This is a genomic window from Methanomassiliicoccaceae archaeon DOK (assembly GCA_009911715.1).
In the GTDB taxonomy this organism is placed as follows: domain Archaea; phylum Thermoplasmatota; class Thermoplasmata; order Methanomassiliicoccales; family Methanomethylophilaceae; genus Methanoprimaticola.
Window position 1 is genome coordinate 284074 of sequence record CP047880.1, and the last position, 922746, is coordinate 1206819.

A 922746-nucleotide genomic window follows, 5' to 3' on the forward strand; every position below is an offset into this window, starting at 1 on the left:
CTCCCGGGACCTGCCTGTGATGGACGGGGACCTCGATGAGCATCAGAGCCCCGAGGATGTCCCTGTCCTCCCGACCGAGGGCGTCGAAGCAGTCGGTGCGGCAGTGGTTGATGTTCCTCGGTAGTATGTCGTCCGGGTCCTTCCCGTCGATCAGGGTCCTGCAGCGCTCTTCGCCCTTCGAGCTCAGGAGGTAAACCTTGCGCGGGTTCCTGCCGGCGTCGTCGGCGATGGCCAGCCGCCCCATGCGTATCAGTCCCTCCTTGCCCATCCTCCCGACTATGAGCGAGGCGTACGACCTGGATATCCCGAGCGCCTCTCCGATGCCGTCCTGTGTAAGCTCGAACGGCGCCACCTTCTCCGCATCCATGTTGAAGAACCTGTACCTGTACAGGTGCATCATGGTCCTCTCCGATTGGGTAAGCTCCTTCATGGATGTTCACACGGGCGGTGTACTTAAGTCACGAGCGGTGGAACATCGCGCGCTAAAACTTAGAGCATGGACCGAAAACGGTTAATCGGAGCCATTCCAATCATCGTCGCATGTCAAGACTCCTGGTGTGCAGCGAACCCGATCTGCCGTCCGTCAACATGAGGGCGGCTCTCATGAAGATGCATCGCTGGGAGGACCTCGGGGAGAAGGACGGCGCCCGTTTCAGCGTATGCGGCGACACCTACATGGTCTCCATCGACGACATGCACATACGCCACGACGACATCGACCGCCAGGCGGAGGATTTCGGGATCAGGGTGGACGATGTGGTCGTGATGTCCAAGCATTCCGCCAAGAGCGGCAAGCCCGCGCTCACGGCCCACCCCATCGGAAACTATCACGGCAACGAGTACGGTGGAAGGGCGGAGACCCTGGTCAGACCCTCGCCGGCGCTGATGTCTGACGCGCTGAGGAGGATCGTCGCATACAACGACGTGCCCGGGATACAGACATGCTTCGAGGTCACCCACCACGGGCCTTGGATGGAGAGGCCGACGTTCTACATCGAGATAGGAAGCGACGAGTCGCATTGGGGCGACATCCATTCCGCGGAGGTCCTCGCGAGGGTCATCACGGATATGGAGCCCCATGATGAGTATCCCACGGTCGTTGGTGTCGGCGGCGGGCACTACGCCCCCAGGTTCACGGATCTGGTACTCTCGCGCAAGGTCAACATGGGCCATATGCTGCCGGTCTACCAGTTCGAGGGAAGGGACGACGAGGACTTCCTGCGCATGCTCGATGACGCATGCAGGGCAACAGGCACAGACCAGGTGTACATCCACAGGAAGTCCATGAAGGGTCCCGAGGAGCACAGGGTGAAGGGGCTGGTGCAGTCCGCGGGTTACGACACGCCCAAGTCGGCGGACTTCGAGCCGCTCAATGGGAATTGACGAACGTTCCGTCGAACCTCTCGCCCAGGATGGCCTTCCTGAGTTCGTCCAGGTTCCTGCCGTCGACGATCATGATGTCGATGCTCTTCTCGGCGGCTATCTTCACGCCCAGGGGGTCGAAGACGCTTGACTTGGACGCTCCGTGCTCCTTATACACGATCTCGCCCAGCCTCTCTATCGTCATCTCGGGGATCCTGACGGCGTCCGGATTGCTGCGGGGGTCGTCGGTGTACACCGCATCCACGGAAGTGGCGTTGACCACCCTGTCGGCGTCCATGCAGGACGCGACCATCATGGCGACGGCGTCCGTAGTGTGTCCGGGCTCGGTCCCGCCCATGACGGCGATCCTTCCAACCTCGGCCCTGGATGCGGTCTCCTCGGCAGTCTCAGGCACCTTGTCGGGCATGTTGCCGAGGGCGAGTGCCAGCAACTGCGCGTTGAGCCTGGTGGCGCCTATGCCGAGGATGTCCAGCTGATAGGTGTCGCCTCCGAGCTCGCGACCGGTCTCGGCGTAGTACCTGGCGGTCTTCCCGCCTCCGCAGACCACTGCGAGTCTGACGCTTCCGGACAGCTCCTTCAGCATCGACGCAAGTCTGGCTATGTATTCGGCATCGTTGTTCCCGGGAACCAGAATGGACCCGCCTATCGAGACGACTACGCTGTCCGTTTGACCACACACCAATATGTTAAATAAGAATGGGACTTGACATAAAAATGTTGGTGAAGTCATGGGAGAAACCAATTCAGAGGACAAAGCCAGATACGACTTCAAGAAGGATATGCAGGAGATCACCAATTACAGGGGCAGGGGAACCGAGCTCATCTCGGTCTACATCCCCGGCAACAAGCAGATCTCCGACGTCATGGCGTATTTGAGGAACGAGCAGTCCCAGGCGTCCAACATCAAGTCCAAGACTACGATGAAGAACGTCACCAGCGCCATCGACTCGATAGCGGCTCGACTCAAAACGTACAAGGCACCGCCAGAGAATGGTGTCGTGATTTTCTGCGGGGAGGTCCCCAGGGCCGGCGACCAGACCAAGATGGTCCAGTACGTCATCAATCCGCCCGAACCCATCACCGCGTTCCTCTACAGATGCGATTCGACGTTCTTCACAGACCCGCTCCAGTCTATGATGCTAGACAAGAAGTGCTACGGGCTCATAACCATCGACAGGTCCGAGGCCACGCTGGGTCTGCTCATGGGAAGCAGGATCCAGGTCCTGAAGCACTTCGATTCGCTCGTCCCCAGCAAGCACCACCAGGGAGGTCAGTCCTCGGTCCGTTTCGAGAGGCTGATCGAGATCGCGGCCCACGAGTTCTTCAAGAAGGTCGCGGACAACGCCACCGAGGTCTTCCTCAACAGGCCCGAGCTCCTGGGCATCCTCGTGGGAGGGCCCGGGGCGACGAAGGACTTCTTCGTCAAGGAGGAGTACCTGCACCATGAGCTCAGGAAGAAAGTCGTCACCCCCCTCGTCGACACGGGGTACACGGACGAGTCCGGTCTCAGGGAGCTGGTGCAGAACGCCCAGAACATCATCACCGACATGCAGCTCACGAAGGAGAAGGAGTACATGCAGCGCCTCTTCACCGAGATCAGGAAGACCGACGGAGGTCTCTCCTGCTACGGGGAGGACGAGGTCCGCAACGCGCTGGACATGGGCGCAGTGGACATGCTCCTGATCTCGGAGTCACTCAGCAAGAGGAGGGTCACTGTCCAGTGCCCCTCCGGACACGAGCACGAGCTCACTGTGAAGGACCCGGACGAGAGGATCGCCTGTCCCGAATGCGGTGCCACGGCGACTGTCGTCAAGGACGAGGACCTCATCGACGACTTCTTCATGAGGGCGGACGCGTTCAACACCCGCGTCCAGATCATCTCCCCCGACTCGGAGGAGGGTGACATGCTCCTGAAGGCCTTCGGAGGTATCGCGGCGATTCTCAGGTACAGGGTGTGAATGAAATGTCCGTAATGAACGAGTTCGAGAACCAGGTCCGCGCGAAGGTCGCGGACGCTCTGGCAGCAATGGGCGCGGACGTGCAGTTCGTGACGGAGCTGCCGTCAGTGGACACAGCCGATCTGGCGGTGCCCTGCTTCACGATGTCCAAGGCCCTGAGGAAGGCCCCTCAGGCGATCGCAGACGAGCTGGCGGCGGCCATCGAGCCTTCCGGGCTCGTGTCCTCCGTCTCGTCGTGCAACGGCTACCTCAACTTCTGCATGGACGGCGCGGCGCTCGTCAAGGGAGTGCTCGACGACATCATCGCGTCCGGCGAATGCTTCAACGCGGAGCCGACCGGGCAGAGGGTCAATGTGGAGCACACATCCACCAACCCCACCGGGCCCATCCACGTGGGCAGGGCCAGGAACCCCATCATCGGGGACACCCTGGCGAGATGCCTGAAGAGATGCGGCCACGAGGTCACCACCGAGTACTACGTGAACGACGTGGGGAAGCAGGTCGTCATCCTGACGTGGGGCGTCAACAACGTCTCCGACGAGGTCGCCGAGGCCGAGGCCGAGGAGCACGCCAAGAACGCCGGCCACGAGAAGGAGAGGGACAAGACAGACCACAGGCTGGTCGCTAAGTACAGGGTCGCCAACAGGATGATGGAGAGCGATCCCGGCGTCCAGGCGCAGATCGCCGACATGCTCAGGAGGTTCGAGGCCGGGGACCGCGAGGTCATCGACACCGTCCGCCACACCGCCGAGATCATGCTCGGAGGCCTGAGGGAGACCCTGGCGAACATCAACGTCACGCTTGACAGGTACACATGGGAGTCCGACTTCATCGCGGACGGCTCCGCAAGGGATGTCGTCGAGAGGCTCAAGGTCTCGGATTATGCCGGACAGACCGACGACGGTGCGTGGTACGTCGATCTGAAGGACTTCGGCATCCAGGGGAAGAACACCAAGTTCACGTTCACGAGGTCCGACGGAACCACGCTGTACACGACCCGTGACATCGCGTACCATCTGGACAAGTTCTCCAGGTCCGACCGCGTCATCGACGTGCTCGGGGAGGACCAGAAGCTGGGTTCCAAGCAGCTCTGCTCCGTTCTGGAGATCCTCGGACACGACAAGATGCCCGAACCCCTGTTCTACTCCTTCGTCTCCCTCCCAGAGGGGAAGATGTCCACCCGCAAGGGTGTGGTCGTCTATCTCGACGACCTCATCGACGAGGCCGTGGCCCATGCCTACGACGAGATCAAGTCGAGGGTGGAGACCAGGAACTCGGACATGACCGAGGAGAGGATGAGGGAGATAGCCCGCATCGTCGGAACCGGCGCGATCAGGTACAACATCGTCCGTGTCCAGCCCGAGAAGCAGCTGGTGTTCAAGTGGAGCGAGGCGCTCAACTTCGACGGCAACTCCGGACCGTACCTCCAGTACGTCCATGCCAGGGCATGCAGCATGCTGAGGAAGGCCGGGGAGTACCAGCGCGACACCGATCCCAGCAAGCTCACCGACCCTATGGAGGTCAACCTCGTCAAGAAGCTCGCACGCTACGGGGAGGTACTCAGGGAGGCCGGTGACGGCAAGAGGGTTCACATGCTCCCTGCATACGGACATGAGCTCGCCGTAGCCTTCAACCAGTTCTACGCTGCCGTGTCCGTTCTCGACGCCGGTCCCCGCAGGGATGCCAGGCTGACCCTGGTGGAGTGCACCAAGACCGTCCTGGCGGATGTCCTCGACTGTCTGGGCATGGGCGCTCCCGAGGAGATGTGAGCATGGATATCCGTCCCGTCAGGATCAGGGACATCGAGAAGGTCCGCGAGCTGGAGCTCTCCTGCATCCGCGAGTACTTCGCCGAGACGCTGGAGAACAAGTGGGAGGACCTCCCGCAGGAGTGGAAGGACAACCTCGGGGCCAGCAGCAGGAACCACTTCAAGGCGTACCTCGACAGCGGCCTCAGTCTCGTTGCCGAGGAGGACGGGGAGATCGTGGGATTCATCTTCGCCCAGATGCTCCACCACATCGCCGACGAGGACAACCTGCTCTGGATCGAGAACATGGGGGTCCATCCGTATTTCCGCAGGAACATGGTCGGATACCAGCTCCTCAGGGAGTGCGTCAGGCTCGGTCGCGAGCAGGGCGCCGGTGTGGCACATGCGATGATCCAGCCAAACAACGCCCCCTCCATCCTCATGTTTAAGAAGCTGGGCTTCTTCATGGACAGGCGCGAGGTCGCGCTGATGGACCTGAACGATCCCAATCTCAAACTCTGAACAAACGCCGTGCCGACGTTCTCGTCGGCGCGGCCATCTTCCTTTTCGATATCTCGGAAGACTGCAGGATTCCGGGAAACTGTGAAACGAAGACAAAAAAGATGGACGGGGCGCACCCCGTCCGGTTTCAAGGGAGGATCACTCCTGCTCCTTCTTCTTCCTCTTCTCCTCGAGGTATCTCTCCCTCTCGGATTTGTCCGAGGACTTCTTCTTCTCCTTGTCGGCGGCCTTCTTGGCCTTCTCAGCCTGCTTCTGGGCCTCGAGCTCCTCGAAGGTCATCTTGGGCGCCTTCTCCTTCCTCTCCAGGAGTCTGGACTCCTTGACCTTCGGCTCCTCCGCGACCTTGGGTTCGGCCGCTTTGGGCTGCTCCTCGGACTTGGCGACGTACCTCTTCCTCTCGGTGGTGGGTGCGGGCGTCTTCTCCTTCTTCTGCTTCTTGTCGGCCTTGGCGGCCATCTCCGCCTTCCTCTGGGCCTCGAGCTCCTCGAAGGTCATCTCGGGCTTCACCTTGGGGGTGTCGCGCATCTTGATGTATGCGAAGATCACGATGATGATGACGACGACGGCGATGGCTCCGTAGACGGCCCAGTTGGACAGGATGTTCTGGGTGACCTCGACGTTCACGTTGAACCCGTGTCCTCCCTCCATCTCGTTCGCAGGTGTGCATTCGACCCTGATGGTGTGGTTGCCGACCGAGGTCATCATGCCGAGGTCGACGTGGATGACGTTCTCTCCGGGGGTGACGTTGAAGGTCTGCACGGAGAGTTCCCTGCCGTTCTCGGTGATGGTCACCGTGAGTTCGAAGCTGTTGTCGCTCTGGAGGGTGAAGTCGAATCCCCCTCCGTTCATGTTGTCGACCTCGACGGTCCCGCTGGGGCTGTTCTCGATGGTCGCGGCATCCGCGACGGGCACCAGCATCAGGGCGAAGAGGACGACCGCCGAGACGGCGATGATCTGTTTGCAGTTCATGTGCTCGCCTCAGGTGATGATCTCCTCGACGCGCTCCTGCTCTATCGCCTTGCGGATCTCCATCGACAGTCTCCTTCCGGAAGACATGTTTGTCCTCCACAGGGTGTTCCCGTAGGGGTGTCCGACGGACATGTGGACGTTGGTTCCGCCTCCGATGCGGGGCGCCACATCGTAGATGTAGAAGTTCAGGTCCTTGTCGACGCAGGTCTGCAGGCAGAACGGGCCGATGATTCCGGGATCGTAGAACTTCTTGGTGGCGGCCACGTACTTCTCAGCGAGTCCGAAGGCCTTGTCCAGGAGGGACTCCCTCAGGGTGGCGGAGTTGTGTCCGCACACGGTGTATTCGGGGATGATCCCGTCCTCCTCCAGCTCCACCTGCTGTTTGCCGGGGAGCCTGCAGTATCCGTCGAGGGAGCTCTCGAACCTCCAGTCGATTCCCAGGAGCTCGATCTTCTCGCCCTTCTCCTCGAGAGGGGAGTAGAAGAAGTCGAGGTTGAACACGGGTCCGATGATGTACTGCTCCATCCTGGCGTGCTCGAGGAAGTTCTCCTCGATGACGCCCTGGGCGATGAGCTCGTTGGACTTCTCCACGAACTGGTCGTAGTCCTTGGCGGTGAAGAATCCCCTCTCGAGCTTCTTCACCTTGTGGTGGACCTTGATGATGGTGAGGCCGTCGATGTCCTCGGGCTTCTCGACCTTCTTGGGGAAGGGCATCCCCGCCTGCTCCAGCAGCCAGTAGTAGTCGCGCTCGTCACCCCTCTCCTCGGACCTCAGGAGGTTCCTGCTTCCGACCATGGGGACGGCGAAGTCGTTCTCGACGGCGTCGATCCCGCAGTAGGAAACGAAGGACCTGTTGGGGACGAAGAGGACGTTGTTGTCCATCAGGCTCCTCTGCACATCGGGTTTGAGGATGCTGTTGAACTTGTCCAGAACCACGGGCTCGTCCACGACGCCCCTGATGAGGTTGCCCTGGGCGTCCCTCTGGGACCTGAAGTACTTGGAGAACGTTGCGTCCCTGCCCTGCTGGCAGACCGCGACGGTCCTGAATCCCTCGGAAACGGCTCCGTCGCAGGTGTCGAGGGCAGAGTGGGAGGCGATTACACCTACTTTGGCCTCCTTGAGGTTGTACTTCTCAAGGTTGCCGAGTACCTCGTCTCTGCTGATCATGTTGAATCACTGGCTAGGCCATCTACTCCGTTGTAATAATAACTTCGCGCGCGCGGGACAGCATGCCTGTCGGTTTTCGGAGGCGTCTGCAAGTACCTACAAATACATCGAGGCACTGGCGACGCCATGGACCAGCCGAGCATGGACGAACTGTCGATGCTGACGAGGGTGAATCTGATCTTCAGGTTCAGTTACACGATCCCGTTCCTCCTGGCATCCGTGTGCGGTGTCGTCTACGCGGTGCCTTACGACGTACCCTGGCACATAATGGTCCTGATACCCGTGGCCGTCCTTCTGCTGGCACTGTTCGTGAACTTCTCCAACGACTATTTCGACCACAAGTCCGGCGTGGACAAGAAGGTCAACGACCGGAAGTCCAGGACAAGGGACAACCTGATGACCTCAGATGCCGTGAAGAGGGTGTACTGGGAGGGCAACCAGTTCGATACCGGTCTGGTGACCGAGAGGCAGGGGAAGGCGATCATGGCCGCCCTTTTGGTCCTGATTGTCATCGTCGCACTGCCGGTGATCGCCTACGGCGGATGGTCCGTCGTGGTCCTGGGGCTCATAGGTGCCGCCCTGGCATTCTTCTACACCGCGCCTCCCGTGAACCTGGGGGCGAGGGGCCTGGGCGAGGTCTCCGTGGCGATATCGTTCTTCATGATGTGCTTCTGCTCGTTCTACGTGGCAACCGGCACGTTAACCGTGGAGATCCTTCTATTCTCGGTCATGATCGGGATCATCGTGGGTCTGATGCGCCTCATCGACTCGATGTCGGCCAACGACGTCCATCTAGAGATGCACGAGGTCAACATGTCCATCAGGCTCGGGACGGAAGGCACCGTGAGGGCGATCAAGGCGGCGGTGGTCATCGCGTACGTGCTGGCGGCGCTGATGTGCTACTACAACCTGCTGAACGTCCTGCTCTTCGCGACCCTTCTGATTACCGTCAAGATGGTCAGGGTGATCGACGCCCGCAGGGAGCACTGGGATGTCGCCATTATCCCGTTCTCGTTCCTGTTCTCGCTGCTGACGGAGGTTCTCTTCCTGGTCGTCACGCTCTGCACGATGGCGGTCGGCCCCGTCGTCTTCTGGTGAGTGTCAGCTCTTGGATTTGGCGAAGACAGGGAACATCTCCAGGATGGTGGCTGGGGAACCACGGTCGATGAGGTAGTACTCGCGGACGGCGTCGTAGCCGCAGTGCCTGCACGATTCGGTTCCCTCCGAGGGGCATCCGTTCTTCCTGGAGCCGTCTGGCATGGTGAACGCTGACAGGTACTTGGGGCATCTGGATCCCCAATCCTCCTCGGCCAGGAGCTTCAGGCCCTTCTTGGAGTTCAGGATCGGGAAGCCCTCCTTCTTGAGCGAGGCTATCTCGTCGATGGCCCTCCTCTTCTCCTCGGGGGTCGGGAGGAGTTCGTACGGCGGCGGGGTGATGAAGTTGAATACGATGCCCGCGAGGCGGGGGTTGGATTTGACGATCTCCACAATCTCGCGAATATGCTCGAGGTTGCCCTTTTGCAGGACCATGTTTGCGTACACCCTGCCGGAGAATTCGAGGCCGGAGAGGGTGTCCATGAGCTTGTCGTATGCTCCATCGCCGCGGACGTAGTCGTGAACGGCCTTCGGACCGTCGAGGCTGACGGAGATGACGTCGGAGTTAGTGAAGATCCTCCCCGTGGTCCCGTTCGTGGTGTATCCCACGTTGTAGTATCCGATGCTCTTGGCAGCGTCTATCAGGTCGCCGAGGTCCTTGTCGCCGTCTCTCCAGATGGTGGTCTCGCCGCCCTCGAAATACGCTATCCTGGCACCGGACTCGTACCTCTCCCTAAGGTCGGTGACGATCTCATCGTACGTCTGTGCGGCCTTGATCCCGGGATTGGCCTTCAGCATGGAGTCTATGTGGCAGTGTCTGCATCTGAGGTTGCAGGCGTAGCCTATGCCCATGGTGATGACAAGCGGGTTCTTCCTCCCGCATTTGGACAGAATCCACCATTTAGCATAGCCCGTGAACTGCTTGACGGCCATGCCGGTGTGATTTTGGGAACCGTATTTAGGGTTTTGCGATGACACGCAGACACTTAGTAGGGAGAAGAAATGGTAGCCTCGCCCAGATTCGAACTGAGGTCGCAGGATCCAGAGTCCCGCATGATTGACCACTACACTACGAGGCTATCGAATCATCCGCATTCTGTTATCGTTCTTAAAATTATCGGCGTTCGACGATGCATGGTTTCATCAATCGGTTTTCGAGTCCATCTCGTCGCAGATCCTCTCGACGATCTCTGCGAATCCGTCCTCTCCGACTTCATATCTGCCTTTCAGGGTCATATCCATTATCAGGAGCAGATTCGACACGAACTTCCCTCTCGGGGACAGCCTGTATTTCATCACCATTCTGCCGTCCCTCACAAGGCGTTCCTCTACGAGACCGCCCTCTCTCAGGAGGTCGACCCGGTCCCTGACCATCTTCCAGTTGGAGATGTACTCGTTGAGTTCACTCTGGGTCATCTCCTCACTCATGCGGAGTTTCAGCAAGGAGGTTATCACATGTTTCCTTCCCAGAATCTCCTCAGCGCCTAGTGCCATATCGGGGGCATCGGGTTATGTCTATGATTTCAGTTTTCTGAACTTAAATTATTTATCTATCAAATCGTTAGGTTTCTCACCATTCGTCTACGAAATGGACGTTTGTAGATACAAATGGATAGGACGATACATCCAACTCAGAAGGCGAAGACGTATGATGTTAGATTCGGGAGCCCCAATCGATGTTCTTGAGGAAAAACATGCCATATCGACCATGATATACCTTCTAGACAACGACGGATGTCGGAAGTCGGACATCTACAGAGATGTATCACGCAACCCCCGGATGCCCGAGAAGCTGGATCTCTTGGAGAATCGCGGTCTCATCGTGCAGAGCCCCATCGATGAGCGCAACTCCGTAAACATCCATCTGACGGACATGGGGAAGGATGTCGCCCTGGCGCTCAGGGACATCGCCGCCAGGATGACCCAGTGAGTCAGTACTCGCATCCGCCGTTGACGATTCCGATTATGTCGTCGACGTATCCGGCCGCTCTGTCCTCCATCCTGAGGTCCAGGTCGGACAGTCCGCGCCTGTACGCGTCCATGACCGCGCGCGGGACGGGTGTGAAGTCCGTGTTCATGGCGGGCCCGATCTCAGCCATCTCGGATTCGAACCTGTCCCTAGGGATCGAGAGGATGTAAGCGACCGTCTCGTAGACGATGCGATCCTCGTCGAGATACTTCAGGAGGGCACCCTGGTTCCTCGTGGGTTCGTCCTCGCCTATGGCAAGTCTCAGCTCGGCGATCTCCACAGCCTTCCTGGCAGCGACCGCCCTTATGACGCCGTCGTCGTACTGTCTGAGGACCTCGTACATGTGTGCGAGTCCGGGGTCGTTCTCCATCTTCATGCGGAGCCGATGGGCATGGACGATTTTAAAAAATGGGATGACAGCGCGTTGCCGTCTATTTCGGTAAGGGTGGCCGGGGCGTCGCCCCGGCTATTTGATCACTGGACTGCCTTCTCGACCTTGGCGAAGATCTCGTCGATGCTTCCGACACCCTCGATGGTGACGAGGGTTCCCTTCTTCGCGTAGTAGTCAATGAGAGGCATGGTGTTCTCGCGGTAGACCTTGAGCCTGTTGAGGACGGTCTCCTCCTTGTCGTCGTCCCTCTGGTAGAGCTTGCCTCCGCACTTGTCGCAGACGCCCTCCTGCTTCGGGGGGTTGTAGATCAGGTGGTAGACGGCGTTGCAGTCGGGGCAGGAGCGCCTCTTGGTGAGCCTGTTGATGAGCTCCTCATCGGCGACGTCGAGGTTGAGGGCGAGGTCCACGTCGAGCTGCTCGGCGAGTGCGTCGGCCTGCTCCACGGTCCTGGGGAACCCGTCGAGGATCACTCCGCCCTTGGCCTGGGCGATCTTCTCCTTCATGAGTCCGATGATGAGGTCGTTGGGCACGAGGGCGCCGGAGTCCATGTACTCCTTGGCCTTCTTCCCGAGGTCGGTTCCGTTCCTGACGGCTTCGCGCAGCATGTCGCCGGTGGAGAGCCTGGTGTACCCGAGCTCGTCGCTGAGTTTCTCGCCCTGGGTTCCTTTTCCGGATCCCGGGGGTCCAAGAAGAACGATCGTGGATTTCATGGAGGCTCGGAGTTCTTCATAATATATCAATACGAGGGAGGGGGACGGAATCCAATTAAATCCAGGAGTGTTCCTCAGAAAGGGGCTTCGGATGAAGATCGGATTGGGAATGGACACGGGTGGCACCTACACCGACGCTGTGATAATGGATCTGGACACGGGGAAGGTCCTGGACAAGGCTAAGTCCATGACGACCCGCGAGGACCTGTGCATAGGAATAAGGGGAGCCATCGAGGGCATAGGCGAGGAGTACCTGAGGGACGTCACCGTCGTCGCGCTGTCCTCCACTCTGGCGACCAACTCGGTCGTGGAGGGGAAGGGGTGCAGGGTCGGTCTGGTCTGCATAGGAGGCGATTACAACAGGGCCGTCAATGCCGACTACTCCGTCAGGGTGGCGGGCGGTCACGACTACCACGGGGACCCGAACGAGCCCCTGGACGTCGACGCGGTAAGGGGCTTTCTGGAGTCCGTCCGCGGGAGGATCGACGGTCTGGCCGTGTCGGGGTACCTTTCGATACGCAATCCGGAGCACGAGGACGCGGTCCGCGAGATGGCCAAGGACATCCTCGGGGTCCCGGTGGTCTGCGGGCACGAGCTGTCATCCAGTCTGGGGTTCAGCGAGCGTACGACCACCTGCATCATGAACAGCAGGCTGATCCCGGTGATGGACGGTCTGATACGCTCGGTCGAGGCGGTCCTCGGGGAGAAGGGCGTCCACGCACCCCTGATGATTTTCCGCGGGGACGGCACTATGATGAGCGGGGCCGTGGCGAGGGAGAGGCCGGTCGAGACGATCCTCTCGGGACCCGCCGCCAGCCTCATGGGCGCCATGCACATGACCGGCATCAGGGACGCGGTCGTCATGGACATGGGCGGGACGACCACCGATATCGGGGTCCTGCGCGACGGAAGGCCCAGCCTGGATCCGGAGGGGGCCATGATCGGGGGCAAGAGGACCAGGGTCATGGCCGCCCAGATCGCCACATCCGGCATCGGAGGGGACAGCCGCATCGTCGTCAACCAGGGACGCATAGTGCTTACATCGCTCCGCGTCATGCCGCTGTGCGTTGCCGCCAGGAGATGGCCACATGTGGCCGAGTCCCTGTCGTCGGTATATGCGAACCTCCCGACGCGCTACATGAGGCCTGTCAACGTGGAGAACAAGGTGTTCAGGACGGAGTTCCTCCGTACGATAGGCCGTCCGAGGGATCCCTCGATGGTCACGGAGGCCGACAACGAGCTTCTCGAACTGGCTTCGTCCAGACCGTACACCGTGAGCGGGGCGGCAATGGAGCTGCGCCGCGACGAGTACGAGTTCAACATCCCCTCCCTCGAGAGCTACGGTTTCATACAGAGGATCGGGTTGACGCCCACGGACATCCTCCACGCTGACGGGACATACACGGAATTCGACGCTGACGCATCCAAAGCGGGTGTGGCGTACATGGCCGCCCTCGCGGGCATGTCGCCCGAGGCGTTCATCGCAAAGGCCCGTGACGCCATCCGCAACAAGCTGGCACTGGAGCTGGCGAAGGTCGTGCTCACCGAGGACTCCGGAGAACTGGACCTCGGGAAGACCGGCATGGACATGGTCATGAAGTCCATCACGGGCACGCCCGGGAAGGACTTCCACTGCACCCTGACCCTGGACAAGCCGATCATCGGGATCGGGGCGCCGTCCGGAGTCTACATAAGGTGGATGGCGGGGGTGTTCGGCACGGATGTGATCATCGACGGGGACTCCGACGTGGGCAACGCCGTAGGGGCGATAACGTCGTCCGTTTCGGAGTCGATAGACATCCTGATCAGGCCCATGCTGATGGTGAAGGCCAAGGGGGAGTACGAGGCGTTCTCCAAGCTGGGCAGGTTCAGGTACGACAGCATCGAGGAGGCGATCTCGGACCAGGAGGCCAGAGCCAGGGAGTACGTGGTCGCGGCAGCTGAGAGGAGCAACGCGGAGAACGTGTGCGTCTCAGTCGACTCCGACCGCCATCTGTACATGACCCTCCCGGGAGGACGCGACCTGGACGAGGTCGAGATGCGCATCACCGCCGCCGGAAAGCCGAAACAGTTCCTCCGATGACATGTGCCAGATGTCTGTCCGGCACCATCATCGGGTCGTCTAAACCTCACTGAAAACAAGACGCGCACGCGCGCAACCTATTAAAGCATGGGTCGTCATCGTCCCCCAGTTCAGAGAGGTGTCCATCTTGGATCAGAGCATCATCGACCAGATCGAGAAAGTCGTCGGAAAGGAGGGCTACTCCGTCGAGCCCGCCGTCCTGTACACGTACGGTTTCGACGCATCCATTTTCCACAACACCCCGGACATCGTCGTCCAGCCCAGGACGACTGAGCAGGTTTCCGAGGTCATGAAGATCGCATACGCCAACAAGATCCCCGTCACCCCGCGCGGAGCGGGCACCGGGCTCTGCGGGTCGGCCGTCCCCATCAAGGGCGGCATAGTAATGGCCATGCAGAGGATGAACAAGGTGAAGAAGGTCAGCGTCGCCGACCTCTGGGTCGATGTCGAGGCTGGGTGCGTCTACAACGACCTCAACGAGGAGCTCGCCAAGTACGGCTTCTTCTTCCCCCCGTCCCCCGGTTCGGCCGAGGCCTGCCAGATCGGAGGCATGGTGGCGAACAACGCATCCGGCATGCGCGCCGTCAAGTACGGGGCGACCAGGGACTTCGTCATGGGACTCACCTTCGTCAAGGCAGACGGGGAGATCGTCCGCTGCGGGACCAGGACCATCAAGGACTCCTCGGGATACCAGCTGGCGCGTCTGATGTGCGGCTCCGAGGGAACGCTCGGTATCATCACCGAGGTCACCCTGAAGCTGACAACCAAGCCCAAGAAGGCGGCGAACTGCCTGTGCTGCTTCAACACGGTCGAGGACGCCGGCAGGTGCATCTCGGCCATCATCGCCAAGCCCCTCATTCCCTCGTCCTGCGAGCTAATGGACAGCGTCAGCATAAGCGCGGTGAACAAGGCACGCGGGAACCCCTCCCGGACTGCGGTGCGCTGTGCATCGTCGAGGTCGACGGAGAGACGGACGAGATCATAGACAGGGACCTCGCGATTGTCGAGGAGATCGCCAAGGAGATCGGAGCGATCGAGGTCATCCCCACAAAGGACAAGAAGCTCATGGCCCAGTGGACCGACGCTAGGAAGTCCGTCATGACATCGCTCTCCGCGCTGAAGCCCGGCTACGCCTGCGTCTCGCTCGCCGACGACATGGGCGTCTCAGTGTCCCAGGTCCCCAAGGCGGTCAAGGCGTTCCAGGAGATAGCAGAGAAGTACGACGTGACCATCGCGACCTACGGCCACGCCTCCGACGGGAACCTCCACACCAAGATGGTCATCGACGTCTACGACAAGGACCAGTGGGAGAGGGGTGTCAAGGCCGTCGACGAGATCTTCGACGCATGCATCGAGCTTGGCGGAACGGTCACCGGGGAGCACGGTGTCGGAATCTCAAAGGCGCCCAACTTCCAGAAGGAGAGGGCATCCGAGATGTCCAGCATCAGGGCCATCAAGAAGGCCATGGACTCGGAGAACATCCTCAACCCCGGCAAGCTGGAGCAGTGGGAGGGAGGCATCCTCAGGAACCTGAGGTACCCCTGCCCAGACTTCATGTGATTCTAAACCCTGGGGGCTATGCCCCCGACCCCCTTCTCAATCGATGCAGGTCTGAGTTCCAGCGTATCAGTCCATCGATGGATCCGCCTGCCCGCTCCGGATTCCCGAGACGAAAGCCAGCTGGATCTCCGCACCACGCATCGGTCTGCCATCAGGCGAACGGGTTGGCGAACGCATAGTAGGAGATGTCGAACGCCATGTAGACGCAGACGACCTCTATGATCGCGATGGCGAACATGGCGATCCAGATGCCCTTGTTCCACATCAGGATCTTGCCGCCGTCGAGGGGGCCGATGGGTATCAGGTTGAACAGCGCCAGGAACGAGTTGAGCGATGCCAGCATCACGAAGACCAGGATGACCAGGAACATCGGGTCGTCCAGGAAGTACGGGCTGTCGTTCATGGTCATGACAGCCGCGATCCCTATGGCCGCCAGGACGATGTTGACGATCGGTCCGGCCATGCTGATCCTGCCGTTCTTCTCGATGTCGGCGTATCCGCGGATGTAGACGGCTCCGGGCGCCGCGAAGAGGAACCCGAGCATCGACGTGATCAGCGTGAGGATGAGTCCCATCGGGTAAAGCCTGAACTCGGACCACATGCCGTATTTCTGAGCCACGAACTTGTGTCCGAACTCGTGCAGGAGGAACGAGAACACCACGAGGACCAGGCATATCGCGAAAAGCCCCGCCCATCTGCCGGTCTCACCCAGGTGGTATTCCAGACATGTCATGATGGTGTTGTTGCGGTACAGGATGAGGAACGCGATCGAGAGGATCACGATGGAGACGAATATGTCTCTGAGCTCCTCGCTGCTGAACCTCTTCTTCCCGTATCCGGGGTTGACATGGATCTCGTAGTCGTACGGGTCCTGCATGATCTGTCGATACAGGCTCACCAATATAAAGATGAAGCAGAATCCTTCGACGATGGCTCAGAACATAGCCCACGGCAAGGAGGTCTACAGATGGTGCGACAGCTGCGGCACCCTCCTCCTGGGGGAGGCCTGCTCCGTCTGCGGTTCCTCAGGGAGGGAGTTCAGGGTCAACAGCCCCGGGGACATCAGGCCGTGCATGGGCGATAGCGTGGACATGATCCTGAGCCTGTTCCGCGAGGCCTTCGGCACCGACGCCCCCCTCAGGGGGAAGTCGATCTGGCTCAACAAGGTTCCCGGAGAGGACCGCACCGACGAGGTCATCGCCGACGGCTCCGTACTGGGCGTCGCGAGGTTCGACATGCGCTTGGACAGAATGGTCCTGGAGATCAGGCAGCCGGGCGCCGAGATGTTCAATCCCGTGGCGACCAAGAACGTGGTCTGGTTCTGGGGCATGTCGGGCCATCTGAAGGGCAAGACGATCCCGGGGGAGAACCTCAACGACGTCGTCGGGGAGTTCTCCAGGGGCGATTCCCTGATCCTCAGAAAGGGCCAGAGAATAGGCGTCGGCATCGCTCTCGAGGACAGTTCCTCACTCAAGTCCGCCGAACGCGCAATAAAGATTCGTGACATAGGCCAGCCGGCCCCCGCCCGCGAGGTGAGGGACGCCGACCTGTCGACGTTCACCGCCTGCAACCGCGACCATCTCAGGCGCATGCAGAGGCGCGCCGTGAAGGAGATCAGGGTGTTCCTCGCCGAGAAGAACCCGAAGGGCCTTCCCGTGACCGTCTCGTTCTCCGGCGGCAAGGACTCGCTGGCGGCCTACGGTCTGGCGTCCCAGGCCGCCGAGGGGGTCGAGCTCATGTACATAGACACCGGTCTGGAGTTCCCCGAGACCGTGGAGTACGTCAGGGGATTCGCCCGGGATCACGGCTGCAGGCTGCACGTCGCCTCCGGAGGGAACGGGTTCTGGGACAACGTGGATGCCTTCGGACCGCCCGCCAAGGACTTCCGCTGGTGCTGCAAGGTCTGCAAGCTCGGACCCATCACCGACATGATCGCCGACGAGTTCCCGGATGGGACGGTGACGGTGGAGGGGAACCGCTGGCTGGAGTCGTACGCCAGGTCGGGCATAGGGTTCGTTACCAGGAACCCCTTCGTTCCGAACCAGGTCAACCTCAATCCCATCCGCTCATGGACGGCCGCCGAGGTCTGGCTGTACATCCTGTCCCACGGGCTCCGCTACAACCCGCTGTACGACCGGGACTTCGAGAGGATCGGGTGCTACCTGTGCCCCTCCTGCCTGTCGAGCGAATGGAGGAACACGGGGAGGATCCATCCGGAGCTCTACTCCCGGTGGGAGGACCATCTGCATAGGTACGCCGAATCCAGGGGTCTCCCGGAGGAGTACGTGGACTCGGGGTTCTGGCGTTGGAAGGTCCTTCCGCCCAAGATGGTCCAGCTGGCGGAGGAGATGCGTCTGGACCTGAGACCGAAGAACGCGTCCGGACCCGCCATGAAGATGCTGAAGGGGGCCTCGTCCTGTGCCGCGGGGGGTTACTCCATGGAGGCCGTGGTCACGATCCCTCGCGCCAGGGACTTCTCGTACGTGGCCGACGCCCTCCGCACGGTGGGGGACGTGAGGTACGACGCCGAGTACGAGATCGCGCTGCTGAGGCTGCCCATCGGCAGGGCGAGGCTGTTCGGCGGCGGCCAGGTGTCCGTGAACGCTCCTGACGAGGGCAACGTCAGGAGGATCTTCGAGAGGTCGGTGAAGGCCCTCATACGCGCCCAGATGTGCACCGAGTGCGGGATCTGCGAGAAGGGCTGCCCGAGGAGAGCCATCCGCATATCCGGCGGCATGAGGGTGGATCCGGAACGCTGCAACTCGTGCGGCAGGTGCGAGAGGTCGTGCATGGTCGTCCATTACTACGACAAGCTGATGGACGGGGTGTCCGATGGGTCCTCCCGCAAGCATTAAAATACCCCCACACATCCCAATCATATGGATTGGATATTCGGCCTCGCGATGCTGCTGGGCATAGGTCCCGCGTTGATCCTCATGTACCTGGGGGTCCGCAACTACACGTATCCGAAGGTCGAGCAGCCGTTCTTCAGCGATCCCACGTTCTTCATATTGCTGGTCGTCGGGATGATCGCCGGATCGATCCTGTTCTTCGCGATGATCGCCATGGGCTTCGCGTCCAACGTGGTGTACATGGTCATCCTCGCCGCGATAGAGGCGATGGTCCTGGTCGTGGTGATGAACCTGAAGCGCTTCAGGGGGAAATCGGACTCCATGTTCTACGGCTACGCCCTGGGCCTCGGCATGTCCTGCGGGCTGTCCACGGGTATCGTGTTCGTCACGGCCAGCACGGTCGAGACGTTCGACGCCTCCGTCATCGTGCTGGTGCTCATCTCCGTGTCCATGTCCCTGATGCTCGGAGCGTGCGGGACGACCGTCGGAGAGGGCATCGCCAGGCACAGGGTGATGGAGTTCGCCCTTCAGGCGATGATCCCGCTGATAATCTACAACATCCTCCTGACCGTCCTCCTCCAGGGAGGGGAGCTGGGGGGAATGGTCGCGTACTACGTCTGCGCCGCCGTGGCGCTGGTGTTCGGCGCGGTGCTGTACTACCGCACGATGCTCATCCGCCTCCCCCAGATCGTCAGGGAGGTCCTCAAGATGGAGGGCAAGAAGCGCGACGACCTTCCGAAGTGATCAGGCCCTGTAGACGCCGACCCTGACCTCGGAGATGATGCAGCGGTCCAGCATGGCCGAGACCATCTTCTCGGCGCGGTCCCCTGCGACCTCCCTAACGTCGTCCAGCGTGAACGTGCCCTTGATCGCCGTAAGGCCCTCGGCGAGGATCGTCATCTTCTCTTCCAGGTCGGAGCAGTGCTCGTACCTGTAGACCATGGTGGAGTAGGGGTCCGCCTCGGCTATCCTCTGCTTCTTCTTGACCATGTCTGGCGGCACGAACCCGGTCGCCTGGGAGAGCGCCTCGCGGACCACGTCCTGGTCGGGGGACTCGAAGTAGAACGACAGGTCCTTGGTCTTCTGGACGCAGTTGCAGTACGGGCAGGTGGATTCCGATTTCGATCTGTCGACGATCCTGGGTCTCCTGCACACCCCGCAGAGCGTGAGCCCGTACATCAGCGGTACTCCGTGAAGACGAGGGCTGCCACGCAGCAACCGTAGTGGTCCAGGGGGATCTCCAGCTCCTCCGTGGCGAACTGGATCTCCTCGAACTCGACGCCGCGGATCTCGGACATCTCGTTCATCTTCCAGGTCAGGATTTCTTTCAGGGAGTCCGCGGAGCCGTGGATGTGCCCCTCGGCGACGTATCCTCCCTTCCCGTCCTTCCTGTAGGCGTAGGCGATCCCGGCGGCGATGGTCTCGCCCTCGGTGCCCCTCATCTGGGCCAGGACGCAGTGGGTGACGGCCCCCATGGGCATCTCGCAGATCTCGACGCGTTCGGCGTTCTTGGGTATGACGGAGGACACGGACACGAGGTTCTGCTCGCCGATCCCGGCGGAGATGAGCGCTCTGTCGAACGCGTTGAGGTCGGATGTCCTGCTCACCGCCGAGCTGTGCGTGATGAAGAATCTGGAGGGTACGAGTTCCATGCCCGTCCCTATCCGGGTTCCCCGATAAATTGATGACGTCGGTCGGAGGCTCACCCGTACAGGTTCCCCGCGACCTCCTCCTCCTGCCTCTCGGCGGCCTCCTGGTCGGACTGTATCTTCTTGCGGATCTCCTCCGCCTCGCCGAGGAGCGGTTTGGTGCTGAGCCTCAGTCCGGGGATCATCGAGGATATTGCGGGTACGAACTGCGCGGCGGAGCCGGGGTCGGGCAGGTTCGGGTTGGCCGGCACCATGATGGATGTGATCCCCATCCCCCATGTGGGCGCCTCGTAGAGCATCACGCCGGTGATGCCCTTGACCATGCCGCCCTCCATCAGGGCGAATTTGGATTTCTTGATCATCTTGTCGCTGCCGGGGCCAACCCCGCAAACGACGGGCACATCGTCCTCCGACATCCTGGCCGTTCCCTCCAGGCATACGATGTCGCGGCAGCCAGCGTAGTTCAGGTACGACAGGATGGCCTGGACTACCTCGTAGCAGTCCTCGGGCTTAGGCGCATACTCCGACAGGCAGACGATCAGATCCCTCCCGGTCTTGGTGGTGTGCTTCCTCCCGTAGAATCTCACGGGCGGATACGCCACCCCGCGGTGGATCAGGCAGTACGGCGGCATGGTGGGCGACGATAGCCCCGCGATGGCCCCCATCTCGAGCTGGCCGACCATGTAGTTGGCCATGATTGAACTGACCAGCCCGACGCTCGGGAACCCTATGATTGCGACCGGGTTCTCCAGGCCCATGTCCGCGTATCTTATGGTCTTGACTGCCATGCCTCCGGGTAAAGGCGTTAACCTTTTTAAGAAGTTCTATTCTATCCGAATCCATGAGCGGTAGCACCATCACCTCGTCCAGCACCTCCGGCGGAGTCCCGGTGGTCGTGGAGAACATCCCCGGAAGCCAGAGCGCTGCATTCATGATCGGCGTCGCCACCGGGTCCAGGGACGAGCATCCGGAGATATTCGGTCTGTCGCACCTCCTGGAGCACACGGTTTTCAGGGAGACCGAGACCAGGGACTCGTACCAGATGGCTAAGGAGATGGAGGGGGCCGGTGGAGAGCTCAACGCGTTCACCGGCAGGGAGATGACCGCGTTCTACGGGATCACGATCAAGGAGACCGCGCCGACTGCCATGGACATGGTCGGGGACATAGTCGCCCATCCCAAGATCAACGAGGAGGACACCGAGCTCGAGAAGAAGATCGTCCTGCAGGAGCTGAGCATGATCCGCAACGAGCCGGACAGCTACATACACGACCTCTTCGAGTCCACGCTCTGGAGGGGCCACGCCCTCTCCCAGGACGAGGGCGGCGACGAGAAGGTCGTCGCGGGGCTGACGTCCGCGGACCTCCGCGCCTACTACGAGGAGAAGTACCTGATCCCCAACCTGGCGGTCTACGCTGCCGGCGCCATAGACGTCGACGAGACGGTCCGCTGGGCCGAGGAGGTGCTGGATCCCATGAAGGGAGGCGCCAGGAACACCCGCAGCGCCCCGCAGACCCCGAACTCGGAGTACCGCTTCGTCAAGGGCGATGCCGAGCACTGCCACGTCGCCATGGGGTTCCCGTCATACGGCGCATCCCATCCGGACAGGATGGCCGCCTCCATGCTGAGCGCGGTCCTCGGATCCGGCACGAGCTCCAGGCTGTTCCAGAACGTCAGGGAGAAGAAGGCCCTGGTGTACTCGATATACACCACGGTGTCTCAGAACAGCGACGCCTCATCGCTTACATCCTACATGTCGTGCACGGACGGCAACGTCATAGAGGCGATGGAGACCGTCGCATCGGTCATTTCCCAGTTCCTGAGGGAGGGGTTGGAGAAGGGCGAGCTGGAGAGGGCGAAGAGGCTCATCAAGGGAGCCAACGTCCGCAGCATGGAGTCCACGGAGCACAGGCTCTACAGGCTCGGGGTCAACCACATGCTCAACGGTGCCACAGAGACCCTGGAGGAGCGTCTGTCGAGGATAGACGCCGTCACGGAGGATGACGTCATGCGCGTAGCCGACGACCTTCTGAGGGCGGACCGCCTGAACACGGTCGTCCTCGGCAAGGGGAACAGGGAGATCAGGAAGTACGACGCCTCGGCGCTGACCCTGTGAGCTCCTCCATTATGTGGAGCACCGCCCTGCCGGCGCTTTCCACGGAGCCCTCCACCTCGGGGGTCATGGTTTCGGTGACCGTCTTGATGTCCTGGACCTCGATGGCGACGAACCTGACCTCCTCAGGCATTATGTCCGGGTCCATCTGACGGCCGATCTTGATCGCCGTGGGTAGGTTGACGTCATGCGACGCCGCATGGGCGATGGCCTCGTCGAAGTCGCGCTCGGAGAACAGCATGACCGTCCCGGGGCCGTAGTTCCCGGTCTGGATGGCGTCGACTATAATGGCGTACCTGTATCCGTGTATTACGGGCAGGATGTCCAGCCCCCCGACCGCCTCCTGGCAGCAGTCCACGTTCTCGAGGCCCATGGCCTCGATCGCCTCCGAAACGCGGAGCCCGACGGCGTCGTCGCACATTATCGGGCTTCCGAGTCCCACGACGACGATCTCTGCATCTCTGTCCACGCCTGTCACCGGGGTACCTCCTTCGCAAATCGCATCGGTGGGCGTGCGGCAGCGCCGTCCCCGCCCATCCGTGGGTCTGCCATCCCCGTTCTGATACTTTTCGGCTTCGTCGGTCAGCGGCCGTCCGCGACGCCCAACACCCCATGCGATACTCCGCAGGTGTTATCTCCGAGGATAACACTGCTATGCGGCATGGACATAACGGTCCGGAACTCGCAGACCATCAACGGTAAGACGATCACCACCCGTCAGCTGGAGGCCCTCCTCGCGGTACAGGACACGGGGAGCCAGACAGCCGCCGCGAGGAGGCTGGGGATATCCGTGCCTGTCCTCCACAAGTACATGCGCGTCATCGAGGAAGCGGTCGGCGAACCGGTCCTCAAGACCACGCCAGGGGGGTCGACCCTGACCGAGCAGGGGGAGAGGATTGCGTCCCTGGCACGGTCCATGGACCATCGCTGCGAGACCGAGAGGGGGTTCACCGTGTGCTGCAGCCCCGTCACCGAGGACCTGACGATGTCCGTGATATCGTCTCTGAAGATCCCGGGGGCGAACATAGTGGTCTCGGACGACCAGTACAACATCCGCATGATGCGCGAGGACCGTGCGGACCTGGCGATCATCGACGATCCGCTGTACCTCTTCGACGCGGAGGAGTTCCAGATGGAGGAGATCGGATACATGGGCATGGTGCTCGTCGATAACGGACCCTCGTTCATCCGTTACAAGTACGGTGCGCAGAGGGTCGCGTTCATGTATCTGGATTCGGAGGACAGGCAGTACACGATCGACTCCGAGACGTTCTCCCTCCCGGAGCTCCTCGGGTCGAACAAGAGCTTCTTCATCGACGAGTTCATGCTGACCAGGAGGAACCTCAGGCTGAAGAGCGCTGTGGATCCTAAGATGCTGCGCCATGCCATAACGGCGATCTACCGCGAGGAGACGAGGACCGTGTCCAGGGTCATAAAGGCGCTGATAGCCAGGAACATCTGATCCTGGTGTTTTATCCAATAGGATAACACCATTGCGGCATTAACTGTCCATATTAAATATCATCAAACAGGTTTCTGCGTCGATAACTATGGTAACGCCCAACCCCGATTTCGCCAAAGAGATCGCCGCAGCCGGCGGCGAGGAAGTCAAGATGTGCTTCCAGTGCGGAACCTGCACCGCCGGATGCCCCTCCGGAAGGAGGACATCCTACAGGGTCAGGAAACTCATGAGGATGGCTCAGCTCGGAATGAAGGAGGAGATCGTCAACAGCGAGGAGCTGTGGGAGTGCAGCACCTGCTACACCTGCGTCGAGAGGTGCCCCAGGCAGGTTCCCATCGTGGACATCATCATCGCCCTCAGGAACATTGCAGTCGCCGAGGGTCACATGTACGAGAACCACAAGAACACTGCCAAGAACCTGGCCAAGTACGGACACACCGTCTCCGTCCAGGACAAGATCACCGCCCTCAGGGAGCAGATCGGACTTCCCGGCATCCCGCCCACCGTTCTCTCCAACGACAAGGCAAAGGCCGACCTCGACAAGATCCTGACTCTCACGGGATTCGACAAGATTACGGAGTGATTCTCATGGCAAAATACGCGTTTTTCCTCGGATGCATCGCACCCCTCAGGTACCCTGGAATCGAGAAGTCCACGAGGGAGGTCTGTGCCGCCCTCGGAGTCGAGCTCGTCGACCTCCAGGATGCTAGCTGCTGCCCCGCCCCCGGAGTCATCAGGGCGTTCAGCAAGAAGACCTGGCTCGCAGCTGCCGCCAGGAACCTGGCCCTCGCCGAGAAGCAGGGTCTCCCGATCCTCACCATCTGCAACGGATGCTACGGATCCCTGTTCGACGCCGCCCACGAGCTCGCTCACGACGAGAAGCTCCTGGCCGAGGTCAACGAGGTCCTGAAGGAGATCGGAATGGAGTACAAGGGAACCACCAAGGTCTACCACTTTGCCGAGGTCCTGTACAGGGAGGTCGGAATCGAGGGAATCAAGGCCAAGATCACCAACCCTCTGTCCTATCAGGTTGCTGCCTTCTACGGATGCCACTTCCTGAAGCCCAGCAACATCAAGGGCGTTGACGACCCCGAGGACCCCAAGATCCTGGACGAGCTGATCGAGGCCACCGGTGCCAAGAGCATGCCCAGGAAGCAGAAGATGCTGTGCTGCGGAGCTGGAGGAGGACTCAAGGCCGCCTTCGGAGACGTCGCCAAGAAGTTCACCGAGACCAACCTCGAGAACATGAAGGAGTCCGGTGCCCAGTACATCATCGACGTCTGTCCGTTCTGCCACCTGCAGTTCGACGGAGTGCAGAAGGAGCTCGGATACAACATCCCCGTCCTGCACCTGTCCCAGCTCTACGGACTGGCCATGGGAATGACCGCAGAGGACCTCGCTCTCTCCGCGCACGTCACCCCCGTGACCCTCTGATAAACCCCAATCAACCCAGGAGGGGCATCCGCCCCTCCACATTTTTCCTCGCTTCTCCGCCTGTTTCCATCCGTCTCCCCGTCATCCCCGGTGCCCTGTCCGTGGCGTTTCAACTCTTAGAAAATTCAGGTTAAATTCAAATATAAGCGGTACTAATCCAATCAGGATAAATAATTCCTTTATATGATAAGTACAGAATGTCTGGCTATGTGTGTTTTTGAGTGCGCTCATTTTTTCACTCTCCAGCATAGCTTTTAATACAATCATCGAATCCCAACGTCCAGTAAAAGGAGTCATAGAAATGGCACCCGCAAAGAAAGTCAAGGCCGCAGCAGGCCGCAAGGTGAAGGACAAGTGGAAGGCGAAAGAGTGGTACAAGATCCACGCTCCCCGCATGTTCAACGAGTCCGAGATCGGAGAGACCCCCTCTGCAGACCCCGAGTTCGTCATCGGACGTACCGTCGAGGTCACCGTGCAGGACCTCACTGGGGACTTCTCCAAGATGCACATCAAGCTGAAGTTCAAGGTCACATCCGTCGACGGACACGACGCCAAGACCGCATTCATCGGCCACGACCTGACCAGCGACTACGTCAGGAGGCTGACCCGCAGGAGAAAGACCAAGACCGACCACGTCGTCGACATCGTCACCAAGGACGGGTTCACCTACAGGATCAAGACCATGTCCATCGCCGACAGGCGCATCCAGTCCTCCCAGGAGGACGCCATGAGGAGGGTCATCGGAGAGACCCTCGTCGCCATCGGACAGGAGAGGACCCTCTCCGAGATCGTCAAGGACATCGTCTCCGGAGACCTCGCCAAGGAGCTGGCCAGGGCCTGCCGCATCATCATCCCCATCAAGAGGATCGAGATCCGCAAGTCCGAGGTCCTCGCCGTCGGAGAGGGAGAGCCCGAGTCCATCATGCCAGCCGCCGATGTGCAGCCCGCTGAGGACGAGGAGTCCGAGGAGGCCTCTACTGAGGAGCCTGCCGAGGAGCCCGCCGCCGAGGCAGAGGAGCCCGAGGCCCCCGCTGAGGAGAAGGCCGAGGAGTGATCCCAGGGGGCCCTTCAGGGCCCTCCTGAAAACATCTTTCCATCATTCTACACATCATCCTGGTCGGACGTTTCTCGCCTGACAGAAACCAATATAAACTACAAGCCAATCCACCCGTCTAAGGCCGGGGTGGCTCAGCCTGGTGGAGCGTCGGACTCATAGGGTTCTGGTCATATAGACCTCTTCCAGGGAAATCCGAAGGTCATGGGTTCGAACCCCATTCCCGGCACCATCTTCCATTTCTTCGCATGTCTGGCTTTCGTTGTAGGGCTGTTCTATACCCTCCGGGTTCGGAACGAGGGCACTGTAATCGAAGGTCTTGCGGGTATTCAAAGAGGAACTGGATGCAGGCGTCAGACAACCTTAAATAAAAAGCAGACAACTGAATTGATGAGGATAACGGCCCCGAGGAATCGGGACCGGACGTCTTAGGGGCATCAATCCATCACAACCCACTTTATGACCAATCGATCACGACGGTCAATCCGCCGATTGTGATCACAAGCCGGAACCCGCCGCACGGGTACCGGAAAAAGGAAAACATACTTTCCCTCCTGCCGGAGCCTCGATGGGCATATTCGGTTCCACGGTTCACCAGGCCTGTCAATCCACGGGAACCCAGGACTGACCTCACCGGCAGGGGGTCAACATGGTTGATATACTTAATTGCGATTGTGCAACGAGCCTGCCACGTCCATCCTGCAGACATGTCCCTTTTCACGACGATTGAATCCAGGCCATGCCCCGACCTCGAGGAGGGCATACATCCGGCACCTGTCCGCACCATCTTCTGATTGATGGTTCAACCCCAGCGTCTGATTCCACTTGGTCTCTGGCGTGGAGCACTGCGGGGCGGACATGGCGAGCACAACTCGGTGTATTCAGAGTTGAGCGCAGAGATGGAGTTTGATGACGAGTACAAGCAAATGGGATTGTTTGGATCTCGGCTCAGTGCATGCTGTGTCGCGATAACTTTTTTCCTTTCTTTGCTCAGAGAATTATGTGCTCCAGGTGAGGATCTCTTGGCCATTTTTCGTGACCTGGCCGTTTAATGATAGTGTTTGTCAGGTTCATTGTTCTTTGATATGATTGAAATTGTCTGGAATCGGCATGTCGGGATGCAGTCCCGGGGACGGCGGACGATTTCCAATCTGATTTTAAATAGGGCTTCGTCAGTCATCGAATCATGAGGCTCATCATCTACACAGGCAAGGGCGGGGTCGGGAAGACCTCCACCTCCGCGGCCACGGCATACAGGCTCTCCGAACTCGGATACAGGACCCTTCTGATGAGCACCGATTCCGCCCACTCCCTGGGGGACTCCCTCGACATGGACCTGGGCACGGACATCAAGAACGTAAGGCCCAACCTGGATGCGCTCGAGATAGACATCATCCACGAGATGAGGACGAAATGGAAGGACATCCAGAACTACGTCGCCGCGTTCATGCTCTCCCAGGGAATGGGCGAGATATCGGCAGAGGAGATGGCCATCATGCCCGGCATGGAGATGATCTCGGCGCTATTCTACGTCAACCAGTTCGAGGACGAGGGCAAGTACGACGTCATCGTCATGGACACCGCGCCGACCGGCGAGACTCTCAGGCTGCTCAGCTTCCCCGACGTGACCAACTGGTACCTGGACAAGGGGTTCGGTATGATCAAGAAGCTGCTCCACATCGCGAGGGCCACCGTCGGGAAGATCATGGACATGCCCCTGCCGTCCGACGAGGTCCTGGAGAGCGTCGGTGACATCAAGGACAACATGGACCGTGTGAAGATCCTGCTCGAGGACCCCAATAGGACGACTGTGAGGCTCGTTCTCAACCCGGAGAAGATGGTCATCAGGGAGACCATGCGCGCGTACACGTACCTGTGCCTCTACAACAAGAACGTCGAGACCCTCATCGTCAACAGGGTCCTGCCCGAGGAGGCCGGAGAGGGCGGGTTCTTCAAGGAGAAGCTCGAGGAGCAGAAGGAGAACATGGAACTCATACACCACGCCTTCGATCCGATGGAGATCAAGTACTGCGAGATGATGAGGACCGAGCTCCGCGGACTCGACAAGCTGAAGCTCATGGCCGACATGATCTACGGCGAGGAGGACCCTTACAAGATCTACTCCGACAGGAGCCCGATGACGTTCGTCACCGAGGGCGGCGTGGACAAGATAGTCATGAAGATGCCCTTCGTGGACAGCAGCAACGTGGAGCTCTTCCGCATCGACCAGAGCACCGTGATGGTGCATGTCGGCAGCCAGAAGCGCAACATCCAGCTGCCGGATGCGATGGTCCACGAACAGGTCGTCGGGGCAGATTTCAAGGATGATGAGCTCGTTATCAAGTTCAAGAGGGACTGACCATGGCAGGCACCGAAGAGGAATTCCAGGATTTCGTCGCTAAGAACAGGGATCTCATAGAGAAGATCATGGTCCTCCAGAAGGAGGGCGTCATAGAGGTGGCATCCGCAGGAAGGGATGCCGCGCACGAGGCCGCGCACGTCGTCGACGATGCCAGGGCGAAGGCGGAGGATTTCGCCAAAGCCACGTACTCCATGTTCATGGACCCCGAGGTCCAGAAGCACTTCATGGCCATGGGGATGGAGCTCTTCATGGGCCTGTCCGCGATGATGCAGAAGGCCCCCGTCCCGGATTTCGTCAGGGAGGCGGCCGGGAGCACCGAGAGGAACTGGAAGGACAGCGCCTGCAAGGCCAACGACCAGTGCGGAAGGTCGAAGGTCCAGAAGGTCGAGATCAACAGGGACGAGCCCTCCGAAGGCCCCTCGGAGATCAAGGTCACGGACTACACGAAGTCGGAGTGATCCGATGTCCTTCGGATCGGAGGCGGTGGGGCTCGCCAGGGCGGCCATAGACTCCGAGGTCCTCGGGACACGGTTCGACAACGTGGCGTCCGATGCCCGTTTCCGGGAGGAGTCCGGCGCGTTCGTCACCCTCAGCACCCATCCTGGCCACGACCTGCGCGGATGCATAGGCTACCCGATGCCTTTCTTCCAGCTCGGGCGGGCAATAGAGGAGGCCGCCAGGGCGGCATGCCACGACCCGCGCTTCCCCGACCTGGGGGAGGACGAGGTCGACCGCGTGACCGTGGAGGTGACAGTGCTGACGGTCCCCGAGAGGATCCGGGCGGGGAGCCCTGCGGAGCTGCTGTCGGAGGTCGTGGTCGGACGCGACGGGCTGATCATAGAATACCGCGGGAACCGGGGACTCCTGCTCCCGCAGGTCCCCGTGGAGTGGGGCTGGGACGCGGAGGAGTACCTGGCGCACCTGTCCATGAAGGCAGGCCTGCCTCCGGACGCATGGACCTACCCCGGTGTCACCATAAGTTCGTTCCGCGGAGAGATATACAAGGAGACATCCCCTCGCGGAGATGTCGTGGAGGGATGACATGGACATAGAGCGCGTCATAGAGGGAAGAGCCTTCATCGACGGTGAGCTGAGATACGCCGAGATCGGGATCTGCGACGGGAAGATCGTGACCGTCGGGAGACTAGTGTCGGGAGGCGACGAGAGGGTGGACGTCGGATCAAGCAGGATAATCCTGCCGGGTTTCATGGATCCGCACGTGCACTTCCGCGACCCCGGTATGACGAACAAGGAGACTTTCGACACGGGGACGATGGCCGCCGTCCACGGCGGAGTGACGTGCGTCCTTGACATGCCCAACACCAAGCCCCCGGTCACCGATGTCCAGACGCTTCTGGACAAGAAGGCGTCCGTCAGGGGCAGGGCGAACGTGGACTACGGTCTGTTCGCGGCAGTCACCGCCAACGTCAACGCCGGCATGATCGCCCCCCTGGTCCCAGCGTTCAAGCTCTTCATGGGATCCACGACCGGGAACATACTGCTGGACGACGACGAGGAGATGATCCCTGCGGTCAGGGACGTCCTCGCAACGGGCAAGAGGATGAGCGTCCACGCGGAGGACGACCATCTCATATCGCGGGAGGCGGAGGGCTGCACCCGGGACCATCTCAGGAACCGTCCTGCCGAGGCCGAGTGGACTGCCATACGCAGGCTGGCCTCCAACTTCGGGGGATCCAGGATCAACATATGCCATCTGACGACGCCGGAAGGTCTCGACATGGCGAAGGCGGCCGGATTCACGACTGAAGTCACAATGCACCACATGATGTTCGAGGTCGACCGCTTCCCGGGCGCCGAATACAAGGTCAACCCTCCGCTGAGGGACATAGACTGCCGCGACAGGTTGTTCAGAAGGTTCCTGTCCGGGGACATAGACATGTTCGGATCGGACCACGCTCCGCACACCGCTGAGGAGAAGGCCCAGGAGTTCGACGCGGCCCCAGGGGGGATTCCCGGGGTGGAGACCACGATGCCGATGGTGATGGACATGGTCCGCAGGGATGTAATCCCCATGGCACAGGCCGTGCGCATGGGCGCGGAGAACCCCGGAAGGCTGTTCTCGGTCCCCAAGGGGAGGATCGCTGTGGGCTACGACGCGGACCTCCTGGTCTTCGACATGAGGAACTCGTCCGTCATCGACGTCAGGAGCCTTCACAGCAGATGCGGGCACTCCCCGTACGGGGGGTTCGGCGCCGTGTTCCCCGAAACGGTTATGGTCAGGGGCGAGGTGCAGGTGGAGGACGGGGAGTTCTGCGGAGAGCCCCTCGGGAGGGATGTCTGTGGCTGATTACGAAGTGGATTACTCCGAGGTTACCGGAAGGAAAGTCGATTGTCCCAGCGAGTGCGGCATGTGCTGCCTGTGCCAGCCGGAGGTGCTCCCCGAGGAGCGTGCGTTCTTCCGCACAAACTACCCGGACGCCCTGGTCAAGGCGAAGGGCCCCGAGCCGTACTTCGCGCTCGCGCTTAAGAAGGGCTGCGGGTCGTGCGTCTTCCTGGACGGGAGGAGGTGCAGAGTATACGACCACAGGACCGCATACTGCAGGCAGTTCCCGTTCCATCTCTACGCCAGCGACCGTATCAAGGTCGAGCTGGACCTGTCGTGCAGGGGCGCTTGGACGGGCACGGGAGTCGACGCCCTGTCGGAGGCGAAGGACCTCGTCGCCAGGGCGGACAGGAGGATCGTGTCCGCGCTGGAGGAGTCGACCGCGGTGTACCGCGAGTTCTACGCCAACTGCAGGGAGGCAGGCGTCATGGCCGTCCCGTCGGGCCTCAGGATGTCCGTATCGGAGAATCTCTCCATGTTCACGGACCTGGCGTACCTGAGCCGTATCATGGACATGGCGCAGATAGAGCCGCTCATGTCCCTCGCCGGGATACAGCCGGAGCGCAACCTGGACATACCGTCCCTCGAGGAGGCGGGGAGGGACTCCGCCCTGGAGTCCATGTCTTCCAGCGATCCCCTGAGTGTCCCGGTTTACTGCGACAGCCAGTGGAACTGGAACATGTTCATGGCATCCGAGGAGAAGGTCGTCTGGAATGTCATGGACGACGAGGGGGACCTCCACATGAAAGGGGAGGCCGACCCGATGGACATCAGGCTGAGGATACCGGATGCGGCCGGAAGGCACGTCCTCTCGGAGTACATCCAGACCCTGAACGGCAGGGACAGTTTCATGGGGAGCGTCTTCGCGCTCATGGACGAGAACGGGTACGAGGACGACATGTCCAATGCGTACTACGGGTGCCTCTCCGTCACGGTGATGGACCTGCTCTGGAGGATGTCCATGCTGGACCACTTCATGGGCATCGGATGCGGTGCGGACGCCGTGAGGGAGGCCATAATATTCTATGACATGGACCGTCTGGACGCACCAACGATTGGGGCCTTCGTGTGATGCACTTCACGCGGGCGAGTATATATCTGAACTCGTAAGCTTCTTATAGTGAATCCCGTATCGTGTCAGAGGTAGCCACAATGATGAAGCCTCTCAGCGTCCTTAACCAGGCGGTCGGCAAGAACGTCATGGTTGAGCTCAAAGGCAGGAAGGAGTACCGCGGGGTCCTCGATGGATACGACCCCCACATGAACGTGGTGCTCAGGAACGCCGAGGAGTACGCCGACGGACAGCTGAGGAGAAGGCTGAACGTTGTGATTGTCCGCGGGGACAATGTAATTTACATTTCACCATAAGAGGAGTGATTGATCATGGGAAAGGGAACACCGGCACAGGGAAGGCACAACAAGTTCAAGACGCACATCCCCTGCCGCAGGTGCGGCAAGCGCTCGTACCACGTCAGGAAAGGCGTATGCGCCTCCTGCGGATACGGCAAGACCGCGACCATCAGGTCCTACAACTGGGCTAAGATCCGCGACTAAGGCGATCATATGACAGGGCCGGAACACAGCTGCGGCGTGGTCGGAATCAGCGCCGATTTCGATGTCGCGTCTGCTCTGCACACTGCCCTTATGATCATCCAGCACCGCGGCCAGGAGAGCGCCGGGATCTCGGTTTTCAACGGCAGCACCATCGAGACAGTCAAAGGCAACGGCCTTGTGACCATCGCACTGCCGAAGGAGGAGATCCAGACCCTCCTGGGCCACGTCGGCGTAGGGCATGTCAGGTACTCGACGACCGGTTCGAAGAGCGTGCAGAATGCACAGCCTCTGACGGTCATGACCAACTTCGGTACCGTCGCGGTTGCCCACAACGGCGACATAACCAATTTCGCCGAGCTCAAGGACAAGTACATGAAGGAGGGCTGGACCTTCCTCACCGACTCGGACAGCGAGCTCGTAACCAAGCTTCTCGGGAAGTACATGACCATGTACAACGACCCCGTCAAGGCCATCAGGGCCGCGATGGGCGAGCTCGACGGAGCCTTCTCACTGACAATCCTCATCAACGACCGTCTCTTCGCCATCCGCGACATGTACGGCTTCAGGCCGCTCTGCCTCGGGAAGATAGACGGCGGATACATAGCGGTCTCCGAGAGCGCTGCCATCGACGCCCTCAGGGGAGAGCTCATCAGGGACATCGAGCCCGGGGAGATCTGCGAGATCACGAAGGACACCTTCAAGATCTACCCCCCGCCGGCCGAGCATCCCAAGGCATACTGCATGTTCGAGTGGGTTTACTTCGCCAGACCCGACTCCATAATAGACGGACAGGAGGTCTACGCCGTCCGCAGGAAGATCGGGGAGATCCTCGCCAGGGAGTGCCCGGCGGACGTCGATCTGGTGATGCCGGTCCCGGACTCCGGACGCGCACACGCCATCGGGTACTCATGCGCCACAGGCATCCCCTACGAGGAAGGGTTCATGAAGAACCGCTTCGCCGACAGGACCTTCATCATGCCTGACCAGAAGCAGAGGGAGTCGGCCGTCTCCATGAAGATGAACCCGATCAAGAGCACCGTTAACGGCAAGCGCATCATGATCGTCGACGACAGCATCGTCAGGGGCACCACCCTGAAGAAGCTCATCGCAATGCTCCGCAAGGCAGGAGCGAAAGAGGTCCATGTGCGTGTGGGCAGCCCGCCCATCATAGCCCCGTGCTACTACGGTGTCGACATGAAGTCCAGGGACCAGTTCATCGCCAACCGCCACAGCGTCGAGGAGATCAGGGAGATCATCGGTGCGGACAGCCTCGGGTACATCAGCATCGAGGGCCTGATCGAGGCGATAGGGTTCAAGGAGAGGGACCTCTGTCTCGCATGCGTCAACGGCAGGTATCCGACCAACATCCCCGGCGAGGTCCACAGGTTCCAGACCAACCTGAAGCAGGACTTCAACTGATCCGTCCACCAGCAGTTCTTCTCGGAAGGGGTTGTCGCGCGTTCTCCGGGTGTTACGAAATCAATTTAAGTATTACCTGCCATCCGCATCCATGGACGCCATCAAGAGGCACTGGGACATCCGCTCCTCCGACTACAACGACTTCGTCGTGAAGGGCTTCTCGATCGACAGGGAGCGCAGGTCCTGGCAGGAGCACTTCACGTCCATACTCGGCACGGAGCCGCTGGACATTCTGGATGTGGGCTGCGGCCCGGGCATAGTGTCCATGCAGCTCGCCGACCTGGGGCACAGGATGACGTCCGTGGATCTGTCGGACAGGATGCTCGATTACGCCAGGGAGAACGCCCGCGCCAACGGCCTCGACATAGACTTCCGTCAGGCGGATGCGATGGCGCTCCCGTTCGGGGACGGATCCTTCGAGGCGGTGGTCAGCGACTACATGCTCTGGACGGTCCCAGACCCCGAGAAGGTCATCTCCGAGTGGTACAGGGTCCTGAAGCCCGGATGCACCCTGGCCTACACCGACGGGGACTGGTTCACCGATCCCAGGATGACGTCCCTGAGATGCAGGATCTCGGACATGTTCGTCAGACTCGAGAAGGGAAGGCCCAAGGACGACGTCGAGCGGGAGGAGTCAGAGCTCGACCTCTGGTCATCCCGTGCTTGCCGTCCCGCGGATGACATCCCCATGCTCGAGGAGGCGGGTTTCACCGACATACGTGTCATAGACAACGTCCAGAGGAAGGTCCTGCACGGTTCCAGGTATCTGGCCCACGGCCTGACGAACAACCATTTCACGGTCACCGCTGTGAAGCCGTGAGCATGTGTCCGCGAAGGGTGACCACCAAGTATTATTTATCTTAGATTCGTGTTACGCAGACCATCATGGAATCGAATCTGGACAAGATAGAGGGCTACTGGACCCTCAGGGCCGACGGCTACTCCGAGACGATACTGGAGCAGATCGAGGACGGTCGCTACAGGCACTGGCTCGGGATCATCGAGAAGCATCTTCCAGAGGGACGGAACCTCAGGATACTGGATGTCGGGTGCGGCCCGGGATTCTTCCCCATCATCCTGGGAAGGGAGGGCCATAGCGTGACCGCCGTCGACTACACGGAGGCGATGCTCGATCAGGCCAGGGAGAACTGCGCCAGGTTCGGTGTGGATGCGGAGTTCAGGCGCATGGACGCGCAGCATCTGGAGTTCGACGACGACACCTTCGACGTCGTGATATCCAGGAACCTCGTCTGGGACCTGGAGTCCCCCAGGGCCGCGTACAAGGAGTGGCTCAGGGTCGTCAGGCCCAGAGGCAAGCTGATGGTCTTCGACGGCAACCACTACCTGTACATCTACGACGAGGAGTACGCCGAGGTCCGCGAGGGCGATACCAAGGTCGCTACGGAGCATGACCACATGAACGGGGTGGACGCATCCATAATGGAGAGGATTGCGGAGAATCTGCCTCTGAGCAGAGAGAGGCGCCCCCAGTGGGATGTCGACAACCTCATAGAGATGGGAGCCAAGAACATCGTCGTCGACACCGACGGCAGGGACTCGTACAGGATCCAGACCGGCGGGGAGACTCTCTATCTTCCGAGCTCATTTTTCATCTGCGTCACAAAGTGAGGGTTCGGATGGACGGAGCAGACAACCCCGACTCCGAGTTCAGGAGGAGTTACCACAGGACGCTTGTTCGCAGGGTGCTCTTCATCACGGGATGCGCCGTCCTCTGTCTCGTCGTCCTCGCATACTCCATCACCCTCGGCACATACCCGATCACGATGTCCGAGGTATACGAGGTCATCTGGAACTTCATCATCAACATGCCCAACGACGTCAACGACCAGTGGGTGGTCATCGACCTCAGGATGCCAAGAATCCTGGGTGCCATCGTGTGCGGATTCGCATTGGCTGTCTGCGGTACTGCGATGCAGAGCATACTGAAGAACCCCCTGGCGGACCCGTACACGATGGGCATCTCCTCCGGAGCCGGATTCGGTGCCGCCATCGCGCTCATCCTGGGCGTCGAGCTGATCGCAGGCGGGGGCGTCGTGGTGAACGCGTTCGTCTTCGCGCTGATCCCGATGGTTGTGATCCTGCTGATGAGCAGGGTGCGGAGGGCCACGCCGACGATGATGATCCTATGCGGAACGTCGCTGATGTACATGTTCAACGCGCTCACCCAGCTCTTCATGATCGTCGCGGACCCTGACGACCTCTCGAACGTGTACAACTGGATGGTCGGTACGCTGGAGGATATCACGTACGAAAACCTGCCGCTGATAATCATCGTGGCGGCGGCGGGATCGATCATCGTCCAGCTCATGGCCAGCAGGCTGAACGTCATGAGCACGGGTGACGAGAGCGCCAGGACACTCGGCGTCGATGTGGACAAGGAGAGGCTCCTGATGCTGATCCTCGTCACCGTGATCGCGGCGACTGTCGTCAGCTTCACCGGGGTGATAGGGTTCGTGGGCCTTGTCGCACCCCATGTGGCCAGGATCATCGTCGGGTCGGACAACAAGTATCTGATCCCGGCGGCGGGCGTCTTCGGCGCTCTCCTCATGCTCCTGGCGGACATGGCGTCCAGGATGCTCACGGATTCCGTCCTGCCCGTCGGTGTGATCACCGCATGCATCGGAGGTCCGGTGTTCATCCTCCTGATCCTCCGCAGCAGCAAGGAGGCCTGGAGATGACGGAGCTCGTCGTCAGCGGGCTGACCTTCGGATATGGGTCCGAGCCGCTCCTCAGGGACGTGTCGTTCACATTGGACCGTCCCGAGCTGGTCTGCGTGATCGGCCCCAACGGTGTCGGCAAGACGACGCTGGTGAAATGCATCAACAAGCTCCTGAGACTGGACTCGGGAAGCGTGACCCTGGACGGGGAGGATGTCCTGGAGATGCGCCTCATGGACCTGGCCAGGAAGATGGCTTTCGTCCCGAACCGCATGGACTCGGTGTTCAGGGTGTCAGTCGCCGAGATGGTCCTGATGGGGAGGTTCCCCTTCGCGCAGTGGGCCAACTCCGACAGGGATCTGCAGGTGGCGGACAGGGCCATGGCCGTCCTCAACCTGCAGTCACTCTCGCACAGGGACGTGTCCGAGCTGAGCTCCGGGCAGCTTCAGAAGGTCCTGATAGCCAGGGGACTTGCACAGGAGCCGCGCGTCCTGATCCTGGACGAGCCCACGTCTAACCTTGATGTGAAGCACCAGATGGAGGTCATGGGCTTCCTCAGGCGCTACGCTGCCGAGAACGGGATCATCGTGCTGATGGTCTGCCACGATCTCAACCTCACCGCCGCCTATGCGGACAGGGTCATCATGGTGGCCGAAGGGGGCGTGTTCGCCGACGGCGCCGCCTGGGACGTCATGACGGAGTCGAACATCCGCGAGGTCTACGGGGTCGACTCGAAGGTCATCGAGGTCGACGGAAGGCCGCACATCATACTGATCACAGGAGATGGCCCATGAACGTCAGACGAGCCGTCATAGTCGCAGTCGCCGTCATAGTGGTCCTCGCGGCCGCCCTGGTGTATGTGAGGGCGGAGAACGAGAAGTACCATGTCGACTCCGAGCCGTCCGAGGTCGGTCTGACCGTGGGCACGCAGCTGTCGGAGGACGGTTTCCCGTCCGAATCGTCCAGGCTGTGGGTTTACGGCAACGCCGACGAGGACGACGACATAGACGAGGACGACATGAGGTACCTGCTGGGCGTCCTGTCGGGGGAGAACCCTGAGACGGTGCTGTCGGACGCGAACTGCGATGGCACGGTGGACGAGGACGACCTGGTCTACATCCAGAGGATAATAGAGTCTGGCCGGATGGAGGTTTTCTACGTGGACAACTACTATCGCGTGGCATCCGTCTCCTGGCCGGTGGAATCGATAGCCATCGGCTACTGCAGCGGCGCCTACGTGGCGGATCTGACCGGACTCATCGACAAGGTGGTCCTCGTCGATGACACGGTAAAGAACTACTGGAACGAGATCAGCCCGAGGTTCTCGCAGGTCGGCTCGTTCGGTGCCACCGAGACCCCGAACTACGAGACCATGGTGGCCGCAGGCGTGGACGTGTACGTGGTGGGGTACTGCGACGCCAACGCCGATGAGATATCCCCGTCACGTCTGAATCCCGTGGGGATAGACGTGATGTTCGTCTCCACCGCGGACAACAGCGGCGTGGACATCCCCAACGAGAACATCGACCGCTCGATCCTGATGTTCGCTTTCCTCCTCCAGGGGGACATGGGGAAGACCCACGAGTACCTGGACTGGCACGACGGTCTGCTGGAGCTCATGGTGGAGGCGACCTCCGCGATACCCGAGGACGAGAGGGAGGCCATGATCATGACCCGCACCTCCGCGCTGTACTCGGAGGGGACGTACAGCATCACGGGCAAGGACAACACCAACAACATACACGCCGAGTGGGTGGGTGTGGACGCGGTGGGGCAGCACAGCGGATGGCTGACCAAGAACTACCAGGACCTGAACCTGGAGACCCTGGCGACGGTTATACTGGAGAGCCAGAACAACGGCAGGATCTTCTTCGTGGACAATGCCCACGACGGCATGAGGCACCAGTACGACCTCGGCGACTGCCTGAAGGCCGATGCGGAGCTGCTGTCCCGCACCGGGGTGGAGATCCACTATCTCGGGATGGCGAGGGAGATGGGCAACAGCCCGCTGTACATAGTGGAGATGGCGTTCTACGTCTGCACGATGTATCCAGATATCGCCGAGTCCATCGGGCTCGACTACACCGGCCTGTTCTACGAGTACTTCGAGAAGTTCGCCAGCTCAGACTACTGGATGAACCTCGAAATCGAGGACTTCTTCCTGGATCACGGCGTGGCCTGAACCATCGTCGCCCTGGCGGAGAACCCGTCTGCGAGTATGTCCACGGCCAGTACGTCGCCGTTCCGATCGATGTGGTACACGTACTCTCCGGTCGAATCCCTCCACAGGGTCACGGGGCTGCCGAGGGTCACGTCGGTGCCGGCGTTCGAGAACAGCCCGTCGACGGGCATCCCGTCGATGTCAAGGAACAGGAACGAGCTGAGATCGAACTCGGTGCCGTCGGAGAGAGTCATGGAGTAGGAGAACTCCAGGACAGGTCTGGACGACGACTCGCCAGTGTCACGGCAGGTGGCGGTGCCCCCGACCTGAGACCCGTCGGAGGCGTTGCCGGAAATATCGTAGTCGGGGTAGGCCTCCCCATCGTCCAGGAGGTTGCCTATACCGAACGTTGTCAACGTGCCGACGGCACAGATGATCACGATGACTGCTGCCAGAGTTACAACGGTCCTGTTCGGTCCCATGTCAAGGTCATCGGCGATGCACGATATAACGAAGATGGGGTGAGATCATGATATGTGACGCAGTCTTGGTTCCAGATGCATCTTCTGAGGCTTCGATGGTATCGGATTCAATAGAAAAGTTTATCTATGAGCAATATATCAGCGATTTTGCTGGGCAGGTAGATCAGTTGGAAGATCGTTACCTTGGCATGGTAGAGGCCGCGAGTTCGAATCTCGCCCTGTCCACCACTTCTTTCATCATCTGACATCGTTGTTATCGTTCGAGTTATGTGTTCTCGATGGAACGCCGAGACGATCACCAAAGGCATTGTATCGTTTCTGACGTTCTTCACGATGTTGTCCGATTCTACTTACTGTACTCGTGGCGAGTCAGTTATCTCGCTATTTCCAAGGTCCGGGAATCAGATATGGTAAAAGGATTTCCAGTCTTCTGTCGAACATCCGCCGGTTCAAAATCGAAGATTGGAAAGGTGTATCATGGGCGAGCTCGAAGTGGGACACTCGTCCATGGGATATGGATCAACGGCGGCCGGGGCCCTTGCGGTTCCCGGATCCGCGCCCGCCCTTGCCGCCGCGTCTGTCCCTGGACTCGTAGCCGTCGTCGATGAAGATGGAGTCGAACGTCTTCAGGTCGCCCATCTCCTCGAACCTCGAACGGACGTACTCCTTCGCCTGCTCGTCGACGCACACCTTGGCCAGCCATTTCACGGCTGGCAGGGATCTGTCTCCGTACATGGAGAAGTACATCCTCGCTGATTCGAGGTCCTCGCCGACGTCGTGCAGCGCGTAGACCATCTGCTTGTTGTTGTGCTCCCCTGACTTCGCCATGGATATGAGCTCGCTCCTGCAACCGTCGATCCCGTCGATGCATCCCCTCTTGATCCACTCGACCTGCCTGGATCCGCCCATCAGCCTTCCGACCTCGATGACCCTGTCAGGATCGCCGGCGCAGTACCTGTCGAGGAACGACGTGTCCTCCCCGTCGTAGCACCTGACAAGTCCGGCGGCGTCGTTGCGTCTGAGGTACGCCGAAGCGAGACCCTTCCTCACGTCCTTCCTGTTCTGGACGGGCATGAGCTCCCCGACGGCATCCTCGGAACCTGCGACGGCGGCGTTGATCATGGACGGGATCCACTCCTCGCCGTCCGCCCTGAGCTTCAGGGCCGTCAGGTACCTGCCGTAGGGGGTTTCGGAGATCCCGAGCTCGTGGATGACGGACATGACGGTCTCCTCGAATCTCGGCATGCCATCCCTGATGTACGACTCCCTGTCCTCTGCGTCCAGGTACCCTCTGAGGAATCCAGCCTCCGGGAACTTGGAGGACAGCTCCTCGAGCCTCCTGATGGATGATCTGTCGTCCTTCATGGCCCTGATGAACTCGACGCGCACGGACTGCCTCTGCCTCCTCCTCTCCTCCATCTCCTTGAGCAGCTTCTCGGCCTTGACCGAGTCCTTCTTCCTGACGAGGAGCTTCAGTCCGTCCTCGACCATCCTCTCGTCGTCCGAGGCGGCGAAGGCATCGATGCAGGGGTCGTCGCCCCCGATCTCCTCGAGCCTGATCCTCTCGTAGATGGCGAGTGGGTTCCCGTTCTCAGCGGCGGAGTCCAGGAGGCTCCTGTCGTATCCCGGGTCGAGGGTGTAGCACATGTAGTCGAACGCGATCATCGCGTTCTCAGGGCAGGCCTTCGCGACCCTGCCCCTGATGGTGCGGAACTGTTCGGGTCCCGCCTCGCGGAGCATGCGGGTCATGTTGTTCTCGCAACCCTTGCTCAGCATGGCGGCACCGTGCAGGTAGAGGATCATGGCAAGGTCGGTCCTGCCGTTAACCTCGCAGTCGACGCCCTTGAAAAGGATCCTCTGGGGGGTCGACGGTATGGTGAGGCTGGGTTCGGGTGCATCCCTCGGCTTGTGCTCGGGGATTCCCTCCGGTTTCCTCCTGTCGTCGCGAGGCCTTCTGTCCGACGGCCTTCCGTCGCGGCCAGTCCTGTTGGAGGGCCTCTGGCCGGGGCGGTTTCCCGCGCCACTCCTGCCGTTTCCGGGACCGCGCCCCTTCCCGTCGCGCGGGCGTCCGCCCCCGCCTCTGCGGTCGTCTCTACGGAAATCCTTCCTGCCGTTGCCGGGTCCGTGACGGTCGCGGTTTTCGCGATAGTCTCTTCTGTCTCCGCTGCGTGGCCTGCGGTCCTTTCCGCCGCTCCTGCCATCGTCCTTTCCGTCAACGTTTTCCGGCACCATAGGAAGTCCGCACTTCGAGAAACGGGACCCCTTATTATGTTATGCGTCCGAGGACGTCCACGGAAGGGTCACAAGGCGGTCAGCATTGCCGTGGAGACGTCGCCCCAGTACATGGCGACCCATTCGTTGGCCCCCTGGAACATGTACTCCACACCGAGGGCCGCCAGGAGGAGTCCGACGATCTTGGATGTGATGTTGAGCGCGTTGACCCCGACGAGCTTGACGATGGACGGGGCTATGCGCAGCAGGGCCCATGTGGCGGCCAGCGCGATCACACCCGCGATGACCACGAGCGGGAATCCGTATTCCTGCGTGAACAGAATCGCGGCAGTTATCACACCGGGTCCCGTCATGATGGGCGTCGCGACGATGATCCAAGGGGCGTCCTTCTCGTTCGAGACCTTGTTGAGCTTGAGTCCGAAGACCAGTTCGGCACCCATCAGGATGAGGATGAGACCTCCCGCCACCCTGAAACTCTCCATCGTCACCCCGAACATGGACATGAGCGGAGACCCTATGAACACGAAGACGAACAACAGGATCCCGGCGACGACGACCGCGCGGTTGGCATACCCTCTCATCGTGTCCTTGTCAACGCCGTTGGTGATCGACAGGAACGTGGGGATGCTCGAAAACGGGTTCATCACCAGGAAAATCGATAACGATACCGAGGCCAGCGCCATTATGTCCATAGAACCACGTCGTGTAATCTCACTGCCTCGAAATAACGTTATCCGATGACGGTCCGTCCGGATCTCAGCCCTTCCGGCGGTCCCTGTGGCAAAGGAAGTACCTGCGCATCCTGCCGCCGTACATGCTGAAGATGATGCCGTCCGCCTCCATGTGGCTTATTATCTTGTAGGAGTACGTTCTGGACACCTTCAGGAGTTCTTCGATCTCCTCCGATGTGACGCCTCCGTGAGCGGACATGTACGCGGTCACCTTGTCGACCTTGGCAGGGTAGTACCCGCGGACCTCTTTGACGGCCGGCAGGACAACCATGAACGAGCTCCGTCCGCTGAGCATCTTCGGTTCGTAGCCTGATCTGGAGTAGCTCTTCCTTATCGACGCCATCCCGTTCCTGCTGTATCCCTTGATCCTGTAGAGCTCGAGGGCGGCCACGAGGAGAGGATTGCGTATGCCGTCCCCTCTCCTGTGGGCGGCGCCGGGGGAGATGACGACCACATCGTTCTCAGTGACTGTGATGGCGATGTCTTCTGGAACGGAGTAGTCGCGATGGACGATCGCGTTCAGGACGGCCTCCCTGATTGCGGGGCGGGGAAACCTGTCCACAGGGCTCTTCGCACCGTCGACGACCGATTTGACGTTGTAGGAGTTCACTATCTCCTTTGCGTCGTTCAGAATCGTCAGGACGGATCCGGAGACCCTCGTCGATGACCCGTCCGGCCCGGTCACGGTGATGCCGTAGGGGCACTGGTCCGAGAGCAGGAGGGCCAGCACCGTGTGGGTGCCGTCGTCCCTGTGGATTCCGGATATCTCATCCAATCTATGGAATGGGATCATGTCGCGGAGTATGTTGAAAGTAAGTCCTCCCATCTCGGCGGAGGACCTTTCGTACTAGTCGCACATGATACTCTATAGGATATCGGATTAAAAGCGGATTGTTTTTCTAAGTGTAGTAATGTGATTTAAAACATAAAATCTATATGTATTTCAGATACGTGATATTTCATAAAACTGTATACAGTATCAGGGCGGATACCGACCGGATAAATATCCGCTCAACGATTTCTTGTTGGGTGCAAAAAAATGGTAGACATACCTGCAGAAGTAATGGACATCATGAACGCCCAGGGCACCGTAAAAGCCCTGGTCACAGCCAACAAGGCCGGACAGCCTCACGCTATCGTCTGCGGCACCATCGCCTGCCCCGCTCCGGGCAAGATGGTCGTCGGAGAGGTCCTCATGAAGAGGTCCGCCGAGTACATGGCCGAGAACGGCAAAGCCGCCTTCATGATTGCGGCCGGACCCAAGGCGTACGAGATCCAGGTTGAGAACCCCGTCCGCTACGACAACGGGGACGCGCTCGCTCAGATGAATGAGATGCTCGCCGGAGTCAACCTCCATGCCAAGGCCCTGTGGATGTTCGATGTCGTCGCCGTCTACGACGAGGGCGCCGGACCCAACGCCGGAAAGAAGATCGCATGATCCTGATGCCCCGCCTTACGGCGGGGCCTAAACCCCTCTTCCAGTCTTTTATAGGTATAACCGCATCCACCGGTCATGGAAACTACGGAGATCGCATCCTGGATCGAGATGCATCTGCCGGAGACCATGCTCTTCGTGGGCGGCATCCTGGCCATCCTCATCGTCATCTGCTACGTCAGGGACAAGGACTCCCTGAAGTACAAGTTCACGATGTTCCTCGGGCTGATCTTCGGCGTCATCATGCTCTACGAGGCCATGACGATGTACGGGGAATGGCGGATGGTGACGTCCGTCATCGTGGCAATAGCCGGTTTCGCTCTGGTGATAAGACCGTTCCGTGAGGTCCACTTCGCGGTGATATTCGCTCTGATGGTGATGGTCCTGGTGTACATAGCCTTCGGAGGATTCGAAGGCTACATGCTGTTCGACTCCATCGATATGACCTTCCTGTCCGACGGGTGGCCCAGGATCATAGCGGCATTCCTGTGCGGCGCCGTGGTTTACATGGTTCTGAACTTCGCCGAGGCCATAGTGAAGCTCTTCGGAAAGGTCCTCAACTGGTGGCCTCTGCTGCTCGTCCTGGGAATAATCTGCGTCGTCGAGGCCGGGTTCATGTACATGGGTTACGGTTCCATCATGGACTACATCGACACCAGTGCCATCACTGCCTGAACGCCTGGATACGAGAAGCTTTAAATGGTATGAGTAAATGAGGGGTGAGAGTGGGCTCGTGGCTTAGCCAGGATATAGCGCTGGCCTTCTAAGCCAGACGCCCCGGGTTCGAATCCCGGCGGGCCCGCCAAGGATGCACGCCTCACGGCGCATTCAAGGAAGGAACCATCATGAAGAGAAGCTCGCGCGCCTGGAAGAAACGCGGCAACCAGCGTTGGAAATGGCGCAAGAAGAAAATGAGAAGAAGAAAGAGAGCAGCAAAGATGCGCAAGAAGTGATCGCTACTCGCTATCACACTCACCGGGGGTATAGGCTAACCTGGCAGACTGGCGGGCTCCAGTTATTGAGAGTGATTGAAAATGGGTTTGCTGACAGTAGTTGATGACTAACTGGAGCGATGACTCATTGATTCCGCGGGGGGTAGCTCCCCCCGTAGTGGAAACCCGCTGACGGGGGTTCAAATCCCTCTGCCCCCACCTTGCGCTTCTTTCTGAGCTCTTGCTCTGGGCACTTCGGTGCCACAATCCCTTTTTCCTGTTATTCTCCACATTCTGATTCCAATCTCGTGATTCGCCTAACTGTTTTAAATGCAGACTTGATTCAACATCGGGGTTCCGACATCGGCTGTCACGGCCTCGGAGTGTGTCAGATGGGCAGTGCAAAGGTCGTCAATCGGTTGGTCTTCATCCTGTCCGTGATCCTCACAGGGGCCATCGCCGGTTTCTTCGTATGGCTCGTGCTCTTCGTCATGGATGTCGGGCTCACCCTTGTCTGGGACGGGCTCTCGTCATGGTTCGGACGTTTCTACCCCGTTCTGATGTGTGTCGTCGGAGGGATCGTCATCGGGCTGTTCGCCAGGCGCTTCGGCAATTATCCCGAGGATCTCAGGACCGTCATGGCCAAGGTCAAGCGTGACGGCGGGTATGACTACGACAAGCTCGGCAGGATGTCCGTGGCCGCGGTCCTTCCTCTCGTGTTCGGAGGGTCGGTAGGTCCGGAGGCCGGTCTCACAGGCGTCATAGCAGGTCTGTGCACATGGGCCGGACAGAGGATGAGGCGCTTCGGCTCGGATTTCAGGGAACTCACCGAGGCGGGGGTCACGGCGACCCTGTCCGCACTTTTCACCGCCCCTCTGTACGGCTTCGCCTCGGGTATGGGCGGTAGAACAGCAGGGGATTCGGGAGAAGGGTCGACACCGAGGTGGGTCAAGGTTGTGGTGTACGCATGCGCGATCGCCGGGGCCCTGGCCGCGATGCTGCTTCTGACACACTATGTTGGCGGAGGTCTGCCGCTCCCCCATTACGAATGGGACGTTGTCGGGACGGACGAACTGGTATGGCTCGTGCCGCTGATCCTGATAGGTGCTCTGGCCGGATGGCTGTTCTGTGTGTCCGACGCACTGCTGTCCCGCGTGTCCGGTAAGTTCAGTGACAGGCCGCTGCTCAAACCAGTCGTCGCAGGGGCGGTTCTCGGGGTCTGCGGCGTCGTCCTCCCCTTCACGATGTTCTCGGGGGAGTCGCAGGCGGTGGAGCTCGATTCGCTCTGGACAGGCATGGGTGCCGCGTTGCTGCTCGTCATGGGATTCGTCAAGATCCTGGTGACTGCGATGTGCGTCAACATGGGGTGGCGCGGAGGACACTTCTTTCCAACGATTTTCGCAGGGATATCCATAGGGTACGGGATGGCGCTTCTGTCGGGGGCTGATCCCGTGTTCTGCCTGTGCACCGTCACGGCAGCACTGGTCGGAGGGGTCATGCGCAAGCCTCTAATGGCCGTGCTCCTGCTCTTCCTGTGCTTCCCCTTGCTGGCGGCGATACCGATGGCTCTGGCGGCGTTCGTCGGTTCACGCATCCCCCTGCCGTCATGGGTGTCGGAGGCTGAGGGGGAGATAGGGAAGCCGGAGTCCGTCGATGCCAGGCGATTGTAAAAGTGGAGGGGGATGCCCGGATGGGCACCGGCCCCGTTTCAGTTCTTGAAGCTGTGTATGGGTGCGGGTATCCTTCCGCCACGGTTGACGAAGTCCGCGCAGCCGTATCTGTTGACGGGCATGATGGCCGCGTCTCCGAGGAGACCGCCGAACTGCGCCCTGTCGCCGACTCCCTTCCCGATGACCGGGATGACCCTGACGGCGGTGGTCTTCTGGTTGACCATGCCGATGGCCATCTCGTCGGCGATGATGCCCGAGATCGATGTGGCAGGCACGTCGCCGGGTATGGCGATCATGTCCAGTCCGACCGAGCAGACGCAGGTCATCGCCTCAAGCTTCTCCAGCGTGAGGGCGCCGATCTCCGCGGCCTCGGCCATCGCGCTGTCCTCGGTGACGGGGATGAACGCGCCGCTGAGTCCTCCGACGTATGAGGACGCCATGACGCCTCCCTTCTTGACCTGGTCGTTAAGGATGGCCAGGGCGGCGGTCGTTCCGGGGGCGCCCGCGTACTCCATTCCCATCTCGTGGATGATGTCCGCGATGCTGTCTCCAACCGCGGGGGTGGGTGCGAGGGACAGGTCGACGATGCCGAACGGGACGCCCAGCCTCCTCGAGGCCTCCTTTGCGAACAGCTGTCCGACCCTGGTGACCTTGAACGCCGTCTTCTTGATAGTCTCGCACAGGACCTCGAAGCTCTCCCCGCGGACCTTGGACAGGGCGGTCTTCACCACGCCGGGTCCGCTGACACCGACGTTGATCACGCAGTCCGCCTCGGTCACGCCGTGGAAGGCGCCTGCCATGAACGGGTTGTCGTCGGGCGGGTTGCAGAAGACCACGAGCTTGGCGCATCCGATGGAGTCCGCGTCCTTGGTGGCCTCGGCGGTCCTGACGACGATGTCGCCCATGAGCCTGACAGCGTCCATGTTAATCCCGGTCCTGGTGGATCCGAGGCTGATGGAGGAGCAGACCCTCTCGGTGCAGGCGAGCGCCTGGGGTATGGACTCGATGAGGTTCCTGTCGGCCGTGGTCATGCCCTTCTGGACCAGGGCGGAGTAGCCTCCGATGAAGTTCACGCCGATCTTCTTGGCAGCCTCGTCCAGGGTCTTCGCGATCTTGACGAAGTCGCCGGGGATCTTGCACGCCGCTCCTCCGACGAGGGCGATCGGAGTCACGGAGACCCTCTTGTTGATGACCGGCACGCCGTACTCGAGACCGATCTCGTCCCCGACGCTGACCAGGTTCTCGGCCAGGGTGGTGATCTTGTCGTAGATCTTCTGGCACAGCCTGTCGAGGTCGGGGTCGATGCAGTCCAGGAGGCTGATGCCCATGGTGATGGTCCTGACGTCAAGGTTCTCGTGGGAGACCATCTCGTAGGTCTCGAACACCTCTTTTAGCTCTACCATGTGGATCAGATCCTGTGCATCATATCGAAGATCTCTTCGTGCTGGGCCTTGATGATGCAGCCCACCTTCTTGCCGACGGCGTCGAGTCCCTCTGCGAGGGAGTCGAAGCTTCCGGAGTAGCCGGTGGTGTCGACCACGAGGATCATGTTGATGTACTCCTGGACTGTGGTCTGCTTGATGTCGAGGATGTTGATGTTGTTGTCCGCGAAGAAGTTGCATACGGCGGCGATGATGCCGACGTGGTCCTTGCCTACGAGTGTGACTACGGTTCTGTTCATTGGTTCACCTTGGTTTTCTGATCCTGTTTCATGAGCGCGTACTCCAGCGAATCTATCAGTGCTATAAGACTTGCCTCTATGACGTTCTCGGAGACGCCGACCGTCGTCCAGCTGGACTCCCCGTCCGTGGTCCTCATAAGGACGCGGACGCTCGCGGCGGTGGCCGATTTCTCGTCCAGTACGCGTACCTTGTAATCCGTCAGACGGACGCCGTTGAGCGACGGGTAGAACCTGGCCAGCGCCTTCCTGAGCGCGTTGTCCAGGGCGTTGACGGGTCCGTTCCCGTCAGCGGCCGTCTGCTCCATGTTGCCGTCGGCGTCCATGACCTTTATGCTGGCCTCGGAGTCCATCTCCAGGCCTTCGCGCTCGTCCATGAATATGCGGAAGCCGTACACCTCGAACCTCTTCTCGAGGTCCCCCCTCAGCCTCTTGACGAGCAGCTCGAAGCTGGCGTCCGCTCCCTCGAACTGGTAGCCTTTGGACTCCATGTCCTTGATCATCTGGGTGATGTGGGAGCTGTCGTCGCTGATCTCCAGGCCCAGCTCCCTCAGCTTCTCGGTTATGCTGGACCTGCCGGCCATGTCGGAGACCAGCACCCTGCGGGAGTTCCCGACCTCCTCCGGCCGGATGTGCTCATAGGTGCGGGGGTCCTTCATGAGTGCGGAGACGTGCATGCCTCCCTTGTGGGCGAACGCCCTGTCGCCGACGAACGGCATCCCCGGTGCCGGCGCCATGTTGGCGATCTCCCCCACGGATTTCGACAGCGGGGTGAGACCGCGCAGGTCCACGGCACCCACGTCCACGCCCTCCTTGAGCGCCAGGTTCGGGATGACTGTGCAGAGGTTCGCATTCCCGCATCTCTCGCCGATGCCGTTGACCGTTCCCTGGACCATGGTGCATCCCGCCTCGACCGCGGCGAGCGTGCATGCAGTGGCAAGGTCCGAATCGTTGTGACAGTGTATGCCCAGAGGCGTGTGGGTGCTCAGGAGGACGTCCTCCACCGCGGCGGCGATGTCCGTCGGCAGCGTCCCCCCGTTGGTGTCGCAGAGCACCAACCATTCCGCTCCCCCGCGTTCGGCCGCCATGAGGGCGGCCAGGGCGTAGTCCCTGTTCGCGAAGTACCCGTCGAAGAAGTGCTCCGCATCGAACATGACCCTCTTCCCGGATTCCCTGAGGAACCTGACGCTGTCCTCTATCATGGCGAGGTTGTCGTCAAGCCCGATCCTGAGGGCGTCTGTGACATGGAAGTCCCATGACTTCCCGAAGATGCAGCACCATCCGGCGGAGCAGGCGGCCAGGGCCCTGAGGTTGGGGTCCTCCTCAGGGGACACACCGTGCCTGCGTGTGCTCCCGAAGGCCGTGAGGGAGGCGTTGGCGAGTTCCATCCGACCCGCCCTCTCGAAGAACTCGTCGTCCCGGGGGTTGGAGCCGGGCCATCCGCCCTCCACGAAGTCGACGCCGAGCTCATCCAGTCTGGAGAGCACGTCCAGCTTGTCCTCGCACGAGAACGATATGCCCTCCGTCTGCGCTCCGTCCCTGAGGGTGGTGTCGTATATCCAGACCCTGGTCATCTCACTCGGACCTCTCGTCCATTATAGAGATGAGGTCGCTGAGGATCGCCGACGCCGTCTCGATCCGTCCGGCTCCGCGGCCGCTGACCGTGATGGGTCCCGCCAGGTCTGATATGATCTGGGCCGTGTTCAGGGTTCCCGATATGCTAAGGGGATGTCCCTTGGGCACCAGCCTCGGGCCGACCTCCAGCTTGTTCTCGGAAACCTCCCCGATGAGTCTGATGACCATGTTGCGCGATGCCGCGAGGGCTATCGCCTCGTCCGTGATCCCCGTGATGCCTGTTATCCTGACGTCGTCGAAGGTCACGTTCCTGCCGAACACGGAGTTGGCAAGGATGACGACCTTGCACGCGCTGTCGTAGCCTTCGATGTCGTTGGTGGGGTCGGTCTCCGCGTAGCCCATCTGCTGGGCCTCCTTGAGGGCCTGGTCGAAGGGCTGCCCCTTGTCCATCTTGCTCAGTATGAAATTGCATGTTCCGTTGAAGATGCCCCTGATCGACTCGATCTTCTCCCCTCTGAGGTTCTCGCGGCAGAGGTTGATGATGGGCATGGCGCCGCCGACCGATCCCTCGAAGCGGAATTTGCACTTGTTCTTCTTGGCGAGGGTTATGAGGTCGTGGAACTTCAGGGCCAGCGGACCCTTGTTGACTGTGATGACGTCCTTGCCGTTCTCGAGGGCGTGGGTTATGTTGCGGAGTCCCGCCCCTCCGGTCTTGACGTCCGTGGGGCTGACCTCCACCAGGATGTCGTAGGCCGCCTGCTCCAGGACGGATATCGGGTCGGAGTACTCGTCCTCTCCAACCCTGCCGGTCACCTTCTTCCTGTCAACCAGGGCGATCGGGTCCAGGCCGTCGCGGTCGAGGACGTAGGTCCTGGAGTCCATGGCGCCGGTGATCAGAACGGGGCAGCCGTACCTCTCCTCGAGGAACTCCCTGCGCTTCGCCACGACCTCGGCGAATCCCTGGCCGACGGTCCCGAAGCCGCATATGAATATCCTCATATCAGACACCCCTCACGTAGATCGTGTTCGTCTTCCTGCACTCGTCGTCCAGGAACCTGTCCAGCTTCTCCAGGTCCTCCTCGCTCCTCGTCTTGACGGAGATGAGTCCCGTGCGCTTGGACGAGCTGTTGGTCTTTGACGAGTATCTCACATCGACGGCGTCCATCGTGACGAGCGAGTTCGCCTTGTTCATGAGCTCCTCGATGTACATGGCGTCGATGTCCCCGATCAGGAGGTAGTCCATGGTGTAGGTCTGGTACACGGAACCGAGTTTGGAGATGATGATGTCCTTGGACTTCCAGATCTTCTTCAGAGCTTCCAGCTGGTTCTGTCCCTCCACCTCGAAGGTGATGTTGACGCAGATCCTGTGGTTGACTATGCGCTCGCGGTCGTGCATGACGCCCATGATGTTCCCGTCGATCAGGGATATGGGCTCGATGGAACCGACGAGCTGGCCCGGCAGGTCCTTGACGAATAACTCAGCGTTCACGATCATAGGGGGCACCTTGATTGGATGTTGGGCTGATGCGATTTTAACTATAATAATAGAATGCGCGCGTGAGACGGAACGCGGAACGACGGGGATGTGCTGAAGACACGATGGAACGAAAAAGTAGAAGTGGCGCCGAGAGGGAGATTTGAACTCCCGAGGGAAAGTTCCCACGAGCTTTCCAGGCTCGCGCCTTACCGGGCTGGGCCATCTCGGCTTGATGGAGTGGGGGATTGGGTCATCTAATTAAAACCTTTGGATGACCTCGCTCGTCATCGTACCCCTGTACGCCCCAGTCTATGTCCGCGCGGTAGTCGGACAGATGGCGCCTGACATTGCGGGCCTCCTCCAGCCTGTCCGTGTCAACCGTGAAGACCGCCGAGCCCTCGACGTCGCCGCACTGTGCCAGCACGTCCCCGAATGGATCCAGTCCCCTGGAGCACCCGTGCATCATGAGGCCGTCCATCGAGCCGACGTTGTTGATGTATGCTAGATAGGTGACGTCCTCCAGCGCCCTCGCCGGGAGCACCCTGTCCAGGAATGGTTTGGACTGCACCGCGGACGCGGCCGAGCAGATGTTCACGGAGGCCCCGTTCAGGGAGCATCCGTGCAGTATCTCCGGGAAGAAGATGTCGTAGCAGATCGACATGCCGAACAGCACGCCGTGATACGAACCCATCGCCGGGGCGTAACCGGGGGCGAACCCCGTCTCGGCGTACACGCCGAAGCTGGCGAGATGGGCCTTGTCGTACCAGGAGTCACCGTCAGGGGACAGGAACGCCATCGAGTTGTATACCAGGTCGGACTCGAACCTCGGCGCTCCGACGACCGCGGCCTTGTCCAGCATCCTGCAAAGGTCCGAGATCTCGCCGATGCACCTTTCCGTGGTCTCCTCCAGGCCGTCGCACGGGAACCCGTACCCGGTCAGGAACATCTCCGGCAGCATCACGACGTCCCCAGGCCCGTCCCTCAGGGCCTTCTCGATCCTTTCCGCGTTGGCCTCCGGGTCGCCCCGGACGGGTGTGTACTGGCACAGTGCGATGTCGATGCGCATGAGGGGATAATCGTCGGCGACCGTGTTAAACCTGATGTCCGTCCTTCTCAATCCTTAAATCCAGACTTTTTGATTACGGTCCGATGACCGGAGTCAAGATTCCAAACATCACGAAGGAGGACGTCGAGGGCCTCGTCGGATTCATCAGGGACACGATAGGGGACATCGGATGCAAAGGCGTCGTCATAGGGATCAGCGGAGGTCTGGACTCGGCGACGGTCACTAAGCTCTGCGTCGACGCCATAGGCGCGGACAAGGTCCTGAACGTCTTCATGCCGTCGAGGGTTACGCCCGCCGAGGACTACAAGACAACGGCCGATCTGTGCTCCATGTGGGGGACCGAGTACAAGGTCGTGGACATACAGCCCGCCGTGGATGCGCTGGCAGCCGTCCTTCTGACGGGGAAGGAGACACCGCTCGAGAGGGGCAACATCTCCGCGAGGTGCAGGATGATCGTACTGTACAACCTCGCCAAGAAGAGGGACGCGATCGTCATGGGGACGTCCAACCAGAGCGAGATCATGATGGGATACTTCACAAAGTTCGGCGACGGCGCGTGCGACGTCACGCCTCTGGCCAACTACTACAAGACGGAGGTCAGGCAGATCGCCGCCATGATAGGGGTCCCCGAGCCGATCATCGCCAAGCCTCCGTCAGCGGGACTCTGGGAGGGGCAGACCGACGAGTCCGAGATGGGCATCACCTACAACGACCTGGACGGAATCCTCTACGAACTGGAGGAGGACAGGTCCGATGCGCAGATTGCGGCGGACACCGGGCTCTCCAGGGAGAAGGTCTCCGAGATAAGGAAACAGGTCGAATCCATGGAGCACAAGAGGCTTCCACCCATCCGTCAGGGTGAATTCTGATCGAAACAGTGCATGGGCAGGTTCCGAGTCACCGAAAGATTTATTAATAACCTGTTCATGCACAGTCTTGTTGCTCCTGTAGTGTAGCGGCCAATCATGAAGCCCTCTCGAGGCTTCGACACGGGTTCAAATCCCGTCGGGAGCACTCATCTCTTTTCTCTACTTTCATCATGTCCGATTCTATCCATTCGTTCGGATTGCCACATGTTGTGGTTCCTTCGTCACGGGTGCCTGTATAGGTCGGAATTTGGCGCCAATCCCTCAATCCTGTCGACTTGTATGGTCCGAGGAGACAGCTGTGCCGCGGTTCTGATCCGTGAGGGCGGCCATGCACGCATGTGTCTTTTTCGGCTGCAGATCGCTGTCTTCGACCCTCGATACGTTCTGAAGCCAAAGCATAAGAAGGGGGGGGGGACAATATTCAGTTCCGAAACCCTTTTTGAGTGTAGAGGAGGGAAATTCGACTTGGATAGCAAGAGACTGGATTGGATTCGTTTCGGGATAGAGGGATTTCTGTTGTCGATCATCGGTTCTGCGGCATGTGCCTGCGCCTACGAGATGTACGCTCCGATGGCGGATGCCTACAACATGCTCTCACCGATCCTCATGGGTATCGGCGTAATCCTGCTCATCGTCGGAATCGTCGGTGCAGCTGTCACAAAGAGCGACAACGGGAGCCAGTAAACACTTTCGTCGGTCCGGGTCGCGGGGATCCAACAGGTCTCTCAAAATGCGGTCCGGACCAGGTTTCATGGATTTTGAAGGGAAGGTGCCCCGAAGGGCGTTTCAGGGGTTTGTTCTCAGAACGGGAGGATCTCCTTCCCGTGCTGCTCCGCCAGCACCTCCGCGAACGCGGTGTACATGGCGGACAGTCCGCAGACCACCCCGACGGCGCCCCCTGCCATGACAAGGGTGTCGATGCCGCCGTAGTTGCCTGCAGACAGCAGGAAGAACGTGATCGTCAGCGTGGCGAACACGAACATCGTGGACTTCCTGCCCTTCAGTGTTCCCACGAACAGGAACAGTGTCAGGATGCCCCACAGGAGGAGCCAGGTCCCGAGGGTGGAGCTCTCGCCCGACATCCCCTCCAGGCCCATGTGCGTCGCGACGAACGTGAGCCAGAACATCCCGTACAGGGTGAACGCCACGGTCCCGAACGTGTTGCCGTTCTTGTACTCCATGATGCCCGCCAGCACCTGTGCCAGGCCTCCCACGAAGACACCCATCGCAAGGGTGACCCCGTCCAGGGGGAGGACGTCGGCGTTGTGCAGTGAGAGCAGCACGGTCGTCATGCCGAACCCGAGCAGCCCCAGGGGCGCCGGGTTTGCCTTCTTGGTCGGCTGTGCTTCGTCGGCCATAGGTCCAGCAACACGGGCATGATATAAAAAAAGTTGTCATTCGACGAATACAATCAACGGCATTCGTCGAATGTTTTGGGGTTTCACGCAGGGGACGCGGGTGCACTGGACGCACCCGTCTTCCCGTCGGCGGGCCTCCAGCAATCGTATCTCAGCAGGAGCGCCGCCATTATGATGACGATGACGGATCCGATGTTGTGCACGAGGGCCCCGGCGATCGGACCCATCAGCCCGAACACGGCCATGACCATGGCGACGGAGTTCAGGACGATGGAGAATGTTATCCCCGCCTTGATGGTCAACAGAGTCCTGCGGCTGAGCCTGACCACTCCGCCGATCTTGGAGATGTCGTCGTCGACGAAAACGATGTCCGCGCTCTCGGTGGCCATCTCGTTCCCGATGCCGCCCATGGCTATGCCGACGTCCGCCCTCTTCAGGGACGGCGCGTCATTGATCCCGTCCCCGACCATGCACGTCCTTCCGGACCCCTCGAGGCTCACGACGGTCCTCAGCTTGTCCTCCGGGAGGCACTCCCAGACGACGTCGTCCATCCCAAGGGTGTCTGCCATCTTCCTGGCTACCTGGTGCGTGTCGCCGGTTAGCATGATGGTCTTCAGGCCCAGCGACCTCATGTCCGCCACGGTCTCGACCGAGTCGTCCTTCAGGGTGTCGGACAGCACGGCGAACCCGACGGTCCTGCCGTCCACACCGGCAAGGACGACGGTGTAGCCGTCCTCTCTGACCTTGGCGGCGGTCGCGATGGTTTCATCCAGGTTGTCGGGACACATCTCCCTCATCAGACCCTCGTTTCCGGCGGTGACAGTCCTGCCGAACGCCACCCCGGACACTCCGCGCCCAGGTATGTACTCGAAGTTGGTGACCTCTCCGGGCTCACCCTGATGGGCGGCGGTTATCGCCCTCCCCAGCGGATGCTCGGAGCGGGACTCCACCGCGGACACGAGGCCCTCGAGGATTTCCGCGTCCGTGTCGGGATCGGTGCTGGTGAACCCGTGGCACACGATGTTGCCCGTGGTCAGCGTGCCGGTCTTGTCCATGAGTAGGGTGTCTACAGACGCCATCCTCTCCACGGCGCCTCCGTCCTTCACCAGTATCCCCCTCTTAGACATGTTGCCTGCGGCGGCCATTATAGCGGTGGGCGTGGCGAGGATGAGGGCGCAGGGGCAGAACACCACCAGGACCGTGACGGACCTGTAAATGTCCTGGAACGCGACGTAGGACAGGATGGCGACAGTGAATGCTATTATGACGATGTACACCGCCCAGCGGTCCGCGGTGCGCACGACCTTCGACTTTCCGGCATCGGCGTTCTCGATTATCCTCGCCATCCTGGCGATGGTCGTGTCATCTCCGACGCGGTCGACCTCGATGTCCACAGATCCGTACATGTTGACGGTCCCGGAAGACACACGGTCCCCGACGCCCACGTCGCGGGGCACCGATTCGCCAGTCAGTATGGAGTTGTTCACCGATGTGGCCCCTGATGTCACGATCCCATCGACGGGGACGACCTCGCCGGGCACGATGCGGACTGTGTCGCCCAGCATGACCTCCTCCACTGGCACGGTCGTCTCGACTCCGTTCCTGACCACTCTTGCCGTGGCGGGCTTCATGCCCACCAGCCTCATTATGCTGGCGTTCGCATGGTTGACGGTGGCCTCCTCCAGGAAGCCGCCGATCTGCATGATTATGGCGATCTCCGCCGCCGCGTCGTACTCCCCTATGATGACGGAGGCAACTATCGCCACGGACACGAGCACGTCGGCGGTTATGTCGTGCTCCTTAACGACCCCGACGATGGCGCCCCAGATTATGGGGATCCCGCAGATCGCGATCGGCACGAAAACGAGCGGCCAGGCCCAATCCGCGGTGAAAGATGCCGCCAGCGCGACGATTCCTATGACTATGCAGGAGAACTCGATCTTCTGATCCATTATCGCGTCCTTGACCAAGGACACTCCAATCACCTTCTAGATACCCCTACAGGGTATCCGTATATATACCCTACGGGGGTATGATTGCAGGTGGATCAGATCTTGGAGAACTGCTCGATTACCTTGGTGAACTCGGCGATGGTCTTCTCCGCGTCGCCATGCTCGATGCCGTCGCGGACGCAGTGCTGGATGTGTCCCTCCATGATGATCTGGCCGACCTTGTGGACGGCGCTCTTGACGGCGTTTATCTGGACTATGATGTCCTCGCAGGGAACGTCCTCGTCGATCATGCGGTCGATGGCGGCGATCTGTCCCGAGATCTTCTTGAGCCTCCTGTGGAGGTTCTCGGAGTCCATGCATTGTCTCATGGGACGTGCGTAGGTCTAACCGAGATTAAAAATGACTGGAAGTTGGAAGGGTCGGAGGGCGGGTGGTGCCCGCCCTCCGGTTGGGTGTCAGGTTACTGGTGGTTGCACCTGGGCCTTCTTCGCATCGGACTTGTTCTTGAGAACGGATGCCGCGATGGTGATGAGGAGCACCAGGACGATTACGACCAGGGACAGCACGACGGGTATCTCGATGAACGAGTGGGCCAGGAGCTTGACCGACACGAACAGCAGGATAACGCCGAGTCCGTACTTCAGGTACCTGATGGACTGCATTCCTCCGTGGATGACGAAGAACAGAGACCTCAGGCCCATCACCGCGAATATGTTCGAGGTGTAGATGACGAGGGTGTCGGTGGAAATCGCGAGGACGGCCGGGATGGAGTCCAGGGCGAACACGATGTCGGTCATCTCTATGACGATGACGCACAGGAGGAGGACGGTGACGACGCGCTTGCCGTTCACCTTGGCGAACAGCTTCCCGCGGGTCTCCTCCGTGTCGACGTAGTCGAAACGGTTCCTCATGAACTTGGCGATCCCGTTCTCCTTGTTGTCGTCGTCCTTCCCGAACGTGGTCTTCAGCGCCACGATCAGCAGGATGACTCCGAACACGTACAGGAGCCAGTCGAACCTCTCGAGAAGCTCGACCCCGACGAAGATGAAGATCGCACGGAACACGATGGCTCCGACGATACCGTAGAACAGCGCATGGTGCTGGTCCTCGTCTTTTATTCCGAAATATGCGAAGATGATGATGAACACGAACAGGTTGTCCATGCTCATCGCCTCCTCGATGGCGTAGGCGGTGTAGTACTCCATCGTCTTGGTCGTGTCACCGGTCACAACGAACAGCAGCACTCCGAACGCCAGCGCCACACCGATCCAGACGGCGGTCTGCAGAAGGGCGCTTTTCATCGGGATGTGGTGCGGCTTGCGGTTGATCCACAGGTCGGCGGCCAGGAGCACTATCACTATGACGGCGAAAACATACCATAGTGACGATTCATCCATGAGTGTCCATAGGGGAAGGAATAAAAAGCTTTGTGTTGGAAATCGCGATTAGATGCTCTATATAGGGTGTTTGGCCCCTATATAGAGCTGAATTAGTTTGTCAGTGGCTGTGGGGGAACAGGATCGTGAACAGCAGGATGAGCACGATTCCCGCGATGACGAGGGTGTACGAGCCCACGTCCTGCTTCTTCCTGTGATAGGCCTCGGGCAGTATGTCGCACATCGCGACGTACATGAACGTACCCGCGGCGAAGGCCAGCGGTATCCCGGTGAGTCCATCGAGGTCCGATATCCCGCTGAGTGCAAGGAAGAACACGATCCCGGCGACGGGCGTTATCAGGGCGAAGCTGAGGAGCCTCACGACGGCCTGCTTCCTGGTGTAGTCCGTGAGGATCATCGTCGTGGACAGGGAGAACAGGACCACGAACTTGTGTATGCACATCCCCACGGTGGCGATCAGCCCGACCTCCTCGCCGGCCAGGAACGTGGCGGCGAGCGCGAGTCCGTCGCAGGCGGCATGGATTGACAGGCCGACGAACGAGGACATCGAGGTGATCCTGTGGCTGTGGTTGTCCTGGCAGCATTCGCATGAGCATCCGCCCATGTGGCGGTGCTTCAGCAGCATCTCCACCGTCATTATGAGGACGAATCCCGCGACGATGGCGTACATGATCTGGTGTATGTCGTATCCGCCGTCCTCGCACTCATGTATCGCCTCCGGGAGAAGGAGGAAGAACAGGAGTCCGAGGAATATCCCGGCGCTCAGCGCCATCAGCAGATGGGCCTGCTTGTCGCTGAGTTTCTTCACTCTCGGCAGCATCGCTCCCGCCATGGATACGACGAGGAGCAGGACCGAGTACAGAGCGAAGGTGGCAACCGCTTCCATGAGCCCCGTCTTCTACGAGATGTTATTAAAACATTGGTGATGGGTTATTAACTTCCACCTCCATGCAGGCGTCGAAGTTAATAAGGTGATCCCATGGGAATAGTCAGCATCTCTCTCAACGAGGACAACCTCGCCGCACTGGACAGGATTCAGAAGACGTACGGGCTGTCCGGGAGGTCGGAGGCCGTCCGCACATCGATAAACGCCGCCCTGGCTGACATCAGGGAACTGGAGGGGATGGACGGGACGGTGGAGGGTGTTCTGATAATCGTCCGCGGCAACCATGCGGACCCATGGATGAGCATGATCCAGGCCAGGTACGAATCCCACATAAAGACGCAGATGCACTCGCACCTTCAGAACCACAAGTGCCTTGAGGTGATGGTCGTCTCATGCGACGCGGACGTGCTGTCCAGCATGATGAAGGAGATCCAGGCGGAGGGTAAGGCGGACTACGTCAAGTTCGTCCGCGGATGACCGGGATTACGTCAATCTGTTATTATAACGCGCGCCCGTGTGCATCCCTTATATAATTAGAACATCTTATCTACACTCGGATGGGATGTGCATGAGTGATAGCTCACGCGATTACGATAGCAACGGCTCTCACAAGAGCTTCAAGGACATCTTGCAGTCGAAGCAGGGTTTCGACGCAGACAGTCTCAAGAGAGGAATTAAGAACACACTTCAGAGCATGTTCTCCCCGAAGTCGGATTCCAGCGTGTACTCCAAGGGGGTCCGCGAGCTGGACAACTACGGGTATGAGAAGTACAACATCGAGGACGACGGGGAGATCTTTATCTCCAAGGTCCCCGAGAAGGCTCTCTTCAACGACGGGGAGCCGATCATGGTGAGGGCGACCGGAGGCAACTTCGTCGGTTCCGCCGACAACACCTCCGCCCGCATCGACGTGGGCGAGGCCCAGGCGAAGGCGGAGGACGTTAGGAGTCTCTTCAGCAACGTCCCCAGGGGGACGACCGTCGAGACCGAGTACCACGCGACCGTGGGCGAGGTCACCGACGAGGGCACCGTCAAGCCCAGGCCCATCGACAGGACCTTCCTCGACAGGATGAGGGCTTCCGCAGTCAACGAGAGGGCGGCACCCCACGTCGAGTTCGAGGCGGAGGACGTACCCGAGGAGGTCGCCGCGGAGTCGCCCAGGTTCCTGCAGATCGACGACGAGGCGGATGCGCCCGCAGTGGAGGTGCCCGACGTCGTCGCTCCCGTCGAAGAGCCCGTCATCGAGGCCACGGAGGAGGAGCCCGAGCTGTTCCAGGCGATGGACGAGGAGACGATCGCCGCACCCGCAGAGGAGCCCGAGGCTCCCGTGCAGCAGTACTCCTTCCTCGACAGGGTGGCGAGCTCCCAGAGGAAGCCTGCCGAGTTCTTCGTCGACGATGTCGATGAGCCCGTGACCGAGGAGGTCCAGGCGGAAGACGAGGACGACGACGAGTACAGCTGGATAAAGTTCGACGACGAGGTCGAGGACGTCCAGATCGACGACGAGGTCGATATCCCCATGATTGCCGCAGATGTCGCCGAGGTCGTCGCAGAGGCCCCCGTCGAGCAGTTCGAGGATGAGGTCCAGGCAGTCGCGGTCGAGGAGACCCCTGCAGAGGAGCCCGTCATCGCGTTCGCCGAGGTCCCCTCCTTCGAGGTCCCCGAGGAGCCCATCGCAGAGGAGACAGTCGCCGAGGCTTCCGTTGAGGAGGCCAAGGCCGAGGAGGAGATCGAGAACCCCATGGTCGCAGCCGACATCTTCGAGGAGACAGTCGCCGAGGCTTCCGTGGAGGAGACTCCCGCAGAGGAGCCCGTCATCGATGCGCCCGTCATCGGCGAGGTGGCCGTGGAGGTCCCCGAGGAGCCCATCGCAGAGGAGGCGCCCATCGAGGCCGTCGCCGAGGCCCCCGTCGAGCCGGTCGCGGTCATGACGCTCCCCGGCATAACAGATGTGGAGCCAATCGTCGGTCTGGAGATGGAGGGTTCCGAGCCCTCCTCCGAGTCCGCGGTCTCGGAAGGCATCACAGCCGTCGCCGAGGTCGAGACGGCTGTCACCGGAGCCGACGTAGAGCCCGCACCCGCCGCCACGCCCAGGTTCAACGGCCTGGAGGAGGACGGCGAGGGACTTCCCAAGCTCAGCGACCCTGTGATCAAGCGTCCGAGGTCCGTCAGATTCCGCTTCAGCAACGGCGTTCTCCAGAACGTCGAGTCCAACGACAAGGTCGAGCCCAAGGAGGAGCTCCGCGGCCCTTTAGCCTGACGGGTCAGCGCACCCTCCCCGACACCGAGCCCATCGCGGTCTCAGACAAGGTCCGCGACGTGATGCTGTTCACGGTACCCGGGCTCAAAGACGAGGAGGACGACCCCATAGTCGCTCCGGACGTCCCCATGAGGGACGACGGAGCCGCGGGGCGCTTCGTGAAAGCGTTCATCCATGACGAGATACCGTGGATGGATGTCAGCAACGAGGTGCGCGACCTGATGTTCCTGGCAGTTCCGAGTATCGATGTCCCGGCAGATGACCTGATCTTCGCCGACGAGGAGGTTCCCGTCGACGACATGGAGGCGTACTGGTTCGTCACTCCAGAGGCTGTCGACGAGACCGTGTCCGTCGAGGAGTCCGAGGTGCCCGTTCCCGAGACGCAGCCCATGGTGGCTGCACCTGCCGAGTCGCCGGCGATGGCGATCTCCGCACCCGCGGCCACGCTGTCGATCCACGCACCCGCAGCGGTCCACATGCTTGCCATGCCCGCGCCCGTGTACGCTCTGGCAGAGGCGCAGGTGGAGGTGCCCGAGGTCCCTGTGGCGGAGGAACCGCTCGCAGAGGAGATCCCCGTCATCGATTCGACCGAGATCGCATGGGACGTTGCGGAGCCCGTCGTCGCCGACGAGACGGCGATCGAGCCCGAGGAAGTCCCGACACCCGCCGTCCAGGCGGAACCGGCGTTCGTGGAGCCCGTGGAGGCCCCGGTCGTCGAAGAGATCACTGTGACTGTGCCGCAGCCTGAGGAGACCGTGACGGTTTCCGAGGCCCCTGCGGTCGAGATCACCGAGAGCACGCCTTCGGTCATGTTCTCCTTCGGAACCCAGGAGTTCCACGGGAGAGGCTGGAAGGTCTGCTTCTCGTTCTAAACAGAAGAAGAAATGCACATCCGAGAAACCGGGTCCTGGCCCATTCCCCCGTTGCACCGCACCGGGGTCATACATCAATTATCAAAAACAATGTTATAAGAGAGTCCCGATTCGCCGTCATGGAACTCCTGCTACAGCTGCTCATCACGCTGGTGGTCCTGTTCGTCCTGGCCCGTCTCGGTTCGGCCATCGTCTCCAGGTTCGGACTGCCGGGTCTCATCGGGGAGATCGTGATGGGTATCGTGATCGCCAACATCGCATTCGGCGATGGATGGTCGCTGATGGAAGATTTGCTGGCCATAAAGATGCCCGATCCGGTGGCTGGAACAGAGGGCAGCACGGTATACCAGGTCGTCTACGCGTTCGCGGAGCTGGGTGTCATATTCCTCCTGTTCACGGTCGGTCTCGAGACCAAGGTCAAGGATCTGATGAACTCCGGAAGGCCTGCGCTCCTGTGCGCAATCCTCGGAGTGATCATCCCGTTCGTCCTGGGATTCGCGCTCATCATGGCGTGGCCCAACACGGCGATCGGAGGCGGGGACATGAACCACGCCCTGTTCCTCGCCGCCGCGATGGTGGCGACGTCCGTGGGTATCACCGCCAGGATCATCAAGGACCTCAAGCTCATGGACACCAAGGAGGCGCGCATCATCATAGCGGCCGCCGTCATCGACGATGTTCTCGGCATGATCGTCCTGGCGATCGTCCAGGGCATGGTGGAGTCCGGGGAGCTCTCCATCATGAACGTCGCATCGATCACGATCCAGGCCGTCGTGTTCGTGCTCGTGGTCATCGCCGCCTGCAAGTGGGTTGTCCCGAGGATCTACGACTACTTCGATGACCGTCGCAGGAAGGCCGAGGCCGCCGGCAGGGTGCCCATGTCCGTCAACAAGCTTGCCCTGGCGATCATAGTCTGTCTCGCCATGGCCGCATTCGCGGAGTACATCGGGCTCGCCGCCATCATAGGGGCGTTCCTCGCCGGAATGCTGTTCGCAGACCATGCCTGGGAGTGGGATCTCGAGCACAAGATCGACTCGATCTCGACGTTCATGCTGTCCTTCTTCTTCCTCAACGTCGGTATGCAGGTCGACATAGCCTCCCTCACCAGCGGAAGCGTGCTCATCCTGGCCTTCGTCACCATAGTGCTGGCTCTCATCGGCAAGTACGTCGGATGCGGGCTCGGTGCCAAGATGGGAGACAGGTCCGTTGACAAGGAGTCCTTCAACATCATCGGTGTCGGAATGATGCCCCGTGGCGAGGTGGGAATAATCATCGCCAGCATAGGTCTGGGCATCGTGGTCGAAGGGGAGCGCGCCATGACATCGGAGCTCTACACCGTCGTCGTCCTGATGTCGGTGATTACGACCATCATCGCGCCGCCGATCCTCGCGAAGCTCTTCAGGAAGAAGTATCCGGAGGAGTACAGGATCCTGCCCGAGGACCAGATCTGATCCCGGGACAAACCTCTCAAATCCCAGCCGGGCTCATGCCCGGCTATTAATTCATCGCATGTTCTGGAAAACGATCATAGGTTTTCCGGTGTTGAAAGTGGAAACAGATCTCTAGCGCTTACGCTGGAGCATGATTCTCAGAAAAATGGTCGCATCTCAGAGAGGTACGAACACCCTGAGGAGCATGACGACGACGATGAGACCGATGGCGATGCCCACGACGGCGCGGGGGCTGATCCTGACTCCCTTCTCGCTCTCCGTGTCGAAGTACCTCATCAGGCCTGCGGAGGACTGGAATCCGGTGTCGTTCTTCTTTGCCATGGGAGTTCGTTATCTTGGACCCGTATAAAAACATTGTTTAGATTCGCCACAGCGCTTCTGTACCTGCGCGCACACGCTAAAAAACGCGCGCGCGACCGAAACGCTCTTTAATATTGTGCCAGTTGGCGCACCGATTGATATGCATTGGGCAGATGTAATCGCCGAGGAGGTCGCCAAGACCAGCGACCATCCTCTGATCGCAACAGGGATTAGCCCGACTGGGATCATCCATGTCGGAAGTCTTAGGGAAGCAATCACCGGGGAGTCGGTCCGCAGCGCCGTCGAGGCCATGGGCAAAGACGTCCGTCTGATCTACCTCATCGATTCCTTCGACCCTCTGCGCAAACGTTACGACTTCCTGCCCGAGGAGTACGAGAAGTACGTGGGGATGCCCATCTCGAGGATCCCCTGTCCGTGCGGCAAGCACAAGAACTACGCCCATCACTTCGTCCAGCCCTTCCTCGACGCCGTCGACTCCCTCGGAGTCAAGTGCGAGATCATCTGGACCCACGAGCTCTACGAGAGCGGGGCGTTCGCACCGTACATCGACATGACGTTCAAGAAGAGGGAGCAGATCATCCAGATCCTCCACGAGGTCACCGGCAAGGAGGCGAACCCCGAGTACGCCCCGTACAACCCCATCTGCGAGAAGTGCGGCCGCTTCACCAAGCCGATCTTCCACAGGTACGAGTACCCCTACATCTGGTACGAGTGCACATGCGGGCACTGCGGCAGGGCCGACATCCGCAAGGCCGAGGGAAAGCTGACCTGGCGTCTCGAGTGGCCCGCCAAGTGGATGATCTTCGGGACATCCGCCGAGCCCTTCGGCAAGGACCACGCGGCCGCAGGGGGATCGTACGACACTGGAAAGAGGATCGTCTCCGAGATCTACGGAGGCAAGGCCCCCTACCCCATACCGTACGAGTTCGTGCAGCTCAAGGGCGTCGGACAGATGCACAAGTCCCTGGGATGCTCCGTCACCGGTCTGGACGCGATCAACATGACCCCTCCGGAGGTACTCAACTACCTGTTCCTCAGGGTCAACCCGTCCAAGGCCATCGACTACGACTCCGGTATGGGCACGCTCGACATGGCCGACGAGTACGACAGGATGGAGCGCCTCTACTTCGGCGGCGAGTGGTCCGAGTCCGAGGACAACTCGGTCAGGGCATACGTCATCGCCCAGCACAACCATGTGCCCAAGGGGCTCCCCCTGCAGATTCCCTACCGCCACCTCGTCAACGTGGCCCAGATGGCCCCCGACTTCGAGGGTGTCATGGAGGTCCTGTCCCGCACTGAGGACATGTCCAAAGCCTCGCCCGAGGACATCGAGAGGCTCAAGCGCAGGGTCTCATGCGTCCGCTACTGGCTGAACGGATTCGCCCCCGACATGGTGAAGTTCTCGATCCTGCCGTCGGTCCCCTCCGACGCAGACCTCTCCATGAACGAGAAGGTCTACTTCCAGGCGCTCGTCAAGAGGATGAACGACTGCGTGTGGAACTCGGAGAACATCACCGAGATCGTGTCCGACATCGCCAAGGCCTCCCCCATCGGGACCAAGGGCGCATACAAGGCACTGTACAAGATCTTCATCGGAAAGACCGCAGGCCCCAGGCTGGGTCCGTTCCTGGCGTCCATGGATCAGAAGTTCGTGGTCAACAGGCTCATCCAGGCCTCGCTTTGAAACGGGCCCCGACAGGGGCCCTTCCCTTATATCATGAACCCGATTCCCAGCCTCATGGATTCGAAGCACCTCGTCATCGCCTCTGCAGCGGGATTCGTCCTGATGCTCATAGGCTTCATAGGGTACGTCGCGGCTCCGAGCATAGCGTTCCAGTCCGTATTCATCGTGGGCGTCGTCATCCTGGCCGCAGGGTACGCCCTGATATACATCCTGGGCAGGAAGGCCGTGATGGAGTACCAGGCCGAGGAGAGCGATGAGGACGAGAACGGGTTCTTCTACATCCTCGACGAGGACTACTCCGCCCCCGTGGGGGATGCGACGATCGAGGATCTCTCCAAGAGGGAGTGATCCCATGCCGGCCCTCAACGCGGACATCCTCTATCTGTTCTTCAATTCGGCAAACATGAACCGCTGGAACGACCACATGCGTCCGGTCGACCTGACGGAACTGGACAAGCAGGCCCACAAGGCCGCCATAGCCTGGGTCCTGGCGAAGTTCGAGGAGTCCTCCGGGAAGACCATCGACTGGAGGAGGATCATCGAGCACACGATGTTCTCGTTCATCCAGAGGGCGGTCCTCACAGACCTGAAGCCCCAGGTCTTCCACAAGATCGCCTCGGAGAGGCGCGGTCCGGTAAACGACTACGTGCTCTCCGAATTCGACCGTCTGGTGCCGGATTCCGATCCCGGGTTCAGAGCACGCTTCGAGGAGTACCTCGGGGACCCGAAGTCCACTCCCGAGGATGCCGTCATACGCGCCGCACACTATCTGGCGACCAGATGGGAATTCAATCTCATCTACGACTCCAACCGTTCCCTCTACGGGATAGAGGGCACGCGCAGGGAGATCAACGAGCAGATCGAGCAGCACACGGACCTCATCGGGGTGAGGGAGATCATGGCGACCGAGGAGACCTTCGACTTCATCGACCTCATAGGGCAGCTCAGGTTCCAGCAGCGCTGGGCGAGGACCCCCCGCATACCCAAGACCACGGTCCTGGGGCACTCGCTCATGGTCGCGGACATGATGTACCTCCACGACCTGGATTCGGGGGCGGCCGACCGCGAGGTCTACAACGACTTCTACAGCGGCCTGTTCCACGACCTCCCAGAGGTCCTTACGAAGGACGTCATCTCGCCCATCAAGGAGAACGTCAGCGGTCTCGCGGCGATACTGGAGGAATACGAGCACGACCTGGTGGAGTCGACAATCATGCCTCTCCTCAAGGAGGAGTGGAGGGACGAGTTCCGCCACATGGTGTACGAGCCGTTCACCGACGTGGACATCCCCGGCTTCGGCAGGAGGAACGGGACGGATCTCAAGGCGTGCGACCTCATGGCGGCGTACATGGAGGCCAACATCTCTCGCCGCTACGGCATATCCTCCAACACGCTCCTAGAGGGCGAGAGGGGCATCCGTGACAAGCTGATCGACAAAGGTCGCGGGATAGGTGCCCAGAGGCTCGTCGAGGACCTCGATCGCATGAGGATCTGAATCGGCGCCTGTACCTCGGATCGCCGGTCGCCCTGATGGTCAGTCTGACCTCGGTGGCATCGGTTCTGAACTGCTCCTCGCCGACTGACACCTTCTTGCTGTCGCAGAACTCCTCTATGGCGACATCGTCTGCTCCGGCCCTACTCGCCATCTCACGGACGTACTCGATACCCTCGCGGCGCGTCTCTTCAAGACCCTCCTCGAAGGAGGTGTAGTACTTCCTCCCCAGTCTGGAGAACACTATGCACGCGTTAGTGGCCAGCTCCTTGCCCAGAACCGATTGTATCAGGATCTGGATGGACTCCACGACCTTCCCGCTGATGGCGCCTACGGCGTTGCCTATGTCGTAGTCCCGTGGAAGGACGAGCTCCGTCCCAAGTGCGGCCGCGACGCGGGGGAGCATGTCGTAGGAGGGTCCTCCAAGACCCACTATCGGCTTGTTCAGTCTGAAGCGCACATCGAAGTCCCTCCCCCGGGCCTCGTTCACTCCGTCCCTAACCAGGTCGTCGCCGTAGCCTTCCAGGGCACGGTCCGATCCTTCCGTCATGAGCTTCCTGATGATGGTGGTCCCGATGCGCTCCTGTATCATCGCGTCGATCCTGTCCACGAACTCGTCCGGGGTTATGCCCATGTTGGCCGCATGGTACATGATCGCCAGCTTCGACGCCTCTGCATCGTACCTGGTGAAGGTTCCGCGGTAATGCATCAGGTCGGTGGGGGTGAGCCCTATCCTCTGGATCATCCTGCGATTCTCCATCGTCTCGATGTGGAACGACACCGCGGGCTCTCCGAACTCCCATCTGGCATCCGCCATGCTGTGAGGCGTGCCGTCCACGAACTCGAGGAACCTGCGGTCGAGGTCGGTCAGATCCCCGTCCTCGCCATCTCCAAGCCTGATGAAGTACTCCGTGTCCATGACGAGATTGCGCTGGTAGTTGGCGTAGTCCACGTCACGGGGGCCTCTGGCCACCAGCAGCCGCAGCCACTCGGTTATCACCGGGTATCTGGCGGCGGCGACGCACAGCGGCGTGACCTTTACAGTCGACAGAGAAGGTATCCTGCCGTTGACGACGATGCGGCTGTCCCCACCCAGTCCGGCGGTGGCTATGTCCGCCGCGGCGACCCTGGTCCGGAAACCGCCGATCAGAGCGCCCTCCTCCTCGAGGTGGACCCTGCCGTCACGGATGACCCCGACGTCCGTGGTGGTGCCGCCGATGTCCACCACGACGGCGTCGTCGAGTCCGGACAGCCTGCGGGCGCCGTTGATGCTCGACGCCGGACCGGAGAGTATCGTCTCCACGGGCCTCTCGCGTGCCATCTCCTCGCTCATTATGGAGCCGTCACCCTTGACGACCAGGAGCGGCGCGTCGATGCCGGACTCCTCCATTACAGCGTCCACCGAGTCGAGCAGCCTTCCAATGATGGGTATGAGCCTCGCGTTCATCACGCAGGTGGTGGTGCGTTCGTTGAATCCAAGGGACGAGGACAGCTCGTGCCCGCACACCGCCGGGACCCCCAGGATGTCGGAGGCCATGGCCTTGACGGCGTTCTCATGGTCGGGGTTCCTGATGCTCATGAATCCTGTGATCGCCACGGAGTCGACCTTTCCTCTGACCGACTCCAGGAACGTTCTGACGGCCTCCAGGTCGAGGGGCTCGTCCTCCCGTCCCGAGGCCCTGTAGCTTCCGGAAACGTATGCGGTGAAATCAGCCTTCACGGGAACCGTGAGTTCGTGCCCCATGACCACCAGTGCGACCCTGCAGCCCCTGCCCTCGACCACGGAGTTCGTCGCCAGGGTGGTGGACAGGCTGACGACGTCTGTCTTTCTGAGGAGGTCACGGTCGAAACCCTCGATCGCGCCCCTGATTCCGCGGGACAGGTCGTCGTGCGTGGTCATCGATTTGGACCTCGCCAGTATCCTGCCGCCGTCTATGTCCAGCAGCACTGCGTCTGTGAACGTTCCCCCTGTGTCCAGTCCCAGCCCGATCCTCGTCATGCGGAATCCTCCTAAGAAGCGATGGAATGAAATCGGGCCATCCGACGATAAACATGCCGAATGGCGGGGTAAGTGGTTGGGAAGAGGTTTCGGACGAAGTCTCAGTTGTGCCTGTCGATGACTTCCTGTCCGCGCATGTAGGGCCTGAGGACCTCGGGGATAGTGACGGTGCCGTCCTTGTTCTGGTAGTTCTCGAGGATGGCAACCATCGTCCTGGGCAGGGCGAGTCCGGAACCGTTGAGGGTGTGGACGAACTCGCTCTTCAGGTGGGGCTCGGGCCTGTACTTGATCCTGGCCCTCCTGGCCTGGAAGTCGGTGAAGTTGCTGCACGAGGATGCCTCGAGCCAGGCGTCCTTTCCGGGGGCGTAGAGCTCCAGGTCATAGCACTTGGAGCAGGAGAAGCTCATGTCTCCCGTGCACAGGAGCAGGACCCTGTAGGGGAGTCCGAGGCCGTTGATGAGGTCCTCGGCGTTCTGCCTCAGCTCCTCCAGCCTGGCGTAGGAGTTCTCGGGGAGGACGAAGTTGACCATCTCGACCTTGTTGAACTCGTGGACCCTGATGATTCCCCTGGTGTCGGCGTGCTTCCCGACCTCCCTCCTGAACGAGGGGAGGTACGCGGTCCAGTAGATCGGGAGCTGGCTCTTGTCCAGGATCTCGTCCTGGAGGAGGTTGGTTACGGGCACCTCGGCAGTGGGGTTGAGGAACATGTCGTCCCTCTCGAGGTAGTACATGTCGTCCTTCAGGTTGGGGTACTGCCCGGTTCCGATGACCGCGGCCTTGTTCACGACCACGGGCGGGAACAGCTCGGTGTAGCCCTGGTCCTGGTGCGTGTCCAGGAAGTAGTTGATGAGGGCCCTCTCGAGCCTGGCCCCGTCGCCCTTCAGGCAGTAGAATCCGCTGCCGGCGACCTTGACGGCCCTGTCGAAGTCGATGATGTCCAGGTCCTCGGCGATCTCCCAGTGCTCCTTGGGCTTGAAGTCGAACTTCCTCTTCTCGCCCTTCTCGTACACCACGACGTTGTCGTGCTCGTCCTTCCCTATGGGGACGGACTCGTGGGGGATGTTCGGGATGTTGAGGACGCAGTCCTGGCGGATGTCCTCGAGCTCGGCCATCCTGTCGTCGTTGGCCTTGATCTTGTCGGAGACCTCCCTCATCTCCTTGATGCGCGCGTCCTTCTCCTCGCCCTTGGGCATCTTGGAGATCTGCAGGGAGACCTCGTTCCTGGTCTGCCTGAGGCGGTTGTTCTCATCGGTGAGCGCCCTCCACTCGGAGTCGGCGTTGAGGAACCTGTCGAGGATCGCGTCGTCCTTGTTCCTGTTCTTAAGCATGGTCCTGATCATGTCAGGGTTTGATCTGATGACGTTGACGTCAAGCATCGGAAACACCTCGGAACTTCTTCTGGCTGAGGGACGTCCACGTGCGTTTGTCCGTGAGGACGATGACGCTCCCGCGCACGTCCACAGCGATCGCTCCGGTGGCCTCCTCGATCGACTCGGCCGCTCCCTTCGCATCGTCGTCCGAGTTGGAGAGCACCTTCACCTTGATCAGGCGGTTCTTCTTCAGCTGGTTGACGATCTCGTCGAAGACGCCCTGGTCGAGGCCGTCCTTGCCGACATGGACCGTGGGGCTGATGTCGTTGGCCCTTCTCATGAGCTCCTTCCTAGCGTCCTTCTCAGTCATGTGATTGCTCCTTCAGGTACGGTCTGCGGCGGATCTCTCCGCACATGCCGCATGTAACGCACACCATGTGGTTGCCCAGGCGGACGGTGCAGTTCCTCCCCGGCATGAGGGGGATCCCGCATCCGTCGCAAATAGGGACGTCCTGGGGCAGGGGGACCTGCGTCTTGGCGCCGATGCGCCTAGCGATCTCCACATACCTCCTGGCACGCTCCGGCCTGTCCTCGCGGACAGCCTCTGCGGCGAGACCGAGTAGCCTGTCCATGCGCTCCCTGCCGATGTCGTTGAGTACCTTCTGCGGGACGCGCCTTCTGCTCATACGGTGTGCTCCGGACGTTCCGATTACAGCGGTCCTATAATAAGGTCACGCACACGCGTTATTACTCGGACGGTGTCGGATCCGGTCCGCCGTCCAGGGGGCACATCCTGTCGAGGAGCCCGCGGACCTTGGGATTGTCCGGCGCCGTCCCGTCGCGGTGCGAGTGCCAGAGGTCCACGAACTTCCTGTGGAATCCGATGACGCATCCGTCCCAGGTATCCGCGGAGGACTCCAGCCCGAGGTCGTCGCACCTCAGGTGCCAGGCGGAAGCGCGTGCGTAGTAGCTCGGCACCCCCTCGAGCGGGTAGACGAGGCCGATGTCCCTCCCGGCGGAAATGCCCCTCAGGAACACCGCCCCCGGGAACGTGTAGCAGTTCTCGACGGCCCTGAGCTCCACGATGCGGTCCATCTCGTCCCTGATCACGGTGCCCATGGCGATGACGGGCCCTGCCGCGGCGAAGTCCTCCTGCTCGTATCTCGAGATTCCGCTGGTGTAGCTTACGGGAACCAGCGAGGCCCCGTTGGAAATCGCCCAGCGTCCCTTCCTCTCCGGGTCCTTGACGATGACGCCCATGAGGCCGCCGCCGTGGGCGCGGGTGACGGCTCCCGCCATGCCTGTGACCCAAACCGTGTCGATGTCCGAGAACGGGTGGAGGTCCTCCCCGTAGCCGTGGAGGAGTGTGCATCCCTCCAGGTCGTGGAAGATGTCGAGGACGATCCCGGCGATCCTCTTCCTGCCGGGGACGTCCGGGTAGCTGTCGTCCATCCAGGTGCCGCGGGTGGTCCCGCCGAGGTAGTCCAGGGTCTCGTCCAGGAACCGCCTGGCATCATGTGCCAGCGCCCCCTGCGATCCGATGCCCAGGTGTGCGTACAGGCTCTCGGGGACGTCGCCCTGCAGCCTGAGCTCAGCCCTCACGATGCCGCGACAGATCTCGGAGAAGAGGCGGTCGATGTCCGACAGGACGGCCTCGGTCACGCGATCGTCGGCGGACACCTCCGGATCAGTCGACGACACGACCCTGACGATGTAGCTCCCCATGCTACGGGAATCGCACCGTGACCTTAAAACGGAACGGGTTCAGACGGTCACGGGCACCATGGACAGGAGCAGGTCGCGTATCTCCTTCTCCTCGCCCTCGAACTCGTCGTCGGTCTCCGCGTAGGTCTCGAAGAGGAACTCGAAGTACTCGTGGAACGCGATGACGCACTCGTCCCAGCTGGGCTTGGCCTCGGATATGCCGAGGGCCTCGCAGTCGAGTGTCCAGAGCCCCTTCTTCGCGTTGTATCCCGGGCTGGCCTCCACGGGGTTGAGAAGCACGATGTCCCTGTCGGCGGTTATTATCCTGTGGAACTTGACGGTCGGGAAGGAGTAGCATCCGACGACGGCCCTCATCTCCTTGACGTCCCCCTCGTCACCGGTGACCACAGTGCCAGACGCTATGAGCGGGCCCGCCTCAGCGAACAGCGGGATGTCAGTGGATGATATGTTGCTCGCGAACGTTATCGGGACGCAGTCCTTCCCGTTCGAGATGAGCCAGCGGTTCTTCCTGACAGGGTCCTGGGAGATGGTCCCGATGACGGCTCCCTGGAACGAGACGGATGTGTCCTCCGCCAGGGCCCTGACCGCGTCCTTGCGGGTGAGTCTGAACTTCTTCAGGTCGTCTCCCCTGCCGTAGCGCATGTCGTAGCCTTCCAGATGGTCGGACAGAGCCATGATGTCCCTCGCGAGTCTCCTGCGTGCCAGCGCCTCGCGGTGGTTCCCGGGCTCCGACCATGTGTCGGGCATGTTGGCTATGTCCAGCTCCCTCATGAGCTGGTTCAGTGCGTCCAGCATGAGCGTGTCCTCCCTCTCGGAGGACGCTCCGACGTCCGTCCCCGACGCTGAGCCCATCGCGAGGTCGAACCTCCTGGTAAGCTCCTCGGGGATGGAGTTCTGCAGTCTCAGCTCCTGCCTGATCATCATCGAGCCGATGTCTGATATCAGGTTCTGCACGTCGACCATGGTCTGTCCCGCCACTGACACGGGCACATGGGCGTTCTCGTCATCTGTCGGGACCACTTTGAAGTTGAAAGGCTGCATCTGGATCTGGACGGTCATGGGCCCGAAGCCTACTTATTCTTTAGGGAGTTGCGGGACGCGTGCGTGCGTACCTAATGCGCCCGAAAACGACGAAACGCTTATATGCGGGACGTATATCGGCAGTCAGTTGACACGGAGCCGTAGCGCTCCGATTGCATTCACAATCCAAGGTGGTTTAAATGGTAAGAAAGCCCGCTTCGATGTACAGGCAGATCAAAGGTCAGGCGTACACACGCCGCGAATACATGGGTGGAGTCCCCGCCAGCAGGGTTTCCCAGTACGAGATGGGAAACCTCCGCGAGGACTTCCCCGTCGTCCTCACCCTCAGGGTGAAGAACCGTGTCCAGATCAGGCACACCTCCATCGAGGCCGGCCGTATCGCCGCCAACAAGGTCCTGAACGGACAGATCGGTGTCGCCAACTACCACATGACCGTGAGGGCCTACCCCCACGTCGTCCTGAGGGAGAACAAGCTGGCCACCGGCGCAGGAGCGGACCGTGTTTCGAGCGGAATGCGCCAGGGATTCGGAAAGACCGTCGGAACCGCTGCCAGGCTCGAGCGCAACCAGGCAATCCTGACAGTCCGCGTCCCCGCCGAGAAGGCGGTCATCGCCAAGGACGCCCTTTGGAGGGCATCCATGAAGTTCCCCTCCCCCTGCTACATCGATGTCGAGAAGGGACAGGAACTCATCCTGTAAATGTTCGATTTCGAACTGGAAACCATATCACGCTGGATTAGCGACGGGGGCTTCGCCTCCGTCGCACTCCAGATGCCTGAGGGCCTGAAGATCCGGGCCCCCGAGATTTCTGAATTCATCGAGAGGGAGACCGGTGCCATCCCGGTCATCGTGGGACGTCCGTGCTACGGCGCCTGCGACCTCTTCGACTACCGCGGCTGGGCGGAGGCTCTCATACACTTCGGTCACTCCCCCATACCGTCCCAGGGCGAGGATCCGAACGTCCTCTACATAGAGTCCCGTTCCGACGCCGATGTCGACGGGTCGGTGCTGGAGTCCCTGGTCGACCTTCCGCAGAGGGTCGGTCTGCTGGCGACCGTGCAGTACCTGGGGCTGATCCCCAAGGTGAAGGGTATCCTGGAGTCATCAGGGAGGGCCGTGTCCGTCGGTGTCGGCGACGGGAGGATATGCCATCCGGGGCAGGTCCTCGGCTGCAACTGCAGCGCCGCCGAGGCGGTGGACGCCGATGTGGACGCGTTCCTGTTCATAGGGGAGGGCGACTTCCACCCGCTGGCCGCCGCGTTCGGGATGGAGAAGCCCGTGCTGGTCCTCAACCCCGTCACAGGGGAGGTCAGGGACATGGCGCCGGTCAGGGACAGGATCCTCCGCAGGCGCTTCGCCGCGATACAGGGTGCGAGGGATGCGCAGAGCTTCCTGGTCATCGTGTGCAGCAAGATAGGTCAGAACCGCTCGGAACTGGCGGACAGGATGGTGGCGATGCTCAGGGATCACGGCAGGACGGCCCACAAGGTCGTTATCGAGGAGATCAACCCCAATGCGCTCATGTCGTACCAGGTGGACGCGTTCGTCAACACGGCATGCCCGCGCATAGCCATGGACGATGCCGCCAGGTACCCGAAGCCGATGCTGACCCCGCCTGAGCTCGAGATCGCCCTGGGCGAGAGGGAGTGGGGACAGTATCTGTTCGACCAGATCCGCCCCTGAATGTTCGGAAACGAATCACGTTGGTTCTCTAACATTTTATATGCGCGCGCGTGTAGGCCGAGGCATGGAGTTCAAAGACGCCGTCTCGGCCAGACGTTCCGAGTACATGCTGGATGCAGCCGACGTGGATGTCGACGCGGTCGTATCCGTCCTCAGATCCATCGCGGGCAAGGTCCCATCCTCCTTCAACGCCCAGTCGGCGAGGATGTTCGTGCTGTCCGGCGAGGACCACGAGAGGTTCTGGGGGATCGTCGAGGACATCCTCGCTGAGAGGTCGAAGGACGCCGAGAGGTTCAAGGCTACGCGTGCGAAGCTGGCGACCTTCCGCGCCGCCGCAGGCACGATACTGTTCTACGAGATCGATGCCAAGACCGAGGCGCTCATGGAGGAGCACCCGAGCTATAGGGACCTCTTCCCCCAGTGGGCGGAGCATGGGAACGCGATGCTGCAGTTCGCCTCATGGGTTGCCATCCGCGACATGGGTCTCGGGGCCAACATACAGCACTACAACCCGATTATCGATTCCAGGGTGGCGGACGAGTTCGGGATCCCATCAGGATACAGGCTGATCGCGCAGATGGTCTTCGGCAGGGTGGTCACCCCGGCGGGACCGAAGGACAAGCTCTCCGGTGACGACATCGTCATTGTAGCCCACGCCAATAATAATAATGAAAAGGATATGTGAGGCCAGATGTTCACTTCCAAAACCCTTCTGAGCGGTGACCTGCCCGACGTCAGGGTGGGCATCGGTCGCGGATCCGATGTGGGGAACGTAGAGAGGAGCGTTCTCGCGATGGAGGGCCGCGACATCCGCATATACGATGACCCCAACGAACTGGTCTCCGACCTGGTGTCGGGGAGGATCGACGCAGCCGTCCGCGGCGACATGTCCTCGTCCATGCTCCTGCCGATTCTGAAGAAAGGACTCGGAGTCAAGGGACTCGAGAGGGTTGCCTTCATGGAGCCCCAGGGAGGGAAGCTCATCATCCTGTCCCCCGTCGGCATAGACGAGGGATGGACCGAGGACCAGAGGTACGACCTCGCCGTGAGGTCCGCCCGGCTCGCCCGCAAGGTCGGCATGGGCGACAGGATCGCCGTGATGTCGGGAGGGAGGTGCGAGGACGTCGGCAGATGCAAGGCGGTCGACAGGTCCATCGAGAGCGCCAGGGCGATCGTCAAGCGCCTGGTCGCTGACGGTTACGACGCATACCACTCGCAGATCCTCATAGAGGATGCGGTCAGGGAGGCGGACATCATAATCGCGCCCGAGGGGATCACGGGCAACATAATATTCAGGACGATGCACCTGGTGGGAGGGGCCAAGGCCCTCGGCGCACCGGTCGTCAACTCGGACAGGGTGTTCATCGACACATCCCGTGCCAAAACGGATTACAGGGACTCGCTCGCCCTGGCAATGAGACTTTCGGAGGAATGAGAATGTTTCTTGAGATAGACGGAGGATATTCCGGCATCAGGTTCTCTGCATGCCATTTCATACCCAGGCACGAGAAGTGCTCCAGGCTCCACGGGCACTCCTACATCGTGAGACTCAGGCTCGAGGGGGACATCGGCGAGGAGGGCATGATCATGGACTTCGTGGTCCTAAAGAAGAAGCTCAAGGAGATCATCGAGGAGCTGGACCACAAGACCCTCCTGCCCACGCTCTCCAAGGATGTGAGGCTCGATGTGACCGAGGAGTCCGTGGAGGCGGTGTCCTGCGGCAAGAGGTACGTCTTCCCCAGGATGGACGTGACGCTCCTGGACGTCCCCAACACCACCGCAGAGGAGATGGCGAAGATGATGACCCTCAGGATGGTCTCCGAGATCGAGTTCCCCGAGAACGTCAGGTCCGTCTCGGTCGGTCTCGACGAGGAGCGCGGTCAGACCGCCTGGTACACGGAGATGCTCTGATGCCGAAGGCGGTCGTTCTTCTCTCCGGTGGACTGGACTCCACCACATGCCTGGCGCAGGCCCTCGCGGACGGATGCGAGGTCACCGCGATAAGCTTCAGGTACGGCCAGAGGCACACCAAGGAGCTGACATCGGCCCAGAACGTCTGCGACCACTACAACGTCGACCATGTCGTCATCGATCTGGACCTCAGCTCGTTCAGGTCCGCGCTCACCAGGAAGGACATCGATGTCCCGATGGACCGCGAGGGCGAGCTGGATGCGAAGATCCCCGTCACATACGTCCCGGCCAGGAACATCGTGTTCCTGAGCATCGCCGCAGGCCTCTGCGAGTCCGTGGATGCGGACAGGATATACATCGGCGCCAACTCCGTGGACTTCTCCGGATACCCCGACTGCACACCCGCGTTCTACGAGGCGTTCCAGGCCATGCTCGCAGTGGGGACCAAGGCCGGGGTGGAGGGGCACCCGATCCAGATCGTCACGCCCATCCTCCACGACTCTAAGGCCGACATCGTCAGACGCGGAAAGAGGCTCGGCGCCCCGCTGCACCTCACATGGTCCTGCTACAACGGCGGCGAGAAGGCCTGCGGGCACTGCGACTCCTGCCGTCTGAGGCTACAGGGCTTCAGGGAGGCAGGGTTCAGGGACGAGATCGAGTACGAGCACGGCGAGAACCTCCTATGAGGATCTGCGAGATATTCAACTCGATCCAGGGGGAGGGCCTGACCATGGGCGCCCCCACCGTCTTCGTCAGGGCGGTCGGATGCAACCTCAGATGCAGCTGGTGCGACACAGGCTACTCCTTCGAGGGCGGCACCGAGATGACGGTCGACGAGATCCTCGACGAGGTGGGCGATGCGTTCCGCGTGTGCTTCACAGGAGGCGAGCCCATGCTCCAGCCCGACGCGGTCGAGCTCATCGGGCGTCTGGCGTCTAGAGGCATCCAGGTCGTGCTGGAGACCAACGGGTCGGTCGACCTGTCCACGGTCCCCGAGGATTCTCTCGTGCAGATAAGCATGGACTGGAAATGCCCATCGTCCGGGATGACCGGCAGGATGCTCGAGACGAACCTGGGCATCCTGTCCGGGAAGGACCAGCTGAAGCTCATCATAAAGGACCAGGGGGACCTGGACTTCGCCGTGGACTTCGTGAGGTCCCATGACATCGCCTGTCCCGTGATCTTCGGGCCCGTGGGTGGCACCGACAGGCTGGAGTGGCTGGTTCAGAGGGTCCTCGACGAGCATCTCGACGTCAGGGTCCTGCCGCAGCTCCACAAGATCATATGGGGTGACAGGAAGGGCGTCTGACCCGGAAGGTCGGATGCCATCTCCCTGTATCGGGATGTTAAAAAAGAGGGTGGCGGGGTTGACCCCGCGTTCACTGTTTGTCGGCCTGGGCCTCGAAGCTCTTCCTTCTCTGCACGCGTCTGACGTAGTCCGTCACGCACTGCTCTATCGTGCCCTCCTCGTCGTAGGACACGTCCACGCCCCCGTCCTGCAGAATCTTGATGCCGTGCATCCCGATCCCGCCAGTTATGACGGCGTCCACGTCGCCGAGTCCGACGATCGCCTTGGCGACGGCGAATCCAGCGCCCTCCGGAGAGTCGGCGTACTCGTTGACGATGACGTGGTAGTCCAACGTGTCGGAGTCCACGAGGAGGAAGTACGGGGCGTGGCCGAAGTCGTCGGCCACATAGGAGTCCAGGGACTCCCCCTCCGAGATGACGATTATCTTCATCTCAGTTCACTGTCTTGACGACCTTGTCCACGATGGACTCGAAGGCCTTCGCGGACGCAGACTCGGGGTATTTCAGGACGACGGGCATGCCGCTGTCTCCAGCGTCCACGACTCCGGGCTCGATCGGGACCTTTCCGAGGAACTGCACGTTGAGCTCCCTGGCGGCGGCCTCTCCCCCTCCGCTCTTGAAGATGTTGGTGATCTCTCCGCAGTGGGGGCAGACGAAGCCGCTCATGTTCTCGATGATTCCGATTATCGGGATGTGGGTCTCGGCGCCGAACCTCAGGGACTTCCTGCTGTCCAGCAGGGCGACGTCCTGGGGGGTGGTGACGATGATCATGCCGTCGGCCTTGGGCATGAGCTGGACGATGGACAGGGCCTCATCCCCGGTTCCGGGAGGCATGTCGACAACGAGGTAGTCGAGATATCCCCAGTTAACATCCTCGATGAACTGCTTGATGGCGCCCATCTTGACGGGTCCGCGCCACATGACAGGCGAGTCCTTGTCGGGGAGCAGGAAAGCCATGGACATGAGCTTCATGGACGGGGGGACCGTGACGGGGATGAGCTTCTCGTCGAGGACGTGCAGCTTCTCGTCCTCAACGCCGAACATCTTGGGGATGTTGGGTCCGGTGATGTCGACATCCATGATTCCCGTCTGGTAGCCCTGCATGGAGAGCATGGCCGCCAGGTTGGAGGACACGGTGCTCTTCCCTACTCCTCCCTTTCCGCTCATCACGATGATGATGTGCTTGATCTGGCTCAGGGTGTCCTGGAGTTTCGTCTCCTCCTGGATTGATTCCTCTGTAAGAAGTGGTCCTGCCATGTTAATCCTTCACGCCGTGTATGCCATGCCGTTCTTAAACTGTTTGCGGGGAACCCCCTGGGGTATCACGACTGATACCGTTCTGGGCGTTCCGGTATATATCGGCGGAACGGCATTCCCATGGCGTATATGGAATTCGAACTGATGCACAGAGACGTCCATGTGGCGGATGTGGACATAAGCGAGGTCGACGGGGACATGTTCAGGCTCAGGGAGGTGCATTCCCTGGACCACATGCCCGTGGGCACGCTCAGGGACGGAAAGGGCGACGTTCTTAACCTCGGGCGCTGGTGGGCGCGCCGCACCATCCCGGAATCCCGTTCCGGACTCAGGAGGCTTTTGGAGAAAGTCGGGCTTCCAGATGCCAGGTCACTGCTTCTCGGATCGCACGGGCTCAGTCTCTCCGACCAGTACTGGGTAAGGCCGTCTGGCTCCGACATTCTGTGGGAAGAGGTCAATTTCTTCGACAACGAGTTCAGCGAGAGTGTCGGGATGACGCTTCTGGGGAAGGAGGCCGCAGAGGGGTTCGTGGATCTGATGTCGCCCGATAACACTTCGGAGGGCAACCTTGTCAAGATGTGGCGCATAGTCGACGGCGTCCGCTGTCTCTTCAAGGGAGGTTCGGTGCCTTTCCGCCAGGAACCGTACAACGAGGTCGTGGCGACCATGATCATGGACAGGCTGGGCATAGACAACGCCGGGTACAGTCTGGGGTGGATCGACGGGGATCCGTACAGCGTCTGTCCGGATTTCGTGGACCGCGATACGGAGCTTGTCACCATGGCGTATGTGATGTATGCTTCGAGGTGGTGCGGTACCGCATACCGTACCTGCGTGAGCGCATGTTCGGAGATGGGCATAGACGTTGTTCCGTTCCTGGACAGGATGATCGTGACAGACTTCCTTCTCGCCAATGAGGACAGGCATCTCTACAATCTCGGGCTTATCCGTGACGCGGGTACCCTTGAATTCATCGGACCCGCACCGATATACGACTGTGGATCCAGTCTTGGTTACAATCAGGACGTTCCTGACATGGTCGGAACGGCTGGAACGGTATGCAAGCCGTTCGTGGAATCGTTCGAGAAGGAGCTGGACCTGGTTACGGATTTCGGGTGGGTGGACGCAGACGGCATGGATGGGGCCCTACAAGACGTCCGTGCGTTCCTGTCGGAATGCAAAGGCATCGATCTGGAACGGGCGGATGCGATGTCAGGCATAATTGAGGCGAGGATCGAGACTCTGAGGCCCAGGCTATGACGGACGTCGTGTTGGGCAGGGGATACTACTCCCGCAGCGCAGTTGATCTGGCGCCGGACATGCTGGGGAAGATTCTGTGCCGCAGGTTCGAAGACGGGACCGTGGGAAGGTTCAGGATAGTCGAGACCGAGGCGTATTTCGGCGAAGAGGACACGGCGTGCCATGCCCACCGCTGCAGCACCGGGAGGGCCAGGGTGATGTACTCGGCAGGAGGCCTGGCCTATGTGCACAGGTGCCACATGTACAATCTCCTCACGATAGTGACGGGCCCGGAGGGACACCCAGAAGGGGTCCTGATCAGGGGCGTGGAGGGGCACGACGGTCCCGGAAGAACCGGCAGGGCACTCGGCCTGGAGCTCCCCATGTACGGGTCCCCGATGTCCCCGGACTCGTTCCTGTGGCTGGAGGACGACGGTTTCCGCACCGGTTTCTCGTCTCATCCCCGCATAGGCATCCCGTACGCCTCGGAGGAGGACCGCGCCCGTCTGTGGCGCTTCAGAGCATCCGAACAATCAGAATAAATCCGATGCCATCGATTCGGGTCTCAGATGCCAGAAGCTACAGTCGGAGAGTACATGGTCCGCAACGTCCACACGGTCAGTCCGGACATGACGGTCGAGCAGGTCAGACAGGAGATAATCAATTCCAACTTCCACGGGTTCCCGATAGTCGAGAAGGGCTATCTGCTGGGCTTCGTCACCGCCAAGGAGCTTCTGCGCCACATCGACAAGCCCGATGCGAAGATCCGCACGGTCATGAAGAGGGGGACGCTCTGTGCGATCCCGTCCATGTCCGTCGACGACGCCACCCGCATCCTTTTCAGATACGGTCTCAGGAACCTGCCGGTGGTGGACGAGGACAAGAAGCTGGTCGGGATCATCTCGAACATCGACATCGTCAGGTCCCAGATCGAGAAGTCCCGTCCCGGCAAGGTCATGTCCGTCAAGAACTTCCTAGAGCAGCAGAACGGCGTGAGGATGAAGGTCGTCAACAAGGACATCCCGATCGACCAGATCATCCCCACCCAGAAGGAGGTCTACATGGACGAGCTCGTCGGACGCCAGTACGAGCTCAAGAGGGGGCTCAACGAGCCCCTCATAGTTGTGGAGAGGAGGAGCGGCTACCTGCTGGTGGACGGTCACCACAGGATCATGGCTGCCAAGAAGCTGGGGCTGAGGGAGTTCAAGGCGATCGTCCTCATCCCCAACGACCTCGACACCAAGTTCGGCCTGGAGAAGACGGCCGAGCGCTGGGGACTCCACACCCTGGACGACGTCGCCATCATAGAGGGCTCCAAGCATCCGTTCATGGAGGCCACCACGATGCTGCTCCCCAGCGAGGAGGCCAACGGCCTCAATCAGAGGCTCATGGACAGTGTGAACGGAGAGGACGTGGGCAACTGATCCTCCTGTGAAGCCGTCCCGCCCACTCTGTCGAGGGCAAGGCACCTGAGTTCAGACGAAGACCATCTGGACCAGGATCATGTAGAGCACGGTCCCCGCACCCACGCTCAGCAGGACGTTCCTCCTCCAGGCGTGAAGCCCGATGACTGCGAGGCACGCTATGAGCTCCGGCAGTCCGTACGGGTAGGCGAACACCTGCGTGCTCCTGAGGCAGTACACCACGAGCATCCCGATGACCGCCGGCGGAAGCACGGCACCTATGTACTTGACGGTGGGCGGTATCTCCCTGTCCTTCGGGAACACGATGAACGATGCCGCGCGTGTGGCGAACGTCGCGATGGCTACCGCGGCGATCATGATCAGCGAGGAGACCATGTCAAGCATCCGCCTCAACCTCCTCCCTGTTCAGCTTCTTCTTTCCCAGGAGTATCACCGCTACCATCAGGACCATGGTGGGCAGGACGAAGTTCTCTGCCCCGAACAGGGCCAGGCAGAGCACCGCGGACACCATCCCTATGAGCTCAGCCGGACGGTTGGTGCGCCTGTACCACAGCTCCATGAACATGACGATGAACAGGGCGGTCATGGCGAACTCTATGCCTGTCGAATCGAACGAGATCACCGTGAACGCGACCGACCCTATGATTGTGCCCAGGATCCAGTAGAGCTGGTTGAGCAGGGTGATCGACAGGAGGAACTTCTCCTCGTCGACATCGTCCGGCACGTCCGTGGTGCATATCAGGGAGTACGTCTCGTCGGTCATCCCGAATATGAGGTACCAGCGCTTCTTCCCGAAGCGGTTGTACCTGTCCACCAGCGAGAGGCCGTAGAAGACGTGTCTGATGTTGACCATCACCGTCAGGAACACGGCCTGGATGATCGAGACCCCGGGGACGAAGAAGTTGGTCGCGAGGTACTGTCCGGAGCCGGCGTAGACCACCACGCTCATGAGGATCGCCCACAGCACGTTGTACCCCTGGTCGGCGAACATCACGCCGAAGGCGGCGCCTATGAACAGATACCCAGCGAACACCGGAATGGTGTAGGGGAACGCCCTGGCGACAGCCTTTCTGTACTCTCCCATCGGACCCCGACCGATGCGGATGCGATGGGCTCCTCATATATTGCTTCGTCGCATTCCATGCAAGGTGCCAGCATCCCAGTGGGCGACGATAGGTAATGTACAGAGACATACATACTTTATATTAATACAAGCCTTGTCGCCGATTACATGAAGCTTAGGGAGCTCTGGGACAAATGGACGTCCATCAATCTCATCATCCGTATCGTAGCGGGGCTTCTGATTGGTATCGTCCTTGCCTTGGTGATTCCCGGTCTTGATGGAATCTCGCTTCTAGGTACGCTCTTCGTGAACGGACTGAAGTGCATCGCACCGTTTCTGGTGTTCTTCCTGATCATCGGATCCATCGCAGGGTCCGGAAGTGGTCTGGGATCCCGTTTCAAGACGGTCTTTATCCTCTACATCGGAAGCACGGTCGTCGCCGCGGTTCTCTCCGTGGTGATGTTCTACGCGTTCCCGGTCGGAGTCACAATGCCCGACGACATCGAGGCCGTCGACTCCAACAGCGACATCGGTGTGTTCTTGGTCAACCTCCTCACGGGGATGATCGGCAACCCGCTGAACGCTCTGATCGAGGGTAACTACCTGTGCATCCTGTTCTGGTCCGCATTCATCGGCGTCGTCCTCAAGGCGACGGACCTGAAGGTCGTCAAAGATGTGGCCCAGGGCATCGCGGATCTCATCACGAAGCTCGTCAGGATCATTATTGAGTTCGCTCCAATCGGAGTGCTCGGAATCGTGTACGGAATTGTGTCCGACTACGGGATGGAGGTGTTCGTCGACTACGGCGCGCTCATCATCCTCCTCGTGGTCTGCATGGCCATCGTGATGTTCATCACGAACCCCGTCATCGGCGGGCTGCTCATGCGCAAGAACCCCTACCCTCTCCTGTACAAGTGTCTCCGTGAGAGCGGAATCATGGCGTTCCTCACCAGGAGCTCCGCGGCGAACATCCCTGTCAACATGAACCTCTGCGAGAAACTGGGTCTGGACAAGGAGTTCTATTCCGTTTCGATCCCGCTCGGTGCCACGATCAACATGAACGGAGCGGCTGTGACCATCACGATCATGTCCCTGTGCGCGGCGTACACGCTGGGCGTGGACATTCCGATTGGAGCGGCCATCCTGCTGTGCATCATCTCCACCGTCGCGGCATGCGGTGCGTCCGGTGTCAGCGGAGGTTCCCTCCTGCTGATCCCCATGGCCTGTTCGCTTCTCGGCCTCCCGGCCGAGGCAGCCGACATGATGATCGGAATCGGATTCGTGATCGGAGTCATCCAGGATTCTGTCGAGACCGCACTCAACTCCTCCGCCGACGTCTTCTACACATCTGTGTCCGAGGTCGTCGAGTGCAGGAGGAAGGGTGAAGTCCCGCATTTCAACTTCTGAAAACAGGTCAGGGCGGTGGAATCCCGTCCGACCTCCTTTTTTCCATATTCGTTGTAATGCACGTAGCGAGTCGCTCGTTTTCGTAAAGGAAAAATTGTAATGCGTTTGTGGGCCCCCGGAGGGGCCCTTGTTGACCGTGACTCACTCGAGGAGCCTCATCCTGAGGTTCCTGAGATCCCTGAGGATGACCCTCTGCTCTGCGGAGGCGATGATCCTCTTGGTCTTGGCGAACGTGTCGGGGTTCAGGGAGATGCAGTCGATTCCCTGCTCCACGAGGAACTCCGTGAACTCGGGATAGACAGAGGGTCCCTGTCCGCAGATGCTCACGTGCTTGCCGTGCTCGTGGGCGACCTTGATGAGCTGCGCGATGGCTCTCTTGACCCCCTCGTTCCTCTCGTCGAAGTATCCCATGTGTCCGAGGATGTCCGAGTCCCTGTCGCTTCCCATGACCAGCTGGGTCAGGTCGTTGGACCCGATGGAGAACCAGTCGCAGTACTCGCAGAACTTGTCGGCCATGAAGATGTTGACCGGGATCTCCGCCATGAAGTAGAGCTTGAAGTCCTTGCCGCGCCTGAGCCCGACGGATTTCATCATCTCCGTGATGTCCTCCACCTCCTCGATGGTCCTGACGAACGGGAGCATCATGTTGAGGTTCTTGAGGCCCATCTCGTCCCTGACCTTCTTGATGGCCTTCAGCTCGCACATGAACGCCTCGCGGTAGCTGTCGGAGACGTATCTGGAGCACCCTCTCCATCCGATCATGGGGTTGTCCTCGTTGGGCTCGTAGTCCGCACCGCCCTTCATGTCGCGGTACTCGTTGGTCTTGAAGTCGGAGGTCCTGAGGGTGATGGGCCTGGGGTAGAACGCCCTGCAGACCTTGGCGATTCCCTCGGCGAGCTTGTCGATGAGCTCCTCGGCCCTGCCCTCCTCGATGACGGCGCAGGGGTGCTCCCCGATGTAGTTGGTGAAGAGGAACTCGCTGCGCATCAGTCCGACGCCGTCGCACTGGAGCTTGGCGATCTCCTCGGCCTTTGCGGGCATGGACATGTTGACCATGACCTTGGTCCCGGTGATGGGGACGTACTCCGCGGCCGCGACGGGTGTCGCCGCCTGGGAGCTGCCGTCGTCGGGGGAGGCCTTCTTCAGGATGCCCTTGTAGACGGTTCCGGTGGTTCCGTCGACTGTGACGTCCATGCCGTCCTTCAGGATCTCGGTGGCGTTGCCGGTACCGACGACGCAGGGGGTGCCGAGCTCCCTGGAGATGATCGCGGCGTGGCAGGTCATCCCTCCCTCGTCCGTGACGATGGCGGCGGCCCTGCTCATGGCGGGGACCATGTCGGGCATGGTCATCTGTGTGACCAGGACGTCCCCCTCCTTGACGGCGTCGAGGCTCATCGACGTGTCGTAGATGACGACCTTTCCGGTGGCGAGTCCGGGGCTGGCTCCGAGTCCGGCGGCGACGATGTCCTCGCTGTTGGCGGCCGTTCCGACGGATTCGTTGGTGGCGGAGTTCCCGGTGGCTGTGATGGGCCTGGCCTGGACGATGTACGCCTTGTCGTTCTCGACGCACCACTCCATGTCCATGGGCTTCTCGTAGTGGATCTCGATCTGCCTTCCGATCTCGGCGATCTCCTGGATGCGGTCATCGGGGATCTTCTGGGATTTCACCCTGTCCTTCGGGATGTCCTCCTTGACGACTCCTCCCTTCTCCCCGCGGACGTACTTCCAGGTCTGTGTGGAGATCCTCCTCTTCAGGATCTCCATCTTCTGCTTGTCGACCACGTACGTGTCGGGTGTGACCTCTCCGCCGACGATGGCCTCTCCGAGTCCGTATCCGGCCTCGATGACGATCTGCTTGGCCCCGCTGTTGGGGTCGACTGTGAACATGATTCCGGAGAACTCGGAGTTGACCATCCTCTGCACGACGACGGCCAGTTTGACGTCCTCGTGGGCGAAGCCCTGCTTCTCGCGGTAGGCGATCGCCCTGGCGGTGAACAGGGAGGACCAGCATTTCCTGATCTTGTCGAACAGGTCCTCCTCGTCGCGGACGTTGAGGTAGGTCTCCTGCTGTCCGGCGAAACTCGCGTCGGGCAGGTCCTCGGCCGTGGCGCTCGACCTGACAGCCACGAATCCGACCTTCCCCTTGGGGATCAGGATCCTGTACTTGGACACGATGTCCTTCTTCAGGTCCTGGGGTATGTCGCACTCCTCGAACAGCGCCCTGATCTTGTCGGATGCGGCTGCGAGGCTGTCGTCGGAGTTCCTGTCGATCCCGGCGAGCTCCTTGGCGACCTTGTCCATCAGGTTGCTGCTCTGGACGAAGTAGTCGTAGGCGGCGGTGGTGAGGACGAATGCCTCGGGGACCGGGAATCCGGCGTTGGTGAGTTCGCCGAGGTTCGCGCCTTTGCCTCCGACGATGGGTATGTCTTCCACGTGCAGTTCGTTAACATCCACGATCTTCTTATCCATGGCAATCCCTGTGAACTTGAATCGGTTTGGATAGGCCGGTAGACCTTGCTGGGCTTCTGTATAATTTCACCCCTTTTATTCTTTGGTTAGAAAAAAGAAGAGGGGAGGCGGCGCAACCGGGAGACATCCCTGCGATTTCCGTCCCCGATTCTACGAAATACGAAATTCTGCTACGAATTCCAGACATAAAAGTATGGAATCCTTTCAAAAAATGGGGATTTGGCTTCGGATGCTACAAAGAGTTTAAATGATTGTCACTATACGGAACCTCAGTGGTACCAATGCACATGGAGATTTGCTGGCATGGTAGGGGCGGACAGGGTGTCGTCACAGCGAACGAGATCCTCGCCGAGACCGCCATCGCCGCGGGAATGTACGTCAAGGCCTTCCCCGAGTTCGGACCCGAGAGGATGGGTGCGCCCATCAGGGGTTTCACCAGGATCGCCGACACACCCATCAGGGTCCACAGCCAGGTCTACGAGCCCGACGTCGTCATCATCATGGACGGCACGCTGGTCGGCAAAGTGGACGTCACCAGGGGCATCAAGAAGGACTCCGTCATCCTCGCCAACTACACGGGGACCCCCAAGGAGCTCCAGGACGCCCTCATGACGGACGTCCAGTGTCACACCCTCGATGCGAACAGGATCGCCATCGACGAGATCGGCAAGCCCATGGTCAACACCGTCATGCTCGGCGCCCTCATCAAGTGCGTCGACATCGTTCCCTACGACCAGCTCGAGGACCAGATCACGAACAAGTTCACCGGAAAGCTTTCCGACAAGGTCATCGTGAAGAACCTCTCCGCTCTCAAGAGGGGTTACAAGGAGGTGCAGTGAAATGGCATTGGCTAACATCAAGGACCTGGTCGTCGGAGGACGCATCGTCAAGGCCGGATCCTCCGAGAACTTCCCCACCGGGGACTGGAGGAGCTACGTCCCGGTCGTCGACCAGGACAAGTGCATCGACTGCTACACATGCTGGATCTACTGTCCCGACAACAGCATCGTCTTCAGGGACGACAAGATGTCCGGCATCAAGATGAGCCACTGCAAGGGCTGCGGGATCTGCGCGAAGGTCTGCCCCAAGAAGGCCATCACAATGAAGGAGGAGTGAGGATGACACACGACATCGCAATCAACGGAGACAACGCCGTCGCACTGGCGTGGAGGCAGATCGACCCCGACGTGTGCGCCGCGTACCCCATCACGCCCCAGACAATCATCGTCGAGAAGTTCGCCGAGTACGTCGCCAACGGGGAGGTCACCACGGAGTTCGTGTGCGTCGAGTCCGAGCACTCCGCACTCACGCTGTGCACCGCGTCCGCATCAGCCGGAGCCAGGACGTTCACCGCGACCGCCTCTCAGGGACTGGCCTACATGTGGGAGATGATGCCCATCACCGCGGCCATGAGGGTCCCGATCATCATGGCTGTCGCCAACAGGGCCGTGTCCGGTCCGATCAACATCAACAACGACCATGGAGACGCCATGTCCGCCCGCGACTGCGGATGGATCCAGCTGTTCTCCGAGAACGTCCAACAGGCCTACGACAACTCGATCATCGCGCCCAGGATCGCCGAGCACCACGATGTGCAGCTCCCCTGCATGGTCAACCTGGACGGATTCATCCTGTCCCACGCCATCGAGAGGATGACCATGGTCGAGACCATGGACGTCAGGGAGTTCGTCGGGGACTACGAGCCCCTGTACCCCCTGCTCGACTACAAGCATCCGGTCTCCCACGGAAACATGGATGGACCCGACTTCTACTACCCCCACAAGTACCAGTCCGTGCTCGCCATGGACAAGGCCCTGGAGGTCGCGGAGGAGGTCTTCAAGGAGTTCGCCGACATGACCGGAAGGGAGTATCACCTGGTGGACGAGTACATGTGCGACGACGCCGAGTTCGTCGCGGTCATCCTCGGATCCTCCTTCGGAACCATGAAGGAGACCGTCGACCAGCTCCGCGCCGAGGGAATCAAGGCCGGATGCGTCATGCCCCACGTGTACAGGCCGTGGCCGGAGGCCGCTCTCGCCAAGGTCCTGAAGGGCAAGAAGGCCGTGGCCGTCTTCGACAAGCACCTGAGCATCGGTGCGTACGGGCCCATGTTCCCCGAGGTGGTCACAGCCGCCGCAGACCTGGACACCATGCCGAAGATGTACAACGTCATCTACGGACTCGGAGGAGCCGACGCCACCGTCGCAGGATTCAAGAAGATGATGGAGGAGATCAACGAGGGCAAGGCCGCAAAGGTCACCTATCTGGGGGTGAAGGCATGACATCACTGTCTCTTAAGGAACTCAACAAGCTGCCCGTCAGGCTCGCCAGCGGGCACAGGCTCTGCGCCGGATGCGGCGAGTCGATCATCGTGAAGCAGATCCTGATGGGAACCGCCGACCCCGTCGCGGTCTCCCTGTCCACGGGATGCCTCGAGGTCTCGACCACCGTGTTCCCGTACACATCCTGGAACACACCCTACATCCACACCGCTTTCGGCAACGGAGCGGCAACATGCGCCGGTCTGGAGACCGCCTACGTCGCCCTGAAGAAGAAGGGCAAGATCAAGGGCGACATGAAGTTCGTGAACTTCGCCGGAGACGGTGCCACCTATGACATCGGACTCCAGGCCCTGTCCGGAGCCATGGAGAGGGGACACAGGATGATGTACGTCTGTCTCAACAACGAGGCGTACATGAACACCGGAATCCAGAGGTCGTCCGCGACCACCCTCGGAGCAAGCACCACCACCTCCTGGGCGGGATCCGTCCAGTCCGGTAAGAAGGAGTTCTCCAAGGACCTGACCGAGATCATGGTCGCCCACAACATCCCCTACGTCGCCCAGGTCTCCCCCCACAACTGGAGGGACACCGTGACCAAGGCCTCCAAGGGATTCGCCGTGGACGGCCCCAGCTTCATCAACTCGATCTCCCCCTGCCCCAGGGGATGGAGGTTCCCGTCCGACGAGACCATCAACATGGCCCGTCTGGCCGTCGAGACCTGCGTCTGGCCTCTGTTCGAGGTCGTGGACGGCAAGTACTCCCTCACAGCCGAGAGCGCCAGGATCGCCGACGGAAAGGTCGAGAAGAAGCCCGTCATGGACTGGCTCACGGCCCAGGGAAGGTTCAAGCACCTTCTCCAGGACAGGTGGGAGCCCATCGCCGAGGCCTACCAGGACGAGGTCGACAGGCGCTGGAGAAAGCTCATCAAGCTGACAGAGCTCGACTACTGACCTGGAAAACACATTTCAGCCCCTTCGGGGGCTTTCTTTTTTCATATTGAACTCGGCGCGATCATCCCGCAAGTCCGACGGAACACCGTTCCATTGGATTCCATGCAGTATCCGACAGCACACGGATCAGGCATGGTAGAATGACGTCTTCGCATCAGCCGAATTATCAGCGTGTGAAAGAACGGCCTCTCGGCCAGTAGATAGTAGAGGAAAAGTGGTTGACAGCGTGTCTGAGTTCCCGTAGGCTTGCGCACTACAGTACAGACAGATACGCGGGCGGACTTTACTGCCGGGTTCGGAATGGGACCGGGTGTGACCCCGCCGCTTTGGCCGTCATACCAAAACATAGGATAACCGAATAGTATATAATACTTTCGATTACCACGATCTCAGATGAGCATGTAGATCGCGACACCGAGGATCGCACCTATCAGCGCGGTCGAGCAGTTGTTGGTGTACTTGGACATGCGTCCCTTGTTCTCGAAGACGGCTCCAAAGACACTGTCGAGGATGTTCCCGAACACGCCCATCACGAACGGAATCAGCAGAAGCCAGTCCACGGACTCGGTGAGGACGAACCATCCCAGAATCGCTATGAGCAGGGCCGCCACGGTCGAAACCGCCGTTCCGGTCTTCGAGACGCCTCCGTTGATCCCGGGCTCCACCTTCTGGAAGTTCGTGATCATGTAGACGTTCTTGTCGCGGACCCCTATCTCGCTGGCGATCGTGTCGGCACCCGCGACCGTTATGGTGGAGACGAACATGACCGCGAACGCCGTCGGATCCAGGACGCCCACGGCATTCAGCGCCACGGCGATGCACGGCGGAAGTCCGACACCCAGGACGTTCTTCCAGGTGCGCTCCCCTTTCTGTCCCTCTTGGAGTCCCGATTCTTCCTTCTTGTTGAAGTCCTTCATCGTGGCGACGAATCCGGCGATGGTGAAGATTGTGAGAAGGAAGAAGGCGTTTATCGACGCGAACACGCCGACGAAGGCTCCGACCGCGAACGATGCCACGGCTCCGCCCTTTGTGAGGCACTGGAGCTTGTACGCCTCCACAGACAGGGCAACGGACAGCACAATCGCTGCCACTGTGAGGTAGGAGAACTCCATGGGCACCGTAATGTGCCAGTAGTAAAAAAAGGTGACACGTCCGGATGCACGGGGTCACAGGGACTCCAGCATCTCGGTCGCGTACTTTATGCAGAGGTGCTTGTCTTCCAGCGGGAAGAACATGACCTTGCCCTGCTTGTACAGGGTGGTCTCCATCCCGTTCCACTGGAACACGATCATCATCTCGTCCTGCTGGGAGATCTCGCATCCCTCGGACCTGAACTTCTCCGCGGCCTTCTCGAGGTCTATGTCCATCTCGTCGGATGACACGGCCATGAGTGCCTTCCCGCCGCAGAGGCGGGCGGTGGTGAACCTCACAGCAACGCCTCCAGCGTTATGGCGGTGCGGACCTTGAACGACTCGAGGTCCGAATCGTTCAGTATCATCACGTCGGCCAATGCGAGGACGTCGGCCAGTCCCCAGCCCATCTCCCTGCGGTCGCGGGCCTCGAACTCCTCCGGGCTGCGCGGGGCGTCGTCGCGTCCCCTCCTGACGAGGCGCTCGTAGCGGGCGGACGGCGGGGCGTATATCCCGACTATGCGGACGTCGTCGCTCAGGCCGCGGTAGGAGCGGACCTCGTCCATGCTCCTGCATCCGTCGACCAGGAAGACCTCCCCGTCCATGCGCTCGAGGGCGCGTTTGGCCCATATATCCTTGCCGAGCTCCTCGCGCTGGGCGCTCGCGAACGCGCCCACCGTCAGGTCCGTCCCGGACGAGGCGTGGTACTCCCTCACGATGTCGCCCATCCTGAGGAAGGGGACGCCCATCGACCGGGCGACCCCAAGGAGCTCCTCCTTCCCGGCGCCGGGCATCCCGGCGATCAACAGGATCCTCATTCAGATCACAGCAGGTTGTCGGAGATGTTCATCAGTATCCTGTCGCAGTAGCAGCACCTCAGCTGCGGGGGGTGCCTGCTGATGACGTTGAACTCGGGGCTGACGGGCTCGCCGCGGTTGGTGATGCAGTTGGGGTTGCTGCACCTCGCGAGGCCCACGACGTGGTCCTCGAGCCTGACGGTGAACTTCTCCGCAACGTAGAAGTCGCGGATGATGGAGATCGTCGCGTCAGGGGCGATGAGGGCGATCTTGTCGACCGTCTTGGAGTCCAGCTCCCTGTCCTCGATCTTGATGATGTCCTTCCACTCGGTGGTCTTCGCCGAGATGACGTGCATCCCGATGCTGATGGACGAGTCTATGTTGCTCTCGTTCACGCCCAGGATCTTCATGACGTTCAGCGCCTGTCCGCATGTGATGTGGTCGATCACTGTCCCGTTCCTGATGGGGGCCAGCTTGACCTCCTTGATAGTTCCCTCAGGCATCGATATCACCTCCGAGGATCTCGCAGAGGAGGGCCATCCTGACCGGCACCCCGTTGAACGCCTGCCTGAAGTACCTGGCGTGCGGCGTCGAGTCGACCTCCTGGGCGATCTCGTCCACCCTCGGCAGGGGATGCATGACGATCAGGTCGCTCTTGGCCTCCCTGAGGATGGCGTTGTCGATCCTGTACGTGCCGGCGACCTTGTTGTACTCGGTCGGGTCCGGGAACCTCTCCCTCTGGATCCTTGTCACGTAGAGGACGTCGGCCTGGTCGATGACGTCGTTCAGGTCCGCCGTCTTGGTGGGGTGGCATCCCTTCTCCTCCAGGTGGGCGATGGTGTCCTCGGGCATCTGGAGGCTCTCGGGGGCCACGAGGGTCAGCTTCGCGCCGAACATCGTGAGCGCGTCGGCCAGGGAGTGGACGGTCCTTCCGTACTTCAGGTCCCCGACCAGCACGATGTTGAGACCCTCGAGGGTGCCCTTGGCCTCCCTCATGGTGAAGAGGTCCAGCAGAGTCTGCGTGGGGTGGGATCCGGCTCCGTCCCCGGCGTTGATGACGGGGTTTATGGAGCAGTTGGCCGCGAGCCTGGCCGCTCCCTCGTAGGGGTGCCTCAGGACGATCAGGTCGCAGTATGCGTCGACCATCCTGATCGTGTCCGCCAGGGTCTCCCCCTTGGAGATGGATGTCATGGACATCTCCGACACGTCGATGACGTCGCATCCGAGCCTGTATGCGGCGCTCTCGAACGAGAGCTTGGTGCGTGTTGAGGGTTCGAAGAAGAGGTTGCCGAGAATCTTCCCGTCCAGGGCGCGTTTGGTCTTCTCGCCCATGGCGTACGGCACCATCTTCTCTGAGAGGTCCAGGATGCTTTCGATCTGGTCCTTCGTGAGGTCTCTGATGGATACAACGTCCTTGTCGTATAGGTCCATGGGGAGGTTATCCATCTCGGCGGTAATAACCGTTTGTCCACGGGGTGTCTGGCGCCGCCCTCGTACCGGGCCGGCCAATCGCAACCCTTATCAGTCGGCGGTAGGTGAGTGGTCTCATGTTGGACATCGTCGCCAGGTCCCAGAGGGGAAGGGTCTGCGAATATTCTAGGGACGGGAACGTCCTCGAGACGCCCGCAATGATCAGGTCGGAGCCGGAGGGCCCCGTGTGCATCGCCGCCGGAGAGGGCGGGAGGGTGCTGAGGCTGTTCGGTGCGGAGGTCCCGCTGGAGAGCGGACTGCTGACGACGGCGTCTTCGGGCATGGGGTCCCCGTCCGTGGTCAAGGACGGGGTCCAGGTCGTGAGGCTGCCCCTGCCGGAGGACCTGGCCATCGACGATTCCGCGGAGGTGGTCGTCGTCCCGAACGCCTACGAGCTCAGGAAGGACCCCCGCCGCATCGTGGACGTCGTGGTCAGGCTCAGGGAGGCCGCCGGGTTCGGCAGGCTGCTCTGCATGCTCGGCATCGGCGAGCCGTCCACAGTGGCGATGCTGTCCTACATGGGGGTGGACCTGTTCGACGACTCGCTCCCCAGGGCGGCAGGGCTGGAGCGCGTGCTGCTGATGCCGGAGGCCGAGGTGGCCATGGGGGACGGGGACGTCGCCGGGGCCAACGTCGACTACATGGAGGCGGAGCTCGCCAAGGTCAGGATGTTCATCAGGGCGGACAGGCTCAGGGAGCTGGCGGACCAGCGCTCGTTCTCGTCGCCTTCCAACGTCGCCCTGCTCAGGCTGTACGACCAGAACGCCTACGGATACGCCGAGGAGACGTGCTCCACCGTGGGATGCAGGTTCAGCTGCAACTCTACCCAGGCGCTCAGGCGCCCGGACCTGAAGAGGTACAGGGACCGCATGAGGGACTACCGCAAGCCGGAGCACAAGAGGATACTGCTGCTGCTCCCGTGCTCGGCCAAGAAGCCGTACCACATCTCCAAGACCCACAGGGCGTTCGCATCGGCGATCCACACCGCCCAGCACGACACCCTGGTCCACGAGGTCATCGTCACCTCCCCGCTGGGCATGGTCCCCAGGGAGCTCGACGCCTGCTACCCCGCCAACTCCTACGACATCCCCGTGACGGGGGAGTGGAAGTGCGAGGAGAGGGCGATGATCCGCGAGATGGTGGGCTCCCTCATCCAGCAGGGGTACGACAAGGTCATATGCCACCTCGGGGACGACTACGAGCTCGTCGAGGGGCTGGCCGAGATGGAATGCACGGTGGTCGGGGACCCGACGTCTCCGAAGTCCCTGGAGAACCTCGACAAGGCCCTGAGGGCCGCCGCAAAGGGGATGGAGCCCGTGGACTACCTCGTGGACAGGAACAACCTGGCCCGCGGGCTGCTGGAGTTCCAGTTCGGCAGGGACATCGCGGACCTCCTCATGGACGAGAACACCTACGCCATCGGCAAGTTCCCCTATTGGAAGTTCATAAGGGAGGACCCCGAGGACAGGAAGAAGAAGACCCAGCTCGGAATGATGACGCCCGAGAGGGGCATGGTCTCACTCACCCTGGAGGGTGCGGAGATCCTCGCAGGGGTCGGATACGCAACCGTAGAGATCATGGACTTCGAGCTGAAGGGCAACCTGTTCGCTGTCGGCGTGATCCGCGCGGATCCTCGCATACGCATCGGTGACGAGGCGATCATCGTCTGCGACGGGCAGGTCCGCGGAGTGGGTGTCGCGATGATGTGCGGACGCGAGATGACCGACCTCAAGAGGGGCATCGCGGTGAAGGTCCGTCACAAGATCAAGTCCTGAGACGTCCGGACTAGCCGGATGTTATTCGGGGGTTTTCGGAGCATAGCCAGACATCCGAATCAGGGGGTACCTTATTCGGTGACCTCCCCTGATTCGATTTAAATACGCTCGGCGAAATAGTAGTATTGCAGGCAAAAAGTGTGCATCACCCGCTGCTCTTGTCTGCGTTGAGGCGGTCGGATGTTTTTTCCACATCCATCCATCCTATCCGCTCCGATCGCCTCGGATTCTTCTCATCGGTTCTCTGCGGATCCAGGCTCAGACGAGATCGTCTCGTCGGCGTACCTTGCGGAGACCTTCCTGAGAACATGGCCGAAGGCCAGGCCGATGACGATGCCGACCAGACTGGCGGCGACCATCGTCGTCCCGTCCAGACCCTGGAGGGCCTGAACCGTGACGGTCACGACGGATCCCGCGGTCATCCCCAGGATGCAGTAGTAGGTGGACCTGCGGTTGTTCCTCATGAAATGGTCCACGACCTTGGCGAGACCTATGGCCCCCACGACGATCCCGAGGCCTATCGGGACGATGGCGACCGCCCTGTCGGCGATGACGGACATGTCCATGCCGCCGACCAGGTCCATCAGGGGCGTGTAGAGTCCTATCGCGAGGAGGATCGCCGCTCCGCTGAGGCCGGGCACGATCTTGGACAGCGCGATGACGACCCCGACCACGAAGAGCAGAGCCATGTCGACCATGTCGAGGTCGATGAGCGACACGTCGGAGTCGGAGGAGCCGACGAACAGGAACGCGATCATCACCAGGAACCCGACGACGCATGCGACGGCGTTCCAGGCCGTGGGCTTCTCATCGCCGTCTCCGTTGGCCAGACCGCGGATGTCGGGGATCTGGTACAGGATCAGGGCCGCGAAGAAGAACATCATGGGGATCTCCCAGTTCTGCAGCAGCGCGTCTATGCCCACCGCGCACACCAGGAGCCCGATGACGACACCGATGCCGAGGGGCACGATGAAGCGGAGGTCCCTGAGGAGCTTCCCCCTTATGTCGGCAATGTCGGCTATGAGCCTCTCGTACACCCCGAAGATGACGGCGATGATCCCGCCGCTCGCCCCCGGCATCATGGACATTATCCCGATCAGGGTCCCGACCAGGAGGTCCTTCAAGCCTCTGCCGACCATGGGATGTCCCATCGGCTACACCTATATAACGAAGATGAACGGACGTCCCGAAAACTCATTATCGGCGTACCGCCATCCACGTCCAGCATGGCAGACATAATGATACGCAAGAGGAAGAGGATGAGGAGCAAGGAGGTCAAGGCCCTCGCCAAGGAGATCGAGGACGTCATGGGCGTCCCGGTTTTCTCCGAGGAGGACGGGGTCGACATGGCCGAGAGCACCGATTACAACCTCATCTTCGTCAAGAGCGACATCCTCGGGCTGGTCTACGAAGGCAAGCCTTTCCTGACCATCAGGGGCATACTGAAGTACAGGCCCGACAGGAGGGCGGTGACGGTCGACATGGGCGCTGTGCCCTACGTCACCAACGGCGCCGACGTCATGGGCCCCGGCATCACCGCCGCCGACCCTGACATCGCGGAGGGCGACATGGTCTGGATCAGGGACGCCAGGAACGGCGCGCCTCTGGCCGTCGGGGTCGCCCTGCGCTCGGGCGAGGCCCTCGCCTCCAAGGAGCCGGGCAAGGCCATCAAGACGATCCACTTCGTGGGCGACAAGCTCTGGAAGACCGGTGAGTGAATGCAGAGGTCCAAGGTCGTCCAGGACCCCGTCCATGGGAGCATCGAGGTGGACGGCGTCTTCCTGGACGTCATGGACCGCCACGAGATGCAGAGGCTCAGGTCTGTCAGGCAGCTGGGCCTCGGCAACCTGGTGTTCCCGGCGGCGAACCACACGAGGTTCGAGCACTGCCTCGGGACATACCACCTCGCGGGCAGGATGGCCGACGCCATAGGCCTCGGCCGCGAGGACTCGGACGCCGTCCGCATGGCGGGCATGCTGCACGACATCTGCCACCCGCCGTTCTCCCACGCCCTAGAGCCCATAATGGAGGAGGCCACGGGTCTGGACCACATGGAGCTCGCCAGGGCTTTGATAATGGGCGACATCCCCGACCACCTCCCCGAGTACGACGACATCCTGGGGGGACGTCCGACCATCGCCGAGACGATCGAGGCCGAGGGGATATCCGCAGAGGCCGTTTGCGGCATCATCGCGTACCCGGAGTCCACCGGCGAGGAGGCCCTGGACCGCTTCTGGAACAAGCACGAGTACTTCCCGTCCAAGGACTACGCCCACCAGATCATACACGGCCCGGTGGACGCCGACCAGATGGACTACCTGATGAGGGACGCCCATCACACGGGGGTCTCCCACGGGAGCATAGACTCCGAGAGGCTTATCAAGACGATGATGGTCCAGAACGACCGCATCGTCCTGCGCAGGGGAGGCATCACCGCCGCGGAGGGGCTGATGGTCTCCCGTTCCCTGATGTACACCACAGTGTACTTCCACGAGACCGTCCGCATAGCCCAGAGGATGCTGACCAAGGCGGTGGAGAACTCCGGTCTGGACCTGTCCGACATGTACCTGAAGGGGGACGCGGACCTGATGGCCATGGTCGAGACGTCGGGAGGGAAGCCGGCCCGCAGCATGCGCAGGATAAAGGCCAGGATGCTGGACAAGAAGGCGTTCGCCGTCTACAGCGACGACATGACCGAGGAGAAGGCAGAGGTCCTGCTAGAGTACACCGGGCGCGAGGGCGCGAGGAGACTGGAGCAGGAGGTGGCGGACACCGCGGGAGTCGACGTGTTCACGGTCGGCGCGGAGGTGACCTCCAGGTCGAACCTCCAGGGCAGGATGAAGATCGGCAAGACCGACGTGGCCATCGCGGACGACGGCGGCAGGATAAAGTCCCTGGCGAAGTTCTCGCCGATAGCCAGGTCCCTCCAGGCTAGGGACCCGTACGGATGGGCGGTGCTGATCTCGGCACCGAAGGAGGACAGGGACGCGGTCCGCAGGGCCGCATCCAAGGTCCTCGGTTTCTGAGTCACCCCTTTATGACGCCGATGGGCGTCAGCTTGGCGACCTTGGCGGTAAGTCCCGCGTCGCAGACGACCTTGATGACCTCGTCGACGTCCTTGTAGGCTTCGGGGGCCTCCTCCAGGACACCCTCGAGGGAGCCGTTCCTCAGGTAGACGCCCTTGTCGGACATCTCCTTCATGACGCCGTCGACGGTCAGGCTGCTGATCGCGGCCTTCCTGGACAGCTTCCTCCCCGCTCCGTGGCAGGAGGAGCCGAACGTCTGCTCCATCGAGCCCCTCCTTCCGGCCAGCACGTAGGTGCCGACGCTCATGTCGCCGGGGATGATGACGGGCTGCCCGACGTCGCGGTACTTCATTGTGATCTCGGACCTGCCTGGGGCGAACGCGCGTGTTGCGCCCTTCCTGTGGACGAGGACGTCCGCGTGGTGGCGGTCGATGTCGTGCCTCTCCTTCTTGGCGATGTTGTGCGCGACGTCGTAGACGACGTCCATGCCCATGCTCTCGGCGGAGTCGCCGAGGATCTTCTCGAAGGACTCCCTCACCCAGTGGGTGATCATCTGCCTGTTGGCCCAGGCGTAGTTCGCGCCGCAGCACATGGCCCTGTAGTAGTCGTCCCCGAGCCTCGAGTCGAGGGGCGCGCAGGCTAGCTGCCTGTCGGGCAGGCTGACCGAGTTCTGCTTGATGTAGCGCTCCATCTCCTGAAGGTAGTCGGTGGCTATCTGGTGGCCGCATCCGCGTGACCCGCAGTGGACGGTCACGGTCAGGGTCCCCTCCTTCAGGCCGTACACCTTGGCGGTCCTCTCGTCGAACACGTTCTCGACCAGGTCGAGCTCCAGGAAGTGGTTGCCGGATCCCAGGGACCCGAGCTGGGGGAGCCCCCTCTTGCGGGCCTTGTCGCTGACCTTGGTGATATCCGCGTCAAGCATGTGCCCGTGCTCCTCGGTGACGTCCAGGTCGCTCTCCCATCCGTAGCCGTTCTCCACGGCCCATTCGGAGCCGTTGGCGAGGATCTCGTCGAGCTCCTTGTACCCGACCTTGGTGAGCCCCTTGGATCCGAGGCCGGACGGGACGTTCCTGTACAGCTCGTCCACGAGCTCGTCCTTCCTCCCGCCGAGGTCCTCCAGTGTGAGGTCGGTCTTGATGAGACGCACCCCGCAGTTGATGTCGAACCCGATCCCTCCGGGGGAGATTGAGCCGGAGAACTCGTCGACGGCGGCGACGCCGCCTATGGGGAAGCCGTATCCCCAGTGGATGTCCGGCATGGCCATGGAGCTCCCGACGATCCCGGGGAGGCACGCGACGTTCGCCGCCTGCTGCGGCGCGTTGTCCGCGCGGATCGAGGAGATCATCTCCTCGCTGGCGTAGATCACAGCGTTGGTCCTCATACCCGCGGACTCGTCCATGGGGATCTCCCATCTGTTGTCGTCGATCCTGTTGAGCTTTCCCTGCCATGTCATCTGTGCGACCTCTTCCCCGTGTGATGACGGTGACTTTTTAATAATATCCTTTCCGCGGGGGAGTTTCCCCGACCCGTCCCGGTCAGATCCCGGGGACGGGGATGGTGTGCCTCCTCAGAGATTCGGAATCGCCGCAGGCCCATGCCACGAGCTCTGCGATGTGCATCGACGGCTTCCCACCAGGAATCGAGTCGTACTGCTTCTGGCACATGGGGCATCCCACAACGATGACGTCTGCGTCCTTCGCGGCCTCCTGCCTCTCCGCCATCAGGGGTGCGCCCACGTTCCTGTTCCCCTTGCCGCAGCATCCCGGTTCGTTCCCCACGGGGATGCATCCCATGGCGCGGACGACGTCCAGCATGTCCTCCGACAGGCCGATCGCGGCGCAGCCGGGCTCCACCGAGACCCTCAGGGGTACGGGCACCTTGGGCAGGGCCGACAGTCTCCGGTGGAGGAACGCGATCAGATGCTCGGATTCGACGCCCACCATCCCGAAGGCCTCGTCGCATCCTCCGCAGAGCGTCACAAGCTCCCTTCCGCCGGCGGTCTCGCCCATCCCTATGAGGTATCCCTTCCTCTCCTCGTCGTCCATGGTCCCGAACTGTATCGGGTACATGCAGCACTTGAAGTCCGGGAGCTCGGAGGCTCTGACCCCCATGCCCTCCATGGCCGCCGATGCGGCGTACTCCACGTAGGGGACCTCGCACTTCGCGACGCATCCGGGCATAACGTAGACGTCGTCACCCGTCCACACGGGCTCCAGATCCGTCCCCGGGGCCCCCTCGGTAACATATCTGGACAGTCCCGTGTCCAGGAACGCCTGGCTGACCGGGACGTTCAGGAGCAGGCTGTAAGCCGCGAGCATCACGAGCTTGGGCTCGCACCCCTGCTCGCAGGCCCTGGAGCAGAAACCGCATCCGACGCAACCGAAGACCTTCTTCAGGTCCCCCTCCATGACGGCCTGCGGGTCGCATCCACCGTGGCGGTGGGACGGGCAGGCTTCGGTGCAGGCGCCGCATCCGACGCAGAGCGAGCGGAAACGGTCCAGGTTGTCGCGGATGAGAGTCATGCGTTCCGTGACGGGGGTCCCGCCGTTTTAATTGTGCGGAAGTCCGAGACGGTCCCCGACATAAGATCCTCGGAAGATCGCATCGTGTACGCCACCGGGCTGCATGCGACCGTGTGTCGATGCAGTCAACAGGGACATCATCAGCAACCGGGGCGAAGGTAACCGAGGGTTCGAAAAGTGAGGGCCGGGACCGAGATTTGAACCCGAGTCAAGGGATCCACAGTCCCCTAGGATAACCAAGCTACCCTATCCCGGCCATGAAGCAGAACCGCTTATCAGCTTCCCTTAGATAAAGGTTCGCTTCGTCCCAGCACTCCCTCCGGCCGCGCACATACGGGCATCGGGTCCCGGGCGCCGTACGGTGCCGTGCATCGGGGTCTGGTTTCCCCAGGCGCACGGGCCGACGGCGGCCCGTCTCCCGGTCCCCGCGCGCGCCAAATATAAGAAGGCGGAGGCATACACGGGAGAACATCAGGCCCGGGACGCATCCGCGACCGCGGGCCGTACACGAGATGATTACAATGAAGGCACTCTATGCTGACGGATCGGTGCGCGAGACGGATGACGAGCTCCCTGTCATCAGGCACACCGCCTCCCACGTTATGGCGCAGGCGGTCCAGAGGCTCTGGCCCGGCACCAAGCTGGCCATCGGCCCCGCCATCGACGACGGCTTCTACTACGACTTCGACAAGGAGGGAGGGTTCACCCCCGAGGACCTCGAGAAGATCGAGGCCGAGATGAAGAAGATCATCAAGGAGAACCTGAAGCTGGAGACCTACACCCTTCCCAGGGCCGATGCCATCGAGTACCTCAGGTCCAAAGGCGAGGACTACAAGGTCCAGCTCGTGGAGGACCTCCCCGAGGACGCTCCTATCAGCTTCTACAAGCAGGGCGAGTTCGTGGACCTCTGCGCGGGACCCCACGCCATGTACACCAAGGCCGTGAAGGCGTTCAAGCTCCTCTCCCTCGCAGGAGCCTACTGGAGGGGGGACGAGCACAACAAGATGCTCTCCAGGATATACGGCACCGCGTTCGAGAGCAAGGAGAAGCTCGAGGCCTATCTCAACATGCTGGAGGAGGCCAAGAAGAGGGACCACCGCAAGCTCGGAAAGGAGCTCGGACTCTTCGCCATCATGGAGGAGGGCCCCGGATTCCCGTTCTTCCTGCCCAAGGGGATGGTCCTGAAGAACACCCTGATCGAATACTGGAGGGAGCTCCACACCAGGGAGAACTACTACGAGATCTCCACCCCCATGATCCTCAACCAGGCCCTCTGGCTCCGTTCCGGGCACTGGGACCACTACAAGGACAACATGTACACCACCACCATCGACGACGAGATCTACTGCGTCAAGCCGATGAACTGCCCCGGAGGCATGCTGGTGTACAAGACCGAGCCCAGGTCGTACAGGGACCTCCCCATCAGGATGGGCGAGCTCGGACTGGTTCACAGGCACGAGAAGTCCGGGACGCTCCACGGGCTGTTCAGGGTCAGGTGCTTCACCCAGGATGATGCGCACATCTTCATGAGGCCAGACCAGGTCGAGCAGGAGATCGAGGGCGTCGTCAGGCTCATCGACGAGGTCTACTCCAAATTCGGCTTCAAGTACCACGTCGAGCTCTCCACCAGGCCGGAGGACAGCATGGGAACCGACGAGGAGTGGGAGATGGCCACCAACGCGCTCATCAACGCTCTGAACACCATGGGTCTCGAGTACGCCGTGAACGAGGGTGACGGGGCCTTCTACGGACCCAAGATCGACTTCCACCTCGAGGACTGCCTCGGCAGGACCTGGCAGTGCGGAACCATCCAGCTGGACTTCCAGATGCCCCAGAGGTTCGAGCTCGAGTACACCGGTTCCGACGGCGACAAGCACAGGCCTATCATGCTGCACAGGGTCATATTCGGGTCCATCGAGAGGTTCATCGGGATCCTGACGGAGCACTACGCGGGAAGGTTCCCCGTCTGGCTTGCGCCCGTGCAGGTGAGGGTCCTGTCCGTTTCCGAGAAGTCCTTCGACTACGCGTCGCAGGTCGCAGCGAAGCTGAAGTCCTCCGGAATCAGGATGGAGCTCGACAACAGCGACAACAAGATCGGGTACAAGATCCGCGAGGCCCAGCTCCAGAAGGTCCCGTACATGCTTGTCCTTGGTGAGAAGGAGAGCGACGACGGAACCATCGTCACCGTCAGGACGAGGGAGGGACAGGACCTCGGTTCCATGCCCCTCGACGACTTCATCGCCAAGGTCCAGAAGGAGACCGCGGAGAGGAGCAGCTGAAAAACATGAATCTCCGGCCCGGACGGGCCGGAGCCTTCCTTTTTATTTTACGATAATCCGAACGTCGGTCCCGGGCAGAGGTTCCGCGGACCATGGACGGGACGTATCCTATCCGTTTGCGCCGCATCAGCACTTGGCGGCACCGGGCCTGACCGCGTTGGCGATGGCGGGGGCGGCCATGGCGCTGAGAGCCTCGATGAGGCTGTCCCAGTCCTCCTCGCAGACGATGACGGCGTTCCCCTTCTCGGTGGAGATGACGATCTTCTCGCCCATGAGTGTTCTGTTGGTGATCTCCTGCAGTTTCATGCGAGCCTCTTCGACTCCGAATTCCGCCATGATGGTAGGGATGCCTATGGAGGATATGAAGCGAACCGATGTACGATATATAGCATTCAGTAGAGGAACGTCTACTATGTACGTCCGGATCGGACGCGACGGGGACCCTGGCAACGGGGTCGTTGGAGAATGGGTCGCCGGCTCCGCTCAGAGCCGGCATTGCGTTCGCGAGGCTGTACTCAGGCGCTCTCTGTGGCGCTCTTGAGGGATGACTTGTAGGACTCGAGGACCGCGGGGACGGTCAGGACGCTGACCGCCTCGACAAGGGAGTCCCAGTCCTCCTCGGAAATCATTACGATGTTTCCAGCGCCGGTGCTGATGGTGATTTTCTCTCCCATCAGGGATCTGTCGACGAGCTCGCGCATCTTTTCCTGCGCTCCGGGAACATCATATGTTGCCATGAGTGATGCGACATTGTACCAGTATATAAAAGAATCTGATGTTTGTTACACATCGTTGGATGGGCTGAATAAATATCATATTCTAAATGCCTACCATAGACATATGTATAGTATATAGAGGGTGGATTCAGACGAATGAACAGAATATCGTTATTATAAAGAGGATAACGCTATCATAATCTTCCAAATCAAATACCGGTCGCATGAAGGTTGGATGGGAAATCCATCATTTGAGCGGGAAACGGTAAGCATTCGGATGCGGATCGGATGCAGAAGTGGTGAAGGGAGGGGCGGACGGGCCGCCCCCGTTGGACAGGTCTCAGTCCTGGATGACCCTGACCTGGATCTTCTTGTTCTTGTACTTGGCCTTGGGCAGGTCCATGGTCATCCTGTTGCCGAAGTCCTTGTGGACCTCCACGACGGACGACTCCGGTCCGACGGTGATCTTGCCAATGGACACGTCCCTGATCCTGGCGTTGCGGATGATGAAGTCCGCCAGGCTGACCTTTCCGAACCCGTCCTTCTTGCCCAGGTTCACCTCGAACCTGCACATGCCGAAGACGTCGGAGATCTGGTCGTAGTCGACGACCCTCTTGATGGTGTCCTTGGTGCCGGGCTCGGCCTCGGGGACGTCCCTCTTCTCGATCTCCATGCCGGTGCGCATCTCGAACTCCCTGACGAGGTGCTCCTCCTCGGAGGTGACGAACGACACCGCCGTGCCCTCCTTCCCGGCCCTGCCGGTCCTTCCGATGCGGTGGATGTAGGTGTCGATGTCGTCGGGCATGTCGTAGTTGATGACGTACGTGATGTCGTCGATGTCCAGTCCCCTGGCGGCGACGTCGGTGGCGATGAGGATGTCGGTCTTGTCCTCTCTGAAGTCGGACATGACCTTCTCCCTCTTGGACTGGGGCATGTCGCCGTGGATGGCCTCCACCTTGTAGTCCAGGTTGGTGAGCCTCTCGTCGAGGACGTCGACCATCTTCTTCGTCTGGCAGAAGATGATGGCCTTGGGCTTGTCGATGTCCAGGATCCTGCACAGGGCCCAGGACTTGTTCCTCCTCCCGACCGAGATGTAGTACTGCTTGGTCAGGTCCAGGACGACCTCGTCCTGGGACACGGAGACCTCCTTGGGGTTGTGCATGTAGTCGAACGCGAGCTGCTTCACGTTCTCCTGCATGGTCGCGGAGAACAGCATCGTGTGCCTCTTCTCGGGCATGGCTTTGAGGATGTACTCGATGTCCTCGATGAATCCCATGTCCAGCATCCTGTCGGCCTCGTCGAGGACCATGGTGGAGACCTCTGTGAGGTTGAGGACTCCTCTGTTGATCATGTCCCTGACGCGCCCGGGGGTGCCGGCGACGATGTCGCAGCCCTGCTGCAGCTTCTTGATCTGTCCCTCGATGCTGGCTCCGCCGTAGATGGGCAGGCACACGTGTCCGGAGTACTTCGAGAGCTTGGAGAGCTCCCCGGAGACCTGGTTGGCCAGCTCCCTCGTGGGGACGAGGACGATTGCGGACGGGACCTTCCTCCCGGCCTCGATGGTTCCGAGGATGATGGATCCGTACGCGCCGGTCTTCCCGGTACCGGTCTGGGCCTGGCCGAACATGTCGACGCCCTTGAGTCCGAGCGGGATGGAGTTGATCTGAATCGGGGTGGGCTCCTCCCATCCCATGTCATCCATGGCCTTTGCGACATCCTCCGGGATGCCGATGTCTGTGAATTTTGAGATCATGCAAACCACTGATCTGAAACTCTGCCTGGGACAGGACCCAGACGACTTTCCTTTTTCAACGATGCGTACTTGGAAATCCTTTATAAATATTATTAAAAGGGCCCGTGGGCGGGACGGGAGGATGCCGCGGGCATCTGAGCGGGTGGTCCGCAAATCGTCCGATATCTTTATATCCAATCAGACAATCCCCAGCTTACCACGTGTGGACGTAGTGTAGCTGGTTATCACTTAACCTTGCCAAGGTTAGAACTCGGGTTCGAATCCCGGCGTCCGCACTCATTCCTTCCTTCTTGCGATTCTTGATTCTTGACATCCAATGTGCGATTCGGATTTTCCGTCACGTGTCGCTTCTCCGATGTTCGCGAGACCCGCATAAGGTTCGAACCGACGGTCCGTCTCAGCGACGGTCTTCTCCCGCCCTGTAGACCGTTTTACCGCGCTTTATCGTCTCGAGCACCCTGACGTCCCTCAGTTCGGAGGGCTCGCACCTCAGCGGGTCGCGGTCCAGGACAATCAGGTCTGCGAAGAAGCTCTCCCTGATCTCCCCGATCCCGGGCTCGCGGTTCTGTCCGGCGGAGTCCACGGTGACCGCCCTCAGCGCGTCCATGACGCCGATCCTCTCCCCCTCGCCGCGGATGTCGCCGTTCTCGGTGACCCTGTTGACGGCGCAGAACATCGAGTCCATCGGCCAGGGCTCCAGAACAGGCTCGTCCTGGTGGATCGTGATCCTCATGCCCTTAGACAGTGCGGTCCCGCACGGGCTCAGGCGGTCTGCCCTGTCACGGCCGAACAGATCCACGTACAGATCGCCCCAGTACCAGGCGTGCGACACGAAGAACGACGGCTCCATGCCGATCGCCTTCATCCGGTCCATCAGGTCCGGGGTGAGGAACTGCGCATGGACCATCACAACGTGCTGGCGGAGGTTGGTCTCCTCCGAGACCTTCTCGGCCTCGTCGACCAGCGCCCTGCAGGCGGCGTCCCCGTTGCAGTGGACAGCAACCTCAAGTCCCAGCTCGGCGGCCTCCCTCAGGTACCTGTGCATATCCCCGATCCCCACGGTGGCGCCGCCGTTGTGGCCGTCAAGGTACGGCTCCTCCATCCACGCGGTGCCTCCCTGCGGAGAGCCGTCCAGGAGGATCTTCACCCCTTTGACCTTCAGATGCCCGTTCCACTCCCCTGCGGGGAACCCGAGCATGTCCATGACCTCCACGCGGTTCGTGGCGTCGACGAACCCCATGACGTCTATCCAGAAGTCGGGGGATTCCACCAGCGGCTTCACCAGCGGCACCATCTCCCTCTTGATCAGCGCCTCCTGGGCGGTGGTTATCCCGTACGAGGCGAAACGCTCCTGCGCCTCCAGCAGCACCCTGTAGACGTCCTCGGGGGACCCGGCGGGGATCCTCTGGATGGCGGAGATGAACGGCCCCTCCTCCAGACGGTAGGAGTCCAGGCCGAGGGCCTCCATCGCGGCGGAGTTGAAGAGCCCCAGGTGTCCGGACACATGGTGAAGGCACAGGGGCTTGTCGGGACATGCGGAGTCGAGCTCCTCCAGCGAGGGGTCCCTGCGCTCGGAGAGCTTCGACGGGTCGTAGTCGCGCGCATCCACCCATCCCATGTCGGCGGTCGAATTCGCCCTGTCCGCCACAAGGCCGAGGAGGGTGTCCATGTCGCGGGCCTCCCTAAGCGACAGCTGCAGGAGTGACATGGCGTAGGCGGCGAAGTGTCCGTGCGCGTCGACGAATCCTGGCATCAGGGTCCTGCCTCCGAGGTCGCGGACCTCGGCGTCCGGATGGAGCGACCTAAGTCTGTCGGAGCTTCCGATCGCGGCTATCCTCCCGTCCTCCACGAGGATGGCCTCCGCCTCCGTCTCGTTCATCGTCAGGATGTGTCCGCCCAGGAAGATCGTGCGCATGAGCCGTCATGGGGTTGTGCGATGTTATAATTGGCGTCCCCTCTTCCCGACCACTCCGAGCAGCGCGGAGTCGCGCAGGTACCCGTTCAGGACGTCGGCGGTCTGGCTGACCAGGTCCGACTCCTTCTGATCCAGTCCGGACGTGTCGGGCACCCGGACGTCCGTGCGTGAACCCGGGTCGAACCCCGAGACCATCCCGCGGACAAGGCTCCTGCATTCGGAGCCGGCCGTGGAAAGGGACCTGGAGACCAGCGCGATGCCCGTCGTCACCCTGTCCTGCCTGGACAGCAGTACGCGGATGGGCAGGTCGGCCCTCTGGGTCAGGTTGGTCCTGATCTTGGACGACACCGTGGCGGCCTTCAGGATCAGGGCGGTCTCCGTCAGCCTGTCCTGGCGTCCGTCAGCGGATTCCCCGAGGCACCGGATCTGTTCCAGGGTGATGCCCAGGTACCTCCTGCAGAGGACGGAGTTCTCGTCGGAGAGGCGGTACGGGAGAATCACCCTGTTGGCGACGCTGGCGATCAGCACGCCGGCGAAGATGAACGCGACCCTCTCCGTCAGGATCGTCTCGGGCGGGTTCGTCATTATCGCCGTCAGCAGGGAGGACAGCGTCACGAAGCCCATCATCACGTCGTACCTCTTGGGCGACACGACAGTGAACACGTAGTTGGAGACGAGCATTATCACGGTCAGAACGGCAAGGTCGCCACCGGCGACGACCAGGGAGGCTATGGCGGCCAGGATGCCCGCGACCGTCCCGACCAGACGGAGGGCCGCGCGCCTGGCCGTGCCTTCGAGGTAGGGCTGGACCATCGCTATGGTTGTGAAGGCGAGGGCCTTGGCGTTGTCGTCGCCGGTGTACTGCCAGACGAACGCGCAGAGCGAGAACATGAGCGCCATGCGGAAGGAGAACGTGAACCTGGCCGAGTCGCGGCGCAGGCTCTCCCTCAGGACCGTCCCGATCCTGAAGGACGCCGGTATGTCCGCCGTGTCGAACCTGTCTGCGGAGGTGCTGAAGGACAGCCTCCACAGCTGGTCCCTAAGCAGCCTCAGCGCCGCGCGGGTCTCAGGGTCGGACTCCGGGCGGTCCCTGAGGAACGAATCGATGGAGTCCAGCAGCGGCTGCATGTCCTCTCCCTTCTGGTACGAGGACATGCGGTTGGCGATGTCCGCGATGCCGTCCAGAACCGCGGGGTCGCGCTCCCTGAGGCTCACCACGGTTCCCACGACCTGCAGCGAGACCACGATGTCCAGCATCCTGCGGTCGCCGGGCCTGGACAGGAACCTGGACTTGAGCCTCTCGTAGAGGTAGCCGTCCATCCTGCCGCAGAGCTCGTCCAGCCTGCCCGTGTCGGTCGCCGCGCCGGCCTTCACCGAGACGCACAGCGACGCCACCTCTTCGCATATGGCGGCCATCCCCTCGCGCTCCCTCCTGCCCTTGGACGCGTAGTGGAACAGGACGTTGAGGCCGACGACGAAGACGGACCCGGCGACGAGTGCCAGCAGCCTCAGGGGGAGGCCCTCCGCCGTCACGGGGACGGACAGCATGAACGCGTATCCGAGGAGGAACGGGAAGTGCATCGGGGAGTTCAGGTCGTGCATGGCGTAGAAGCACGCCCCGAAGACGAACGAGAAGTTCAGGACGGCACCCATGTACGGGTTGCCGGTCCACACGGACAGGAAGGAGAACGCCCCCATGGCGAGGGTGCACGCGGTGACCACGCCGAGGTTCCACACGGGCCTGACGGACAGGTCCCTGGAGAGCATGGTGAGGGCTAGGACGATGATTATGACGCCGACCAGGTTGTTCTCCGGCCCGAAGGCGCGGGAGAACCCCGAGACGAAAACGCAGATGAGCACGAAGAACAGGGACTTCCCTGCCAGCGTCCTGGCGTCCATGACATGTTATCGCGTCCGCGCGTATATGACTGGTCGCATGCGCGCGGACAAGGATTATATGCGTCCTGTCCATCGCAACCTCCATGATTCAGTGTCCGCGCGGTACGAGGGACTTCCTCCCCGATGAGTTGGAGAAACGCAGGTTCTACGAGAACAGGCTCAGGCATACCGCGAGGACGTTCGGCTTCAGGGAGGTGGAGACCCCCATCTTCGAGGACGCGGAGCTCTTCATCCTGAGGTCCGGGCCCAACGTGCTGAAGGAGCTCTACGCCTTCGAGGACAAGGGCGGCAGGCAGATCGCCCTCCGTCCCGAGATGACCGCGCCGGTCGTCAGGATGTTCGTCAACAACATGAGCAACGAGCCCAAGCCCATCAAGGTGTTCTACTTCGGGCAGTGCTTCAGGTACGAGAGGCCCCAGAGCGGGAGGTACAGGGAGTTCTTCCAGTTCGGTGCCGAGATCATCGGCAGCGCCACGCCCGAGACGGACGCCGAGGCGATCGCGCTCGCCTACGCGATGATCGGGCAGATCGGCGTGAAGAACTACCGCATCCGCATCGGCCACATCGGGGTCCTCAGGCAGAGGATCGCCGACGCCGGCGTCCCGGCGGAGAGGACCGCGGAGGTCCTCCAGAAGCTCGACAAGAAGCTCTACGACGAGGCGAGGCCGCTCATGGAGGACATGGGCGTGAAGGCCGAGGACATCGACGACATCTTCTCGCTGACGGAGACCGTCGGCGGCGTGGAGGTCCTGGACAGGGTCCCGGGAGAGGCCGGGGACTGGCTCAGGCAGGTCGTCGCGTACCTGAAGGTCATGGGAGTCGAGGACCTGGAGATCGACCTGGGCGTCGTCAGGGGCTTGGACTACTACACCGGCATGGTCTTCGAGGCAGAGGCACCCGCGCTTGGCGCGGAGAAGCAGATCTGCGGAGGCGGCTCGTACACCCTGTCCGAGCTCTTCGGAGGGGAGAAGGTATTCTCCACCGGATTCGCCATAGGGTTCGACAGGATCCTGCTGGCACTCGAGAAGGAGGGCAGCTCCTACGACCCCGAGGGAATCGACGCCTACGTGGTGCCGGTCACCGAGGGCATGAGGGTCAAGGCCGCCGAGGTCACAGCCATGCTGAGGGCCTCCGGCGTCTCCGCAGACATGGACATCATGGGCAGGAAGATGGCCAAGGCGCTGAAGTTCGCGTCGTCGGCCAAGGCAAGGTACGCCGTCATCGTGGGCGAGAAGGAGATGGAGCAGGACTCCGTCACCCTCAGGGACATGTCCACGGGGGAGCAGACCATTGTGAAGGTGGCGGAGTTCTGCGGGAAGATCAGAGGTTGCTGATCGTTTAACTAGTCGCAGCACTGTATGTCGTACTTCCACAACGTATCTCCGAGATAGTGTTGTTGGCGATAGTCAGTATTGGATCGTTGTACATCTCATCGGATTCGACAGTGAAGCTTGTGCTTCCAGAACTGAGGTTCAGAGGAATCTTGGATTCGTTGCCGATATAGTATGCGTTTCCGCTTGTGGATGGGACAGTCACCTCGTAAAGGTAGTTGCCGTTTGTAGACGAGCTAATACATGAAATCGTGGCATGACTGTTGTTGGCGGATGTGAATGTCGATGATGGGATATCCGGATCGTTATATGTGCCGACTGAGAAATCAGCACTCGTAATACTGATCCTTTCTCCCCCAATGTTGACAGAGTATGCCAGTCCGCCGAGGATTATTGTAACGGAAATGTCGTTGCCATTTTCTGTTGTGCTGTAACGAGTAGCAGACGTGTTTCCTAATCCAGGTACGTTGACTGTAATGGATTCAGTCTTTACGTCATCTGGAACTTCCCCGATACTAAATTCATGAGGAGATATCACGTTGCTACTTCCAGATAGTCCTGCTATTGTTCTTTGATAATATTCTCCATCATAGTAGCCGACAATCTCATAGGATTCACTCAATATGCTTGTACCACTCATTTCTACGGAATATGTGTACGTTGATCCAGGCAGGGCGTACCCGTCCGTCGTCAGTACCGTCCGATCGAGCGCCACATACACCGCAGTTCCGGCAAGTGCGATGACGGCGACCAGCATCACGACGATCAGTGAGGACGCCCCTTTTCTGGAGTTCTCTCCGAATCTCATTCGTTACACCTAATCCCAAGGAACAGAAAGTACGATGATAAGCCTTGCCATCGCGCCGGTGCCTTCCGAACACGTCTCGAAGTGTCACCGATTTCCAGATATCTGGCACAGGCAACTTCCACAGGTGTGTCCAGATACAGACACGGTATGTAGCCATTATCGCCATACTAAGACATTAATAGGTACATGCTCATGCGCGCGCGATTAAAATGTCACTACTGCTAGCCGAGGGGGAGCAGGTGGTCCGCAAGTACAGATGTGCGGTCGTGGACTACAAGTCCTCCGACAACAGCCTTGATGCGACCGGCCTCGTCAAGAAGAGGCCGGACACGGACGGCCTCGTGGTCGTCACGAACAAGAGGGTCCTGTACTACGCGGAGGCCGCGGCGCCCTCCAAAGGGTCCAACACCCCCGCGATGCATCTCCAGGAGGCGTTCATCGACAGGATCACCTCCACGGAGTTCATCCAGGCGGACGCCAAGAAGAGCGTCGTGCTTCCTCTGGCGCTCATGATCATCGGCCTTCTGGTCTCAATTTACGCAATCCTCGACGACATGGAGTACATGTACCTCGTGCCCGGGGTCATCGTCCTGGTCTTCGGCGTTCTGTTCCTGGTCCTCGCTATGAGGGGCGTCGACCAGCTCATGATGATGAAGATCAACACCGTCGCGTCAGAGACCGGCATCCACGTGTCCGGCATGAGCCGCAGGGAGGAGCAGGCGCTGTCCTTCTACATGATGCCCACCCCCGAGTTCAAGGAGATGGCGTCCGAGATCGGAGCGCTCATCATCGACCTCCAGACCAATGGGGACGCCTGCATCGCCAAGTGGACTTCCGAGTGAGGGGGTCGAATGGCTGAGCTAAGACTCGCCGATGGCGAGGAGGTCGTGAGGCAGTACAGCTGCACGGCCGTCGACAACTGCGCCGTGTTCGCCGGGACGGTCATCCCGAAGGGCTCCAGGAAGAAGAGGGAGTCCAGGGGCACCATCACGGTCACGAACAGGCGCGTGATATACGACATGGAGGCCTCCGGGAGGAGGCAGCCCAGCTCTATCCATCAGGAGACCAGCATCGACAGCATTTCGTCCATGTCGTCCATCATGGCGAAGTTCGGCAGGGACGTCAGAGTTCCGGTCCTGATGGTAATCGTCGGGTTCATACTGATCTTCGCACCCTATGTGTGGGCCGTCGAGACAGACGCGCTGGCCACCGACGGGGATTATGAGACTGGATACAATGTCGGAGTGGAGCTCGGATACTACACCGAGTTCATGAGCGCCCTAACAGAAGGCAGGGATGTCACGATTCCCTCGGGATACGTTCCACCGACGATGGACCAGTTCGGTTCCTCCGAGTATCAGAGGGGGTATCTGAGCGGACACATCGCAGGTGTGGCAGAAGCCGTCTCGGACATAGGGCAGGGGGATGAATTTTCCGTGCCTTCCGACCTGATGATACACAACTCCATGTCCGCACTTATTCTGGTCTCGGCTGCTGTCGGGGCGGGGGTCTTCATTCTCGGTTCGGTTCTCTACATGATCTCATGCAGAACCAAGGACTGGGTCCATATCAGGATTGGATCAGGTGGTTCGGCGGGGGTCTTCATCACTTCTCTTTCGAACGGCCCAGACAGGATCGGCATCGGGCCGTCCGTTGCCAACACGGACTACGTCCAGATGATTGAGGAGATCGGTGCTCTGATTACTGATTCCAAGAGAAGTCTTACTAAAGCAACATCAGGAGGTCTGAGATGAATTCGAAAGCAATCCTGTTGACTGTTTTGCTCATGGTTGCTATCGTGGGTGGAGTGTCCGTATTCGAAGATAGCTCTCTCGATGCTACTCAAACAACGGGAGATGGTCCGACAAATGGGTATACATCTGGCGATGATACACCTACCACCGAGCCAACGGTTGTTTCTGCTAAAGGAAAGACTTCAGCCGGATCATCTGCCGCCTCATGGAGCTATAATTGTGAGAGTCATACACTCACGATTACAGTCTCTCAAACAACCAACCAGATATCCGCGCTCGATTCTGATAGCTCTACGTCATGGGGAAGTTGGACACTCGAGTCCGCAACATTATCAAATGATGACAAAAGAACAAGTGGTTATTATCCAGATGACATCTTCGACACAACCGGATTCACCCTGGTTATAACAGGAGGGGATCCAAACATATCCGCTAACGCATTCAAAAACGCAAAGGTTACAACAGTTTCGTTCAATTCTTCTTCGACCAACGTGTCGATAGAGGCGGACTCGTTCAACGGTTGTTCCACCCTAGCTACAGTCGATCTGAAGAACGTCACGTCGGTCGGAGCCAATGCGTTCAAGGACTGTTCCGAATTGAAGACGATATCGAACATTGCATCGCCGACGATAGGTGACTATGCGTTCCAGAACTGCAAGGAGCTGATATCCGTTAATCTCGTCTCGGCTACACTCGGTGACGGGAAGACAGTGTTCGCCGGATGTGAGAAACTCACGAAGTTCGAGGTCTCCAGCACATCCTCATACAAGGTCGACAGCGCGGGACACATCCTGTACGATTCGGGAGAGACAACAGTCGTTGCATACACTCCGGGACACACACCCACAGGCGTCGTGGTGCTGCCGTCTACCGTCAGGACGGTCAACATGGGGACCGAGAACGTCGTCTATGTCATCGATCTGCTGAAGACATCAGGTGACGTGACCTTCAACAAGCTGGATTCTGGAACGAAGGCGACCGCCATCTCGTATTCTTCCCAAGGGATGTCATCGGTCACCCCATCATACGCCAACGGAACGTTCACACTCAGGTACACGCTGTATTCCGGATGGGCGGTCACCGAGAGCTGCATGGATGATGGGGGCGCCGGTGCGACCATCGCAACCGACGGAAAAAGCATCCAGATGAAGGTGACTGCAGGCAGCTCGTACAAGCTGCTTCCCATGGGAGTCGTCAAGGTGACAGCGGACAGCGTGCAGGATCTCAAGGAGATGGACGGATGGCTCGTGGACTGCCAGCTGGACATGTTCAACGAGGAGGACGGCATTCTCACCAACGTCGACCTCAGTGCAAGGATCACGGGATACAGCGATTCCGGTTCCGGAGTCGCCACGGTCGGTGATACGATGTACTTCCACGGAATGGCCTGCGATGTTACCGGATTCAATCCAGGGAAATACACGGCATTGAAGGAACTCACAGTGACGGACGATCTGAGCATACCTTCGGGGATATTCGAGAATTGTTCGAAACTAACGAAGGTGACGATGGACAGTGTCACAGAACTCAACGACAGCGTCTTCAGATACTGCGTCAGTCTCTCGGAGGTCAGCATGGACTCATGCACCTCCATAGGCGACTACGCCTTCGAAGGGTGCAACGCCCTCAGCAAGATAACCCTGGGCGCCAACAAGGTCGATTTCGGAAGAGGGGTGTTCAACAACTGTCCACAACTGGATATGCTCGCGGTCGGCAACGATACGGAGATAACCGGAAACCCCGGTTTGTTCATCGTTCATCTCGATGACAGCATGTCCGTCAGCCTGTACGACGACAATCTGGTCATCACGGGCCTGTCCAACGTTCTGATGTACTCCGACAGCAAGAGCGGGGAGAAGGTCGAGGCGAGGACTTCCGCCGACGGTTGGTCCACAGTCTATGTTGGAGACATGGACGAGATCTATCTCTCCAAAGGAACCGCCAGCAGGTCTGACGGCTACATGATCGTTTTCGACACACAGATCGGTGTGAAGACGGACAGCATATTGGTCACCGGAAGCGGCGGTGTAGACCTTCCAACCCCACACAAGGACGGATACAAGTTCAGGGGTTGGTCGACGGACTCCGAGAACTTCGTCGAATTCGATGACGGTTCAGGTGTGAGGAGCAGCCAGATTCTGTACGGATTCTGGGAGAAGGAAGTCTCGCCAGACAACATCTCCATCTATGTGCTGGCGGCATTCGCAGTGGCTGTAATAGCGACCGTGCTTGTGCTGTTCGTCAACAGTCGCCGTTGAAAACACCTTACGTGCCTTCGGGCACGATTCCTTTTTCCAATGTTCTGTGACATTGGATTCGGTCTTGCTGGTTCAATTGTTCTGAAAGGTAAGGTGAGGGGTCGCCCCCTCGTTTGAATCACTTCGACCACTTGGGCTTGATACTTGCGAGGACAAGTACGGCGAAGACGATTATGGTGATGGCAGCACAGATCGCGATATACACCGTGGCTGAACCGTTGGGAGTGCTGATGCCCTCCACGTCGTAGTTGATGTCAACGTAAACGGCTGAGTAGATGTAATCGAAATCCATGTTGACCTCTGTCGAGGTCGTATAGCGATGCGAGAAGGATGGATTCAGGTATACCTGGTTGTAATCCACAGAGATGTATGCACGGGGCGTGTCGGTTCCATTGCTCAGGGTGAGGCTGTTCACGGTGATCTCGAGGGTGTCGCCAGCTCTCACGAAGAAGCTCACGCCACCATACGGGTCGAGGACTTTCGTTCCATCCTTGTTCTGTTCGTTGTAGGAGATCGTCGGAGGGTAGTCCTCGTCATAGTAGCTCGTACACATGTAAACATTCACCAATGTGCCTGCAGGTGAACTGGTGATCAGTTCACGGTCGTCCGAACTGGATATGCTGTATCTCTGCGGATCGGACCTGTAGAGCTCCATCTGCCTGTCTTTCTCAGAACCATCTATGTAGTAAAGGTAATCGACAAAATACCAATCGTCATAGGGGTTGCTCTGTTTCTCGAACTGGGCATAGAGGAGGTAGTTCTCTGTAAACCTCTCGCTCACTGACGCATCAGACTCATCCATCATCATGGGTGTTGTGCAAAGGAGCAGTCCTATCACGACGAACGAGACTGCAACGCTCTTGTTGAGACTCATCACATCTCCCTCCTGATTGTTTTGAATAGTCCTAGGATAAGGAACAGTATTCCCCAGACGATTCCCACGACCACGTTCGGTGTGATACTCGTCAGATCGAGATACGGCATCACGATCATGCCCACCGACCCGGACATCGGCGCTCCCAGGATTCCCAAAGCTGACTCGCCCAGGAAGCAGGGGAGGACGAACAATCCCGATAGATCGGGGCCGTCTGCTTGGAAGTAGGCGAAGGCCAGTGTACAGACAAGCGGGAGAGCTATAGTCATTAGGATGAATGGGACCATGGATGATCCTCTTCTCATGAAGCTCCCTATGCAGAACGCCGTTGCGGAGTATGCGAACACGCCGACAATGGTCAACGCGAGGGATGACGAAAGCAGGTCAGCGAAGATCGCATCGTATTTGGTCATGGAGGTGGCTATCGCCATTCCGTATGCGAACATGAAGATGGCCAGACTCATCACGAAACCTGCCAGGTACTTTCCGAGATAGAAAGAAGCCCTGCTCATTGGAAGTGAGACGTTCATATACGCCGTTCTCTCCTTGAACTCGTTCGGAAGTTGACTTCCGCACAGAATCGAAGTGAACAATCCGAGCAGAAGGGGCAGAAACGCCAGCAGTCCGGCGATGTATGTGTTCGAGAAATCGGTGACGAAGCCATACATCCTCATCATCGTCATCAGCATGTCTCCTCCCAAGAAGAAGATGATCGGGATCAGGAGAGCGACGAAGAGCATGAAGTAGGTCCACTTCATCTTCGAGAACAGCTTCATCTGCACCATGAACATGACCATGGTCTGCTTCACGAACGACGGGATGTGATAGGTCACGTCCCTGTGGGCCTGCTCGTTGGACGCGCTGTACCCGGTGTTGCCCCAGGTCCCCTTGCGGTCCTCGGTCTCCGTCTTCTTCCCGAGCGGGATGACGCTTCCCAGCCCTCCGAGGGAGGGTCTCTTCTTCTCGGTCTTAGCGGTCGTCTGGTCCTGTGCGGTGGAAGGCCCGATGTCCATCCCGGAGCGCCCCGACTGGGTCTTCGCGGTGCCCAGGTCCAGGGTCCCCACCGTCTGCTTCCTCTCCGTCTTTCCGAGGTCGACGGACGGCTGCTTCGGCTGGCTGCGGGGCTGTCCCGAGCCTAGGTCTATTGACGCCTTGTGCTGTCCGGTGGACGCCTTCGACATGTCGATGCTCGCGGAGTACGTCCTCTCGGTCCTGACGGGCTCCCTCTGTTCCTGCGGCTGGGGCTTCACGGCCTCGAACGGTTCCGGTCTCCGAGGCGGCTCCTCGTCGGCCTTCTTCCTGCCGAACGAGACGATCGGCTTCCTCTGGACCTGCTCCGTCGTCGCGGGTCTGTCCTGTGCGGCGGAGGACGCTTCGCTCTGCTGATCCTCCCTCCTCTTTCCGAACGATATCTGCTTCTTCTCGGTCCTGACGGGCTGCTCCGTGTGGGTGGGGCCCAGGTCGATGGAGTTGTTGCGCCTGCCCTTCGGTCTCTGTATGGTCTCCTCGTCGGTCATTGGATCTCGTCCCCCTTCGTGAGCTCCATGTACAGGTCCTCCAGGTTGGCTCCCTTCTCGTTCAGCGCCAGGATCCCGAGTCCGGACCTGAAGGCGACCTCGTTCACATGGGCCTGGTCCTCCGTGGAGCCGGAGAACTGCAGCTTCAGCGTGTAGTCCCCCATCCTCTCAGAGCCGGTGACGCCCTGGCAGCGGGTGAGGTCGCTGACGATCTGGGGCGTGAACGGTCTGAGCGTGCGTATCTCGAGGGTTATCTCCTTGTCCGCCCCGGTCCCATGGATGAGCTTGGCGACATCCCCGGAGGCGATGACCTTCCCGTCGCGGATCATGGTGACCGATCCGCAGATCTCGGAGACCTCGCTCAGGATGTGCGTGGAAATCAGCAGACTGACGTTCCTGTGCTTCAGCTCCGCCAGGGTCTGTCTGATCTCTATCATCCCTCTGGGATCGAGTCCGGACGTGGGCTCGTCCAGGATGATCGTGTCGGGGTTCGGCAGAAGCGCCTGCGCGAGGACCACCCTCTGCCTCATTCCCTTGGAGAACTCCCCTATCTTCTTGTCGCGCCACTCCCACATCCTCATCGTCTCCAGGACGTCCCTGGCGCGGATCTCGATCTCCCTGGAGTCGAGTCCGTAGAGCCTTCCTACGTACTCCATGATCTCCGCGGGGGTGAATCCGGGGTACGGTTCCGGAGTCTCGATGACGCATCCCACGTGCTCCATAGCACGTCTGTGGTCGTGGATGTCGATCCCGGCGATTCTAACGCTGCCGGATGTCGGCATCAGCAGTCCGGTGATGGCTTTGAGGGTGGTGCTCTTGCCCGCTCCGTTCGGACCCAGAAGGCCCATGAACTCCCCTTTCCGGACCGTGAGGTTGACGTTGGATATGGCGGCGAATCCGCCGTACATCTTCGTCAGGCCGACGGCTTCTATGGCTGGTGTGCCGTCCATACCGGTGGTATGTAGTCATCATAGCTTAAACCATCGCACACGTCCAGACATGGCCATACCGTCATGGGATACGTACCCTACATAGGCCTACTTCGGGTACCTGCAAATATCCTGTAAACCGTTCCACTATGCATGAACTCCAAGATCGCAGTGGGCGCGGTCGTGGTCGCGGTGATCGTGGTCGCCGCGGCGGTTGTCGTGCTCACACAGAACGACGGGGACGACAGCACCGACGCTCCTGAGCTTAGGGACACGCTGTACCCCGGTGACTACATATCGCTGTCCTCCGTGGTGGAGGGGTCCGGGGTCGCGGCGACGTCCACGCTCACGACCATAACCTCGACCGACGGGTACTACATGATGACCGTCACCACCAGCGACGGCGTCGACGGCGGGGAGATGCAGATGAACTACGACTCCTTCATGGACAGCATCAGGTTCAACGATGATGCCAGGGCCGTAGGGACCTCCGAGGGCATCGAGACCCTGGACACGGCCTTCGGGTCGGTCGACTGCGAGATCTTCCACGTCGAGAGCATGGGACAGGAGGCCAGGTTCTGGGTCGGGGACGGGGACGTGATCTACAGGACCGAGATCACCATGAGCCTTCTCGGCATCCAAATGACATCCGTGGTCGACCTCGTGGCCACGAGCCTGTTCGGGGAGGCCCCCGAGCACGGGTCCGATGTGACGCCCTGCGTCCCGGCGGAGCCCGGTGACGTGGTAGACGACATCCGTCCGATCGTCAGGGTCGGGGACACCTTCACGACCGAATACTCCAGAACGGTCGGCGGACAGCAGCAAACCGTGGTGAACGTCTGCGAGGTGGTCTCCGTGGACGGCGACAGCGTGACCTACGTCGAGACGTCCGACGGGGACGTCCTCGGTAGGGCGACGGTCACGACGGACGAGTTCCTGCAGTTGCTGTGCCCCCTCGCCGGTCAGCTGATCGTGCCCGACGACGTGGTGTTCGTACAGACGATCGCGGGCGATGTCCAGTGCGGGGAATATGTAATGACCTTAGAAGACGGCTCCGTGGTCACGATGTGGTGCAGCGCCAACACCGGTGTCCTGTACGGCGCCGAGACGACCCTCGACGGGGTCTCGGTGACGATGGAGCTCACGGACTGCAGTCTCCTTGTCGCCGAGTGATCTCGGGAACAAAACGGCGGGGGTCTCCCGCCTTCCTCTCATTTCTGGTTCCTGTCCATCTCCGCGTTCAGGAGCGCGTCGGCGCGGGGGATGAACTCCTCCGACCTCCTCACGTTCCTGTAGGAGACCTTCGGTATGAGCGACGCCAGCGATTCCGCGTCGGCGTGAAGGACCGCCATGTCTGGGTTCTTCACCCTGTACTCGCCGGTCATCTGCCTGATGACGAGCTGCGAGTCCATGACGAACTCCGCCTCCTCGGCGCCCAGCTCCACGGCCTTGTTTATGGCCGCTATGAGCCCCCTGTACTCGGCGTAGTTGTTCGTGTGGACCCCCAAGAATTCGGAGTGCTCGTGCACGACCCTTCCGGAGGACGTGACGACGATGGCGTAGGCCGATGGTCCGGGGTTCCCTCTGGATCCGCCGTCCGAGTAGACGGTCAGCTTCAATAGACCAGCTCCCTGGCGACCCTGTTGTCGGAGTCCACCAGCAGTACCTTGGCCTTGATGGGCTCGTCGACGAGCTCGTAGGCCATGATGATGACGAGGTCGCCCTCGTTCACAAGGTGCGCGGCGGCCCCGTTGACGGCGATGATGCCGCTGCCCCTCTTGCCGGGCAGGGTGTATGTGTCGAAGCGGCTGCCGTTGTTGACGTCCGCTATGGTGACCTTCTCGCCCACCCAGATCCCGGCCCTGTCAAGCAGGTCCTCGTCGATGGTGATGCTGCCCTCGTAGTCGAGGCGGGTCTCCGTGACGGTCGCCCTGTGGATTTTACCGCGAAGCATCCAGCGCATGTGACCGCCCACTGGTGCGGTTGTTAAAGTACTTTGGGACGAAACGCGTATCAGCGTCCCGTCCCCGCATCGTCGGAACCGTCGTGGCAGGCGCCGAATAGCCTGACCGTGGGGTTCCCGCGCTCGTCCGTCTCGTAGCGGGCGTCGACGCTGAAAACCGTGCGCATGTTCCCGGGCGTCAGGACCTCCTCGGGGGTCCCGACCGCGAACACCCTCCTGTCGTGAAGGAGGATTATCCTGTCGCAGTACCTAGCCACCATCGGCAGGTCGTGGGAGACGAGGACCACCGTGAGTCCGCTTTCGCGGGACAGCCTGCGGACCAGGTCGAGAACGTCGAACTGCATGCTCACGTCGAGGTGGAGGGTCGGCTCGTCCATCAGCAGGACGTCAGGCGTCTGGGCGAGGGCCCTGGCTATGATCGTCCTCTGTCTCTCCCCTCCGCTCATGGTGTTGATGCGGCGGTCGGCCATGTGGGCGACTCCCGCCTGCTCCATCGCCTCGCGGACAATCCTCTCGTCCTCGGAGGTGCTTCCGCGGAAGGCCTCCTGGAACGGCATCCTCCCCATCTCGACTATGTCCCTCACGGTGAACGCGAAGCTGATCTCGTTGGTCTGCGGGACCGCGGCGACCTTCCTGGCGATGTCCCTCTTCTGCATACCCTCCAGGTCGTTCCCGTCGAGGAGGACGCACCCGACCTTCGGCCTCAGGTTCCTGTTGAGGTTCCTCAGCAGCGTGGTCTTGCCGCACCCGTTGGGACCCAGGATGCCGAGGACCTCCCCCGGGCTGAGGGAGAAGGACACGCCGTCGAGGATGGGCCTGCCGTCGTATCCGTATCCGAGGTCGCGGACCTCTAGCGGAGGGATCACCATCCGACCTCCCTCCTCCTGCTAACCAGCAGGTAAACGAAGAACGGCGCCCCCACCAGGGATGTCACCACGCCTATGGGGAGCACGCCGTAGTACGGGGCCACGAAATGGGCGACGTAGTCGCACATTATGATGAACGCCGCCCCTCCCAGGGTGGAGAGCGGCAGGACCAGGCGGTTGTCCGGTCCGAGAATGAGTCTGAAAATATGGGGGATCACGAGGCCGATGAAGCCTATGGTCCCGACGAAGGCAACGCTGACGGCTACGACCAGGGACGACACCACGAGCAACATCAGGCGGACCTTGGCGACATCCACGCCGAGGTCCATGGCATGGGCGTCACCGAGCATCATCGCGTTCAGCTTCCTGCACTGGGTCAGCATCACCGCCGCGCCTGCGACCACCACGGTCGCCACGATCGCTATCTCGGTCCATTCGGGATTGCCGAGGTTACCCATCGACCAGAACACGATGTCCTGCATCTCATCGCTCGGGGCGATGTAGGTTAGGAACGACACGATCGCCGATATGAGTGCGGACACCGCCACTCCGGCGAGGACGAGCGTCTCCGTCCTGACGTTGCCTCCTCCCGCCCTAGATACCGTGTAGACGAGGAACATGGTCAGCAGGCAGAACACGAAGGCCAGTACCGGCTGGGACGCGGAGAGGGGTATGAAGGACACCCCTACCAGGATCGCCAGGGCGGATCCCAGGGAGGCGCCGGAGGACAGTCCGAGTATGTACGGGTCGGCCAACGGGTTCCTGAAGACCGCCTGCATCACCCCGCCGGTGACCGCCAGTCCGGCGCCGACGAAGACGCCGATCGCGATGCGAGGCAGGTTCTGGGAGTTGACGATCTGGTCCGTCCCCCATGTGCCGTTCCCCGTGAGGGCCGCCCAGACCTCGCCGAGCGACAGCGTCCTGTTCCCAGCCCAGGACAGGTCCAGCAGGATGAACAAGAAAAGCAGGACGACGAGCACGAGCACGCACAGCAGCGCTTTGATCCATCTGTCGGTGTTCATGCTCATCGTCCGGTTGATGTCGGGCCCCCAGTTAATGGTTGCCTCTCCTAGCGATCACTATGCCCGCCGCGACGATCGCGACGACCACAACGACGACCAGGGCGATCATCAGTCCGTCGGTGCCGGCGCTGCCACCATTGGAGACTCCGCTCCCGGAACCGGGTCCGTAGTCCTCGATGTATCCATCGTACGGCTCCCCGAGGAGATCCGGGTAGAGGTACTGACCTATGGTCATGAGGCCGTCGGCGGACTCGGGGCACCAGTTGTTCCAGAGGCTGTCCATGATGACGACGGGGTAGTCCGTGTTGCCGCCCAGGACATCCTCTCTGAACGACTCCGCGGTCCCTCCGGCGGTCCCGTAGCTGTAGTTGACGAATATGACCGTGCCGGGGTTCGCCTCCAGCAGGGAGATGACGGTGTTCACGTCCCCGTAGTGGGACGCCGTCGAGTCGCTGTACCCGATGTTGTCCGCGTTGGCCACTTCGAGCATGGAGTTCATGATCGATGAGTTCCCGACGGAGAACTCCCCTCCGGTGTACCATACGAACAGGGCCTTCGCGCGCTCTGTGACTTCCGACACGGCATCCGACACCTGCGCGGTCTTGTCCAGCATGGAGCTCACGGAACCGGGGACCGTGCCCGATGCGATCATCGACACGTCGGAGACCATCTGGACGATCGCGTCGTAGTCGGAGACGGAGTCGGTGGTCCACACCAGGACCTTGGTGAACCCAGTATCGTCAAGTCTTTCGTAAAGCGCCCTGTTGGACGTGTAGCTGGTCAGGATGATCGTGTCGTCGAGCGAGAGCTCTCCGTCGTCGACCATGTTGATCAGGGTCGTGACGATGTAGTCGTGGTTGGTCTTGCCGTAGAAGCTGCCAAGGTCAACAGCGTCCATGGCCTCCAGCTCGTCGTATCCGGTGTAATCGTATGTGGAGTACCTGTCCACTGCGACGATCTTGTTCACGGCACCGGCCTCCGCGATAGTGAGGGTGGTGGCGGCACCTGTGGAGACGATGCGTTCCGCGGGGGAGTCGTAATGGTAAGTCCTGCCCTCGCCGTCCGTTATGTCGAACCCGGTACCATCGGCATCCGCCGGAACCGCGACGAACACGGTGCACAGCATCAGAGCCAGGATCCCTGTTGCGATCAGTTTGCTGTTCATATGATCACCATAATACGAAATCGATTACTAGTAACACCAGAAAGATGAGTGGATGTACTTAACCGTTGACGATGGATGACACAGAATCAAGGGCAATCGAAACGATGTGAACAAGAAAGGGATGAGCGCCCTGGTCGGAATTCGAATCCGAGTCGAAGCCTCGACAGGGCTTCATGATAGGCCGCTACACTACCAGGGCAGTATGCCTTGGTATAGAGGACATCTATATAATGATTTCTATGATTCGGGAAGATGGCCAGACGTCCTCTGCGGTACATCCCCGTCGAAAGTACGATATCGTTCCGTGTGCATCCGGATTCCATGCCTTTGGGAGATCCACAGGGAGGCCTCTTCGAGTACACCGTCGAGGGGATTCCCGAATCGATATTCGCCTGCTCCGTCCCAGTACGCGACCTGGACAGGGCGATCGAGTTCTACACGGGCATCCTATGCCTGGACGTTCTGGGCTGCACCGGCGCGGAGGCGTACCTCAGACGTGGTCAGTGCCGCATAATCCTGAGGGTGTCCGAGGATGCGGGTGTGGACACGGGGGTGTACTTCGGAGTGGACAGTCCCTTCAACACCCGCCGCCGCCTCATCGACGAGGACGTGGAGTTCGTCCGGGAGCCGGTCCACACGCCGTTCGGCACGTGCACGTCTTTCCTCGATCCGGACGGGAACGTGCTCCACGCGATAGACTGCGGCGCCGAGTTCAGAATCTGATTTCGAAGAGGGGAAGGTGGCCCACGCGAGGGGCCGTTTGGCTCAGTCCAGGAAGAACTCCTTGACGTTGTCCCTGAACAGGTACCAGAGGATGATCAGTGCGACTATGACCAGCACGATCCCTCCCGCTCCGGTGACGAACAGGGATGCGATGCCGAAGATCAGGTTCAGTATGGTGAAGATCACTCCGAGGTACCACCAGAGCTTCCAGCCCTTGAGGAACCCGGCCCCGACGACGATCTGTATAATCCCGAGGACAGCGACCGCGCCGCCGGACAATCCGGCGATCTCCTCGATTTCGGGGTCCACAGCCATGCCCGTGGCGGCGAGCATGATCCCGGAGACCAGAAGCAGCAGTCCTAACAGTACGTAGATGACGCCGATGAGCGTCACAAGAAGAGGGCGTTTTGCTCCCATGACGGAAGCATCGCTCTAAGGGTTTAAAAGGTGGAGGGTCCCCGCGGGGCCCTCCGATGATTGGGTTCAGTCTCCGAGGTTCGCCTGCTCGATGGCTGCGTCCAGCTCCTGCTGGAGCGCCGGCGGGAGGCCGTTGATGCTTCCCGACAGGAATCCCCTGACGATCATGCTGACCGCCTCGTCCTCGGTGAGGCCCCTGGACATCAGGTACTCGATCTGGTCCTGGGCGATCTTTCCGACGGCGGCCTCGTGGGTCATCTCGACGTCGGCCACATGCGCCTCGAGCTCGGGGACCGCGTTGGTCGATCCGCCGTCCTTCATGATGATGCTCCTGCACTCCAGGTGGGCCTTCGCTCCGGGGGCGTTCCCCACGAGGCGTCCGCGGGCGCACATGTGTCCGCCCATGGAGATGCTCCTGCTCATGATCTGGGCGCTGCTGTCCCTTCCGTTCAGGTACACCAGTCCTCCGGTGTCGATGTCGGAGCCCTCGTGCGCGATGCACATGGTGTTGTACAGGGCGGTCGCGCCCTCGGCCAGGCTGGCGGAGGGGAAGCTCTGGAGGCTGCCGACGGGGTTCAGGATGACGTAGTTGTTGGTGTAGTTGGAGTTCTTCCCGACCACGGTGGCGGTCCTCGGGCGGACGCCGGTCTGCTTGCCCCAGCTGTGGATCATGGAGAAGGTCAGGTTGCAGTTCTCGCCCAGGTAGATCTCGGACACCCCGATGTGGAGGGCGTCGTTGGCATGGGGGGAGGTCGAGCATCCCGTGATCATCTCGAGGGAGGCGTTGTCCTCCACGATGACGATGTTGTGGACGTTCTGGATGGTCTTGTCCGTGTTGATCATCATGCAGGTCTGGACGGGGTCCTTGACGTGGTACCCGGACTTGACGCGGATGAAGTAGCCGTCGGCCTCCTCGAGGTAGCTCTTGGCGGTGTACTTGTCCTTGGCGGGGTCCATCGCCTTCCACATGTAGTCCTTGACCCAGTCGTACTTCTTCAGGGCGTCCTGGGTGGACATCATCTCCAGTCCCTCCTGCTGGGAGGAGCTGCAGTGGCTCATGCCGTTGTCGATGAACATCAGGGTCCCGGAGCGGTTCATCTCGTCGGCCACGACCCCGACCTTCTCCATGTAGTCCTTGTACTTGGAGCTCTGGAGGTCGTCTATCTGCACGGAGTCCTTCGAACCCTCCTCGTAGTGGTCCAGGTCCAGGTCGGCACCGTACGCGCCCTTCTTGTTCAGGGCTTCCTTCACAGACTGATTATCTGCTGACATCCGTCGCACTCTCCGTATCCGTTCTCTCTGATCTCCTTGAGCAGGTCGCTGGGCCTGCCGGAGCAGAATATCCTGCCGTCCCTCATGACGTATCCGCGGTCTGCGCCGATGTAGTCCATGATCTGGCCGGTGTGGGTGATGACCAGGGACGACACGTGCCTCTGCTTCCCGGGGCAGCTGCCGTCGTACAGCAGGTCGTGGACCTTGTTGCCGATGAGGTCGATGTTCTCCAGGTCCACGCCGGACTCGGGCTCGTCCAGGAGGATGAACTCGGGTTTCTGGGCGGTGAGCTGCAGGAGCTCGGACCTCTTGATCTCCCCTCCGGAGAAGCCCACGTTGACCTCCCTCTCGAGGAAGTTCTGCATCTTGAACTTGGAGGCGTCCTTCAGGATGGCCTCCCCGTTGTCGGGGGACGACGCCTTGATGAGGTCGCCGAGCTTGACCCCGTAGATGTTCGGGGGGCGCTGCATCATCATGCCTATCCCCAGCTTCGCGCGCTGGTCCACCGTCATCTCGGTGATGTCCTGTCCCTTGAACAGGATCTGGCCCTGAGTGACCTTGATCGAGCTGTAGCCCATTATAGTGGACATCAGCGTGGACTTGCCGGACCCGTTGGGTCCGAAAAGAACGCATGTCTCCCCCTCGTTGACGGTGAGGTTGACGCCTTTCAGGATCTCCCTCTCGCCGGCCACGGCGTGCAGGTCGACCACTTTCAGCATTTCAGTCATTTCTTCACCTGTAACGCCGTGAACGCTACACTATAATTTAACTTATCGAGCATCACCGATGATACTGTACCCGGGGATGCGGCTCATAGGCCGCGATATCCGTGCCGCGGTGCGCGGACACCGCCTCCGGACCGATACAGGTTTATCGGGCACGACTCTACGCTCCTGCATGAAGGTACTCGCGCTCAACGGAAGCCCCCGCCCGATCGGGAACACTAGCAACATACTCCACGAGGTCACGGACCTCTTCGAGAGGGAGGGCATAGAGGTGGAGATCGTCTACCTCTACGAGTACCAGTTCGTCAACTGCAACGTCTGCCTGACCTGCGAGATTAGGGGAGACGGCAGATGCATCGACGAGGACGACGGGTTCAACGACCTCCTGGACAGGATGAGGCAGGCGGACGGGATCATCCTCGCCGCGCCGACCTACGCCAACGCCTGCCCGAGCATGATGCAGACGTTCCTGGAGAGGGCCGCTCTCGTCTTCGGGAAGGGCGACCACGGCCTGAAGGGAAAGGTCGGGGGCGCGATCGCCGTGTGCGGACACGACGGCGCGTCCATGGTGTACAACCAGATGGTGGACTGGATGCTGATGAACCAGATGCTGGTGTCCGGGTCCTACCCGATGCCCATCGTGAGGGCGCTGAACTCCCCACAGTACGAGGATGACAAGGAGGGCATGAAGGGGATCCACTCCCTCGTGGAGGGGATGGTCTCCGCAATCATGCGCCTCAACGGCTACGCCTGAGCCGAAGAAGGTCGGTCAGAAGAAGAAGAACCCGCATCCCTCGGACACGGATATCCTGGCCACGGCCTCCATTCTGTCGACCGGGCCGCTGTAACGTCTGACCATCATCTTGCCCTCCTCCGGGAGGGCCTCCCTCAGCACGCCGACCTCCCTCAGGAGCTCCTCGGCGTCCTCGGGTGTGAACCTTTTCCCCTCCTTCACCGCATCCGGCACCGACGCCACGATGGGGCACCCGTGCCTTCCGGCTATCTCGGGGAGCAGGCTGTTGTCCGGACCGAACGCCCCTATGCAGCCCCTGCCCTTGTCCCAGGACAGCGGGCAGTTGGCGCACATGTCGTTCATCTCGTCGAAGCTGAGCATGTCCCATCCCGTGAGCCTGTCGTCGGCGCCCGCCTTCGCCAGCACCTTCTCCCTGACGTCGTCGGGGAGGCCCTCCGTGACGATCCATCCCGTGCACACCCTCTGGGCGAGTGGTTCGAGGGTGGCCCTGTCGTCGTCCTTCTTGACCTTGTCCATGTAGACTGCGTCGGTCTCGGGGTTGATCCTGTTGCGCTTGATGAAGGCGTCCCAGTCGCCCACGGCCTTCTTCGCGGTGTCCAGGTCCACCTTGGTGTCGTACTCCATGTACTCCTCGAAGCCGCTTGGGTCGTCCAGGTGCACCTTGACGATGTTCGCGCGCAGCTCCCTGCAGGGAGCGCTGGGTGCCTCAGTCTCACAGATTCCGATGTTGATTCCCATGCCCTCACCTCCGCCTCGGCGGCGGGATGCGACGCTATTCGCTCACTATGTAGTTAATGACTGCGGATGCGGTTCACAGACGGTTCTCCGATACGACCGATCCGCTGCGGGAGACGACCGTCTCCGTGACCTCGACGGGTCTGCCGGCGGTCTCGGCGGCCGCCGCCACGATGTTGGTGAGCGCCCTGCAGCAGGGGACCTCCATCCTCACGACATGTACCCTGTCGATCGGGTTGCCAGCCAGGATGGATGCGATCTTGTCGAACCTCGTGCGATCGTCCAGCTTGGGGCATCCGATGATCACGGGGTTCCCGGCCACGAACCTCCTCCTGAAGTCGTCGATGGTGAACGCGGTGCAGTCGGCAGCGATGACGAGGGTCCCCCTGAAGAAGTCGGACCTTGGGTGGACGAGTGCGATCTGGATGGGCCACTGGTATCCGGGGTCCGCCATGAGGCAGGACGGCTGCGCGTCGGTCCCGGGCGCGACCGGCACGGTCGACGGGGGTTCCGGGTCCCTGAAGGTGATCGCACCCCTGGGGCAGGCCGGAAGGCAGTCGCCGAGGCCGTCGCAGACGTTCTCGCGGACGAGTTCGGCCTTCCCGTCCACCAGTTCTATGGCACCTTCGTGGCAGGCGGTCACGCACAGTCCGCATCCGTCGCATTTCTCCTTGTCTATGGAGACCTTCCTTCCGAGCATGGGGAGACAAGGCGTCATGGCTGTTTTAAGGCGTCGTTGTTTCGACAACGGAGCTCTCAGTCGTCCGTCACGATCTCGCAGGAGCATTCCATGACCTGGTCCCCGAGGACGATCCTCCCTATGCTCCCTGCGTGGATCCTGCCGGAGCGCGGGTTCTTGACGGACTCCACATGCTCCTTGACCTCTGCATCCACGTCCGAGTACTCGAACGCCAGGTCCGTACCCTTCATGGTGCAGTCTATCAGCTTCAGGTTCCTGCAGTAGCAGAACGGCTGCGTCCCGGATATCCTGCATCCGATTAGCGTCAGGTTTTCCGAGTACCATCCGAGGTACTCGCCTCTCACATCGCAGTCCCTCAGGGTCACGTTCCTGCTGTGCCAGAACGCGTCCTTGGTCTCTAGGCTGGATCTCTCGATGACGACGTCCTCCGTGTACTGGAACGAGTACTTCCCCTTCATGGTCATCCCATCGATCCTCAGGTGGGAGCTGTCGAGGAAGATGTACTCGGATTCGATCTCGCTGTCCCCGATCCTGATCCCGCGGCATTTCCAGCCGAACTCGGGCGAACAGATCCTGCAGCCACGTACGGCGACGTTGTCGCACTCCCTCAGGCACTTGACGCCCGAGACCACGGTGTCCGACAGGATGCCGTCACTGGAGTACCAGAGCGGCGCGCGGCAGTTCTCCGTGAGGCTGCATCCCTCCATGGTGAACCCATGAGTGTGCCAGACCGGATAGCGGAGGTCGAAGGTGCATCCTTTGACGACGATGTCACGGCCCTCCTTCAGCGCCGACTCGCCGTCGTTCGGTCCCGAGAAGGTGCAGTTCTCGACGACAGCGTCGCGGAGGTTGTACAGCGCGCGCTCCTCGTCGAAGGTCATCCCCGACACATGCCTGCGGTCACTGGCGTTTCCGACGACTCCATTCGTGGCGATCATGACCCCACCCATGTGCGGATTATATTTAAGTTAAATCTAACTACAAGTATTGAGTGCCTCGGGATGAAGGTTGAAAGAGTAAATACCTGTAGTTGTATTACAGCGCTCATGGCGTCGCCGATTGTCGAACCCCTCGTGTGCAGAGTTTGCGGCAGGGAGCTTGAGGCGACGGCATCGACAGATGATGAGCCAGACATCGAGATCCGCATGTGCGCGGATTGCGCGGAGGGGAGGTCGAAGGTGCTTGTCCGCATGTACGACGGCACCAGCAGGAGATACCCCCAGAACAAGGTGTTCCGCGGGAACTACCGTCTGATGATGGACGGCGGGAAGAGCTACCACACCCATGTGAACTGCTATCTCAACTGGAACAGGACCACGCTCCTTTGTTTTACAGGCTGGAAGCTGATCCCGAAGAGCGCCATTGTGAACATCAAGAAGTGCCCCTTCTGCATGGCGGCCGACGGACATCAGCCCGGGTTCGTCAACATGCCCCTCTACGGATGGGACATCTACAAGGGACGTGAGCCGATAGGCGTCATGAAGCTGGACTGCAAGGACTCACACCTCTTCATCGGGTGCCTGCTGGTGCCCGGTCAGACAGTCGAGGGGATGCCAGAGTTCTTCACCGGCAGGTCCCATCTCCCCATCCCGGAAGGGGTGGAGCTAATAGGCTTCGACGATCCCTACACGATACACTTCGTCACGGCGATAGACGAGCATCCGGATCGCAGGACCGTGTCCGTAAGCGTGTACCAGGTGCTCTTCGACAGGAACGGCGAATTCGTCGAAAGCGAGCGCTGAACGCCGATTGTGCAGGGGGTCGTTCTCAGTCCGGCCCGATTCTTTTGATAATCATGCCCTCGATGCCTATCGGCTCCCTCTCGAGGGCGACATCGACCGCGTGTCCGAGTTTATCCTCGCGTTCGGCGTAGATCGTCATCAGAACATCCCCCTCGGAGACCTTCATCCCGAGCTTCTTGCCGAGGACGACCCCCGCGCCCTTGTCCGAAGGGGCGCCGGCGGCTTTCGCCACGGCCACAACGGCCTTGTTGGAAAGGCTCCTGACGAATCCGGACCTCTCGGCCCTTATCTCCGCGGAGTGGCTGCCGGGAACCATGTCCTTGGAGGAGATGTCCGGTTTTCCGCCCTGTGCGGCCACTATCTCGAGGAACTTCTCATGAGCCAGTCCGGATTCCAGGATCTCCCTCGCCTTTCCGACCCCGTCACGGACACCGCCCATGCTCAGGATCGTCCCGGCGCATATGCACGCCTTGTCGATCACATCCTCATGTCCCGGGACGCGTTCGAGGACCTCCATGCATTCCCTCGCCTCGAGGATCGGGCCCACGGCCTCGCCCAGGGGCTGTTTGGCGTATGTTATGGCGCATTCGACCCTGATGCCGAGCTTGTCCCCCAGGTCCATGAGATCCCTGGCGTAGCCCTTCGCATCCTCCAGGGTGGGCACCTTCGATTCCGATCCCATGGGTATGTCCATGACCAGGTCGGTGGCCCCCACGGCGACCTTCTTGCTCATGATGGACGCCAGAAGCTGAGGGCGGGGATCGATGCCGAGGGGGCGCTGGACCGTGATGAAGTGGTCTCCGGCGGGACCCAGGTCGGTGGCCCCCGTCCATGAGAACACGCCGCCTGTCTCCTCGGAGATGCGCCGGACCTCGTCCGCGTCCAGATCCACCCTGCAGAACGTCTCGACGAAGTCAGCCGTCCCGCAGGCGCTGCTGATTGCACGGGACGATAGCTTGGGGATGGTCAGTCCGGCGGCCGCGACGATGGATACGACGATCGGAGTGATCTTGTTGCCGGGAAGGCCGCCGAAGCTGTGGAAATCGAAGACCTGCTTGTCATGGAACGTCAGCTCGTCGCCGGTCTCCGCCATCGCCCTGGCGTAGGCGGCGATCTCGTCGGTGTCCATCCCCTTGATGTAGAGTGCTGTGAGCCATGCGGAGATCTCGATCCTGGACAGCCTCCCGGCGACGACGTCGTCCACAACCTGCCTGATGGATTCGGAGGGGAGGTGCATCCCGTCCATCTTCGCACGTATGTGCCTGACGGACTCTGGGGTGTGCGACAGGGTGACCTCAGCGGATCCTCCGACGGCCGTGCCGCTGGCCCTCTGGACCGAGGGCGGTACGAGGATCGTCCCGCAGCGGACCAGTGTGTCGGAGACGGATACTATGGCTATTGCGGCGGAGGTCCCCGCGATCCTGACACGGTCCCCCTCGGAGACGGAGAGTGAACGGCAGTCGTCCTCATGCAGGAGGACGGTGGGTTCGGATGTGTCAAGGTCGTAGTTCCTCACTTCGAGCTTCATCTTGTGGCCTCCGTCCCGTATCCGCGGTCATCGATATTAATGGGCTGTCGTCCGGTCACGAGCCGTGCCTGGAGCAGTGCTCCTTGCCCTCGGCGGTGACCCTCTCGGACCCCCTGTACGGATCGAGGTCCCTGCCCACGGGGCAGACGTCTATGCAGATGCCGCAGGGCCAGTGGTGCTCGTCCTTCAGGACTAGGTGGTGCCGGATGCACCGCTCCATGTCCATGCTATAGAATCCTCCGTCCTCTTCGGAGAACGCCTTCGAGGGGCACCTCCTCATGCACTTCCCGCAGTGGATGCAAAGATCCGCATCTAGCATGGGGTCGGCCTCTATGTCCGCGTCCGTGAGTATGGTGACCATGCGGACCCTCGGTCCGAACTCCTCGGTGAGGAGGTTGTGGCTGGCCCCGATCGTCCCCATGCCCGAGTAATACCCGGCGAGGACGTGGGAGAACGCCGCGGTGGGTTCGTCCAGAAGGACGCCGATGTTGAAGTAGCCGTCCCTGGGGAAGAAAACGGCGCGATGTCCCTGGGAGATCAGCCAGGACGTCATGCGGTACGCCATGTCGTCGAGGATGCGGTTGCTGGTGCGGTAGAGCTCCTGGTAGACCATCGACGGGGTGGTCGACACCATCGCCGGGGGGAGCGGTATCCCGATGACGATGGCGTTCTCCGCCCACGGCCAGATGCTCCTGGGCCAGTAGGCACTGTCCTGGATGGGGTGCTCGGACCAGCGGTCGGTGGGGCACGACTTCACGACTGCGGCGCCCAGTTCCATCGCCTTCTCGACCACGGCCCTCTTGAGCCCTGCGGGATCGGTCTCGGTCATGTCGATGCGAACGGGATACCCGTTATAAATCGGATGCTGGGCTCAGAACCTGAACACACCGGCGATGAACGCCACGAGCGCGACCACCATGGCCAGCTTCGCGAACTTCTGCGCCCTGTGCGGACTGGAGAAAACCACCGTCGCGCAGTAGACGAATATCGCGTCCGCGATCACGACCGAGTAGTAGAGCGGCCCGTACGTGTGCCAGACCATCGGGGCGACGCTGAGGACGGGGCCGGCGACGAAGAACACGCACGCCAGGGCGGCCGCCTTCCCCGGTCCGATCCTCATGGGGAGCGTGAGCCTGTCGCCCTCGTCGGATTCCATGTCCTCTATGTCCTTGGCGATCTCCCTGCCGACCGAGACGAGCAGGGCCATGAGCGCCACGATGACGTTGTCGGCCGCGTCCCCGACGACTGCCCCTCCCAGCAGGAACATCATGCCGGTGAGGACCGCGATGGTCACGTTGCCGACGAATCCCCTCTGCTTCAGGGCAACCTCGTACGAGACCATCAGGACGCATGCGATGACCACGATCAGGATGCATTCGAGGTCGAATGTGAACAGGGAGACGACGACGGATCCACCGAGCATGGCCAGGGCCGCGTGGAGGGCGGCTCTCCTGGTCATCCTCCCGGACGGGATCGGACGCTCGGGATGGGCGGTCTTGTCTATCTCGAAGTCTATGTAGTCGTTCAGGGCGTTCCCGCCGCAGATGAACATGAAGACGACCACCGCCGATATCAGGAGGTTCGCCCACGCGTCTGCGATGTCGGTCCCCGCGGCCATGAATGCGGCCACCGCCACGCCGACGATTCCCATGACGGCGTTCCCTGTCCTGAACAGCTGGAGGTACTTGTTCACGGTCACACCATGCATCAGGGGGTATTAGACCCTTGAGGGCGGGACGGGCATGTCGGCGCCCGCCGGGCCGGGATCCGGACCAACGGTATTATGTCGTCATGGGGTGATGACATGGCGGTCATCGTGAACAGTCAGGATGTCATGGGTCTGGTGCTCGTCTACACAATCATCGCCGTGTCGCTCGCCGTCGCCATGATTCTGGAGAGGAGGGGTGACAGGAACGTGCGCAAGGTCGTGCACATCGGCGTCGGCTTCTTCGTCTTCGTCTGGTGGATGTTCTCCGAGAACTGGATAATGTTCGTATTCTTCGCCCTGCCGTTCGCCCTGGTGCTGCTGGCCGCCATGCTCAAGGACAACGTCGTGTCCGAATCTTCGCTGGGGGACATAGCCAACAACCAGGGTCACAGGACGGGACTGTTCCTCTACGTCGTCAGCATCGGCGTGATGATCGTGTTCTTCTGGGACCACTGGACCGCCGCCACCGTCGGAATCGTGGCGATGACATGGGGCGACGGGTTCGGCAGCGTGGTGGGGAGGAGGTTCGGCAGGCACAGGATCCTCAACGGGAAGTCCGTCGAGGGATCCGTCGCCGTGTTCGCCGCCACCGCGGTCATGGCTGCGGTGATAATCCTCTTCTACGGTTGGCTCACGGCCTCAGGGTTCTATCCGTCCGGGGACAGCATCCCGACGGTCCCGGTATGGGCCGCATCGGTCATCGCCGGGCTCCTGGCGACGGTCCTCGAGGCAGTATGTCCGGGGCAGTACGACAACCTCGTCATCCCCCTGGTGGTCGCGAGCGCCATGGTTCTGCTGGGGCTGTGATGCCATGGTGTGGTACGTCGTCGACGGGATGGACGGATCCGGGAAGACCACCGCCGCGGATATGCTGGCCTCCGAGCTCCGGTCACGGGGGCGCAGGGTGCTCCTGATCTCCCATCCGAACACCGATACGCTGGTGGGCCGTCTGGAGCAGGGGTTCCTGCACGGCGACTCGAAGCTCGACGTCATCCTCTCCACGCTGTTCTACATCGGGGACGTCATGCACTCCCTGGCCGTCATGCGGGGGAGGAGGCGCTACGACTACGACGACGTGGTATTTGTCAGGTACAGCATGGCGGTCGCCTATCTTCCGGACGGCGCGTGCCGGAAGGCCGACCGCGCGGTGAGGCTCCTGCTGCCGACACCCGACGTCGCCGTGCTGGTCGATGTCGAGCCGGAGACCGCCATCGGCCGCATCTTCGACCGCGGGGACGAGCTCGAGATGTTCGAGACCGTCGAGAGGCTCACGGCCATCCGCGGCAGGATGATCGGCATATCGGAGGGCTGGGTGGTGCTCGACAACAACGGCGGCCCGGAGGGGCTCGCGGACGGGATAAGGTCGAAGGTCCTTGGCCGTTCCTGACGGGTCGGCACGTCACCGATCCTCATTCCCGGCGGGGCGGTACGGCTCCAGGGCGGAGCAGTCAGCAGCGACGACCTCCGGAAGGCTCCCGAATATCGCCACCTTGTCCCCGCAGCATGCCAGGCAGCCCGTGACCCCGGCCAGGGAACCGATGGTCCTCACGGCGTCGCCCAGGGTCTGCTCGTCCCTCACCAGGTTGCCCAGCGCGGTGGCGCAGCAGTCCGCCAGGACGACGTCGTCCGCCAGGACCGTGCTGATGCTGCTGGAGCCGAGGGATACCGACGGCCCAACGGTGCGTGAAGATGAGCACATCCCGACTATGCGGTCGGAGGACATGGAGAACGCCAGGTCCCTGAACACCGGGTGGTCGGCGAATATCCCCACGAGCCTCGGCTCCGGGGAGAAGAACGCTATGTCCCCGCCGTTCTCCACGATCGCATGGGACGAGCCCTCTGACAGGAGCCTCTCGGCGACGTGAAGGGCCACCGCCCCCGCCACCCCGGCCATGGGCCCGACGCCGGCCACGCGGGAGGCCTCGCACATCCTCCTGACGATGGGGTCGTCTCCCGGGGATGCCTCGTAGGGGTCGTAGGTTATCCCGAAGAACGGGTCCTCCGAAATCTTCGACTCTATCGAGAACCTGGCCTCCATAAGGGCGTCGAACGCGGCATCGCGGAGGCCGTCGTCGCATACGACGGTCAGGATGCTCTCCCTGTAGGCGAGGGGGAACCTCATAGCTCGAGCTGGATCGCCTTCACGGAGCAGGCGTTGATGCAGGACCCGCAGGCGATGCAGGTGCCGGTGTTCAGCCTGACCTCCACGGTCTCCTTGTCGTAGTAGATGGACCTTGTCGGGCAGAGCGAGACGCAGGCGCCGCAGCTCCAGCACCTCTCGTAGTCATGGAAGATGTGGCCTTTCAGTTCCTTCACCCCGAACCCCTGTTCGCGGATGTGGGTCATCCCGTTGATTATGTCGTCCTTGGATCCCTCGATGCTCAGCAGCATGATCCCGCTGCCGTCACCGTTGATGTCCGCCCTCAGTACGTTGGGCTTGAGGTTGAACTCGGAGACCAGCGTGTACGTGACCGACTCGAGGACGTTGCTCTCGTCGAAGTCTATCCTGAACTTCTTCTCCATCTCACTCACCTCTCTCCAGAAGGGGCTTCACACTACCCGACCCGGGCAGTTTCAGCGCAGGCTCGTTCAGCAGGAACTCGCCGTGCTCTATCCAGTCCTTGAGTTTGCCGGCGACCTTCCTGGCCCCGGCAAGGGAGGACATGGAAGAGGTCCTGATCTTCTTGCCCTGGTACTCGATCATCCCGGAGCGGAGCTCCTCGTAGCTGTACCTCTGCATGCAGGGCCTGCTCGAGGGCAGGCTGTAGTCGACCATCTCCGCGAATATCTGGTCGTTGGATATGGCGCATCTGCGCATCACGTCCTCGTTCAGGACGGGGATGGGGACTCCTATGCCTATGGCAAGCGAGATGCCGTAGCCCGTGATGTCCAGGCCCCTGACGTAGTCCGGGTCCATCTGCTTCATGTCGCCCATGACCGCGAGTGTCCTGGATCCCTTGACGGGGACCCCGTTGACCTCCTCCGCGGTGGTGTTGAACTGCGTCCCCTGCCATGCGACGTACCCCTCGCCTCCGGCTAGGAAAATCCTGGTGCCCATGCCGATCACGTCGAGATGGGGGTCGTTCATGAGCGGAGAGAGCTCACCGGCGGAGCTGTAGGTCGCGTTCTTCATGTGCGGCATGAGCTTTCCCATGTAGGTGTACAGCGTCCTGTTCGAGGTGTTGGTCGCCACGCTGTAGTTCTGGTACATGTTGCGGGGGTTGTACAGGTAGGCCTCGTTGAGGTCGTCCAGGGAGACGTACGTGTCGATGCTCTTCCTGACGTAGCAGTCGGTGCCCGGGCCCCAGGCCTGGAGGTGCACGCTCTTGCCCGCTATGAGGTCCTCGATGACGTGGGCACCTCCGTACCCCTTGCCCGGAGGGTCGATCAGGGACGTAGCGCCGATGTAGGTGTCCACAGCCGCCAGGCCGCCGTAGGCCTCCACGCCGTTCAGCCTGATGTTGGTCATCCTGATCGGCGGGTCGGAGTGGCCGAAGTTGAGGAACGCGCCCGAGGAGCACATGGCGCCGTACGTTCCGGTGGTGACGACGTCGACCTCCTCGGCCGCCTTCTCGACACCCTTCTCCTTCACAAGGTCTATGACCTCCTCCGCGGTGAGGACCACGGCCTCGCCGGAACGGATTTTCTCGTTGATCTCCTCGTAAGTCTTCGTCAATGTAACACCCCGAATGCAGTCGCTGTAAGTCTGAGAGGGAAGCAGTAAATTCCTGATAGATAACTGTTAGTCTATAAAATATTCCTATAGTAATATTTTTACAAGAGGCCATGGCATGTGCCAGAACGGTTTGGGAAAGGTGTAGCCTTCCAAAACATCAATTGGAAACAATCCTTGTGGCAAACGTTGCAGAACCGAGACGGAGGCGATGATGTGAATCAGTCGTCTTCCTGTCTGGACTCGAGTATGCCGATGATCTCGGCGCATCTCGCTCTGAGAGCGGGCACCTCGGAGTTCATGCTCTCCCATAGGAGCTGCTGGATCACATGCTGGTATCTGTGGGCGACGAAGTCGCGCATCTTCGCGATCTCGTGCCAATCCACATCGTCGAACTCCTCGGTGAGGTCAGATGACAGACCTTCGCCAGTTCGCCTATCTGCTCTATTGAGAACGTCGCGGATCTTTGATACGCCTTGTCCTCCAGGAAGTCCTCCACATCTGTTCCTAAGCGTTGGATGTCGTCGGCGATCGCATCACAGAACTCCACGATGAGTCTCAGGGTGTCATGTCACGCCTCATAGAGGAGCCTCATGTCCTTGGAAATGGATCTGCTGAAGTCTTCGCGGAGGGACTCCTCGCACACGATGTCAATCCCTGTCCCAAGGGCCTCCTCCAGCTTGCCGTAGAACCCGCCCATCTTGAACAGGCCCATGCCCTTCGGGGTCTTGACACAGAAATCGTAGTCGCTGTCGGGGCGGTTGTCACCGCGGGCCCTGGAGCCGAAGAGGTACACCCTGAGAATCCCGTACTCGGCGGCGATGGCTCCGACTATCTAACAGAGCTCCTCGAACGTGTACTCCCTCACTTCGTCCATAATAGGGTAATCGTGTCGACGCTATATAAACGAGGGTCGGACGCCAACCACCGGAGTCCGTTGATCACACTCCATCACATCACAGGCCTGAAATCACGTTCTCGGACGGAATCACCTCGACGCAGGAGCATCCGCAAAGGTCCGATTATCGTCATCATCCGCACAAGGAGACCGGAAACATCTGAATCGCGAAACTCACTTTTTGACAGTATATGGGGTCTAGTTTCCGGGTGTTCTACAGAACCTTGGACACAATCGTTCAAGAAGGGTCCGGACAACATAGGGTGTGTACACAGCGAAACTAACGCCATATGAGAGGCGAGGAAGAGGTAGAAAAGCGGGCGGAAGCTGCTGGAAATCAATTCTTCTTGACTTCAGAAATTCAGGCGCAAAATGAAGGCTGTTCCATTCAAGTGTCTGGATAAGAAGAAGATGAGTGCAGCCGCCGGGATTCACAACCCGCTATCCAGCATTCCCAATTTCGTTCAATTTTCTGTGGTCTGAGACCGTTTGAAAACACAGTTGTTCCAACCATCATGGGTTGAATTTCGGTGTTAACCTAAACGGTAAACCAGCCCGATTGCAGCTTTGCATTGCTACTTCTATGAAACCATTTCCAGGGTAAATCCCTGTTAAACCCTTTCTCAAACCCCTTAGAACACCTCGAAAGGAGGAACAAAAACATGGCAGCAGAAAAAGCAGCAAACAACGGACAGAACGGAATGCAGAACGAGATCAGGGCCGCCTTCGGGCAGGTCAACGTCGAGAACGACACGTCCACGCAGAAGACCCCCATCATGAGCTTCAGCAACGGCAACGTCTACATCGGCCTCAAGCTGGTCTCCACCTTCGACCAGAAGAACAACGTCCGCAGGGAGCCGGTCCCCAGGATCACCGCGTCCTTCAACGGCAAGTTCGTCGAGGTACCCCTCAACGGAAAGTGGTGGAGGTCCTTCGCCGACTTCGTGGAGAAGATGGCCGAGGCGATGGAGGGAGTCGACCTTCAGAACTCCACCATCAACGACGACGTGGAGTACGCCAAGGACATGATGGCCAAGTTCAGGGCGAAGGAATGAGCGAAGGCTACCGCGTCGACCACTGGTTCCTCTGGGGCAACGGGGAGCTCAGGTCCAAGACCTACCGCTACCCGACCTACGAGGAGGCTCTGGAGCGCTTCGACAGGTGCTCCGAGGACGAGAGCTCCACCAGGGTCGCGCTGCGCAAGATCGGTCCCAAGAGGTCGTCTTCTGCATTGAAGGTGTGGGAGGCGCCCCTCTGAGGGCCGAGGGGGAGGATGCGGTCCGCATCCTCCCTCCGAACATCCTTACCCGGTAGGACACCAACCGGGAACATGTGTGAAACAAACAGGTGATCGACATGGCTCAGCCCAGGAAGCTGTCGCCCTCGGAGCTCTCGCAGATGATGTCTTCGATGAATCCCCAGAGGGCGACGCGCTTCTACAACAAGTGCATGACCAACCCCGACACTCCCCAGGAGAACATACTCCTCCTGAGGCAGTACAGGGACCAGAACCCCGACAGGTTCCTCTCCGACGACCAGATGAAGGGGAACCGCGGCTTCAAGGGATCCTGGACCTTCGGCAAGGGATTCTCCGGCGGATACCGCGAGAAGTCGTTCAACAGGGTCTACGACTCCGACGGGTTCTCCTACGACCAGTACGGCAACAGATACGACAGCCGCGGGAACAACACCGCCGGCTACCACGACGGCGGCTCCGAGCAGTTCCAGGGGAACTGGAGCCCCAACGGCTTCTCCGAGTACTACGGCGCCCACTCCCAGAGGCCCAGGTTCAGGAAGAGGAAGCCGATAGGCGCTCCGCGCTCCTACGACGAGCTCGGCCAGACCCTCATGTCCTTTGACAGCGATGTAGCGAGAACACGCTACTTTATGAAGGTCGTGAACAACCCCGAGACCAATCCGGATACCCTGAACAATATCGTCAGGTTCAGGAACAACAACCCCCAGATCTTCGCCTCGGACGACGACGCCAGGGCCCACGGCCCCACCATGCAGCCCAGGCAGGGGTTCTGGTCGGCGTTCTGGAAGCCCCAGGAGGAGTTCTCCTCCATGTCCCCGAAGAAGCAGAAGTTCTTCGTCAGGGCCTTCAGGGGAAGGAACCGCGCCCGCAACACGGCGTACGGACTCCGCGTCATGACCAACCCGCAGACCTCGGTCGAGGACAAGCAGGCCATGGCCGAGGTCGTCAACGAGAACCCGGGACTGTTCTTCAAGAACGCCTCCAACAGCGGTGGACAGGGCAGGGACTGATGGAAATGGGCATCGGATTCGTTCTCAAGGCAGCGGCGGCGCTGGCGGTCCTGCTTGCGCTGATCGCTGTCCCCATCTGCTCCGACGGGTCGGATGCCGCGGTTCCGGAGTACTCCGCCGAGATCAGAATCGATCTCGGCGAGCCCGTCACCATCGACCTCCAGGACTACCTGGAGGGCAACAGGTACAACCACTGCACCTATACCAAGTACAGCGGCACCAGCGAGCTGCCTCCCGGGATTACTAAGGACGGCAGCACACTGTCCGGCACACCGACGGAGCTCGGCAGCTACCACCTGCAGTTCAGGTTCAACAACGCCTCCGTCTCTCTTGTTGCGGACGCCATCCTGAACTTCGACATCACCGTCACGGAGATCCCCGAGAGGTTCACCGTCACCTACGACGCCGGCATCGGTACTGTCAACGGCCAGAGGACCTGGACCGAGAGCATCACCGAGGACACCTTCGCCTCCCTGCCGGATGCGAAGTACTCCTCAGGAGCGTACGTCTTCAAGGGATGGTCCACGTCGGAGACATCCAACACAACCGTGGATTCCCTCAAGGTCAACGGGGACATCACCCTGTTCGCCGTGTGGGAGAGGCAGACCGTCAAGGTCGATCCCATCACCGCAACCATCACCAGCGGCCAGTCGTCGACCATGCCGGTCACGACCGATCCGGAGGATGCCAGGCTCTCCATATCCGACCTAGGAGGTCTGTCCTCGTACAACGCCACCGTCTCCGGGAGGTACATCTTCCTGGACATGACGAACGTCGAGCCGGGAACATATTATGTCACCATATCCGCAAGCTCCACCGGCTACTACACCGGTTCGGCGAAGGTCACCATCATGGTGCCCATCACCATCGTGAAGCCGATCGAGTACACCCTCTCGCAGGGCGATGTGTTCTCCTACACACCTGTCACGAATCCGTCCAACGCCTCCATCGAGCTGAAGTCCGTCCTCCTGGACGGCTCTCCCGTCGAGGGCAACGGAGGACTGTCGGTGAGCGGAAGGACCATCACCGGCACCCTGGAGAATCCCGGAACATACGAGATCTCCTATCGCGCCTTCCTGGACGGATACGTGGATGTGGACAACACCGTCTTCGTCTACGTCTCCGACTCCTCGGAGATCCCCGACGTCGGCTCCGTCTCCCTGGCCTCGGTCACCGCTTCTGCAAGGGCATCGGAGCCCAGGGTCTTCGACTTCGTGGCCATCGGCGGTCAGAACGTCTCGAACTACGTGTGGACCGTGGACGGCGAGGTCTTCGCCTCGTCGTCGGAGACCGCGCTGTACGAGTTCCCGTCATCGGGGATCTACACGGTCGCCTGCACCGCCAGGGGTTTCGACGGATCCGAGGTGACGATGGAGATCACCGTCGTCTGCACGGACAACTACCACAGGGAGGCGGCATGGTCCGGTGTGGAGTATGCGTACATCGTGGATGGCGAGCTCACAGCCCAGGTCCCCAATGGATGCTTCCTCTCCAGGACCACGGAGACAATCGACGGCAAGGTGTTCACCGTTCTCTCGGGGACTCCCTCCGAGGGCGACATAGGCAAGTCCTACGACGTGACCGTCGGTGAGGAGTCCTGGACCGTTACCGTGTACAAGGCCGAGGCCTCTGCGCCCACGGCATCCTTCTCGGTGACCGTGGACGGATACACCGCCAAGGCCGTGTTCACAGGGCTCCGCGCCTCTTTCCACATGTTCGACTTCGACGGGGACGGGACGTTCGAAAACGAAGAGGAGTTCAGGTACGACCGTCCCGGAAGGTACACCGTCGTGTGCAAGGCGGTGAACAACGTCTCCGAGGTGACATCCACAGCGTACGTCGAGGTGGACATCGTCCCCCAGGAGGATGCGACAATCGACGAGTTGACTGACTTCCACATCGGCGTGAACGAGAGGATGCACATCTCCATCTCCATGGGATCCACGGACGCTCTGTCCGTTTCTGGATCCGCGTCGTCCTTCGTGACCGTGGACGGGACCACTCTGATAGTCGCACCGACCGAGGCGGGCGTGTACGAGCTCATCGTCACGATAACCCACTCGGACGGCACGACCGATTCCAAGAGCGTGGAGGTCACCGTGAAGCAGGAGGGCCTCGACCCCGTTCCCGAGCCTCACGGCGACTACACCGCAGCGATGATCGCCATCTTCATCGTGTCCATCGGACTCATCGCAGGATTCCTGATCTATGACACCCGCACCGGGAAGGTCTCCGAGAGGTACCGCTCGTTCAAGAGCAAGACCAGAACCAGGGTCCGGAGGAACGGCTCCAGCACCAACCAATACGGCTACCGTAACAACCAGAACAACAGGAACAACGGAGGCCGCTGGAGATGACCGACGTGCAGATCCCCGTGACCACCGTGTGGGATGTTATCGCTGATGCGTTGGACGACCCCTGGTTCTGGGGCGTATCGATCGGAGCGACTATGGCTTTCACCCTGGTGTTCAGGTACCTTCACGAGAGGAGGCACCGCCGATGCCGATACCCGCGATAATCGGAACGATCGCGTCCGTGCTCGGATGGATAGGAATCGACCTGGGCATCTCCTGGCTGACCTCCGACTCCACCAACGTGGAGTACGTCAGAGGTCTGGACTTCCCCTCCTTCATAGAGCTCTACTGGCTGTCGCTGCTGCTCTACGCGGCGGTGATGCTGGCCGGGCTCTGGATAGCACTGCCCAAGAACGCAGGCGGGCGCGGCCCCCGCTATCGAGGCCGCATCAAACAGCTTGATACCATGAGCAAAACGAATTACATCGCGGCCCTCGCCGCAGTCCTGGTGTCCGTAATCGCGGCTGTATCCCTCATCCCCATGAGCGACGCCGCGGGCGAGGACCTCTCCGGGACATACGGCGAGGCCACCGTGATCGAGATAGCCCCGGGGTTCGAGTGGCGCTACACCCCCGAGTTCCCCGAGGATCTTACCGAGTTCGTGACCGTGTCCCTCGAGGTCAACGACGGAAGCGTCGGATACGTCGACGGGAGCATGGTCATAGTGACCATACCCGAGGAGGCCGCCTCCGGCACGACCTACAACGTCGTCATCGAAGCTTCGATGACAGAGCCCGTCGAGCAGACCGCATACCAGTACGTCAAGTTCGTCGTTGTAGATGGACTGAGCGTCAGCGGGACCATCAACGACATCATCGCCGGTACCAGGATAGACTTCTCCCCCATCGGAGAGTCCGACATGTCCGGCGAGATCACCTGGACCGTGAAGGCAGGGACGGAGCTCCCCGCAGGTCTGGAGCTTGCAGACGGAAAGGTGTCCGGAACCCCTACCGGAATCGGACTGCAGACCGTCTCCCTGACGGCCAACTGCAGGGGAGAGACCGCCGATTTGGTGGTGACCTTCACCGTCTACTCTAAGATCGTCGGAGACTCCGAGGAGACCATCGCCTCGTATGGGAACACAGTCTCCTCCAGGACCATCACCAACGCCGAGGACATCGGAGTCACCTGGACAGTATCCGAGGGGACCCTTCCCGAGGGATTCTCCCTCGACCCGTCCACGGGAGTGGTCAGCGGTTCCTCCACCGAAGTCAACGAAACGGTCGTCACCATCACCGGGACCAGCACACACGGTCCCGAGCAGACCGTCACCAAGCAGATCACAATCCGCTCCGAGCCCGACCTCGTCCTCTCCGCAGAGGACGGCATCCTCACCTACCTGAACAACGCGAATGCGGTCACCGCAACAGTCGCAGCCACTCAGACCTCCCAGATTTCATGGCAGGTCTCCGGATACGATGGGGCCACCGTCTCCGACGGGGTCGTCTCCGTCTCCAACCCCGCTACCGCAGGGATGGGACAGGAGCTCACCGTCACCGCGACCACCGCATACGGACAGACCGAGACCGCTCAGGTCAGACTCGACGTTGAGGACACCCTGACGATCTCCGGCGACGACCTCGTCAGTGCCATCGTCGGCACCGCCAAGCAGACCTCTGCCTTCACCGTAAGCGGAGGATCCTCCAACAGCATCTCCGCATCCACCGAGACCGTCGGACTCACGGCCACCATCCAGGACGACTGTCTGAGCGTGCAGAGCGCCAGTCCCATGCAGGACGCCCAGGTCACCGTGACCGTCACGTCCGCCGCGGGACAGACTGCCTCCGCTACCGTGATGGTCGACGTGTACAACGTGCTCGTGTTCAGCTCCCAGCCCACCGGCGGAGCCGTCATCTACCCGATGTGATAGCATGACCGAGAACAGGAGCCTGCTGACCGCGTTCGCCCTCTTCGCCGCTGTGGCGATGCTCATGACCTGCGTCTGCCTCGTCTCCGACGAGTCCGATGCTGCGCTCGGAGCATTCACCGGAGGGGAGAACCGCAGCAGCCCCACGAATCCTTACACGGAGATCGACTGCGACATCTCCGACCTGGAGGATAACTTCGGGTTCGACGTCTACGAGCACATCTACTATGTGGAGCTAGGCTCCAGGTTCGATATCACTGGCAGAGATCCCAACAGCGAGTTCCAGGGCTACGACAGCTCCAGGATGACCCTCGCCGACCCCGATAAGGAGTGGGACGAGAAGAGCTTCTGGGGCTTCTTCACCGACACCGGTCAGGCCAACATGGGCACCACCGAGGACTTCGCCGTGGTGTTCGAGGTCGTGTGTACGAACGACACCAAGGTCGAGGAGATCTCCGTCCAGGGAGCCTCCTCCGGCTCCACCACCATGGGATACCGTCCCAACGGCACCAACGCCGAGAGGGACTTCCTGATCTACACCACTCCGAGGTACAGCGCCAGTCCGGCACCGACAACCACCGTGACCGTCGAGCAGACCTCCGGGCGCGATGTGGCGAGCTTCGACCTGGGGATCTCGGCCTCCGGCCTTGTCCCCCATCTGAAGATCACCCCGAAGGGCATCGGAACGGCCACGTTCCTGATCGAGGCCACCGACGGCGGAGGCGCGTCGACAGTCTTCACGGTCAACGTCTCTGAGTACAAGAACGGGGTCCTGACGTTCAACGCCAACGGCGGTTCGGGAGCTCCGGCATCCATGACGGACGAGTCCTACACGGGCAAGTTCTACTACGAGATCCCGCAGCAGGAGCCGACCCGTTCGGGATACGAGTTCAAGGGCTGGTCCCCTGACAGGTACGCCACCGAGGCGGAGTACTTCTACGACGGCCAGAACGACCTCGACTGGAGATACGACACCTCGCTGGCCTCCGACACCCTCTACGCGGTGTGGGAGCGCACCACCCAGACCTTCACCGCAACTCTCGAGTACAGCGCCAACGGAGGTTCGAACGCTCCGGCCAGTCAGACGGCCTCAATGACCGGAACATCGGCATCCGGGTCTAAGTCGTTCATCGTGACCGATTCCGTTCCCGTGCGCGACGGGTTCGTCTGCGTCGGATGGGCCCTGTCCTCCGGAGCGACCACCGCGCAGTACCACGCCGGGGACTCCGTCTCCGTTGCATACGGATCCAAGATCACGCTGTTCGCGGTCTGGGAGCAGGCCTCGATCACCATGACTGGGTCCCCGCAGGGATTCGGAGTGGTGGGGACGTCGTGGAGCTACACCCCGAACGTCAGCGTCGACGGATGCACGCTCAGCGTGAGCGGTGCATCGTGGCTGGTGGTCTCCGGCGACACCATCGTGGGGACCCCGACCTCGGCCGGGACCTTCGAGATAACCGTAACAGCACAGAAGGCAGGCTACCAGAGCGCGACCCAGACATTCACCGTCCAGGTCCTGTCCAACCTGTCCTTCCAGTCCTCTCCCGAGGGAGGTGCGATCATCTATGCAGTCTAAGAATATCATCATGGCAGCGACGGCCCTGGCCGTCATCTCCCTCGTCCTGTCGGCCATCCCGCTCGATCAGGCATCCGCCGAGGAGCAGGACTACGACGTGGACTATGGGAGCTTCTACAGCTACACGCTGCAGTTCGTGTTCGACGGGAGCAACGCCGAGACCATCGAGTGGGACTTCGGCGACGGCTCCCCGGTGTCGACGGAGTGGAACCCCTCCCACACATACGCCGAGAAGGGAACCTACTACGTGACCCAGACGACGACCAACTCCTACAACGGAGGCTCGACCACCGTGGAGGTCTACAAGGTCAGCGTGATGGGATTCCCCATCATCACCTTCGACTCCCTCGGCGGGCCCCAGGTCCAGGAGATACAGCAGACGGCCTACGGTGTTCCCGCTACAAAGCCGGCCGATCCCGTCAGGTCTGGGTACGAGTTCGGGGGATGGTTCACCTCCTCCGACCTCTCCCAGGAGTACGACTGGTCATCCGATGTGAAGAGGTCCATGACCCTCTACGCCAAGTGGACCCAGGTGAGCGAGGAGGTCCCCGAGACCTTTGAGATAACCTTCGAGGTGGACGGCGGTTCCATCACCGTACCCACAGCGACCGCCGACAGCGGAGCGTCTTTCGTCCTCCCGTCCTACGACGGCGAGAAGGAGGGGTTCGAGTTCGCCGGTTGGAGAATCGGAGACGACATCCTCCAGCCCGGGGACTCCGTCACCGTCACCGGCGATGTGAATGTCACCGCCGTCTGGAAGGAGGCATCCGTCACCCCCGGAGGGGATGACGACGAGCCCGGAGACGACCCCGGAGGCGACGAGCCCTCGGGCGATGATTCCGCCGACAGCGAGGATGACGGTCTCTTCGAGATTCTGATCCTCCTGGGGATCGTCGTCGTGATGATCGTCCTGGCGCTGTACGCGTACCATGTCCGCTCGAACGGGAACGGCGGGAACAGGAGGCGCTGAGATGTCCGCCTGGAGCTCCATCGCGAAGGCCCTCTCGAACTTCTTCAAGGGAGGCGGAGGGAAGGTTGCCGCATCCGGAGCCGCAGAGGCGGCCCAGGCTGGAACCAAGGTGATCCTGACCTGGGGCAACACCGTCAAGGTCGCGGTCGTCGGATGCTTCTCCTACCTCTTCCTCACCGGAGGGCTGTCCAACGTGGTCTCCACCACATTGGGCATCCCCGAGGAGGTGGCGCAGGTGATCATCATCGTGGTGTTCGTCCTGCTCCTCGCCCTGGTCATCCGCTACCTGGTCAACTACGCCAGGGACAAGATGAACCTGAAGCAGGAGTACATCGACACCCCGATCTTCACGAGGCGCTCCGGGCAGGACCACGATGCATACGGGAACCTGAGGTCTGGTCAGCAGTACATCGAGCCCGAGCAGGGATACGACCGCCGCTTCTACGACGGCTCCGACTGGAGGAGATACAGATGATGTGGATTCCTCTGATGTCGGGCATCATCAACGCGGTGTTCATCCTGGACCTGATCGTCACCCTCACAACGGGCGACGACCTGGCCCACCTCCTGCTGGACGCATCGGGGAACACGGTGGCTTCCGCCATCACGGAGAACATCCCCACCGATCCGGCGGTGTTCTGGCTGCTGTCGGGGTTCATCCTGGTGTTCGTCTGCGCCATCGAGTGCCTGCTGATCTACATCGCGTTCTACTCGGATATCAGCCAGTGCAAACAGGGCAAGGTGGTCAGATGATGAACGTCCCGAGGATAATCGTCGGGCTCCTGCTCTTCGTCGGCTCGGCGTGGCTGGTGCCCCTGATATCCGGCATGCTGAACGTCGGGGAGGCACTCGTCTTCTCCACCGTCGGCAGCGTCATGGCGTTCGCCGGAGGGATGATCCTGTACTCAGGGGTGAGGCCGTGTCAGCGCTGGTACTGATCCTCTGCCTGATCGGAGCGTTCCTAGGGTTCAGATGGAACTTCTCCAGGTGCCTCAAGAAGGCCCAGACGCAGGTGAGCGATGTACTCTGACGACCAGTCCGGGGAGTTTGACCCGACGGCGGACACCATGCAGGAGCCCCGGAGGGATGCCGTCCCCGAGCAGGCCTACGCCGAGATGCCGAGGGAGTCCCCGTGGAGGAAGGTGGCGGCCGTCGCCGCCACCGTCTCCGCCGGGTTCTTCGGTGTGTACGTGGTGTGGAGGATGTTCGGCACCGATGTCATCGTCGATGCTCTCGGCGAATACTGGCCCGTTCTCCTGTCCCCGATAGCCGGCGCCCTGCTGGCGAGGTTCGTGGTCAGATCCCTGTACCACCCCTCAGGCAGGGTGCTGGTCCACCTGGATGTGGAGAACCATCTGCTCCGTGCGGTGTTCGTCCCGGACGACATGTTCCGCTACATCCAGCAGACTGGGAACAACGTGGTGTACCACACCGTGTCCGGCATCCCCGTCTACCTGGTGGAGGGCATGGACCTCGAAAGAGGGATGGTGGACTACGGCTGGGTCCACACCGAGAACGCGCTCGTGGTGATGACAAGGGAGGACGCCTACCGCAAGTGGTACTCGGTCCTGAATCAGGTCATGGAGGAGAACCTCGAGCTCATGGTGCATCCGAAGGTCATCGGCCTGGGATATGCCAGGTCCTCCCTGAGGAAGCATCTCGACAGGATCTCCTCGGCTCTAGGGCTGATCGAGGCGGACTACGAATCCCATGATTCGGACGAGTCGGTCCCGGAGGACTACCTGGACTTCACCGTGAACCCCAGGGACCCCAACGGCAACCGTCCCCGTCGGGGAATGAGCCAGCATCGCGGAGGTGAGGGTCGTGACGGCCAGTAAGGCGGTCGACTACATCTCCAGGATGGAGCACGGCGTGATCATCGCCGTCGGCAGCGGGAAGCAGGGGAAGTCCTGCTCCCTGCATTCGCTCATCGACTTGTGCTGGCACACCCGTCCCGTGTACCTCCTGGATCCCATGGAGTACGACGTCTCCATGTTCCCAGGCTACCGCAGGGTCTCCGATCCCAACGACATCCCCGTGGGTTCGGTTGCTGTGATAGAGGATGTGAACAGGGTGTTCCACTCCCGCGGTTCGGGGAAGGATGCGACTCTACAGAGGTGGCTGGGAATCATCTCCCACAAGTCCACAGTGGTCTGCATCACAACCCAGTCCATGGCAGGCACGGACATAGAGTTCGTCAGGTCCCAGGACGCCGTGGTCATGTGCAAGAGGATGCACGACGAGGACCTGGCATTCGAGCGTCCCGAGTTCAGGATGAACCAGGTCCAGGCCAACATCTGGATCGAGGAGGCGGTCAAACAGCATCCGAGTCTGGAACCTAGGAGCTGGTGCTTCTTCCCCCGCTTCAACGAATGCGTCGCCATACCGAAGGTCTGGTGGTGGTCCTACAGGAACAGCCACATGCTCAGGGATGTGAGACTCTGAGCTTCAATGTCTCCACGGATCCGGAGACCGACAGGATGCTCTCCCTGAGGGCGTCCTCGAAGGTCCCCCTCCCCAGGGAGATCGCCCTCTGCGACCCCAGGGACGCGAGGGACTACTTCCAATGGATAGCCGTGTACGAGGCCTTCGGCCTCTCCGACCATCCGCTAGTGCAGCTCCTCGGCAAGAGGAGGCTCGACGCTGCGATGGCTTCCGCTGTGAGCAGGGCCGAGCATCTCGACCGCGTCGCCCACTACGGCGCGTGGCTCGGGAACGAGGGGGTGCGGATAGTCGACCTCGTGTCCCCCACGCAGGACGACCCGGAGTGACGGCGGTGCCGTCCCGGCATCCCCCGGCGCCCTCCGCGGCGCACCCTCCCGTCATCCCGCACCCTCACACAGTCACCCCTGTCCCTCGCGACGCCGAGGGAGCTCCGCGACCGAGGCGGAGCCAAACAGGCCGAGCGGTCGCGCCTGGCGCAGCCCAGCGACCGCCGGCCGCCTTCCCGGGACGGCTCCGCCGTCCCACGATCAGAGATAACATGCAGATCGAAGACTACGACATCAGGCTCGAGGACAGACGCCTCCGCGCATTCCAGCGCGACCTCGAGATGAAGGAGAGGCAGGGCCTCGCCGTCCAGGCAGCTCTGGCGGAGCACTCCGTCACATCCTATGTGAGGAACCTGCCGGTGGAGGACTCCACGTATCCTGCCATAGAGTACCTTAGACTTCATCCGCAGGATGACGTCACCGGGACTCAGGAAGGTGTTCAGGAAGGCCTTTCGGGAATACCCGTGCAGAAAGGACCCGAGCCCTACCGCCAGTACATATCCTGGTGCATGCCCGCCCATGACCTCACGCGTCCCGACAGGAAGGGCTGCGGCTTCATCCGCTCCTCAGCCGGAGGCATCGTGTACTCCGCCTGTCCGGAGGATCCCGAGCATCACTGCAAGGGCAAGCGCAGGCACTGCTGGTCTCTTCGTTGTCCCAAATGCATGAACGACACCGCACTCAAGCGCGGGGTCCAGATCGAGAAGCAGCTCCTCTCCTACAAGGTGCTCAGCGAGAAGAAGGGAATCGGCGTAGGCGATATCGGCCATTGGGTCGTCTCCCCTCCCCAGGACCTCGTCAAGAGGCTCTGTCAGACCAAGCCGGAGTTCGATGACCTCTGCAAGCATATCGATGATTCCATGGTCGCGTTCGGTGCCACAGCAGGGGTCACCATATTCCACCCCTGGCGCCAGAAGGAGTCCGACTGGGAGTTCTCCCCGCACTTCCACATCCTCTGCTACGGACGCATAGACACCACCGAGTTCAGGAGACAGAACCCCGGATGGCTGATCAAGAAGGTCCACTCCAGGGAGAAGATCCGCAGCATCAGGCACACCGCCGCCTATCTCACCACCCATATGGGTCTCGGCATGGCCGAGAAGGACCCCGACGACATCGACTGGGACCTCAAGGTCCTCGACATGCTCGTCCCCGGCCTCCTGTCCCCAGGTGCCGACTACACCGAGAAGGATTACAACGAGAAGGGAGAAGGCAAGGGAAGGATGCTCGGCGACCTGTCGGGAATCGACTGGGAGCAGTGGACAATGAAGTCGCTCTCCGTGGAGTTCAAGATCAGGTACTGGGGCGGTGCTTCCAAACGCAACATCCGCACTCTCGGGGTCTACCGCCAGTACAAGATCCGCGTCTGCAGGCATTGCCACACCATACTCAGGACCTACGACGGCATCCACGACTGCGTCGGAACATACATCAGATACATCAGGGACGACCCCGTGGTCGTCTTCGCGGAGGACTTCGAGCTCGTGAATGCGGTCTTCCAGTCCTTCAAGTCCAGGCTCAGAGAAGAGCACCTGACCATCGTGGACTTCTCCAGGATGTGCCCTCTAGCCCTGTGCACGCTGGACCTCGGCCTCCCCATGGACGAAGACCTGGTAATGACAGGACCTTTCGAGGAGCCCGACGAGTACTTCCTCAGGAGGCAGCGCGAAGCCTTCGGAAGGGAAACGGAGGCGATAGCGTGAATCAGTCGTCTTCCTGTTCGGATTCGAGATCCTGTTTGATCCTCAGGCATCTCTCCCTGAGCGCGGGGATGTCCTTCCGGATGGTGTTCCACTGTTTGACGAGGTCGTTGTTGTGGTACTGGTGTGCAGCACGGTCGCGCATCCCGGTGATCTCGGACCATGGCACATCCTTGTACCTCTCCAGGAATTCAGAGGACAACCTCTTCACAGCCTCGCCGATCTGCAGGATGCCGAACGCTGTGCTCCACTGGTATTGCAGACTCTCCATGAAGTCCTCGATGTCGTCACCGTACAGATCCCTGGTGGCCAGGATCCCATCGCAGTACTCCAGGATGGCATCGATGTTCTCGAGGTCATGCTTCATAGAGCAGCCTCCTGTCCCTGAGGACCTCTCTGCTGAAGTCGTCACGGAGGGACTCCTCGCATACGACGTCGATGTCCGTGCCGAGGGCATCCCTGAGATCTGCATAGAATCCGCCCACCTCGAAGAGGCCGTAGTCGTCCGGTGTCAGGATGCAGAAGTCGTAGTCGCTGCCCTCGGTGTTGTCGCCGCGGGCCCTGGAGCCGAAGAGGTACACGCGGATCATCCCATGGCGGGCCGCTACAGCTCCGACTATCTGACAGAGCTCCTCGAACGTGTACTCCTTCACCTCGTCCATGGTTATGTGATGGCGTTTGCGCTATATAAACAAGGGTCGGGACCGGTTCGGAGTCCCATCTCACCCATCTTCACGCTCAACATCTACACAGGCCTGAAAGCACGGCCTCGGACCGGATCACCTCCGAAGCAGGAGCATCCGCAAAGGTCCGTTCTTCGTCAAAATCGCATTTGAACAGTGAGAATGGTCGGAATCGTGAATTTCGCTCCTTTGAGTATATAAGGAGTTTCGATTCCTTGTGTTACACTAAATCAAGGAATGTCATCGCATAAAGAATAAGCCGTCCAATCTTAGGAACGACCTATGGACGTCTGAATAGACCCCGGACAACAGAGAGCAGTGCATGGCCGGTCCGGAGTCGGGTCATCCCCTCGACAGAGGGCAATTCACAGGAGTGAAAACAAGATGACCAGAAATGGAATGGCGGCATATGCCGCAGGGAACTGCCAGTCGAACGACATCGAGGACACCGACGACATGACCGACTTCCTGTCGGAGAAGGTCGTGAGCATCGTCAGGATCCTCATCCCCGACGAGGGCATCAGGGCAATTGTCCTCGCCGACGCGTTCGCCAAGTGCTACGTGGACGACCTCTACACCGGAGACGTCTTCGAGGACATCGAGGACGCCAAGGACATGATCGGCGAGCTCGTGGCCGGGCACATCATCGACAACGACCCGATGCTCTGCAGCGACTACGGGTCCTGTCTGGACGACGACGGGTCGGACGTCGAAGAGGACTGCCCGGAGGACGTCTGCGACGGGCCCTTCTGCGACGGAGACTGCGGCAGGTGCCCATACAACGACGACATGCCCAGGTTCGTCTTCGACGACGGCATGGTCAGGAGGATCTCCGTCAGGAGGGCTCGCGATGCCTGACCGGTACGAGCTCGTCCCGACCGCCAGGCAGAGGGGTTCCAAGCCGCCGCAGGGCTGGGTGCAGCTCGCACCTGGAATGAACCCCAAGCGCAGGACGATGACCGAGGGGTACCTCAACCAGAGGATGCCTAGGGGCAATACCATTGCCATGAATCAGAACTACGTGATGAAGGTCCTCAGCAATCCGAAGACCCCCAGGGAGAACCGCGAGGTCGTCATCGCCTATGTCCTGAACCATCCGGACAAGTTCACGCCTCTGGCGGATCAGACCGATGACCCCGTCCAGAATGAGTGGGCCAGGAAGAAGAACGGCAATGCTAATCGCGGGTTCATCAAGGAGTTCAGGAACTCTTTCGGGAGGGTCCGCAGATGAAGGAGAAGCTCAACAGTCATGGTTTCCCAAAGGACATCATGATAGACTATGATGTTGACTGTGGGAAGATCTCCTTCGGAGCGACGATGGAGCTTGTGGGCACGTTCGACATGATCGAGGATGACTACGGATTCATCTTCGCGGATGGCGAGCTCTCGGTGACCATCACGAAATCCGCGATGGAATCCATGTTGAAGCTGATTCCCAAGGCTTGAAATCCTATATTCCCAACAAACTTTTTAGGGGTCTTCGGACCCTTATTTTATTTCCCATAATGATATTTTACCAACATAATAGTATAAATAATGAAATTTCGATGTGGTTTCATGCAGGTCAAGAGGGCTGTGAAGACTGTCAGCAAGACGGGTGATTCGCTGACAGTCGCCATCACCAAGGAGGCCAAGGCACTCGGTCTGGACAAGGGTGATTCGGTGACCATCATGGTTGGGGATCTTTCTCCCGAAGAGATTCGTAATTTCGATCTCGCGATGTCGCTTTCCAATCGTAACGCATTCTACACCAATCAGTACTGGCTCAACTCTTCTGACCATTACATAGACGGTTCGAAAATTGAGGACATGAGCGACACACTCGATCCAGATGTCATGCTCGAGACGCAGGAGAGACTGTATGCGTTCAGGTGGTTCAAGGAGAGGGCCGAAAGGTTCATCCGCGAGCGTATCACGGGCCCCCACGCATTCTATTCCGATTCTCAGCGCTCATTCATAACGAAGTTCATGCCTGTGCTGGAGCCGGACGATCGTTCCAACGATTTCACCAAGACCCGTTATTACCTGGAGATCCTGGAGGACGCCCTCAAGGACTCCTACACTCTGGACTGTCCTCTCAATTCAGTCACCAGTATCAGCGCTTCTGTAGCCAGAGCTCTCAAGGACATCAGGGAGGTTGAGGGTTTGGATGACGGTGCCATCGACGAGAAGGTCCGTGAACTGAACAAGAAGTGGGAGGAGGAGAATACCAAGAAGCGGTATCCGGACACATGGTACTTCTCGATTTCAGTCACCTATGAGTTCAATGGAACGGACTACGATCCCACAGGCTATCCCGAGTTCAAGCTCTATGAGGGACCTTATAAGAAGTATGTCGAAGCCATCGTAGATGAGTATGATGCCCATATGGCGGGTGAATATCAGGAGAGGTCGTCTATTGTGATCGGCCCCTTCGGTACGAAGGATGATGCCACCACCATCATGTCCTATCTGAAGATGGATGCCCTTCGCAACAAGACCCTGGGAACCATGGATTATCTGAAGAAGGTCAAACCGCTCGCATACGAGCTGATGGATTCTCTTGACAACAACGGTGATGTCATATGAGCGGCATAAGAAAGCCGGAGATCGGTCAGGTGACCTTCGACGAGAAACTCGAATACGTCCGTGGTACGGTCATGATGCTCGCCGATACAGATGAGGAAGCCAAGAACATCACCCAGACCCTCTCCATACAGATGGGAATCGAGTCCTCGAATCCCGATGACATCGATGCATGGTGTGATGAATACGGTTCTTTATCGAGGGAGATGGCCATCCGCTATCATAAGGATGTGATGCCCGGATATCCAGACGGGAAAGACCGTTGAGTCATCTGCCGAGAGCCCTCATCGTGCTGCATTTGTTCTCGACGAGCTCCTTGTGTGACCTGTAACAATCCAGGCACGCGGGTTTCTCGGCGCTGACCTCACATTCCTTTCCGCATACGTAGCAATGCCCTTTCGGCTCGACATATTTCATGTTGGAGTAGCGCTGCCATGAATCCATGCACCTGCCGCAGTACACGTAGTCGTGCGTCGAGGGGATCACACGCCCGCATCTGATGCAGTGGCATAATGCCGTTGTATCCACCGTTTTATTTTGATGTCTATCTTCTTCTGTCTGGGATTCGCTTTCGTTGATAATGGTGCGTTCCCTCAGGCATCCTTCATCTGTCAAATCTATCAGATATTGTGCGACGGTCATCGAAGAGTTGATTACCAGCATGGCATCGCCTCTCGACAGTTTTACATGGACTTTAGAATGCCAGTGTGCATCTGTGTATTCGTTACGAATATGTGCGATGTTGCTGACGAGTGAAGTTAGTGCTTTGGTAACATTGGTTATGGGTTTGGGGATCTTAATCCGTTCATTAGACAAATATGTCTTGTTCACGTCCTCCATCATTGCCTGTATGTTGCCCTTATAGTCCTTTTCAATTCCATTGATTTTTAGGACATTGAGCAAGAGTCCCTCCAGCATGGTTCTACATTTGATTATTGCATCATCATAACGGCCATTGTCTATATCGTCACGGCATTTCCCGATGGTCTCGTCTATAGTGTCTAGATTGAACCGTTTCTCGATTCCGATAATGCTCGGTTCATCCTCGAATCTTACATGAATGCCCTTCTCATTCACAGAGAATTCAACACCATCGTATTCCAGTATAGTATTAAGTTCCTCGATGATGGCATTGACGACAAACTGTTTGCGCTCCTTTGGGGTTCCTGTGATGCCTATATCGTCGTATGCAGCTTGAGACATCAGGTATTTCATGAGGTCATCTATCCGGCCTAAATCCAAAGCTTCCTTTATTAGGGCCTCCATTATCATCCATCTGCTCGCGCCTTCCTCCACAGTATCTGTGGAACCAATCAGTTTGAACATGTTGCGAATTTCGTAGCCCTTCTGATAATACAATCCGACACGGATTCCGTATGATGATTCAACATCCGCATCACCGATTAGGATATTAATCACATCACGCCGTGTCAAGGATTCCTTTCCCATGTTCTTACCCAACCTATGTCACAGTTCGTAGGGTCTTCACCATTCGATGCATTCGGACTCTTCGTATCCGATGACCTCGGTCTCAATCCTTCTCATCGTTTCTTTCGGGACTTCGGACATATCGAGGGTGTACACTATGTTCAGACGGGGGTTGAAGATGCCGATGTTCCGCACCGTTTCGAAATGACTGTCCGTGCTGTGCTTCCCCATGATGTAGTACATGGCCAGCTGCAGGGTGTGCTCCTTGGTCGGGATGTTCTTCGAGACCTTGAAATCCCAGATTGTCGACTCGGTGAGGTAATCTCCATCGCCCGCTCCGACCACTTCCGTGTATGCTCCGGGGAACTTGGGTCCGGATTCGGTGATCGGTCCGTAGACCTCGAAGAACCTCTTCGACCGTTCGATCATGATGCGGATGTTCTCACAGGTCTGATGGTCCACGAATGTCAGGAACGGGTCCGTCTTCGGTGCGCGTCTGGCCCTGTAGTAGGAATCGTACATGCATGTACGGCAGGCACACTCTATGGATTCGTCATCGAGCCCTCTGATCCCGCACATGTGTTCCGCCACATCCTCGGCCTTTCCGCCTGCGAAACCTCCCATGACGGAGATGATGAATGCTTCGGAAAGGGATGACCCCATCACCCAACGGGTGAGGTAGTCAACTGCTAACCCTGCTATGGCAGGGGGCACGTTCTCCTCGCCCAGTGTTTTCCCATCATCGAATCTCGTCTCGTTCAGCAACCTGGGATTGATGAAACCTCCGGGCGGTTGATCCACTTCACTGATGCGCCTTGTGACACTGACCCCTCTCCTCTTAGTCGGCTTCGATTCGGTATCGACGGGTTGTTGCGGCGTTTCCGTTCTCACCGGTTCGGGCTTCGTGTCACGTTCCTTCTTGAGACGCTGGATCTCCGAATGGATCCTCCGTCTCTCATGGTTCTGCTTCTCCTTCTGGAATTTCTTCTCCAAATCTGCGATTTGCGTATTGTAAGAGCGGGTGCGCTTCTCCCAGGCTATGGCTTCGTGGAGAGGTTCATCACGGGAGAGGTTCCCAAGGCCTCTGACGATGTTCGCCCAGACCGCATCAAGGTCTAGACCTTCCAATTCCAAACTGTGATCGGCATTGGGTTTCCAATCGGTCTGGAACACAATGTCCTCGACCACTGCTATCTTCGAGACATCCCCATACGAGAGCACATAGACGGTCTTGTGTCCCAGTCTGTTCAGGAGCATCAGGTTCCCGTCATCGCAGTCCTGAACGTTCAGCTGCAGTTCCATGACGTAGATCGCGGAGACGTCCTTTCCCTTGTCGATGTTCACCGACTCCGGCGAGATGATCGACCTTATCGTGATGCTGTGGACCTGCTTGTCGAACCTCTCCCTCTCACGCCCTTTGATGTTCTTGCTGCTGAAGAACGCATCCTTTGGGATGGCCTTCCTCACATCCGTGGACGGCGGCAGGCCGAGCATCTCACCTCACCACCAGGAAGCACACGAGTTCGAAATCGTCCATGCCGTTGGATTTCACGGTGGTGAAACTATCCTTGCCGTTCAGGAAGTCGTCCAGTTCCGATTGTTCCTTCTGATCCACGATGGAGTCGATCGATCTCGTCAGAAGCTTCGAGATCTCGGACATGTTGCGTCCGTCATCGGTCTCCTCGTTGAACGATCTGCATAGATCCGCGTATGGCTTGCTTTTCCCCTTGCAGGCATATCTCATGAGGTCGAGGAACCTCTTCGGATCCAGATGGTCGCAGACCACATCGCCTGCATTCGATATGTAGACCATGTAGAACGGATGCAGGCGGTTCTTCTTGTCGCGGTTGATGTTGTCCACGCGGTTCAACAGGACGAACATGACCCCAGGTGGCATTTCCTCGGACGATGGGACGACGGCCTGGAGCCCGTAGGGGGTGCCGTCCAGCAGTCCCGCGGTACGGGTGTAGTCCAGAAGGTCTACTCTGAACTCGTTTAGCCCGAGATCCATTATCGAGACTCCGGATTGCATGTCCTCGATGTCGACGACCTCATCCTTCAGACGCTGGAGCTGGTTCTTCCTGTATTCCAGGTCACCCTTCTCATTGGTGTCCAGGACGTTGTCGTCCCCAGTGGATGTGAGGACGGACGCCTTCATACGGGACTCCACCCTCCCGCGGAGGTCGATGTACGTGTCCAGGTCCACGTCCGGCCAGAAGTTGACCAGCTGTATACGGTCGTTCCTGCTGCCGATACGGTCGATACGCCCGAATCTCTGGATGATACGGACGGGATTCCAGTGGATGTCGTAGTTGATACAGAAGTCGCAGTCCTGGAGGTTCTGACCCTCCGATATGCAGTCCGTTCCGATCAGGATGTCGAGTTCTTCCTTGGCATTCTTGTCCACCAGGTCCCTGCGCTTCGATATCGGGGAGAACCATGTCAGGGTGTCGTTGAAATCCCCCTTGATCTCCTTCAGGGTGTTCCTACCGTCCACCGTTCCCGTGATCTCGGCGGTGTTGAGTCCGTATCTCTCCTTGAACTCCTTGGATATGTTCTCGTAGAGGTAGTCGGCGGTGTCGCTGAAGGTCGTGAAGATCAGGACCTTCCTGTTACCCGGGTTTATGGGGTTGTCGATCTTGTCCAGGATGCATCTCTTGAGCGTGGCGAGCTTCTTGTCGTTCGTCGGTGTGATGCGGGCGACCGATTCCGACAGTTCTCTGAGGACAGCACGGTCGTTCTCCAGATAGTGCTTCCACTGGATGTAGTCCATGTCCTCCAGGCTGATCTTGATGTCGTGCTCGATCGCATAGACCTCATCGTCCTCTTCGAACTCCGACAGGTCCTCGCTCACCTTGACGGTCTTCTCACCGTTCTCGAACTTCTCTATGTTGGACAGTGTCTTCTCGATCCTGGCGAGGACCTTGTCCACGGTCTTCCGGAACGAGTAGATGGAACTCTCCAGACGTTTGAGGAGGTTGATGGCGGTGAGCCTCCTGATCCCCTGCTCGCGTCCGGAACGGTCGATGGTCGACCTGTCGATACCGTACTTGTACTGCTTGCTGGGGAGGATGAAATCCGTCGGGACATACACCTCCAGGTTCAACCTCTGCAAGGAGGCGTTGATGCTCTCGAAGGTCACGCCCAGGTCATCATCCGTGATGCCCGGGTCCAGGTTGATCGGTTTCAGACGCTGCGGGAACTTCCCGACCTCGTCCATGCCGTAGTACTTCTCGATGTGCTTCCTGGAACGTGCGATGGTCACGCTGTCCAGGACCTGGAAGAAGTCGAAGTCGAGACAGTGCAGCAGATTTTCCGTGGTGCGTTCCTCGGGTTCAAGGGAGCTCCACCTGTTGAAGGCCTTCTGGGCATCCCTGAATATCGCATCCAGCGGGCGGCTGACATCGAGGTTGTCCTGCATCAGGCTCGGCTCGCCTTCGTAGGCGATCATCAGCTGGTTGTAGAGGTCGTAGAACCTGTTGTTCACAGGCGTGGCAGACAGCATCAGCACCTTCGTCTGGGTGCCCGGCCTGATGACCTCATTGAGAAGGCGGCTGTAACGGTTGACGCTGGTCTCGTCATCGACATCCGTCCTCCCCCCGTTGCGGAAGTTATGCGACTCATCGATCACGACCAGGTCGAAGTTCTCCCAGTAGAACTGCTTCAGGTTGATGCCGTTGGAGTACCCGCTTCTTCTGGAGAGGTCCGTGTGGTACAGCACCTTGTACTGGAACTTGTCCTTGATCAGGGGGTTGTTCCTGTATTCAGAACGGTAGGTGTTCCAGTTCTCGGACAGCTTCTTTGGACATAGGACGAGGACGTTCTTGTTCCTCGACTCGTAGTACTTGATCACGCCCAGGGCGGTGTAGGTCTTTCCGAGTCCGACGCTGTCGGCCAGGATGCATCCGTTGAATGTCTCCAGTTTGTTGATGATCCCGAGCACCGCATCCTTCTGGAAGGAGTACAGGGAGTTCCAGATCACCGAATCGCGGAACCTGATGCTCTCGTTGGGGAGGTTGTCTCCGGAGATGTCCTCCAGGAACTCCTTGAATATGTTGTACAGGGTGACGAAGTAGATGAACCCCGGAGGATTCTCATCGTACGCTTCGGTGAGCTTGTCCACGATGTCCTCCTTCACATCCCTGAGAAGGTCGGGGTTGTTCCAGATCTGATCGAACAGACGGAACATCGGCAGGGTCTCGTCATCGGCGAGTTTCGTGGTGTACATGCTGATGCTGTCGCCTTTCTCGCTGCCGATCCCGACGGTCGTGAACTCGCTGACCGGACGGTACGACGTCCTGGAATCGCCGGATTCGACGTTCAGCATCGAGTCCATGGGACGGTAGCTGACGTTCGACCTGAACTCGCATTTCCTGCGGATCCAGTCGGCGCATTCCCTGGCCAATGCCTTCTGGGTCAACCCGTTACGGAGCTTCACCTCGAACTCTGTTCCGTAGACGCTGCGCTCTCTGGACAGTCTCGGAATGTAGAACTCCTTCTTCTCACGGGGCGCCTTCTCCTCGAGGAATGTGGGCGAGGTGAAGATGAAGCGAAGCGATTCGACGCCCTTCAGCTCCCTTTTCAGCTCTTCGAAAGCGTAGATGGAGAAACATGCCGACGCGATCGAGACCTTGCTGCCCTTGGTGACCGTCTTCTTCAGGTCCTCGGCCAGCGTGTAGTTGATGTTGTCGATGTTCTCCATCCGATCATTCCCCTCTCACGAGATCCAAGAGGTTGGCGTAGCTGTTCACTGTCCCGAAGTCGACCTTGATGCCTGTTCCCTCGAACAGCTTCTTGGCGCACTTGATCTTGTTCTCCTCGATCTTTGACAGGTCCATGGATGACATGGAGCCCTTGGTCTCGGCCACGAAGAAGATGTGGCGGACTTTGTCCTTGTCGAAGGCGATCGCCCAATCAGGTGTGTACTCCCCCATCGGGGTGGGGATGTAGAACCCGCCCTTCCCGTCAGGCAGCTTGGAGTACACGATGACCTCCTCGGCTCCATCCAGATCCTCGGCGAACCTCCTCTCCACTTGGCTGTCAGTGAATATGTAGTCCTGGATGTTCTTCTTGGTCTCGTACGCCTTGTCGAAATCCCCTTCCGGACGGTTCATCGTGAAGATGCTGTTGTCGAACTTCCCTTCTGTCATATCGTACTCGATGTGATCCACGATGACTGTGGACTTCTCCTCGTTGATTAATCTGGAGACCTTCTCGATGAACTCCTCTGGGTTGACCTTGAACATGTCGAACTTCGAGTTCTCTATCTCCTTGAGGATCGTCGCCACGGTCCTGCGGGTGAGTCCGGTCTTCGACGCCACCTTCCCTACGAGATCGTACTTCACCCCCACATAGGAGGATGCACCCACTTCGCCGCTGGATGTGGTGGCTTTGCTGAAACCATCCTTCTCAACCGCTTCCTCGTAGCTGATCTCGGATTTCTGGGAACCGGTGGTGACCGTGTACGAAATTCCAGACACGTTCAGCTTGGAGTTTATGCTGACGACGGATTTCCGGATCAGCTCCTGGCTGTCGAAGGAAACCTTGTAGTGATACATGTGGTTGATCTCGTTCCACAGCTCGATGAACTCCTTCCTCTGGAAGTTCTTGTTCAGACTGTTGGACTTGATCTTGGGCTTGCGTCCGTCCTCCGTTATGTCGCGCACCGTCTGAGGCTCTGCGACCCTCTTGAGGAACTGCCTGATTCCCGGAGCGAGTTTGGCGATCTCCTGCGGAAGCGGCTGGAGCTTGTTCGCATGGAGATCCTCCTTGAGCTTGTCCGTCGGCATGTCGTCGTAATCGATGTACCAGTTGCCTGAAAGGTACCTGTAGAGCACCTTGGCTTCCATGGTCTCGATGGTGATCTCGCCTTCCTCTGCGAGGATCTTCTTGCCCTTGAGGAACTCGGCGGTTATCGGCACCGCACGGTGACGGATGTCCAGGACGGTCTCCTCCTGCAGCCCCTTGACGAACGTCTCGTATTCCTCATCGGCGACGACAGTCAAGGAGTTCACATCGTGGAACAGTGGACCAAGCGCTTCGGAATCCTGTCTGTCCCCCTTCTGGTTCACGCAGATGCGCATACCGCGGCCGACCTCCTGCCTCCTGCGAGTGGTGCTGTCGGAGTGCTTGAGGGCGCATATCTGGAACACGTTGGGATTGTCCCATCCCTCGGACAGGGCGGAGTGAGAGAAGATGAAGCGGACGGGATTGCTCTGGCTGAGCAACAGCTCCTTGTTCTTCAGGATCAGGTCATAGGCGCTGACGTCCTGGGAACCCTCCTGTCCCCTCTTGACCTCGCTGTCGATGGCACGGCCCTTCTTGTCGATGCTGAAGTAACCTGAGTGGATCCTCGAGACGTCGGTGTTTGTGAGGTACTCGATGTAGTCCGGGTCGTAGAACTTCCCGCGTTCGGCGATGATGGACCTGAACTCCTGTTCGAACATCTCCCCGTATTCGCCCAGCCTCTCGTTTCCGTCGTCATCGTACTGACGGTACTTGGCGACCTCGTCGATGAAGAACAGGGAGAGGACCTTGATACCCTTGGAGAACAGCTTGCTCTCCTGGTCCAAGTGCGATAGGATGGTCTCCCTGATCTGGATGCGACGTTTCCCGGATTCGGTGATGTCGCCGACAGCCTCTCCCGCATAGAGGACAGTGCCATCGCTCAGGGTGACCGTGTTCGCGAGACCATCGATGTCCGTGATGAACAGGCCCTTGTAAGATTCGATGTGATTGGATGTCTCATACAGGTTGTCCTGTTGGCGGAAGACATGGGTCTCGTTGCGGATCCCGGCGGAATGGCTCACGAAGATCTCCATCCTCGCAGTGGGTGCTGTCTTCCCGGCATCGATCCCTTCCAGATAGATGTACCTCTCGGACCCCGACAGGTGGTTGATCCTCACGCCCTTCACGCGTATCTTCTTCACGAGTTTCTGGTTGTACGCATCGAGGGCATCAAGGGAATAGACCTGGTTGTGATGGGTCACATGCGTGGCGGAGAAGTTCATCGAGAACAGGGCGTTGAAGTGCTTGCGAAGAGCCTTCTGCGTCTTGCTGTCGTCCTTTCCGAGCTTCTGGGGCTCATCCAGGATGAGGACCGGCCTGTTGGCGGCGATGATGTCTATGGGACGTCTCGACTGGAACTCGTCCCTCACGGAATAGATGATCCTGCTCTGCTCGTTCTTCCCATCCTCCTTGAACGACGCCGCGAAGGCCTGGGAGTTGATGATCATCACGTTGATTCCGGAGCTCTGGGAAAACTCGTCTATCTTGTAGAGATCGGAAGAGCTGTAGATGAAAGCACGGAGCTTCTTCCCATACTGCTCCATGAAATGGGACTCGGTGGTCTGGATGCTCTTGTAGACCCCCTCGCGGATGGCGATACTGGGGACCACGATGATGAACTTGTTCCATCCGTACCTCTTGTTGAGCTCGAACATCGTCTTGGTGTAGACGTACGTCTTACCTGTACCAGTCTCCATCTCGACGTCGAGTGTCACCGCTCCGAGCGGGTCGACGATCTCTTCCGATATGGGGATGCCGTTGTCCTTCTGGACGGTCTGGATGTTCTTCAGGATCCGTTCCGGTGCGATCGTCAGATCGTTGTTGCGATAGGCGAGTCCGACCTCGGTCAGAGGGACACCAGATTCCTCGTCGAAGGTGGCCTGGGTGTCCTTCCTCGTACCCATGTCGTGTCTGTGCCGGATACCATCGCTGAACTCCTGGCCTTCGAACACACGGACTATGCTCTCGACAGCCTCTGTCTGATACGGGAGTGTCTTGAAGGTGAACTCCATGTTCCCACCTCAGAGCACCTTGGTCTGCGTGTTGGGACTGAACGTCTTGAAGATCTCACCGAAGTTTATCGCGACCGAATCGGACGACATGGAGCTGTCCCTGAACACCGCGTACCTGGGCTGACGTTTGGCAATCTCCGTGACAAGGCCATCATCCACATCCGAGTCGAAGCATGCGATGAGGTAGTCTCCATCGACTGAGAACACCGTCTTGCCCGCAACCTTCTCTTCCTGGATGTCGGCGGACAGTTCGATACCGAGCTCTAGCATAACCTGAACCAGAAGGTCCTGCCCGCTGCGGTCGGATTTGATGTTCTCCGCAGCGTAATCAAGAATCTCCTTCTTGGTGGCCGTCGGATCGTAGAACACATCGTTCATGTTAGACGAGTCGACCTTGAACACGCGGAATCCGACATCCAGTTCATTGTCATCAAGAGTCTGTTGTCCTGTCAGTTGCTTACCCGCACGCCTTATGCGTTCCTTTCCGATCTCGCAAATGTTGTGGGGTCTGTCTCCGAGAAGTTCTATGGCATTGTTGTAGATTGTCTTTGAAGCTTCGGAAGTGCCTTTAACATTCTCCAGGGGCTCGGGAATCTGGACCAATATGAACGTACGGTTTCCTCCATCGGCTTTGTTCTGAAGGAATACCGAATGGGCTGTCGTCGCCGATCCAGAGAAGAAATCCATGATTATGGAATCCTTGTCGGTGCAGAATTGTATCAGGGACTGGATGATCTCCTCGTCCTTCGGATTCTGGAACACGTCCTTCCCCATCAGATCTCTAAGTCTTTTCGTCGCAGCGCGACCATCCTTGTAGAACACACTATAGGGTGCAGACAATTCGTGTTCTTTGAGGTAGCTTTTAACACAGGGGACGGATTTTTCATCATCGCCAAATACAATTCTGTCGTCTGCGATTAATTCTTTAAGGCGTTTTTCTGAATACAACCATCCTCTTGATGGTATTTTGACAGGTTTGCCTGTTATTGGGTGTAAGACTTCGTATTTGGGGCCGCCTCCGCCTGGCCATGAGATATTGTCAGCAAAGTAAATGCCTCTCTTGTCTACGCTGTTGTAATGTTTATGATTCTTTGCAGGATCATTGGCACCTAGCGATTTATACCACCTTTTCAGCTCTTTCTCTACAGCAGCATCATCTGAGCCGTACTTCTTTCTCAGAGCATCATACTCGGCGTAGATGTCGTCTAGACCCTGTTTCCTCTCACGCCATTTGACAGCGTTTTCCTTCAGGTAATCCATGGAACGGACATAACACAGAATGTACTCGTGAGACACCGATACAAGTTTCGAATCGTTCTTACGACCCGCAGCCCATGTGAATGTCGTAACGAAATTGCGCTCTCCGAAGATCTCATCGCATACACGTTTCAGATTGGCCTGCTCATTGTCATCTATGCTGATGAATATCGCACCATCATCTGTCAAGAAATCCTTCGCCAGAATCAGGCGAGGGTAGATCATGTTCAGCCAGTCGGTATGATATTTCCCATTGCTCCCGGAGTTGATGACCATCCGACGTCCGGAATCATCGTAATCCCCGCTGATCTGGCTGTATTCCTCCTCGGTCGATTCGAACTTGTCATCATAGAGGAAATCATTCCCTGTGTTGTAGGGGGGATCGATGTAGATCATTTTCACCTTCCCAAGATACGTTTCCCTTAAGAGTTTGAGAGCATCCAGGTTGTCTCCCTCGATGTAGATGTTTCTGGTGTCGGCAAACTTAGAGTGCTCATCGAGGCAGGGTCTGAGCGTCAGTGTCGTCGGACTGTTAGCTAGACGCTGAGCCTCCGATTTTCCCGGCCACGAGATGATATACCTCTCCTTTCCTTCCGGGATGACAGCATCCGAGAGCTGACGCTTGAGGCTCTCGAAGTCAACAGCCAGTCTGGTCTTCCCACCATCCGTTTTCGTCTCGGTTACGCATGAGGGGAAGATCTCTGCGATTTTCTGGATGTTGATTTCTGTGATGTCCTTTGTCTGCATCTCGAGCCTGTCTGCCATGGGGCCAGTATAACAATGATAGAACAATAATATTGGCGTTTGTTCAGATTATGATTTTGTAAGTCAGGGGGCGTTTGCCCCCTTTTTATCAAAGATTCACGCCCAGTCTCCTGAGCTCCGTCTCCGCCTGCACCCTGCCTGGATACTTGTCGAGCATCTCCTCGTATCTTTCGGCGTCGTCCTCCCTTGTGGGTCCGAATCCCAGGTTCACGTGGCAGATCTGGGAGTACAGGGCGTAGTCCAGAGCCTCTTCCGGAACGTCCTCCGAGTCCAGCGCCGGGTTCATGACGATCGTCCTCATCAGGACGCTGGACCTTCCGAACTTCCGGCTCCTGTCCCCGACGCTGCTCCATCTGATGACGAGGTCTGGGTCGTATTCGACCAGCCCTCTCTCGGCGAGCCTCCTGTAGCAGTCCAGCAGGTCGACACTCTCCCCGCGTGCGGTCTCGCTGATGCCCCTGAACCTCTTCAGGTACATCCCCTGGTTCTCCTCCAGGAACTCCTTCGAGTTGAGGTAGTCGCAGACCTCCTCGGAGTAGGCGGTCCTGTCCTCCCCTCTGATCCTTGCGAAGACGGTCTCCGCCAGGCTCTGGATCACGTTCTCCGGTGCATTTCTGAGGTAGTCGGAGACCTCGAAGCTGATCCACTTGTAGGACCTGGTCCACTTCAGCTTGAAGTCCCTGAAGGCGGAGAACTCCGCCTGTATCTCGTCGAATCCGTTTCTGATGCCAGCGTTGCGCATGGCCCTGTTCAGCATCTCGCTGTCGCAGTTCTCCATTTCTTTTTCTCTCCTGGGCCTTAGTGCCCGGAGAGGGGCTTGGCGGAGACGCGCTTACGTGACCGGCGCGCGCCGAGAGAGTTCAGGAAGAGAAGGCGCCGACGGGCCGATATGCGCGCGAAGCGTACCCCTGAAGGGCACGAGGCACAGGAGAATAGGACTCTTTGTCTTCAGATCCTGAACTGTTTTGTTCGGTCGGAAGTTAGATATGCGCTCCACATCCCTTCAGGTCTCTATATCGAAGGGGTCTGTCAGATGTCGATAATCGATCTGTGCTGTCCACACTGCGGCGGGCAAATTGTGCTTGATGATGCCAACAAATTCGGTTTCTGCATGTATTGTGGCCACAAGATCATGTTATCGGATGTCACCACCCATGTGGTGAAGGTGGACAACTCGGAACGTCTGGCGAGTTTTCTGAAACTCGTGACCCCCACCATCGAGAGCGGCAACGCCTTCGAGATGCGTTCTCTGTCCAACGACATCCTCCAGATGGATCCGGAACAGGGGAGCGCATGGCTTTGCAGAGGGCACGCGGCCGCTCTGGAAGGCAACTTCAAGGAATGCTTTCAGTCATGGGTCAAGGCTGTCCGTCTCGGAGGGATGACCGATTTCGAGCGTGATTTCGATCAGATGGCCGAGTCCGTGAAGGATGGGATCATCATAGCATGCGACGAGGATCTGGCGTTCATCAGGGTCGCCAGGTCGTCCGATGTCGAGACCGCTCTGTATTCCAAGTTCCCCGAGCAGATGGCGGGCACCTCGCTGATAGCCAACGTCACCTCGAGATGCGAGGCCGCATTGTCCACGTACAGGTCATGGGCACAGGAACAGATATCCATGGCCTGCACGAATCTGACATCGTCCTCCCTGGCCGTGATCAAGGATCCCAAGGCCCTCCATGAGCTCGCAGCCAATGCGTTGGGGATCATCAGGTCGTCACAGAGCGGATTCGGTTTCCTGAACCGTCTGTCCGGTTCCAACTTCGAGCTCAATGACCAGCTGCAGGAGGTCATGGACATCACCCGCCGTCCGGATTCCTGTTCGGAGTCCGATATCGAGAAGATCAACAAGAGATGGTCCACGAAGGGCAAATTCTCCTCGGTCTGACCACTTTTGCAAATATGATCGGGCGTCTTGGCATCGCAGAACGCTGTCGTCATCCTCAGAAACATCGCAAACCGATGGATGTCTTCCTTGCCGACCTCGGTTCCGACTTCGACCGCATGTGGATTCCAGGCGACAGACCGAAGGTCTTCGCCTGAATCCCCATCGTCGACAGCATCCTGTCAGCGTGAGCTATCTCCGGAGATGCGATGGTTTAGCGAGAGACACGTTCTCGCAGTGCAAAAGCACTGCTCGATCGTGTCTCTCGCTTGTTATTCTGTTCTTCGGACTATCAGATTTATTCGCTTTGGACTCATCTCGTCCTTTGCGAACACGAACTTCCTGTTCTATACAGCGACCGTTTGTTATTTTCTCAGTTTCCAGTTATGCTTCTTGGGGTTGCGTTTCATTGTATTGACCAACTGACGAAACGAAACCCCGCTTCTACACACTTTCGGTCGATATGGTTCTGCGCTCCCGCCTCACGCGCGCGTGAGGCGGTCGCACGCGAACTGTGTACTCTGCACATCCCAAGGTTGTTTGATGGGTCAGAGGTGCAGTACGACCCTGTACTGCTCTCCGGAATGCAAGGTCAGCGTCTCGCTATCGGTGTAGGTGGTCCCTGTCGACAATCCCACTCCGGTGGCGGTGAAGGTGATGACATCGCTTTCGCCATCGAGCTCTACGATGTAGAAGTTTAGACCGTACTGGAAATTGTCCTCTTTCAGATCCACAGGCTCGAAGTATGTGACGCCCCCGCCCTCCAGGGTGATGTTCAGCGTCTGGTTCTGATCGTTGTAGACCGTGAACGTCACAAGTGCGTAGTCCTTCTCTTCAGCCGGGCTGTCGCCGGGAATTGACACCACGAAAAATCCAACGACAATCAGGACTATCGCGATCACGATGCCGATTGTGTATGGGTTGCGACCCTTCTTGGGCTTGGTAGAGCCTGCGGAATGGCTCTCTGCGGAGGGACTCGGTTCAGGGCTGGCAGGGCTGGCCTCCGGCTCCGTTCTGTGGGCGGTGTCGCCGTGGGCGTTGACGTTCTTGAAATCGTAACCACATGATATGCAGAATCTGGCGCCTTCCTCATTGTTGGTGCCACAGTTCGGACAGTACATTCACAATCCCCTCTTTGAAATTCTGTTATGTCTGATGTACAGCAGGACGAAGACGACCAGCAGCAGGCCTCCGAGCATCCACATCAGCATTCCGATCGTCGTATAGGGGTACTCTGCTCCGCTGCCGGCAGGTTCCACGATGTTATTCGGCTCGAAGATCGCGACGAAGGTGGCATCTCCGGACACGGTTATCGTCCTGTGGCTCGAAGTGACTCTGTCACTCCATCCGACGAAGGAGTATCCGTCGTTCGGGGAGGCGGAGATCGTCACTTTGCTGCCGGACAAATATGTTCCGGCACCATCGATCTCACCCCAACCGGGGGTGTCAGAATAGATTGTAATCGTGTATTTCACAGAGGGGTCGGGATCGGGAGTTGGGTCAATAGTCCCCCCATCCTGCATTACCATCTTGCCATTCACTTTGACGAATGTGTGTCCGCAGAGGTTGGAGGATGTCTGGCTGAGGATCGTCACGCCGTCGCTCGCATAGAACACGAAGCTGGAGAAGGTCTGTGAATCGATCACGGTGCTGGAGGAGCTGATGGTGATGGACGAGATGCTGGAGCTGCAGGTGAATGCCTGGCTGCCGATGGAGGTGACAGATGAGGGGATGTCGATGTTTCCCGTGAAATCGCAGTTCTTGAAGGCTCCTTCGCCGATGGTCTTCACGGAGTCTCCGAGATTGAGGTTACCGGTTAGTTTGGTCTCGGCGAAAGCGTAGTCGCCCACGGACGTCACCCGGTCTCCGAGATTGAGGTTACCGGTGAATTCGGATTTGTAGAAGGCGTAGTTGCCGATGGTGGTCAGCGACGAAGGGAGGCGGAGGTTTCCTGTGAAGTCCGTCTCGGCGAAAGCGTAGTCGCCTATCGATTGGACGGTGGACGGGAGGTTGAGGTTCCCGGTGATCTCCGAGCTTCTGAATGCCGAATTGCCGATGGTTTTCAGACCATTGGATATGTTGAAGTTCCCAGTGATGTCGGCTTTCTCGAATGCGCTGTCGCCTATGGATGTGACAGCTGAGGAGATGTTGAGGTTCCCAGTGATGTCGGCCCCCTGGAAAGCGCCGGCTCCGATGGTGCGGACGCTTCCGGTGTTCATGTTCCCAGTGAGTTTCTCATTCTGGAACGCATTATCTCCGATGGCGACCACGTTGTATGTCTTTGATTCATAGCGGATCGTTGAAGGGATGTTTTTGACCATCGAATCCATGAGGCCGATGACCGTTGCTTGGCTCGACGGTTCGTCCAATTCGTAGATGAACGTGCCATCATTAACAGATATGGCCGCGGAATCATCTGAAACAAAAGGAACGAAGCATATCGCTGAAGCCAAAATTATGGTGGTTATGATAATTTTTGAGTTCATATGCTCGAACTGACTATCATGTCTTAAAATAAAAAAGGGCCTATTGCAAAATGAGTGGAAACGAGGCAATCCGAACAGCGATTCTTTTGAGTCTGATGTCCATTTCGATACGTGGTTTCTAATCTTGAATTGCGCAGTCACGCGCGCGTGCGAAGCTTCAAGCTGATACCTGTACAAATCCAATCCTCAGGGCAGTTCGTCCTCCGAGAAATCATCTGTGCCGGTTCCATCTCTTTCCAGGTCGTTCAAGTCAGAGCGGGATACGAGCCCCATGCCCTCCATGACATTGAGCGCGTATTCCGTCAGATGCGGGTGAGGGGCATGCCTTTTCAGTTCATCCAGCGATGGATTCAAGATGCAGTATATGGCAGCAAGAAGCGCATTGATGTTCTCGCCCACCATCTGCGCCTCTTCCATCAGCAGCCTGTGCTCATCAGCTTCTTCGATGATCCTGTACTCATCGGTCATGAGGTGCTTTTCATACGCATCGGGTATATCAAAGAAGCAGTGTGCGTCCATATTGTAACTGTTGATGTCCGTCAGAAGAATTTCGGTCTGTCGTCGTTGATTGCCATGATAGTCTGTCCGCAGAACGGGCAGAAGTTGAACGGCTGTGTATCCGGGATCTCCGAGTGACAGAAGGCGCACGTCATACCTCGTCGGAACATTTCGTCGGATTTAAGGGGTTCCGACCGACCTGAAAGGGTTGTAGGTCGGAGGTCTTCCTCCGACCTGTGGTCAGTACTCGTCCGGGAACAGGACGGTCGTCACCGATCTGTCGCACTCCGTGATGATGTAGATCTCCCTGTTTCCGATGGTGTAGAGGCTGAACAGGCTGTCGGAGAACTGCCCGTTCCTCCCTGCCTCCAGAGCTTCGTCGTTCATTCTCCGGCTCTCGTCGCCGACGTCTCCCCAGTCGCCCCTGCAGTGCCTGTCCAGACACTCCCTGACGCTCATCAGGAACGAGTAGTCATCCCTCATGGCCTGTGCGATTCCGCATGTCGTGACGACCTGCCCGGTCTGGAACAGCGGCATTCAGGCCACCTCCCTGGACAGGCTGAGGATCGCCATCGACGCGTGCTCAATCGCCGCCCTGGCCTTCGACTGGTCCCCCTCGGCTCCGAGAGCCGCAGTGGCGTTCCTGGCCCTCTCCAGCTCCTCCAGGGCCCTGGCCACGTTCGGGGACATCCCCCTGGAGTTCCCCGGACGCCTGATCACGTCGTCGACCCTGATGCGTTCCTCCCTGAGATGCTCGCTGATCTCCTTCGCCCTCTCTATGCCGGAAGGGAGCAGATAGTACGCCCTCATCCTCGATGTGGTCCCCTTGGGATGGGTGTACACGCTGTCCACCAGCCCCTTCTCCCTCATCTCCGTCATGCAGTTGGAGACGTGCGCCCTGGACATCCCGGCGGCGAGTCCGATGCCCTGCTGCGTCATCGCGTGCGGCATCACGTACCCGCTCACCGGCACGTCGATGTACTGCAGAAGGTGCAGGAGGATCATCTCCTGCCTGGTCAGGATGCGGTCGGCCATTCAGCATCCCTCCCTTGTCGAGTAGATCGTGTCCGAATACCTCGGCTTCCCCGTCTCCGACGGGAGGTCGAAGGAGTCGCACGGACACTCCGAGTACAGGCACGGCCTGACGCTCCTGACGAAGTCGTCCGCCTCGGAGATTGTCATCAGCCTCCCCTCCAGCTGGGGCATCGTGGACCTCCACATCCTGGTCGCCAGGTCGAAGGTCCAGGTCCAGTTGTCCCAGTCGGCCATCCCCTCCGCTTCGCCGGAGTCGTACAGGTAGTACGACGCGTCGCTGCACTCCCCGCACATCACCTTCACGATGACATTGCAGATCAGGTTGTGGACATCCCTGCGGGACTCCGGCAGCGCGTCGTGCACGGCCTTCACCGCCCTCAGTCCCGCCCAATGGCAGTATAGGTCCGGGGACCTCCTGTCCACATCGGTAATCCTGATGACGATCCTGTCGCCCATTCAGAGCACCTCCCAGATGTTTTCCGGGTAGTTCCCGTCGTCGTCCAGGACGTAGCCGATCGGCGGCTTCGAGAAATCGGTGTGAGGTTCGATGGGCGTCATCGCCCTGAGGTCGTCCCATGCGACCCTTCTCGTGTTGGAGTTTCTGTTGTAGTTTCCGTTTCTTCTCTGACTCGTCTTCCTAGTCATCTTCCATTTCCTGGGGAAGAGCCCCGGGACGGCTGTCCGAAGAACGGCGGCACGACGCTTGCGCCGAAGACCAAGAAGAACAGAGAGGCGCAAGCCCGATGCGCCCGTTCGAGTCTTGAGGCACGGGGCGATGACCGGAAATGGAACTTGTCTTCCCTCGTTTCCGTGAATCGACAGCAAGTTCTATATTGGGGTTCCAGATGCCGTTCAGGTCTATTGGATGCATGTTTCGTCCGAATCTTGCCACTATTCTACAGATTCTCAATGATTCTCTGTAATCATCAATAGGCGTTAACATAAGCTATAAAAATCAGAACCAGGCTTTTTCATTTTACCCTGACAAGGTGAAACCATGCGGCACATCAATCTCTGATGAGCGGTCTTCGGATTCTCTGTGAATGTTCGAAGACCTTCTCACGTGAGGTTGAAATAAAAATTGCAATGCGTATTAATCAATGACTAAGGCCTTTGCAGGTCTCTGCATCGGCATGTCGTTGATTAATCGGAGTTGCAATCTATGCATGTCGCATAAACGTTCCAGAACCTGGACGTCCGTCTGCAGCCGTCGGAACCGGGCCGCCGTGAGGCGCGTTGCTCCCGGAGCTCACGATGGCAACTGCTTCGGCAAGTCGGGAACGCCGGGGAAAGGTGCGGGAAAAGGAGGAGTCAAAATGGCAACGACTGATTCAGAAGAAGTGTTCGTATGAGTGGCGAGACTGCTCATGTGAACAAAGGGGGACGTCGTGATCTGAAAGATGAGGACGAGATGCGCGCGATGAGGGAGTACGAGACCGACAGCAATCCCTACTGGCATCCGGAGAGGGTCGATATCTTCGGTGACGGGGATTTCCATGTCGTGCACCGTACCGAGTCGGAGCTCGTGCTCGAGTCCGTCTATCATCCGTACTCCAGACTGGTCCATGATCTCGTCGAAGGGGGATGCATCCTGATTGACGAGATCAGTGGCACGGAGTCCAAGTTCAGGGGTCTGGATGATATGAAGGACGCCTTCATCCGGGGCGAGATCACGCTCGAATGACCCTGGGCGGTATGTCATGATCCGTTCGGAACATGGGCATACCGCTCGTCCAAACTATTTTGAGAAGTTTTGTGGGTTTGATCCGACAGGTTTCAATCCGAGGCTTTGTTGCCATCTTCGGTGCCGACATCCCTGTGTCCGGCGTCGATGGTCTCCAGAACCTTGGAGATCTTGTAGATGCTCTCAGCGATCTCCTGTCCTTGGGGGGTGAGGTACAGCTTGGTGGAGTTCCACTGGCCGTCTCCCTGCTTGGAATCGATGAGTCCGCATTCGATCAATTCGTTGATCCTCACGAACTTGGTCCTCTCGTTCCCCTCTTCGAGACGCATGAGCTGTGTCTTGGTGAGTCCCGGATTGTCACGCACCGTCAGCAGGATGTACAGGGCGGACTTCCTCTCCAGGACCGATAGGTCTACTGCCATCATGCCATTATTGCAATGCATCTTATAAAAAAATCTCCCAGAAATCCACTGCCGGACGGTTCCATTCTAGACGGATTGATTACTTCGCATTGCTACAATATCAATCTTTAAATATTGCATTGCTAATATAGCAATTAGTTTCGGACGCGGCTGCTCCGGAACTTATAGGAAGGGAGGAAAAACGAAGAATGGCAAGGTATCCGTTCAATGAAAAGGCAACCGAGTACATGGACGCAAGGCGCGGTTGCATAGCGGAGTCCTCGTGGAGAGTCCAGGACCGTCGTTACAGGAGGATGGAGCGCGAGCTCATAATGCTCAACAGGGAAGGCAAGGTCTCGACCCTGTCCCCCACGAAGATGACCGTCGCCGACGTCAAGGCTTTCATCCTGTACCGCAAGGGACAGGAGGTCAGCGGTTCCGATCTCAGCCACGACATCTCCGCGCTCGACCAGCTCCTGCAGTTCAGCGGCAACACCGCCGTCCAGAACTGCCTCCAGCTGAACCCGGGGCTCAAGCCTGTGACCAGACAGGGCAGGCTCAAGCCCCTGTCCGAGAAGACCTACCGCCGCATCATGCAGAGGTGGGAGGAGATCGACCAGAGCGACATCTACCAGGTCCGCCCGGTCGCCATGGTCCTGATGTACATCGGGACCGGTGCCAGGAACAAGGAGCTCCGTCTCGCGAAGATGGAGGACCTCGACACTGACCAGTGGATGATCCACTTCGAGCACGTCAAGGGGGAGGACTCCTACGGAGAACCCCGCGACGTCCCGATCCCCACCGAGCTTGTACCAGTCCTCAAGCAGTATCTGATCGTCAGGGATGCTTGGCTGCTCTGCCACAGGGCGAGCAGCGAGTACCTCTTCTTCGCGATGGATGGCGAGTACTCGTTCCTCTCCGGGAACAGCGTCAGGACCATCAAGGCGAAGGTGGAGGTCGCCATCGGCGAGAGGTTCGAGCTCAGAGACTGCAGGCGCGCCTGCGGTCAGTTCTACCTCGACAAGGGACTTACCATAGAAGAAGTAGCAAGGCTGCTCGGCCACTTCACCTCGAAGACAACCGAGACCTACTATTGCAGAAAGAACAATGCAGATGTAGCAAGGAAGGCAAAGGGGGTGTGGTGAAACACAGAGGTTGCAACGAAGTGGGGGTCTGGATAGGAAAAAATGAGTGCAGCCGCCGGGATTCGAACCCGGGCAATGAGCTTGGAAGGCTCAGATCCTAACCAGCTAGATCACAGCTGCACTGAAGACCCCCTAAAACAATGACCTATATAACATTAATGGCCGGTCGATGCATCCAGACCTCAGATATATCTATGCTCTGGACGATACGGTGGCATGACCGGCCGCCCAATCCTTCAGACCCAGTTCGAGAAACGTTTGTGGAGAACACTGAATGGAGGGGGAATACTCGGCCGCTACGCCGCCACGAACGGCGGCTCCCAGACGGCCCTGGAGAGCATCTCCACGTACCAGGGCACGGTCGACCCCGGTCTCCTGGTGTCCCTGATGGACCGTCTGGCGGAGGAGGGCAAGGCGACCGCGGAGGTCCTGAGGGAGCTCGTGTCAAGCAGCCGTGCGGTGGACTGCACCCCGTCCATAAGGGCGTCTGAGATCCTGCTCGAGAAGGGGGAGTTCAGGGCGGCAGAGGAGCTTCTGGCCAGGTCCGACAGGTCGCAGGAGGTCCTCCACCGCTCCATTGCCGAGGCCAGGATAAGGAAGGCGTCCGGGGACATGGAGGGTGCGAAGGCTGCGGCGGTCCGCGCCTACGAGTCCGATCCGTCCTGCGACGAGCCGTATGCCATCCTGGCCGAGCTGGATCCCTACGGGGAGTGGCCGCAGAGGCACAACATCCAGCAGGTGTTCGACGGGAGGTCCCCGTCGGACGCGCCCGGCGAGGGCAGGATGCAGGAGCTCTACAGGATTTACTACGAATGGTTCAGAGGGAGCAGGGAGAGCGCCTCGGAGATGCTCGCCAAGTCCCGGCACTACGCGTCGGGGGACAGGGACTTCATGCTGGCGTCCGCCAGGATGTCCGTGGACGAGGGCGACTGGCACTCCGCGGACATGATGTACGCCAGGCTGCTCCCCGGGGCGCCAGCGTTCCTGAGGCGCGAGATGGCGGAGGCCAGTCTCGACGCAGGGGACTACGGCCGCGCCCTCCAGCTGCTCGCGGAGTCGGACCAGACCTCGCCGAGGACCATGCTCGACACGGTCAGGGCGAGGCACGGCACTGGGGACAGGAGGGAGACGATGGTCGCGCTGCGTGCGTACCTGGACAGCGAGTGGGCCGGCTCGGAGGAGTACCTGGAGGCCGTCAGGATGCTGATAGGATTCGGGATGGACGCCGAGGCCTCCACGGTTCTGGACATGTATGTCGACAGCTGCGGGAACGACGCGGAATCGCTCATCCTGAGGTCCATGCTCTCCGAGAGGGCCGGGGACAGCATGTCCGCGCTCATATTCGCCACCGAGGCAACGATGAGGGAGAAGGGCTCCCGGGGCGCCAGGGCACAGAGGGCAAGGGTGTACCTGTCGATGGACGACCCGGTAAAGGCTGGGAAGGAATGCGCGCGCATCCTCGCCGAGGACCCGAACGACCCGGACGCCCTCCGTCTCATGATGACCATCCAATCCCGTGCGGGCGACCACAAGGGCGCCCTCGAATCCTGCAGGAAGCTGATGGACGTCCAGCCCGCGGATGCAGGCCTCCTCCTCGATATGGCCGACGCGCTGATGCGCACGGGTTCGGCCGAAGATGCCGCGGACGCCGCACACAGGGCCGTCAGGATGGACGGGACCATGGACGTATACACCAGGGCGATCTCCGTCCTCATGTCCTCAGGGCCGAACAGGGACGCCTCGTATCTGTGCAGGGAAGCGGAGACAAGGTTCCCCAGGGAGCCCGTGTTCAAGAGGATCAGAGGGAACATGGAGTACGCCGGGGGAGAGTACGTCAGGGCATCAGCCAGCTACGCGGAGGCGGCCCTGGGGGATCCCGAGAACCCCGGTGTCTGGTATTCGAAAGGGATGTCCGACGAGGCGAGCGGCGACCTGGAATCCGCCGAGGAGGCGTTCGACAGGGCGCTGGCCCTGGATCCGGATGACAGCGGGTGCTGGATCGCCAAGGCATCCGTGAGGGAGGCCAGGGGGGACCTGCGCGGCGCCGTCAGGGCGCTGGACCGTGCGGCGGAGCTAGACCGTGCGGACACCTATCCTATGGTGAGGAAGGCAGTGATGCTGTCCAACCAGGGAAGGCACGCCGAGGCACTCCGCATCCTGGGATACGCCGCGCGCATGGAGCCGGACAACGCCTCGATCAGGGACGAGATGGAGCGGGTGCGCCGTGAGATGGACTCCTATGTTCCGGAAGCGCCGGAGACAGCGGACCGGAACGAACCCGAGCCGGTCCCGGTTGTCCCGGCCGCCGAGCACAGTCACGACAGGGAAGTGCAGGAGGTGACGCTTGAGTCGTTCGTCGAGACAGAGCCGGATGCGCCTGTCCCGGCAGAGGAGGTCGGTAAGCACACGGTGCCGATGTCGGAGGAGGTCGGGTCCGAGCCCATCCCGGAGCCGGAGCCCATCCCGGAGCCCTCCGAGGAGCCTGTCACGGACCAGGAGCCGGAACCAGAGCCGGAATCCGAACCCGAACCGGAACCCGAACCGGAGGTCCAAAGGGCGCCCGCCCTGGATGTGGATGCCCTGTACTCCACGGCATTCTCGTTGGAGGAGGCAGGTGACCACAGAGGCGCGACACGCATCCTGGACAGGATCCTGTCCGCCGATCCGGACAACACAGATGCACTCAAGCTTAGGGCCGAGATAGCCGTCAGAACAGGCGACCTCGATTCCGCGGTCACACTGGCGGGGAAAGCCGCCGGGCTGTCACCGGACGACCCCGACCCGTACAGGATCATGGGCGAGGCGAAGATGGCCAAGGGCGACCTAGGTGGCGCCCTCTCGGATCTGGACACCGCCGTGTCCATGGGGGCCGACGACGCCGATGTGCATGCGGCGAGGGGCGAGGTCCTGGAGAGGATGGGGGTCCTGGACAGGGCGTCCGAGTGCTATTCCGCCGCCGTATCCAGGGATCCGAGCAGGTTGGACCTGGCGGAGCGGCTCGCACGCATGATGTACGCCCGCAAGGAGGCGATCGCCGCGGACGGGATGCTGAACCGCATCCTGAGGAGGGACCCGAGACGCATGTCGGCCATCCTTCTGAAGGCGGAGATCGCCAACGCCAGGAAGGACGACAAGTCGTTGATGGCGGCGTACGACTACTTCGTCAAATGCCCGAACCCCGGACCGGAGAACACGGTCCGCATGGTCAGGATACTGGAGGAGTCCGGGCACCAGGCCGAGGCCAAGGGCCTGGTCGTGGGCAGACCGCAGAAGGATGTCGCCGACAACTCGGTCAAGAGATATGCTGAGAAGGCTCTTCGCCGTGCGTTCTCCATGAAGGTGTCGCCGACGGACCCGGATCTGATAAACGCCCTGGGACTGGACCAGGAGTCCGCCGCGGAGGTCACGGCGTATCTGGCGGAGCAGCCCGACTACGGGTCGATAAATCCAGGGAGCGAATCCTTCGGGAGGATGGAGTCCCTTTCCAGGGACGCGGTGATGAAGCTGGACTGGAGGGATCTGGAGCACAATCCCAGGCTGCCTCTCGAGAGGGTGTTCGTGCAGTGCGGCTGCAAGGACGCCGACTCCGCCAAGGAGATCGTCGCCTACGTCCTGAGGGCGATGCTGGCCGATCCCGGGAGGAACGCGGACCCGAGGCTCTCGGACATGTCGATGCGCCTGCCCAAGGGCATCACCGTCTATGAGATAATGCGCGAGTGCGGGGTCGGGGTGTACGAGGCGAGGGTCGTCCAGAGCCTGATCGTCTGATCAGTAGTCCCTCATCTCGGACTTCATGAACTCCCTCATGAGGCACGTGGCGTAGTTGCCCTTGGGAAGGGAGAACCTCAGCGTGTAGCCGTCGTCGCGGAACTCGCTGGCTATGTCCTTCACAGGGCACATGAGCTCCCTCCTGCCGCCCTTGGAACTGCATTTCGGCAGCCCGGGGATGACGAAGTCCTGGGCCTCGAGGCCGTTGTCCTCGATGACCTTCCTCTCGATCTCCCCCATCTCGCCCTCGGCGAGAACGGTCTCCGATCCGAAGAGGGCCCCGGTCACGAACGCGCGTCCCGCGCGGACCTGCCTGGCGACGAGGTCGACGTTCTTCGAAGTCGTCATGACGGGGTTCTCGTGCTGAGGTGCGCCCTTGGGGTCCAGCGGGATGACCACATCCCCCTCGACGGGCATGTTTATCGGCAGACCCCTCTGGATCCTCAGGCTGAGCATCTCGTTGAAAAGGTATGACTGGTAGGCGTGGACGAACATCATCTGGAGGTTCGTGGGCATCGCGTCGATCGCATCCACCCAGCTGCCGCCCCCGGCGAGCACCTGGGCCATAGTCTTCTCGAACGACATGGGCTCGGGCATGACCCTTGCAGCCGCGGACCAGTCCGTGGTCCCCTCCAGGGATCCGCGGATCTCCTGGAGCCCCTCGTCCTCCTCTGGGGTCGTGAAGCACACGTACGTCCTCACGGCGCCCTCTATGTCGCCCCTGACCAGTCTCTCGCCGACCAGATGTGTGACGGGCCTGACGACTCCGAACCTCTGGACCCCGAAGTAGTTGGGGAATCCGCCTGTCCTCTTTATGACGGATATGTCCTCGGCGACCGTCTCGGGTATGCGGGCGGGATCCATCGTGCAGTCCTTGACGGTGATCTCGAACTCGTTCCCTATGAGGTCCCCGATCTGGATGGCCCTGCTGCCCCTGTACGCGTCCCTTATCTCCACATCCTTGAGGTCCACCTTGGCGAGATCCTCCGGAGGGCACTTGAACGACATGAGCTGTGTCGTGACGGCGCGCTTGTCCTTGGTCCCGGCGAAGCCGATCCTCTCCCTGGACATGCCCATGCTGCGGGCCATGATCCTGACGAGGCGGTTGGTCTCCCAGTTGCGGCTGACGACGGTAGCTATCGTGTAGTCTCCGTTCTCCTTGGCCCTGGGAGGGTCGGAGATCTCGGTGACGACGAAGTCCTCGGGGAGGGTCTTGAGGTGTCCGCCCGTGCCCTCGGCAGGGCACAGGTAGCATCTCATTCCGATGTCCGCTTCCGCGGTCCTGCACTCTCTGAACAAAACGTTCACTCTTTGACGGAGTAGTATTCGGAGACTGCGTCGGATGCCTTCTCGATCGCCTCGATGGGGCTTCCGGATTTCACCTTGACGTAGAGCCTGCGGTCCTCGAGCTCGGGGTGTTTGTCGATGTACCTGACCAGCTCGACGTTATCGTCCTTGTAGAGCGCGTCCATGAGGGGCGTGATGAGTGTCAGGTTCGCGTCCTTGAACGCGATGGTGACGGAGTCGTCGGTCTTCTCGACAATGTAGGGCTGCATGCCCGCGTCTATAACGTACTTATAAAAATGATTTTGGGAGCCCGTGTCGCACGGGTCCTCCCGGAGGTGTCGGCCGGTGCCGGGACTCAGTCCCCGCTGCCGTCCCATACGTTGTGCTCATCCGCTGCGCGTATGTGCTCCTTCTTCTCCTCGTCCATTTTACATCCCATCCAGTCGACAATCCATGCCGACGATATGTGTAGAACCGTTCCGTTTATAAAAGGAACGGGCAGAATGTCGCACTGTGGACAAGCGATGGGCTGATATGTCCGTCATTCCGAAAGTCCGTCGGAGTCGTGCACCTGCATCTCGAACATCTCGATGATCTCGGACACCGAGGTGCACTGCTCGGGCGTCTTGTCATCCCTGACGCGTCCCGTGAACCTGGGGAACCTGATGCCGAGCCCCGCGCCCTCCTTCAGCACATCCTTGGCGGCGGTGTGGATGGGGCTCAGGGTGATCTCGGCCGCCACGACCTCCAGCACGACGTTCGGCTCGAACCACACATCGGGTACCATCTCGGCGTCCACGGACGACGGCTTCGACTCCGAGAGGGAGCCGTCCAGCAGGGCAGGCATGGCGTCCAGGAACGCGTCGTCGAATCCGGTCCCGAGCTTGCATACGGTCTCGAACCTTCCAGTCTCGCCGTCGTACGCCGCCATCAGGAGGGCGCCGTACCTGCCCGCCCTCTTGCCCATGCCGTAGAACGCCCCCACGACGACGAGGTCGAACGAGTCCGTGAGGGCCTGCTGGTAGTCCTTCTTGTACTTGATCCAGAGGAACCCCCTGGAGCCGGCGCGGTAGACGGAGTCGGGGGCCACCGATTTCGCCATTATGCCCTCGCACCTGGCGCCGATGGCGTTGGCGAAGAACTCCTCGCCCTCCTCCGGGCTGCCGACCATCCTCATGGTGGTCATCTGGACGTTGTCCCCGATCTCGAACCCCTCCTCCAGAGCCGCCCTTCTCTCCAGATAGGGCCTGGGGGTCCAGTCCTCGCCGTCGGCGTACAGCATGTCGAACATGAAGATCCTGACCGGGACGTCCCTGACGGCCTCGTCCATCCCGTGCTTCTTCCTGCGGTGTGTGACGTTCTGGAACGGCAGCATGAATCCGGTCTCCGGATCGATCGCGACGCACTCGCCCTCGATGATGGCCTCGTCGTGACCGCATCTGGCCCTCAGGGCCTCGGCGATGTCGGGGAAGTTGGAGGTCAGGTCCTCCAGCCTCCTGGAATACAGTTTGACGGAGTCCCTGCCAATGTGGGCCTGGACCCTGATCCCGTCGTACTTGTACTCCATGGCGCATCTGCCGCCCATCTTCTCGACGACCTCGGATATGGAAGGCAGCCTCTCCGCGAGCATGACCTTCACCGGGCTGCCGACCTTGACGCCGATGGCGCGGACCGCGTCCATGCCGCCGTTGGCGATGGTCTCGGCGACCAGGCCGATGTCGCATGTGACGTTGAACGCCCTCTCGATCGCGGGGCGGTCCTCCTTCGTCGCGAAGGCCTCGGCCAGCGCGTCCAGGATGGTCATGTCCGCGGCACCGACCCTCATCCTGCCCGTGACGGTCCTGCAGAGGTACCTGGCCTCCAGTGGCCCGGAGTCGTGGAGGAGGCCGGCTAGGGTTTTCTGCTTGGTGTCCTGGGAGTCCTTGCCGTCCGCGTTCTCGATCGTGGTCAGCCCCCTGACGACTCTGGCTACTGTCAGCTCCTCGGAGAACAGCGCCATCTGCTTCTTCCTGGAGATCATGGTCTCGGCGACCTGGCCCATGTCTCCCGTCTCGATGGTGAGCTTCTCCACCTTGTCGTCCGGGTTCCCGGAGGCTTTGGCTATGGCCTTCATGACAAGCCTGTCGGCCATGCCGAGCACCCCGGGCACGAAGTCGGGGTGGAGCTTCCCCTGGCTGAGGTAGACGATGGAACGCAGCTCGCCCTTGTCCGCTCTGCGGAAGAACTCCGCGAGTATGGACGTCATCTCGAGGCGGCTGCCCGTGGATTCCAGTCTGTCGAAGGTCTCTGCCAGGTCGGAGTAAAGCATGCCGTCCGCATCGGGGCACAACTAAAAAAGGTTGGTTCAGTAGCCGTCGAGGCGGGTCTGGTTCTTCCTGACCACGGGGGAGCTGCCGCGGCTGAGCTCCTCGCTCAGCCTCTCCAGCCTGTCCCTCATCGCCCGCTCCTTCTCGGCGCTGTTCCTCTCGAGGACCTCGTCCAGCGTGCCCTTGGCGACGAGGACGTAGACCTCCCCGTCGTTCTTCCTGCCCGTCCTCCCGCGGCGCTGGATCGTGCGGATCTCGGAAGAGACAGGCTCGTAGAACACCACAGCGTCGGTGCTGGACACATCCAGTCCCTCCTCACCGACGGATGTGGAGACGATGACGTTGTACTCCCCGCGCCTGAACCCGTCCAGGAGGGCGACCTGGTCCCTCTGCCTCAACCCCCCGTTGGACTGGCCGACGAGCATCCCCACCCTGGCGCCGGGCACCGAGGCGAGCTTCCGGGTCAGCATCTCGCACGTGTCCCTGTACTGGGCGAACACGATGACCTTCGAGCCCGACCCCCCGTCGATGGTGCGGCTGACAAGGGAGAGAACCCTTGACACCTTGGGATGCTCCACGTTGGTCCTGTCGACGATGGTCCTGACGCCGACGTACTCGGGACGTCTGACTATCTCCCTGGAGCTCCTGCCTCCCTCCTTTTGGTCCGCCTCGGCTTCGATCTTCTCCAGGTAGACCCTGAGCGGGGTCATCCCCTGGGTCTCGGCGAGCCCGATGGCGTGGAGGAGCTTGATGCAAATCGAGTGGAGTGCCAGGCCCCTGTAGACGATGGCCGTCTTCTCGCCGCGTGTGAGTCTAGCCTGGAGCCCCTGGCCTACGGTCAGCATGTACGAGGTGGATATCTGCCATCCGGGACGGATGAGGTTGAGGCTCACCATCTCCGAGACGAAGTGGTCCAGCATGGACCTCAGCAGGGCGGTGGTGTCCTGGATGTCCTGGGGGATGTTGACCTCGATCCTGTTCACGTATGTGTAGTGGATGTAGGGGGACACGTCCGGATCCTCGTCGGAGCGGATGTCTATCCTCCTGAGGTGCAGGTTGATGCACACCTCCTCGATCTTCGAGGTGTCGCTGCCCGGCGAGGCGGTCATGCCGATGCATCTGGCACCCTTGGGGCAGAAGCGCGCGACCCTCACGTAGGCGTAGTTCCCGACGCCTCTGTGGGCCTCGTCGTAGATGATGAGGGAGAATCCTTCCAGACCGTACCTTCCGGCCTCCAGGTCGTTGGCCACGGACTGGGGCGTCGACACGACCACGTCGCAGGAATCGACGATCCCGGCGCGGGTCTCCGGCTTCATGTTCCCATTCATCTCGCCGATCTTAGCATCGACCAGTGTCCTGGAGAAGGACCCGCGGTGCTGGTCGACCAGCGGCTTGGTGGGTGCCAGGATGAGGACCTTCCCGGTGGACAGGTACTCCGCGGCGACCCTGACGGCGACCACGGTCTTCCCGAGGCCTGTCGGCAGGATCACGAGGGTGTTGTTCCTCAGGCATCCCTGCACCATGGCGGTCTGGTACCTGCGCTCCTCGACGGAGCCCGGAACTATGCGGGGATGCTCGACGGACGTCATGTGACGCCTGCATTATTGATAGAATAAGATAAAGGGTTGGGAGGTCGGGCCTCCCGGTTCCCGTTTAGTGGCATCCGCCGCCGCAGGAGGCGCAGCCGTTGAAGTTGGGGTTCCTGATGGTCAGGCCGGTCCCGAAGTTGGGGTCGTCGATGAACTCGATGACGCACTCCTCGAGCTCCTTCTTCGTCTCGTCGTCGTAGAACATGTCGAAGCCGTGGGCGGACTTGTCGACGTTCTCCCCCTCGGCGGCCTTCTCCTGGAAGGACATTCCGAACTGGGGGCCGGAGCACGCGAATCCGGACAGGTAGATCTTGATCCCGTAGCCGACCTTCTGGTTCTTCTCCAGCAGGTCGTTGATGAACTTCTCTGCATCGGGTGTAATCTGTACCATTTCTATCGCTCCGTCATTCTCCGCACTGTATTTAACGTTGTTGAATTCCACATCACTGGTCCAGTTCGATGTCGAAAAGCTCGGCATATCTCCTGTAGGCGTAGGACTGGGCACGGGTCATCGCCATGTACGAGCCGATGGTTATCGCCTCCAGGATCTCCCCGCGGGTCGCTCCGGCGTCCAGGGCGTGCCGAGACTGCACCGACACGCAGTATTCCCCTCCGGCAGCGGTCGCGGCGGCGATGGCGCACAGAAGCCTCTGCTTCCTGTCCAGCTCCCCCTCGCCCTCCAGCACCGCGCGGGCAAGGCCGGTCATGGGGAGGAAGAGGTCCGGGCGCTCGCTCAGGACCTGGTTCACCACCGGCACGAACCCGTACCGCCTCCGGGTGGCCTCCAGCACCTTCTCGGTCTCCTCTCTCAGACGCTGATCGTCGTTCATGGATTCGGAACCGTGTCGCTGGCTTAAGTCACTCTCCACCACGTGAACGGCGTCCTGGGTCGGAGCCCACGTGGAAAACACGTGCAACCGGCGTCCGAAGGTCATTTCAAGGCGTGATCCGGGAATCAACGTGACCGCACGGTACCTCCTTTATCTCCAGAACGTCAAGTAGTGCTCTCCGCGGCGCATGCCGCAGGAGAAACAACGATGAACAATCAGACTCTGACGGCCATCTTCACAGTGGTCGGCACAAGGAACGGATACGATCGCGTGCAGGCGGAGTTCTCGCCGTTCCGCGATTTCAAGGTCAAGTGGTCCCGCTCTTACAAGTGGATAGAGTTCGAGGTGAGCGACTACCTCTGCGACGCCCCCGAGGACGTCATCGAGTCCCTGGCGGTCACGATCTTCCACAGGATCAGGGACGATACCCACGACAACCTGATGAGGTACGGCGATGCGGTCTGTGAATGGATAACCTCGGACGATTTCGTAAGGTCGAAGCAGCCCGTGTTCGTCCGCAGGTTCAGGGGGATAAGCCTGAGCACGATGGGCAACCACAGGGACCTCGCCGAGTCCTACCAGAGGCTCGTGGACATGGGGCTCGTGGAGAGGGACCCCGACATCTACCTGGGATGGGCCGCCGGCGGCAGCAGCAGGGCCGTGGGCCGCGCGAGCATACTGATGAAGGTCGTGGCGATGTCGCAGCTGCTCGACTGCGACGATGTCCCGGACGAGGTGATGGATTACTGCCTCTATTCGCAGCTCGCCCATGTCGGCATGGGGTTCAACAGGAACGGGGAGAGCCGCGGGTCCCAGTACGACGCCCTCCTGTCCAGGTTCCCAGACCGTGCGGAGATGGACAGCGCGCTGAGGAGGTTCAACATGCACATATGAAGAGGAAAAGCGGGGTGTCCCCCGTGCGCTAACACACGCCATCATGGTCGGACGGTGACGTCCGTCTCCGGGCACTGACTTACGCAGGGGGTGTGTGTCGGACCCGACGTTGGCCTCCGGTCACGGCTGCGACGACTCGTCGCCAGCTCCCGCAGGAGCCCCAAATGAATGGGAAACGGGCCACTGTGCGCCGTCCCGTGCACATGGCGTTCACGGATCGCGCCCCTCCGCCGGCACGGCGCGTTAACATCCTGCGCCCCTTATTTCAAGATACCTCCGAGGGGAGGGGGCGGACCCCTTCCCCGCCATTCGTCAAACGACGGATTATCAGTCTGTTATGGGGAGATGTACGATGAAAACTAAGACGATTGTCGTAATTTTACTGATTCAGTAGAAATATATGCGGGATTTCTACGATATCCCTAGGCATCACTACGAATTATGAGGACAAATTACGAATTCTGCACAAAGCTTTATCAAAGACTACAAGATACCACGCCTCCATGAAGGAAGTACTCACGCCTAAGTCAGTCGCCATCATCGGTGCATCCAACGATGAGACCAAACTGGGCGGTATGCTTGTCAAGAACATGATAAACGCGGGCTTCAAGGGCAAGCTCTACCCCATCAACCCCAAGGGCGGGGAGATCCAGGGCCTGAAGGCCTACACCTCCGTCGCCGAGGTCGGGGAGCCCATCGACCTCGCGGTCTTCGCCGTCAAGAACACCCTCGTAGCAGAGGAGGTCAAGAAGCTCGGCGAGGCCAAGGTGCCCTACGCCGCCATCCTCACAGCCGGATTCAAGGAGGAGAGCGCAGCCGGAGCGGAGCTCGAGAAGGAGCTCATCAAGGTCGCCAAGGAGGCCGGAGTCAGGTTCCTGGGACCCAACTGCTTCGGAGTCATGAACCCCGGCGCCGGTGTCAACGCCACGTTCGCGCACCTGCTGCCTCCCGTGGGCAACATCTCCATCTTCTCCCAGTCCGGAGCCGTCGGATCGTCCATCATCGACTGGGCCATCTTCAACGGAATGGGAATCGCCAACTTCATCACCTACGGAAACAAGGCCGACCTGGACGAGGCTGACATCATCCACGACATCATGGAGGACCCCCAGACCAAGGTCCTGGGAATGTACTGCGAGGGAATCACCAACGGTGAGAAGTTCGTCACCGAGATCCAGAACACCAAGGTCAAGAAGCCCATCGTCATCTTCAAGAGCGGAAGGACCCAGGCCGGATCCGCGGCGGCGTCCTCCCACACAGGATCCCTCGCCGGATCCGATGCCGTCAACAACGTCATCTTCGACAAGCTCAACATCTACAGGGCCCACGACCTTGACGACATGTTCGACGCGCTCAGCGTGTTCAGCAGCTGCGGTCCGATGAAGAAGGACGGAATCGCCATCATCACCAACGCCGGAGGTCTCGGTGTGATGTCCGCGGACGCCGCCTTCGAGGCCCCCAACGTGTACGCCGTCAAGTTCTCCGACAAGACCATCGAGGAGATCAAGACCAGGGTCCCCACCGTCGCCGGACTCACCAACCCCATCGACGTCCGCGGAGACGCCAAGCCCGAGTACTTCAGGGAGGTCATCGACATCGTGACCAAGGACCCGGAGGTCGGAGGACTGGTCATCATGGGATCCCCGCTGGACACCGCGGACCTCGAGTCCGTCGCCAAGATCATCGTCGAGATGAAGGACGAGATCCCCGTGCCCACCGTCGTGTGCTTCGCCGGAGGTGTGAAGTGCGACAGGGCCAACGCGATCTTCAAGGAGGGCAAGATGCCCACGTACCCCACACCCGACAGGGCCGTCCACGCGCTGTCCGTGCTCAGGGGATACACGAAGAACCTGGACAAGGCCGCGACCCCCATGGAGGTCCCCGACGTCAAGGGATACGAGACCGCCCAGAAGGTCCTCGGCAAGGCCAGGGCCGAGGGAAGGGACTCGCTCACCGAGTCCGAGGGTAAGGAGATCTTCGCCGCCTACGGCGTCCCCACGCCCGGAGAGGCTCTGGTCAACAGTGCCGACGAGGCCGCCGCCGCCTGCGACAAGATCGGCTACCCCGTGGTCATGAAGATCGTCTCCCCCGACATCAAGCACAAGACCGATGTCGGAGGTGTCGTCGTCGGCGTCAAGGACGCCGCGGAGGCCAAGGCCGCATACACCAAGATCATGGACTCCTGCACCAAGAACGTGCCCGGCGCGAACATCGTCGGAGTGTCGATCCAGCAGATGGTCTCCGGACAGGAGGTCATCCTCTCGATGATCCGCGACCCGCAGTTCGGACCCGTCATCTCCTTCGGTCTCGGAGGAATCTACGTCGAGATCCTGGGAGAGATCTCCCAGGCCCACGCTCCCATGACCGAGGAGCAGCTGGACAGGATGATCAAGTCCACCAAGGCCTACAAGCTCATGTCCGGCGCCAGGGGACTCCCCGAGGCCGACGTCGACGCCATGAAGGACTGCATCCGCAGAATCGTCACCATCGCCCTGGAGAACCCCGAGATCCACGAGCTGGAGATCAACCCCGTCATCGTCGGACTCAAGGGCAAGGGCTGCTGGGCGGTCGACGCGCTGGTCACCCTGGTCAAGGAGTGATCCCGAAACCCCGAAGGGAGGGGACACCCCTCCCACCATTCCCTTCTCACCCTCCTCCTTCGCCGAGGATTTAATATCCAACGCTCATTCGGCATCCGATGACTTCCGAACTTATCTTCGTGGGACTCGGCCTCAGCGGCACAGACGGAATGACCGTGAAGGCCTTCAACGCACTGAAGGAATGCGACAAGATCTACGCCGAGTTCTACACCTCGATGCTCATCGGCACCAAGGTCGAGGACCTGGAGGCCGCCCTGGGCAAGAGGGTGCATGTCCTCTACCGCGCACAGGTGGAGGAGTGCGACGACGTCATCAAGGATGCCATGGAGATGAGGGTCGGCTTCATCACCGCCGGGGACACGATGTCCGCAACCACCCATGTGGACCTCAGGATCCAGGCCGCCGAGGCCGGGATACCCGTCAGGGTCTTCCACGGGATCTCCATATTCTCCGCCTGCCCCACATCCCTCGGGCTGCAGCACTACAAGTTCGGCAGGACCGTGACCCTCCCCTTCCTCGAGGAGAACTACCATCCCAAGTCCCCCTATGACCACATCAAGGAGAACAAGGACAGGGGCCTGCACACGATGATCCTCCTGGACATCAGGGCGGATGAGCTCAGGTACATGACCGCCCACCAGGCCATAGAGTGGCTCATCGAGGGGGAGAAGGCCTGGGGAGAGGGTCTCATCGACGACAAGACGCTGCTCTGTGTCGCATCTCAGGTCGGATCGCCCAACGAGAAGGTGTTCGCCGGCTACCCCCAGGACCTCCTCAAGATGGACCTCGGGGAGCCCCTGCACACCCTGGTCCTCCCGGGCAATCTGCACTTCATGGAGGCATTCGCCCTCGTGAGGTTCGCCGGCGCCCCCGAGGAGATCATCGAGGACGAGTGAAGTTCACCCAAACCTCTTCCCTTATCCAGAATCTGTATGATGGATAATCCATCCATCCTTATATAGATAGAACGACATCTCCATCCAATCCAGAATTATGGTGATTGAATGGAAAAGAAACAGATGTACGCCGCGGTTGCCGCCGTGGTTGTCGTGATCATTGTCGTTGCTGCAGGCGTCTGGTACATGACGAGCAACAACGGCGGATCGAACGAATCCTCTGAGACCGGGGATTCCTATTATTTCTACCTCGACGGGATGGGGGACCTGAACGGATGGTACACCGCACAGGGATCCGATGCCGAGGTTGCCCTCAAGGCCGCCCTCGATGAGGCCGGTGTCGAGTACAACATCTCTAACGGATGGATGTCCAGCATCGGCGACTGTGTCGCGGGTGCAAACGGACTTTATCTCGGGACTTATGTCTACACGGCGAACACTATTGAAGATCCCATCGAGGACTATTTCGTCAACGGTTCTGTTCTGAACGAGAGCGCCGGAAACATCATCTATGTCACATACAGCACATACACAATGGACGAGTACGGTGTGATGTTTTACGATGTCAACCCCCATTCCACGACCGATGCCAACCTGATGTCCACAGGCCCCTTCGCTTCTGATTCCTACAGCCCTCTGTCGTATGATGACACATACTGGTTCTATCTCGACGGGATGGGGGACCTGAACGGATGGTACACCGCACAGGGGTCCGATGCAGAGGTTGCCCTCAAGGCCGCCCTCGATGAGGCCGGTATCGAGTACAACATCTCGAACGGATGGGTGTCCAGCATCGGTGAATGCATCCCCGGTGTTGGAGACAAGTACATCGGCTCCTTCGTCTACACCTCGAACACGACAGACAACGCTTACCAGACATACTTCGGGACCGGACCCGCACTGAATCAGGCCATCGGGAACATCGTATACCTCACATATTCGACGTACACCTTCGTCGACTACACCATGAGCTACGATCTCAACCCATACAACACGACCAGTGACCTGATGACCACAGGCCCCTTCGCAACCGCTTAAACTATAAACGGCGGGAGTCAATCCCGCCCACCTTCAGCAAGGTGCGCAAATGGATGACCGCTCCCGCGTGACTCTTTCTATAGCCATCGTCTTGGCAGGCGTTCTACTAGCGGTCGCTGCGGCATCCCTGGTTTCGGAGGCAGAGACCGACCAGGCCAGCGGGACCGTCATCGACTACGGCGACCGCGACACTCTGTGGACGGACGCCGACCTGTCCGGATACGGCACCGCCCTCGATCTCCTGGAGTACGCATGCGAGTTCAACGGGCTCTCCGTCACATTCGACGATGACGGGGCGATCACCGAGATCGGGGGAGTGGCCAACACGGACACGGCCGAATGGGGCCTCTGGGTGGTCTATCCCGGATCGATCGAGTGGGTACATCTGGATGCGCCATACGACTACGACCCGGAGGAGTTCACCATAACGTCCTGGTCCTATGTGGCCGAGGGCGAGGAGCCGACCGTCGCCGTCGACTACTCGGGCAATCCCATATACGGATACCAGCAGAAGTTCAGGGTCGTGTCGCTCTCACCGTCCATCACGGAGATCCTGGCATCGGTCAAGGCGGAGAACGTCGTCGTCGGCGTCGACTCCTACTCCAACTATCCCCAGTCTATAGCAGATGCGGCGGCATCGGGGGACATCGCGGTGGTCGGATCGTACACCAGCCCGAGCTTCGAGCTCATAACGGGGACGAATCCCGACGTGGTCTTCGCCGATTCGTCCCAGAGGTCCCACACCAACATGGTATCGCAGCTGCGCTCGGCATCGGTGGACTCCGTCCTCCTCTATCCGGGGGAGGACCTGGAGAGCATCATGGACAACATCTTCATCGTGGGGACCGTGATCAACTACGGCATGGCCGCGGAGGAGGTCATAGACGACACCTACGAGGTGATCGACCTCCTCGCCGACAAGGTCTTCACGCCCGAGGCCGGGGGGACCGTCGATCTCATGATATCCCTCGATCCCGACATAAGCCCGTGGGTGTCCGGCTCGGACACATACATGAGCAGCATATCTTCACTCTTCAATTCAAACAACGTCTTCTCCGAATGGGGCGGCTGGGTCCATCTGACCTCGGACAGGATCCCGTACGCCAACCCAGAGAAGATAATCATCATCACGACGGAGTACTCCGCTACGCAGGAGGAGTACGATTACCTCTACGAGAACCTGCCCGCCCAGTGGAAGGACACGGACGCCTGGAGGAACGGGGAGGTCTACGTCATCTGCGAGAGCGCCGCCGACCTGGTCCAGCGCTTCGGACCCAGGACGGCGCAGGTGGCCGAGCTGACGGCCATGATCCTGCATCCGGACGCCTTCGACACGGAGGTCCCCAAGATCATCGGGGACGACTACGAGGACTATCTGGAGTTCAGCACCTACATGAGCTACGATTGAGGATTGTCAATGAACGGTAAGGCACTGGCATCGATGGCGGTCGTCGCCATACTTCTCGTCACAGCGGTCTGCATCGTCCCACCGTCGGATGCGACGGGGGACACGGACGTGCTGTTGGACCACGGAAACGGTTCCGTCGAATGGACGCAGTCCTCCGGAGGCACGGTGGAGGACGTGCTCGCCGATGCGATGATCGGGCTCGGGGTCGATTTCGAGATATCATCCGGCACGATCTCCGTGGACGGTGTCTCCTCCAAGACGGTCGGGTCCTCCTCCAACGGAGGGTCTCTCGAGGAGTCCGGAGCGACGGGGGCGACGGTCACCACGGAGTGGCACGTCTTCCTGTGGTACGGCTCCTCATGGGTGGAGACGGACGAGCTGTCCGTTCCGGCCGACGCGTCCGCGGTGGCGCTGGCGTTCTATCCCGACGGGATCGCGCCGGTGGTGACGCCGGACCACCCCTACGCTGTGACGATGTCCAGAGGGGATTCGTCGAACACAGGGAACTTCGATGCCGACTACTCCTCCGGGGAGGAGTACGAGGTGACATGGTCAGAGACCGGGACCGCCCATGCCAACATCCTCTACGCCGGAGGATACGTATTCCAGAAGTACGGCATCGACTCCACAGGCACGGCAAGGGTCGTGTGCATCGACGGGGAGACCGGGGAGCACGTCTGGGAGTTCGAGTTCACCAGCGGCTCCAACTACGAGTCGTCCACCCCGCTCATCGTCGGCGACTGGATATACGTCGCGACCATGACCGGGTACATCTACAGGATTCCGCTCTACGAGGGTCCCGGCGAGAACAACGCCAACGTGACGTCCATAGGCGGCGTCCCGTTCTCGGAGGCGAGCCCCGTGGAGGCCGTGCTGAAGGACTTCGAGGTCGGCAACACCTACGACTCGGGATTCTCGTCCATGGTCTTCGACTCCGGGGTCATCTACGTGACCCATTCCAACGGCATGGTCTACTGCTTCGACACCGACCTGAGCCTCATATGGTCCCAGATGCTGGACGGGAGCACATACCTGGTCGCCCCCACCGTCTACGACGGGTACCTCTTCACCGGCGCGCTCGACGGGCGTCTCTACGTTCTTGACGCGGTCGGGGGAGGGATCGTCGCGGACACCACGGTGGCCCAGTACAGGTACCAGTCCAAGGTCTACGGGGGCGTGGGGCAGGTCGCCGTCCAGCCCACGGGGAACGGGACGTACACGCTGTACATGACGTTCTCCGATGGACTCGGGATGAGCCAGATCAACTGCGGGTTCGCGATATACGAGTTCTCCCCGAGCGGAAACGTGCTCGTGGAGAGGTACAGGAACGAGGACCTCGGCGACATGGGCAGGTACATCCTGCCGGTTGACACCCCCGATTTCAGGGGCGTGTACTTCGTCGCCGCACCCGGCTCGGGAACCAACCTCTACCGCATAGACTCCGCTGGCAACCTTGAGACGATGACGGAGGGACTCGCGGAGATCCACTCCGCACCGGTGCTGGCGGACGACCGCTACATCTACCTGGTCAGCTACTCGTCCTCGGACCCCATCTACCAGATCTCCCTCGACGGGACGATCGTAGGAACCGCCTCCTGTCCGTCCGGCGTGCGCAACTTCAACATGATCCCGCTCGTCGTCCTCGGCGACACGATCTTCGGCGGGACAGACTCCGGTATCTACAGGTTCGACGGCGTGTTCCCTGTCTATGTGGCACCCTCGCTCGAGCAGGGCCAGCCGCTGATCCTCATCATAGCCGAGATCGTCGCGGCGATCCTCGTCGCCCTCGGCCTCGTGTACGCCGTCCTGAGGTTCAAGGGACATGAGAAGCCCTTCAACTACCTCAAGACCTCGTTCCTCCACTACCTCTACGGTGACGACCAGTCCCACAACACGAGGAACAAGCACAGGCTCAAGTTCATCATAGTCATCGGCGCCATCCTGACGTTCGCCGCTTTCACGCTCTGCCTGTGCGTGGGGTCCACCTCGATTGAGAACCCGGTGGAGGCCTACTCCGCGCTGTTCTCGGCGATATCCAAGGGAGGCGTGGGCCTGGACTCTCTGGAGACCACGATATACGTCTCAAGGCTCCCGCGCACGATCGCCGCGCTCGCGGTGGGGATCGGGCTGTCCGTGGCCGGATGCATCTACCAGGCCATCATCAGGAACCCTCTGGTCGACCCGTACATCATGGGCGTGTCCTCGGGTGCCGGGGTGGCGGCCATCGCCGTCATAGCGTTCGATTTCACGTTCTTCGGGATGTTCTCGTCCCATTCGATATTCCTGACAGCCATAACAGCCTGCATCGGAGGCCTCATCGCCTTCGCGTGCACCATGCTCCTGGCGGAGAAGTCGGGAGGCTCGGCGATCAACTACGTCCTGTCCGGAGTGGTCATAGGGCTCGCGTTCTCCGCCGTCCAGACCATCATGCTGACCATGGCCGGCAACAAGCTTAGCAACGCGCTGTCGTGGCTGTACGGCTCGTTCGCGGAGGTCACATGGTCACAGGTCGGAATCATCGTGTTCCTGGCCGTGTTCCTCTCCCTGGTCCCGCTGATATGGGCCAAGGAGCTGAACCTGGTGCTTCTGGGCGAGGACCAGGCCCGCCAGATGGGTCTGAACGTCAGACGTTTCAACAGGTGGATGCTGATCCTCGCCTCGATCCTGACCTCGGTCTGCGTGGCGTTCTGCGGAGTCATCGGCTTCGTGGGACTGGTCATCCCGCACCTGTGCAGGATGCTCCTGGGAAGCGACCACAGGATGGTGCTTCCCGCCTCGATATGCTTCGGAGGCGTGATGCTGATGCTCGCCGACCTTCTGGCGAGGACAGGCTACTACGGCATGGAGCTGCCGGTCGGCGCCATCACCACGGTGATAGGCATACCCGTGTTCGCCTATCTCCTGATCAAGAGGGGGAGGATGTACGATGGATGATGTCCCGCTGCTCGAGCTCCGCGATGTGGAGAAGACCTACGAGGACGGCTACAGGGCCGTCCGCGGGGTGTCCTACAAGCTCGGCCCCGGCCAGCTGGTGGGCCTCATAGGCCCGAACGGATGCGGCAAGACAACGATGATGAAGTGCATCAACAGGATGCACGATCCGACGGCAGGCGACATCCTGATAGACGGGGAGTCGGTCCTCGACAAGACCCCCGGCGAGATCGCCAGGAAGGTGGCCAACGTTCCCGCCGAGCTGAGGGGCAGCTTCGGCCTGACGGTGTTCGAGACCGTCATGCTCGGCAGGTACCCGTATCTCAAGAACGTCTGGTGGGAGCCGAAGGAGGACGAGGACATGGTCCTCGACGCGCTGGAGAAGTTCGGCGTCGCCCATCTGAAGGACCGTGCGGTCGGAGCCCTGTCGTCCGGTGAGAGGCAGAGGGTCCTGATCGCCAAGGCCTACGTGCAGCAGCCGAGGCTCATGCTGGTCGACGAGCCCACGTCCCATCTCGACATGAAGTACAAGCTGGACGTCATGGAGTACCTCAACGCCATGGTGAAGAAGGACATGACCGTGCTCGTGGCCGAACACGACATCTCCCTGATGGCGAGGTACTGCGACACCTGCATCATCATGAGGAAGGGGGAGATTGTAGGCATGGGCGACCCGAAGAAGGTCATAACCCCCGAGCTCATCGAGGACGTCTACGAGGTCAGCGCATCGGTCGGGTTCGACGACGACGGGGAGCTCTTCGTGCTGCCAAAGAGGTACGTCCGCGGCCACGACACACTTTAAGAACGTCAGGCGGATGGGGTCGACATGGTCAGATGCGTGCGCGTGCCGAAGCGCGAAGGGGAGCAAGTGCGCTCAGCGCTGTTCGCGGAGGGTCTGCTGGACCTCGGTGCGAGGATCCGCTCCGAGGGTGACTGCCTGCTGATCCCGGTGCTCTGCGACTCGTACATGGACTACGAGGTCGTGGATGCGGACATGGCTGTGCAGGAGCAGCGCCCCACGGACTACCGCGATGTGGCGGACGTGCCAGAGGATCTGAGGGACCATCTGCCATCGTCGTTCGATGTAGTCGGGGATGTGGCAATGATCAAGCTCCCCGACGAGCTGAGGCCATATGCGTCCCAGATAGGCGAGGCGCTTCTGAAGGTGAACCGCAGCATCCGCATCGTTTTCGAGGACCACGGAGTCAAGGGGGAGTTCAGGATCCGCGACCTGGAGAGGATCGCGGGGGAGGGGACCTCCGAGACCGTCCACAAGGAGTTCGGGGTCAGGCTGTACACGGACCCCGCCAGGGTGTACTTCAATCCACGTCTGAGCAGTGAGAGGGCCCGCATCGCAGGGCTGGTCCGTGACGGGGAGACGGTCATAGACATGTTCGGAGGGGTCGCCCCGTTCGGCACGGTGATGTGCCGTCTGGCGAAACCGGAGGTCGTGTACTCGATCGACCTCAACCCTGATGCGGAGCACTTCGCCAGGATAAACGCGGAAAGGAACCACATCTCCAATCTGCATCCGATGACGGGTGACTCATCGGAGCTCGTCTACGGATTGCCAATGGCCAATCGCATAATCATGAACCTCCCGCAGATCGCGGACAGGTTCCTGCCCATTGCCCTGGACAGGCTGGAGCACGGCGGCGTCATCCACATGTACAAGATCATCGAGAGGGAGGACTTCCCGCCGTTCCTGGAGAGGCTGGTGTCGGATGCCGCGTCGGGAGGGCACTCCATCTCCATAGAGCACTCCGAACTCAAGACTTACTCCCCGACGATGAGCGTCTACTCTCTGGACATCACGAAGGGCTGAAGTTGTTTGTCCGCCGGCCCGTCCAGCCGGCGGAGGCGCTCAGCTGCCTTCCTCCAGAACCTCGAGGCCCCTCAGACCGAAGACCTCCGGACGCATCATCTTGGTCCTCAGCTCGCACTCGCGTCTGAACGTCTTGAAGTTCACAGTGGGCGATCCGTAGCGCTTGACGGCATCCCACATGCACTCCGTCACCACGCAGTGCCAGACCGTCCCGAGGAGTTGTCCGGGGACGGCCTTCCTCGACTCGGATTCGGCGACGATCCTGGAGTACTCCTTGTCTACCAGGTCCTGGGTCACGTACCTGAGCGCCATCTCGTGCTCGGTGCTGGTCCCATCCCTTTTCTCCTCGCGTCTGTTTCCTGTGGATGAGACCTTGAACACGCAGAAGCTCCTGTTTAGGACCTTCGCCCAGTTCGTTCTTCCGAACCGGTTCACGAACCCGTATCTCTTGACAACGATCCCTTCCCCGCATCCGGCTCCTTCCGCCACCATCCAAGTGTTTTCAACATCGGCGAACCGCTCCAGGGTCTTCAGGTCGGGGCGGTCGATGACGGCCAGCGGAGGGATGTACTCGATCCCGTAGGCGTCGAGGATCGGTGCGTACTCCTCGTAGGGGATGTACTGCCTTCCGTCGCATCTGAGCATCTTGCCGTCTCCCCAGGGGTACTCGGCGGACGTGTCCTCGGCGGTCACGTCGAACACGAACCATCTGTTCCAGGTCTCGGGTACGTACGATCTCACCGTATGGGGCACCATCCACTCCCCGTACAGGCGGAGTCCAGGGAAGTCCCTGAGGAACCTCCCGATCCCGGGGTGCCCCTGGACGAATGTCGCGAAGGGCTCGGGAGGTTGGATCTCCTTGTTCCTGCTCATCGTGCGGACCTCTCCGTCCTCGGTGTAGGCGCACATGTTGGAGCCGTCCATCTTGGGGAAGATGTGGCAGACTCCGTCGAGGAGCCCTTCCGTCTCGTCGGCGTCGATGCGTTCAACATGCTGGTATCTGACGAACATTTTCTTTCACTCCTCGGCCTCATCATCGGCCGTGAGGCGTCCTCAGACACATCTCGTATTTGAATGATTATGTTATAACAATCAAACATGATTTGTTAATTGTTGAAAACACATCGACTGGTAACTACAACTTCTCAAAAACAATAAATAGATGGATGCGGAAGTGAACGCATGACCTACATCGTCCGCATAGTGAAGGGCAGGTACGAGTATCTGTACGAGTGCCGCAGCAGAAGGGTTGAGGGGAAGAGGAACCCCGTCTCCGATCGCATATTCATCGGACGTGTGGATCTCGAGACGAGGGAGTTCATCCCCAAGAGCTATGTGGTGAAGGGAATGCTGGATGTGGAGAGGATGGAGGTCACGGGCAGATCGCTGCCGCGTGTGCCCTCCTGTTACCTTCCGATGTCCGGAGAGGTCACTTCTTGAGCGGGTCCAGCGTGATGCCCGTCTGGCCCTGGTAGTTGCCGCTGCGCTGGGCGTAATCCTTGACGGTCTCGGAGTTCAGGGTCTCCATGACCATCTGGCAGAACCTCTCGCCGATCGGAATCTCCACGGGGTCGTCAGTGGCGTTGTACGCTCCGAGCGTGAGGGTCCCTTCGAAGCCGGCGTCAATCTTCCCGAACGCGCCGATGACCCCCTTCCTTATCCAGGTCGTCCTGAGCCACAGCTGGGCGCAGATGTCTCCTGCCATCCTGACCCTCTCGACCGTCGACACGTAGAACATGGTGCGGGGAGGTATGGTCACGACGCCCTCCCTCTTGATCACCGGGTCGCCGCGAACCGATATCTCCGCGATGCGGAGGTCGTAGCCGTTGGGGGTGAGGCCCCTCTCGCTGAAGTCGCTGATGCCGATGTACCCTGTCATCAGGCTCTCCATGATGTCCCTGTCGGATAGGATTCCCATGCGACCCGGAATGGCTACATGATTTATAGAGTATCCTCGAATTCCAGTCTCATGATCGTGCCCCGTTTCATCAGGAAAGGAGACAAGCTCGGAGTCACCGCGCCCTCGTTCGGCGTGAACGACCCTCTGGACGCCAACAGGTTCTCCAGTGCCAAGGAGAAGTTCTCGGCCATGGGGTACGGGATAGTGGAGACCCCCGACGTCTACACCGCAGACGAGGAAGGCAGGTCCGCTCCCGCGAGGCAGAGAGTGGACGAGCTCACGAGCCTTCTGGAGGATCCCGAAGTCTCGTGCATATTCTCGGCCAAGGGCGGGGACTACCAGTTCGAGATGCTGCCCCTGATGGACTGGGACGCTTACGAATCGAACCCCAAGTGGTTCCAGGGCTATTCGGACAACTCCACACTCATGTTCAAGATGACGGCGGAGCACGACGTCGCCACCGTGTACTGCGGCAACTTCGGGGACTTCGGCATGGCGGAGTGGCATCCGAGCCTGACGGAGAACCTGGAGTTCCTGGAGGGCTCCAGAACTTCGCAGGACTCGTTCCCGTTCCACGCGACGGACTTCGTCGACAGGGTCACAGGCCTGGAGTCCTTCCAGGAGGACGAGCCCACCGTCTGGGGCTCGTCCGTGGGCGACTGCCGCTTCTCGGGCAGACTGATCGGAGGGTGCATGGACGTCCTGGCGTGGTTCCATGACAAGCGGACCGCGGACCCGTCCGGATTCGTCGACAGGTACTCGGGGGACGGCATCGTCTGGTACATGGAGACCTTCGATATGACCGAGGACAGGATCCGCTCGATGCTCAGGGGGATGGAGGCGGACGGATGGTTCCGCGGATGCACAGGGTTCGTGTTCGGGAGGCCGCTCTTCTATCACGGCGAGACGACGTACACGGAGCTCGTCAGGGGAGCGCTGGCACATCTGGAGGTTCCGGTCCTGACGGACGCCGATGTCGGCCACAAGGCGCCGAGGATGACCTTCATAAACGGCGCGATGGCGGAGTTCTCGTACTCCGACGGCGGATGCTCGCTCGGGTACGACCTCCGCAGCGATGCCTGACGTCCCAGGCTTTTATCCGGCAAGACGATACTGCTTCATGAACAAGGTTCAGAAGGCGGTCGTCATCGTCATAGCGGTGATACTGTGCGCCGGAGTAACGTACACGGTCTTCGGCAGCGATGACGGCGAGAAGCCCCGCTTCGACGAGATCAACCTTCTCCCGCCGGACGAAGTACAGGAGATGTCCGCTACCGAGGCATGGGACGGGTTGAAGTCCAGGGCGGACACGCTCGTCGGGGAGGCGGCGGACGGAAACCTCTCCGTGAACGCCATGTCGATGTACGTGGAGGACATGAGGCTGTTCCACGAGGATACGCAGACGTCGTACATGCTCTTCTACTGGGAATACAATCGTGACCCGTCCGGCCTCTCCGAGGAGTACAGCATGTGGGAGACCTACTACTCCCAGAGCCTGGAGATCATGAACGATGCGTTCAGGGAGGTCCTCAACGGTCCAGGAGCGGACACTCTGAGGCGTGTCATAGGAGACGGGCTCGCGGACTCGGTGCTCGCGGGAGAGTCCATGACGGACGAGGAGCTGCGGCTCATCGAGGCGGAGGCCGAGGCGCAGGACCGCTACTTCAACGCGGACCCGTCCGATGCGGAGACCATCGCGGGGATCTACGGGGAGCTCATCGACATACGCGGGAGTCTTGCCGACCTCAAGGGCTACGATAGCTATTCGGAGTACGCATACGAGGTGCAGTACGGCCGCGGGTACTCCCCCGAGGACACCGGGGCCTACAAGGAGGTCGTCAAGGAGGCCCTCGTCCCTCTCTTCCAGATCCTGGATGACCGCGTGGGAGTTCCGCTGTACAGCTATTCCGGCGAGGACGAGCTGTTCGCGGATGGAGGGGAGTTCATCAGAGGGGTATGCCCCGAGTTCGCGGAGCTCTACGACACGATGCTCGGGTACGACCTCATCGATTTCGAGGATTTGGACACGAAGATCGACTCGGGGTTCTGCTTCTCCCAGACACTCTCCGACGGGAGGGACTTCGTCTACATATACGACGACCCATACGGCGACTTCTTTGACCTGACCGCTCTGGTGCACGAGTTCGGTCACGCCTCGGCGGCCGCGCTGTCCTGGGAACAGACCAACGACAAAGACGTCGGGGAGGTCCAGTCGACCGGCCTGGAGGCGATCTTCGGAGTGTACTGCGGGATGATGGGAGGTTCGACCGCCATTCCTGAATACATGGCCCTTCAGCTCCTGTACATGGTCATAGAGGGCTGCTTCTGGGACGATTTCCAGCAAATCGCCTACGAGGAAGGTGCCGACACCTCGGAGGAGTTCGATGCCATCGTCGAGCGCCTGAGCCAGGAGTACGGGTACGTACCCGGCAACGGATGGTATGTGATATCGCACAACTTCGACAGTCCGTTCTACTACATCAGCTACAGCGTCTCCGCGTTCATCTCCATGGGGATCTTCGTCGACGCACTGGACGACTACGATGCGGCTGTCGACAAGTACCTGGACGTGGTCGCATCCCCCGATGGGTACCTCGACATGGTCGAGAACCTGGGGATGGCGAGCCCCTTCGACCGCGAAGAGGCCATGACCGTCGCTGAGGATCTCGGAGAGTGGATCGCGATCGCCCTCGCCGCCTGAGAGACCTGATGCCGGTCGCCGACGTGATGACCTCCGCGGCGACCTCCAAACACTTTTCCATCTGGAATCAAAGCGATGCAGCGGACGGTTTTACAAAGAGGACGACGAGTGCGAAACCCAGGAAACGTGTCCCAAGAACTGTATGGAGAAGGATGGTGCAAGGGACGAGATTTGAACTCGCGGACCACTAAGGACTAGCCCCTCAAGCTAGCGTCGTTGGCCAGGCTTGACTACCCTTGCAGTAAAGGAGGGGATGGGAGTCCCCTTAATAAATTTTACGCTTTCCTGGACCAGTAATCCCTGCCCGCACGGCCCATGGCCAGCACGTTCTCGTCGGGACTGCTGATCGGGGTCTCGCATCCGGGGGCGAGGACGAAGCCTCCGTCCTGGCCGGCCGCGTCTATGAGCCTGTAGGACTCCTTCGTGATCTGCTCGGGCGTGCCGCTCATGACCAGCTCCACGGGATCGAGGTTGCCCATGAGGGCGATGTCTCTGCCGGCGAGCTCCTTGGCCCTGTTGATGTCCACGGCATGGTCGAAGCTCAGACAGTCGGCATGCGTCCTTTTCAGGGGTTCGATTATGTTCAGGGTGTTCCCGCAGATGTGGACGAAGGTAGGCACGTCATCGACGGCCTTCACGTCCTCCACGACCTTCCTGATGTGGTCCTCGGAGTACTCGGTGAACATGTCAGGGGAGATGATGTCCGCGGAGGACGTCGGGTCGGCCATCCACATGACGGTGGCTCCGGCGTCGATCATGCGCCTCTGCATCGCGGACACGAGGTCAGTGACCTTCGTGACGAGCTTCTTGACCGTGTCACCCTCGCCGAACATCGTGGCCATGAGCATGTTCTCGACGCCCATGCAGTATCCGGCTGTGGTGATGGGGCCCCATGAGAGGCCGCAGATGTGCAGATCCTCGGGCAGGTTCCTCGACGTCTCCTCGAGGGCCTCCACAAACACCTTGGTGAACCTGGGGCACTCCTCAGCCCTGTAGGGGTCGAAGACCGCGAGTCCGTCTATGTCCTCGGCGTTCTCCACGACATGGCCGGGGACCCTTCCGTAGTCGTCCTCGGGGAACCTCACCTTCATGCCCATGTCCTGGAAAGGGACCTGCGAGTCGAGGATGGGCTTGACGAAATCCGATTCGGTCTTCAGCGCGTAGTCTATGGACACCCTGGCCGAGAGCTGGGGGTTCCATCTGGCCTCGTCGACCTTGTACCCGGCGCTGCGGGCTGCGGTGACGAGCGCGAAGTTGTTGACAGGCGTCCTGTCCGTGGTCTCGAAGTTGAGTGCTGCTTCTACGCAGGATCTGTGACCGGCATCCTTCATTGGAACACTTCCGGGTGGAGGATTGCCGACATCTAATAAAACGTTCAGGGCTCAGATGCGGGAGAGAACGCAGTCGGTGAACTGCTCCGTCGTGAGCGTCCCGCCCACGTCCGGGGTCCTCTCCCCGGCGCCGTATGTGTCGGTCAGGGCGCGGATGATCGACAGCGCCTCGTCCCTGCGCCCCATGTCGAACAGTGCCATGGCGGCCGCTGATATGGCGGAAGTGGGGTTTGCGTAGCCCTTGGGGACGTCCTCGAACGTCTTGTAGAGGCCCGGGACGATGAGGTTGCACCCCTCGCCGACGTAGGCGATGGGGGACAGCCTGTTGCCGCCCGTCATTCCGGCCATTATCCCCGCGGCGACGTTGCTGTACAGGTCCGCGCACACGACGTAGTCGAACTCCTTCGGGTCCCTGACGAACTTGGACGCCCAGTACTGGACGTTCCTGTGGTCCGTGCGGAACGCCGCAGGGTCGAACAGCGAGTCGAACGTCTCGGAGAACATGTTGCTGGAGTCGGGGAAGAGGGTGTCCTGCGTGACGCAGACGACACTCCCCTTCCCGCTGAGCTCCAGGTCGGTCAGTGCGCGGGCCATCATCCTGCTGTAGGACGACGACCTGATGTACTTGCTTATGGTGATCCCGTCTATGTCCCTGCTCTCGACGATGTCGCTGCCGACGGTCATGTTGCTGGCCCACAGCGTGATGTCCAGTCCGGGCACCCCGAGGTCGTCGGAGAGCGTGCGGAAGCATCTGACCACCGCGTAGAGGTCGAGGCCCACCTTGAGGCTCTCGAGGGGGTTGACGGACTTCCCGCCCTCGTCCCTGTAGTCCTTCACGGGTCCGCAGATGACCGTTCCGCACTCCCTGACCAGATCCATCGTGTCGCGCGGCAGGAGCTCCCCGGTGCGCTCGTAGCCAGCGAACCCTATGTCGCCGCGTACGACCTCGACGTCGCTGGTCGCCATCGACAGCGTCCTCTCCGCGGCGTCGATTATCGACGGCCCGTAGCCGTCGCCGGGGATCAGCAGGATCCTGTCCATGTCAGAGCAGCCTCTCGGCGAGTCCGGCGTAGATCAGGGGGAGGCTGATGGTGGCGTCGCCCTCGACGGTCATCTTCTTCGCGTCCTCCTTGACCTTGCCCCAGGAGACGGCCTCTCTGATGCGCGCACCGGAGAGGGATCCGTCGTACTCCTCGGCTGTGGTCAGGTAGATGCAGTAGTCCAGCCCTCCGCGGAACTGGTTCCACCAGATGACGTGGTGCTTGGAGATTCCTCCTCCGATGATGATGGCTCCGGTGAACTCGGCGTCGTTGGTCATCTCGGAGAGCATCTGCTCGTCGCCGAACAGGTCGATCCTGAGCTTCCTGTGCATCTGGTAGTACATCCAGAGCTGGCATCCGAAGGACCCGTCGGTGATTCCGGGGACCACGATGGGGACGTTGTGCTTGTGGCACTGGTACAGGAGGGAGTCCTCGTTGTCGAGCCTGGCGCCGACCTGGTCGATGATCTCGTGGGTGGTCAGGGACTGGGTCTCGGCGAAGATCTCGTCGAACATGGGCAGGAGGTTGTCCTCGAGGACGACCCCGTAGCAGGAGTCGGGGACCAGGACGTTCCCGAGCCTGCTGATCTCGTACTCGTCCCTGAGCATGGCGTCGTCCATCATGAAGTCGCCCTTGTAGTACTGGGCGAAGGTCCTGGACAGGTCGTGGTCGAGGGTTCCGCAGGTCGTGATGATCAGGTCGATCATGTTGTTCTTGACCATGTCGACGATGACTCCGCGGGTTCCCGTGGCCATGATGCAGGCGGGGAAGGAGAGGATCCTGAGGCAGCCCTCCTTCTTGATCATGGCCTCGGCGATGTCGGTGGCGTCGGCCAGCTTCTGGGCGGTGAACCCGCCAGCGCGGCCCATGGCCTTGAGCATCTGGTCAACGGTCATCCCTTTGGTCACTTTGATATCCTCTACGGGAATGAGTTCGAGTTTGTCCGACATTGTTGTCACTGATTCGGGCTAGTGGCCACATATTAAAGTAAGTTTGGGACGGACATATGTACGTTGTGAGAAAAGGGTCCGAAGGCACACGGGTATCACTTCTGAAACCACACCGTATATAAACGAAGCCGACGTTATAGTATCATTGTGATACCATGACTGTCGTGTCCATCGTAGCAAGTCCGAGGAAGAACGGAGCCGGAGACAGGATCGCCGGGCAGATCGAGGCCGGGGCCAGGTCAGCCGGCAGGGACGTCGTGCGCTTCAACCTGAACGACATGAGGTCATACAGGCAGTGCCAGAACTGCGAGGCGTGCAAGAACAACGGCGGCACCTGCGTGATCAAGGACGACATCTCGCCGATCATAGACGCGGTCCGCGACGCGGAGGCCGTCATCCTCTGCACGAACATCAGTTTCAACGAGATGAATGGGCTGTTCAAGCTGTTCCACGACCGCATGTACGTGTTCCTGGACATGAACGCGACGACGATACTCCCCAAGGGGAAGAAGCTGGCCACCGTCGTCACGGCGGGTCTGGACGACATGAGCGCCGATAGGGTGTCCAAGAGCATCGAGAAGGTGATGGCCGAGCATTTCTTCTTCGAACCCGTGGGCAGGATGACGTACCTCACATGGATGATGCCAAGGGAGTCGCCGATGGACGAGGGCGTCCTGAAGGAGGCCTTCGACATCGGGACGAGGCTCTGAGGGTCACAGCCCCAGGGCCTCCCGGGCGCGTCTGTGCACGTCCTCGGGGTCGCCGTTCGCGTCGACGACTGTGAACCTGTCGTCGGACGAGAGCATCCTCGACCTGACCTCTGTCATCGAGTCGATGTTCTCGAACATCTCCTCCTTGTCCCCTCTGTCGCCGACACGGGAGAGCGCACGGGAGGGGTCTATGTCGAGCAGGATCATCAGGTCAGGCTCGGGCAGAAGGGTCTTCAGGCCCCAGTGGACCACCTTCGATACCCGTCCGTCGAGGTAGCAGGACGATAGGGTGTACCTCACGGCGATGACGTCCTCGCCCTTCCGGACCTTCCTGCCCGTCGAGAGCATGTCCAGGAAGAGGAATACCGCCGAGGACGCCTTGGACACGCGGCCGCGGCCCAGGAGGGACATCTTGGCGAGACGGCCCCATCTCCCGTCGCCGGGGTGCTCCCTGACGGTGACGCTCACGCCTCTGGAACTGAGGTCATCAGCGAGGGCCCTGGCTACGGTGCTCTTCCCGCTTCCGTCCAGCCCGTCGATCGCCAGGAACATGGCCTTCCGCGACGTGAATTCATTTTAAAACCATTCTGTCGATTAGAGGTCCATGACCGTCATGGCTAGGGACAGGGATTACGAGACGCTCCTCGAGGACGTCCGGGGCAGGAAGGTCCTGGTCTGGACCTGCAACACATGTGCCAGGCTGTGCAACATCGGCGGCCAGGACGCCGGGCAGAGGCTGGCGGACAGGCTGTCCCGCGACGGGGTGGAGGTCGCCGGATGCGTGTCCAGCTCCGCCCCGTGCTTCATGTCAAAGGCCGACAGGATGGCGGCATCCGTGGAGGGCGACTACGACCTCGTGGTCTCGGTGAACTGCGATATGGGTGCCAGGAACGCCGCGGAGGCCACCGGGAGGGAGGTCCTCAACCCCGTGGTGACATTCGGCACGGGGTACATAGACAGGGACGGCAGGAACCGCCTGGCGACCATCGTCTGCGGCAGGACCGTCTACGACGAGGACGCCGAGGAGGTCGCGAAGCGCAACGGCCTGTGGATGTCCCCCTTCGTCTGAGCGAAACATTATCTCGGCTGTGGTCGGTTCACCGGTCATGGCAATCTGCTTCAAGTACGCCTTCTGCACCGCCAGGGGCGGGATCACGGAGAACGTGTTCGCATCCCCCGGCGACGCGGAGATGTGGGCATCGCGCCTCTCCGAGGACAACCCCGGCACGCTGTACATCTACGACGAGGGCTGCTGGGTACCGGACATGGTGTTCGGGCTTCCCGACGACGACCTCTCTGTAGTTGCACGCGGCATGGCATTCGTGAGCGCCGTCAAGGGCGGGAGCTACGTCGAGGCACTCAGGGACTACATCGGATGCGAGGACCTGCCGGAGTCCGTGAGGGAGACGCTCCTCTCAGAGGTCTCCGACGATTGAAACGATTCAGAACCGAATTCTAAGATGGGATGGGGAGGACCCCATCCCTGTTTTCACATCGCGATCAGGCGATGAAGAGGACGGCGGTCACCAGGCAGATGGTGGACAGCAGCTTGACCAGCACGTGGATCGAAGGTCCGGCGGTGTCCTTGAAGGGGTCTCCGACGGTGTCTCCGACGACGGCAGCGGCGTGAGCGGGGGATCCCTTTCCGCCGTGGTTGCCCTCCTCGATGTACTTCTTGGCGTTGTCCCAGGCTCCTCCTCCGTTGTTGAGGAAGTTGGCCATCAGGATTCCGACGATGGTACCGACCATGATCAGGGCGCCGACGGCCTCGTAGGCCTGGACGTAGTCGGTCAGGCAGTACCTGTAGATCAGTCCGAAGACAATCGGGACGAGGATGGGGAGCAGGGCGGGGACGACCATTGCCTTGAGGGCACCGCGGGTGGCGATGTCGACGCACTTGGCGGTGTCGGGCTTGGAGGTTCCGGCCATGATGCCGGGGTCCTCGCGGAACTGCCTGCGGACCTCCTCGATCATCTCACCAGCAGCCTTGCTGACCGCGCGGATGGCGAGGGAGGCGAAGAAGAACACGAGCACGGCTCCGACGAGTCCGCCGACGAAGATCAGCGGGTCGCCGAGGTCGACGTGCATGACCTCGGTGATGGTCTCTCCCTTGACCTCGGCCACGATCTCGAAGAAGGCGGCGAAGAGCAGGAAGGCTGCCAGGGCGGCGGAGGCCATGGCGTATCCCTTGGTGAGGGCCTTGGTCGTGTTACCGGCGGAGTCCAGCTTGTCGGTCCTGTCGCGGACCTCGGAGGGCTGGTTGCTCATCTCGGCGATTCCGCCTCCGTTGTCGGTGATGGGTCCGAAGGTGTCCATGGCGAGGATGAACGCGGAGGATCCCAGCATGGCGATGGTTCCGATGGCGGTTCCGTAGAGTCCGAAGGTGGCGGCGTCGGCGCCCTCGGGGGCGGCGGCGTAACCGAGCAGGTAGGTGGCGATGATGGCCACTACGATGCAGACGACGGGCAGGACGGTGGACTCCATTCCGATGGAGATTCCCTGGATGACGTTGGTGGCGGGGCCGGTCTCGGAGGACTCGGCGATGGACTTCACGGGCTTGTGGTCGCCGGTGTAGTACTGGGTGATGAACACGATGGCCAGACCGAGGATGATTCCGACGAGTCCGGCTCCGGCGAACATGTACCAGTTGTCGATGCCCTCGGACTGTCCGAGGACCATGTACGTAGCCAAGAACAGGAACACCACGACGAGGACGACCGTCAGGTAGTATCCGACGTTCATGGACTTGATGACATCGGAGTTGTCGTCCTTGAGGCGGACAACGAAGATTCCGATGAGGGAAGCGATGAGCCCGAACGCGATGAGCACGAGGGGCAGGTAGATCCAGTTGTAGGATGCGGCGTCGCCCAGGGCGTGGACGACGGCGAGTCCGATGACCATCGATCCGATGATCTCGGCGGCGGTCGACTCGAAGATGTCTGCACCACGTCCGGCGCAGTCTCCGACGTTGTCACCGACCAGGTCGGCGATGACTGCAGGGTTCCTGGGGTCGTCCTCGGGGATTCCGGCCTCGACCTTTCCGACGAGATCGGCTCCCACATCAGCGGCCTTGGTGTAGATTCCACCGCCGAGCTGGGCGAACAGTGCGGCGAAGGAGGCTCCGAAGGCGTATCCGACGACGGAGTGGAGGGTCATGGTCATGTCCTCTCCGCACCAGTAGTAGTAGGCGAGGAAGACGACGAACAGACCGACCAGGCTGAGGGTGGAGACGACGATACCGGAGATAGCACCGCCGCGGAAGGATACCTTGAAAGCGTCGTTGAGCGACGTGCGGGCCGCGCTGGCGGTCCTGATGTTGGAGTTGACGGACACCTTCATTCCGATGAATCCGGACAGGATCGAGAAGCCCGCTCCGATGAGGAACGCGATGGCGACCCTGTAGTTGAGGTAGTCCTCGAAGCTCTCGGCGGCGAATCCGACGAGTGCTATGACTATCGCGACGATAACGCTGATGATTCCGATCGTCTTGTACTGGCGTTTAAGATACGCCATTGCACCGGTCTCGATCGCATCGGAGATCTCCTGCATCTCAGGGGTCCCTTTGTCTTTCGACCATACGTACTTGAAGAAGTACGCGGCGAAGATCACTGCGATGACCGCGGCGACGGGAATCATGAACAATAGAGTCTCAGTTCCGAAATCTATCATTTTATCGATTCCTTTAGCGTTTAAGCGGGACGTGTATGGGTTCTTCTAAATAAATGCGATTGTCGATGCTCGAAGGATGTGAAAGGTTCGTCCGGGCGGGCCCCAACATGCAGGTCTGGCACTGTCGGAGGGGCCCCGACGGCGCTTCCGGGGAGGCACCTCCCATCTGGTGCCGGGACGTCTTCCTTTATTATTATATAAGAAGAACCCAGCAAGTCACGTTTAAATACGAGATGGCTATAGTCGGGTACATTCGAGAGGACCCACCATGTATATGCTAACCGAGGTCGAGAAGGTCGTGCGCATTCCGCCGAAGGACCTGAAGGATGACATAGACAGCGTCATCGACAGCCTCACCTGGGAGACCTACGAGGGCCGCCTTGGAGAGGACAAGAACTTCACCGTGCTGATCAAGAACGTCAGGACCGTAGGTCCCGGCCGCATCGTCCACGGGGACGGGGCGGTCTACCAGACCGTGAAGTTCGACCAGGTCGTGTTCAAGCCCAGGGACAACGAGATCATCATCGGCAAGGTCGTTGAGATCCTCAAGTTCGGTGCGTTCGTCAGGTTCGGTCCGCTCGACGGCCTCCTGCACATCAGCCAGGTCATGGACGACCGCGTGGACATCGACGAGACCAACCAGAGGCTCGTCGGCAAGGACACCGGAAGGTACCTCGCCGTCGGCGACATCGTCAAGGCCAGGGTCGTGAGCATCGACCTCAACGAGAAGAACCCTCAGGAGAGCAAGATCGGACTCACCATGCGTCAGCCCGGTCTCGGGAAGCTCCAGTGGCTCGAGGAGGACCACAACAAGAAGTCCGAGAAGAACGGAGGCGATGAGTGATGGTCGGACCCGTGCTCAAGGCCTGCAAGCAGTGCAGCTTCATCTCGGAGGACGACACCTGCCCCCGCTGCGGCGGACAGACATCGAAAGAGTGGCAGGGCTACCTCGCGGTCATCGACTTCGAGAAGTCGGAGATCGCCAAGAAGATGGGCATATCCGCCAACGGCAGGTACGCCCTCAAGGTCCGCTGAGTCCCATGTTCGAGAGGGACCTGGTCCTCCCCGAATCCCAGAGGGGAGCGTTCAAGGAGCCCATCGGAAGGGAGATGGACGAAGGCGAACTTGACAACATCAACGCTCAAACATGTTTCATAACGGTCGGGGACGTGGTATCTCTGACCTTCAGAAGGCACGGCGTGAGGCCGCTGCTGTCGGTGTACGACGGCAGCACGGAGCGCAGGGAGATGACCGACTTCGCGAAGCTCGTGGAGGGCGAGGAGAAGGAGGTCGTCTCGAACCCCGCGGGGAGGATCACAGCCGCAATGGCTGATGCGATCCGCAGGGGCATCGGAGGGGAGGTCGGCCTGATACGCGTCGACGGCGAGGAGGACCTGGCACTGCTGCCATGTCTGTTCTACGCCGAGGACGACGCGGTCGTGGTCTACGGCATGCCCGGAAGATGCATGATGGCAGTCACCACGGACGGAGCCATCCGCAAGAGGGTCACGGAACTCGTGGCCAGAATGGAGGAACTGGAATGAAGATGGAAATAACCCAGCAGAAAGACAACCCTCTGCAGAAGAGGGTCGAGGTGTACTTCACCATCGACCACAACGGAGAGTCCACCCCCGGCAGGAACGCCGTCGCCGAGGAGGTCGCGAAACAGACCAAATCCAAGAGGGACTGTGTCGTCGTCGACAACATCGAGTCCGTCTACGGAAGGGGCATGTCCAAGGGATACGCCAAGGTCTACGAGAGCAAGGAGGCCGCCCTCGAGTTCGACAGGGAGTACCTGCTGAAGAGGAACGGAATCGAGGCAACCAAGCCCGAGGCACCCGCCGAAGAGGAAGCACCCCAGGAGTGATTTGAATGGCAAAAGCAGCCGCACCCAAGAAAGTCGTCGCCAAGAAGGACGCATACAAGGTCGAGGGCGACAAGCTCGTCAGGACCAAGCCCGTCTGCCCCAAGTGCGGACCCGGTGTCTTCATGGCAACCCACAAGGACCGTGTCTCCTGCGGAAACTGCGGATACACCGAGTTCAAACAGAACTGAGAAGAGAGATCATCTTCAATCCGCCTCCACCCTCTCAACAGGAGGCTCAGGATCGCCGGGGCGAAACCCGCCCCGGCACAACTATTCTTCTCAAACCCCAAAATTCTCTCTGGGCCCGTAGTATAGCTTGGATAGCATGGGGGCCTCCGGAGCCTCAGACTCGGGTTCGAATCCCGACGGGCCCGCCTGACCGAGAACATCCGCACGGATCCCCGTCCGGGCGTCAATGTAATCTCCCTGATTCCAATCGGCCAATATCTGTGCCTACGACGCCATCGGTTATAAAGAGCCAGACCTGCGGAAAGATGATGGATGGAACCATCAGCCGATAGCATAAATACGGTGATTCCGATGCGTCCGGCAATGACGAAGGGGCGCATATCACCTAGAAGCGAACTGGCTAACCTCCCCCGCACCGTTCACGGCGGGAAGGGATGGATGCTCGACAACGTCGAGGACTACAGCCACAACCTGAATCCCTTCGGACCCCCAGAGGACCTGGCGGAGATTGTCGCCTCGGCCATACCGCAGGTCGGCCACTACCCGGACGACTCCTGCGCGGAGCTCAGGGAGGTCATCGCAAAGACGTTCAACGTCGCAACGGATTGCATCTCCGTCGGCGCCGGATCGTCAGATATAATTAGGAACGTCCCCAACACGTTCTACGAGAGGGGCGACAGGGTCGTCATCCCGAGTCCTTCGTTCGCCGAGTACACCCAGCAGTGCAGGATTGTCGGCGCCGAGGTCCATCCGTTCGAGCTTCAGCCCGAGGAGGACTTCAGGATCGACGCCGACCGTCTGCTGGAGGCCGCCGAGGGCGCCAGGGCGGTGTACATATGCAACCCCAATAACCCCACCGGCAGGGTGGAGCCCCGTGACAAGCTCGTCCGCATCGCCCGCGAGCTCGAGGAGCAGGGCACGCTCCTTTTCCTGGACGAGACGCTCCTGGAGCTGGTCCCCGGCTACACGGACATAACGCTGTCCGGGATGGTGAGCCGCTTCTCCAACCTCATTGTCGCATCCTCACTCACGAAATCGTTCGCGATCCCCGGCATAAGGATAGGGTTCGGGTTCTCCAACCCCGATATCATCGCCGAGATGGACAAGGTCCGCATGACATGGAACGTGGGCGAGATAGAGCAGACCGTGGCGACGGTCCTGCTGAGGGACAAGATGGACTACGTGGATCATGCGGCGGCCGTCATGGCCGAGGAGTCGGAGCTCATGAACTCCTCGCTCGGGGAGATCGGTTTCCCCGTGGGAGCCGTTTCTGACTCGTTCTTCTACTTCAACTCCCTCGAGTCGCTGGGGATGACCGGCGCCGAGTTCAACAAGAGGATGATCACGCACGGGATCTCCGTCCGCGACTGCGCATCCTTCGGCGACCGCTTCACGAATTACATACGCTACAGCGTGAAGGACAGGGAGCGCAACTGCAGGTTCATCGCTGCCGTAGACGCAGTCATCAACGGGTGATGGTCCAATGGTTCCGTGGCTGGACGCGATACTGGTCGTCGTTCTGGCCCTGGCCATAGACAGGTACATCGGGGAGGTCCCGAACTCTGTCCACCCGCTCAGGTGGATGGGCAACATCCTCGCCGCGATCGACAGGCATGTCGGCTGCAGGGGGTCCAGGAAGGCCGTCCTGATTGGGTTCCTTTCCTACCTCCTCGTGTTCATACTGTTCGCCGGCATCGGCCTCCTGTTCACGTCCCTCGTGCGCTACGGGCTGTCCGAGACGGTGTCCCCGCTCGCGGGCGAGATAGCCTGGATCGTCCTGACGGCTGTCCTGTTCAAGGTGTCCTTCGCGATATTCTCGTTCAGGAAGCACTGCGATCCCATCTGCGCAGACTTGGACGCCGGCAGGACCGAGGACGCGGCCGCCAAGGTGCAGATGATCGTCAGCCGCAACACGAAGGGCATGGACGCCGAGCACATCGCGTCGTCATGCTGCGAGACGGTGACCGAGAACCTGGTCGACAGCGTCTATTCGCCCGTCCTGTACTTCGGGATCCTGGGCCTGCCCGGAGCGGTCATGTTCAGGTGCGCCAACCTCATGGATGCCATGTGGGGGTACCTCAACGACAAGTACGCCCTCCTGGGACGCTTCCCAGCGAGGTTCGACGACGTCCTTGGCTTCGTGACGTCGAGGGTGTCGCCCTACTTCATAGCGCTGGCCGGGATGATCCTCGGGATGGACTGGAGGGCCTCGGTGCCCGCCGCCAAGGCCGAGCACACCATGACCCCCAGCCCCAACAGCGGATGGTCGATGACCGCCGCTGCCGCGGTTCTGGGCATAAGCATGGAGAAGCGCGGGGTCTACGTCATGAACGGAGGGCATCCCATGCCGACGACCGACGATGTGAGGAGGTGCTGCCGTCTGATCGAGCTGTCGGCGATGATCTACCTCCTTCTCGTGGGCATCATCCTGTACGGGCTCATCGGCATCCAGGTGCAGCTGTTCGTCGAGGATGCCGTCTTCGGATTCTGGGGGTCGGTGTTCTGAGCGGAATCGCTTCGGTCGAGGTCCGCGAGGTCGACGGAACCGCGGTCGGCTTCGTCCGCTTCTCCGGACCAATGGAGGTCACGAGCAGCGCGGTCCTGAACGGCGGCAGCCGCATGGCCGAGGCGTTCTTCATCATGCAGGTCCCGAAGGACTACGACGGCGACCCGGTGCCCGACGCCGATCGTGTGAGGCGTTCCCTGGGCCTGCCGGAGGACACCGTCGGGATGATGACCGCTGCCGAGGTCCGTCATGTGTTCAACGTCACGGAGGCGGAGTACAACGGCATCCGCGTCTCCGCCGTCGCCACGGCCGGTCTGAGCAACCATGTCGTCGCAGGGGACGTCCTGGACAACTATCCCGAGCGCAGGGTGGTTTCGGACCGCAGGGCGAGCCGCCTGGCCGGCACGATCAACATCGCGATAGTGTCTCCCGTTCCCCTCACCGAGGAGGGGAAGGTCAACATGTTCATCCCTCTGGTCGAGGCGAAATCCGCCGCGATGGCGGACAGGGGGTACAGGGAGACCGGGACGACATCGGACTCGATGGCCGTGTTCTCCCCTGTAGGGGAGGACAGGGTGGCATACACCGGCACCGGGTCGGACATAGGCATCGCGGCTGCCAGGGCAGTCAGGTCCGCTGTGTCCGCCGCCATGGAGGCACGCGACGAGCACCCGGTGATGGAGGAGCCGTTAAGGGTCCTCCGCAACGCAGGATACGACCTGTCCCGCATATCGGGGCTCGTCGGGATCCCGGAGGGTGTCGTGGAGTCCAACCTCCGTGCAAACCTTTCAGTTCCAGAGGTCCGCGCTCTGCTGGACCTCGTCATGTTCGCCGCCGACCGCGCCGACTCGATGGCGGCCGACGGATCCCCATGGGAGAGGGACCTCCTCATGGGACTCATCGAGAGAATCACGGGCTCGAGGCCCGATGGCGCCGGAGGCGCCGTGGAGGCCGTCGTGACGGCCCTTTCGCAACACAGGTGTGAGCGATGGAATCAGAGGAAACGAGCAGGACCGCGGGGAAGGGCAGCGCTCTGAAGGCGCTGGTGTCATTCTTCACCCTGTGGCACATGGACATCGACCAGGACGACATGGACGACATGGAGCGCAAGTTCCATCTCGTCCCCTTCGTCGCCCTGTTCTTCTCCGTGTTCATCATAATAGAGATGGTGGTTATGCAGTGGCTGTCGAAGAACTACGGCTTCGGGTCGGACCTCTTCGCGGCGGTGGTCGTCCTTGCGACCGTCTTCATCGGTAGCAAGTTCATCCACTTTGACGGGCTCACCGACTTCGGCGACGGCATGATCGTGTCGGGCGCCCAGGAGGACCACGTCCGTGCCCTGAAGGACACGCTCGTGGGAGCAGGGGGGATAGGGGTCGCGCTGATCGTCATCCTGTTCTCCGTCTCCACGTACTCCATGGCCGGGATCGCGTTCCTGCTGGTCTTCGCTCCGATATGCGAGGTCATGGTCAAGAACGCCATGGTGTTCGCCGCGGCGTTCGGCACCCCCGGACACGGCATGGCCGGGAGGCAGGTCTCCATGACCACAACCAACTCCGCCGTCTACTCCGCGGTGATCTCCATCATCCTCGGTGCCGTCCTGGCTGTTATCACCTGCGCCATCTTCGACCAGATGTTCCCGACGAGGTCCGGGATCGACGTCGTGGCGGTGCTGTTCGGTGTGGTCATCGCGACCGCGGTCTCCGCCGTGGTGGGCTACCTCATGGCCAGGAACGCCAACAAGGTGTTCGGCATGGTCAACGGGGACATCCTGGGAGCGACGAACGAGGTGTCCAGGCCGGTGGTCATGGTGTCCATGGTCCTGCCCTTCATCTGCTGGTTGTGATCCCATGCAGGCATTGGTCAACGCAGGAGGCAAGGGGTCGCGCATGGGCAAGTGCGGGATAGAGAAGCCGATGCAGATGGTCGGCGACAAGCACACGGTCCAGAGGGTCGTGGAGGCCCTCTCGGCGTCGTCCCACATCGACCGTCTGCTGGTCTCCGTCAGCGACAACACGCCGGAGACGGAGAGGTTCCTTAGCAGCATCGGGGTCGAGACCATCCGCACCTCCGGGGAGAGCTTCATGGACGACCTCCACGACGCGTTCAAGGTCATGGAAGGGGACTACGTCCTGACATGCCCTTCGGACCTCCCCCTGCTGACGACCGAGGTCGTGGATACGTTCCTGGAGTACTTCGTGCCGGGGACGATGGACTCGGCCATCGCGGTCGTGGACGAGGAGACCGTCCTCAGGACGGGGATAACGCCCTCGTACACCAGGGAGGACGGGGGAAGGAACTGGGTCCTGTCGGGGCTGTGCATAATGAACCGCCCGATGACCCTCGCGGGCGAGTACCTGGAGGAGTACCTGTTCCAGACCGACTGGGTCGAGCTGTCCGTCAACGTGAACACGCCTCGGGAGCTGGAGCTTGCCAGGAGCTATTTCCAAGATAGTAGCTCTGTGATCAGTCATGGACTCCGGGACGATGCAGATGGACGGTGTAATTCCATGATTATGAAATAATCTGTCCAATCTCATTACATGTTTGGATCAACATTCTGTTTGTAGGATTATTTCTATATACGATATGAGAATTGTTATTTAACATTCGATAGTTTTCAAAATGAATTTTGGTGAACAAATTATCGAAAATATTTTTCGATATTATCTTTATCAAAAAATTCTGTATCAAATTATTACTACCAGATGCCATCACATCGTCAGATGGGAGAACGGGGAAGGGGCCTCCGCGGTACCGGAGCCGCCCCCGAATGGGTTTCAATCGGTCGTCACGCCTCCGTGGCGGGTTCGGGCTGACCGAGGAATCTTCCCGCCACCAGGACCGCTATGCCGAACAGCAGGACGACGACGGCGGACAGTTGGAACGACGACGTGTACCCGATGGCCACTATCACGGGGCCCATGATGACGGTGGAGAGCGACGTGCCCAGGTTCATCAGGCACGAGTAGATCCCCATGGTCTTCCCCTGGGCGGCGGGAGGCGACATCATGGACAGGTTGTTGGTGATCGTCGGCATCCCGAGTCCCAGGCCCACGCCCATGATCCCGACGCCGACCGTGAGCACGGCGAGGCTGTCGGACGCGAACATGGTTATGGCGACGGCCTGAAGCAGGAAGGCTGCCAGCAGCATGTACTGGTACTTCGGAATGCGGCGGACCCTGGAGTACGCCAGGGATGTGAACACCTGTGTCAGCCCCATCAGAGCCAGGATGAACCCGCACACGGTCATGCTCACATCCATGGATGTCAGGATGTCGGACACGTTGGCCGTGACTATGAACATCAGGAACATGAGCATGAAGATGGAGGCGTAGAGCACCGCCATGTGGGCCTTGGATCCCTCGGCGAACCGCTGTGCTGGCGCTGCGCCGTTGCCGGTGGGCAGGATGACGTCCCTCACCGCGATCAGGCCGGCGACAAGTATGGGCACCGCGATTATGTACACCAGGAACGGGACGTTCCAGGACACGTCGGCCATCAGGCCCCCGATGATCTCCAGAACGACGCCCCCGAACCCCATGAAGGCGGACTGGACGGCCATGACCCTGCGCCTCTCGTCCCCGTCGTAGTAGATCCCCATGAGGCCGGTCGCAGCGGTCGATATCCCGGCTATGCCGACCCCGAGGAACACCCTCGTGGCGAGCAGCGTGTAGATGTCGGAGCAGAAGTACCCGGACACCCCGGCGACGATGAAGAGGACGAGGGAGGCGATGAGGACCTTCGCCAGACCGACCCTGTCAGCCAGGTACCCCATGGGGAACCCGAAGACGGCCACCACCAGGGACGGCAGCGATATGACCATGGACGCCAGGAACTTGCTCGTCCCCAGCTCCACCTCAATCCCGTGCAGGGCCGGGGAAACCGCAGCCGACCCCATGAGCACCATCATCGACGCCATCAGGAGCGCGAGCTTCGTGAGCCCCGATGGTTTGAACTGTTTTCCATCGGCGATTGTGAACTGCATGATGTCATGTGTTCTTGCAGGAGACACCTTAAGCCTTTGTTCCGATTAAATGTCCGTTAACAAGGGGCCGTCCTTGGCCCCCGTCCAGACGGGTGGAGAAGAATGGCCGCCGTCCCGCACCCGATGATCTCGGACGGCGGCCGTAAGGTTTCGTGGATCAGTCGAATCCCATGATCCCCTTGTAGATCTCGTGGACCCTGTCCTCGAGGTCCCTGCAGGTGACCTTTCCGGAGGATTCTATGATGGCGCCGACGGAGGCGCCGCCGCAGCCGACACCCTCCTTGATGAAGCCCCACTCGTAGGCCTGGAGGCCCTCGTAGGGGCTGGAGCTGTAGTCCACGTTGACGTACACGATGGGGATGTCGTCGGAGATCGAGTCCATGATCTTCGTCATGCTGGAGTTGGGGTCGTTCATGAGCCACCTGGTCGTCCCCTGGAAGAAGTTGCCGACCAGCTCCGGGTGGAGCGCCTTGGCGCCTGCCATCACCGCGGCCATCTGGGTCCCGCCGCCCACGATGACGGGGACGGACTTCGCCGCGCCGCAGAGTATCCCGATGTTGGCGGGCATCATGGGGTCCCCGACGCACTCGATGGCCCTCAGCGGGTCGTCGGCCAGGGAGCCGGGCTCGATCCCGGCGGCGGCCAGGGCCTCGTTGACCAGCCTTGTCTTGAGCTCCTTGGGGTTGTTGGGCGAGCTGCTACTCACCAGGTTCTCCTTGAGGACGCCCATGGCCATCATGACGGCCAGCGCCGTGGTGGTTCCTCCGGCGCAGCTCTCGCTGATGATCACGAAGTCGTACGCCCTGGCGAGCATCTCGCCGAGCATGTAGCCCTTCTCGTACTCCTCCTTCACGTTCTTGACGGACTTCCCGGTGGTGATCTTCTCGCCGCACTCGCCGCCCATGTCGAAGTAGGGGACGTAGGGGATCACCTCGCATCCCCCGTTGACGATGTAGTATGGTATGCTGGAGAGGTCCAGGGCGGCCTTTGTGAGCGTGGCCGGGGTGGGGATGCCTCCGGGGTTGATGGGGATGCCCTTCATGCAGGAGACCCTGCCGCTCACGAGGATCTCCGCGTCCGCCGCGGGGGTGAACATCGTGAGCTCGGGGGTGTCGCCAGCGTCGGAGACCCCCGGGATCGTGGATGTGCGGGTGTTTGCCACAGTGCATGTGAACACTCCGCGCTTCCCCCAGATCCTGGAGAGGATGTCCTTCGCGATCTTCTCGTTGCCGTATACGCCCAGAGAGGGCGGGAGTTCGAAATCCATCTGATTCACCGTTTGTTGTGCAAAAGCGTTTGTACCACCGTCGCCAGCTCCATCATGGAGCCGTCGGGCAGGCCTGTGTCGATGCTTGTCCAGAGAGGCACGTCCATGAGGATGTGCTCGCCCGTGACGCATGATGTCCCGTGGTCGACGAAGTAGACTATGTTCTCGACGTCCGGGAAGTACTTCTCCATGAGGCGGTCGGTCTCCTCCAGCACCGCCTTCTTCTTGAACGGGTCCTTCTGGTGGCTGTACTCGTCGACCTCGTCCACGTGCAGGAACACGTTCCCCCTCCCCAGGGCCTCCTGGGCAATCGGGAACCTCTCCTCGAGGTCGTCGATGACGTGCGTCTCCATCCCGAGGGAGGCGCAGATCCCCATCGACGTGGGGCTGTCTGAGACGGCGACCATCGGCGCGAGCTCAGGGAACGCTGGGTACTGCTTCCCGAACTTCCCGCAGCCCCACGGGTAGCCTGTGACGCCGCCCATCTCGGACGCGACGGCCTCGACCAGCTCGCCCAGCCTGCCGGGGACCTCCTTGTACGGGGCGTCTACCGGAGGCGCCGGGAGGTCGGGGACGTCGTCGCTCACCATCGTGAGCACCGCGCGCCCCTCTATGAAGAACTTGATGGCGGGGTCGTACTCGGAGAGCATGTCCATGTGGGACATGATCCTCTCCTCCAGCTCGTCCTTGATCTCGGCGGTGTTGTAGTACCAGTGTACCATGCCGTCCCCGATGGTGGCGGGGCTCAGGCGGTACGCGGTCCTCCCGGGGTCCTGGATGGGGAGCCCCAGGCCCAGCGCCTCCAGCGCCGCGCGGGGTATCTCCGGCGGATGGCCGGTGAAGAACTCGTTCAGGAAGAGCTGCGTGTATCCCCTCCCCGTGGTCTTGAGCCTGTGCGGGGCCATGCTCTCGAGGTACGGCATCTCCGCGACCTCGTATGGTTTCCTCCCGCCCATCTCCGGGTTGGGGTCGTCCTCGGCTCCGTCGAGCAGAACGAAAAGTGTGTTGCTCATTGTATCCTCCTCAGGGCTATCGCGGCCTGTCCGACCGAGATGCCCCCGTCCCCGTTGGGGACGTCTCTATGCATCGCGATAGGATGGAGGGATGATATAACCATATCCTCGAACATTCTTGTGATGACAGAGTTGACGGACACCCCGCCGGTGATGCCTATGTGGTCGAGGCCGGTCCTGTCCGATTCCTGGATGGAAGATTCCACCAGCTCACTCATCACGTTATATACTATGGAGTATGCCGCGTCCTCCCTTTTCACGGACCCGTCGATCCTGTCGAAGAGGTGGGCCGTTCTGACCACGCCGTTCACCGTCTCGGTCTCGAACCCGTCCACCAGCTTCCCCCTGGCCAGCAGCGGCTCCAGCCTCATCGCGGGCTCGCCGTCGTAGGTCCTCTCGCGGCACACGCCGAGGGCGTAGGCCAGCGCATCGAGGAGCCTGCCCATCGAGGAGCTCCTGACACTCCTGTCCATGAGCTTGGAGAGCACGGCGGCGTCCCTGTCCGGGAAGTCGTGGTTCTCGGTTCCGTTCATCGTGTCGATCGCGAACTTCAGTCTGCGGAGGTCGTACAGCGCCCTCTCGGACCCCAGCAGCGGGATGTACTCCAGATGCGCTGCCCTGCTGTAGCCGGAGTAGTCGGCCGACAGCACCTCGCCGCCCCAGGCCATCCCGTCGTCCCCGTGGCCGGTGCCGTCCAGGGTCAGGGCCACGCACCCCTCCAGGCGGTTGTCAGCCATCAGCGACGCCGCGTGGGCCCAGTGGTGCTGGACCTCCACAAGCTCCGCACCGCTCTCCTCCGCCAGTTTCCTGCCGAGCCTCCTGTTGACGTAGCCCGGGTGCAGGTCCACCGCCACCGCGGCGGGCTCGCATCCGACGAACCCCATCTGCGTGCGGACGGCCTCCTCCAGGTACTCGGGGACGCCGACCTTCTCGCCGTTCCCTATGTACTGGGTGGGCCAGATCCTGCCCCGGGATGCGACGGAGCCGGTGAGGTTCTCCTGCGCTCCCAGCGCGACCACGTCCCCCTGCATGTCGGTGTCCAGGCCGAACGGTATGCTCCCCCTGGACCTGCGGAGGTACTGAGTCCTGTCGCCGTACATCCTCAGGACGGTGTCGTCGGCGCGGTTGACAATCGGCTGGTCGTGGAGGAGGTAGGCGTCCGCGTTCAGCTCCTTCGCCTTCGTGTCGTCGGTGACCATGGGCTCGCCCGGCACGTTGGCGGACGTCATGATCAGCGCGTCATGCTCCAGATGCGAGAACAGTATGTGGTGCATGCCGGTGTAGGGGAGGAACATGCCGATGTTGTCGAGTCCGGGGGAGGCGAGCTCCGTCTCCTCCGTGTCCCTCTTCCTCACAAGGACGATCGGGCGTTGCGGTGACAGCAACCTCTCCTCCTCCGCGGGGGTGGGCACGGCGTACCGTTTGAGGGCGTCCATGTCCCTGGCCATGACGGCGAAGGGCTTGTTGCGCCTGCCGTACCATTCCCTCATCTCGCCGATGACGTCCAGGTTGCAGCATATGTGCATCCCTCCCCATCCCTTGACCACCGCCCGCGCGCCCTCGTCCAGCATATGTGCCAGCGTCTCTATCGGGTCGCCGTCGGGGACCGTCCCGTCCCCGAGCTCCAGCCTGTACCTGGGTCCGCAGACGGGGCAGCAGATCGTCTGGTGGTGGAACCTCTTGTCGGACGGGTCCGAGAACTCTGCGCCGCATTCCGGGCAGAGGGGGAACGAGTCCATGGATGTCAGGGGGCGGTCGTAGGGCATGCCCCTCAGAAGGGTGAACCTCGGCCCGCAGTCGGTGCAGGTGGTGAAGGGGTACATGTGCCTCCGTCCCGCGGAGAACATCTCGCGGACGCACCTGTCGCAGACGGCGCTGTCCGCCGGGATCGATGCCCCGGTGCCCTCTCCGGAGGAGCGGACGATTGAGAACCCCTTCCCGCCGGTGTACGGGACGTCGGACCTGGTCACGGACCTTATTGACGCCAGCGGCGGGAGGTCGGACATGAGCGACTCCAAGAGCTCCTCTCCCCTGTCGGTGTCGATGACGACCGAGGACCCGTCGTTCCACACGGCGCCGGACGCCCCCACGCGTTCCGCCGCGCGGTAGACCGCCGGTCTGAACCCGACGCCCTGGACAGTGCCTGTGATCGTCATCCTCATGAGTGGAGGTATGTCGGACCGCCATTATTGAACTTCTCCAGGAAGGGGGTAGGCAGGAGTCGTGGTTGTTGCCCTTGCAATCTCCTCCGCGGTGTCCCGACAACAGGTAATATTCATGTCGCGGATACGGGTGGCATGATCACCGAACTGCCCCCGTGCCCCGTGGAGACCGCGCTTCTGGTCATAGGCGACAAGTGGGTGGTGCTGATCCTCAGGGACCTGAGGACAGGCACGAAGAGATTCGGGGAGCTTCTGAAATCCGTCACCGGAGTGTCCCAGAAGGTCCTGACGGAGAAGCTCCGCTCGATGGAGGAGAGGGGACTCGTCTCGAGGGAGGTGTACCCCGAGGTGCCCCCGAGGGTGGAGTACAGCCTCACCGACCTGGGGAAGAGCCTGTACCCCGTTCTCGACTCACTGGAGGAGTGGGGCTGGGGCTATAAGAGATTGGTAGCGGAGACGTCGGACCGCTCATCCTGACACGGCCTTCAGGACCTCTCCGATGTCCATGTCGATCCCGGCGGAGCGTCTGCTGATGGCATCCGGGACCTGGCAGCTGCCGAGGCTCACGCTGACGTAATGTGAGCGGCGGTTGTCCGCCGACATGCGCCAGAACGGGAACTTGATGATCGAGGGTGTGTTGTAGCCGACGCCAAGCTCCAGGTAGAGGGTCCTGCCGGACATCGCCTCCCTGGCGAAGCGGGTGTACCTCTCGGCCGCCCTGTGCCAGCCCGCATCCTCGACGAATGTCTCGTCGCACCGGAGGTTCATGGTCATGGGCCTTCCGCAGACGGGGCATCTGGGGACGAGCTCCGACGGGACCCTCATGCCCTCCTGCTCCGCGGCCATCCTGCGGACGGCGTCCTCGTTGTCGTAGGTCCACGGGCGGCAGGGGCCGCTGCACTGCCACAGCCCGTAGTCGCCCTGGGTGTAGAACAGCCTCGTCTTGTCGAACCCGAACCTCTGGAAGCAGTGGTCGACGTTGGTCGTGAGGACAAAGTAGTCCCTGTCCTTCAGAAGGTCCCGCAGCGCCGCGTACGTCCCGTTGTCCTCGAACTCGTAGCGGTCCATCATTATGGCCCGGCTCCAGTACGCCCATTTCTCCTCCGGGCAGCTGTACTCCCTGAAGCCCGCGGCGTACATGCTGGGGTCATGGTACTTCGCGATGAAGTCCGGGAACGCCTCCTCGTATCTGGTGCCGGTGCCTATCATTCCGGCAGCGGCGGACAGGCCCGCTCCGGCTCCGACCAGTATCCTGTCGGATCCCTCGATCCATCCCCTGAGCTCCTCAGTCTCTTCCGAGAAGCTCCCTGTATATGTCATGGTCCTCCTCCTTGAACACGTCGAACACCACCCTCATGTCTGGATGCTCCGCCAGGAACCCCCTGACTGTGGACACGGCGATCTCCGCGGCGGGGCGGTTGGGGAAGCGGAACTCCCCCGTGGATATGCAGCAGAACGCCACTGTGCGGAGGCCCTCCGTCTCGGCGGCCTCCAGGCACGAAATGTAGCACGAGCGCAGAGCGGCCTCGTCACCGGGTGTGACGGATCCCTCCACCATCGGCCCCACGGTGTGTATGACCCTTCTGCAGGGCAGGTTGTAGGCGTCGGTCACCAGGGCCCCGCCCACGGGCGCCCTCCTCCCGTCCATCCTGCGCGCGCATTCAAGCCTGAGCTGCATCCCCGCGTACGTGTGTATGGCGTTGTCTATGCACCTGTGACAGGGTACGAAGCATCCCAGCATCCCGCTGTTGGCGGCGTTGACTATCGCATCGCATCTGAGGGTGGTAATGTCGCCCTTCCAGAGCGAGATCCCGTCACGGAACTCCAGGTCATCCGCATCGGTGATGCCGCGCTCCTCGGAGATTCCGGACAGGAGTCCGTCCTGCACCCTGAGGATGTCGTCGGGAACAGGTCCGGGACCTCTCACGTTCATGAGGGCACGGAGGACGTTCCAGCGCTCCCCAGGGTCGTCCGGTGCGTCCGCCCTGACGCCGATGTCCCTGGACAGGGCGTCTATGAGTACGGCCTCGGCCTCCATCGGGGGCATGGTCATGGGAGCCTCCCCGCGGACACCGCGTCCCTCGGACAGGATTCCATGCAGTTCCCGCACCTCAGGCAGTTCCCCTGGACGATCCTGTAGGGGACCGTCGACGTGTCGATGCAGGACTGGGGGCAGGACTCCATACAGGCTCCGCAACCGTCGCAGGCGTCCGTGATGCTGTAGCCCGTCTCTTCGAATCCGAACCCTCCGAACGAGAAACCGTCCCTGACGATCGGCCTTGCGGACAGGTCGAAGAACTCGCCCTCCCCTCTGACGATGCGGAACGCGGTGAGCGCTCTGCGGGATTCCTCCGTTGGGTAGATCCGATACATGTACGGGTTCGCCTCGAGCAGTTCGCCGAGACGTTCCGGGACCTCCTCCACATCACCGATGAGCGTGACGGCAACGGAGGTCATGGTCGTGTCGCCTCTGACCCCGGTGAGGGATACGCGTCCCGTCGCCCTCAGTCTGGAGTACAGGCTCTTGCCGCGGGCGGTCAGGAAGTAGACTCCAAGACGGTCCGCGAGCATCATGTCCACGGCGCACGTGTGCGGGTATCCGTCATCGCCTATCGTCGCCAGTACGACCGTGTGTATCTCGTCGACGAGCCTGCGGAGATACTGACAGGCCATGTCATCCGATTCACCGTCGAATTCTTTGCACATGGTTGAACACAACGACGAGCCTTTCTTAAGGGTCGCAGTTACCGCAGGGTAACGGTCGTTGACGTTTGGATAATATACAACAAAAATGGTAATACATCGAAGCGATTTTCAATCAAGTCCTGTTGATTCATCTCTTTCCAACGAAGAACATGCTTGTTTTCAACGGTCATTTCCGATGGTTACTCCTAGGTGACTATCTTACTACCAGGTTTCTGGTTACTACAAATATCCACCGTGCCATGTAGCTGCTGAGACCGAAACGGTCAAGGAGACATCGGAAATGAACAGCACTACAAAGGATCTGAAGAACGGCGCAGTGACCATTATCGACGGAGGCAAGCTCCGCATCCACGTCTACAACACCAAGGACGCGATCGACGACCAGGTGATCGTGGTCGAGAAACCCCACATAATCAGGAAGGGCGGCAGCGGGGTCGTCATCGAGCTCCCCTGCTTCAAGGACAGCATCGCCGAGATGACCCAGTACCTCAAGGACAACTCCATCGACATAGAGGGCAAGCTCGTGTCCTACCACGCCGCAGGGGACTCATTCCTTCCAGGCGTGAAGGCTTACATGACAGAGAGCGCGCACAAGTACAACACCGTCGGAGGAGGCAAGGGGCTCATCGACAACTTCACCGGGATCTTCGGAGACGCCTTCGACTCCACCGTCACCGGGGACGGCCAGAGGATCGGAGCCGGAAAGCTCGAGATCGCCGGTGTGGACATGGTCATCAACCCCGACAACGATGCGTACGAGGTCGAGATCCCCGAGATGAAGGCCGTGTACATGCACATGCTCGGACACGACTGCCACTCCATCGTGGCCGGTGCGGGGCACGCCGACGCGATCATCGCCAACCTGAAGGGCTATCTCGACAGGGGATTCGAGATCTTCCTCTCCGCCCACTACGGACCCGAGACCAGGCAGGACGTCCAGACGAAGATAGACTACCTCGAGGGTCTGAAGGCCATCGCCGCCGGGTGCACCACCGCCGACGAGTTCAAGCAGAAGGTCAACGAGAAGTATCCCGGCTACTCCGGCGCCAACTACCTCGACATGACCGCCGGGTTCTTCTTCCCCCAGTAAATTCCACGGGGGAACCGCCGGCCCGAGGGCCGGCGGAAACGATTTCATCTTGGTCTGTTGCCGCAGGCGCAGGCGGGCATGATGTCGTTGCCCATCGCCGGGGGCCCCTGCTTGTTGACGCTGAGAGTCCCGTCCGGGGCGTCGAGGAAGTCCGCCAGGTCCTGGTCGGACGGGTACTCTCCGACAGCGATGGAGACATCCTGGTACAGGCAGATGGGGAGGGCGTCCATCCCCTTGGCGGCGACGATCTCCGCCGCCTCCCCCTCGCCGATGTCATCGGGTGACGAGCACATGATCCTCCCGATGCCGATGCCCGCGGACTCGAGGGCGGCGTAGGACTTCTCGAACCTCTCGGTGTCGGCGGGGTTCCTTCTCCTGGAGTCCTCCGACTCGTAGATCACCATGTCGTAGTTCATAACGCCGTTTAACCGATTTCCTTATTTAAAAGGAACCTGGATTGGCAGGGATTTGAAAGTCCGTGAAGACTCCTGCCGCCCGAGAATCGCGCCGGCGGCAGGAAGAAGCCGTTTGTGTCAAGCTCAGCAGAAGCTGTTCTTGTAGTTGTCGATGGCGCCCCTGATGATGTCCTGGACCTTGTCGGATCCGATGATCTCGTCGACGGCGGTGGTCTTGTTCTCCAGCGCCTTGTAGACGGTGAAGAAGTGGGCCATCTCGTCGAACAGGTGCTTGGGCAGCTCGGAGATGTCCTTGTAGCTGTTGTAGGTGGGGTCGTCGAAGGGGATGGCGATGATCTTCTCGTCGTTGGCACCGTTGTCGATCATCTTGATGGCACCGATGGGATAGCACCTGACGAGAGTCATGGGGAGGATGGGCTCGGAGCAGAGGACCAGGGCGTCCAGGGGGTCGCCGTCGTCGGCGTAGGTCCTGGGGATGAATCCGTAGCTGGCGGGGTAGTGGGTGGATGTGTAAAGGATCCTGTCCAGCTTCAGGAGGCCGGTCTCCTTGTCGAGCTCGTACTTGTTCTTGCTCCCCTTGGTGATCTCCACGACCACCATGAAGTCGGAGGGGGAGATCCTCTTGGGGTTCATGTCGTGCCATATGTTGCTCATATGAAGCCTCTGTGAAGACCTTAGTCGCCGTCGTTAATGTACCTTTCTGAGCCACATACGGACTCCGAGAATCACACAATCACGATTATAACGGCATGATGCCCTTCAGGCCCTCATGGAGCAGAAGACCAACCCGATGAGGCACCTGGAGAAGCTCGGCATACCATACACAGCCCATCACTACGAGGGAGGGGCGCTCAGCGGCATGGAGGTCGCCAGGGCGCAGGGGCAGGATCCGGACCTGGTCTTCAAGACGCTCGTCACAGAGGGGAAGGAGAGGAGCTACTACGTGTTTCTCGTGCCCGTCTCAGGCGACCTGGACCTGAAGAAGGCGGCTACCAGCGTCGGTGAGAAGTCCGTCTCCATGATCAAGTCGAAGGACCTCCTGCCGTTGACGGGATACGTGCACGGCGGATGCTCCCCGCTGTGTCTCAAGAGGCCCATGAGGGTCACCATCGACTCTTCCGCGCAGCAGCACGAGAGGATCTACTTCAGCGCGGGGAAGGTCGGATACCAGGTGGAGGTCGCCGTCGCGGACCTGCCCAAGGCGCTGGACTTCCAGTTCGCCGACGTGAGGAAGATCCTGGGCTGAACCCAAGGATGCGGGGAGGGCGGCGGCCCCCCGGTTCCAACGATTCATGTGCGGTAGCAAATGTAATGTCCCTCCGTGTCATTCCAATCATCAGGGCTCAGGAACTCAATCCCAACTGCAACTGTCCCAAGACCGAATGCCCCAGGCACGGGGACTGCATCGCCTGCGTCGAGGCCCACAAGGCCGTCGAGGGAGGCAAGATCCCGTACTGCCTCAGGTTCATGGTCAAGGTGCAGGGCATCTGAGGCCGGAAACATCCGGGAGCGCCAAGTCCCCGGATTCTTACCCCATCTTTTCCTTCGTCCGATTCCTTCCGACGCCGTCTGCGGGCCAGACTTCACCGCCCTCATCCGGTCAGGGGTCCCGTGTCGATCGGATTGTGCATCCTGAATATGCCCTTCCTTGCGCCGACGCACAGTATCGCGGCGGAGAACGCTGCCGAGCCCACCGATGCTGCAACCATCGACCACCAGATGCCGTCCAAACCGAACGCCGACATCGGAACCAGGAATGCCGTCGGCACGATCAGCTGGGACATCACGCCTATGGACAGCGCGTGTGCGGGCAGATCTGCGGCGGCAAGAGTCTGGTTGACGTTCACGGCGACCCATGACAGCAGGTAAGTCAGGGCGAATATCTGGAGTCCCGCGACTGCCATGTCCGCGACCTCTGGGCTGCCGTCGCCCAGGAAGAGTCTCGTGAGTGGTCCGTCTCCCAGGATGCACATCGCCGCCACAGCGATTCCCATGACCGCCGACGCCACCGACATGACCGTGAACAGGGATCTCACCCTGTGCCCGTCCCCGGATCCGTGGTTGTAGCTTATGGCGGGCTGCATTGCCGCGTTCATGCCGGTGAACAGCGAGAAGACCACGGAGTTGACGTACATGATTATCCCGTATGCCGCGACACCGTCGTTCCCTGCCACCGACAGGAGGACGGCGTTGGCAATGATCCCGAACAGGGAGCCGGACACGCTGTTGAAGAACGTGGACGTCCCGTTGTAGAGGACCCTCCTGGTCGTGTCCGCGTCCATCCATCCGCCCACGAACCTGAGGACGAACCTCCTGCGGAGGAAGGGGATCAGGGCCACGATGGAGCCCAGGGCGACGCTGAAGCTGGTGGCGAAGGCGCTGGCCCAGGTCCCGCAGCCGAGCCACCCGATCAGGACGGCCAGCAGCGCGACGTTCAGGACCGCGACCCCGACGTTGATCCACATGCTGAGGTTCACGGCTCCGCAGATCCTCAGGTAGTTGTCCGTGGCGAAGAACAGCAGACCCACCGGTGCGAAGAGGGAGAACACCGCTATGTACTGAGCGGCCATGTCCGCGACCTCGCCCTCGGCACCCATGAAGGTTACGATGGGGCCACCGAGGAAGACGCCTATCAGCAGGAATCCCACCGATATCGCCACGATGAGCTTCACGGATCCGGTGAACACCCTCCTGGCCATGTCAGTGTCCCCGTTGCCCAGGTGCATCGAGATCCTCACGGACGATCCCGCCGCCACCATGTCGGAGACCGCCATGAACACGGTCATGATGGGCCATGCCAGGTTGACGGCGGCGAGGGCGTCGCTCCCGAGGTAGTTCCCGACGAAGATCCCGTCCATGATGGAGCAGAACGCCCACACGAGTCCCGATATCATCCCCGGTATCGAGCACTTCAAGAAGAGGCGCCAGACAGGCATCCGGCCGTACATCTCGTGCTCCGCATCGGATGTCATCTGGAGATCTCCTCCGTCAGGATCCTCAGGGCGCGGCACACGGCGCCAACCCCGTCCGGTCCCAGTTCCTCGCGGATCCTGTCGATTGCGCGGTCGTACGGCTCGTCGTACCTGTTGTAGAGCTCCTCCATGTCGGGGCTGAGTCCCAGCAATGTGACCCTGCCGTCCCCGTCGTCCTTCCGCTTGACGACCAGGCCCTCCCTCACGAGGGACTCCACCTTGCGGGACACGGTGGACTTGTCGAGGTCCAGCATATCGGACAGCTTCCCGACGGTGCAGCGGTCTGTGTATCTAATCAGGTTCAGGTAGATGAGCGACTGGTAGCCTATGTCCTTCGGACTGTCCCTGTAGAAGGAGAGGTCGTCCATCAGCATCGCGGCCAGACAGCGCTCCATCTCGGATTGGAGCTCCATAATTGGTTGAATAAATACAACTATTTCAACCAGACGGGTCGTCCGTCGGCGGTGCCGTAGAAATCGGTTAGTACACCATCGCGATACAGACGGCATGGACATGAGTCCCGTGGTCCCGTTCGTGGCTGTCGCCGTGGGCGGAGCCCTGGGCGCCCTCTCCAGGTTCTGCGTCTACCGCACGGTGGAGACGGCGTTCCCCTGGGCGACGTTCATAGTGAACATCGTCGGGTGCTGCCTGGCGTCGTTCCTGATGTTCAGGTACGGGATATATGCCGACGGGCCGGTCAAGACCATGGTGTTCACCGGGTTCTTCGGAGCGTTCACGACAATGTCCACGTTCTCCATCGACACAGTCAACCTGCTCGAAGGCGGCCAGTACTGGCAGGCGGGCGGGAACATCGTCCTCAACTCCGTCGTGTGCGTCCTCGGCGCGATCGGCGGAAGGTACCTGGCGACGATGTGATCCATGGTGTCCAGAATCAGTACGTATTGTCCTCGAACAGGTGTCTGTGCCTGTATCATGATGGGCGTGAGAATGGTTCGGAACTAGTTCGGAACTAGTTCGGAACCATTTAATACCCATTGGTTGCTGTGATATCAGGTGTGATTCATGAATCTGGGCAGGGAGAGCGAGACGGTAGAGTTCAAGGAGAGTATGTCGCAGCTGGACAAGGCCATTCTCTCCCTCACAGCCATGTTGAACAGACGCAACCAGGGCACCGTCTACATAGGCGTGGACGACGGAGGCGAAGTTGTCGGGATGGACATAGGCCCCAGTACCCTGGAGACCATCAGGAACAGGATCCGCAGTGCAGTGCTTCCGCAGACAGTTCCTGAGATCACAGAGTGTGTGACGGACGACGGTCGCGCGTACGTCCGCATCCATGTCACGGGGTACAGCATCCCATATTCTTATGACGGTAGATACTACATCAGGAACGTATCCTCCAATGAGTCCGCCGGACCGGATGTGGTGGTCCAGATGGTGATGTCCAGAGGGATAGACCCTCTCAGAGGGCAGTTGTCCGATGTCCAGGACCTGTCGTTTTCGATGCTTTTCTCGGTGATGTCGTCCCGTGGCCAGCATCCTCGCAACGATGATGGCTTCTTCAGGAGCCATGGCATGAAGGACGAGCAGGGGCTGTTCAACCTTACAGCATATCTCGTCTCGGATCAGAACACGGTGCCGATGCAAGTCGTCCGTTTCAACGGCACTGACCGTTCGGCCGTATCCTCGAGGACGGATTTCGGTGGACAGAGCCTCATAGCCTCTACGAGGGCCGTGATGGATCACATCTCGACCTACATGGTCACAAGAGTGGACCTTTCAAGGGGTGAGAGGGTCGAGACGGCCCTGTTCGATTTCGAATCGTTCAGAGAGGCATGGGTGAACGCCTGTGTCCATAACGCCTGGAGGGCCATGATACCCCCGTCCGTCATGATGTTCGATGACAGGATAGAGGTCGTCTCATACGGCGGCATACCGTTCCCTGCATCTACCGAGGAGTTCTACAAAGGGGACAGCCGTCCCGTGAACAGGTCTCTGTTCTCCCTGTTCACACTCGCTGGTCTGACGGAGCAGAGCGGTCATGGGGTGCCGGTCATTGTCCGTAGGTACGGGCGCGAAGCCTTCCACCTTTCCGACAACGGTGTGGTGGTGACGATCCCGTTCTCTTTCGAGCCGGACTATGTGTCCGTCAGGCGCGAGACGGAGCGGAGCAGGGCCGGACTGGATCCAGACAGCGCTCGTGTGCTGGCATATCTGGAGGCCAATCCCGAGGCGAAGCTGTCTCAGGCGGCGGACGCGTCGGGGATGTCCCTATCATCTGTGAAGAAGGTGGTGTCTTCCCTCAAGCGCGACGGTGTTCTGAGGAACGACGGAACGAACAGGAACAGCAGATGGGTTGTCCTCCGAGGGTGTTCTGGGGAGTTCGTCCGACTGGGTTCATAACCTTGGAAGGCATCCGGTATCCATGGACCTTACAAGGGAGGAGGAAGACATCCTCAACGGAGAGGAGGGCGAAGGGAAGCAGAAGGCGATGGAGCTCGTCACAGCCCTGGGGAAGATATACGGGGCGGACGACCTCATCGACATCACGTCGGCGCATCTTTCCGGTGCGTCGTACAAGACCATCGGAGACGGGGGTCTGAAGTATCTCGAGGACATGGCGGCCGGAGGCGCCAAGGTCAGCGTCCCGTCGACCCTGAACCCCGTCGGCATGGACCGTGAGCGCTGGGCCGAGATGCACATCTCCAAGGAGTTCGCCGAGAAGCAGCTGAGGATCATCGACCTGTACGGTCAGATGGGCATCAGGACCACCTGCTCGTGCACCCCGTACACTGGGGCGAACGTCCCGTCCTTCGGGGACCATGTGGCATGGGCCGAGTCTTCCGCTTTGTCGTTCGTGAACTCCTACATCGGGGCCAGGACGAACAGGGAGGGCGGACCCGGCGCCCTCGCCGCGGCGATCCTGGGGAAGACCGCCAACTACGGCCTTCATCTGGACGAGAAGAGGAGGCCGACAGTGGTGATCGATGCCGACATAGACGGCTCCGTGTTCTCATACTCCCTACTGGGTCAGGCCGTGGGCATGGCGATCGGCTCGGGCATCCCGTACTTCAGGGGCCTGGGCCCCGAGATGGGCGTGGAGGAGGCGAAGGCGCTGTCATCGGCGATGGCGGCGTCCGGTTCCGTGGCGCTCTGGCACGCAGAGGGCGTCACGCCCGAGGCCGGGGGCCACGACGTCTCCGGTCTGGAGACGATACACATCGGGGAGGCGGAGCTCAAGGCCGCCTACGACAAGCTGAACACCGTCGACGACGTGCAGCTGATCGCGATAGGGTGCCCGCACCTGACCGAGAAGGAGATGCACCAGATCGCAGCGTTCCTGAAAGGCAAGAAGAAGGTCAACAAGGACATCGAGATATGGTTCTGCACCTCGGAGGAGGTCAGGGCCAAATGCCCCGAGGACGTCAGGATAATGGAGGAGTTCGGACCGGTTCTGGCGGACACGTGCATGGTCGTGGCGCCCATCGAGGGATCGTTCCAGCGCACCGGGACCAACTCGGCAAAGGCAGGGAACTACCTGCCCACGCTGTGCTCGCAGAAGGCGATATGCAGGGACATCCCCGCACTCATGGAGCTGGTAATGTGATCGTCGAGGGACGCACGATAATGTCGGGAAAGGCGACCGGCGAGGTTGTCAAGCTGGGGGAGCCCCTGAGCTTCCTCGGAGGGGTCGACGGGTCGACAGGGGACCTCCGCGTCGGTGGCGGAGGGAACGTCGCCGGCAAGGTCCTGGTGTTCCCGAAGGGCAAGGGCAGCACGGTCGGATCCTTCGTGATGTACGACCTCATGGTCCACGGCGTGGCCCCTGCAGCGGTGATCAACGAGACCGCGGAGACCATCGTCGCCACCGGCGCCGTGATATCGTCCATCCCGATGGTGGACTCGGTCCCGTCCATCGACATGTTCGAGGACGGGGACATCGTCACCGTCAATGCGACCGCGGGGACCGTGGAGATCGAGGGCGTGGAGATGAAGGAGAGCGTGTCCTCAGCCGTCGTCATGGACGGCAGGGTCCTGATGCTCAAGCGTCCGGAGTCGTCCCACTCCTTCCCCGGAGTGTGGTCCCTCGTCGCCGGCAGGATCGAGCCCGGGGAGTCGCCCGAGGATGCTGCCAGGCGCGAGATAAGGGAGGAGACGGCCATCGAGGTCGGTTCCCCCGCGGCATCACTGGACCCCGTGTACGTCAGGGAGGGACGCATCCTGTGGAAGGTGCACCCGTTCGCGTTCAGCGTGTCCGGAGTGGAGCCCGTCCTGAACGAGGAGAACGAGGGCTTCCAGTGGGTCCTTCCCGAGGACATCCCCGGAGTCGAGACCGTCAAGGACACGGTGCCCATCGTGGAAGGGCTCCTGAAGCAGTTCTGAAAAACTACAGCGCCGAGGCCCGAAAAGGGTCCCGGCCGATTTCCTTCTCGACGGACCGGGTCAGTTCCCCGACGATGGGGCCTCCGACTCGATGTCCGTCTTCTCCAGTTTGAATATCACGGGCCTGAGGCCGTCGTTGCAGCTGCAGATCGCGATCCCGGGCTTCCTGATCCAGTCCCCGTAGTAGAACAGCTCGTCCCCCTTCATGTGCGATAGGGCGAACACATATTGGTACATGGCCTTCCACGCCTCGTCGCACAGCCCCTCGGGTTTGGCGTAGTCCGCGTAGAACACCTGACCCTCCTTCAGCATGGGGCATCTTCCGAGTCCGTCGATGCCGTACTCCTCCGCCAGCTCCTCGTCCAGTGTGGTCTTCAGGACGGTTATCCTCACCTTGTGCATGGATGCGAATCGCATGGCGAATAGAAGAAACTGAGCCGATGCCGGACGTCGTGGCGTGAAATGGGTTTCAATGCCCGCGCGGCACGGCGGCCGCACGGGCGGTTTGCCATCACTCAGCCGGAGAGATGCCGATGGTGATGTCCTTGCCGGTGACGTCCCAGGTCTTGACCTCGGCGCCCTTGGGCTCGGATGTGAAGGTCAGCGACTTCGCCCTGACCTCGTTGGAGATGTGGTCCTTCCAGGTCTCGAAGAGCCCGATGAGCCTCTCCTCGGCGGACACCTCGCAGGTGATGAACTGCTCCACGTTGAGCTTCATGTCCTTGCGCATCTGCTGGATCCTCCTGATGAGCTCCCTGGCGTAGCCCTCCGCCTCGATCTCGGGGGTGACGCTGAAGTCGATGAACAGCGTGCCCTCCTCGAACTCGACGGGCTCTATGTCGGTCGTGGCCGGGATCTCGTCCTTTCCGAGGTAGACGACCTTCTTCACGTTGGCCTGGTCCTCGAGGACCCCCTCGAACCTCTTGACGGCGGCGTTCACGCCCGCGTCGTTGCCGCGGACGAAGATCTGCAGGAGGGGCCACCTGAGCTTGGAGCCCATCTTCGCCCTCTCGGCGGCGACCAGGTCCACGATGCCGCGGACCAGGGACATGCTGTGCTCCAGCTCGTCGTCGATGAGGCTCTGGTCGCATTTCGGCCAGTCCTCCATGTGCACCGTCAGGAGCTTGCCGCCCATGTGCTGGTAGACCTCCTCCGCGATGTACGGGGCGATGGGGGCCAGGACCAGGGCGGTCTTCATGATGGCGTAATCCAGGGTGAAGTACGAGGCGTTCTTGTCCTTCTCCATGTCGGCGTCCTCGGACCAGGACCTGTCCCTGACAAGGCAGACGTACCACCTGGAGAGGTCCTCCATGATGTAGTCGTCCAGCATCCTGGCGAGCTTGTGCAGCTCCCTGGACTCGAGGAACTCCGTCGCGGACGCGACCATCTTCTCCGTCCTGGAGATCATCCAGCGGTCCTCGTCCCTGAGGTACGGGGACATCTCCTCCATCGTGTGCGCGTCGGGGTCGTAGCCGTCGATGATCATGTAGGTGGACGAGAAGTTCACAACGTTCCAGTACGTGTTCAGGACCTTCCTGGCGTTCTTCGGTCCGTCCTTCTGGAACGCCGTGTCCTCCCATGGGGCGTTGCTCTTGATGAGGTAGTACCTGAGGGAGTCCGCTCCGACCTGGTCGATGAGGTCCAGGGGCTCGATGACGTTGCCAAGGGACTTCGACATCTTCTGGCCCTTGGGGTCCAGCACCCATCCGTGCATCATGACCTCGTCGTAGGGTGCGCGGTCGAAGGAGATCACGCCTGCTCCCAGCTGGGAGTAGAACCATCCGCGGGTCTGGTCGTGGGCCTCCACGATGAACCTCGGGGGCCACCAGAGGTCGAACTCGTCCTTCCTCCTGGGGTATCCGAGGTCGGCCCATGCGGCGACGCCCGAGTCGAACCAGACGTCCAGGACGTCCGGGATCCTGTGCATGGTCTTGCCGCACTTGGGGCACTTGAAGGTGACGCCGTCGATCCAGGGCCTGTGGGTGTCCATGCCCTCCGTGTACCCCTCGCCCTCCTTGAGCTCCTCGTACTGGCCGACGACCTTCCTCTCGCCGCACTCGCACTCCCAGACGGGCATGGGGATCCCCCAGTACCTCTGCCTGGAGATGCACCAGTCCCTGGCGCCCTCGACCCAGTTCCTCTCCCTGGTGGAGCCGGCCCAGTCGGGGACCCATTTGACGCGGTCGATCTCGGACAGCATCTCGTCCTTGATGTCGGGCACGGTGATGAACCACTGCCTGGTGTTCCTGTAGATGATCGGGGACTTGCATCTCCAGCAGTGTCCGTACCTGTGCTTGATCTTGCTCTTGTTGTACATCAGGCCATTCTCGTCGAGGTTCTTGATGACCTCGTCCGCGACGGTCTTGACCTTCTTGCCGGCCATGAGGGGGAACTCGTCAGTGTACCTGCCGTTCTCAGCAACGGGGCAGAACGGGGCGATGCCGTACCTCTTACCGGTCTCGTAGTCGTCTGGTCCGTGCCCGGGGGCTGTGTGGACCAGTCCGGTGTTGTCCTTCTCGACGTAGTCGGCGGTGACGACCCTGAACGTCCACTCGGACTTCGGGACGTTCTCGTTCTCGAAGGGCGGGATGTACTCCATCCCCTCCATGTCCTTGCCTTTCATCCTCTCCAGGACCTCGAAGCTCTCGTAGCCGCCCTTCTGCATGACGTACTCCGCCTGGGACTCGAGGACGTAGACGGTCTCCTCCCCGGAGGCCCCCTTCATCCTGACCTTGGCGTACTCGAAGTCGGGGTGGACCGCGACGGCCATGTTGGCGGCGAGGGTCCAGGGCGTGGTCGTCCAGATGAGGAGGGACCCGTCCCCGTTCCTGAGGGGGAACCTGACCATGATCGACGGGTCGGTCTCGTCCCAGTACTCGATCTCGGCCTCAGCCAGCGCGGTCTCGCATCTGGGGCACCATGTGACGACCCTGCTGGAGGCCTTCAGGAGCTTCTTCTCCTCGGCCTTCTGGATGGTCCACCATGCGGACTCGAGGTAGTCGAGCTTGATCGTCTGATAGGGGTTCTCCCAGTCCATCCAAACTCCGAGCTGCTTGAACTGCTCGGTCATGTCGGCGTGGAGGCCCAGGGCGAACTCCCTGCAGGTGGACACGAACTTGTCGATGCCGAGCTCCTCGATGTCCTTCTTGGAGTGGACGCCGATGTTCTTCTCGACCTTGACCTCGATGGGGAGGCCGTGCATGTCGAACCCGGGCTGGTCGCGGACGTTGTACCCGCACATCCTCCAGTACCTGAGGAGGATGTCCTTGACGGTCTTGTTCATCGCGGTGCCCAGGTGGATCGCCCCCGTGGTGTACGGAGGTCCGTCGACGAAGTAGAACCTCTCGCCCTCGGCGCGGTGCTCCTTCGTCTTGTGGTAGGCGTCGGTCTCATCCCAGTATGCCTGGACATCCCTCTCGATGCCCTTGGCGTCATAATTGGCACGGATCTGCTTTATCATCGCATTCCCTCTTTTCCGGGGGTTCTCTTTCCCCGGTGAGTCAGTCGGCTATCCTGGCATATGTTAAAAAAGTGTCGAGGTGGGGCAGTCGCCGGGGCCGACGTGCATCCATCCATCCGTCAAGCTTATCAAGTCTCCCGACAGGCGGGATGACGATGACCGAGTCCGAGAACAGAACGGGGAACATCCTCGGAGACCCGAGGAAGTCTCTAATCGCGATGGTGGTGCCGATCGCCATCGGCATGATCGTGCAGTCGCTGAACAACTTCGTCGACGCCATCTGGGTCTCGGGGATAGGCACCGCCGCACTGGCCGCGACGGGCGTGGTGTTCCCGTTCTTCTTCATCCTCATCGGCATCGGAAACGGACTCGGGGTGGGGGCCTCGCAGGCCATAGCCAGACGCATCGGTCTGGGGGACCGCGAGGGCGCCAGCAGGGTGGCGGCGCAGGTGCTGGTCATCGGCGTCCTGGTGGGATTCGCCATAACTGCGGTGTTCGCGCTGTTCCCGGAGCCGATATTCCGTGCCGCGGGCGCAGGCGCGTACCTCGAGGAGGTCATGGCATACGGCGTGCCGATCATGGTGTGCGCCCCCATCTACATGCTGAGCTTCATATTCAGCGCGCTTCTGAGGTCCGAGGGCGACGCCAGGAAGTCGATGGTCATCCAGGTCGCAGGGGTCGCGGTGCACATGGTCATGGACCCCATCCTCATCATCGGCCTTGGCCTGGGGGTCGGGGGTGCCGCAATAGCCAGCGCCCTATCCGCGCTCATGGCCGCGGGGATGGCGGTCCGTTACTACAGGCGCGGGGAGATGTACGTCGACCTTAGCTTCAAGGGGTTCAGGTTCGACCGTGCTCTCGACGCCGACATCCTCAGGGTGGGTTTCCCGGCGTCCCTGGAGATGATCCTGCTCTCCATCTCCACGCTGTTCATGAACATCATAATCGAGATGGTAGACCCTGTCAACGGCGTGGCGATATACACCACGGGGTGGAGGATCCTGGACCTGCTGATGGTCCTCGCGGTGTCGTTCGGGTCGGCGCTGGTGCCGATCAGCGCAGCCGCATACGGCCAGAGGAGCTTCGAGCGCATCAAGGCCGTCTACGTCTACGCCCTGAAGTACGGCGTGGCCCTGATGGTCGTCATCGCGGCTGTTGCCATGGTCGCCGCCCCCGTGCTGGTCTACATGTTCACGTACACGGGGTCGACCGCGGAGCTGTCCGAGGAGATGACGAGGTTCGTGAGGATAGGCTGCCTGTTCCTGCCGTTCTCCATGGTGGGGATACTGACATCCAGCGTCTTCCAGTCGGTGGGCAAGGGCCTGTGGTCGATGTGCGCCACCAGTCTCCGCAACTTCCTGCGCGTCCCGCTGTGCTACGCCCTGGCTGCGGCAGGTTCCCTGACCCTTGTCTGGTGGGGCGTGACCCTGGGGGAGGTCATCGGGACGACCGTCGTCGCCGTGGCAGGGGTCATCGCCCTGAGGTTCATCCGCAGGCAGATCGAGTCCATGAACGGGGTCGTGGGTGAACCATGAGACGGGGTCGACCCGCGGCATCGCACGGACAGGACACTCTGGATAAAGGAGCCTGACGGCTCCGATAGAATGAGACATGCCCCAGAAGGCATGGGTTGACGCCCGCGGTTGCGGGCCTCGGTCGCCGGAATCACATGTAGGTCCAGGAGACCAGGAGACAGACGATGATGACGACGGCTGCGACACCCATCATCTTGACGTTGTTCTTTCCCATGGTCGGGAGAATGCCGAGCGACTTAAAGTGGTTTCGTTCCTCCACGGCCAGCATCCACGCCGAGGACGTGCATTATCGTCAGGTTCGCGAGCGTCATGCCGAAGACGGCGGGGACCGTCGGCAGCGATCCCAGGACGCTCTTCCCGTGCTCGTCCCTGTCTGTGGGCACGGATATCGGCGGCTCTTCCGAGTAGACGCACGTGATGCTGGACGTGTCGCAGTCGCGGAGCCCCTTGCGGACGGCGGCCGCCAGGGGGCAAACCGACGTATTCCTGAGGGGTGCCACGCGCACCTTCTGGGTGTCCAGATGGAGGGCCGCCCCCATGGATGAGAACGTCTCGATCCCGGTCTCCGAGGCCCTCCTCAGGAGGGAGATCTTGCATCTGACGGTGTCGATGGCGTCGACCAGCACGTCGAAATCGCCCGAGAGGATCTCCTCGACGGTGGAGTCGTCCACGAGGACGGACATGGGCTCTATGTCGATGCCGGGGTTGATGGACCTGGCCCTCTCGCAGGCGACCTCCGCCTTCGGCCTTCCGACCGTGTCCACAGTGGCGAGGACCTGGCGGTTGAGGTTGCTGGGGCTGAATACGTCCGCGTCCACCACCCTGATCCTTCCGATGCCGGCCCGGACCAGTCCCTCCAGGGCGTACCCGCCCACCGCTCCGGCGCCCGTCAGCACGACGGAGGCCTCCGCGAGCCTCCTGATGCCATCCTCGCCCACAAGCAGCCCGGTCCTCTCGCTCATCTCAGACATCTGCGATCCTCCTCGCGTTATCCAGGGTCAGTCTCATCAACTCTTCGCCGGTGGTCCCCAGGATCCCGGCGAGCCTGTCGGCGAACCCCGTCATCCCGGAGAACTCCCGTGCGAGGTAGGGGGCGTCGGTCTCCAGCAGCAGCCTGTCCTCTGGAACGGAACGGAGCAGCCTGGCGATGCGGGACTCCGACCTTGCAAGGATCCGCGGGTTGACGGAGAACATGCATCCGGCCTCGGCGAAAGGTTTCACGTAGCTCTCCGATGAGAACGAGTGCAGTACGACCGCCCTGCATCCTCCTGCGTGCCTCCTGATGGACTCGAGGACGTCCCGCTCGCATCCGACCATGTGGACGTTGGCAATCCTCCCGAACCCGGAGGCGATGTCCAGCTGGGATTCGAATGCCGGTCTCTGCAGGGACGGGTCCCCACGTTTGCCGTCCAGTCCGATCTCCCCGACGTTCGCGCGAGGGTCCTCCTCCAGGATGGATTCCAGCCTTCCAGCGGAGGCCTCGTCCCACTCGTCCATGTACCAGGGGTGGACGCCGTAGAACCTCACGGTGCCCGGGACGGCACACCCCGCCATCGAATCCCACTCGGACGGTCTGGCGGTGCAGCCGAACACGATCACGGCGCGGTCGAAGTCGGGGTAGCGGTCGCTGAATCCTTTTTCGGACACGTGCGCGTGAGCATCGGCGAACCCGTGTGTTTCCAGGACCATGCTTCCGTGTATCCTTTCTGAACGTTTATCGCTGCCGACTCGCAGGGTTTGAGCATATTGATTTAGGTTGAATTACAATTTTTTAGAAGAACCTAAATCATTATATACTCATTTTAGGATGTCCTAAACACCATGAGGCCGGAGAACCATGAATGCGGGGAGAGGGGACTTTCCGACGACATAGTATTCCATGAGCCAGGTACCCTCGAAAATGAGACATGCCCCGAGGGCGCCCAAACCTCCGTTCCCGACCTGCACGAACGCATCGTTCGGCACTGCGCTCCGACCCTTGCGGGTCTGAAGTGCGGGAGCATGTTCAGGGTCAACTCCGACCCTCATGGTATTCTGTCCCAGGTGTCGGAGCTGGAGTACGAGCTGTCCCACAGGGGGCTCAGGCTCGACGCGCTGGTGGTCGACGAGGAGGGCTGCCTGCTCTACGTCTACCGCCCGAAGCTCCTGGAGGCCCGTCTGGCCGATCCGGAGGTCAGGGACTTCCTTTCGTGCTACGGGTACGCCGCCAGGAGCTGCAGCTCGACGCTCGCCGAGCTGTTCGACAGGTTCGCGCACTGCCCGACCGTCCCTCCCGAGGTCGGGGTCTTCCTCGACTACCCCATGGAGGATGTCAGGGGATACATCGAGAACGAGGGCAGGTGCAGCAGGTGCATCGGATGCTGGAAGGTCTACGGGGACGTGGAGGCCGCCGAGAAGAGGTTCAACTGTTACAAGAGATGCCGTGACGTCTTCTCGAAGAGGCTCGCCGAGGGGTGCAGCCTCGTCAGGCTCACCGTGAAGTGCTGATCCGGTCCGGCTCAGAACCACTGGTCCAGGGATCTCTGCTTCCTTCTGTTGGACTCGGCCTTGCGGGCCGCCTCGATCTTGTTGAGGACCGTGTTGACCCTGTCATAGGAGAACCCGTGGTCGGTCATGAGCTCCAGAACTCCCTCGGGGTCCGCCTTGCCGGGCTTCACCGAGTAGTCGTCGGATCTCGGGCCGTTGAGGAAGATCGCCCTCACGTCCTCGTACTCGGGGATGTCTATGTCCGTCTTGGCCATTACCGTCTCGAGGTCGCCGTGTTTCTGGATGAGCTTCAGCCCCTTCTTCGGTCCGATCCCGGGGACGCCCGCGTTGAAGTCGGTCCCTATCATTATGCAGACGTCCACCAGCTGCTCCCTGGTGATCCCCAGGTCCTCGAGCATGCGCTTGGAGTCCACTATCTCCGTCTTGACGTCCTTGTAGACGCTCTTGCCGGGGACCTTCCTCCTCCCGGAGATGGTGAGGTTCCTGACCAGGAGCGGTGCGCCGAACAGGAGCGAGTCGTAGTCCTGGGACGCGGACGCGTAGACGTCGCCCTTCAGGCACATGTACGCGCCCTGGGCCTCGCCGTCGCTCGGCGCCTGGACCACGGGGATGCCGAGGAGCGTGAGCAGCTCCTTAGAGGTCTCCAGGATGTCCGGGGTCATGCGGGACGTCTGCTGGGCCTTGGAGAACGCCTTCTTGAGGTCCCCTTCCTCCAGCGCCTGCTGGTACTCCACCATGGCCTTCTCCCTGCGGGCTATGCGCTCCTCGATCGTGCCCGCCTTCATCTCGTTGGGCTTCCCGTCGAAGACGAACGACGGCTCGATGCCCGCCTCTATGAGGTTGGCGGTGCGGTACAGTATCCCCGAGAGATGGGACGTGACGCGGCCCTGGGAGTCCTGGAGGGGCTTCCCGTCCGGTTGCCTAATGATTGAAAGGAACTGGAAAATCGTGTTGTACGCGTCAATGGCGACGCTCTTGCCGCGGAGGTACTCCAGGTCGATCTCCGTGGCCTCGGTGATGGGTGAAAGGTTTACTCCCATGGCGCATCACCCGCGGTTGGGCCCGAACCCCTTCCACTCGGTCACGGTGGGCCCCATGTCGTCGAGCCTGAACAGCGACGAACCGGCCACGAGGACGGAAGCGCCGGCTGAAACGCATGTCCTGCCGGTGACCGTGTTTATGCCGCCGTCGACGGAGATCTCGAGGGACGGGTTGTTGCGGTTCGCCCACTCCCTTATCGATGCGATCTTGGGGACACAGTCCTCTATGAAGGACTGCCCTCCGAACCCCGGGTGGACGGTCATGACCAGCGCGATGTCCGCATCCTCCAGGAACGGGAGGACGTCCTCCACAGGCGTCTCCGGGTTGAGCGAGATGCCGACCCTGAGGCCCTTCCTGTCAATCTTCCGCATGGCGGCGTGGACGTCCCCCGTGGCCTCGCAGTGCACGGTGATGCTGTCGCATCCCGCCGCGGCGAAGTCGTCTATGTAGCGGACGGGGTCCTGGATCATGAGGTGGGCGTCGAACGGGATGTCCGAGCATTTCCTGATGGCCTTTATCACAGGTGCGCCGAAGGTTATGTTCGGGACGAACATCCCGTCCATCACGTCGAGGTGGGCCCAGTCGGCCCCGGCTTTCTCAACACGGACGAGCTCCTCCCCGAGCCTGGAGAAGTCTGCGGAGAGCATGGACGGCGATACCTTGGTCATCGGCGCCCGCATTGATGTGCTGGGTAGATAATCATGATGGACGCCAGGGAGCGCGGGGTCCAGGAGCATCCAGTAGCCAGATATATTTACGAGACAACTGGTTATCCCACTCATGGCATTGGCAAAGCACGGTTCTGCCGAGGAGACATGCGACGTCGCGGGCTGCGACAAGCCCGCGGAGAGGTCCTTCAACATCAAACAGGTCGCCAAGACATCCCTGTCCCTGAAGTCCAACGACCTCCGCCAGGTCCACCTGTGCAAGGACCACTACAAGGAGTTCAAGAAGCAGACCAAGACCGACAGGGAGCTCGACTCCTACTACTGATGGAGATCCTGTTTCTGGGGACGAGCGCCGCGGTGCCGTCCAAGGAGCACTCCACCTCATGCATAGCCGTGAGGAGCGGATCTGACATCCTCCTCCTCGACTGCGGGGAGGGATCGCAGCGTCAGCTGATGCTCTCGCCCTTCTCTTTCATGAAGATCAGGGCAGTCCTCATCACACATCTGCACGGCGACCACGTTTTCGGTCTGCCGGGTCTGATCCAGACGATGAGCCTCTCCAACCGCACCGAGCCTCTGCTGGTGTGCGGGCCTCCCGGCACCTCCCATGCGCTCGACGCGATGATGTCGGTGACGGAGGGGGAGGCGACTTACGATGTCGAGGTCGTCGAGGTGTCCGGCGGGGAGGTCCTGGATGTGAAGGGGATGGCCGTGAGGCCGTACGCCACCGACCACGGCATAGCGTCGGTGGGATACGTTGTCCAGGACCGCGAGAGGCCGGGGAAGCTGGATGCCGACAAGGCGCGCTCGATGGGCGTGACCTCGGGGCGCGACATGGCTCGTCTCAAGAACGGCGAGACGGTGAACGGGGTCCGTCCGGAGGACGTCATCGGCCCCGTGATCCCGGGGTACAGGGTCGCGTACAGCGGGGACACCCGTCCCTGCGGGTCCGAATCCGATGCGGTCGCTGGTGCTGACGTCATCGTCCACGAGGCGACCTACATGGACTCGGAGGCGTCGCAGGCCGCGGACCACTTCCACACCACGGCTCTCCAGGCCGGGGAGGTGGCCAGGGACGCCGGCGCCAGATATCTCATACTGACGCACATAAGCAACCGTTACGACGACCGTTCCGCCGTGGAGGCCGAGGCCAGGTCCGTGTTCCCGGAATCATACGTGGCGGAGGACATGGCCATGTACACCCTGTCGTCATCGGGCCTCCGCTTCGACGGGGTCTTCGACAGGAGCGCCTGAGTCCCCCTTCCCTCAGATAAGCTTCAGGATGTCGGCGCTGGTTATCATGCCGACGATCTTCCCCTTCTTCGAGACCAGGACCGCGCCGCTGCTGCTCATGAGCGACGTGACGGAGGACATCGGCGTGCTGTCCGCCACGACTGGGTACGACTCGTCCATGACCTTCGCGATCACCGTCTGTGCGAGCTGATCCATGGTGGACCCCTGCCTCAGGAGCTCGAAGATCCCCCTCTCCGAGATGCTCCCGACCGGGATGTCGCCCTTCAGTACCGGGAGCTGGGAGTACCCGGTTGCCCTCATGAGGTCGGAGGCCTGGTGCACCTTGTCGGTGCTCTGGACGGTGACGACCTTGTCGGATGCCACGTCCGCGGCGGTCAGGTCCCTCTTCTCGCTCTTCCTCATGCCCTCGAGGGTCTCGAAGAGCTTCACGACGGTCTCGTAGCTGGCGGACATCCTCCCGCGCTCTATCTTCGCGATGGTGCTCTGGCTGACACCGGAGGCGGCGGCGAGCTCGGTCTGGGTGACGTCCAGGGACTTGCGTATGCGCTTTATGTCCGACACCGGCGGGAACGATCCGTTCATATCGGAGGATACGGGATATTCGTACATTAATATTCTTTTACGAATAATATCGACAGCGTTGTTTATTAATAACGAAATAATGAGGCCCTAAAGAGGTGTAAGCCAGATGAGTAAGAACATCTACGTAGAGGGTCTCAACGAGATCCCCGTCCCCATGAAAAAGGTAGAGATCGTCGAGAGGAAAGGAATCGGACACCCCGACAGTGTCGCCGATGCCCTCGCGGAGGAGGTCAGCAAGGCCCTCTGCAAGATGTACAAGAAGGAGTTCGGCCACGTCCTCCACCACAACACCGACGAGACGCAGATCGCAGCCGGTCAGGCGGCCCCTGCCTTCGGAGGCGGACACATCATCGACCCCTCCTACATCCTGCTCGTCGGACGCGCCACCACACACGTCGGAGAGGGCAAGGACCTCAAGTCCCTCCCCTGCAAGCCCGTCGCGCTGAAGGCCGCCAGGGAGTACCTGAGGAAGACCTTCCCCAACCTGGACGTCGACTCCGAGATCATCCTCGACGCCAAGCTCGGAATGGGATCCGACGACCTGACCGGTGTCTACAAGGCATCCGGGCACCTCGCCAACGACACTTCCTTCGGAGTCGGATACGCCCCCTTCTCCATCACAGACAGGCTCGTCCTCCAGACCGAGGAGTACATCAACGGCGTCATGAAGAAGGACCTGCCCGAGACCGGACAGGACGTCAAGGTCATGGCCTCCAGGGTCGGAGACGACATCACCATGACCGTCGCCTGCGCCATGATCGACAAGCGCATCGACGACGCAGACCACTACAAGTCCTCCATCGAGCAGCTGTACAACAAGGTCTACGACAACGCCCTCAAGATCATCGGCAGCGAGAAGGTCAACTTCAAGCTCGACATCAACACCGGAGACGACTACGACCGCGGAGTGTACTACCTCACATGCACCGGAATGTCCCAGGAGATGGGAGACGACGGATCCGTCGGAAGGGGCAACAGGTGCAACGGTCTGATTACCCCCTACAGGCCCATGTCCATGGAGGCCACCTCCGGAAAGAACCCCATCACCCACATCGGAAAGATCTACAACGTGATGTCCAAGCTCATCGCCGACGACGTCGCCGCCAAGGTCACCAACGAGGCCGAGATCAGGGTCAGGCTTCTGTCCCAGATCGGAAAGCCCGTCTCCGAGCCCCTCAACGCGTCCGTGCAGATCGTCCTGCCCGACGCCGAGACCAACCCCAACCTGCCCAAGTGGAAGTCCGAGGCCGAGGCCATCGCCGCCGACTGGCTGGACAACGTGGACAAGGTTTCCGACATGATCATCGAGGGCAAGGTCCGCACTTTCTGAAGCTCGTTTAAAAACCATTTACCCCAGCCAGCGTGCTGGGGGAACCACCTTGCTTGTCATTTTCCAAGGTACATCTTTAAGCATGATGAATCGCATTATCATCCAACCGGGTGAAACTATGAAGATTATCGACGAGCCGCAGTTCGGGCCGATGTTCCGCTTCAATGACGCGAACGTCTACTGGTCGCTGTACATCCTGTCCGACGGCAGGCGCATGGGACGCAAGAGGCTGGCCGAGGAGGTCGGCGTCGGAGAGGGGAGCATGCGCAGGATCATAGACACCCTGAAGGAGTGGGACTTCATTCTCATCAAGCAGACCGGCATAACCATCACCAAGGCCGGTCAGGCGTTCCTCTCCCAGCTGCCCATCAGGCCTGTCGACGTCTACATCGAGGGCTCCGTGGTGGGCAAGTACCAGCAGGCCGTCCTCGTGCTCGGCTGCGCCGACAAGGTCGTCAACGGCATGGAGCAGAGGGACATCGGCATAAAGGTAGGCGGCGAGGGATGCACGACGATCGTGATCCGCGACGGCAACCTGCTCATTCCGCCGGACTGGAACCTCGACGAGAAGGATCCGGAGCTGGCGTACAACATCCGCAAGGAGACGGGAATAACCAAGTCCGACGCGCTAATCATCGGCGGGGGCGACACGAAGACGTCCGCGGTGGACGCCGCAGTGTCCGCGGCCCTCAACATGTTCTGAGCCGATGCAGCATCTCCTGAGCTTCACCGTCTACGACGACAGGTCGATGCTGGGCCCCGATCCCGGCGCGACGCTCGGCTCCATCGGGGCAGACGGGGTGGAGCTCCTCACATCATATTCCGTTCCTGACCCGTGGTACAGGGGCATCGCCCGTGCCGTCCACCTCCCGTACGCCACGGACTGGCTCGCCGCGTGGGAGGGCAGGCCGTACGACATGGACGGGGACTCCTCGCGCTTCTACATGTTCGGGAGGGACCGCGACGAGGTCATAGGCTCCGTCTCCGAGGCGATACGCTGCGCTGCCGTCCTGGAGCCGGCGTACGGAGTCTTCCATGCCGGCAACGGGGACATCCGCGAGCTGATCAGCAGGGGGTCGTCGCTGGACGACGGGAGGGTCATCGACGCATACGCCGAGATGGTCAACAGCGTCGTCGCCGGGTTCCCCGGCGGTGAGCCCCCGTTCCGGATCCTGTTCGAGAACCTCTGGTGGCCCGGCCTGAAGCTGACCGACGGACGCGACTTCAGGCGCCTGGAGTCGAGGATCGAGTTCGGGAACTGGGGCATCTGCCTGGACACGGGTCACATGATGAACTGCCTGCCGGGCATCGTCACGGAGCAGGACGGGATCGACGCCCTGGAGGGGATCTTCTCCCGTTACCCGGATGACCTGATCGACAGGGTGGTCACCGTCCATCTCCACTGGAGCGCCTCGTATCCGTACCGCAGCTCCTTCGAGGAGAGGAGGCCGGGTGACGACATCATGGCGTTCATCACGCAGGCGTACGGCCACATCTCCAGCATAGACCAGCACATGCCGTTCGACGATCCCCGCTGTCTGAGGCTCACGGACATCCTGAAGCCGGAGTTCGTGACCCACGAGATGCCCGGGTCGAAGGCAGGCATGCTCGAGGACTTCCGCACCCAGCGCTCGCTCTTCCCGTGACGTTGGATGTCCCGTCCATCTTCATCCGTATATACGAACAGGGCGATTCCGACATCGTGAACCAGTCGGATGAGTTTTTCCAACCCGACGAGGGAACCCAGGCGAAGTACGACGAGGGATACAGGATGCTGCATCTCTGCACGGGCGCGTTGGAGGGTCTCTGCTCAATCACGATACGCGAGGACGTCAGGAATCAGAGCGTGGATGCCACCACGGCGATGGACCCCTTCGACAGGAACCTGGTCAGAGCGGCCTACGCAATGGCGGACGAGGTGGACCTGTGGTCCCCGGAGTCCCTCGAGCAGGTCCACGGCGTCATGTATCCCGAAGGACCCGGGATGCGGGAGGGCGCCGCCGACGAGCTGAAGAGCCTCTTCGACAGATGCTTCATGTCGAACCTCCCGATGTCCATGCTGGCAGCGATCTCCCACAACGGGATTCTGCGCATCCGTCCCTTCGACGAGGGAAACGGGATCCTGGCCAGGATGTGGTACTCGGAGCTCCTGGGCAGGTCGTTCAAGACGTTCCAGTACATCTCCCCGGAGGCGGAGTTCCTCCGCACAAGGGACGAGTACGAGGCACTCATAAGCAATCCGGAAGACCTGAAGGGCTTCGTGGACTACAGCCTCGACTGCGACAGGGAGGCCCTGTCAAGGCTGTTCGGGTCCATGTGGTGACAGGTATCGGACGGACCGTCCTCTTCTTTCTCTATTTAAAATCAGAGGGGATGAATGCTTTTATATTACCTCTTTATTCGCTGTTCCCAGAGGAATAAAAATGGCACGCTTCAAAGAGGCCGAGGCAAGGCTCCTTGACAAGACCGTTTGCATGACCTGCTACGCCACCAACCCCAAGAAGGCTGACAAGTGCAGGAAGTGCGGGTCCCGCGACCTTAGGCCCAAGGCCAAAGAGAGCAGGAAGCAGTGATTCCCACTGCTCCACATTGATTTTTACGGCCGGCCATCGGCCGGTTCTCATTCGGACCAGCTCCGGCTATGGCCGGAGCACCGGTCCATTGTCAGCAATCCCGTGACCGATAGGTTATAACGTTCCAGAATGATGACCCAGCGGAGCTGAGCGGATGAAGATTCTGATCGTCGACGACAACGTGGCAGTCCAGGAGATCATCAGGGACATCCTAGCAGAGAGGAGCCACAACGTGCGTCTGGCGAGCACAGTGGACGAGGCCGTCGAGAAGATAAAGACCTTCGAGCCGGACGTCGTCATGCTCGACTCATGGGTCGGGGACGAGGACGGGATGCACGTCATATCCCGCACGAAGGAGGAGATGCCGAACTTCGACCTGAAGGTCATCCTCATAAAATCGTCCGGAGAGCTCGCTCCCACGGACAACCCGAACATCAAGGGCTGGGTGGACAAGCCGTTCAAGTCCTCCGACATCATCGACGCGATCGAGGACCTGAAGCTCGCCGAGGCCGAGGCCGTGCAGGCCGAGGAGAAGAAGAAGTCCAAGCGCAAGACCAGGCAGAAGGAGTCCGGAGGCTTCTTCTCCAGGAAGAAGAAGGCCGCTCCGGAGCCGGTCCAGGACCTGTCGGAGAGCGGCGTGGTGTTCGGACTCTCCTACGTGATGTTCGAGCCCGAGCCCGAACTGGTGTACGAGTTCGTGTCTCTGTTCGATCCCTCAAAGTACAGCATGATGGTCATCACCTCGGACAGGGCGAAGGCCATCAAGGAGAGGTTCAGCTACGAGGACATGGACGTCCTGCCCCTGACCTCCAGCGGAAGGGCGGGGACCATGGAGATCCAGGCGCTCGGGTCCATGATGGTTCGCATCTCACAGTTCATCGAGGAAAAGGAGAGGCCGGTGGTGGTCTTCGACACGTTCGGGGACATCATAGAGGCCAACGGGATGAACCCGTCCCTGCTCATGCTTCAGCAGCTCATGGCGGGGATGACCAAGACCTGCACGTTCGCGGTCTCGGTCGACGGGACGCCGCTCACCGACAAGGACCGCGGCATTCTGCTGCACAACATGCAAATCTACGACAAGGAGAGTATCTGATGCAGATCGAGAAGGTTTGGGCAAGGGAGGTGCTCGACTCCAGGGGGAACCCCACCGTCGAGGCCGAGATCACGGTCAAAGGTCACAGGATTACGGCCATCGCGCCGTCCGGAGCGTCCACCGGCACATGGGAGGCCCACGAGCTGAGGGACGGCGGGGACAGGTACGGCGGGAAGGGCGTCCTCAAAGCCGTGGAGAACGTCCGCACGGAGATCGCCAAGAAGATCACCGGTATGGACCCCACGGACCAGAAGGGGATCGACTACGCCATGATCGAGCTCGACGGAACCGACAACAAGACCAGGCTCGGCGGTAACGCCACTGTGGCCGTCTCCCTGGCCGTGGCAAGGGCCGGAGCCCTCGCAGAGGGTGTCCCCGTCTACGAGCACATAGGAAACGACCACGTCACGCTGCCCGTGCCCATGCTGAACATCATCAACGGCGGAAAGCACGCGGGAGGGAACCTGAGGATACAGGAGTGCATGATCATCCCCGCCGGAGCCAAGACGTTCTCAGACTGCCTCAGGATGTCCTCCGAGGTCTATATGCACCTCAAGTCCATCCTGAAGTCCAAGTACGGTGTCGGCGCCATCAACATCGGTGACGAGGGCGGATTCGCACCTCCGCTGGACACCGTGGACGAGGCGCTCTCCACCATCGTGTCCGCCATCTCCGATGCCGGGTACGTCCCCGGCAAGGATGTGTACCTCGCGATCGACGCCGCATCGTCCGAGTTCTACAGCGACGGCGTCTACGACGTCGACGACATGAAGCTGACCGCCGGCGAGCTCGCCGACCACTATGTCGAGCTCACGAAGGCGCACCCCCTCATCAGCATCGAGGACCCGTTCTTCGAGGACGACTTCGCGGCAACCGCCGAACTGACCAAGAAGGTCGGCGGTCACGTGCAGATCGTCGGAGACGACCTCTTCGTCACCAACAGCAAGCGTCTCAGGCGCGGAATCGACGAGGGTGCCGCGAACGCCCTGCTCCTGAAGGTCAACCAGATCGGAACCATCACCGAGGCTGGAGAGGCCGCGCAGATGAGCTTCGACAACGGCTACAACGTTGTGGTGTCCCACAGGTCCGGGGAGTCCGAGGACACGACCATCGCAGACCTGTCCGTCGGCTGGGGATCCGGGGAGATCAAGACCGGGGCCCCCGCACGCGGCGAGAGGACGGCCAAGTACAACCGCCTGCTGAGGATCGAAGAGGACCTCGGTTCCAAGGCGAGATTCCCTGGCGTGTCCAAGTTCAGGCTCTGATTCCAATTAACGGGCCTTCGGGCCCATTTCCTTAATTTTCCACGGTTTCGTGCAGAATCTCATGTTTTTCCGACTTTCAATCCCTGTGAACACTCGAAAATAATATTATTTAAAGTTAACGTATCGGAAAATCCTTGGAATCTGGAATTCAACGCTGTTAGGCATGGTTATTTTTTCCCCCTTCCGGACCTCGGTGACAAGGCTTATATTGGGAATGGGGCATAGGGCTTAGTGCACCTCTACGGAGTCTATGGATGGGATTGGAGACTTCGGAAAGACGTGTGATCTCGGGGGAGAGAATTGATCGAGGAATACGATTGCTACAGCGGTAGCTACGCATCAAGCAACAAGAATCTGCGTACGCTGGACAGAATCTGCGGTAACGCGGCCATGAGTGTCTACTGTGAGTGCGGACGCATCGTCATCCTGGACCGTGCCGAGATGAAGCTCAGGCTCAGCCTGGGGAAGGAACTCGAGTGCATGTCTTGCAGAAACGCAAGGATATCGCGCGAGATCGACGCCCTGAACGATCACTTCAACGGAATCGAGGAAGCCGACTGCGAGCTCCTCTGATTCACTCTCTTTTATATCTGTTCTAAGAAAGTTAAAGGGTAACACGAATCAATTTTTCGTGTTACCATAAAAACCAGTTTTAAAGACCGCCGTGTCTGGCTCATTCGGAAGGTGCCGCCGCCTTCTCGGCATCGGTCTTCTCGGTCTTCTTGGATCTCGAGGACTTCTTCCTTCCGGGGCAGTCCGGGTTGATGCACTCCTCGGTGTTCCCGAGGTTGATCATAGGCGCCTTGCAGATGGTGCACTGCCTTCCGGCGTACGATATGCTCCCTCTGGGTCTGAGCGGGTACGTCTGCGTGCATGCGGGCCATTCGGAGCATCCTGCGAACCTCTTCCCGGCCTTGGAGTACATTATCCTGAGCCTGCCCTTCTCGCAGGTGGGGCAGGGGCCGAGGTCGTTCTTCTCGGTGTTGCTGGGACACTTGGGGTCGATGCACTGCAGGGACGGAGGGTTCCCCTTCCTGATGATCCTTAGCTGCGGGAGGCCGCACACGGGGCAAGTGGTCTCCACCGTCTGTATGAGCGCCCCTCTGGGCACTGGGTACGCGCGCTTGCAGTCCGGGTACCCGTCGCATCCGATGAAGTTGCCGTTCTTGGACCTCTTGATGGTCATGTTGTTCCCGCAGGACGGGCATATGCCTATGTGCTGCTGTGAACGGAGGGCGGCCTTGATCTCCGACCCTATCTCCTCGGAATCGTCAGAGATCTTCTGGGCGACGTCGTGGAGCATGTCCTGGGACTCGGTTACGACCGAGTCCAGCGTGCGCTCGCCGTCCATTATCTTCAGCATGTCGGATTCGAGCTTCGCCGTCATGTCGGGCTCGGTGATGCCCCCTCCGTGGTTCTCCAGAGCCTTCGTCAGCGCTATGCCGCTGGGAGTGGGGATCATGTAGTTGCCCTGGACGTAGTTCCTGGAGTACAGCTTGCCGATGATGTCGTGCCTGGTGGACTTGGTCCCCAGCTGCAGCCTGTCCATCTCCTGGATGAGCGAACCCTGGTTATACCTGTAGGGGGGCTTGGTCTCGGACTCGACGATGCCCATGGACCTTATGTCGACGGTGTCGCCGACCTTCAGTGCGGGTAGTTTGCTGTCGTTGGACTTGATGTACTTGCCGTAGTACTTCTTCCAGCCCTTCTTCTTCAGGACGTAGCCCTCGGCGTTGAAGTCCTCCCCTCCGACATCGATGACGCAGTGGGTGACCTCGGATTCGGCGTTGGGGGCGACGGTCGCCAAGAACCTCCTGACTATGAGCTCGTAGAGCTTCCACTTGTCCCCCTTCATCTTGTCCGCCGAGGCGCCGGCAGTGGGGTAGATCGGAGGGTGGTCCGTGGTCCTCCTCTTGCCCTTGGAGGGGATGATCTTCTCCTGTGCCAGGATCTCCTCCGCCTCGGACTTGAATTCTCCGTCCTTGAGCTTCTCGAGCACCGACCTGAGGTTGAGCGTCTTGGGGTACTCGGTGTTCTCGGTACGCGGATATGAGATGTAACCTCCTGTGTACAGGTCCTCCGCCAGCTTCATGGCGGTGGTCGGCGGGATGCCGATCTTGTTGGCCTCCACCTGCATCTGGGTCGTGTCGAAGGGTGCCGGCCTGTACTCCTCCTTGGGAGTGACCTCGAAGGATTTCACGGTGCCCTCCTTGTAATCAGCCACGACCGCCAGTATCGCCTCGGCCTCGTCCTTGTCCCAGAACGGGTTGGAGGCGTGGGACCCTTTGAATGCGAGTATGCCGAACTTCCCCACAAGCTCCCAGTACGGTTTGGGCACGAAGCTCTCGATCTCCTCGTGCCTGTCCACCAGCAGCTTGAGAGTGGGGCTCTGGACCCTCCCCACGGACATGAAGTTCTTCCCGACCTGACCCGAGGAGAGCGAGATCAGCCTCGTGAGGACGGCGCCCCATGCGAGGTCGATGATCTGCCTGGCCTCAGCGGCGTCGGCAAGCTTCTTGTCGGGGTCGGTCAGGTTGCTGAACGCGTTCTCGACCTCGCCCTTGGTCAGGGCGCTGAACTTGGCCCTGCGGACGATGCCCATGTCGGCGCCCGCCTCGCGGACGGTCTCCATTCCGATGAGCTCTCCCTCCCTGTCGTAGTCGGTGGCGATGATGATCTCGTCAGCCTTCGTCGCGAGGTCCTTGATCATGTTGAGGATGGACTTCACCCTCACGGTCTTGACCTGGGGGGCGTACACCAGATCCACGGGGGATGTGCTGCTCCAGTCGTTGTACTCCTTCGGGTAGTCCAGTTCGATGATGTGTCCCCTGAGGCTCACGACGTCGTAGTCGTCACCTCCGGACTCGAATGATATCACCGTCACACCGCCTGATGTGGAGGAATGGGACTTTCCGTCCGACAGAATGGTGGAGATCCTCCTAGCGGCGTTGGCCTTCTCGGTGATAATCAGCTTTCTCATCGAACGTCTGGACGTCCTCGGACTTATTTAATTATAATTGATAGGGGACAGCGGTCCGCCCCTTGTCGTTTTGAGGCGGAGGTCGCCGGTCGGGACCGAGAAACCGACCGGCAGGAGAAGAGTAAATGTCAGTTACTTTCCCAGAGGACGTTTAACGTCCGCATCTCGATTTCGTTCGAAACGGAGAGTCTCGTCCACTTGTGGGTGGGTGTACCCTGGCAACAACGCCCCTGTTCAAGTCTCCCCATGTTCGGTTCGGGTGCGTATATGACATCGACGAGGTTTTATTTATAATATTGTTTTGACAATCAATAGCTATAATACAGATTCAATTTCCGAATGGGAAAGCAGACCTACAATCATCTCGTGTATCGGTACCTTTCATCCACATTTTCGGAGGCAGGATGGTTTATCTTGGGTATTCTGGGAATCAACGTGACCGCACGGTGCCTCCTTTAAGAAGCATAGCGGAGAAGTGGGATGGCCGGCCGGGCAACGAGATCCCGACCGGCAGGAGAAGAGTAAATGAATCTTACTTTCCTCCGGAGGACGTTTAACGTCCGGATCTCGGTCACAATCCTCGGGATTGAGATCGAGATCTCCGTCCAGTGATGGACGGACAAACCCTGGCCGCAAGGCCCCGGGCCTGTATGGAGCAGGCTCGGTTCGGGTATGTATGTTGGAACGTCGAGGAAGTATTTAAAGAATCGTTTCGACATTCGATAGCGTTAGTGCAATCTATATTGCCATATTCAAAGCAGGAACCATCCTTCTCGATTTTAGCAACAGGCATAATCTCGGTGTTATGCGACGCCTAGGGTCTAAGACGATATTGGAATATACATCCAATACATACATGCCCGCATGGAGCTTGCCGCGGAGCGTCATGATGTCGTATGTCCTATGAACGAGTCCGATGTCATGGAGTATATTCTGTAGAAGGAAGGCGTCCTGCGCGTGGAGCCGCTGGATCGGCGGACCGTGGGACGTCTGGTCGAGGCAGAGGAGTCCATCACACGGGTCTCTGGGGGGATGAGGCTGGAGAACAGGGGCATGACGGACTGTGCCGGGATGGAACGGAACTTCGTGATGTTCTGCGACGCATCGTTCCCCAGGCCGGACGAGGTGACGATGGAGATGGTGGACGATAGGGGCGTCGTGATCGGTCATGACGTGCCGCCGTGCATGAGGCAGGATTTCGCCGCTCGCGACGACATCATCTGGATGGCTGACGGGTTCGTGTTGTATCCGAGGCGTGTGGGCGAACACGACGTCCGGATGGTCATGCTCTCCAGCCGCTTCGATGTCCCGGAGCCTCTGGTCTCGAGGATCTTCTATCCGTCGCTGACCACCGCCCGCATGCTGAATGGGATGTTCGGCGTCGAGTGCGAGGGGCTGGCCTCCGTGGTGATCGGTGTGAACGGTCTTGATGCGGTTCAGTTCCTGTGACCGATGTGGTGGAGGTTCCCTGACGAGGGGGCGGCCATAGTCAGCCTTCCCCTGAGGACGCCCTTGACGGACGTGATCTCGTTGGCGAACTTCTTGAGGTCCCCGAGTCTGCCCTCGCAGATCAGGATCTCCATGCATTTGTCGTGGTCCAGATGGATGTGGACGGACGTGTTGACCAGTGACTGGTGGTCGTGCTGCATGTCCGTAAGCTTGTCCCCGACGGAGCTCATGGTGTGGTCGTAGACCATGACCACGGTGCCGACCATCCATTCGTCCTCGTTCTTCCACTCGTTCTCGGCCAGGGAGTCGCGCACGAGGTCGCGTATCGCCTCGGATCTGCTTACATAGCCCTTCTTGGAAATCGATTCGTCGAATGCCTTCAGGAGCTCCGGTTCCAGGGATACTCCTATGCGTGTCACTCCGTCCATGCCGATGTAACCTCCGAGGCGGTATTAACACTTTACACACGCGACGTGCGCGTTGAGCGCGCACGACGGCATCGATGCACGCGTCCGGACCTGAATGGCGACACCGGGATGCGATGTGTTCCATGTCGTCTGCGACGCTCTGTCTGGCCAGATTAACATTTTAAAATCAAGCATCGATACCGGCTCTATGTCGGCCGATATCGAGAATCTCGAGCGCGCAATCGTATCCGCTATCAGGAACGGGGTGGAGGACCAGGACGTCGCCGTGGCGTTCTCCGGCGGTCTCGACTCCGGACTCGTCGCAGCTGTCGCGAAGGACTACGCCAGGTCAGTCACGCTCTACACCTCCGGAAAGGACCAGTCATACGACGTCGTCATGGCACAGGACATGTCCGAGAGGCTCGGACTCCCGTGGCTACACATCCCGATCACAAAGGACAACATCGAGCAGAGGCTCAGGGAGATGATCTCGATCACCAGGACGTCCAGTCCCCTCACGCTCTCGTTCGAGCTCCCGCTGTTCTTCGTCTGCAAGACCGTCCATGAGAAGTACATCCTGGGCGGGCAGGGCTCCGACGAGCTGTTCTACGGCTACAACAAGTACGTGGGCCTGCCCGACGACGAGCTCGTCAGGACGAGGAAGACCGACCTGGGCAAGCTCATATCCCAGACGATCCCCCACGAGACCATCGTCGCCGACCACTTCGGCAAGAAGATCCTGTACCCCTACATGGACCCCATCGTGACCATGCAGGTAAACGCCATGGACCTCAAGGACCTCAAGCCCATGGACGCCGACTCCAGGAAGCTGGTCCTCAGGCAGGTCGCCAGGAACCTCGGGTACCCGTTCATAGCTGAGAAGAGGAAGAAGGCGGCCCAGTACGGGTCCGGGACGATGGACCTTGTCAGGGAGGTCGCCAAGGACAAGGGCATGACCTACCCGGAGCTCGTGGATTCGATTTACAAGGAACTCTTCGAGTGAACGCACTCCATCAGGAGACGGGCGGGGTCCAGGTCCGTAAGCGAGTACAGCATCCTGGTCCCCACCACGTCCTCCACCTCGTTCAGGTAGACGCGACCGTCCCCGAACGTGAAATCCACCCCGACGAACGTCGGGGCGAGCCTTTCCACAACCTCCTCTATGATCCCGACGCATTCCTCCGGGGGATCGCACAGCTCCGCCCGTCCTCCGAGGCTGAAGTTCGCACGGAAGTCCGTGTCCGACGAGCGCATCACGCATGCCAGTATCCTCCCGTCGAGGACGTATGCGCGCATGTCCCTCCCGAGCACTCCGGCGACCTCCTGGACGAGGGCGTCGTCCATCCCTGCGCAGGCCGTCGCGAGCTCCTCCGAATCGTGGGCCATTCTGACCTGTCCCCCTCCGTGTCCCGAGCGGGACTTCACCACCCACGGGGGTCCCGGCGGGAGGCCCTCGCCGGGGAGGGAGCACTCCAGATGGGGTACTCCCAGCGAGTCGGCCATCCTGTAGGTCTCAAGCTTGTCGTTGCAGACCCTGCACACCTCGGAGCCGTTGAAGACGAGGGCCCCCTCCGACTCCAGCGAACGGGAGACTCCCCAGTCCCTCTGGCGGGAGACCACGACGTCGGGCGTCATGTCCGGCATGGCGTCCGTGGTGACAACCGACGTCTCCATCCCGAGGGACTCGCCGCAGGCGCGGAGCCTTCCGGCGAAGAACCCGTTCTTGGACAGGTCGTCCCTCTCGTACAGTATCCAGCACCTCAACGGATCACCAGATCATCTTCTCTATGTGGCCCAGGATGTCGTATGAGACGTCCCTGCCGGTGCACTCGTACAGGTTCCTGATGTGGGCGTTGGAGTTCACCTCGCACACCTTGGGCCCCTCGCCGGTGCGTATGATGTCGACCCCGCAGAAGTCCGCGCCGACGGCGTCCGCGGCGGCCACCGCCAGGTCGCTCTCCTGTCTGGTGGGCCTGTAGGGGATCATCCTCCCGCCGATGCTGCAGTTGGACCTGAAGTCACCCGGAGGTCCGTGTCTGAGGACCGATGCCACGACCTCGCCGCCCACGACCTCCAGGCGGATGTCGGTGGACGAGCATTCGATGTACCTCTGGAGAATCCTCGGGATGTACGGCCCCTTGAAGATGTCCCTGAGGGATTCGACGTCCCTCACCAGGCGGACCTGCATGCCGAGCGAGCCATAGCAGTCCTTCACCACCATCGGGAAACCGAGTCTGTACACAGCCTCGTCGAGGAAGTCCAGGTCGGGGTACTCCCCGAAACACATCGGACAGACCAGGGTCTCGATCGACGGTATCATGTGGTCGGCGAGGACTATGTGCGTCATCGCCTTGTCGTCGCACACCTCGATGCAGCGCGGGGCGTTGAACACCTGGTAGCCGCAGACCTGCAGGTTGCGGGCGAGGCGGACGTCCTTGTCCCAGAAGATCACGAAGTCGCCGTACTCGCCCAGGATGTCCTCGAACTCCGAGGAGGCGCCGATGGCGCACGGGAGGTCCGCGTTGGTGATGCACCTCAGGCCGATCCCCATCTCCTTCGCCGCCGCGCTGAGCATCTGCGCCGGCTCGGCGAACTTTGGGTCGCGGAGGTAGGCGTTGGACACGAAGACGCCGTTCATGCCTGTCCAATCGCCGATACATTTTAAAGAGTGTCGCATATGGGCCCGGACGGAGATCATTTTGGACCCAGACGGGAACATGGAATGGTTCGACGGACTCACCAGAAGGGGGGTCAAGCCGGGCCTGGACAACACTGAGGAGCTTCTGAGACGCATCGGCGATCCCCGCGAGGGCATGAGGTACATCCATGTGGCGGGGACCGACGGCAAGGGGTCCGTCTGCGCGATGGTGGAGTCGGTGCTGAAGGCGTCGGGTTTCCGCGTCGGTGCATTCACGTCCCCCTTCATCATGAGGGTGAACGAGTGCATCCGCATCGACGGGGAGGAGATCCCCGACGCGGACCTGGACCAGCTCATAGGGATGGTCAGGCCCCACGCGGAGGCCATGGCGGCGGAGGGCAGGGAGTGCACCAACTTCGAGGTCCTCACCGTCCTTGCCCTGAAGTACTTCTCTCTGGTGTCCGCGGACATCGTCGTCGTCGAGGTCGGCATGGGCGGCAGGCTAGACAGCACCAACGTCATCGTACCCGAGGTGTCCGTGATCAACAACATAGGCATGGAGCACACCGAGTTCCTGGGCGACAGCATACAGAAGATCGCCCTGGAGAAGGCCGGGATCATGAAGCCCGGAGTGCCCTGCGTCACGATGAACCCCGACGAGGTTTACCGCACGCTGGAGGGTCATGCCGCCGAGGTCGGATGCCCTCTGAGGCGCGTCATGCAGGAGGACGTCGAGGTCATGGCGAGCTGGCCCGACTGCGTGGACATGGTGTACAAGGGCGAGAGCTACACCGTGGCCCTGCCGGGAAGGCACCAGGCGAGGAACGCCTCCCTGGCCATAGAGGCGGTCATGGCCCTGCCGGAGTACGAGGACAGGATATCCGAGCATCTGTCCGAGGGTCTGGAGACGGTGTCGTGGCCGTGCAGGATGCAGAAGCTCCTGGCGGAGCCGATCATACTGGACGTGACCCACACCATGAACGGGGCCAGATGCCTCCATTCGGACGTCTCGGAGATCTACGGCAAGGTGGTCCTGGTCCTGGCCATGCTCAGCGACAAGGACATCGAGGGGGTCTCGATGGAGCTGGCCCCGATCGCCGAGAAGGTCTACGTCGCAGCCCCAAGGTCGCCCAGGGCGGCGTCCCCGGAAAGGGTCGCGGACATAATGTCCGGTTACCACGAGGTCGACGGTGTGTTCCCCACGGTGGACGACGCACTGGATGCGGCGCTCGAGGAGAGGGACGACATGAACGTGCTGGTCACCGGGTCGTTCCGTACAGCGGAGGATGCGTTGAGATGGCTTCAGAGCAGATATGCGAGATCCTGAACATAATGTCGGAGGACTACGACCAGGGCGTGTACCCCGGGAGGAACTCCGAGGGCCTCAACCCGGAATGGCCGTGCGACCCGTTCCACGTGCTCATAGCCACCATCCTGTCGCAGAGGACCAGGGACGACAACACGAGGAAGGCGTCCGATGCGCTGTTCCACAGGTACGACTCCGTCGACGAGATCGCCGACGCAGACCCGGAGGAGATTGCCGAGCTCGTGCGTCCCGCCGGATTCCCGAAGCAGAAGGGCAAGGCGATCGTGGACTGCTGCAGGATGCTCAGGGACGTCTACGGCGGGAAGGTGCCGGAGGAGACGGAGGAGCTTGTCAAGCTGCCGATGGTCGGCAGGAAGACGGCGGCCTGCGTCAGGTCCTACGCCATGTGCATCCCGTCCGTGTGCGTGGACACGCACGTCCACAGGATTTCCAACCTGATGGGTCTCGTCGACACCAGGACCCCCGAGGAGACGGAGTTCGCGCTGATGGAGATCACCCCGCGCGAGAGGTGGTCCGACATCAACAGGTACTTCGTCCGCCACGGACAGGTCACGTGCCTGCCCAACCATCCCCACTGCGAGCGGTGCCGCGTGACACAGTTCTGCAGATTTTATTCGGATAACCGCCGTTAAAGCAATTGGCTTAAACCAATCAGCGGATACGTGCGCGATGCATGAAGTGTCGGTAGTGACGAGCCTCGTGGATGCGGTCATCGCGGAGCTCCAGAAGTACAACGTCATCAAGGTCAACAGCGTGACCGTGGTGATCGGCGACCTCACCAACCTGGGCGAGGAGCAGATGAGTTTCGCGTACGACATCGTCACCCAGGGCACCATCCTGGAGGGCTCCGAGTTCATCGTGGAGCACGAGCCCATAGAGCTCGAATGCTGGGACTGCGGATACAAGGGGCCAGCGAAGGTGCTCTCCGACCCTGATTTCGACACCCATTCCATACCGATCCTCGCGTGCCCCGAGTGCGGCGGCAAGGTCACGGTCACGAGCGGGCAGTCCTGCATGGTGAAATGCATGGATATCGAGGAGGCTGATTGATGTTCAAGTATAGGGACGAGCAGACTGCGAAGAAGATTCTCGAACGCATCGGAGAGATGGACCTGGATGTGAGGTTCATGCACATCTGCGGGACCCACCAGGACACCATCGTGCGCTTCGGACTGGAGGAGATGCTCGAGGACGTGGGCGTGCACATCGCCCAGGGTCCCGGGTGCCCGGTGTGCGTCACCACCAGTAGGGAGGTCGCCGAGGCGATCACCCTCGCCAGGAACGGGGTCACAGTCACCGCTTTCGGGGACATGATGAGGGTCCCGACCACCGCCGGGTCCCTGTTCGACGCCAAGGCCGACGGGGCCGACGTCAGGATCGTCTACTCCATAGACGACGCCGTCCAGATGGCCCGCGAACAGCCGGACAAGCCCCTGGTGTTCGTGGGGGTGGGGTTCGAGACAACCGCCCCGTCCACCGCGGTGCCTCTTCACAAGGACGACTGTCCCGAGAACTTCAGCGTCTACAGCTGCCACAGGATCTGCCCGCCCATCATCCAGACCCTGTTCGACCTGGGCGAGAACAGGATCGACGGGTTCATCATGCCCGGCCATGTGGCCGTGATCACAGGGACCAAGATGTTCGAACCCGTGTCGGAGGTCCACAAGGTCCCGCAGGTCGTCGCCGGCTTCGAGCCCCTGGACGTCCTGATGTCCTGCTACATGCTCTGCAAGCAGATCAAGGAGGGCAGGCACGAGGTGGAGAACGAGTACACAAGGCTGGTCAGGCCGGAGGGCAACCCAACCGCCCTGAAGCTGATGTGGGACACCTTCGAGCCCGTCGACCGCTCCTGGAGGGGCTTCCCCGTCATCCCCAAGAGCGCCCTGGCCCTGAAGCCCGAGTTCCAGGACCACGACGCGACCAAGGTCCACGAGGACATCCTCAGACTGACTCCCGAGGTGGAGGTGGAGGCCAAGGGATGCAAGTGCGGGGACGTCCTGAGGGGACTGATCAAGTCCGAGCAGTGCCCCATGTTCGGCAAGGTGTGCAAGCCGATGAACCCCATGGGCCCGTGCATGGTGTCCGCAGAGGGCAACTGCAGCATCGCCTACAGGCTCGGACCGAAGAGGTACTGACATGACGAAGATCTACGCAGAGACCAAGCTGATGAAGAGGATCCTGATAGTCACCAACGACTCCACCGTGTTCCTCGTGAAGAACCGCATCGCCACGGCCTTCGAGCTGTTCGGCGGGAGGGTCACCGAGGTGAAGAACCTGGTCAAGCGCCTGGACACGGCGGTCGACGACAGGGGTCAGAAGCTCTGCGACGTCTCGTTCGGCGTCATCACCACGAAGTACGGTTTCGTGCCCGGGAACTACCAGATCATGGAGTACCCGAACGTCATGTCCAACAGGGAGGAGTACCTCCAGGCGGACCTGGACAAGAACTTCGTGTCGCAGACCTCGTTCATGACCAGGCCCTTCGACAAGGTCATCATGTGCGTGCCCAAGGACATGTTCTCCATGTTCCTCGACGCCGACGAGATCGAGCACGGGAAGGTCATCGCCGTCACGAGCCCCGAGTTCAGGGAGGAGTGCGAGAAGCGCGGTTGGACCTTCCTGGAGAGGAAGGGCGCCAGGGTCGGGGACGCCAACGCCGACGAGATCGAGAGGCTCGTCAGGGAGCTGTGCGCCTGAGTGCGCCCAGCTCTTCCTTCTTCTCCTTCGGCACACGCCTGGACTCCCTGATCTTCTGGATCGACTTGTTGTGTGTCCAGGCCTCCATCCTCCCGGAGCGGATCAGGTCCTCCGCGATCCCGGGATGGTCGACGTACACCATAGAGACCGCCCATGCGGCCCCCATCCTGTAGTAGTATCCCGGGTTGTCGTGGGTCGCGATGTCCTCCAGCAGGATGCGGCAGTGCTCCTCGTCCTTGAAAAGGGACATCCTGGCTATTATCGAGACCCTCATCCTGTACTCCTGTCCGGAGTCGATCAGCGACGAGAAGTAGTCCCAGACGAGGTCCGACTCGCCCTTCCTGAACTTCCAGGAGTTGCAGAAGATGTCGCACGTGGCCCAGTTGTCCACATACCCAAGGAAGTCCTCCGTGAGGCGGATCCTCTCCTCGGCGGCGACCGGTGCGGTGGCGATGACGACGCCCCTCAGCATCTCCTCCTCGAAGCTCTCGGGCTCCCCGTCCAGGATCTGCTCCCAGCCGTCCTTCACGACCTGTCTGGCTATGTTCCTTATCACGGGGACGCGGACGCCCATTATGCCCTGCTTCCCGGGGGTCAGCTTGGAGCTGAACTCCGCAAGATCCGGTTCCGCAGCTTCGCGGAGCATGCCGCGGAAGTCGACTGTCAAGCGTTCTCCCTCTCGAACTCCAGGAGCCTCCTCTTCATGCTGGAGCCTCCGGCGTAGCTTCCGACCCCGCCTGCGGTCGGGACCACCCTGTGGCAGGGGATGACGATGGGGAGGGGGTTCTCCGCGCATGCGGTGCCCACCGCACGGTACGCCCTCGGGGATCCGACCGCCTCTGCGACCTGGGCGTAGGTGCGGGTCTCACCGTACGGTATGTCCCTCAGGGCGTCCAGGACGGACACCCTGAACTCGGACCCGTCGTAGGACAGGGGGAGGTCGAAATCCCTTCTCTTTCCGGAGAAGTACTGGTTCAGCTGGTCCGCGGCCTCCAGAAGGACGTCTGTCTCTGCCTCGTCCATGCACGGGAGGTTGCTGTTGGGCAGGTACACGCCTGTCACGTTCCCATCGCCGTCCTCCGTGATGCTCACGGTTCCGATGAGGGTTATGCAGGAGAGGATACACGGGCCACGCATGAGAGCGGGAATGGCATTGTCTATGTATTATTTTGGCTGGTAAGATGCATCCATCGGACCCGTCCACCACCAGGTATCTCTACCCGTTCCACGTTGGAGTGCCGATGATCATCTGCGCCAGCCGCCGCACCGACATCCCGGCGTTCCATTCCGGGTGGATGATGAACAGGCTGAGGGCTGGCTATGCGCTGGTGCGCAATCCGGTCTCGCGGACGACCGTGCACCGCGTGGATCTCACCAGGCGCAACGTGGACTGCATAATCTTCATGACCAAGGATCCGAGGCCCATGGTCCCCCACATGAGGGAGGTGTCCTCGATGGGCCACATGACGGTCTTCCAGGTCACCATCACCCCATACGGGAAGGACATCGAGCCGGGTGTGCCGTTCAAGGCGGACATAAGCGACGCCTGCGAGGAGATAGCGGGCAGGATCGGAAGGGACAGGATGGTCTGGAGGTACGACCCGGTGATCCTCAACTCCAGGATCTCGATGGAGTACCACCGCAGGAAGTTCGACATGATGTGCCGCGAGGCCTCCAGATGGACGGACCGCTGCGTGTTCAGCTTCGTCGACATATACGGCAAGCTCCTCAGGCTCGAGGAGGAGGGGGTGCTCCGCAGGGTCTCCGTCGCGGAGATGGACGCCTTCGCCGATATGGCCTCCCGGACGGCGGAGGAGTACGGCATCACGCTGTCCTGCTGCTGCGGTGCCAGGGATTTCACGAGGTTCGGCATTGAGCCCAGGGGGTGCGTGGACAGGGAGATGATGCGCTCGCTCGACATCCCCTACGAGACCCAGTCGGTGCCGGTGCGCGACGGGTGCAGATGCGTGAAGAGCATCGACATCGGGGAGTACGACACATGCGGCCACGGGTGCGTGTACTGCTACGCCGGCCGCGGGGGTTCCGACCCGTCCCGGAGGCGCCTGTACTCGGACGACACCGAGCTGCTGTGGGGTGCCGTGATGCCCAGGGACAGGATAGTGGACCTGAAGGGGCGCGGGACCAGCCGCGTCGATGATTATATAGGATGACCAGGATGCCGAGGCATGGATTTCCTGAGCCTCGTGCTCATAGCGGTCGGACTGGCTATGGACGCCTTCGCGGTGTCCATATGCAAGGGCCTGGCCATGAAGAGGCCCGGCCCCAAGGCGATAATCGTGGTGGGGCTCTGGTTCGGTTTCTTCCAGGCCCTGATGCCGCTGATCGGCTACTATCTGGGGAGTTCGTTCTACGACTACATCTCGGACTATGACCACTGGATCGCTTTCATCCTGCTGGCCGCGATAGGTCTGAACATGATACGCGAGGCCCTGTCCGGAGAGGAGGAGGGGGTCGACGACAGCATCGGATTCAGGACAATGCTGGTCCTCGCCGTGGCCACGAGCATAGACGCCCTCGCAGTGGGGATATCCCTGGCGATGACGGGCGACGACATAGTGTCGTCCGCTCTGCTGATAGGCATCGTCACGTTCCTGATCTCCGCTGTCGGTGTGAAGATCGGAAGCGTGTTCGGTGACAGGTTCGGTCAGAAGGCCGAACTGGTCGGAGGAGTGATCCTCATCATCATCGGCCTGAAGATCTTACTCGAGCACCTGGGGTTCCTCTGAGGCCTCGGCCTCTTCCGGATCGAGCAGAAGGCATCTCCTGACGTACGAGTCTACGGCGATGTCGATGTCCACGGGGGCCTCGTCGGTCTTCCTGGAGAGGAGCTTCCCGAACATCCCCTCGATGCGCGGGAGCATGGCCTCCAGCAGGTACTCGTTCTCCCTCAGCATCTCGTCGTTCCAGTGTGCGTTCGCCCTGCGGACGTCCGCCGGATCCATGCCCTCGGTGTAGAATCTCATCCTCTGGGCGATCAGGTCGTAGACGTGGGCGTCCTCCTGGTCGTCGTCCTCGTAGGTCTCCGGGTCGTATCCGATGGCCGCGAGGTACTCGTTGATGACATGGGGCAGGGACCAGAAGTTGTGTCCGTACTCCACGACCCTGCGGAAGAGCTCCGGGACGATCTCGTTGAATCCCTCGTTCCCGCTCGCCTCGTTCCTGCCGAGGATCTTCCTGTACTCCATGTACACGCTGTAGTACATGAACGCCTTGCAGGACTCGTTCGTGTTGGCGTATATCTCGTCGCACAGCTTGTCGAGGTACTTCACGGGGTGGAACTCGACGAACTCCTCCTCCTTCTTGAAGATCATCTCGGACACGCAGCGCGTCATGAGACAGACGTAGGCGTCGATGTTGGTGTAGACGGACAGGAGCTCCAGGCCCCTCTTCCAGTCGTTGAACGCCTTCCCGTCCTCGCCCTCGTAGGCGTAAATGGCCCCCCTGAGGAAGAACGCGTCGAAGTCGGTCTCCTCCGAGGCCTTGAGAATGTCGTCGGCGAGAGCCAGAGCCTTCTTGGGGTTGTCGTCCTCCAGGGCGTCGAGCGCCTCTCTGAACGTGTCCTCCAGCTCTCCGGGGCGGATGAACTGGCGGATGCTCTCGCGGTCCGTGTAGATGTTCTTGCCGCACTCCTTGCAGAGGTACCTCGATCCGTCGCCGGTCTCGATGTCACCGCCGCAGTACGGGCAGAACATCAGTGCGAAATCCATGAACCGCTATTTGCCCGACGGTATTTTAGGGTTACCAATCGGAATCGGACGTTTTCGAACGGTATCCGTTGCCACAGTGGGGCGAGGACGGGAAATACGTTAGGATCGGTCGTCAGAAGCGGTCTTCCGTTCGGAGGATGTCGCCGAGGGCGGCGTTCAGGAAGCCCAGTGCCTCCTCGTCGATCTCGTAGTCGTACCATCTCCCGGTGGGGATGGTCCTCACGAGACCGGCGTCAAGGAGCACGGACATGTGGTGGGACAGGGTCGGCTGCGATATGTCCATGTCCTTGAGGATCTGGCACGAACACAGCCTCCTCCCCTTGAGTATCCTGAGTATGGTCAGGCGGTTGGGGTCCGACAGGGCGCGCATCATGCACAGGAACTTCTCGTCGTCCATAACGAAGCAGGACTATGTGTCTGTGGTATTTAGCGGATGTTACAGTTATTCCATCCCCCGCTCCGTCCCATCCCGGTACCGCCCTACGTGCATGCTTAAATACCGCATACCTGGATGGATACAGGCGGGTCGCAGGTCATCGGAGATCGTGACCCTTCACGACCTCGTCATGTGTGCGGACAACGGGGTTCGTGTTGAAGCGTCCGATCGCCTTCTCGCACATCTCAGCATCCAGTTCATCATCCATTCGATTGACATCTGCACAGACATCGTGGCGATGCCGGATCGTGCGATCCAGTCTGTCAAAGTATTTATTTAGGAATCCGTTGGGGTTCTCTGTGGGCCCGTGGGGTAGCTTGGTATCCTTGTGGCTTCGGGAGCCATTGACTCCGGTTCAAATCCGGGCGGGCCCACTCATCTTGAAGGATTTTCGACCCCTTTCCGAGAGCCTCGGTTGCATATATGTTGTTTCTGGACGGACATCGCGTCCCGTATGCGACGTTCCACCCCCTATGGATGAAAAATCGACGGTTGCATCCAACAGGATGCCTCCGGGGAGTCACGGGAGTGACATGTGGATTAACCTTATTAACTGGTTTAACCGACGCTCCCGGACGACGGGGCGTCGGATATGTATTGTGATTACGTCTTTGTGATGACTTTCTGGTCGTTCTTCATCTGGAATATCTTGTCCAGAACGTTGCGCTCCGGGTAGTCCGCGTAGAACTTCTGGATGGTCTCGATGGTCGCATGCCCCATGGACTTGGACACGAGCTTGATGGGATGGCCGACGTCGAACATCCTCTGCCCGTTAGCACGGTGCCCGTCCCTGAACTCGAACCTGACGTCCAGCATCTTCTCCTCCCTCTCCTTTAGGCGGCCGAAGGACTGCTGGCGCATGAACTCCCTGCCGCTCCTGAGCGGCGGGAACATTGCTTCCGATTCGATACCGAGGGTCCTGAGCCTCTCCGCCCTGAACGTCAGGTATCTCTCAAGGAAGTCCTTCACGCCGTCCATGACGGGGACGGAGCGCCTGCGGCCCCACGTCCCCTCGCCCATGACGTACTGCACGGATATGGTGGACTTGTCGCCCATCATGTGACGTTGCCGGCGTACAACCTGCTGGAGGTGGAGGAGGGCTACAGAATGGAGACCATCCACTCCCTCTCCGACTCGGGAGGAGGATCGCTGAGCACCTGGACGCGATCTGCGAGATACTGGACGAGATCAGACCCGGCATGAACGACGACGGCACTGTGTATATGGATCCGAATGCGGACGGGTTCATGGATAGATTCAGGAATGATTCCGATACATCCTCGAAGTGATCAGACCTTGAATCAACCTGTCTTAATCCAAATGTCAACGATGGATTCTGAATATCTGGATGATTTAAAGACAAAAAAAAGTAATGTTTTTAATTACGTGAAGCGATTCATCAATCATGTCGAGGAAGGCTTACTCCGAGGAAGAGCGCGATCTCATACGCTCAAGACTCATGGACGTAGCCGCCGCACTCTTCAAGGAGAAGGGAATCCGCGATACGAATATAGACGAGATCTACACGCCTGTGGGGATCTCGAAGACCTTCTTCTACTCGTTCTTCCCGTCCAAGGCGGTTTTGGCCATAGCCATAATGAAGGAAGGCATGGGAGGGATTGGAGACCTGTTCCGCAGGAATGTCTGGGAATACGGGGCTGAGAATGGCATAAGGGAGACATTCTCCGAGGTCATCTCCGGTGGATTCTACATTCCGGGGGAAGACGACCAGGCGTACATAAGGGAACACCTGTCGGAGCAGGAGCTGATCGGATTTCAGAACGACCTTGTTGTGCTGTTCTCCGACATGCTGTACACCGTAGGGGTCCCGGCATCCAAACTGGATCCAAGGGTGGTGTGCAACATGACGATGTCTGTTCTGACGACCAGGATGACAGAAGGGAGGAGGATGTTGCTCACTTTCGCCGAAACTGCCGACAATACCTCGTCCCTGCAGATCAAGTCACTAGTGGCGCTTGTATTGGAGAACAGAGTAATATAAAGACTGAATCATAAAAAAGTAATTAAGTAGAGAAAAGAGAAGGAGTGGGATCTGCATGATGGATGAGAAGGGGTTGCTCGAACAATGCGAGACGTGGCACGAGGCGGGGGAATACTCCAGGATAGTGGAGGCACTGGAGAGAGTGCCCGAGGATGAACGTACGACCGAAATCGACATGGAACTGGCTAGAGCGTACAACAACCTCGGAGAACCCGGCGACATTGAGGGAAGGAGAAAGTACAGGAAGGCCCTGGATCTGCTGAGATCCCATTCGGACGAGATGGCAGACGATTACAGCTGGAACTTCAGGACAGGGTATTCGCTCTTCTACCTGGAGAGGGAGGGGGAGGCGCTCCCCTACTTCGAGAAGGCACTGGAACTCCATCCCGGAGACGATCCGAAGTACAATTCCAAGGAGGACATCCAGGAGTTCATCGACGGATGCAGGGAGATGATGGCCCTGCCCAGATTCAACAAGAGCTTCAGGGACAGGGTCGCCGAGGCCTGGGAGGTGTTTGCGGATGAGGAAGCGGAGATCCGCAGGATGATGGACTCCGATAAGAGGGAGGAATACTCGGAGGAACTCGTGAAGACCGTCCAGGAAATCCTGGAGATCGCCCTGGAGGACCCGACGTTCGAGGTCGGCATCGACGAAGGGATGTACGACCTGGTGCTGTCCACCCAGGGCGACAAGGTCAGGCTGTTCGAGTACGTCTACTTCAGAGACCATGCCCCCGAATCCGTCCGCGAAAGATGGAAGGTTACCATCGGGCGCCATTCCAGTCCGGGATTCCATCTGCGCGCCTTCGACCTGGATGTCTCCGGGGAGGACGTCGACGTCTGGGTGGAGAAGGGGGAGGAGGACCGCATCTCCGTATCTGTTCACTGCGGCAAGGTCCAGGATGCGCTGGAGGACGAGAACAGGGTCTGGTGGATGCTGTTCACGATTCTGGACCACACCATAGGGGAGATTGCTAACATGAGACACATCGACAGCTTCGAGGTTGTGGACCAACCCCTGGAAGGCAGTCCGGTGAAGCTCAGAGACCTGCCGAGAGCCCTGGAGGACATGGGCATCATCCTGACGAACGATGCCGATTCATTTCTGCAGAGATACACCGTCTACAAGTCGGAACCGGACACGGAATCAGACGGTCCGTGGCGCTTCGACATCCTGTCCGGATCGGACTGCTGCCCTCCGATAATCAACGACTACTACTCCGGTGAAAGGGGATGCGTCGACCTGCTGCACGCCGACGGCGCCGTAGCGGGATACCTCGCATATCCACTGGACTCGTTCAACGGCGAGGACAGGAGCGAGAGGATCTTCGACTTCCGCGACAGCCTCCAGGAGGCCATCGAGGACAAGGCGGGAGCGGATGCAGTCTCCTTCATCGGCGGAGCGACAGGTCTCCGCTACGGATACCTGGATCTCATCGCATGGGACCTTCAGTCCGTCGTCGATGCGGCGCAGGAGTTCCTCACAGGATCGGATGTCTCGAAGGCGTACTTCCGCGTGTTCTCGATGGACGTCCCCACCTGCCTGATAGCCAACAATAGGGACGGGGATGTGGACCTCGATCTGGATGGCATCGATTACATCCCCTACGATCCAGAGGACCCAGAGCCGTTCTACGATCAGATCTCGAAGTGGAACGATGAGGACGAGTACTCCCGCTGCATCGCCGTACTGGAGACCATCCCGGAGGAACAGATGGACTACCGCGCCAGCTATGCGCTGGCCCGTGCGTTGCAGAACTACGCCGTCATCGGGGACCACGACGAGGGCACTCCCGGTTACAAGGCGGACAGGGCCCTGGAACACTCCTTGGAGATCCTCGAATCCATCCGTGGCGAGGGCGAGGACAAGGCCGAGTGGAACATGCGCATGGCATACGGTCACCAGTACCTCAGCGGACAGGAGGAGAAGGCCATACCTTATGCTGAGAGGTGGGCGGAGCTGGACCCCGAGGACGAGAACGCGCCGGGGGTGATCAAGGAATGCCTCGAGGCGATAGAGAGACGGTCCGACGGTTCGGAATCCGATGTCGATGATGATGAGGCCGGTGTCTTCGCGGGATTCGTCCTCCTGTCCAGGGTCTCCTGGAGCAAGCGGCAGCTGATACGCGACCTGGATGAGTTGTGGGACATCGTCGCCGAGGAGGATGACGACGACTCCAACGACGACGTGCTTGTCTTCGAGGTCGACGGGAGAGTGGCGGCCATCAGCCTCATGAAGGGACCCATCCCGGACGGCGAGGCTGAAGCCAATGCCGAGAACAACTACATGTGGCCCGAGGCCGTGGATGTCGCCAGAGAGCACAGGGCGCACCTCCTGGTGTTCGTCGGTGAGAGGGATGACGACGATCTAATCGAGAGGGGGAAGCTGTTCGTGAAGCTCCTCGCGGCATGCTGCCGTCAGGAGAACGCCTCTGGCATCTACACCAGCGGAGTGGTGTTCCAGCCGGAGTTCTACGAAGGCATGGCCGGGATGATGAGGGAGGACGAGCTCCCGATCTTCAACTGGATATGGTTCGGACTGTACAGGACGGAGAAGGGCATATCCGGATACACCTACGGGATGAGGACATTCGGAAGGGAGGAGATGGAGGTCCTCGACGCTGATGGGGAACCGAACGACGTCAGGGACTTCCTGGCGAACCTCGTATCATACCAGCTCGAGTGCGACGTCCGTCTGAAGGACGGAGAGACCATAGGGTTCTCCGAGAACGACAGACACACAATCGCTCTCAGCGAGGGCGTGGCCCTCCCGGGGATGACACTCAAGGTATCCTATGAATCCCAGGAGGTATTCATGGACGACGCGTCGTTCCACCTGGAAAGCATCGAGGAGAAGTCCCTGCCCGTGGACCCCATCAACGCCTACAACCATATGGCCATCTATCTGCGCTGGTGCGTCGAACACGACTTGATTAATGAGGACTTCGCTGAGGATCACTGCGACAGCCTCTCGGTAAAGGACCTGCGCCCGTTCATCAGGGACGTCCTCAACGGAAGGCTCGATGCCAGCATCTTCAACGAAGAGGGCTGGCAGTTCGCCCGCTACTACTACAACTACTGCAGTGAGATGGACTCGCCGCACTACCCCTCGGACATAGACGACTACGCGCTGAGATTCTTCGGGCCGGAGCGCTACCATTCGGACGAGTTCCAATCGGAGGCGTACCTTTTCATCCCGTTCGACGACAGGTACTACGAGGACATGTCGGAGGTCATCGGAAAGCGCTTCGGGAACTGGGAGAACCAGGAGATCGACCCGGACACCAGGGAACCCTCCGAACTGGCCAGGGCAATGATGGATTACCTCGGATGCGAATGCGAGTACTTCCCGTCCATGAGGGACGATGACCCGCTCATGTCAGCATACGGCTACGCCAGGCGTCTGGGCGTCAGGGAGGGGTACGTACCGGTTCTCGTGAGCGTCGACGACATCCTTTGGGAGTGCCTGGTTTTGAACTCCGACCCGGACAGCGACGGGGAGGCCGACTACACATTCGACCCAGAGAAGGTGGCGCAGTACCGCCGGAACATCCTTGCCGCCCCTACAACGGACGGCAGATGCGTCCTGGATTCCATGGTCGGACAGCGCAGAGCCGAGGCGGAGGATGACGAGCTCGATTGGGATGATGAAATCGTCGGAAACATGGAGGGAGGTGAGGGACGTGACCGCCTCTCCAGCTACTGGAACTACGAGACGAACATGACTCATCCGACGATACTTGCGAAGATCCCCGTGGACGAGCCTTGGAAGGTGTTCGCCTGGCTGCCCTTCGGAGGCTGGAACGAGTGCCCCGACACCCAGACGCTCATGGCGGTCTCGAAGTACTGGTACGAGCGCTTCGGAGCCGTCCCGGCAGCGATCACGCACGACGAGCTGGAGTACATCCTGCCTGAACCCATCGACGACGGATCCGCGATAGACACCGCCATCGACCAGTACGGCTTCTGCCCGGACAGCGACCAGAACCACGAGACCGTAGGGGAGCTGGCGGACGAGCTCCGCCAATCCACGGTGTGGTACATGTGGTGGGATTGAGATGAAAGGGGTCGGCAACAGCACCAGGGTCCTGGAGAAGGCGGAGTTGCTAAAGAGCCTCGGCGAGTACTCCGGATGCATACGGACGATCGAATCCGTTCCGGAAGAGGAGAGGAGCTATCGCATGACCCTGCTGCTGGGATGGGCGTACAGCGACCTGGCGGTCCTCGGAGACAAGGACTCCGGCCGCGACGAGCCGGATCAGGAGCTCCTCGGGAAGGCCGTGAGCATCCTCGAATCGGTAGGGGACCAGGGAAAAGAGGATCCGACCTGGAACGCGCGCATGTGCTATGCTCTCTGGATGACCGACGGGAGGGAGGCCGATGCACTGGAATACGCAATGATATGGAAGGAGTTGGACCCGAACAGCGAGGATGCCCGCAAGCAGGAGGTCACCATCAGGAGATACATCGACGAGAACGTGGACCAGAACCCTGAGATGTACGACGAGGCGCAGTGGGATGCCGTCGAGGATCACATCGCCGAACATTTCGGGGACTTCCCCAACGTGTTCCACGAGCTCGTGTCCCCGGACATCCACGTCGACATCTGCATCATCCCTCCCAGGAGGGACCACGACTACTACACCCTGGTCACCATGGGCATGGGCGCCCACGAGATGGATGTCCCCGAAGGAATCGAGGATGTCCGCAGAAGGGCGGAGGTGCTGATCAACCTCCCCCGTGACTGGAGGCTGGATGAGGAGTCCCTGCAGGACAACAGGTGGTACTGGCCGATCAGGATGCTCAAGGATGTGGCCAGGCTGCCGGTCAGCACGGGATGCTGGCTCGGATGGGGCCACACCGTGGGGATGGACGAGGGAGAGAGGTACGACGAAAGCACCGAGCTGTGCGGATGCATCCTGCTGAGCCCCGGCGTGTTCGGGGAGGACTCGTACAGATGCGCGCTGCCGGACGGGGACGAAATCGAGTTCTTCCAGGTGATCCCCTTGTACCAGGAGGAGATCCAGCACAAGATCGAGAATGATGCGGAGACCCTCCTGGACGTCATGAACGACGATCTGCTGGAGGTGATAGATCCGCTGAGGCTCAACGCCGTGACGGACTTCGACAGGATCGATCACGATGATGCCGTCATGGACGACGCCCGCAGGCATCAGCGCATCATAGACCGCCTTGGCCTCGACACGGAGAAACTGGCGGCGTACGGCCACATGTCGATCTATCTGGAATGGTGCATCAGGCATGGAATGATGAACGGGTCGTTCGTCTCGAGGCACCGTGAAGTCGTGGAATCAGTGAGGTCAGGGGAGATGACGGACCTCCGCGGGTTCATACAAGACGACCCTGACATGGACGGTAGGCTGACCACGCTGCATCTGAACCGTATCGGCTCGTTCTTCACACAGTGGTACAACTGGGGGGACAAATCCAACCCCTACGAGTTCCTCAGAGACGTCAAGGACTATGTAGACACTGTGTTCGAGGGCAGGGAATGGCGGGACGAGGAGGAGATGTTCAACGCGTACCTCCTGGTCCCGTGGTCCGATGAGTACCGCCTCCGCATGATGGATACCATAGACGAACGGTTCGCCCAGCTCATGGAGTCTTTCCAGGATTCCCCGTGGCTCGTCGAGGACGACGGCTTCCCGGATCCAGACGGGTGGGGCGGCGCCAGGGACTGTGCCGTCAGCGAGAGGATCATCTCCGGGGAGCCGATAGGATACTGCCTGCGCCGCAGACCGGAAAGGGAGGACGAGGGCTGGGAGTCTGGATGGTGCTTCTTCGCAGATGACGATGATGACAGCCGGGAGCGCATGGTGTTCCGCAGCCTGGGATACATCTGCGACCTGTCACCGGACATCAGGAGGATACTTGACCTGCCGTACGGGACGGCGTTCATGCGCGAAGAAGACGGCATGCTCCATCCATATGAGGGGAATGACGAAGAGGATAGATAAGAACTGCCGATACAAAGTTAGAGATGAATCAACACAGACAGGAGTGGGAGTTATGCAGACGGAAGAGTGGAAGAGGCAATACGAGAAGTACAGGGATAAGCTAACATGCTGGACTGACCTGGAGGCATACTTTACAAACGAAGAGGTGGGAAACACAGCCGTGGACACCATGGACATCGGTACAGTCAATTTCCCCACAGGGCAGATACTGGCATGTGACCCGCTGATAGAACTGGAGGACAGGCTGCCATACATCCAGACAGTGCCTCCTGGGACCTATCCGGTGACGATCTGCGTGGTGCCCAGCGAGGAGTACGGCGACCGTTACGCCTGTGTGAAGGTGACGGTTTCGGATTCCAGACCGGTGCGCTACGAACTGGCCATGATCGGCGACGAGAATCTGGACGAGGAGCTCGAAGACGGAGACTACTTCGGATTCATCGTCGACGCCGGCATGGGGTGCATCATTGATGTCGAGTCCCAGAACGCGTTCAAGAAGTATTGGGCGGAGCGTCTGGAAGAGGACGAGGACATAGATCCGTACAACGACCTTTTCTGCGACCTTCTCGAAGAGAGCTACAACGAGAACCCACGCTACCAGAGGGATGGAGGGGACTGGGTGAACTGGACCGTTCCCGGAACCGGTCTTAACATCCCGATATTCGCATCGGGATGGGGCGACGGCGTCTATCCCTGCTACTTCGGTTATGATTCCAACGGGGATGTCTGCGGAGTGTACATCCTGTTCATCGACTTGGAAAATAGATCAGAGGATTGATTCAGAACCCAACAGACGATGTAGTGGAAAAGGACAAGGATTCAAAACAACCAGATTATGCGAGAGTCTGATCCGAAGATGCTCGCCCTACCCACCACAGAGGTCCTGCGGTGCGGAAAGGATGTGCTCCTGTATCTGGAAGTCAATGCTGAAAGCAAGTCATCCTGACTAGGCAGGCGTCAGTCCCCCAGTATGACGCGGAGCTACCACGATCCGGCAGTCTTTGGTTCGTTTGAGATCGAATATCGGGATGTCACCTCGGAACCCACCTTCCCCAGACGGGTTCGGTACTGAACCAATGCCAGGAAAACAGGGCCTCCGTTCCTTCGAAGGAGGTCCTGCTGGCCAGGGTCATAGTGAAGTCAGGCGGGCCCACTCATCGCTTCAGCCAGCTTGTTCTTCTGAGTCCCTTGTTCAGCGTTCGTTCGAGTCATGATTTCCGTCGGACCCACCCGGATTGGTTCCGTTCTCCGACGGAATTGCCATTCTGTCACACACTCGTACCAATCTTCGGGTCATCTCTCATCTGGAAGAACCTGTCCAGGATGTTTCTGTCCCGATAGTCCGTGTAGAACCTTTGGGCGGTCTCTCGCCCGCGGGAGATGTCATATCATCACCTTTTGCCACGATCAACAGAGATAATGGTCTGAAGGGGAAAACTGAATCCCGGAAAGGAAAGAGGTTGATGGGAGGGGCGGAGCCCCTCCCGGAAGCGTTCACTGGGCCATCCTGCGCAGGACGTACTGCAGGATCCCGCCGTTGGCGATGTAGTCGACCTCGGCCGGCACGTCGACCCTGCAGAGGGTGTCGAACTCCAGCTTCTGGCCGTCCCTGTAGGCGGTCACCCTGACGGTGCACTTGGGCTCCAGGTCCTCGAGGTCGATGTCGAAGGTCTCGGTGCCGTTCAGCCCGAGGGTCTCTGCGGTCTGCCCGGGCAGGAACTGCAGCGGGACGATGCCCATGCCCACGAGGTTGGACCTGTGGATCCTCTCGAAGGACTCGGCGATGACCGCCTTCACCCCGAGGAGGAGCGGGCCCTTGGCGGCCCAGTCCCTGCTGGACCCTGTTCCATACTCCTTGCCGGCGAGGACGATCAGGGGGGTCATATCCTCCTCGTACCTCCTGGAGGTCTCGAAGATGGTGTCGACGGTGCCGTCCGGGTGGTAGATGGAGCAGCTGCCCTCGCTGCCGGGGACCAGGAGGTTCCTGAGCCTGACGTTGGCGAACGTCCCCCTGACCATGACCTCGTGGTTGGCCCTGCGGGACCCGTAGGAGTTGAAGTCCTTCGGCTCCACGCCCTTGGACATCAGGTACCTGCCGGCGTCGGTGTCCTTGGAGAACGCCCCGGCGGGGGAGATGTGGTCGGTGGTGATGGAGTCGCCCAGCTTGGCGAGGCACCTGGCGCGGTTGATGCTCCTGATCTCGGGCTCCTCGAAGATGTCGTCGAAGAACGGCGGGTTGCGGATGTAGGTGGAGTCCTCGTCCCAGGCGAACAGCGGGGAGTCCTCGCAGGGGACGGCGTCCCACCTGGCGGATCCCTTGAAGATGTCCCTGTACTTGGACTGGAAGGTGGCGCGGGTGACGTACTCGTCGACGAGCTTGGAGACCTCGGCGTCGGAGGGCCAGATGTCCCTCAGGAACACCTCCCTCCCGTCCTCGGTGACCGCCAGCGGCTCCCTGTCCAGGTCGATGTCCACGCGCCCGGCGATTGCGTACGCGACGACCAGGGGCGGGGAGGCCAGGTAGTTGGCCTTGACGAGCGGGTGGATCCTGCCCTCGAAGTTCCTGTTGGAGGAAGCGATGGCGGCGACCACCAGGTCGTTGGACTTTATGGAGTTGGAGACCTCGTCGGACAGGGGTCCGGAGTTCCCGATGCATGTCATGCAGCCGTATCCGCAGACCTGGAACCCGAGCTTCTCCAGGTACACGAGGAGGCCGGAGTTCTGCAAGTACTGGGTGACGACCCTGGACCCGGGGGCCAGGGAGGTCTTGACGTAGTCCTTCGGCCTCAGGCCGAGGTCGGCGGCCTTCTTGGCAACCAGGCCGGCGGCGATCATGACCGAGGGGTTGGCGGTGTTGGTGCACGAGGTGATGGACGCGATGACCAGGGAGCCGTCCCCGAGCTGCCCGGCGACGGCGGGCCTCTGCTCCTCCACGCCAAGGGCCTTCAGGGTGTCCGCGAAGGACTCCTTCATGGAGGTCATGGGGATGAGGTCCTGCGGCCTCTTGTGCCCGGCGAGGCAGGGGACCACGGTGGACAGGTCGAGCTCCAGGGTGTCGGTGTACTCCGGGTCCTCGGTGTACCAGAGGCCCTGCTCCTTGCAGTACTTCTCCACGGTGTCGATGTGCTCCTCGGACCTGCCGGTCAGGCGGAGGTACTCGATCGTCTTCCCGTCCACGGGGCAGAACCCGGTGGTGGCGCCGTACTCGGGGCCCATGTTGGCCAGCGTGGCGCGGTCGGCCAGGTCCAGGTTCCTGTACCCCTCGCCGTAGTACTCCACGAACTTGCCGACGACGCCCTTCTTCCTGAGCATGTTGACCACGGTCAGCACGAGGTCGGTGGCGTTTACGCCCTCCCTGAGCTTCCCGGTCAGCTTGAACCCGACGACGTCGGGCAGCTTCATGTAGCTGGGCTGGCCGACCATGGCGGCCTCGGCCTCGATACCTCCGACGCCCCATCCGAGGACGCCGAGTCCGTCGATCTGGGTGGTGTGGGAGTCCGTTCCGAAGCAGGAGTCCGGATATGCGATCTTAACGCCGTCCACATCCTTGACGTGCACGAGGGGGGACAGGTACTCCAGGTTGACCTGGTGGCAGATCCCGTTGCCCGGGGGCACGGCGCGGAAGTTCTTCAGGCTCTTCTGGGCCCACTTGAACAGGGCGTAGCGCTCCTTGTTCCTCTGGAAGTCCAGCTCCTCGTTGAGCTCCTGGGCGTCGTCCCTTCCGGCGTAGTCCGTGTTGACGGAGTGGTCGATGACGAGGTCCACGGGCATCAGGGGGTTGATGAGCTCGGGGTCCTTGCCCATGGCGGCCACGGCGGCCCTCATGCTGGCCAGGTCCGTGATGACGGCTCCGCCGGTCAGGTCCTGCAGAAGGACCCTGGCGGGGATCCACGGGATGTCCTGGTCCGTGTTCTCGACGGGGTTCCAGGATGCGGCGGTGACGACGTCGTCGTCGGTGATGGTGGCTCCGTCGCGCTGCCTGAGCATGCCCTCGATGAGGATCTTGACGGAGTAGGGGATCTTGGAGAGGTCCTTGATGATTCCTTTCGCCTCCAGCTCGCGGAGGCTGTATATCGTGATGTCGCCCTCTGCGGTGGAGAGGGTCTTCGTGCACGGTCCGACTTCTGTCATGAGCGTGTTCTCCTGTCCCCTGGTTAGACGCGCATGTTATAAGAAGTGCGCGCGCGGGACGGTCCCGCAGTCGGATGACGGTACCGACACACATTCCGCGGACGAGGCGTCCCGTCGGGACTGAGGATTCGGGTCACTGGCGGGGTTGATGATGATCGGATAACGGTCGGCTATCCTCGGGTTCTCGATGATCGTCGATTTTCCTGATCCATTGGGTCCGACAATGACACAGAAATCAGGCTTCTTTTGCCCTTTCACCCTGCCATTCTCCCCTGTCCCTTCTGCAGAGTGCTCTGTATTCCTCCTCCGTCAGAGGATCGAGTCTCGATCTGTACCAGAATTTCGAATCAGGGCTGATCTTCTTCAAGCTCTCCCTGAACTCTTCGCTTTGAAGGAATGAATCAGTCACATCGAACACCCCACGTCTATCATTGCATTGTTCCGATATATCATGATTGTGAGGTGCAGTTATGTTATGGATAATGTACTCGTCTGCATCTGGTTTCTAACATTCTTCCAAGTCATGCTTGAGCGTAATCCTCATAATCCCGTGTAGGAGAAGTCGTCAAACTCCGCTCTTGGGCCATTCCGGAGTTGGCGGGTTGTCTGTACAGGTTTCACAGGCCATCTGTGGGCGTGTCATTCCAATTCGATTGTTATTTATATAATCGAAGCTGTATACGCAATAGAATCTGTCTGGCTTTCGAGGAGGTCCGAGGGTTTGTTCGTCATCTGCTGTCGCAGGTGACGGCTCAGTGTCTCGACGAACAGTCGAACAATACCTGGGGCCAGGGCGATGGTTGTAACTTAGGCACCCTGATCCCTCTTCTCATCAGGCATTTTTCACCTCCGAGATGTGATTCAGGTTCCTGGTCCAGCACATCAGGGAAGCCCTGCATGTGCTGGACTTCCTGCCTTGGTTGTCAATATACCAATATTTCTCGAGAGTTCGATACGATCGGATCTGTTAGATCGAATCAGTGGATAAGCTGTCTATGCGGTCGGGAACATCGGATACCGACGATGGCCTGACGGTGATGCGGAGCTGTTCGGTCCGGCGGTTCAGGGCTGCATGCACTCGCCCCTGTCCACGAACTCGCACTGCTCCCTGACGAAGGCGACGGCCCATTCCGCCGTCTCACCGCATCTGCGGAGGGCGTCCTGCGGGTCGGTGAAGCGCATGCACGCAGCGGCTGTCCCGACGTTGATGTGGTTCCCGATCCCGGCGACGGCCTCCGTCTCCCTTCCCGGGCCGAAGGACTGGAAGTAGCCGTCGACGAGGCTCTCGAGGTAGTCCTGGGCCTGCATCAGCAGGTGGATCCTCACATCGCTGTCCGTCTGCATGGCGGACGCGTCGTCGGATGCAGGAGAATCGCCCCATCCGGACCTCGTGGGGCCGTAGTGTCTGACGATGAGCCCGACGCGCTCCAGGTTCTCGGAGACCACGGTCTCGGGGTCCTCCGTCTTCAGGGCGTAGAACGCGAGGGCCATGGCGGAGATGTTGGCCCAGTTGCCGGGGCCGACCCTCCTGCCCATCTCCATGGCCTCCTGGTCGGCCATGCGGAGGCGTTCGATGATCTCTGCGTCTGTTGGGGCTTCCATGGGAGACGTCAACGCATCGGCGTTTTTAACCGAGAGGGTCAGACAAGGTCGAGAGTCTGCGCCATGGGGATCAGCCAGTCTGGCGTCTCCGCCGAAAGTTCGAGGACGCCGTCCCTTTTGCTCAGCACCAGGCGCGGTCTGTCGCTGTTGTCGAAGACCGCAGCATCGTCGGCCAATCTGATGTATTCCGGAAGCAGGGCGAGGACGCGCTCGTGTCTGGAGCGTACCTTGTCCTCAGGCACATCGTGCCCTTCGTTCCGAACCCTGTCTTCGATGCCCTCGATGCATGTCTCAGGATTTCCGGCACAGACGAACAATAGGATTGAGAACTCTCGTATCTGACAACACTCTCAAACAGCTCCTCAGAAGACGCGGATACCGGATGTAATCGAGAACTCTCGTATTTGACAACACTCTCAAACTTTCGGCAAATTATTCCCGAAAATGCACAAGATCGAGAACTCTCGTATTTGACAACACTCTCAAACCATCCCATCTCTTGATCGCCTCTTCGCGTGGATCGAGAACTCTCGTATTTGACAACACTCTCAAACGGACTGATGGCTGACGGGCCCGAGGACCTCGATCGAGAACTCTCGTATTTGACAACACTCTCAAACTACCCCATGCGGTTTTACCCGCATTTCCCAGATCGAGAACTCTCGTATTTACAACACTCTCAAACTCGTGCCGGTGTAGGATTTCTCGATAGTGAGATCGAGAACTCTCGTATTTGACAACACTCTCAAACATGACGACATAGCCAAGCCTCTCCAGTCCAGATCGAGAACTCTCGTATTTGACAACACTCTCAAACCACCACGATGAGCAGCGGGATGATGTTGATGATCGAGAACTCTCGTATTTGACAACACTCTCAAACACGCCGAGTAGTCGTTGATCCTGATCGCGTGATCGAGAACTCTCGTATTTGACAACACTCTCAAACAAGGTTCAGTGTGCATGGTGGTTCGACTATGATCGAGAACTCTCGTATTTGACAACACTCTCAAACGCATTAGATTCCAGTGGATTGGGATGTCATGATCGAGAACTCTCGTATTTGACAACACTCTCAAACCTCACCGTTCCACGTAACGCCCTTGTAGGAGATCGAGAACTCTCGTATTTGACAACACTCTCAAACCCGTTCGCCACCGCTGTCTGACAGTCTCCAGATCGAGAACTCTCGTATTTGACAACACTCTCAAACAAATGACGGGCATGTATGAGAGCCTGAATGGATCGAGAACTCTCGTATTTGACAACACTCTCAAACGCGTTCGTCTGGAACCTGAAGCTGAATGAAGATCGAGAACTCTCGTATTTGACAACACTCTCAAACGATGTCCTGCACGTTCCCCCAGTCCTGCGACGATCGAGAACTCTCGTATTTGACAACACTCTCAAACACGATCTCGGCGATCAGTTCGGCGTCACTCGATCGAGAACTCTCGTATTTGACAACACTCTCAAACCGAACCTCTGCCGGTTGTTCTGATCTCCATAGATCGAGAACTCTCGTATTTGACAACACTCTCAAACCTGATGCACACCCCTAACATGCCGTTCTCGGATCGAGAACTCTCGTATTTGACAACACTCTCAAACGGATGATCAATGGGAAGGAGTCCTTTCCCTGATCGAGAACTCTCGTATTTGACAACACTCTCAAACAAGACATGATGGTGAAAGGATGCGTTTCGAGATCGAGAACTCTCGTATTTGACAACACTCTCAAACAAAGAAGCAGAACAAAGACGGCAATCGCCGGATCGAGAACTCTCGTATTTGACAACACTCTCAAACATCATTCTCCGACTCGGACCATCCCAGAAAGATCGAGAACTCTCGTATTTGACAACACTCTCAAACACATACATCTACTTCCACGAGATAAAGAAGGATCGAGAACTCTCGTATTTGACAACACTCTCAAACAAACCAAAGAGGGGATGTTCGTGGCTTCATGATCGAGAACTCTCGTATTTGACAACACTCTCAAACTGAAGACAGCCTTCGACCTGAACGACGGTAGATCGAGAACTCTCGTATTTGACAACACTCTCAAACCAAGCTTGTTCTGCTCTGTGGTCAAGTCATGATCGAGAACTCTCGTATTTGACAACACTCTCAAACGTGACAGGAAGGCATCGGAGTTCATCATCCGATCGAGAACTCTCGTATTTGACAACACTCTCAAACATAGAGAGGGAGATGATTTCACACATCCCCGATCGAGAACTCTCGTATTTGACAACACTCTCAAACCGGCCACCGGTCCTCACGGCCGTCTTCGAAGATCGAGAACTCTCGTATTTGACAACACTCTCAAACCGAAGGCGTTCGGTTTCGTAGAACCTGATCGATCGAGAACTCTCGTATTTGACAACACTCTCAAACCGCGCGCACGCGATTAAAACCAGTTATCGTGATCGAGAACTCTCGTATTTGACAACACTCTCAAACAAAATGGTCGTTTTGAAGCAATGATACAGGGATCGAGAACTCTCGTATTTGACAACACTCTCAAACGTGACCATCTTAACGGCGGTTCCTTCGATGGATCGAGAACTCTCGTATTTGACAACACTCTCAAACAGGTTATCGTAAGGATGCTCTCGAGATCGTGATCGAGAACTCTCGTATTTGACAACACTCTCAAACCCACTTCCAATCTTCACACCACCAAGCGTAGATCGAGAACTCTCGTATTTGACAACACTCTCAAACCAGGCCGTTTTGGATAATCCGGATTTTCTCGATCGAGAACTCTCGTATTTGACAACACTCTCAAACATGGTTCGATGTTTACCACGGTCTACAATGGATCGAGAACTCTCGTATTTGACAACACTCTCAAACGGTCCGGCGTGTACGTCCCCGTCCCCTCTCGATCGAGAACTCTCGTATTTGACAACACTCTCAAACAGGCCGAGAGGCATCGGATCATCTTCACCGGATCGAGAACTCTCGTATTTGACAACACTCTCAAACTCGGAATCGACAGCCAGGACGCATTCCAGAGATCGAGAACTCTCGTATTTGACAACACTCTCAAACAGAACACAAACTGGACAAGATCTAACCGCCGATCGAGAACTCTCGTATTTGACAACACTCTCAAACCTTATGAACGGCTTTTTGGATAACAACCGCGATCGAGAACTCTCGTATTTGACAACACTCTCAAACGCATGTCATCGTATGCCATCTTACCTCATCGATCGAGAACTCTCGTATTTGACAACACTCTCAAACCATGCGCCACGTCTCCCAGATCCGTGGGCAGATCGAGAACTCTCGTATTTGACAACACTCTCAAACAACCTACCTAACCTTGTTCCGATGAAGATTGATCGAGAACTCTCGTATTTGACAACACTCTCAAACCACTATCTCGTCGCCCTCTTCATCCCTCTTGATCGAGAACTCTCGTATTTGACAACACTCTCAAACGGAATTCCTCGGTATCATCAGTCATAAGGAGATCGAGAACTCTCGTATTTGACAACACTCTCAAACACATCTCAGAACCTCCCGACCTTGACGGTCGATCGAGAACTCTCGTATTTGACAACACTCTCAAACCTCAAATATGTTGTCACGTGGAAAAAGCACTATCTCGCATTGATCTGAGTCGATTATTACTGCTGGATGAGTGTGGTCAGTGAATCTGCTGTTCACCATTAATACGGGAGTTTGAAGGTATATGATGTTTCTCAAGAGTTCTCTGTATCTTTCTTCGGACATGTATTCTGAGATATTGACCATTACCACCAGCCTGTATTTTGTGTATTTCCCAACCAAACGTATGAAATCGTAGACCCTTTCATCGAGGTTGTGACTCTCTGAGAACCTGAACTGCAAGGCCTTGACTATCTCGGATGCGGTGGGCTCTGTCAATTCGAATTCCGTTTCAATCTCTGCAGCAATATTGCACATGTGGCTTCTCAGGTCGCCCAGAAGCTCTGAGGTGCGAACATAATAGTTTTCTGAAAGTGCATTGGTAGTCAGTGTCTGTGTGAATCCACTCAGTATCTCCTTTCTATTTGGGTTTGCATCGAAGGGCCCCATGGAAAGCAATACTGATTTGTGAAACTCATGGATCACTCCGTTGGATGACAGTACAAACCGTCCATCGAATCCCCGAATTTGATCAATCATTTCTGACATTAATTTTCCTAGGAAATCAGGGTTTTCGACAATCAGTTGCCAAACAGGCGAGATGTCAAAATCCATGCATTCAGATAGCAAATAATGGCTAAGTTTCAAAGTACCACGAACCGGTCTAAGGTATCTAAGATCTCTTTTTGGGATTCGCCGACCAGGAACTCCATTTCCTGGTATTGTCTTTCAGAAACGGAAAGCAGAATCACGTTGCCTGTTTTCGGACGGTTGTTACGGAGATTCTTCCTGACGGTCTCGGCAGCAGTCGCATTTATGGCTATTTTAGAATACACAGATTCCTGAATCATGATGAATCCCTGCATCTGCAGGTATTTCCGGAAACGTGTATACTGACGTCTGTCTTCAGCTGTTTTCACAGGGAGATCGAAGTACACTATCAATCTCATCGCTCTTACTCTCATAGTGGCAGAACCTAAGCCCGAAAACATCTCTAGAATCCAGGGAATCAACAACACTTTTCACATAAATGCGCAAGGCGTTTCCGAGATACTGCGTTTTTCCATTCATTTCCACGGTGCGATTCAGGATGGATGCGAGCATCCGTTTTGATTCTGGAGACAATCCCTTATCAGACATGTCTAGTACCATTCTGTCCACAAGTGGGCGAAGGGGCTCCATTAAATCACTCCCCAGATTGTAGTGGTTGGAGGCGTTGTCATGGAACACCCCCAACTCTGTTGAATATCCTAGAGACACGATTTCACGGTTGACTGCAGACAGTAGGATTGCATATCCGTAGTTCAGCAGGGAGTTAATCTCGCAACTGTTCCTTCTGGAGAAATCATCACCGAACAACGTGTTGAAATACACCTTGGCTGCATGACCTTCGCGGTTCGTACAATCATTGAACTCCACCGATTCTGCGTATCTGCGAAGAAGTTCAGCCCTGTCATAATCAAATCTCTCCAGAAGGTCGGCCTGGCAGTTGATTTTCTCCGATACAATCTGTGACCAGATTCTTCCCTTGGTTTCATCGTCCCACTAGATCTGTGCTCTCAGTTTCCCCGGAGAGTCATGGCAGCCGTACAACGGCGTCATTTCTGACATGGGATTATGCATCTCATCGCAGAAGATCACCTTGATATTTCTTCTGCACAGTTCACACAGCAACATCGACGTGAGGGAGACTGCAGTGCTTTCGATCATGAGCACCGATATCTCGGACAGATGTATCTTCCGGACATCGGTGCCCCTGATGACCAGATATCCAAGTTTCAGGTCGAGCTTGGAATTACTGGATATGACCACGGTTCTCCAGGTCATGTCAGTTTATTCTCACTTTATTCTCCCAAAGGCCGGAAGGCGACTGGTTGATGATGAACACTTCTGCAGATTTCCTGTCGGGAAGTTTCTTGTTTACCTGAATCCTTCCCGCGACCGTAGATCCTTTGATTGCTTTGAGATTGGCGTTTGAGTTGTTGCAGTGGAAGGCAAGGAGTATCGAGTTCAACAAAGATGCCTGCTCCAAGCAATCGAGCTCTTCGAATTCGATCCTACCAGAATGGAGGTTCTCACAGAATGCGGTCATGAACTGCTCATATGGTTTTGAACTGGCCCTCTGCGCCAGATAATCATAGAGATCCATGTTCATGTCCTGGGTTATTCCGTAGTATTCTGCTGGTCTGATAACCCTGTCCTTACGATCCGAATCGAATTTGAAGAGGATTTTACAATACTTCATTCTTGTATCATCCATCAGGAGGTTGACGGCGTTGTAGAACAGGATGCTGTCGCCAGTTCTTCCACCTATATGCATCCTGAATCCGTTCCATTCGAAGAGGGTGTTTAACCTGATTACGGGAATGATTACTTCTACGTCCTTTCCCATTGTCTCGCTGTGATATCTGCGTATGGAATCCGGTTTGTCGATTGCACCCAGCATGTAAACCGGCACGACTTCTAAGGACCGGATGGTTCTTTTCTTGTCTTTGTATTCCACAAGGGAATAGCAGGCTCCCGTTGGTTTATTGTACCCACCATACTTTTCGGTATCCATCCCTCTCTTCCTTTCGATGGCGTTTCCTTTAGCTCTCACAAGGTTGTCATCGAAAAATGCGCCCTTCTTTACAAACGGTTGTTTGGTGAACAGTATGTTGTTGCGTCTCATATTCTTTAGAACAATCCTCATGCTTCCATTTTCCCCGGGTATCCATGCGGTGTTTCCGCTCCTGGAGACTTCGCTATCGTACATCTTGGAAAGATTGTAATGTTCGCCAGAGTCGATAAAATTCCGATAGTCCTTGGTGAATTTGGTGTCATACACGTTACCAACAACAATATTCAAGTATGCGTCCTTAGCGTGATGATAGTCGTTTATGGATCTGCATTTGATCATGACGTCCGATCCGCTGTTTTGGCGGAATTCTGACACGAGACCTGCTTTGACATACACAATCTCTGTGTCTCCTCCGAAGAGCCTTCCAAGAATCTCTACGGCCCCTTTGACAGATTGGCTAGTCTCCACCAGCTGACGGCTGATGAATCTGCTGAGTTCGTCCTGGCTGAAATCATCTTTTCTGACTAGGCGTGAATATTTCTCCGAAGTGATGTACTTCTTATCACGCAGGATATCCCACATGGGCTTCATGCTCATCTGTACTTCGGGAGCTATGGGGAATCTGTTGCTCTTCTCTGAGTTGCATTTCTTGCATGAAAGGACCAGATTGTTGTGGATGCTGTCATCCTTGATTAGTGACTGAGGGTAGATGTGGTCTCTGTCAACGGAGTCTGTGTTTCCAAGTTCCTCTATGTCGATTTTGCGACCACAATACATGCATCTGCCCAGCTGAGTGTAGTAGAGATACATATTGCGACTTTTGAGGTCTGCATCACTTCTGCTTTCCAGATCTGTTAACCATTGGGAATCCTCCCGACAGGCCTTGTACAACTGGATCAACGTGTTTCTCCTGGATTCGGTGCGTTTCTTCTTGGAAGGGTCTATGTTCTGACGTGTCGTCTCCACGAAAACCTTCTTCGGAGGATGTCCGATGAATTTCATGACATCCTTTGCCACACATACGGTTCTCCATATGCCACGTTTAACAGCAGGAGAGACATACAACCTGTCCACAGATCCGTAATCGATGTCTGCATCTGTCGTCATCTCCTGATTAATTTTCTCAATCTGTTTCTCGAATCCATATCTGGATAGTACTTCCATCAGGTTGTACTGGGTGTTCTCCATGATGTCCAGGATACAGGCATCTCTGCCGAGTTCAGGACTGAATTCATGGAGTCCTGTCAGGAACCTTTTGGACAGCCTCCCCCAGCCTTCGAATCCGAGTTTGGCAAGCCTTCCTATCTCTTCGTCGGTTAGACGATCGCCGAAATCCGTCTTCAGTTTCCTTCTGATATCTTGGGCTTCTTCGAAAACCGTTACGATGCGGATAATCTCCTCGCAAAAGTCTCTATCATTTGCCTTCTGTCCGATTATTTCTTTCATAATCGTCAAAGGTCTGAGGGATGTTTTGATGTCATTATCCATTCCTGTGATCTCTGCATCCTCTCTGCCGTCCAATACTCCGATACTAACAAGATATTTTGATACGGCGTTCTTGGTCACGCGACCTTTTCTATCGGGATTTTCGAACAGGTCAGAGACCATGCGTTTTTTGATGTCGACAGGTACACGGTCACCATTGACACGTATGTTGTTCAGTTCATTGTATAATGTGAAGTACGAATACACGATGGAATTTTTGGGAAGGACCTTCTCTCCAATCATGTATGTGCACATGCTTGTGAGATTCTCCATGAACGCTTCTGCACTTGCTTCTCTGTCTACCACGTCATCGAAGTTCCAGGGTCTCACCGGGGTGTTGGATTTGCGGACAGCCCATGATCTGTTTACAGCACCCATGGGTGCTGATGTATTCAGAGGCCCTACATAATATGGAATTCTGAAGCCCTGAATCATGATTACCTTGTCAGCCGTTGTCAGCCCATCCTCGTTCACAGTTTTTAGGAATGGGTAGAAGCGGGATGCGTTTTCAAGGATCTTGATCATCTCATCTTTATGGATTGTGTACGGGAACACACTGTTAGTCTTTGAGGTCTGTTTAGGCATGAACGTCCCGTCGGAGAGGCGCGTCATCATATCGTTGTATTCTGGATCGTTTTTGGCTTCGGTTTTTGATAAGACGGACAGGCAGAATTTACAGAATTCCTCCTGATTGCAGCTTTTCTCGGGTTTGATCTTTCCACATTTGCCAGAGTAACTGCAGTAGTTACCCATGATAGTGCCACTTTTGAAGACATCCTTGTACATGTCGCTGGCATACTTACGAACCGCCTTTTTCAGCAGAGCCAGATCCGAGCGGTGCTGCTCATACGATGCAATTTTTGCATACGATATGGAGCGATGTCCTTTCAGAAGAGATGATAGTACTGACCAGTTGTACACCTGCTTGACGATTCTCAGAGTGTTCCACTGGTCTTCGTCTAAGATGTCTTCGAGTTCTGCCATCTTGTCTTCGATGGAATTATCGGAGAATGATATGCCGTCAGATTCTATGGAATCGTCCTCAAAGATGTCTGAAGGTTTTACCTTGGCTCCTGCCAGAAGCTCTCCGAGTTTGCTCTCTGGTTTAGTGGAACAGCCAAGAGCCTCCTTCACGAGTCTTTTGCGGTCTGTCACACGTATGTTGCGATCAGTGAGGATTCCATTCAGAATCTCATAATCGGAGACATTCAGATCCATGCCGTACTTCATCACATCCTGAATCAGTAAGTCGATGATTTCCTTGAAGTCAGGAATGCCGTCTGAACTGATGCTACTGAAGATGAAATGGCCCCTGAATTTGATGATGTGATGTAGAGCAAGGTAAACAAGCCTGATGTCTGGCTTCTCATCTGTTTCCATCAGGAATTTGCGAAGATGATAGACGGTTGGGAATTTCGAGTGGAATTCTTTGTCTGTGAAGTTCTTGTCGTTAAACAAGCTGTTGCTTTGTTTGATAGTTTTATCTTCAACATGCAGTCCGCTCTCGTCCAGTCTCTGGAAGAAAGAGGGGTCTATCTTGCAGACCTCTTCATCAAACAGTTCGCGAAGGAGTGCCACTCTTTGTTTGCGACGTTCTAGTCTGCGTCTTGCACATCTGTGCATTCTTCTTTCGGCGGCTGTTTTCCCTTCTTCGAAGAGATGTACACCCCACATCGCTTTTCCTCCGCATTCGAGAATGTTGTACTCCGGGTCTGTGGCTGCCCAACCCAGGGAGCTCGTTCCGATGTCGAGTCCGAGATAGTACTCGTAATCCGCGATATTTAGTCTATTCATAATAGAGTAATTTGCTGACTTATTTATATAGTGAAGTTATAAATAATTAGAATCAAGGACCTAAGTACAAATAATTAATTTTATCTATTATTGCATACAATACAAGTTCGACAACACGAGTTCAAATAAGGCATAACCGGAATCACCCGAAAGGGTCCCGCAATTGGCGGGGATCTCGTTTGTCAATATTTTTTAATTTGAAGCTATTAACATCATAATAGTCGGTATTCCATAATAGGAAATTGTTTGCATTTGAAACACATCCACACTCACAATGATCATCTACAGCGACACCAAATCAGGTTTTATCGATGACATAGTCAACGGAGTCCTGGACGAGAAGCTGGAGTCGCTGATGACGGAGCGTTTCGGCAAGGGCACCTCGGATGGCGAGCTCCGCGCCTGGCGCAATTCCCTGACGTACATGGGCAACATAATCGGGGCCTCATCGATTCCCGCGGATTCGGGCATCGCCATCGAATACGGCATCCCGTACACATCGAAGCGCGTCGACCTCATCGTCACAGGGCTGAACGAGTCGGGAGGGAACTCCGCCGTCATCGTGGAGCTGAAGCAGTGGGCCTCTGCGGAGGCGGTTCCGGGCAAGGACGGGGTGGTCCGCACACTCGTCGGAGGCGGCATCCACGAGGTCGCGCATCCGTCGTACCAGGCATGGTCGTACGCGGAGGCGATCGAGGACTTCAACGCCGATGTCCGCGACAGGGGCGTTGTGCTCGCCCCCTGCGCGTGTCTCCACAACTACAATCCGCCCACGCCCGACCCGCTGGCATCAGACGCATACGCGGAGTACACGTCGAGAGCTCCGATGTTCACAAAGCACCAGGGGTCCGACCTGAAGGGCTTTCTCGAGAGGTTCATCAGGAAGGGGGACGGTGGCGAGACGATATTCATATTGGACCGGGGGAGGCTCAAGCCTTCCAAGTCCCTACAGGATGTTCTCTCATCCATGATGCGCGGCAACAGGGAGTTCACGCTCCTGGACACGCAGAAGGTGGTCTACGAGGAGGTCCTCCACCAGGTCAGGGCTATCGCCCGCGGAGGAGGGAAGAGGACGATCGTCATCCGCGGCGGCCCAGGGACGGGGAAGACCGTTCTCGCCGTCAACCTACTGTCCGACATAACCTCGCTCGGGATGTCCTCCCTGTACGTGTCCAAGAACGCCGCGCCCAGGAACGTCTACAGCGTGCGGCTCAAGGGACAGAAGAGGGGACGCAGCCGTGTCGACAAGCTGTTCGTTGGTTCCGGGAGCTTCGTCAACGCGGAGGCGGATGTGTTCGACGTTCTCCTGGCGGACGAGGCCCACAGGCTCAACGAGAGGAGCGGTCTCTACCAGAACCTCGGTGAGAACCAGGTGATGGAGATCATCCGGGCGTCGAAGCTGTCCGTCTTCTTCATCGACGAGGACCAGAGGGTGACCCTCAGGGACATCGGAACGGTGGACGAGATCAGGAGGTACGCGAGGCTGCTCGGTTCCACGGTGACGGAGATGGAGCTCGACTCCCAGTTCAGATGCTCGGGATCGGACGGATACCTCTCATGGCTCGACAGCGTTCTGCAGATCCGCGAGACCGCCAACCTGGATCTCGAGGATCCCGGGTTCGCGTACGACTTCAGGGTCTACGACGATCCGAACGAGATGAGGGCCGACATAGAGGAGAGGAACGCCGCGAACAACAGGTCCAGGCTGGTCGCCGGATACTGCTGGAACTGGATCTCCAAGGGGAAGGACGATTCGGATGTGCACGACGTGACCATCCCGGAGCACGGGTTTGGCATGAGCTGGAACCTCGGAAGCACCGAGACCTGGGCCATAGACGAGGGGTCGATCAACGAGATCGGCTGCATACATACCTGCCAGGGGCTGGAGTTCGATTATGTCGGGGTGATAATCGGCGACGACCTGAGATACGAGGACGGGAAGGTGGTCACGGACGCATCCAGGAGGGCGAAGACCGACCAGTCGCTGAAGGGCCTGAGGAAGCGGTACCCCGACGAGGACGAGGCTGGCAGGGTGGCGGACAGGATCATCAAGAACACGTACAAGGTGCTGATGTCCAGGGGGATGAAGGGCTGCTACGTCTACTGCACCGATCCCGGCATGAGGGAGCACCTGAGGAAGAGGTCGATGACCGATCGGAACCTGTTTTGAAGGAACCCCACATCCGATGCCTGCCGATTCCATGACGGTGACAGAATCCATTCGGATGCCATGTAGCAGTTGACGTCCGGACTGTGATCGAAGTTTGTCGTGAAGTGAAACACAACGTCTGATCCGGAACCACTGCCCTGTCGCTTGCTCACAATGACCATCCTGAGACGGGTTCTCCGGGATTCAGGCGAGTCCTTCCTTCCTGAGATAGCGGTCGAAGTCCTCGCTCTCCCCAATTTGTCCTATGAACAGCTTGTCGGAACGGTTGATTCTGAACTCCCAGCCTGACCAGTAAAAGTAAATCAGGTCGGGAGTTCAGAGTGATATGTTAGTGTCTGTGTTCCGATTGTTGTTTCCAAGGGCACTATCGGTTTCAACCGATAAACTCGGTCTTTAAGATTTAACACAGTTTCATGTCCACTGTGATTGCAGCGTGGTCGCTCCCGGCCTTCACAGCCCCATCATAGTCGTATCTGCAGCTGTAGTCTATGAACCTGGATCCGTTCAGGTAGACGAAGTCGTACCTTACCTTGTCTTTGCTGCTCCGGATTACATGAGAGCAAGTGATGCATCTGCCCTCGATGGGTCTGCTGGTGTCCACATTTCTTATGAGCGAGTCCCTGAGTCCGCATTCCTCCATCGTTCTGAAGAACGTGGGAGCGCCGTTGTCTCTACTTCTCTGCTTGAAGAATGTCATCTCCTCTGCGGAGTAGCCATCGACTTTGGGCTCGTTCGCATCGATACCTACGATGTCCGGCCTCATTTCATCCACCGCTTCGGCATAAGACAGGAACTGGTAGCTCTTGGCCATCACATGGTCGCAACCCGTGATGGAGTGAAGACCGAACACGCGCATGTCCTGCCCCTCCACATGTAGATCTGCCCAAAGGGTCCTGTCCGGCATCAGGGATCTGGGAAGCACACCTGATCCTCTGACCTCTATGTCATCGCTTGCGATTATGGCCACACCAAGCTCGCGGGCCCCACTGTCGTACTTCCCCGGGGGGCGGAAATCCAGAGAATACAGGAATATTCCTTGTCCGCCGAACTCGTCCCGGAGGAGGGATGCCAGTGTCGGCTTCACCTCCTGCAGGATGGCTATGAAGCTCCCCTCGTCGAGGTTCCCCTTCAGGTAGTCTATCTTGTTTTCCGCTCCATTCATGGAGCACACGTTCCAATCCAATATCCTGACCATTTCATCATTTCCTTTTTTAGGGCCATCAGTTTTTCCTGTTGGAAACGCGCTCCCATCGCCACATGATGGGAGAACAGACAGACATTACAGGCTGTGTATAATTACTTCTGTCTGTTATGTTTGTAATCCTCTGATGTTGTCAGCGGTTCTCATGATATCTGTAATCCGCATCACCATTCGGTGAGGAATCTCCAGGCCGGGGATGTGCCCGGATCGGTGAGGTCCATCTCCAGGTCCCTGAACACGCGGAAGTTCCTGAGACGGACGGTCTTGAACATGATGCTGTGATGGGCCTGGATGTTAAAATTATCTTTTGGATTGATACAAAATTCATCATAATTTGATATTATATTTAAACGGATAATCCTGTTTTCCGTTTCTAGGTCGAAATTGACGGTTCTTCTGCGAAGCCCATGGTGTCCTCCATGACGGCCTCTCATGTGCAGGTATACGAAGGGGGATGCGTGCACGCACACGACGGCGTCGTCGAAGCGGATGAGCCATGATTTCTGAGATAATGCACAACCCCCGAACATCCCTCCGCTCATGTTATAACCGACATGCCCTCTGGGCCCCCTCATGTGGGAGCTCTCGGTCCTGGAGTGGTTCGATTCCCTCCACGGGTCCGTCCTGGACCCCGTCATGGTGGGCATCAGCTACAGCGCCACGTCCGGTCTGATATGGTTCGTTCTGGGCTTCCTCATGACATGCTCCCGCAGGTGGCGCAGGTGCGGGGTGTCGGTCATCGTTGCGGTGGCCCTGGCGTACGTCGTGGTGGACGTGATCCTGAAGCCCCTGGTCTGCAGGGACAGGCCGTTCGACGCGGCGGACTTCGACCTTCTCATAGCCGCACCGGACACATGGTCGTTCCCGTCCGGGCACACGGCGTCCGCCTTCGCTGGTGCCGCGGCCGTCCTCATACACAGCAGGAGGTGGGGCGCGTTGGCGATGATCTATGCCGCCCTCGTGGGGGTCTCCCGCATGTACCTGTGCGTCCACTGGCCCACGGACGTCATCGCCGGCGCCCTGGTCGGGACCGCGCTCGCGTTCCTGGCTGTGTGGTTCATGTCCCGCTGGATACCGTACTTCAGGGACCTGGATCGGGACGGCGCCCTGGTCTGATCGGTGACGTGTCAGTTCCTCAGACAGGACAGGGGGATTACGTGGATCCCGTCCTCCCTGGTGTACGCCGCCCCGTCGGCTGTGACCACGGCCATGAACGCCGGTTCGCCCACCTCGTCGGAATCGACCTTGTCCCTGAGCTTCAGCAGGTTCCTCGCACCTTCGTCCGCCCACTTGTCGCTGAGCTTCACCTCCACAGCACCCCATCTTCCCCGGGGCAGATGGACGATGGCGTCCACCTCCAGTCCGTTCTTGTCGCGGTAGTGGCACACGTGTCCGTCCATCGTCTGCGCGTACACCCTGAGGTCCCTCACGACCATGGATTCGAACAGGAGCCCGAAGGTCTCCGGGTCGTGGACGAGGTCTTCCGGCCCCGCATCGAGGAAGTATGCGGCTATCGCTGGATCCGTGATGTGGCGGGTGTCGGACGTGCGTATGGCGGTCTTGGAGCGCAGTCTGGGGGTCCATGCCGGGAGGTCGTCGGTGAGGCAGATGTTATGGAGCAGCCTGAGATATTTGTGGACCGTGTTCGTGCTGACCTCCATGTTCCCTCCCTTTGCCATGTCCTCGCGGATGCTGTCCGCGGACATAGACGATGCAGATCCCCTCGACAGGGATCTGAGAAGCGTATGGAGGGTCTTACCGCTGCGATCCCTCCTGGCTGTCGATTCCTTCTCGGAGTCGCTGTCAAAGTCATAGTCTTTGATTGCCGTGCAGTAGCCTTCGACTTTCTTGTAGCAATCCGCGTCGTTCAGACCGACGGTGTCCGGCCATCCGCCGCGTACGAGCCTTCTTGCCATCCCATAGTAGTCGTACTCGGGAAGGCTGCAAATCGAATCCTGTCCGTCAAACAGATCTCTCAGACTGACCTCTCCTGTGGATTCTCCCGATTCCCACAGGCTCATGGTGCGCATCTTGAGCCTTTTTATGCGGCCTGCCCCAGAATGTTCCAATTCAGATTCCACGATTATCTTCGATCCAGTGAATATGAACTGTCCCTTCGCCTTGCGTTTGTCGATCTGATATCTGGCAGCTCCCCAGAGCTCTGGAATCTTCTGCCATTCGTCTATCAGAACAGGGGTGTTTCCCTCCAAGACCCTCGATGGGTCCAGCATGGCTATCTTGCTGAACCTGTCAAATTGGACCTTGTCTTGCAGATACACCTTGGTTTCAGCGATTTGCTCTGCAGTCGTGGTTTTTCCACACCATTTCGGGCCGGTAATGACCACTCCGCCGAACAGGCGCATATCGTCTTTGATGACATCATCAATCAGGCGCGGCAGATACTCCGAATCCGGGGGTTGGTCCATGCGTTATGAGATGGTGTAGCTTGTATTTATGACTGGCTATTTTGTAATGGTTAGATTTGGCTGAGAATTTGCTTGTAGATTTGGCTATGAAAAATGTTGTAGATTTGGCTGAGAATTTGCTTGTAGATTTGGCTACAAGTCAACAGCGAGAACCGGTGGTTGCTGTCCGCATCCGAACGTCTGGCACATTTGTGGCTACACTGTTGCCACAATTTCACAGAAGGTGCAGGGGGTACTCGCCCCCTGAAATGATTTGCGGTGCTCACTCCATGACGTCGGCCATGGAGTAGACCTTGCCCTTGGCCTGCTTCACGACCCAGCCGGCCGCCATGACGGCGCCGCCGACGAAGATCTCCCTGGAATGGGCCTGGTGGCGGATCTCGATCCTCTCGGAGTTCCCGATGAACATGACGGTGTGGTCGCCGACGATGTCCCCTCCCCTGATGGCGTGGATGCCGATCTCCTTGCCGCGGGGGCAGACGCCCTGCCTCCCGTAGACGAAGTCCTTGCCGCCCATGGCCTCGCTGATAATCTCGGCGGCGGTCATGGCGGTCCCGCTGGGGGCGTCCTGCTTCTGGTTGTGGTGGGCCTCGACGATCTCCACGTCGTAGTCGTTCCCGAGGAGGAGCGCGGCCTGCCTGATCAGCTTGTTGAACACCGCGACCCCGATGGAGTAGTTGGTGGAGATCACTGCCGCCACGTTGTTCCTGACGACGGCGTCGGTGATGCTCTGCTTGACCTCGTCGCTGAGGCCGGTGGTGCCGATGATGAGGTTGACCCCCGCCTCGGCGGCGATGGGGGCGTTGACCGCGGTGGCCTTGGCGATGGTGAAGTCCAGGAGCACGTCGGTCCTGGAGTCCTTCAGGACCTGTGCCAGGTCCTTGGAGTCGGACACGGGGACGCCGAGGGCGCCGGCGCCGACGACCTCTCCGATGTCCCTGCCGATGTTCACGAGGTCGAAGGCCGCGGACACGGTCATACCCTCGGTGGCGAGGATGCGCTTGACGAGCATCTGCCCCATCCTTCCGCAGGCCCCGACGAGGCCCACCCTGACGGGCTCTGAGCTGCATTCGCTGTTCATGGTTATCGTCAAGGCCAACGACGCGGCCATATAAAGGATGTGTGAGAAGGGTGAAAGGTTTGGGCGGGGCCTCGGCCCCGCGGGTGCTCACTGGGCCCTGATGGTCAGGACCTTGCACTCGGCCATCCTGATGACCTTCTCGGCCACGCTGCCGATGAGGTACTTCTTCACGCCGGTCTTCCCCAGCGTGGACATCACGATGAGGTCGTAGTCCTTGGACATCTCCACGATGGTGTCGGCGGGGCGCCCTCCGACGACCATGGTCTCGCACGGGATCCCCGCGGCATCGCACTGGGCCTTCACCGCGGCGACTGCCTCACGTCCCTCCTCGTTCAGTATCTCGGTCACGGACTCGAACATGTCCCCCCTGGCGGTGGACATGGACGTCGCATCCACCACGTACACCGCGGTGACGCTCGCGCCCGTGAGCTTCGAGACCTCGATCGCGGATTCGACCGCGTTCTTGGTGAACGTGCTTCCGTCTGTGGGGACCAGGATCTTCTTCACTGTCATCTGCTTCACTCTCCTTTGTTTCCTCCCTTCCCCTAAGAGTCGGAGGCTCGGACCATGTCGCGGTGGGTTCTGCCGGGGTCCGGCCGCCCCTCCGTTCCATCAGTCATTTGTTGGATGCTTCTGTAGCATATATTTAAATTGGGTTGGACAGTCCATCCAACCGTGTTTAAATACTGGGCCGTTCAGTTAAAATCTTCCGACAAAAATTCACGATTCGGAAATTTGTGAAACAAAATTTACGATTGCGAAAATTATGAAATGAAATTCACGATTAAGAAAATTGAAATATGAAATTCACGGTTAAGAAAAATCAATGGTCAGACTCATCGGCAGAGACAGGGAGGTCCAGGAGCTAGAGGCGTTCGTCTCGGATCCCACCGTGCGCGGATGTGCCGTGTATGGCGTGCGCCAGGTCGGCAAGACGACCCTCCTCCGTCACGTCGCATCGGGACACCGGTCCGTCTACATACAGGCCGTCAAGGGATCGGAGGAGACGATAGTCGAGCGCGCCATGTCGTATGTGCGCGAGTCCTTCACGGTCCAGGACGGTCCGAAGACGCTGTCCGGACTCCTGGACACGATAGGAGTGATATGCTCGGAGGCCCCCACCCTGGTCATCATAGACGAGTATCCCTACATGTCCAAGTCGCTGAAGCATGCCGACAGCATGCTGCAGGGGTTCATAGACGGTCCCCTGGCGGAGACAGGATCGAAGATAATCCTGTGCGGATCCCAGATGTCGTCCATGCTGGACATCGTGAAGGACGACGCCAATCCCCTCTACAACAGGCTCAGATGGAGCATGGAGGTGAGGGAGATGTCTTTCGTCGACACGTGTCTGTTCCATCCGGAGATGGACGATCTGGACCAGATGAGGATGTACATGGTCTTCGGAGGGATGCCCCTCAACCACATCGATTTCTCCGGTCCGTCCTTCAGGGAGGTCATACAGAGGAGGTTCCTCTCGCCAGGTCTGCCTCTGAGCAACATCGCCCGCGCTCGCATCGGGTCGGAGCTCGCGGACGTGGACGCATGCGAATCCATAATCCGTGCCATCGCAGCGGGCCGCACCAGTCTGAAGGAGATAACGCAGCACACCGGAATCAACACCAGCACATGTTCGAAGCACATCGCGAGGATGGAGGGTGTAGGCATAATCGGAAGGTACCATCCGATGGCGGGAGCCCCCGAGAGGCCGAGGTACAGGATAGAGGACGGTCTGGTGGGGCTGTGGTACACGGTGTTCGACGATCTGGACGAGTTCTCGATGCCCGTGGACGTCGGGAAGAGGTACGAACTGGTGGAGAGCGGGATCAACACGTACCTCGGACATCTGTTCGAAAAGTTCTGCGCGGGGTACATGACCCGCCACTACGCCTGCGATGAGATGGGGTCGTGGTGGGGGGTCGAGGTGGACGAGGACGGTGACAGGGTCGGGGTCGACATAGACATCGTCGCGAAGGTCAGGGAGTCGGGCAGGAGGTTGAGCGTGTATGCGGAATGCAGGTTCCGCAACAGGATGATGAAGAAAACCGACCTCGACAGGCTCGAGCGCCGCGCCACAGCGCTGGACGACAGGGCGAACCTGGTCCTGTTCTCCTCGGGCGGTTTCGAGAGGCAGCTCCTGGCCGTGGCCCCGGCGAGGGGCGTCGTGCTGATAGGCGTCGACGAGCTGATGGAAAGGGTCCCCGCCCCCCGCCTGCTGGGCGGGGGCTAGGGGCCGTGAGGCTCACTCGTCCCACTCGGCGAACAGCTTCGTGATGCCCCTCTTGGCGACGGACCAGCAGGGGACGCCGCCGATGAGCACCGCGACCTTGATGGCCTCGAGGATCTCCTCCTTGGTGGCGCCGTAGTTCTTGGCCACCCTGGCCTGGGCGTAGACGCAGTCCTCGCACATCCTGACCGCGACGCAGGACAGCGCCATGAGCCTCTTGGTCTTCCTGTCGAGGGCGCCGTCCTCGACCATCACCCTGTCCATCGTGTGGAGGGTGTCGATGAACGAGGGGTCGAGCTCGTTGATCGCCTTCAGCGTGTCGGGGGCGTAGCCGCCCATTCCCGAGCACATTTGTCCGAACTTGTTGTTACCGCAAGAGGGTCTTTCCTGAGACATGGATGGTGTATCGCGGAGGTCGGACATAACCGATTCCCCCGGACCTGCCGGATTTCAGTGCCGTGAACCAGCTACGGATTCGTTCGCGGTCGATTACGAACGAAAACGAACGAAAAGACGCTCACGTCTCCGAGCCCGATCGGTACGGTGTCCTTCCGCCGAACACGTCCGAGACCACGTCCAGCAGCTCGTCCAGGTTCCCCTGCGAGTTGGCCGCCAGAACCGGGGACGGACGGTCGAACCACACGTCGTCCTCTATGCCGTGGAAGACCCCGCCGGCCGCCTTCACGCAGGTGAGCGCGGCCGCATGGTCCCACGGGGACAGCCTGATCTCGAAGTACATGTCCACCGCGCCCTCGGCGAGCATGGACAGCTCCACCGCCGCCGTGCCGATCCTCCTCAGGTCGTTGATCCTGGGGTACAGCCTCTCCGTGGCCTCGAAGACCCTCGGCGCCAGCTCCTTGCGGTAGCAGCACCAGGCGGTGCTGAGGATGCAGTCCTCCAGCGGCCTGTCGGAAACGTGCACGGGCACGCCGTCCCTCCATGTGCCCCTGCCGATCTCGGAGGTCCACATCCTGCCGCTGAACGGGTTGCAGACCACCCCTATGTGGGGCGAGCCGTCCTTGAACAGGGCGACGGACACCCCGACCTCGGGGATGCCCCTGGAGAAGTTCATGGTCCCGTCGATGGGGTCAACGATCCAGGTGTAGCCCTCCTCCAGTATCGGGGCCTCGTCCCCCTCCTCGCCGACGAACGACGAACCGGGGATCAGCCCGGTGAGCCTCGACTTGAGGAATCTCTCGTTCTCCAGGTCGGCCGACGTGACGATGTTCTCCCTGCCGCCCTTGTCCTCCACGGAGAACCCGTGGGCGGCGGCCACCCTCCTGCCGGATTCCGCGACTATGTCTGCTATCTTCCCGAGCACGCCTCTGCCAGCGGACGATATTGATTTTACCTTTGCGGTGGTTGCGTATGGCATGGCAGCCACGATTTCAGACGACCTCGCCGCGGAGCTCACCGTCCTCCAGCGGCGCATCGTCAACGAGAACCAGCAGGTGCTCGTGATCTTCGAGGGACGCAGCGGGAGGGTCATGGGCCGTGTGATCAACGAGTTCATGAACCTGCTGGAGCCGCGCGGGATCACATACACCCACTTCGTACCCGAGGAGATGTCGTCCCCCAGGGACATGCTCAGGTACATTACCAGGGAGCCGGCGAAGGGGAAGATTTCCATCTACGACCGTTCATGGTACTCCCGCATCGTCGCCGAGGTCAACGAGGGCAGGGACGCGGACGAGTTGCAGAACCTGGCCATGTCCCTGGAGCGCTACTTCTCCAACAACGGGGTCATCATCGTCAAGATCTTCCTCAACATCTCCGACGAGACCATGGACGAGGTCGCCCAGAGGCTCGGGAAGAAGAGGCTAAAGAGCAGCTCGTTCCTGACCGACGACCACATCGACCCGAAGAAGTGGAGGGACAAGATCGTGATGCCCATGATCGCCTCCACCAACACGCCGTTCGCCCCGTGGGACATCGTCGACGTGCAGGACCTGGACATGTGCATGGCCATGGTGGTCCACACCTTCATGGAGAGGGTCGTCCACCGTCTGGAGCACGAGGTCCATCTCCCGCCGAAGACGGTGGAGTCCAGGTACCCCAACCCCAGGAAGGAGGCCGACCTGACGAAGACGGCCAAGAGCTACAAGTCCGAGCTGGAGGAGCTGTCCGCCGACATCGCCAGGCTCCAGCTCAAGCTGGCGGAGTCGGGCAGGTCCATGGTCCTGGTGTTCGAGGGCTGGGACGCCGCCGGCAAGGGAGGGAGCATCAAGCGCCTGGTCAGGTCTCTGAACCCGAGGGGGTACTACGTGGTGCCCGTCGCGGCGCCGGTGGGTGACGAGAAGGTACACACGTACCTCTGGAGGTTCGCGATCAACATGCCGAAGGCCGGGCACATCACCATCTTCGACCGTTCCTGGTACGGCAGGATGATGGTGGAGCCCATCGAGGGCTTCTGCAACGAGGACGAGTACGGACGCTCGGCCAGCCAGATCCGCGGGTTCGAGAAGATGATCTCGGAGCTCGGCGGGATCATCATCAAGTTCTGGATGGAGATCAGCCCGGAGGAGCAGCTGGCCAGGTTCGAGGCCAGGAGGGCCAACCCCGTGAAGTCCTGGAAGATCACCGACGAGGACTGGCGCAACCGCGAGAAGTGGCCGGTGTACGAGGAGTACGTGGACAGGATGATAGAGTCCACCAACACGTCGTTCGCGCCGTGGGTCGTCGTGGAGTCGGAGGACAAGAAGTACGGCAGGCTCAAGGTGCTCAGGACTGTCAGGGACGCCATGAAGGAGGCCCTGGACGATTGAGACGCGGGGGTCGCTCCCCCGCACATTCCGTCGATTGTCGGTATGGGCATTCGACACTCTTATATAGCCCGGGCAGGTTGTCCCGACCAATGGTTGACGAGTTCAAGCAGAAGATCGCAGGGGAGATCACCATCTCCCCGGATCCCGGCAAGACCATCAGGAAATGGAGGGAGGAGTTCGGGCTCTCCCAGCACCAGCTGGCCGACGCCATGGGCGTCTCCCACTCCGTCGTGAGCGACTACGAGTCCGGCAGGCGCAAGTCGCCCGGGGTCAACGTCATCAAGAAGATGGTCGACGCCTTCATAGAGCTCGACATGCAGAACGGCTCGCCCGTGATATCCAGGTACAATCCTAACTACAAGCTGGATTGCATCATATCAATGGACGAGTTCCCCGGAGGGGTGGACGTCGGTGCCTTCATCAACGCCATCTCCGGGAAGAACCTGAACCCGGACAGGGTGCTCTCCAAGTCCATATTCGGATACACGATCGTGGACTCCCTGAAGGCCATCCTCTCCCTGGGTTCGGACGATTATCTCAAGATCTACGGGTGGAACACCGAGAGGGCGCTCATCTTCACGAACGTCCACTACGGGCGCTCCCCCATGGTAGCCGTCCGCGCGCACCCGCTCACGCCCGGGATGGTGGTGTACGTACAGCCGGAGAAGACCGACCCGCTGGCAGTCAAGCTGGCGAGGCTGGAGGGGATCCCGCTGGTCACCACCGACCTGGACGTGGAGGGCGTCGTCGCAAGGATGCAGACCCTCAAGGAGGGGATTTGATGGATGTAGGAATCGTAAGTTACGGAGGATATGTCCCCAGGTACAGGATCAAACCCGAGGAGATCGGGAGGATCTGGGGAGTGGATGGGAAATCTATGGGCAAGGGGCTGATGATCTATCAGAAGTCCGTGCCCTCACCGGACGAGGACGTCGTCACCATCGCCACTGAGGCGGCGAGGTACATGATGGACAGGGTCCCCGAGGTGGACCCCAAGGACATCGGCGCCATCTACGTCGGATCCGAGTCCCATCCCTACGCAGTCAAACCGACCGCGACCATCGTCGCGGAGGCCATCGAGGCCACCCCGCCATGACCGCGGCCGACATGGAGTTCGCGTGCAAGGCGGGAACCGCCGGCATCCAGGCCTGCATGGGTCTGGTCGGCGCGGGCATGGTGAAGTACGGCGTCGCGATCGGCGCCGACACATCCCAGGGAGCCCCCGGGGACGCCCTGGAGTACTCCGCCTCCGCCGGAGGCGCGGCCTACCTGATCGGAAGCGAGAAGGTCATCGCCAGGATCAACAAGACGCTCAGCTTCACCACCGACACCCCCGACTTCTGGAGGAGGGAGGGCCAGCCCTACCCCAAGCACGGAGGAAGGTTCACAGGCGAGCCCGCCTACTTCAGGCACATCACGTCCGCGGCCAAGATGATGCTCGAGGCCATGGGCACCACCCCCGAGGACTACAAGTACGCGGTGTTCCACCAGCCCAACGGCAAGTTCCCCACCAGGGTCGCCAAGCAGCTCGGGTTCACCGACGAGCAGATCCAGTACGGCCTGCTCACGCCCAACATCGGCAACACGTACAGCGGCGCCGTGCCGCTGGGACTGGCCAACATCCTGGACCACGCCGAGCCCGGCGACAGGATCTTCGTCACGTCCTACGGGTCGGGGGCCGGAAGCGACGCCTTCGACATCACCGTCACGGACGAGATGGCCAACTACAAGAGGGACAACGCACCGACGCTGGAGAAGGTCATGGCCGACCCGATCTACGTCGACTACGGGATCTATGCCAAGTTCAAGGGCAAGATCGTCATGCCGGAGTGATAACATGAGGGACGTAGCAATCATAGGGGCCGGAGTCACCAAGTTCGGCGAGCTCTGGAACAAATCGTTCAGGGCGATCGGCATCGAGGCCGGCGTCAAGGCCATGGGCGACGCCAACCTCTCGGGAAGCGAGATCGACGGCGTGTTCATCGGGAACATGTCCGCAGGGCAGTTCATCAAGCAGAAGCACATCGACGCGCTCATCGCGGACTACTCCGGGATGGCGACCAACCACATCCCCGCAACCAGGGTCGAGGCCGGAGGGGCCTCCGGAGGCGTCGCGTTCAGGCAGGCCGTCATGGCCGTCGCGTCCGGGATGCACGACGTGGTCCTGGTCGGAGGGGCCGAGAAGATGACCGACATGGACGACGTGTCCATCAACAGCGTCCTCGACGCCACGGCAGACGCCGAGTGGGAGGCCGGCATGGGAGTGACCTTCGCGGGTCTCCACGCCATGATCGCCAACCGCATGATCCACGACGGCATCGCCACCAGGGAGGAGATCGCATCCTTCTCCGTCAACAGCCACTTCCACGGCGCGCTGAACCCCAACGCCCAGTTCAGGAAGGCCATCACCCTCGACACCGTCCTGAGGTCCGGGCCGGTCGCATCGCCCCTCGGCATGTTCGACTGCGCGCCCATCTCCGACGGAGCCGCCAGCCTGGTGCTGTGCCCCCTGGAGGACGCCAAGAAGTACACCGACTCCTACGTGAAGGTCTCCGCCGTCACGCAGGCGAGCGACACCCTGGCACTGTTCCAGAGGCCCGACATCACCACCTATCAGGCCACCGTCGAGGCGGCCAAGAGGGCGTACGAGCAGGCCCACATCACCGCCCAGGACATCAGCGTCGCGGAGGTGCACGACACCTACACCGTCACAGGCATCATGGCCCTGCAGGACCTCGGCTTCTACAAGAGGGGCGAGGCGGGCAAGGCCGTCCTCAACGAGGAGTGCCACTTCGACTCCGGCAAGGTCGCGATCAACACCTCCGGAGGACTCAAGGCCCGCGGACACCCGATCGGAGCCACCGGCGTGGCGCAGATCGTGGAGCTCGTGGAGCAGCTCAGGGGATCCGCCGACAAGAGGCAGGTCGAGAACGCCAAGTACGGACTGGCCCAGAACACCGGAGGAACCGGTTCCGCGGTCACCGTCAGCATCCTGGAGGCGATGTGATGTCATCTGTTGCAAGGGAGTGGAGGGAGGTCCCCGGAAGGTACAACCTGAAGGGAACCAAGTGCGCCAACTGCGGGACGATCTACTTCCCCAGGCGCGACTTCTGCCCGAAGTGCCGCCGCGCGGGGATCGGGAAGATCGAGGACTACGACATCAGCAGGACCGGGGAGGTCTACTCCTTCTCCATCGTCTACGACGCGCCTGCTATGTGCGACATGATCAAGCCCTACGCGGTCGTCATGGTGAAGACCGACGACGGCGTCATGATCACCGGCCAGCTGGTCGACGTCGACCTGGAGAAGGTCGCCATCGGCATGAGGGTCAGGGCCGTCATGCGCAAGCTGTCCACCGACGGCGACGCGGGCGTCATCCGCTACGGGTTCAAGTTCGTCCCCGCGGAGTGATCAAACTCAACACCCGGGGGCCGTCCCCCGGGAAACCAATTTCTGTTTTCTTCTTCGGATGTGCCGTGGCGTCGTCGAGCGGATCAAAACGTTGCCGGTGTCCATTTATCTTAGTTCCGCGGATTGAGGGCCAGGTTCCCTCCCGCCACGACATCTGGCATGTATGGTATCCAGATATTTGTTTCAAAAAAATCTAAAAAATAAATTTTTGGAAAATTTTGACAAAAATAAATTTTATTTATGAAAACACAAAATTTAATACAATCAATTGTCATACAGTAATATGAACGGCGGCAGATACGCAGCCATGGAACGTTTCAGAGGTCGGAGTGATGAGCTCGGACTTCTGCAAAGGATTTACGACTCGGAGGGCATGAGAACCTGTGCGGTCCTCGGTCGTCGCAGGATAGGCAAGTCATTCATCCTTGAGAAGTTCTGCTCGCAGAGAAGAAGCGTCTATGTGGAGTTCGTGGACAGTTCCGAATCGACGAACGTCGAGCTCCTCGATGCCGCCATGGCTCCGTTGACCGGCGGCATGTCAGGCGTGAGGAGTTTCAAAGAGGCCCTCAACGTGCTTAGGGACATATGTTTCGCCGAGAAGACCGTGGTGGTGTTCGACGAGTTCCCCTACCTGACCCAGAACTGCAAGTCGGCCTCCTCCCTTCTGCAGAACTTCATCGATACCTGCATCGTCCAAAGCAAATCGATGTTCGTGATATGCGGATCGTCGATAACCGTGATGAGAGACGAGACGTCGAAGAGCACCCGTCCGCTTTACGGCAGGTTCCCGTCCCGTCTCGAGGTTAAGGAGATGTCGTTTGACGAATGCAGGGACTTCAACCCCGGTCTTGCCGATGAAGACGCATTGATGCTCTACATGACCCTGGGCGGAATCCCGATGTATCATGAGATGGCGACCGGTAGCGACTATCCCGAATGCATAAAGTCGCTGTTCTTCGGCCCCCACCCGCTGATCCAGGACGAGGCCTCGGCGATCATAGGCCGTGAGCTGAACCCGGCTGCGAGGTACAATGCGGTCATGGACGCCATCGGAGGAGGAGCGACGATACTGACGGACATAGCCAACAGGTCCGACATCGACCCCTCCTCGTGCCTGAAATGTCTCAGGAAACTGATGGCGATAGGCGTCGTGGGAAAGGTCCATCCGATGCTGGATGCCCCTAAAGGACCGACATACGAGATAACGGACAACATGATTGCGTTCGAGTTCGAGGTCCTCAGGAAGTACGGTACGAGCATCAGAATGGCGGATCCGGACATGGTCTACGAGGAGCTCAGCGACGTCATCAGGTCGTTCTTGGGGAAAAGGTTCGAGGGGATCTGTGCGGATTTCATGCGCAGCCATTATGTCTGCAAGGAGATTGGTAGATGGTGGGGCAAGGCCGGTGTCGGGACTGGTACGGACATAGATTTGGTCGCGGTGGTGAGGTCCAGGAAGATGACCGTCACTGTTCTGGGCGAGTGCAAGTTCAGGGGCGACGCATCCGGTTTCGAGGTCTACAACTCATTAAAATTGAAGGCCGATGCTCTTTCCAGAGACCGTACCGTGCGTCTGATGCTGTTCTCAGCCAGTGGATTCAAGGACAACCTGGTTCTGTTCGCTGAGGAGAACGGTATCATACTCGTCGACTTGGACACACTCATCAGCAGGAAACCCGCTCCGGAGATACTTCCGACATGAGGGGGACAAAAGGTTTCCGACCGTCTGCGCCCCTTCCAGTGTTAGAGACGGGGGCGCGGACGGCCATTTCAAATCGGATAATCAGTCCACCGAGGCCTCAACCCTGCTCCCGCCCTTCTCGCGGGTCACGGTGATCCTCCTGTCGATCCTCTCCCTGAGGAGGTCCACGTGGGATATCACGCCGACCATCACGTCTCCCGCCGTCAGGCTGTCCAGGACGTCCAGCGCCTGCTCCAGCGAGTCCGAGTCCAGGGATCCGAACCCCTCGTCGATGAACAGGGCGTCGACCCTGCTTCCGCCGGCCATCATCTGTATGGAGTCGGACAGTCCCAGGGCCAGGGACAGCGCGGCCTTGAATGACTCCCCGCCCGACAGGGACTTGACCGACCTCACCTTGCCGGTGAAGTTGTCCAGCACGTCGATGTCCAGCGCGGTCTGGGACCTGTTGTTGTCGTCCTCGGCCCTCCTGCGGAGCTCGAACCTGCCTCCAGACATGTCCGAGAGCCTGCGGTTGGCGCACTGGAGCACCCTGTCGAAGTAGACGGCCTGGATGTACTGCTCGAACTGCACCTTCCTGGCGCCGGTGAGTCTCCCGTTGGCGACGTCGGACATGCGCTGGAGGGCGTCCAGCTCCCTGCCCTTGGCGTCGATCTCGTCCCATCTGGTCCTGAGGAACGCCCATGCGTCGGAGTTGCCCTTCAGCACCTCCATCGCATGTGCCAGCTCCTCGGCGACGGCCTCCTTGGCCTCCGTGGCCTCAGCGACGGCGGCCTCCACCGCGCCCATGTCGGGACGCTCCAGCCCCTCCAGCTCTGCGGTCAGCTCCGCGGACCTGCTGCGGCAGTAGGACTCCTCGCTCTCGAACGCGGATATCGATGCGTTGAGCTCGTCGAGGTCCGTGGACATCAGATCGTGGAACCCGTCCAGGTCCATGCCCATGGCGTCCAGCAGCGCAGACAGTCTGGCCCCGGCCTCGTCGACCTTCGGGACGAGTCCCCTGACCTCCTCCTCGGACTTCCTCAGACGGTCGTTCTGAACGGCGAACTGCCCTTCTGACTGCGCCTTGCGGTTCGCGACGATGTTGGAGAGCGCCTCAGCAGACTGGATGTCCACCCTGTTCCTGTGCAGGGTCTCCCTGGCCTCCTCCTCGGAGGAGAGCTCCAGTCCGGCGGCGACCTCCGCCAGCTGGGCCTCGGTCGCGGCGCGGGACCTCTCCAGGGCGCCCCTCCTGGACTCCATCTCGGCCAGCCCCGCCTCGCCGTCCGCGAGGGACTTCTCCAGCATCTCCCTCCTGGACTCCATCTCGGCCATGCTCCTGAGGAGGATCTCCATCTCGTTCAGCCTCCTGCGGCTCTCTGCCAGCCTCGACTCGGAGTCGGATATCATGGCGTCGAGGGCGTCCATGGCCTCCGCCGCGGTCCCGGAGGTGCCGGAGGCCTCCCTGAGCCTCTCCAGCGACGTCTCATACTCGGTGCGGCGCTGGGCCAGGTCGGCGACGACCTTCTCCCTGGCGGAGTACTCCCTGTCCCTCTTCCTCCTGAGCTTCGTGAGCTCCTCCTCGGTCGGCACTCCCTCAGGGACCGTTGCTGGGGAGGGGTGGTGGACGGAGCCGCACACCGGGCACGGCTGCCCTTCGGCCAGAGAGGATGCCAGCATCCCCGCCTGCGACCTGAAGAACAGCGACTCGGCCAGCGACACCTGGTCGGCCGCTGCCTTCGCCTGGTTGTCGTGGACGGTGAACGAGCTCTCGAGGGTCCTGACGGAGTTCTCCGCGTCGATGCAGGCGACGCCGGCGCTCCTGGCGGCCTTCGACCTGTCCAGCGCCTCCGCCAGCCTCTCACTCTCCATCCTCGCGACGGATATCCCCGATCTCGCCTCGGCGGCGCCTGCCAGCCTGTCCGAGATATCCTGCAGCTCGGCCCTGATCCCGTCGGTCTCCACCCTGGATCTGGCTTCTGCCGAGGACACGGTCTCGAGCTCCGCATTCATCTTGGACAATGCTTCCGTCAGCTCCCTGGCCCTGGCGTACCTCGGCAGGGACTCCTCGATGCGGGCGTTCGCCGCCGACAGCAGCGAGGCCCTCGCGGTCATCTCGGCAGCCCTCTCGGTGTCCTTCATGATGTTCTCCCTGACCTTCTCAAGCCTCTCGAGCTCCTTCGAGGCCGCCTCGCCCTCGTCCTCCGCCTTCCTCAGGGCGCTCCTGGCGGCCTTGAGGTCCGCCTCCGCCTCCACGACGGGCTGCGAGCGTCCGATCATGTCCCTTCTGATCCTGAGCGCGGATATCTCGCCCTCGCGCTGCCTGAGGGACACCTTCCTGGCGTTCACCGTGTCCAGTTCGTCGAACTTCGACTTGATCCCGGCGGCCTCGGCCCTGCGCTCCACGGCCGTCCTGTAGCGTCCCTCCGCCTCCTCGCTCCTGGACCTGACGGCGTCGACGGCCGCCCTGTCCGCGGATATGGTGGCCTCGATGACCTTCTCCTGCTCCCCCCTCGGGAGGGATGTCAGGTCGTCGACCAGGTCCGTCACTATCTGGGACAGCCTCTCGTCGGCTTCGGCCTTGCGGTGCCTGTAGGTGTCACCCTTCTCGGAGCACATCCTCGCCAGCGTCTCCTGGAGCCTCCTGAAGTGGTCGGTCCCGAACAGGTTCCTCAGGATCTCCGTCCTGTTCTTGCTGTCCGTGTCCAGCAGCTTCATGAACTCGCCCTGGGCCAGCATGACGATCTGGTTCCACTGCTCGGCGTCCATGCCTAGGATGTCCCCGATCCTGGAGTCGACCTCCCTGACGGATGTGCTGACCATCTTGCCGTCCACGATCAGCTCGGCAGTGGGGGAGACCTTCGTGCGGTTGCCGGTGCGTGTCTCCCTCCAGTAAGGCGGCTCCCTCCTCACGGTGTATCTGGTCCCGAGGTGGTCGAACGTCAGCCTGACCCACGGCTTCGCATCGGTCAGGTCGCTGCGGAGGCTGTCCGGCAGCCTCCTGGAACCGCTGGTCTTTCCGAACAGGGCGTATGTCATGGCGTCGAAGATCATCGTCTTCCCGGACCCGGTGTTCCCGGTGATCAGGAACAGTCCGGAGCCCATCCTCTCGAAGTCGACGGTCGTCGGCTGGGAGTACGGCCCGAAGGCCTCCATCTCGAGAAGGACCGGCCTCATTCCTCGCCACCTCCCACGTAGATGCAGTCCTTGAGTATCTCGCGCTGGTAGTCGTTGAGCTCCTCGCCTGTCATGTCCCTGTAGAACTCCGCGAACAGATCCGCGGGGTGGACGGTGACCGCCCTGTCCATCTCAACGGCCCCGGGGGTCCCCGAGGGGCGATCCCTGGATGCCACAGTCACGTTCATGGTGTGCGGATAGACCTTGTAGAGCTCGGAGACCCCCTGTCCAGGGGCCTCGTTGAGCTCGGCTATGATGTAGTCGTCGCGTCCTGTGACCTCGTCGAGGCCGGCATGGACGATGTCGTTGAGGCTGCCCCTGAGCACCCTGAGGTCCCTCAGCGGGACGAGCGGGACTAGCTCCACCGACACGTCTCCCTTGTCGCGGATGTCTGCCAGGACCACGCTCTTCGGGGTCAGCGCCTCGGACCCGGAGTACTTCAGCGGGGATCCGGAGTACCTGACCGTGTCCCTGCCCACGCGCTGGGGGATGTGGAGGTGGCCCAGCGCCACGTAGTCGAACGCGGCGAGGCTGTCGACGGGGATGCATTCGATGCCCCCGACCTCCGGCCTCTGCTCCTCGGACTCCGACGTCTGCGGGAGTCCGGATCCTGCGAAGAACTGGTGGGCCACTAGGATGTTCCTCCCCGCCGGGTCCACGCCGGACTCCCTCATCACCAGGTCCATGGCCCCGCCGTACCCCTGGACGTCGGCGTCCATCAGCGTGCGGACCTCCGAGACCTTGAAGTAGGGCAGCATGTAGATCGACAGCTTCCCGTACTCGTCCTCGGTGTCGATCCTCTCGGCCCTCCCGGAGAACTCGCCGGCGATGTGCACGCCGCTCCTGCCGAGGATGGGTCCGCAGAACTCCAGCCTGGCGCCGGAGTCGTGGTTTCCGGAGATCACGTAGACCTCGCAGCCCTCGGCGGTGACCTTCTCCAGGAAGTCGCCGAACATCCTCACTGCCTCCTCTGTCGGTACGGCCCTGTCGTAGACGTCTCCTGCTATGAGCATGGCGTCCGGCTTCCTCTCGCGGACGATTCCGACGATGCCGTCGAGGATGTGTCTCTGGTCCTCCGTCATGGAATAGCCATGGACGCGCTTACCAAGGTGCAAATCCGAAGTATGTAAGACCTTCAATCTAATCACCATTTCATTTTTATAGACCATCGTTCGGTCTCTCTGACGACTGATATGAGGCCTGACGTATTTATATCTTTACAAAAAGTGTAAACAAAACAGATTGTGTAAACCTATTTATCAGGCGAAAGGTATCGGCAGAGTATGGATAACCCCGGGAGGACGTCCATACAGGCCACCGTCAAGTCGGTGTGCTCCATTTCCTACGTTTCGGAGAAGCTCCAGGTGTCCCGCCCGACACTTTACAAGTACATGGACCTCTACGACTCCGGGGGAAGGGACAGGGTCCCGACGAAGGTCCTTCGCTTCTTCGACTACCTGACATCCGCCAGGAGGTCCGAGGACGACGCGATACTCTATTTCATAAGGGAGTCTGGCAGGGAGGAGGGGCCCGAGCCTTCCCAGCGCGAGGATCCGGTCCCCGTCACATGCAGGATCGGCGGCGACAGGGCGATGGTGCTCTTCCCGGATGTGGAGGACCCCTCGGACGTCGAGGTGGACGTCTCCATGGAGATCGACGGGATGATGACTGTCATCGGACGCTACCGTCCGCAGCCCGGGAGGAGCTTCGTGACCATCGACGACCTGATCCCGGAGAACACATTCTATTACACAGTGAGGACGGCCTCCGACGGGAGGGTCCTGGCCGGGCCGACGGCGTTCTCCGTCGGCGGCGACAGGGACGGGGTCAGACCTTCTGGAGCTCGACCATCGCGACGTTCTCGACGGCCTGGTCCTCTGGGGACAGGAAGCAGCTCCTGAGTCCCAGCTTCTCCGCCTTCCACGGCGTCGCGTCGACGAGGGAATCGTCCCTGACCATGCCGATGTCCCCGAGGCGGGGGTCGTCCACGTCCATCAGGATCGCCACGTACTCGTCCCTGCCCTCCTTGGGCTTCATCTTCGCCATGGCCTTGCCGATCTGCCTCTCCCAGGCGCAGTATAGGATGATCTCTGTGGGCAGCGTCTTGGACCTGTTCGTCCCCTCGGCGAACGCCCTCTCGGCGTGGTTGGCGGCGGCGAGCGCGTGGGACCTCCCCGCGATCATGTCGGGGTCGAGGAGGACGACGTCCCCTCCGAGCGATGTGAAGTGTGACACGATTGTCTCGAATGTGGCGGGGCCCCTGATCCCGATGACGTCGAAGCGCATGCCCATGTCACGGACGGCGCCGTATAACAACCTTCTCACATCCTTAACGTCCGTCATCAACACCACTAATAATAAATCGACAGTAGGGGTTCCGCCCTGCAAGGAACTAGTGACCACCATGGCCGACGAATGGATTAGGATAGCTGCGCCCGCGACCACATCCAACATCGGCGCCGGATTCGACGTGTTCGGACTGGCGCTTAAGGAGCCCTACGACATCATCGAGGGAAGGAAGATCGAATCCGGGATCGTGATCTCGGAGGTCTCCGGACCCGGGTCCGAGGGGATCCCCACAGACCCCGACCAGAACTCCGTCAGTATCGCCGCGAAGGAGGTCCTCAGGAGATGCGAGGCCGAATTCGGAATCGAGATCAGGATCAAGAAGGGCATCCGTCCGTGCAGCGGCATCGGGTCCTCCGGGGCGTCCGCCGCCGGAGGCGCATTCCTCGCCCACATCCTGTGCGGAGAGAAGCTGAGCCTCACCGAGGTCGTGCTCTGCGCCGCCCACGCCGAGGACGTCACGTCCGGAGGGTTCCACGCGGACAACGTCGCCCCGTGCGTGCTCGGAGGCTTCACCGTCATCCGCTCCTACGAGCCCTTCGAGGTCGTCTCCATCCAGCCACCCGAGGACCTCGGCATCGTCGTGGCAATGCCCGACGTCATGGTCCCCACCAGGGAGTCCAGGATGGTCCTGCCCCACGAGGTCGCCGTCAAGGACATGGTGTTCCACCTCGGAAACGCCGCATGCATGGTGTACGGCATGCAGACCGGGGACCTGGGACTCATCGGCAGGTCCGTCCAGGACGCTGTGTTCGAGCCCGCCAGGACATCGCTGGTGCCCTACCTGAAGAAGGCCGAGTCAGTGGCCAAGTCCCACGGCGCCATCGCGTCCTTCCTGGGCGGTTCCGGCCCCTGCATCATCTCGTTCTACGACAAGAGCTCCCATCAGGGGGAGGCCATAGCCGAGAGCATCAGGGCGCTTTACGCTGAAAACGATATGAAATGCGACACCTGGATCACGGAGCCCGGCTCCGGTTGCAGGAGGATTTGAAATGGCAGCACACAAGGTTGTTTGCTGGGACTGCGGAGCGGAGGTCGACGACCCGTTCGTGAACACATGCCCCAGATGCGGCGGTCTCCTGACCGTCAAGATGGATCTGGAACAGGTCAAGGAGATGAAGCCCGAGGACCTCCACAAGGAGCCCATCGGGGTCTGGAGGTACGCGCCCTTCATGCCCGTGGACCCCGCCCACAAGGTCTCCATCCAGGAGGGAGGCACCCCCCTGTACCCCACGAGGGCGCTGGGAGCCGAGATCGGCGTCGAGAACACATTCGTCAAGTTCGAGGGTCTGAACCCCACCGGGTCCTTCAAGGACAGGGGGATGACCATCGGCGTCTCCCACGCCAAGGAGCTCGGCGCCAAGGTGGTCGGATGCGCGTCCACCGGCAACACGTCCGCCGCCCTCGCCGCCTACGCGGCCAAGGCCGGCATGAAGTGCGCCGTGTTCCTGCCCTCCGGCAAGGTCGCCATGGGCAAGCTCGCGCAGGCGCTGTTCTTCGGTGCCAAGGTCCTGTCCATCGACGGGAACTTCGACGACGCCCTCGCGCTCGCCAGGAAGATGGCTGACGAGAGGAAGCTGTACCTCCTGAACTCCATCAACCCCTACAGACCCGAGGGTCAGAAGTCCGTCCTGTTCGAGATCATGGACCAGCTCAGGTACAACGTTCCCGACAGGATCATCCTGCCCGTCGGAAACGCCGCCAACATCTGGGCCGTGTACAAGGCGGTCACCGAGCTCCAGGAGGTCGGATGGATCGACAAGGTCCCCATGCTCACCGGAATCCAGGCCGAGGGCGCCTCGCCCGTCGCCCGCGCGTTCAGGCAGCACTCCGACGACTTCATCCCCGAGGAGAACCCCGAGACCGTGGCCACAGCCATCAGGATCGGGAACCCCGTCAGCGGCAGGAAGGCCCTGAAGGCCATCTACTCCACCGGAGGATTCTCCACCACCGTCACCGACGAGGAGATCATCAGCGCGCAGCAGCTCCTCGGAAGGAGGGAGGGTGTCTGCGTGGAGCCCGCCTCCGCGGCATCCGTCGCCGGACTCAGGAAGCTCCGCCAGGAGGGCATCGTCGACAGGGACGAGAGGGTCGTGTGCATCTGCACCGGAAACGGCCTGAAGGACCCCGACACCATCATCAACAACTGCGCTCCCCCGATAAAGTGCGGGAACTCGGTCGAGGATGTGGAGAGGATCCTCTCCGAGTGATCGACGAAACTCAGAAATCGAAGAGGCTGGCCTGACGAGGGCCGGTCTCCTCCTTCTTATCGGACCGCCTGCGGGGTTTCGGCTCCGCGGGTTCGGTCCCATCATCCTTCTGTTCTGCAGGACCGTTGTCCGGCACGTACCCGTAGGCCGCGGCCATCTCGTCCATCATCGCGTCCTCCTCCTCGGAGGGCGACATGCCGTACGCGGAGTCGTCCACAGTTGCCGTGGACCCGACCTGGTCCTTCATGCTGCTGGCGAGGGCCGGTCCGATCTTGGGCATCGCGGCGAGCACCGACTCGTCGGTCGCGGCGATGGAGTCCTTCGAGGTGTAGCCCGCGTTGAACAGGACCCTTGCCCTGCTCCTTCCGACGCCCCTCAGGGACACGAGCTCCGACAGCTCCTCCTTCACGCCGTACCTTATCCTGGTGGCCAGCGGTCTGATCTTCCTGATGGCGTCCGGGTTGAATATGTAGGCGATCTCGCCCATGGCGTAGATGATCCAGTCCATCCTGTCGACCTTGGCGCGGATGTCGCCGGGCCCGATGCCCATGCGGTCCGTCATCGCCTCCTCCGGCACCTCGTCCATCCAGTCCGAGATCAGGACGGCGGTCTTCAGGTCGCTCCTGAAGTACTCGTAGTCGTAGTCCTCTATGTCGTCCGGGTCCACGAGGAGCTTGTCCTCCCACATCTCCGCCTCAGCGTCGAGGCGCTGCTCGTCGCACTTCTTCGGATACATCCCGACGACGTCGGGAGTCATGGCCGCGGCGATGAGGATGGGCATCGTCTCGGTGGAGTCGTCTATCTTCAGGACGGCGTCCCTCAGTATCGACGCCGTGACTGGGTCTATGTAGAGGTCGGAGACCCTCTTGCCGAACGGGAGGATTACGACCGAGTCCCCCTGCCTGCGGACCATCTTCTCGCCCGCCAGGAAGTCCACGACGTCGCCGACGATGCTCTCGATGCCGAACAGGCTGGAGGTGGCGCCGAAGAACGTGTCCTTCATGAAGTCGACGATCTCCTCGTCGGACTCGGCGTCACCGGTGGCGATTATCCCCAGGATGTGGCTCCTCAGGACCTTCTCCTGGAACAGCTTCGATGTGAGGCGCTCCGTGTCGTGGTCGACGTAGTCGGTCATGAGGTGCTCGAAGTCGCGGTCGTTCTTCGCCACGAGGACCGCCTCCCCGTAGGGGTCGTACCCGGGCCTGCCTGCGCGGCCGCACATCTGCTTCACCTCCATGACGGAGATGGGCACGTTCGCGCCGTTCTCGTAGCGGTATGTGTCCCTGACGACCACCCTCCTGGCGGGCAGGTTGATCCCGGCGGCCAGCGTGGGCGTCGCCACTATGCACTTGATCGTCCCGGCCCTGAACGAGTCCTCGACGTACTTCCTCTGCCTGTATGTCAGTCCGGCGTTGTGGAACGCGGTGCCGGACCTGACGCAGGATGCGAGCTTGCGGCCCGTGGCCGTGGACTCCGAGTCTCCCTCCAGGAGGGCCTCCTCGGACCTCGGCAGATCCCTGCCGACCTTGGGTCCCAGATGCCCGGCGAGCCTGACCGCCTCGGCCTCCGTGGACCTCCTCGAGTTGACGAACACGAGGCACTGGCCGCCCTCCTCTATCGCCTGGAGGACCAGGGAGGACACGGCGTCCTCCCTCGGGGGGACGGCCTTCTCGGTGCGGTCCCCGAAGACTATCCTGCCGGGCAGGTAGGCGCCCTCCATCAGCGGCACGGGCCTCCAGTCGCTCCTGACCAGGGAGGCGTGGAGCCAGTCCGCCAGGTCGTCCGCGTTCGATATCGTGGCGGACAGGGCGATGACCTGAAGGTCGCTCCTGCGGCGCATCATCTTCGTCAGCGCCACCTCGAGCGTGGGTCCCCTGCCGGGGTCGTGTATCATGTGGATTTCGTCCGCTATGACGAGTTTGACCTCGTCCATCCATCTGCTCCCGTGGCGGATCATGGAGTCCGCCTTCTCGGAGGTGGCGATGATGATGTCTGCCTTGTCGATGCCCCTGTCCTCGGAGTCCAGGTCGCCGGTGCTCATGTGGACGTTGATGCCGAGGTCTGCGAACTGCAGGAAGTCGTCCCTCTTCTCCGAGGCGAGGGCCTTCAGCGGAACGATGTAGAGGACGTGGCCCTGGTGCTCGACGAGCGTCTTCAGGGCGGCGACGTACCCTATCAGGGACTTGCCGCTTGCTGTCGGGATGGCCGCCACGAGGTTCCTCCCCTCGAGCGTTATGGGTATCGCCTCCGCCTGTGGCGGATGGAGCTCCCTGAAGCCTGCCCTCTGGAGGGCGTCCGCGACCCTGTCGGGGACGTCCAGCTCGTCGATCCTCATGAACCACGCCAACAGTGCCAGTGTTGATAAACTGCGTGGTCCCCGGATGACCCTCAGGCATACGCGGTCTTCGTACAATATAGAGTTATCTTTAAAAGAGAGGGCGTGTAATGCCGAACGGATGAACACCAAGCTAGTCGCGGCGTTGGCCGTATTCTGTTTCATTGCCATCATGGTCGTCCCGACCGTCCAGACGGACGCCGTCACGGACACTGGCTACCAGTCCCAGCTGGATGCCAACGGGCAGAAGGTGTACCAGGACGTCAGCGACAGGTTCGACTCGGAGCTCAACGGCACGGCGCCTCAGAACACCCTGCAGATCGCAGTGTCTCTGACGGACCCCGAGCTCTTCTCCACCGAGGAGGAGGCGACGGCGTACGCGACGGACATCGTGAACTCCGCGCTCGCCGCCCTGTACTACACCAAGGCCGAGTCGGTATGGCTCTGGAACCTTCCCATAACCGCCGTCGATGTGACGGTCACATGCAACAGCGTGGAGATGTCCACACCCAACAACGAGTCGGGCTCCTACTTCATGCCCGTCTCCGTGATGTTCTCCCTCTCCGTCCCCGACGACATGGCCGACGACCCCAGCACGGTCGACGCGAACGAGCTCTACAACCGCATCACGGAGCTCAGGGAGGCCAGGATCGAGGTCACGGGCAGCGTCAGCGAGAAGGTGAAGGCCATCGCGGACAGGCTGCACTCCGTGAGCATCGTGGACAACCCCGTCGCCGAGGACGCTCCCGAGGGGGAGGAGCCCGCGGTCACCGATGTCGGCAACGCGTACGACGCCCTCGTGACCGGAAGCTCATCCACAGAGGGTCTCGCCGCCGCGTTCACGTACCTCTGTCAGTACAACGGGGTGGAGGCCTACACCGTGAGGGGCACGATAGTCACCTCCGACAACCCGGAGGACAACTCGACCGAATGCTGGAACGTCGTGAGGAACGACGACGAGGCGGGCACATGGTACGCCGTCGACGTCTCGATGTACGACGGGGACGACAGGTCGCCCCTCATGGCAGGTGCGTCCACCGCGGTGAACCTGTCGGGAAGAGGTTTCTCGGCAATCCACGTCGTCGACCTGGATCTCGTCTCGGAGAACTCCCTGAGCCCGATCCAGATCTCCGCCACCGGCTTCGACTGGCCTGACGACAGGACCTTCATGGAGAAGTACGGAACGCAGGTCTTCGCAGTCATCCTGATCGCGATCATAGTGGCGGTGCTGGTATACGCTCTCAGGACCGGAAATGTGTGAGTACAATCCACGAATCAAAACAATGAACTGTTATATACAAGCACAAACTAGGAATTTCAATCAGGGGGAACAATGACAAAAAGAGCTGATGTGAAGAGATGCGACCTCTCCGTGGAGGAGTGGGCCGACAAGCAGACCTTCACCTCGACGGAGCAGATCCACATTCCGGACCTGATGGCCGACAGGGTCATCGGGCAGGAGGATGCGGTCGAGGTCATGCGCAAGGCCGCCTCACAGAAGAGGCACGTTATGCTCATCGGTGAGCCCGGAACGGGAAAGTCCATGCTCGCCAACTCGATGGTGGAGTACCTTCCCAAGGAGGACCTGCAGGACATCGTCGCCTACCACAACCCGGAGGACTTCAACGAGCCCAGGGTGAGGGTCTTCCCCGCGGGCAAAGGGAAGGCGGTGGTCGCCGAGCAGAAGGCGGTCGCGGCTCAGCAGAAGAACCAGAAGAACACGATGTACATCTACGCCATCATGGCGATCATCGTCATCGGCCTTCTCGCCGCCATCATGCTGAACAACTTCACCATCATCTGGATCGCGCTTCTCGGCGCACTGATCATCTTGATGTTCTTCAGGATGCCTAGTCAGCAGAGGACCGAGACGGCCATAGTGCCAAAGGTCCTGGTGGGCCATGATCCCGGGGACATGCCGCCCTTCGTCGACGCAACAGGAACCCACGCCGGAGCGCTGCTCGGGGACGTCAGGCACGACCCGTTCCAGTCCGGAGGACTCGAGACCCCGTCCCACGACAGGCTCGAGGCCGGGGACATCCACAAGGCCAACAAGGGTGTCCTGTACATCGACGAGATCAACATGCTGAAGATGGAGTCCCAGCAGGCCCTGCTCACCGCGATGCAGGAGAAGAAGAGTGTCCATCACCGGCCAGTCCGAGCGCTCCTCCGGAGCCCTCGTCAAGTCCGAGCCGGTCCCGTGCGACTTCATCCTCGTCTGCGCCGGTAACATGGACGCCATCCAGGGGATGCACCCCGCCCTCAGGTCCAGGATCAGGGGATACGGATACGAGGTGTACATGCGCAGCTCCATGCCCGACACCGAGGAGAACCGCGACAACATCACCAGGTTCGTGGCCCAGGAGGTCAGGAAGGACGGCAAGATCCCCCACTTCGACAAGTACGCCGTCGCCGAGATCCTGCGCGAGGCACAGCGCCGTTCTGGAAGGAAGGGCGAGCTCACCCTCAGGATGAGGGAGCTCGGAGGACTCGTCAGGGTCGCAGGCGACATGGCCGTCCAGAGGGGCGCCAAGCTCGTCACCGCGGACGACGTGTCCATGGCAAGGGGCACCGCGAAGAGCCTGGAGCAGCAGGTCGCCGACAGGTACATCGAGGCCAACGAGGCCTACAAGATGTTCAGGACCTCCGGGGAGGCCGTCGGAATGGTCAACGGACTCGCCGCCCTCAACGCCAGCTCCAACATGGCCGAGTACTCTGGAATCGTGCTCCCGATCGTCGCCGAGGTGTCCCCGTCCCAGGTCAAGAGGGCAGGGCACATCGTCGCCACAGGACAGCTGGGGACCATCGCCAAGGAGGCGGTCGAGAACATCTCCGCCGTCATCAAGAAGTACACGATGACCAACCTGTCCGACAGCGACATCCACCTGCAGTACATCGGCACCTACGACGGTGTGGAGGGAGACTCCGCGTCCATCACCATGGCCACGGTCATCATCTCCGCGCTGGAGAACATCCCGATCCGCCAGGACCTGGCTATGACTGGTTCCCTGAGCGTCAGGGGAAAGGTCCTGCCCGTCGGCGGTGTCACCGCCAAGCTGGAGGCCGCCGCCGCGTCCGGCATAAAGATGGCCCTCATCCCGGCTGACAACGCCAAGGACGTCATGATCGAGAACAGGTACTACAAGACCATGGAGATCTACACCGTGGAGACGCTCCGCGACGTGTTCGAGTACGCCTTCGTGGACTGCCCGATGAAGCAGCAGTACCTGGACAAGCTCCTGCCCCTCAACAAGGACGGCGTGTCCTCCGCGAAGAGGCTGGAGCCCCCGAAGGAGTACCACTACCACATCCAGGAGCAGCCTCCGGAGATGCCCCCGCAGCCCCCTGTCGAGGAGCCCGTCCCCGAGGTAACCGCGGTGGTGGAGCCGGAGCACGTCGAGAACCCCTCGGCGGTTCCCGCGCCTCAGTAAACCTCTCAAGACGGGGCCATCCCCGTCTCTCTTTTTTCATTCCTCTTGATCGTCATTCATTTCCGGGACTGGATCTTGCATCCATGGACTACATCTGCCAGATGTGGCCGCCGGTTATCCCCGTTTATATACTTGGTAAATCATCGGTTCAGACATATGACCCGGAACGACTACTCCGGATACTCCCTCGTCATCGGGAGGTTCCAGCCCCTGCACAACGGACACATGGAGGTCCTCCGTAAATGCGCGGAAGAGTCGGAGCATCTCATCGTGGGCATCGGAAGCGCCCAGAGCTCCCATGATCCGGAGAACCCGTTCACCGCCGGGGAGCGCTACATGATGATCTCGGAGTCGCTGAAGGCTGAGGGCATCACCGAGTTCAGCATCGTTCCTGTGGAGGACCTCAACAGGTACTCCGTGTGGGTCGCCCACGTCGTCTCCATGGTGCCCCCCTTCAAGAGGGTGTACACCAACAACCCCATGACCCGCCGCCTCTTCGAGGAGGCCGGATACGAGGTGAGGAGGTCGCCGATGTACAACAGGGCCGTCTACTCCGGTACGGAGGTCCGCAGGAGGATCGCCGCCGGCGAGGAGTGGAGGCCGCTGGTCCCGGAGGCGGTGGCGGACGTCATAGACGCCATCGACGGTGTAGGGAGGATCAAGGACATCACGGGGGTGTCTGTCGGTGCACCCCTATGACGCTGAGCTGCTGGCCTTCGAGCTCGGTCTGAGGCACAAGACCATGTGCTGCGCCGAGTCCTGCACCGGAGGCCTCATCGGTGCCGCGATGACCGACATGGCAGGCTCCTCGGAGTACTTCCTGGGGAGCGCGGTGACCTACAGCAACGAGGCCAAGATGAAGCTCCTCGGTGTGAGGGAGCAGACGCTCGCAGACCACGGGGCCGTGAGCGAGGAGACCGCGAGTGAGATGGCCCTGGGCGCCGCCGCGCTGTTCGGCGCGGACTACTCCGTCGCCGTCACGGGCATCGCCGGGCCCGGGGGAGAGACCCCCACGAAGCCAGTCGGCCTTGTGTACATCGCCGTGTCGGACGGCTCCCGCGTGGTCGTGACCAAGAACAACTTCGAGGGCGGTCGCCAGCAGGTGCGCGACAGCACGGTCATGGAGGCCTGCGGCCTTCTGAAGGATTTCATCGAGGGGATACTCTGAGCAGGTTCGAGAGGCAGATCCCGATATTCGGGGAGGAGGGACAGCAGAGGATAATGGAGGCCAAGGTCGGCATCGCCGGGTGCGGGGGTCTGGGCGTGAACGTCATCACGGCGCTGGCCGAGGCCGGCGTCTGCAGGTACATCCTCTGCGACCACGACACCCCCGACGTCACCAACCTCAACCGCCAGTTCATCTACACTGCGGGAGACCCCCGTCCGAAATCGGTGATCTCCGCCGAGTGGATCCTCGCACTGAACCCCGCCGCCGACGTGGAGGCGGTCAGCGAGCCCGTGACTCTGGAGAACGGGGACATGTTCGCCGGATGCGACGTCATAGTGGACTGCCTGGACTCGTTCGAGGCCAGGATGGCTCTGGACGACCACTCGCAGAGGATGGGGATCCCCCTCGTCCACGCGGGTGTGTCCGGTCTCCACGGTCAGCTGTACGTCTCTGTGCCGGGGAGGACCCCCGGACTGAGGGACGTCCTCGGAACCGCTAGGGACCCGGAGGGCCCGGTCCCCTCCGTGGGTGCCGCCGTCATGACCGTGGCGGGCATGGAGGCCCTGGAGGCGATCAGGCTCATCTCCGGACAGGCGTCCCCCTGCGAAGGGGTCCTGACGACAATAGATCTGGAGTCCATGCGCATCGACAGGCAGAGGATCTCATCCGAATCCGGCGACATGTGAGACGATTCCGAGGATGAGGTCTGGGTATCATCCCATCCCCGGTGCCAGGGAGAACAGTATATATCCATCAGCGATAACGGTCTGTCATGAAGCACCTGATGACCGGGAAGGTCAAAGAGGTATACGAGGTGGACGACGACACCCTCGAGTTCGCGTACACCGACAACATCTCAGTTTTCGACAAGATCATACCCTCCAAGATCCCCCACAAGGGGGAGACCCTGTGCAGGACGGCCAAGTACTGGTTCGGAAAGCTCAACGAGGCAGGAATCAACAACCACTACATCAGCGAGCCCTCCAAGGACAGGATGAGGGTCAAGAGGGTGCAGGTCATCCGCGACTACAGCAAGATCGACGGCACCACCACCAACTACCTGATCCCCCTGGAGGTCATCTGCAGGTACTACGCCGCCGGATCCCTGCTGGACAGGCTCAAGTCCGGCAAGGTGAAGCCCGAGGACCTGGGATTCCCCGCGGGACACGAGGTCAAGAGAGGGGAGAAGCTCCCCAGACCCTTCGTCGAGTGCACCACCAAGCTGGAGGAGCACGACGAGAACCTGACCGAGGCCGAGGCCAAGGAGATGGCCGGGCTCTCCGACGCCGAGTACCAGGAGATCGTGGACACTGTTCTCAGGATCGACCAGATCATCGCGGAGGAGGCCGGCAAGCGCGGGCTCATCCACTGCGACGGAAAGAAGGAGTTCGGATACGACAAGGAGAGGAAGCTCATGGTCGTCGACACCTTCGGAACTCTGGACGAGGACCGCTGGTGGGACGCCGAGGAGTACGCCAAGGGCAACATCGTCGAGCTCTCCAAGGAGTTCGTCCGCCAGTACTACCGCGAGACCGGATACCACGACGAGCTCTACGCCGCCAGGGACGCCGGCAAGCCCGAGCCCGACATACCCGCTCTCCCCCAGGACATCATCGACCGCGTGAGCAAGCTCTACGTAGACATGTACGAGCGCATCACCGGCGAGAAGTTCTGATCAAACTCCACGGGAGGGGCCTTCCGCCCCTCCCTCCCTTTTCAGTCCATCACCCTTATGTTCTGTGGTGATGGCGTGTGGATTCGGCATCTTCGGCCGGGTGCTGGCTGTCGATGTCCTTTGCTCTCCTGTAAATAGATGAATATCGATATCGGGGTCCGGTATAACCCAGGAGATGTACGAAATGAAGGATCTCGGAGTCAAACCGTGCATGTTCCCGATGCCCGTCGGGATGATTGCGACCTACAACGACGACGGAACCGTCGATGTCATGAACATGGCTTGGGGCGGCGTCTGCGGGGACAACCTCGTAGCCCTCAACCTGGACGAGGGGCACAGGACCTCGGACAACATCAAGAAGCGCATGGCGTTCACGCTCGCCATACCGGACGTGAAGCACGTCAAGGAGGCCGACTACTTCGGCATAGTCTCCGGAAACGACGTCAAGGACAAGTTCGAGCGCACGGGGCTCACCGCCGTGAAGAGCGGGAGGGTCGATGCGCCCATCGTGAAGGAGTTCCCGGTGACCCTGGAGTGCAAGGTCGCAGAGATCCAGCACGGGATCGAAGGGTTCCGTGTGGTAGGGGAGATAGTCAACGTGGTCGCTGACGAAGGCGTCCTGGACGCTGACGGGGAGGTCGACCCTGTGAAGGTCGATCCGATAATGTACGACCCGTTCCAGAGGGGGTACTACGCCCTCGGCAGGAAGGTCGGACAGGCCTGGGACTCGGGCAACGACCTCTGAGCCGTAAACCGCCAGGGCCACCCGGCCCTGCATTATATCCAGAAACCATCTTTATCTGGACTTCGGCACGCCTCGGCATGGATTTCCTGTCTTTCGATGGTTTTATTTAAATTATGTTTGTGCAACTGGAAAGAATTCTTTCCAGTATGTGGAAAGAATTTCCTCCAGTAAGTGGAAAGAATAGTTTCCATTAAGTACAGTCCGATGTATTCACATGTCATGCCACTCACCCCCGATGGTTACAGACCCAGGATTGTCGACGATATGCTGGTGCGGAAGCTTCGCGTGTTCGGAGCCGTGAGCGTGGAGGGTCCGAAGTGGTGCGGGAAGACATGGACCGCGGAGAACCATGCGGAGAGTGAGATCAAAATCGCGGAAAACAGAGGTCCGTTGACGAACCGCGACTATGTGCTCGCGGATGTCCGCAGGGCTCTGACCGGGGATCCTCCTCATCTGATAGATGAGTGGCAGGTAGTCCCACAAATATGGGACTCCGTCCGTTCCAATCTGGATAGTCATCCCGGTCATGGTAGATACATTCTGACGGGTTCGTCAGTTCCTAAGCGTGAGACATACATTCACAGCGGCACTGGGCGCATCGCTAGGCTCAAGATGCGTACCATGACGCTGTTCGAGACCGGCGATTCGGACGGCAGTGTGTCGCTGCGTGAACTCATGCAGGGGAATCTCGTTACGTCCGAGAAGAGGGATGTCGAACTGGAGCAACTGGTGGACCTTGTCGTCCGCGGAGGATGGCCGACTACGTTGACGGTGGATCCCGAGGACTACGGACTCGTTCCGAAAGAGTACATAGAGTCCGCGATCGAGGATGCCTGCAGGCTCGATGGGAGACAGAGGGACAGGGAGAAGATGAGGATGCTGCTCAGATCCCTGTCCAGAAACGAAAGCACTGTCGTCAGCAATGAAACTGTGAAGGACGATATGAAGTCCTATGACGACGAGAAGATCTCCAACGACACATTCTACGATTACTCGGATTGCCTGGACCGCATCCATCTCCTGGAGGACACGCCGAGTTTCAAACCGAACTTCAGGTCAAGCGTTCGTGTAGGCAAGAAGCCCAAGAGGCATCTGACCGATGTGTCTCTCGCCGTTGCCGCACTCGGTCTGAACCGTGAGAAGCTGATGGGGGACCTGAACACGTTCGGATTCATGTTCGAGGCCCTCTGCGAACATGATCTGCAGATATACGCCGAATCCGCAGGCGGGACGCTGTACCACTATCGCGATGACTCGGGAAGAGAGGTCGACGCCGTCGTGGAGGCCGAGGACGGGAGCTGGGGCGCGTTCGAGATTAAGCTCGGCGCGGGTCAGATAGACGGCGCCGCCGAGCATCTCCTGAAGATGAGGGACGTGTTCAAGTCCAGGGGCGGCTCCCCATGCGTGCTATGCGTCATAAGCGGGCTGTCGAACTGGGCGTACCAGCGTCCCGACGGGGTCTTCGTGGTCCCGATAACCTCATTGGGTCCGTGATCAGAGAAGGTCCGCCGCCACCAGCTTCTCTCCGATCGGGCAGTCCAGGTCCTTGCCGAGGCTTGTGACGGTGTACTTCTGCCCCTCCCTCTTGCCGACCGCATGGCATCTGAAGTAGTTGGGACAGGAGACCTCCTGGCACTTGGGCTCGGAGTACGTTATGGTGACACCCTCCATGGCGCCCTTCTTGGGCACGGCCCCGGGCGTGGAGACCTTCTCCACCTCGACGGCGACGACCTCCCCCTCGCACTCCTCGCAGGCATGCCTCTGGTTCCTGACCTCGACGACCCTGTACCTCGCACCGGGCTCGAGGTTGAAGCAAACGCCCTTGAGCCTGCAGTCCTTGCAGTCGGTGAGCGGTCCCATGAAGTAGAATTCGCCGCCGACCTTGGCCTGCGGCTCGCTGAGCAGAGTGATCAATGCCATTCCATCACCTCTAATATGAACTCAAATCACGCCCGTGGCGCGTGCGACCGTCTCGGCGACCTCCTCGCTGATCCCCTTGTCCCCCAGGATCGTGAACCTGTCCGACCTGATCTCGTGGGCGTGGGACATGGCGTGGATGACGTCCTCGGGGCTGATCCCGAGGTCCTTGGCGGTGGTCGGTGCGCCGATGCTCTTCAGCGCGTCCCTGATGCCCTCCCAGTCCCCGCCGTGCAGATACATGGTCATGATGGATCCGACCCCGCACTGCTCCCCATGGAGCGCCTTGCCGGGGCATGTCAGGTCCAGCATGTGGGAGAACATGTGCTCCGCGCCGCTGGTGGGCCTGGAGCTTCCCGCTATGCACATCGAGACCCCGGACATGATGATGGGCTTGATGGCGATCCAGACGCTGTCCTCCAGGTCGGGTCTGATGAGACCGCAGTTGTCGATTATGGACTCCGCCGCGTACCTGGATATCGTGTAGGCGGTCCTGCTGAAGTCCACGTTCTTGAGCCTCCTGGCGAAGTCCCAGTCCTCGAGGGCCGTCAGGTTGGAGATGACGTCTGCGCATCCGGACGCAAGCAGGCGGTAGGGTGCCTTGGCTATGATTCCGGTGTCCGCGATGACCCCGATGGGGGACGCGGAGCCGATGGAGCGGGATCCGGTGGATGACTTGAGGGACGCCCTGTTGGAGGCGATCCCGTCGTGCGCCGCCGACGTGGGTATGCTGATGAACGGGATGTTGAGCTCGTTGGAGGCGATCTTGGCCAGGTCTATCTTGCTCCCGCCGCCCACGGCGAGGATGAATCCCGAGCCGAACTCCCTGATGCGATCTTCGGCGATGCGTGCGTTCTCGATGCTGGCCTCCCCGACCTGGACGACGTCTATGTCGTATCCGTCCATGTAGCTCAGGACGTCCCTGGCTGCGGCGTCCATCGTCTTGGTGCCGGTGATAATCGTGCCGGTCTTGCCGAAGTGGACGTTCTCGCACATCTCCCTGATGCTGCCGAGGGCGTCGTGCCCGGCGACAATGTTCCTGGGCACCTCGATCAGCTTGACCTTCGTGAAGTCCTCCATCTCCCGTTCTCCTTTCGGACGCTATTGTCGGAGGACATTATAAATGGTGGCGCGATTCTTACTTTGTTTCATAACAATTGACGTCAGTTTTAACAAGTTGGCGCTGTATACCCCATTCTTCTGAGTTCTTCCGAACGTGCTCGCATGCAGCAGGGGACTATTCAGGAAGGTTCATTAAGATAATGGAAGGAAGTCGATGTCTGGTAGCGGTATGCGTCTTTTCCGTGGAAGGAATCCGACCGAATCGGAGATCTCATCGAGGGAGTGGATGGGAAGGACAACTATGGAATCATCAGAAAGCGTGTCAGGGAAAGCTGAATGCTGCGACGTGCCCCGTGACATTTATTCGTTCGTTTCCAAGCGGCCGTCTCTACTTCCCGGAACCGGTACTGAGGCAGCTCCCGCGGTTCGCTTCGCAGCACTTCACCATTGATGCTGATTGTTTAAATAACTATGTCAAAACAGTCTAGTTTCAATTCTCCGATATATGCCTCCATCACTGGATTGACAACGAAATGGCGCCTTAATCGAGTTTTTACATGTGGAGAGATCATCATTTCGGACCGTTATGACTTGACTCCGGTCTCACTGTCTATTCAGTTTGGACGACAAGGATCGGAAAGAGTTACAGAATATCGGAATCCTCGGTAACAGAAATGTTGAATAGGGCAGATCTGGGCTGGTTCACAGCCAGGAGTTAATTATTCAACAGAGTACACGATTCCAGAGCCATGAACAGGGTCCTCATAATCTGCGGTAGCGCCGGTCGCGGCGGGGTAACCGAGACCATGTGTCAGGCGGCCGCCGAGGTCTTCAGGGCCAACAACTGCGACGTGTATGTGGCGTACCCGTCGGACATGGACATCCACCACTGCACAGGATGCGACGCGTGCGCTGAGGGCAGGTGCTCGATAGACGACGACATGGGCATCCTCTACAGGCTCTTCGGGGAGTCCGACCTCGTTGTCCTCGCGACACCGCTGCACTTCAGCGGCCCTTCTTCCCTGCTCAAGACGGTCCTCGACCGCTTCCAGGCCTACTGGCATGACAAGGTCCTGCCGCATCCCCTGGCATGCTGTGCGATGCTCTGCGCGGGCAGCCCGGAGCCCAACTTCGCGCCCACGGTGTCGATACTGAGGGCCTTCTCCATAACTACCAAGATGAAGTGGATGGGCCACATGGAGTTCCCGGATACCGATGCGAGGGGTGACGAGGGCGCCGCCGATGCCGTGAGGGGCTTCATCGAGGGGATCTTGGCGTCCAGAGACAGCCTATCCGCGGCCCAGCTATGGCCTCCGTGCTCTCAGGGGAGCGAGTGAACGGGATCGCCGAGGGGAAGTCGTCCCTGAGCGTCTCCCAGGAGCCATTCAGAGAGTCGTCCGTGTCTACGACGCAGGTGCGGTAGAACCCGAGGTCCGCGAGGCGGGACAGGGCACCCGGCACCGAGTCACGTTCCGCCCTTCTCAACACGGCCCTCCCACCCGCGACGAAAACCGCGGGTACGAAGCTGTCCGAGACGGACAGGATGTCCGAGAGGTCCTCGTCAGACCCGGTGGCGTGGTACGGTCCCAGGACAATGTCCGCGTTCGTGTTGAAGGCGTCGAAGAGGTCGTCCGCGTCCTCGATCCAGGTCATCAGCCAGATGTCGCAGCCGCGCACCTTCATCCTCTTGACGACGCCCTCCGTGAACCTGCGGGCCGAGAGGCTGTCCGAGTCCACCACGACCACGGGCGTCCTGTCGTCGTACCTGGGAACCTCGGAGGCCGCCTCATCGAACGGGGCGGTCCTGCCGCAGACGACGGGACGGACGCCGCGGAACCACGATTCGGACGCGGTCATCCCCTGTCCGGGGCAGGAGGCGAAGATTGCGGGTATCTCCATGAATCTGGGATGGGGGAACGTATATAATGCGTTCTCTGGGAAACCTTCGTTAGAGGCACTTAATTTGTAAACGCCGTTAAGAAAATTATTTATGCTGTCAAGACCCAACCCTGCTCAGAGGTTTACTCATGTCACAGAAATACGTCTGCGCCAAATGCGGAACCGCCGTCGAGCTGCTCTACAAGGGAGGATGCATCCCCTCCTGCTGCGGAGAGCCCATGCAGCTGATGGAGGCCAAGACCGAGGACTTCGTGAAGGAGAAGCACGTCCCCTACATCGAGAAGCAGGACGGAGGCTTCCTCGTGAAGGTCGGCAAGGAGACCGCCCACCCCATGGCCGACGACCACTACATCGTGTACATCGAGATCTGCGCCGACGGCGTCCAGATGAGGAAGTACCTCAAGCCCGGAGACGCCCCCGAGGCGTTCTTCAAGACCGACGCCGCTGAGGTCCAGGCCTGGGAGTACTGCAACAAGCACGGACTCTGGAAGTCCAACCAGTGAGGCATCCGCCCACCCCAAACCCCTTAACATCAAACCGTTTCACCGAGCAGTCCCGTCCACAGTATTTATGATAGGAAGGGATAACGACCGTCATTCAGAGGTTCACACCATGGCCAAGATCGTAGAGTCAACTGGCGATGATGCCAAAGCCAAGGCGAGGCACGCCAAGATCGCGAACGAGAAGAAGGAGGCCGAGGAGAGGGCTAGGGCCAAGATCTCCGACGACAAGTGGAAGGCCAGACGCGCGGAGGAGAGGCGCAAGGAGGAGATCAAGAAGCTCCCCCGCGAGGAGCGTTCCGCCGCCAGGAAGGAGCTCAGGGAGCAGATCAGGCACCGCAAGGACGTCGAGAAGGAGCAGAAGAGGCAGCTCAAGGAGGCCGACAGGGCGAAGAAGGAGGCCGCCAGGAAGGAGGCCGAGGCCAAGGCCGCCGGTGCCGTCGCCCATGAGAAGCAGGAGGTCGAGGAGGCCATCCAGCAGTCCGAGAGGTCCGTGACCGCCGAGGCCGTGAGGACAGAAGAGATCGCCGAGCAGGTCCAGGAGACGGTGGCGCCCACGGAGCACGAGGAGGGCGTCCCAGGAGAGATCCCGGCGGAGAATGTCGAGTCCCCCGAGGAGCCCGAGAAGGCACCCGAGAAGAAGGATTGAAGACCTTAGGGCGCTAGAGGCGCCGGAAACGGCTTCCCCCAAACTCCTGCCCCCCAGCCAGCATGGGGGGCTTTTTAAATACCAAAAGTCCGTCCACTCACTGTGGTAAATGGTTCGACGACACCGGAAGAAAGAATGCGTTATGCGGCGTCCTCGGATGTCGATAGCGTCATCAAAGAGTTTAACAGCAGGACTGAGGGACACTACAACGAGGAGGTGACCACGTCCCGTATCCAGTACGGGAAGAACGAGGTCACCAACCACAACAAGTACGTGGTACTCAAGAGGCTCGCAAGGGCATTCGGAAACATATTCATCATAACGCTCGCGATCATCGACATCCTGTGGATGGTCCTCGAGCCGGACATAATCTACTTCGTGATTCTTACGACGCTGATCCTCGTCAGCGGTATCGTCACCTTCATCCAGGAGACCCGCAGCTCGAAAGCTGCTGCGCAATTGGTCAGTATGGTGACGACCATCATCACCGTCCGCCGCGAGGGGGTCGAGATCGAGATCGACTCCAAGGAGCTCGTGGTGGGTGACATCATCATCCTCGACACCGGCGACATGGTCCCGGCTGACGTGAGGATAATCAAGTCCAACCATCTCAAGGTCGACCAGTCCGCCCTGACCGGTGAGTCGGGCGGGGTCACCAAATACGCCGATCCGGTGCACGGCACCGAGATCCTGGGCTGCAACAACATGGCCTTCATGGGAACCAACGTGGTCGGCGGTTCCGCCGAGGCGATCGTTGTCGCCGTCGGCGACGACACGATCTTCGGCTCCATGGCCGAGAAGCTCACCCGCAAGAAGCCCTCCACCACATACGACAAGGGCACCAAGTCCATCGTCAACGTCCTCTTGAGGATCATGTACTGCATGGTCCCGCCAGTGTTCCTGATCATGCTGATCAAGGACTACATGTCCTACGGTGAGTTCACCGTCGACGGTGTTCTCAGCGCGGTCGTCTTCGCACTGACCCTGGCCATCGGCCTGATGCCGGAGATGCTTGCCACCATCGTCTCCGCAAACCTCGCCAAGGGATCCATCGACATGTCGAAGAAGAAGGTCATCGTCAAGGACGTGACCGCCATCCAGAACTTCGGCGCCATGGACGTCCTGTGCTCCGATAAGACCGGGACGCTCACACAGAACCGCATCTCCGTGGAGTCGTGCAACGACATCTACGGGAACCCGAGCCACTCCGTGGAGCTCCTGTCGTGCCTCAACGCCCACAACCTGAAATCCGCCACGAACCAGATCGACTGGGCCCTCGACGAGTACGCCGAGGAGGACGGGCTGCTGGACGAGGTGGAGCAGTACGAGTACGTCGGGGACGTGCCGTTCGACTTCGTCAGGAGGAGGGCCACTGTCGTCGTCAAGCAGGACGAGGACGTCAACATCATGATCTCCAAGGGTGCCATGCCCGAGATCCTCTCCATCTCCACCGGATACCTCGATCAGGACAGGAACATCCAGCCCCTCGACTCGAAGACGGTCAACGACATGATGGGACTCGTCGAGTGGTACAGCACCAAGGGCATGCGCGTCCTGGGAATCACCCACAAGTACCTCCCCTCGGGCAAGACCGAGTTCACCGAGGCGGACGAGTGCGACCTGATCATCGCCGGATTCCTGGTGTTCACGGATCCCGTGAAGCCCACGGCAAAGAAGGCCATCGAGGACATGAGAGAGTACGGCATCACCGTCAAGGTCCTCACCGGGGACAACGAGTACGTGTCCAGGCATGTGTGCGACCAGATCGGGATCCCCACCGAGAACATCCTGGTGGGGCCGCAGATCGACGGCATGTCCGACGACGAGCTCAAGGAGGTCGTCGAGAACACCAGCATATTCGCCCGCCTGAGTCCAGACAACAAGTCCAGGGTCGCACTGGCCCTGAAGGCCAACGGCCATACCGTCGGAGTCATGGGAGACGGAATAAACGACGTCGTCGCCATGAAGAACGCCGATGTGAGCATCTCGGTCGACACCGGAACCGACATCGCCAAGGAGACCGCCAGCATGATCCTCCTGGAGAAGGACCTGGGGGTCCTCAAGACAGGAGCCATCGAGGGGAGGAAGGTCTACGTCAACTCCATCAAGTACGTGAAGATGATCGGGTCGATCAACTTCGGATACATGTTCTCGCTGATCCTCGGATCCCTGTTCTTCAACTTCGAGCCGATGGGCGGAATCATGATCCTGATCTTCAACCTGATCAACGACTTCGCCTGCATCTTCATCATCTGGGACAAGGTCGACGACGAGTTCGTCAAGGAACCACGGAAATGGGACGCCAAGAACCTCACCACCGTCATGTACCGGTACGGACCTATGTGTGTGGTCACTGATCTGATGTCATGGGCGTTCTTCATATTCGCAGTGCTCCCCACGGTCGCCGTCACGGTGTCTCCCGATGTGCTCGCGGAGATGTCCGGTCTCGGATACGACCTGTCCGGCGTCACCAACGCGTCTCAGCTGGTCCTCAGCGGAGCGCCCATCGGAGACTTCGAGGAGCTCCTGCCCTACGTGGTGCTGTTCCAGTCCCTGTGGGTCATCGAGCAGTACTGGATGCAGGTCTGGGCGATACACATCGTCAGGACCAACAAGCTGCCGTTCTTCCAGGCCTGGTCCGCCAAGCCCCTGGTCATCACCACCATCGTGGCGCTGTGCGTCGGAACCCTGCTTCCGTTCAGCGGCCCCCTGTGGGAGGCCATCTCCGGCTGCACGGACCTCATCGGCGTGCCCCTGTGGGCCCTGCTGTGGATGCCGTTCATCGCGTGCGTCTACTTCTTCGGAGCCCACGCCATCAAGAGGCACGTGCTGAAGAAGTACGGGTTCTTCGCCTGTTGAAAATCACTTACCCGGGGGAGACCCCGGGACAAACCATTATCGTCTCTTCTGGAAGAGGGCAATCGACATCAGACGTCTGTCCGTCAACCGTCGACAGATAAATGCTGCCGGAGGCCGCCGTCGCGACGGCGCCTCCGGAGCGGTTCAGAACTTGAGTTTGGCGTTGCAGTTGACGCAGTGCTTGGTCTTCCTGTTGATGTAGCCGCATGTGGGGCAGTGGGGCATGCCGTCGACCTTCACGAGGCCGGTGCCGTCGGCCCAGCCCTCCCTGGCGATGGTGCCGTCGATCTTCGCGGCGTCGGTGGGGACCTCCCCGTTGTTGTCCTCTATCATGTTCCTGTTGAAGTGCAGGATGGCCTGGTCCCTCTCCTCCTCGATCGCCTCCCTGTTCCCGGACAGGGACTCCAGCTTGGCGACCTTCCTCTCGCTCTTGGCCCTGACCATCTCGACGGGCTGAGTCTTGAGCGTCCTGTTGACCTCTCTGATCTTCCTCTCGATGGCCTCCTGGATCTGCTCGTCCGTGTAGTCCGCGAAGGGACTCATGCGGATCATCCAGAAGAGGTTGTACTGCCTCTCGGACTGCTCGGGCATCTTGTTCTCCACGGGCTTCTCCTCTTTCTTACCAAAGAACCATGCCATGGGGCTGTAATCGGCTTGATATTATTAACAGATGTCCGATGTTCAGACGGTTTTCCGACCGTTTTCACGTTTTTCGATAGGATTTTTATACAATCAGCGAATTAAGAGCATCACCGTCAGAGGTCATGAAATGATCTGCAACGCTTTCATCGGACTACTCCTTCTTCTTGAGTAAATCCAGTGAGAGCTAGGACGGTTTGAGGTGTTTATATGGAAGCTACCCAAACCAGTGAGAACGCTAGGCTGAGAGATATGTTGGCAGTGAGCCCCTACAACCAGCTTGCGCTCCAGCCCCTACCCCACAAGGACAGGATCCAGATCTTTGACACCACGCTAAGGGACGGGGAGCAGGCCCCTGGCATCGCCCTGAGCTCTGACGACAAGGTCCGCATCGCGATGGCTCTGGACGACCTCGGGGTGGACATCATGGAGGCGGGATTCGCCGTATCCTCCGAGACCGAGAGGGAGACCCTGAAGAAGATCGTGGACGCCGGCACGAGATGCACGGTGTGCAGCCTCTCCAGGTCCGTCAAGGGCGATGTGGACGCTGTGTTGGAGACTGGTGTCGACTACATCCACACCTTCATCGCGACGAGCGACCTCCACATGAAGTACAAGCTCAAGATGACTCCGGACCAGGTGGTCGAGAAGGCCGTGTCCACCATCGAGTACGCCAGGGACCACGGCCTGAGGGTGATGTTCTCCTGCGAGGACGCCACGAGGACCGACCTGGACTTCATGAAGAGGATATGCGTCGCCGTCCAGGACGCCGGCGCGGAGGCGATCAACCTGCCCGACACCGTCGGGGTCATAATCCCTCAGGGCATGGCGCACATCGTCTCGGAGATGCACAAGGTGCTGAAGGTGCCCATCTCCATGCACTGCCACAACGACATGGGACTGGCCGTGGCCAACACCCTGGCGGGCGTGGAGGCCGGCGCGGAGATATGCCAGGTCACCGTCAACGGCATCGGGGAGAGGACCGGCAACGCCGCGCTCGAGGAGGTGGCGGTCAACCTGTTCGCCAACTACGGAGCGGAGACCGTGGACCTCACCAAGCTCGGGCCCACGTCCAAGATGGTCGAGAGGATCACCGGCTTCCCGATCGCCTACAACAAGGCGGTCGTGGGGAGGAACGCCTTCGCCCACGAGTCCGGCATCCACGTCCACGGGGTCATGGCCAACAGCCTCACCTACGAGCCCTTCAAGCCGGAGATGGTCGGCGTGGAGAGGCACATCGTCATCGGCAAGCACTCCGGCGAGCACTCCGTCCGCGGAAGGCTGGAGGCGCTCAACGTCAGGTTCCCCGAGGAGCACATGCCCGAGCTGATGGCCGCGATCAAGGAGATCGCCGTCGGCGGCAAGGAGATAGACGACGCCGAGCTGGTCGCCATAGCGGACAACGTGCTGTGGAAGAAGGAGACCAAGATCCAGACCGCGGTCCTCGAGGGAATCGCGGTCATCACAGGAAAGAGCGTGACCTCCACAGCCACCGTGACCATACTCATCAACGGGGACAAGAGGGTCAAGTCCGAGATCGGTGTGGGTCCCGTCGACGCCGCGCTCAACGCGATCCGTGAGGCGGTCAACGACAACATCACGCTGGAGGAGTACAAGCTGGCGGCGGTCACCGGCGGCAGCGACTCCATCTGCGAGGCCACGGTGATGGTCAAGAACGTTCAGGACGACGGCAACCTGTCCGTCGGCAAGGCAGTGGGTCTGGATGTCGTGCAGACGTCCGTGGACGCCATGATGGCAGCCATAAACAGGGATTTCGCTAGACAGAGGAGAGAGTGAAATGGGCAAAACGATAGCAGAGAAGATCCTCTCGGAGAAGTCCGGGACCGACGCCCGCGCCGGGCAGATCGTCATGGCCAACGTAGACTACGTCATGGTCAACGACGTCACTGGACCCATCGCCTTCAGGGAGTACGACAAGCTCGGGACCGACAGGATGTACAAGGACCGCATGGTCCTGATCCCGGACCACTACGTCCCGGCCAAGGACGTGGCCTCGGCCGAGCAGGCGAAGGAGATGAGGGAGTTCGCCCAGAAGCACGAGCTGCCCAACTACTTCGAAATCGGGAAGAGCGGGGTCTGCCACCAGCTGATGGTGGAGGAGGGATTCGCGGCGCCCGGGAGGCTCATCGTCGGAGCCGACTCCCACACGTGCACCTACGGCGGCATCAACGCCTTCTCCACGGGCATCGGGTCGACAGAGGCCGCCGCGGCGTTCGCCACCGGCAAGCTGTGGTTCAAGGTGCCCGAGACGATCAAGGTCGTCGTCAGGGGAAAGTTCAGGAAGTACGTCGGCGGGAAGGACCTGATCCTCAGGATCATCACCGACATCGGCGTCGACGGGGCCAACTACAAGGCCTTCGAGTTCCACGGCGACGTCCAGAACATCCCCGTCGCCGACAGGCTCGCCGTCTCCAACATGGCCATCGAGGCCGGCGGCAAGGCGGGGATCTTCCCGTGCGACGACCTCACCCGCGAGTACATCAAGGACACCGTCCGCGGGGAGTACACCCCCGTGGAGGCCGACCCGGACGCGGAGTACTGCCGTGTCCTGGAGTACGACCTGGACGAGCTGGAGCCCTTCGTCTCCTATCCCCATCTCCCCAGCAACGGCCGCCCGGTCAGGGAGGCCGACGTCAGGATCGACCAGGCGTACCTTGGCAGCTGCACGAACGGCAGGATAGAGGACATGAGGATTGGCGCCGAGATAGTCAAGGGAAGGAAGGTCGCACCGGGAGTCAGGTTCCTGGTGGTCCCGGCATCCCAGAAGGTCTACAGGCAGATGGTCGAGGAGGGCCTGATGCAGATATTCCTCGACGCAGGCGCCTTCATCTCCGGACCCACTTGCGGGGCTTGCCTCGGGGGGTACATGGGGATCCTCGCCGCAGGGGAGAGGGCCGTGTCATCCACTAACAGGAACTTCATAGGCAGGATGGGCGACAAGGCCTCGGAGGTCTACCTCGCCGGGCCCGCCGTGGTGGCCGCATCGGCCATCGCGGGCAGGATCGTCACACCCGACCAGCTGGAGGGGAACTGAATGGACAAGTTCAAGGGAAAGGTTTGGGTGTTCGGCGACAACGTCGACACCGACCAGATAATACCGGCGGAGAGGCTGGTGGCAGCCAACCTCGACCACCTCAACGACTACATATTCGAGAAGGTCAGGCCCGGGTTCGCGCAGCAGGTCCAGAAGGGGGACATCCTGGTGGCAGGGAGGAACTTCGGCTGCGGGTCGTCCAGGGAGCACGCGCCCCTGTCCCTGATAGAGGCCGGGTTCTCGTGCATCATCGCGGAGTCGTTCGCACGCATCTTCTACAGGAACTCCATGAACATCGGCCTCCTCCTGGTGGAGTGCAAGGTCGATGCCAGGGAGGGGGAGACCATCGAGGTCGACCCCGACAACGGCAAGGTCATCGCCGAGGGCAAGGAGTACTCCTTCCCGGAGTATCCGCCGTTCATCTCCGAGCTGGTCAAGGCTGGCGGTCTGATGAACCTCATCAGGGAGGGCAGGTTCTGATGAAGCACCTCGCCATAATCCCCGGTGACGGCATCGGCAAGGAGGTCATCGCTGCAGGGATGGAGGTCCTGGACGCGGTGTCCGAGATCTCGTCGTTCCAGTACGACCCGGAGTTCTTCGACATCGGGTCGGACAGGTATCTTGCAACAGGTGAGCTGCTCACAGACGAGGACGTGGCCGCCCTGAAGCGCAAGGACGCCATCTACTTCGGCGCCATCGGCGACCCGAGGGTCAAGCCCGGCGTGCTGGAGCAGGGGATCCTGCTGAAGATGAGGGCGGTTTTCGACCAGTACATCAACCTCCGTCCGGTCACCTCGTGGTTCCCGCTGGTCCCGCTGAAGAGGGAGGTCCCCTTCGACATCCATTTCCTGAGGGAGAACACCGAGGACTTCTACATGGGGGCCAACGGGTTCTTCGGACCCAGCAGCGGCGGCTCCAGCGCCCACGTGCACGTGGACAGGGAACTCTACAGCCTGGACATAGACCTTGATGCGAGATCCACCAACAACGACGACTTCGCCTTCGAGATCGGACTCCTGTCCAGGACGGCGGTCACGAGGTTCGCGGACTACTGCTGCAGGTACGCCCTCAAGAGGGGCGACTCCAAGGTGACCCTCGTCGACAAGGCGAACGTCATCACCAAGAACTACGGCATGCAGAGGCAGATCTTCGAGCAGAAGACGGAGGAGTACGGCCTCGACCTCGATTTCATGTTCGTCGATGCCATGGCCATGGCCATGATCGTCAGGCCGGAGACCTTCGGCACCGTCGCCGTACCGAACCTGTTCGGAGACATCCTGACCGACCTCGGCGCACAGCTCCAGGGCGGTCTGGGGATGGGCGGCAGCGGAAACATCAACCCCGAGGGCGTCAGCATGTTCGAGCCCATCCACGGGTCCGCGCCCGACATCGCCGGGAGGGGGATCGCCAACCCCATCGCCGCGGTCCTCGCCGCCCAGATGCTCCTGGAGGAGCAGGGATTCCCAGATGAGGGCAGGATGATCCACGACGCCGTCAGGACGTGCCTGGACACGGGCGCCACTACGCCCGACCTGGGAGGTAAGATGTCCACGTCCGAGGCGGGCAGGCACATCGCCGACCTGATCAGGAACGGGAGGCGCTGAGCCATGATGTCCCTCGAGCTCGAGGTCACCTATCCGGACGCGGCGTCGGCGCGCGCCGTCATGGACGCGCTGGGGCCCGACAACAAGGGATACGTCGCTTCGGAGCAGCGCGATTCCACCATAGTCTTCAGGATGGAGGCGGAGTCTGCCGGGACAATGAGGAACACCGCCGACGATCTCCTCGCCTGTCTCAAGGTGGCGGAGGAGTCCGTGGGGCTCGCCACTGAGAGGGACTGAACCCGTATCGGTCGAAAAACAAAATGAAATGGGGGTCGGCCGGGTTCGCAGACTCGGCCATCCCCGAAAGTTTTCAGCTCTCGGTTCCGAGGGCGATGGCCTTCCTGTTGCTCTCGAGCAGGTTGGCCTTCCTGGCCGGGATGCTCTTCTGGAGGCCCAGGTCGAGGTTCTCCGCGGAGCAGAAGCCGGTCTCCTTGAACAGCCTTCCGAGCATGACCATGTTGGCCGCTCCCTTGAGCCCGTTCTCCTCGGCGATCCTGGACGCGTCGACGTAGACGACCCTGACGTCGGTCCTGGCGACCTTCTTGTGGACGATGGAGCTGTCGATGAGGATCAGCCCTCCGGGGACCACGTCGTTCTCGAACTTCTCCAGTGAGGGGAGGTTCATCACGACGAGAACGTCGGGGTTGACCACCAGGGGCGACCCGATCGCCTTGTCGGAGATGCAGACGCTGCAGGACGCCGTCCCTCCGCGCATCTCCGGTCCGTAGGACGGGAGCCAGGAGAGCTCCTTGCCCTCCATCAGCGCTGCGTAGGCCATGACCTTGCCGGAGAACAGGATCCCCTGCCCTCCGAATCCGGCGAACAGAACGTTGAGGTCGCTCACTGCTCTCCCTCCCCGACATCCTTGTAGACTCCGAGCGGGTAGTACGGCAGCATGTTGTCCCTCAGCCACTGGATGGCGTCGGCGGGCGACATCCCCCAGTTAGTGGGGCAGGTGGAGACGACCTCCACGATGCAGTATCCCTTGCCGGCCATCTGGTACTCGAACGCCTTCTTGATGGCCTTCTTGGCGGCCCTCACGTTCTTGACGCTGTCCACGGTCACGCGCTCGGCGAGCGCCACGCCGTCCAGTGAGGACAGGAGCTCGCAGACCCTTATGGGGTTCCCGGCGGTCTTGACGTCCCTTCCGTAGGGGGTGGTCTGGGTGACCTGCCCGGGCAGGGTCGTGGGGGCCATCTGGCCTCCGGTCATGCCGTATATGGCGTTGTTGATGAAGATCGCGACGATGTTCTCGCCCCTGGCGGCGGCGTGGACGGTCTCACCCATTCCGATGGCGGCGAGGTCCCCGTCACCCTGGTACGTGAACACCACGTTCTCGGGCCTGGCCCTCTTGACGCCGGTGGCCACGGCGGGTGCGCGGCCGTGGGGCGCCTGGACCATGTCGCAGTTGAAGTAGTTGTACGTGAAGACCGAGCATCCCACGGATGCCACTCCGACGGTCTTCCCCTCGATGCCGAGCTCGTCGATGACCTCGGCCACGAGCCTGTGCACGATTCCGTGCGTGCATCCGGGGCAGTAGTGGAACGGCGCGTTCGTGAGCGCGTGCGGCCTCTCTCCCTTTACTGTCATCACTGAACACCTCCGTTGATCCTGACGATCTGTTCGAGGACCTCGTTGGGGGTCGGGATCATACCTCCGGTACGTCCGAAGAACTCCACGGGGGCCCTTCCGTTGACCACGAGCTTCACGTCGTCGACCATCTGTCCCATGGACATCTCCACGGACAGGAAGGCCTTCGCGTGGCCGACGTGCTTCTCGATGAACTTCTCCGGGAACGGCCAGAGCGTGATCGGCCTGATCATTCCGACCTTGATGCCCTGCGCCCTCGCGGAGTCGATCGCGGACCTGGAGACCCTGGAGGACGATCCGTAGGCGACGATGATGATGTCCGCATCGTCGACGAGGTACTCCTCGGCCATCTGGTGGTTCTCCTTGATCGTCTCGTACCTCTCGAACCTGTCCTTGACGAGGTCCTCGAGCTCCTGGGGGTTGATGTACAGGGAGTTGACGACGTTGTGCTCCCTCTTGCCGCCGTGCCCGCTGACCGCCCATGTCTTGGAGTCCATGTCGGGCTCCTTGGGCTCGGGGAGGACGACGGGCTCCATCATCTGTCCGAGCATTCCGTCGGACAGGACCATGGCAGGCATCCTGTACTTGTCTCCGAGGTCGAATGCGGTGGCGATCATGTCGACGGTCTCCTGGACCGTCGAGGGTGCGAACACGAGGATGTGGAAGTCGCCGTGGGCGGTGGATTTGGTCGCCTGGAAGTAGTCCGCCTGGGAGGGCTGGATTCCTCCGAGTCCGGGCCCTCCGCGCTGGACGTTGACGATCAGGCACGGAACGTCCGATCCCGCCAGATAGGAGATCCCCTCGGCCATCAGGCTGATGCCGGGGGAGGATGTGGACGTCATGACCCTGACGCCGGCGGCTCCGGCACCGAGGACCATGTTGATGGACGCGACTTCGGACTCGGCCTGCAGATAGACACCGCCGATCTTCGGCATCCTCTTGGACATGTATGCCGCCACCTCGGTCTGCGGGGTGATGGGGTATCCGAAGAAGTGCCTGCATCCGGCGGCGATTGCCGCCTCGGCGATGGCCTCGTTTCCCTTCATGAGTACTTTCTCGTTCATGTTCACATCTCGATAATGATTGCCACATCGGGGCACATGGTCGCGCAGGACCCGCAGCCCGTGCACGCGCTCTGGTCGGTGACATGGGCGGGATGGTACCCCTTGTTGTTCGTAATGCTCTTGTCGAGTGCGATGATGTGCTTCGGACATGCGATCACGCACATCTCGCATCCCTTGCAGATGTTGTTGTCAACTGTTACTTTCGGCATTTGTACCACATCACTCCCACGGCGCCCTCACGAGGACGTCGACCGGGTATATGTCAGGGATTTTATTTAGTTGGGTGAAATCCAGGCCGCGGGGGGCGGTCGTGAACCTTAGGGGGAGTCCGGTCTTGACGGAGACCTCCTCTGCGAAGGCCATCGATCCCAGGACGGTGGCCTCCGTGGTGTCCCCTTTCAGATGCGAGTTGTTTGCCACGCAGGTGGCCCTCAGACGGGACGTCGTCTCGATCTCCCTCAGGATCTGGACGGCCTCGTCGGCATGGGTTGTCTGGGACCTATACCTGTTGATGACGTAGATGACGTCCGGCTCCGCCCCGGCCAGTGCCCTGGAGTAGACCCCGAGCGCGGTGGCGCCGGCGTCGTCCCCTCCAACATCCACTATGACCCTGGACCCCTCGGCGATGACGTTGCTGACGGCGGCGGGGAGGGACGGTGTGTCGAGGTTGGTGTTGGCGAAGTTGGGTCCGACGACCCTGACGCCGTTCTCCGTGAGGACGTCGGCGTAGTCCGCCGATCTGAAGTAGGGGTTGACCACGTCGAGGTCGACGAGGGTAACATCCTCCCCGTGCCGGGCGCAGTCGAGTGCCAGGTTGATGGAAAGGTTGGTCTTCCCAGTGCCGTAGTGGCCGCACACGACGGTCACCCTTCTCTCCAGCGGAAACATCGCACCTGCATCGCGGACGCGGTATATAGATTATAGACGGGTGCGTGCGCGTGCTGGGTCCGGCCCGGACATCGCACAGCATCCATCGCCACGGGGCGTCCACTACATCCCATGACGGCACGGGTCCACAGACATTCGTCTAATAAATCCGTCGTTCCGTGTCCATTCTTCGTCCCGATTCAGTGTCCAGGTCCCCACGGAAAGCATTTGTTTTTATTCGATGGCTAACTACCGATTCCACGAGAGTCAATGGAGCCTAACATCGCAGAGGTAGCTGAGCGCATCAAGGCGATGCGCGAAATGTGTGATATTACAGTCGAGGAGATGGCGGACATCGTCGGAAAGACGCCCGAGGAGTACGTCGAGTACGAGAGCGGGAGGCTCGACTTCTCGTTCACCTTCCTTCACAAGTGCGCCGAGAAGTTCGGCATCGACATCGTGGAGCTGCTGACCGGGGAGAACCCCCACCTGTCAGGATGCACCCTGGTCAGGAAGGGCAAGGGGCTCCCGATCAAGAGGCGCATCGGGTTCGAGTACGAGCATCTTGCGTATAACTTCAAGGACAAGCTCGCGGAGACGTTCCTGGTCACAGCGCCCTACATCGAGGAGGATCAGAACGCGCCCATCCGTGTGTCTACGCACGAGGGTCAGGAGTTCGACTACGTCCTCGAGGGCACACTGAGGTTCTCCCACAACGGCCACGTCATGGACCTCGGTCCCGGGGATTCCGTGTACTACGACTCGGGCAAGCCCCACGGCATGTACGCCACCTCCAAAGAGGGGTGCAGGTTCATCGCCGTAGTACTGAAGGGTTGAAGATGAGGAACATCAATCTGAGATACGTCGACGAGACCTACGACGAGAACGGTCTTCTGAAGACGTACAAGCTCAAGTGCCCTGACAACTTCAACTTCGGGTACGACATCGTGGACGACATCGCCGCGGCGGAGCCCGACAGGGTGGCACTGGTCTGGGACAGCCAGTCCGGAGAGCAGCACACGTTCACGTTCTCCGACATCAGCAGGATGAGCAACAAGGTCGCCAACTACCTCCTCTCACAGGGCATCGGCAAGGGCGACGTCGTCATGCTGATCCTGAAGCAGAGGTACCAGTTCTGGTTCTGCATGGTTGCCCTCCACAAGATCGGCGCCATCGCCGCCCCGGCTACCCACATGCTGACCAAGCACGACATAGAGTACAGGATCAACGCCGCCAGTGTCAAGGCCGTCATCTGCACTGATCAGTCCAACATCAGCGGCTCGGTGGAGGCGGCGGATAACATCCCCTCGCTGCAGCTCAGGGCCCTCGTCGGTGAGAAGAGGGAGGGCTGGGTCGACTTCAACGCGGAGGTCGAGAAGGCATCCGACGTGCTCGAGAGGATCGACACCAGGGTCACCGACCCCATGCTCATGTACTTCACATCCGGGACCTCCGACAACCCGAAGATGGTCCTCCACAGCCATCGCTACGCGCTCGGTCACCTGATGACCGCGAAGCACTGGCACCAGGTGGACCCCGAGGGGATCCACTACACCGTCAGCGACACCGGCTGGGGCAAGTCCGTGTGGGGCGCCCTCTACGGCCAGTGGATCATGGAATCCGCGGTGTTCGTATACGAGTACGACAAGTTCGAGCCCCATGAGATCATGGACATGATCGAGAAGCACAGGATCACCACGTTCTGCTGCCCTCCCACCATGTTCAGGCTCTACCTCAACGCGGGTCTCGAGGGTCACGACCTCTCGTCCCTCAAGAACTGCTGCATCGCCGGAGAGGCTCTCAACCCCGACACGTACCAGACCTGGTACGACGCCACCGGCCTCAAGCTGATGGAGGGGTACGGACAGACCGAGACGACCATGGTCGTCGGCACGCTCAGGGGCATGGAGCCCAAGCCCGGCTCCATGGGGAAGCCCTCCCCGCAGTTCGAGGTCGACATCGTCGACGAGGACGGCAATCCCTGTCCTCCCGGAGTCAACGGGGAGATCGTGGTCAAGGCCGACGCCTTCGGCATCATGATCGGCTACTACAGGGACGAGGAGAAGACCGCCGTCACCCTCAGGGGAGGATGGCACCACACCGGCGACGTCGCCTGGAAGGACGAGGACGGATACTACTGGTTCGTCGGCAGGAACGACGACATCATCAAGTCCTCCGGTTACAGGATCAGTCCCTTCGAGATCGAGAGCGCCCTCATGCTGCACCCTGCTGTGCTTGAGTGCGCCGTCACAGGCGTGCCGGACCCGATCAGGGGACAGCTCGTCAAGGCCACCATCATCCTCAGGTCCGGCTTCGAGCCGACCGACGAGCTGAAGAAGGAGATCCAGAACTTCACAAAGAAGGAGACGGCGCCGTACAAGTACCCCCGTGTTGTGGAGTTCGTGGAGACCATGCCGAAGACCATCAGCGGAAAGGTCCGCAGGGTCGAGATCCGCAACAAGGACATCGAGAAGTACAACTCGGCGTGATACGAATCCCATCGATTCCGAAACATGGTATTTAAACCCAAATTCGGATTCCGCAGTCAATATTTATATAAAACTACGGAATCCGAAATCTTCTACGATTACATTAAATAATCGGTTTTTTCTGTTCCTGAGTATACGCGTGAGTGGCCATGAGGAACATCAACCTGAGGTACGTGAAGGAGACCTACGACGAGAACGGTCTCCTCAAGCATCTTGACATCGACTGCCCCGACGACTTCAACTTCGGTTACGACATCGTGGACGACATCGCGGTAAACGACCCCGAGAGGGTCGCGATGGTCTGGGAGCACGAGAACGGCGAGTGCAGGAGGTTCACCTTCGCCGACATCAAGAGGCTCAGCGACAAGACGTGCAACTACCTTGCCTCCAAGGGCATAGGCAAGGGCGACTTCGTCATGCTGGTCCTCAAGCACAGCTACCAGTTCTGGTTCATTTGCGTGGCGCTCCACAAGATGGGCGCCATCGCGGTTCCCGCCACGTTCATGCTCAAGTCCCACGACATCGAGTACAGGATCGACGCCGCCGGCCTGAAGGCCGCCATCGTCACCGACGATGACGACATCATCGAGTCCTTCGAGGGCGCCGGCAACATCGACAAGCTCGCATGCAGGTTCACCGTCAACGGCCACAGGGACGGATGGCTCGACTTCGACAGGGAGATGGAGGAGTGCTCCGAGGCCTGGGGGAGGGTGCCCACTAAGCGCACGGACAGGTTCCTCATGTACTTCACATCCGGGACGTCCGGCAACCCCAAGATGGCCGTCCACGACTACAGCTACCCGCTGGGACACATCCTCCTGGCGAAGCACTGGCAGCAGGTGGAGGCCGACGGGCTCCACTGGACGGTGGCCGACACCGGGTGGGCGAAGAACGCCTGGGGTAAGTTCTACGGACAGTGGATCATGGAATCCGCGGTGTTCGTCTACGAGTACGACAGGTTCGAGCCCCACCACATCATGAACATGATCGAGAAGCACAGGATCACCACGTTCTGCTGCCCTCCCACGATGTTCAGGCTGTACCTGAACGCGGGGATCGAGGGCCACGACCTGTCTTCGCTGAAGAACTGCTGCATCGCCGGCGAGCCCCTCAGCCCCGACACGTTCAACACATGGTACAAGGCGACCGGTCTCAAGCTCATGGAGGCCTTCGGACAGACCGAGTCCTCCGTCATCGTCGGTACCCTCAAGGGGATGACCCCCAAGCCCGGATCCATGGGGAAGCCGTCACCCCAGTTCCGTGTGGAGCTTCTCGACAAGGAGGGGAACCCCGTCCGCCCCGGAGAGGAGGGGGAGATCTGCGTTTCCATATCCCCGAGGGTCCCCGGGATCTTCGTTGAGTACTACAGGGACGAGGTCAAGACCAACGAGACCCTGAGGGACGGATGGCACCACACCGGCGACGTTGCATGGAAGGACGAGGACGGCTACTTCTGGTACCTGGGGAGGAACGACGACATCATCAAGTCCTCCGGATACAGGATCAGCCCCTTCGAGATCGAGAGCGTGCTCGTGGAGCACCCCGCGGTCCTGGAGGTCGCAGTCACCGGAGTGCCGGACCCGATCAGGGGGCAGCTTGTCAAGGCCACGATCATCCTCAGGGAGGCGTACAAGCCCACCGACGAGCTCAAGAAGGAGCTTCAGCAGTTCACCAAGTCCAGGACGGCCCCTTACAAGTACCCCCGTGTGATCGAGTTCGTGGACGCAATACCCAAGTCGATCAGCGGGAAGGTCCGCAGGGTCGTGATCCGCAACAGGGACATCAAGGACCTGATTCCGGAGCCGGAGGACAGGGCCTGAGCCCCTTCCAAAAACAAAAAAAAGAAAGAGGTGCCCGAAAGGGCACCGTTTTCATGCGTCGGGCCAGAGCTGCTCGGCCATCTGCCTGAGTTCGTACTTCAGGATCTTCCCCGCCGCGTTCATCGGGAACTCGTCGATGAAGTGGATGTACTTCGGGGTCTTGTACCAGGCGATGCCCTTCTTGCAGTAGTCGATGATGTCCTGCTCGATGAGGTCGGATCCCGGCTCCTTGATCACGAAGGCGCCCACCTGCTCGCCGTACTTCTTGCTCTTGACCCCAACGACCTGGACGTCCCTGACGCCGGGGCAGTTGTAGATGTAGTCCTCGACCTCCTTGGGGTAGACGTTCTCCCCTCCGCGGATGATCATGTCCTTGATCCTGCCTGTGACGTAGAAGTACCCCTCGGAGTCCCTGTAGCCCAGGTCCCCGGAGTGCAGGTACCCGTTGGAGTCGATGATCTTGGCCGTCTCCTCGGGCATCTTGTAGTAGCCCTTCATGACGTTGTAGCCCTTGCAGCAGAACTCTCCGATGACGCCGTCCGGGCAGGGCTCGTTGGTCTCCGGGTCGAGGATGACCGTGTCCACTCCCTGAAGCCTCTTACCGACGGACGAGCACTTCTTCTCGATGGAGGGCTCGTCGTAGGTGGTCTGGGTCATACCGGGGGATGCCTCCGTGAGGCCGTAGACGATGGTGATCTCCTTCATGTTCATCTTGTCGACGACCTCCTCCATGGTCTTGATCGGGCAGGGCGACCCCGCCATGATGCCGGTCCTCAGGGAGGAGAAGTCGAACTTGTCGAACAGCTTGTTGTTCAGGATGCTGATGAACATCGTGGGGACACCGTAGACGGCCGTGCACCTCTCGGTCTCTATGGTCGTCATGACCTTGATGGGGTCGAACACCTCCACGAAGCACATCGTGACGCCGTGGTTGATGCATGCCATCACACCGAGGACGCATCCGAAGCAGTGGAACAGCGGGACGTTGAGGCAAAGGCGGTCCGTGGGGCCGTAGTTCATGTTGGCTCCCAGCCAGTACCCGTCGTTGGCTATGTTGAAGTGGGTGAGCATGACGCCCTTGGGGAACCCGGTCGTTCCGGAGGTGTACTGCATCATGGTGACGTCGTGTACGTCCACGGAGTCCTTCCTCTCCTGGTACTCCTCGTCGGAGGTCTGGCACGCCAGCGACTTGACCTCGTTCATCGAGTACATCCCGCGGTGCTTCTCGGGACCGAGGTGCACAACCCTCCTGAGGTGGGGGTACTTCTCGCTGTGGAAGCTGTCCCTGGGCTGCGTCTTCAGCTCCGGGACCAGGTCGTACACCGTCTGGACGTAGTCCACGTCCCTGACGCCGTCGATGAGGAACAGGTTCTCCATGTCGGACTGCCTGAGGACGTAGTCGAGCTCGGCGCTCCTGTAGTTGGTGTTGATCGTGAGCATGATCGCGCCGATCTTCGCGGTCGCGAACATGATCGTGATCCAGTCTGGGACGTTGGTGGCCCACACAGCGACCTTCTCGCCCTTCTGGACCCCCATTGCCATCATGCCCTTGGCGACGCGGTCGACCTCGATCCCCCACTCCCTCCAGGACAGGCGGATGTCCCTGTCCACGTAGACGATGGCGTCGTTGTCGGGGTGGTTCCTGATGCATTTGTCCAGCAGGTCGCCGAGCCTCTCGTCGCTGGTGATGTTCTTCCTGGGTATGCACACCATGGGATCGCCTCAGAACGGGGTGTAGAGGACCGCGTAGATCTCGGCGGGCCCGTCGATGGCGCCGATGTAGTGGGGGACGACGGAGTTGTAGTAGACGGTGTCGCCCTCCCCGATGATCGTCTCCTCCTTGCCGTACTTGACCAGGATCTTGCCGGAGACGACGATGATGAACTCCTCTCCCTCGTGGGACGAGGTCTTGTGGACGACGTCGGGCTCGATCCTGATGAACATGGGCTCCATGTGCCTGTCGGTCTTCCCCTTCCCAAGGGGGAAGTAGTGGTACTGGCCGTCGGCGGCCCTGGAGGAGGTCTCCTCGATCCTGTCCTTCCTCTTCACGACTATGGGGTCGGGCTGGAACTGGTCGTCCATGAACGTGCCCACCCTCTGTCCGAGGGCGCGGGACAGTTTGATGATGGTTCCGATAGGGGGGTAGATGCGGCCCTCCTCGACGTCCTTCAGGTATCCGACGTCGAGTCCGGTGTTGGTCGCCAGCTGCTCCTGGGTGAGGCCGAGCCCCTCCCTGTATTTCATGACCCTCTTGCCGAGTTTGTTCATGTCTGTCATTGTCTTTCCTCCTCTCTTTGTCGTGTGAATCCTAAATGTGACGTTCCTCAGCAGTCGTTGGCCCTGATGTGCTCCATGAACTCCCTCGAGTAGAGGTCGGTCCTTATGATGTGGCCGACGTCAGGGATCCTCATGACCTTGCACCCGGGTATCCTGTCCGAGATGTAGTCGCCGAGCTTGGGCTCCACCATGATGTCGCTGAGTCCGTGGATGGACAGCGTGGGGACGCTGATGTTGCACACGGTCTCGCGGGTGTCGAACTCGTCAAGAGCGCCCATCTGGTCCTTCAGGCCGTGGGGGTCCAGGTTCTTCAGGGACCTCACGGGCCTCCCCTTCGCCTCGTGATCAGCGAAGAAGTTCTCCGTGAAGCAGAACGCGTTTGTCATCATGCTTATGTACTCGGGGTCCGCACCCTTCAGGGCGCAGTCCACGATCCCGTTCATGAAGTAGCTGGACCTAGCAGGTCTGTACGGGTAGGCGGACACCAGTGTCAGCGATTTGAGCCTCTCCGGGTGCTGGAGAGCGAACTCCTGCGCGATGTGGGCGCCCATCGACCATCCTAGCATGTGCGCCTTGAACACATGGAGGTGGTCCATCAGCGCCAGGACATCATCCACGAAATCCTGCTTCCTGATCCCGTTCCCGGGGTACCTCGTCAGTCCGGCTCCCCTGTTGTCGAAGGTAATCACCCTGTACTTCGAGGACAGCTCGGGTATCATCTGTTTGAAGAAGGAGGTGTCTCCGGAGAATCCGTTGATGAGTACGACGGGGTTCCCCTCCCCCTCCTCGTGGTAATGCATCTCGATTCCGTTGATGTTTGCGAATGGCATTTGTTTGTCGCTAACCTGCCGGGATAGATAAACGTTGGCTTCGACCGGGATGTGCCAGCCAAAACGACCGCGGGCGGAGCCAGACGTCGAGCATCCGGGCTTATGGGCGCCAAGGCCTGACTGATGTTACCCGATGGGATAACACCAGTGCGGGATCCCGCCCTCCTGCGACGATGCCGTATTCCTTTCGGAATGCTCCTCCATCAAGAATATTCGCGGATTCCGTCCTTCCAGGTGGACCGTCGTTCAGTCCTGGACGACGGGGATAGACGGATGTACGTCCGAGAGGCTCCGGACGGGACCGATGGACATGCATCCTACTCCGACGCAATCAAACCAACATCCTGCGGAATTCGTCCTTAGATGTTGAAATCTTTAAATAGGGTACCTATTTTTCCAGTTTTCATGCCTAAGGTCGTGTACAGAGTCACTATGGACGGCGGCGAACCTGAAGACATCGTGCTTTTTCGCCCCGACCCCCAGAAGGTCATAACGTCGTGGGCGCTGGCCCACGGTTACAAGCCGGGCGACTGCAAGACATCCGCGTTCATCCACCGTTCGGAGTTCGAATGGGACTACGCTCCGCGCAAGGGCGGCTTCTTCTCGGAACGCGAGCATCACATCTGTAAGGCAGTAAGGATAGACGGCGGGACCAACATAAGCGAGTTCAGCGGGAGGAGCTGAGCTCCCCCCTCAATCACTCGTCGTCCGATCCGGACCTGACCTTCACGGCCATACCCTTCCTCATCTGCCTCATCTCGGACTCCACGAGGAAAGCACGGCCGGTCGCGATGGGCTTGTCGTCCTTGTCTGTGACGATGACCTCCTCCATGGGCCTGATCTCCGGATCGCAGGACAGGACGAACTGGCAGAACACGTTCTTCCCCTCGGAGACGAACGGGACCGCGTCGTCCGAGACGGCCACCCTCATGTGGGGAGCGGGGACTGCCGAGACGATCCTCTTGGCGCCCTCCATCCTAAGGGTGTACATCCCGTCGCCTGCGCGCATGGACAGAACGTGCTCCCCGTCCGAGATCACGTTCCTGATCTTCCCGGTCTTCCTGCTGGTGACGAGCTCCACGGGCTCCCTGAACAGGGCGTCCGCGGCCTCGATGCCGAACTGGTACCTGGCGACGGCCTTCGCCCTGATCTTGTCGGCGTCGAACTCCTCCGTGCCGTCTTCCGGGACCTTGTCCCCCTCGACGACGGTCTCGAATCCGACCTTCTGGAGGAACAGGAACGTCAGTCTCTCGGACTCGGTCTCCGTCTCCGCGTCGGGGATCGACGGGAAGAGCGACTGTGCAAGGGGGTACATCTCGTCGAGCTCCGCCGGGACCGGGCCCCAGGGGGAGACCACGATCGGCGTGTAGCCGGCGCATCTGGCCTTGGCGAACTGCTCCGCGTAGGGGCGGCTGTAGGGCTTGCCCTGCGTGTCCTCGAAGAGCGCGGCCCTGCGTGTGGGCGGGACGTACCTGGTGCCGATCCTGTCGAGGTACCTCTTGTAGACAGGCCTGTTCCTGCTCTCGGGGCCCGTGTAGAAGACGGCCCCCTCCCTGCTGATGGGGTCGTAGAGCTCCATCTGGCCCTGGTACTCCCTGAGCCTCCTGAGGCCGTCCAGCAGAGCGGGGTGGGACCTGCACCTGATCTCGGCGAGCTCCCAGAGCCTGCCCTCCCTGAGGTACCTCCTGACCGTCGCCAGCTCCTCCGTTATCTGATAGAGGTTGTGCTCGGCGATGAGCTTGCTGCGCTTGCTCTTGTCCATCCTCCTGAGCTCCTCGATCGTGATCCCGCGGCAAGCGGGGCAGTTGCAGTCGAGGGACTGCATGTCCTGGAGGCGGTGGGTGCCGGTGACGTCCATGAGACGGTCGTCGCGGGCGTAGAGGGCGTAGGATGCCGAGTCGAAGAGGTCGCATCCCATCAGGGTGGCGAGTGCCAGCAGCATCGGGTGCCCGCATCCGAAGAGGTGGACGGGGCGGCTGGGGTTGAGTCCTTTCTTGGACGCCATGACGACGTCCACGAGCTCGGCGTAGCGGTACTGCTCCATGAGGGGGACGACTCCGCCGATGGGGTGGACGTCCACGTCCATGGGGGCCATCGCCGAGGCGCTGTACTCCCTGAGGTCGGTGTAGACGGAGCCCTGCACGACGCCGTTGATCATCATGTCACCCTTCATCCCGCAGGCCTGCTCGGTGCGCTCGAGGGTGGTCTCGAGGGACCTCTTCGTCTTCTCGTGGGACCAGTCGGGCTCGGTGAATATGTCCAGGACGGTCCCGATGTCCGTTCCGATGGACTTCTGGAACTCGACTATCTCCTCGTTGGTGACCTCCACCTCGCCGTACATGTGGCTCTGGAAGGTGCCGGAGTCGGTCATGATGACGCCAGGGAAGTCGAGGAGCTCGTGCAGGCCCTTCTCCTGGGCCTCCTCCTTGAGCTTGGGGGTGTTGCGTATTATGTACGAGTTCGTGATGAGGGCGCGGAACCCGAACCTGTCGTAGAGCTCCCTGGGCTCCACGGTGCGGATCTTGGGGTTGACGACAGGCAGGAGCGCAGGCGTCTCCATGGTCCTGCCGGATTTGGTGGTGAATTTTCCTATCCTCGCGAGTCCGTCCCTTCTGATGATCTCGAACATTGGAGGTGGGATACGTAGGGGTGATATAAAAAGAAGGGATGGGGCCGCCGCCCCGTTTGCATCACTCGATCAGGTCGATCTTGTTCTTGTTGCAGTCGGCGTACACCTTGGCGATGGCGTTCTTCATGATGGTGTCGGGGACGTCCTCGACGTACTCCCTCTTCCAGTCGAGGGTGGGCCTTCCGAACTTGACCATGCCGGGCTTGCCGAGGTCGCAGGACTCCTCTGCATCGAGCATCTTGATCTCGAGTCCCTCGATGATCTCGGGGATGGTCCTGCCGTTGATGTACACCTCGCTCTTCCCCTCATCGACGAGGGTGTCGGTGAACTTGCACGAGATGTCGGCCATCTGCATCTCGAAGATCAGGTCCTTGATGTACGAGGCCATCACGGCGTTGGTCCTCCTGCGGATGGTCGGGTCGTCCGGGTCCTGGGAGGTGTGCCTGTACTCGATGTCGATCATAGCCATGGTAAAGGGGAATGTAACGACGTTAAATATACTTGACGCAAGCATCCGCACATCTTGTTTATCAAACATCATCGGATACGCCGTGCCATGAGGCCCTTCCACGCCGCGATCGTCGTCATAGCAGCGGTACTCCTGGTCGCAGCCGGTGCGACGTATCTTCTCACGCAGGACGACGGGTGGTCCATAACATATGAGACCGACGGCGGGACGTTGCCCGACGGGGCGCCCTTCTCGTATCACGAGGGTGACTCGTTCCCGCTGCCTGTTCCGGAGAGGGACGGGTACGTGTTCATGGGCTGGAGCACCTCTCAGGGCTCTTCGGACACGATGGAGACCGTGGAGGGGCTGTCCGGGGACATCGTCCTGTACGCCTCCTGGATCGAGGCCGTCGAGCACAGCATAGAGTACGTCCTCGACGGGGGGACGCTGCCGGAGGGGAGCGTCCGCACGTTCATAGGCGGGGTCGGGGCGGTGCTTCCAATACCCGAGAGGGATGGCATGGTCTTCGCAGGATGGTTCGAGGATCCGGAGTTCACGACCCCCGTCGTCGTCCTGGGGAGGGATGTCCTGGAGGACGTCACGGTCTACGCCTGCTGGGACGAGGAGGTCCCGACAGGGACGGGATACGTCTGGGATGTCTCCGGCGAGTACTACAATGGGGACATCCGTCACACCGTGGAGGGCACGGTCCGGGAGGAGGTCCTGGCCGAGAGGGACGGGGCATACTACATCCAGACGACGTCCGACCTAACATACACATGGCCGACCGGATCGACTACGGACGACAGCGTCAGGGGACGCTGGAGCGACGGTGCCGGCGAGAACCTGACGTACGTCGGCATCGGGGAGGCCGGAGGATACACCTGCACCGTCTGGGAGTCCGAGGACGGCACCTGCTACTGGCTGTACCACCTCACGCTGCAGGTCCGCGCCGAGGTCGACGACGGCACGACGCACATTGTCCACCAGCTGGCGGAGGTGTACACCTTCGAGCCCGAGACGTCATTCATCCCGGACGTCTCCGCCGAGTATCCGCTGCAGGTCCGCGGCGCCGGGACGGTGTCGATAGGGGACAGGCTGGAGCTGACCGCGGTCGGCGAAGGGTTCACCGGGTGGTACTCCGGCGGCGAACTGGTCACGACCGAGAGGACCCTCGTCGTGGACAGGGTCGATCCCACATGCAGCTACGAGGCCAGGTCCTCCGACGGCTACACCGTCCTGGACCAGGCCGAGGTGGGACTCGGGGACCTGGGATTCGCCGAGGGATCCGTCATCACCGACTGGGATGGGAACGTCGTGACGGGATACGGGTCGCTGGAGCCGGGATACTACGTCGTCACCGACGCCACGGGAGACGTCACCAGGTACCTGGAGTTCTTCATCGAGGATGCCAGGGTGTTCGAGCACACATGGACATTCGGAGGCGTCACGTACACCATACGGCTGGACATTCTGTACAGCGACGTCTTCGGGTACACGTACTCCGACCCCTACGGCAACATCCGCCTGTCGCTGACAGATCCAGCCTACGTGTCGAACTACCACACCGCCGACGACGGGACCCTTCTCGAACTGATGAGGGTGCTCTCCGCCTACGGCTCCGGCATGGACCGCACGGAGTTCGCCAGGTTCGTCCTGTCCTTCGTGCAGACGATACCGTACATGACGGACGAGGACTCCGTCGGGGAGAGGGAGTACTGGAAGTACCCCCTGGAGACGCTCTGGGACGGTGGAGGAGACTGCGAGGACTCGACCATCCTCTACGACACGCTGATGCTCATGGCAGGATACGACGTCGCTTTCGTGCTCTTCCAGGACCATGCGATGTCCGCCGTGTCTGTGGATGTCGACGGCCACTCCCTGACCAGGGACGGGATAGTCTACGTGTTCTGCGAGACGACGACCGTGTCCGAGATCGGGCTGACCTCGAAGGGCCACACGGAGGACGATGTCTACTACTGGTGCCCGGTGGTCGTGGGCTCCGGGACGGACACCGATAAGAATCCGTGATGACTTCACCGGTGCATGGGTATCAGGCCATCGGTTTTCATGGGGCGTGTCCGTGCGGCACGTCCCCTGGTCCATCACATAACCAACTACGTCACGGTGAACGACTGCGCCAACGTCTGCATCTGCGCGGGTGGGTCGCCGGTCATGACAGACGGGGAGGACGTCGCGGACATGGTCACCATCTCCTCTGCCACTGTCGTCAACATAGGGACCCTGAACGCAAGGACGGTCGCGTCCATGGAGGTAGCATTCGGGACCGCATCGGGGAAGGGGATCCCCATGCTCCTCGACCCGGTCGGGGCGGGCGCCACCACGTACCGCACAGAGGTCGCCGAGAGGCTCATGGGCATGCATCCGACGGTCATCAAGGGGAACGCCGGGGAGATCGGGGTGCTTTCCGGGCTCGGGGGCGACGTGAAGGGCGTGGACTCCCACGGCTCCTCGGACGTCGTCTCCGCCGTGGAGACCCTGGCGCGCGACACTGGGTCCATCGTGGTCGCCACCGGCGAGACGGACTACGTCTCCGACGGAAGCGTCACGTACAGGCTGGAGAACGGGACGGACATGCTGGGCAACGTGTCCGGGACCGGGTGCATGGTGTCCTCAGTGGTCGGATGCTACATAGGTGCCTGCGGCAGGAGCATAGACGCGGTGGCGTCGGCCGTCACAGCATTCAACATCGCGGCGGAGGTCGCCGTCACGAGATGCGGGGGACCCGGGACGTTCAGGCCCGCCCTCTTGGACGCGATGTTCAATCTCGACGGGGAGACCCTCGACGACAGGGCGAGGTGCGAGAGGGTATGATCGACGACATCCTGGAGTTCAACAGGCGCTTCGTGGAGGACAGGGGATATGAGCGGTACGTCACCACCAAGTACCCCGACAAGAAGCTCGCCATAGTGACCTGCATGGACACCCGGCTCACCGAGCTGCTCCTGGCCGCCCTGGGGCTCAGGAACGGGGACGCCAAGATCATAAAGAACGCAGGCGGGAAGGTCACTGGGCCGTTCTCAGCGGAGGTCAGGAGTCTGCTGGTCGGGATCTACGAGCTGGGCGTCGAGGACGTCATGGTCGTGGGCCACACGGACTGCGGGGCCCAGCACATCAACGGTCCGGACATGATAGAGGCGATGAGGTCCCGCGGGATTTCCGACAGGGCCATCGAGACGTGCAGGTACTTCGACGTGGACTTCGACGAGTGGCTCTGTGGCTTCGACTCCGTGGAGGAGTCCGTGAGGTCGTCCGTCAGGATCCTGGAGGACCATCCCCTGATACCGGATGACGTCCGCATATGGGGATTCGTGATCGATTCCGTGACTGGCGAGCTGAGAAGGGTCTGCCGATCAGAGCATCTTGAGGCTGCCGGTGACCTGGTCTATGTCGCTGCAGGGGGCCGCCCGATGCCGACGCACGTCTGGCTGCCAGGCTCGACCTGCGTCCTCCCGGCGTCGGTGATGATGCACGTGTAGAGGCCGTTGCTGCGGGCCTCGTTCATGTACCTGATCATCTCGTCCCTGTTGGCGACCTTGAGGACGACCTTCTTCTGCCCTCCGGACATCCATGCGTCGAACGACTTCCTGTCCATCTTCTGCGCCCTGAGCGCGAGCTCGACGGATGCGTGTCCGACCTGGGCGGCCATCTTCCCCTTCCCCATGTCGAGGTCCATCCTGACGAGGACGACGATCTTGTACTCCTCGTCCGCTCTGACGCTCTTGAATCCGAAGCCCATGCCGGCACCAACCTCCAGGTTGTAGTTAACGTTTAGGGGAGTGCGATCCCGCTTCCCTCGCCAGCTGCCTGCCCGTAGTACGTGAAGCGTCCTCCCGAGTACCCGTACGACCCGTCGACGCAGCCGAGGGGGACGTTACCCTCATCCACCTCCGTGATGCAGTAGGATGTCCCGTTCTGGCTTACCCTCAGCTGATGGTAGTCTTCCGGGACGGACGAGGGTCCGGTGTAGCTGTCAAGGGACACTGCGACGAACCCGTGGCCGTTCACAACCGCGATCCCGGCGTCGTATCCGGATGCGATGAGGATCGATGCCGCGAGGACGGCAAGGTCGCCGGAGTCCCCGACCGAGGTGTAGAGGGTCTCGGCGGGGAAGGCCCAGTATGTGGATGTGGAGTGGTAGTACGTGTCGGAGCCGACGGTGAAGCAGCTCTGGACGAAGTCAAGGATGTAGTCCGCGTACTCCTGGCCGGATGTCGATGCGCCGGGGTTGCGGGAGAGGTAGGCGTTCCTGAGCCTCTCGGAGAGGAGCTCCACCGATCCGTCGGTGTTGATGAACGAGGCTCCGCTCTCCGCGGTCGGGCTGTGCCTCCTGTCGTCGGGGACCCCGTCGGCGTTGATGCACCCCAGGAACTCGTCCAGGGAGACGTCGACGTAGACGGAGTACGATTCGCCGTCGTGGACGAAGCTGTACTGTACATGGCTGTTGCCCAGGTAGTCCATCACACCCACGTACACGGCCTCCGAGCCGTCATCCGCGATGCAGTGTACCGTCACGGTGTACCTGCCGAGGTCCGGGCTGACCCAGGTGAGGTCCGCGGTGTCCTTCGTGATCGCCTGCGAGGTGTTGGAGTATTCGTCGCGAAGGATCCATGTGAACGTGGAGAACCCTTCGGAGGCGCCGTCGGAGAGCCATATCGACAGCTGACCCGACGAGTCCAGGCGGGCGGACATGTCGCCGTCATCGAAGGCCCTGCTGAGCTCGATGAACGAGGTGTCCGATACGATTATGGCGCCGTCGGAGGGCTCCCCGTAGCCGGGGGTGTCGACGGAGCCCTGATCGTCCGCGGGGGTGCCGAGGGCCAGGAGGACGGAGATCACAGCCACGATGACGACGGTGATGACCGCCGCCGAGGCGAGGTGCCTGAAGCGCATGTCGTCCTGTACATCCATGAGGATGAACCTGAGCTTGCGCTTGTGCCTCCTGCCCTCCAGGTTGTGTCCGCAGTGTGGGCAGAACGGGACGTCGTCGGTGACGTCCTCGCCGCAGTTCGGACATTTCATGGTATCCGTCAGTAGATCCCGACGTGCCTGTAGCTGATGACCACGTCCTCGTCTCCGATGTCGAACGTGACCGAACGGTCCATGGGCTGGAGCACGAGGCTCGTCTCCTGTCCGCCGAGTGTGACCATGCTGATGCTGACGGGTCCGTTGGTGCTGACGAACCTGAGGGACACGGTGCTGTCCTCCGTGACTCTCAGGACACCTGTGGCGAACCAGCCGTCCGCCTCGAAGCCTCCCTCCAGGTGGACGTTCACGTAGTCGCGCGGCAGGTCCGCGGAGCTGAGGTCGGTGACCTCGTCGACGCCGCAGACGATCCTGTCGAAGAGGAACTCCTGCGATCCCGTGTCGATGTACATGCCGTCGGACGCGGTCACGGACACGACGGTCCCGGCCGTGACCCAGAGCCCGCCGACAACCTCTGCGTACTGGTCCGCGGGGATGTAGCCGTTGAAGGAGTACGCGTAGGAGTCGGAGACGGAGGATCCGAAGGTGTACAGGGAGTAGCTGAGGTTCTCGTCGTCGGGCAGGTCCAGCAGGGTGATCGGCTGGAAGGTGATGTTCTCGTCGATCGTCATGGTGAAGGTGCCGTCCTCCTCGGAGAGGTACATGTCCAGCGGATAGGCCATGCCGTTGTCGACTACGCCTATGTCGAACGGTTCCCCGGTGAACGTCATCGTGAACTCGACGGTCTGCTGACGGTCCACGACCAGAGGCATCTGGATCTCGTCGCCGGTCTCGTCGTAGAAGAGCACGCCGTCGCATCCCTCCGCGAGGTTGACGGTCAGCTGGTCGGCGTAGGTGTCCTGGTTGTCCCCTCCGGAGAATCCGAAGACCAGGATCGCGGCGAAGAATGCGACCATCACGAATCCCGTGATGTATCTGACTGTCCTGGTGGGCCTGTTGCCCTCCTTCACGCTGCGGTTGAGCAGCGCGGTCTTGACGGAGGACGTCCTCTTCTTCTTGGACTTGGATGTCGATGCGTCGGGCAGTCCCTCGACTGCGACCCCTTCCATGGGGGTCATGCTGAGCGCGGGGTAGATCTCCTTGAACGAGACCTTCCTGTCCGCGGGAGTGTCCTCGGACACCCTGACGAAGATTCCGTTGCTGGCCATCTCCAGTCCCTGGTGGGCCATGCCCTTGACGAAGGTCATGGCCGGGGACATCTCCGACTCGGGGTCGTCGCTGGTGATTCCGATGGTCAGCGGGTAGATGGACACGACGTTGAGCGAGAGGCCGATCGCCTTGGCGATGTCGGACATCTTGCCGAAGAACACGTCGAAGTTGCGCGGGCCGTCGTTGCCCGCTACCCTCATGTACTTGGCCCCAAGGACGACCATCATGTAGTCGGTGTCGAAGCCCAGTCCCTTGAGGGACGAGAGCAGGTACAGGAGGTACCCCTCCATGAACGCGTTCTCCTTGGACCTGACCCCGGACATTATGTCGTGGATCTCGGAGGAGTCCCTGTTTATCGGGCGGGACTTCTTCATGAGGATGGAGCACGACATGCCGTAGTAGGCCGTGCCGGACTCGGAGTAGAACACGGTGATGACGCCGTCCTCGACCATCCTCAGGATGTTGGAGGTCACGGTGGACCTGGGCGCCTCCACCTTGTTGACGATGTCCGTGATGCACAGCGGCCTCTCGTAGACCGCATCGACGATGTCGATCTGGACGGGGCTGGTGATGAGTCCCACGGATCCGTCGAGGTCGACCATGAGGAACCTGTCGACCTCCGCCGACTGGTGCAGTGACATGTTGATGTAGGGTTCGGGCCTCTTGTCGACCCTGTCGTACACGACCTTGAACCTGGACGTCTCGCCCGACGAGAACTCCTCGGTGGAGCTGACGGCGTAGGTCTTGCCCGTCGCGTTCTCCACCGCGCGGCAGACGAACTCGGTGAGCATGTCCATCTTGGACGACATCACCCTGTCGCCCTCGAACACGAGGGTGAGGGGGTTCAGCGCGAAGATGCTGAACTTGAACCCGGTGATCCTGGCGAATGACTCCTTGATCTTCAGGATGGAGTCCTCCAGGCTGCCGGCGCCTATGTCGATCTTCAGGGAGTCCGCGAGCTCGCGGGCGTACTTCGCGCGGAGCTGGTCCAGGCTGAGCCCTATCTCGGCGGCGTAGCAGTCCAGCATGTTCGCGACCGACGACATCCCGCTGTAGTAGCGGGACGGGTCCGTGAACGTCTCCCGGCACTGCTCCTCGGCGCCCTCGTCGGGCTGCTTCGAGCCCGCGATCTTCAGCGCGAGGTTGGAGTAATAGACCGATTTCTTGTCGGCGTCCGGCTTGAATCTGATGATGACGCCCGACTCGGTCATCTTGTCGAGAACGAAATGCAGGGAAGACGAGGGTATTCCCAGGGAGGCCGCGATGTCGCTGGGCCTCTTGCTTCCGCTGCAAAGCTCGTTGTAAACGGAGATCTGCAATGGATCAGTGAGGGGGACCACGCCCTTCTCGGTGAGCAGCACCGTGAAGTTGCGCAGATACTCATCTTGATTGCCCATACCGTCCAAATCGGCTTGTCTGATATTATAATTAACGAGGGATGCTCGGAGGATGTGTAACCTCCGGCATCACTCTATCCTGCGGGACAGCCTCTGGACGAGCTCCGACGGTTCCTGCTCGGTCATCGCCGAGGACATCACCGCCGCACCCGCGGCACCGCACCTCATGACCTCCGGGTAGTTGTCCGGGGTGATGCCGCCGACGCCGTAAACCGGGATGTCGACCGCGTCGCAGATGGCCTCCAGGAACGGCACGCCGCGCGGGTCGGAGTCCTTGCAGGCGGTGTGGTAGACGTGCCCCGCGAGCACGTAGTCCGCCCCGAGGTCCTCCGCCTCCTTCGCCTGCTCCACGGAGTGGACCGAGGCGCCGACGAGGGAGAAGTCGCCAAAGTCCTCGGTCTCCTTCATCAGCTGCATGGGAAGGTGGATCCTGCAGATGTTCAGCTCCCTTGCGACCTCCATGTTGGAGTTGATGGCAAGCGGGACGTTGTGCCTCTCGCAGATCTCCAGGCACTGGGCCGCCAGGGAGAGCAGCTCGTCGTCGCTGAGGTCCTTCTCCCTGAGTATTATCATCTCCGGATGGGCCGCCGCGAGCAGTCCTACCTGCTCCAGGAACGGCCTCGCGCAGAGATTCCTAGCTGTTATCACTATCATGTTCTCACGTAGTCCGTCATCACTGGCTGGAGCCCCTTGCGGCGAAGCGCCTCGGTTATCTCGGCCAGGTCCCTCGGGTCCGAGATGACGAACTGGCCGTCTCCGTGAGCCTCTCCGCTGTGCTCGCCGATACCAACACTGACTCCTGCGGATATCTTTGTTGCGCTCAGTCCGACGATCCCGTCGCGGAACACTGGGCGCTCGCGGGTGGATATGGTCTGTCCCGCGAACGGCAGGAAAATGCGGTACGCCAGCGAGACCTGCAGCAGCTGCGCCTCCGTGACGGCCACGTGGTTGTCGACCCCGCCCGCGGGCCTGAGCCTGGGCAGGGACATGGAGGTCTCCGCGTGGGGGTAGTGCCTCTGGATCTCCATCGCGTGCAGTCCGCAGGCGAACGCATCCTTCCTGAAGTCGTCACGGAGCCCCAGGAGGGTGCCGAACGCCACGCCCCTCATCCCGCCCCTGAGCGCCCTCTCCTGGGCGTCGAACCTGTACGAGAAGATCCTCTTGGGTCCGGCGAGGTGGAGCTGCTCGTACCTGATGGGGTCGTAGGTCTCCTGGAAGACGGTCACGTAGTCGGCGCCGCAGTCGTGGATGTGCGCGTACTCGTCGGAGTTCATGGGGTACACCTCGATGCCGACGGTCGAGAACCTCTCGGAGGCGAGTCTCACGCACTCGCCGATGTAGCCCACGTCCGATCTCGCCCTGGATTCGCCGGTCAGGATGAGGACCTCCTTCAGACCGGTGGCTGCGATGGCATCGAGCTCCTTCGCGACACCCTCCAGGTCAAGCGCGGCCCTGTTGATGCGGTTCCTGCAGTTGAACCCGCAGTACACGCACTCGTTCGAGCAGTAGTTGGACACGTAGAGCGGGGTGAATAGGCAAACGGAGTTCCCGAAGTGCCTGCGGGTCTCGTCCCTGGCCCTCTCCGCCATCTCCTCTAGGTGGGGCTCGGCCGCAGGGGACAGGAGCGCGGCGAAGCCGTCGATCCCGCACTCGCCCTCCAGGGCGTCCATGACGTCCCTCTCTGAGAACGACCCCGGGTCGTAGGCGGAGGTCTCCCCGAGCACGGTGTCCATTATCCCCGAGTCGAGCATCTCCATGTTGTCCAAGTAGTCCATGGCGTCCGTGTGCTTCCTCGATGCCACGGGTCTCACTCCCTGAGGAACCCGGTCAACGGGCTGGAGGCCTCGGCCCTGCCCTCCAGGACCCTGCCGGGTCCGGAGAGGTAAGCCAGCCTACCGGCCTCTATCGCCATCCTGAAGGCCCTCGCCATCCCGGGGATGTCCTTGGCTGTGGCGACGGCGGTGTTCGCCATGACCGCTGCGCACCCGATCTCCATGGCCTCGCAGGCCTGGGAGGGCCTCCCGATCCCGGCGTCGACTATCACGGGGAGGTCGACCTCCTCGACGATCATCTTGACGAAGTCCCTGGTGAGGAGGCCCCTGTTGGACCCTATGGGGGCGCCGAGGGGCATGATCGCGGCCGCGCCAGCGTCGGCCATGGCCCTGGCCGCCGTCAGGTCCGGCATCATGTACGGCATGGGGATGAAGCCCTCATCGGCCAGCATCCTCACCGCCCTTATCGTCTCGCAGTTGTCCGGCAGGAGGTACTTGGTGTCGCGGATGATCTCTATCTTCACGAAGTCCCCGCACCCGAGCTCCCTGGCGAGCCTGGCTATGCGGACGGCCTCCTCGGCGTTCCTGGCCCCGGACGTGTTGGGGAGCAGGGTGATGCCATCGGGCATGCTGTCGAGGATGTTCCCCTCGCCGGGTGAGCTGGCCCTGCGGACAGCAAGGGTGGCCATCTCCACCCCTCCGTTCTCGATGACGGCGCGGGTGATGTCCAGCGAGAACTTCCCCGAGCCCAGAATGAACCTTGATTTGAACCTGTGTCCCCCGATGATGAGATCGTCCGACATGTTGATCGGTCGGGGGATGGGCGCTGAAAATTTACGGTTTGTCGTCTCCGAGGACAATGCGGACGGCCATGTTGGCGACGTGGCCCGCGCACACCATGACCCTCGCCGCGGTCAGGCCCGGCCCCTCGTCGGATTCCGAGAACCCGTCCCCGCACACGTACAGGCGCGACATGCGCCTCTCGGTGGCGATCAGGTTGGAGCTACCGAATCCCGCCATCCCGGAGCACGAGACCACGACGGCTCCTGATGTGCCAGACAGGATGGACTCCACGAGCATGGCCTTCATATCCGGGCGGTCGAAGCACTCGCAGACGACATCGCATCCGGAGAAGACGTCGCAGGCGTTCTCTTCCGTGACCTCCCCGTCGAACACCTCCAGGTCGAGGTCCGGTTCGATCCTCAGGAGATTCTCCGACAGCGCCTCGGTCTTCCTCCTCCCGACGTCGGACGGGACGTAGTACTGGCGGAACAGATTGGTAGGGTCCACGGTGTCGAAGTCGGCTATTACCATGCGGCCGACGCCGGTGCGGGCCAGGGCGGTAGCCACGTGGGAGCCCATCCCGCCGCATCCGGCCACCCCGACCTTCGCCTGTGCCAGACGCTCTGATGCTTCCCGCGGGAGCGGTGACTGTCTCATGTCATCCGCCGCCCACGAAGCTGACGATCTCGATGCTCTGTCCGGGTGCGAGCACGGTCGTTCCGCGCTCTCCCCGGGGGCAGATCGTGCCGTCGATCTCCATCGCGACCCTGTCGGTCCTGTGGCCTAACAGGTCCAGGAGGCCCTCGGCGGTGGTGCCCTCGGGGACCTCAGTCCCGATGCCGTTGACTGTGACGATCATGTCAGAGGAACTCCGGTGGTATGTGCGGTCTGACCTTGAGTATCAGGTCCCTGAGCTCATGGGCCGCGGCGGCGACGTCGTTCTGTGCGACGACGGCGGAGACCACGGCGGCGGAGTCCGCCCCCGCCCTGATGACGTCCTGTATGTTCCCGCGGTTGATGCCTCCGATGGCCACCACGGGTATGTCCACCGCCTGCCTGACCTCGAATACGGCTCCGAGGCCGACGCCCTGCATGGCGTCCGGCTTGGTGCTCGTCCGGAACACGGCCCCGACACCGACGTAGTCGGCCCCGCCCTCCTCTGCGGCCACGGCCTGCTCCACGTTGTCGACTGAGATCCCGATGATGGCGTCGTCCCCCATCAGCCTCCTGGCCGTCTCCAGGGGGATGTCAGACTGTCCCAGGTGGACGCCGTCCGCGCCGGATGCCATGGCGATGTCGACCCTGTCATTCACTATGAATAGTCTGCACATCTCGTCGGCGTACTGGCGGATCAGGTTGGCCTGCTCCAGCATAGCCCCTCCATCGGCGTTCTTCATTCTGAGCTGGACCACGTCAGCCCCGCCCTCGTATGCCATCCTGGCAACCTCGGCGTCGCTGCGGCCCCTGGACAGCTGGCTGTCCGTGACGACGTACAGATCGAACATGTGCCGTGCTAGACGGGGATACGATAAAAAAGTAGTTGAGGACGGTTCGGAACGACCGTGCTCATCCCTGTCAAGCTTCCATCATATATCCGGTGGGAGATGGGGTGTCGATCACATGGCAAAGCCGGACCGGAGCATCCCCATAACGGCCAGACCGACCTTCAGGAAGGACCTCGTCGAGATGATAGTTTCAGTCCTGGTGATGTCGTTCGGAGTGGTGCTGACAGTCAAGGCACAGATGGGGGCTTCGCCCATCGTCTCGCTGCCGAACGTCCTCAGCGGCGTGGTCGGGATGTCCCTGGGGACCACCGTGTTCATTGTCTACTTCATCCTGATCCTCATCGAGTGGGCCCTCATCAGGGACCGCAGCAGGATTCTCCTGACCCTGAGCCAGCTCCCGTTCACCATGCTGTTCAGCGTTTTCGTCGACCTGATCGTCTGGATGCTGGGGGGATGGGTGGTCTCCGGTCCGGTGGAGCAGTGGGTCCTGGTAATCGTCGGGACTGCGATCATCGGCTTCGGATGCGTCCTGGAGATCGACGCGAACATCTCGATGCTGGCGGACGACGGGCTGGTGCTGGCGATAAGCCAGGTGACCAAGGTGCGTCTGGACAAGGTGATGATCATCTTCGACATCTGCTTCGTAGCATCTGCATTCATCGTCTCCTACGTGGCGTTCCACGACTTCGTCGGGGTCGGATGGGGGACGATCTTCGCCGGCATAACCCTGGGCCTGTTCGTGAGGCTCTTCACGAAGGTCGTCAAGGGGTACATCCGGAAGGACGGCAGCATCGTGATGTGACCGACGACATCTTTAATGAATGATCGTGCATGCTCGGTGCATGAGCATCCTCTACCGCTACGGGAGCACCTACTACATCAACATGACAAACAGGTGCCCATGCAGATGCGTCTTCTGTGTCAGGGACTCCACGCCCCGGCTGGGCGACGCCGATTCCCTGTGGCTCGACCACGAGCCCACGGTCGACGAGGTAATGGAGGAGCTCAGGAAGGTGGACCTCTCCAAATCCAGGGAGGTCGTCTTCTGCGGATACGGGGAGCCGACGGAGAGGTTCGAGGACGTCCTGGAGTGCGCCAGGAGGATCAAGGCGGAGTTCGGGAAGCCCGTCCGTCTAGACACCAACGGCCTCGGGAGCCTCATCAACGGCAGGGACATCGTTCCGGAGATGGAGGGGGTCATAGACTCGGTGTCCATCAGCCTCAACGCGCCGAACTCAGATGAGTACCAGGAGGTGAGCAGGCCCTCCTTCGGTGAGGCAGCCTATCCCGCTGTGCTGGAGTTCATCAGGGAGTGCAGGGAGCGCATCTCCGGAGTGACGGTATCCGTCGTCGGAGGCTCGATCAGCCAGGAGTCCGAGGACGAGTGCGCCCGCATGGCCCAGGAGATGAACGTCAGGTTCAGGGTCAGGTGACCTCCGATCTGTCTCAGTTTATTGTTTAGCGACCGTTGTTAATTCCGCAACCGTATTATATTATCATTTCACATTAGCGCTATCGATAATTTAATCACATGATAATATCGTAATAAAGATAGAATAAATGATTTAAAAGGTGAAAAAGATGATATAATGACGATTGCATCAATAATCATGGCTATCAACAACTCAAAAAACTCGAACAACGGACCGAATTCTACCATCAATATCGTCCCTAGCTCAGATCTCAGGAACAATTATTCGAGGATTCACGACCTGAGCACCAGTACTGGGGAGCCCGTATACATCACGAAGAATGGCTACGCAGATGGGGTTTTCTTCAGCATGGAGGCCTTCGAATCGTATCAGAATAAGCTCATATTGAGGTTCGAAAGGGAGGTCATGGAGAAGAGATACTACGAAGACATCATCTCAATGTCTAGGGGCGAAGGTTGCACTCCGCAGGAAGCCGCGGACAAGATCAGAGCGGAGCTGGGCGTTTGACCGAATACGATGTCAGACTACATCGTGGAGCCATCGCCGATCTCAGCATGATTGTCAGATACATACGTGATGATCTCGGGAGCCCGATGGCTGCAGACACGTTCCTAAACCAGGCCGTGGAAGCTATGAACTCCTTGGCATCAATGCCTGAGAGGAATCCTGTGGTGCATGATCTCGGCACCGACGAAGTGACCTTCAGATGGATGCCGGTCAAGAACTTCGATCTCATCTACCATGTGGATCAGACCAGGCATAGGGTGTATGTCGTCGGAGTCGTGTACGCGAGGGCGTCTGAGGATACGATCAAACTGAGGATCGCCCGGATTATCGGCACCATGGATGACAGTCAAGGTGTTCGCTGAGGCATTTTTTCAACAATCAGGGCGGAGGTTTTATCGGCTAGGGGTCCGAGGACGAGTGCGCCCGCATGGCCATGGACGTCAGGCTCGGGGCCGGATGATCGTCAGAGATCCGTTCTGGAGAACGAGCGCATCGAGATGACGAGGTTCGCAATCAGGACCAGTATTCCTGTGCCACTCCCAAGGACAGCGGCCGACTCCAATCCCGACCCTGTGGAAGCCATCATCATAATCACGGCGATGATCATGGATGCTGTGCTTACGATAATCCAGGGGACGCTCAGGCCATTCTTTCCTTCGAATTTGCTGGTTACAGATGATGAGGACATCATCAGACAGCATGTAGTCGAGCACACCGATGCGGGAACGGCGGAGTCCGGGTGACCCGCGGCGACAAGCGCAAGGTAGCACAACACTCCGAGTAGGATGGAGGGCAGGACGGAGGTGGTGGCGAAGCGCAGGGTCACAATCCCTGTTCTAGACACACCCGCTGAAACCAGGAACGTCCTCCAACCGCAGATGTCTTCGCTGGCGATAGCCCCCATGGGGAGGAAACTCCCCACAAGGATGGCAAGGACCATGGACAATACAATCGCTGGTGTGGGGTCGTCCAGGACGGACCCCCCACATCAGGCAGAGTATCGCTGTCGGTGCCAGCATCGATACGGAGAACCTCAGCAGGGTTCTCACATCCTGTATCGATGCCGGACCGTACATCACAGATCCCACCTCTGGAACCTTCTGCAGGACACCGTGTACGAGGCGGCAAGGATCACCGCCATCACCAGGACGAGCAGTCCGATGACGGCAGTCATGTCGCCGCCCAGGATCTCAGTGAAGATGTTGGACGCGGCGACCAGGAGGGCCACACTGACGACCAGGATGATGATGGACACGTACTGGGCCTTGGCGCTGTTCCCGGTGATGTAGTTCGTCGCTATGGAGATGCCGCAGACGGTCATGGCGAGGATGAAGCCCAGGACGGAGGTCTGCGCCACCAGGGTGATGTCGGTCTGGCCCGTGGCGATCCAGATTGCTGATGTGACAATGAACCCGATGACCGTTCCAATGAGTACGAAGATCATGCTGCTGATGAACTTGGACGTAACTATCGCCTTCCTGGGGATTCCGGCGGACACTGCGAACACGTTCCACTGGCACTGGTCATCCCATGAGAACGTGCTGGAGATCAGCGAGGCGAAGAGCATCGCGCAGATGACGCACATCGTGGCACCCTCGTTGAACACCGCGCAGAATATGATTCCGAACACGGCGATGTAGAGTATTGCCGACTTCAGCAGGGAGACGTCCTTCAATACGAGGGCGTTCATGAGCTCTCACCTCTGATGACCATGACCATGATGTCGTCTAGGGACGCGGGGTCGACCACAAGTTCCGGATAGGCCTCCTTTATCCCGTTCCTGTCGGAGACCAGGGCGGACATCCCGTAGTCGTCCTTCCTGGTGCTGACGATGTTCTCTTCCCCGATGGAAAGCACCTTGGATGCGCTTCCCCTGACGATGCCGTAGTTCTCGAGGATCGAATCCTTGGAATCATTGAACACGACCCTTCCCTTGTGGATGAACACGATGTAGTCCGCGATCCTCTCAAGGTCGGTGGTGATGTGGGAGGACATCAGTACGGAGTGGGATTCGTCCTGCATATACTCCATCACGATGTCCAGAAACTCGTCTCTCGCCGCTGGATCCATGCCTGCGGTGGCCTCGTCCATCAGCACTATGTCTGGGCTGTGGGAGAGAGCTACGGCGACCTGGACCTTCATCCTCATACCGCGGGAGTAATCCTTGAGCTTCTTGTCCAGGTCTATCCCGAATGAGGACATCATCCTCTCATAGGACTCCTGGTTCCACTTGGGGAACAGTCCCGACATGGTTCTGCCGATCTGTCTGCCGCTCATCTGCTGGAAGAAATGGCACTCGTCGAACACGACCCCTATCTCACCTGGCCTGGCTGCGCGATCCTCTCCGTTGATTCTGATGTTACCGGAATCAGGCAGGTTGGCTCCGGTGAGGCATTTGATCAATGTGGTCTTGCCTGCGCCGTTCTCCCCTATGAGTCCCACCACATACCCTCTGGGTATGTCGAAGCTCACGTCTCTCAGTTCAAATGAACCGAAGGACTTGTTGAGCCCCTTTATCTCGACTGCGTTGTCCAATTCAATCACTCTCGTACAGGATTTGGACCATCTCTGTCAGCTCCTCGCTGGTGATGCCGCCACGCTTGGCGACCTCCACAGCCCTGCGGACGTGCTCCTCGGCCAGCCTCAGGTTGGCCTCGCGGAGGAGACCCGGGTCCTGGGCAGCGACGAAGCTTCCCTTGCCGGCGACCGTCTCGATGAAACCTTCCGCCTCGAGGTCGTTGTAGGCCCTCTTGGTGGTGATGAGGCTGATCCTCAGGCTCTGTGCCAGTGCGCGCATGCTGGGAAGGGGGTCTCCCGCCTTCAGCTGTCCGCTCATTATCTGGCTCTTCACCTGGTCGGTGATCTGCTCGTAGATCGGTTTCCCGCTGGAGTTGCTGATGATGATCTCCATCTTCCTCTGACATCCTGTACGTTGTTGGTGTATATAACTGTATATGTACGATATACACAGTATTCACAGGTATACACAGTCCATGGCCGCTGACCATTTGAAGGTTTGCCCGGACCGGGTCCCCTATTTTATTATTAAGTAAAGCATGAAGTCCTAATGCTTTTATAATACGTCTTTAATCGCTCGGGCGGTAAAATGACTGGCGATGAGAAAAAGAAGAGAGACCCTATTTTCACGGTCTGCTTCGTAGTATTCATCCTGGCCGCCGTATCGGTGGTCGGAGTCTACATCGACGAGCACTACCTGACTGAAGACACAACGAAGGCCGCATACGGTGACCAGGTCACCGTGAACTACACCGGTACATTCTACGCCTACTACGGCGAGGAGAACGCGGTCGTGTTCGACACCAGCTACAGAAGCATCGGCGAGAACGACGCCATCATCAAATCCAACAGCTTCAACAAGTCCAGCTACAGCACCCTGTCCTTCGAGGTCGGAGGAAACAAAGTGCTGACGGAGTTCGGAAACGCCGTCGTTGGCCACAAGGTCGGCGACAAGATCCAGGTCACGATCCAGAACGGATACCCCGCCGGTTCCGACTTCTACACCCAGTCCACCCAGGGACTCACCGTCCCCATCGTTCAGGAGATGACCGTCGCCCAGTTCGAGGACCTGTACGACTACAACCTGACCGACGGAGGAATGACCTACATCGACAGCACAGTCTACGGATGGCCCGCCACAGCGTACTCCGCCGACAACAAGGTCTACATCACCAACATGCCCGAAGCAGGACAGACCTACACCTACACCCCCAACGGGGAGGTTTCCGACGGCGACGAGGAGACAGCGGACGACGGACACAGCTTCGGAACCACCACGTTCACCGTCACGAGCACCGACAACGGAGGCAACATCGTCTTCGACATCGCGTTCAGCGAGACCACCTCCGTGGGCAACAACGGCGACATCCAGATGATCCAGCTCGAGTTCGGAACCGAGACCTGGTACGTCACCAACGTCAGCAACGGTGAGTTCACCTACAAGACCTGCGATGAGGTTAGCAACGCGACTCTCTACTTCGAGATCGAGATTGTCTCCATCGAGTGATAAACCCCACCATTTTACCTCCCCGGGAGAGATCCCGGGGATTCATAATTCTGAACGATCTCCGGCTTACTCGCGAGATCTGTCGCCGAGTGTCCGGGCGGTGTCTCCGATCCACACGGCATATGGGTCGTTCTCCGAGGCCGAGAACATTCCTATCAGTGCCGCGAGCATCTCCATGTCCTTGTCCAGGTCGGTGTTCGTGTACTCGTCCGGGTCGCGGTTGATCGTCACCCTGTGACGTCCGTCCCTGCAGAACTCAATGATGTAGATGCAGAATCCCGTCCAGCTCCTGTGGATGTGGAGACGGCCATCCTCCATGTAGGAGAACCACTTGTCCTCCATCTCCAATGGGACGTGCCCCCAGCTCAGGGTGTCCATCTGTTCCGGTGTGAGGTCCATGAGGAACTCCGTGACGACGTGCATCTCCGGCATGTCGCACGTCTTCCAATCGTCCCTTGTGGCCTTCCTCTCCGGGACCACGACCCTGGACTTTCCTGAGAAGGGGTTGAATGATATCGTGCGCGGTGCGGGCATGTCATTTCCTCGTAAGAACATGCCCGAACGGGTCTTAAACGATTCCAATCCAGGGCGAGGGTTGAAGTCCGTCAGATCAATTCCAGCCTCATGGCATTCGTGCACACCACGATTCACGTGACCGATCTCGACAGGAGCATCGCCTTCTACGGCAGGATCGGGATGGACGTGTCCCGGAGGTTCGGGCCGCCCGGACACGAGATCGCGTTCCTGGGCGACGGCCCTACGAAGCTGGAGCTGGTGGCAGACGGGAAAGGGGGTGTGGACTACCCCGAGATATCAATAGGGTTCACCAGCGGCGACGCTGGGAGGCTCGCCAGGGATGTCGATGAGAATTTCGTGGGGCCTGTGACCCCGGCCCCGGGAGTCGAGTTCTATTTCGTGAAGGACCCGGACGGGTACACCGTCCAGATCCTCCAGGAGTGATCAGAGGATCTCCTCTAGCTTCGCCAGCATGTCCTCGGTGTCCTTGGCCAGGATCCTGATCACCCTGTCCTTCTTGGGACCCTTGTCGACGATGGCGTCGGGGATGCCCTTGCACTTTCTGAGGGCCTTCTCCGTGGCCTCGGAGAACTTGTCCTTGCCCATCTCGGCGGTGACCGAGGTCATCCCGACCTCCTCCATGACGTCCATGATGTCGTCGCCGTAGGCGATGCTCATGATGCAGCGGGTCTCCGGACTGTGCTTCATGACGGTCAGGAGGATGTAGGACAGCCCCTCGGCGGTGCCGAACTTGGCGGGTCCGTTCTTCCTCAGTATCCCGTTGTGGACGACCATCCTCTTGTCTATGGCGGCGATCTCCTCGGGTCCCGCCGCGTCCTTCAGGGCCATGGCGATGTTCATGCCGCCCTTGGGGACCAGTTCGTCAGGCACGGTGTCCACGATCTTAGCGGCCGCCGCGTCCAGGGCGTCGAGGATCTGGAACTTGTCCGTATCGCCCTTGAGCTTGACCATGGTGTTGACCACAACGTCCCCTTTCCCTATGGCGTACTGAGACGATATGGACTCCTGGATGAGTTCCCTGGACTTCAGGACGGCGTTGACGATGTCCAGTCCCTTGGCCATATTCGCTGTGATGAACGAGGACAGGACGCATCCGCTTCCGTGGCCCGCCTTCCTCAGACGGGGGTACTCCATCTTCGTGAACTCGGAGGACAGGTAGAGGTAGTCCACGACGGTGGGCGTGTTGAAGTGTCCGCCCTTCATCAGGACAGACGATCCCTGCTTGCCTATGAGCTCGCAGGCGAGCATAAGGTCGTCCCTCGTCTTGATCTTCATCTTCGCCAGGACCTCGGCCTCGTGTTTGTTCGGTGTGACGAGCTCGCACATCGGCAGGAGCTTCTTCTTCAGCGCCGATGCGTATCCGTCATCCGACAGGGACGATCCCGTGCCGGACACCATGACGGGGTCGACGATGAGCGGCATCTCATGGTCCTCCAGGATGTCCGCCACGGTTCCGACGATCTCCGCGCTGTAGAGCATACCAGTCTTGACTGCCTTGATGTCGCAGTCCTTGAGCACAGCCTCCAGCTGCGCCTTGATGAACTCCTCCGGTATGGGGAGGATGCCGTCTACCCCGCAGGTGTTCTGCGCCGTGACGGCTGTGATTACTGAAGCGGCGTGGACCCCGACGACGGACATGGCCTTGACATCGGCCTGGATGCCCGCGCCTCCGATGGAGTCAGAGCCCGCCACTGTGAGTGCGGTTCTCATGCTGTGGTGCATGCTCTGTAACTATTAAAGGCGTTCAGAGCCCACTAAGGATTAAATAAAGAACCTGCCATCAGCGGAACCGATGAAGGTCTACAGCACTCACTTCATTCTCAAAGGCAAATCCGACTACAAGGACCTGGCTCCGGTGTTCCCGGACATCCTGAAGATGTTCCTCGAGGAGATCGGACAGACGCCTGAAGAGGAGGAGATTCTCCAGATGCTGATAGAGCTCAACATGATGGACCTCGAGCGCAACAGGAAGCCGGAGGGCTACAACCGTAAGGGTAAGGTCCGTCTCGTGTTCCCCATGGACAGGAAGGAGTTCTACATCAAGACCTACACCAAGAGCACCGACCTGTCGCACATCGCCGACAACATCAGCAACATGCTGACCGCCGCCGGCATAAGCTTCACGGTGAAGCAGAACGACAACGTCGAATTCGACTGATCGTCACCTGGAAATCGACGCGAGTCGGGCTCCGTATCAGAATCATCTGTCGGAGCGTCAGCTCTGCATCCGGGCATGATCGGCAGGGCGTCTCAAAAATCTAGATGGAAAAATGGAGGGGGAGTGGATCCCCGCTCCGGTTTATCGTGTCAGTCCAGAAGGGCCTTCCAGCAGTTCTCTATGAGCTGGTTCTCCTGTCTGATGACCTCGTCCCTGAGCATGATCTGCTCTATGGCCTTGGAGATCTGGACGTCGGTGGACTGCGGGGAGGTTCCTCCGTAGGAGTTCCTGCGCTCGACGCACCTGACCACCGGGAGGATGTCATAGACGTCCTGCTCGATCCTGTCGGAGAACTGTCTGAGCTCCTCGAGGGTCATGTCCTCCAGGTTCCTGCCGGTGTCGATGCTGTGCCTGACGGCGGCACCGACGATCCCATGCGCCTCGCGGAACGGGACGCCCTTGGTGACGAGGTAGTCGGCCAGGTCGGTGGCGTTGATCTGCCCCCTGCTGGTGACCTCGAGCATTCTGTCCCTGTGGAACGAGGTGGTGGAGACGACCTTGGACATCATCTGGGCGCTGGCGATGACCGTCGCCATCGAATCCATGACCGGGCGCTTGTCCTCCTGCAGGTCGCGGTTGTACGTCAGGGGGAGACCCTTGGTCATGGTGATCATGGTCATCAGCGCCCCGACGACAGCACCCGTCTTCCCGCGGACGAGCTCCGCGATGTCGGGGTTCTTCTTCTGGGGCATGATGGACGATCCGGTGGTGTACCTGTCGTCCATCTCGATGAAGCCGAACTCCTGGGACGACCAGAGCACCAGCTCCTCGCAGAGGCTGGACAGGTGGACGGCGGTCTGGGCGGCGCAGTACGCCAGCTCTGTGACGAAGTCCCTGTCGCTGACCGAGTCCATGGAGTTCTCCGTGGGCTCCCTGAACGCCAGCGCCTCTGCGGTCATGCGCCTGTCTATGGGATACGTGGTCCCGGCGAGCGCGGCAGCACCCAGGGGGCACTTGTCCATCCTCCTGAACGCGTCGAGGAACCTGTCGGCGTCGCGGGAGAACTTGAAGGCGTGGGCCAGCATGTGCTGGGCCAGGGTCACCGGCTGGGCGTGCTGCATGTGGGTGAATCCGGGCATCACGGCATCGCCGTTGTCCTCGGCCACCTTGACCAGGGCCATCATGAGCCCGTTGACCGCCTCGGCGGCCTTGAGGGCGTCGTCCCTCAGGTACATCCTGAAGTCCGTCGCGACCTGGTCGTTCCTGCTCCTGCCGGTGTGCAGCTTGCCTCCGGCGGGGCCGATCGCCTGGGTGAGGCTGAACTCGATGCAGGTGTGGACGTCCTCCAGGGAGTAGTCGAACTCGAAGATGCCGTCCTTCACTTTGACGAGGATGTCCTTGAGTCCGGATATTATCTTGTCCGCGTCCTCGGCAGGTATGACTCCGCACTTCTTCAGCATCCTCACATGGGCGAGTGACCCCATGACGTCGTAGAACGCCAGGTGGGAGTCCACGTCGAGGGAGGAGGTGAAGGCCAGGGTGGAGTCGTCCATCCCGGCCGAGAACCTTCCGGACCACAGGGCCTGCTGCAAGACGATCACTTCTTCTTGACGGCGTGGCTCTTCGCGGCGGTCCTTCCGGGGAGTCCCCAGACGTAAATGAACCCGGTCGCGGAGTTGTGGTCGAAGACGTCTCCCTCGGCGTAGGTGCTGAGTCCCTCGTCGTACATGGAGTACGGGGACTTCCTGCCGACGACGGTGGCGCTTCCCTTGTAGAGCTTCACGCGGACGGTTCCGGTGACGAACTCCTGTGTCTTGTCGACGAATGCCTGGATGGGCTCCATGAGTCCTCCGAACCAGAGTCCGTCGTAGACCAGCTGGCAGAACTTCTGCTCGATTCCGCGCTTGAACTCGATGGTGTCCCTGGGCAGGGTCATGGCCTCCAGGGCCTGGTGGGCCTTGATCAGGGTGACGGCTGCGGGGCACTCGTAGGTCTCGCGGCTCTTGATTCCCATGAGGCGGTCCTCGACGTGGTCGATCCTTCCGACGCCGTGGGCTCCGGCGATCTTGTCCAGCTTCTCGATGAGCTTGACACCGCCCATCTTCCTTCCGTTGAGGGCGACGGGGATTCCCTGCTCGAACTTGATCTCGATGTACTCGGGCTCGTCGGGTGCCTTCTCGGGGTCCACGGTGTTCTCCCAGACATCTGCCGGGGGCTCGGCCCAGGGGTCCTCGAGGATTCCGCACTCGCAGGAGCTGCCCCAGAGGTTCTCGTCCCTGGAGTAGGGGCTCTCCTTCTTCACGATGATCTCGATGCCGTTCTGCTTGGCGTACTCGATCTCCTCCTCTCTGGTGGTGATCCACTCGCGCATGGGGGCGATGATCTTCATGTTGGGGTCCTGGGAGACGATTCCGACGTCGAACCTGACCTGGTCGTTTCCTTTGGCGGTGCATCCGTGGGCGATGAACTTGGCGCCCTCGGCCTTGGCGACCTCGACCAGCTTCTTGGCGATCAGGGGTCTGGCGATGGCCGTGCTCAGGGGGTAGACGTTCTGGTACAGGGCGTTGGCCTTCAGGGAGGGCCAGACGTAGTCGGTGACGAACTCGTCGGTCACGTCGATGTAGTCCGCCTTGATGGCGCCGTTCCTGAGGGCGCGGGCGACGATGTCGTCCTTGCTGGGGGGCTGTCCGACGTTGATCGCGATTGCGATGACGTCGACGTTGTACTTCTCCTGGAGCCAGTGGATGGCGACGGAGGTGTCCAGTCCGCCGGAATAGGCGAGGACGACCTTGTCTCTCTCGGCTTTCTTCTCTGCACTCTTGGCTTTGGATTTGCAGGCTGCCATTGTGATCGGAGTCTGTGATTGCCTTCTGGGATATATGCTTGGTTGGACGCGCGTGCGTGCGAAAACAAGCCGGATGGTCCTGTGTCTGAAAACAGACATGTTTTCCACCGGTGCAGAATTCCGATTCCGACACCTGTTTCACCGTGAAAACATGCTGTTTCCATGGTCACAGTCGGGTCTGCGGGACGCCAAAACCGTCCGTGCGGAAACTACTGATATTTCATGTGTCTGAAATGGAACAATACCTTTTTGAACACTTCATCAGTGGTGTCCGCACTACACTGTGTGATGGAAATGACCAGAATAGGCATCATAGGGGGCACGGGATACACCGGCAGCGAGCTGGCGCGCATCCTGTGCACGCATCCGGACGTCGAGATCGCAGCCATGACTTCCCGTCAGAACGCCGGTGTCAGGGTGGCGGAGGTCCACCCGTTCCTCAGCGGATACGTCGACATAGACTTCACCGAGAGGATCTCCGACACGAAGGACCTCGACCTCGTCTTCGTCGCGACACCCCATGGTGTGGCCATGAACGAGGTGCCCGCACTCCTCGACCAGGGGATCAAGGCCATCGATCTATCCGGTGACTACAGGATGCACGACGTCGCCGTCTACGAGAAGTGGTACGGACATACCCACACCGATGTCGACAACCTGCAGAGGGCGGTCTACGGCCTGCCCGAGTTCTTCCGCGACGAGATCCGCGGCGCGGACCTGGTCGCCAACCCTGGATGCTACGCCACGTCAATCATCCTCGCCTGCGCCCCCCTGCTGAAATCGGGCTTGGTGGAGGAGGACGTCATCGTGGACGCCAAGTCCGGGACGTCCGGGGCGGGCATGGTCCCGAGTCCGCGCACCCATCACTCGACATGCGGCGAGTCGATAATCCCCTACAGCGTCGGCACGCACCGCCACACTCCGGAGGTGGAGATGGCGGTCGATCGTTTCGCGGGCTCGCACATGAAGGTCACGTTCGTGCCGCAGCTGATCCCGATAGTCCGCGGCATCCTGTCCTCCTGCTACTTCGATTTGAAGAGGGGGGTCACACAGGAGGAGATCGACGGGGTCTACCGCTCCCAGTACAGCGGGGAGCGCTTCGTACATTACGTGAAGGAGCCGTCCATCCGCGCGGTCGTTGGCTCCAACCACGCGCAGGTGTCGTCGCGTCTGATAGGCGACAAGGTCGTCGCGTTCGGCGTCGTGGACAACCTGGTCAAAGGGGCCGCAGGACAGGCGGTCCAGTGTATGAACCTCATGCTCAATCTCAAAGAATCCGCCGGGCTGGACATGCCCGGACTGGGGGTCTGAACATGGTAGAGATAATAGATGGTGGAATCACGACGCCCCAGGGCTTCAAGGCCGCGGGGGTGCACAGCGGAGTCAAGTACCGTTCCCTGGACCTGGGGATGCTGTACTCCGAGGTGCCCGCGAGGGCGTACTGCGCATTCACGAGCAACAACGTCAAGGCCGCCCCCGTGCAGGTGATGATGGAGGAGAACTCCCCGACCCTGTCCGCGGTAGTGGTGAACAGCGGAAACGCCAACGCGCTCACCGGGCGCCGCGGGATTGAGGACGCCTATGCGATGAAGCAGGCGGTCGCCGCGGAGCTGAACCTGGACCCGAAGGAGGTGGGAGTCATGTCCACCGGTCTGATCGGCCGTTTCCTGGACATGCACAAGATCCGCTACGGAATCTCCCGTGCATCCCGCGAGCTCGACGTTGGGCGCGAGGCGGACAAGCTGATTTGCGAGGCGATCATGACCACGGACACGATCAAGAAGGAGTGCGCCGTCCGCACCCGTCTCAGTGACGGGACGCTGGTGTACATAGCAGCCATCTCCAAGGGGAGCGGGATGATCGAGCCCCACGTCAAGGTGCTCCACGGGACCACCCTCACGATGATCACCACAGACGCCACCCTCGGCGACGACTTCGCCGACACCTGGCAGTCCATCCTCGACGACTCCATGAACATGGTGTCGGTCGACGGCGACCAATCCACCAACGACACATGCATCCTCATGGCCAACGGGATGTCCAAATCCAAGCCCGCCGACCACGACCCAGAGTTCGAGGCCGCGCTCCGTCTGGTCATGACGAAGATCGCACGCACGATCGCCATGGACGGCGAGGGCGCCACCAAGCTGATAGAGGTGCAGGTCACCGGCGCCGAGTCCAAGGACGACGCCAGGAAGGTCGTCAAGACGATCATCAACTCCCCGCTGGTCAAGACAGCCATCTTCGGGGCCGACCCCAACTACGGGCGTCTCATGATGGCAGTGGGCAACAGCGGGTGCAAGTTCGACCTCAACGAGGTGCGCCTGACAATCAAGGGCGGGGACATGGAGGTCCCGATCCTCGACTCCGGGGCACCCATCTTCCAGGACGAGCGCGCTGTCGAGGTGGTCCGCATGGCGATGGACAACAAGGAGGTCACAATCATGGTCGACCTCGGCGTCGGGGAGGAGAGCGCCACCGGCTGGGGCTGCGATCTCACATACGACTACGTCCGCATCAACGCGGAGTACGCCACATGAGGCGGTGGACATGGACGATCTATACGTTCTCAAGTTCGGTGGCAACGCGATCCGTGGCAGGGACGACATGATGCGCCTGTCCAGGGAGATCGCGGAGCTCATCCGTGACGGTGACAGGATCATCCTGGTCCACGGCGGGGGCCCAGAGATATCCGAGGAGATGGAGAGGCGCGGCATGACGCCCCGCAAGGTCTGCGGGGTCAGGGTGACCGACGCCGACTCCCTGGATGTGGCGGAGACGGTTCTCAGGAGGCTCAACGCCGAGATAGTCGGATGCCTCCAGGAGTCGGGCGTCCAGGCCCTGGGCATCCCGGGGTACTTCTGCACCGTCTGCACGAGGAAGCCCCCGATGAAGGTCGTCGAGGACGGCAACGAGGTCGAGGTCGACCTCGGTCTTGTGGGCGAGGTGTCAGGCACCGATCCGCAGTGCCTGTTCGACCTGCTTGAGCAGGGGATCACCCCCGTCATCTACCCCATCGGCAAGGATGCCGAGGGCAGGATGCTCAACGTGAACGCCGACACCATGGTCGCCGGCGTAGCGGCCGGTGTGGGATGCAGGGAGATGATCACCATCACTGACGTCCCCGGCATCATGCTGGACATCAACAACTCAGGCTCCAAGGTGGACTCCCTGACCCTGGAGGAGGTCGACCGTCTCATAGCGGACGGCACGATCTCCGGAGGCATGATCCCCAAGGTGGAGGCCTGCAGGAAGGCCCTGCTCGCAGGGGTCTCCACCGTCAGGATGGTCAACGGGAAGGATCCCAGGAGCATAATCACGGACATCAAGAAGGGCGTCCCCCACGGGACGGTCATCACGAGGTGACACAATGGATTTCAACGAAGTCAAGGAGAAGAGCGACCGCTACCTGTTCCAGAACTACGGCCGCATACCGCTCTCGTTCACGCACGGCAGCGGCTGCTACCTCTACGGCAGCGACGGGAGGGAGTACCTGGACCTGGTGGCCGGCATCGCGGTCAACTCCCTCGGCTACGCCCATCCGGACGTGACCAGGGCTATCCAGGAGCAGGCCGCCAGGATGACCCACGTCTCCAACCTGTACTACGTGGAGCAGCAGGCCGAGCTGGCCGAGAGGATCGCGTCCATCACCCCCGGGGAGCTGGACAGGACGCTGTTCTGCAACAGCGGGGCCGAGGCCAACGAGGGCGCGCTGAAGACGGCGGTGCGCTACACGGGGCGCTCCAAGGTGCTCGCGGCGCTGGACGGGTTCCACGGGAGGACGTCGGCGGCGATGGGTGCCACAGGCCAGGAGAGCATACAGAAGTCGTTCGAGCCCCTCATCGCCCACTCCTACGGGTACTTCAGATTCGGGGACCTGGAGAGCGTCAAGGAGATGATGACGAAGGACGTGGCCGCCCTGATAGTCGAGCCCATCCAGGGGGAGAGCGGGGTCCACACGGCCTCCGCAGAGTTCTTCAAGGGGGTCCGCGACCTGTGCGACGACAACGGCACCGTGATGATCGCCGACGAGGTGCAGACCGGGATCGGGCGCACCGGGGAGTGGTACGGCATTCAGAACCACGGCGTCGTGCCGGACATCATCACAATGGCGAAGGCCCTCGGGGGCGGGACGCCCATCGGGGCGGTCACGACAACCGACGGCATCTCCGCCATCATGACCCCGGGGACCCACGGCACGACCTTCGGCGGGAACCCGCTGGTGTGCAGCGCCGGATGCGCGGTCCTGGACGTCATGAAGAGGGACGGCGTCGTCGCCCACGCCAAGGAGATCGGCGCGAGGTGGATGGCCGACCTGAAGGCCATCGACTCCCCGAGGATCAGGGAGGTCCGCGGGTGCGGGCTCATAATCGGCGTCCAGATGGACACGGCCGAGACGGCGTCCATGGTGCAGAGGTACTGCCGCGACAACGGCGTGCTCATCAACGTCGCCCACGGCGGCACGATCCGCCTGATCCCGCCGCTCATCATCGACGATGCCCAGAAGGACGTCTTCACGAAGCTCCTGGCCGAGGCCCTGGCGCAGTGAGGGCTCCTTCTCCAAACGCCCATCAGGGGGAGGCGTCAGCTTCCCCCGCAGATCTTTTTTCGGAATGGCCCTGTATTTCAGAAAATTCGGTCCAGTCGCAATCAGGCCAGTCCGTCTTTTGTTTCCATGAATCGTCGCATCGTGCTGACGGTCATCGAAGATTGTCTATCTGTATGAGAACGAATCCCGAATGGGAATAGGTTCTTAAAGCCTATCAGTCGGATGACAGCACATCCAACGATGGGTTCCGATGGCGCTATATGGATTCTCGCGTATAGATAACGCATCCAGTGAATCGCGATCGCCAATCAGGCCATCTTTAAATAAATACGAACCGTGAAAACCATATCGATTCACCATGCCCGCCCCCTCATCGAAATCAATGCTCGTTCTTGCCGTACTGGCGGTCGTTCTGTCAGCCTCGCTGCTGCTGGTCTCCATGCCGGGGTACGACGGTGAGGACGGCGCCGGAGCCGCCGAGGATCAGACCACGATGGTTTGGTCGGAGGCGCAGGCGGTCGTATTCAATGGTGATGAACCGATCGGCTACAAGACGATCCAGGCAGCCATCGACAGCATCGTGGGCAAAGGCACAGTGTACGTGGCGAAGCATCAGTTGCAGGAAGGCGACGGGGCAATCACGATACAAGACAATCGGGCCATCACACTTCGTCTGATAACCATCGACGGAAATGATCAACCGATCGAACCTAAAGAAGAGACAGGAACAACTGAAAATGATGAGCCAACGATAACAAGAGCGGAAGGCTATCAAGGCCCGTTGTTTCATATCTCATTGAAAGGAGGAACGAGTGGCAGCTCACCTTCGTTGACCATCGAGGGTATGACGATACACGGAGGCAGTAATCAGGGGATTACAGCCACCGACCCACTCATCATAATAGCCGAGGGCAATGTGAAGATCAGCCAGTCGAAACTGTGCTATAACAACAATACCTCCTCGTTAGGAGGGGCCGTGCGCTGTGAGAAAGGCGCAGTGGTTGAACTCATCAGCAGCGAGATCACCGGATGTCATTCGACCAAGGGCGGAGCGGTGTACAGCAGCGGCGGTCTCATTGTCAGTGGTACCAGCATTCACTGTAACACCTCCGCCGGAGATGGTTCTGCCATTTACTCCGATGGTTCAAGTGGGGTATCCATCACATACTCAAGCGATCAAAGTGATGGGAGCATAGTTAAAAATAACAATTCTCAAGACGGCAGCGGTCAGATAACCATAGTTGATTCACATTTGAGTGTATATCGGTCTACAGTAGGGTCCAACAACGACTCGGGTTGTATCATAGAATTTGTGGCATCTGACATGTTATCTCCGATGGTAGATTGTTATTATTCTAAGGTTTACGGATCAATTTCCATGACAGTAGATGGCACTTGCCAGGCTGCTTGGCTCATTGATATGATTTATTCTTGTGGAGCAGTCACTCTGAAGCCTTCTGAGAATTGTCTTGGATTATGTTTACTACGTAACACGGCTCCGGATTATTTGAAAGTAAACTTGACTCCTCCAAACGGTTATGCATCGGGAACACAGACAGAAGAGATAGAAGAAAGTAAAGTTGATTTCTATTATATTTCCAACTCGCCAAAACCAGGCGGGGAAGGCGTCTCTACAATTATATTAACCGATGAAAACGAGGAGCCAAGGGCTGAAACGTATGTGTCTATCTTGAAGGATGGTAAGATACTGTTTGCTGGATTTACTGATAGTGAAGGTCGTCTGGGGTACAGCGGGAACCTCGGATTCTGCATGGTCAGATTTTCCACAGAAGATTCCGAAGGAAATTTCAGAGAGAATATGTTTTCTGTGTCTTTGACCGAAGATCAAGACATAGTAGGTGAAGGTCTAAACGTTACTCTTGACGCTGATTATCCGATATATGTTCGTAATGTAAAACCCCAACCACAAGGTACATTGTCCATCAAAACAACAGACAAGACCTCCTATCAAGAAACCATTGCTGAATTCAGTCCTCACCTGGGGCCCAGGCAGAATCTGGTAAAATATGTGGACGTCGGTTTCGGGGAAGTCGGGGAAGAATCTGGTAATGCACAAATTCACATGGTGTTCAGCCTCGAACTCCCTGACGGCATCGACCCCGACCGCGTCATACTCTTTCGCCAGCATGGCGATTCCGTCACCGAGATGGGCTACGTCCCTTCCTCGTCGTTCTGGAACAGTACTGACGACTGCTTCACGGTCGAGTACATCGGCGGAAGCTATTACGTCACCGTCAGGTCCAGCCAGTTCTCGGTCTTCGCCGTTGGCGAGGAGGAGCCCGCGCCGTCGCCCCCTCCGGAACGCACCGTCGTCACGGCGGTCATCGAGGACAGGCAGGTGCGCATAAGCGTCGGCCCCGAGAGCTACAAGGAGTACAGCGTGCGCGACTCGGAGGGGAACCTCCTCCTCGGATGGCAGTCCGGGGCGTCCGGCCTGACCATAAGGTTCGACCTCCTGCCTCCGGGTGCGGAGTACAAGGTCATGGGACGCTACGCCGGGACGACATCGGAGATCCTGGAGGCAACCATCGTCGCACCGAAGGACCCGGTCATAGAGGTGGTCTCGGTGAGCGTCGACAGCGTCATCCTGTCGTCCGAGGAGATGGTGGAGTACAGGCTTCTGCTGGAGGACGGCACGCCGGTCGGCGGATGGGTCCCGGGAGACGGAGAGGACAAGGGATGGGCCGACCTGGACCCCACCCTGGACTACTACGCCGAAGCCACATCCACCTCGGACGGGATGACCCTCTCCACGGGGCCGGTCCTCGTGAAGGCGGGCGTCAGCGCCGAGGTCACAGGTGTCATGAAGCACGGCGGCGCCTTCCTCGTGGTCACCGGCATCGGACAGGGGTTGTCATGCACCGCGGACGCGGCGGTGTACCACTCGTCCGGCATGTCCGTGACGTTCGGACCGATCCAAACCGGAACCGTCACCCTGACGTTCACAGGGTCCGACGGCGGGGAGGTCCGCACGATGGAGGTTCTGGTGCCCCCGGTCCCGCAGGACTCGGGGGACGACGCCGACGTGATAACGATAGACTCCCTGGAGGGTGTCATGTACAGGCTCCACGACCACACCGGCGCGGTGGTCTCCGACGGATGGGTGCACGGGGGAGGCGAGCTCTCCTGGTCGGTCGACCCGTCCAAGGGCTACTTCGTCACGATGGTCACCGGCAACGAGGACGGCGCGGTGCTGTTCCCCATGACCGAGGTCAAGCGTCCCGCCGAGATGCTGGTGTCGGGGGAGGCGGCATGAGGATCAAGGACGGGATCAACCCCGTCGACCGCGTGAACGCGGTGGCGGCGGAGAGCGAGTCGAGTTCGGAGGAGAACGAGACCGCCGAGGAGATCCAGCAGTCCACCGAGATCCAGAAGTTCGAGGAGTTCGGCAGGGACACCCTGAAGGATTCCGTTTCAAAACGCAAGAAGACATCTTACAAGAGCGCCCAGAAGAGGGTGCTCACGACCATGATGGCCGTGTCGGCCGTCGTGGTGCTCACGGTCTCGCCGATATCGATCTTCGAGCCGATATTCGGTCCCGTCCTGGACCCTGTGTTCGGGCCGGTCCTCGACCCCGACTACGGGGACCAGGAGGACCCGGGCTACGAGGGAGGGGTCACAGGCGGCTTCTCGGAGGTGGTGGCTTCGGAGGACACCATATGGTACACAGTCAGTCTGGAGGGCCTGCAGGGCGACGAGACCATCACGGTGGACCTCACCAACAGGTTCACCGACCGCTCGTCGACGGTGGGCGGCGACGGGGACTCCGGCTCCCAGACGGGGCTCAAACCGGGGATGACCTACACGCTGACCCTGAGGGACGGGTCGCACGTGCTGTCCTCCGTCACAGTCGAGACGCAGCGCGAGGTCGAGACCTTCTTCCACTTCGAGGGCGGGGAGTGCACCTGCCTCATCGACGGGATGTTCCACTTCTCCGCAGAGATCATCGACGGAGGGGTGCAGCACGGATTCACGGCGACGCTCACCGACTGGTACGGTAACGTCTCCACCGCAACGATTGACCCGGAGGCCGGGGAGTACTCCCTGCCGGTCACCGGGGCCGGCCTCCTCGGGGACACCGCGGTCCTCAGGATAACATGCATCCAGGACCTGGAGGACGGAGGGACAGAGCTCGTGGTCCTCCACGAGTCGGAGTACACGATCTGAACAACGCATTACGGAGAGGATAGGAAATGCAGGAGAACGAGTCGAGGGGGTTCCCGGTCGTAAAGGCGGTGGTGCTGGTGCTGATGCTGGTGGTCACCCTTGTGTCCTGGTTCCTCGCGGACAGGATATACGGGGAGGGCTCGGTGTTCAACGCCGCCCCGACCGGCGTGGACAGTATAGACTCGGTCTACCAGGCGATGCCCGACGTCATAGACTGCATCAGGCTGCTGTTCCTGATGTACGTGTTCACCAAGGTGGTGCAGTTCATCGTCACCAAGACCATGAGCGGCAGCAAGAGGAACATGACCGCCGCCAAGATGATCAACAGCTTCATCAAGTACGTCGTGGCGATCCTGGCGGTGCTATCGGTGCTGTCGGTCCTGGGCGTGGACACGGCGACACTCGTGGCCAGCGCGGGCATAGTCACCCTGGTCGTGGGTCTCGGCGCGCAGAGCCTCATCGCGGACGTGGTGGCGGGTCTGTTCACCGTCTTCGAGGGGGAGTACGGCGTGGGGGACATCGTGGTCATCGAGGGCTGGAGAGGGGAGATCGAGGAGATCGGTATCCGCTCCACAAGACTCGTCGATGCCGGCGGGAACGTGAAGATCATCAACAACAGCGAGATCGTCTCCGTGGTGAACCAGACCCAGAACTACTCCGTGGTCACGACCATCATCTCGATCGAGTACAGCGAGTCGCTCACGAGGGTCGAGGGAGTCATCGAGGACAACCTCGAGCGCATCAAGGCCGCGATCCCCGAGATCGTCAACGGTCCGTTCTACAAGGGGGTCACCGCCCTGGGGCCGTCCAGTGTGGACCTGATGTTCATGAGCGACTGCGACGAGAACGACTACTTCGTAGTGCAGAGGGCCATGAACAGGGAGCTCAAGCTGCTGTTCGACGAGAACGGCATCAACATCCCGTACCAGCAGGTGGTCGTCCACCAGGCGGCGGAGCAATCCGGCACCCAGGCCCAGGTGGTCGATCGCTCCTCCGACGGCTTCGTCGCCGAGCAGAGCAGGATCTCCAAGGGGATGGAGGCGAACCAGATCTGAGGCCTGCCGCCCATCCTCTCCGGACCCTTCGGGACGGTTGACACGGCTGTCCCATTTCCAAACCTTTTACACATTTTCTGTCTATTTTAAAACATTATATACCTGTACGGGGATGTCTTCGAACATGTCCAAAAGCGTCATCAAGGAGAGTCTCGCCGAGAAGACCAGGATGTACATAGACGCCACCCCAGCATCAAGGACTGCGTCGCCAAGGGGCTCATCAACTACTCGTCACTCGCCAGGATGATCATGAAGGACATCGGCGTGGACAACGAGGAGGCCGTCATGATCGCCTGCCGCCGCTACGCCTCGAAGCTCTCGGTCACCACCGACCACGAGCTCAGCATCCTAAGGATCCTGAAGGACAGCAGGCTCGAGATGAGAACCAAGACATGCATCGTGACGGCCAAGAACGACTGGTCCGTCCTCCACAAGATGGACAACCTGTTCAAGGACCTCTGGAACGAGAACAGCATCATGCAGTGCGTACAGTCCGCGTCCGCGGTGACCATCATCGCAGACACGCTCCTGAAGGAGAGGATCATCGACACCGTCGGCAGGTTCAACCTCATCAAGGTCAGGGAGAACCTGGTGGAGATCGCCGTCAAGTCCCCGGAGAAGATCGTGGACACGAGCGGAGTCATCGCATACCTGATCACCAACCTGTCCGACGCCGGCATCAACATCGAGGAGACCGTCAGCTGCCACACGGACACCATCTTCATCGTCGGGGAGTCCGACATGATCAACGCGTACTCTGTGCTGACCAAGTGCATCCAGTCGGCCGAGGAGACCATCAGGGGCGAGTGAGTCCCGTCAAACCACATTCACGTGCTCTGCCTCCGGCATTATGCCGGGGGTTGGGCATCATGTAAGAAATAACGTGTGTGCAGAGGAGGATACCTCCCCAGATACACACAACGATTCAATATCATCCTCGAAGTAGTTGTTTTTCCGATGTTTTTCCATCTGGGTTCGGCACATCAGGCGGTTCCAGTTTACGGAGGTAGCCATTTTTACAATCTCTCTGCCGATTCTGGAAGACATCTCAAAACGACGTGTCAATCTCATGAGGAAAGAGGGGTGGTCGCCCACCCCTAAGGAGTTTTCAGAGTATCTTGGACAGGAAGTCCTTGAGGCGCTCGTTCTGCGGGTTGCCGAAGAACTCGTCGGGGGTGTTCTCCTCCGCGATGACCCCTTCGTTGAAGAAGAGGACCCTGTCGGAGATCTCCCTGGCGAATCCCATCTCGTGGGTGACCACGAGCATGGTCATCCCGGAGTCGGCCAGGTCCTTGATGATCTTCAGGACCTCGCCGACCATCTCCGGGTCCAGAGCGGACGTGGGCTCGTCGAAGAGCATCACGTCGGGGTTCATTTCAAGCGCCCTGGCGATCGCCACACGCTGCTGCTGTCCTCCGGAGAGCCTCGACGGGTACTGGTCCGCCTTGTCCTGGAGGCCGATCCTGGCCAGGAGCTCGTCGGCCTTGGCAGAGGCTTCCTCCTCTGTCATGATGCCCAGCTTGACCGGGGCCAGCATGATGTTCTCCTTCACCTTCTTGTTGGGGAAGAGGTTGAAGTTCTGGAACACCATGCCGATCCTGCGGCGGAGCAGGTCTATGTCCGTCTTCGGGTCGAGGATCTCTATTCCCTCGAAGACGATGCTGCCCGCGGTCGGCCTCTCCAGCAGGTTTATGGATCTCAGGAAGGTGGACTTCCCGCATCCGGACGGTCCGATGATGGAGATGACCTCCCCCTTGTGGACGTCCAGGCTAATGTCCTTCAGGACCTCGTGGTCCCCGAAGGACTTCCCGAGGTTCCTGATCTCAATCAGTACTTCGCTGTCAGTAGGCACGGTTTAGCCTCCTCTCTAGTCTTCTGATAAGATACGTCAGCACGAGGACTATCGACAGGTAGATCGCTGCGGCCACTATGATGGGCAGGAGCGCGTCGTACGTCTGTCCCCTGATGATGTCCGCTCCCCTGGTCAGATCCATGATTCCGATGTAACCGGCCACGGAGGTCTCCTTCAGCAGGGAGATTCCCTCGTTACCGATGGCGGGTAGGATGTTCCTGATGGCCTGCGGCAGGATGACGTTGGTCATGGCCATCCTGTTGCTCATACCGAGGCTTCTGCATGCCTCCATCTGTCCCTTCGGGACCGCTGTTATTCCTGAACGGACGACCTCAGCCACATACGCGCCTGAGTTCAGTCCGAACGCCACCGATGCTATCAGCACACCGTTGTCCGACGATGCGAACACCACGTAGTAGATCAGCAGCAGCTGGACCATCACAGGCGTTCCGCGTATCACGGTGATGTACACGTGGCATATCGCGTTCAGTATCCGCAGTTTGCCCGTCATGTCGTGGGTGCTGCGCACCATCGCCACCACGGAACCGAGGATCAGACCGATGATGAGGGCCACGACGGTGATGATGATGGTGTTCTTCAGACCCTCGAAGATATACAGGTAACGGTCGTTCTTCAGGAAGTCCGTGTGGAACCTGTCCTTGAGGTCCGCCCACCAGCCGGTCTCCTCGGACTCATCGTCGTCCTCGGCCTGCTGGTTGCTGTAGTAGGAGGGGACCTCCTTGTACTCGGCGTCGGCGTAGTACTGAAGGATCTTGTCCACGGTGCCGTTTGCGATGAGCTTGTCCAGGGAGTCGTTGACGAGGTTGTAGATCTCCGTGTTGCCCTTCTGGAAGATGAACCCGTAGTACTCGGGTTCCGCATCCAGGATGTCCAGGATCTTCAGGCCGGAGGTCTTGGCGACCTGTGCCTGCGCCACGGTGCTGTCTACGATCTCGCAGTCCGTCTTGCCCTGGATCACATCCAGAAGCGCTATCGTGTAGTCCTTCTGCGTTCTTATGTCGAGGCCCATGCCCCTGTCGTTGAGCTCCTCGGCGTAACCTGCGCCGCTTGTGCCGGTCTGGACAGAGACCTTCGCCCCTTTCAGGTCGTCAAGGCTCTGGATGTTGGAGCCTTCCTTGACGACAAGCACCTGGTGGATCTCGGCGTAGGGGGTCGAGAAGTCGACGCGCTGCTTCCTGTCGTCGTCGATGGTGAATCCCGACGCACCGAGGTCGCACTTGCCCTGCTGGACGGACACGATGATGGAGTCGAAGGTGTTCTGCCTGAAGTCGATCCTGTAGTTGATGTCGTACCCGATGGCCCTCATGATGTCCATGTCGATACCGGTGTACTCGCTGCCGTACAGGTACTCGAACGGCGGGAAGTCGGGGCTGGTCTCGACAATGAGGGTGCCCTTGTAGGAGAAGAAGGAGGGTGTCTCGACGGAGTATCCGTTCTCCTCGTAGTAGTCGAGGATCTGCTGGTGGAGTCCGTTGTCCTTGATGTGCTGCAGGGACTCGTTGAACATGTCGCGGAGTTCCGTGTTGCCCTTCGCGAAGATGAACCCGTACTGTTCGACGGGCGAGTCCGTGAGGATGTCCAGCACCTTCAGTTCGTTCGGGTGGGCGTCCACCTGGGAGAGCGCGACGGTGCTGTCCACGACCTCGCAGTCGGCCTTGCCGAAGAGGAGGTCGTTGACGACATCCGAGTAGGTCTTCTGGAAGATGATGTTGCTCGTCTCGTAGCGCTCGGCGGCGTAGTCGGCGCCGGTGGTGCCGGTCTGGACGGTGATCTTCTTTCCGTCCAGGTCATCGAGAGTCTTGATGTCCGTGTCGATGGGCACGACGAGGACCTGGTGCACCTCGGCGTAGGGGTCCGAGAAGTCCACGGATTCGGCCCTTTCGGGGTTGATCGTGAAACCGGATGCGCCCATGTCGCACTTGCCCTGCGGGACCGAGATCAGGATCGAGTCGAACGTGTTGGTCCTGAACTGAACGTTGTATCCCATGTCGTCGCAGACCGCACGGACTATGTCCATGTCTATGCCCACGTACTCGGAGCCAATCTGGTAGTCGAACGGGGCGAAGTCCGGGCTTGTCTCCACGACGAGCGTCGGTCTCCCGTCGCCATTGTCATCGCCGCCGGACAACACTGCGTAGGAAGCCCCGGCGACGCATAGGATCGCGATGACGGCTATCACCGCGATCATCTGTTTCCTTTCCATTATATCAACCAAATTTTTGGATGTCTGGCTATCTCACCCATCAGAATATAATAAGAATCCGACACAATGTAAAAGGACGACCTGGGCTGTACAATATAGTACATAGTGTATATATTCTATCTATCAGCGACACTTCTCGAGAGTCGGCGGCGACCGTACCGTGGGACGGGCAGTTCTAATCATAGGATGGATCATCGATGGTCGGGTTTGCGCCGGAGTGTCGATTCAATCCGAATCCAGAGCCGTGCGGTGACGGTCTGTGGTCGATTAGAAGACGTGCTCCTCCACGTCGGAGATGGATTGTGGCGAAGCAAAGCCATCATGGAGGAGGTCTCGGGCCCACACTCCGGCCGCCATCGTCTTCAGATACAAAACGTCGCAAGTGGTGGACACATTCGAACGAGTCCGCGAAAGAGAGGGGGATCCGGTGTTGGAGGGACGCCCCAAACATCCTGATTGCATCCCATTCGGGGACGTTCCTTCTATTTTCAAGCACCGCTCCGACGGGAGGGCGGAGACCAAGCTAAGAGGTAGAGCACGTCGAGAGCGTCCCCATGGGTCAGCGACCACCAGCACAACGAGGGGCTACGGCAGGATGAAGCTCGAAAGGGCGCATGCAGAAAAGGCATGGGTAGAAGAAATGGCGAACAGGAGGGGATTCGAACCCCCGGCCTGCAGCTTAGGAGGCTGCTGCCATATCCAGACTAGGCCACCTGTCCGCTGAATCCCCCGACATCAACGTTGGATATAAGCGTTTCTATCATCTCGATCGGAACCAGGAACCCGGAATAACTTCCTGATGTCGAGAAATGCCCGAGGTTGGTCCATGGGTGCATGTCTGGATCGTATTGTGTCTGGTCAAGATGTCTGATACGATTCATGCAAGCTCCTGTTCTCAGACGATGTCGAACGTTATGAATAACAAAAGCAGCCGGGACCCGGATGGGATGGATGTGTTTGGGTCCCGGCCATAAGCAGGTGATGCATGTCCTTGGGGGAGGAAATGCAATACATAGAATTCCATTGATATTAATAAACTAATCGCTGTTATCTTTGTGAGATTTGTTTCATATGTTGATTACGTAGATTGTAAAATAATAGTTATTAAATACGCTGCAATCAATCATCACCTCGGGATGCACTTTGCCGTCTGGCCGCAAGAAGAGGATCATGGTGGCTTGCGTGACCTTCGAGACATCGAAGGTCGTGGAGCCTGCTCTGTACTACGAGATCAACAAGGCCCACATCATTCACTACGTGAAGGACCCGACCTCGGAGAACGGCATGATCTACGACAGCTTCTGCCAGAGGGTCTGCGAGTTGCTCAGGGAGGAATCTCCCCGCGAGGTGGAGGTCGTAATCCACAACGAGCGCGTCAGCGACTTCTCCGTGATGCTGCGCACCGTCCTCTCCATCATACAGTCGGAGAACGACAGCGAGGAAGGCTGCGAGATCTACGTGAACATCTCGGCAGGATCCCCGGAGTACTCATCCGCCGCCACGGTGGCATCCATGATGGTCCCCGGGACGATCCCGTTCTCCGTCGGCACACAGGAGTACACGGTTCCTACCGAGAGGATAAAGGATGTCTACTTCGTGGACGGGATGCCCGTCGGTCTAACGAAGTCCACGTATCCCCCGCGCACCATGCCGATATACACGATCAACATCCCCGAGGAGCATCTCGTGAGGGGCCTGCGCATACTCCACGAGAGGAACCAGGCCAAGATGTCCGTCACCAGCGGAAGGATGGTCCAGGCCCTGAAGGATGCGGGCCTGTGGTACCGTGACACGGAGTCCGACGATCCCGACAGGAAGTCCAACCAGCGTCAGACCGAGGCCGTGTACTACCAGAGGGATTTTATCACCAAGTGGTCCAGGAACGGCTGGATCAGGAAGGACGAGCTCCGCAACAGGTACCTCCTCACAGAAGACGGCGTCAACATAATCAACACATTCTATCTGGAATGATTCGTCTTCTCCGCATGACGTTTCGTCTACGTCTCACGGTTTATGCCGTTCTCAATCCATGTCTTTCAATGCATGCCCGATCCAGACGTTCAAATCATGGACCACATAACAAAAATATCTAACATAACAAAGATAACAACGAGATGTAATTATACAGTCCGATCCATCTCTTATCTGCAGCCGAGGTGGCTGCGGGAGAGAAGAGAGATGACGCACTACCAGCAGACACTGATAATTCCGAGAACCAAGCAGCGTTTCCCGGAATCCCCCAGGTCGAGGCGCCCGGCGTACAGGCCCCAGCCCGCGGGGAACAACGTGAACAGGGAGCTGAACTCGATACTGGCGTTTTTCGATTGACAGCCGGTATGCGGATAGGATGGACGGGAGGGCACGACCCTCCCCTTTCATTGTAAACCAGAACAGAAAAGGGTGTTTTTAGGAAAGGGTTTCAGGATTGCAGGGTTCCGATCACTCGGAGGACTCTGCGGGGGCGTCGGCCTTCTTGGACTCCCAGACCTGGACGAACTCGACACGGTCGACTCCGAAGGTGTTGCGGTAGTCCGAGACGAGCCTGTACTTGGCGACGGCCCAGCCCTCGTGGAACTTGCAGATCTCGGCCTCGGTGATGACGACCTTGTCCTCCATGATGCCGAATCCGAATCCCTCGGAGGTTCCGAAGTCCATCTCCATGATGCACTTGGCCTTCTCGACGGGGTCGGTGACCTCCTCGACGACGGTGACCTCGTATTTCAGGTCGTGTCCGGCCAGGGGGTTGTTGAAGTCGACCTTGACACGGCCGGCTCCGACGGACATGACGACACCGTTGCGGTTGCCGAGGCTGACGGACATGCCGGGGTAGGGGTTGATCTCGTTCTTGTAGAACTCCTTGATGGGGTGGAGCTCGATGAGCCTGGGGTTCCTGGCACCGGCGGCCTTCTCGCAGGGGATGGTGACCTCGGTCTCCTTTCCGATCTCGGCGCCAGCGATGGCGGCGTCCAGGTCGGCGTAGAGGGAACCAGATCCGATGATGTAGGCCATGGGGGCGTAGGTGACCTTCTCGTTGAAGATGCCGGCCTCCTTGGCTGCGTCGGCGTTCGTCGTGTCGTAGAGCCTGTCTGCGTCTGCGAAGTAGGCTTTGTAGTCGATGCGGACAATCCTTTTAGCGTCTGCCATTTGAAATCACCATTTGAATGTCAATGTATGATGGGGCTCGCGATTGCGTTGTATAATATAACAATGTCGGTTAAGGGCCATAACGCCGTCGGTCCGAGGGAAACGGATATAAACGAGTTGCTGATACGACTGCTTGGTGCCGCCTTGGCTTAGGGGTATAGCGGCTGACTTGTAATCAGCAGGCCGGGGGTTCAAATCCCTCAGGCGGCTCCATTATTCTTCAAAATGATTGGCACTCTGATGGAAATACGTGATGCGGGGGGTTCGCATCAAATGTTTCGCATTAAGGCGTTTTGTGAAGGCGAACCAAACGAACGCTGGTAGGATGCAAGATGATGTTGCCGTCGAGTCGGATTCTTATACGGCTCGCAACAGTGATCAAGTGCCAGCTGACTGGTGCCGGAGCCCCCGTCGACGTCTATGATCCCGTTCTTTGGACTTGTGCTCCGATTGACGGGGGACGTCTCAGGGGAAGGCACAACGGTCTCTCCGGTTCATGCCACCAGGTACAGTCCGTCCGAAGGATTCGCGCCTCCGCCCTGGTACAGGAATTCGCCGTCGGAGGTTATGGTGTAGTCGCGGGAGACCATTCCTGCGGGGAACGGGACGTCGACGGTGGTCTCGCATCCGTAGTAGACGGTGCCGTCGAGCTCGTAGCTGTACGTGTGGTAGTGCGTCGCCAGTTCCCACAGGGTGTTCTCCTCGTAGTCGTCCAGAGCGATCGCGGCCAACGCGTGGCCGGGCACCATGAACACCCCCGCGTCGTATCCGGCGGCATCGAAGAGGGCGGCGCACAGGAACGAGGTGTCCTCGCAGTCGCCGCCTCCGTTGTACAGCGTCTCCATCGGGAACGCCCAGTATTCCGCGCGGCCGTAAAGGTCGGAGTCGTTGAGGTACTCGAAGCACACCTGCACGAACCCCAGTATGAAGTCTGCGTACTCCTGACCGTCCACGGGCGCATCCTGGCCGAAGGCTCCGAGGTAGGCGGACCTGAGCTGCTCCTCGAGCGATGCGATGGTCGGGTCGGCCGCCGTGAGGATGGACACTCTCTGCCCGAAGTCCCCGTAGGTCTTCAGGTAGTAGTCGTCGTTCAGTCTGCAGGCCTCGTAGTCGGCGTAGTCGTAGGAGACGGCGACGGAGAGGTCCTGCGCCATGTACGTCCACTCGAACGTGTCCGTCAGGGTGCCGTAGAGAATCAGGCTTCCGCTGCGCGAGCTGTACGGACCGTTCAGGTTGTCCGAGCTCCCCACGGACATCGCGTACATGCCCGGGGTGAGGTCGTCCTTGGGTATCTCAAGATACGGTTCCTGGGTGATCCGGCGGTACTCGTCGCCGTAGCGGTCGGTCAGGGACCACAGGAAGTGGGTCTCCTCGTTGGAGACGTCCACGAGCACGAACTTCACGGAGTCGCCGAGGTCCCCGACAGCGATGAACGAGCCGTCGGCGATGTCGCCCGACACGACCACATCCCCGCTGACAACGACCCTTACCACGCTGTCGTCCTCATCGTCGCCGATGAGGCTTGACGCTGCGAACAGGACCGCCAGTGCCAGCACGGAGAAGACGATCACGGCGGTGACGGTCCTGCGGCTCATGCCTGGGCCGGTGTTGCGGGCTGGCGGCACCGCGGACGGGTCCACCGGGAAGCCGCACGACGGGCAGAACGACTGATGCTCTTCGAGCTCGTGGCCGCAGTTCCTGCAGAACATGGAGGGAAATCACATCCGGCGTATATAACGGGGTCAGGGCGTGGTTCGGATCCGCCGTGCTGTCCGGTCGCTCCTGTGGAACCAAATAAATACATTCCAGAGGTACACCACGGCATGCCCGAGCCCATGTTCCCGCCGGAGGTGGAGCAGGCGCTGTCCTACACCGTGACGCTGTCCGAGATCGTCTCCGTCATCGTCATCTTCGACATAGCCGCGCTCCTCGCCCTCATGTTCCTGGAGAGGTACGACCCCCGGGTCTTCGTGACATGGCTCGTGATGCTCGTACTTGCACCGCCGGTCGGGTTCATACTGTACATGTACCTGGGTGCGACGATCTACAACCGCATGAGGTTCATGCCGAAGAACGTGACGGACACTCAGCTGATGACTGCCGCCGAGTACCAGAGCAACCTGCTGGAGGAGGACCTGGGCGGCGATCCGGAGAAGGCTGAGATGTACCGCATGGCCAAATGCATGGACCGCTCAGGGGCCTGGTCGTACTCGGACGACAACGAAATAACGCTGTTCACGGAGGGGCACGAGAAGCTGTCCAGCCTTCTAAACGACCTCAGGTCCGCGGAGAAGTCGATCCTCATGGAGTACTATATCATCCGCAACGACGAGATCGGCAACGAGCTCATGGACATCCTGATCCAGAAGGTGAGAGAGGGTGTCGAGGTCCGTCTGCTAACCGATGCGTTCGGCATCGGCAAGGGGCCGAAGGAGGGGATATTCAGGTTCAGGAACGCCGGCGGACACTACGCCACCTTCCACTCGTCGCTCAACCTCCTGCTGAGTCCCAAGAAGAACAACAGGAACCACCGCAAGATTGCGATAATCGACGGGAAGATGGCGTACTGCGGCGGGTTCAACATAGGCAACGAGTACCAGGGGGAGGGCCCCCTTGGCCACTGGAGGGACGCGTCCGTGAAGGTCGTCGGATCCGGGATTCTGCCCATGGCCGTGAGGTTCTCCGCGGACTGGCAGTACTGTGCCAAGAGGGATCCCCTGAAGCCTCTGGGCCACTACCTGGGGGAGGTCACCATCCCCCACAAGGGCAACGTGAGGATGCAGCTCGTCTCCGGAGGACCGGACACGATGCCCAACAACCCTGTGCAGATGCAGTACCTGGCGATGATCGCCAACGCGAAGAGGCGCCTGTACATCACCACCCCGTACCTTGCGCCCGACGAGTCCATGATCCTCGCGTTGGCCAACGCAGCCAGGTCCGGCGTGGACGTGAGGATACTGATCCCCGACAAGAAGGACCACATGTTCCTGTTCTGGAACAACATGTCGTACGCCAACGCTCTGATGAAGGCGGGGGTGAGGGTGTGGAGGTACAACGACGGATTTGTCCACGAGAAGCTCATCGCCATGGACGACTGGTGCTGCTCGGTCGGGTCGGCGAACTTCGACATACGCTCGTTCACACTCAATTTCGAGACCAATGTCATGATCTACTCCGAGGAGGTGACCAGGCAGGCCGTGGACCAGTTCCTGGCCGATCTGGACAGGAGCACCGAGTACTCCTGCGAGGAGTACGACCGGAGGACTACGATGATGAAGATCCGCATGGCCATTTCCAGGCACATGATACTGCTGGCGTGATCGCATGGACGTCGATGTTCTCATCATAGGTTCGGGGCCGGCCGGCGCATCCGCTGCGTTCCACCTCAACGGGTATCCCGGCAGAGTGGTGGTCCTGGAGAGGTTCTCCGAATCTATGTTCCCGAAGTACCACTCTGTCTGCGGGGAGGCCGTCAGCGACAGGATGTTCAGGAAGGCAGGCATCGAGCCCGCGGCGGTGGTGACCAGGGTCGACAGGATCGAGATCTCGTTCCCCGGCGGCATCACTGTCAAGGTGCCCGTCGAGGGGGCCGTCGTGGATCGTCCGGAGATGCTCGCGGAGATCCGCGGCAGGTGCCGGGCGGAGTTCCTCCGTGCGACCGCCACCGGAGTGGAGAGGGACGGGGACGGTTTCGTCGTCCGGACGAACGTCGGCGAGTTCCGTTGCAGATATCTCATAGGTGCCGACGGGGCGCACTCCGTGGTCAGGAGGGACCTGTTCGGCACGGTTCCGGAGATGCTTCCCGTTGTGAACAACATCGTGAAGGGCGACGGCGGTACCACCCTGGCGTTCACCGTGGGGCAGGCCCTCAGCGGCTTCTACAGATGGAGGTTCCCATCGAAGCCCGGCACGGTGTCCGTGGGTTCGCCCAAGGGCGAAGCCGAGCCTGAGGGGACGATATCGTCGGGGGCCCGTCACATCCCGTTCGGAGGGGTTCCGGAGGCCGTCAGCGACAACGCGATGATCGTCGGCGATGCATCCGGTCTCGCGAACGCGCTCTGCTACGGAGGGATAGGAGCCGCGATGCTCTCGGGCAGGAAGGCGGCCGAGGCGGTGATGTCGGGAAGGCCGGAAACGTACGGGAGATGGTATTCCAGGTCGATTTACACGAATCCGCATTTCATGAAGGCCCACAGGCAGTTCTCCGACTGGAACGACGAGGACATCTCTACCGCAATGCGTCCTTTCAGGGGAGGATACTCCGTGGGAAGGGGTTTTATGGCTATTCTCAGACATCCGAAGTTCGCAAATGTCTATTTTGCGACTTGGATTGCATTTAAAGTTGGCTGGTGAGTTGGATTATACATCCAACAATATAAATATTACGCATACATTTATATATTTATAACACCAGACACCATTGTATGTCCCCAACATTGCCGATAAGCAGTTTGTTGAGGTGCGCGAGATGCTCGTACGAGTGGATCCCGCGTAAGGACGAACTGCCAAAGCGGTGTCCGAAGTGTCGCTCGATAAAGTGGAATGACTCCCACCTCAGAGTCACATGCCTTCGCTGCGGCCACACGTGGAACTCCCACAACGGGTCACCGAAGAGGTGCCCATCATGCGGGACACACCAGTGGAACACTCCACCGCGCAGTTACACCTGCAAGCGTTGTGGCTACAGCTGGAATGCCAAGGGAACCAAGGTTCCCAGGAAGTGTCCGCTATGCTCGTCAAAGGACTGGGCAAGCGAGAGGGAGGCCGACTTCCAGAGGGCCCCATCCCGCGAGTCGGAGGTAGACGCAGTCCTTGAGGGGCTGATCCTCGGGGAGTACCGCAAGGGGCGCTCCTGCGTGGACATCTCCATATCAGAGGGAATACCGTACAGCCTAGTGTTCGAAACAGTCAAGAGGAATAGCACCACCGCCAACAACATAAAGGTGTGAATTCCTAGGCCGGGGCATGCGCGCCCTGGTCGTCATAGACTACCAATCCGATTTCGTCACCGGCACCCTGGGAAGCCAGGATGCCGTCTTAATCGGGGATGCCATAGGCTCCCTAATCTCTTCTTATCTGGATTCCGGGGACCAGGTGTTCTTCACCAGGGACACGCACGATCCCGATTACCTGGACACCCGCGAGGGGAGGCTGCTCCCGGTCACACACTGCGTCAGGGGAACACCCGGATGGGAGATCTGCGGAAGGCCGGGCGAGCTGTCCCGCGATCCCAGGTGCCGCATCATAGACAAGCCGACGTTCGGATGCGCCGAGCTGATGGACGTCCTGAAGGACTACGACGAGATCGAGCTCTGCGGTGTGGCCACCAACATATGCGTAATCGCCAACGCCGTTCTGGCGAGGACTGCGAATCCGGAGGCCAGGGTGTTCGTCCGCAGGGACTGCGTCGCCAGCTACGACAGGTCGCTGGGGGAGAAGGCCCTGGAGGTAATGGGGTCGCTGCAGGTGGAGATACTGTGACGCTGAGGACCCTGAACATGAGGACGGACCGTCTGGAGCTCAGGAGGTTCGAGGAGTCGGACGCGGAGGCGTGCTTCAGGAACTGGATGTCCGACCCGGAGGTGACCAGGTTCGCCACCTGGGAGCCCCACAGGGACGTGATGCAGACCAGGAGGATCATAGGGTCGTAGGTGCGCCAGTACGAGAGCGGGAGCATGGACTGGTGTATCGTCCTGAGGTCCACAGGGGAGCCGATAGGCAGCATCACGGCCGTGCGCGACCATCCGGATCAGAGGTACTGCGAGCTCGGGTACTGTCTCGCCCAGAGGTACTGGGACAACGGCTACATGACCGAGGCGCTGACCGCCGTTTCCAGATACATCATGGACTTCACGGACTATCTCTTCATCCAGGCCAGGTACGACACGGAGAACGAGGCTTCGGGCAGGGTCATGGAGAAGTGCAACTACAAGCCGGCGTGCGAGCGCGAGATGCCCGATCCGAAGACCGGCAGGATGCGGACATACAGGTTCATGAGGCTGTACCGCAGCGACGTGATGCTCTTCGTGGACTGATGCGCATCTATGGAGAGGTCACTCCGGAAGGTTGTCCCTGACCCTCTCTATCTTCCTTACGGCCGCGATGTACTTCTCGTGTTCCGAGTTGGCAGCCCTTCTGCAGGTCTGGCACTGCTCGTGGCATACCTGGGCCTCCTGCCTCAGCTTCTCGGCCTGGTCCATGAGGGTGTGCATCTTCTCGTGGAGCGCCTGTCCGTCCTGGGAGTACTTGACGACCTTCTGATGGTAGCTCTGGGCCTGGGACTTCGCCTCTCCGATGTCCCCGAGTCCGCCCGCCGCTCTCATCCTGGCCGCGCGGTCATTCCACTCGTCGCGCTTCTGCTTGTTCTCCCTGACGGATATGTTGCACTCGTCCCTCTGCTGCTTGTAGACGGATGCCTGGGAGGAGAGCTTCCTGGCCTGGGCCTGGAGTTTGTCCCTCTTGTCGGCGAGGACCTGCGCCTGCCTGTTGTAGTCGTCGCGGGCGTTCCTGTGCCTGATGGCCTCCTTGTTCAGATCGGCGACGATGTCGTCCAGCCTGCGGGCATCCTCCTCTATCATCTCGGAGATCATGCCGACCCCTTGCGGAGAAGATGGAACTCGGTCATGTTGTCAGACCTGTCCTCGATGTTCTCGTGAATCATGCGGAGATTGAACATCTGGCCGGCGTTGCGTCTGCACACCACCGCCGTGTCCTCGCTCAGCTTGCCCTCTGAAAGGTACTCCGCTGCGACAGCGGTGTCCTCCACCTCGATCCTGTCGGCACCGGGGAATAGCCTCTCGAGGTTGCCCTTGGTCTGTAGGAGTGCCTGGATGTGGGATGCGACGTGCCTGATCGGGCCTTCATATCCTTCTCTGATGAAGACGCAATGATGGATAGGCACCCAGAAGCTGAGAACGAACTCGATGTCATCCCTGCCCTCGAGGGCCTTCCTGGTCTCCTCGACCGGTCCGGCGTTTATGTTGGCCACGGCGACGACACCGTACTCGGCGCCCTCGAGGTCCATCGCGTCCACGACGCCTCTGGAGTCGACCCTGGGGAGGAGCTCGTACTCATCCCAGCCCATCTTGGCGGCGAATTCCGTCGCCGCCTGTTCGGAGTTGGACCCGGGTATGCCCATGTAGGCTATCGTGACCGTCATGATGCGTCCGAATCGGTAATTCATGTAAATAGTTGGCGAAAGACGAGAAACGGAAGGGTTCCGAGAATCAACGTGACCGCACGGTGCCTCCTTTAAGAAGCATCGCGGAGAGGTGGGATGGCCGGCCGGGCGACGAGACCCGACCGGCGGGAGAAGAGTAAATGAGCATTATTCCTCCGGAGGACGTTTAACGTCCGCATCTCGGTCACAATCTTCGGGATTGAGATCGAGATCTCCGTCCAGTGATGGACGGACAAACCCTGGCCGCAAGGCCCCGGGCCTGCTCCCAACAGGCTCGGTTCGGGTATGTATGTTGGAACGATAAGGAAGTATTTAAAGAATCGTTTCGACATTCGATAGCGTTAGTGCAACATATAACCCTATATTATTTCATACATCGAAGCTTTCGGTGCATCATGGATGAGAGTTACCGCAAATGTCGCACATGCAGATTCTGCAGACATTCGGACGGGATGTGGGTGTGTCTGCCCGAGTCCAGGTCGACCACATCTGACGGCACATGCGGCAGATATCGTCCCGGTTGCTGCGAGAACTGTCTCTCCTACAACGGTGGGAGATGCTCCAGGACGGGGGATGAGACGTTCCCACTCGACGTGTGTTCGGATTACGACCCATCCGGCGTGGCCTGACGGTTACAAACAATTCGGGCCTGTTCCCTGGGCCGTTTCCGCATCACTCCGACATCCTGGCGTTCCTGTTGGAGAACATGTTCTTGATGCTGGCCTTGGCCTGCGAGTTTCCAGAGATGACCCTTCTGGCCGATTCCGGTATCCCGAAGTACACGATGTTGTCGCAAAGGGACTCGTTGCCTTTCATGGACGGCCTTATCCTGGAGTAGCTTCCCTGCATCGAGCCGATGGTCTCGTTGACGAGGCCAGTGAATCTGAAGACATCCTTGTCTATGAGGGTCCTGGCGTTGACGTATCCGGACTCGGGCAGGAGGGGGTTGTAAGTGCCCTCCATGTAGTCCTCGTCCAGGTCGTCTATCGCATCCATGATGTAGACCGCGGTGCTCAGTTCGGTGAAGACCTCTCCCAGGTCGCTGGTGTAATGGTCTCCGGCAATGTCCTCGAGGGCGCCTATCAGTCCGCTGCCGAACGTGCGGCCCATGAGGCGGGCATCTCTGCAGCCCCCTAGTTCGAGTTTTCTCAGTTCCTCGAACCCCTTGCCGACCATGTCATCGTAGTCGGGGTGCATCCTCACGGCCTTCTCGATGGCCCGGTTGAGAGTCAGGGATATGAACCTGCTCTTCAGCGAGGGGTCGTCGGTCTCATCGTCCAGCAGCTCCCATTTGGTAAGGATCAGCGTGTATGCGGCCATGTCGCGCATGAGATCGGCGGAGGTCTTGCAGCTGTCCAGGACGCAGATCGTCCGCTCTGTGGGGCCGACGTCGAGGGCCTGGCCTGTGACGCCGCAGAGCAGAATCGTGTTGAACGTCATATCGTAGTTGACAGTCAGCGTGCCGGTGAGTCCGAAGCCATCGTGGAGCTGATGGCAGGTCTCGCAGTAGTATCTGCGATATCTGCTCAGGTCCGCTGGCGACAGTCTCCCGTAGGCCGGCACGGTGTAGCCGAGCATGGAGACGCGGAAAGCGGGTGGGGATTTAAGGCTCTCGTCAGCCGATGCATGTGATATCTCACATCCTATCACCGGAAGACCGACGCGGTCGATCCAAATCTCATTTATTCTCATGGATTCATGTAACATAATCGCCATTGCCGCGGATGATAGCCAGATGATGCTTTTCGATGCCTCTGACAGCATCTTCCAGACGTCTGGCACGGCCCTTCCAGAACCTAATCGTTAAATACGCGCACTAAGTACGCCTTGACTGTACCGAATTCAGCGTCGGTAGGTGAGTATCCCATGTCGTACGAGTCAGAATCCGTAGACAAATTGACCGCACTTTACGAGAGCCAGTCCCCTTCCGCATTTATCGCGTTCGCGATGGAGGGACTCCCTGAGACAACCCACGACGAGCGCGTCGACAAGGGTGACCACGACGGATCCACCAAGTGCGACTACTGCTGCTGCGACGACAAGGGATGCTGCAGCTCCCCCGGATGGTACGGCTGCCTCGTCGGAGGGGTCGTCGTCTGTGTCATCTGCTGCTGCTACGCCACCAACGGCTTCAACGGCGTCTGGACCTACTGGCCCTTCTGATTCCGAAGCAACGGCATGAAACCCTATCTGTCGGTAGTCGTGAAGCCGACGCTGTACTGCAACACGGGATGCAGGCACTGCTACCACACACCAGACGAGAGGGTCAGGGGCGAGATGTCCCTTGACACTCTCGATCGTCTTTTCAGGATGGTCTCGCAGGAGTACGAGGCCGCATGGTTCATCTGGCACGGGGGCGAGCCCCTGACCCTGCCTATGTCGTTCTACAAGGACGCCATCGAGCTCCAGGAGAAGTATTTCGGCAAGAGGAACGGTCGCTGCGGCAACACCGTTCAGACGAACGGGACCCTGGTCAACAGGCGCTTCATGGCCTATTGCAGGGAGAAGCAGATCAACGTCGGCGTATCCTACGAGGGCCCGTACAACCAGGTCCTGAGGGAAGGAGACCCGTCGAAGGCCCTGGACCTGCTTTCCGCGAAGGAGAACAAGTACTCCGTGTCGGCGACCATATCCGCGGAGACGGCGCTGAAGCAGAGGGAGCTCTACGAACACTTCAAGGTCAAGGGCACGAACCTGTCGCTCTCCCCCGTGATACCCGCCGGATGCGCCAGGGACAACGGAACCGTTCCCGATGCGGACGAGTTCATAAGGGGAAGCATCGAGGCCTTCGACGCTTGGTTCCACGATGCCGGATCGAACGTCCCTCTGATTCCCCACTACCTTTACATCCTCAACTATCTCGGGGACCCGACGCCGTCCGACTGCGCGCACACGTCGTGTCTCACGAAGTGGCTCTGCGTCAACCCCGACGGCTCCGTATACCCATGCGCCAAGGCCTGTCCCGAGGAGTTCTGCATGGGCAACATCAACGAGGTCTCCACCATACAGGAGCTGTTCCAGTCGGAGGGGTTCAGGAGGATACTCCTCGGCTCCATTAGGAGGCGCGAGAAATGCGCATCTTGCCCCATATTCAGGTACTGCAACGGAGGGTGCAGCATGGACGCCTACCACGAGGGCTGCCTGGAGGACAACGGCAACGACTCCTGCAGGATATTCAGGGAGGTGTTCACGCACATCTCCCGCGAGGTGCAGGCCGTCCTGGACGGGGGAGGGGACGTGTCCGGACTCAACCCGTTCGTCAGGGACGCCATCGTGGGGAAGCTCGTCAATCCCCGGGTCGTCAGCCAGTGACGGCAGGTCCGGCACATCATCCCCGTATTGTTCTCACGATTCCCTTCCGATCTCGTCGATGTCGAACGGCGTGAGCTGATATACGCAGTAGTTCAGCCAGTTGGTGTAGAACAGGGTCGCGTGGGCCCTCCATCTGACTATCGGGTCCCGTCTCGGGTCGTCGTCCTCGAAGTAATGCTCGGGGACGTGCGGGTCCTTCCCGGCGTTCAGGTCCCTCTCGTACTCGTACGCCAGGGTGGCCGCGTCGTACTCCAGATGACCCGTGATGAACGTCTGGTTCCTCTCCGACTGCACCACCGCGACCCCGGACTCCTCCGATGCGCAGACTATGTGCAGGTGGGGGTTGGCCATGATGTCCTCGGCCCTGACCTCGGTGTGCCTGGACTGTGGCATGAAGAAGCGGTCGTCGAATCCTCTGACTATGGGCTCGTTAGGGATGAGCACGCGGTGCTCGTATATCCCCGAGACCTTGGACGCCATCTGCCTCTTCTGGATGCCGTAGTGGTGATACAGCCCCGCCATGGCGCCCCAGCAGATGTAGAGCGTCGAGCACACGTTGGTGAGCGTCCAGTCCATGATGGAGCAGAGCTCGTCCCAGTAGTCGACGTCCTCGTAATCGATGGTCTCCAGCGGAGCGCCGGTGATGATCATCCCGTCGAACTTGCGGTCGCGGACCTGATCGAACGTCCTGTAGAACCTGGCCAGGTATTCGGCGGAGGTGTTCTTGGACTCGTGGGTCGCCATCTGCAGCAGCGTGATGTTGGTCTGCAGAGGGCTGTTACTGAGGCACCTCAGGATCTGTGTCTCGGTCTCCACCTTCGTGGGCATCAAGTTCAGGATGAGGATCTCCAGCGGACGGATGTCCTGGGTGTTGGCCCTCCCCTCTCTCATGACGAAGACGTTCTCGGACTCCAGGATCGAAGCGGCCGGCAGGTCGTCGGGGATCTTGACAGGCATCGGATCACTCGTAGATGCCGAGGCTCATGTACTTCTCGCCGCCGTCGGGCAGGATGGCCACAATCTTGGCGGAGGGGTCTTCCCTTGCCCTTCTGATGGCGGCGAAAACGTTGGCGCCGGAGGATATCCCTGCGAATATCCCCTCCTTCCTGGCGAGTTCCACGGCGGTTCTTATCGCATCCTCGGTGGCGACGGTCTCGACGGAGTCCACGGCCTCGGGCAGGTAGTTGCCCGGGACGAAGTTCGAGCCGATCCCCTGGATGTTGTGGGGTCCTGCGTGGCCCTCTGTTATGAGCGGGCTCTCGGCAGGCTCGACCCCGACGACCTTCGCCTTGGAGCCGCTGTCCTTGCAGGCGAGGCCGATGCCGGATGCGGTGCCCCCGGTTCCGATGCCAGCGTAGATGAAGTCGACGTCCGGGAGGTCCCTGAGGATCTCCTTCCCGGTCCCGACTCTGTGGGCGGCGACGTTGGCGGGGTTGTCGAACTGTCCTGCGATGAAACCGCCCCTCTCGGACCTGATGCTCTCGGCGAGTTCCACGGCGCCCTGCATGCCCTTGGCGCCTGGCGAGAGGACAACTTCCGCCCCGTACGCCTTCATCAGCGAGATGCGTTCTTTGGACATCGTGTCGGGCATGACTATCACCGCCTTGTATCCCCTGGCGGCCGCAATCATCGCGATGGCGATGCCGGTGTTCCCGGATGTGGGTTCGATGATGGTGCCGCCCTCCTCGAGGACGCCGCGGGCGACAGCGTCGTTGATCATGGACAGGGCTGCGCGGTCCTTGATGGATCCCGCGGGGTTCCCCCTCTCGATCTTCACATAGACGTGGGTGCCCGGAGGGTTGATCCTGTTAAGGCGCACAAGGGGCGTCTCCCCAATCGTCTCAGTGATGCTGTCGTAGATTGTCATGCCACCCTGATTGGATGGACGATGATAAAAAGGTCTTGCGGAGGGGCTCCGTCCCCTCCGCGGCATCAGTACTCTATGCCCTTCCTGGCGCCCACTCCCCTGTCGAACGGGTGCTTGATCAGGGTCATCTCGGTGACCAGGTCGGCATAGTCTATTATCTCCTGGGGCACACCTCTGCCCGTGAGGACGACCTCGGTGTTGGGCGCCCTCCTCTCCAGAAGATCGATGAGGGACTGCGGGGTCATCAGGCCCAGCCTGATGGAGTTGATGGCCTCGTCGAGGATGACCATGTCGTACTCGCCCGATGTCAGCACCTCCTCCGCCCTGGCCAGACCCCTGCGCGTGTCCTCAATGTCCTGCTCCCTGGTGACCTCGCGGCCGCACATGTGGTCCGAGCCCATCGGTTCGATGGTGAATCCGGGGAGCATCTCCGCGGCCATGTGCTCGCCGTATCCCTTCGGGGGCTTGAGGAACTGCAGCATTATCACGTTGAGCCCGCGTCCGACGGCCCTGAACGCCATGCCCATCGCCGCCGTGGTCTTCCCCTTCCCGTTGCCGGTGTACACCTGCACCAGGCCGAGCCTCTTCTTGATCTCATCCGGACAATCGGACATCATTTCCACCTTGTGCATGTATCACCGTCAGACGTAATAATCACTGTGACGCTATCATCAGGTATGAGCAGAGATGTCGATTTCTTCAGGGCCAGGATCCCGGAGTTCAGGGAGGCCGAGGAGAGGTTCTTCGTCAGGAAGGACCTGTCGGCCAAGGAGTACAAGGGGATCTCGGGCAAGTTCGGAAGCTACGCCCAGAAGGGCGGTGAGCTCGGGATGATAAGGCTCCGCATGTGCGGTGGCCACATGTCCAAGGACAAACTCTCGTTCATCATCGACGAGTGCAGGAGGTACGGGATCACGAGGATCCACACCACCACCTGCGAGACGGTCCAGCTCCACAACCTCCGCGGCGACCAGATATGCGAGATAATGGACAGGGCGCTGGACCATGGGATAAACACGCAGGGAGGCGGAGGGGACAATCCGAGGAACGTCTCCGCCACATCACTCTCGGGTGTGGAGCCGGGAGAGAAGTTCGATGTGTATCCGTACGCCAAAGCGACCGAGACGTACCTGCTGGACATCATGACGGACATCAGGATGCCGAGGAAGCTCAAGGTCACGTTCTCCAGCTCGGAGAGGAACGAGACCCATGCCACCTTCAGGGATCTGGGGTTCATCGCAAACGACGACGGTACCTTCGACGTCTGGGCGGCCGGGGGGCTCGGTAACAACCCCAAGCTCGGAATCAGGGTTGCCGAGGGGATAGACCCTTCCAAGACCATCTACTACGTCCGCGCCATGGTTGACACGTTCATGAAGCACGGGAACTACGAGAACCGCTCCCGTGCCCGCACCAGATACATGCGCGACGACCTCGGCGACTCAGGGTTCCTGGAGGCGTACGGCGAGGCTCTTGTCCCGCTGCTGGAGAAAGGAGGGCTCGACATCCATCCGGAACCCGAGACGTTCCCGGAGAAGGAGCCCGTGGAGGTCTCCGGGGACAGGATCTTCAGGCAGAAGCAGCCCGGTCTGTACTATGTGGCGTACCATCCGGTCGGAGGGGATGTGCCACTGGAGGCGCTGGAGAGGATAAGGGACGCCATCGCGGACGTCTGGGACGCGGAGGTTAGGGTCGCCCCCGACAGCACCCTGTACATCATCAACCTAGGCGGTGACGAGGCCCTCAGGGTGAGGGATGCAACGGAGGGTGGCGCAAGGACGCTGTTCGAGACATCCGTTTCATGCATCGGGTCGACAATCTGCCAGCAGGGTCTCAGGGATTCCAACGGCACCCTGTACGCCATGATCGACGCCGTGCGCGCTGCGGGCATACCGGACAACGCCCTGCCAAGGTTCAGGATATCTGGATGCGCGTCGTCCTGCGGGAACCATCAGGTCGGCATGCTCGGGCTGCAGGGCGCGTCCAAGAGCGTGGACGGCAAGCCTGTCCCGGTGTACAATCTCACAGTGAACGGCTGCGGGCTGCAGGGCAGGGAGCGCTTCGGCGATCTCGTAGGCGCGGTCCCGGTCGACAGATGTCCAGAGATGGCGGTCTTCCTCGGCAGGACCGTAGCAGCCAGTGGCAAGGACTTCGACGCCTGGCTGTCCACTGAGGGGAAGGATCTCGCAGAGGTCCTGAAGGACTATCTCGTCTGAAACTTCAACGATCGGACGGGGCCGCTCCCCTCCGATCCAAACCTGTTCCGTTTCTCCGATTCGTAGCTCACATCAGATTCTGCGAAGGGTCGGTTCCGTCCCGTATGACATGATGCATCGGAGGTGATGCAGACGGTCCGATGTTGTCGTACCAACTCATCGAAGCCAAGCGGACATGTCATATCATCGACCGATAGACATTTGTACTGTTGGATGTGAAAATCATAGATATATCGATACATAAAATCTGTATTTAAAGAACCATTGAACGAATGTTAGACTTAAAGGGGGTTGATAGTTGGTCAACCAACTATCAAGATTAAATACGAGACCACGGAGGGGGCTCCCATGCAGAGAGAAAAAGGTGTTTTCAAACCGACCAAGCTGACACTGGTCACCATCCTCCTGAGCTCTATGCTGATCCTCATGGGCGGAGCGGTTGTTGCCCCGGCCCTGAACGATATCAAGCAGGCTTTCCCGGGGGACGACTTCCTAGTATCGCTGATCATCACCCTCCCCTCGCTCGCAGTCGCCATCGTCGGATACGCCGTTGGCCTGGCCGCGGACAGGTTCGGGAAGGTCAAGGTCCTCTTCATCGCACTCGCGGTCTTCGTCATCGCGGGGGTCGTCAGTTACTTCCTGCCCAGTCTCGAGAGCATTCTTGTCGCCAGATTCATACTGGGAATCGGAATCGCCGGAATCACGAGCACCGTCACCGCACTCATCGCAGAGTACTACGGCGGCGTCCAGAGGGTCAAGGTCCTCAGCTACCAGTCCGCAGCCATGGGAATCGGTGTGCTCATCCTCGAGTTCACAGGCGGAACCCTGGCCGAGATATCCTGGAGGACCCCGTTCCTGGTCTACCTGATAGGCATCCCGATCCTCATCATGGCCATCCTGTCCATGAGGGAGCCCAGGATGTCCGACGAGGACAGGGCGGAGATTGCGGAGATAGTGTCCCACGAGAAGTTCAGGAAGGCCAACTACAGGATCGTGGCTCTGTGCTACGTCTCAATCTTCTTCTGCATGAACCTCGTGTTCCTGCTGCCCACAAGCATCCCGATCGTCCTCGCAGACCTCGGGGCGTCATCATCCATCGTCGGTCTGTTCCTCGGGTTCCACGGCGTGGCGAACGCCGTCTTCAGCATCCTGTACAGGAGGATCACGGTCCGTATCCCGCCGTTCAGGATCCTCGGCATGGGGTTCCTCTTCATGGGAATCGGCTTTGCTGTCCTGATCCTGTACCCCAGTGTGCCTCTGGCGATCTTCACGCTGATCATCACAGGCATCGGCGTGGGGATGATCGTTCCGTCGCTGGTCAACACGCTCGCAGGGGAGGTCACAGGTTCCAACTCCGGGTCTATCATGGGAGGCTACGGAACGTGTCTCAACTTCGGGCAGTTCGCGATCTCGCTGCTCAGCGTGCCCCTGCTAGCCATGCTCAGCGACTCGTACTACGAGGTCTACTGCCTGATGGGAGTCATCGCCATACTGTACGGTGTGGTCATCTCTCTGTGGAGCGTGGGACACTACCGCAGGGCTAAGGCTGCTGCCGTCGCAGCGCAGGCCTGAATCCAACAACCGGCCGCATCGGCGGCCGTCTTACCCGGCGTCAGCCGGGTCCCGTATTTTAGTTTGAATGCCAAACTATGTATACAACTCCACTTTGAACTACTCATGCAAGAGGTCAAGCAGTTTACACCGACTAAACTGACACTTCTAACCATATTGCTCTGTTCGATGCTCATGCTGATGGGAGGTGCCGCCGTCGCGCCCGCCCTGCCGCTCATCGAACAGGTGTTTCCCGGACAGGACACCCTGGTGTCCATGATCATCACCATACCCTCTCTGGCCGTGGCCGTAGTTGGCTTCGCCATGGGCGCCCTTGCCGACAGGCTGGGGAAGGTCAGGGTCCTGGCCACGTCGCTCGTGGTGTTCACAGCGGCCGGTGCCGTTGGATACCTCATGGAGGGCGGGAGCGACACCCAGCTGTACATCCTGCTCGCATTCAGGTTCGTCGTGGGAATCGGAATCGCCGGAATCTCCAGTGCCGTAACCGCACTCATCGCGGAGTACTACACGGGGATGGACAGGGTAAGGGCTCTGAGCTACCAGTCTGCCGCGATGGGCGTGGGGGTCCTGATCCTGGAGTACACCGGGGGTGTGCTCGCAGAGTTCTCCTGGAGGGAGCCGTTCCTCGTCTACCTCATCGGCGTCCCGATCCTGCTCATGGTGCTCCTCACGATGAGGGAGCCGCAGAGAGAGGACCACGGGTCCATGGGGAGGATCACCCCGGAGAGGAAGGCCAACAAGAGGCTCCTGACGATCTGCTACATCACCATATTCGTGGCCATGACGATGGCCTTCCTGCTCCCGACGAAGATGCCGACATACCTGCAGACGGAGCTGGCGGTGTCCACATCGGTCACGGGGCTCTTCCTGGGGGTCCATGGCGTCACCAACGCATGCTTCAGCCTGATGTACCGCAGGTTCGTCCAGAGGATCAGCCCGTTCTCCATCATCGCCGTGGGGTTCCTGCTCCTGGCGATCGCCCTGCTGACCCTGGAGGTGTCCGAGTCGGTGGCATCCGCGGTCGTCATGATGATCGTCGCGGGAGCCGGCCTCGGAATGGTGTGTCCCGCCGTGTCCAACACGCTTGCGGGGGAGACCACCGCCTCCACATCGGGTAAGATCATGGGAGGGTACAGCACCTGCCTGAACCTCGGACAGTTCTCCATATCCCTGATCAGCGTACCGCTGTTCGCGGCTGTGGGCAGCTCCTATCCGGACCTGTTCGGTGTAATGGCGGTCGTGGCCGTCGTCGCCTGCATCATGTTCGCCTTCATGTCCAGGAGGTGGCCTGACAAGGCCACGGCATGAGCATGCGGGCCTGAAACAGTTTTATCCAACCTGGTATTCGAAGATGGAAGTCCGAACGGAGGTGAGGGAACGGCGTACACGATAATGGATAGGAAACTGGTCCTGCTGGCGTGCTGTCTGGCGGGGTTCATCACGCCGCTGCTCAGCACCATGATGAACCTCTCTCTGGTGAACATAGGGGAGGAGTTCGGAGCGGGCTCGCACATGCTGGCCTATGTCAACACCGCCTTCCTCCTGTCCTCCGTCGTGTTCATGGTCCCGATGGCCAAGTTCGGGGACATCCATGGGAAGAAGAGGACTTTCATCCTCGGCGTGGTGATAATCGCTGTAGCCTGTCTGATGGCTCCCTTCTCGCCGTCGTTCTGGTTCCTCATCGGCTGCAGGGTCATCATGGGGCTCGGTTCCGCCTGCATCGTGACCACCAGCATATCGATGATAACCGACGTGTACCCGCACGAGCACAGGGGAGGCGCCATAGGGCTCCAGACGATGTGCGTCTACATCGGACTGGCCGCCGGTCCCGCGCTGGGGGGTGTGCTGAACGACCTCCTGGGATGGCACAGCCTGTTCCTGCTTATCGTCCCGATCGCGGTCGCGTCAATCGTCTGCATGACCAGGTTCAAGGCGGAGATCTCGCCCAACAGAGGGGGCAGGTTCGACGGCAAGGGCGCCGTCGTGTACGGCATAGCCATCGTCCTGAGCATGGGCGGAATGATCAACCTGCCCGAGACGTGGGCGTACGTCATGCTGGTCGTCGGCGTCGTCTTCCTGGCGGTGTTCGTCGCGGTGGAGCTGAGGACCCCGTACCATCTGCTGAACGTCAGGCTGTTCAAGGGCAGGGTGTTCACAGGCTCCTGCCTGGCGACGTTCATGAACTACGCCGCGTCCTACTCCATATCGTACTTCCTGGCGCTCTACCTGCAGAGCATCGGCGGCCTCACCGCCACGCAGGCGGGGATGCTCATGCTGATCCAGCCCGCCATCCAGGCGGTGGGGACCCCGTACTTCGGACGCATGTCCGACAGGCTCCGCGACAAGCGCATACTGCCGACGGCGGGGCTGGCAATATCGGCCGTCGGTATTGCCACAATCCTGTTCTACGGCATCGGCACCCCGCTGTGGCTGATAGTCGTCACGCTCGTGGTGGTCGGGTTCGGGTTCTCCCTGTTCTCGGCCCCCAACACGTCCATCATCATGGGCTCTGTGGAGCCCCACGAGACGGGGGAGGCCTCCGCGATGGTGGCCGTGATGAGGCAGACCGGGATGATGGTCAGCATGGGCATAGCGATGCTGTTCATCTCCGTCATAATGGGGTCAGCCGACAACCTGTCGCCGGACACCTACGACAGCTTCATCACCGTCATGAGGTACTCCTTCGGCGTCTGCGTCATGATGTGCGCGGTCGGCGCCGCGGTGTCCATGTTCAGGGGGAAGGGTTCAGTCGCGGCTTAAGATTATTAAGAGTATCTAATTGACAACTGTTTTAAATAAGGAACTTTTCCGGAAGACCATGGCAAGCGCGGCTGACGAGAACTTCGAGTTCCAGAAGATCATCGTTGTCCTAGGGTTCACCCTTCTGATCATCAAGTACATAGCGTACTTCCTGACGGGATCCGTAGCCATCTTCACCGACGCCACGGAGTCCATCGTAAACGTTGTCGCCGCATGCATAGGGATCTACGCCCTGTACCTCTCAGCGCAGCCCGCCGACAGGACACACCCCTTCGGCCACGGCAAGATCGAGATCATCTCCTCGGCGATCGAGGGGACGATGATCATGGTCGCGGGCGGTATCATCATCCTCGAGTCCGTCAACTCGTTCTTCAACCCCGGGGAGATATCCGACCTGGACATCGGTCTCGTGCTGGTGGCGCTGGCCGCAGCAGCAAACTACGCCGTGGGAAGGGTCGCCATCCGCAAGGGTAGGAAGAACCGCTCCCCGGCGCTGGAGGCCAGCGGGAAGCACCTCTGCTCGGACACATACTCCTCGATCGGTATCCTGATCGGTCTGTTCGTCGTGTACATAGCCGAGGGGATGGGATACGACGCACGCTGGCTTGACTCGTCGATCGCCGTGGTCTTCGGTTTCATCATCCTCTACACGGGGTTCGGCGTCATCAAGAGGTCTGCGGATGAGACCATGGACCGCGCCGACGATGATCTCATCGCCGAGGTGTCCTCCATGATCAACGAGTACAGGCACGACGACTGGATCGACGTGTACAACCTCCGTCTGATCAAGTACGGGCCGAAGATCTACGTCGACATGAAGGTCGTCTTCCCCAGGAACATGACAGTCGCACAGGAGTACGTGGAGAAGCAGGAGATCGACGAGGCTGTGATGGCCAAGTACGGGGATTCGGTGGAGACATCCATCAACTGCGTCCCGTGCAGCGAGTTCCACTGCCGTCACTGCGCCAGGAACTGTATCGATAGGGCGGAGCCTTTCGAGACTCCGTTGGAGTGGACGCCCGCGAGGCTGTGCTGCGACAGGCCGCATTCCCCCACCAACAGGGTCATCATCCACGAGGGACGTTAACGGCCATCTCGGCGACCCTCTTCCGGCAGTCGGTTTATGTATCGGTTTCCGGATTTCTAGTCCATGGCACAGGCGGAGATTCCGAAAGAGATTGTTGACGCTGGACTCTCGGACTGGTACGAGACCCTTAACGATCCGAACAAGGTGAGGATGCGCAGGTACATCCAGGGCATAGACACCTCGTCCCCCCAGGCGTTCCTGGTCCAGCTCATGCAGAGGGCGACGGAGGATCACAACTACGGCCTGTCCATAGTCGCTGGCGAGTACGCCGCCAACCACGAGATGGACGACTACAGCAGGTTCATCATCACCGAGGGCTACATCGACGGTCTGTTCGGGGCGGAGAGGTACGACGAGGCCAAGGAGGCCTGCGCCAGGAACCTCGACCTGTTCCCTCTGATAAAGGTTCGCTTCCTCCAGGAGAACGGGGGAGAGCTTCCCAAGCACATCGCCTGCCGCAACAGGCTCATCGACATCGTGGTCGGTGTGGAGTCCGGTTACGACCTGGCGGACGAGATCCTAACCCAGTACGTCAAGATGGGTCTCATCGACGAGGAGGAGAAGGAGTACAGGCTCCAGAGCATCAAGATTCACAGGATGCAGAAGACCTTCGACAACCTCTTCATCTACCGTCCGAAGCAGTGACGGACTTCCACGGGATCAGTGGGATCACGTCGATTGCGGGCTCCTCGTAGGGATGCGCCCTGCGGACAGCCTCGACGGCTCCCGCCAGATCCCTCCCTTTCACGGCGAACTCCAGACGGAACTCCTCGGCCACCGTTATCTTGCCTACTTCTCCGTCGTAGGGGGACGAGCCTTCGAGTGGCCTCCAGCAACCCTTCGCGGGCCACCAGCTGAAGACATGATCGTAACCGGGGTACAGGGGCTCGACGACTCCGTCCAGCGAATCCATGACGGTCTCGAGATGACTCCTGGGGACGGTCACTCCGATTTTATAGGCGTCCCATTCCATGCATCGGTCTCCTGTGGGACTGCAGCGCCTCGAGGGCCTCGGTCATCTCGAGGAGGTCATCATCCCCTGCGCCAGGGCCTCCGCGGCCGTCGACCGCCCTGATGATCATGTCCACCGCGGAGAGGCGGTCGGGAATCCCGGGAGTCATGTCGCTCGCGCTCTTCTTCAGATAGGAAGTGCTCAGAACCGTGGCGATGAACGACATCGGCGGCATGACGTACATGAGGCCAGCCATGATCCCGGTGGCCTTCTTCAGGTCAGTGATGCTGTTGATCTTCTCGATGAGGTGGTCGTGTGGGACATTCTTGAGCTTCCCCAGCAGCGATTTGTACATGAGCTTCTGGGCCCCCAGGACCACGTCCACGCTCCACTGCACCTGTCCGAAGACCGGTGCCGGCTTCCCCACGGCGACGGTGGACTTGTTCAGCACCGCCCTCCTGAAGTCATCGGCGGAGTTGCCGGAGAACTCGGTCCAGTTGTACCCGGATGTGTACACGGAGTGCGCGTCGCTCCCGGACATCTCCGACCATCTGCCGGGATATCTGTCCATGACGAGCCTGGCGAACATGTTCGAGTACGTGTCCGGATGGCCTCCGTTGATGGTCTCGAAGCCGTCTATGTCCAGGTCCAGGATGCGCTCCTGCAGACCCGGGGCGTGCATGCTGAACGGATGCGGGGCGATGGCCAGGCCGCCCTGGGAGCGGATTATGTCGATGGTCTCCTCCACGGGCAGCATGTCCGGAATCTTCTCGGTCAGGAAGAGGCCGATCACCTCGCCGTCGGCGGTGGTGACCTCCTCCCCGACGATCACCTCTATGTCGTTGAAGTTGGCCTTGGCGTACTTCTGGGCGATGAATGCGCCAGCGATCTCGTCATGGTCGGTGATGGCCATGACATCCATGCCGAGCTGCCTCATCCTGTCCACCTGCCTCTCCGGCATCGTCGTGGACTCGGGGAACTTCAGCACCCCTAGTTTGTTGAAGCCGGAGTATTCGGTGTGCAGATGGGTGTCGGCTTTTCCCATGGGACGACTCACCGTGTCAGGCCGTATTTTAGATTATCCTAACAGGCTTCGTCAGGCGTAGTAGTATTCGCCCTTGGACTTCTGCTCGCGGTCGAGCCTGGAGTCAGGCTTGTTGATCCTGGGTCTGTGGGTGTCCGCGTCCCTGCGGAAGGTGATGTCCACGGCGGAGAGGAACTTGTTCATCCCGTCCCTCATGTCGAACGGGCCGTCGCCTATTCCGTGGTGTCCCGGCTCGCCTCCGAACACCATCATGGAGTCGGAGACCATGTCCAGGAAGTAGATGTCGTGGTCGACCACCATCGCGCTGCGTCCGGTCTTCTCCATCATGCGCCTGATCGTCTTGGCAGCGTTCATCCTCTGGTTGGAGTCCAGGTACGCCGACGGCTCGTCGAAGAGGTATATGTCGGCCTCGGCGGCGAGGCACATCGTGATGGCGACCCTCTGCAGCTCTCCGCCGGACAGCTTGGAGACCTGCTTGTCCATGAGGTACTTGATGCCCAGTGGCTCGACGACCTCGCCGTTGAAGAACCCAGAGTTGACGGTGTCGTAGTACTTGGAGTAGAGGAGGTCCTGGACGGTCCCGTCGAAGTCGCCGGTGATGTACTGCGGCTTGTAGGAAACCTTGACCTTGTTGTCCATCTCGCCCGAGTCGGGTTCGATGATCCCGGCGAGGATCTTCACGAAGGTGGTCTTACCGGTGGCGTTGGGTCCGACGATTCCCACGGACTCGCCAATCCTCACGGCACCTCCCGTGATGTCGAGCTTGAACTCGCCGAAGTCCTTGTTGAGCTGCTTGAAGGAGATGAGGTTGGCCGTCTGCCAGTCCCCTCTGGGAGGCGAGGCCTCGAACTCGATGGGCCTGTCCCTGAACCTTATGTTCTCCTCGGGGAGGTATCCGTCGAGGTAGACGTTGATGGCGGTCCTCACCTGCCTGGCAAGGGTGAATACTCCGTACGCGCCCTCGGAACCGTAGACGACGTTGACGTTGTCCGCGAGGAAGTCCAGGATGGCGAGGTCGTGCTCGATGACCATGACCTGCTTGTCGACAGCCAGGTCCTTGATGAGACGGGCCATCTTGACCCTCTGGTAGATGTCCAGATAGGAGGTAGGCTCGTCGAAGAAGTACACGTCGGCCTCCTTCATCATGGTGGATGCCATGGCGACCCTCTGCAGCTCTCCGCCGGACAGCTTGGAGATGTCCCTGTCTATGACCTCCGTGAGGTCGAAAAGCTCAGCGGCCTCGTCCACGGTCATGCGGTCCTGGACCTTGGACAGGAGGTCCCTGACGACGCCCTTGGCGGCCAGGGGGATCTTGTCGACGTACTGCGGCTTGACGGCGACCTTCACCTTTCCGGCGTAGACCCTCTCCAGGTAGTCGTGGAGCTCGGTCCCGGCGAAGTGCTGGAGGACCTCCTCCTTGGTGGGAGGGTTGTCGTAGCGTCCCAGGTTGGGGATCTCGGTTCCGGACAGCATCCTGATGGCGGTCGTCTTTCCGATTCCGTTGGGTCCGAGGATACCTGTGACGAGGCCCTTCTTGGGGACGGGGAGCCTGTAGAGCCTGAACGAGTTCTCGCCGTACTGGTGGATCATGTCCTCCTTCAGCTCGTCGGCCAGGCCGATGATCTTCACGGCCTCGAACTGGCACTTGTTGACGCAGATGCCGCATCCCTGGCAGAGGGTCTCCGAGATGATGGGCTTGCCCCTCTCGCCGAATGTGACGCACTCCACCCCGGTCCTGTTCAGGGGGCAGAACTTGGCGCACTCCTGGTTGCATTTCTTGTTCTGGCATCTGTCTATCAGCACTGCCGCTATCCGCATGGTCGCGTCCATCTTTTTTCATAATAAATATCTGACGACGGGCGCGGTGCTGATTTGTGTGATCAGGGGAGTCCCTCCCAAAGTCCGGGATCGGAGAGGTCCATTCTGGAGTAAAGTACTCTGATCACCTTGACGGAGCTGCCGTCGATGGTGAATGCCAAGAAGTAGTTCATGACAGGTAGGAATCTTATTTCGTTTCCACCGACCCTCAGCGATGGTCTGATACGCTCTGGCATCATGGCCAAACTGGTGGCGGCGTTTTCGAAGGCATCCATGTGTCTGAGTGCGGCATCGGGATTCTTGAGAGTCTTTGAGATGTAAGATGCGATGTTATAGACGTCAGTCTTCGCCTGGAGACCGACATCCACGGTGTATCTCATGAGAACAGCTCTTTTCTGATATCGGCGAATGCTTCTTCTGCACTTTGGTATTCTCCGCGTTCGAACGATCTGAGCCCTTCCTCGATTTTACTGAGGATTAGCTTCCGTTCCATGTCTTCAAATGTGCGGACACTCATGACCACAGTATCATCCCTTCCATTGCGTGTGATGTAGACTGCGTTTCCCGTGGAGTTGCAGTAATCCGAAATCTCAGGGTACTTGTTCCTCAGATCCGAGCTGGGCCTGATGATTGTGTCCATGATAATGCAATACAGTTTATTGATATAATCATATCATATCAGTCGACACGGATTACATGGGGGTCTATGTTCATCCCTTCTGCTAATGGGATTGAAAAAGCTTCTCCATTTCAGCATGACTGGCCGACGCCACCATTTATATCCAGCCAGCCATGACGCCGTGATGGCCGACGAGACCGAGGGGACGAGGACGCTTCTGGGGAACCAGAGGAAGGGTGTGATTGCCCTGGCGATACCGATAGGCGTCGCATTGTTCTTCCAGCAGCTGAACAACATCGTCGACAGCCTGTGGGTCGCTGGTCTCGGCGGCTCCGCCATGGGCGCTCTGGGTATCGTATACCCGATCTACACGATCCTCATCGGAATAGGTAACGGTCTAGGCATAGGTGTCGGTGCCGCAATAGCCAGGAACATCGGCCAGAAGAACCACGCCGATGCCAACCGGTCGGCGGCCCAGGGCGTGGTGATCACAGCCGTCGTCAGCCTTGTGTTGACGCCTGTGCTTCTGCTGACCGCGGAGCAGACGATGGTGCTGATGGGCGCAGGCGACACCCTGGGGGACTGTCTGGAATACGCCTACCCCATCTACCTGTCCTCGTTCTTCGTGATCCTCAGCGGGGTCATGTCCGGGATGCTCCGCGGCGAGGGGGCGGCCAAGCGCTCAATGGCAATCCAGGTTGTGGGCGCCCTGGTGAACATAGTCCTGGACCCTGTCCTGATTTACGGACTGGACATGGGTGTGGCCGGTGCCGCATGGGCCACCGTGATCGCGTTCGTCGTCTCCTGCGCCATGGCGTCGTTCTGGTACCTCCGCAGCAGGGAGATGTACATCACAATCCGCAGGTCGGACTACCGTCCGGACGCCAGGGTATGCAGGGGGATCCTCTCGGTGGGGGGCCCCGAGGCCCTGGAGCTGTCGATCATGTACCTGTTCAACATCTTCCTGAACTACATGGTGATCGAGTGCGGCGGGACCGACATGGTGGGGCTGTACTCCACAGGGTGGAGGGTCGCTAACTTCATCCTCATCATAGCGCAGTCCATGGGAGGGGCGATGGTGGCGGTGTGCGCGGCAGAGTACGGCATGAGGAGGTTCGACATGATCTGGGACGCATTCAGGTTCTCTGTGGGGAGGTCGGTGGTGTGGACCATCGTACTTTCCGTCGTTCTGGCACTCGGATCGGGGCTGCTCGCGTCAGTGTTCACCGTCTCGGATGACCTGGCGTACCTCCACGACGAGACCGCCCGGATGTTCCTGTTCTTCGCCCTGTTCCTGCCTGTGATGTCCCTGGTGTACACCGGGTCATCCCTGATGCAGTCCATCGACAAGGCCTCCGGGGCCATGGTCAACTCCCTGGCGAGGAACGTGATCATGAGTCTTGCGTTCCTCGCGGCGACTGTCACCTTCGGAACGCTCACCTCGCTGTGGTGGGCGATGGCGCTGTCGGAGATACTGGGCGGGGTAATGATGGGCGCCCATGCATGGCTGGTTCTGAGGAGGACGGAGGCCCGCGAGGGCGGTGCCCCATCCCCGTGACCCGTGCATCGTCAGAACGCCATCTATAAATTATGCATGCGCGTACGCGCGCATGGTCACAATGTCGAAAGTCTGCATAAACATCGCCTGGCCGTACTCGAACGGCCCCATCCATCTCGGACATGTGGCGGGTTCACTTCTTCCGCCGGACATATTCAGCAGGTACAACCGCCTAATAGGCAACGAGGTCCTCATGGTCGGAGGCTCCGACCAGCACGGCACGCCCATCACCGTCTCCGCTGAGAAGTGCGGCATGACCCCCGAGGACTACGCCAACAAGTACCACGAGATCAACAAGAAGGCGATAGAGGACCTCGGCATAGAGTACAGTCTGTACAACAAGACCCACTGCCCCACCCACTTCGAGGTCGTGCAGAAGGTGTTCCTGGACCTCCAGAAGAAGGGCTACATCTACACGAAGGAGTCCGACCAGTACTACTGTCCCAAATGCGCCCGCTTCCTCCCGGACAGGTACGTGGAGGGAGTCTGCCCCAAGTGCGGGGCGGAGAAGACTCGCAGCGACCAGTGCGACCAGTGCGGAACCACTTTCGAGCCCGGGGACCTGATCGACCCGTACTGCACCCTCTGCGGCAGCAGGCCGGAGATAAGGCCGACCGAGCACTTCTTCCTGAGGCTCAGCGCATTCAGGGACCAGCTCATCGACTTCGTGTCCTCCAAGGACTACTGGAGGGCGAACGTCAAGGCGTTCACCAAGAACTGGCTCGAGGAGGGCCTGAACGACAGGGCCATCACCAGGGACATGTCCTGGGGCGTGCCCATACCGGTCGACGGGTGGGATGACAAGGTCATCTACGTGTGGTTCGAGGCCGTCATCGGGTACCTCAGCGCGTCCGTGGAGTACTCCAGGATGATCGGGAAGCCGGACTACTGGAAGGAGTTCTGGAAGGACCCCGAGGTCAAGCACTACTACTTCATCGGGAAGGACAACATCCCGTTCCACTCGATCATCTGGCCGGCCATCCTCATGGGCCTGGGCGACATGGACCTGCCCTACGACATACCCGCCAACGAGTACCTCATGATCAGCGGGGGCAAGCTCTCCAAGAGCCGCGGGGGAGCGATCGACGTCCCCACGGTCCTGCAGACCTACGACGCGGACCTGGTCAGGTACTATCTGTCCGTTAACATGCCGGACACCCATGACTCGGAGTTCTCCTGGGAGGACTTCGAGACCAAGGTCAACAACGAGCTGGTGGCGGCTCTGGGCAACTACTACCACAGGTGCCTCAGCTTCACCAGGAAGAACTTCGGAACGGTCCCCGCGGCGAACGACGACGCCGAGGTCACAGTTGAGATCGAGAGGTCCCTGGCCGAGTACAGGGAGTGCCTCTCCCACTGCGACTTCAAGAAGGGGATCAAGGTCGTCATGGACCTGGCCCGCTTCGGGAACAGGTACTTCGACGCCCAGAAGCCGTGGGCCCTCGTCAAGGAGGACAAGGAGGCCTGTGGCGGTGTGATGAACAACACACTCAGGATCGCAAAGGCCCTGGCCGTCATGGCCTGGCCGTTCATGCCCAGGTCCTCCGAGAGAATCTGGGGATTCCTCGGATACGAGGGAAGCCTGGAGAAGGCGGGACTGGACGAGGTCCTCGCGCCCCTCCCGGTCGGACAGGAGCTCAGGGAGCCCGTCCCGGTATACAAGAAGGTCGAGATCAAGATGGAAGAAGAGAAGCAGGAGACAGTTAAGGAGCAGAAGACCGAGAAGAAGCAGGAGAAGAAGCAGGAGCCCGCCGCTCCCGCCGGACCCTTCGCAGCGTTCAGGAAGATGGACATCAGGGTCGGTACCGTCATCTCCGTCGAGGACCACCCCGACGCGGAGAAGCTGTACATCCTGAAGATCGACCTCGGGGAGGAGGAGCCCAGGCAGATCGTCACGAACCTCAAGACGGTCTATTCCAGGGACCAGATGCTGAACAGGAGGCTCCTGGTCATCTCCAACCTCAAGCCGGCCAAGTTCCGCGGCGTCAAGTCCGACGGAATGCTGATGGCGCTCGACGACGAGGATCTCGGGGGAACCGCGATCAAGCTCCTGAAGCCCTCGGCCGATGTGCCCAACGGGACCAGGATCGACTGCGCTCTGGAGTGCTCCTCCTCGAGGATCGAGGTCAAGCACTGCGAGGCCGTGGACATCCGCGTCGGGAAGCTGACCGACGGCCACATCCTCGGAGGGAACGTGCCGGAGGACTGCCCCGACATCTGCGCCCTCGTCTACGACGGCGACCTCAGGGTCCCCATGGGAGACGGAAAGGGCTGCTACATCACCGTCGACGATGACGACTTCATCGACGGTGCGAGGGTCAGATGAAAGCAGACCTGCATGTCCATACGTGCTACTCCAACGACGGCAAGACCACGCTGGAGGAGCTGCTCGATTACGCCGAGCGTCACGGGATAGGGTGCGTGGCCGTCACGGACCACAACGAGTTCGAGGCCTATCCCAGGCTGAAGGACAACGGCAGGATCATAATCATCCCGGCGGAGGAGGTCTCCTCCGCCGAGGGCCACATCGTCGCCCTGGGGATCGACAGGCTGATCCCCAGGGACCTCTCCATCCAGGAGACCATCGACAAGATCCACGAGGCGGGGGGATACGCCTTCGCCGCCCATCCGTACAGATGGTGGTCGGGGCTCGGGGAGAAAAACACCCTGAAGTACCCCTTCGACGGGGTCGAGGCCAGGAACGGACGTTCGACACCCCGCGGTAACAGGAGGTCGGAGAAGCTGGCGAAGCGCATCGGCAAGCCGATGACCGCCGGGAGCGACGCCCACAGTCCCCACCGCATCGGAGAGGGATACCTGGAGCTCCCGGACGATCTGGCCACCTGGCAGGAGGTCCTGGACTACATCATGCACAATCCCGCGCCCATCGTCTGCAGCAACAGCCGTCATCTCCAGGCCACGCTCAGATACGGTATCAAATCCATAGGGGAGTGGCTGCTCCGCGGATGCAAGAGGATGTGACCAATACTCGATCTGGAAACCTTTTACTATAATTTTATTCGAGTGGTCTACATATTTTGTGGAACAATTCTATGTAGATTATGAGAAATAATAAAATATGATGAAATAAAACTATAAGATTGGTTATAATGCACATCTTCGACTATCGGTTCCTCAAGGATTTCACAGTGTCCATGGGGGTTCTCAATCGCGTATCAAAGTTGGAGGGATTCAACCAAAAAAGCAAGGTTCTTGGGATGGAGAGACAGTCAATCCTCGAGAGCATAGAGCGTATCGCGATTGTCCTTTCCACTCGTGACTCCAATGCAATCGAGGGGATAGGTACGACGGCTGAGCGTATGGTGCCCTTGATAGTCGGAGGTACAAAGCCGATAGGGCATTCCGAATCGGAGATTCTCGGTTATGGCGATTGTCTCAGACGCATTCATCATAATCATGCAGACCTCATACTGTCTACAGAAACGATTCTCAAACTATACGGCATATTGATGTCGTACACGGACGTGGATCCAGTCTTCAAGACTAGGGATAACGTCACTATCGACAGATCGCCACAGGGGGAGATTTTGAAAGTTCATAGGGCCGTCCCTTATCAGTATGTGGAGAAGGCCATGGATGACATGATTACATCATACTGGGAAGCCAGGAACGACACAGATATCAACAATCTTCTGTTGATTCCATGTTTCATCGTTGATTTCCTTCGTATTCATCCATTCATCGATGGGAACGGACGTATGTCAAGGCTTCTTACGACTCTGCTTCTCTATCAGGAGGGCTATGACATCTGCAGATATGTGTCATTGGAATCCAAGATCAGGTCCAATCTAAAGGGGTACTATGATGCTCTGGAGAGTTCCGAGGAGGGTTGGTTTGACAATACATCATCCTACGAGCCGTTCATCGATTACTTCCTGGGAGTACTTTTCCTCTCCTATCGCGAGTATGACCGGAGATTGGCTCATGCGTTCCAGAATAAGGGCAAATCCGGTGCCGTGAGAGATCTGGTACTCAATATGAACATGCCTGTATCTAAGAGGGACCTCATTTCCATGCTTCCGGGTATCTCTGAAGCGACGATTTCATCCGAGCTCAAACGTTTGCTCGATGCAGGAGAGATTGTCAAGATAGGTTCCACGCGTTCGGCACGTTATATCTCCGCCGATCGCAGATGATCTGTTTCTGAGAAGGGAATCCAGAGAGCCCGAAGGCGAGCATCCTTTCCATTGACAGGAGATTCCCGATGTCCACGGTGAGATCCCTGGTCTAGTGTCTAACTAAGAGGAGGACTCGGTCGTGATGACCTCCACATGCGATTATCATGCCAGATGTCTATGGTCGAGTAGGGGTCCGGTTCATCCATCCTATAGAATTCGTTGAACCGCAGGACGACCTCGATGTTGTCCTCAGGTCTCCGGACCCGATGTTCTCTGAACGTGGGAATCAAACCCATGGGGGTGACACGATGTCAGTACGCGTCGAAAAGAATCCAGATGCATTAAAGGTGCAAGAACTGTGACGAGGGGAACGGGGAAGTAAAAGGGTTGGATAATGGCGTCCCTTCGAGGGACGCCGTTTTCAGACCATCAGGCTCGCGGACCTGAGCTCGGCGGCGATCTTGTCGACCGCGCGGGTCACATCCTCGGGAACCTTGGCGCCGGTGCAGACCATCTTGCCGGATCCGAACAGGAGGACCACGACCTTGGGGTCGTCCAGTCTGTAGACCAGTCCGGGGAACTGCTCGGGCTCGTACTCAACCTTCTCGAGTCCCAGTGTGATGGCCACTGTGTTGAGGTTGATCTCCTGCTCCAGGTCGGAGGAGGCGACGATGTTCTGAACCTCTATCTTGGGCTCGATCGTGATGTGGACGTCGGCCTTCTCAAGGTCCTTGGCGACCTTGCTGATGGCGACCTTGACGTCCTCGCGGCACTTGGCACCCGTGCAGACGACCTTTCCGCTCCTGAAGATCAGAGTGGCGGTCTTGGGCTCCTTGAGTCTGTAGACGAGACCGGGGAACTGCTGGGGGTTGTATTCGGCACCCTCCAGAGCGTCTTCAATCTTGTTCAGGTCCAGTTCCTGACCAAGGTATGTCGAAGCTACCACGTTCTCAATGTTCATTTTGGCCATCTTTTCACCAATCGGGCCTATTTATAAACCATTTATAAATGTTTCCATAAAGAACAAATCATATGCCGATTTTTTCCGACTAAGGGAATTGGACAATTATACAAAAATCAATCGATAATTTATAAATTTGTACTAAGCAAATTTAGTACCATGGACAGGCGGGAAGTCGAGAGGATCAAGACCGTTCCGACCCCTGTCGACCTCGTCGAGATGACCGCCTCCGTGCTCATCATGGCGTTCGGGGTGATCATCACCGTGCGGTCCCTTCAGGGCGTCTCGCCGGTGTCGTCCCTCATATACGTCATGAGCGAGGCCTCCGGTCTGACCCTTGGAACGATGACGTTCATCGTCTATCTCGTGTTCGTTCTGGTGCAGTGCGCCGTGTACAGGGACAGGGGGATGACGGTCAGGGTCTTCTCGCAGCTTCCGTACACCGTCCTCTACAGCGTGTGCATGGATTTGTTCGATTACGTGCTCGCTTCCCTGGGTGCGGAGACACTGGCCGGGCAGTGGGGACTGGTCCTGGCGGGATGTCTGCTCACCAGCCTCGCCATAGCGATGGAGGCGGATGCCAACGTATCGATGCTCCCCGACGACGGTCTGATGCTGGCCGTTCACAGGGCCACGGGGATCCCCCTGGGAAGGAGTATCATCGTCGTCAATGTGGTCTCCGTTATCCTGGCCTTCGTGCTCTCTCTTGCCCTGCTCCGCGGCCTCCACGGCGTGGGACTCGGGACGGTGTTCTTGATGGTCGCGCAGGGATACGTCGTGAAGGCGCTAACGCCGGTGTTCAAGAAGATACGGCGCAACGGACACTTGGATTGAAAAGGAATGGAGTCGAGGGAGGGGATCGAACCCCCGTCTGCGGATCTGCAGTCCGCCCCATAGCCACTGTGGTACCTCGACGCACGGCTCCCGATTGTTTGAACCTATATATTCTTTATCGTGGTCGGCCCAGGTGCCAGACTTTGAAATATGGCATCCCGATTAGGGTCCATGCACTGCAAGGACGTCTCCATGCGCGATGTCGGCATCCCTCTGGACGAGGACTCCATAGCCTCGCTCATGGAGGACTGGACGGCTTACGTCCGCACGGACGACCTCATCCTCAGGAACGGCGACGGATACGCCGCACTTCATCTGGAGAAGGAGCCGGGAACAGGCCTGTTCAGAAAGGTGACGGGGTACGAGATCCTCTCGCTGCCCGATGAAACCGTCTATGTGGAGGTCCCCGACATGGACGTCCTGAACGTCCCCGCGCTGGCGGAGCTGCAGGCGCGCCATCTGGGCAAGGCGGTGGTGGTGCGCGGGATGTTCTCCCACATCAACTACATCAAGGACATGGAGCCGCTCAGGCTAATGGTCGTTGACAACGTCCCGCCTTCCCCGGCGAAGCTCGGGGTTCTCGTCGAGAGGGCACTGGCGTCGGGATTCGTCGACCTGCCGGTGGTCCCGGAGGTACGCATAATAGACATGGCGGACAAGGTGGCAGACGTGCGCACGGAGGAGGTCATGTTCCCATGCAGGGTGTCTCATCTGGAGGCGCCCATGCCGTACTCGTTCCTGGACGACGCCCCGTCCGAGGTCGGCGACGTCACCCTGATAGGCTGCCATCTGTCCCAGAGGATATTCAGGTCGCTGTACGGTCGTGACGTCCCATTTATAAACGTCTGTCCCGCCGACTACGTGGAGCCGGGGGTGAAGACAATCGTGAAATGCTGCAAGGTGAAGCAGGGTCACGAGCTGGACGGCGACGTGGTCAGGGTCCCGTGGGGCGCCACGGTGCCCGAGGTCGTGGACGCGATCAACGCCCTTTTCTCTGCTGCTGACTGACCGCCAGCTCCCTTCCGTGGTTCAGGGCCCTGTAGCCCTCGTCGGCCCTACCGGCCTTGCAGAGGAGCTCCCCCAGCTTGTACCACGAATCGGCGTCCCGTGGATTGGACTCCAGGTGGAGCTGGAGGTGCGCTATGGCCTCATCCAGCTTCCCCTTGGCGGCCAGGTTCGCGCTGTGGCTGCGGCCGTTCGTCTCCTCGTCCCTGACGCGGATCATCTCCTTGCGGGCCTTGTTGAGCAGGACGTCCATGGAATTGTCCGTTATCCAGGGGTACCTGTCCTGGATCATCCTCCTGAAAGGCTCCGCGCGCTCGGGGTCGATCTCGAGCTCCGCACCTCTGAAGATGCTGCGGGGCACGTCCACCGTGAGGCTCCCGTGGACGACTGTGATGTGGTCGGCCTGGGCCAGGGGGATCACCTGAATTTGACGGTGCGCCCGCAGGCGTCCCTGTTGGACTTGCCGAACTCGGTGAGCTTCGCGAGCTTCTCCATGTCGAAAACAGGTCCGTCCCTGCACACGCGGGAGTCGTCCATCACGCAGCACCCGCAGACGCCGGCGCCGCACTTCATGTACCTCTCAAGGGACAGCTGGCAGTCGATCCCCAGCTCCTTGCAGGCCTGGTACGTGAACCAGAGCATGACCTCGGGGCCGCAGGCGATGACGCAGTCGTAGTGCCTCTCAGCCACCTTCCCCCTCATGAGCTGGACTGCGTTCCCGTGGAACCCGCGGCTGCCGTCGTCGGTGGCGATCCACAGGTTCCTGGCGTGCTCCGCCGCGACGCCGTCGAGGATGACATCGTTGTGGGTCCTGGCGGCGATGATCGTGTCTGCTCCGGATGCGGTGACCGCGGGCATGATCGAAGCGGTCCCCACGCCTCCGCCGATGATCAGGAGCTCGCCCCTAGAGAGGTCGTAGCCGTTCCCGTAGGGTCCTCTGATCCTCAGGCGGTCGCCGGCCTTGAACTCGTGCAGCCTCCTGGTCGCCTCCCCGATCGCCTTGACGGTGATGCTCTTCTCCATCCCGTCGATCCCGGAGATAGACATGGGGATCTCGTCGGTCCCGGGTATCCAGACCATGATGAACTGGCCGGGCCTGGCGTCGGCGTCCCAGTCGAACCTGAACGTCTTGGTGTCGTAGCACTCCTGCACGACCTCTTTTATGGTGACGACGTCAGTCATGTGCCACCCCCGTCATGTCGGCGATGGATGAGTAGCCGTACTCCTCCATGAAGGCGGAGAGCCCCTCGTTGATCCTCGCGAAGACGTCCGTCCCGACGGTGCCGATTGCGCTACCGACCTGGAACGCGCACGCTCCGGCCATGATGTACTCTGCGGCGTCGCGCCAGTTCTCGATGCCCCCGACCCCGATGATGGGGATGTCGAGGACGGTCCTGAGGTCGTAGACGGCCCTGACTCCGACGGGTTTGACGGCGGCTCCGGACAGGCCCCCGAACTTGTTGCTCAGCAGGGGCTTGCCGATCTCAGGGCAGATGACCATGGCCTTGAGCGTGTTGATCGCCACGACCGCGTCGCCTCCCGCGTCCTGCACGGCCATCCCGATGTCGCCGAGGATGTGCGTGTTGGGGGTCAGCTTGGCCCAGACGGGGATGGAGACCGCTGATTTGACGGCCGAGACGATGGCCTTCACCATGGCGGGGTCCGTGCCGACCTCCATACCGTATCCCTTCGCGTGGGGGCACGAGAGGTTGAGCTCCACCGCGCATGCGCCGTAGTCCTCCATCCTCCCGGCGAGCCTGGAGAAGTCGTCGGGTCCTGCGCCGTATATCGATCCCACGATCCTGCCCTTGGGGACGGCGACCTCCATCTCCTCTCTGAAGAGCTCGATACCGGGGTTCGGCAGTCCCATGGCGTTGACGTAGCCGCCCGTGACCTCGGTGAAGCAAGGGTTGGCATGTCCCGCGTTGGGTTCCAGGCCGACGGACTTCGTGACAACGGCGCCCGCGCCGCTCTCAATCATGCGGACCATCGAGGGCCCGGTCTCGTCCATGATCCCGGAGGCCACGATCCCAGGCTTCTCCAGTGAAATGCTGCCAATATCGGTCTTAAGCGACACCATGTGCCTTGGGATGCAGACGCTCTTTAAAATCATGCGCATGGGCGCGCGCATATCATTAATAGGGGAAGCAGATAGACGGGGCATGGACGTAGACGCAATCCGCAAAGACTTCCCCACCATCCGCGCCGGTCAGGGGATATACCTCGACAGCGCATGCCAGTCCCTCAGGCCGGACAGCGTCATACGGGCCATAACGGACTACTACGAGAACTATCCCGCCTGCGGCGGCCGCAGCGTTCACTCCATGGCGACGAAGGTCTCCATGGCGATGGACGAGACCCGCGAGGCCCTGGCCGGGTTCTTCGGCACGGACGACCCTGACTGCTACGTCTTCACCAAGAACTGCACCGAGGGTCTGAACACCGCGGCCTACGGTCTCGGACTGAAGAGGGGGGACGTGGTGGTCACTACCGACTCCGAGCACAACTCCAATCACGTGCCCTGGCTGTACCTCCAGGAGAACATCGGCATAGAGAGGAGGTTCGCCAGGTCCGACAAGGACGGCAGGTTCGACATGGAGTCATTCTACAACTGCATGAGTCACGGCGTGAAGGTCGTCTCCGTGCAGCACGCCAGCAATGTCACAGGGTGCTCCGTCCCTGTAAAGGCCGTCACAGAGATAGCCCACGACTTCGGGGCCAAGGTGATCATCGACGGCGCCCAGGCCGCTCCGCACATGCCGGTGAACCTGAGCGACATCGATGCGGACATCTACTGCATGTCCATCCACAAGATGCTCGGCCCCTCGGGGATGGGGGTCATGTACGGGAAGAGGGAGATCCTGGAGGAGATGAGGCCGCTGTCACTCGGAGGCGGCACCGTCGGTCTCGCGACCTACAATTCGGTCAACCTCGCACCGATCCCGGACAAGTTCGAGGCCGGGCTCCACGACTACGCGGGGATCGTCGGCACGAAGGCCGCGCTGGAGTACCTGTCCGGGGTTGGGATGGAGAACATCCAGCTCTGGGACCTTAAGCTCATGAGGAGGATCCTGTCCAACCTGGAGGAAGTCAGGAACGTCCATCCCGTCGGACCGACCGAGGCCGCGTACAGAGGCGGGGTTTTCTCGTTCAACATCGACGGTCTCGGAGCCCACGACATAGCGATGATGCTGGACAGCATGGCGGGGGTCATGATCCGCTCCGGCATGCACTGCGCCCATCCGTTCTACGTCTCGAGGGGCATCGACGGCAGCGCCCGCGCCTCGACCTACCTGTACAACACCGTAGAGGAGATCGACGTGTTCACCGACACCGTCAGGCACATCGCCGAGACGTTCGGCGACTGATCCCTTCACCAGGACGATCTCCCCTGAACCCCAGCTCAGAGTGAACTCCCCGGGGTACGCGGTGTGGGCGGTGTACACTCTCCCGCCGTGTTCCAGTTTCACCAGGTTGTCCTCCACACACAGCAGGTGGTCACCGGACGGGAGGAGGTCGCGGGGATCCAGCACGCACTCATCCGCGACGGATCCATTGAACCCGTCCAGGGCGGCAGCTATCCTGTCGGCGGTTTCCTGGTCCAGGTCGGAATCGATCCTGTCGCCGGCCCCATCCACGGCGGCCATCGCCACTGCGAGTACCGCGACCCCGCATGCCATCAGGACGACGCGGGATAGCGTGAACTCGATCACGTCACGACCTCCACGCCGTAGTTCCCGTCGGCATCGACCGTCGCGTTGAGCCGGACCGTCGTGTGTCCGGATATGACGATGCCGTCGCCGAGGGTCTGCGCAGCTCCGAGGCTGACGGTTCCGACCTGCTCCCCATCGACTAGCAGCCTCAGCACGTATCCCTTTCCGTCGGATCCTCCGACGGAGATGGACCGCCCCGAAGGCAGGTCAATCTCATGGGTGACGGTGCAGTCCTGGAAGTACGCCCGCTGTATGGCGTCCCTCAGGGATTCGGCCTCCTGCAGGATCCCGTACGAGGACATCTCGTCCTCGGCATCCTCGACAGCATCCAGAACCAAGGGGACCATGAGGCCAAGTACAAGGATGCAGACCGCCAGCTTCACGGGCATGCCGATGATCCCGCGGCGATCGGATATCAACCGAGCACCACCGTTATCTCCAGATCCTTCTCCCCGTAGTCCGTCTTGCTTATGGACAGATGCATGTCGAAGTGGCTGACGTTCCCGGGCGGGTTGACCGTCAGGTTGCCGAACGACGCCGTTCCGTCCGTTCCGGTGACGACCACGGGACTCTTCGTTCCGCCCGCCCCGTCGTCCATGGTTATGTAGCTGTTCTCGATGATGACGACAGCCCCCTCCAGGTAGTTGCCGTCCTGGTCCCTGACCTCCACAGAGAAGCCGGTTATCTGGCCGTTGTTGCAGTACACGATGTCCTCCACGCCGACATCGCCGATCGAATGCGGTGTCTCGATGTTTCCCATCCAGCCCACGATGATGGCCGTTCCCATGGTCGCCACGAGGATCACGATCATCAGCTGCAGGGGGAGGCCCTCTATGCCTCCGGCCCTGTCCGTTCTCAAGTGACGTATGTTCATGTCTCTCGGACGGTTCTCGCGGACTGAGGATAAAAAGGAGGCACCGTGCGGTCACGTTGATTCACGGGACAAGGCCCGTAGGCATCAAGGATGCGGGTTTTGAAGAGAAACCAGCGGATGAGAGTGCCGGAGTAGATTCCCGGACCGGTCACCCCACGTCGATGCCGTCCCCTCAGTTCAGGGGGATCCTTCTCAGGACGGTGTGCTTGGCGCCGCTGGGTCCGAGGACGCTCCTCATGACGAGGATCTCGTCGCATTGGAACTCTGTGAAATCGGATCCGGAGAACCTCTCGAAGAATCCGGACAGGTCCGCTGGCCCCCTGCATCTGCCCACGGTGATGTGCGACTTGAACGGTTTCCCGTCGAAATCGATCCCAGCTCTGCGGAGGTTGTCGCCGATGCGGTCGGCTATGGCGGCCATCTCCTTCTGCGGTGAGGCGCCGATCCATACCACCGACGGTCTCTCGCGCTTCGGGAACGCACCTGCCCCGGACACCCTGATGTTGAAAGGACCGATGCCGCTGACGGCCCTCCTCACGCAGTCCTCCACGGTGTCGACCTTCGATTCATCGATGTCGCCGATGAATCTGAGGGTGATGTGGATCTGCTCGGCCGGGGACGTCCTCACGCCTTTGATTCCCCCGAGGTAGGAGAGCGGGCCGTCCAGGGACGTCTTGTCGGGGATCCCTATCGATATGAAGACCCTGATGTCGGTCATCCCATCAGCTCCGGGTGCTCTTCCCTGATGTGGTCGAGCAGGGCCCTGCAACCCCTGGAGACGTCGCGGTACGTCCTGCCGAAGTCTCCTGTGTAGTAAGGGTCGGCGACCTCGCCGCCGTCCGCATGGTCCATGAGCATCGATATCTCGCATGTCGGTTCCGCGGGCGCGGTCCATCTGATGTACTCCATGTTGCGGTTGTCCATGCCCACTATGTAGTCGTAGTCTGTGAAGTCCGAACGCTTCAGCCTTCTGCCGCGCTTCCCCTCGCACGAGATGCCGTGCATGCGCAGCTCCGCCGCGGCCCTGCTGTCCACAGGGTCGCCTATGTGGTCGCCGCTGGTGGCGGCGGATGCGACGTAGAAGCGGTCCGCCAGACCCTCCTCGTCAAGTAGTTTCCTGAACACGAACTCCGCCATCGGGCTGCGGCATATGTTGCCGTAGCATACGAAGAGAACTCCTATCTTTCCCATCAAGGGGGTGCAGTCCCTCGATGCATAACTACCTTCCCGATGGATTTTCCATAAATATGATGAACTGGATTCGGAACCATGGAAGAGAAGATCTCGACCCAGGACAAGATTGTCAACGCCATGCCCATGATCGCGCTGGCCATCCTGGCTGTCGCCACCATCGTAGCATACTTCGTCATCTGAAGTGCTGAAACGGATTACATTCTCCGATCCGGCCGTCCGGCATTGGTCGGCCGGGTCTCGTCCCATATTGTTCGGAATGCATACGGCCCGCTTCGCGGACCGTTTCAAGAAATGATTCGGGGCCCGGTTGCCCGGACCCCTGTTTGGAGTTTCACTCGGAGGTCTGCTGGTTCCTTCTCTGCTGGGCCAGCATCCTCTTGGCTGCCGCGTTGCCCTTGGAGACGGCCTTGTTGAGCCACATGTGGGCCTTCTCGGCGTCAGCCTCGACTCCCACACCGTCCATGTAGCAGCGTCCGACGATGAACATCGCGTCGTCGTCGCCGTTCTCCGCTGCGCGGAGATAGCTCTCGAACGGGGACTCCTCGGGCTTGAACTGGACCTTCTCGCCGGTGAGCCTCTCCACAATCTGCCTGGAGAGGACGTGTCCGAGCTCGGCGGCGCGCTTGTACCACACGATCGCCTGCTTCTCGTTCTTCTCCACGCCGATGCCGTTCTCGAGGCAGTATCCGGCGTAGTACTGGCAGATCGCGTTGTCGTTCTTCGCTCCCTTGACGAACCACTCGTAGGCCTGCTTCTCGTCCTTGGCGACGCCGTCGCCCTCGAAGTAGGCGTATGCGACGTGGTACTGGGACTTTCCGAAGCCGTTCTCGGCCAGTTTGAGGTGCATGTCGAAGGCCTTCGCGGAGTCCTTCTTTGTGCCCCTTCCCTTGGCGTACGCCTCGGCGACGGAGAACTGGGCCTTCATGTAGTTGTCCTCGGCGGACCTGCTCAGCCAGACGAACGCCTGGGAGTCGCTCTTGGCGACGCCGCGTCCGAGCGCGTAGGCGGTACCGACGTTGAAGCAGGCCACGGAGTTGCCGTTGGCAGCGGACATCAGGTAGTACCTCAGGGCGGTCTTGCCGTCCTTCTTGACGCCGGATCCGTTGGCGTAGTTGTCGCCGGTGACCAGCTGGGCGTATCCGTCGCCCAGGTCCGCCGCCCTCTTGAACCATGCCGCGGAGGCCTTGGTGTTCTTGGGCACCTGCCTTCCCTTGGCGTAGAGCTGGCCGAGCATGATCATGGCGTTGGTCTGGCCCATGTAGGACGCGCTCTCCAGGAGCTTCAGTCCCCTGTCCCTGTTCTTGTCGACGCCAACGCCGCCGAGGTAGCACCTGGCGATGCCGTAGATGCCGTCCCTGCTGGCCCTTCCGACCGCGGCGCAGTACCAGGCGTAGGAGGCGTTGTTGTCCTTCTCCACGCCGATGCCGTCCATGTAGCACCTGCCGAGGTTGTACATCCCCTCGGGGGCTCCCAGGTCGGCGATCTCCTGGTAGATCGAGAACGCCTTGTCGTAGCTCCTCTCCACGCCGATTCCGTACTCGTAGCACTCGGCGAGGCTCACGCAGGCGGGGGAGTAGCCGATGTCGGCCAGGGCCTGGAGCATCTCGACGCCCTTGGGGCGGTCGCGGCCGGTGCCGGTGCCGTTCAGCACGCAGAGGGCCTCGCGGTGCTGGGCCTCGATGTGTCCCGCGGCGGCGGCCTGTTTGTACAGGTCGTAGGCCCCTGCGGGGTTGAAGTCGGTGCCAACGGCGAGCTCTGTCAGCCTGGCGAGAACGTACGTGGCGTCCGGGTCCTCGGGGGAGGACCTCGCCTTGAAATATTCGTATACATCGCCGTCATCCGGCGTATCGTGCGTTTCGTAGTAGTCGGACAGGGCCGCGTATGCGTCGTATCCGCCTTTGATCGCGGAGCGGAAGAGCCACATGTGTGCCTCTGAGGGATCCTCCGCCGCAGCGACTCCGTTGGCGTAGCAGTGGCCCACCACGAACTCCGCCGTGGGGTGACCCATCCTGGCGGCGCGGAGGTACCATTCGAACGCGGCGGATTCGTCCGCATCGGTCCCTTCTCCGATCGCAAACCTCTGCCCAAGCTCGAAGCAGGACTGCACGTCCCCTGCATCGGCCTTGGAAATCAACTGCTCTAAGGTTTCCATTAGCCCTGCCATATCTTCCGAAGATATAATAGGATTGCACGACCGGACAGTCGCTGTAAATGCTGGCACATCAGCTGTCCGATGCCTTCCTCACGAGCTCCACGCCGACCGGCGGGTCCTCGGGGCGCTTCTCGACCGACAGTACCAGCAGGACCACGGCGACCGCGGAGAACAGGAGCATCAGGCCCCAGAGGACCGTGAAGTTGCCCAGGGTGTACGCGGTGCCGATGATGGCTCCCGAGATCGTGGTGCAGACGCTGGCCCCCAGGAACAGGAATATGTTCGTACCAGACACGGCGGTGCCCGAGATGGCTATGGGGTACCATTCCTTCACCTGCGTGAACGACAGGGTCATGAACCCTCCGAAGAAGCCGAAGGCGAAGCTGACCGCGAACCAGAACCAGTAGCTGTCTATGTCCCCGGCGAAGACGAATATGACCGCCCATAGCACGGTGAACACGGATGTCCCGTAGATCATCGCCTTCCTCTTGGAGCGGATGATCCCGCGGCTAGTCATACCGCCGATCGCGAGGGTGCTGAGGATCTTCCCCACTCCCAGGGCCGTCACCATCCAGGATGCGGAGAGAACGAAGTCGTACACGTTGTTGAAGTAGGTCACCGCCCAGGTCCCCTGGAACGTCATGATGGACCCGTAGACCAGGAAGTAGGCCAGGGCGCAGGTCCAGAACTTCCTGCCTCCGGACAGGACGATGCGCAGACCCTTCATGACGGGTATCCTCGCGGCGGAGGACTCCACCACGGCCGTGCCGTGCTCCGACAGCTCGACGGCCTCCACCGATGGGAGCCCCCTGTCCTTGGGGTGGTTGCGTATGACCGTGGCGCAGAGGACGGCGAGAACGAGCGTGATCACGCCCAGCACCAGGAAGACCTCCCTCCAGCCGAGCGCCTGGGCCATCAGCTCCAGGGGGCCTGTGGCGGCTATCGCGCCCACGTTGCCCACCGCGATGACGACCCCGCTGAGGACGGCGAAGTCGGACTTGGGGAACCAGACGGAGACGAGCTTCATCAGCGGGACGTAGACGACCGCCATGCCGGCCGCGATCATGACCTTGCCGAGGACGATCATCCAGAACTCTGTGCCCACGCAGGTCACCAGCGACCCTATCGACGCTATCAGCAGGAAGACGGTGGAAGCGGCTCTCGCCCCGAACCTGTCGGCCATCACGCCGGACGGGATCTGCATGGCGGTGTACGTCCAGTAGTACACGCTGCTGAGGAATCCGATCGATCCCCCGACGTCGGCGACGATGTCCTGGCCGACGACGCTCACGGAGATCCTGTGAAAGTAGACGAAGAAGTACCCGACCGTCAGGACGGCGAATATCGCCCACCTGTAGCGACGGAGGGCTGACAGTGCATCAGAGGCTATCTCGCTCATCTGGAATGCTCCGACATGGTCCTACTATATGAACGGAACCCATGTCGGAGGTAAATTTTATTCTTTTACGAATATCGGATTATTCGGCATCGGCCCTTCCGGCCCTGTCGATGGCCCTGTTCCTGAAGTACAGGATCACACCGATGAGTACCAGGCAGAAGTCGAGGATGTAGAACGCCAGCACGTAGTTGAACACGCCGTCGATGAACACCTCGTCGTTCACCACCTTGTTCAGCATGCCGCATACGTAGCCCACCTCTATGATGAGCATGAACGGGAGGCTGGTCCCCACGGCGGTCCTCGCCCTGTAGGCCTTCAGTATGTTGGCCGGCCACGCTGCGGCGAAGCACAGCAGCATTATGACCTCGAATATCCCGCCGATCATGACGGTCACCCGATCTCCACGAGCTCGTAGTCGGACGTGCCGAAGCCCAAGCGCTCGGCGTGTTCGAAGGTGCTCTGCCAGTGGGTCGACGGCTGAACGCACTTGAATATGTCCGCGGGCTTCCTTCCGTCGCAGTTCCTGTAAAGGAGGGACCCCGGCACCATCGGCTGCCTCTGCACGAGGTCTATGCAGGCCCTGTCCAGGGCGACGGGGTCAAAGGACGCGAGGATGCCGACGTTGGGGACGACGGGCATGTCGTTCTCGCCGTGGCAGTCGCAGAACGGCGACACGTCGCATATGATGCTGATGTGGAAGCTCGGCTTGTCCTTCACCGCGGCCATGGCGTACTCCACGATCTTGCAGTTGAGCACGTCAGGGGCCTCGTCGTAGAGCGGATCGATGGCGTCGAAGGGGCATGTGGCGATGCACCTCCCGCAGCCCACGCATCTTTCCTGGTCGATGACGGCCTTCTTGTCAATTGTTATGGCGGACACCGCGCAGAATCTGACGCACTTCCCGCAGGACCTGCAGACGTCGGGGTCCACGCTCGGCTTCCCTGCCGCGTGCATCTCAAGCTTGCCCCTGCGGGACCCGCAACCCATGGCGAGGTTCTTCAGCGCACCCCCGTAGCCGGTCTGCTCGTGGCACTTGAAGTGGGAGAGCGATATGATGACGTCGGAGTCCACGATGGCTCTGCCGATCTTGGCGTTCCTGACGTACTCGCCGTCGATGGGGACCTCCACGTCGTCGGTACCCTTCAGTCCGTCGGCGATGACGATCTGGCATCCAGTCGTCATGGGTCCGTACCCGTTGAGGTTGGCCGTGTCCATGTGCTCCAGCGCGTGCTTCCTCCTCCCGATGTAGAGGGTGTTGCAGTCGGTGAGGAACGGCATACCCCCGTTCTCCCTCACGATGTCCGCGATTACCTTGGCGTAGTTCGGTCTCAGGAACGAGAGGTTGCCGTACTCGCCGAAGTGCAGCTTGATGGCGACGAACTTCCTCTCCATGTCGATGTCGCAGATCCCTGCGGCGCGGACCACTCTCCCGAGCTTGTCCAGGAGGCTGTCGCCGATGCGGCAGTTCATGTCGGTGAAGTATACCTTGGAGCCCATGCCACGTCAAGATGGTTCTCGGTATAAAGGCCTCGCCGGGACAGTTCCGAAGGCTCCGACGCCGGACGGGCCGTGGGAAGCCACCCCTATGGAGGCCGTGTGATCGCAGGCCGTGACCGTAGACTACATATGATGACGCCTGGGAGACACTGCGGGCCGGAGATTATCTCCCAGGAGACAGGCCGAGGGTCAGTTTCAAATAGGGTACTCCGATGCATGCGTCAGCGGGAAACCGCGGTGATTACGATGTACAGCATGAGCCATTGTTCAGGCCCACTCCTCAGCGACGAGGACTCGATCAAGAAGTACAACGACGAGAGCCAGTGGGGCTTGCATATAGCCATCGACCTCGGAGAGTGCGACCACCAGAAGATCTCCGACGGCGAATACATCAAGCAGTTCGCGATCGACCTCGCGGACCACATACACATGAAGAGGTACGGCGAGCCCATCGCCGTCAGGTTCGGGGCGGAGCCCAAAGTGGAGGGCTACTCCCTGATCCAGCTCATCGAGACATCCTGCATAGCCGGCCATTTCGCCGAGGACACGGACCGCGCCTTCATCGACGTGTTCTCCTGCAGGGAGTTCCCTCCGGAGGCCACCGCCCAGTACTGCAAGGAGTACTTCGGTGCCAAGGCCATGGAGTACGCCACACTTTTCAGGAACATCTGAGAGTCAAACCACGGGGCCTGCTGGCCCCTTCATCGTTTCTTCATCAACTCTTAATAAACCGGAATCCGTCGGGAACCCATGGACCTGTCCGACGCCGTCTCCAGACACGAGAGGGGGAACGCCATCCTGTTCACCAGAGACAGCCCCTGCCTCTCCGCACTGCGCTCGCTTCTAGAATCATCGGACAGGCGCACGGTCGCGCTATGGGGACTGGAGAGGGCGGAACGCACGGCTGAGGAGCTGGCCAGGAGGCATCCCGAGGATCCCAGGCCGTCGGTCGCCGTCGAGACCTGCAGCAGATGGTGCAGGGGAGAGATCAAGATGCCCGAGGCGAAGAGGGCGATACTGGACGTGCACGCCATGGCCCGGGACATGCGGTCCCCCGCGGACGCGGCCTTGTGCCACGCGGTCGGTCAGGGTTGCTCCTGCGTACACACTCCGAAGCACGCCCTGGGTCTCCCCGTGTACGAGCTCACCGCGGTGTTTCTGGAGGGAGGGGAGGGCCGCACAGGGGCGGTCGCATGGAGGGCGACGTCGTATCTGGTCGACCTCAAGCGCATCAGGGATGCGGAGAAGGATGGGATGCAGTGGGCGCCCTTTCTCCAATGATATGGATACGATGGGGGATTTGTTCTCATCGTGTAATTTTTAGACATTTTTATCATTATCTGAATATGACAATATTATCCTTATAGTAATAATATTCTCTAACAATTCTACAATTTAACTTATTTTAACACTGTTGAAGTTGAAAATTTTATTAAAATCCTTATGGATTTGGTACGACGTGATGTCAGGTTCTGTCTGGACAAGCATGTCGCCCAGCCGACCATGACGCGTCTCGAAGCGATATCGGCTCTAGCAGACGCCGTCGGGGAGGAAGACATCCTTGTGTCCAACATAGGCGTCCCATCCAAGGAGCTCTTCGCATCTCTCGACCGTCCTCTGAACTTCTACATGCTGGGCAGCTACACTTAGGCCACGCCGATCGCACTGGGGATGGCTCTTTCCAGTGACAGACGCGTCTTCGTGGTCGACGGCGACGGCAGTCTGCTGGGATCGTCGATTTTCCCAGTCCTGGCTGCTGAAAAGCCGGTCAACCTCACGATCCTGTGTGTGGACAACGGCACATTCGGCTCGACGGGCAACCAGATCAATCAGGCCTACGATACTGTGGACATCGGTGCCGTTGCCATCGCATTCGGACTCGATGTGGAGACTGTCTATGATTCCGAGGGTGTCAGATGTGCTGTATCCGAGCGTCATGGGATGAGGTTCGTCCAGGCGATGATAGTTCCGAAGAACTCGGATTCGAGAAACATCCCGTTCGCTGCGGTGGACATAAAGGAGCGTTTCATGGACGCCTTGTGACGAACGGATGTCGATTCCGTCTCACAGACGGGATGTTCAAATACTCTGCAAACATCTTCTATGCCGTGCCTTCGCACGGTTCTATATTTCTTTCCCGAGGAGGAAAGATGCGATAAAACGCTTATTGAATTAGTACAATTGTATGAAAGGTATCATACTACGGTTAAATAAGGATACTTCGTTAGGTCGCCCCAACGGAAGGTGTCCCTAAATGGACAAGAAAGTAGTGCTAACGGCGGCCATCGTTGTCGCCTTCCTCCTTTCCTCGTCGATTCTGGTCCTGTTCTACAATCAGGACACGGAGGACAAGGAGATCAACCTGATCGCAAGGGTCAATACCGAGGGATCGGGAATTTACATCGACGCCAAATACGAGGCGAGCGACTTCATCGTCGTGGATTCCGAAGGCAATCCTCTTCCGGATGCCGACGGCAACATACAGTACCACAAGGAGTTCTGGGAGGGGAAGATCTTCGGAACCCCCGGATCCACAGCGATCCAGCATGTGCAGTTGCGTCAGATTGTGGAAAGTATGGGGTACACATTCACTGTGTATACCAATGGCGCTAACACATCCCCTGGTTGCAATACAGTCTACTTCAATGACAGTATAACCAATGCGGCAGCTTTCGAGAACTCGCCACAGCTGGACGGAGGAATCATCTGGCAGCCTCAGTACCAGGCTCTTCTGGAGAGCACCGTGCGTCCCTGCAACTCCCTCATGACGACCGCCGATTTCGATCCCGGACACACCTGCTGTGTCATCGGAGCCTCTCACAACTTCATAACCAACAACTCCGATGTCACCGTGAGGTTCCTTGCGGCCTACATAGAGTCAGTCAACTGGGTGAACAACGCCCTTCAGGACAAGAGCTCCGAGGACTACGCCTACCTGGTGGACCTCGCCATCCAGAGGACCGGTATAACCGACCGCACGGTCATCGAAGCCTCGCTTGATTCCGTCATCTACACGTACGGGTACGATGAGAATCTCGGGGACACGCAGGAGCGTCCGCTGGCGAGTCTGGAGAGTTCTATCGCCGATCTCGTCCAGAATCTCAATCTCACCAACAGGCTCAGCAATCAGGGATTCAGCAGCCCCTATGAGTTCGCCCAGAGGTACGTCAACGATGGTTACCTGTCACAGGCACTGTCATACGAGAAGAGCACCTCGGGTTACTCCATGAGGACCGTGACTGTGGCTGTCATCGCAGGTGACATCCATCAGATCGCCGTTCACCTCGGAGACGAACTCGGAATCTTCGAGTCCTATGGAATAAACCTCAACATCAGCAGTGCCTCCAATGGAGCCGGTGTCGCGACATCCCTGCAGAACGGTGAGGCCGATGTGGGATTCGTCGGAGCGCCTCCCATGACGACCACAGTGGTCAACGGCGGACTGATCCCGGCATGAAGGTGTCATCATGACCACTATACTGAACTGGACCTATGATGACAACAACAGGTATCATCGTTGGTTCAGAACCGCCGTCATCACGATTACGTCGTTGGTGTGCTTCGTGTTCGCATGGTGGGATGTATCCATCCTGCTGAACTCGACAGCTATCCCTACACCGCTGGAGACCTGGCATGCCCTGGTGGACCTGGTGGTCAACGGTGATTCCATCACCGGAGGGCGCACCGTATGGGCGTACATAGCATCCAGTCTCAGGACGTTCCTCTTGGGATTCCTGCTGGCTCTGGTAGTGGCAGTACCTCTCGGACTGATCATCGGGTACTCCAAGACAATCAGGGAGTTCGCCAATCCGGTCATCGAGGTCATGAGGCCGATCGCACCAATCGCTTGGGCTCCGATCTTCATCCTGGCCATCGACTACACCATCGGACCAATCCTGGTGGTGTTCATCGGTATATTCTTCCCGGTGCTCACCAACGTCGTGTTCGGAGTGCAGAAGATAGATCCGAATCTCATGGATGCGGCGAGGACGATGGGTGCGTCCTCAACACAGGTGTTCTACAAGGTAATGGTCCCGAGCGCGGTCCCATACCTGATGAACGGTGTCAAGGTCGGTCTGGGAGTCGGATGGATGTGTATCGTCGCTGCTGAGTTGTACGCGCCTCAGCTGGGCGGTATCGGATACTATCTGTCCACTATGGCCACCAACGGTCTGTGGCCCAACGCGTTCGCCGCCATCGTGGTCATTGCGATCCTGGGAATTCTGACGACCGGGCTTGCTGAGTACATACACAAGGTAATCACGAGAAGGATGGGGATGTCGAATGTCTGAACTGATAGAGGAAGGAGTGATATCCGGGGACGCTGTCGAGACGGATACGTTCGTCCCCGAGTCTGATGTCAAAGAGGGCGAGGACCAGATCCACATAAGGAACCTCAGCAAGACCTATGTCACCGATGAGTCGGAGACGGTGGTCCTGGAGGATTTCTCGCTGGACATCCGCAAGGGCGAACTGATCACCATCGTCGGACCGTCTGGATGCGGCAAGACAACAATCCTGAGGATGCTGGCCGGGCTCATCCCGCCAACATCCGGACAGATCCTCATCGGGAACCGTGAGTGCACAGCACCGGGCGCAGACCGCGGAATGGTGTTCCAGGACTTCGCTCTGTTCCCATGGAGGTCGGTCAGGAAGAACGTCGAGTTCGGCCTGGAGATCGCAGGTCTGTCCAAGGAGGAGCGTCGCGAGAGGGCGGACAAGTACCTCAAGATCGTCGGACTGGAGAAGTTTGCGGATCACAGGGTGCACGAGCTCTCCGGTGGGATGAAACAGCGTGTCGCCATCGCAAGGGCGATGGTCACGAATCCCGATGTGATTCTGATGGACGAACCGTTCGGTGCCTTGGATGCTCAGACCCGTAACATCATGCAGGCGGGTCTCCTGAGGATACTGGAGAAGACCGACCAGACGATCATCTTCATCACCCACTCGGTCGATGAGGCAGTCTATCTATCAGACAGGATCGTGGTGCTGACCAAGCGTCCTGCGAAGATCAAGGAGGTCATCCAGATCGACTGGCCGCGTCCCAGGGACCGTGCCTCCGTGGAGTTCACCGCCCTGAGGAAGAGGATCCTGGAAGAACTCGAGAAAGAGAACGTCATGGACTGATTCAAACCGCTTTCCTTTTACAGGCCCGTGGGGATTCACCCCCATGGGCCGCCACATAAACATTGACGAACAGCTCTGCACCGGATGCGGACTCTGTCGTTCCGTGTGCATCAGGGGCGGCATCTCCATCAAAGACGGGAAGGCCCTTGAATCCGACTCGGGTGCGTGCTTCGACTGCGGCCAGTGCTTCGCTGTCTGCCCTTCAGGTGCCATAACCATGTCCAGGTTCCCGGGTTCGGTCCCGGAGAGGATGGCGGTGCATGGAATAGTCGCGGATCCGGACGGGATCATGGGTCTTCTGTCCCGCAGAAGGAGCTGCAGGCTGTTCACGGGAGAGCCTGTGTCCGACGGGGAGCTCGAACTGCTTTTCGAGGCCGCGCGCCTGTCGCCGACGGCTCAGAACGTCATGGATGTCGAGTTCGTGGTCATCGATGAAAGGCTGGACGGATTCCGCAGGATGCTGGCGGACGTACTGGAACCTCTGAGTGGGGAATATCCCCGCATAGCGCAGTATGTGGAGCACGTCAGGACGGGAGAGGGTCCCGACCCCTTCATGTGGGAGGGGAGGCAGGTGATCCTCGCGTTCTCCGGGGATCCGGCCAACGCATGCATCGCCATGTCCAGGGTGGAGATCATGGCACAGGCCATGGGACTCGGAGGGTTCTACTCCATGTGGATACGCATGGCGGACGATGCGGACCATCGGGAGCTGATGTCGTTCATAGGCTGCGTCGATCCCGGGAAGAGGCTCGGATGCGCGTTCGTCATCGGTCATCCGAGGATACGCTACAGGCGCATGGCTCCCAGGCCCGAGCCGACGGTGCACCGTCTCTGAATATTCTATATTATAATAAGGGGAAATGGAAGGTGGGCCCGGAGGCCCCTTGATGGGTTTCAGAAGGTCAGCTTCAGCTGGTCGTACTTGTAGACCTTGCTGGGGCAGCTGAACTGGCACCTGTAGCAGGCGGTTCCGAGGCAGTTCTTGGTCTTGACGACGATCTCCTTGTCGTCTGTGACCGTGAGAGCGTTCTCGGGGCACTCCTTCTCGCACTTCTTGCATCCAGTGCAGCCCTCCATGTATCCGCGGAGCTCGGTTCCGATGTCGTGGAGGATGTACAGTCCCCTCTCTCCGAGGTCGGGGATGTCACGATGGACCATGCGGTGGACGGTGGGGGTTCCCTTGGGCTTGGGCAGCTCCTGGATGCCGACCATGGCGTTGTTCTTGTTGTACATCTCCATGGGCATTCCCTCGTCGCACAGGGCGAGCTCCTGGGTGTAGATCTGCTCGAAGATCTTGTCGCCGGCGAACATGATGTGGTTGGCCCTGATTCCGTTGGCGATGCTCTGCAGCTCGTCGAGGAGCTCGGGGTTCCTCAGGATGTCGGTGGCCATGGCCAGAGAGGTGTTGCCGTACTGGTAGATCGTGTTGCAGCTCGGGGGCAGGAGTCCTACGTCCCTGGCCTTTACGGCGTCGACGTATGTTCCGGAGGCTCCGGCCATGTACATGATGTCGAGCTCGTCGAACTTGATTCCGGCGTGCTCGAGCAGGGTGAAGTGTCCTGCGCGCATCGCACCGATGGCCTTCAGGGCCTCGGAGATGTCGTGGGAGTCGATGTAGACCCCGTCCTGGAAGTGCATCTTCCCGTCGGAGGTGGTCAGCTTCCCCTTCCTCCAGAGGTGCTCGTCGAGGGCGACGGCGACCGCGGCGATGACACCGGTCCCGGTGATTCCCTTGGCCTTCCCGTGCATGGGCCCGTTCTCCTCGATCATCTCGAGTCCGAAGTCGATCTTGTCCCCGTCCTTGGGGAGGATGTCCTCGTCGAGGATCTTGGTGATCCAGCGGAAGTCGTACTCCAGGTCGGAGATGGCTCCGGGTCCCGCGAGCATTCCGCATTTGATCGACTGTCCCTCCATGGCGGGTCCGGCGGCGGCGGATCCGGTGAAGATGTCGTCTCCTACCTTGAGCGCCATCTCGGCATTGGTTCCGTAGTCGGTGACGAGGCAGTTCTCCTTCTGGTCGAGGAACCCGCTCTTGTACATCATGGCAAGAGCATCCGCACCGATCTCGTGCCTGATCGCGGGGGGAACCAGAAGCTCGCATCCGTCCTTGACGTTGAGTCCGACGTCGACGGCGGAGAACGATCCTGCGTCCCTCTTCTGCTCCTTGATCCCGCGTGCCTTGTGCGCGTTCTCTCCTGCGAACGCGAGGTCGTCGACGGGTATGCCCTGGAACAGCGAGAGCTGGATCGGGTTTCCGCAAATGCTCACCCTCTCGACCTGGTTGAGGTCGACGCCGAGGGTGGCGATAAGTTTGTTCACAGTGTCGATCAGAATCTTGTGGGCCATTTCGGTTCCGACATTGATGCAGAACGTCAGATGGTCCATGATGTTGGCACCCGGGAGCGGGTGGCACTCGGTGACGGAAGTCGAGATGATCTTGCCGGTCTCGAGCTCGATCGCATGCCCCCTGGTACCGCTGGTTCCGATGTCCAGAGATATTCCATAGCTCATTCCTTTCTCCTCCTTAGCCTGTCGAGGAAGGATTTCTTCTCCTTCGGCTCGGCGGCTTCCTTTGCCTTTTTGGCTTCGCACTCCGGGCAGTGGCATTCGCCGTGCTCGTGGTGGTGGCCCTCATCGTGATGGTGATCATGGTCATGGTCGTGGCAGTGGCACTCCTCGCCGTCTTGGTGATGGTGGTGCTCATGGTCGTGATCATGGTCATGGTGGTGATCGTGGTCGTGGCAGTGGCACTCGACGTGCTCCTCCAGCTCGTAGTCCAGGCCGGTGTCGTCGATGGCGTGGAACATCTGGTGCCTGAGCTCGTGCTCGTCGACGTCCAGGACCGCGCACATGAATGTGAAGCTGACCTTCTCCTGGGGGTCCAAGGTCCCGTGGTGCTCGACGCCGTTCTCCACGTCGGTGAGGTTCAGGGTGATCCCGCTACCGTCCTCCTTGACGATCGCGGCCTTGATGTGTCCCAGGAGGCAGCCGGATTCGGCTGTGACCCACTGTCCGACCTGCATCAGCGCCTTGGCGAACCTTGCCTCGGCGTCGGCGTTGAAGCCTGTGATGGTTCCGCTAAGTCCGACCGCGCATCCCCCGGCCTGCTCGATGGAGGTCGGCTCATGGTCGTGATCGTGGTCATGGTGGTGTTCGTGCTCTCCGCTCATCTCATCATCTCGTACAGCTTGTCGATGTTCTCATCGGTCTTGGCGGAGATCGCCATGACGGGCTTGTCGGGGTACTGCGACTTCAGCCAGCCGGAGACCTCCTCGATCTGTCCGGGCTTGGCCAGGTCCATCTTGTTGATCAGGATGAAGTCGGCCTTGGACATCTGCATCTTGAAGAACTGCTCCTTCTTCTTGATCAGGTCCTCGAACCTCTGGACGTCGGCGACGCCGATGATGAAGGTTCCGTCGTCGTCGATCATGGAGACGCGGACGAGATCCTTGACCTTGTGGGGGAGGGCGAGTCCGGTGGGCTCGATGATGATTATGTCGGGGTCGATGTCCTTCTTGATGTTCTTGAGAGCGGACTGCAGAGTGCCGGACAGGGAGCAGCAGATGCATCCGTCGGGGAGCTCGACCGCGTCGTAGTCCTCCGCCTTCAGTGTGGCCCCGTCGACTCCGACGGAACCGGATTCGTTTACGACAAGCGCGGTCTTGAGTCCGCGCTTGGTGTACATGGAGGCTAGTTTCATGAGAAGGGTGGTCTTCCCGCTTCCGAGGAATCCTCCCATGATGTAAACATACATGGTTGTGCCTATAATTCCCCCTATTATAATATTGTTCCAACTAACAAGAATGAAGTCGTAGATTGTTAGGATTGACAGTGGAAAAAGATGCTCGGATATTTCATTCCCTCAACTCATAGTATATATAGATTATACATACATGCCTAATAATGTTGAGTGAGCCAGCATTTTGGAGACCTCCATATTCATGGATGTATGATTCATCCAACATATGGATACTCCCGACGATTGGTGCATCCAACTGTGAGCAGGTTCAATTTTAACCTGTTATAGTTAAGAATCAAATGAATTTCCTAATTAGGATAACAATCAATTTCTTTATAAACAAACCCCGGTTATTTATATATCCAGTATTTAAAGCAGATTGTAGAAATGATGAGCTTAACACTATTTGTTGAAACAACATTATTTATAGATTTTTACTTCATTTAAATACTATGGTCAAATCATCCATCCGCAAAATCGGTTAAATAAGGTCCCGTTCCATCTCATCACTACAGGTTTCGGGCAACCGAGGCCTGGAAAAGGAGGAAAATAGATGATAGACTACAAAGGAGTAGACTTCTCCAAGATCCTCAAACGCTACGACGTTGAGGCTCAGAACGAGACAACCCCCGAGGCCGTCGCTAAGAAGATGCTGCCTGCGGACCCCGTCCTGAAGAATGTCGCCGAGTGCGTCCTGTACATGAAGTTCAAGGACGTCGGACCGGCCACCTCCGAGGCTCTGAAGACCCACAAGCCTCTGGACATTATCAACAACGGACTGGTTGTCGGAATGGAGTGCGTTGCTAAGCTGTACGCTGAGCACATCTACTACCTGCCCGAGATCATGATGGCTGCCAAGACCATGGAGATTGGAATCGCCATCGCCGAGAAGCAGATCCCCGGCGGAAGGGAGGCCAAAGCCACCGTCGTCATGCACGCTGCCGAGGGAGACCCCCACGACATCGGAAAGAACATCGCCGCTGTCATGATGAGGTCCGCCGGATACGATGTCATCGACATGGGTAAGGACGTCGCCGTCACCGACGCCGTCGCTAAATGCGTCGAGGTCAAGCCCCTGTTCATCTCCGGTACCGCTCTGATGACCACCACCATGACCGCGTTCCCCAGGGTCGCCCAGGGACTCATCGACGCCGGCCTCAACATCCCCATGATGGGATGCGGTGGAGCCGTCAACAGGGACTACGCCAACTCCTATGACCTCGGAATCTACTCCGAGAAGGCACCCCAGACCCCCCTGATCGCCGACAAGATCCTTGCCGGATACGACTGGAAGAGAGTAAGGGACGAGTGGGACGACATCGTTGGAGCGTGATTACAATGGCAGCAACAAGATACACAAAAATGGCATACAGCAGTGCAGACGAGATGGTCTTCGGAACCGCTAAACAGCCCGTTTCCTACGGATTCGGAATCAAGGTCGGAGCCGGAAGGGTCATCCCTGAGCTGAACTACGGACCCAGGCCCGGAAAAGAGAAGGACCCCGAGACCCTGAGGAAAGAGTACGTCGACTACATCTCCAAGGACGCTTTCAACAGGGCCGTCACCATCGGACTTCCCGACCTCCAGCTCGAGACCGAGTGGGTTTCCCAGATGGGTAACCCCAAGATGGCTACCCCCGTCGTCGAGGGACAGAAGGCCATCTGCGAGAAGTACCACGAGGAGTACGGAATCAACTGCGCCGTGAGGCAGACCATCCCTGACCAGCGTGAGGCTGAGGAGGGATACAGGCCCGGCATGGGTGGCAAACACGCCTACCCCGAGGCACTCTTCCAGTGCGCCGAGATCGCCTGTGAGAACGGAGCCGATGTCCTGTCCTGTGAGACCCTCGGCGGAAAAGAGCTCGCCGACTACGCCGTCACCAACGGAGACATCACCGCCTTCCTGTTCGGAGTCGGATACCTCGGATCCATCGACATGGAGTACGTCTGGTCCCAGTTCGTCGACATCGCCAAGAAGAACAAGGTCGTCGCTGGAGGAGACACGAACTGCTCCGGAGCCAACACCTCTATGTTCATGGCTGGAGGATACCTCGACAACGATGTCCAGAGGACCTTCTCCGCCGTCACCAGGGCTATCTCCGCTGCCAGGACTCTCGTTGCCTGGGAGTGCGGCGCCGCCGGACCCGACAAGGACTGCGGATACGAGGGACCCATCGTGAAGGCCATCGCCGGAAAGCCCACCGCCCAGGAGGGTAAGAACTGCCAGTGCGCCCACTGCGACCTTCAGGGTAACCTGATCGCCCAGTGCTGCGACCTGTGGTCCAACGAGTCCGTCGAGTACCACCCCGAGTTCGGAGGATCCTCCGTCCAGTGCTGGCTCGGATCCCTCGGATACGAGGTTGCTCTGATGAACACCGCCATCCAGACCGGCCAGGAGAAGACCCTCAGGGACCTCTACATGATCACCGACAGGGCCCGTGGACCCGAGGGATACATCCTCGCCTACGACAACGCCTACAAGATCGGACAGGCCATCGCTGAGAACGGTGACAACATCTACCTCAGGGCCAAGGCTGCCGGACTCACCGCTGCCAAGATCATCAAGGGCGGCTACGAGGGCAAGGAGATCCAGCTGACCAACAAGCAGCTGGAGGTTCTCGAGGCCATCATCAAGGACCTCGAGGCTCTCCCCGACAGCGAGGACAAGTTCTTCGAGTACTGCGACAAGAAGTACTCCGAGCTCGTGCCTCTGTACAACAAGAAGAACTACGGCCTCTGAGCTGAGTGAATCTTAACTAAACCCCTTAGGCGGGCTTCCGCCCGCCATCTTATTTTATTCTTTTCCTTTGGATTCGTCTGCAACATCTGTCGAATCAAGGCAGATTTGAGTTGGATTCATTATCCATCATTGTTTTTCCATCAATTCCGGCTCACACTCAAAACCATGCATCTGCGTTTTATAGAATCTCCGAAATCGGCGGCGATCCGCGTTTCAGTATTTGAATCAAGGTTGGATGATATTGGATGAATCTTTAGACCGTTAACAGCAAACTTTAAATAACGATGGTTACGAATATGGAGTTGGATGTATTAATTACAGTTTATTTAAATACAAAATCCTAAAAATGTATGGATGTATGAAACATCCATGAAATGCACTAAATACGACATTAGCTTTTAGTCGAATCGCAAGGGGTCGAAAGGCCCTTTGCAGAGGAGATAGAATGCTTAGTTGCGAAGGTGCAGATTTTAGCAAAGTACTGAAGCGCTACGACATCGACCTTCAGGTCGAGATGACTCCCCAGGAGATGGCTGCAAAGCTGCTCCCCCAGGACCCTGTTTTCCACAAGGTCGCCGAGGAAGTCATGTACATGAGGTTCAAGACCGTTGGACCCGTCGTCGCCGAGGCCATCAAAGAGAGGAGCCCTCTCGATGTGATCAACAACGGACTTGTCGCCGGAATGGAGATCGTGGCCAAACTGTACGCCGAGCACGTTTACTACCTGCCCGAGATCATGATGGCTGCCAAGACCATGGAGATTGGAATCGCCATCGCCGAGAAGCAGATCCCCGGCGGAAGGGAGGCCAAAGCCACCGTCGTCATGCACGCTGCCGAGGGAGACCCCCACGACATCGGAAAGAACATCGCCGCTGTCATGATGAGGTCCGCCGGATACGATGTCATCGACATGGGAAGGGACGTTCCTGTCGTCGACGCCGTCGCTAAATGCGTCGAGGTCAAGCCCCTGTTCATCTCCGGTACCGCTCTGATGACCACCACCATGACCGCGTTCCCCAGGGTCGCCCAGGGACTCATCGACGCCGGCCTCAACATCCCCATGATGGGATGCGGTGGAGCCGTCAACAGGGACTACGCCAACTCCTACGACCTCGGAATCTACTCCGAGAAGGCCCCCCAGACACCTCTGCTCGCCCAGAAGATGCTCGAGGGCTACGACTGGAAGAAGATCAGGGAAGAGTGGGACGACATCGTTGGAGCGTGATTACAATGGCAGTTACAAGATACACAAAGATGGCATACGACTGTGCTGATGACATGGTCTTCGGAAAAGCGAAACAGCCCGTTTCCTACGGATTCGGACTCAAGATCGGAGCCGGAGAGGTCATCCCCGAGGTCAACTACGCTCCCAGGCCCGGAACCGAGAAGGACGCCGACAGGCTCAGAAAGGAGTACGTCGACTACATCTCCAAGGACATCCTCAACAGGGCCGTCACCGCCGGATTCCCCAACGTCCAGCTCGAGACCGAGTGGGTCTCCCAGATGAACCAGGCCAAGCTGTCCGTCCCCGTCGTCGAGGGCCAGAAGGCCATCTGCGAGAAGTACCACGAGGAGTACGGAGTCAACTGCGCCGTGAGGCAGACCATCCCCGACCAGCGTGAGGCCGAGGAGGGACTCAGGCCCGGCATGGGTGGCAAACACGCCTACCCCGAGGCACTCTTCCAGTGCGCCGAGATCGCCTGTGAGAACGGTGCCGACAACCTCTCCTGTGAGTCCGTCGGAGGAAAAGAGTTCGCTGACTACGCCGTCACCAACGGAGACATCGTTGCCTTCCTGTTCGGAGTCGGATACCTCGGATCCATCGACATGACCTACATCTGGAGCGAGTTCTCCGAGATCGCCAAGAAGAACAAGTGCGTCGCTGGAGGAGACACCAACTGCTCCGGAGCCAACGTTTCCATGTTCATGGCCGGAGGATTCCTCGACAACGATGTCCAGAAGACCTTCTCCGCCGTCACCAGGTGCATCTCCGCCGCCAGGACCCTGGCTGCTTGGGAGGCCGGTGCCGTCGGTCCCGACAAGGACTGCGGATACGAGGGAGTCATCTGCAAAGCCATCGCCGGAAAGCCCACCGCCCAGGAGGGTAAGAACTGCCAGTGCGCCCACTGCGACCTTCAGGGTAACCTGATCGCCCAGTGCTGCGACCTGTGGTCCAACGAGTCCGTCGAGTACCACCCCGAGTTCGGAGGATCCTCCGTCCAGTGCTGGTTCGGATCCCTCGGATACGAGTGCGCTCTGATGAACACCGCCACCCAGCTCGGAACCGAGAAGCAGCTCAGGGACATGTACATGTACGCCGACAGGTTCAGAGGACCCGAGGCCTACGTGCTCGCCTACGACCACGCCTACGAGGTCGGAAAGGCCATCGCCGAGAACGGCAACGACCTGTACCTCAGGGCCAAGGCCGCTGGACTGACCGGTGCCAAGATCATCCTCAAGGGATACGAGTCCAAGGAGCTCGGACTGACCAACAAGCAGCTCGACACCCTCCAGGACATCATCAAGAAGCTCGAGGCTCTCCCTGACGACACAGACAAGTTCTACGACTACTGTGTCAAGGAGTTCAAGGACACCGTTCCTCTGTACAACCCCAAGTCCTACGACCTGTGAGTTCGTACACACTCCAAACCGGATGGGTGTCATTTCCCATCCGGCAAACCCCTTCCATTTCTTCGAATCTGGCTCAGTAATGTTTATAGCCAGTCAGCCCCGTCCAGATATGCTATGACAACACTGCTGGCATATGATGGCAGACCCAGCTGCAAACGCGCTCTGGACTATGCCATCAGGTATGCTGTCAACTTCAACGAGCCGCTCTACATCCTGACCGTTGTATCCAAGGACAAGATGGATCCGGAGGATCCGGACCCCACCGTCCGCGAGTACATGGAGGCAGCCCAGAAGAAGGCGTCCGCAGAGGGCGCCATCGTCCATTCGATCATCGAGACCGGCAAAGCGGACGAGATGGTTCTCGACGTCGCCGACCGTTTCAACTGCGAAACCATCGTGGTCGGGAGGTCTGACAGGTCGTCTCTGGACAGGCTGTTCCTGGGCAGCGTGTCGGATTACGTTATCAAGAATGCCGAGTGCACCGTGATCCTGGTCACCGATGGGGACAGGGACTGAGTCGGATCACCTTGACGCGGTGAAGAAGAATCTCTCATACCTCATCAGAATCCTCCCGTCCGATGCGGGCTTGTACGCCGCCTCCAGACGTTGAAGGATCTCGTTCTTGAGCCTGTTCCCTTCGGACTCATCCAGGGCATCCAGGTACGGTCTCAGGTGGGTACCGCTTTTCCATTCCACGAGTTCCACGTGGGACTTCAGGGCATGGTAGTACGTCGTAGTCCACATCTCGAAAGAGTCCGAGCATCCGGCAAGGATCCTGTAGTAGTCATCCGGGGAGAGTGTTCCGTGCCTGCGTGGCTTCCCCTCGGAGTAGTGCCACACCGGCAGAGAGGCCACCTCCTCGCATATGATCGAAACGGGTTCTGTATCGTTCATGGGGATCTGCACCGCCAGCGTCCCGTGTTATTCGAGACGTCCCATCAGCCATGGGATCAGAGTGTCATGGTCGTCGATCCATTGTATGCAGGAGTTAGAGAAGATCAGGTCGTAGCCCCCGGGGATCCCCCGGGCATCCATCACCTCGAACGTGACGTCCGGGAGCCTCTCCCGGGCCTGTGACACCATCTCCGGGGAGCTGTCGATCCCCAGTATCTCCGCATCAGGGAATGCCCTGCGGAGCACCTCCGTACTGTTGCCGGGCCCGCAGCCGATGTCGATGACCGAACGCGGCCTCAGTCCTGATATGCGGGAGACGAGGTCGATGGCGGGCAAAGTGCGCTCACGGTCGAAGCGGGTGTAGTCCGAGGGACTCCAGGAGAACATGAAAGTAAAAGGAAGGGTGGGGCCCGAAGGCCCCTTGTGAAATCAGTTGGCGTTGCTGACCTTCTCCATCAGTCCCTGGGACTTGGCGATGGCGTCGGCGGACATCTTCAGGTCGTTCTCGATCTGGTAGTCCGTGTGCTGGTCCATGCAGTCCACGGAGGCGATCAGGATACCCTCGTCGGTGGCCGTGAACTTCACGGTGATGGGGGTGTTCTTGGTCACATCCATCGGAAGCTCCATCATGAACTCTCCGACGGGGGCTCCGTCGATGACGGCGGTCTTCTTGCCCTCCTCGTCGTTCATGGCAGCATCCTCGTAGATCTCGACCTTGATGGTGGACTGTCCGTCATCGACCGGGTAGTAGGTCTTGATGGACTCGATGGGCAGGACCTCGTTCCTGAAGATGATGTTGGAGATCATCTCGGTTCCGTCCTCGTACATGGCCTTGATTCCGAAGGTCTTGCTCAGGACGTTGTGGACGCTGAGGACTCCCTCGATGGGCTCGGCGGGGGCCCCGGTCTCCGGGTTCACGGGTGTGCCCTCGGGGATCATGGAGTTGGACTTGGCGAACAGGGCCGCTCCCTTGGCGACGGACTGGTCGGGGTCGAACACCTTGATGTCGGCGTCGGGGTATTTCGCGGAGATGGCGTTCTTGACCTGGGGCATCCTGGAGGAACCTCCGACGAGGATGACCTCGTCGATGTCTCCCATGGAGAAGCTCTTGGATGCGAGCACGCGGTCGATGATCTCGATGGTCGTCTGGATCAGACCCGCGGATGCGGCCTCGAACTCGTCCCTGGTGATGGTGAACACGATCTTCTGTCCCTCTACGGTCAGGGTTCCCTTGGTGGACTCGGCTGTGGAGAGCCTCTTCTTGATGGTCTCGGAGTCGTTGACGAGGGTCTGTTTGATGTCCTCGTCCTCGTCGAGGGTCTCGATGTCGATTCCGGACTCCTCGGCGACCTTCTCCTTGATGATCTTCGAGATCACGGCGTCCCAGTCCTTTCCTCCCAGGAGCCTCTCTCCGTCGGTGGCGACGGCGGTGAACGAGGATCCGTCGATCTCGAGGATGGTGACATCGAAGGTTCCTCCTCCGAGGTCGTAGACCAGGACCCTCTTCTTCCCGTCGGCGGCGTTTCCGAATCCGAAGGAGATCGCGGCCGCGGTGGGCTCGTTGATGACGGTGACGTCGTCGAGACCGGCGATGGTTCCGGCGGTCTTGGTGGCATCCCTCTCGTTCTGTCCGAAGTAGGCGGGGCATGTGATGACGGCTTTCTTGACATCGCAGCCGTGGTTCTCGTTGAAGTCGTTGATCATCTTCCTGAGGATGACCGCGGAGAGCATGATGGGGTTGTACTTCTCCCCGTCGATGTCCACCTCGTAGTCGGTTCCCATCTGCCTCTTGATGGAGGTGATGATCCTCTCGGGGGGATACATCATGGCCATGTCCTTCGCCGGGGATCCGACGATGATCTCTCCGTTCTCGTTGAAGAGGATGACGGACGGTGTTGTGTCTTCCTGTTCGAAGTTTTTCTCAACAACCGGGTCCCCATCCTCGTCGATATAGGCAAGGCACGAGTAGGTCGTACCGAGGTCGATACCGATGCAGTAGTCTGTCATTCTTCTTCCTCCTTGCTGTTTTCAGCCTTGTTGTCCGCCTCTTCGTTTCCGGCGGGTTCCGAAACCGTTTCGGAAGGTGTTTCTGAAGACGTTTCCTCGGGCGCAGCCAGCTTGGCGTCGTACTTGAAGACCTTGACCTTCTCCTTGAGGAGGACCTTGTCCCCGATCTTGTACCCGTCCGAGAGCCTCTCGGCGATCATGCCGTCCTTGTCCGCCTCGCCGGTCGGCACGACGCCGACGATGCGATGGTGGAGCGTGTTGAGCCTGTCGTATGGGAAGGCGCCGATGAACACGCCCCCGTCCGTTAGGATGTTCTCCATGTCGACGCTGTAGGCCTCGAAGCTGGAGAGCACCGTCTCGGCACTCATCTCGTCTATGCGCTCCCTCATTCCCTGGCAGAGCTTGAAGAAGTCCTCCCTCATCACTGAGACGGCCTCCATCGCGTTCACCAGGGCCTTGTATCCCGCTTCGGCGTCGCGTTTGGACACGGCCGCCGTCACGGATTTGAACTGTTCCCTTGTGGTCATGTACTGGGACATGTCCGGCATGGCCGGCTCGCTGTCCCTCAGGTCCTCAACGAGGTACCTGATCCTGATCAGCTCGGTCTCCAGGTCCTTCATGGAGGTCCTTATGTCGAAGTCGTCCTCGGGGAGCTCCCTCGGGCTTCTGTCTTCGACCTCGTAGTCCTCCGTGTCGTCGGTGACCTCGTCGATCCTCTCCTCTCCGGACCCCTCGTCGGGGTCCTCGCGCTCCTCCTTGGGCTGGAACCCGTTGATGAGGAAGTTCTTCAGCTTGTTCTCGTCCATCACTGTCCCTCCCTGTTGAGGAGCCAGATGAATGGGTCCTCCACCCTCATCGGTGACACTCCCCTCGGCAGGCTGCTGCCGGTGGGGTTGCACCCGAGGGCGGACACGGCGAAGTAGCAGTGCTCCCTGAACCCGTTCACTATCTGGATGAAGTTGTCCCCGAGGCATCTGCGCAGGTACTCCTCGAGCTCGGCGTCGATCTGGTCGAAGTTCTCCTTGTCGAACTTGCCGTGCTTGCGGGGGATGTGCAGGGCGGAGCTGGGTCCGAAGAGGACCTTGTCCTCCTCCTCGTTCTCGGGCGCCTTGAAGAGCACGTCGCTCTTGGTCAGACACACGGCCAGCGGTATGTCGATCCTCTCCTTCGCCTTCAGCTTCTTGTTGGTGCGGATGATCTGGCATATGTTGTTCAGTATGTCGGATTCGTCCGGGCCGACCGGGGGCTTGTTGTCGACGTGGATCCTCTGGTTGATGTAGCGCACCTGCAGCGGGTCCACGAGGTAGACTATCCCCGCGGCGTTGGAGATGAACGAGTTGAGGCTCAGCGCCATCATCCTGTCGGTGGAGGTGAGGTCCTCCCCGGCGGTGTCGAAGAAGGCGAAGGTGAAGACCTTGGGCTCCTTGGCGTCGAACATCCTCAGATAGTAGATCAACGGCTCCCTCCCCTCGTCCGACACGTCGAAGGACCTGGTCGGTGGGAGCTTGCGCTTCTCCTCGAAGAGCCTGCGGTAGTACATGTCCCTGTACTTCAGGGTCGTGTTGTCGGTGGCGGCGTTCAGGACGCCGTTGAACTCCTTGGACACGAAGTTCTTGAGCTGGTTGATCAGGACCGCGATGTAGTGGCTCTTGCCCACCCCCTTCGGGCCGAGGATGACGAAGATCTTGTTGCCCTCGTCCTCCGCTCCGGGCGGGATCAGGTTGTGGCACACCGGGCAGACCCTGGTGTACACGGGCCTCCTGCAGACGTCGCACAGTCCCGAGGAGTTGCGTATGATGTGCTGCTTCGCGATGACGGCGTTGGGGCTGTTGGGGTCCTTGCCGTAGAACAGGCTCTTCTCCGGGTCGATCTCGTTCTGGCCGTCCCTGGAGACGTACTTCATGAGCTCGGCGTTCCTGGTGCTCGCGACCGTGGACGCGAAGGTCTTCGCGCAGGTCTGACCGGAGCACAGGTAGTGCACGTTGGCCATGTCGATCCTGGCGAAGCAGTACGGGCAGATGTACTCCTTGCCCGACGGCGTCACGGTCTCCTTCTGCTTTCTCATCATGTCAGCTCCTCCCGTAGAGCGGGTGTATGAACCTGAACAGGTTGTAGTCCGCGTCGTTCTCGAAGAACAGCCTCATCCTGGAGACGTCCTCCAGGTTCTTGCACTGGACGGTGAGGCTGCCCTTACCCTGGACGATGGCCACTGGGTTGTGGGACCTCCATATGACCTCCCCGTCGCTCCTCTTGAGCGGGATCCCCACGGCCACCTGCACCGCGATTATGGGCGGTATCTCGGTCACGTCGGGGTCGGTGGAGAACTCCATCCTCATGCCGCCCCTCTCGGCCTTGACGGTGTACCTGACCTTCCTGCATTCGGCGGAGTAGACGTCCACCACTATGCCGCGGGAGGCGATCATCTCGTCGTTGACCTTGTAGAGCGCGAAGATGTTGATGCACTTCTTGGCGGAGTGCCCCATGGGGATACGGATCTGCTTCTCGTCCATGTACTCCTCGCGCCTGACTGTCTTGATCTCTGCGTCGATGTCGTCGAGTCCGCGGGCCTCCCCGTTGGAGATGACCAGCTTCGCCTCCACGGCGTCGTCGGGCCAGGCCATGGTGATTATGCAGTCCTTGTTGCTGATTGTCTTCTCGACATCCCTGAAGGGCTTGAGGTTGGCGACCAGCATCTCCGTCCCCTTGATACCCACCTTGCCGCGGGGGATGATGGGGTAGATGTACTGCACGGAGCCGTCCGGGAGCGAGAAGCGCATACCGTCGGAGTACTCCATGATGGGCTCTATGGGCTTCATCCAGGACACGATGTCGTCCATCTTGACCATGTTGCCCGGGATGGTGATCTTCTTCGGCGTGTAGAACAGCTTGACCGGTTCGGTGGTCCCCCACTTCGCTGTGTAGGTGCCGTCGGCCTTGTTCCACTTGATCTTCATGTCCTTGACGGGCTTTGGCGCGTCTACGGTGGTGCCGCTGAACACGACGCCCTGCGACCTCTCGACCTTGTTCCTGCCCTCGTACTCGGCGACGAACAGGTAGTGGTACTTCCTGCCGCCCACGAGCCCCATGTCGTCGTAGACGGTCTGGCCGTTCAGGGCGATCTCGGTGCCGATGCCGCTCCCGGTGCCGTCGGTCCTCCAGAGGCGGACTCTGGTGGCGCCGCGCGGCTTCTCGTACATAATGCGCAGTCCGCCGTCGATGGGCTCGAGGGTCACGGCGTCGACCTCGGAGATGGTCATTACCGGGCCGATGTGGGCGCCCTCCTTGGAGAGGATGCCCCAGCGCTTGGAGTATATGGAGTAGTAGTACTCCACCCCGGGCTCCAGGGTCTTGTCCACGTACACTGTGCCGGGGATCTCCGCCAGCGGGCGGGTCTCCTCGGTGATCTTCGGCAGGGAGTTCTTCTCCCTGTAGATGCAGTAGGTGATCCCCGACGCGTCCGGCGGGGCCTCGAACTTGATGGTGAACGACCTGTCCCCGAGCTTGCCTATGGCGTCCGCGGGCCCCAGCGGGGGGTCGTCCCTCAGCTTGGCCTTGGCGACGGGGTGGTCGGGGCAGATCTCCACGGCCGCGACGTACAGGGCCATCTTCTGTGATTTGCTGTCCGCGACGGCCGCCTTCTGGCAGTACATCTCCGCAGCCTTGTGGCGCGTGACGCAGTCGCCGTACTTCTGCTTCAGCTCCAGGTCGTCGGCGAGGGCGTCGGGGAACTGGTCCACCATGCTCTCGCAGGCGGCCTTGGCCTCTGCGAACTTGCCCTTGTTGTACGAGTCCAGGATGAGCTTCCTCATCGTGGACAGGTTGGTCTTGGCCTTCTGGAGCTCCAGGTCCATGCCGGCGATGCCGTTGAACCCCGAGTAGACGTCCTTGAGCTGCGTGAGGGACTTCTCGGCCTTGCCGATCTTCCCCTTCTGCATGTTCATGCGGAAGTCCAGGGCGAGCCTGTTGGCCTTCTCCATCCCCTCCTTGAAGTTGAACCCGCACTTTATGCAGATCACGTTCTTGGACTGCTGCGCGGTGCCGCAGGCGGGACAGACGGTCTTGAAGTTCTTGCCGCATGAGGGGCAGAACACGGTGTTCGGACCCGCCTGGACCATGAGGCCGCACTCCGGGCAGCGGATCATGGTCGACTCGGCGTCCGAGAAGTTGGCCGCGATCTTCTTCTTGTGGCAGAAGGACTGCAGGATCTGGATGGCCATCTTGGAGTCGATGTCCTTGGTCAGGTGGGCGTTCATCAGCTCGTCGATGTACTTCCTGGTGAGCTGCGTGGTGTACTCCTGCTCGATGGTCTCCATGACGGGGACCAGGGCGCGGTTGCACTTCCCGTAGGCTATGAGTGTCGCCAGCTCCTTGTCCGGCTCCAGGACGAGCTTCACGCTCCTCATGCTCTGGATGTAGGAGTCCTGCTCGGGCAGAACGTCCGGGCGGACGCTGTTGACCCTCTTGTCGCAGACATCGAACGCGGACCTGATCTGGGAGTACGAGCTGCCCTCGGTGAGAGGGTCGATGTTGATCTCGAGGTTGGGGTGGCCGATGAGCGTGTTGAGCATCTCGATCGGCGTGTAGACGTCGACCGCCCTGAGTCCCTTGTAGGCGTTGAGCACCTTGTCGCTGGCGGGCTTGGGGGGATTTCCCTCCTTGATGCCGGCGAGCTTGAGGACGTCGCTCTTGGTCACGCCCTCCCAGTGGAGCTTCTTGGTGTAGCTGTCCGCCGCGCCGGGGAGGGCTATGTAGGAGCCGTCGCTGAGGATGATGCAGTCCATCCTCAGCTTCTGGACCTTGCCCTTGAGGATGCTCTGGGCGTCGCTGAACTCCTTCCTCTTCAGGACGGGGTCCTTCATGACCCTCTCCATGTCGGAGGTCATCTCGACCAGGCGCTCGGACTTGAAGCGCTGCTCGGTGTCGTTCTGCTTGTTCCTGCTGTCGTTGGCCCATTTGCCCCTCTTGGTGTCGATCTTCTTGAGGATGGCCTCGGTGCTGTAGGTGGACTCCTTCAGAGGGTTGAGTCCCAGCAGCTGACAGTAGTTCTGTCTCTTCTCTGCCATGTGACGTCCTCAATCACTCGTGCTCGGAGAGGTTGGTGCGTCCGGGTCCGCCCTCCCTGACGGAGAGTCCCATGTTGCCGGACGTGATCGCGGTCGCGATGGTTCCGAACGTGTCGCCGAGCCTGTCGATGGTTGTGAACAGGGCGCCGTCGTCGACGGTGGCGATCTGCCTGAGGAACGATGTGTCGGCCTCGCCGAGACCGACCGCGATGATCGTGATGTTGTCGGACCTGCATCCCATGGCCTGCTCGACAGCCTTGTCCCTCTTGCCCCAGATTCCGTCGGTCAGCACGACGATGATGCCGACTCCGGGCCTGGCGAGCATGCTGCGGGCGACGTCGAGCGGGCTGGCGTCCGTTCCCCTTCCGACCATCTTGACCTTGAGGTCGTCGATGGAACCGAGGATCGTGCGCGGGTCGTTGCTGAGCTCCTGGACGACCTTGATCTTGTCGCCGAAACCGATGAGGGCGAAGTAGGTGTCCCTGTCCTGCAGGGTGTTGACGAAGTCGCGGATGGACTGCTTGGCGGCCTCGATGGGCTCGCCGTCCATGCTCCTGGACAGGTCGACGCAGATCGCGATGTTCTTGAGGATGGCCTCGTCGCTGGGTCTGTCCCTCGGGCTTCCGCCCATCCACCTGATGTCCTCGGGCACGGGCTGCGCCTCCACCTGGAGGGGCTCCCCGTCCTGGAAGGCGGTGATGTTGACGACCCCGTTCTCGTCGTAGTTGTACTCGATGTCGACGATGACTCCCTGGCCCCTGTTGTAGAAGCCGGAGATGACGACCTTGGCGAGGACGTTGCAGTCGAGGGGCACCCTGGACTCGCCCTGGAGGGTGAAGACCTCGATCTTGTCCGTGACGTTGCCCTTCTTGATGGTGAACTGCCTGCGGACGGTGCAGGGGACCTTGGAGTTCCTCTTGATCATGATCTCGTTGACGAACTTCTTCCCGTCCTGGCTGACGGAGAGGATCCCGAGGCTGTGGGCGGTGACGTCGGCGATCTGCATGGCCCTGAGGCCGGTGGCGTTGCTGCAGTAGAGCTCCGCCGTGATGGCGGCTCCCTTGGCGACCGCGAGGTCGGTGTCGCTGTGTGCGATGACCTCCCTGCCGGTGAGGTCCTTGAGGAACCTGGCGACGGACGGCATCCTGGTGGATCCGCCCACGAGCAGGATCTCGTCGATGTCGGTCCAGGACATTCCGAGGTCCTGGATCAGGTCGACGCAGACGTCCTTGGTGGCCACGAGGAGATGCTCGGTCATGGACTCGAACTCGTCCCTGGTCAGGGTGTACTTTGCGCTGTAGCCGTCGTAGTTCAGGGGGATCGTGACGCTCTCGGCGATGGACAGCGTCTTCTTGTATCCCTCCGCGGCGACGATGAGCTCGTTCTTTGTGGGGAGGTCGTCCCTGGGGTCCACGTCGAACTCGTCGATGAACTGGTCGCAGACGTATTTGACGATGGCAGCGTCCCAGTCCTTCCCTCCGAGGATGTGGTTCCCCTCGGTTCCGACGACCTCGATGTTCCCCTTGCTGATCCTGACTATGGTGACGTCGAAGGTTCCTCCTCCCAGGTCGTAGACCATGACGGTCTTGTCGGAGGAGTGCTTGTACCCGTACGAGATCGCGGCCGCGGTGGGCTCGTTGATGATCTTCGGGACCTTGACGCCGCAGGACTCGCCGGCGCGGATGGTGGCGGTCCTCTGGAAGTCGTTGAAGTAGGCGGGGACCGTGATGACTGCCTCGTCGATCTTCTCGCCGGTGGCCTTCTCGGCATCGGCGATGAGGTGCTTGAGGAGCATGGCGCTCAGGTCCTCGGAGGTGTAGTCCTTTCCGTTGAAGCTGACCGCGATGGATCCGTCTCCCATGTTCCTCTTGAAAGCCGCGGCATTGACTCCGGTTCCGTTGGACTGCATGTCCTTGGCGTCCTCGCCCACGAGAATGTCGCCGTCGTCGAGGAAGCATATCACAGAGGGGGTGATCTCCTTTCCGAAGGCGTTGGGAATCATAATCGGTTTGTTGGAGTTTCTGTCATATCTTGCAACTGCAGAGTACGTTGTTCCGAGGTCTATTCCAACCTTCATTTCCCATCGAATTTCGTAAACGCATATTAATATAAAAACATCAAGACGCAGTGACACTTTGTCCTACGAAATTCGTAGCAGATATAACACTGGCACCTAAACTAATTTCACGGGTCAGGTCGGATACGAATGTCGTAGGCGCCGGCGTCATCCCTCCTCGCCCACATGTTCCAGGGCCGTCTCGAGGACCGTCTTCACGTGGTCGTCGCAAAGTGAGTAGTAGATGGACCTCCCCTCCCTGCGCGAGGTCACGAGGTGGGCGTCCCTAAGCATCCTGAGCTGATGTGAGACCGCCGACATGGACATACCCAGGGTCTCGCTGATGTCGCACACGCACATCTCCCCGGCGTCTAGTGCCAGCATTATTTTCACCCTGGTGCCGTCCCCGAAGATCTTGAAGAAGTCGGCAAGCTGTTCGACCGTCTCGGGGTCGGGCATGAATCCGCTGGCTCTCTCGACAGCGTCCTTGTGCACCTCATGTGCCTGGCATACGAGTTCCTCGTCCATCTCAGCTCTGCCCCTTCATGCGGAAGAACATGATGACCATCACTATGACGGCGATCAGGGCAACCACGCCGGCGACGGCCCCGATGACCGCGATGTGCTCTGGGACGAGAACCACTGCGAAGGACAGGATGATGAGAATCGTGGCGAGAATCGCCGCGGCTGTGACCAAAGGTCCCTTCGTCATGGAGACGGGATTGTCATTCTCATTGAAAAACTGTCCAGTCCCGGACTACGAAAATCGAAGACGATCCGACGGCAAGGCTCATATCGTCCGCTGGCTCATGCGGGTTGCATGACGGATCCCGCGGAGCTCTGCGACAGGGCTGTTAGATTGTACCCCACCGACCCGGAGGCGGCTTACGACCTCTTCGTCGAGGCCGCCCAGCAGGGCTTCCCCAACGCCTTCTTCGGACTGGCGGAGATGAAGATGTCCGGCGTAGGCACGGAGCGCGACCCCGAAGGGGCACTAGAACTCTACACAGCGGCTGCGGAGGCCGGTCATCCGCCGTCGATGTACCGTCTTGGCGCCTACTACAGCGGAGCCGCCGGGGCGGGGGAGGACCCCGAGAAGTGCAGGTTCTGGTTCGAGAGGGCGGCCAACGCCGGGATGGCGCAGGCCTATCCGGAGATCGCGGGGATATACCTCTACGGCTACGGCACCCCTCAGGACACCGTCAAGGCTTTCCACTGGTACAGCAAGGCGGCCGAGGCGGGAGACCCCCTGTCGATGTTCAAGGTCGGGTACATGCGCTCCGAGGGTGTGGGTGCCGAGAAGGACATGGACGAGGCGGTCAGGATGTTCAGGATGTCGGCGGTCGCCGGGGTCCCTGAGGCGATGTTCAAGATGGCCACCCTGGCGAGGGACGGTGTCGTCCCGGGCGGCGCGAAGGCGGCTCTGTCATGGTACCGTTCCGCGTCAGACGCGGGGTTCATGCCGGCCACGTTCAACATGGCCACGATGTACTACGAGGGCGAGGGGACCGGCAAGGACCTGGAGAAGGCGTTCGAGCTCTACAGCAGGGTCGCCGACACGGGGGACGGCGACGCGCTGTTCATGGTCGGCAGGATGTACTTCGAGGGTCTAGGGGTGGAGAAGGATCAGGTAAGGGGTTTCGAGTTCTTCGGGAGGGCGGCGGCTGCCGGCAACAGGATCGCCCAGGAGTTCGTCGAGGACATCCGTCGCAGGCAGAACACGCAGCTCATCCACATAGACGGGAGCTGAATCACTCCTCGAGGGGCTGGAACTCGGACTTGGGCTCTCCGCAGACGGGGCAGCACCAGTCATCGGGGAGGTCGGCGAACTTGACGCCTTCCGCCTCCTCATCGTAGATGTATCCGCAAAGGGGGCATCTGTATTTCATGTAACGGCGTTATCCCCCATTGCTATAATAAATTTCCTAGAAGCGTATCGTCAGAAACGATCGAGACCGATGTGAAATGCAATGCGGTCGGATGTGCAGTTTCACCGATTCCGGGATGGGGTTTACCGAACGAGGGAAGCAAGGGGCGTCTCATGGATGAGATCATGGATATGGCGGACTTGCATTCAGGGAGGGCGAGGCACTCGCTTCCGCACGGGCACGAGGGACCTCATCCTGATGTGTCTGAGGGGCTGCACCGGCGTTCACTATGATGGAGAAGAACATACGGTGGCATCCAATCCATCACACGAACATCGCCATGTACGCCGGCAGATAGACGATCCCGTTCTCGACGGAGAGGTCCTTCGAGTGAATCACGTATGACTGTCCGATCCTCTTCCCGAATCTTCTGCGGAAGTCGTCCAGGGATTTGTGGTCGCGGCTGCGGTTGGAGGACTTCACCTCGACCGGACAGATCCTTCCGTCTCTTCTGATGAGGAAATCTATCTCCATCTGTCCATCCGGGTCGTTGCGCCCTCTCGAGTAGAAGAACAGTCTGTCGCCGAGCGAGACCAGGGTCTGTGCAACGACGTTCTCCATCACCATTCCCTCGTTGACTCCGATCCCGTTGAGGAGGACGTCCTTGTAGAGTTCGTTCTCTAGGTATCTGCGGTCCGAATAAGAATGGGTCACCAGGAGCCCAGTGTCCGCCATGTAGCATTTCAATGTGGGCCTGTCGCTGTAAACGGAGAGTCCTATCTCTGGATTGTTGGAGTTCAGGCAGAGGTTAACGATGCGGCCGTCCACAAGCCGCATGAACGAATCTTCGTACTCCCTCATCCTCGCGTTCTTGTCGATGGTGGACAGTGTGAACACCTTGTCCTTTCTGTTCAGTTCTTCCGGGATGCGGTCGAATATGTTGCGGACATGGTTGGTGTTCCCGCCGGGCCACTTTCCGATATCCTCCCTGTACAGGCCCAGGATGCGTCTCTTGACGCGATCGACCTGTTCGAAGTCCCTGGACTCCATATATGCTGCTACGGCCTGTGGCATCCCTCCCACGAGCATGTACTGTTTGAACAGTCTCATCATCTTCTTGTGGACCGCCTCTCCGACAGGAGATCTCCTTTCGAAGCATTCTCTTATCATCTCCAGAGCCTGGTCCTCCCCCATGGCCCACAGGAACTCCTCGAAGTCCATGGGACACATCTCCACTCTGTCCTCTTCGGACGGTATGAGGATGGCGGAAGACTTGGTCTTTATCGAGACGAGGGATCCGGTTTCGATGTAATCGTATCTGCGGTCTTTCACCAGATGTTTGATGAGTTGTCTCGCACGGAGGTAGTTCTGGATCTCGTCGAAGATGATCAGGGACTCCCTCTCATACAGTTTTGTGCTGTAGATGGCCGACAGGCTGCTGAACAGAAGGTCGAAGTCGCTGTGGTATTGCTCGAAGGCGTTGATGACATCGTCGTTCGTGAAATCCACTACGATGTAGCTCTTGTATTCGTTCCTGCCGAACTCCTCGGCGATGAAGGTCTTGCCGACACGGCGCGCACCCTCGATCAGGAGCGCGGATTCCCCCTGCCCTTTTTTCCATTGAAGGAGTTCTGCGTAGACCTTCCTCTTCATCGTCATATCTGGATATCATCGGGAATAGATATAATTCTCACGATTTACAGGGTTATGTTTCCTGGATTAATCACGAAAAACATAGTTATGAAACCAGAGATTTTCACGAAAAACAAAGTTACAAACGGATGATTTCTCACGAAAAACAGGGTTATGCAATCCAGCCGTCCGAGGCCAGGCGATATAAGAAGAGGGTTGGAAGACGGGGCCGGAGCCCCTGTTTTGACTAAGGAATCAGTTCTTCTTGCAGCAGTCGCGTCCGTCCTCGTCGATGGTCACGTTGGACTGGCATCCGGACTTGCAGTGGGCGCAGTCCTTGCACCCGCAGCTGCTGATGCCCTTCCTCCTCTGGTAGATCATGTAAGAGACCGATGCGACCACCAACAGGACGATCACTATTCCCACGACGAGGTCGTTGCTCATGCGCTCATCACTCCTCGGCGTCGTACTGGTCCTTGCCGGACAGCTGTCTGAACGGGTCCTTGGCCCACAGCAGGTAGACGATGATGGCGAGCACCACCACCGCCGCGATCGTGCTTCCGATCGGCGCGGCCTGTTCGACCAGGGATCCGTCGATGACCAGGGAGTTCCATCCGCCTATGTAGCTGGTGAAACCGTAGATGATCAGCGCGACGGCGTAGGCCAGCAGGCACTGGTAGAGGACGGCCATTCCGGTGTCCTTCCACTTGCCGAGCTCCCTGTGCATGGCACCGATTGCCGCGAAGCAGGGGGCGCAGATGAGGTTGAACGCCAGGAATCCGAGTCCGGCGGACTTGGTCAGCATGCCGGAGAGGACGACCTCGAGTCCCTCGCCGTTGTCCCCGGCCTCGATGCCGAACAGGGTGCCGAAGGTTCCGACGACGTTCTCCTTGGCGATGAGGCCGGTGATGGTTCCGACGGTGAGCTCCCAGTTGTCTCCCCATCCGAGGGGCGCGAATATGACGCAGACGGCCTCTCCGAACGCGGCGAGGATGGACTGCGCGTCACCGACGTTGTCGCCGATGTACTGCAGGCTGGTGTCGTAGCTTGCGAGGAACCACAGGATGATACAGGAGATCAGGATGATGGTTCCGGCCTTCTTGCAGAACGCCCATCCCCTGTCCAGGGTCCCCTTGACGATGTTGGTCGCGCTGGGGATGTGGTAGGGGGGCAGCTCCATGATGAACGGAGCGGGGGTTCCGGAGAGGCTCTTCAGCTTCTTCAGGATGATTCCGGAGATGAGGACCATGACGATTCCCATGACGTAGCAGAAGACGGCGATGAGTCCGTTTCCGGGGAACACGGCGCTGGTGATCATGGCGATGACCGGCAGCTTGGCGCCGCAGGGTATGAAGGTCGTTGTCATGGCGGTGATGCGCCTGTCCCTCTCGCTCTCGATGGTCCTGGAGGCCATGACTCCGGGCACACCGCAGCCGGTTCCGACGAGCAGGGGGATGAGGGTCTTTCCGGACAGACCGAAGTGCCTGAACACGCGGTCCATCACGAACGCGATCCTCGCCATGTATCCGATGTCCTCGAGGATGCACAGCGCGAGGAACAGCAGCAGCATCTGGGGGAGGAAACCGATGACGGCTCCGACTCCGCCCACGATACCTGAGCAGAGCAGCGCGTCGACGGCGCTGAAGGTTCCGTCGCTCTCGCACCACTCCCTGACGGCGGGGTCGATCCACTCGCCGATGAACACGTCGTTCACCCAGTCGGTGCACCACGTACCGATACCGACGATCTCGAAGTCGCCCCAGGCGAATCCGATGATGCCGAAGAACACGACGGCGATGACGCCTATGAAGATCGGGATTCCCCAGATCCTGTGGGTGACGATCCTGTCGACCCTGTCGGAGAACGTCCCGCGCTCGTCCCTCGGCGCTTTCTTGACTGCAGCTGACGCGATCTCCGTGATCCTGTTGTACCTTCCGTCCGCGACGATGGAGTCCGCGTCGTCGTCCTTCTTCTCCTCGAGCTCCCTGACGACGCCCGAGATCCTGTCCACCGCCTCGGGGAACTCCTCGCAGACGGCCTTGTCGTTCTCGACGAGCTTCACGGCGTAGAACCTGAGCGCCTCGTCGGGCACCTTGCCTTTCAGAGCCTCCCTGGCCTGGGAGACCACCGCCTCGACGTCTCCGTCGAAGTACATGGGTTCGGGGGTCTGCTTGGCCTCTGCGACCTCCCCGACCGCCGCGACCAGCTCCTTTATACCCTCGGCGTTGAGGGCGGAGACCGGGACGACCTTGCATCCCAGATCCTTGGAGAGCTTCTCCACGTCGATCTTGTCACCCAGTTTGCGGACCTGGTCCATCATGTTCAGCGCGACGACGGTGGGTATCCCCGTGTCTATGATCTGGAGGGTGAGGAAGAGGTTCCTCTCCAGGTTCGTCGCGTCCACGATGTTGATGACTGCGTCCGGTCTGTCGTTTATCAGGAAGTTCCTTGATACGATCTCTTCCGGGGAGTACGGCGACAGCGAGTAGATCCCGGGGAGGTCCACGAGCTCGTAGTCCGTCCCGCGGATCTTTCCGACCTTCCTGTCGATGGTGACTCCCGGCCAGTTCCCGACGCGCTGGTTCGCACCAGTCAGCTTGTTGAACATGGTGGTCTTCCCGCTGTTGGGGTTACCGGCCAATGCTATTGTCAAACTCATCATTCTTCTCTCCTTGCATAGCTCACGCTGGTCGAAATGAAAATCGCGCAGCGCGAGTCAGAAAACAGGGCGGTCACTCGACCTCGATGTTCTCCGCATCACCTTTCCTGAGACTGAGCTCGTAGCCCCTGATGGTGATCTCGATGGGGTCGCCCAGGGGCGCCACCTTGCGAACGTAGATCTGGCATCCCTTGGTGATGCCCATGTCCATCAGATGCTTCTTGAGAGCCCCCTCTCCGTGAAGCTTCACGACCTTGACCGTGGAGCCCACTTCGGCATCTTTCAGTGTCTTCATTCTATCAGCTCTCGGGGCAGAACAGGATCTTGGAGGCCATCTTGCGGTCAATGGCGATCTTCGACCCCTTGACGTCGAGGATCACGCTGCCACTGGCCTCGCAGACGGCCTTGACCTCCGTGCCCGGTGTGAATCCGAGTCCCGCCAGGAATCTCTTGGTCTCTTCCCTTCCAGAAATGCTGACGACGGTACCCTTGTCCCCCACTCTGGCCATGGAGATAGGGATACCTGGCGAACTCGCCATGCTGTTGCCGCTGCAGGATGCGCTCTTATCAAACCCCGCACAAGCGTAGGTACCTGGATTCATACTTTGAGGATTTCCTAAATGGTATATAACTTTAGCTAAGCCTAAACATATTTAGATATGCCATCTAATTATTTAGATAATCTTAACATTAAAATAGTGGTGGACGCGGGCCCGGAGGCGCCGATGTCATCGTATTTAATCATGAGTGCGGAATCGCACGGGGGCGGGGGTCGGCATTCATCCAGGCATGTAGTTTAACCCATGTTAACGCCTCCGGGGATTAACGGAGTGAGCAACTTCGTGGTTCCACCGTTCCCTTTTTTATGGAGGTTCTGGTAACATAGGTCATGATGAACGACATCGAGATCGCAGAGTCAGCGAAGGTCAAGGACATCAGGGAGATCGCGGCGAAAGTCGGGCTCTCCGAGGACGAGATCCAGATGTACGGCAGGTACATGGCGAAGGTGCCCCTGGCCAGCCTCGAGAAGCTCAAGGACAAGAAGGACGGGAAGCTCGTGGTCGTGACCGCGATCACCCCCACGCCCGCAGGGGAGGGGAAGACCGTCACCACCATCGGGCTCATCCAGGGACTTGGGAAGCTCGGCAAGAACGTGGTCGGAGCCCTCAGGGAGCCCTCCATCGGACCCACCTTCGGAATCAAGGGCGGGGCCACGGGAGGCGGCTACTCCCAGGTGTACCCCATGTGGGACATCGACCTGCACTTCACCGGCGACATCCACGCCGTCACCGCCGCGCACAACCTGCTGTCGGCTATCATCGACAACGAGCTCGTGAGGGACAACGCCCTCAACATCGACCCCACCAAGGTCGTGTTCAAGAAGGCGATGGACATCAACGCCCGCGAGCTCAGGAACATCGTCACGGGTCTCGGAAGGGACAGGATCCTCGGCGGAGTGCCCCACGAGGCCGGGTTCCTCATCACGTCCGCTTCGGAGATCTCGGCCATCCTCGCCCTCTCGGAGGACAGGGCGGACCTCAGGAGGAGGCTCGAGCGCATGGTGGTCGCGTACACGTACGAGGGAAAGCCCGTCACGGTCGCCGACCTCAAGTGCGTCGGAGCCATGATGGTCCTGCTCAAGGACGCGATCAACCCCAACCTCGTTCAGACGCTGGAGGGTGAGCCCGTGTTCGTCCACGGGTTCCCGTTCGCGAACATCGCCCACGGAACCAACAGCATCATCGCCACGAAGGCCGCCCTCAAGCTCGGGGACTACGTCATCACCGAGGCCGGTTTCGCCTCCGACCTGGGAGGGGAGAAGTTCATGGACATCGTCTGCAGGCAGTCCGGCATGAGGCCCGACTGCGTGGTCGTCGTCGCCTCCATCAGGGCCCTGATGACCCACGGAGGAGGGTTCCTGGACAAGCCCGAGACCCTCACCGTCGAGACCCTCAAGGCCGGACTGTGCAACCTGGACAAGCACATCGAGAACATGTCCTCCTACGGACTGCCTATCGTCGTCTCCATCAACCACTTCGAGCACGACACCCAGGAGGAGATGGACCTGGTCATGCAGCACTGCCGGGAGATCGGCGTCAGGTGCGCGTTCTCGGACGCCTTCATCAAGGGCGGAGAGGGTGCGATCGACCTCGCCAACACGGTCCTCGAGGCCCTGGAGAACGACAAGCCCGACTTCAAGTTCCTGTACCCCGACGAGGCATCCATCAAGGACAAGATCGAGGCGGTTGCCACCAACATCTACGGCGCCGGATCCGTCACCTACACTCCAGCCGCGGAGAAGACCATCGCCCAGATCGAGGCCGACGGATTCGGGAACCTGCCCGTGTGCATCGCGAAGACGCAGGCGTCCCTCACCGACGACTCCAAGCAGAAGGGTGCCCCGAGGGGATGGGTCCTGAACGTCAGGGAGGTCCAGCTGTCCTCGGGAGCGGGATTCGTCGTCCCGGTCTGCGGCACGCTGACCCTGATGCCCGGACTCCCGAAGGTCCCCGCCGCCATGAGGATGGACCTCCTGGACGACGGAAGGATCGTCGGACTCAAGTGAACCGATCAAAACAGGGCCTCAGGGCCCTTCCTTTTCTTTCATCACATCTGGTTTCTTCACAGGTTCTGTTCTTGTGCACATGATTGTGTGTATGAATGTGCATATGCATATGCACATGAATCTGTGAAAGAAAAACCGGGTAGCCGGTACTTCAGGGCTCAACAGATATTGGTGAGGTCTGGATACAAGCACCTTTGGGGACTAATGAAGAACCCACACATGTTTGGAACTGGGAGAGTATGTCTGGCCAGGAGAAGCGTCAGAGTTTCTTGAGGTTGACCTTTCCGTCGGCCATGTCGTACCAGCGGTCGGATTCCTCCCTGTCGGCCTCGACGCCGTCGCCGACCCTGTACATGTTGCCCAGGAGGATCTGGGCGCCCTTGTGCCTGTTGAGGGCTGCGGACGTGAGCCATTCGACGGCCTTCCCCATGTCCTTGGGGACGCCGGCCCCGGCCTTGTAGAACTGTCCGACCATGAACTGCGCCTCGGCGTGGCCGTTGTTGGCCGCCCTGAGCATCCACTTGGCAGACCTCTCGAGGTCGCGGGGGATGTCCTCGTCCCTGAAGTAAAGGAGGCCGATCTCGTACTGGGCGCGGACGTCCTCGTCGGCGCATTTCAGGAACATCCGCTCGGCGGCCCTGGAGTCCTTCTGGACGCCGACCCCGGTCGCGTACATCTTGCCGAGGAAGTAGGTGGCTCCCCTGTTGCCACCGTCATGGGCCTTCTGGAACCAGGAAAGGGCCGCGTCGTAGTCCTTGGGCACGCCCTGTCCCCTGGCGTACATCATGCCGAGGTTGTACTCCGCGTCGGCGTCTCCCTCGCGGGCGCGAGTCACGAAAATGTTGTATGCTCTGGCGTAACCCTTCTCGTTCCGATTGCGGAGGACGAACTTCGCCCATTCCATGGGCTCCATCTTCTCTGAATCGGCGTTCATGATCCACCACTGCACGCCTGGATTGGAGACGACTTTTATAAGGGTTCTCAGAAAACGGTCGTCTGGCCCACTTCATGACAAAATTGTACATTCATTTGGAATCACAATAAAATTGCATACAAATGTACATTATTTCAAGCAAATTCTGAAAATTTTTTTATAATCGCAACCTGTGAGCGGACAATCGGCAGGCATTCCTGCCAAGGATGCATGACTTATGTCGGAAGGATTCGAGGAGAGGTACGGGCTCAACAAGGAGCTGGCACAGATGCTGAAGGGCGGCGTCATCATGGACGTCACCACGCCCGAGCAGGCGAGGATCGCCGAGAAGGCCGGCGCGTGTGCGGTCATGGCCCTTGAGAGGATCCCGGCGGACATCCGCGCCGCCGGAGGGGTGTCCAGGATGTCGGACCCCAAGATGATCAAGGGCATCCAGGCCGCCGTGTCCATCCCCGTCATGGCGAAGTGCAGGATCGGCCACTTCGTCGAGGCCCAGATACTGGAGGCCATAGACATCGACTACATCGACGAGAGCGAGGTCCTCTCCCCTGCCGACGACGTGTACCACATAGACAAGACCCAGTTCAAGGTGCCCTTCGTCTGCGGCGCCAGGGACCTCGGTGAGGCTCTCAGGCGCATCGGCGAGGGCGCGTCCATGATACGCACCAAGGGAGAGCCAGGGACAGGGGACGTCGTCCAGGCCGTGTCCCACATGAGGGCGATGAACAGGCAGATCGCGGAGCTCGCCGCCGTCAGGGACGACGAGGTCTACGAGTACGCCAAATCGCTGCAGGTGCCGCTGGACCTCGCACGCTACGTCCACAAGAACCGCAGGCTGCCCGTCGTGAACTTCGCCGCGGGCGGAGTCGCCACCCCCGCGGACGCGGCGCTCATGATGCAGCTCGGCGCCGACGGGGTCTTCGTCGGATCGGGGATATTCAAGTCCGGCAACCCCGAGAAGAGGGCCGCCGCGATCGTCAGGGCCGTCACCGACTTCAGAGACCCCAAGGTCCTGGCGGAGGTGTCCGAGGACCTGGGCGAGGCCATGGTCGGAATCAACAAGGACGAGATCGAGAAGCTGGAGAACATCAGGATGGCGGAGCGCGGGCAATGAGCCGCATCGGCGTCCTGGCCGTCCAGGGTGCCTTCAGGGAGCACATCGACGTGCTCTCCGGCCTCGGGGCCGAGTGCTTCGAGATCAGGAAGGCGTCGGACCTCGACGGAGGGGCGGACGGCCTGGTCCTCCCAGGAGGTGAGAGCACCGTCATGGGCAAGCTCATCCGCGACCTGGGGATGTTCGGGGCCCTGAGGGACATGGTGTCATCCGGCGTCCCCGTGATGGGCACCTGCGCGGGCCTGATCCTCCTCGCCGAGGAGGTCGAGGGCGGCGAAGCGCATCTCGGCACCCTCCCGGTGACCGTGAGGCGCAACGCCTACGGGAGGCAGCTGGGGAGCTTCTCCGCACACGGAGAGTTCTCCTGTGTCGGCGAGGTCCCGCTGGAGTTCATCCGCGCCCCGATGATAACCCGCGTGGGCGACGGAGTGGAGGTGCTGTGCGAGTGCGGTGGAGTGCCGGTAGCCGTCCGCCGCGGAGGCCAGCTGGCAATGTCGTTCCATCCCGAGCTCACTCCCGACAGGGGGATACACAGCTACTTCCTGGACATGGTGGGGTGAACCCCGCCTGTCCCCCACCCAATCGCGGGGTCCGTCGAATCATATATAAAATAGAGCATTATGGGCGGAACCATGATAGAATCACAGAGCACCGAGGAAGGGTACTACAATCCTTCCCGCAGGTACATGGACTGCGCTTCCCCTGATTACGATCTCCGCGAGGCCGCTGTCCAGGCGGAGAGCGGGGCGGCCGAGGCCGTCCCCGACGCGCAGTACCTGCACGGGCTCTTCCTTTACACCGGCGAGGCCGGGACCCCGAAGGACGAGAAGACCGCAATGGACATGTTCGCCCTCGCCGCGTCCGCGGGGTACCGCCCGGCGGAGATCGTCCGTCAGGAGATCGAGAGGAACGACCGCGACGCCGAGTCCGAGCTTCTGTCGCTCAGGCTGAGGGGCGAGCAGAGGGACACCGACGCCTGCTCCAGGCTTTTCGACATCTACGACAACGGCCTCAAGTCCGCCAAGAAGGACCACGCCGAGGCCATCAGGTGGTACACGGTCTGCGCCGAGAACGACGACGTCGATGCCCAGAACACCGTCGGCTTCATGTACCTCATGGGAAAGGGCATCCGTAAGGACCGCGACAGGGCCGTGAGGTGGCTCAAGGCGGCCGCCGACAACGGATGCGCCCAGGCGATGTACCGCATGGGCAAGATGTACGACGAGGGGCTCTGCGACACGGAGCCCGACCTCAAGAGCGCCATGTCGTGGTACCAGAAGGCGGCGGACGCCGACGACCCCGACGCGGAGTTCGCGCTCGGATGCATATACTCCATGCCGAGGACCAGGTACTCCGACGACAGGGAGGCCGCCAGGATGTTCGGCCGCGCAGCGGAGAACGGGCATGCAGAGGCCCAGTACCAGATCGGGATGATGTACGCCTACGGCCAGGGGGTCCCCCGCGACCCGTCCATGGCGTCCAAGTGGCTCGAGAAGGCCTGCGAGGGCGAGTACCAGCAGGCCATGGTCGACTACGCCAACATGTGCTTCGAGGGACAGGTGCTCCCGAAGGACTTCGAGAAGGCCGCCAAGTGGTTCACCGTGGCGGCGAACAGGTGCAACGGCTACGCCCAGTACGCCCTGGGCTGCATGTACGGCTCCGGCTACTACTTCCCGCAGAACAGCACCGAGGCCGTCAGGTGGTTCACTGAGGCCGCGGAGATGGGCGAGGTCAACTCGCAGTACGCCCTGGCATGCTTCTACTACGAGGGCAGGGGCGTGGAGAAGGACCTCGACCAGGCGGTGATGTGGTTCGACCAGGCCGCCGACCAGGGGCATCCCGCGGCGAAGTCGTTCCTGGGGATGCTTCAGATCACAGGCACCGGGACCACCCAGGACATAGTGGAGGGCCTCAGGAACCTCAACGAGGCCGCCGACCAGGGATACTACGAAGCCGAGTACTACCTGGGCAAGCTCTACTACGAGGGCAAGTACGTGAACAAGAACGTGCCGAGGGCGAAGAAGTTCCTGAACCAGGCCGCCAAGCAGGGGGACAGGGACGCGCTGGCACTTCTGAACAAGATCAAGACGGAGAGATCGCGTTGAGTCCGAACCTGAGACAGGACGCCGCCCATGGCGACCCGTACGCCTGTCTCGCGCTGGCGTACTTCTACCAGACGGGCAAGGAGATGGCCCAGGACATAAACCAGTCCCTGGAGTGGTACGAGAGGGCCGCGAAGCTCGGATGTGCCAGGGCCCACTGGGAGCTGGCGCAGATGTACGGCAGCGGCGAGTGCGTGGAGCAGGACAACGACCACTACATGAGGCACCTGTACGCGGCCGCCGGCCTCGGGAAGCCCGAGGCGCAGCTGGCCCTGGCCCGCGAGTACGCCCTGGGCGAGGTGGTCCCGAGGGACCTCAACGCCGTCTTCGCATGGCTCAGCAAGGCCGCGTCCCAGGGGGACTCCCTGGCGAAGTTCGGGGTCGGCTACATGTACGCCAAGGGCTACGGCGTGGACAGGTCCGTCCCGGACGCGGAGACCTGGTTCGCGTCCGCGGCGATCTCCGGCGACGCGGAGATGTTCCTGCACGTCGGTCTCGGATACGAGTTCGGGATACACATGATACAGAAGGACCTGGTGGAGGCGGCCAGGTGGTACAAGTACGGCGTGGATATGGGCCACGAGAAGTGCCTCATATGCTGGAGGTCCGTCCTGGATACCCTGGATGGCCAGAAGCCCGAGACCCTGGAGGCCCGCACGGCCAGGCTGCTGAGCACAGACTCGCAGTTCGAGATCGACGAGATCGAGAACGCGCTGGCCGCGGCCGACACCCTGTTCGACTCCGGGGACGAGTACGGTGCCCTGGACTACTACCAGCTGGCGGCGGACCTGGGCAGCGCCGAGGCGATGTTCAACATCGCGATGATGTATCACCAGGGGATAGCCGTGAGGAGGGACGACGCGCAGGCGCTCAGGCTGCTGGCCAGGGCTGCCAACGCGGGCTCCGCTGACGCGCAGTTCTACCTGGCGTCGGCTTACGAGACCGGCCTGATCCCCGCGGACGACTCCCAGATCGTCAAGCTCTACTCGGACGCAGCGTTCAACGGGTTCCTGGCGGCCTTCTACTACCTCGGCAAGTACGTGGACCATCCTGAGGTTTATGTCCGCAGGACGCATACGAGGCGCTGACATGTCCTTCGAAACAGTTCTCAAGGCGGCCCAGAACGGGGACGCCGACGCGCAGGTGGCGATGGGATACCTCTTCTTCAAGGGCGAGGGCGTGCTGCAGGACCGCAGGGAGGCCGCCAGATGGTTCGGCCTGGCAGCGGACCAGGGCAACGCCGAGGCCCTGTGCAACCTGGGCTACATCAAGGCCCACGGCACCGGTGTGAGGGCCGACCTGGAGAAGGCCATGGAGCTCTACAGGAAGTCGGCCGAGCTCGGGTACGTTCGCGCCATGTTCAACCTCGGCTTCATGTACACCGACGTCGAGGGCATAGAGCAGGACTGGCAGCAGGGGTTCTACTGGTACTCCAAGGCAGCCGAGGCGGGCAGCGTCATGGGGCTGTACAGGGTAGGCGTCATGCTCCTGGAGGGCAGGGGCGTCGACAGGGACCCCGTCAGGGCCGCCGAGGCCTTCGCCAGGTGCCTGGACAACGGATACGCAAAGGCCGGGTACAGGCTCGGCAGGATGCACATGGAGGGAGACGGCGTCCCGAAGGACGTCTCCAAGGCATCCAAGTTCATGATCAAGGCGGCGGACATGGGCTCCGAGGACGCCATGTGCGAGCTCGGGAAGATGTCCCTCACGGGCGAGGGGATGGTCCGCAGCGAGAACAACGCCCGCAAGTGGCTCACCAAGGCCGCGGCCCGCGGCAGCGAGGAGGCCAAACAGATCCTGGAGGGGATGAAGAGATGAGGATGAACGAGTACCAGAGGGAGGTCGTGTTGGAGCTGCTGTCGGAGATCAAGAGCCGCAGCCCGTTCTACGCCGAGAAGTTCAGGGACATCGACCTCACGGCGATCCGCACGCAGGAGGACTTCGAGACCCTCCCGTTCACCGACAAGGGGGACCTCAGGGAGGCGTACCCCCTGGGTCTGGCGGCCGTTCCGGAGAAGGACATCGTCAGGATCCACTCGTCGTCCGGAACCACCGGGACCCCTGTCGTCATCCCGTACACCAAGAAGGACGTTGAGGACTGGGCGGTCATGTTCGAGAGGTGCTACCGCATGGCGGGCATCACCGAGAAGGACCGCATCCAGATCACTCCCGGCTACGGGCTCTGGACAGCCGGAATCGGGTTCCAGGCGGGCTGCGAGAGGCTGGGGGCGATGGCCGTCCCCATGGGTCCAGGCAACACCGAGAAGCAGCTCCGCATGATGGAGGACATGCAGACCACCGTCCTGTGCGCCACCTCGTCCTACGCCCTCCTGCTGGCGGAGGAGATCAAGAGGCGCGGGATCAAGGACAGGCTGGCGCTCAGGAAGGGCGTCATCGGCTCCGAGCGCTGGGGGGAGAAGATGCGCAACGCCATCGCCTCGGACCTCGGTGTGGAGTTCTACGACATCTACGGTCTGACAGAGATCTACGGTCCCGGCATAGGGATAAGCTGCGACTACCGCAACGGCATCCACATGTGGGACGACTACCTCTACTTCGAGATCATCGACCCCAAGACCGGGAAGACCGTCCCCGACGGCACCGTGGGGGAGCTCGTCATAACCACGCTCAGGAAGGAGGGGGCCCCGCTCATAAGGTACAGGACCCACGACATGACCAGGATCATCCCCGGGGAGTGCCCCTGCGGATCCAGGTTCCCCAGGATCGACATCATCGTCGGGCGCACCGACGACATGATCAAGGTCAAGGGGGTCAACATGTTCCCCGCGCAGTTCGACGAGGTGCTCTCAACCATCGATGGCGCCACCAGCGAGTACCAGGTGATGATAGACCACCTCATGGGGAGGGACGAGGTGACGGTCTACTTCGAGACAGACCGTCCCGAGGACCAGAGACCGGCCATGGAGCAGGAGCTGGTCCAGAAGATCAAGTCCAAGATGAACATCACCGTGAAGCCCATGGCCGTCAACGAGGGGTACCTGCCGAGGAGCGAGAAGAAGACCAACAGGATCTTCGACAACAGGTACTGATACGATGCGCGAGGCCGAGTTCATCCAGAGGGTGTTCAGGGAGGCGGCGCCCATCGTCCTGGGAGGCGACCGTACCGCCGAGAGGAAGGACACGGCTCTGGGCGTGTACGACGTTGTCACCGACTCCGACGTCAGGACCGAGGAGTTCGTCCTGTCCAGGATCGCCGAGGAGTTCCCCGGGGACTCCGTCATCTCCGAGGAGACCCATCCCGACGCCGGGGAGGGCGAGAGATGCTGGGTCCTGGACCCTATAGACGGCACGATGAACTACACCCGCGGGATACCGTTCTTCGGCATGCAGGCAGCCTTTCTGGAGGACGGCGTGCCGACCATGGCCTGCATATACCTACCCGTGTTCGACGAGATGTTCGTCGCCACGGAGGAGGGGGCGTACCTTAACGGGAGGCCGATCCGTCCCGCAGCGCCGAGGCCGCTGAGGGAGTGCATCCTGTCTACTGGGGACTTCAGCAGGAGGTCCGTGGAGTTCAGGGTGGGGCAGGCCAACCTCATGAGTCGGTGCTACGACGACGTCGGGCGTTTCAAGATGTTCGGCGCCTCGTGCGTGGACTACGCCTATCTTGCCTGCGGCCGCACGGACATCCACGTCCGCTTCCTGAACAAGAAGTGGGACTACCTGCCGGGGATGTACCTGGCGGTCAGGGCGGGCGCGGTCTTCGACAGGAGGCTCACGAGAGAGAACCGCCTGCTGATGCTCTGCTCATCGGATCCGGTGCTGGACGAGGCGGTGGAGAAGCTGTCGCCGGCGATCCTGTCCGGTTCCAGGTGACCGTTCGTCATGTACTGGGAGGCATTCTTTCCACAGGAACGTCCTTATCAGGTTCTGAACTGGATATTGGTACCTGGCTTCAGAGGCTCGATATGTAGAACATGTCTATGTTCTTCTCACCAGACACGGACTCAGCGAGAAAAAAATCAAGGCATATTATGCGAAATAATGCACAACTTATGCTCATTTTTTGATAATATGTAAAATTACACGGAATGAGGTCTGAAAACGACTTGAAACATGCCTTCCAGCGATTGGAAAGGATGACGTCGAAGCGTCCGTTGGCGTCACAGATTCATCTGGCGTTGCCGCCGATCATGATGAAGTACGCCAGCAGAGCCTCGAGCTGGATCCTCTCGTTGCTGCCCTCCACGATCCTGAACTCTATCTCCCCGCACTTGTCGATGAGCTTCACCTTGTCGTAGTCGGACACGCCGAGGTCGAAGATCGATGCATGGATCTGCCTGATCACGTCCTGTCCGGAGAGCCCGTATGTGATCATGATCTCGTCCAGCGAGTCGCGGGCCTTGATGAAGTTCCCGGCGAGGGCCGTCTCGAGCATCGACTTCACGGCCTCAGGGTTGGCGAGGCCGGCGGTCTGGTAGATGAGGTCCAGGTCGATGGGCTTCCCGAGGGATGCCGCGACCTGCAGCGAGTTCACTGCGCGCCTCATGTCGCCGCGTGCGATGCGGACGAGGCCGGCCATGGCATCCTCGTCGATCGTGACGTTCTCCTTCTCGACGATCATTCCGAGGAACCCGGCGATGTCCTCGGGGGATATGGGCCTGAACTTGAAGACGGCGCATCTGGACTGGATGGGGTCGATGATCCTGGAGGAGTAGTTGCAGGAGAGGATGAAGCGGCAGATGCCGGAGTACTTCTCCATGGTCCTCCTAAGGGCACCCTGGGCGTCAGACGTGAGGTTGTCCGCCTCGTCCAGGAAGATGATCTTGAACTCCGCGTCGCCGATGGGTGCGGTCCTGGCGAAGTCCTTGATCTTGCCACGGACCACCTCGATCCCCCTCTCGTCGGAGGCGTTGAGCTCGATGAAGTTGCCCCTCCACTCGTCTCCGAAGAGTTCCCTCGCCAGGGCCAGGGAGCATGTGGTCTTGCCGGTGCCGGCGGGACCTGTGAACATGAGATGGGGCATGCTGCGTGAGCGCACGTACGACTCGAGTCTCGATGTGACGTGCCTCTGTCCAACAACCTCCGAAAGCGTCTTAGGCCTGTACTTCTCCGTCCAGATCTCGTTCATGGCGATCGTCCACTCCGATGGCGAGGCACGATAAAGTGTTTGGGGTTATGATTTAGCGCCGTCGACTGAATCGATTAACCTTTTTGCCAGTCTGTCGCATGTTTCCATCATGCCTTTGGAATCGTTAATGCGCAGTGGATCATAATCGCACCGGACACGGCAATCCCTCAGGAACTGGAGGTCTTCGCAAAACGAATCGTATTCGTCATAGCTGTTCATCTTGAAATGCTTGATCAGAGATGCATGGACGTTCGTTTCGCTCCAAAATCCGTATCTTCTGCGAGCATATGCTCTTACGAGGTTGAATACGGAATAGTACATTCTGTTAATGGCGGTTCTGTGTGAGGTCTCATCGTCGTCTTCTTGTTCTCTGATTGTTGTGGAAATTGAGTAAAATCCATGCCAATCATACTCATCAGATTGAGTTGACAACGAGATCACTTCCTCCACACGCCTTTCTGTTGATTTCCACGATCTTCCATATGGCATCGGCATCCATCACAGGTCCGGTGCGAATCGAGTATCTCACGTAACACTCCCCCGAATCTGTGACGAGCACTATCCTCTCCGTGCATCCCGGCAGCTCATCCTGTGCCATCCTGTGGACGTGTCTGAATTCCTGGTCGATGCCCGGATGGGCTTTCAGGAACCTCCACATGGCGGGATCGTCCTGGATCCATACGCCGAGGCTCTCCATCGTGTCCACCACGTACGCGCAGTAACGTGTGCGTCTCTCGTGGTCTATGCGCTTCTCGACGATGGTCCCGTCCTCCGACAGGACGCCGCAGTACAGCGACTCCTTGTGCCTCTTCTTGTTGGCGGAGTCCCACCAGGTGGTGGCCCACCTCACGATGTGGATGCCTCCTCTCCTCTCGACCGTGAGTCCCGTCTTCCCCTGCCTCCTCTGTTCGGCCAGCCAGTCCTTGGCCCACTGTTCCGGTTCCGAGCCCATGTGAAGAGCATCGCATCATGGGGTATATAGTTTTGGGGTATACATTACGACCAGGAATTTACTTAACCCGAATTAATTAATATACGGAAAGTATCGCCCGGCCCATGGCAAAGAGCAACAGCTACGCCAGGGCGCACATACCGCTCCTGGTGACGATCGCGCTGGGCATGTTCCTGGACGGTCTGGACGGGACGATAGTCAACGTCGCCCTGCCCGACATCTCCGAGTCCTTCGGCATGGACTCGAGCCTGTCGTCCTGGATAGTCACGGTGTACTTCCTGGTCCTCGCGGGACTGGTCCTGATATTCGGCAAGCTCTGCGACAGCGGGGCCATCAAGAAGATCATAATCGCCGGTTTCCTGGTGTTCAGCCTCGCGTCGCTGGCGTGCGGGCTGTCGGAGGACATAGTCGTGCTGCTGGCAGCGAGGGCGGTCCAGGGCGTGGGGGCGTCGATGCTCGCGGCGTCCTCCGTGATGCTGAGCGTGAAGTTCCTCCCGTTTCACATGACGAGCTTCGGCCTCGGCGTGGGGCTCCTGGGTTCGTCCATCGGCGCGGCGATAGGCCCCGCGCTCGGGGGCGTGCTGGCCGAGACCCTCTCCTGGCACTGGGTCTTCTTTATCAACGTGCCCGTCGGCATAGTCGCGGCGGTCATAGCCCACAGGGCCATCCCCGCCGACACCGGATTCGACAGGAGCGCCTTCGACTACAAGGGCTCCGTGCTCCTGTTCCTGTCATTGGTCACGGGCCTCTACGCCCTGGAGTCGTTCCCGTCCCACGGCGTCACGACGGCGACGGTGGTTTCGCTGGTCCTGTTCGTGGTCCTGTTCTCGGTGTTCGTGCTGTACGAGCGCAGGATATCCATCCCCGTGCTGAACCTGAAGGTGTTCCGCAGCGGGAGGTTCGTGGCGGTGTCCGTCTCGTTCCTGATAATGAACGCCTGCTACATGGGGTGCCTTTACCTCCTGCCCTACTACATGAGGGTGGAGCTGGGCTTCGACACGATCATGTGCGGGCTGTTCCTGCTCGTTGCCGCCGTGATGACACTGATATTCTGCCTCAAGGTCGGGAAGATGGCCGACATGAGGGGCAACAGGCCCTTCGTCATCGCCGGATGCTTCCTGATGGTCGTGGCGATGGCCCTGTTCTCGCTCATGGACGCGTCCATGCCCACATGGGTGCTCATAGTCGGGCTGGCGCTGCTGGGCACGATGTGGGGCGTCGCCGGCGGTCCGGTGGGCAGCAGACTCATCGACAACGTGCCATCCGACCAGAGGGGCTCCGGGTCCGCGCTGCTCTCGTTCTTTATCTACTTCGGCAGCGCCCTGGGCACCGCGCTGTTCGCGGGGCTGTTCGGGTTCGGTTCCGCGTCCGCCGGGCAGCCCATCGCCGACCTCGACCCCGCGGTGTTCATGGAGGGATTCGGATTCGCCATGGCCTTCGGAGTCGCCATCGCAGCCCTGGCGCTGATCCTGTCCTGGGCGGTCAACGAGAGGAGGTCCGCGGCATGACGATCAGGACGAGCTTCGACAGGATCTACCGCGCCATGACCGTGAGGAGCAGTGCGTGGACAAGAGGCAGGGGACCATGGACCTGACATACAAGGAGATGATGTATCTCTACCTGATCGACCTCACCGAGGACTGCACGGTGTCCAAGCTGGCCGACATGATCAACGTCTCCCTGCCCGCCGTGACGAAGAGGATAAACTCCCTGGAGGAGCGCGGGCTGGTCCAGAGGACCAGGAGCGAGGGGGACGGGAGGGTCAAGACCGTCACGCTCTCGGAGCGCGGTGCCGCGCTGTCCAAGCGCATGGACGACCTCTTCTATCCCATACTCGACCGCTTCGCGGAGAGGTTCCCCCCGGAGGACGTCGCCAGGTTCTGCACGATGCTGGACATGCTCTCGGACGACATCGAGGGTGCCATCAGGGGGAGTGCGCAGTGAGCGGAGCCTCCATCGTCACAATGGACGAGTCCAGGGTGATCACGGACAGGAGGGGCCAGTGGATGATCCTGGCCGTCATGGCCGTGGCAATGTTCCTGGACGGCATGGACGGGACCATCGTCAACGTGGTCCTGCCGGAGATCAGCGGGAGCTTCTCCACCGATACCAGCACCACATCCTGGGTCGTGACGATCTACTTCCTGATGATGGCGGGGCTGATCCTCATCTTCGGCAAGGTCGCCGACGGCGGGGCCATCAAGAGGGTGTTCGTGGGGGGCATGGCGATCTTCACCGTGAGCTCCCTGCTCTGCGGGCTCTCCACGACGCTCCCGCTGCTGCTGGCCTTCAGGGCGGTGCAGGGAGTCGGCGCGGCCATGCTCGCGGTCTCCGCCTTCATGCTCTGCGTCAAGTTCCTGCCCAAGTCCATGGCGGCCTTCGCCATGTCCATGGGCGTGCTCGGGATCGCCGTCGGAGGCGCCATGGGCCCGGCCATAGGCGGGGTGCTGTCGGAGCTGATGTCCTGGCACCTGGTGTTCTTCATCAACGTGCCCATCGGTATCGTGGCGATCGCCCTGGCCCTGAAGGCCGTGCCGAGGGACGGCGAGTTCACCGCCAGGGGGTTCGACCTGAGAGGCGCGGCCCTGCTGTTCGTGTCCATGGTGTGCGGGCTCTACGTGCTGGAGTCCGCCCCCTCCCATGGGTTCGACGGGGTGTCCGCCGCATGCCTGCTGGTGTTCGTCGTCGGCATGGCGCTGTTCGTCATGGTCGAGCGCAGGGCCGCGGACCCGGTGCTGAAGCTCCGCCTGTTCAGGCTCCCCAGGCTGCTGGCGGCAATCGTCACGATGGTGATCATCAACATGTGCTACATGGGATGCATCTACCTGATCCCGTACTACCTCCAGGTGGAGATGGGTCTGGACAGCATCGACAGCGGGTACTACCTGCTCATCCCCGCGGTGGCCACACTGGCGTTCTGCGTGTGGATAGGCAGACTGGCGGACAAGTACGGCAACAGGCCGTTCGACATATTGTCCTGCGTCATCATGCTAGCGTCGATGGTGGTCTTCGCCCTCATCGACCCGGATGCGGTGTGGATGCTGGTGCTCGGACTGATCTGCATGGGTGTGATGTGGGGCATCGGAGGCGGCCCGATCTCCAGCAGGATGCTGGAGAACGTCCCCGACGAGGACCGCCCGTCCAGCTCGTCGCTGAACTCGTTCATCATCTACTTCGGCTGCGCGGCGGGCACCGCGCTGTTCGCGGGCCTGTTCGGCCTGGGCTCGGGCTCCTCCGGGCAGGACCTGGCAGGCCTGAGCGGGGAGGTGTTCCTGGAAGGGTTCCGCTTCGCGATGGTGTTCGGAGTCGTGCTGTCCATCATCGCCCTGGTGCTGTCCTGGGCGGTCAACGAGAGGAAGGCCCCGAGGCGGCGCGCGGAGGATTGACCCCCGCAGCCCGTCGGGGAAGGGAGAGCGGGGCGGGACCGTCGAGGGGACATCCCGCCCCGACCACAGACCGAGCGATCCTCCAACACACCGAACCGCCCCTTCCGGATCCCGACTGAGATGCGGATCCGCCGCATGCGGCAGTCGGAACCATTGTCTACCTATTCGGCATAATCCACAAGCATGAAGATCTACGAGGCCTACGAGCTGGCCATCAGGACCGGCATGGAGATGGACCCCCGCCCGAAGGACGAGGTCCAGAAGGTCCTTGACGACGCCAGGGAGGCGTACGACAAGCTCCCCGAGGACAGGAGGGAGCTCTTCGACCAGGAGAGGCTCTGGAACCCCTACACCGACTCCCGCTTCTCCGTGATGGCCGACGAGGCCCGCGACATGGAGGCCGAGTGCCTCATGTGGGGGATAGACGTCGGACCCGCCGAGGTCCTCCTCGCCGACAGGCTGAGGGAGAAGGGCAGGAACGTCTCCGCACTCGTCGCCCACCATCCCATCGGCATCGCGAGGACCAAGTTCCCGGAGGTCATGTGGATGCAGACCGACATGTACCACGAGATGGGGGTGCCCATCAACGTCACCGAGGGCCTCATGAAGCCCCGCATGGACGACGTCCTGCGCGGGGTCATGGGCTCCAACTACAACCAGGGCGCCGACGCGGCCAGGCTCCTCGGGATCCCGCTCTTCAACGTCCACTCGCCGGCGGACAACATGGTGCAGAGGTACCTGACCGACCTGTTCGAGAGGACCGAGCCGAAGAGGCTGGGGGACCTCATAGACGTCCTGTACACCGAGCCCGAGTTCAGGCAGGCCGCCAGGTGCAACAGCCCGCCGGAGATCATCGTCGGGGGCAAGAGCAACAGGTGCGGGAGGATCGTCTGCAAGATGACCGGCGGCACCTCCGGCCCGAAGGAGATCTACGAGAAGTTCGCTCAGGCCGGCGTGGGCACCGTGGTGGGTATGCACTTCCCCGAGAGCCACATCGAGGAGGCCAGGAAGAACAACGTGAACATCGTCATCTCCGGCCACATGTCCTCGGACTCCCTCGGGGTGAACCTCATCTGCGACGTGTGGGAGAGGCACGGCATAGACGTGCTCCCGTGCTCCGGATTCACCCGTTTCAGCAGGAACTGACATGTTCGAGAGGGCCTCCACCATTATTCGCGACGGGTCCAAGCTGGACTACGCCTACGTCCCCGCTAACCTGGTCCACAGGGAGGAGCAGATGGCGAGGCTGGAGACGCTCTTCAGGCCCCTCGCCGAGTCCGGCCGCCCATGCACCGCGTTCCTGACCGGCAGCGTGGGGACCGGGAAGACCGTGACGGCCACCAGGTTCTCCATGGACCTGGCGGACTACATGGCGAAGGCCGGGAGGCCCATCGACACCGTCTACGTGAACTGCCGCAACACCTCCGAGGCGGGGGCGCTGCTGCAGATCCTCAGGCACTACGACAGGGGGTTCCCGGACAGGGGGTTCTCCGCGGACGAGATGGCGCGCGCAATGGCGTCCCACCTGGCCACCGGGGAGCGCGCGATGCTGGTGATCCTGGACGAGGTGGACGTACTGCTCAAGAAGGGCTCCGTGGACATCGTCTACCAGCTCACCAGGACCGACACCGCCCGCTCCGCGCCGGTGTGCGTGGTCCTGATCTCGCAGGAGCCCATCGACAGCCTCCTGGACGAGGCCTCGATGTCGACGTTCCGCAGGAGCAACACCGTCAGGTTCAACCGCTACTCCCGCGGGGAGCTCAGGGAGATAGTCGGGGCCAGGGCGGAGGAGGCCCTGCATCCCGGCAGGATAACCGAGGACGCGCTGGACCTCATCGCCGAGCACGCTGCGGAGTACGGCGATGCCAGGGTCGCCATAGAGCTGCTCGACAGGGCGGCGAACATCGCCGAGGAGGACTCCGAGGGCGAGGTGACCATCGAGCACGTCAGGGCCGCCAAGGCGATGATATACAGCTCGGTGTCCGAGGGGAGGCTGAGGTCCCTGGACATCAACAGGATGCTGGTGCTCCTCGCGGTTGCCCGCGCCATGAAGCAGAACCCCTCCATACCGTCGTCGTCCGCCGAGAGGACGTACGCCGTGGTCTGCGAGGAGTACGGGGTCCAGGCCAGGAAGCACACCCAGTTCTGGACGTACCTGCAGGACCTGGACAGGATCGGGGTGGTGAAGGTCGGGGTCTCCACGGACAGCAACGGCAGGGTGGCCACCGTGGCGCTGCCAGACATCCCGTCCAAGGTGCTCGCCGAGAAGATGGAGGCGATCGTGGAGGAGAGGCTCAGGGAGGTCGACGATGAGATGCGATCTCTGCGACCGCGAGGCCGTGACGTTCGTCAGGTACAACGGCTCCCACCTGTGCGACAGGCACTTCATGCGCTACGTGGACCGCAGGGTCAAGCGCGAGATCAGGAAGCAGATCGATGTCAAGCACGGCGACAGGATCGCCGTGGCCGTCTCAGGCGGCAAGGACAGCATGGTCGCCCTGAAGATGATATCCTCGGTGTTCGGGCCGAGGAACGGCGTGGAGGTCCACGCCATAACGATAGACGAGGGCATAGAGGGATACCGCCCTCCCAGCGTGGACATCGTCAGGAGGTTCTGCGAGTCCAACGGCGTGGCCTTCCATCTGAGGTCGTTCACCGAGCTGGGGGTCACCATGGACGAGGCCGCCCCCGTCTCCGGGGACGCCAGCCCGTGCACCTACTGCGGCGTGTTCCGCAGGAGGCTCATGAACGACGAGGCCAGGAGGATAGGCGCCGACTGGCTGGCCACCGGCCACAACCTCGACGACATGGCCCAGTCCGTGATGATGAACTTCGTCAGGGGCGACGTGGAGAGGCTGGCCAGGATGGGCCCGCACGAGACCGTGCAGCCCGGGCTGATCCCCAGGTTCATGCCCCTGAGGACGATCCCGGAGAAGGAGACGCTGCTGTACGCCCTGGTGTCCGGGCTGGAGTTCTGGGACGGCGTCTGCCCCTACTGGCAGGAGGCCCTGAGGAACCAGTACCGCGACATGGTCGACGGGCTGGAGGACAGGTCCCCCGGCGCGAAGTTCGGGATCCTGTCGTCGTTCGACACCCTCCGCCCTATGCTGCACAGGGAGTACGCCGGGGCGACGCTCCATCCGTGCCCCAGGTGCGGTGAGCCCACCGTCGGCAGCAGCTGCAAGTCCTGCGAGCTGCTGGACACGCTCAGGGCGAGGATACAGGGCTGACGTTCAGAGGTCCAGGATCTCGGCCCCGACCTTTGACACCACTCCGCAGAAGGCGATGCCGTACAGGACGACCCTCCCCTTCATGCCGTTGTAGTACCTGCGGTCGTGGATCTGGCGGATTGCGTCCTCCACGGCCGTGTCCAGCTTGTCGATGGCGTCAGCAGTCTTCAGCTCGATGATGATGGGTGGGGAGCCGCCCTTCAGTGGTGTCAGGACGATGTCGGTGCGACCGTTGCCTTCCTGCCTCTCGGTCCTGACATCGTGACTTTCCGCGAGGGTCCCCTTCAGGATCGTCATTAGCAGTATCTCGTACGCGTATTCCCTGTTCAGGTTTAGGTAGTTCCCGCTTGTCAGCAGTCTGTTCAGGACGGTCTCCATCGGTTCCGTCCTCATGTCCAAAAGGGAGCTGCAGAACTCTACGAACAACTTGCTGCCCATGACCGGCTTGTTGTTGGTCAGGATCCTCTCGAGGTCCTCCTTGACCTCTCTGTTGGGTATCGAGATGAGGTAGGTCTTAGAATCTGTAGGTTCAGCCTTGAGGTACCCCGTCATCGCCATGAGCGAGTAGAGGTTCGTGTCCCACAGGGACATCATGTCCTCGTATGTGATGTCGTAGCGGAGTTCGGTCTCGATGGAACCTCCGGACAGGATGGTGATAACCTTGTCGATGTTCGATTCATCGGCCCTCTGGATCATCCATCTGAGGGACACGTTCTCGCTTGTTCCCGTCCAGTATCCTTCGGCCCTGAAGCCGTTCTGAACGTACAGCATGACGCTGTACGGGTTGTAAACCTCGGCATCACCGAAACGGTACCCGTCGTACCATGCTCTGACGTCGTCGAAACTGTCCTGATGGCCGTAGTATCCCAGGATGTCCCTGACCTCTGCCTCTGTGAACCCGAACCTCTCGTCGGAGGTGGTCGATGCGATGTTGTTGATACTGATGTTGTTCAATCCCGAGAACATTCCCGCCTTGGCCACCTGCATGACTCCGGTGACATACGCCATCTGGAGGTTCCGGTTGCTCTTGAGGGTGGTGGAGAAGAATCCGCTGAGGAAATCAATGATCATCTTCTGCGTTTCCGTGCCGAAGGAATCTGTTAGAGCACGGTCGTATTCGTCGATGAGCACGATAGATCTTCTGCCGTGGTACCTATGCAGGATCTCGCACAGCGTCAGGATGGATTCACGGAGGTCGTCCTCTGATGCCTTCTTGCTGTATATCCTGTCGAGGAGAAGGGATTCGCTCCTCATGACGACGTCGGAGCTCAGCTCCTTGTCGAACCTTTTGAAGGTCCTGATGATGATCGAGTTCAGGGACTCGATGAAGAGGCCGTAGTCCCTCGGATTTGCATCCTTCAGATCCAGGTAGATCACGGGGAACGCGTTGCGGTAGCGGTCGAACTCTGGGAACTCCGAGATGGCTAGTCCGTCGAACCACGTGTTTCCCTCATACTGCATGTTGAAGTAGGCGTCCAGCATGGTGATGTTGGTGGTCTTCCCGAAACGGCGTGGACGGGTGTACAGGTACACATCACCATCGCCCTTGTCGAGCATGTCCTTTATCAGGAGTGATTTATCGACATAGTATTTGTCGCGATCACGGATGTCCTGGAAGGACATTCCGCCGGTACTCACCTGCTTCATGTCGTCCAGTATGTGTTGGGTCAACATAAACTTACATCTGTCATGGCATGACGGTCTCCGTCCCGACCCGGGCTACCACTCCGCAGAAGGCGATGCCGTACAGGACGACCCTCCCCCTCATGCCGTTGTAGTACCTGTGGTCGTGGATCTGGGAGATCGCCTCGTCGACGGCATGGTCCAGGTCCTCGGGCCTCCCGGCCCTCTTCAGCTCGATCACGATGCCTGGATTGTCGGCATCCCCCGAGAACATGACGATGTCTGTGCGACCGTTGCCGCTCTGGACCTCGGTCCTCACATCGTATCCGTTGATGAGTCTCTTGAGGGTGACGGCGACTATGAGCTCGTAGGACTGCTCCATGTGGAGGTTATGGTAGTTGAACGCCGTCAGGATGCTGGGGTGGAAGCCCACGCGCGAGGACTTCCGGACCTTGCGTGCGGGTTCCGTTACGAGTAGTTTCAAGGAGATGAGAAAACAGGTCCGAGGTGGGAAAGGACCAGAGCCTTAGGTTGCAAGCTGCGGCCCTGGTCCTCGGAATAATCCGTCTGATTCTTGAGATTATTCGGTTATTCTGAGAAACACTTCGGCCCTTCGGGGCCAGGTCCTTCGAACGGGATTGTTGTATCCATATATATAACAGATGCGTTGGCGCAATCGTATGGCCCATCGGTCATCAGAAGTCCCTGAAGGGCACCAGGTCGCAGCATCCGCACTCGAAGCACATCGTCACCGAGGTCTCGGTGGTCAGCCCGTGCCTCCTCATGGCCGCCTTCTGCATCTCGGCCAGCCTAATCGCCCTCTCGGGGGTGATCTGCTCGCACCTGATGCCCGCCTCCATGAGCCTCACGCGGTTGATGTCGTTGACCCTGAGCGCCCTCAGCCCGGGAAGCACGCCCATCCTGCACATCCTCTCCATGGCGACGTCCAGGTCGGCGTCGGTCTCCCCCATCCCGTAGATGATGTTGGACACCACCCTCCCCCTGCCGAAGACGTCGACGGCGTCGGACAGCAGGGACCATATGGAGTCCATGTCCAGGTCCGGGCAGGCCTTCGAGAAGATCTCCCTGCTGGGCGACTCCAGGTTCAGCTTGATCTCGTCGGCGCCCGCCTCCTTTAGCCTCTCGATGTGCTCCCTGGACGAGACGTACGGCTCCACGCCGATTGGCATGTCCGGGCATCTGGAGCGGACGGCGCGGATCACGTCGACGAACCTGTCCACCGTGGATCCCACGTCGCCGACGACGCCGCTGGTGAGCGACACCGCCTTTACCTCGTAGGAGGAGAGCGAATCCTCCAGCATCTCCATGATCCTCTCGGTGGAGAGGTGCTTGTCCTCCGAGGGGTCCAGCAGCGGGGAGTTGCAGAAGGCGCACCTGTACATGCACCTGGGGTCCAGGTTGAAGAACGCCTGCTCCGGGCAGTGCCTAACAACGGGGACGATCTCCACCCTGGGGATGAACTGCCTGCCCCTCCTGGTGAGGGACAGCCTCCCCCTCTTGCCGACGACGAGCTCGAACTCGCCCGAATCGCGGGAGACGGTCTTCTTCACGCGGTACCCGTCGAAGGCGAACACCGCCGATCCGAACCCGGCGCCGGGCCCGGCGGTGGAGTGCGAGATCCTGCAGGGCGGCTCGAAGCCCTCGGGCAGCCTCACGGCCCCGCCCAGGGTCAGGACGGCCTTGCGCCTCAGAGCCTCTTCCATTTGGCGCCCTCCGCCGAATCCTCCAGGGAGAACCCGGCATCCTTGACGCGGTCGCGGATCATGTCGGCGAGGTCGTACATCTTGCGCTTCCTGAGCTCCTGGCGCAGGTCCACCAGGATGGACATGACGGCGTCCAGGTCCTCGCCGGTCTCGCCGTCCCGGGGCATGATGCCCAGCACGGTGTCGAACTCCGCGATGAGGGACATCCACTCCCTGGCGGTGGAGGCCGTCATCGTCCCCTCGGACATGGCCCTGTTGGACTCCGAGGCCATCTCGAACATGACGCCGATTGCCTCGCGGGTGTTGAAGTCGTTGTCCATGGCCTCCCTGAACCTGTTCCTGTACGAGGCGATCGCGTTGCCGTCGGCGGCGCCCTCGGGGGCGTCGCGGACGTAGGCCTGCAGCTCCCTGTAGTTGTTGGTGAGCCTGCCGAGGGCGGCACCGGCCTCGATCAGCATGTCCTCGCCGTAGACCAGGGGGCTCATGTAGTGGGTGTTGAGGAAGTAGAACCTGACGGTGCGGGTGTCGTACTTGGCCAGCACGTCCTTGACGGTGAAGAAGTTGCCCAGGGACTTGGACATCTTCTCCTCCTTGGACATGCCGTGGCCCTTCACCTGCAGCATCCCGTTGTGCATCCAGTAGTTGGCCAGCGGCTTCCCGGTGACCGCCTCGGTCTGGAGGATCTCGTTCTCGTGGTGCGGGAAGATAAGGTCGTTCCCGCCGCCGTGGATGTCGATCTGCTCGCCGAGGTAGCGGTAGATCATGGCCGAGCACTCGATGTGCCATCCCGGCCTGCCCCTGCCCCAGGGCGAGTCCCAGGAGACCTCCCCGGGCTTGGCGGCCTTCCAGACGGCGAAGTCCTGCGGGTTCCTCTTGTAGGGGTCCGCGGCGATCCTGCCGGAGGACTGCATCTGGTCGGCGGTGCGGTTGGTGAGCCTGCCCTCGCCGCCCATCTTAGCGACGTCGAAGTAGACGCTGCCGTCCTCGGCGACGTAGGCGTAGCCGTTGTCGATGATCCTCTGGACCATGGATATGATGTCGCCGATGCACTCGCTCGCCTTGGGGTAGATGTCGGCGCGGTTGATCCCCAGCCTGGCGGAGTCCTCGAAGTACTTCTGGATGTACCTTGCGGAGAGCTCCAGGGGCTCCACGCCCTCCTGCGCGGCGCGGGCGATGATCTTGTCGTCCACGTCGGTGAAGTTGGTGACGTGGGTGACCTCGTAGCCGGAGTACCTCAGGTACCTGGCGACCATGTCGAATACGATCATGCTCCTGGCGTGGCCCATGTGGATGTCGTCGTAGACGGTCACTCCGCAGACGTACATCCTGACCTTTCCGGGCTCGATGGGCTTGAACTCCTCCAGGGAGTTCGTGAGGGTGTTGTGGATCCTGAGTGACATCGGAATCGTCGGTTAATCGCCTGCATTTATTAATATGTGGCTGGACGGGACGTGTGCGATGTGTGAGATTGGATGATGCATCCAATAGATGATGGGCGAGCCATTAAATTGTGCAAGGATGTTGTTCTTATCACCTCAGAATACGACGGATGCACAAACGGGATTCGTGGAATCGACGTATGACGCATTCGGATTCGTCAGGTTCCTGAGGGATCGTAGAGGAGGGGAAATAGGTGGTAGGTTGCGTGTCCGTGCGTTTTGGGTGTGTCCGGACGAGGGCCGCCGTCTGGGTGGCCGGGCGGTGTATACACTTCATGAATCATACTGTATATTCCTTAAAGCGGCTTAACGCTGTGATTACATAGGGTATATCTTTATATATAGGATTCAGGTGAGGTGGATTTCCAAAGGCTCGGAGATTACCTAGCCCTCCCGTATCGGCTGAAAAACGCCATAGGGTTCGAGGGGCAGGGGGCCGGGTTCGGAAGAGGTGAGAGCATAGGCGTCAGGGAGCACGTTTCGGGATGCTGTAACAGGGGGGGGGGGTCTGTGACCTCCAGAAGGTATCCAGCGAAGGCGTTCGCGGTGTTCGCAGTCCTCCTGCTGACGCTCAGCGTGCTTCCCATGATCGGTGTCTTTGCTCCGGAGGCCGAAGGGTATGACGGTGAGTCATACAATGTGGTATATCATCCTGGAAATCCAGGATATATAAACAGCAATTATAACGATACGACCACGCCTGGCAATCTAGAGATAAAGTATTTCGGCACTCCGATATCCGAATACAACCCACAGTTCTGGACGGATGCCAGTGGATACAGGGGCTACATCAACGGCGAGATCCAGAATGGTACGCTCACCAATTGGTATGGGATTAAACAATATCACGAAAACTGGACAGTAGTTTTCTCAGGTTGGTTTGTTTCCGATTCTGCAGGCAATATTACAGGAACCGAAACTGTTGATCCTGGAGAGGATTTATCAGATTTTGTTGTCCAATCGGATGGTAAAATCCATTTGACAGCCCAGTGGTCTTACATTACCAATATTGATTATAATTCGTCCCAGAGTTATACGTCTGGGAATAAGTACACAAATATCATCTTGCTGAGCCAGGATGTTAACCTTGACGACAGATCTTCCAACGTAACTATAAGGTCCGATACCACCAACGGTGGTTCAATTCGCACCATATATCTTGACGGTTCGTTGTATATGGGATCCTCCGTAATCCTCGATAATGCACGGTTATGGGGAAACGGAGGGACAACAACTCAAGACAGCAACGGACTATACGCTAGCCCCAACAGCAAGCTAATCGTTGGAACCAATGTATCCACTACTTATTGGAACGGTTCATATGTGCAGATTGTTGGAGGTCCGTCAAGTGGTTGGTATTGGGATAATTACAGTTACACCGATGTACGTGTGTTCAGTGGGACATACTCCAACATCGTGGGAGGAGGAACTGACGGATATAGTGGAACAATCACTACAACAAGCATCGTGATGGCAGGTACCACATCTGTTTTGGAGGCAGTGTGGGGCGCCAGTATTCGTGGCGAAACAGGCACATCGAATGTATTGATTGTCAACGGTTCTATCAATGCCCTAGGCTATAATGAAAATGGTGAACTAAGACAAGGTTTCAGTACCATTATCGGTGGTTCCAGATACGGCAATGCTGGTAATACCGAGGTGACCATAACAGGTCTTTCTGAGGTATTTGCGGCCCAGGGTGGAGGTAGGGACCCTCAGAGTTATACTACGAACTCACACGTAGTCGTTTCTGGAAAAGCCATAGTAGAGCATATGGTGTGCGGAAGCCTTACGGACGGTAATAGCCGGGATGCTAATCCTCGTGTTGGAGAATCAACTGTTGAGGTGAAGGATTCCGCGCAGGTCAGGGATGTTTATGGCGGAGGATGGGACCTATGGGCAGATCCAATAAATCCCAGTACTGGAAAAACAAATGTGGTGATTTCTGGCGGACACATTATAGGTTCAGTATATGGTGGAGGCTTCAGGGGTTCCATCGGTACGGGAATCCAGTCTGATATTACATCAAGTGTCATTGTTACTGGAGGAACCATAGACGGTTCAGTCTACGGTGGAGGTCAGGGTGGTCCTGACCCCATGAGTAATGGAAACAGCACTAATACCACTGGTAAGGCCTATGTTGACGGAAATGTGAGTGTCCAGGTCCTGGGCGGATTCATCAAAGGCTCAGTCTACGGCGGGGGCTTCGGAGCACAGAAGCTCTGGGGGGACACCAACGGAGTCAACGACACCGCCAAGGTCACAGGGGACGTCAATCTTACCATCGGTGGCACTGCGGTCATAGGAGGCTCTGTCTACGGAGGCGGCAAGGGACTCGGTCGCGGGGAAGCCATCAACAATAACGATGTCCAGAACATCGCCTACGTCCTTGGCTCCGTGACGATGACGATTCAGTCCGGAACCATATCCGGGTCTGTCTTCGGAGGTGGCGAGTACGGTTCTATCGGTACCGAATCCAGTAATCCTTACGGAAATATCACCATGTACATCGGCAGGGCGTCGATTGACGGAGACGTCTTCGCCGGAGGCCTGGGCGAAGACGGGCGCCTATCCGCATACACACTGAATAGGTTCCTGACCATCGATGGAGCCACCATCGACGGATCGGTGTACGGGGGGAGCCGTCTCGGAGACGACAACCGTTCGGGTTCTGGCAATCTCTCCCACAGCTCCCACACCGAGATCCGCATAGTGTCTGTCGACATGTCGGGCTCTGGGAACGTCTACGGCGGAGGGTACATGGGACACTCCTACATGGACACGTACGTTCTCATCGGAATCCCCGCCGCAGAGGCAGCTGGTCTCAGCAACGTCAGCGGATATATCTACCTAGACTCAGTATACGGCGGATCCAGCATCGCGGAGCCCACGGGCAATCAGAGTGGCACAACGTTGCTCGACGGTTCCAGTTACATCCACATAGGCTCTAGGTATCAGGACGGAAATACTCCGTATCAAGGAGTATGGATATCAGGCGACGTATTCGGCGCAGGAGATTACTGTGACATCACGGGTCATTCCGAGATCGTCTTCGAGAGGTTCTCCCAGGACATCAGCATGCTGTCCGTCCAGAAGGCCGATCTCGTGACGCTCATCGGCTCGTCCCTGGAGCTTGATGGAAACGTGGACGGCGCATCGCTTTCGGGTTCCGAGAAGTTCTCGTTCAACAGGGTCGGGGAACTCGTTCTGAGGTATGACGATCAAACCAGCACACCCAGCAGGGTTGTGGCCAATGCCGCCGCATCCATCTCCGGCTACAGCAGCCAGTACGCCGACGGCAGCACAGGCACAGTGCCCAGTAGCTATGATAAATACAACAGCATCCGCATGAACGGCGGTATGATGTTCTCCATCCTCGGACAGGGGGACACTGGCCTGGATGTGTCCATCATCGAGGGGCACACGGTCCTCGAGTCCGACGACAACCCGTACTACGGGGCGTTCGCCATCGGTACGGCCAACAAGGCTGGGGTCCCCGTCGTCGTCGAGGACGACACGGCATTCTACGTCAAAACGGGGGGAGGTTATGTCAGGACGCAGACGGTCGATTACAACTACACTGTCTCTGATTCTAACATGGTCTTCCGCGTATGGTACATCTCTGGATCGTACAAGGTCGAGGACACCGTGACCCTCCAGGACCTGGGCAACGGAAAAACCGTTCCCGGAGCCTCGGACATCAAGATGCCGAAGCTGGTCACAGGCTCTTCAATCGTCTTCGCAGGCTACTACGTGAACTCCGACACGGTCGGATCGCTCAATCTCGTGGATTCCCTTGATAACACCAGTTCGGGGAGGGACTTCCTGGTTAACGTCGGAGTTTCTGGAGATGGGAACTACACCACATTCAATGACGGAAAAGGTTTCAGACTCGGGTCATCAGACCGCACCGAGACCAGCCAGAGCGGTCTGAGGCTCCAGACGACTATCTCCACCAACGGGGGCTTCTCAACGACGGGATATGTCGGCACCATCACCCTCCACTTCGCCGAGTTGAGCGGGGGGATAGCGGTCAACGTCTACGATGTGGAGATCTCGGTCTACCTCAGGGCGCAGGATCTGAAGAATCTGACGATAACCCATGACATCATCATGAGAGGCTCCGGAACCGTGTCGGGTAGCACGGACATCTACCTACCCGCGCTGAGCAACAGCAGGACGGGCGAGTACTACATCAAATCCGTGACAATTGGAGGGGACATCACCATCACTCCCGTGGCAACCAACCTCAACAAGGACGGATGGCTCTACAAGGCTACAAATGGGGAAACCTACTTCGAGACCGATGCGGGTCTGAACGACTACATGGGAATCGGGGGAGTCTACTCACCGGTCCTGAGGATGAACTACACCCTGCAGGAGAACTCCGACGGGTCAATGACGGGTGCGACCATATTCGTCCAGATGAGGGAGGAGGGTACATCCGACTTCACCCACACATACACGATAGTCCTCAATCCAGTCAAGGTCACCCAGGTCACGATCACCTTCCAGGACACCTATCTTCTGGCGGATTCTAACAAGCCCTGGGCGGACTATGAGGCTCTTTTCTCCATAGACATCGACTACGGGCTCACTCTGTCGGAGACCTTCGTTGCCGTGAACACAGGCACATTGGGGGCCCTATCAGGCGATGCAGGATTCATCCAGGGCTTCGACGATACGCTCTTCAAGTCTAACGGGGCCGTGGTGGCCGGAACAGAGAGCTACCTCGACACCATCGTCAACCAGGTGGGGTACACGATAGTACCTATCCCGGATCTTCTGGCGATGGTTGCGAAAAACAAGCCAAGCACAGCCTACGAAAACAGTGATGGAGATAAGCTGAGCTTTGAATACAGCGTTCATCAGCCCCGCTGGTATCAGAACGCGCTGTGCATGGCCGAGATCAACTTCGATTCCAAGTTCACTTCGGACCTCAGCATATTCGCCGGCTACAGCATCGTCGTAACCGTGATGGGAGTCATCGATGGACAGGATCCGTTCGAGCTGGATGTTATATTCCCCGGAGCTCCCGGGGAGGCCGTCGTTCTGTCAGTTGACGTGTTCACGCTCCCCATCGGATACGAGGGCAAAGGATGGTACACGGGATACGATTCATCCACCGGAAATTTCACCGGAAAAGTGGAAGACGGAAAACTGACAACCTTCTCCAACACGACGGTGTATCTCAAACTAGAACTGAAACACTACACTCTTAGTGTGCTGTTCCACAAGGATGGCAATGTTGTGACAATCCACTACGATGCTCCATACACTTTCACCTACAGGCAAACTGTAGCAATCTCTGGCATAGCGGTTCCGGAGAATTACCATATCGCATCCGCCAAAGGGACCGTCCAGGGCGGCGGAAGCTGGACGATCACCATCACTAACCAGAACAGCCTGACGTTCAGCGGTCCTGCGGGAGACCTGACCGTGGATGTGTACCTCAGCAACCAGTACACGATCACAATCACGATGCCGTCAGGGAATTACAGTGACAACTCGCTATATTCCTTTGGTCAACCTCATGAAAATGGAGGTGCCTGGTACATTCCGATAGTGCAGTCATCATCCAATCGTCAATCTTCGATTCAGATTACAGTCAGCTCAGGTATGTATCTGATCGTGAATGATATTGATAATTACAATAACAATGACGTCTTCTTTAGCATTTATTCGTCTGGCGAAGAAATCCGTAAGTACATTGGCGAGACGTACTATCTATACGTCGGAACTATTGATTCAGACAGGGAATATGAGATCTTTGTCTCCGTCCAGTGGAGTGTGAGTCTCGGAGCGAACTACACCGCCCATTATTCAGCCTATAATCCAGACGGTTCTATGTCAAATGATTCCGGGGTACTCATAAACGGCGATAAAGTATTCACAGGATACTCGATCACTCTGAATCCTTCAGAGAACTACATTTTCGGCCCTACGTTCACCACACATGGGGTCGTTCTGACGAACGACGATCCTCGCACTTATAGGGTGATCTCGAACTCGGGAACCGTCGTATTCGGGGATGCGATTCTCCGTCAGTTCACTCTGACAGTCACGGTGTTGTTTTCGGATCCGTATCCGCCCACACCCAATGGAACGTTCACTCTGCAGGATAGCACGACCACATACCCTGGAACGCCCACATACCAGAACGGAATCCTCACTGTGGAATATGTGCTCGCATCAGGCGCATACACCTGGGCTGCGGATTTTGATGGATTCGTCGAGAGCAGAGGAAGCACTTCGGTGAACGGCGACACGTCTATCCAGGTGGTCCTCCAGCCGGTGACGTTTGTGATTGAGTTCTATGATTCTGATGGAGCATCGATCTATACTTTCAGTGAGTACTGGGATGAAATAATCGGGAAGGGGATCAGTTCTATCTACTCTGATTCTTCGGACGCATGGGGTGTCTACAGCAGCATGTGGGACGATGTCGTCAGAGTCATCGAAACACAGGATGCCCTCGGCTACGATGATTTCGGAGGGAACGACTCCGACACCAAGACGCTCTACCTCCGTGAGATACCCGGTCTGAGCGACATAGTCCCTGGCAATCTAGACATCGTCATATTCACACACCAGGGCGGGATCAACGGCGTCCACGAGACCGATGTGAAAACAGGGTTGGAATCAGACATCCAGTACAGGGTCGATGTTGGCGGTTCTACCGTTCTCATCACAGTCTATGCAGACGGGCGCGTGCTGATAGACAACTGTCCCGAAGGGACTGGAACGATAGTCCTGGATCTCGGACGCGGAAGCTCCCTGATGATTGTTTCGCTGCCGAATCTGGATGACGCGGGGGTATCGCAATGACACTCAACAAGCTCGAGAAGCTAAGATCGAAACCTTTTGTGAAACAAACGGAAGTGAGAATTTGAACAGCAAAATCACAGCTATGTTCGCTGTTGCTGTCATGGTCACTGCAGGGTTCGTCCTGGTCGCTGATACGGCGGGGACGGATGCTAAAGTAGTGCCTGATGACAGTTCAATGCAGACCCTATCGATAAAAGAAGGTATATCGCATAATGTCACGCTATATACTGATGAGTATCAGTATAGCATCTATGGGTATAAGCTGACTTGGTATATTGCACAGAACCCGGATGGTTACACTGGTCAGAGCAAACTTGACACAATACCATTCGACAAGTTCAACAAATTGGGTGACCGTAACATCACCTCAACAAATAAATACACATCCACACCGGTGACTATAGGCGAAGTAAAATTCACCCTCAGTGAGAGGAATTACACTAACGGGAGTGATTTCCATAATATCGGTGAATACAACCTCAACATTGTTGCAAACAGCGGAGCCTCTAGTCCTGGGAACATCATCATCAAATGTGTTGTGTCCGTGAATCTCGATGATACACATTCATACGATGTGGATAGCCTTTACTATCTATACACAGTTAATGTTGAAGAAGCTAAAACGTACACTCTCAATAGCATGACATTTATTAAGGGTGTTAACTACTCAGAAAAAATCGTTGTAAAATCAGAAGTTCAGGATAATAACCTGAATGTTGGTGATTACTATTGGTATGCAACTGGTCTCCCCAGCGGTCTCTCTATGAACAGGGATGGGACCATAGCCGGAACACCTCATGAGTCGGCATCTTCCGTATCTTCGGTGAAGGTAGTAGGAACTTTAAAAAATAATTCAAGTGTCGTTGTAAATGCTACATTGAGTGTTACAATCAAAGAGGGTTCAACTGACAGCATTGTTCTCTCCATTTCTGGCAATGGAAGCGATGTTGTGACGATCGATGAGAACGTAAGTTATGTTGTAGAGGCTAATTCCAAAGGAGTTAGGCTCAACGTCGGTCTCACTCCTGGAAAGGATTTGCCCTATGACGTACTCACCGTTAGGATTGTAGGCAATGATGGGAACATAAAAGTGATCGATGACAGTGCTATGTCGACAACATCGTTCGATATTTCAAGCTACCTCAATGGAACAGGGTTCTATCAAATCTACGTTACCTCTGTAGTTGATAGCGAGACGAAGACTAATTCTGTTGGTCTGTACGTTATCGGCAATCTTGACAGTGTTTTCGCTGAGATAATAGTGTCAGGAGCATGAGTAGAAATCAACAGGGCCTTCGGGCCCCCATTAATGGTGATTAAAATGCGCAAAGCAGTCATTCTGTCTCTGATTGTTCTCACGGTTCCCATGCTTTTTGTCATGGTTACCCCATCCGAGTCTGACGCTATTGACGTCGATTATGACCGCGAGGTGTATTGCTATGGGGACAACCCAACGTTTAAACATCCGACTTCTGGCTCGCTAAACATCGATTGGTCCGTATCAGGATACGATGAGAATGGAACCCTGGTAGAGACAAATGGTCATGAGAACGATGACCAGAGTTTCACGGTTTCTCTGGAAGGGCTTTCCTACGCAGTAATCACCCAGAGGGTATCGCATCCCGTGAACACCGATCAGACTGCCCAGCAGACGATGCTCGTCCACGCTATGCATATAGGGGACGAGGTCTACGAGGTGAGGTTCTGGAACGGAAACGATATTGTCGATACTGTCGAAATAGACCATACGACGGTCGTCGAGGTACCGGGGTACTTTGCCATGCCTCCCACAGATCCTATCAGGGACGGGTTCGTCTTCGGCGGATGGTTTACTGACCGTAGCTTCGTGGCCAACAGCGAATTCGATCCGAGGCAGCCTATTACGGGCGACATGGACGTCTATGCGAAATGGACCTCCGTGAGCACCCCTGGCGGCGACTCCGGTCGCGTCGATGTGGAAAACCATGTCGTGACCTTCCAGTGCGACACTGGCCTCACCTACAACCTGCTAAGCAACACTGGCGGGGTCATAACCTTCGAGGTCCTCGAGGAGAGCGGGTACGATGTCGTCTGGTCCACCGTCGAGGTCACCGCGGACTACTGCGACGTGTCGTATATCAACGGCGTCTACACCCTGTCCGGCATCAACAGCGACGTGATCGTCCAGATAACCGGCGAGGTCGTCACATCCGACAACCCCAACGCCCCATCGGACAACGGTGGCACCGACTACACGCTGTACGCCATACTCCTGATCATCCTGGCCGTCATCTGCATCGCGCTGGCCGTCTACATCATGAGGACCCGCGGGAGCAGGGTATGATGACATCCGGAGCAAGGGGCGAAGCCGGCGCGGGCGCCGACGTTCTCGAGTCGACGCGCATGGTCTCCATGCTGCTGTACCTCTACGAGAACGGCGAGTCCCGCAGGATGGAGATCTACAACGCGGTCGGGAGGAACAACCGCCTCCCCGACAAGCTGGACGTCCTGAGGGACATGGGCCTGGTGTACTACGGCGGGGACAACCCCAACCGCTCCATCATCGGGCTCACGGACCTCGGCGTCCACGTGGCCTCCAAGCTCCGCGACATCGACGCCGCCATCAGGACCTCCGAGTTCCCCGGCAGCGGCGTTGCCTGAAACATTTCGGAGGCTCGCCCCGGGTCCGCTCGGGCCGGGCCTCCACAAACACTCTTTCAATCTTTCTCCTGTATTCATGTTCCGGTGGCATAGGCTGGATTGTACATCCAACAGGTCTTACCGATTCAGTCTAATCGGATTACTGTATAAGTCGAAGAGCGGATGCATGTCGAGCATCCGTACAGAGCATCCATGCTGGTGACGCATCTGGAATGCGGATTGTTCCGTATCTTGAAATCCCCGTTTCCGCTTCGAAATTCACGGTTGATGAATTATTATCCAAGTATCTGAGTGAATCCATTCGGAAACGGGCTCAATTCCAGAGGATCATGTGGAAAAAGAAAGGACGACGGTATGATTACCTAATACCTTAGATGCTATGGATTATTTCGGATAATAAATTAAATATAGCATACATGGATATTGATTTTAGAAGGTAAGAATGCGGGTGTTTGTCGGCCTATATCCATCCAATGTTCGGACGGTGCCGCCGTCGCCCCCGTGTCCTGCCCTTGGATGAGAGGAGGTGCCTGCATGGAGGTCTCGAAGCTGGTCGCGTTCGTGTCGATCGTCCTGCTCGTAGCCGCGGTGCCCGTCATCTCAGCATCCTCCGACGCGAAGGTCGAGGACGGCATCGTCCAGGGCGATGCCGACATCCGTGACGCCCCGGTCTCCGCGGGCTCCGTCACCGTCGGGGAATACATGATCACATTCAGCCCGACGATCGGCATTAGCTACGAGATCCTCGACAGGGACGGCGACTCCGTCTCGTTCAAGGTCGTCGGCGAGCAGGGCGTCTCCATCAACCCCTCCACCGTGAAGGTCGCCGTCGGCGACGACATCCTCCAGCCGGAGGGTGGGATCTACACCCTGAACGGGATCACGTCGGACATCATGGTGTCCATCGACGGGGAGCCCTACTACTCCTCGTACCCCGGCGACGCACCCGACGTAAGCCCATTCCCGACGTGGATCGTCTTCATGATTCTGGCGATAGTCTTCGCCGTCGCCGCGGTCCTGGCCTGGATGCGCGGAAGGAACGTGGGCTCCGGGGAGTGACCCCGGAACCGTGAAAAGTCATGAGCGTCCGTCGGGACGCGTTTGTGGGACCGGAGTCAGAACTCGTCCGAGTCCCTGTCCTTTATGAGCTTCTCCAGCGCGGCCACCTGGGCCCTCAGCACGGAGATCTCCGCCTCCATGGAGGCCATCCTGTCCTTTTCGGGGTCGGGCAGCTGGTTGTGCATCAGGTCGCACTCGCTGGTCTTCAGCCCGGCCCTCCTGACGATCCTCCCGGGGACGCCGACCACGGTGCAGTCGTCGGGCACATCCTTCAGGACGACCGATCCCGCACCGATGCGCACGTTGTTCCCGATCGTGATGTCCCCGAGCACGGACGCGTTGCATCCGACGACGACGTGGTTCCCGATCGTGGGGTGCCTCTTGCCCTTGTTGGTAGAGACGCCCCCCAGGGTGACGCCCTGGTACAGGGAGACGTTGTCCCCTATGATGGCGGTCTCGCCGATCACCACTCCCGTGGCGTGGTCTATGAAGAACCTCTTGCCGATGGTCGCGCCGGGGTGGATGTCGCAGCCGGTGAGCTGGTGCGCTTTGAAGTTGATCTCCCTGGCCTCCATCTTCCTCCCCTGGAGCCAGAGCTCGTGGCTCTCCCTGTACATGCTGACCGCCTGCAGTCCCGTGTGGAACCTCCTGGCGTCCTCCTCGTCCACGATGGCCGGGTCCTTCTCCATGACCACCGCGAGGTCGTCCGGGTCTATCCTCATTTTATCGCTGGAGTATCGACGTCTGAGTATAAGTGGGTTCCAAGGGAGGGGTCCGTAGAGATTGGGGTCGGTGATGGGGCCGAGCAACGGCTTCGCATCTGAGATCGTCAGAAGCAGTTCATTTCGATACGGACGCGGATTGCATATCCAGCATCATTGTGGATTAGCAATCCATACACCTATAACGAAATCTTCCACTGGAAAAAATACACCTATAACGAAATCTGTACCGGTCGAAAACAAACATGCGACGTCAGTCGTCGCGGGATTAGGGATAATTGGAGAGGCCCTCCTCGGGCCCCTCCGGTTTCACTGGTCGAACCCGTCGTTGTCCCTTGCGAAGTTGACCGACGGGCAGGGTCCGAAGCAGTCCCTGCAGTAGATGCACTCGTCCTCGTGGATCTTCACGTGGCCGTCCTCCATGTACAGGGCGCCCGGGTCGCACCTCGCAGCGCAGAGCCCGCATCCGACGCACTGCTCCGCCCTGACGACGACTTGGAAGGCGTGGTCCATGTGCTTCCTGGCGTCGTTCTCCACGTTCGCCTTGCATATGATCGCGCCCTCGCGGTAGATCGTGGTGTAGTCCGCGGACACGAACTCCCCCTCGGGGTCCTCGGTCACCACCCAGCCTATGGCGTGGCAGAAGGGCTTCACCTTCGCTATGTCGATGGGCCTGGACAGCGCCGCCTCGATGCTGTACCCTATCGTGCAGGGGGAGTAGCCCTCCTGCACCTTGATAGTCAGAGGTCCCCTCTCCGGGGCCTTCGTCTGTTTGGTCAGTTCCGACACCTCCTTTCCTGATATCCTGTGCACCTCCTCCCTGATGGATTTCGGTGCGTTCTTCCATCTCCAGAGCCCGTATTCCTTCCACTCCTCGGGCAGCCCGCGCTCCTGCATATACTGTGTGAGGTACTCGTCCCACTGGTCCCAGCGGGAGCTCTTGCCCGCGATGGCCTCGAACTCCGCCAGGTCCGACGCGGGGCAGAGGAAGCATCCGATCCTGTCCAGGCCGCGGGTGTACCACACGTTGAAGGGCTCCTTCCTGGAGAAGATGTACAGCCACACGTGCATGGCGCACCAGTTCTGGATGGGGGACGCCCCGATCTGCCCGGGGGTCCAGGGGTTGGTCCAGACCCTGGGCTTGGCGTTCCTGGCCTCGGACTCGTACTTCCTCTGGCCGATGAACGACAGCACCCCGTCGGGGAAGTTCTTCGTGATGGCGCCGACGGTGGGGCCGAGCTTGTTGGTCTTGCAGCACCACCTGTAGTCCTTGGCCGGCGGCCCGAAGTAGACCAGGTTTCCGAAGAAGGCGTCGGTGGGCGCCTTCTCCTCGATCAGCTTGAGGTTGTGCCTCCTGCACACGTCGCGGACGTGCTCCACGGTCTCGTCGAACTCCAGTCCGGTGTCCACGAAGAGGACGGGGAGGCTGAGGCCGGCGTCGATGGTCAGGAGGAGCGAGGCGAGGCTGTCCTTACCGCCGGAGAAGGACACGATGGCGGGCTTCTGGTTCTTCTCGATCGTGTTCCTGATGAACCCGACAGCCTCGGTGACCCTCTTCTCGATCACGTCGTGGTTGGCCTCGACTACGTCGTCCCAGCTGTGGGGGGTCTGCAGGTCCCTGAACTCCTCGGGCTTGTACCACCTGGTCTTCACGGCGACGCCCTTGTCGGCGGCGACCATCTCGGGGCCCGTCATCCTAGCCATCCCGGTGGCGACTACCTCGCGTTCTGCGGTGACGATGAGGATCTCGTCCCCGGGCTTGATGTCGGGGTCGGCGTCGACGACGCCGGGGGCCATCAGGTTCTTGCTCTCCCTGACGAACGGCACCGCTCCGGGGTCGCAGACGACGTACCCCTTGGAGTAGGCCTTGCCTATGCGGTAGGCCCCCTGCATCCTGGACACGAACTTCCATCCGGAGCCCATGTCGTAGCGCAGGGAGGCGACGACGGCGCCGTCGACAATGACCTCGTCCATGCGGTCCAGGGCCGGCGCCTTGCTGAGGATGACGATGTGTCCCTCCGGGAGCACGGCCTGTCCGGTGCCCTCCCCGTAGTCCCTGTCCAGGATGGACCTTATCAGGTCGATGTCGTGCTGGAAGGCCGGACGTGCGTCGCCTGGCGGCGTCAGCTCGATCTCCTCGGTGGGCTCTCCGCACACCGGGCACTCCTTGGACTCGAGTATGGGCAGGTTGCACCCGTAGCACCATCTCAGGTGGTTCTTTCCAAGTCTTATAGCTCCCATGATTTCCTCAGTCAGGTACAGGCCCTGGGCCTATTTAGGATTATCACGACCTCCTCAGCACCATGACGAACACCGCCGCCACGGCGGCGAGCACGCCGGCCACGATGCCCACGGCGGCGAGGCTGACGCCCCTTCCGCCGGAGCCGTCCCCGGTGTCTTCGCCGGAAGTCCCCGGCTCCTCAGGTTGCGTGACGTCGCCGTCGCCGCTTCCGTCGTCCGGGTTCTCCGGATCATCGGTTCCATCGTCTCCGCCAGGCACCCCGGGGCCCTCCGAGCCGCCGTCGCCTCCTGGTGTCGGGTCCACAGGCCTTCCGGGGTTCCAGGTTCCGCCGCCCGGATCGGTTGACGGGCCGCTGGGATCGGAAGGCTCCTGCGAGTCGTCCGGCCCGTCGTCACCGCCGGAGGGCGTGTCGTCGTCCTTGTCCTCGTCATCTGATCCGGCAGGGGTGTCGTCCCCGTCCGAGGGGTCCTCGGTGTCCGGGGGATCGGGCTCCGCGGTGACGGCGGTCCACACGGCGTGGAGCGTCATGTCGCCGGTGGGCGACAGGGCGGATCCAGTGGTGTAGGCGACCTCCCCACCATCGGAGAGGGACCATCCGGAGAACTCGTGGCCCTCCCTTGTGCCGGGGTCGACGTCTATCGTGAGGGTCCCATCCTCCCTCACGGTCTCCGTCGCCACCGTCTTCCCGTCGGAAACGAAGGTCACATCGTGGAACTCGAAGTCCCTCCACTGTGCGGCAAGGGTCACGTCCCCGGTCAGGACGAAGGAGTCCCCGAGTACGTAGGTGCCCTCCCCGTCGGACCAGCCGACGAACTCCCTCGTGTAGGTGTCAGCTGGGTCGGGCTGCGTGATTTCGAACTCGGAGGCCTCCAGCCCCTCGGCCTCGGCAACTACAGTCTCCCCGTTCACGTAGGTGACGGTGAACTCCTCCGCGGCCCTCCACTGGGCGGTCAGGATTGTGTCCGAACGTAGCACGAAGCTGTCCCCGAGTACGTAGGTGTCGCCGGATCCGTCGGCCCATCCCAGGAAGATAATCCCCTCCCTGACGGGGTCCGCGAACCCTATGGTGACCTTGTCGCCCTCGGTGCCCGTGGACTGGTACAGCTGGACGTCGCCGTCCATGTACCTCACCGTGAACTCTCCCGGGGCCCTCCACTGGGCCGTGAGGCTGATGTCCGACGCCGGCGTCAGCTCTTCCCCGCGCTCGTAGTGCCTCCCGTCTGGTCCCATCCACCCGGCGAAGATCTTGCCGTCGCACACGGGGTCGTCGATGTCGATGACGATCGTGCCTCCCTCTCTGCAGTTGACGGTTAAGACGGTCGTTTTGCCGTCGACGAACGTGACGAGGAACTTCATGCGCTCATGGTACGAGGCCGTCAGCATCAGCTTCCCGTCCTCGAGGATGGTGTCGCCGACACGGACCGGGGTCCCGTCCTCCCTCAGCCAGTGGTCGAACACGAGGTTCTCCGTGTCCTCGCACTCCAGGGTCACGGTGTAGGGGATACCCTCGATCTTGTGGTCGGTGACGGTGTCGCCGTTTGGGTCGACGAAGGTTATCTCGTAGGCCGCCCTGTCCCTCCACTGTGCTGTCAGCACGAGGTCGGACGTCACGGTCACCCTCCCGCCGGTGGCCAGTGCCAGCCCTTCCGGCCCCGACCAGTGGTCGAAGATCAGGTCTGACGTTGGCTCGTCCACGTCGATCGTGAGCTCCCTGCCGTCGTAGCAGGTCTCCTCGGCCCACTTTTCCTCCCCAACGAGGAATGTCACGGTGCGGAGCTCCCTCTCCCCGAAGACCGGGGTCAGGGTCCTGTCCCCGTCCATGAGGATGCCGTCGTCGGCACCGAGGACGGTCGCTCCGTCGAGGGACCATCCGAGGAACCTCTGGTGGGCCTCCCCGTCGGTCACGACGGCCGGGTCGACGTGGGCGGTGACGTTGTACGCGTGCTGCGAGGAGGCGACAACCTCCCCGTCCTGCCCGAGGTAGGACAGCGTGCGGAACGCCGTCGGCTCCCAGACGCTGACCGCGGTGTGGGCGGTGAACGTCTCGATCATGTCGCCCGCTTCGTAGCTTTTGTCCCCCACGGACCATCCCGCGAACCCGTACCCGACCAGGTCCGGCAGTTCAGGGTAGGAGCTTCCGAAGGTAAACAGGACCTGCGTCTCCAGCTCCGACGTGTCCGCGTAGGCCGAGATGCCGGAGTGGTCCAGGGTCAGGACTGCGTTTCCGAATACGGGGACGAGAGTCACATCACCGCCGGTCGAGACCAGCGTGTCCCAGTCGATCTGCGTGTACTCCCCCTCGAGGCCCTCGATCTCCCAGTGGTCGAACTCCAGGTCCCCGAGCGTCGGCTCGGTCAGCTCGAAGGAGGTCGTGCCCGGCTCCATCTCCACCACGGTCTCATCCAGCCCCAGTCCGTCGGGGTACCTCACCACGGCTTTGGACTGGTTGAGGTGGTAGTCCGTGCCCTCCACGGGCATGAACGAGAAGTTGCAGTCGTAGGGTTTGTCCGTGACCGTCAGGTTCACGGGGTTCCCGTCCACGTCCGTGACCCTGAGGAACTCCGCGTGGTCCAGGTTGAAGGTCAATGTGCCGTTCAGGCAGTGCGCCGACTCGTAGAGGTCGGCCGCGCCGTCGAAGTAGAGCCTGTCGACGCCGATGACCGTCGCCTCCTGTTCCGTGCCGACAATCTGGATGGTGAGCGCCGAGCCGGTGAAGGCGTCGGGGTGGATGCTCGTGACCTTCCTCAGGTCCAGGCACTCGAGCCCGCTTCCGGCGAACACGCTGCTGCCGATACTGGTCACCGAGGTGTAGTGGAAGCGGAACCTCTCGAAGTCGGCGCAGTCCCTGAAGGCGTCGTCGCCGATGGTTGTCAGCTTCTCCCTGAAGAGGCACGACTCCAGCCCGGAGCCCATGAACGCCTCCTCGCCGATCGACTCGGCGCCGATGGCGTACACGTAGGACAGGTTGGTCGTCCCCTTGAACGCGCGGTCGCCGATGTGCTTCACCGTGTCCGAGAAGTACACGTCCCTGATGGTCGTGCATCCGTTGAATGCGTCGTCCACCAGGGTGTCGCTCCCGTTCCCGATGACGTAGATGTATCTGTGCCCGTCGAGCGTGGCGTCGGTGTACCGCTTCTGCGCCAGCACGACGTGGTAGTCGATGCTGCCGATCCTTACGGTGTCCCCCTCCTTCAGAGGGGTGCCGTCGGCGTCCGTCTCCTGTGGGTCGGAGACCAGCGCCAGCGTCATCGCCAGCATCACCACGGCCAGGGCCGTGGCCATTATCGCTTTGTTCATTTGATCACCCGCTGCGACCGTTCGAACGGTCTGCGGATGGTCATCCCGCGCCTGCCTATTTCACCGAGGTGCTGTTCAATAGCGAGGTTAAATCTAAGGGCGGACGAAGGTATAGCTTCCTCAATAGGGCCGCGGATATCCGTCGATAGTCGAAATTCTACCTATGCCTATGTACGACTCTGCACATCTAATTAAATAGAACCAATACATCTGGCACATAGGGATAGGATGCCTATGAAACTAAGACTCTTCGAGTCCAGACGCGGACGCGACGCTTCCCGTTCGGACCGTCCCAGGTACGTGTCGTCTCTCCAGAGGGACGTGCAGAAGTACACGGGATGGACGGAGGACAACGTCAGGTCCGACTACAGGGCCTCGAAGTCGGTCCACACGATCATGACCCTCGGGTACATGGAGTACTGCGACGGGGTGCTCGTGCTGACCAGCAAGGGGAGGATGCTGATGCAGAACGTGTCGGTTCCGGCCCCGATGGCCACGGATTGAGCCGCGGCAGTGACGGAACACGGTTCTCAGAAGGTGCTCCAGTCGGCACCAGGTCGATTCGGATGACGGCCGGTTCTTCGCATTTAGGCGGGACGTCCGAAGACGTCCAAGAATGTTGTATGGGGTTTAACGGCGGAGACGGAAACGCCGCCCCCGCCGCCGGCCGACGCTCAGTCGAGCGTGGCCTTCTTGTAGAGCGACAGGTCGGCGCCCAGGGGGATGGTGGCGTCGAAGCCGACCTTCCACGTGGTCTTCCCGTGGGAGCTGGGGTCCAGCGACGAGCCGGCGGCGCCGGGGATCTTCAGGATCCTGTCGGCCTGCATCCTGGTGGCGACGGCCCACTCGACCTCCTTGTCGTCGAAGATGTCGATGTCGTCGTCCACGATGATGACCTGCTTCATGGAGGGGTGCCCGGTGAACGCGGCCATGATCGCGTTCACCCCGTCGCCCTCCTTGTTCTTGGCGATGGAGACGACCCCGTTCAGCCAGCAGCATCCTCCCTCTGTGAGCCTCACGTTCTTAACGCGGGGGACGGCCTGCCTCACGGTCTTCAGGATCATGGGCTCCCTGGGGAGTCCCATGAGCATGTAGTGCTCCCAGCCTCCGGGCAGGAGGGCGTGGAAGATCGGGTCCTTCCTGGTCCAGATGCGGTCGATCTCGATGACGGGCTGCTGCCTCTCGAAGTCGTAGGTTCCGGTGATGTCCACGAACGGCCCCTCTTTGGTCTCGTTCAGGGTGATCCTCCCCTCCAGGACGTAGTCGGTGTCCGCGGGGACCAGGAGGCCGTTGTCGGTGCGACCCACCCTCAGGGGGGTGCCGTGGCCCTTCCTGAACATGGAGGACGCGACCTCCAGCTCGTCGGCGCCGAAGTCCATGGATGTGGCGGCGGCGAGCAGGACCTCCGCCCTGGCGCCGACGCAGATGGCGATCCTGAGCTCCTCGCCGTTCTTCTTGGCCATGTTGTAGATCGTGAAGAGGTGCCTGGGGACGAGCCTGACCGCGATGTGGTTGCGGTCCATGATCATCATCCTGTGGAAGGACACGTTCTTGGTGCTGTTGTAGTCGGTCACGATCACGCCGGACGTGATGTAGCGGCCGCCGTCCTCGGGGAAGTACTTCGGGATGGGCAGCTTCATGAGGTCCAGCTCCGCCTGGACCTCCCTGAACTCGGGGGAGTCCACGACCTCGCAGGGCTCGGGGCTGGTGATTGCGTGGAGGAGGTGCTCCACGATGCCGTCCTTCGGGACGTTGAGTGCGGCGGCGATCTTCTCCCTGGTGGAGAACAGGTTGCCGACTGCCCTCCCGCCGTTGAGGTCCTCGAACACGACGGTCTTCGACTGGTCCTCCATGAGCTTCCTCGTGACGTCGCGGGTGTCGGGGTCGGTGGGGCCCTGGACGGTCACGACGTCTCCGGAGATGGATTCCTTGACTGACATGAGCACCCGTATGCAGTGGCCCGTGTTTCTATTTTCTGTCGTCGCAGCCTGCCGCTGACGACCCATCTCCCTCTGGTGCCGTCGACTCTGGTGAGCATCCCGGACGTCTTCAGCCTGTCAACCGCCGTGACCACACGGGACCTGGGTACGTTCAACCGTTCGGCTATGGCCGATATGGAGAGCGTCCCGTCCTCGGAAAGCAGGGAGACGACCTGTCCATCCAGGATGTCCTTGTCCGTGTCGGACGGCACGAGCGACAGGCGGACGGTGACTCTGGCCGGTTCCATCTCCTCGGTGAACGCTGGACTGGGCAGCCCCAGGCTCTTGCAGTAGGACAGTATGCGATGGATGCCGCTCCCGGCATGTTCCACAGCACCTATGAGGGAGAACATGGTCGCCATCGTCTGGTTCCTCGGATCGCTGACCCCTCCGGCCATCGCCGTATCCAGAGGTATGCGGAACGTGCCGCAGTTGCGGACAGAGAACGACCTGGGGCGCCATTCCACGAGGATCCCTCCTCTTCCGCGATAGTCAGCGTTGACAAGTGCGTTTACCAGCATCTCTCTCATGCATTTGTCAAGTTGGGTGTCCTCCACGCGCCTCATGTCGTCGTCTATCGCCATCCTCCTTCCGGTGACGGTCTTCAATGAGTTCATGACCCTGATGTAGAAGTCGTAGACGTTCCCGGACCATTCGCCGTCCCCGCTGGTGATCCTCAGGCTCCATTCGTCATCCGAGACGTATTCGCGGTAGTCGAGATGGTAGTTGTACGACTCGGACATTATGCAGTACGAGCGTCCGAACATAAGGAGTCCGGCGAGCGTCGGTACGAGCGTCCCTTCCGAATCCACCGCTGCACCCACGACTCTCAGGAACTCCCCATCATCCAGGTTGTTCCAGGGGTGCTCTCCTTTCAGGGTGCGCATGCTGTTCCTGAACGCGGAGACTGTTCCGGGGTCGAAATCGCTGATGCCGGATGTGTTGACGGGCACCCTGTCCGTGGGGCCGGACATCGAGTCCGTGATCATCGAGTTGATCTCGTCGGGGGTGCATCTGTAATCCCCTTCCCCATTTCTTCTGAAGGAGTTGCGTGTATTGCCGTTGATGAACAAGGGACGGTCTTTGCGGTCTGCGCGTGGTACCCTGATGACGATGAGTTCCTTCCCATCGACATCGGTGATAACCACGTCCGAATCCGTGAGCAGGTTCGCGCTGACCTTCTCTGTGTTGTTCAGTCCGTTCCAGAGTCCGTTCAATGTGCCCTGTACGTCAGGAACACCTTCGATGACCATCCCCTTCTCGTCATCTTCCACCACCCCGAGAACTATCGTCCCTCCGTTGGTGTTGGCGAATGCGGAATACGTCTCCCAGAAACTTTTAGGGAAGCCCCCCTGTGCGCTCTTTACTTCCAGTTCCACATTTTCTTTTATAATGTGTTTGAAGTCGGTAGATTCAGGGGAGGTCATAACAATAGATTGTTCTGTTATTTTATAATCATTTCTTCATTGTTTCAAGTTGAATGATTGAAAATGAATATTCAGAATAATCATAATCATAATTATTATTCAGATTCTCACTTAATTTTGTAAAAAATGTAGAAATTCACGTCGAATTTGATATAATCATTTTTTGCATATTGATAAAAAATAATAATTGAAATTTCTGAATAATCAAAAATGAATAATCGAATAATTCTTTCAATGTTCGAACCAGGATAGTCCTGTCGATTCCCGGTCCCATCATTATTGCACGCACGCGAATGTGTAAAATACGGGTTCGCGATGAACACTCATGTCCGACCAGATCGAGGATACGATCAGGAAATTCGCTCTTCAGAACGCCGTCTTCTTCAAAGGCAAGGCCAACCCCAAGGCCGTCGTCGGGAAGATCCTCGGGGGATGCCCCGAACTCAGGTCCAAGGCCGCCGAGATCACCCCTCTGATCAACCAGATCGTGGAGGAGGTCAACGCCATGGGGCTGGAGGCGCAGACGAAGGCCCTGAGCGAGATGGACTCCTCCATGCTGGTCAAGGAGAAGAAGGAGCGCCACTACGAGCTCCCGGAGCTCAAGAACGTGGACGGCCGGGTCGTCATGCGCATCGCGCCCGGCCCCTCCGGCCCGCTGCACATCGGCCACACGAGGGTCTCCGTACTCAACGACGAGTACGTCAAGAGGTACGGAGGGGACCTCGTCCTCAGGTTCGAGGACACGAACCCCGAGAAGATCGACCCCGACGCCTACGACATGATCCCCGAGGACCTGGACTGGCTCGGCGTCAAATGCAACAGGACCTACATCCAGTCGGACAGGTTCGAGATGTACTACGACTACACGAGGAAGCTCCTGGAGATGGGCAAGGCCTACGTGTGCACATGCGACGCGGACCACTGGAGGGAGCTCAAGGAGCACAGGCAGGCCTGCCCGTGCCACGACCTCCCGGTCGAGGAGCAGCTGGACAGGTACGACAGGTTCCTGGCCGGGGAGTACGAGGAGGGCAAGGCCGTCGTGGTCGTCAAGACCGACCTCAACCACCCCAACCCCGCCGTGAGGGACTTCGTCGCCCTGAGGCTCGTCTCCCATCCCCACCCCAGGACCGGCGACAGGTACGTCGCGTACCCGATGATGAACCTCTCAGTGGCCATCGACGACCACGAGATGGGCATGACGCACGTCATCCGCGGGAAGGACCACCTCAACAACACCCTCCGCCAGGAGTACATCTTCGACTACTTCGGATGGAAGAAGCCCGAGTACTATCACTACGGGCTCGTCAACATCCCCGACACCGTCCTGAAGACCTCCATCATCAAGGGCGAGATCCAGAACGGGACGTACTCCGGATGGGACGACGTCAGGACCGGGACCGTCCGCGCCATGGAGCGCAGGGGCATCAGGCCCGAGGCGATCCGCAGGTACTGGGTCGAGGCCGGCATGAAGGCCGTGGACATCCAGTTCTCCTGGGACAACCTGTACGGCATGAACAGGGACATCATCGACGCCGAGAGCAACAGGTACTTCTTCGTCCGCGACCCGGTCAGGTACGACATCGACGGCGTCGACGTGATCGAGGGCTCCGCCCCCAAGCATCCCGACCACCCCGAGAGGGGCGACAGGGTCTACAGGCTGGAGGACCCCAGGACCGTGTTCCTCGCAGGCGAGGACTCCAAGCTGTTCCAGGAGGCCGAGAGGATCAGGCTCAAGGACCTGTGCAACCTCGAGTACGGCCTCCCCGCCAGGTACGCTGGGAACGACGTCTCCATACTCAAGCAGGGCGTCCGCGCCGTGCAGTGGGTCGGAAGGGACTCCGAGGAGGCGACCCTGCTGATGCCCGACGGAGAGGTCTGGTCCGGTCTGGCCGAGAGGGCACTCATGGACGAGCCCGGCGAGATGGTCCAGCTGGAGAGGATCGGGTTCGCCAGGATCGAGAAGAGGGAGCCCGGAAAGGTCTCCATGGTGTTCGCGCACCGCTGAAACGCTCAAAGACGGGGGTCCATCCCCCGTCACAGGAAAATCGCCATGTACAACGGCAGGTAGACCGTCCTGCCGTCACTATCGATATTCTTCGGATGGAGCACGTACCCGTCACCGGTCTGGCGGGCGAACTTTCTCATGAACCGGTCAAGAGACACATGCATCCTGCTCCTGGATGATTTGACCTCCACCGGGCAGACCTTTATCCCCCTCCTGATGAGGAAGTCGATCTCCATGTTGTCGTCCGGGTCGTCACCGTATCTGGAGTAGAAGTACAGCCTGTGTCCGCTGGCGACCAGCATCTGCGCGACCAGGTTCTCGGTGATCATGCCCTCGTTGATCCCAAGCTTTCCGGTCAGCACGGCCTTGTACAGCGGATTGTCGGTGTACGGACCGTCACCGAACGCCATCGTTATCAGCAGGCCCGTGTCGGCCATGTAGTACTTGACCTTGCTGTCGTCGAGGCTCAGGGCAAGGCCAACGTTGGGGTCCACGGAGTTGAAGCAGGGGTTGACGATCATTCCGTCGGTCAGCCATAGGAAAGCATCGGAGTACCTCCGTGATTTCGCTTTTTTGTTGATCGATGTGATGTTGAACTTCTTCTCTTTCTTGGACAGCTGCGAAGGTATGGTCTCGAAGACCTCCCGGACCTTCGTCTGGTACTGTTCGGCGAACTTGCCTATGTCGTTCCTATACAGCTGGAGGATGTCCCTCTTCACATCATCGGTCAGGCGGAAGTCCTTGGTGTTCACATAGGTCGAGACTGCCTGGGGCATCCCGCCCACGAGCATGTACTGTCTCAGAAGGTTCATCGTGGATCTGTGGACGGCCTCGCTTACCGTTTTGCGCTCTTCGAAGCATCTCTTGATCAGTGGAACCGTCTCGGTGTTCCCCATCGCCCATAAGAATTCCTCGAAGTCCATGGGATGCATGTAGATGTGCTTCTCCTCCGAAGGGATCAAGATGTTGGAGACATTGGTTTTTATAGAGATGAGGGAACCCGTCTCGATGTAATCGAATCTGCGGTCCTTCACCAGTCTTTTTATCATCTGTCTCGCCTTGGGGTAGAGCTGCACCTCGTCGAAAATGACGAGGGATTCACGTCTGTACAACGTGACTCCGTAGATGGCCGACAGCTCGTTGAAGAAAAGGTCGAGGTCCAGGCTGTCGTTCTCGAACACATCAATGACCGTCGGGGGCGCATCGTTGAAGTCTATCCATAGGAAAGAGCGATATTCATTTCTCGCGAACTCCTCCACGACGAAACTCTTGCCGACACGACGGGCGCCGTCTATAAGCACGGCGGTCCTGCCATCGCTGGCCATCTTCCATTGCACAAGGTCGTCGTAGATCTTCCTCCTCATGTAGGGCGGTCTGTCATCACTATTGGGGGAATTCATGATTCTGTCACCAAATAGGATTTCAGGATATATGGTTTTGTCACCAAATAGAATTTCAGACACATTCGATTTGTCACCAAATAGGATTTCAGAACTGGTCAATCTGTCACCAAATAGGATTTCAGAACTGGTCAATCTGTCACCAAATAGGATTAAGAAGAATCGGAAGTCCGACGTCATGGGCTAGGAGTCCTCCTGCGCATCGGAATCTCCGCCCCTGTCGGCGACAGCTCAGAACGCCTGCAGGAGGAGGTTCGTCGCCGTTCCCAGGAGGATGGCCACGACAATGGACAGGACGCTGACCCCGACGGTCTCCTTCCAGCCGATCTCCCTCCACATGGTGATGAGGGTCGCGACGCACGGCATGTACACGGCCATCACGACACCGAACACGACGAACTGGTCGGGGGTCATGAACGCCTCCAGCGCGACCCCGCCTGCTAGAATCTGCAGCATCCCGAGGGCCATCTCCTTCCTCAGGATGCCCACGATGAACGCTATGGAGCACACGGCGGGCAGCCCGAGCATGCCGACGATCACGGGCGAGAGCGGGTCGACGATCACGTCGAGGAGCTCGTACTGGAGCAGCACCTCCACGACGATGGAACCCACCACCAGCAGAGGGAAGGCGATGTAGAAGAAGTCCTTGATCCTGTACCAGGTCTTGAACAGGACGTTCTTGGCGCTCGGGACCTGGAGGTCGGGGAGCTCCATCGCCAGGTTGCTGGGCTCGTACTTCATGAACCTGTTCATCAGGACCCCCGTGACCACGGCGAGGCACACGAGCATCACCAGGATCCCGAACGCGTAGACGATGCCGGAGTAGCTTCCAGTGGCCCCCATGATGATGGCCATCTGGGCGGAGCAGGGCACGGCCATGACGATCATCGAGGAGAGGATGACCTTCTCCCTGCGGGACTGGACGGTGCGGACCGCCATGATGGCGGGCACGTTGCATCCGAGTCCGACGATGATGGGTATGAACGACCCCCCGTGGAGGCCGAAGTGGTGCATGGTCCTGTCGAGGAGGACGACGGCCCTGGTCAGGTACCCGGAGTCCTCCAGTATCCCCAGTATGATGTAGAACACCATGATGTACGGGATGACCAGGGACATGATCGCCTGGATGCTCCCGTCTATGCCGGTGAGGACGGCGGTCCAGAACTCGCTGTCGCCGCCCAGGTCGATGATGGCGGTGCCGACCACCGCCTCGTAGACGGAGGAGACGACCCCGTCCAGGAACGACCCCACGTAGACGATGGTCGTGAGGATCACCAGGCAGACCGCCAGCAGGATCGGTATGCCGGTGACCGGGGTGATCATCACGTCGGATATCCTGTCGGCCAGTGACGGCTTGGTGTCGCTCTCGGAGACCACGTCGCTAACGATGTTCTCGGCCTCGGCGTACCTGGACGAGGCGATGCCGACCGCCAGGCTCTGGCCGGTTCCGTCCCTGTAGAGCTTCTTCATGACGGCCACGGTGTGCTTCAGGTCCGTGCCGATCATCTCGTCGAAGGGCTCCGACTCCTCCAGGAGCTTGACGGCGACCCCGCGCTTGTTGAACTTGAGGTTGTCGGGGAGGCCGTCCTCCAGTGCGACGATGGCCTTCTCGATGTCGGGCATGTACTCGACCCTGAACCCGGAGGCCCTGGCCTTTCCCTCGCAGACGGCGTCCGCGAGGGCGTCGACCCCTTCCGAGGTCTTGGAGGACACGGGCATCACCGGGACGCCGAGGATTCCGGAGAGGGCGTCGATGTCGATCCTGTTCCTCTTCCTGGCCTCGTCGATCTTGGTGAGCGCGATGATTGTGGGGAGTCCCAGCTCCAGTGCCTCAAAGCAGAGGACGAGGCTGCTGACCAGGTTGGTGGCGTCGGCGACGAGGATGACGGTGTCGTTGCGGCCCTCCCAGAGGTCCCTGAGTACGACCTTCTCGTCGTCGGAGTTCCCGGACATGCTGTAGGTTCCGGGGAGGTCGTGGACGCTGACGGTCTTGCCGTTCCTCGTTACCACTCCCTCGTCGAACTCCACGGTCGTGCCGGGATAGTTGGACGATATGACCCCCACGCCGGTCAGGCGTGTGAAAAGGGATGACTTGCCCACGTTAGGCTGTCCTACCAGGGCTACCTTGAATGTTTTCCCATGAGCCAATGGGCTTCCCCTGCGGTTTCATTCTGACTCTGCGGCGGTGTCTACGAAGATGTGTGATGCCAGATGGTAGTCCAGAGCCATGGTGGCGTTGCCCATCCTAACGATGCGGGGGCCTCCGTCGGACAGGATGGTCTCGATGGAGATCTCGCGACCGGGGACGAAGCCCATGGAGATGAGCCTCTTGACGACCTCCGTGTCATCCGACGTGATGTGGGAGATCCTTCCGGACTCGCTCTGGGCCAGCTTGTTGAGCGGCGTGATCCTCGTTATGCCCTCGGAAACGGCCTTGCAGGGCTTCTTGCAGCTCTGGCAGTCCGAGTCGACGGGGGTGCCCATCATGTGGCACATCTTGATCGCCGACTCGTCGGAGATCGCGTGCTCCATCCTGCAGGCCTCCTCGTGCGCGGTCTTGTGGTCGATGTTGAGATAGTCCGTGAGGAACCTCTCCAGGACGTGGTGCTTCTTGCGCAGCTGCCTGGCGTATGTGAGTCCCTCCTCGGTGAGTGAGACGCCCTTGTACTTCTCGTAGTTCACAAGACCTTCCTTCGCCAGGACCTTGATCATCTCGCTGACGCTCGCAGGGGAGACGTTCATGTAGGTGGCGAGCTCGGTGGTCTTCGCCACGCCCTCCCCCTCTGTCAGCCTGAGGATGTTGATCAGATAGTCCTCGCGATTTCCTGTAGTCATTGCTCCATCATTAAGGCATTCCTATTTATAGTTAAGGTCTACCTAATCTAACCCTTCCGAAGCACCGTCCCGACGGCTGCTGGCTTATGCCTCCGGAGCGCCGATGACGACGTCCCTCCCGATGAGGTATCCGAGCACGACGAGCGATGCGGCGACGCAGATGAGGAATAGTATGCCGGGCCCCCAGTCCGAGGCCACGTCGTGCATAGCCCCGACGGCGACGGGCCCGACGGCCGCCACAAGGTAGCCGACGGACTGGGCTATCCCGGAGACGCTGGACGAGTCCCCGGAGGTTTTCGTCCTGAGCCCGAACAGCATCGAGGGGTAGGTTATGCAGGCCCCTCCGCAGAGGCCGCACAGGAGGACGGGGGCTGCCAGGGACGCAGGGCTCCCGGACGACAGCTGGAGCAGTGCCAGCCCGACTATGTACATCGCACCGAGGGACGCCCCGACGGCGCGCAGGTCCCTGCGGATTTCGGTGATTACAGGCAACAGGATCGAGCCGGCGATGCCCACCACCATATAGACGGAGACGACCACCCCGGCCTCCGACGGGTCGAGCCCTTTCGACTGCAGGATGACGGCCATCCAGGCGACCATGGCATAATATATCAGCGACTGCAGGCCAAGGTACAGGGCAATGAACCAGGTGGTGGGCGAGGAGAGCAGCGACCTCCTGCTCCCGGCCTCCGGCACCCCCTCCTCGATTCCGGCGTCCCTGTGGGGGACCCACATCAGGAGGACCACCGCGACCAGGACGGCCTAGACGAGCAGCGAGCCCCTCCATCCGACCGCGTCGCCGATGGGAACGCTCACGGCCCCGGCCACGGCGGACATGAGGGACATCATCGCGGTATATATCCCGGTCAGCCTCCCGATCCTCTCGGGGTAGTGCGCCTTGATGAAGGCGGGTATGAGCACGTTCCCGGCCGTTATGCCGATGCCGACCACCGCCGTCCCCAGGAACAGCCCGTAGGTCCCCAGGAGGGAGCGGCACAGCACCCCAGAGAGGACCATGGCTAGCCCCAGGACCATCACATGCCCCGCCGGGTGTCTCCTGCCCAGGTCTCCCATCACCACGGAGAACGCCGCGAACATGAGCAGGGGGATGGTGGTGATGGTGCCCATGGCCACGGACGAGATCCCGAGGTCGCTCTGGATGACGTCGGCGAGCGGCCCGACGCAGGTGAAAGGCGCGCGGAGGCAGAACGCCGTGGCGATCAGCGTCACGGCAAGTCCGACTGCGATGTGCGATCTTCTGATAGAACCACCCTCGGGTGTAACCGGTTTGGGACGGGGGATGCCCCCCGTCGAAGGGAAGGGGATCACTCCTCCTTCTTGCCGATGGACTCCTTCTGGGACTTCAGGTCGGCGATCTTCTCCTCGCACTTCTTGATGTCCTCGTAGATTCCGGCCACGTCGGCCTCGGCGGCGGTCTTGCCGGCCCTCAGGGCCTCCAGGACCTTGTCGCCGATCTGCTTGGTGAAGTCCTCGATGGCCTTCTCCTGCTTGCGGATCTCGCTGTCGAGCTTCTCCTTGTCGATGGCGTTCCCGAGCTTCTCGTCAGCGTTCTTGACGGAGTCCTTGACCTTGTCCATGAATCCCATTGTTGTCACCTCTCTTTCACTCGACCAGCTTGTGGTATCCGTAGGCGGGCTCGCCGGCGTTGAAGCAGTACTGGATCGTCGTGAACTGCTTCTTGAATGCCTTCACGTCCTCTTTAACCTTGGCAGGATCCTCCTTCTTGACGACCACTCTGGCTATGAGCTCGGCGACCTCCTTCATGTCGCTCTCCTTCATTCCGATCCTGGTCATCTCCTGAGATCCGAGCCTGAGTCCGGAGGGCCTGACGGAGCTGGTGTCCCTGGGGAGCATGTTCTTGTTGCAGATGATGTTCGCGTCCTCGAGAGCCTGGGCGCAGTCCTTGCCTCCGCCGAACTGGCCGACGTCGACGGCGATTGCGTGGGACCTGGTGAAGCCGAGGTCGGGGCAGAGGACGGGGACGCCCAGCTCGTAGAGGGCCTCTCCGAGGGCCCTGGCGTTCTTGCAGGCCTGGGCGGCGTACTCCTTTCCGAAGACGTCCATCTCGGCCAGGGTGATGCCCAGGGCGGCCATGGCGTGGAGGTGGTGGCTGGAGGTGACTCCGGGGAAGACGGCCTTCTGCAGCTTCTTCTCCTGCTCCTCGGTCAGGTTCTGTCCGAGGAGGAGGCCGTGGTTGGGTCCGGGAAAGGTCTTGTGGGTGGACGAGGACACCACGTTGACCCCCTCCCTGAGGGGGTCGTGGAACTGTCCGCCGGCGATGAGGCCGAGGACGTGGGCGCAGTCCTCCCAGACCAGGCAGCCGATCTCGTTGAAGGTGTCCTGGAGCTCCTTGAGCGGTGGGGGGAACAGGAAGACGGACAGACCGAACTGGGCGACCTTGGGCCTGACCTCCTTCAGCAGCTTGATGGTCCCGTCCACGTCCAGGTTCATGTCGTGCTCGTTGAACGGGTAGTTGACGGAGTTGACGGCCCTCTGTCCGAACGCGCCGAACTCGCAGGTGGAGATGTGGGCGCCCTGGGCGAGCGCGCAGGTGGTGATCGTGTCGCCGGGCTGGGCGAAGGCGAACAGGACGGCCATGTTCGCGACGGTCCCGGAGATGGGTCTGACGTCGGCGAACTGGGCGTCGAAGACCTTCTTGGCGAGTTCGATGGTCTTGAGCTCGACCTCGTCGACGTAGATGTTGCCCTGGTAGTAGCGCTTCTTGGGGAGTCCCTCTGCGTACCTGTCTGCGAAGTCGGAGATGAGCATCTCCTTGGCCAGCGGGCTCATGAGGTTCTCGGAGGCGATCATGGGAATGCACTCCTCGAACCACTTGTTGTGAGCCATGACCTTGTCGCGGATGAATTTGGCGTCTTCCTGTGCCATTGTTATCGCACCTGGATGTTCCGCATCCTATATAGTCACGCTGAGGAGCGGGCCTCCACCATGCGGGCCAGCAGCAGCCTGGAGGACTCCAGTGTCTCCGCCGTGGCGGACAGCACGGAGGCGTACGTCCTGTCCCCGTCGGTCAGCTCCGACGGGTCCGGCGCGTCTCCTTCTCCCAGCATCGACAGGGCGTTCCTGCGGCCGGCGTCCGACAGCCTGCCCGACTCCCCGCAGAGGTAGGAGCACTGCGACAGGACGCTGTCCTGGTGTGCGAGGAACAGCCCGGCGTCGGCGTCCGGGTCGGCCTCCACGTTCATGTGGAGCTTCGCGGAGAGCCCGGTTGCTGTGAGGGAAGTGACGGTCTCCCCGTCGGGGTCCCTGCGGCCGCTCAGCGAGTCCGCCACGAGGGACATCATCCTGTCGGACAGCGCCAGGTACCTCCCGCCCATGGAGACGTCCTCGTTCCTTATGCGGTAGGGCAGCACAAGGTAGTTGGCGAGGGTCGCGGCGACAACTCCCAGCAGGATGAACAGGATCCTCTCCGCCACGGCGTCCCCTGCGGGCGAGGCCATGGACGCGGCTATCAGCGCGGAGAACGTGATGAAGACCATCATCACGTCGTACCTCTTCGGGTCCAGCACGGTGTAGACGTAGTTGGCGACCAGCAGCGCCGCGGACAGCAGTCCGGCGTCCCCGCCTACGAGCGCCAGTACCACCGCGAAGGCGGCCACCCCCACGAGTGTCCCGGTGAGCCTCATGGCGGACTTGCGCCAGGCGTTGTCTACATAGGGCAGGACCAGGGCGACAGTGGTGAACAGCAGCCACTTGGCGTTCTCCAGGTCCCAGTACTGCCACACGAAGGCGAACAGGGTGAACACCACGGACATGCGCACGGCGAAGGTGAACCTCGCGGAGTCGGTGTGGAAGCTCTCGAACGCCATGGCCCTCATCCTCCCGCGGAGGTCCGTCGCCGAGTCCGGGGACTGATCCGAGGCGAGCGACGACAGGCCGTCCCTGAGGGACAGCACGGAGGCGGTCAGAACCCCGTCGGCTCCGGGATGGTCGGAGAGGAAGCGGTCGGCCGTCTCGCGGACGGCGGAGACGTCGCACTCCCCTCTCTCGTGGGAGGCGACGGTCCCCATGAAGGACATCAGGGACCTCAGCACCTCCGGGTCGCGCTCCCTCTCGCAGACCGCCCTCCCTGCCATGTGCAGCGAGGACGCCAGGTCCAGGACCTTGCGGTCCCCGGGCGTGGAGAAGAAGCTCCTCCTGAGCCTGTCGTACATGGAGCTCCTGAGCCTGAGGCAGAGGGCGTCGACCGACTCGGCGGAGGGGGATCCCCCGCTCAGGACGGTCTCGCAGCAGGACGAGACCTCGGAGCAGAGCGAAGCTATGCCCTCGTGGCAGGTCCTGGCGTGCCTGTTCCTGTTTATCAGGACGTTGAGCGCGACTATGAACACCGAGCCGACAACGAGGGCGAGCACCCTCACCGGCAGGTCCTCCGCCGAGACGGGGACGGAGAGCATGAACGCGTACCCCAGCAGGAACGGGAAGTGCATCGGCGACCTGAGATCCTGTGTCGTGAGGTAGCTCAGGGCGAAGACGACCGTGAAGTTGATCGCGGCCCCCACGAAGGCGTTCCCGCAGCTCACAGAGGCGTAGGCTCCTAGCCCCATGAGCAGGGTGAAGGCGACCAGCCCGCCCAGGTTCAGCATGGGGCGCACGGAGAGGTCCTGGCCCAGCATCATCAGGGCCAGCACCACCACTACCACGCCCGTCAGGGAGTTCTCCTGACCGAACACCTGGGCGAAGACCGCCACGAATAGGCATATGAGGATGAAGAACAGACTCTTCCCGGCTACCGTCTTGGCATCCATGGGTGCCCGTCCTGTCTGCAGGTATATAAACGGGACCCATCGTCCTCTGCCGACAGCGTCCGATCGGGGCGAAAGCTTTCTAATCTGCCTGCCATGTCCCCGACGTGACCCGGGGTACGGCGGCGTCATGTTACAACCGCGGCCGTCATCTACTTTTTTCCTGGTAGTTCGCTCCGCCTTATCTTATGCACGGCGATTCACCGGCGAGAACATGAGCGGATTCGAAAGGGCGCTTGATGACATCAGGGCCGGCAGGCCCGTCCTCGTCTACGACTTCGACGACAGGGAGCGGGAGACCGACATGACGGTCGCATCCCAGTTCGTGACCGCGTCCACGCTCAGGACGATGAGGCACGATGCGGGCGGTCTCGTCTGCACGACCACGCCCGGGAGGCTCGCCGAGGAGATCGGACTCCCATTCATGTCGGACGTCTTCTGGGACGACGTGGAGAGGTACCCACTCCTGAAGGCCATGGCCCCCACGGACATCCCGTACGACAGGACGAAGTCCTCCTTCGGCATCACGATCAACCACCGCGACACGTACACCGGCATCACCGACGACGACCGCGCGCTGACCATCACCCAGTACGCCGAGACCATCTTCCAGGACGCACCCGTGGAGGAGATCCGCAGGCAGATGGGCGAGAGGTTCAGGGCGCCGGGGCACGTACACCTCCTCAACACCACGGACAGGATCCTGGTGGACAGGAGGGGCCACACCGAGCTCTGCACCGCCATGATGTACATGGCAGGCGTGAAGCCCTCGGCCACCATCTGCGAGATGATGGGCGACGACGGCGGGGCGATGCCGCGCGAGAGGGTCGAGGAGTACGCCGCGGAGAGGGGCCTGAGCTTCATCACCGGGACGGAGATCCTGGACAGGTGGGAGGCCTTCAGGTCCGAGCGCGGGGAGGACCTCTGAATGACCAGGGTCATGGCCTCCGGCGTCTTCGACATCATCCACCCCGGCCACATCTCCTATCTGGAGCAGGCACGCTCATACGGGGACGAGCTCGTGGTGGTCGTCGCCAACGACGACACCGTCCGTAGGAGCAAGCACGAGCCCATAACCCCCGAGGCCATGAGGGCCAGGATAGTGGGCGCGCTGAAGCCGGTGGACAGGGCGATCGTCGGAGGGCACGGGGACATCTTCGACACCGTGCGCTACGTGAGGCCGGACGTCATAGTCCTCGGCTACGACCAGAAGTTCGACGCGCAGGAGCTGCAGGCCCGTCTCGCAGAGGAGGGCCTCGGGGACATCAGGGTCGTGAGGGCGACGGAGTGCGCCGAGGACCTGAACGCGACACGCAGGATCATATCGAGGATCCGCAGCATGGGGGGAGCCCCGTGAAGAAGATAGGGATAGCAGACACGACCTTCGCCAGGTTCGACATGGGGCGCTCGGCCATCGACCAGCTCCAGAGAACCGGGACCGGGTTCACCATCGTCAGGTACACCGTCCCGGGCTTCAAGGACCTGCCCGTGGCATGCAAGAAGCTCATAGAGGAGCAGGGCTGCGACATAGTCATGGCCCTCGGCATGCCCGGACCCATGGAGAAGGACAAGATGTGCGCCCATGAGGCCTCGACGGGCCTGATGATGGCGCAGCTGATGACGAACAAACACATTATCGAGGTCTTCGTCCACGAGGACGAGGCCAAGGACGACGCCGAGCTGGCGTTCCTGGCCGACAGCCGCGCCAGGGAGCACGCGGTGAACGTCTACGACCTGCTCTTCCGTCCGGAGAGCCTGACCAAGAGGGCCGGTATGGGCCTCAGGCAGGGATTCGCGGACAAGGGGCCGGTCCTCCAGAGAAGGTGAGGAAATGAAGGAGTACAAGATTGGAATGGTCGCCGCCGAGTTCAACTTCGAGGTGACCTCGCTCATGATCGAGAGGGCCAAGGCGGAGGCGGAGTTCCTCGGAGTGAAGATCGTCAAGACGATCCTCGTCCCCGGGGTCTTCGAGATCCCCATGGCCGTGAAGAAGATGCTGGAGTCCGACGACATCGACGCCGTCATCACCCTCGGCGCCGTCATCACCGGCGAGACCAAGCACGACGAGGTGGTTGTCGCCCAGAGCTCGAGGAAGATCATGGACCTCGGGCTGGAGTACAACAAGCCCGTCGGATTCGGGATCACCGGACCCGGCATGACCGAGCTCCAGGCCATGGACAGGATCGAGAAGGGCCGCGAGGTCGTCGACGCCGTGGTCAAGATGCTCCAGAGGCTGGACTACTGATCTCAACGAGGGCTCCGGCCCTCATTTTACCTTATTCCACATCACATCTTCGGCGTCTTGCCGTCGCAGATTCCGTTCTTCAGGATCTTTATGACGGTGGACATGGGGATGCCGGTCTCGATGGAGATCCTGACGCAGCCCTGGCCGGAAACGTAGCGCTCCTCGATCATGTACGTGGTGGCGTTCTCGGCCACCTCGGAGGTCCCGCCCTGCCCCCTGGTGGAGGAGTCCATCCAAGCGCGGGTCTTGCAGTTGGGGCATCTCAGAGGGACCTGCGCCGAGCGGGAGAACCATGTGTGTCCGCACGCCACGCAGGTGTTGGTGGTGGGCTTGCCCTGCCAATGGTAGGTCCCGCAGTTGGGGCACCTGACCGGGTTGTCGGTGTGGCTGATCCAAATATGGCCGCAACGGCCGCATACCTTCTCTCTGCTCTCAGAAGAATCCATGCGGTTCACCCATCTGGACTATGCATCCAACAATGGATATAGGGTATTTAGGGATATTGCTCAGATATTAATAGTAATAACCATAAAATAAACTCAATAACAGACGGTCATTGTTATCACTTTGAGGAACAAATCCGTCCCGTATGACAAAAACAGATGGATTCATATAGGTAATATAACTGAAAACTGTCGGATTACAGCTGTTTGTTATTGTGATACTGTTCTTAATAATTAAATGTTAACTATTATGAATTATGTATGAAATCATTGAAGTTGGATGTATTGTTGGAACCAACTATATATTAAAATTTTCAAATGTTTAAAGAGGTCGGCCATGTTGGGGTTCGAGCATACTCTAGGTTTCATCGAGTGTGCGGATTAATCCGATTCTTCATTATTTAGTGCAGAACGGAAGGAAAATGCAGAACCCGGGAGATGAATAGCCGTCCCCCGCAGGGGACGGCGGTTGGATGTATCCTCAAGCGGTGTTGTGCTTGATGAAGCGCTCTATCTTGTCGTAGGCCTCTTCAAGCACTTCCATGGGCGGCAGCGTGATCGTCCTGAAGTGTCCGCTTCCGAACTCTGGGTCGAATCCCGAACCGTGCACGACGACAACCCCCTCCTGGGCGATGAGGTCGAGCACGAAGTCCTTGTCGGTCTTCCACTTGGTGCCCTGAAGGTCGATCTTGGGGAACATGTAGAACGCCCCCTTCGCCTTGCGGGTGCTGATGCGGTCGATCTCGTTCAGCCTCTTGTAGGTGAACCCCGCCCTCTCCTTCAGCTTGTTGTTCAGGTCCACGATGTAGTCCTGGGGACCCTGGAGGGAGGCCTTGGCCGCTGCCTGGCAGGGGACGTTGGCGCAGATCCTCGCCCTGAACTGCTTCATCATGCCCTCGCGGACCTCGTCCATGAGGCCGTACTTGTCCATGAAGTAGCAGTAGCCCATCCTCCAGCCCGGCATCAGGTTGACCTTTGAGAACCCGTTGAATATGACCCTCGGGATGTCGTCCGGAAGCTCGGAGGCGGAGAAGTAATCACCCTCCATGATGATCTTGTCGTAGATCTCGTCGGATATCAGGGGGATGTCGTATTCCGCGGCGATGTCGCCCACCTCCCTCACGGTCTTCTCGTCGTAGATGGCCCCGGTGGGGTTGTTGGGGTTGATCATGATGAGGGCCTTGGTCCTGTTGGTGATCCTCTTGCGGATCATGTCTGTGTCCAGCCTCCAGTCCTCCTCCTCGATCTGCCTGTAGGAGACGGTCCTGCCCTCGTAGAAGTTGATGTACTGGGCGTACGACGGGTATCCGGGACCGGGCACAAGGATCTCGTCACCGGGCTCGATGAGAGTTCCCATCATGATGTTGATGCACTCGCTCACGCCCGCGGTGACGTAGACGTCGGATGACGTGATGCGTGCGCCGTGCTTCTCGTACTCCCTCTGGACGATGGCCTCGCGGAGGTCCAGGTTTCCCTGCGAGTCCCCGTAGCCGTTGTCGGTCTCGTCGACGGCCGCCCTGAGCGTCGCCTTGAAGTACTCGGGGGTCTCGAAGTCCCACTTGTTGGGGTCCCCGATGTTGAGATCAAGGAGCTTCTTACCTGCTTTGGCGGCAGCGGCGGCGGGAACCGTGACCTCACGGATAGCGTAGTTCATTCCCATCGACCTTCTGGATGCCTTGATCTTAGTCTTCATAAGCAATCGGCACTGAACCACAATTATTGGATATAATTCTAAGGGTCTTCGGTAATCGCCCGATCCGTATAGATGTAAGTAGTTTTAGGCGGGCCGTCGGCCCGCCTGTGATCAAAGGATATAACTAGCCCAGTACAGCTCATACATGCTCTTGACATCGCTTCTCTCGACGCCCAAGGCGTAGAGGATGCCGTCTTCCATCCCTATGTAGCTGGAGTAGATTGTTCCGTCTTCGGCGGTGCTAATGTAGACATCGCAGTATCTGGTTCCATAGAGGAAGTCTCCGGAGATTCTGTAGGCGAATTCTCCGTTCTCGTATCCCGGACCCTTTAGCAGTCCTTCGACCGTCCAGGAACTCTCTTCGTCGTTCTCAAGTACGGTGATTGTGCCATCCTCGTACACATGAGTAACTTGTACGTAACTCTCATAGTACCCGTACGTTCTGTCTATGTATGTGCACCAGTCTCCGGCATTGATCTCGGTTCTCATTTCACTCTCGGTGAACGGGTCATCGCGCCCCCACTCGTATCCGTAATAGGTGTAGACCTGGTAGGTGCTGGATGTCCCTTGATCAATCAGGATCGCAATGACGAAACCGTCGTAGACGTATTCGGTGACGCGGTAGTTCAGCTCATTGATGTACGTTACCGCCTCGCACTCGAGTGCCCCCCAGGGGGTGTTTATCGTCTTTCCCTCGGCAGGATCGCCCTGAGAGGGTCCTGTGACGAATCCGGGCGTTCCGATGTAGTCCCCCTCATATTCCATATTCGTGTATATCGTAGTGACAAGGCTGCCGTCGGGGTATTCTATGTAGACTTCCTGGTCGCTCTCGAAGGCTCCGACAGGAACCCCGTTCTCGATCGTGTACATCACGCTGGTGACAGTGTATCCGAAGGGCTCATCCACAGGTACCAGGTCGAAGACACCTGACCCTATGACAAGGCTGGAGTATGCCAGACTGTATTCCATGAGGTTCGTACTGTTGTACTCCTGGCGAAGGTAGACGACACCGTCGTCCTTGCCGACGAAGGTGTAGGTGTAGCTACCATCATCGTTCTCTTCCAGATAGGCATCACACATGATGTTTCCATACTCTGTGTTCTTCACATATGCAGATCCCACGGGTTCAAGCCCCCTGAAACCGTTGGTGTTGAGGAAGTAGGACTTGGGGTCTGTAATTGATTCATCGGTTCCCAGTATGTTGTAGGTGATCTCATCCTCTGTAACGGCTGTGACTGCACGGGTTAACATGTCGGTGCCAACAAGATCGCCATTGGAGTATTCTCTGACAAGGTACGATATTATGTCCCCGACTTCGACCTCAGAATCCTGTTGGTTGACGTTCACTTCGATCGTTCCACCGTAGAGGCTGGATTCGATGAGATCGAAAGAATAGGTATATCCTGCCGATGTGCTCAGAATCTTGATGAAGGCCCCGGTACGCAGATCGAGCCAATAGATCCACATGTCGTCTCCGACTGTATATTCGTATACGTTGCACTCCACATCCTCACCCATGAATTCCAGGGTATCTGTGCGGGCCACGTCAAGGGAGATGATGTAACTGTAGTAGTAGCTGGGTTCGTAGAATTCTTCGCCTGATATAGCCGTTATCATGGTGAGGTCGTCACCTTCGGACATGAACACGTACTCGCTGTAGTAGTACATGCTGCTGGCTTCTTCGTTGGTGGAATCCTGAACAGTTGTTAGATAGAGGAAGTTGTCTCCGACGTCTATATGCCTGTAACCATCATCATCATCATCTTGGTTCGTAATGTACCATGTGAATCCGGCCACAGCAACTATAATCGCCGCAACAACAACGATTATTGCTATGTTCTTCGAATTCATGATTAACTAATCAGTTAATGCATATTTAAACAAAATAGTAGGGTAATATTGCCCTCCAAATTCCGATTGAGTTTATATTCAACGATATTTCAAATTATTTTACAATAATGTCAAGAATTAGACACATAAGACATGGAAATGAATGAAAAGAGGAGATGTTTGAGGAAGAACAATCCGATATTCGCGGATGGATAGTGCAGAGGGAATCCAGCACATATTAGATGCCGAGGGCGGCCAAAGGCCGCCCCGGCAGTGCGATCACTCGAGCTCGATGGTGACGTTCCTCTTTAGTCCGAGGTCGCCGGCGGCCTCCAGGGACTTGACGATGGCGCAGGGCACCGGGCAGGCGGTGTGGCGGATGTTCTCGGTCGCCCAGGCGTAGACCTTGGACTCGTTGAAGGGCGCGCCGACCTCCTCGTAGGCGACAATGGACATCTCGGGGTTCTTGGCGACCATGGGGCAGTCGCTCTCGATTCTGATGTTGACGGTCATCATGTCCTCCGAAGGCGTGGCGTAGATCGTCGTGGTCTTTCCGCACACTCCGGCTTTGACGGTAGTTTTGCAATCAGACATGGTATTCCTCGTATCGCGAACGATGCATCCAACAATATATAGGGATTGTATCCAACGGTGAAAATAAAGCACCTTTAACGGTGTGATGTGAAGGAAAAGAGGGGGATTCCCCCTCGATTGGATCAGTTCCACCAGTCGCCGCGGCGGTCGATGGTCTCGTCCCTGTCGGGTCCGACGCTGATGATGTCCGCGGGGACCTTGAGGTACTTCTCGATGAACTCGATGTACTCGCGCATCTCGCCGGGGAGGTTGTCGTATCCTCCCTTGACGACGGCGTCTGTGTCGTCCCAGCCCTTCCAGCCCTTGAAGTGCTCGTAGACGGGCTTGGCCCTGTTGAGTTTGGCGATGGATGCGGGGAAGTGCTTGACCTCCTCCCCGTCGATCTCGTACGCCACGCACACTGGGAGGTCGGGGGTGTCGTTCAGGACGTCGATCTTCGTGATGCCCAGGGATGTGAACCCGCACATCCTGGAGGCGTGCTCGCACACGACCAGGTCGAGCCATCCGCACCTGCGGCCCCTTCCCGTCGTGACTCCGAACTCGCCGCCCTTGTGCTGCAGCGCCAGTTCCTCCTCGCCGGAGAGCTCCGTGACGAACGGGCCCTCGCCGACGCGGGTGGTGTACGCCTTGATGACTCCGAGCACGCCGTCGATCCTGTTGGGTGCGACGCCCGATCCGGTGCATATGCCGCCTCCGCATGTGGCGGAGGATGTCACGTAGGGGTACGTCCCGTGGTCGATGTCGAGCATCGCGCCCTGGGCGCCCTCGAATATCACGTTCTTGCCCTGGTCCAGGGAGTCGTTGATGAGGACGGAGGTGTCGCAGATGTACTTCCCGACCATGTCCCTCCAGCCGGCCATCTTCTCGTGCAGGGACTCGACGGTGCAGGAGCAGGGCTCCGCGTCCATCATGTCGAGCATGTCCTTCTTGTACGGGAGGATGAACGAGATCTTGTCGTCAAGGAGGTCGTCCTCCAGCAGGTCACCGGCCCTGAACCCGATCCTCGCGATCTTGTCCTGGTACGCGGGTCCGATCCCCTTCTTGGTGGTGCCGACGACGTTCTTGCCGCGGTACTTCTCCTCGGCGCCGTCCAGCTTCTTGTGGTAGTTCATGATGAGGTGGGCCCTGTCGGAGATCCTGAGCCCGTCGACGCTCCCGCCGTTGTCCAGGACCTGCCTGATCTCCTCCCCTAGCTCCTCGAGGTTGACCACGACGCCGTTGCCGATGACGGCGAGCTTGCCCGGTCTCACGACGCCCGAGGGGAGTCCGTGGAGCTTGAACGTCTTGCCGTCCACGATGATGGTGTGGCCGGCGTTGTTCCCTCCCTGGAAGCGGACTATGAGGTCGGCCTCCTCGTCGAGGTAGTCTGTGATCTTTCCTTTGCCTTCGTCCCCCCACTGGGCTCCGATGATTGCTAGACTGGGCATTTATGGCACCTTGTCCGTCGCTACATTATGCTTCCTTATAAGGTTGCTGGGGGGTCTGGCCGGAGGCCCAGGCGGCTATGTCGTCCAGTGTGACGAGCTCCAGGCGGAGGCTCTGCCGTATTCGGTCATCTCGACGAGTCCGTCTGCGGATGCCGATTCGGAGAATATCATCCGGCATTGAGATTATTGTAAGATTTTTTCTTACGATTCTGAATCGTAAGCCGAATCCGAACAATCATGACGTGACCGTCGGCGTTCACTGGGAATCCGGACTGAACTGCCTGTAGAGCTCCAGGAGCTCGTCAAGGGGGATGTCCGTCTTGAACGACGTGGGGGACACGTGCGACTTGGATGCCCTCCCGTGTCCGTTCAGGAAGTCCACGAAGTCGTCGATCCTCGGCGGAGACATCTTCACATGGGACGACAGCTCGCTCATGTCGTAGACGAAGACCTGGTCGTCCAGCTCGTTCCTCCAGAGGTTCAGGTACTTGGCGCACCTGCGCTCGTCGGCCATTCCCTCGGGGGACATCCTGGATATGGTGTACGCGTCGTGCAGCGGGCCGAGCCAGAACGGGCCGAGCCTGTGCTCCCTGTCTGGGAACTGCGAGGTCGAGCGCTCCATGGTCTCCATGTTGTACTGCATGTAGCCGAGCTGGGCGAGGGAGTCGTCGGCGGCCTTGGCCCCCTCCGTTATCTGGACGTAGGTCCTGAAGTAGTGGTCCGCGTAGAACGACAGCAGGGGCTTCATGCCGCGGTCGAACTTGGCCAGCTCCCTGGCGATGTTGCACATCAGGATCCTGAGGCCTCCCTCGTGGCACATGAACCCGCGGATGGGCTCGCACTGGTACCTGCGCCTGCACTTGGGGGCGTGGGCGCCGGCCAGCGGCGCGGTGTCGGTGGCGGTGATCGCCATGATCCCTCTCTTCCCGGTGCCGCGGATGGCGGACTGGAGGAAGGGCATGGGGGATCCGAACGGGTCCAGGTCGACGTAGTCGAAGGACTCCTCGGTGAAGAGTATGTGGAGGTTGGAGCAGTTGGCCCTGCAGTTGGAGAGGCCGTTGAGGTCTATGTTGGCCTGGATGTAGGGCATGGCCGAGGGGCTGATGTCGTTGGCGGTCACCTCGGACCCCGGGACCTCGTTGGCGATCCTCACGGACCTCGACCCGGTGGCGCACATGGCGTCGGCGACGCTGACGGACTCGCGTTCCAGCGACCTGAGGAGCATCACGCTGACGTCCCTGTTGAACGCCATCTGCTCGTTGAAGAACACGGACCCGACCTTCTTGCCTGGGCCGTGGACGGAGTGCTCGAGGGGGACCAGAATGTCGGTGCTCCCCTCCCTGATGACCGTCCCCTCGGGGGTCACACGCTCTCCCCGTTCATCAGACGGACGATCTTGTACGGGAGGATGTTCCTGTTGGTGGGCGTTACCTCGAGTATCCTCACGTCGTCCCTCCTCCTGATGTCCTGGAGAAGCGGGTTCCTGGATTTCTTGTGGAGGGTGATGATCATGGGTTTGTCGGCGTCGAGTGCCTCCTTGACGGCGTCTATGAAGAGCTGGCTCTCAACCTCCATCTTGCCCACCTCGTCGATGATGATGATGTCGCAGTTCTGGCATGCATCGCGTATCGCCTTGACGCCGACCTCCTCCAGCTTGCTGAGGTCCACGCCGATCTTCCCTACCATCACCTTGCTCTCGATCTCGGTGCTGGCAAAGACGGCGGTCTCACCGGTTGCGAGGTCCCTGACGGTGAAGCCAGTCTTGTGCCTCCCGTCGCCCACAGGCTCGTCGATCATGCCTCCGATGGAAAGCTCCTCCTCCTTCAGCATCTCGATTACCCTGAGCAGGGCATAGGTCTTCCCGGATCCGGGAAGGCCGGTGATTCCGATCTTGATATCAGCTATCATGTACACGCCCGCCAGTTGAAAGACTGGCCTAACGGAGATGTAACTGAGAATATATAAACAGTCGGCAGGATTCCCCGTCTCCCCGTTTTTTCTTTCGTCGTTTGGTGTCCGAAAATGTCGATTTCATACGGCATTCGTCGAACAGTTAAGGGCCGTTCGGAACGGCCAGACGATTTTAGCAGATGTCGGATACGTACATCAGGGGATAGCCCAGCTCCCTGTCGTAGCGCATCTCGGCCGTGACCCTGGAGTCCCCTATGCGGATGGTGACCACGGCGTCGATCATGTCGCCGGTGAGGGACACGTAGGAGTACATGTCGCCGCCCTCGGTGAACACGGAGCGGTCGACGCGGACGGTGGCCGACTCCACGTAGGGCTGGACGGATATGGCCGAGCTCATGCCCTCCTCGAGCGACTCCACGGTGCGGAGGTTCACTGGGGTGCCCACGAACTGGTGGTAGATGGTGCCCATCTTGATTCCCGCCTCGAACAGCGCCCTCTCGCGTTCCGTGCAGGCGAACCTGCCGGCCGCCATCTCGTCTCTTCCTTCCATGGGACCGCCATCCGCGGGCAGTCTAAAAAAGAAGCGGTGCCACTTCCTAGTCCACTTAAATACGGCCGTTCTATGCACTGGCATGGAATCCGTCGGCGAGAGGATCGTCAGGCTCAAGAAGGAAAGGAACGCCGTTATTCTGGCTCACAACTACTGCCTGCCTGAGGTGCAGGACATGGCAGACTTCGTCGGGGACTCCCTGGGGCTCTCCAGGAAGGCCACCGAGACCGACGCCGACGTGATAGTGTTCTGCGGAGTGACATTCATGGCCGAGACGGCCAAGATCCTCAACCCCGAGAAGACCGTCCTCCTGCCCGATCCGGCCGCCGTCTGCGCCATGGCCCAGATGTGCAGTCCGGAGCAGATCGTCGCCGCCAGGAGGGACCATCCCGGGATGGAGGTCGTCGGCTACGTCAACTCCACGGCCGCCTGCAAGGCGGAGATGGACGTGTGCTGCACATCCTCCAACGCGGTGGGCATCGTGTCGTCCCTGGAGTCCGAGGGCGCCATCTTCGTACCGGACAGGAACCTGGGGACCTACGCCGCCAGGAGCTGCCCCAACAAGGAGATCGTCGTCTGGAGCGGCTTCTGCCCGATCCACCAGTCCATATCCGTGCAGCAGGTGGCGGAGCTCAAAGCGGCCCATCCGGACGCCGAGGTCCTCGCCCATCCGGAGTGCAGGACCGAGGTCCTGGAGATGGCTGACGTCATCGGATCAACGGAGAAGATGCTGAACCACTGCAAGTCCTCCCACAGGAGGGATTTCGTGGTGCTCACGGAGGTCGGGATGCGCCACAGGCTCGAGGTCAACTGTCCCGGGAAGTCGTTCTACTTCCCGGAGTCCGCCGTGTGCGGCGCGATGAAGATGGCCACGCTGGAGACTGTCGCGGACGTGCTGGAGAACATGGTGAACGCCGTCGAGCTGCCGGCGGAAGTGGTTGAGCGGGCCCGCAGGCCCGTGGAGCGCATGATCGGGCGCTCATGAGAACATAGGGTCCTTGATCACCGAGTTCGCGGGGATGAGGTCCTTGAGCTTGCCGTCGTTGATGTCGACGGTCTTGAACGCCACCGTGAGCAGATGCTCCACCATGTTCGTGGAGGGGACGCGGTCGAAGTAGCTCTGGACGATCTTGAAGTAGATCTTCGGCTCGCCGTCGGCCATGTAGAACCCGCCGTTGTTGATGGTGTTGTTCAGGGTGTTGAGTTCGGGGACGAGCTTGTTCCTCGCATCCTCGGGTATGTCGAACATCAGGTAGCAGTAGATGTTCAGCGTCTTGTGCTCGTCGTCAGTGACGATCACCATACCTATGGGGTTGTCGTCGCCCATGGCCCCCAGGACGATGCTCCCGTCGTCGCGCTCTTCGTACTTGAGGTTCAGCCCCTGCACGGCGGAGCGGACGTTGTCCACGACCTTCTCCTTGGAGACTTTTCCGAACATGTCACTGGGAAGGGGTTTCAGGTTTATCGTTCTTGTCCCCGCGTTCCTCCAGCGGCACGTACTCCTTAGGCTCGCACATGCTGATGTAGGCAGGACGGAGGATCTTGTTGGACGTGACCAGCTCCTCGATGCGGTGGGCGCTCCAGCCGACGATCCTGGCGGTGGCGAACAGCGCGGTGTAGAGCTCCTTCGGGATGTCCAGCATGTCGTACACGAAACCGCTGTAGAAGTCCACGTTGGCGCAGACGCTGGTGGCGTTGGGCCTCTTGGCGAGGATGAGCTCCGGGGCGAGCCTCTCGATGGCCGCGTAGAGCTGGTAGTCGTCCTGGCGGCCCTTCTCGGCGGCGAGCTTCTCCACGAACGACTTGAACACCTCCGCCCTGGGGTCGGATATGGTGTAGACCGCGTGCCCCATGCCGTAGATCAGTCCCTGGTGGTCGAAGGCCTTCTTGTCAAGGATCTCGTTGAGGTACTTCTTCAGGTCCTTCTCGCTCTCGGGGTGCTTGACGTGCTTCTTGATGTCCTCGATCATCTCCATGACCTTCAGGTTGGCGCCCCCGTGCTTAGGGCCCTTGAGGGAGGACATGGCCGCCGCGATCACCGCGTAGGTGTCCGATCCGGCGGAGGTGGTGACCCTGGTGGTGAAGGTGGAGTTGTTCCCGCCTCCGTGCTCCATGTGGAGGACCAGGGCGAGGTCGAGGACTGTGGCCTCGAGGTAGGTGTAGGACTTGTCGGGCCTCAGCATGCGGAGGATGTTCTCCGCCGTGGAGAGCCTGGGGTCCGGCCTGTGGATGTACATGCTCTCGTCGTTGATGTAGTGGTTGTACGCGTGGTAGCTGTACACCGTGAGCATGGGGAAGACGCTGATGAGGAAGATGCACTGGCTGATGACGTTGTCCAGGCTGTTGTTCAGCGCCTTCTTGTCGTAGGACGAGAGCGCGAGGATGCACCTCGTGATGGAGTTCATGATGTCCTTCCCGGCGGCGACCATGACGACGTCCCTGACGAAGGTGATGGGAAGCCTCCTCTGCTCGGCCAGGTAGTACTTGAACTCCTCCAGCTGGCGCTCGTCGGGGAGGGACCCGAACAGCAGCAGGTAGGTGCACTCCTCGAAGCCGAAGCGCTTGTTGAGGAATCCCTTGGCGAGGTCGCGGATGTCGTAACCGCGGTACTTGAGCCTGCCCTCGCAGGGCACTTTGACGCCGTCGACCTTGTTCGTGCCGTTGACCTCGGAGACGGTGGTGAGTCCGACGACGACCCCGTTGCCCTTGGAGTCGCGCAGTCCTTTCTTCACGTCGTATTTCTCGTAGAGGTCGGCGGAGAAGCTGTCGGCCGACATGCAGATCTCGGCCTTCTTCTCGATGTATCTCTTGTAGTCGCTGTTCATTCTCTTCTCTCCCCTTAAGTCGTTTGTGGACCGAGGGTCCGTGAGGTGGCCACTGGGGGCCGATGAGGACTGTCAAAGTTGAATGCCTGCCGTAGGTTGTATTGAATTAAGTAATCTTCGCGGTCCTCGCCGATGCCAGCTGGAGCGGCATGGCTGGATGACAGCTCCATCATCGTCCGAGCACCCGAGCGATTTATAGGATGCGGACCATCGCGCATCCATGGCGAAGGTGGTATTCTCAGAACGCGTCGTCGACCTCCCCGCGGGCTCGACCATACAGGAGGCGGTCTCGGCGGCGGGCGAGCATCCGGACGCATTCATCTTCCTGATCGGGGGCAGGCCCGTCCCCATGGACACCGTCCCGCCCGAGGACGCGGAGGTCCGTGCGATGAGGGTCGCCTCAGGCGGATGATCAGGACCCCATCATGGACTCCAGGGCTTCGAAGTCGAAGCCCGACGATTCCGCCGTGTCTGTGAACTCGTCGATGTTGGCCATGAAGGCGCTGCGGGCGTCGGTGCCGCTCAGCCTCCCCTGCGAGTCGGAGAGCGAGTCCTCCTCGGGGAACCTCAGGTCCATGTAGGGGAGCACACCCAGGCATCTCATGCCCGTCATCCCCTCTATGCGGGCTATCCCGTCCGCCAGGATCGAGGCGTCTCCTCTGAACCTGTTGATGACGAACCCCCTGACCTGTCCCCTGACGTCGTCCGGCAGGAGCCTCCAGGTGCCGTATATCGCGGCGAACACGCCGCCCCTCTCGATGTCGCCCACGAGCACGGCGTTGATCCCCGTCTCGCGCATCAGGCCGACGTTGGCTATGTCGCGGTCCATCATGTTCAGCTCCACAGGGGAGCCGGAGCCCTCGCAGACGAGGACGCCGTGCCTGTCCGAGAGCCTCCCCATGGCGGCCACGGCCTCGGACATGGCGGCACCGCGGTCCATGGGGCGGGACTCCGATATGTCCATGGACGGCCTGCCGTTGAGGACCATCTGGATCACGCCGTTGCCGGAGGGCTTCAGGAGCACGGGGTTCATGTCCGTCTCGGGCTCGAGGCCGGCAGACCAGGCCTGGAACGCCTGGCCGATGCCGATCTCCCCGCCGTCCCTCGTGGCGTACGAGTTCAGTGAGAGGTTCAGGCCCTTGAAGGGGACGGGATCCATGCCCTTTCTCGCGAAATGCCTGCACAGCATGGCGCAGAACGTGGTCTTCCCGGCTCCGGAGGAGGTGCCGAGGACGAGTATCCCCTTCATTCCGTCACCCCCAGGATGCGCATGAGCGCGTCCATGTCGATGTTCTCCTCGAAGACGTCCGCCAGTCTGTCGATGTTCTCCTCGACTATGTCGTCGTAGTCCCTGGTGTCCGAGGTGTCCACCCTCTCCCCGTCGTGGGAGACGAAGGAGAGGAAGTACCTCCTGAACGGCATCCTGTCGAAGACGCCGTGGAAGTAGGTGCCGAAAAGCATCTCGTCCTCGCGGACGGATCCCTCCAGCTGCCTGTCCTTGGTGAACTTGTTGGTGATCTCGAAGAGGGGCCTCTCCGTGACCTCCGTGGTCCCCATGTGGAGCTCGTACCCGGTCACCTCCCCTCCGTCGCCGACCAGCATCTCAGCGGTGTTATTGACTATGCGCTTGGAGTACTCCCCGAACTCGGTCCTGTTCCCGAAGAGCCCGAGTCCCTCCATGACGGTGCCGGGGACGCCGCCCTCGATGCCCTGGGAGTCGTCCAGGACGGCACCCATCATCTGATACCCTCCGCAGATGCCGACTATGGGGACCCTGCCGCGGAGCGACCTTATCCTGTCGGATATCCCCCTCTCGTCCATCCACTTCAGGTCGTTGATCGTGTTCTTGGTGCCCGGGAGGACCACGGCGTCGACGCCGTCCAGGTCGGCTGCCTTCTCGACGAACCTGACGGACACGTCCTCCAGGAACAGCGGGTCCAGGTCTGTGAAGTTGGCGATCCTCGGGAACCTGACGACGCCGACCACGCACTTGCCCTCGCCCTTCCCGCGGACGCCCCTCAGCGCCTCCGAGTCCTCGGAGGGCAGGGTGACGTCGGCATGCGGCACGACCCCTATCACGGGGACGCCGGAGATCCTCTCGAACTCGGGGATGGCGGTCTTGAACCCGTCCGGCTTTCCGCGCAGGTTGTTGAATATGACGCCCTTGATGCGCTTCCTGTCCTCTTCGGGGATGAGCTCTATGGTGCCCAGGGCGTAGGCGAAGGACCCGCCCCACTCCACGTTGACGACGAGGATGACGTCAGCGTCCGCGATCACCGCGGCGCCCATGTTGACTATGTCCCTGTCATAGATGTTGATCTCCGCGGGGGATCCAGCACCCTCCATCAGCACCACGTCGTACCTCTTCTTCAGGAACTCGATGTTCTCACGGACGATCTCCCTTCCTGGCCCTGGCACGAACTCGCCGTAGTAGTCGGTCACGTTGTAGTCGCCGTACGGCTGGCCGAGGACCATGACCTGGGACACCGTGTCGCCCTTTGGTTTCAGGAGGATCGGGTTCATGTGCGCGTCCGGGTTCTTGAGCCCCGCCGCGGTCGCCTGGAGAGTCTGGATCATCGCAATCTCGGAACCAGAGCGGGTGACCTTGGAGTTCAGGCTCATATTCTGGCTCTTGAAGGGGGCCACCAGAAGCCCTCTCCTGTGGAGGATCCTGCAAAGCGCCGCCACGGTGACGGACTTGCCGGCATCGGAGGTCGCGCCCACGACCATCAGCGCCCTGCCGGTACGGAAGAACCTCTCCTTCGCGGAAACCAGTATGTCAGCGAAACGCGGGTCCCCCGCCTCGGTGATGCCAAGACGCTCGATCTCGGAGAGCACGAACTTGACCACGGGCGTGCGGTGGATGAAAAGGCAGTCGGAGCAGTTCCAGATCTTCTGACCGTGCCTTCCGACGATGAAATCCCCCAGGTCGGTGTCCTCGCATGGGTAGAACGGGCAGTAGCAGAACGTGCAGTCCTGTCCCGAGAAGTGGCTGGGATGGTAGTCGCATTTGAGGTTCGGCCCGATCCATCCGGCCTTCAGCTCCTCGTTCACCTTCTTCTTGATGCAGTCCATGTGGCTCTCCGGTGAGATGGATGGTCTATCCAGATTTTAATGGTGGCGAGGAACCCGGACGGACATGATGCCCGGGGACCCACGGTTCCGGGCGGTTATTCGGAGGAAGCGGAGGACGTCTGGCTGTCCTTCCGAGGCGGGACCTTATTCGGAGACCCCTCGATTCCATTAAAATATGGCCACGGCGCTGGAAGGGCCATGGGTGCACACTTCAGATTTGTCCATTGCGCGGACCTCCACCTGGGGAGCAGGTTCAAGGGGGTTTCCGTCCGCGACCCGGCCATGGGCGAGAGGATGACGGAGTCCGTCTTCGAGTCCTTCGGCCGCATCGTCGACCTGGCCAGGTCGGAGAAGGCGGACTTCATGGTGATAGCCGGGGACGCCTTCGACGAGTCCACGATTACCCCTGCAACGAGGCACAGGTTCGCATCGGAGCTGGGACGCCTGGGCATCCCCTGCTTCATCGCCCGCGGCAACCACGATCCGCACACCTCGTGGGAGTCCAGCATACCGTACCCCGACAACGTCCACGAGTTCGGGACCGAGCCGGAGTACATCGAGCTCGAGGGGCTCGACGGAGTGGAGATCGTGGGAGCCAGCTTCGCCGACTGGCACGAGGAGAGGAACCTCCCGTCCATGGTCAGGGGCTCCCCCGACAGGTTCACGGTCGCGTGCATGCACTGCGACGTGGACACTGTGGGGGCGCAGTACGACTACTCCCCGTGCAGGCTGAGCGACATGCTCGGGAGGGGGGTCGACTACTGGGCCATCGGTCACATCCACAAGCGGGCGGTGCTCTCGGAGGACCCCTATGTGGTGTATCCCGGCAACATCCAGGGCAGGAAGATCTCGGAATCGGGCGAGAAGGGATGCTATCTGGTCACCGTCGACGACGGCCGGGTGTCCGAGCTCCGCTTCGTCCCGACGCAGGGGATCGTGTGGCGCGACCTCGAGGTGGACATCACCGGGAAGACCATGGAAGGGGTCATAGCGGAGCTCCGTGGCACGGTCCGCGAGGGAGACATAGTCCGCGTGACGTTCAGAGGGTCCGGAGACCTCGACGCGATGCTGAGGCTCCACTCATCGGAGAACGCGGAGTACCTGTCGAAGGTCCTGGGCTGCACGGTCTGCGACCTGGTGGCCGAGACCACCCCGGACATAGACATGGATGCTCGTGCGGGCGGTTCCGACATGACGGCCAAGGCCATAGCGGCAGGGAGGGGGCTCGCAGCGTCAGGCCGCGAGGCCATCCTCTCGGTGATAATGGCCAACACGATCGCCGCCAGGCACCGCGACTACTTCGAGTCCCTGTCGGACGAGAGTCTGGCGGAGCTGGCCGAGGAGGCGACAGGGTTCCTGGTCGCCAGGCTGGAGGGGTCCAGATGAGGATACGCGGCATCGGGATCCGCTCCTTCGGCTCCCTGCGCGACAGGAGCTATGCGGTCTCCGACGGGATGACCGTCTTTCACGGCCCCAACGAGAGCGGGAAGACCACGACCATGGAGTTCATACGCACCGTCCTCGTCCCGTCGAGCAAGAGGAACCAGTACCCGGAGAGGGAGAAGACGGACTCCGGGACGCTGACCTACGAGCAGGACGGGGAGACGAGGACGGTCAGACTGGTACAGAAGTCCGTGGAGGGCGAGAGGCCCGCACTCCCTACGGGGACCGACGACCCGCAGCTGTTCAGGAGCGTGTTCGCCATGACATCCAGGGACCTGGACGACGAGAAGGTCCTCACCGAGGGAGGTATCAGGACCAGTTTCCTGACCGTCCCCGGCGGGGAGTCGATGCCCGCCGCCAGGGACGCGGCGACGGAGAGGTGGGAGGCCAGCCTCGGCAGGAGGTCAAACTCCCGCAGCAGGGCCATATCCCTCGAGTCCGAGATGTCCGATCTGGACCGCGAGATAGCCCAGGCCAGGTCGGTGGCCGACCAGTACGGGGAGCTGGACGCACGGAGGAGGGAGCTGATCTCCAGGCTGAATGGTCTGGAATCCGAGTCGAAGAGGTCCGTGGAGGCGAAGAGGATCCACGACGTGTACGAGTCCAACAGGGGGAACTACGAGAGGCTGGAGTCCCTGAAGTCACAGAGGGAGGCCCTGGGAGGGTTCGTCCCCGTCACCGATGCGGACCGCGCAGAGTTCGAGAGGCTGAAGTCGGAGTCCGTCCAGACGCAGTCCGCCCTCCAGTCACTTACAGAGAGGAGGGGGCGCGAGGAGGCCGACCTCATGGGCGCGGACAGGCGCAGGGTCTCCGCTCACGCCAAGGCCATCGAGGGTCTGCCCGGCAGGCTGCAGGTCTACAGGGACGACTCGAAGAGGCTGCGCGAACTCCAGGACGCCGACAGGCGCATCGTCGTCGAACCGCAGCCCCGGCCGAAGCAGGGCAGGGGCTCCGGGGGACTCGGCCTAGTCGCCGTCGGTGCAGTGCTGGCCGTCCTGGGAGTCATTGCCGCGCTGGCGGTCGAGCCGATGGCCCTGGCCCTGACAGTCGTCGGTGCGGTCATCATCGCCCTGGGGATGAGGAGGCCCGCGACTGTGGAGCAGCCCATGCAGACGGTCAGGGAACCCGGGAAATCAGCAGAGGCGGAGGGCGTCAGGAGCCGCATGTCGTCGTTCGAGGACGACGTGATGTCGATCATGGACGATCTGGGTGTGGATTCGTTCGGCGTCGAGGACGACGTCTCGTTCCTCCTCAGGGCCAGGGACGCGGCGGTCGCCCTCGGCAAGACCGACAACGAGATCATGAGGGCGAGGATGGACCAGGGGGCCGCCGGCAACAGGCTCCTGTCCTTCACGCAGAGGTACGCTGGCGAGGAGGGGTTCAGGGTCAGTCAGGAGAAGACCGCCCGCGCCGCCGCCATCGACCGCGAGATCGCCGTCCTCCGGGACGCGATAACCAAGGCCGGACTGGACCCCGACGTCCCCGAGTGCCCCGTCCCGTACGAGGGCGACACCGTCACCGGCGAGATCGGCGAGGCCCGTCAGGAGATCGGAGCGCTGGAGGAGAGGATGAAGGCGATTCTCGACACCAGGGAGCTGGAGAGGATGATGGACCGCAGGGCCCAGCTGGAGTCCGAGATGCACCGCGTCCTCGATGACGGTGCCGTCGGCCTGCTGGCATCCGCCATCGCCGACGCAGCATGCGACGAGATATACTCGAAGGTCCAGCCCGGAGTGATCTCCACCGCGGACAGGTACCTGTCCATGATGACCGACGGCAGGTACAGGATAGACACCGACCCCCGCCTGAAGGAGCTGTCAGTGCGCTCAGGCGACGAGGTCAAGCCGATCGGCGCCTGGAGTTCCGGGCTCAGGGCCCAGGTCCTCCTCTCCGTGAAGCTCGCCGTGGCGAAGGAGATGGGCGGTGGCGAGGTCCCCGTGGTGCTGGACGACGTGCTCCTCCCGTTCGACTCTGAGAGGAAGGCGGGCGCATGCAGGGCGCTGTCGGAGATGTCCTCGGAGATGCAGATCCTGCTCTTCACCTGCGACAGGGAGACGGTCGACATCTGCTCCTCGATGCCGGGTGTGAGCCTCGTGCGGATGACGGAGGCCTGACGGGGTCACGGCGTTAACCGATTCAAAACCGCTTAAACAAACCATTTTTCAATCATCTTTATAAATAACATATACATACGGTTGCGCGAGGGAGTGCACTGTATCCCTCCTGTCACATCATCACAATCATCACTCGCCTTGAATGCGGCGAACACCGGAACACGCGGGCAACGGGGCTCCGACCTGGCAAATGACGTGCATCCGGTTTGGTTAACTCAATGCGTACTCGGACCGCGGAGGTCCCGGACGTACACAAAGGAAACAGCAGGAGCAAAGGTGCTTTTCCCTCCTCATCACCCAGGAGGGTGCTCATGAATATAGATCCAAACACAACGAAGTACATGGTTAAAGCGAAGATCAACGCCGACGGAATCGTCGAGAAGCCCGATGTGGTCGGCGCCATCTTCGGTCAGACCGAGGGTCTGCTCGGCGACGAACTCGATCTCAGGGACCTGCAGAAATCCGGCAGGATCGGCAGGATCGAGGTCGAGGTCACATCCAAAGGCGGGAAATCCGAGGGTATCATCTACATGTCCTCCAGCCTGGACCAGGTGGAGACCGTCATCCTCGCCTCCGCGCTGGAGACCGTCGACCGTGTCGGACCCTGCAAGGCCTCCATCCACGTCCTGGGGATCGAGGACGTCCGCGTGACCAAGAGGGAGAAGGTCGTCGAGCGTGCCAAGGAACTTCTCAACGAGCTCATCAGGCAGTCCAAGGGATCCAGCTTCGACCTCACCGACAGCGTCAGGCAGAGCGTCCAGGTCGAGGAGATCACCACCTACGGAAAGGACAGGTGTCCCGCCGGACCCAACGTCAAGGACTCCGAGGCCATCATCATCGTCGAGGGCAGGTCCGATGTCCTCAACCTCCTCAAAGCCGGCATCAAGAACGCCATCGCCGTCGAGGGCACGAACATCCCCAAGACCGTCCAGGAGCTCTCCCGCGAGAGGGTCGCCACGGCATTCGTCGACGGTGACAGGGGAGGGGAGCTCATCCTCAGGGAGCTCTTCCAGGTCGCCGAGGTCGACTTCGTCGCCCGCGCGCCCCGCGCCCACGAGGTGGAGGAGCTCACCGCCAAGCAGATCATCAAATGCCTCAGGAACAAGGTCCCCGGCGACCAGTACATGGAGATGAACGGTCTGGTCACCGAGCAGAGGAGCCTCGAGGAGATCGAGGAGGAAGAGGACCGCGAGGAGAAGCACGAGCGCCGCGAGCGCAGGAAGGAGCGCGACGAGGAGCACAGGGAGCGCAGGAAGGAGCGCGAGGAGAGGCGCGAGAGGGAGCCCAAGAAGGAGCGCTTCAACAGCGAGGCCATCGACAAGTACAGGAAGAAGCCCGTCGAGACGCCCGCCGAGGAGCCCGAGGAGAAGCAGGCCGAGCCCGCCGACGTCATCGAGATGCCGGCTGCCGAGAGGTCCCTCGCCGTCAAGGGCGAGACCCACCTGATGGTCCGCGAGGAGCCCGTCGAGACTCCCGCCGAGGAGATCGAGGCCCCTGCCGAGGAGTCCGAGGAGAAGCCCAAGAAGTCCAAGGAGGAGAAGCCCAAGAGGGAGACCAAGACCAGGTCCCTCCGCGGGAAGAGGTCCAGCGACAAGGTCCTCACCCCCGAGCAGCAGGAGTTCCGCGACATGCTCCTCGACCTGTCCACCACGCACAACGCCAAGGTCCTCGGTGAGGGCAACAACCTGATCCGCGAGGTCGCCGTCAAGAGCCTCGTCAACTCCCTGAAGGAGGACTCCGAGAACGTCGTCGCCATCGTGTTCGACGGCGTCATCTCCCAGAGGATCCTCGACGTCTCCGCCGACAAGGGCATCACGACCATCGTCGGCACGAGGAAGGGCAACATCACCAAGATGCCCGCCGACATCACGATCTGGACCAAGGAAGACCTCTACTGAACCAAGAGATTCACATGACGGAGAAGAGACCCGTTGAGACCTGGGACGACTTCGCGTCGATGTCGTCCACCGACGAGATCCTGATCCCCTCCGACCCCCTGGACCGCGTCCTGGGGCAGGAGGAGGCCATCGAGCTCGCCAAGATCGCAGCCAGGCAGCGCAGGCATCTCCTGCTCGTCGGTCCCCCCGGGACCGGCAAGTCGATGATCGCCAGGGCGCTCTCCATGAACCTCCCCCAGCCGAAGCAGGAGATCAGGGTCATCAAGAACCCCGAGAACCCTGAGAGGCCCTTCCTCGAGGTCCTCGATGCCGAGGAGGTCGAGAGGGAGGAGAACATCCGCGCCGAGTCCGTCGGCGTGCTCCTGAAGCCCGAGGAGGCTCCCGCCAACGTCGCAGAGCATCTGGGATACAGGTGCAAGTCATGCGGCAAGTACTCGCAGCCCACCGACCTCACATGCCCCCACTGCAACCAGAGCAAGCTCGACGGCGTCAAGCGCAGCAACCCTTTCCAGGACCTCCTGGGAGGGATGCTGGAGGTCGCGCTCCCCGAGGCGACCGCAGGCAAGGAGAAGGTCCACACCACCCGCACCCGCGACGGTGTCGAGGAGGTCGTGATCTTCGAGAGGGCCGGCGACATGATCCGCATGCTGGACCAGAAGGCCATCGACAAGAGGTCCGAGCTCACCAGGACCAGCAACGAGAAGGTGCTGGTCAAGCTCCGCAGGGACCCCTTCGTCCTAGCCACCGGCGCCTCCGAGACGGAGCTGCTGGGCGATGTCAGGCACGATCCCTACGGCGGCCATGAGAAGCTCGGTACCCCCGCGTACGAGAGGATCGTCGCCGGATCCATCCACGAGGCCCACGAGGGAGTCCTGTTCATAGACGAGATCTCCCATCTCGGAGACCTCCAGAGGTACATCCTCACCGCCATGCAGGACAAGGTCTTCCCCATCGTCGGGAGGAACCCCCAGTCCGCCGGCGCCAGCGTCAAGGTGGACGACGTGCCCTGCGACTTCATCCTGGTCGCCGCGTGCAACATCCAGGACCTGGAGAACATCCTGTCCCCGCTGAGGTCCAGGATCATCGGAGGAGGCTACGAGGTGCTCGTCGACATCGCGATGCCCGACACCCCCCACAACCGCGCCAAGTACGCCCAGTTCGTGGCCCAGGAGGTCAACCTCGACGGCCACATCCCCCACGCCACGGTCGAGGCCGTGGAGCTCATAATCCAGGAGGGGAAGGCGAGGGCCAAGGCCGACAACCAGAACAACGCCCTGACGCTCAGGCTCAGGGAGCTGGGCGGACTCATCCGCGCCGCCGGGGACATCGCCGTCATGGAGGAGTCCCCGCTGATCACCGGCGACCACATCCGCAGGGCGCTCAGGAGGTCCAGGAGCGTGGAGGAGCAGATCCGCGAGAGGTACGGCTCCTACAACAAGGGTCTCTCCAAGGACGTCACATCCGCCCAGAAGGAGAGGTCCTCCTACTACTTCCAGACCGAGCATCTCGACGACACGATGTTCAACTAAACTCGATTCTTGGAGGTCGCACGGCGTTTTCTCCGAGCGACCTCCGCATACCATTTAATCGTTGACCCCGATGACGGCACCATGACGCACCGGGGAGGCTGGACGCTTCTGGCATTCTTCGCCGTCACCGTCGCCGTCATGGCCGCCGTGGCATCCATGCCCGTTTCCGAGGCTCCCTCGGTGGACCAGGACCTGGTCGACGAGTACGGCTACGCAGACGTCATTGTCTACGAGGGCACGCGCTCCTCGGTGTACATTGCCACCAAGGTCCCCGTGCAGGGCTCCGACGGCGGGGTCAGTTACGAGTGGGAGGTGGAGTCCGTCTCGCAGGGCTCCAGTCCCAGCCTGGCACGTCTGTCCGAGTTGTCAGAAGGGTTCACCGTCGTCATGGTCGGGGGCACCCTGGGGAACCTGACCCTGGTGCAGACCGACGTCGTCGACGGGGTGTCCCCGGTCGACGTGACCTTCGAGATGTACGGCGGGTCGCTCTCCGACCTCAGGGTCCTGACAGTGCCTTACTCCCTGGAATCCCAGCTGGAGAACTCCTACACGCTCATGTTCGGCCCCCTGGGCACAGTGGAGCTGGATCTCGTCTCTGGCAGCATAGGCGACCTCATCCCGACGGAGGACATGGTCTCCGCCGACTCCCTCGACATCACGATCGGCGAGGGCATGGTCATCGACAGGATGCTCACGACGGGGTCCAACGGAAGGTACGCATCGGTCAGCGTGGAGCTGAGGGGAGGCCATGTCGGGTACATGACGAACGAGAAGTCCGTCGTCGGATCGCTTTCATACGACTTCCGCAGCGGCGCGGTCGACTACTTCTGCATCGGCGCCGACACCGAGAACGGGAGCAACACTTACCTGTCGGACCTGAACACCTTCTACGTCCAGGGCGACGTCCACGTTCATGTGGACGACTCCGTCGAGGTCCGCCAGGCCATCATAGGGGCGGGCATCCTGGACATCCCCTCCAGGCTCTGGAACGGTGACGTCGCTCAGTCCACCGCATCAACCAACGTGGAGATAGACGCAGGCGACATGCCCCTGAGCCCGGACACGTGCTTCATGACCTCCAACAGGTCCCAGGGCAACGTGTACCAGTTCACCACCTACACGGTCGGCGGCACCCCGAGGACGAAGGCCATGAGCACCGACTGCTACGTCTCGGGCTCCTCTTCAAGACAGCCCGTCTACGGGGATGAGGGGGTCTGGGCGTCTGCCACCGACCTGACCGTCAACGTCGGCCAGTATCTCTACGTGAACGCGCAGATGACCATCAGCTCGGGATCAACCTTCACCGTGTCCCAGGGCGGATGCCTCGTGACCACCGGGCACATATTCCTCGTCGGACTGCTCCAGAACGACGGTGATGTGTACAACAGCGGCGTAATCGAGAAGAGGGAGGGCGGCACCATCGCCGGGAACGAGCCCATCGGCGACGGCTTCGTCGCGTACTGCATCAACGTCAGTCCTGCGGACGGCAGGATCGATGTCATGGCGTCGGACGACGACACGGTCATCCTGCGGACGGACAGCACGGTATACATCAGCCGCATATCGGTGCTTCTCGAGAACGGTGACAGGGAGGTCACCATAACAGCGCCGGAGTCCCTGTACATGGGCGGGGACATGTTCCTCATCGGCCTCAGGGAGGTGTCCGGGGCCAGCTCGCTGGGTGCCTACAACCTGGACGTCATCGGGATCGACGAGGCTGTCCTCTCCTCGATGAGTATAGAGGTGACGGTGTCCTGCTCCCTGGGGTCGGACACCGGATGCTACGTCTACCATGTGGACGAGGAGACGGGCGATGTCGTCGCGATGGAGATCACCGACAGGTCGTACGGGGAGATCACCTTCCTCGCGGACGGGACCGGGCAGTACTTCCTGTCGACCACGTCCCCGGAGGGTATCGACGATTCCGACGGCAGCGTGCTGTCCGAGAACGCTCTCAACATCGCTCTCGCTGCGGTCATCGTCCTCGTCGGGGCGATCGTGGTCTACATCCTGCTCAAGAAGGACTGATGCCGCCGCCGTAGGTGGCGGAGACCATGCGGTAGCCGTCGCCGCCGTCGTTGTAGTAGTGCGGCAGGCTCTCGGTGATGACGAACCCGTGGCGCTTGTAGAACTCTATCGCCTGCGCGTTCCCGGTCCTGACCTCCAGCTGGATGGTCCCGATGCCCTCCATCACGCAGACGCGCCTGAGAGCGCTCAGGAGGGATGTCCCCGCGCCGTGTCCCCTGACGGAGGAGTCCACGGCGAGCAGGGAGACGGTCGCACGGCCCATGTCCAGCCTGGCGCCGCAAAGCGCCCCGACTATGCCGCCGGTGACCGATTCAGCGACGAACTGCCCCTCTGGCCACTGGTTCAGGAAGAACCAGATGCTCTCGGGGGCGAAGTACTCGTCGAGGTTGAGGTTTATGACGGCGAAGATGCCGCCGGCATCATCCGCCGTCGCTTTCCTGACGTAGAACGTGGGATCACTTCCTCTTCTTGGAGGACCTCTTCTTGCCCGACCTGCCGACGGCGGCGATGGCTCCGAGGATGATCACGATCAGGGGTATCAGGATGTAGAGGTTGTCGGAGATGAGCTGGCCGATGTCGCCGAGTCCATCGTCCTGATCCACCGTCTCTCCGGGATTGTCTGGAACGGTGGGCTCCTCCGGCTCCGGTGGATCCACTGTGGATTCGGTACCGACGAAATACGTCTTCGTTACAGTGATGTGATCCCCATCAGCGTTGGTGACGGTGACTGTCAGAACCCTGGATTCTCCGTCACCGGATGCTATCATTTCGTATGCTATGCGGGGGATTTTCGTTGGTACAGGATCCTTTCCGTCACCGAAGTCCCACAGGTACTCGTACTCCCCTTCGGGTGATACCGTCACCGTGAAAGTAGCAGTCTCTCCTGATTCATATGAGGACTTGATCTCGGAGATGTCGACCTTGAATCCGTCATAGTCATAGCATTGGTTGAAGTCGTTCATGAACGCCTGGGCGAAGTAGTCTGCTATGTCCTGAGAGTATATCGCAACCGCGACTTCCCTGTTGTTGAAGAACGATGATGGAGTCCAGTTGACTGACGACACGATGGCCACGTCATCTGAGACGATTCCCTTGTTGTGCACGTAAGGTGTGGTCAGCACTCCGGCCATTATCAGGCTCTTCCCGTTGATGTTCTTCTCGACCGTGTTGTAATTATCAACTCCGGTTCCGAAGATCAGTCTGCAGTCCACTCCTTCGTTTGCCTTGCTTGCCATCATCCCGAGCGGAGATTCGGGACCCATCTCCTGATATGTACCATTCAGGCTCTGCTGTTCTGCGTACAGCCTCTCCTTCGCATAATCGATGAAGTACTCCGTGAAGTCGAAGGAGTTGTCGTTAGACAGAATAGGTGTGATCTGGGCCTGGTAACTGTCGAAGTCTGCATCGCCGTGGCCGTCATACCAGGGTATGGACACCTTGGCGTTAGGGAACTCGTCCTTGAGAAGGGTGACGTCTCCGTATGACATGCTGAAGTCGTTCTGGAAGATCCCGTACATGTAGTCAGCGTATTCTTGGCTTTCGATCACAGCACCCCATCCGCGGTTGCCATCGTTACCCGAATAGACGTTGTAGTCGATTGAGCCGTTCAGATTTGCAGTGGTCCAGTTCTCGGATGTCACAACAACCGTGTTCATGTCTATGATGGCGTACTTGGCGTGGTCCTGGATATAGCGGGCCGAGTCGCCCATGCCGATCATCCTCACATCGGCACCTGCATCGACGAGGGCCAGAAGGGTAGGGGCGCAGTCGGCTACTGCCTCATCTCCGTCCACCGGCGTTCCCTCGATGAGGATGTCGACGTCCAGTTCCGGATTCTCGGTTAGCTTCTCGTATATCAGGCCGCAGATGTTCTTGTTGGACAGGATGTAGACATTGATGTAGAGGGATTCAGTGGCCGATTCGACCGCATCGTAAACGGGTATCCCTCCGCTGTCCGGGAACAGGAACGGTGTGACCGTGGCATCGAACTTCAGATCGGGGTTGAAACCCTCCTGCGTCTGACCGTGGACGTAGTAGAACCAGTCCTCCTCACTGTCGGTGTCGTATGTTCCGTGCCTCTGGAAGATCGTGTCGTTCTTGTCGTCGAAGGACACGTCACTAGCCCACAGGTCAGGATCCTCAATCAATACTTTTCCGTAGCAAAAGGCGTCGACGATCGTGTCGTCCTTGAAAAGGTAGACATCGTCACCGTCGTTGTTTAGGGCAAAATTAGTGGATTTTACAATACCATGGGTTCCTGTGTAATACACCTCCACTCCGTCTCTGTTGACGAAGCTGTTGGGTTCGCCACTGCTCGTCGCTATCACGACGAATGAGTCGGGTTCAACAGTGATCGATTCGGTGAAACTTATGTACCCCTCCCTGCTGCCAAGGTCGGAGTTGTCAGATATGAGGTAGTCCCTGAGATCGACGGGGGAGTCACCGTAATTGTAGACTGAGACCCCCTCGTTGTCATAGGGATTCACCTCGTACAGCATGAGCCCGTCCATCTCGCCTGACGCGTCCGAAGCGTCGGATGTCATGGGCACAATGCAGATGACGGCCGTGACCGCCAAGAGAATCACTAGAGATCTTCTGAGTGCATCCATGAGACGAGATTGTCGGGTGCGCGGTTAAGCATATCGGAGGCTCGCGCACCCGGACATGTAAGGAGTTTCCAGATGGTGTTTCGAATGACCGCTCAGGCCTCCGAGGGGACGCCTGCGGGGGCTTCCTCCTTCGGCTGGTACCTCGAGACGTTCATGCATCTCATGGCGTTCAGGATGGCGATTATGGACACGCCGACGTCACCGAAGACGGCGACCCACATGTTGGTGTAGCCGAACAGGGTCAGGGCCAGGAGTACGAACTTCACGCCCAGTGCGAAGACGATGTTCTGGACCACGATGCGGTTGACCCTCTTCGACAGCCCTATGCAGGTGGGCACCTTCGACGGGGCGTCGTCCATGATCACGATGTCTGCCGCCTCTATCGCAGCATCCGACCCCAGTCCGCCCATGGCGATGCCGACGTCCGCCATCGCGAGGGAGGGGGCGTCGTTGATCCCGTCACCCACGTAGACCACGGTGGATCCGCGGGGGCAGTCCGCCATCGTCCTCTCCAGCGCGTCGGTCTTGTCTGCGGGCAGGAGCTCGTAGCGGATGTCGTCTATCCCGAGCCTGGTTCCCACGTCGGTGCAGATCCTCGCCGAGTCGCCGGAGAGCATGACCGTCCTCCTGACCCCCGCCGCTTTCAGCGCCGAGATTGCCTCCTCCGCGTCGGCCTTGACGACGTCGGAGACGACGATGTGGCCCATGTAGCGGCCGTCGACCGCGACGTGGACGTTGGTTCCGGCGACCTCCTCGGTGCAGTACTCCGCGCCGACGTCGTTCATCAGTCTTTGGTTGCCGACATGGACCGTCCTGCCGTGGATGACGGCCCTGACGCCCTTGCCGGGGATCTCCTCGGCGGTCTCGACCTCCGAGACGCTGAATCCACCGACCTGGGTGCGGAGGATCGACTTGGATATGGGGTGGTTGGACACGGACTCGGCCTGTGCGGCCGTCCTCAGGAGCTCCTCGTCCGCCATCTCCAGGGAGTGGACCCTGGAGACCTCGAACCTGCCCTCGGTGAGGGTTCCGGTCTTGTCGAACACGACCGTGTCCGCCTTGGATAGCGCCTCGAGGTAGTTGCCGCCCTTGACGAGGATGCCCAGCTTCGACGCGGCGCCGATGCCGCAGAAGTAGCTGAGGGGCACTGAGATGACGAGGGCGCAGGGACAGGAGACGACAAGGAACGTGAGCGCCCTGTAGACCCATGTCACCCAGTCGCCGAGCGCCAGGCCGGGGACGACGGCTATGACCAGCGCCGCACCGACGACAGCAGGCGTGTAGTACCTCGCGAACCTGGTGATGAACTTCTCGGTGGGGGCCTTCCTGGACACCGACTCCTCCACGAGCTCCAGCACCTTGGCGGCTGTGGAGTCCTCGTACTCCTTCTGGACCTCCACGGTCAGTTTGGATGAGATGTTGATTGTCCCTGAAACGACATCGGCGCCCGGGAACACGTCGCGTGGCATGGACTCGCCTGTCAGTGCGCGTGTGTCCAGGGTCGATGTCCCATCGACGACCCTGCCGTCCAGAGGGATCTTCTCACCTGGCAGGACGACGATCCTGTCCCCTACGGAGACCTCCTCGGGGTCCACGGTCTCCATCGAACCGTCCCTGAGGACATGAGCGACCTCTGGCTGGATGTTCATGAGATCGGAGATGGACTTGCGGGTCTTGCCCACCGCGCGCCTCTCGAACCACTCCCCGATCTGGAAGAACAGCATCACGGCGACGGCCTCGGGGAACATGACCTCGGTGACGCCAGGCAGGGCCGATATGAGGAACGCACCGAGAGTGGCGACGGTCATGAGGAAGTTCTCGTCGAACACCTGACCGTGGCTGATGTTGCGAGCGGCCTTGAGGAGGACGTCGTACCCGACGATGAGGTATGCGGGCAGGAGGACGGCCAGCTGGACGATTGCGTCCGCGTCCAATATGTAATGCAGCGCGAGTCCGACGGCGAAAAGCGCACCCCCGACCGCCATCCTGCATGCGAAGACGTTCAAGTTATCGCCTTCACTTGAGTCTTACAACCTTGACGTCGCCCTCGACCTTCTTCGCGATGCGGGTGGCCTCTTCGACGATGGTGTCCATCCTGTCTTCCTCGGCGACTATGGTCATCTTCTGCGTCATGAACGCCACGCTGGCCTCCTGGACGCCAGGGATCTTCTGCACATCGTTCTCAATCTTCGCTGCGCAGTTGGCGCAGTCCAACCCTTCGAGCTTGAATACCGCTTTCATGGTCATCACATTTGAACAGATGAACAAGTATTCAACTATATGAACCCTCCGAGGCTATAACTCGGAGGACGTCGATACTGCTGGCATGTCGGCGGAAGGGAACGTGTCCATGCTGCTGGGCGACCCCAGGAAGGCCATCAGGACGATGACTGTCCCCCTTCTGATAGCGCTCCTGGTCATTCAGGTCAACGCCCTGGCGGACAGGGCTTGGTGCTCGGGCCTGGGCACCGACGCCCTCGCCGCCACCGCCATCTGCGCACCCCTGTACGAGGTCATAACCGGCCTGGGCACCGGGCTCGGCGTCGGAGGCGCAGCCGTGGTCTCCAGGTACATTGGCGCCGGCTCCAGGAGGGAGGCCTCCAAGGGGACCGCCCAGACCCTCCTGTTCTCCCTTGTGTTCGGGCTTGTCCTCACACCCGTCCTCGTGCTTCTCTGCCGCGACATTCTTGTCGCTGTGGGATCCGGTGATGTGACCGGCATCTCCTATGACTACATGATCTGGATAATGGTCGGTACCCCCGTCTTCATCCTGAACGGCGCGGTGGCGGGACTCATCAGGGGCGAGGGGGCCGCCAGGATGTCGACCGTTATGATGGTGGTCCTCGCCTTGGCGAACATAGTCCTGGACCCGATCCTCATCTACGGTCTGGACATGGGCATCGCCGGCGCGTCCGTGGCCACGGTCCTAGCGACCACCGTGTCGACGCTCATAGGGCTGTACTACTATCGCGAGTCCAGCTACATCAAGCTGCATCGCTCCGACCTCCGCCCGGATTCCGGGAAGATGAGGACCGTTCTGAGGGCCGGGGTCCCTCAGATGGCTGAGTACACGGTGATGTACGCCATGAACCTGGTTCTGAACTATCTCGTGATATGGTGCGCCGGGTCCGAGGGCCTGGCGGTCTACTCGGTTCCGAGCATGGTGGTGAATATCGCCCTGCTGCCAGCCTACGCGGTTGGCTCCGCTCTGGTGCCCGTCGCCTCTGCTGCGTACGGCCGCGGGGACATGCAGAGGATGAGGGATGCCTACCGCTACTCGATCAGGTTCTCGGCCTGGATGGTGCTGCTCCTCACGGCGCTGCTGTTCATAATTCCCGACCCGTTCATCTATCCGTTCACGTACTCGGACGGAACCGAGTACCTGCGGGGCGAGATGGCCGAGGCTCTGAGGATCTATGCCCTCTGCATCCCGTTCTACTGCTTCATACCCCTGGGCTCCAGCATGCTCCAGGCCCTGACGCTTCCGAACTGGTCCCTGGCGATGTCGTTCGTCAGGAACATAGTCTTCATAATCATGTACGCGGCCGGGGCGATGGTGTCGCTTTACTGGATCTACTGGGCCGTCGTCTTCGGTTCTATGGTGGGCGGTCTCATGGCGTACCTGTTGGCGGACCGCGGTTTCAGGAAGATGGGCGCGGGCCCGAAGGCCCGGCCCGTTTGATCGTTGGTTCGAGTCTCAGTCCTTCTTCTGTTTCCTGAAGCACATGAACCAATCGAGGCAGTACATGTCGGGGTCCTTGGACTCCACACGCTCCTTCGCGGTCCCGCAGGATCCGGCTGTGGGAACGATGACGTCGTCTCCGGGCCTCCAGTTGGCGGGAGTGGCGCAGTTGTCGGAGTCGGCCTTCTGCAGGGCGAGGATGACCCTCTTGATCTCGTCGAAGTTCCTTCCGAGCGAGAGCGGGTAGTAGATGATCGCCCTTATCTTCCCCTTGGGGTCGATGAAGAAGACGGATCTCACGGCCTGGGTTGTGGATGCTCCGGGCTGGATCATGCCGTACTTCCTGGCGACGTCCATCTTGATGTCCTCGATGAGCGGGAACGTGACCTCGGGCTTGCTGATGCCGTTCCACTCTAGCTCCTGGATCTTCCTGAGCCAGGCGATGTGGGCGTACAGCGAGTCCACCGAGAGTCCGATGAGCTCGGTGTTCAGGGCCTTGAACTCGTCGATCATCGACGCGAACGTCATGAACTCGGTCGTGCATACGGGGGTGAAGTCGGCGGGATGGGAGAACAGGATGACCCATTTCCCCTTGTAGTCCTCGGGGAAGCTGATCTCCCCCTGAGTGGTGACCGCCTTGAAGGCGGGTGCGTCGTCGTTGATCAGGGGCATTCTGAACCGGCAGTCGTTTTCGCTGTCCATGTTGTTGACCTCAACCTATTAACGGCGTGAAACTATATTAAACGCCGTTAGATACCAGAATTTAGGTAAAACTAAAAGGTTTGGTGAAGGGGTTTTCAAGCGAGCTTGAGGTCGGATATGGACTTTTCCAGCATCTCCCTGATGGCGATGTGCTGCGGGCACGCGTCCTCGCACTTACCGCACTTGATGCACTCCGTGGCCCTCGCCTTCCCATGGCCTCCCACGAGCCATCCCTCCTGGCCAACGGCGGCCTGGAGGTTGCCGTAGAGGACAAGCAGGTTCTCGGCGTAGAACGTCCCCGAGATCCCGATGTTCTTGGGGCAGACCTTGGAACAGTACTCGCAGCTTGTACAGGGGATCACCGGGTAGGTCTCGATCATCTTCCTGGCATCGTCGATTACCTTCCTCTGGGAGTCGGAGAGTCCCTCGAATCCCTTCATGATGCGGATGTTCTCCTCCATCTGCTGGACGTTGCTCATCCCCGAGAGGACGGTTATCACGCCTTCGAGGTCGGCAGCGAATCTCAGGGCCCAGGACGCAGGGGAGGACCCTGGTTCGGCTCTCTCGAAGATCTCCCTCACCTTGTCAGGAGGGCTTGCGAGCATCCCGCCTTTGACAGGCTCCATGATTATGACCGGGACGTTGTGGCTCCTGGCGACCTCGTAGCACTTCCTGGATTCGATCGACGGGCTCTCCCAATCGGCGTAGTTGATCTGCAGCTGCACGAACTCAGCCTCCGGGTGCGCATCCAGGATCTGCTCCAGCTCGTCTGCGCGGCAGTGGGCGGAGAATCCTATGTGTTTGATCTTCCCCTGGGCCTTCATGTCGCGGACGAAGGACCACATGTCGTAGTCGTCGAAAAACCTGGTGCGGCTCTCGCCCAGGTTGTGGAGGAGGTAGAAGTCGAAGTATCCGGCACCGGTCTGCTTCAGGGACGTCTCGAACTGCCCGATCGCCTCCTCGCGGGTGCTGCAGTTGATCCAGGCGGCGTTCTTGGTCGCCAGCTGGTAGCTGTCCCTGGGGTAGCGTTCGACGAGCGCCTGGCGGATGGCGTCCTCGCTCCCTGCGTATGCCCACGCGGTGTCGAAGTATGTGAACCCTGCGTCCATGAACATGTCGACCATCTTCTTGGTCTGCTCAATGTCTATGGCTCCTCCCTCGAGGGTGGGGAGACGCATGAGCCCGAATCCCAGTTTCCCTATTCCTTTTCCGATTCCTTCCATGAGGGCACCTTCTGTTGCTGAGCATCAGTTATCAGCATTGGATTTAAAGTTAACTCCAAATAACAGACTAAGACCAGAAGGCCATATATCGGAGGGGTCACCTTCTGAGCCAGTGAAGCTCTGGCGGCTCCGGAGGGGCCAGCATGACCCTGTTCTCGGGGACAGTGTCCTGGCTCCCCGCTATGTACTCGTCGAGGTAGAGCCTGATCTCATCCATGACCCCGTCCTCCAGCTCCATGACCCTCTCCTCGTCCCTCTTGCGCTCCACCCTGATCAGTGCCAGTTCACCGCCCTTGCGTATCGCGTTGAGAAGATGGTTGACGAAACCGGCCGACCCGTCGGCGGGCTGGATGGAACCAAGCCTCCTGACCTCGGATTCGCTGGTGTCGGAGATCACCCGTTCAGTGTCGGTGAGGGCGACCCTGTAAGGCATCGTAAGCCAGAGCGACAGCTCGAAATGACGCTTTGGGACAGCGCGCCTCAGACGGGATCTCTTCTCCCCTGATTCGAAGCAGAAGCGGTCGACATCCTCCACAATGCGTCCCAGGCATTCCCTGCAGTAGATGAGGTCCGGATGCACGGGCAGACCAGAGATGCGTATCCTTGAGCACAGGTTGACCATGCTGAAGCGGAAATCGGTCCTCAGGCCCGATGAGGCATTGTAGAGCATATCCGCAAGCTCATGGCAGTATCCGGTCTTCCTCTCGGGGAAGCGCATCATGCAGTGGTACTCCATGGATGTGAGGTGAGGCGTATTGAATTTGCGTCCGCGGATGCGGTTGCCGATCATAATCTCGACGAACATCCTCTGTGTCCTGGAGACGAACGACTCGGCAACGCGGTTGTCCTCAATCAGGCACAGGGCGCATGTCCAGAAGATTCCCGTCTGAAAGAGGTTCAGTCTGCGGGCGTATGCAATTCCGACGGCGTACCAGGACTTCCAGGATCCGGGGTTGGAGTGCGCGCCGGCGTTGGCCTCCCTCTCGAAATCCGTGTCCGAGCGATACATCTCATCCGCGGAGTCAGGCTCCACCACGGGTGTCGATGCGGCGTCTATCGGTGCTCCCGTGTAGTTCAATCTCCAGCATGACGGACAGAACCAGTATCCCAATGGTTCGAATCCGTACTCCTTGCCGCACGAGCAGATGCAAACCATAATTCAGAATCTGTCTGGAGGGGTAATAAATCATGACGACGGAGCGCCAATCGTGATGTGGATGTCGATGGCTCTCCGTCCGAATGGACTTGAGCCTTCTCAATTCTCGAAGCAATCGGAGTTGATTTGGTTGCATTCCCCGAAAATCAATAAATTCGAAAACGGAAATTCACGGTCTGTCTTTTCAGTCCTTTCCGAAATACGTTTCATCGGACATTCAGACTTGCGTCCATCAAAGAAGCAGAAAAACGGAGGCACCCCCTGAGGGGGTGAAGATGTTTCCTCAGATGTACTTTATGAGGTCTCTGAGCACGGCCTCGGGATCCTTGGCCTTGACGACACCGGATGCGAGCAGAACGCCCCTGGCACCGAGATCCAGGGCGGTCCTGACGTCCTCGCCCGTCTTGACGCCGGCTCCGCAAAGCACGGCGACGTCGCCGTTCACTGAGTGGACGGCGTCGACGGTGTCCGAGACGATCCTGGGGTTGGCGGTCGTGACCGACACGTCCCCTCCGATCAGCTCTGGGGGTTCCACGGCGATCATCTGCGGCGCGAACGCGGCCAGTTCCTTCGCCTTGTCCACGGACTCGGCGCATGCGCAGACGTCCAGGCTCAGGTACTTGCACATGTCGATGCAGGTCTTCACCTGCTCCGCGGGCTGCCTGTGTTCGGAGTGGTTGACCAGCGTCCCCCTCACGTCCGTGGAGTGGAGCATGGAGGGGGTCACGAACCCGGTCCCGGATCCAGGCTTGAGCGGGTCGACGTTCTGCGAGTACACCGGGATGTCCAGGGTGTGGGCGACCAGCGCCAGTCCGATGACCGGCGGGCACACCGCTATCTCCACCCCGGACTCCTTGGAGACCTTCTGGCAGATCTTCGCCAGGGTGAGGGCCCTCGTGCCTTCGACCTCGGCGTAGACCTTGAAGTTGACGATGATCTTCGGGGGGCGGAATTCACTCAAGGTCCTCGAACCTCTCTGTGAGCTCCTTCAGGACTTCGGGCCTGGAGGTGTACTCCATCTCCTCGGGTCCGAGGATGGAGGGCATGAACGGGCCCTGGCTCCTGATGAACTTGCTCGCCCTGATGGAGTTCCTCCTGGCCTCGTTCCATGTGTCGTTGCCGAAGAAATCCACGGGGATGTGCTCTCCGCCCTTGGCGCCCATGGGCTCGAGTCCCTGGAGCTTGCCCTCGTTCAGCTGGAATCCGAGGCAGCAGATTCTTGGGGGTCCGTCGAAGTAGACGGGGTCGGAGTCCTCGGGGGAGCAGGGGTAGAACGCACCGTAGTGGGATCCCCTCATCCATCCGGCGACGAGGAAGGTGGTGTTCATGAAGGGCTGGAGGTACTCGCCCACGGAGGGGAGTCCGGACTGGGCGCGGCAGATGCACACGGGGTCGTCCTTTCCGATGTACTTTCCGGCTGTGAGGTTGAGCTTGTCGGTGGACACGACGCATGCGGGTCCGATTCCGCTCCTGGAGTTGATCCTCTTGATCGCGTACCTGGATGTGTCACCCAGGAGGCTCAGGATGCTGAGCGTCTCCTCGGGGGAGGACATGGTGACCCTCTTGTGTCCGATGACGTCCTGGATCTCGACGTCGAATCCCTTCTTGGCCCTGGCGTCGACGACCAGTCCGGTGGTGGTGAACGGGTCGAGGAAGATCCTGCTCAGGGGCAGGGAGTACGCGGAGGGCTCGGTCTTGTCCGCCATGAAGAACAGCAGGGGCTCGGATCCCCTCTCCTCGAAGGACATCTCGGCGGAGCCGGGTCCGGCTCCCTTGACGTTGCCGGAGAACGCGTCGGTCAGGATGTCCTGTCCGGCGGCGTAGAGCTTCATGGACTTGGCGATCTTGGCGGCCTTCTGGAAGCACTCCCAGGCAGCGCCGTGGACGTCCTTGTTGCCCTCGCCCTTGTAGTGTGTCATGTAGAGGTTGATGTCGTCGCCGACGCGGGTGACGTAGAAGTCCTCGATGATGCCCTGTTTCTGGGCGTCGGTCAAGATCTCCTTGCTGGCCTCAAGCATCGAGGGGTGGGGCCTCGAGTGTCCGACGACGGAACCGACGTCGGCCTTGATGACTGAAACTGTGACTTTCTCGGCAGGCATGATTACACCTATTGCTTATGCTGACCCCTTAAGGGGGGTGGCATAATAAAGAATGTGGTGCCGTCAATCGGAGAAGCCGAAGCGGACGGCGCACTCAGTCGCCCTCGGATGGCGGGAACACCTCTTCATAAAGGCTCTGGATGTAGCGGTTGTACATCAGCCCCCTGCGCTTCGCAAGGGCGCGTACGATGTCCGTCGTCCCCGACCCGTACTGGGACGACTTCTTAGTCCTGTGGGCCAGGAAGGGGTATCCGAGGTCCGTGGCGACCTCCTTCAGCACCTTCTTGCGGGAGTCCATGTCGGCCGGCCTGAGCTCGGCTGGGTCTATCCTGCGGACGCAACCGACCACGTCATCGTCCAGGTACGGGTAGTACAGGGTCTTGCCGAAGTGCCTGGCTATGGCGAGCTCGCAGGGGACGGAGACATCCATGAGCCTCCTCACGCCGTCCTTGACGTAGGCATCGTAGTCCCCGTCCGTGCATCCTACGTACTTGGCGCATCCCATGAAGTACTCGTCGGCACCCTGGCCCGAGACGACCACCGGCTCGGGGGCTCTTTCGCACACGGTGAAGAGCTGGAGCTCGTAGGAGATGGTGAAGGGGTCGTCGGTGCCGGTGGCCGAGATCAACCTCCTGATTGTGTCCTCGACGTCGTCCTCCGAGATCCTGACGTGGACCCACGGCAGCCCGATGGTCTCCGAGAGCTCCTCGGCTGCGAGCACGTCGAAGGATCCGTCGGACCCGCACGTGTAAAGCGTCACCGATTCTGCGTAGCGATCCGACAGGCAGGCGGCGAGCCCCGAGTCCAATCCGCCGGAGAAGGCGACGGCAACCCTCCTCCCTTCGACCGCTCTCCTGACCCCGTCGACTATGGCATCCTCCAGCTCCGCGTACCTGAAAGGCATGCCACCGAATCCGCGGGTCCGACTTAAAGCTATCAAATACGGGCAGTGCCATCAGAGCCCATGGACGATTCTCCGGAGTACGACATGGAAGCGGTCCTGGCCCTTCTGAGGGACAGGGGGATAGGGTTCGAGGAGATGCACCACGTCCCTGTGTTCACGATCGACGAGATGCTGGCACTGGACATGCCGGATCCGGAGCACATAGCGAAGAACCTGTTCCTCCGCGACGACAAGAAGAGGGACTACCATCTGGTGGTGTCTCGGGAGGACAGGAAGGTCGACCTCAAGGCCCTCAGGGATGTGCTCGGGTCCAGGCCGCTGAGCATGGCCTCGGAGTCCGACCTGTGGGAGTTCCTCAGGCTTCGCAAGGGCTCGGTCACGCCGTTCGGTGTCCTCAATGACCCGGGGAGGCGTGTGACCGTCACCATCGACTCGTACTTCCGGGACTCGGTCATGGGGATACACCCGAACGACAACACGTGCACCGTCTGGATAGCCTCATCCGACCTGGTTTCGGTCATCGGAGACCGCTGCAAGGCCGTCCAGTTCAGGGATCTGCCCTGAAAAGTTATTTGCGATGCGGGGGATGCGGGGTCGATTCAAATGACAGACACCATGAGGCTGGTTCTCCTCCGCCACGGGGAGAGCGTCTGGAACAAAGAGAACCTCTTCACCGGGTGGACCGACGTCGACCTGTCCGACAAGGGCAGGGAGGAGGCCAGGGCCGCGGGGAGGCTCATGAGCGATGAGGGACTGGACTTCGACGTCTGCTACACGTCGTTCCTCAAGAGGGCGATCCACACTCTCAACCTCGCCCTGGAGGAGATGGACAGGGAGTGGCTGCCCGTCGTCAAGGCTTGGCAGCTCAACGAGCGCCACTACGGTGCTCTCCAGGGACTCAACAAGTCCGAGACCGCCCAGAAGTTCGGAGAGGAGCAGGTCAAGATCTGGAGGAGGTCCTACGCCACTCCGCCACCGGAGCTTGAGCCCTCGGACGATCGCAACCCCGCCAACCAGGAGATGTTCAGGACCGTCCCGAGGGAGTGTCTCCCGCTCACCGAGTCCCTGAAGGAGACCGTCGCCAGGGCCGTCCCTTACTTCGAGCAGGAGATCAAGCCCAGGATGCTTGCCGGCGAGAGGGTGCTCATAGCCGCCCACGGCAACTCACTGAGGGCGCTGGTCAAGGAGTTCGACGGCATGTCGGAGGAAGAGATCGTCGGTGTCAACATCCCCACGGGCGTGCCGCTCGTCTACGAGTTCGACAGGGACCTCAACGTCGTATCCAAGAGATACCTCGGCGACCAGGATGCCGTGGCCGCAAAGATGAACGCTGTCGCCAACCAGGGCAAGAAACAGTGAAAACTTGACCCCGGCGGATGTTCCCGCCGGGGAATTATTCGTTATGCCAATTATTTCGTATGAGAGTCTCCGATTCTGTTCTTTATCAGACAATCCGGTTAGAGGTCTAGGCTCTCGACCCATTCTCTGAGCTCATCCGCCTTCGCGTTTGGGCTCCAGAGCCTGCCCTTCTTCCAAGAGGTCTCATCGGAGCAGCATCCGTGCAGCTTCGACCCGTCACTGCCCGACACGGAACCGCCGGAGGTAGCGAAGGTGACCACGGTCTTTCCGGAGAAGTCGTACGACTCCAGGAATGTCCTGATGATCTTCGGAGCGTCGCCCCACCATATCGGGTATCCTACGAGCACGGCGTCGTATGCGTCCATGCCATCCACGGGTTTTGCGATCTTGGGTCTGATGCCGGGGTCCGCGTGCTCGAGGGAGCTGCGACTCCTCTTGTTGGTCCAGTCCAGGTCGGCTGTGCTGTACGCGGGATCGGCCTCGATCTCGTACAGGTCGGCGTCTATCGCTTTGCTTAGGGTCTTTGCAAGGTGTCTGGTCTCCCCCGATGCGGAGAAGTACGCCACGAGGATCTTTCCATGCATACGACTTGAATCAAACTCCAGGTTAAAGGCATTTCCCTCCGATGCCGTCGATTCCTCCAACTCTCGTCATCGTTAAGAGCAGCAGGGGCGTTAGTAATGCAGAATGATACTGAGGCACCTCTCCTGGCGTGGCCGGCTGATGCTGGCCATCTGCGTCTTCCTTATCGCCGGGCAGGTGTACCTCGACCTACGCATCCCGGAGTACATGGGGGTCATCACCGACCACCTGCAGGCAGGAACCGCAACAGACGTGATCGCCCGCGACGGGGCGGCGATGGTAGTTTGCGCCCTGCTGAGCCTTCTGCTCGCCGCCTGCACCGCGGTCCTCGCAGCCAGGGTCTCCACCGACCTCTGCCACACCCTCCGCAGGCTGCTGTTCTCTAGCGTTGGCGCATTCTCCAGGCAGGACGTGGATGGATTCTCAGCGTCCAGCCTGATCACCAGGTCCACCAACGACGTCTATCAGATCCAGCAGTTCCTGCCCAGGGCCATCAACATGGTCGTGAAGGCCCCGATGATAGGGATCATGGCCGTCTGGAAGATCAGCAGCAGCTCCTTCCAGTGGACATCGGTCACCGTCATCGCCATGATCGTCCTGCTGGCCGCGTTCTCCGTGATGCTCTACCGCGGGATGCCCTACATGCGCAGCATGCAGAGGCATGTCGACTCGGTGAACAAGATGACCCGCGAGGGTCTCGAGGGGGCCAGGGGGATCCGTGCGTACAACGCCGAGTCACGCCAGCAGGCGAGGCTCACCGAGGCCAGCGGGAGGCTGCTGGACAACAGCATCACGCTCGTGAGGGTCATGGCGCCGATGCACGCCCTGGCGTCCTCGATGATGAACTTCCTGACGCTGGCGATATACTGGGTCGGGGCTGGGATCATCCAGTCGGCCGCAGGACCCGGGGAGCAGATGTCCCTGTTCTCGGACATGATCGTCTTCACATCCTACGCCACCCAGATCATCTCCGCGGTCATGATGGCCTCCGGGATCATCAGGGGTCTGCCAAGGTTCATGGTCTCCAGCAGACGCATCTGCGAGGTCATAGACCACGTCCCGTCCGTGCGCGATCCCGATGCGCCCGTGGCCACAGAGGCCCTGGGCCGCGTGGAGTTCCGGGATGTAACGTTCAGGTACCCTGGCACTGACAGGGAGGTTCTTTCAGGGGTGTCCTTCGTCGCCGAACCCGGGGAGACCGTCGCGGTGATAGGCCCCACCGCCAGCGGGAAGAGCACGCTGCTGTCGCTGATCCCCAGGCTATACGACGTCACATCGGGGTCGGTCCTCGTCGACGGCGCCGACGTCCGCTCGTACACGTTCGAGGATCTCAACTCGCGCATCGGCTACGTGCCGCAGACCGCCGTGGTGTTCTCGGGAACTGTGAGGGACAACGTTAACTACGGCGGTGTCTCGGACAGCAGGGATGATGCGGACGTCGAGATGGCGCTGAGGGTTTCACAACTCTGGGAATTCGTCTCAGGGCTTCCGGACGGTCTCGACACGGACCTCGCCCAGCACGGATGGAGCCTCTCCGGCGGGCAGAGGCAGCGCCTGGCGATAGCCCGCGCCGTATGCAGAGGCCCCAGGATATACCTGTTCGACGACACGTTCTCGGCACTTGACTACAGGACCGACAGGGACGTCAGGGACGCCCTGGGCAGGGAGACCTCGGGGGCAACCAGGATAGTGGTCGCCCAGAGGGTGGGGACGATAATGGACGCCGACAGGATCGTGGTCCTGGATTCCGGGCGCGTGGTGGGCATCGGGACCCACGACGAGCTCCTGGAGTCATGCCCCCTGTACCGCGAGATAGCAGAGTCCCAGATGGAGGCGTGCGATGCCCGGAGGTAACGGGCCCAGATGGGCCAGGCAGGACAAGCCCCGTGACCTCAGGGCCGCCATGACGGGTCTGCTGGTCTACATGGGCAGGGACAGGCGCTCGCTCTACGCGGGAATGCTGTGCGCCCTCGCCGCCACCGTGCTCTCCCTGGTCGGACCGCAGCTCCTCGCCAGCATCACCGACAGCATATCGGGAAGCATCCTCGGTTCCACGCCGGTGGACATGGACTACATATCGCGGCTGGGGGTCGTCCTCGTGGTGATGTACGCGGCCAGCTTCCTTCTGTCCGTGGGCGAGACGAGGATCATAGGGGTGGCATCCGAGAGGATCGGCGACAGGATGCGCAGGGACCTTTCGGCAAAGTTCGACAGGCTGCCGCTCTCCTATCTTGAGTCACACAGCATCGGAGACCTCATGAGCCGCATGACCAACGACACCGACACGGTGCGCACGGGAGCGGCCGAGAGTCTCAGCACGGCCGTCTCCGCCGTATGCATGATCTGCGGCGGCATGGCTATGATGCTCTACACCGACTGGAGATTGGCGATGGTCGCAGTCGTACCGACGGCCATGGGCGCCACCATCCTCTACCTGGTCACCCACCGCTCCCAGAAGTACTTCGTGGCCCAGCAGAGGGACCTGGGCCTGATAAACGGGATCGTGGAGGAGACATACTACGGCCACGACGTCGTCCGCACATACAACGGCACGGAGGGGGCCGAGAGGAGGTTCGCAGAGGTGAACGACAGGCTCCGCTCGTCCTCATTCAGGGCGAGGGTCGCCACGGCCATGATGCCGCAACTTATGAACTTCATAAGCAACCTCTCCTACGTCGTGGTCTGCGTCGCGGGGTCCGTGCTGATCATGGAGGGCAGCATCGGATACGGCGTGATCGTGGCCTTCATCGTCTACGTCAAGAGGTTCAACCAGCCCGTGGCCGAGATGGCGGACATCGTCGCCAGGATGCAGTCCGTCGCCTCTGCGTCCGAGAGGGTCTTCGGCATCCTGTCGATGGAGGAGATGGCCCCGTCCCCCGAAGGGCCGCCGATCGGACGCGCCAGCGGCAGGGTGGAGTTCCGTGACGTCCGCTTCGGCTACACCCCCGACAGGGAGGTCATCCACGGATTCAGCCTCACGGTCGAGCCGGGGTCCAAGGTCGCCATCGTCGGGCCGACGGGGGCCGGGAAGACCACCATCGCCAACCTCCTGGTCCGCTTCTACGACCCGGACTCTGGGGGGATACTGATCGACGGCGTCCCGACCACATCCCTGTCCCGTGCGCAGGTCAGGGAGCAGTTCTCCATGGTGCTTCAGGACTCCTGGCTGTCGGACGGGACGTTCTACGAGAACGTCGCCTTCACAAGCGGGGCCAGCAGGTAGGACGTGGAGAGGGCATGCGACTCTGTCGGTATCGGGGAGTACATACGCGCGCTCCCCGAAGGATTCGACACCGTTGTGGGGGAGGCCTCGGGGCTCTCTGCAGGGCAGAGGCAGCAGCTCGCGATTGCCAGGGCGATGGTGAAGGACGCCCCGATGATTATCCTGGACGAGGCCACCAGCTCGGTCGACACCCGCACCGAGAGGAGGATACAGGAGGCCATGGACCGCATGATGGTCGGGAGGACGTCATTCGTCATCGCTCACAGGCTCTCCACCGTCAGGGACGCCGATGTCATACTCGTCATCCGCGACGGGAGCATCGTCGAGTCTGGAACGCATGTGGAGCTGATGAGGTCTGGCGGATTCTACCGCATGCTGTATGACTCCCAGTTCGAGGGATGCGACTGATCCACTCTTTTCGGCAGAGCGTAACGAGGCCCGGATGCTGACCAGTATTCCTTAAACATCTGCGACGTAATCGCTCATCATGTAGAGGAAGAACCTGGAGATCATGGCTGTGGCGGCGGTGGCAATCGCCGTCTGCGCCTTGGCATCCTTTGTCATGTTCGGTGGCGACGATCACGTTCCGACCGTCACGGATCCCGACTACCTCCCCAACCCGATCACCGACGATATGCGGGACTACCCCGACGCCGAGGAGGCTCGGGCCGAGATGGACGAGCTGTTTGCGGCCTATATAGACACCATCCTGTCTGATGATGCTTGCGGAGACGAGATCATGGAGTGTACCCAGTCCTTAGGGGATCTATACGGGGATCTCGAGGTATGGTATGGAATCTTGTTGTGGGATTACAGCCGTGACCCGTCGACCTATTCCGTCCAATTCATGGAATGTTCCTCCGTGATCAATTCTTTCGACATGACCCTGAATGACGTCGTCCAGAGGGGGCTGGACGGACCGAATGCCGACGAGGTCGAAGCCGCCGTGATCACGGTGTTCGGACAGATGAAGTTTGAAAGCATGTCCTCATCGGCCACCGACATTCCCGAGCTGGCCGAGCTGTCGGAGCGCGAATTGGAACTTTGTGACATGTTCTACACCACCCCATCCACTCCTGACAACATGGCGGCGATATTCCTCGAACTGATCGATGTTCGCAACCGCATCGCGGAACTCCAGGGGTACGAGAACTACTCCGAATACGGATTCACGATGAAAAATTGCCGTGACTTCGGTCCCGATGACGTCGCGGGGTTCATGGTCGCCGTAGCCGACAGGGTGGTTCCGCTATTCTACTCGTACTTCGATACCTATCAGCCGCCTGAATACGACTACGGGTGTCCGCAACAGCTGTTCAATGACGTGTCTCAGTTCTTCCACTCGATCTCGGAAGAGTTCGGTCGGCTCTACGATTGCATGGTCGAGAACGATCTCATAGATTTCGATGACCTGCCCACGAAGCCTATCAACACGTATACCTGGGGAAATTTATACAGCGATACGAGGTACGCGTACATCTGCGCCTATCCGTACGGAGGATTCCTGGACGTCAGAGGACTTGTCCACGAGTTCGGTCACGCCGCCAACTATTGTATGAATCCCACGAAGGATTGGGATTACGACATAAGTGAGTCGCAATCCCAGGGCCTGGAGGCGCTGTTCGCCCTCGACCCTCAGATGCTGGACGGTCAGACGGAGGCTGTCAGGTCGGATGTCCTGTCCAATCTTCTCGCGAACATGATTATGGCCTCGTGTTTCACGGAGTTCGAACTCAGGGCGTACGCGGAGGGACCCGACACACAAGAGGATCTGGAAGCCCTGTACGCAGAGGTCGTGTCCAAGTACGGGACCGAGGGTTGGAGTCCCTGGTACTATTACAGTCAACTCTTCGGTAATCCGTTCTATTTCATGAGCTACGGAGTGTCAGCCTTCAACGCCCTGGACATCTTCATCACCGGTCTCGAGGACCTCGATGCGGCACTGGACGAGTACATGTCGATCCTCCTCTACGACCGGAACGGATACATGGGGATGACCGATGCCCTGGGGATCAGATCCGCCCTTGATCAGGAAGATTTCGACCATGTGCTGGATGCATTGGAGGCCATTTACGATCAGGCGGACGGGGGTCAATTTAACGTCGAGAGCGGTATGATGCAGCACTCTGCATCGATGGGAGCATACCGAGGCCCACGAGGAAACCGGGATTCGATGGCGCATCTTCGCGGTGTGACCCACTTACCCATAAATATGGCACGCGCATCCGAGGAAGCATGACAGCAATCAGGGACTCAAGCACCATCGCCGTCTCCGACGGCACCGCCACCGTCCATGGGTGGGTCCAGGACGTCAGGAACCTGGGAGGCATCTCCTTTCTGACCCTCCGCGACAGGCACGGCACCCTCCAGGTCACCATGCCCAAGAAGAAGATCGACCCCGAGCTCTTCGAGAAGCTTACCAAGCTCCCCAGGGAGTCCGTGGTCTCCATCACCGGCGACGTCAAGGAGAGCAACCAGACCGCCCTGGGCCTGGAGCTCATCCCCACTTCCGCCGAGGTCATCGGAGAGGCCGCCGTGCCCCTCCCCATGGGTGTGATCGACAAGGTCAACGTCGAGATGGACACCCGTCTCAACCACAGGTTCATGGATGTGCGCAAGCCCGAGATAAAGGCCATCTTCGAGCTCAAGTCCATCATGGTCGACCTCATCGAGGAGGCCGTCAGGGAGAACGGGTTCACCCGCGTGTACACCCCCAAGATCGGGGCCGCCGGCGCCGAGGGAGGGGCCGAGCTGTTCAGGGTCCAGTACTTCGACAGGCCCGCCTACCTTGCCCAGTCCCCCCAGCTGTACAAGCAGATCCTGATGTCCACCGGACTCGACAGGGTGTACGAGATTGGTCCCGCCTTCAGGGCCGAGCAGTCCAACACCAACCGCCACGTGACGGAGTTCATCTCCTTCGACGGGGAGATGTCCTGGATCCAGAACCAGAACGACGTCATGGCGATGATCGAGGGGATCGTCGACCACGTCCTCAGGGGTCTGAAGGAGAGGGGGGCCAAGCAGCTCGAGATCCTCGGCAAGGAGATCAACGTCCCCGCCAGGCCCTACCCCATCCTCACGTACTCTGAGTGCCTGAAGATGGTCAACGACGCCGGGCTCAAGCTCAACGAGGGCGACGACCTCGGTACCGAGGGGGAGAAGATCGTCGGCGACGTCATGGGCCAGAAGGGGATCGACCTGTACTTCATCGCCGAGTACCCCGAGGAGGCCAAGCCCTTCTACATCATGGAGAAGGACGGCACACCCTACTCCTACAGCTTCGACCTGGACTACCGCGGCCAGGAGGTCTCCTCCGGCGGACAGAGGGAGCACAGGTACGACGTGCTCGTGAGGAGGATGGAGAAGAAGGGCCTGAACCCCGAGGACTTCGAGTTCTACCTAGAGGCCTTCAGGTACGGCATGCCTCCGCACGGCGGATGGGGGATCGGCATCGAGAGGTTCCTCGTGAAGATGCTGGACCTGCCCAACATCCGCGAGGCCATCCTGTTCCCCAGGGACCCCAGCAGACTGGAACCTTGAACCTTCTTCCGGAGGGGTTAGCCCCTCCGTTTTTTCATCCAATCGATAATTTAGGTATACCATAATTATATACCACCACCGCATCGGGCGGTCATGCGCGTTACGACCAACGGCGTCTCCATCTACTACGAGGTGCGCGGGAAGAAGGGCCCTGCCCTGATCATGCTCCACGGCAACGGGGAGGACCACAGGATCTTCGACCGTGCCGTCGATTACCTCGAGCAGGTCTTCACCGTCTATCTCGTGGATACTCGCGGCCACGGAGAGAGCTCCCCGGTCAGGGAGTACCACTACCAGGACATGGTGGACGACCTCTCCGAGTTCATCCGGAAGCTGAAGCTGGAGAGGCCCGCGGTGTGCGGGTTCAGCGACGGGGCGATCGTCGGGCTGATGTTCGCTTCACAGAACCCGGGCGTCCTGTCGCATCTCATCGCATGCGGCGCCAACACGAGACCAGAGACCCTCGGCGGTCTCAAGATGGCCCTGGACCGGATCGGTGATCCGGGGAAGAAGGACCCCAAGGTCCGTCTCATGCTCACGGAGCCCGACATATCCGCCGAGGACCTGGCAAGGATAGATGTCCCAGTCACGGTGGTCGCAGGCAGCAGGGACTGCGTGAAGAGGAGCGACACCGAGTTCATCGCAGGCTCCGTTCCCGGAGCGGAACTGGTTATAATGGGTCGCGCCGACCACTCCAGCTACATCGTCCACAGCACCAGGATCGTCGATGTGGTGTTCAAGGCCATGGGCGTCGACACCTCCGCCATCGCATTCGTAGACCGTTACCGAGCAGGACCGATAGCGGATCCGTAGGGGATAGAACAACCGTCGTTCTGATGCAGAAGGGTGGGCCCCCGGTCTACCGGGGGGGGGGGGAAGCACCGGACTGGTCCGGTGTTTGATGTCAGTCCGCAACGAGGATCAGGTCGCAGTCGATGAGTCTGTCCTCCAACTCGCAGTCCTCCCACACATCTCCGTTGTACTCGACATCGTGCATCTCGATCCAGGAATCGATGACGATTCCCGTGTCGGGGTCCACGATGAAGGTCCTCTCCCCGATGTCGCCGCTCTCGGGGTCCTGATACGGCATCACGTAGACGTCGCACATCATCACACCCCACTGGGTGCTGATAGCCTTCGATTCCACGAGCGTGGAAGCGACGATGTCCTCCTCGGTCATCATGAGTCCCGACACGAACTGTTCGACGGTGACGGGTTCCTCGCCGTCGATCAAGTTGAGAGTTCCGTCCTCATTGACGGAATCCACAGTCATGGTGGTCGTCCAACTGCCGGAAATGAATCCCTCATCGGAGGTGTAATCATACAGGTGCTCGTAGGTGTACGTGCTGCCGACCTCAGGCGGAGCCAACCCTATCTTCACGAATTCCGGGTCCAGGGGATCGAACACGGATGTGCCGGTCATGACAGTCCGGTAGGTGTCCCCATCGTAATCGGTGCTATCGACAATCAGGACAAGGTTGGTGTCCGGCTCCACATAGTATACGAGAACCGACCAGTAGTCGGTTGTGAGGTAGACGTCGCACTCGATGTTCCCCAGGAACGTGTCCACGGTCTCGGACCGCAGGTACTCGACATTCTCATCACTGGGGTCTACTATCGTGAAGAGGAACCCGTATGAGACGGAGACGGTGTACTCGTCGGAAACGTTCATCTCGTAGTAGTTCACCGCCTGGACGCTCTGCACAGTGTACCTATCGACGTAGCCCGAGTCCAAATGGTCGTACTCCACCCAGTCGCCAACGACCAGGTAGTCTCTCATTTCCAACTTATCATCGGAATCCATTAGGTATGTGCCGTAGCTTATGCCGGCAACGGCAATCGCCACAACGACTATTATTGCCACGGATTTCGGATTCATGGGTGTTAATCGACTTGTGGTTTTAAAAAACGGCGGATGGGGCCGATGTGATGGGCAGGGTTTTTCGGTCGGATCAGGGGGTATTCGGTCACCCCCCCGATTCCGTTTATATACGGTGTCGGGAATCGAAGACCGATAAGATGACAGCACCGGGCGACACCTATGAACGCGAGCTGAAGGCTCTTCTGGCCGGCGACAAGAGGGCCGTGGAGAGGATGGTCAAGACGTGCAACGCCATGGAGACCGCCGCCTACAACACTATGCTTCTCGAGCCTTTCCTGGTCATCCGCGCCGCCGGGTCGCTGGGCGTCGACCTGGTCGCGCTTCGCTGGGACTTCTCCTTCCCCATCGAGGTCAAGAGCTCGTCGGACCCCGTCATGCACTTCAGCAAGAGCCAGAGGCTGGTGGAGCAGGCGGACACCATGCTCGGCGAGTGCAAGCGCTGCCATCTGGTGCCCATCTACGCCTACCGCCTGAAGGGGTTCCGCGGCGATCCGTGGAGGGTCTTCACCATCCCCACGGACCACCAGTACAAGGGGAGGCACTCGGTCCTGTACAGGAGGCTGCCGAAGCTGGACGTGTCCAGCAGCGGGAACTACATAATGAGGTGGGAGGACGGCATGAAGCTGTCGGACTTCCTGCTTTACACCGGGATGTCAGACTACTCCAGCACGGACTGAGTGGAACCGCCGTCAGAACTCATAGGGCTCATCACGGGTCAGCCTCGGTCAATCATCATCCGGTTCCGGTTCCGGGACGTCGATGCCTCGGATGTAGTTATCAGTTGGGGTTGTCGGAGAAGGAGGCCGCGTAGTGTCTGAGGCCCCGCGGCGTGAACGCGAGGCGGATGTGAGGAGATAGACTGCGGCCGGAGAAGTAATCTAGTTCACTCTTGTTAATACATTGCATTGTATACAGGTGGATGGCGCATCCAATGTGCTGGCATGCATCGATAGATGCATCCATCAAACACTTCCCGGTCGGATTAGATTCTTATTAAATGCTATACAGCCATACCCGCCCATCGGGCCGAAGGCCCCACACGGCAGGATTCAACATGGACGATCTATTCAAGCAGACGGAGACGGTGAACAGTCTCCTGGCAAGGTACGGGGTCAAGTTCGGCATCTACAAGGACGGCAAGTTCAACGAGCAGCTCTTCCCCTTCGATCCCATCCCCAGGGTCATCTCCAAGGAGGAGTTCGACTACCTGGAGAAGGGGCTCAGGCAGAGGGTCGACGCCCTCAACCGCTTCCTGGCGGACATCTACGGCGAGAAGCGCATCATCAAGGACGGTGTCGTGCCGGAGGAGTTCGTGTTCACCTCCTCCGGGTTCCTTAAGGAGTGCGACGGTATAGTCCCGCCCAAGGGCATCTACAGCCACATATCCGGCATCGACCTGGTCCAGGCAAAGGACGGCACATGGTACGTCCTGGAGGACAACCTCAGGGTCCCCTCCGGCGCCTCCTACCCGCTCATCGCCAGGAAGTTCACCAGGATGGCCTCCCCGGCGACGTTCAAGCACTACCCTGTGGAGGACAACAGGGACTACGCCCAGCTCCTCAAGAGGACCATGGACAACGTCAACACCGGAGGCATCAACGTCATCCTCACCCCCGGCCGCTACAACGCCGCCTACTTCGAGCACTCGTACCTGGCTGAGCAGACCGGCGCGGTGCTGGTCACCGGCCAGGACCTGACCGTCGAGGACAACGTGGTCTACTACACCGACTACCACGGCGACAAGCAGAGGGTCGGAGCCGTCTACAGGAGGATCTCCGACGACTACCTGGACCCCATGGTCTTCGTGGAGGACTCCGTCATCGGGGTGCCCCACATCATGTCGGCCTACCGCGCCGGCAACGTGGCGCTGATCAACGCGCCCGGCAACGGCATCGCCGACGACAAGGGGATCTACTACTTCGTGCCCAAGATGATCAAGTACTACCTGGGCGAGGAGCCGATTCTGAACAACGCCCCCACGTACCTCCCGTTCTACGAGGAGGACAGGGAGTACGTCCTGGAGAACTTCGACAGGCTCGTGATCAAGGACGTCGCCGAGGCCGGAGGATACGGAGTGGTCTTCGGTAGCAAGCTTGACGCCGAGCACAAGGCGGCGCTGATAGACCTGATCAAGAGGGAGCCCAGGAGGTTCATAGCCCAGGAGGTCATCGACTTCAAGGACTTGGACATCCTGGAGGGCGACCAGAGGGTGTTCAGGAAGGCGGACCTGAGGGCGTTCGTCCTCACCGCCGACGAGACCATGGTCTGGAGGAGCGGGCTCACCAGGTTCTCCAGGAACCCCGACTCGTTCATTGTCAACTCGTCCCAGGGAGGCGGGTTCAAGGACACATGGGTCCTTTCGAGGTGATCAAGATGAGCAACATCACCACAGAGAAGGCTAACGAGCTGTTCTGGCTCGGAAGGTACGTGGAGAGGGTCTACACCACCTGCATGGAGTTCTTCAGGGGATACGACAGGATGATCGACGAGCAGGAGATCTCCTATCCGGAGTACTGCCGCAGGGTGAGCATCCCGAACGTCTACGCCGACAAGGAGGACTTCCTCAGGAACTACCCGTTCGACGATTCCAACCCCGACTCGATCATCAGCAACCTGATACGCGCCTACGACAACGCGGTGGTGCTCAGGGACGACATAGGATCCGACACGCTGTCCTACATCCAGCTGGCCATCTACGACATGAGGAAGGCCTCACTGGGCGTCGCGCCGCTGATAGGGCTCCAGACCGTCATCGACGACATCTTCGCGTTTTGGGGCTGCCTCGACGACCGCGTCGTCGACTACAGCGAGAGGAGCATAGTCAAGGCCGCCAGGAGGATCGAGAGGATCGACCTGTACCTGAGGTTCGGCCTGCCCGCGGACAAGATATCCTTCGAGGTCAACAGGCTGCAGAACAGGATCGTCAGGACCGGTCTGAGCTACGACCAGGACGCCATCCCCAGGCTGAGGAACATGCTGGCCCAGGAGGATGTCCCGTACGCCGACGCCATCCGTCTCATCGAGTCTATGGTGGATGTCTGAGACAACGTTAACTACTGCCTCATGATTCGCCAGCCGGAGGGATGCTATCCTGGACACCGGAAAGTACCTGCTTGGGTTCCAGTACCAGCTCACGCTGGGCTTCGACGGCGAGGCTGTCAGGCACTCGTACACGCTGCGCTGCGTCCCATCGGACACGCTCAGGCAGAGGGTTCTGGCCTCGCAGGTGTCGATCATGCCGGACTCCCCGCACACCTCGGGGACCGACGGTTTCGGCAACGCGACCATTGAGGGGACCGTCTACGACGGCCACTCCTCCTTCTCCGTGTCCGTCCAGGGGACGGTCGAGGTCCCTTCCGCGGAGCCCGAGGGTCCGGTGCCGGAGTCGCCCGCGCTGGACGACGACGGTATGGTTTTCAAGTACCAGACGCAGAGGACGGAGCCAGGGCCCGCTCTGCTGGGCTTCCTCGCATCGGCACCGGACTGCGACTGCGACGACCTGTCCCGCGCCGTCGGCCTGATGCACAGGCTCCATTCCAAATTCGTTTACGAGAAGGGCGTCACCGGCCCGGAGACCACCGCTGAGGATGCGATGGCCCTCGGGAGGGGGGTCTGCCAGGACTACGCCCAGATCCTCATCTCCCTGCTCAGGAGCAGGGGCATCCCGTGCAGGTACGTCGTCGGGTTCACCGTCGGCGAGGGCGAGAGCCATGCATGGGTGGAGGTCCTCCACGAGGGGACCTGGTACGGGCTGGACCCGACGGGGGACACATTCGTCGGCCCGCGCCACATCAAGGTGTCACACGGCAGGGACTACGATGACTGCCGCATTAACAGAGGGGTGTTCTTCGGTGCGCATCCGGTCTCCCAGAGGGTGCACGCCAACGTCTCCCCCGTCAACGACCAGGAGGTCAGCTCATGATCGAGAACGTCGTCTCTATCAAACTCCCCGTGGACGAGGAGCTCAGGGTTCAGAAGAACAGGATCGCGCCCGAGGGCGTCGGGCCTGATGCGAAGAGGATATGCATAGTCACCGGCACCCACGGCGACGAGCTGGAGGGGCAGCTGGTCTGCTTCGAGCTGGCCAGGTTCCTGAAGGCCAACATGCAGCATCTGAAGGGCATCGTGGATATCTATCCGGCGCTCAACCCGTTGGGCATAGACTCCATAACCAGGGGGATCCCCGGGTTCGACCTCGACATGAACAGGACCTTCCCGGGCAGGAAGGACGGTTCCATGCCGGAGTACATCGCCTCGGAGATCTTCAACGACATCGCGGGGGCGGACGTGTGCATCGACATCCACGCCAGCAACATCTTCCTCAGGGAGATACCCCAGATCAGGATCAACGAGCTCACGGCCGAGGAGCTCGTGCCCCTGGCCAGGTACATGAACGTCGACTTCGTGTGGGTCCACTCGGCTGCCACCGTCCTGGAGTCCACGCTCGCCTACTCGCTGAACATGGTCGGCACCAAGACCCTGGTCGCGGAGATGGGCGTCGGGATGAGGCTCACTATCGAGTACGGGAACCAGCTCAGCAAGGGCATCATCTCCCTGATGGCCCATCTAGGCATGTGGGACGGCCCTGTGCCCTACGTCAGGGAGCCGATAGTCTCCGTCGACGGCAAGGTGGAGTACATAAACGCAGCCAAGGGCGGCATCTTCGTCCCGCGCATCGAGCACTGGAGGGGCGTCCGCCAGGGGGAGCATCTCGGCGACATCGTCAGCCCCATGACGGGCGAGGTCCTCGTGAAGGTCGAATCGCCCTGCGACGGACTCGTCTTCACGCTCAGGGAGTACCCGGTCGTCGACGAGGGATCGCTCATCGCGAGGATACTGAGGGAGTGATTGCATGGAGAGGACCGTGATTTATGAGCTGGAGTCGATGTACAGGGACTCCTTCCGCGTCACCGGGTTCAGGTTCGGATCCGGCGAGAAGACCATGTGCGTCGTGGGTTCTATGAGGGGCAACGAGGTGCAGCAGCTGTACTGCTGCTCCCAGTTGGTCGACAGGCTGAAGACGCTGGAGGCCAGGGGCCTGATCAACGAGGGGCACTCTATCACCGTCATACCGTGCGTGAACCCCTACTCGATGAACATAGGCAAGAGGTTCTGGCCGACTGACAACTCCGACATCAACAGGATGTTCCCGGGCTACGACCTGGGCGAGACCACCCAGAGGATCGCCGACGGCCTCTTCAAGGAGCTCATCGGCTACAGGTACGGGGTGCAGTTCGCCAGCTACCACGCCCCCGGCCAGTTCACACCCCACGTCAGGATGATGAGGACCGGGTTCGAGAGCGTCGAGGACGCCAAGGTCTTCGCGCTCCCCTACGTCGTCCTCGTCGACCCCGTCCCGTTCGACTCGGGAGTTCTGAACTACAACTGGCAGATATGGGAGACCAAGGCCTTCTCCCTCTACACCCAGGAGACCTCGAGGATTGACAGGGCGAGCGCACTGCGCGTGGTGGACAGCGTCACGAGGTTCCTCAACAGGATCGGGGCCATCTCCTACGACGGGAAGGCGGGGTACATCCCGGACGTCATCGAGGAGAGCCATCTCGTCAGCGTCCAGACCAGGGAGGCAGGCATTTTCGAGCCCCTGGTCGAGGTGGAGGCGCAGGTCAACGCCGGGGACGTCATCGCCAGGGTCATCGACCCCTATGAGGGATCCGTGAGGCAGGAGATCATCGCCGAGTGCGACAGCGTGGTTTTCTTCAGGCACTCCGACCCACTGGTCTATGCGGACACGGTGGTGTTCAGGCTCATCCCGATAGGCGAGTTCAAGATCGGCTCAACCGAGAACCGATTCTAAAAGGGTTTTGGGGGGGTGGTTCATCCATCCCCCGTTTTACCTCTTTCGATTGTAACTGTGGATATTTTCCAAGGTCTTTCTAGCGGACATTTCGCAGTTCGTATAATAAGCGAAAGTCACGTAGTTAAGGTTGAGTGATATAAGGCGCGGAGTGGGAGATTCGAACTCCCGTGGAGAATTCTCCACCGGTTTTCAAGACCGGCGCCGTGGGCCAAGCTTAGCTAACTCCGCTTGAGCCGGTGTAAGTGGATTCAATATAAAACTGCGATGGAGGGTCCGCTTGTTCGTAGGCGATCATGACGACTGTCGTTTTCTACGATCACATGTCGTAAGTGCAGACAGGTCGCTGAGTTTCGTATTCATACACGATATCCAACGTGTCCCTTGCCCAGGCCGCCGCATCACCGTGGTTCAGAAGTCTTCCCTTGCCCCATCTCACTTGGAGGTACCCTGCCTTCAGACTCCTTTCAGCCCTATCTATCCCGCTGCCGCCTGAGGTGGCGAACGGCACGATGGTCTTCCCGGCAATGTTGTGGCTGTCCAGGAAGGTGTCGACGATACGGGGTTCGACGTACCACCATATCGGGAACCCTAGCATCACAGCATCATACTGCGACATGTCTTCCAAAGGATCTGCAATGGATGGGCGGCTGGAGACGTCATCGGACTCTATCGAGCTGCGACCGTTCCTGTCGGTCCAGTCAAGATCCTCGATGGTGTAGGGGAGTAAAGGCCTGATCTCATAGATGTCGGATTCCGTGGCAGTCGCCATCGACTTGGCCCCCGCGACAGTGTTGCCTGTCGCGGAAAAGTACGCGATGAGTGTCTTTCTGGTCATAATTTCCAACTTCCATTCTTCGACCAGATTCAACACCATGCATCATTTCGGCCATGACAATCGAGATGGAAATGGAACAGGGCCGGACTTCCGCCGTAAAGGAGGAAACTGAACATGAGCTTTCGAGACTGCCGACCCTGGTTATGATTCCGGCGGTTGAATCTATGAAGGATATTTTGCTATTTAAATATTGGTTTACCCATCCATCCAGATACAACCAATCCGAACAAGGTTCACGACGCAGCGATCTGCCCCATCGGCACCTCGTCAGCATCCTTCTCCGGACGCCACATCCGTCGATGAATTTCGCTAGGATCGCGAACCACACAGCTTCCATGTGATCCCGCATTCTCCCGTACGGATTCGCACGTTCGAATCCGGTGGAAGCGTACACGTGAGGGGGTTTTCCCACCGGTTCTCCTCCGTCGATCGCTCGTAGGTTTTGTTTTATTCTGCCAACGGTCATCTCGCGCTCAATCTGGATGGTGTGACGATAAAGGGCAACACAGCCACAGATAACAGAAGCGGTGGAGTAATCGCATATACCATCGATTCAGGCCATCTCACCCTCGATCTCGAAGGCTTGACGATAAAGGAAAACGGCACATCCGATGCCTGCTCCGTCATCGTCGAATTCGAATCCAGCACCAGCATCCCCGAGGTCGTGCTGTCCGGGGTCTGCGACATAGACGGGATCAACCGGGTCTATAGCGGGACCAGGATAGCCGGTCCGTTCATTCAGGCGGAGCAGGGATTCGCCCTCAAGGACCCCGAGTCGTCCATCATTCTGATACTAGGTGACGATTTCGAACAGGGGGCCCTCCTGATCGAGGGAGACGCGGAACCAGAGATGTTCTCGCTGGGATACGGAAAGCTGCTCAGAAGCTCGGACGACGGACTTGCCGTCTACAACGGCGTCGGGGTCACATTCCAGGGATGGAACGAACAGGAAACCCGCTTTGTGGTTCAAAACGAGCCGATTCCGGAGGATGCCTACCCCGCTTTCACCAGGGACGGCTTCACGCTGAGCGGATGGGAGACATCCGACGGGGAACCCTGGGACCCCAACACAGCGGTCTCCTCTTCCACAGATGTTAGGGCCGTTTGGACGCCCGTAGAACCTGATCTGAACATCACCGCGACCTCCGATGGGTCATCTATGAGACTCGCTGCGGGATACAGCACCCAGTTCGAGGGCGCGACGGTCTCCCTCGCCTGGGGCGACGGCACACAGGGGAACACGCTCGTCGTCTCGCAGAGGGGCCAGTACACCGTGACGATGACCATCGAATCCGAAGGGGAAACATGGACCTTCTCCGAGACCTACACAACGGGCAACATGGTGTCGTCCGTCGACGATGACGACGAGGCCGAGAAGACCGTGGCGTGCGCCGCGGCGGCTGTCGCAGCTGCCATCATGGTGCTGATCCTGATCGCCGAGTACCGCAAGAGGTAAACCGATTCCCAAACTCCTTACCCATCGCACGGGGGTCCGTACCGTGCTAATCACTTCTCCGCCAGAGGATGTCTGAACCACTCGGCGTGTAGCTGGTGGTCTACAGTGTCCATATCGTCTCATCCAGGAGGTCTGTGCAGTGGCAGTCGTCACTCAGATGGCCTTGAGGACGCACCCGTCTGGTAAGCGGGCGGGGGAGCCCCCGCGCTATTATTTTGTTATTTTCAAAACCTTGTCTCTTTTGCGTGGGTTCGCAAGGATTACGCGGTCAGATGGTTTGGGATGCAATCTCTTCTGAGAGGATTTCATCGTTCGTCTTTTCATTGGGCCACAGTCTGTCTACGGCCTTCGTCAGGATCGCGAACCACACTGCTTCCACGATGAGGGATACGACGCACGGAAGCACCGCCTCGGGCATGGTAGCGGCGAACAGGCCCATGGTCAGGGAAGCACTCATCCCTGAATTCTTCCAATAAGAGAAGGTCACATAATTCAGGCCGTTGGTCCTGTTCACCTTCAGCTTCTTCATCGCGTAGACCAGGACGATCGAGACTAGGAAGATACGGAAGATGCAGGCGACGACCAGGCTCAGGACGACCATAGGCTCCGAGAAGACGAACTCCTGTCTGGAACCCAGGCCCACGAACACCAGGATGAACATCATCAGGTTGATGAAGACCGTCTTGGGAGCCTGTTTGAGATGGAGCCTTTTCAGCGGTATCGTCAGGATGAACGGTATGAGGATGAACATCAGGATGTACCTGAGGACCTCGAGCGGATTGACCGAGTTGCCGATCAGTGTATGCGTGATGATCGGGGTGAGCGCGATGGCGACGACGTAGATGACGGCCAGGGACAGCACCGCCAGTTTGGGGTCTGCCCTGAGGAAGAGAGCGGACGGGACGACGGAGATGGCGCAGGGGACGGCGGAGAGCATGACCCAGCCGGTCCAGAGGGCCTGGTTGTCGATGAACAAGAGACCCGTGACCAGGGTGAACCCGGTGCAGATGATGAAACAGCACAGTATGTTGAGGACGATGGGCTTCTTGTAGTCCCCGAAGTCGTGCCTGCTGAACTGGATACCGTCCAGAGCCACGGCCATCTGCGCTATCAGCGCTATCATCATGATCGTGGAGGCATCGGGACTCCCGAAACCGAAGATCAGGGCCAGGATTATGGCGACCGCTATCCAGACTTTGATGTCCGAAAGGATGTTCAGCAACGGCATGCGGTGGAGATTCGGCATTCGATATATACACGTTGCTGTACAACAGCGGTAAACGGACATACATGCATTATATCTTAAATTCTCAAGACATATGTCGCCATCCGTATATCGAATGGGAGCACCTATGTTATGTCGACCTGCGGGACGAGGCCGAGCTGAAGAACCTGATGACATCCGCGACGGGGTCGTCGGTCGGGACCGCGCCTATGTCCTTGGCGAACCTGGAGGCCCTGTGGTCCAGTATGACGGCGACGCCTCTGTCGTCCTCCATCCTGATAAGCCTTCCCGTGGCCTGGTTGATCTTCCTGACGGCGGGGACCTGGCTGGTGTACAGCCATCCCTTCCCTTGTCCGTACCTCTGGTCGTAGCGGTCGCTCATGGCCTTGAGCTCCTTGGACGGAGGGGGGAACGGGATGCCGACGATGATGGTGACTGACAGCTCGTCTCCGGGGAAGTCGATGCCCTCCGCGACGGATCCCCCGAGGACCGAGAAGAAAACCCCGTTGTGGCCAGACTTGAACCTCGCGAGGCTCTCTGCCGTCCTGCGTTGGTTCCCGGACTCCTCCCAGTACTTGGGGCGGTCGATGTGCCTCTCCAGGTATGGGCGCATGCTGCGCATGTAGTTGTACGACGTGAACATCACCAGGATGTTCTTCTCGACGGCGTCGCAGATGTCCACTATCATCCTCTCGATGCGGTTCTGCATCCCGGGGTCCTCCCTCATCGCGTCGTACTTGGTGGTGACGTTCCTGGCGTAGACCACAAGCTTGTTCTCTGCCGGGAACGGTGAAGGATAGGTCCTGAACTTCGGGTTGTTGCCGAGGCCGAGTACCCTGGCGTACTGGTCGAGCGGCTTCAGGGTGCCCGACATGTGGAGCGTGCCGGGGACAGTGTTGAGGAAGCGAGAGATCTCGGAGGGGTCGATGCATGTGGCGACCAGGTACTCGCCGTCCTTGTCGGTCTTGATCGACCTGACGAACCGGTCGGAGCCGGAGGAGAACCATGCCTTCATCTTGACTGCCAGGTCCTCGACGTACGAGGTCCTGTTCTCCCCACTGTCGATGAGCCTCTCCGTCCTCGCCTCCCCGAGGTCGAGGGCCCTCTCGACGGCGGATTCCAGGTCGGAGCGGGACATCCCGAACTTCGCCATCATCTTGTCCTCGATGAAGTCGTCCGTGAATACGTAGTCGTGTTCGTTGAAGCCGAGCTTCTCGGTCGCAGCCGCACGGATGCACACCTTGAAGAAGTTCAGGAAGGTGTCCAGACGGACCTCCTCCCATACGGTGGGGTCCCTGTAGGTCGGGCATTCGTCGATGGCGTTGTCGACCATCTGCTTGTCGATGACGAACGTCTCGCTGCCTCTGGCCGCGTCGAGGAAGTTGTGGGCCTCGTCGACGATGACCATCATCCCGCGGGGGTCGCCGCTCAGGTCCATGTTGGCCATGAGGCTCTCCCTGATGTCGGGGTTGAGGATCTGTATGTACGGGGCCGCGATGACATCAACCTTCTTCAGCAGGAGCTTCTTCGCCTCATAGGGGCAGACCCCCAGCTTCTCGCAGAACCTGTCCAGGTCGTCGGACGACGGGATGTTCTCCCTGCAGTACCTCTCGATGTTGTCGATCTCCGTCTTCAGACGGTCGTAGAACCTGCAGCCGCCCGCTTGGCCCTTGATGCTCTTGTTCCTGCGGTCCTCGCACATCATGGAGAGGACGTTCGAGGGTATCTGCTCGAAACCGGACGTCCCCCTGAACAGGGGGCAAGACTTGTTCCTGCCCGTTAGCGCTATCCCGGACACGCTCTTGATCCTCGAGATGGCGCGGAGCTCCTTCATCACGGCGTCGGTCTGGGTGATCGTGCGGACGACGTAGACGATCTTCTTGCCGGTGGCCTTTGCGTGCTGCAGGGAGGCGGCGAGCGAGACTATGGTCTTGCCCGTTCCGGTGCCGGACTCTATGACGACGTGGCGGCCCTCGTCGAGGAAAGAGCGGATGTCGCAGATAATGTCCAGCTGACACCCCCTGGGCTCGTACGGCATGTAGGGGGCGTCGCGGTTCTCGGACTGCACCAGCCTGGGCTCGGGAGCCCTCCTCTCCTGGATGCTGCTCAGGCTGGACTGGTTGCTGGTAACCAGTCCGTCGGCGGTCATCCCGCATCTCATGCAGCGGTTCGAGCCAGGGGCCAGAAGGCTCTTGCATCCGGGGCAGAACAGTCCTTGCATGACACGGCAATCGGGGTTCCATAGATAAGCCTTCATAGGGGGTGGCCGAACGGGCCGAATAACCCCGGTGTGTTCGGTTCCCGTGGCCAGCGGCGACGGTCATCCCGACTGAAGGTCGGCGCGGCGGGATAGGATGATATCCGAGTACGGGGATTCCATCCCGATGTGTGCTAAGGTACTCATTCTGTCAGGATCGCCCAGGAAGGGCGGGAACACCGAGACTCTGTGCTCCAAGTTCGCAGAAGGCGCAAAGGACGCCGGCCACGACGTGGAGACGGTCCGCGTCTGCGAGAAGGACATCCACTTCTGCACAGGTTGCGACTCCTGTGTGAAGAGCGGCAGGTGCGTCTACAAGGACGACATGGAGGAGATAAGGGAGAAGATGCTGGACGCCGACGTCCTGGTGTTCTCTTCACCGGTGTACTTCTACACGATATCCGCGCAGATCAAGGCCCTCATAGACAGGATGGTCCCGTTCTACACCAAGCTCAACAACAAGCAGGTCTACATAATCGTGGCCGCGGCCGATCCCGACGAGTCGATGCTGGAACTCGCAGTGGACAGCTTCAGGGGCCTCACAAGGGACTGCATGGAGGGCGCCGTAGAGAAGGGGGTCATCAAGGCCACGGGCGTCTGGGAGAGGGGCGCGGTCGACGCCACCGACTTCCCGAGGCAGGCCTACCTGATAGGCAAGTCCGTCTGAACGCCGGGGGGGGGTCAGACCCCCGGTCACGGAACGGCATTAATCTATTATCCTGAATCCGGTCTCGTCGCCCTCGGCGTCGTACCTTATCTTCCTGTAGTCGAGCACGTCGCGGATCGTCTTCACGTGAACGCCGCGACCCACGTTGAGGAACTGGTTCTCCACCACGGTGGTGCCGTCGTACTCCGCTGTGGGATGGAGGCCGAGCCTTAGGAAGGCGGTCTCGGTCTGCATCGCGTATATGTGCCCCTCCCTGTCGAAGATTGGCCCTCCTGACTGGCCGGTCAGGCCGGGGGTGGACGTCTCCACGTAGAGGAGCTCGAAGAGCCCGTCCTTGGACATCCCGCGGTTTATGGTGCGGGTGTGGATGCCCTCGTTCGGGAACAGGAGGTCGCGGAACGGGAACTTGGGGATCCTGAACGCGTTGGCGGACTCGTCGAAGTTGCTCTGGATCTGTCCGTCGGCGAACGGGAAGCCCATCCTGCACAGGCTCGTGCCCTGCCTGACATGCGCGGGGTCTTTCAGCACGGGGTACTCGCTGACCCACGAGGGGTCGAAGGGCTCCAGCCTTCCGACCGCTATGTCGACCTGCCTGTTGACGAAGACGTTGTTCAGCCTGACTCCGTCCCATCCCCACCAGAACGAGTGGTTGGTGATGTAGGTGGGGTCCGGTTTCACCTCCATGCTGGGAGCTCCGGGACGGGTGCTCCTGGACTCGTTCAGCTCCCTGATCTCCTTGAGCTTGTTCTGGTCGGTCTGGTACTTCATGAACGAGTCGTAGATGTGCCCGGCGGTGACGATCCAGCCGTCGCGGTTCAGGACCATGAACGTCCCGCACTGGGTCTTCACCTGGCCGTCGTACTGGCGTATGGATACCACGACCGGCCTCACGAACTCGGCGACCTTCTGGCAGGCGTCAGCGAACATGTCGCTCCAATCTCCGACTAATTATATATGCCTGGCTCATGAAGATCCGAAGGCCCTTGCGTAGGTCTCGTCCATCTCGGGCAGATGTACCACGAAGCCGACCGGGATGCGCATGCCGGTGGCTTCCATGACCCTTCTGGCTCCCTCCTCTCCGAAGGCTCCGCAGAGCTCTATGCAGCCGATCCCGTCACTCTCGAGCGTCGCAGCCTCCCCGCAGGCCTCTTCGATGTTGCGGACCCCCACGAAGACGCTGTCCCCGTTCCTGACCGACGTCCTCTCCACGCCGGCCAGGTCTTCATTTATGAATATGAACGCGAAGCGCATGCCTCCGAATGGGTATGAGGAGGTTAACCGTATCCCCTCGCAGGAGGCGCCGGCACATGGCTAATATAGGCGCGCGTGGATTGAGGAGGACGGTCTAAGATGATATCGAAGGAGACTCAGTACAGGATCTACGCCGGTACGCGCAAGGACGACTACACCGGATGGGAGAAGGTGGATGTCGATCCCGCTGAGGATGATAACATAGACTTCTGGTCCCTGAATCTGGGGAACGGTTACTTCCTCGACAGGGTCACCAAGAACGTCAGAGGACTGCTCGGCGTCAAGAGGATCAAGTTCAACAGCGTCCGCAGGGACCGCTCGATAGAGGACCCCGACGGCGAGTACAGGGACATGGACCTCAACATACTCTTCGATGTGGAGATCAAGGTGTCCAACGACGCGATAAAGTTCGACGCCAAGAACAACTCGTTCGTTCTGCTGTCCAGGGAGCCCATAGACTGGGAGGAGTTCTCCGAAGGGGTTCCGACCTTCGAGGACCCGGAGATAGAGAAGAACTACGCGAGCTTCTACTCCTGACGATCTAGGGTGTAGCGAGCCTAGTCAACAGCGCTTCGGTTAATACTCCGGCCGTCCAGTGTTCAGCATGGACGGAGAATCCGTGTCCGAGGTCCTCGTGGAGTCGGCTTCCCAGGTTTACCAGTACATTTCCGACATGCAGTACATGACCGACCCGCCCCTGGGGGTCTCGATGACCGAGGTGTCCTCGTGCGATGTCGGAGACGGGTTCGCCGTCCTCCACATAGACGGTCAGATGCCGGATGCGAACGGCCTCATGCTCATGGTGGGGGACAGGATCCTCCAGGAGTCCGAGGCTGGGTTCGACCGCTACGACGAGGTGTCCAGGACGGTTGTCGTGAGGCCGGGATCGGAGGTCCTGGCTCTGATGAGGGATGGATCGCACAGGGTCTGTCTACTCACAGACATGAAGTTCCTCATATCCGTCGTGGGCGATTTCTACCGGCGCTACGGCAGTCTCCTCACGCCTCCCGAACTGGATGTCGTCTGCACCGCGCCTGTCTATCCGGAGAGCGGAGAGCCGACCGATGAGCAGCGCGACGCGGTAAACAGCATACTGACCAACAGGATGTCCTACGTCTGGGGGGCTCCAGGCACTGGCAAGACCCAGTACGTCCTCGCCACATGCATCAGGGCGGTGGTCGAAGCCGGAGGCCGTGTAGCGGTGTTCGCGCCCACCAACAACTCCGTTGAGCAGGTCCTGAGAGGAATAATCAAGGCCTTCGACGGCGACAGCCGCCTCACAGGGTCTATCCTCCGGCTGGGCGTCCCGACCAGGGCGTTCTACAGCGAGCATCCCGAGATGTGCGAGGACCGCCAGGCACAGAGGAGGCTGGACGCCTGCCACAGGAAGGCGGAGTGTCTGGAGGAGGTCATGTACGAGAGGGCCTGCGACTGTCTGGAGGGCGAGATCCTCGACGCCATACGCATCGCACGCGAGGCGTCCGCTGTCTCGGGAAAGGTGCTTTTGGAGGACGTTCCCGAGCTCAGGGAGGCGGTGGATGGGCTGAGGGGATTCCTCTCGATGCGTCCCGACACGAGGGACAGGATGGGGGACTTCGACGACAGGGACGCCCTCGAGGTCCTCTCCGAGATACGCTCCATGATATACGACAGACAGCGTCCGGCCGTCGAGATAGAGGAGTATTCCTCCTGGTCGGATGCGGACCTCCTCGCCGCCATCTTCGAGACGGAGAGGGAGATCGAGGGGATGAGGACGGGAGGGGTCTCTCGCAGGCTCGAGGATGCGAGGATCATCGCATCCACACCGCATCAGTTCATCTCGCGCCTCCGTCCCCACGGATCCAAGGAGGACGGTCGCCCCGAGCTGTACGTGGACCACATCTTCCTGGACGAGGCCGGATACTGCGGTCTGATGCAGGCGGCATCATTGTTCACGAACGGTGTCCCCGTCACGTTCCTGGGGGACCATATGCAGCTTCCGCCGGTCTCTCAACTCGATGACGAGGTCCTCAGGTCGGCCGCATTGCGCGGTGGCAGACTCCGCTACGGGTTCCTGTGGTCGCTGTCGGCCATATACTGCGAGCAGCTGCTGTACAAGGGGCCGGGTTCCCTCGTCTCCTCGTTCGTATCCGGAGCCGATCCCGAGTTCTGCGAGACGGCCAGAGGTGACCTGACGCAGTCCCATCGTTTCGGAACGAACCTCGCCAGGGTTCTTGACCGTTTCGTGTACAGGAACGGCCTGTCCGGCTCTCCGGACGGAGGCGACCTCTCGATCGAATGCCTGGACGTGGTCTGCGACCACAGGGACGGCAGGGAGAACCTCCCGGAGGCGCTGGCGATCAGACAATTCCTCAGGGAGGAGTCGTCGGATGCGTCTGAGATCGCGATACTGACTCCCTACTCGGTGCAGCTGGCGCTCCTGAAACGCAAGGTCGGAAGAAAATACCGTGACAGTGTCATGACTGTTCACGGTTCCCAGGGGAGGGAATGGGACACAGTCATTCTCAGTGTGGCCGACAACGGCATCGCCTCCAGGGACGTTCCGCTGAGGTTCACCAGCTCCCAGACCCCGATAGGGATGAAGGTGGTGAACACTGCAGTATCCCGGGCGAAACGCAGGCTAGTGCTTGTCTGTGACCGCGGGTTCTGGACTTCCAGAAAGGACGAGCTGATAGGCGGGATACTGGGAGAGATTCCCCCGGACCGTCTCCAGGAATCGGGCGGTACGGGGGACGTCACGGGACATTGAGGCCCGTGACGCAGAAAAGTGCGTTCAGTCGTTTATCCCGAGGGCGTTCATGATCTGGCGGAGGCTCTCCTTCATGTCGATGACGTCGGACCTGACGTCCGCGATCTGAGATCTCAGGACACGGGTCTCCGACTCGACGGCCTCGAACCTCCTCTCGTACTCGGAGAGGTCCACGGATGCGGGCTGTGCCTCTACAGGGGCCGGAGAGGCGGCCTCGGCTTTGAGTTCCTTGACCCTCTCAACGAGGGTGTCCCTTCTGGACCTGAGGGAGGATGCCATCATGGACAGCTTCTGTTTCTCGTCCTCGTCCCCGTTCATGTCCGCACGGAGCATCTTGATCTCGATGCCCATGAGCTCGTCGGTCACCGACTCGATCTCCTCAGTCAGCTCCTCCACCGTGCCCTCCGGCTTGATCTGCGGGGCGGGTGAGGATTCGTCCTCATCTCCCACGAACGGGCGGCTGTCCTGGTGGACGTTCTCGTTCATGTCCTTGTCCATGGAGGGGACCTCCATGCCGGCGGCGATGAAGGACTCCTCGATTTCCTTCTTCCTCTGAAGCAGTCTGCCGATCTCCGCCTCTATGCCAAGGACCTCGTCGGCCTTCCTAGCAGCCTCTATGGGGTCCACGGGCATCATCTCACGCAGCTTCGATAGCTGGTTGCCGAGTCTTCTGGTCTCCGTCTGAATGAATCTGAGCTCGCGTTCGTACTTGCTTCCGGGCATGTTTAATCCTTCCTCTTCTTTTTCTTCTTCTTGTCCTTGTCCTTTTCGGACTCGGCAAGGGCCCTGAACGTGTCGTAGAGGTAGTCGTCGTAGAAAATCAGTTCTCCCAGCGCCTCCAGGGCATACGGGTCGTCTAGGAGGAACTTCACCATCTTCTTGGATTTGAGAGCGGCCTCCCCGATGTCGTAGCACATCATCTCGACTATCTCGTCACAGTACTCGGCGCGGACCTCGTCAGCCTCGAGCTCGTTCTCGAGGTCATCCGCCGACAGACCGTTGATGTACTGGTCGTACTTGACGGGGCATTCGACCACATCGGTGTTGTCGAGGTCGAGTCCCTCCAGCAGGCTGTCGTCGTCCTTCATGTCGGCGAGGACGCTGATGTAAGCCGTGAGGTCCGCTTTCAGGTAGTCGATGAACTCCTGGATCTCAGCGATCCTGTCCTCTCTCTTGAAGCGCCTCTTCCTCTTCTCGAGGTCGGCGATCTCCTTCCTCTTCCTCTCTACGGCCCGGGAGATGATCCCGATCGCCTCGTCGATGGTGTATTCGGCCTCCATTCTATCGCTAGTGTATCGGAGCACTCCACTTATAATACAAGCGGACTGGTTTTTCGTGTTTTACGCGGCATCCAGACATTCTCTTGGGATGGTTTTTTAAGGATATATCATCCATCCATGATATTCTGCTTTATAGTGTACATAGCAGATACATGTAAACGGTTCTTATCATGCCGAGCGAGGAGCCCACGCTACTGGAACTCGAAGCCCGTTGCAAACGCGGGGATGCTGAAGCTCAGTACATTCTGGGAAAGAAGTACTACGAGGGGGACGGCGTCCCGCAGGATTACGACCGCGCCGCCGACCTTCTGCGCACATCCGCGGAGGCAGGCGATGCGGCAGCACAGTACACTTACGGGTACATGTGCTGCTATGGCATCGGCGTGCCCGTGGACAAGATCGCTACCATAAGGTGGTACAGGAAGTCCGCCAACCAGGGCTATGTTGAGGCCCAGTACGGTCTCGGGTACATGTGCGACATGGGTGAGGGCGTCAAGGTGAACAAGATGGAGGCCGCGAAATGGCATCTCCTCGCGGCCGACAAGGGTCATGCCGGTGCCCAGTGCAACCTTGGCAACCTGTACTTCAACGGATACGGTGTCAGACGTGACAAGCAGGAGGCGTTCCGTCTCTACCGTGCATCGGCCAACCAGGGCAACGTGGACGCCCTCTTCAACCTTGGAAGGATCTACGAGACGGGCGACGGAGTGGAGCAGGACGACGAGGTCGCTCTCCGTTTCTACCAGGAGGCCGCCGTCCGCGGTGACGCGCACTCGATGTTCAACCTGGGCGTCCGCTACATGACGGGAAACGGGGTGCGCGTCGACGTCCCACTGGCGGAGAAGATGCTGGCAGCATCGGCGCGTAAGGGCAACGACGAGGCCCTCTACCTTCTGGGCACTATGTACTACAGCGGAACCGGGGTGGAGCGCAGTCTCGAGACGGCCGCGAAACTTTTCGAGAAGGCGTCGTTCCAATGGAACGACCAGGCGATCTACAGCCTAGGCCTGCTCTACATCAAGGGCGAGGGCATAGCTAAGGACGAGCGCCGCGGAATCGGGTTGATAAAGCTGGCCGCCGAGTTGGGGAACGAAGAGGCGATCTCCTTCCTCGCGGCCAGATGAATGGTTTCACCACTTGTGGTCGTGGGGGATGAACTCCAGCTTGGCCCCGCAGAACGGGCAGCTGTGGAGGACGGCATCCATGCCATCCTTGTCTTCTCCGAGGAGGGCGGGTCCCTGCATAGTCTCGGTGAAGATGATGTTCTGGGCGAGGAGCTCGTCCAGCATCCTCTTGCAGCAGGCGGCCTCGACGTCGACGTCGGAGACCTGGAGCTTCAGTATGGGCCTGGCGCGGAGGTTCCTGTTCCTCTCCTCCGTGAGGATCCTGTCGATCCTGTCGGCATCGAACTCAGCTCCGGGATAACCCATGGATGCAGCGTAGGCGAGCATCCTGACGGCTTTCTGGAGGTCCATCGGCACGCCGATCCCCTTCTCGTACATCAGACCGAGATGGTACAGTGCTCCGGGGTCGAGGTTGTCCGCAGCGTCGCTGAGCATCTGTACCGCACGGGGTATGTCGGGCTCGGTCCCCTCGCCTGAGGCCAGCATGACCCCGAGCTCCCTCTTGGCGGGCACGACGTTCTGGGCCGCCGCCCTGGACATCCACTCGAACGCCTTCCGGGCGTCCTTGGGCTCCTCGTTTCCATAAAGGTATATGAGTCCGAGCTGGTACTGTGCTTCCGCGTCGCCTTCCTCGGCGGCCTTCCTGAGAGCTTCCGAACTGGCCATGTTATCCAGGGTGGGAATCCCGTACCGTTTTAAGCCTGTTCGCCTCGGCCGAGCACGGATCCCAGCATGGACAGCATCTCGGAAGCCTCCTCGACACCGTTGTCGCGCGCCATGTTCAGCCACTTGCGGGCCTCCTCGTCGCTCCTTTCGGTGCCGATCCCCCTCATGTAGCAGTATCCGACCATCTGCATCGCTGTGGGGACTCCTTCGGAGGCAGCCTTCAGGAACCATTCGAACGACTCCGTCGCACGGGGCGGGTCGGACTCGGAGAGGAGGTAGCCGAGACGCTCCATGGCGAACGCGTCCCCCTGGTCAGCGCCCATCCTGTACCATTCCTCGGCTTGGCGGAGGTCCACGGGGGTTCCGTTTCCGAACTCGCAGCAGATGCCCGCCTGGAACATCGCGTTCACATTCCCGGCCTTGGCCGCCGTGCGGTACATCCCATAGGCCTTGCGTTCGTCCTTCTCGACGCCGAGGCCCTCCTGGTAGAGGTAGGCGAGTGACGTCCTGGCCTCCTGGTTGCCCTGGTTCGCGGCCAGTCTGAAATAGCGTGCGGCCTCTGAGTAGTCCTGTTCGACGGATACCCCGTCCATGTACGCCAGCCCAGCGTAGAGCTGGGCATCCGGGACACCGTCCTTGGCGGCCGTGATCGACAGCTGGGCGGCCCTCTCGCTGTCGATCCCGCAGTAGTCCCCCTGCATGAAGAGTCTGACCATCAGGGCCATCGCCTCCGTCTGCCCGGCTGCGACCGACTTCTCGAGGAGGTCGTAGCCCACATCCTCGTTCTGTTCGACATCCCAGCCGAAAAGATAGGCCATCGCCAGCGCGTACAGGCCGTCGGGGTCGTCCCTCTTCGCCAGATCCATGACCTCTTCGATGCTGAGCTCGACCTGACCGTCCGGTCCGTGGAAGACGAATCCGCGTTCTTCTGCCATGCCCGATGGTAGGGTGCTGACCGTGATAACACATACGGTCCGTTCACAGGCGCGTTATCTCATGACCGACGGATGTGAGCGCGGCCACGACCTCGTCCAGTGCCGAGGCGCGGACAAGGATGTAGTCTGTGTCGTAGGTTGAAATGACGAAAACAGGGATCCCGCGTTCGGACAGAACGCCCGCAATCCGTGATATAATGCCCACCAGCGAGAAGTCCAGGGTCCCTGACACCCTGAGGGCTCTCCATCCGTCCTCACGATCCATGACATCGGAGGGGACTTCGGAGGTGGGGCAGACCAGGGACCTCTCGCGGTCGGTCCTGCCTGTGAACGTGAACGGTCTCTCTAAATCCACACCGGAGTAGTCGCGGACCCTGCAGACGGAGAACCCCATCGGGAGGCACTCGATCATCATGGCGACACCTCATGCCGTTCCGAGCCTTCTGAGCACGGACTCGGCCTCCCTCCACTGGGGGAACAGTCTCTCCCATGACCTGAACTGAGCGTCGTGGACGCGTCTGCTTGGGCGGTACCCCTGTCTGAGATGGAGGCATTCGTGGTAGACCACGTAGTCACGGACGAAATCGGGGACGTCGTCCGAGTCCAGTCTCGACGAAATGCCGACGACCCTGAACATGGTGCTGCAGAACCCGACCCTCCGGACGTTGTCCCTGCGGGTCCAGGACATGTATGAGTTGCTAATGTCCGATTCCGTCAGAAGACCGGAGTCCAGCAGCCTCTGGACGGAGTCGTGCAGATACGCCACCTCTCCGCAAGCCGAGCGCAGGAGGTTGCGGCTCCTGCGTATGTACGTGGGTCTGTTGTCGACGATGTACCTGTCCGAGCGGATGTGGTCCAGGTATGAAGGGGGCTCCGGGCATCTCTGCCCCTTGGCTCTACGGCACACCATGTCGCAGAAGTCGCTGAGGACGTCGTCCGGAGCATCCGACAGGTAGTCAGCGATGTGGATCTCGATGCCGGCGCCGTACACCTTCCAGCTGTATCCGAACTCCTTGCGGACGACGAAGTCGCCCCTGGCCTCCCTGAAGTAGGGGCGGCAGGCCGATATCGCGCATTCCGGAAGCTCATGCATCCCTGCGCCTCCCGACGACCATGTCCTTCTGCTTCTGCCTCCTCTGTATCGACCTCTCAACGCGGACTTCCCTGCCCTTCGAGTCCATCGAAGTGAAGTACATCGCGGTGGAGTAAGAGGACGGGGTCGGGGTGAACACCTGCACCTGTTCGGGGTGTATGTGCAGCCTGGTGCGGCAGTATTCGGAAAGCTCCCTCATGTCGTCGTCCGTGCAGCCGGGGTGGGCCGCCATGAAGTAGTACGTCAGGTACTCGTCCTTTCCGCATTTGGCCACGGATTCGGAGAACATCGAGCGGAACCTCTCGAGGACCTCGCGCTCCGGCTTCCCCATTAGTTTCAGCACCCTGGGCGAGACGTGCTCGGGAGCAACCTTCATCTGGCCGGAGACGTGATGGGCGACGATATCGTCGAGGTAGGTCTGTCCGTGCTCTCTGTCGGCGACGATCATGTCGTAGCGGATGCCGGAGTTGACGAAAACCCTCCTGACTCCCGGGATCCCGGCGATCTCGCTCAGGAGGGAGGTCTGCTGGGCGTGGTCCAGCGGCAGGCTGGGGCACGGCCTGGAGCCCAGGCATCTCCTGTCCGGACACCTCCCCCTTTCCGCCTTGCGCCCGCACTCGATGCCGTACATGTTGGCCGTGGGCCCTCCGACATCCTGTATGACCCCGTTGAATCCGGGTCTCGAGGCGATCCTGCGAGCTTCCCTGACTATGGATTCCCTGGACCTTGAGACGACGGTGGTGCCCTGGTGCAGGGCGATGGAACAGAACGAGCAGTCGCCGTAGCATCCGCGGTGTGTCGTGATGGAGTTGCGGACAGTGTCCATGGCCCTGACCTTGCCGCCCGTGAGATAGTACGGGTGAACCGCATCCTCGAAATCGGACTCGTACAGGGAATCGAGCTCTTCGGTCGCAAGGGGCCTCTGCGGGGGGTTCTGCACGAGGTACCGGTCACCGTGCCGCTGCACCAGCCCTCTGGCTGTCGCCGGGTCGCTGTTCTCCCTGAATCCGACGAAAGCGTCCATGAACGCCCGGCGGTCGTCCCTGCATTCATCGTACGATGGGAGCTCCAGGAACCCGTCGGGGATCCTCGGGGACGCGTAGCAGATCCCCCTGACATCCTTCCAGTCCACACCGTCGCGGATCCTCTCGGCCAGCTCGACCGTGGCCAGTTCGGCCATCCCGTAGACGATGCCGTCCGCCTTGGCGTCGAAGAGCACGGATCTCCTGACGCTGTCAGACCAGAAATCGTAGTGGGCGATGCGTCTGAGGCTGGCCTCAAGTCCGGCCAGGAAGACCGGCCTGCCCTTGGCGTGCCTCTTGATCAGGTTGGTGTAGGCGATGGTGGCCCTGTCCGGCCTTCTGTCGTTGACCCCGCCTGGCGTGAAGTCGTCCTCCTTGCGGAACTTCCTGGTCGGAGTGTAGTTAGCGACCATGGAGTCCACACAGCCGGCGGACACGGACCAGAACAGCTCAGGCAGGCCGAGCCTCGAGATGTCGTCCCCGGAGGAGATGTCGGGCTGGGCGATGATGCCCACCCTGAAACCGTGGTCCACGAGCCAGTGCCCGATGGCCGCTGTGCCGTTGTAGGCGTTGTCCGTGTAGGTGTCGCCCGAAACGAGCACGATGTCCAGGGAATCCCATCCGCGACCGCGGACCTCCTCGGGGGTGGTGGGTATGAACATGTCGCCGAGTCGTCAGACCTTCATCTCCATGATGAAGTCGTTCATGACGAAGCCGTCCCCGATGGGGTTGTCCTGGGAGTCGATGATCTCGAAACCCTCGTGCTCGTAGACCTTGACCGAGTTCTCGTTGCCCCTGTTGACCGTCAGATAGACGGCACGGAGCCCCAGGGCCCTGGCGACCTCTCTGAGATGGTCGAAGACGGCCGAGGTCCTGCCCTGATGCCTGTACTCCCTCAGGATGTAGATCTTGGAGAGGAACAGCCTGTCGCCCCTCGGGGCGTATCCGGCGTAGCCGACAACCTTGGAGCCCTCCTTTATCATGAGGTAGGTGTAGCCCTCCTCGTCGATCTGCCTTCTCATCGCCTCGTAGCTCTGGAACCTGTCGAGCATGTACTCGATCTGGTCGTCTGGGACGATGCCCTTGAAGGCCTCCCTCCAGACCTCGGATGCGACCTGGGCGAGAGTGCGGATGTCCGAGTCGGTAGTGGCGGGGACAATGGACGGTCCCCTCCTTCCGGCGTCGACCTCTGCTATGTAGTCCTTGAGGCCCGCCTCGAAGTTGACGCCGTACCTTATGTCGACCTTGGCGTCGTACGTCCTGACTATGCTCCCCACGGTGAAGTTGACCGCGGCGGTGACGGCATCCCTGAGCGTGAGGCCGGATTCGAACGCCCCCACGAAGGCGGAGCTGAACACGTCGCCGGTTCCGTGGTAGTATCCGGGGATCTCGTTGCGCATGACCTCGCCCGTGTCTCCGGTGGTGTAGTCCATGTAGACCGCTCCTATCTTCCCGGGCTCGTAGCTGATTCCTGTCAGGACGATCTGCTTGACGCCGAAGACCCTGGCCTGCTCCAGGACCGAGGCAATGTACTCCCTCGTGTACGGTCCGTCCCTGTACTCGATGCCGAGCATGAAACTGAGCTCGGTGATGTTCGGCATGATGACATCTGCCATCTCGCAGAGCTGGCGCATCCCGGCGGGGAAGTCCGGGCCGAAGACGGAGTAGAGCTTCCCCTTGTCGGCCATGACCGGGTCCACGTAGATCCTGGTCCCCTCATGGGAGAGGTCCCTGAATAGCCTCTTGACGATGTCGATCTGCTCGAAGGACCCGAGGAAGCCGGTGTAGAAGGCGTCGAACTTTATGCCCAGGGACTGCCAGTGCTGGTCGATGGGGACCATATCCTCGGTGAGGTCGCGGTACGTGAAGCCGGTGAATCCGCCCGTGTGCGTGGAGAGCACGGCCGTGGGGAGTCCGGAGCATTCGATGCCCACGGACGAGATGATCGGAAGCGCGACGGTCAGGGAGCACCTGCCGACGCAGGAAATGTCATGGATCGCGAGAATCCTTTCCTGGTGCATGGGCCCGCCATGACGCTCTCCATTCATATATCCGCGCCTCTGGTCAGAGATATTAGGCTGTAGCATAATCGCGCGGTTTTCTCGGAGCGGTTTTAGGAACACTATTTTAGGGAGAAAGTGTGCGGAAAGCATGAATTCACGTTCCTTGGCAATCATCGTACTGGCCTTGGTCGCCGCAGTGGCACTCGTCCCCCTGGCGGACGGTGCCGATGCGGCCACATCCCAGGACATCGAGCTGACCCTGCCCGGCGACAACACCGGCACCACGGTGCACGTGGAGGTCGGCAGCGGCGGCAGCGAGACGTTCAGAATATACGTCTATAACAAATCCGACGACTATCTGATGCTGACGGCGTCCGGCTCGTCCGGCTCCGGCAGCGTCGACGTCTCCGCGGTCACGGGCTCGGACCTGCTCATGCCCGCGGGTTCGTCCGACAGGGGCCACATCGCCACGGTCGATGTCACCGTCTCCATCGACAGGTACGACATGAACCAGACCGAGGACGGCACCGTCACCCTCATGTTCGTGGACCTGGCAGACAGCACGGTGAGGTTCGAGATCCCCGTGACCATAGACATCGCAGTCTCCTCGTCGTTCTACTCCGCTGACGGGAACAACAAGTTCCTCGGACTTTTCCCCAACACGCTCGACGGCGTCCTCGGATCGGAGTGGTTCACTGCCGTGGTGACTCTGATCGCGTGGATGGTCATCGCCTACATCGTATGCCTGATTTTCATCCCCCTGTTCGCCAGGATATTCGTACACAAGGGCGAGAAGGACCAGAGGCGCAAGGTCAAGAGGAACCTGACCAGCCTCATCGTCCTGCTGATCGCCATCCTCTCCATCAACCAGTGCCTGACTATACTCGGTGTCAGCCCGGAGATCAGGGACTCGTTCGGGATGCTCTCCAGCATCCTGTACATCATCATAGGCGCAATGATCGCGTGGATCGTCTACGTCTTCATCGTGACCAACGTCATCAAGGGCGTGGAGAAGGGCACCGAGTCGGGCATCGACTCATCGCTGATCCCGCTGTTCAAGATGATCGGGAAGATCGTCATCGCCGTCATCGCGGTCGGATCCATCCTCGCGATATTCGGAGTGGACCTCAGCGGCATCCTTGTCAGCGCGGGTGTCGTCACTCTGGGCATAACCCTGGGCGCACAGAACATCCTCAACCAGTTCTTCTCCGGAATCGTGCTGCTCTCCACCCGTCCGTTCAAGAAGGGAGACTTCGTTCAGATCAACGGGACAGTTTACATCGTGAGGAAGGTCAAGCTCATGTTCACCGAGTTCGACAACTGGGACAAGGACCAGGTCGTGACCATCCCCAACAACGTCGTCTCCGGAGGGACCATCGTCAACATGACCGGCGAGGACAGCGAGGCCAGGACGTACGTCTACGTCACCGTGGCTTACGACGCCGACCTGAAGAAGGCCCAGGAGCTCATGGTTCAGGCGGCCATGGAGCACCCCCATGTCATCAAGGACGGTTCCCGCTCCGCCCCGTCCACCAGGCTCACCAACTTCCTCGACTCGTCCATCGAGCTGAGACTCGCGGCCTACGTCGACGACTTCGACAGCAGCGGTTCCTATGCCGGGGAGCTGAGGACCAGGATCTTCGAGCTCTTCGAGCAGAACGGCATCGAGATACCGTTCAACAAGCTCGACATCGTCTTCCAGACGCCCTGCGACGGCAAGAGGAAGGAGGACGACACGACGCCCGAAGGACAGTGAGTCCTGGGAATCGACAGACCGTTCCGGCGTCCGGCACCCTGTGTACCGGGCGCCCAAACCCTTTGAAAAGCATTTCATTATCCAACAATCAGCATGTTAAAGACCAATAATGAGTAAACGTCTTTAATTCGAAAACCGATTATCTTCTCATGTCCAGGAAGGCTTACACCCGCGAGGAGCGCGAGTCCATACGCGACAGCATGATCCGTCGCTCGGTCAGGGTGTTCGCCGAGAAGGGCCTCAGGAATGCCAGTCTGGAGGACGTCTACGTCCCGGAGGGCATCTCCAAGACGTTCTTCTACACGTTCTTCCCCTCGAAGTCTTCCCTCATCGCCGAGGTGTTCAGCAGTCAGTCCTCGGAGATGCTGGATGTCCTGCGCAAAAACGTGTGGGACTACGGGGCAGTCAACGGGATGAGGGAGACGCTCTCGGATGTCCTGGACGGGAGGTGGTTCATCGCCTCCTTCGACGACCAGACGTATCTGCGGGACATCATGAGCGAGGAGGAGTTCAACGCGTTCAAGAACGATCGCATCGTCCTCTTCGCCGACATCCTGAATATCATCGGCGTGCCCGTCAGCAGACTCGACCCGCGCGTTTTCTACAACATGCTCATGTCCGTTGTCTGGACATGCTGCTCGCATCAGTCCTCCATGCCGTTCCTGTACGGGGAGGTCGCCCGCAGCTCGTCGGACATACAGATCGAACGTCTCGTCGAATACGTCTCCAGTCTGAGAGTAGACTCAGGTGTTTGCGACGGCCATTGATATCGGGGATAACATGATGGATGAATCTAAGATTAGGCAGGTCGAGATGGACCTGTTCCAGGACAGGACAGAGCAGGCGGTGCCCTCCGCGCTGGAGATGATCTCGGAGATGGACATGGATGACGACGACGAGGCCCTGGCGGCTTCAGGACTGTTGTCCAAGGTCCTGCGCACCGATGTCGCCTGCGACTTCGTAGAGAAACTGGCTGGAATCGGTTTCGACTTCGGGGTGAGGTTCCCGGACGGGGAGACGGTGACCACGATGTACGCCTCACGCGGGCTCAGCGACCCCGAGGTCTACAGGGCACTGGTATCTGCCGGTGCTGACCCAACATCATGCAATCGCAACGGATCCAATGCTCTCCACATCCTTGCTTCTTTCGAGAAGTCCAGCTTCGCGAAGTCACGCGAGACGGAGATGGCCGCCATCGCCGGAATCCCCGGGAACCCGTCTGATTGGATGGTCCCGAACGCGTACGGGGCGACGCCTCTGCATCTGGCGGTCCTGTTCGGCCACCACGAGCTGGTCACAGCGCTTCTGGACCTGGTCGAAGACGTCGATGCCATCGGCACCGAGGTGCGTTCCGGCTACGGACATGCCGTGGACTTCAACGGAAAGACGCCTCTCGGTGTCGCCAGCCTCATAGGTGATGACGAGTCCGCATCGCTGTTGCTCGATCACGGGGCAGATCCCGGAATCACCGACAACTCCGGACGCGTGGCCTCTCATTTCGCGGTGTCCCCACCTCCGGTGAGCATATGCAGGGGATGGGATTCGATCCCGGGCATGGAGGCCATCGTGGGCAGGAAGAGGGCCATACTGTCGAGGATCGGGATGCTGGATGCCACAGATGACGGCGGCAGAACGCCGCTCCTGCTCTCCCTGACCCTGTACAGATATCAGAACGGCGGCCTGTCCGAAGCGCTGCTGGAGCTCGGCGCTGATCCCAACATCGCCGCCAACGACGGGACCACTCCCCTCATGGCTGCTGTGTCCAACGGGCACTCCTCAGCCGTGAAGGCCCTGGTGTCCGCCGGTGCGGACATGGACGCCACCGACGCCCACGGGAGGACCGCCCTCCACCATGCGATATCGTGGAGGGACGAGAAGTCGGCCAGGCTCCTGGTGAAGAAGGGTGCGAGGTTCGATATCCCCGACGACACGGGGAAGACGGCCGGAGAGATGGCGGCGTCCGCGGGCATGGAGTCCGTCATAGAGCTCATGGTGTGAGGTGTCCGACATGGGATTCATCGACAACGGCACGAAATCGTCCGCTCCCGTAGACGGCACCGCTGCGTACCAGATGGCGGCAACAGGGGATCTTGCAGGCGCCTGGATAATCCTCTCGCGGGCCGACTCGTCGTCATCGGTAGACATTGTCTACAACAAGGCCCTGTGTCTCCGGGCCGCCGGCCGCAGGGACGAGGCCCTCGGTCTCGCCCGTGTCGCTTTCCGCCGTCTCACCGAGGGCGTTCCCCAACGGACCTTCGATCCCGTCGGGACCGCCCTGATATCTTCCATGGCCGCCCCGGGGCCCATGAACCCCGGGCTTCCTGCGGCCGACATGACCTACGCCGGTCTGCAGGCCAGATGGCTCTACTGCCTCTGTCTGGCGGACTGCGGCGAGGATGAGGAGTGCGCCCGGGTGGCCGCGCCCCTCGTACAGCTTGGTATCGTACCCATAACGAACAGAGGTGAACGAGTTGTCACAGATGGATGAGATGTTTCTCAACGCATGCAAGAACGGACAGAAGGGGGTCGCGCAGACGCTCCTGGCGAAGGGGGAGATCAACGTCAACAAGAGGGACCCGATGGGGCTCACAGCCCTGCACTACGCTAGCCAGAAAGGTGCCCGCGACCTGGTATCGATGCTGCTCGAGAAGGGCGCCGACGCCTGCGCCTGCTCCAACGACAGTGTCACGCCGTTGCATATGAGCTCCAGGAGCGGGAACAAGGACGTCATACGCATGCTCATAGACGCAGGCGCCGACGTAAACGCCACAGACCGCGGCGGAAGGACCCCGCTCATGGCCATGGCCTCGGAGGGGAAGGTCGATGCCGCGAAGATGCTGCTAGAAGCCGGGGCGGATCCCTCCATCGCAGACAACGACGGGCACACGGTGATGGACATAGCCACATCCAAGGGACTCAAGGGACTCGTTTCCGCTCTGGCCGAAACGGGAGGATCGTCCGAAGCGCGCGACTCCGTCGGCAACACGCCACTTCACCAGGCCTGCTGGAACTCTCAGGGCGAGGTGGTCCGCGTGCTCGTCGACGGCGGGGCCGATGTGAACGCCCTCAACGACGACGGTGAGAGTCCGCTGTTCCTCGCAGTCCACAGGGGCTCGCTCAACATCGTGGAGATGCTTCTCGAAGCAGGAGCGAATCCGTCCGCCAGCCTCAACACAGGGGACCGCCCGCTGCATCTCGCAGCTTCGGCGGGCAACCTGTACATCGGAAGGGCACTCATAGGTGCAGGCGCCGATCCCGACTGCAAGAACGGCGCAGGCTCCACGCCGTTGATCCTGGCCGCCCGGAACGGCCGCAACGACTTCGTTTCGCTCCTTCTGGAGAAGGGCGCGGACCCCGATGCCGCGGACAACGACGGTCGCACTGCCATGCATTACGCCTCGGAGGCCGGGTTCACCGAGATCGTGGAGATGCTCCTCATGGCTGGAGCGAAGGGCTGAGGTCGGTCGCCCAGATTCCTCAGAGCCTTTCGAGGATCCATTTAACGACGCCCTGGCTGTCCGATTCCGTCGCGATGGCCAAGGCGTCCCTTCCCTTGGAGTCCCTGACGCTGAGGTCGGGTTCTGCGAAGTCGGAGATCGTCCTTATGATGTCCAGGCCCCCGTCGCGGGCGATGGAGGCGGCATGCATGACAGCAGTCATCCCCTCGCCGTCCCTGGCGTCCGCATCGGCTCCGAGCTCCATCAGCGTGCAAACGATGTTCTCGGATTCGGGTCCGGGGACCGCGCATGCCCTGATGAGCGGAGTGCGACCCGACTGGTCGCGTGCACCCGTGTCCGAGCCTTCGGAAATCAGCGCATCGAACGCGATCCACCTCACCGACTTTCCGTCCGAAGTCCATCCCAGTCTGTCGTTGCCTGAGACAAAACACAGAGCGGAACCCTCGGAGCTGCCCACAGGGAGGTCCGGGGATCCCTGCGAACCGACAATGATCTTCAGCAGGGAGAGGAAGCTGTCTGAGCCCCTGTCGTTCTCACCGGTTCCGACCGTGGAGGACAGAGACACCAGCAGATGGTAGAGCGCGGTCCTGCCGTCCGATCCCGATGCGTATGCCGCCGATGCTCCTCCGCGGATGAGCGCCTCGGCAGCTGACAATGCCATCCTGCGGCAGGAGATCATCAGTGGCGTCATGCCCCTGTACTCGCACTCACGGTCGCAGAGTCCGTCCGGGTCGGCTCCTGAGGAGATGATCTGGTCGATGGCTTCGGCATCGTTCATAATCGCAGCCTGACTGAGGTCCATTCCACCCGAGATGGCAGACTCATCACCGTTCAGGAAGGCGGAAGTCAGCTTGATGCGGTTCTCAATGGCGAAATCCACCGCCTTCTTCCCTATCCTCGTCTCGGCCTCAGGGTCGATGCCGCAGCCGACCAGCCACTCGGCCATCCTGCGGCACATCCTGTCCTTCTCGGCGAACACCTCCGGATGGTTCCGGTAGTCGTAGTCGTATCTGGATGCCCCATCGCACATAAGATGGAGTGCGTTCATCCCGCTGCTCTCTATCAAAGAGTCGCAGCGGACGCGCCTCTGTCCGATAACGGCAATCATCGGGCAGTTGTGCATGTCCGCGGCTATGTGATAGAAGCATCTGCCGGACTCGTCCCTCCTCGATGGCGGGCAGCGTCCCTCGAGAAGGATGTCGGTGCATTCCGCCATCTTGGAAACACGTCCTTCCCATCTCTGTACCGCCAGGATGTGGAGCGGGGTCCTCCCGTAATCGTCGGTTGCCCCCGCGCGGAATCCTCTGGAGAGGAGGAGTTCCAGTGCCTCGGGGTCCACCTGTTTCGCCGCGATGTGGACCGCTGTGACGCCGTGGGGCCCCGTCTCGGAGGGATCCAAAGCGGAAACGACTCTGAGGACCTCCTCTTCCGATCCGCCTTGTCCGTAGGCCGATTCTAGGTCGTCCAGGCTCATGATCTTCCGCTCACCCAGGCGAAGTCCTTCCACGGCCCCTCGGTGAGCAGGTGCTCAACCGAGATCATGAGTCCGGCAATGTTCTCGTAGCACGCCTCGGGTCCGAAGGGGCACTTCCAGAACATGCTGCCGAACATGTACGACTGGGCGTAGGATGTCCAGGAGTCGAAGAACTCCATGCATCCGTCGGCGATCTGGTCCAATATTCCCCATGCCTCCTCCTCGTCGATGAATCCCACGAAGTAGCCCCAACGGGTGACGTTCGCAGCCCTACCGAGATCCCAGCCGCGCAACATGGCGGGTCCGAACTGCCCCGCATAGGCCTCTGTGAATGCGAACCTCGCGTCGGAGACCGCACGGTCCTCGTCGTCCATGTCCTCCGTGTGGAGGTCCTCGGCGGTGCCGGATGCGGATATCACCTCGAGGGCATTCATGTAGTCCTTGGTGTGGCCTTCGACTATGAGGTAACGCAGGACGCCGATCAGGTCGTCTCTGTCCTCCACACCCCAGTAGTCGCTGAGGATGGAGAGGACCAGGTCCCTGCTGTCCTGGTCCCTCGGCTCCACATCGAGTCCGTCGAGCTTGTGATCGTTTAGAACGGAGATTATCCCTGTCAGAAGAACCTCGAACCTTCTCATGCGCTCGGGGTCGGCAGGTGCGGGATGTTCCTCGCTGAGGCTGGCCAGAGACGATATCGCAGTGACTATGTCCCCGTATCCGAACTCGGCTGGCACGATGTCGCCCAACACCTCTTCCGTGATGGTGTCTTCCTGCTCGCCGCCCAGAAGCTGTCCCATCTCCTCCTCGCCGTATCCGAGCTGTTCCAGGACCATCCTCGCCTGCGCGTCGGGGTCTACGACCCCGTCAGGACCGGCGGCACCCATCATCTGGGTGATCATCTGTATCTGCATCTCTGTCGTCTGATCGAGCTGGGAGCAGAGATGCTCCACCATGCCGGGATCGGACGCGTACATCTGGCGGAACATATTCTTCTGGGTCTCCGCCTGTGCTCTTATCATCTGTATCTGCATCTGCAGGGGGTCATTGTCCGTCATGGGAAATGAATCGCCACGGGATGATATAAATCTTACATACTATTTTTAACTTTAAGTCTTTAATTTATTTCATTAATAATCAACTTCATTCACATTGTTTACATAATTCATAAACCACTATTCATTGGATTCTTACGATTTGAGGGATTGGAACCACAATTGATGTTGGATTCAGAACAAGGTGTTTAAAGACTTTACAATTGTAAATGTATTTATTCTCTAATCCGGATTCAGAATGGATCACATGGAACAGGAAGAATGTCATCTTCTTTACAGGAATTACTTCGATATCCTCCCAATCGGTAGGAGAAAAACCCTGCTCGAGCAGGCCGGCAGGGAGAACGGCATGGAGGTTGTAGGATTCCGCAGGTTAGAGAGATGGGGAATCTACACATTCACGGCCGAATACTCCAAAGATGGCGATAGGTACGTGTTCGTCCCGGGTTCCGAAGTCGTCCTCGGATGGAGTGGCGACTACAAGGAGATCGATCCGACAACCAGGAGCAACATCTCCATGGACCTTAAGTCCAGGGGATGTGACGAACCCGAGGAGATCCTTCGCCGCCTGACCACCCCGATGAGGCGCGTCATGATGCCACCGATGCTGGTGCAGGTGTCACCGATCAGTTTCGAAGGGACGTACGGGGATGCTGTGGCCGAGTTCTCCCTTCCAACTTCCGACGAATGGGAGTATCTGTGCGGAGGCGGCGCAAACACACTGTTCCAATGGGGCGATCGCTTCGACTTCAGGATGGGCTCGGACCACTACGAGGGGATGTCGGCAGGTCCTCGTCCATTGGAGGAGCCGAACTTCTTCGGCATCACCATAGCGGAGGATCCGTTCAGAGTGGAGGCGGTCTCGGCTGACTCCCCGACATTCAGGGGAGGGGACCTGGGCGGCAGTGTGCTGGCCGGCTACGGCCCGGTTATCGGGTACCTGCCGTGCTCCCCCCATTTCATTCCCGTGTACAAGGGGCCGGACGGTTCCGTCCCCAGCTCGTTCCTCGTCAGGAACGTCATCAGGCTGGATGTGCCTGAATGCGGGGGCGGAATGCAGACCGTCCCTTCGGAGGAGGCATCCTCAGGACTCCTTGGGCCGGATGCGTTGTTCAACGACGACCGCCCGTTCCCTAAGGATTACGTCCTCTGCTCCGCCATGGCCGAGGACCCGGACATTCCGGACGGGTTCGCGGTCAGGGCCCGCCATATAATCCGCGGACTGACATATTGGATCCCAAGCGGGGAATGGACCCGTGAAGAACTGGAGAGCCAGCTCCGCTCACGTGCCGACAGCATATTGTCGCTGCAGGACGAGGTGGGATACAGGATGTCCCCCGTTGCCGCTGCCTCAGTGAGGGACACGTTCCGTGACATAATGTCATTCTACGGCATTGACCTGGATCCCGACACCATATTTTCAGCCGAGGAGTGGAACGTCAGCAGAGGACCTGCAATCGATGCGGGCTCCGACTCGGAACTCATCGGCCAATGTGAGATCTGGCACCAGGAGGGGGAGAATCGGAGGATCATCGAGGCCATCGAGTCGCTTCCCGAATCCGAGAGGACCCCGGTTCTTGTCAGCGTCCTAGCCAGGGCCTACAACAACATCGGAGGGCCTGACGACCACGCCCCTTGTCGCAGGGCCGTAGAGCTGCTGGAGTCAGTCCGCGACAGTCTCGCTGACGACGCACTTTGGAACTACCGCATGGGTTACGCTTACTGGCTGATGGACCGGGAACCCGACGCGATCCCGTATCTGAAGAGGGCGGTAGAGAAAGACCCTGATGACGGGGACTTCAGGGAGATCCTCGAGGATTGCGAGGGTACACTCGCATTCCCCAGGTTCTCCCACTGCTTCCGCGAACGCGTCGAGACCGTTTGGAGGAGATTCTCCGAAGAGATGCCGGAGATCGAGAGGCTGCTGCAGTATTCTGACAGGAACGCGGTGTCGGAGAGGATAGTCGACACCGTCTCCGGGATCATGTCCGAAGCCATCGACGGCATAGCGTTCGAGATAGGCTTCAACGGTGAGCGGTTCGAACTGTCCCTGAGCCCCGAGGCGGGTCGCGTAAGGCTGTTCGAGATCTGCGAACTCCTGAGGAGGGCTCCGGCGGAGGTCCGCGAGAGCTGGGACCTGAGGGCGGGAAAGATGCGCAAACCGGACTTCAAACTCAACACCGATGCAGGCGAGATCGGGGCTTCCGACATCTGGGTGGACATCGAACCCAAGGGTGAATACGTCTCACTGACCCTGCACTGCCCCAGGCTCTCCGACCTTATGGGAAGCGAAGAGGGCATGGTGTGGTGGGCAGTCTCCAGCATCATGGAGAGGGTCCTGGGGGAGATACCCGCGATGGCTGCCCTGGACGGCGTAACCGTAGTGACGGATCCGCCCGGCGAGGGGGCATTGCCTCTCCTACAGCTCCCGTCCAGACTCGTGGACATGGGATTCAACCTCGAGGTGGACGCCCAGGGGTATCTTTCCAACAGCATCACTTACAGGCCCGAACCCTTCGAGGATCCCGATGCGGACTGGAGGCTGGACATCTACTCAGGGACCTCCAGGTGCGCTCCTCTCGTGAACGGATACCTCGCTCTTCAGAACGATGAGATGGACATGCTGCACCGCGACGGAGCCGTGGCAGGGTTCCTCGCGTACTCACTCGAATCCTTCGAGGGGGACGACCGCGCTGCCGAGATCATGGGGTTCCGCACATTGATCGAGCGGTACATCACAAAGAACGCCGGCAGGGATGCCGTCGAGTTCATCGGCGGAGCCACCGGGCTGCACCACGGGTACGTGGATTTCATCGCATGGGATCTGGAGGCTGTGATCAACGCGGCGAAGGAGTTCCTATCGGAGACGGACGTGGTCCGCGCTGGCTTCCACACATTCCGCCGCGGGCCGTCATCCGTGATCATCATCGACAGGACGGAGATCGGCTCTCCCGAATCCCCGATTCTGACCCCCGATGACATACAGAGGCTAGAATCCTATCTCGGAGAGGTTGACGGAAGGTACGGGGCGATGCTCAGCGACCTGTTCTCTACGCTGGTCAACGGCATCAACGACGGAAGGTTCATCAGCCGGCAGGCGGAGGCAGACCTGGAGGTGGCCCTGTGGTACTCGTTCGCATGCATCAACATCGGGGACTACGAACATTACTGGCAGGCGACCCGCTGGATGCCGGCTTCGGAATGCAACGCATCCGGATGCGGCACCTGGTTCTACCGCTACTCCTGCGCACTGATGTTCTGCGGAAGGCTGGAGGAGGCCAGGGAATACGCGGAGAGGGGTACGAAGGAGGAGCCAGGCTATCCGTGGATATGGCTCCAGACCGCCAAGCTCCGCGCCCACTTCGGGGACCGTGAAGGTGCTATGGACGCCGTGGCGAAGGGCCTCGAGCTGGTTCCGGGCGACTACGAGTTCGAGACGCTGGCAGGCGAGATAGCGGCCGGCGCCGGACTGGAGCGCTTCGAGTACCATTGGATCGACCCGGCCTCGGACGCCAGACTCCAGGCGGGAGAGGACCCCGGCGCCGAGGAGAAGCGCAGAGCCATCGAGTGCATCGTCACCGACCCCGAGGGTGCGGAACGCTTCAGGAGCATGTTCGAACACGAGGAGGGGACCTGGACCGAGGACAGCCCGTACTGCTCATTCTTCATGACGGTCCGCGGTTGCAGGTTCCAGGTACTCTTCAGGACGAACATGGCCGCAATCTCGAAGATGGAACGCGACTGGATGGAGGTTCTGAGGTCGAGGCTGGTCGACGGCACATGGATCTCCTATGCCAGACTAATGCGCAGGATCGATCCCACGTTCAAAGGGGAGGGGACCCTCGACACCGTCATCGTAGAACAGGGGCCGAAGGTGTCCCTGCTCTACCTCCTTCCCAACGGGAGGTCGTTCACAGTCGACCTGGACGGAGGCTGGTCCCCCGTAGAATCGAGCGACAGCCCGGAGGAGCCAGAGGGCACATGGCTCAACATGTACGAGGACATCAAGGACTCCCTCGCCTGCGGCATCGACCTGGACTCGTACTTCACACAGCCCAGCGTATCGGGGATACCGGTGACGGTGATGGACGTGGGGACAGTCCGCTTCCCCTCCGGCCGCATCATTGCCTGCGACCCCCTCGTTTCCCTGGAGGACGCGGAACCGTTCATCCAGCTTGTGCCGCCCGGGGAGTATGCTGTCAGGATCTGCGTCGTCCCGCATGAGAGGTACGGGGACCGCTACGCCTGCGTGAAGGTCGAGCTCACGAAGGGGCGCCCTGTCCGCTACGACATGGCGATGACAGGGAGGGAGGACCTTTCGGAGGAACTGCAGGAAGGCGAGTTCTTCGGTTTCGGCGTCGATGCCGGCATGGGCTGCGTCGTCGACGAGGTCGCTCGCGAGGCGTTCAGACGCTACTGGGAAGATCGTGCCTCCACCGAGGAGGGGATCGACCCGTACAACGACCTGTTCTGCGACGTGCTGGAAAGAAGCTACTCGGAAAACCCCGAGCATCAGAGGGAGGGCGGCGACTGGGCGGTCTGGACGGTGCCCGGAACGGACCTGGGCATCCCCATATTCGCCTCCGGATGGGGTGACGGCTGCTACCCCTGCTATTACGGGTACGATGGGGACGGCCATGTCTGCGGCATCTATGTGCTGTTCATCGACATCGCACGCGACTACCAGGGGGATCCCGGATCGGAATGACGCGATCAAGTGTGCTGTCACCCTCGCTCTGACCCATCCCTCTTCCGGGAGACTGACTGTTCCGACGCGGGATCTCGAATCCGAACATGATGGGGCTGCCTATGCTGGACGTTTTATATCGCTAAGATGTTGGACGTGGCATGGACACCTCCGACATCCATCTCGAGAGCGCGCTCGACGAGTACAACCAGAAGGTATACGATCTCGAATCTACCGGATCGGAGTCGGAGGAGCTTCTGGAGGCCTACGTGAACAGGGGCTGCGTCCTCTACATGATGGAGTACAGGACATCGGCGATGGAAGACCTCGAGTCCGCTTCGGAGGTCCTCGAGAACCTACAGAAACAGGGGTACGAGGCCGATGTGGGGACGTTCGTCCGCATCCATGCCACGATGGCCAGCATCCTGTTCGACCAGGAGTCGGACTGCACGGGCGAGTACGAGCTGGTGTCCAGGCGTCTGGGCGAGCTCGACGCCCATTCCCGCCACTTCGACCGCCGCAGCATCGTGAACCTGTGCATAGACGCCTGCAAGAACCTCATTGACTCCGAGGCCTCTGACATGGCCCTCCCGTTCGTTGAGAAGGGGCTCTCCATCGTCCAGGGCCATCCCGACCCGTGGTCGAGGAACCGCACCGTGGAGCTCCTGGACCTGCACGCGGAGGCGATGACCGATCTTTCGGAGACATCGGAGGCGGTCGAGCTGTACTCCCAGTCCATCGACCTCGCCATGGAGTTGATGGACCGCGGCCAGCTGGAGGACCCCGAGGAGCTGATCATGGCGTTCGTCATGAGGGCCGAGGGCGAGGCGGACCTGGGGCTGATGGAGCCGTACATCAAGGACGTGGAGTCCGCCATAACGATCCTGGAGCACATGATGGAGTTCAACCGCATGCCGGACCCCGAGGTTCTCGTCAGCCTGCATCACGACGTCGCCGGGGCCCTCATGAAGGTCGGCCGCGTCAAGGATGCGGAGAAGCACCTCATGAGCGCCATGAGGATAGGGGTCCAGGGTGCCGGGGACCGCATGGACCTGCGCGGTCCGGGACAGTCCTGAGGCAAGGGGTTATCACCAACCTGGGAGATTCGGCGACGGCGCGAGACGCCTGGACTGATTCACATGGGATACGACCTCTACGCCGGACCTCTGGCCATGTGCTACGCGGGAGACTGGAACGAATACGACCAGCAGGAGCCCTTCGACAGGGACGAGCTTCTTGCCGCCGTTTGTAGATGGCGCGACTCGATCAACCAGGGCCTCCCCGACGGAGGGGTCAGATGGGAGGAGGGCTACGGCAGACAGTACTACTACGGGAGGGTCGGACTCGACGCACTGGGGACCCTCTTCCTCAGGGTTGCCTGCCACATAACCGGCGATCAGCTCCCGGTCACCGTGACCAGCGGATGGAGGTTCTACGAGGACCCGATCATCGAGAAGGCCATGACGGGCAGCGTCAGCATGCCGTCGGCTCTCATCGCCCAGATGTGGATACCTTTCGGTCGCATTGGCATGTTCCAGTGCCCCGGGCCCACCGGCGAGAAGATCAACGTCAGCACGACGGCGACCCTCAGGAAGGACCTGGACGCCATCAACCAGGCGTTCTGGAACGCAGACGGCCCCACCATCGAGGGCTGGTCCTACGAGGTCCCAAGCGGCGAGGGGGAGCTGGACACCGACAGCCTCTCCAGGTACGCATTCTCCATCTTCTGGAAGGTCCTGTCCTTCGCGGAGAGGGGGACCCAGCCGATCGTCGTCGGCCACTGAGCCGTCCTCATCGGGGCCGCGGTAGGTTAACATCGTAGGACGTACTATCGACACCGATGTCTGGAAAAGTTCGCGATTGCATGGCGGATTCGGTGCTGGGTCCCGAGGAGATCGAAACCCTCGAGTCCTTCAGCGACGGAAGCACCACCGACTGCTCGGGGATGCTCGAATACCTGGGGCACTTCATATCCAGGGGCGTGTCGGAGGGCCGTTTCACCGAGAAGCAGGCGCATCACGACCTGGGGATAGCCCTGTGGGTGGCCTACGCCTGCAACAACCTGGACGACTACGAGCACTACTACACGGCGTCCGAGTGGCTCTCGCGTGTGGAGGACATCGCATCGGGATGCGGGGTGTGGTACTACAGGTACGCGAACGCCCTGATGTACTGCGGGAAGCCCGGCAGGGCGCTGGAGTACTGCGAGAGAGGGGTCAGGGAGGACCCGGACTACCCGTGGAACTGGCTAACGCTCGGTCGTCTGAGAGCCCATTTCGGGGACCGTCGCGGCGCATACGAGGCCGTGGCGAAGGGTCTGGCCCTGGTCCCGGACGACCATGAGTTCCTCACGCTCAGGGAAGACATCGACAACGGACGCACCCTCGAGGAGATGGAGCTCCACTACATCGATCCCGACGACGACTTCCAACTGGCCAACGGCGACCGGACCAATCCTGAGTACGTTCTCAAGCACCTCGCCGTGGACGGGATCGTCTGCGACAGGCCCGCCCTGGACAGACTGAAGGCCAGGCTAGGCATCACGGGGTGGTCGGCGGACCATCCTTACTGCACATTCCTCCGCGATTTCCGCGGAGGAGCCGTCGTGGTGACCCTAACGATGAACGAGGCACTGGCGTCGAAGAAGGACCCCGACAGCGTCGCGAGGATACTGGAGTCCCTGGAATCCATGGATGCTGAGGCGAGGCGCCATCTTTCAGAGGACTCCGATCCCGGCGCGCTACAGCTGTACGGGGTCAGCATCGGGCCTTTCCTGGATGTCAAGCTCTCATATTCCTCCCATGGTACCGAGGAGGTCCGCACCGTGGACTTCGACAGCGACCTGGACATCGTCACCCATTCCGACGGCGGCCCCTACGCCGCGATCATCCTGCTTTCATCCGATTCTTGGAACCCCGAGGCCATACTGTCCGACCTGAGGTCCCAGTGGGGGATAGGCCTGAAGGACGCCGAGGTCAGCGACGACTCCGTCATAGGGATGCTGGGCGGGGACATAGTCGCTATCAGCCTGATGCACGCCAGGGTGCCGGGCGAGGAGGCGGAGGAGAACGCCTCCAACAACTATCTCTGGCCCGGCGCCGTAGAGGCGGCCAGGGCCCACACCGCCCATCTTGTCGTAGCCCTCGTCAACCACGGAGGGGATCCATTGGACTGCGGACTCCTCTTCACCAAGATCGTGGTATCCTGCGCCAGGCAGCCAAACGTCCTCGGGGTGTACAACTGCGGGACGGTCTTCGAGCCAGCCGCGTACATCGAGGCCGCCAAGGCCCTCAAGACCGGCGACATACCCCTGGAGGACATGGTGTGGTTCGGGATGTACCGCACATCTGAAGGGATAAACGCCTACACCGTTGGGATGCGCGCGTACGGCAGGGACGAGATGGAGGTGATCGGCGCGAAGGACGCACCGGCACGCGTCGCCGCATTCCTATATGACGTCGCGTACCACATACTCTTCAACGGGACGACCCTCAGGGACGGCGACACCATTGGGTTCTACGACGACCAGTCGCTGACGGTCAGGAGAGGCCAGGGAGTCTCCGTGGACGGCATTTCACTGCGGATCGAGTACCCCGAAGGGGGTCCCGACGATGGTCCCGGGTCCTCGGAAATCGACCAATGACGTCAACGCCTCTTACAAAGTACGACGAATGACGGCAGTCTTTAAAACCTAACGGCGTTATTTCTTTCCGCCATGACATCAACCAAAGCAGCCGCAGCGATAGTTATCGTCGCCGTGCTGGTCGTCGCAGTCGGGGCCTACGCGCTCCTCAACCATGGCGGCGGCAACGGCGGCGGGGACACGGATGCACCAGTGGCACCATCGGTACGACTGTAGAGGTCGGTGATGAATACACCCTATCATCGATCTACTCGTCCACCGGAGCCACACTCGGAGCAGACCCAACAGAGCAGACCAAGTACACCGTCACGGGCAAGGACGGTGAGAACCTCACCGTGCAGGTCGAAAGCAACGGCCAGACCAGCGTGGATTCGATGACGCAGGACGACTTCCTGGACGATGTCAGCGTCGTCAGCGAATCCCTCATCGGGACCTACGACAGGAACGAGACCATCTCCACCAACATGGGGACCATCGACTGCATGATCTACAAGGACCAGCAGAGCGTAGGGAACAGCACCACTGTCACGACCTACGACTGGATAGGCATCGGCACCAACATCATCTACAAGACCCAAATCGAGGTCTCCACCGCAGCGAGCACCGAGACGTACACCACCACCCTGTACAGCACCAACATGATCGGACAGGGCGACTCCACCGGAGCCATCATCCTGGACACACCCTCCACTTCCGGATCCATCAGGACGGACCTCGAGATCGGAGACTATATAGAGTTCTCCAAGAGGGACGACGACGGTCGCGACTACGAGAGGATCACAATCGTGGACATCGACGGAGACAGGGTCGTCTACAGGGAGCACGACGACGATGACCGTGAGATCACGACCGTTCAGGGATTCCTGTCCCTGGTCGTCTTCAACGGCGACGGTCAGCGCGACGGATCGGAGACCATCTCCACCGTGTTCGGTGACAAGAGCTGCGACATCTACCTCGTGGACTCCTGGTACAGCAACATCTTCGACGCCGACTGGGAGGACCAGGTCCGCATATGGGTCGACTCGGGTTCCGACATCATCTACAAGATCGAGATCGAGGAGGACGCCTACGATGACGACTGGGATGATTGGGACGACTGGCATGACGACTACGAGTCCTACTATCTGACTGGCACTTCCCTCATGAGCGCCGATTCCGGAGGATCCGGAGGGGACGCACCTTCGACCCCGGGGGACGCGCCCAGCAGCGACAACAGGTACGGAATCACCCTCAGCGTCGGCGACTACTACATCGTCGAGGACGACAACGGCAGGGACACCGAGACCCGCGAGATCATCGCCATCAACGGCAACTATCTGACCGTCAGGGAGACCAACGAGAGGGGGCATACCGAGATCGAGCACGAGTCCGCCAACGAGTATCTCAGCGATTTCGTAAAGACATCCTCGGAGATCGAGCGCGGATGGGCCTCTCTGAACGAGTCCGCGACCGTCAGCGGGCACAGCTGTCAGATCTACCAGGAGAGGTACGACGATGACCGCGACTGCATCTGGATCGAGCAGTCCGGCAGCAACTACATCGTCTGGCAGGAGGGCGAGTACTGGAACGGTCAGGCCTATGATGTGGAGACGATCGTCGAGATCAGCATCGACTCCCTCCCCTCACTTTGAAACCCAGGCCCCTTCGGGGGCCATTTATTTCTACCCAACCCGCATATCAAGAATCAAGGTCATTTGTTGTCGTATGACAACTATTGATAAATAATGGAGATTTAGCTATCTGCTAAATTAATTTAGATACAATGAAACAGACAATCACCAGAGACGAGTTGGCAGCGAAATTCACCGAAGGCGTGGAACGCAAGAGGAGGGAACAGCAGGATTTCATCCTCAAAGCCTTCGAGAATCCCGAAAAGGGAAAGGTCTACCAGGAGATCGCAGACTTCCTTGACTATGAGATCAGGTACTACCGCCTGGGTGCGGCATACTACTCCGACGAGTTCGAGTCCATGACGTCCGAGGAGGATGATGACCTGCTGTACCTGACGGCAGTCAGTGAGCCGTCCCCGAGAGCCTACGCGCAGTACCTCAGGGAGATAGACCCCTCCGTCAGAGCTGACGAGAAGATCACCCACTCCTGTCTGAAGGAGCTCAAGTCGGCTATCGGCAGGGTGATGGGGAGCGGCATGGTATGATCTTCGACCGTGAGGACATCGCCGTCCTCAACAGGGTCATGGTCCGCAAGGGCATCGAGACCGCCGCAGTCTCCCACAATCCCGGGCTCACCGACGCGCAGCGGATGATGATATCGGGCGAACTTGCAAGGGACATCTCCAGATGCCAGCTGATGATCGCAGTCGGAATGAACGACTTCTCCGACATAGAGAGACAGCTGGAGTCATTCGAGGAGGATATGTCCGCGATGCCCCCGACCCTCTACACGGCGTACATGGGAACCATGTCTGCTGATGACAGCGACGACGAGGGGCAGTACATCTGGCTGCTGGCGATGATGATCTCCAACATCGGCCTGATCCGCCGCGGACTCGGGTTCGTCGACGCCCTCGCAGCGGCTGAACCGGTGCTCTCGCAGACCGAGGTGCTGTCGATAAAGTCCTTGCGCACGACCCTGGATGATGTCTGTCGCAGGTCCGAGGCAACGGAGGGCGACCTTTTCGACTCCGGACTGTACGCCGACGCGTTGGCCAGGGAGTGCTCGCTGCTCCTGAGAGTGAACTCCGGCAAGGATGTCGACAGCGGTGAGATATCCGACCTGTTGGACGACATCGGACGCTTGGACCCGGAGGAGTTCGAGCGTGTGTTCGGACCGGACCTGGGTGCCGATGCCATGGCTCTTGCCGCCGAGGTCGCGGAACCCCGCGGAAGTCACATGGCCATTCTGTGCGCCAGGTGCATTCTCAATTCCCTGCTGTCCTGATCCGGTCTGACCCTTTTTTTAATTATATGTACTCCGATACGGGGCACATGTGGGATGCAGACCTCGTTTCGAGAGTCAGGGACAGGAAACTCAATGAGATCATGATCTTCGCCTCCATGGCCAAGATCGACAGCTCAAACATCGACACTTACATCGACATCATAGTCAGCCTCGGCGACGACGTGGACGCCTGCGACACCCTTCTGGACACCGACGGCGAGTCGGAGATCGCACTCGACTCCATCGACGCTCCGGAGTACTGGGACCGTCTCTCCCTGGGTGAGCAGGCGGACGAAGACGCCTTCAACGCCATGAAGACCAGCCCGTACAGCGAGGATTCGGTTCCGGAGGATATCGTGGACTACGTCAGGCAGATCATTTCTGAGGCCGCCGAGTCTCTGAAATCCTCCGGAGACGGGGTCAGCAAGGATGCCTTCGACGCCGTGAAGGACGAGTTGAGGATCGTCAGGCAGAGGAACGAGGATCTCTCAAAGGACCTGGACTTCAGGATGACGGAGAACGCCACCCTGTCGGAGGACCTGAAGACCGCCCTGTCCGAGAAGGACGAGCTCGCCGCCGAGGTGGAGAGGCTGAAATCCGTGATCAAGGACATGGAGGCATCCGAAGCCCAGATGGAGACAATGGCCGAGGAGCTCTCTGAGGCGAACGAGCAGGTCGGAATCCTCAGGACGAAGGTCGAGGAACTCCAGAACGAGGTCTCCGCCAGGGATGCCGACATCGTCTCCCTGACCGAGGAGAGGGACGCCGCCGTCCTTGCTAACTCCGAGCTCCACAGCGAGATGGAGGAGCTCATGGACGAATCTTCAGCGATGGTCTCCGACGAGTTCATCGACGAGGCGGATCAGGAAGCAGCTGACACCGAGGCAGTCTCGGAGCCGCAGGTAGCTCCGACGACAGACGCGTCAGAACCGGACTCCGTGGAGTCTGCCCCATCAGAAGCGGATGTCCCCGCCGAGGACTGTCCCCATGAAGACCACATCGCCGAAGTGACCGAGGCTCCTGCCGTCGACAGGATCCTGACCGACGCCCAGCGCGAGGTCGTCGAATCCGCCAAGAGGATGAAGGATGCGAAGATCGACGAGTTCATCGACAAGTCGATGTCGGGACAGGTTGACGAGACCGCCTGCGACAACATCGTCGCGTTCCTCAAGGTGGACATCAGCATCTGCGACGCTCTGCTCGGAATGGATTACAGCAGTCTCGACAGCATCCTCGACGGATTCAGGAGGATCCTCTCCATCATCGACGAGGCCCCCGAGCCACACAGTCAGAACATCTACTCCAGGTCCCTGACCCCGGAGCAGTCGCTCATCGAGTACGGATACAACAAGGTGATCGAGCACATCCAGGATGTCATGCTGAGAAGATACGCGAACATGCTGTGATCTCAGATGAAATCCAACACGCCCCCGGCGTCCTCCGTGAACGGTATCCCGTTCTGACGGCAGATGTCGGGGGTGAAACCGTATCCGAAGGTGACGGCGACGAACCTCGTGCCGCTCTCCCTAGCACCCCTCAGGTCGTTGGGCGTGTCCCCGACCATGAGCGTCTTCTCCGGCTCCGCCTCCGCGGCGTATATGCATCTGTCGATCAGATCAGATTTGGACAGAAGCCCAAGGTCATCTGCCCCGCATACGTCCACGAAATAACCGTCGAGCCCCCAATGGGAGGCCAGTTGCTTGGCGTACTCGTCGGGCTTCATGGTAGCCACCCCCATGGGGATCCCTATGTCGCGTAATGCATCCAGCGTCTCCTGCATCCCCGGGAACAGAACGGCCTCCAGATACCCCTCCCTGCCGTAGAACTCCTTGAACAGCTCAGCCGCACCGATCGCTTCCTCGCGGCCGATGCCATAGAGCTTCGCCATGTCGTCGATCAGGGATCCTCCCTTCACAGCGTATAGTGCCTCACGGGATGGCTCCGGCACTCCCAGCTCGTGTGCGACATGGAGGAAGGATTTGATTATACCCGGCGCTGTGTTGGATAGCGTCCCATCCATATCGAATACCACGAGCTCTGTGTCCATGCAGAGTGCAAAGAGTCGATTTAGATAACTGTTGCCCAGGCTATCTCATGAAATACATCGATTCCATTCTCATACTCATGAGGGAGCCGCCCAGCGACATCGGAGAACCGCAGGAGGAGTTCTGTGACAGAATAGCGGAGATCTTCGACGACCCTGATGGGAGATACGAGGTCCTTGACAGGAACCTGTCCGACGACCCGTTCGAGCCCGACATCGAGGTTATAGACTCAGACGAGTGGGCATTCAACATCCTCTGCTATTATGTCGAGGACACACCATCCGACGGTATAGTGGAGATCTTTCCCAGAACATTCGGTATGAGGAAATGGGTTCAGGACGACTCGGACAGGCCGTCTTTCCTTGCCCTCGGTGTGGGAGGAACCCCCGATCATCCAGAGTACCTCTATTTCGCCCGTTTCTTCCGTTTCACAGATGTTCATTTCATTCTAGACGAAGGACGTGACATGCTCATCAATTGGATGAGACCGGAATTCTTCGACAAAGTGATCAGGGATGATTTCGAGCGGATCTTCAGTCCAAGATGAGATGTTCTCAACATCCGTTATTAAATTAGCTAATTAACCTATTAGCTTAATTTATTTCATGTATGCTAATTTAATTCAGATGGTGAAGAAATTCTTACAGTAATGACGATCATTTTGACGACTCGTTTTTTACTCCAGATTTTTTTCAAATCCAGGTTATTTTGATTGATTCATTAACAAATTAATATTAATTAATCTGATTTCTTTATTAGGTATATTATTTGCAGTTTATCACATCGTATCCTTATCTTTGCCTAAACGATAAAATAATTTAGCTGATAACTTAATTTACGAAATATATTACATACATTCATAATAGTGAAGAAAAATGTATAAAATCGTAGTAATTAGTGAAATTTCAATGATTCGATTGAAAAATACAGATTCTGAATGCAAATTCAAAAATTCATAGGTTTTTGGGCACTTCTTTGTCCACGACGGTCTCCCGAATATCAACTTAATTACCCCAGAAATAAAGTGATTTCCATGGATTTCTGGTCATTTTTACACTGTGCAGATCATGGAAATTCGATGCGTGTAGAAAATATGAAGATTTGGGGCAGAATCGATAAAATCAGGAAATCCATCTTCAAGACAACATGCAAAGACGAATTTAATACAGTATCGAATTAATTAAGCTGAATACATAAATTACTTAAATTGAATAATTAGTTTAAAACAAAGGTTAAAACGATTGTCTGCAATTATACAACTATGTTAAGATATCAGCTAAATTAATTATGAATTAATACAAAACTTGGAAAAGAAGCACCTCATCTCAGAGAACGCATCCAAACTGAAGTCGCGACACGAGGCATGTGTCTGCAGACGAAAACCTGTAACTTGTTGTATGTTCCGCAGACGGATCTACGCTTCCCCTTCTCGATGTCCCCCATTGCCTGAGACACGACGTCCTGGGGATTCACCCTGTGTCTGAACACCTTCTTCGGCACGGAATGGGATTGCATTGCACGATCAATGAATTCCGTGTCGACCCATCCGGGAGACACCTCGAGAACGTTGATTCCTTTGTCCTTCAGCTCGATTCTGAGGGAATCGGTGAAACTGCGGACATATGCCTTCGTGGCGGCGTAAACCCCGAGACCAGGCAGAGGAAGATAGGCTGAGGCGGAACAGACCTGGATAATCCATGATCCTCTGCGCATCATCGGTATGCAGGCACGGGTCAGTTCCGTGAGAGCGACCACATTGACATCAATCATCCCCTCGGTGTCCCTTGCATCCTGTTCGGGAAGATCGCCGAATGCACCGAACCCAGCACAGTTCACCAGATATTCGATTTCGTAGTCACTCCCCAGCAGTTCCGATTCGAATCCGTGCAGTGAAGCCCTGTCCGTCAGATCGATTTGGAAGAGCAGCATCTTTGTGCTGAGTTCCCTCTCGACAGAGCGCAATGCATCGAGGTTGCGTCCGAGGACCACTATCCTGTCCAATCCCTTCGAATCAAGTGCTCTGCAGAACTCAGAACCGATACCTCCGGTGGCACCGGTGACGATTGCGACCCTCATGCGAAGGTGTATTGCCTGCCTTCTATTCGATTTTACGATTCTATGTGATGCCTCTAGTTTCCATTGGAATTTTTCATATTAGTAAGAAACTGATATTTTATAATGTAATAATGTATTCAGCTTTATTAGTTGTAGTCGTATGAATGGATAGGGCATCCAGGCAAAATATCGCCCTCAGCTACATGACATCTAGCAGCTGCACAAGCGTTTTAAGCCTTCGTCCGATTCTAGAATTCATGTACTCAGACGAGGCCTTGAAACTGATTGAGAGCAGGAGGAGCATCCGTTCCTACAAACCTGATATGGTTCCAGACGATTTGATTGATAAGGTCATCGAGGCAGGTACATTCGCCGCTACCGGCGGAGGAAGACAATCCCCAATCATCATCGCGGTGAAAGACAGGAAAACTCGCGATAAACTATCGAAACTCAATGCAGACATCATGGGTGCGGAAACTGATCCATTCTACGGAGCTCCCTTGGTCCTTATCGTCCTTGCGGACCGTTCATCATCCACCTATCTCTACGACGGGAGCCTGGTAATGGGAAACCTCATGCTCGCTGCACACGCTCTTGGCCTCGGCAGCTGCTGGATTCACAGAGCCAAGGAGGAGTTCGACCGTCCTGAAGGGAAGGAGATTCTGAAGGATCTGGGCATAACCGGTGATTACGAGGGTATCGGCCACTGCATCCTTGGATACATCGACGGAGATGTACCGGAAGCCAAGCCTCGCAAGGAAAAATGGAGCTACACGATCTAATGCTTTCATTCACAGGACAGATGAAGATCCGTGGGGGTTGTCGTAGAATCCCGCGTATCCTACGGATACTCCCTTCAGCTTCTCTATCCTTCTGCGAAGGTGTTGGGCAATGGTCTCTGCACGGTTCCTCTCGATCGCAGAACAGGGGCGGTCGAACGCCTCGATGACGGTTTCCTCGATACCGTCCAATCTGGAGAGGCCCATCCAGTCGAAACTGTGGACCAGTCTGATCTGTTCGGAATGGGTGATCTTGAACGGTTTGGAAGTCAGATCGTACCCCTCGTTGATTCATACGGTGGAGGTTTTGAAACCCAGCGATGCGCCACAGTCGAATATGGGGACGAAACCCTTGACCTTCAACGTGACCAGATCGCGGAGGATGCCGAAATTCCCGAAGTGGCGGTCCTCGTCGACTATGATGAAATCCAGAGCTATCATCCTGTCCAGACACCCTTCCACATCCATGCACCCGATGTCCTTGAACGATGAACTGGTCAATTCATAGAGTGTCTGTCCCTGGATTCTGCCATGACCCGTTAGAATGCTCTATGCGGGGATGAACTCTATATCGACGTCATAGAAGCAGTGGCAGAAACAGAGAGGTTCTCTGTTCAGTGAAGTCAGCCCTTATCCGACATGCCTTATGTGCAGAAGAACCATGATCCTGCTGGCAATGACCTCGTTGAAAGGCTCCTGCATGAACGGCTGGGAACCGCCTTTTAGGAGCACCCTCTCAATGTCAATTATCATCCACCTCTTCTTCAGATTCCCGTATCGTTGGAGAGTCATTTTGATAATAATTCAAAGAGGACCAGTTCCCTGCGTCTCCGGTTAGGACAACCAATAGCAATCAGAAAGACTTAATCCGAATGACCTCATCATCAGGTATTCAGGTATGGGGACACCTAATTGAATCAGGGTTTCCTTGAGCCTACCTCTTGAAGCAGGAAAGGATCTTTTTGACCACCATCTTCTGAACGAGTCCAGCATGAGATCCATGGATAGTGAGATTCCAGGGGGGATATGATCTGCTTCGACTATCTGGATGACCGAACTGATCTGACCGGTATTGTCGAATGACAATTTGGCCACCTTGATTCCCCCGTGCATCAGCCAGAGTTCGTCATTCCTTGATTGTGTATCCAAATTCGCACTTAATAATCATTATTATTAATTAATTAAGCTAATTACTTAATCGATATGATTTATTAATAGTGGTTATTTAACAATATAATGATATAGCATCATGTGCAGATCCTCGTTGGCCAGACGCACGTCGGTGGACGTGAGACACCTGGCACCAAGCCTGTCGTACAAGCCGTAGCCGCAGTCGTCGTCCGTATAGATGAGAATGCTCCTCGCACCGATCTCCCTGAAATGATTCATTGCGATGTTGAAGAGCTTCGAACCGTATCCCCTACCCTGGTAGTCCTCCTAGATTATGAGCAGCACCAGTTCGCCATCGAAGGATTCACCGGAATCCTCCTTCAGCCTGATGTCAGCAGAGTCGAGGATCATCATATCGGAGATCAACGTCTCGATGCCGTCCATATTCAGCATGGATTCATCACCGTAGTTGCCTGGGTCCGGTTGAGGATTCATCTGGAGATTTCCAGAACGGGCCATGACGCACCCCACTGCTCTTCCATCACACTCCAGCACCCTGATGAAGTCGCTCTTGGACATGCAGGATCTCAGATAACCCTTCGAGGCAGGCATAGCGATCTCATCACCGTAGGAGTCCATCTCCCATATCCTAAGGATCATGCTGGAGAGCTCTTCCAGATCCCTGTCTGCTAGTTCCCGGACGACTCCCATGTCGAACCACCTGCTGATGAAAAACAAGCTGAGATTCAATGAGTTATTTGCTTCACAGCATCCTCAGTACAACTGGAAACACCCAATGTCAGATCTTTTCCAATCGCCGTGCACGTTCAGAGCGCAACGGCAGTGGAATCATCCGATCAGAGCAGAAGCGGCGACAGTCACTACGACGATGACCATGATGAGGACCATGCCCCAAGCGAGTACCTTCTTCCTCGTCTCAGCCTTCATGATGACTGGACATCGGCTACCTTCAAATAAATGTTGTCAGAAGAAAGGAAGGGAAAGGGTTTGAGTTGCTTCGAAGCGGAAGCGCTTCAGTAGCAGGGAACATTCTCGTCCGCCAAGGCGTAGGCCAGGTAGATGTTGAACGCAAAGTTCAGGATGGCGGCTACACCGAGGAACAGCCAAGCCCAGTCCTCACCATACTCGACGACGCATCCGTTGGCGAAGAACACCAGGGCGGTCGTGAACAGGATGATGGTGAGGGTCTTCAGGGTGTGGGCACGGACGGACCATACCAGACAGAGCAGGTAGATGATACCGAGCACGATGCTGATCCAGAGGTCTCCACCGTCGTATCCGGCGTAGAATACACCGAGGGCGACGAGTCCGAAGACGATGAATCCGAAGTTAGCACCTGCCCTGTAAGCGAACAGGGATGCAAGGAATATGAAGAATCCGCCTACCATCAGAAGCTTGGGGGCATGGACCATAATCTCATTCTCAATGCCGAGGCCGTTGAAGAATCCGGCGAGGGCGAGAGGCAGAGAGACCAATGCCACGAAGAACAATCCGAAGGCTGTCGGATCGAGTATTTTGCATTCGTCAGACATTACTATTTTCCTCCTTTTAGGCATGCGAACGGCCTCTGCCGCACGCATTCCAGAACCTTATTCGACTTATTCCGTATAAAATAGTGAGTTACACAAACACTGTTTAGACAACGTATTGGATGGTTATTCAAACATCCATCGCCGGGTATAGCCATACATGGTTTAGAAAAATCCAAAATCACGAAATCATTAAATAATATCGTAATCCGCTACCATCAGAAATCATCCACAGTGGGCAGCAGCCTGACGTTCCTCTTGGAAGGGTCCCTGACCTTTGAGGCCATCAGCTCCTGGACGCGGTTGTAGTCCTCCGGGGACACGGCGAGTTCAGCCTTGTGCGGGATCAGCAGTTCCTCCCATCTCATGTACCCGGCGTAGACTGGGTTGTGCAGGATGTTCCTGAGGTTGTACTTGTTCCAGGGGTTCCCGCGCCTGGTTAGCGTTCCTGAGCGGTTGAGGGAGTAGCAGATGGAGTCCATTGTCTCTCCTGACAGATACGATGAGAACACCTCCCTGACTATTGGGAGCTCGTTAGGATCGGCCACGAGGGAACCGTCCGAGATCCTGTATCCGAACGGAGGGGTGAATCCCATGGTCTCCTTCGCCGATGGCTCGGAACCCAGGTTCTCGGCCTTCTCGCGCATGCCCATCTTGGTCCTCTCGCCGATCTGCTCGCTCTCCAGCTGAGCCATGCGCTGGATCATGTCCACGACGAACCTTCCAAGGGCGTTGGACGTGTCTAAGGCCTCGTAGCAGGAGACGAACTCCTTCTTGTTGCGCTCGAGCTCGTCCATCATGGACATGAAGTTGCGGCTGTTCCTGTGGATACGGTCCATCTTGAGTACGACCAGAACGTCCCAGGAATCTATCTCGTCCATCATCCTGCGATACGCCGGACGGTTGGTGTTCCTCCCGGAGTAACCGTCGTCCTCGTACACGCCTGCGATGTCGAGACCCTCGGCTAGACAGTGGTCCTCGAGGATGGACTTCTGGGCGTCAAGCGAGTATCCCTCGGCCGCCTGCTCGTCGGTGGATACCCTGACGTACAGCGCGGCCCTTCTGGGGTTGTCCGGCATCAGGCCTTGGTGACAGTCAGAGGTCCGTTTATAGATTCGTACAGATCGAGCGCGACGATCGGCTGCTGCTCCCCCTTGCGGAGGATCCCGTCCCAGTCCTGGTATCCGACATAGAGGGGATTGTGGAGGATGTTGCCGACGGACTGCTTGTTCCACTTGCCGCCCTTCTTCGCGGGGATCTCGGCCTTGTTGAGGAAGGATGCTATGTCGTCCATGGTGGAGCCGCGCTTGTACATGTTGTAGATGGCGCGCACGGTGTGGGCCTCGTCGGTGACGACCTCGAGCCTACCGTTGCGGTAAACGTATCCGTAGGGATGCCCCGAGCCGAGGTTGCCGGTACCGTTCCTGGCCTTGTACTCCATGCCGACCTTCACCCTCTCGCCGATCTGCTCGCTCTCGAGCTGCGCTATGCGCTGCATTATGTCCATGACGAACCTGCCCATCGCGGTGGTGGTGTCGAACTTGTCCTGCATGGACGTGAACTCCTTGCCCTTGGCGCGGAGGTCGTCCATCATCAGCGCGAAATTCACGCTGTTCCTGTGGATACGGTCCATCTTCAGGACCAGGATAGTGTCCCAGCTGTCGCTGTCCGCCATCATGTGCTTGTACTCGGGACGGTCCGTGTTCCTTCCGGAGAACCCCTCGTCCCTGTACACGCCCGCGACCTCCCAGCCGCGGACCCTGCAGTACGCCTCCAGCCTCTTGACCTGCGCATCGAGGGAGAACCCCTCGTTCGCCTGGTCCTCAGTGGAGACCCTCGCGTAAAGTGCTGCACGCATGCATCCATCCCGGACATGGCATCTCGCTGCGCTGTATATAATGGTTGACGACAGGGCCTAACCGCTGGAAGAAATTAATATCGCAGGGCGCCATTCGCAGACGGTGTTACCGAAATGGGCCTATTCGACAAGATCGGCGACAAGCTCAGCGAGAAGGTGAAGGAGACTGTCGACAGGAAGATCGACGAGGGAATAGACAGGGCCGTCGACAAGGTGACAGACACCGACGAGCTCGAGGACAGGATCCATGAGAAGATGGAGGAGCGCAGGGAGGCAAAGGAGGCCGCCGAGGCTCCGAGGGCCTGTCCCAAGTGCGGCAAGGAGGTCGGAGACGACCCGTTCTGCCCCGAGTGCGGTGCGAGGATCGAGGTGGAGGATGCGGAGAGGAAGTGCCCGAACTGCGGCAACGTCACAACCGGCAAGTTCTGCTCCAAGTGCGGCACCAAGCTCTGATTCATCGTTCAGTGATGGGGGACTGCAGATGCATGCTCCCCATCCATCTTACATCAACTCCGAAGTATTCGATGTGAAGTGTTTAAACACAAAAACGCAGTTTCGCCCATGCGCGATTTGGAGATCAAGGCCGTCATCCTGTCCGTCCTTCTGGCAATGACCGGGATCGCCATCTGCGCACCGTTCTTCGATCACGCCGATGCTCAGGAGGGTGTCGTCGTCATCGTTCCGCCCGACGGACTCTCCCAGGAGAACCCGATGGATCTTATCCTCGGTTTCGAGGCCATCGCAGCGGAGGTTCACAGACAAGACTCCGTGAACGTCCTCATCCTGATGACGGATGCTCCGTATGAGAATGGAGACGTCTACCTGGCCATAACCATGGCCATCGGCGAGGGGAGGTTCGTCACTGCGGATGAGCTCAGGTCGTCACATCCTGCCCCGATCCCAGTGGTGGTCTTAGCCTCCCCGCAATCGACAGACCCCTCCATAGACCTGGATTTCCTCACAGCGGTCCTGGACCATCTCGGCTCCGACCACGAGTCCTGTAAACTGGCGGACCACATCCAGAGGAGCATCTCAGACCAGAGGGCGTTCATGTCGAAGCTTAAGGCAGATTCCGAATTGAACCAGGCCAGATCGGCCGAGGTCCAGATGCCGAAGGAGGACGAGTCCGATTCGGAGCTCTCTGCACCCTCGCCCGTCATAGTCGAAGATGAATCGGTTCAGGATGAATCCGGCAACATCGACAGTCTCATCGTTGGAACGGATCCCATTACTGCAGATTCTCTCCCGGAGGTCGACGGTCCGGAATCTCTTCCCTCCGTCGGAAGAGGGACGGTAATCTGAGCGGCGGTCCCGTCCCCGACAACCGTTGAAACCCCAGAAACCGTCAATCCAAGGAAGAGAGAGAATGAACAACAAACACATAGCCGCAATAGCCGCAATCGTGGTGCTGGTGGCCGCCGCTGCCGCGGTGATCCTGTACATGGGCGAGGACCAGTACACCATCACCTACGAACTGAACGGCGGAGACAACAACTCGCTTAATCCGACCAGCTACACCTCCGGAGACGAGATACAGCTGTACGACGCATACGATGATGAGCGCGTGTTCGTGGCATGGTACCTTGATGAAGGGCTGACCCAGGAATGCGACACAATCCCATCGGACATGTCCGGGGACATTACGCTGTACGCCGGATGGAGCGACACCGTTGTCGGCAAGGGGCTCACCTTCGATGTCCAGGGATCGTACACCAGCGGTCTGCTCTCCAGCTACAGCATGGACGGAAGCGTGTCATACGAGTACCTCTACATGAACGAGGATGGGGACTACCTCATCGGAACCGACACAGAGATGACGTACACCTTCCTCGGGATGTCCAGGCAGACCAGCTCCAGCGACCGCTACTGGAGCGGGGACAGCGACATTCAGTGGTCCTCCCAGGGTACAGAGACCATCGACACGATCAACGGGGAGAAGCTCTGCGAGGTCATACTCGGAACCCATTCCGACGGTTCCACCGAGACACAGTGGATCGCTGACGGGTGGATAACCTACAAGATCGAGTACACATCCATCGGAATCTACTCATCCACCACGTACACCTACACCCTGACAGATGTTTACAACGTGGAGACCGACTCCGACATCGATCTGATAGTCTATTCGGACCTGGGCATCGACGTCTCCGGCGGAGGCACATACAGCCCCGGCGACACTGCGACCCTCACCGCCGAGGTCGATTCAGACACGGTGTTCGCGGGCTGGTTCGACTCCGACGGGAACCTTCTGTCCACCAACAGGACCATCACCCTGGAACTGGAATACGGTGATGTCACCGTATATGCACTGAACAGCTCCGATCCCGACATCGAGACAGTATCTGGATCGTCTTTCGACGTCGAATACACGGACACCACCGAATGGACGGTAACCGACTCCGACGGCGATATCGTCGCGGAGTTCTGGGGAGATCCCTCCAGCCACTCCTTCGACAATGCGGGGATGTACACCATCACATCTGTGGATGCGGACAATGGCGTCTGCAGGTACTTCACCGTCTTCGTTGACGGCTATTCCACGCTTGAGTACGAATGGACGGTGAACGGGGAGGACTACACCTACACGCTCCAGATCCTCTACAGCGACGTACAGTACTACCGGGATTATTACAGCGTCTCGGAGAGACAGCAGGACGTATACGGCAACCACACCCGCGACAGGACGTTCGTCACATACGGGGACAAGTACATCCAGAAGATCGCTGCCGATTTCGCCGACATGACCTCCGACATGTCGGAACTCGAGAGGGCCAACTTCATCCTGGCATTCAGCCAGTGCCTCGGATACGAGGACGATCAGATGTACATGGGCACCGAGGAGTACTGGAAGTTCCCACTGGAGACCCTCTACGACCACGGCGGCGACTGCGAGGACACCTCCATACTACTGGCCGCGATAGCCAAGGCGATGGGCTACGACACCTCCCTCCTCCTGTTCCCCGGACACATGGCAACAGGCATGGCCGTCGACGGTGCAACCGGTACCTACTTCGCCACCAGCAATTCCGCCAGGTACTTCTACTGCGAGACCACGGCCACCGGCTACTCGGTCGGGGAGCTGCCAAGGAGCATGCAGGGCTACACCGCCACAATGGTTGTCATCTACTGAACCTTTGGGCCTTCGGGCCAAAACCTTTTTCCTTCTATCTTGACCCCTACTTCGACACTTCCTTCTAACGAGCGTGCTCGTTCGCATTCGAATGATGGGGCTACCGCTGATGATGTCATCTGACAATAGGAGTCCGAACCCCGCCAGAAGGATATGATTCGGCTAGTGAGATCACTGCTCTGATCCCTTTCGGGGCAATCGTGGGCACCGATGTATCCGAAAACGACGATGCTATTGATGGTAAGAGGACGGCGCCCCAAGGCGCCGTCGTTTACGGTCACCAGATGGGGACTCTGTCCTCGGGCGCCAGATACATGCCGTCGCCCTCGGTGACACCGAACGTGTCCATGAACTTCTGGAACTGCTGGACGGTCATGTTGACACGGGCACCGTCAGGAGGATGGGGGTCGATGACCATGGACGAGGAATCGAAGCTCTGGGTGTAGACCGTGGCCCAGACATTCGAGTACTCGGTGAACATCTTGGCGAATTCGAATCCCTCGATGCTGCTCCCCAGATCTATGGCGAGCGCCATGCCTCCCATGTCGGCTATGACCTCGTTGATGACGATGGACGGGTCCATAGTCCTGTCGGGGCTCAGGGTGACGCTGGAGATGTAGTCGGAGACTCTGGAGGAGAGCTCGGCGAATGCCTGGGAGTCCGACTCGGTCCACCAGTTGGTCTTCTTCCCGTCGATGCCGTACATGCATCCGGTGGTATCGAACCCGTGGGTGATCTCGTGGCCTATTACGGTGGCGAGCCTGCCTATCGTGACCTCGTCGGACGCGTCCGAGTTGTAGTAGTACCCGTCCTGCAGGAACGCCCAGGTGACGTACACCTTGTTAACGGACCAGATGTTGGAGGCGTTGGCGGTGTAGCTCTGCAGAGGCCAGTAGTTGGACTCCAGCGTCTTGCCGAGCAGGGACGCCCTCTCGTTCGTGTAGTAGGCCTTCATGGCGACGTAGTCCTCGATCGCGTTCCCACCGTTTGCGGACGGGAGAGTCAGGGACGAGTAGTCCACGCTGTCGGGACCACCAACCTCGATCCCCATTGCATCGAGCTTCTGCAGGGCGTAGGCCTTCGTCTTATCCGACATCCAATCGGCACCGGAAATCCTCACGGCCATGGCGACCTTGAGGTCATGGAACAGTGACTCCACAAGGGCCGCGGCCTCGGGGTCCGCGACATGGTCGCAGTACATGGTGTTGAGCAGGTTCACGAGCATGACATCGGCGAAGATGTAGGTGTACCAGGTGGATTGGAGGTCCATGCCGTTGTAACTGAGGAACTCGTCGAGGAACTCTCCGCCCATGAACGTGCTGGCCCTGTCGAGCGAGTTGCGGAGGAGCATCGCCCTCAGGCCCTCGAAGTTCTCCTCCGTGTACAAGGAGTCCAGGGTGCGGAGCCATCCCACGTCGGGTATGGAGACGACGGAGGACGAGTATCCCATCGCATCAAGGACCTCCACTATGGGGAACGAGGTGCAAAGGGCATCCACCTCCTCTATGGACATCGGGTTGTAGGTGTCGGGCAGGTCCACCGAGGTGGTAAGGCTGACGCCAGCGGCGATATTCTATCTGGTGAAGACACCTCCGATGGCGCCAACCGATGGATGGTCGATGCATCAGATGCAGGATGGAGAAGTTGTGGCGTCCCCGGAGGGACGCCTGATGGGAGGGGGACTTGCCCCCTTGAAGGTTTAATCGGTTCACATCGGGGGCATTCCGCCCTGGGGTCCGCCTGCGGGCGCCGGGGGTGCCCTGCGGGAGGCGATGACGTCGTCGATCCTGAGGATCATGTTGGCGACCTCCTCGGCGGAGTTGATGGCCTGGACCTTCACCCTGAGGGGCTCGACGACGTTCTTGGCGAGCATGTCGACCGCCTCTCCGGAGTCGAGGTCGATTCCGAAGTACTTGGCCTTGGCGGCCTTCTTCTCGTGGGCGTTCTTCAGCTTGATGATGCTGTCGATGGGGTCGATACCGGCGTTCTCGGAGAGGGTCCAGGGGATGATCTCCATGGCCTTGGCGAACTTCTCGATGGCCAGCTGCTCCCTTCCTCCGACGGATGCGGCGTAGTCCATGAGCCTGAGCTCGAGCTCGATCTCGGGGGCTCCGGCTCCGGCGACGACCTTTCCGTCCTCCATGGCGACTCCGACGACGCGGATGGCGTCGTTGAGGGCCCTCTCGACTTCCTCGAGCACGTGCTCGGTTCCGCCGCGGACGAAGATGGTGATCGCCTTGGGGTTCTTGCATCCGGTGATGAATGCCATTCCGTCCTCTCCGACGAGCTTCTCGTCGACGGCTCCGGCGGTTCCGAGGTCGTTCTTGGTGAGCTCCTGGACGTTTCCGACGATGGTGGCGCCGGTGGCTTTGGCGATGGCCTCGAGGTCGGACTGCTTGAGCCTCCTGTATCCGAGGATTCCGTTCTTGGCGAGGTAGTGCTGGACCAGCTCGTCGACTCCCTTCTGGGAGAACACGACGTTGGCTCCGACGGACTTGATCTTCTCGACCATGGCCTTCAGCTCGTTCTCCTCCTCGGCGAGGAAGGAGGACATGGCGGTGGGGTCGGTGATCTGGATCTGGGCGTCGAACTCGGTCTTCTTGATCTCGAGGGGGCAGGAGAACAGGGCGATTTTAGCCTTCTCGACGTGGGTGGGCATCCTGCTGTGGACCTTCTCCTTGTCGACGACGATTCCCTGAACGAGGTAGGTGTCTCCGATGACTCCTCCGATCTTCTTCTGGATGCGGATGTTCTTGGTGTCGACGACACCGTTCTCCTCGACGGACTTGCATGCCTTGACGACGATGTCGGCCAGAGCCTCCTCCTCCTCTCCGACGGATTTGCCGGTGAGGGCGGTGGCGGCGACCTGCTTCAGGACCTTGTCGGACTTGACGTCGACGGCGATGTCGTTGAGGATCTCGACGGCTTTGGTGGACGCCATCTTGTATCCGTTGGTGATGACGGTGGGGTGGACGTTGGCGTTGATGAGCTCCTCGGACTGTTTGAGAAGCTCTCCGGCGAGGACGACGCTCGTGGTGGTTCCGTCTCCGCACTCGGAGTCCTGGGTCTTGGCGACCTCGACGACCATCTTGGCTGCGGGGTGCTGGACATCGATCTCCTTCAGGATTGTGACACCGTCGTTGGTGATGACGACGTCCCCGATGGTGTTCACGAGCATCTTGTCCATTCCCTTGGGTCCGAGGGTGGACCTGACGGCATCGGCGACCGCCTTGGCGGCTGCGATGTTGTTGAACTGTGCCTCTTTGTCTTTGCTCCTCTCGGTGCCCTCTTTGAGCACGATAACGGGCTGGTTTCCGCTTCCGTACATAAGGATAATCTCCTGATTACTACGTTCGGATAATTTAGACCTTCTATAAAAGTATTTTGACATAACCATCTGTCGCTTACATCGACGGAGGGATGTCTGGCAATCGGTTCTCGAAGGAGTCGGAGACGTCGAGGCCGAGTTCCCTGCCGATCTCCCCTATCCTGCGGCGGGCGACCGAGGACTGCCCTATCCCCATCCTCTCCAACCGGGTCGGATCGACGTTGCGGAGGTTGAGGGGATCGTGGAAGACGCTCCTGACGCCGGTGTCGCGGATCGCCTCGAGCAGCTCCCTCTCGCGTCCCTCCAGCGATGACATCACGGGGGCGATCAGGGCGTAGCAGTCGATGCCCGCATCTACGAGAGCTTTAAGGGCGGATAGCCTGGCACCCGGGAGCGGAGCGCCTGGCTCAGTCATCTTGGATACGCGGTCGTCTATGTTCGTGATGGTGACGCCTACCCTGGAGTCCATGTCGCCAAGTATGTCGATGTCCCTCAGTATCAGGTCCGATTTGGTGTGGATGTGTACCCTGCGCCCACGGGCGCGGAGCACCTCCAGGCACATCTGGGTCAGCCTGAACTTCCGCTCCGCGTACTGGTACGGATCGGTCACGGTACCCAGCCCTATCACGCCTTCCACGGACGGGAGCTCACGCGCCAGCCTCTCGGGGATGTTGCGTTTGACGCGTACGACACGCCACGAGCCGAGATCGGTATGGGTCACCCCGGGCGCGTAGCAGTAGATGCAGCCGTGCTCGCATCCGGTGTACGGGTTGAGGGCGTAGTCCAGTCCGGGGAGTCCTGACGGGGAGAGGGCACGCGTGCACTCCACCATCTCGTACACCCCGTCCCATTCTCCCCTGCCCTCGAGGAAGTCGATAAGCGTGGTTTCAGTAATAGTCCTCGATCCTCCTCTGCACTATCCAGTCCCTCATCACCCCGGAGTTCCTGATCCACGTGTCCCTCTTTATGTCCATGACGCGGTCGACGTGTGCGAGGGCCTGGTCGAGGTTCTCGTAATGGTACGGGACAGTCTTGAGGGCCGCGCGGACGTTCTCCCTGACGTTCCAGACGCCCACGGGCATGACGTAGCCGGGATGGGCCTCCCTCATTATGACGGCCCCGGCGGTGCGCCTCTCCTTGGTGAGTAGTTCGTTGACGGCCATCCTCGAAGCGTAGTAGCAGCCGCCTATGTGGGCGTACTCCGTCCTGCCGTCGAAGAACTCGCAGTCCGAGATGATGTCGACCGTCTTTCCCATCGGGTTCCAGGTGGTGTTGGGATACCATGCCTCGATGAGCTCGAACCTCCAGGTGCACGGCATCAGCATGATCAGCCACCTGTTGTCAAGCTGCTCCCACTGGTATATCCTGAAGTCGTCTATGGTGTCGTAGAACTTGGTGGTCTTCAGCATGTCCTTGCCGATGATGTCGTCCACCGCGGTGATGCTCCATCTCGTGGGGACGAAGCGACGGTTCCTGCCGATGCCCAGTGTGCCGACGGAGAACGCCTTCTCGATCTCCGATATCAGCGTCCCGTTCCTGTATGCCTGGACGACCGCGTCAGCGGCCTTCATGTCGGTGTCGTAGAATCCCTTCTCCAGGTTCCTCTCGAACCTGCCGTTGCCCATCTTCATCCTCTCCATCCTTGCGGAGGGGCCGAAGGGCTGGATCTCGTCGTCGAGGACGATCCTGCCGCGCGGCTTCTGCGAGAACGACGCCTCGACGTCGACCGGCTTCTCGGTGAGCGCGAGCTCCTGTACGTTGTCCACGATCCTACCCGACTTGCGGAAGTCGGTTGCGTCTATGCGGTACTTGCCGCGGACCAGCCTGAACCTGAAGTCCACGATCTCGTCTATCGACTTCCCCATCCACAGCTCGGGACGGTCCATGACCGTGGTGTCCCCGAACTCCGGGGGGATGAGGGGGCCTATGTCCACCTTCGGATAGCCGTAGCGCCCCACGAAGACGGAAGGGGGGCTTGAGCCCGCCAGGTCCTTCATGTCTATGAGCGGCATGGTCCTCTGCTGGGAGTAGAACTTTATCATGAGCGGGCAGCGGTCCTTCCCGCAGAGCCTGTGGGCGCCCTTGCATATAGAGCAGAGACCGTTCTTCACGGGAGCGTCGTTGAGTTCGACCGCCTTCTCGAAGAACGTCTTTCCGTCTGACATGCCATCGCTCCTGCATCGTCAGAAGCGGAGACGATGCGAGGGAAGCAGAAGTCAGGTGGAATTTCTTCCGAGCAAGGGGACTGACTTCCGCTTTACTTCTGAGAACCTTTTAGGAATTATATACTTTGTTACCTAATCGCTGTGAACTGGATGAGAATGGACATAAAAGAGCATTAGAACAGTAAAATATTATTAAAAAAAGGATAAAAATTAAAGATTATAGTGTTTTTGTACTACCATCGGACTCGGTGGCGATGTCGGCGGAGCGGACTGGCAGCATATCCAGACCGAACAGCTTCCTGAAGTCCGGACGGACCTTCTCCAGGCTCCAGAGCTCCATGCTGGTGTCGGCGTCTGAGACGAGCTCCACCAGAACGGTGTTCCCCCTCTTGACCAGACGGATGTCCGATACGGCGTGGTTCCTGTGCCTGTCCGCCACATCCGCTATCTTGAGGAACATGGCGCACTGCCTTACGGCCAGGGCGTCCTCGCGAGACAGACATGACAGCCGGGGATCCTTGGAACCGGGGAACTTCTTGTGGTGGAACCTCACCATCAGTCCCATCGCCCTGATCTCGTCGATGCTGAAACCGACGAGGTCCGCGTTCTCGATGATCACCTGCGAGAGCACGTTGTGGTTGGTGTAGCTGATCATCTCGCCGATGTCGTGGAGGAGCGCGGCGCAGTAGAGCAGGTTGCGGTAGCCGTCGCTCATCAGGTTGAGCCCGAGCCCCCTGGCCTGGTCGAAGAGCGACACGGCGTTCCTGCTTACCGTCTCCGCATGCGCCTCGTCGTACTGGCAGCGGTGGGCGAGGGCTCTGATGGACGACTCCCTGATGCCGAATATCGTGTATCCGTGGGTCAGCATGTGGTCCAGCTGCATCCCCTGCTTGAGGCCCTTCTGGCTGATGTCCATCCTCTCGATGCCGAACTGGGACATCAGCTCCTCGGCTATGGCCCCTCCGGCGACGATGATGTCCGCCCTCCCCTTGCCTAGGCCGGGGATCGTGTAACGGCCCACCATGTCCCTGGAGCGGACCTCGGGCATGAGCTCGCGGAGCTCCCTCAGGGTCAGGTAGCTGGAGTCGTGGTCGCCCCTGCGGGCGGCGCACATCTCGGCCAGGGCAATCAGGGTGCCTGACGAGCCCATGGCCTTCGTGAAGCCGATGTCCTTGATCCTGTTGACCGCGTGGTACGAGGAGATGTCGACGTTGCGCATCATGAAGTTGTAGTCGTCCTCCGACACCGGGGCCTTGTTGTTGATCTTCAGCCCGTAGGCGTACCTAACGGCGCCCATGCTGAGGCTGTCGAGGAACAGGTTCTCTCCCCCCTCGCGGATGATGACCTCTGTGCTCCCACCGCCTATGTCTATCTCGATGGTGCGCTCCGCGGGGCCCTTGTCGCCGAAGACCCCGAGGGCAATCAGTCTGGCCTCCTCGGTACCGGGGATGACCTTGACCTCCACCTCGGCGTTCGATGAAAGGGCCTGGATGAGCTCGTCCCTGTTGGCCGCCTCCCTGGCTGCGCAGGTGGCGAAGGCGACGACCTTGTCGGCGCCGAGGTCCTTCGAGATCTGGGTGAACCTCGAGACGACCAGGGCGCTCTTCCTGATGGTCTCCTCGTCTATCCTGCCCGTGCTGTAGAGGCTCTGCCCGAGACGGACGGTCTCCTTGTCCTGGAACACGGGGGTGCCCGCGGAGTCCTTGTAGAACCTCACCACCAGGAGGTGGATCGAGTTCGTCCCGACGTCGATGAATCCTACGGTCTCGGACTCACTCGCTGCCATGCCATACTCCCCTGTGGTCTATGAACCACTTCTGGGAGCGCAGCTTCTTCTCCCCGGTCTTGCGCTGGACGAGCCTGTAAGTACCGTCGGGGAGCAGCTCCCTTGCCTTCACGTTGTCCTGCAGGTGTATCCTGAGGATGCTGTCCCTGATGTTGACCATCATCTCCCTGTCGAGGACGGGGAACAGCACCTCGACCCTGGCGAGGAGGTTCCTGGGCATCATGTCGGAGGAACCCATGTACATCTCGGGGTTGCCGCCGTTCTCGAAGTAGTATATCCTGGAGTGCTCCAGGAAGCGGTCGACGATGCTGGTGACCCTGATGTTCTCGGAGACCCCGGGGATGCCCGGTCTGAGGCAGCAGAGGCCCCTGATGTTGAGATCGACCCTCACGCCGGCGTTGGACGCCTTGTAGAGCGAGGCGATGATGTCGGAGTCGATGAGTCCGTTGGCCTTCATGGCGATGTACCCGTTGCCGGACACCTTGTGGACCTCGATCTCCCTCTCTATCTTCTGGATCAGGCTGCTCTTGAGGGTGAGGGGGGCAACCAGGAGGTGGTTGTACATCCTGGGTCCGAAGTAGCCGGTAAGGGCGTTGAACAGCTCGCCCACGTCCTCTCCGATCTCCGGGTTGGAGGTGAGGAAGGAGATGTCCCCGTACTGCTTCGCGGTGGATGTGTTGTAGTTTCCGGAGCTCATGTGGGTGTAGCGGACCAGGCGGTTGCCCTCGAGGCGCACTACCTGGAGCAGCTTGGAGTGGACCTTGAGGTCCACGGGACCGTAGACGACGTGCACTCCGATCTTCTCCAGCTCCCTGGACCAGCGGATGTTGTTGCTCTCGTCGAACTTGGCGCGAAGCTCCATCAGGACCGAGACGGTCTTGCCGTTCTCCCTCGCCCTCATGAGGGCCTTGATTATCGACGGGTCCTTGCCTATCCTGTACAGGCAGATCTTGATGCTCTGCACCTGGGGGTCGTCGGCCGCCACCTGCATGAACCTCACGATGGTGGAGAACGACTCGTAGGGATGGTAGAGGATCCAGTCCTTCTGCCTGATCGCCTCGAATATGTCCATGCCCTCGGCCAGCTCCGGCGGGGTGTAGGGGTCGAACGGCTTGTCCTTCAGCTTGGGGAAGTCGAGGCCGACCAGCTGCCAGAGGTCGACGAGCATGATGGCGTCGGTCCTGTGGACCTGGACTCCGGAGAGCTTTAGGTTCTTGGCGAACAGCTTCACCATCTCGGTGGGCATGGTGCCCTCGGCGACCATCCTCACGGGGAACCCTACGTCCCTGTCCTCCAGGGATTCCTCGACTGCGGTCATGAAGTCGCAGGCCTCGTCGATGGTGACCTTGACGTCGGCGTTGCGGGTGACCCTGAACATGTACGCCCCGTCGACATCGAGTCCGGGGAAGAGGGCGGATATGTGCGTCTCGATGATGTCCTCCAGCATGACGAACACCATGCCGGAGGGCGAGGGGACCTGCACGAACCTGGGGAGCGGCCCCACGGGGACCTTGACCCTGGCGAAGAGCTGCTCGCGCTTCTTGTCGTACATCCTCACGGCGATGTTTAGGGAATTGTTGGAGATGAACGGGAAGGGATGGCTGACGTCCAGCGCCAACGGTGTGAGGAGGGGATGGACCCTCTCCTTGTAGAATCCGGAGACCCAGGCCTGCTGGTCCGGCGTGAGGTCCTGGACCTTTAGGATCTGGATGCCCTCGCCTGCCAGGCATGTCTTGAGCTCGTTCCAGCAGATCCCGTACTGCTGCACGAGCTCCTGGACTGTGGTGGACACCTGCTCCATCAGCACGTTGTAGTTGACGTAGAGGTAGTCCGGACCGGGGATCGGCGTCTTGGACATGATGCCGGGGACGCGGATCATGAAGAACTCGTCCATGTTGCCGTAGCAGATGGCGAGGAACTTCACCCTCTCGAGCAGGGGGTTGGTGTCGTCCATGGCCTCGGCCAGGCAGCGCCTGTTGAACTCCAGCCATGAGAGCTCCCTGTTGATGTAGAACCTCTCGTCGTAGAGGTCTGGTGCCTGGGGGGTCTGGGCCTCCTCCGCCATCCTCACTCCTCCTTGGGCATCCTGACCTTGACGGATTCGCAGTGGGCGTGGAGTCCCTCGGCGGTCGCCAGGGTCTCGATGGTGCTCGCGAGGTTGGCCAGCCCCTCCTGGGTGAGGTACTGGACCGTGGAGGTCTTCATGAAGTGAGCCACGTTCAGTCCGGAGCATGTGGCGGCGTGGCCGGCGGTGGGAAGGACGTGGTTGGTACCGGAGGCGTAGTCCCCTGCTGCGACGGGCGTGTAGGGTCCGACGAAGATTGATCCTCCGTTCCTGACCTTGCTGAGAGTGTCGAGCGGGTCCTTGACCTGTATGGAGAGGTGCTCCGGCGCGATGCCGTTCATGATCTCGACGGCGAGGTCCATGTCCTCGGCAATTATGTAGCCGGAGTTGTCCAGGGCCTTGTTGATGATCTCCTTCCTGGGGGCCTTCTCGATCATCTTCTCCATGATGGCCCAGGTCCTGTCGGGCAGATCGGGGTCGCATGTAACCAGGAGGCTCGCGGAGGACGGGTCGTGCTCGGCCTGGGCGATGAGGTCTGCGGCGAGGTACTCGGGCACGGCCGTCTCGTCGGCGAGCACTCCGATCTCGGAGGGTCCGGCCGGGAAGTCGATCTCGACCTTGTTCCTGAGCATCATCTTGGCGCCTGTGACGAAGACGTTCCCGGGACCGACGATCTTCTGCACGGGCTCGATGCTCTCGGTTCCGAGGGCCATTGCGGCGATTGCCTGTGCGCCTCCGGTCTTGTAAATCTCGTCGACGCCGGCGATGTCTGCCGCGACGAGGGTGAGGGGGTTGATTGGGGCGGGGGTGCACATGACGACCTCGTCGACACCTGCGACGCGTGCGGGGATGACCGTCATCAGGACGGTGCTGGGGTACGACGCGCGTCCGCCGGGGATGTAGCATCCCACCCTCTCGAGGGGCGTGGACTTGACGCCGAGGGTGATCCCGGGCTCGACCTCCCTGAGCCAGAGTCCCGGGGGCATCTGCATCTCGTGGAAGCGCTGGATGTTGTACGCGGAGTTCTCGAGCTCCTCGACGAGCTCGGGGGACACCTGCTCGTAGGCGGCCTCGATCTCATCCCTGGAGACGGCGATGCTGTCGAGGTCGACGTGGTCGAACTTCTTGGCCAGCTCCCTGATGGCTGCGTCCCCGTTCTGACGGACGTTCTCGACGATCTCCCTTACGGTGTCCTCGACCTGTCCGACCTTGGATTCGCGGTTCTCTTTCCAAAAGTCTTCACTGACTTCTTTCCACATGAGTCACCGTATCTCAAAGTGATGGATTTATAGGATTTGTAAGGAAGATAGATAGACCTATATAGACGGTTCAGGACGGTATCCCCGCGACGGTCTCGGAAAGCACTCGGCAGCGGGCCCGCAGGTGTCCTCGGACGGTGGTATGTATGACCTCGGATCCTCCCTCTGGCTATCCTCCGCGCCATACAGGATCGGCCCTGGGCCCCACGCGGGTCGTCCCGATACCTATTGTGCGGGACGCTGACACATCCTCGCCCGCCGGACGCCCCGGCCGGCTCTGGCTCATGGCGAACCAATTTATGGCACCAAGTCATCAGACCTCCGAACCATGAAGGTCATCATAGTCGGAGCAGGCGAGGTCGGCAGGGTCTCCGCCGAGACCATCTCCAACGTCCACGACGTGTTGGTAATCGAGAGGGACGAGACCGTCCTGAACGTGCTAAAGAGCCGTCTCAACGTCTCCACCCTCAAGGCCGACGGCACCAACCCGAAGACGATACAGTACGCTATAGAGAACCACGACGCCGACATGATCATCGCGACTCTCGGAAGCGATTCCGAGAACCTTTTCCTATGTCTCATGGCCAAGAGGTTCAAACCCTCGATCATCACCGTCTCTTCGGTCAACAACCCCGACTACATGATCCAGACCTCCGACCAGGGCGTGGAGGGCGTTGACACGATCATCTCCCCTGAGCTGATCACCGCCCAGAAGATGTACAAGCTCTGCGTCCTCGAGAACGCCATCGACTACGAGTCCATGGCTAACATGGGCACGTCCGTCGCGATGTTCACCGTCGAGCCCCAGCACGACATCGTCGGCAAGGTCGTCATGCATCTGAAGATGCCGGACGACTGCACAGTCTTCGCCATATACCGCGACGAGGTCATGCACACGGAAGTCGAGACCATGGAGATCCACCCCGGCGACAAGATATGCGTCTTCGGCACCGACGAGGCGCTCAAGGGGTTCAACGAGCTCATGGGCGTCGAGTATCCGGCGAAGAACTTCGTCATCCTGGGCGGCTCCATCGTCGGCCGCAATCTGGCCAGACTCCTGGCCGCGGACAAGCTGAACGTCAAGATCATCGACAGGGACGAGGCCCTGTGCAGGGACATGGCGAGGTCGCTGACCGGCGTGGCCATCGCCTGCGCCGATTTCATCGACCCGGACGTACAGAACAACGAGAGCATATTCCGCAGCGACGCACTCATCACCACATCCCACGCGGACGACACCAACCTGCTGATGTCCATGACCGCCCAGAGGCACAACTCCCGCAAGGTCATCACCCGCTACTTCACGAAGGAGTACGAGGACATTTTCCAGTACACTGGGATCGAGACGATCATCGGTTACTACAGGATCATCTCCAACGAGATCACCAAGAGCACCATCTCGGACGAGACCGCGATCATGACCGCCAGGGACCAGGACGAGTTCTACTTCGTCCACATGGTCGACCAGCAGTCGAAGCTCCTCGACCGCTACCTCGGGGACATGATGGTCCCGGAAGGGGTCAGGATCGTCGCCGTCAAGAGGGATGACGGCATCGTCTACCCCCGTCTCGACACCAGGTTCCAGAAGGACGACGCAGTCATCGTCTTCACATCGTTCTCCAAGAGAACGGACCTCATAAGGGTCTTCGGCAAATCCTCCATCCCGGAGGTGTGACGCTGAAGCTCAGGCTCCCCAAGGTAAACGTGCGCCCCAGGTGGGAGAGCACGACCATACGCACGCTGGGCATCCTGGAGATAGTCTTCGGACTGCTCCTGCTGGTCCCGGCCGCACTCGCGTTCTACCTTGGCGAGCAGCCCCGCATATTCCTCGAGCCCGTGCCGTTCCTGCTGATACTCGGAACTGCTCAGCTGCTGCTGTTCAGGGAGTCCAGCACGTTCAGGTCGGTGAACGGTCTGCTGCTCATAGGGATAGTCTGGCTCTTCATGTTCCTCATCTCCACCGTGCCGTTCCTGCTGTACGGGATGGACTTCGTGGACTCCCTGTTCGAGGCCGTCAGCGGGATAACGACCACCGGGCTGTCGGTCATGGTCGACGTGGAGTCACAGGACATGAGCCTCCTCATCTGGAGGGCGCTCACCATGTGGATGGGAGGTATCATGATCATCATCGTGTTCCTCTACATGCTGCCTCTTTTCGGTATCGGACGCAGCGTCTTCGTGAACGAGCTCTCCGGTTCCGGGTCCTCGAACTACTCCATGAAGATGAGGAACGCCGCCAAGTCGTTCATCTACTCCTACGCCCTCCTGAGCCTCATAAACCTGATACTTCTCCTCGTGTGCCGGATGGACCCTCTCGAGGCCTTCTGCCTCATGTGCACCACCATCTCGACGGGCGGACTGATGTGCACAAACGACAGCATGATGTCCTATTCGGACCCGATCCAGCTCATCACGATACTGTTCATGTTCCTCGGAGCCACGAACTTCTACCTGCACTACCGTGCGATCCACAGGAAGGAGAGGGGCGTGTACCGCAAGAACTCCGAGTTCAGGACCATGCTCGCCTGGTTCCTCGGCATATCCGTGATCATCTACCTGCTGGTCATACTCGACAGCGGGACCTCCGGGATGAGCCTCACCGACCACTACGAGACTTTCAAGAACGCACTCTTCACCACGGTCTCCCTCGGCACCACCACCGGACTCTACGTCAACGACTTCACGCTCTACCCCCAGCAGTGCATCCTTCTGCTGATGATCGTGGCCCTTATCGGAGGTTGCTCCGGATCCACCAGCGGAGGAATCAAGTTCAGCAGGCTCAGGATCATCTACGAGTTCCTGAAGAACAGCTTCGGGAAGGTCGTTCATCCGAACGCCGTGTACGACGTGAAGATGGACGGGGCGAGCGTCAGCAACGAGACGGTCCAGTCGACCCTCATCGTCTTCCTGATGTTCGTCATCACGATAATCGTGGGTACCATCCTGATCCTCATCATCGGGATCACTCAGCCCACCGTCAACGGGCAGGACATCGACATCATAGACTCGATCGGACTCGCCATATCGAGCATCTCCAACGGCGGCATGGGGTTCGGCAACTTCGGACCCACCGGGAACTTCGCCGGACTCCAGGACTCCCTGAAGATGCTACTGATCGTCCTGATGTGGATCGGGCGTCTGGAGATCGTGACCGCCCTTGTCATGTTCACTCCCGGTTTCTGGAAAGACCTGACCTCGAATCGGAGGCACCGCGGCAGATACAACCCCAAGCGCCGGAAAATCGGTCAATGAGGATGGCCCCCGCCTCACCACTCTACGGATTTGTGAGCACACAGCCTTGAGACCCACATGACCCACTTGATTCTATTCGAAGATATTATTTTGACAGAGGATAGTGCGTACTATGCCGATAACAGTGAGTGAGGTGGTCATCAATGAAATGCATTGCTTTGAAAATCGAGAAAAAAAGGAGCAGGTATCTCATTATCTGCCTGGGAATCCTGATAATCCTGTCGGGATTTGTCACTGTCTTGACCAATCATTGGTATCCTGCATTGATCTGTGGAATTCTTGGCGGCGGTTACATGATATGGTCCGCCTATCTTGAGATTCGTATAAGAAAGGAACTTGAAACAGCGACCATGGACAGAGTCACAAGTATCAGATACTCGGACGAGGGGCAGTATCTCTTAATGGAATACGACGAGGAGCAACAATCGTAAGGCGAACTCGGTGATATGGAGCACCAGACCAGTCCGAACCGTAGAACAGCGATTCAATGGCCCTCGCAGTACGAGAGAACGTTGAGGGCGGCCTTGTCACCAGGCGACTTCTCGTTAATGGCCCCTGCGACGATGCGTGCCTTGTCGTACTCGCCCTTCTCCGCCAGGCAGATGCCGAGGGTCTCCATGGCTCCGATGTGGCCATTGTCGATGTTGATCGCCCTGGTGGCGTAACCGGCAGCGGCCTTGTAGTTGCCCGCTATCCTGAGTACGTACGCCGCGATGGCGTTGGAGTCCGCCGTCTTGTCCTTCAGACAGGACCTGGCGTACTTCCCCGCCTCCTTGTCCCTTCCTCCGAGTATTAGAGAGGAGACGTAGGCCCTGCGGACCTGGTAGTTCTGGGGGTACTCCGACAGTAGACCTGTGGCGATCTCTATGGCCTTGGCGTGCTGACCAAGGGCGCTGTGGATCTCCGTGAGCATGACGCGGTCGAACGGAGTGATTTCCTTGATGCGTCCCACTGTGTCCAGAGCATCCTCGTACTCGTCGAGGTCGATGAGGCAGAGGGCAGACATCCTGACGATGGAGTCGTCCTGCTCCATGCCCTTCAGGATGGAGAGGGCGCTCGAGGGGTACTCGAGGCCGCGGAGGGCGCCGGAAATCTGTACGAGATCCTTGCGGTCATTGGGGAGGCTCTCCATGAGCAGGCGCAGTATCTCCTTCGAGGCTCCCGGGTCGTTGACGACCTTCAGCAGGGAGAGGCATTTCACCTTGGTCATGGGATCGTCGTCCGCCCTGGCCAGAGCCAGGACCTTGTCCCCGATCATCGGGTTGCCCTGGGATATCTCCCTCTTGATGTCCTCGAAAGCCGCCTGCGTGTCCATGCTGTGGTTCAAACAGTCCGACCGATATAAGGGTTGGGTGGATTCCCTCCGAATGCGGACGTCGTTGTCGCTGTCTCGAAACCGCAATATAATCCGATTCAGATTACTGGACGTCCATGATGATTAAGTCCCTCAAAGTCACGAAGCTCTTCGATGAGTACGATTACAGTTTGGACATCTGCTGTCCCCTCACCTTCCTGCACTCGCCCAACGGCATGGGGAAGAGCACGCTTATGCGCATGACCTACGCTGCCCTGAAAGGGGATGTGAGGTACCTGTCCGACACGCCGTTCGAGAGGATGGAGATCTGGTTCGAAGACGACGCGATCATGGTCCTACAGAAATACGAGGGCAGACTGAACGTCCTGATGCAGAAGAACGAGGTCGACACCCCGCTGACCCCCGACGACATGGCCGAGGTCTGCAAGACAGTGTACATACCGCCGGAGAGGCTGGCCATCAGGAAGAGGGACGGCCACATGGTCCCCACTCTGGAGGCCTATGCCCACGAGCTCTACGAGAAGTTCAGGTACGCCAAGGAGCACACCGAGCTCGAGCCGCATCCGGAGCAGGTCAGGTCGGACCTGAACGACGGCGAGCTGGAGTTCTGGTCCAAGGACCTGAAGGCGAAGCTGGACTTCATCAAGGACGCAGGGTTCGAACCGGACATACCGTCGAGGATGAAGTTCCCCCCGTCCAGGTACGACATCAGCAAGGACCGTCGGGGATACGAGGAGCTTACCGCGTCCATCTCAGAGTACGTCAAGAGGAACTACGTGCTCGCCGAATCGGTCATCATCTTCAAGGACATAGTTAACGAGATCTTCCTGGACAAGACGGTCACCGTCTCGGATTCTGGGAAGATAGGCATCACGATGAACAACGGCATGTCGCTGCCGCTGGTGAAGCTGTCCTCCGGCGAGAAGCAGATAATCATAATGTTCTACGCGCTCCTCTTCCACGCGGAGCCTGGCTCGATCGTCATTCTGGACGAGCCCGAGATCTCGCTCCATGTGAGCTGGCAGCAGAAGCTCGGCAGATACTTCTCCGACATCTGCAGGGTCAGGAACATCCAGATGATCGTGGCCACCCACTCGCCGCAGGTCATTCACGACATGTGGGATTCGGCCAGAGAACTGAGGCCTTCCGATGCGTGAGTACATAACGTCCGATGACATCTGCAACCAGATCTCCATGGAGAGGTCGGTCTTCAGAGGGACCTTCCTAGTTGTCGAGGGGGTCACGGACGAGAGGCTCTTCGAGAAGTTCATCGACAAGGACGAGGTCCGCATAATAGAGGCCCATTCCAAGGACAACGTTCGTCATGCCGTCAAGGACATGGCAAACGTCAGGAGGGATCCGAGGGTCATCGGCATCGTCGACCCCGACCTCGACAGACTGAGGGGCAGGAAGGTGAAGCCGCCGCTGTTCTTCACGGACTGCCGCGACATGGAGATGATGGTCATCAGGAGCAACGCCCTCCAGGACGTGTTGGACGAGTACAGCGACCACGAGCTACTGCAGAAGTTCACGGAGACCGTGGGTCCGGTCAGGGACGCCCTGATATCGGCCAGCTACCCGCTCGGCCTCCTGATGTACATATCCCAGATGGAGGGCCTGAACCTCAGCTTCAAGGACCTGGAGTTCGAGCGCTTCATCAACCCGCGGACGCTGACCCTGAACGCCGGCTCGATGGTCGACACGGTGATATTCAACTCGAAGAACTGCCGCATGGGCAGGAAGGCCCTTCTCCAGAGGCTCGACAGGGAGGCTCAGGACCTGGATGACCAGTGGGAGGCGGCCAGAGGCCACGACACGGTCAACATCCTGCTCATCGCGCTTAAGAGGAACTTCGGTTCGTTCAACAGCCGCGGACTGAACGAGGGCGAACTGGGAGGGGCCCTGAGGCTGGCGTTCTCGGACCAGTGCTTCGTAAAGACAGATCTGTACAGGGACACCAGCGCATGGGCCGCAGAGAACGGAATCGTCCTCTGGGAGATCGTCAGTTGATCTCGAACTCCTCTTCCCTCACAGAACCGTCGGCAGTCTCCATTATCTTGCGTATGCGACGTTCGCCGTCCTCGAGTATCGACCTGCAGTGGTCTCTCAGGGCCACTGCCTGCTCGTAGATCCTCAGGCTCTCGTCCAGGTCTATACCGCCGTCCTCGAGCCTCTTCACCAGCGCCTCAAGGGCGTCGATGCTCTGCTCGAATGTCATCTCCTCAACGTTCTCGTACTCTGTCATTTCCTCTCCTTCTCCTTGATCTCGGCCGACGCGGACCCGTCCCTCATGTGTATTCTGACAGTGCCCCCGACCTGTATGTCGTCCACCGATGTCACTGCCCTGCCGGTACCGTCTGTGACCAAACCGTACCCCCTGGACAGGACGTTGCGGGGATTGAGCGTCTCCAGACGTGCCGATAGCGAGTCCAGCCTGGCGACGGATGAATCGAACCTCCTGCTGACGGATGACTCCACGCGAGAGAACAGCGATGAAGTCCTCTCACCCATGGCCTCCATCCTGGCTAGACCGGCCGACGGGGAGAGCTTGGCGTTCACGACCTCGTAACGCCTCCTCATGTCCGCGACCATCCCCGTGAGCGCGTTGTCGGCGCGGTTGGACAGGTCCTCGAGTGACATGAGCCTCATGCTCAGGTCGTCCAGGGCTTTCTCGGGAGACAGTCTGGCATCTAGCACCTCGAAACGATGGCTCATCCTGTCCAGAGTCGCCGAAAGCGCACGCGAAGCGCGGGCCATGTCGGCGTTGAGCTGCCCGAGTATCTCCACACGGTCCCTCAGTATGATGGCGGCGGCACCGGTTGGCGTCGGTGCGCGCCTGTCCGCGACGAAGTCCGCGATGGTGAAGTCGGTCTCGTGACCGACCGCCGAGACGATCGGGGCCCTAGAGGCGGCGATCGCACGGGCGACGGGCTCCTCGTTGAACGCCCACAGGTCCTCCAGCGAACCGCCTCCCCTGCCGACGATGATGACGTCCACACCGATGCGGTTGAGCAGCTCGATACCTGATACGATGGTCTGCGCAGCTCCCTCCCCCTGGACCATGGCAGGGGCCAGAAGTATGTCCGCTGGGAACCTGCTCTCGGACGTGGTGATGATGTCGTGGATGACCGCGCCCTTCTCGGACGTGACGACCCCGATGGTGCGGGGATACCTGGGAAGCGGACGCTTCCTGGACTCCTCGAAAAGCCCCTCTGCCTCGAGCTTCTTCTTCAGTGCCTCGAAGGCCAGGTAGAGGTCCCCCAGTCCGGCTGGCCTCATGTTCTCGACGACGAACTGGTACGCGCCCCTCTGTACGTAAATGTCCACGGAACCGAAGGCGGACACCTTCATGTTCTCCTTCGGTTCGAAGTCCATCCTCTGGCGGGAATGTGCGAAGAGGACGGCACGTATCTCGCTGCCCGAGTCCTTAAGGGTGAAATAGTAGTGGCCGGAAGGATACCTCTTCAGGTTCGAGATCTCCCCGTTGACCCAGAGGTCCCTCACCGCAGGGGAGTTCCCGAGAACAGTCTTGACCCTGGAGTTGAGCTGGGTTACCGTAATCGTCTCCGCCATGTGACGGTGATTGGCTGTTCCATATATAAGCGGAATCAGGGGAGGTCGCCGATTAAGTACCGCTCCGGAAACGGTGTCCAGACATCGGATCCAGGCACCGAACAACCTCTGTATGATGCAGGAACTGTATTCTGAAAGGGTAAAATAAGATTCCCGCCTACTCCCACACATGAACGCCGATGAGCTCAGATCCAGGATGGACGACGATGTCGTACAGTACCTGGACAGCGTCGTGGACATGTACAACGCCCCCTTCGCCCGCATGATGGGGATCGAGGTCGTCTCGGTCTCCAAGGACGAGGTCGTCTGCGAGATGGAGCTCCGTCCCGACCTGATGAACAGCATGGGTCGCGGCCACGGTGCCGCCGTGTTCGCCCTGGTCGACCACACATTCGCCATCCTCTGCAACCTGAACCATCCCTGCACAGGCCAGAGCACGTCCATCTCCTACTACAGACCGGCCCAGGGGAAACTGAGGGCGGTTGCGAAACCCGTGAACAGGTCGAGGTCCCTCGAGGTGTATGAGGTGCGTGTGTACTCCGAGGAGGGGAAGCTCATAGCCTCTGCCACAAACACAGCTTTCGTCCTGAAGGGGTGATTTCATGGCTGACAGGCGCTGTCCGTACTGCGGCGAACTCGTGCCCAGCACAAGCATCACCTGCCCCAAGTGCTACAGGAAGATCCCCTCCGAGCCGGAACCTGTCCGCAGGGAGTCCGGAAGCCAGTCGAAGGGGTCGGGCAGGAGCAGCAACCGCACCATCGCGATACTGCTCTCCGTGATACCCGGACTCTTCGGCCTGCTGGGACTGGGTCTGATCTACAAGAACCCCCGTAGGAAGATCGGCTACATCGCACTCGTGATAGGACTGCTATTCTTCATAGCGGCCATGGGGTTCACCATCGGGGTCGTGACGGTGTTCCTCGCAGTCCCCTGCTGGATAATCTACGTCCTCGGTTATCTGGGATGCCTGCTTCTAACTTTCATGGACGGTTTCACGGTCAGGACGTTCTGAGTCGAGATCGGTACCACCCTTCGGCCCTGAGCCTCATGAGCACCGAGACCGCCATGCGCGCCAGGTCCAGGGCCCCCTTCCCGTCGCCCACGCAGGCGGGGTCGCCGGGACACAGCCCGTCGTACGCCGTCCTGATCAGCTCGTGTTCCCTCTCCGGAGGGCCCTTGAGCTCAGGGTCGAGCCTCATGGAGATCGAGGGCAGCACTGTCAGATTGCGGGTGCAGTCCCAGGGTTCGTAGTTCAGGTGCTTGCCGAACACGTTCCCCACGTTGTAGGAGGTGCACTCCTTGCCGAAGATGATCTCCTGGACGTCCCTGACAACCCTGTCTAGGTCCTCTCCCAGGTACAGGTCCTCGGGGTTGATGCCGAAGCATCCAGAGAGATGGTCCAGCGATTCCTTCCCGAGGTCCTTCGGATCCATCGCCACCGTCGCATCGTACACGGTGTCGAAATCGCTCCCGTCCGGAAGCATGCGGCACACGGCGATCTGGGCCACGGCGTCCGCTGGCGCCCCCTTCGGACCGGTGGTTGAGACCTCCACGACATAGACCTCGTCCATGCGGGGTCATCGCCCTTTTCGTTCTTAACTCCGTCACTCCTCGCGGGATGCCACCCTCCTGAGCCTGGAGCCGAGCTGGAGCTCGCCTATGGCGTCCGCCACGGTGCGCCCCCTCATGTAGGCGCCGGACCACAGCGAGGCCAGGAACGTGCCCACGGAATCGCACACCAGGTCGGTGAGTGTGTCGTAGGGGCTGTACTGGGTGACGGATCCGGTGAACATGTCGGTCGCGTACTCCATGACCTCCCAGTACACACTGAATGTCAGGGCTATCAGGGCGGTGAAGACAGCAAGGCCACGACCCTCGAAGTTGACGCGTCCGCCGCCGAAATGCTGGATTGTTATGAGCGCGTAGAACACGAGCAGGCCCACCACCGCCGACGAGAGGGTGTGGGTTATGGTGTCGAAGTAGGACACGTCGTCATAGGCGCCGCTTAAGAGACCGAACGCGTGGAGGAACACGGCGAGGGCGATGAGGAACGTGATCGTCCCGGGAAGCGACACGATCCCGACACGCCTGCAGACGGCCGGGACGAAGCAGACGACGGCGCAGAACAGCTCGACGAACAGTCCGTGGACGCCGTCGGAGTAGGCCGAGGCGCAGAGAGCCAGCAGAACGACGCCCATCGCTACGGCGAGGATATCCGCCAGGACGGTGCCGGTGTCCCTCATGCAGACACCTCCTCGATGAAGAAGTCCTTCGACTTTCCGCGCCCCCTGATGGACATCAGCACCGCGAGGACCGCGGTGACGAACGTCGACGCAACGGGGGTGGACATCAGCAGGGGATTGGTGTAGCGGTCGTTGTCGAAGAAGTCCTCGTTGAAGACCGGGAAACCCTCGGCGTACATCAGACCGAACGTGAAGAACATGTCCAGGGCCGACAGCGACATGGCGAAGGTCAGCGCGAACACGATCATCCATGGGATGGTCATGGTGAGACCGTAGCTGCGGTCCATCACCACAGACAGCATGAAGCCCAGCAGGAAGCACTGGTACGCCTGGATCCCGGCTGTCACGTACGTGTACAGGTTGACCTGCCAGATGACCTCCGATTCCAGCGAGTATACGTTGTTGGCTGCGTACACAACCACCGCGACGACCGGGGCGACCATGCTCATGGCGATGATGTTCCGGTTGTAGCGGTAGCCGAGCTCCCTGACGTGGGGGATCACCAGCAGGGTGACGCAGACGATGTCGATGACTAGCCACATCCAGTCCCTTCCCAGGAACGCGATGACGGCGAGGACGGCGGACAGTGCCACCGCTGCCGATACTAGGGTCTTCGAGGGGATCACGGGAGCGAATCTACTTGGAGGATATAACTGCCTTCCATCCTCTGAGGAAGTTAAAGACGGTTTAAGGTCAGAGAATCTTTGTGACCGTATGTCGTCAGGATTGAATAGGCTCAATCCTTGTCCCCGCACATGAGGCGGCTGAAATCCATCGACGAGCTCTACCAGGAGGTAAGGGACTACGACCTCGTCATCACCAACGATGCTGCATTGGAGACTGCTCTGAACGCACGTGTCGACACGGTCCGCATGGGGACCTTCGCCATCACCCCCAGGCATCTCGCCGGTGACCTGAGCTACTTCGTCCTCCGCGAGAGGGAGATCGGCGACCTTGAGCTGGTGGCCGAGGTCTCCCGCCGGACCGAGCTGGATTTCAAGTACGTCTACAGCGAGATTCAGAACTTCAGGGACATCCGCAGGTACACCTCCGATGTCATCAAGTACATCACGACCAAGCGCTCCCGCAGGGTCTACGACGCATACGAGTCGCTTCCGACCCGGGAGAGGGTGATGTCAAGCTTCGACAACACCGGCGACCTCCCCGAGATCCTCAGGGACAAGAGGACTGCTGTCATCGGAATCGATCTTTTCGACGACCTGGACAAGCACTTCGTTCCCCTCGACTGCGACCTGATCGAGATCTTCCACGATGACGGGGCCTACGACATCCCCGAGATCCGCGAGGTGGGCAACGACCGTCAGCTGGCCGAGAACGCGGTGGATCTCATCGATAGAGGATGCGCCAGCGACTACGCTATTGTTCTCAAGGCATCCTCGCCCATCGCGGACGCCGTCAGGGCGGCCCTGTACAGGAGGGGCATCCCCTTCGTCAACAGCCTCAGCGTGAGGGATCTGGCGCAGATCCGCGACTACATCGGCTTCCTGGGATACTGCATGGAGTACGAGACCGTCCGCGTCGGACAGGTCAAGGAGCTGTTCGCCGCGCTCAACGGCTTCTTCACGCCGGGGAGGGAGGGTTTCCTCCTCTCCAAGCTTCCCGACGACGAGCTCAGGGACCACGCCGTCGTGTTCAGGGACGTGATGAGGACCGCGTTTTACGAAGGCCTCACTTTCTCAGAGGTCATGGACCGCTTCTGCGACAAGAGGGCCAGGATCCAGGTTGGGATAGTCATAAACAGCCTGGGGCTCGCCGACCAGACCGTCACCCCCAGGAGACTAGCCGAGCTGAGGTACGCGGTTGACAACGTGGCCGAGCTGAAGCACAACGAGGAGATCCCGGAATCCGAGAAGACCGGGGTCCTGATTGCCGACTGCTCCAACTCCGTCTACATAGACAAGCCGGTCGTCATCTACCTCGGCATGGAGCAGGACTGGAACGTCCCGGTGGTCGGCAGGAGATACGTCGACGCGGAGGACGAGGCGGAGAGGAACGCCATGCGCCTCCAGGCGATGCTTCAGCAGGGCAGCCGCAGGGTGTACATGGTGAACTCCACCAAGAACGGAAAGCGGGCCAAGCCGTGCCTGACCTTCGATCAGGTCCTGGGGAAACCCTGCAGGGACTTCTCCGACATCGCACCCCTCGTGAGGGGCAGATGGGCTGTCAGAACGGACGAAGAGAGGAGCAGGAGGGGCGAGTCCATCATCGACGGCGTCGAGGCCTACGACAGACCGTTCTCCAAATCCACATTCAACGCCTACTACTCCTGCCCGCGGTCGTTCCTGTTCAGAAACCTGCTTCCGTCTGAGGATGAGAAACAGACAGAGTTCGGCAACCTGATCCACTCCTTCGCGGAACTCTACGCCTGCTATCCGGACAGGGTGCGGGAGATCGGACTCGACACCCTCGCCGACATGATTTCCGACCGCTATTCAGGCCTGTCCTCCCCGTCCATGGAGGAGGTGGACTCCGATGCCGTCAAGGTTGCCATGCACAACGTATCAAGGTACATCGACCTGCTCGGTGTCCGTCCGGCCCTGGACAGCAGCAACCTAGGCAGGAGCCATCCCAACAGGTTCCTCGAGGAACTGGGTCTCACCGCGACGAGCACCGTCTGCGAGACGAACCACACCAGCACCGCCCATCCCCTGCACGGGGACTTCGATCTCTACTGGGACGGGGTGATCACCGACTACAAGACCGGAAAGGCCAAGACCGCCAAGGACATAGTCGACGGGATGACCTTCGGGTCCGGCGCCAAACATCCCGAGTTCCAGCCCCTCATCTACCTCGCCCTGGCCTCGGAGATGGATGGGTCGAGAGACGGATTCAACTTGTTCTACGCCATGGAAAACGACGTGGAATCTCTTGAGGATGGGTACGACATCCGCAGGAACATGAGACGCGTCACCGTCTCCCCCGAATCACTGATGGACCTGATGCTTTCTGACGAGTCACTGAGGGCCGACCTGGAATCCGATCTCAGAAAGGAGTTCAAACCGCATATCAGGGAGATCCTGGATGCGATTACGGACATGGCGACGGGCGACCCCGCGGACTGGGCGAGCGACGCAGCCCTGGTCCGGAGGGTGTCCGAGATCGCGGGCATCGGGGGGAAGGACGCCGACAAGAACACACGCACAGCCATCAACAAGATCGCCTCTAGACTGAAGGGCGGCATGATAACGACGCCGGATTCCATTGTCATCCCCCGCGAGACCCTCGACGGGTTCCTCGCGGCCGTGGACAGGATGCACTCCGAGGCTATCGCCCGGTCACTTACCGAACTTCCCGCAAAACCGGTGGTAAACTGTCGTGAGTGCGAATACTACCAGGCGTGCACAAGCGATGTCATACCCATCGATGAGGAGGAGGGTGAGAGCGATGAGTGAGCTGAACCCTTCGCAGCAGGCCATAGCCGACTTCCTGGACGGCATGCTGGTCGTCGATGCCGGGCCCGGGACCGGGAAGACGCACACCATCGTCGAACGCTACGTCAACCTGATCTCGAGGGAGAACGTCTCACCGAGGGACGTCCTGCTGCTGACGTTCACACGCAACGCGGCCAACGAGATGGAGGAGCGCATAAAGAAGGCGCTGTCCGAACGCGGCATGCAGGAGGAATCCAAGCTGGTACAGGCCAGGACGTTCGACTCGTTCTGCCTGTCCGTCATTATGGACTCCCCCGAGGACGCCGGGGAGCTCTTCGGAATCGAGGAGAGGCTGTCCCGCGGAGCGACCATCTCCAGCAACGACACTCTGAACAGACAGCACTTTCGCTCCTATCTGGACAGGTTCCTGAACGAGAGGGGCGAGGACTACGGGGACTGGGCGGCGATCGCGAGCCAGAACCCGCGCGACATGTTCTCGCTGATCGAGAAGCTGATGTCCCGCGGCCTCTTCCCCCTCAGGAAAGGATGGTTCGGGATCGATGCGGAAGCCCAGCTTCACGGAGACCCCGAGGCGATATTCAATGCAATGGCCGACCTGAACAGACGGGGACCAAGGGGAGGCAAGTCGAAGATGGCCGACGCCCTGAAGGATTTCGACTGCAACAACTCCTGTAATGCCCCCTTGGCCGTGGACGGAGAGCTGCCCGAGTCCGCACTGCGGGAGGCGGCAGTCGACGCCTCCAGGGAGGACCTGATCCGCCTTGTCCACGACGTGTACCACGGATACGTGAGGACATGCATATCGGAGGACAGGCTGACGTTCGGCATCAGCTTCATGCTGGCCTTCGCCCTCCTCTACAACGACGCGGGCGTCAGGGAGAGGACGTCCTACAGGTACCTGATGATCGACGAGTTCCAGGACACGAACATCAACCAACTGATGATCGCCCTGATGATCCTGTCCAAGCCGAACCTGTGCGTGGTCGGCGACTGGAAGCAGGGCATATACGGATTCAGATACGTCTCGATAGAGAACATAATATCGTTCGAGGAGAGGTGCGTCGCCATCCGCAGATTCCTGAACGACGACAACGCCAGGGTCCGCTTCACGATCCCGGAGACGACCCTGCTTCCCCTCGATGTGAACTACAGGTCGTCGTCCATGATCATCGACAAGGCGTTCGAGTGCATGCTCCTCCACGGAAGCAAGAACGATCCCTCGCTGGATGCCGAGGAGGTCAGCCGCAAGGTCACGCTCATCACCCAGGGCCGCACGGACATCCCGGAGGGGATGACCGACATACGTTACGTCCAATGCGGCAGCAAGGATGCGGAGACGGACGAGATTGTCAGATGCATCATGGACTATATCGGCTCCGGGAAGTACACGGTCTCCGAGAACGGGACCACCAGGCCGATGAGACTCGCGGACATCGCCGTACTCTGCCGCAAGACGTCGCACTGCAGGACCGTTCTGACCAAGATGCAGGAGCAGGGCATCCCCGCCTACCTCCAGGGGGAGGTGGAGCTCATGTCGACCAGGGAGGGCAAGCTCGCCCTAGCCTGGCTGAGGTTCGTGAACAACGAGAGGGACCGTTGGGGATACGTTCCGATCATGGCCGACTTGGGATACTCCCTCGCAGAGTGCAGGCGCGCGGTCGAGGACTTCAGCCGCGTCCCCTCGGACCTCGTGATACAGCGCACCGAACTGTACAAGAAAAGGAGGAGGGTCACGGAGCTGCTCACCAGCCTGTACTCGTTCTACGGGCTGGACAACGACATCACGCAGGCGATCATCACCACGCTGTCGACGGCACACCGCGGCTCGCTGCTCAGCATATCCGACCTCGTTAACATAATCGAGGACGGGATCCGTGAGAACACACTCTACCCGGTGGAGAACTCGATCGACCGTGACGCAGTAACGATAATGACGATGCACAAGTCCAAGGGGCTGGAGTTCGAGGCGGTTATCATCCCGTTCATGGACAAGAAGTCGATGCCCCTTGAGAACAGGGACTCCCGCGACGTCTTCTCCTTCGACGCGACCCTCGGCATAAGATGCTCCAAGGAGGTGGGCAGGTTCGACGGCTACACCAAGATCTGCAGTTCGTGGAGGACGAAGCTGGTCCGGGCCACCCGTCCAGCCGACTACAGCGAGGAGCGCAGGCTCATGTTCGTCGCCATGTCGAGGGCGAGGCAGTACGAGACGCTGATCTGCGGACCTGACCCGTCGACGTTCATGCAGGAACTGTCCGGAGGGTCGTACACGACCATAGAATCCTCGGAGACCGACATCATAGTTCATGAGGAACCCCTCACCGAGAAACCGGACGTCTCCGGGTACCCCGCCCGCAGATCCAAGATGGGCGTCCACACGCTGATGCACTTCACCGACGAGGACGGCCAGGGCGGGATGTCCGAGGGCGACGAGGTCTGCGGCAAGGGCAAGGAGTACGGTGACCGCGTCCACCGCGCCGCCGAGGCCGTGTTCAACGGCTGGCAGGTGACCGAGGACTACCCCGAGCTGGAGATGGTCAGGAGCATAGTCGCCGAAGCGCGGAAGTCGGACATGCCCTACGCGGAGATCGACTGCTCGCTCCCGATTGAGGAATGCGGAGTCACGCTCAGCGGGAGGATCGACCTCATGGCGGTGTACCCGGACAGGGTCGAGATACACGACTACAAGACAGACGTGTCGGACAGGTTCGAGTCGGAGTACGTCTTCCAGCTTTCCGTGTACGCCCAGGCCGCTGCCGAGTTCTATCACAAGAGGGTCGTATGCTTCATCGACTACGTCTCGATGGGCCGCACGAAGGAGTTCGCCCCCCTGGGCAGGGACGTCCTAGTCGAGAGGGTCCGTGCGGAACTGGCCAGACAGGAGGACGTCCTCAGGGGAGACACAGTGTGACGGCGAAGCCTCTTTCGCAACGTTATTATAGGCGTATGCCAGAGCCTAGACCATGAGGGGACTGACCAGCGAGGAGGTCGCTGACCGCAAGGCCCGCGGACTGGCCAACGACGCCGACGTCCGCACCAGCAGGACGTATACCGACATCTTCGTGAAGAACGCGTTCACGCCCTTCAACGTGATCCTGTTCATCCTCGGGATACTCCTGGTCATCTGCGACGAGGTCATCAGCGCGATATCCGCGACTGGGATCATCATCGTCAACATCCTCATTTCCACAATCCAGGAGATGCGCGCCAAGCGCAAGCTCGACAGGATCTCCCTTCTGGTCAGACCCAAGGTCACCGTGGTCCGCGACGGCGGGGAGATGGAGATCGACCAGGCGGAGATCGTCGTCGACGACCTCATCGTCATCCGCGCGGGCGAGCAGGCCCTGGTGGACGGCATCGCCGACAGATGCACCTCCGTCGAGATGGACGAGTCGCTTCTCACTGGCGAGTCCAGCACCGTCAGGAAGCACGAGGGTGACAAGGTCTACTCCGGTTCGGTATGCGTGACCGGCGAGATGTACTACACCGTCACCGCCGTCGGAAACGACGCATACGCCTCCCAGATGCTGAAGAGCGCCAGGAAGTTCACGTCGAAGGAGACGCCGCTCCAGATGGAGACGGGCACCATGACCAAGATCCTGATGGTCATCGCTGCCATCCTGTTCGTTCTCACCATATTCAAGTCAATCCTCTTCACACACGAGAACCTCGGACAGACGCTGGAGGTGTTCGTACTCTGTCTGGACGTCGTCCCCATCGCCCTTTTCCTGCTGATAACGCTGACCTACATGATAGCCGCCGCCAGGATGGCCGATTCGGGCGTCCTCCTGCAGAGGGCCAACTCGGTCGAATCGATAAGCCATGTCGACACTGTTTGCATGGACAAGACTGGGACCATCACGACGAACAGGCTTGCGTTCGAACGCAGCGAGGATTTCGTCCCTTCCGATGAGGCTTCGCGCTACGCTTCGGTGTTCGCCACCCTGACGGGGAGCAAGAACCGGACGATGCAGGCCATAGTCCAGCACTACGGGGAAGCAGATGCGGAGCTGGTCGAGGAGATCCAGTTCTCCTCCGAGAGGAAGTTCAGCGCGGTGCGCGCCAGGGACGGCGACAGGACCTACACCATGTACGTTGGGGCATGGACCGTCCTCGGCCCTCACTGCAGGACCGATCTGGAGATCCAGGACATCATAGTCTCCGAGTCCAGGAAGGGACTCCGTACAGTCATCCTGTGCCTGGGCGGTGAAGGGCCGCTGCACGATGACGACGGCAACCCTGTGATCCACGACCTGGTTCCCGTCTCGGTGATCTCCATCCGCGACGAGGTGAGGCCGGACTGCAGGGACACCATCCAGGTGTTCCTCGACAACGGCATGGACCTGAAGGTGATATCGGGCGACGACCCGGTCACGGTGGACTCCCTGTTCACCATCGCCGACATCCCCGGCGAGAGGAGGATAATCTCCGGGCCGGAACTGGACGCCATGGACCCGGATACCTTCGAGAAGACCGTCCTGGAGACCAACATCTTCGGCAGGATGAGGCCTGAGAACAAGCAGGCCGTCATCGAGACTCTGAAGAAGAACGGCAGATACGTCGCCATGATCGGGGACGGCGTCAACGATGTCAAGTCCCTTAAGACCGCCCAGGTGGGAGTGGCGCTGGAGAGCGGCTCCGGCGCAGCCCGCGGTGTCGCGGACATGGTGCTCGTCAAGGACAACTTCTCCGCCCTCCCCAAGGCGCTGGTCGAAGGCAGAAGGACCGTCTCCGGGATGAGGGACATCCTGAAGATCTACCTCACAAGGAACCTGGTCCTCGCACTGCTGTTCATCGCCATCTACATCTTCGTCGGCTACCTGCCAATGCTTCCGATCCAGAACACGTACTACGCTTTCGTGTCGGTCACGATCATGGCGTTCTTCATGACGCTTTTCGCCAAGCCGGACAACAACAAGGAGCTGATCCTGCCGGACGTCCTCAGGTTCTGCGTGCCGTCGGCCATCATGATCGCGGCCTTCGGCCTGGCTGTCTACGGAGGGTTCTGGTGGCTTCAGGACCAGGGCATGCTCAACATCGACTGGGCCTACATGGCATCCATCCACGGTACCGACATCGAGGGGCTCCTGGACTTCTACTCCTGGGGGATCGAGGTGAACACCAGCGAGATCGTCGCCAGGTCAGCGATGCTGTTCTTCATAACGACGGCGGGAATACTCCAGATGCTCCTGGTCAGCCCCAGGTACAGGTTCCTGTCACCGGACGGAAGGACGAACAAGAGCCTGATTCCCATCATCCTCGTGGTCTTCGTATTCCTGGTCATCTATGCCATGTACGCGTACTTCCCCGCCATAGCTGTGAACCTGGTGGAGCTGGTCATATTCCCCAACGAGGTCTTCCTCCTGCTCATCGGGATCACGGCGGTCTGGTTCTTCGCGGAGCTGTTCGTCCTGAAGAAGAACGTATTCAAGCACGCCGTCGACAGGTTCGAGACGCTCTACATGAAGAAGCTTCAGGACGCGTACACCGAGGGCGATGTGAAGGAGGACGACTGAGCCTCACGGCTCGTAGTTGCCGTCCCTGTACATCTGGATCATCACGTACGAGGCCATCTGCGCGTCCGAGAGAGCGCGGTGGTTCTGCGTCCCGTGGATCCCGGCGGGGTCCCCCTCGACTATCTTCGAATACGCGACGTCGAGCTTCGGGAACCTGTACTGTCTGCCGTAGTACTCGCTGGGAACCTTGCAGACGGGGGTTGCCGCCAGCATGATGTCGTTGCAGAGGGTGAACTCTCCCTTCATGTTCCACGGCTCCTGGAAGAGGAATTTGTCCATGTCGTAGGCGATGTTATACGCGGTGACGGTCTTCCCACGGAGGACCTTGCGGACATCCTCGATGACCTTCATCGCTGGAGGGGCGTCAGACACCATGTCCAGCGTCATATCCGTGTTCTCGAATATCCATGCGTTGCGATAGTAGTCGTCCCATGAGTCAACATCGTAACCCAGAATGGATGCGTAGGCGTCCTCCACGGTTCCGCGGCGCAGGGACACACAGCAGATTCCCACATCCACGACCAGGTCCTTGGGCGCGCCGAATAGGCCTGTCGTCTCGGTGTCGAGGACGTATATCTCGTCGGGAGGGATGTCGTCAAGCGACGCTATCCTGAATCCACGGGGGTTGGCGGGGTCCCTCTCGTACGTCCTGAAACCGTTCATGGAGCCGGCAAAGGACAACCGAAATATGAATGATGTGATGCCCCCTCGTGAGATACGGAAGGACAGTCAGGGGCACGTTCGTCTCCAGACCGAACAGGTTCGTCGCCCAGGTGGAAGTAGACGGTTCGATCGAGACCGTCCACGTGAAGAACACCGGCAGATGCAGGGAGATACTGGTGCCGGGGGCAACGGTGATCCTCGAGGATTCCGGAAACCCCGGCAGGAAGACCCGCTACGACCTGATAGCGGCTTACAAGGGCGGAAACCTGATCAACATAGACTCACAGGCGCCGAACAGGGCGTTCATGGAGTTCATACCACATTCTGGACTTTTCGGCGATGGTCCCATGGTCATTCCCGAGCATGTCCACGGCGACTCCCGCTTCGACTTCTATGTGGAATCGGGCGACAGGAGAGCATTCTTGGAGGTCAAGGGGGTCACAAAGGAGATCGACGGGGTCTGCATGTTCCCGGATGCCCCCACCGAAAGGGGCCTGAAGCACATAAGGGGACTGGAATCCTGCCTGTCCGAGGGTTTCGAGGCGTACGTGGTCCTGATCGTCCAGATGAAGGGCATGAGGGAGTTCGTCCCCGACTACGCCATCCATGAGGAGTTCGGACACGAGCTGGAACGTGCCGAGGCACTCGGAGTCAGGATCCTGGTGTACGACTGCTTCGTGACAGAGGATTCGATGTCGGTCGACTCGCCACTCCCCCATCGCTTCGTTCACTCGTAATCCTCGTCCTCGATCTCCTTCGCACGCTTCTTCCTCTCGACGGGATCGGCATCCTCCAGGGTCCTGATGAGTCTGAGGTACTCAGACACCGCCTTCTCCTGGTCGTTGATCATCTGATGAACCAGGTAGACGTTCTTCATCGTGGGGTTGGCCTGCATGAAGCTGCCGTTTTCGGGCTCCTCCCGGATCATTGAGGTCACCATCACCCTCATGGACTTGGTCCCGGCACGGGCGTCCTCGTATCCGATAACCGCGTCGAGAGCGGCTTCGCCGTAAGATGTGGCGTTGAGGTACTTCATGACGGCCTCGGCGATCTCCGGATAGTAAACGAAATCCACGTTCTCCACAAGCTTGGAGAAATCGTGTCTGAGGACCTCCTGGAAATGTCCGTATCTCTTGATCTTGGAGATCCCGACGTCGGCCACGAGCTCGGACGGGGAGTACATGTCCCTCATGTCGCTGACCTTGAAGTTGGAGTCGACCTGGAACTTGCGGACGGTCTTGCCGTTCGGCGTGACGACCATGTTCTTCCTCACGAGATACAGATCGATGTCCGGTTGTATCAGACGGTTGTACCTGAGGATCTTGCGGGCCTCGTTCCTCTTCACGCGGCTCTCCTTGTTGCTGCTGACGATGGTGTCCAGGAAGAGAACGATGATTATCAGCGCGATGTTGTTGCAGAAGATGTTGTTGACATAGTCCCCGAGGGACCACACCTCGCCGAGCGCGACGACCACCAGGAACATTATCAGGCTGCTGACCACGACCACTATGACTGACCATCCGACGACACTCATCTCATGGGAGCGCTCAACCGCGGAGGCCCTGATCTTCTTGTACCCGGGGTCGAGGGCCTTGGGGCCGGACATCCCCTTGATGGACGACATCATGCCGTCGAACTTCTCCTTGGCAACACCGCCGGATCTTTGGGAGCCCTCGTCATCCCCCCGGCCCAGATCGGGCAGCTTGATACTCAAATCCCGCACCTCCCTCCGAGCACACCCCGGATGTTCTCCTGGGTCTCCTCCGCGGTGCAGGTGGTGTTCACCATGTAGACCTCGCATTCAGCGAGGTATCTGGCGAAGAACGACTTCCTCAGGGCCACCCTCCTCAGGTCGCAGACAAGCTGATGCGGATTGCAGAAGCCCTCTTTCGACATGTATTCCAACGCCTCGTCGGCTGTCATGCGGTACACCGCCCTTCCGTCGGAAGCATCGCGCTTGAGCAGGAAGACGTACCTCATGGAGGTGTTCCTGATGACCGAGCCCTCGCCGGCGACCCATCTGACGTTACCGATGCCACGGCTCTTGTTGTCGAACCTGACCTCACGGACCAGTGGCTTGTACTCCTCCCACACGTCGCCAATGTCGGCATCTATGTAACAGTTCTTCTCGGACCCCTCGATGTACGGCCTGCCGCATCCGAAGGACACGAAGTACCAGTCATCGGAGATCAGATGGGCGTTCTCCATCCTGAGCAGCCCCCATGACTGTGTGGTCTTCCCCGTCTTCGAGGGGGCGATGAGGGTCACACCTGAACCGTCTATGTCCAGGGCGGCCCCGTGAACCGAGTAGATGCCGTGGGCATCCTCGAGGATATTCCCCGCCATACCCAGTGCGATGCTCTTGATCCACCCGTAGTAGTCGAAGTTGAACAGGAACATGGTGAAAGACGAGATGTCGTACTCGGCATGAAGGTCGGTGTCCGGATCCTCCAAACAGAATATCCTGGCGTGAGAGCGCACCGAGTCCGACATGTGGTAGAAGTTGTCCTGCCACATGTACAGATAGTCGCGGTTGGATGTGTAGAGCTGCACGCACACCCCGTTGATGTCCGCCTTGGAAGTGTAGAAGTTGATCTTGGAACAGCGGTCGCGGAGCTCCGCCGTCCTCTCCGAATCGATGTCGACGATCCTGTAGGCCATGTTCCTCCATCCCACATGGGGTTCGGATTATATGATTAGTTTGATATGACTGGGTCATGGCAGGATTCACAACGGTCGAGGTCCAGACGCGCGGCAGCCAGGACATTGTCGACATAACCTCCGAGGTCAGGAAAGCGGTCAGGGGGAGCGGGGTTTCCGATGGCATCTGTGTGGTCTTCTCCATGCACACCACCGCCGGCATCACGATAAACGAGAACGCCGACCCCGATGTGAAGACGGACCTGATCGCCGGACTGTCGAGGGCGTTCCCGGAAAGGGAGGACTACAGGCACTCTGAGGGGAACTCCCACTCCCATCTGCGCACCTCATGCGTGGGGCCGTCGCAGACCGTCATAGTGTCAGACGGGGACTTAGTCCTCGGCACCTGGCAGGGAATATTCCTTTGCGAGTTCGACGGGCCCCGCAGAAGGCGCGTTGCAGTCAAAGTCTGTGAAATGTGAGACCACGTCGTGCTGCGGGACGATCACCTGTATGCACTGGTGCTTGGCGCCCCACTCCGCCAGAGAGGTCAGCACCGGGATGATGGAGCGACCCTTGTCGGTAAGGGAATACTCAACCTTCACCTTGCCGTCCGGTACCACGGTACGGGTCACCATCCCGTCCGATTCCAGCTCCTTGAGCTGCTTAGACAGGATCCTGGAAGTTATCTCCCCGATCTTCTTCTGGAGCTCGGAGAAACGCAACGTCCCGTCCATGTACAACATGCAGATGATGGTACCCTTCCACCTGCCCTCGATCACCGACATGGCGGCATCGATGGAACAGTTGTAACGTGCGTTCTGTGGGCTCATGAGTTTGAAGTATCATTTAGATATTTAATAAACTATTGTAACCACATTTAAATAAGATGCTCCATTTCGTATCATTAGGATACTATGTCAAAAATCACTGCAATCATAGCTTCTCCCAGGAAGACTGGAAACTGCGTCGCCATCGTCGACAAGATGGTCGAGACCGCCAAGGCCGCCGGAAACGAGGTCGAGGTGTTCTACCTCAACCAGATCGAGGCCAAAGGCTGCCAGGCATGCATGGGATGCAAGAAGACCGGCAAGTGCGTCAGGAAGGACGGAATGACCCCTGTCCTCGAGTCCGTCGCCAACTGCGACTCCGTCATCCTCGCCACCCCCGACTACTTCGGGCAGGCGACATCACAGTACAGGATGTTCGAGGACAGGATGTACGGCTTCGTCAGGGGAGACTTCACCTGCGCCATCGAGCCCAAGAAGCTCGCCATCGTCGTCACTTCCGGATCCGGTGCCGGTGCCGCCGACATCGAGGCGATGATGAACAAGGTTATGACGAACTATTTCAAGTTCGAAACCATGGGGAGCATCGTCTTCTCCGAGGCTCAGAGCGGCCCCGCCAAGGATAGCGCGGAGGTCATGGCTGCAGCCGAGGAGCTGGCCAAGAAGCTCTGATTAGGGGTATCAAGGATGGGAAGAACCGCAGTCATCTACGCGACCGGAATGACGAAGAACACCAAGAAGGTGGCCGAATACATCGCCAGACAGATCGGTGCAGACATCTTCAATCTCAAGGAGATCACGATGATCAACACCACCGAGTACGACACCATCGTCTTCGGAACTGGCATCCACGCCGGGAAGCCTTACAAGCAGCTCGTCGAGTACATCGAGAAGAACAAGGACTCCCTCGTTCAGAAGAGGCTGTTCCTCTTCATCGAGTGCATGTACAACGGCGAGAAGGGTGATGCACAGCGCGATGCTGTCGCTGAACAGCTGGGCATCCAGAAGGCCGTGTACTTCAACAAGAAGGCCGATGAGATGAACGAGGCGGGCTTCCCGAAGGCCGTCGACGACTTCATAGCAGAGCTGTGAGCATGAACGCGCTGCTGTTCCTGATCGTCTACGTGGTCCTGAACATCATCGCCTTCGCGATGTACGTGTGGGACAAGCACAAGGCGAAGACAGACCAATGGCGCACGAAGGAGTCCACACTCCTCATCGCGGCCCTTCTGGGCCCGTGGGGTGCGGTTGCCGGTATGAAGTTCGCCAGGCACAAGACGCAGAAGCTGAAGTTCAAGCTCGTGTACGTCTTCCTGGTGCTTCACATCATCATCCTGGCGTACCTCGTGTACTCCGGGATGCTCGCGTTCTGAAAACCGGATGGGGGTCCGCCCCCGTCCATTTTTGATTTTTCAATTCTCTGGTTCGAGACCGTAGATCTTGCGGACGTCTAGCTCCTCGCCCGGATGTCCGAGGAGCACCACGCGGCTGTCCTCGCGCTCCTTGACGATCTCCATGCCGATCCTGTCACCGAGCTGGCGGGAGAAGTCCCTGATCTCGGCGAATGACGGCATGCATGACATGGAGAGCCTCATCCTGGAGCTGCCCACGAACACGTATCCCTTGGGCTCCACCAGATCCGGGTCGGCGATCCTGTCCAGCGCGGCGTAGTCGTCCACCCATCCGAAGTTGACGTCCTTCACCAGGGTGTGCCTTATGACCGTGCGGGTCTCAAGCGACGGCAGCATCTCCAGTGTCCTCATGAGACGCTGCCATCCGTCGGGGATCTTGGGCCTGCAGACCTGTCTGTAGATCTCCTCGTTGGGGGCGGCGACGGTGACGTAGAGCTGCATCGGCAGCGTGTCCAGTTCGGCGAGGCGGTCAGGGTACGTGCCGTTGGTGACCATGAACGTCGTCATGCCGCGGCTGTGGCACTCCCTGAGGAACTCCGAAAGGTATGGATAGGTGATGGGCTCCCCGGCCAGCGATATGGCCACCTGGTTGGGGTTCCTGGCCTCCTCGTACATCCTGAGGTCGCACCTGGAGTCCCCCTTGAAACCCGAGACCAGCTTCCTCTGCTCCTCTATGAGGGCGTCCAGCATCTCCTTGGGCTCCGCCCACTCGCCTACCTCGAAATCCTTGTCCTGGACCCTCCAGCAGAACGTGCACATGTGACTGCACTCGTTGAGCGCCGGAGTCATCTGCAGGCATCTGTGGGACTGGATGCCGTAGAAGTCCTGCTTGTAGCAGCATCTTCCGCGGATCATGCTCTCCTTCATCCAGTGGCATAGCTTTACTGCCGAATGGTCCTTGTAGAGCCTGTACTGCTGCTTGATGAGCTGGTCGCGGTATGCCTGGTCCATGGTATCAGAAGTCGAATAGGCTCCTCTGGCCATTTGCTTTTGTCGTTTTCGGTTTTGGCGGCTCGGCCTTCTGAACAGTGGCCTTGGCAGGCTCGGGCGAGGGATCCTTGGCAGGTGCCCTCGGACGCGGGACGGGGATGTCGATGGACACGGTGGGCTGCTCCTTCGGCACTGCGGTGGCGATCCTCTTCAGCCTGAGGGCCTCGACCTCCTTGATGACAGAGGTCACCGCCTTGGAGTCCGTCTTCTTGGCCATGAGCAGTCCGAGTTCGTCGGCGTCCAGGTCGAGTTCGTCCGTCAGGGCGAGACGGAGGTCCGCGTCGTTGGATATCATTGTCCTGACATACGGCACCACGTCGTTCTGCACCCTGCGGGTTGTGGTGTGGAGATGTTCGGCGAGCTTGAGGGATATGGAGCCCCTCAGCATGCGGACCTTCTTGCTCCTGGACATGCGTCCGAGATAGGACGGGAAGTTGATCCTCGTTCCCGGCCTGGACCTCGTCCTCTTGGACGCGCAGACCCCGAATGTCATCAGGTCCTTTGCGTAGGACCAGAAACGGTAGTACTGGCGGCGGTACACCCTGCTCATGAATATGTCAGCGCGCGAGAGCTTCTCGTATCCGCGGATCAGGTCTCCGGTGTCGGTGCATTCCGTGGGCATGTTCTCGTCGATCCACATGAGGACCATCCCAGGATCCTCGTCGACCTCCATCGCCCTCCTCCTCGCCTCGGCGGGGTCGCCGCCGAGGAACACGGCCTTCATCAGGTCGTAGATGTCCGAACGGGTGTCTCTGGGGGACAGACCGTCCGCCATCTCCTCGGTGACGACATCCTGTCCTAGGGCCAGAGACTCCAGGTTCCTGACAGCCGCACGCATGTCCCCGTTGGCGTTCTCGGCGATGATCTCCATGGCGGCCGGCTCCACCTCGACGCCCTCCGCTTCCGCTATGCGGTAGAGCGCCTTGGCGATTGTCCCGGCCTGAGGCTTCTTGAATGTTATCTGCAGGGTGCTGTCGTTGACCGCGCTGCTCTTCCTGCTGAGCTCGTAGAAGTCGTTGACGATCAGGACGACCGGCTGACGGGTCTCCTTGATGAGACTGTTAACGACCGGCATCGCACCCTTGTCGCTGTTTCCGTAGAAGTTGTCGGCCTCGTCCAGGACAATCAGCTTCCTCCCGCCCTCCGAGGACCTGGTGAAGGAGCCGTCGTCCCTGAAGGTCTCGAACCTGGATCCTCTGAGCGCGACATCCTCTATCGCCTTGCCGGTGCGCTGGTCGGAGGCGTTCATCTCGATGATGCTCCACCCCATCTCGCGGGCCAGCGCCTCCACAGAGGTGGTCTTTCCGACGCCGGGAGGCCCCCTGAGAACCGCGACCCTGACCTCTGGAATGCCCTTCTCCCAGCTGCGGGCCCAGGCCCTGAGGCTGTTCACCGCGGTCGGATTCCCGACGACGCCGTCTAGGGTCTGAGGACGGTACTTCTCCGTCCAGTCCATCACTTGGCCTCCGGAGCGTACACGGCCCTCATCAGATCCATGGCCTGGTAGAAGTAGACCATCACGGACAGCATCGCCATGAGGAAGTTCGTCGAGAACAGCGACCATCCGTTGATGTACACCAGTATCACTGAGAGCGCCAGGAACATGCATCCCCTGGCCCAGCTCTTCATGACGAAATGTCCCAGACCGAATATGTTGAAGAAGCCCGGTATGAGCCCGAGTGCCAGAGCCAGCGCTCCGTGCTTCCTGAGGACGGGGCGCACGAACTGGACCTGCGGCAGCTGCGCACCGCAAGAGCCGCAGTACAGGTCTCCGGGTGTCGCCTTGGCTCCGCACTGTGGACAGACGCCAGTGGGCATCCCGCTGTCATCGACGGGGGTGGACTTCGACCTGAGGCAACCGCAGTGGGGACAGAAGTCCATGTCTTCTGGGATCTCGTACCCGCAATCGTGGCATATGTACTTCATTGAATCACATCGTCGGCTAGACGCATACGGTAGATTCCATTCTGGGACTCGACCTTTATACTTTCGCCATAAAGCTCCGAGACCTTCGAATCGGTGAGCAGCTCCTCCTTGTCGCCGTCGGCGAACACCCTGCCGTCCTTCACCATGACGACCCTGCGGACCGTTGCGGGGATGTCCGTGAGGTCGTGGGTGATCATCACTATGCTGACGCCCCTGGATATCAGGATGTCGAACATCGCCCTGAACTTTGACTTCATGACGATGTCCAGGCCGGTCATGGGCTCGTCTAGGACGAGGAGGTCAGGCTTGGTCACCAATGCCCTGGCTATGAGGGCCCGCCTCATCTCCCCAAGGGAGAGATTCTCTATCGTCCTGTCGAGAAGGTCGTCGATGCCCATCATCAGCGCCGCCTCGTACATCGCCTTCACCATGTCGTCGGTCACGACATGGTTCCTGAACACATCGAGGCTGTTGAAGAACCCGGAGCAGATGACCTCGTTCACGCGGGTGTCGTCGCGGAACATGCTCTGGAGATCCATGGACACGACGCCCATGCGACTGCGGAGCTCGAAGAGGTTCCACCTCTCCCTACCGAAAATCCTGAGTACGGAAGGGTTCTCCTCGTCGTAGTACGGACGAATGTCTCCGCGGAGAAGCTTGATGAGTGTAGTTTTTCCGGAGCCGTTGGGCCCTATGACCGCGACGTTCTCCCCTTTGTTGATGTCCAGATCGACGGACCTGAGGATATAGCTGCCATTCCTGACAATCGATACGTTCCTCAGCTCCAGAGCCTTCTCCATGAGGGCTCCATGCCGAGCACGTACTTAACCTATCCCCAGGCGGTCATCTCATCTCTGGATTCCCTTGATGCACTTGTCGATGGCGACGAAGAGACTCGCGACCTGCTCTCCGGCGGGAGTGAGCGTGACTATTGTCGAGCGTGTCACCATGTCCATCTCCTGAGTGACCAGTCCGATCTCCTCGAGATGGTTGAGCTTGTCGGGCATCCTGGGGTTCGACGAAACGCCCTCGTAGATATCGATCTTCCTGCTGGGCCCGTTGGCACCGAGGAACATGAGCATCGAGATCATGTGTTTCTCTTCGAAGGCTGTGACGCCGTCGTTGTCTTCCTTCTTAACCATATTGCATCCCCTGTTAGGTCTCGAAGCATAATAGTATACATTAAACTCCAAACCTTAGAATAAAATCAGATAAGTAGTATAAATAAAAGTCTGTTAAACCTAATTCTATTTCCTAAGTGTCTAATATTTTTTCAGAAATGTTTTTCTACGGTATTTCGTTAACCCTCAGTTTCTTTCATCCGTGGGATAAAATCATCGTTACCAGAGGTTAAAAACCTGATTCAATCTACGTTTTGTAGAATATACATTCTTTTATAAAACTAAAATTAAGAAGTTTATTTTCGGTTGAGGAAATCAGATGGATCCCACTTCAACCTCCCCGTTGGCCTTCCTCTCCCTGAGCCTGAAGTACGCCAGAGTCACGGCGAGCACCACGATCGACACTGGCAGAGCTATGACCAGCGCGTCGGTGCTGGCCAGGACCGAGTCGGGGAACAGGACGCTCTGGCCCGTCAGCAGCTCGCATATGGGGAGGAACACACATGTGCTGGTGTTCATGAACAGGGCGAAGAACAGATACACGACCGTTCCGGCCACCATGCTTGCTATCGCGGCCTTCTTGCACGGATCCTTGGAGTACATCGCATGGAAGTACGCCGGCAGGAGAGCAGCGGCGGTCATGCCCATGAACACCGACGTCGCCTTGGCGATGATGTCGTTCGGCATCATGTAGCAGTAGAGCACCGTGAGGACCATGATGACGACGATGAACGCGCGGTTCAGGTTGACGGACTGGGAGTCTCCCGTGATGTGACCCTTCTTGTTCTTCCACAGGGTGTACAGGTCGTATCCTCCGGCAGCTCCGATCGTGTGGAGCAGAGCGCTGATGGTCGAGATGGCCGCACACACCAGGGACAGCAGGAACAGGGACACGAATATGTCGCCGAACGAGATGTTGCTGAACAGCTCCAGTATGTACTGGGGGATGATGAAGTCGGTACCGAGCCCCATTCCCGTGATGTACTCGAACGCGGTCTGCCCGTAGTGCTCGTAGAAGTAGACGTTGCTGAGGGCGCCCACGGTGTAGGCGGATCCGACGATGGCGAGCATGAAAACGGATCCGACGATGAGCGACTTGTTGAGGTCCTTGTCGCTCTTGGCGGACATGAACCTGACCGCCAGCTGGGGCTGGGTGAGTGCTCCGATTCCGACACCTAGCAGGAAGGTCGTGACGACGGTCAGCCATTCGGCGGAACCGAAATCGGAGAAGTTGGTCCAGCCGTTGAACCCGTCCAGCACTCCCAGGTCACCCGGGTTGATTCCCCCTAGGGTCACGTCCCAGAGGTTGTCCAGACCCTCGTTGGCAGGGGTCACTCCTCCGAAGTAGCCGTATGTTGCGACGAGGATGACGACCATCCCGATGAACATGATCGCAGCCTGGAACGCATCGTTGTACATGACAGCAATGATTCCGCCGTATACGACATAGACGGCGACGATGATGGCCAGCGCGATGAGGATGTAGTCGTAGTACTCGGTAAGTCCCGTGATGACCGCAAGGGAGTTTACTCCTCCCTTCAGAACTGCTGCCGCGTAGATCGGCATCATCACGATGATGAGGATCGCGGTGAATGCCCTGATCCCCTTGGATTTGTACACCTTTCCGAGGAGGTCCGCGTAGGTGGAGGCTCCGAGGGCCTTTCCCTTCCTGCGTGTCGGTCCTCCGAAAATGAGGAAAGCGACAATGAGACCGACGAACAGGTTGAGGAGGCACAGCCACATCACGGACATGCCGTGGACGGCGGCCTGTCCACCGAAACCTATCACAGCGGAAGCCGAAAGGAAGGTGGCCCCGTATGACAGCGCGATGATGACCGGCCCGGTCTTGTTGCGTCCGAGGAGGAACTCCTCGTTGTTGCGTGTGTTCTTGTAACCGTACCATCCGAGGACCAGCGTGATTACCAGGAACACCGCTGTCATGGCCCCGAAGATCGCCAGATCCACACCTTCACTGGCCATCTTCCTCGTCCTCCTCGCTTCCTCTTCCCTTGAGGAATCCGTAGATCACGCAGAATGCGACACAGAGGAAACTGCCAACGTAGCCTCCGATGATCCACGGGTCTGTCAATCCGAAGAAATCCATTTGCTCACCAAGTTGCGTGCTAACACGTAGCACGGTATCAACGGGATTATGGAGATTGTATATAATGATTGTCAGCGGGATGGGGTTTTACGATCCTGCGTGACGTCGCATCTCTGTCCAATCCGAACGATTCGAACAAAGGCTTTATAACGAGGCTCACAATCACCGTCCTGTCTGGCTTGGCCGGGGCGCTTGGCGTGCCCTACACCCGAAATCGTCAATACGCGGGGGCGACAGCAGGGGACGGCCCCGCTGAACACACAAGCCCATCTAGCAACGATGAAACTTTGTCCTGTAGAGTCGGAGTTTGTGACGAATACGACCGGAGGGTCGCAGTTCACACATCAATCGGGGGAACCGGGTCAGGTCCTGACGGGAGCAGCCTTACTCTGAACTACTGACGTTTACGGGGTCGCAGGGTCGAGAAGCGAAATGGTCAACTTGTGTCGGGATGTGAGGTCAACCCCTGTGGCCAGGCTCTTCTTTTCCATTTGATAAAAAATAGAGATGTTAAGTCGTTTGGTAGTCAGTCCCTCTCCTTAGGCCTGCATCCGGTGATGATATCCTTCTCGAAGTCGAACAGCACCGTTGTCTCGGAACCGTCGGTGATCTTCAGCTGCTTCGAGTCGTCGACCTTCCCTACGACAGCGCCCTCGCATCCGACCTCGGAGAATATGTCGATGATGGCCTGAGAGTTCTCGGGAGGACATGCGAAGCAGAATCCGCAGCCCTGGTACGTGAGATACCATTTGACCTCGTCCGCACCCTCCGGGCGGGGGATTGCGGTGATGTCCACGAGGGCTCCGACTGAGGAGGACTCTAGCATCATGCCCAGGGTGCCTATGCTGCCAGGGTTGCTCATGTCCTTGCAGGAGTGGGCCAGATGCCTCTCCCCAACGACTGCCACTGCCTCCATCTGGTCGCGGACGATCTCATCCGACTTATCGATGGTGGTCACGAACGCGTACGGGAGGTCATCGGGGTAGAATCCGTCCGTGTCGATGACGAAGACGATGTCGTCACCGGGCTCGGCGGTGCTGCTCCTTAGGAGGGCGTCCTTCGCGACCCTGCCGACGATGGAGATGTCGATGGCGTTGTAGTGGCAGTCGGGATGGACGTGTCCGCCGACGATGGGGACGTTGAACTTGCGAATCCCGTCCTTCATTCCGCGGATGATCTCCCTGCACACCTCGCCATGGACGATGGACATGACGTCGACCATCCCCAGCGGCCTTCCGCCCATGGCGGCGATGTCGTTCACGTTCACGAGGACGGCGAAGTATCCGGCGTAGTACGGATTCGTGTTGACGAGCGACTCCATGATCCCGTCAGCGGCGAACAGCACGTACTGGTCGCCGACGTCTATGGCCGCCGCATCCTCCCCCTCCGCGGCTACGACCTGCGGGAACGCCGCCGTGGGCAGGAGGTCCACGATCTTGTGGATGGCGTGCTTCCTAGTCACGCCGGGATAACTGCGAATGGCTTCTGCAATGGATTCTATCGACATCGGATCACCCGTCAACGCCACATGCCACGTCTCTGAAGGCCCCAGATCGTGACTATGCATATGGCAGCCATCCCGCCCAGAAGTACGATGTACGTATAAGGATAATCCATGCCGGGCAGGGACACGTTCATGCCGTAGAAGCTGACGACCAGAGTGGGGATCGAGATGATCAGCGTGATGGACGTCAGGAACTTCATGATGTTCGACAGAGAGTTGTTGAGGTCCGCCTCGACCAGCTGCCTGGTACCCTTGATGATCTGACTGTAGGTCGTGGTCATCTCCAGGGCCTGGTTGGTCTCGATGACCACATCGTCCATCAGGTCGCGGTCCTCCTGGCTGGAGACGAACCTTGACAGCTTGCCCAGCCTGTCTATGATGGACGTGTTCACGCTCAGGCTGGTCTTGAAGTAGACCAGGTTGGACTCCAGCTCGTGAAGCTCGAACAGGTCGTCCCTGCGGGTGGCCTTTCTGATCGACTCCTCGATCGCCATCCTCTTCACCTCGATGTACTTCAGGTCCGCCTGGTAGTTCACCGCCACGCGGAAGAGGATCTGCAGCACAAAGCGCGTCCTGTTGGCCACGTTCACCGTGTTGATGTTCTTGTTCTTGCCTGCGGTGATATTGGTGATGGCGAAGAGCTCCTGCAGTGAGACGGTGACCACGGCGGTGTCCGTGATGGTGATCGACAGGGGGTACGTGGTGAACTCCTCGCGGTTGTTCCTCCACTCCCTGGTAGGGGCGTCTATCAGGATGAGCGTGTACTTCTGTGAGACCTCCGTCCTCGAACCCTCCTCGTCGTCCAGAGCAGCGGTTAGCGCCTCCCTGTCTATCTGGAGGGCCTGTTGGACCGTGTCTATCTCCTCCGTGGTGGGGTTCACCAGGTTGATCCAGACGTCGTCCTTGATGGAATCGGTCTTGCACGGCTTCCCGTCCTTCATCTCATAGATGTCCATCATCGCTCTCACCTCTCTCACATGACGAACGACAGCACCAATATCATGAACATGAACAGCACGACGGTCGACACGCTGCTCGATATGCTGTCGGTCAGGCGGTCGCGGCGCTCCTCGTCGCGCACGCCGAGCTTCTCGCACAGCCAGCTGACGCCTCCGGCAAATATGAATCCTCCGTCGAACGGGTACGCCGGGAGGGCGTTGGAGATCCCCAGCAGCAGGTTCAGCCAGAACAGCCAGTACAGCAGCGTGATGATGAACCACATGACGTTGCCGAGCGGCACGTCGTACCACCAGTGGACGTCCTCCGACACCGGGTCCATGCCGTTGAACGCACCTGCGAGGTAACTGAAGATCGATGTGAAGTAGGAGTATGCGGAATCGGCCCCGTAGAACGGGTTGATGGCGCGCTCCATCATCAGACCAGGGGTGATGAAGGTCATACCGCTGGTGGAGACCGAGATCCCCAGGAAGCCGGAGCCTCCGTTGTCGGCGAGGACGATCTCGATGTACTCAGGGGAGGGTATCTCGCCGTCTGACACAGACTGGACGATGCCGACGACGATGGTCTGACCGGAAGTCTTCCCGGACATTATGTCGCTGAACTCCGAGACCGAGTTGATGACCTCTCCGTCGATGGAGTACAGGAACTCGCCGTTGCTCAGACCGGCGTCCATCGCTGGGCTGTTGTTCGTAATCGAACGTATGTAGACCCCCATCTGGATCGGTTCTTCGGTGACGTACGTCCGATCATGGTAGACGTACTCGACGTAGTACCGTTGGGTGGGATCCACTCCGGAATCCAGGGACGTTTTCGTGCCATCCACCGAGGTTCCTATGTCAAGCTCTGTGCCGTCCTCCGCAGTCAGACCTGTGATGATCGCCGTTGCCGGTATGCCCGCGAGGTATGCTGGGGATCCGTCATCCATGTAGTAGACGGCGGCATCGTCCTCGTAGTCGGATGTGGCCGTGGAACAGCACCCGACCAGGAGCAGCATGCAAACGATCGCTGTGACCGTGTTCACCGAGATCCCAGCGGTGTACATGTCCATCTGGGCCCTGCGGGGCTTGGCCTTCATGTCCTCCTCGTTGGGCTCGACAAACGCCCCCAGGGGGACGACTCCGTACAGGAGCCCGGATGACTCCACGCGGGCGCCGTTGGCACGGGCCTGGATTCCGTGACCTAGCTCGTGCACCACCATGGCGACCACGAGTGCTATGACACCATAGACGAGAGGCAGCATGGGGTTCAGCCCTGGAATCGCCAGGGCGTACTCGATGCCGATGGAGGACTCCGACGCGATCCTGGACGGGACGGCCAGCAGGGCCACCACCATCATGTACATCATCATCAGGAACAGAACCGCGGACACGACCTTGGAGAAGAATCCGAACGCACGCCAGAACCGGGGGTATCTGGCCAGACGGTCCATGGTTTTCATGCCCAGCTGGGTCTTTATCATGATACAGGGACCGTACTTGCAGAGGTGGTACCTCTCAGCCTTCTCCGGGCATCTCCAGACCCAGACCCAGATGGGGACGTAGATAACAGCCAGAACTATGAGTACGACGTATGCAGGCTCCATCGGGTCCCTCGGAACTCGATAACTGCTTCTGGTATAAATGGGCGCACGTCAGTTGCTTGGAGTGATTAGAGAGATCCTGTCCGAGAGCCTCCCGATGATGCGCCTGGCCCATGCAAGCTTCCTGAGCTTGACGGCGGGGTCGGATCCGTCCTTCGGATTGGGATGCTCGAAATCGAAGCCCTCCAGCAGCACCCTCCGGGCACCGAACTCCTGGGCGATGCAGACGGCCCTGTCCCCGTCGGTGAAACCTCCCAGATCGAGGACCGTGTTCTCCGGAGTCGACTGGGTGGTCAGCACCACCGGGCCCCTGAAGCGTCCCGCGTGCATCCTCACCAGGTCCTGGTTGTCGCCGTGGGCGTGTATGAACGTGAGGGCCCCCCTCGAGCTGGCCTCCAGTTGGGAGTCGATGTCGCCGTCAAGGTCGGTCACGACCACGTCAGGGACGATTCCGATGGCCAGGAGCCTGGCGACGGCGGAGCCGGAGGACACCAGAGTCCCCTCTGGCGGCAGACGGGAAACATCGGATTCGAGACACGGGGCGTCTCCGAAGACCGTCGCGGTTCCCGAGAAGTACTCAGCGGCCTCGTCGTCGGTGATGAGGTCGGAGTTCAGGGTGACTGCCTTGAGGATCCTGACGCAGGCCTCGTCGTCTGCACGGTCGTAGCCCATGTCCTCCAGGATCTCCTGGTAGATGGGCTCCCACTCAGAATGCCTCATCCGGCCTGGCCTCCTTGGGGGCGGCCGGTATGTAGCGGCCCTTCACATATGTGCTGAGTATGGATATGATGACACCCGCCACGATCTCGATGACACCCAGCTGGAAGAACCCGTCGTCCCAGACGAAGTGGGAGATGAGGTCGAGGACGCCCGTGAGGACCAGACCGAGGTTGACGATCCCTATGCAGCCGAACACCAGGCTCAGCTTCACGGTCTTCGAGGTCTGATAATCCTGTATGATCTGTCCCACGACGTACACCATAATCGCGATGACTATGGGCCACACCAGGGACGTGAAGTAGTAAAGTATCCACTGGAACACGCTCGTGATGTAGAGTCCGTTGACCTCCACGTAGTTCCAGACCGCCATGAGCAGGACGATGCTCAGGGACACGCACAGGAATAGCAGACGGGTTGTGTCACCCGCGAGGGACGATATGAGGTTCTTCCTGAACTCCTGGTAGAGCTCGCTGACGTTGTATCCGTACAGTATCAGAACGACGCCGATGAAGAAGAACGCGAGGCTCCCGGACATGCTCGCCAGGGTGTTGATGTCGTGGTCCGACGAGTAGACGAGCAGCGCCGGCATGATGAAGAACAGCGAAAGCAGGACGATGATGAACCCCAGTGGGACCAGGAACCTCTTCCTCTTGCCCGGATCGGACAGCATCTTCGTGATGATGTAGAACGAGCCCTCGATACCCGGGGACTGCTTGACGTAGACCTTCCTGACGGAGTCGACGTGCGCACGCGACGAGATGATGGGGTAGATGTACTCGTCCTCCGCGCCGTCTCCCACGAGGACGACGCTGTCGGGTTGGATCTCATCGAGGACCTCCTCCAGCTGGGCCACGAGTGCCAGGTCGGAGCGGTGTCCGACCTTCTCGTCCCCGCAGATGAGGGCGACGTCGGCCTCATGGCCGTCCTCCTGTATCTCGAGGCACACGCTCACCGCCGCGAAGAGGGCGTTGAGGTCGGAATCCTCTGGGTCCGCTATGCCGAAGGCTGTGGCCGCGTCCAGACAGTTCTGGACACCGATGACGGGCGTGTTGACCTTGCCCTTGACACCGAAGTCATCGTCTCTGTCGACGACCAGGACCAGAGTCTTCTTCATATGTCCTCGAAGGTTTAAACTCCCTTATAATGGTTGACCACTCTGGCACGGTGTCGCGGAAGCGACTTCACGGTAGGTGACCGAAAGCTAATTAGCTGTAGCCCCGTTGTCGGGGCCATGAGGGTCAGATGGCACGGTCACTCCTGTTTCGAGTTCTGGGACGCCGACAACACGGTCGTCGTGGATCCCCATGACGGACGCTCCATCGGCATAAAACCGCCTGCCGTCAGCGCCGACATTGTACTCATGACCCACAACCACTACGATCACAACGCCGTCCGCGTCGTCAGGGGCAGGCACGAGGACTTCCTCGGCCGCAACGGACAGTTCTCCGTGAGGGGGATGAACATCGAGGGCCTCCCCACCTGGCACGATGCGGTCGGTGGCGCTGAGCGCGGCCCCAACACCATGTACCTCTTCGAGATGGACGGCATCTCCGTCTGCCACTGCGGCGACCTGGGGTGCATCCCGGACGATGACACCATCGAGCGCATCAGGGAGGTCGACATGCTTTTCGTCCCTGTGGGGGAGACGTTCACCATGCCGCTCCCCGAGGTCAAGAGGTTCCTGGAGCTCGTGAATCCCAACGTGATCGTCCCCATGCACTACAGGGTCGGCGGCCTTTCTATCCCGATAACCCCATTGGACGACTTCCTGGACCTCATTCCGGACGAGGCCGTGGACTACATCGGCAACGAGATCGATGTGACGAGGGACGACATAGACGGCATGAAGCAGTGCTGGGTTTTCGACCGCTGAGCACTCCCATTGATGGAAAAAAAGGAAAAGGGTTGTGGCTCTCAGTAGAGGAGCAGACCGTCCTCTATCTTGCCCATCTCGATGGGTGTCGTCTCGTCCCCGACGACGGCTCCCTTGGAGTTGGCGACCAGTCCGGCACCGACCATGCGGGAACCGTGGTTGACGGATGTCCTGACGACCTCCTGGACCTTCAGGACGTCCTTTATCAGGTCGACCTCCTCGTCGCTGGCGTCCATGTGGCATACGCAGCCCTTGTTGGTGGCCTTGCAGACGGACCCGACGGTGTTGCATCCGGCTATGGAGGAGAAGACGACCTCCACGCCGAGGGCGTCGGACAGCGGCCTCGCCATCTCGTGGCCGTAGTCTGGACTTATTATGGCACCGTGGTCGTTGACCAGGATGTTGTTCCCGGCTGCGTTGAGGGAGTCGTCCAGAAGGAAGCACGGGATGTGCTCCTCGATGACCTCGACCTCCCTGGAGTCGGCGAGACCGGAGACCACCGCGCAGTTCGAGTTGATCGCCATCAGAGAACCGATGACATGCGCCCCGGCGACCGTCGTCTTTATGGTTTTGACGCCGAGCGCCTCCTCGAGAGCCCTGACGAACTCCGGGGAGGCGTCGGCGGATGTAAAGGCGAGGCTCTCGTTGACCGCAGCGAAAACACCGATGTTGGGGTTACCTGAATGGCGTGAGAACCTCATCATTGTATCACTCTGCCAGCGAGACCTCTACGAGGCCGTCGTCGAACTTCACCGCTTTCACGGTGATCTTGGAGGGCGGGTTGCGGATTCCGTTCTCCCAGAGCTTCTCGTTGACACTGGCGTCGATCCAGACGTGCTCAGCGTCGACCTTCATGTGCCTCATGACGATCTCCCTGACCTCCTTGACGGCGCGCTTTGCCCTGCGGGTGCGGGGTGCCTGCTTCGTCGCCCTGAGGGGGATGACCATGATCCTCTCGACTTCGTCTGCCATCTGAATCACTCCTTAAGTTTGCTCATGCGCCACGACCTTCTCTTGGGGTGGCGGAGGAACTGCCTGTTGGTCCTGAGCATGACCCATGCGGGGACACGGCGGTTCTGGTTGACCTTCTTGTTCAGCCTCTGTTTCATTGCGGGGGCCTTTGTGCTTGACATGATTATCTCCTCTCTATGGTGATCTCCCTGTGCTGCGGGGCGATCTGTGCGAGAATGTTCCTCAGCATGGTGTCGTCGATGATTCCCTGGAGCCTGCCGCTCTGGGCAAGCTGAATCAGCTGCATCTCGACAGAATCCGCCATCTGCGGATTTGCCAGCCTGATGTTGGCGAGCCTCTGTCTGGCTTCGGGGGTGAGGAACTGCCTGAGAGCGTTCTGCTTCTGCGCCTCCATCCTCCTGGCCTGCTCCTCCTGAGCGGCCTGGTTCTGGGCCTGCTGCTGGAGCTCGGCCATCCTCCTCTGCCTGATTGCCTGCAATTCGGGATCTTCCATGCCGATTCCCCCTCAGGCCCTCATCTCGTCGTAGACCTCTTTGGCGGTGTTGTCCAGAAGGGACTGTCCCGCGGGGCTGATAGCGCGGCCCTCCTTGTCCTTGGAGACAAGGTACCCGGCGGCCTCGAGCTGCATCATGCACTTCCTGGCGATGTTGCGGCTTCCCTTGACGGCCCTGTTGGGCATGGATCCCTTGTCGGCGTATCCGCCGTACTCGGCGGCGAGCCTGGAGGATCCCATGGGTCCTTTCACGTACAGTTTCCTCATGATGGAGGCGGCCCTAGTGTACCACCAGTCGTCCTGGGACGGGGCTCTCTCTGTGTGCCTGCCGGTCTTCACGAACTCGGCCCACTCAGGGGGAACAATGTTGGGATTCTCCTTGAGCTTCTGGGCCGTCTTGAGTATGAGCTGCTCGGCAGGAACGTCGTAGACGGTTACCATATTGATACCTCGCATCGCTCCTCACGTTATGTGAGGCGCAATAACGGGGGTTGGTATAGTGACATGGTATATAAGCGTTGCTGGAAAGGATAACACATATGGTAGAACCAGCTGCTTCGAACCCGCACGTCCGTCCATCGACCCCGTGCGGCCTGAGGGTGAAGAACCCTCCACGGCAGTGTACCGGATAACTCCGGCACCTGATCTCCGTGATTGAGAGGATGGGGCCGTCGTATATAATCGTATCGTGAAGGCAACATAACATCGCCGCATCCGTGAACGAGGTTACGAGCGGGTCTGGGATTAACGGGGCGGCGCCACCGGGCACCGCCCCTGGGTTTGAACAGGCCGATCGTTCAAGCGCCTGTGGGCTTCTCCGAGATCGTCTCCTCGGCGTACTTCGCGGAGACCCTGCTCAGACAGTATCCGAACGCCAACCCGATCGCTATGCACACGACGCTGGGTAGGATCATATCCCCTGTCAGCCCCTGGAGCGCCTGGACGGCGACGGTGACGATGGAACCCAGGGTTATGCCCATGATGCAGTAGTAGGTGGACCTGCGGTACCTGTTCAGCAGATGGTCGACGATCTTCGATATCCCGAGGACCCCGACGATGAGGCCGAGCGGGATGAGGGCGGCGACCCTGTCCACGATCACAGTCATGTCCATTCCCCCGACGAGGTCCATCAGCGGGGTGTACACGCCGATGGCGAGGAGGATGGCTGCGCCGCTGAGACCGGGAACGATCTTCGACAGAGCGACGAGGAGCCCTATGACGAACAGTACGATTATGTCCGTGGCGCCCAGATCGATCAGCGAGATGTCTGATTCCGTGCTTCCGACGAAGAGGAAAGACAGCATCACGATGAACCCGATCACGTAGGCGACTAGGTTCCTCATGGACGGCCCCGTGTCATCTGACGAGTTGCAGAGCCTGTACAGGTCGGGGATCTGGAATACGATCAGCGCCGCAAAGAAGAACATCAACGGAATCTCCCAGTTCTGGAGGAGGGCGTAGATCCCCACGGCGCAGACCACCAGCCCGAGAAGGATCCCCAGACCCACCGGGATGATGAACCTCAGGTCCTTCAGGAGCTTGTGCCCGATGTCCGCTACGTCTGCAATCAGCCTTTCGTACATCCCGAAGATCACCGCGATGATGCCGCCGCTGGCACCGGGCATCATGGACATTATCCCCACCAGGATGCCGACGAGGAAGTCCTTGAACGGTTTACGATTCATAGCTCCCTACCCTTCAGAATTGATATTAGAATGTTCATATCGCTGTTTCATACATACCGATACAAACGTCCATTTACATCCATATCGAATAGATAGACGTACATATTCGATATATCACGTCAGAGCAGCAACATCATAGTACCTATGACCAGGAGGACGAGCCCCGCCCAGGACCTGCGCGACATCCTCTCATGGAGAATCAGGAACGCGAACAGGACCGTGAACAGTATGCTCAGCTTGTCTATCGGGACGACGAGGTAGGCGGGACCCTCCTGCAGCGCCCTGTAGAAGCACAGCCACGAGGCTCCGGTGGCAAGTCCGGACAGAACCAGGAACGACAGGGTGTGTCCGGAGATGCCGTGATCCCGTTCCATGTGCCGGTGACCAGGACCATCATCCAGGCCATGGCCAGGACCACGATTGTGCGGACGGCGGTGGCAAGGTTGGAATCGACGTCCTTGATCCCTATCTTCGCGAAGATGGACGTCAACGCCGCGAATACCGCCGACAGGATAGTGTATGCCAGCCACACAATCGGACGACATCGACATGTATGAATAACTTATCGAAAAGTACAACGGGAATCCTGAATTGATCGGGAAACGCCCCGCGGAGAGCCTCATGGGCGTATGGCGGAACAGGAGATACCAAGACGGTGGAACCGCCTTGGGTTGGGTTTGTGCCACGGGCATCGGCGCCGCGTGGATTACGGAAAGGCGTCTCGGTATCAGCTGAGCTCCTCGTCGGACTCGAAAACCAGATAGCCGCCGTTGGCTGCCCTCACATAGCGGATCGTGGTCTGCTTGGCGTCAGCCCCTGGAGTGGGCATCCCGTTCAAGATCTTCGAGGATGACCATGCCGAGTAGATGACGTAGAGTCCCCCGATCACGGCGGCGAGCACCGTCAGCACGGAGACCCCTGTAAAATAGCCGACCAGACCAATGAGAAGCACTATCGCACCCACCAGGACCTCCACGAAGATGCTGTGGCCCGTGATGTTCAGAGGTATGATGATCCCTTTCATTGTCTAACATCCCTTGCTATTCGATGGCGTCCAAAACTGTCCCTCCGCCGGCACGGGATGACCGGATGCACACGGCATCGTGTAAGCGGCGACGGGACCGAAACACCTGGAGAACGACGATGGGCGGACCCGCACCTTGAAGATGGAATCCGTCTCATTTTCATCCTCGGACACCGGTTTCGTGAACAAATTTGCAACTATATTTAAAAGATTTATGTTCTTACAGGACGATTTTATACAATTTTTGGAAAAACCGTCGCCTGCGAAGTAGGATTTCCCCTTGCTGACCCCTATGGAATCCCGACGGCAGTACCGGACATCCGAAGGGACTGAAGGAGATTAGTTAAGTACGGGCGACATAGGGTCCGGCATGACAGATGAAAACAAGTTCTGCACCGCATGCGGCGCGATGCTGCCTGAGGGTGCGGAATTCTGTCCCGAATGCGGTGCCGGCATCGGCGGAAGGGCCAACCCACATGCCTTCGCCCAGGGGCCCGGATACGGCATGCAGCAGAGGTCTGGACCTCCGGCAGTGAGCATACTCATCCTGATCTACGGCCTGCTGGCAGCCGTTCTCGGAATCTCCGCGATCTATCTCGGATTGACGTTCACCGAGGCGGACTTCCAGGAACTGGTCGATCAGTACGCGGCCGTCGGCATGGTCCTCCCCTTCGAATGGAGCGATTCCTTCAACAGCGAGGTTCTGTTCTCGGGCGGGATCTCCCTCGTCAGCGCCGTCGGCGCACTTGTGAGCTACTGGTTCTGCTACAAGCGCGGACCCAAGACCTACGCCGTCATCGCCTGTGCGGTCGCCACCGTGTTCAGCTTCGGCATGGCGTCCTTCGTGTCCGTAATCATCGGTGCGATCGTCACATTCCTGCTGTACAGGGACGACAAGGGATTCACATCGTGAGTGGTACAATGGAAGACAAGCACTGCGTAAGATGCGGGGAGCCCATCCCCGCCGGTTCTGAGTACTGTCCGACATGCGGAGCCGCGCTCGACGGCACCGCGTACGACAGGTCTCAGGACTTCTACAGGAACAGGGTCGGATTCGGCAGGAAGGAGGTCGATCTGGGCAAGACGCCCACACTGATCCTCCTCTACGGTGTCATCGCGACCCTCATAGGAATCGTGATCACCGCCGAGTCGACGTCCGTCGAGTCCATCTGGACGGAGGTGGCGGATGACAGCGGGCTCTACTTCGGGCTCACTATGGCCCAGACCGAGACCGCGCTCCTCTTCACCGGGGTGTTCCTTCTCCTCAGCGGACTGTGCGCCATAGTGTCCGGTTATCTGGCCAACAAGATGGTCCAGTACAGGCTGTGCCTGATTCTCTGCGTCCTGGCATGCGTCCTGCCGCTGTTCATGGCCATCGGACTGGTCAACATGATCATCTGGGGCATCATCCTGCTCCTGATCGGGGCCGCGATGGCGTACAGGATCTACTCCTGCGCGGATGGGTTCTCCAGCTGAGACGACAACCAATTACGGCGGGGTGATACCCGCCGGAAACCGTTTATTTCTGATCAACCGCTGAAAGCGTCCTGACATACGTAGAGTCTGTACGTCATGTACATCCCCACGATGAAAGGAACGACCCCGTACAGAGCGTAATACATGTCTGGCACTGCGACCACAAACACCAACACCGATGCCAGGAGACAGAGAATGAGGCACACTCTGCCGTAGACCATCCTCCTGGCCAATATCCCCGAGACGGTGGCACAAAGACCGCTTGATAGGAAAGCGGCCGTCATCCAGACCATGGTGGATTCCAGTTGGCCATATGTCACCCCGTAGTACGTTCCGTCGGGTCCAACGTTCTCGATCCAGAACTCGTCTAAGACTGCAATGCTCATGGCAAAAAACAGACCGATGATCAGAGCCACCACGCCGTAGATCAGAATCAGATTTGGCACCATTCCCAGCCTGGCTCTGTCTTCTACGATGCGTGTCCCGCAATCCGGACAATAATACGATCCTGCGGGGATCTCGGAACCGCAGCATCTGCATTTCATCGACATAACATCAACTCAAATCTGGAAGTTTGCGGAAGGATGGTTCAAAGAGGTTTGGTAAGAGGTTTGCGATGGACTCACTCTATGCGTGCGCGCATTCCGGTGACCATGAAGTTGACCTTCTCGGCCATCTTGCAGGCGTGGTCACCGACCCTCTCGAGGTACTTGATCACCGAGATGTAGTATGTGCACACGTCGGCGCTCTGCTCGTTCTCGTTGATGAAGTCGATGATCTTGATCAGGTCCTCGCGCATGGTCTTGTCGAGGTAGTCGTCCATCTCCGAGATCTTGTCGAGATCGTCGACGGACTTCTCCTCGAAGGCCTTGGTCACGAGCTTGACCATACGGACCGCCACCTCCCCGAAGGGCTGGATCAGCTGCACGGGCTCGAACATCGGCTTCTCGCTCAGATACTTGGTGGCGGTGGCGATGTTGTAGCTGTACTTCCCGATCCTCTCGAGGTATGTGATGGATTTCAGGATGGTTGCGACCGTCCTTGTGTCCACAGCGGTGGGCTGGTAGATGGTCAGGATCCTGATCGCCGCCTCCTCGATCTCGTTGTCGTAACGGTCGATCCTCGCGAAGTCGTCGATGACCTCGTCGGCCAGTTCGACGTTTCCGTCGACGATGGCCTGGACTGACTTCTCGATCATCTCGGATGCGAGGTTGCCCATGTCAACGGTCTCGTTCACCAGTGCTTCTATGTCGTCTAGGAATCTCTGCATAGTATCATCCGAACCTTCCTGTGAGGTACCTCTCGGTCATAGCCTTCTCCGGCTTGTTGAACATCGGACCGGTCTCGTTGAACTCGATCATCTTGCCCAGGTACATGAAGCCGGTGTAGTCCGCGATACGGGACGCCTGCTGCATGTTGTGGGTGACGATGGCAACGGTGTAATCCTTCTTGAGCTCCAGAGCCAGATCCTCGATCTTGGAGGTGGCGATGGGGTCCAGCGCGGAGGTGGGCTCGTCCATCAGGATGACCTCCGGGTTGACAGAGAGCGCCCTTGCGATGCACAGCCTCTGCTGCTGTCCTCCCGAGAGTCCGAGGGCGGAGGTGTCGAGACGGTCTGCGACCTCGTCGTAGAGGGCGGCCTGCTGCAGGCATCTCTCGACGATCTCGTTCAGCTCCTTCTTGTCCTTGATCCCGTGGATCTTGGGCCCGTAGGTGATGTTCTCCCTGATGGTCATGGGGAACGGGTTGGGCTTCTGGAAGATCATACCGATCCTGGTCCTGAGATCGTTGATGTCGACATCCGGTGCATAGAGGTTGTCACCGTGGAACAGCATCTGCCCCTCAATGCGGCATCCGGGAACCAGGTCGTTCATCCTGTTGATGCTTCTCAGCAGAGTGGACTTTCCGCATCCGGAGGGACCGATGAGGGCGGTGATTGAGTTCTTCTTCACCGGGAGATCGACTTTGAACAGGGCCTGTTTCTCCCCGTACCACAGATCGATGTCCCTGATGTCGATGCACACTTCGTCCGAATCGAAGCGAACGACCATGGGGTCTGTGTTCTGGGACCACTCGAGGAAGTTCACATCCTTCGCTGTGTTCTCGTCGATCTCGGCGGCCATTTTGCTTCCGCCGGCGGCGACGCCCGCGTCTTGGTTTTCTTCTTTCTTACCGAATTTGAAATTCATTTGTCACCACCTAACCTTCTTGTTGTAGTGGCTTCTGATCAGTGAGGCCGCGACGAAGAAGATCAGCACGACAAACAGCAGCACAGTGGCTGTTGCGTACTGGAGATCCGTCGTCCCGGGCAGGTCCATCGCAAGATGGTACAGGTGCAGGGGCAGAGCCATGACAGGATCGAAGATGGATCCAGCGAGACTCGGCTGCGAGATGACTGCCGCTGTGAGCATGATGGGTGCTGTCTCTCCGGCTGCACGTCCGATGGACAGGATGGAACCGGTGACGATACCTCCCATTGCAGCCGGGATGACGACCTTGTAGATGGTCTTCCACTTGGTAGCACCCATGGCCCTGGATGCCTCCCTGAGCTCGGGCGGAACGGACTTCATGGCCTCCTCCGTGGTTCTGATGATGACGGGCAGGATCATGAAGGCCAGGGTGACCCATCCGGCCAGCATGGAGTAGCCGAGTCCTGCGTACCTGACGAATATGATCATACCGAACATACCGAACACGATGGAGGGCGTACCGTTCAGCAGATCTATGGCTTCCCTGATGATTCTCGTGTACTTTGTATCCCTGGCGTATTCGTTGAGATAGATTCCGGTCAGGATTCCGATGGGGAATGCAATCAGAGCGGTTCCAGCGATGAGTTCGAGGGATCCGACTATAGCAGGGAATATTCCTCCGTCCCTTCCTCCATTTGTGGGGCTGGTGGTGAGGAACTCCCAGTCAATGACGGGAAGGCCGTTGATCAGGATGTATCCGATGATTACGACGAGTATCAGGAGCACGAAGCCCATGACCACCGTGAGCCCTCCGAAACAGAACTTCTCCCTGCTGGTTGAGTTGATTCCGGAGAAGACCTTGACGACGAGAGCCAGGACGACGGTGACCACTACGGCTGCCACGAGCGCCATGAATTCACTGGTGAGCAGTGACGAGAACATCCACACCCCGATGAAGACGAGCACGTACAGAGTCGCCATGATGAACAGGCTGCGATGGTCCGAGACCTTGTCCGAAACGCTGTTCGGAATCATGCTGGTCTTTCCTGTCATGCGGTAGAGCATGGATTTCCTGGGGTCGATGTTACCGAGCTTGCGGTTGGTTCTCTTTATGACGTACCTGGAGGAGATGTTGATGATGAGGACCATGACCATCAGGATTACTCCGAGCTCGAAGAGGGCGGACTGGGTGACAGATCCCGCTACCGACTCGGGGAGCTGAAGGGCGATGGTTCCCGTAAGCGTACTGATGAGTCCGAAGACGTTCCACAGAGGTTCGGGGATGACAGGCGAGTTTCCTGTCAGCATCAGGACCGCCATGGTCTCTCCGATGGCCCTTCCGACTCCGAGGATGATTGCAGCGGAGATTCCGGAGATTGCCGCAGGAACGACGACCTTGACGATCGTCTCCCATTTGGTGGCTCCCATTGCCTGAGAGGCCTCCCTGTATGACTGGGGAACGGAATGGATGGCGTCTTCTGAGACCGAGATGATCGTGGGCATGGCCATGATTCCCAGAATCAGCGAGGCTGCCAGCCAGGAGTTGCTGAACACCTGCTGATCAGGGAAGAGAGCCTTCAGTATGGGGATCAGCACGACCATTCCGATGAATCCGTAAACGACGGAAGGGATGGCCGAGAAGAGCTCCACCAGAGGCTTCAGGATGTTGCGAGTCTTTGCCGGTGCGATCTCTGAGATGTAGATGGCACATGCGATTCCTACGGGAACCGCAAACACCATTGCTCCGAGTGTGACGAGGATCGTTCCGGCGATCAGGGGCAGGGCTCCATAGTCGCCCCTTCCGGGATACCAGACGTCACCGAAGATGAAGTCCAGGATTCCGATCTCAGTGATTGCGGTCCAGCTATTCGCTACAGTGAACAGAATGATGAGTAAGACTATCAGTACGGCCAGAGAAGAGACCGCCAGTAGGACGTATTTCATTATCTGATCACTGTGTGACCCGCCTCTTTTGAGACCGTACTGATATGTTTCCATGATTCAGTCTCCTTAGAGGGATCCGAGCTGTCCGATGCTGATGTATCCGATGGAACCGGATGTCTGCTGGACGTTCTGGATGACGAGTCCGGTGGACTGGCAGGTCACAGCGTTCTGGGTGCAGACGTAGTTGGAGTCAACACCCTCCATGGCGGTGTCGAAGCAGTCACGGGTTCCGGATCCATCCTCACGGATGACGACCTGGATGGTCTGGTCGGGTCCTCCGACCTCACTCCAGTTGGTGATCTCGCCGCTGAAGATGGCGGCAACCTGTGCGGTGGTGAGTCCGTCGACTCCGTCGACGTTGACGATGACGGCGACTCCGTCCTGACCGATCATGATGTCCTGGAGACCCTGAGCGGCTCCGCTCTCGGAAAGGTCACGGGAGAGCATTCCGATGTCGAACTCTCCAGAAAGGCAGCTGGACTCTCCGACTCCGGATCCTCCGCCCTGAACAGAGACGGTCATGAAGGGGTACTTCGCCATGTAAGCCTCTGCGAGCTTGGTGGCTGTCTCGGAAAGGGATGTGGATCCACCCATAACGATGGTGGTGTCACCGCTCTCTGAAGGAGCGGTCTCTTCGGTGAACTCGGTGAGCTTCACGAACTCCTCACCGAGGATGGTCTGTCCCTCCTCGCTGGTGATCCAGCTCAGGAAGGCTGCGACGTTTCCAGTGGGCTCTCCGTCGGTGACGAGCACGAGGTTCCTGGAGATGGAGTAGGTTCCATTCAGGACGTTGTCCTCGGAAGCCACGACGCCGTCGAGAGTGACGGCATGAGCACCGGTAGAATCATCAGGCTCGAGAGCTCCGAGCTGTCCGATGCTGATGTATCCGATGGAACCGGATGTCTGCTGGACGTTCTGGATGACGAGTCCGGTGGACTGGCAGGTCACAGCGTTCTGGGTGCAGACGTAGTTGGAGTCAACACCCTCCATGGCGGTGTCGAAGCAGTCACGGGTTCCGGATCCATCCTCACGGATGACGACCTGGATGGTCTGGTCGGGTCCTCCGACCTCACTCCAGTTGGTGATCTCGCCGCTGAAGATGGCGGCAACCTGTGCGGTGGTGAGTCCGTCGACTCCGTCGACGTTGACGATGACGGCGACTCCGTCCTGACCGATCATGATGTCCTGGAGACCCTGAGCGGCTCCGCTCTCGGAAAGGTCACGGGAGAGCATTCCGATGTCGAACTCTCCAGAAAGGCAGCTGGACTCTCCGACTCCGGATCCTCCGCCCTGAACAGAGACGGTCATGAAGGGGTACTTCGCCATGTAAGCCTCTGCGAGCTTGGTGGCTGTCTCGGAAAGGGATGTGGATCCACCCATAACGATGGTGGTGTCACCGCTCTCTGAAGGAGCGGTCTCTTCGGTGAACTCGGTGAGCTTCACGAACTCCTCACCGAGGATGGTCTGTCCCTCCTCGCTGGTGATCCAGCTCAGGAAGGCTGCGACGTTTCCAGTGGGCTCTCCGTCGGTGACGAGCACGAGGTTCCTGGAGATGGAGTAGGTTCCATTCAGGACGTTGTCCTCGGAAGCCACGACGCCGTCGAGAGTGACGGCATGAGCAGATGAACTGTTGTTGTCTCCACCGTTGTTGCCGAGAGCCATATAGGCTGCAACGGCTGCAACGATAACGATGATGACCACAACGATTGCGGCTATTTTCTTTGTATCCAAGGTTGTGACACCTCAGTATTTGCGTAATCTAGGTCTGTGTATATAGTTACTCGAAATATTATATGAATTTATACATAGATATATATTCACTATATAATCATACATAAAATATGATTAACGAAACCTATTGAATACAATATCTGGCTACCGTTTTTCAATGCCGATGCATCCAACTCAATGTTGTTATTTATCAACGTTTTATTAATAATATAATACAAAGTGGATCGATAAAACAACGACGAAAAAACATGGTTCTACTTTTCTATATATTACATATAGATACATATATAATACTGAAATTATCTTTATATCCCTATGGTGCATCAATCCTCCGTGGACCTAAGAAGGATACAGATTACCGGCGGATCATCGTTCATGATCACACTCCCTAAAGATTGGGCCGACTCCGTAGGCCTGAAGAAGAATGACACTGTCGGACTACAGCCGCAGCCCGACGGGAGCATGGTGATCTACCCCGGGGGAGAGCAGGCAGCCCTCGCCGGGTCCACCAAGATCATCGATGCTGACGGCATCACCGATCGCGACTACCTCTACAGACAGCTCGTGGGCGCATACATTGCGGGCCACGACGTCATCGAGCTCCGTTCCGAGGGCGAGCTGTCGAGCATGGTCGCGAGCACAGCCTCGTCTTTCACCCAGACCGCCATCGGCCTGGAGATCCTCGAGGAGAGCGAGAGCTTCATCGTCATAAAGGACCTCATGGACCAGGGCGAGATCAAGCCCGCCAAGTCCGTCGAGAGGATGAAGGTTCTTGTCAGGAACATGCTGAACGACGTCCTCGACGCGCTGGAAGAGAAAAACCCGAAGATCATCGAGGCCATGTCGGAGAGGGACAGGGAGGTCGACAGGCTCGACTGGCTCATATCCCGTCAGGTCAGCATACACCAGAAGGACATCACCATCTCCCGCAGGATGGGCATGGACCTCTGCGAGATCACCCGCTGCGGAAGCGTCAGCAGATCCGTCGAGAGGATCGGCGACCACGCCGTCCTCCTCGCATCGAACCTCAGACCGATCATAGAGGCAAAGCCCACCGAGGTCGACGACAGGATCCTTTCCACCGGAAGGGACGTGGTCACGCTCTTCACCGATTCGGTCGGGACATGGACCGCCAAGAACATGGACGCCGCGAACAAGTGCATCGAGCGCGGCGAGAAGCTCGTCGAGAGGTCGAAGGAGATCGCCAACCTCGACGATGCCGTGGACGAGAAGACGGCAATGGCCGCCGAGCTCATCTCCAGCAGCGTCAAGAGGGTCGCCGAGTACTCCATGGACATCGCCGAGATCGCCATCAACTCCGCGATGGACTGATCACGGGGACCCCAGCACCAACATCATTCCGGTCGGCTACAGCCGACCGGACTTCCCATTATACTTAATAAGTAAGAAGTTTGGAGAACAGCCAGCGGTCACGACCCCGTGAACGGAGCCCCGTCCGTCTGCTCCCACGTGTCCGGATCGTCAGTCTTGTCGTCATTCGATTCGGGGGATGTATCGATTGTTCTTGAGTTCTCCTGCCCGTCGGCATCTGAGGGTTCGTCCATCTCCAGATACGAGAACGCAGTGAAAGCAACCAGAATCACGGTGGCGACAGCGAACAAAGCGGTGCCCTTGGTAGACATCGTATGACTACATCGAAGATGCAGGATATCTATCATGCCGATGTAGATTACATAGCCCCTTCTAACATATGTATCGACTTGAACGGAGCAGACATCGTTTTAAAGCGGGAAGTACTGGGCTCCGACGTGAGGTATGTCGTCGCCATCACGGGCGCATCGGGCGCCATCTACGGGATCAGACTGCTCCAGGAGCTGGAGGGTGAGAGGATCCTCGTCATCTCCAGGACCGCGAGGGAGATAATCCCGGCGGAGACCGACTATACCGTGGAGCAGGTGGAGGCCATGGCGGACCAGGTCTTCGATGATGACCAGATGTTCGCATCCATCGCCTCCGGCAGCTTCAGGTACGACGCCATGTTCGTGGCGCCGTGCAGCGAATCGTCAGTGGCCAAGTTCGCCAACGGGATCGCCGACACGCTCATCTCCAGAGCCGTGAGCGTATGCATCAAGGAGGACAGGAAGCTCATCCTCCTGGTGAGGGAGACCCCCAAGAGCGCGATCATGCTGGAGAACGAGCTGAAGCTGGCGAGGCTCGGGGTGAGGATAGTCGACGCGAACCCAGGATTCTACCCCAGACCGAAGACCGTGGAGGACATCGTGGACATCGTAGTGGGCAGATGCCTGGACCAGATCGGCGTCGACCACGGACTCTACAGCAGATGGGGCTCAGAGGAGTGAGCTCCCAACCAGGTCGAAGCACAGCCTGTATCCGCCCGCATCATGGATGGTTCTGCGGGCGATGCCGTCATGCATCCACGCCATGCCGGACCTCCTGCCGGAGAACATGCACACCGTGCATTCGAGCGTCCCGTCTCCGGAGGGTATCCCCTCCAGGGCCATCGGGACCATGGGCCCGGTAATCGGGCCGAGCGCCCCGTCCGCCCCCACGGGCATGCGTACCGCGGAGACCCTCCCGTCTGCACCAGCGACCGTAACCTCGGCGGCGCCGTCCAGCACCGCGACGTGCACATCGAAGTCCTCTATCAGCTCGTTCCGGGTGCACCTGAGCCTGTAATCTGCCGTGTCCCCGAGACCTGCGGCCAGGTCCGCGCGGAAACCCGGAATCCAGAAACCCACGGCCTCCGCGACCGTGTCGATATCGAAGGTTGACTTGATCATCCCGTGACTCCTGCCGCGAATGCGACGGTCGGGACACCGATTGCCATGAATATAACGTTACACCGGAGGCCTCGGTCATTCAACGCCCGTGACCCCTGCGGAATCCAGCTTGCTGCCGTACAGGGCGAAGGCCTCCTCGGGTGTCACCGACCCTCCCCAGCTGAAAAGCAGGTACCTCTGACCGTCAGGGGTCCTGTAGGTGCACTGCGGGGCGAATCCGTTCCTGTCGTAGAAGCGGGTGCGTCTCAGCCTCTGGCCGATGTTGTCGGCCTGCTCGTCCACCGCCTCCGCGTTGAGGAAGACCCTCCTCCCGCCTGCCATGCACTTGACCAGCCACAGGGCGTCGGAACCCAGGCCGCAGTCCCTGTCCCCGGGGGTCACCGCCAGGTACAGGAGGAAGAGGAGATCGTCGGTGAGGATGACGTAGGCGATGCCCTTGAACGAGCCGTCGACGTCCATCCAAAGGAACCTGCAGTCCGGGTCGGCGGTCAGCCCCGTCAGGACGTCGAAGGGGAAGCGCTCCTCCTCGGGGAAGGCCTCGAGGTAGAGGTCCCTGGCCCTCCCCACGACGGAGGGGTCCAGGGGCCTGAGCTCCATGCTCATCTGCGCCTTCCGACCGCCACGATCGACAGGACCTTCCACTCCGGGTCGAGTCCCGCCTCGCGGATGACGAACTCCTCCGCCGTGCCGGAGTCGGAATCCCTGAGCCTGACCTGCACCCAGCAGCTTCCCAGTCCGAGGTCCTCCGCCTCCAGCTGGATCATTATGGTCGCGATGGAGGCGTCCTCGATCCAGACGTCGCAGACCCTGGGATCGGCGGCGACGATGACAGCGAACGTCGCGGTCTCAAGGGGAGTCGTCGAGGAGGGCTTGCACAGCGCCAGCCTCCTGATGAGGGACACGTCCCTGACGGGGACGAGGCGCACGTCGTCCAGCTTCCTGGAGGAGGGGGCCAGGCGGCCGGCCTCCATGATGAGTCCCATCTCCTCCTCGGTCAGGGGCTCCTCCGTGAAGGTCCTGCAGGTCTTCCTGCTCCTGGCCAGGTCTATGAACACGGGGCTCACTCCAGCAGTATGGCGGGCCTTCCGGGCGCCGCTGCCCTGGCCTTGTTCTGCGGGTCGTAGAGGCCTTCGGAGTCGGCGGAGAGGACCTCGACCTCCAGTCCCGTCTCCTCCGCCAGGAAGCCCTTCGCCGACGAGAGCAGCGAGAACTCGTCCGTCTCGTACAGGGGCCTCTTGGACTCCGGGGACGACCTGGGGAACTCGATGGCGACCTTCTTCGCCAGTTCCTGCGCGGCCTTGCCGTTGCGCTTGATGGACTCGTCGGACATGCAGGCCTTCGTGAGTCCGGGGACGGTCAGCTCACCCTCGGCGAGCATCGCGGCCCCCTTCCTCATGACCTCCCTCTTCCACTCGGCGGAGGTGTACAGGACGATCCTGCTGGGCTCCATCTTGGCGATCTTCCTGATCTCGGTGATGTCGGACATGACGTCGCGAATGAGGTTCTCGCCGTACTCCGAGGCGGCGGCGATCGCGTCCGGATCCGCCTCAGGGAGCTGGCAGGCGGACACCAGGCCTTCGAACCCGGCGGACTCCCACAGCTCCTCGGCGGTGTGGGGGGTGACGGGCATCATGGCCTGGATCCAGATCTTCAGCGCGGAGCGGATGGTCTCGGCGTTGCTGCCTCCCCTCCTGGAGTACCACTTGATGTCGTTGTACATGTCGAAGTACACCGTGGTGGTCATCTGCCTCAGGTCGTACTTCTCCATGGCGGCCCTGATCTCGTTGAGGTGGGTGTTGAACCTGGACATCAGCCAGGCGTCCATCTCCCCCTTGGGGGAGTCGGACTCGGATGCGATGAGGTCCTGCACGGCGCCGAATATCCTGTCGACCCTCTGCCTGTAGGTCATGACGGTGTCCTCGCTCCACTCGACGTCCACGAACATGGACGCCACGTGCGCGTAGTACAGCCTCATGGCGTCTACGCCGAACTTTGCGGCCGCGCCGGGGATGGGCTGGGCCCCTCCCTTGGACTTGGAGATCTTGTCGCTGTTCTTGCCGGTGATGTACCAGTTGACTGTGATGCCGCGGGGCCACATATCCTGGGGGAGGATGGCCACGTGGTTGAACAGGAACGCAGGGAAGTGCACGGTCATGTGCTCCTTGCCGCCGAGGTTGATGTCCAGGGGGTACCAGTAGAGCACGTCCGCCCTCATCCTCTCGACGAGGTCCTGGGCGATGCCCGTGGATGCGGCGACGTCGGACGGCGTCCCCCTGCCGAGGAACACGTAGTCGAAGAACTCCTCCGTCATCTGCTCGGGCTCGATCTGGTGCGAGTTGGCGTAGAGCGAGATCGTGTAGTATATCGGGTAGAGCGTGGAGTCGGAGATGGCCTCGATGATCCATTTGTCATCGTAGGGGAACCTCGTTCCCAGCCAGTTGCCAAGCCTTACGCACGCCCTCTCCCTGAACCAGTCCAGGACACCGTGGACGTTGTCCGCGTACTCCGGCGGATTGATGTCCATGGTCCTGCAGTGGTCGGACGTCCTCTGCGTGAGGTCCTTGTCCGCGTAGTTGATGAACCACTGGTCGTCGATCCTCCTGATGTGGACCCTGCGTCCGCACCTGCAGACGACCTCCTCTGTGAGGTCGAAGAAGGGCTCCGCCTCGCCGGCGTCAATCATGGCCTGGCGCATCCTGTCCTTGGCCTCCTCCACGCGGAGTCCGGCGTACTCGCCGCAGACGTCCTTCATGCGGCCCATGTGGTAGCCGTCCTTGTAGACCTGCTTCTTGGCCTCGACCAGCTTGGGGTCGCCGGGCTGCTTGATGCCCAGCCTGTCGATCATGTCCTTGGCGGGGAAGTCTCCGTAGCCCTTCATCTCTATGATCGAGATGGGGACGACGGAGTCGATGAGCTCCTGGGAGAGCCCGTACCTCTCCCTTAGGGCGGGGTCCCTCTTGACCGCCTCGAGGGAGATCCAATCGTCGGGCGCGTCGGACGGGACGGACGTCACCAGACCCGTTCCCACATCCGGGTCGCAGAAGGTGGCGGGGAACACGGGGATCTCCCTGTGGATCATGGGGGCCTCGCACATCCATCCGATCATCTCGCTGCCGGGGATCGTGCCGATCTCCTCGATGCCGTCCTTCTGGAGCTGCAGCTTCTCGGACGCCTGCGGGGAGACGATCCAGGTCTCTCCGTCCTTCCTGATCCTCCTGTACTCCACCTCGGGGTTGACCCAGAAGCAGACCTGCCCGTACACGGTCTCCGGCCTGAGGGTGGCTGCGATGAGGAACTCGTCCCCGTGCCTGAACTTGAGGAGGGTGTACTCCTGCGTCTCGGCCCTGCCGCCCTTGGAGATGTCCGTCTCGGAGGGATCGACCGCGACGGGCCCGCAGTTGGGACATGCGGGGGCGTAGTAGGGCTTCTGGATGAGCAGTCCGGCGTCGTGGAGCTTCCTGAACTGCCACTGGATGAACTTGGCGTAATCGGGATATAGGGTGCATGTGAACCTCCTCCAGTCGGCGAGGAACCCGAACCTCTTCCAGTAGTCGTTCACGTAGACCTTGTTGAAGAACTCGACGACCGAGAGGGGGTCCTTCATGCCGGCGAGGTCCTCGTCGGTGCAGCCGTTCCTCTTGAGGTAGTCGATCGTGGCCTCGTCGCCGCGGGAAATCCTGTTGAACAGCGATATGCCGCCGTTTCCGGTGGCATGGGTCCCCACGGGGAAGAGCACGTTGAAACCGGTCATGCGCTTGTACCTGTTGATCGCGTCGACATAGGTGTATCCGCGCAGATGACCGACGTGTAGGTACCCCGTCACACCGGGGTACGCGAAGATGATCATGAACTTGGGCTTGGACTCGTCCCTGTCGGACCTGTCCAGACCGGCCTCGGCCCAGCGGGCCTGCCATTTGGCTTCCATTGTTCCGTAGTCGTTGGCCATTTGGATCCCTTTATTACACGTGCGCGTAATAAGGGATATTGATAAAAAGGTTGAGATAGGGAAGATGGGGCAGGCACCTGAAGGCGAGGGCCCACCGTCAGATTACCCATCCTCGGCATCCAGCCATCCCGGTCCGACGATGGTTCGGATCCATGTCGGACATGTCCGACACGTAAGACGGATGACGTAAGACGTCGCTGTAAGACGCGGTAAGACGCGTCCGACTAGAACACATTTATCTACATCCGAAGCATACATCTTCATCGAAGACGAGTCTCTTCGCAGACACTTGTCCCGATTCAAGCATCCGTCTGACAGAGAAATGAGCCGGAAACAGTGATTTCCGACGGAAAATCTCTGTCAGACGTGTGTCTTACTTTTGTCGGACAAGCTTTAAATATCACGTAAGACATAATCTTGATTGCAAGCGGGAAGGGATGGGAAAAACTCTCTCTTGCAACAGGAAAGGATGGAAATGACCGACGACGGAATCAAGATCACCCTCAGGATGGGAACCGAGGAGCTCCAGGCACTGGAGGACTTCATGGGTGAGCGCGATCTCGAGAACAAGTCGGTTTTCATCCGCGAGGCCATCAAGAGGTACATGGAGACATACGACTCCCCTGCCGGACAGATGCCCTCGGAGGGCGGGATCTTCGTCCGCCTCAGCGACATCCACCTGGATGCACTCAACCAGCTGGTTCAGCGCGGAATGTGCCTGAACGAGGAGGAGTTCATCAGGAGGTGCGTCCTGGATAAGATCGTCCCGAAGACGGTCGAGGAGGAGGCCATCGAGGACTCCTTCAGGACTGCACAGAGGAATGCCGCGCTCAAGTGAAGAAAAAAGGGATGGGAAATCGCATCCGTCAGCCGGATGGGAACGGCCACGGCCGAGGCTGATGGATGCTATTCAAACACCTTAACGAAAGACGAGATCGAAGCAACGGGTGATGCACATGACAGGGAACGACATTGAAATCGCGGTCGAGCCGCGCATAGCGGTCGTCGGCGTGGGCGGTGCGGGATGCAACGTCGTCAGCGCTTTCAGCGATTCGCTCTGCGCAGTGGACACCATCGCGATCAACACTGACAAGGACGCCCTCCACAAGACGGATGCGGACACCAAGATCTACATCTGCAAGGAGGTCCTGAAGGGCGAGGGAGCCCACGGGGACACCGTCCTCGGGAAGAAGTGCGCCGACATCCACAAGGAGGAGATCAGGCAGGCACTCTCCGGACATGATGTCGTGTTCGTCATCGCGGGTCTCGGAGGCGGAACCGGAACAGGTGCCGCATCCGTCGTCATCGACGCTGCCAGGTCTCAGGGAATACTCACATTCGCCGTCGCGATCAGCCCCTTCTCCTTCGAGGGAAGGCGCAAGGAGATCGCCAGAGAGGGCTACAGGCACATCAGGGCCGTCTGCGAGCACACGATTCTCGTGGACAACGACCTGGTCCTCGCCAGGATGCCCGACCTCACCATGGACCGCGCCTTCGGCGAGGTCAACAAGAGCATCATGAGGCACGTCATGGACTGCGTCGCAGCTGTCGAGGAGACGTTCGTGGACGAGATCTCCAGGCAGAGGCCGGTCAAGACCACAAGGGAGACCTCCAAGAAGGAGAAGTACCCCATAGAGCTCCTCATCAGCGCTTGAAAAGGTCTATCACGCTTTTCTCCCCCAGCGGGAGGGCGTTGCCCTCCCGCACATTTGTTTCCTCTTGCGGGCCTCCGGCCCGCCTCCTCTCTTCATTTCGTTGTGTTGGTGAGCACCTGCGTCGACAAGCATCTAGAATCCGGTTTTTTCCATAGAAAATCCCACACTGGAACGGATGCCCTTCCGATGCGTGTCGGACATCTGTGGGTCTGATAGGCAGTCACAGGGACTCGGGCGACTGGATGACCTCCGACTTCCAAGGAAGCCATGATGTACGAGAAGAACCAATTCGCCTCCCTGGAATCCGCAGTACCCCCAGCCAGCCTGTCGCACATCACAGATGAATGGTCGGATACGATGTGGCTTCCTGATACCGATCGAGGGAAAAAGATGAGCATATTCGACGGACGCAACCTGTCAATGATGATGGACCTCTACGAGATGACCATGTCCAACGGATACTTCCTGGAGGCCCACAGGGACGACATGGCGACGTTCGACGTCTTCTTCAGAAGGATACCGGACAGCGGGGGATACGCGATATTCGCCGGACTTGAGCAGATAGTAGACTTCATCGAGCATATGCGCTTCGACGAAGCGGACATCGAGTACCTCAGGTCCCTGAAAATGTTCGACGACAGATTCCTGGATTACCTCAGCAACTATCGTTTCACCGGGGACGTAGACGCCTTCGACGAGGGGACCATCATGTACCCCAATGAACCCGTCGTCACCGTCACCGCCCCCATGATAGACGCACAGCTCGTGGAGACTGCGATCCTGGCCCAGTTCAACCACCAGTCCCTCATCGCGACCAAGGCCCGCAGGATCGTCAGGGCGGCACAGGGGAGGGCGGTGTCCGACTTCGGTGCCCGCAGGGCCCACAACATGGATGCCGCGGTCTACGGAGCCAGAGCGGCGTACATCGGCGGCGTCGTCGGCACTGCGACCGTCCTCTCGGGGCAGATGTTCGGCATCCCTGTCAGCGGGACGATGGCGCACAGCTGGGTGATGTACCACGACTCGGAGTTCGAGGCGTTCAGGAAATACGCCGAGATCTACCCCGACGATACCGTGCTCCTGATTGACACCTATGACGTCCTCAGGTCGGGCACCCCCAACGCCATCAGATGCGCCAAGGAAGTGCTGGAGCCGATGGGCAAGAGGCTGAAGGGCGTCCGTCTGGACTCGGGAGACCTGGCCTATCTGACGAAGGAGGTCCGCAGGATGCTTGACGATGCCGGCCTGCAGGACTGCAGGATCATAGCCTCCAACAGCCTCGACGAGTACTCCATCACATCAATCATCGATCAGGGTGCCCGCATCGACTCCTTCGGTGTCGGCGAGAGGCTGATCACCGCCAAGAGCGACCCCGTGCTGGGTGCCGTCTACAAGATAGCCGCCGTCAGGAAGGACGGAGTGAGCAGGCCGACCATCAAGGTCTCCGAGGCGGTCGAGAAGATCACGAACCCGGGCAGGAAGAAGGTGTACCGTGTGTACGACGGCACCGGACACGCCGTTTGCGACCTCATCACATTGGAGGATGAGGAGGTCGACCTCACGAAACCCTATAGGGCGGTCGATCCTGTAAAGCCCTGGAAGGAGATCTACCTCGTGGACTGCACGGCCAGGGAGCTCCTGCATCCCGTCATAAGGAATGGAAGACGCGTATCGCCGACGAGGGACCTGAAGGAGATCAGGGATTACGTGGACAGGCAGCTCAGGGAAGAGATATGGCAGGAGGAGCAGAGGTTCGAGAACCCCCACGTCCATCACATGGACATGAGTCCCGCTTACTACGAGTTCAAGATGGACCTGCTCAGGAAGGCCGACGAGTCCTCGGACCGATGCCGACGTCCGCGAGTGGGATGAGAATCGAAAGCCCGGGGAGGGATACCTCCCCGGATGGTTTGTGATCAGTTCTTGACGGCGCTGTAGCCCATCTCGAAGGCCTTGACGTTGAGGTCCAGGAACTTCGGGGGCACCTGCGCCTTCAGAGCCTCGAGGAGGTCCTCCTTCATGAGGGGGAAGTCCTTCATGGCTGCGACTGCTCCGATCATGACGGCGTTGGCCGCCACCGCCTTGCCCGCCTCGATCGCCAGCTTGGTCGCGTCCAAGGTCACGAGATTGGGGTTGACGTCCCTGACGGCACCGATCAGCTCATCGATGTCAGGGTACTTCTCGAACCCTGCGGCGACCATCGACGGGAACACCGGGTCGAGGTTCATCAGGACCGCTGTGTCCCTGTTGCCCAGGGGCAGGTTCCTGACTGTCTCGGCGGGCTCGAAGCCCATGATCAGGTCGGCGCACCCGTCGGCCTCCAGGGGGCTGATGACATCGTCCCCGAAGCGGACTGTCGAGAGGACGCTTCCTCCCCTCTGGGCCATTCCGTGGACCTCGCTCATGGCCACCTTGTAGCCTCTGTTCATGGCCGCGTTCCCGAGGACCATTGATGCGAGGAGGACGCCCTGTCCTCCGACCCCTACGATCTGGATGGTGTACTTCATCTCTTCACCTCGATTGCGTTCTTGGGACAGACGTTCGCGCACATGCCGCAGCCGATGCACTGGGTCGGGTCCACCTCGACGGCGTCCCCCCTCTTGATCAGGGACGGGCATGCGATCATCTTCAGGCAGGTGTAGCACCTGATGCACTTGGACTGATCCACCTCGCACCTCTTGACCTCCAGCATCTTGCGCTTCTTGAGCTCGAGGGGACAGGGGCACTTGGATATGATGACGGCGACGCCGTCGTGCTCCAAGGCCCCCTTCATGGCCTTGGTGGCGGCCTTGACGTCGTACGGGTCCACCTCCTCGACGTACTTCACGCCGATTCCGCGCACAAGCTTCTCGATGTCTATGGGCTCGGTCTGGATACCTCCGAACTCCCTTCCCGTACCGGGGTTGGGCTGGTGGCCCGTCATCGCGGTCGTGCGGTTGTCGAGGATGACCATTATGATCTTGTGGTCGTTGAACAGCGCGTTCACCAGAGCCGGGACCCCTGCGTGGAAGAACGTGGAGTCGCCGATGAACGCGATCGGCGTCTGATCCGTCGCCGCGGCGAACCCTCCGGCGGCACCGGCACCGCCTCCCATGCAGATGATGAAGTCAGCCGTCTGGAAAGGCGGGGCGACACCGAGCGTGTAGCATCCGATGTCCGAGCAGTAGATCACGTCCCTGGAGCCGACCGCCTTCTTGGTGGCGGCGTACATGCCCCTGTGGGGACATCCGGCGCACAGCGTCGGTGGCCTGCTGGGCAGCTTCACCTGCGTCGCCGGCATTGATTCCCTGAACCTCTGCACGTCGACGAGCTCGTCGACGCCTTCGAGGGTCTTGGGATTGAACTCCCAGGCGTACGGCAGGTGTCCGGACCTCTTCCCGTACACGGGGACGTCGAACGAGTTCTGGGCACAGATCCTGAGGACCTGATCCTCGAGGAAGGGCTCCAGCTCCTCCACGACGACGACGTACCTCTTGCCCTTCACGAACTCGGCGATCCTCCTCTCCGGCAGGGGATTGGTGAAGCCGAGCTTGAGTATGGAGACCCCCTTGACAAACTCCTTCACATATGTGTAGGAGACGCCGGAGGTGATGACTCCGATGTCGCCCTCCCCTTCCACGAAGTTCAGCGGCGATGACTCGGAGAGCTCCGCAGCCCTCTTCATCAGCTCCAGGAGCCTCTTCCTGTTCACCCTGGCGTGAGCGGGGATGTTGACGAACCTGACGACATCCTTGTCGAAATGCCCCTTTCCCTTGGGGGCGCCCAGCTCACCGAGGTCCACCACACCGCGGGCGTGGTTCACCCTGGTAGTGGTCCTGAACAGGACGGGGAGAGTCGTCTCGGACGAGATGGCGTAAGCCGCCTTGACCATGTCCTTCGCCTCGGCGGGCGTGGAGGGCTCCACCATCGGCAGAAGGCCGAGCTGCGAGTAGTAGCGGTTGTCCTGCTCGTTCTGGGAGCTGTGGGCCGACGGGTCGTCGGCGGTCAGGATGAGCATGCCGCCCGTCACCCCGGAGTAGGCCAGGGTCATCATGGGATCCGCGGCCACGTTCAGACCGACGTGCTTCATGAACACGAACGACCTGAGGCCGGAGGACGCCGCGGCTGCGGACACCTCCATGGCGACCTTCTCGTTCGTGGAGAATTCGAAATACATGCCCGCGTCGGACGCGAGCTTCTCGAGGAGGTTCCCGATCTCGGAGGAAGGAGTCCCGGGGTAGGTGGATGCGAAGTCCACGCCGGCCTCGAACAGACCTCTGACGATGGCCTCGTTGCCCAGGAGGAGCTGCTTCCCCTCTCTAGCTAGTAAATCCGACATTGCCAAACCTCAAACAGGCACGGTATCGGGGAACGCTCTATTATAATGTGGGGCTCTGGACAGCCAGCCGTCCGATACCATCATATCATGGTAAGCGTTCGGGACATTGCTGCTGAGGTTGTCAAGCTAGGTCAAAGACGCAGGACTTAGGATCCTGTCCTTAGTGGTTCGAGGGTTCAAATCCCTTCCTCAGCACCATCTCCAATTTTCCAGAATCTGACGAGAACACAATGTTTGGATCTCATCACGGCACCATCGCTGATTCGGAACTAGTTCTAGACACATATCAAGAAATACTCGACGTTCGGTCCGTGGCGCATGAAGCCCGTTCTGCTCCTCCTGCCGATACTCTCCGGTATTATGTGGGGTGCAGCCGGGGTCTTCGTCCGCACGCTCTCGGACTACGGGATGGACAGCACCACCATCGTCTTCTCACGCGTGTCCCTGGCCACGCTGATGATGCTGGCACTCATCCTCGTCGCCGACCGCAGATGGCTCAGGTTCGAGAGACGCGATGCGTGGATCTTCATCGCGTGCGCGATAGCAATGCTGGGGCTCAACGCGTTCTACACGGTGTCGGTCGACGCCCTGACGCTGTCCCTGGCGGCTGTTCTTCTGAGCCTGTCCCCCGTCTTCATGCTGGTGATGGCCGCGTTCCTGTTCAGGGAGAGGGTGACAGCGCGCAAGATCCTGTGCATGCTGACGTCCATCGTGGGGTGCGTTCTCGTCAGCGGCCTGCTGGAGAGCGGTTCGTCCCTGTCCGCTTCCGGGATAGCCGCAGGCCTGGCGGCAGCGTTCTTCTACGCACTGTACGGGATACTCTCCAAGAGGTCGGCGGCCAGTGGTTACAGCACCTACACCACGCTGTTCTACTGCCTGCTGATATCCACGCTGGTCCTCCTGCCCTTCACCGACATGAGGGCCTTCATCGGATTCGCCGCCGAAGGGGCATGGGGGACGGGATATCTGATCCTAAATGCTGCCGTGGCGTCGTTCCTGCCCTACATCCTCTACACCACGGCCATGGCGCGCATGGAGGGAGGGACGGCCTCGATCCTCGCGGCGGCCGGGGAGCCGACCGCGGCGGCGGTCTTCGGAGCCATGTTCTTCACCGAGATACCTTCGCCGCTTATGCTGCTCGGGATGGTGTTGGCCATCGGGTCCATGGCGCTCATGTGCATGCCGTCGGAATCCGAGAGGTCCGCGTCATGATGTTTCAGAATTGTGTGCGGAGGGGCGTTGGCCCCTCCTAAAAGAGGTGAAATGTCCGGGGCGAGGACCCCGGGTTTGGGATCAGTAGGAGACGCCCTCCCAGAGCATGGCGTTGGCGACCTTCTCGAATCCGGCGATGTTGGCTCCTGCGACCAGGTTGCCCTCCATGCCGTACCTCTTGGCTGCCTCGGCGGCCTCCTTGTAGATGGTGGCCATGATTCCCTTCAGCTTGGCGTCGACCTCCTCGAAGGACCAGGAGAGCCTGGCGCTGTTCTGGCACATCTCCAGGGCGGAGGTGGCGACACCACCGGCGTTGGCGGCCTTGGCGGGTCCGAAGAGGACACCGGCCTTCTGGAAGGCGGCGATGGCACCGGGCGTGCTGGGCATGTTGGCTCCCTCGGCGACGGCGTAGCATCCGTTTGCGATCAGGGCCTTGGCGTCGTCCTCGTTGAGCTCGTTCTGGGTGGCGCAGGGGAGAGCGATGTCGCAGGGGATGGTCCAGATTCCCTTGCCCTCGTGGTACTCGCAGTTGGGCCTCCTCTTGGCGTACTCGGTGAGCCTCTGCCTCTTGACCTCCTTGACGTCCTTCAGGGTGGCGAGGTCGATTCCGTCCTTGTCGTAGACGTATCCGTTGGAGTCGGAGACAGCGACGACCTTTCCTCCGAGCTGGTAGACCTTCTCGGTGGCGTAGATGGCGACGTTTCCGGATCCAGAGACGACGACGGTGGCGCCCTTGAAGGACTTGCCGTTGGCCTTCAGCATCTCGTCGGTGAAGTAGCACAGACCGTATCCGGTGGCCTCTGTCCTGACCAGGGATCCGCCGGCGCCGATGGCCTTTCCGGTGAGGACTCCGGTGAACTCGTTCCTGAGCCTCTTGTACTGGCCGTACATGAATCCGATCTCCCTTCCTCCTACTCCGATGTCACCGGCGGGGACGTCGGTGTCGGGTCCGATGTGCCTCTGGAGCTCTGTCATGAAGGACTGGCAGAAGCGCATGATCTCGTTGTCGGACTTGCCCTTGGGGTCGAAGTCGGATCCTCCCTTTCCTCCTCCGATGGGGAGGGTGGTCAGGCTGTTCTTGAAGATCTGCTCGAATCCGAGGAACTTGAGGATGGAAAGGTTGACGGAGGGGTGGAACCTGAGTCCTCCCTTGTAGGGTCCGATGGCGGAGTTGAACTGGACACGGTATCCGCGGTTGACCTGGACCTTGCCGTTGTCGTCGACCCACGGGACGCGGAACATGACGATTCTCTCGGGCTCGACGAGCCTCTCGATGATTCCGGCTTTCTCGAGCTCGGGCCTGGCCTCCACTACAGGCTGGAGGGACTCGAGGACCTCCTCCACTGCCTGGAGGAACTCGGGCTGGTCGGCGTTGCGCTGCTTGAGACCGTCGAACACGGTCTTCAGATACTCGTTTGTGATTGCCATGCGATATCACCTTGGTGACGGGACGTCCCGTCATCTGAGTGGTTTGGAATCACCCATCCTATATTAAATATAATCCCTACTAAGAGTTATGAATACTGTTCATATGTTTTGAATAGAGCGAATATTTTCCTGAAATATCTATGAGGATGTCCTTTCCAGAGACATTCGGTCTGAAAAGATAGGACAGGGATTCTGGACATTTGTCTAATCCGCACATGGATGTGTCGACCAATCGTCTTCGACAACGGAAACCTCTTCCCAAGGACCGTGACGTAGCGGGCGGCTGGGGCCGGGCATGTCGCGGAGACTCCGGAAATGGCCTGGACCTTCGGCGACGGATGGAACTTGTAACTAAAAAGAAAGGCGGGCAGAGCCCGCCGGTTGGAATGGTTTGTTCGGGCCTCAGACCAGCCCGTGGAACTCCCTCATGCTCCTGACGCCGAGCTTCTGGCTGCGGGCGACCTGGATGGAGCCCACCGCGATCTCTGCGCCCTGGACGGTGGTCATGAAGGGGATCTCGAGCTCCACCGCCAGCCTGCGCATGGTGTAACCGTCGCGCACGGCTCCGGACTTCTGCGAGGGGGTGTTGATGATCAGGTTGATCTTGCCGTCCCTCATGAGGCCGATGGCGTTGGGGTTCTGGCGCTCGTCGAGCCTGAAGACGGACGTCGTCTCGACGCCGTGCTCCCTCAGGTACGTGGACGTGCCCTTGGTGGCGTAGATGGTGAATCCCATCTCCTTCAGCTTCCTCGCGGGCTCCACGATCCTGGGCTTGTCCTGGTCGTTGACGGTGATGTACACCCCTCCCTCCGTCGGCAGCTTGTTCCCGGCGGCGATGAGCGCCTTGTAGCATGCGGTGTGGAAGTCCTCGTCGATGCCCATGACCTCTCCAGTGGACTTCATCTCGGGTGTGAGGATGGAGTCTACGCCCGGCAGCTTGAGGAACGGGAACACCGAGGCCTTGACCGCATAGTGGTCGATGGCCCTGTATCCCTTGAGTCCGAAGTCCTTCAGGGTCTTGCCCAGCATGATCTTGGTTCCGATCTTGGCGAGCGGGACGCCGGTCGCCTTGGAGATGAACGGGACCGTCCTGGACGCCCTGGGGTTGGCCTCGATCATGTAGACCTGGCCGTCCTTGACCGCGAGCTGCAGGTTCATGAGCCCGTGGATCTGGAGGGCGAGGGCGACCTTCTCGGTGATTCCGACGATCTCGTCTATGGTCTCCTGCTTGAGTGTGAACGGGGGCAGCACCATGGTGGCGTCACCGGAGTGGCATCCGGCGTACTCGACGTGCTCCATGATGCCTCCGACGTACACGTCGGTGCCGTCGCAGACGCAGTCCACGTCTATCTCGATGGCCTCCGTGAGGTACTTGTCGATGAGGATGGGGTGATTCCTGGAGACCTTGACCGCCGTGTCGACGTAGGTCTTCAGCTCCTCGGTGGAGTAGACGATCTCCATGGCCCTTCCTCCCAGGACGTAAGACGGCCTGACCAGGACGGGGTACCCGATGTCCTCGGCGATGGCCTTGGCCTCCTCGAAGGAGTATCCCGTGCCGGAGCGGGGCTGCTTGATCCCGAGCTCGTCCATGAGCTTGGAGAACCTGCGCCTGTCCTCGGCCACGTCCATCTCGTCGGGGCTGGTTCCGAGGACCTTCGTCTTGGTGCCCTTGGTGGCGGCCTCGATGTCCATGGCGAGGTTGACCGAAGTCTGTCCGCCGTACTGGCAGATGACGCCGTCCGCCTGCTCCGCGTCGATGACGTTCAGAACGTCCTCCAGAGTCAGGGGCTCGAAGTAGAGCCTGTCGGATATGTCGTAGTCGGTGGACACGGTCTCGGGGTTGTTGTTGATGATGATGGCGTCGACGCCCTCCTCCTGCAGGGCCATCACGCCGTGGACGCAGCAGTAGTCGAACTCGATACCCTGCCCGATCCTGATGGGTCCGCCGCCCACGATGACGACCTTCTTCCTGCCGTCCTCGCCGCGGTACTCCGTGGACCTGCCGTACGTGGAGTAGAAGTACGGAGTTCCGGCCTCGAACTCGGCGGCGCAGGTGTCGACCATCTTGTACACCGGGACAATCCCGTCCTTCTTCCTCTCGGCGCGGATCTCCAGGGGCTTGGAGCCTGCGAGGTCGGCGATGGTCTCGTCGGAGAATCCCATCTCCTTGGCCTCCCTGAGGAGCTCCGGGGTGAGACCCTCCCTGATCCTGTTCTCCATCGCGATGATGTTGCTGAGCTTCTTGACGAAGAAGATGTCCCATTTGGCGAGGTCGGCGACCTCCTCCTCGGACCATCCCCTCCTGAGCGCCTCCGCCATGACGAAGATGCGCTTGTCCGTGGCCTCCACGAGCTCGTCCCTGATCTGCTCGTCGGTGACGTCGACCCTGTCCAGACCCTTGACGCCGATCTCCAGGGACCTCAGTCCCTTCAGCAGGGCCTCCTCGAAGGTCCTTCCTATGGACATGACCTCCCCTGTGGACTTCATCTGGGTCCCGAGGTGGCGGTCGACGGTCCTGAACTTGTCGAAGGGCCAGCGGGGGATCTTGATGACCACGTAGTCGACCGAGGGCTCGAAGGCGGCGCAGGTGGTACCCGTGATCCTGTTGGGGATCTCGTCGAGGGTGTACCCGACCGCGATCTTGGTGGAGACCCTTGCGATGGGGTATCCGGTGGCCTTGGAGGCCAGGGCGGACGACCTGGACACACGGGGGTTGACCTCGATCAGACGGTAGTCCCCGTTGGCGGGGTTGAAGGCGAACTGGACGTTGCATCCGCCCTCGATGTTGAGGGCGCGGATGACCTTCAGGGCGGCTGTCCTGAGACGCTGGTGGTCCGTGTCGGAGAGGGTGAGGCAGGGGGCGCACACGATGGACTCCCCGGTGTGGATTCCCATGGCGTCGAGGTTCTCCATGTTACAGATGATGATGCAGTTGTCGTTGGAGTCCCTCATGACCTCGTACTCGTACTCCTTCCATCCGAGGACGGACTCCTCGATGAGGACCTGGTGGATCCTTGAGTACGCGAGTCCGCGGGCGCAGATCTCCTCCAGCTCCTCCTCGTCGTGGGCGATGCCTCCGCCGGTGCCTCCGAGCGTGTAGGCCGGACGGATGAGGACCGGGTACCTGCCGATGACCTTGACGGCCTCCTTGGCCTCCTCGATGCTGTTGACGCTGCGGGAGACGGGGACGGGCTCCCCGATCCTCTCCATGGTCTCCTTGAAGAGCTCCCTGTCCTCCGACATGGCGATGGCGTCGGGCTGCGTCCCGACAAGGGAGCACCCGAGCCTCTCGAGCTCTCCGGAGTCGGCCAGCTCGGAGCAGATGTTGAGGGCGGTCTGGCCGCCCATTCCGGAGAGGACGCCGTCGACGCCCTCCTTCTCGATGATCTTTGCGACGTTCGACGCCATCAGGGGCTCGATGTAGACGCTGTCTGCGGTGTCGGGGTCGGTCTGGATGGTTGCGGGGTTGGAGTTGACCAGGACGGTCTTGTAGCCCTCCTCCCTCAGAGAGCGGCACGCCTGGGTTCCGGAGAAGTCGAACTCGGCGGCCTGGCCGATGACGATGGGTCCGGACCCTATCACCATGAGCTTCTTGTAGTCCTTCCTCATAGTTTCCCCTCCTTGATCATCCTGCCGAACCAATCGAACAGGTACGACGTGTCGCAGGGGCCGGGAGAGGCCTCCGGATGATACTGGGATGTGAATATTGGCAGGTCCCTGTGGACGACGCCCTCCACGGAGCCGTCGTTGACGTTGACCTGGTTGACGATCAGCCCGGTGCCGTCCAGGCTGTGCTCGTCCACGGCGAACCCGTGGTTCTGGGATGTGATGTACACGCGGTTGCCGTTCTTGACTGGCTGGTTGCATCCCCTGTGCCCGAACTTGAGCTTGTAGGTGGACCCTCCCATGGCGATGCCTATCAGCTGGCTCCCGAAGCAGATCCCGAACATGGGGAGCTGCGTGGAAAGGTCGGAGACGGTCCTGACGGTGGTCTTGGCGATTTCGGGGTGGGCGGGGTCCCCGGGCCCGTTGGAGATGAGGACGCCCTTGACGCCGGAGTCGACGATGACGTCCGACGGAGTGTCGTACGGGAAGGTGACGACGTTGAACCTGGCGTTCAGGTCCCTGAGGATGCCGGACTTGGTGCCGCAGTCGATGAGTCCGACCGTGAGCTCCTTGCCGTTGTCCGTGCTGGAGATCTCCTTGCAGGACACCTCCCCCACGAGGTTGCTCTCGGACGGCGCGGGCATGTCCCTGAGTCTCTTCACAAGGTCCTCGATGCCCTCCGCGTCAGAGGTGATGGCGCCCTTGACGGTTCCGCCCGTGCGTATCTTGATGACCAGGTCGCGTGTGTCGATTCCCGAGATTCCGGGAATGCCGAACGTCTTGAGGAAGTCGTCGATGGTCCTCCCCCCGTACATCGGCGAGGGCTCCCTGCAGTACTCCCTGACCACGAGGCCCCTTACATGGATCGACCTGGACTGGTAGTACTCGTCCGCGACCCCGTAGTTCCCGATGAGCGGGTAGGTCATGACCAGTATCTGTCCCTTGAACGACGGGTCGGTCAGGCTCTCCTGGTATCCGCACATTCCGGTAGTGAAAACAACTTCTCCGCTCGTCTCGCACTCGGCGCCGAACAGCTCCCCTTCGAAAACGGTCCCGTCCTCCAGGACCAAGTATCCTTTTGCCATCGGGGAATCATCAGATTTTCAGACCCTATATAATGACTCCGCAGACCCTCTGACAGGCCCGAATCGCGTATGTCCGATAATGGACAAATCCCCTCGTTTTGTTACGGTCGGCCGTCCGAACCATTCTATATTCCGCGACGGTTCGGAGTCACATGCGCATAACCGGAAGGGACCCCTCCGGCGAGGGGATCAGGGTCCAGATAGAGACCGACGAGGACATCTGGCACCTCTACAACGTCATCGAGGTCGGGGACCTCGTGACGGCCTCGACCACCCGTCGCGAGGAGAAGGCGGCCGACAAGATCAGGGCGGAGAGGGCTGAGAAGAAGAGGATGACCCTGGGCGTGCGCATAGAGAAGATAGAGTTCTCCGAGGACGACCTCCGCCTGAAGCTCCTGGGGACCATCGAGACCGGCCCCCAGGACATCGGTCAGCACCACACTCTGATACTGGAGAACGGCGACAGCCTCCTCATAACGAAGAGGCACTGGCGCGAGACCCAGCTGGAGAGACTGGACCGCGCCGTCAGGGACTCGAAGAAGCCGCGCATCGTGTTCGTGTCGCTGGACCAGGACGACGCCACCGTGGCCGTGCTGAGGCAGTTCGGCCTCAAGGAGGTCACCACCGTCCGCTCGGGGAGGTCCGGGAAGCAGTACGCCGAGAAGCCCCAGGCCGACGGCTACCACGCGGAGGTCATCTCGAAGGTGGTCCCGCTCATGGAGCCGAACATGCCAGTGGTCCTCCTGGGTCCTGGGTTCGAGAAGGAGTCCCTAGCGGACGACATGAAGAAGGCGGAGCCCGAGCTGTTCAAGAAGGTCCACGTGTACCACACGGGCCAGTGCGGGATGGTCGGCATCAACGAGCTCATAAAGACCGGTATGGGCGCGGAGGTACTCCGCGAATCTTCAGTCGGAGCGGAGATGGAGGCCGTCGAGCAGCTCATGACAGAGATAGCCAGGAACGGACTGGGGACGTACGGGACGCAGCAGGTCAGGGACGCCGCCATGTCCGGTGCCGTGGAGAAGCTCCTCGTCCTGGACACCAAGATCAGGGAGCAGGACCTCGACGACGTCGTGCGCGCTGTAGAGTCACAGAAGGGTTCTGTCATCGTGGTCTCGAGCCAACACGACGGGGGCAGGGAGCTCGCGTCCCTCGGGGGCATGGGCGCCATACTCAGGTACAGGACGGAATGAGCCGTTCCCGTCCCTCTCTTTTAATATTAAATAGGTGCGAACCATAGGGGATAGCGCACAGCAGCTCCGTACGGCCACCGTCCGACGGGGCGGTAAGGGATGAACATGAAGAGCAAGAGCGAGGTAGTGAGCTGTCTCAGCAAGCCCCTCTGCATCTGCGACTCCACCCTCGGGTTCGGGGAGCAGGCAGCGGGAGCAGTTTTCTCGAACATCGAAAAATACAGGATCGCCCAGCTTCTGGACGACGCGGGAGTGCCCCAGATAGAGGCCGGGAACCCCATCCTCGGCACAGAGGAGAAGAAAGCCGTCAGGCACATCGCGCGCATGGGCCTGAATGCTTCCGTCATGGCATGGAACAGGGCAGAGATCGACGAGATCAACGCCAGCATCGACTGCGACGTGGACTCGGTCACAATCGCCCTCCCCGCCTCGGAGATCCAGATGGAGAACATGCTGAAGAAGGACCACCAGTGGGTCCTGGACAAGATCTACGAGTCGACAGCGTACGCCGCCGAGCACGGGCTCTACATCTCCGTCATCGCAGAGGACGCCTCCCGTGCAGACCTCGGGTTCCTTATCGACTTCGCCAAGGTCGCCAAGGAGGCCGGTGCGGACCGCTTCGGATACGAGGACTCCCTCGGACTGGACGACCCGTTCACCTGCAACGAGAGGATCAAGATGATCAAGCAGATCTCGAACTTCGACATCGAGATCGTCACCCACAACGACTTCGGCATGGCCACCGCCAACGCCCTCGCCGCGATCAAGTCCGGGGCGAGGTTCGTCAGGACCACGACGATGGGACTCGGCCCCAGGGCCGGATGCGCTCCGCTCGAGGAGGTCGTCATGACCTCGAAGCACATGCTCTCGGCCGACACCGGAATCGACTCCACGAAGCTCCGCACCGTCGCAGAAGCGGTCTCCACCGCATCCGGGTTCCAGATATGGCCCACCAAGCCCGTCATCGGGGCCAAGTGCTTCGCCCAGGAGTCCGGCATCCTCAACAAGCCCGAGTGCACGGAGCCCTACGACCCCGCCGAGGTGGGAATGGAGAGGACCCTCGTCATCGGCAAGCACTCCGTCAGGAACACCATCGTCGCGGCCATGTCCGAGATGAGCATCGAGCTCAGCAGGGACGACGCCGAGCAGCTCCTCGGAATGGTCAGGAAGGCATCCACCATGATGCACCGCAGCCTCAACCAGAGGGAGCTCTTCCAGCTCTACGAGGACATGATGTCCGGCAACAACACGTTCGACGACGACGTCCCCGCTCCCGCGGCTCAGACCCAGTGAGCCCGTCAAACGATCCACAGCCGCCCCTTCCCTCGCCGGGAGGGGGCGGAACAATCTTAGCTTTTAACATTAGTGAGCATAATTCACTGCATAGTTGGCTTTTATACCTACATCGAATCTTATCACATGCAGCGCCCGAAGATAAGCAGCGTTATAGAGGACAGGCACAACAACATGATCATCATGCTGCTGTACCTCTGCGGGAGGAAGTCCAAGACGGAGATCTACAAGCAGGTCTCCAGCAACCCCCGCATGTCGTACAAGCTCCAGCTCCTGGAGGACGCGGGGATAATAACCGTGACAAGGGAGAGGAGCCAGAGGGAGAGGTTCATGGTGGACCTCACCCCTCTGGGGAAGACCTACGGCCGCGGGCTGTGCGCCCTGGAGGACAGCATCGGCGGCGATGTGGAGGCCCTCCGTCGCGGTGGGTTCGGACCCCCGAGGTACGACGAGGAGTTCTTCGACGACTGAGATCAGTCGTACTTCCTGTTGTCGGTGACGTGGTTCGCCTTGCCCTCGAACCTCTGGAGAGTGCCGGGCAGGACGAGCCTGACGTCGGACTTGATGTTGAGGACCTCCTTCATCCTGGAGCTGAGCCTCTGGGTCATCCTGTTGAGCTCGACCATGTCCTCGGTCAGGCTGGACTCGTTGAGCTCGACCTCCACCACCATGTTGTCCATGTAGTTCTCGTTGGTGAGGGTGATGTGGTAGAACGGGGACAGGAACGGCATCTCGCCGATGACGCTCTCGATCTGCGAGGGGAACACGTTGACCCCTCTGACGACGAGCATGTCGTCCGTCCTTCCGGAGATCCTCATGAGCCTGGGGTGGGTCCTTCCGCACTCGCACTTCTCCCATGTGAGGGCGGAGACGTCGCCGATCTTGTACCTGATGAGCGGGAACGCCTCCTTCTGAAGCATGGTGACCACGATCTCGCCCCTCTCGCCCTCTGCGCAGGGGTCACCGTTCTTGTCGAGGATCTCCATGTAGCACAGGTCGGCCCAGATGTGGAGTCCGCACTGCTTCTCGCACTCGAGGAACATGGGGCCGTAGAACTCGCTCGCCCCGTAGCAGTTGTGGACGCGGACGCCGGTCCTCTCCTGGAGCTTCTGCCTCATGGTCTCCGACCAGGGCTCCCCTCCGGCGATGGCCAGCCTGACCTTGGTGTCGTTCCTTATGTCGATGCCCATCTGGTCGCAGACGTCTGCGATGTGGAACATGTACGACGGGGTCCCAGCCCAGGCGGTGACGGGCAGGTCCTGCATCAGCTGAATCTGCCTGGCGGTGTTCCCTGTGCCGATGGGGAGGACCGTGGCGCCGATCCTCTCCGCACCGTAGTGGACGCCGAGGCCGCCTGTGAAGAGGCCGTATCCGTGGAAGTTCTGGAGCATGTCCTTGCGCGTCATGCCGAACGACGTCATTCCGCGTGCAAGGGATTCCGTCCAGTTGTCGATGTCCTTCTGGGTGTACCCGACGACCGTCGGCCTTCCGGTGGTGCCGGACGAGACGTGCACCCTGACGATGTCGTCGTAGGGCCTGACGAACAGCTTGTCGGGGTAGTTGTCCCTGAGGTCCGTCTTCCTCATGAATGGGACCTGACGGAACTTCTCGAAGCTGTCGATGTCCTCCGGGAGCAGGTTCACGGACCTCATCTTCTCATGGAAGAAGAGCGACGCGTCGTACATCTCGCGCACCTTGGCCCTGAGCAGGCTGAGCTGCATCTTCTCCAGTTCCTCACGGGGCATCGTCTCGATCTCTTTGTTCCAGAACGCCATCTTGAACACCACATTGATTCGTGCTATCAAGTAGCACGGCTGAGAACGGGTTTAGGTAGCTTACTATTTATAGGTTCCATCTGGACGGGTGCATCGGCTGCGGGTGGGGATTGCCTTATGTACCCAGCAGTCCGATTACCACATATGCGCAAGGACATCCTGATACCGGCTCTGATCCTCGTCGTCGCACTGGCCTGCGGTGCCGTGTACACCGTGTCTCAGACGGAGCATGTGGACACGGTCACCATGGACCATGTTGACCTGCATCCGGAGAACGGCCTCGAAGCATGCGGGGGAGCGATCAGGTCCGAGGAGGGGAACTACCTGAGTCCGTACCTCCATCTGGCTTACGAGGACGGCAGATGGGCGGTCGACTACATCACTGCGGCGAGGCACGCGGACGGCTACGTCGTCGATTCGGTCACCATCACCACCAAGGTCCCCGAGGGGATGTTCCTCTTAGGCATAGAACCGGATGAGACCCCGGACGATGTGTTCGTCATCGACGGGTTCAGTGTATCCCACAGCAGGGACCTTTACAGCTACACCACGGTGATCACTTACGAGGGCGACTACCGCGAACGCGCCCCGAACCCCTCTGGCCCTACGGTCTACATCGGAGGGGAGTCCGAAGAGCCGATCGAGTGCGAGTTCAGCGCGAAGTTCGTGGATCAGAACATGTTCGGCAAGGATGTCGAGATCGTATACGGATCGTACTCCATATGGATGGATCAATACGATGCCTCGTTCACCATACCGTTCTGATCCGTCTAGAACACCTGCCATGATGACGGCCGCGAATGATTTGACGGATGACAAGGGATCCTGCGGATTCTGGACGGAGTTGGAGATGTACAAGAGAACAAAATAGAATTGACATTCTCGCAGACCCGTCGACTTCCACGGCGAGGGAGATCTACCACGTGGCGATGACCGGATGGAAGATGTCTGAATGAGAACGATATCGACCTTCGAGTCCGGGGATTCCGATGGGAGAGTAACATTGCCGTCTCCATTCGATGGGACTCATGTACCTGGCCGTCACTTGCAACACATAGTCAGATTCCTTGAGACGTACATTGTACGAAATCCCGGAAGTCCGACGGCAATCGGAACAGGGATTAATAGCGGCGTGCTATAGGAAGAATGAGGAAACTGGATGAAGACATGGTTCAAGATTGCGTTCATAGTAGTCCTCTTTACCGTCGTCACGGCGATCATTTACCACCCCCATTACCATTTTGAGAGTGATACGAGAGACATCGCATTCGAACACCAGGAATTCCATCCTGAGAACGGAGTCCAATCCAATGGAACTGACGTCATCACCGACGAGGGCAACATGTTCAGTCCGTACTTCCAGCTGTCATACTCGGAAGGTGACTGGATGCTTGAATTCGAGATGGACTCCGAGACCGGCGATGGATACATCCTCGGATCAATCACCGTCGAGGTAGACGCCCCGGACGGCATGCGCATCGAGGATGTGATTGTTTCCATACCGGAATCACCGACGTACATGTTCTACACCCTTGCCGACCATGACATCGACAGCGCGACGACCGTCACAAGAGTCAACGTCGACTACTTCTCGGATCCGCCGACGATCGACGAGCCCACCATCGTCATCACACCTGTTGATAGTACGGATGGACCGATATCATGCGAGTTCACCGCCATGTTCGTAAAAACAGGAATGTTCAGTCAGGATATCGAGGTTGTCAGAGGTTCGTTCGACGTCTACACCGATGGTCACGACATGTCCATGTGAAAAGATAGTCATCAGGTGACGACCTTCACCGGGAGTTCCGCATGGCGTCCGCACTGCTGTTCGAAAGATGTGATGTGACGAGTGTGGATCACGAAGCCAAGAACCATGCGAACCATACCATGGTTGACAGGGGGCTCGCGGGACCCCTGATATCACAACGATGCTCCAGTTCCTGCGGATGTGTCGGACGACGTTCGGGAATCAGTGTAAAGACCTATGAGGTGGGCTCTCATCGAGGGTCGGATGGTGCGGCATCCTCCGGAGACGACGGGTTGGGCCAATGAAATGCTACGGGAGAACGCGAAACCCCAATCAGTCCCGGTTTGAGAGGACCATTGGGAAGGGACCGGCCAGGGAAAACCCCTGGCCGGGATGAATCGGTTTTCAGGACAGGACGATCGAACCGACGACCCTGAGCTTGCCGCCCTCGAGGTACATGATGGTGGCCCTGTCACCGGGCTTGTGGATCATGTCCGACTCCAGGTCGAACTCCACCTTGGCGGATCTGAAGTCGTCGCCGTTGTCCACGGAGGCAATCCTGCAGGGGACCATCTGCATCCAGTGTCCGATGTGCAGGACCATGCCCTCTTTGAGGGGCGACGGCCAGTACTTGATCAGGGACACGTTGCCCTCGACCTTCCTGGACATCTTGACCGAGGGGTCCGTGGTTACGACGTATCCCCTGTCGAGCTCGTCGGACTCGATGCCGCGGAGGGCGAGGCCGACGTGGTCGCCCTTGACGCCGTCGTCGGCGTCCAGGTCGTGCTTCTGGATGGACTTGAGGATGACCTCCCTCTTGATGGGGAAAACGGTCATCTTGTCATGCTTCCTGAAGTACCCGTCGATGACGGAGCCGAGAACGACGGTTCCGACTCCCCTCACGTTGAAGTGGCTGTCCACGGGGCACGAGCCGCATGTCCCCTCCCCGGGGGCCTTCGCCTCGGCCTTGGCCATGGCGATGAGCTCCTCCCTCAGCTTGATGGGGTCGTCCTCCTTGTACTCGTAGCCTTCGAGGCATGTTCCGGCCAGCAGCGGCTTGAGCTGCTCGGGCTGGATGTAGTTCTGGAGGATGATCCATCCCCTGTCTATTCCGAGGACGTCGGTCATGACGATGGTCTCCCCGAGGAACGAGTCGATCTTGTCAACGACCAGTATGGCGAACTCGGACATCGCCACCGAGTAGAACAGGGAAGACAGCTTCTCCGGGTACTTGGAGGGCTCGATGAGGGTGAAGGAGTCGGTGCCTGACTTGTGGTCGTAGAAGGTCATGTCGGTGACTGTGCCCTTCTTGCCTATCTTGGACGCGTAGTCCTTTGCGCCGAGCACGGCTATGTTCAGGTTTCCCATGCTGCTCAGATCTCCGAATCGAGGATGAGCTTGATGCCAGCGTCCTTCAGGATCTTAACAGCCTTCTCGGGGTCGTCGACCCTGACGAAGAAGGCCGCGGTGGTCCTACCGGTGTAGGCGTATCCGTACTCGATGTTGATTCCGGCCTTTCCCATGATGTCGGCGGCCTGGAAGAGCGAACCGGGCGTGTCCTGGATGACCACTCCGATGACGTCGGTCTTCTTGACGATGATGCCTGTGGCTTTCAGCTTCTCGAAGGCCTCGTCGGGCTTGTCGACGATGGCCCTGAGGATGCCGAACTCCGTGGACTCGGCCAGGTTGAAGGCCCTCATGTTGATGCCGCACTCCTTCAGTACGGATGCGATGTGGGCCAGACGCCCGGGCTCGTTGTTCACGAAAATTGAAAGCTGCGAGATAATGTTGTCATCCATCAGATCACCCTCGAATCGACGACCCTCTTCGCCTTGCCGGTGAACCTGGGGAGTTCTCCGGGGGCCTTGAGTTCCACCTTGACATAGATGTTGAGATATTTCTTAAGAGCGGCCTCGATGCGTCCGCGGAGGGCGAGCATGTCCTCCATCTTGTCTGTGAAGGCCTCGGGCTTGATCTCCACCTGGACGGTCATCTCGTCCAGGGCGCCCTCCCTCGAGACGTAGATCATGTACTGGTCACCGACCTCGGGGATCTGCAGGAGGGTGTACTCGATCTGCGAGGGGAACACGTTGATTCCGCGCACGATGAGCATGTCGTCCGTCCTTCCGGAGATCCTGGCGATCCTCGGGGATGTCCTGCCGCAGGCGCACTCGCCCTCCATGAGCATGGTGATGTCCTTGATCCTGTACCTGATCATGGGCATGGCCTCCTTCTTGAGCATGGTGACGACCATCTCTCCCTTCTCCCCCTCCTCCAGGACCTCCCCGGAGTCGGGATCGATGATCTCGACGAGCATTATGTCGCCGCAGATGTGGATTCCGTTGCGCTCCTCGCACTCGGTGAACATGGGACCGGCCTGCTCGGAGGTCCCGTAGATGTCGTAGGCCTTGATGCCGTAGCTCTCGATGTGCTGCCTCATGGACTCGGACCAGGGCTCGGCGCCCAGCACGGCCTTTCTCAGCTTGGTGTCCCTCTGGATGTCGACGCCCATCGACTTGGCGGTGTCCAGAAGGTGGATCATGTACGAGGGCGTGCAGGCGATCGCCGTGACGCCCAGGTCCTGGATGAGCTCGACCTGTCTCTCGGTGTTGCCGGTGCTGGCGGGGAGGACCGTGGCCCCGACCTTCTCTGCGCCGTAGTGGGCTCCGAGACCTCCCGTGAAGAGGCCGTATCCGTACGACACCTGCATTGTGTCGTCGGGGCCGATCCCGATGGAGGTGAAGGACCTGGCGAGGGCCTCGGTCCAGTAGTCGAGGTCGTTCTGAGTGTAACCGACGAGCGTGGGCTTTCCGGTGGTTCCGGACGACACGTGGTACCTGACGATCTCGTTGTTCGGTACGGTGAACATCTTGGTCGGGTAGTTGTCGCGCAGATCCTGCTTGTACATGAAGGGGAGCTTCGCGATGTCCTCCAGGCAGGTGATGTCGTCGGGGTGCACCTTGTGCTCGACCATCCTGTCGTGGTAGAACTTGTTGAAAGAGTAGAGGTTGTTGACGAGCTGCTTCAGCTCGCGGTACTGGAGGGCCTTGAGCTCCTCTTTGGGCATGCATTCGATCTTCGGGTTCCAGAACATGGTCATCCCCTGATATGGTGCCGTCTAAGTTTTTCACATATATGAGAATTCATGAGCGGCGGTGGATTTGAAATGTAGGGACCCATTATGCCCCCCATGGAGCAGAGGGACCTTTGGGACGGATTCTACAGGGCCAACGGCAGAGCGTGGAGGGGCAACTCCAGGATACCGGATCCGCTGTCCGGGAGGGGCGACGCCCTCGACCTCGGATGCGGGAACGGCAAGACGGTCTCCACGCTGATAGACCTGGGATACAGTGTCGTCGGCACCGACTTCTCCCCCGAGGCGGTGGAGCTGTGCCGGGAGAGGTTCGAAGGGACCGCGAGGTTCGAGGTCTGCGACATCGCCGACCTGCCGTTCCCGGACGGCTCCTTCGACTATGTGACCGCGGTGCACGTCCTGGAGCACATCGAGGACTCCGGCATGCAGACTGTCGCGGACGGGATCATGAGGGTCCTGCGCCCCGGGGGGTACGTTTTCGTGCGCTCGTTCACGCCCACCGACATGAGGTCCGGGACCAGGTCGGGGGACGGGATAAGGTACGTACACCGCAACCCCGACGGGATCGCCAGGTTCTTCGCCTCGTTCGAGACGGAGTTCGCGAGACGCGTCGACGAGCGCACGCGCTTCGGGACCACCAGGTCGAGGGCGGAGTGCCTTTTCAGGAAGCCTTTGGAGGACGGGGCCGCTCACAACCCTTAACTACGGACCCCGACTGTACCATGATTCATGAGATGCCCCAAGTGCGGACATGAACCGCACGGGACGCTGACGTGGAGCATAGATCGGTCTCAGGAAGGACCGAAGTATGCAGAAAATAACGTCAGAAACAATTCTGAGAGAGATCTATGAGCATCGCGTCGAGATGTTCGCGGATGCGATGGCGCATCACCGCTGGAACCTCGTCGAGTACGATTTCACTAGATTCCGCGCAGACATGCTCAGGCACGAGCTCCTGAGCGACATCAAGACCATCAAGACCAAGTGGGACATGCTCTCCGCCCAGGGCGTCATCAGGCCCTACGGCAGGAAGAACTACGACAAGGCCGAGCTGAATCTGTGGGCCTTTGTTCCGTACATGAGCACACAGGCGCAGTCGCTCCTCATCGAGACCGGAAAGGAGCCCGTCGGACGCCGTACCGCGGAGGTGGCATGATGCCTTCCGCGAACGGGGGGGAGGGGGACGGGGACACACACGTCACCGGCATCAACCCGCTCAGATTCTACGCAAAGGTCGCGCACGTGCCGACGGAGGCACGCAAGGACATAACCGGAGGACGCCTCAAGGGTAAGACCGACATCAATCCCATGTGGAGGATCAAGGTGTTGACATCCACCTTCGGACCCTGCGGATTCGGATGGAACTACAGGATCGTCAGCCAGAGGCTGGAGACCGCGCCCGACGGCACCGTCAAGGCGTTCGTGGACATCGACCTCTACATCCGCGACCCCGAGACGGGGGAGTGGTCCGAGCCCATCCCCGGCATCGGGGGCAACTCGTTCTACACCAGCGAATCGAGCGGATGGTACGCCAACGACGAGTGTTTCAAGTCCGCCCTCACAGACGCCATCAGCGTCGCGTGCAAGGCCCTCGGGGTCGGCTCGGACGTCTACTGGTCCAATGACACCACCAAGTACACCACGCTCACGGACGGCGCGGTGTGGGCCCATGAGCCCACCCCCGAGGAGGAGAAGGCCGAGGCTCAGCTCATGACGGTCTACGCCGACGAGCGGTTCCGCGCCGAGATCGACGCCATCGTCTCCAAGCACATCGTCGAAGCCGAGGCCAGGATCAGGCTGGCGAGGGCCGAGGCCGAGGAGCAGAGGAAGAGGGAGAACCGCGCCAGGCTCGCGGAGCAGGCGAGGGCCGAGGAGGAAGCCAGGAAGGCCGCCAAGGCCCAGAGGGAGGCCGACGCCAAGGGCGCCGAGGTCACCGCCGTCGAGCAGATCGGCGAGGACAAGGTCGGGGAGAAGATGGCCGAGCACTACGGCATCGACCTGGCCAAGGCCAAGGCCGAGCTCATCCGCTTCCACAACGGCCACATCTCGGAGGATCCGAATCCGATCCTCACCAAGTACACCCAGGACAACGACGGGATCTTCATGGCCACATGGTCTAACAGCACCATAATCGCCTGCTACCAGGAGATGGTCCGCGCCGGGCACATCGAGGACACCGCCAGCACGGGGGTGGTCGAATGAGCATCCCCGCCTACGACACCCACACCTGCCCCCACTGCCTCGGAGGGGCCTTCGACGTCATCGGGTACGTCGACACGCCCGACATCGGACAGGTCAGGCAGGTCCGCTGCTACACCTGCGGAGCCGTCTACCTCGACTACTCGCAGGCTCAGCGCCAGCGCATGGCCGAGATGGAACGCGAGGCCGAGGAGGACAGGCTGAGGGCCCTCAGGCAGGCCCAGGAGGCCGACGACGCCGAGAGGCGCGACTTCCAGCTCATCCTCTGGCGTGCCACCGGCGGAGGGATCACCCTCGGCTGGTTCCACACTCAGGAGGAGGCCGAGTCCTACGGGCGTGCCTACGCGCACGCACGCGCAGGCGACGAGATGGAGGTCAGCCACCTCTGGACACCCCTCACCAGATGGGAGGTGACGGCATGACCTACATCATCCACTACCTCGCAGGCACCGTCTACGACGGCTGTGACATCCGCGAGACCGAGCACGAATACTATGCGCTCAAAGAACTCCGCAAGGACGAGGGCTGGCAGCGCATCGGCTCCTACACCGAAGGCGGCGACACCGTCCTGGTCATGCACATGGCCGACCGCAGGAAGGGGGCGAGTGCATGATGTCCGTCACAGACGAGAGGAGCCTCCATGACCTCTACATCGCGGAGCGCGAGTCCCTGACGCTGGTGGACGTCGACCCCAAGGTCTACGCGCAGATCCGCGGGGTCGTCGCCGCCCTCGAGGACGACGCGGGGCTCCGCCAGGGCCTCGACCCCGACGGCATCATGACGCAGGGGGCCGTCGACAGGTTCAGACGCGCCAGAAACGACGCCCGGGACCTGGTGGCAATCAGACTCAGGAAGATCGCCGACGCCGCCGAGAGGGATGCCACCGGGCACCCCTCCGTCGACATAGACCCCCTCCCGTTGGAGGACACCCGCCTCTACAACGGCATCAAGCAGGCCACGCAGAGGTACCTCGAGGAGGTCGAGACGGGCCTCATGTGGGTCGACGGGAGGCAGGTGGTGATCCCATGATGCGCCCCGACCACATCCACATCGACCTCCGCACCTGCGACCTCACGCTGTCTCAGATGATGGCCGAGATCGACCGCCTCATCAGGACGCATCCGGAGCAGGAGATCTTCATGGACGGCGACGCCTATGCGATCGTAGGCCGCGACAGGGAGGTGGGAGAGTGACATTCTCGCAGGTCCTCACTCCCGCCTGCCCGGTGAGGCAGGAGGTGTACGACCTCGTGAGGGAGCACCCCGGGATCACGATGAAGGACCTCTGCCGGCTCCTCCCCCACAGGGAGAGGCAGGAGGTCGTCTCCGCGGTCTACAGCCTCAACGGCATCATGATCCACCCCTGCTCCAAGGTCTACCGCGACTCAGGCAAGGGCCGCGTCAACGGTTGGGGGTTGCTCCGATGACCGCCACCTACGACGGAGTCCTGACCGTGTCGGTCAAGACCAAGGCGGTCTCCGCTTGCTGCAGACAGATGGACGAGGCTGCCATGCGCGGGCAGTTCTACGTGTCCCAGAAAGGCCAGCTGATGCTCCGCAGATCCGACAAGGCCAACGCCGGGCAGACATGCGTGTGCTGCCCCTTCTGCGGGGCCAGGGTCAACGACCCCGGTTTCGCACTGGGCGGATTCGTGTCACTGGACAAGGCCGGCCTTGTAATCACCGGAGACTCCGAGGAGGGATTGCAATGAGGGACCACATCGTCATCGGCGACGTCGATGACTGCTTCATGGAGATCTCCCACGAGGACATGGAGTTCCACATCGAGATAGGCTCCCCTCTGGCATCCTACCACGAGCATCTGACCGCGGACGACCTCCGCGGCCTCGCCGAGGCCATCATGGAGATGGTGGGATGACGTCGGACACCAGGGTGGAGCTCTGCCCGGACACGGGCGTCAAGATCACTTTCCGCATGAGCCCGGAGGAGCGCAGGGCCATGATGGACTTCATGGCCCGTCATCGGATGACAAACGTCTCGGCGTTCATCCGCACAGCCATCCGTTGGGCCGTCGAGGGAGGGATGGCATGACATCGACGCAGATCCTCGAGGCCCTGAGGGAGGGAGGACCCATGATCATCAGCGAGATGGTCGGCAGGGGGCTGTCCCCCCGCAGGTCGTCCGCCAGCAGAAGCCTCAACTGCATGGCCAAGTACGACTTGGTCCGCTGCATCGGACGGACCGAGCCCGAGAACCGCACCCACCGCGAGAAGATCTGGGAGGCGGTCGAATGACGGAGCTGACGATGACGCAGCTGGCCGTCATGGTGGTCGACAAGGTCTCCAAGGAGCCGTTGACCGACAAGGGAATCGAAGAGTTCCTGAGAAGGTCGGACAAGACCCTCGACGAGAGCGTCGCACGCAACTTCGCCTCGTGGATGGTAGGGAAGAGATTCCTCAAGCTGAACCCCGGCTCCGAGAAGGTCGCCGTGTGGATCCCCGGCGACGAGGCCTACAAGCTCAGGGAGGCCGAGGAATGACACAGAAGACCTTCGACCAGCTCATGGCCAGCCAGCCGTCCAGAGGGCCGTGCGCCCACCTCGTCAGGACCGAGGAGTCGGGCTGGATCATGGACGACGCGGTGACCATCATGGGACGCTGCGACGTCAGGGGAGGCACCGTCTACGACCGCGACTGCGAGGACTGCGTCGAATGGAGGTGCCGCGAATGAAGCCCGACAAGGCCACCAAGCTGGCCGTCGACTCCTACCACCTGGGGACGGCCCACGCGCTCGCGCGCAGGGTCATCCTGGACGCCCAGGAGCTCCAGGTCGCCATGGGCCCCTTCATGTGCGAGGAGACCCGCAGGGACCTAGCGCAGCTGAAGTCCGCCGTCTCGAGGATCTCCTCGAGGATCGACAGGGCGCAGATGGACAACGTGAAGGCCGCGAGGCCCCGCCCGATCCCGCAGGAGGAGAGCAGATGATCTACATCACCCATCGCAGTCACGTCCCTGAGGACCATCCGGGGGATGCGGCATGCGTCTCCCCCGCGGTGTGCGAGATCTGCAGGATGGACGAGCCCTACGACTGCTTCGCCAATGTGTGGTTCTGCAGGAGATGCACCAGGCCGTTCATGCTCGGATTCCTGATCGGAAGGGTGGTGAGACCGTGAACAGCAAGCCCATCGTCCTGGACGACGGCTACACCATCTACAAGATCGCCCACACCATGGGAGGGAGGATGGCCCCGCTGGCCGTCACCAGGTACGGCTCCAGATACTACCTCCGTGACCTCGGGCCGTCCGAGGAGGAGTCCCGCTGCAGCTTCAACATCAAGGCGGCCGAGCTCAGGGCGGCTCTCGACCAGGCCGACGCCGACCCGGGTACGTTCGGGGACGTCGTGTGGATCGGTATCGGATGCCAGGGCGGCGTAAAGCCGAAGGAGGGCACCTATCTCGCCGAGGGATGGGACGAGGACGAAGAGGAGGACGAGGACGAGGAGGTCATCCCCGAGGACGACCCCGACAACCCCGGAACCGCCCGCCATTGGATCCAGACGAAGCTGGAGGGATGGCTGTGATCCAGTCCACCCTCGACCGCTTCCTCTCGGAGTGCGACCTCCGCAGGCTCTTCGAGACCGTCGTGGACACCGAGGCATGGGAGGCCGTCCGCATCACCGTCGAGCGCTACGCCGCCGAATCGGGCATGCACGCGAGCTGGAATGGGAGCGGGTTCCAGGACGAGAAGACCGTGGTCCTCCACGGGCCCGCCAGCTCCGACTGGCTGGACATGACCATGGATGCGTGGGCCGTCTACGACGATGACGAGGACCCTCCCGACTTCACATTCGGCACGGGGCAGTTCTCCCTCCATTCCGAGTTCGACTTCTGCTGGTTCAGACGCGACCACGACTGGTGCCTCGACCTGGCCGACAGGAGGAACCGCAAGGCCCTGGAGACCCATCGCAGGTTCTTCCAGATCCTCGCCGAGGAGATGGGCATGAAGCTCACCGGATGGGGTCCCGAGGGACAGGTCTGGATCGACGAGAGGCGTCTGCCCAAGGCCCATGCAGAGGAGGCGGAGGCATGAGGGACCGCTGCTGCTTCAAGTGCAGGCACCACTACGTCGTGCCTCACAAGGACTGCCCCTCGCACCAGGTGTGGGACACCGGTGCGGGCGGATTCTGGAAGGACGTCATCGAGTGGGACAAGGTCCCCATGTGCAGGCTGGACCCGACGGTCACCGTAGCCATGGGAGGAGACACCCGCATGGTGTGCGACCGCTTCGAGCTGGACAGGACCAGGTGGCACTCGCTCCGCGAGCAGGAGTGGGAGTACCGCGTCAGGGTCAAGCATGCTCAGGCCAGAGGAGGTCAGACGACCTTGGAGGCGTTCAGATGATCCACGCCTTCATGCGCCGCACGTGGTTCACGTGCTTCGACTGCGCCAACTCAGAGCCCGACCACACCTACTGCGACTACAACGGATGCAAGATCAGGTGGGACCCGACCGCCTTCGGCTGTGGTCATTACTGCACGGGATCCAACGAGGGGAGACCCCGCCAGATGAAGCTGGAGGCTTTCAGATGATGCAACAGAGCACTCTAGACGGCCAGCTGGTTAAGTCTGCGGAAGTCACGATCAGGACCGATGACGGGGGCGTCATCCGCATGAAGGTCTCGGGCACATTCGCCAAGAGACTGATCGAGTACGCCCTTCTCGGAAAGGAGCCGGAGGTTTTCCGATGACCGGCTCCTGCGACGACTGCGGCCACATGGTGTCCTGGGAGGAGGTCTATGACTTCGAGGGACACGGCGGGGAGATGATGTCCGAGTGCGGCCTTCCGGACGAGCTCTGGACCGACGAGCTCGACGAGCTGTCGAGACAGGGACGCTGTCCCCACTGGAAACCGATGGAGGTCGACGACCTCAGCGAAACCCTTTCCGATTCTGATGACGAGGTGACTGAATGAGTGAATGCTGTTGCCGCAGATGCGGCGAGTGTGATTGCAAGACGAGCGAGAACTGCCGCCGCGAGGCGATCCTGAATGCCCTGGAGCACAATTTCTCCATGAGGATCCTGATGTGCCTGGAGGTCAGCGGGCCATGCACCTTCAAAGAGATGGCGACCGTCGTGACCGATGGCCGGAAGACCGAGAGGATGGTCTTCCTCCGCTTCCACAAGCTCGCCGAGATCGGCCTGGTCCAGACGGTCAGGGCGCATCCCGGGCAGTCCGGGGCGAAGGTCCTGCGCCAGCTCACGCCCGAGGGGCACAGGGTGGCCAAGAGGCTCCTGGCGTTCTTCGAGGAGATGGGAGAGGGATGCGAATGATGTGCGACATCGAGTTCTGGTTCGACTCTCACAAGAACACCCTCCACGACCTGTCGAAGCTGACGGACATCATCTGCGAGCACACGGTCAATGGCCGCGACGATGTCAGCTGGTATGTGGAGGATGAGCCTGAGCCGAAGGTGGGGATCTACATCTATGACGTGACCGAGGAGCAGTGCTTCCTCATGAGGGACGACATCAGGACGGCGGAGTGGGACGGACCACAGCCAGTCATGGAAGCAGAGGGGGATGATGACGAATGAGCATCTACACCGGACAGATCGCCTTCGTCTCCGTGGATGATCCGCCTAATGTCTGGGTCTTCGACTCGGAGAAGGAGGCCGACCAGGTCGAATCCATCCCTCTGTGCAAACCGAGAGAGAGCAAAAGGGCCCTGCACTTCACCAAGTACGGTCTCGGATCCTTCCATAGGGTCATCCGCTCCGACGTGGCCCCGAACGAGAACCTCATGAGGAGGGGGGACGAATGACCCGTGACCATCTAATCACGTATACCTGCAACGTCTGCGAGGACACCGCCTGCGAGTGCTCGACAACCGAGGATGTCAGGCCCACCCGCTGTCCGATGCAGTGGATCCCGTGCTGGAGGAGGGGAGACGAATGAGGTATCTCATAGCCATCGAGGCCGACGTGGACGTGGACGCCGAGAACATGCTTGAGGCTACGACCAGGGCCCACGCGATGCTCCAGGCCCTCAGGGGCGTGGGGGAGACGCGCATCGTCAGGGTCCACGAGTGCCCGGAGGCGGTCGAATGACGGACTGCGAGAGAGCGGCCCATGCCATCGCCCAGGTGGAGATCGGCATCTGGGGATTGAACATGGTCAGGGAGTCGTACCGCGGCGTGTGCGGGGTCCTGGACGGCTTCCCGGGCACGGAGGACGAGCGTGCGGAGCTCACGGAGGCGATGCAGCGCATCGAGTCCGCATTCAACAGGTTCCAGCAGGCGGCCTGGGAGTTCGCCGAGGACTGCGGGGAGGGGACGGAATGACACGCACCGACGCCGAGATCGACAGGGACCTCGACAGGCTGTGGACGGACACCCGCGACATCAGGCACAGGATGACGAGGGAGCTCGCATCGCCGATTCGCGCCGAGCTCGTCTCCGCCGTGTCCCTGTGCGTCTGCGTGTGCGCCCTCATCATCAGCCTCGTGGGAGTGATCGCATGACCCCTAAGGTCATCGAGGACGGAGACACGATAATGATCCCCGTCGAGGGGCTGTCCGTCAATGGGGTCTCCATCGCCATCCGCATGAGCACCCATGAGGCAAACGCCCTGGCCGAGAGTCTGGACGCCGCGGTGGATAGGAGAGTTCTGGATTCCCCCGAATGGGAGGACGGGGTCAGCATGAGGGATGTCAGGAGAGCGGAGGGCGAAGGGGCGCAGCTCCGCTACATGGACAAGGGCAGGAAGGCCATCCTCAGGATCCACGGTCTCAAGCCCTGCCCTTTCTGCGGTCATCGGAGACCGAGCATCGTCATGCGCTGCAACCGGGACCTGGAGAACCCCAGGATCTTCAAGCGCATAGAGTGCGGATTTTGCGGCGCCCAGACACACGATAACGCGATGGATGTCCTGTATCATGTCAAGAGCTGGAACAGGAGGGTGGAGCCATGACCGAGCTCAGACCCTGCCCCTTCTGCGGATCGGACTTCCTCGTGCTCCACGTGGATCGCCTGCGTGTGTCGTCCATCAGGTGCGGATGCGGGGCATCCGTGTCAATCGACTGCAGCGGGTGCTCCGACCCGACCGTCGGCATGCTGGTGGACAGCCTGATCGAGATGTGGAACAGGAGGTCGGTGCGATGCCGATCAAAGAGTTCAGGACCCGTCGGGATGGTCGCTTCTATGAGCGCTTCGCAGGGCTGGTGGTGCGCTACGCCCCGGACGAGCTCCCTGAGCTCGGCGAGATCGCCGTCAGCATCCCCGGGGCGATCACCTACATGACTGCGGAGGACGCGGAGCTCGCTGCGGACCTCCTGAGGGGAGCGTCGGCGGTCGCCAGGCGCCACAGGGAGAACCGCCTGATGTGCCCTCCTGACTGCCCGAGATGCGGGAAGCCCATGGAGGCGGGATGGTACATGTGGGTCTGCGTCGGATGCGACGTCAGGGTCGACATGAAACGGAAGGGCCGCAGATGAATCGCGACGACAGGGAGGTGGAAGGATGACAAGAATAACATGCAGGTCATGCCTCGATGGTGCCTTGGACATCTATGTGACGGAGAACGGTTTCATGCCCGATGTCTCTTTCACATTGGACCGTGACGCCGCATGGGCGCTGGTGCACAAGATCACCACTGAGTTGGAGGGTGAGTATGGTGTCAGACAAATATACCGATAAAATGTCGGACACTGAAGACATCACAGCGGTCAAAAACGAAAACCCTACATCACTATTAAAACGGATGTCTGATATAGGGCAGAGTATGAGACTCATGGAGATCATCGAGGACGGCAGCAAGGTCCAGATAGTCATCGAGGACGTTTCCCCCGAGGACGCCGAGGCGGTCCACAGGTTCCAGCTCGCACAGGGCAGGGGCAGGCTGACGATCTCCGAGAGCGGCATCGGGTTCGAGGGATGAATGGCATTCTACTCAGACGACAGGCGCAGGGAGGTGGTGGTCGACTGCCTCAGAAGGCACGGCCCCATGCCCCAGAAGGAGCTGTACGAGAGGATAGCACCGCACATGCAGCGCAAGACCGGGTGGAAGGCCCTCTGCAGTCTGGAGGACGACGGCATGGTCGTCAGGACCGCGGAGATCTCCCCCACCGGGCACAAACGCTTTAGATTTTCACTGGAGGATTGGTACGCAATGACGGACGAGCAGAGGGAGAGGATGGTCACAGCGATGGAGTCCATCGCCGAGAGCATGAGGGAGCAGACCGAGATCATGAGAGGAAAGAGGACGCCGAGGGAGACCAAGGAGATCCACGCGGAGGAGACGAGATGAACCTAACCGAATCAATGGAAATCCTCAATTCGGCTCTGAGGGCCCAGATGGACATAAAATTCAAAGGGTACATCAAGGCGAACACGCAGGACTATCCGACGTTCTCCGACGAGCAGCTGTCCGAGATGAGCATCCTCTTCAGGGGGTTCAGAGGGCATCTCTGCGCAGATGCCCCTATCACGAAATGCAGGGGGTACAGGCTGCCATACGTCGAGGACAGGGAGTACAAGATCATCGAGGGGGTGTGCACGGTCATCCGCTACGGGAACACCCTGGCCATCATCGAGGATGATTCGATGGGAAGTGGGAACCGATGGGCAAAGTCAGAGCGCTTGTGATGCAGGATCTCGGGGACGGCGTGAGCGTGTGCCTGGAGAGGGAATGTCACAGCGGGATGGACGAGGACGACGACTCAGTGAACATCACGATCAGCGAAGGGCATCACGACATCCTGCTCCGGTTCGACACGGGCCAGCTCAGCGCTTTCGTCCAAGCAATCAGGGACTTCGTCGAATATGACCATAGCTGAATCTGTCCGCCTCTCTATCCTGGAGCTCAGTCACAGGGGCATGAGCGTCCGCGAGATCGCGGCGGAGACAGGCGTGTCGAAGAACACAGTTAGCAAGGTCGTCAAGGAGGGCGAGAGCCTTACGGCTGTCCCAAAAATGCCCGCGACTGTCCCAAAAAACGACCCTTTTCAACGTGCGCGCGCGACTAAAGGAGTGTCCCAAAAAAGTGGGACAAAAATTGGGACAGCGAAAAATGGGACAGTCGTGCAGGTCATAGCGCCCACGACCATCACCAGGGACCTCACCATCAGCGAGCTCTTCGACCTGCTCCAATCCGCGAAGGAGGACCTGGAGATCGCACGTCGTAGCAATGATGGTAGCAAGGACGCCGTCATGGCTGTATCCTCATCCACGAAGGTCGTCACAGAGATCCTCAAGCAGATGGGGAAGTGGTGCGGTCTCGACGACACCCTGACAGGGGAGTCCAAGAGGGACACCGTCGGCAGGGCGGACATCGAGAACATGAGCCTCGACGAGATGCGCGAGCTCGTGAGGGACCTATGACAAGGTTCGCCGACCAGGAGGCCAGGGAGGCGTTCAAGCAGCGCTTCATGCGCCTCTCTGACGCCCACGAGCATCTGATGCCCTACGTCGCCGAGACCGTTCTCAGCCAGCCCGGCTACGTCGATGGGCATCACATCCACACGATCTGCGAGACCGTGGAGGCGTTCCTGCAGAGCGACATGCGCGGGCTGATGGTGAGCATGCCCCCCAGGCACATGAAGAGCACCATAATCTCCGAGAGCCTGCCCGCGTGGTGGCTGTCACGCAACCCCCAGGGCGAGGTCATCATCGCATCCTACAACCAGACTCAAGCCCGTAAGATGAGCCGTGCATGCCGTCAGCGTTTCGACGGCGAGATGCACCGGATGATCTTCGGCAAGACACAGTTCGGCATCGACGCCGCCGATGAGTTCCAGATCCAGGGCAAGCAGAACGGCAGGCCGTCCCTCATCGCCGCAGGAGTGGGTGCAGGACTCACAGGCTCGGGAGGGGACCTCATCATAATTGACGATCCCGTGAAGGACCGTGAGGAAGCCAACTCCGAGACCATGCGCGACAAGGTGTACGACTGGTACACATCCGTCGCCAGTACCCGTCTCTCCCCCGGAGGACACATCATCCTCGTCATGACCAGATGGCACCACGATGACATCGCCGGCAGGATCCTCAACGACGACGCGGACCACTGGCAGATCCTCAACCTTCCCGCCATCAGCGACACAGGGGGGGCTCTGTGGCCTGAGCGCTTCTCCGTGGACGTCCTCTTGGAGAAGAGGGCGGCAATGGGGTCCCGCGACTTCGAGGCCCTTTATCAGGGCCGCCCCACTCCTCTCGAAGGGGGAATGTTCAAACGCGACTGGATCCGCTACGACGCTCCCATGACGGGACAGCGCATCACCAGGTGCCGCTATTGGGACAAGGCGGCCACCGCGGGCGGAGGGGACTGGACCGTGGGGGCGCTCATGTCCATGCAGGACGGACGTTACTGCATCGAGGACATCGTGAGGCTGCAGGGCTCCCCCTACGACGTCCAGCAGACCATCCGCAGGACGGCGGAGAGGGACGGCCCCAGCGTGAGGATCAGGATGGAGCAGGAGCCGGGGAGCTCGGGCGTGGACGTCATCGACCACTACGCCCGCGAGGTCCTGGTCGGCTACGACTTCCGCGCCGACAAGGTCACGGGGGACAAGGCACTCCGTGCGGGGACGATGGCCGCCGCCATGGAATGCGGGAACCTGTGGATCGCACGCGGGGCGTGGAACCGTGAGCTCGTCGACGAGCTCCTGGAGTTCCCCCTCGGTTCCCATGACGACCAGGTGGACGCATGCTCCGGAGCATTCAGGGAGCTGGCGGGCAACCAGTCATCGACGAATTTCTATGTTTTCTGAATCGTCGTTTATAAGGTCCCGTGAGCTAAACGGGCGCATGGGCCTTTTCGACCGCATCATCGGACGCAAATCCGTCAGTGACGACGGAGCATCCTACGACCCCGGAGAGTGGCACGAGCTCGGAGTCTCGGACACGTCCGGATTCGGCACCTATCATTCACAGATCAGCGCGGGATACTGCGACAACCCTTACATCGCGAGATGCGTCGACCTCATCGCCGACACCGTCGCATCCCTGGAGCCCATCGTCTACGACTCCGAGGGCAATGAGGTCCAGGAGCAGAGACTCAAGGCCCTCCTGAACCGCCCCAACACACTGGACTCGTGGCAGTCCTATGTTTTTGAATCGACCGCTGACCTCGTCCTAAACGGGAACTGCTACGGTCTGGAGGTCGTCACGATCCGCGGGGTCGAGGAGATATGGCCCATCGCCCCCGACCACATGGACGCGGAGACGACCGGGGACATGATGCGCCCTGTGAGGATGTGGACGATCAGCAACGGCAACGGGGCCATCAGGGCCCCGCCCGAGAGGATGATCCATGCGCACCGCAAGCTGGACACCGAGGGTGTCTACGGGATCTCGCCGCTGAGACCAGCGGGAAGGTCCATCAAGCAGCAGACCTCGGCACGCAAATGGAATCAGAGCCTCATGGACAACGGCGCCAAACCCTCGCTGGCCATCGAGGTCCCCGAGCGCATGGAGCGCTGGCAGTTCGAGGAGTTCATGTCCCGCGTCAAGGCCAACCATGCGGGCACGAGCAAAGCTGGGTCCACGATGGTCCTTGACGGCGGAAAGAAGCTGTCGGGGAGTGCGGGATTCAACGCCCGCGATATGGATTACTCCCAAGGCGTCACGACCTCGGGGAGGGAGATCGCTATCGCCCTGGGGGTCCCTCCGGAGCTTGTCGGAGACAGCGCGAACAAAACGTACAGCAACGCCGCCGAAGCGAACAAGGAGTTCGCACTCCACACCGTCGTTCCCTACGCCAACCGCCTCTACGGGGCCATCTCCTCGAAGGTCTGCCCGTTCTACCCGGGCGTCGCCCGCATCGGATTCGACAGCTCGCAGATCGACGGCATGAGAGGCGACGAGGCGGCGATGATGGCCGCACTGCAGGCCAGCACATTCCTGACGGTCAACGAGAAGCGCCAGCGTCTCGGCTTCGAGCCCGTCCCGAACGGCGACGTGATCCTGACGGGCATGGGCAACGTGCCCCTGGAGGAGGTAGCGACACCTGTCGGGGACCTGATGCCCACGGTGGACCCGCTGGCCGACCTCGCGGGAGGTTCCGACCCCCTGAGGACGCTGGCGGAGACCAAGCCGAGGGAAGAGGGGCAGGATGACCCGCTCGCCGCTCTCCTTTGAGTTCTGGACGCCTCCCATCGAGGGTGTCAAGGCGACCGTCGACCACAGGCCCAGCGCACGCGAGGCGGTCGCACAGCAGTACGCCGCCGAGGTCCTGCAGAACCGCTATGAGCGCTGGCTCCAATGGCACTACTCGCGCATCCTCGCGTCCATACGCAGGGACCTGGGATCCCTCGACCACGTGCCGGACATGACGGAGGTGGCGGTCATCGTCACCCGCTACGACTCGGACCAGATGGACGTCCTCCGCAGGATGTGGCTGCAGGTCTATCCCCAGGCGGCGGCCATGGTCATCCCCGACGACACCCTCAAGAGCCTCCGCATGAGGGAGACGAAGGCGGAGCTCACACCGGAGCAGCAGAGAATCCTGCAGTGGATCGAAGAACAGCTCGGGGTCAACGTCAACGCCATGTCCACGTACACCATGAGCATCATCGACGCCATCCGCATGCAGTCCGACGGTCCGGTGGACTTCATGAACAGGCTCCAGTCCTCAGGGCTCTTCACAACGGCGAGGGCGAGGCGCATCGCGGTCACCGAGACTAACTCCGCAGTGAACCAGTCCATCGCTCAGTCCGCGGAGGAGGCCGCCGACGGCAGGGAGATGGTCAAGACCTGGAGGACGTCGGGCAGGACCAACGTGAGGGACACGCACCGCGTCATGGCGGACATCACGATCCCCAACGAGGAGTTCTACCGCGTCCCCACCCGCAAAGGGGGCATCGACCTGATGATGTACCCGGGGGACAGGGCGCACGGCGCCAGCCCGGAGAACTTCATGAACTGCCACTGCAAGAGCTTCCCCAGACTGGCCGAGTACGAGTGATTCTCGATTTTCGTTTATAAGGAGCATGCGATTTTTACATAGACATGGTCGAAGTGAAAGGCTGTGTCTGCACCTCACTCAAGGCGCTCCCCTCTTCGGATTCTTCGAGGGGACGCTTCGAGGGCGATCTCTCGACCTACGGCAATGTGGACCTGGGCAACGACGTCTGCGAGGCGGGATGCTTCGACAGATCCGTCGCCGAGAAGGGAACCCACTACCCTCTCCTGTGGCAGCACCGCGACGATTCCCCCATCGGGAGCTTCGACGTGACGAGCACCCAGGGGACGCTCCGCATCAAGGGGGAGTTCAACCTCGACACCCAGCTCGGTCGTGAGGCGTTCTCCCTCCTGAGGCACGGGGACGCCTGCGGACTGAGCATCGGATACCGTTGCAAGGACTACCGCTACGACGACCAGGGAATCAGGCACCTTCTCGACCTCGACCTCGTCGAGGGCTCATTCGTCACTTTTCCGATGAACGAGCAGGCACACGCCTGGCCAGCCAAGAGCAGGAGGCTACGCATGAGCCGCTACGCCGGATGCGCCTTCATCAAAGCCATGTCCGAGGACGAGCGCAACGCCGCACTCGCCGAGCTGGACGAGCTTGACAAGGAGGCCACAGAACAGGAGGCCCCGAAGGACCCCGCCAAGGAGCCGGACCCGGCCCCCGCACAGGATGTTCCGTCGGAGGAGCCGAAGGAGCCCGAGAAGGCCCCCGACACGCCGCCGACACAGGACCCTCCCGCAGCACAGACAGAGAACACGGACGACACGGAGCAGTCCGAGAGTGAGGTCGCCAAGGTCTTCCGCGAGGTGGGTCAGGCGCTGATCGAGCTCCGCAATCTGATGGAGGCATAATTGTGACCACAGACATCATGGAGGTCGCATGCGGCCTCAGATCGGACATCACGGGCCTCGTGACCGATTTCAGGAAACAGAAGCAGGCCCAGGACGAACAGTACGAGAAGCTGGAGAAGGCCATCGCCGACATCCAGAGAGGACAGCAGCTCCAGGCGGTGCCCGGACCCGGCTCCATGCAGGTGTCCGAGGGCTCCAAGGCCATGATCGAGTACCTGAGGACGGGCAACGCGCCCACAGTCCAGTTCGACGAGACCGGAAAGAAGAGCGCAACCGTCAACAACCCGCCCAACGGCGGATACTTCGCCGTGCCCGACTTCCAGTCCCGTGTCATCCAGAAGATGTACGACCTCAGTCCCATGAGGCAGATCTGCGAGGTCATCAACGTCAACGGCAACATCGCGGTCCTGCCCTACGAGGTCAGTCCTCCCAAGGGCAAGTGGGTCGGTGAGACCGAGAAGAGGGACAAGGTCAGCGACGCCAAGCTCGGCGTCGCGCAGATCCCCGTGAACGAGTACATCATCAAGACAGGGATCTCCAACACCCTCTTGGAGGACAGCAACCTCGTCGGCATCGAGGAGTACATCACAAACTCCGCATCCCAGGCCATCGACAGGGATGTCGGCGACGCCTTCGTGACCGGAGACGGGGACAGGAAGCCTATGGGTCTCTACAAAGACAAGAGCCTCAAGACCGTCCCCACAGGCTCCGCCAGCGCCATCACCACCGACTGCCTGTTCGACGCCATGGCGGCCGTCCCCAACGATGCGCTCCGCAACGCCAGGTGGACCATGAGCATGGCCACCTTCCTGGCCTTCGTAAAGCAGTTCGGGAAGGACAGCACGTACTACAACATGCCCCTCGGCGAGGGATTCCCTGCGAGGATCTTCGGATACCCCGTCACCTTCGTCAACGCGCCTAAGGTCGCGGCAGGCAACATCGTGGCAACCTTCGGGGACCACTTCAACGCCTACAAGATCGTGCAGAGGGTGGGACTGCAGTACCAGCGCGACACACTCACGGGAGCGGACGACAACCTGACCTACACCAGGTTCAGGACGAGGGTGGGAGGCATGCTGGTCATGCCTCAGTCCGTCGTCGGAGTCAAAGTGGGGGCGAGCTGATGGCACGCAGGGCATGCAACGGAGGCAACGTCCCCTACGAGTCCGGAGAGGAGATCGACACCGTCGGCTTCGGCATCGTCACCATCTACATGGTGGGGACTGCCGCGTCCGCGACCGGAACAGTGACCGTCGGTGACACCTCCGGCAGTCTTTCGGCCTGTCCCGCCGCGGACCTCATCAACCCCGACACAGGCGAGCCCATCGAGCTCTCCGGAGGGGACGGCGACAGGCTGGTGGCATCCTACATCGGACCGTGCAGGTACGTCGAGGTCACCTTCGCCAACGCCACCGGACTGGTGGTCGTCGAGGAGGCCGCCAAGACCACTCCCGACCCCATCGAGTGAGGATCATAGAGACATCGCTCCAAACCCCTTACCGGCCCTTCGGGGTCGGTTCAATATTTTCACATTCACGAGGACACATGACAAGCATCTCTGAGCCCCTGGACCTGCCCGAAGTTAGATCTTACCTCGCCATGGATGACGACGACCAGACGCAGGACGCCATCCTGTCCGAGTCCATATCCTTCTGCCGTGACCGTCTGGAGGCGGTTCTCCCCTACTACCTGGCCGACCGCGAGGTCGCCCTGAAGAAGAGCCTGTGCGCATGGTGCCTGACCCCCTCGGTGGGATTCCAGCTCAGGGGCCCCGTTCTCAGCGTCGACGAGGTCACGCTCGCCACGAGGGACGGTCTGGAGATCACCGTGTCACCCAAGTGCTACGTGGAGTTCGACGGAGAGCTCAGCATAGACCTGAGGGCGGCGGTGGAGGGCATCGACCCCCGGCCCGTGCCCATAGGGGTCACGGTCAGGTATCACGCCGGGGCGCATGTGCCCCCGGTGGTGAAGAACGCCCTGCTGATGATGGTGAAGAACCGCTACGAGCGCAGGGACGAGGATCCTCTGACCGATGCGGTCATGTCCTCGGTCTTCTCCGAGACGAGGCCGAACATATGACCGCCAGCAAGGTCTACGTCTCGGATCTCGGCGAGCTCGCAAAGGCGTTCGGGAAGCTGGCGGACGAGTGGGAGCACATCGCCGAGTACGCGATGAAGAACGCCCTGCTGAGGACGGGATACTACGACCGCGTCTGGCAAAGGACGCCGAAGTCCGACCGCAACAGGTACGCGGCGAAGTACCGCGGCGTCGATATGGTCGTCAAGAGGAAGGGGAAGGAGAACGACCCCTCGTCCTGGAAGACGCAGATCCCCCGCAAGTGGGAGAAGGCCGTCCTTTCCTGGGCGGAGACGCCCCGCGAGCACGACAGGCGCGCCAGGGCGGTCCAGAGGCTCAACGAGTACGGGATGGAGAGGCTGGCCAACTCAGTCCTGCCCTACGGCAGGGATTCCAAGTCCCTGCAGGTTCGCAGGCGCCAGGGGACGATCGAGCTCGTCCTCTCGTCCTCGGTGCCCTACGCCGCAAGGATGCACGAGGCGAAGAAACCGAGGGAGGGCGAATACTGGACTCCCGGCGAGGACTCCGGATGGTCGGCGTCCCGCACAGGGAACAGGTATCTGGACAAGCCCCACGAGGAGCTTCAGGACAAGATTCTCAAGGAGTTCGTGAAGGGAGTCGACCAGAGGCTCCGCAACCTGGGGCTGATGTGAATGTCGGCATCAGTCGCTCATGACATCGCCGTGCTGATCTCGGAGCTCGGGTACGGCGAGCTCGGCAAGGGCATCTACGACCCGCAGCTCCTCGCTCTGAGGAAGCCCGTCCACGGGGTCCTCGTGGAGCAGCGCAACACCGCCCCGATGCCGGACGTCCTCAACGGTGACGACGTGCTGTACGTCAACATCCAGGTCAGGGGAGAGGGAGGCGGCGAGAAGGGCAAGCGCGCCGCTTACGACAAGGCGATGGCCATCTACCGCGATCTGAGGCTCGTGATGGACAGGACCATCGACGGAACGTTCTACGAGCTCATCACGCCCGACAGCGCTCCCTACGAGGTGCAGGATGGGCAGTTCTACGATTATCTTTTCGGGTTGGAAGTGACCCGCTACTTTCTGGAGGATGTAACCGATGGTAAGGACTAAAGGCGACCTGTGCGGGCTCACCGTCCGCACCGAGGCAGTGTACGGCGAAGTGAACGCGAACGGGGCGAGCGCCTATGCAGGCACCACCCTGACCCTTTCGGACGGCGGCGAGGCCACCAGAGAAGGCATCCAGGGATGCGGCTCCAGGGTCGACGTCGACAGCATGGTCATCAGCACCAGCGCGGGATACTCCGCGACCTTCAACATGGTCAGGGACCAGGATTGGGAGGACTGGATCGAGAGGGCCGTCGGAGGTCTCTCCGGCGTGCAGAGGGAGCTTCCCAGCTTCGACACCGCCGTCCGTGTGGATCCGAGCACCATCCACCTGTGGACCGGGTGCAGGGTCAACACCCTCGGCATCAGCGCCGCATCGGTGGGAGCCAAGCTGGAGTTCTCCGTGTCCACGATGGCGAGGTGGCACACCAAGACCCCCTTCGCGGACAGCGACGGCACTGCCATCACCCTGGACACCGTGCCCATCCCTACGGGCATCCCGATAACGTTCAACCGCCCCTGGGAGTACAGTACCGACGGCTCGCAGTTCCACAGGATCCCCGCCAAGGCATTCAGCCTTAGCATCAGCAACAACCTCAGCGCCGACCCCGGCGTGTCCGACGACGACGGCACCGGGTACGGACTGGAGGCGGGGGAGGGCTCCGCGGCGCAGGACTGCACCATCACGCTGGACCTGACCATCACGTCAAAGGACAACACGTGGGACGACCTCAGGATGGCGCTCACCGACGGCATGACCTTCAGGACGGTCATCGACGGGCACACCGTGACACTCACGGGGTGCTCCCTCGGCCTCGCGGGTCCGGACAGGTCCCAGGGGCAGTACGACGAGACCATAGCCGTGACCGCCCTGGACATCACGGTGGTGTGAGCATGGAGTCGTGGGACTTCCGCGACCTCGTGACCGGGGATGCGGTGCCCGACCCCATGCAGGGGACGGTGCCGATCTGCGAGCTCAGGAGGGAGCACCTTGTCCGCTACGTCCTCAGGACGAGCAAGGGCGTCATCGTCCTCCGTCACATGCCCCTCAGGCTCCGCAGGGTCATAGACATGGCATCGGCGAAGCTGTACCCCGAGAGGGCGAGGATGCTCCAGGAGGCGCAGATGCTCAGGCCCTACTTCGACGGCATCCCTCCGGAGGATGTGGAGCCTGATGCGAGGAGGCGCATGGAGGAGATCTCCCTGCAGCTCCAGGTCACGGACATGGACGCCCTCGGAGTCATCGTGGCACCCGCGCTGGCCGACATGGAGGACTACGAGCGCCTTTACGAGTCACTTGATGAGGGCGAGAGGATCCAACTGTCCCTCGCCGTCAGGTCGCTGGCGAGGCCCATCCCTCCCGATCACATCGACAGCACCCAGCTGGAAATCGAGAGGGCCAACGGCATCACGAGGATGGACGACGACATGCTGGACATGCTCACGGTCAGCCAGGCGGCCTACTGGGTCGACCGCATCAACAAGGAGAACAGGCGCACCGAGGAGATGGCCAAGAGGCTCCAGGGGAGGCGCTGACATGGTCGGGCTGGACGTCATCGGCGACGTGTCCGGCATGTGGCAGGAGGGCGTGGCCAACGTCGCCTCGGGGATGAGCGGGATGGGAGCGGACGAGCTCGGCACCACCACGCAGGTGCTCGCAGACGCCCTGGACGTCTTCGCCGGAACCGCCAGCATCATCAGCATCCTGGCATCGGTCAAGGCTGCGAGGAACAGCATAGACACCGCTCAGGTGGTGGCGAGGGCGTCCGCCCTGGCAGCCAACCCCCTGACGTGGGCGTGGCTCGCAGCGGGTATCGGAGCGGGCGTGGCGACGGCGGCGTTCGCCTACGGCATCACCCGGAACTACCAGTTGAAAGCCAATCTGGCCAACCCCTCCGAATCCCTCGCCACGGCGCTCACAGTGGGGGCGGTCACATGACCGACCTCCAGAAGACGATTGAATACATCTTCAAGCTCTCGAACGATGTGACGGTCAGCGCCAAGCAGGCCAGTGAGTCCACCCAGGAGGCGGACGTGCATGTGAAGAACCTGGAGCACTCGCAGGAGAGCCTGCAGGACACCATCGACATCACCACCGACAAGATCCGCACGGCGGAGACGCAGACACGCACCTCCACCGACGCCATGGAGAGGGAGCTCCAGGACGCGAAAAAGCAGGCGGAGCAGCTGGACCTTGTCGCGCAGCTCACCACCCTCATGGGCATCCGCGAGGGCGTGAGCGCGGTCACCGGGGGCATCATCGGACTCGGCATCGTGTCCGACGAGACGGCGCAGGACCTCCAGAAGGTCAACGCGGCGTTCTCGGTCATGGCGGGCGCCGTGACCTCGATAAAGGCCCTCCAGGCGGTCATGACGACACTCAACGCGACGGAGGCCGTGGGCACCGTCCTCGCAGGGCTGAGGACCGCCCTGAGCAGTCCCGCGGGCATCATTGCGGTCGGAGCGGGCATCGGTGCCGCCGCAGGTGTGGCGGGTGCCCTCCTGATGACTTCCAACAACACCACAAATAACAGCACTACCATCAATGTCACCGATTCCACGCCCCAGCAGTCGGTGAGCGAGATCTACCAGGTCGTCGGCGGGGGTGCCCTCTGATGGCACGTATCACAGTGACCAGGGGGGGATCGTCCACCAGCCCGATCGTGTGGGTGAGCATGACCCCGTGGACCTCCGCGCCCATCACCGTCCACGTCAGCGTGCCCGGGGGCAGGGGGCTAGGTCTCACGTTCTCGAAGGGGAGCGACAACGCGGTCACGACGGTCACGGGCAGGGTCCCGTGGACGACTGCGGGACAGCAGGCCTTCGACGCCCTTCCAGGGAGCAAGGTGACGGTCACCAACGGTATCGACAGCAGGACGGGGACGGTGACGAGCGTGACGCCCACGGAGCAGAGCCCCGCGTGGATTGCGTTCTCCATGAGCGTGACGGAGGACTGAGAGGATGGCGGGCACATACACCGGAGGGAGCAACGGAGGCTCCCAGAGCGACCCCTACGACGCCATCAGCTGCGACGTCAGGAACTTCTACGACAACGTCTACACCGTGTACGTCAAGAGCGGCGCGAGCGTCAGCATCGCCGGAGCGACGACGATTGGAAGGGCGCAGGTCGACAGCGTCTCCCCATCTGGGGGGCTGTCCCTGTCGGGCGCATCCGTGTCGGGGACCATCACCCTGAGCAGCGGCACCATCACCTTGGGGTGTACGTACAACATGAGGCCCTACGGCAGGACCTTCACGGTCAGGCTGATCGTGGTGGCCACCGAGGTCAAGGTCACATATATCGCATTCGGGGGCGAGGGACAGGTCTACTCGAACAGCGATGCGTCATTCGTCGCCACGGCGTACCCCACCAACGCGACCGATCGCCGCCTGACGTTCTCCAAGGGTTCGGGGTCGTCCTATTTCAGCATCGTGTCCACCACCCAGCAGAGCGACGGATGGAGGGTCACGATCCACGCCAACAGCACGACCGTGGAGCGCTCGTGCTCAGTCATAGCCACGGCGATGGACGGCAGCGGGGTGTCGGAGGAGTTCGCGTTCACCATCCTCCCCGAGGAGGATCCCACGATCTACGTCGACACCATCACCCTGACGGCGTCCAACTACAACCCGGTGGAGGGCAACACGGTCACCATCTACGCCAACTGCAGGCCCACCACCGCGGAGGACAGGACGGTGTCCTGGTCCATCGACTCGGGAGCCGCCGAGCTCCCCACAGTCCGCGGAACCACCAGCGTGCAGGTGTGGTCGGACACCCCCGGCACGTCTGTCATCAGGGCGACCGCCAGGGACGGGGGAGGAGCGACCGAGACCATCTCGATCACATGGAGGGAGCGCGTCGACGCCACATCCATCACGCTCACGGGCACCGAGCCCATGTCGGGCTACTACGGGAGGCTGGAGATCGAGGAGGGGTCCTCGGTGGACCTCACCGCCACAGTCCGTCCGTCAAACACCGACGACAGCCTCTACGCGAGGGACAGCACCACCGCGTTCTCCGCGTCCGTGAGGCAGACGGGGTCGAATGTGGGCACCAACAGGTACGAGGTCACCGTCTACGGGGCCTCAGTGGGCTCGGGGGAGTTGACGTTCTACGCCGGGAACGTAGAGATCGTCGTGTGGGTCGACGTCGTCCCAGCGGTCCACTACGTCGAGGACATCGTCTTCCCGTACAACTTCGACACGGAGTTCAAGCCCGGAGAGAACAGCGGCAGCATCACAGCCCAGGGCCGTCCCATCGACGCCGAGGACAGGAGGCTCACCGCCACGGTCGTGTCGGGCGCTCAGTACGCCCACGTGCAGGGCCTCAACACCTCCGCGTCCGGATGCACCTTCCAGGTCGTAGGTGACGCCGTGGGCGTGGCCGTCGTGCGCGTACAGGCCCTCGATGACGGCGGGTACTACGAGGACATCACGTTCAACATCATCGAGAAGTACCTCTCCAAGGGCATCAACTGGTCGCCTCTCTCGGGAGCCACGTTCTACGCCGGGAGGCAGGACACCGCCACCATCAACGGGCTCGCTGAGGAGACCGTCACCGTGGAGGTCGTCTCCGGAGGTGCCTATGCCACGGTGTCGTCGACACCGCAGGGTCTCGTGACCATCACGGGGATAGGGCCCGGGCAGATCACCCTCAAGGCCACGACCTCGGACACGGGGCACACCGCGACCGTCACCTACGTCATCAGCGACGAGTGGCCCTACGACGAGGCCGTGACGATCACATTCACAGCGGGCAACTACGACAACTACGCCGTGTGGCACACGGGATATAGGATCCATGGCGGCAACTACTCGATAAACCTTCAGGAGGAGCTCACATGGGAAGGGGCTTCGACCATCCCGCCGTACAGCGAGTCTACCCTCGTCCAGAGCAGCTACTCGGGACTCGGCCCCATGGGACTGGCCTCCGAGGTCGGGACGAGGATCGTCTACATGACCGACATGACCACGGGCTACACGATAAAGTACACCATCGTGGTCGAGTACGCCGGAGAGTGGACCAAGACCATCCACTTCGATGCGAACCTTCCTGCGGGAACCTTCCTGACCTCCCCCGTGCCAGACGACGTCGTGAAGGAGAACACAGGGGATGAGGCGGAGCTGGAGATCCCCACACAGACACCGGCATGCTCCGGCTACATGTTCTGCTATTGGGACACCCGTGAGGTGACGACGATCGCGCCCGACACTGTGGAGAAGGGATTCCGCAATGCCGGCAGCAGGGTGAACGTCCTCGGAGAGGATGTCACAGTGACTCTCTACGCCGTGTGGTTCCCCGTGACCGAGGGCATGACGGTCACATTGGGCTCATCCTACGGCATCATCGTCGAGACGAGCATCCCGTCGACCATCGAGGTGGATCTGGAACTCCCGAGCATGGGGGACACGGACGCAACCCGCTTCCCGATGTCGTTCTACTCCTACAGCGATACGGTCGATGGCGTGCAGGTGAAGTCGGGCAGCACCGCTCTGACCAATGGGATGACCGTGTCATCGGGCAGGATCTCCGTCGTCGGAACCCCGACCACTCCAGGCCAGGACATGCGCTTCGCCCTCGACGATGCCAGGGAGGTGATGGTCAGCTACGAGATCACGGTCTCCGACGGTCCGGAGATCCCGGTGGACTCGGAGGGGTGGTTCGTCCTGGACGCCAACGGGGGCACCTTCCCGACCGGGCAGAGCCGTGTCACCATCACGGTCCCCGACGGATTCTACAGGCTCCCCGACTCCACGGTGGTGGACCGTCCCGGCTACGTCCTGTCGGGCTGGCAGGGATCCTATACAGGCAGCGCCGCCATGGGCTCCACGCAGACCACGCAGGAGACGTGGACGGCTCAGTGGACGGTCGACACCAGGGACTACGACACATCCGTGCTCCACGCCGCCGTCAGGATCTACCGCGAGACCGACGAGTGGATCGACGTCACCGACATGCACCCGCAGGGGGGCGAGGCGAGGATCACCGTCGCCGAGAACCAGCCCGGCACGGCGACGTTCTCGGTGGTCAACGACCCCTACACGCCCTCGAGGCGCATCATGTCCCCGACATGCAACCTCTGGAGCTCCGGAGGGCAGGGAAGGGTCTCGCAGGGGATGTACGTCCGCATCGACCGGATCGGGGACGACGGCACGCTCTCCTACCTCTTCGACGGGTTCATCACCACCATCAAGGTCAGCACCGAGAAGATCGACATCGAGTGCGGGGACTGGCTGACCTTCCTGTCCAAGACGGGGGCCACGTACCGCAGGAACTTCTACGGGGAGTCGAGGACCAGCGCCCTCTTCGACGCCACCTACAACTCGTCGGACGGGCTCAGGGCGGGGGTCTCCACCGTGCCCCCCGATTTCAGGATCGACGGCCAGCCCGCCTGGAAGATCCTGACGACCACCGCGATGGAGGGCTCCGAGCTCACCACCCTCCTGGGAGGGGGGACGGTGGACTATCCGACGGTCTCCTACACCTTCCCCGTCGCCGACCAGGACACCATCGACAACGTCTCCATCCATCTCCGCTACATGGGACAGGACCTCCCCGGAAACTACACCTTCGGCGTCCGCATGACGCTGAGGTCGGGGCAGAGCTCCGTGTCGAGGTCGTGGACCAGGTCCATCACGGGCACCACAGAAGAGGACAGGCAGTTCTCCAACCTCGGGCTCACCGTCACTGGTGACAGTGTCACCATGACCCTGGAGCTCGCATCGTTCTCCGGATCGGGAGGCTACGGGCAGGTGCAGACCTATCGCGGCTCCGGGTCGGGGACGCTCACCAGGGGCGAGATCGTCTATGAGGACACCGCCATCAGGATGTCCTATGCCACAGGCGTCTGGAGGGACGCCACCCTCGGCGAGAGAGTCAACGGCTATATGCCCGTCCTGAGCATCGACGGCGTCAAAGACCTCACGGACGCATCCCTCTACACCCCGTCCGAGGACAGGGTCAGGATCCCGTACATCACGGGCTCCCAGGCGGTCGGCTCCATCATGGAGTCCATCGCCCACGGCATCGGGCTCATCCCCATGCCCGTGGACGTCATGGGAGGGGATGCGGAGCTCGTGATGTTCAGGACCGGGGGCGGGTACGCTCTGGACTATCTCCAAAAGCTCGCCGATGTGGTGTCCTCCGCGGGCCGTAGGAGGGCGTTGATGGTCAGGGGGTACACCACACCCGTCTTGGTCGCGTCGTCGCGCCACGCGCTCGCTGACGCCCCTTCCGCGCACATACGGTACGGAGGGGACGAGGTGACCGCCTCGGCGGAGGTCATCGCCTACTCCTCATTCGCCCCGTCGATAACGATGAAGAACCGCCCCAACCTCTCGATGGTCAGGGGGACCATGTCCACAAGGGGGGACTCCGAGAGCGTCCCGATCATGGTCGCCGTGGAGGACTCCGACTCGACCGAGAGAAGGCACGGGATGGTGGTGGAGAACGTCACAGCCGACGGGTCTGTCAACGGCCTGCTCGACGCCGCCAACGCCGCATGGGCGAAGCTGTGCGAGTCCGACCTCGACGAGTGGGAGGGCACCGTGACCCTTCCGGGCATCAGGAGGGACATGATCCCGGCGTCGGGCATCTACGCCGGGTCGGGCGTGTGCCTGGACGTCACCGACTCCACCATGGGCATATCGTCGGCGCGTGTGCGCGCCCGTCAGATCGTGCTGGACTACAACACATGCACCACGCAGATCACGCTGACCAACCGCAGTCTGGCGTACTCCTCGGGCATCTCCGAGACCACGGCGATGGCCAGGACGTCGGCGGACGTGGCCACGGGGGACAACAGCACGACGCTGTTCAACACGCAGTACGTCCGCGTGAAGACGGACACGCCCCAGAGCATCGAGACGAGCGGGAACACGGTCATAGGTATGCTGTCGGACGGCACCCCGTTCGACTTCTCGAACGTGTCCGTGCTCCAGCTCCCCAACGGCAGAAGCGTCCTCGTGGCCACCGCGCCCCCGGACGGGGATGTGCACGCGCCCGATGATAAGCCATACGATGTTGTGTCAGTGACGATCAACAGCGGGGAGAGGCTGAACATAAGGAAGAGCATCCGCCCTGACTACTATCAGGGCCAGACGCTCGTGTTGAATGTGGATTTCCCGACTCAGAGCTGAACGGCGTCGATGTAGGAGGGGAAGACCACGCGGAGGTTGTCCTCGATAAAGGCGAAGTCCTCGCCATCAGGATAGTCTAGAATATACGAGAACCGGACCCACTCACCTGCGCCCCACGACCTCGTGATAGGCTCCCCGACCCTGTTCGACAGGATCTCATCCCCGAGGTACATCTCAAGGCTCCCGGCAACGACACCATAGAACTCGACCGTGAAACCGTAGCCGTCGGGGTACTCCGTCAGCTTGAGCCTGTACTCGATGGTCTGGTCGGCCTCGGCGGGCGTGTCCCCGCCGTCCCCTCCATCCTTCCCGTCGTCATCGCTCACCGACAGCCCGATGGCGAACCCGACCGCCACGAGGATCACGGCGATGCCGACGACTCCGAGCAGCTTACTCCCTTCCACCCTCGTACCTCCTGATCGCCGCGATGATCTGCTCGCGGTGCCTGTAGATGTCCGACAGCTTTTCGATGGGTTCCTTGACCTCCTCCTTGGTCTCATACGTGCCGATGTACCAGTTGGACGTGTTGAGATAGAGCCTGCAGACCTGCTGGCGTATGGTGTCGTCCAAGAGGATGTTGAAGTAGGACTTGTTGTCCCTCGGCACCAGCCTCTCCGGGTCCACAAGCTCCGCGGCGATGGCCTGAACGATCCTGAGGCCCGCGAGCTCGTCGTCGGTGGTCTCGACGCCGTCGGAGCTCCCCTCGGGAAGGTCGGCGGGCTCGTCGCTGATGGCGTTCTGCAGCCTCGTGTTGACCCGCTCCGTGAAGTATGCGCGCAGTCCGTCCCTAACCATCGGCGTGTACTTCTCCAGCACCTTGGCCTGTATGGGGCCGTCGTGGACCTGCCTGATGAAGTATTTGACCAGCTCCTCCGGCGGGTCGTCGAACGCCCTTGCGATGGCTTCCTGCAGCTGCCTCCTCTCGGCGAGTGCCTGGATGGACGGCATGAGGGCGTCCATGTCGAACGCCTCCCTGCAGAACTTGGCGAGCTGGTTCTCCTGCCCCGGCTTGAGATCGAGCAGGTTCACGGTCAGGAAGGGCACCAGGTCCATCTTGTTCTCGGCCTCTGTGTCGGAGAAGAAACGGTACTCCGTGCCGTTCGTGAGGATCCCGATCTTCGCCGGGCACACGGCGAAGTAGCGGAACAGCTGGCTCCCGTGCCTGTCCAGTGGCATGCCCGCGGGCTTGCATTCGATGAGGATGATGGGCTCCCCGTCCCTCTTGATGGCGTAGTCGACCTTCTCCTTCTGCTTCGTCCCGACGTCGGCTGTGAACTCCGGTGTGACCTCCAGGGGGTTGAAGGGGTCGTATCCCCAGGTCTGGAGCATCGGCACGATCAGCGACATCTTCGTCGCCTCCTCCGTCTTCACGACAGCGACCCTCTGGCGGACGGTCGCGGTGAGCGCGGCTAAGTCTTCTGTGAATCCCATGCGGGGAGGATGGCGGTCTAAGGCTTTAAGGGCGAGCCTGTCGGACCATCTAAATAACGCCGTCCCGATGTCATCTCACCCATTCGGTCGGGCGCTCTCTATCTCGGCCGTGTTGGTCATCTCACCTCCGACAGGTACCTCATCCCAGGGCCCGGTCTGTTGGGGTTGTCACTCCGGGCCCAACCTTCGTTTATAAACACCTCGACCCTCGCACACATGCAGGCATTTTCCTCCTGTGGACGGCTCAATGTGGATCCTTCGGGCACCGGGGCCGTCTGATTCAACCGATCGGTGCCCGAATCTTCGTTTATAAGGTTCCGCAAGGCATTCGCTTTCATGCAAACGATCACCCTGACCTTCGACCCAAAGAGCCGCATCCTCACGGCGGACTCCGAGGGAGCCGGCACGGTCATCGACGACACCGCGGTCACTTTCAAGCTGAACGCGGTGAAGGACGTCCCCGAGGGCTCCACATTCGAGCTCGTCTGCGGGACCGTCCTCGGCAACGCCGGGCGCCGCTACCACCCTGTCCTAAGATTCTCCGACGACCTCACCGTCGGCCTGCACCACCAGATCCTCCAGACATGCACCGGGGGCACCCTCCCGATAAGCCTTAGGATCACCATGCCCAACCGCGTGGTGCTCGGCTCCAGGCAGCTCATCCTGGGCGTCGCGGTCGTCCCCGACGCCTACAAGGACCTCACCGGGGCATACGGCGACGTCCTCATGATGAGGACGGACGGCTGGGACTGGATCGAGGACTGGACGTACATGAAGGACTCCGTCGTGGTCCACGACGGGCGTTTCTGGATCTCGCAGGCAGACGACAACGTCGGCAACGAACCCTCCGACGACGACACGACCAAGTGGCTCGTGGTCGGAGTGGACGGTCTCAGCCCGACCGTGGAGTGGGAGGACGATGTTCTGGTCGTCACCGACGCCGAGGGCGAGCACAGGTCCCCGCCCCTCACGGGACCGCAGGGAATCCAGGGGGACAAGGGCGACACCGGGCCCGTCGGTCCGCAGGGTCCCAAGGGGGACAAGGGCGACAAGGGGGACACCGGAGCCACGGGAGAGCGCGGACCGCAGGGAATCCAGGGGATACAGGGACCCCAGGGAGAGGTCGGTCCCCAGGGGCCTCAGGGCGAGAAGGGGGTCCAAGGCGATCCCGGAGTGTCCCCGACGTTCGAGTGGCAGGACACCGTGCTCGTGGTCACCGACGTCAACGGGCAGCACTCTCAAGACCTCGAAGGCCCGCAGGGACCGCAGGGAATACAGGGGCCTCAGGGACTCAAAGGAGACACCGGGGAACAGGGACCGCAGGGAATGCAGGGTATCCAGGGACCCAAGGGGGACAAGGGCGACCCTTTCTCGGTCTCCAAAGTCTACGAGTCCATCGACGCGATGAATGCGGGGTATGCGACCGACGGCGTACCCATAGGAGGCTTCGTCGTCATCACCACGGGCGACGTCGACGACGAGGACAACGCCAAGGTCTACTGCAAGGGCGACACCGCATACGAATACATCACGGACATGTCGGGAGCCCAGGGAATCCAGGGACCCCAAGGAGAGCAGGGACCGCAGGGTCCCGTCGGCCCCCAGGGTCCGAAGGGAGACACAGGGGACGCCGGGCAGATGGACACTGCTCTCGATCCCGACAGCACCAACGGAGTGCAGAACAAGGTCATCACCGAGAACATCAACCGCATCGACACGGAGCTCGACACCAAGGCGGCGTCCTCGGATCTGACTTCACACACATCCAACACCAGCAACCCCCATGGCGTCACCAAGGCGCAGGTCGGTCTGGGGAACGTGGACAACACAGCAGACGCGGACAAACCCCTCAGCACACCGCAGTCTCATGCGGTGGACACCAAGCTCGCCGCATACGTCCCCATCACCAGGACGGTTAACGGGAAGACCCTGGACACCAACATCTCGCTGGGGGCGTCCGACGTCGGGGCCCTGCCGGAGGACACCCACATCCCCGACGACGTGACCGTGGACGACGCCCTCTCCGGGACGTCCACCAACCCCGTGCAGAACAAGGTCGTGAAGACCGCCCTCGACGGCAAGGTCCCGACCGGCAGGAAGGTCAACGGCAAGCAGCTCAGCACGGACATCACCCTCGCGGCGGCGGACGTGGGAGCACAGCCCGCAGGGAACTACGCCCTGAAGTCGGAGATCCCTGACGTGTCCGACTTCATCACGGACTCCGAGGCCGAGGCAGCCTACCAGCCGAAGGGTGATTATGCCCTCAAGAGCGAGATCCCCGACGTGTCGGGGTTCGAGACGTCCTCGCACGCCTCGTCGACCTACGCCACGAAGACGGAGCTCACGAGCGGACTCGGGAACAAGGTGGACAAGGTCTCCGGCAAGGGGCTGTCCACCAACGACTACACCACGACCGAGAAGCAGAAGCTGCAGGGCATCGCCGCAGGAGCCCAGGTCAACGTCCTCGAGTCGGTCAAGGTCAACAACGTCGCCCAGCAGATCATCGACAAGGCCGTGAACGTCACCGTGCCCACGAAGGTCTCCGACCTATCCAACGATTCGGGGTTCCAGACCGCCAGCCAGGTGGCATCCGCGGTGCAGAGCGGTGTGGCCGGCAAGCAGGACGATTTCACCGTAGTCAGCGTCAACCTGCCCGCATCCGGATGGTCCTCCAATCAGCAGACCGTCGCGGTCAGCGGCGTCACCGCGTCGACGGAGATCGTCGTCGTGTCCTACTCTCCTGGCTCCTACCAGGCTTACACCGAGGCGGGGGTCCGCGCGACCGCCCAGGGCGCAGGCTCCCTCACATTCGCATGTGACGAGGCTCCCAGCGCCGATCTCGTCGCGGAGGTGATGTACGCATGACGATCTTCAATCTAGGGGGTGGCGGAGGAGGCTCCGCCGCATACTACATCAGAGTGAGGGTGTCCGCGTCCGCGGGCACGCCGGACCTGTCCGGCATCCAGGTGACGGCGACGTCCTCGGGACGTCCGACCGTGACGGGGACGACCGACAGCACAGGGGAGTGCTATCTCTCGGTGAGGCAGGGGGCCACATACACCGTGGCCCTGAGCAAGCAATACTACACATTCTCGCCAGCCTCGCAGCAGGCTACGACAAGCGAACCCGTGACCGATCTGACAGCCACGTGTTACGTGCAACCGTCCATCACCGTCAACGTCGGCGGGGTGGACATCAGCGGCAGGACCGTGACGCTCACCCCGAGCTCGGGATCCGCAGTCTCGCAGGTCACGGGAAGCTCCGGCAGCGTGACATTCCGGGGCCTGGCCATCACGACCTACACGATCGCCGTAGACTATCCCGCGGGCCAGGGCGTGTCCCCCGTGAGCGACACGCAGGCGACCGCGGCTGGAGGGTCCTACACCAAGTCGTTCACGATCCTCTCCAAGCCGACGCTGGAGGTCACGGTATCATCCGCGACCGGCAACACATCCGGCAGGACGATCACGGCCACGCCGACCTCCGGAGGAAACGCCGTGACCGCACAGACCAACACCAGCGGTGTCGCCACGCTGACCCTCATGGCCGGCACGCAGTACACCGTGGCCTGCGATGCACCCTCGGGGTACTTCTCGGTGACATCGCAGCAGACCACCCTCGCCGCCGGGGCGGACTCCGACATGGGCTTCACCCTGCAGCGCAAGCCGATCGTAAACGTCACCGTCACGGACGCATCCGGCGGGGGCAACGAGGTCGGGAGGATCGTCCAGATGTCCGGACCCTCCGACACGCAGACGGCCACCACCGTCACCGGGGGAACGTGCAGCTTCACGGCCAACAACACAGGGGCGTACAGCTTCACAATCACCAACCTCCCCGACGGGGCCAGCGTGTCCGCCGCGAGCCAGACGCTGGCTGCGGACGGGACCTACAGCGTGTCGATGGAGATCTCGTTCGGATGGACCCACGGGGTGACATTCACCGCCTCGACGTTCAAAACCGATGACGCCGGGTGCCTGGCCTATGCTGACGATCTCGTTGGACAGACACCAGTGAGCAACACGGCAACCAGTCTGGCCAAGTTCACCCAGGAGGGATACTGGGCATTCGATCCAGACACCGGGATGGATGCGGAGGGATGCTTCTATGCGACCTTCACATCCGCGGGTGTGCTGCACCAGCTCCTGAACCCATACGACCTGTCGAAGTACATCGCGGTGTGGAACGATTCATCGAAGGAGTGGGACTACGGGCAGACAGGGAACTCCGCGATCACCACGGAGAACACGATGTTCTGCGTCCCGACGTACTACCGCAAGGGGGAGGCGGGGAAGATCACCCACTCGAGCAAGGCGGGGTCGGGGACAGCATACGCACACACCATCGACGGCCACGTCTATCAGTACAAGGCGATCGGAGTCTACCTCGGATACAACAGCGGCGGCAAGCTCATGTCCATCTCCGGCGTGACCGCGACCCGCACACAGACGAGGGCGACGTTCAGGACACAGGCAGCCGCCAACACCGTCAGGAGCGGACATGCGATGGTCTGGAACTACCACGACTGGAGGATGATGTTCGAGAAGTTCATCATCAGGGCAAAGAGGTTCAACGGCCAGAAGCTTGCACAGGGTGGACAGTCATACGGCTCCCCGACGACCGGTCTGACCAACGCGCTCGGACCCTATGCGGGTAACACGTCCGGGCAGTCCAACGCCATGAAGTTCCTGATCGAGAATTTCTGGGGATGCTGCTACCAATTCCTCGACGACGTCTACTGTTCTGGCACGACAATGTACGTAGGGCAGAACTCGAGCCCGACGGACAACTCCAGCAACAAGACCGCGATCAGCCTACCCTACAACACGACAGGTTTCCCGGGGGAGATCGAGACCTCGGACATCGCGTGGGGTATGGGACACGCCACAGGCGGCAGTTCCACGACAGGACTGTGCGACTATCAGGATCTCGCATTCGGTACAAACTATCCGCTCGTGTATGTGGGTGGCGGTTCCGGCAGTGTGTCCAATGGTCGCGCTGGTCCTTCGTACGTGCGCTGCAATGATCTGTCGTTCTCGTATTCGGCCGGCGGGGCTCGCTTGGCCTTTGCATTTGATGTTTGAGAGGGCCGTCCTCGGCCCGACAGAAACCATGGGGAATTGACATGGACCGTGAATCAACATGGCGCGCCGACGCGAGGAGGTGCGCCTAAAACACTTTAGCATGAACGCCATACGGGGTGCAGGCCAAATGGAATTTGGTTCCGCTGACTTCGAACTCGTGTATGTGGGTGGCAATTCCGACAATGTGTCCAATGGTAACGCTGGTCCTTCGTACGTGAACTGCAATAATCTGTCGAACTCGAATTCGAACAACGGGGCTCGCTTGAACTTGACCTAAAGTCCCCAGTGTGGGCATCCTCGATTACGCTCCACTTGGCCCCACCTCTCGGTGAAACATGAAAAACGAACGTTGACCTAGTAGACAGGAAAGGCCCTGGGCGGACGGTCGACAATTAGGTAAAGGCGAGAGAATGGTGAAAAGATACGGAAACCTCTGGGAGAAGGTGGTCTCGATTGAGAACATCACGAAGGCGTACCACGAGAGCCGGAAGGGCAAGACCTCCAAGCCGGGCGTGCGTAAGGTCGACGAGGACCCATCGACGTACATCCTCGAGATCCAACGGCTGCTGATGACCAAGGAGTACAGAAGCGGCGAGTACCGCGAGTTCAAGATCCATGAGAGAGGGAAGGACAGACTGGTCTATGACGTCGATTATTTCCCGCACCGCATCGTGCATTGGGCTCTGATGCTGGTCATCCGTCCGATCCTCATGGACAGCATAGGCGACCACTCCTATGCGGCCATGCAGGGGCGCGGATCGCATCAGGCACTCGCCAAGCTGAGGGAGTACATGCGCAGAGATCCTGAGGGAACCAGATATTGCTTCAAGATGGATGTCAGGAAGTATTTTCCATCCATCGACAAGGATCTGATGATGAAGAAGCTGGAGCGGAAGATCAAGGACCCCGACGTCCTGTGGCTCTGCAGCGAGATCATCTACGGGTACCCCGGCCCTGGACTCCCCATCGGCAACTACACATCGCAGTATTTCGCCAACTATTATTTGGCGAGCATCGACCGCCACATGAAGCAGGTCATGCACTGCCACCACTACCTGCGCTACATGGATGACATTGTGGTCCTTGGCAAGTCGAAGTCATGGCTCCGCAGGGTCAAGAAGCGCATGGATCAGCTTCTGACTGAAAGTGGTCTGAAGATGAAATCGAACTGGCAGATCTTCCCGGTCGAGAGCCGCGGAGTGGACTTCGTCGGATACAGGACGTTCCATGATTTCTGCCTGGTTCGGACAAGGAACAAATGCAAGATGAAGAGGGCCATGAGAAGGCTCGAGGCGAAGCTCGATGCAGGTCAGGACCTCGACGAGCACGATCGCGGGTGCCTCGCATCATGGAGCGGCATCCTGGGATGGTGCGACAGCTGGCGCCTTTCGAAGAAGACGATCAGACGTGTGAAGAGGAAAATGGAGGCGAGAGAATGGATGCGGTCACCGCAACATCGGACACGCGCCCCGTCGAGCTCGTGACGGGACCGACAATGACCCTGTATCGCAGGGATGTGACAACGAGCACAGAGAAGGACGAGAAGGGCAACGTCCAGACCATCTATACATGCCGCGAGCTCCGCTTCCCGCATGGGGAGTACGAGCTCGTACTCGCAGGCACGCTCCCTCCCGGGGTGGACGAGTGGACCGCGGACCTCCGCAGGATCCAGAGGTCCGCCCTGCTGGACCAGGCGGACAAGCTGATCGCGGAGGCCAACGACAACATCAGCTACTCGGACGACCAGAGCGTCGTCGACGCATGGGAGGCGTACAGGACGCAGGTCCGCGCCTATAAGATGGCAGTGAGGAAGACGGTGGAGGCCGAGGGGTTCCCTCAGCAGTGCACCTATCCGGAGCTGCCTGTCCAGCCTTGACGACGGTGCGACTGTCGTTTATAAACCTCTTACCAATCACCATCCGTTGAGGTCATAAAATGAGCTCAACGACCAAAACCATCATCTTCGCGGCGGTGCTCCTCGCCGTCGCGTGCGCGGGGATCCTCGTCGCAGAGGACGCCGACGCCGAGGGACAGGTCACCGTGACCTACTCCCTCCCCGGCGGCGCATCCATCCCCGTCCAGACCGCGGAGGACGGCACAATCGTCCTCTACGGACCCGAGGATGTCTCAGCATTCTACCAGCCCGATGGCGGCGAGTTCGTCGCCTGGCAGACCCAGGAGGACGGCGGAACAATCTACCAGTTCGGAGCGACCGTCGCTTTCTCCGAGAACACCACACTCTACCCCAGGATCGTCGCGGCCACCACCGTGGACTTCATCGTCGACGGCCAGGTCATGAAAGAGGGAGCGCTCGCTCCCGTCGAGGGCAAGGTCACAGCCCCCGCAGTCCCCGCCAAGGACGGATTCAACGCCCTGGGATGGGAATGGTCCGAGGACGACTCCGGCAAGGTCTACACCTCCGCCGAGGTCTCCGAACTGACCGTCGAGGCAGGGCAGACCTTCACAGCCGTCTACTCCGAGATCTACGACATCGATTGGATCGTCGACGGCGTCACCATCGCCACAGGCTCCACCGAGACCGGAAAGGAGCTCTCACAGCCCGCCGACCCCTCCAAGGCCAACCATGAGTTCGCCGGATGGGCGGTCGACGGAGAAGTTGTCCTTAAGGCAGGCGAGAAGCTGACCGCCGAGGACATCGCAGCCGACACCACGTTCACCGCAACCTTCAACCCCGTCATGCTCACCGTGACCTTCATGGCAGGCGAGAGCACCGTCGCCACCGTCTCCGTCCCCTACGGGCAGACGGTCGTCATGCCCGCCCTGCCCGAGGGCTACGCCAGCTGGGATTTCGACTTCAAGACACCGATCACCGAGAGCATCACCGTCAAGGCCGTCGCCTCCGCAGTGGAGCCCTCCGAGACCTTCACCGTGACCTTCGTGGTCGACGGCAAGACCATCGCCACGTACAGCAGCAACGCCATCACCGTCCCGACCGACCCCGTCAAAGAGGGCTTCGCGTTCCAGGGCTGGGCCATCGGCGACTCCGTGATAGCGGACCCCGCCAAGCACGTCTACACCCAGGACACCGTCCTCGTCGCCCTCTTCCAGGCCGTCGAGGTCGTGGAGCACACCGTGACCTTCACCGGAGGCGCCGAGGACATCACCGTCAAGGTCGTCCACGGGGAGGGCGTCGAGGCTCCCGAGGCCCCCGAGGGCATGCAGTGGGACCCCGCCGTGGACCTCTCCGAGGTCACCGCAGACATCACCGTCAAAGCGGTGCCCCTGACCGTGACCGTCTCCTTCATGGTCGGCGAGACCGCCGTGAAGAGCCTTGAGCAGACCGTCGCCTACGGCGGAAAGCTGGACGCCTCCCTCTTCGAGGGCTACGTCCTGCCCGACGGCTACATCGGATGGGATGTGGATGTGGCCACCGCCACCTTCACGGCGGACACCGTCGTCAACGCGGTCGCCGAGCCCGAACCCGTCGCGGAGCTCCCGTGGTACAAGACCACCGGAGGACAGGTCGCCCTGGTGCTGGTCGCGTTCGTCCTGATCGCACTGGTCGGGATGTACGTCACCAACCAGTTTGGGGTGAAGGACAAGCTGAGGGGACTCGTCAGGAGGTCCGGCAAGGAATGAGCAGGAGGGCCGTGATGGTCCTGCTGGAGCTGGCGTTCTCGCCGTCCGTGACGGCTGTGCGCGCGGTCCTGCTGGGCCTGAGCCTGCTGCTCATCACAGGAGTGATCCGCATGGACACAGTCCTGGACGCATCCAAGTTCGGCATCTGCGACGAGTATATCGTACCGATGCTGATCGCCGCCATCGTCACCGGGTTCGTCGTCGCCTGGTTCCTGCGCCTGTGGCTCCACGAGAGGGCCGCGGACAACAAGGTCGCCAGCGGGAAGATCGCCGACACCAACTCCCTCGCATACGACAGGAGGTACGACGCGGGCACCTTCGTCGCCATGATCGTGGGCGATGTGCTGTCGCTCTTCGCCGCGCCCATGGCCGTGGCCGCGTTCATCATCAACGCGGGCATGGGCTCCTACGTGGGCATGACCATCCTCCTGGACGCGGTGTTCGTCACCTTCCTGATGTTCGCCCTGCACATGGGTCTCCGTGTGGCCGTCGTGAGGTTCAAGGACTACGTCGTGGACCTCATCGGCACCGTCTCGGACGCCAAGGACGAGATCAAGGACGCCGTCGACGCCGCCAAGACCGTCAAGAAAGAGGAGTGAGCCTCCTCCGATAACCTGAAAGCCAAACAGGGGCATCGCGCCCCGTCTTCCCATCATGCCCCGCCCGGGGACGTCCCACGACGTCCCGACGTGCACGCGGCGGGGCGCCATCTTCTCCAGGAATCTCCTGCATACGGTTGTCAGACAATAAAGCAACAACCACAAAATACAAATAGACGAATTACGTTGTAATGCGTAGACGGGCCGAGAAGGGCTCTCAGGAGAATGAAGAAATGGCACACAAGACGGAAGATGTAGTTTACATCGTGAACACATACCTCAAGGGCGGGGACATGTGGTGCGACGTGTTCGGCTCCGCATGGGAGGCGATGGAGGCCGTCACCAGGATCAACAACTCCAACGACGACGTCGCCAGGATCACCTTCATCAAGAAGGTCGTCACCTGCGAGACCATCGAGATGGAGGTGGCCTGAATGGACAGCATGACGGTCTACTTCGAGCATGACGACAGGGTGTACCGCTTCGATGTCCCGGAGTCGGACGACGTCTGGGACGCCATCGGCGAGTACGACGACGCCAACGGGACGGACATGTGGGACCACCTGGACGACTCCAACGTCCTGGGCGTCAACCTCGACGACGAGTGCCCCGGAGCGGTAAGGGTCGCTTCGTGGGACGAGATCGAGGCGCGAGTCACGGAGGTCTCCGCCGACATGAAGATCGGCGTCTCCGGACACTCCCTGATCCTGACGATCACGGAGCAGGCGAGGATGCTCGGCGTGGACCGCGGGGACATCGTCAGCGTGACCATCAGAAGAAGATAAACCAGATTGAAACCGCTTACTGGATGGGATAGGATGGGGAAACCGCTTAGAAGGACCTCCCGGGCGTGTCAAAAGAGACCAATCAATCGCGCACCCGGGAGCGTCGCCAAAGGCGACGGACCGAAGTCATCATATCATAAGGTCCAGAGGTATATAATCGGTACGCGGGAACATGTGTCCCCGTCCCCTCCCCCCCCTGAGTGGTGAGAAGGTCCGTCGGAAAGGAGATGGACCGAATGACGGACTTCAAGCAGCTGGACGACTATCTGAACTACCTGAGAGCGCATGGACGCAGGGAATCCACGCTCCGCAACTATTCCATCAACCTCAACATGATCCTCCGCACCCTGAAGGAGGGAGGGCACCCCCACACCGCCGAGGAGATCACGGCCGACGACGTCACATGGCTCAACCTCGTCCTCTCGGAGAGGGTCACGGAGAACACTCGCAGCCAGTACCTTAGCATGCTGACCGTGTTCGTGATCCACTACACCGGACGCGACGTCAAGAAGCAGGCGGACATCCTTTTCAACGACGAGCGCGTCCCGTCCAAGACGCCTTTCATAACTCCTGAGCAATTCGCGCAGCTTTACGCCAAGGGAAGCGAGACCGACCGCATGATCCTCGTCCTCGGAGCCTACATGGGTCTCAGGAGGATGGAGATCGCCCGCTTGAAAGAGGAGGACATCCACGGGGAGATGATGACCATCTACGGGAAGGGCCACGGCCCCAACGGGAAGGTTGTCACGATGGTCATCCCCCAGAGGGTCCGGAAAGAGATCGAGACGTACAGGAGATGGAAGGAGGCACATCCCTTCGGCCACGAGGGTGAGTACCTGATCGAGTCCGGCAGGAGGCACCAGATGCTCAGGGGGATCTCACCGGATGCGGTGGACCGCAGGATGTACCGTCTCGCCGAGGATCTCGGCATCGAGTTCGCGCCGCACTCCCTCAGACGCCTCTTCGCCACCACCCTGTACTACGAGGCAGGCGTGGATCTGATAACCCTGAAGAATCTCATGCGTCACAGCAAGAGCAGTTCGACTGTCGAGCGCTATATCGCACCCTACAAGAAGTTCGAGCGCGAAGCCAGCGAGGAGCTGTCCAGGATCCTTGGCGGAGCCCTCGGTGAATTATAAATATCGAAACATTGATAAGGTGAATGAGACCAATCAAGTTTTCATGTCAGTAAAATGCCCCAAGTGCGGACATGACAACCCCTCCGACACCCTCTTCTGCGAGGAGTGCGACTGGAGGCTGGATGTGCCATACAGGCCACCGAAGAAGCGCAACCCGCTGGCGTTCGCCCTAGTGTCGCTCGTCATAGGAGCGGCCGCCCTCGTCCTGGCCTTCCTCGACGGCACCGAGATCGCCGGACTCGTCCTGGGAGCCGTAGGCGTGCTCCTCGGAAGCTACTCGGTCAACGTGCCGAGGCTGCTCAACTCCGACAACAAGACGCTCTGCGTGTCCCTGGCAGGAATCGGACTCGTCCTCAGCATGATCGGGTTCATCCTGGGCCTCGCTTCGGTCATAGGGGCCTGAATATGGCGGTATACCGCGGGAAGTACATCCTCGAGGGCCTGGGCAGCATCACTCCCGAGATGGAGCACAACCTGGACCTCGCCTACGGCATCTGTATGTCGTACAAGGAGGACTTCCCCTGCGAGATGTGCGGCAGGTGCTGTCACCAGCCGCATATCGTGGTACGCCCCGAGGAGATCGACAGGATCTCGTCCTCGGCCAACATACCGCTCTACGACTTCATGAGGAACTACCTCGTGCAGACGGCGGACGGCAGGTTCCTGTTCAAGAAGACCAACCCCTGCGCCTTCCTCGGACCGGACAACAGATGCACGATTTGGAAGGACCGCCCCCAGATCTGCGACGACTTCCCCTACGCGGTGTCGATGTTCATGTCCAGGGTCTATCTGGCCCTGACCAACCCCGACGCCGACATAAACGAGCTCATATCCTACATGGACGACAGCTGGCCCTGCACCGGCGTGATCAAGAAGGACATCGCCGACAGGGTCGAGGCAGCCCGCAAGGACGTAGTCCCGATGTGAGACGGCGGCCCGGGGCTCCGCCCCGCCGCCTCCCTTTTACTTACACCGCATCCGCGGCCAGCAACCGGATCGGCTTTCCCCACCGACACATAATAAAACGGGGGAGGACATCCAGTATCGGTGCAATCATGGCGGCGGAGAAGAAGATACTCATCGTTATCATGGACGGACTGGGCGACAGGGCCTGTCCCGAACTCAGGGGTCTGACTCCGCTGCAGTACATCAGACACCCGAACCTCGACTGGTTCCTCACCCATGGCCAGGGAGGCATCTGCGACCCTATCGGCCCGGGCATCAGGGCCGGGAGCGACACCGCCCACCTGTCCATACTGGGATACGACCTACGGGATGTGTACACCGGAAGGGGCCCCTTCGAGGCCCTCGGGATAGGCATGGACATCCAGCCCGGAGACGTCGCCCTGAGATGCAACTTCGCCACCGTGGACGATTCCCTGGAGATCATAGACCGCAGAGCCGGGAGGATCAGGGAACCCGAGACCACCGAGCTGGTCGAGTGCCTGGACGGGATCGAGATCGACGGGGTTGAGTGCCTCGTCAGGGAGAGCACCGAGCACAGGGCGGTCCTGCTGCTCAGAGGGGACGGCCTGAGCCCCAACATCACCGATGCCGACCCCGGAGGGGACACCCATCTGATGATGTGCGAACCCCTCGACGAGGATGCGGAGTTCACGGCATCTGTCGTGAACAGGTTCATGGAGGAGTGCTACGAACGCCTGAAGAACCACCCGACCAACAGGAAGAGGACGGCAGCAGGCCTTCCTCCGGCGAACATCCTCGTGCCCAGGGGCGCCGGGAGCTTCCCCAACATAGAACCGTTCCCGGAGAAGTACAACGTGTCCGCGGCGTGTGTCGCCGGCGTCGGCCTGATTAAAGGGATCTGCAAGGCGTGCGGACTGGACATCTACCCCCTGCCGGACAACTGCGACGGCACCATGGACTCCGACTTCATAATCAAGGCCCAGTGCGCCATGGAGGCCCTGGACGAGTACGACTTCGTGCTGATGAACTGCAAGGCCCCGGACATCGCCGGCCACGACGGCGACGCCAAGGCCAAGAGCGAGGTCATCAAGAGACTCGACACCATGGCCGGCTACATCAAGGACAACATGCCGGAGGATCTCGTGGTCGTCCTGACCTGCGACCACTGCACCCCCTGCATCCTCCAGGACCACAGCGGAGACCCCGTCCCGATAGCGATCTTCACCAGGAACATGGTCAGGGACGACGCCAGCGAGTTCAGCGAGACGGGATGCGCCAGAGGAGGGATCGGGAGGATCCGCGGCAGGGACATCGTCCCGATCTGCATGGACCTGGCCAACCGCACCGAGAAGTACGGGTCATGACCCGTACAGGCTGAGCCTGGCGAGCAGGGTCCCTCCCGTCGTCACAGGGACCTCGGCCTCCGCGGACACAGAGGGTGTCCCATGCCCGTCTCCGATGCTTCCGGAAAGGTCCCCGAACACCAGGTCCAGGCGGTACGCCCTATCGCCCGAGAATGCCTCCAGGACATCAACGAGGTATTCCCTGACCCCCGGCTGACCGGTCGATAGCATGAGCGCGCAGAGGTCGGAGACCCTGACCGGCGTCCCGTCTCCATCCTCCACAAGGTCTGACATGCGGACCTCCGCGTCCAGGATCCCGTCCAGCATCGCGCCAGCGTCCCTCTCGTCGGCGCTCTCGCCTAGGCCCAGACCGATTGTAGCGTAAAGGGCCAGCATCAGGACCGCCGTGAAGATCACAGCGTCCATCAGGGCTACGAATCCACGGCGGTTCATATCGCCACCGCCACTTCGAACACCGCAGGCACCTCCCTTCCGAACTCGTCGGTGACTGTCCCCGGCACGGAGCGTGTGTACAACGCCCCATCCAGGGTCCCCACGGCGTAAGGGCCCGAGACTCCGCCGAACAGCGGGACTTCGACCATGACCGACACGCCCTCGCAACCCTGGGACCACATGAACCCCTCGATGTAGTCCATGAACCCGGGGACGAATGTGCCGTCCTCCAGCGTGCCTTGGAACCGGTCGGGGTCCAGGGACCCGGTCGGATCGGCCGTCGTGACGGTCGTCGTCGCCAGAGCGCCCATGAACCCTGTCAGAACTATCGTTACAACCATGAAGGCGACCATCGCCTCCATGAAGCCCGCATCTCCGGAGCTGTCCATCCTCATGGACGGTGCTCTGACCTCTTCGGGAATATAAAGGAGTCGCGTGCGGTCACGTCACAGGCCGCGACGGTACAGTCCGTAGGTGAAACCGCCGCACATCTCCTCGATCTTCGACCTGAGCTTCGGATCAGGACGCCTGATGTACTCCCCGAGCGCCTTCGCCAGCACCGGCGGGCGCTTCCTCAGGTCGATGCCCAGCGACATGACGCCGGACCTGCCCAGCTCCTCCACGCTGTCGAGCAGGAAGAGGTCCACGGAATTCAGGATGTGGGCGAAGCCGCGCTTGTCCCTGTAGACAGGGAAGGATGCCTCCTTCTCGTCCTTTATGGAGCCGCTGGCGAGTCCCGGATCGCGGGAGTACATGAGCTCCGTCCTTCCGAACGCCATGACCTCGAACCTCCCGGGACAGTGAGCGATCAGGTCGGAGACCTCGTTCCTGGAGAGCTCCACGGACAGGGTGGTCTGGTAGACGTCGAGAAGGAACCAGGAGTTGTAGCAGTTGAACACGCTGCTGGCGTATATGCGCGGGGAGTCCCTGCAGAGCCTGTACTGCCCGGGGCCATTGACCATGACCGGGCCTTCGGGGGACACCTCGTCCAGGGCGTCGAACCTGGGGAGGAGGTCGACGCACTCGACCCCCTTGGCGGAGCACATCTCCCTGGCCTCCTCGATCCTGTCCCCGTGCTCGAAGTAAACACGGTCCGCATACGGGAGGACCGCGTCCAGGGTCTTGATCGTGTTCACGTAGACGGAGTACTCCGGCCTCCTGGACCTGTGGGGCAGCTTGTCCAGAACCACGTCCTGGTGGTGCCTCGGAGTCTTGCCGTCTAGCTTCGGGGTGTTGCCGATGAGGTTCTTGACCACGTCGATGCGCGGGTCGTAAGTGCGGTATATCTGATACCTGCCGTCGGGTATCTTGAACGGGATCCTGATCGGGTCGGTCTCCACGACCTTGAAGCCTCCGACCTTCTCGTCGTCCCTGAAAATGGATATGCCGTCCTTCACGCCTATGGGCTCGTCCCCGTTCCACTGGAAGGAGCGGTCGCGGATCTCCACCTCGCCGAGATGGAACCCCCTGTTGTCCGGATAGAGCGACTGGACCGGCGACACGACACCGTCCAGATACCCGGTGCAGGTCCCGCGGTTGAAAACGGTCCTGAGCAGCTTGAGCGACTCCTGATAGTCCTCTGAGAAGTCCCCGTCCTCCGCCATGGAGTAGACCTTCGCGGACAGGTACGCGTATGCGGGGGACCTCATGCGGCCCTCGATCTTCAGCGATGTGACACCTATGTCCCTCAGGGCCTCGATGCGGTCGACCCCGAAGAGGTCGGCACAGCTGAGCAGATAACCCGATCCCTCGGCGGACTCGTAGCGCTTCCTGCACGGCTGGGCGCAGGAGCCGCGGTTGCCGCTGCGTCCACCCATGAAGCTCGACATCAGGCATCCTCCGGACATGCAGTAGCACAGGGCGCCCTGGATGAAGACCTCGGTCTCGATCGGCGAATCTGGGACTATGCGGGAGAGCTCCTCCATCGTGAGCTCCCTTGCCAGAACGGCTCTGTCGAAACCGTTCTCGGCACACCACTCCAGCCCCTCGAGGGAATGGATGCCCATCTGGGTGGAGGCGTGCTTGGCGATGTCGATGCCCTGAATGCACCTCATGAGGCCCAGGTCCTGGACCAGGACGGCGTCTGCGCCGATGTCCTTCAGGAACCTGACGAACGTCACCGCATCCGACATCTCCTGGTTCTTGACGGAGGTGTTGACGGTTACATGGACCCTCACGCCGTGGTCATGGGCGTAGTTAACCGCGCCCTCCAGCTGACGGTCGGTGAAGTTCCCGGCGAAGGCCCTCGCTCCAAAGTCCTTGCCGGCCAGATAGACGGCGTCACATCCCCCTTTGACGGCGGCCGCGAGTCCGTCGGGGTTCCCTGCAGGCGACAGTATTTCCACGCTTTCCCCATGGGAACCAGATTATAAGGATGATAGGGTCGGAATCGGGGGTACCCGGGAATCAACGTGACCGCACGGTGCCTCCTTTATCAACCTTCAGTAGGAAAGAGGCTCATGGAAGACGGAATCGACTTCCTCAGGGGTTTCATGAGGAATACGGAGACTGTGCGCGGTGAGCGTCAGGGGAACGTGCTGGTGATAGACTGCCGCGGATGCAGGCTCACGCCCGTCCCCGGCTCGGACGAGTGCATACGCTGCATGGTGGAGGCGATGTGCCGGACTGGCTCAGCGGAGAGGATAGTCCTCCGCACCGGGAGGGACATAGAGATTTCGGGGGCCGCTGGGAGAGCCATTCGTGAGGTGTCGTCGATCAGGAGATGGACATCCCCCGTCACCGACGGCCCCGCTAGATGCAGAGCGTGCCGGATGTCAAGGGAACGCGTCATGGCCGCCGCCTGGGCGGGGTTCCCGCGCAACGCCGTGTTCGAGGGACGTAAGGTCCTGAAGGGGAACCATCCCGGACGCGACGGATGCGCCGAGTGCGTGATGCGCACCTCCAGAGCGCTTGACCAGATGGATTCGGGGATCAGAAGGGTAGTCTCTGACATGGGGGAGCGGAGATGAGGATGAGGCTGCCGTCCTTCGGGGAGATATTCAGGCCTCCACCCGAGGGCGAGGAAGAGGGATACGACTGCGGGGAGTTCGGAATGGACCTTGACGGCGGATCCTGCCCACTGCCTGGGGAGCGCCCGAGGTCGTTCTCGTTCAAGCCCTCGGAGACTCCCGCGGAACGTGGAACCCCTTCGCCGCCGTCTGATTTCGCGGGACGGTTCGGGATGCTTGTCGCGAGGGACATGCGCACGAAGCCGTCGTACACGGACTGCTGGATTACCAACTCCTCCGACGGCCTGAAGCAGATTGCGTCGTACATGACCGAGCAGGGCAGCGTGCTGGTCGGGATGTCCGACGACGGAGAGGTGGAGTACAACCTCACGCCGCGGGAGTACGCCTATCCCGACGCCCTCAACGCCGTCGTCATGGACGTCATAGAGGGGATACGCGACAGGTACCGCGAGGAGGGCGGCCCGCTGGACAGGGACAGCGTGACCGGGATGGCCAGGTCCCTGCTCACGGACAGATACGAGGAGATCCGGCGTGTCTGCGGCCCCGAGGGCCTCGACGAGGTCGTCGGGGACATATGCTCCATAGCATACAGGCACTCGGTTGGAGCGGGCATCTTCGACGTGCTCCTCTCGGACCCCCACATCGAGGACGTGTACGTTGACGCACCCTGCGATAGGAACAGGGTGCATGTCACCATGAACGGGATAAACGGGCTGAACTCCCACATGCGCTGCCGCACCAACCTCATGGTGGAGGGCAGGGAGGTGGACAACCTGCTGAACATACTGAAGAGGGAGAGCGGACTCAGGTTCTGCCACAGCGACCCCGTGCTCGAGACCGACTTCGGGGATCACGACGCCAGGGTGACGGTGATAGGCTATCCCCTGAGCCCCAACGGGAACGCTGTCGCCATAAGGAAGCACTCTGTGCGCCCCTGGACCCTGTCCAGGCTAATCGCCAACGGCACTGTGGACCCCAGGACCGCCGGTGTGCTCTCCTACCTTGTGAACAGCCGCGCAACCATGCTCATATGCGGCGCCAGAGGGGCCGGCAAGAGCTCGCTGCTTTCGGCCCTGATGTTCGAGTTCCCCCTCAGTCAGAGGATCCTCACCATCGAGGACACGATCGAGCTCCCAGGAGAGGCCATGAGACGCCTGGGGTACAAGGTCCAGACCATCCTGGTCGACGAGAGGATGCGCGGAGACCAGCTGTCACGCTCGGACGAGGCTCTCAGGGTGTCGCTGAGGATGGGGGAGTCGGCGATCGTTCTGGGAGAGGTGAGGGGCGAGGAGGCGAGGACCCTGTACCAGAGCATGAGGGCGGGCCGTGCTGGAAGCGCCATAATGGGGACCATCCACGGCGATTCGGCGGAATCCGTGTACAACAGGGTGGTGTACGACATCGGCATCCAGCCTGAGGCGTTCATGGCCACAGACGTCGTGGTCACGCTGGGCACAGTCAGGGACCGCAGGACGGGACACCTCATCCGCAGGGTGAACGAGCTGGTGACGACCGGTGACAGGCCCGGAGACTTCGTGGACGTGTCTGACGCCGACGCCCTGTTCTCGTCCCCGGTAATGAGGAGGGCGATGCAGTCGTCCCAGGCCGGAAGGAGGGAGGCTGCCAAGGAGATCCGCGCCAGATCAATGCTGAGGGCGCACCTGGCCGAACTGGGCGCCAGGGACGAGAGGTTCCTCGGCCCGGAGTGGATCCTGGCCGCGAACGAGGCCGTGTCCTCCATGAGGAGGGACTCCCCGGCGGAGGCCGTCCTGGAGGAGTTCAGGCGCAGGACGGGGGCCCAGGAATGAGGCCAGACGTCATGAGGCTCGTGGACGAGGGGCCGACGGTCGTCGGGATGATCACGACCGCCGTGGGCTCCGGAGGGTCCCTCGACACCGCAATACGGGTTGTCGCGGAGGATGGACCGGGGCATTCGAGGACGCTGTTCTCCCATGCGGTCCGCATGACCGACACCAAGGGTGCGGGCAGCATCTCCGAGTCGCTTGTGGAGGAGGTGTCCAGGCTACCGGAGGACGCATCCGGGTACAGGAACGCCATCCTCCTGTGCATATCGGCGTCTGAGTCGGCCGATAGGGACGAGAGGCTCGGACTCCTGAGGGAGGCTTCGGACGTCGCCCTGGACTCGGTCCGGACCATGGGGGAGAGATACGGGTCCTCCCTCACGGTCCCGTGCATGTCGGTCTTCGGACTCGGGATAATGGTGCCGATGATCCTGATGTCCATCGTCCCCATGCTCGGCGTCGGCGGCCTCTTCGGTCACACCAGCATAGACAGCGGACTGATCGTGCTGACCACCCTCGTGCTCATACCCGCGGTGATCCTCCTCATCTCCGTGTGGATCCGCCGCGGGAACCCGTTCGCGTCGCAATCCCCGACATGTGACGGGCTCCGGTACGCGGCGCCCCTGGCGCTGGCACTGCCGCTGGCAGTGTTTCAGTTACACAGCGGAGGGGAGACGGAGGAGGTCATCCTGCTCTCCGTGGCCCCGGCGGCAGTTGTCACAGCGCTGCTGATGTTGTCCGACCGCCGCGCCGAGAGGAGACGTCGCGGATGCGAGCAGGGGCTCAGGGACTGCGTCTTCGAGCTGGGCAACCGCATGATGTCCGGGGAGAGCTTCGAGAGGGTGTGTGCGGAGACAGTGTCAGGAAGAGGCGAATGCGCCGAGGTGGGCGAACGCCTCGGACGCGAGATCGTGGTCTGCCGCGGCGACATCGCCTCCGCGGTGCGCAACGCGGTGTCTCCCATCTCTCAGGATGTGTCCAGGGCGTTCTGCGACATCCTGGGATGCTCCCTCCGCGACACCGAGGACGCGGGAAGGCTGGCAATGTCCCTGGGCAGACAGTTCCACAACAGCGACAACGTCCGCAGGGAGCTCGATTCCAAACTGAGGAGCATGGTCGACATGATGACCGGCACGGCGCTGCTCTTCGCACCTCTGGTCCTTGGGATGAGTGTGGCCATGCTCGGCCCCCTCTCGGAGATCGCGGGCTACCAGGATGTCGGTGACACCGTAGCCGTCCTCTCCGCGTACCTGGTTGAACTGTGCGGACTGATCGCCGTGCTGACCTCCGACCTGGGCGGCAGACCCGGGCTGCGCGAGGTCGTCTGGAGGTTCTCAACGATGGTCCCCGTGGCCCTCGTCGTGTTCACCGTGTGCAGCGGACTTGAGCTCTGACCTGGACAACCATCAATACCTATGACGGCGTTGTGGGTGGCATGACCCGCCGCCGGTGGTTGGCACTCGCAGCATCCATCTTCGCTCTGGCGCTGGCGCTCATGATCGCCGCACCGTTCATGGCACCCTACGGGACGTTCGTCGGCCTGGACGGGTCGGCGGCCAACATCGAGCACGGCTGGATGGGGCACGGCCCCGCAGGATTGGCGTACCTCATCGGCGACATCTTCTGCCACCAGCAGGAGACGAGGAGCTTCATCCTCAACGGGTCCCAGATGCCCGTGTGCATCAGGGACACCGGCATCCTGCTGGGCCTCGTCGCGGGATTCCTGGCATGCTGGCTCATGGAACGCCGGATGACGGACAGGAGGGTCGCAGTCATCGGTGCGGCCCTGGTCGCGGTCATGGCTGTGGAATGGTATGCCGAGGGGATGGTCGGCGACCTCCCGTGGATCAGGTTCGCCGCAGGCGCTGTCGGCGGTGCCGGCGCGGCATTCTTCCTGTCGTGGATGCTCTACCGCGACACCGAAAGCGATAATCCCGTCTGATGCATCCCCTCTCCCATGGCAAACGAGTGCGACACCGAGTTCTGGGAGGGGATGTCCGACGTGTACAGTGCGGACGATCAGGCGGATGCCCCGCAGAGGATAGTTGACAGGCTGTTCGACACGGGATCGATCACGGGGTCCGACTGCGTCCTGGAGGTCGGTGCCGGCCCCGGGACCTACTCTCTGCTCCTGGCGCACAGGGTGAGGATACTCGTCTGCATGGACTCCTCGGAGACCATGCTGGACAGGCTGTTCGCCAACAGGGAGGTCCTGGAGGGGTGCAGGGTCGAGAGGTTCCATCAGGACTGGGCGACGTACGAGCCCCGGAAGGGCTACGACTTCTGCTTCGCATCCCTTCTCCCGAGATCCGCGTCCGGTTCGTCCATGGAGAGGATGGAGGGTGCGGCGCGCAGAGGATGCGCCATAGTCTGCTGGGAGAGCAGATGGGGCGACACACTGACCGGAGAGGTGTCCCGCAGACTCGGGACGGACACCAGGCTTCCCGTCAGGGGCTCGACTTTCTACGAGGACTGGCTCTCTGACCACCACAGGGATTTCCACATCGAGAGGTTCCCCACCACTGCGTACAGGACGGTCCCTCTGCAGCAGCTCGTAGACTCCGAGGTCACGCGCTTCAGGATGTACGGGGTGGAGGGCGACGTCGCAGGGGCCGTCACCGACATACTGGCACCCGATACCGAGGACGGAGTCGTGAGGGTGAAGGCGGAGAACGTGCTCAGGCTGGTGAGGTGGGAGTGCCCTCAGGCGTGAGATGGGGGAAGTGAGGCGAGCAGGCAATTGATTCCTGACGCCGGCCAGTCCGGATATTCAAATTGAGGTGCACGGCTCTTCGTAGATTGGTGCAAACAGGGAACTGGACTTACTAGCTACCCGCCCCATGAAGGGATTTTGGAAAGGGGTTTTAAGCCTTGCGGGGACTCAGTCGCACTTCGTCCAGCCGCAGGACTTGCAGATGTTGCATCCGCCCTGGAACTCGAGCTCCGCCCCGCACTTGGGACAGGGGTTCTTGATCTCCCTTGGCTTCTCCTCGGGCTCGTCCTCGGGTATTCCGTGGATCTGGGCCTGCATCTCCTTGTACATGTCCGTGAGGGCCCATCCGACCGCCATCGGGCAGCAGGAGCCGAGACTCGTGTCCCTCTTGGTGTGGGTCCTGACCACGTAGGACGGGCAGGAGCCGCAGGACTTGAGCTGGTCCACGATGGCGTCGATGCCGCATCCGGACCTGGCGGCGAGGGAAATCATCCTAGAGAGACCGACCATGAAGTTGTTGCAGCCTCCGGTGGATCCCTTGTTGAGATAGGCCTCCATGAGCTCCCCGGTGTCGGGGTCGAAGAACGCGGTGCAGTGCAGGCTGCCGCAGCCGGTCATGAGCTTCCTCTTCTTGCCGACCACGTTGTCGCCGACCTTCTCAACGATTCCCCTCTTCTCGGGCTTCTCCTCGACCTTGGGCGCGGGAGCCGCCTCCTTGGACTTCTCCATCTCCTTCGTGGAGAGGATGCCGAGGCGCTTGCATCCGTCGCGGAACACCGTGACGCCCTTGCATCCCGACTCCCATGCGTACATGTAGATGTTGTAGACATCCGACTCGGGGAACTCCTCGGGGAGGTTCACCGTGGAGCTGATGGAGGCGTCGATGTGCCTCTGCCAAGTGGACTGCATGTCGATCCTCTGCCTGTAGTCCAGGTTCTGTGCGGTCACGAAGAAGTCCGGCAGGTCCTTCTCGTCCTTGATGTCCGGATGGGCGTCCATGTAGGCCTGGACGATGGGCGTGTAGACCTTGTAGAAGTCGTCGTGGTCCGAGAGCGAGGTGGTCCTCCTCTCGTAGGAGATGGCGAAGATGGGCTCTATGCCTCCCGAGATGCCGATCATGGTGGACAGAGTCCCCGTGGGCGCGATTGTGAGCAGCTGGGAGTTCCTCAGACCGTACTGGAGGACGAGCTCCCTGGTGGCCTCGGAGGCGTTCTCCTTGAAGAACGGGGAGTCCACAATCTGCTGGGGGACGCACTTGGGGAACATTCCCTGCTCCTTCGCCATGATGGCGGACTCGTTCAGGGCCGTGTCCATCATGAGCTTCCCGAGCTTGTCGCAGAAGTCGACGGACTCGGGTGTGCCGTACTTGTACCCGAGCATGATGAGCATGTCCGCCAGGCCCATGATGCCCAGGCCGATCTGCCTCCAGTTGCGGACCGACTCCTTCTGCTCCTCGAGCGGGTGCAGGGGGAGACCCTCGTCCAGGACGTCGTTGAGACCGCGCACGCAGATCCTGACAGCCTCGATGAACTCCATGACCTGGAACCTCCCCTCCTTGACGAAGGCGGCCAGGTTGATGCTTCCGAGAAGACAGCTGCCTCCCGCGGGGAGTGGCTCCTCGGCACAGGGGTTTGTCCCGGCGTAGGTGTAGTCGGGGAACTCGCTCAGCAGGTTCCACGATGAGATCCTGTCCCAGTAGAGACAGCCGGGCTCGCCGTAGTCCCAGTTGGCATGGCAGAGCTTCTCGAAGAACTCCGCCGCGTTCAGGTCCTTCCTGATCTTCTGGTTGCTCTCGGGACGGTCGAACTTCTGCGTGAACGGCTTCCTGTCCCTGACACACTCCATGAACTCGTCGGAGACCCTGATGGACATGTTCGCCTTGGTGACCCTCTCAAGGTCAGTCTTGACGGACATGAACTCCTCCAGGTCGGGATGATCGCAGGACATGGTGAGCATCAGGGCGCCGCGACGGCCGTGCTGACCGATCAGGCCTGTGACCATGGAGAAGAGATCTGTGAAGGAGACGGCGCCAGATGTCTCGGAGGCCGTGTTGTTGATCTTGGCTCCCCTGGGGGCGAGCTTCGAGATGTCGATTCCCGCTCCCCCTCCGTAGCTGAAGGTGCGGGCTAGCCTGCCGGCGGTCTCGAAGATGGACTCGATGGAGTCCTCGGGCGGCGTGAGGACGTAGCAGTTGGAGTATGTCACCTTGAGGCCGCTCTTGTAGAGTCCCCTGTTCGCCAGGATCCTGCCGCCGAAGAGGAACTTCTTCTCGGCTATCATCCTGCGGATGTCGGCGTTGCCGTTGCTGATGCGGTCAAGCCACTGGTCGAAGGTCTCGTTGTCATGACAGTACTTCTTGTTCCATATGTCGATGCCGAGCTGGTTGTCAGCACCGAGCCACTCCTCTACGTTCACTTTTCATCCCCCGTAATCGTCGTATTCGACTGAGCTCCCCCTCCATCCCGTCAGGGTATTTTATGCTCTCTGTCATAAGAATGATTTTTACATAGGTGTATACATCCAACTAGTGATTTCACCTTGTTATGAATGTATTTTTATTGTCATTTTGAGGTCTTTGATAATAAAATTGTGGTGTATCGAACGATTTCAGCCCGATTTTGAGCAAAATATGAACATATGTAATCATAATGAATATACAGTTAGATTATACATCCAATAACATAATTGATAACATTCTGACACAGAGCGGCATCCCTACAACGGACTGGCACATTCTGATCCTATCTTCATCAGAGGCCTTTCGCTCCTCTCCATAAGGCATCGCTTCAACAGGGGTTCTCCGTTATATTGTATTTTTTTATACATCAGTAAACAGTAATAGTCATTAAATACCATTTTAATGATGTAGTAGCATAAGAGGCGAATCAATGTACAGCCCAACGAACGAAGAGACGGAGAGATTCTCCGCTGAGGGATACGGCGCGATACCCGTGTCCCGCACCGTGCTGGCGGACATCAGGACCCCGATCGAGGTTCTGAGAACGCTCATGGGGGTGGACAGCCACTGCTACATCCTGGAGAGCGTGGAGAACAGACAGCGCTGGGGAAGGTACACGTTCCTGGGCTTCGACCCCATTCTTGACATAGTATGCTCCGACGGGAGGACGGAGATCAGGGAGAACGGGGACACGAAAGTGCACGAGGGCGACCCGACGGAAGTCATCAGGGAAGTCGTCTCCAGATTCAGGAGCCCGAGGATCGAGGGCATGCCACCGTTTACCGGAGGACTCGTCGGATACTTCTCCTACGACTACATCAAGTACGCCGAACCTTCGCTCAGAATCGACGCCAGGGACGACGAGGGATTCGAGGACGCCGACCTGATGCTGTTCGACAAGGTGATAGCCTTCGACAACTTCAGACAGACCATCACGGTCATAGTGAACATGATTCCCGGCCTGAGGGGGTACGATGAGGCCTGCGGACTCATAGACAGAATAATCGACCTGATCAGAGAGGGCAGGATCGGCGAGCATCAGCCGTTGAAACTGGGTTCAGACTTCGTCCCGATGCATTCTGAGGAGCGCTACTGCGAGATGGTGGACGCCGCCAAGAAGCGCATAAAGGAGGGGGACATCTTCCAGGTCGTGCTCTCCAACCGCCTGGAGGCGGAGATGGAGGGCAGCCTCCTGGACGTTTACAGGGTCCTCAGGACCACCAACCCCTCCCCCTACATGTTCTACTTCTCCGGCAGCGACATCGAGGTCGCAGGAGCGTCCCCCGAGACGCTTGTCAAACTCAAGGGCGGGGTGCTCCACACCTTCCCGCTGGCGGGGACTAGACCCCGCGGCCGCACCGACGAGGAGGACCGGAGGCTCGAGAGGGAGCTTCTCTCCGACGAGAAGGAGCTGGCCGAGCACAACATGCTCGTGGATCTGGGGAGGAACGACATCGGGAAGGTGTCGGAGTTCGGATCGGTGAAGGTCGAGAAGTACATGGAGATCGAGAGGTTCTCCCACGTGATGCACATAGGCTCCACCGTCAAGGGGGAGATCCGCAGCGACATGGACGCCCTGGACGCGATCGAGGCCGTCCTCCCCGCAGGGACGCTCTCGGGCGCCCCGAAGCTCATGGCCTGCAGCATCATCGACGAGCTGGAGGACTGCAAGCGCGGGATATACGGCGGGGCCATCGGATACATCGACCTGACCGGGAACATGGACGTCTGCATCGGCATCAGGATCGCGTACAGGAAGAACGGCAAGGTCTTCGTCAGATCGGGCGCCGGGATCGTGGCGGACAGCGTCCCCGAGAACGAGTACCGCGAGTGCATGAACAAGGCCAGGGCGGTTGTCGAGGCCGTCCGCACAGCTGCGGGGGGATTGGAATGACCACCGTCATCGTAGATAACTACGACAGCTTCTCCTACAACCTGTACCAGGCCATAGGGGCCATCGACCCAGACGTGACCGTCGTGAGGAACGACGAAGTCACCGTCGGGGAGCTGGCGTCCATGGGCGCAGACAGGATAGTCCTGTCCCCGGGGCCCGGGAGGCCTGAGGACGCGGGGATCTGCGTGGAGGCCGTCAGGGAGCTCCGCGGCACGGTGCCCATCCTCGGCGTGTGCCTTGGCCACCAGGCCATATGCGTCGCCTACGGCGCCACCGTCACCTACGCCCCGAGGCTGATGCACGGGAAGAGCTCGGAGATAACCGCGGACATCAGTTCCCCGCTGTTCGAGGGAATCGGAGATCGCACCACGGTAGGCAGGTACCATTCGCTGGCGGTGGACCGCGACACCCTGCCGTCCGGACTGAAGGTCACCTCCGAGACCGACGAGGGCGACGTGATGTCCGTGGAGGACCCCGCAAGGAAGGTGTTCGGGGTGCAGTTCCACCCCGAGTCCATCCTGACACCAGAGGGGCCCAGGATGATCGCCAACTTCATGGGGGTGAGGATGTGACCGTCGTTACTGACGCGCTTCTGAAGCTGTCCAGGAGGGAGGACCTGACATTCGACGAGGCCAGAGGCGTGATGGACTGCATCATGAGCGGGGAGTGCACGCCGACCCTGATCTCATCGTACCTCACGGCTCTGACCGTGAAAGGGGAGACCGTGGACGAGATCGCAGCTTCTGCGACCGAGATGAGGGCCCACGGACTGAAGCTCCCCGGCGACCACTCCGACGCGCTGGAGATCGTGGGCACCGGAGGGGACCGCTCGGGATCGTTCAACATCTCCACCACATCCGCGTTCGTCGTGGCCTCCTGCGGGGTCCCCGTTGCCAAGCACGGGAACAGGGCCGCGAGCAGCAGATGCGGAGCAGCCGACGTCCTCGAGGCGCTGGGGGCTGTCATCGACATGCCCCCGGAGAGGACCCAGGCCATCCTCCAGGAGTGCGGGTTCGGCTTCATGTTCGCCCAGAGGTACCACACCTCCATGAAATACGTCGCCCCGATAAGGAAGGAGCTGGGGTTCAGGACCGTGTTCAACATCCTGGGGCCGCTCACGAACCCCGCGGCGGCCGGGAGCCAGCTGTCGGGCGTATACTCCAAGGCCATGATCACGCCGATGGCGAGGGTGCTCTCGAAGCTTGGGGTGAGGAACGCCATGGTGGTGTACGGCGTCGACGGCCTGGACGAGATCTCCGTGTCGGACATCACGCTGTGCACGGAGGTGAGGGACGGCAGGCTGCAGGACTACGTCATATCCCCGGAGGACTTCGGCATCAAGAGGCACCCCCATGACGACCTGCTCGGCGGCGGGCCCGTGGAGAACGCCGCGATCACACGCGCCGTGCTCTCTGGACAGAAGGGTGCGAAGAGGGACGCCGTCCTCCTCAACGCCGGAGCCGGACTCTACACCGTCGGTAGGACCAAGTCGATAGACGACGGGATGGAGATGGCCGCCCAGGCGATAGACTCCGGGAAGGCCCTGGAGACTCTGGACAGGTACGTCGCGCTCACGGGGGCGATGCGATGTCGACCATACTTGACAGCATCGTCGCGGACACCCGCCTGAGGGTGAACTTCGAACGCACCGTCAGACCCATCGACGAGGTGATGGAGGGGAGCCGCATCCGCCCCAGGCGCACCGGGTTCCCATTCGAGAGGGCGCTGGCGTCCGAGGGCATGTCGCTGATCTGCGAGGTCAAGAAGGCCTCCCCCTCGAAGGGCGTCATCAGCGAGGACTTCCCGTACATGGACATCGCCAGGGAGTACGCCTCGGCGGGAGCCTCGGCGATATCCGTCCTAACCGAACCGAGGTACTTCCGCGGAGAGGACAGGTTCCTGGAGGAGATAGCGGACTCGGTCGACACGCCGGTGCTCAGGAAGGACTTCGTGATCGACGAGTACCAGGTCTACCGCGCCAGGGAGATCGGGGCATCCGCCGTCCTGCTGATAGCCTCGATCCTTAACGACACACAGCTGGCCGACTACCGCGAACTGGCCGAGTCGCTGGGGATGTCTGCCCTGGTTGAGACGCACAACGGGGACGAGGTGGAGAGGGCCGTCTCCAGCGGCGCCGGGATCATAGGGGTCAACAACCGCGACCTGGCCACGTTCAACGTCGACCTGGGCAACAGCCTGCGCCTCAGGAAGAGGATCCCCGAGGGGATCGTCTGTGTCTCAGAGAGCGGGATATCCGGCGCCGAGGACGTACGTCTGCTCCGCGACGCTGGATTCGACGCTGTGCTTGTCGGAGAGGCGTTCATGCGCAGCCCGGACAGGAGGGCGCTCATGGAGGCCATGAGGTCATGACGCTGGTCAAGATCTGCGGACTGACCCGCCCCCGGGACATCGAGGCCGTCAACGCCCTGATGCCCGACATGGCAGGATTCGTGTTCTACAGACCGAGCCGCAGGTGCGTGACGAGAGAGACCGCCCGGGAGCTGGGCTCCATGCTCGCCCCATGCATAGTCAAGGTGGGTGTATTCGTGGACGAGGACCCGCTGGTGATAGCCGATCTCGTCGGATCCGGTGTCATCGACGCGGTTCAGCTCCATGGAGTGGAGGACAGCGCGTACATCCACGGGCTCAGACGTCTCGTCGACGCACCGGTGATCAAGACGTTCCTCGTCAGGGACGTCGAGGACGTCGAGGCCGCAAACCGCTCGGACGCGGACTGCATCCTCCTCGATGCGGGCATGGGCTCCGGCAGGACCTTCGACTGGTCGCTCCTGGGTGGCATGGAGCGGGACTACATCCTCTCCGGAGGACTGAACCCGGGGAACATCCGCGACGCGGTGGAAATGCTTCATCCCTATGGCGTCGATGTCAGCTCCGGGGTGGAGACCGACGGTAGGAAGGACCCCTCGAAGATGTCGACCTTCCTCGAGACCGTTCACAGATGCACATCATCATGGGCCCGAGGCCCTCCACCTGGAGTCCTTGGAAGCATCCGGCACCGGAGAATATCGGAACTGTTGGGAGTATGTTCATCCTTCTGTCGCTGGTGTCCAGGGGCAATCCATGATTAACCTCCGTTCCCATTATCGGAAAGATGGACGAATCCGACCCCGCGAATGAGTACAACCGCAGCTTGGTCGACTGCCTGTCCGACCCGTACAGATGCCAGCTGTTCGTGGAGATCCTTCGTGGAACATGCTCCAAGGCCAGCGAACTCCACATGAAATGCCCCAACATCCCCCGTGCGACGATGTACCGCCATCTCAAACGCCTCACTGAGGACGGACTGATAGAGGTGGTAGACGAGGTCAAGAAGCGCGGTACGGTGGAACGCACCTATGCTCCCGTCAGAAGGGTCTTCGAGGACATGGAATCAGCCCTCCGGGAAAACCCTTCGGAGATGTACTACTCCATGTTCCTGCAGTTCGTACTGAGCTTTGTGCAACAGTTCCGCGAGTACTGCGACGATCCCGATGCGGACCTAGCCCGCGAATGCGGATTCTCCATGGGCCCCGTGCTCGCCACCGACGAGGAAATCAACGGTGCCCTGAGGGAGGTCGCGGACATCATCAGAAGACTCGGTGAGAACCAGCCTGCTGAGGGTCGCAAGTACCACACTGTCGGCCTCATCCTATCCCCTCCGCATTCCTGAAATCATTCTTAGACAATTAGTATCAAAGTTGGATTAACACTTAATAAATACAGAAGCGAGATACCATGGTAACCGATGACCATGGATGGAAATCGGCATACTGGCAGCATCCTCTGCATAGAGGGTTTGTCCAAGACGTACAGGGGCGGCAAGAAGGCCGTGTCCGACCTCTCTCTGGAGGTGCGTCCTGGAGAGATACACGCGTTCATCGGACGCAACGGAGCCGGAAAGACCACGACTCTCAGAGCCGTTGTCGGACTGATGGACTTCGACGAGGGGACCATCACAATCGACGGACACTCCATCAGGGATGAGCCCGTCCTGTGCAAGAAGTCGTTCGCTTACGTTCCGGACAATCCCGACCTCTATGACTACATCTCCGGGATGCAGTACCTGGACTTCGTCTGCGACGTTTACGGTGTGTCAGAGAAGGACCGTCGCGAGAGGATTGACGGACTGTCTGCCGCGTTCGGGCTCCAGAACGAGCTGGGCAACATGATCGGCTCCTACAGCCACGGCATGAAGCAGAAATTGGCGATAATCGGCGCCCTTTCACACGATCCCAAACTTCTGATCCTGGATGAACCGTTCGTCGGCCTCGACCCCGAATCAACCCACGTCCTGAAGACCATGATGCGCAGGATGTGCGATTCCGGATGCGCGGTGTTCTTCTCCACCCACGTCCTTGATGTGGCCGAGAGACTTTGCGACACAGTTTCCGTGATAAAATCGGGAAGACTGGTCGCATCCGGGAGCATGATTGATGTCCGCGGGGAGGGAACCCTCGAAGACGCTTTCCTGGAGTTGATGGCCGATGGCCAGCGATGTGGCTTCTCTTTTGAAGATACAGCTCTCCGAGGAGCTGCGTCTGGGAACGATCTCTCACAGAGGGGCTGGAAGCCGCGATGCCCTGACCTATCTGGCGTCGGTCGTTGTGGTGGCCCTCGTCTTCGGCTTCATGATGTACATGTTCATGAACTCCCTTGCTTCGGCGGGATACGTCGAACAAGTCCCGCTCGTGACCGCTTTCGTGTCCATGTCGGCGGCTCTTGGGATCTCATTCTTCAGGGGATCCCATGCATTCGTGTTCGGTGACTACGACCTGGTGATGTCTATGCCCATCAAATCATCCGATGTCACCCTGTCACGCTTCCTCTCCGTGTACATAGTGAGCGCTGCCGTATGCCTGTACCTCTCATCGATAGGGATGGCGTCCACCCTGGGCCACCTCTCATCCGCATCTATGGTCATGTTCCTTGCATCGATGCTGATCGGGGCCCTGATTCCTGCCTCCATCGGTTCAGCCGCAGGGACTTTGGTAACGAGGATCGGTTCAGGATCATCGAACAGGGGCGCATTCTCCATCGTCCTGCTGATTGCAATCGTGGCGTTCATCGTGGTGTTGACGGGTTCCATGACCGGAGCCTCAGGAAACACAGATGTTCTTCAATCCCTGATCGGCATCATTTCCACATACTGCCCTCCGGCCGCATGGGTCGCGGGATGGGCCGGACCGGACGCGGAGAGTGTTGCGAAGCTTCTGATCGCATCGACCGTCTCATCCGCCGCCGTCGTTCTCGCCGCCTCCAGATACATCAGGAAGCTGAACTCGGAATCCGTATCGAGAAGTCACAGGGCATCCAGATCGGACCCGCATGTCAGGAGCCGCCTGTATGCGATGTACCGCAGGGACCTCTGGCGTTACGTGTCCAGCAGGGTGTACATCACCAACACCGCGATAGGTATGCCCCTGCTGGTGGTCCTGTCCTATATGATGGGGTATTCGGACTCCCTGGAATCCTCCGACGGACTGGGGCAGATCATGCCTTACCTGGTATCTTCCCTGCCGTTCTTCGTCTCGTTCTTCATCGGAACCTCTTCCACCACCGCCGTGTCGCTTTCGATGGAGGGGTGCTCTCGCTGGATTCTCGGAACAGCCCCTCTGAGGCCCTGGGACATCTTCCTCCCGAAGATTCTCGTTAACCTCACCCTGATCCTCCCGATGGAGTTCCTGAGCATCGTGATACTAGCCGCAGGGATGGATGTGTCTGGCGTCGAACTCGTCCTCCTGGTTGCCGTACCAACGGCTTACGCCCTGTTCATTCCGGCTCTCGGGATGGTCATGAACATCCGCTATCCGAGATACGACTGGAGCAGTGAATACTACGCGGTCAAGGGCGGATCGGTGTCCATGCTGGGAACCCTTGGGATAGGGCTGGGATCGGTCATGGTCCCGTTGATCGTTTCGGCCACGTTCAATGGATGGTCGACCGTGGTCATGACGATGGTTGCGATCGCGGTGCTGATCGCGGCCGCCGGATTGTACTCATATCTGAGGACAACGGACCTGTATCTATATTGAAGTCCGCCAGGGCAGGGAATACATCGAGAACACTGAAGCCCCCCCCCCGCGGGGTGCGATGCCTGGGACGGGTACCGCATCCCGCGGACTGAACCCGTTTCGATGGATGTGCGGAATCCCCGCCATAGTGCCCACTCGGGAAAACGGTGAACCATCCCCGTGTACTGAGGTTTGGCTGTGAAAATGGCCTCAGGCTCTGTCCAGCTCCGCCCTCATGTTCCTGACGTACTCCGCCACATACGGAACGGAGTCCCTCCCGTGCTCGGCGATGATCCTCACGATCGCGGAGCCCACGATTGCTCCGTCGGCGAAGTCCGTCATCCTCCTGGCCTGCTCGGGGGTCGAGATCCCGAACCCGATGGCACAGGGGATGTCCGTCGCCCTCCTGACGGCGGCGACCATCTCCTCCAGGTTGGAGCTGAAGGATGTGCGGACGCCTGTGACCCCCATGGACGACACGATGTAGATGAAGCCCTCAGCCTCCGAGGCGATCATCGAGATTCTGTCCTCGGACGTGGGCGCTATCATGGAGATGAGTTTGACGCCGTGCTTTGTGCAGTACGGCTGGAGGTCCTGCTTTTGCTCGTACGGCATGTCCGGGACGATGATCGCGCATATACCCGCCCTGCGGCAGCGCTCCAAGAACATGTCCGGACCGTAGACGAATACCGGGTTGATGTACGTCATCACAAGCATCGGGACGTCCAGGTCGGTGCGCACGCGTTCGGCCATGTCGAAGATGTCGTCGGTGGTGACTCCGGAGGACAGCGCCCTGACGTCCGCCCCCTGGATGACGGGACCCTCCGCGATGGGGTCCGAGAACGGGATTCCCAGCTCGATCAGGTCGGCACCCGCCTCGGCCATGGCCCTCACAAGACCCTCCGTGGTCTCGATGTCCGGGTCGCCGCAGGTGACGAACGGTATGAACGCCCTGTGCGAGAACACCCTCTCCAGGTCGTGGGTGTGGTCAGTCATGTATGTCCCTCCCCCTGTACCTGGCGATGGCGGCGACGTCCTTGTCGCCGCGACCGGAGAGGTTCACCACGATGATGTCGTCCTTGGACATCGTCGGGGCGAGCTCCCGGGCGTACGCCACCGCGTGCGCGCTCTCGATGGCGGGGATGATGCCCTCGGTCCTGGACAGGTACTCGAAGGCGTCCACGGCCTGGTCGTCGGTTATCGCCACGTACTCCGCCCTGTCTATGGCCTTGAGGAAGGCATGCTCCGGACCGATCCCCGGGTAGTCGAGCCCCGCGGAGATCGAGTAGACAGGCGCGATCTGCCCGTACTCGTTCTGGCAGAACAGGGACTTCATGCCGTGGAAGATGCCGGTGGTGCCCTTCGTCATGGTGGCGGCGTGCATGTCTGTGTCGACTCCCTTCCCGGCGGCCTCGCAGCCCACCATCCTTACACCGGGGTCGTCGACGAACTCGTGGAAGAGGCCGATGGCGTTGCTGCCTCCGCCGACGCAGGCGACCAGGCAGTCTGGGAGACGTCCCTCCGCCTCCATCATCTGCCTCCTGACCTCCCTGCCTATGACGCACTGGAACTCGCACACCATCTCCGGGAACGGGGCGGGACCCATCACGGTCCCGATGACGTAGTGGGTGTCGGAGACGCGGTTGGTCCACTCCCTGAGCGTCTCGTTGACGGCGTCCTTGAGAACGCCCGTCCCGGATGAGACCGGATGGACCTTGGCTCCCAGGAGCTCCATCCTGTAGACGTTGAGGGCCTGCCTCTCGACGTCATGGGCTCCCATGAACACCTCGCACTCCAGTCCGAGATAGGCGGCGAGAGTCGCGGTCGCGACACCGTGCTGCCCCGCACCCGTCTCGGCGATCACCCTGGTCTTGCCCATCCTCTTGGCGAGGAGGCACTGGCCGATGACGTTGTTGATCTTGTGGGCGCCGGTGTGGTTCAGGTCCTCCCTTTTGAGATAGACCTTGGCACCGCCGAGATCCTTGGTCATCCTGTCGGCGTAGTAGAGCATGGACGGCCTTCCGGTGTACTTCCTGTTGAGATCGTCGACCTCCCTCAGGAAGTCGGGGTCCTTGATGTACCTGTGATACGCCTCGTCGAGCTCTATCACCGCGTTCATCAGCGTCTCCGGGACGTACTGTCCCCCGTATTCTCCGTAAATGCCGCCATCTCCGGTCATGTCTTTCAGGGATGATTATCGCCAGGCACTATTTCAATATATTGTTCATTGATGAACAATATTATACAATAATTCCCATGTCCCGTGTGTCGGAGCACGGGAGGAAAGGTGACGGGGCATCGCCCCGCAGTTGCGACGCCCGCTCAGGCGGTGAGGATCTGGGAATTGGTGTAGGACAGGGTCCAGCTGACCTGCAGGACGCCGTCGGCGCCGAACATGGAAGTGTCACCTGATTGTGCGTAAAACAAAGTTGCCGGGGATAGGCCGTCGGTTCCTTGAGGCTCACTGGCCCTGATCAGGCGGCCCCTGCATCGATAGGGCCACCTTCATGACCCCGTCGGACCTGGAGGCGAACAGCTCGTAGGCCGACTCCACGTCACCGAACGGGAACCTGTGGGTGACGAGCACGGACGGGTCGATCGCACCCGATGATATCAGGTCCATCAGCTCCCTGCAATGGGACGCGTCCACCCCTCCGGTCTTGAACACAAGGTTCTTCCCGTACATGTCCGGGAGCGGCAGGATCTGCGGCTCCTCGTACATCGCGACCACGACGACGGTGGCATTGGGGCGGGCGATCCTCCAGGCCATCTCGAAGGTCCCCCTGCCTCCGGCGACCTCCATCACCGTGTCCGCACCCCGGCCGTCGGTCATGGAGCGCAGAACCTCCGCCGGATCCTCCTCCGTTGGGTCCACGACGGCATCCGCCAGACCGTGGGCAAGCGCGAACTCCAGGCGCGAACGGTCGGTGTCGATCATCACGATGGCCCCCGGTCCAAGAGGACGACAGCACATGGCGGTGCACAGACCGGTCGGACCGGCACCTATGATGGCCACCACGGAGCCATCCTCGATGTCCCCGATGTCGGCCGCCCAGTATCCGGTCGAAAGAAGGTCGCCGGTGAAGAGAGCCTGCTCGTCGGAGACCCCGTCCGGGATGGGTGTCAGGCCGTTGTCAGCATAGGGGATCCTGGCGTACTCCGCCTGTCCGCCGTCGATGCGGCATCCCAGTGCCCATCCTCCCGCGGGATCGGTGCAGTTGTTCACCCATCCCCTGCGGCAGAAGAAGCACTCGCCGCAGTAGGTCTCCACGTTGACGGCGACCCTGTCGCCCGGCGAGACGCCGGTGACTCCGTCGCCGACCTCCTCCACGACACCCACGAACTCGTGCCCGACGATGGTTCCCGGAACCGCCCTGGGGACTGCGCCGGCGCGTATGTGGAGGTCGCTGGTGCATATCGATGCCGTCGTGACGCGGACAATTGCGTCCTTGGGATCCCTGATCACCGGCCTCGGCCTCTCCTGGACCTCGAACCTGCCTCTCTCGACGAACACGACGGCTTTCATGAGCGGCTAATCGGGGATGCCGATATATGAGTGGTCCTGTCGCCTGGACCCGTGTATGCTTCCATCTCAATAGGGTCGCCGCCGCTGATGCCGTCATCTGGACATCGTCGGGACCCGACGTTGGCACCGTCGATTCCGTGGAACAGATTAATATAGAACCGCCGTCTATCTCGTCAACAGCACAGTCGAGGACGGTGCCAGTTTTCCCATTCACTAGGAGAATGACCAATGACAGCCGAGGACGCTCTTAAAACCGGTACTACGACAATCGGAATCAAACTCAAGGACGGGGTCATACTCGCCTCCGACCAGAGGGCCACGATGGGCAACCTTATCGCCCACAGCCACGTCCAGAAGGTCTACCAGCTGGCAGACAACATCGGCATGACGATCGCCGGAGTCGTCGGCGACGCCCAGCTCATGGTCCGCTTCATGCAGAGCGAGATCTCCATCTACTCCATGAAGAAGGGAGCCCCCATGTCCGTCACCGCCGCCGCCACCCTCGTCGCCAGCGTCATCCGCCAGGGATTCTACCTCGGACTCATCGTCGGAGGATACGACAAGACCGGCGGACACGTCTTCAGCATCGACGGTGCAGGCGGATACATCGAGGACAACTACATGTCCGTCGGATCGGGATCCGTGTTCGCGCTCGGCTCGCTCGAGGGCAACTTCAAGGAGGGCATGTCCAAGGACGAGGGCATCGACGTCGCGATCGCCGCCCTCAACTCCGCCAGGAGGAGGGACAACTGCACCGGCGACGGGATGCTCGTCTCCTACATCGGGCCCTACGGCTACGAGGAGATCCCCGTCGAAGAGATCAAGTCAAGATGCGAGGCCATGGGCTTCGCGTTCCCGAACTGAGTTCGGTTCACCAAACCCCTTCCAAACGTTTTCCATTCTAAACCGGTTCTGAATTCAATTGACGAAGCTGGATTCCCATGAATGTCGACAGACTGTTCGAGACCCTCACCGAGGAGGTGAAGAGGAACATGCCCCCGGACATTAAGATCAAGGAGATCAAGTTCGAGGGGCCGCTCGTGGTCGTCTACACCGACGACTACGAGAAGATATCCGCCAACGACTCCGTAGCCAGGACGCTCGCCCAGACCATCCACCGCAGGGTGGACATCCGTCCGGACCCCGCCAACCTGGAGGACCCGAAGACGGTGGAGGCGAAGATCAGGGGCATGATCCCGGAATCTGCCAACATCTTCGACATCAACTTCATCGAGGAGACAGGCGAGGCGCTGATCGAGGCCGTCAACCCCAACGAGGTCGTCGGCAAGGAGGGACAGCTTCTGGCCGACCTGAGGAAGGAGTCCGGATGGAACGTGAAGGTCATCCGCGCACCCCCGATACCGTCCAAGACGGTCTCTGACGTCAGGGGATACCTCAGGGCCAACCACGACGAGCGTCAGGAGATGCTCACCAGGGTCGCCAGGAGGCTCGCTAGGCCCAAGCTCGACGGCGAGCAGTGGGTCAGGGTCACCGCCATGGGAGGGTTCAGACAGGTCGGGAGGTCCTGCTCCCTGCTCACCACGAGGGAGAGCAAGATCCTCATCGACTGCGGACTGGACCCCAGCTCCGAGAACACCCCCTACTTCGGCATCCCCGAGGTCCAGCCTCTGGACGACATCGACGCCGTCGTCATAACCCACGCCCACCTGGACCACTGCGGAACCCTGCCGGCGCTGTTCAAGTACGGCTACAAGGGGCCTGTGTACTGCACCCCGCCCACCAGGGACCTCATGGCCCTGCTCCAGCTGGACAACATCAAGCTGGGATTCGGCGAGAACAAGAAGACCCCCTACGAGGCCCAGCACGTGAGGCAGGAGATCCTGCACACCATCACGCTCAAGTACAACGAGACGACGGACATCGCCCCTGACGTGAGACTCACATTCCACAACGCGGGACACATCCTCGGATCCGCCATCGCCCACTTCCACATCGGCGACGGACTCCACAACGTCGCCTTCTCCGGGGACACGAAATACGAGAAGACTTGGCTTTTCAACCCCGCCACCAACAGGTTCCCCAGGCTGGAGACCCTGGTCATCGAATCCACCTACGGTGGGCACAACGACGTCCAGCCGTCCAGGGCCGATGCGTCCGAGCAGCTCGGACAGTACCTGCAGCAGGCGTCCGAGCACGGCGGCAAGGTGCTCGTGCCCGTCTTCGCGGTCGGAAGGTCCCAGGAGGTCATGCTGGTCATCGAGGAGCTCATGCGCAACGGTCGCATCCCCAAGATGCCCGTCTACCTCGACGGTATGATCTGGGAGGCCACCGCCATCCACACCGCGTACCCAGAGTACCTGAACAGCCAGCTCAGGACGCAGATCTTCCAGCAGAACGAGAACCCGTTCCTCTCGCCCATCTTCAAGAGGGTCGAGACCTCCGACATGAGGGAGGAGATCTGCCACTCGCCCGACCCCTGCATCGTTCTCGCCACGAGCGGTATGATGTCCGGAGGCCCCGTCATGGAGTACTTCCGCGAGTGGGCGGACGACGAGAAGAACTGGCTCCTGTTCGTCGGATACCAGAGCGAGGGAAGCATCGGAAGGACCATCCAGAGGGGAAGGTCCGAGATCACGATGAACATGCGCGGGAAGCCCATCAACCTCAAGATCAAGATGCAGAGGGAGACCGTGGACGGTTTCTCCGGTCACTCCGACAGGAAGCAGCTCATGAGGTACATCTCGTCCCTTGAGCCCAAGCCCGACAAGATCATCATCGGACACGGGGAGGACAGGAAGTGTACCGACCTCGCCTCGTCGATCTACAAGAAGTTCGGCATCGAGACCAAGGCTCCGCTCAACCTCGAAACCATCAGGCTCAGATGAGCCTCAATCCCGGCGGAATCCCCGCCGGGCCTTTGTATTACAGATGAGAATCCAAGGTGGCGGCCGGCTAGCCCGACCGCCGTTTTCAACTGTTTCACTCGTCCTTCTTCCGTCTGAGCAGCAGGGTCGCCGCGAAAGCGACCGCTAGAGCCGCGGCCGCCAGTAACTTTCCGTTAATTAATTCACCTCTTTAGGTTCGTTAAACAAATCGGGTTACGGGATTAAAAGTGAACACCTAACAGAAGAGCGTAAAAGGAGAGGTTTTGACCCCGCCCGAAGGCGGGGTATGGGTTAATCACCAGTTGGTGGCCCTGACCTCGAAGAAGGACTGGGCGTGCTTGCAGACGGGGCAGACTGCGGGAGCCTCCTCGCCGACGTGGATGTATCCGCAGTTGCGGCATTTCCACATGGTGACCTTGTCCTTCTTGAAGACCACACCGGTCTCGATGTTCTTCAGAAGGTCGAGGTACCTCTGCTCGTGGGTCTTCTCGATTCCACCGACGGCCTCGAAGAGTGCGGCGATCTCGGTGAATCCCTCCTCCCTGGCGGTCTCGGCGAACTCCTTGTACATGGTGGTGTACTCGTAGTTCTCTCCGGAAGCGGCGTCCTTCAGGTTCTCGATGGTCTTGGGGACCTTGTTGTCGTGGAGGGCCTTGAACCAGAGCTTGGCGTGCTCCTTCTCGTTCTCCGCGGTCTCAAGGAAGATGTCAGCGATCTGCTCGTATCCCTCTTTCTTGGCCTGGGAGGCGTAGTAGGTGTATTTGTTCCTGGCCATGGACTCGCCAGCGAAGGCGGCCTGCAGGTTAGCTTCAGTTTTGGATCCTTTGAGTTCCATGATTCAACCTCTGAATCAACAAGAGGAATCGAAGGTATATAACAATATTCAACGGCGTTACGTTAGTCTACATCTGTTAATAAATTTTATATAGTAAGATAGGAGACCCTAAACAAATCGAGGGCCTCCGAAGTCCGGGATCAGCGCTTGAGCTTGCCCATTATCCCTTTCCTCTTGAGGTTCCCGTCCCTGTCGAACTTCTCCCTCATGAGCTTGTCGTAGTTCTTCCGGAGGTTCATGTCCCCCGGCTTTACGGACATGAGGTACTCCAGTTCCGACTTGGCCTTCTCGTAGTCCTTCACATCGTTGAGCAGGAGCACCGTGTAGTTCAGATGGTAGTCGTAGTTCTTGGGATCCATCGCGATGGCCTTCTCGTAGTACTCCCTGGCGCGGTTGAAATCGGTGATCTGATGCCTGAGGAACCTGGCATACTGGTTGTACATCTCCGCGGACGGCTCCAGCTCCAGGATCCTCTGGAACTTCTCGTCCGTCTCCTTGTTGTACTTCTTGTGCTTGGAGAGGACCGTCACCGCCGCCTTGAGGGCGTCCACGTTGTCGGGCTCGAGGTCCAGGATGACGTCCAGCTGCATCATCCCGTACTTCATGTCGTCCAGCTTGTGGATGATGATGTCCGCGAGCAGGAGCCTGGGCTTGGTGTTGTGCGGATCCGTGCGCAGATACGCCTCCAGGGTGTCGACCGCTCCCTGCGCGTTCCCGCTCTCGGCCTGTCTCTTCGCCTTGCTCATGGCCTCGTACGCCGCATCGCTCATGAGCCTCCGGAACGTGTCCCAGTAGTTAAGGGGGTCGTTCGTTCCTTCGAGGACAGGGATATAAGGCCACCTTCCATACACTCGGTCATGGGAGCCAAGGAAGCAGCCGTGTCCTTCGCCGGCGGACTCGTGATGACCCTGATCCTGGTCACCGTCGTCCCCGTCATAGTCGACACGGTAGTGGAGAGATACGTGTCCGAGCTCGTGGGTGACTCGTCGTTCCTGATGCTGTCGTCGGACGTGATAGTGAACCTGATCGTATGGACCGTGATCATAGGGTTCATGGTCCTTCTGGGCTCCGGCGGGATCCTGAAGAGATACGGGGTCTTCGGTGTCGTCGGCCTGGTTGCCGCGTACTGGCTCCTGGGGGACGTCACGGACGCGTTCATTCCCCTCGCTACCCTTGCGATAGTCCTCGTTATAGGGAAGACCATCCAGATCAAGAAAGGTAAGAAGAATGCGGACAAAGGTTGAACGCCACGAAAATAACGGCGTTTAAAGCAGTTTTCTTTAAATATGATGAGCCGCTCGCGTTTATAGGCAGGGAAGTCTCAGCCTTTGTGGCTCATCATTTTCCTCCTTTACCGCATGATCAGGTCGACGGACCTCGGGGACTCTCCCTGCTCTCCTTGCCCTCTTCAAAGTTCTCGCATATCGATTCGCATACCTGGCTGTCGAAGTTGTTGGTGTATATCGCGCCGTAGACGACCGAGGTTGCGAACAGCGGGGCCAGGAACGACACGTATGTGAGGATGATCTCGGAGACGCTGTTGCCAAGGTAGACGGAGAGAACGAACATCATCATGAACACACCCAGGGCGGCGAACGTCGAGAAGAGCCTCTTCCTCGCGCCGATCCACAGGTAGTAGTCGCGGGGTGCGTCCGAGCGGACCTTGGCCCCTATGCTGCGGACGATGAACCAAGGCAGGATGAGGGCCGGGGTGAACATCGAGAGCATCATGGTGACCGCCAGCATGGTGTGCCAGCCCATCACCGATATAAGCAGTGGGTTCACGAAAAGATAGGACGAGATCAGCAGTCCCAGGATGAACAGGTAAGCCGTCACCTCCACCGATGTGGAGAAGTGGAAGACGTGCGGGTCCCTCCTGGGCTCCATGACCACCTCCTTGACGTCGATTATGTCCGGGACCATGAAGAACTTCTCCGCCTTGCCACGCTTCCCTGTGCCGGCCCGCCTCTGCATCGAGAGGAAGACGCGGGCCATGTAGAGGCGCATGTAGGCGCCAATGACGCTCAGCACACCCACGGAAGTGAAGAACATGATTGCAAGGGTCCCGCCGAATCCCAGGATCAGCTGCATGACATCGTCCAGGTAGACACCCAGGACGTTCATGATATCGTAGATGGCCTCCGCATAGTACACCTGCCCCATGTAGATCTCGGACAACCACAGCAGACCTGTCATGAATACGGCCAGCAGGAATATGACCCAGGTGCTGAAGACCCCCTTGTCCATCATCAGCAGGCAGGGCACACCGAGGGCGGCGAAGCACGCGACGAAGGACAGGCAGAGGATCTCCACGAGCTTCGAGAACGAGTAGTCCCCCAGATACAGTATCGAGCATATCCACAGGATCAGACAGAGGGCGATGAAGTACGGGAACGCCCTTATGAGACGGCGATCCCTGTCCGGAACCGACTTTATGCTGTCCCTGCGGGGATAGAGCCTGCCGGCCGCATCATCGACGAAGTCGCTCACCTTCTCGAGCTTGTCTGACGTCCAGCCGGCGCGCATGAATGCGCTAGCACGTCCCTGATTAAAATATGACGCATGGAAACTCCGATGTGCCAGAGTATCACACCCCGCGCCTGCCTCCATTTTAATATCGGTCAAGGCAATCGGGGCCCCATGGCAGAGCACAGCGGGCTGAAGAACCGCGGATACACAGCGGCCGATGTGGACGAGCGCCGCAAGGCGGCTGAGGAGTTCACAGGCGCGACCCTCGAGACGGTGTCGAAGTACGGATTCGACCCCGAGGGTGCGTCCAAGAACATCGAGAACATGATCGGCACGGTTCAGATACCGCTGGGTTACGCTGGGCCAGTCAGGATCTCGGGGGAGTACGCGGACGGCGAGTTCCTCATTCCCCTGGCCACCACGGAGGGGGCCCTCGTTGCATCGATTTCCCGCGGCATGTCCGTGATGAACGACGGCGGAGGTGTCAGGACCATGGTCTACGGGGACGCCATGACGCGCGCGCCCGTGCTCAGGGTCGACGGCATCGAACACGGCAAGAGGGTCATGGAATGGATCGACACCCACATGGACGAGATCAACGAGGCCGTATCGACAACCACCAGCCACGGGAGGCTCTCCAGGATAGACAAGTACCCCGACGGCAGGAGCCTGTTCCTCAGGTTCGCGTTCGAGACGGGGGACGCCATGGGCATGAACATGGCGACCATAGCGTCAGAGGCTGTCTGCAGGCTCCTGGAGAAGGAGACGGGAGCCGTCATGATCTCGGTCTCCGGCAACATGTGCTCGGACAAGAAGCCAGCCGCCATCAACATGATCAACGGCCGCGGAAAGACCGTCATAGCCGAGGCCACGATACCCAAGGAAGTAGTCGAGAGGAGGCTCCACACGACATCGGCGGCGGTCGTCGAGACGAACTACAGGAAGAACCTGCTCGGAAGCAGCCTCTCCGGAACCCTCGGTGCGAACGCCCACGCGGCCAACATGGTCGCGGCGCTGTACATCGCCACGGGACAGGACCCGGCCCAGGTCGTCGGAGGGAGCATGACCGTCACGTCCTGCGAGGACGTCGGCGGCGACCTGTACATCTGCGTCAGGATGCCCGCGGTCGAGGTGGGGACTGTCGGCGGAGGGACCAGGCTCCCCTGCCAGCGCGAGGCCCTCCAGATGATCGGATGCCTCGGCGAGGGCAAGGCGAGGAAGCTGGCGGAGATCGTCGCGGCTACAGTGCTTGCCGGAGAGCTGTCGACACTTGCGGCACAGGCCGCCGGCCAGCTCGGAAGCGCCCACGCCGCACTGGGCAGATGAGCCCTGACGGAGGGGTCCGTCCCCTCCTGGCCCCCGCGCACATTCGCGGGTCGGCTCTCACATAACTTCTCGCACGCACGCGTGCGTTTATTATAGGGCGTCTCCGATTCGGGCGTCATGCCTTTGATCAACTTCAAGTACAGCGACCTGTGCACCATGCTGGGGAAGGAAGTCCCCCAGGAGACGCTGGTCCAGAGGATCCCCATGATCGGCGCCGACATGCACGACACCGAGCCGGGATGCGAGGACATGGGCGTCGAGTTCTTCCCCGACCGCCCCGACCTCTACAGCGTCGAGGGCCTCGCTAGGGCGCTGCGCGCATTCCTGGACATCGAACCGGGGATGAAGAAGTACGAGGTCGGGGACTCCGACGTGGAGGTCACCGTCGACCAGAGCGTCAAGAGCATGAGGCCCTGGTTCCTCTGCGGCGTCGTCAGGGACGTCGAGATCGACGACGAGTTCCTCAGGTCGATGATGGAGCTGCAGGAGAAGCTGCACATCACCATCGGAAGGAAGAGAAGCAAGCTGGCCATAGGCATACACGACCTGGACAAGGTCGAACCCCCGTTCATCTACAAACTCGTCGATCCCCACTCCGTCAGGTTCGTGCCCCTGGCCATGGATGAGGAGATGGACCTCGCCGAGATCCTGCAGAGGAACGAGAAGGGAAAGGCATACGCCCATCTGCTGGATGGTTTCGACAAGTACCCCATCATCCTGGACAAGAACGGATCGGTTCTGTCCTTCCCTCCTATCATCAACGGCGTGCTGACAACCGTCACCACGGGAAAGCACGACCTCTTCATCGACGTCACAGGCAACGACCGCAAGGCTGTCAAGGGCGCCCTGGACATCGTCGCCACCGCCCTGGCGGAACGCGGAGGCAGGATCGAGACCGTCGTTATGCACGACGGCGACGAGACCTTCCGCTCCCCCGACCTGACCCCGTCCAAGAGGACCATCTCCGCATCCGCGTGCGACAAATTCCTCGGAACGACGCTCGGCCCCGAAGGCATGGTCGAGTGCCTCCGCAGGATGGGCATGGACGCCGTGGCGAACGGGGACGAGGTCGAGGTCACGATCCCCTCCGTCAGGCTTGACATCATGCACGACGTCGACATCTACGAGGACGTCGCCACGGGATACGGGTTCGACAGGTTCGGAGGCAGGCACTCCCTGGTTCAGACCTCCGGCTCCATGTCCCCTCTGACCACGTTCTCCGAGAACCTCAGGGACGTCATGGTCGGACTCGGTTTCAACGAGGTCACCACCCTGACGCTCAGCAACCAGAAGGACGAGTTCGAGATCTCCGGACTCCCGGAGGTTGACGTGGTCCGCGTCATGAACCCCATCACGGAGGACCACACCTGCCTGAGGCCCTACCTCATGCCCAGCCTTGTGAGGATCCTGAGGCACAACAAGCACAGGGACCTTCCCCAGAGGATCTTCGAGATCGGCAACGTCGTCAGGGACTTCCACACACAGCCCCGCCTCTGCGCCATGGTCACCGCCTCCAAGACATCGTTCACCGAGATCAAGTCGCTCACAGAGTCCGTCCTCAGGGAGATGGGCCTCAGGTACACCCTCGAGCCCTGCGACCTCCCCACCTTCGTCCCCGGCAGGGGAGCGAGGATCATGATGGACGGGAAGGAGATCGGCATGTTCGGCGAGATGGCACCGTCCGTCGTCGTCGGCTACGAGATCACCCATCCGATCATCGTTATGGAGATCGACCTGGAGCCCATCGTGGCCCTGAAGAAGGACACGCTGTTCTGAGGTGATGACATGGACGTAGGAGACAGATTCCCGGATTTCGTGCTGAAGGACGAGAACGGCGAGGAGTTCGACAGCAGGATGCTCGAGGGCATCAGGCACATAGTCTACTTCTACCCGAGGGACAACACCCCTGGATGCACCAAGGAGGCGGTGGAGTTCACAGCCAACGTGCCCAAGCTGATGATGCGCAACATCCCCGTGATCGGGATCAGCAAGGACTCCACGGAGTCGCACAGGAAGTTCATCGACAAGCAGCAGCTGAAGGTGAAGCTGCTCAGCGACCCGGACCATGAGCTCATGGAGAAGGTGGGCGCCTGGGGCACAAAGGTGTCCTACGGCAAGGAGACGGTCGGCACGATAAGGACCACGTTCCTCATTGGGAAGGACGGGACGGTGGAAGCCGTCTGGCGCAACGTCAAGGTCGCGGGACACGCGGACAAGGTGTCCGAATGCGCCATATCCCACTCCAAGAAGACCGAGTGAGCTGGCGCATACATCCCACTTCATAAACCATTTAAATACCTTATAAATCGATTTTCATCCCGGTGATAGAACGACCGTCAGGATGGAATCCAAGGAACGCTGCGTCGCGGTGTTCGACGGCGATATCCCCGACAGGGCGCCTGTATGCGACTTCGGCAACACCGCCATGCTGGGATACACCGGCCACACGCTCAACGAATGCAGGAACAGCACCTCCCTCGTCAAGGAGATCATGAGCAAATGGGTGGCCGACACCGGTGCCGACCTGTTCTTCGGTCCTATCGAGACCAAGGGCATCTTCATGGACCTCCCGGGGATTGAGGTCAAACTCCCCGAGAACGACCAGGGGTCCCTCAAGTCCGCATATTTCACGGGTCCCGAGGATGTCGAGTCCAAGCCCCTCTACGACCCTTTCGACGGCAAATCATGCCCCAACTTCCACAGGTACGTCATCGACATGCTCAGGGCCGTCAACGAGGGATGCCCCGATGTGATGACCCCCGCATGGTGCGAAGGTGTCCTGACGACCACGGGCTTCCTGAGAGGGACCGAGGACCTGCTGATGCTCATGCTGCTGGATCCCGAGGAGGCCAGGAGAGTCATCTCCAGAGGAGCCGACTTCTCAAGGGACATCGTGTCCGCCGAACTCGAGGAAGTCGATGCAGACTATGTCGTGTACACGGATCCCGTGTCCTCCGCCAGCATGATCGACGACAACATGTTCAGGGAGTTCAACAGGGACCTCCTCAGGAGGAACATCGAGCACTGGAGGAAGGACTACGGGGTCCCGACGATGCTCCACATCTGCGGCAACACCGGACCCATGCTGGACGACTTCGCCTTGACAGGCGCGGCCGCGATGAGCTTGGACCATGCCGTCGACCTCAGAGCAGCCAAAACGGCCTTCGGCGACAAGATGGCTGTGATGGGGAACATCGACCCCGTGTCGATAATGCTGAACGGCACCGCCGACGATGTCAGAGCGGCAGCTCAGAAGTGCTTCGACGACGCCGGGGAGGGCGGAGGGTTCATATTCGGTGCCGGATGCGCCGAACCCAACGGCACCCCCATCGAGAACATCCGTGCGATGGTCGAGGTGTCGGAGAGGAACCCGTACTGATCGGTCCTGGTGGGGGCCTCCGGGCCCTCGCTTCAGGAACCGAGAGAACGGTCCATCTCCCTCAGGATCTCCCCTGCATCGGCTATGAGGCTGAGGTCGGCATAGCGGTGTATGGGAGCATCGGGGTCGTTGTTGACCGCGATGACCTTCTTGGCCCCGGACATGCCCACACGGTGCTGCACCGCGCCGGATATCCCGAATGCGATGTACAGGTCTGGAGCCACCGTCCTGCCGGACATGCCGACCTGGCGGGAGCGGGGCATCCAGCCCTTCTCCACCAGGGACCTGGAGCAAGACACGGTCCCACCGACCTTCCTGGCCACCGACTCGGCCACATCGATGAGGTTTCTGTCGCGGATCCCGTCACCGAGGGATATCAGAATCCTGGCGTCGCGGATGTCCTCTCCGGACTCCACTGCCCTCTCCTCCGAGATGACCTGCTTCACGGCCCCGTCCCTGAACTGCCAGTAGATGGCGGTCCCAGTGCCATCCTTCTCCTCCGGCATCGGGAACGTCCCCTGACGGACGGTGGCCATCTGCGGGAACCTCAGGCACTCAATGTCCGCGACGAGGTTCCCTCCGAAGGCCGGACGCGTCATCACGAGCTTCCTGCCCTCCGCCCTCAGGCCGGTGCAGTCGGCAGTCAGGCCTGTGCCGAGCTCCGACGCGATCCTGGGCGCCAGCTCCCTCCCGCGGGGAGTCGCCCCGATGAGGACCGTCGCCGGCTCGATGCGCTTGATGAGGGACACGATGCACGATGCGTAGCCCTCCGGAGCGTAGACCTCCAGGCTCTTCTCCCTGACGTGATAGAGGGTGTCCACTCCGCAGCCGAATATCCTGGGGTACAGGGGTTTGACCTCCGCCCCTCCGAAAACGACGGCGAACACGCGTCCGTCCGAGAGCCCGCTCGCCGCGCCCAGCAGCTCCGCGCTGACGTCGGCCATCCTCACCCCGTCTCCGTCCGGCTCAGTCTCGATCCACACGAGGATGCCGTCGGCGGTCGACTGGTTGAGGTTGTACACCTTCAGCATCCCCGGCGGAAGCCTGTCTGGGTCATCGGACCCGCACGAGGAGCATGTGGAGCACGATCCACCAGAGCACTCGCTCATCTGACCGCCTCCAGCTCGTCTATGATGAACCCCGCCCCCTTGGCAGGGTCGGTGATCTCCACCTTCCTGTTGCGTCTGACACCGGAGGACGCCGTTGTGGATACTATCCTCGTCATCGATCCCTTGAGACCGACGGAGTACAGTCCGAGACCGATAGCAATCCTGTCGACCTCCTCCACCTCCCTGTCCTGGGCCGACAGGTAGTCCGATATGGACACCAGCGTGCCGTTCGGGTCCACGGAGCCGAAGGACACCACAGATCCCTTCGGGACGGAGCAGGTCCTGCGCACGTCACCGTAGTCCTGGACGGCCACCAGACCGTCGTCAGTCCTGGAGAGGGACTCCGTGTACGCGAACTGCTGGACCCCCAGCTGGGCGGCGACCTCGTAGGGCACCTGCCCCGTGTCGCCGTCTATGGCCTGCCTCCCGAACACGTAGACGTCCGCGTCGGGGATGTGCCTGAGCAGGAACGCTGTGATGGTCCTGGCGGTCGCCCATACGTCCGCACCAGCGAAATCCCTGTCTGTGAGCAGGAACGCCCTGTCGGCACCCATCTCAAGGCATCTGACGAGGGCCTGCCTGGCCTGCGGGGGACCCATGGTATACACGATGATCTCGTCCCCTTCGCGTCTCATCGAGAGGACCCTCGACAGGGCGTACTCGTCGTACGGGTTGAGGATCGAGGGCACACCCGCCCTCACCAGAGAGCCGTTCTCGTCCACGGACATCTCCATCGTGTCCGGGACCTGCTTGACAGCGACGGCGAACCTCATTGCGGCACCTCCACTATGTTTCCGCGACAGAGTATGTTCTTTGGATCCAGTATGGTCTTGATCCTGCGTATCTCCTCGACCCCCCTCTCGCCGTACATGAGCTGCATGTAATCCCTTTTGATCTTGCCGATCCCGTGCTCGGCGCTGGGCGATCCCCCCAGCTCGACGGCCTTCTCGGCGAACCTGCGGTAGACCTCGTTGGCCTTCTCGAAGTCCTCCATGGACTTCAGGATAATCTCCACATGGGGGTGGTTGTTGCCTATGTGGCCGAAGACCACGTACTCCAGACCCGCGGCGTCCAGCTGCTCCGAGTAGAACGACATCATCTCGTCCGCGGCGGAGTCCGGGACGGACATGTCCGTTCCCATCTTGTGGATCCCCGGCATCTCCCCCTTCAGGGAGGCGACGTACTCGAAGATCGACCTCGGGATGGAGTGCCTGAGCTCCCTCATCCTCTCGCGGTCACGTTCCTCGTGGCCGCACCAGGACCTGTCCAGGGAGCCCCCGTGGCGCTCCGCGATCTCCGCCACCCTGACGTACCTCGCGGGCATGTCATCGGTCAGCTGCATGTCGAAGAACAGGGCCGAGCCTGCGTAGTCCGGGAGCCTAGGCACCCTGATCAGCGCGGGATCGGAGGCTGTGACCCTGCGGATGAGGTCCAGCGACCTGCAGTCCATGTACTCCATGAACTCGGGGTCGACAAGACCGTCCGACCTGATCTCCCTGACGGCTGCCAGACAGTCGGCGTCGGTGGGGAAGAACAGAATGTTGGAAACCAGAGGGTGCCAGGGGGCGACGTACACGTCCGCCTCGGAGATGATCCCGAAGATCCCCTCCGATCCGACGAACATGTCGATGAGGTCCATGTCCTCGTGGAACATCGGACCTGCGGCGTTCTTCACGTCCGTGTTGAAATCGTAGGACGGGATGTCGAAGGAGTAGTACGACCTTCCCGCCGGGAAGCTCATGCGCCTGCCTTCGGCCCTGTAGTCCCCCCTCTTGAAATCTATGTACTGGCCCTCGGGCAGGACCACCCTGAGCCTCCTGACCCAGTCGCGGGTGGGGCCGTATCTGTACGTCCTGGGTCCGGAGGCGTTGCAGGCTATGTTGCCGCCGATGGACCCGTTCATCTCCGTCGGATCCACCGGGTAGAAGTAGGGCACCGGCTCCGACAGGAGCTGCTCCCTTGCGCCCTCGGTGACGTCCTCCAGACCGGAGAGGTCGCGGGCCCTCAGCACCCTGTTGATCTCCTCTATCGTGGTGCATGGGAGAACCCTGACGAAATACCCCCTCTCGTCCCTCCCGACACCCAGGACGCCGGACATGCGCTCGAGCGAGATCACGTCGCCCTCTGTGGGGACGCATCCCCCGCAGACGCCGGTCCTCATCCCGGCCACCGTTATCGGGTTGCCCTTGGAGTTGTTGATCCTCACCGCCTCCCTGAGCTCGGAGTCGTCGACCGGGATGATGACGTGCTCGCCCCTTCCGGTCATCTTGGACTCGTCTGTGAGGTACTTGGAATCGCTGCGTATCCTCTGTCTGTAGAACATCTCACTCATCCCATAAGCGCGGAATCATGGCCGCGGTGACCGACTGCTCGGTCAGGGTCTTGCGGTCGATGAGTCCCTTGCTGAGCAGGCCGACCGCGCCCTGCCTCTTGCCTATGTCGGTGCTGCCGTAGACCTCGTGGACGGCGTCCCCCACGGTCATTCCGGACCTCACCAGCGCGGCGATGCCGTCGGGGTACCTGAAGCCGGAGCCCTGCCCGTACGTCTCCCTGCCGTCACGGCTCACTATGGTGCAGTGCTGGATGTCGTACAGTCCGTCCAGCATCTCGAAGACCCCCGCCTCTATCCCGACGGCCATGTCATGGTCGCCGAGCGCGGCCAGCGCCCTGTTCCTGGAGCCCTCGTGGGTCTGTCCCTCGAACGGCTGCGGCGGCACCCCGCTTCCGACGTCGACGGCGGTGATCCTGACCTCGCCGTACACCCGCTCCATCACGGAGCGGACCGCCGAGACCTTGACCGGGTTCAGCGAACCGACCGCTACGTCCATCACGGAGCGGTGGCCCGACCTGCCGTACTCCCCTCTTAGTATGGAGGTGGCACTGATCTTGGACCCGTCGTCGCTCCTCACCAGCGGGACCACCGAGAGCTCGAAGGGCTTCAGCCCCCTGGACGCCCTGCGGTCGTTGAGGATCCTGCCGTTCCCCAGCGTCTCCTCCGAGACAACCAGGACGTCGACGTCGTCCATCTCCTCGTCGGGGCCGTACATGTCGTCGATCTCGAAGACCCTGTAGTCCCCCTTCCCGGAGAGGTAGCGCTCCAGCTCCGCCTTCCTCAGATGCAGGGGGACGGAGACCTCCCTCCCCTCGCCGGCCATGCGGTCGGATGTGATCCCCACGACGACAATGTCCCCCACCTCGAACGCGCGGGACAGCAGGGCCTTGTGCCCGTCGTGGAGGATGTCGAACGTGCCGGCGACGGCGGCCTTCGTCATCACTCCGCACCGAGCGTGAGAACCACCAGGACTATGGTGACGACGACGATCGCCACCCAGATGAGCCCCAGCTTCTTCAGCTTGCCCTTCACCTCGTCGCCGGCGGTCTCCTTGCAGGATTCGCTGCAGAACCTCCCCTCTCCGACGAACGCCTTTCCGCAGTTGACGCAGTGCCTGTGCTGCGGGATCCTCTCTACGGTATCTGCCATGGTAACACCTCATTCCGACCTGCGGTCGGCCTCGTTGTGGACAATGATCATGCAATGGTCCGCGTGAAGGCTCAGCGGCCCGATGCGGATCCTGTCGGGGTTGTAGGAGAGCAGCTCAGCCTCCTCCCCCTCGGTCAGGTCGTGGTTGTCCCCCAGCACGAACACCGGGTTCTCGGGGAACTCGTACTCCCTGCAGTCTGTGCCGTCCTCCTTGAGATACACGAAGCTGCCCCTCTCGGAGAGCCTCCTGAGGACCTCCGGGAACGACAGCCTGGTGACGTACACCCCCGGCGAGGATTTGACCTCCTCGCCTTCTGAGACGGGTTTGAGGAGCGCGTTCCTGATGAGCGACGCGGTGCTCCTCTCGTCGGGGTTCAGGTACCTGAGGTCCTCCCCCTTGAAAATGACGGTCTTGGGGGCGTCGTCGCCCCCTTCGAGAACCAGGTAGATCTCGACGTCCTTGCGGAGGTTGTGGCTCAGGAAGAACGCCGAGTTGACGCATCTGCACAGGATGTCCATCCTGCCGGCGCCCCCGGCGATGTCGTCAAGCTTGAAGTCCCCGGTGGAGACCGCCTTGTGCCCGGTGATGACGAAGTACCTCATCCGGATCCCTGCAGCTCCTTGAGTCCGTCCAGGTCGACCCCGGCCATCTGCTTCATCATCTGCTTGCGCATCTTGCGGTCCTTGCCGAACGACGTCATGGTCTTCTTCATCGTGTTGTACTGCCTGAGCAGCTCGCGGACATCGTGGGGCGTGACACCGGCGCCGTTGGCGATCCTCTCGATCCTCTTGGCCTTTATGAGGCTCGGGTCCTCCTTCTCCTGGGCCGTCATGGAGTCCATGATCGTGCGGAAGATCACGAGCTTCTTCTGGGAAGCCTCGTAGTCGATCTTTCCCTCCATGCCGCTCATTCCGGGCAGCATTGTCATCAGCTTCTCGAGGGTGCCCATCTTGCCTACGGCCGCCATCTGATAGTACATGTGGTTGAGGTTGAACCTCCCCTTGATCATGTCGTCGGCCATCTTCTGGGCGACCTCGGGGTCGTCGATCTCCTCGGCGGCCATCTGGACCAGCCCGGACAGGTCCCCCATGCCCAGCAGCCTGGAGATGAACTTCTTGGCGTCGAACGCCTCCAGGTCGCGGATGTGCTCCCCGGTTCCCAGGAAGACGATCCTCGCGTCGGTCCTGGAGATCGCCGATATGGCGCCTCCTCCCTTGGCGGTTCCGTCCATCTTGGTCAGGATGACGCCTGTGACGCCGACGGCGTTGTGGAAGGCCTCCGCCTGCGGACCGGCCTGCTGGCCGACCTGGGAGTCCAGGACGAGGACCCTCTCCTCGGGCTTGGCGACCTCGGCGATCCTCTTGATCTCCTCGATGAGGTCGTCCTCCAGCGCGTGCCTTCCGGAGGTATCGATGATGACGATCTTCTTGTCCCTGAAGCGGTCGAGACCGTTCTTGACGATGAGCGCGGCGTCGGTCTGACCAGGCTCCCCGTAGACCTCCACGCCGACCTTCTCGCCCAGCTGCTTCAGCTGGTCTAGGGCGGCGGGCCTGTAGACGTCCGCACCGATGAGTCCCACGGAGAGACCCTTCTTGGAGAAGTAGAGGGCGAGCTTCCCGGTCGTGGTGGTCTTTCCCTGTCCGTAAAGACCGACCATCATGATGGTCTGTGGCTTGAGGGCTATCCCGCCCTTGTCGCTGTTGACCAGTGCCACGAGCTCCTCGTAGATGATCTTGGTTACGTGGTCCTTCATGCTCCTGCCGGCCGCGGGGGGCTCGTTGAGCGCGCGATCCTTCACCTTGTTGGTGAGGTCCAGGACCAGCCTGACATTGACATCGGCCTCCAGAAGCGCGCGCTGGAGGTCCTTGCAGATATCCTTGATAAGCTCGTCGTCCACCGAGGACGCGCTCCCGATGCGTCCGAGGACACCTCTCAGGGATTTTCCCAATCCTTCCAAGACCATAATGTATCGTGCGACAGATTCACGCGCGCGTTATATACTTATGGTCGCAGGACACAGAATAACGGTAAAGTGTGGGGATAGGCCAGAATATAAGAAGGGATGGGATGCACTCTACAGCCTGGCCGTATCCCAGCAAAATCAGATAAGTTCAGTCTGTATAAATAATTTATCCAAAAAATTTAGCTGATTACTTAATTGTTTAAGCTTCTGAATAAATTAAGTGGAGGGCTGGGGAACCAGCCCCCCTTTTGAGTTTCAGAGGTACCCGGACTTCTGGAGGGCCATGAGGTCCTCGGTGGAGAGCTTGTCTCCGGCCTTGAAGCGCTCGAAGATCTCCTTGGCCTCCTTCTTGCCCTCGGTGTCCGACTTCTTCTTGCGGACCGAGTTCTTCTTGTTGCGGAAGCTGGATGCGTCCCTGTCCATCTCGTGGACGGACTTGATCTGCTCGATGTGCTTCTTGTGCTCCTCGTCGGCGGCCTGCTTGCACTCGACGAACTTCGCCTGTGCTGCGTCTGCCTCCTTCCTGAGCCTGTCGGCCTGCTCGTAGAAGCCGATCATCTTGTCGTGGGCGGCCTGGGCCTTCTCGGCGTACTCGGAGACCTGGTGGTGGTACACCTCGGCCTCGGCCTTGGCGTCCCTGAGCTGCTGGACCAGGTTCTTGACCTCGTCGTTCTGCTCGTAGATCTTCTCCCTCTCCTCGATCTGCTTGGCGAGGATGGAGATCTGCTTGATGATCTCGTTCTCCTTGTCCTTTCCGAGGGGCTTGGTCATCTGAGTGTACTCAAGATCCTGGAGCTGTTTCTTCAGCTGCTTGACGGGAACCTCGTTCTTCTCGTCGGATTTCTCGTTCCTGTAGGGGGCGAGCTGCTCCTTCAGGGCGGTGACCTTCTGGTTCCACTCGTCCCTGAGCTCCTTCGTCTCCCTGACCTTCTGGTTGAGCGAGTCGCGCTCCTCCCTGCACTTGCCTGCCTCGTCCACGAGCTCCCTGACCTGGGCGTTGAGGGCGTCCCTCTTCGCTTTCCACTCTTTGGTCTGGTTGTTGAGCTCGTCCCTGAGCTTTCTGTGCCTCTCGGCATCCTCGTTGACAATGTCGCGCTTCTCCTCAAGGGCCTCAATGGTCTCTTCGGAAACGACATTGCTCTCTGCAGTCTCCTCAACAGCGGGGACGGCTTCAGTCGTTTCCTGTACCTCTGCTGCCTGCTGCTCTACCTGAGAATCCTGCTGCTGAACTTCCTCCACAAAATCTTCCATAAATTTTCACACCTATGTTCAACGCGGCCATGATCGAAAGCATGACCCACTTGCGAGAACGGCTATCAATATTTCCCTTATAAGGATTTCCATACCTTGTTACGCACGCACCTAAACAAAGTAGTAAAGGCACGTTGTCGGGAAGGGCCTCATCCCCACATGGCCCCGGGTCTATATATCCGGAACCGTCCGCGGGCGACGCGGGATGTCGGCGCATGTAATTTATATTTAAAATCAATCCGCGCACACGATCAACATGAGCAACGTCTGTCCCCTTGACTACCGCTACGGCCGCGAAGACATGAAGGCCGTCTTCAGCGAGGAGAGCCGCATCTTATACCAGATGCAGGTGGAGGCCGCCCTGGCCCGCGCACACGCGTCCCTCGGGACCATACCTCAGGAAGCCGCCGACGAGATCACCAGGGTCGCGAGCCTCGACGTCGTCAGCGTGGAGAGGATCAAGGAGATCGAGAAGGACACCAGGCACGACCTGATGGCGATGGTCAAGGCGATGACCGAGAAGTGCGAGGGCGACGCGGGCAAGTACGTGCACCTGGGCGCCACCTCCAACGACATCGTCGACACGGCCACCGCGCTCCAGATGAAGGCAGCGCTGGAGATCGTCATGGAGGACGTGGACAACTTCACCATGACCCTGGCGAAAATCGCCAAGAGGGAGAGGGACACCCTCGAGATCGGAAGGACGCACGCTCAGTTCGCCATACCCATCACATTCGGGTTCAAGATCGCAGGATACATCGCCGAGATGCTCAGGCACAGGCAGAGGATCATCGACGCCATGCCCAGGATCTGCGCAGGCAAGATGGCCGGGGCCGTCGGCACCGGAGCCGCACTCGGGAAGAACTTCTTCGAGATCCAGAAGAGGGTCATGCAGGACCTCGAGCTCACCTACGAGCCGGCCGCGACGCAGGTCGTCGGACGCGACAGGTACACCGAGTGCATCTGCATCATGGCAAACATCGCCACCTCCCTGGAGAGGTACGGAACCGAGGTCAGGAACCTCCAGAGGTCCGAGATCGGCGAGGCGTCCGAGTACTTCGACGTCGAGAAGCAGGTCGGGTCCTCCACCATGGCGCAGAAGAGGAACCCCATGAACTCCGAGAACGTCTGCGGTCTGGCACGTGTCATCCGCGGCTTCGTGACCCCCACTTTCGAGAGCCAGGTGCTCTGGCACGAGAGGGACCTGTCCAACTCGTCCACCGAGAGGTTCACGCTCCCCCATGTGTTCATACTCCTCGACGAGATCCTCAAGAAGATGACCTGGGTCTTCGACGGCCTCGAGGTCCACCGCGACAAGATGCTCGCCAACATCGAGTCCTCCCGCGGACTGGTCATGGCCGAGCCGCTCATGATGAAGCTCACCGAGAAGGGCATCGGAAGGCAGGACGCCCACGAGATCATCCGCTCCTCCGCGATGGTCGCGGAGGACCAGAACAGGCACCTCAGGGACGTGCTCCTGGAGAGGAAGGACCTGAAGGGCATCCTCACCGAGCAGGAGATCATCGACACCATGGACGCCGCCAACTACGTCGGGGGAGCCAGGGAGATCGTCGACAAGATGGTCAGCGCCGCCGAAGAGACCATCGGAAGGACCGCGGAGTGATCCCGATGGACAAGGTCAAACAGGGCCTGCTCCTGGGCGCGATCGTTGGGTTCTTCCTCGCGCTGTTCATGATAAACTACTCGGGCAGATGGTGGTGGATCATCATGGTCCCGCTGGTCGCCATAATGGGCGCCGCCCCGCAGTACCTCAGACCCAAGGACATGGACGACGACGATTGAGCGTCGCGTCCGGCTCAGAATTTTAACCGAGGGGGAGAACCCCCTCGTTCATGTTTACGGACCGTCACTCGACGGGCTTTCCGGCGTGGTCGCCGGGCGTCACGTAGTAGACCTCGTCGACGGTCATCTTCACGAGGTGCTTCGCGGGGAAGATCTCCTTGATGGAGTGGGCGAATGCGACGGCGGCCTCATAGTCGGCCCCGGAGTCCTCGACCTTCAGGGAGCCCTTGATCTGCCAGGACTCCTTGCACTCGGGGTTCCACACGTAGAACGCCGCCCTGGGGTTCTCCTTCATGTTGGCGATGGTCTTGCCGAAGTAGTTGTCGATGATCCAGACCGTCCCGTCCTCCTTGGGTATGAGCATCCCGACGGGTACGACGTTGGGAACGCCGTCCTTGGACGCCGTGGCCACGGAGTAGACCTTCTGCTTCTTCATCTGTTCCAGGATCTCTGGTGTCAGCTTTGCCATGATGGTGAATGGCCTCTGCAGTATATAGGGGGCTCAGTTCCTCCCGAGGACCTGCGCTATGTACCTTCCGGTAATGCTCGCCGGATCGGACGCCACACGGTCGGGGGTGCCACAAGACACCACCCTCCCGCCCGACTCCCCTCCTCCCGGACCCATGTCGATTACGTAGTCCGCGTTGGAGATGAGGTCGAGGTCGTGCTCTATCACCACTAGCGTGGCGCCGTCGTCCATCAGACGCTGGAACACCCCTATGAGCGTCCTGACGTCCCTCGGGTGGAGGCCCACCGTGGGCTCGTCGAAGACGAACACGGTGCCGTGCTGGCTCTTGCCCATCTCCGATGCCAGCTTCAGCCTCTGGGCCTCCCCTCCGGAGAGCGCGGGGGTGGACTCGCCGAGAGTGAGGTATCCGAGGCCTATCTCGGACAGCACCCTGAGACGCTCGGCGACCTTGGTCCCTCCGAGGGCCTGCAGCGCCTCGTCCACCGTCATGGACATGAGCTCGGGCAGGGTGTGCGGCTCGGCTCCCTTCGGAGCGTACGAGAAGCGGTCCGCCTCCTTCGAGTACCTAGATCCGCCGCAGGACGGGCAGACGATGTCCACGTCCGGCAGAAACTGGACGTCCAGAGTGATCTGCCCGGTGCCGTCGCACTCAGGGCATCTCAGCCTCCCCGTGTTGTAGGAGAAGTCGCCCGCACCGTAACCAGCCTCCTTGGATGCCGCACCCCTGGCGAAGGTGCGTCTGAGATCGTCAAGAACCCCGCTGTACGTGGCTACCGTGGAGCGGACGTTCGTGCCGATCGGGGTGGCGTCTATGACGTTGACACGCCTGACACCACCCGCCTCGACGGATTCGACGTGCTCCGGCAACGGCATCCCGGATATGACAGCCTGGAGGGCCGGGACCAAACTCTCCAACACCATGGTGGTCTTGCCTGATCCGGACACTCCGGTGACCACCGTCATGCGGTCCATCGGGATCTCCAGGTCAAGGGGATGCACCGTGTGGATCCGGGACGTGCGCATCCTTATGGCCCCGTTGTCGAAGACGGATCCTTCCCGGACCCTATCGCGGACGATGACGTCCTCCTTTCCGGAGAGGTACCCGCCGATGATCGACCTCGGGTCTGCCTCCACATCCCCCACTGTCCCCTGGCAGAGGACGGTCCCTCCCTCCTTGCCCGAGCCGGGGCCCATCTCGATGAGCCAGTCGGCGGACCTCAGCGCCCTGGTGTCGTGGTCGACGAGGATCACCGAGTTCCCGTGCTCGACGAGATCCCCGACTATGGCCATCATCCCGTCCAGGTTCGAGGGGTGAAGGCCTATGGACGGCTCGTCAAGGACGTACATCACGCCCGTGGTGCGGTTCCTGATGGCCCTTGCCAGCTGTATCCTCTGGCGCTCGCCAGTGGAGAGCGTCGAGCCGGCGCGGTCCAGCGACAGGTAGTCGAGCCCCAGGTCCACGAGCCTGCGGGCGGTGGCCAGGAACTGGTTGCAGATGCTCTCGGCCATCGGGCGCATGTGCTCCGGCATCTGCGGGGGCACGGCCGAGACCCATTCCATGAGGTCGCCGAGGGTCATGGAGGTCGCCTCGGCCAGGTTCCTGCCGCACAGCACCGTCGAGCGGGCCCTCGCGTTCAGCCTGGTCCCTCCGCACTCCTCGCAGGGCCGCACGGTGAGGTACCTCTCCACCCTCTGGATCCCCTTCTCGGTGTTGGCGTTGTTCAGAGCCTCCTCCACGGCGCGCCGGGCGTTGCGGTAGGTGCAGTTCAGGTCGAAGACCTTCCCCGTGGACGACTCTATCGCCACCAGCTTGGTGACCTCAGGGCCGTTGTACACGATGTCCCTCTCCTCGTCGGTGAGGTCCCTGAAAGGCACGTCGACGCGGACGCCCAGGGACTCGGCGACCCTGTACATCCAGTTGATGCCGAACATGTTCCAGGACTCCACCGCGCCCTGGCCCAGGGTCTTGTCCCAGTCGGGAACGAGCTTGGAGACGTCCACCTCCCTCACCATGCCTGTTCCGGAGCATCTCGGACATGCTCCCTCGCTGTTGAACGCGAGCGACTCTGCGCCAGGCCCCTCGAAGGAGGCCCCGCACTCCGGACAGACCAGCGCCTTCCCCGCGGCGACGTCGGTGGACGGAGGGAGGAGATGCCCGTTCGGGCAGCGGTGGCTCCCGAGCCTGGAGAACATCAGGCGCAGATGGTTCAGCAGCTCCGACATCGTCCCGAAAGTGCTCCTGACCCCGGGGACCGCCGGCCTCTGGTGAAGGGCGAGCGCCGCCGGGACGTAGTCGATGCTGTCGATCTTCGCCTCCGCGGCCTGGGTCATGCGCCTGCGGGTGTACGTCGACAGCGCCTCCAGGTACCTTCTGGACCCCTCTGCGTAGAGGACACCGAGTGCCAGCGACGACTTGCCGGATCCCGACACGCCGGCGACGGCGACTATGCGTCCCAATGGGACGTCCACGTCAACGGACTTGAGGTTGTGTACCCTGGCCCCGCGTATCTCCACATGGTCTGGGGCCGATGACCCGAAATTGCCTGCGTCTCCCATATCCGCACCTGCACTCCGGTGAAGGCGGAACCGTCCTTAAGACATGTTGCAGAAGACGGCGACATTCCCTATCATTCAGGAATACCAGGGTTATCCCTATTGTCATAAAATTGTTGAAATCGAATATATACAGGAGAACGATTGAGCGCACTCATGCAGAGGGAGAGACTGTTCACGAAGGATTTCATCCTGGATACGGCCATATCGCTCTGCTGTTCTCTCAACTACTTCACGCTCCTGATCAACATAACAGGCTACGCCATGCTCACCTTCGGGGCCACATCCACGGAGGCCGGTCTGGCCGCGGGGATCTACGTCATCGGCGGGCTGATCTCCAGGGTAACCCTGGGGAAGTACGTGGAGATGGTCGGCAGGAAGAGGATGCTGATCCTCGGACTGACCATCGCCCTGGTGATGTCGGTGACCTACTTCTTCGTCTCTTCGATGGCGGTGCTGTACGTCGTCAGGTTCCTGCACGGGACCGCGTACGGGATTAGCAGCACCTGCACCAACGACATCATCGCCAGGATCCTGCCGCAGAGCAGGAGGGGCGAGGGACTGGGGTACTTCCTGCTCAGCGTCACCATCGCCACGGCGATAGGGCCGTTCCTGGGGATGGGCTTCGGACAGGACGGGAACTACACCGCCGTGTTCACCGTCGGACTGGTCATGTACTCGGTCGCTCTGGTCCTGGCCCTGTTCCTGAAGGTCCCCGAGGAGACCCTCACCGAGGAGCAGAAGGCGGAGGCGCGCAGCTTCGACCTGAAGCACCTGTTCCAGTTCTCGGCGGTCCCGCTGGCGATAACCTGCATGGTGTTCTACTTCGCGTACTCTGGAGTCCTGAGCTTCATTTCGTCCTACGCCGAGGCGATAGACCTGGTCGACGCCGCGATGTACTTCTACCTGGCGGTGGCCGCCGGCACCCTGGTCTCCAGGCTGACCACCGGGAAGATCTACGACAGCCGCGGGCCCAACGTGGTGATGTTCCCGGCGTACGTGGCGTTCTTCATCGGTATGGTCGCGTTCTCCCAGGCAACCAGCGCGGTGGTCCTGCTGTGCGCCGGGTTCGTCATCGGCTACGGTGTGTCCATCGTGTACACCATCAACCAGGCCATCGTGGTCTCCAAGAGCCCCGCGCGCAGGTACGGCGTGACCACGTCGACATTCGCCGCCATCGTGGACCTGGGCAGCGGGCTCGGACCGTCCGTCATGGGCATGATCCTGGCCTTCGCCGGTTACAGGGAGATGTACCTCATATGCGCCTTCATCAGCCTGGTGAGCCTCGTCATGTACTGGTTCATCCACGGACACAGGTTCGGCAAGGAGCCCGGCAAGTCCATAACGGTGCTGGAGGAATGACCGCCGCGGACGTTCAATTATAAGTCCGCAACCGCCTTCACTGGCCATGAAGTACAGGTGCGGCGTTTGCGGTTACATCTACGACGAGGAGAAGGAGGGCGTCAGGTTCGCCGACCTCCCCGACGACTGGCAGTGCCCGGTGTGCGGCGAGGGGAAGGAGGGCTTCGAGCCCGTCGAGGAGGATGACGAGGGTCCGGCCCCCGCACCGTCGACGGCACCTCCGACCGGAGGGCCTGTTACGGCAGCCGCCCCGGAGATCTCCGGGTTCGAGAACGAGGACCTTCGCGAGCTCACTGCCGGACAGCTCAGCGCACTGTGCTCCAACCTCAGAAGGGGATGCGGGGTGCAGCAGCTCCCCCGCGAGGCGGAGCTGTTCGGCCAGATCGCCGACTACTTCGAATCTGTCACGGTGCAGGAGGACCACGAAGGCGTCAGGACCCTCCTGGACATGATCAACTCCGACCTCATGGAGTACGGCGACGCGAAGGCCACATGCGCCCTCATGTCCGACAGGGGAGCCCCGAGGGTGCTCACCTGGAGCGAGAAGGCGACGCTGATCATGAGGACCGTTCTCGAGAGGTACCTGAAGGACCCCTCGTTCCTGGAGCACACCGGCGTCTACGTGTGCGACATATGCGGATTCATCTACATCGGCGACGACCCGCCGGAGGTGTGCCCGGTGTGCAAGGTCCCCGGTCACATGATCCTCAGGATCCAGGGAGGTGCCTGAGATGCCGAAGATGGTCGCCTCCAGGAACCTCAGGATATGCACCAAGGACTGCATGTGCCTCTACGTCTGCCCGACCGGGGCGACGGACACCGAGACAGGGCAGGTGGACTTCTCGAAGTGCGTCGGATGCGGCGACTGCGCCAGGTCCTGCCCCAACTCAGCCATATCTATGATCCCGCTGGACTACCCCCACCAGCAGCCGAAGGACGAGAGGGTCAAGGAGAAGGTCAGGGCGATCGCCAGGAGCAAGGCGGCGCAGGAGAACATCGCGAAGAAGATTGCGGAGTCCGCTGACGACCCCGGCCTAAGGATCCTCATGACTGCGGTCCGCAGGTCCGACCGCCTGATGGGCGAGGACCTGATCAGGGAGACCGGCTACCTCCTCCCGCAGAGCGGCGAGGTCAGGAGGATGCTGGAGTCCTTCGTCGCCGATCCGCCGGAGGGATTCCCGGTGGAGGCCGCGAAGGAGCTGCTGTCCAGGATGTGGTTCAACTCCTGAACCGTGAAACAGGGTCGAATAGGGACGAACCCACGCGAGTTCGCCCCTGTTCAACCCATTGATTAGAACGATATCTTACTCCTCGGGTTCTATCACCACGATCTCCGCGTCGGGCGCATGGCTGCCGATGCTCCTGATGCCCTTAAGGCAGGACGCCTTGTCTGCATACGCCTGAGAGGCGGCCACGATCTCGCCGTTGGACGCCTTGAGCCTGAACCTGTACTTGCCGCCCGCGTCGGTGTACATCTCGTACTTGGGGTTCTTGAGGACCTCGTAGCCCTCCACGGTCTGATCCTCCACATCAACTGCGCAGTTCTTGCGGACGCTCTCCGCGCCGACCTTGCAGTTGGCCACGGAGGTGTACGTCTGGGATGTGCATATGACCTGGTTGTTGTTGGCGATCAGGTTGAACATGTACTTCCCGTCGTTTGTCGGCTTTATTGCGAACTTGCCCATTTACATCCCTCGTATTTGAAATGGTGATAAAACTTTAAATAATGAATCATCGAAATGTGTATAGGTTCCGTAGAACGCGGGATGCGACTTATACGACGCGGGACCGCCAGAACGATCCGGGATCGGACAGAATAAGGCTTAATATCTGATGCATCAACCAAGCCATTATTGTGGACAGCGGCCCATTTTAGAGAAGACAGCCAAAGGACCCAGCAGAGTATTGATCGGACGATGTACGTGCGGTCGCTGGAGACTGATTAAAACGATCGGAGATGACTGCTCTCCGCACCGCCTAGCTTGATGTCGTGTCGCCGATGCATCAACATACGACGTCGGGTATCAATACGATGCTTCAGAAATGGCCCTTCACCGACGACTGACTGTGTTCGCATGTCGAACGAGGATGTTCCGGCAGGGGATGGTAACCGGGAGACGGGGAATGGCCCCCCGCCTTCCATCAGAGTTTGTCGATGAAGGTGCAGGTGACGAGCCTGTACGTCGATGTGGCGCTCTCCCCGTCTATGGTGATCACGTCCTCGTTGTAGTATAGGACACCGTCGTCGACTCCGATCCAGGAGGTGTACGAATGGTCGGAGGTCTCCTTGGTCCACACGACGCAGTCCACTCCGTCGAAATTCGTGTTCTTGTCGAGAGCCTCGGTCCCACCTCTGGTCCAGGTATCGTCCGGATAGTAGAGTTCATCGAAAAGCACCTTGACGTACTCGTCGTATGTCATCTCGGAATCCGATGCGGATCCGTTGACCAGTGTGCGGACCTCGTATGTGGAGTCACCCAATACGTCCATGATGGTGTAGACGTACGTCGTCCTCTCGTTCATCGTGTCCTCCATCCAGTAGGAGTAGCTGTCCCCCTCGACGAGAACGGCGTCCTGTCCCGAGTCATCGCTCCCCGGACCCCTGTCGTTCAGCATCACGTACGCGGCAGCGCCGGCACCACCGACGACTATGACCGCGATTACTATCAGTATTATCGATTTGGATATCATGGTGGTTACCATATCTACGTCTATAAAACTTAAAATAGCTTAAACAGGAAATTGACATCCATCAATAACATAAAAGTGTCATTATCGTTTACATGAATCCCGACTTTGACAGAAGACTCCGCGCTTCCCAGCGCGACCTCGAGATGAAGGAGAGGCAGGGCCTCGCCGTCCAAGCCGCTCTAGCAGAGCACTCCGTCACATCCTATGTGAGGAATCTGCCGGTGGAGGACGCCTCGTATCCTGCCATAGAGTACCTTAGACTTCATCCGCAGGATGGTATCGGGGACGAGGGTCAGGAAGGAACTCGGGATTGCCATTCCGAGCATCTCATGCAGGAAGGACCTCGGTCCCACCGCCAGTGCAAGATCCGCATCTACAGGGAATGCCACAGGATTCTCAGGACCTTCGACGGCTACCACGACTGCACCGGCTCGTACATCCGCTACATTCGTGATAATCCAGTCGTAGTCTTCGCGGAGGACTTCGATCTCGTCAGGAACATCTTCCAGTCCTTCAAGTCCAGACTCAGAGACGAGAGCCTGACGATAGTGGACTTCTCCAGGATGTGCCCTCTGACCCTGTGCACCCTTGACCTCGGACTCCCATTGAACGACGACCTCGTCATGACCAATCCCTTCGAGGAGCCCGACGAGTACTTCCTCAGGAGACAGAAAGCGGCGTTCGGAACCGAGACGGAGGTGGTGATGTGATTCACTCGTCCGCGTCCCTGGATTCGAGGACGTCGATGATCTCCAGGCATGCCTCTCTGAGTGCAGGAACCCTCTCGGTGATCGTCTTCCACTGCAGTTCTGGGATCACGTTGTGGTACTGGTGCGCGAACATGTCGCGCATGCCTGCGATCTTCCTCCAGGTGACGTCCCCGAACTCGTCCCTGAGCTCCGGGGAGAGCCTCTTCACGAGCTCGCCTATCTGCAGGATGGAGAATGCGGTGGAGGTCTGGTACACCTTGTTGTCCAAGAAGTCCTCTTCGTCCGAGCCGAACATCTCGACGGCCTCGTTCACGATGTCACAGTACTTCACGATGTCACGGAGGATTCCGATGTCACGCCTCATAGAGCAGCCTCCTGTCCCTGAGGACCTCCCTGCTGAAGTCATCACGGAGGGATTCCTGACATACGAGATCGATTTCGACACCGAGAGCATCCCTCAGATCGGCGAAGAACCCGCCGAGCTCGAAGAGATCGCAGTCGTCGGACGTCACGACGCAGAAATCGTAGTCGCTGTCTTCGCGATTGTCTCCACGGGCCCTGGATCCGAAGAGGTACACCTGTCTCATCCCGTAGGATTCGGCGATGGGCTCCACTATTCTGCGGAGCTCCTCTATCGTGTACTCTCTCACCTTGTCCATGACTCTGAGATGGCGTTTGCGCTATATAAACGAGGGTCGGGACTGGATCGGAGTCCTCTCCCAATCACATCTCACGCTCAATATTTACAACAGGCCTGAAAGCACGGCCTCGGACCGGAACACCTCCGAAGCAGGAGCATCCGCAAAGGTCCGACAATCGGAACTCCGGATTTGAAGTGATTATAGAAGTCGACTCGGGAAAATCTTGGTTCCAGACCCCGGAACCGGTTCGAGATGATCTCCGACACAGGGACCCACTGTGGCGGTCGGAGGTCGGGTCATCCCCTCGCAAGAGGGCATTCACAGAGGTGGGAAAGAATGACTTACAATGGTAAGGCGGCATACGCCGCAGGGAACTGCCAGTCGAACGACATCGAGGACTATGACGATCCCGTGGACTTCCTCTCCGAGAAGGTCCACTCCATCGTCAGGATCCTCATCCCCGATGAAAAGGCAAGGGTCGAAGTGATGGCCCGGGCCTTCGCCAAGAGCTTCTTCGAGCTGTACCAGGACACTCTGTAAAAGAGGGGCGTTCCGCCCCTTAACCCTCAGGATCCTCTGAGGGCCTTCTTCATTTCCCGCAGTTCCTTCCCCTGTCTCTCAATCAGGGCCCTCAGTTCCGGGACCTTGTCACGTCTCATCGCTCCGCCGCCGACATCGACGATCTTGTCAGTGTCCGTCGGTTCGAGTCCGAGTTTCCTCATACCCTCATCGAACTTCTCTCCGCCTTCGAAGGCGTAGAATCTGTTCTCCGCCAGGAATCTGTTCAGTTCCTGGATGTGTCTGTTCCTCAGTCTGATGATGTCCGGATGTCTGTTGATATTCTCCTTCTTCGTCTCTCTATCTTTCTTTGTTGTCTTATTCTCTGGCATTTGCCGCCTCCTTGGGAAACCCCGAGGGAACGGCTGGGAGCCTGCGACTTACGTCACTTTACGATGGAATCGGAAAGGGCAATATGTCGCAGGCGATAGTGCATGAGGGGTTGAACAAAGGCAAAAATGACAGGAGTTGAGTTTGTTTTTTTAAAAGGTCTATCAGGTTATGTCTTTTTTTCAATATTTTTGTTTTTTCCAATAGTAAAATAAGATAGAATTCAAAGAACAATTGAACAGATAAAGAAACAGGCTCATTGTATAATGATTGATATCTTCACGTGTTATGTGATCCCAATGCGCTATTCTGTTACGCCAATCCCAGCCGATTCCATCCTGTGTTGATAGGCAATACTGTATCCCTTTGATGAGGTCTTTACCCAAGGCATCATTCAAGAACGGATCGTCCAACAAACGAGAAAGATTGTCATATCTGTTGGCATCTTCATTGACGCTAACAAATGTCCGTAGTAATTTCTCTGTCATTGAAATCGTATACATGCATGATCCGTAGATGCTCTGAAAGGAGCATTCCGATCTAAGCACCTCGTAATCTTCATCATACATCTGGAGGATTTCAGTACAGAGTTCGATGTTTTGGATATTATTGAATAGTTTGGCAACCAGTTGGGTATCTGCATGCAATAGTTCTTCACGGGATACGGTATTGGCAAGATACAGGATTATATTCGCGCCCATGTTAGTAATCTGGTATATCGTATCTTGACGACTTCCGGTGAAATATTCTGATTTTTTACCAGCATAAAATGCATCAGTAAAAGCAGTATCAGATCTTTTCTGTTCAAAACATGACTTGATTCCATCTCCTTCGTTGTAATGTGTGATTCTCAGTTTTAATCCGAGCAATCCTCCATCATGTAGCAAATCCTTTACAATTTTTCCAATTTCAACATCGTGCTCTATAATTTCCCCATGTTCAACCAGATATTTTTCTTCATACCTGCGTCTTTCTTTCAGAATATCTCTACTTCTTTGAGAACATCTGTTGATTTTTCTTAAATATTGAACGTACAACTCCAACAGATTGAAATCTATGCTTTCCCCCTTTTCAATTTCTTCTGTGAGTTTTTCACATTTACAAGTTATAATATTAGAAATAGGTTCAAACAGATTACGACTGCTGTTTTTTGTTTTATTGTAGACTTCAATTATGCTGCGTAAGTACTCAACAGAATACATTCCTGCCTTGGAAAACGAATCTTCAGAAACGTACAAAGATAACAATCCATTGTCAGAGATAATGCGATTGCAGTATATCTTGAAACTACTAACAATATGTTGAAATTCCTTGGTCAGAATGGTTTCTATTGTTGATCTTTTAATTATGTTTACATTAATGTCGAATTGATGTAACAAGCCATTTTTTAGATAGCTGTTCTCTAGGAGTCTGTCAAGGTTTTCTTCAATGTATTGTGGTACCGTCCTCAATCCAAATTCTTTTTCCTTATCTGATGCGATTTTTATTACGCATAGATAATCATCTTGAAATTTGGGATTAACATATGGAACTGCTTTACTCATTTCACTAAGGAATTTGATAAACAGATAGCAGAAAGCATCATCTTCATTATTGATTTCAGTCGGTATGTTCTCCACTATGGACACAAGTTTATCTTTATCGTCTATGATACATTTTACATAATATGCTGTAGACAGATCATTTATTCCAGGGAACACAAGGTCTATCTTGTGTTCATCCATAATCGACTTTATCTCATCTGCTGAACTCACAAAGAACCTAATGACTTATTGGATTATTCAATGTCGGTTGATTTCCATCTTTCCGATATTTAATGAAACTTGGAATCACGTCCGAAGTTGTGGGTCACATGATTTCACTCGAAGTCTAGGTCATAATTTCGACGGTGAGTGGCAGGATGGTGAGAGGAAGGTCAGATGTAACTCCTTGCCCGTCTTATGATCTCCACATTCATCAATGAAACAAGTTGCATTGAGTAGATGCATTTGTGCAGCATCGATGTGTTGAGGAACGACATGTCCTTTATGCCGATGGTCAACTCACGGCCATCATCGAGACACATGACCATGCTGTCTCCGTTTTCGCGATAGTTCTCATGGGATATGCAGTTCCTTATCGCACGGTAGTCCGACTTCAGTCCACCTTCATCATCCACGATGGGCTGTTTTAGCGAGGTCAATTCCTCGAAGGCACGGTATGCCATTTCACGGTCGCATCCTGGATAACGGGAGATGATGTCCATGGATTCCTTGGCGATCTGAAGGTAGAGCTGTTCGAATCCCTGCCTGTACTGATCCCTGAGCGGTGGGAACGAATCCAGAGGGTCGTCGGATGAGGCCTGTCTCAGTACACGCTTGCTGTTCCTGTCTATCTTCTCGAAATCGAGATCGAACGGTCTGCTCCTGTTACGACTCATGAACAGTACGAACCCGAGATATCCATCCTCGTCCGATTCTAGCCCCTTCAGGATGGTCTCCATGACGGATATGGATCTCTCAAGGGATTCGATCATTCTCTTCCCGTTCTCTGCATCGAATCTCATCAGTCCTTCGATGAACGGGTCTTTCCGTAAGTCCTTCCTCAATGCCTCCGATATGAGTTTTGAGTAGTCCTCATTCATGCATCCCTTGCCGTTGTAGAGGTTGATGACATCGTTCAGCGTCTTCCTGACGAACCTGTTGCCCAGTTGCTGCTCGAAGCAATAGATCTTTAGCCTCGAGTCCAGAAGGATGTTACTGCAACTCATGTCGTACATGCTTTCTTTGGATTCGCCATCCGTGGTCATCCTCAGGTTCTCCTGTATCGATCGAATCTAGAAGCGAGAAGGTTCAACTCCTCTGGGTCATCCCCTTCTGCTCCTTGTACCCCTCGAGTTCATCATCGGACATCACCTTGTCATAGTCCGACTTGATGATGCGCTGCGTCTTCATCGAGTCGTTTATCGATTTGATGAAGTTCCTGAAATCGCGGTTGATCTCAAGCAGGTCGTTGACAATCCCGAAATCCAGGAACTCCTTCTCCTGTGCGGGTATCATCACTTCCGATTGGTGGACGTCCGACACGTCGAGCCGTATCGCACCGATCCCGAACGACGGGCACAGACGTGACAGCTGGTCCAGGGCCTCCTCCGAGTAGTCTATCGCCACCAGATAGCCCTCGTTGGCCCAGCTGGAGTTGGATACGGCCTGGAAGAAGTACTCCCTGACGTTCGAACCGGTGACCGACACCTTCATCTCGAACGAGTACAGGGTGATGTTGGACTGTCCGTAGTTCCTTGCGAGCTCCACCGTCTCCCTGTCCAGGTCCTCGAATGGGAAGTGAACCGACACCAAATCCGGATGCATCCACTTCTCGGAGTTCTTCCCGGTTTTGGTCGAGTTCTCATGGTATATCGTCTTGGTGTGCCCCTTGAAGCGCTGCTCCCCGTCGATGTAGGCCACCAGCAGTGGATGCAGGTCGCGTTCCCTGAACTTGGCGGATTCTTTCTTCTGAACAGTGCTCTCCTCTCCGTACATCATGTCCTTCAGTCCGAACATCGGCGGTCTGGAGGACACCTGGACGAACCTGGAATCCGACTTGTCGCGGATGTTGACGTACAACTGTGCCTGGATGGTGCGCCATGGCGTCTTTCCGGACAGGCCGCATTCCTTATCGTATCCCTTCTCGACGGCATAGGCCCATATCTGTTCGGCTCCCATCGGGACGCCTTTCTCGGACAGGACGCGTTCGGAAAGCTGCAATCCGGTGTACATCGAGGTATCAATACCTTATGGGGATATATTCCTAATCGGACGCTCATCGTGTTCCAGAACAGGTTGCTTGCCAGCCCACCCTCAATTCATATTTAAACCGATAACGTCATTCGAATATGGTGAATTCAATGGGAAGGTTCTAGTCAAGCAGACGTCCGACGGAAGGTACATGTTCAACCTCATCGCCAACAACAACCGCGTGATCAGCAGCTCCCAGACGTACGCATCCGTCGCCAACGCGAAGGTCGGAATCGAGAGCGTCCGCACAAACTGCGCCGCACCGGTCGAGGATCAGACCATCGAGGGATACGAGGTACTCAAGCATCCAAAGTACGAGGTCTACCTCGATGTTGGCGGCAAGCCGAGATTCAGGCTCAAGGCGTCGAACGGCGAGATCATAGCTGTGTCCCAGGCGTATGCGGACAAGCCCTCATGCATGAAGGGCATAGCCAGCATAGGCTCCCATGCACCCGATGCGGAGATCATCATCGAGGAATCGGTGTGAATGAACTCTGCTACATTGTATTCATATCACACTCTTGAATCGATAAGCTGTTACCATGGACGATAAATATCCGGAATACAACGATGAGGAATCCCCATCTGCGGAATATCCGTATCTTCGGAATTGGCTGAAGGTGAACAACAGGGTTTCAGGAGACTTTGTTTCCAATCACTTTCTGATATGGATAGATATCCTCGGCTACAAGAACAACGCGGACTGCCCGTTCGGAGAGACATATAATCCGGAATCTTTGAAGAGGGTGAATTCATATCTTCAGAAGATTGCCGATGCCTATGAGTTTGCCATCGATCTTTATAAAAATGCGATGGGTGAAGACCCTAAAATCAGGATCTTCTCCGATAATAATCTGCTGTACTGTAAATTATACCAGGATCATACCGATCTGGAGAATATAATCAAACTCATGTCAATAGCATCCGGCATCCAGTGGGTGATGACCGGAGCTTCCAAGATTCTGGTCAGAGGCGCTGCAACCATAGGATTGTTCTATTCCAATGATCAGTTCGTTTACGGGCCAGCATTGATCGAAGCATACAAATTGGAGACCAAGGCGTCCATCTACCCCCGGATTCTGGTATCGGACAACCTTCTGGAATACCTGGAGGCTCAAAGAAACGGGGATATGGCTTTTGATGACCTGTATCAAGGACTCCTGCTGAAGGATGTCGATGGTCTCTACTGTATAGACGGATTGTATCCGATGTACGGGTCACACGAATGTCTGTCCAAATATGGTGAAAATCTGGTGATTCTAAGAGAAAGCTATGTCGATAAAAATGAGAAACTCAAGGGCATGATGAATTACACCATCAGCAAATTCAACGAATTCTGTGAGAAGGAACATGTTGATTCGAAGATCGATCTGTTATGATAAACACCAATCATCACCTTGCATCCAGAATAATTCGTGAGACTTCGATAGATTCCAAATCGATTCCAATCTAATGTTTAGCGTGTATATCCACAACCATTCCTGTTATATTCGTGAAACCAAATCGATTTCCATGGAACTGGATGACCCGCTTATCGAGAGTGTTCTGATTCACATGTACCTCCACCCGGGAGGCACCGATATCGAGGAACTCGTCGGAAGCGAGCGCGCTGACGAGGTCCTCGAATGCCTTGTCAGGAACGGGATGATAGAAAGATTTCCTTGAGGAGCCTTGAGAATTCGGGGGAGTGTCCTCCCCCTGTGTTTTCAGAGGCTCAGCCCCATCCTCCTAAGATCCGTCTCGGCCTGGATCCTTTCTGGGTGAATCGAGAGCATATCCCCGTATCTTTCGCCATCTCCGTCCCTGCTGGGTCCGAATCCTAGGTTCACGCGGCAGATAAGGGTGTACAGGGCGTAGTCGAGGACATCCTCGGAGATCCCTTCGGTGTCCAGCACGGGGTTCACGATCACCGCCCTCATCAGGACGCTGGTCCTTCCGATCCTCCCGTTCCTGTCCTTGGAGTTGTTCCATCTGATGACGATTCTCGGGTCGTCCTCGACGAGTCCGGATTCAACCAGTCTCCGGTAGCTGTCCATCAGGTCGATGTTCTCACCGCGTGTCGAGCTGCTGATTCCCCTGAATCTCTTCAGGTAGATCTCCTGGTTCTCCTTCAGGAAGCTGTCGGAGTTGAGGTAGTCGCAGACCTCCTGGGAGTACTCCGTCTTTCCTTCTCCGCGCATCTTCGCGAAGATCGTCTCCGCCAGGCTCTCCATCACGTGCTCCGGAGCGTTCCTGAGGTTGTCCGAGACCTCGAAGCTGATCCACCTGTAGGATCTCGTCCACTTCAGCTTGAAGTCCCTGAAGGCGGAGAACTCCGCCTGTATCTCGTCGAATCCGTTTCTGATGCCAGCGTTGCGCATGGCCCTGATCAGCATCTCGCTGTTGCAGTTCTCCATTTCTTTTTCTCTCCTGGGCCTAAGTGCCCGGAGAGGGGCCTGGCGGAGACGCGCTTACGTGACCGGCGCGCGCCGAGAACATATTCAAGAAGAGAAGGCGCCGACGGGCCGATATGCGCGCGGAGCGTACCCCGGAAGGGTACGAGGCACAGAGAGAATTTTCATATGTCGTTCGATTTCGATTACTTCACCATTCTTTCAATTCAAAATTCCTTAGTTGGAATTTTCCGATGAAATTCAAAATCGATTCTCTTCCATCATCATGATAGTAGAGGTGCCAACTGCAATCATGTAACGCTGGTACAATCACATCGCGATAATAGGGATAATCTGCTTTGAGAACACTGTGTCCCAATATGGTGACAGAATCGATGTCACCTCTTTGTAAGAATTTTCTCAATGGCTCGTAGTTCCTGTTTAGATCCTTGGAGGCCATGGTGATATAGTGATTGATTCCTAATAGACACGGTTCAATCGACACACCATAGAATTCGTTGTCGTTATACGATTCTTTGTATTGTTCAACTATGGATTCGTTCAATTCAGAAGAACCGAATTGTATTGTGTTATGGATTTCTTCATCATTCAATGTTGAATTCAGTAGTTTCAGTGAACCGTGAATGTGTAATACATTCTCATCCGGAATTTCATATAACCTTGACAGAGTGTCGGTATAATTGAAATTCAAGTACAATCCATCCTGTGGAAGTCTTAGATCGGGTTGTACATTAGTGAAATCCAGATTGTTTAACCATTCAGAGAAGTATTTTCCAGTGAATTCATCGACGTATCTTGTATGTTCATCAATTGTAATTCTCATATCGTCCCATTTTGGATTGTCGTCCATCATATCGGGGTAATATTGGAATGCCCTCTCCATCAGTGCATCAAAATCAATCTCTAATGATTTTTCAACTTCAGACCATGTTCCTTTGAAATCAATACGAGTTCTCAAGTCAGTCAATGAATTGAACCATTCGTATACCTCTGGATGATTTTTCTTCAAAAAATCTCCATAGTATGAGTAATTCGTCTTCAATCCATGATGAATGTCAAATCCGTTACCAATAATGTATAATTTTGAAATGTTACGATCCCCATTCTTAGTTGTATTACACATCAATATAACATTTCCATTCTAGTGTCTTCGATTGGTATGGTTTGCGTATCATATTATGCGTTTTTATTAGATTCCTGAAATTTCATTTGTTGTCTTTGATCATTCTAAGTCTTCTATGTCGCCGTTATAGTAGTTTCTCCATCTGGAATACTTGCGATCCATGGCTGTCAATCTCTCGATTTCATCCTCATCTACGAGATTGTTCTTGTCGAACTCGTCGTAGAATACGATGTGGGCGACGATTTTCACCCTTTCTATCACACCGAGGAAATACTCAGCAAGATGCGGGTAGGGTACATGGTGCATGAGATTCAGAATGGACTGGCCCTGTTAATGCTTGAGACATTCCATCAGTGCCTCGATGTTCTCTCCAACCATCTCGGCTTCATGCATCAGCGTATCATGTTCAGACTTCTCTTCCAGCACTCTATACTCATCTTCCATGCAGAAGACTTTGCTTCATGGATTGATAAAGAGGATACTATGCATGCACGTTGTAAAATGAAGGGTTTGAAAAAAATAGGATTGTGATCAGAACGGTCTGGCGATAGGGAACGGTTCCATAGACAGGATCGTCTGTCCGCAGCTGGGGCAGAAGTTGAATGGCTGCGTGTCCGGAATGTCGCAGTGGCAGAATGCACAGGTCATGGACAGGGCGGAGCATGGTTCTGGATTTAATGGATTCCAATAAATTCTAAAGAGTTTGAGTCGGAGGTCTCCTCCGACATTATGACTCAATATTCATCAGGAAACAATATCGTCGTCACGGACCTGTCCCATTCTGTGATGATGTAGATGTCCCTGTCACCGATGCTGTAGAGGCTGAACAGCCTGTCCGTCGGCTCTCCCCTGGTCTCGGCTTCGATGGCATCGTTGTTCATCTGTCTGTTGTCCTTGCAGACGTCTCCCCAGTCCCCGCGGCAGTGTCTGTCTAGGCACTCTCTGACACTCAGCAGGAACGAGTAGTCTTCTCTCATCGCCTGTGCAATCCCGCATGTTGTGACGATCTGTCCGGTCTTGAAGAGGGCCATTCAGAATCCCTCCCTGGTCGCATAGAGGGTGTCCGTGTACCTGGGCTTCCCGCTTCCGGTCGGCATGTCGAAGCCGTCGCAGGGACAGTCGGAGTACAGGCACGGCCTGACGTCCCTGACGAAGTCGTCTGCCTCCGACATGGTCAGCAGCCTCCCCTCGAGCTGAGGCATGGTGGACCTCCACATCATGCTCGGCAGATCGAACGTCCAGGTCCAATTGTCCCAGTCGGCCATACCCTCGGCCTCCCCCGCGCTGTACAGGTAGTACGACGCGTCGCTGCACTCCCCGCACATCACCTTCACGATGACGTTGCAGATCAGGTTGTGGATGTCCCTGCGGGACTCCCCGAGAGCGTCGTGCACGGCCTTCACGGCCCTGAGGCCGGCCCAGTGGCAATACAAGTCCGGGGACCTCCTGTCCCCGTCGGTTATCCTGATGACGATCCTGTCTCCCATCTCAGAACACCTCCCTGATGCACTCCGGGTAGTTGTCGTCCTCGTCGAGGATGTACCCGATCGGAGGCTTGGAGAGGTCCGCGTGAGGCTCCATGGGCGTCATCGCCCTGAGGTCGTCCCATGCGATCCTTGTTCCATTGTGGTTTCTGAGGTTTACGTTGTGGTTTCCGTTCGTTCTTCTCTGACTCGTCTTCCTAGTCATCTTCCATTTCCTGGGGAAGAGCCCCGGGACGGCTGTCCGAAGAACGGCGGCACGACGCTTGCGCCTGTTTAACAGAAAAGAAGGAAGGCGCAAGCCCGATGCGCCCGTTCGAGTCTTGAGACACGGGGCGATGACCGGAAATGAAGATTTGAAATCGTCGTATGTGTTTGATGTTGTGATATCATGCCTAAGTCGCTTCCTATCTGTAGCCATACGTTTACTTTCTATAACGGAAGTCAAGACGACTTGGACCGTGTCTGTAAGGAATTCAAGAAAGCTCTGAAAAACCACGTTAAGTATTTCGCCCGCTCCGAAAAAACATCCTCCATGTTCTTTGTCTTGTTAGAAGATGACTCGGCTAATGATGCTAAGGATAAAGTCACAGGTACTGAAACAAGATTGAATAAGATTCTCGAAGAACATTTGAATGTAGAAAGACGCAATTCCATTCGTGGTAAAATCCTGAATGGCGTCAGATCCGAATGCTACGCTTGTTCTGATCTCGATGATTACCTCTACAGGTCTTTTACTTTCAAGGTTCTGGATATTAATAAATGTAGAACGGACAAATTGAAGCAACTTCTATTGACAGAACTTGATGGTGCCGAAGGTGCGGTAGATTCCAGAGGAAATCCATGTTACTTGTTTGATATCACAAGTGCTAAACCTGATCAGGCATTCCTCGTTTGCAAATTATCTGCTCAGTATCCTCTGTATACAGTGTGTTTCAGAGATGATCCTATTGTTTTGTCACCTTTCCCTAAGTACGTGAAATTGAATGATGACCACATTAGGATTCTCAACTGCCTAAAAACATGCAGTGATAATCCATCCAGGTTCAAAAACTACAACTGTACGGTTAACGGGTATCTTTACAATATGGATGTTGCTGTCTGTTTGGAAATAGATACTGATGAAATAGGTTCCATTCTAAAATTCCTTCATGATAAGGGATTGATTAGTTTCAGCAATATTGAAATCAAAGGTGGAAAAAACAGACGTAGAGCATCGAAGATTACAGATGATGGGGAGTTTATGCTTCGCTATGCGGAAAGCAGTAGATGATTGCGTTTATGCCATCATATCAAAATTTCCTGTGATTTCAGGATTTTTTATGGAATTTCTATATTTTTATAATCTGTATTCCCCCTATTCGTGGTTTTTAACCACGGAGTTGGACTATGAATGATAAAAACAGTAGAAATAGAGCCCTACGTCAGAACGAAAACGACACCAGGTCCGTTGGTCGTGAATATATTGACAGCAAGATCTGGAACAGGATTGTCCCTCCCAGTTATGTGAACCATGACTGGCTCAGTTCCGGAGACAGTCTTTTCGATGGGAATACCGTACGTGATGATTCCGATCTCGTACCGTATAAAGACAGGGAGGATGCAGCCATGCTCCTCGATGCACGTACCACAGTTTTCAACATGATCGATTCCGATCTAAGAAGAAGGCTCTGGGATTACCACGTCTGGTTCACTGATCCTCAGAGGACATTCGTGGCAGATTTCCCCCGTCTCGAACCTGACTCCAACATAAGGAACGATTACCGTACCGCGAAGGCGATGCTGACAGTCATCAGACCTGTCCTGGAGTCTTCATACATCAGAGACTGTCCTTTCGTCGGTGTGAAGAAGCTCATCACCGGCTTCGATGAGGTCCTGGAAGACCTTGTTGGGATATGCGGATCTGATGCTCCGGACCTCATTCAGCCCGAGTTCAACGACACCTGGTTCATGAGACACGGCCCTTGGTTCATGACCGTGGCCATCAACGAGAGCGGAGTTCCCGTGTACGACGTGATCGGTTCCAGGAGTCTCAACGAGGCGCGTTGGAGATGTGAAGAGATTGCGGAGGCCTCCGGCCTCCCGTTGGACTGCTGCATAGCCCTAGGGCCGTATGCCTCCCCCGAGGATGCGATGTACGCCAAAGACTACTACTCCGGAATTCCGATGGGCGGACTGACCGGTGCCGAGTACCTCGAGCGTCTGGAGAGTCTCTTCGATAGGATCAGGAAGCACGACTTCACCGGGATGGACTCATGAACATGATCGGTCCGACATTCGCACAGAGGGCGTTCATAGCCTCCCGCGACTCCGTCCGCGGTCATGTCCCCGTCTCCCGGCAGATGGACGACGTGGAGCGTCTATACATGATCGCCTGTTCCATGGCCGGCAGCGATCGGGAGCTGCTCTCGCTCACACACCGTCTGGCGGTGTACACGGACATGGACCTGGGGTATCGCGGCGATGTGATGTCATGGAAGAAGGAGTTCGACAAGGACACCCTCGGCTACGCCTTCGAGTACAAGGGGATTCTGGAATCGATGACCGATGACGACGTGCCCGGCGCAGGCACGGATTCGACATCAACCTAAAAATGAAACAACGACGCAGGGGATCATTCCTCTGCGTCCTCTTCGAATATCGATCTGATCTCGGAGAGATGCGAGGCTATCCTCTCGCCCTTCTCCGTGAGCCTGTAGTAGAGGCCCCTCCAATGCTCCCCTTCGACTATCTCGAGTATTCCCGCTTCTACGAGTTCATCGACACGGACGGCTCTGGTCCTCTCACCGTTGGGGCTGGAGCGTATGATCTCCGTCTTGTTGACACCCGGCTTGTCATGGACCATCAGTATGATGTCGATGGCGTAACGTTCGCCGAGGATCGAGATGCCCTCAGTCATCGTCTCTGCATCTCCTTCTCGATATTTAAGCTTTCAAAATTGCGTCTTAATCCTTGCCTATTTGTTTTTTCCACATTTTGTATATGTGGTAATTTTTACAAGATATTAAATATATGATATGCCATGTAAGGAACAGAAGCGGAGGAGAACCGTATGCCAAAGAGCATCCCGTCCGGATCCTCCCTTCCAACCACAGAGGAGGAAAGACATGGGCAGACACCCGTTTGGCGAATACGCGGACAAGTACATGGAATCGGTCCGTGGCGTGTATGCCGAAGAGACATGGAAGAACAGAGAACGTAGGTACAAGAGGATGGGCAGGAAGCTCATTGAGCTCAAGGAAGCAGGTAAGATAACCACAACGTCGCCGAAGTCGATGACCCCCGAGGACGTCCGTGTGTACATACTCTACTGCAAGGAGAGACAGAGCACGGCGGACCTCGTCCACGAGGTCAACGCCCTCAGGAAGATCCTCAACTTCGTCGACAACCACGCCGTGGAGGTCTGCCTCAACCACAACCCCGGACTGAAGCCCATGTTCAAGGGCAACAGGAGGAAGAACGTGATGTCGGAAGATGTCTATGAGAGGATCCTCGAGAAATCGAAGACGATCGATCCCACGGACTTCAACATGGTCAGGGCCTACACCCTGGTGCTGATGTGCATCAACGCCGGGACCAGGAACAAGGAGATCCGCTTCGCGGGAGTCCGTGACCTGGACACCACGTCATGGATCTTCGAAATAGTCCACGTCAAGGGAGAGGAGACATACGGCCAACCGAGGAAGGTCCCGATACCTCCGGAGATCCGCCAACTCATTCTGACGTACCTCCTGGCACGCCAGAAGTGGTTGGTGGACAATTCCGTGAAATCACAAGCGCTGTTCCCCTCGAAGGACAGCGCTGACGGGTTCCTCTCGGGCAATGCGATCAGGAAGATCAAGGAGGTGGTGGAAGCGGATCTCGGCATCCAATTCGATCTCCGCGAGTGCCGCAGAACGTTCGGCCAGAGATATCTGGACAGCGACCTGGACATCGAGTCCGTGAGCGTGCTCATGGGCCACGCGTCAACGAAGACGACCGAGAGCTTCTACAGCAGGAAGAGGATGGACAAGGCTGTCGAGAGTGCGAAGAGGACCTGGAAGGACTGTGGTGGACAATAAAATTGTCCAGAAAATCGGTGTCTGGATGGTGATGAATGGTGGACAAGGCGAGATTCGAACTCGCGACTTCTGCCTTGCGAAGGCAGCGATCTACCGGGCTGATCTACTTGCCCATTTAAACCGGTGAGTCCCCCTAACCCGACCCTGGATATAAACCTTGTTTCGACCCGCATCGGCATTGCGCGGTGTCCGCTGAGGTTATACGCTGGAACGGCATGGGCGGGTGCATGAAGCTCCGCAGCCAGTCGTCAGGAGGGAACCCGAGGCCGATGGAAGTCTGGAACGCCAACGTGTACTTCGACGACAGGTCCGGGGCCAAGAACCGCCCGGTGATCGTGCTCGAGAAGAGGGGCGAGGAGTACACGGTGTACATGGTCACCTCCCACCCCCACCACCCGGAGACCGACATCAGACTCATGGAGCCCTACGAGGTTATGCTGGACAGGACCTCCCACGTCCGCACCGACCGCCCGTTCAGACTCCCTGCGGACAAGTTCAACTACAAGCTCGGGGAGCTGTGCTACGACGACTCGGAGATGGTCAGAGCCATCTTCGAGAGCAGGACGAAGGAATCCCGCCAGTACAGGCGCGGGAACTACCGAGGCGGGACGGATGGATCCGGGGGACGCTGCGACGGAGATCGTGTCCGCGGCCGCCAGCAGGCTATGCCTCGACATGCGCTTCCTCTCCAGGGCCGTGCTCTCGCTGAGGACCGCTGTCGAACCCGGAGAGGGGAGGCCGTTTTGCGACGGCAGGACGGTCACGTTCCGCCACGACACGGTCATCACATCCTTCCGGAACGAGCCCAACTCCGTCACCCGCGACCTTGCCCACTGCGTCCTGCACTGCGTCCTCGGCCACGGGTCGCCCGGCAACCCGCCCGAGACCGACCTGGCGGAGGACATGCTCGTGGAGTACGTCCTCGACTGCCTGGACACACCGCACACGTCCGTCCCCGGCAGGGATGACAGGATGTTCGCCTGCGAGAGGCAGTTCGCCAAGGCGGGCGCGCCGTCGGCGGACCTGCTGTCCCAGGTGGTGAGGGACACGTCCCCCTGGCAGCTGGAGTCCCACAGGAAGATGTTCGTCAGGGACGACCACTCCCGCCGCGGGGCCCTTGACGACTCCGTCTGGAGGGAGCTCTCCCAGCAGGTCATGGCCGAGGTGGAGGGTTTCGTCAGGGACGACGAGGGGAGGACCGGGGCGCTGATGTCGATCCTCAGGATACGCAACCGCAGGAGGTACGACTACCGCTCGTTCCTGCGCAAGTTCATGGCCAGCCGCACCGTGGTCAGGGAGAGCCAGACGGAGTTCGACCCCATCTACTACACCTACGGGCTGTCCGTCTACGGGAACATGCCGCTGATCGACTCCCTGGAGCAGTCAGACTCCGGCAGGGTGGAGGAGTTCGTCATCGCCATAGACACCTCCGGCTCCACCATGAGGGGACCCGTGGTCAGGTTCCTCGAGGAGGCCTTCGACGTCCTCAGGCAGACCCACGCCGGCCGCGGGGCCAACCTCCATGTCATCCAATGCGACGACATGGTCCGCTCGGACGACGTCGTCACCTGCGAGGGCGACCTGCGCAGGCTGGTTAACGGGTTCGAGCTCAGGGGCGGAGGGGGCACCGACTTCAGGCCGGTGTTCGACTACGTCGACAGGATGGTCGAAGAGGGCGGGTTCAGGGACCTCAGGGGCCTGATGTACTTCACGGACGGGTTCGGCACGTACCCGACGAGGCGTCCGAGGTACGACACCGCGTTCGTGTTCTGCGACGACAGGTACAGGGACCACGAGGTGCCGCCGTGGGCAATGAGGATAGTGGTCAGGACCGAGGACATAATGGGGCCTGCGCAAACCCCAAATACCCAGTGAGCAGAAGAGATGGTGAGAGAAGATGGACATTCAATCCGCCAAAGATCAGGTGAAGGACGCGATCCGCTCCTATCTGGACAAGGATCCCGCGGGGAACTACGTCATACCGAGGAACAGGCAGAGGCCGATAATGCTCATCGGCGCGCCCGGCCTGGGCAAGACGGCGATAATGTCGCAGATCGCGGCGGAGCTGGACATAGGCTACGTCGGGTACACCATCACCCACCACACCCGCCAGTCAGCCATCGGGCTCCCCATGATCGAGACCCGTGAGTACGGGGGCGTGGAGCACCCCATCACCAGGTACACAATGAGCGAGATAGTCGCCTCGGTGTACGAGGCCATGGAGACCCAGGGCCGCAGGGAGGGGATCCTGTTCATCGACGAGGTCAACTGCGTGTCCGAGACCCTCTCCGCCGCGATGCTGGACCTCCTGCAGAACAAGAAGTTCGGCCCGCACCCCATCCCGTCCGGATGGGTGCTCGTCGCGGCCGGGAACCCCCCGGAGTTCAACTCCTCCGCCAGGGAGTTCGACATCGCGACCCTGGACAGGATCAGGGTGATCGACGTCGAGCCCGACACGGACGTCTGGCTCAAGTACGCCATGAGCGCCGGGATCCACGACGCCGTCACGTACTACCTGCAGGTCAAGCCCCAGAACCTCCTCAGGATAGAGAACACCCCGGACGGCCCCGTCTTCGTGACGCCAAGAGGCTGGGAGGACCTGTCCATGGTCCTGAGGGAGCACGAGCGCCTCGGACTGGACGTAGGCGTGGACCTGATCTCGCAGTACGTCAGGTACCCCGAGATAGCGGCGGAGTTCAAGCGCTACATGGACTTCCACAGGAAGTACTCCGAGGACCACGACGTGGACGCCATCCTCGACGGCAGGGCCGCGGATCCAGACACGATCGCCGGCGCCGGGGCGGAGGAGAAGATCTCGCTGATCTCTGTGATCATAGGGAGGCTCAACTCCGAGGCCGAGGAGGGCATGGACCTGCTGGAGCTCCGGAGGAGGCTGGAGGGCGCAGGGTCAGGCGACCTGGACCGCATCAGGGACGACCTGAGGAGGTCCCTGGAGGGCAACGGGACCGCCGATTCGAGGCGCACGGCGGCGTACTGCCTGTCCGCGCTCAGCGGGGCCGGTGACGCCGACGCCGCCAGGGAGGACTGCCGCAGGGCGTTGGACGACGTCCGCAGAAGGTTCGACTCGCACCTCGGGAACGCCATGTCGTTCATGGTGTCGGCCTTCGGACAGGGCCAGGAGCCCGTCTCGCTGCTCGCCGGGCTGATCGGATGCTACAGCGTCGTGATGTTCTCGGACGTGGACGGCCCGCTGTACAGATACAACGAGGAACTGCTCACCTCGGGGCGCGACAGGCGCCTCGTGGAGATGACGGAGGGTCTGCGATGGCAAACAAGATCGAGAGCGAGCCCTGCGAAGGCGGACGCCGCATAACCAGGCTGGTCTCCACGGACCGCGACATCGTCGTTCCGGACTCCGTAGACGGGGCCGCGGTCGTCGCGATCGGACCGTTCTTCCTCTCCGGATCGCCGGCGTCCGACGGCAGGACCGTCACCGTGCCGGGGACCGTCGCGGAGATCGACCGCGACGCCTTCGGCGGGATAATCGGGATCAGGGGGATAGCCTACGGCGGGACGATGGAGGCCTTCTGCTCCCTGGGGCTCGACGCCGAGTTCGACGTGGAGGTCTCCACAGCCGACGGGCACAGGTTCGGTTTCCTCTCCGGGTACCCCATGAGGTTCCCGGCGTTCGACGAGGCCATCCAGTCCATGAACTTCAAGATGACCCAGGAGCTGGCCGTCAGCAGGCTCAGGGACCCGGTCCTCCTGACGCCGGAGTGCGGGGAGCGCTACCGCCGCTACCTGTCCAGCAGGATAATGCCCCGTGCGGAGCAGGCGGTGACCTCGGGGGACACATCAAGGCTGGCCGAGCTCCTGTCCACGGGAATGTTCGACGACGCGTCGGTCAGGACGCTGATGGAGAGGTCCCTGCGCTCCGGGAAGACCGCCGTCACGAGCATGCTCATGTCGGAGCTGTACTCGAGAAGAAAAGGAGAGAAGAGGGCCTGAGGCCCCCGTTTTGATCAGACGGACAGGACGAATCCCGCCAGGTCGTCGATGACCGTCGGGTTCACCGTCATCTGCGTGAGGTAGTAGTCCGAGCTGTCGCCGTCGTACTGGCCGGGCGAGCAGAACAGGTGGTTCAGGCCCGCGTACATCACGCCGCGGACGTTGTCCTTCCCGTCGAGGATGTCCATCCACGCGCCGTGGTCCCTCTCGTAGGAGACCTGCCAGTCGGACATGCCCTGCATGAACAGCATGGGGATGTCGAGCCCGAGCGCGATGTCCGCCACCGCGTAGTCGTCGATTGACTTCAGGTAGTATGCGGACATGCCGAACACGGTCGTCGTGAGGAGCTGCTCCTCGGTCATGGAGTCGAGCGATCCGGCGAGCGCCAGCTGCGCCTCCACGTACTGGATGCTCTGGTCCTTCAGCTCCCCGTCTGGCATGGCCTCGATGAGCAGCATGTTCTGGTCGTAGGAGATCTCGGCGAGGCTCCTGGGGCTTCCGGCCAAGGAGACCATGCCGTCGTACAGCCCGTCCGACTCCTGGACGATGGCCGGGGCCATCATGCCTCCGAGGCTGTGGCCGATGAGGATCACCTTCTCGTACCCCATACCCTTCAGGAGGGCTGCGGCGGACACGGCGTCGTCGACTGTCTCGTACCCGATGTCCAGGGAGTTCCCCAGCTCCACCGAGTCCCACGGGTAGGCGTAGGTCCTGTCGTCGTACCTGAGGACGTCGACGCCCTGCTGGGCGAGGCCCCAGGCGATCTGCTGGAAGATCCTGTTGTCCCCGAAGACGCAGTCCATTCCCTGGGGCCCGGATCCGGAGACGAGCACGGCGGCGACCCTGTGGTCGGACGTCCCGGACGACGAGATGACCCCGTCCAGAGGCTTCATCCCGTCGGCTCCTACCTGGACGGGGGTCTCGACGATCCCCTCCGGGACGGCGTTCCCGTTGGGCAGCTCCCTGGGCGTGATGTAGAACGCGTCCACACCGTCATCGCCTGTGTGGGTCCAGACGAGGGCGCCGGAGTAGGTGTAGGTCATCGGCGTGCACGAGATACCGTTCTCAGGAGAGTAGGTCTCCCCGATGGAGACGTACGGTCCGTACTGCAGCTCGGTGGAGTACTGGAGGGTCGACAGCAGGACGCCGAAGTACTCGGCACCACCGAGGGGCTCGTAGGCGGCCTTGAGTTCGGGGGCGAACAACTCGTAGGCGGCCGCCGCGTCCCCTCCGATCAGACCCTCGGCGAACGGCCGGGAGTCGTCGGAATCCTCGTCCACGGAGGTGTACTGCCATGAGGCGAGGAGGCAGATCACGATCACGACCGCTGAGACGGCCATGATCTTGACGTTGTTCTTCTGCATGTTGGGAGTAATGGAGAAGTGGGGTTAAGGTGTTTGGGCCTCCCCTGTGGGGAGGAAAAGAATTCACAAAGAATAGGTTTAAGCTGCAGGTACTGTGGAATCTGCAGTCACTACGAAATCGTTTGTTGTCCCGGATACAGGTTTGAACGTTTCTGATACGTCGGAACCATTATATTTCGCTGTACCGCCGTTAATCTTGAAGGCATAGTCATGTTCGACTACAAGCCTTACAGTATCATTTCCTTCAATTTTTAGAACTCCGATTTCCACAGAAATGCCTGCAGGAATCGTGAACTTGACATCTACTGTGGATGTCTGGTAGTTGACTTCCGTATAGTCGGACTCTCCGACGTTCTTGTTGTCGGCCAACATTTCTCCAAGGTAGTATTCGTCCTGATTCCAGTTCTTGAAATCAGACATAGCGGCAACAGAGGTGGAGCCGTTGACGAATGCCTCATCCTTCAGAACAGCGGATATTGCGACATCGCCTTCAATAGCGTAAACGGTCATGTATTCCTTTCCGTTGACGTTGAATACCGTGCTCTTGATCTTGGTTGTACCAGATGGCGTGAAGTCCCCGTCCCCGTAGACCTTGATGTAGGAATCTGCCCCCAGAATAATGGAAGCTGTTATTGTAGCGTTGTTGTCGCTGACCTTCGTGAAATCAGTGGGCTTCTCCCCGATGGTCATCACTCCGTTGAGATTGACCGTTCCGTCGATGGTTGTAGGATCAAGAACAGTCATGGTTCCCGTGACGTTCAGCAGGGCTTTGACTGTGCCTGCAGCCCTGATGTTGCCGCCGTCGAAAGTGATGTTGCCCGCGACGCTGATGGCGGCGGCCTTTCCATCTGCAGAGGCTCCTGCGGTTATGGTTGATCCTGTGCCGAGTATCAGTGTCGCACCGGAATCTACGGCAAGTGTGTTACCAGTTCCGTTGACTGTGAGTGTCCCTGCGTTGATGGTTCCTCCAGTCACGGATGCTGCACCGGAGAGTGTTCCGTCTATGGAGATCTCCGTTGTGGTCGCCGATCCGGATGTGGTGACGTCCAGATCGATCGTGATTCCGTTGACAGACACGAGCTTGAGGGTTCCCGCTCCGGTGGCGGTCACAGATGCGCTGAGCTTACCGGTAGCGTCGATAATCGGGCTGTCGGTCGAAGTTCCGCTGAGTGTAATCGTCCCCAGAGTCACGTTTGCACCGTCCATGATGGTGAGTTCCTCGGTGTTCGAAATCGTGATGTTCGAGTTCTCGTTGACAGTTCCGAATATCTCCACGTCGCTGTTGGCGGCAGCCGCATTGGCGGCAGTCGTGAGAACGACGAACTCGTCGGAATTGACGTAGAGCGCCCCGTTGGCGAAATACATTATTCCCGTGATATTGCCGAGGAAGTCCTGGCTGGCGAAGTCGTTGGGAGTCATGATGAGCTGCCCTGTGGACGTGACCGACCTGGTCTCACCGTTTCCGTTCTGGTAGACTGGCGTGTAGCTGCCGTCCTCCTCCTGCTTCACGAACGTAATGGATCCGTCCGTGGCGTCGAGAGTTCCTTTCACATCGACCTTGGCGTTTGCTCCGAGCATCTTTATCTCGGCGCCGTCCGTGAGGGCGAGTTTTCCGTTCTCACCGATCGTGAGGGCTCCCTCTATGACCATGTCCTCGGAGATCGTCCTCTCGTTGTCTATCGTAAGTCCGTCGGATGGATCGTCGGAACCTCCGTTGCCACCATCATCTTTCAGCACAACATATGCTGCTACCGCGGCGATGATGACTACCGCCGCGATGATGATGACGAGGATCCTGCGGTCCTTTAGCATGTTGGCTAGTGCATCCCCTTTCATCGGGCATGCATCCTTCTGGAAACTATATAATGAGCAAGTTTAAGACCCTAAGACCTACCGTCCGAAAATCGGTTCAGTGGCGTTAAAACCTGTGGACGGTGACGGGAAGGGATGTTGGAAACGGGTTTCGGGGACTAGGTCCCCGGAAGCCTCACTGGGCGGGCTCCCACTTGCACCTGACGGGGGACACGATGGCGCCCTCGGCCTTGAGCTCCTTGAACGCCTTGTCGATCTCCTTCCTGTCGATGCCCGTGGCCTTCTCGACCTCGCCGGCGCTCATGGGCTTGCCGGCCTCCTTCATGGCTTTGATGACATCCTCTTTGACTGTCATGTTAACACCGTGAAGTGGTATCGCGAACATGTTCATATACATTCCCCACCCCCCAAAACGTTTGTATCGGTCACGGTTGGTGATGTCTCCATGGAGGGCGCGGAGTCCGTGGGGGCCAGGGCGGCGGGGTTCGTAAAGGGACAGGTTGTCCTAGTCGTCTCCGCCGTCCTCGCGGTCGCGTCCATGATCCTGGTGCCCCCGTCTCAGGAGTACGTCGACTACATCGACGTCCGCATGCTCTGCATCCTGTTCTGCTTCATGGCGGTGGTGGCGGGCATGAGGGAGTGCCACCTCTTCGGAGCGGTCGCCGCCCGCCTCCTGGCCGGGAGGCGCAGCCTCAGGTCCCTATGCCTGATACTGATCCTCCTGCCGTTCTTCTGCTCCATGTTCATCACCAACGACGTGGCGCTGATCACCTTCGTCCCGTTCACCATCCTGGTCCTGGGCCTGGCGGGCGAGGGGAGGGCGATCCTCCCCGTGGTGGTGATGCAGACCGTCGCCGCCAACCTCGGGAGCATGCTGCTTCCCTTCGGCAACCCGCAGAACCTGTTCATCTACTCCCGGTACGGGGTCGGGACCGGCGAGATGGTGGCGCTGCTTGCCCCGTACGTCGTGGTCGGCGGGATCGTCATGTGCCTGATGTGCGCCAGGTTCGCCACCCGCGAGGTCCACGTGGACATCAGCAGGGACAGGGACGTCCGCCACAGGGGGTTCCTGGCGCTGATGGTCGTCCTGTTCGCCCTGTGCATACTGACCGTCCTGCGCGTCCTCCCCTGGCAGGCCGTGCTTGCGGTGACGGTCCTGGCGATCGGCCTCACCCACCGCCGCGTCCTCGCCAGGGTGGACTACGGCCTGCTGCTGACCTTCGTCTGCCTGTTCGTCTTCACAGGCAACATATCCCACATCGACGCCGTCAGCTCCGCCCTGGAGGGCCTCATGTCGTGGGAGCCGATGCTCGCCTCGCTGGGAGTCAGCCAGGTCATCAGCAACGTCCCGGCGGCCACGCTGCTGTCCGGGTTCGCCGACGACTGGCAGGGGCTGCTCGTGGGGGTGGACGTGGGCGGGTTCGGGACGCCCATCGCATCGATGGCCAGCATGATATCCCTCGGGTTCTACTCCAAGCTGGAGGGCGCGAACACCAGGAGGTACCTGGCCTGGTTCACCGCAGCCAACGTCGCCATGGTGGCCGTCCTGGTGGCCACCTACTGCGTCCTGAACGCGCTCTGACCCCGTCTATGTAAAATACGTAGGACCGCCATCCGAAGGCATGGACTTCTGGGATCCCGACGACACCTTGGAGGACAGGGCGGAGAGGTTCCTCCGCAGCCAGGCGGTGCTCGTGGCCTCCGCCGTCCTCGCGGTCGCGTCCATGTTCCTGGTGCCGCCGTCCTGGGGGTACGTCGACTACATCGACGTCCGCACCCTGTGCATCCTGTTCTGCTTCATGGCGGTGGTGGCCGGCCTCAAGAAGTGCAACGTGTTCAAGATCCTGGCCCAGCGCATCCTTGGCGGGAGCAGGAGCGTCACCGTCCTATGCCTGCTGCTCGTGCTGCTGCCGTTCTTCTGCGCCATGTTCATCACCAACGACGTGGCGCTTCTTACCTTCGTGCCGTTCGCGATACTCGTCCTGAGAATGGCGAAAAGAAGCGACCTGATAGTCCCGGTGGTGGTCCTTCAGACGGTCGCGGCGATCCTCGGGAGCATGTCCATCCCGTTCGGGAACGCCCAGAACCTGTACATCTCGTCCAACTACGACGTGGGCATGGCCGAGTTCTTCTCCGTGATGCTCCCGCTGACCCTGGTTGGCCTGGTCGTGGTGGTGGCCCTGTCCCTGAGGTTCGGACGCGATAGGGTGAGCATCGAGTTCGAGAAGACCTACGCCCTCAAGCACAGGAAGCTGCTGGCGGTGTCCGTGGTGCTGTTCGCGCTGTGCGTGGCCACCGTGCTCAGGTGGGTGCCCTACCAGGCCACCATCGTGCTGACGGTCGCCTCCATCCTCCTGGTGAGGCCGAAGACCCTTCTGAAGGTGGACTACGGCCTGCTCCTGACCATGGCGTTCATGTTCGTGTTCGCCGGCAACATGGCGCAGATAGACGCCGTGAGGCAGGTGTTCGGCGACCTGATGTCCTGGGACCCGACGGTCACCGCTATGGCTCTGAGCCAGGTGACCAGCAACATGCCGGCGTCGGTGCTGCTGTCGGAGTTCACCACGGACTGGCAGGGGCTGCTCGCCGGGATCGGGGTCGGCGGGTTCGGGACCCCGATAGCGTCCATGGCGAGCATCGTGTCGCTGAGGATCTACATGAGGGAGGAGAGGGACGGCCCCGGAAGGTACCTCAGGCACTACACCGCCGTGAACGTCCTGATGCTGCTGGTGCTGGCGCCGATCGCCATCGTGATGGTCTGACAACACTCTGGAAAAGTCGGTTGCCCTGGAACGGATGGTTCGGGATCGATAAGTGGGAAGACCCGGCCCGGGCGGTCGCACCGGACCGGTTTGGATCGTTCCTTCAGTACCCGTTGTGGTGGATCCTCTCGGGCTTGAACCTGTCCTTGTGGGGCTCTGGCTTCTCCTTCGGGTAGCCCACGGCGACGATGCAGAAGGGCATGAGGTTCTCCGTGAGGTCGAAGATGTCGGAGATCGCGTTCATCCTCTCCCTGACAGGGGCGACCCCGATCCACACCGAGCCGAGCCCCAGGCTGGTGGCCGAGAGCATGAGGTTCTCGGTGCATGCGCCCAGGTCCTGCTCCCAGAACTGCGGGGCGGACATCAGGTCCCTGTTGCCCAGGACGACGATCGCCAGAGGGGCCTTTCCGACAGGTCCCGCATAGGGCGTGACCTTGGAGAGCTCCCTTATGTAGTCCGGGTCGTCCACCACGATGAACTCCCAGGCCTGCTGGTTCCTGGCGGATGGCGCGTTCATGGCGGCCTCCAGGATGCGGTCGACCTTGTCCTTCTCTACCTTGCCGGGGATGAAGTCCCTGACGCTGACTCTGGTGAACAGCTCGTTCATAATATCACTGGATGGGAATCGGGGTAAGGCTGGATAAAGCTTGGTGCCGACCCTCCGCCGAGGAGGGATGCCACTCAGCGCCTCTTCTTCTTGTTCGCCCCGGGCTTGTACGCCTTGAGGTACTTCAGCACCGCCTGGTCGTCCTCGGAGTCGCTCCACTCGGGGGTGTATCCGCCCTTCATGTACTCGTTGTACCAGTCGACGCACTGCTGCATGTACCCGGTCATGTCCAGCCTGTCCTTCACGATGACGTAGGTGTTCTCCGGCGTGGGCACCCACTGCTTCGGACGGTCGTAGTCAGGCTCCTCGAGGAACCCCACCAGGAACACGATCCTGTCCAGGTTGGAAAGCTGGGCGTACAGCGACGCCTGCAGCATGTAGGACATGGGCACGTTGGTGAGACCGCCCTGCTCGTCCCTCCACTTCTCCCTGTCCCCGGAGGTCTTGATCTCCAGGATGTACTTCCTCTTCCCGTCCAGCTGGATGTAGCCGTCCACCATCCCTCCGAAGACCTTCTCGTTATGGAAGTGGTCGTAGCCGCACTGCTCCTTGGGGACGGGCTCCTCGACGGCGAGTTTGGAGCCCTCGGGGACGTCCAGGGCCTCTCCGAGCATGGCGTTGACCCTGGTGCCCAGGTACTCCCTCAGCACCGGCTCCAGGATGTTCCCGGCATCGATGTACTTGTTGGCCTTGTCCCCCGGATAGAGGCCGGCGAGCTCGCATGCCACCTTGAACGGGGTGGCGAACTCGCTCATGCCCAGGATCGGTGCGACCCTTGTGCCGGTTATCTTCTTCAGCCTGTAGGTGTCGAAGATCACGGTGCGCTCGTCCTCGTCGATGTCGACTATACCTGCTCTGCCATCGAATGCCATGCACAGGACATCGACGAGGTCCGATAAAAGTCCCGCTGGGAGACAGATGAGATGCATGGAGACGAACCGCCGGCATGGTTCCCGGAACCACACTCAGCGAAGGCGGGCAGGGGGCGGCGGAGCCCCGAACGGACGGAACGGCATGTTTCTGTGACCACCGTCTTGGAAGTGAACTTGACAGCAACAGGGGGAGACCGCCTTGCCGTGTGACCCTCACGGCGGCCGCCCTAGCGGCTCAATCCGCAGGCCCTGCGCTACGCCGCGGGAGAACGCCGCATCGGTCGAATTGAGCGCGTTCCGCTTGCATATTGACATTTCCGATTTTTGTACGGTTGAGGACACCCCGTTCGAGGGGGCCGTCCCCATACTAATGTATGGGGAATCCGAAGATTTCCGGAAATCGGACAGACCCCAGAACGGCCCCTGGTTCACGAAAGAACGGGTGGGGCCGTTCCACCCCGGAAGTTCCGGGGTTCCAAAGACATCGACAGGGGTGTCGGGATGACCCATCCCAAGCTCACCGCCAGAGAGCGCAAGGTCAAGGCCCTGCTGCTCTCGGGACACTCCCGCCACGCCATAGCCAGCAAGCTTAGGATTTCGAAATCCACAGTCTACGACATCGTGGCAGACCTGGAGCACTACGGCGAAATCCGCGCCATCCCGGGCACGAAAAACCCCGTAGTATACGAGGACCCCAATTACAGACCTTTTATCCCTCCTACGGAGGGATGTTCCGAGAAATCCGGAAACAACGGACGGGCCGTCCAAAACAACGGCCCCTCCGGAAACTGCGATGAACTGCCGGAAGTCGACCTCAAGGGCATCTGCACCGGGAACAGGTGCCCAGACGGATACGTCACAGCGCACATGAGCGGGGGCATCCGCTTCACAAAGGTCCGCAAGACCGGCACCTACGATCCAATCAGAGACGTCCACGGGAACATCATCGGCATCTGGGACCCGGAGAGGCCCACCGCGATGAAGGGCAATCGCGTCCGCTCAGCCAGAATAACAATCTTCGGCTCAGAGATGACACTCCAGTTCCGCATCGGTTCCAGAGGAGGCACCGTCTTCACCGTGAACCCCGGCCGCATCCACCTGGATCCGAGGATGTTCGAATCCCAGGAGGAGGCGAAGGCGGTCTTCATAGACCGTGCGCTGTACATCGCCGGTCTTCTGAGGTTCAACGGATGGCAGCTTACCGACCCGGAGATCAGAGGGATATTCGACTATGCCATCCCCCAGTCGCCGCTGGTCGCCCATCTTCCGAAGGGTACGGACTTCGGAGGCTCGGACATCTTCGTGGACACATCGCCGGGTGTGCCTGAGGCCGAGATGTCCGAGTCAAAGGGGCTCACGGACTGGGAGAAGGTGCAGATCTTCGCCAACATCCCGTCGGAGATCCAGTCGCTTCGTGCCCGTGCCTCGCACACCGAGGGCGGGATGGAGTCCGTCTCCAGAGTCGTCGTCTCCCATCAGACCCGCCTCGACGAGCTGGACTCGGTGATGTCCCGTGTCCTCGACGTCCAGGAGAAGCAGACCACGGCGCTGGTCAACATCGTGGATCAGACGACCAGCATCATCAGTGCCCAGGGCAACATCAATGCAGCCATAGCTGCGGGCACTCAGCGTCAGCTTGATTCTTTCACCACATCCGTGTCCGGCCACGACCGGACCGATTCAAACGATTCTCACAAACCCACACATCTGGAGGGTTACATTTGACAAGCGAAGATTCCAACAATGTCAGCAACAGCAAGGGCTACAACCCGTACAAGCGCATCAGCGACCGCGTGGAGATGATCCAGAACCAGGTGGTCATCCAGCGCTCATCGTATGACAGACTGAACAAGGACTACCTCGGCAAGACGGAATGCGACCGCAGTGCAGAACTCACCCGCCTGAAGGAATCGGCGGTTGCGGCGATGATCCTCGCCGCCGAACTGTATAGCGCGGTACAGACCGAGATCAGACAGGAGGCCTCCTCATGACTTGGACCGTCATCGTGAACCTCAGCAGCGGGGAGGAGCACACCGTCACATGCGAGACCTACCGTGACGCCCTGGACATCCAGGACGACTTCCGCCAGCTCATGGTCTACGGCTTCGTGGATCCCGAAGCGATCGCCCAGTTCGACCCAGACGACCTCACGTTCAACCGCTCCTACAGGAGAGGACTCGAACCGAATACCAACGACTCGTTCATCGTGAACCCGTGCGAGATCACTTCCATCGACCTCTGGGAGGTGGAATGATGACACTATCCGTCGGTTCCGGAAGGAGGTACATTGTGAGCACGGACCGCATCGTGTTCGTGACCTCGGTTCCTGAGGGGGTGGAATCATGAGATGCCCCCGCTGCCACAGTCGCGAGGTCATGTCCGTCGGCGTGGAGAAGCGCGACGGGATGCACTTCGACGTGATATGCAACAGCTGCGGATTCATTTCCCAGAACTACCCAACCCGTCGTGCCGCGAAATTCGCCTTCATGCACGGCCAAGGTGTCATGCCAGGAGGTGCGGCATCATGAGCGACAGGGAACGCCACGTCTTCGACATGAGATTCCGCCGTGCCGTCAACGCCTACGACAGGTTCGCCCAGTCGCTCAGGGACGTCGCCGACTGCTGGATGGATGACGAGTACCCCGACGACTGGGGTGTACGCGTCCAGCAGGTAATGGCCCACATCCGCACAGCCAAGATGCTGCTTACCCGTGCCATGTCCGACGCCGAGCCGATCATCCGTGACACGACCGTCGAACAGGACGAGCTGATGGAGCTCCGCGAATCCGTCGCCGGACTCAACAACAGGCTCCAGCATGTTGACTCTGCCGAGGCCGCTCTCATGAACTCCATTCTGAGGGGTGACGGTGACTATGTTTCGATGTTCATCGCCAGCCAGCGCGTCCAGCAGGAGATGGAGGAGAAGATCCAGCAGACCGTCCGCGGCCCAGTTACGGAGGATGCTACGGAGGATGCTACGGAGGAACCAGAAGCGGACAGCGAAGCCGGAGGAAATCAGGAGGTCGTCGATGAGACATCCGAAGACAGATCCGTGAAGACCTCCGAGGACTCCGAGGGAATCGAGCAGGATGAATCAATTGACGACACATCCGAGAACGACGACAGCATCCCACCGGCGGAGGAGCAGGAATCCTCTGAGGTCCCCTATCCCCCAGAGGCCGACCCATTCAACTTCTTCGAGAGGGCAAGGCTCTACGGAGCGGAGGCCATCGTGAACGGAACGTACGATGGCCACGAGGGTGCTGTGGAGGACGATGGGGACGACGATCCGGAAGCCCCCATAATCATAGCCGTCAACGACGGATCCGCCCCGGCGGAAGAACAGAAGCCCAGGGAACTCACCACGGAGGAGAAGATCGACCTCATCCGTAATGACCCCGAACTCCAGCGCCTTATCCACGACGCAGCTCGGGACATCGCCATCAGTCAAGTCCGCGATATGATTGAGGACTCCAAGGCCGCTACCGCAGAACAACAGCCCCAGGCTGTGGTCGATGAACCCCATCCAGAACCTGTCTACGTCACCGAGCGTGGACGCGACATTGCCCCAGAGGAGCTTACCGTCCCCTCCGGCAAACAGACAGAGGCTGACGATCCCACCGGATTCGTCGGACGTATCAGGGGAAAGAAGCCGGAGAGGACAAAAGACAAACCCTCGAAGCCCGCCAAGACGACACGTCGCATCGGAAGAAAGGAGACTGGAGGTGAGCAGTGATGCCCGCAACCAACTCCGAGCACACCGTCACCGTCCTCATGAACATCACTCTTCCCGATGACAAGGCGTCTGCCCTGGTCAACTGGGAGGAGGGGTTCATCGACAGGTCCGTCTGGACGGAGCTTGACCCTGGATACTACGTGATGGATGCCTTCGATTTCGCTTCCTTCATCCTCTATGAGGAGGAGTCACTCATCGGCATCCCCAAGCGTGGACTCTACATCTGCTTCGAGGATTCAGATAACGTCCACGAGGTCTTGAAGCTGCACCGCTACGACTTCACAAGCGCTGAGGGCAACTCGATAGGTATCGTGTTCAAGGCCTCCCTCGCCGGAAACCCCGCGGAGGTGTGCGAATGACTACCATGAAGCAGCTCCGCAACATGGTCAGCGCCACGGACGACGGGGTCCTCAACGCGTCCCTCCGCCCCTCCCAGGTTGGCTTCTGCCCTTCCGAGTCGCTGGTCCACAAATACATCAGAGGCCTCAACGAGGCCTTCGACCGGATTGTGAAGTCCATGCGCCATCCCGAGATGGTTCGCATGGCAGTCGATCTTGATATTATCGATGGCATCGCCGTCGGAACCGCCAATCCGATCGGTTATGAGTACGTGTGCAGGCGCCTCAGGCATCCGGATACTTTACCCGCCGAGAAGAGGGATCTGGAGAAGGTAGTCAGAGCGTACAAGCTCATCATGGAGTACCGTGCGCTTGACAAGGCTGTAGAGACAGGCGATCTCAACCGCATCAACCGCATCGTCGGCAACACCAGGGGGACGAGGGCATGACCCGCAGGGCGATAGCAGTCCTTCCGGACGGTTCCGCTTCCGCTCCGATCCGCGACAGGCTCCGTTCCATCCAGGAGTACTGCGAGAATAACGACGTGGACATCTTCGACGTCTACGTCCCCTCGCTGGAGAACGCGCCCCTGGACCACATCTTCCGTCTGACGATCGGTTCGGTCGTAATGGACGATGTGGACACCATCGTGTTCGCACATTCCAGGGACCTCTACGGCACCGGATTGGACCTCTACGACCTTTGGGAGTCCTGCAACGCCGCCAAGATGAAGATCGTATTCGCCGAGGAGCCCGGGTTCGATCCTGATGAGATGGTGGACAGGCTAATCGGGAGATTGAGCGATTCTCTGCGTCGCAGGTTCAACGGACACGTCCGCGCCATGGGCGACTACTGCTACTACGTCCCCCCTGAGAACCTAGAGGGCGACGTCCCCGCTGTTCCCCGTGAGGACGACTACAACGCCGAGGACGCCGAGATCTTCTGTGGAACCGACACGGGCGATGGGTCCGGGGAAGAACCCGGACTGAACGATGACGTCACCCGCATCATCCGTACATGGTGCATCTCGTCAAGGATAATGGTGGACACGCTTGCAGAGGTGTTGGAGCGCTACGGCATCGACATGACCGACTACGGACGGGACGGTGATTCCAATGAGTGACGCCATCCAGTCAAAGGAGAGCACACCTGTACCCGTCGAAACCCAGTACCCATACAGGGACATGGGGGCCATCCTCTACGCACGTGTCTCCACCGACGACAAGGGACAGACGACCGAGACACAGATCCGCGAGCTCAGGGAATGGTGCGAACGCAATCACGTGAGGATAATCGCCGAGTACGAGGAGGAGGAATCCGGAGGAGACCTGGATCGCCGCGTCTTCGACTCCGTCCTCGGACGCATAGCCCGTGGAGGGGTTGACCTCCTGCTCGCCCGCGACCCGTCGAGGCTTTCCCGTGACGGCGGCGATATGGAGGACATCGTCTCCTTCGTCGGAAACCACAGCTGCCACATCCGCTACAGCAGCGCCGACGGCATAGCGCCCGAGGACGACAACGGGAAGCTTCTGAACAAGATCAGCACATGGCAGGGCGAGATTGAACGCAAGAAGCTCAAGGCGAACACGAAGAAGGGGATGTACACCGCCAAGGAGAACGGCGTCCACTGCGGGCGTATGCTTGCTTTCTGTTTCGCACACCGCGTCGTCGAGAACCGCAACATGGTCAACACAGACCCCAAGGCAAAACAGCAGACCGTCATCCAGTCGGTTAACACCATCATGGCGTTCGCCGATGAGGGCATGTCATACATACAGGTTGCACACGAACTGCTCCATGTGTCACCGCAGACACTCCGTAGTGCGCTGATACAGGAGGGGCTGTACGAGGACTATCGCGACAGGTGTTCAAAGGCCCGTGGAAGGCGTCAACAAGGGGGTACGTCAACAAGGGTTGCGGAAACCCCAGAAATCACATCAACAAGGGGTGAAGGCGAATGACGTCAACAACCGAACCGTTGTTGACGTTCGACGACCCGTTGTTGACGTCGGAGGGTGACACGGCCATTGCAGATGGAAACGATGCAACGGAACACGTCACGGAGAACACACCTGTTGCATCCGAGAACACGGATGTTCCCCCGTGCAAGCCCCAGGGAAGGCGTTACATGCTCCGCCTCCCGAAGTCCGTGTACGATGCGTTCATGGCAACCGCCAATGCTGAACGCCGTCTGTACCATGTCGTCCTGGAGAAGGCGATAGAGGAGTTCCTGGAAACAGGCGAGTGCGAGCCTCGTCCGTACATACCGCCGATGCTCAAGCTCGAGCCAATGATCGATACACAGTCGAAGATCGACTCGGACATCTACCTCGCATTGGAGGCGCGTGCGATGATCGAGGAGCGTTCGAGGAACGCCCTCGGATTGAGGGCTGTGCTCAACTACCTCGCCAACCACGAGGGGGGATTGGAATGAGGACCGCCGACATCTCGCAACGCCTCTGCGACCTCACCGACGTCCCGAGGGGTCCCGCCAAGAAGCCGGTGGACATTATCACGTCCTCCGGAACGATCCGCATCGACCGTATCGGCAAGACATGGGAGATCGAGGTCCGCTTCGGATGCGCCACCGTGCATACGATCGGAGGCTCCGTCGTCCGTGTCATCCAGTCTTGGAGGGAGAATGTTGAGTTCATCGCCATCGCGGTAGGCGACAACATCGGGCCGGAGTTCCGCCCCAGAGGATGGATTGACGTCCGCCCCGAGGACGTGCACGCCGTGGAGATGATCGAATGACCCGCATAGAGGACGTCCGTCTCAAGTGCCCGGTGTGCCGCAAGGAGGTCGCCGTTGACAGACTCATGGATTTCGGCATTTCCTTCAAGCTGTATTCGGACGGGTTCGTGGAGCTGGACTCCGTGTGTGTAACCGGGCAGATGGACTGCCCCAACTGCCGCTACCGTCTGACCGTAGGGGTGCCTCTCAGATTCGACGGGGACCCCAGCGGCATCGCCCTTGACCTCCTGTTCGACGACGAGAGGGAGGTGGGCGAATGACCGTCGTAAAGTCATGGGAGCAGCAAGTCCTCATCCACACCATCGAGTGCGACGGATGCGGGCGCCGTCTCGCCGTGATCACCATGTCCCGCGACGTGGTGGAGCTCCGCAACGCCGTGGACGAGAAGCACTGGGCCGTCTCCATGGGCAGGCACTACTGCCCGGACTGCAAGGGGGTGGAACAGTGAACGCCTCAACCAGATCCGAAGCCGGGTGCCTGGTCCGCACAGACTACATCCGCATCTTGAGGATCGTCCGCGACAATCCGGACATCATCACCTCGGGCATCTATAGGCAGTTTGTAGGCTACAAAGGCGGCAACGATGCCGTCCGCAGGAAGATCCAGGAGCTTTCGGACGCAGGTTACATCGAAATCTCCAACAGTGGCTGGATAAGGACACACGCGATCACCGAGAAGGGAGTCCGTGCCCTGGTCGCCATAGACTCCGTTTCCAATGAGGTGGGGTTATGACTCTCATTGAGATGTCCATGGACCGCCATTGGATCCCAGCGCTGGAATCCGGAGCAAAGACGGCCACAACGCGCCTCGAGAAGAGGGGCGATACCGGAGATACCTTCGAGATCGATGGCCACCGCTACCTCATCACGAACGTGGTGTGCATGAGCTTGTACGCCACCGTCCACATCTTCCACTTCAGAGAGGGTTTCGAGGAGTGGACTGACATGCGCGACACGTTCCTCCAATACTATCCTGATCTGGCTGATGGCGAACAGGTGTATGTCCACGAGTTCAGGGAGATTCCCCGGGAGATCGCCGCAAAGGATGTCGTCGCACTGGCTGAGGAGGTCTCCGAAGATGTGTTTGACAAGATGCCCAGGGAGGCTTCCCGATGATCTCCGGCATTGTCATGCGTCACATCCATGCCGGTCTGGACAACAGGGACTACACAGGATGGGAGAGGGTGATTGGCGGGTTCTCACTGAATGTTCCCGGACTCGGATCCCTGTTCGTCTCCGAGATGGGGAGGAGGTTCCTGATCTTCTCGGACGACGACGGTAACAACGTTCGCGTCCCCATCCGCAAAATCGTCGGGACCGCCACAACGGGCATGGATTCGTACGTATCATACCGCTTCTACATCGCCGACGGCGTGTCCCTCATCATCACGGACAGACCGGCGGAGCGTCCCGGAAGGACGGAGGGGGCCCCGGGCAAGGAGTGACGATGGATCGGCACACCATCCAGCGCAACTTCGCGCTACCGCTCAGCACCATCGAACGCCTAAACCGCCTCAACGTCTGGGGCCGCATGGGCCCCAGCGAACTGACGGACATGGCCATCCGCCTCCTCTACGAGGTGTCGAAGTCGATACAGCAGGAGACCGGCTCGGATGCCCAGACCATTCTACGCAGAATAGCGTCATCGCTCGGTGACACGGGCGTGTCCGACGCACATTCTCTTCTCGGCCAGGTCGAGCCCCCAGTATCGGAGGAAATGACCGAGATCTTCGAAACGCTAACAGGAGTCGCTAAAATGTTCTATTCGATCAATTCGCAGACCAGTGTAGATTCGTCCACCGACAGGACCAAGGACACCTTTCAAGAGAATACGGAGGGGGAGCTGCCATGAGAGGGGGCAGTAAGGGATTCCGCCCGCTCATGTGGGACCCCAACGAACAGCGCATATACGTCCGCACGGACATGGGGATCTACTCCGGGGCAATCTCGGACATCAGGTTTAATCTCACGCCATCCGACGGACTTCCGGACAGCGCGGTCGTCTTCGACCCGTCCGCCAAGATCCTGGGGGCTGTGGTGGCCAACGCCATCGTCCACGCCGTACGCGTTGCCGAGCGCGAGATAGCCGAGAGGTCGATCAGATGATATCGCTTCCCATCTACGTCATGGACGCCGTCACCGACATCCAGGCCCATCTACGCGACGCAGGACTGGAGGACATCCGCATCGAGATAACCGCCAAGCACGTCTACGTCCAGAACAGACTGTATATCGAGACCAGCAATTGCCTGGAGGGAAGCGAATGAGCATATTCTCGCTTTCCGCCAAGGTGGAGCTCTCCGGCATGGCAGTCGTCGCCGAGTGCGAGGAGGACGCCCGCCACATCGCCCAGGAAATGATCGAGCAGTTCGGGTTCTTGGAATGCCGGTGTGACGGCATCACCACGGACATCGATAGTGTCTACGAAATCCCTGAGGAGGAGATATTGTGACGCACCACTACGCCAAGCTGGACGATGCCAAGCGTGACGTGGTGAACGTCCTGTCTCGCATAGGAATCGCCACGCTGCCAGAGATACGTCGTGCGCTTCCGGACTACTCCAGCCAGACCGTCGGAAGAGCCGTCCGCGAACTGATAGCAGAGAACGTCATCGCTGTCCACGTCGAAGGGAACAACAGGATCCAGAAGCGCCCGCTCCGCCTGGAGGTCGTAGGATGACCGACGCATGGTTCGCCAGGAAGGAGGACATCCGCATGTGGTGCACGATGGTCGGCGCCAAGCGCGTCTACCAGTCCAACGTGTCCATGAGAGTGATGCTCCGCCGCCTGAGGAGGTTCGAGGCCGAGACGGGGCTCACCTATCCCGGTAAGGGCAACTGGAACCCGCCGGAGGGATCGGCATGAAGATTCCGGAAGGCTCCGGATGTGCCGAGTGCGCCAACTGCCTCACCGTCGGAGACAGGACGGAATATCTGTGCGATGACGACAACAGGGCCGCAGGGGAAGACTGCCACCGGTTCGTATCCAGGGACAGCGAGCCGCCGTCCCTCACCTACGGCATATCCACCACCATTGCAGGGGTCGACGCCGAAAGGGTGGGCCTGGAGTTGATCGTCGAAGGTAGCGATCGCGACGACTGGTTCTCTTTCCTCAAAAGGGAATCCTCCACATTCCAGATAACCGACAGACACTACCGTGTGACACTGGAGCGCATCGACGGGAGGGCTGGACAATGACCGCCCGTTACGACTTCACACAGTTCCTGATCTTTTATGCAGTATGGACAGTGGCCATTGAATCACCGGAGGAAGGGTCATGATCCCGTGCAAGCTGGGCATGGGGTGCCCGTACTGCTGCTACGGCGAGGACGAGGGCCGCTGCACGTATCCCTTCATTTCCAACGTCGCGACGAAGAAGGAGCTCGAGTCGACCTTCCAGGAAGAGTGCATGTGCCAGCTCATCGACGAGAGATCGGAAATGGTCGTGCTCATGAGAATGTGCAACGAGTATGATGACGAGTCCCAATGGCATGAACTGATGCGGAGGCTGCCCTTACTCTTGGACAGGACCACGGGCTTCTTCCACGAGAGGCTCAAGGAAAGAGTGGCGGCGAAAGCTTGGAAACAGTGCATCGAATCGCTGGGGGCGGAAGAATGAGTCCCGTTCTAGCATTCATCCTGACCTTGAAGGACGGGACGATCGCAGCCGGGCTGGTGATGCCATGAGCATGGAATCGATGTTCTTCTCGGCCAAGGAGTTCATCACCGCCGACGAGCACCCGGGTGTGAAGCCCCTCGGGCACTACCACACCGATCCATGGGGACCCATCGTCTATCCGGACAGGTCGTCCGGACCAAGGGTGAAGGTCATCATCGAGTGGTACGACGGAACCATGGACGAGGAGCTCTACAACTCCCCGACCGAAGGGAAGATGCGCTACCAGAATATAAGGGCCCTCCTGGACAGCAACCTCACCCACAACGTCCGCGACATCAGAATGGAGGTGATCTGATGACGTGCTGGACCGTCCTGGACAAGGACGGGACGACCGTCGGAACGTTCTCCGTTGACGGTTCCTCCAACGCCCGCATCATGGCGTTCAATACACTGGTCGAACGCTACAAGAGCGGCGGGAAGCTGTGCAAGAAGAACCGTAACAACATTTTGGACATGTTCTGGATAGACGTTGAATCCGCGGAATACCGCAAAGTGGATTCGGACGACGATCCGTGGAGACCAATCCTCCGGAAGATGGCCATAATCCACGATGAGGACTGGGTTGTCATGGATGCGGAGCTCGTACGGTACGAGAACGTCACACCATACGCAGAGATCCACGGCCTGGGGGATGACGGCTACGACACCGGACGCCCCCAGCTGTGCTGGTGCCGTGCCGTCGTCGACAGAGGAGGAGTGCCTACGTACGAGTTCTTCTCCAAGCCGCTGTCGAGGTCCTTCCAGGTATGGGTTTGCAAGAGGTGTGTAAAATGACCTCTATATGATGTGTCATCTCTAAGCTAGGAAAAAGGAGAGTCTTTTTTCGGTCCGAAGAAAAGCCGAAACATCACAGTTGATGCGTATGTGTTGATCGAACCTTCAAACAAGAAGAATGGAAGGATCGTTGAAATCGAAGATTCAAAGGATCGTAAAATCGTGCATTCCTCCAACATGACGGATTCAATTATTCTGCTACATCTGACCATCATTTCTAAAGAGCGGTTGGTCTTAAGGCAAAGATTCTGAAACCGGACGAATACCTGTATGATGAGAATATCCCAGGCAATTTCAACCATAATGAAGGAAAGATGTAGGAAATGATGTAAAAACAATAAAATCCATCAACTTTCTGTAATAATTGCAGAACGGAGGAAATGAATACTCACCGCACACAATCGGGGATGGCGGTCCGGACCGTTCTGCATCATTCTTAATCAATCATTCAGATATCATCCCTACGGGCCGTGCATTCATCGAACACATGTTAATAGGGGCGTAGGCATGATGATAGTCAGCCTTATGGTGGCGTTGTCCATCTTACATAGAGCCCTGGACATTACTGTACTCGGCCATGAGGATGTCTAGACTTCATGTTACTTCTTATGATCGAGAACTTATCGCTGATTTCCATGATGACAAAGATGACTGTACGCACCTTCAGCTCGTCTTTATCTAATTCAGAGGCGAACTCCCCCGTGCCTTGAGCTCGGCGAAACGCTCGGAGAAATGTTGTTGATGAGGTCCTGCTGCTCCTGGATTGATGTCACCTTACCGCTGTCCTGCTGGACCTCAATCTAGATTTCGTCTGCCACAGTGTGCCCTCCGTTGTGACAGAGTTATCAACGTTAGCCAAGAACATTAATATTAACAACGTTAACCCCAAGTGGTATCGTTCCTGGGGAAAAATTCGAGGATATCGTATGCGCCTGAATCTCATCGAAGTCCTGGCCTTCGTCCAGCGCCCGGAGAACGCGGAGCTTGTCCTCAAGCATCTCGTCGCTGTCATGATCGTAGTACGGCGCAAGGCTCGGAGGAAGAAGCCCCTTGATGAGCAGACCGCTGATCTCCATAATCATGTCCAGAGTCTCGTTCTCGTCCATGTTCACCACGTCCTGTCGATGATCTTGTCACTAGATACTTCAGAGCTCCGACGAGCTCGGATTTGTCCCGTCTCAGCATCTCCATGAGGTCCAGTCTAAAAACTCTTAGTGCACCGCAATTGACGAGTTTTTGTGTTGTGTTTCTCCTTCTACATGACCCGTGATTTTTGCGGAGTGGTTCTCGAGGATGAGAGACTCCTGATTCCTGATCACGGACTTCAGCAGAGGAGAACGCGTCAGACTGGTCCTTGATTCTGCCCTGCTGGATAGCGTCCCGCACTTGGCGTTCCAATGGTTGTATGTCACGTTGTGGGGGACTTTGACCGAGTGGTTCTGGACATCCCCCGTAGCCCAGATACAGTAAAACCCGTCACTGACGAGCTCTTCTCGCGGCCATTTGATCTCATGGCATCTATGTGGGGGCCCTCGTCTAGCAGGCGGCTCATTCCCACGGACACGGAAACGAAACCGCACGTTTCCAGGGCCTGGCTGGGGACGAGCCGCGGATGTTGCCGTAATCGAGTCGGAGACAATTAGAACGTTTTTAACGCAAATCGTGAACCTAATGGCGTCCTCATGGGTTGATAAACGGTTGAATGAGAGGATTCCGGCACCAGATATGGCGATGACAGCGTTCCTTCGGCTGAGACAGCTTTCTACTCGTCCACCGCTGCAGCCACCACACCGAGGATCGATTGGGAACATGACCTGCCGTCGATTATAACGCTGTTGTATATAATCGGCATAAAGGAAGGCCCCGAACTGGATTTAAGAACGGATCAGGAGCCAGACATGGCGGTCGATGAATGAACAAGGGGCGGGATGGGCGATGACGTACGGGTAGTGCACATATGCATTCCCCGGCCCCTCAAATGACCCATCCCGGGGCCGGGGCGGTTCCTGTCGATGTTGGACAACGTTCCACGTCCGATGGGATGCTCGACAAGGTCCCGAGACTACATGCTTCGAGGAAGAATATTAATGATGGTTAGAAACACCCAGGACAGCACAGTTCTGACACCCCTATGGGTAATGGATGCCTTGGAGTTCTCTTTCCAGGGTACCCGCATCCACAGTGAATGCGAATGCACCTGAAACCCGAGTTAAGTGACTCTTGAGACATCCCGTGTCGATGCAGATTATTAAAGATAGTACGCCGTTGGAAGATACGCGACGACGAAGATTGCCCATCCCTTCTTCTGCCGTCGCACTCACCTGCTAGGCAACATCCCGATCGACGACTCCGAAATCATCAGTACGTGATGCAACCTTCCTTCACACTCCCTTCTATTTGTTCTGGAACGTCCTTCAATGACGCTACCCCAACCCTCATACCACTCTACGTAATTTTCGACACGTCTTGTTCGAAATCACAGGCAGTCTCATTGCTGCTCCAGGTGACGTTTGCCGGCGTCCTCCAACGATGACCTTTCGGGAAGCCAGGGTACTAATTCGGGTGTGGGATTTGGCGATTCATGACCTGTCCCTTCTGCGGTTGCGAGATTCCAGACACCAATCCGTTCTCTCTTTGCCCCACATGCGGGTAGCCTTTCCAGATCCCGGCAAACCCTGGTCCAAAATACCAGTTCTAACGAGGGAAAATCGCTTAATTATTCTGAATGCCACGATTCATTGACGGGTGTCGTATCGTGACATCGGCGGACAATACAAACTATAGACCTCATGGGACGACACACAATCACTCCGATTCCGGAGCCCCCGCCCTCTCAACCAGCTTCCTGATTGCCGGCACGTTCAGCTGGTACAGCCCCCCGCCCGGGCCTTCCCCGGCCTTCACCAGGAACCGCGCGCGGATACCCTTCTCGGACATTCCCTCCAGGACCCTCACCGCATCCTCGGGCACCTTGACGAAGCGGCACGTCCAAAGGATCTCCCTCTTGGTCCACGCCCTCTCGGGCAAGGACCTCTTTGCCTGTACGTTCTGGTACCTCTCCAGCTCCGGATCGTCCGGGAACAGTGCGGGCGGGCTCTCAGGGACGTCCACCCAGCAGCGTCCATCCCTCTCTCTCCGGACGTGCTCTTGGGAGTCCGACGGCCCCTCGGCGAACATGACCGGCATGTCGCCGAACATGCCGAACGGGACCGATTTGAGGAAGTCGTTCACGAGCTCCAGCACCAACTCCGTGAGATCGGAACTCTCGCTCTCGAAATCGATGCACCCGTCAGACGTGATGTGGGCCCTGTTCGTCCGGCTCTCCTGGGCGAGGAACTCGAGGTTGACCCTGTACTCCCTGCCCTTCAGGGTGAAGACGGCCGTCGGCCCGTCGATTATCATGTCCACGTTCCTCAGGAGATCCGACCATGGGATCTCCGGGCAACCGTGGAGGGGGTCGAACTCATCATCCAGGAACTGCGTCGCCTCCATTGTCTTCGCGATGAAGTTGGCGAGCCACGTATCGTACAGCCCGTCCACGTGGATGGACCCGTTCGCGTCGTACCACACCTTCGCCCATCTCGCTATCGATTCGATGGGGTGGCATTTAGGATGGGAGTCGACGTAGGCTTTGAGTTCGGGGTAGATCCTGTCCACCCAGTCGTTGACGTAGTACCTGTCCTGTCCGAACTTGTTCCACGGCTCTAGCTGCTGCTTTATCGTGCGGATGGATGACATCGCGCATCCCTCGCGACGCTTCTGCTCATAAACTAGGAATGAACAGACTGGGATAAATGAAGTTCACAGTACGGTTCACCGCATCACCCTGTCATACTTGTTAGGATTAAGCGACGAGATAATAGCGGGAAGGCTCAACATAATGGAATTTGATGCGTTAGAACTCGTCAAAGAAAGGAAGCTAACAGAGAAAAATCGGAGATTATACCAAATAAGGAACAGATGATGCGTGATTCATATATCACTGCGTAGGCCGAATGCCCTGTAGCATCTCATCACAATCCGCCAATCCGGATTCCCATGACATGACCTGATGATCCTGTCGAAGTGATTGTCCCAGGACTCATCGTGATACAGTTGCAGCTTGGCCTTGGCCCCTTCGATCGAGTGGGTGACCGTCGCGGGCACCGTTTTGAGCTGGAGCACCCTGTTCATGAAATCAACCATGCGGTCCGTGTCATATCCCGCTTTGAACAGGGAGGTCACAACGGCCTCCCTCATGGACATCTTCGCGTTGATGACCAGTGGCCCCATCTCCCTTTCGATGATCTTGAGCATGATCCCATCGTTTCCGTCATCCCTGAACCAGAAATTTTCATCCACGACCTTGTCTGGAGGTCTAAGACGGATGCGGTCCGAATCTATCAGCTCCGAATAGACCGTATTGTTGACGTGGTCGTATCTCACCAGACAGAGGTAGAGGTCCGGCGAGATGTTCCTCACCCAGAGACGTGCCCAATTCTTTCCATAGTCCAGGGAGTAGTATATGTATTTCTTATAGGGCCATTCGTCGAAGGACCAGAGCGTCTCCTCGTGGATGTCGCCGTTCTCCTCATACCACTTGCCACTCAGATACGCATAATTACCAACGTCATCCTTCGCCAGGGCCTCGTATTCCCATTCGAATGCGTAATCCAGTGCTTCGAACAGGCTGTCGAATCTCAGAGTGACTCTCTTATTGTCCATTTGTCCTGAGAACTCGAAGTAGTCGGCTTTCGGCCTACCGTCATCGAGGAAGGTTATCGAGTAACAGAAATCATCCTCACCGAACCTCGGATTGTGTCTGAGGACCGCGTCATCCTTTGTGCGCCGTATAACATCCTGGGCCTTGATGACCATCTTTTTCAGATCAGAGGCATCAACGAAACTATTGCAGAGCCGAATACTACGGTTCCCGATTTCCAGAACAATGCCAAACATGTCAAACATTGACGACCCTCGATTCAGTGCGATGTTCAGATTACATGCCATGATCAGATAGAGACCGTCAGCTTCCGATGTCGGTCTCAAACAGAACAGTCGATGGTACAACATCCTGCCTGCATATGGCATTCATTGTTCTGAATCCAGTTCATAGGCTATAAGAACTGTCAACACAGCAACACACATCCTGGAGTATTTCTGGGTCAGGAATGAGGACCTACAAGTTCTGTGTGCATGAGCGATAAATACGGCGTATCTGGATACTCGCCCCGAAGTATTAGGATGAGCATAGCCATAGTGCTCGTTCATCTGACAAGAACTGCAATCCTTTACAAATCCATTGAAAAAGTCGATACCGCTCAGAACAGTCGTAGTGAATGGCATAGAGTGCAGTGCCATACACACTACCTTCGAAACAAGAGGCATGGATCATCGGATTTGTTGGCAACAAAGATCTTTCAGTTTTTTACAAAGGATATATCCATCAGTGATATCGGGATGGCCGGCACCATATAGCTACAAATCCCCCCACAACAGATACCGGAAACAGCACTTATAGACCAACTCAGACACCTTTAACACAAAGGCCGCACTCGCGCACATCGTTGCTAAGGTGTTGCATATTCATTCTTAGATAAAGAAAAGCAAAAAATATTCTAATAGGAATATCATCCTGAAAGCATATTGACTGCGGTTATACCCGATTTGTACATAGAAATGGGCGACATGACCACCCCTATATTGTCCCTAGTGACCGTCGTCTCCACTGACGGCGGCAATGTCCTAATCTTCTAGACGGAAGCACGCGCTCCCCCATGACAGCATTTACGATATTGCGGCATGCGCCTGTGGGTCAGATGTGAGATGCGATCCTCATCATCGCACCAAATTGTTCCTGCGACCAAAGACATACTTCGACGGTCTCCAGAAGCGTTGTCCTCGCATTTTGCCTCGTTCACGCCCCTTTCTCCCAGTAACACTCCTCGTACCAAGTCACCAGTCCCGCGTCGTCCATGTACCCCATCGTCAAATCGAACAGCTCCGGATAAGGTATGGTCCCCTTCAGATCATCGTCTGATATCGGACCGAACCGGTTGATTGTAAGCAGTACGGCGTTCACATTCTCTAGCATCATTCTAGCGAGCTCCTGTCTCTTTTTCATGACGGTGTCTCGCACTGATGATATTTGAAGAGGGAACCGTGCATACACATTGACATTCATAAACCATCGAAAAACGGCTGTTTCCGAGGAAATCTCAGATCCTCTCATTTCTACTATATAAAACAATACTAGTTCCGATATTCTTAGAAATCATCATCCAGTCATCATGATTACCTAGATTTCCACTGAACTGAGAACAAGAAGGTCGTACGCCGTTGGTTTCTCAGAAAATCGGTTTTGTCCCGCTTATAACTCGATCCGCTCCGATGACAATCCGCACACCTTCGCACCCGTATCGGGCGCGGGTGTGAGGATTGATGATCATGTTCGCAACAGACAGAAAAGGTCTGACAGCCCCAGTGGCCGTCGTCGCGGCATTCCTCATGGTATGTGTCGCTTGCATCGGATTCGCTGGGCTGTCGGATGCACAGGGTGAGGACCTTTCCGACACCCATCCGGAGTACGGGGACGCTAATCCCATCGATATCGCGCCCGGATTCTCATGGAGCTATACGGCGTCCTTCAACCTGGAGGGCACTGTGCTTTCAGCAGCAGTGAACGACTTCGAAACCGCCGGATTCGAGGATGCGGTCTCCATCGAGGGGATGACCGTCGTCGTCGAGATCCCCGAGGGCGCACAGGGGTACTACAACCTCGTCCTCCAGGGATACCACGCCGACTCCGAGCAGTACGCCTACCAGTGGATTCAGTTCAACGTCAAGGATGGAATCGCCATCACACCCAGCGGAGAGATCCTCGACAGCGCAGTTGTCGGAATCCCCGTTGAATTCGAGATCACCGCTACCGCCGGATACGGAACAGTCACCTCCATAACAGCGACAGTTTCCGACAACGACGCCGGCAGCTTCACCGTCACGCCTTCCGGTTCCACCGTCACCATCTCCGGAACACCCGCAGTCGATGATCTCGGAGCCCACTCCGTCAAGGTGGACGTCGAGACCAGCAACGGCGAGACGGCCACCAAGACCTACACATTCACCGTCTACAACGACTTCGTCATCACAGCGGACCACACGACCATCGGAAACTACGAGGACTCCGAGGTTGCCACGCTCTCCGTCCCTTCCGACATCACCGTCAGCTCTTGGACCGGACTTGACGACTACACCGAGGGAGCCATCGTCTGGAACTCCGATGCGATGACCATCACCGTCAGCTCCGACGCATACATCAACCAAGCCATTGAGATCGGAGCCATGTCCGCCGACGGGCAGTCCGCCAGCATCACCGTCACCGTCCAGAACGAGAACGACACGATGACCATGTCCCCTGACAGCTCCTCCGTCCTGACCTACTTCGGAAACGAGGAGGCCAAGACCGTCAACATGACCCTCTCCGCCGACACTGGACAGTTCTCCGGGATCCAGGCCGACTCCTACACCCTTGCGTCCCCCGTCACCGGTGTGGGCATCGATGAGGGGACTGGGGTTGTCACCATCACCGGCGAGGCCGTCGCCCAGCAGGACACCACCGTCACCGTCAACGCCACCACGGTCTACGGAAAGACCTTGTCCACGACCTTCACGCTCAACGTCGAGGGTGCCATGACATTCTCAGTCGCCGACGACACGCTGGTTCTCGTCTGTGACGACGAGCACACCGTGGACAGCGAACTCCTCAACGGATCCGCTGAGTACGCAACCGTCTCCTACACCGCGCAGGCCACCGGGGAGAACGCCTCCGGAATCCAGACCTCCATCGTCGAGGGCAAGCTCCACATCGACGGAAGCACCCCCGGACAGACATACACGGTGAACGTGACCGCGTCCACACCAGCCGGCCAGTCCATCACCGAGACATTCACCGTGACCTCCTACCTCGATCTCGCGTTCGACAGCGAGGTCTCCGCCGGAGCCATCGCCTACGAGAAGTGATTACGGCCTCCGAGCCGGCTCCCACAAACCTCTTCCCTTCACCGAAGGGAGGGATATGATGGAATCGTCAAGCATAACGTTGAAAACGGCCGCTTCTCTGCTATCAGTCCTAGCCGTTGTTGCTATTCTCGCCGTAGCCCTCCCGGGCGTGTCCGCCGAGGAGACCGGGGAACAGCATTACGACACGGACCTCGGACAGAAGTGGTCATACACGATCCAGTTCGTGTTCACCGGCTCCAGCGCCGGAGTCATCACATGGGATTTCGGGGACGGCTCCGATCCCATCACGGATGACGCCAGAGACGGGACCTCAGACCACACAATCTGGAATCCCGTTCACACATACTCCGACGAAGGTGTCTACTACGTCACCCAGACGGTGACGGCCGCAGGCAACGGCAGCACGGATTCTGCCGTCTTCAGGATCGAGATCATGGGGTACCCCACGGTCACACTGGTTTACAACAACGGCCAGGAGAACAGGGTAATCCAGATGGAATCCGGAGGCTCCGAAGCAGTCGCCGCCGAGAGACCCGAGGATCCCACAAGGGACGGGTACGCATTCACAGGCTGGTTCACGGACGATGCATGCACCCAGGCATACGACTGGAGCAGCGTCGTCAAGAGCCCCGTCACCCTGTACGCCGGCTGGACGGAGTCCGCCGGAGACGGTTCCGGTTCCGGGGAGACCGACTGGCTCGCCATCGGTTTGATCGCGGCCGGGATCGTCATCGCAGCGATCTCGCTCATCGCCATCGCAACAGTCGGATTCTTAGGCGCACTCGGGACCCTAATCGGGATCGTCGTGGCAATCGCAGGGGCCCTCAGGTTCATGGGGGTGTTCTGAGTGGAGATCTCTTTGAAAGCGGTTGCGACCGCGGCCGTTTTGGCACTCATCGTTTGCTTCTCCACGGTGTCGGTCGATGCCGTCGAAGATCAGGAGTACGACACGGACCTAGGCCAGAAATGGTCATACGAGATTCAGTTCGTCTTCACGGGCGGAAGCGCCTCGAAGATAACATGGGACTTCGGGGACGGTTCCGAGCCCATCTCCGACGACGCATCCGACGGAGAGTCGGACTACACGGTCTGGAATCCTTCGCACGTATACGCTGAGAAGGGTGTCTACTACGTCACACAGACCGTGGAGGGCTCCAGCGGCAACATGGATACCGCCGTCTTCAGAATCGAGATCATGGGATATCCGTACGTCACGCTGGTCTACGATAACGGCCAGTCCAATGGAACCATCCAGATGGAATCCGGCGGATCCCTTTCTACCGCCGCGGCACAGCCAGAAGACCCCGTCAGATCTGGATACACATTCACCGGCTGGTACACCACGCCCGAGTGTGAGGAGCTCTACGACTGGTCCACGGTCGTCAAGAAGCCCGTCACCGTCTACGCCGGATGGACCGAGAACGCCGAGGCGACGATCACGTTCGACGTCGACGACGGACTACCCCTGATGGACCCCGTCCAGGTGACGATTGGTATCGAGTACACCGTGCCCAGCTACGCTGGAACCAAGGAGGGTTACTCCTTCGGCGGCTGGCACTACAACGACCAGACGTACCTAGAGGGTCAGAAAATCACCATCAGTGAAGACATCACACTCAAAGCCTACTGGATCCCCATCGAATGCACGGTGACGTTCGACTCCGACGGTGGCTCCGACGTGCCAGAGCAGAAGGTGCAGTACGGGTCCAAGGCGGTCAAGCCCGACGATCCGACGAGATTCGGCTACATGTTCGAGAGTTGGCTCCTCGACGGGACCCTTTACGACTTCGACTCTCCCGTGACAGGGAACATAACGCTCGTGGCAGACTGGTCATACATCCAGCCCCCCATAGAGAGGCACACGGTGACGTTCGATCCCGCGAACGGGGAGGAGACCTGGGCCTACACCGTGGTCGACGGCGACAAGCTCGGTATGACCGTTCCTGAATGGGCAGGCCACATCTTCGACGGATGGTACACGTCCGAAGGCACACTCTTCGACTTCGACACCCCCATTTCGGAGGACATCACTCTCACCGCCAAGTGGCGGACCATCCAGTACACGGTGACGTTCGATTCCGCCGGAGGTTCCAGTGTGGAGTCGCAGACCGTGTACCATGGATCGTCGGCCATGGAACCCTCGGACCCCACCAAGAACGGATACAATTTCGAGGGATGGTATCTAGGCAGCGAACCTTACGACTTCCGGAATCCGGTGACGGCGGACATCACTCTCACCGCTCAGTGGTCCGATGTGCCCGCAACCGACGATGATGATGGAGAGTCCAACGTCTGGTACCTTGTCGGAGCCATCGTCTGTGCCATCGTGGCCGGTCTTCTCGTGGTCGTGTTCTACAAGCAGGCCAGCGAGTGGTACGTCCTAATCGGAATGATCGTCGCCATCGTGGCCGCGATGGTCCTCGCACTGTTCTACGCGGGGGTGCTCTGAGTGATCGGATGCACCTCCGAAACCCTTTTCCCTTCCTTAGCGGGGGTTCGTCATGAATAAAGATACCAGGATGATGGCTATCGCAGCAGTTGTACTGATGACGATGTGTACTGTCAGTGTGGTGGCAGTCTTCGATTCGGAGGAAACGGATGCGGCAACCTACGGTTCGATCAGTGAGCCTCTGTCAAGCGTGGATCTCACTCCGGATACCTCCTTGAGTGGACAGACTGTTTACGTGTATGTTGGCTCCATCGTCAATATCCAGCTCACTGGGAATTATGATTACAGTGTCAGTCAAGGTTGGTTCGTTAACAAATTCAATAGTGAGACGAATTCCTCAGTGATAGTGCCGTATGAAACCGGAAACCACTCGTTCCGGTTTTGGGATCTAGTAACCGATGATCCGAATATCGACTTCAACATCTGGGTAGTCGGCCCCACCTTCGGTACGAGTTCTAACCCCATCACATATTTCGAGATGACCGGATTGACGTTCCTCAACGTCAACCCTGATGACGCATACAACGACTATGGCATGGATGCTACCGAAGAGAGTTTGCAGAACATGTTCGACTCCTACAGGGAGTTCTACGTTCAGTCGGGAACACGTGTCGATATTGAACAGTTTTTCATCTATTACAACGATAGTAACCCATACTATCTCGAAGTTGATTTCACAAGTGTCACTTCCGGATTCGGACTGATTGTTCGCAACGATGGGATAACAGGCACTCTGAACACTGGCGGAGACATCACTGTAGGGGTCGAGATCACATCGTATTGGGGTGCTGATTTCAATGCAACTGTCAGTGATTCGTTCGTAATACACTCCATTGCCCAAGAGGTCGAGAGTGTGACAATCTCCGGGGCCACCTCCGGCGAGGTCGGAGACTACATCGATCTGACAGCAACGGTAGACCCCAGCGATGCGGACAATCCCGACGTCACATGGTCCATCACATCCGGTTCCAACAGGGCGACGATCTCCTCCCAGGACGGGGACTCCTGCAGGATCAATCTGACCGGCGAGGGATCGGTCACCGTCCGTGCGACGGCCGACGACGGAGGAGGCGCCTACGACACCCACACCATAACCGTCACCCAGCCGCAGCCGGTCACCAACATCTCCATCACCGGGCCCACCGAGGTAAACATCGGTAGCTCCATCACCCTCACGGCCACGACTACGCCGTCCAGCGCCGACAACAGGTACGTGAACTGGACGGTCACCTCCGGCAGCTCCCGCGTGACTTACGACACCGACGACACCTCCACCGGAGGCACGATCACCCTCATCGGACAATCCGCGGGAAGCGTCACCGTCCGTGCGACGGCCGACGACGGCAGCGGCGTGAGCGCGACATACAGCATCACGGTCAACGACCCGGACGTCACATACCGCATCAACTACAATCTCCAGGGAGGCTCCTGGAGCCAGTCCGACCAGTCCTACACCACCGAGGCCTCCAGCTACAGGTTCACCATACACAGCGCCGAACCCACCCGCGATGGCTACGAGTTCATGGGATGGGCGACCAACAGCTCCACGAGCAACATCTCCTACTCCCCCAGTTCCGGAGTGACCCTCTACAGCAGCGACCCCGTCCTCGACCTCTGGGCGGTGTGGGAGGCCTTGGACGAGTACACCCTGATCCTCAACGCCAACGGCGGAACGCTGTCCTCCAACGTCATCACCGAGTACGAGTCCGGCAGCGCCCACACGTTCAACCTCTCGGGCTACGTCCCGACATGGGGCGACAGGGTGTTCGTCGGATGGGCGGAGTCCGCGAACGCGACCTCGGCCACCGTGATCTCCGGAGGCTCCTATTCGACCTCGACGCTGAGCAGCACCCTGTACGCCGTGTGGAACACCACTTACACGGTCACATACGACACGAACGGGGGCACCAACACCCCATCCCCGCAGACCTACGCGACGACCCAGTCCTCGCACTCGTTCACCGTCCAGAGCTCCAGCATGGTAAGGGACGGATACGAGTTCGTCGGATGGGGCCTGACCGCGAACGACACCGCCGTCACGTACCAGACCGGCAATACTGTGAACCTCACCAGGGCGGAGCCCACCATCACGCTCTACGCCGTGTGGGCCAAGGTCTTCACCCTGCAGTTCGACGCCGGGGATGGCACCGGCGCCCCCGACACGATGACATCCACATCCACCATCGACGAGTCCCACGCTTTCATCATCCCCGATGACGTGCCCACGCTGAGCGGGCACGAGTTCGCGGGATGGAAGGTCTCGGGGGATTCCACGAGCTACCAGCCGGGCGAGCCCATCACCGTCACCGGGACCACGGTCCTCGAGGCCGTGTGGAACGAGGTGAACACCATCACGCTCCACTACGAGGCCGGCGAGGGCGCCACGAACGTCCCCGAGGACCAGATCGCCACCGAGGTCAACACCGACACCCACGAGTTCACCGTCACGTCCACCGTCCCGGTAAGGGAGGGGTACCACTTCGACGGCTGGTCCACCACCTCCGGGGGAGCGGTAGAGTACACAGCGGGGGAGTTCATCACCGTCACCGGAAGCGACACCCTCTACGCGGTATGGACCGCGTACACGTACATCACCCTGCAGTACAACGGGCTCGGGGGAACGAACGTCCCCTCTACCCAGACACACGAGACCCTTGACGAGTCCTCCCATACCTTCACGATCTCCTCCGCGGTGCCCGTTCTCGACGGATACGAGTTCGGCGGATGGGCGCTGACGGAGGGAGGGGAGGCCGAGAAGCAGCCCGGCGAGACCATCGAGGTCACCGGAAGCCAGACCCTGTACGCGGTATGGCTTAAGATCAACAGCTTCGTTCTCCAGTACGACGTTGGGGAGGGAAGCGGCACATTCGAGCAGCAGACGCACCAGTCCACCGAGGCCGCCCATACCTTCACGATCTCCGAGACGAAGCCCACCGCACCCGAGGGCATGTACTTCGAGGGATGGGACACCGACGGCGACGGACAGGCGGACAAACAGCCCGGCGAGACCATGGACGTCACGGGGACGCTGACCATCACCGCGGTCTACCAGCAGATCACCTACGACCACACCGTGGTCTTCGATGCCAACGGCGGCCAGGGAGGACCCGACTCCGTCACCGAGACCACGACCGAGCAGACACACCTCATCGAGGTCCCCGACACCGTCCCGACGATGGAGGGCATGGCCTTCCTCGGATGGGCCGACAGCGACGACGCCGAGTCTCCGGACTACGTCGTCGGCGACCACATCGAGGTGGGCGAGACCAAGACCGTCTACGCCGTGTGGAGGGAGGCCGTCGTGCACATCACCTCCACCCAGGAGGACGTGACGGTCTACATCGGTACGCCCTTCAGCTACCTGGTGACCACCGACGTGGAGGGGGCCACAGTCCAGTTCGAGAGCGAGCCGCCCGCATCCGGATGGCTCAGCGTGGACAGCAGCGGGAGGATCTACGGAACCCCTGTGAGGACTGACCAGGGTAGCTACGAGGTAACCGTCTCCGCATCCTACCCTGGATACGAGACCGCCACACAGACCTTCACCATCACTGTCGAGCCCATCGACCACCAGGTCGCCCCCACCGCCGGGGTGGACATCTTCATCGCCGGTTCGAGCGCCACAAACGAGCCCGTCCAGTTGGACGGATACCTCGACTACGGCACGTTCTACGCCTACACCCTGGACATCCAGTTCTCCGGGAGCTCCGCCAACGAGATCGTCTGGACGCTGAACGGGGAGATGATATCCAGTCTCTGGAACGTCAACTACACCTTCAGGGACATCGGCGAGTACGAGATCGTCCAGACCGTCAAGAACAGCTACAACGGCGGTTCCGAGGACTCCGTCACGGTGAGGTTCACCATCTCCGGATACCCGACGGTCACCTTCGTCTCCAACGGAGGCTCCGAGGCCCCCGTCGCAACCGCGTCCGGATACGGTGGAACCATCGAGATGCCCGCGGACCCGACGAGGGACGGATACGTCTTCGCCGGATGGTTCCTGGACGAGGATCTGACCGAGCCGTTCAACAGGTACAGCAAGCTCACCGAGAACATCACCCTCTACGCCGCATGGACCGAGTCCGCCGAGCCCGCCCCTGGAGGGGACGACGATGACGGCGGCGACGGCTCCGAGACCAAGTGGGGCCTCTACGCCGGCATTGTGCTCATCATCGTCGGCGCGCTGATTGCGGCCTACGCCGTCTTCGAAAGGTCCTACTACTTCCTGATACCCGCAGCCGTCCTGGCCATCGTCGGAGCCGTCGTGATAGTCTTCTACGGAGGAATCTGAGATGGATGCCAAACTCAGGATGATCGCCCTGGCAGTCATCCTGTCCCTTACCCTTCTCGGGGCCGGGGCATTGCTCACCGGCGGGGAGGAGTCGGACGCCCTGTCGGGCGACGACCTCGACTCGACGAGCTCTGTGGTGTTCCACGACACCGGCTCCGACACCGAGAAGTGGCTCGTGAAGACGGGGAGCGACATCATCCTCCCGGGCAACCTGTTCGAACACGACGGCTACTACCTGTCCGAGTGGGCGATAGGAAACACAGCTAGCTCTGACACACTGGCCGTCGGCGAGGAGTACACCGTTGAGGGGGACGTCGAGATTTACGCGGTCTACGACACCGTTCCGAACGACCACGACTACACGCACGCCACAGCCTACGACAGGAACCTCAATGAGATGTTCACCTTCGAATGGGAGGTCTTCTCGGGGATCAACAACGCCCCGAGCGGATGGGACATCTTCGACACCGGCGACCTCTACATGAACTACAGCATCGAGATCCAGTCCAACGCCGAATGGCTGGAATGGGAGGTCACCAGGGGCTCCTACTACCAGATGGACCCCATAAGCTCCGTCAGGTTCTACGGTGAGCCCGAACCCGGCACGTACTATGTGACTGTCGCACTTGAGAAGACCAGGATGCTCACTGGGACGCTCCACGACAGCTCCTACATCTACTTCGAGCTGTACGTGCCCACCGACGGCGACGACATCTATACCATCAGCTACACCACCGAGGGGGCCTCCGGGAGCATCCCCAACGAATCCGCCTACTACAACACGGCGATCTACCTCCCCACCGGCGAAGGGCTGGTGAACGGCGACAACACGCTCGTCGCATGGGAGATCACCGAGCACGACCAGGGTACCGCCTACTACCCCCTCGGGGGATTGTACGTGGTTACCGAGAGCGTGACGGTCAGGGCGTTATGGGAGCCGAACCCGCACGTGATCATCTACAACCCGCTGGGCGCGGAGGGCGTCACGGGACACGTGGGGTTCGTCGAGGACATCAGGGAGCTGGACAGCAGCACGACGGCTACGCTCGAAGGCTACGAGTTCGTCGGATGGATCCTCGAGTCGGCACCCGACCAGGTCTACATGCCCGGCTACACGTTCTCCATGCCATCGGCGGACGTCATGTTCGTCGGATACTGGATACCCGAGGGTGCTGAGACGGTGACCGTCACCTACAACCCCAACGAGGGCTCGCTCAACGGCATGACGAACGTCCAGAAGGTCGAGCCCGGCACCAGCATCGTCCTTCCGCTGCTGGGGCCCACCAGGGACGGCTACACGTTCAACGGATGGGTCACATCGACCGAGGGTTCCGGCAACCACTACGACCCCGGAGACGTGTACGTAGTCCAGGACGATGTGACGCTGTACGCCGACTGGGTGGAGGACGGTTCGGGTTCCGAGGACCCCGAGGACCCGGTCATCGTGTACCATCAGGTTCTGTTTCTGCCCGGCTCCGAGAGCTCCACATCCTACAACCCCATGAGCGTGCGCGACGGGTTCACCGTTTCGCAGCCGCTCCCCAACCCCGTGAGATACGACGGCTACGCCTTCAGCTACTGGACCACCGACGAGGGTAGGTACGACTTCGGCCTCCCGGTCGAGTCGGACATGACGCTCCGCGCCGTGTGGGTGAAGGTGGCCACACTGACCTACGACGAATCGAACCCCTCCAAGGTGATCATCACCGCGGAGGACTCCGTGACCACGCTCTACATCGAATGGGGCAACGGGGACACCGACGAGGGGAGGGGAACGTTCGAGTACGACTACGAGGGGACCTTCCACGGACAGATTACCATTAGGGTCAAGGACAGCACGACGTCGCAGTCCGAGTGGCCGGTGACCTATCTCGAGGTCCACGCCTACGATGAAACGGACTCCGGACTGGTGTCCGACCCGCCAGTCGCCGACATTACCGTCGCCGAGGAGCGCGTGGACATCGACGGCGTCACGTACTGGTACCTCGACGCCTCCGGCTCGACGCTGGCCGATGAATGGAGATGGTACATCGACGGGTCGCTCATCGCGAACTCCCAGACGTACTGGTACTACGGCACCATAACCCCGGGAGAGCACACGTTCTACCTCGTGGTCGAAGGGCCGGGAGGCATCGACCAGACCGAGTTCGGGTTCCTGGTCGAGGAGCCCGACCCGGAGGACCCCACGGACCCGGGCGAGCCGGACCCCGACGACCCCAATACCGACCCCGACGACCCGTCGACGGATCCGGGGGACCCCTCCACGGACCCCGACGACCCCGTGCTCAATCCCGACGACCCCGAGAACCCCGACAATCCGAGCGGTTTGACCGCCGTCATCACCATCACGAAGACCGAGAACGGGTACAGGTTCAGCGCCGCCGACTCCACAGGCGATCCGCAGTACTGGATCTGGACCCTTGACGGGGAGACCGAGATCGGCACCGAGGAGGTTGTCGAATACATCGGCCAGCTGGAGGACGGATGGCACACCATCTCGCTGGTCATCTACGACGCCGAGGACAACTGGGTCGACACCGAGGAGGATTTCCTAGTCGGGGACTCAGGCTCCGACTTCAAGCTCTACTATGTCGTTCTCGTCATCCTGCTGGCCCTTGTCGTCCTCATTGTCCTCAAGCTCAGAGGGGTGATATGATGGATTCCAAGCAGAGAAGGCTCGTCGCGTTCGCATGCGCGCTGATGGTGATGGCGGTGCCCTGCATCGCCGTCATGGAGTCCGAGGAGGAAGAGAACGAGGTCGACGCGTTCGTCCCGGTCGTCATACTCGTCGGTTGGGAGGTCTGGGCGGTCACCGCCGCCTGGATAGGCACAGTCGTGGCCGCGTACGTGGCTGGCGACTACTTCGACCTGATAAACAGCGACTACGAAGGCGACTACGCACGCAGCCAGGAGGCGCAACTTGTGGCCAGGTCCATCTCCGACGGTTTGGCCCACTACGCCAACGCCCTCGAGAACTACGCCAACATTTGGGACCTGACCGCCGAGCACTGGATACGCCAGGCGGAGATAACCGCGGCGGCTATCTGGCCGTACATGGACTCCTACGACGTCAACCAGCTCCTGTTCGAGTCCGGAGTCTACGTGAACTCGTCCGACATGATGAGCAACGCGACAGCCCAGATCAACACCCACTTCGCCCAGATGGTGAACCACGCGGCGGAGTGGAACAGTCTCGAGAACACCGCCACCTACGGGGACGGTCTCATGAAGATCGTGTTCCGCTACGGCTTGAGTTCCATCTCCGCCGACGGAGCTGATGCGGCCGGTGGGGACTTCAGAGCCAACATCGGATTGGTGGCCAATGACGTGACCGACTCGTCCAACCGCTTCTACTTCGGAGGCGGTTCGATCTACTCCTCCGTCCAGAACGCGGTGATAACGGACATCGACGACCCGTCGAAGTCCTACCGTCTGGACAAGGGATGGAACGAGATAGGCGATCTCAGCGACGAGGACGTCGCGGGCATCTACGCCGCATCCTCCGGGGTCACCTACGCCGGGGACATCCTCCCGTGCCGCGGGTCCTACGCCACCGACGTCTATGCCGGCATCATCATAGAGAGCGGCGGCAACTCCGAGATTCTGACCTACGTGGACGGCCACCTGGAGACGTCCACGGGATACAGGGTGAACGACCTGGAGATAGTCGTCCAGCCGGACAACTCCTCCGACGAGGTCGCGACAGACCTCATGGTAGCCCTGGAGAACTACGACCTGCTCCTCAACTCCGTCATAAGCACCATGTACCAGGCGGACTCCGCGGCCCACGCCGTGTGGAACATCTACGACAAGAACGGGGAGGCGTCCGCCTACCTGACGACGCTGATGGTCCCGGAGAACTACGAGGAGTTCAACATCAACGAGCAGTGGCTGGAGGTGATTACCGTGCTGGCCATGCAGCAGCTCGCCAGCTACGCCCAGGCGCACAGCGGCGACATCGACCTGAGCGAGTACGTGATGACAATGAACTCGCTGGACCTGTACTGCCGCGGCACCATAGAACTGCCGATGACCCAGGCCGACGGCGAGGCGGGAATCACCGAGAAGGCGATGTACGAGGACGTGGTGTTCACACCCATCTTCTACCGCGACGTGACCCTCGAGAAGGGGGAGAACGACCTGTCCGGGTTCACCGGATACGTGGCGATCTGGGGGGACGGAACGGATCTAGGGAACCTCGACACGATGGACATGGCGAACGCGTCCATCGTGTTCATGGATTCGGGGTCGACCATGGAGATTACCCAGATCATGTACCAGGGCAACATGGTGGACAACGTGTCCCTCCATGTCGAGGAGATAGACATCATCGACCCCCAGAAGATGCAGGACTACGACCCGGTCGAACCCCCCGTCTACAACGACACGGGGGAGCTCATCCGCACGATCATGCTCATCATCGGACTTCTGATGATGGTCTACGGCGTCACTTCGAGGAACTGGCTGATAATCGTGCTGGGGCTTCTGATAGTCGCCATCGGGTGGATAGCGTCGGAACCGATCGAGAACTTCCTATGGGACCGCTTCGAATACAAGTTCGTGTGGCCCAGGAACAGCTGAGGTGAGAGTGAAATGGATCTGACTATCAACATGTCCGTGCCCGAGTCGGCATTCCTGTGGTTCGCTGTACTGGCGATAATCGTCGGGGTGCTGCTGGCCTACGGCTCGTGGAGGATGTGGCAGAACGGGCAGACGCCCGTCGCCATCCTCCTGATCGGAACGCTGCTGATGCTGGTGAATCCGTTCCTGGGCATCGCCGTGATGCTGATCGCAGCGGTGATCGTCTCTATCGGCGGGGACATCCCCAATGGTCTGCTGACCGTGGTTCTGACTGTCGTGGCGTACGTGCTGGCCATGATTCTGACCACCGTAGTCACCGGGGCGGCGTGTCTCATAGCCGGAGTGTGAGCCCTCGTACAGTTCATGACCGTATCCAGACCCGAAGCAGAAACCCGGAGGACATTGAACAACAGAATATACGGAAAGAACAGGAAGAGAATAGTCAACAGGAACCGTAGGCGGATCTTCTTATCCAAGAAGCCTCGCCCACAACCCTCTGAAGTCCAACAAAACAGATTTGATATCATAACACCATATGGAGACTCGAAAATGACCTTCAATGAACTGATCTTGACTGCGACAACGGCACCCATGATGGATGGCCACGTCGGAGTCAAGCAATGGCATCTCTGACCACAGTTGCGACTGGAATAGTCGGGGCTGTCTTCTGTATTGTGCTTTTCGCATGGTCCGGATACGACTTGGAAGCCACGCTATCGTTCCTCCATGGCAACTGGTCCACCGTTCTGCTCGCCATACAGGTGATGGTCGTCTACGTCCTAGCCGCGTCCGGCCACAGGCTTGGTGGACTGATAGTGCTAGGCACCGCCATGGTGACGATCATGGGCAAGGTGATCGCATGACAGACTGGGTGACGCTCATGTTGCCTTTCGCCACGGTCGCTCTGGCACTGGCCAGCTATTTCATCGGCATACGCGTCCGTGATGCGGCGCATTGCATGGTTCCGCTCAACGACCCCGTGTCAGTGACGCTGCTCACCGTGTCGTGCGTAATGCCAGTGCTCATGTGGACCTTGTTCGATGTCCCATTCTCCAGCGACGTCTGGATACAGTACGCCGCACTGGCCGTCGGCTTCTGGGGCGGGTACTTGATCGGCTACTGCTCCGTGGGAGCCGATGTGGTGTACATCAGCGTCCACGACATCGTGGAGCGCACCCAGGACGTCTACCCTATAGTCCGCTACAGGAACCGCGAGGGACGCCAATGCTGGCAGCCCCAGTCCTTTCGCAAGATATGCCGTTCGATGATTTTCCACATCGACAACCCATTGGACCTCTCCGCGGTCCAGCGCACACGTCGTGTGACGTGCAAGCAGGCGTACCATATGGTCAATGAGGCCGATGCTATAGACGTGGCCGGAATGCAGGTAGAGGAGTACGACCGCAAACTGTGGAGATTCAACTGCCGCATCGAATTCAGGCACTACACGCCGGTTCCCTATTGCACCGACGCCCCGTACGACTGGATCCTCAACGCGAACAAATATGAGGACCTCTTCATGGAATACGCCAGGCTCCAGACGTCGGCGATAGATTCCGCCGCCGAACTCAACGTGGCGATGGTCAAGGGCGGAGGCCTCGCGCTGTCTGCGATGGCATCGAAGAACCCAGATGAACTTTTCATGAAGGAACTGGGCATCCGCCTGGAGGACATGGTCTCCGACAGGGCTAGAGAGAGGCGCGCCGCCAATAGGCGGGCCATGGAGGAGGCTGACGAATGAACGTCGAACCCCGTCCGATCATCCACCCGATACCAGACGATAACACCTCCGAGGCCATCATGTACGGTCCGGCGTACAAATACGCCAAGTCGTCCAAATGGTATCTTGACGAACTGGAGGAGAACGCCGACGCACGTGTCGAGGAGCTCATCGACCAGATCATCGACCTGGAATGGGCGGCCATGGTGATGAACCGCAACCCCGGACTCATCTTCGCCAGGAACCCGCCTGTTTCGAATCCCGACAAGATACGTGATCTGTGGACGCTCCGCCAGATCGTCAACTACGGTTCGTCGAAACCGATGATAGAGGTATTCCGCACCACTTCCCGCCTTTACTCGACGATGCAGGGTGTGGACCAGCACGCCCAGCAGTACATCCGCGAAGGCGTCACCGAGCCCCTGTGGAAATCCGCCACGATAGGGTTCAACGTGCCGATCGAGTACGAGACAGTCCGCACGATCAAGAATCTGGAGTACCGCACATCCGTGGACGGCCTTGAGGCTTACTACTACGACATGGACTCAGACGAACGGAGACGTGAAGCCGACAGGATAGAAAAAGAGGCGAGGGACTACGCCAGGTCATTCGACGACGGGGACGAGGTGGAACCTAGATCCGTGCCGGAGTTCGACATATACCGCGAATACGACGTAGCCGACGAAGTATCAGACGATGATGTCACTTCGGACGACTACTGGACGGATGAGCCCTCCGATGAGGAGATATACGTCCCCGTGCCGTCGTCACCGCTCTTCGATGCGGTGATCAACATTGCATACTGGCTCTCATACAATCCGGTGCACGACTTCCTCATAGCTTTGGAGGAGTTCGCCGAAATATTGCCTCGGCCGGAGATACAGGCCACGACGTCCGTACTCTCCAAGTTCAGGTCCATGGGGGCGAGGACATGACCGAGGCACACGACTCCAAGGCGTTGCTCTACAAGGACACCGTGCAGCCGATGAACCAGGCGTACAACGAACTCCTGGCCTTCTACAGCCAGGGGGACACCCGCGCCGCGTATCTGAAGACGTTCGAGCTCGCACTCTCGCTGAACTGCCCGAACAGGATGCTGTGGCAGTTCCCGGAATACAAGCAACTGGAGGCGAAAGCACCGTTGCCCAAGGACCCGCGCATCCGCATCGACCCGGACCAGTTCTACAACTACATGATGGTCTACGAGCAGGTGATGCGCGAAGTCGGGCTGATCGACAAGGATCCGATGGAAATCCAGAAAGTACAGATGGTGGGCCTCTTCGACATGGGGGATGAATGATGGACGAATCGCTGGACATGTACTTCGCATCAGTGTTTAGGCCCGGTTCCGTGCTGCTCACAAGCGGTTTCAAGGGAGGCGGCAAGTCGCACACCGCCGTGGCCATAGGCGAACGCCTGGTGAAAGGCTGCTACCCGTCCGTGGGAAAGGTTGTGATGGTCACTAACATGATCTTCTTCCACAAGGTCAACGGCCAGATAGTCGAGGAGCCCCCTCCTGGAGTGTACCACATCACGACGATGATGGAGCTCTTCCCGCTGATAGTCGATATCATCGAGGAGCACGGGCGCGATGTAGTCATACTGATGGTCTTGGACGAGGCTCAGAACTTCGTGGGAGGTGACAGCAACCAGACCAACGCATCAGTCATGATGAAGGAGTTCCTGGGGACAATCAGGAAGTTCCGTCTCGTTGTCTGGTTTCTCACACCTTCGGCAAAAGGCATCGGCCCCGCGTTCAGGAACTTCCTCAACGATCCGAAGTACCCTGGCAACCTCACATGCAAGCTCAAGAAAGACCTTGCCGCCAACCAACGGTACATCGAGGCCAACCGCCTTCCGTACAAGCCGCGCGAACTGATGCTTATCAAGGCGTACGATTCGGAGCCCAGGTTCCTGCGCGTGCCCGTCACCGAATGGACGGGGACACTGGACACGCTGGTGGAGGGCGGTTATTGTTACGATCACGAGGCGTCGGCGACGTTCTACGTCGGCGACGGATTCGACTGGGAGAAGTTCAACCGTACGATCGGCGGAGTTTCATCCGTGAACGTGCTGAATACGATCCGCTCGTACTACGCCGCGAACCATCCCGACGGAGTGGGTTCTGGAACGGCTCCGGTTCCGAAACCGGAAATGGTTAGGAGACTCACACAGGTCGAGATTGCCGTCAACATGCTCAACAAGGGGATGTCCGAGAGAGACGTCGCCGAGAAGGTGGGGCTTACTCGTAACGCGCTGCGTTACCGCATCGAATCGGCTGGATATGTCCGGGTGTGTCAACAGACGTCGAAAGGTGTCGAGAAGTGTTGGTTGCTTTCCGATAACGACAATCGTTGTATACAACCGCAAACGGATGTAGCCAGCGTCGGTGGTGGTTGTTTGAAGAAGGGTGGTTTTTCGTCCCCTATATATATCTCTAGGGAAACCCCGGAAAATCACGGCATTCATGGTTCTCTAAGAACCAAACCGGTTCCTTCCAAGGGAACTTCTGACCCGTCCTCTTCTGGTGATGGCGACCCGTGCCGCGACACATCACACCATCCCTCTTCCGACGCTAACGAACACGTCGGGGATTCGCGCCGCATCCCCGACGGAAGATATTCTGTAGACGAGTTGGCAGAGGCGGTGCACTGGTGCATAGGAGGAGGTACATGAGGTTCGGAAGACAGAAAGATCCGGACATTGTGGTTGTCCGGAGGAAATTGAGGACATACAGGATACCCGTAGATGAAGATGGATTAGTGCCCGACTGGGCCCTGGTGTCGAGATTCCAGGAGAAGGGGCGGTGGAACGACCTTGAGGACGGCTCCCAGATAGTGGTCCCTTCGGGACGCACACCAAAGGAGATCGTTGATTGGTGGGCCAACCCGTCGCTGTACGATATCGACGGCATAGACACACCGGACAGCCCGTACTACGACGTTTCAAGCGTGCCGGAGAACCAGAAACGTGTCCAGCGCAAGATTGCCGTGCTGGCCGACAGGGACGAACAGGCACGCATCCGTCACATCCTGGCCGAATCGTTCACAGTGGACGAGCTGGAAACCATGACGAGGAACGGAAGCTTCGTCATCCGCACTGTCCCCAGCATGGGCGACGCCACAGGCTGCTATTTCCGCAAGCAGAACGGCGTGGAGATCCCGCTAATAGTGCTGGAGAGGAACACCACGCCCGACGGCGTGGTTCACGAGGTGGTGCATCACATACGCGCTGTCGATCCGGACAGAAGAGGCATTCTCCGCACATCCTACCCCAGCACCAGAAAAGGCCGTCTGAAGGACTGGACATTCGACCACATGCCCAAGCGCCGTCAAGACAGGATCCTGGAGGAAGAGGAGAGATTGACAGTCGCCGAGACCGTCGCCAGAACGAGCCTGGACAGGAGCCAGTCCGGGTACTACGACGGCGTGCGCGGGATGGATCCGCGCGACGCATACCTGGCAGACAGGTATATTCTCACCGACACGGACCCGGATATTCCCCAGTCCGAGGTACCGAGGCTCAAGGGGAGAGCTGCGCGCGTGGCCGTGCTTCACGGCTACGACGCATCACTCATCGGACGCGCAGAAATCCTTTCGAGGAACGTACGCAAGAGGTGACTGGCTCATGGTGATTGATCTGGACAGCAAGCCCAGGACGCGGGGCAACCGCGCGTTCGTGATAGAGATGAGAGAATGCCCAGAGAGTATTCCAACCTGGAGTATCGGAACTCCATCGACCAGATCAACCAGAGGAACCGTGACCTCGAAGACAAGCTGGCCGACCAGGACAGACTGAAGAAAGAGATGAGGAAGGCCAACGCGAAGCAGCGCAAGCTCAACCGCCGCAACGCGAAGAACAGAGCCAAGGAGGCAATCCAGGCCACTGGGTGGACTGGCCCCGCGCTTATAGTCCTCAACGAGAAGAACCAGCAGATCGGCTACGTTAGTGAAGGCAGGATATACACCTCGGTCAACGGCCCCAGACCTCAATCGAACCTGGCCCATCCCAACGTGGCATCCCGCAATGTCAAGCAGTCGTGGACCCTCCCTGATTGCGAAATCCAGGAGGTCCCCATGGGCAACGGGGCCAAGTGCTTCGACGTATACATGAAGAAGGGTGGACACACCCGTGTCCAGCGCCTGTATCCGCTCAGTCTTGAAGAGGAGGAGGCGGTCATCAAGGCGCTCAAGAACGGGGCATCTCCTGTCGCCAACGCATGGGACGACGGGAGGGGCGTGCCGATCTCATGGGAGAACGCAACCCCTATGGGCGGACCAAGGGCCGGTTCCAAATCCAGCAAGTGCATCAAGAAGAAGCCCACCGACAAGCCCAAGCCGAAGCAGACCTCTCAGGCGAACTCCTGTATCAAGAAGAAGCAGAAACTGCCCCAGAAACCCGCTTCGAAGCCGGCCCAGCCCAATCAGCGCAGGAAATCCGCCAACGTATCGAATAACAAGGCAAGGAGGTAAGGCGATGGGCGACTACAACGGATGGGCGAACCGTCCGACATGGGCGCTGTACACCGGCATCACCAGCTACGAGACGGAGTTGAAACGCGTCAGGGGATGGTTCTCCCAGGCGGCTGCCCAGCGCCTTACGTACGACGACGCTGTTGATCTGGCAGCTGAACGCCTGGAGGACAAGGTCTACGACCTCTACGACAGAGCACTCTACCAGGCCAACCCGGTCATCCGCGACATGCTCATCCATCCTCCGAACGAGACCGCCGTGGACTACCAGCGGATAGTGACGATGATCGTCGGCAAGAACGACTACGAAAAGCTTCTGCCCGCCAGTGCCAGACAGTCCGATGCCTGTATCAGGAAGAGACAGAAGCATGCTCATCAACCTGCTCAGTCGAACCAAGAGAGGAAATCCAAACCGAGGGACGTCGAGGGACAGCTCACCTGCAAGCCAAAGGGTTCCGCCGACAGGAGGCATTGACATGGCCACGTACACGGCAGATGTGAGCATCATGCTCCGCAACGTAAGGATCGAGGCCGACTCCGAGACAGAGGCAGAGAGACACATAGAATTCGCTATCGGGGACTGGCTGGACGACTTCGTCCCACTGGACCCGGAAGGAAGCAGGGTCGACGTCTCCAACATCGACGAGGACGATGACTACGCAGAGGATTGGAACCGCAGATCCAGGACCAGCTCCAACGGATGCAAAACCGGTACTAGGCAGTGCAGGGGCGGGACATCCAACAATCGCAGGCCTGTCCACGGATCGAAACCACGTTCCTGCAACGCATCGAAATCCCCGAAGAGGAGTTGCAACAGACAGCCGAGGGACGTCAACGGGAGGTTCGTCAAGAAACCGAGGAACGGGGGCGGAAGGAGATGATCGACAACTTCGGGGGAAGGCTCGGAAGGCTCATCGTCCAGGAGGACCCGGAGCACTGGGAGGACGTACTCAGTGAATTAGTCACAAGCGGGATGACCAAGACCCAGGCGGTAAACGAGCTCAGAGGTTTCCTCGCATCGGGGGCAAGCGGTGCCGCCACCCGTGTCCGCGGAAGCAGTCTGGAGAAGCATCTCGCACAGCTGGGAGCCCAATGCTACGCCGAGTCCTCTGATTCGAGGAACGATGCCAAGAGCTTGGTCGACGCCAACTGGGAAGCCTACAAGTCGGAGGCCGAGAGGAAATCCACGAAGCCTAAGGCTTCGAGGAACGTGTCGTCCGGCGTCATCCGTTCGCTAGCCAATGAGATCGCCGACCTCATGTACTACTCGGATGACAGGAGGTACGGACGCTTCGACACATGGGACGAGGGCATCGGACGCATCCAGGACCTTCTCAATACGAAATCCGGAAGGGACGAACTCGTCGCCTACATGCAGAGATGCATCGATCAGGACTCATTCAGCAGCGATGACGCCGAATCCGCATCACAGCTGATCGGGGAGATACGCTCGATTGGGAGCGCTATGTCCGACGCCTATAGCAAGAAGACATCGAAGAGGTCCAAGACCCAGACGATCCGGAACCGCTCCAGGACCGAGAAGCCCACCGGCAATCCGGGGAAGACTTCCGGTGACAGCAGGAGGCGCCGATGCCGACAATCCCCCTGAAAACAGTCTCCGAACTTTACCGGAAGGCGTCGAATAAGCGGGACTGGTGGCACAACGGCGGTCGTGACTACTCCGCGTACATGTTCGCGGACGGCCAGTTCCTACTGGCGCACGACGGATCGGTCATCTTCGACTACGACCCACGCAAGGGCACGTATGCCGTGTCAGGCTCGACACCGGCGGACCGCGACGCCATCGATTCGATGTTCCGCATACTCGGGATCAGAGATGCGGCGTCGAACCTCAACGGTCCGATCTCGCTGAAGAACGGGCGCGTGCAGGGGAGATTGGCATCCCAGAACAAGCCCTCCAGGCCGTCGGCCAAGCCTACATCGTCCAGGAACAGGCCCAGGAAGGCCAACGGGCAGTTCGCCAAGAGACCGGGACAGTCTCAGAACAGGAGAAAGTGACATGGTCAGTATCAGCAAGAAACTGGCCCAGATGGGCTACGACCTGTTAACGGACATGCGCGCCATGCACCATGATGGCGAGATGCACTACGTCGTCGGTACCGACGGCAAAGGCTACGTGGTTTTCCGGGCGGCACCCGTTGGCAAGGACGTCTCTCTGTCCGCGATCTCATGGTACGCGAACCTGGAGAACGCAGTCTCCTACGCCCACGATCTGACGGAATGGTGGAAAGCCTACGGCTCCGCCGAACCAGACAGGTTGTGGGGCGGATACTCCGACGACAAGAAGGTTAAGGATGACCGTCCGAAGGCATTCGGGAACAGAAGAGGGAGCAGCGGCCACCTGGCCGGGAACTACTCCAAGAGGCCCAAGCAGAAGGTCGGCAGCAACTCGGCCCCCAATCTCGCCTTCCGCTTGGTGAACCTCTACCGCAGCGTCGACCCGTACGAGTTCGAAGACCAGTACGGGAACGATCTTCAGCGGGCCTTCAGCGACACACTCGCCGGACTGTCGACACCAGAAGGCGTCGATGCCGCCATAGGCGTCCTGGATGACATCGACAGGCTGGACGACCCCGACATGGAGAGGGAGCGCGTCGCCCTCAGGTACGAACTGATGAGCCTCCACCAGGAAATGGGGCCCGTAGGCTCAAGGAACAGGAGGTCCAGGAGATGAAATGGGACCGCGACAGTTACGAGAAGGCCAACTTCGACCTCGGAGTGCTGGGGACGGGACTGGCAGTCGCTTCCCTGGCTCTGGCACTGAACAAGAAGAGCGGCTCCAGACGGAATCCCGACACCGCTTTCAAGTTCAGGAAGGTCCGCAACCAGGGCCGCTGGGTTCTCGGCGATTCGGATTGCGAGAATCCGTACTGGTTCGAGGCCGAATCAAGCCCTGATGGAAGGATCGTCGTCGTATGGAGTCTCGGCATAGGCCAGAAAGAGGTCCGCGGCGTCTACGATGCGCCGGACATCAAGACGGCGGCGATAATGGCCGAGAACATAGTCACCGACCACGTCCCAACGTTCTGGATTCCGGAAATGAGGCCCTACAAGCGTAGCTTCAAGGACGATTGGTACGAGGAGGGCATGGGGCCGAACTGCCCCAACTGCGGGGCGTATGAGCAAGTCCGCGGTCTCGGAGAGAGAGGGCTGTACGTATGCTTGAGGTGCGGATGTGCCTTCGACCGCGACAGGGAACGGATCATTTGGGACAGATGGGACCATGATGCGTTCGACAGGTACCGCAAGGAGACCGAGTCGAAGCGCTCCGAGACCTACTCCAGAGGGTGTATGCCCATCGGCGTCACCGAATCTGGACACCGCGCCTACGTCACGCCCGAGGCCTTTGACTCCCTGCACTACTCGCTGCTGGTCGATTACGATAACCCGAAAGACAGGAGACGCATCCTATCCTTCTCCAGGAGGGGACGTTGACATGAGGACTGTACCGATCTACAAACGTCCCCGCAACCCACACTTCCCGGAGACACTACCCATCCCCAGGAAGGGGTTCATCTATCATGGCGAGTACTTCAAGACGCTGGGGGACGCCCGCTATCTGAGCGACTGCGGCCCCAGCGGAGTGTACACGGCCGACGGCGTTGACGACATAGGTCGTCCGTGCCGCTATTACTTCGATGTGAGCTACCGCGACATAGATGCGGCGAAGAACGGGAAGCTGTTGTGGGGCAGGTCGTTCTCGGACATGGAGCGCCTCTCCGACGCGGCGTGGGAGACCCGCGCCAGGAAGGGCACGTTCAACATCGATCCGACCTTGGAGCCGTCCGACGTCCGTTCGATGGATTACCTCCGCGACTTCTACACGACCAGATACCCATGGACGGCACCGTATCTGAATGATCCGGAGGTGTGGTCCTGGATATGCGACTACTACGGATACCTGGCATGGAACGAGCACGGAAACCAGCCGTCGCTGGTCGAGGACGCCGGAGAGGGCTACATGGCGTCTCTGGTCATGGATCTGGTGAGGTCGTGTGATTCTAACTACACCTACTATCTGACGAACGGCGGAGACGTCGATTCGCTAGACGATACTGAACGCTCACTGCTCGACAGGCGTGTTGGGATCCAGAAGAGGTACGGCGTGAAGCCGGACTGGAAGGTACCCCGCAACATGCGTTCCGGGAAGTCACGTTCGATGAACAAACGTTCGTTCTGGAGGCGTCGATATGTTCCGCATCGTGAGGAAACGCGACGGTCCGTCCGTACGCATCCTCGTCGATGATGACGGCTACGTACCTTTCGAAGAGATGGGAGCTAGGCACCATGCTCGTCCGCTGCGCGCGCAGCGCATGGACGATCTCAGGACATCGATGGTGGTCGAGAGCCGTTTCATCACCCCAGATAAGGCTGTCGCATGGTGGACTAACCCCGGAAGGTCCGATATCGAGGGCATCGACGCCCCCGCAAAACAGCAGATTATCATCCCGCCGGCGAAGGCTGACGTGAGTAGCCTTGGAGGGTTCTTCTCCGGACTAATGCCTAGTAGGTCCACCTATGGCGACCTTCCATGGCTGTCCGATCTAGAGCTGGCCGAAGCCATGGCCAGGAACGGGGGCCTCAGACCCGGGATGGCCAGGGCGTACGCGGACGGCTCGTATGACGAATTTTACAGACATTTCATGGGAGGAGAAGAGATGGATTCTTTCAACAGGAGATGCGGAAGTGGGCCCCTGGCCCGCCACGCGTCATACTCTACGGACTCCTCATCGTACTTCTACAGCCAGGAGACAGGCAAGAACTACACGGCGACGCCCCAGGGCATCGACATGTACGCCGACGACCTGGCCCGGAAGCAGGATGGGGTTGACAGGGACGGGCTCAAAAGCCACGTCCGTAACATGATGGATGACACCAGAGTGATCAGATCGCACGGAGCCCACGACGTGCTCCGTGTGGGCGGTTCCAATTTCTCGAAGGACCGCAAAGCACCGATAAGGTCCAACAACCCCCGGCGCGACTCCAGACCCGCCTTCGCATCGGCTGAGACAGGCGCGGAGTACCCACTCACCACAGCCGGGATAAAGCAGTACCTAGAGGACTACGAAGAATGGATTGGTGTGCTCACAGGACGCACGGAGATTGCGAAACGTCTGAAGAATATGCTACCTCCAGTGCCCGGCTACGCCGTGGACGTGGATATCGCCGATCTGCACGATTCGCTGGAGGTGCTGAGATGAGCAAGAGGAAGACTGAGAAGATCCCGACGGATGCGGACGGTTTCGTGAACCCGGACTATCTGATCGAGTTCGAATCCAAACGCAACCAGAAGTCAAGACTGACTGATGAAATGAAGATCGCCGGCACAGTGTTCGCCCCTCTAGTGACTGTCAAGCAGGCGGGGCAGTGGATGAACCGTCCCAACAGATACGACATCGCAGGCATAGACGCCCCGATGGAGGTCGCCAACGTTCCCGTGGGAGGGTTCCCCCGGAAGAAGAAAAAGAGGGTCAGGCATCCAAACGGCCCCACATACTCCCAGGCGTTCTGGGACTCCCTGGACTGGGAGAACGATCCCGTCGGTGCATCGAGAATGGCCGCCATGGCCATGGAGGTGGAAAAACACGGACTCACAGAGGACATGCGTGCGCTCCTTGAGGACGACGCTTATGGCGAGGTCATGGGCTCAGACCGCTGGAAACGCGACGACAGGGCAGCCGCGGAAGCCTACAGGAGGCACATGCTCTCCGACATGGGGATGATGGACTCCGCCAACCGTAGACACGCGTCCTTCGGTAGGAAACCGTACGAATGGGAGAAGCTCGCCGGCAACGTGTACACGATCCATGACGCCGAAGGTGACTACATCGACGTCACGAAACTAAAGGAGAAGGGCCCGGGATGGTTCGCTTGCGCGAACGCATGGGGTCTTCCGTACACCAAGTTCAAGACGAAGGAGGAGGCGATGGACTTCGCCGAATCGCTGATGGGGATGGGAAGATGAGACTGATGAACAAGAACGCCAATAGGAGGGACCTGAACCCGCCCGAGATGCTCCACCATGCCGCAAGACGGGGAACGGAGCTCATCGTTCTGGACGCCAGGTTCCCGCGCGCATCCTGTTGGGAACAGTGCGGGGAATGCGACACTGAGTTCGTGATGGCAGCATACCATCCGGAGGCGTGCCCCCACTGCGGTATGGCCGTCCTGCCGTGCAACATGTGCGACCCAGACACCGGGGACTGCCGCGACTGCCCATACGAGGCGATGTCGGGCAGGAGGATAGGCCCGGACCACCGCTCCAAGGACGAATTGGAGGGCGATTGGAACAGGAAAACCTTTGGGAGGAGAAGATGACTGAACCGATGACAAGTTGTCACCATGCACTGAACTGGACCGACACGCCTTCGTGGGCACTCTTCGGGTCTGGTTCGCATGGTGAAGAAGCTGAGACGCACCGAAGGCGGTTCCCCGATAATCGAGAACCGCTTCGAAATCGATTCCACCGGCACCGACTACGGTTACTTCGACACCAGGGGCGCCGCCGCTTATGTGGAGGACAAGGACGGTTTCTCGCACCGCGTCCCCATCGATTCCGACGGCAAGGTCCCATTGTTCGCCATCGTACAGCACTTCCTGGACATCGACATGGCCAGGAAGAAAGGGAGCCCGAGGAACATCGCAATAGACCTTCGCAAGCCGGCTAAGACCCTTCACCGGATACCCACAGGCGGGTTCACACCGGAGCAGATTGTCGCCACGGGATGGTGGGACGATCCCTCCAGCTGCGACATAGAGGGCCTGGACGACTCCACCAACGCGTACATGGGGTTCTGGGACAAGGTCGGGAAATCCGTCAGAACGAAGACTCCGAGGATAGCCGTCATCGGCACGCCTTCGGAGAGGGAGAAGATCATGACCGCCCTCTCCCAGAACTTCACCGGGAAGGAGCTGGAGTCCGCTGTCAAGGACGGCGGCATCGTCGTCATGGCAAGCCCCACCGGGAAGAGGGGCGTGGCCGGGTTCTACATGAGGAGGCAGGACGGCCTGGAGACCCCGGTGATAGTAGCAAAGTCCCTGGACGAGGACACCATCACCCACGAGTTCACCCATCACCTCAGACAGACCGATCCCAAGAGGGCCGGTTTCTCCAAGACACCGTACAACCTGGACGAGAACGGACGCATGGTCCGCGATAACGGCCTGAGTTACGAGTCATACTCCAACCTGGAGGAGGCTGCCACTGTGGCCGAGACGATCACGCGCACGCGCAAACCTGCAGAGGCGTGCGGATACTTCTGGTACCTTCACGGCACCGAGGAGGGACGCATCGGCCAGTCGGCGTACGACCACGACAGGGAGACGCTCCTGGAGAATGGCGGCGGTAAGGGCGGCCCGCTGCGCGGCAAGCGTGCCACCGACCGTGTCAACCAGCGCTTTTTGGATACCGACATCTCCAAGCTCAAGAACGGAGGAAAGGGAACCAGGGCGGACAGGATGGCCCGCCAACTGGCAGGCATCCCGGAGCCGAAGCCTGTGCCCAGCGACAAGCCGGGGGCGTGGAACCGCGTGACTGCGGGCCACTGGCAGACCAAGGACCTGAAAGGCGAGACGATTGACCTCTACAAGCCCGGATCCAAGGGGAATCAGACCCGCAAATGGAAACTGGAGTACGGCGACAGATCAGTCACGTTCTTCGACCGCAGCGATGCCGAACAGGAGGTTATCTGGCTTTTGGACAGGCAGAGGAGGGAGCTCGCATGATGTCGTGCCCCTACTGCGACTCCGACGACATACGCCTGAAGGAAGTCCTGAGACTGACCTTGCTCGATTTACAAAAAGACGGGAACTCCGTCGTGGAGATCAGGAGGGAGGTCTGCATGGAATGTCGCGAGACATCCTACGCGTACCGCGTATACAGTTCCGACGATTCTTTCGAATTCATACGCAGAGACCAGCTCAAGGCCAGGACTGGCATCAGGGCGAGGTCCGAGTTCGGAAATGCCAGGGGGTGGAGAGCATGAGCAGCAAGTGCTACCAGGATGTGCTACAGGCCGTGGTCGATGACTATTGTTCCAAGGCCGGGCTTGACAGGATCCTGGTCTCCAGAGGGGCGGAGACCGCCCTCCGGAGAATCATGGAGAACGAACCCGCGTCGACTGACCCGTCACTACCGTCGCTGAGAAGAGCTGTCATTGCCAGATTGTCATACTGCGCAAAGGTGATGGCATGATGCTGAAGCGGATCTAGAAAGTGTGCCAGTTCTGCAGGAAGAGCATACGTGTACATTCGAACAAGGTCAGCACGTGCGACAGGTACGACACCAATGTGATGCCGTGTTCATCATACAACAGACAGGATTGCTTCGAATGCCTGTTCGAACGGAAATCCAGAACCCCTCACTCAGCATCGAGGGTGAGAGGAGGGCCTTATTGAACGTTATTGCGGGGTTTCGTTCCCGCTCATATGAGGTATTGCAATGAATATCGATTTCAAAAGATTGCTAGTGGCCACGACCGTGATGATGTGTGTATGCTGTATTCCCATCGTCGTCATGGACGAGGGCCTGAACGCGGCCGAGTTCGGAGACCCCGAGAACCCCGAGGGTTCCATAGACAACCCCTATGTTCTAGCCTCACCCGTGCTCTCATCGGATGCGGGCTCCGTCTTCGAGACGCTGACAGCCGACACTATCATCGCAGGGGACGGCATGAGCGTTTATTTCAAATTCCTCCCTGGGACGAATGTGAACGTCTACGCTATCGAGGGTTCGGACTACTCACTATACTGCACGAATCCCGGCAGCCTGTTCTACGATGATATGAACCCGGGGTACAACGGGATGGTGTTCGGTACAGCGACAGAGGATTTCGAAATCATCATCCAAGGACCCGAAAAATACCTTGATCTGCATTTCACCGCCGATGCCAACATCGTCCTGTTCACCTCTGCCGATATACTTATGGCTGTATCCAACACCGGTATCGAATACACTGCGACCACGAACACTTCGGTGACGTTCTCTGAAATCGGAGGGACTGCCGCGTCTTGGCTAGAAATAAACTCGGAAACCGGACAGCTGTCAGGAACCTTGCCAGAGGTGAATGTGACAACTGAGTTCACATACGAGATCGAGGCAATCTCGACGCAGGATGAGGACAACAGCGCCAGCCTTGTTCTGACGATCACCGTGAACCCTGTGCTGAGGTTCCTTTCTGACCCCGATGTAGACGGGGAGCTAGTCTATCCACACAATACAGGAGGTGCATCCACAGAGTAAGAAATTGAATCGATCCATTGGCCTGCTGTTCAGGTTCGAATCAAGCAGGTCACCACCCCCAACACAGTCTTCGTCCCTGTCTTCCACCTGGCCCGTTCATACACCAGATTGCATCCAAGCTATTGAGAACTCGCTGGCTTATAGTTGAGATGTCCCTCCCTGAGGGGAGGGTAAGAAGGTTGAATTTGGTCATTGTGTGGACATCAGGTCGTCGATGTCACCAAGATCCCGGGCTACATTGGCCCCGATGTCCGTCAAACTCACCATGCTCGTGATTCCGAAATTCTCTATTGAGATGAGTCCTGCCCGCTCCAAAGCATCCAGCTTCGAGGGCATGTTGGCGTTACGACCGACCGCACTGTAAACCCTGGTCTTGGTCACGGGCCCGCTCTCCGACAGGAACAGCAGAATCGGGATCATGTGCGTGTCGCACAAAAGACCAATGGGGCGGTCACATGCCACTCTCATTCCCTCCTGTGTGTAATGATAAGGAACGCGGCAATCAGTGCTGCAACGACTGCCGCGGCAGCACACGCCACAATCTTCACACTGTCGTCATCATATGATCCTGACTCGTCCACGATAACCGGTGGGAGTGGGACGTAGTCGTCATCGTCGTCTACCGGCGGAACGATCACAGGGCCGTAGTCGCCTCCAGGACCGGGCTCGGATGAAACCTCCTGCATGGTATATTCTAACGTGGCATCACCTGTGACGTTGATCGTCTTGCTGATGGTGACGTAGCCTTCCAACTCGATAGTTATCGAATACGATCCACCCTCGACCTCGACCGTATCACCGTTCTGGATAAGTACACCGTCGAAGGTGATGGTCGCACCAGATGGAATGACAGAGATGGTGACGTTGTACAGAGGGTTCTCCACCCTGTCAATAGGGTCTGAACTTTCTTCATCATCTACAGTCGCCTGATCTGACGACTTCAGAAGCTGGAACTGCGGATCGTCGTAGGTGTATCCTGTGCCCTCCCCGAAGGTGATGGTGGCGATCTCGCCCCAAACGGATGACATCTCGTTGAGGATTCCCAGCGATATGCCGTTGAATGCCAGCTTCGTTCCGACCTCGGTGATCAGACTGGCGTTGCTGACCCCGGAGACAGTCGTGTCCATGTTGACGGAGTAATAAGTGCCGCCGATGAACGTCACCTCTCCCCCGAGAGTGACCGTGGAACCGTTGATCACCAACGGGGCATGGAATTCTTCTCTTCCTTGAGAAGCATCGAGGACCACGTCCTTCAGGGTTAGATCTGCACCAAAGGCGTTGACTACGTGCTTGTTCTTGTCGGTGACCTTGAGGGTCCCGTTCATCACGGTGATGTCCTCCGCAGTGACGTTGAGTAGGTGGCTGGAGTTTTCATTGCTGGATGAGAAGTCACCAGACGAAGTGATGGTGAATCCTCCGAGATCGATGGTTATGCCGTTTGTGCTCAGGTTGAGCTGGCTGTCGATGTACACGTCTTCAAGGAGTGTGACCGTTTTGTCCTCAGAGTTGGCGGCTGCAGTGATAGCCTCATCGAGCGTCGCGTAACCGGTATCGCCCACAACTGCGACCCACGGATCATAGCAGACATCCGAAAGGTTCTCTATCGCATTTCCATCAAGGGTGTTGCCCTGGAACGTCTCCGCTACCACCATGGCCTGGGCGGGGATCGTTGGACTGTTCGAGAAGAACACACGTCCGGACCCACCTGTGATGGTGTTGTTTGTATAATCGATCGCGGTGGTTCCGGCCTTCTGAACCGAGTGGATGTACACCGTGGCAACGTGATTGGAATCATATTTGGTGTCTTTGGGGTTGTCCTTGATGTCCGAGAATGTATTGTCTGCAATCTTCACTGTGTTGTTCACGTTCTCGTTCACGAATGCGATATTGAGACCGCGCTCGTAACCATTGAATATATTGTTCACAACGACCACGGTGGTTCCCGTGGAGGAACCATCGCCTGGGTGGATGGCTCCCCTCACCATGCCGTTCCCGTTGAATGTGGTGCCAGTAACCGTGAGCTCATCGACGCTGTATGTCCAGATCAGATAAGATGTGTTAGTCGATTCCGGTGCATTCAGTATGCAATCTTTGACTGTCAGGCTGTGGATGGACGAGGTTATGTAGAGGACATGATGACTGGACGAGAATGCACAGCCCTCGAACACAAGACTTAGTCCGGACTTATCCGACTTGCTGTAGTCAGCAATGCAATTATTGTTGAAGACCAGGTTCTCGAACCTGACCGTACCGTTCACATCTGGCATATCAATGGAACCACAGGCTATCCTGTCTTCTCCGTTTCCAATGATCGACAGGGGCTTGTTTATTCCCGTTATGCTACCCAGTTCCCCGGAGACCATGATGATGCCGCCCGAATTGACCAATTCGAGAGCCTTCTCTAATGTCTTGACTGGAGATTCCGACGTCCCTGCATTACTATCATCCCCGGTTTCAGTATCCAGATAGATGGTGTTGGGATCCGTTACACCGGTGTCCTGGACGAACATCTGTCCGTCGAAATCATTGTTGGCGGTAATCTGATCCGTATCCAGCACAGAACTTGTGATGGTTTTATTGTGCTGACGGAAGACTGCAGCACCTCCGGTGGACTCATTGCCTTCGACGGTTATCGTGGCGTTGCTGTAATCACCATTGGATGAGAACTGGATGAGTCCACGGGTTCCGTCTTTGTTTTCCTCAGCGGTACCTGTAGTGTCTATGTTCGTGAATATGTTGTCAGAGATGGTGTAATTTCCCTTCGGAACATCACCCTCGAAATAGATGGCGCCGCCACAGTCCGTGAAATGGCAACCAACGATTTCGGCGTTCTCGGAATAGATGTCCTTGATGGCATATGCGTTGTATACATTGGTGAAGGAACACGCGGTAACGGACGTGTCACCACGACTGGAGAATGGGCTGACTATAACCTTTTCGAAGGTGCAGTTGTCGAGTGTCACATCCCCGGAGTTGTTGAACTGGAGCTCCGCGTTGAGGACTCCATCGGCAGAGAATTTTCCTTGCTGCCATTCGCTGTTGAGACAGAGAGCGAACTCTGAGGGTATGAACTCGAAATCGATGTTCTTTATGGTTACATCCGCGCTTCCGGCAAAGATCTGGTACTGGGCGTTGAACCCCTGGACTCTGTCAGGAGCGGAATAGCTATCTGGATATGCTGAATTGGTTCCATTACAAGAGGTGCTGTCAATCTTGCATGTATGGTTAGTCCCATTCCTGCAAGCTGAAGCAGGAACGATTTTTACCTTCACATCCTCTCCTGATACGGGCTGGATGGTTACAGCGGTGGAGAGACTGGCGGGAAGAAACATTCCGTACTCGCCACCCGGTATGAACAGCTCCACCACTCCTGTCTGACCTTCGATGGCATCCTCGACCGAGGAGAATGCCGTTCCATCTCTGATGATGGTGAGCATGTTGGCTCCGGAATTTGTGCCCTCGAGCCTGTTGTCGCTGATATCGACATTTTCTGGCTCAACAACGACGCCGGCTCCACGCTGACCGCCGGTTATGTATCCCATCTGCACACCGGGGCTGTCACTCTCCAATGTGATTCCTGATACAATACTTCCTTTGAGAGAACCGCCTCCGTTATCCCAGTCTGTGAACAGGCCGACAAGTCCGCCGATAGCAGAGGACTCGGGATTGTCGGCTATGTATTCGGCAGTACCGTTGCTTCTGACAACAGAGTTCTTCACTGTGCAATTGGTGAAATCATTATTGGGGTATGCCGACCCCGCCAGTCCGCCGACCTTGCGGGTTCCGTCGACTGTAATCTTCTCTACAGAGCACTCGGAGATTGTGATGTCCTCCTCGCCCAAGAAACCGATGAGTCCGCCGACACAGTCGCCTTCGAAATCCTTTTCGAGATTATGTCCGGAGACTTTGCTTCCATCGGTTCCGACGACACTGCAGCTGGAGATGCTTGCATACCCTCCTCCGATAAGGCCGCCGACCTTGTAATTTCCTTCGATGTCTATGTCCCCAGCTACTTTGCAACCGGATACTGATCCTGTCTGAGCACATCCTATCAGTCCTCCAACCAGTGACTTGGCAGTTATCGAAACAACATCCAACGTAACGTTCTGAATCGAAGCGGGCGTGAGGATGTATCCGAAAAGACCTGCACATTCCATGTTCGGATCGTTTATACTCAAATTGCTGACGGTGTATCCGGCCCCGTTGAAGGTCCCCTTGAACGGATTCTTTTCGGTACCTATAGGAGTCCATGCATACCCGTTCAGATTGATAGAATCGGACAGGGATACTGTCTTTCCTTCTAGATCGTTACCGTTATTGACGATGGCGGACAGACCTGCAAGCTGGCTTGCTGTGGATATTGTGAATGTCGACTTATCCTCTTCGTACCATGTCTGATCGCTTTCCGATCCGTCCCAAGTCGAAGTCGCTTCGGATTCATCTGGCATTATACCGACCAGACATACTGTCATCATCAGGGCGACAACTATTGCAGCCATCGCCGTCGATTTATTGTTCATCTTTCCTCCTGTACGGAGGGACGGGAGGGAGAAACAGAAGTGTCGCCCCCCCCCCCCCGTTGCGCTGTTCGCATAATGACATGCTCGATTGAACAGTTAAATGTTATCGCTATGTGTTCCTATTAACATAGTCCACAGATTATAAATTGGCATTATCATTTAAGCTCAAAACCTTCCAATTCTGTGGCAAACTAAACAAGTTCTATGGAATCATGCTCTGAAATTGGGTTAAATCAAAAGTATTTCGAAGAAGTATTTTCAATATTATGGTTTGTGAAACATATATTATGCTTCTTGAAGATTACATACAACAGACACAAAGGAAGGTGTCACGGGGGGGGGGATTCTCCGAATAGGTTCTTCCCTCCGCCCTCGAAACTGAGGGACAATAATGAACAACACAATGAAAGCGGTAATAGCCGCTACGATTGCAGTATCCATGATGCTGTGTTCTGCCTCCTTGCTATCAGATTCGTACGTCGATGCCGACGAACCGATTCAGACGATAGATCTGGATGCCGAATACCTTGAATCGATTGAATCGATTGAATCCGGAAATGTGTACGCTTTACCAAGCGATACTGCGTACATCCTCACAGATGACCTCGATCTGGGTGCGAATTACCTGAAGACATCCGGGAACTGCTCCATAGATCTTGCCGGCAATGTGATCAGATCCAGCAACGACTACCCCTTGACCGTCGATACACTGAATGGTGCTGGGACTACGACTATATCGGACAGTGTAGGTGGTGGAGGAATCATCGGCTCGGGAACAGCAGCCGTCAGGAACAACGGCAACCTTGTCATCACCGGTGGAACCTTCGAAGGCCAGAGCAACGCCGTGAATCAGCCGAGCAACGGAAAGTCCCTGACGATTACCAGCGGGACCTTTGAAGCCAACATCCCAATAGAGATTGTCGGAGGAACAGCGAACATAGATGGAGGAACATTCACAGGAACGTTTGCCGGACTCGAATCCAGATTCCCAACAGGGTTCCTGACCAGCAACTACGTCATGCCTTCAGTCGTCATCTCGGGAGGAACGTTCAGCGGGGACTACGGAGTCTACACACGCGTCGGCTCCCTGACCATCGCCGACAGTGAACTCAATGGAGACGCCTATGGATTATTCATCGAGACCATACCCACAAGCCCGAGCTACAACTCATCGTACCAATCACCTACTGTGACGATTGACGACACCGTTGTAACAGGCCAGCATGGCATCGTGATTGAGGGGGATGATGACCACACCGCCACGCTGGTTGTGAACGGCGGAACGATCACTGGACTGAACGGATCCGCAATAAGTGGAAACGGTTCGAGGGACAACACAACTGTCACCATAAACGACGGCACGCTTACAGGGAACAACAACCCCGGGATATACCACCCTCAGACAGGAGACCTGACAATCAACGGCGGAACAATCACCGGAGAGAGCGGAGTCCAGTTCTGCGGCAGCGGGAACGTCACAATCAACGGCGGTACCCTTGTTGGGACGTATCCGGCATTGGACAACCCCGGGAAGCCCTCAGGCAATTCTGACGGAGCAGGGGTGGATGGCGCCGCCCTCTCCATAGTCAGCCGTGGCCCAGGATACCAGGAAGAGGGGACGACTGTGAACGTCTCCATCAATGGTGGGACGTTCATCAGCGACAACAACTCACCGATAGCTTCCTACAGACTCCAACAGACGACAGAAGGCAATTGGGCGAGCAACGACGAAACCGATCTGAACAGTTCGCTGGGGATTTTCTCCATATCCGCAGGATCTTTCGAGGGACCGTCATACAGGCCTTCCATAGATTTCGATGAATCACAGGACGCCGCGGGGAAGTACGGCATATCCGGAGGGACGTTCACAGGGGGAGTCGAGACCTCGTTCATCGTTGACGGCGTGGACTTCGAAATCGGTGATGACGGCTCTGTATCGGTAGGTGACGATGTTATCGAGGAGGATCGCCCATACATACCCCCGATACAGGATGACGACGACTATGTGCCTCTCCCGCCTGTTGTGGTCTACGAGGATGATGATTCCAACGACACCACCACCATCGTCGCCTGCGCAGCCGCTGCGGTTGTCGCCGCTCTGATGGCTGTCTTCCTGATCATCGAGAGAAGGAGAAACTGAACTACCGCTAATAAACACCTTACCCCGGCACGATGCATGTACCGGGGACCCTTCTTCCGACATGCCTGTGCCATGCTGGCACATAATCTGATGCATAGAATGATGGGATTCGATCGACGATGCATCGCATATTCGATCCGTGGTCGCACCGTTGAAATATCCTGTGAGAATACACGAAGACAGCTGGGGACGTCAACTGCTCCCGTCGCCGTCAGGCGCATCGGCGTCCTCCGGCTCCCCGAGGATCATGTCAGCCCTATGAAGGAGCTCCGCCAGTTCTGAGCCCTTACAGGTCAGGCTCAGGAACGTCCTTCCATCGGCACTGGTCGACTCTAGGAGACCTTGCTCAACCATTCTCGAGATCTTCTCGGATGTATGGGCATTGCGGGACACCATCCTGTAAATGTCAGACCTCATGCATCCAGGATTGGCTCTGATGAAGAGCAGGATGTCGGCGGAGTTCGCCGCCCCCAGGAATCTGCCGATACAGCTTCTCTCGCCCATGAATCAGACATATCATATTATGTATTCCAATGTGTCGAGAGATAATCTGATACTTTTTGGTTGATATTTTATATTTATACTCTCATCCCATTTCGGTGATGAGATGGGCAAGAGGGGCCCCAAACAGAAGTTTCTGGACGTTTCGTGTCCGAACGAGGACTGCCGGCATTACGGAGTCCTTGGTCAAGGCAACATTATAGCCAACGGCACATACCAGACCAAGTCCGGAACCGTCCGCAAATACAAGTGCAAGACGTGCGGTCGTGTGTTCAACGACCGCACCGGCACTGCGTACGAGTATACGCATCTGACCCGCGAGCAGCACAACCTTATCGTGGCGTGCCAGGCCAACGGTGTCGGCGTCCTTCGGACCACCGACATCGTCGGCTGCACGCCGAAGACCGTCATGAAAAGGACCAAGAAGGGCGGCAACCATGCTAAGCTCGTATCGGAGAGCTTGGAGAGAGAGGGAAGGTTCGTCCGGTGTGCCTCCAGTTCGACGAGGTGCTGTACACTTTAAAAAAAAGATGATCTTCGTCGGGGACCATTTCAGAGAGGACGGAGATTGGATCTGGACCTCTTTCTGCTCCGTTGAGAAATATCTTCTCGGCATCGTCGCCGACGGGAGAGGGCACGATGTCGCCGAGAGGGTCGTCAACGGCGAGCTGGACAAGCTCGCCGTCGACCATGTCCCCTACTTCATGACGGACGGTTACAAACCGTACCGTACGGTTCTCCTGGAAAGGTACGGGATGTATGTGATCGGTAACAGGGGACGCGGTCGGCCAGGGGCCGACAGCCTGGTGCCCTCCGATCGGCTGAACTACGCGATCGTGGAGAAGACCCGTGAAGGCAGGAGACTGAGAAAGGTCAGAAGATACGACGTGTACGGACATGTGCCAGACGACCTGATGAACACGTCAGCCATCGAGCGTCGGAATCTCACGATCAGACTGTTGTCCTCAAGAGCCAGACGCCGCACCGTGACCTTCGGGAGGTCGAGGGAGGCCGTCCAGGCCTCCCTCGAATTGCTGAAGGTGAACTACAACCTGTGCATGCCGCACTCTTCACTCTCCCTTCGCAGAAGGGAGAATGATGGAAAGCACGAACCAGTCACACCTGCCATGAGAATGGGTCTGACCGACCACGTTTGGAGCATCGGGGAGTTGATGTCTTTTTGTTATAGACAAAATATCAACTAAAATGTATCAGACTACCATGCAGAAATTATAAGAAATCCTGTTCAGAGGAACCGTTGCCCGATGAATAATAAAGTGGAAAAACTGAAGTTGAAAGGGGAGGGACGGCCCCTTAATTCCGTCCCTCTCGTTTGCTGTTCAGGTTTCTGTCGGTTGCGCTCTCTCAACGCGGGAGCAGATGTACTCGTATGTTCGCGTTCTCTGTGCGTTCAACCCTTTTGTTTTGTTCTGGTTCAGTAGCTTCAGCTCCTCATGAGCCTCATAGCGACCATGATTGCCATGACGACGATGAGGATGACGAGGATGATGAGCAGGTAGTCAGTGAGACCCATTCCGGAGTCGTCATCACCGGGTATGACGACCTGTCCACCCTGAGACGGGGAGGCTCCGGTGGCGTAGATGATGTTGTCTCCGCCGAGCATGTCGCTGGTGACGGTGAAGGTTCCGCTGATCGTGGTTCCATTGAGGGTCACGACGGGGGTTCCCTCGTAGCCGGCATCGACGTACACGGTGATGGTGTGCTCGCCGATGGTGAGGTTGACAGATCCGAGGTTTCCGACGTTGATGTCATCGATGTAGATGGAGAGTCCGGGCCCCTCGGAGATCCTGATGTCGACTCCGGCGTACTCGACCTCCGCAGTCAGGATGTCGTAGTCTCCGACGACTCCGCTCTTGATCTCCTGCTCGCCGTAGTACCATACGGGAGCGACCTCGACTTCCGCGCCATTCTTCGTCTGCGTGAACTCGAGGTTCTCCATGGTCATGATCGTCTTGTCGAGGACGTTGTAGGCAACACCGTCTGTGGCGTAGACCGTTGCGTACTCGATGTCGTTGATAACGTAGGATGTGGCCTCAGCGACGACCGTTCCGTCCATGAGGTCGGCATCCGCGACGGATGCTCCGTTGAACACGGCGACATAGGCTCCGTTGCTCATGTCGACCTGTCCGACGACGGCACCGGTTCCGGTGGCTCCGAGGAGCTCGGGAGCGGCTCCGACGAAGAGGGCTCCTCCGTTGAGGGTCATGGCCCCCTCGTTGTTCTCCTCTGCGGAGACGGTGAGGGTTCCGGTGATGGTCAGCACATAGGGGCTAGGAACGTTGGGTGTGACAGAGGCATTGGTCCATGTTCCGACAATGATCTGTCCTCCGTTGTCGATGACGACGTCTCCGGAGAGGATCATGTCGGACTTGATGGAGACCTGGGTCTGGACCTCGATGGTTCCCTCGTTCACCAGGTAGTTGTTGTTGTCAAGGTCCCCGGTCATGTCGATGGAGAAGTTGATGGCATCTCCGGCGATGACGAGGGTCGCTCCGTTGGCGACTGTCAGGGCGTTGCTCCTGTTAATCACGATGCTATCTTCGGTGTCGAGTGTGACGGTTCCTGCCGAGACAGTGACGGTTCCGTCGATTCCGTCGATGCTGAGAGAGTACTCATAGGCTCCGGTGGAGTTGAGCACGGATCCGCTGGAGACGCCGACGGTGCTCTTGGATACAGACACGGTGCTGTCTACGGCGGCTTCGCCGACACCGGCGGGTCCGGTGACGGTGGCTGTGTAGACAGCTCTGGTAGCGTCGGAATCGACTGCGATGGACGCTCCGTCGCTGAGGGCGACGTTTCCGAGGGTCACCGCGGAATCGTTTCCGACGATTACGAGGCCGACGCCCTCGAGGGCGATGTCTCCGGTCTCGGAGAAGGTTCCGGTCGCGTTGACGGGTGTTGTGAGTCCGTTCTTCGCGATGTACGTGGCAGCATTGGACACGGATGTGTAGACACGGTCACCGTCGGTGTAGTAGGCGGAGTTGGCCTTCACGTAGGTGTCGGCGATTCCTGTTCCATCGGTGATGACGGATCCTGTGGAGTAGAGGTTGACGTTGGCATGTTTGGCTTTGTCATCGCTAACAGCGGCGGAGATGGCTCCGTTCTCGGAGGCGTCGATGGTTCCCGCGACGGTGATGGTTGCATCCCTGTCGGGTGTTCCGACGATGAGGTCGGAGCTGTTACCGAGGTTCAGCTCTCCGTCAGTCTGGACAGTGACGTTTCCGGTGACCTTGAGATAGAGGTCGTCACCGACGTTGACGGTGACACCGGTGATGATGGTCATGTTGCCCTTGTAGGTGGCGTTTCCGACGATGTCGATGACATCTCCGGTGGCGGCGTTGTCGAGGGCGATCTTGAATCCGGAGTAGACGGTGACGCCGGTCTCCTTGTTAGAGGTCATGACGGCGTACTGAGTGTCAGCAGCGGGCTTGTATCCTCCCTCGTTGACGACGACGCGTCCCTCGATGGCCTGGAAGGCCGTGTTGGAGACGGATCCGTCTGCGAGGACGGTGATGGTGGCGTTCTCTCCGACGGTGACCTCGGAGTCTCCGGCGATGGACTGATCGGCGGCGACCTCGTAGTTCTGGTCGATGGTGAACTCTCCGGCGATGGTGATCTCCTGGTCGACTGCCGTGGAGATGGCGTTCATGGCGGCACCGAAGTTGGTGTAGTAAGCCATCACGGAAGTGACGTTCTCGACCGTGGACTCGACGGTGTAGTAGGCACCGATGTAGTCAATGCTGTCGACGTTCTCATCCTCCTCGTCCTGGACGGTTCCGGAAACGGAAACGTCGAAGGTTCCCGTGACGACGATCTCCTTGGGGATGTACAGGAGCTCGGAGACGTAGGTGGGCATCTTGTAGGTGGCATTGGCGGCTCCGAGTGTGGATCCGTTAAAAGTCACCTCGTTGTCAGCCTCTGTTTTATTATTGGAATCGACCTGTCCGAGCGTTCCGTTGACGAACAGTCTCTGGACGACATCGGATCCGGTTCCATCGGCGTTGGGCAGGGTTACCCTGTCTGCGAGGACGGTGATGCCTTTGACGTTCTTTGTGAGGACGACAGAGGAGTATGTGCTCTGGACATCGGTGGAGTCCTTTGTGTAGGGGGTCTGATAGATGACATCCTCGTTTCCGACGTAACCTGTCTTGACGGAGATGGTTCCGGTGGTGGACCCGTTGATGACGGCGCTGGCTCCGTCGAGGAGCTCAAATGTGTTGGTCAGAGTCGCAGTAGCGTTGTTGTTGACGGTGAAGACGACGTTCTTTGCAACGGTGACGTTCTCGGCTGTGAACGTAACGTTCCTGCCGATGGTGAGGTCGTCGTTCACTGTCACTCCCTTGATTCTGAGCTGGGCGTTGTCGACAGAGCTGATCTTGGCGATGTCTCCGGAGACGACGAGGTTGTAGGCGCTGCCACTCCTGGCGAGGCTCATGCTGACGCCGGAGACTCCCTTCATGGAGATGCTCTGGTCGGCGATGCCCTGGCCGGTGATGGTAACGGTGTTGGTATCTCCGAGAATTCCGTTGTTCTCGATGGATCCGGTCCTGGTGAGTACGATTCCGTTCACCCCACCGGTGACGGAGGAGGTGACGACACCGTTCCTTTCGATGACCAGGGTTCCCTCGATGGTGATGTCGTGGTTCAGCATGTCGAGGGTTCCGCTGCCGGAAATGGTCAGGGTCCTTCCCTCGGGGATGGTCAGATCGTCTGTCAGGTATGCCATATCCTCGACAGTGAGGTCCGCGTTGATGGTGTCGCCGATACCGAGGTTTCCGGACATGATGACCGAGCTTTCCTCTCCGAGGGAGACTCCATCGGCATAAGTAACGTCATTGACGCTGACACCGTTCATGTTGATGGTGGTGCTGACATTCTGATTATTGTACGTCCCGGCGACGAACTCTCCGGAGACGGACCCGCCGTTGATCGTGATGCTGACCGCCTTGGCGCTGGTGGCGAGCACCTTCATCTGGCTGGCGGAGATGGAACCGCCGGCGTTCTGGACGGTGATTCCACTGGTGAAGTAGATGTTGGAGTTGTTCGCATCGACGGTTCCGGCGATGGTTGAGTTGGCGCCGATGTTAATATTGGTGTCTTCGGAATCTCCGTCGAGAATCCTGACGGATGTTCCGGACTCCATGTCGAGGGATTTGAAGGTCAGGTTCGCAAACTGAGCTTTCTGCACGGTGATGGCGGATGTGCCGTCGAGATCAGCGGCGACGTTCGAGATGCCGTTGGCGGCGTCGAAGACCATGTTGGCATCGCCGGACATTTTGAGGTTCTCGGCACCTGAGTTATACCAGGACTGCCCCTCGGAGGACTGGCTGATGGTCAGTGTTCCCCCATTCTGGATCGTGATGCTAAGGTCCTGGAAGATGTGTGTGTTCGTGCGTCCCTCGCCTGTCATGACGATCTTGACCGAGGCCCCTTCGCCGACGGTGATGTCGACGCCATCAATCATCGACTGGTAGTTTGCAGTGGCCGCGAAGGTCAGGGTAAGTGTGAAATTACCGTTGATAGTGAGCGAGCCACCGGACAGGTTGTTGGATGAGGTTGTGAGGGGAGTTGTAATCTCAACCTCTTTGTCTTCAGTGAGTGTGTAAATTCCACCATTTACAGCACTTAGGAAGTCGTCCTGTTCCGGTGTCGCCGCGTTTACTCCGTTGTCAGAGAGGACGACTGCAGCACCTGCGATAACCATAGCCATAGCAAGTACAGCAACCAGGATCTTTCCTGTGTTTTTGTTCATGTATGCATTCATAGGAACAAATGACGTTCATTTCCTAACGTCGTGAAAAAGAAAGGAAAACAATACAGATCCTTACATGACACGAAATAAACACATCGAAATCAATTCAAATTAGAAACAGCGGCCATCCATTGGAACTGTTGGCATTAATGTCTTAGAGAAGTAACATAGAGTTACTAAGCGCAATCTTAAAGACACAAAGGAACATCTGATTGATTCGGGTTCCCTGGTTGCGCCGATGCTCCTGGCGAGTCTTTCTTCCGGGGAATCCATCTCAAGACACCGTTCAGGTGTCGGGACGGGATCGGATGACGGATGAATGGCCGGAACTCTACGGGATACGCAGAAGCAACCTGCATCCGAAGGACATGTGGTCCCGCGACACATTCCCCAAGGCGTTCTCCATTGCCCTCGCCAATCATCTCGGATCCAATGGGGTGCCGCTGAACTATGTGGTTCTGGACAACAGGCTGTCCCCCAGGGTCGACAAGATGCCTCTCGAGGATCTGTACCGTTGCAGAAAGGAAGACACACCAGATGCCGTGTTCGACTTCGATGTCGTTAACGAGGCGTACACCCGCATGGCCGACGGAGTGCCCAGATCCGACCTCGTCGTCAGGAACCCCCGGAACACCTCCGTATCGTGTCTGATGATCCGCAACTCGGTCATCCCCGATGCGGTAACCCACGACTTCGAGGACCATCTCATGGGGCCGGAGATCACAGGGAGGACGCCGCTGCTGAAGGCGTGCGCCCTGTCCGTGGCCACCAGCCTGTGGTGGCAGAGGCGCAGGGCGCTGCCAATGCTGGAGCACGGCATCCCAGAGGATATCGACTGGAGCGATTGGAGCACGGCATCGCAGCAGATCGACGCCATCATCGCCAACTTCAACCTGGTCGAGACGGAGCTGTCCTACGCCCAGAACCCGTTCCTGCTTCAGACCGTGTGGAAGTCGGAGAAGGACGGCCCTTTCATGGCGGACGATGCGATGGACGCGTTCGTTCTCTCCGACTTCGCCTTCTCCAGGCTGTTTCTGGATAGGAAGAAGGAGCGTTCGTCCGCCTCCTCGGACTCTGGCAAGAAGGGAAGGGGAATAATCAGGTTCTACCTCATGGTAACCGCGCTCCTGCGGGACGGGCATCCCGACCTCGATGCCATAGTGGATGGGACTGGATACGGCGTGTCCACGGACAAGGAGTTCATCGCCAACGGGAGGATGACGAACCGTCTGATGGCCTGTGACAGGCTCACGAGGCCGGCAGTGAGCGCGATGGAGGTCACCATGCTGGGATCCTACGGATTCGAGAGGATGATCATGCCCGACAGACGCTTGGACATGTCCGTGTACTACGCGGTGAGGACGTTAAGGGGATGACGCACGGTTTGTACATACACCGAGCTCTCAAGGGTTAGCTTTTTATTCTATCACTCATAACCACTGATATCCGAGAGAAAAAAGGCTCTTGGATGCAGAATCGGGATGCTCTGCAGAAAAGCCTCACAGGCTTGCCTACTGATGTGTTCTGGTTCTGCCCGGCTGCTGTCGGAACGGACCGATTTCAGGGGCGAAAAACCCTATGAATTGTCGGTTCGCAAAGATAACAGCTGAACTGTAAGGAGCAGATGTTCCTATGAATGCTATAATGAACAAAACAAGCACGAGTAAACTCCTCGTAGCTGTCATGGCCTTTGCTGTGGCCATCGCAGGAATCGCAGTGATCTTCAGCGATTCCGAAGTGAATGCCGCAGCAGCTGTTCCTGGATCGGATCCCTTTACGGGCATGTATGATTCAGCTCCTGACTATGACAAAGATACAGGAGAAATTACCGTCACCAAGGATACGAAAATCACACTGACAAAAGATGTCGGAGCTCCCGGACAGGGGGTCGACGTCTACTTCGTCCTTTCACCCAATGTCACCCTGGAGATCACAGGCAAACATTCCGTGTACGTGACCAACGACGTCACCGGAAGCAACGGATTCGTGGCCTCCATGGCCTCTTCACCCAGTTCTGCGGAAGAAATTGCAACCGTATCCATCACAGGCGGAGCGGACGTTCATTTCGCCACCAACAAGGATACAGCATCCTCTGGAAACGCCCATGTGTTCAACGGGGTCAACGTCTCCGTCACAGGAGGATCCAAACTCACGATGAGCCAGAACGGATACGCCGGAGGTGTGGCCTACTACGATGCGTACAGGACTTTCAGCCCCACTCTGACAGTCACCGGATCGAAGGTCATCCTCGACCACGCAGGTGGAATCAACGCCAAACTTGATGTCACCAAGAACAGCACGATCTCGATCCAGAACCCCAAGGCTGGTGCAGGGTACATCACGCTCAACGCGGGGAGTGCCGTGACCGACTCCACGATCGATGTGACCAACTCCTCCGACTCCCAGATGGGTGTTCAGGTCCAGCCCAAAATCGCTTCGGACGCGGTCAGCATAACCAAATCCAACGTAACGGTCACCGGAGAGGGAATATTCCAGCTGGCCAACGGAGCCGAGCTCAATGCCAGCGAATCCACCATCACAGCCCCCACCATCAACATCAGGGGTACTGACGCAACCCTCAGTGCGACCATCAGCGGAGGAACCCTCAACGGAAACATCACCGGAGACGGAAAAACCGCCAACAACCTCAAACTCACCGGTGTCACACTCGACGAGGCCACACTCTCCGATGATGTCACCATGGATGAGAGCAGCACCGTCACCACGACCGGAAACTCCGTCGTCACATCGTTCAAGCAGCTTCAGACCATGCTCAAGAATGAGAATGCAACCGTCATCGCCAGTGGAAACATCAAGGTCAATGAGACATTCACGATCAAAGCCGACCAGGAGGTCACGTTCCAGAACGCCACGGTCACCTACACCGGGGACAACGTCGAGATCATCGTTAAAGGTGCCCTCAACACAGACAACTCCTACCTCTACATCCCCGTCGATGTCGATGAGGATGCCGTCGTCACAACATCCAACACCCACACACTCGTTTCCGAGGGAGACCTCCAGGCCAACACCCAGGTGGGATTCGGAGACACCCTCACACTGACGGGAATCGTCTCCGACGACCTCACGGTCGATGTCTACGGAACACTCATCACCAGTGACCTCACCGTCAACGGTGTCGTCAACGCCTATGCTGGATCCGACATCACCATCAACGGCACAGTCATCGTGGCCAAACAGTTCAACATGTACGATTCTGACCTCGAGCTCGCCGGAACCATCACCGTCAGGAACGACACCGACGGAGGAGCCCAGTTCGTCCTCAACGGAACCTCCACCGTGACCGTCCTCGAGAACGGAACCTTCAACGTCAACAAGGGAACCTCCAACACGGCCCAGAAGAACCCGAACTTCCTGGAAGTCGGCGGTAGCGCCACATTCACCGTCGAGGGAACCCTCAACATCACCGGAACCCTGAACGGAGCCGTTCAGGACAAGGGAACCGTCACGTTCAACGGAACCGCCGGATCCGAGGCGAAGATCGTCATCTACGACGGGGTCACACTCAACATCACGTCTGTCACGAACAGCCTCATCGTCTCCGACACCAAGGACATCGTCCTTGACTACGCCGGAGTCAAAACAATCGACGACAAGCTCATCTCCGTCGGAAACAGCGTCACACTCAAGGACGTCAGGGGAGTAACCATAACCGAGTCCGTCGTCGACGCCACCTATGAGAACCCCGCCAACACCGAAAGGGTCAGGGTCTACACCGCCCATATGACCGTCACCGGAACCGTGTCCAAGGTCACCACCGCCAGCACCGGATCCATCACCATCAACGGAGCATGCTCCGCTATCGCAGACACCGTCATTGACTCCGACGAGACCGTCACCGGAACAATGACCGTCGGCGACATGTCCTTCGGCAGGAACCTCGAGATCACCTTCAACGGTGTCGTCGACATCACCGGAACACTCAACGCCAACGTCACTGCTGGAAGCAACGATGAGGGAATCACCCTTACCAACAACGCCACCAGCCTCACCGTCTCCGGAACCATGGTCCTCGGAGAGGGTGTCAACACCATCAACACCGCAGGCCTCAATGCCGCGTACTACATGGTCACCGCTTCCGGGGAGAGTACCGGCACCACCGAGACCAGGTACTACACCAACTTCGCCAACGCCATCGCCGCCATCGGCGACGCCGACGACGACATGGTCCTCATCTACGGAAACGTCAAGGTCTCCGCCGATGCGGAGATCGCCGACGGAATGACCGTCCAGATCCAGTCCGCAGGAAAGCTGACCATCGACGTGGAGGCACAGCTCACCGTCGCCGACGGAGGCGTCCTGGACGTTTCCGCTGGTAACGCGACGAACAAGACCGTTGCCGTCGAGGGAGTCCTCGTCATCACCAACAACGGAACCGGACTCACCGGAAACGCCAACGCCATCGACTACGACGTCCTGAAGACCCTTGGAAGCACCGACACCTACTCCTCCCTGACGTACGCCCTTGCCAACGCCCAGGCCGGAGAGACGATCACCCTGTCCAAGGAAGTCACTCTCAAGACCAACACCACTATTCCCGAGGGAGTCACCCTCCAGACCGGAAGGAACTCCGTCACGATCAACGAGAAGGTCACCCTGACCGTCAACGGAACCTTCGCCGTTCAGAACGGCGGAAGCGTCACCCTCAAGGGTACCGGTGACAAGAAGGCCGACATCATCGTCAACGGAGTCATGTCCGTAGCCGGAGCCACATCCGTCGACAGCATGGCCAACACGTACGGTGTCTCCGGAGCGTACTACATCCAGAGGAACGTCGGTTACATCACCAACGTAACCTACGCGGCCGAGAATGTTGACGACGGAACCATCACCCTGATGGGCAACGTTTCCATCGGAGACGTGACCTTCACCGAGAGGCAGAACGGAAATCTCGAGATCATCGTGAAGAACCTTGACAACACGTCCGAGGGTGTCACAACAGTCAACGCGGGAACCATCACACTGGTCGGAGCGACATTCCAGATCCAGAGCGGAACTGCCACAGCCACCGTTGCCGCGGCAGCGAACGGTTCCACCGCATCCATCGACCTCGACAAGGCAGGAACTCTCACCGGCAAGTCAATCGTCATCGCATCCGATGTCGACAGCACCGTCGACGGAGACGTCGATGTGCTCTACCTCAACGGATACATCCAGACCGGATCCGTCACCATCGCCAGCGGAACCGTCACTGTTCCCGAGTACTCCGCCTATACCTACGACCTCGTCCTCAACTCCAACGACAACCAGGCCGATGGAGAGGGATCCATCGCAGTCGCATCCGGTGCCACCCTCGACTTCGAGGAGTCCACCGAGACCTGGATCCAGGTCATCGATGAAAAGACCGACGCCACAGTCATGACAGTCAACGGAACCGTCGATCTCGCTGGAACCCTCTACTTCACCAGCCCCGTCGTTGTCGCCGGTACACTCAATGTCAACGACAACGGTGCCCTCCGCGTTCAGGGATCCGGATCCCTGACCGTCACCGGAACCGTCGCCGTCACCGAGGCCGAGGACGAGACCGCCAGTTTCACCGTCGAGACTGTCCTCATCGTCGGCGAGAAGCCCACCACCCTCGGAGCCGCCGGCGCCATCACCGGAGCCGTCGAGATCGACGGTACCGGATACCTCAAGGCCTATCCCGGAGCGGACCTTTCCGCAGCCAAGATCAACTGGAACGACGGAACCGAGGAGTCCGACGCTGTCGACACAGTGTTCAACATCAACGGAACCGTCTACATGACCATCTACGCGGCTGCCGACAACGCAGTCACCATCCAGACCGTCCTCGATGCCGAGGAGTTCGAGCTCGTCGGATACGACGTCGGACTGAAGGGTGATTCGCTGTCTGCTGCACAGAAGATCCTCTACCTCGACACCAACTGGTTCACGGCCGACACCATGCTCGCCAACCAGAAGGTCGCCAGCGGATCCCACATCGGAACCGAGGCCAACGCCAGCATCTACGCCGCAGTCGAGGCCTCCTACGTGAAGGGAACCATCTCCGAGGGAACCGGACTGGACCTGTACATCGACAACGTCAGGTACAGCTACGAGAACTTCGTCAACGGACTCCAGGTCGGAACCCACACCGTGTCCTTCGAGGTCACCGCCGGATACGACGGATCCAACGCGAAGATCACCTTCAACGGACAGACCGTCGAGAACGGCGGAACCATCACCATCGAGGCCGGAGCCACCTCCTTCACCCTCGTCGCCAACGGCGCTGTGCCCGCCACATCAGTCTCCGGAGGTTCCACCTCCGGCGGTGACGACGGAATGGGCCTCACCGACTACCTGCTCATCATCCTCGTCGTGCTCATCGTGATCATGGCCATCATGGTCGCAATGAGGCTCATGAGGAGCTGAAGGCACTGAAAACCGAAAGAAGAAAGGGTTGAACGACACGGACGTGAAAAACCGAGTACATCTGCTCCCACGTTGAGAGAGCGTGAACCCACGGAAACCTGAAGAACAAACGAGAGGGACGGAGTTAAGGGGCCGTCCCTCCCCCTTTCATCATCCGTTTTCCACTTTACGAATCATCGGGCAACGGTTCCTCTGAACCCGAATAACTCATGATATCAGCATGATTTTGAGGCTGTTTCTTCAGAATCTTGCCGAATCTTCACTGATTCTAAGAGATTCACGCCGTTTAGGAAACTTTCGTCTTATGTTCCTATGAATGCAAACGTAACGAAAACGAACAGAGGAAAACTCCTCGCCGCCGTCCTGGCCATCATGATGGTGTTCACCGGAGTCGCAGTCATTGCTGGCGACAACGGCGTCGACGCCGCCACATGGAACATGGACGGAGACATCAACGCCGACCAGCCCATCAGAGCTGGAACCGACGCTGTTGCCACAGGACCTTTCAACATCACCAACAACTCCGAGCTCACTATCGAGTCCGGAGCGTCCTTCGTGATCAACGAAGGCGTCAAGGTCACCGTGAAGAGCGGATCCACGCTCACGATCATGAGCGGTGCCGCCGTGGAGATCAACGGAACCCTCGTCATCGAGGACGATGCCACTCTCCAGAACGGAGCTAACTACGACGGCGTCAACACCGTCTCCAAGCACTACACCGGAGTCGTCGTCAACGGTACGATCGAAGCCGAAAGGGGGGCAGTGATTACTGGAGCACCTGTGGAGTCTGTGACTAACACTGGTTCTGGAATTAGTGGACTCAGCGTAATTGTGGATGGCAGATTTGTTTCTAACTTTTCTGGAAATGTTACTGGAACCTCCACTGATAACAACTATGTTGTTGATGTAAAAGGCACCGGTACAATCCCCACCCATCTCAACGGCAACGGTGACTCTGGAGCTTGGATGGCACTCCGTGTTGGATCGCCCATCCTCTCAAATGTCACTGCAGGAGATTCTGTAGACATCACCATCAATGGAAGAGCATCCGATAGTGACGATAAAGTCCTGACTGGAGGCTATGTCGACATCTGGCTTAACGCCGGATCTGTCTACAACGTAGTTCTGAAAGTCAACGATACCACATACACTTTCAAGATCGACACAACCCAGGTCACTACAGACAGAAACTACACTGGAGGCGTGTCCGGAACCATTGTCCTCGGAGCCGACGGGGTTCTTAAGACCAGTTCCAGCAACAATACCAAATCCACTTTCGAGCACCAGACCGTTCTCATGAACGTCGGTGCCACAGCCAACATCAACTCCCTTACCAACGACGTGGATGTCAGGGCAATCCCCGCTACTGACAGGTACCCCTACACCTATGGAGAGGTCAGCATAAACGCCGATAAGACTGGAGCGACAGAGGTCGTCAACCTGACATTCGGTGTCACATCTGAGAAGATCTCCTCCGCATTCACCGATGAGGGAGATGAGAACAAGACAAGCAGGGCCACCAACTACATCCTCACTATCAGTGGAGACGTAGATGGCGCCAACGCCCTCAGGGTCGTTCCGACCACACCTGTCAACGGACAGACCGGAACACTCTACTACCCTGACGAGAACGACGAGAAATCCGATATCGAGATGGCTGGAATCGTCGCAATCGACGGAACCCTGGACATCAGCGGAAAGGGAGCCACATTCTCCATCGCCAACGGTGCAATCGTCAACGTCAACGGCACCCTCAACGTGAAGGGAGGAAACAACAACACAGAGCTCGCAACTATCTACCTGTCCGGAATCGTCAACGTCTCTGGTACCATCGACATCGAGAACGCCGCACCCATCGGATCTGGTGCAAGTGCTGATACTGACAAGAGGGTCAACTTTTACACATACGGCGTAGGATACCTCAACATCATCGACGCCGGAAAGGTGACGATCGATGGATTCTCCGTCGAGGCTCTCGCCAGCGGAACGAACGGCTCTTCGATCTCCGACAAGATGGCTGGAATCAACGGAGCGGCATACGAAACAGACGACGGTGTGTTCATCATGGGCCTCCAGGCTGCCATGGATGCCGCCATCGCTGCCAAGGAGGATACCGTCCACGTATTCGGATACGATGCGGGCACCAGGGTCTTCGCCACGCCTTACGTCATCTCCGCCGACACGACGATCCCCGATGACATGACCATCTGCATCGACGGAATCGTCTCCGTCGCCGAGGGAGTCACACTCACCATCTCGGTCGACGCCGAGATCGACACGGACGGAAAGGGACTCATCGATGTCGCCGGAACCGTCATGGACTACAGCATGTACGAGTTCGGGGACAGCGCAGCAGAGGACTACGCCTCCGTCGCCGACGGAAACATCAAAATCAAGGCCGAGGTCAGGTCCACTGATGCAGACGACACCTACTTTATGTACACCACCCTCAAGAACGCCCTCGCCGGAACCGCTGGAACAGTCGAGCTCTACGGAAACGTCGAGGTCGAGGGAACCCTCACCATCCCCACCGGATTCACCGTCGAGCTTTCTGGACACGACATGCTGATCAAGAACGACGCCACCCTGGTCATCGACGGAGTGGTCGACTCCACAGACGCTGGAAGCTCCATCACCGTCACAAACAAGGATGGCAACAAGGAGGCCGGAAAGGTCACCCTCAACAACATGATCGTGAACCCGAACGTCGTCGACACCACCACTCCTGTCGCAAACGACTACGTGATCGGCGGGTTCACAGCCAATGGAACCATCGGAGACTACGAGAACGTCGACTTCGTCCTCGCTCCCGCTGTCGCCGCCGCCAACGCCTCCACACTCAACGACATCACCGCCGTCGGCAAGTTCTCCTACAGCGGAGAACTCGTCTTCACAGCCGGTGAGGACAACGAGGGAGACGTCATCACCATCGACGCCGGAAAGACCGACAACAAGGCCAACGAGATCACCATCGGAACCATCACTCTCAACGGATTCGGAATCACACTCAAGTCCGGAGCCTTCACCGGAACCGTCCAGGTCCCCGTGACCGCCGGAACATCCGCCGTCGAGTTCACCAAGGCTGTCGGATATACCATCTCCACCGCCGAGGACGACTCCGGAGAGGAGATCGTCACAGAGGCCGTCATCGGTCAGCTCACCGCTACGGGAACACAGGAAGTGGGAGGAGCCGTCACCATCGCCGCAGGCACCGTCCAGCTCGGAACCACCGCCACATTCGGCGGAACCACCAAGGACAACACCCTGACCATCGCCGAGGGTGCCACGCTCGTCGTCCCCGACGAGAAGGGAATCACCATCGAGAGCATGAGTTACAACGCCGCTGAGAAGGATGAGTATGCAGTCGTCACCGTCGACGGAACTCTCACCATCGAGGAGGGTGGAATCTTCACATACACCGCTGGATCCGCCACAATCGGAGATAAGGATAACCAGCCGTACTACAACGCCATCGTCAGGATCAACGGAACCATGAACGTCGCCAGCCCCGTCACCGTCCAGAGCAACGTCTACGTCGATGGTACTCTGAACGTCCTCACTGAGGGCGACGACAACGGAAAGGTCACCGTTCCCGCCGGAGCGAGGGTCTTCGTCAACGGTGCCATCAACGGTGCCGTCGAGATATCCACAAAGACTGGATTCATCTACGCCTACCCCGAGGCGACCGTGGACACCGCCAACCTGAACCTCCAGGACGACGGAACCACCACCGCTAGCGCAACCGCAGTCTACATCAACGGTGGCCTGTACATGACCGTCTACGGACTCGACGAGGTCGTCATCGTGAATGCCCTCCCCACTGACGAGTTCGACGTGCCCGGATACGAGGATGTCGTCTGGCCTGACAACGATGACAAGACTGAGGACACAGTCTGGTATTCCGACGCCGAGTACCAGAACGAGATCGACATCACCAAGGACTACCTTGAGGACGCCACAGCGATCTACGCCAAGCTGGATCCGCTCAACGCCACCGTACAGGTGTCCGTCGGACAGGGAATCTCCCTGTATGTCGACGGAGTCAGGGTCGACGGTCTTCAGTACCTGCCCTACAACCAGTCCACAGTCGGTGACCACACCGTGGAGTACACCATCGACCCCGGATACAAGGGAGAGGCGACCATCACCTTCGCCGGACAGACCGTCACCAACGGCGGAACTATCACCATCACTCCCGAGATGACCAGCAGCACCGCTGACGCACTGGTCCTCTCCGTCTCCGGAAACATCACCCAGGACTCCACCGTCGTCGTCGACGGCGGAGACAACGGATCCGGAATGGGTCTCACTGACTACCTGCTCATCGTCCTCGTCGTGCTCATCGTGATCATGGCCATCATGGTTGCAATGAGGCTCATGAGGTCCTGAGCTGACTGAAAACCGAATAGGAAAGGGTTGAACGCACAACAGAACGCGAAACAAAGAGTACATCTGCTCCCGCGTTGAGAGAGCGCAACTCACCAGAAACCTGAACAGCAAACGGGTCCCCCGGAGTTAAGGGGCCGGGGACCCACATTAATTTCCATTTCTCCGATGCTCGATTTTCAACCCATTTCGGAATCCTGTCGTCCCCACAGTGGCTGCGATGCTTATACTACACTCTTTATAGTATAGGACGTGCATTCGTAATTATAAACAGATTATCGGCGGGGGGGGGCGACTCAGGTTGTTTCTCCCTCCGTCCCTCCGCCCGAGGAGGAAAAATGAACCACCCGGCTAAAATCACAGCAATCTTAGTTTTAGCTATTCTGATTGCCGTAACCGCTGCATCCGTTTCACCATCCAACGATGCAGCCGTCCAGACACATGATCTGGAACCCGAAGATGGTAACGCTCTGATACAAGCGATAACAGACAACTCGTATGGCACAGGGGACACCGTCAACATCACCCTCGGAGCTGGCATCGAGTACGTTCTGACGTTCACCGAATCCCAGGGAGAGATGACGTTCAACGGGAAGAACCTGAACATAACCTCCGATGGGAGCAATCCTGCAACGATCAAGATCGAAAGCTCAGGCACTGTGAACTCAGTGATCATCCAAGTCAAGGAGGCCAACCACTCGAGCTCGAACCTCACTGTGTCCAATGTGACCTTTGCAAGCAACACTGACACCGAAAGCGCCGAGGTTCTGCACAGGTACTTCTGGAACGTGACATTCTACGACTGCACTTTCAACAACTCCGCACTCACCCGCACCCTGGGTGGAAACGACACCACTACCGGCGGGGTGACCACAATCACGAATTGCAAGTTCAACGGACCCGGAAATGAAGGACACAACACGCTGAGCGAAGGGAAATTCGCCGTCACCACGAACTCCGGTTGCCTCGAGTTCCAACGCAACGTGATAACAGGATACGACCGCGGCCTGAACGCCATCATCAACCAGAACGATGACGGTCGCTATCTCGTAGTCTCCAACAATAAATTCACTGATCTCGGGGTGACCGATTATCAGAAACCCATGGCCTTCCAGTTCGGAGGGGACCTCCAGGACATGGAGATCATCTTCAGCATAAACGAACTGGACTCCGTGAAATACGGGGTGTCGGTCCACAACAGCGTCAAATCCAGCGACAGCACGCAGCTGCTGGTTGCGATGAACACCTTCTCAAATGTCATAAATCATGTGCTGTACTCCGGCTCCGGTGAAGCCGAACCCATCGTCCCGGTTCCTGTATTGGGACTCATGAATCTAGATGCAGATAATGATTATATCGAACTCAGCTACGGATTCGAGGATGCGTCCCAATCTTCTACGGGAATTTCCATCACCAACTACGGCCCTGAATCCCTTGATTGGTTCATGAGCGTCATTGTTCATAATCTTAAGGCATTCACTCTGAACTCGGCCACCGACCTCCTTACACTCTCGCTGATGGTGAACGCCGGCCAGACCTTCGCAGACTGCACCCTCACCCTCGGCAGCGACATCGATCTCTCGAGAATCGATTGGATTCCCATCGGAAACCCTGTGCACCCGTTCACTGGATCGTTCTCGGGTAACGACGGCACTACAATCCACACCATAACAGGACTCACCATCGACAAGATGGAATCGCAGGGCGATGTTTACGCCGGACTGTTCGGGTACATCGTCGGAGCTCCCAACAATAAGTTCACATCGACATCCGACGTGTATAATGATGGAAACTATTCCGAGACCGCCGTGGACCCGACCAACTACACGGCCACGGTCCAGGACCTCGTTATCTCGAACGCCAGCATAGACACCACCGGATCCCGTGTAGGTGCACTTGCAGGATATGCTGACAACACATACATCTCCGGGGTTACCGTTACCAACGGACATGTTTTCGGAGGCAGCACCACCGGGGGTGTGATCGGAATAGGCTACTCCGTCGTGCTGAAGGAATGTTCTACCAAGGGAACATTCTATGTGAGCTACCAAAGAGATACGGACGCGTACAACGTTGGTGGCATAGCGGGATGCATCCGTGGAAACACGGGACATCCGAGCCTGGTGACCGGATGCGTCAACGAAGCCACTGTGACCGCCAGGGCCAACATCGGAGGTCTTGGAGGGATCATCGGACACATCAACGGCTCCGTACCCGTGGTCGTGTACGGTTGCGAAAACCGCGGGTACGTGGCCTCCAATCCGATGGGAGAAATCGACAATCCCTACGACGGGTCCGTCGGTGGCATAGTCGGATTCTTCCAGGGCTCATATGGAACAACTGCAGGAGAGAACGTCATCGCAAACTCCAAGAACTACGGCAAGGTGATGACCACATCTGGATCCAAGTTGACGGGAAACCTGTCCGGTATCGTCGGTGAGTACTACTCCGGATCCATCGTGAACTGCCACAACCATGGAACCATCGAGGGAAGCGCGATCTTCGTCGGGGGCATCATGGGTCACGGTGCCATAAACGACAGGGTCGTGATCGACGGATGCACCAACTCCGGAGAACTGACGAACTCCTCGCAGGAATACAGTGAGAACGTCTCCGGTATCGCCGTCTCCGCCACAGTGATTGACGTCGCCGAACCGGACCGCAGGGACATCCTGTACAGGAACATGACGTTCGACACCACCGAAGACCTCCTGAATGCCATGCCCAAGACCGGCATGGAGTCGGGAGTGGGCCTGAACTACAGCGGCGTGGCGTTCTCGATGGAGGATGTCGTGGTGTTGACCCCCGGGCCCTTGGACCTGCCGGACCGTGTGTTCGGGTTCACCGCCGACACGCAGGTGGCCACCTCCATAACAATGGGATCGGAAACCACCAACACCTCTGTCGCGAAAATATTCGTTCCTGGCGTAACCGTCACGATAGACGGCGAGTATAACTCCGTCTGGCTGAACGGTGACGGGTTCGACCTGACCAACAACGGAGACATCGGCACCATCAGAGTATACGGTGGAGACGGGATCATCATCAGGAACGAGAGTACGGTAGGGGAGGTCACAGACGCATTCTTCAATGGGTACAACAGCACCATACAATCCGGTTACTCTGGATGTGCATCGATCACGATCTACAACGGATCGACAGATCCCAGCAGTGCGATAATGAACAACGTCACGTCCCTGTATCTGAACACCGAGCTCTACAACTACGGAACCATCGAATCCGGAGAAAATCTGCTGAGGGTCGGAGTCGAATGCGATGAAACCCCTGTGGAACAGAACAACACATTCGTCGTCCACAACCACGGCGAGATGATTGGAGAGCGCACAGGAGAGCCGGATGAACAGTACAACTACATGTTCTTCATCCCCGCGGCGAAGAAGTTCACACTGATCAACTACGAAGGATCAAATCTCGTGAACAATGGAGCCTGTACAAGCAGCAGCGGTTCCGACTACTGGTTCATATACTACGGAACCGACGGACATGATTCCTCAGACGATCCATCGTCTGACGTTAAGGGAACTATGGAGTTCTACCTGGCAGACGATACCGTTCTGAAGAACAATGCCGCCTACCCAGACACAGGAAAGTTCGACACCGATTGTCTGAAGAGCCTCACTGTGGGCAAGAACAACCCCGATGTCGACATCAAGGTGCAGGCGCTGTCCGCTGATGACGGCTCGGTCACCTTCTCGGATGGGTTCGACGACTCGGAAACCGTACCTCTGGTCAACGGAAGCCCCATCAATCCCCCAGAGTTCACCAAGGGCGGACTCAACATGGTCCCCTGGGACATCGATGCGTACGAGGATGGGGAAACATACACTGCCCAGTGGACGGTCGCCCCCTTCACACCCACGATCAAGGTGGATGTTGAGAACCCGGTTGTAGGGCAGACGGTGAACCTCACTGCCAGCTTCTTCGCGTACCCGTACCTCGCCTATGCATGCGTATGGACCGTCGGAGGAGAGATCCTTACAGGAAGCACCGTCGCTTACACTGTGAAGGACATCTCGACCGAAGTCGTCCTGAAGATCAGTGTGACAGCTGCGGACGGTTATGATTGCATCACAGAGACATACACGACCAGCGATGTGCCGTTGACACTAACAGCGACAGAGCCTTCAGTGTACGAGGTCACATTCGACGTCAACGTCGATGGTTACGACGTGGATGTCACTGATCCCGATGGTACACCCTACACCAGCGAAAACGGGACCTACATGTTGCCTGACGGCGATTACACGGCCATCTTTACCAAGTCTGGCTATGTTGACAAGACCATCGACTTCACAGTGAATGGGAAGGATGAAGTGATTCCAGTCAAGATGGAACCAGAGGCCATAGATCCAGAACCGGGTCCCGATGAGCCCACTGATCCCGATACTCCAAGCATTGACCCTGGCTATCCGACTATAGACCCGGATGACGACTACGTCCCTCTCCCACCGGTTGTTGTCGATGAGTCTGGATCCTCTGATGACGACACAGTGAAGATCGTTGCCTGCGCCGCCGCGGCTGTGGTAGCAGCGCTGATGGCCGCGTTCCTCATCATCAGCAGAAGGGACTGAACAGTAACCTAAGAAACCAATTACCCATGGCACGGGGGATGGTACCGTGCCTCAGATGATTCTGATTTTGCTCAAGCCATGAAAAAACGGGCATAGTTTTAACTTATAAAATCACAATCTTCTACAAGCGATTAGTTACGGGGGGGGGGACGACACAGGTCTCTCCTCCTACCCTCCGTTTGGAGGAGAAATGAAAAATAAAATTCTAACAATGGCCGTTATTATAACGATGGCTGCTCTGACCATTGTAATGATTCCGTCTAATGAATCTGATGCAGACACTGGCGGAACATTCACTGTTGGTGAAAACACGTTCAATTCACTATCAGAGTCCATTGACAACCTAGGTTCTAACGATAAAATCGTGATGAATGGAAATGTGACTTTAGACTCAGTGGTTGTTGTTGACAATCAAAGTTTTACGCTGAACCTGAATGGATTCACTCTGACTGGACCCACTGCCGAGAATAATGAAGGAACCATTCTGGACATCAAAGGTGATTCTTCAATCTACATAACTGGTAATGGGGCTCTTGTAAACCAATCCTTTGGTTCAGCAGGGACTTCTAAAAATCTCAATGACGCTAGTTGCATAATAGATGTTCGTGCCAATTCAACACTAGTCCTTGAAAACGTAAAAGTGGATGCCATGGGATACGGCGTCGGAGTATGGACTGATGGGGAACTTCAAATCAAAAACGCGAATATTATCGCTGGAACCTCAGCAGTAGCTGGAAATGGTACAAATTCTAATGCAACCATATCCATATTCAACGGATATTTTGAATCTGAGAATTCAGCAGCAGTTTTCTTTCCAAGCTCTGGCGAACTAACAGTGACAGGCGGAGAATTTGTGGGAAAAACAGGTTTTGACTTACGTGGAGGAACATGTTCTATAGATAATTGTTCAATCAAAACCAGTGGATCGATTGACACTAATAAAGAAGAAAATGACGGCCCGGTTGCCTGGGGATTCGGAATAGTGGCGTTCAACATGCCGGGCTACGGAAACAACGATGAAAACATCTCCTTGACAATAGGTGATAATGTCACCATCAACACTTCTGATATCTCATCTGATTTATACGTAGGTGGGTATCCCGAATTTGAGGGTGACGACAGATCATTCTCAGCTCCAGTGACATATGATCCGTCTCATGATATGATAATCAACACACCTCAGGTGAAATTCACAGTTGATAAAGACAGCGCCTATCTTTCAGGAAACCTTAATGCCGACTTTAAAAACGGTACTCTTCAACTTAAAAGCGAGATGAGAGTTCTCGGATCCAATACTCTCGAGGTTAAAGAAGGACAGACCTTCGATCTTTCCAACTGCAGATTAGCATTTGCGTTAGGAGAGATTTATAGCAACGGCAATGTAATTGCATCACCAACTGATGCAACCACATTTATTAATTCTAACACCGGACTCTCTATTTTTTCACAATCAGGCAATTTTGGCAATAACCATTCAGCGAAACTCACATTGGATGGAGATATTGTTCTAGAAAAAACAGTAACCCTCTCGTTTGTAGGTACAATGGACCTCAACGGGCATATCATTTCATGTTCTGCAAACACGCCAATAGCTACCAACACTCAGACCCTGATTGATACAGGGGAGGAAAAGGGTAAGATAGAATATACGGGCAGTGCGAACAATGTTGCCGCATTGAATATTCTTGGAACTGCCATCTTGGATGGCATTTGTGTGGAATCCACTGCATATGGAATTGCAACAACATTCGATAACGCCAACGTGTCTATTTCCAACGTTGATGTGAAGGCCGTTGGACCAGCACTTGCGTCGAACGGAACATTGTCAGGAACATCAATGAAAATTGACAGCGGAAATTACATTAGCACAGGATCGGTTGCAGTTTACATACCTAACGGGGACTTCGACCTGTCTGGTGGAACATTCACAGGTTTATCTGGACTGCAGGTTTGTGGAGGAAGCTTATCTGTTTCTGGCGATGTAGAGGTCAATGCAACAGGGGTTGAAGAAGAAAAGAAAGAGAACGACGGGCCTGTAGTGGATGGCGCTGCACTGTCTGTCATTAACCGCAATGGTGCATACCACATAGAACATATAACAGTAAACGGTGGAAAGTTCAATTCTTCGTCTGGAGTTGCAGCAAAAGCATATTCCTTGGACGGAACCACGATTTCTGACTGGAACACTCCTGCCGAATCAACGATCACCATCATGAACGGAAACTTCCAAGGAGATGTTTCCAAAGATCTGTTGGGTGAAGGGCTGGAGATTGGTGACAATGGGGACGTCGTAGGTAAGGAGGGTGTCGTATTCGATGTGACATCGGACCAATTCCTCGACAATGCCGAATATAATGACCGCACAGTGACATTCGAGCTCACCAGAGATTACCGCATCACGGGCAACCACATCGTCTATTTTGAGAACCTGGACGTTAAAGACTACGATTCCATCATCATAAACGGGAACGGGCACACAATCTACGGGGAGCTTTGGTTCGACAGCACATTCCAGAGTGAGGAAAGCGCGAACTACTCAGTATCCATCCAAGGGCTGACCCTCGACGGATCGGTGTTCGGAACCGGGAACGTATACGACGGAGAAGATGCCAACAACGGCTACGGTATAGTCATCATGAACCAGAGACCGGCAGTGGACGACCCTCGCATCGTGGACTTCTCCATCACCGACTCCGAGATCAGGAACTACGGCTCCAAGGGGATCTACATCCATACGGTGTCCGATGTCCTCATCTCTGACGTTCTGATCGAGAACTGCGCCTTCACACCCCATTGGCAGACATGGGGTGAGGATCCAGAATCTGACAGCCTGAAGTACTATGACAGAGGGGACTACGCAGTGGACATCGATGTCACCGGGGTCGAATGCAACAGCATCACTATAAGGGATGTCACTTTCAAGGGAACCTCCGGCTCCCTTGCCGCCCTGAAGATCGCTCAGCGCGGCGGTGCCGGTGACGACCCAAACGTCTGGGGCGACGCAACTATCTTAGGTGTGACGATGGATGGACTCGATTTCTCGGATTCCTCTGCTCCCAGGGATATCGTTCTCGGAAGCGAACCCAACATCACTGGAGACAACCAGGAAGAGCTCAGGGACTACAACTCGGCGTTCCCGATCGACCTGACTGCATATGGAGAGACATCTCTGTCTATCTGGGGAAGTGACAGGCACGGAGACGAGAACCTCAGTCTGGCCCTCTCCGATGGGTCCAGAGTCCGTTCAACAGGGAATACAGACGAAAACAGAGAGTCCGGAAGAATCTCGATAGAACTGATATCCGGAACCGCCCGTGTATCCGGCGTATTGGGGCCCAACATGTCCTTTACGGCCGATGAAAGCGCAGTAACCTTCGCATCGGATTTCGTGGATAGAAGCGGGGGAGGGCTCAACATCCACGAATCCGAAGCTCCTCCGTACAATCCGGGCTGGAACGATGACGACGACTATGTTCCGCTACCCCCGGTAATCTATGAGGAACCTGAACGCGACAACACGACAGAAATCGTCGCCTGCGCCGCGGCTGCTGTGGTCGCGGCACTGATGGCAGCATTCCTGATTCTCGAGCGCAGAAGGAACTGAACAGCAACCTGAGAAACCGCTTTCCCATGGCACGGGGGTTGGTACCGTGCCCATCATGATTCTACATCTTCGGTAAAAACCACATTTCCTCGACACATAAACCCGATGCCATCGTTAGCGATCCTATGGATACGAGAAGCACACTATGTGAATTATATATGTTCTATATATTGAACATCACTGAACACTACATTACAATTTAAGAGGATAAGAGCATATTACGTGTCGCAGATTTTCACGGATGGGGGGGGGGGCGACCCAGGTCGATCCCCCCTACGTCCCTCCGTGCGGAGGAAGCATGAACAGTATAACGAAAGCAATAGCACTGCTTGTCGTGCTTCTGACAGCAACAGCGGGAGTTGCCATGATGGCGGACTCCTCTGATGCTGCCCCAGCAGACATACAGGAACCGGTGCCCGCTTCGAATCCCGAAGCCGGGACCGCTATCGCAAAAGTGGACGGAACACCCTATACGGACTTCGAAGTCGCCGTCGACGCAGCGATATCTTCCAATAAAACGTTGACCCTACTGAACGACTACCAGATTACTAATCTGAACCTGGACGCCGAAAGCGTTACCATAGACCTCAACACAAAGATCCTATCTTTCGAGAGGATCAAGCTGATCAACGCATCGTCACTGACCTTCGAGAACGGAACACTCAACGGACTGTACATCGGAGCGGCCAATGAGGCATCCATTGCCGTAAACACGGGATGCTCTGTGACGCTCAACGATGTGAACTACTACACCAAAGCCACGGGACTGTTCCCGAGTGGGGACGCTGCCTCCGTCACAGTCAAGAACGGATCTGTTGTCCATGCAGTCGGATTCTGCATCGGGACCAACGCCGGTTCGAGCTCCAACTACTATGTTGACATAAAAATCAGTGATTCGGGAATCTACGCGGATTCCGACTCCAGTGCCGCTGGAACAGCCGTATTCTACAACGTCCCGGGATCCCTGACGATAACCGACAGCACCGTCCAGGGATACTTCCACGGGGTCATCGTGAGAGGCGGAACGGCCGTGATATCCGGATCCACGATCACGAACACGATGAACCTCTCCGGCTGGGAGACATACTATGATTCCGAGCCCTGGGGGACCGGGAACTCCATCAAACTCGGCGCACTGGTCCTCGGGAACAGGGACAACGCATCCTACAACTATCCCACGGACGTCACCCTCATCGACACCGACGTCATCTCTGACGGAACATACGGCGCGAACTACTCCGCGGTGTACATGTGGGCCAATCCCGATCCCGAGAACGGTGTCAACCTCGTGTACGATTCGGCCTGCACGTTCAGCAACCTCAACTCCACGACCAACGACCTGTTCTTCTACGGAAACAACGGAGCCAACATCACCGCCGGACTCGCGGTGGCCCAGGCCGGGGACAGGATCTACAACAGCCTCCAGGCGGCCATCGACGACGACAACGAGGAGATCACCCTGGTCGGCGACACCAAGGAGAACGTGGTCGTAGACGGACAGACTGTGACTCTGGACCTCAACGGCAAGACGGTCACCAACGTCGACGACCACACCATCACGGTGAAGTCCGGGGAGCTCACGGTAAAAGGCAAGGGTACAGTCCAGAACCTCACCCACCAAAAAGCCGCCCTCGCAGCATACCCCGGCACCAAGGTGACCCTCAACGGCGGAACCTTCGACAGGACCAACGAGACCGGCACCGGCCCCGACACATCCGGGAACAACTCATGGTACACCATCAAGAACCACGGTGACATGACGATCGACGGAGCCACCGTGAGGAACGGTGGCGGGTTCTCCAGCTGCATCAACAACGGCTGGTACAGCGGCTCCGCCCAGGGCACCCCAGGCAACAACGACCTCGCGGTCTACGCAGGCACCAACGCGAAGCTGACCATCGTCAGCGGGAAGATCGACGGCGGACTGAACGCCGTCAAGAACGACGACTACGGAGAACTCCTTGTACAGGGAGGAGAGCTCACCAACTCGGTCCAGGCGACCATCCTCAACTGGAACATCGCCACCATCGAGAAGGGTACGTTCAGCGCCACGAGCGATGCCAAAGCGGTCATCCTCAACGGGAAGATCGACGGCACCATGGACAAGGGCCAACTGACGATCTCCGATGGAACGTTCTCCGGCCCTGTCGGAATCCAGATGATGTCCGGAGGCGTCGGCATCGGAGACGTGACCATCACCGGCGGCACGTTCAACATCTCATCGGACAACATCATCGACCCCCTGACAGGCACGGAGACGAACGTCCAGGTGTCCGGGGGCTCGTTCTCGGACGACAGCGTCCTGGCATACCTCGTCGAGGGGAAGGGACTCGTCGAGAATGGAACGATGTTCGATGTCGTGGACGTCCACACCGTCACATACACGTTCAACGACACCACTTACATAGAGAAGGTCATCAGCGGACAGACGGCCACACAGAACACGATTCCGGCTCTGCCTACGCTTCCTGAAGGATGCGAGTATGATTTCGGAGAGTGGGATAAAACGGCCCCCGTCACAGAAGACGTCAGCGTCTCGGTGAAGGCCGAGATCACATCCCTGACGGTCGCCATCGGCACATCCACCGTTGATGGGGTTACAACACTTACTGCGACTGTGGACTCCACCGCGAGCGGCACTCCGGCGTACACATGGTCCTCCGGAGAGGCCACGGAGAGCATCACACCGTCTGTCGGCGGAACCTACGACGTCACCGTGACCCTCACCGTCACAAGCGGCGATGTCACCGTCACCGGAAAAGCGAACGCATCGGTCACCTACACACCTTCCGAAAGCGGAAGCACCACCACGACCACCACGAACCCCGACGGTTCCACCACCACTGTGGAGACCGACTCCGACGGTTCGGTCACCGAGACGACCACCAAGACTGAGACCACGGAAACTGGCAACGAGATCACCACGGTCACCACGACCGGGAGTGATCCTTCCGGAAGCCAGACGACCAGCTCAACAGAGGTCACCATAGAGGCCGCTTCCGGAACTTCTGGAAGCGTCTCACTGCCCGAGGAGGATGTTAACTCCGTCATTGAAAGCATAGCCTCTGCCGGCACCACCACCAACACGATCTCCGTCAACATCGGAGAGAACGACACCGTCACGATGGGTTCCGCCGCGATCTCCGCCATTGCAGAGTCCAACGCGGTGCTCGAGATCTCCAATGAAAACGCGACCGTCGTCGCCGACGGCGATGTTATCGAGACCCTCTCCACAGGAGACGTCTCCATCACGGTGGGCTCGGCAACCCATGACAACCTGAACGAATCGCAGCAGCAGTCCGTGCCAGAGAACTCAACAATCGTCGAGCTCTCAGCCACTGTGGGAACAAGTCCCGTCCACGATCTGAACGGAACCGTGGAGGTCACCATGACCTACACACTCCCGTCCGGGATCGATGCGGACGATGTGATCGTGTTCTACGTCGACGACGACGGTGCGCTCCATCAGATGAGAACAGTGTACGCCGAAGGAATCCTGACGTTCTACACCACCCACTTCTCCTACTACTTCGTGGGAGACAGGTCCATGATTCCCTCTGTGGATCCGGAGCCCTCTCCCGGAGAGGACGACCAGCCCGTGGTCGTCCCGCCGGTGGATGACGATGACGACTACGTCCCGCTTCCGCCGATCGTCGACACCGACGGATCCGGATCATCCGGCGGAGACGACACCGTAAAGATCGTCGCCTGCGCCGCCGCGGCTGTGGTGGCAGCGCTGATGGCAGCGTTCCTCATCATCAGCAGAAGGGATTGAACGGAAACCTGAATAACCTCTTACCCCCGGCACAGGGGTTCGTACTGTGCCATTCCCCTCTTCTTCAAGATATACTATAAATCATTTAGAGCATATTCCACGTCCAAAGATTTTCGCGGGGGGGGGGGACCAGACCCTGGCTCAACCCTTCGCCCTCCGACAAGGAGAAGAAATGAAAGAGAAAATACTGACCATCGCTGCGATTTTGGCTGCGGTGGCAATGATCGTTCTGTCCGTTCCGGCATCCGAAGTCGAGGCGGACGAAGCTAATCCGTTCACAGTCGTGGACGGAACGGACTATCCTACACTCGGTGACGCGTTGACCAACGTGTCCAATGCGGGCACTATACAGTTGAACACCAACGCAACCTTCATCGCCGATGATAAGCTGAACATAAACAAGTCAGTGACCTTGGATCTCAACGGATTCACATTGACGACATCCACGACCCTTACCGTCGCCAAAGATATGACTTTAACAATTGAAGACAGCAGTGCCGAAGGCACGGGTCTGTTCTCCACGTCGAAGCAGTACGCTATCGACGTCTACGGAACCTTGAAATTGGAGTCCGGCAACATGGAAAGCTCCGCTGATACCATCATCAGGGTATATGGAAGCGGTGCATTCGAGATGACCGGAGGAACCATAGAAGGTTCCAAGGGACAGGGAGTTTTCGTGATGGGCTCAGCCACCATAACTGCCGGAACCATAGGTGCAACTGAAACGGCAAACTCCTCTTACGCCGCCCTCAAGCTTTCCACCAATGGCAGTGCAACTATCGGTACGGCCGACACATCCCCATATCTGTACTCTCTGAATCCCAACGGACTTGATGTCATGATGGTCTCGGGTATCGTTGGAAAGGTCAACGGAGACTTCGGCGCTGACAGCCAGTTCAACGGCGGCAAATTCGAGAGCTCTCCTGAGAATTATCTCCCCAGTAAATACGCCGCCCAGTCGGACAGTTCCGGTTATTGGATCGTAGTTCCATTCACCGATGACCACGCCAAAGCCTCAATCACGAAATCCGACGGAACCGTCAATCTGTACCCCACCCTCATTAGCGCCGGAAAGGCCATGGAGAGCGGCGACACTCTGACACTGCTTGAGGATTACAAAGGAGACAGAGTGGTCACCGTCAACATCTACTACGGTACCATCGACCTCAACGGGTGTGATGTTACCTGCACGAAGACTGGGACATCCGGTTACGGAATCAACATAGCAAAGGGAACCGGCACCTATGATTCCTCGAACACGAACACCATAGTCATCACATCCGATACAGAATCCACCATCGAGGCAAGCTACCCCGTATCGATCAGCAGCGGGAACAGCAAAAACTCTGTCTACATAAAGGTCGAAGGCAGTGTCACACTGGAATCCACAGAAGGAAGAGACCTAATCAAGCTGGGTTCTGGCTCCTCTGCCCTGTTCACAGAGAACATCAGAGACTGCTTCGTCAACGGGGGATTCGTCGCAACCGTAAATGATGTGGAGTACGTCTACGGCACAGCCTCAGCCGCGCTCAGAAACAGCGACGACGGCTATGCTAAGATGCTGAACAACTACACGGGCAACATCGTACTCGATTCTCCCAGAACCTACACTCTCGATCTTGACGGCTACACCGTCACATACAACACCACCATCGACCCTGACAATCTACAGGCCGCCGTCACAATCTACGGCGAGACGACACTCACAATAAAGAACGGGAAGATTGAGACCAACGTTTCTGGAATCGCTCCAGGGCTGGTACACAGCGGTGGCACCATCGAGAACAACGTGTCGCTGACTCTGGACAACGTCCAGCTGACCGCGGACAACATGTATGCAATATACAGCAACGGAACCTGCGAGAACATCCAGGTCAAGGTCATCAACGGCTCAAGTGTGGTCTGCACATCGTCCACAGGCGTTGGAATCTACTTCCCTGCAGAAGGCTCCCTGACCATCACAGATTCCACAGTCAAGGGAGGAACCGGAATCGAAGTCCGCAAGGGCTCCCTGGAGATATCCGGAGATAAGACCGTCATCGAGGCCACCGCCTCGAAATATTCCGTACACGAAACCCCTGACGGGGGAGGAAGCACAGTCCTCGGTGCTGCGGTAGCGATCTCCCCGTACAGCGGAATCGATTCGATGAGCGTCGACATCTCCGGTGGAACCTTCACCGGCGCGGTGGCGTTCGCACAGGCACATGCCGATGAGGAAACCGTCATGCCCACTTTCGACTTCTCCATCAGCGGAGGAAGTTTCACATCCACCGGGAAGGACGTGAACAGCGATACATACCCCGCCATAGTAACCGAGAAGGGTGAGGTCACTGGAGAATTCATCTCCGGGGGCTCGTTCTCGGACGAAAGCGTCCTGGCATACCTCGTCGAGGGGAAGGGACTCATCGAGAAAGGAACGATGTTCGATGTCACGAACATGTATACGATCACATACACGTTCAACGAAAAGGAGTACACGGAGACTGTCCCTGAAGGCTTTGCCCCCAGCACTGATGTGCTCCCCGAGCTCCCGGCAGGTTGCGTGTACGACTTCGGGACATGGGACAAAACCGCCGCCGTCACAGAAGACACCAGCGTCACCGTGACGGCCGAGATTACCGAACTGTCCGTGACGATATCCGTTTCGGTTGAGGACGGCACCACTTCACTCAGGGCGATTGTCGAGTCCTCTGCGAGCGGCGAGACGACCTATGCCTGGAGCAACGACGAAGACAAGGAAACCATCACCGTTACGGAGAGCGGAGAGTATACCGTCACAGTCACTCTCACAACCACTTCTGGAGAAATCTCGGTCTCCGGCATTGCGACTGCGAAAACGACATACACCGCTACCGAGAACGGAGGTTCCAGCACGACCACTGAGAACTCCGACGGGTCCAAGACGGAGACCGTCGTCGAAGAGGACGGATCCATGTCAGAGACCACCGAGAAGAGCGAGACCACAACATCCGGCAATACCGTTACGACGGTCATCACCACCGGGAAGGACTCCTCCGGAAAAGAGATCGAAAGCACCGCATCCGCCACAATCGATGCGACTCGGTCTCAGACTGGAGATATCGTTGATATCCCTGTAGGAGACGTCACCGTAGCGGTCGAAAGCATCAAATCTGCTAACGACAAGACCGTCTCGATAAGCATCGGTAACAACGACAAGGTAACTATCGCCCCCGAAGCGATGGAAGCCATCTCCTCATCCGAAGCGAAACTGGAGATCTCCAACGATACGGCGAAGATTGTGGCGGACAAGACCGTCGCAAACACGCTCGCCTCTGACCAGAGTGTCTCCATATCCGTGAGTTCCGCTGAACACGCCGACCTGAATGACACTCAGCAGCAGTCCGTTCCCGAGAATTCCACGATCATCGAGCTTTCAGCCACTGTAGGATCTGACCCGATCCACGAACTGGGAGGAACGGTGGAGGTCCACATGAAATACAGCCTCCCCGAAGGGATCGATGCGGACGATGTGATCGTGTTCTACGTCGATGATGAGGGTGTGCTGCATGATATGGTGACCAAGTTCGCTGACAACATCATCACGTTCTTCACGAACCACTTCTCCTACTACTTCGTGGGAGACAGGTCGATGATCGTGCCAGAGGATCCAGAGCCGTCTCCGGGTGAGGATGACACCCCTGTAGTCGTTCCACCCGTTGATGATGAAGATGACTACGTCCCACTCCCCCCGGCCATCGTCGAAGAACCGGGATCGTCGGATGATGACACCGTGAAGATCGTCGCCTGCGCCGCCGCGGCTGTGGTAGCAGCGCTGATGGCCGCGTTCCTTATCATAAGCAGAAGGGACTGAACAGAAACCTGAGAAACCGCTTACCCCTGGCACGGGGGTCAAACCGTGCCTTTCTCAGCTCTCATGGAATCTGTTGTATATCCCTTGGATTAATCGCATTCCCATGTCCAGGCACAGACGTCGCAGGCCGAGGTTCTCGGAATCCCGCGCAACGAGAGAATGGCTACGGATGGTGGAATACGAGGACAGGAAGATCGAGGAGAACATCCTGGCTATCCTCGACTCCACGGACGATGATTCCGTGCCGTCTTTCGAATTCGTGATCTCTGTCATCCCCAATCTTGAACTCGCATCAGAGACCATGGATATCATCGAGGAGATGGACTACTGCGGGGAATGGCCATAGGAGGGAGACCGTCACAGCAGGATCACTCAAGCTCGTCCTCACAGTACTGAGTCAGGAAACTGATCTGTCTCGTCAGCGCGATACAGACGAACTCGGAGAAACCGTAGCCCCTGTCGGGATAGATGTCAGTGATAGCGTCGAACAGCTCCTCCGGGACCTCGACCTCTATGCGACCCTGTTCGGGACTGAAATTCTCGTAATCCTTGTACGACTCCATCCACGTCTCCAGCTCACCGTCGTACCCTTTGTACGTGTCGAGGAAGAGCGAGCGCACCGCGTGCAACACCAGGTCCTTCTCGTTCAGGAACAGACCCGTTTCCCCGGTGTAGAAGGCTACGTCCGCGGCGAGCAGACGCGGCACTGGCATCGCGATGATCTTGGTCTCCGACATCTCGCCACTCATGGCATTAACAGAATTTAACTGCAACGTGCATTTTTAAGATGATGGATGAATCCGGTAGTACGAAGTACTGCTCATCCGTCGTTCTCCAACCACCTGCGGTAGAAATCCAGGGCGTAGTCCACGATCTCGGCACGGTCGAAGAATCCCGTCGCCATCAGACCTTCCATCACGTACTGGTTCACGCGGACCGACTTCTTGATCGCCTCTCCACGGGGGATCTTCGTCACACCCTTGACCCTGTCCCTCATAATGGAGTCGAAGTAGAATCCCATGGCGTAGTCCACCACGTCCGAGAACGACCGGAACCTCCCCTCGGAGACCTTCGTCTCGCACCATTCGTAGAGGTCCGGACGGACGTAGACGGTGAACGGACTCGCCATGTTTTACAATCCGTGTATGGCTATTTAATTGTAGGTTTGGAACGTACATGTTTAGTTTAAAACATGGTCTGTACCTACGATTGTAATAATAATACATACAAAAGTAGGCTTTAAATAATTTGGACTTCAATCTCTAGTTCGCAGACTGATGTGAACTGCATCGGAGGATGTGGAAGCATGAGATGTTTAGGAGAATGAAATGTCAGACCACGAAGCAACGGGAACATACATGAACAGCTGGGAGCACCAGACGGACATCGAGACCCTCAGGATCTTCCTCGAGAACCAGGGCTCCTCACCGGCAACCATCGACCGCTACGTCCAGTACTCCAACCACTGCCTGAAGGTGCTCGGCGGAAGGATATCACCGAGGGATGACTGCACGATCGTGCAGGAGGAGCTTGAATCCAGGATGTCCGAGCTGAAGCCTCTGACCAGGCAGCGCTATATGAGCGCCTGGCACATGTTCGTTAGAGCAGTGGATTCCGGCCGTCCGGAACCCGGCCCGACACCGTATCACCTGACCTCGGACTTCGACTCCGACCTCGAGCGCTACCGCGCGTGGATGGTCGGATTCGGCTACCGCGAGGAGGCGACCGTCAAGAGCGCCAGGTGCGTCCGCCACTGCTGGAAGCTCATGTTCCCGATATTCGGTGACCGTCATCCCGAGGATGTGGATGAGGACGTCATCGAGAGACTGGACTTCGAGATGGCCGGCAAGAACTACGCTCACCGCAAGTTCAACCTGTGCTCCCTCGGCAGGTTCGTGCACTTCATCACCGGCGGACCCGATCCGTACCGTCAGCTGACGGTACCCGAACGCCAGACGGATTACTCCAAGTACATCCTGACCATCATCCGTGGGAACCCCTTCGAGGGGGAGCTGGAGAACTACGCGAGATCCCTCTACCAACGCGGGATGCGTGACACCACCGTGTCCAACAAAGTCGACTACTGCATGGCATGCATCTCCCGCCTCTTGGGGAGCGGATGGAACGGGAGGCTGGAGAACATCATCCCCGACGACATGTACTACCTCCGGGACCTCTTCGAAGACGTGAACCAGTCCACAGCGAGGACATACATGTCCACATTCGGGAACTTCATCCACTTCCTTACTGGCAGCAACCCTTACGAGGCAGCGAAGATCGTGTGGAACAAGGGTCAGAAGGTCAACCGTGTCTTCATCCAAACAGAGGAGTGGAGGAGACTCAAGTCCGTCGCTGAACCGGACGAGATGCTGGTTCTTGCCCTCGGCGCCGCAATGGGCCTCCGCCGTGCAGAAATCGCCAATTTGAAACTGAACGATATCTCCGAGGACTCCATCCTGGTGCGCGGCAAGGGTCACGGCCCTAACGGCAAGGTGGACACGATGCCTATGCCGAGGATCGTCAGGGAGGCGATGGAAGCGTACATGCCGATGAGACAGAGAATAATCGACGAGTACGGCGACAACTCCCACGGCCACCTTCTGATCAGACGTTTTACCTACGCAAGCGAGCCAATCCCGCCAGACACTATCGGGGACATGGTCTACCGCCTCGGTAAGAGGGCGGACGTGGAGGTGACCACACACAGCCTCAGGAGGCTGTTCGCGACGACAATGAACGATAACGGTGTAAAACTAGACACCATACGTCGCATGATGCGTCATCAGTCCCTGGACACCACTCTGAAGTGCTACATAAACGCCGATCCAAGACTGGTAAAAAGCGCCACGGACTGCATCGACGAGGCCCTCTGAGCCAATTTAAACCAAAACCCCGGCGCATGTCGGGGTATTTTATATTCCGTCCGTCAATTCACTATCAGCGAGACGATTGGATCTCGTCGATGTTCTAGAGGCATGGGATGCGCCTCGAAGACGCGGATGCACTTCGCATCCGTGTTCTCCGTCCATTCCGTTGTTTCCATGGCCATCGGCATGCTGAAATGGCTCGTCGATACCGACAAGTCCATTTCGGTCGTCGAACATAATAACAATGGATGTATCTGGAGATATATCGGATTAACTGAGTAAACTCTAGATGCACAATCGTGAACACTTGGACTGAACACAATTACGTGTTAGGTTCGGGTGTTCACAATTTTTGAATGAACGGATTTTACACGACGAAGATCGTCAAAACATATGTCAATACAGAAAATACGGCTTTCTGGATGAACACCAGGCAAACAACCATAGGATTGAGATTAGCTAGGTCCTATATTGTCTAACTGACAGTTTCACATCGACTGTTAAACACTATGAAATGCTCAAAGAACACGAAGTCATCTCTTCAAACAATTCCTATTCGTTCGTGATTGTTCTGGCGACATCTAGACAATGATACTCATAATCTTCGTAGGCTCTTCATTCAGCTCCACTGATATGAGCCGAGACCTCTGGGCTGGCACCGTCATCCGTACTTGGAACGTCCGTCATTTCCGAGGACAAGCTCTATATGTTCTTGAAGATGCGTTCTACGGTGGATCCTTTGAGCTTGTCACCCGCCTTTTTCGTGAACTCCTTCACACCGAGAACTCTAACCTCATCGTAATAGAGCGTGTTGTTGGCAGCGTCCTTCTTACCATTGTAACGTTTCAGACAACTGGAAATAGGCACGCTCATGGCATTTGCGCTCAGTGCCGCGGTGATATCATCGCGGACATCCTGCGACACTACCCAGAGAACTTTTTTCTCTGTAGGATTCCTCTTCACGAAACCGTTGAAGAAATATAGTGATTCCATCGCCTTACACGGCAGTTGCTCTATGATTTCCTTCAGTTTATGTTCTGTCCCCAGAGACTTGAACTCTATGAAATACGTGGTTTTTCCACTGATACAGATGCAATCCACACTGCATGGCCTGAATCCGCGACCCTTACAGGCCCTCGCGACTACATGATCATAGTCTATGCCTACAATCCCTTCATCCAATTCTGAGAAATCATCATGGAGATCGTCAGAGAGGAGCTTAACAGGTTTCACGTCACCGGCTTCCAGATACCACTAAGCAGTACTCATCACCAGAACCTCGAAGCAGTCTCCTGTATAGGGTCGGACATCTCCTGGTAGACGCTGTTCAGATTTCCACTGACATCCCTCATAACTACCTCTCCGTCATCTCCATAGGAAAGATGATAGTACCGGGCAAGATCATCGTCCCCTCTACTATTTGCTTCCACGGACATAAGCAACTGTGGACTGTGCGTGGTCATAATTATCCTGATGTTGAGGTCACGAGCCAAGATAACC

Annotated in this window: 897 protein-coding genes, 20 tRNA genes, 1 rRNA gene, 1 other RNA gene, 13 pseudogenes and 1 CRISPR repeat array (2 of these 933 cut by a window edge); of the genes and pseudogenes, 517 read left to right on the top strand and 415 right to left on the bottom strand. The window is 59.6% G+C overall.

Annotated elements, in window-relative coordinates; genetic code table 11:
* Positions 1 to 430, bottom strand: partial view of a hypothetical protein gene (locus JS82_01495; protein ID QHK16876.1) — the 5' end (the start) only. 791 nt of this gene lie to the left of the window's left edge; only the first 430 of its 1221 coding nucleotides appear in the window; its start codon is at positions 428 to 430; its stop codon lies beyond the left edge, outside the window.
* A gap of 245 nt (positions 431 to 675) precedes the next feature.
* Between JS82_01495 and JS82_01500 the strand changes: the two genes are divergently transcribed.
* Positions 676 to 1383 (top strand): hypothetical protein, encoded by a 708-nt coding sequence (locus JS82_01500; protein QHK18358.1) that lies wholly within the window; start codon positions 676 to 678, stop codon positions 1381 to 1383.
* Here JS82_01500 and pyrH read toward each other — a convergent pair.
* A complete protein-coding gene (gene pyrH / locus JS82_01505) occupies positions 1370 to 2113 on the bottom strand; it encodes a UMP kinase (GenBank protein QHK16877.1) in 744 nt (247 codons plus the stop codon). The genes JS82_01500 and pyrH overlap by 14 nt on opposite strands.
* Here pyrH and prf1 point away from each other — a divergent pair.
* Genes prf1 through JS82_01520 form a run of 3 tightly spaced genes read left to right on the top strand, consistent with a single transcriptional unit; the run spans position 2112 to position 5610 of the window.
* On the top strand, positions 2112 to 3341 hold the full coding sequence (prf1, locus tag JS82_01510) for a peptide chain release factor 1 (GenBank protein QHK16878.1): 1230 nt from the start codon (positions 2112 to 2114) through the stop codon (positions 3339 to 3341). The genes pyrH and prf1 overlap by 2 nt on opposite strands.
* A 5-nt stretch (positions 3342 to 3346) precedes the next feature.
* Entirely contained in the window at positions 3347 to 5110 is a 1764-nt protein-coding gene (locus JS82_01515) for an arginine--tRNA ligase (protein ID QHK16879.1), read from the top strand.
* A gap of 2 nt (positions 5111 to 5112) precedes the next feature.
* A complete protein-coding gene (locus JS82_01520; GenBank protein QHK16880.1) occupies positions 5113 to 5610 on the top strand; it encodes a GNAT family N-acetyltransferase in 498 nt (165 codons plus the stop codon).
* A gap of 138 nt (positions 5611 to 5748) precedes the next feature.
* Here the strand turns inward: JS82_01520 and JS82_01525 are convergent, their stop codons facing one another.
* Both JS82_01525 and JS82_01530 read right to left on the bottom strand, forming a co-directional pair.
* Positions 5749 to 6579 (bottom strand): hypothetical protein, encoded by an 831-nt coding sequence (locus tag JS82_01525; GenBank protein ID QHK16881.1) that lies wholly within the window; start codon positions 6577 to 6579, stop codon positions 5749 to 5751.
* Between the two features lie 9 nt (positions 6580 to 6588).
* Positions 6589 to 7746 (bottom strand): DUF1297 domain-containing protein, encoded by a 1158-nt coding sequence (locus JS82_01530; protein QHK16882.1) that lies wholly within the window; start codon positions 7744 to 7746, stop codon positions 6589 to 6591.
* A 126-nt stretch (positions 7747 to 7872) separates the two neighbouring features.
* Between JS82_01530 and JS82_01535 the strand changes: the two genes are divergently transcribed.
* Entirely contained in the window at positions 7873 to 8844 is a 972-nt protein-coding gene (locus tag JS82_01535; GenBank protein QHK16883.1) for a hypothetical protein, read from the top strand.
* A 3-nt stretch (positions 8845 to 8847) separates the two neighbouring features.
* On the opposite strand, the gene JS82_01540 is transcribed toward JS82_01535, so the two are convergent.
* The 3 genes from JS82_01540 to JS82_01550 all read right to left on the bottom strand — a co-directional run bounded on the left by JS82_01540 (position 8848) and on the right by JS82_01550 (position 10269).
* Positions 8848 to 9774 carry a radical SAM protein gene (locus JS82_01540; GenBank protein ID QHK16884.1) on the bottom strand — a complete coding sequence of 309 codons (927 nt, stop codon included), beginning with the start codon at positions 9772 to 9774 and terminating at the stop codon, positions 8848 to 8850.
* Between the two features lie 70 nt (positions 9775 to 9844).
* Positions 9845 to 9920, bottom strand: a tRNA-Gln gene (locus JS82_01545).
* Positions 9921 to 9984: 64 nt separating this feature from the next.
* Positions 9985 to 10269 carry a hypothetical protein gene (locus JS82_01550; protein QHK16885.1) on the bottom strand — a complete coding sequence of 95 codons (285 nt, stop codon included), beginning with the start codon at positions 10267 to 10269 and terminating at the stop codon, positions 9985 to 9987.
* 352 nt (positions 10270 to 10621) lie between these two features.
* On the opposite strand from JS82_01550, the gene JS82_01555 reads away from it, so the two are divergent.
* Positions 10622 to 10771, top strand: coding sequence for a hypothetical protein (locus JS82_01555; GenBank protein ID QHK16886.1), 150 nt, complete (start codon positions 10622 to 10624; stop codon positions 10769 to 10771).
* Between the two features lies 1 nt (position 10772).
* Here the strand turns inward: JS82_01555 and JS82_01560 are convergent, their stop codons facing one another.
* Both JS82_01560 and JS82_01565 read right to left on the bottom strand, forming a co-directional pair.
* On the bottom strand, positions 10773 to 11186 hold the full coding sequence (locus JS82_01560; GenBank protein QHK16887.1) for a hypothetical protein: 414 nt from the start codon (positions 11184 to 11186) through the stop codon (positions 10773 to 10775).
* A 98-nt stretch (positions 11187 to 11284) separates the two neighbouring features.
* Complete coding sequence (locus JS82_01565; protein ID QHK16888.1) at positions 11285 to 11911, bottom strand: adenylate kinase; 627 nt, start codon at positions 11909 to 11911, stop codon at positions 11285 to 11287.
* Positions 11912 to 12002: 91 nt separating this feature from the next.
* On the opposite strand from JS82_01565, the gene JS82_01570 reads away from it, so the two are divergent.
* Complete coding sequence (locus JS82_01570; GenBank protein ID QHK16889.1) at positions 12003 to 13994, top strand: hydantoinase/oxoprolinase family protein; 1992 nt, start codon at positions 12003 to 12005, stop codon at positions 13992 to 13994.
* A 118-nt stretch (positions 13995 to 14112) separates the two neighbouring features.
* Positions 14113 to 15554: pseudogene (locus JS82_01575) on the top strand (FAD-binding protein).
* Positions 15555 to 15771: 217 nt separating this feature from the next.
* On the opposite strand, the pseudogene JS82_01580 reads toward JS82_01575, so the two are convergent.
* A pseudogene (locus JS82_01580) lies at positions 15772 to 16287 on the bottom strand (Zn-dependent protease).
* 175 nt (positions 16288 to 16462) lie between these two features.
* On the opposite strand from JS82_01580, the gene JS82_01585 reads away from it, so the two are divergent.
* A complete protein-coding gene (locus tag JS82_01585) occupies positions 16463 to 18409 on the top strand; it encodes a phosphoadenosine phosphosulfate reductase family protein (protein QHK16890.1) in 1947 nt (648 codons plus the stop codon).
* Positions 18410 to 18433: 24 nt separating this feature from the next.
* A complete protein-coding gene (locus JS82_01590) occupies positions 18434 to 19150 on the top strand; it encodes a hypothetical protein (GenBank protein ID QHK16891.1) in 717 nt (238 codons plus the stop codon).
* Here JS82_01590 and JS82_01595 read toward each other — a convergent pair whose 3' ends face one another.
* From JS82_01595 to JS82_01605, 3 genes are read right to left on the bottom strand one after another with little or no spacing between them, the layout of a single operon-like run.
* On the bottom strand, positions 19151 to 19585 hold the full coding sequence (locus tag JS82_01595; GenBank protein ID QHK16892.1) for a hypothetical protein: 435 nt from the start codon (positions 19583 to 19585) through the stop codon (positions 19151 to 19153).
* The gene (locus JS82_01600) at positions 19585 to 20058 is read right to left on the bottom strand and encodes a pyruvoyl-dependent arginine decarboxylase (protein ID QHK16893.1); all 474 of its coding nucleotides are present in this window, start codon (positions 20056 to 20058) and stop codon (positions 19585 to 19587) included. The genes JS82_01595 and JS82_01600 overlap by 1 nt, the downstream gene beginning before the upstream one ends.
* A 50-nt stretch (positions 20059 to 20108) precedes the next feature.
* Entirely contained in the window at positions 20109 to 20843 is a 735-nt protein-coding gene (locus JS82_01605) for a hypothetical protein (GenBank protein ID QHK16894.1), read from the bottom strand.
* Positions 20844 to 20896: 53 nt separating this feature from the next.
* Here JS82_01605 and JS82_01610 point away from each other — a divergent pair, with 53 nt between their 5' ends.
* On the top strand, positions 20897 to 22171 hold the full coding sequence (locus tag JS82_01610) for an insulinase family protein (protein QHK16895.1): 1275 nt from the start codon (positions 20897 to 20899) through the stop codon (positions 22169 to 22171).
* Here the strand turns inward: JS82_01610 and JS82_01615 are convergent.
* A complete protein-coding gene (locus JS82_01615) occupies positions 22137 to 22637 on the bottom strand; it encodes a hydrogenase maturation protease (GenBank protein ID QHK16896.1) in 501 nt (166 codons plus the stop codon). The two genes, JS82_01610 and JS82_01615, sit on opposite strands and share 35 nt — an antisense overlap.
* A 192-nt stretch (positions 22638 to 22829) precedes the next feature.
* Here JS82_01615 and JS82_01620 point away from each other — a divergent pair, with 192 nt between their 5' ends.
* The 18 genes from JS82_01620 (at position 22830) to JS82_01705 (ending at position 38657) form a co-directional block, all read left to right on the top strand.
* Positions 22830 to 23630 (top strand): LysR family transcriptional regulator, encoded by an 801-nt coding sequence (locus tag JS82_01620; GenBank protein ID QHK16897.1) that lies wholly within the window; start codon positions 22830 to 22832, stop codon positions 23628 to 23630.
* 88 nt (positions 23631 to 23718) lie between these two features.
* On the top strand, positions 23719 to 24213 hold the full coding sequence (hdrC, locus tag JS82_01625; GenBank protein QHK16898.1) for a CoB--CoM heterodisulfide reductase subunit C: 495 nt from the start codon (positions 23719 to 23721) through the stop codon (positions 24211 to 24213).
* Between the two features lie 5 nt (positions 24214 to 24218).
* Positions 24219 to 25064 (top strand): CoB--CoM heterodisulfide reductase subunit B, encoded by an 846-nt coding sequence (gene hdrB / locus JS82_01630; protein ID QHK16899.1) that lies wholly within the window; start codon positions 24219 to 24221, stop codon positions 25062 to 25064.
* A 301-nt stretch (positions 25065 to 25365) separates the two neighbouring features.
* On the top strand, positions 25366 to 26118 hold the full coding sequence (locus tag JS82_01635; GenBank protein QHK16900.1) for a 30S ribosomal protein S3ae: 753 nt from the start codon (positions 25366 to 25368) through the stop codon (positions 26116 to 26118).
* A 123-nt stretch (positions 26119 to 26241) separates the two neighbouring features.
* A tRNA-Met gene (locus JS82_01640) sits at positions 26242 to 26350 on the top strand.
* 954 nt (positions 26351 to 27304) lie between these two features.
* Positions 27305 to 28477 (top strand): TRC40/GET3/ArsA family transport-energizing ATPase, encoded by a 1173-nt coding sequence (locus JS82_01645; protein ID QHK16901.1) that lies wholly within the window; start codon positions 27305 to 27307, stop codon positions 28475 to 28477.
* Between the two features lie 2 nt (positions 28478 to 28479).
* On the top strand, positions 28480 to 28938 hold the full coding sequence (locus JS82_01650; GenBank protein QHK16902.1) for a hypothetical protein: 459 nt from the start codon (positions 28480 to 28482) through the stop codon (positions 28936 to 28938).
* Positions 28939 to 28942: 4 nt separating this feature from the next.
* Complete coding sequence (locus tag JS82_01655; protein QHK16903.1) at positions 28943 to 29521, top strand: TIGR00296 family protein; 579 nt, start codon at positions 28943 to 28945, stop codon at positions 29519 to 29521.
* Position 29522: 1 nt separating this feature from the next.
* A complete protein-coding gene (locus tag JS82_01660) occupies positions 29523 to 30788 on the top strand; it encodes an amidohydrolase family protein (protein ID QHK16904.1) in 1266 nt (421 codons plus the stop codon).
* Complete coding sequence (locus JS82_01665) at positions 30781 to 31896, top strand: YkgJ family cysteine cluster protein (GenBank protein ID QHK16905.1); 1116 nt, start codon at positions 30781 to 30783, stop codon at positions 31894 to 31896. The genes JS82_01660 and JS82_01665 overlap by 8 nt, the downstream gene beginning before the upstream one ends.
* 80 nt (positions 31897 to 31976) lie before the next feature.
* A complete protein-coding gene (locus tag JS82_01670) occupies positions 31977 to 32192 on the top strand; it encodes a small nuclear ribonucleoprotein (protein ID QHK16906.1) in 216 nt (71 codons plus the stop codon).
* A gap of 15 nt (positions 32193 to 32207) precedes the next feature.
* Positions 32208 to 32378, top strand: a complete 171-nt coding sequence (locus JS82_01675) for a 50S ribosomal protein L37e (GenBank protein ID QHK16907.1) — start codon at positions 32208 to 32210, stop codon at positions 32376 to 32378.
* Between the two features lie 9 nt (positions 32379 to 32387).
* Positions 32388 to 33797: an amidophosphoribosyltransferase gene (gene purF / locus JS82_01680; protein ID QHK16908.1), complete on the top strand. Its 1410-nt coding sequence runs from the start codon at positions 32388 to 32390 to the stop codon at positions 33795 to 33797.
* Between the two features lie 91 nt (positions 33798 to 33888).
* The gene (locus tag JS82_01685) at positions 33889 to 34617 is read left to right on the top strand and encodes a methyltransferase domain-containing protein (protein ID QHK16909.1); all 729 of its coding nucleotides are present in this window, start codon (positions 33889 to 33891) and stop codon (positions 34615 to 34617) included.
* Between the two features lie 65 nt (positions 34618 to 34682).
* A complete protein-coding gene (locus tag JS82_01690) occupies positions 34683 to 35426 on the top strand; it encodes a methyltransferase domain-containing protein (protein QHK16910.1) in 744 nt (247 codons plus the stop codon).
* 8 nt (positions 35427 to 35434) lie between these two features.
* On the top strand, positions 35435 to 36496 hold the full coding sequence (locus JS82_01695; protein QHK16911.1) for an iron chelate uptake ABC transporter family permease subunit: 1062 nt from the start codon (positions 35435 to 35437) through the stop codon (positions 36494 to 36496).
* Positions 36493 to 37269, top strand: coding sequence for an ATP-binding cassette domain-containing protein (locus tag JS82_01700; GenBank protein QHK16912.1), 777 nt, complete (start codon positions 36493 to 36495; stop codon positions 37267 to 37269). Before JS82_01695 ends, JS82_01700 begins: the two co-directional genes overlap by 4 nt.
* The gene (locus tag JS82_01705; GenBank protein ID QHK16913.1) at positions 37266 to 38657 is read left to right on the top strand and encodes an ABC transporter substrate-binding protein; all 1392 of its coding nucleotides are present in this window, start codon (positions 37266 to 37268) and stop codon (positions 38655 to 38657) included. The genes JS82_01700 and JS82_01705 overlap by 4 nt, the downstream gene beginning before the upstream one ends.
* Here the strand turns inward: JS82_01705 and JS82_01710 are convergent.
* On the bottom strand, positions 38642 to 39118 hold the full coding sequence (locus tag JS82_01710; protein QHK16914.1) for a hypothetical protein: 477 nt from the start codon (positions 39116 to 39118) through the stop codon (positions 38642 to 38644). The two genes, JS82_01705 and JS82_01710, sit on opposite strands and share 16 nt — an antisense overlap.
* A 152-nt stretch (positions 39119 to 39270) precedes the next feature.
* Between JS82_01710 and JS82_01715 the strand changes: the two genes are divergently transcribed.
* A tRNA-Ala gene (locus JS82_01715) sits at positions 39271 to 39346 on the top strand.
* 291 nt (positions 39347 to 39637) lie between these two features.
* Here the strand turns inward: JS82_01715 and JS82_01720 are convergent.
* From JS82_01720 to JS82_01730, 3 genes are all read right to left on the bottom strand, one after another.
* Positions 39638 to 41350 (bottom strand): hypothetical protein, encoded by a 1713-nt coding sequence (locus tag JS82_01720; GenBank protein ID QHK16915.1) that lies wholly within the window; start codon positions 41348 to 41350, stop codon positions 39638 to 39640.
* A 68-nt stretch (positions 41351 to 41418) separates the two neighbouring features.
* Positions 41419 to 42042, bottom strand: coding sequence for an NAAT family transporter (locus JS82_01725; GenBank protein QHK16916.1), 624 nt, complete (start codon positions 42040 to 42042; stop codon positions 41419 to 41421).
* Positions 42043 to 42106: 64 nt separating this feature from the next.
* Entirely contained in the window at positions 42107 to 42907 is an 801-nt protein-coding gene (locus JS82_01730; protein ID QHK16917.1) for a hypothetical protein, read from the bottom strand.
* 213 nt (positions 42908 to 43120) lie between these two features.
* Here JS82_01730 and JS82_01735 point away from each other — a divergent pair, with 213 nt between their 5' ends.
* The 5 genes from JS82_01735 (at position 43121) to JS82_01755 (ending at position 46118) form a co-directional block, all read left to right on the top strand.
* Positions 43121 to 43519: a hypothetical protein gene (locus JS82_01735; GenBank protein QHK16918.1), complete on the top strand. Its 399-nt coding sequence runs from the start codon at positions 43121 to 43123 to the stop codon at positions 43517 to 43519.
* A 75-nt stretch (positions 43520 to 43594) separates the two neighbouring features.
* The gene (locus tag JS82_01740) at positions 43595 to 44191 is read left to right on the top strand and encodes a hypothetical protein (protein QHK16919.1); all 597 of its coding nucleotides are present in this window, start codon (positions 43595 to 43597) and stop codon (positions 44189 to 44191) included.
* A 52-nt stretch (positions 44192 to 44243) separates the two neighbouring features.
* Positions 44244 to 44321, top strand: a tRNA-Arg gene (locus JS82_01745).
* Positions 44322 to 44493: 172 nt separating this feature from the next.
* Positions 44494 to 44667, top strand: a tRNA-Trp gene (locus tag JS82_01750).
* 173 nt (positions 44668 to 44840) lie between these two features.
* Positions 44841 to 46118: a chloride channel protein gene (locus JS82_01755; GenBank protein ID QHK16920.1), complete on the top strand. Its 1278-nt coding sequence runs from the start codon at positions 44841 to 44843 to the stop codon at positions 46116 to 46118.
* A gap of 38 nt (positions 46119 to 46156) precedes the next feature.
* Here the strand turns inward: JS82_01755 and JS82_01760 are convergent, their stop codons facing one another.
* From JS82_01760 to JS82_01790, 7 genes are all read right to left on the bottom strand, one after another.
* Entirely contained in the window at positions 46157 to 47521 is a 1365-nt protein-coding gene (locus JS82_01760) for a DUF711 family protein (GenBank protein ID QHK16921.1), read from the bottom strand.
* Between the two features lie 5 nt (positions 47522 to 47526).
* Positions 47527 to 47799 carry an ACT domain-containing protein gene (locus JS82_01765; GenBank protein ID QHK16922.1) on the bottom strand — a complete coding sequence of 91 codons (273 nt, stop codon included), beginning with the start codon at positions 47797 to 47799 and terminating at the stop codon, positions 47527 to 47529.
* Positions 47796 to 49370 carry a citramalate synthase gene (locus tag JS82_01770; protein ID QHK16923.1) on the bottom strand — a complete coding sequence of 525 codons (1575 nt, stop codon included), beginning with the start codon at positions 49368 to 49370 and terminating at the stop codon, positions 47796 to 47798. Before JS82_01770 ends, JS82_01765 begins: the two co-directional genes overlap by 4 nt.
* 1 nt (position 49371) lies before the next feature.
* Positions 49372 to 50370: a homoserine dehydrogenase gene (locus JS82_01775; protein ID QHK16924.1), complete on the bottom strand. Its 999-nt coding sequence runs from the start codon at positions 50368 to 50370 to the stop codon at positions 49372 to 49374.
* Position 50371: 1 nt separating this feature from the next.
* Complete coding sequence (locus JS82_01780) at positions 50372 to 50866, bottom strand: homoserine dehydrogenase (GenBank protein QHK16925.1); 495 nt, start codon at positions 50864 to 50866, stop codon at positions 50372 to 50374.
* A 124-nt stretch (positions 50867 to 50990) separates the two neighbouring features.
* A tRNA-Ser gene (locus JS82_01785) sits at positions 50991 to 51077 on the bottom strand.
* A gap of 21 nt (positions 51078 to 51098) precedes the next feature.
* Positions 51099 to 51914, bottom strand: coding sequence for a hypothetical protein (locus JS82_01790; protein QHK16926.1), 816 nt, complete (start codon positions 51912 to 51914; stop codon positions 51099 to 51101).
* 83 nt (positions 51915 to 51997) lie between these two features.
* Here JS82_01790 and JS82_01795 point away from each other — a divergent pair, with 83 nt between their 5' ends.
* The 3 genes from JS82_01795 (at position 51998) to JS82_01805 (ending at position 53467) form a co-directional block, all read left to right on the top strand.
* Entirely contained in the window at positions 51998 to 52783 is a 786-nt protein-coding gene (locus tag JS82_01795) for an NAD+ synthase (protein ID QHK16927.1), read from the top strand.
* Between the two features lie 72 nt (positions 52784 to 52855).
* Positions 52856 to 52928: transfer RNA gene (locus JS82_01800), tRNA-Glu, on the top strand.
* 371 nt (positions 52929 to 53299) lie between these two features.
* Positions 53300 to 53467, top strand: a complete 168-nt coding sequence (locus JS82_01805; GenBank protein ID QHK16928.1) for a hypothetical protein — start codon at positions 53300 to 53302, stop codon at positions 53465 to 53467.
* 116 nt (positions 53468 to 53583) lie between these two features.
* On the opposite strand, the gene JS82_01810 is transcribed toward JS82_01805, so the two are convergent.
* The 5 genes from JS82_01810 to JS82_01830 all read right to left on the bottom strand — a co-directional run bounded on the left by JS82_01810 (position 53584) and on the right by JS82_01830 (position 58376).
* A complete protein-coding gene (locus JS82_01810) occupies positions 53584 to 54141 on the bottom strand; it encodes a hypothetical protein (GenBank protein ID QHK16929.1) in 558 nt (185 codons plus the stop codon).
* 83 nt (positions 54142 to 54224) lie between these two features.
* Entirely contained in the window at positions 54225 to 56117 is a 1893-nt protein-coding gene (gene cadA / locus JS82_01815; protein ID QHK16930.1) for a cadmium-translocating P-type ATPase, read from the bottom strand.
* A 71-nt stretch (positions 56118 to 56188) separates the two neighbouring features.
* Positions 56189 to 56461, bottom strand: coding sequence for a metal-sensing transcriptional repressor (locus JS82_01820; GenBank protein ID QHK16931.1), 273 nt, complete (start codon positions 56459 to 56461; stop codon positions 56189 to 56191).
* A gap of 87 nt (positions 56462 to 56548) precedes the next feature.
* Positions 56549 to 57490: a TerC/Alx family metal homeostasis membrane protein gene (locus JS82_01825; protein ID QHK16932.1), complete on the bottom strand. Its 942-nt coding sequence runs from the start codon at positions 57488 to 57490 to the stop codon at positions 56549 to 56551.
* Positions 57491 to 57590: 100 nt separating this feature from the next.
* Positions 57591 to 58376, bottom strand: a complete 786-nt coding sequence (locus tag JS82_01830; protein QHK16933.1) for a ZIP family metal transporter — start codon at positions 58374 to 58376, stop codon at positions 57591 to 57593.
* Positions 58377 to 58469: 93 nt separating this feature from the next.
* On the opposite strand from JS82_01830, the gene JS82_01835 reads away from it, so the two are divergent.
* The 4 genes from JS82_01835 to JS82_01850 all read left to right on the top strand — a co-directional run bounded on the left by JS82_01835 (position 58470) and on the right by JS82_01850 (position 62959).
* Entirely contained in the window at positions 58470 to 58853 is a 384-nt protein-coding gene (locus JS82_01835; protein QHK16934.1) for a CopG family transcriptional regulator, read from the top strand.
* Positions 58854 to 58944: 91 nt separating this feature from the next.
* Positions 58945 to 60636, top strand: coding sequence for a hypothetical protein (locus JS82_01840; GenBank protein QHK16935.1), 1692 nt, complete (start codon positions 58945 to 58947; stop codon positions 60634 to 60636).
* Between the two features lie 62 nt (positions 60637 to 60698).
* The gene (locus JS82_01845) at positions 60699 to 61508 is read left to right on the top strand and encodes a hypothetical protein (protein QHK16936.1); all 810 of its coding nucleotides are present in this window, start codon (positions 60699 to 60701) and stop codon (positions 61506 to 61508) included.
* 119 nt (positions 61509 to 61627) lie between these two features.
* Positions 61628 to 62959, top strand: a complete 1332-nt coding sequence (locus tag JS82_01850; protein ID QHK16937.1) for a cation:proton antiporter — start codon at positions 61628 to 61630, stop codon at positions 62957 to 62959.
* Between the two features lie 156 nt (positions 62960 to 63115).
* On the opposite strand, the gene JS82_01855 is transcribed toward JS82_01850, so the two are convergent.
* Entirely contained in the window at positions 63116 to 63280 is a 165-nt protein-coding gene (locus tag JS82_01855; protein QHK16938.1) for a preprotein translocase subunit Sec61beta, read from the bottom strand.
* Between the two features lie 139 nt (positions 63281 to 63419).
* On the opposite strand from JS82_01855, the gene lysS reads away from it, so the two are divergent.
* Genes lysS through JS82_01870 form a run of 3 tightly spaced genes read left to right on the top strand, consistent with a single transcriptional unit; the run spans position 63420 to position 66459 of the window.
* The gene (gene lysS, locus JS82_01860) at positions 63420 to 64964 is read left to right on the top strand and encodes a lysine--tRNA ligase (GenBank protein QHK16939.1); all 1545 of its coding nucleotides are present in this window, start codon (positions 63420 to 63422) and stop codon (positions 64962 to 64964) included.
* A gap of 54 nt (positions 64965 to 65018) precedes the next feature.
* Positions 65019 to 65312, top strand: a complete 294-nt coding sequence (locus tag JS82_01865; protein QHK16940.1) for a hypothetical protein — start codon at positions 65019 to 65021, stop codon at positions 65310 to 65312.
* Positions 65313 to 65316: 4 nt separating this feature from the next.
* The gene (locus tag JS82_01870) at positions 65317 to 66459 is read left to right on the top strand and encodes an HD domain-containing protein (protein ID QHK16941.1); all 1143 of its coding nucleotides are present in this window, start codon (positions 65317 to 65319) and stop codon (positions 66457 to 66459) included.
* Here JS82_01870 and JS82_01875 read toward each other — a convergent pair.
* From JS82_01875 to JS82_01900, 6 genes are all read right to left on the bottom strand, one after another.
* Positions 66299 to 68455, bottom strand: a complete 2157-nt coding sequence (locus JS82_01875) for a hydantoinase/oxoprolinase family protein (protein QHK16942.1) — start codon at positions 68453 to 68455, stop codon at positions 66299 to 66301. The genes JS82_01870 and JS82_01875 overlap by 161 nt on opposite strands.
* 101 nt (positions 68456 to 68556) lie before the next feature.
* Positions 68557 to 69831, bottom strand: a complete 1275-nt coding sequence (gene serS, locus JS82_01880; GenBank protein QHK16943.1) for a serine--tRNA ligase — start codon at positions 69829 to 69831, stop codon at positions 68557 to 68559.
* Entirely contained in the window at positions 69824 to 70135 is a 312-nt protein-coding gene (locus JS82_01885) for an RNA-binding protein (protein ID QHK16944.1), read from the bottom strand. The genes serS and JS82_01885 overlap by 8 nt, the downstream gene beginning before the upstream one ends.
* On the bottom strand, positions 70128 to 70451 hold the full coding sequence (locus tag JS82_01890) for a ribonuclease P protein component 4 (GenBank protein QHK16945.1): 324 nt from the start codon (positions 70449 to 70451) through the stop codon (positions 70128 to 70130). Before JS82_01890 ends, JS82_01885 begins: the two co-directional genes overlap by 8 nt.
* A 61-nt stretch (positions 70452 to 70512) precedes the next feature.
* Positions 70513 to 71490, bottom strand: a complete 978-nt coding sequence (locus JS82_01895; protein ID QHK16946.1) for a hypothetical protein — start codon at positions 71488 to 71490, stop codon at positions 70513 to 70515.
* Positions 71491 to 71529: 39 nt separating this feature from the next.
* Positions 71530 to 72549: a hypothetical protein gene (locus JS82_01900; GenBank protein QHK16947.1), complete on the bottom strand. Its 1020-nt coding sequence runs from the start codon at positions 72547 to 72549 to the stop codon at positions 71530 to 71532.
* Positions 72550 to 72710: 161 nt separating this feature from the next.
* On the opposite strand from JS82_01900, the gene JS82_01905 reads away from it, so the two are divergent.
* The 7 genes from JS82_01905 (at position 72711) to JS82_01935 (ending at position 77433) form a co-directional block, all read left to right on the top strand.
* Positions 72711 to 73229, top strand: a complete 519-nt coding sequence (locus JS82_01905; GenBank protein ID QHK16948.1) for a 50S ribosomal protein L16 — start codon at positions 72711 to 72713, stop codon at positions 73227 to 73229.
* On the top strand, positions 73230 to 74213 hold the full coding sequence (dph2, locus tag JS82_01910) for a diphthamide biosynthesis enzyme Dph2 (protein ID QHK16949.1): 984 nt from the start codon (positions 73230 to 73232) through the stop codon (positions 74211 to 74213).
* A gap of 64 nt (positions 74214 to 74277) precedes the next feature.
* The gene (locus JS82_01915; GenBank protein QHK16950.1) at positions 74278 to 74898 is read left to right on the top strand and encodes a nitroreductase; all 621 of its coding nucleotides are present in this window, start codon (positions 74278 to 74280) and stop codon (positions 74896 to 74898) included.
* A 27-nt stretch (positions 74899 to 74925) separates the two neighbouring features.
* Positions 74926 to 75648: a methanogenesis marker protein Mmp4/MtxX gene (mtxX, locus tag JS82_01920; protein ID QHK18359.1), complete on the top strand. Its 723-nt coding sequence runs from the start codon at positions 74926 to 74928 to the stop codon at positions 75646 to 75648.
* A 2-nt stretch (positions 75649 to 75650) separates the two neighbouring features.
* On the top strand, positions 75651 to 76124 hold the full coding sequence (locus JS82_01925; protein QHK16951.1) for a 6-pyruvoyl tetrahydropterin synthase family protein: 474 nt from the start codon (positions 75651 to 75653) through the stop codon (positions 76122 to 76124).
* Complete coding sequence (queC, locus tag JS82_01930) at positions 76124 to 76810, top strand: 7-cyano-7-deazaguanine synthase QueC (protein ID QHK16952.1); 687 nt, start codon at positions 76124 to 76126, stop codon at positions 76808 to 76810. The genes JS82_01925 and queC overlap by 1 nt, the downstream gene beginning before the upstream one ends.
* Positions 76807 to 77433, top strand: a complete 627-nt coding sequence (locus JS82_01935; GenBank protein QHK16953.1) for a radical SAM protein — start codon at positions 76807 to 76809, stop codon at positions 77431 to 77433. Before queC ends, JS82_01935 begins: the two co-directional genes overlap by 4 nt.
* Positions 77434 to 77503: 70 nt before the next feature.
* Here JS82_01935 and JS82_01940 read toward each other — a convergent pair whose 3' ends face one another.
* On the bottom strand, positions 77504 to 77863 hold the full coding sequence (locus JS82_01940; GenBank protein QHK16954.1) for a hypothetical protein: 360 nt from the start codon (positions 77861 to 77863) through the stop codon (positions 77504 to 77506).
* A gap of 1 nt (position 77864) precedes the next feature.
* A complete protein-coding gene (locus JS82_01945; GenBank protein ID QHK16955.1) occupies positions 77865 to 78689 on the bottom strand; it encodes a P-loop NTPase in 825 nt (274 codons plus the stop codon).
* Between the two features lie 129 nt (positions 78690 to 78818).
* On the opposite strand from JS82_01945, the gene JS82_01950 reads away from it, so the two are divergent.
* The 3 genes from JS82_01950 to JS82_01960 are packed head-to-tail and all read left to right on the top strand — an operon-like array spanning position 78819 to position 81352.
* Complete coding sequence (locus JS82_01950) at positions 78819 to 79949, top strand: excisionase (protein ID QHK16956.1); 1131 nt, start codon at positions 78819 to 78821, stop codon at positions 79947 to 79949.
* Positions 79946 to 80470 carry a DNA-3-methyladenine glycosylase gene (locus JS82_01955; GenBank protein ID QHK16957.1) on the top strand — a complete coding sequence of 175 codons (525 nt, stop codon included), beginning with the start codon at positions 79946 to 79948 and terminating at the stop codon, positions 80468 to 80470. Before JS82_01950 ends, JS82_01955 begins: the two co-directional genes overlap by 4 nt.
* A gap of 27 nt (positions 80471 to 80497) precedes the next feature.
* Entirely contained in the window at positions 80498 to 81352 is an 855-nt protein-coding gene (locus JS82_01960) for a CBS domain-containing protein (protein ID QHK16958.1), read from the top strand.
* 51 nt (positions 81353 to 81403) lie between these two features.
* Here JS82_01960 and JS82_01965 read toward each other — a convergent pair whose 3' ends face one another.
* Positions 81404 to 81736: a branched-chain amino acid transporter AzlD gene (locus tag JS82_01965; GenBank protein ID QHK16959.1), complete on the bottom strand. Its 333-nt coding sequence runs from the start codon at positions 81734 to 81736 to the stop codon at positions 81404 to 81406.
* Entirely contained in the window at positions 81729 to 82436 is a 708-nt protein-coding gene (locus JS82_01970) for a branched-chain amino acid ABC transporter permease (protein ID QHK16960.1), read from the bottom strand. The genes JS82_01965 and JS82_01970 overlap by 8 nt, the downstream gene beginning before the upstream one ends.
* A 147-nt stretch (positions 82437 to 82583) precedes the next feature.
* Between JS82_01970 and sstT the strand changes: the two genes are divergently transcribed.
* Positions 82584 to 83822 carry a serine/threonine transporter SstT gene (gene sstT / locus JS82_01975; protein QHK16961.1) on the top strand — a complete coding sequence of 413 codons (1239 nt, stop codon included), beginning with the start codon at positions 82584 to 82586 and terminating at the stop codon, positions 83820 to 83822.
* A gap of 141 nt (positions 83823 to 83963) precedes the next feature.
* Here sstT and ppsA read toward each other — a convergent pair whose 3' ends face one another.
* Positions 83964 to 86291, bottom strand: coding sequence for a phosphoenolpyruvate synthase (gene ppsA / locus JS82_01980; GenBank protein ID QHK16962.1), 2328 nt, complete (start codon positions 86289 to 86291; stop codon positions 83964 to 83966).
* Between the two features lie 281 nt (positions 86292 to 86572).
* Here ppsA and JS82_01985 point away from each other — a divergent pair, with 281 nt between their 5' ends.
* Genes JS82_01985 through JS82_02000 form a run of 4 tightly spaced genes read left to right on the top strand, consistent with a single transcriptional unit; the run spans position 86573 to position 89523 of the window.
* Positions 86573 to 87130, top strand: coding sequence for a pyruvate synthase (locus JS82_01985; GenBank protein ID QHK16963.1), 558 nt, complete (start codon positions 86573 to 86575; stop codon positions 87128 to 87130).
* A 1-nt stretch (position 87131) separates the two neighbouring features.
* Positions 87132 to 87407, top strand: a complete 276-nt coding sequence (locus tag JS82_01990) for a 4Fe-4S dicluster domain-containing protein (GenBank protein QHK16964.1) — start codon at positions 87132 to 87134, stop codon at positions 87405 to 87407.
* A gap of 2 nt (positions 87408 to 87409) precedes the next feature.
* Positions 87410 to 88573 carry a pyruvate ferredoxin oxidoreductase gene (gene porA / locus JS82_01995; protein QHK16965.1) on the top strand — a complete coding sequence of 388 codons (1164 nt, stop codon included), beginning with the start codon at positions 87410 to 87412 and terminating at the stop codon, positions 88571 to 88573.
* Entirely contained in the window at positions 88570 to 89523 is a 954-nt protein-coding gene (locus tag JS82_02000) for a pyruvate ferredoxin oxidoreductase (protein QHK16966.1), read from the top strand. The genes porA and JS82_02000 overlap by 4 nt, the downstream gene beginning before the upstream one ends.
* A 216-nt stretch (positions 89524 to 89739) precedes the next feature.
* Here JS82_02000 and rrf read toward each other — a convergent pair.
* From rrf to pyrB, 6 genes are all read right to left on the bottom strand, one after another.
* A 5S ribosomal RNA gene (gene rrf, locus JS82_02005) occupies positions 89740 to 89861 on the bottom strand.
* A 51-nt stretch (positions 89862 to 89912) separates the two neighbouring features.
* The gene (locus JS82_02010) at positions 89913 to 90635 is read right to left on the bottom strand and encodes a DUF92 domain-containing protein (GenBank protein ID QHK16967.1); all 723 of its coding nucleotides are present in this window, start codon (positions 90633 to 90635) and stop codon (positions 89913 to 89915) included.
* Positions 90636 to 90689: 54 nt separating this feature from the next.
* Positions 90690 to 90953 carry a hypothetical protein gene (locus JS82_02015; GenBank protein ID QHK16968.1) on the bottom strand — a complete coding sequence of 88 codons (264 nt, stop codon included), beginning with the start codon at positions 90951 to 90953 and terminating at the stop codon, positions 90690 to 90692.
* Entirely contained in the window at positions 90950 to 91471 is a 522-nt protein-coding gene (locus JS82_02020) for an AAA family ATPase (protein QHK16969.1), read from the bottom strand. Before JS82_02020 ends, JS82_02015 begins: the two co-directional genes overlap by 4 nt.
* 5 nt (positions 91472 to 91476) lie before the next feature.
* Positions 91477 to 91953, bottom strand: coding sequence for an aspartate carbamoyltransferase regulatory subunit (locus JS82_02025; GenBank protein ID QHK16970.1), 477 nt, complete (start codon positions 91951 to 91953; stop codon positions 91477 to 91479).
* On the bottom strand, positions 91946 to 92881 hold the full coding sequence (pyrB, locus tag JS82_02030) for an aspartate carbamoyltransferase (protein QHK16971.1): 936 nt from the start codon (positions 92879 to 92881) through the stop codon (positions 91946 to 91948). The genes JS82_02025 and pyrB overlap by 8 nt, the downstream gene beginning before the upstream one ends.
* Positions 92882 to 92997: 116 nt before the next feature.
* Here pyrB and JS82_02035 point away from each other — a divergent pair, with 116 nt between their 5' ends.
* Positions 92998 to 94695, top strand: a complete 1698-nt coding sequence (locus JS82_02035) for a queuine tRNA-ribosyltransferase containing PUA domain protein (GenBank protein ID QHK16972.1) — start codon at positions 92998 to 93000, stop codon at positions 94693 to 94695.
* Between the two features lie 233 nt (positions 94696 to 94928).
* Here JS82_02035 and JS82_02040 read toward each other — a convergent pair whose 3' ends face one another.
* A complete protein-coding gene (locus JS82_02040) occupies positions 94929 to 95834 on the bottom strand; it encodes a DUF368 domain-containing protein (protein QHK16973.1) in 906 nt (301 codons plus the stop codon).
* 87 nt (positions 95835 to 95921) lie between these two features.
* Here JS82_02040 and JS82_02045 point away from each other — a divergent pair, with 87 nt between their 5' ends.
* Positions 95922 to 96413, top strand: a complete 492-nt coding sequence (locus JS82_02045; GenBank protein QHK16974.1) for an RNA-binding protein — start codon at positions 95922 to 95924, stop codon at positions 96411 to 96413.
* A complete protein-coding gene (locus JS82_02050; protein QHK16975.1) occupies positions 96414 to 97721 on the top strand; it encodes an HD domain-containing protein in 1308 nt (435 codons plus the stop codon).
* Position 97722: 1 nt separating this feature from the next.
* Here JS82_02050 and JS82_02055 read toward each other — a convergent pair whose 3' ends face one another.
* The 3 genes from JS82_02055 to JS82_02065 all read right to left on the bottom strand — a co-directional run bounded on the left by JS82_02055 (position 97723) and on the right by JS82_02065 (position 100499).
* A complete protein-coding gene (locus tag JS82_02055; protein ID QHK16976.1) occupies positions 97723 to 99174 on the bottom strand; it encodes an RNA-splicing ligase RtcB in 1452 nt (483 codons plus the stop codon).
* Between the two features lie 82 nt (positions 99175 to 99256).
* The gene (locus tag JS82_02060) at positions 99257 to 100243 is read right to left on the bottom strand and encodes a (Fe-S)-binding protein (protein QHK18360.1); all 987 of its coding nucleotides are present in this window, start codon (positions 100241 to 100243) and stop codon (positions 99257 to 99259) included.
* A 182-nt stretch (positions 100244 to 100425) separates the two neighbouring features.
* Positions 100426 to 100499, bottom strand: a tRNA-His gene (locus JS82_02065).
* A gap of 265 nt (positions 100500 to 100764) precedes the next feature.
* Here JS82_02065 and thrS point away from each other — a divergent pair.
* Complete coding sequence (gene thrS, locus JS82_02070; GenBank protein ID QHK16977.1) at positions 100765 to 102522, top strand: threonine--tRNA ligase; 1758 nt, start codon at positions 100765 to 100767, stop codon at positions 102520 to 102522.
* A gap of 126 nt (positions 102523 to 102648) precedes the next feature.
* Here the strand turns inward: thrS and JS82_02075 are convergent, their stop codons facing one another.
* The 3 genes from JS82_02075 to JS82_02085 all read right to left on the bottom strand — a co-directional run bounded on the left by JS82_02075 (position 102649) and on the right by JS82_02085 (position 104991).
* Complete coding sequence (locus JS82_02075; protein ID QHK16978.1) at positions 102649 to 102858, bottom strand: hypothetical protein; 210 nt, start codon at positions 102856 to 102858, stop codon at positions 102649 to 102651.
* 179 nt (positions 102859 to 103037) lie between these two features.
* Positions 103038 to 103259 (bottom strand): hypothetical protein, encoded by a 222-nt coding sequence (locus JS82_02080; protein ID QHK16979.1) that lies wholly within the window; start codon positions 103257 to 103259, stop codon positions 103038 to 103040.
* A gap of 319 nt (positions 103260 to 103578) precedes the next feature.
* On the bottom strand, positions 103579 to 104991 hold the full coding sequence (locus JS82_02085) for a DEAD/DEAH box helicase (GenBank protein QHK16980.1): 1413 nt from the start codon (positions 104989 to 104991) through the stop codon (positions 103579 to 103581).
* A gap of 202 nt (positions 104992 to 105193) precedes the next feature.
* Between JS82_02085 and JS82_02090 the strand changes: the two genes are divergently transcribed.
* Positions 105194 to 105266 (top strand) — tRNA-Gly (locus tag JS82_02090).
* Positions 105267 to 105388: 122 nt separating this feature from the next.
* On the opposite strand, the gene JS82_02095 is transcribed toward JS82_02090, so the two are convergent.
* Both JS82_02095 and JS82_02100 read right to left on the bottom strand, forming a co-directional pair.
* The gene (locus JS82_02095) at positions 105389 to 106906 is read right to left on the bottom strand and encodes an amidohydrolase family protein (protein ID QHK16981.1); all 1518 of its coding nucleotides are present in this window, start codon (positions 106904 to 106906) and stop codon (positions 105389 to 105391) included.
* 24 nt (positions 106907 to 106930) lie between these two features.
* Positions 106931 to 108805, bottom strand: coding sequence for a hypothetical protein (locus JS82_02100; GenBank protein ID QHK16982.1), 1875 nt, complete (start codon positions 108803 to 108805; stop codon positions 106931 to 106933).
* 83 nt (positions 108806 to 108888) lie between these two features.
* On the opposite strand from JS82_02100, the gene JS82_02105 reads away from it, so the two are divergent.
* Positions 108889 to 110139 carry a histidine--tRNA ligase gene (locus JS82_02105; protein QHK16983.1) on the top strand — a complete coding sequence of 417 codons (1251 nt, stop codon included), beginning with the start codon at positions 108889 to 108891 and terminating at the stop codon, positions 110137 to 110139.
* A gap of 4 nt (positions 110140 to 110143) precedes the next feature.
* Here the strand turns inward: JS82_02105 and JS82_02110 are convergent, their stop codons facing one another.
* Positions 110144 to 110944, bottom strand: a complete 801-nt coding sequence (locus JS82_02110; GenBank protein QHK16984.1) for a hypothetical protein — start codon at positions 110942 to 110944, stop codon at positions 110144 to 110146.
* Positions 110945 to 111153: 209 nt separating this feature from the next.
* Here JS82_02110 and JS82_02115 point away from each other — a divergent pair, with 209 nt between their 5' ends.
* The 3 genes from JS82_02115 to JS82_02125 are packed head-to-tail and all read left to right on the top strand — an operon-like array spanning position 111154 to position 114956.
* Positions 111154 to 111786 (top strand): hypothetical protein, encoded by a 633-nt coding sequence (locus JS82_02115; GenBank protein ID QHK16985.1) that lies wholly within the window; start codon positions 111154 to 111156, stop codon positions 111784 to 111786.
* 9 nt (positions 111787 to 111795) lie between these two features.
* On the top strand, positions 111796 to 112698 hold the full coding sequence (locus tag JS82_02120) for a hypothetical protein (protein QHK16986.1): 903 nt from the start codon (positions 111796 to 111798) through the stop codon (positions 112696 to 112698).
* A 32-nt stretch (positions 112699 to 112730) separates the two neighbouring features.
* On the top strand, positions 112731 to 114956 hold the full coding sequence (locus JS82_02125) for a leucine-rich repeat protein (GenBank protein ID QHK16987.1): 2226 nt from the start codon (positions 112731 to 112733) through the stop codon (positions 114954 to 114956).
* Between the two features lie 118 nt (positions 114957 to 115074).
* On the opposite strand, the gene JS82_02130 is transcribed toward JS82_02125, so the two are convergent.
* The 3 genes from JS82_02130 to JS82_02140 are packed head-to-tail and all read right to left on the bottom strand — an operon-like array spanning position 115075 to position 118297.
* Positions 115075 to 115830 (bottom strand): hypothetical protein, encoded by a 756-nt coding sequence (locus tag JS82_02130; GenBank protein ID QHK16988.1) that lies wholly within the window; start codon positions 115828 to 115830, stop codon positions 115075 to 115077.
* Positions 115830 to 117347 carry a hypothetical protein gene (locus tag JS82_02135; protein QHK16989.1) on the bottom strand — a complete coding sequence of 506 codons (1518 nt, stop codon included), beginning with the start codon at positions 117345 to 117347 and terminating at the stop codon, positions 115830 to 115832. Before JS82_02135 ends, JS82_02130 begins: the two co-directional genes overlap by 1 nt.
* On the bottom strand, positions 117344 to 118297 hold the full coding sequence (locus JS82_02140; protein ID QHK16990.1) for an ATP-binding cassette domain-containing protein: 954 nt from the start codon (positions 118295 to 118297) through the stop codon (positions 117344 to 117346). Before JS82_02140 ends, JS82_02135 begins: the two co-directional genes overlap by 4 nt.
* A 132-nt stretch (positions 118298 to 118429) precedes the next feature.
* Here JS82_02140 and JS82_02145 point away from each other — a divergent pair, with 132 nt between their 5' ends.
* Positions 118430 to 119449 (top strand): hypothetical protein, encoded by a 1020-nt coding sequence (locus JS82_02145; GenBank protein QHK16991.1) that lies wholly within the window; start codon positions 118430 to 118432, stop codon positions 119447 to 119449.
* A gap of 38 nt (positions 119450 to 119487) precedes the next feature.
* Here JS82_02145 and JS82_02150 read toward each other — a convergent pair whose 3' ends face one another.
* The 6 genes from JS82_02150 to JS82_02175 all read right to left on the bottom strand — a co-directional run bounded on the left by JS82_02150 (position 119488) and on the right by JS82_02175 (position 123491).
* Complete coding sequence (locus JS82_02150) at positions 119488 to 119889, bottom strand: reverse transcriptase-like protein (GenBank protein QHK18361.1); 402 nt, start codon at positions 119887 to 119889, stop codon at positions 119488 to 119490.
* A 2-nt stretch (positions 119890 to 119891) separates the two neighbouring features.
* Positions 119892 to 120230, bottom strand: coding sequence for an aspartate 1-decarboxylase (locus JS82_02155; protein ID QHK18362.1), 339 nt, complete (start codon positions 120228 to 120230; stop codon positions 119892 to 119894).
* A 59-nt stretch (positions 120231 to 120289) separates the two neighbouring features.
* Positions 120290 to 121108 (bottom strand): ATP-binding cassette domain-containing protein, encoded by an 819-nt coding sequence (locus JS82_02160; GenBank protein ID QHK16992.1) that lies wholly within the window; start codon positions 121106 to 121108, stop codon positions 120290 to 120292.
* Positions 121102 to 122085: an iron chelate uptake ABC transporter family permease subunit gene (locus JS82_02165; GenBank protein ID QHK18363.1), complete on the bottom strand. Its 984-nt coding sequence runs from the start codon at positions 122083 to 122085 to the stop codon at positions 121102 to 121104. The genes JS82_02160 and JS82_02165 overlap by 7 nt, the downstream gene beginning before the upstream one ends.
* A gap of 73 nt (positions 122086 to 122158) precedes the next feature.
* Positions 122159 to 123292, bottom strand: coding sequence for a hypothetical protein (locus tag JS82_02170; GenBank protein ID QHK16993.1), 1134 nt, complete (start codon positions 123290 to 123292; stop codon positions 122159 to 122161).
* Positions 123293 to 123418: 126 nt separating this feature from the next.
* Positions 123419 to 123491, bottom strand: a tRNA-Asp gene (locus JS82_02175).
* A gap of 122 nt (positions 123492 to 123613) precedes the next feature.
* Between JS82_02175 and JS82_02180 the strand changes: the two genes are divergently transcribed.
* Entirely contained in the window at positions 123614 to 124015 is a 402-nt protein-coding gene (locus JS82_02180; GenBank protein ID QHK16994.1) for a glyoxalase, read from the top strand.
* 42 nt (positions 124016 to 124057) lie between these two features.
* Here the strand turns inward: JS82_02180 and JS82_02185 are convergent, their stop codons facing one another.
* From JS82_02185 to JS82_02195, 3 genes are all read right to left on the bottom strand, one after another.
* The gene (locus JS82_02185; protein QHK16995.1) at positions 124058 to 124432 is read right to left on the bottom strand and encodes a hypothetical protein; all 375 of its coding nucleotides are present in this window, start codon (positions 124430 to 124432) and stop codon (positions 124058 to 124060) included.
* A 66-nt stretch (positions 124433 to 124498) separates the two neighbouring features.
* Complete coding sequence (locus tag JS82_02190; GenBank protein QHK16996.1) at positions 124499 to 125704, bottom strand: SufD family Fe-S cluster assembly protein; 1206 nt, start codon at positions 125702 to 125704, stop codon at positions 124499 to 124501.
* The gene (locus tag JS82_02195) at positions 125680 to 126423 is read right to left on the bottom strand and encodes an ATP-binding cassette domain-containing protein (protein ID QHK18364.1); all 744 of its coding nucleotides are present in this window, start codon (positions 126421 to 126423) and stop codon (positions 125680 to 125682) included. The genes JS82_02190 and JS82_02195 overlap by 25 nt, the downstream gene beginning before the upstream one ends.
* Positions 126424 to 126601: 178 nt before the next feature.
* Between JS82_02195 and JS82_02200 the strand changes: the two genes are divergently transcribed.
* Positions 126602 to 127183, top strand: a complete 582-nt coding sequence (locus tag JS82_02200; protein QHK16997.1) for a flavodoxin family protein — start codon at positions 126602 to 126604, stop codon at positions 127181 to 127183.
* A gap of 15 nt (positions 127184 to 127198) precedes the next feature.
* Here JS82_02200 and JS82_02205 read toward each other — a convergent pair whose 3' ends face one another.
* From JS82_02205 to JS82_02215, 3 genes are all read right to left on the bottom strand, one after another.
* Entirely contained in the window at positions 127199 to 127921 is a 723-nt protein-coding gene (locus JS82_02205) for a hypothetical protein (protein QHK16998.1), read from the bottom strand.
* A gap of 73 nt (positions 127922 to 127994) precedes the next feature.
* Positions 127995 to 128618, bottom strand: a complete 624-nt coding sequence (locus JS82_02210) for a ferredoxin (GenBank protein QHK16999.1) — start codon at positions 128616 to 128618, stop codon at positions 127995 to 127997.
* 56 nt (positions 128619 to 128674) lie between these two features.
* Positions 128675 to 129499 carry a DUF3737 family protein gene (locus JS82_02215; GenBank protein ID QHK18365.1) on the bottom strand — a complete coding sequence of 275 codons (825 nt, stop codon included), beginning with the start codon at positions 129497 to 129499 and terminating at the stop codon, positions 128675 to 128677.
* A gap of 165 nt (positions 129500 to 129664) precedes the next feature.
* Here JS82_02215 and JS82_02220 point away from each other — a divergent pair, with 165 nt between their 5' ends.
* The gene (locus JS82_02220) at positions 129665 to 130360 is read left to right on the top strand and encodes a hypothetical protein (protein ID QHK17000.1); all 696 of its coding nucleotides are present in this window, start codon (positions 129665 to 129667) and stop codon (positions 130358 to 130360) included.
* Between the two features lie 25 nt (positions 130361 to 130385).
* On the opposite strand, the gene JS82_02225 is transcribed toward JS82_02220, so the two are convergent.
* The 3 genes from JS82_02225 to JS82_02235 are packed head-to-tail and all read right to left on the bottom strand — an operon-like array spanning position 130386 to position 133596.
* Complete coding sequence (locus tag JS82_02225) at positions 130386 to 131888, bottom strand: AMP phosphorylase (protein QHK17001.1); 1503 nt, start codon at positions 131886 to 131888, stop codon at positions 130386 to 130388.
* A gap of 55 nt (positions 131889 to 131943) precedes the next feature.
* On the bottom strand, positions 131944 to 132717 hold the full coding sequence (locus JS82_02230) for a 4Fe-4S dicluster domain-containing protein (protein QHK17002.1): 774 nt from the start codon (positions 132715 to 132717) through the stop codon (positions 131944 to 131946).
* A 42-nt stretch (positions 132718 to 132759) separates the two neighbouring features.
* Positions 132760 to 133596 carry a 4-hydroxybenzoate polyprenyltransferase gene (locus JS82_02235; GenBank protein ID QHK17003.1) on the bottom strand — a complete coding sequence of 279 codons (837 nt, stop codon included), beginning with the start codon at positions 133594 to 133596 and terminating at the stop codon, positions 132760 to 132762.
* A gap of 96 nt (positions 133597 to 133692) precedes the next feature.
* Here JS82_02235 and JS82_02240 point away from each other — a divergent pair, with 96 nt between their 5' ends.
* Together JS82_02240 and JS82_02245 are read left to right on the top strand one after the other, a co-directional pair.
* Positions 133693 to 134403, top strand: a complete 711-nt coding sequence (locus JS82_02240) for a hypothetical protein (protein ID QHK17004.1) — start codon at positions 133693 to 133695, stop codon at positions 134401 to 134403.
* Between the two features lie 4 nt (positions 134404 to 134407).
* A complete protein-coding gene (locus tag JS82_02245) occupies positions 134408 to 134983 on the top strand; it encodes a thymidylate kinase (protein QHK17005.1) in 576 nt (191 codons plus the stop codon).
* Between the two features lie 12 nt (positions 134984 to 134995).
* On the opposite strand, the gene JS82_02250 is transcribed toward JS82_02245, so the two are convergent.
* The 5 genes from JS82_02250 to JS82_02270 all read right to left on the bottom strand — a co-directional run bounded on the left by JS82_02250 (position 134996) and on the right by JS82_02270 (position 138104).
* The gene (locus tag JS82_02250) at positions 134996 to 135718 is read right to left on the bottom strand and encodes a UPF0280 family protein (protein QHK17006.1); all 723 of its coding nucleotides are present in this window, start codon (positions 135716 to 135718) and stop codon (positions 134996 to 134998) included.
* Positions 135715 to 136119 (bottom strand): 4Fe-4S dicluster domain-containing protein, encoded by a 405-nt coding sequence (locus JS82_02255; protein ID QHK17007.1) that lies wholly within the window; start codon positions 136117 to 136119, stop codon positions 135715 to 135717. The genes JS82_02250 and JS82_02255 overlap by 4 nt, the downstream gene beginning before the upstream one ends.
* Before the next feature lies 1 nt (position 136120).
* Positions 136121 to 137272, bottom strand: a complete 1152-nt coding sequence (locus JS82_02260; GenBank protein ID QHK17008.1) for a hypothetical protein — start codon at positions 137270 to 137272, stop codon at positions 136121 to 136123.
* Between the two features lie 218 nt (positions 137273 to 137490).
* Positions 137491 to 137655 (bottom strand): DUF86 domain-containing protein, encoded by a 165-nt coding sequence (locus tag JS82_02265; protein QHK17009.1) that lies wholly within the window; start codon positions 137653 to 137655, stop codon positions 137491 to 137493.
* A gap of 185 nt (positions 137656 to 137840) precedes the next feature.
* On the bottom strand, positions 137841 to 138104 hold the full coding sequence (locus JS82_02270; GenBank protein ID QHK18366.1) for a hypothetical protein: 264 nt from the start codon (positions 138102 to 138104) through the stop codon (positions 137841 to 137843).
* A 725-nt stretch (positions 138105 to 138829) separates the two neighbouring features.
* Between JS82_02270 and JS82_02275 the strand changes: the two genes are divergently transcribed.
* The 14 genes from JS82_02275 to JS82_02340 all read left to right on the top strand — a co-directional run bounded on the left by JS82_02275 (position 138830) and on the right by JS82_02340 (position 151676).
* Positions 138830 to 139222, top strand: coding sequence for a hypothetical protein (locus JS82_02275; GenBank protein QHK17010.1), 393 nt, complete (start codon positions 138830 to 138832; stop codon positions 139220 to 139222).
* Positions 139219 to 139425: a hypothetical protein gene (locus JS82_02280; protein ID QHK17011.1), complete on the top strand. Its 207-nt coding sequence runs from the start codon at positions 139219 to 139221 to the stop codon at positions 139423 to 139425. Before JS82_02275 ends, JS82_02280 begins: the two co-directional genes overlap by 4 nt.
* Positions 139426 to 139523: 98 nt before the next feature.
* The gene (locus JS82_02285) at positions 139524 to 140435 is read left to right on the top strand and encodes a hypothetical protein (GenBank protein ID QHK17012.1); all 912 of its coding nucleotides are present in this window, start codon (positions 139524 to 139526) and stop codon (positions 140433 to 140435) included.
* Positions 140435 to 142792 carry a hypothetical protein gene (locus tag JS82_02290; GenBank protein ID QHK17013.1) on the top strand — a complete coding sequence of 786 codons (2358 nt, stop codon included), beginning with the start codon at positions 140435 to 140437 and terminating at the stop codon, positions 142790 to 142792. The genes JS82_02285 and JS82_02290 overlap by 1 nt, the downstream gene beginning before the upstream one ends.
* Positions 142793 to 142934: 142 nt before the next feature.
* A complete protein-coding gene (locus JS82_02295; GenBank protein QHK17014.1) occupies positions 142935 to 144656 on the top strand; it encodes a hypothetical protein in 1722 nt (573 codons plus the stop codon).
* A gap of 4 nt (positions 144657 to 144660) precedes the next feature.
* Complete coding sequence (locus JS82_02300) at positions 144661 to 146232, top strand: hypothetical protein (protein QHK17015.1); 1572 nt, start codon at positions 144661 to 144663, stop codon at positions 146230 to 146232.
* The gene (locus JS82_02305; protein ID QHK17016.1) at positions 146222 to 147202 is read left to right on the top strand and encodes a PKD domain-containing protein; all 981 of its coding nucleotides are present in this window, start codon (positions 146222 to 146224) and stop codon (positions 147200 to 147202) included. Before JS82_02300 ends, JS82_02305 begins: the two co-directional genes overlap by 11 nt.
* Position 147203: 1 nt before the next feature.
* Positions 147204 to 147677 (top strand): hypothetical protein, encoded by a 474-nt coding sequence (locus JS82_02310; GenBank protein ID QHK17017.1) that lies wholly within the window; start codon positions 147204 to 147206, stop codon positions 147675 to 147677.
* Entirely contained in the window at positions 147674 to 147955 is a 282-nt protein-coding gene (locus JS82_02315; protein ID QHK17018.1) for a hypothetical protein, read from the top strand. The genes JS82_02310 and JS82_02315 overlap by 4 nt, the downstream gene beginning before the upstream one ends.
* Positions 147952 to 148140, top strand: coding sequence for a hypothetical protein (locus JS82_02320; GenBank protein QHK17019.1), 189 nt, complete (start codon positions 147952 to 147954; stop codon positions 148138 to 148140). Before JS82_02315 ends, JS82_02320 begins: the two co-directional genes overlap by 4 nt.
* Before the next feature lie 81 nt (positions 148141 to 148221).
* Complete coding sequence (locus JS82_02325; protein ID QHK17020.1) at positions 148222 to 149040, top strand: hypothetical protein; 819 nt, start codon at positions 148222 to 148224, stop codon at positions 149038 to 149040.
* Positions 149027 to 149647, top strand: a complete 621-nt coding sequence (locus JS82_02330; protein QHK17021.1) for a hypothetical protein — start codon at positions 149027 to 149029, stop codon at positions 149645 to 149647. Before JS82_02325 ends, JS82_02330 begins: the two co-directional genes overlap by 14 nt.
* A gap of 35 nt (positions 149648 to 149682) precedes the next feature.
* Positions 149683 to 149973: a hypothetical protein gene (locus JS82_02335; GenBank protein ID QHK17022.1), complete on the top strand. Its 291-nt coding sequence runs from the start codon at positions 149683 to 149685 to the stop codon at positions 149971 to 149973.
* A 212-nt stretch (positions 149974 to 150185) separates the two neighbouring features.
* Positions 150186 to 151676 (top strand): hypothetical protein, encoded by a 1491-nt coding sequence (locus JS82_02340; protein ID QHK17023.1) that lies wholly within the window; start codon positions 150186 to 150188, stop codon positions 151674 to 151676.
* Position 151677: 1 nt separating this feature from the next.
* Here JS82_02340 and JS82_02345 read toward each other — a convergent pair whose 3' ends face one another.
* Together JS82_02345 and JS82_02350 are read right to left on the bottom strand one after the other, a co-directional pair.
* Entirely contained in the window at positions 151678 to 152040 is a 363-nt protein-coding gene (locus tag JS82_02345; GenBank protein ID QHK17024.1) for a DUF86 domain-containing protein, read from the bottom strand.
* Positions 152030 to 152335 carry a nucleotidyltransferase gene (locus JS82_02350; protein QHK17025.1) on the bottom strand — a complete coding sequence of 102 codons (306 nt, stop codon included), beginning with the start codon at positions 152333 to 152335 and terminating at the stop codon, positions 152030 to 152032. The genes JS82_02345 and JS82_02350 overlap by 11 nt, the downstream gene beginning before the upstream one ends.
* Before the next feature lie 405 nt (positions 152336 to 152740).
* On the opposite strand from JS82_02350, the gene JS82_02355 reads away from it, so the two are divergent.
* The 5 genes from JS82_02355 (at position 152741) to JS82_02375 (ending at position 155187) form a co-directional block, all read left to right on the top strand.
* Positions 152741 to 153214 (top strand): hypothetical protein, encoded by a 474-nt coding sequence (locus JS82_02355; protein ID QHK17026.1) that lies wholly within the window; start codon positions 152741 to 152743, stop codon positions 153212 to 153214.
* Complete coding sequence (locus JS82_02360) at positions 153207 to 153587, top strand: hypothetical protein (GenBank protein ID QHK17027.1); 381 nt, start codon at positions 153207 to 153209, stop codon at positions 153585 to 153587. Before JS82_02355 ends, JS82_02360 begins: the two co-directional genes overlap by 8 nt.
* Positions 153584 to 153802, top strand: coding sequence for a hypothetical protein (locus tag JS82_02365; protein ID QHK17028.1), 219 nt, complete (start codon positions 153584 to 153586; stop codon positions 153800 to 153802). The genes JS82_02360 and JS82_02365 overlap by 4 nt, the downstream gene beginning before the upstream one ends.
* 111 nt (positions 153803 to 153913) lie before the next feature.
* On the top strand, positions 153914 to 154924 hold the full coding sequence (locus JS82_02370; protein QHK17029.1) for a hypothetical protein: 1011 nt from the start codon (positions 153914 to 153916) through the stop codon (positions 154922 to 154924).
* Positions 154921 to 155187 (top strand): hypothetical protein, encoded by a 267-nt coding sequence (locus JS82_02375; GenBank protein QHK17030.1) that lies wholly within the window; start codon positions 154921 to 154923, stop codon positions 155185 to 155187. The genes JS82_02370 and JS82_02375 overlap by 4 nt, the downstream gene beginning before the upstream one ends.
* A 1-nt stretch (position 155188) precedes the next feature.
* Here JS82_02375 and JS82_02380 read toward each other — a convergent pair whose 3' ends face one another.
* The 6 genes from JS82_02380 to JS82_02405 form a co-directional block, all read right to left on the bottom strand.
* The gene (locus JS82_02380; protein ID QHK17031.1) at positions 155189 to 156370 is read right to left on the bottom strand and encodes a hypothetical protein; all 1182 of its coding nucleotides are present in this window, start codon (positions 156368 to 156370) and stop codon (positions 155189 to 155191) included.
* Between the two features lie 36 nt (positions 156371 to 156406).
* Positions 156407 to 157843: a DUF4391 domain-containing protein gene (locus tag JS82_02385; protein ID QHK17032.1), complete on the bottom strand. Its 1437-nt coding sequence runs from the start codon at positions 157841 to 157843 to the stop codon at positions 156407 to 156409.
* A gap of 1 nt (position 157844) precedes the next feature.
* Positions 157845 to 161051: a DEAD/DEAH box helicase family protein gene (locus tag JS82_02390; GenBank protein ID QHK17033.1), complete on the bottom strand. Its 3207-nt coding sequence runs from the start codon at positions 161049 to 161051 to the stop codon at positions 157845 to 157847.
* Between the two features lie 4 nt (positions 161052 to 161055).
* Positions 161056 to 164148, bottom strand: coding sequence for a DEAD/DEAH box helicase family protein (locus tag JS82_02395; protein QHK17034.1), 3093 nt, complete (start codon positions 164146 to 164148; stop codon positions 161056 to 161058).
* A 9-nt stretch (positions 164149 to 164157) separates the two neighbouring features.
* A complete protein-coding gene (locus tag JS82_02400) occupies positions 164158 to 166170 on the bottom strand; it encodes a site-specific DNA-methyltransferase (protein QHK17035.1) in 2013 nt (670 codons plus the stop codon).
* Positions 166171 to 166258: 88 nt separating this feature from the next.
* Positions 166259 to 166948, bottom strand: a complete 690-nt coding sequence (locus tag JS82_02405) for a hypothetical protein (protein ID QHK17036.1) — start codon at positions 166946 to 166948, stop codon at positions 166259 to 166261.
* Positions 166949 to 167203: 255 nt separating this feature from the next.
* Here JS82_02405 and JS82_02410 point away from each other — a divergent pair, with 255 nt between their 5' ends.
* Positions 167204 to 168058 (top strand): hypothetical protein, encoded by an 855-nt coding sequence (locus tag JS82_02410; GenBank protein QHK17037.1) that lies wholly within the window; start codon positions 167204 to 167206, stop codon positions 168056 to 168058.
* A 545-nt stretch (positions 168059 to 168603) separates the two neighbouring features.
* Here JS82_02410 and JS82_02415 read toward each other — a convergent pair.
* The 7 genes from JS82_02415 to JS82_02445 form a co-directional block, all read right to left on the bottom strand.
* On the bottom strand, positions 168604 to 169176 hold the full coding sequence (locus JS82_02415; GenBank protein QHK17038.1) for a zinc-ribbon domain-containing protein: 573 nt from the start codon (positions 169174 to 169176) through the stop codon (positions 168604 to 168606).
* On the bottom strand, positions 169177 to 170274 hold the full coding sequence (locus JS82_02420; GenBank protein QHK17039.1) for a leucine-rich repeat protein: 1098 nt from the start codon (positions 170272 to 170274) through the stop codon (positions 169177 to 169179).
* Between the two features lie 453 nt (positions 170275 to 170727).
* A complete protein-coding gene (locus JS82_02425) occupies positions 170728 to 171009 on the bottom strand; it encodes a hypothetical protein (GenBank protein QHK17040.1) in 282 nt (93 codons plus the stop codon).
* 270 nt (positions 171010 to 171279) lie between these two features.
* A complete protein-coding gene (locus JS82_02430; GenBank protein ID QHK17041.1) occupies positions 171280 to 171576 on the bottom strand; it encodes a hypothetical protein in 297 nt (98 codons plus the stop codon).
* Entirely contained in the window at positions 171577 to 172074 is a 498-nt protein-coding gene (locus JS82_02435) for a hypothetical protein (GenBank protein ID QHK17042.1), read from the bottom strand.
* Positions 172075 to 172530 carry a hypothetical protein gene (locus JS82_02440; protein QHK17043.1) on the bottom strand — a complete coding sequence of 152 codons (456 nt, stop codon included), beginning with the start codon at positions 172528 to 172530 and terminating at the stop codon, positions 172075 to 172077.
* A complete protein-coding gene (locus JS82_02445) occupies positions 172531 to 172719 on the bottom strand; it encodes a hypothetical protein (protein QHK17044.1) in 189 nt (62 codons plus the stop codon).
* A 703-nt stretch (positions 172720 to 173422) separates the two neighbouring features.
* On the opposite strand from JS82_02445, the gene JS82_02450 reads away from it, so the two are divergent.
* A complete protein-coding gene (locus JS82_02450; GenBank protein ID QHK17045.1) occupies positions 173423 to 173758 on the top strand; it encodes a hypothetical protein in 336 nt (111 codons plus the stop codon).
* Between the two features lie 92 nt (positions 173759 to 173850).
* Here JS82_02450 and JS82_02455 read toward each other — a convergent pair whose 3' ends face one another.
* Positions 173851 to 174180, bottom strand: a complete 330-nt coding sequence (locus tag JS82_02455) for a hypothetical protein (protein ID QHK17046.1) — start codon at positions 174178 to 174180, stop codon at positions 173851 to 173853.
* Between the two features lie 188 nt (positions 174181 to 174368).
* Here JS82_02455 and JS82_02460 point away from each other — a divergent pair, with 188 nt between their 5' ends.
* Positions 174369 to 175304, top strand: coding sequence for a tyrosine-type recombinase/integrase (locus JS82_02460; GenBank protein ID QHK17047.1), 936 nt, complete (start codon positions 174369 to 174371; stop codon positions 175302 to 175304).
* A 47-nt stretch (positions 175305 to 175351) separates the two neighbouring features.
* Here JS82_02460 and JS82_02465 read toward each other — a convergent pair.
* Positions 175352 to 175424 (bottom strand) — tRNA-Gly (locus JS82_02465).
* A 96-nt stretch (positions 175425 to 175520) separates the two neighbouring features.
* Here JS82_02465 and JS82_02470 point away from each other — a divergent pair.
* Positions 175521 to 179072: a tetratricopeptide repeat protein gene (locus JS82_02470; protein ID QHK17048.1), complete on the top strand. Its 3552-nt coding sequence runs from the start codon at positions 175521 to 175523 to the stop codon at positions 179070 to 179072.
* On the opposite strand, the gene truD is transcribed toward JS82_02470, so the two are convergent.
* The 6 genes from truD to JS82_02500 all read right to left on the bottom strand — a co-directional run bounded on the left by truD (position 179073) and on the right by JS82_02500 (position 185084).
* A complete protein-coding gene (gene truD / locus JS82_02475) occupies positions 179073 to 180332 on the bottom strand; it encodes a tRNA pseudouridine(13) synthase TruD (protein ID QHK18367.1) in 1260 nt (419 codons plus the stop codon). It abuts the gene before it with no gap.
* Positions 180333 to 180376: 44 nt separating this feature from the next.
* Positions 180377 to 180628: a DNA-directed RNA polymerase subunit L gene (locus tag JS82_02480; GenBank protein QHK17049.1), complete on the bottom strand. Its 252-nt coding sequence runs from the start codon at positions 180626 to 180628 to the stop codon at positions 180377 to 180379.
* A gap of 272 nt (positions 180629 to 180900) precedes the next feature.
* Positions 180901 to 182667, bottom strand: a complete 1767-nt coding sequence (locus JS82_02485; GenBank protein QHK17050.1) for an ATP-dependent DNA ligase — start codon at positions 182665 to 182667, stop codon at positions 180901 to 180903.
* Positions 182668 to 182703: 36 nt separating this feature from the next.
* Positions 182704 to 184254: a DEAD/DEAH box helicase family protein gene (locus tag JS82_02490; GenBank protein QHK17051.1), complete on the bottom strand. Its 1551-nt coding sequence runs from the start codon at positions 184252 to 184254 to the stop codon at positions 182704 to 182706.
* 64 nt (positions 184255 to 184318) lie between these two features.
* On the bottom strand, positions 184319 to 184645 hold the full coding sequence (locus JS82_02495) for an iron-sulfur cluster assembly accessory protein (GenBank protein QHK17052.1): 327 nt from the start codon (positions 184643 to 184645) through the stop codon (positions 184319 to 184321).
* A gap of 52 nt (positions 184646 to 184697) precedes the next feature.
* Positions 184698 to 185084: a carboxymuconolactone decarboxylase family protein gene (locus tag JS82_02500; protein QHK17053.1), complete on the bottom strand. Its 387-nt coding sequence runs from the start codon at positions 185082 to 185084 to the stop codon at positions 184698 to 184700.
* A gap of 207 nt (positions 185085 to 185291) precedes the next feature.
* Here JS82_02500 and JS82_02505 point away from each other — a divergent pair, with 207 nt between their 5' ends.
* From JS82_02505 to JS82_02540, 8 genes are all read left to right on the top strand, one after another.
* Positions 185292 to 185978 (top strand): hypothetical protein, encoded by a 687-nt coding sequence (locus tag JS82_02505; GenBank protein ID QHK17054.1) that lies wholly within the window; start codon positions 185292 to 185294, stop codon positions 185976 to 185978.
* Positions 185979 to 186481: 503 nt separating this feature from the next.
* Positions 186482 to 188578 (top strand): acetyl-CoA synthetase, encoded by a 2097-nt coding sequence (locus tag JS82_02510; protein QHK17055.1) that lies wholly within the window; start codon positions 186482 to 186484, stop codon positions 188576 to 188578.
* Positions 188579 to 188676: 98 nt separating this feature from the next.
* Positions 188677 to 189474 (top strand): diphthine synthase, encoded by a 798-nt coding sequence (gene dph5, locus JS82_02515; protein ID QHK17056.1) that lies wholly within the window; start codon positions 188677 to 188679, stop codon positions 189472 to 189474.
* Positions 189475 to 189582: 108 nt separating this feature from the next.
* A complete protein-coding gene (locus JS82_02520) occupies positions 189583 to 190512 on the top strand; it encodes a hypothetical protein (protein QHK17057.1) in 930 nt (309 codons plus the stop codon).
* Positions 190513 to 190561: 49 nt separating this feature from the next.
* Complete coding sequence (locus tag JS82_02525) at positions 190562 to 191920, top strand: ABC transporter substrate-binding protein (protein ID QHK17058.1); 1359 nt, start codon at positions 190562 to 190564, stop codon at positions 191918 to 191920.
* A gap of 9 nt (positions 191921 to 191929) precedes the next feature.
* Positions 191930 to 194854, top strand: coding sequence for an iron chelate uptake ABC transporter family permease subunit (locus tag JS82_02530; GenBank protein QHK17059.1), 2925 nt, complete (start codon positions 191930 to 191932; stop codon positions 194852 to 194854).
* The gene (locus JS82_02535; GenBank protein QHK17060.1) at positions 194847 to 195653 is read left to right on the top strand and encodes an ATP-binding cassette domain-containing protein; all 807 of its coding nucleotides are present in this window, start codon (positions 194847 to 194849) and stop codon (positions 195651 to 195653) included. The genes JS82_02530 and JS82_02535 overlap by 8 nt, the downstream gene beginning before the upstream one ends.
* A 24-nt stretch (positions 195654 to 195677) precedes the next feature.
* A complete protein-coding gene (locus tag JS82_02540) occupies positions 195678 to 196676 on the top strand; it encodes a class I SAM-dependent methyltransferase family protein (GenBank protein QHK17061.1) in 999 nt (332 codons plus the stop codon).
* A 39-nt stretch (positions 196677 to 196715) separates the two neighbouring features.
* Here the strand turns inward: JS82_02540 and JS82_02545 are convergent, their stop codons facing one another.
* Positions 196716 to 197687, bottom strand: a complete 972-nt coding sequence (locus JS82_02545; protein QHK17062.1) for a hypothetical protein — start codon at positions 197685 to 197687, stop codon at positions 196716 to 196718.
* Positions 197688 to 197858: 171 nt separating this feature from the next.
* Between JS82_02545 and JS82_02550 the strand changes: the two genes are divergently transcribed.
* On the top strand, positions 197859 to 198116 hold the full coding sequence (locus JS82_02550) for a hypothetical protein (GenBank protein QHK17063.1): 258 nt from the start codon (positions 197859 to 197861) through the stop codon (positions 198114 to 198116).
* Here JS82_02550 and dcd read toward each other — a convergent pair.
* Complete coding sequence (gene dcd, locus JS82_02555; GenBank protein ID QHK17064.1) at positions 198106 to 198594, bottom strand: dCTP deaminase; 489 nt, start codon at positions 198592 to 198594, stop codon at positions 198106 to 198108. The genes JS82_02550 and dcd overlap by 11 nt on opposite strands.
* A gap of 51 nt (positions 198595 to 198645) precedes the next feature.
* On the opposite strand from dcd, the gene JS82_02560 reads away from it, so the two are divergent.
* Both JS82_02560 and JS82_02565 read left to right on the top strand, forming a co-directional pair.
* The gene (locus JS82_02560; protein ID QHK17065.1) at positions 198646 to 199659 is read left to right on the top strand and encodes a hypothetical protein; all 1014 of its coding nucleotides are present in this window, start codon (positions 198646 to 198648) and stop codon (positions 199657 to 199659) included.
* Between the two features lie 37 nt (positions 199660 to 199696).
* The gene (locus tag JS82_02565; GenBank protein ID QHK17066.1) at positions 199697 to 201277 is read left to right on the top strand and encodes a hypothetical protein; all 1581 of its coding nucleotides are present in this window, start codon (positions 199697 to 199699) and stop codon (positions 201275 to 201277) included.
* A 153-nt stretch (positions 201278 to 201430) separates the two neighbouring features.
* Here the strand turns inward: JS82_02565 and JS82_02570 are convergent.
* The 4 genes from JS82_02570 to JS82_02585 form a co-directional block, all read right to left on the bottom strand.
* Positions 201431 to 201517 (bottom strand) — tRNA-Leu (locus JS82_02570).
* Positions 201518 to 201552: 35 nt separating this feature from the next.
* On the bottom strand, positions 201553 to 202608 hold the full coding sequence (locus JS82_02575; GenBank protein QHK17067.1) for a methyltransferase/corrinoid binding protein: 1056 nt from the start codon (positions 202606 to 202608) through the stop codon (positions 201553 to 201555).
* A 51-nt stretch (positions 202609 to 202659) separates the two neighbouring features.
* A complete protein-coding gene (locus tag JS82_02580; GenBank protein ID QHK17068.1) occupies positions 202660 to 203649 on the bottom strand; it encodes a hypothetical protein in 990 nt (329 codons plus the stop codon).
* A gap of 1 nt (position 203650) precedes the next feature.
* Positions 203651 to 204598 (bottom strand): deoxyhypusine synthase, encoded by a 948-nt coding sequence (locus JS82_02585; protein ID QHK17069.1) that lies wholly within the window; start codon positions 204596 to 204598, stop codon positions 203651 to 203653.
* Between the two features lie 155 nt (positions 204599 to 204753).
* Here JS82_02585 and JS82_02590 point away from each other — a divergent pair, with 155 nt between their 5' ends.
* Positions 204754 to 205308, top strand: a complete 555-nt coding sequence (locus tag JS82_02590; GenBank protein ID QHK17070.1) for a hypothetical protein — start codon at positions 204754 to 204756, stop codon at positions 205306 to 205308.
* 3 nt (positions 205309 to 205311) lie between these two features.
* On the opposite strand, the gene JS82_02595 is transcribed toward JS82_02590, so the two are convergent.
* Complete coding sequence (locus JS82_02595; protein ID QHK17071.1) at positions 205312 to 205860, bottom strand: thymidylate kinase; 549 nt, start codon at positions 205858 to 205860, stop codon at positions 205312 to 205314.
* 52 nt (positions 205861 to 205912) lie between these two features.
* On the opposite strand from JS82_02595, the gene JS82_02600 reads away from it, so the two are divergent.
* Both JS82_02600 and JS82_02605 read left to right on the top strand, forming a co-directional pair.
* On the top strand, positions 205913 to 206377 hold the full coding sequence (locus tag JS82_02600) for a hypothetical protein (protein ID QHK17072.1): 465 nt from the start codon (positions 205913 to 205915) through the stop codon (positions 206375 to 206377).
* A 37-nt stretch (positions 206378 to 206414) separates the two neighbouring features.
* Positions 206415 to 206744, top strand: coding sequence for a hypothetical protein (locus tag JS82_02605; protein QHK17073.1), 330 nt, complete (start codon positions 206415 to 206417; stop codon positions 206742 to 206744).
* 64 nt (positions 206745 to 206808) lie between these two features.
* On the opposite strand, the gene JS82_02610 is transcribed toward JS82_02605, so the two are convergent.
* The gene (locus JS82_02610; GenBank protein ID QHK17074.1) at positions 206809 to 208977 is read right to left on the bottom strand and encodes a sodium-translocating pyrophosphatase; all 2169 of its coding nucleotides are present in this window, start codon (positions 208975 to 208977) and stop codon (positions 206809 to 206811) included.
* 268 nt (positions 208978 to 209245) lie between these two features.
* Between JS82_02610 and JS82_02615 the strand changes: the two genes are divergently transcribed.
* The 11 genes from JS82_02615 (at position 209246) to JS82_02665 (ending at position 216063) form a co-directional block, all read left to right on the top strand.
* A complete protein-coding gene (locus JS82_02615; GenBank protein QHK17075.1) occupies positions 209246 to 209821 on the top strand; it encodes a DNA-directed RNA polymerase in 576 nt (191 codons plus the stop codon).
* The gene (locus tag JS82_02620) at positions 209821 to 210012 is read left to right on the top strand and encodes a DNA-directed RNA polymerase subunit E (GenBank protein ID QHK17076.1); all 192 of its coding nucleotides are present in this window, start codon (positions 209821 to 209823) and stop codon (positions 210010 to 210012) included. Before JS82_02615 ends, JS82_02620 begins: the two co-directional genes overlap by 1 nt.
* 5 nt (positions 210013 to 210017) lie before the next feature.
* Positions 210018 to 210521 (top strand): DUF359 domain-containing protein, encoded by a 504-nt coding sequence (locus JS82_02625; GenBank protein QHK17077.1) that lies wholly within the window; start codon positions 210018 to 210020, stop codon positions 210519 to 210521.
* The gene (locus JS82_02630) at positions 210518 to 210844 is read left to right on the top strand and encodes a 30S ribosomal protein S24e (GenBank protein QHK17078.1); all 327 of its coding nucleotides are present in this window, start codon (positions 210518 to 210520) and stop codon (positions 210842 to 210844) included. The genes JS82_02625 and JS82_02630 overlap by 4 nt, the downstream gene beginning before the upstream one ends.
* Positions 210845 to 210849: 5 nt before the next feature.
* Entirely contained in the window at positions 210850 to 211032 is a 183-nt protein-coding gene (locus JS82_02635; protein QHK17079.1) for a 30S ribosomal protein S27ae, read from the top strand.
* Between the two features lie 111 nt (positions 211033 to 211143).
* Positions 211144 to 211217 (top strand) — tRNA-Arg (locus JS82_02640).
* Between the two features lie 178 nt (positions 211218 to 211395).
* Entirely contained in the window at positions 211396 to 212508 is a 1113-nt protein-coding gene (locus JS82_02645; protein ID QHK17080.1) for an aminotransferase class I/II-fold pyridoxal phosphate-dependent enzyme, read from the top strand.
* Positions 212509 to 212515: 7 nt separating this feature from the next.
* Complete coding sequence (cobD, locus tag JS82_02650; protein ID QHK17081.1) at positions 212516 to 213538, top strand: cobalamin biosynthesis protein CobD; 1023 nt, start codon at positions 212516 to 212518, stop codon at positions 213536 to 213538.
* A 71-nt stretch (positions 213539 to 213609) separates the two neighbouring features.
* Positions 213610 to 214575 carry a hypothetical protein gene (locus JS82_02655; protein QHK17082.1) on the top strand — a complete coding sequence of 322 codons (966 nt, stop codon included), beginning with the start codon at positions 213610 to 213612 and terminating at the stop codon, positions 214573 to 214575.
* Complete coding sequence (locus JS82_02660; protein QHK17083.1) at positions 214527 to 215384, top strand: hypothetical protein; 858 nt, start codon at positions 214527 to 214529, stop codon at positions 215382 to 215384. The genes JS82_02655 and JS82_02660 overlap by 49 nt, the downstream gene beginning before the upstream one ends.
* A gap of 4 nt (positions 215385 to 215388) precedes the next feature.
* The gene (locus JS82_02665; GenBank protein QHK17084.1) at positions 215389 to 216063 is read left to right on the top strand and encodes an NTP transferase domain-containing protein; all 675 of its coding nucleotides are present in this window, start codon (positions 215389 to 215391) and stop codon (positions 216061 to 216063) included.
* Between the two features lie 266 nt (positions 216064 to 216329).
* On the opposite strand, the gene JS82_02670 is transcribed toward JS82_02665, so the two are convergent.
* The 4 genes from JS82_02670 to hypF form a co-directional block, all read right to left on the bottom strand.
* Positions 216330 to 217526 (bottom strand): MFS transporter, encoded by a 1197-nt coding sequence (locus JS82_02670; protein ID QHK17085.1) that lies wholly within the window; start codon positions 217524 to 217526, stop codon positions 216330 to 216332.
* Between the two features lie 157 nt (positions 217527 to 217683).
* Positions 217684 to 218793 (bottom strand): TIGR00303 family protein, encoded by a 1110-nt coding sequence (locus JS82_02675; protein QHK17086.1) that lies wholly within the window; start codon positions 218791 to 218793, stop codon positions 217684 to 217686.
* A 5-nt stretch (positions 218794 to 218798) separates the two neighbouring features.
* On the bottom strand, positions 218799 to 219698 hold the full coding sequence (locus JS82_02680; protein ID QHK18368.1) for a phosphoglycerate mutase: 900 nt from the start codon (positions 219696 to 219698) through the stop codon (positions 218799 to 218801).
* 104 nt (positions 219699 to 219802) lie between these two features.
* On the bottom strand, positions 219803 to 221968 hold the full coding sequence (gene hypF, locus JS82_02685) for a carbamoyltransferase HypF (protein QHK17087.1): 2166 nt from the start codon (positions 221966 to 221968) through the stop codon (positions 219803 to 219805).
* Positions 221969 to 222103: 135 nt separating this feature from the next.
* Here hypF and JS82_02690 point away from each other — a divergent pair, with 135 nt between their 5' ends.
* On the top strand, positions 222104 to 222445 hold the full coding sequence (locus JS82_02690) for a transcriptional regulator (protein ID QHK17088.1): 342 nt from the start codon (positions 222104 to 222106) through the stop codon (positions 222443 to 222445).
* Here the strand turns inward: JS82_02690 and JS82_02695 are convergent.
* Genes JS82_02695 through JS82_02705 form a run of 3 tightly spaced genes read right to left on the bottom strand, consistent with a single transcriptional unit; the run spans position 222437 to position 224641 of the window.
* Positions 222437 to 223288: a Sir2 silent information regulator family NAD-dependent deacetylase gene (locus tag JS82_02695; protein ID QHK17089.1), complete on the bottom strand. Its 852-nt coding sequence runs from the start codon at positions 223286 to 223288 to the stop codon at positions 222437 to 222439. The two genes, JS82_02690 and JS82_02695, sit on opposite strands and share 9 nt — an antisense overlap.
* Positions 223254 to 224015 (bottom strand): protein-ADP-ribose hydrolase, encoded by a 762-nt coding sequence (locus JS82_02700; GenBank protein ID QHK18369.1) that lies wholly within the window; start codon positions 224013 to 224015, stop codon positions 223254 to 223256. Before JS82_02700 ends, JS82_02695 begins: the two co-directional genes overlap by 35 nt.
* Before the next feature lie 2 nt (positions 224016 to 224017).
* Positions 224018 to 224641, bottom strand: a complete 624-nt coding sequence (locus tag JS82_02705; GenBank protein ID QHK18370.1) for a 4Fe-4S dicluster domain-containing protein — start codon at positions 224639 to 224641, stop codon at positions 224018 to 224020.
* A 313-nt stretch (positions 224642 to 224954) separates the two neighbouring features.
* On the opposite strand from JS82_02705, the gene JS82_02710 reads away from it, so the two are divergent.
* Entirely contained in the window at positions 224955 to 225764 is an 810-nt protein-coding gene (locus JS82_02710) for a hypothetical protein (GenBank protein QHK17090.1), read from the top strand.
* A gap of 44 nt (positions 225765 to 225808) precedes the next feature.
* Here JS82_02710 and JS82_02715 read toward each other — a convergent pair whose 3' ends face one another.
* Both JS82_02715 and JS82_02720 read right to left on the bottom strand, forming a co-directional pair.
* Positions 225809 to 226180 carry an arsenic metallochaperone ArsD family protein gene (locus JS82_02715; protein ID QHK17091.1) on the bottom strand — a complete coding sequence of 124 codons (372 nt, stop codon included), beginning with the start codon at positions 226178 to 226180 and terminating at the stop codon, positions 225809 to 225811.
* Between the two features lie 123 nt (positions 226181 to 226303).
* Positions 226304 to 226834, bottom strand: a complete 531-nt coding sequence (locus JS82_02720) for an inorganic diphosphatase (protein ID QHK17092.1) — start codon at positions 226832 to 226834, stop codon at positions 226304 to 226306.
* A 115-nt stretch (positions 226835 to 226949) separates the two neighbouring features.
* On the opposite strand from JS82_02720, the gene JS82_02725 reads away from it, so the two are divergent.
* Together JS82_02725 and JS82_02730 are read left to right on the top strand one after the other, a co-directional pair.
* Positions 226950 to 227426: a Cys-tRNA(Pro) deacylase gene (locus tag JS82_02725; protein QHK17093.1), complete on the top strand. Its 477-nt coding sequence runs from the start codon at positions 226950 to 226952 to the stop codon at positions 227424 to 227426.
* Positions 227427 to 227491: 65 nt separating this feature from the next.
* Positions 227492 to 227671: a hypothetical protein gene (locus JS82_02730; protein ID QHK17094.1), complete on the top strand. Its 180-nt coding sequence runs from the start codon at positions 227492 to 227494 to the stop codon at positions 227669 to 227671.
* A gap of 101 nt (positions 227672 to 227772) precedes the next feature.
* Here the strand turns inward: JS82_02730 and JS82_02735 are convergent, their stop codons facing one another.
* Positions 227773 to 229152 (bottom strand): hypothetical protein, encoded by a 1380-nt coding sequence (locus JS82_02735; GenBank protein QHK17095.1) that lies wholly within the window; start codon positions 229150 to 229152, stop codon positions 227773 to 227775.
* Complete coding sequence (locus tag JS82_02740; protein QHK17096.1) at positions 229149 to 229565, bottom strand: MarR family transcriptional regulator; 417 nt, start codon at positions 229563 to 229565, stop codon at positions 229149 to 229151. Before JS82_02740 ends, JS82_02735 begins: the two co-directional genes overlap by 4 nt.
* Before the next feature lie 94 nt (positions 229566 to 229659).
* On the opposite strand from JS82_02740, the gene JS82_02745 reads away from it, so the two are divergent.
* The 4 genes from JS82_02745 to JS82_02760 all read left to right on the top strand — a co-directional run bounded on the left by JS82_02745 (position 229660) and on the right by JS82_02760 (position 233496).
* Positions 229660 to 230028, top strand: coding sequence for a fluoride efflux transporter CrcB (locus tag JS82_02745; GenBank protein QHK17097.1), 369 nt, complete (start codon positions 229660 to 229662; stop codon positions 230026 to 230028).
* Positions 230029 to 230175: 147 nt separating this feature from the next.
* Positions 230176 to 231516 carry a helix-turn-helix domain-containing protein gene (locus JS82_02750; protein ID QHK17098.1) on the top strand — a complete coding sequence of 447 codons (1341 nt, stop codon included), beginning with the start codon at positions 230176 to 230178 and terminating at the stop codon, positions 231514 to 231516.
* A 22-nt stretch (positions 231517 to 231538) separates the two neighbouring features.
* The gene (locus JS82_02755) at positions 231539 to 232720 is read left to right on the top strand and encodes a DUF521 domain-containing protein (protein QHK17099.1); all 1182 of its coding nucleotides are present in this window, start codon (positions 231539 to 231541) and stop codon (positions 232718 to 232720) included.
* A complete protein-coding gene (locus JS82_02760) occupies positions 232717 to 233496 on the top strand; it encodes a DUF126 domain-containing protein (GenBank protein ID QHK17100.1) in 780 nt (259 codons plus the stop codon). Before JS82_02755 ends, JS82_02760 begins: the two co-directional genes overlap by 4 nt.
* A gap of 60 nt (positions 233497 to 233556) precedes the next feature.
* Here JS82_02760 and JS82_02765 read toward each other — a convergent pair whose 3' ends face one another.
* Together JS82_02765 and JS82_02770 are read right to left on the bottom strand one after the other, a co-directional pair.
* Positions 233557 to 233898: a TIGR04076 family protein gene (locus tag JS82_02765; GenBank protein ID QHK17101.1), complete on the bottom strand. Its 342-nt coding sequence runs from the start codon at positions 233896 to 233898 to the stop codon at positions 233557 to 233559.
* 109 nt (positions 233899 to 234007) lie between these two features.
* Positions 234008 to 236956 carry an isoleucine--tRNA ligase gene (locus JS82_02770; protein QHK17102.1) on the bottom strand — a complete coding sequence of 983 codons (2949 nt, stop codon included), beginning with the start codon at positions 236954 to 236956 and terminating at the stop codon, positions 234008 to 234010.
* Between the two features lie 155 nt (positions 236957 to 237111).
* Here JS82_02770 and JS82_02775 point away from each other — a divergent pair, with 155 nt between their 5' ends.
* Positions 237112 to 238491 (top strand): MATE family efflux transporter, encoded by a 1380-nt coding sequence (locus JS82_02775; GenBank protein ID QHK17103.1) that lies wholly within the window; start codon positions 237112 to 237114, stop codon positions 238489 to 238491.
* A 236-nt stretch (positions 238492 to 238727) separates the two neighbouring features.
* Here JS82_02775 and JS82_02780 read toward each other — a convergent pair whose 3' ends face one another.
* Both JS82_02780 and JS82_02785 read right to left on the bottom strand, forming a co-directional pair.
* A complete protein-coding gene (locus tag JS82_02780) occupies positions 238728 to 239462 on the bottom strand; it encodes a tRNA threonylcarbamoyladenosine dehydratase (GenBank protein QHK17104.1) in 735 nt (244 codons plus the stop codon).
* Positions 239455 to 240180, bottom strand: a complete 726-nt coding sequence (locus tag JS82_02785) for a deoxyribonuclease (protein QHK17105.1) — start codon at positions 240178 to 240180, stop codon at positions 239455 to 239457. The genes JS82_02780 and JS82_02785 overlap by 8 nt, the downstream gene beginning before the upstream one ends.
* A gap of 132 nt (positions 240181 to 240312) precedes the next feature.
* On the opposite strand from JS82_02785, the gene JS82_02790 reads away from it, so the two are divergent.
* Positions 240313 to 240978: a DUF3793 family protein gene (locus JS82_02790; protein QHK17106.1), complete on the top strand. Its 666-nt coding sequence runs from the start codon at positions 240313 to 240315 to the stop codon at positions 240976 to 240978.
* A gap of 11 nt (positions 240979 to 240989) precedes the next feature.
* On the opposite strand, the gene JS82_02795 is transcribed toward JS82_02790, so the two are convergent.
* Both JS82_02795 and rpe read right to left on the bottom strand, forming a co-directional pair.
* The gene (locus JS82_02795) at positions 240990 to 242018 is read right to left on the bottom strand and encodes a flap endonuclease-1 (GenBank protein QHK17107.1); all 1029 of its coding nucleotides are present in this window, start codon (positions 242016 to 242018) and stop codon (positions 240990 to 240992) included.
* Between the two features lie 6 nt (positions 242019 to 242024).
* Positions 242025 to 242687 carry a ribulose-phosphate 3-epimerase gene (gene rpe / locus JS82_02800; GenBank protein QHK17108.1) on the bottom strand — a complete coding sequence of 221 codons (663 nt, stop codon included), beginning with the start codon at positions 242685 to 242687 and terminating at the stop codon, positions 242025 to 242027.
* Positions 242688 to 242799: 112 nt separating this feature from the next.
* Here rpe and JS82_02805 point away from each other — a divergent pair, with 112 nt between their 5' ends.
* Together JS82_02805 and rnz are read left to right on the top strand one after the other, a co-directional pair.
* Positions 242800 to 243012 (top strand): hypothetical protein, encoded by a 213-nt coding sequence (locus tag JS82_02805; GenBank protein QHK17109.1) that lies wholly within the window; start codon positions 242800 to 242802, stop codon positions 243010 to 243012.
* Entirely contained in the window at positions 243009 to 243941 is a 933-nt protein-coding gene (gene rnz / locus JS82_02810) for a ribonuclease Z (GenBank protein ID QHK18371.1), read from the top strand. Before JS82_02805 ends, rnz begins: the two co-directional genes overlap by 4 nt.
* A gap of 12 nt (positions 243942 to 243953) precedes the next feature.
* Here rnz and JS82_02815 read toward each other — a convergent pair whose 3' ends face one another.
* Positions 243954 to 244484 (bottom strand): CBS domain-containing protein, encoded by a 531-nt coding sequence (locus tag JS82_02815; protein ID QHK18372.1) that lies wholly within the window; start codon positions 244482 to 244484, stop codon positions 243954 to 243956.
* A gap of 145 nt (positions 244485 to 244629) precedes the next feature.
* Between JS82_02815 and JS82_02820 the strand changes: the two genes are divergently transcribed.
* The 8 genes from JS82_02820 to JS82_02855 all read left to right on the top strand — a co-directional run bounded on the left by JS82_02820 (position 244630) and on the right by JS82_02855 (position 251360).
* On the top strand, positions 244630 to 245853 hold the full coding sequence (locus tag JS82_02820; protein ID QHK17110.1) for a methionine adenosyltransferase: 1224 nt from the start codon (positions 244630 to 244632) through the stop codon (positions 245851 to 245853).
* Positions 245854 to 246004: 151 nt separating this feature from the next.
* Positions 246005 to 246556: a hypothetical protein gene (locus JS82_02825; GenBank protein QHK18373.1), complete on the top strand. Its 552-nt coding sequence runs from the start codon at positions 246005 to 246007 to the stop codon at positions 246554 to 246556.
* A 4-nt stretch (positions 246557 to 246560) separates the two neighbouring features.
* On the top strand, positions 246561 to 247499 hold the full coding sequence (locus JS82_02830; GenBank protein ID QHK17111.1) for a TIM barrel protein: 939 nt from the start codon (positions 246561 to 246563) through the stop codon (positions 247497 to 247499).
* A 56-nt stretch (positions 247500 to 247555) separates the two neighbouring features.
* On the top strand, positions 247556 to 248176 hold the full coding sequence (locus JS82_02835) for a hypothetical protein (GenBank protein ID QHK17112.1): 621 nt from the start codon (positions 247556 to 247558) through the stop codon (positions 248174 to 248176).
* A gap of 100 nt (positions 248177 to 248276) precedes the next feature.
* Entirely contained in the window at positions 248277 to 248426 is a 150-nt protein-coding gene (locus JS82_02840; GenBank protein QHK17113.1) for a 50S ribosomal protein L40e, read from the top strand.
* Positions 248427 to 248580: 154 nt separating this feature from the next.
* Positions 248581 to 249522 carry a response regulator gene (locus tag JS82_02845; GenBank protein ID QHK17114.1) on the top strand — a complete coding sequence of 314 codons (942 nt, stop codon included), beginning with the start codon at positions 248581 to 248583 and terminating at the stop codon, positions 249520 to 249522.
* A complete protein-coding gene (locus JS82_02850; GenBank protein QHK17115.1) occupies positions 249522 to 250787 on the top strand; it encodes a phosphopyruvate hydratase in 1266 nt (421 codons plus the stop codon). Before JS82_02845 ends, JS82_02850 begins: the two co-directional genes overlap by 1 nt.
* A gap of 300 nt (positions 250788 to 251087) precedes the next feature.
* Positions 251088 to 251360 carry a hypothetical protein gene (locus tag JS82_02855; GenBank protein ID QHK17116.1) on the top strand — a complete coding sequence of 91 codons (273 nt, stop codon included), beginning with the start codon at positions 251088 to 251090 and terminating at the stop codon, positions 251358 to 251360.
* Between the two features lie 100 nt (positions 251361 to 251460).
* Here the strand turns inward: JS82_02855 and JS82_02860 are convergent, their stop codons facing one another.
* Positions 251461 to 253767, bottom strand: coding sequence for a DNA topoisomerase I (locus JS82_02860; GenBank protein ID QHK17117.1), 2307 nt, complete (start codon positions 253765 to 253767; stop codon positions 251461 to 251463).
* A 1032-nt stretch (positions 253768 to 254799) separates the two neighbouring features.
* Here JS82_02860 and JS82_02865 point away from each other — a divergent pair.
* Positions 254800 to 255216: a hypothetical protein gene (locus JS82_02865; protein QHK17118.1), complete on the top strand. Its 417-nt coding sequence runs from the start codon at positions 254800 to 254802 to the stop codon at positions 255214 to 255216.
* Here the strand turns inward: JS82_02865 and nikR are convergent.
* Positions 255204 to 255644: a nickel-responsive transcriptional regulator NikR gene (nikR, locus tag JS82_02870; protein QHK17119.1), complete on the bottom strand. Its 441-nt coding sequence runs from the start codon at positions 255642 to 255644 to the stop codon at positions 255204 to 255206. The two genes, JS82_02865 and nikR, sit on opposite strands and share 13 nt — an antisense overlap.
* A gap of 187 nt (positions 255645 to 255831) precedes the next feature.
* Between nikR and JS82_02875 the strand changes: the two genes are divergently transcribed.
* A complete protein-coding gene (locus tag JS82_02875) occupies positions 255832 to 256626 on the top strand; it encodes an asparagine synthase (protein QHK17120.1) in 795 nt (264 codons plus the stop codon).
* Here JS82_02875 and JS82_02880 read toward each other — a convergent pair.
* On the bottom strand, positions 256605 to 257387 hold the full coding sequence (locus JS82_02880) for an ATP-grasp domain-containing protein (GenBank protein ID QHK17121.1): 783 nt from the start codon (positions 257385 to 257387) through the stop codon (positions 256605 to 256607). The genes JS82_02875 and JS82_02880 overlap by 22 nt on opposite strands.
* Positions 257388 to 257391: 4 nt before the next feature.
* Complete coding sequence (locus JS82_02885; protein QHK17122.1) at positions 257392 to 258261, bottom strand: RimK family alpha-L-glutamate ligase; 870 nt, start codon at positions 258259 to 258261, stop codon at positions 257392 to 257394.
* A gap of 79 nt (positions 258262 to 258340) precedes the next feature.
* Here JS82_02885 and JS82_02890 point away from each other — a divergent pair, with 79 nt between their 5' ends.
* Genes JS82_02890 through JS82_02910 form a run of 5 tightly spaced genes read left to right on the top strand, consistent with a single transcriptional unit; the run spans position 258341 to position 262285 of the window.
* Positions 258341 to 259588: a bifunctional folylpolyglutamate synthase/dihydrofolate synthase gene (locus JS82_02890; protein ID QHK17123.1), complete on the top strand. Its 1248-nt coding sequence runs from the start codon at positions 258341 to 258343 to the stop codon at positions 259586 to 259588.
* Positions 259589 to 259593: 5 nt separating this feature from the next.
* Positions 259594 to 260220, top strand: coding sequence for an endonuclease III (locus JS82_02895; GenBank protein QHK18374.1), 627 nt, complete (start codon positions 259594 to 259596; stop codon positions 260218 to 260220).
* A gap of 37 nt (positions 260221 to 260257) precedes the next feature.
* On the top strand, positions 260258 to 260638 hold the full coding sequence (locus JS82_02900; protein QHK17124.1) for a hydrogenase maturation nickel metallochaperone HypA: 381 nt from the start codon (positions 260258 to 260260) through the stop codon (positions 260636 to 260638).
* Complete coding sequence (gene hypD / locus JS82_02905) at positions 260638 to 261723, top strand: hydrogenase formation protein HypD (GenBank protein QHK18375.1); 1086 nt, start codon at positions 260638 to 260640, stop codon at positions 261721 to 261723. The genes JS82_02900 and hypD overlap by 1 nt, the downstream gene beginning before the upstream one ends.
* A 31-nt stretch (positions 261724 to 261754) precedes the next feature.
* Complete coding sequence (locus tag JS82_02910) at positions 261755 to 262285, top strand: hypothetical protein (GenBank protein QHK18376.1); 531 nt, start codon at positions 261755 to 261757, stop codon at positions 262283 to 262285.
* On the opposite strand, the gene JS82_02915 is transcribed toward JS82_02910, so the two are convergent.
* Positions 262266 to 262952 carry a hypothetical protein gene (locus JS82_02915; GenBank protein QHK17125.1) on the bottom strand — a complete coding sequence of 229 codons (687 nt, stop codon included), beginning with the start codon at positions 262950 to 262952 and terminating at the stop codon, positions 262266 to 262268. The genes JS82_02910 and JS82_02915 overlap by 20 nt on opposite strands.
* Positions 262949 to 263422, bottom strand: a complete 474-nt coding sequence (locus JS82_02920; protein QHK17126.1) for a methylated-DNA--[protein]-cysteine S-methyltransferase — start codon at positions 263420 to 263422, stop codon at positions 262949 to 262951. The genes JS82_02915 and JS82_02920 overlap by 4 nt, the downstream gene beginning before the upstream one ends.
* 104 nt (positions 263423 to 263526) lie before the next feature.
* Here JS82_02920 and JS82_02925 point away from each other — a divergent pair, with 104 nt between their 5' ends.
* Together JS82_02925 and JS82_02930 are read left to right on the top strand one after the other, a co-directional pair.
* Positions 263527 to 264456, top strand: a complete 930-nt coding sequence (locus JS82_02925) for a DUF1848 family protein (GenBank protein QHK18377.1) — start codon at positions 263527 to 263529, stop codon at positions 264454 to 264456.
* Positions 264457 to 264471: 15 nt separating this feature from the next.
* Positions 264472 to 265032 carry a hypothetical protein gene (locus JS82_02930; protein ID QHK17127.1) on the top strand — a complete coding sequence of 187 codons (561 nt, stop codon included), beginning with the start codon at positions 264472 to 264474 and terminating at the stop codon, positions 265030 to 265032.
* Here the strand turns inward: JS82_02930 and JS82_02935 are convergent.
* On the bottom strand, positions 265006 to 266013 hold the full coding sequence (locus JS82_02935; protein ID QHK17128.1) for a hypothetical protein: 1008 nt from the start codon (positions 266011 to 266013) through the stop codon (positions 265006 to 265008). The genes JS82_02930 and JS82_02935 overlap by 27 nt on opposite strands.
* Positions 266014 to 266125: 112 nt before the next feature.
* Positions 266126 to 266410 carry a metalloregulator ArsR/SmtB family transcription factor gene (locus tag JS82_02940; protein QHK17129.1) on the bottom strand — a complete coding sequence of 95 codons (285 nt, stop codon included), beginning with the start codon at positions 266408 to 266410 and terminating at the stop codon, positions 266126 to 266128.
* 340 nt (positions 266411 to 266750) lie between these two features.
* On the opposite strand from JS82_02940, the gene JS82_02945 reads away from it, so the two are divergent.
* Positions 266751 to 266823: transfer RNA gene (locus tag JS82_02945), tRNA-Pro, on the top strand.
* Between the two features lie 229 nt (positions 266824 to 267052).
* On the opposite strand, the gene JS82_02950 is transcribed toward JS82_02945, so the two are convergent.
* Positions 267053 to 267505 carry a hypothetical protein gene (locus JS82_02950; protein ID QHK17130.1) on the bottom strand — a complete coding sequence of 151 codons (453 nt, stop codon included), beginning with the start codon at positions 267503 to 267505 and terminating at the stop codon, positions 267053 to 267055.
* Positions 267506 to 267514: 9 nt separating this feature from the next.
* On the opposite strand from JS82_02950, the gene JS82_02955 reads away from it, so the two are divergent.
* The 5 genes from JS82_02955 (at position 267515) to JS82_02975 (ending at position 275207) form a co-directional block, all read left to right on the top strand.
* Complete coding sequence (locus tag JS82_02955; protein QHK17131.1) at positions 267515 to 267652, top strand: hypothetical protein; 138 nt, start codon at positions 267515 to 267517, stop codon at positions 267650 to 267652.
* Positions 267653 to 267854: 202 nt separating this feature from the next.
* The gene (locus JS82_02960) at positions 267855 to 268451 is read left to right on the top strand and encodes a TetR family transcriptional regulator (protein QHK17132.1); all 597 of its coding nucleotides are present in this window, start codon (positions 267855 to 267857) and stop codon (positions 268449 to 268451) included.
* A gap of 55 nt (positions 268452 to 268506) precedes the next feature.
* Positions 268507 to 272508, top strand: coding sequence for a DUF4253 domain-containing protein (locus JS82_02965; GenBank protein QHK17133.1), 4002 nt, complete (start codon positions 268507 to 268509; stop codon positions 272506 to 272508).
* A 1-nt stretch (position 272509) separates the two neighbouring features.
* Entirely contained in the window at positions 272510 to 274429 is a 1920-nt protein-coding gene (locus JS82_02970) for a DUF2185 domain-containing protein (GenBank protein QHK17134.1), read from the top strand.
* Between the two features lie 52 nt (positions 274430 to 274481).
* On the top strand, positions 274482 to 275207 hold the full coding sequence (locus JS82_02975; GenBank protein ID QHK17135.1) for a DUF4241 domain-containing protein: 726 nt from the start codon (positions 274482 to 274484) through the stop codon (positions 275205 to 275207).
* A gap of 716 nt (positions 275208 to 275923) precedes the next feature.
* Here JS82_02975 and acnA read toward each other — a convergent pair.
* The 8 genes and pseudogenes from acnA to cas9 form a co-directional block, all read right to left on the bottom strand.
* Positions 275924 to 278560 carry an aconitate hydratase AcnA gene (gene acnA / locus JS82_02980; GenBank protein ID QHK17136.1) on the bottom strand — a complete coding sequence of 879 codons (2637 nt, stop codon included), beginning with the start codon at positions 278558 to 278560 and terminating at the stop codon, positions 275924 to 275926.
* 235 nt (positions 278561 to 278795) lie between these two features.
* Entirely contained in the window at positions 278796 to 278969 is a 174-nt protein-coding gene (locus JS82_02985) for a hypothetical protein (protein ID QHK17137.1), read from the bottom strand.
* 653 nt (positions 278970 to 279622) lie between these two features.
* Positions 279623 to 280162, bottom strand: a complete 540-nt coding sequence (locus JS82_02990) for a hypothetical protein (protein ID QHK17138.1) — start codon at positions 280160 to 280162, stop codon at positions 279623 to 279625.
* A 38-nt stretch (positions 280163 to 280200) separates the two neighbouring features.
* Positions 280201 to 280404 carry a hypothetical protein gene (locus tag JS82_02995; GenBank protein ID QHK17139.1) on the bottom strand — a complete coding sequence of 68 codons (204 nt, stop codon included), beginning with the start codon at positions 280402 to 280404 and terminating at the stop codon, positions 280201 to 280203.
* A 78-nt stretch (positions 280405 to 280482) separates the two neighbouring features.
* Positions 280483 to 283753: direct repeats of the CRISPR family, unit length 36 nt; unit sequence GATCGAGAACTCTCGTATTTGACAACACTCTCAAAC.
* A gap of 30 nt (positions 283754 to 283783) precedes the next feature.
* Positions 283784 to 284404, bottom strand: a pseudogene (gene csn2, locus JS82_03000) (type II-A CRISPR-associated protein Csn2).
* 29 nt (positions 284405 to 284433) lie between these two features.
* Positions 284434 to 284739: a CRISPR-associated endonuclease Cas2 gene (gene cas2 / locus JS82_03005; protein ID QHK17140.1), complete on the bottom strand. Its 306-nt coding sequence runs from the start codon at positions 284737 to 284739 to the stop codon at positions 284434 to 284436.
* Positions 284696 to 285616: pseudogene (gene cas1 / locus JS82_03010) on the bottom strand (type II CRISPR-associated endonuclease Cas1). The gene cas2 and the pseudogene cas1 overlap by 44 nt, the downstream one beginning before the upstream one ends.
* A 1-nt stretch (position 285617) precedes the next feature.
* Positions 285618 to 289628, bottom strand: a complete 4011-nt coding sequence (gene cas9, locus JS82_03015; GenBank protein ID QHK17141.1) for a type II CRISPR RNA-guided endonuclease Cas9 — start codon at positions 289626 to 289628, stop codon at positions 285618 to 285620.
* A 274-nt stretch (positions 289629 to 289902) separates the two neighbouring features.
* Here cas9 and JS82_03020 point away from each other — a divergent pair, with 274 nt between their 5' ends.
* On the top strand, positions 289903 to 291798 hold the full coding sequence (locus JS82_03020) for a DUF2075 domain-containing protein (GenBank protein QHK17142.1): 1896 nt from the start codon (positions 289903 to 289905) through the stop codon (positions 291796 to 291798).
* A 400-nt stretch (positions 291799 to 292198) separates the two neighbouring features.
* Here the strand turns inward: JS82_03020 and JS82_03025 are convergent, their stop codons facing one another.
* Complete coding sequence (locus JS82_03025; GenBank protein QHK17143.1) at positions 292199 to 292960, bottom strand: hypothetical protein; 762 nt, start codon at positions 292958 to 292960, stop codon at positions 292199 to 292201.
* A 612-nt stretch (positions 292961 to 293572) separates the two neighbouring features.
* On the opposite strand from JS82_03025, the gene JS82_03030 reads away from it, so the two are divergent.
* Positions 293573 to 294115, top strand: coding sequence for a phosphatase PAP2 family protein (locus JS82_03030; protein QHK17144.1), 543 nt, complete (start codon positions 293573 to 293575; stop codon positions 294113 to 294115).
* Positions 294116 to 294126: 11 nt separating this feature from the next.
* On the opposite strand, the gene JS82_03035 is transcribed toward JS82_03030, so the two are convergent.
* From JS82_03035 to JS82_03045, 3 genes are all read right to left on the bottom strand, one after another.
* Entirely contained in the window at positions 294127 to 295425 is a 1299-nt protein-coding gene (locus JS82_03035; protein QHK17145.1) for a DUF4143 domain-containing protein, read from the bottom strand.
* A gap of 262 nt (positions 295426 to 295687) precedes the next feature.
* On the bottom strand, positions 295688 to 296506 hold the full coding sequence (locus JS82_03040) for a 4-hydroxy-tetrahydrodipicolinate reductase (protein QHK17146.1): 819 nt from the start codon (positions 296504 to 296506) through the stop codon (positions 295688 to 295690).
* 87 nt (positions 296507 to 296593) lie between these two features.
* Positions 296594 to 297019, bottom strand: coding sequence for a universal stress protein (locus JS82_03045; protein ID QHK17147.1), 426 nt, complete (start codon positions 297017 to 297019; stop codon positions 296594 to 296596).
* A gap of 313 nt (positions 297020 to 297332) precedes the next feature.
* On the opposite strand from JS82_03045, the gene JS82_03050 reads away from it, so the two are divergent.
* Positions 297333 to 298736 (top strand): AAA family ATPase, encoded by a 1404-nt coding sequence (locus JS82_03050; GenBank protein QHK17148.1) that lies wholly within the window; start codon positions 297333 to 297335, stop codon positions 298734 to 298736.
* A gap of 12 nt (positions 298737 to 298748) precedes the next feature.
* On the opposite strand, the gene JS82_03055 is transcribed toward JS82_03050, so the two are convergent.
* A complete protein-coding gene (locus JS82_03055; GenBank protein QHK17149.1) occupies positions 298749 to 299156 on the bottom strand; it encodes a carboxymuconolactone decarboxylase family protein in 408 nt (135 codons plus the stop codon).
* Positions 299157 to 299250: 94 nt separating this feature from the next.
* On the bottom strand, positions 299251 to 300054 hold the full coding sequence (locus JS82_03060; GenBank protein QHK17150.1) for an inositol monophosphatase: 804 nt from the start codon (positions 300052 to 300054) through the stop codon (positions 299251 to 299253).
* Between the two features lie 52 nt (positions 300055 to 300106).
* Here JS82_03060 and JS82_03065 point away from each other — a divergent pair, with 52 nt between their 5' ends.
* The 6 genes and pseudogenes from JS82_03065 to JS82_03090 all read left to right on the top strand — a co-directional run bounded on the left by JS82_03065 (position 300107) and on the right by JS82_03090 (position 306611).
* The gene (locus JS82_03065) at positions 300107 to 301498 is read left to right on the top strand and encodes a phosphate--AMP phosphotransferase (protein ID QHK17151.1); all 1392 of its coding nucleotides are present in this window, start codon (positions 300107 to 300109) and stop codon (positions 301496 to 301498) included.
* A gap of 89 nt (positions 301499 to 301587) precedes the next feature.
* A complete protein-coding gene (locus JS82_03070; GenBank protein QHK17152.1) occupies positions 301588 to 302280 on the top strand; it encodes a helix-turn-helix domain-containing protein in 693 nt (230 codons plus the stop codon).
* Positions 302280 to 303331: pseudogene (locus tag JS82_03075) on the top strand (hydroxymethylglutaryl-CoA synthase). The gene JS82_03070 and the pseudogene JS82_03075 overlap by 1 nt, the downstream one beginning before the upstream one ends.
* Positions 303332 to 303335: 4 nt before the next feature.
* Positions 303336 to 304505, top strand: coding sequence for a thiolase domain-containing protein (locus JS82_03080; protein ID QHK17153.1), 1170 nt, complete (start codon positions 303336 to 303338; stop codon positions 304503 to 304505).
* The gene (locus tag JS82_03085; GenBank protein QHK17154.1) at positions 304505 to 304909 is read left to right on the top strand and encodes a transcriptional regulator; all 405 of its coding nucleotides are present in this window, start codon (positions 304505 to 304507) and stop codon (positions 304907 to 304909) included. The genes JS82_03080 and JS82_03085 overlap by 1 nt, the downstream gene beginning before the upstream one ends.
* Positions 304910 to 305192: 283 nt before the next feature.
* Positions 305193 to 306611, top strand: a complete 1419-nt coding sequence (locus JS82_03090) for an AAA family ATPase (protein ID QHK17155.1) — start codon at positions 305193 to 305195, stop codon at positions 306609 to 306611.
* Between the two features lie 81 nt (positions 306612 to 306692).
* Here JS82_03090 and JS82_03095 read toward each other — a convergent pair whose 3' ends face one another.
* Together JS82_03095 and sbcD are read right to left on the bottom strand one after the other, a co-directional pair.
* The gene (locus JS82_03095; GenBank protein ID QHK17156.1) at positions 306693 to 309764 is read right to left on the bottom strand and encodes an AAA family ATPase; all 3072 of its coding nucleotides are present in this window, start codon (positions 309762 to 309764) and stop codon (positions 306693 to 306695) included.
* Positions 309761 to 310879, bottom strand: coding sequence for an exonuclease subunit SbcD (gene sbcD, locus JS82_03100; protein ID QHK17157.1), 1119 nt, complete (start codon positions 310877 to 310879; stop codon positions 309761 to 309763). The genes JS82_03095 and sbcD overlap by 4 nt, the downstream gene beginning before the upstream one ends.
* 168 nt (positions 310880 to 311047) lie before the next feature.
* Here sbcD and JS82_03105 point away from each other — a divergent pair, with 168 nt between their 5' ends.
* Positions 311048 to 311665: a hypothetical protein gene (locus tag JS82_03105; protein ID QHK17158.1), complete on the top strand. Its 618-nt coding sequence runs from the start codon at positions 311048 to 311050 to the stop codon at positions 311663 to 311665.
* Here JS82_03105 and JS82_03110 read toward each other — a convergent pair.
* Positions 311592 to 312050: a hypothetical protein gene (locus tag JS82_03110; GenBank protein ID QHK18378.1), complete on the bottom strand. Its 459-nt coding sequence runs from the start codon at positions 312048 to 312050 to the stop codon at positions 311592 to 311594. The two genes, JS82_03105 and JS82_03110, sit on opposite strands and share 74 nt — an antisense overlap.
* A 118-nt stretch (positions 312051 to 312168) precedes the next feature.
* On the opposite strand from JS82_03110, the gene JS82_03115 reads away from it, so the two are divergent.
* Entirely contained in the window at positions 312169 to 313101 is a 933-nt protein-coding gene (locus tag JS82_03115; GenBank protein QHK17159.1) for a homoserine kinase, read from the top strand.
* 1 nt (position 313102) lies between these two features.
* Entirely contained in the window at positions 313103 to 314320 is a 1218-nt protein-coding gene (locus JS82_03120) for a threonine synthase (protein ID QHK17160.1), read from the top strand.
* A 10-nt stretch (positions 314321 to 314330) separates the two neighbouring features.
* On the opposite strand, the gene JS82_03125 is transcribed toward JS82_03120, so the two are convergent.
* Positions 314331 to 316655 (bottom strand): DEAD/DEAH box helicase, encoded by a 2325-nt coding sequence (locus tag JS82_03125; GenBank protein ID QHK17161.1) that lies wholly within the window; start codon positions 316653 to 316655, stop codon positions 314331 to 314333.
* 121 nt (positions 316656 to 316776) lie between these two features.
* Here JS82_03125 and JS82_03130 point away from each other — a divergent pair, with 121 nt between their 5' ends.
* The 8 genes and pseudogenes from JS82_03130 (at position 316777) to JS82_03165 (ending at position 325168) form a co-directional block, all read left to right on the top strand.
* Positions 316777 to 317916 carry a hypothetical protein gene (locus tag JS82_03130; protein ID QHK17162.1) on the top strand — a complete coding sequence of 380 codons (1140 nt, stop codon included), beginning with the start codon at positions 316777 to 316779 and terminating at the stop codon, positions 317914 to 317916.
* A 72-nt stretch (positions 317917 to 317988) separates the two neighbouring features.
* Positions 317989 to 320086, top strand: a pseudogene (gene lonB / locus JS82_03135) (ATP-dependent protease LonB).
* Positions 320087 to 320242: 156 nt separating this feature from the next.
* A complete protein-coding gene (locus JS82_03140) occupies positions 320243 to 320785 on the top strand; it encodes a nicotinamide-nucleotide adenylyltransferase (GenBank protein ID QHK17163.1) in 543 nt (180 codons plus the stop codon).
* Between the two features lie 43 nt (positions 320786 to 320828).
* A complete protein-coding gene (locus JS82_03145) occupies positions 320829 to 321254 on the top strand; it encodes a nicotinamide-nucleotide amidohydrolase family protein (GenBank protein ID QHK18379.1) in 426 nt (141 codons plus the stop codon).
* Positions 321255 to 321307: 53 nt separating this feature from the next.
* Positions 321308 to 321940 (top strand): adenylyltransferase, encoded by a 633-nt coding sequence (locus JS82_03150; GenBank protein ID QHK18380.1) that lies wholly within the window; start codon positions 321308 to 321310, stop codon positions 321938 to 321940.
* 86 nt (positions 321941 to 322026) lie between these two features.
* A complete protein-coding gene (gene purC, locus JS82_03155; protein ID QHK17164.1) occupies positions 322027 to 322929 on the top strand; it encodes a phosphoribosylaminoimidazolesuccinocarboxamide synthase in 903 nt (300 codons plus the stop codon).
* A gap of 184 nt (positions 322930 to 323113) precedes the next feature.
* The gene (locus tag JS82_03160; GenBank protein QHK18381.1) at positions 323114 to 323674 is read left to right on the top strand and encodes a flavin oxidoreductase; all 561 of its coding nucleotides are present in this window, start codon (positions 323114 to 323116) and stop codon (positions 323672 to 323674) included.
* Between the two features lie 219 nt (positions 323675 to 323893).
* Positions 323894 to 325168, top strand: a complete 1275-nt coding sequence (locus JS82_03165) for a DUF4143 domain-containing protein (GenBank protein ID QHK17165.1) — start codon at positions 323894 to 323896, stop codon at positions 325166 to 325168.
* On the opposite strand, the gene JS82_03170 is transcribed toward JS82_03165, so the two are convergent.
* Both JS82_03170 and JS82_03175 read right to left on the bottom strand, forming a co-directional pair.
* Positions 325169 to 325594: a hypothetical protein gene (locus JS82_03170; GenBank protein ID QHK17166.1), complete on the bottom strand. Its 426-nt coding sequence runs from the start codon at positions 325592 to 325594 to the stop codon at positions 325169 to 325171. It abuts the gene before it with no gap.
* A 21-nt stretch (positions 325595 to 325615) separates the two neighbouring features.
* Positions 325616 to 326671 carry an NAD(P)-dependent glycerol-1-phosphate dehydrogenase gene (locus JS82_03175; GenBank protein ID QHK17167.1) on the bottom strand — a complete coding sequence of 352 codons (1056 nt, stop codon included), beginning with the start codon at positions 326669 to 326671 and terminating at the stop codon, positions 325616 to 325618.
* Between the two features lie 731 nt (positions 326672 to 327402).
* Here JS82_03175 and JS82_03180 point away from each other — a divergent pair.
* On the top strand, positions 327403 to 327990 hold the full coding sequence (locus JS82_03180) for a hypothetical protein (GenBank protein ID QHK17168.1): 588 nt from the start codon (positions 327403 to 327405) through the stop codon (positions 327988 to 327990).
* Here JS82_03180 and JS82_03185 read toward each other — a convergent pair.
* The gene (locus JS82_03185; GenBank protein ID QHK17169.1) at positions 327911 to 328552 is read right to left on the bottom strand and encodes a hypothetical protein; all 642 of its coding nucleotides are present in this window, start codon (positions 328550 to 328552) and stop codon (positions 327911 to 327913) included. The genes JS82_03180 and JS82_03185 overlap by 80 nt on opposite strands.
* Positions 328553 to 328680: 128 nt before the next feature.
* Between JS82_03185 and JS82_03190 the strand changes: the two genes are divergently transcribed.
* From JS82_03190 to mgtA, 3 genes are all read left to right on the top strand, one after another.
* Entirely contained in the window at positions 328681 to 329055 is a 375-nt protein-coding gene (locus tag JS82_03190; GenBank protein QHK17170.1) for a desulfoferrodoxin, read from the top strand.
* A 109-nt stretch (positions 329056 to 329164) separates the two neighbouring features.
* Entirely contained in the window at positions 329165 to 329701 is a 537-nt protein-coding gene (locus JS82_03195) for a hypothetical protein (GenBank protein QHK17171.1), read from the top strand.
* 135 nt (positions 329702 to 329836) lie between these two features.
* Positions 329837 to 332560, top strand: a complete 2724-nt coding sequence (mgtA, locus tag JS82_03200; protein QHK17172.1) for a magnesium-translocating P-type ATPase — start codon at positions 329837 to 329839, stop codon at positions 332558 to 332560.
* 144 nt (positions 332561 to 332704) lie between these two features.
* Here the strand turns inward: mgtA and JS82_03205 are convergent, their stop codons facing one another.
* Positions 332705 to 333199, bottom strand: coding sequence for a hypothetical protein (locus JS82_03205; protein ID QHK17173.1), 495 nt, complete (start codon positions 333197 to 333199; stop codon positions 332705 to 332707).
* Positions 333200 to 333451: 252 nt separating this feature from the next.
* Between JS82_03205 and JS82_03210 the strand changes: the two genes are divergently transcribed.
* From JS82_03210 to JS82_03230, 5 genes are read left to right on the top strand one after another with little or no spacing between them, the layout of a single operon-like run.
* The gene (locus tag JS82_03210) at positions 333452 to 334996 is read left to right on the top strand and encodes a 2-isopropylmalate synthase (GenBank protein QHK18382.1); all 1545 of its coding nucleotides are present in this window, start codon (positions 333452 to 333454) and stop codon (positions 334994 to 334996) included.
* A gap of 1 nt (position 334997) precedes the next feature.
* Complete coding sequence (locus JS82_03215; GenBank protein QHK17174.1) at positions 334998 to 336254, top strand: homoaconitate hydratase family protein; 1257 nt, start codon at positions 334998 to 335000, stop codon at positions 336252 to 336254.
* Entirely contained in the window at positions 336255 to 336734 is a 480-nt protein-coding gene (locus tag JS82_03220; protein QHK17175.1) for a 3-isopropylmalate dehydratase, read from the top strand.
* The gene (locus tag JS82_03225) at positions 336734 to 337858 is read left to right on the top strand and encodes a 3-isopropylmalate dehydrogenase (GenBank protein ID QHK17176.1); all 1125 of its coding nucleotides are present in this window, start codon (positions 336734 to 336736) and stop codon (positions 337856 to 337858) included. Before JS82_03220 ends, JS82_03225 begins: the two co-directional genes overlap by 1 nt.
* Before the next feature lie 3 nt (positions 337859 to 337861).
* The gene (locus JS82_03230; protein QHK17177.1) at positions 337862 to 338095 is read left to right on the top strand and encodes a hypothetical protein; all 234 of its coding nucleotides are present in this window, start codon (positions 337862 to 337864) and stop codon (positions 338093 to 338095) included.
* 73 nt (positions 338096 to 338168) lie between these two features.
* On the opposite strand, the gene JS82_03235 is transcribed toward JS82_03230, so the two are convergent.
* The 5 genes from JS82_03235 to JS82_03255 are packed head-to-tail and all read right to left on the bottom strand — an operon-like array spanning position 338169 to position 341400.
* Positions 338169 to 338702, bottom strand: coding sequence for a 2-oxoacid:ferredoxin oxidoreductase subunit gamma (locus JS82_03235; protein ID QHK17178.1), 534 nt, complete (start codon positions 338700 to 338702; stop codon positions 338169 to 338171).
* The gene (locus JS82_03240) at positions 338699 to 339448 is read right to left on the bottom strand and encodes a 2-oxoglutarate oxidoreductase (protein ID QHK17179.1); all 750 of its coding nucleotides are present in this window, start codon (positions 339446 to 339448) and stop codon (positions 338699 to 338701) included. Before JS82_03240 ends, JS82_03235 begins: the two co-directional genes overlap by 4 nt.
* Positions 339448 to 340512: a 3-methyl-2-oxobutanoate dehydrogenase subunit VorB gene (gene vorB, locus JS82_03245; GenBank protein ID QHK17180.1), complete on the bottom strand. Its 1065-nt coding sequence runs from the start codon at positions 340510 to 340512 to the stop codon at positions 339448 to 339450. The genes JS82_03240 and vorB overlap by 1 nt, the downstream gene beginning before the upstream one ends.
* A 2-nt stretch (positions 340513 to 340514) precedes the next feature.
* Positions 340515 to 340721, bottom strand: a complete 207-nt coding sequence (locus tag JS82_03250; protein ID QHK17181.1) for a 4Fe-4S dicluster domain-containing protein — start codon at positions 340719 to 340721, stop codon at positions 340515 to 340517.
* A gap of 10 nt (positions 340722 to 340731) precedes the next feature.
* The gene (locus tag JS82_03255) at positions 340732 to 341400 is read right to left on the bottom strand and encodes a ParA family protein (protein ID QHK17182.1); all 669 of its coding nucleotides are present in this window, start codon (positions 341398 to 341400) and stop codon (positions 340732 to 340734) included.
* Positions 341401 to 341649: 249 nt separating this feature from the next.
* On the opposite strand from JS82_03255, the gene JS82_03260 reads away from it, so the two are divergent.
* The 3 genes from JS82_03260 (at position 341650) to JS82_03270 (ending at position 345688) form a co-directional block, all read left to right on the top strand.
* Entirely contained in the window at positions 341650 to 342216 is a 567-nt protein-coding gene (locus JS82_03260; protein QHK17183.1) for a cupin domain-containing protein, read from the top strand.
* A 2-nt stretch (positions 342217 to 342218) separates the two neighbouring features.
* Positions 342219 to 343868 (top strand): AMP-binding protein, encoded by a 1650-nt coding sequence (locus JS82_03265; GenBank protein QHK17184.1) that lies wholly within the window; start codon positions 342219 to 342221, stop codon positions 343866 to 343868.
* A 149-nt stretch (positions 343869 to 344017) separates the two neighbouring features.
* Positions 344018 to 345688 carry an AMP-binding protein gene (locus JS82_03270; GenBank protein QHK17185.1) on the top strand — a complete coding sequence of 557 codons (1671 nt, stop codon included), beginning with the start codon at positions 344018 to 344020 and terminating at the stop codon, positions 345686 to 345688.
* 51 nt (positions 345689 to 345739) lie between these two features.
* Here the strand turns inward: JS82_03270 and JS82_03275 are convergent, their stop codons facing one another.
* The 3 genes from JS82_03275 to JS82_03285 are packed head-to-tail and all read right to left on the bottom strand — an operon-like array spanning position 345740 to position 348795.
* Entirely contained in the window at positions 345740 to 347401 is a 1662-nt protein-coding gene (locus tag JS82_03275) for an AMP-binding protein (protein ID QHK17186.1), read from the bottom strand.
* A 9-nt stretch (positions 347402 to 347410) separates the two neighbouring features.
* Positions 347411 to 347965, bottom strand: a complete 555-nt coding sequence (locus tag JS82_03280; protein ID QHK17187.1) for a cupin domain-containing protein — start codon at positions 347963 to 347965, stop codon at positions 347411 to 347413.
* A 47-nt stretch (positions 347966 to 348012) separates the two neighbouring features.
* Entirely contained in the window at positions 348013 to 348795 is a 783-nt protein-coding gene (locus JS82_03285) for an alpha/beta fold hydrolase (GenBank protein QHK17188.1), read from the bottom strand.
* A 405-nt stretch (positions 348796 to 349200) separates the two neighbouring features.
* Between JS82_03285 and JS82_03290 the strand changes: the two genes are divergently transcribed.
* Positions 349201 to 349479 carry a hypothetical protein gene (locus JS82_03290; GenBank protein ID QHK17189.1) on the top strand — a complete coding sequence of 93 codons (279 nt, stop codon included), beginning with the start codon at positions 349201 to 349203 and terminating at the stop codon, positions 349477 to 349479.
* Positions 349480 to 349492: 13 nt separating this feature from the next.
* Here JS82_03290 and tgtA read toward each other — a convergent pair whose 3' ends face one another.
* The gene (tgtA, locus tag JS82_03295; protein QHK17190.1) at positions 349493 to 351424 is read right to left on the bottom strand and encodes a tRNA guanosine(15) transglycosylase TgtA; all 1932 of its coding nucleotides are present in this window, start codon (positions 351422 to 351424) and stop codon (positions 349493 to 349495) included.
* Positions 351425 to 351485: 61 nt separating this feature from the next.
* Entirely contained in the window at positions 351486 to 351893 is a 408-nt protein-coding gene (locus JS82_03300) for a hypothetical protein (GenBank protein QHK17191.1), read from the bottom strand.
* Positions 351894 to 351980: 87 nt separating this feature from the next.
* Here JS82_03300 and JS82_03305 point away from each other — a divergent pair, with 87 nt between their 5' ends.
* From JS82_03305 to JS82_03315, 3 genes and pseudogenes are all read left to right on the top strand, one after another.
* Positions 351981 to 353903, top strand: coding sequence for a hypothetical protein (locus tag JS82_03305; GenBank protein ID QHK17192.1), 1923 nt, complete (start codon positions 351981 to 351983; stop codon positions 353901 to 353903).
* Positions 353904 to 353942: 39 nt separating this feature from the next.
* Entirely contained in the window at positions 353943 to 354707 is a 765-nt protein-coding gene (gene thiM / locus JS82_03310; protein QHK18383.1) for a hydroxyethylthiazole kinase, read from the top strand.
* A pseudogene (locus JS82_03315) lies at positions 354704 to 355240 on the top strand (carbonic anhydrase). Before thiM ends, JS82_03315 begins: the two are co-directional and overlap by 4 nt.
* Positions 355241 to 355278: 38 nt before the next feature.
* Here the strand turns inward: JS82_03315 and JS82_03320 are convergent.
* From JS82_03320 to thiE, 9 genes are all read right to left on the bottom strand, one after another.
* Positions 355279 to 355632: a peptidyl-tRNA hydrolase gene (locus JS82_03320; GenBank protein ID QHK17193.1), complete on the bottom strand. Its 354-nt coding sequence runs from the start codon at positions 355630 to 355632 to the stop codon at positions 355279 to 355281.
* Between the two features lie 32 nt (positions 355633 to 355664).
* Positions 355665 to 356915 carry a zinc-ribbon domain-containing protein gene (locus JS82_03325; protein QHK17194.1) on the bottom strand — a complete coding sequence of 417 codons (1251 nt, stop codon included), beginning with the start codon at positions 356913 to 356915 and terminating at the stop codon, positions 355665 to 355667.
* An 8-nt stretch (positions 356916 to 356923) separates the two neighbouring features.
* Positions 356924 to 359425 carry a hypothetical protein gene (locus JS82_03330; GenBank protein QHK17195.1) on the bottom strand — a complete coding sequence of 834 codons (2502 nt, stop codon included), beginning with the start codon at positions 359423 to 359425 and terminating at the stop codon, positions 356924 to 356926.
* A gap of 69 nt (positions 359426 to 359494) precedes the next feature.
* Complete coding sequence (locus JS82_03335; protein QHK17196.1) at positions 359495 to 360079, bottom strand: thiamine phosphate synthase; 585 nt, start codon at positions 360077 to 360079, stop codon at positions 359495 to 359497.
* On the bottom strand, positions 360076 to 361200 hold the full coding sequence (gene thiH, locus JS82_03340) for a 2-iminoacetate synthase ThiH (GenBank protein QHK18384.1): 1125 nt from the start codon (positions 361198 to 361200) through the stop codon (positions 360076 to 360078). Before thiH ends, JS82_03335 begins: the two co-directional genes overlap by 4 nt.
* Positions 361201 to 361232: 32 nt before the next feature.
* Positions 361233 to 362000, bottom strand: a complete 768-nt coding sequence (locus JS82_03345; protein ID QHK17197.1) for a thiazole synthase — start codon at positions 361998 to 362000, stop codon at positions 361233 to 361235.
* Between the two features lie 31 nt (positions 362001 to 362031).
* Complete coding sequence (gene thiF, locus JS82_03350) at positions 362032 to 362637, bottom strand: sulfur carrier protein ThiS adenylyltransferase ThiF (protein ID QHK17198.1); 606 nt, start codon at positions 362635 to 362637, stop codon at positions 362032 to 362034.
* A 1-nt stretch (position 362638) separates the two neighbouring features.
* Positions 362639 to 362839 (bottom strand): sulfur carrier protein ThiS, encoded by a 201-nt coding sequence (gene thiS / locus JS82_03355; protein ID QHK17199.1) that lies wholly within the window; start codon positions 362837 to 362839, stop codon positions 362639 to 362641.
* A gap of 1 nt (position 362840) precedes the next feature.
* Complete coding sequence (gene thiE, locus JS82_03360) at positions 362841 to 363485, bottom strand: thiamine phosphate synthase (protein ID QHK17200.1); 645 nt, start codon at positions 363483 to 363485, stop codon at positions 362841 to 362843.
* A 115-nt stretch (positions 363486 to 363600) separates the two neighbouring features.
* Between thiE and JS82_03365 the strand changes: the two genes are divergently transcribed.
* The 4 genes from JS82_03365 (at position 363601) to JS82_03380 (ending at position 365787) form a co-directional block, all read left to right on the top strand.
* Entirely contained in the window at positions 363601 to 364287 is a 687-nt protein-coding gene (locus JS82_03365) for a hypothetical protein (protein QHK17201.1), read from the top strand.
* Positions 364288 to 364327: 40 nt separating this feature from the next.
* The gene (locus JS82_03370) at positions 364328 to 364918 is read left to right on the top strand and encodes a radical SAM protein (protein QHK17202.1); all 591 of its coding nucleotides are present in this window, start codon (positions 364328 to 364330) and stop codon (positions 364916 to 364918) included.
* A 177-nt stretch (positions 364919 to 365095) separates the two neighbouring features.
* Entirely contained in the window at positions 365096 to 365425 is a 330-nt protein-coding gene (locus JS82_03375; protein QHK17203.1) for a hypothetical protein, read from the top strand.
* A complete protein-coding gene (locus JS82_03380) occupies positions 365422 to 365787 on the top strand; it encodes a type II toxin-antitoxin system RelE/ParE family toxin (GenBank protein ID QHK17204.1) in 366 nt (121 codons plus the stop codon). The genes JS82_03375 and JS82_03380 overlap by 4 nt, the downstream gene beginning before the upstream one ends.
* A gap of 101 nt (positions 365788 to 365888) precedes the next feature.
* Here the strand turns inward: JS82_03380 and JS82_03385 are convergent, their stop codons facing one another.
* From JS82_03385 to JS82_03400, 4 genes are all read right to left on the bottom strand, one after another.
* Complete coding sequence (locus JS82_03385; GenBank protein ID QHK17205.1) at positions 365889 to 366329, bottom strand: hypothetical protein; 441 nt, start codon at positions 366327 to 366329, stop codon at positions 365889 to 365891.
* Positions 366330 to 366500: 171 nt separating this feature from the next.
* Positions 366501 to 367115, bottom strand: a complete 615-nt coding sequence (locus JS82_03390) for a hypothetical protein (protein ID QHK17206.1) — start codon at positions 367113 to 367115, stop codon at positions 366501 to 366503.
* On the bottom strand, positions 367112 to 367960 hold the full coding sequence (locus tag JS82_03395) for an ATP-binding cassette domain-containing protein (GenBank protein QHK17207.1): 849 nt from the start codon (positions 367958 to 367960) through the stop codon (positions 367112 to 367114). Before JS82_03395 ends, JS82_03390 begins: the two co-directional genes overlap by 4 nt.
* Before the next feature lies 1 nt (position 367961).
* Positions 367962 to 368336, bottom strand: a complete 375-nt coding sequence (locus JS82_03400) for a GntR family transcriptional regulator (GenBank protein ID QHK17208.1) — start codon at positions 368334 to 368336, stop codon at positions 367962 to 367964.
* 195 nt (positions 368337 to 368531) lie between these two features.
* On the opposite strand from JS82_03400, the gene JS82_03405 reads away from it, so the two are divergent.
* Positions 368532 to 369449 (top strand): hypothetical protein, encoded by a 918-nt coding sequence (locus JS82_03405; protein QHK17209.1) that lies wholly within the window; start codon positions 368532 to 368534, stop codon positions 369447 to 369449.
* Positions 369450 to 369515: 66 nt separating this feature from the next.
* Here the strand turns inward: JS82_03405 and JS82_03410 are convergent, their stop codons facing one another.
* Positions 369516 to 369983 (bottom strand): hypothetical protein, encoded by a 468-nt coding sequence (locus JS82_03410; protein ID QHK17210.1) that lies wholly within the window; start codon positions 369981 to 369983, stop codon positions 369516 to 369518.
* Positions 369984 to 370073: 90 nt separating this feature from the next.
* On the opposite strand from JS82_03410, the gene JS82_03415 reads away from it, so the two are divergent.
* Positions 370074 to 370409 (top strand): VOC family protein, encoded by a 336-nt coding sequence (locus JS82_03415; protein QHK17211.1) that lies wholly within the window; start codon positions 370074 to 370076, stop codon positions 370407 to 370409.
* Here the strand turns inward: JS82_03415 and thiD are convergent, their stop codons facing one another.
* Positions 370410 to 371696, bottom strand: coding sequence for a bifunctional hydroxymethylpyrimidine kinase/phosphomethylpyrimidine kinase (gene thiD / locus JS82_03420; protein ID QHK17212.1), 1287 nt, complete (start codon positions 371694 to 371696; stop codon positions 370410 to 370412).
* A gap of 82 nt (positions 371697 to 371778) precedes the next feature.
* Here thiD and JS82_03425 point away from each other — a divergent pair, with 82 nt between their 5' ends.
* A complete protein-coding gene (locus JS82_03425; GenBank protein QHK17213.1) occupies positions 371779 to 372144 on the top strand; it encodes a hypothetical protein in 366 nt (121 codons plus the stop codon).
* A 149-nt stretch (positions 372145 to 372293) separates the two neighbouring features.
* Here the strand turns inward: JS82_03425 and argH are convergent, their stop codons facing one another.
* Together argH and JS82_03435 are read right to left on the bottom strand one after the other, a co-directional pair.
* Positions 372294 to 373697, bottom strand: coding sequence for an argininosuccinate lyase (argH, locus tag JS82_03430; GenBank protein ID QHK18385.1), 1404 nt, complete (start codon positions 373695 to 373697; stop codon positions 372294 to 372296).
* Positions 373698 to 373741: 44 nt separating this feature from the next.
* Positions 373742 to 374989: an argininosuccinate synthase gene (locus JS82_03435; protein ID QHK17214.1), complete on the bottom strand. Its 1248-nt coding sequence runs from the start codon at positions 374987 to 374989 to the stop codon at positions 373742 to 373744.
* 294 nt (positions 374990 to 375283) lie between these two features.
* Between JS82_03435 and JS82_03440 the strand changes: the two genes are divergently transcribed.
* From JS82_03440 to JS82_03475, 8 genes and pseudogenes are all read left to right on the top strand, one after another.
* Positions 375284 to 376300, top strand: a complete 1017-nt coding sequence (locus JS82_03440; GenBank protein QHK17215.1) for an N-acetyl-gamma-glutamyl-phosphate reductase — start codon at positions 375284 to 375286, stop codon at positions 376298 to 376300.
* 2 nt (positions 376301 to 376302) lie between these two features.
* On the top strand, positions 376303 to 377529 hold the full coding sequence (argJ, locus tag JS82_03445) for a bifunctional ornithine acetyltransferase/N-acetylglutamate synthase (GenBank protein QHK17216.1): 1227 nt from the start codon (positions 376303 to 376305) through the stop codon (positions 377527 to 377529).
* A 10-nt stretch (positions 377530 to 377539) separates the two neighbouring features.
* Positions 377540 to 378355: an acetylglutamate kinase gene (gene argB, locus JS82_03450; protein ID QHK17217.1), complete on the top strand. Its 816-nt coding sequence runs from the start codon at positions 377540 to 377542 to the stop codon at positions 378353 to 378355.
* 4 nt (positions 378356 to 378359) lie between these two features.
* Positions 378360 to 379538 carry an acetylornithine transaminase gene (locus JS82_03455; GenBank protein ID QHK17218.1) on the top strand — a complete coding sequence of 393 codons (1179 nt, stop codon included), beginning with the start codon at positions 378360 to 378362 and terminating at the stop codon, positions 379536 to 379538.
* Positions 379539 to 381621: 2083 nt separating this feature from the next.
* The gene (locus tag JS82_03460) at positions 381622 to 382815 is read left to right on the top strand and encodes a hypothetical protein (protein ID QHK17219.1); all 1194 of its coding nucleotides are present in this window, start codon (positions 381622 to 381624) and stop codon (positions 382813 to 382815) included.
* Positions 382812 to 383726 (top strand): hypothetical protein, encoded by a 915-nt coding sequence (locus JS82_03465; protein QHK17220.1) that lies wholly within the window; start codon positions 382812 to 382814, stop codon positions 383724 to 383726. Before JS82_03460 ends, JS82_03465 begins: the two co-directional genes overlap by 4 nt.
* A 26-nt stretch (positions 383727 to 383752) precedes the next feature.
* A complete protein-coding gene (locus JS82_03470) occupies positions 383753 to 384781 on the top strand; it encodes a mechanosensitive ion channel (protein ID QHK17221.1) in 1029 nt (342 codons plus the stop codon).
* Positions 384782 to 384893: 112 nt separating this feature from the next.
* Positions 384894 to 385591, top strand: a pseudogene (locus JS82_03475) (ACT domain-containing protein).
* Positions 385592 to 385889: 298 nt separating this feature from the next.
* Here JS82_03475 and JS82_03480 read toward each other — a convergent pair.
* The 3 genes from JS82_03480 to JS82_03490 form a co-directional block, all read right to left on the bottom strand.
* Complete coding sequence (locus JS82_03480; protein QHK18386.1) at positions 385890 to 386612, bottom strand: ATP-binding cassette domain-containing protein; 723 nt, start codon at positions 386610 to 386612, stop codon at positions 385890 to 385892.
* 10 nt (positions 386613 to 386622) lie between these two features.
* A complete protein-coding gene (locus JS82_03485; GenBank protein QHK17222.1) occupies positions 386623 to 388857 on the bottom strand; it encodes an ABC transporter permease subunit in 2235 nt (744 codons plus the stop codon).
* 641 nt (positions 388858 to 389498) lie between these two features.
* Positions 389499 to 389576, bottom strand: a tRNA-Arg gene (locus JS82_03490).
* Positions 389577 to 390000: 424 nt separating this feature from the next.
* On the opposite strand from JS82_03490, the gene JS82_03495 reads away from it, so the two are divergent.
* Positions 390001 to 390828, top strand: a complete 828-nt coding sequence (locus JS82_03495) for a hypothetical protein (GenBank protein ID QHK17223.1) — start codon at positions 390001 to 390003, stop codon at positions 390826 to 390828.
* A gap of 207 nt (positions 390829 to 391035) precedes the next feature.
* A complete protein-coding gene (locus tag JS82_03500; protein ID QHK17224.1) occupies positions 391036 to 391185 on the top strand; it encodes a hypothetical protein in 150 nt (49 codons plus the stop codon).
* A 111-nt stretch (positions 391186 to 391296) separates the two neighbouring features.
* Here the strand turns inward: JS82_03500 and JS82_03505 are convergent, their stop codons facing one another.
* A complete protein-coding gene (locus tag JS82_03505) occupies positions 391297 to 392001 on the bottom strand; it encodes a peptidylprolyl isomerase (protein QHK17225.1) in 705 nt (234 codons plus the stop codon).
* Positions 392002 to 392139: 138 nt separating this feature from the next.
* Between JS82_03505 and JS82_03510 the strand changes: the two genes are divergently transcribed.
* Positions 392140 to 392214 (top strand) — tRNA-Thr (locus JS82_03510).
* 281 nt (positions 392215 to 392495) lie between these two features.
* Here the strand turns inward: JS82_03510 and JS82_03515 are convergent.
* Complete coding sequence (locus JS82_03515) at positions 392496 to 393710, bottom strand: zinc-ribbon domain-containing protein (protein QHK17226.1); 1215 nt, start codon at positions 393708 to 393710, stop codon at positions 392496 to 392498.
* A 114-nt stretch (positions 393711 to 393824) separates the two neighbouring features.
* Here JS82_03515 and cls point away from each other — a divergent pair, with 114 nt between their 5' ends.
* From cls to JS82_03545, 6 genes are all read left to right on the top strand, one after another.
* Positions 393825 to 395321 (top strand): cardiolipin synthase, encoded by a 1497-nt coding sequence (gene cls, locus JS82_03520; GenBank protein ID QHK17227.1) that lies wholly within the window; start codon positions 393825 to 393827, stop codon positions 395319 to 395321.
* A gap of 4 nt (positions 395322 to 395325) precedes the next feature.
* Positions 395326 to 396354 (top strand): hypothetical protein, encoded by a 1029-nt coding sequence (locus JS82_03525; GenBank protein ID QHK17228.1) that lies wholly within the window; start codon positions 395326 to 395328, stop codon positions 396352 to 396354.
* Between the two features lie 101 nt (positions 396355 to 396455).
* Positions 396456 to 396950 (top strand): hypothetical protein, encoded by a 495-nt coding sequence (locus JS82_03530; protein ID QHK17229.1) that lies wholly within the window; start codon positions 396456 to 396458, stop codon positions 396948 to 396950.
* 16 nt (positions 396951 to 396966) lie between these two features.
* Entirely contained in the window at positions 396967 to 397482 is a 516-nt protein-coding gene (locus tag JS82_03535; protein QHK17230.1) for an isochorismatase family protein, read from the top strand.
* The gene (locus tag JS82_03540; protein QHK17231.1) at positions 397479 to 397652 is read left to right on the top strand and encodes a GNAT family N-acetyltransferase; all 174 of its coding nucleotides are present in this window, start codon (positions 397479 to 397481) and stop codon (positions 397650 to 397652) included. Before JS82_03535 ends, JS82_03540 begins: the two co-directional genes overlap by 4 nt.
* Positions 397653 to 398036: a GNAT family N-acetyltransferase gene (locus JS82_03545; protein ID QHK17232.1), complete on the top strand. Its 384-nt coding sequence runs from the start codon at positions 397653 to 397655 to the stop codon at positions 398034 to 398036.
* A gap of 18 nt (positions 398037 to 398054) precedes the next feature.
* Here the strand turns inward: JS82_03545 and JS82_03550 are convergent, their stop codons facing one another.
* Both JS82_03550 and JS82_03555 read right to left on the bottom strand, forming a co-directional pair.
* Positions 398055 to 398591 (bottom strand): hypothetical protein, encoded by a 537-nt coding sequence (locus JS82_03550; GenBank protein QHK17233.1) that lies wholly within the window; start codon positions 398589 to 398591, stop codon positions 398055 to 398057.
* Positions 398588 to 399160, bottom strand: a complete 573-nt coding sequence (locus tag JS82_03555; protein ID QHK17234.1) for a chorismate mutase — start codon at positions 399158 to 399160, stop codon at positions 398588 to 398590. Before JS82_03555 ends, JS82_03550 begins: the two co-directional genes overlap by 4 nt.
* A 416-nt stretch (positions 399161 to 399576) precedes the next feature.
* Between JS82_03555 and JS82_03560 the strand changes: the two genes are divergently transcribed.
* The gene (locus tag JS82_03560; protein QHK17235.1) at positions 399577 to 399810 is read left to right on the top strand and encodes a hypothetical protein; all 234 of its coding nucleotides are present in this window, start codon (positions 399577 to 399579) and stop codon (positions 399808 to 399810) included.
* Positions 399811 to 399853: 43 nt separating this feature from the next.
* Here the strand turns inward: JS82_03560 and JS82_03565 are convergent, their stop codons facing one another.
* Complete coding sequence (locus JS82_03565) at positions 399854 to 400726, bottom strand: hypothetical protein (GenBank protein QHK18387.1); 873 nt, start codon at positions 400724 to 400726, stop codon at positions 399854 to 399856.
* A 321-nt stretch (positions 400727 to 401047) separates the two neighbouring features.
* Between JS82_03565 and JS82_03570 the strand changes: the two genes are divergently transcribed.
* Positions 401048 to 401344 carry a hypothetical protein gene (locus JS82_03570; protein QHK17236.1) on the top strand — a complete coding sequence of 99 codons (297 nt, stop codon included), beginning with the start codon at positions 401048 to 401050 and terminating at the stop codon, positions 401342 to 401344.
* 15 nt (positions 401345 to 401359) lie between these two features.
* Complete coding sequence (locus JS82_03575) at positions 401360 to 402493, top strand: SPASM domain-containing protein (GenBank protein ID QHK17237.1); 1134 nt, start codon at positions 401360 to 401362, stop codon at positions 402491 to 402493.
* 33 nt (positions 402494 to 402526) lie between these two features.
* Here JS82_03575 and metA read toward each other — a convergent pair whose 3' ends face one another.
* The 3 genes from metA to cobO form a co-directional block, all read right to left on the bottom strand.
* Positions 402527 to 403450 carry a homoserine O-succinyltransferase gene (gene metA / locus JS82_03580; protein QHK17238.1) on the bottom strand — a complete coding sequence of 308 codons (924 nt, stop codon included), beginning with the start codon at positions 403448 to 403450 and terminating at the stop codon, positions 402527 to 402529.
* Positions 403451 to 403454: 4 nt separating this feature from the next.
* Positions 403455 to 404360: a cysteine synthase A gene (cysK, locus tag JS82_03585; protein ID QHK17239.1), complete on the bottom strand. Its 906-nt coding sequence runs from the start codon at positions 404358 to 404360 to the stop codon at positions 403455 to 403457.
* Positions 404361 to 404425: 65 nt separating this feature from the next.
* Positions 404426 to 404974 carry a cob(I)yrinic acid a,c-diamide adenosyltransferase gene (gene cobO, locus JS82_03590; protein QHK18388.1) on the bottom strand — a complete coding sequence of 183 codons (549 nt, stop codon included), beginning with the start codon at positions 404972 to 404974 and terminating at the stop codon, positions 404426 to 404428.
* A gap of 63 nt (positions 404975 to 405037) precedes the next feature.
* On the opposite strand from cobO, the gene JS82_03595 reads away from it, so the two are divergent.
* From JS82_03595 to JS82_03620, 6 genes are all read left to right on the top strand, one after another.
* Positions 405038 to 406576, top strand: coding sequence for a nitrite/sulfite reductase (locus JS82_03595; GenBank protein QHK17240.1), 1539 nt, complete (start codon positions 405038 to 405040; stop codon positions 406574 to 406576).
* 348 nt (positions 406577 to 406924) lie between these two features.
* A complete protein-coding gene (locus JS82_03600; protein ID QHK17241.1) occupies positions 406925 to 408148 on the top strand; it encodes an MFS transporter in 1224 nt (407 codons plus the stop codon).
* 174 nt (positions 408149 to 408322) lie between these two features.
* Complete coding sequence (locus JS82_03605) at positions 408323 to 409456, top strand: MFS transporter (GenBank protein QHK17242.1); 1134 nt, start codon at positions 408323 to 408325, stop codon at positions 409454 to 409456.
* An 84-nt stretch (positions 409457 to 409540) separates the two neighbouring features.
* Positions 409541 to 410908 (top strand): MFS transporter, encoded by a 1368-nt coding sequence (locus JS82_03610; protein QHK17243.1) that lies wholly within the window; start codon positions 409541 to 409543, stop codon positions 410906 to 410908.
* Between the two features lie 58 nt (positions 410909 to 410966).
* Positions 410967 to 411995, top strand: a complete 1029-nt coding sequence (locus tag JS82_03615) for a cation diffusion facilitator family transporter (GenBank protein ID QHK17244.1) — start codon at positions 410967 to 410969, stop codon at positions 411993 to 411995.
* A gap of 63 nt (positions 411996 to 412058) precedes the next feature.
* Positions 412059 to 412640 (top strand): hypothetical protein, encoded by a 582-nt coding sequence (locus tag JS82_03620; GenBank protein ID QHK17245.1) that lies wholly within the window; start codon positions 412059 to 412061, stop codon positions 412638 to 412640.
* Here JS82_03620 and JS82_03625 read toward each other — a convergent pair.
* From JS82_03625 to JS82_03645, 5 genes are all read right to left on the bottom strand, one after another.
* On the bottom strand, positions 412618 to 412968 hold the full coding sequence (locus JS82_03625; protein QHK17246.1) for a hypothetical protein: 351 nt from the start codon (positions 412966 to 412968) through the stop codon (positions 412618 to 412620). The genes JS82_03620 and JS82_03625 overlap by 23 nt on opposite strands.
* Positions 412949 to 413992 carry a PHP domain-containing protein gene (locus JS82_03630; protein ID QHK17247.1) on the bottom strand — a complete coding sequence of 348 codons (1044 nt, stop codon included), beginning with the start codon at positions 413990 to 413992 and terminating at the stop codon, positions 412949 to 412951. The genes JS82_03625 and JS82_03630 overlap by 20 nt, the downstream gene beginning before the upstream one ends.
* 51 nt (positions 413993 to 414043) lie before the next feature.
* The gene (locus JS82_03635) at positions 414044 to 415810 is read right to left on the bottom strand and encodes a ribosome biogenesis/translation initiation ATPase RLI (GenBank protein ID QHK17248.1); all 1767 of its coding nucleotides are present in this window, start codon (positions 415808 to 415810) and stop codon (positions 414044 to 414046) included.
* 62 nt (positions 415811 to 415872) lie between these two features.
* Complete coding sequence (locus JS82_03640; protein QHK17249.1) at positions 415873 to 416190, bottom strand: type II toxin-antitoxin system RelE/ParE family toxin; 318 nt, start codon at positions 416188 to 416190, stop codon at positions 415873 to 415875.
* Positions 416187 to 416450: a type II toxin-antitoxin system prevent-host-death family antitoxin gene (locus tag JS82_03645; GenBank protein ID QHK17250.1), complete on the bottom strand. Its 264-nt coding sequence runs from the start codon at positions 416448 to 416450 to the stop codon at positions 416187 to 416189. The genes JS82_03640 and JS82_03645 overlap by 4 nt, the downstream gene beginning before the upstream one ends.
* Positions 416451 to 416613: 163 nt before the next feature.
* Between JS82_03645 and JS82_03650 the strand changes: the two genes are divergently transcribed.
* From JS82_03650 to JS82_03665, 4 genes are all read left to right on the top strand, one after another.
* Entirely contained in the window at positions 416614 to 417987 is a 1374-nt protein-coding gene (locus tag JS82_03650) for an MATE family efflux transporter (GenBank protein QHK17251.1), read from the top strand.
* 61 nt (positions 417988 to 418048) lie between these two features.
* The gene (metG, locus tag JS82_03655; GenBank protein QHK18389.1) at positions 418049 to 420313 is read left to right on the top strand and encodes a methionine--tRNA ligase; all 2265 of its coding nucleotides are present in this window, start codon (positions 418049 to 418051) and stop codon (positions 420311 to 420313) included.
* Positions 420310 to 420969: a PHP domain-containing protein gene (locus JS82_03660; GenBank protein ID QHK17252.1), complete on the top strand. Its 660-nt coding sequence runs from the start codon at positions 420310 to 420312 to the stop codon at positions 420967 to 420969. Before metG ends, JS82_03660 begins: the two co-directional genes overlap by 4 nt.
* A 128-nt stretch (positions 420970 to 421097) precedes the next feature.
* Positions 421098 to 422144, top strand: a complete 1047-nt coding sequence (locus JS82_03665) for a hypothetical protein (GenBank protein QHK17253.1) — start codon at positions 421098 to 421100, stop codon at positions 422142 to 422144.
* A 403-nt stretch (positions 422145 to 422547) separates the two neighbouring features.
* On the opposite strand, the gene JS82_03670 is transcribed toward JS82_03665, so the two are convergent.
* Positions 422548 to 423087, bottom strand: a complete 540-nt coding sequence (locus JS82_03670) for a TATA-box-binding protein (protein QHK18390.1) — start codon at positions 423085 to 423087, stop codon at positions 422548 to 422550.
* A gap of 159 nt (positions 423088 to 423246) precedes the next feature.
* Between JS82_03670 and JS82_03675 the strand changes: the two genes are divergently transcribed.
* Positions 423247 to 423921: a hypothetical protein gene (locus JS82_03675; GenBank protein ID QHK17254.1), complete on the top strand. Its 675-nt coding sequence runs from the start codon at positions 423247 to 423249 to the stop codon at positions 423919 to 423921.
* Between the two features lie 7 nt (positions 423922 to 423928).
* Here JS82_03675 and JS82_03680 read toward each other — a convergent pair.
* Positions 423929 to 424002 (bottom strand) — tRNA-Cys (locus JS82_03680).
* Positions 424003 to 424092: 90 nt separating this feature from the next.
* Between JS82_03680 and JS82_03685 the strand changes: the two genes are divergently transcribed.
* Positions 424093 to 424929, top strand: coding sequence for a hypothetical protein (locus JS82_03685; protein ID QHK17255.1), 837 nt, complete (start codon positions 424093 to 424095; stop codon positions 424927 to 424929).
* On the opposite strand, the gene JS82_03690 is transcribed toward JS82_03685, so the two are convergent.
* Genes JS82_03690 through JS82_03700 form a run of 3 tightly spaced genes read right to left on the bottom strand, consistent with a single transcriptional unit; the run spans position 424901 to position 427006 of the window.
* A complete protein-coding gene (locus JS82_03690; GenBank protein ID QHK18391.1) occupies positions 424901 to 425338 on the bottom strand; it encodes a tetratricopeptide repeat protein in 438 nt (145 codons plus the stop codon). The two genes, JS82_03685 and JS82_03690, sit on opposite strands and share 29 nt — an antisense overlap.
* Positions 425339 to 425343: 5 nt before the next feature.
* Complete coding sequence (locus tag JS82_03695) at positions 425344 to 426108, bottom strand: dihydroorotate dehydrogenase electron transfer subunit (protein QHK17256.1); 765 nt, start codon at positions 426106 to 426108, stop codon at positions 425344 to 425346.
* Positions 426101 to 427006, bottom strand: a complete 906-nt coding sequence (locus tag JS82_03700; GenBank protein ID QHK17257.1) for a dihydroorotate dehydrogenase — start codon at positions 427004 to 427006, stop codon at positions 426101 to 426103. Before JS82_03700 ends, JS82_03695 begins: the two co-directional genes overlap by 8 nt.
* Before the next feature lie 82 nt (positions 427007 to 427088).
* Here JS82_03700 and JS82_03705 point away from each other — a divergent pair, with 82 nt between their 5' ends.
* Entirely contained in the window at positions 427089 to 428294 is a 1206-nt protein-coding gene (locus tag JS82_03705; protein QHK17258.1) for an aminotransferase class V-fold PLP-dependent enzyme, read from the top strand.
* Between the two features lie 63 nt (positions 428295 to 428357).
* Complete coding sequence (locus JS82_03710; GenBank protein QHK17259.1) at positions 428358 to 428624, top strand: hypothetical protein; 267 nt, start codon at positions 428358 to 428360, stop codon at positions 428622 to 428624.
* Positions 428625 to 428635: 11 nt separating this feature from the next.
* Here the strand turns inward: JS82_03710 and JS82_03715 are convergent, their stop codons facing one another.
* The 8 genes from JS82_03715 to JS82_03750 all read right to left on the bottom strand — a co-directional run bounded on the left by JS82_03715 (position 428636) and on the right by JS82_03750 (position 435755).
* Complete coding sequence (locus tag JS82_03715; GenBank protein ID QHK17260.1) at positions 428636 to 429028, bottom strand: hypothetical protein; 393 nt, start codon at positions 429026 to 429028, stop codon at positions 428636 to 428638.
* A 26-nt stretch (positions 429029 to 429054) separates the two neighbouring features.
* The gene (locus tag JS82_03720; protein QHK17261.1) at positions 429055 to 429513 is read right to left on the bottom strand and encodes a hypothetical protein; all 459 of its coding nucleotides are present in this window, start codon (positions 429511 to 429513) and stop codon (positions 429055 to 429057) included.
* Between the two features lie 172 nt (positions 429514 to 429685).
* On the bottom strand, positions 429686 to 430231 hold the full coding sequence (gene thpR / locus JS82_03725; GenBank protein ID QHK17262.1) for an RNA 2',3'-cyclic phosphodiesterase: 546 nt from the start codon (positions 430229 to 430231) through the stop codon (positions 429686 to 429688).
* Complete coding sequence (locus tag JS82_03730) at positions 430228 to 430704, bottom strand: low molecular weight phosphotyrosine protein phosphatase (protein QHK17263.1); 477 nt, start codon at positions 430702 to 430704, stop codon at positions 430228 to 430230. The genes thpR and JS82_03730 overlap by 4 nt, the downstream gene beginning before the upstream one ends.
* A 334-nt stretch (positions 430705 to 431038) precedes the next feature.
* Positions 431039 to 432859, bottom strand: a complete 1821-nt coding sequence (locus tag JS82_03735) for a sel1 repeat family protein (GenBank protein QHK17264.1) — start codon at positions 432857 to 432859, stop codon at positions 431039 to 431041.
* Between the two features lie 70 nt (positions 432860 to 432929).
* The gene (locus JS82_03740; GenBank protein ID QHK17265.1) at positions 432930 to 434258 is read right to left on the bottom strand and encodes an MFS transporter; all 1329 of its coding nucleotides are present in this window, start codon (positions 434256 to 434258) and stop codon (positions 432930 to 432932) included.
* A gap of 79 nt (positions 434259 to 434337) precedes the next feature.
* Complete coding sequence (locus JS82_03745; protein ID QHK18392.1) at positions 434338 to 434643, bottom strand: hypothetical protein; 306 nt, start codon at positions 434641 to 434643, stop codon at positions 434338 to 434340.
* A 5-nt stretch (positions 434644 to 434648) separates the two neighbouring features.
* Complete coding sequence (locus JS82_03750; protein QHK17266.1) at positions 434649 to 435755, bottom strand: DUF362 domain-containing protein; 1107 nt, start codon at positions 435753 to 435755, stop codon at positions 434649 to 434651.
* Positions 435756 to 436010: 255 nt separating this feature from the next.
* Here JS82_03750 and JS82_03755 point away from each other — a divergent pair, with 255 nt between their 5' ends.
* The 8 genes from JS82_03755 to JS82_03790 all read left to right on the top strand — a co-directional run bounded on the left by JS82_03755 (position 436011) and on the right by JS82_03790 (position 441720).
* A complete protein-coding gene (locus JS82_03755) occupies positions 436011 to 436427 on the top strand; it encodes an S-adenosylmethionine decarboxylase (protein ID QHK18393.1) in 417 nt (138 codons plus the stop codon).
* Positions 436428 to 436505: 78 nt separating this feature from the next.
* A complete protein-coding gene (locus tag JS82_03760; protein ID QHK17267.1) occupies positions 436506 to 437036 on the top strand; it encodes a hypothetical protein in 531 nt (176 codons plus the stop codon).
* A gap of 162 nt (positions 437037 to 437198) precedes the next feature.
* Positions 437199 to 437405 (top strand): hypothetical protein, encoded by a 207-nt coding sequence (locus JS82_03765; protein ID QHK17268.1) that lies wholly within the window; start codon positions 437199 to 437201, stop codon positions 437403 to 437405.
* Between the two features lie 21 nt (positions 437406 to 437426).
* Positions 437427 to 437798: a hypothetical protein gene (locus JS82_03770; protein QHK17269.1), complete on the top strand. Its 372-nt coding sequence runs from the start codon at positions 437427 to 437429 to the stop codon at positions 437796 to 437798.
* Positions 437799 to 438009: 211 nt separating this feature from the next.
* Positions 438010 to 439212, top strand: coding sequence for a hypothetical protein (locus tag JS82_03775; GenBank protein QHK17270.1), 1203 nt, complete (start codon positions 438010 to 438012; stop codon positions 439210 to 439212).
* Between the two features lie 22 nt (positions 439213 to 439234).
* A complete protein-coding gene (locus JS82_03780) occupies positions 439235 to 440047 on the top strand; it encodes an ABC transporter permease subunit (protein QHK18394.1) in 813 nt (270 codons plus the stop codon).
* The gene (locus JS82_03785; protein QHK17271.1) at positions 440040 to 440885 is read left to right on the top strand and encodes an ATP-binding cassette domain-containing protein; all 846 of its coding nucleotides are present in this window, start codon (positions 440040 to 440042) and stop codon (positions 440883 to 440885) included. Before JS82_03780 ends, JS82_03785 begins: the two co-directional genes overlap by 8 nt.
* A 43-nt stretch (positions 440886 to 440928) precedes the next feature.
* A complete protein-coding gene (locus tag JS82_03790) occupies positions 440929 to 441720 on the top strand; it encodes a 4Fe-4S dicluster domain-containing protein (protein ID QHK17272.1) in 792 nt (263 codons plus the stop codon).
* Between the two features lie 59 nt (positions 441721 to 441779).
* Here JS82_03790 and JS82_03795 read toward each other — a convergent pair whose 3' ends face one another.
* From JS82_03795 to JS82_03805, 3 genes are read right to left on the bottom strand one after another with little or no spacing between them, the layout of a single operon-like run.
* The gene (locus JS82_03795; protein ID QHK17273.1) at positions 441780 to 443396 is read right to left on the bottom strand and encodes a methylamine methyltransferase corrinoid protein reductive activase; all 1617 of its coding nucleotides are present in this window, start codon (positions 443394 to 443396) and stop codon (positions 441780 to 441782) included.
* Positions 443393 to 444055, bottom strand: a complete 663-nt coding sequence (locus JS82_03800) for a hydrogenase nickel incorporation protein HypA (protein ID QHK17274.1) — start codon at positions 444053 to 444055, stop codon at positions 443393 to 443395. Before JS82_03800 ends, JS82_03795 begins: the two co-directional genes overlap by 4 nt.
* Positions 444052 to 444639 carry a GTPase gene (locus JS82_03805; protein ID QHK17275.1) on the bottom strand — a complete coding sequence of 196 codons (588 nt, stop codon included), beginning with the start codon at positions 444637 to 444639 and terminating at the stop codon, positions 444052 to 444054. The genes JS82_03800 and JS82_03805 overlap by 4 nt, the downstream gene beginning before the upstream one ends.
* Positions 444640 to 445177: 538 nt before the next feature.
* Between JS82_03805 and JS82_03810 the strand changes: the two genes are divergently transcribed.
* From JS82_03810 to JS82_03830, 5 genes are all read left to right on the top strand, one after another.
* Positions 445178 to 445957 (top strand): methanol--corrinoid methyltransferase, encoded by a 780-nt coding sequence (locus JS82_03810; GenBank protein QHK17276.1) that lies wholly within the window; start codon positions 445178 to 445180, stop codon positions 445955 to 445957.
* Positions 445958 to 445962: 5 nt separating this feature from the next.
* Positions 445963 to 447363 (top strand): methanol--corrinoid methyltransferase, encoded by a 1401-nt coding sequence (locus JS82_03815; GenBank protein QHK17277.1) that lies wholly within the window; start codon positions 445963 to 445965, stop codon positions 447361 to 447363.
* A gap of 445 nt (positions 447364 to 447808) precedes the next feature.
* Positions 447809 to 448588: a methanol--corrinoid methyltransferase gene (locus JS82_03820; GenBank protein ID QHK17278.1), complete on the top strand. Its 780-nt coding sequence runs from the start codon at positions 447809 to 447811 to the stop codon at positions 448586 to 448588.
* Positions 448589 to 448593: 5 nt separating this feature from the next.
* A complete protein-coding gene (locus tag JS82_03825) occupies positions 448594 to 449994 on the top strand; it encodes a methanol--corrinoid methyltransferase (GenBank protein QHK17279.1) in 1401 nt (466 codons plus the stop codon).
* Positions 449995 to 450108: 114 nt separating this feature from the next.
* Positions 450109 to 450510 (top strand): universal stress protein, encoded by a 402-nt coding sequence (locus JS82_03830; protein ID QHK17280.1) that lies wholly within the window; start codon positions 450109 to 450111, stop codon positions 450508 to 450510.
* A gap of 6 nt (positions 450511 to 450516) precedes the next feature.
* Here the strand turns inward: JS82_03830 and JS82_03835 are convergent, their stop codons facing one another.
* The 9 genes from JS82_03835 to JS82_03875 form a co-directional block, all read right to left on the bottom strand.
* Positions 450517 to 450888: a hypothetical protein gene (locus JS82_03835; GenBank protein ID QHK17281.1), complete on the bottom strand. Its 372-nt coding sequence runs from the start codon at positions 450886 to 450888 to the stop codon at positions 450517 to 450519.
* A 27-nt stretch (positions 450889 to 450915) separates the two neighbouring features.
* Entirely contained in the window at positions 450916 to 451275 is a 360-nt protein-coding gene (locus JS82_03840) for a methyltransferase domain-containing protein (GenBank protein QHK17282.1), read from the bottom strand.
* A 42-nt stretch (positions 451276 to 451317) separates the two neighbouring features.
* Complete coding sequence (locus JS82_03845; protein ID QHK17283.1) at positions 451318 to 452895, bottom strand: Hsp70 family protein; 1578 nt, start codon at positions 452893 to 452895, stop codon at positions 451318 to 451320.
* Positions 452892 to 453701: a nucleotide exchange factor GrpE gene (gene grpE, locus JS82_03850; GenBank protein QHK17284.1), complete on the bottom strand. Its 810-nt coding sequence runs from the start codon at positions 453699 to 453701 to the stop codon at positions 452892 to 452894. Before grpE ends, JS82_03845 begins: the two co-directional genes overlap by 4 nt.
* Positions 453701 to 454960: a hypothetical protein gene (locus JS82_03855; protein ID QHK18395.1), complete on the bottom strand. Its 1260-nt coding sequence runs from the start codon at positions 454958 to 454960 to the stop codon at positions 453701 to 453703. Before JS82_03855 ends, grpE begins: the two co-directional genes overlap by 1 nt.
* Before the next feature lie 4 nt (positions 454961 to 454964).
* A complete protein-coding gene (locus JS82_03860; protein QHK17285.1) occupies positions 454965 to 457958 on the bottom strand; it encodes a hypothetical protein in 2994 nt (997 codons plus the stop codon).
* Positions 457959 to 457971: 13 nt separating this feature from the next.
* Positions 457972 to 460035, bottom strand: coding sequence for an Hsp70 family protein (locus JS82_03865; GenBank protein ID QHK17286.1), 2064 nt, complete (start codon positions 460033 to 460035; stop codon positions 457972 to 457974).
* A 147-nt stretch (positions 460036 to 460182) separates the two neighbouring features.
* Positions 460183 to 460542, bottom strand: a complete 360-nt coding sequence (locus JS82_03870) for a metalloregulator ArsR/SmtB family transcription factor (GenBank protein ID QHK17287.1) — start codon at positions 460540 to 460542, stop codon at positions 460183 to 460185.
* 1 nt (position 460543) lies between these two features.
* On the bottom strand, positions 460544 to 460726 hold the full coding sequence (locus JS82_03875; protein QHK17288.1) for a hypothetical protein: 183 nt from the start codon (positions 460724 to 460726) through the stop codon (positions 460544 to 460546).
* A gap of 108 nt (positions 460727 to 460834) precedes the next feature.
* Here JS82_03875 and JS82_03880 point away from each other — a divergent pair, with 108 nt between their 5' ends.
* Positions 460835 to 461764 carry a hypothetical protein gene (locus JS82_03880; GenBank protein QHK17289.1) on the top strand — a complete coding sequence of 310 codons (930 nt, stop codon included), beginning with the start codon at positions 460835 to 460837 and terminating at the stop codon, positions 461762 to 461764.
* A gap of 1 nt (position 461765) precedes the next feature.
* Here the strand turns inward: JS82_03880 and JS82_03885 are convergent, their stop codons facing one another.
* From JS82_03885 to JS82_03910, 6 genes are all read right to left on the bottom strand, one after another.
* Positions 461766 to 461903, bottom strand: coding sequence for a rubredoxin (locus JS82_03885; GenBank protein ID QHK17290.1), 138 nt, complete (start codon positions 461901 to 461903; stop codon positions 461766 to 461768).
* 303 nt (positions 461904 to 462206) lie between these two features.
* On the bottom strand, positions 462207 to 463535 hold the full coding sequence (locus tag JS82_03890) for an AAA family ATPase (protein QHK18396.1): 1329 nt from the start codon (positions 463533 to 463535) through the stop codon (positions 462207 to 462209).
* Positions 463536 to 463769: 234 nt separating this feature from the next.
* Complete coding sequence (locus JS82_03895; protein ID QHK17291.1) at positions 463770 to 463958, bottom strand: hypothetical protein; 189 nt, start codon at positions 463956 to 463958, stop codon at positions 463770 to 463772.
* A 7-nt stretch (positions 463959 to 463965) separates the two neighbouring features.
* Positions 463966 to 466173, bottom strand: a complete 2208-nt coding sequence (gene feoB, locus JS82_03900) for a ferrous iron transport protein B (GenBank protein ID QHK18397.1) — start codon at positions 466171 to 466173, stop codon at positions 463966 to 463968.
* A gap of 73 nt (positions 466174 to 466246) precedes the next feature.
* Positions 466247 to 466468 (bottom strand): ferrous iron transport protein A, encoded by a 222-nt coding sequence (locus JS82_03905; GenBank protein ID QHK17292.1) that lies wholly within the window; start codon positions 466466 to 466468, stop codon positions 466247 to 466249.
* A 4-nt stretch (positions 466469 to 466472) separates the two neighbouring features.
* Positions 466473 to 466682: a ferrous iron transport protein A gene (locus tag JS82_03910; GenBank protein QHK17293.1), complete on the bottom strand. Its 210-nt coding sequence runs from the start codon at positions 466680 to 466682 to the stop codon at positions 466473 to 466475.
* A gap of 380 nt (positions 466683 to 467062) precedes the next feature.
* Between JS82_03910 and JS82_03915 the strand changes: the two genes are divergently transcribed.
* Positions 467063 to 468739 carry a formate--tetrahydrofolate ligase gene (locus JS82_03915; protein QHK17294.1) on the top strand — a complete coding sequence of 559 codons (1677 nt, stop codon included), beginning with the start codon at positions 467063 to 467065 and terminating at the stop codon, positions 468737 to 468739.
* Between the two features lie 259 nt (positions 468740 to 468998).
* On the opposite strand, the gene JS82_03920 is transcribed toward JS82_03915, so the two are convergent.
* Positions 468999 to 469652: a sel1 repeat family protein gene (locus JS82_03920; GenBank protein QHK18398.1), complete on the bottom strand. Its 654-nt coding sequence runs from the start codon at positions 469650 to 469652 to the stop codon at positions 468999 to 469001.
* Between the two features lie 238 nt (positions 469653 to 469890).
* Between JS82_03920 and pdxS the strand changes: the two genes are divergently transcribed.
* From pdxS to JS82_03955, 7 genes are all read left to right on the top strand, one after another.
* Entirely contained in the window at positions 469891 to 470787 is an 897-nt protein-coding gene (pdxS, locus tag JS82_03925) for a pyridoxal 5'-phosphate synthase lyase subunit PdxS (protein ID QHK17295.1), read from the top strand.
* Positions 470784 to 471347, top strand: a complete 564-nt coding sequence (gene pdxT / locus JS82_03930) for a pyridoxal 5'-phosphate synthase glutaminase subunit PdxT (GenBank protein ID QHK17296.1) — start codon at positions 470784 to 470786, stop codon at positions 471345 to 471347. Before pdxS ends, pdxT begins: the two co-directional genes overlap by 4 nt.
* A 72-nt stretch (positions 471348 to 471419) precedes the next feature.
* Entirely contained in the window at positions 471420 to 472892 is a 1473-nt protein-coding gene (locus JS82_03935) for a hypothetical protein (GenBank protein ID QHK17297.1), read from the top strand.
* Positions 472889 to 473977, top strand: coding sequence for a hypothetical protein (locus tag JS82_03940; protein QHK17298.1), 1089 nt, complete (start codon positions 472889 to 472891; stop codon positions 473975 to 473977). The genes JS82_03935 and JS82_03940 overlap by 4 nt, the downstream gene beginning before the upstream one ends.
* A gap of 1 nt (position 473978) precedes the next feature.
* Positions 473979 to 474707, top strand: a complete 729-nt coding sequence (locus JS82_03945) for a sel1 repeat family protein (GenBank protein ID QHK17299.1) — start codon at positions 473979 to 473981, stop codon at positions 474705 to 474707.
* Positions 474704 to 475939 carry an AMP-binding protein gene (locus JS82_03950; protein QHK17300.1) on the top strand — a complete coding sequence of 412 codons (1236 nt, stop codon included), beginning with the start codon at positions 474704 to 474706 and terminating at the stop codon, positions 475937 to 475939. The genes JS82_03945 and JS82_03950 overlap by 4 nt, the downstream gene beginning before the upstream one ends.
* Positions 475940 to 475943: 4 nt before the next feature.
* Positions 475944 to 476726, top strand: a complete 783-nt coding sequence (locus tag JS82_03955; GenBank protein ID QHK17301.1) for a hypothetical protein — start codon at positions 475944 to 475946, stop codon at positions 476724 to 476726.
* A 295-nt stretch (positions 476727 to 477021) separates the two neighbouring features.
* Here JS82_03955 and JS82_03960 read toward each other — a convergent pair whose 3' ends face one another.
* Together JS82_03960 and JS82_03965 are read right to left on the bottom strand one after the other, a co-directional pair.
* A complete protein-coding gene (locus JS82_03960) occupies positions 477022 to 477981 on the bottom strand; it encodes a replication factor C small subunit (GenBank protein ID QHK17302.1) in 960 nt (319 codons plus the stop codon).
* A 415-nt stretch (positions 477982 to 478396) separates the two neighbouring features.
* Positions 478397 to 478933 carry a hypothetical protein gene (locus JS82_03965; protein ID QHK17303.1) on the bottom strand — a complete coding sequence of 179 codons (537 nt, stop codon included), beginning with the start codon at positions 478931 to 478933 and terminating at the stop codon, positions 478397 to 478399.
* Positions 478934 to 479037: 104 nt separating this feature from the next.
* On the opposite strand from JS82_03965, the gene JS82_03970 reads away from it, so the two are divergent.
* From JS82_03970 to JS82_03995, 6 genes and pseudogenes are all read left to right on the top strand, one after another.
* Positions 479038 to 480441 carry an MFS transporter gene (locus tag JS82_03970; protein QHK17304.1) on the top strand — a complete coding sequence of 468 codons (1404 nt, stop codon included), beginning with the start codon at positions 479038 to 479040 and terminating at the stop codon, positions 480439 to 480441.
* A 55-nt stretch (positions 480442 to 480496) separates the two neighbouring features.
* Complete coding sequence (locus JS82_03975) at positions 480497 to 480877, top strand: MarR family transcriptional regulator (GenBank protein QHK17305.1); 381 nt, start codon at positions 480497 to 480499, stop codon at positions 480875 to 480877.
* Positions 480874 to 482319 (top strand): MFS transporter, encoded by a 1446-nt coding sequence (locus JS82_03980; protein QHK17306.1) that lies wholly within the window; start codon positions 480874 to 480876, stop codon positions 482317 to 482319. The genes JS82_03975 and JS82_03980 overlap by 4 nt, the downstream gene beginning before the upstream one ends.
* Positions 482320 to 482502: 183 nt before the next feature.
* Positions 482503 to 483465 (top strand): hypothetical protein, encoded by a 963-nt coding sequence (locus JS82_03985; GenBank protein QHK17307.1) that lies wholly within the window; start codon positions 482503 to 482505, stop codon positions 483463 to 483465.
* A gap of 1 nt (position 483466) precedes the next feature.
* A pseudogene (locus tag JS82_03990) lies at positions 483467 to 484606 on the top strand (AAA family ATPase).
* Between the two features lie 22 nt (positions 484607 to 484628).
* Positions 484629 to 485549 (top strand): TIGR00269 family protein, encoded by a 921-nt coding sequence (locus JS82_03995; GenBank protein ID QHK17308.1) that lies wholly within the window; start codon positions 484629 to 484631, stop codon positions 485547 to 485549.
* Between the two features lie 3 nt (positions 485550 to 485552).
* On the opposite strand, the gene JS82_04000 is transcribed toward JS82_03995, so the two are convergent.
* From JS82_04000 to JS82_04015, 4 genes are all read right to left on the bottom strand, one after another.
* On the bottom strand, positions 485553 to 487196 hold the full coding sequence (locus JS82_04000; protein QHK17309.1) for an AAA family ATPase: 1644 nt from the start codon (positions 487194 to 487196) through the stop codon (positions 485553 to 485555).
* A 40-nt stretch (positions 487197 to 487236) separates the two neighbouring features.
* On the bottom strand, positions 487237 to 487656 hold the full coding sequence (locus JS82_04005) for a hypothetical protein (protein ID QHK17310.1): 420 nt from the start codon (positions 487654 to 487656) through the stop codon (positions 487237 to 487239).
* 211 nt (positions 487657 to 487867) lie between these two features.
* Positions 487868 to 488896, bottom strand: coding sequence for a radical SAM protein (locus tag JS82_04010; protein ID QHK17311.1), 1029 nt, complete (start codon positions 488894 to 488896; stop codon positions 487868 to 487870).
* Complete coding sequence (locus JS82_04015; GenBank protein QHK17312.1) at positions 488881 to 490296, bottom strand: cysteine--tRNA ligase; 1416 nt, start codon at positions 490294 to 490296, stop codon at positions 488881 to 488883. The genes JS82_04010 and JS82_04015 overlap by 16 nt, the downstream gene beginning before the upstream one ends.
* A 549-nt stretch (positions 490297 to 490845) precedes the next feature.
* Here JS82_04015 and JS82_04020 point away from each other — a divergent pair.
* The 5 genes from JS82_04020 to JS82_04040 all read left to right on the top strand — a co-directional run bounded on the left by JS82_04020 (position 490846) and on the right by JS82_04040 (position 500862).
* Entirely contained in the window at positions 490846 to 497163 is a 6318-nt protein-coding gene (locus JS82_04020) for a hypothetical protein (GenBank protein QHK17313.1), read from the top strand.
* Between the two features lie 61 nt (positions 497164 to 497224).
* Complete coding sequence (locus JS82_04025) at positions 497225 to 498439, top strand: hypothetical protein (GenBank protein QHK17314.1); 1215 nt, start codon at positions 497225 to 497227, stop codon at positions 498437 to 498439.
* 348 nt (positions 498440 to 498787) lie between these two features.
* On the top strand, positions 498788 to 499486 hold the full coding sequence (locus tag JS82_04030) for a hypothetical protein (protein ID QHK17315.1): 699 nt from the start codon (positions 498788 to 498790) through the stop codon (positions 499484 to 499486).
* The gene (locus JS82_04035) at positions 499486 to 499803 is read left to right on the top strand and encodes a hypothetical protein (protein QHK17316.1); all 318 of its coding nucleotides are present in this window, start codon (positions 499486 to 499488) and stop codon (positions 499801 to 499803) included. Before JS82_04030 ends, JS82_04035 begins: the two co-directional genes overlap by 1 nt.
* 534 nt (positions 499804 to 500337) lie before the next feature.
* Positions 500338 to 500862 (top strand): hypothetical protein, encoded by a 525-nt coding sequence (locus JS82_04040; GenBank protein ID QHK17317.1) that lies wholly within the window; start codon positions 500338 to 500340, stop codon positions 500860 to 500862.
* Between the two features lie 56 nt (positions 500863 to 500918).
* On the opposite strand, the gene cysE is transcribed toward JS82_04040, so the two are convergent.
* The 3 genes from cysE to JS82_04055 form a co-directional block, all read right to left on the bottom strand.
* Complete coding sequence (gene cysE / locus JS82_04045; GenBank protein QHK17318.1) at positions 500919 to 501584, bottom strand: serine O-acetyltransferase; 666 nt, start codon at positions 501582 to 501584, stop codon at positions 500919 to 500921.
* 309 nt (positions 501585 to 501893) lie between these two features.
* On the bottom strand, positions 501894 to 503825 hold the full coding sequence (locus JS82_04050; protein QHK17319.1) for a phosphoadenosine phosphosulfate reductase family protein: 1932 nt from the start codon (positions 503823 to 503825) through the stop codon (positions 501894 to 501896).
* A gap of 43 nt (positions 503826 to 503868) precedes the next feature.
* Positions 503869 to 507123, bottom strand: coding sequence for a leucine-rich repeat protein (locus tag JS82_04055; GenBank protein QHK17320.1), 3255 nt, complete (start codon positions 507121 to 507123; stop codon positions 503869 to 503871).
* A gap of 234 nt (positions 507124 to 507357) precedes the next feature.
* On the opposite strand from JS82_04055, the gene JS82_04060 reads away from it, so the two are divergent.
* Positions 507358 to 507627 (top strand): hypothetical protein, encoded by a 270-nt coding sequence (locus tag JS82_04060; protein ID QHK17321.1) that lies wholly within the window; start codon positions 507358 to 507360, stop codon positions 507625 to 507627.
* A gap of 170 nt (positions 507628 to 507797) precedes the next feature.
* Here the strand turns inward: JS82_04060 and JS82_04065 are convergent, their stop codons facing one another.
* Complete coding sequence (locus JS82_04065) at positions 507798 to 509063, bottom strand: UbiD family decarboxylase (protein QHK17322.1); 1266 nt, start codon at positions 509061 to 509063, stop codon at positions 507798 to 507800.
* Positions 509027 to 510481: a winged helix-turn-helix transcriptional regulator gene (locus tag JS82_04070; GenBank protein QHK17323.1), complete on the bottom strand. Its 1455-nt coding sequence runs from the start codon at positions 510479 to 510481 to the stop codon at positions 509027 to 509029. Before JS82_04070 ends, JS82_04065 begins: the two co-directional genes overlap by 37 nt.
* Before the next feature lie 373 nt (positions 510482 to 510854).
* Between JS82_04070 and JS82_04075 the strand changes: the two genes are divergently transcribed.
* Positions 510855 to 512534: a glutamate--tRNA ligase gene (locus JS82_04075; protein ID QHK17324.1), complete on the top strand. Its 1680-nt coding sequence runs from the start codon at positions 510855 to 510857 to the stop codon at positions 512532 to 512534.
* 29 nt (positions 512535 to 512563) lie between these two features.
* On the opposite strand, the gene JS82_04080 is transcribed toward JS82_04075, so the two are convergent.
* From JS82_04080 to JS82_04115, 8 genes are all read right to left on the bottom strand, one after another.
* A complete protein-coding gene (locus JS82_04080; protein QHK17325.1) occupies positions 512564 to 513898 on the bottom strand; it encodes an AAA family ATPase in 1335 nt (444 codons plus the stop codon).
* Positions 513899 to 514165: 267 nt separating this feature from the next.
* Positions 514166 to 516034: a ferrous iron transport protein B gene (gene feoB / locus JS82_04085; protein QHK17326.1), complete on the bottom strand. Its 1869-nt coding sequence runs from the start codon at positions 516032 to 516034 to the stop codon at positions 514166 to 514168.
* 66 nt (positions 516035 to 516100) lie between these two features.
* Positions 516101 to 516769: a MarR family transcriptional regulator gene (locus JS82_04090; GenBank protein ID QHK17327.1), complete on the bottom strand. Its 669-nt coding sequence runs from the start codon at positions 516767 to 516769 to the stop codon at positions 516101 to 516103.
* Between the two features lie 84 nt (positions 516770 to 516853).
* Positions 516854 to 517504, bottom strand: a complete 651-nt coding sequence (locus JS82_04095) for an MFS transporter (protein ID QHK17328.1) — start codon at positions 517502 to 517504, stop codon at positions 516854 to 516856.
* A 27-nt stretch (positions 517505 to 517531) separates the two neighbouring features.
* Entirely contained in the window at positions 517532 to 517999 is a 468-nt protein-coding gene (locus tag JS82_04100) for an MFS transporter (GenBank protein QHK17329.1), read from the bottom strand.
* A gap of 95 nt (positions 518000 to 518094) precedes the next feature.
* On the bottom strand, positions 518095 to 518376 hold the full coding sequence (locus JS82_04105) for a hypothetical protein (GenBank protein ID QHK17330.1): 282 nt from the start codon (positions 518374 to 518376) through the stop codon (positions 518095 to 518097).
* Positions 518377 to 518392: 16 nt separating this feature from the next.
* A complete protein-coding gene (locus JS82_04110) occupies positions 518393 to 519676 on the bottom strand; it encodes a serine hydroxymethyltransferase (protein ID QHK17331.1) in 1284 nt (427 codons plus the stop codon).
* A gap of 35 nt (positions 519677 to 519711) precedes the next feature.
* Positions 519712 to 521553, bottom strand: a complete 1842-nt coding sequence (locus tag JS82_04115; GenBank protein ID QHK17332.1) for a hypothetical protein — start codon at positions 521551 to 521553, stop codon at positions 519712 to 519714.
* A 211-nt stretch (positions 521554 to 521764) separates the two neighbouring features.
* On the opposite strand from JS82_04115, the gene ribB reads away from it, so the two are divergent.
* Genes ribB through JS82_04135 form a run of 4 tightly spaced genes read left to right on the top strand, consistent with a single transcriptional unit; the run spans position 521765 to position 523795 of the window.
* Positions 521765 to 522478: a 3,4-dihydroxy-2-butanone-4-phosphate synthase gene (gene ribB / locus JS82_04120; GenBank protein ID QHK17333.1), complete on the top strand. Its 714-nt coding sequence runs from the start codon at positions 521765 to 521767 to the stop codon at positions 522476 to 522478.
* The gene (locus JS82_04125) at positions 522479 to 522907 is read left to right on the top strand and encodes an adenylyltransferase/cytidyltransferase family protein (protein ID QHK17334.1); all 429 of its coding nucleotides are present in this window, start codon (positions 522479 to 522481) and stop codon (positions 522905 to 522907) included.
* Positions 522904 to 523377, top strand: a complete 474-nt coding sequence (locus JS82_04130) for a riboflavin synthase (GenBank protein ID QHK17335.1) — start codon at positions 522904 to 522906, stop codon at positions 523375 to 523377. Before JS82_04125 ends, JS82_04130 begins: the two co-directional genes overlap by 4 nt.
* A 4-nt stretch (positions 523378 to 523381) precedes the next feature.
* Positions 523382 to 523795, top strand: coding sequence for a 6,7-dimethyl-8-ribityllumazine synthase (locus JS82_04135; GenBank protein ID QHK17336.1), 414 nt, complete (start codon positions 523382 to 523384; stop codon positions 523793 to 523795).
* 41 nt (positions 523796 to 523836) lie between these two features.
* Here JS82_04135 and JS82_04140 read toward each other — a convergent pair whose 3' ends face one another.
* From JS82_04140 to JS82_04175, 8 genes are all read right to left on the bottom strand, one after another.
* Positions 523837 to 524241, bottom strand: a complete 405-nt coding sequence (locus tag JS82_04140) for a hypothetical protein (GenBank protein ID QHK17337.1) — start codon at positions 524239 to 524241, stop codon at positions 523837 to 523839.
* Positions 524242 to 524719: 478 nt separating this feature from the next.
* Positions 524720 to 525931 (bottom strand): aminotransferase class I/II-fold pyridoxal phosphate-dependent enzyme, encoded by a 1212-nt coding sequence (locus JS82_04145; GenBank protein ID QHK18399.1) that lies wholly within the window; start codon positions 525929 to 525931, stop codon positions 524720 to 524722.
* 111 nt (positions 525932 to 526042) lie between these two features.
* Positions 526043 to 527782: a hypothetical protein gene (locus JS82_04150; GenBank protein QHK17338.1), complete on the bottom strand. Its 1740-nt coding sequence runs from the start codon at positions 527780 to 527782 to the stop codon at positions 526043 to 526045.
* A gap of 258 nt (positions 527783 to 528040) precedes the next feature.
* Positions 528041 to 528355: a hypothetical protein gene (locus tag JS82_04155; protein QHK17339.1), complete on the bottom strand. Its 315-nt coding sequence runs from the start codon at positions 528353 to 528355 to the stop codon at positions 528041 to 528043.
* A gap of 122 nt (positions 528356 to 528477) precedes the next feature.
* Complete coding sequence (locus JS82_04160) at positions 528478 to 529782, bottom strand: adenylosuccinate synthase (protein QHK17340.1); 1305 nt, start codon at positions 529780 to 529782, stop codon at positions 528478 to 528480.
* A 256-nt stretch (positions 529783 to 530038) separates the two neighbouring features.
* Positions 530039 to 531148 (bottom strand): methyltransferase, encoded by a 1110-nt coding sequence (locus JS82_04165; GenBank protein ID QHK17341.1) that lies wholly within the window; start codon positions 531146 to 531148, stop codon positions 530039 to 530041.
* Complete coding sequence (locus JS82_04170; protein ID QHK17342.1) at positions 531145 to 531690, bottom strand: NTPase; 546 nt, start codon at positions 531688 to 531690, stop codon at positions 531145 to 531147. The genes JS82_04165 and JS82_04170 overlap by 4 nt, the downstream gene beginning before the upstream one ends.
* A 175-nt stretch (positions 531691 to 531865) precedes the next feature.
* Positions 531866 to 532243 (bottom strand): hypothetical protein, encoded by a 378-nt coding sequence (locus tag JS82_04175; GenBank protein QHK17343.1) that lies wholly within the window; start codon positions 532241 to 532243, stop codon positions 531866 to 531868.
* A gap of 82 nt (positions 532244 to 532325) precedes the next feature.
* On the opposite strand from JS82_04175, the gene nadA reads away from it, so the two are divergent.
* Complete coding sequence (nadA, locus tag JS82_04180; GenBank protein QHK17344.1) at positions 532326 to 533228, top strand: quinolinate synthase NadA; 903 nt, start codon at positions 532326 to 532328, stop codon at positions 533226 to 533228.
* Here nadA and JS82_04185 read toward each other — a convergent pair.
* The gene (locus JS82_04185) at positions 533223 to 533681 is read right to left on the bottom strand and encodes a hypothetical protein (protein QHK17345.1); all 459 of its coding nucleotides are present in this window, start codon (positions 533679 to 533681) and stop codon (positions 533223 to 533225) included. The two genes, nadA and JS82_04185, sit on opposite strands and share 6 nt — an antisense overlap.
* A 1-nt stretch (position 533682) precedes the next feature.
* On the bottom strand, positions 533683 to 535068 hold the full coding sequence (locus JS82_04190) for a citrate synthase (GenBank protein QHK17346.1): 1386 nt from the start codon (positions 535066 to 535068) through the stop codon (positions 533683 to 533685).
* Positions 535069 to 535288: 220 nt separating this feature from the next.
* Here JS82_04190 and JS82_04195 point away from each other — a divergent pair, with 220 nt between their 5' ends.
* Complete coding sequence (locus JS82_04195; GenBank protein QHK17347.1) at positions 535289 to 535480, top strand: hypothetical protein; 192 nt, start codon at positions 535289 to 535291, stop codon at positions 535478 to 535480.
* On the opposite strand, the gene JS82_04200 is transcribed toward JS82_04195, so the two are convergent.
* Positions 535481 to 536317 carry a cobyric acid synthase gene (locus JS82_04200; GenBank protein ID QHK17348.1) on the bottom strand — a complete coding sequence of 279 codons (837 nt, stop codon included), beginning with the start codon at positions 536315 to 536317 and terminating at the stop codon, positions 535481 to 535483. It lies immediately after the preceding gene.
* Positions 536314 to 538143, bottom strand: coding sequence for a cobyric acid synthase (locus tag JS82_04205; protein QHK17349.1), 1830 nt, complete (start codon positions 538141 to 538143; stop codon positions 536314 to 536316). Before JS82_04205 ends, JS82_04200 begins: the two co-directional genes overlap by 4 nt.
* Before the next feature lie 198 nt (positions 538144 to 538341).
* On the opposite strand from JS82_04205, the gene JS82_04210 reads away from it, so the two are divergent.
* The 5 genes from JS82_04210 to JS82_04230 all read left to right on the top strand — a co-directional run bounded on the left by JS82_04210 (position 538342) and on the right by JS82_04230 (position 547155).
* The gene (locus JS82_04210) at positions 538342 to 539529 is read left to right on the top strand and encodes a DNA repair exonuclease (GenBank protein ID QHK17350.1); all 1188 of its coding nucleotides are present in this window, start codon (positions 538342 to 538344) and stop codon (positions 539527 to 539529) included.
* Positions 539526 to 541700: an AAA family ATPase gene (locus JS82_04215; protein QHK17351.1), complete on the top strand. Its 2175-nt coding sequence runs from the start codon at positions 539526 to 539528 to the stop codon at positions 541698 to 541700. The genes JS82_04210 and JS82_04215 overlap by 4 nt, the downstream gene beginning before the upstream one ends.
* Positions 541701 to 542011: 311 nt before the next feature.
* Entirely contained in the window at positions 542012 to 543598 is a 1587-nt protein-coding gene (locus tag JS82_04220; protein ID QHK17352.1) for a DNA primase, read from the top strand.
* 14 nt (positions 543599 to 543612) lie between these two features.
* Positions 543613 to 545127 (top strand): AAA family ATPase, encoded by a 1515-nt coding sequence (locus JS82_04225; GenBank protein ID QHK17353.1) that lies wholly within the window; start codon positions 543613 to 543615, stop codon positions 545125 to 545127.
* Positions 545128 to 545208: 81 nt separating this feature from the next.
* The gene (locus JS82_04230; protein ID QHK17354.1) at positions 545209 to 547155 is read left to right on the top strand and encodes a hypothetical protein; all 1947 of its coding nucleotides are present in this window, start codon (positions 545209 to 545211) and stop codon (positions 547153 to 547155) included.
* On the opposite strand, the gene JS82_04235 is transcribed toward JS82_04230, so the two are convergent.
* The 4 genes from JS82_04235 to JS82_04250 form a co-directional block, all read right to left on the bottom strand.
* Complete coding sequence (locus JS82_04235; protein ID QHK18400.1) at positions 547142 to 547564, bottom strand: GNAT family N-acetyltransferase; 423 nt, start codon at positions 547562 to 547564, stop codon at positions 547142 to 547144. The genes JS82_04230 and JS82_04235 overlap by 14 nt on opposite strands.
* Before the next feature lie 46 nt (positions 547565 to 547610).
* Complete coding sequence (locus JS82_04240) at positions 547611 to 549698, bottom strand: hypothetical protein (GenBank protein ID QHK17355.1); 2088 nt, start codon at positions 549696 to 549698, stop codon at positions 547611 to 547613.
* A 158-nt stretch (positions 549699 to 549856) separates the two neighbouring features.
* Positions 549857 to 551749 carry a cadmium-translocating P-type ATPase gene (cadA, locus tag JS82_04245; GenBank protein ID QHK18401.1) on the bottom strand — a complete coding sequence of 631 codons (1893 nt, stop codon included), beginning with the start codon at positions 551747 to 551749 and terminating at the stop codon, positions 549857 to 549859.
* A gap of 31 nt (positions 551750 to 551780) precedes the next feature.
* Entirely contained in the window at positions 551781 to 552005 is a 225-nt protein-coding gene (locus JS82_04250) for a heavy-metal-associated domain-containing protein (GenBank protein QHK18402.1), read from the bottom strand.
* Positions 552006 to 552090: 85 nt separating this feature from the next.
* On the opposite strand from JS82_04250, the gene JS82_04255 reads away from it, so the two are divergent.
* Positions 552091 to 553446, top strand: coding sequence for an MATE family efflux transporter (locus tag JS82_04255; protein ID QHK17356.1), 1356 nt, complete (start codon positions 552091 to 552093; stop codon positions 553444 to 553446).
* 15 nt (positions 553447 to 553461) lie between these two features.
* On the opposite strand, the gene JS82_04260 is transcribed toward JS82_04255, so the two are convergent.
* From JS82_04260 to JS82_04285, 6 genes are all read right to left on the bottom strand, one after another.
* Entirely contained in the window at positions 553462 to 554148 is a 687-nt protein-coding gene (locus JS82_04260) for a peroxiredoxin (protein QHK17357.1), read from the bottom strand.
* A 95-nt stretch (positions 554149 to 554243) separates the two neighbouring features.
* Positions 554244 to 555371, bottom strand: a complete 1128-nt coding sequence (locus JS82_04265; GenBank protein QHK17358.1) for a 4Fe-4S dicluster domain-containing protein — start codon at positions 555369 to 555371, stop codon at positions 554244 to 554246.
* Between the two features lie 97 nt (positions 555372 to 555468).
* Positions 555469 to 556527, bottom strand: a complete 1059-nt coding sequence (locus JS82_04270) for a hypothetical protein (protein ID QHK17359.1) — start codon at positions 556525 to 556527, stop codon at positions 555469 to 555471.
* A 283-nt stretch (positions 556528 to 556810) separates the two neighbouring features.
* Positions 556811 to 557464: a triose-phosphate isomerase gene (tpiA, locus tag JS82_04275; protein ID QHK18403.1), complete on the bottom strand. Its 654-nt coding sequence runs from the start codon at positions 557462 to 557464 to the stop codon at positions 556811 to 556813.
* Positions 557465 to 557480: 16 nt separating this feature from the next.
* Entirely contained in the window at positions 557481 to 558626 is a 1146-nt protein-coding gene (locus JS82_04280) for a fructose 1,6-bisphosphatase (GenBank protein QHK17360.1), read from the bottom strand.
* 94 nt (positions 558627 to 558720) lie between these two features.
* On the bottom strand, positions 558721 to 559530 hold the full coding sequence (locus JS82_04285; protein ID QHK17361.1) for an asparagine synthase: 810 nt from the start codon (positions 559528 to 559530) through the stop codon (positions 558721 to 558723).
* An 84-nt stretch (positions 559531 to 559614) separates the two neighbouring features.
* Between JS82_04285 and JS82_04290 the strand changes: the two genes are divergently transcribed.
* On the top strand, positions 559615 to 560094 hold the full coding sequence (locus JS82_04290) for a prolyl-tRNA synthetase associated domain-containing protein (GenBank protein QHK18404.1): 480 nt from the start codon (positions 559615 to 559617) through the stop codon (positions 560092 to 560094).
* Between the two features lie 51 nt (positions 560095 to 560145).
* Positions 560146 to 560889 (top strand): 2,3-diphosphoglycerate-dependent phosphoglycerate mutase, encoded by a 744-nt coding sequence (gene gpmA, locus JS82_04295; protein ID QHK18405.1) that lies wholly within the window; start codon positions 560146 to 560148, stop codon positions 560887 to 560889.
* A 98-nt stretch (positions 560890 to 560987) separates the two neighbouring features.
* Here the strand turns inward: gpmA and JS82_04300 are convergent, their stop codons facing one another.
* The gene (locus JS82_04300; GenBank protein QHK17362.1) at positions 560988 to 561473 is read right to left on the bottom strand and encodes a flavodoxin; all 486 of its coding nucleotides are present in this window, start codon (positions 561471 to 561473) and stop codon (positions 560988 to 560990) included.
* 103 nt (positions 561474 to 561576) lie between these two features.
* Between JS82_04300 and JS82_04305 the strand changes: the two genes are divergently transcribed.
* The 5 genes and pseudogenes from JS82_04305 (at position 561577) to JS82_04325 (ending at position 569047) form a co-directional block, all read left to right on the top strand.
* Entirely contained in the window at positions 561577 to 563325 is a 1749-nt protein-coding gene (locus JS82_04305; protein ID QHK17363.1) for an ATP-binding cassette domain-containing protein, read from the top strand.
* Positions 563312 to 565102, top strand: a pseudogene (locus JS82_04310) (ATP-binding cassette domain-containing protein). Before JS82_04305 ends, JS82_04310 begins: the two are co-directional and overlap by 14 nt.
* Before the next feature lie 154 nt (positions 565103 to 565256).
* Entirely contained in the window at positions 565257 to 566933 is a 1677-nt protein-coding gene (locus JS82_04315) for a hypothetical protein (GenBank protein ID QHK17364.1), read from the top strand.
* Positions 566930 to 568234 (top strand): aspartate--tRNA(Asn) ligase, encoded by a 1305-nt coding sequence (gene aspS, locus JS82_04320; protein ID QHK17365.1) that lies wholly within the window; start codon positions 566930 to 566932, stop codon positions 568232 to 568234. Before JS82_04315 ends, aspS begins: the two co-directional genes overlap by 4 nt.
* Positions 568235 to 568327: 93 nt before the next feature.
* Positions 568328 to 569047: an alpha/beta fold hydrolase gene (locus JS82_04325; GenBank protein ID QHK17366.1), complete on the top strand. Its 720-nt coding sequence runs from the start codon at positions 568328 to 568330 to the stop codon at positions 569045 to 569047.
* A 91-nt stretch (positions 569048 to 569138) separates the two neighbouring features.
* Here the strand turns inward: JS82_04325 and JS82_04330 are convergent, their stop codons facing one another.
* Entirely contained in the window at positions 569139 to 570113 is a 975-nt protein-coding gene (locus JS82_04330) for a hypothetical protein (GenBank protein QHK17367.1), read from the bottom strand.
* A gap of 140 nt (positions 570114 to 570253) precedes the next feature.
* Here JS82_04330 and JS82_04335 point away from each other — a divergent pair, with 140 nt between their 5' ends.
* From JS82_04335 to JS82_04360, 6 genes are all read left to right on the top strand, one after another.
* Positions 570254 to 570793 (top strand): Holliday junction resolvase, encoded by a 540-nt coding sequence (locus tag JS82_04335; protein QHK17368.1) that lies wholly within the window; start codon positions 570254 to 570256, stop codon positions 570791 to 570793.
* 377 nt (positions 570794 to 571170) lie between these two features.
* Positions 571171 to 572484 (top strand): circularly permuted type 2 ATP-grasp protein, encoded by a 1314-nt coding sequence (locus JS82_04340; protein ID QHK17369.1) that lies wholly within the window; start codon positions 571171 to 571173, stop codon positions 572482 to 572484.
* A gap of 5 nt (positions 572485 to 572489) precedes the next feature.
* Entirely contained in the window at positions 572490 to 573158 is a 669-nt protein-coding gene (locus tag JS82_04345) for a hypothetical protein (protein QHK17370.1), read from the top strand.
* 193 nt (positions 573159 to 573351) lie between these two features.
* A complete protein-coding gene (locus tag JS82_04350; protein QHK17371.1) occupies positions 573352 to 574038 on the top strand; it encodes a transglutaminase family protein in 687 nt (228 codons plus the stop codon).
* A complete protein-coding gene (locus JS82_04355) occupies positions 574035 to 574964 on the top strand; it encodes a succinylglutamate desuccinylase (GenBank protein ID QHK17372.1) in 930 nt (309 codons plus the stop codon). Before JS82_04350 ends, JS82_04355 begins: the two co-directional genes overlap by 4 nt.
* A 4-nt stretch (positions 574965 to 574968) precedes the next feature.
* Positions 574969 to 575931: a succinylglutamate desuccinylase gene (locus JS82_04360; GenBank protein ID QHK17373.1), complete on the top strand. Its 963-nt coding sequence runs from the start codon at positions 574969 to 574971 to the stop codon at positions 575929 to 575931.
* A 145-nt stretch (positions 575932 to 576076) separates the two neighbouring features.
* Here the strand turns inward: JS82_04360 and JS82_04365 are convergent.
* Both JS82_04365 and JS82_04370 read right to left on the bottom strand, forming a co-directional pair.
* Positions 576077 to 576162, bottom strand: a tRNA-Ser gene (locus tag JS82_04365).
* Positions 576163 to 576250: 88 nt separating this feature from the next.
* Entirely contained in the window at positions 576251 to 576769 is a 519-nt protein-coding gene (locus JS82_04370) for a flavodoxin (GenBank protein ID QHK18406.1), read from the bottom strand.
* A gap of 583 nt (positions 576770 to 577352) precedes the next feature.
* Here JS82_04370 and JS82_04375 point away from each other — a divergent pair.
* Entirely contained in the window at positions 577353 to 578225 is an 873-nt protein-coding gene (locus JS82_04375) for a hypothetical protein (GenBank protein QHK17374.1), read from the top strand.
* Positions 578226 to 578493: 268 nt separating this feature from the next.
* On the opposite strand, the gene JS82_04380 is transcribed toward JS82_04375, so the two are convergent.
* Both JS82_04380 and JS82_04385 read right to left on the bottom strand, forming a co-directional pair.
* The gene (locus JS82_04380; protein ID QHK17375.1) at positions 578494 to 579453 is read right to left on the bottom strand and encodes a Na+-dependent transporter; all 960 of its coding nucleotides are present in this window, start codon (positions 579451 to 579453) and stop codon (positions 578494 to 578496) included.
* A 127-nt stretch (positions 579454 to 579580) separates the two neighbouring features.
* Positions 579581 to 581671 (bottom strand): DEAD/DEAH box helicase family protein, encoded by a 2091-nt coding sequence (locus JS82_04385; protein ID QHK17376.1) that lies wholly within the window; start codon positions 581669 to 581671, stop codon positions 579581 to 579583.
* Between the two features lie 163 nt (positions 581672 to 581834).
* On the opposite strand from JS82_04385, the gene JS82_04390 reads away from it, so the two are divergent.
* Positions 581835 to 582374, top strand: coding sequence for a flavodoxin family protein (locus JS82_04390; protein ID QHK17377.1), 540 nt, complete (start codon positions 581835 to 581837; stop codon positions 582372 to 582374).
* Between the two features lie 39 nt (positions 582375 to 582413).
* Here JS82_04390 and JS82_04395 read toward each other — a convergent pair whose 3' ends face one another.
* A complete protein-coding gene (locus tag JS82_04395) occupies positions 582414 to 583301 on the bottom strand; it encodes a serine protease (protein QHK17378.1) in 888 nt (295 codons plus the stop codon).
* Between the two features lie 36 nt (positions 583302 to 583337).
* On the bottom strand, positions 583338 to 583625 hold the full coding sequence (locus JS82_04400; protein QHK17379.1) for a hypothetical protein: 288 nt from the start codon (positions 583623 to 583625) through the stop codon (positions 583338 to 583340).
* A 99-nt stretch (positions 583626 to 583724) separates the two neighbouring features.
* On the opposite strand from JS82_04400, the gene JS82_04405 reads away from it, so the two are divergent.
* A complete protein-coding gene (locus JS82_04405; protein QHK17380.1) occupies positions 583725 to 584162 on the top strand; it encodes a hypothetical protein in 438 nt (145 codons plus the stop codon).
* Between the two features lie 67 nt (positions 584163 to 584229).
* Entirely contained in the window at positions 584230 to 586374 is a 2145-nt protein-coding gene (locus JS82_04410; protein QHK17381.1) for an AAA family ATPase, read from the top strand.
* Positions 586375 to 586398: 24 nt separating this feature from the next.
* Here JS82_04410 and JS82_04415 read toward each other — a convergent pair whose 3' ends face one another.
* On the bottom strand, positions 586399 to 587097 hold the full coding sequence (locus JS82_04415) for a hypothetical protein (protein ID QHK17382.1): 699 nt from the start codon (positions 587095 to 587097) through the stop codon (positions 586399 to 586401).
* Between the two features lie 2 nt (positions 587098 to 587099).
* Positions 587100 to 587654, bottom strand: a complete 555-nt coding sequence (locus JS82_04420; protein ID QHK17383.1) for a hypothetical protein — start codon at positions 587652 to 587654, stop codon at positions 587100 to 587102.
* Positions 587655 to 587824: 170 nt separating this feature from the next.
* Between JS82_04420 and JS82_04425 the strand changes: the two genes are divergently transcribed.
* Positions 587825 to 588778: a hypothetical protein gene (locus tag JS82_04425; protein ID QHK17384.1), complete on the top strand. Its 954-nt coding sequence runs from the start codon at positions 587825 to 587827 to the stop codon at positions 588776 to 588778.
* A gap of 6 nt (positions 588779 to 588784) precedes the next feature.
* On the opposite strand, the gene JS82_04430 is transcribed toward JS82_04425, so the two are convergent.
* The 6 genes from JS82_04430 to JS82_04455 are packed head-to-tail and all read right to left on the bottom strand — an operon-like array spanning position 588785 to position 594515.
* Positions 588785 to 589444, bottom strand: a complete 660-nt coding sequence (locus JS82_04430) for a sel1 repeat family protein (protein QHK17385.1) — start codon at positions 589442 to 589444, stop codon at positions 588785 to 588787.
* A gap of 29 nt (positions 589445 to 589473) precedes the next feature.
* Positions 589474 to 590379, bottom strand: a complete 906-nt coding sequence (locus tag JS82_04435) for a hypothetical protein (GenBank protein ID QHK17386.1) — start codon at positions 590377 to 590379, stop codon at positions 589474 to 589476.
* 43 nt (positions 590380 to 590422) lie between these two features.
* Positions 590423 to 590794, bottom strand: a complete 372-nt coding sequence (locus JS82_04440) for an ACT domain-containing protein (GenBank protein ID QHK17387.1) — start codon at positions 590792 to 590794, stop codon at positions 590423 to 590425.
* Positions 590795 to 590803: 9 nt separating this feature from the next.
* On the bottom strand, positions 590804 to 591472 hold the full coding sequence (locus tag JS82_04445; GenBank protein QHK17388.1) for a hypothetical protein: 669 nt from the start codon (positions 591470 to 591472) through the stop codon (positions 590804 to 590806).
* Positions 591465 to 593156 carry a YgiQ family radical SAM protein gene (locus JS82_04450; GenBank protein QHK17389.1) on the bottom strand — a complete coding sequence of 564 codons (1692 nt, stop codon included), beginning with the start codon at positions 593154 to 593156 and terminating at the stop codon, positions 591465 to 591467. The genes JS82_04445 and JS82_04450 overlap by 8 nt, the downstream gene beginning before the upstream one ends.
* Positions 593157 to 593168: 12 nt before the next feature.
* Positions 593169 to 594515 (bottom strand): pyridoxamine kinase, encoded by a 1347-nt coding sequence (locus JS82_04455; protein ID QHK17390.1) that lies wholly within the window; start codon positions 594513 to 594515, stop codon positions 593169 to 593171.
* A 145-nt stretch (positions 594516 to 594660) separates the two neighbouring features.
* Between JS82_04455 and JS82_04460 the strand changes: the two genes are divergently transcribed.
* The 5 genes from JS82_04460 (at position 594661) to JS82_04480 (ending at position 599711) form a co-directional block, all read left to right on the top strand.
* The gene (locus JS82_04460; GenBank protein ID QHK17391.1) at positions 594661 to 596253 is read left to right on the top strand and encodes a mechanosensitive ion channel; all 1593 of its coding nucleotides are present in this window, start codon (positions 594661 to 594663) and stop codon (positions 596251 to 596253) included.
* Positions 596254 to 596402: 149 nt separating this feature from the next.
* Positions 596403 to 597020, top strand: a complete 618-nt coding sequence (locus tag JS82_04465) for a TetR family transcriptional regulator (protein QHK17392.1) — start codon at positions 596403 to 596405, stop codon at positions 597018 to 597020.
* Between the two features lie 16 nt (positions 597021 to 597036).
* Positions 597037 to 598251, top strand: coding sequence for a hypothetical protein (locus tag JS82_04470; protein ID QHK17393.1), 1215 nt, complete (start codon positions 597037 to 597039; stop codon positions 598249 to 598251).
* Between the two features lie 10 nt (positions 598252 to 598261).
* Positions 598262 to 598741 carry a hypothetical protein gene (locus JS82_04475; protein ID QHK17394.1) on the top strand — a complete coding sequence of 160 codons (480 nt, stop codon included), beginning with the start codon at positions 598262 to 598264 and terminating at the stop codon, positions 598739 to 598741.
* Positions 598734 to 599711 (top strand): ankyrin repeat domain-containing protein, encoded by a 978-nt coding sequence (locus JS82_04480; protein ID QHK18407.1) that lies wholly within the window; start codon positions 598734 to 598736, stop codon positions 599709 to 599711. Before JS82_04475 ends, JS82_04480 begins: the two co-directional genes overlap by 8 nt.
* 19 nt (positions 599712 to 599730) lie before the next feature.
* Here JS82_04480 and JS82_04485 read toward each other — a convergent pair whose 3' ends face one another.
* A complete protein-coding gene (locus tag JS82_04485) occupies positions 599731 to 601185 on the bottom strand; it encodes a hypothetical protein (protein QHK17395.1) in 1455 nt (484 codons plus the stop codon).
* Positions 601182 to 602240, bottom strand: a complete 1059-nt coding sequence (locus tag JS82_04490; GenBank protein QHK17396.1) for a DUF1266 domain-containing protein — start codon at positions 602238 to 602240, stop codon at positions 601182 to 601184. Before JS82_04490 ends, JS82_04485 begins: the two co-directional genes overlap by 4 nt.
* 3799 nt (positions 602241 to 606039) lie before the next feature.
* Here JS82_04490 and JS82_04495 point away from each other — a divergent pair.
* From JS82_04495 to JS82_04530, 8 genes are all read left to right on the top strand, one after another.
* Positions 606040 to 606945, top strand: a complete 906-nt coding sequence (locus JS82_04495; protein QHK18408.1) for a DUF4241 domain-containing protein — start codon at positions 606040 to 606042, stop codon at positions 606943 to 606945.
* 140 nt (positions 606946 to 607085) lie between these two features.
* On the top strand, positions 607086 to 608000 hold the full coding sequence (locus JS82_04500) for a hypothetical protein (protein ID QHK17397.1): 915 nt from the start codon (positions 607086 to 607088) through the stop codon (positions 607998 to 608000).
* A gap of 63 nt (positions 608001 to 608063) precedes the next feature.
* Positions 608064 to 608708: a hypothetical protein gene (locus JS82_04505; protein QHK17398.1), complete on the top strand. Its 645-nt coding sequence runs from the start codon at positions 608064 to 608066 to the stop codon at positions 608706 to 608708.
* A 56-nt stretch (positions 608709 to 608764) separates the two neighbouring features.
* Positions 608765 to 610567 (top strand): DUF4261 domain-containing protein, encoded by a 1803-nt coding sequence (locus JS82_04510; GenBank protein ID QHK17399.1) that lies wholly within the window; start codon positions 608765 to 608767, stop codon positions 610565 to 610567.
* Between the two features lie 335 nt (positions 610568 to 610902).
* The gene (locus tag JS82_04515; protein QHK17400.1) at positions 610903 to 612198 is read left to right on the top strand and encodes a hypothetical protein; all 1296 of its coding nucleotides are present in this window, start codon (positions 610903 to 610905) and stop codon (positions 612196 to 612198) included.
* Positions 612199 to 612356: 158 nt separating this feature from the next.
* A complete protein-coding gene (locus tag JS82_04520) occupies positions 612357 to 612722 on the top strand; it encodes a hypothetical protein (protein QHK17401.1) in 366 nt (121 codons plus the stop codon).
* Positions 612719 to 613465, top strand: a complete 747-nt coding sequence (locus tag JS82_04525) for a hypothetical protein (protein ID QHK17402.1) — start codon at positions 612719 to 612721, stop codon at positions 613463 to 613465. Before JS82_04520 ends, JS82_04525 begins: the two co-directional genes overlap by 4 nt.
* Positions 613466 to 613512: 47 nt before the next feature.
* On the top strand, positions 613513 to 614871 hold the full coding sequence (locus JS82_04530) for a hypothetical protein (protein ID QHK17403.1): 1359 nt from the start codon (positions 613513 to 613515) through the stop codon (positions 614869 to 614871).
* A 2-nt stretch (positions 614872 to 614873) separates the two neighbouring features.
* On the opposite strand, the gene JS82_04535 is transcribed toward JS82_04530, so the two are convergent.
* Positions 614874 to 615512: an HAD hydrolase-like protein gene (locus JS82_04535; GenBank protein ID QHK17404.1), complete on the bottom strand. Its 639-nt coding sequence runs from the start codon at positions 615510 to 615512 to the stop codon at positions 614874 to 614876.
* 47 nt (positions 615513 to 615559) lie between these two features.
* Between JS82_04535 and JS82_04540 the strand changes: the two genes are divergently transcribed.
* Positions 615560 to 616057: a hypothetical protein gene (locus tag JS82_04540; GenBank protein ID QHK17405.1), complete on the top strand. Its 498-nt coding sequence runs from the start codon at positions 615560 to 615562 to the stop codon at positions 616055 to 616057.
* A 773-nt stretch (positions 616058 to 616830) separates the two neighbouring features.
* On the opposite strand, the gene JS82_04545 is transcribed toward JS82_04540, so the two are convergent.
* A complete protein-coding gene (locus JS82_04545; GenBank protein QHK17406.1) occupies positions 616831 to 617586 on the bottom strand; it encodes an SDR family NAD(P)-dependent oxidoreductase in 756 nt (251 codons plus the stop codon).
* A gap of 236 nt (positions 617587 to 617822) precedes the next feature.
* Here JS82_04545 and JS82_04550 point away from each other — a divergent pair, with 236 nt between their 5' ends.
* Positions 617823 to 618347, top strand: a complete 525-nt coding sequence (locus JS82_04550; protein QHK17407.1) for a diguanylate cyclase — start codon at positions 617823 to 617825, stop codon at positions 618345 to 618347.
* 9 nt (positions 618348 to 618356) lie between these two features.
* Here the strand turns inward: JS82_04550 and JS82_04555 are convergent, their stop codons facing one another.
* The 7 genes from JS82_04555 to JS82_04585 all read right to left on the bottom strand — a co-directional run bounded on the left by JS82_04555 (position 618357) and on the right by JS82_04585 (position 622862).
* Entirely contained in the window at positions 618357 to 618536 is a 180-nt protein-coding gene (locus tag JS82_04555; protein ID QHK17408.1) for a hypothetical protein, read from the bottom strand.
* Positions 618537 to 618635: 99 nt separating this feature from the next.
* Positions 618636 to 618845 (bottom strand): hypothetical protein, encoded by a 210-nt coding sequence (locus JS82_04560; protein ID QHK17409.1) that lies wholly within the window; start codon positions 618843 to 618845, stop codon positions 618636 to 618638.
* 720 nt (positions 618846 to 619565) lie between these two features.
* The gene (locus JS82_04565; protein ID QHK18409.1) at positions 619566 to 619739 is read right to left on the bottom strand and encodes a hypothetical protein; all 174 of its coding nucleotides are present in this window, start codon (positions 619737 to 619739) and stop codon (positions 619566 to 619568) included.
* Positions 619740 to 619781: 42 nt separating this feature from the next.
* Positions 619782 to 620192, bottom strand: a complete 411-nt coding sequence (locus tag JS82_04570) for a hypothetical protein (GenBank protein QHK17410.1) — start codon at positions 620190 to 620192, stop codon at positions 619782 to 619784.
* Between the two features lie 296 nt (positions 620193 to 620488).
* Positions 620489 to 621007, bottom strand: coding sequence for a hypothetical protein (locus JS82_04575; GenBank protein QHK17411.1), 519 nt, complete (start codon positions 621005 to 621007; stop codon positions 620489 to 620491).
* 215 nt (positions 621008 to 621222) lie between these two features.
* Complete coding sequence (locus JS82_04580) at positions 621223 to 622083, bottom strand: recombinase family protein (protein ID QHK17412.1); 861 nt, start codon at positions 622081 to 622083, stop codon at positions 621223 to 621225.
* Complete coding sequence (locus JS82_04585) at positions 622083 to 622862, bottom strand: recombinase family protein (GenBank protein QHK17413.1); 780 nt, start codon at positions 622860 to 622862, stop codon at positions 622083 to 622085. The genes JS82_04580 and JS82_04585 overlap by 1 nt, the downstream gene beginning before the upstream one ends.
* A 114-nt stretch (positions 622863 to 622976) precedes the next feature.
* Here JS82_04585 and JS82_04590 point away from each other — a divergent pair, with 114 nt between their 5' ends.
* The 3 genes from JS82_04590 to JS82_04600 all read left to right on the top strand — a co-directional run bounded on the left by JS82_04590 (position 622977) and on the right by JS82_04600 (position 625992).
* Positions 622977 to 623315: a hypothetical protein gene (locus JS82_04590; GenBank protein QHK17414.1), complete on the top strand. Its 339-nt coding sequence runs from the start codon at positions 622977 to 622979 to the stop codon at positions 623313 to 623315.
* A 108-nt stretch (positions 623316 to 623423) separates the two neighbouring features.
* A complete protein-coding gene (locus JS82_04595; GenBank protein ID QHK17415.1) occupies positions 623424 to 624164 on the top strand; it encodes a hypothetical protein in 741 nt (246 codons plus the stop codon).
* A 64-nt stretch (positions 624165 to 624228) separates the two neighbouring features.
* Positions 624229 to 625992 carry a hypothetical protein gene (locus JS82_04600; protein ID QHK17416.1) on the top strand — a complete coding sequence of 588 codons (1764 nt, stop codon included), beginning with the start codon at positions 624229 to 624231 and terminating at the stop codon, positions 625990 to 625992.
* A 277-nt stretch (positions 625993 to 626269) separates the two neighbouring features.
* Here the strand turns inward: JS82_04600 and JS82_04605 are convergent, their stop codons facing one another.
* The 7 genes from JS82_04605 to hisD all read right to left on the bottom strand — a co-directional run bounded on the left by JS82_04605 (position 626270) and on the right by hisD (position 636595).
* Entirely contained in the window at positions 626270 to 627532 is a 1263-nt protein-coding gene (locus JS82_04605) for a hypothetical protein (GenBank protein ID QHK17417.1), read from the bottom strand.
* Between the two features lie 168 nt (positions 627533 to 627700).
* The gene (locus tag JS82_04610) at positions 627701 to 629320 is read right to left on the bottom strand and encodes a thermosome subunit (protein QHK17418.1); all 1620 of its coding nucleotides are present in this window, start codon (positions 629318 to 629320) and stop codon (positions 627701 to 627703) included.
* A gap of 76 nt (positions 629321 to 629396) precedes the next feature.
* Entirely contained in the window at positions 629397 to 630152 is a 756-nt protein-coding gene (locus JS82_04615; protein QHK17419.1) for a radical SAM protein, read from the bottom strand.
* A gap of 55 nt (positions 630153 to 630207) precedes the next feature.
* A complete protein-coding gene (locus tag JS82_04620) occupies positions 630208 to 631485 on the bottom strand; it encodes a hypothetical protein (protein ID QHK17420.1) in 1278 nt (425 codons plus the stop codon).
* Between the two features lie 217 nt (positions 631486 to 631702).
* Complete coding sequence (locus JS82_04625) at positions 631703 to 633271, bottom strand: HD domain-containing protein (protein QHK17421.1); 1569 nt, start codon at positions 633269 to 633271, stop codon at positions 631703 to 631705.
* Positions 633258 to 635336 carry a polyphosphate kinase 1 gene (gene ppk1, locus JS82_04630; protein QHK17422.1) on the bottom strand — a complete coding sequence of 693 codons (2079 nt, stop codon included), beginning with the start codon at positions 635334 to 635336 and terminating at the stop codon, positions 633258 to 633260. Before ppk1 ends, JS82_04625 begins: the two co-directional genes overlap by 14 nt.
* 2 nt (positions 635337 to 635338) lie before the next feature.
* Positions 635339 to 636595 (bottom strand): histidinol dehydrogenase, encoded by a 1257-nt coding sequence (gene hisD, locus JS82_04635; protein QHK17423.1) that lies wholly within the window; start codon positions 636593 to 636595, stop codon positions 635339 to 635341.
* A gap of 328 nt (positions 636596 to 636923) precedes the next feature.
* Here hisD and JS82_04640 point away from each other — a divergent pair, with 328 nt between their 5' ends.
* The 3 genes from JS82_04640 to JS82_04650 all read left to right on the top strand — a co-directional run bounded on the left by JS82_04640 (position 636924) and on the right by JS82_04650 (position 640278).
* Positions 636924 to 638270, top strand: a complete 1347-nt coding sequence (locus JS82_04640; GenBank protein ID QHK17424.1) for a hypothetical protein — start codon at positions 636924 to 636926, stop codon at positions 638268 to 638270.
* Positions 638267 to 639847 carry a hypothetical protein gene (locus JS82_04645; GenBank protein QHK17425.1) on the top strand — a complete coding sequence of 527 codons (1581 nt, stop codon included), beginning with the start codon at positions 638267 to 638269 and terminating at the stop codon, positions 639845 to 639847. The genes JS82_04640 and JS82_04645 overlap by 4 nt, the downstream gene beginning before the upstream one ends.
* Positions 639848 to 639990: 143 nt before the next feature.
* The gene (locus tag JS82_04650) at positions 639991 to 640278 is read left to right on the top strand and encodes a hypothetical protein (GenBank protein QHK17426.1); all 288 of its coding nucleotides are present in this window, start codon (positions 639991 to 639993) and stop codon (positions 640276 to 640278) included.
* A 53-nt stretch (positions 640279 to 640331) separates the two neighbouring features.
* On the opposite strand, the gene JS82_04655 is transcribed toward JS82_04650, so the two are convergent.
* Positions 640332 to 641162, bottom strand: a complete 831-nt coding sequence (locus JS82_04655; protein QHK17427.1) for a hypothetical protein — start codon at positions 641160 to 641162, stop codon at positions 640332 to 640334.
* Positions 641163 to 641278: 116 nt separating this feature from the next.
* On the opposite strand from JS82_04655, the gene JS82_04660 reads away from it, so the two are divergent.
* Entirely contained in the window at positions 641279 to 642319 is a 1041-nt protein-coding gene (locus JS82_04660; GenBank protein QHK17428.1) for an AAA family ATPase, read from the top strand.
* The gene (locus tag JS82_04665; protein QHK17429.1) at positions 642312 to 643172 is read left to right on the top strand and encodes a DUF4435 domain-containing protein; all 861 of its coding nucleotides are present in this window, start codon (positions 642312 to 642314) and stop codon (positions 643170 to 643172) included. The genes JS82_04660 and JS82_04665 overlap by 8 nt, the downstream gene beginning before the upstream one ends.
* Here the strand turns inward: JS82_04665 and JS82_04670 are convergent.
* Positions 643165 to 643407 carry an exodeoxyribonuclease VII small subunit gene (locus JS82_04670; protein ID QHK17430.1) on the bottom strand — a complete coding sequence of 81 codons (243 nt, stop codon included), beginning with the start codon at positions 643405 to 643407 and terminating at the stop codon, positions 643165 to 643167. The genes JS82_04665 and JS82_04670 overlap by 8 nt on opposite strands.
* Entirely contained in the window at positions 643404 to 644735 is a 1332-nt protein-coding gene (gene xseA, locus JS82_04675; protein ID QHK17431.1) for an exodeoxyribonuclease VII large subunit, read from the bottom strand. Before xseA ends, JS82_04670 begins: the two co-directional genes overlap by 4 nt.
* A gap of 169 nt (positions 644736 to 644904) precedes the next feature.
* Here xseA and JS82_04680 point away from each other — a divergent pair, with 169 nt between their 5' ends.
* Positions 644905 to 645333 carry a hotdog fold thioesterase gene (locus tag JS82_04680; protein QHK17432.1) on the top strand — a complete coding sequence of 143 codons (429 nt, stop codon included), beginning with the start codon at positions 644905 to 644907 and terminating at the stop codon, positions 645331 to 645333.
* Positions 645334 to 645337: 4 nt separating this feature from the next.
* Positions 645338 to 645748, top strand: a complete 411-nt coding sequence (locus JS82_04685) for a hypothetical protein (protein ID QHK17433.1) — start codon at positions 645338 to 645340, stop codon at positions 645746 to 645748.
* Here the strand turns inward: JS82_04685 and JS82_04690 are convergent.
* The 3 genes from JS82_04690 to JS82_04700 are packed head-to-tail and all read right to left on the bottom strand — an operon-like array spanning position 645735 to position 647605.
* Positions 645735 to 646307 carry a hypothetical protein gene (locus tag JS82_04690; GenBank protein QHK17434.1) on the bottom strand — a complete coding sequence of 191 codons (573 nt, stop codon included), beginning with the start codon at positions 646305 to 646307 and terminating at the stop codon, positions 645735 to 645737. The two genes, JS82_04685 and JS82_04690, sit on opposite strands and share 14 nt — an antisense overlap.
* A gap of 33 nt (positions 646308 to 646340) precedes the next feature.
* Positions 646341 to 646979 (bottom strand): hypothetical protein, encoded by a 639-nt coding sequence (locus JS82_04695; protein ID QHK17435.1) that lies wholly within the window; start codon positions 646977 to 646979, stop codon positions 646341 to 646343.
* Positions 646976 to 647605 carry a hypothetical protein gene (locus JS82_04700; protein QHK17436.1) on the bottom strand — a complete coding sequence of 210 codons (630 nt, stop codon included), beginning with the start codon at positions 647603 to 647605 and terminating at the stop codon, positions 646976 to 646978. The genes JS82_04695 and JS82_04700 overlap by 4 nt, the downstream gene beginning before the upstream one ends.
* A 129-nt stretch (positions 647606 to 647734) precedes the next feature.
* Here JS82_04700 and JS82_04705 point away from each other — a divergent pair, with 129 nt between their 5' ends.
* From JS82_04705 to JS82_04715, 3 genes are read left to right on the top strand one after another with little or no spacing between them, the layout of a single operon-like run.
* Positions 647735 to 650392, top strand: coding sequence for a hypothetical protein (locus tag JS82_04705; GenBank protein QHK17437.1), 2658 nt, complete (start codon positions 647735 to 647737; stop codon positions 650390 to 650392).
* Complete coding sequence (locus JS82_04710) at positions 650385 to 653303, top strand: UvrD-helicase domain-containing protein (GenBank protein QHK17438.1); 2919 nt, start codon at positions 650385 to 650387, stop codon at positions 653301 to 653303. Before JS82_04705 ends, JS82_04710 begins: the two co-directional genes overlap by 8 nt.
* Positions 653304 to 653355: 52 nt before the next feature.
* Positions 653356 to 655908, top strand: a complete 2553-nt coding sequence (locus JS82_04715; protein QHK17439.1) for an HAD-IC family P-type ATPase — start codon at positions 653356 to 653358, stop codon at positions 655906 to 655908.
* A 3-nt stretch (positions 655909 to 655911) separates the two neighbouring features.
* Here the strand turns inward: JS82_04715 and JS82_04720 are convergent, their stop codons facing one another.
* A complete protein-coding gene (locus JS82_04720; GenBank protein QHK17440.1) occupies positions 655912 to 656571 on the bottom strand; it encodes a hypothetical protein in 660 nt (219 codons plus the stop codon).
* Between the two features lie 47 nt (positions 656572 to 656618).
* Between JS82_04720 and sfsA the strand changes: the two genes are divergently transcribed.
* Positions 656619 to 657308 (top strand): DNA/RNA nuclease SfsA, encoded by a 690-nt coding sequence (gene sfsA / locus JS82_04725; protein ID QHK17441.1) that lies wholly within the window; start codon positions 656619 to 656621, stop codon positions 657306 to 657308.
* Here the strand turns inward: sfsA and JS82_04730 are convergent.
* On the bottom strand, positions 657299 to 658285 hold the full coding sequence (locus JS82_04730) for a hypothetical protein (protein QHK17442.1): 987 nt from the start codon (positions 658283 to 658285) through the stop codon (positions 657299 to 657301). The two genes, sfsA and JS82_04730, sit on opposite strands and share 10 nt — an antisense overlap.
* A complete protein-coding gene (locus tag JS82_04735; protein ID QHK17443.1) occupies positions 658282 to 659232 on the bottom strand; it encodes a hypothetical protein in 951 nt (316 codons plus the stop codon). Before JS82_04735 ends, JS82_04730 begins: the two co-directional genes overlap by 4 nt.
* Before the next feature lie 56 nt (positions 659233 to 659288).
* On the opposite strand from JS82_04735, the gene JS82_04740 reads away from it, so the two are divergent.
* Positions 659289 to 659693: a YjbQ family protein gene (locus JS82_04740; protein ID QHK17444.1), complete on the top strand. Its 405-nt coding sequence runs from the start codon at positions 659289 to 659291 to the stop codon at positions 659691 to 659693.
* Here the strand turns inward: JS82_04740 and JS82_04745 are convergent.
* Entirely contained in the window at positions 659604 to 660044 is a 441-nt protein-coding gene (locus JS82_04745; GenBank protein ID QHK17445.1) for a transcriptional regulator, read from the bottom strand. The two genes, JS82_04740 and JS82_04745, sit on opposite strands and share 90 nt — an antisense overlap.
* Before the next feature lie 84 nt (positions 660045 to 660128).
* On the opposite strand from JS82_04745, the gene JS82_04750 reads away from it, so the two are divergent.
* From JS82_04750 to JS82_04760, 3 genes are read left to right on the top strand one after another with little or no spacing between them, the layout of a single operon-like run.
* Positions 660129 to 660671 (top strand): hypothetical protein, encoded by a 543-nt coding sequence (locus JS82_04750; protein QHK17446.1) that lies wholly within the window; start codon positions 660129 to 660131, stop codon positions 660669 to 660671.
* A 15-nt stretch (positions 660672 to 660686) separates the two neighbouring features.
* On the top strand, positions 660687 to 661091 hold the full coding sequence (locus JS82_04755; protein ID QHK17447.1) for a hypothetical protein: 405 nt from the start codon (positions 660687 to 660689) through the stop codon (positions 661089 to 661091).
* A 2-nt stretch (positions 661092 to 661093) separates the two neighbouring features.
* On the top strand, positions 661094 to 661372 hold the full coding sequence (locus JS82_04760; protein ID QHK17448.1) for a DUF1294 domain-containing protein: 279 nt from the start codon (positions 661094 to 661096) through the stop codon (positions 661370 to 661372).
* A 39-nt stretch (positions 661373 to 661411) separates the two neighbouring features.
* Here the strand turns inward: JS82_04760 and JS82_04765 are convergent, their stop codons facing one another.
* The 6 genes from JS82_04765 to JS82_04790 form a co-directional block, all read right to left on the bottom strand.
* The gene (locus JS82_04765; GenBank protein ID QHK17449.1) at positions 661412 to 662362 is read right to left on the bottom strand and encodes a 4-demethylwyosine synthase TYW1; all 951 of its coding nucleotides are present in this window, start codon (positions 662360 to 662362) and stop codon (positions 661412 to 661414) included.
* Between the two features lie 4 nt (positions 662363 to 662366).
* Positions 662367 to 663857, bottom strand: coding sequence for a replication factor C large subunit (locus JS82_04770; GenBank protein QHK17450.1), 1491 nt, complete (start codon positions 663855 to 663857; stop codon positions 662367 to 662369).
* Positions 663857 to 664327 carry a hypothetical protein gene (locus JS82_04775; protein ID QHK17451.1) on the bottom strand — a complete coding sequence of 157 codons (471 nt, stop codon included), beginning with the start codon at positions 664325 to 664327 and terminating at the stop codon, positions 663857 to 663859. The genes JS82_04770 and JS82_04775 overlap by 1 nt, the downstream gene beginning before the upstream one ends.
* The gene (locus tag JS82_04780) at positions 664324 to 665127 is read right to left on the bottom strand and encodes an ATP-binding cassette domain-containing protein (protein ID QHK17452.1); all 804 of its coding nucleotides are present in this window, start codon (positions 665125 to 665127) and stop codon (positions 664324 to 664326) included. Before JS82_04780 ends, JS82_04775 begins: the two co-directional genes overlap by 4 nt.
* 48 nt (positions 665128 to 665175) lie before the next feature.
* Entirely contained in the window at positions 665176 to 665469 is a 294-nt protein-coding gene (locus JS82_04785; GenBank protein ID QHK17453.1) for a hypothetical protein, read from the bottom strand.
* A gap of 294 nt (positions 665470 to 665763) precedes the next feature.
* Positions 665764 to 667428, bottom strand: coding sequence for a sodium:solute symporter family protein (locus tag JS82_04790; GenBank protein ID QHK17454.1), 1665 nt, complete (start codon positions 667426 to 667428; stop codon positions 665764 to 665766).
* Positions 667429 to 667723: 295 nt separating this feature from the next.
* Here JS82_04790 and ffs point away from each other — a divergent pair.
* An RNA gene (gene ffs / locus JS82_04795) (signal recognition particle sRNA) lies at positions 667724 to 668031 on the top strand.
* A 47-nt stretch (positions 668032 to 668078) separates the two neighbouring features.
* Here ffs and JS82_04800 read toward each other — a convergent pair.
* From JS82_04800 to JS82_04820, 5 genes are read right to left on the bottom strand one after another with little or no spacing between them, the layout of a single operon-like run.
* Complete coding sequence (locus JS82_04800) at positions 668079 to 669059, bottom strand: methanogenesis marker 2 protein (protein ID QHK17455.1); 981 nt, start codon at positions 669057 to 669059, stop codon at positions 668079 to 668081.
* Positions 669060 to 669070: 11 nt separating this feature from the next.
* Complete coding sequence (locus JS82_04805; GenBank protein QHK17456.1) at positions 669071 to 670015, bottom strand: magnesium transporter CorA family protein; 945 nt, start codon at positions 670013 to 670015, stop codon at positions 669071 to 669073.
* A 14-nt stretch (positions 670016 to 670029) separates the two neighbouring features.
* Positions 670030 to 671598, bottom strand: coding sequence for a PDZ domain-containing protein (locus tag JS82_04810; protein QHK17457.1), 1569 nt, complete (start codon positions 671596 to 671598; stop codon positions 670030 to 670032).
* 48 nt (positions 671599 to 671646) lie between these two features.
* Positions 671647 to 672315: a DUF115 domain-containing protein gene (locus JS82_04815; protein QHK17458.1), complete on the bottom strand. Its 669-nt coding sequence runs from the start codon at positions 672313 to 672315 to the stop codon at positions 671647 to 671649.
* A complete protein-coding gene (locus JS82_04820) occupies positions 672302 to 673429 on the bottom strand; it encodes a DUF373 family protein (GenBank protein QHK17459.1) in 1128 nt (375 codons plus the stop codon). Before JS82_04820 ends, JS82_04815 begins: the two co-directional genes overlap by 14 nt.
* A 117-nt stretch (positions 673430 to 673546) precedes the next feature.
* Between JS82_04820 and JS82_04825 the strand changes: the two genes are divergently transcribed.
* Positions 673547 to 674188 (top strand): Zn-dependent hydrolase, encoded by a 642-nt coding sequence (locus JS82_04825; protein ID QHK17460.1) that lies wholly within the window; start codon positions 673547 to 673549, stop codon positions 674186 to 674188.
* Positions 674189 to 674229: 41 nt separating this feature from the next.
* Here the strand turns inward: JS82_04825 and JS82_04830 are convergent, their stop codons facing one another.
* The 8 genes and pseudogenes from JS82_04830 to JS82_04865 all read right to left on the bottom strand — a co-directional run bounded on the left by JS82_04830 (position 674230) and on the right by JS82_04865 (position 678362).
* Positions 674230 to 674889 carry a translation initiation factor IF-6 gene (locus tag JS82_04830; GenBank protein ID QHK18410.1) on the bottom strand — a complete coding sequence of 220 codons (660 nt, stop codon included), beginning with the start codon at positions 674887 to 674889 and terminating at the stop codon, positions 674230 to 674232.
* Between the two features lie 7 nt (positions 674890 to 674896).
* The gene (locus tag JS82_04835) at positions 674897 to 675160 is read right to left on the bottom strand and encodes a 50S ribosomal protein L31e (GenBank protein QHK17461.1); all 264 of its coding nucleotides are present in this window, start codon (positions 675158 to 675160) and stop codon (positions 674897 to 674899) included.
* A gap of 5 nt (positions 675161 to 675165) precedes the next feature.
* Positions 675166 to 675321 (bottom strand): 50S ribosomal protein L39e, encoded by a 156-nt coding sequence (locus tag JS82_04840; GenBank protein QHK17462.1) that lies wholly within the window; start codon positions 675319 to 675321, stop codon positions 675166 to 675168.
* Positions 675322 to 675323: 2 nt separating this feature from the next.
* Positions 675324 to 675653 (bottom strand): DNA-binding protein, encoded by a 330-nt coding sequence (locus JS82_04845; protein QHK17463.1) that lies wholly within the window; start codon positions 675651 to 675653, stop codon positions 675324 to 675326.
* Positions 675654 to 675665: 12 nt separating this feature from the next.
* Positions 675666 to 676094, bottom strand: a complete 429-nt coding sequence (locus tag JS82_04850) for a 30S ribosomal protein S19e (GenBank protein ID QHK17464.1) — start codon at positions 676092 to 676094, stop codon at positions 675666 to 675668.
* 356 nt (positions 676095 to 676450) lie between these two features.
* A complete protein-coding gene (locus tag JS82_04855) occupies positions 676451 to 677338 on the bottom strand; it encodes a DUF368 domain-containing protein (GenBank protein QHK17465.1) in 888 nt (295 codons plus the stop codon).
* A 119-nt stretch (positions 677339 to 677457) separates the two neighbouring features.
* Positions 677458 to 677870 (bottom strand): annotated as a pseudogene (locus JS82_04860) (EamA family transporter).
* Between the two features lie 195 nt (positions 677871 to 678065).
* The gene (locus JS82_04865; protein ID QHK17466.1) at positions 678066 to 678362 is read right to left on the bottom strand and encodes a hypothetical protein; all 297 of its coding nucleotides are present in this window, start codon (positions 678360 to 678362) and stop codon (positions 678066 to 678068) included.
* A 370-nt stretch (positions 678363 to 678732) separates the two neighbouring features.
* On the opposite strand from JS82_04865, the gene JS82_04870 reads away from it, so the two are divergent.
* A complete protein-coding gene (locus JS82_04870; GenBank protein QHK17467.1) occupies positions 678733 to 679275 on the top strand; it encodes a zinc-ribbon domain-containing protein in 543 nt (180 codons plus the stop codon).
* A gap of 8 nt (positions 679276 to 679283) precedes the next feature.
* On the top strand, positions 679284 to 679838 hold the full coding sequence (locus tag JS82_04875; protein QHK17468.1) for a hypothetical protein: 555 nt from the start codon (positions 679284 to 679286) through the stop codon (positions 679836 to 679838).
* A 53-nt stretch (positions 679839 to 679891) separates the two neighbouring features.
* Here JS82_04875 and JS82_04880 read toward each other — a convergent pair whose 3' ends face one another.
* From JS82_04880 to JS82_04900, 5 genes are all read right to left on the bottom strand, one after another.
* Positions 679892 to 680383, bottom strand: a complete 492-nt coding sequence (locus JS82_04880; protein QHK17469.1) for a hypothetical protein — start codon at positions 680381 to 680383, stop codon at positions 679892 to 679894.
* Between the two features lie 77 nt (positions 680384 to 680460).
* Positions 680461 to 681108 carry a phosphate signaling complex protein PhoU gene (gene phoU, locus JS82_04885; GenBank protein QHK17470.1) on the bottom strand — a complete coding sequence of 216 codons (648 nt, stop codon included), beginning with the start codon at positions 681106 to 681108 and terminating at the stop codon, positions 680461 to 680463.
* A 4-nt stretch (positions 681109 to 681112) separates the two neighbouring features.
* Positions 681113 to 681889 (bottom strand): phosphate ABC transporter ATP-binding protein, encoded by a 777-nt coding sequence (gene pstB, locus JS82_04890; GenBank protein ID QHK18411.1) that lies wholly within the window; start codon positions 681887 to 681889, stop codon positions 681113 to 681115.
* A 141-nt stretch (positions 681890 to 682030) separates the two neighbouring features.
* Positions 682031 to 683971 (bottom strand): phosphate ABC transporter permease PstA, encoded by a 1941-nt coding sequence (gene pstA, locus JS82_04895; protein ID QHK17471.1) that lies wholly within the window; start codon positions 683969 to 683971, stop codon positions 682031 to 682033.
* A 66-nt stretch (positions 683972 to 684037) separates the two neighbouring features.
* On the bottom strand, positions 684038 to 685702 hold the full coding sequence (locus tag JS82_04900; GenBank protein ID QHK17472.1) for a hypothetical protein: 1665 nt from the start codon (positions 685700 to 685702) through the stop codon (positions 684038 to 684040).
* A 333-nt stretch (positions 685703 to 686035) separates the two neighbouring features.
* Here JS82_04900 and JS82_04905 point away from each other — a divergent pair, with 333 nt between their 5' ends.
* Positions 686036 to 687034: an AbrB/MazE/SpoVT family DNA-binding domain-containing protein gene (locus JS82_04905; protein ID QHK17473.1), complete on the top strand. Its 999-nt coding sequence runs from the start codon at positions 686036 to 686038 to the stop codon at positions 687032 to 687034.
* A 98-nt stretch (positions 687035 to 687132) separates the two neighbouring features.
* On the opposite strand, the gene JS82_04910 is transcribed toward JS82_04905, so the two are convergent.
* Positions 687133 to 687345, bottom strand: a complete 213-nt coding sequence (locus JS82_04910) for a hypothetical protein (protein QHK17474.1) — start codon at positions 687343 to 687345, stop codon at positions 687133 to 687135.
* A gap of 126 nt (positions 687346 to 687471) precedes the next feature.
* Between JS82_04910 and JS82_04915 the strand changes: the two genes are divergently transcribed.
* Positions 687472 to 688023, top strand: a complete 552-nt coding sequence (locus JS82_04915; protein ID QHK17475.1) for a UbiX family flavin prenyltransferase — start codon at positions 687472 to 687474, stop codon at positions 688021 to 688023.
* Here the strand turns inward: JS82_04915 and JS82_04920 are convergent.
* The 4 genes from JS82_04920 to leuS all read right to left on the bottom strand — a co-directional run bounded on the left by JS82_04920 (position 688012) and on the right by leuS (position 692410).
* Entirely contained in the window at positions 688012 to 688464 is a 453-nt protein-coding gene (locus JS82_04920; protein ID QHK17476.1) for a hypothetical protein, read from the bottom strand. The two genes, JS82_04915 and JS82_04920, sit on opposite strands and share 12 nt — an antisense overlap.
* 75 nt (positions 688465 to 688539) lie before the next feature.
* Entirely contained in the window at positions 688540 to 689067 is a 528-nt protein-coding gene (locus tag JS82_04925) for a GNAT family N-acetyltransferase (GenBank protein ID QHK17477.1), read from the bottom strand.
* Positions 689064 to 689519 carry an NAD(P)H nitroreductase gene (locus JS82_04930; protein QHK17478.1) on the bottom strand — a complete coding sequence of 152 codons (456 nt, stop codon included), beginning with the start codon at positions 689517 to 689519 and terminating at the stop codon, positions 689064 to 689066. Before JS82_04930 ends, JS82_04925 begins: the two co-directional genes overlap by 4 nt.
* Before the next feature lie 5 nt (positions 689520 to 689524).
* Entirely contained in the window at positions 689525 to 692410 is a 2886-nt protein-coding gene (gene leuS / locus JS82_04935; GenBank protein ID QHK17479.1) for a leucine--tRNA ligase, read from the bottom strand.
* A 475-nt stretch (positions 692411 to 692885) separates the two neighbouring features.
* Between leuS and JS82_04940 the strand changes: the two genes are divergently transcribed.
* The 3 genes from JS82_04940 (at position 692886) to JS82_04950 (ending at position 695937) form a co-directional block, all read left to right on the top strand.
* Positions 692886 to 693248, top strand: coding sequence for a hypothetical protein (locus tag JS82_04940; protein ID QHK17480.1), 363 nt, complete (start codon positions 692886 to 692888; stop codon positions 693246 to 693248).
* Between the two features lie 118 nt (positions 693249 to 693366).
* Positions 693367 to 694065: a cell division protein FtsZ gene (locus JS82_04945; protein QHK17481.1), complete on the top strand. Its 699-nt coding sequence runs from the start codon at positions 693367 to 693369 to the stop codon at positions 694063 to 694065.
* Between the two features lie 390 nt (positions 694066 to 694455).
* Positions 694456 to 695937, top strand: coding sequence for a nicotinate phosphoribosyltransferase (locus JS82_04950; protein ID QHK17482.1), 1482 nt, complete (start codon positions 694456 to 694458; stop codon positions 695935 to 695937).
* Between the two features lie 44 nt (positions 695938 to 695981).
* Here JS82_04950 and iorB read toward each other — a convergent pair whose 3' ends face one another.
* Both iorB and iorA read right to left on the bottom strand, forming a co-directional pair.
* Complete coding sequence (iorB, locus tag JS82_04955; GenBank protein QHK17483.1) at positions 695982 to 696572, bottom strand: indolepyruvate ferredoxin oxidoreductase subunit beta; 591 nt, start codon at positions 696570 to 696572, stop codon at positions 695982 to 695984.
* On the bottom strand, positions 696569 to 698389 hold the full coding sequence (iorA, locus tag JS82_04960; protein ID QHK17484.1) for an indolepyruvate ferredoxin oxidoreductase subunit alpha: 1821 nt from the start codon (positions 698387 to 698389) through the stop codon (positions 696569 to 696571). Before iorA ends, iorB begins: the two co-directional genes overlap by 4 nt.
* A gap of 105 nt (positions 698390 to 698494) precedes the next feature.
* Here iorA and JS82_04965 point away from each other — a divergent pair.
* Positions 698495 to 698581: transfer RNA gene (locus JS82_04965), tRNA-Leu, on the top strand.
* Between the two features lie 120 nt (positions 698582 to 698701).
* Complete coding sequence (locus tag JS82_04970; GenBank protein ID QHK17485.1) at positions 698702 to 699595, top strand: EamA family transporter; 894 nt, start codon at positions 698702 to 698704, stop codon at positions 699593 to 699595.
* Positions 699596 to 699676: 81 nt separating this feature from the next.
* Here JS82_04970 and JS82_04975 read toward each other — a convergent pair whose 3' ends face one another.
* The 3 genes from JS82_04975 to carA all read right to left on the bottom strand — a co-directional run bounded on the left by JS82_04975 (position 699677) and on the right by carA (position 705714).
* Positions 699677 to 701023: an NADP-specific glutamate dehydrogenase gene (locus tag JS82_04975; protein QHK17486.1), complete on the bottom strand. Its 1347-nt coding sequence runs from the start codon at positions 701021 to 701023 to the stop codon at positions 699677 to 699679.
* A gap of 402 nt (positions 701024 to 701425) precedes the next feature.
* The gene (carB, locus tag JS82_04980) at positions 701426 to 704632 is read right to left on the bottom strand and encodes a carbamoyl-phosphate synthase large subunit (protein ID QHK17487.1); all 3207 of its coding nucleotides are present in this window, start codon (positions 704630 to 704632) and stop codon (positions 701426 to 701428) included.
* Positions 704629 to 705714: a glutamine-hydrolyzing carbamoyl-phosphate synthase small subunit gene (gene carA, locus JS82_04985; protein ID QHK17488.1), complete on the bottom strand. Its 1086-nt coding sequence runs from the start codon at positions 705712 to 705714 to the stop codon at positions 704629 to 704631. Before carA ends, carB begins: the two co-directional genes overlap by 4 nt.
* Positions 705715 to 705866: 152 nt before the next feature.
* Here carA and JS82_04990 point away from each other — a divergent pair, with 152 nt between their 5' ends.
* The 3 genes from JS82_04990 to JS82_05000 all read left to right on the top strand — a co-directional run bounded on the left by JS82_04990 (position 705867) and on the right by JS82_05000 (position 708671).
* Positions 705867 to 706907 carry an mRNA surveillance protein pelota gene (locus JS82_04990; GenBank protein ID QHK17489.1) on the top strand — a complete coding sequence of 347 codons (1041 nt, stop codon included), beginning with the start codon at positions 705867 to 705869 and terminating at the stop codon, positions 706905 to 706907.
* A 105-nt stretch (positions 706908 to 707012) separates the two neighbouring features.
* Positions 707013 to 708200, top strand: coding sequence for a homoaconitate hydratase (gene aksA / locus JS82_04995; protein ID QHK18412.1), 1188 nt, complete (start codon positions 707013 to 707015; stop codon positions 708198 to 708200).
* Positions 708201 to 708326: 126 nt separating this feature from the next.
* Positions 708327 to 708671 carry a hypothetical protein gene (locus JS82_05000; protein ID QHK17490.1) on the top strand — a complete coding sequence of 115 codons (345 nt, stop codon included), beginning with the start codon at positions 708327 to 708329 and terminating at the stop codon, positions 708669 to 708671.
* Between the two features lie 2 nt (positions 708672 to 708673).
* On the opposite strand, the gene JS82_05005 is transcribed toward JS82_05000, so the two are convergent.
* Positions 708674 to 709975, bottom strand: coding sequence for an AMP-binding protein (locus tag JS82_05005; GenBank protein QHK17491.1), 1302 nt, complete (start codon positions 709973 to 709975; stop codon positions 708674 to 708676).
* Positions 709976 to 710119: 144 nt separating this feature from the next.
* On the opposite strand from JS82_05005, the gene JS82_05010 reads away from it, so the two are divergent.
* Positions 710120 to 710740: a hypothetical protein gene (locus JS82_05010; GenBank protein QHK17492.1), complete on the top strand. Its 621-nt coding sequence runs from the start codon at positions 710120 to 710122 to the stop codon at positions 710738 to 710740.
* A 394-nt stretch (positions 710741 to 711134) separates the two neighbouring features.
* On the top strand, positions 711135 to 711746 hold the full coding sequence (locus tag JS82_05015) for a hypothetical protein (GenBank protein QHK17493.1): 612 nt from the start codon (positions 711135 to 711137) through the stop codon (positions 711744 to 711746).
* A 384-nt stretch (positions 711747 to 712130) separates the two neighbouring features.
* On the opposite strand, the gene JS82_05020 is transcribed toward JS82_05015, so the two are convergent.
* From JS82_05020 to JS82_05030, 3 genes are read right to left on the bottom strand one after another with little or no spacing between them, the layout of a single operon-like run.
* Positions 712131 to 713093 (bottom strand): translation elongation factor 1 alpha-related protein, encoded by a 963-nt coding sequence (locus tag JS82_05020; protein QHK17494.1) that lies wholly within the window; start codon positions 713091 to 713093, stop codon positions 712131 to 712133.
* Between the two features lie 5 nt (positions 713094 to 713098).
* Positions 713099 to 713524, bottom strand: a complete 426-nt coding sequence (locus tag JS82_05025; GenBank protein ID QHK17495.1) for an amino acid-binding protein — start codon at positions 713522 to 713524, stop codon at positions 713099 to 713101.
* On the bottom strand, positions 713524 to 714792 hold the full coding sequence (locus JS82_05030; protein ID QHK18413.1) for an AMP-binding protein: 1269 nt from the start codon (positions 714790 to 714792) through the stop codon (positions 713524 to 713526). Before JS82_05030 ends, JS82_05025 begins: the two co-directional genes overlap by 1 nt.
* 123 nt (positions 714793 to 714915) lie before the next feature.
* Between JS82_05030 and JS82_05035 the strand changes: the two genes are divergently transcribed.
* The 51 genes from JS82_05035 to JS82_05285 all read left to right on the top strand — a co-directional run bounded on the left by JS82_05035 (position 714916) and on the right by JS82_05285 (position 742081).
* Entirely contained in the window at positions 714916 to 715521 is a 606-nt protein-coding gene (locus tag JS82_05035; GenBank protein QHK17496.1) for a methyltransferase domain-containing protein, read from the top strand.
* Between the two features lie 163 nt (positions 715522 to 715684).
* Positions 715685 to 715975, top strand: a complete 291-nt coding sequence (locus JS82_05040) for a hypothetical protein (GenBank protein ID QHK17497.1) — start codon at positions 715685 to 715687, stop codon at positions 715973 to 715975.
* The gene (locus JS82_05045) at positions 715975 to 717021 is read left to right on the top strand and encodes a hypothetical protein (protein QHK17498.1); all 1047 of its coding nucleotides are present in this window, start codon (positions 715975 to 715977) and stop codon (positions 717019 to 717021) included. Before JS82_05040 ends, JS82_05045 begins: the two co-directional genes overlap by 1 nt.
* Complete coding sequence (locus tag JS82_05050) at positions 717018 to 717440, top strand: hypothetical protein (protein QHK17499.1); 423 nt, start codon at positions 717018 to 717020, stop codon at positions 717438 to 717440. Before JS82_05045 ends, JS82_05050 begins: the two co-directional genes overlap by 4 nt.
* A complete protein-coding gene (locus JS82_05055) occupies positions 717437 to 717631 on the top strand; it encodes a hypothetical protein (protein ID QHK17500.1) in 195 nt (64 codons plus the stop codon). The genes JS82_05050 and JS82_05055 overlap by 4 nt, the downstream gene beginning before the upstream one ends.
* Entirely contained in the window at positions 717628 to 718047 is a 420-nt protein-coding gene (locus JS82_05060; GenBank protein QHK17501.1) for a hypothetical protein, read from the top strand. The genes JS82_05055 and JS82_05060 overlap by 4 nt, the downstream gene beginning before the upstream one ends.
* The gene (locus tag JS82_05065; GenBank protein ID QHK17502.1) at positions 718044 to 718211 is read left to right on the top strand and encodes a hypothetical protein; all 168 of its coding nucleotides are present in this window, start codon (positions 718044 to 718046) and stop codon (positions 718209 to 718211) included. The genes JS82_05060 and JS82_05065 overlap by 4 nt, the downstream gene beginning before the upstream one ends.
* Positions 718208 to 718444 carry a hypothetical protein gene (locus tag JS82_05070; GenBank protein ID QHK17503.1) on the top strand — a complete coding sequence of 79 codons (237 nt, stop codon included), beginning with the start codon at positions 718208 to 718210 and terminating at the stop codon, positions 718442 to 718444. The genes JS82_05065 and JS82_05070 overlap by 4 nt, the downstream gene beginning before the upstream one ends.
* Positions 718441 to 718728, top strand: coding sequence for a hypothetical protein (locus tag JS82_05075; protein QHK17504.1), 288 nt, complete (start codon positions 718441 to 718443; stop codon positions 718726 to 718728). Before JS82_05070 ends, JS82_05075 begins: the two co-directional genes overlap by 4 nt.
* A complete protein-coding gene (locus JS82_05080) occupies positions 718725 to 718895 on the top strand; it encodes a hypothetical protein (protein QHK17505.1) in 171 nt (56 codons plus the stop codon). The genes JS82_05075 and JS82_05080 overlap by 4 nt, the downstream gene beginning before the upstream one ends.
* Entirely contained in the window at positions 718892 to 719068 is a 177-nt protein-coding gene (locus tag JS82_05085) for a hypothetical protein (GenBank protein ID QHK17506.1), read from the top strand. The genes JS82_05080 and JS82_05085 overlap by 4 nt, the downstream gene beginning before the upstream one ends.
* On the top strand, positions 719065 to 719271 hold the full coding sequence (locus JS82_05090; GenBank protein ID QHK17507.1) for a hypothetical protein: 207 nt from the start codon (positions 719065 to 719067) through the stop codon (positions 719269 to 719271). The genes JS82_05085 and JS82_05090 overlap by 4 nt, the downstream gene beginning before the upstream one ends.
* Positions 719268 to 719516, top strand: coding sequence for a hypothetical protein (locus JS82_05095; GenBank protein ID QHK17508.1), 249 nt, complete (start codon positions 719268 to 719270; stop codon positions 719514 to 719516). Before JS82_05090 ends, JS82_05095 begins: the two co-directional genes overlap by 4 nt.
* Positions 719513 to 719707 (top strand): hypothetical protein, encoded by a 195-nt coding sequence (locus JS82_05100; protein QHK17509.1) that lies wholly within the window; start codon positions 719513 to 719515, stop codon positions 719705 to 719707. The genes JS82_05095 and JS82_05100 overlap by 4 nt, the downstream gene beginning before the upstream one ends.
* Positions 719704 to 719961, top strand: a complete 258-nt coding sequence (locus JS82_05105) for a hypothetical protein (GenBank protein ID QHK17510.1) — start codon at positions 719704 to 719706, stop codon at positions 719959 to 719961. Before JS82_05100 ends, JS82_05105 begins: the two co-directional genes overlap by 4 nt.
* A complete protein-coding gene (locus tag JS82_05110; GenBank protein ID QHK17511.1) occupies positions 719958 to 720149 on the top strand; it encodes a hypothetical protein in 192 nt (63 codons plus the stop codon). The genes JS82_05105 and JS82_05110 overlap by 4 nt, the downstream gene beginning before the upstream one ends.
* Positions 720146 to 720556: a hypothetical protein gene (locus tag JS82_05115; protein ID QHK17512.1), complete on the top strand. Its 411-nt coding sequence runs from the start codon at positions 720146 to 720148 to the stop codon at positions 720554 to 720556. The genes JS82_05110 and JS82_05115 overlap by 4 nt, the downstream gene beginning before the upstream one ends.
* Positions 720547 to 721065 carry a hypothetical protein gene (locus tag JS82_05120; GenBank protein QHK17513.1) on the top strand — a complete coding sequence of 173 codons (519 nt, stop codon included), beginning with the start codon at positions 720547 to 720549 and terminating at the stop codon, positions 721063 to 721065. The genes JS82_05115 and JS82_05120 overlap by 10 nt, the downstream gene beginning before the upstream one ends.
* On the top strand, positions 721062 to 721376 hold the full coding sequence (locus JS82_05125; GenBank protein QHK17514.1) for a hypothetical protein: 315 nt from the start codon (positions 721062 to 721064) through the stop codon (positions 721374 to 721376). Before JS82_05120 ends, JS82_05125 begins: the two co-directional genes overlap by 4 nt.
* Positions 721373 to 721564 (top strand): hypothetical protein, encoded by a 192-nt coding sequence (locus tag JS82_05130; GenBank protein ID QHK17515.1) that lies wholly within the window; start codon positions 721373 to 721375, stop codon positions 721562 to 721564. The genes JS82_05125 and JS82_05130 overlap by 4 nt, the downstream gene beginning before the upstream one ends.
* Positions 721564 to 721722: a hypothetical protein gene (locus JS82_05135; GenBank protein ID QHK17516.1), complete on the top strand. Its 159-nt coding sequence runs from the start codon at positions 721564 to 721566 to the stop codon at positions 721720 to 721722. Before JS82_05130 ends, JS82_05135 begins: the two co-directional genes overlap by 1 nt.
* Entirely contained in the window at positions 721719 to 721946 is a 228-nt protein-coding gene (locus JS82_05140) for a hypothetical protein (GenBank protein ID QHK17517.1), read from the top strand. The genes JS82_05135 and JS82_05140 overlap by 4 nt, the downstream gene beginning before the upstream one ends.
* On the top strand, positions 721943 to 722305 hold the full coding sequence (locus tag JS82_05145) for a hypothetical protein (GenBank protein ID QHK17518.1): 363 nt from the start codon (positions 721943 to 721945) through the stop codon (positions 722303 to 722305). The genes JS82_05140 and JS82_05145 overlap by 4 nt, the downstream gene beginning before the upstream one ends.
* Complete coding sequence (locus tag JS82_05150) at positions 722302 to 722568, top strand: hypothetical protein (GenBank protein QHK17519.1); 267 nt, start codon at positions 722302 to 722304, stop codon at positions 722566 to 722568. Before JS82_05145 ends, JS82_05150 begins: the two co-directional genes overlap by 4 nt.
* On the top strand, positions 722565 to 722795 hold the full coding sequence (locus JS82_05155) for a hypothetical protein (protein ID QHK17520.1): 231 nt from the start codon (positions 722565 to 722567) through the stop codon (positions 722793 to 722795). Before JS82_05150 ends, JS82_05155 begins: the two co-directional genes overlap by 4 nt.
* Positions 722792 to 722929: a hypothetical protein gene (locus JS82_05160; protein ID QHK17521.1), complete on the top strand. Its 138-nt coding sequence runs from the start codon at positions 722792 to 722794 to the stop codon at positions 722927 to 722929. The genes JS82_05155 and JS82_05160 overlap by 4 nt, the downstream gene beginning before the upstream one ends.
* On the top strand, positions 722926 to 723081 hold the full coding sequence (locus JS82_05165; GenBank protein QHK17522.1) for a hypothetical protein: 156 nt from the start codon (positions 722926 to 722928) through the stop codon (positions 723079 to 723081). Before JS82_05160 ends, JS82_05165 begins: the two co-directional genes overlap by 4 nt.
* Positions 723078 to 723314 carry a hypothetical protein gene (locus tag JS82_05170; GenBank protein QHK17523.1) on the top strand — a complete coding sequence of 79 codons (237 nt, stop codon included), beginning with the start codon at positions 723078 to 723080 and terminating at the stop codon, positions 723312 to 723314. The genes JS82_05165 and JS82_05170 overlap by 4 nt, the downstream gene beginning before the upstream one ends.
* Entirely contained in the window at positions 723311 to 723493 is a 183-nt protein-coding gene (locus JS82_05175; protein QHK17524.1) for a hypothetical protein, read from the top strand. The genes JS82_05170 and JS82_05175 overlap by 4 nt, the downstream gene beginning before the upstream one ends.
* Positions 723490 to 723942, top strand: coding sequence for a restriction alleviation protein, Lar family (locus JS82_05180; protein ID QHK17525.1), 453 nt, complete (start codon positions 723490 to 723492; stop codon positions 723940 to 723942). Before JS82_05175 ends, JS82_05180 begins: the two co-directional genes overlap by 4 nt.
* A complete protein-coding gene (locus tag JS82_05185; protein QHK17526.1) occupies positions 723939 to 724271 on the top strand; it encodes a hypothetical protein in 333 nt (110 codons plus the stop codon). The genes JS82_05180 and JS82_05185 overlap by 4 nt, the downstream gene beginning before the upstream one ends.
* A 481-nt stretch (positions 724272 to 724752) precedes the next feature.
* On the top strand, positions 724753 to 724908 hold the full coding sequence (locus tag JS82_05190; protein ID QHK17527.1) for a hypothetical protein: 156 nt from the start codon (positions 724753 to 724755) through the stop codon (positions 724906 to 724908).
* Positions 724909 to 725277, top strand: a complete 369-nt coding sequence (locus JS82_05195; protein ID QHK17528.1) for a hypothetical protein — start codon at positions 724909 to 724911, stop codon at positions 725275 to 725277.
* Positions 725274 to 725615 carry a hypothetical protein gene (locus JS82_05200; GenBank protein ID QHK17529.1) on the top strand — a complete coding sequence of 114 codons (342 nt, stop codon included), beginning with the start codon at positions 725274 to 725276 and terminating at the stop codon, positions 725613 to 725615. Before JS82_05195 ends, JS82_05200 begins: the two co-directional genes overlap by 4 nt.
* On the top strand, positions 725591 to 725806 hold the full coding sequence (locus tag JS82_05205; GenBank protein ID QHK17530.1) for a hypothetical protein: 216 nt from the start codon (positions 725591 to 725593) through the stop codon (positions 725804 to 725806). Before JS82_05200 ends, JS82_05205 begins: the two co-directional genes overlap by 25 nt.
* Positions 725793 to 726350, top strand: coding sequence for a helix-turn-helix domain-containing protein (locus JS82_05210; GenBank protein QHK17531.1), 558 nt, complete (start codon positions 725793 to 725795; stop codon positions 726348 to 726350). Before JS82_05205 ends, JS82_05210 begins: the two co-directional genes overlap by 14 nt.
* Positions 726347 to 727738 carry a phage terminase large subunit gene (gene terL / locus JS82_05215; protein QHK17532.1) on the top strand — a complete coding sequence of 464 codons (1392 nt, stop codon included), beginning with the start codon at positions 726347 to 726349 and terminating at the stop codon, positions 727736 to 727738. The genes JS82_05210 and terL overlap by 4 nt, the downstream gene beginning before the upstream one ends.
* Before the next feature lie 37 nt (positions 727739 to 727775).
* Positions 727776 to 729107 carry a phage portal protein gene (locus tag JS82_05220; protein ID QHK17533.1) on the top strand — a complete coding sequence of 444 codons (1332 nt, stop codon included), beginning with the start codon at positions 727776 to 727778 and terminating at the stop codon, positions 729105 to 729107.
* On the top strand, positions 729082 to 729933 hold the full coding sequence (locus JS82_05225) for a hypothetical protein (protein ID QHK17534.1): 852 nt from the start codon (positions 729082 to 729084) through the stop codon (positions 729931 to 729933). Before JS82_05220 ends, JS82_05225 begins: the two co-directional genes overlap by 26 nt.
* 44 nt (positions 729934 to 729977) lie before the next feature.
* A complete protein-coding gene (locus JS82_05230) occupies positions 729978 to 730790 on the top strand; it encodes an HK97 family phage prohead protease (protein QHK17535.1) in 813 nt (270 codons plus the stop codon).
* Between the two features lie 2 nt (positions 730791 to 730792).
* Complete coding sequence (locus JS82_05235; protein ID QHK17536.1) at positions 730793 to 731914, top strand: phage major capsid protein; 1122 nt, start codon at positions 730793 to 730795, stop codon at positions 731912 to 731914.
* Positions 731914 to 732258, top strand: a complete 345-nt coding sequence (locus JS82_05240) for a hypothetical protein (protein QHK17537.1) — start codon at positions 731914 to 731916, stop codon at positions 732256 to 732258. The genes JS82_05235 and JS82_05240 overlap by 1 nt, the downstream gene beginning before the upstream one ends.
* Positions 732259 to 732335: 77 nt before the next feature.
* Positions 732336 to 732869: a hypothetical protein gene (locus JS82_05245; protein ID QHK17538.1), complete on the top strand. Its 534-nt coding sequence runs from the start codon at positions 732336 to 732338 to the stop codon at positions 732867 to 732869.
* On the top strand, positions 732866 to 733519 hold the full coding sequence (locus JS82_05250) for a hypothetical protein (protein QHK17539.1): 654 nt from the start codon (positions 732866 to 732868) through the stop codon (positions 733517 to 733519). Before JS82_05245 ends, JS82_05250 begins: the two co-directional genes overlap by 4 nt.
* Complete coding sequence (locus JS82_05255) at positions 733520 to 733948, top strand: hypothetical protein (GenBank protein ID QHK17540.1); 429 nt, start codon at positions 733520 to 733522, stop codon at positions 733946 to 733948. It begins immediately after the preceding gene.
* The gene (locus JS82_05260) at positions 733935 to 734834 is read left to right on the top strand and encodes a hypothetical protein (protein ID QHK17541.1); all 900 of its coding nucleotides are present in this window, start codon (positions 733935 to 733937) and stop codon (positions 734832 to 734834) included. Before JS82_05255 ends, JS82_05260 begins: the two co-directional genes overlap by 14 nt.
* Before the next feature lie 2 nt (positions 734835 to 734836).
* Positions 734837 to 735478 carry a hypothetical protein gene (locus JS82_05265; GenBank protein QHK17542.1) on the top strand — a complete coding sequence of 214 codons (642 nt, stop codon included), beginning with the start codon at positions 734837 to 734839 and terminating at the stop codon, positions 735476 to 735478.
* 1 nt (position 735479) lies between these two features.
* Positions 735480 to 735881, top strand: a complete 402-nt coding sequence (locus tag JS82_05270; GenBank protein ID QHK17543.1) for a hypothetical protein — start codon at positions 735480 to 735482, stop codon at positions 735879 to 735881.
* The gene (locus JS82_05275) at positions 735878 to 736558 is read left to right on the top strand and encodes a hypothetical protein (protein ID QHK17544.1); all 681 of its coding nucleotides are present in this window, start codon (positions 735878 to 735880) and stop codon (positions 736556 to 736558) included. Before JS82_05270 ends, JS82_05275 begins: the two co-directional genes overlap by 4 nt.
* Positions 736558 to 736899, top strand: coding sequence for a hypothetical protein (locus JS82_05280; protein ID QHK17545.1), 342 nt, complete (start codon positions 736558 to 736560; stop codon positions 736897 to 736899). Before JS82_05275 ends, JS82_05280 begins: the two co-directional genes overlap by 1 nt.
* 4 nt (positions 736900 to 736903) lie before the next feature.
* The gene (locus JS82_05285) at positions 736904 to 742081 is read left to right on the top strand and encodes a hypothetical protein (GenBank protein ID QHK17546.1); all 5178 of its coding nucleotides are present in this window, start codon (positions 736904 to 736906) and stop codon (positions 742079 to 742081) included.
* Here the strand turns inward: JS82_05285 and JS82_05290 are convergent.
* The gene (locus tag JS82_05290) at positions 742072 to 742485 is read right to left on the bottom strand and encodes a hypothetical protein (protein QHK17547.1); all 414 of its coding nucleotides are present in this window, start codon (positions 742483 to 742485) and stop codon (positions 742072 to 742074) included. The two genes, JS82_05285 and JS82_05290, sit on opposite strands and share 10 nt — an antisense overlap.
* On the bottom strand, positions 742472 to 743512 hold the full coding sequence (locus JS82_05295) for a restriction endonuclease (GenBank protein QHK17548.1): 1041 nt from the start codon (positions 743510 to 743512) through the stop codon (positions 742472 to 742474). The genes JS82_05290 and JS82_05295 overlap by 14 nt, the downstream gene beginning before the upstream one ends.
* Positions 743513 to 744431: 919 nt before the next feature.
* Here JS82_05295 and JS82_05300 point away from each other — a divergent pair.
* The 13 genes and pseudogenes from JS82_05300 (at position 744432) to JS82_05360 (ending at position 757010) form a co-directional block, all read left to right on the top strand.
* Positions 744432 to 744604: pseudogene (locus JS82_05300) on the top strand (phage tail protein).
* A pseudogene (locus JS82_05305) lies at positions 744605 to 744874 on the top strand (hypothetical protein).
* Positions 744875 to 746373: 1499 nt separating this feature from the next.
* On the top strand, positions 746374 to 748596 hold the full coding sequence (locus JS82_05310; GenBank protein ID QHK17549.1) for a hypothetical protein: 2223 nt from the start codon (positions 746374 to 746376) through the stop codon (positions 748594 to 748596).
* Between the two features lie 410 nt (positions 748597 to 749006).
* The gene (locus JS82_05315) at positions 749007 to 750080 is read left to right on the top strand and encodes a reverse transcriptase (GenBank protein ID QHK17550.1); all 1074 of its coding nucleotides are present in this window, start codon (positions 749007 to 749009) and stop codon (positions 750078 to 750080) included.
* A complete protein-coding gene (locus tag JS82_05320; GenBank protein QHK17551.1) occupies positions 750032 to 750472 on the top strand; it encodes a hypothetical protein in 441 nt (146 codons plus the stop codon). The genes JS82_05315 and JS82_05320 overlap by 49 nt, the downstream gene beginning before the upstream one ends.
* A 59-nt stretch (positions 750473 to 750531) precedes the next feature.
* Positions 750532 to 752196, top strand: a complete 1665-nt coding sequence (locus JS82_05325) for a hypothetical protein (protein QHK17552.1) — start codon at positions 750532 to 750534, stop codon at positions 752194 to 752196.
* Positions 752193 to 752795, top strand: coding sequence for a hypothetical protein (locus JS82_05330; GenBank protein ID QHK17553.1), 603 nt, complete (start codon positions 752193 to 752195; stop codon positions 752793 to 752795). The genes JS82_05325 and JS82_05330 overlap by 4 nt, the downstream gene beginning before the upstream one ends.
* 233 nt (positions 752796 to 753028) lie before the next feature.
* On the top strand, positions 753029 to 753229 hold the full coding sequence (locus JS82_05335) for a hypothetical protein (GenBank protein ID QHK17554.1): 201 nt from the start codon (positions 753029 to 753031) through the stop codon (positions 753227 to 753229).
* Positions 753230 to 753580: a hypothetical protein gene (locus JS82_05340; protein QHK17555.1), complete on the top strand. Its 351-nt coding sequence runs from the start codon at positions 753230 to 753232 to the stop codon at positions 753578 to 753580.
* A 236-nt stretch (positions 753581 to 753816) separates the two neighbouring features.
* Positions 753817 to 754719: a tyrosine-type recombinase/integrase gene (locus tag JS82_05345; GenBank protein ID QHK17556.1), complete on the top strand. Its 903-nt coding sequence runs from the start codon at positions 753817 to 753819 to the stop codon at positions 754717 to 754719.
* A 43-nt stretch (positions 754720 to 754762) separates the two neighbouring features.
* Positions 754763 to 755122: a hypothetical protein gene (locus JS82_05350; protein ID QHK17557.1), complete on the top strand. Its 360-nt coding sequence runs from the start codon at positions 754763 to 754765 to the stop codon at positions 755120 to 755122.
* 2 nt (positions 755123 to 755124) lie between these two features.
* A complete protein-coding gene (locus JS82_05355; protein ID QHK17558.1) occupies positions 755125 to 755646 on the top strand; it encodes a YkgJ family cysteine cluster protein in 522 nt (173 codons plus the stop codon).
* Positions 755647 to 755774: 128 nt separating this feature from the next.
* On the top strand, positions 755775 to 757010 hold the full coding sequence (locus JS82_05360) for a 2,3-bisphosphoglycerate-independent phosphoglycerate mutase (GenBank protein QHK17559.1): 1236 nt from the start codon (positions 755775 to 755777) through the stop codon (positions 757008 to 757010).
* Here JS82_05360 and JS82_05365 read toward each other — a convergent pair.
* From JS82_05365 to JS82_05375, 3 genes are read right to left on the bottom strand one after another with little or no spacing between them, the layout of a single operon-like run.
* Entirely contained in the window at positions 757005 to 757442 is a 438-nt protein-coding gene (locus JS82_05365) for a hypothetical protein (protein QHK17560.1), read from the bottom strand. The genes JS82_05360 and JS82_05365 overlap by 6 nt on opposite strands.
* Positions 757439 to 757837 carry a hypothetical protein gene (locus JS82_05370; protein ID QHK17561.1) on the bottom strand — a complete coding sequence of 133 codons (399 nt, stop codon included), beginning with the start codon at positions 757835 to 757837 and terminating at the stop codon, positions 757439 to 757441. The genes JS82_05365 and JS82_05370 overlap by 4 nt, the downstream gene beginning before the upstream one ends.
* A gap of 51 nt (positions 757838 to 757888) precedes the next feature.
* Positions 757889 to 759787: a peptidase gene (locus JS82_05375; GenBank protein QHK17562.1), complete on the bottom strand. Its 1899-nt coding sequence runs from the start codon at positions 759785 to 759787 to the stop codon at positions 757889 to 757891.
* A gap of 114 nt (positions 759788 to 759901) precedes the next feature.
* Here JS82_05375 and JS82_05380 point away from each other — a divergent pair, with 114 nt between their 5' ends.
* The 5 genes from JS82_05380 to JS82_05400 all read left to right on the top strand — a co-directional run bounded on the left by JS82_05380 (position 759902) and on the right by JS82_05400 (position 764926).
* A complete protein-coding gene (locus tag JS82_05380; protein ID QHK17563.1) occupies positions 759902 to 760411 on the top strand; it encodes a hypothetical protein in 510 nt (169 codons plus the stop codon).
* Between the two features lie 83 nt (positions 760412 to 760494).
* On the top strand, positions 760495 to 762219 hold the full coding sequence (locus JS82_05385) for a type IV secretion system protein VirB11 (protein ID QHK18414.1): 1725 nt from the start codon (positions 760495 to 760497) through the stop codon (positions 762217 to 762219).
* Positions 762216 to 763607 (top strand): hypothetical protein, encoded by a 1392-nt coding sequence (locus JS82_05390; GenBank protein QHK17564.1) that lies wholly within the window; start codon positions 762216 to 762218, stop codon positions 763605 to 763607. Before JS82_05385 ends, JS82_05390 begins: the two co-directional genes overlap by 4 nt.
* Positions 763608 to 763648: 41 nt before the next feature.
* Positions 763649 to 764155 (top strand): DUF2085 domain-containing protein, encoded by a 507-nt coding sequence (locus JS82_05395; protein ID QHK17565.1) that lies wholly within the window; start codon positions 763649 to 763651, stop codon positions 764153 to 764155.
* Positions 764156 to 764170: 15 nt separating this feature from the next.
* Positions 764171 to 764926, top strand: a complete 756-nt coding sequence (locus JS82_05400; GenBank protein QHK17566.1) for a methyltransferase domain-containing protein — start codon at positions 764171 to 764173, stop codon at positions 764924 to 764926.
* Positions 764927 to 765094: 168 nt separating this feature from the next.
* On the opposite strand, the gene JS82_05405 is transcribed toward JS82_05400, so the two are convergent.
* Complete coding sequence (locus JS82_05405) at positions 765095 to 767341, bottom strand: adenosylcobalamin-dependent ribonucleoside-diphosphate reductase (protein ID QHK17567.1); 2247 nt, start codon at positions 767339 to 767341, stop codon at positions 765095 to 765097.
* Positions 767342 to 767814: 473 nt separating this feature from the next.
* On the opposite strand from JS82_05405, the gene trpE reads away from it, so the two are divergent.
* The 7 genes from trpE (at position 767815) to JS82_05440 (ending at position 774043) form a co-directional block, all read left to right on the top strand.
* Positions 767815 to 769278: an anthranilate synthase component I gene (gene trpE, locus JS82_05410; GenBank protein ID QHK17568.1), complete on the top strand. Its 1464-nt coding sequence runs from the start codon at positions 767815 to 767817 to the stop codon at positions 769276 to 769278.
* Positions 769275 to 769850 carry an aminodeoxychorismate/anthranilate synthase component II gene (locus tag JS82_05415; GenBank protein ID QHK17569.1) on the top strand — a complete coding sequence of 192 codons (576 nt, stop codon included), beginning with the start codon at positions 769275 to 769277 and terminating at the stop codon, positions 769848 to 769850. The genes trpE and JS82_05415 overlap by 4 nt, the downstream gene beginning before the upstream one ends.
* A complete protein-coding gene (gene trpD, locus JS82_05420) occupies positions 769847 to 770908 on the top strand; it encodes an anthranilate phosphoribosyltransferase (GenBank protein ID QHK17570.1) in 1062 nt (353 codons plus the stop codon). Before JS82_05415 ends, trpD begins: the two co-directional genes overlap by 4 nt.
* Positions 770866 to 771648, top strand: a complete 783-nt coding sequence (trpC, locus tag JS82_05425) for an indole-3-glycerol phosphate synthase TrpC (GenBank protein QHK17571.1) — start codon at positions 770866 to 770868, stop codon at positions 771646 to 771648. The genes trpD and trpC overlap by 43 nt, the downstream gene beginning before the upstream one ends.
* Positions 771645 to 772367, top strand: coding sequence for a phosphoribosylanthranilate isomerase (locus tag JS82_05430; protein QHK17572.1), 723 nt, complete (start codon positions 771645 to 771647; stop codon positions 772365 to 772367). Before trpC ends, JS82_05430 begins: the two co-directional genes overlap by 4 nt.
* Before the next feature lie 23 nt (positions 772368 to 772390).
* Positions 772391 to 772948: a helix-turn-helix domain-containing protein gene (locus tag JS82_05435; protein ID QHK17573.1), complete on the top strand. Its 558-nt coding sequence runs from the start codon at positions 772391 to 772393 to the stop codon at positions 772946 to 772948.
* Between the two features lie 108 nt (positions 772949 to 773056).
* A complete protein-coding gene (locus JS82_05440) occupies positions 773057 to 774043 on the top strand; it encodes an ATP-binding cassette domain-containing protein (GenBank protein QHK18415.1) in 987 nt (328 codons plus the stop codon).
* A 1456-nt stretch (positions 774044 to 775499) separates the two neighbouring features.
* On the opposite strand, the gene JS82_05445 is transcribed toward JS82_05440, so the two are convergent.
* The 3 genes from JS82_05445 to JS82_05455 form a co-directional block, all read right to left on the bottom strand.
* Positions 775500 to 776285, bottom strand: a complete 786-nt coding sequence (locus JS82_05445; GenBank protein QHK17574.1) for a tryptophan synthase subunit alpha — start codon at positions 776283 to 776285, stop codon at positions 775500 to 775502.
* A complete protein-coding gene (gene trpB / locus JS82_05450; GenBank protein QHK17575.1) occupies positions 776278 to 777468 on the bottom strand; it encodes a tryptophan synthase subunit beta in 1191 nt (396 codons plus the stop codon). Before trpB ends, JS82_05445 begins: the two co-directional genes overlap by 8 nt.
* 282 nt (positions 777469 to 777750) lie before the next feature.
* Positions 777751 to 778815: an alcohol dehydrogenase catalytic domain-containing protein gene (locus tag JS82_05455; GenBank protein QHK17576.1), complete on the bottom strand. Its 1065-nt coding sequence runs from the start codon at positions 778813 to 778815 to the stop codon at positions 777751 to 777753.
* Between the two features lie 228 nt (positions 778816 to 779043).
* Here JS82_05455 and JS82_05460 point away from each other — a divergent pair, with 228 nt between their 5' ends.
* Both JS82_05460 and JS82_05465 read left to right on the top strand, forming a co-directional pair.
* Positions 779044 to 779679, top strand: a complete 636-nt coding sequence (locus tag JS82_05460) for a proteasome subunit beta (GenBank protein ID QHK17577.1) — start codon at positions 779044 to 779046, stop codon at positions 779677 to 779679.
* 77 nt (positions 779680 to 779756) lie between these two features.
* Positions 779757 to 781661, top strand: coding sequence for a beta-CASP ribonuclease aCPSF1 (locus tag JS82_05465; protein ID QHK17578.1), 1905 nt, complete (start codon positions 779757 to 779759; stop codon positions 781659 to 781661).
* 94 nt (positions 781662 to 781755) lie between these two features.
* Here JS82_05465 and JS82_05470 read toward each other — a convergent pair whose 3' ends face one another.
* The 3 genes from JS82_05470 to JS82_05480 form a co-directional block, all read right to left on the bottom strand.
* Entirely contained in the window at positions 781756 to 781839 is an 84-nt protein-coding gene (locus tag JS82_05470) for a hypothetical protein (GenBank protein ID QHK18416.1), read from the bottom strand.
* A gap of 117 nt (positions 781840 to 781956) precedes the next feature.
* Positions 781957 to 782496: a rubrerythrin family protein gene (locus tag JS82_05475; GenBank protein ID QHK17579.1), complete on the bottom strand. Its 540-nt coding sequence runs from the start codon at positions 782494 to 782496 to the stop codon at positions 781957 to 781959.
* A 140-nt stretch (positions 782497 to 782636) separates the two neighbouring features.
* Positions 782637 to 783266 carry a hypothetical protein gene (locus JS82_05480; GenBank protein QHK17580.1) on the bottom strand — a complete coding sequence of 210 codons (630 nt, stop codon included), beginning with the start codon at positions 783264 to 783266 and terminating at the stop codon, positions 782637 to 782639.
* 87 nt (positions 783267 to 783353) lie between these two features.
* Between JS82_05480 and JS82_05485 the strand changes: the two genes are divergently transcribed.
* The gene (locus tag JS82_05485) at positions 783354 to 783740 is read left to right on the top strand and encodes a hypothetical protein (protein QHK17581.1); all 387 of its coding nucleotides are present in this window, start codon (positions 783354 to 783356) and stop codon (positions 783738 to 783740) included.
* Positions 783741 to 783858: 118 nt separating this feature from the next.
* Here the strand turns inward: JS82_05485 and JS82_05490 are convergent, their stop codons facing one another.
* Positions 783859 to 785022: a hypothetical protein gene (locus JS82_05490; protein QHK17582.1), complete on the bottom strand. Its 1164-nt coding sequence runs from the start codon at positions 785020 to 785022 to the stop codon at positions 783859 to 783861.
* A gap of 114 nt (positions 785023 to 785136) precedes the next feature.
* On the opposite strand from JS82_05490, the gene hmgA reads away from it, so the two are divergent.
* The 4 genes from hmgA to JS82_05510 all read left to right on the top strand — a co-directional run bounded on the left by hmgA (position 785137) and on the right by JS82_05510 (position 789670).
* Entirely contained in the window at positions 785137 to 786291 is a 1155-nt protein-coding gene (gene hmgA, locus JS82_05495) for a hydroxymethylglutaryl-CoA reductase (NADPH) (GenBank protein ID QHK17583.1), read from the top strand.
* Between the two features lie 117 nt (positions 786292 to 786408).
* Complete coding sequence (locus JS82_05500; GenBank protein ID QHK17584.1) at positions 786409 to 788067, top strand: phenylalanine--tRNA ligase subunit beta; 1659 nt, start codon at positions 786409 to 786411, stop codon at positions 788065 to 788067.
* Positions 788068 to 788076: 9 nt separating this feature from the next.
* Positions 788077 to 788550, top strand: a complete 474-nt coding sequence (locus JS82_05505; protein ID QHK17585.1) for a redoxin domain-containing protein — start codon at positions 788077 to 788079, stop codon at positions 788548 to 788550.
* A gap of 82 nt (positions 788551 to 788632) precedes the next feature.
* The gene (locus JS82_05510) at positions 788633 to 789670 is read left to right on the top strand and encodes a hypothetical protein (GenBank protein QHK17586.1); all 1038 of its coding nucleotides are present in this window, start codon (positions 788633 to 788635) and stop codon (positions 789668 to 789670) included.
* 32 nt (positions 789671 to 789702) lie between these two features.
* Here the strand turns inward: JS82_05510 and JS82_05515 are convergent, their stop codons facing one another.
* The 8 genes from JS82_05515 to JS82_05550 all read right to left on the bottom strand — a co-directional run bounded on the left by JS82_05515 (position 789703) and on the right by JS82_05550 (position 797340).
* Complete coding sequence (locus JS82_05515) at positions 789703 to 790779, bottom strand: electron transfer flavoprotein subunit alpha/FixB family protein (GenBank protein ID QHK17587.1); 1077 nt, start codon at positions 790777 to 790779, stop codon at positions 789703 to 789705.
* Positions 790776 to 791552 carry an electron transfer flavoprotein subunit beta gene (locus tag JS82_05520; protein ID QHK17588.1) on the bottom strand — a complete coding sequence of 259 codons (777 nt, stop codon included), beginning with the start codon at positions 791550 to 791552 and terminating at the stop codon, positions 790776 to 790778. Before JS82_05520 ends, JS82_05515 begins: the two co-directional genes overlap by 4 nt.
* Positions 791549 to 793102, bottom strand: coding sequence for an FAD-binding protein (locus JS82_05525; GenBank protein QHK17589.1), 1554 nt, complete (start codon positions 793100 to 793102; stop codon positions 791549 to 791551). The genes JS82_05520 and JS82_05525 overlap by 4 nt, the downstream gene beginning before the upstream one ends.
* 1 nt (position 793103) lies before the next feature.
* Positions 793104 to 794051, bottom strand: coding sequence for an inosine/xanthosine triphosphatase (gene yjjX, locus JS82_05530; GenBank protein ID QHK17590.1), 948 nt, complete (start codon positions 794049 to 794051; stop codon positions 793104 to 793106).
* Positions 794051 to 794260, bottom strand: coding sequence for a DUF2116 family Zn-ribbon domain-containing protein (locus tag JS82_05535; GenBank protein QHK17591.1), 210 nt, complete (start codon positions 794258 to 794260; stop codon positions 794051 to 794053). The genes yjjX and JS82_05535 overlap by 1 nt, the downstream gene beginning before the upstream one ends.
* 9 nt (positions 794261 to 794269) lie before the next feature.
* Entirely contained in the window at positions 794270 to 794863 is a 594-nt protein-coding gene (trmY, locus tag JS82_05540; GenBank protein ID QHK17592.1) for a tRNA (pseudouridine(54)-N(1))-methyltransferase TrmY, read from the bottom strand.
* Positions 794860 to 796224: a signal recognition particle protein gene (locus JS82_05545; GenBank protein QHK17593.1), complete on the bottom strand. Its 1365-nt coding sequence runs from the start codon at positions 796222 to 796224 to the stop codon at positions 794860 to 794862. Before JS82_05545 ends, trmY begins: the two co-directional genes overlap by 4 nt.
* Before the next feature lie 255 nt (positions 796225 to 796479).
* Positions 796480 to 797340, bottom strand: coding sequence for a phosphoserine phosphatase (locus JS82_05550; protein ID QHK18417.1), 861 nt, complete (start codon positions 797338 to 797340; stop codon positions 796480 to 796482).
* Between the two features lie 391 nt (positions 797341 to 797731).
* Here JS82_05550 and JS82_05555 point away from each other — a divergent pair, with 391 nt between their 5' ends.
* Entirely contained in the window at positions 797732 to 799099 is a 1368-nt protein-coding gene (locus JS82_05555) for an adenylosuccinate lyase (GenBank protein QHK17594.1), read from the top strand.
* A gap of 5 nt (positions 799100 to 799104) precedes the next feature.
* Positions 799105 to 799278: a hypothetical protein gene (locus JS82_05560; GenBank protein QHK17595.1), complete on the top strand. Its 174-nt coding sequence runs from the start codon at positions 799105 to 799107 to the stop codon at positions 799276 to 799278.
* Between the two features lie 64 nt (positions 799279 to 799342).
* Here the strand turns inward: JS82_05560 and JS82_05565 are convergent, their stop codons facing one another.
* Together JS82_05565 and JS82_05570 are read right to left on the bottom strand one after the other, a co-directional pair.
* The gene (locus JS82_05565; protein ID QHK17596.1) at positions 799343 to 799747 is read right to left on the bottom strand and encodes a pyridoxamine 5-phosphate oxidase; all 405 of its coding nucleotides are present in this window, start codon (positions 799745 to 799747) and stop codon (positions 799343 to 799345) included.
* A 33-nt stretch (positions 799748 to 799780) separates the two neighbouring features.
* Positions 799781 to 802303, bottom strand: a complete 2523-nt coding sequence (locus tag JS82_05570; GenBank protein QHK17597.1) for an excinuclease ABC subunit UvrA — start codon at positions 802301 to 802303, stop codon at positions 799781 to 799783.
* Between the two features lie 153 nt (positions 802304 to 802456).
* Between JS82_05570 and JS82_05575 the strand changes: the two genes are divergently transcribed.
* The 3 genes from JS82_05575 to JS82_05585 are packed head-to-tail and all read left to right on the top strand — an operon-like array spanning position 802457 to position 804891.
* Positions 802457 to 803662 carry an MFS transporter gene (locus JS82_05575; protein ID QHK17598.1) on the top strand — a complete coding sequence of 402 codons (1206 nt, stop codon included), beginning with the start codon at positions 802457 to 802459 and terminating at the stop codon, positions 803660 to 803662.
* A gap of 46 nt (positions 803663 to 803708) precedes the next feature.
* Positions 803709 to 804392: a rubredoxin gene (locus JS82_05580; GenBank protein QHK17599.1), complete on the top strand. Its 684-nt coding sequence runs from the start codon at positions 803709 to 803711 to the stop codon at positions 804390 to 804392.
* Between the two features lies 1 nt (position 804393).
* Entirely contained in the window at positions 804394 to 804891 is a 498-nt protein-coding gene (locus JS82_05585; protein QHK17600.1) for a 4Fe-4S ferredoxin, read from the top strand.
* Between the two features lie 75 nt (positions 804892 to 804966).
* Here JS82_05585 and JS82_05590 read toward each other — a convergent pair whose 3' ends face one another.
* Together JS82_05590 and JS82_05595 are read right to left on the bottom strand one after the other, a co-directional pair.
* Positions 804967 to 805347, bottom strand: coding sequence for a DUF1508 domain-containing protein (locus tag JS82_05590; protein ID QHK17601.1), 381 nt, complete (start codon positions 805345 to 805347; stop codon positions 804967 to 804969).
* A 457-nt stretch (positions 805348 to 805804) separates the two neighbouring features.
* A complete protein-coding gene (locus JS82_05595) occupies positions 805805 to 806353 on the bottom strand; it encodes a hypothetical protein (GenBank protein QHK17602.1) in 549 nt (182 codons plus the stop codon).
* 92 nt (positions 806354 to 806445) lie between these two features.
* Here JS82_05595 and JS82_05600 point away from each other — a divergent pair, with 92 nt between their 5' ends.
* A complete protein-coding gene (locus JS82_05600; protein QHK17603.1) occupies positions 806446 to 807063 on the top strand; it encodes a hypothetical protein in 618 nt (205 codons plus the stop codon).
* A 1-nt stretch (position 807064) separates the two neighbouring features.
* On the opposite strand, the gene JS82_05605 is transcribed toward JS82_05600, so the two are convergent.
* Positions 807065 to 807427 carry a DUF86 domain-containing protein gene (locus JS82_05605; protein ID QHK17604.1) on the bottom strand — a complete coding sequence of 121 codons (363 nt, stop codon included), beginning with the start codon at positions 807425 to 807427 and terminating at the stop codon, positions 807065 to 807067.
* Positions 807417 to 807722, bottom strand: coding sequence for a nucleotidyltransferase (locus JS82_05610; GenBank protein ID QHK17605.1), 306 nt, complete (start codon positions 807720 to 807722; stop codon positions 807417 to 807419). The genes JS82_05605 and JS82_05610 overlap by 11 nt, the downstream gene beginning before the upstream one ends.
* 318 nt (positions 807723 to 808040) lie before the next feature.
* Between JS82_05610 and JS82_05615 the strand changes: the two genes are divergently transcribed.
* Positions 808041 to 808244, top strand: coding sequence for a hypothetical protein (locus tag JS82_05615; protein QHK17606.1), 204 nt, complete (start codon positions 808041 to 808043; stop codon positions 808242 to 808244).
* A 26-nt stretch (positions 808245 to 808270) separates the two neighbouring features.
* Here JS82_05615 and JS82_05620 read toward each other — a convergent pair whose 3' ends face one another.
* The 4 genes from JS82_05620 to JS82_05635 all read right to left on the bottom strand — a co-directional run bounded on the left by JS82_05620 (position 808271) and on the right by JS82_05635 (position 812347).
* Positions 808271 to 808594, bottom strand: coding sequence for a hypothetical protein (locus JS82_05620; GenBank protein ID QHK17607.1), 324 nt, complete (start codon positions 808592 to 808594; stop codon positions 808271 to 808273).
* 180 nt (positions 808595 to 808774) lie between these two features.
* The gene (locus JS82_05625) at positions 808775 to 810316 is read right to left on the bottom strand and encodes a hypothetical protein (GenBank protein QHK17608.1); all 1542 of its coding nucleotides are present in this window, start codon (positions 810314 to 810316) and stop codon (positions 808775 to 808777) included.
* Between the two features lie 191 nt (positions 810317 to 810507).
* Entirely contained in the window at positions 810508 to 811341 is an 834-nt protein-coding gene (locus tag JS82_05630; GenBank protein ID QHK17609.1) for a hypothetical protein, read from the bottom strand.
* 82 nt (positions 811342 to 811423) lie between these two features.
* On the bottom strand, positions 811424 to 812347 hold the full coding sequence (locus tag JS82_05635; GenBank protein ID QHK17610.1) for an HrgA protein: 924 nt from the start codon (positions 812345 to 812347) through the stop codon (positions 811424 to 811426).
* A gap of 169 nt (positions 812348 to 812516) precedes the next feature.
* Between JS82_05635 and JS82_05640 the strand changes: the two genes are divergently transcribed.
* From JS82_05640 to JS82_05650, 3 genes are all read left to right on the top strand, one after another.
* Positions 812517 to 812852: a DUF1508 domain-containing protein gene (locus JS82_05640; protein QHK17611.1), complete on the top strand. Its 336-nt coding sequence runs from the start codon at positions 812517 to 812519 to the stop codon at positions 812850 to 812852.
* 55 nt (positions 812853 to 812907) lie between these two features.
* Positions 812908 to 813744, top strand: coding sequence for a hypothetical protein (locus JS82_05645; GenBank protein QHK17612.1), 837 nt, complete (start codon positions 812908 to 812910; stop codon positions 813742 to 813744).
* Between the two features lie 133 nt (positions 813745 to 813877).
* A complete protein-coding gene (locus JS82_05650) occupies positions 813878 to 814030 on the top strand; it encodes a hypothetical protein (GenBank protein QHK17613.1) in 153 nt (50 codons plus the stop codon).
* Between the two features lie 41 nt (positions 814031 to 814071).
* Here JS82_05650 and JS82_05655 read toward each other — a convergent pair whose 3' ends face one another.
* The 6 genes from JS82_05655 to JS82_05680 all read right to left on the bottom strand — a co-directional run bounded on the left by JS82_05655 (position 814072) and on the right by JS82_05680 (position 817570).
* Entirely contained in the window at positions 814072 to 814761 is a 690-nt protein-coding gene (locus JS82_05655) for a hypothetical protein (GenBank protein ID QHK17614.1), read from the bottom strand.
* Positions 814762 to 814948: 187 nt separating this feature from the next.
* Entirely contained in the window at positions 814949 to 815881 is a 933-nt protein-coding gene (locus JS82_05660; protein ID QHK17615.1) for a hypothetical protein, read from the bottom strand.
* Positions 815882 to 815980: 99 nt separating this feature from the next.
* Positions 815981 to 816187 carry a hypothetical protein gene (locus tag JS82_05665; protein ID QHK17616.1) on the bottom strand — a complete coding sequence of 69 codons (207 nt, stop codon included), beginning with the start codon at positions 816185 to 816187 and terminating at the stop codon, positions 815981 to 815983.
* A gap of 428 nt (positions 816188 to 816615) precedes the next feature.
* A complete protein-coding gene (locus JS82_05670; protein ID QHK17617.1) occupies positions 816616 to 816912 on the bottom strand; it encodes a hypothetical protein in 297 nt (98 codons plus the stop codon).
* On the bottom strand, positions 816913 to 817368 hold the full coding sequence (locus tag JS82_05675) for a hypothetical protein (protein ID QHK17618.1): 456 nt from the start codon (positions 817366 to 817368) through the stop codon (positions 816913 to 816915).
* Position 817369: 1 nt separating this feature from the next.
* A complete protein-coding gene (locus JS82_05680) occupies positions 817370 to 817570 on the bottom strand; it encodes a hypothetical protein (protein QHK17619.1) in 201 nt (66 codons plus the stop codon).
* Positions 817571 to 817816: 246 nt separating this feature from the next.
* Here JS82_05680 and JS82_05685 point away from each other — a divergent pair, with 246 nt between their 5' ends.
* The 3 genes from JS82_05685 to JS82_05695 all read left to right on the top strand — a co-directional run bounded on the left by JS82_05685 (position 817817) and on the right by JS82_05695 (position 819953).
* On the top strand, positions 817817 to 818635 hold the full coding sequence (locus tag JS82_05685; GenBank protein ID QHK17620.1) for a hypothetical protein: 819 nt from the start codon (positions 817817 to 817819) through the stop codon (positions 818633 to 818635).
* Between the two features lie 335 nt (positions 818636 to 818970).
* Complete coding sequence (locus JS82_05690) at positions 818971 to 819621, top strand: hypothetical protein (protein QHK17621.1); 651 nt, start codon at positions 818971 to 818973, stop codon at positions 819619 to 819621.
* Positions 819618 to 819953 carry a hypothetical protein gene (locus tag JS82_05695; GenBank protein QHK17622.1) on the top strand — a complete coding sequence of 112 codons (336 nt, stop codon included), beginning with the start codon at positions 819618 to 819620 and terminating at the stop codon, positions 819951 to 819953. The genes JS82_05690 and JS82_05695 overlap by 4 nt, the downstream gene beginning before the upstream one ends.
* A gap of 23 nt (positions 819954 to 819976) precedes the next feature.
* Here JS82_05695 and JS82_05700 read toward each other — a convergent pair whose 3' ends face one another.
* Positions 819977 to 820261: a hypothetical protein gene (locus JS82_05700; protein ID QHK17623.1), complete on the bottom strand. Its 285-nt coding sequence runs from the start codon at positions 820259 to 820261 to the stop codon at positions 819977 to 819979.
* Between the two features lie 208 nt (positions 820262 to 820469).
* Here JS82_05700 and JS82_05705 point away from each other — a divergent pair, with 208 nt between their 5' ends.
* Positions 820470 to 821423 (top strand): tyrosine-type recombinase/integrase, encoded by a 954-nt coding sequence (locus tag JS82_05705; GenBank protein ID QHK17624.1) that lies wholly within the window; start codon positions 820470 to 820472, stop codon positions 821421 to 821423.
* A 36-nt stretch (positions 821424 to 821459) separates the two neighbouring features.
* On the opposite strand, the gene JS82_05710 is transcribed toward JS82_05705, so the two are convergent.
* Positions 821460 to 821536: transfer RNA gene (locus JS82_05710), tRNA-Ala, on the bottom strand.
* Positions 821537 to 822035: 499 nt separating this feature from the next.
* On the opposite strand from JS82_05710, the gene JS82_05715 reads away from it, so the two are divergent.
* The 3 genes from JS82_05715 to JS82_05725 are packed head-to-tail and all read left to right on the top strand — an operon-like array spanning position 822036 to position 825392.
* The gene (locus JS82_05715; GenBank protein QHK17625.1) at positions 822036 to 823298 is read left to right on the top strand and encodes a hypothetical protein; all 1263 of its coding nucleotides are present in this window, start codon (positions 822036 to 822038) and stop codon (positions 823296 to 823298) included.
* A gap of 22 nt (positions 823299 to 823320) precedes the next feature.
* The gene (locus JS82_05720) at positions 823321 to 824757 is read left to right on the top strand and encodes an AAA domain-containing protein (GenBank protein QHK17626.1); all 1437 of its coding nucleotides are present in this window, start codon (positions 823321 to 823323) and stop codon (positions 824755 to 824757) included.
* Positions 824709 to 825392, top strand: a complete 684-nt coding sequence (locus JS82_05725; protein QHK17627.1) for a hypothetical protein — start codon at positions 824709 to 824711, stop codon at positions 825390 to 825392. The genes JS82_05720 and JS82_05725 overlap by 49 nt, the downstream gene beginning before the upstream one ends.
* 14 nt (positions 825393 to 825406) lie before the next feature.
* Here JS82_05725 and JS82_05730 read toward each other — a convergent pair whose 3' ends face one another.
* The 3 genes from JS82_05730 to JS82_05740 form a co-directional block, all read right to left on the bottom strand.
* A complete protein-coding gene (locus JS82_05730; GenBank protein ID QHK17628.1) occupies positions 825407 to 826756 on the bottom strand; it encodes an alpha/beta fold hydrolase in 1350 nt (449 codons plus the stop codon).
* Between the two features lie 78 nt (positions 826757 to 826834).
* Positions 826835 to 828592, bottom strand: coding sequence for a hypothetical protein (locus JS82_05735; GenBank protein ID QHK17629.1), 1758 nt, complete (start codon positions 828590 to 828592; stop codon positions 826835 to 826837).
* Positions 828593 to 828743: 151 nt separating this feature from the next.
* Positions 828744 to 828923, bottom strand: coding sequence for a transcriptional regulator (locus tag JS82_05740; GenBank protein ID QHK17630.1), 180 nt, complete (start codon positions 828921 to 828923; stop codon positions 828744 to 828746).
* A gap of 90 nt (positions 828924 to 829013) precedes the next feature.
* Between JS82_05740 and JS82_05745 the strand changes: the two genes are divergently transcribed.
* Complete coding sequence (locus tag JS82_05745) at positions 829014 to 830150, top strand: citrate transporter (protein QHK17631.1); 1137 nt, start codon at positions 829014 to 829016, stop codon at positions 830148 to 830150.
* Positions 830151 to 830190: 40 nt separating this feature from the next.
* Positions 830191 to 831330 carry a citrate transporter gene (locus JS82_05750; protein ID QHK17632.1) on the top strand — a complete coding sequence of 380 codons (1140 nt, stop codon included), beginning with the start codon at positions 830191 to 830193 and terminating at the stop codon, positions 831328 to 831330.
* Between the two features lie 103 nt (positions 831331 to 831433).
* Here JS82_05750 and JS82_05755 read toward each other — a convergent pair whose 3' ends face one another.
* Positions 831434 to 831937, bottom strand: coding sequence for a nitroreductase family protein (locus tag JS82_05755; GenBank protein QHK17633.1), 504 nt, complete (start codon positions 831935 to 831937; stop codon positions 831434 to 831436).
* A gap of 74 nt (positions 831938 to 832011) precedes the next feature.
* Positions 832012 to 832809: a recombinase gene (locus JS82_05760; GenBank protein ID QHK17634.1), complete on the bottom strand. Its 798-nt coding sequence runs from the start codon at positions 832807 to 832809 to the stop codon at positions 832012 to 832014.
* A gap of 501 nt (positions 832810 to 833310) precedes the next feature.
* On the opposite strand from JS82_05760, the gene JS82_05765 reads away from it, so the two are divergent.
* From JS82_05765 to JS82_05890, 26 genes are all read left to right on the top strand, one after another.
* Entirely contained in the window at positions 833311 to 834534 is a 1224-nt protein-coding gene (locus JS82_05765) for a hypothetical protein (protein QHK17635.1), read from the top strand.
* On the top strand, positions 834531 to 834800 hold the full coding sequence (locus JS82_05770) for a hypothetical protein (protein ID QHK17636.1): 270 nt from the start codon (positions 834531 to 834533) through the stop codon (positions 834798 to 834800). Before JS82_05765 ends, JS82_05770 begins: the two co-directional genes overlap by 4 nt.
* Positions 834797 to 835063, top strand: coding sequence for a hypothetical protein (locus JS82_05775; protein QHK17637.1), 267 nt, complete (start codon positions 834797 to 834799; stop codon positions 835061 to 835063). The genes JS82_05770 and JS82_05775 overlap by 4 nt, the downstream gene beginning before the upstream one ends.
* A gap of 88 nt (positions 835064 to 835151) precedes the next feature.
* On the top strand, positions 835152 to 835337 hold the full coding sequence (locus JS82_05780; protein ID QHK17638.1) for a hypothetical protein: 186 nt from the start codon (positions 835152 to 835154) through the stop codon (positions 835335 to 835337).
* Positions 835334 to 836545, top strand: coding sequence for a hypothetical protein (locus JS82_05785; protein QHK17639.1), 1212 nt, complete (start codon positions 835334 to 835336; stop codon positions 836543 to 836545). Before JS82_05780 ends, JS82_05785 begins: the two co-directional genes overlap by 4 nt.
* Entirely contained in the window at positions 836545 to 836904 is a 360-nt protein-coding gene (locus JS82_05790) for a hypothetical protein (protein ID QHK17640.1), read from the top strand. The genes JS82_05785 and JS82_05790 overlap by 1 nt, the downstream gene beginning before the upstream one ends.
* The gene (locus JS82_05795) at positions 836901 to 837332 is read left to right on the top strand and encodes a hypothetical protein (GenBank protein ID QHK17641.1); all 432 of its coding nucleotides are present in this window, start codon (positions 836901 to 836903) and stop codon (positions 837330 to 837332) included. The genes JS82_05790 and JS82_05795 overlap by 4 nt, the downstream gene beginning before the upstream one ends.
* Positions 837329 to 838006: a hypothetical protein gene (locus tag JS82_05800; protein ID QHK17642.1), complete on the top strand. Its 678-nt coding sequence runs from the start codon at positions 837329 to 837331 to the stop codon at positions 838004 to 838006. The genes JS82_05795 and JS82_05800 overlap by 4 nt, the downstream gene beginning before the upstream one ends.
* Positions 837999 to 838844, top strand: coding sequence for a recombinase family protein (locus JS82_05805; protein QHK17643.1), 846 nt, complete (start codon positions 837999 to 838001; stop codon positions 838842 to 838844). The genes JS82_05800 and JS82_05805 overlap by 8 nt, the downstream gene beginning before the upstream one ends.
* Complete coding sequence (locus JS82_05810; GenBank protein ID QHK17644.1) at positions 838841 to 839317, top strand: hypothetical protein; 477 nt, start codon at positions 838841 to 838843, stop codon at positions 839315 to 839317. The genes JS82_05805 and JS82_05810 overlap by 4 nt, the downstream gene beginning before the upstream one ends.
* Entirely contained in the window at positions 839314 to 839637 is a 324-nt protein-coding gene (locus JS82_05815) for a hypothetical protein (GenBank protein ID QHK17645.1), read from the top strand. The genes JS82_05810 and JS82_05815 overlap by 4 nt, the downstream gene beginning before the upstream one ends.
* A complete protein-coding gene (locus JS82_05820) occupies positions 839634 to 839897 on the top strand; it encodes a hypothetical protein (GenBank protein QHK17646.1) in 264 nt (87 codons plus the stop codon). The genes JS82_05815 and JS82_05820 overlap by 4 nt, the downstream gene beginning before the upstream one ends.
* Positions 839894 to 840085, top strand: coding sequence for a hypothetical protein (locus JS82_05825; GenBank protein QHK17647.1), 192 nt, complete (start codon positions 839894 to 839896; stop codon positions 840083 to 840085). The genes JS82_05820 and JS82_05825 overlap by 4 nt, the downstream gene beginning before the upstream one ends.
* A complete protein-coding gene (locus JS82_05830) occupies positions 840082 to 840369 on the top strand; it encodes a hypothetical protein (protein ID QHK17648.1) in 288 nt (95 codons plus the stop codon). The genes JS82_05825 and JS82_05830 overlap by 4 nt, the downstream gene beginning before the upstream one ends.
* Positions 840366 to 840752: a hypothetical protein gene (locus JS82_05835; GenBank protein QHK17649.1), complete on the top strand. Its 387-nt coding sequence runs from the start codon at positions 840366 to 840368 to the stop codon at positions 840750 to 840752. The genes JS82_05830 and JS82_05835 overlap by 4 nt, the downstream gene beginning before the upstream one ends.
* Positions 840749 to 841081 (top strand): hypothetical protein, encoded by a 333-nt coding sequence (locus JS82_05840; GenBank protein QHK17650.1) that lies wholly within the window; start codon positions 840749 to 840751, stop codon positions 841079 to 841081. Before JS82_05835 ends, JS82_05840 begins: the two co-directional genes overlap by 4 nt.
* Before the next feature lie 2 nt (positions 841082 to 841083).
* On the top strand, positions 841084 to 841488 hold the full coding sequence (locus tag JS82_05845) for a hypothetical protein (GenBank protein QHK17651.1): 405 nt from the start codon (positions 841084 to 841086) through the stop codon (positions 841486 to 841488).
* Complete coding sequence (locus JS82_05850; protein QHK17652.1) at positions 841485 to 841742, top strand: hypothetical protein; 258 nt, start codon at positions 841485 to 841487, stop codon at positions 841740 to 841742. Before JS82_05845 ends, JS82_05850 begins: the two co-directional genes overlap by 4 nt.
* Positions 841739 to 841903: a hypothetical protein gene (locus tag JS82_05855; protein ID QHK17653.1), complete on the top strand. Its 165-nt coding sequence runs from the start codon at positions 841739 to 841741 to the stop codon at positions 841901 to 841903. Before JS82_05850 ends, JS82_05855 begins: the two co-directional genes overlap by 4 nt.
* On the top strand, positions 841900 to 842088 hold the full coding sequence (locus JS82_05860; GenBank protein ID QHK17654.1) for a hypothetical protein: 189 nt from the start codon (positions 841900 to 841902) through the stop codon (positions 842086 to 842088). The genes JS82_05855 and JS82_05860 overlap by 4 nt, the downstream gene beginning before the upstream one ends.
* Entirely contained in the window at positions 842085 to 842315 is a 231-nt protein-coding gene (locus tag JS82_05865; protein ID QHK17655.1) for a hypothetical protein, read from the top strand. Before JS82_05860 ends, JS82_05865 begins: the two co-directional genes overlap by 4 nt.
* Positions 842312 to 842500 (top strand): hypothetical protein, encoded by a 189-nt coding sequence (locus JS82_05870; GenBank protein ID QHK17656.1) that lies wholly within the window; start codon positions 842312 to 842314, stop codon positions 842498 to 842500. The genes JS82_05865 and JS82_05870 overlap by 4 nt, the downstream gene beginning before the upstream one ends.
* Positions 842497 to 842832 (top strand): hypothetical protein, encoded by a 336-nt coding sequence (locus JS82_05875; GenBank protein ID QHK17657.1) that lies wholly within the window; start codon positions 842497 to 842499, stop codon positions 842830 to 842832. Before JS82_05870 ends, JS82_05875 begins: the two co-directional genes overlap by 4 nt.
* Before the next feature lie 79 nt (positions 842833 to 842911).
* A complete protein-coding gene (locus JS82_05880) occupies positions 842912 to 843253 on the top strand; it encodes a hypothetical protein (GenBank protein ID QHK17658.1) in 342 nt (113 codons plus the stop codon).
* Between the two features lie 64 nt (positions 843254 to 843317).
* On the top strand, positions 843318 to 843608 hold the full coding sequence (locus JS82_05885; GenBank protein QHK17659.1) for a hypothetical protein: 291 nt from the start codon (positions 843318 to 843320) through the stop codon (positions 843606 to 843608).
* On the top strand, positions 843608 to 844087 hold the full coding sequence (locus JS82_05890; GenBank protein QHK17660.1) for a hypothetical protein: 480 nt from the start codon (positions 843608 to 843610) through the stop codon (positions 844085 to 844087). Before JS82_05885 ends, JS82_05890 begins: the two co-directional genes overlap by 1 nt.
* Before the next feature lie 851 nt (positions 844088 to 844938).
* On the opposite strand, the gene JS82_05895 is transcribed toward JS82_05890, so the two are convergent.
* The 4 genes from JS82_05895 to JS82_05910 form a co-directional block, all read right to left on the bottom strand.
* Entirely contained in the window at positions 844939 to 845193 is a 255-nt protein-coding gene (locus tag JS82_05895; protein QHK17661.1) for a hypothetical protein, read from the bottom strand.
* A gap of 1699 nt (positions 845194 to 846892) precedes the next feature.
* Positions 846893 to 847825, bottom strand: coding sequence for a hypothetical protein (locus tag JS82_05900; protein ID QHK17662.1), 933 nt, complete (start codon positions 847823 to 847825; stop codon positions 846893 to 846895).
* Positions 847826 to 848059: 234 nt separating this feature from the next.
* A complete protein-coding gene (locus JS82_05905; protein QHK17663.1) occupies positions 848060 to 849034 on the bottom strand; it encodes a hypothetical protein in 975 nt (324 codons plus the stop codon).
* A 949-nt stretch (positions 849035 to 849983) separates the two neighbouring features.
* A complete protein-coding gene (locus tag JS82_05910) occupies positions 849984 to 850190 on the bottom strand; it encodes a hypothetical protein (protein QHK17664.1) in 207 nt (68 codons plus the stop codon).
* A 323-nt stretch (positions 850191 to 850513) separates the two neighbouring features.
* Here JS82_05910 and JS82_05915 point away from each other — a divergent pair, with 323 nt between their 5' ends.
* From JS82_05915 to JS82_06050, 28 genes are all read left to right on the top strand, one after another.
* A complete protein-coding gene (locus JS82_05915) occupies positions 850514 to 852085 on the top strand; it encodes a hypothetical protein (GenBank protein ID QHK17665.1) in 1572 nt (523 codons plus the stop codon).
* A 58-nt stretch (positions 852086 to 852143) separates the two neighbouring features.
* Complete coding sequence (locus tag JS82_05920) at positions 852144 to 852932, top strand: hypothetical protein (GenBank protein QHK17666.1); 789 nt, start codon at positions 852144 to 852146, stop codon at positions 852930 to 852932.
* A 39-nt stretch (positions 852933 to 852971) separates the two neighbouring features.
* On the top strand, positions 852972 to 854534 hold the full coding sequence (locus JS82_05925) for a hypothetical protein (GenBank protein ID QHK17667.1): 1563 nt from the start codon (positions 852972 to 852974) through the stop codon (positions 854532 to 854534).
* A 478-nt stretch (positions 854535 to 855012) separates the two neighbouring features.
* The gene (locus JS82_05930; GenBank protein QHK17668.1) at positions 855013 to 858828 is read left to right on the top strand and encodes a hypothetical protein; all 3816 of its coding nucleotides are present in this window, start codon (positions 855013 to 855015) and stop codon (positions 858826 to 858828) included.
* A gap of 1 nt (position 858829) precedes the next feature.
* Positions 858830 to 861484, top strand: coding sequence for a hypothetical protein (locus tag JS82_05935; protein ID QHK17669.1), 2655 nt, complete (start codon positions 858830 to 858832; stop codon positions 861482 to 861484).
* Positions 861484 to 863409 (top strand): hypothetical protein, encoded by a 1926-nt coding sequence (locus tag JS82_05940; GenBank protein ID QHK17670.1) that lies wholly within the window; start codon positions 861484 to 861486, stop codon positions 863407 to 863409. Before JS82_05935 ends, JS82_05940 begins: the two co-directional genes overlap by 1 nt.
* A 12-nt stretch (positions 863410 to 863421) precedes the next feature.
* Positions 863422 to 863757, top strand: coding sequence for a hypothetical protein (locus JS82_05945; GenBank protein QHK17671.1), 336 nt, complete (start codon positions 863422 to 863424; stop codon positions 863755 to 863757).
* A 326-nt stretch (positions 863758 to 864083) separates the two neighbouring features.
* Positions 864084 to 864272, top strand: a complete 189-nt coding sequence (locus tag JS82_05950; GenBank protein ID QHK17672.1) for a hypothetical protein — start codon at positions 864084 to 864086, stop codon at positions 864270 to 864272.
* Positions 864269 to 865150, top strand: coding sequence for a hypothetical protein (locus JS82_05955; protein QHK17673.1), 882 nt, complete (start codon positions 864269 to 864271; stop codon positions 865148 to 865150). The genes JS82_05950 and JS82_05955 overlap by 4 nt, the downstream gene beginning before the upstream one ends.
* The gene (locus JS82_05960; protein QHK17674.1) at positions 865147 to 866064 is read left to right on the top strand and encodes a hypothetical protein; all 918 of its coding nucleotides are present in this window, start codon (positions 865147 to 865149) and stop codon (positions 866062 to 866064) included. The genes JS82_05955 and JS82_05960 overlap by 4 nt, the downstream gene beginning before the upstream one ends.
* Positions 866061 to 866429 carry a hypothetical protein gene (locus JS82_05965; GenBank protein ID QHK17675.1) on the top strand — a complete coding sequence of 123 codons (369 nt, stop codon included), beginning with the start codon at positions 866061 to 866063 and terminating at the stop codon, positions 866427 to 866429. The genes JS82_05960 and JS82_05965 overlap by 4 nt, the downstream gene beginning before the upstream one ends.
* Positions 866429 to 867805 (top strand): hypothetical protein, encoded by a 1377-nt coding sequence (locus JS82_05970; GenBank protein QHK17676.1) that lies wholly within the window; start codon positions 866429 to 866431, stop codon positions 867803 to 867805. The genes JS82_05965 and JS82_05970 overlap by 1 nt, the downstream gene beginning before the upstream one ends.
* An 86-nt stretch (positions 867806 to 867891) precedes the next feature.
* The gene (locus tag JS82_05975) at positions 867892 to 868749 is read left to right on the top strand and encodes a hypothetical protein (protein ID QHK17677.1); all 858 of its coding nucleotides are present in this window, start codon (positions 867892 to 867894) and stop codon (positions 868747 to 868749) included.
* 75 nt (positions 868750 to 868824) lie between these two features.
* A complete protein-coding gene (locus tag JS82_05980; GenBank protein QHK17678.1) occupies positions 868825 to 869601 on the top strand; it encodes a hypothetical protein in 777 nt (258 codons plus the stop codon).
* Between the two features lie 4 nt (positions 869602 to 869605).
* Entirely contained in the window at positions 869606 to 870076 is a 471-nt protein-coding gene (locus JS82_05985) for a hypothetical protein (protein QHK17679.1), read from the top strand.
* Between the two features lies 1 nt (position 870077).
* Positions 870078 to 870482, top strand: coding sequence for a hypothetical protein (locus JS82_05990; protein QHK17680.1), 405 nt, complete (start codon positions 870078 to 870080; stop codon positions 870480 to 870482).
* Positions 870479 to 871210 carry a hypothetical protein gene (locus JS82_05995; protein QHK17681.1) on the top strand — a complete coding sequence of 244 codons (732 nt, stop codon included), beginning with the start codon at positions 870479 to 870481 and terminating at the stop codon, positions 871208 to 871210. The genes JS82_05990 and JS82_05995 overlap by 4 nt, the downstream gene beginning before the upstream one ends.
* A complete protein-coding gene (locus tag JS82_06000) occupies positions 871192 to 871620 on the top strand; it encodes a hypothetical protein (GenBank protein QHK17682.1) in 429 nt (142 codons plus the stop codon). Before JS82_05995 ends, JS82_06000 begins: the two co-directional genes overlap by 19 nt.
* A 1-nt stretch (position 871621) precedes the next feature.
* Positions 871622 to 872296: a hypothetical protein gene (locus tag JS82_06005; GenBank protein QHK17683.1), complete on the top strand. Its 675-nt coding sequence runs from the start codon at positions 871622 to 871624 to the stop codon at positions 872294 to 872296.
* A complete protein-coding gene (locus tag JS82_06010) occupies positions 872293 to 873057 on the top strand; it encodes a hypothetical protein (protein QHK17684.1) in 765 nt (254 codons plus the stop codon). The genes JS82_06005 and JS82_06010 overlap by 4 nt, the downstream gene beginning before the upstream one ends.
* Position 873058: 1 nt before the next feature.
* Positions 873059 to 873868, top strand: coding sequence for a hypothetical protein (locus JS82_06015; GenBank protein ID QHK17685.1), 810 nt, complete (start codon positions 873059 to 873061; stop codon positions 873866 to 873868).
* Positions 873813 to 874823, top strand: coding sequence for a hypothetical protein (locus JS82_06020; GenBank protein QHK17686.1), 1011 nt, complete (start codon positions 873813 to 873815; stop codon positions 874821 to 874823). Before JS82_06015 ends, JS82_06020 begins: the two co-directional genes overlap by 56 nt.
* Positions 874820 to 875587 carry a hypothetical protein gene (locus JS82_06025; GenBank protein ID QHK17687.1) on the top strand — a complete coding sequence of 256 codons (768 nt, stop codon included), beginning with the start codon at positions 874820 to 874822 and terminating at the stop codon, positions 875585 to 875587. The genes JS82_06020 and JS82_06025 overlap by 4 nt, the downstream gene beginning before the upstream one ends.
* On the top strand, positions 875584 to 875940 hold the full coding sequence (locus tag JS82_06030) for a hypothetical protein (protein ID QHK17688.1): 357 nt from the start codon (positions 875584 to 875586) through the stop codon (positions 875938 to 875940). Before JS82_06025 ends, JS82_06030 begins: the two co-directional genes overlap by 4 nt.
* 78 nt (positions 875941 to 876018) lie before the next feature.
* Positions 876019 to 877347, top strand: coding sequence for a hypothetical protein (locus tag JS82_06035; protein QHK17689.1), 1329 nt, complete (start codon positions 876019 to 876021; stop codon positions 877345 to 877347).
* Positions 877344 to 877607, top strand: a complete 264-nt coding sequence (locus JS82_06040) for a hypothetical protein (protein ID QHK17690.1) — start codon at positions 877344 to 877346, stop codon at positions 877605 to 877607. Before JS82_06035 ends, JS82_06040 begins: the two co-directional genes overlap by 4 nt.
* A complete protein-coding gene (locus JS82_06045; GenBank protein QHK17691.1) occupies positions 877604 to 877816 on the top strand; it encodes a hypothetical protein in 213 nt (70 codons plus the stop codon). Before JS82_06040 ends, JS82_06045 begins: the two co-directional genes overlap by 4 nt.
* A 246-nt stretch (positions 877817 to 878062) precedes the next feature.
* Entirely contained in the window at positions 878063 to 878863 is an 801-nt protein-coding gene (locus JS82_06050; protein QHK17692.1) for a hypothetical protein, read from the top strand.
* A gap of 189 nt (positions 878864 to 879052) precedes the next feature.
* Here the strand turns inward: JS82_06050 and JS82_06055 are convergent, their stop codons facing one another.
* Both JS82_06055 and JS82_06060 read right to left on the bottom strand, forming a co-directional pair.
* Entirely contained in the window at positions 879053 to 879325 is a 273-nt protein-coding gene (locus tag JS82_06055) for a hypothetical protein (GenBank protein QHK17693.1), read from the bottom strand.
* Between the two features lie 2 nt (positions 879326 to 879327).
* A complete protein-coding gene (locus JS82_06060) occupies positions 879328 to 883383 on the bottom strand; it encodes a PEGA domain-containing protein (protein ID QHK17694.1) in 4056 nt (1351 codons plus the stop codon).
* 391 nt (positions 883384 to 883774) lie between these two features.
* On the opposite strand from JS82_06060, the gene JS82_06065 reads away from it, so the two are divergent.
* Entirely contained in the window at positions 883775 to 885523 is a 1749-nt protein-coding gene (locus JS82_06065; GenBank protein QHK17695.1) for a hypothetical protein, read from the top strand.
* 192 nt (positions 885524 to 885715) lie between these two features.
* Here the strand turns inward: JS82_06065 and JS82_06070 are convergent, their stop codons facing one another.
* Positions 885716 to 886027: a hypothetical protein gene (locus JS82_06070; protein ID QHK17696.1), complete on the bottom strand. Its 312-nt coding sequence runs from the start codon at positions 886025 to 886027 to the stop codon at positions 885716 to 885718.
* Between the two features lie 103 nt (positions 886028 to 886130).
* Between JS82_06070 and JS82_06075 the strand changes: the two genes are divergently transcribed.
* The gene (locus JS82_06075) at positions 886131 to 886547 is read left to right on the top strand and encodes a hypothetical protein (protein QHK17697.1); all 417 of its coding nucleotides are present in this window, start codon (positions 886131 to 886133) and stop codon (positions 886545 to 886547) included.
* A 7-nt stretch (positions 886548 to 886554) separates the two neighbouring features.
* Entirely contained in the window at positions 886555 to 887229 is a 675-nt protein-coding gene (locus JS82_06080) for a hypothetical protein (GenBank protein ID QHK17698.1), read from the top strand.
* A 239-nt stretch (positions 887230 to 887468) separates the two neighbouring features.
* On the opposite strand, the gene JS82_06085 is transcribed toward JS82_06080, so the two are convergent.
* A complete protein-coding gene (locus JS82_06085; GenBank protein ID QHK17699.1) occupies positions 887469 to 891755 on the bottom strand; it encodes a hypothetical protein in 4287 nt (1428 codons plus the stop codon).
* A 350-nt stretch (positions 891756 to 892105) separates the two neighbouring features.
* Between JS82_06085 and JS82_06090 the strand changes: the two genes are divergently transcribed.
* The 8 genes from JS82_06090 (at position 892106) to JS82_06125 (ending at position 918725) form a co-directional block, all read left to right on the top strand.
* A complete protein-coding gene (locus JS82_06090) occupies positions 892106 to 893173 on the top strand; it encodes a HindVP family restriction endonuclease (GenBank protein QHK17700.1) in 1068 nt (355 codons plus the stop codon).
* Between the two features lie 406 nt (positions 893174 to 893579).
* Positions 893580 to 898190: a hypothetical protein gene (locus JS82_06095; GenBank protein ID QHK17701.1), complete on the top strand. Its 4611-nt coding sequence runs from the start codon at positions 893580 to 893582 to the stop codon at positions 898188 to 898190.
* A gap of 312 nt (positions 898191 to 898502) precedes the next feature.
* A complete protein-coding gene (locus JS82_06100) occupies positions 898503 to 902579 on the top strand; it encodes a hypothetical protein (GenBank protein QHK17702.1) in 4077 nt (1358 codons plus the stop codon).
* A 335-nt stretch (positions 902580 to 902914) separates the two neighbouring features.
* The gene (locus JS82_06105) at positions 902915 to 907168 is read left to right on the top strand and encodes a hypothetical protein (GenBank protein QHK17703.1); all 4254 of its coding nucleotides are present in this window, start codon (positions 902915 to 902917) and stop codon (positions 907166 to 907168) included.
* A gap of 190 nt (positions 907169 to 907358) precedes the next feature.
* The gene (locus tag JS82_06110) at positions 907359 to 910772 is read left to right on the top strand and encodes a hypothetical protein (GenBank protein ID QHK17704.1); all 3414 of its coding nucleotides are present in this window, start codon (positions 907359 to 907361) and stop codon (positions 910770 to 910772) included.
* Between the two features lie 298 nt (positions 910773 to 911070).
* Positions 911071 to 914547: a hypothetical protein gene (locus JS82_06115; protein QHK17705.1), complete on the top strand. Its 3477-nt coding sequence runs from the start codon at positions 911071 to 911073 to the stop codon at positions 914545 to 914547.
* Between the two features lie 172 nt (positions 914548 to 914719).
* Complete coding sequence (locus tag JS82_06120; protein ID QHK17706.1) at positions 914720 to 918379, top strand: hypothetical protein; 3660 nt, start codon at positions 914720 to 914722, stop codon at positions 918377 to 918379.
* 103 nt (positions 918380 to 918482) lie between these two features.
* Complete coding sequence (locus tag JS82_06125) at positions 918483 to 918725, top strand: hypothetical protein (protein QHK17707.1); 243 nt, start codon at positions 918483 to 918485, stop codon at positions 918723 to 918725.
* 22 nt (positions 918726 to 918747) lie between these two features.
* On the opposite strand, the gene JS82_06130 is transcribed toward JS82_06125, so the two are convergent.
* Positions 918748 to 919116 carry a hypothetical protein gene (locus tag JS82_06130; protein QHK17708.1) on the bottom strand — a complete coding sequence of 123 codons (369 nt, stop codon included), beginning with the start codon at positions 919114 to 919116 and terminating at the stop codon, positions 918748 to 918750.
* 83 nt (positions 919117 to 919199) lie between these two features.
* The gene (locus JS82_06135; GenBank protein QHK17709.1) at positions 919200 to 919508 is read right to left on the bottom strand and encodes a hypothetical protein; all 309 of its coding nucleotides are present in this window, start codon (positions 919506 to 919508) and stop codon (positions 919200 to 919202) included.
* Positions 919509 to 919707: 199 nt separating this feature from the next.
* Between JS82_06135 and JS82_06140 the strand changes: the two genes are divergently transcribed.
* A complete protein-coding gene (locus JS82_06140) occupies positions 919708 to 921252 on the top strand; it encodes a tyrosine-type recombinase/integrase (protein ID QHK17710.1) in 1545 nt (514 codons plus the stop codon).
* 696 nt (positions 921253 to 921948) lie between these two features.
* On the opposite strand, the gene JS82_06145 is transcribed toward JS82_06140, so the two are convergent.
* A complete protein-coding gene (locus tag JS82_06145) occupies positions 921949 to 922479 on the bottom strand; it encodes a hypothetical protein (protein ID QHK17711.1) in 531 nt (176 codons plus the stop codon).
* A 35-nt stretch (positions 922480 to 922514) separates the two neighbouring features.
* Positions 922515 to 922746, bottom strand: the 3' end of a protein-coding gene (locus JS82_06150) for an AAA family ATPase (protein QHK17712.1). 935 nt of this gene lie beyond the right edge of the window; 232 of the gene's 1167 nt are visible here — the last part of the coding sequence; its start codon lies off the right edge, out of view — the gene reads right to left on this strand; it ends in the stop codon at positions 922515 to 922517.

Excerpts from the sequence above, each read along its gene's own strand:
- JS82_01500 (QHK18358.1), top strand. The coding sequence starts at position 676 with ATGGTCTCCATCGACGACATGCACATACGCCACGACGACATCGACCGC.
- prf1 (QHK16878.1), top strand. The coding sequence starts at position 2,112 with ATGGGAGAAACCAATTCAGAGGACAAAGCCAGATACGACTTCAAGAAG.
- pyrH (QHK16877.1), bottom strand. The coding sequence starts at position 2,113 with ATGACTTCACCAACATTTTTATGTCAAGTCCCATTCTTATTTAACATA.
- JS82_01515 (QHK16879.1), top strand. The coding sequence starts at position 3,347 with ATGTCCGTAATGAACGAGTTCGAGAACCAGGTCCGCGCGAAGGTCGCG.
- JS82_01520 (QHK16880.1), top strand. The coding sequence starts at position 5,113 with ATGGATATCCGTCCCGTCAGGATCAGGGACATCGAGAAGGTCCGCGAG.
- JS82_01525 (QHK16881.1), bottom strand. The coding sequence starts at position 6,579 with ATGAACTGCAAACAGATCATCGCCGTCTCGGCGGTCGTCCTCTTCGCC.
- JS82_01530 (QHK16882.1), bottom strand. The coding sequence starts at position 7,746 with ATGATCAGCAGAGACGAGGTACTCGGCAACCTTGAGAAGTACAACCTC.
- JS82_01535 (QHK16883.1), top strand. The coding sequence starts at position 7,873 with ATGGACCAGCCGAGCATGGACGAACTGTCGATGCTGACGAGGGTGAAT.
- JS82_01540 (QHK16884.1), bottom strand. The coding sequence starts at position 9,774 with ATGGCCGTCAAGCAGTTCACGGGCTATGCTAAATGGTGGATTCTGTCC.
- JS82_01550 (QHK16885.1), bottom strand. The coding sequence starts at position 10,269 with ATGAGTGAGGAGATGACCCAGAGTGAACTCAACGAGTACATCTCCAAC.
- JS82_01555 (QHK16886.1), top strand. The coding sequence starts at position 10,622 with ATGCCCGAGAAGCTGGATCTCTTGGAGAATCGCGGTCTCATCGTGCAG.
- JS82_01560 (QHK16887.1), bottom strand. The coding sequence starts at position 11,186 with ATGAAGATGGAGAACGACCCCGGACTCGCACACATGTACGAGGTCCTC.
- JS82_01565 (QHK16888.1), bottom strand. The coding sequence starts at position 11,911 with ATGAAATCCACGATCGTTCTTCTTGGACCCCCGGGATCCGGAAAAGGA.
- JS82_01570 (QHK16889.1), top strand. The coding sequence starts at position 12,003 with ATGAAGATCGGATTGGGAATGGACACGGGTGGCACCTACACCGACGCT.
- JS82_01585 (QHK16890.1), top strand. The coding sequence starts at position 16,463 with ATGAAGCAGAATCCTTCGACGATGGCTCAGAACATAGCCCACGGCAAG.
- JS82_01590 (QHK16891.1), top strand. The coding sequence starts at position 18,434 with ATGGATTGGATATTCGGCCTCGCGATGCTGCTGGGCATAGGTCCCGCG.
- JS82_01595 (QHK16892.1), bottom strand. The coding sequence starts at position 19,585 with ATGTACGGGCTCACGCTCTGCGGGGTGTGCAGGAGACCCAGGATCGTC.
- JS82_01600 (QHK16893.1), bottom strand. The coding sequence starts at position 20,058 with ATGGAACTCGTACCCTCCAGATTCTTCATCACGCACAGCTCGGCGGTG.
- JS82_01605 (QHK16894.1), bottom strand. The coding sequence starts at position 20,843 with ATGGCAGTCAAGACCATAAGATACGCGGACATGGGCCTGGAGAACCCG.
- JS82_01610 (QHK16895.1), top strand. The coding sequence starts at position 20,897 with ATGAGCGGTAGCACCATCACCTCGTCCAGCACCTCCGGCGGAGTCCCG.
- JS82_01620 (QHK16897.1), top strand. The coding sequence starts at position 22,830 with ATGGACATAACGGTCCGGAACTCGCAGACCATCAACGGTAAGACGATC.
- hdrC (QHK16898.1), top strand. The coding sequence starts at position 23,719 with ATGGTAACGCCCAACCCCGATTTCGCCAAAGAGATCGCCGCAGCCGGC.
- hdrB (QHK16899.1), top strand. The coding sequence starts at position 24,219 with ATGGCAAAATACGCGTTTTTCCTCGGATGCATCGCACCCCTCAGGTAC.
- JS82_01635 (QHK16900.1), top strand. The coding sequence starts at position 25,366 with ATGGCACCCGCAAAGAAAGTCAAGGCCGCAGCAGGCCGCAAGGTGAAG.
- JS82_01645 (QHK16901.1), top strand. The coding sequence starts at position 27,305 with ATGAGGCTCATCATCTACACAGGCAAGGGCGGGGTCGGGAAGACCTCC.
- JS82_01650 (QHK16902.1), top strand. The coding sequence starts at position 28,480 with ATGGCAGGCACCGAAGAGGAATTCCAGGATTTCGTCGCTAAGAACAGG.
- JS82_01655 (QHK16903.1), top strand. The coding sequence starts at position 28,943 with ATGTCCTTCGGATCGGAGGCGGTGGGGCTCGCCAGGGCGGCCATAGAC.
- JS82_01660 (QHK16904.1), top strand. The coding sequence starts at position 29,523 with ATGGACATAGAGCGCGTCATAGAGGGAAGAGCCTTCATCGACGGTGAG.
- JS82_01670 (QHK16906.1), top strand. The coding sequence starts at position 31,977 with ATGATGAAGCCTCTCAGCGTCCTTAACCAGGCGGTCGGCAAGAACGTC.
- JS82_01675 (QHK16907.1), top strand. The coding sequence starts at position 32,208 with ATGGGAAAGGGAACACCGGCACAGGGAAGGCACAACAAGTTCAAGACG.
- purF (QHK16908.1), top strand. The coding sequence starts at position 32,388 with ATGACAGGGCCGGAACACAGCTGCGGCGTGGTCGGAATCAGCGCCGAT.
- JS82_01685 (QHK16909.1), top strand. The coding sequence starts at position 33,889 with ATGGACGCCATCAAGAGGCACTGGGACATCCGCTCCTCCGACTACAAC.
- JS82_01690 (QHK16910.1), top strand. The coding sequence starts at position 34,683 with ATGGAATCGAATCTGGACAAGATAGAGGGCTACTGGACCCTCAGGGCC.
- JS82_01695 (QHK16911.1), top strand. The coding sequence starts at position 35,435 with ATGGACGGAGCAGACAACCCCGACTCCGAGTTCAGGAGGAGTTACCAC.
- JS82_01700 (QHK16912.1), top strand. The coding sequence starts at position 36,493 with ATGACGGAGCTCGTCGTCAGCGGGCTGACCTTCGGATATGGGTCCGAG.
- JS82_01705 (QHK16913.1), top strand. The coding sequence starts at position 37,266 with ATGAACGTCAGACGAGCCGTCATAGTCGCAGTCGCCGTCATAGTGGTC.
- JS82_01710 (QHK16914.1), bottom strand. The coding sequence starts at position 39,118 with ATGGGACCGAACAGGACCGTTGTAACTCTGGCAGCAGTCATCGTGATC.
- JS82_01720 (QHK16915.1), bottom strand. The coding sequence starts at position 41,350 with ATGGTGCCGGAAAACGTTGACGGAAAGGACGATGGCAGGAGCGGCGGA.
- JS82_01725 (QHK16916.1), bottom strand. The coding sequence starts at position 42,042 with ATGGACATAATGGCGCTGGCCTCGGTATCGTTATCGATTTTCCTGGTG.
- JS82_01730 (QHK16917.1), bottom strand. The coding sequence starts at position 42,907 with ATGGGAGGACTTACTTTCAACATACTCCGCGACATGATCCCATTCCAT.
- JS82_01735 (QHK16918.1), top strand. The coding sequence starts at position 43,121 with ATGGTAGACATACCTGCAGAAGTAATGGACATCATGAACGCCCAGGGC.
- JS82_01740 (QHK16919.1), top strand. The coding sequence starts at position 43,595 with ATGGAAACTACGGAGATCGCATCCTGGATCGAGATGCATCTGCCGGAG.
- JS82_01755 (QHK16920.1), top strand. The coding sequence starts at position 44,841 with ATGGGCAGTGCAAAGGTCGTCAATCGGTTGGTCTTCATCCTGTCCGTG.
- JS82_01760 (QHK16921.1), bottom strand. The coding sequence starts at position 47,521 with ATGGTAGAGCTAAAAGAGGTGTTCGAGACCTACGAGATGGTCTCCCAC.
- JS82_01765 (QHK16922.1), bottom strand. The coding sequence starts at position 47,799 with ATGAACAGAACCGTAGTCACACTCGTAGGCAAGGACCACGTCGGCATC.
- JS82_01770 (QHK16923.1), bottom strand. The coding sequence starts at position 49,370 with ATGACCAGGGTCTGGATATACGACACCACCCTCAGGGACGGAGCGCAG.
- JS82_01775 (QHK16924.1), bottom strand. The coding sequence starts at position 50,370 with ATGAGGATATTCATATGCGGCTTCGGGACCGTCGGCCAGGGATTCGCC.
- JS82_01780 (QHK16925.1), bottom strand. The coding sequence starts at position 50,866 with ATGATCGTGAACGCTGAGTTATTCGTCAAGGACCTGCCGGGCCAGCTC.
- JS82_01790 (QHK16926.1), bottom strand. The coding sequence starts at position 51,914 with ATGCGCATCGACATCGCACTGTGCCAGTACACACCCGTCCGGGGCGAC.
- JS82_01795 (QHK16927.1), top strand. The coding sequence starts at position 51,998 with ATGACCGGAGTCAAGATTCCAAACATCACGAAGGAGGACGTCGAGGGC.
- JS82_01810 (QHK16929.1), bottom strand. The coding sequence starts at position 54,141 with ATGGCCGACGAAGCACAGCCGACCAAGAAGGCAAACCCGGCGCCCCTG.
- JS82_01820 (QHK16931.1), bottom strand. The coding sequence starts at position 56,461 with ATGAGACAATGCATGGACTCCGAGAACCTCCACAGGAGGCTCAAGAAG.
- JS82_01825 (QHK16932.1), bottom strand. The coding sequence starts at position 57,490 with ATGGATGAATCGTCACTATGGTATGTTTTCGCCGTCATAGTGATAGTG.
- JS82_01830 (QHK16933.1), bottom strand. The coding sequence starts at position 58,376 with ATGGAAGCGGTTGCCACCTTCGCTCTGTACTCGGTCCTGCTCCTCGTC.
- JS82_01835 (QHK16934.1), top strand. The coding sequence starts at position 58,470 with ATGGGAATAGTCAGCATCTCTCTCAACGAGGACAACCTCGCCGCACTG.
- JS82_01840 (QHK16935.1), top strand. The coding sequence starts at position 58,945 with ATGAGTGATAGCTCACGCGATTACGATAGCAACGGCTCTCACAAGAGC.
- JS82_01845 (QHK16936.1), top strand. The coding sequence starts at position 60,699 with ATGCTGTTCACGGTACCCGGGCTCAAAGACGAGGAGGACGACCCCATA.
- JS82_01850 (QHK16937.1), top strand. The coding sequence starts at position 61,628 with ATGGAACTCCTGCTACAGCTGCTCATCACGCTGGTGGTCCTGTTCGTC.
- JS82_01855 (QHK16938.1), bottom strand. The coding sequence starts at position 63,280 with ATGGCAAAGAAGAACGACACCGGATTCCAGTCCTCCGCAGGCCTGATG.
- lysS (QHK16939.1), top strand. The coding sequence starts at position 63,420 with ATGCATTGGGCAGATGTAATCGCCGAGGAGGTCGCCAAGACCAGCGAC.
- JS82_01865 (QHK16940.1), top strand. The coding sequence starts at position 65,019 with ATGGATTCGAAGCACCTCGTCATCGCCTCTGCAGCGGGATTCGTCCTG.
- JS82_01870 (QHK16941.1), top strand. The coding sequence starts at position 65,317 with ATGCCGGCCCTCAACGCGGACATCCTCTATCTGTTCTTCAATTCGGCA.
- JS82_01875 (QHK16942.1), bottom strand. The coding sequence starts at position 68,455 with ATGACGAGGATCGGGCTGGGACTGGACACAGGGGGAACGTTCACAGAC.
- serS (QHK16943.1), bottom strand. The coding sequence starts at position 69,831 with ATGCTTGACGTCAACGTCATCAGATCAAACCCTGACATGATCAGGACC.
- JS82_01885 (QHK16944.1), bottom strand. The coding sequence starts at position 70,135 with ATGACTGAGAAGGACGCTAGGAAGGAGCTCATGAGAAGGGCCAACGAC.
- JS82_01890 (QHK16945.1), bottom strand. The coding sequence starts at position 70,451 with ATGAGCAGAAGGCGCGTCCCGCAGAAGGTACTCAACGACATCGGCAGG.
- JS82_01895 (QHK16946.1), bottom strand. The coding sequence starts at position 71,490 with ATGGGGAGCTACATCGTCAGGGTCGTGTCGTCGACTGATCCGGAGGTG.
- JS82_01900 (QHK16947.1), bottom strand. The coding sequence starts at position 72,549 with ATGACCGTCCAGATCCAGATGCAGCCTTTCAACTTCAAAGTGGTCCCG.
- JS82_01905 (QHK16948.1), top strand. The coding sequence starts at position 72,711 with ATGGTAAGAAAGCCCGCTTCGATGTACAGGCAGATCAAAGGTCAGGCG.
- dph2 (QHK16949.1), top strand. The coding sequence starts at position 73,230 with ATGTTCGATTTCGAACTGGAAACCATATCACGCTGGATTAGCGACGGG.
- JS82_01915 (QHK16950.1), top strand. The coding sequence starts at position 74,278 with ATGGAGTTCAAAGACGCCGTCTCGGCCAGACGTTCCGAGTACATGCTG.
- JS82_01925 (QHK16951.1), top strand. The coding sequence starts at position 75,651 with ATGTTTCTTGAGATAGACGGAGGATATTCCGGCATCAGGTTCTCTGCA.
- queC (QHK16952.1), top strand. The coding sequence starts at position 76,124 with ATGCCGAAGGCGGTCGTTCTTCTCTCCGGTGGACTGGACTCCACCACA.
- JS82_01935 (QHK16953.1), top strand. The coding sequence starts at position 76,807 with ATGAGGATCTGCGAGATATTCAACTCGATCCAGGGGGAGGGCCTGACC.
- JS82_01940 (QHK16954.1), bottom strand. The coding sequence starts at position 77,863 with ATGAAGATAATCGTCATCTCGGAGGGGGAGTCCCTGGACTCCTATGTG.
- JS82_01945 (QHK16955.1), bottom strand. The coding sequence starts at position 78,689 with ATGGCAGGACCACTTCTTACAGAGGAATCAATCCAGGAGGAGACGAAA.
- JS82_01950 (QHK16956.1), top strand. The coding sequence starts at position 78,819 with ATGGAATTCGAACTGATGCACAGAGACGTCCATGTGGCGGATGTGGAC.
- JS82_01955 (QHK16957.1), top strand. The coding sequence starts at position 79,946 with ATGACGGACGTCGTGTTGGGCAGGGGATACTACTCCCGCAGCGCAGTT.
- JS82_01960 (QHK16958.1), top strand. The coding sequence starts at position 80,498 with ATGCCAGAAGCTACAGTCGGAGAGTACATGGTCCGCAACGTCCACACG.
- JS82_01965 (QHK16959.1), bottom strand. The coding sequence starts at position 81,736 with ATGCTTGACATGGTCTCCTCGCTGATCATGATCGCCGCGGTAGCCATC.
- JS82_01970 (QHK16960.1), bottom strand. The coding sequence starts at position 82,436 with ATGGGAGAGTACAGAAAGGCTGTCGCCAGGGCGTTCCCCTACACCATT.
- sstT (QHK16961.1), top strand. The coding sequence starts at position 82,584 with ATGAAGCTTAGGGAGCTCTGGGACAAATGGACGTCCATCAATCTCATC.
- ppsA (QHK16962.1), bottom strand. The coding sequence starts at position 86,291 with ATGGATAAGAAGATCGTGGATGTTAACGAACTGCACGTGGAAGACATA.
- JS82_01985 (QHK16963.1), top strand. The coding sequence starts at position 86,573 with ATGCACATGGAGATTTGCTGGCATGGTAGGGGCGGACAGGGTGTCGTC.
- JS82_01990 (QHK16964.1), top strand. The coding sequence starts at position 87,132 with ATGGCATTGGCTAACATCAAGGACCTGGTCGTCGGAGGACGCATCGTC.
- porA (QHK16965.1), top strand. The coding sequence starts at position 87,410 with ATGACACACGACATCGCAATCAACGGAGACAACGCCGTCGCACTGGCG.
- JS82_02000 (QHK16966.1), top strand. The coding sequence starts at position 88,570 with ATGACATCACTGTCTCTTAAGGAACTCAACAAGCTGCCCGTCAGGCTC.
- JS82_02010 (QHK16967.1), bottom strand. The coding sequence starts at position 90,635 with ATGGAGTTCTCCTACCTCACAGTGGCAGCGATTGTGCTGTCCGTTGCC.
- JS82_02020 (QHK16969.1), bottom strand. The coding sequence starts at position 91,471 with ATGAGGATCCTGTTGATCGCCGGGATGCCCGGCGCCGGGAAGGAGGAG.
- JS82_02025 (QHK16970.1), bottom strand. The coding sequence starts at position 91,953 with ATGCCTGAGGGAACTATCAAGGAGGTCAAGCTGGCCCCCATCAGGAAC.
- pyrB (QHK16971.1), bottom strand. The coding sequence starts at position 92,881 with ATGGACCTATACGACAAGGACGTTGTATCCATCAGAGACCTCACGAAG.
- JS82_02035 (QHK16972.1), top strand. The coding sequence starts at position 92,998 with ATGTTGGACATCGTCGCCAGGTCCCAGAGGGGAAGGGTCTGCGAATAT.
- JS82_02040 (QHK16973.1), bottom strand. The coding sequence starts at position 95,834 with ATGGTCGGCAGAGGCTTGAAGGACCTCCTGGTCGGGACCCTGATCGGG.
- JS82_02045 (QHK16974.1), top strand. The coding sequence starts at position 95,922 with ATGGCAGACATAATGATACGCAAGAGGAAGAGGATGAGGAGCAAGGAG.
- JS82_02050 (QHK16975.1), top strand. The coding sequence starts at position 96,414 with ATGCAGAGGTCCAAGGTCGTCCAGGACCCCGTCCATGGGAGCATCGAG.
- JS82_02055 (QHK16976.1), bottom strand. The coding sequence starts at position 99,174 with ATGACATGGCAGGGAAAGCTCAACAGGATCGACGACAACAGATGGGAG.
- JS82_02060 (QHK18360.1), bottom strand. The coding sequence starts at position 100,243 with ATGACTCTCATCCGCGACAACCTGGACCGTTTCCGCTCGCTCTGCGTC.
- thrS (QHK16977.1), top strand. The coding sequence starts at position 100,765 with ATGAAGGCACTCTATGCTGACGGATCGGTGCGCGAGACGGATGACGAG.
- JS82_02075 (QHK16978.1), bottom strand. The coding sequence starts at position 102,858 with ATGGCGGAATTCGGAGTCGAAGAGGCTCGCATGAAACTGCAGGAGATC.
- JS82_02080 (QHK16979.1), bottom strand. The coding sequence starts at position 103,259 with ATGGCAACATATGATGTTCCCGGAGCGCAGGAAAAGATGCGCGAGCTC.
- JS82_02085 (QHK16980.1), bottom strand. The coding sequence starts at position 104,991 with ATGATCTCAAAATTCACAGACATCGGCATCCCGGAGGATGTCGCAAAG.
- JS82_02095 (QHK16981.1), bottom strand. The coding sequence starts at position 106,906 with ATGCGCACGATCTTCCTGGGCGGACACATCCTGACGATGAACGAGACG.
- JS82_02100 (QHK16982.1), bottom strand. The coding sequence starts at position 108,805 with ATGGACGCCAGGACGCTGGCAGGGAAGTCCCTGTTCTTCGTGCTCATC.
- JS82_02105 (QHK16983.1), top strand. The coding sequence starts at position 108,889 with ATGATTCAGTGTCCGCGCGGTACGAGGGACTTCCTCCCCGATGAGTTG.
- JS82_02110 (QHK16984.1), bottom strand. The coding sequence starts at position 110,944 with ATGAGATTCGGAGAGAACTCCAGAAAAGGGGCGTCCTCACTGATCGTC.
- JS82_02115 (QHK16985.1), top strand. The coding sequence starts at position 111,154 with ATGTCACTACTGCTAGCCGAGGGGGAGCAGGTGGTCCGCAAGTACAGA.
- JS82_02120 (QHK16986.1), top strand. The coding sequence starts at position 111,796 with ATGGCTGAGCTAAGACTCGCCGATGGCGAGGAGGTCGTGAGGCAGTAC.
- JS82_02125 (QHK16987.1), top strand. The coding sequence starts at position 112,731 with ATGGTTGCTATCGTGGGTGGAGTGTCCGTATTCGAAGATAGCTCTCTC.
- JS82_02130 (QHK16988.1), bottom strand. The coding sequence starts at position 115,830 with ATGAGTCTCAACAAGAGCGTTGCAGTCTCGTTCGTCGTGATAGGACTG.
- JS82_02135 (QHK16989.1), bottom strand. The coding sequence starts at position 117,347 with ATGACCGACGAGGAGACCATACAGAGACCGAAGGGCAGGCGCAACAAC.
- JS82_02140 (QHK16990.1), bottom strand. The coding sequence starts at position 118,297 with ATGGACGGCACACCAGCCATAGAAGCCGTCGGCCTGACGAAGATGTAC.
- JS82_02145 (QHK16991.1), top strand. The coding sequence starts at position 118,430 with ATGAACTCCAAGATCGCAGTGGGCGCGGTCGTGGTCGCGGTGATCGTG.
- JS82_02155 (QHK18362.1), bottom strand. The coding sequence starts at position 120,230 with ATGCTTCGCGGTAAAATCCACAGGGCGACCGTCACGGAGACCCGCCTC.
- JS82_02160 (QHK16992.1), bottom strand. The coding sequence starts at position 121,108 with ATGGTGATCCCTCCGCTAGAGGTCCGCGACCTCGGATACGGATACGAC.
- JS82_02170 (QHK16993.1), bottom strand. The coding sequence starts at position 123,292 with ATGAACAGCAAACTGATCGCAACAGGGATCCTGGCTCTGATGCTGTGC.
- JS82_02180 (QHK16994.1), top strand. The coding sequence starts at position 123,614 with ATGCCTTTGGGAGATCCACAGGGAGGCCTCTTCGAGTACACCGTCGAG.
- JS82_02185 (QHK16995.1), bottom strand. The coding sequence starts at position 124,432 with ATGGGAGCAAAACGCCCTCTTCTTGTGACGCTCATCGGCGTCATCTAC.
- JS82_02190 (QHK16996.1), bottom strand. The coding sequence starts at position 125,704 with ATGTCAGCAGATAATCAGTCTGTGAAGGAAGCCCTGAACAAGAAGGGC.
- JS82_02195 (QHK18364.1), bottom strand. The coding sequence starts at position 126,423 with ATGCTGAAAGTGGTCGACCTGCACGCCGTGGCCGGCGAGAGGGAGATC.
- JS82_02200 (QHK16997.1), top strand. The coding sequence starts at position 126,602 with ATGAAGGTACTCGCGCTCAACGGAAGCCCCCGCCCGATCGGGAACACT.
- JS82_02205 (QHK16998.1), bottom strand. The coding sequence starts at position 127,921 with ATGGGAATCAACATCGGAATCTGTGAGACTGAGGCACCCAGCGCTCCC.
- JS82_02210 (QHK16999.1), bottom strand. The coding sequence starts at position 128,618 with ATGCTCGGAAGGAAGGTCTCCATAGACAAGGAGAAATGCGACGGATGC.
- JS82_02215 (QHK18365.1), bottom strand. The coding sequence starts at position 129,499 with ATGACCTTCGACGAGGAGCGCGCGCTGTACAACCTCCGCGACGCTGTC.
- JS82_02220 (QHK17000.1), top strand. The coding sequence starts at position 129,665 with ATGGCGTCGCCGATTGTCGAACCCCTCGTGTGCAGAGTTTGCGGCAGG.
- JS82_02225 (QHK17001.1), bottom strand. The coding sequence starts at position 131,888 with ATGAAGCTCGAAGTGAGGAACTACGACCTTGACACATCCGAACCCACC.
- JS82_02230 (QHK17002.1), bottom strand. The coding sequence starts at position 132,717 with ATGACCGAGACCGATCCCGCAGGGCTCAAGAGGGCCGTGGTCGAGAAG.
- JS82_02235 (QHK17003.1), bottom strand. The coding sequence starts at position 133,596 with ATGCATGGTGTGACCGTGAACAAGTACCTCCAGCTGTTCAGGACAGGG.
- JS82_02240 (QHK17004.1), top strand. The coding sequence starts at position 133,693 with ATGGCGGTCATCGTGAACAGTCAGGATGTCATGGGTCTGGTGCTCGTC.
- JS82_02245 (QHK17005.1), top strand. The coding sequence starts at position 134,408 with ATGGTGTGGTACGTCGTCGACGGGATGGACGGATCCGGGAAGACCACC.
- JS82_02250 (QHK17006.1), bottom strand. The coding sequence starts at position 135,718 with ATGAGGTTCCCCCTCGCCTACAGGGAGAGCATCCTGACCGTCGTATGC.
- JS82_02255 (QHK17007.1), bottom strand. The coding sequence starts at position 136,119 with ATGGAGAAGAAGTTCAGGATAGACTTCGACGAGAGCAACGTCCTCGAG.
- JS82_02275 (QHK17010.1), top strand. The coding sequence starts at position 138,830 with ATGGCAGCAGAAAAAGCAGCAAACAACGGACAGAACGGAATGCAGAAC.
- JS82_02280 (QHK17011.1), top strand. The coding sequence starts at position 139,219 with ATGAGCGAAGGCTACCGCGTCGACCACTGGTTCCTCTGGGGCAACGGG.
- JS82_02285 (QHK17012.1), top strand. The coding sequence starts at position 139,524 with ATGGCTCAGCCCAGGAAGCTGTCGCCCTCGGAGCTCTCGCAGATGATG.
- JS82_02290 (QHK17013.1), top strand. The coding sequence starts at position 140,435 with ATGGAAATGGGCATCGGATTCGTTCTCAAGGCAGCGGCGGCGCTGGCG.
- JS82_02295 (QHK17014.1), top strand. The coding sequence starts at position 142,935 with ATGCCGATACCCGCGATAATCGGAACGATCGCGTCCGTGCTCGGATGG.
- JS82_02300 (QHK17015.1), top strand. The coding sequence starts at position 144,661 with ATGACCGAGAACAGGAGCCTGCTGACCGCGTTCGCCCTCTTCGCCGCT.
- JS82_02305 (QHK17016.1), top strand. The coding sequence starts at position 146,222 with ATGCAGTCTAAGAATATCATCATGGCAGCGACGGCCCTGGCCGTCATC.
- JS82_02310 (QHK17017.1), top strand. The coding sequence starts at position 147,204 with ATGTCCGCCTGGAGCTCCATCGCGAAGGCCCTCTCGAACTTCTTCAAG.
- JS82_02315 (QHK17018.1), top strand. The coding sequence starts at position 147,674 with ATGATGTGGATTCCTCTGATGTCGGGCATCATCAACGCGGTGTTCATC.
- JS82_02320 (QHK17019.1), top strand. The coding sequence starts at position 147,952 with ATGATGAACGTCCCGAGGATAATCGTCGGGCTCCTGCTCTTCGTCGGC.
- JS82_02325 (QHK17020.1), top strand. The coding sequence starts at position 148,222 with ATGTACTCTGACGACCAGTCCGGGGAGTTTGACCCGACGGCGGACACC.
- JS82_02335 (QHK17022.1), top strand. The coding sequence starts at position 149,683 with ATGCTCTCCCTGAGGGCGTCCTCGAAGGTCCCCCTCCCCAGGGAGATC.
- JS82_02340 (QHK17023.1), top strand. The coding sequence starts at position 150,186 with ATGCAGATCGAAGACTACGACATCAGGCTCGAGGACAGACGCCTCCGC.
- JS82_02345 (QHK17024.1), bottom strand. The coding sequence starts at position 152,040 with ATGAAGCATGACCTCGAGAACATCGATGCCATCCTGGAGTACTGCGAT.
- JS82_02350 (QHK17025.1), bottom strand. The coding sequence starts at position 152,335 with ATGGACGAGGTGAAGGAGTACACGTTCGAGGAGCTCTGTCAGATAGTC.
- JS82_02355 (QHK17026.1), top strand. The coding sequence starts at position 152,741 with ATGACCAGAAATGGAATGGCGGCATATGCCGCAGGGAACTGCCAGTCG.
- JS82_02360 (QHK17027.1), top strand. The coding sequence starts at position 153,207 with ATGCCTGACCGGTACGAGCTCGTCCCGACCGCCAGGCAGAGGGGTTCC.
- JS82_02365 (QHK17028.1), top strand. The coding sequence starts at position 153,584 with ATGAAGGAGAAGCTCAACAGTCATGGTTTCCCAAAGGACATCATGATA.
- JS82_02370 (QHK17029.1), top strand. The coding sequence starts at position 153,914 with ATGCAGGTCAAGAGGGCTGTGAAGACTGTCAGCAAGACGGGTGATTCG.
- JS82_02375 (QHK17030.1), top strand. The coding sequence starts at position 154,921 with ATGAGCGGCATAAGAAAGCCGGAGATCGGTCAGGTGACCTTCGACGAG.
- JS82_02380 (QHK17031.1), bottom strand. The coding sequence starts at position 156,370 with ATGGGAAAGGAATCCTTGACACGGCGTGATGTGATTAATATCCTAATC.
- JS82_02385 (QHK17032.1), bottom strand. The coding sequence starts at position 157,843 with ATGCTCGGCCTGCCGCCGTCCACGGATGTGAGGAAGGCCATCCCAAAG.
- JS82_02390 (QHK17033.1), bottom strand. The coding sequence starts at position 161,051 with ATGGAGAACATCGACAACATCAACTACACGCTGGCCGAGGACCTGAAG.
- JS82_02395 (QHK17034.1), bottom strand. The coding sequence starts at position 164,148 with ATGGAGTTCACCTTCAAGACACTCCCGTATCAGACAGAGGCTGTCGAG.
- JS82_02400 (QHK17035.1), bottom strand. The coding sequence starts at position 166,170 with ATGGCAGACAGGCTCGAGATGCAGACAAAGGACATCACAGAAATCAAC.
- JS82_02405 (QHK17036.1), bottom strand. The coding sequence starts at position 166,948 with ATGGAGAACTGCGACAGCGAGATGCTGAACAGGGCCATGCGCAACGCT.
- JS82_02410 (QHK17037.1), top strand. The coding sequence starts at position 167,204 with ATGTCGATAATCGATCTGTGCTGTCCACACTGCGGCGGGCAAATTGTG.
- JS82_02415 (QHK17038.1), bottom strand. The coding sequence starts at position 169,176 with ATGTACTGTCCGAACTGTGGCACCAACAATGAGGAAGGCGCCAGATTC.
- JS82_02420 (QHK17039.1), bottom strand. The coding sequence starts at position 170,274 with ATGAACACCGGAAGCGTCCGCACCATCGGAGCCGGCGCTTTCCAGGGG.
- JS82_02425 (QHK17040.1), bottom strand. The coding sequence starts at position 171,009 with ATGACCGATGAGTACAGGATCATCGAAGAAGCTGATGAGCACAGGCTG.
- JS82_02430 (QHK17041.1), bottom strand. The coding sequence starts at position 171,576 with ATGCCGCTGTTCCAGACCGGGCAGGTCGTCACGACATGCGGAATCGCA.
- JS82_02435 (QHK17042.1), bottom strand. The coding sequence starts at position 172,074 with ATGGCCGACCGCATCCTGACCAGGCAGGAGATGATCCTCCTGCACCTT.
- JS82_02440 (QHK17043.1), bottom strand. The coding sequence starts at position 172,530 with ATGGGCGACAGGATCGTCATCAGGATTACCGATGTGGACAGGAGGTCC.
- JS82_02445 (QHK17044.1), bottom strand. The coding sequence starts at position 172,719 with ATGACTAGGAAGACGAGTCAGAGAAGAAACGGAAACTACAACAGAAAC.
- JS82_02450 (QHK17045.1), top strand. The coding sequence starts at position 173,423 with ATGAGTGGCGAGACTGCTCATGTGAACAAAGGGGGACGTCGTGATCTG.
- JS82_02455 (QHK17046.1), bottom strand. The coding sequence starts at position 174,180 with ATGGCAGTAGACCTATCGGTCCTGGAGAGGAAGTCCGCCCTGTACATC.
- JS82_02460 (QHK17047.1), top strand. The coding sequence starts at position 174,369 with ATGGCAAGGTATCCGTTCAATGAAAAGGCAACCGAGTACATGGACGCA.
- JS82_02470 (QHK17048.1), top strand. The coding sequence starts at position 175,521 with ATGACCGGCCGCCCAATCCTTCAGACCCAGTTCGAGAAACGTTTGTGG.
- truD (QHK18367.1), bottom strand. The coding sequence starts at position 180,332 with ATGAGATGCTACCTGTGCCCTGCCGAGGGCACGGGCGGACACCTCAAG.
- JS82_02480 (QHK17049.1), bottom strand. The coding sequence starts at position 180,628 with ATGCAGCCCTACATTGTCGAGAAGACCGACGACTCCGTCACCATCGCG.
- JS82_02485 (QHK17050.1), bottom strand. The coding sequence starts at position 182,667 with ATGCTTTACTCCGACCTGGCAGAGACCTTCGACAGACTGGAATCCACG.
- JS82_02490 (QHK17051.1), bottom strand. The coding sequence starts at position 184,254 with ATGACGTCCGTCGAGCATCCCCGCATAGTTCCGGGCTCCGTCGAGGAG.
- JS82_02495 (QHK17052.1), bottom strand. The coding sequence starts at position 184,645 with ATGGTACAGATTACACCCGATGCAGAGAAGTTCATCAACGACCTGCTG.
- JS82_02500 (QHK17053.1), bottom strand. The coding sequence starts at position 185,084 with ATGAACGACGATCAGCGTCTGAGAGAGGAGACCGAGAAGGTGCTGGAG.
- JS82_02505 (QHK17054.1), top strand. The coding sequence starts at position 185,292 with ATGAACAATCAGACTCTGACGGCCATCTTCACAGTGGTCGGCACAAGG.
- JS82_02510 (QHK17055.1), top strand. The coding sequence starts at position 186,482 with ATGAAGGAAGTACTCACGCCTAAGTCAGTCGCCATCATCGGTGCATCC.
- dph5 (QHK17056.1), top strand. The coding sequence starts at position 188,677 with ATGACTTCCGAACTTATCTTCGTGGGACTCGGCCTCAGCGGCACAGAC.
- JS82_02520 (QHK17057.1), top strand. The coding sequence starts at position 189,583 with ATGGAAAAGAAACAGATGTACGCCGCGGTTGCCGCCGTGGTTGTCGTG.
- JS82_02525 (QHK17058.1), top strand. The coding sequence starts at position 190,562 with ATGGATGACCGCTCCCGCGTGACTCTTTCTATAGCCATCGTCTTGGCA.
- JS82_02530 (QHK17059.1), top strand. The coding sequence starts at position 191,930 with ATGAACGGTAAGGCACTGGCATCGATGGCGGTCGTCGCCATACTTCTC.
- JS82_02535 (QHK17060.1), top strand. The coding sequence starts at position 194,847 with ATGGATGATGTCCCGCTGCTCGAGCTCCGCGATGTGGAGAAGACCTAC.
- JS82_02540 (QHK17061.1), top strand. The coding sequence starts at position 195,678 with ATGGTCAGATGCGTGCGCGTGCCGAAGCGCGAAGGGGAGCAAGTGCGC.
- JS82_02545 (QHK17062.1), bottom strand. The coding sequence starts at position 197,687 with ATGTTCGTCAGATACCAGCATGTTGAACGCATCGACGCCGACGAGACG.
- JS82_02550 (QHK17063.1), top strand. The coding sequence starts at position 197,859 with ATGACCTACATCGTCCGCATAGTGAAGGGCAGGTACGAGTATCTGTAC.
- dcd (QHK17064.1), bottom strand. The coding sequence starts at position 198,594 with ATGGGAATCCTATCCGACAGGGACATCATGGAGAGCCTGATGACAGGG.
- JS82_02560 (QHK17065.1), top strand. The coding sequence starts at position 198,646 with ATGATCGTGCCCCGTTTCATCAGGAAAGGAGACAAGCTCGGAGTCACC.
- JS82_02565 (QHK17066.1), top strand. The coding sequence starts at position 199,697 with ATGAACAAGGTTCAGAAGGCGGTCGTCATCGTCATAGCGGTGATACTG.
- JS82_02575 (QHK17067.1), bottom strand. The coding sequence starts at position 202,608 with ATGAAGGATGCCGGTCACAGATCCTGCGTAGAAGCAGCACTCAACTTC.
- JS82_02580 (QHK17068.1), bottom strand. The coding sequence starts at position 203,649 with ATGGACAGGATCCTGCTGATCCCCGGCGACGGCTACGGGCCGTCGATA.
- JS82_02585 (QHK17069.1), bottom strand. The coding sequence starts at position 204,598 with ATGTCGGACAAACTCGAACTCATTCCCGTAGAGGATATCAAAGTGACC.
- JS82_02590 (QHK17070.1), top strand. The coding sequence starts at position 204,754 with ATGACTGTCGTGTCCATCGTAGCAAGTCCGAGGAAGAACGGAGCCGGA.
- JS82_02595 (QHK17071.1), bottom strand. The coding sequence starts at position 205,860 with ATGTTCCTGGCGATCGACGGGCTGGACGGAAGCGGGAAGAGCACCGTA.
- JS82_02600 (QHK17072.1), top strand. The coding sequence starts at position 205,913 with ATGACCGTCATGGCTAGGGACAGGGATTACGAGACGCTCCTCGAGGAC.
- JS82_02605 (QHK17073.1), top strand. The coding sequence starts at position 206,415 with ATGGCAATCTGCTTCAAGTACGCCTTCTGCACCGCCAGGGGCGGGATC.
- JS82_02610 (QHK17074.1), bottom strand. The coding sequence starts at position 208,977 with ATGATAGATTTCGGAACTGAGACTCTATTGTTCATGATTCCCGTCGCC.
- JS82_02615 (QHK17075.1), top strand. The coding sequence starts at position 209,246 with ATGTATATGCTAACCGAGGTCGAGAAGGTCGTGCGCATTCCGCCGAAG.
- JS82_02620 (QHK17076.1), top strand. The coding sequence starts at position 209,821 with ATGGTCGGACCCGTGCTCAAGGCCTGCAAGCAGTGCAGCTTCATCTCG.
- JS82_02625 (QHK17077.1), top strand. The coding sequence starts at position 210,018 with ATGTTCGAGAGGGACCTGGTCCTCCCCGAATCCCAGAGGGGAGCGTTC.
- JS82_02630 (QHK17078.1), top strand. The coding sequence starts at position 210,518 with ATGAAGATGGAAATAACCCAGCAGAAAGACAACCCTCTGCAGAAGAGG.
- JS82_02635 (QHK17079.1), top strand. The coding sequence starts at position 210,850 with ATGGCAAAAGCAGCCGCACCCAAGAAAGTCGTCGCCAAGAAGGACGCA.
- JS82_02645 (QHK17080.1), top strand. The coding sequence starts at position 211,396 with ATGACGAAGGGGCGCATATCACCTAGAAGCGAACTGGCTAACCTCCCC.
- cobD (QHK17081.1), top strand. The coding sequence starts at position 212,516 with ATGGTTCCGTGGCTGGACGCGATACTGGTCGTCGTTCTGGCCCTGGCC.
- JS82_02655 (QHK17082.1), top strand. The coding sequence starts at position 213,610 with ATGGAGGTCACGAGCAGCGCGGTCCTGAACGGCGGCAGCCGCATGGCC.
- JS82_02660 (QHK17083.1), top strand. The coding sequence starts at position 214,527 with ATGGAATCAGAGGAAACGAGCAGGACCGCGGGGAAGGGCAGCGCTCTG.
- JS82_02665 (QHK17084.1), top strand. The coding sequence starts at position 215,389 with ATGCAGGCATTGGTCAACGCAGGAGGCAAGGGGTCGCGCATGGGCAAG.
- JS82_02670 (QHK17085.1), bottom strand. The coding sequence starts at position 217,526 with ATGCAGTTCACAATCGCCGATGGAAAACAGTTCAAACCATCGGGGCTC.
- JS82_02675 (QHK17086.1), bottom strand. The coding sequence starts at position 218,793 with ATGGATTTCGAACTCCCGCCCTCTCTGGGCGTATACGGCAACGAGAAG.
- JS82_02680 (QHK18368.1), bottom strand. The coding sequence starts at position 219,698 with ATGGCCCCGCACAGGCTCAAGACCACGGGGAGGGGATACACGCAGCTC.
- hypF (QHK17087.1), bottom strand. The coding sequence starts at position 221,968 with ATGAGGATGACGATCACAGGCACTGTCCAGGGCGTCGGGTTCAGACCG.
- JS82_02690 (QHK17088.1), top strand. The coding sequence starts at position 222,104 with ATGATCACCGAACTGCCCCCGTGCCCCGTGGAGACCGCGCTTCTGGTC.
- JS82_02695 (QHK17089.1), bottom strand. The coding sequence starts at position 223,288 with ATGACATATACAGGGAGCTTCTCGGAAGAGACTGAGGAGCTCAGGGGA.
- JS82_02700 (QHK18369.1), bottom strand. The coding sequence starts at position 224,015 with ATGCCCCCGATGGAGGCCGAGGCCGTACTCATAGACGCCCTGTCCAGG.
- JS82_02705 (QHK18370.1), bottom strand. The coding sequence starts at position 224,641 with ATGGCCTGTCAGTATCTCCGCAGGCTCGTCGACGAGATACACACGGTC.
- JS82_02710 (QHK17090.1), top strand. The coding sequence starts at position 224,955 with ATGAACAGCACTACAAAGGATCTGAAGAACGGCGCAGTGACCATTATC.
- JS82_02715 (QHK17091.1), bottom strand. The coding sequence starts at position 226,180 with ATGAACTACGACATGGTGATCTACGAGTCGGAGGACTCCAGGAGAAGG.
- JS82_02720 (QHK17092.1), bottom strand. The coding sequence starts at position 226,834 with ATGAGCAACATATGGCACGACATGAACCCCAAGAGGATCTCCCCCTCC.
- JS82_02725 (QHK17093.1), top strand. The coding sequence starts at position 226,950 with ATGGAGCAGAAGACCAACCCGATGAGGCACCTGGAGAAGCTCGGCATA.
- JS82_02730 (QHK17094.1), top strand. The coding sequence starts at position 227,492 with ATGTCCCTCCGTGTCATTCCAATCATCAGGGCTCAGGAACTCAATCCC.
- JS82_02735 (QHK17095.1), bottom strand. The coding sequence starts at position 229,152 with ATGACATCCGATGCGGAGCACGAGATGTACGGCCGGATGCCTGTCTGG.
- JS82_02740 (QHK17096.1), bottom strand. The coding sequence starts at position 229,565 with ATGGAGCTCCAATCCGAGATGGAGCGCTGTCTGGCCGCGATGCTGATG.
- JS82_02745 (QHK17097.1), top strand. The coding sequence starts at position 229,660 with ATGGACATGAGTCCCGTGGTCCCGTTCGTGGCTGTCGCCGTGGGCGGA.
- JS82_02750 (QHK17098.1), top strand. The coding sequence starts at position 230,176 with ATGAATCTGGGCAGGGAGAGCGAGACGGTAGAGTTCAAGGAGAGTATG.
- JS82_02755 (QHK17099.1), top strand. The coding sequence starts at position 231,539 with ATGGACCTTACAAGGGAGGAGGAAGACATCCTCAACGGAGAGGAGGGC.
- JS82_02765 (QHK17101.1), bottom strand. The coding sequence starts at position 233,898 with ATGCACAAGGTGAGGATAACCGTCCTGAAGACCACACTGGACGAGGAG.
- JS82_02770 (QHK17102.1), bottom strand. The coding sequence starts at position 236,956 with ATGATAAAGCAGATCCGTGCCAATTATGACGCCAAGGGCATCGAGAGG.
- JS82_02775 (QHK17103.1), top strand. The coding sequence starts at position 237,112 with ATGACCGAGTCCGAGAACAGAACGGGGAACATCCTCGGAGACCCGAGG.
- JS82_02780 (QHK17104.1), bottom strand. The coding sequence starts at position 239,462 with ATGTCTGAGATGAGCGAGAGGACCGGGCTGCTTGTGGGCGAGGATGGC.
- JS82_02785 (QHK17105.1), bottom strand. The coding sequence starts at position 240,180 with ATGGTCCTGGAAACACACGGGTTCGCCGATGCTCACGCGCACGTGTCC.
- JS82_02790 (QHK17106.1), top strand. The coding sequence starts at position 240,313 with ATGAGGCCGGAGAACCATGAATGCGGGGAGAGGGGACTTTCCGACGAC.
- JS82_02795 (QHK17107.1), bottom strand. The coding sequence starts at position 242,018 with ATGGGAGTAAACCTTTCACCCATCACCGAGGCCACGGAGATCGACCTG.
- rpe (QHK17108.1), bottom strand. The coding sequence starts at position 242,687 with ATGACCAAGGTATCGCCGTCCATGCTCTCCGCAGACTTCTCCAGGCTC.
- JS82_02805 (QHK17109.1), top strand. The coding sequence starts at position 242,800 with ATGGCATTGGCAAAGCACGGTTCTGCCGAGGAGACATGCGACGTCGCG.
- JS82_02820 (QHK17110.1), top strand. The coding sequence starts at position 244,630 with ATGAGTAAGAACATCTACGTAGAGGGTCTCAACGAGATCCCCGTCCCC.
- JS82_02825 (QHK18373.1), top strand. The coding sequence starts at position 246,005 with ATGTTCCGCTTCAATGACGCGAACGTCTACTGGTCGCTGTACATCCTG.
- JS82_02830 (QHK17111.1), top strand. The coding sequence starts at position 246,561 with ATGCAGCATCTCCTGAGCTTCACCGTCTACGACGACAGGTCGATGCTG.
- JS82_02840 (QHK17113.1), top strand. The coding sequence starts at position 248,277 with ATGGCACGCTTCAAAGAGGCCGAGGCAAGGCTCCTTGACAAGACCGTT.
- JS82_02845 (QHK17114.1), top strand. The coding sequence starts at position 248,581 with ATGAAGATTCTGATCGTCGACGACAACGTGGCAGTCCAGGAGATCATC.
- JS82_02850 (QHK17115.1), top strand. The coding sequence starts at position 249,522 with ATGCAGATCGAGAAGGTTTGGGCAAGGGAGGTGCTCGACTCCAGGGGG.
- JS82_02860 (QHK17117.1), bottom strand. The coding sequence starts at position 253,767 with ATGAGAAAGCTGATTATCACCGAGAAGGCCAACGCCGCTAGGAGGATC.
- JS82_02865 (QHK17118.1), top strand. The coding sequence starts at position 254,800 with ATGAGGCTGGAGAACAGGGGCATGACGGACTGTGCCGGGATGGAACGG.
- nikR (QHK17119.1), bottom strand. The coding sequence starts at position 255,644 with ATGGACGGAGTGACACGCATAGGAGTATCCCTGGAACCGGAGCTCCTG.
- JS82_02875 (QHK17120.1), top strand. The coding sequence starts at position 255,832 with ATGTCGGCCGATATCGAGAATCTCGAGCGCGCAATCGTATCCGCTATC.
- JS82_02885 (QHK17122.1), bottom strand. The coding sequence starts at position 258,261 with ATGAACGGCGTCTTCGTGTCCAACGCCTACCTCCGCGACCCAAAGTTC.
- JS82_02890 (QHK17123.1), top strand. The coding sequence starts at position 258,341 with ATGGAATGGTTCGACGGACTCACCAGAAGGGGGGTCAAGCCGGGCCTG.
- JS82_02895 (QHK18374.1), top strand. The coding sequence starts at position 259,594 with ATGTCGGAGGACTACGACCAGGGCGTGTACCCCGGGAGGAACTCCGAG.
- JS82_02900 (QHK17124.1), top strand. The coding sequence starts at position 260,258 with ATGCATGAAGTGTCGGTAGTGACGAGCCTCGTGGATGCGGTCATCGCG.
- hypD (QHK18375.1), top strand. The coding sequence starts at position 260,638 with ATGTTCAAGTATAGGGACGAGCAGACTGCGAAGAAGATTCTCGAACGC.
- JS82_02910 (QHK18376.1), top strand. The coding sequence starts at position 261,755 with ATGAAGAGGATCCTGATAGTCACCAACGACTCCACCGTGTTCCTCGTG.
- JS82_02920 (QHK17126.1), bottom strand. The coding sequence starts at position 263,422 with ATGCGTGGCCCGTGTATCCTCTCCTGCATAACCCTCATCGGAACCGTG.
- JS82_02925 (QHK18377.1), top strand. The coding sequence starts at position 263,527 with ATGATCATCTGCGCCAGCCGCCGCACCGACATCCCGGCGTTCCATTCC.
- JS82_02930 (QHK17127.1), top strand. The coding sequence starts at position 264,472 with ATGGATTTCCTGAGCCTCGTGCTCATAGCGGTCGGACTGGCTATGGAC.
- JS82_02935 (QHK17128.1), bottom strand. The coding sequence starts at position 266,013 with ATGGATTTCGCACTGATGTTCTGCCCGTACTGCGGCGGTGACATCGAG.
- JS82_02940 (QHK17129.1), bottom strand. The coding sequence starts at position 266,410 with ATGGACGACGAGAAGTTCCTGTGCATGATGCGCGCCCTGTCGGACCCC.
- JS82_02950 (QHK17130.1), bottom strand. The coding sequence starts at position 267,505 with ATGGGCGACAAGTCCACCATATCCGTGCAGTACGTCATGGGCGAGGGG.
- JS82_02960 (QHK17132.1), top strand. The coding sequence starts at position 267,855 with ATGTCGAGGAAGGCTTACTCCGAGGAAGAGCGCGATCTCATACGCTCA.
- JS82_02965 (QHK17133.1), top strand. The coding sequence starts at position 268,507 with ATGATGGATGAGAAGGGGTTGCTCGAACAATGCGAGACGTGGCACGAG.
- JS82_02970 (QHK17134.1), top strand. The coding sequence starts at position 272,510 with ATGAAAGGGGTCGGCAACAGCACCAGGGTCCTGGAGAAGGCGGAGTTG.
- JS82_02975 (QHK17135.1), top strand. The coding sequence starts at position 274,482 with ATGCAGACGGAAGAGTGGAAGAGGCAATACGAGAAGTACAGGGATAAG.
- acnA (QHK17136.1), bottom strand. The coding sequence starts at position 278,560 with ATGACAGAAGTCGGACCGTGCACGAAGACCCTCTCCACCGCAGAGGGC.
- JS82_02990 (QHK17138.1), bottom strand. The coding sequence starts at position 280,162 with ATGGAAGCCCCAACAGACGCAGAGATCATCGAACGCCTCCGCATGGCC.
- cas2 (QHK17140.1), bottom strand. The coding sequence starts at position 284,739 with ATGAGATTGATAGTGTACTTCGATCTCCCTGTGAAAACAGCTGAAGAC.
- cas9 (QHK17141.1), bottom strand. The coding sequence starts at position 289,628 with ATGAATAGACTAAATATCGCGGATTACGAGTACTATCTCGGACTCGAC.
- JS82_03020 (QHK17142.1), top strand. The coding sequence starts at position 289,903 with ATGATCATCTACAGCGACACCAAATCAGGTTTTATCGATGACATAGTC.
- JS82_03025 (QHK17143.1), bottom strand. The coding sequence starts at position 292,960 with ATGAATGGAGCGGAAAACAAGATAGACTACCTGAAGGGGAACCTCGAC.
- JS82_03030 (QHK17144.1), top strand. The coding sequence starts at position 293,573 with ATGTGGGAGCTCTCGGTCCTGGAGTGGTTCGATTCCCTCCACGGGTCC.
- JS82_03035 (QHK17145.1), bottom strand. The coding sequence starts at position 295,425 with ATGGACCAACCCCCGGATTCGGAGTATCTGCCGCGCCTGATTGATGAT.
- JS82_03040 (QHK17146.1), bottom strand. The coding sequence starts at position 296,506 with ATGAACAGCGAATGCAGCTCAGAGCCCGTCAGGGTGGGCCTCGTCGGG.
- JS82_03045 (QHK17147.1), bottom strand. The coding sequence starts at position 297,019 with ATGACAGTGAAGAAGATCCTGGTCCCCACAGACGGAAGCACGTTCACC.
- JS82_03050 (QHK17148.1), top strand. The coding sequence starts at position 297,333 with ATGGTCAGACTCATCGGCAGAGACAGGGAGGTCCAGGAGCTAGAGGCG.
- JS82_03055 (QHK17149.1), bottom strand. The coding sequence starts at position 299,156 with ATGTCCGACCTCCGCGATACACCATCCATGTCTCAGGAAAGACCCTCT.
- JS82_03065 (QHK17151.1), top strand. The coding sequence starts at position 300,107 with ATGGCAGCCACGATTTCAGACGACCTCGCCGCGGAGCTCACCGTCCTC.
- JS82_03070 (QHK17152.1), top strand. The coding sequence starts at position 301,588 with ATGGTTGACGAGTTCAAGCAGAAGATCGCAGGGGAGATCACCATCTCC.
- JS82_03080 (QHK17153.1), top strand. The coding sequence starts at position 303,336 with ATGAGGGACGTAGCAATCATAGGGGCCGGAGTCACCAAGTTCGGCGAG.
- JS82_03085 (QHK17154.1), top strand. The coding sequence starts at position 304,505 with ATGTCATCTGTTGCAAGGGAGTGGAGGGAGGTCCCCGGAAGGTACAAC.
- JS82_03090 (QHK17155.1), top strand. The coding sequence starts at position 305,193 with ATGAACGGCGGCAGATACGCAGCCATGGAACGTTTCAGAGGTCGGAGT.
- JS82_03095 (QHK17156.1), bottom strand. The coding sequence starts at position 309,764 with ATGAGGCCGGTCCTTCTCGAGATGGAGGCCTTCGGGCCGTACTCCCAG.
- JS82_03105 (QHK17158.1), top strand. The coding sequence starts at position 311,048 with ATGGATAACCCCGGGAGGACGTCCATACAGGCCACCGTCAAGTCGGTG.
- JS82_03110 (QHK18378.1), bottom strand. The coding sequence starts at position 312,050 with ATGCGCTTCGACGTCATCGGGATCAGGGGCCCCGCCACATTCGAGACA.
- JS82_03115 (QHK17159.1), top strand. The coding sequence starts at position 312,169 with ATGGCCGACGAATGGATTAGGATAGCTGCGCCCGCGACCACATCCAAC.
- JS82_03120 (QHK17160.1), top strand. The coding sequence starts at position 313,103 with ATGGCAGCACACAAGGTTGTTTGCTGGGACTGCGGAGCGGAGGTCGAC.
- JS82_03125 (QHK17161.1), bottom strand. The coding sequence starts at position 316,655 with ATGAGGATCGACGAGCTGGACGTCCCCGACAGGGTCGCGGACGCCCTC.
- JS82_03130 (QHK17162.1), top strand. The coding sequence starts at position 316,777 with ATGAACACCAAGCTAGTCGCGGCGTTGGCCGTATTCTGTTTCATTGCC.
- JS82_03140 (QHK17163.1), top strand. The coding sequence starts at position 320,243 with ATGACCCGGAACGACTACTCCGGATACTCCCTCGTCATCGGGAGGTTC.
- JS82_03145 (QHK18379.1), top strand. The coding sequence starts at position 320,829 with ATGTGCTGCGCCGAGTCCTGCACCGGAGGCCTCATCGGTGCCGCGATG.
- JS82_03150 (QHK18380.1), top strand. The coding sequence starts at position 321,308 with ATGGAGGCCAAGGTCGGCATCGCCGGGTGCGGGGGTCTGGGCGTGAAC.
- purC (QHK17164.1), top strand. The coding sequence starts at position 322,027 with ATGAAGCACCTGATGACCGGGAAGGTCAAAGAGGTATACGAGGTGGAC.
- JS82_03160 (QHK18381.1), top strand. The coding sequence starts at position 323,114 with ATGAAGGATCTCGGAGTCAAACCGTGCATGTTCCCGATGCCCGTCGGG.
- JS82_03165 (QHK17165.1), top strand. The coding sequence starts at position 323,894 with ATGCCACTCACCCCCGATGGTTACAGACCCAGGATTGTCGACGATATG.
- JS82_03170 (QHK17166.1), bottom strand. The coding sequence starts at position 325,594 with ATGGCATTGATCACTCTGCTCAGCGAGCCGCAGGCCAAGGTCGGCGGC.
- JS82_03175 (QHK17167.1), bottom strand. The coding sequence starts at position 326,671 with ATGGAGGACTTCACGAAGGTCAAGCTGATCGAGGTGCCCAGGAACATT.
- JS82_03180 (QHK17168.1), top strand. The coding sequence starts at position 327,403 with ATGAACAGGGTCCTCATAATCTGCGGTAGCGCCGGTCGCGGCGGGGTA.
- JS82_03185 (QHK17169.1), bottom strand. The coding sequence starts at position 328,552 with ATGGAGATACCCGCAATCTTCGCCTCCTGCCCCGGACAGGGGATGACC.
- JS82_03190 (QHK17170.1), top strand. The coding sequence starts at position 328,681 with ATGTCACAGAAATACGTCTGCGCCAAATGCGGAACCGCCGTCGAGCTG.
- JS82_03195 (QHK17171.1), top strand. The coding sequence starts at position 329,165 with ATGGCCAAGATCGTAGAGTCAACTGGCGATGATGCCAAAGCCAAGGCG.
- mgtA (QHK17172.1), top strand. The coding sequence starts at position 329,837 with ATGCGTTATGCGGCGTCCTCGGATGTCGATAGCGTCATCAAAGAGTTT.
- JS82_03205 (QHK17173.1), bottom strand. The coding sequence starts at position 333,199 with ATGGCATGGTTCTTTGGTAAGAAAGAGGAGAAGCCCGTGGAGAACAAG.
- JS82_03210 (QHK18382.1), top strand. The coding sequence starts at position 333,452 with ATGTTGGCAGTGAGCCCCTACAACCAGCTTGCGCTCCAGCCCCTACCC.
- JS82_03215 (QHK17174.1), top strand. The coding sequence starts at position 334,998 with ATGGGCAAAACGATAGCAGAGAAGATCCTCTCGGAGAAGTCCGGGACC.
- JS82_03220 (QHK17175.1), top strand. The coding sequence starts at position 336,255 with ATGGACAAGTTCAAGGGAAAGGTTTGGGTGTTCGGCGACAACGTCGAC.
- JS82_03225 (QHK17176.1), top strand. The coding sequence starts at position 336,734 with ATGAAGCACCTCGCCATAATCCCCGGTGACGGCATCGGCAAGGAGGTC.
- JS82_03230 (QHK17177.1), top strand. The coding sequence starts at position 337,862 with ATGATGTCCCTCGAGCTCGAGGTCACCTATCCGGACGCGGCGTCGGCG.
- JS82_03240 (QHK17179.1), bottom strand. The coding sequence starts at position 339,448 with ATGACAGTAAAGGGAGAGAGGCCGCACGCGCTCACGAACGCGCCGTTC.
- vorB (QHK17180.1), bottom strand. The coding sequence starts at position 340,512 with ATGAACGAGAAAGTACTCATGAAGGGAAACGAGGCCATCGCCGAGGCG.
- JS82_03250 (QHK17181.1), bottom strand. The coding sequence starts at position 340,721 with ATGCCGAAAGTAACAGTTGACAACAACATCTGCAAGGGATGCGAGATG.
- JS82_03255 (QHK17182.1), bottom strand. The coding sequence starts at position 341,400 with ATGTTTCCGCTGGAGAGAAGGGTGACCGTCGTGTGCGGCCACTACGGC.
- JS82_03260 (QHK17183.1), top strand. The coding sequence starts at position 341,650 with ATGGAGCCTAACATCGCAGAGGTAGCTGAGCGCATCAAGGCGATGCGC.
- JS82_03265 (QHK17184.1), top strand. The coding sequence starts at position 342,219 with ATGAGGAACATCAATCTGAGATACGTCGACGAGACCTACGACGAGAAC.
- JS82_03270 (QHK17185.1), top strand. The coding sequence starts at position 344,018 with ATGAGGAACATCAACCTGAGGTACGTGAAGGAGACCTACGACGAGAAC.
- JS82_03275 (QHK17186.1), bottom strand. The coding sequence starts at position 347,401 with ATGGTGTGCATACCCAGGAAGAACATCACCAGCGACGAGAGGCTCGGC.
- JS82_03280 (QHK17187.1), bottom strand. The coding sequence starts at position 347,965 with ATGACAGACATGAACAAACTCGGCAAGAGGGTCATGAAATACAGGGAG.
- JS82_03285 (QHK17188.1), bottom strand. The coding sequence starts at position 348,795 with ATGCCATTCGCAAACATCAACGGAATCGAGATGCATTACCACGAGGAG.
- JS82_03290 (QHK17189.1), top strand. The coding sequence starts at position 349,201 with ATGCCTAAGGTCGTGTACAGAGTCACTATGGACGGCGGCGAACCTGAA.
- tgtA (QHK17190.1), bottom strand. The coding sequence starts at position 351,424 with ATGTTCGAGATCATCAGAAGGGACGGACTCGCGAGGATAGGAAAATTC.
- JS82_03300 (QHK17191.1), bottom strand. The coding sequence starts at position 351,893 with ATGGCTATGATCGACATCGAGTACAGGCACACCTCCCAGGACCCGGAC.
- JS82_03305 (QHK17192.1), top strand. The coding sequence starts at position 351,981 with ATGAGGCCCTTCCACGCCGCGATCGTCGTCATAGCAGCGGTACTCCTG.
- thiM (QHK18383.1), top strand. The coding sequence starts at position 353,943 with ATGGGGCGTGTCCGTGCGGCACGTCCCCTGGTCCATCACATAACCAAC.
- JS82_03320 (QHK17193.1), bottom strand. The coding sequence starts at position 355,632 with ATGGGCTTCGGATTCAAGAGCGTCAGAGCGGACGAGGAGTACAAGATC.
- JS82_03325 (QHK17194.1), bottom strand. The coding sequence starts at position 356,915 with ATGAAATGTCCGAACTGCGGCGAGGACGTCACCGACGACGTCCCGTTC.
- JS82_03330 (QHK17195.1), bottom strand. The coding sequence starts at position 359,425 with ATGGGCAATCAAGATGAGTATCTGCGCAACTTCACGGTGCTGCTCACC.
- JS82_03335 (QHK17196.1), bottom strand. The coding sequence starts at position 360,079 with ATGATAGTGATAACAGCTAGGAATCTCTGCGCGAGGCCGTTCCTGGAG.
- thiH (QHK18384.1), bottom strand. The coding sequence starts at position 361,200 with ATGGACTACTTGGACAACATGGAGATGCTCGACTCGGGGATAATGGAC.
- JS82_03345 (QHK17197.1), bottom strand. The coding sequence starts at position 362,000 with ATGTCGGACGATCTCATCATCGGGGGACACAGGTTCAAATCAAGGTTC.
- thiF (QHK17198.1), bottom strand. The coding sequence starts at position 362,637 with ATGAGACAGTCACCGCTCCCGCGGGAAGCATCAGAGCGTCTGGCACAG.
- thiS (QHK17199.1), bottom strand. The coding sequence starts at position 362,839 with ATGATCGTCACAGTCAACGGCATCGGGACTGAGGTCCCCGAGGGCACC.
- thiE (QHK17200.1), bottom strand. The coding sequence starts at position 363,485 with ATGTTCGATCTGTACGTCGTCACGGACAGCCAGCTGTCCAGGGGCCGC.
- JS82_03365 (QHK17201.1), top strand. The coding sequence starts at position 363,601 with ATGGCAAAGCCGGACCGGAGCATCCCCATAACGGCCAGACCGACCTTC.
- JS82_03370 (QHK17202.1), top strand. The coding sequence starts at position 364,328 with ATGAGCATCCTCTACCGCTACGGGAGCACCTACTACATCAACATGACA.
- JS82_03375 (QHK17203.1), top strand. The coding sequence starts at position 365,096 with ATGGCTATCAACAACTCAAAAAACTCGAACAACGGACCGAATTCTACC.
- JS82_03385 (QHK17205.1), bottom strand. The coding sequence starts at position 366,329 with ATGGGGGCTATCGCCAGCGAAGACATCTGCGGTTGGAGGACGTTCCTG.
- JS82_03390 (QHK17206.1), bottom strand. The coding sequence starts at position 367,115 with ATGAACGCCCTCGTATTGAAGGACGTCTCCCTGCTGAAGTCGGCAATA.
- JS82_03400 (QHK17208.1), bottom strand. The coding sequence starts at position 368,336 with ATGGAGATCATCATCAGCAACTCCAGCGGGAAACCGATCTACGAGCAG.
- JS82_03405 (QHK17209.1), top strand. The coding sequence starts at position 368,532 with ATGACTGGCGATGAGAAAAAGAAGAGAGACCCTATTTTCACGGTCTGC.
- JS82_03410 (QHK17210.1), bottom strand. The coding sequence starts at position 369,983 with ATGCCCGCACCGCGCACGATATCATTCAACCCCTTCTCAGGAAAGTCC.
- JS82_03415 (QHK17211.1), top strand. The coding sequence starts at position 370,074 with ATGGCATTCGTGCACACCACGATTCACGTGACCGATCTCGACAGGAGC.
- thiD (QHK17212.1), bottom strand. The coding sequence starts at position 371,696 with ATGAGAACCGCACTCACAGTGGCGGGCTCTGACTCCATCGGAGGCGCG.
- JS82_03425 (QHK17213.1), top strand. The coding sequence starts at position 371,779 with ATGAAGGTCTACAGCACTCACTTCATTCTCAAAGGCAAATCCGACTAC.
- argH (QHK18385.1), bottom strand. The coding sequence starts at position 373,697 with ATGGACGACTCCACCCTGGCCTTCACCTCCTCCCTCGACGTGGACTCC.
- JS82_03435 (QHK17214.1), bottom strand. The coding sequence starts at position 374,989 with ATGGCAGCCTGCAAATCCAAAGCCAAGAGTGCAGAGAAGAAAGCCGAG.
- JS82_03440 (QHK17215.1), top strand. The coding sequence starts at position 375,284 with ATGACCAGAATAGGCATCATAGGGGGCACGGGATACACCGGCAGCGAG.
- argJ (QHK17216.1), top strand. The coding sequence starts at position 376,303 with ATGGTAGAGATAATAGATGGTGGAATCACGACGCCCCAGGGCTTCAAG.
- argB (QHK17217.1), top strand. The coding sequence starts at position 377,540 with ATGGACGATCTATACGTTCTCAAGTTCGGTGGCAACGCGATCCGTGGC.
- JS82_03455 (QHK17218.1), top strand. The coding sequence starts at position 378,360 with ATGGATTTCAACGAAGTCAAGGAGAAGAGCGACCGCTACCTGTTCCAG.
- JS82_03460 (QHK17219.1), top strand. The coding sequence starts at position 381,622 with ATGGTGTTCAGCCTCGAACTCCCTGACGGCATCGACCCCGACCGCGTC.
- JS82_03465 (QHK17220.1), top strand. The coding sequence starts at position 382,812 with ATGAGGATCAAGGACGGGATCAACCCCGTCGACCGCGTGAACGCGGTG.
- JS82_03470 (QHK17221.1), top strand. The coding sequence starts at position 383,753 with ATGCAGGAGAACGAGTCGAGGGGGTTCCCGGTCGTAAAGGCGGTGGTG.
- JS82_03485 (QHK17222.1), bottom strand. The coding sequence starts at position 388,857 with ATGGAAAGGAAACAGATGATCGCGGTGATAGCCGTCATCGCGATCCTA.
- JS82_03500 (QHK17224.1), top strand. The coding sequence starts at position 391,036 with ATGACGCACTACCAGCAGACACTGATAATTCCGAGAACCAAGCAGCGT.
- JS82_03505 (QHK17225.1), bottom strand. The coding sequence starts at position 392,001 with ATGGCAGACGCTAAAAGGATTGTCCGCATCGACTACAAAGCCTACTTC.
- JS82_03515 (QHK17226.1), bottom strand. The coding sequence starts at position 393,710 with ATGTTCTGCAGGAACTGCGGCCACGAGCTCGAAGAGCATCAGTCGTTC.
- cls (QHK17227.1), top strand. The coding sequence starts at position 393,825 with ATGCCCGAGCCCATGTTCCCGCCGGAGGTGGAGCAGGCGCTGTCCTAC.
- JS82_03525 (QHK17228.1), top strand. The coding sequence starts at position 395,326 with ATGGACGTCGATGTTCTCATCATAGGTTCGGGGCCGGCCGGCGCATCC.
- JS82_03535 (QHK17230.1), top strand. The coding sequence starts at position 396,967 with ATGCGCGCCCTGGTCGTCATAGACTACCAATCCGATTTCGTCACCGGC.
- JS82_03550 (QHK17233.1), bottom strand. The coding sequence starts at position 398,591 with ATGATCTCCGAGATGATAGAGGAGGATGCCCGCAGGCTGGACGACATC.
- JS82_03555 (QHK17234.1), bottom strand. The coding sequence starts at position 399,160 with ATGACGGTCACGATAGCCTACATGGGCATACCCGGGTCCAACTCCGAA.
- JS82_03560 (QHK17235.1), top strand. The coding sequence starts at position 399,577 with ATGGATGAGAGTTACCGCAAATGTCGCACATGCAGATTCTGCAGACAT.
- JS82_03570 (QHK17236.1), top strand. The coding sequence starts at position 401,048 with ATGTCGTACGAGTCAGAATCCGTAGACAAATTGACCGCACTTTACGAG.
- JS82_03575 (QHK17237.1), top strand. The coding sequence starts at position 401,360 with ATGAAACCCTATCTGTCGGTAGTCGTGAAGCCGACGCTGTACTGCAAC.
- metA (QHK17238.1), bottom strand. The coding sequence starts at position 403,450 with ATGCCTGTCAAGATCCCCGACGACCTGCCGGCCGCTTCGATCCTGGAG.
- cysK (QHK17239.1), bottom strand. The coding sequence starts at position 404,360 with ATGACAATCTACGACAGCATCACTGAGACGATTGGGGAGACGCCCCTT.
- cobO (QHK18388.1), bottom strand. The coding sequence starts at position 404,974 with ATGTCCGATTGTCCGGATGAGATCAAGAAGAGGCTCGGCCTGGTGCAG.
- JS82_03595 (QHK17240.1), top strand. The coding sequence starts at position 405,038 with ATGAGCAGAGATGTCGATTTCTTCAGGGCCAGGATCCCGGAGTTCAGG.
- JS82_03600 (QHK17241.1), top strand. The coding sequence starts at position 406,925 with ATGCAGAGAGAAAAAGGTGTTTTCAAACCGACCAAGCTGACACTGGTC.
- JS82_03605 (QHK17242.1), top strand. The coding sequence starts at position 408,323 with ATGCTGATGGGAGGTGCCGCCGTCGCGCCCGCCCTGCCGCTCATCGAA.
- JS82_03610 (QHK17243.1), top strand. The coding sequence starts at position 409,541 with ATGGATAGGAAACTGGTCCTGCTGGCGTGCTGTCTGGCGGGGTTCATC.
- JS82_03615 (QHK17244.1), top strand. The coding sequence starts at position 410,967 with ATGGCAAGCGCGGCTGACGAGAACTTCGAGTTCCAGAAGATCATCGTT.
- JS82_03620 (QHK17245.1), top strand. The coding sequence starts at position 412,059 with ATGGCACAGGCGGAGATTCCGAAAGAGATTGTTGACGCTGGACTCTCG.
- JS82_03625 (QHK17246.1), bottom strand. The coding sequence starts at position 412,968 with ATGGAATGGGACGCCTATAAAATCGGAGTGACCGTCCCCAGGAGTCAT.
- JS82_03630 (QHK17247.1), bottom strand. The coding sequence starts at position 413,992 with ATGGGAAAAGCCGACACCCATCTGCACACCGAATACTCCGGCTTCAAC.
- JS82_03635 (QHK17248.1), bottom strand. The coding sequence starts at position 415,810 with ATGCGGATAGCGGCAGTGCTGATAGACAGATGCCAGAACAAGAAATGC.
- JS82_03640 (QHK17249.1), bottom strand. The coding sequence starts at position 416,190 with ATGAGATACACCGTGGATGTCGGTCTCCAGGCGAAGACTGACGTCTAT.
- JS82_03645 (QHK17250.1), bottom strand. The coding sequence starts at position 416,450 with ATGGACACAATCATCAGGCCCAGCTCGGATCTGAGGAACAAGTACCCT.
- JS82_03650 (QHK17251.1), top strand. The coding sequence starts at position 416,614 with ATGGCCGACGAGACCGAGGGGACGAGGACGCTTCTGGGGAACCAGAGG.
- metG (QHK18389.1), top strand. The coding sequence starts at position 418,049 with ATGTCGAAAGTCTGCATAAACATCGCCTGGCCGTACTCGAACGGCCCC.
- JS82_03660 (QHK17252.1), top strand. The coding sequence starts at position 420,310 with ATGAAAGCAGACCTGCATGTCCATACGTGCTACTCCAACGACGGCAAG.
- JS82_03665 (QHK17253.1), top strand. The coding sequence starts at position 421,098 with ATGCACATCTTCGACTATCGGTTCCTCAAGGATTTCACAGTGTCCATG.
- JS82_03670 (QHK18390.1), bottom strand. The coding sequence starts at position 423,087 with ATGAACATTGAGAACGTGGTAGCTTCGACATACCTTGGTCAGGAACTG.
- JS82_03675 (QHK17254.1), top strand. The coding sequence starts at position 423,247 with ATGGACAGGCGGGAAGTCGAGAGGATCAAGACCGTTCCGACCCCTGTC.
- JS82_03685 (QHK17255.1), top strand. The coding sequence starts at position 424,093 with ATGCACTGCAAGGACGTCTCCATGCGCGATGTCGGCATCCCTCTGGAC.
- JS82_03695 (QHK17256.1), bottom strand. The coding sequence starts at position 426,108 with ATGACTGACGTCGTCACCATAAAAGAGGTCGTGCAGGAGTGCTACGAC.
- JS82_03700 (QHK17257.1), bottom strand. The coding sequence starts at position 427,006 with ATGGTGTCGCTTAAGACCGATATTGGCAGCATTTCACTGGAGAAGCCT.
- JS82_03705 (QHK17258.1), top strand. The coding sequence starts at position 427,089 with ATGGACGTAGACGCAATCCGCAAAGACTTCCCCACCATCCGCGCCGGT.
- JS82_03715 (QHK17260.1), bottom strand. The coding sequence starts at position 429,028 with ATGCCCGTGAAGCTGGCGGTCTGCATCCTTGTACTTGGCCTCATGGTC.
- JS82_03720 (QHK17261.1), bottom strand. The coding sequence starts at position 429,513 with ATGAACATACGTCACTTGAGAACGGACAGGGCCGGAGGCATAGAGGGC.
- thpR (QHK17262.1), bottom strand. The coding sequence starts at position 430,231 with ATGACCGACATCAGGGTCTTCATATCGATAGGGATCCCCGACAAGACG.
- JS82_03730 (QHK17263.1), bottom strand. The coding sequence starts at position 430,704 with ATGGGAAAGATAGGAGTTCTCTTCGTATGCTACGGCAACATATGCCGC.
- JS82_03735 (QHK17264.1), bottom strand. The coding sequence starts at position 432,859 with ATGGAAACCTTAGAGCAGTTGATTTCCAAGGCCGATGCAGGGGACGTG.
- JS82_03740 (QHK17265.1), bottom strand. The coding sequence starts at position 434,258 with ATGAGCGAGATAGCCTCTGATGCACTGTCAGCCCTCCGTCGCTACAGG.
- JS82_03745 (QHK18392.1), bottom strand. The coding sequence starts at position 434,643 with ATGATCGGCGGGATATTCGAGGTCATAATGCTGCTGTGCTTCGCCGCA.
- JS82_03750 (QHK17266.1), bottom strand. The coding sequence starts at position 435,755 with ATGGGCTCCAAGGTATACTTCACCGACATGAACTGCCGCATCGGCGAC.
- JS82_03755 (QHK18393.1), top strand. The coding sequence starts at position 436,011 with ATGAGCCATTGTTCAGGCCCACTCCTCAGCGACGAGGACTCGATCAAG.
- JS82_03760 (QHK17267.1), top strand. The coding sequence starts at position 436,506 with ATGGACCTGTCCGACGCCGTCTCCAGACACGAGAGGGGGAACGCCATC.
- JS82_03765 (QHK17268.1), top strand. The coding sequence starts at position 437,199 with ATGGATTTGGTACGACGTGATGTCAGGTTCTGTCTGGACAAGCATGTC.
- JS82_03770 (QHK17269.1), top strand. The coding sequence starts at position 437,427 with ATGGCTCTTTCCAGTGACAGACGCGTCTTCGTGGTCGACGGCGACGGC.
- JS82_03775 (QHK17270.1), top strand. The coding sequence starts at position 438,010 with ATGGACAAGAAAGTAGTGCTAACGGCGGCCATCGTTGTCGCCTTCCTC.
- JS82_03785 (QHK17271.1), top strand. The coding sequence starts at position 440,040 with ATGTCTGAACTGATAGAGGAAGGAGTGATATCCGGGGACGCTGTCGAG.
- JS82_03790 (QHK17272.1), top strand. The coding sequence starts at position 440,929 with ATGGGCCGCCACATAAACATTGACGAACAGCTCTGCACCGGATGCGGA.
- JS82_03795 (QHK17273.1), bottom strand. The coding sequence starts at position 443,396 with ATGAGCTATGGAATATCTCTGGACATCGGAACCAGCGGTACCAGGGGG.
- JS82_03800 (QHK17274.1), bottom strand. The coding sequence starts at position 444,055 with ATGAGCGGAGAGCACGAACACCACCATGACCACGATCACGACCATGAG.
- JS82_03805 (QHK17275.1), bottom strand. The coding sequence starts at position 444,639 with ATGTATGTTTACATCATGGGAGGATTCCTCGGAAGCGGGAAGACCACC.
- JS82_03810 (QHK17276.1), top strand. The coding sequence starts at position 445,178 with ATGATAGACTACAAAGGAGTAGACTTCTCCAAGATCCTCAAACGCTAC.
- JS82_03815 (QHK17277.1), top strand. The coding sequence starts at position 445,963 with ATGGCAGCAACAAGATACACAAAAATGGCATACAGCAGTGCAGACGAG.
- JS82_03820 (QHK17278.1), top strand. The coding sequence starts at position 447,809 with ATGCTTAGTTGCGAAGGTGCAGATTTTAGCAAAGTACTGAAGCGCTAC.
- JS82_03825 (QHK17279.1), top strand. The coding sequence starts at position 448,594 with ATGGCAGTTACAAGATACACAAAGATGGCATACGACTGTGCTGATGAC.
- JS82_03830 (QHK17280.1), top strand. The coding sequence starts at position 450,109 with ATGACAACACTGCTGGCATATGATGGCAGACCCAGCTGCAAACGCGCT.
- JS82_03835 (QHK17281.1), bottom strand. The coding sequence starts at position 450,888 with ATGAACGATACAGAACCCGTTTCGATCATATGCGAGGAGGTGGCCTCT.
- JS82_03840 (QHK17282.1), bottom strand. The coding sequence starts at position 451,275 with ATGTTCTCCTGGAGTCCCTCGGACTACACCCGCTTCGACCGTGAGCGC.
- JS82_03845 (QHK17283.1), bottom strand. The coding sequence starts at position 452,895 with ATGACAGACTACTGCATCGGTATCGACCTCGGTACGACCTACTCGTGC.
- grpE (QHK17284.1), bottom strand. The coding sequence starts at position 453,701 with ATGGACGAGAACAAGCTGAAGAACTTCCTCATCAACGGGTTCCAGCCC.
- JS82_03855 (QHK18395.1), bottom strand. The coding sequence starts at position 454,960 with ATGAGAAAGCAGAAGGAGACCGTGACGCCGTCGGGCAAGGAGTACATC.
- JS82_03860 (QHK17285.1), bottom strand. The coding sequence starts at position 457,958 with ATGGCAGAGAAGAGACAGAACTACTGTCAGCTGCTGGGACTCAACCCT.
- JS82_03865 (QHK17286.1), bottom strand. The coding sequence starts at position 460,035 with ATGAAGGTTGGAATAGACCTCGGAACAACGTACTCTGCAGTTGCAAGA.
- JS82_03870 (QHK17287.1), bottom strand. The coding sequence starts at position 460,542 with ATGGACGAGGAACTCGTATGCCAGGCACATGAGGTGCACAAGGACGCT.
- JS82_03875 (QHK17288.1), bottom strand. The coding sequence starts at position 460,726 with ATGACGAAGGGACCTTTGGTCACAGCCGCGGCGATTCTCGCCACGATT.
- JS82_03880 (QHK17289.1), top strand. The coding sequence starts at position 460,835 with ATGACGGATCCCGCGGAGCTCTGCGACAGGGCTGTTAGATTGTACCCC.
- JS82_03885 (QHK17290.1), bottom strand. The coding sequence starts at position 461,903 with ATGAAATACAGATGCCCCCTTTGCGGATACATCTACGATGAGGAGGCG.
- JS82_03890 (QHK18396.1), bottom strand. The coding sequence starts at position 463,535 with ATGAAGAGGAAGGTCTACGCAGAACTCCTTCAATGGAAAAAAGGGCAG.
- JS82_03895 (QHK17291.1), bottom strand. The coding sequence starts at position 463,958 with ATGAGCAACGACCTCGTCGTGGGAATAGTGATCGTCCTGTTGGTGGTC.
- feoB (QHK18397.1), bottom strand. The coding sequence starts at position 466,173 with ATGAGTTTGACAATAGCATTGGCCGGTAACCCCAACAGCGGGAAGACC.
- JS82_03905 (QHK17292.1), bottom strand. The coding sequence starts at position 466,468 with ATGAAGACACTGAAAGATGCCGAAGTGGGCTCCACGGTCAAGGTCGTG.
- JS82_03910 (QHK17293.1), bottom strand. The coding sequence starts at position 466,682 with ATGGCCAGAGTGGGGGACAAGGGTACCGTCGTCAGCATTTCTGGAAGG.
- JS82_03915 (QHK17294.1), top strand. The coding sequence starts at position 467,063 with ATGATGAACGACATCGAGATCGCAGAGTCAGCGAAGGTCAAGGACATC.
- JS82_03920 (QHK18398.1), bottom strand. The coding sequence starts at position 469,652 with ATGGAGCCCATGGAATGGGCGAAGTTCGTCCTCCGCAATCGGAACGAG.
- pdxS (QHK17295.1), top strand. The coding sequence starts at position 469,891 with ATGTCGGAAGGATTCGAGGAGAGGTACGGGCTCAACAAGGAGCTGGCA.
- pdxT (QHK17296.1), top strand. The coding sequence starts at position 470,784 with ATGAGCCGCATCGGCGTCCTGGCCGTCCAGGGTGCCTTCAGGGAGCAC.
- JS82_03935 (QHK17297.1), top strand. The coding sequence starts at position 471,420 with ATGATAGAATCACAGAGCACCGAGGAAGGGTACTACAATCCTTCCCGC.
- JS82_03945 (QHK17299.1), top strand. The coding sequence starts at position 473,979 with ATGTCCTTCGAAACAGTTCTCAAGGCGGCCCAGAACGGGGACGCCGAC.
- JS82_03950 (QHK17300.1), top strand. The coding sequence starts at position 474,704 with ATGAGGATGAACGAGTACCAGAGGGAGGTCGTGTTGGAGCTGCTGTCG.
- JS82_03955 (QHK17301.1), top strand. The coding sequence starts at position 475,944 with ATGCGCGAGGCCGAGTTCATCCAGAGGGTGTTCAGGGAGGCGGCGCCC.
- JS82_03960 (QHK17302.1), bottom strand. The coding sequence starts at position 477,981 with ATGAACGAGATCTGGACGGAGAAGTACAGGCCTAAGACGCTTTCGGAG.
- JS82_03965 (QHK17303.1), bottom strand. The coding sequence starts at position 478,933 with ATGGGCTCGGAACCGGAACAGTGGGCCAAGGACTGGCTGGCCGAACAG.
- JS82_03970 (QHK17304.1), top strand. The coding sequence starts at position 479,038 with ATGGCAAAGAGCAACAGCTACGCCAGGGCGCACATACCGCTCCTGGTG.
- JS82_03985 (QHK17307.1), top strand. The coding sequence starts at position 482,503 with ATGAAGATCTACGAGGCCTACGAGCTGGCCATCAGGACCGGCATGGAG.
- JS82_03995 (QHK17308.1), top strand. The coding sequence starts at position 484,629 with ATGAGATGCGATCTCTGCGACCGCGAGGCCGTGACGTTCGTCAGGTAC.
- JS82_04000 (QHK17309.1), bottom strand. The coding sequence starts at position 487,196 with ATGAAGCAGGTGAGTACCGGCGGAATGTCCTTCCAGGACATCCGTGAT.
- JS82_04010 (QHK17311.1), bottom strand. The coding sequence starts at position 488,896 with ATGGAAGAGGCTCTGAGGCGCAAGGCCGTCCTGACCCTGGGCGGGGCC.
- JS82_04015 (QHK17312.1), bottom strand. The coding sequence starts at position 490,296 with ATGTCACTCAGGATCCACAACACCCTCACGAACTCCCTGGAGGAGTTC.
- JS82_04035 (QHK17316.1), top strand. The coding sequence starts at position 499,486 with ATGACATCCGGAGCAAGGGGCGAAGCCGGCGCGGGCGCCGACGTTCTC.
- JS82_04040 (QHK17317.1), top strand. The coding sequence starts at position 500,338 with ATGGAGGTCTCGAAGCTGGTCGCGTTCGTGTCGATCGTCCTGCTCGTA.
- cysE (QHK17318.1), bottom strand. The coding sequence starts at position 501,584 with ATGAGGATAGACCCGGACGACCTCGCGGTGGTCATGGAGAAGGACCCG.
- JS82_04050 (QHK17319.1), bottom strand. The coding sequence starts at position 503,825 with ATGGGAGCTATAAGACTTGGAAAGAACCACCTGAGATGGTGCTACGGG.
- JS82_04055 (QHK17320.1), bottom strand. The coding sequence starts at position 507,123 with ATGAACAAAGCGATAATGGCCACGGCCCTGGCCGTGGTGATGCTGGCG.
- JS82_04060 (QHK17321.1), top strand. The coding sequence starts at position 507,358 with ATGAAACTAAGACTCTTCGAGTCCAGACGCGGACGCGACGCTTCCCGT.
- JS82_04065 (QHK17322.1), bottom strand. The coding sequence starts at position 509,063 with ATGTCAGTCAAGGAATCCATCTCCGGAGACGTCGTGACCGTCCAGGGC.
- JS82_04075 (QHK17324.1), top strand. The coding sequence starts at position 510,855 with ATGTCCGACCAGATCGAGGATACGATCAGGAAATTCGCTCTTCAGAAC.
- JS82_04080 (QHK17325.1), bottom strand. The coding sequence starts at position 513,898 with ATGAGGAGGAAGATCTACGACGACCTTGTGCAATGGAAGATGGCCAGC.
- JS82_04090 (QHK17327.1), bottom strand. The coding sequence starts at position 516,769 with ATGACTACAGGAAATCGCGAGGACTATCTGATCAACATCCTCAGGCTG.
- JS82_04095 (QHK17328.1), bottom strand. The coding sequence starts at position 517,504 with ATGTGGGTCCCCCACAGGGACGCCGGAATCGAGGAGGGGGTGCCGGAG.
- JS82_04105 (QHK17330.1), bottom strand. The coding sequence starts at position 518,376 with ATGGGATTCATGGACAAGGTCAAGGACTCCGTCAAGAACGCTGACGAG.
- JS82_04110 (QHK17331.1), bottom strand. The coding sequence starts at position 519,676 with ATGGCACAGGAAGACGCCAAATTCATCCGCGACAAGGTCATGGCTCAC.
- JS82_04115 (QHK17332.1), bottom strand. The coding sequence starts at position 521,553 with ATGGATGCCAAGACGGTAGCCGGGAAGAGTCTGTTCTTCATCCTCATA.
- ribB (QHK17333.1), top strand. The coding sequence starts at position 521,765 with ATGAGCGGATTCGAAAGGGCGCTTGATGACATCAGGGCCGGCAGGCCC.
- JS82_04125 (QHK17334.1), top strand. The coding sequence starts at position 522,479 with ATGACCAGGGTCATGGCCTCCGGCGTCTTCGACATCATCCACCCCGGC.
- JS82_04135 (QHK17336.1), top strand. The coding sequence starts at position 523,382 with ATGAAGGAGTACAAGATTGGAATGGTCGCCGCCGAGTTCAACTTCGAG.
- JS82_04140 (QHK17337.1), bottom strand. The coding sequence starts at position 524,241 with ATGGATTCTTCTGAGAGCAGAGAGAAGGTATGCGGCCGTTGCGGCCAT.
- JS82_04145 (QHK18399.1), bottom strand. The coding sequence starts at position 525,931 with ATGAAGACTAAGATCAAGGCATCCAGAAGGTCGATGGGAATGAACTAC.
- JS82_04150 (QHK17338.1), bottom strand. The coding sequence starts at position 527,782 with ATGAATTCGAAGAACATAGCAATAATCGTTGTTGTTGCGGCGATTATA.
- JS82_04155 (QHK17339.1), bottom strand. The coding sequence starts at position 528,355 with ATGTCTGATTGCAAAACTACCGTCAAAGCCGGAGTGTGCGGAAAGACC.
- JS82_04160 (QHK17340.1), bottom strand. The coding sequence starts at position 529,782 with ATGCCCAGTCTAGCAATCATCGGAGCCCAGTGGGGGGACGAAGGCAAA.
- JS82_04170 (QHK17342.1), bottom strand. The coding sequence starts at position 531,690 with ATGATAGCTGATATCAAGATCGGAATCACCGGCCTTCCCGGATCCGGG.
- JS82_04175 (QHK17343.1), bottom strand. The coding sequence starts at position 532,243 with ATGGAAGGAAGAGACGAGATGGCGGCCGGCAGGTTCGCCTGCACGGAA.
- nadA (QHK17344.1), top strand. The coding sequence starts at position 532,326 with ATGGAATCCGTCGGCGAGAGGATCGTCAGGCTCAAGAAGGAAAGGAAC.
- JS82_04185 (QHK17345.1), bottom strand. The coding sequence starts at position 533,681 with ATGTTCGGAAAAGTCTCCAAGGAGAAGGTCGTGGACAACGTCCGCTCC.
- JS82_04190 (QHK17346.1), bottom strand. The coding sequence starts at position 535,068 with ATGAACAGCGACTACAAGAGATACATCGAGAAGAAGGCCGAGATCTGC.
- JS82_04195 (QHK17347.1), top strand. The coding sequence starts at position 535,289 with ATGGCGAAGGTGGTATTCTCAGAACGCGTCGTCGACCTCCCCGCGGGC.
- JS82_04200 (QHK17348.1), bottom strand. The coding sequence starts at position 536,317 with ATGAAGGGGATACTCGTCCTCGGCACCTCCTCCGGAGCCGGGAAGACC.
- JS82_04205 (QHK17349.1), bottom strand. The coding sequence starts at position 538,143 with ATGGACTGCATCAAGAAGAAGGTGAACGAGGAGCTGAAGGCCGGATGG.
- JS82_04210 (QHK17350.1), top strand. The coding sequence starts at position 538,342 with ATGGGTGCACACTTCAGATTTGTCCATTGCGCGGACCTCCACCTGGGG.
- JS82_04215 (QHK17351.1), top strand. The coding sequence starts at position 539,526 with ATGAGGATACGCGGCATCGGGATCCGCTCCTTCGGCTCCCTGCGCGAC.
- JS82_04220 (QHK17352.1), top strand. The coding sequence starts at position 542,012 with ATGAATATAGATCCAAACACAACGAAGTACATGGTTAAAGCGAAGATC.
- JS82_04225 (QHK17353.1), top strand. The coding sequence starts at position 543,613 with ATGACGGAGAAGAGACCCGTTGAGACCTGGGACGACTTCGCGTCGATG.
- JS82_04230 (QHK17354.1), top strand. The coding sequence starts at position 545,209 with ATGACGCACCGGGGAGGCTGGACGCTTCTGGCATTCTTCGCCGTCACC.
- JS82_04240 (QHK17355.1), bottom strand. The coding sequence starts at position 549,698 with ATGACATCCGACGCTTCGGACGCGTCAGGCGAGATGGACGGGCTCATG.
- cadA (QHK18401.1), bottom strand. The coding sequence starts at position 551,749 with ATGGCGGTCGGGGGTGCGCTTTTCGCCGTCGGACTCGCGCTGCATTAC.
- JS82_04250 (QHK18402.1), bottom strand. The coding sequence starts at position 552,005 with ATGAAAGCGGTATTCAAGCTCGAAGGGTTGGACTGCGCCAACTGCGCA.
- JS82_04255 (QHK17356.1), top strand. The coding sequence starts at position 552,091 with ATGTCGGCGGAAGGGAACGTGTCCATGCTGCTGGGCGACCCCAGGAAG.
- JS82_04260 (QHK17357.1), bottom strand. The coding sequence starts at position 554,148 with ATGGACAGCGAAAACGACTGCCGGTTCAGAATGCCCCTGATCAACGAC.
- JS82_04265 (QHK17358.1), bottom strand. The coding sequence starts at position 555,371 with ATGGAAGGAATCGGAAAAGGAATAGGGAAACTGGGATTCGGGCTCATG.
- JS82_04270 (QHK17359.1), bottom strand. The coding sequence starts at position 556,527 with ATGGTTTGCATCTGCTCGTGCGGCAAGGAGTACGGATTCGAACCATTG.
- JS82_04280 (QHK17360.1), bottom strand. The coding sequence starts at position 558,626 with ATGCCTGCCGAGAAAGTCACAGTTTCAGTCATCAAGGCCGACGTCGGT.
- JS82_04285 (QHK17361.1), bottom strand. The coding sequence starts at position 559,530 with ATGCCTTTCAGGTACGCGGAGCTGGAGGATGCCATAGTCGACGGGGTC.
- JS82_04290 (QHK18404.1), top strand. The coding sequence starts at position 559,615 with ATGGAAGCGGTCCTGGCCCTTCTGAGGGACAGGGGGATAGGGTTCGAG.
- gpmA (QHK18405.1), top strand. The coding sequence starts at position 560,146 with ATGAGGCTGGTTCTCCTCCGCCACGGGGAGAGCGTCTGGAACAAAGAG.
- JS82_04300 (QHK17362.1), bottom strand. The coding sequence starts at position 561,473 with ATGCATGGAAAGATCCTCGTGGCGTACTTCTCCGCATCGGGGGAGACC.
- JS82_04305 (QHK17363.1), top strand. The coding sequence starts at position 561,577 with ATGATACTGAGGCACCTCTCCTGGCGTGGCCGGCTGATGCTGGCCATC.
- JS82_04315 (QHK17364.1), top strand. The coding sequence starts at position 565,257 with ATGTTCGGTGGCGACGATCACGTTCCGACCGTCACGGATCCCGACTAC.
- aspS (QHK17365.1), top strand. The coding sequence starts at position 566,930 with ATGACAGCAATCAGGGACTCAAGCACCATCGCCGTCTCCGACGGCACC.
- JS82_04325 (QHK17366.1), top strand. The coding sequence starts at position 568,328 with ATGCGCGTTACGACCAACGGCGTCTCCATCTACTACGAGGTGCGCGGG.
- JS82_04330 (QHK17367.1), bottom strand. The coding sequence starts at position 570,113 with ATGAATCCGAAATCCGTGGCAATAATAGTCGTTGTGGCGATTGCCGTT.
- JS82_04335 (QHK17368.1), top strand. The coding sequence starts at position 570,254 with ATGACAGCACCGGGCGACACCTATGAACGCGAGCTGAAGGCTCTTCTG.
- JS82_04340 (QHK17369.1), top strand. The coding sequence starts at position 571,171 with ATGGACGATCTATTCAAGCAGACGGAGACGGTGAACAGTCTCCTGGCA.
- JS82_04345 (QHK17370.1), top strand. The coding sequence starts at position 572,490 with ATGAGCAACATCACCACAGAGAAGGCTAACGAGCTGTTCTGGCTCGGA.
- JS82_04350 (QHK17371.1), top strand. The coding sequence starts at position 573,352 with ATGCCGGACTCCCCGCACACCTCGGGGACCGACGGTTTCGGCAACGCG.
- JS82_04355 (QHK17372.1), top strand. The coding sequence starts at position 574,035 with ATGATCGAGAACGTCGTCTCTATCAAACTCCCCGTGGACGAGGAGCTC.
- JS82_04360 (QHK17373.1), top strand. The coding sequence starts at position 574,969 with ATGGAGAGGACCGTGATTTATGAGCTGGAGTCGATGTACAGGGACTCC.
- JS82_04370 (QHK18406.1), bottom strand. The coding sequence starts at position 576,769 with ATGACCAGAAAGACACTCATCGCGTACTTTTCCGCGACAGGCAACACT.
- JS82_04380 (QHK17375.1), bottom strand. The coding sequence starts at position 579,453 with ATGCCGTTGCTGAACATCCTTTCGGACATCAAAGTCTGGATAGCGGTC.
- JS82_04385 (QHK17376.1), bottom strand. The coding sequence starts at position 581,671 with ATGCAAGGACTGTTCTGCCCCGGATGCAAGAGCCTTCTGGCCCCTGGC.
- JS82_04390 (QHK17377.1), top strand. The coding sequence starts at position 581,835 with ATGTGTGCTAAGGTACTCATTCTGTCAGGATCGCCCAGGAAGGGCGGG.
- JS82_04395 (QHK17378.1), bottom strand. The coding sequence starts at position 583,301 with ATGTTCGCTGACGCCTGCCAGAAGGTCGCCGAGTTCGTGAGGCCGGTC.
- JS82_04400 (QHK17379.1), bottom strand. The coding sequence starts at position 583,625 with ATGCGCTTCGCGTTCATATTCATAAATGAAGACCTGGCCGGCGTGGAG.
- JS82_04405 (QHK17380.1), top strand. The coding sequence starts at position 583,725 with ATGATATCGAAGGAGACTCAGTACAGGATCTACGCCGGTACGCGCAAG.
- JS82_04410 (QHK17381.1), top strand. The coding sequence starts at position 584,230 with ATGGACGGAGAATCCGTGTCCGAGGTCCTCGTGGAGTCGGCTTCCCAG.
- JS82_04415 (QHK17382.1), bottom strand. The coding sequence starts at position 587,097 with ATGCCCGGAAGCAAGTACGAACGCGAGCTCAGATTCATTCAGACGGAG.
- JS82_04420 (QHK17383.1), bottom strand. The coding sequence starts at position 587,654 with ATGGAGGCCGAATACACCATCGACGAGGCGATCGGGATCATCTCCCGG.
- JS82_04425 (QHK17384.1), top strand. The coding sequence starts at position 587,825 with ATGCCGAGCGAGGAGCCCACGCTACTGGAACTCGAAGCCCGTTGCAAA.
- JS82_04430 (QHK17385.1), bottom strand. The coding sequence starts at position 589,444 with ATGGCCAGTTCGGAAGCTCTCAGGAAGGCCGCCGAGGAAGGCGACGCG.
- JS82_04435 (QHK17386.1), bottom strand. The coding sequence starts at position 590,379 with ATGGCAGAAGAACGCGGATTCGTCTTCCACGGACCGGACGGTCAGGTC.
- JS82_04440 (QHK17387.1), bottom strand. The coding sequence starts at position 590,794 with ATGATGATCGAGTGCCTCCCGATGGGGTTCTCCGTCTGCAGGGTCCGC.
- JS82_04445 (QHK17388.1), bottom strand. The coding sequence starts at position 591,472 with ATGCATGAGCTTCCGGAATGCGCGATATCGGCCTGCCGCCCCTACTTC.
- JS82_04450 (QHK17389.1), bottom strand. The coding sequence starts at position 593,156 with ATGTTCATACCCACCACCCCCGAGGAGGTCCGCGGTCGCGGATGGGAT.
- JS82_04455 (QHK17390.1), bottom strand. The coding sequence starts at position 594,515 with ATGCACCAGGAAAGGATTCTCGCGATCCATGACATTTCCTGCGTCGGC.
- JS82_04465 (QHK17392.1), top strand. The coding sequence starts at position 596,403 with ATGTCCAGGAAGGCTTACACCCGCGAGGAGCGCGAGTCCATACGCGAC.
- JS82_04470 (QHK17393.1), top strand. The coding sequence starts at position 597,037 with ATGGATGAATCTAAGATTAGGCAGGTCGAGATGGACCTGTTCCAGGAC.
- JS82_04475 (QHK17394.1), top strand. The coding sequence starts at position 598,262 with ATGGGATTCATCGACAACGGCACGAAATCGTCCGCTCCCGTAGACGGC.
- JS82_04480 (QHK18407.1), top strand. The coding sequence starts at position 598,734 with ATGGATGAGATGTTTCTCAACGCATGCAAGAACGGACAGAAGGGGGTC.
- JS82_04485 (QHK17395.1), bottom strand. The coding sequence starts at position 601,185 with ATGAGCCTGGACGACCTAGAATCGGCCTACGGACAAGGCGGATCGGAA.
- JS82_04490 (QHK17396.1), bottom strand. The coding sequence starts at position 602,240 with ATGACGGACAATGACCCCCTGCAGATGCAGATACAGATGATAAGAGCA.
- JS82_04495 (QHK18408.1), top strand. The coding sequence starts at position 606,040 with ATGCGCAGGATCGATCCCACGTTCAAAGGGGAGGGGACCCTCGACACC.
- JS82_04500 (QHK17397.1), top strand. The coding sequence starts at position 607,086 with ATGGACACCTCCGACATCCATCTCGAGAGCGCGCTCGACGAGTACAAC.
- JS82_04505 (QHK17398.1), top strand. The coding sequence starts at position 608,064 with ATGGGATACGACCTCTACGCCGGACCTCTGGCCATGTGCTACGCGGGA.
- JS82_04510 (QHK17399.1), top strand. The coding sequence starts at position 608,765 with ATGTCTGGAAAAGTTCGCGATTGCATGGCGGATTCGGTGCTGGGTCCC.
- JS82_04525 (QHK17402.1), top strand. The coding sequence starts at position 612,719 with ATGATCTTCGACCGTGAGGACATCGCCGTCCTCAACAGGGTCATGGTC.
- JS82_04530 (QHK17403.1), top strand. The coding sequence starts at position 613,513 with ATGTGGGATGCAGACCTCGTTTCGAGAGTCAGGGACAGGAAACTCAAT.
- JS82_04535 (QHK17404.1), bottom strand. The coding sequence starts at position 615,512 with ATGGACACAGAGCTCGTGGTATTCGATATGGATGGGACGCTATCCAAC.
- JS82_04540 (QHK17405.1), top strand. The coding sequence starts at position 615,560 with ATGAAATACATCGATTCCATTCTCATACTCATGAGGGAGCCGCCCAGC.
- JS82_04545 (QHK17406.1), bottom strand. The coding sequence starts at position 617,586 with ATGAGGGTCGCAATCGTCACCGGTGCCACCGGAGGTATCGGTTCTGAG.
- JS82_04550 (QHK17407.1), top strand. The coding sequence starts at position 617,823 with ATGTACTCAGACGAGGCCTTGAAACTGATTGAGAGCAGGAGGAGCATC.
- JS82_04575 (QHK17411.1), bottom strand. The coding sequence starts at position 621,007 with ATGTCTGACGAATGCAAAATACTCGATCCGACAGCCTTCGGATTGTTC.
- JS82_04580 (QHK17412.1), bottom strand. The coding sequence starts at position 622,083 with ATGCCGGACAACCCCAGAAGGGCCGCGCTGTACGTCAGGGTATCCACC.
- JS82_04585 (QHK17413.1), bottom strand. The coding sequence starts at position 622,862 with ATGCGTGCAGCACTTTACGCGAGGGTCTCCACTGAGGACCAGGCGAAC.
- JS82_04590 (QHK17414.1), top strand. The coding sequence starts at position 622,977 with ATGGGCCTATTCGACAAGATCGGCGACAAGCTCAGCGAGAAGGTGAAG.
- JS82_04595 (QHK17415.1), top strand. The coding sequence starts at position 623,424 with ATGCGCGATTTGGAGATCAAGGCCGTCATCCTGTCCGTCCTTCTGGCA.
- JS82_04600 (QHK17416.1), top strand. The coding sequence starts at position 624,229 with ATGAACAACAAACACATAGCCGCAATAGCCGCAATCGTGGTGCTGGTG.
- JS82_04610 (QHK17418.1), bottom strand. The coding sequence starts at position 629,320 with ATGTACGGAAGCGGAAACCAGCCCGTTATCGTGCTCAAAGAGGGCACC.
- JS82_04615 (QHK17419.1), bottom strand. The coding sequence starts at position 630,152 with ATGGTGGAGTGCACGCGTGCCCTCTCCCCGTCAGGACTCCCCGGACTG.
- JS82_04620 (QHK17420.1), bottom strand. The coding sequence starts at position 631,485 with ATGTCAGACGGAAAGACGTTCTTCGAGAAGGCGGTCGAACTCAACGAC.
- JS82_04625 (QHK17421.1), bottom strand. The coding sequence starts at position 633,271 with ATGGCAGCGAGTGAGTCCGAGACCGTAGGATTCATCGACGTCGGGACG.
- ppk1 (QHK17422.1), bottom strand. The coding sequence starts at position 635,336 with ATGGCGGAGGAGGCCCAGACCCCCCAGGCACCAGACCTCTACGACGAG.
- hisD (QHK17423.1), bottom strand. The coding sequence starts at position 636,595 with ATGTGGAAAGAAGTCAGTGAAGACTTTTGGAAAGAGAACCGCGAATCC.
- JS82_04640 (QHK17424.1), top strand. The coding sequence starts at position 636,924 with ATGAAGGTCATCATAGTCGGAGCAGGCGAGGTCGGCAGGGTCTCCGCC.
- JS82_04650 (QHK17426.1), top strand. The coding sequence starts at position 639,991 with ATGAAATGCATTGCTTTGAAAATCGAGAAAAAAAGGAGCAGGTATCTC.
- JS82_04655 (QHK17427.1), bottom strand. The coding sequence starts at position 641,162 with ATGGACACGCAGGCGGCTTTCGAGGACATCAAGAGGGAGATATCCCAG.
- JS82_04660 (QHK17428.1), top strand. The coding sequence starts at position 641,279 with ATGATGATTAAGTCCCTCAAAGTCACGAAGCTCTTCGATGAGTACGAT.
- JS82_04665 (QHK17429.1), top strand. The coding sequence starts at position 642,312 with ATGCGTGAGTACATAACGTCCGATGACATCTGCAACCAGATCTCCATG.
- JS82_04670 (QHK17430.1), bottom strand. The coding sequence starts at position 643,407 with ATGACAGAGTACGAGAACGTTGAGGAGATGACATTCGAGCAGAGCATC.
- xseA (QHK17431.1), bottom strand. The coding sequence starts at position 644,735 with ATGGCGGAGACGATTACGGTAACCCAGCTCAACTCCAGGGTCAAGACT.
- JS82_04680 (QHK17432.1), top strand. The coding sequence starts at position 644,905 with ATGAACGCCGATGAGCTCAGATCCAGGATGGACGACGATGTCGTACAG.
- JS82_04685 (QHK17433.1), top strand. The coding sequence starts at position 645,338 with ATGGCTGACAGGCGCTGTCCGTACTGCGGCGAACTCGTGCCCAGCACA.
- JS82_04690 (QHK17434.1), bottom strand. The coding sequence starts at position 646,307 with ATGGACGAGGTCTATGTCGTGGAGGTCTCAACCACCGGTCCGAAGGGG.
- JS82_04695 (QHK17435.1), bottom strand. The coding sequence starts at position 646,979 with ATGAGGGACACCGGCACCGTCCTGGCGGATATCCTCGCCGTAGCGATG.
- JS82_04705 (QHK17437.1), top strand. The coding sequence starts at position 647,735 with ATGAGGCGGCTGAAATCCATCGACGAGCTCTACCAGGAGGTAAGGGAC.
- JS82_04710 (QHK17438.1), top strand. The coding sequence starts at position 650,385 with ATGAGTGAGCTGAACCCTTCGCAGCAGGCCATAGCCGACTTCCTGGAC.
- JS82_04715 (QHK17439.1), top strand. The coding sequence starts at position 653,356 with ATGAGGGGACTGACCAGCGAGGAGGTCGCTGACCGCAAGGCCCGCGGA.
- JS82_04720 (QHK17440.1), bottom strand. The coding sequence starts at position 656,571 with ATGAACGGTTTCAGGACGTACGAGAGGGACCCCGCCAACCCCCGTGGA.
- JS82_04735 (QHK17443.1), bottom strand. The coding sequence starts at position 659,232 with ATGGCCTACAGGATCGTCGACATCGATTCGGAGAGGACGGCGGAGCTC.
- JS82_04740 (QHK17444.1), top strand. The coding sequence starts at position 659,289 with ATGGCAGGATTCACAACGGTCGAGGTCCAGACGCGCGGCAGCCAGGAC.
- JS82_04745 (QHK17445.1), bottom strand. The coding sequence starts at position 660,044 with ATGAGCCCACAGAACGCACGTTACAACTGTTCCATCGATGCCGCCATG.
- JS82_04750 (QHK17446.1), top strand. The coding sequence starts at position 660,129 with ATGTCAAAAATCACTGCAATCATAGCTTCTCCCAGGAAGACTGGAAAC.
- JS82_04755 (QHK17447.1), top strand. The coding sequence starts at position 660,687 with ATGGGAAGAACCGCAGTCATCTACGCGACCGGAATGACGAAGAACACC.
- JS82_04760 (QHK17448.1), top strand. The coding sequence starts at position 661,094 with ATGAACGCGCTGCTGTTCCTGATCGTCTACGTGGTCCTGAACATCATC.
- JS82_04765 (QHK17449.1), bottom strand. The coding sequence starts at position 662,362 with ATGGACCAGGCATACCGCGACCAGCTCATCAAGCAGCAGTACAGGCTC.
- JS82_04770 (QHK17450.1), bottom strand. The coding sequence starts at position 663,857 with ATGGACTGGACGGAGAAGTACCGTCCTCAGACCCTAGACGGCGTCGTC.
- JS82_04775 (QHK17451.1), bottom strand. The coding sequence starts at position 664,327 with ATGAAGTACATATGCCACGATTGCGGGTACGAGATCCCAGAAGACATG.
- JS82_04780 (QHK17452.1), bottom strand. The coding sequence starts at position 665,127 with ATGGAGAAGGCTCTGGAGCTGAGGAACGTATCGATTGTCAGGAATGGC.
- JS82_04785 (QHK17453.1), bottom strand. The coding sequence starts at position 665,469 with ATGGTTAAGAAGGAAGACAACGACGGCGTCACAGCCTTCGAAGAGAAA.
- JS82_04790 (QHK17454.1), bottom strand. The coding sequence starts at position 667,428 with ATGGCCAGTGAAGGTGTGGATCTGGCGATCTTCGGGGCCATGACAGCG.
- JS82_04800 (QHK17455.1), bottom strand. The coding sequence starts at position 669,059 with ATGTCGATAGAATCCATTGCAGAAGCCATTCGCAGTTATCCCGGCGTG.
- JS82_04805 (QHK17456.1), bottom strand. The coding sequence starts at position 670,015 with ATGATGGACATCTATGAGATGAAGGACGGGAAGCCGTGCAAGACCGAT.
- JS82_04810 (QHK17457.1), bottom strand. The coding sequence starts at position 671,598 with ATGGAGCCTGCATACGTCGTACTCATAGTTCTGGCTGTTATCTACGTC.
- JS82_04815 (QHK17458.1), bottom strand. The coding sequence starts at position 672,315 with ATGAGGCATTCTGAGTGGGAGCCCATCTACCAGGAGATCCTGGAGGAC.
- JS82_04820 (QHK17459.1), bottom strand. The coding sequence starts at position 673,429 with ATGAAGAAGACTCTGGTCCTGGTCGTCGACAGAGACGATGACTTCGGT.
- JS82_04825 (QHK17460.1), top strand. The coding sequence starts at position 673,547 with ATGAGGGTCAGATGGCACGGTCACTCCTGTTTCGAGTTCTGGGACGCC.
- JS82_04830 (QHK18410.1), bottom strand. The coding sequence starts at position 674,889 with ATGAGGTTCTCACGCCATTCAGGTAACCCCAACATCGGTGTTTTCGCT.
- JS82_04835 (QHK17461.1), bottom strand. The coding sequence starts at position 675,160 with ATGGCAGACGAAGTCGAGAGGATCATGGTCATCCCCCTCAGGGCGACG.
- JS82_04840 (QHK17462.1), bottom strand. The coding sequence starts at position 675,321 with ATGTCAAGCACAAAGGCCCCCGCAATGAAACAGAGGCTGAACAAGAAG.
- JS82_04845 (QHK17463.1), bottom strand. The coding sequence starts at position 675,653 with ATGGAAGATCCCGAATTGCAGGCAATCAGGCAGAGGAGGATGGCCGAG.
- JS82_04850 (QHK17464.1), bottom strand. The coding sequence starts at position 676,094 with ATGGTAACCGTCTACGACGTTCCTGCCGAGCAGCTCATACTCAAGACG.
- JS82_04855 (QHK17465.1), bottom strand. The coding sequence starts at position 677,338 with ATGAATCGTAAACCGTTCAAGGACTTCCTCGTCGGCATCCTGGTGGGG.
- JS82_04865 (QHK17466.1), bottom strand. The coding sequence starts at position 678,362 with ATGAAAGGGATCATCATACCTCTGAACATCACGGGCCACAGCATCTTC.
- JS82_04870 (QHK17467.1), top strand. The coding sequence starts at position 678,733 with ATGACAGATGAAAACAAGTTCTGCACCGCATGCGGCGCGATGCTGCCT.
- JS82_04875 (QHK17468.1), top strand. The coding sequence starts at position 679,284 with ATGGAAGACAAGCACTGCGTAAGATGCGGGGAGCCCATCCCCGCCGGT.
- JS82_04880 (QHK17469.1), bottom strand. The coding sequence starts at position 680,383 with ATGAAATGCAGATGCTGCGGTTCCGAGATCCCCGCAGGATCGTATTAT.
- phoU (QHK17470.1), bottom strand. The coding sequence starts at position 681,108 with ATGCAGAGATTCCTAGACGACATAGAAGCACTGGTGAACGAGACCGTT.
- pstB (QHK18411.1), bottom strand. The coding sequence starts at position 681,889 with ATGGTCGTTCGCTTCGATTCGGACGAAGTGTGCATCGACATCAGGGAC.
- pstA (QHK17471.1), bottom strand. The coding sequence starts at position 683,971 with ATGAAATACGTCCTACTGGCGGTCTCTTCTCTGGCCGTACTGATAGTC.
- JS82_04910 (QHK17474.1), bottom strand. The coding sequence starts at position 687,345 with ATGTCTACCAAGGGCACCGCTTTGTTCGCTGTCGCCACCGTGATTCTG.
- JS82_04920 (QHK17476.1), bottom strand. The coding sequence starts at position 688,464 with ATGATCAAGTCAACCTTCGATATCGACACGGTCGCGGAGGCCGTGGGT.
- JS82_04925 (QHK17477.1), bottom strand. The coding sequence starts at position 689,067 with ATGAGCATGGAGCTCAGGCCCCTGGACCCCTCCGTCGTGGGGAGGGCC.
- leuS (QHK17479.1), bottom strand. The coding sequence starts at position 692,410 with ATGGCCAACGACTACGGAACAATGGAAGCCAAATGGCAGGCCCGCTGG.
- JS82_04940 (QHK17480.1), top strand. The coding sequence starts at position 692,886 with ATGACCGACGACGGAATCAAGATCACCCTCAGGATGGGAACCGAGGAG.
- JS82_04945 (QHK17481.1), top strand. The coding sequence starts at position 693,367 with ATGACAGGGAACGACATTGAAATCGCGGTCGAGCCGCGCATAGCGGTC.
- JS82_04950 (QHK17482.1), top strand. The coding sequence starts at position 694,456 with ATGAGCATATTCGACGGACGCAACCTGTCAATGATGATGGACCTCTAC.
- iorB (QHK17483.1), bottom strand. The coding sequence starts at position 696,572 with ATGAAGTACACCATCCAGATCGTAGGGGTCGGAGGACAGGGCGTCCTC.
- JS82_04970 (QHK17485.1), top strand. The coding sequence starts at position 698,702 with ATGAAGCCCGTTCTGCTCCTCCTGCCGATACTCTCCGGTATTATGTGG.
- JS82_04975 (QHK17486.1), bottom strand. The coding sequence starts at position 701,023 with ATGGCAATCACAAACGAGTATCTGAAGACCGTGTTCGACGGTCTCAAG.
- carB (QHK17487.1), bottom strand. The coding sequence starts at position 704,632 with ATGAGGAAGGACTACAAGAAGCTCATGGTGATAGGGTCCGGACCCATC.
- carA (QHK17488.1), bottom strand. The coding sequence starts at position 705,714 with ATGGCAAAAGGATACTTGGTCCTGGAGGACGGGACCGTTTTCGAAGGG.
- JS82_04990 (QHK17489.1), top strand. The coding sequence starts at position 705,867 with ATGCGCATAACCGGAAGGGACCCCTCCGGCGAGGGGATCAGGGTCCAG.
- aksA (QHK18412.1), top strand. The coding sequence starts at position 707,013 with ATGAAGAGCAAGAGCGAGGTAGTGAGCTGTCTCAGCAAGCCCCTCTGC.
- JS82_05000 (QHK17490.1), top strand. The coding sequence starts at position 708,327 with ATGCAGCGCCCGAAGATAAGCAGCGTTATAGAGGACAGGCACAACAAC.
- JS82_05005 (QHK17491.1), bottom strand. The coding sequence starts at position 709,975 with ATGGCGTTCTGGAACAAAGAGATCGAGACGATGCCCCGTGAGGAACTG.
- JS82_05010 (QHK17492.1), top strand. The coding sequence starts at position 710,120 with ATGCGCAAGGACATCCTGATACCGGCTCTGATCCTCGTCGTCGCACTG.
- JS82_05015 (QHK17493.1), top strand. The coding sequence starts at position 711,135 with ATGAAGACATGGTTCAAGATTGCGTTCATAGTAGTCCTCTTTACCGTC.
- JS82_05020 (QHK17494.1), bottom strand. The coding sequence starts at position 713,093 with ATGGGAAACCTGAACATAGCCGTGCTCGGCGCAAAGGACTACGCGTCC.
- JS82_05025 (QHK17495.1), bottom strand. The coding sequence starts at position 713,524 with ATGGATGACAACATTATCTCGCAGCTTTCAATTTTCGTGAACAACGAG.
- JS82_05030 (QHK18413.1), bottom strand. The coding sequence starts at position 714,792 with ATGCCCAAAGAGGAGCTCAAGGCCCTCCAGTACCGCGAGCTGAAGCAG.
- JS82_05035 (QHK17496.1), top strand. The coding sequence starts at position 714,916 with ATGGAGCAGAGGGACCTTTGGGACGGATTCTACAGGGCCAACGGCAGA.
- JS82_05040 (QHK17497.1), top strand. The coding sequence starts at position 715,685 with ATGTTCGCGGATGCGATGGCGCATCACCGCTGGAACCTCGTCGAGTAC.
- JS82_05045 (QHK17498.1), top strand. The coding sequence starts at position 715,975 with ATGCCTTCCGCGAACGGGGGGGAGGGGGACGGGGACACACACGTCACC.
- JS82_05050 (QHK17499.1), top strand. The coding sequence starts at position 717,018 with ATGAGCATCCCCGCCTACGACACCCACACCTGCCCCCACTGCCTCGGA.
- JS82_05055 (QHK17500.1), top strand. The coding sequence starts at position 717,437 with ATGACCTACATCATCCACTACCTCGCAGGCACCGTCTACGACGGCTGT.
- JS82_05060 (QHK17501.1), top strand. The coding sequence starts at position 717,628 with ATGATGTCCGTCACAGACGAGAGGAGCCTCCATGACCTCTACATCGCG.
- JS82_05065 (QHK17502.1), top strand. The coding sequence starts at position 718,044 with ATGATGCGCCCCGACCACATCCACATCGACCTCCGCACCTGCGACCTC.
- JS82_05075 (QHK17504.1), top strand. The coding sequence starts at position 718,441 with ATGACCGCCACCTACGACGGAGTCCTGACCGTGTCGGTCAAGACCAAG.
- JS82_05080 (QHK17505.1), top strand. The coding sequence starts at position 718,725 with ATGAGGGACCACATCGTCATCGGCGACGTCGATGACTGCTTCATGGAG.
- JS82_05085 (QHK17506.1), top strand. The coding sequence starts at position 718,892 with ATGACGTCGGACACCAGGGTGGAGCTCTGCCCGGACACGGGCGTCAAG.
- JS82_05090 (QHK17507.1), top strand. The coding sequence starts at position 719,065 with ATGACATCGACGCAGATCCTCGAGGCCCTGAGGGAGGGAGGACCCATG.
- JS82_05095 (QHK17508.1), top strand. The coding sequence starts at position 719,268 with ATGACGGAGCTGACGATGACGCAGCTGGCCGTCATGGTGGTCGACAAG.
- JS82_05100 (QHK17509.1), top strand. The coding sequence starts at position 719,513 with ATGACACAGAAGACCTTCGACCAGCTCATGGCCAGCCAGCCGTCCAGA.
- JS82_05105 (QHK17510.1), top strand. The coding sequence starts at position 719,704 with ATGAAGCCCGACAAGGCCACCAAGCTGGCCGTCGACTCCTACCACCTG.
- JS82_05110 (QHK17511.1), top strand. The coding sequence starts at position 719,958 with ATGATCTACATCACCCATCGCAGTCACGTCCCTGAGGACCATCCGGGG.
- JS82_05120 (QHK17513.1), top strand. The coding sequence starts at position 720,547 with ATGGCTGTGATCCAGTCCACCCTCGACCGCTTCCTCTCGGAGTGCGAC.
- JS82_05125 (QHK17514.1), top strand. The coding sequence starts at position 721,062 with ATGAGGGACCGCTGCTGCTTCAAGTGCAGGCACCACTACGTCGTGCCT.
- JS82_05130 (QHK17515.1), top strand. The coding sequence starts at position 721,373 with ATGATCCACGCCTTCATGCGCCGCACGTGGTTCACGTGCTTCGACTGC.
- JS82_05135 (QHK17516.1), top strand. The coding sequence starts at position 721,564 with ATGCAACAGAGCACTCTAGACGGCCAGCTGGTTAAGTCTGCGGAAGTC.
- JS82_05140 (QHK17517.1), top strand. The coding sequence starts at position 721,719 with ATGACCGGCTCCTGCGACGACTGCGGCCACATGGTGTCCTGGGAGGAG.
- JS82_05145 (QHK17518.1), top strand. The coding sequence starts at position 721,943 with ATGAGTGAATGCTGTTGCCGCAGATGCGGCGAGTGTGATTGCAAGACG.
- JS82_05150 (QHK17519.1), top strand. The coding sequence starts at position 722,302 with ATGATGTGCGACATCGAGTTCTGGTTCGACTCTCACAAGAACACCCTC.
- JS82_05155 (QHK17520.1), top strand. The coding sequence starts at position 722,565 with ATGAGCATCTACACCGGACAGATCGCCTTCGTCTCCGTGGATGATCCG.
- JS82_05160 (QHK17521.1), top strand. The coding sequence starts at position 722,792 with ATGACCCGTGACCATCTAATCACGTATACCTGCAACGTCTGCGAGGAC.
- JS82_05165 (QHK17522.1), top strand. The coding sequence starts at position 722,926 with ATGAGGTATCTCATAGCCATCGAGGCCGACGTGGACGTGGACGCCGAG.
- JS82_05170 (QHK17523.1), top strand. The coding sequence starts at position 723,078 with ATGACGGACTGCGAGAGAGCGGCCCATGCCATCGCCCAGGTGGAGATC.
- JS82_05175 (QHK17524.1), top strand. The coding sequence starts at position 723,311 with ATGACACGCACCGACGCCGAGATCGACAGGGACCTCGACAGGCTGTGG.
- JS82_05180 (QHK17525.1), top strand. The coding sequence starts at position 723,490 with ATGACCCCTAAGGTCATCGAGGACGGAGACACGATAATGATCCCCGTC.
- JS82_05185 (QHK17526.1), top strand. The coding sequence starts at position 723,939 with ATGACCGAGCTCAGACCCTGCCCCTTCTGCGGATCGGACTTCCTCGTG.
- JS82_05190 (QHK17527.1), top strand. The coding sequence starts at position 724,753 with ATGAGACTCATGGAGATCATCGAGGACGGCAGCAAGGTCCAGATAGTC.
- JS82_05195 (QHK17528.1), top strand. The coding sequence starts at position 724,909 with ATGGCATTCTACTCAGACGACAGGCGCAGGGAGGTGGTGGTCGACTGC.
- JS82_05200 (QHK17529.1), top strand. The coding sequence starts at position 725,274 with ATGAACCTAACCGAATCAATGGAAATCCTCAATTCGGCTCTGAGGGCC.
- JS82_05205 (QHK17530.1), top strand. The coding sequence starts at position 725,591 with ATGGGCAAAGTCAGAGCGCTTGTGATGCAGGATCTCGGGGACGGCGTG.
- JS82_05210 (QHK17531.1), top strand. The coding sequence starts at position 725,793 with ATGACCATAGCTGAATCTGTCCGCCTCTCTATCCTGGAGCTCAGTCAC.
- terL (QHK17532.1), top strand. The coding sequence starts at position 726,347 with ATGACAAGGTTCGCCGACCAGGAGGCCAGGGAGGCGTTCAAGCAGCGC.
- JS82_05220 (QHK17533.1), top strand. The coding sequence starts at position 727,776 with ATGGGCCTTTTCGACCGCATCATCGGACGCAAATCCGTCAGTGACGAC.
- JS82_05225 (QHK17534.1), top strand. The coding sequence starts at position 729,082 with ATGACCCGCTCGCCGCTCTCCTTTGAGTTCTGGACGCCTCCCATCGAG.
- JS82_05230 (QHK17535.1), top strand. The coding sequence starts at position 729,978 with ATGGTCGAAGTGAAAGGCTGTGTCTGCACCTCACTCAAGGCGCTCCCC.
- JS82_05240 (QHK17537.1), top strand. The coding sequence starts at position 731,914 with ATGGCACGCAGGGCATGCAACGGAGGCAACGTCCCCTACGAGTCCGGA.
- JS82_05245 (QHK17538.1), top strand. The coding sequence starts at position 732,336 with ATGACAAGCATCTCTGAGCCCCTGGACCTGCCCGAAGTTAGATCTTAC.
- JS82_05250 (QHK17539.1), top strand. The coding sequence starts at position 732,866 with ATGACCGCCAGCAAGGTCTACGTCTCGGATCTCGGCGAGCTCGCAAAG.
- JS82_05255 (QHK17540.1), top strand. The coding sequence starts at position 733,520 with ATGTCGGCATCAGTCGCTCATGACATCGCCGTGCTGATCTCGGAGCTC.
- JS82_05260 (QHK17541.1), top strand. The coding sequence starts at position 733,935 with ATGGTAAGGACTAAAGGCGACCTGTGCGGGCTCACCGTCCGCACCGAG.
- JS82_05265 (QHK17542.1), top strand. The coding sequence starts at position 734,837 with ATGGAGTCGTGGGACTTCCGCGACCTCGTGACCGGGGATGCGGTGCCC.
- JS82_05270 (QHK17543.1), top strand. The coding sequence starts at position 735,480 with ATGGTCGGGCTGGACGTCATCGGCGACGTGTCCGGCATGTGGCAGGAG.
- JS82_05275 (QHK17544.1), top strand. The coding sequence starts at position 735,878 with ATGACCGACCTCCAGAAGACGATTGAATACATCTTCAAGCTCTCGAAC.
- JS82_05280 (QHK17545.1), top strand. The coding sequence starts at position 736,558 with ATGGCACGTATCACAGTGACCAGGGGGGGATCGTCCACCAGCCCGATC.
- JS82_05285 (QHK17546.1), top strand. The coding sequence starts at position 736,904 with ATGGCGGGCACATACACCGGAGGGAGCAACGGAGGCTCCCAGAGCGAC.
- JS82_05295 (QHK17548.1), bottom strand. The coding sequence starts at position 743,512 with ATGGGATTCACAGAAGACTTAGCCGCGCTCACCGCGACCGTCCGCCAG.
- JS82_05310 (QHK17549.1), top strand. The coding sequence starts at position 746,374 with ATGACGATCTTCAATCTAGGGGGTGGCGGAGGAGGCTCCGCCGCATAC.
- JS82_05315 (QHK17550.1), top strand. The coding sequence starts at position 749,007 with ATGGTGAAAAGATACGGAAACCTCTGGGAGAAGGTGGTCTCGATTGAG.
- JS82_05320 (QHK17551.1), top strand. The coding sequence starts at position 750,032 with ATGGATGCGGTCACCGCAACATCGGACACGCGCCCCGTCGAGCTCGTG.
- JS82_05325 (QHK17552.1), top strand. The coding sequence starts at position 750,532 with ATGAGCTCAACGACCAAAACCATCATCTTCGCGGCGGTGCTCCTCGCC.
- JS82_05330 (QHK17553.1), top strand. The coding sequence starts at position 752,193 with ATGAGCAGGAGGGCCGTGATGGTCCTGCTGGAGCTGGCGTTCTCGCCG.
- JS82_05335 (QHK17554.1), top strand. The coding sequence starts at position 753,029 with ATGGCACACAAGACGGAAGATGTAGTTTACATCGTGAACACATACCTC.
- JS82_05340 (QHK17555.1), top strand. The coding sequence starts at position 753,230 with ATGGACAGCATGACGGTCTACTTCGAGCATGACGACAGGGTGTACCGC.
- JS82_05345 (QHK17556.1), top strand. The coding sequence starts at position 753,817 with ATGACGGACTTCAAGCAGCTGGACGACTATCTGAACTACCTGAGAGCG.
- JS82_05350 (QHK17557.1), top strand. The coding sequence starts at position 754,763 with ATGTCAGTAAAATGCCCCAAGTGCGGACATGACAACCCCTCCGACACC.
- JS82_05355 (QHK17558.1), top strand. The coding sequence starts at position 755,125 with ATGGCGGTATACCGCGGGAAGTACATCCTCGAGGGCCTGGGCAGCATC.
- JS82_05360 (QHK17559.1), top strand. The coding sequence starts at position 755,775 with ATGGCGGCGGAGAAGAAGATACTCATCGTTATCATGGACGGACTGGGC.
- JS82_05365 (QHK17560.1), bottom strand. The coding sequence starts at position 757,442 with ATGAACCGCCGTGGATTCGTAGCCCTGATGGACGCTGTGATCTTCACG.
- JS82_05370 (QHK17561.1), bottom strand. The coding sequence starts at position 757,837 with ATGAGGATGGACAGCTCCGGAGATGCGGGCTTCATGGAGGCGATGGTC.
- JS82_05380 (QHK17563.1), top strand. The coding sequence starts at position 759,902 with ATGGAAGACGGAATCGACTTCCTCAGGGGTTTCATGAGGAATACGGAG.
- JS82_05385 (QHK18414.1), top strand. The coding sequence starts at position 760,495 with ATGGACCTTGACGGCGGATCCTGCCCACTGCCTGGGGAGCGCCCGAGG.
- JS82_05390 (QHK17564.1), top strand. The coding sequence starts at position 762,216 with ATGAGGCCAGACGTCATGAGGCTCGTGGACGAGGGGCCGACGGTCGTC.
- JS82_05395 (QHK17565.1), top strand. The coding sequence starts at position 763,649 with ATGACCCGCCGCCGGTGGTTGGCACTCGCAGCATCCATCTTCGCTCTG.
- JS82_05400 (QHK17566.1), top strand. The coding sequence starts at position 764,171 with ATGGCAAACGAGTGCGACACCGAGTTCTGGGAGGGGATGTCCGACGTG.
- trpE (QHK17568.1), top strand. The coding sequence starts at position 767,815 with ATGTACAGCCCAACGAACGAAGAGACGGAGAGATTCTCCGCTGAGGGA.
- JS82_05415 (QHK17569.1), top strand. The coding sequence starts at position 769,275 with ATGACCACCGTCATCGTAGATAACTACGACAGCTTCTCCTACAACCTG.
- trpC (QHK17571.1), top strand. The coding sequence starts at position 770,866 with ATGTCGACCATACTTGACAGCATCGTCGCGGACACCCGCCTGAGGGTG.
- JS82_05430 (QHK17572.1), top strand. The coding sequence starts at position 771,645 with ATGACGCTGGTCAAGATCTGCGGACTGACCCGCCCCCGGGACATCGAG.
- JS82_05435 (QHK17573.1), top strand. The coding sequence starts at position 772,391 with ATGGACGAATCCGACCCCGCGAATGAGTACAACCGCAGCTTGGTCGAC.
- JS82_05445 (QHK17574.1), bottom strand. The coding sequence starts at position 776,285 with ATGACTGACCACACCCACGACCTGGAGAGGGTGTTCTCGCACAGGGCG.
- trpB (QHK17575.1), bottom strand. The coding sequence starts at position 777,468 with ATGACCGGAGATGGCGGCATTTACGGAGAATACGGGGGACAGTACGTC.
- JS82_05455 (QHK17576.1), bottom strand. The coding sequence starts at position 778,815 with ATGAAAGCCGTCGTGTTCGTCGAGAGAGGCAGGTTCGAGGTCCAGGAG.
- JS82_05460 (QHK17577.1), top strand. The coding sequence starts at position 779,044 with ATGACAGCCGAGGACGCTCTTAAAACCGGTACTACGACAATCGGAATC.
- JS82_05465 (QHK17578.1), top strand. The coding sequence starts at position 779,757 with ATGAATGTCGACAGACTGTTCGAGACCCTCACCGAGGAGGTGAAGAGG.
- JS82_05475 (QHK17579.1), bottom strand. The coding sequence starts at position 782,496 with ATGGAACTCAAAGGATCCAAAACTGAAGCTAACCTGCAGGCCGCCTTC.
- JS82_05480 (QHK17580.1), bottom strand. The coding sequence starts at position 783,266 with ATGAGCGATGCGGCGTACGAGGCCATGAGCAAGGCGAAGAGACAGGCC.
- JS82_05485 (QHK17581.1), top strand. The coding sequence starts at position 783,354 with ATGGGAGCCAAGGAAGCAGCCGTGTCCTTCGCCGGCGGACTCGTGATG.
- JS82_05490 (QHK17582.1), bottom strand. The coding sequence starts at position 785,022 with ATGCGCGCCGGCTGGACGTCAGACAAGCTCGAGAAGGTGAGCGACTTC.
- hmgA (QHK17583.1), top strand. The coding sequence starts at position 785,137 with ATGGCAGAGCACAGCGGGCTGAAGAACCGCGGATACACAGCGGCCGAT.
- JS82_05500 (QHK17584.1), top strand. The coding sequence starts at position 786,409 with ATGCCTTTGATCAACTTCAAGTACAGCGACCTGTGCACCATGCTGGGG.
- JS82_05505 (QHK17585.1), top strand. The coding sequence starts at position 788,077 with ATGGACGTAGGAGACAGATTCCCGGATTTCGTGCTGAAGGACGAGAAC.
- JS82_05510 (QHK17586.1), top strand. The coding sequence starts at position 788,633 with ATGGAATCCAAGGAACGCTGCGTCGCGGTGTTCGACGGCGATATCCCC.
- JS82_05515 (QHK17587.1), bottom strand. The coding sequence starts at position 790,779 with ATGAGCGAGTGCTCTGGTGGATCGTGCTCCACATGCTCCTCGTGCGGG.
- JS82_05520 (QHK17588.1), bottom strand. The coding sequence starts at position 791,552 with ATGAGGTTCGCCGTCGCTGTCAAGCAGGTCCCGGACACGATGGAGATG.
- JS82_05525 (QHK17589.1), bottom strand. The coding sequence starts at position 793,102 with ATGTTCTACAGACAGAGGATACGCAGCGATTCCAAGTACCTCACAGAC.
- yjjX (QHK17590.1), bottom strand. The coding sequence starts at position 794,051 with ATGACGAAGGCCGCCGTCGCCGGCACGTTCGACATCCTCCACGACGGG.
- JS82_05535 (QHK17591.1), bottom strand. The coding sequence starts at position 794,260 with ATGGCAGATACCGTAGAGAGGATCCCGCAGCACAGGCACTGCGTCAAC.
- trmY (QHK17592.1), bottom strand. The coding sequence starts at position 794,863 with ATGAGGTACTTCGTCATCACCGGGCACAAGGCGGTCTCCACCGGGGAC.
- JS82_05545 (QHK17593.1), bottom strand. The coding sequence starts at position 796,224 with ATGGTCTTGGAAGGATTGGGAAAATCCCTGAGAGGTGTCCTCGGACGC.
- JS82_05555 (QHK17594.1), top strand. The coding sequence starts at position 797,732 with ATGAGCAACGTCTGTCCCCTTGACTACCGCTACGGCCGCGAAGACATG.
- JS82_05560 (QHK17595.1), top strand. The coding sequence starts at position 799,105 with ATGGACAAGGTCAAACAGGGCCTGCTCCTGGGCGCGATCGTTGGGTTC.
- JS82_05565 (QHK17596.1), bottom strand. The coding sequence starts at position 799,747 with ATGGCAAAGCTGACACCAGAGATCCTGGAACAGATGAAGAAGCAGAAG.
- JS82_05570 (QHK17597.1), bottom strand. The coding sequence starts at position 802,303 with ATGGGAGACGCAGGCAATTTCGGGTCATCGGCCCCAGACCATGTGGAG.
- JS82_05575 (QHK17598.1), top strand. The coding sequence starts at position 802,457 with ATGCAGAGGGAGAGACTGTTCACGAAGGATTTCATCCTGGATACGGCC.
- JS82_05580 (QHK17599.1), top strand. The coding sequence starts at position 803,709 with ATGAAGTACAGGTGCGGCGTTTGCGGTTACATCTACGACGAGGAGAAG.
- JS82_05585 (QHK17600.1), top strand. The coding sequence starts at position 804,394 with ATGCCGAAGATGGTCGCCTCCAGGAACCTCAGGATATGCACCAAGGAC.
- JS82_05590 (QHK17601.1), bottom strand. The coding sequence starts at position 805,347 with ATGGGCAAGTTCGCAATAAAGCCGACAAACGACGGGAAGTACATGTTC.
- JS82_05595 (QHK17602.1), bottom strand. The coding sequence starts at position 806,353 with ATGATATCCAAATCGATAATACTGATAGTAATCGCGGTCATAGTCGTC.
- JS82_05600 (QHK17603.1), top strand. The coding sequence starts at position 806,446 with ATGAATCCCGACTTTGACAGAAGACTCCGCGCTTCCCAGCGCGACCTC.
- JS82_05605 (QHK17604.1), bottom strand. The coding sequence starts at position 807,427 with ATGAGGCGTGACATCGGAATCCTCCGTGACATCGTGAAGTACTGTGAC.
- JS82_05610 (QHK17605.1), bottom strand. The coding sequence starts at position 807,722 with ATGGACAAGGTGAGAGAGTACACGATAGAGGAGCTCCGCAGAATAGTG.
- JS82_05615 (QHK17606.1), top strand. The coding sequence starts at position 808,041 with ATGACTTACAATGGTAAGGCGGCATACGCCGCAGGGAACTGCCAGTCG.
- JS82_05620 (QHK17607.1), bottom strand. The coding sequence starts at position 808,594 with ATGCCAGAGAATAAGACAACAAAGAAAGATAGAGAGACGAAGAAGGAG.
- JS82_05625 (QHK17608.1), bottom strand. The coding sequence starts at position 810,316 with ATGGATGAACACAAGATAGACCTTGTGTTCCCTGGAATAAATGATCTG.
- JS82_05630 (QHK17609.1), bottom strand. The coding sequence starts at position 811,341 with ATGAGTTGCAGTAACATCCTTCTGGACTCGAGGCTAAAGATCTATTGC.
- JS82_05635 (QHK17610.1), bottom strand. The coding sequence starts at position 812,347 with ATGTACACCGGATTGCAGCTTTCCGAACGCGTCCTGTCCGAGAAAGGC.
- JS82_05640 (QHK17611.1), top strand. The coding sequence starts at position 812,517 with ATGTTCAACCTCATCGCCAACAACAACCGCGTGATCAGCAGCTCCCAG.
- JS82_05645 (QHK17612.1), top strand. The coding sequence starts at position 812,908 with ATGGACGATAAATATCCGGAATACAACGATGAGGAATCCCCATCTGCG.
- JS82_05650 (QHK17613.1), top strand. The coding sequence starts at position 813,878 with ATGGAACTGGATGACCCGCTTATCGAGAGTGTTCTGATTCACATGTAC.
- JS82_05655 (QHK17614.1), bottom strand. The coding sequence starts at position 814,761 with ATGGAGAACTGCAACAGCGAGATGCTGATCAGGGCCATGCGCAACGCT.
- JS82_05660 (QHK17615.1), bottom strand. The coding sequence starts at position 815,881 with ATGTGTAATACAACTAAGAATGGGGATCGTAACATTTCAAAATTATAC.
- JS82_05665 (QHK17616.1), bottom strand. The coding sequence starts at position 816,187 with ATGCACCATGTACCCTACCCGCATCTTGCTGAGTATTTCCTCGGTGTG.
- JS82_05670 (QHK17617.1), bottom strand. The coding sequence starts at position 816,912 with ATGGCCCTCTTCAAGACCGGACAGATCGTCACAACATGCGGGATTGCA.
- JS82_05675 (QHK17618.1), bottom strand. The coding sequence starts at position 817,368 with ATGGGAGACAGGATCGTCATCAGGATAACCGACGGGGACAGGAGGTCC.
- JS82_05680 (QHK17619.1), bottom strand. The coding sequence starts at position 817,570 with ATGACTAGGAAGACGAGTCAGAGAAGAACGAACGGAAACCACAACGTA.
- JS82_05690 (QHK17621.1), top strand. The coding sequence starts at position 818,971 with ATGCTCCTCGATGCACGTACCACAGTTTTCAACATGATCGATTCCGAT.
- JS82_05695 (QHK17622.1), top strand. The coding sequence starts at position 819,618 with ATGAACATGATCGGTCCGACATTCGCACAGAGGGCGTTCATAGCCTCC.
- JS82_05700 (QHK17623.1), bottom strand. The coding sequence starts at position 820,261 with ATGACTGAGGGCATCTCGATCCTCGGCGAACGTTACGCCATCGACATC.
- JS82_05705 (QHK17624.1), top strand. The coding sequence starts at position 820,470 with ATGGGCAGACACCCGTTTGGCGAATACGCGGACAAGTACATGGAATCG.
- JS82_05715 (QHK17625.1), top strand. The coding sequence starts at position 822,036 with ATGGATCCGGGGGACGCTGCGACGGAGATCGTGTCCGCGGCCGCCAGC.
- JS82_05720 (QHK17626.1), top strand. The coding sequence starts at position 823,321 with ATGGACATTCAATCCGCCAAAGATCAGGTGAAGGACGCGATCCGCTCC.
- JS82_05725 (QHK17627.1), top strand. The coding sequence starts at position 824,709 with ATGGCAAACAAGATCGAGAGCGAGCCCTGCGAAGGCGGACGCCGCATA.
- JS82_05730 (QHK17628.1), bottom strand. The coding sequence starts at position 826,756 with ATGCAGAAGAACAACGTCAAGATCATGGCCGTCTCAGCGGTCGTGATC.
- JS82_05735 (QHK17629.1), bottom strand. The coding sequence starts at position 828,592 with ATGAAAGGGGATGCACTAGCCAACATGCTAAAGGACCGCAGGATCCTC.
- JS82_05740 (QHK17630.1), bottom strand. The coding sequence starts at position 828,923 with ATGACAGTCAAAGAGGATGTCATCAAAGCCATGAAGGAGGCCGGCAAG.
- JS82_05745 (QHK17631.1), top strand. The coding sequence starts at position 829,014 with ATGGAGGGCGCGGAGTCCGTGGGGGCCAGGGCGGCGGGGTTCGTAAAG.
- JS82_05750 (QHK17632.1), top strand. The coding sequence starts at position 830,191 with ATGGACTTCTGGGATCCCGACGACACCTTGGAGGACAGGGCGGAGAGG.
- JS82_05755 (QHK17633.1), bottom strand. The coding sequence starts at position 831,937 with ATGAACGAGCTGTTCACCAGAGTCAGCGTCAGGGACTTCATCCCCGGC.
- JS82_05760 (QHK17634.1), bottom strand. The coding sequence starts at position 832,809 with ATGGCATTCGATGGCAGAGCAGGTATAGTCGACATCGACGAGGACGAG.
- JS82_05765 (QHK17635.1), top strand. The coding sequence starts at position 833,311 with ATGACCCATCCCAAGCTCACCGCCAGAGAGCGCAAGGTCAAGGCCCTG.
- JS82_05775 (QHK17637.1), top strand. The coding sequence starts at position 834,797 with ATGACTTGGACCGTCATCGTGAACCTCAGCAGCGGGGAGGAGCACACC.
- JS82_05780 (QHK17638.1), top strand. The coding sequence starts at position 835,152 with ATGAGATGCCCCCGCTGCCACAGTCGCGAGGTCATGTCCGTCGGCGTG.
- JS82_05785 (QHK17639.1), top strand. The coding sequence starts at position 835,334 with ATGAGCGACAGGGAACGCCACGTCTTCGACATGAGATTCCGCCGTGCC.
- JS82_05790 (QHK17640.1), top strand. The coding sequence starts at position 836,545 with ATGCCCGCAACCAACTCCGAGCACACCGTCACCGTCCTCATGAACATC.
- JS82_05795 (QHK17641.1), top strand. The coding sequence starts at position 836,901 with ATGACTACCATGAAGCAGCTCCGCAACATGGTCAGCGCCACGGACGAC.
- JS82_05800 (QHK17642.1), top strand. The coding sequence starts at position 837,329 with ATGACCCGCAGGGCGATAGCAGTCCTTCCGGACGGTTCCGCTTCCGCT.
- JS82_05805 (QHK17643.1), top strand. The coding sequence starts at position 837,999 with ATGAGTGACGCCATCCAGTCAAAGGAGAGCACACCTGTACCCGTCGAA.
- JS82_05810 (QHK17644.1), top strand. The coding sequence starts at position 838,841 with ATGACGTCAACAACCGAACCGTTGTTGACGTTCGACGACCCGTTGTTG.
- JS82_05815 (QHK17645.1), top strand. The coding sequence starts at position 839,314 with ATGAGGACCGCCGACATCTCGCAACGCCTCTGCGACCTCACCGACGTC.
- JS82_05820 (QHK17646.1), top strand. The coding sequence starts at position 839,634 with ATGACCCGCATAGAGGACGTCCGTCTCAAGTGCCCGGTGTGCCGCAAG.
- JS82_05825 (QHK17647.1), top strand. The coding sequence starts at position 839,894 with ATGACCGTCGTAAAGTCATGGGAGCAGCAAGTCCTCATCCACACCATC.
- JS82_05835 (QHK17649.1), top strand. The coding sequence starts at position 840,366 with ATGACTCTCATTGAGATGTCCATGGACCGCCATTGGATCCCAGCGCTG.
- JS82_05840 (QHK17650.1), top strand. The coding sequence starts at position 840,749 with ATGATCTCCGGCATTGTCATGCGTCACATCCATGCCGGTCTGGACAAC.
- JS82_05845 (QHK17651.1), top strand. The coding sequence starts at position 841,084 with ATGGATCGGCACACCATCCAGCGCAACTTCGCGCTACCGCTCAGCACC.
- JS82_05850 (QHK17652.1), top strand. The coding sequence starts at position 841,485 with ATGAGAGGGGGCAGTAAGGGATTCCGCCCGCTCATGTGGGACCCCAAC.
- JS82_05855 (QHK17653.1), top strand. The coding sequence starts at position 841,739 with ATGATATCGCTTCCCATCTACGTCATGGACGCCGTCACCGACATCCAG.
- JS82_05860 (QHK17654.1), top strand. The coding sequence starts at position 841,900 with ATGAGCATATTCTCGCTTTCCGCCAAGGTGGAGCTCTCCGGCATGGCA.
- JS82_05870 (QHK17656.1), top strand. The coding sequence starts at position 842,312 with ATGACCGACGCATGGTTCGCCAGGAAGGAGGACATCCGCATGTGGTGC.
- JS82_05875 (QHK17657.1), top strand. The coding sequence starts at position 842,497 with ATGAAGATTCCGGAAGGCTCCGGATGTGCCGAGTGCGCCAACTGCCTC.
- JS82_05880 (QHK17658.1), top strand. The coding sequence starts at position 842,912 with ATGATCCCGTGCAAGCTGGGCATGGGGTGCCCGTACTGCTGCTACGGC.
- JS82_05885 (QHK17659.1), top strand. The coding sequence starts at position 843,318 with ATGAGCATGGAATCGATGTTCTTCTCGGCCAAGGAGTTCATCACCGCC.
- JS82_05890 (QHK17660.1), top strand. The coding sequence starts at position 843,608 with ATGACGTGCTGGACCGTCCTGGACAAGGACGGGACGACCGTCGGAACG.
- JS82_05895 (QHK17661.1), bottom strand. The coding sequence starts at position 845,193 with ATGGACGAGAACGAGACTCTGGACATGATTATGGAGATCAGCGGTCTG.
- JS82_05900 (QHK17662.1), bottom strand. The coding sequence starts at position 847,825 with ATGTCATCCATCCGCACGATAAAGCAGCAGCTAGAGCCGTGGAACAAG.
- JS82_05905 (QHK17663.1), bottom strand. The coding sequence starts at position 849,034 with ATGTTTGACATGTTTGGCATTGTTCTGGAAATCGGGAACCGTAGTATT.
- JS82_05910 (QHK17664.1), bottom strand. The coding sequence starts at position 850,190 with ATGAAAAAGAGACAGGAGCTCGCTAGAATGATGCTAGAGAATGTGAAC.
- JS82_05915 (QHK17665.1), top strand. The coding sequence starts at position 850,514 with ATGTTCGCAACAGACAGAAAAGGTCTGACAGCCCCAGTGGCCGTCGTC.
- JS82_05920 (QHK17666.1), top strand. The coding sequence starts at position 852,144 with ATGGAATCGTCAAGCATAACGTTGAAAACGGCCGCTTCTCTGCTATCA.
- JS82_05930 (QHK17668.1), top strand. The coding sequence starts at position 855,013 with ATGACCGGATTGACGTTCCTCAACGTCAACCCTGATGACGCATACAAC.
- JS82_05935 (QHK17669.1), top strand. The coding sequence starts at position 858,830 with ATGGATGCCAAACTCAGGATGATCGCCCTGGCAGTCATCCTGTCCCTT.
- JS82_05940 (QHK17670.1), top strand. The coding sequence starts at position 861,484 with ATGGATTCCAAGCAGAGAAGGCTCGTCGCGTTCGCATGCGCGCTGATG.
- JS82_05945 (QHK17671.1), top strand. The coding sequence starts at position 863,422 with ATGGATCTGACTATCAACATGTCCGTGCCCGAGTCGGCATTCCTGTGG.
- JS82_05955 (QHK17673.1), top strand. The coding sequence starts at position 864,269 with ATGACAGACTGGGTGACGCTCATGTTGCCTTTCGCCACGGTCGCTCTG.
- JS82_05960 (QHK17674.1), top strand. The coding sequence starts at position 865,147 with ATGAACGTCGAACCCCGTCCGATCATCCACCCGATACCAGACGATAAC.
- JS82_05965 (QHK17675.1), top strand. The coding sequence starts at position 866,061 with ATGACCGAGGCACACGACTCCAAGGCGTTGCTCTACAAGGACACCGTG.
- JS82_05970 (QHK17676.1), top strand. The coding sequence starts at position 866,429 with ATGGACGAATCGCTGGACATGTACTTCGCATCAGTGTTTAGGCCCGGT.
- JS82_05980 (QHK17678.1), top strand. The coding sequence starts at position 868,825 with ATGCCCAGAGAGTATTCCAACCTGGAGTATCGGAACTCCATCGACCAG.
- JS82_05985 (QHK17679.1), top strand. The coding sequence starts at position 869,606 with ATGGGCGACTACAACGGATGGGCGAACCGTCCGACATGGGCGCTGTAC.
- JS82_05990 (QHK17680.1), top strand. The coding sequence starts at position 870,078 with ATGGCCACGTACACGGCAGATGTGAGCATCATGCTCCGCAACGTAAGG.
- JS82_05995 (QHK17681.1), top strand. The coding sequence starts at position 870,479 with ATGATCGACAACTTCGGGGGAAGGCTCGGAAGGCTCATCGTCCAGGAG.
- JS82_06000 (QHK17682.1), top strand. The coding sequence starts at position 871,192 with ATGCCGACAATCCCCCTGAAAACAGTCTCCGAACTTTACCGGAAGGCG.
- JS82_06005 (QHK17683.1), top strand. The coding sequence starts at position 871,622 with ATGGTCAGTATCAGCAAGAAACTGGCCCAGATGGGCTACGACCTGTTA.
- JS82_06010 (QHK17684.1), top strand. The coding sequence starts at position 872,293 with ATGAAATGGGACCGCGACAGTTACGAGAAGGCCAACTTCGACCTCGGA.
- JS82_06015 (QHK17685.1), top strand. The coding sequence starts at position 873,059 with ATGAGGACTGTACCGATCTACAAACGTCCCCGCAACCCACACTTCCCG.
- JS82_06020 (QHK17686.1), top strand. The coding sequence starts at position 873,813 with ATGTTCCGCATCGTGAGGAAACGCGACGGTCCGTCCGTACGCATCCTC.
- JS82_06025 (QHK17687.1), top strand. The coding sequence starts at position 874,820 with ATGAGCAAGAGGAAGACTGAGAAGATCCCGACGGATGCGGACGGTTTC.
- JS82_06030 (QHK17688.1), top strand. The coding sequence starts at position 875,584 with ATGAGACTGATGAACAAGAACGCCAATAGGAGGGACCTGAACCCGCCC.
- JS82_06035 (QHK17689.1), top strand. The coding sequence starts at position 876,019 with ATGGTGAAGAAGCTGAGACGCACCGAAGGCGGTTCCCCGATAATCGAG.
- JS82_06040 (QHK17690.1), top strand. The coding sequence starts at position 877,344 with ATGATGTCGTGCCCCTACTGCGACTCCGACGACATACGCCTGAAGGAA.
- JS82_06045 (QHK17691.1), top strand. The coding sequence starts at position 877,604 with ATGAGCAGCAAGTGCTACCAGGATGTGCTACAGGCCGTGGTCGATGAC.
- JS82_06050 (QHK17692.1), top strand. The coding sequence starts at position 878,063 with ATGAATATCGATTTCAAAAGATTGCTAGTGGCCACGACCGTGATGATG.
- JS82_06060 (QHK17694.1), bottom strand. The coding sequence starts at position 883,383 with ATGAACAATAAATCGACGGCGATGGCTGCAATAGTTGTCGCCCTGATG.
- JS82_06065 (QHK17695.1), top strand. The coding sequence starts at position 883,775 with ATGAACAACACAATGAAAGCGGTAATAGCCGCTACGATTGCAGTATCC.
- JS82_06070 (QHK17696.1), bottom strand. The coding sequence starts at position 886,027 with ATGGGCGAGAGAAGCTGTATCGGCAGATTCCTGGGGGCGGCGAACTCC.
- JS82_06075 (QHK17697.1), top strand. The coding sequence starts at position 886,131 with ATGGGCAAGAGGGGCCCCAAACAGAAGTTTCTGGACGTTTCGTGTCCG.
- JS82_06080 (QHK17698.1), top strand. The coding sequence starts at position 886,555 with ATGATCTTCGTCGGGGACCATTTCAGAGAGGACGGAGATTGGATCTGG.
- JS82_06085 (QHK17699.1), bottom strand. The coding sequence starts at position 891,755 with ATGGCTATGGTTATCGCAGGTGCTGCAGTCGTCCTCTCTGACAACGGA.
- JS82_06090 (QHK17700.1), top strand. The coding sequence starts at position 892,106 with ATGACGGATGAATGGCCGGAACTCTACGGGATACGCAGAAGCAACCTG.
- JS82_06095 (QHK17701.1), top strand. The coding sequence starts at position 893,580 with ATGTATGATTCAGCTCCTGACTATGACAAAGATACAGGAGAAATTACC.
- JS82_06100 (QHK17702.1), top strand. The coding sequence starts at position 898,503 with ATGAATGCAAACGTAACGAAAACGAACAGAGGAAAACTCCTCGCCGCC.
- JS82_06105 (QHK17703.1), top strand. The coding sequence starts at position 902,915 with ATGAACCACCCGGCTAAAATCACAGCAATCTTAGTTTTAGCTATTCTG.
- JS82_06110 (QHK17704.1), top strand. The coding sequence starts at position 907,359 with ATGAAAAATAAAATTCTAACAATGGCCGTTATTATAACGATGGCTGCT.
- JS82_06115 (QHK17705.1), top strand. The coding sequence starts at position 911,071 with ATGAACAGTATAACGAAAGCAATAGCACTGCTTGTCGTGCTTCTGACA.
- JS82_06120 (QHK17706.1), top strand. The coding sequence starts at position 914,720 with ATGAAAGAGAAAATACTGACCATCGCTGCGATTTTGGCTGCGGTGGCA.
- JS82_06125 (QHK17707.1), top strand. The coding sequence starts at position 918,483 with ATGTCCAGGCACAGACGTCGCAGGCCGAGGTTCTCGGAATCCCGCGCA.
- JS82_06130 (QHK17708.1), bottom strand. The coding sequence starts at position 919,116 with ATGTCGGAGACCAAGATCATCGCGATGCCAGTGCCGCGTCTGCTCGCC.
- JS82_06135 (QHK17709.1), bottom strand. The coding sequence starts at position 919,508 with ATGGCGAGTCCGTTCACCGTCTACGTCCGTCCGGACCTCTACGAATGG.
- JS82_06140 (QHK17710.1), top strand. The coding sequence starts at position 919,708 with ATGTCAGACCACGAAGCAACGGGAACATACATGAACAGCTGGGAGCAC.